783 protein-coding genes, 1 tRNA gene, 1 other RNA gene and 24 pseudogenes (2 of these 809 running past the window's edge) are annotated in these 906645 nt (G+C 67.7%); 343 read left to right on the top strand and 466 right to left on the bottom strand.

The window, feature by feature from the left end; genetic code table 11:
- The 10 genes and pseudogenes from CLV01_RS07695 to CLV01_RS07650 form a co-directional block, all read left to right on the top strand.
- A protein-coding gene (locus CLV01_RS07695; protein ID WP_099735204.1) for a response regulator crosses the window boundary here: on the top strand, positions 1–1627 show its end. Its footprint begins 2225 nt before the window's first position; 1627 of the gene's 3852 nt are visible here — the last part of the coding sequence; its start codon lies off the left edge, out of view; the stop codon is at positions 1625–1627.
- On the top strand, positions 1620–2546 hold the full coding sequence (locus CLV01_RS07690; RefSeq protein ID WP_099734621.1) for a GGDEF domain-containing response regulator: 927 nt from the start codon (positions 1620–1622) through the stop codon (positions 2544–2546). The genes CLV01_RS07695 and CLV01_RS07690 overlap by 8 nt, the downstream gene beginning before the upstream one ends.
- 83 nt (positions 2547–2629) lie before the next feature.
- Positions 2630–3445 (top strand): cytochrome C assembly family protein, encoded by an 816-nt coding sequence (locus CLV01_RS07685; protein ID WP_013804087.1) that lies wholly within the window; start codon positions 2630–2632, stop codon positions 3443–3445.
- Entirely contained in the window at positions 3442–3702 is a 261-nt protein-coding gene (locus CLV01_RS07680; protein ID WP_043825658.1) for a PP0621 family protein, read from the top strand. The genes CLV01_RS07685 and CLV01_RS07680 overlap by 4 nt, the downstream gene beginning before the upstream one ends.
- A 115-nt stretch (positions 3703–3817) precedes the next feature.
- Positions 3818–5467: a sensor histidine kinase gene (locus CLV01_RS07675; RefSeq protein ID WP_373681037.1), complete on the top strand. Its 1650-nt coding sequence runs from the start codon at positions 3818–3820 to the stop codon at positions 5465–5467.
- Positions 5467–7014, top strand: a complete 1548-nt coding sequence (locus CLV01_RS07670; RefSeq protein WP_063327209.1) for a sigma-54-dependent transcriptional regulator — start codon at positions 5467–5469, stop codon at positions 7012–7014. The genes CLV01_RS07675 and CLV01_RS07670 overlap by 1 nt, the downstream gene beginning before the upstream one ends.
- Positions 7001–7635, top strand: a pseudogene (gene ampD / locus CLV01_RS07665) (1,6-anhydro-N-acetylmuramyl-L-alanine amidase AmpD). The gene CLV01_RS07670 and the pseudogene ampD overlap by 14 nt, the downstream one beginning before the upstream one ends.
- Positions 7636–8164: 529 nt before the next feature.
- Positions 8165–11086 carry a ribonucleoside-diphosphate reductase subunit alpha gene (locus CLV01_RS07660; protein ID WP_065346125.1) on the top strand — a complete coding sequence of 974 codons (2922 nt, stop codon included), beginning with the start codon at positions 8165–8167 and terminating at the stop codon, positions 11084–11086.
- Positions 11087–11292: 206 nt separating this feature from the next.
- A complete protein-coding gene (locus CLV01_RS07655; RefSeq protein ID WP_012203430.1) occupies positions 11293–12384 on the top strand; it encodes a ribonucleotide-diphosphate reductase subunit beta in 1092 nt (363 codons plus the stop codon).
- 177 nt (positions 12385–12561) lie between these two features.
- The gene (locus CLV01_RS07650; protein ID WP_099735205.1) at positions 12562–13542 is read left to right on the top strand and encodes a hypothetical protein; all 981 of its coding nucleotides are present in this window, start codon (positions 12562–12564) and stop codon (positions 13540–13542) included.
- A gap of 97 nt (positions 13543–13639) precedes the next feature.
- Here the strand turns inward: CLV01_RS07650 and CLV01_RS07645 are convergent, their stop codons facing one another.
- The 7 genes from CLV01_RS07645 to CLV01_RS07615 all read right to left on the bottom strand — a co-directional run bounded on the left by CLV01_RS07645 (position 13640) and on the right by CLV01_RS07615 (position 20309).
- Entirely contained in the window at positions 13640–14542 is a 903-nt protein-coding gene (locus CLV01_RS07645; RefSeq protein WP_012203428.1) for a carbohydrate kinase family protein, read from the bottom strand.
- 35 nt (positions 14543–14577) lie between these two features.
- Positions 14578–15996, bottom strand: coding sequence for a zinc-ribbon and DUF3426 domain-containing protein (locus CLV01_RS07640; RefSeq protein ID WP_099734622.1), 1419 nt, complete (start codon positions 15994–15996; stop codon positions 14578–14580).
- A 75-nt stretch (positions 15997–16071) separates the two neighbouring features.
- On the bottom strand, positions 16072–16962 hold the full coding sequence (prmA, locus tag CLV01_RS07635; protein WP_012203426.1) for a 50S ribosomal protein L11 methyltransferase: 891 nt from the start codon (positions 16960–16962) through the stop codon (positions 16072–16074).
- An 84-nt stretch (positions 16963–17046) separates the two neighbouring features.
- Positions 17047–18411: an acetyl-CoA carboxylase biotin carboxylase subunit gene (gene accC / locus CLV01_RS07630; RefSeq protein WP_012203425.1), complete on the bottom strand. Its 1365-nt coding sequence runs from the start codon at positions 18409–18411 to the stop codon at positions 17047–17049.
- A gap of 132 nt (positions 18412–18543) precedes the next feature.
- Positions 18544–19008: an acetyl-CoA carboxylase biotin carboxyl carrier protein gene (accB, locus tag CLV01_RS07625; protein WP_012203424.1), complete on the bottom strand. Its 465-nt coding sequence runs from the start codon at positions 19006–19008 to the stop codon at positions 18544–18546.
- A 145-nt stretch (positions 19009–19153) separates the two neighbouring features.
- A complete protein-coding gene (locus CLV01_RS07620; RefSeq protein WP_034390512.1) occupies positions 19154–19654 on the bottom strand; it encodes a TlpA family protein disulfide reductase in 501 nt (166 codons plus the stop codon).
- A gap of 46 nt (positions 19655–19700) precedes the next feature.
- On the bottom strand, positions 19701–20309 hold the full coding sequence (locus CLV01_RS07615; protein WP_013804096.1) for a hypothetical protein: 609 nt from the start codon (positions 20307–20309) through the stop codon (positions 19701–19703).
- Between the two features lie 244 nt (positions 20310–20553).
- Here CLV01_RS07615 and mpl point away from each other — a divergent pair, with 244 nt between their 5' ends.
- Positions 20554–21993, top strand: a complete 1440-nt coding sequence (gene mpl / locus CLV01_RS07610; protein ID WP_013804097.1) for a UDP-N-acetylmuramate:L-alanyl-gamma-D-glutamyl-meso-diaminopimelate ligase — start codon at positions 20554–20556, stop codon at positions 21991–21993.
- Between the two features lie 74 nt (positions 21994–22067).
- Here mpl and CLV01_RS07605 read toward each other — a convergent pair whose 3' ends face one another.
- On the bottom strand, positions 22068–22385 hold the full coding sequence (locus CLV01_RS07605; RefSeq protein ID WP_012203420.1) for a hypothetical protein: 318 nt from the start codon (positions 22383–22385) through the stop codon (positions 22068–22070).
- 259 nt (positions 22386–22644) lie between these two features.
- Here CLV01_RS07605 and CLV01_RS07600 point away from each other — a divergent pair, with 259 nt between their 5' ends.
- Positions 22645–23013, top strand: a complete 369-nt coding sequence (locus tag CLV01_RS07600) for a YqcC family protein (protein WP_034390510.1) — start codon at positions 22645–22647, stop codon at positions 23011–23013.
- A gap of 58 nt (positions 23014–23071) precedes the next feature.
- On the opposite strand, the gene CLV01_RS07595 is transcribed toward CLV01_RS07600, so the two are convergent.
- The 4 genes from CLV01_RS07595 to rodA form a co-directional block, all read right to left on the bottom strand.
- A complete protein-coding gene (locus CLV01_RS07595; RefSeq protein ID WP_012203418.1) occupies positions 23072–24229 on the bottom strand; it encodes a 3-deoxy-7-phosphoheptulonate synthase in 1158 nt (385 codons plus the stop codon).
- A gap of 440 nt (positions 24230–24669) precedes the next feature.
- The gene (locus CLV01_RS07590; RefSeq protein WP_013804100.1) at positions 24670–25290 is read right to left on the bottom strand and encodes a hypothetical protein; all 621 of its coding nucleotides are present in this window, start codon (positions 25288–25290) and stop codon (positions 24670–24672) included.
- A gap of 93 nt (positions 25291–25383) precedes the next feature.
- The gene (gene tldD, locus CLV01_RS07585) at positions 25384–26844 is read right to left on the bottom strand and encodes a metalloprotease TldD (RefSeq protein ID WP_012203417.1); all 1461 of its coding nucleotides are present in this window, start codon (positions 26842–26844) and stop codon (positions 25384–25386) included.
- A gap of 352 nt (positions 26845–27196) precedes the next feature.
- Entirely contained in the window at positions 27197–28366 is a 1170-nt protein-coding gene (gene rodA, locus CLV01_RS07580) for a rod shape-determining protein RodA (RefSeq protein WP_013804102.1), read from the bottom strand.
- A gap of 212 nt (positions 28367–28578) precedes the next feature.
- Here rodA and CLV01_RS07575 point away from each other — a divergent pair, with 212 nt between their 5' ends.
- From CLV01_RS07575 to ruvC, 6 genes are read left to right on the top strand one after another with little or no spacing between them, the layout of a single operon-like run.
- Positions 28579–29163 carry a YqiA/YcfP family alpha/beta fold hydrolase gene (locus CLV01_RS07575; RefSeq protein ID WP_012203415.1) on the top strand — a complete coding sequence of 195 codons (585 nt, stop codon included), beginning with the start codon at positions 28579–28581 and terminating at the stop codon, positions 29161–29163.
- Between the two features lie 55 nt (positions 29164–29218).
- A complete protein-coding gene (locus CLV01_RS07570) occupies positions 29219–31297 on the top strand; it encodes a ribonuclease catalytic domain-containing protein (RefSeq protein ID WP_012203414.1) in 2079 nt (692 codons plus the stop codon).
- A 36-nt stretch (positions 31298–31333) separates the two neighbouring features.
- On the top strand, positions 31334–32197 hold the full coding sequence (locus CLV01_RS07565) for an energy transducer TonB (protein ID WP_012203413.1): 864 nt from the start codon (positions 31334–31336) through the stop codon (positions 32195–32197).
- Between the two features lie 38 nt (positions 32198–32235).
- On the top strand, positions 32236–33093 hold the full coding sequence (gene aroE, locus CLV01_RS07560) for a shikimate dehydrogenase (RefSeq protein WP_063327217.1): 858 nt from the start codon (positions 32236–32238) through the stop codon (positions 33091–33093).
- 7 nt (positions 33094–33100) lie between these two features.
- Positions 33101–33817, top strand: a complete 717-nt coding sequence (gene mtgA / locus CLV01_RS07555; protein ID WP_012203411.1) for a monofunctional biosynthetic peptidoglycan transglycosylase — start codon at positions 33101–33103, stop codon at positions 33815–33817.
- Positions 33818–33834: 17 nt separating this feature from the next.
- Positions 33835–34383: a crossover junction endodeoxyribonuclease RuvC gene (gene ruvC / locus CLV01_RS07550; protein WP_012203410.1), complete on the top strand. Its 549-nt coding sequence runs from the start codon at positions 33835–33837 to the stop codon at positions 34381–34383.
- 162 nt (positions 34384–34545) lie between these two features.
- Here ruvC and CLV01_RS29070 read toward each other — a convergent pair whose 3' ends face one another.
- The 25 genes from CLV01_RS29070 to dapF all read right to left on the bottom strand — a co-directional run bounded on the left by CLV01_RS29070 (position 34546) and on the right by dapF (position 62740).
- Positions 34546–34722 carry a hypothetical protein gene (locus CLV01_RS29070; RefSeq protein ID WP_012203407.1) on the bottom strand — a complete coding sequence of 59 codons (177 nt, stop codon included), beginning with the start codon at positions 34720–34722 and terminating at the stop codon, positions 34546–34548.
- Between the two features lie 13 nt (positions 34723–34735).
- Positions 34736–35659: a UDP-3-O-acyl-N-acetylglucosamine deacetylase gene (gene lpxC, locus CLV01_RS07545; RefSeq protein WP_012203406.1), complete on the bottom strand. Its 924-nt coding sequence runs from the start codon at positions 35657–35659 to the stop codon at positions 34736–34738.
- 93 nt (positions 35660–35752) lie between these two features.
- On the bottom strand, positions 35753–36991 hold the full coding sequence (gene ftsZ, locus CLV01_RS07540) for a cell division protein FtsZ (protein WP_012203405.1): 1239 nt from the start codon (positions 36989–36991) through the stop codon (positions 35753–35755).
- A 119-nt stretch (positions 36992–37110) separates the two neighbouring features.
- Positions 37111–38340 carry a cell division protein FtsA gene (gene ftsA, locus CLV01_RS07535; protein ID WP_012203404.1) on the bottom strand — a complete coding sequence of 410 codons (1230 nt, stop codon included), beginning with the start codon at positions 38338–38340 and terminating at the stop codon, positions 37111–37113.
- An 84-nt stretch (positions 38341–38424) separates the two neighbouring features.
- Positions 38425–39225, bottom strand: coding sequence for a cell division protein FtsQ/DivIB (locus tag CLV01_RS07530; protein WP_013804104.1), 801 nt, complete (start codon positions 39223–39225; stop codon positions 38425–38427).
- Positions 39222–40202: a D-alanine--D-alanine ligase gene (locus CLV01_RS07525; RefSeq protein ID WP_088166117.1), complete on the bottom strand. Its 981-nt coding sequence runs from the start codon at positions 40200–40202 to the stop codon at positions 39222–39224. The genes CLV01_RS07530 and CLV01_RS07525 overlap by 4 nt, the downstream gene beginning before the upstream one ends.
- Positions 40199–41632, bottom strand: coding sequence for a UDP-N-acetylmuramate--L-alanine ligase (murC, locus tag CLV01_RS07520; RefSeq protein ID WP_013804106.1), 1434 nt, complete (start codon positions 41630–41632; stop codon positions 40199–40201). Before murC ends, CLV01_RS07525 begins: the two co-directional genes overlap by 4 nt.
- A complete protein-coding gene (murG, locus tag CLV01_RS07515; RefSeq protein ID WP_099734623.1) occupies positions 41629–42723 on the bottom strand; it encodes an undecaprenyldiphospho-muramoylpentapeptide beta-N-acetylglucosaminyltransferase in 1095 nt (364 codons plus the stop codon). The genes murC and murG overlap by 4 nt, the downstream gene beginning before the upstream one ends.
- Positions 42720–43985 carry a putative lipid II flippase FtsW gene (gene ftsW, locus CLV01_RS07510; RefSeq protein WP_013804108.1) on the bottom strand — a complete coding sequence of 422 codons (1266 nt, stop codon included), beginning with the start codon at positions 43983–43985 and terminating at the stop codon, positions 42720–42722. Before ftsW ends, murG begins: the two co-directional genes overlap by 4 nt.
- Positions 43982–45934, bottom strand: a complete 1953-nt coding sequence (gene murD / locus CLV01_RS07505; RefSeq protein WP_099734624.1) for a UDP-N-acetylmuramoyl-L-alanine--D-glutamate ligase — start codon at positions 45932–45934, stop codon at positions 43982–43984. Before murD ends, ftsW begins: the two co-directional genes overlap by 4 nt.
- 4 nt (positions 45935–45938) lie before the next feature.
- Complete coding sequence (mraY, locus tag CLV01_RS07500) at positions 45939–47117, bottom strand: phospho-N-acetylmuramoyl-pentapeptide-transferase (protein WP_012203397.1); 1179 nt, start codon at positions 47115–47117, stop codon at positions 45939–45941.
- Positions 47108–48523, bottom strand: coding sequence for a UDP-N-acetylmuramoyl-tripeptide--D-alanyl-D-alanine ligase (locus tag CLV01_RS07495; RefSeq protein ID WP_099734625.1), 1416 nt, complete (start codon positions 48521–48523; stop codon positions 47108–47110). Before CLV01_RS07495 ends, mraY begins: the two co-directional genes overlap by 10 nt.
- Entirely contained in the window at positions 48520–50049 is a 1530-nt protein-coding gene (locus CLV01_RS07490; RefSeq protein ID WP_096915172.1) for a UDP-N-acetylmuramoyl-L-alanyl-D-glutamate--2,6-diaminopimelate ligase, read from the bottom strand. Before CLV01_RS07490 ends, CLV01_RS07495 begins: the two co-directional genes overlap by 4 nt.
- Positions 50046–51794 carry a peptidoglycan D,D-transpeptidase FtsI family protein gene (locus CLV01_RS07485; protein WP_013804112.1) on the bottom strand — a complete coding sequence of 583 codons (1749 nt, stop codon included), beginning with the start codon at positions 51792–51794 and terminating at the stop codon, positions 50046–50048. Before CLV01_RS07485 ends, CLV01_RS07490 begins: the two co-directional genes overlap by 4 nt.
- Entirely contained in the window at positions 51791–52075 is a 285-nt protein-coding gene (gene ftsL / locus CLV01_RS07480) for a cell division protein FtsL (protein WP_012203393.1), read from the bottom strand. Before ftsL ends, CLV01_RS07485 begins: the two co-directional genes overlap by 4 nt.
- A 37-nt stretch (positions 52076–52112) precedes the next feature.
- Positions 52113–53042: a 16S rRNA (cytosine(1402)-N(4))-methyltransferase RsmH gene (gene rsmH / locus CLV01_RS07475; RefSeq protein WP_012203392.1), complete on the bottom strand. Its 930-nt coding sequence runs from the start codon at positions 53040–53042 to the stop codon at positions 52113–52115.
- Positions 53043–53057: 15 nt separating this feature from the next.
- The gene (gene mraZ, locus CLV01_RS07470; RefSeq protein WP_012203391.1) at positions 53058–53486 is read right to left on the bottom strand and encodes a division/cell wall cluster transcriptional repressor MraZ; all 429 of its coding nucleotides are present in this window, start codon (positions 53484–53486) and stop codon (positions 53058–53060) included.
- A gap of 368 nt (positions 53487–53854) precedes the next feature.
- Positions 53855–55147: an ATP-dependent protease ATPase subunit HslU gene (gene hslU, locus CLV01_RS07465; RefSeq protein ID WP_099735286.1), complete on the bottom strand. Its 1293-nt coding sequence runs from the start codon at positions 55145–55147 to the stop codon at positions 53855–53857.
- A gap of 143 nt (positions 55148–55290) precedes the next feature.
- Positions 55291–55836 (bottom strand): ATP-dependent protease subunit HslV, encoded by a 546-nt coding sequence (gene hslV / locus CLV01_RS07460; protein ID WP_012203389.1) that lies wholly within the window; start codon positions 55834–55836, stop codon positions 55291–55293.
- A gap of 124 nt (positions 55837–55960) precedes the next feature.
- Entirely contained in the window at positions 55961–57742 is a 1782-nt protein-coding gene (locus CLV01_RS07455; RefSeq protein ID WP_180288368.1) for an STAS domain-containing protein, read from the bottom strand.
- Between the two features lie 45 nt (positions 57743–57787).
- Entirely contained in the window at positions 57788–58282 is a 495-nt protein-coding gene (dksA, locus tag CLV01_RS07450; protein ID WP_012203387.1) for an RNA polymerase-binding protein DksA, read from the bottom strand.
- A gap of 531 nt (positions 58283–58813) precedes the next feature.
- On the bottom strand, positions 58814–59929 hold the full coding sequence (locus tag CLV01_RS07445; RefSeq protein ID WP_013804115.1) for a CobW family GTP-binding protein: 1116 nt from the start codon (positions 59927–59929) through the stop codon (positions 58814–58816).
- A gap of 134 nt (positions 59930–60063) precedes the next feature.
- Positions 60064–61155, bottom strand: a complete 1092-nt coding sequence (locus tag CLV01_RS07440; protein WP_099734627.1) for a tyrosine recombinase XerC — start codon at positions 61153–61155, stop codon at positions 60064–60066.
- Positions 61156–61169: 14 nt separating this feature from the next.
- Positions 61170–61883 carry a DUF484 family protein gene (locus CLV01_RS07435; RefSeq protein ID WP_012203384.1) on the bottom strand — a complete coding sequence of 238 codons (714 nt, stop codon included), beginning with the start codon at positions 61881–61883 and terminating at the stop codon, positions 61170–61172.
- Positions 61880–62740, bottom strand: coding sequence for a diaminopimelate epimerase (gene dapF / locus CLV01_RS07430; protein WP_013804117.1), 861 nt, complete (start codon positions 62738–62740; stop codon positions 61880–61882). The genes CLV01_RS07435 and dapF overlap by 4 nt, the downstream gene beginning before the upstream one ends.
- A 115-nt stretch (positions 62741–62855) precedes the next feature.
- On the opposite strand from dapF, the gene CLV01_RS07425 reads away from it, so the two are divergent.
- The 4 genes from CLV01_RS07425 (at position 62856) to CLV01_RS07410 (ending at position 69379) form a co-directional block, all read left to right on the top strand.
- Positions 62856–64526, top strand: coding sequence for an MBL fold metallo-hydrolase (locus tag CLV01_RS07425; RefSeq protein ID WP_099734628.1), 1671 nt, complete (start codon positions 62856–62858; stop codon positions 64524–64526).
- A gap of 63 nt (positions 64527–64589) precedes the next feature.
- Positions 64590–65333 (top strand): pseudouridine synthase, encoded by a 744-nt coding sequence (locus CLV01_RS07420; RefSeq protein ID WP_012203381.1) that lies wholly within the window; start codon positions 64590–64592, stop codon positions 65331–65333.
- Between the two features lie 421 nt (positions 65334–65754).
- The gene (locus tag CLV01_RS07415; protein ID WP_257221228.1) at positions 65755–66750 is read left to right on the top strand and encodes a FecR domain-containing protein; all 996 of its coding nucleotides are present in this window, start codon (positions 65755–65757) and stop codon (positions 66748–66750) included.
- 154 nt (positions 66751–66904) lie between these two features.
- Positions 66905–69379 carry a TonB-dependent siderophore receptor gene (locus tag CLV01_RS07410; protein ID WP_099734630.1) on the top strand — a complete coding sequence of 825 codons (2475 nt, stop codon included), beginning with the start codon at positions 66905–66907 and terminating at the stop codon, positions 69377–69379.
- Between the two features lie 44 nt (positions 69380–69423).
- Here CLV01_RS07410 and rnpB read toward each other — a convergent pair.
- Together rnpB and CLV01_RS07400 are read right to left on the bottom strand one after the other, a co-directional pair.
- Positions 69424–69856: RNase P RNA component class A (gene rnpB / locus CLV01_RS07405), an RNA gene on the bottom strand.
- Between the two features lie 56 nt (positions 69857–69912).
- Positions 69913–70707 (bottom strand): AraC family transcriptional regulator, encoded by a 795-nt coding sequence (locus tag CLV01_RS07400; protein WP_043780839.1) that lies wholly within the window; start codon positions 70705–70707, stop codon positions 69913–69915.
- Positions 70708–70803: 96 nt separating this feature from the next.
- Here CLV01_RS07400 and CLV01_RS07395 point away from each other — a divergent pair, with 96 nt between their 5' ends.
- The 4 genes from CLV01_RS07395 to CLV01_RS07380 all read left to right on the top strand — a co-directional run bounded on the left by CLV01_RS07395 (position 70804) and on the right by CLV01_RS07380 (position 75482).
- Positions 70804–71703 (top strand): DMT family transporter, encoded by a 900-nt coding sequence (locus CLV01_RS07395; RefSeq protein ID WP_012203377.1) that lies wholly within the window; start codon positions 70804–70806, stop codon positions 71701–71703.
- A gap of 273 nt (positions 71704–71976) precedes the next feature.
- Positions 71977–73296, top strand: a complete 1320-nt coding sequence (locus tag CLV01_RS07390; RefSeq protein WP_099734631.1) for an MFS transporter — start codon at positions 71977–71979, stop codon at positions 73294–73296.
- An 87-nt stretch (positions 73297–73383) separates the two neighbouring features.
- The gene (locus CLV01_RS07385) at positions 73384–74061 is read left to right on the top strand and encodes a DUF2848 domain-containing protein (protein WP_063327231.1); all 678 of its coding nucleotides are present in this window, start codon (positions 73384–73386) and stop codon (positions 74059–74061) included.
- Positions 74062–74111: 50 nt separating this feature from the next.
- Positions 74112–75482, top strand: a complete 1371-nt coding sequence (locus CLV01_RS07380) for an amidase (RefSeq protein ID WP_099734632.1) — start codon at positions 74112–74114, stop codon at positions 75480–75482.
- Between the two features lie 20 nt (positions 75483–75502).
- On the opposite strand, the gene CLV01_RS07375 is transcribed toward CLV01_RS07380, so the two are convergent.
- Positions 75503–76438 carry a LysR family transcriptional regulator gene (locus CLV01_RS07375; RefSeq protein ID WP_034390463.1) on the bottom strand — a complete coding sequence of 312 codons (936 nt, stop codon included), beginning with the start codon at positions 76436–76438 and terminating at the stop codon, positions 75503–75505.
- A gap of 140 nt (positions 76439–76578) precedes the next feature.
- Between CLV01_RS07375 and cysK the strand changes: the two genes are divergently transcribed.
- Positions 76579–77496, top strand: coding sequence for a cysteine synthase A (gene cysK, locus CLV01_RS07370; protein ID WP_043822008.1), 918 nt, complete (start codon positions 76579–76581; stop codon positions 77494–77496).
- A 61-nt stretch (positions 77497–77557) separates the two neighbouring features.
- On the opposite strand, the gene CLV01_RS07365 is transcribed toward cysK, so the two are convergent.
- A complete protein-coding gene (locus CLV01_RS07365; RefSeq protein ID WP_017406936.1) occupies positions 77558–78466 on the bottom strand; it encodes a LysR family transcriptional regulator in 909 nt (302 codons plus the stop codon).
- 179 nt (positions 78467–78645) lie between these two features.
- Between CLV01_RS07365 and CLV01_RS07360 the strand changes: the two genes are divergently transcribed.
- Together CLV01_RS07360 and CLV01_RS07355 are read left to right on the top strand one after the other, a co-directional pair.
- The gene (locus CLV01_RS07360) at positions 78646–79785 is read left to right on the top strand and encodes an MFS transporter (RefSeq protein WP_218968176.1); all 1140 of its coding nucleotides are present in this window, start codon (positions 78646–78648) and stop codon (positions 79783–79785) included.
- Positions 79786–80086: 301 nt separating this feature from the next.
- The gene (locus CLV01_RS07355) at positions 80087–81943 is read left to right on the top strand and encodes an ABC transporter ATP-binding protein (RefSeq protein ID WP_013804128.1); all 1857 of its coding nucleotides are present in this window, start codon (positions 80087–80089) and stop codon (positions 81941–81943) included.
- Here the strand turns inward: CLV01_RS07355 and CLV01_RS07350 are convergent.
- Positions 81940–82686: a GntR family transcriptional regulator gene (locus CLV01_RS07350; protein WP_043822004.1), complete on the bottom strand. Its 747-nt coding sequence runs from the start codon at positions 82684–82686 to the stop codon at positions 81940–81942. The genes CLV01_RS07355 and CLV01_RS07350 overlap by 4 nt on opposite strands.
- Before the next feature lie 97 nt (positions 82687–82783).
- On the opposite strand from CLV01_RS07350, the pseudogene pcaB reads away from it, so the two are divergent.
- The 3 genes and pseudogenes from pcaB (at position 82784) to CLV01_RS07335 (ending at position 86640) form a co-directional block, all read left to right on the top strand.
- Positions 82784–84165, top strand: a pseudogene (gene pcaB / locus CLV01_RS07345) (3-carboxy-cis,cis-muconate cycloisomerase).
- Positions 84166–84209: 44 nt separating this feature from the next.
- Entirely contained in the window at positions 84210–85202 is a 993-nt protein-coding gene (locus tag CLV01_RS07340; protein WP_099734634.1) for a tripartite tricarboxylate transporter substrate-binding protein, read from the top strand.
- Between the two features lie 4 nt (positions 85203–85206).
- Positions 85207–86640 (top strand): class II fumarate hydratase, encoded by a 1434-nt coding sequence (locus CLV01_RS07335; RefSeq protein WP_099734635.1) that lies wholly within the window; start codon positions 85207–85209, stop codon positions 86638–86640.
- A gap of 5 nt (positions 86641–86645) precedes the next feature.
- On the opposite strand, the gene CLV01_RS07330 is transcribed toward CLV01_RS07335, so the two are convergent.
- From CLV01_RS07330 to CLV01_RS07300, 9 genes are all read right to left on the bottom strand, one after another.
- Positions 86646–87602, bottom strand: coding sequence for a tripartite tricarboxylate transporter substrate binding protein (locus tag CLV01_RS07330; RefSeq protein ID WP_012203366.1), 957 nt, complete (start codon positions 87600–87602; stop codon positions 86646–86648).
- Between the two features lie 925 nt (positions 87603–88527).
- Positions 88528–89715: an IS481 family transposase gene (locus CLV01_RS07325; protein ID WP_099734636.1), complete on the bottom strand. Its 1188-nt coding sequence runs from the start codon at positions 89713–89715 to the stop codon at positions 88528–88530.
- A 286-nt stretch (positions 89716–90001) separates the two neighbouring features.
- Positions 90002–91990 carry a gamma-glutamyltransferase gene (ggt, locus tag CLV01_RS07320; RefSeq protein WP_099734637.1) on the bottom strand — a complete coding sequence of 663 codons (1989 nt, stop codon included), beginning with the start codon at positions 91988–91990 and terminating at the stop codon, positions 90002–90004.
- A 234-nt stretch (positions 91991–92224) separates the two neighbouring features.
- Complete coding sequence (locus CLV01_RS07315) at positions 92225–92917, bottom strand: hypothetical protein (protein ID WP_143290088.1); 693 nt, start codon at positions 92915–92917, stop codon at positions 92225–92227.
- A gap of 157 nt (positions 92918–93074) precedes the next feature.
- Complete coding sequence (locus CLV01_RS28635; RefSeq protein ID WP_143344287.1) at positions 93075–93344, bottom strand: hypothetical protein; 270 nt, start codon at positions 93342–93344, stop codon at positions 93075–93077.
- An 899-nt stretch (positions 93345–94243) separates the two neighbouring features.
- Positions 94244–94543 (bottom strand): hypothetical protein, encoded by a 300-nt coding sequence (locus CLV01_RS28630; protein ID WP_143290090.1) that lies wholly within the window; start codon positions 94541–94543, stop codon positions 94244–94246.
- A complete protein-coding gene (locus CLV01_RS07310; RefSeq protein WP_180288367.1) occupies positions 94540–104640 on the bottom strand; it encodes a hemagglutinin repeat-containing protein in 10101 nt (3366 codons plus the stop codon). The genes CLV01_RS28630 and CLV01_RS07310 overlap by 4 nt, the downstream gene beginning before the upstream one ends.
- 195 nt (positions 104641–104835) lie before the next feature.
- Positions 104836–106533 (bottom strand): ShlB/FhaC/HecB family hemolysin secretion/activation protein, encoded by a 1698-nt coding sequence (locus CLV01_RS07305; protein ID WP_099734640.1) that lies wholly within the window; start codon positions 106531–106533, stop codon positions 104836–104838.
- A gap of 5 nt (positions 106534–106538) precedes the next feature.
- Positions 106539–108365: a filamentous hemagglutinin N-terminal domain-containing protein gene (locus CLV01_RS07300; RefSeq protein ID WP_099734641.1), complete on the bottom strand. Its 1827-nt coding sequence runs from the start codon at positions 108363–108365 to the stop codon at positions 106539–106541.
- 692 nt (positions 108366–109057) lie between these two features.
- On the opposite strand from CLV01_RS07300, the gene CLV01_RS07295 reads away from it, so the two are divergent.
- Together CLV01_RS07295 and CLV01_RS07290 are read left to right on the top strand one after the other, a co-directional pair.
- A complete protein-coding gene (locus CLV01_RS07295; RefSeq protein ID WP_099734642.1) occupies positions 109058–110842 on the top strand; it encodes an NAD(P)/FAD-dependent oxidoreductase in 1785 nt (594 codons plus the stop codon).
- Complete coding sequence (locus CLV01_RS07290; RefSeq protein ID WP_016454772.1) at positions 110839–111408, top strand: VUT family protein; 570 nt, start codon at positions 110839–110841, stop codon at positions 111406–111408. The genes CLV01_RS07295 and CLV01_RS07290 overlap by 4 nt, the downstream gene beginning before the upstream one ends.
- A 166-nt stretch (positions 111409–111574) precedes the next feature.
- Here CLV01_RS07290 and CLV01_RS07285 read toward each other — a convergent pair whose 3' ends face one another.
- Positions 111575–112951, bottom strand: coding sequence for an amidohydrolase (locus tag CLV01_RS07285; RefSeq protein ID WP_099734643.1), 1377 nt, complete (start codon positions 112949–112951; stop codon positions 111575–111577).
- 96 nt (positions 112952–113047) lie between these two features.
- Here CLV01_RS07285 and CLV01_RS07280 point away from each other — a divergent pair, with 96 nt between their 5' ends.
- Positions 113048–114094: a GlxA family transcriptional regulator gene (locus tag CLV01_RS07280; RefSeq protein WP_099734644.1), complete on the top strand. Its 1047-nt coding sequence runs from the start codon at positions 113048–113050 to the stop codon at positions 114092–114094.
- A gap of 85 nt (positions 114095–114179) precedes the next feature.
- Here CLV01_RS07280 and CLV01_RS07275 read toward each other — a convergent pair whose 3' ends face one another.
- From CLV01_RS07275 to CLV01_RS07190, 18 genes and pseudogenes are all read right to left on the bottom strand, one after another.
- Positions 114180–114500: a type II toxin-antitoxin system RelE/ParE family toxin gene (locus CLV01_RS07275; protein WP_099734645.1), complete on the bottom strand. Its 321-nt coding sequence runs from the start codon at positions 114498–114500 to the stop codon at positions 114180–114182.
- A complete protein-coding gene (locus tag CLV01_RS07270) occupies positions 114461–114745 on the bottom strand; it encodes a CopG family ribbon-helix-helix protein (RefSeq protein WP_013804138.1) in 285 nt (94 codons plus the stop codon). The genes CLV01_RS07275 and CLV01_RS07270 overlap by 40 nt, the downstream gene beginning before the upstream one ends.
- Positions 114746–114906: 161 nt before the next feature.
- A complete protein-coding gene (locus CLV01_RS07265) occupies positions 114907–115902 on the bottom strand; it encodes a tripartite tricarboxylate transporter substrate binding protein (RefSeq protein WP_043823801.1) in 996 nt (331 codons plus the stop codon).
- A 155-nt stretch (positions 115903–116057) separates the two neighbouring features.
- Positions 116058–116987, bottom strand: coding sequence for a 2-hydroxyacid dehydrogenase (locus CLV01_RS07260; RefSeq protein WP_099734646.1), 930 nt, complete (start codon positions 116985–116987; stop codon positions 116058–116060).
- Between the two features lie 8 nt (positions 116988–116995).
- Positions 116996–117766, bottom strand: coding sequence for a class II aldolase/adducin family protein (locus tag CLV01_RS07255; RefSeq protein WP_012203336.1), 771 nt, complete (start codon positions 117764–117766; stop codon positions 116996–116998).
- A 59-nt stretch (positions 117767–117825) separates the two neighbouring features.
- Positions 117826–119370 (bottom strand): class I adenylate-forming enzyme family protein, encoded by a 1545-nt coding sequence (locus tag CLV01_RS07250; protein ID WP_099734647.1) that lies wholly within the window; start codon positions 119368–119370, stop codon positions 117826–117828.
- An 86-nt stretch (positions 119371–119456) separates the two neighbouring features.
- Positions 119457–120443 carry a tripartite tricarboxylate transporter substrate binding protein gene (locus CLV01_RS07245; RefSeq protein WP_012203334.1) on the bottom strand — a complete coding sequence of 329 codons (987 nt, stop codon included), beginning with the start codon at positions 120441–120443 and terminating at the stop codon, positions 119457–119459.
- A 125-nt stretch (positions 120444–120568) separates the two neighbouring features.
- Positions 120569–121501 carry an electron transfer flavoprotein subunit alpha/FixB family protein gene (locus CLV01_RS07240; protein ID WP_034390428.1) on the bottom strand — a complete coding sequence of 311 codons (933 nt, stop codon included), beginning with the start codon at positions 121499–121501 and terminating at the stop codon, positions 120569–120571.
- Positions 121502–121514: 13 nt separating this feature from the next.
- Positions 121515–122264, bottom strand: a complete 750-nt coding sequence (locus CLV01_RS07235; RefSeq protein ID WP_012203332.1) for an electron transfer flavoprotein subunit beta/FixA family protein — start codon at positions 122262–122264, stop codon at positions 121515–121517.
- 122 nt (positions 122265–122386) lie between these two features.
- Positions 122387–123361 (bottom strand): NAD(P)H-dependent flavin oxidoreductase, encoded by a 975-nt coding sequence (locus CLV01_RS07230; protein ID WP_012203331.1) that lies wholly within the window; start codon positions 123359–123361, stop codon positions 122387–122389.
- Positions 123362–123368: 7 nt separating this feature from the next.
- Positions 123369–124382, bottom strand: a complete 1014-nt coding sequence (locus CLV01_RS07225; protein WP_097203643.1) for a Bug family tripartite tricarboxylate transporter substrate binding protein — start codon at positions 124380–124382, stop codon at positions 123369–123371.
- A gap of 65 nt (positions 124383–124447) precedes the next feature.
- Positions 124448–125467 (bottom strand): Bug family tripartite tricarboxylate transporter substrate binding protein, encoded by a 1020-nt coding sequence (locus CLV01_RS07220; protein WP_099734648.1) that lies wholly within the window; start codon positions 125465–125467, stop codon positions 124448–124450.
- 118 nt (positions 125468–125585) lie between these two features.
- Positions 125586–126836, bottom strand: a complete 1251-nt coding sequence (locus tag CLV01_RS07215) for a CaiB/BaiF CoA transferase family protein (RefSeq protein ID WP_099734649.1) — start codon at positions 126834–126836, stop codon at positions 125586–125588.
- 175 nt (positions 126837–127011) lie between these two features.
- The gene (locus CLV01_RS07210; RefSeq protein WP_013804147.1) at positions 127012–127812 is read right to left on the bottom strand and encodes an oxepin-CoA hydrolase, alternative type; all 801 of its coding nucleotides are present in this window, start codon (positions 127810–127812) and stop codon (positions 127012–127014) included.
- A gap of 16 nt (positions 127813–127828) precedes the next feature.
- Positions 127829–128965: an acyl-CoA dehydrogenase family protein gene (locus CLV01_RS07205; RefSeq protein ID WP_099734650.1), complete on the bottom strand. Its 1137-nt coding sequence runs from the start codon at positions 128963–128965 to the stop codon at positions 127829–127831.
- A 22-nt stretch (positions 128966–128987) separates the two neighbouring features.
- Positions 128988–130184 (bottom strand): acyl-CoA dehydrogenase family protein, encoded by a 1197-nt coding sequence (locus tag CLV01_RS07200; protein WP_071954387.1) that lies wholly within the window; start codon positions 130182–130184, stop codon positions 128988–128990.
- Positions 130185–130350: 166 nt separating this feature from the next.
- Entirely contained in the window at positions 130351–131532 is a 1182-nt protein-coding gene (locus tag CLV01_RS07195; RefSeq protein WP_099734651.1) for an acetyl-CoA C-acyltransferase, read from the bottom strand.
- A 108-nt stretch (positions 131533–131640) separates the two neighbouring features.
- Positions 131641–133757, bottom strand: a pseudogene (locus tag CLV01_RS07190) (3-hydroxyacyl-CoA dehydrogenase NAD-binding domain-containing protein).
- Positions 133758–134031: 274 nt separating this feature from the next.
- Between CLV01_RS07190 and CLV01_RS07180 the strand changes: the two are divergent.
- A complete protein-coding gene (locus CLV01_RS07180) occupies positions 134032–134949 on the top strand; it encodes a LysR family transcriptional regulator (protein ID WP_065347868.1) in 918 nt (305 codons plus the stop codon).
- A gap of 1 nt (position 134950) precedes the next feature.
- On the opposite strand, the gene CLV01_RS07175 is transcribed toward CLV01_RS07180, so the two are convergent.
- From CLV01_RS07175 to CLV01_RS07125, 11 genes are all read right to left on the bottom strand, one after another.
- Positions 134951–135310, bottom strand: a complete 360-nt coding sequence (locus CLV01_RS07175; protein ID WP_099735206.1) for a YXWGXW repeat-containing protein — start codon at positions 135308–135310, stop codon at positions 134951–134953.
- Positions 135311–135438: 128 nt separating this feature from the next.
- Positions 135439–135864 carry a type II toxin-antitoxin system VapC family toxin gene (locus CLV01_RS07170; protein WP_097203650.1) on the bottom strand — a complete coding sequence of 142 codons (426 nt, stop codon included), beginning with the start codon at positions 135862–135864 and terminating at the stop codon, positions 135439–135441.
- Complete coding sequence (locus CLV01_RS07165; RefSeq protein WP_099734653.1) at positions 135864–136121, bottom strand: type II toxin-antitoxin system Phd/YefM family antitoxin; 258 nt, start codon at positions 136119–136121, stop codon at positions 135864–135866. Before CLV01_RS07165 ends, CLV01_RS07170 begins: the two co-directional genes overlap by 1 nt.
- Before the next feature lie 154 nt (positions 136122–136275).
- On the bottom strand, positions 136276–137154 hold the full coding sequence (gene htpX / locus CLV01_RS07160; RefSeq protein WP_013804154.1) for a protease HtpX: 879 nt from the start codon (positions 137152–137154) through the stop codon (positions 136276–136278).
- A gap of 82 nt (positions 137155–137236) precedes the next feature.
- Positions 137237–138046 carry a DUF3025 domain-containing protein gene (locus CLV01_RS07155; protein WP_099734654.1) on the bottom strand — a complete coding sequence of 270 codons (810 nt, stop codon included), beginning with the start codon at positions 138044–138046 and terminating at the stop codon, positions 137237–137239.
- Positions 138043–138954, bottom strand: a complete 912-nt coding sequence (locus tag CLV01_RS07150) for an NYN domain-containing protein (RefSeq protein ID WP_012203316.1) — start codon at positions 138952–138954, stop codon at positions 138043–138045. The genes CLV01_RS07155 and CLV01_RS07150 overlap by 4 nt, the downstream gene beginning before the upstream one ends.
- A gap of 33 nt (positions 138955–138987) precedes the next feature.
- A complete protein-coding gene (gene pyrC / locus CLV01_RS07145) occupies positions 138988–140028 on the bottom strand; it encodes a dihydroorotase (RefSeq protein ID WP_012203315.1) in 1041 nt (346 codons plus the stop codon).
- 72 nt (positions 140029–140100) lie between these two features.
- On the bottom strand, positions 140101–141348 hold the full coding sequence (locus CLV01_RS07140) for an alpha-hydroxy acid oxidase (protein WP_099734655.1): 1248 nt from the start codon (positions 141346–141348) through the stop codon (positions 140101–140103).
- Positions 141349–141350: 2 nt separating this feature from the next.
- Positions 141351–142334, bottom strand: coding sequence for a Bug family tripartite tricarboxylate transporter substrate binding protein (locus CLV01_RS07135; RefSeq protein ID WP_013804158.1), 984 nt, complete (start codon positions 142332–142334; stop codon positions 141351–141353).
- Positions 142335–142395: 61 nt separating this feature from the next.
- Positions 142396–143091 (bottom strand): RraA family protein, encoded by a 696-nt coding sequence (locus CLV01_RS07130; RefSeq protein ID WP_043819965.1) that lies wholly within the window; start codon positions 143089–143091, stop codon positions 142396–142398.
- Positions 143092–143114: 23 nt separating this feature from the next.
- The gene (locus tag CLV01_RS07125) at positions 143115–144116 is read right to left on the bottom strand and encodes a hydroxyacid dehydrogenase (RefSeq protein ID WP_099734657.1); all 1002 of its coding nucleotides are present in this window, start codon (positions 144114–144116) and stop codon (positions 143115–143117) included.
- A 100-nt stretch (positions 144117–144216) separates the two neighbouring features.
- Between CLV01_RS07125 and CLV01_RS07120 the strand changes: the two genes are divergently transcribed.
- On the top strand, positions 144217–145146 hold the full coding sequence (locus CLV01_RS07120) for a LysR family transcriptional regulator (RefSeq protein WP_013804160.1): 930 nt from the start codon (positions 144217–144219) through the stop codon (positions 145144–145146).
- A gap of 16 nt (positions 145147–145162) precedes the next feature.
- On the opposite strand, the gene CLV01_RS07115 is transcribed toward CLV01_RS07120, so the two are convergent.
- On the bottom strand, positions 145163–145900 hold the full coding sequence (locus CLV01_RS07115) for a Crp/Fnr family transcriptional regulator (protein ID WP_013804161.1): 738 nt from the start codon (positions 145898–145900) through the stop codon (positions 145163–145165).
- Between the two features lie 153 nt (positions 145901–146053).
- Between CLV01_RS07115 and CLV01_RS07110 the strand changes: the two genes are divergently transcribed.
- The 7 genes from CLV01_RS07110 to CLV01_RS07080 are packed head-to-tail and all read left to right on the top strand — an operon-like array spanning position 146054 to position 155344.
- Positions 146054–147118 carry a porin gene (locus CLV01_RS07110; protein ID WP_071954377.1) on the top strand — a complete coding sequence of 355 codons (1065 nt, stop codon included), beginning with the start codon at positions 146054–146056 and terminating at the stop codon, positions 147116–147118.
- A 9-nt stretch (positions 147119–147127) separates the two neighbouring features.
- On the top strand, positions 147128–149254 hold the full coding sequence (locus CLV01_RS07105) for an acetate--CoA ligase family protein (RefSeq protein WP_099734658.1): 2127 nt from the start codon (positions 147128–147130) through the stop codon (positions 149252–149254).
- On the top strand, positions 149251–150273 hold the full coding sequence (locus tag CLV01_RS07100) for a Bug family tripartite tricarboxylate transporter substrate binding protein (RefSeq protein ID WP_099734659.1): 1023 nt from the start codon (positions 149251–149253) through the stop codon (positions 150271–150273). The genes CLV01_RS07105 and CLV01_RS07100 overlap by 4 nt, the downstream gene beginning before the upstream one ends.
- 24 nt (positions 150274–150297) lie before the next feature.
- Entirely contained in the window at positions 150298–151695 is a 1398-nt protein-coding gene (locus tag CLV01_RS07095; protein WP_099734660.1) for a DUF1254 domain-containing protein, read from the top strand.
- 8 nt (positions 151696–151703) lie between these two features.
- Positions 151704–153053 (top strand): DUF1254 domain-containing protein, encoded by a 1350-nt coding sequence (locus CLV01_RS07090; protein ID WP_099734661.1) that lies wholly within the window; start codon positions 151704–151706, stop codon positions 153051–153053.
- A complete protein-coding gene (locus CLV01_RS07085) occupies positions 153050–154303 on the top strand; it encodes an alkyl sulfatase dimerization domain-containing protein (protein ID WP_099734662.1) in 1254 nt (417 codons plus the stop codon). The genes CLV01_RS07090 and CLV01_RS07085 overlap by 4 nt, the downstream gene beginning before the upstream one ends.
- Positions 154304–154354: 51 nt before the next feature.
- Positions 154355–155344: a Bug family tripartite tricarboxylate transporter substrate binding protein gene (locus tag CLV01_RS07080; protein WP_099734663.1), complete on the top strand. Its 990-nt coding sequence runs from the start codon at positions 154355–154357 to the stop codon at positions 155342–155344.
- 24 nt (positions 155345–155368) lie between these two features.
- Here CLV01_RS07080 and CLV01_RS07075 read toward each other — a convergent pair whose 3' ends face one another.
- From CLV01_RS07075 to CLV01_RS07065, 3 genes are all read right to left on the bottom strand, one after another.
- Positions 155369–156397 (bottom strand): Bug family tripartite tricarboxylate transporter substrate binding protein, encoded by a 1029-nt coding sequence (locus CLV01_RS07075; RefSeq protein WP_099734664.1) that lies wholly within the window; start codon positions 156395–156397, stop codon positions 155369–155371.
- A 65-nt stretch (positions 156398–156462) separates the two neighbouring features.
- Positions 156463–157479, bottom strand: coding sequence for a Bug family tripartite tricarboxylate transporter substrate binding protein (locus tag CLV01_RS07070; protein WP_099734665.1), 1017 nt, complete (start codon positions 157477–157479; stop codon positions 156463–156465).
- A gap of 14 nt (positions 157480–157493) precedes the next feature.
- Positions 157494–158678, bottom strand: coding sequence for a M20 family metallopeptidase (locus tag CLV01_RS07065; protein ID WP_043819932.1), 1185 nt, complete (start codon positions 158676–158678; stop codon positions 157494–157496).
- Between the two features lie 77 nt (positions 158679–158755).
- On the opposite strand from CLV01_RS07065, the gene CLV01_RS07060 reads away from it, so the two are divergent.
- Positions 158756–159703, top strand: coding sequence for a MurR/RpiR family transcriptional regulator (locus CLV01_RS07060; protein WP_099734666.1), 948 nt, complete (start codon positions 158756–158758; stop codon positions 159701–159703).
- Here the strand turns inward: CLV01_RS07060 and CLV01_RS07055 are convergent.
- The 8 genes from CLV01_RS07055 to CLV01_RS07020 all read right to left on the bottom strand — a co-directional run bounded on the left by CLV01_RS07055 (position 159696) and on the right by CLV01_RS07020 (position 168898).
- Positions 159696–162116 (bottom strand): TonB-dependent siderophore receptor, encoded by a 2421-nt coding sequence (locus CLV01_RS07055; protein WP_099735207.1) that lies wholly within the window; start codon positions 162114–162116, stop codon positions 159696–159698. The genes CLV01_RS07060 and CLV01_RS07055 overlap by 8 nt on opposite strands.
- 359 nt (positions 162117–162475) lie before the next feature.
- Entirely contained in the window at positions 162476–163522 is a 1047-nt protein-coding gene (locus CLV01_RS07050) for a FecR family protein (RefSeq protein WP_099734667.1), read from the bottom strand.
- Positions 163519–164139: an RNA polymerase sigma factor gene (locus CLV01_RS07045; RefSeq protein ID WP_099734668.1), complete on the bottom strand. Its 621-nt coding sequence runs from the start codon at positions 164137–164139 to the stop codon at positions 163519–163521. The genes CLV01_RS07050 and CLV01_RS07045 overlap by 4 nt, the downstream gene beginning before the upstream one ends.
- A gap of 179 nt (positions 164140–164318) precedes the next feature.
- Positions 164319–165056: an amino acid ABC transporter ATP-binding protein gene (locus CLV01_RS07040; protein ID WP_012203297.1), complete on the bottom strand. Its 738-nt coding sequence runs from the start codon at positions 165054–165056 to the stop codon at positions 164319–164321.
- 25 nt (positions 165057–165081) lie between these two features.
- Positions 165082–165753, bottom strand: coding sequence for an amino acid ABC transporter permease (locus CLV01_RS07035; protein ID WP_012203296.1), 672 nt, complete (start codon positions 165751–165753; stop codon positions 165082–165084).
- A gap of 1 nt (position 165754) precedes the next feature.
- The gene (locus CLV01_RS07030; protein ID WP_043819928.1) at positions 165755–166507 is read right to left on the bottom strand and encodes an amino acid ABC transporter permease; all 753 of its coding nucleotides are present in this window, start codon (positions 166505–166507) and stop codon (positions 165755–165757) included.
- Positions 166508–166619: 112 nt separating this feature from the next.
- On the bottom strand, positions 166620–167519 hold the full coding sequence (locus CLV01_RS07025) for a transporter substrate-binding domain-containing protein (RefSeq protein WP_063327262.1): 900 nt from the start codon (positions 167517–167519) through the stop codon (positions 166620–166622).
- A 443-nt stretch (positions 167520–167962) separates the two neighbouring features.
- Positions 167963–168898 carry a LysR substrate-binding domain-containing protein gene (locus CLV01_RS07020; RefSeq protein WP_170962088.1) on the bottom strand — a complete coding sequence of 312 codons (936 nt, stop codon included), beginning with the start codon at positions 168896–168898 and terminating at the stop codon, positions 167963–167965.
- Positions 168899–169104: 206 nt separating this feature from the next.
- On the opposite strand from CLV01_RS07020, the gene CLV01_RS07015 reads away from it, so the two are divergent.
- From CLV01_RS07015 to CLV01_RS07005, 3 genes are read left to right on the top strand one after another with little or no spacing between them, the layout of a single operon-like run.
- Positions 169105–169650, top strand: a complete 546-nt coding sequence (locus CLV01_RS07015; RefSeq protein WP_013804178.1) for a TRAP transporter small permease — start codon at positions 169105–169107, stop codon at positions 169648–169650.
- Positions 169647–170945 (top strand): TRAP transporter large permease, encoded by a 1299-nt coding sequence (locus CLV01_RS07010; protein ID WP_043819923.1) that lies wholly within the window; start codon positions 169647–169649, stop codon positions 170943–170945. Before CLV01_RS07015 ends, CLV01_RS07010 begins: the two co-directional genes overlap by 4 nt.
- A gap of 32 nt (positions 170946–170977) precedes the next feature.
- Positions 170978–172021 (top strand): DctP family TRAP transporter solute-binding subunit, encoded by a 1044-nt coding sequence (locus tag CLV01_RS07005; RefSeq protein WP_012203290.1) that lies wholly within the window; start codon positions 170978–170980, stop codon positions 172019–172021.
- Positions 172022–172179: 158 nt separating this feature from the next.
- On the opposite strand, the gene CLV01_RS07000 is transcribed toward CLV01_RS07005, so the two are convergent.
- Entirely contained in the window at positions 172180–172785 is a 606-nt protein-coding gene (locus tag CLV01_RS07000) for a TetR/AcrR family transcriptional regulator (protein ID WP_257221222.1), read from the bottom strand.
- Between the two features lie 167 nt (positions 172786–172952).
- Here CLV01_RS07000 and CLV01_RS06995 point away from each other — a divergent pair, with 167 nt between their 5' ends.
- The gene (locus CLV01_RS06995; protein WP_257221221.1) at positions 172953–173384 is read left to right on the top strand and encodes a hypothetical protein; all 432 of its coding nucleotides are present in this window, start codon (positions 172953–172955) and stop codon (positions 173382–173384) included.
- 16 nt (positions 173385–173400) lie between these two features.
- Here the strand turns inward: CLV01_RS06995 and CLV01_RS06990 are convergent, their stop codons facing one another.
- The 7 genes and pseudogenes from CLV01_RS06990 to CLV01_RS06960 all read right to left on the bottom strand — a co-directional run bounded on the left by CLV01_RS06990 (position 173401) and on the right by CLV01_RS06960 (position 180705).
- Positions 173401–174348, bottom strand: coding sequence for a 2-hydroxyacid dehydrogenase (locus CLV01_RS06990; RefSeq protein WP_099734671.1), 948 nt, complete (start codon positions 174346–174348; stop codon positions 173401–173403).
- 106 nt (positions 174349–174454) lie between these two features.
- Positions 174455–175417 (bottom strand): PDR/VanB family oxidoreductase, encoded by a 963-nt coding sequence (locus CLV01_RS06985; RefSeq protein WP_099734672.1) that lies wholly within the window; start codon positions 175415–175417, stop codon positions 174455–174457.
- A 33-nt stretch (positions 175418–175450) separates the two neighbouring features.
- Entirely contained in the window at positions 175451–176527 is a 1077-nt protein-coding gene (locus CLV01_RS06980) for an aromatic ring-hydroxylating dioxygenase subunit alpha (RefSeq protein WP_013804184.1), read from the bottom strand.
- A 30-nt stretch (positions 176528–176557) separates the two neighbouring features.
- A complete protein-coding gene (locus CLV01_RS06975; RefSeq protein WP_099734673.1) occupies positions 176558–177910 on the bottom strand; it encodes an MFS transporter in 1353 nt (450 codons plus the stop codon).
- Positions 177911–178168: 258 nt separating this feature from the next.
- A complete protein-coding gene (locus CLV01_RS06970) occupies positions 178169–178642 on the bottom strand; it encodes a MarR family winged helix-turn-helix transcriptional regulator (protein ID WP_047326188.1) in 474 nt (157 codons plus the stop codon).
- A 98-nt stretch (positions 178643–178740) separates the two neighbouring features.
- A pseudogene (locus CLV01_RS06965) lies at positions 178741–179831 on the bottom strand (Rieske 2Fe-2S domain-containing protein).
- Between the two features lie 115 nt (positions 179832–179946).
- Positions 179947–180705 carry a GntR family transcriptional regulator gene (locus CLV01_RS06960; protein ID WP_016451803.1) on the bottom strand — a complete coding sequence of 253 codons (759 nt, stop codon included), beginning with the start codon at positions 180703–180705 and terminating at the stop codon, positions 179947–179949.
- Between the two features lie 230 nt (positions 180706–180935).
- Between CLV01_RS06960 and CLV01_RS06955 the strand changes: the two genes are divergently transcribed.
- Complete coding sequence (locus CLV01_RS06955; RefSeq protein ID WP_099734674.1) at positions 180936–182828, top strand: S9 family peptidase; 1893 nt, start codon at positions 180936–180938, stop codon at positions 182826–182828.
- Positions 182829–182872: 44 nt separating this feature from the next.
- On the opposite strand, the gene CLV01_RS06950 is transcribed toward CLV01_RS06955, so the two are convergent.
- Positions 182873–184699, bottom strand: coding sequence for an ABCB family ABC transporter ATP-binding protein/permease (locus CLV01_RS06950; RefSeq protein ID WP_099734675.1), 1827 nt, complete (start codon positions 184697–184699; stop codon positions 182873–182875).
- Positions 184700–184740: 41 nt separating this feature from the next.
- On the opposite strand from CLV01_RS06950, the gene CLV01_RS06945 reads away from it, so the two are divergent.
- A complete protein-coding gene (locus CLV01_RS06945; protein ID WP_012203278.1) occupies positions 184741–185217 on the top strand; it encodes an acyl-CoA thioesterase in 477 nt (158 codons plus the stop codon).
- 73 nt (positions 185218–185290) lie between these two features.
- Here the strand turns inward: CLV01_RS06945 and CLV01_RS06940 are convergent, their stop codons facing one another.
- Positions 185291–185956: a bactofilin family protein gene (locus CLV01_RS06940; protein WP_099734676.1), complete on the bottom strand. Its 666-nt coding sequence runs from the start codon at positions 185954–185956 to the stop codon at positions 185291–185293.
- A gap of 218 nt (positions 185957–186174) precedes the next feature.
- On the opposite strand from CLV01_RS06940, the gene CLV01_RS06935 reads away from it, so the two are divergent.
- Together CLV01_RS06935 and CLV01_RS06930 are read left to right on the top strand one after the other, a co-directional pair.
- Entirely contained in the window at positions 186175–186642 is a 468-nt protein-coding gene (locus CLV01_RS06935) for a MarR family winged helix-turn-helix transcriptional regulator (RefSeq protein ID WP_099734677.1), read from the top strand.
- Positions 186639–188018: an MATE family efflux transporter gene (locus tag CLV01_RS06930; protein WP_071954360.1), complete on the top strand. Its 1380-nt coding sequence runs from the start codon at positions 186639–186641 to the stop codon at positions 188016–188018. Before CLV01_RS06935 ends, CLV01_RS06930 begins: the two co-directional genes overlap by 4 nt.
- 40 nt (positions 188019–188058) lie before the next feature.
- Here CLV01_RS06930 and CLV01_RS06925 read toward each other — a convergent pair whose 3' ends face one another.
- The 19 genes and pseudogenes from CLV01_RS06925 to CLV01_RS06840 all read right to left on the bottom strand — a co-directional run bounded on the left by CLV01_RS06925 (position 188059) and on the right by CLV01_RS06840 (position 210092).
- Positions 188059–188550: a thioesterase family protein gene (locus tag CLV01_RS06925; RefSeq protein WP_071954359.1), complete on the bottom strand. Its 492-nt coding sequence runs from the start codon at positions 188548–188550 to the stop codon at positions 188059–188061.
- Positions 188544–189338 (bottom strand): enoyl-CoA hydratase, encoded by a 795-nt coding sequence (locus tag CLV01_RS06920; protein WP_013804194.1) that lies wholly within the window; start codon positions 189336–189338, stop codon positions 188544–188546. The genes CLV01_RS06925 and CLV01_RS06920 overlap by 7 nt, the downstream gene beginning before the upstream one ends.
- Positions 189339–189354: 16 nt before the next feature.
- Entirely contained in the window at positions 189355–190185 is an 831-nt protein-coding gene (locus CLV01_RS06915) for an acyl-CoA thioesterase (protein ID WP_099734678.1), read from the bottom strand.
- Between the two features lie 37 nt (positions 190186–190222).
- Positions 190223–191125: an alpha/beta hydrolase family protein gene (locus CLV01_RS06910; protein ID WP_016451807.1), complete on the bottom strand. Its 903-nt coding sequence runs from the start codon at positions 191123–191125 to the stop codon at positions 190223–190225.
- A 178-nt stretch (positions 191126–191303) separates the two neighbouring features.
- The gene (locus CLV01_RS06905) at positions 191304–192500 is read right to left on the bottom strand and encodes an acetyl-CoA C-acyltransferase (RefSeq protein ID WP_043789926.1); all 1197 of its coding nucleotides are present in this window, start codon (positions 192498–192500) and stop codon (positions 191304–191306) included.
- Positions 192501–192639: 139 nt separating this feature from the next.
- On the bottom strand, positions 192640–195042 hold the full coding sequence (locus CLV01_RS06900; RefSeq protein ID WP_012203269.1) for a 3-hydroxyacyl-CoA dehydrogenase/enoyl-CoA hydratase family protein: 2403 nt from the start codon (positions 195040–195042) through the stop codon (positions 192640–192642).
- A gap of 53 nt (positions 195043–195095) precedes the next feature.
- Positions 195096–195536 carry a DUF2147 domain-containing protein gene (locus tag CLV01_RS06895; protein WP_099734679.1) on the bottom strand — a complete coding sequence of 147 codons (441 nt, stop codon included), beginning with the start codon at positions 195534–195536 and terminating at the stop codon, positions 195096–195098.
- 80 nt (positions 195537–195616) lie between these two features.
- Complete coding sequence (locus tag CLV01_RS06890; protein ID WP_099734680.1) at positions 195617–197422, bottom strand: acyl-CoA dehydrogenase C-terminal domain-containing protein; 1806 nt, start codon at positions 197420–197422, stop codon at positions 195617–195619.
- A gap of 63 nt (positions 197423–197485) precedes the next feature.
- On the bottom strand, positions 197486–198193 hold the full coding sequence (locus tag CLV01_RS06885; protein WP_099734681.1) for a TetR/AcrR family transcriptional regulator: 708 nt from the start codon (positions 198191–198193) through the stop codon (positions 197486–197488).
- Between the two features lie 149 nt (positions 198194–198342).
- Positions 198343–198885 carry a hypothetical protein gene (locus tag CLV01_RS06880; protein ID WP_099734682.1) on the bottom strand — a complete coding sequence of 181 codons (543 nt, stop codon included), beginning with the start codon at positions 198883–198885 and terminating at the stop codon, positions 198343–198345.
- Positions 198882–199988 carry a hypothetical protein gene (locus tag CLV01_RS28625; RefSeq protein WP_143290091.1) on the bottom strand — a complete coding sequence of 369 codons (1107 nt, stop codon included), beginning with the start codon at positions 199986–199988 and terminating at the stop codon, positions 198882–198884. The genes CLV01_RS06880 and CLV01_RS28625 overlap by 4 nt, the downstream gene beginning before the upstream one ends.
- A complete protein-coding gene (locus CLV01_RS06875; protein ID WP_099734683.1) occupies positions 199988–200689 on the bottom strand; it encodes a hypothetical protein in 702 nt (233 codons plus the stop codon). Before CLV01_RS06875 ends, CLV01_RS28625 begins: the two co-directional genes overlap by 1 nt.
- Entirely contained in the window at positions 200667–201602 is a 936-nt protein-coding gene (locus tag CLV01_RS06870; RefSeq protein ID WP_063327279.1) for a hypothetical protein, read from the bottom strand. Before CLV01_RS06870 ends, CLV01_RS06875 begins: the two co-directional genes overlap by 23 nt.
- Positions 201599–206586 (bottom strand): annotated as a pseudogene (locus tag CLV01_RS06865) (tape measure protein). Before CLV01_RS06865 ends, CLV01_RS06870 begins: the two are co-directional and overlap by 4 nt.
- A 70-nt stretch (positions 206587–206656) precedes the next feature.
- Entirely contained in the window at positions 206657–206947 is a 291-nt protein-coding gene (locus tag CLV01_RS06860) for a DUF1799 domain-containing protein (protein WP_013804205.1), read from the bottom strand.
- Positions 206948–206976: 29 nt separating this feature from the next.
- Positions 206977–207432: a hypothetical protein gene (locus CLV01_RS06855; RefSeq protein ID WP_012203259.1), complete on the bottom strand. Its 456-nt coding sequence runs from the start codon at positions 207430–207432 to the stop codon at positions 206977–206979.
- Between the two features lie 43 nt (positions 207433–207475).
- Entirely contained in the window at positions 207476–208402 is a 927-nt protein-coding gene (locus CLV01_RS06850; protein WP_034390302.1) for a phage tail tube protein, read from the bottom strand.
- A gap of 137 nt (positions 208403–208539) precedes the next feature.
- The gene (locus tag CLV01_RS06845; protein ID WP_099734685.1) at positions 208540–209025 is read right to left on the bottom strand and encodes a hypothetical protein; all 486 of its coding nucleotides are present in this window, start codon (positions 209023–209025) and stop codon (positions 208540–208542) included.
- Between the two features lie 452 nt (positions 209026–209477).
- Positions 209478–210092 (bottom strand): S24 family peptidase, encoded by a 615-nt coding sequence (locus CLV01_RS06840; protein WP_099734686.1) that lies wholly within the window; start codon positions 210090–210092, stop codon positions 209478–209480.
- 146 nt (positions 210093–210238) lie between these two features.
- Here CLV01_RS06840 and CLV01_RS06835 point away from each other — a divergent pair, with 146 nt between their 5' ends.
- Positions 210239–210751: a Mor transcription activator family protein gene (locus tag CLV01_RS06835; protein ID WP_099734687.1), complete on the top strand. Its 513-nt coding sequence runs from the start codon at positions 210239–210241 to the stop codon at positions 210749–210751.
- A gap of 103 nt (positions 210752–210854) precedes the next feature.
- Here the strand turns inward: CLV01_RS06835 and slmA are convergent, their stop codons facing one another.
- The 6 genes from slmA to CLV01_RS06805 all read right to left on the bottom strand — a co-directional run bounded on the left by slmA (position 210855) and on the right by CLV01_RS06805 (position 216882).
- The gene (gene slmA, locus CLV01_RS06830; protein ID WP_012203254.1) at positions 210855–211550 is read right to left on the bottom strand and encodes a nucleoid occlusion factor SlmA; all 696 of its coding nucleotides are present in this window, start codon (positions 211548–211550) and stop codon (positions 210855–210857) included.
- 82 nt (positions 211551–211632) lie between these two features.
- On the bottom strand, positions 211633–213120 hold the full coding sequence (locus CLV01_RS06825; protein ID WP_099734688.1) for a sensor histidine kinase: 1488 nt from the start codon (positions 213118–213120) through the stop codon (positions 211633–211635).
- A 37-nt stretch (positions 213121–213157) separates the two neighbouring features.
- Positions 213158–213877 carry a response regulator transcription factor gene (locus CLV01_RS06820; protein ID WP_012203252.1) on the bottom strand — a complete coding sequence of 240 codons (720 nt, stop codon included), beginning with the start codon at positions 213875–213877 and terminating at the stop codon, positions 213158–213160.
- Between the two features lie 121 nt (positions 213878–213998).
- Positions 213999–214889 (bottom strand): acetylglutamate kinase, encoded by an 891-nt coding sequence (argB, locus tag CLV01_RS06815; protein WP_012203251.1) that lies wholly within the window; start codon positions 214887–214889, stop codon positions 213999–214001.
- A 110-nt stretch (positions 214890–214999) separates the two neighbouring features.
- Positions 215000–216103 carry a glycosyltransferase family 4 protein gene (locus CLV01_RS06810; protein WP_012203250.1) on the bottom strand — a complete coding sequence of 368 codons (1104 nt, stop codon included), beginning with the start codon at positions 216101–216103 and terminating at the stop codon, positions 215000–215002.
- Between the two features lie 5 nt (positions 216104–216108).
- Positions 216109–216882 carry a glycosyltransferase family 2 protein gene (locus CLV01_RS06805; protein ID WP_099734689.1) on the bottom strand — a complete coding sequence of 258 codons (774 nt, stop codon included), beginning with the start codon at positions 216880–216882 and terminating at the stop codon, positions 216109–216111.
- A 344-nt stretch (positions 216883–217226) separates the two neighbouring features.
- On the opposite strand from CLV01_RS06805, the pseudogene CLV01_RS29820 reads away from it, so the two are divergent.
- Positions 217227–220981 (top strand): annotated as a pseudogene (locus tag CLV01_RS29820) (methyltransferase domain-containing protein).
- Here the strand turns inward: CLV01_RS29820 and CLV01_RS06795 are convergent.
- The 23 genes and pseudogenes from CLV01_RS06795 to CLV01_RS06695 all read right to left on the bottom strand — a co-directional run bounded on the left by CLV01_RS06795 (position 220904) and on the right by CLV01_RS06695 (position 242441).
- Positions 220904–222046, bottom strand: a complete 1143-nt coding sequence (locus CLV01_RS06795; RefSeq protein ID WP_099734691.1) for an acyltransferase family protein — start codon at positions 222044–222046, stop codon at positions 220904–220906. The pseudogene CLV01_RS29820 and the gene CLV01_RS06795 overlap by 78 nt on opposite strands.
- A gap of 11 nt (positions 222047–222057) precedes the next feature.
- Positions 222058–222390 carry a hypothetical protein gene (locus tag CLV01_RS29415; protein WP_257221215.1) on the bottom strand — a complete coding sequence of 111 codons (333 nt, stop codon included), beginning with the start codon at positions 222388–222390 and terminating at the stop codon, positions 222058–222060.
- A gap of 3 nt (positions 222391–222393) precedes the next feature.
- Positions 222394–222597, bottom strand: coding sequence for a hypothetical protein (locus CLV01_RS29410; RefSeq protein WP_256974521.1), 204 nt, complete (start codon positions 222595–222597; stop codon positions 222394–222396).
- A gap of 30 nt (positions 222598–222627) precedes the next feature.
- Complete coding sequence (locus tag CLV01_RS29405; RefSeq protein ID WP_373681036.1) at positions 222628–222960, bottom strand: hypothetical protein; 333 nt, start codon at positions 222958–222960, stop codon at positions 222628–222630.
- 144 nt (positions 222961–223104) lie between these two features.
- Entirely contained in the window at positions 223105–223980 is an 876-nt protein-coding gene (locus CLV01_RS06785) for a class I SAM-dependent methyltransferase (RefSeq protein WP_099734692.1), read from the bottom strand.
- Positions 223981–224000: 20 nt separating this feature from the next.
- Entirely contained in the window at positions 224001–224894 is an 894-nt protein-coding gene (locus CLV01_RS06780) for a hypothetical protein (protein ID WP_143044489.1), read from the bottom strand.
- Positions 224891–226165, bottom strand: a complete 1275-nt coding sequence (locus CLV01_RS06775; protein ID WP_099734693.1) for an ABC transporter ATP-binding protein — start codon at positions 226163–226165, stop codon at positions 224891–224893. The genes CLV01_RS06780 and CLV01_RS06775 overlap by 4 nt, the downstream gene beginning before the upstream one ends.
- Positions 226162–226962 (bottom strand): ABC transporter permease, encoded by an 801-nt coding sequence (locus tag CLV01_RS06770; protein ID WP_074920501.1) that lies wholly within the window; start codon positions 226960–226962, stop codon positions 226162–226164. Before CLV01_RS06770 ends, CLV01_RS06775 begins: the two co-directional genes overlap by 4 nt.
- 144 nt (positions 226963–227106) lie before the next feature.
- A complete protein-coding gene (locus CLV01_RS06765) occupies positions 227107–227892 on the bottom strand; it encodes a peptidylprolyl isomerase (protein WP_257221213.1) in 786 nt (261 codons plus the stop codon).
- A gap of 231 nt (positions 227893–228123) precedes the next feature.
- The gene (locus tag CLV01_RS06760) at positions 228124–229770 is read right to left on the bottom strand and encodes a cell surface protein (protein WP_099734695.1); all 1647 of its coding nucleotides are present in this window, start codon (positions 229768–229770) and stop codon (positions 228124–228126) included.
- Between the two features lie 530 nt (positions 229771–230300).
- Positions 230301–230711 carry a hypothetical protein gene (locus CLV01_RS06755; protein WP_143290092.1) on the bottom strand — a complete coding sequence of 137 codons (411 nt, stop codon included), beginning with the start codon at positions 230709–230711 and terminating at the stop codon, positions 230301–230303.
- Between the two features lie 65 nt (positions 230712–230776).
- Entirely contained in the window at positions 230777–233224 is a 2448-nt protein-coding gene (gene gspD / locus CLV01_RS06750; RefSeq protein ID WP_099734697.1) for a type II secretion system secretin GspD, read from the bottom strand.
- A 20-nt stretch (positions 233225–233244) separates the two neighbouring features.
- On the bottom strand, positions 233245–233913 hold the full coding sequence (locus CLV01_RS06745) for a hypothetical protein (protein WP_099734698.1): 669 nt from the start codon (positions 233911–233913) through the stop codon (positions 233245–233247).
- Positions 233910–234485: a type II secretion system protein GspM gene (gspM, locus tag CLV01_RS06740; protein WP_074920512.1), complete on the bottom strand. Its 576-nt coding sequence runs from the start codon at positions 234483–234485 to the stop codon at positions 233910–233912. The genes CLV01_RS06745 and gspM overlap by 4 nt, the downstream gene beginning before the upstream one ends.
- Complete coding sequence (locus CLV01_RS06735; RefSeq protein WP_074920515.1) at positions 234482–235621, bottom strand: PilN domain-containing protein; 1140 nt, start codon at positions 235619–235621, stop codon at positions 234482–234484. The genes gspM and CLV01_RS06735 overlap by 4 nt, the downstream gene beginning before the upstream one ends.
- Positions 235622–235698: 77 nt before the next feature.
- Complete coding sequence (locus CLV01_RS06730; RefSeq protein ID WP_012203235.1) at positions 235699–236487, bottom strand: general secretion pathway protein GspK; 789 nt, start codon at positions 236485–236487, stop codon at positions 235699–235701.
- Positions 236459–237163, bottom strand: coding sequence for a prepilin-type N-terminal cleavage/methylation domain-containing protein (locus CLV01_RS06725; RefSeq protein WP_099735285.1), 705 nt, complete (start codon positions 237161–237163; stop codon positions 236459–236461). The genes CLV01_RS06730 and CLV01_RS06725 overlap by 29 nt, the downstream gene beginning before the upstream one ends.
- The gene (locus CLV01_RS06720; RefSeq protein WP_012203233.1) at positions 237160–237564 is read right to left on the bottom strand and encodes a type II secretion system protein; all 405 of its coding nucleotides are present in this window, start codon (positions 237562–237564) and stop codon (positions 237160–237162) included. The genes CLV01_RS06725 and CLV01_RS06720 overlap by 4 nt, the downstream gene beginning before the upstream one ends.
- Positions 237564–238010 (bottom strand): GspH/FimT family pseudopilin, encoded by a 447-nt coding sequence (locus CLV01_RS06715; protein ID WP_065345374.1) that lies wholly within the window; start codon positions 238008–238010, stop codon positions 237564–237566. The genes CLV01_RS06720 and CLV01_RS06715 overlap by 1 nt, the downstream gene beginning before the upstream one ends.
- A 58-nt stretch (positions 238011–238068) precedes the next feature.
- The gene (gene gspG, locus CLV01_RS06710; protein ID WP_013804232.1) at positions 238069–238509 is read right to left on the bottom strand and encodes a type II secretion system major pseudopilin GspG; all 441 of its coding nucleotides are present in this window, start codon (positions 238507–238509) and stop codon (positions 238069–238071) included.
- A gap of 32 nt (positions 238510–238541) precedes the next feature.
- Entirely contained in the window at positions 238542–239759 is a 1218-nt protein-coding gene (locus CLV01_RS06705; RefSeq protein ID WP_074920523.1) for a type II secretion system F family protein, read from the bottom strand.
- Positions 239752–241457, bottom strand: a pseudogene (locus tag CLV01_RS06700) (GspE/PulE family protein). Before CLV01_RS06700 ends, CLV01_RS06705 begins: the two are co-directional and overlap by 8 nt.
- 171 nt (positions 241458–241628) lie before the next feature.
- Positions 241629–242441 carry a type III pantothenate kinase gene (locus CLV01_RS06695; protein WP_034390266.1) on the bottom strand — a complete coding sequence of 271 codons (813 nt, stop codon included), beginning with the start codon at positions 242439–242441 and terminating at the stop codon, positions 241629–241631.
- A gap of 185 nt (positions 242442–242626) precedes the next feature.
- On the opposite strand from CLV01_RS06695, the gene lysM reads away from it, so the two are divergent.
- Positions 242627–243097, top strand: coding sequence for a peptidoglycan-binding protein LysM (gene lysM, locus CLV01_RS06690; protein WP_013804236.1), 471 nt, complete (start codon positions 242627–242629; stop codon positions 243095–243097).
- A 60-nt stretch (positions 243098–243157) separates the two neighbouring features.
- Here lysM and CLV01_RS06685 read toward each other — a convergent pair whose 3' ends face one another.
- Together CLV01_RS06685 and CLV01_RS06680 are read right to left on the bottom strand one after the other, a co-directional pair.
- The gene (locus tag CLV01_RS06685) at positions 243158–243916 is read right to left on the bottom strand and encodes a maleate cis-trans isomerase family protein (protein ID WP_088166023.1); all 759 of its coding nucleotides are present in this window, start codon (positions 243914–243916) and stop codon (positions 243158–243160) included.
- A 1-nt stretch (position 243917) separates the two neighbouring features.
- On the bottom strand, positions 243918–244892 hold the full coding sequence (locus CLV01_RS06680; RefSeq protein ID WP_096915008.1) for a Bug family tripartite tricarboxylate transporter substrate binding protein: 975 nt from the start codon (positions 244890–244892) through the stop codon (positions 243918–243920).
- A gap of 105 nt (positions 244893–244997) precedes the next feature.
- Between CLV01_RS06680 and CLV01_RS06675 the strand changes: the two genes are divergently transcribed.
- Positions 244998–245933 (top strand): LysR family transcriptional regulator, encoded by a 936-nt coding sequence (locus tag CLV01_RS06675; protein ID WP_063327302.1) that lies wholly within the window; start codon positions 244998–245000, stop codon positions 245931–245933.
- 22 nt (positions 245934–245955) lie between these two features.
- On the opposite strand, the gene CLV01_RS06670 is transcribed toward CLV01_RS06675, so the two are convergent.
- The 6 genes from CLV01_RS06670 to glyQ form a co-directional block, all read right to left on the bottom strand.
- On the bottom strand, positions 245956–246396 hold the full coding sequence (locus CLV01_RS06670) for a rhodanese-like domain-containing protein (protein ID WP_099734699.1): 441 nt from the start codon (positions 246394–246396) through the stop codon (positions 245956–245958).
- A 90-nt stretch (positions 246397–246486) separates the two neighbouring features.
- Positions 246487–247422 carry a M48 family metallopeptidase gene (locus CLV01_RS06665; protein ID WP_099734700.1) on the bottom strand — a complete coding sequence of 312 codons (936 nt, stop codon included), beginning with the start codon at positions 247420–247422 and terminating at the stop codon, positions 246487–246489.
- Positions 247423–247438: 16 nt separating this feature from the next.
- Positions 247439–248179 (bottom strand): lysophospholipid acyltransferase family protein, encoded by a 741-nt coding sequence (locus tag CLV01_RS06660; protein ID WP_013804242.1) that lies wholly within the window; start codon positions 248177–248179, stop codon positions 247439–247441.
- A gap of 150 nt (positions 248180–248329) precedes the next feature.
- Positions 248330–248899: a D-glycero-alpha-D-manno-heptose-1,7-bisphosphate 7-phosphatase gene (locus tag CLV01_RS06655; RefSeq protein ID WP_012203220.1), complete on the bottom strand. Its 570-nt coding sequence runs from the start codon at positions 248897–248899 to the stop codon at positions 248330–248332.
- Between the two features lie 165 nt (positions 248900–249064).
- A complete protein-coding gene (gene glyS / locus CLV01_RS06650) occupies positions 249065–251176 on the bottom strand; it encodes a glycine--tRNA ligase subunit beta (RefSeq protein WP_063327305.1) in 2112 nt (703 codons plus the stop codon).
- A 34-nt stretch (positions 251177–251210) separates the two neighbouring features.
- Complete coding sequence (gene glyQ, locus CLV01_RS06645; RefSeq protein ID WP_012203218.1) at positions 251211–252149, bottom strand: glycine--tRNA ligase subunit alpha; 939 nt, start codon at positions 252147–252149, stop codon at positions 251211–251213.
- 358 nt (positions 252150–252507) lie between these two features.
- Between glyQ and CLV01_RS06640 the strand changes: the two genes are divergently transcribed.
- Together CLV01_RS06640 and CLV01_RS06635 are read left to right on the top strand one after the other, a co-directional pair.
- On the top strand, positions 252508–253623 hold the full coding sequence (locus CLV01_RS06640; protein ID WP_096916848.1) for an SPFH and helix-turn-helix domain-containing protein: 1116 nt from the start codon (positions 252508–252510) through the stop codon (positions 253621–253623).
- A 73-nt stretch (positions 253624–253696) separates the two neighbouring features.
- The gene (locus tag CLV01_RS06635; protein ID WP_099734702.1) at positions 253697–254872 is read left to right on the top strand and encodes a zinc ribbon domain-containing protein; all 1176 of its coding nucleotides are present in this window, start codon (positions 253697–253699) and stop codon (positions 254870–254872) included.
- A gap of 16 nt (positions 254873–254888) precedes the next feature.
- Here the strand turns inward: CLV01_RS06635 and CLV01_RS06630 are convergent, their stop codons facing one another.
- From CLV01_RS06630 to CLV01_RS06605, 6 genes are all read right to left on the bottom strand, one after another.
- Entirely contained in the window at positions 254889–256004 is a 1116-nt protein-coding gene (locus CLV01_RS06630; protein ID WP_099734703.1) for a TIGR03364 family FAD-dependent oxidoreductase, read from the bottom strand.
- A 33-nt stretch (positions 256005–256037) separates the two neighbouring features.
- On the bottom strand, positions 256038–257816 hold the full coding sequence (locus CLV01_RS06625) for a putative 2-aminoethylphosphonate ABC transporter permease subunit (RefSeq protein WP_065345365.1): 1779 nt from the start codon (positions 257814–257816) through the stop codon (positions 256038–256040).
- On the bottom strand, positions 257813–258886 hold the full coding sequence (locus tag CLV01_RS06620; RefSeq protein ID WP_013804249.1) for an ABC transporter ATP-binding protein: 1074 nt from the start codon (positions 258884–258886) through the stop codon (positions 257813–257815). The genes CLV01_RS06625 and CLV01_RS06620 overlap by 4 nt, the downstream gene beginning before the upstream one ends.
- Before the next feature lie 14 nt (positions 258887–258900).
- Positions 258901–259944, bottom strand: coding sequence for a putative 2-aminoethylphosphonate ABC transporter substrate-binding protein (locus tag CLV01_RS06615; protein WP_099734704.1), 1044 nt, complete (start codon positions 259942–259944; stop codon positions 258901–258903).
- Positions 259945–260106: 162 nt separating this feature from the next.
- Positions 260107–260847, bottom strand: coding sequence for a GntR family transcriptional regulator (locus CLV01_RS06610; RefSeq protein WP_013804251.1), 741 nt, complete (start codon positions 260845–260847; stop codon positions 260107–260109).
- 10 nt (positions 260848–260857) lie between these two features.
- Entirely contained in the window at positions 260858–262309 is a 1452-nt protein-coding gene (locus tag CLV01_RS06605) for an NCS1 family nucleobase:cation symporter-1 (RefSeq protein ID WP_099734705.1), read from the bottom strand.
- Between the two features lie 213 nt (positions 262310–262522).
- Between CLV01_RS06605 and CLV01_RS06600 the strand changes: the two genes are divergently transcribed.
- Entirely contained in the window at positions 262523–263404 is an 882-nt protein-coding gene (locus CLV01_RS06600; RefSeq protein WP_012203209.1) for a LysR substrate-binding domain-containing protein, read from the top strand.
- 6 nt (positions 263405–263410) lie between these two features.
- Here the strand turns inward: CLV01_RS06600 and rfbC are convergent, their stop codons facing one another.
- From rfbC to CLV01_RS06550, 10 genes are all read right to left on the bottom strand, one after another.
- The gene (rfbC, locus tag CLV01_RS06595; protein WP_099734706.1) at positions 263411–263959 is read right to left on the bottom strand and encodes a dTDP-4-dehydrorhamnose 3,5-epimerase; all 549 of its coding nucleotides are present in this window, start codon (positions 263957–263959) and stop codon (positions 263411–263413) included.
- The gene (gene rfbA / locus CLV01_RS06590) at positions 263956–264846 is read right to left on the bottom strand and encodes a glucose-1-phosphate thymidylyltransferase RfbA (RefSeq protein ID WP_099734707.1); all 891 of its coding nucleotides are present in this window, start codon (positions 264844–264846) and stop codon (positions 263956–263958) included. The genes rfbC and rfbA overlap by 4 nt, the downstream gene beginning before the upstream one ends.
- A gap of 41 nt (positions 264847–264887) precedes the next feature.
- Positions 264888–265790 carry a dTDP-4-dehydrorhamnose reductase gene (gene rfbD, locus CLV01_RS06585; protein ID WP_099734708.1) on the bottom strand — a complete coding sequence of 301 codons (903 nt, stop codon included), beginning with the start codon at positions 265788–265790 and terminating at the stop codon, positions 264888–264890.
- Complete coding sequence (gene rfbB, locus CLV01_RS06580; protein WP_034390233.1) at positions 265787–266857, bottom strand: dTDP-glucose 4,6-dehydratase; 1071 nt, start codon at positions 266855–266857, stop codon at positions 265787–265789. The genes rfbD and rfbB overlap by 4 nt, the downstream gene beginning before the upstream one ends.
- 164 nt (positions 266858–267021) lie before the next feature.
- Complete coding sequence (gene fabB / locus CLV01_RS06575) at positions 267022–268245, bottom strand: beta-ketoacyl-ACP synthase I (protein WP_012203204.1); 1224 nt, start codon at positions 268243–268245, stop codon at positions 267022–267024.
- Complete coding sequence (gene fabA, locus CLV01_RS06570; RefSeq protein WP_012203203.1) at positions 268242–268766, bottom strand: bifunctional 3-hydroxydecanoyl-ACP dehydratase/trans-2-decenoyl-ACP isomerase; 525 nt, start codon at positions 268764–268766, stop codon at positions 268242–268244. Before fabA ends, fabB begins: the two co-directional genes overlap by 4 nt.
- A 178-nt stretch (positions 268767–268944) precedes the next feature.
- Positions 268945–270597, bottom strand: coding sequence for an apolipoprotein N-acyltransferase (lnt, locus tag CLV01_RS06565; RefSeq protein WP_099734709.1), 1653 nt, complete (start codon positions 270595–270597; stop codon positions 268945–268947).
- A gap of 73 nt (positions 270598–270670) precedes the next feature.
- On the bottom strand, positions 270671–271552 hold the full coding sequence (locus tag CLV01_RS06560; protein ID WP_099734710.1) for an HlyC/CorC family transporter: 882 nt from the start codon (positions 271550–271552) through the stop codon (positions 270671–270673).
- 106 nt (positions 271553–271658) lie between these two features.
- Positions 271659–272384, bottom strand: coding sequence for a GNAT family N-acetyltransferase (locus tag CLV01_RS06555; RefSeq protein ID WP_099734711.1), 726 nt, complete (start codon positions 272382–272384; stop codon positions 271659–271661).
- 137 nt (positions 272385–272521) lie between these two features.
- Positions 272522–273004 (bottom strand): Lrp/AsnC family transcriptional regulator, encoded by a 483-nt coding sequence (locus CLV01_RS06550; protein ID WP_012203199.1) that lies wholly within the window; start codon positions 273002–273004, stop codon positions 272522–272524.
- A gap of 375 nt (positions 273005–273379) precedes the next feature.
- Between CLV01_RS06550 and CLV01_RS06545 the strand changes: the two genes are divergently transcribed.
- A complete protein-coding gene (locus tag CLV01_RS06545) occupies positions 273380–274462 on the top strand; it encodes a Bug family tripartite tricarboxylate transporter substrate binding protein (RefSeq protein WP_081816118.1) in 1083 nt (360 codons plus the stop codon).
- 64 nt (positions 274463–274526) lie between these two features.
- The gene (gene phhA, locus CLV01_RS06540; protein ID WP_012203197.1) at positions 274527–275417 is read left to right on the top strand and encodes a phenylalanine 4-monooxygenase; all 891 of its coding nucleotides are present in this window, start codon (positions 274527–274529) and stop codon (positions 275415–275417) included.
- On the opposite strand, the gene CLV01_RS06535 is transcribed toward phhA, so the two are convergent.
- Positions 275366–276364, bottom strand: coding sequence for an esterase/lipase family protein (locus CLV01_RS06535; protein ID WP_099734712.1), 999 nt, complete (start codon positions 276362–276364; stop codon positions 275366–275368). The two genes, phhA and CLV01_RS06535, sit on opposite strands and share 52 nt — an antisense overlap.
- A gap of 170 nt (positions 276365–276534) precedes the next feature.
- Between CLV01_RS06535 and CLV01_RS06530 the strand changes: the two genes are divergently transcribed.
- The 6 genes and pseudogenes from CLV01_RS06530 (at position 276535) to CLV01_RS06515 (ending at position 283069) form a co-directional block, all read left to right on the top strand.
- Positions 276535–278235 carry an AMP-binding protein gene (locus CLV01_RS06530; protein ID WP_099734713.1) on the top strand — a complete coding sequence of 567 codons (1701 nt, stop codon included), beginning with the start codon at positions 276535–276537 and terminating at the stop codon, positions 278233–278235.
- 86 nt (positions 278236–278321) lie between these two features.
- Positions 278322–279305 carry an MBL fold metallo-hydrolase gene (locus CLV01_RS06525; protein ID WP_099734714.1) on the top strand — a complete coding sequence of 328 codons (984 nt, stop codon included), beginning with the start codon at positions 278322–278324 and terminating at the stop codon, positions 279303–279305.
- A 9-nt stretch (positions 279306–279314) separates the two neighbouring features.
- Positions 279315–279494: pseudogene (locus CLV01_RS29875) on the top strand (TonB-dependent receptor plug domain-containing protein); the annotation flags it as partial.
- 124 nt (positions 279495–279618) lie between these two features.
- Entirely contained in the window at positions 279619–279771 is a 153-nt protein-coding gene (locus tag CLV01_RS29065; RefSeq protein ID WP_180288366.1) for a TonB-dependent receptor, read from the top strand.
- Positions 279772–279977: 206 nt separating this feature from the next.
- On the top strand, positions 279978–282278 hold the full coding sequence (locus tag CLV01_RS06520; protein ID WP_099734715.1) for a catecholate siderophore receptor Fiu: 2301 nt from the start codon (positions 279978–279980) through the stop codon (positions 282276–282278).
- A 110-nt stretch (positions 282279–282388) separates the two neighbouring features.
- Entirely contained in the window at positions 282389–283069 is a 681-nt protein-coding gene (locus CLV01_RS06515) for a Fe2+-dependent dioxygenase (protein WP_099734716.1), read from the top strand.
- Between the two features lie 14 nt (positions 283070–283083).
- Here CLV01_RS06515 and CLV01_RS06510 read toward each other — a convergent pair whose 3' ends face one another.
- Positions 283084–283647, bottom strand: a complete 564-nt coding sequence (locus CLV01_RS06510; protein ID WP_099734717.1) for a DUF4124 domain-containing protein — start codon at positions 283645–283647, stop codon at positions 283084–283086.
- 107 nt (positions 283648–283754) lie between these two features.
- Positions 283755–285733: pseudogene (locus CLV01_RS06505) on the bottom strand (transglycosylase SLT domain-containing protein).
- Between the two features lie 15 nt (positions 285734–285748).
- Here CLV01_RS06505 and CLV01_RS06500 point away from each other — a divergent pair.
- Positions 285749–286321, top strand: a complete 573-nt coding sequence (locus tag CLV01_RS06500; protein WP_012203191.1) for a 5-formyltetrahydrofolate cyclo-ligase — start codon at positions 285749–285751, stop codon at positions 286319–286321.
- Between the two features lie 141 nt (positions 286322–286462).
- Here CLV01_RS06500 and queC read toward each other — a convergent pair whose 3' ends face one another.
- Positions 286463–287212, bottom strand: coding sequence for a 7-cyano-7-deazaguanine synthase QueC (gene queC / locus CLV01_RS06495; protein WP_170962089.1), 750 nt, complete (start codon positions 287210–287212; stop codon positions 286463–286465).
- A 97-nt stretch (positions 287213–287309) separates the two neighbouring features.
- Between queC and CLV01_RS06490 the strand changes: the two genes are divergently transcribed.
- Entirely contained in the window at positions 287310–287999 is a 690-nt protein-coding gene (locus CLV01_RS06490) for a glutathione S-transferase family protein (RefSeq protein WP_013804272.1), read from the top strand.
- A 32-nt stretch (positions 288000–288031) separates the two neighbouring features.
- Here CLV01_RS06490 and CLV01_RS06485 read toward each other — a convergent pair whose 3' ends face one another.
- On the bottom strand, positions 288032–289573 hold the full coding sequence (locus tag CLV01_RS06485) for a M20/M25/M40 family metallo-hydrolase (RefSeq protein ID WP_099734720.1): 1542 nt from the start codon (positions 289571–289573) through the stop codon (positions 288032–288034).
- Positions 289574–289667: 94 nt separating this feature from the next.
- Between CLV01_RS06485 and CLV01_RS06480 the strand changes: the two genes are divergently transcribed.
- Positions 289668–290921 carry a multifunctional CCA addition/repair protein gene (locus CLV01_RS06480; RefSeq protein ID WP_099734721.1) on the top strand — a complete coding sequence of 418 codons (1254 nt, stop codon included), beginning with the start codon at positions 289668–289670 and terminating at the stop codon, positions 290919–290921.
- 25 nt (positions 290922–290946) lie between these two features.
- On the opposite strand, the gene CLV01_RS06475 is transcribed toward CLV01_RS06480, so the two are convergent.
- A complete protein-coding gene (locus tag CLV01_RS06475; protein ID WP_099734722.1) occupies positions 290947–292899 on the bottom strand; it encodes a sensor histidine kinase in 1953 nt (650 codons plus the stop codon).
- A gap of 68 nt (positions 292900–292967) precedes the next feature.
- Here CLV01_RS06475 and CLV01_RS06470 point away from each other — a divergent pair, with 68 nt between their 5' ends.
- Positions 292968–293651: a response regulator transcription factor gene (locus tag CLV01_RS06470; RefSeq protein ID WP_099734723.1), complete on the top strand. Its 684-nt coding sequence runs from the start codon at positions 292968–292970 to the stop codon at positions 293649–293651.
- 43 nt (positions 293652–293694) lie between these two features.
- Here CLV01_RS06470 and trxC read toward each other — a convergent pair whose 3' ends face one another.
- Together trxC and CLV01_RS06460 are read right to left on the bottom strand one after the other, a co-directional pair.
- The gene (gene trxC / locus CLV01_RS06465) at positions 293695–294129 is read right to left on the bottom strand and encodes a thioredoxin TrxC (protein ID WP_012203184.1); all 435 of its coding nucleotides are present in this window, start codon (positions 294127–294129) and stop codon (positions 293695–293697) included.
- Positions 294130–294203: 74 nt separating this feature from the next.
- Positions 294204–294398 carry a DUF2905 domain-containing protein gene (locus CLV01_RS06460; RefSeq protein ID WP_012203183.1) on the bottom strand — a complete coding sequence of 65 codons (195 nt, stop codon included), beginning with the start codon at positions 294396–294398 and terminating at the stop codon, positions 294204–294206.
- A 144-nt stretch (positions 294399–294542) separates the two neighbouring features.
- On the opposite strand from CLV01_RS06460, the gene CLV01_RS06455 reads away from it, so the two are divergent.
- On the top strand, positions 294543–295439 hold the full coding sequence (locus tag CLV01_RS06455) for a hypothetical protein (protein ID WP_099735208.1): 897 nt from the start codon (positions 294543–294545) through the stop codon (positions 295437–295439).
- Positions 295440–295465: 26 nt separating this feature from the next.
- Here the strand turns inward: CLV01_RS06455 and CLV01_RS06450 are convergent, their stop codons facing one another.
- Positions 295466–296479, bottom strand: coding sequence for a class I SAM-dependent methyltransferase (locus tag CLV01_RS06450; protein ID WP_065345345.1), 1014 nt, complete (start codon positions 296477–296479; stop codon positions 295466–295468).
- 116 nt (positions 296480–296595) lie between these two features.
- On the opposite strand from CLV01_RS06450, the pseudogene CLV01_RS06445 reads away from it, so the two are divergent.
- The 5 genes and pseudogenes from CLV01_RS06445 to CLV01_RS06425 all read left to right on the top strand — a co-directional run bounded on the left by CLV01_RS06445 (position 296596) and on the right by CLV01_RS06425 (position 300507).
- Positions 296596–297380 (top strand): annotated as a pseudogene (locus CLV01_RS06445) (SDR family oxidoreductase).
- A gap of 42 nt (positions 297381–297422) precedes the next feature.
- Positions 297423–297794, top strand: coding sequence for a dihydroneopterin aldolase (locus CLV01_RS06440; protein ID WP_013804281.1), 372 nt, complete (start codon positions 297423–297425; stop codon positions 297792–297794).
- A 140-nt stretch (positions 297795–297934) separates the two neighbouring features.
- Positions 297935–298780, top strand: coding sequence for a sterol desaturase family protein (locus CLV01_RS06435; protein ID WP_088165997.1), 846 nt, complete (start codon positions 297935–297937; stop codon positions 298778–298780).
- A gap of 12 nt (positions 298781–298792) precedes the next feature.
- On the top strand, positions 298793–299734 hold the full coding sequence (gene ttcA, locus CLV01_RS06430; protein ID WP_088165996.1) for a tRNA 2-thiocytidine(32) synthetase TtcA: 942 nt from the start codon (positions 298793–298795) through the stop codon (positions 299732–299734).
- A gap of 77 nt (positions 299735–299811) precedes the next feature.
- Positions 299812–300507 (top strand): DUF4136 domain-containing protein, encoded by a 696-nt coding sequence (locus tag CLV01_RS06425; RefSeq protein WP_099734724.1) that lies wholly within the window; start codon positions 299812–299814, stop codon positions 300505–300507.
- Between the two features lie 74 nt (positions 300508–300581).
- Here CLV01_RS06425 and CLV01_RS06420 read toward each other — a convergent pair whose 3' ends face one another.
- The 4 genes from CLV01_RS06420 to CLV01_RS06405 are packed head-to-tail and all read right to left on the bottom strand — an operon-like array spanning position 300582 to position 305805.
- Complete coding sequence (locus CLV01_RS06420) at positions 300582–302309, bottom strand: dipeptide ABC transporter ATP-binding protein (RefSeq protein ID WP_099734725.1); 1728 nt, start codon at positions 302307–302309, stop codon at positions 300582–300584.
- Positions 302306–303244, bottom strand: a complete 939-nt coding sequence (locus CLV01_RS06415; RefSeq protein WP_012203172.1) for an ABC transporter permease — start codon at positions 303242–303244, stop codon at positions 302306–302308. Before CLV01_RS06415 ends, CLV01_RS06420 begins: the two co-directional genes overlap by 4 nt.
- Positions 303241–304206 (bottom strand): ABC transporter permease, encoded by a 966-nt coding sequence (locus CLV01_RS06410; protein WP_012203171.1) that lies wholly within the window; start codon positions 304204–304206, stop codon positions 303241–303243. The genes CLV01_RS06415 and CLV01_RS06410 overlap by 4 nt, the downstream gene beginning before the upstream one ends.
- A 6-nt stretch (positions 304207–304212) precedes the next feature.
- Positions 304213–305805 (bottom strand): ABC transporter substrate-binding protein, encoded by a 1593-nt coding sequence (locus CLV01_RS06405; RefSeq protein ID WP_099734726.1) that lies wholly within the window; start codon positions 305803–305805, stop codon positions 304213–304215.
- A 355-nt stretch (positions 305806–306160) separates the two neighbouring features.
- On the opposite strand from CLV01_RS06405, the gene CLV01_RS06400 reads away from it, so the two are divergent.
- Together CLV01_RS06400 and CLV01_RS06395 are read left to right on the top strand one after the other, a co-directional pair.
- On the top strand, positions 306161–306652 hold the full coding sequence (locus CLV01_RS06400) for a DUF2501 domain-containing protein (RefSeq protein WP_099734727.1): 492 nt from the start codon (positions 306161–306163) through the stop codon (positions 306650–306652).
- 216 nt (positions 306653–306868) lie between these two features.
- Positions 306869–307510: a histidine phosphatase family protein gene (locus tag CLV01_RS06395; protein WP_065345339.1), complete on the top strand. Its 642-nt coding sequence runs from the start codon at positions 306869–306871 to the stop codon at positions 307508–307510.
- 49 nt (positions 307511–307559) lie between these two features.
- On the opposite strand, the gene CLV01_RS06390 is transcribed toward CLV01_RS06395, so the two are convergent.
- The 5 genes from CLV01_RS06390 to CLV01_RS06370 form a co-directional block, all read right to left on the bottom strand.
- Positions 307560–309014 carry a CsgG/HfaB family protein gene (locus CLV01_RS06390; RefSeq protein WP_099734728.1) on the bottom strand — a complete coding sequence of 485 codons (1455 nt, stop codon included), beginning with the start codon at positions 309012–309014 and terminating at the stop codon, positions 307560–307562.
- A gap of 26 nt (positions 309015–309040) precedes the next feature.
- On the bottom strand, positions 309041–309703 hold the full coding sequence (locus tag CLV01_RS06385; protein WP_012203166.1) for a hypothetical protein: 663 nt from the start codon (positions 309701–309703) through the stop codon (positions 309041–309043).
- Between the two features lie 138 nt (positions 309704–309841).
- Positions 309842–310945, bottom strand: a complete 1104-nt coding sequence (locus tag CLV01_RS06380; protein WP_242698967.1) for a hypothetical protein — start codon at positions 310943–310945, stop codon at positions 309842–309844.
- Positions 310946–310971: 26 nt separating this feature from the next.
- Positions 310972–312126: a hypothetical protein gene (locus CLV01_RS06375; RefSeq protein WP_257221212.1), complete on the bottom strand. Its 1155-nt coding sequence runs from the start codon at positions 312124–312126 to the stop codon at positions 310972–310974.
- A gap of 187 nt (positions 312127–312313) precedes the next feature.
- Positions 312314–313318, bottom strand: coding sequence for a Bug family tripartite tricarboxylate transporter substrate binding protein (locus tag CLV01_RS06370; RefSeq protein WP_099734730.1), 1005 nt, complete (start codon positions 313316–313318; stop codon positions 312314–312316).
- 239 nt (positions 313319–313557) lie between these two features.
- Between CLV01_RS06370 and CLV01_RS06365 the strand changes: the two genes are divergently transcribed.
- The 5 genes from CLV01_RS06365 to CLV01_RS06345 all read left to right on the top strand — a co-directional run bounded on the left by CLV01_RS06365 (position 313558) and on the right by CLV01_RS06345 (position 320101).
- Positions 313558–315432 (top strand): lysoplasmalogenase family protein, encoded by a 1875-nt coding sequence (locus CLV01_RS06365; protein ID WP_099735209.1) that lies wholly within the window; start codon positions 313558–313560, stop codon positions 315430–315432.
- Between the two features lie 251 nt (positions 315433–315683).
- Positions 315684–315920 carry a hypothetical protein gene (locus CLV01_RS06360; protein WP_012203161.1) on the top strand — a complete coding sequence of 79 codons (237 nt, stop codon included), beginning with the start codon at positions 315684–315686 and terminating at the stop codon, positions 315918–315920.
- Positions 315921–316132: 212 nt separating this feature from the next.
- Complete coding sequence (locus CLV01_RS06355; RefSeq protein ID WP_099734731.1) at positions 316133–316543, top strand: hypothetical protein; 411 nt, start codon at positions 316133–316135, stop codon at positions 316541–316543.
- Between the two features lie 18 nt (positions 316544–316561).
- Complete coding sequence (mgtA, locus tag CLV01_RS06350) at positions 316562–319321, top strand: magnesium-translocating P-type ATPase (protein ID WP_099734732.1); 2760 nt, start codon at positions 316562–316564, stop codon at positions 319319–319321.
- A gap of 63 nt (positions 319322–319384) precedes the next feature.
- Positions 319385–320101 (top strand): MgtC/SapB family protein, encoded by a 717-nt coding sequence (locus CLV01_RS06345; protein ID WP_012203158.1) that lies wholly within the window; start codon positions 319385–319387, stop codon positions 320099–320101.
- A gap of 109 nt (positions 320102–320210) precedes the next feature.
- Here the strand turns inward: CLV01_RS06345 and ruvB are convergent, their stop codons facing one another.
- Entirely contained in the window at positions 320211–321296 is a 1086-nt protein-coding gene (gene ruvB / locus CLV01_RS06340; protein ID WP_099734733.1) for a Holliday junction branch migration DNA helicase RuvB, read from the bottom strand.
- Positions 321297–321303: 7 nt separating this feature from the next.
- Entirely contained in the window at positions 321304–321876 is a 573-nt protein-coding gene (gene ruvA / locus CLV01_RS06335) for a Holliday junction branch migration protein RuvA (RefSeq protein ID WP_012203156.1), read from the bottom strand.
- A 125-nt stretch (positions 321877–322001) separates the two neighbouring features.
- Between ruvA and CLV01_RS06330 the strand changes: the two genes are divergently transcribed.
- Together CLV01_RS06330 and ybeY are read left to right on the top strand one after the other, a co-directional pair.
- Entirely contained in the window at positions 322002–322973 is a 972-nt protein-coding gene (locus CLV01_RS06330) for a PhoH family protein (protein WP_012203155.1), read from the top strand.
- 76 nt (positions 322974–323049) lie between these two features.
- A complete protein-coding gene (gene ybeY, locus CLV01_RS06325; RefSeq protein WP_096914941.1) occupies positions 323050–323508 on the top strand; it encodes an rRNA maturation RNase YbeY in 459 nt (152 codons plus the stop codon).
- A 24-nt stretch (positions 323509–323532) separates the two neighbouring features.
- Here ybeY and acuI read toward each other — a convergent pair whose 3' ends face one another.
- The 3 genes from acuI to CLV01_RS06310 are packed head-to-tail and all read right to left on the bottom strand — an operon-like array spanning position 323533 to position 326811.
- Entirely contained in the window at positions 323533–324519 is a 987-nt protein-coding gene (gene acuI, locus CLV01_RS06320) for an acrylyl-CoA reductase (NADPH) (RefSeq protein ID WP_099734734.1), read from the bottom strand.
- A gap of 41 nt (positions 324520–324560) precedes the next feature.
- Complete coding sequence (locus CLV01_RS06315) at positions 324561–325817, bottom strand: CaiB/BaiF CoA transferase family protein (RefSeq protein WP_099734735.1); 1257 nt, start codon at positions 325815–325817, stop codon at positions 324561–324563.
- Between the two features lie 22 nt (positions 325818–325839).
- Positions 325840–326811 (bottom strand): tripartite tricarboxylate transporter substrate binding protein, encoded by a 972-nt coding sequence (locus CLV01_RS06310; RefSeq protein WP_099734736.1) that lies wholly within the window; start codon positions 326809–326811, stop codon positions 325840–325842.
- Positions 326812–326929: 118 nt separating this feature from the next.
- Here CLV01_RS06310 and CLV01_RS06305 point away from each other — a divergent pair, with 118 nt between their 5' ends.
- Together CLV01_RS06305 and CLV01_RS06300 are read left to right on the top strand one after the other, a co-directional pair.
- Entirely contained in the window at positions 326930–327874 is a 945-nt protein-coding gene (locus CLV01_RS06305; RefSeq protein ID WP_099734737.1) for a LysR family transcriptional regulator, read from the top strand.
- Between the two features lie 190 nt (positions 327875–328064).
- Complete coding sequence (locus CLV01_RS06300; RefSeq protein ID WP_012203149.1) at positions 328065–328823, top strand: sulfite exporter TauE/SafE family protein; 759 nt, start codon at positions 328065–328067, stop codon at positions 328821–328823.
- Between the two features lie 10 nt (positions 328824–328833).
- On the opposite strand, the gene CLV01_RS06295 is transcribed toward CLV01_RS06300, so the two are convergent.
- Positions 328834–329199 carry an Arc family DNA-binding protein gene (locus CLV01_RS06295; RefSeq protein ID WP_099734738.1) on the bottom strand — a complete coding sequence of 122 codons (366 nt, stop codon included), beginning with the start codon at positions 329197–329199 and terminating at the stop codon, positions 328834–328836.
- Positions 329200–329356: 157 nt separating this feature from the next.
- On the opposite strand from CLV01_RS06295, the gene CLV01_RS06290 reads away from it, so the two are divergent.
- Positions 329357–329722 carry a hypothetical protein gene (locus CLV01_RS06290; RefSeq protein ID WP_257221211.1) on the top strand — a complete coding sequence of 122 codons (366 nt, stop codon included), beginning with the start codon at positions 329357–329359 and terminating at the stop codon, positions 329720–329722.
- A gap of 126 nt (positions 329723–329848) precedes the next feature.
- On the opposite strand, the pseudogene CLV01_RS06285 reads toward CLV01_RS06290, so the two are convergent.
- The 3 genes and pseudogenes from CLV01_RS06285 to CLV01_RS06275 all read right to left on the bottom strand — a co-directional run bounded on the left by CLV01_RS06285 (position 329849) and on the right by CLV01_RS06275 (position 333205).
- Positions 329849–331623: pseudogene (locus CLV01_RS06285) on the bottom strand (dipeptidase).
- Positions 331624–331745: 122 nt separating this feature from the next.
- Complete coding sequence (gene dtd / locus CLV01_RS06280) at positions 331746–332216, bottom strand: D-aminoacyl-tRNA deacylase (protein WP_099734741.1); 471 nt, start codon at positions 332214–332216, stop codon at positions 331746–331748.
- Positions 332213–333205, bottom strand: a complete 993-nt coding sequence (locus CLV01_RS06275; RefSeq protein ID WP_099734742.1) for a cation diffusion facilitator family transporter — start codon at positions 333203–333205, stop codon at positions 332213–332215. Before CLV01_RS06275 ends, dtd begins: the two co-directional genes overlap by 4 nt.
- Positions 333206–333278: 73 nt before the next feature.
- Between CLV01_RS06275 and CLV01_RS06270 the strand changes: the two genes are divergently transcribed.
- The 6 genes from CLV01_RS06270 (at position 333279) to CLV01_RS06245 (ending at position 341228) form a co-directional block, all read left to right on the top strand.
- Positions 333279–334844, top strand: coding sequence for a sensor histidine kinase (locus tag CLV01_RS06270; RefSeq protein ID WP_099734743.1), 1566 nt, complete (start codon positions 333279–333281; stop codon positions 334842–334844).
- On the top strand, positions 334841–335482 hold the full coding sequence (locus CLV01_RS06265) for a response regulator transcription factor (protein ID WP_013804314.1): 642 nt from the start codon (positions 334841–334843) through the stop codon (positions 335480–335482). The genes CLV01_RS06270 and CLV01_RS06265 overlap by 4 nt, the downstream gene beginning before the upstream one ends.
- Before the next feature lie 160 nt (positions 335483–335642).
- Positions 335643–336146 (top strand): GlcG/HbpS family heme-binding protein, encoded by a 504-nt coding sequence (locus CLV01_RS06260; RefSeq protein WP_180288365.1) that lies wholly within the window; start codon positions 335643–335645, stop codon positions 336144–336146.
- A gap of 172 nt (positions 336147–336318) precedes the next feature.
- Positions 336319–338397, top strand: coding sequence for a putative bifunctional diguanylate cyclase/phosphodiesterase (locus tag CLV01_RS06255; protein WP_099734745.1), 2079 nt, complete (start codon positions 336319–336321; stop codon positions 338395–338397).
- Positions 338398–338400: 3 nt separating this feature from the next.
- Complete coding sequence (locus CLV01_RS06250) at positions 338401–339897, top strand: AMP nucleosidase (protein ID WP_012203132.1); 1497 nt, start codon at positions 338401–338403, stop codon at positions 339895–339897.
- Positions 339898–339959: 62 nt separating this feature from the next.
- Positions 339960–341228: a GGDEF domain-containing protein gene (locus tag CLV01_RS06245; protein WP_099734746.1), complete on the top strand. Its 1269-nt coding sequence runs from the start codon at positions 339960–339962 to the stop codon at positions 341226–341228.
- Here the strand turns inward: CLV01_RS06245 and CLV01_RS06240 are convergent.
- A complete protein-coding gene (locus CLV01_RS06240) occupies positions 341225–342817 on the bottom strand; it encodes a GMC family oxidoreductase (RefSeq protein ID WP_099734747.1) in 1593 nt (530 codons plus the stop codon). The genes CLV01_RS06245 and CLV01_RS06240 overlap by 4 nt on opposite strands.
- Before the next feature lie 156 nt (positions 342818–342973).
- Between CLV01_RS06240 and CLV01_RS06235 the strand changes: the two genes are divergently transcribed.
- Positions 342974–343822, top strand: coding sequence for a 3-hydroxybutyryl-CoA dehydrogenase (locus CLV01_RS06235; RefSeq protein WP_012203129.1), 849 nt, complete (start codon positions 342974–342976; stop codon positions 343820–343822).
- A 75-nt stretch (positions 343823–343897) separates the two neighbouring features.
- Here CLV01_RS06235 and CLV01_RS06230 read toward each other — a convergent pair whose 3' ends face one another.
- Together CLV01_RS06230 and CLV01_RS06225 are read right to left on the bottom strand one after the other, a co-directional pair.
- Positions 343898–345226, bottom strand: coding sequence for a HipA domain-containing protein (locus CLV01_RS06230; protein ID WP_099734748.1), 1329 nt, complete (start codon positions 345224–345226; stop codon positions 343898–343900).
- Complete coding sequence (locus CLV01_RS06225; RefSeq protein ID WP_043825756.1) at positions 345223–345627, bottom strand: helix-turn-helix domain-containing protein; 405 nt, start codon at positions 345625–345627, stop codon at positions 345223–345225. The genes CLV01_RS06230 and CLV01_RS06225 overlap by 4 nt, the downstream gene beginning before the upstream one ends.
- A 213-nt stretch (positions 345628–345840) precedes the next feature.
- Between CLV01_RS06225 and CLV01_RS06220 the strand changes: the two genes are divergently transcribed.
- From CLV01_RS06220 to CLV01_RS06210, 3 genes are all read left to right on the top strand, one after another.
- Positions 345841–346656, top strand: coding sequence for a crotonase/enoyl-CoA hydratase family protein (locus CLV01_RS06220; RefSeq protein ID WP_099734749.1), 816 nt, complete (start codon positions 345841–345843; stop codon positions 346654–346656).
- Between the two features lie 92 nt (positions 346657–346748).
- Positions 346749–347216, top strand: coding sequence for a MarR family winged helix-turn-helix transcriptional regulator (locus CLV01_RS06215; protein WP_012203127.1), 468 nt, complete (start codon positions 346749–346751; stop codon positions 347214–347216).
- Between the two features lie 64 nt (positions 347217–347280).
- Complete coding sequence (locus CLV01_RS06210; protein ID WP_012203126.1) at positions 347281–347697, top strand: organic hydroperoxide resistance protein; 417 nt, start codon at positions 347281–347283, stop codon at positions 347695–347697.
- On the opposite strand, the gene CLV01_RS06205 is transcribed toward CLV01_RS06210, so the two are convergent.
- Entirely contained in the window at positions 347698–348501 is an 804-nt protein-coding gene (locus tag CLV01_RS06205) for a 2'-5' RNA ligase family protein (protein ID WP_099734750.1), read from the bottom strand.
- Between CLV01_RS06205 and CLV01_RS06200 the strand changes: the two genes are divergently transcribed.
- Positions 348500–349564, top strand: coding sequence for a serine/threonine protein kinase (locus CLV01_RS06200; protein ID WP_099734751.1), 1065 nt, complete (start codon positions 348500–348502; stop codon positions 349562–349564). The genes CLV01_RS06205 and CLV01_RS06200 overlap by 2 nt on opposite strands.
- A gap of 116 nt (positions 349565–349680) precedes the next feature.
- Complete coding sequence (locus CLV01_RS06195; RefSeq protein WP_099734752.1) at positions 349681–350631, top strand: diguanylate cyclase; 951 nt, start codon at positions 349681–349683, stop codon at positions 350629–350631.
- A gap of 51 nt (positions 350632–350682) precedes the next feature.
- Here the strand turns inward: CLV01_RS06195 and CLV01_RS06190 are convergent, their stop codons facing one another.
- Complete coding sequence (locus tag CLV01_RS06190) at positions 350683–351156, bottom strand: hypothetical protein (protein ID WP_099734753.1); 474 nt, start codon at positions 351154–351156, stop codon at positions 350683–350685.
- A 278-nt stretch (positions 351157–351434) separates the two neighbouring features.
- Between CLV01_RS06190 and CLV01_RS06185 the strand changes: the two genes are divergently transcribed.
- A complete protein-coding gene (locus CLV01_RS06185) occupies positions 351435–352646 on the top strand; it encodes an MFS transporter (protein WP_439822635.1) in 1212 nt (403 codons plus the stop codon).
- A 23-nt stretch (positions 352647–352669) separates the two neighbouring features.
- On the opposite strand, the gene soxR is transcribed toward CLV01_RS06185, so the two are convergent.
- On the bottom strand, positions 352670–353140 hold the full coding sequence (gene soxR / locus CLV01_RS06180; RefSeq protein ID WP_013804325.1) for a redox-sensitive transcriptional activator SoxR: 471 nt from the start codon (positions 353138–353140) through the stop codon (positions 352670–352672).
- A 129-nt stretch (positions 353141–353269) separates the two neighbouring features.
- Here soxR and CLV01_RS06175 point away from each other — a divergent pair, with 129 nt between their 5' ends.
- The 10 genes from CLV01_RS06175 to ureG all read left to right on the top strand — a co-directional run bounded on the left by CLV01_RS06175 (position 353270) and on the right by ureG (position 361244).
- Complete coding sequence (locus CLV01_RS06175; protein ID WP_099734754.1) at positions 353270–353797, top strand: RidA family protein; 528 nt, start codon at positions 353270–353272, stop codon at positions 353795–353797.
- A gap of 46 nt (positions 353798–353843) precedes the next feature.
- On the top strand, positions 353844–355100 hold the full coding sequence (locus CLV01_RS06170; protein WP_099734755.1) for an MFS transporter: 1257 nt from the start codon (positions 353844–353846) through the stop codon (positions 355098–355100).
- A 199-nt stretch (positions 355101–355299) separates the two neighbouring features.
- Entirely contained in the window at positions 355300–356217 is a 918-nt protein-coding gene (locus tag CLV01_RS06165) for an urease accessory protein UreD (RefSeq protein ID WP_099734756.1), read from the top strand.
- 17 nt (positions 356218–356234) lie between these two features.
- Positions 356235–356537, top strand: coding sequence for an urease subunit gamma (locus CLV01_RS06160; protein WP_012203116.1), 303 nt, complete (start codon positions 356235–356237; stop codon positions 356535–356537).
- An 11-nt stretch (positions 356538–356548) separates the two neighbouring features.
- Positions 356549–357160 (top strand): HupE/UreJ family protein, encoded by a 612-nt coding sequence (locus CLV01_RS06155; RefSeq protein WP_034390122.1) that lies wholly within the window; start codon positions 356549–356551, stop codon positions 357158–357160.
- Positions 357161–357187: 27 nt separating this feature from the next.
- On the top strand, positions 357188–357493 hold the full coding sequence (locus CLV01_RS06150; protein ID WP_174538844.1) for an urease subunit beta: 306 nt from the start codon (positions 357188–357190) through the stop codon (positions 357491–357493).
- A gap of 12 nt (positions 357494–357505) precedes the next feature.
- The gene (ureC, locus tag CLV01_RS06145) at positions 357506–359209 is read left to right on the top strand and encodes an urease subunit alpha (protein WP_012203113.1); all 1704 of its coding nucleotides are present in this window, start codon (positions 357506–357508) and stop codon (positions 359207–359209) included.
- 7 nt (positions 359210–359216) lie between these two features.
- A complete protein-coding gene (gene ureE / locus CLV01_RS06140) occupies positions 359217–359873 on the top strand; it encodes an urease accessory protein UreE (protein WP_099734757.1) in 657 nt (218 codons plus the stop codon).
- Entirely contained in the window at positions 359866–360582 is a 717-nt protein-coding gene (locus CLV01_RS06135) for an urease accessory protein UreF (protein ID WP_099734758.1), read from the top strand. Before ureE ends, CLV01_RS06135 begins: the two co-directional genes overlap by 8 nt.
- Before the next feature lie 20 nt (positions 360583–360602).
- Positions 360603–361244: an urease accessory protein UreG gene (gene ureG / locus CLV01_RS06130; protein ID WP_016446573.1), complete on the top strand. Its 642-nt coding sequence runs from the start codon at positions 360603–360605 to the stop codon at positions 361242–361244.
- A 19-nt stretch (positions 361245–361263) separates the two neighbouring features.
- On the opposite strand, the gene CLV01_RS06125 is transcribed toward ureG, so the two are convergent.
- The 4 genes from CLV01_RS06125 to htpG form a co-directional block, all read right to left on the bottom strand.
- Positions 361264–362019, bottom strand: a complete 756-nt coding sequence (locus CLV01_RS06125; RefSeq protein ID WP_099735210.1) for an exosortase H-associated membrane protein — start codon at positions 362017–362019, stop codon at positions 361264–361266.
- Between the two features lie 10 nt (positions 362020–362029).
- Positions 362030–362581, bottom strand: coding sequence for an exosortase H (xrtH, locus tag CLV01_RS06120; RefSeq protein ID WP_099734759.1), 552 nt, complete (start codon positions 362579–362581; stop codon positions 362030–362032).
- Positions 362582–362730: 149 nt separating this feature from the next.
- On the bottom strand, positions 362731–366339 hold the full coding sequence (locus CLV01_RS06115; RefSeq protein WP_099734760.1) for an IPTL-CTERM sorting domain-containing protein: 3609 nt from the start codon (positions 366337–366339) through the stop codon (positions 362731–362733).
- 365 nt (positions 366340–366704) lie between these two features.
- Positions 366705–368657 (bottom strand): molecular chaperone HtpG, encoded by a 1953-nt coding sequence (gene htpG, locus CLV01_RS06110; protein WP_034390114.1) that lies wholly within the window; start codon positions 368655–368657, stop codon positions 366705–366707.
- A 243-nt stretch (positions 368658–368900) separates the two neighbouring features.
- Here htpG and aqpZ point away from each other — a divergent pair, with 243 nt between their 5' ends.
- From aqpZ to CLV01_RS06095, 3 genes are all read left to right on the top strand, one after another.
- Entirely contained in the window at positions 368901–369605 is a 705-nt protein-coding gene (aqpZ, locus tag CLV01_RS06105) for an aquaporin Z (RefSeq protein WP_012203105.1), read from the top strand.
- 215 nt (positions 369606–369820) lie between these two features.
- Positions 369821–372046 carry a TonB-dependent receptor gene (locus CLV01_RS06100; RefSeq protein ID WP_099734761.1) on the top strand — a complete coding sequence of 742 codons (2226 nt, stop codon included), beginning with the start codon at positions 369821–369823 and terminating at the stop codon, positions 372044–372046.
- A gap of 133 nt (positions 372047–372179) precedes the next feature.
- A complete protein-coding gene (locus tag CLV01_RS06095) occupies positions 372180–372860 on the top strand; it encodes a Fe2+-dependent dioxygenase (RefSeq protein ID WP_099734762.1) in 681 nt (226 codons plus the stop codon).
- 24 nt (positions 372861–372884) lie between these two features.
- On the opposite strand, the gene CLV01_RS06090 is transcribed toward CLV01_RS06095, so the two are convergent.
- The 4 genes from CLV01_RS06090 to CLV01_RS06075 form a co-directional block, all read right to left on the bottom strand.
- Positions 372885–375296: a TonB-dependent siderophore receptor gene (locus CLV01_RS06090; protein WP_099734763.1), complete on the bottom strand. Its 2412-nt coding sequence runs from the start codon at positions 375294–375296 to the stop codon at positions 372885–372887.
- 119 nt (positions 375297–375415) lie between these two features.
- Positions 375416–376483 (bottom strand): FecR domain-containing protein, encoded by a 1068-nt coding sequence (locus CLV01_RS06085; RefSeq protein WP_099734764.1) that lies wholly within the window; start codon positions 376481–376483, stop codon positions 375416–375418.
- On the bottom strand, positions 376483–376980 hold the full coding sequence (locus tag CLV01_RS06080) for a sigma-70 family RNA polymerase sigma factor (RefSeq protein WP_013804342.1): 498 nt from the start codon (positions 376978–376980) through the stop codon (positions 376483–376485). Before CLV01_RS06080 ends, CLV01_RS06085 begins: the two co-directional genes overlap by 1 nt.
- Before the next feature lie 195 nt (positions 376981–377175).
- Positions 377176–377922 carry a pseudouridine synthase gene (locus CLV01_RS06075; RefSeq protein ID WP_257221208.1) on the bottom strand — a complete coding sequence of 249 codons (747 nt, stop codon included), beginning with the start codon at positions 377920–377922 and terminating at the stop codon, positions 377176–377178.
- 1456 nt (positions 377923–379378) lie between these two features.
- Here CLV01_RS06075 and CLV01_RS06065 point away from each other — a divergent pair.
- Positions 379379–379918: a hypothetical protein gene (locus CLV01_RS06065; RefSeq protein ID WP_013804344.1), complete on the top strand. Its 540-nt coding sequence runs from the start codon at positions 379379–379381 to the stop codon at positions 379916–379918.
- 17 nt (positions 379919–379935) lie between these two features.
- Here the strand turns inward: CLV01_RS06065 and CLV01_RS06060 are convergent, their stop codons facing one another.
- Positions 379936–380802: an IclR family transcriptional regulator gene (locus CLV01_RS06060; RefSeq protein ID WP_099734765.1), complete on the bottom strand. Its 867-nt coding sequence runs from the start codon at positions 380800–380802 to the stop codon at positions 379936–379938.
- Between the two features lie 57 nt (positions 380803–380859).
- Here CLV01_RS06060 and CLV01_RS06055 point away from each other — a divergent pair, with 57 nt between their 5' ends.
- From CLV01_RS06055 to CLV01_RS06045, 3 genes are read left to right on the top strand one after another with little or no spacing between them, the layout of a single operon-like run.
- A complete protein-coding gene (locus tag CLV01_RS06055; RefSeq protein WP_099734766.1) occupies positions 380860–382029 on the top strand; it encodes an acyl-CoA dehydrogenase family protein in 1170 nt (389 codons plus the stop codon).
- Positions 382030–382043: 14 nt separating this feature from the next.
- Entirely contained in the window at positions 382044–383033 is a 990-nt protein-coding gene (locus CLV01_RS06050) for a Bug family tripartite tricarboxylate transporter substrate binding protein (protein WP_063327369.1), read from the top strand.
- A complete protein-coding gene (locus CLV01_RS06045) occupies positions 383033–384241 on the top strand; it encodes a CaiB/BaiF CoA transferase family protein (protein ID WP_099734767.1) in 1209 nt (402 codons plus the stop codon). Before CLV01_RS06050 ends, CLV01_RS06045 begins: the two co-directional genes overlap by 1 nt.
- A 28-nt stretch (positions 384242–384269) precedes the next feature.
- Here CLV01_RS06045 and CLV01_RS06040 read toward each other — a convergent pair whose 3' ends face one another.
- Entirely contained in the window at positions 384270–384998 is a 729-nt protein-coding gene (locus CLV01_RS06040) for a Crp/Fnr family transcriptional regulator (protein WP_012203091.1), read from the bottom strand.
- A 319-nt stretch (positions 384999–385317) separates the two neighbouring features.
- Between CLV01_RS06040 and CLV01_RS06035 the strand changes: the two genes are divergently transcribed.
- The 8 genes from CLV01_RS06035 to CLV01_RS06000 all read left to right on the top strand — a co-directional run bounded on the left by CLV01_RS06035 (position 385318) and on the right by CLV01_RS06000 (position 395016).
- Positions 385318–387255 (top strand): AMP-dependent synthetase/ligase, encoded by a 1938-nt coding sequence (locus CLV01_RS06035; RefSeq protein ID WP_099734768.1) that lies wholly within the window; start codon positions 385318–385320, stop codon positions 387253–387255.
- Positions 387256–387269: 14 nt separating this feature from the next.
- A complete protein-coding gene (locus CLV01_RS06030; RefSeq protein WP_013804350.1) occupies positions 387270–388055 on the top strand; it encodes an ABC transporter ATP-binding protein in 786 nt (261 codons plus the stop codon).
- A gap of 10 nt (positions 388056–388065) precedes the next feature.
- Positions 388066–388995 carry a branched-chain amino acid ABC transporter permease gene (locus tag CLV01_RS06025; protein WP_012203088.1) on the top strand — a complete coding sequence of 310 codons (930 nt, stop codon included), beginning with the start codon at positions 388066–388068 and terminating at the stop codon, positions 388993–388995.
- Positions 388996–389016: 21 nt separating this feature from the next.
- Positions 389017–390081 carry a branched-chain amino acid ABC transporter permease gene (locus CLV01_RS06020; protein WP_012203087.1) on the top strand — a complete coding sequence of 355 codons (1065 nt, stop codon included), beginning with the start codon at positions 389017–389019 and terminating at the stop codon, positions 390079–390081.
- A gap of 79 nt (positions 390082–390160) precedes the next feature.
- Positions 390161–391477, top strand: coding sequence for an ABC transporter substrate-binding protein (locus CLV01_RS06015; protein WP_013804351.1), 1317 nt, complete (start codon positions 390161–390163; stop codon positions 391475–391477).
- Positions 391478–391650: 173 nt separating this feature from the next.
- Positions 391651–392484 carry an ABC transporter ATP-binding protein gene (locus tag CLV01_RS06010; RefSeq protein ID WP_013804352.1) on the top strand — a complete coding sequence of 278 codons (834 nt, stop codon included), beginning with the start codon at positions 391651–391653 and terminating at the stop codon, positions 392482–392484.
- A 53-nt stretch (positions 392485–392537) separates the two neighbouring features.
- On the top strand, positions 392538–393785 hold the full coding sequence (locus tag CLV01_RS06005) for a phenylacetate--CoA ligase family protein (RefSeq protein WP_099734769.1): 1248 nt from the start codon (positions 392538–392540) through the stop codon (positions 393783–393785).
- Between the two features lie 241 nt (positions 393786–394026).
- Entirely contained in the window at positions 394027–395016 is a 990-nt protein-coding gene (locus CLV01_RS06000; protein ID WP_012203083.1) for a tripartite tricarboxylate transporter substrate-binding protein, read from the top strand.
- A gap of 108 nt (positions 395017–395124) precedes the next feature.
- Here CLV01_RS06000 and CLV01_RS05995 read toward each other — a convergent pair whose 3' ends face one another.
- Together CLV01_RS05995 and CLV01_RS05990 are read right to left on the bottom strand one after the other, a co-directional pair.
- On the bottom strand, positions 395125–395640 hold the full coding sequence (locus CLV01_RS05995) for a hypothetical protein (RefSeq protein ID WP_088165949.1): 516 nt from the start codon (positions 395638–395640) through the stop codon (positions 395125–395127).
- Positions 395641–395704: 64 nt separating this feature from the next.
- Complete coding sequence (locus tag CLV01_RS05990; protein WP_013804355.1) at positions 395705–396607, bottom strand: LysR family transcriptional regulator; 903 nt, start codon at positions 396605–396607, stop codon at positions 395705–395707.
- Positions 396608–396743: 136 nt separating this feature from the next.
- Here CLV01_RS05990 and CLV01_RS05985 point away from each other — a divergent pair, with 136 nt between their 5' ends.
- Positions 396744–397727, top strand: a complete 984-nt coding sequence (locus tag CLV01_RS05985; RefSeq protein WP_099734770.1) for an aldo/keto reductase — start codon at positions 396744–396746, stop codon at positions 397725–397727.
- A 22-nt stretch (positions 397728–397749) separates the two neighbouring features.
- Here the strand turns inward: CLV01_RS05985 and CLV01_RS05980 are convergent, their stop codons facing one another.
- The 3 genes from CLV01_RS05980 to CLV01_RS05970 are packed head-to-tail and all read right to left on the bottom strand — an operon-like array spanning position 397750 to position 400074.
- The gene (locus CLV01_RS05980) at positions 397750–398079 is read right to left on the bottom strand and encodes a DUF1840 domain-containing protein (RefSeq protein ID WP_013804357.1); all 330 of its coding nucleotides are present in this window, start codon (positions 398077–398079) and stop codon (positions 397750–397752) included.
- A gap of 33 nt (positions 398080–398112) precedes the next feature.
- Positions 398113–399441, bottom strand: a complete 1329-nt coding sequence (locus tag CLV01_RS05975; protein ID WP_099734771.1) for a class I SAM-dependent methyltransferase — start codon at positions 399439–399441, stop codon at positions 398113–398115.
- A 24-nt stretch (positions 399442–399465) separates the two neighbouring features.
- Positions 399466–400074, bottom strand: a complete 609-nt coding sequence (locus CLV01_RS05970; protein ID WP_043825798.1) for a hypothetical protein — start codon at positions 400072–400074, stop codon at positions 399466–399468.
- A 22-nt stretch (positions 400075–400096) separates the two neighbouring features.
- Here CLV01_RS05970 and CLV01_RS05965 point away from each other — a divergent pair, with 22 nt between their 5' ends.
- Positions 400097–401368 (top strand): aminopeptidase, encoded by a 1272-nt coding sequence (locus tag CLV01_RS05965; protein WP_099734772.1) that lies wholly within the window; start codon positions 400097–400099, stop codon positions 401366–401368.
- Here the strand turns inward: CLV01_RS05965 and CLV01_RS05960 are convergent.
- Together CLV01_RS05960 and CLV01_RS05955 are read right to left on the bottom strand one after the other, a co-directional pair.
- Complete coding sequence (locus tag CLV01_RS05960; RefSeq protein ID WP_099734773.1) at positions 401320–402747, bottom strand: ATP-binding protein; 1428 nt, start codon at positions 402745–402747, stop codon at positions 401320–401322. The two genes, CLV01_RS05965 and CLV01_RS05960, sit on opposite strands and share 49 nt — an antisense overlap.
- The gene (locus CLV01_RS05955) at positions 402740–403414 is read right to left on the bottom strand and encodes a response regulator (protein WP_013804362.1); all 675 of its coding nucleotides are present in this window, start codon (positions 403412–403414) and stop codon (positions 402740–402742) included. Before CLV01_RS05955 ends, CLV01_RS05960 begins: the two co-directional genes overlap by 8 nt.
- Before the next feature lie 101 nt (positions 403415–403515).
- Here CLV01_RS05955 and CLV01_RS05950 point away from each other — a divergent pair, with 101 nt between their 5' ends.
- On the top strand, positions 403516–405306 hold the full coding sequence (locus CLV01_RS05950) for a phosphoethanolamine transferase (protein WP_373681035.1): 1791 nt from the start codon (positions 403516–403518) through the stop codon (positions 405304–405306).
- Between the two features lie 24 nt (positions 405307–405330).
- On the opposite strand, the gene CLV01_RS05945 is transcribed toward CLV01_RS05950, so the two are convergent.
- The 6 genes from CLV01_RS05945 to CLV01_RS05920 all read right to left on the bottom strand — a co-directional run bounded on the left by CLV01_RS05945 (position 405331) and on the right by CLV01_RS05920 (position 410213).
- On the bottom strand, positions 405331–405855 hold the full coding sequence (locus tag CLV01_RS05945) for a nucleoside deaminase (RefSeq protein ID WP_081816314.1): 525 nt from the start codon (positions 405853–405855) through the stop codon (positions 405331–405333).
- Between the two features lie 14 nt (positions 405856–405869).
- Positions 405870–406637: an ABC transporter permease gene (locus tag CLV01_RS05940; RefSeq protein ID WP_012203071.1), complete on the bottom strand. Its 768-nt coding sequence runs from the start codon at positions 406635–406637 to the stop codon at positions 405870–405872.
- A 16-nt stretch (positions 406638–406653) separates the two neighbouring features.
- Positions 406654–407496 carry an ABC transporter ATP-binding protein gene (locus tag CLV01_RS05935; RefSeq protein ID WP_012203070.1) on the bottom strand — a complete coding sequence of 281 codons (843 nt, stop codon included), beginning with the start codon at positions 407494–407496 and terminating at the stop codon, positions 406654–406656.
- Positions 407497–407565: 69 nt separating this feature from the next.
- Positions 407566–408603, bottom strand: a complete 1038-nt coding sequence (locus CLV01_RS05930) for an ABC transporter substrate-binding protein (RefSeq protein WP_012203069.1) — start codon at positions 408601–408603, stop codon at positions 407566–407568.
- 55 nt (positions 408604–408658) lie between these two features.
- Positions 408659–409174, bottom strand: coding sequence for a nucleoside deaminase (locus tag CLV01_RS05925; RefSeq protein ID WP_034390074.1), 516 nt, complete (start codon positions 409172–409174; stop codon positions 408659–408661).
- A 10-nt stretch (positions 409175–409184) separates the two neighbouring features.
- Entirely contained in the window at positions 409185–410213 is a 1029-nt protein-coding gene (locus CLV01_RS05920; protein ID WP_099734774.1) for an ABC transporter substrate-binding protein, read from the bottom strand.
- A 596-nt stretch (positions 410214–410809) separates the two neighbouring features.
- Between CLV01_RS05920 and CLV01_RS05910 the strand changes: the two genes are divergently transcribed.
- Positions 410810–411832, top strand: coding sequence for an isopenicillin N synthase family dioxygenase (locus CLV01_RS05910; protein ID WP_043825809.1), 1023 nt, complete (start codon positions 410810–410812; stop codon positions 411830–411832).
- Positions 411833–411914: 82 nt separating this feature from the next.
- On the opposite strand, the gene CLV01_RS05905 is transcribed toward CLV01_RS05910, so the two are convergent.
- The 4 genes from CLV01_RS05905 to CLV01_RS05890 all read right to left on the bottom strand — a co-directional run bounded on the left by CLV01_RS05905 (position 411915) and on the right by CLV01_RS05890 (position 415518).
- Positions 411915–412169 (bottom strand): acyl-CoA-binding protein, encoded by a 255-nt coding sequence (locus CLV01_RS05905; RefSeq protein WP_012203065.1) that lies wholly within the window; start codon positions 412167–412169, stop codon positions 411915–411917.
- A gap of 115 nt (positions 412170–412284) precedes the next feature.
- Positions 412285–413064, bottom strand: coding sequence for an ABC transporter ATP-binding protein (locus CLV01_RS05900; protein ID WP_099734775.1), 780 nt, complete (start codon positions 413062–413064; stop codon positions 412285–412287).
- A gap of 61 nt (positions 413065–413125) precedes the next feature.
- Positions 413126–414334, bottom strand: coding sequence for a M20 aminoacylase family protein (locus tag CLV01_RS05895; protein ID WP_013804369.1), 1209 nt, complete (start codon positions 414332–414334; stop codon positions 413126–413128).
- A 26-nt stretch (positions 414335–414360) separates the two neighbouring features.
- A complete protein-coding gene (locus CLV01_RS05890; protein WP_099734776.1) occupies positions 414361–415518 on the bottom strand; it encodes an ABC transporter substrate-binding protein in 1158 nt (385 codons plus the stop codon).
- Positions 415519–415716: 198 nt separating this feature from the next.
- On the opposite strand from CLV01_RS05890, the gene CLV01_RS05885 reads away from it, so the two are divergent.
- Positions 415717–417795: a molybdopterin-containing oxidoreductase family protein gene (locus tag CLV01_RS05885; RefSeq protein ID WP_099735211.1), complete on the top strand. Its 2079-nt coding sequence runs from the start codon at positions 415717–415719 to the stop codon at positions 417793–417795.
- Between the two features lie 90 nt (positions 417796–417885).
- Complete coding sequence (locus CLV01_RS05880) at positions 417886–419658, top strand: ABC1 kinase family protein (RefSeq protein WP_099735212.1); 1773 nt, start codon at positions 417886–417888, stop codon at positions 419656–419658.
- 220 nt (positions 419659–419878) lie between these two features.
- On the opposite strand, the pseudogene CLV01_RS05875 reads toward CLV01_RS05880, so the two are convergent.
- From CLV01_RS05875 to CLV01_RS05865, 3 genes and pseudogenes are all read right to left on the bottom strand, one after another.
- Positions 419879–420852 (bottom strand): annotated as a pseudogene (locus tag CLV01_RS05875) (Bug family tripartite tricarboxylate transporter substrate binding protein).
- 81 nt (positions 420853–420933) lie between these two features.
- On the bottom strand, positions 420934–421947 hold the full coding sequence (locus CLV01_RS05870) for a TraB/GumN family protein (protein ID WP_099734777.1): 1014 nt from the start codon (positions 421945–421947) through the stop codon (positions 420934–420936).
- Positions 421944–422966 (bottom strand): fumarylacetoacetate hydrolase family protein, encoded by a 1023-nt coding sequence (locus tag CLV01_RS05865; protein ID WP_034390060.1) that lies wholly within the window; start codon positions 422964–422966, stop codon positions 421944–421946. Before CLV01_RS05865 ends, CLV01_RS05870 begins: the two co-directional genes overlap by 4 nt.
- A 126-nt stretch (positions 422967–423092) precedes the next feature.
- On the opposite strand from CLV01_RS05865, the gene CLV01_RS05860 reads away from it, so the two are divergent.
- The 3 genes from CLV01_RS05860 (at position 423093) to CLV01_RS05850 (ending at position 425696) form a co-directional block, all read left to right on the top strand.
- The gene (locus CLV01_RS05860) at positions 423093–423872 is read left to right on the top strand and encodes an IclR family transcriptional regulator (RefSeq protein WP_012203056.1); all 780 of its coding nucleotides are present in this window, start codon (positions 423093–423095) and stop codon (positions 423870–423872) included.
- Positions 423873–424039: 167 nt separating this feature from the next.
- Positions 424040–425197: a DUF3108 domain-containing protein gene (locus CLV01_RS05855; RefSeq protein ID WP_180288363.1), complete on the top strand. Its 1158-nt coding sequence runs from the start codon at positions 424040–424042 to the stop codon at positions 425195–425197.
- Between the two features lie 205 nt (positions 425198–425402).
- Positions 425403–425696, top strand: a complete 294-nt coding sequence (locus CLV01_RS05850; RefSeq protein ID WP_012203054.1) for a BTH_I0359 family protein — start codon at positions 425403–425405, stop codon at positions 425694–425696.
- A 109-nt stretch (positions 425697–425805) separates the two neighbouring features.
- On the opposite strand, the gene CLV01_RS05845 is transcribed toward CLV01_RS05850, so the two are convergent.
- Positions 425806–428031, bottom strand: coding sequence for an IPTL-CTERM sorting domain-containing protein (locus tag CLV01_RS05845; RefSeq protein ID WP_180288362.1), 2226 nt, complete (start codon positions 428029–428031; stop codon positions 425806–425808).
- 410 nt (positions 428032–428441) lie between these two features.
- On the opposite strand from CLV01_RS05845, the gene CLV01_RS05840 reads away from it, so the two are divergent.
- The 5 genes from CLV01_RS05840 to CLV01_RS05820 are packed head-to-tail and all read left to right on the top strand — an operon-like array spanning position 428442 to position 435236.
- Positions 428442–429890: an MFS transporter gene (locus tag CLV01_RS05840; protein WP_034390051.1), complete on the top strand. Its 1449-nt coding sequence runs from the start codon at positions 428442–428444 to the stop codon at positions 429888–429890.
- Positions 429891–429903: 13 nt separating this feature from the next.
- Positions 429904–431445: an FGGY family carbohydrate kinase gene (locus tag CLV01_RS05835; protein ID WP_099734779.1), complete on the top strand. Its 1542-nt coding sequence runs from the start codon at positions 429904–429906 to the stop codon at positions 431443–431445.
- Entirely contained in the window at positions 431442–433124 is a 1683-nt protein-coding gene (locus CLV01_RS05830) for a glycerol-3-phosphate dehydrogenase/oxidase (protein WP_071954241.1), read from the top strand. The genes CLV01_RS05835 and CLV01_RS05830 overlap by 4 nt, the downstream gene beginning before the upstream one ends.
- Positions 433118–434668 carry an FAD-binding oxidoreductase gene (locus CLV01_RS05825; protein ID WP_099734780.1) on the top strand — a complete coding sequence of 517 codons (1551 nt, stop codon included), beginning with the start codon at positions 433118–433120 and terminating at the stop codon, positions 434666–434668. The genes CLV01_RS05830 and CLV01_RS05825 overlap by 7 nt, the downstream gene beginning before the upstream one ends.
- A gap of 1 nt (position 434669) precedes the next feature.
- On the top strand, positions 434670–435236 hold the full coding sequence (locus CLV01_RS05820; RefSeq protein WP_012203049.1) for a glycerol-3-phosphate responsive antiterminator: 567 nt from the start codon (positions 434670–434672) through the stop codon (positions 435234–435236).
- A 16-nt stretch (positions 435237–435252) separates the two neighbouring features.
- Here CLV01_RS05820 and CLV01_RS05815 read toward each other — a convergent pair whose 3' ends face one another.
- From CLV01_RS05815 to CLV01_RS05755, 13 genes are all read right to left on the bottom strand, one after another.
- Positions 435253–436419, bottom strand: a complete 1167-nt coding sequence (locus tag CLV01_RS05815) for a PDDEXK nuclease domain-containing protein (protein WP_099734781.1) — start codon at positions 436417–436419, stop codon at positions 435253–435255.
- Positions 436420–436930: 511 nt separating this feature from the next.
- A complete protein-coding gene (locus tag CLV01_RS05810) occupies positions 436931–438028 on the bottom strand; it encodes an AbrB family transcriptional regulator (RefSeq protein WP_099734782.1) in 1098 nt (365 codons plus the stop codon).
- A 71-nt stretch (positions 438029–438099) separates the two neighbouring features.
- Positions 438100–438678 carry a hemerythrin domain-containing protein gene (locus CLV01_RS05805; RefSeq protein WP_099734783.1) on the bottom strand — a complete coding sequence of 193 codons (579 nt, stop codon included), beginning with the start codon at positions 438676–438678 and terminating at the stop codon, positions 438100–438102.
- Entirely contained in the window at positions 438675–442268 is a 3594-nt protein-coding gene (locus CLV01_RS05800; RefSeq protein WP_099734784.1) for an LAGLIDADG family homing endonuclease, read from the bottom strand. Before CLV01_RS05800 ends, CLV01_RS05805 begins: the two co-directional genes overlap by 4 nt.
- A gap of 55 nt (positions 442269–442323) precedes the next feature.
- Positions 442324–443001 carry a carbonic anhydrase gene (locus CLV01_RS05795; RefSeq protein WP_099734785.1) on the bottom strand — a complete coding sequence of 226 codons (678 nt, stop codon included), beginning with the start codon at positions 442999–443001 and terminating at the stop codon, positions 442324–442326.
- 14 nt (positions 443002–443015) lie between these two features.
- Complete coding sequence (locus CLV01_RS05790) at positions 443016–443837, bottom strand: peptidylprolyl isomerase (protein ID WP_099734786.1); 822 nt, start codon at positions 443835–443837, stop codon at positions 443016–443018.
- Positions 443838–443928: 91 nt separating this feature from the next.
- A complete protein-coding gene (gene narI, locus CLV01_RS05785) occupies positions 443929–444666 on the bottom strand; it encodes a respiratory nitrate reductase subunit gamma (RefSeq protein ID WP_071954236.1) in 738 nt (245 codons plus the stop codon).
- On the bottom strand, positions 444663–445376 hold the full coding sequence (gene narJ / locus CLV01_RS05780; RefSeq protein WP_047326399.1) for a nitrate reductase molybdenum cofactor assembly chaperone: 714 nt from the start codon (positions 445374–445376) through the stop codon (positions 444663–444665). The genes narI and narJ overlap by 4 nt, the downstream gene beginning before the upstream one ends.
- Before the next feature lie 11 nt (positions 445377–445387).
- Entirely contained in the window at positions 445388–446929 is a 1542-nt protein-coding gene (gene narH, locus CLV01_RS05775) for a nitrate reductase subunit beta (RefSeq protein ID WP_099734787.1), read from the bottom strand.
- Positions 446930–446947: 18 nt separating this feature from the next.
- Positions 446948–450802 (bottom strand): nitrate reductase subunit alpha, encoded by a 3855-nt coding sequence (locus CLV01_RS05770; protein WP_099734788.1) that lies wholly within the window; start codon positions 450800–450802, stop codon positions 446948–446950.
- A gap of 47 nt (positions 450803–450849) precedes the next feature.
- The gene (locus tag CLV01_RS05765) at positions 450850–452310 is read right to left on the bottom strand and encodes an MFS transporter (protein ID WP_012203039.1); all 1461 of its coding nucleotides are present in this window, start codon (positions 452308–452310) and stop codon (positions 450850–450852) included.
- Between the two features lie 16 nt (positions 452311–452326).
- The gene (locus tag CLV01_RS05760) at positions 452327–453649 is read right to left on the bottom strand and encodes an MFS transporter (protein WP_012203038.1); all 1323 of its coding nucleotides are present in this window, start codon (positions 453647–453649) and stop codon (positions 452327–452329) included.
- 156 nt (positions 453650–453805) lie between these two features.
- Complete coding sequence (locus CLV01_RS05755; RefSeq protein ID WP_099734789.1) at positions 453806–454768, bottom strand: helix-turn-helix transcriptional regulator; 963 nt, start codon at positions 454766–454768, stop codon at positions 453806–453808.
- Between the two features lie 130 nt (positions 454769–454898).
- On the opposite strand from CLV01_RS05755, the gene CLV01_RS05750 reads away from it, so the two are divergent.
- The 3 genes from CLV01_RS05750 to CLV01_RS05740 are packed head-to-tail and all read left to right on the top strand — an operon-like array spanning position 454899 to position 459246.
- Positions 454899–456902, top strand: coding sequence for a TonB-dependent receptor (locus tag CLV01_RS05750; protein ID WP_099734790.1), 2004 nt, complete (start codon positions 454899–454901; stop codon positions 456900–456902).
- Between the two features lie 26 nt (positions 456903–456928).
- Positions 456929–458008, top strand: coding sequence for a class I SAM-dependent methyltransferase (locus CLV01_RS05745; RefSeq protein ID WP_099734791.1), 1080 nt, complete (start codon positions 456929–456931; stop codon positions 458006–458008).
- Positions 458005–459246: an MFS transporter gene (locus tag CLV01_RS05740; protein WP_099734792.1), complete on the top strand. Its 1242-nt coding sequence runs from the start codon at positions 458005–458007 to the stop codon at positions 459244–459246. The genes CLV01_RS05745 and CLV01_RS05740 overlap by 4 nt, the downstream gene beginning before the upstream one ends.
- A 4-nt stretch (positions 459247–459250) precedes the next feature.
- On the opposite strand, the gene CLV01_RS05735 is transcribed toward CLV01_RS05740, so the two are convergent.
- Together CLV01_RS05735 and CLV01_RS05730 are read right to left on the bottom strand one after the other, a co-directional pair.
- Positions 459251–459922 (bottom strand): response regulator, encoded by a 672-nt coding sequence (locus CLV01_RS05735; RefSeq protein WP_012203037.1) that lies wholly within the window; start codon positions 459920–459922, stop codon positions 459251–459253.
- 28 nt (positions 459923–459950) lie between these two features.
- Positions 459951–461849 (bottom strand): type IV pili methyl-accepting chemotaxis transducer N-terminal domain-containing protein, encoded by a 1899-nt coding sequence (locus CLV01_RS05730; protein ID WP_099735214.1) that lies wholly within the window; start codon positions 461847–461849, stop codon positions 459951–459953.
- Positions 461850–462010: 161 nt separating this feature from the next.
- Here CLV01_RS05730 and CLV01_RS05725 point away from each other — a divergent pair, with 161 nt between their 5' ends.
- A complete protein-coding gene (locus tag CLV01_RS05725) occupies positions 462011–462886 on the top strand; it encodes a ChaN family lipoprotein (RefSeq protein ID WP_099734793.1) in 876 nt (291 codons plus the stop codon).
- Positions 462887–462937: 51 nt separating this feature from the next.
- On the opposite strand, the gene CLV01_RS05720 is transcribed toward CLV01_RS05725, so the two are convergent.
- Complete coding sequence (locus tag CLV01_RS05720) at positions 462938–463195, bottom strand: DUF3297 family protein (protein ID WP_013804396.1); 258 nt, start codon at positions 463193–463195, stop codon at positions 462938–462940.
- A 121-nt stretch (positions 463196–463316) separates the two neighbouring features.
- Between CLV01_RS05720 and CLV01_RS05715 the strand changes: the two genes are divergently transcribed.
- The gene (locus CLV01_RS05715) at positions 463317–464621 is read left to right on the top strand and encodes a DUF445 domain-containing protein (protein WP_081816128.1); all 1305 of its coding nucleotides are present in this window, start codon (positions 463317–463319) and stop codon (positions 464619–464621) included.
- A 166-nt stretch (positions 464622–464787) separates the two neighbouring features.
- Here the strand turns inward: CLV01_RS05715 and CLV01_RS29060 are convergent, their stop codons facing one another.
- Positions 464788–464955, bottom strand: a complete 168-nt coding sequence (locus tag CLV01_RS29060) for a hypothetical protein (protein ID WP_156517036.1) — start codon at positions 464953–464955, stop codon at positions 464788–464790.
- Between CLV01_RS29060 and CLV01_RS05710 the strand changes: the two genes are divergently transcribed.
- Positions 464954–466981, top strand: a complete 2028-nt coding sequence (locus CLV01_RS05710) for a ligand-gated channel protein (RefSeq protein ID WP_013804398.1) — start codon at positions 464954–464956, stop codon at positions 466979–466981. The two genes, CLV01_RS29060 and CLV01_RS05710, sit on opposite strands and share 2 nt — an antisense overlap.
- Positions 466982–467163: 182 nt before the next feature.
- Positions 467164–468006, top strand: coding sequence for a siderophore ABC transporter substrate-binding protein (locus tag CLV01_RS05705; protein ID WP_257221204.1), 843 nt, complete (start codon positions 467164–467166; stop codon positions 468004–468006).
- Here the strand turns inward: CLV01_RS05705 and CLV01_RS05700 are convergent.
- Together CLV01_RS05700 and CLV01_RS05695 are read right to left on the bottom strand one after the other, a co-directional pair.
- Positions 467982–468983 carry an arsenic resistance protein gene (locus tag CLV01_RS05700; RefSeq protein ID WP_099734795.1) on the bottom strand — a complete coding sequence of 334 codons (1002 nt, stop codon included), beginning with the start codon at positions 468981–468983 and terminating at the stop codon, positions 467982–467984. The genes CLV01_RS05705 and CLV01_RS05700 overlap by 25 nt on opposite strands.
- 114 nt (positions 468984–469097) lie before the next feature.
- Complete coding sequence (locus tag CLV01_RS05695) at positions 469098–470780, bottom strand: sigma-54 interaction domain-containing protein (RefSeq protein ID WP_099734796.1); 1683 nt, start codon at positions 470778–470780, stop codon at positions 469098–469100.
- 222 nt (positions 470781–471002) lie between these two features.
- Here CLV01_RS05695 and CLV01_RS05690 point away from each other — a divergent pair, with 222 nt between their 5' ends.
- Genes CLV01_RS05690 through CLV01_RS05665 form a run of 6 tightly spaced genes read left to right on the top strand, consistent with a single transcriptional unit; the run spans position 471003 to position 477745 of the window.
- Positions 471003–472550 (top strand): acyl-CoA carboxylase subunit beta, encoded by a 1548-nt coding sequence (locus CLV01_RS05690; RefSeq protein ID WP_046241328.1) that lies wholly within the window; start codon positions 471003–471005, stop codon positions 472548–472550.
- A gap of 28 nt (positions 472551–472578) precedes the next feature.
- Entirely contained in the window at positions 472579–473598 is a 1020-nt protein-coding gene (locus tag CLV01_RS05685) for a tripartite tricarboxylate transporter substrate binding protein (protein ID WP_099734797.1), read from the top strand.
- A gap of 10 nt (positions 473599–473608) precedes the next feature.
- A complete protein-coding gene (locus CLV01_RS05680) occupies positions 473609–475717 on the top strand; it encodes an acetate--CoA ligase family protein (protein ID WP_099734798.1) in 2109 nt (702 codons plus the stop codon).
- A complete protein-coding gene (locus CLV01_RS05675) occupies positions 475714–477075 on the top strand; it encodes an acetyl-CoA carboxylase biotin carboxylase subunit (RefSeq protein ID WP_099734799.1) in 1362 nt (453 codons plus the stop codon). The genes CLV01_RS05680 and CLV01_RS05675 overlap by 4 nt, the downstream gene beginning before the upstream one ends.
- Positions 477076–477086: 11 nt before the next feature.
- Entirely contained in the window at positions 477087–477311 is a 225-nt protein-coding gene (locus tag CLV01_RS05670) for an acetyl-CoA carboxylase biotin carboxyl carrier protein subunit (RefSeq protein WP_012203026.1), read from the top strand.
- Positions 477308–477745 carry a PaaI family thioesterase gene (locus CLV01_RS05665; RefSeq protein WP_013804406.1) on the top strand — a complete coding sequence of 146 codons (438 nt, stop codon included), beginning with the start codon at positions 477308–477310 and terminating at the stop codon, positions 477743–477745. Before CLV01_RS05670 ends, CLV01_RS05665 begins: the two co-directional genes overlap by 4 nt.
- A gap of 7 nt (positions 477746–477752) precedes the next feature.
- Here CLV01_RS05665 and CLV01_RS05660 read toward each other — a convergent pair whose 3' ends face one another.
- The 3 genes from CLV01_RS05660 to CLV01_RS05650 are packed head-to-tail and all read right to left on the bottom strand — an operon-like array spanning position 477753 to position 480285.
- The gene (locus tag CLV01_RS05660; protein WP_013804407.1) at positions 477753–478181 is read right to left on the bottom strand and encodes a hypothetical protein; all 429 of its coding nucleotides are present in this window, start codon (positions 478179–478181) and stop codon (positions 477753–477755) included.
- Positions 478182–478216: 35 nt separating this feature from the next.
- Entirely contained in the window at positions 478217–479599 is a 1383-nt protein-coding gene (locus CLV01_RS05655; protein ID WP_099734800.1) for a heavy metal sensor histidine kinase, read from the bottom strand.
- Positions 479596–480285, bottom strand: coding sequence for a heavy metal response regulator transcription factor (locus CLV01_RS05650; protein WP_169807217.1), 690 nt, complete (start codon positions 480283–480285; stop codon positions 479596–479598). The genes CLV01_RS05655 and CLV01_RS05650 overlap by 4 nt, the downstream gene beginning before the upstream one ends.
- Before the next feature lie 152 nt (positions 480286–480437).
- Here CLV01_RS05650 and CLV01_RS05645 point away from each other — a divergent pair, with 152 nt between their 5' ends.
- From CLV01_RS05645 to CLV01_RS05615, 7 genes and pseudogenes are all read left to right on the top strand, one after another.
- On the top strand, positions 480438–480854 hold the full coding sequence (locus CLV01_RS05645) for a hypothetical protein (RefSeq protein WP_232240467.1): 417 nt from the start codon (positions 480438–480440) through the stop codon (positions 480852–480854).
- A gap of 167 nt (positions 480855–481021) precedes the next feature.
- Positions 481022–482356: a TolC family protein gene (locus CLV01_RS05640; protein WP_034390009.1), complete on the top strand. Its 1335-nt coding sequence runs from the start codon at positions 481022–481024 to the stop codon at positions 482354–482356.
- Positions 482357–482386: 30 nt separating this feature from the next.
- Positions 482387–483762 (top strand): annotated as a pseudogene (locus CLV01_RS05635) (efflux RND transporter periplasmic adaptor subunit).
- A gap of 23 nt (positions 483763–483785) precedes the next feature.
- The gene (locus tag CLV01_RS05630) at positions 483786–486959 is read left to right on the top strand and encodes an efflux RND transporter permease subunit (protein ID WP_099734802.1); all 3174 of its coding nucleotides are present in this window, start codon (positions 483786–483788) and stop codon (positions 486957–486959) included.
- A gap of 218 nt (positions 486960–487177) precedes the next feature.
- Positions 487178–488701: a purine-cytosine permease family protein gene (locus tag CLV01_RS05625; protein ID WP_099734803.1), complete on the top strand. Its 1524-nt coding sequence runs from the start codon at positions 487178–487180 to the stop codon at positions 488699–488701.
- Positions 488698–489450: a carbon-nitrogen hydrolase family protein gene (locus CLV01_RS05620; RefSeq protein WP_099734804.1), complete on the top strand. Its 753-nt coding sequence runs from the start codon at positions 488698–488700 to the stop codon at positions 489448–489450. Before CLV01_RS05625 ends, CLV01_RS05620 begins: the two co-directional genes overlap by 4 nt.
- A 186-nt stretch (positions 489451–489636) precedes the next feature.
- Positions 489637–489987 (top strand): DUF4148 domain-containing protein, encoded by a 351-nt coding sequence (locus CLV01_RS05615; RefSeq protein ID WP_034390000.1) that lies wholly within the window; start codon positions 489637–489639, stop codon positions 489985–489987.
- Between the two features lie 62 nt (positions 489988–490049).
- On the opposite strand, the gene CLV01_RS05610 is transcribed toward CLV01_RS05615, so the two are convergent.
- Complete coding sequence (locus CLV01_RS05610; protein WP_099734805.1) at positions 490050–490472, bottom strand: DNA-binding protein; 423 nt, start codon at positions 490470–490472, stop codon at positions 490050–490052.
- A 118-nt stretch (positions 490473–490590) separates the two neighbouring features.
- Here CLV01_RS05610 and CLV01_RS05605 point away from each other — a divergent pair, with 118 nt between their 5' ends.
- Positions 490591–491613, top strand: a complete 1023-nt coding sequence (locus tag CLV01_RS05605) for a hypothetical protein (RefSeq protein WP_099734806.1) — start codon at positions 490591–490593, stop codon at positions 491611–491613.
- Positions 491614–491675: 62 nt separating this feature from the next.
- On the opposite strand, the gene CLV01_RS05600 is transcribed toward CLV01_RS05605, so the two are convergent.
- The 3 genes from CLV01_RS05600 to purU form a co-directional block, all read right to left on the bottom strand.
- Entirely contained in the window at positions 491676–493187 is a 1512-nt protein-coding gene (locus CLV01_RS05600) for an FAD-linked oxidase C-terminal domain-containing protein (RefSeq protein ID WP_013804417.1), read from the bottom strand.
- A 151-nt stretch (positions 493188–493338) separates the two neighbouring features.
- A complete protein-coding gene (locus CLV01_RS05595; protein WP_012203013.1) occupies positions 493339–494262 on the bottom strand; it encodes a LysR substrate-binding domain-containing protein in 924 nt (307 codons plus the stop codon).
- A 19-nt stretch (positions 494263–494281) separates the two neighbouring features.
- On the bottom strand, positions 494282–495130 hold the full coding sequence (purU, locus tag CLV01_RS05590; RefSeq protein WP_013804418.1) for a formyltetrahydrofolate deformylase: 849 nt from the start codon (positions 495128–495130) through the stop codon (positions 494282–494284).
- 73 nt (positions 495131–495203) lie between these two features.
- Between purU and CLV01_RS05585 the strand changes: the two genes are divergently transcribed.
- Positions 495204–497159 carry a putative bifunctional diguanylate cyclase/phosphodiesterase gene (locus CLV01_RS05585; protein WP_180288360.1) on the top strand — a complete coding sequence of 652 codons (1956 nt, stop codon included), beginning with the start codon at positions 495204–495206 and terminating at the stop codon, positions 497157–497159.
- A gap of 79 nt (positions 497160–497238) precedes the next feature.
- Here CLV01_RS05585 and hmpA read toward each other — a convergent pair whose 3' ends face one another.
- Positions 497239–498465, bottom strand: a complete 1227-nt coding sequence (gene hmpA, locus CLV01_RS05580; protein WP_099734808.1) for an NO-inducible flavohemoprotein — start codon at positions 498463–498465, stop codon at positions 497239–497241.
- A gap of 120 nt (positions 498466–498585) precedes the next feature.
- On the opposite strand from hmpA, the gene norR reads away from it, so the two are divergent.
- Positions 498586–500169 (top strand): nitric oxide reductase transcriptional regulator NorR, encoded by a 1584-nt coding sequence (gene norR / locus CLV01_RS05575; RefSeq protein ID WP_099734809.1) that lies wholly within the window; start codon positions 498586–498588, stop codon positions 500167–500169.
- Here the strand turns inward: norR and CLV01_RS05570 are convergent.
- From CLV01_RS05570 to CLV01_RS05550, 5 genes are all read right to left on the bottom strand, one after another.
- On the bottom strand, positions 500153–501073 hold the full coding sequence (locus CLV01_RS05570; RefSeq protein ID WP_013804422.1) for a DMT family transporter: 921 nt from the start codon (positions 501071–501073) through the stop codon (positions 500153–500155). The genes norR and CLV01_RS05570 overlap by 17 nt on opposite strands.
- 87 nt (positions 501074–501160) lie before the next feature.
- A complete protein-coding gene (locus CLV01_RS05565; protein ID WP_016446675.1) occupies positions 501161–501580 on the bottom strand; it encodes an FKBP-type peptidyl-prolyl cis-trans isomerase in 420 nt (139 codons plus the stop codon).
- Positions 501581–501725: 145 nt separating this feature from the next.
- Entirely contained in the window at positions 501726–502868 is a 1143-nt protein-coding gene (locus CLV01_RS05560) for a pyridoxal-phosphate-dependent aminotransferase family protein (RefSeq protein ID WP_061287232.1), read from the bottom strand.
- 100 nt (positions 502869–502968) lie between these two features.
- The gene (locus CLV01_RS05555; RefSeq protein WP_099734810.1) at positions 502969–506262 is read right to left on the bottom strand and encodes a carboxyl transferase domain-containing protein; all 3294 of its coding nucleotides are present in this window, start codon (positions 506260–506262) and stop codon (positions 502969–502971) included.
- A 146-nt stretch (positions 506263–506408) separates the two neighbouring features.
- Positions 506409–508007: an AMP-binding protein gene (locus CLV01_RS05550; RefSeq protein WP_099734811.1), complete on the bottom strand. Its 1599-nt coding sequence runs from the start codon at positions 508005–508007 to the stop codon at positions 506409–506411.
- Positions 508008–508166: 159 nt separating this feature from the next.
- Between CLV01_RS05550 and CLV01_RS05545 the strand changes: the two genes are divergently transcribed.
- Both CLV01_RS05545 and CLV01_RS05540 read left to right on the top strand, forming a co-directional pair.
- Positions 508167–508889 (top strand): TetR/AcrR family transcriptional regulator, encoded by a 723-nt coding sequence (locus CLV01_RS05545; protein ID WP_099734812.1) that lies wholly within the window; start codon positions 508167–508169, stop codon positions 508887–508889.
- A 26-nt stretch (positions 508890–508915) separates the two neighbouring features.
- On the top strand, positions 508916–510199 hold the full coding sequence (locus tag CLV01_RS05540; RefSeq protein WP_099734813.1) for a branched-chain amino acid ABC transporter substrate-binding protein: 1284 nt from the start codon (positions 508916–508918) through the stop codon (positions 510197–510199).
- Between the two features lie 29 nt (positions 510200–510228).
- Here CLV01_RS05540 and CLV01_RS05535 read toward each other — a convergent pair whose 3' ends face one another.
- On the bottom strand, positions 510229–510954 hold the full coding sequence (locus tag CLV01_RS05535) for a YggS family pyridoxal phosphate-dependent enzyme (protein ID WP_099734814.1): 726 nt from the start codon (positions 510952–510954) through the stop codon (positions 510229–510231).
- A 37-nt stretch (positions 510955–510991) separates the two neighbouring features.
- Here CLV01_RS05535 and CLV01_RS05530 point away from each other — a divergent pair, with 37 nt between their 5' ends.
- The 4 genes from CLV01_RS05530 (at position 510992) to CLV01_RS05515 (ending at position 514989) form a co-directional block, all read left to right on the top strand.
- Positions 510992–512035, top strand: a complete 1044-nt coding sequence (locus tag CLV01_RS05530) for a type IV pilus twitching motility protein PilT (RefSeq protein ID WP_012202999.1) — start codon at positions 510992–510994, stop codon at positions 512033–512035.
- A gap of 31 nt (positions 512036–512066) precedes the next feature.
- On the top strand, positions 512067–512699 hold the full coding sequence (locus tag CLV01_RS05525) for a cyclic nucleotide-binding domain-containing protein (RefSeq protein WP_012202998.1): 633 nt from the start codon (positions 512067–512069) through the stop codon (positions 512697–512699).
- A 117-nt stretch (positions 512700–512816) separates the two neighbouring features.
- Positions 512817–513953 (top strand): PilT/PilU family type 4a pilus ATPase, encoded by a 1137-nt coding sequence (locus CLV01_RS05520; protein ID WP_012202997.1) that lies wholly within the window; start codon positions 512817–512819, stop codon positions 513951–513953.
- Between the two features lie 124 nt (positions 513954–514077).
- Positions 514078–514989 carry an NAD(P)-dependent oxidoreductase gene (locus tag CLV01_RS05515; RefSeq protein ID WP_013804430.1) on the top strand — a complete coding sequence of 304 codons (912 nt, stop codon included), beginning with the start codon at positions 514078–514080 and terminating at the stop codon, positions 514987–514989.
- Positions 514990–515188: 199 nt separating this feature from the next.
- Here CLV01_RS05515 and CLV01_RS05510 read toward each other — a convergent pair whose 3' ends face one another.
- From CLV01_RS05510 to CLV01_RS05500, 3 genes are all read right to left on the bottom strand, one after another.
- Positions 515189–515920 (bottom strand): BON domain-containing protein, encoded by a 732-nt coding sequence (locus CLV01_RS05510; protein ID WP_063327425.1) that lies wholly within the window; start codon positions 515918–515920, stop codon positions 515189–515191.
- Entirely contained in the window at positions 515917–516525 is a 609-nt protein-coding gene (locus CLV01_RS05505; RefSeq protein ID WP_012202994.1) for an SIS domain-containing protein, read from the bottom strand. The genes CLV01_RS05510 and CLV01_RS05505 overlap by 4 nt, the downstream gene beginning before the upstream one ends.
- Before the next feature lie 73 nt (positions 516526–516598).
- The gene (locus tag CLV01_RS05500) at positions 516599–517015 is read right to left on the bottom strand and encodes a YraN family protein (RefSeq protein WP_043820402.1); all 417 of its coding nucleotides are present in this window, start codon (positions 517013–517015) and stop codon (positions 516599–516601) included.
- On the opposite strand from CLV01_RS05500, the gene rsmI reads away from it, so the two are divergent.
- Positions 517015–517956, top strand: a complete 942-nt coding sequence (rsmI, locus tag CLV01_RS05495) for a 16S rRNA (cytidine(1402)-2'-O)-methyltransferase (RefSeq protein ID WP_099734815.1) — start codon at positions 517015–517017, stop codon at positions 517954–517956. The two genes, CLV01_RS05500 and rsmI, sit on opposite strands and share 1 nt — an antisense overlap.
- Here rsmI and CLV01_RS05490 read toward each other — a convergent pair whose 3' ends face one another.
- From CLV01_RS05490 to CLV01_RS05480, 3 genes are all read right to left on the bottom strand, one after another.
- The gene (locus tag CLV01_RS05490; protein WP_043783186.1) at positions 517957–519213 is read right to left on the bottom strand and encodes an Hsp70 family protein; all 1257 of its coding nucleotides are present in this window, start codon (positions 519211–519213) and stop codon (positions 517957–517959) included.
- Positions 519214–519329: 116 nt separating this feature from the next.
- Entirely contained in the window at positions 519330–520169 is an 840-nt protein-coding gene (locus tag CLV01_RS05485; protein WP_099734816.1) for a VOC family protein, read from the bottom strand.
- A 25-nt stretch (positions 520170–520194) separates the two neighbouring features.
- Positions 520195–520746: an OsmC family protein gene (locus tag CLV01_RS05480; protein WP_013804436.1), complete on the bottom strand. Its 552-nt coding sequence runs from the start codon at positions 520744–520746 to the stop codon at positions 520195–520197.
- A gap of 252 nt (positions 520747–520998) precedes the next feature.
- Here CLV01_RS05480 and CLV01_RS05475 point away from each other — a divergent pair, with 252 nt between their 5' ends.
- Genes CLV01_RS05475 through CLV01_RS05445 form a run of 7 tightly spaced genes read left to right on the top strand, consistent with a single transcriptional unit; the run spans position 520999 to position 528670 of the window.
- Complete coding sequence (locus tag CLV01_RS05475; RefSeq protein ID WP_099734817.1) at positions 520999–522672, top strand: TIGR04028 family ABC transporter substrate-binding protein; 1674 nt, start codon at positions 520999–521001, stop codon at positions 522670–522672.
- Positions 522673–522700: 28 nt separating this feature from the next.
- Entirely contained in the window at positions 522701–523648 is a 948-nt protein-coding gene (locus tag CLV01_RS05470) for an ABC transporter permease (RefSeq protein ID WP_099734818.1), read from the top strand.
- Positions 523645–524595 carry an ABC transporter permease gene (locus CLV01_RS05465; protein ID WP_099734819.1) on the top strand — a complete coding sequence of 317 codons (951 nt, stop codon included), beginning with the start codon at positions 523645–523647 and terminating at the stop codon, positions 524593–524595. The genes CLV01_RS05470 and CLV01_RS05465 overlap by 4 nt, the downstream gene beginning before the upstream one ends.
- A complete protein-coding gene (locus CLV01_RS05460) occupies positions 524592–526283 on the top strand; it encodes a dipeptide ABC transporter ATP-binding protein (protein ID WP_099734820.1) in 1692 nt (563 codons plus the stop codon). The genes CLV01_RS05465 and CLV01_RS05460 overlap by 4 nt, the downstream gene beginning before the upstream one ends.
- Positions 526264–527394, top strand: coding sequence for a putative FMN-dependent luciferase-like monooxygenase (locus CLV01_RS05455; RefSeq protein WP_099734821.1), 1131 nt, complete (start codon positions 526264–526266; stop codon positions 527392–527394). The genes CLV01_RS05460 and CLV01_RS05455 overlap by 20 nt, the downstream gene beginning before the upstream one ends.
- A complete protein-coding gene (locus CLV01_RS05450; RefSeq protein WP_099734822.1) occupies positions 527391–528086 on the top strand; it encodes a CMD domain protein in 696 nt (231 codons plus the stop codon). The genes CLV01_RS05455 and CLV01_RS05450 overlap by 4 nt, the downstream gene beginning before the upstream one ends.
- Entirely contained in the window at positions 528083–528670 is a 588-nt protein-coding gene (locus tag CLV01_RS05445; RefSeq protein WP_099734823.1) for an alkylhydroperoxidase domain protein, read from the top strand. The genes CLV01_RS05450 and CLV01_RS05445 overlap by 4 nt, the downstream gene beginning before the upstream one ends.
- A 12-nt stretch (positions 528671–528682) precedes the next feature.
- Here the strand turns inward: CLV01_RS05445 and CLV01_RS05440 are convergent, their stop codons facing one another.
- The gene (locus tag CLV01_RS05440) at positions 528683–530188 is read right to left on the bottom strand and encodes a DASS family sodium-coupled anion symporter (RefSeq protein ID WP_099734824.1); all 1506 of its coding nucleotides are present in this window, start codon (positions 530186–530188) and stop codon (positions 528683–528685) included.
- Between the two features lie 294 nt (positions 530189–530482).
- Here CLV01_RS05440 and CLV01_RS05435 point away from each other — a divergent pair, with 294 nt between their 5' ends.
- Complete coding sequence (locus tag CLV01_RS05435; RefSeq protein WP_012202980.1) at positions 530483–530800, top strand: hypothetical protein; 318 nt, start codon at positions 530483–530485, stop codon at positions 530798–530800.
- Positions 530801–530882: 82 nt separating this feature from the next.
- Here the strand turns inward: CLV01_RS05435 and CLV01_RS05430 are convergent.
- The 26 genes and pseudogenes from CLV01_RS05430 to CLV01_RS05305 form a co-directional block, all read right to left on the bottom strand.
- Positions 530883–530959: transfer RNA gene (locus tag CLV01_RS05430), tRNA-Met, on the bottom strand.
- Between the two features lie 21 nt (positions 530960–530980).
- Entirely contained in the window at positions 530981–531373 is a 393-nt protein-coding gene (gene rplQ / locus CLV01_RS05425) for a 50S ribosomal protein L17 (RefSeq protein ID WP_012202979.1), read from the bottom strand.
- Positions 531374–531559: 186 nt separating this feature from the next.
- Complete coding sequence (locus CLV01_RS05420) at positions 531560–532558, bottom strand: DNA-directed RNA polymerase subunit alpha (protein ID WP_012202978.1); 999 nt, start codon at positions 532556–532558, stop codon at positions 531560–531562.
- 112 nt (positions 532559–532670) lie between these two features.
- Positions 532671–533294 carry a 30S ribosomal protein S4 gene (gene rpsD / locus CLV01_RS05415; RefSeq protein ID WP_012202977.1) on the bottom strand — a complete coding sequence of 208 codons (624 nt, stop codon included), beginning with the start codon at positions 533292–533294 and terminating at the stop codon, positions 532671–532673.
- 90 nt (positions 533295–533384) lie between these two features.
- A complete protein-coding gene (gene rpsK, locus CLV01_RS05410; RefSeq protein WP_012202976.1) occupies positions 533385–533789 on the bottom strand; it encodes a 30S ribosomal protein S11 in 405 nt (134 codons plus the stop codon).
- 18 nt (positions 533790–533807) lie between these two features.
- Complete coding sequence (gene rpsM / locus CLV01_RS05405; RefSeq protein WP_012202975.1) at positions 533808–534173, bottom strand: 30S ribosomal protein S13; 366 nt, start codon at positions 534171–534173, stop codon at positions 533808–533810.
- A gap of 22 nt (positions 534174–534195) precedes the next feature.
- Positions 534196–534308, bottom strand: a pseudogene (rpmJ, locus tag CLV01_RS05400) (50S ribosomal protein L36).
- 132 nt (positions 534309–534440) lie between these two features.
- Positions 534441–535760 (bottom strand): preprotein translocase subunit SecY, encoded by a 1320-nt coding sequence (gene secY, locus CLV01_RS05395; RefSeq protein WP_012202974.1) that lies wholly within the window; start codon positions 535758–535760, stop codon positions 534441–534443.
- 24 nt (positions 535761–535784) lie between these two features.
- Entirely contained in the window at positions 535785–536216 is a 432-nt protein-coding gene (gene rplO, locus CLV01_RS05390) for a 50S ribosomal protein L15 (protein ID WP_012202973.1), read from the bottom strand.
- A gap of 11 nt (positions 536217–536227) precedes the next feature.
- Complete coding sequence (gene rpmD, locus CLV01_RS05385; protein ID WP_012202972.1) at positions 536228–536410, bottom strand: 50S ribosomal protein L30; 183 nt, start codon at positions 536408–536410, stop codon at positions 536228–536230.
- 14 nt (positions 536411–536424) lie between these two features.
- Positions 536425–536946, bottom strand: coding sequence for a 30S ribosomal protein S5 (gene rpsE / locus CLV01_RS05380; protein WP_012202971.1), 522 nt, complete (start codon positions 536944–536946; stop codon positions 536425–536427).
- Positions 536947–536961: 15 nt separating this feature from the next.
- Entirely contained in the window at positions 536962–537327 is a 366-nt protein-coding gene (gene rplR / locus CLV01_RS05375) for a 50S ribosomal protein L18 (protein WP_012202970.1), read from the bottom strand.
- A gap of 11 nt (positions 537328–537338) precedes the next feature.
- Entirely contained in the window at positions 537339–537872 is a 534-nt protein-coding gene (gene rplF, locus CLV01_RS05370) for a 50S ribosomal protein L6 (RefSeq protein WP_013804444.1), read from the bottom strand.
- A 24-nt stretch (positions 537873–537896) separates the two neighbouring features.
- Complete coding sequence (gene rpsH, locus CLV01_RS05365) at positions 537897–538292, bottom strand: 30S ribosomal protein S8 (protein ID WP_012202968.1); 396 nt, start codon at positions 538290–538292, stop codon at positions 537897–537899.
- Positions 538293–538312: 20 nt separating this feature from the next.
- Positions 538313–538618: a 30S ribosomal protein S14 gene (gene rpsN / locus CLV01_RS05360; protein ID WP_012202967.1), complete on the bottom strand. Its 306-nt coding sequence runs from the start codon at positions 538616–538618 to the stop codon at positions 538313–538315.
- 8 nt (positions 538619–538626) lie between these two features.
- The gene (rplE, locus tag CLV01_RS05355) at positions 538627–539166 is read right to left on the bottom strand and encodes a 50S ribosomal protein L5 (protein WP_012202966.1); all 540 of its coding nucleotides are present in this window, start codon (positions 539164–539166) and stop codon (positions 538627–538629) included.
- Positions 539167–539176: 10 nt separating this feature from the next.
- Positions 539177–539497, bottom strand: a complete 321-nt coding sequence (gene rplX, locus CLV01_RS05350) for a 50S ribosomal protein L24 (RefSeq protein ID WP_012202965.1) — start codon at positions 539495–539497, stop codon at positions 539177–539179.
- A 10-nt stretch (positions 539498–539507) separates the two neighbouring features.
- Positions 539508–539876 carry a 50S ribosomal protein L14 gene (gene rplN, locus CLV01_RS05345; RefSeq protein WP_012202964.1) on the bottom strand — a complete coding sequence of 123 codons (369 nt, stop codon included), beginning with the start codon at positions 539874–539876 and terminating at the stop codon, positions 539508–539510.
- Positions 539873–540034: a hypothetical protein gene (locus CLV01_RS29285; protein WP_013804445.1), complete on the bottom strand. Its 162-nt coding sequence runs from the start codon at positions 540032–540034 to the stop codon at positions 539873–539875. The genes rplN and CLV01_RS29285 overlap by 4 nt, the downstream gene beginning before the upstream one ends.
- Positions 540035–540565: 531 nt before the next feature.
- Positions 540566–542154 (bottom strand): annotated as a pseudogene (locus CLV01_RS05340) (FAD-dependent oxidoreductase).
- A 344-nt stretch (positions 542155–542498) separates the two neighbouring features.
- Positions 542499–544232: an ABC transporter substrate-binding protein gene (locus tag CLV01_RS05335; RefSeq protein ID WP_012202962.1), complete on the bottom strand. Its 1734-nt coding sequence runs from the start codon at positions 544230–544232 to the stop codon at positions 542499–542501.
- A gap of 100 nt (positions 544233–544332) precedes the next feature.
- Positions 544333–544641: a DUF2160 domain-containing protein gene (locus CLV01_RS05330; protein WP_043820414.1), complete on the bottom strand. Its 309-nt coding sequence runs from the start codon at positions 544639–544641 to the stop codon at positions 544333–544335.
- A 160-nt stretch (positions 544642–544801) separates the two neighbouring features.
- Entirely contained in the window at positions 544802–545617 is an 816-nt protein-coding gene (locus CLV01_RS05325) for a carbohydrate ABC transporter permease (protein WP_013804448.1), read from the bottom strand.
- A 74-nt stretch (positions 545618–545691) separates the two neighbouring features.
- Positions 545692–546582, bottom strand: a complete 891-nt coding sequence (locus tag CLV01_RS05320) for a carbohydrate ABC transporter permease (RefSeq protein WP_043822477.1) — start codon at positions 546580–546582, stop codon at positions 545692–545694.
- A 155-nt stretch (positions 546583–546737) separates the two neighbouring features.
- Complete coding sequence (locus CLV01_RS05310; RefSeq protein WP_099735215.1) at positions 546738–547817, bottom strand: ABC transporter ATP-binding protein; 1080 nt, start codon at positions 547815–547817, stop codon at positions 546738–546740.
- 1 nt (position 547818) lies between these two features.
- A complete protein-coding gene (locus tag CLV01_RS05305; protein WP_099735216.1) occupies positions 547819–548898 on the bottom strand; it encodes an ABC transporter ATP-binding protein in 1080 nt (359 codons plus the stop codon).
- A 271-nt stretch (positions 548899–549169) separates the two neighbouring features.
- On the opposite strand from CLV01_RS05305, the gene CLV01_RS05300 reads away from it, so the two are divergent.
- From CLV01_RS05300 to CLV01_RS05290, 3 genes are all read left to right on the top strand, one after another.
- Complete coding sequence (locus tag CLV01_RS05300) at positions 549170–549934, top strand: DeoR/GlpR family DNA-binding transcription regulator (RefSeq protein ID WP_013804452.1); 765 nt, start codon at positions 549170–549172, stop codon at positions 549932–549934.
- 73 nt (positions 549935–550007) lie between these two features.
- On the top strand, positions 550008–551504 hold the full coding sequence (gene glpK / locus CLV01_RS05295; RefSeq protein WP_012202955.1) for a glycerol kinase GlpK: 1497 nt from the start codon (positions 550008–550010) through the stop codon (positions 551502–551504).
- Positions 551473–552666: an esterase-like activity of phytase family protein gene (locus tag CLV01_RS05290; protein ID WP_180288359.1), complete on the top strand. Its 1194-nt coding sequence runs from the start codon at positions 551473–551475 to the stop codon at positions 552664–552666. Before glpK ends, CLV01_RS05290 begins: the two co-directional genes overlap by 32 nt.
- Before the next feature lie 7 nt (positions 552667–552673).
- On the opposite strand, the gene CLV01_RS05285 is transcribed toward CLV01_RS05290, so the two are convergent.
- Complete coding sequence (locus CLV01_RS05285; RefSeq protein WP_099735218.1) at positions 552674–553369, bottom strand: GntR family transcriptional regulator; 696 nt, start codon at positions 553367–553369, stop codon at positions 552674–552676.
- Between the two features lie 96 nt (positions 553370–553465).
- Between CLV01_RS05285 and CLV01_RS05280 the strand changes: the two genes are divergently transcribed.
- The 4 genes from CLV01_RS05280 to proC all read left to right on the top strand — a co-directional run bounded on the left by CLV01_RS05280 (position 553466) and on the right by proC (position 557913).
- Positions 553466–555163 (top strand): thiamine pyrophosphate-binding protein, encoded by a 1698-nt coding sequence (locus CLV01_RS05280; RefSeq protein ID WP_099734825.1) that lies wholly within the window; start codon positions 553466–553468, stop codon positions 555161–555163.
- 65 nt (positions 555164–555228) lie between these two features.
- Positions 555229–556209: a tripartite tricarboxylate transporter substrate binding protein gene (locus CLV01_RS05275; RefSeq protein ID WP_034389944.1), complete on the top strand. Its 981-nt coding sequence runs from the start codon at positions 555229–555231 to the stop codon at positions 556207–556209.
- Positions 556210–556249: 40 nt separating this feature from the next.
- On the top strand, positions 556250–557041 hold the full coding sequence (locus tag CLV01_RS05270) for a VOC family protein (RefSeq protein ID WP_099734826.1): 792 nt from the start codon (positions 556250–556252) through the stop codon (positions 557039–557041).
- 32 nt (positions 557042–557073) lie between these two features.
- On the top strand, positions 557074–557913 hold the full coding sequence (gene proC, locus CLV01_RS05265) for a pyrroline-5-carboxylate reductase (protein WP_013804459.1): 840 nt from the start codon (positions 557074–557076) through the stop codon (positions 557911–557913).
- A gap of 406 nt (positions 557914–558319) precedes the next feature.
- On the opposite strand, the gene CLV01_RS29055 is transcribed toward proC, so the two are convergent.
- Entirely contained in the window at positions 558320–558478 is a 159-nt protein-coding gene (locus CLV01_RS29055; protein WP_180288358.1) for a hypothetical protein, read from the bottom strand.
- 80 nt (positions 558479–558558) lie between these two features.
- Here CLV01_RS29055 and CLV01_RS05260 point away from each other — a divergent pair, with 80 nt between their 5' ends.
- Together CLV01_RS05260 and CLV01_RS28615 are read left to right on the top strand one after the other, a co-directional pair.
- Positions 558559–560163 (top strand): DUF7948 domain-containing protein, encoded by a 1605-nt coding sequence (locus CLV01_RS05260; RefSeq protein ID WP_099735281.1) that lies wholly within the window; start codon positions 558559–558561, stop codon positions 560161–560163.
- A 20-nt stretch (positions 560164–560183) separates the two neighbouring features.
- Positions 560184–561287: an IPTL-CTERM sorting domain-containing protein gene (locus tag CLV01_RS28615; protein WP_143344286.1), complete on the top strand. Its 1104-nt coding sequence runs from the start codon at positions 560184–560186 to the stop codon at positions 561285–561287.
- Here CLV01_RS28615 and ubiA read toward each other — a convergent pair.
- The 6 genes from ubiA to recG form a co-directional block, all read right to left on the bottom strand.
- Entirely contained in the window at positions 561220–562089 is an 870-nt protein-coding gene (gene ubiA / locus CLV01_RS05245; protein ID WP_043822543.1) for a 4-hydroxybenzoate octaprenyltransferase, read from the bottom strand. The genes CLV01_RS28615 and ubiA overlap by 68 nt on opposite strands.
- 126 nt (positions 562090–562215) lie before the next feature.
- Positions 562216–563013: a phosphatase PAP2 family protein gene (locus CLV01_RS05240; protein WP_099734828.1), complete on the bottom strand. Its 798-nt coding sequence runs from the start codon at positions 563011–563013 to the stop codon at positions 562216–562218.
- A gap of 59 nt (positions 563014–563072) precedes the next feature.
- Positions 563073–563678, bottom strand: coding sequence for a Dps family protein (locus CLV01_RS05235; RefSeq protein ID WP_043822499.1), 606 nt, complete (start codon positions 563676–563678; stop codon positions 563073–563075).
- A gap of 120 nt (positions 563679–563798) precedes the next feature.
- A complete protein-coding gene (locus CLV01_RS05230) occupies positions 563799–564764 on the bottom strand; it encodes a LysR substrate-binding domain-containing protein (RefSeq protein ID WP_013804463.1) in 966 nt (321 codons plus the stop codon).
- A gap of 226 nt (positions 564765–564990) precedes the next feature.
- A complete protein-coding gene (locus tag CLV01_RS05225; RefSeq protein WP_013804464.1) occupies positions 564991–565764 on the bottom strand; it encodes an MHYT domain-containing protein in 774 nt (257 codons plus the stop codon).
- Between the two features lie 335 nt (positions 565765–566099).
- Positions 566100–568334 (bottom strand): ATP-dependent DNA helicase RecG, encoded by a 2235-nt coding sequence (gene recG, locus CLV01_RS05220; protein ID WP_099734829.1) that lies wholly within the window; start codon positions 568332–568334, stop codon positions 566100–566102.
- Between the two features lie 194 nt (positions 568335–568528).
- Between recG and CLV01_RS05215 the strand changes: the two genes are divergently transcribed.
- Complete coding sequence (locus CLV01_RS05215; protein WP_034389930.1) at positions 568529–569788, top strand: HD-GYP domain-containing protein; 1260 nt, start codon at positions 568529–568531, stop codon at positions 569786–569788.
- 97 nt (positions 569789–569885) lie between these two features.
- The gene (queA, locus tag CLV01_RS05210; RefSeq protein WP_034389929.1) at positions 569886–570986 is read left to right on the top strand and encodes a tRNA preQ1(34) S-adenosylmethionine ribosyltransferase-isomerase QueA; all 1101 of its coding nucleotides are present in this window, start codon (positions 569886–569888) and stop codon (positions 570984–570986) included.
- A 180-nt stretch (positions 570987–571166) separates the two neighbouring features.
- On the opposite strand, the gene CLV01_RS05205 is transcribed toward queA, so the two are convergent.
- The 9 genes from CLV01_RS05205 to hpf all read right to left on the bottom strand — a co-directional run bounded on the left by CLV01_RS05205 (position 571167) and on the right by hpf (position 581176).
- The gene (locus tag CLV01_RS05205) at positions 571167–571925 is read right to left on the bottom strand and encodes an iron ABC transporter ATP-binding protein (protein ID WP_013804468.1); all 759 of its coding nucleotides are present in this window, start codon (positions 571923–571925) and stop codon (positions 571167–571169) included.
- Positions 571922–572920, bottom strand: coding sequence for an iron chelate uptake ABC transporter family permease subunit (locus tag CLV01_RS05200; protein WP_099734830.1), 999 nt, complete (start codon positions 572918–572920; stop codon positions 571922–571924). Before CLV01_RS05200 ends, CLV01_RS05205 begins: the two co-directional genes overlap by 4 nt.
- The gene (locus CLV01_RS05195; protein WP_043780677.1) at positions 572917–573900 is read right to left on the bottom strand and encodes an ABC transporter permease; all 984 of its coding nucleotides are present in this window, start codon (positions 573898–573900) and stop codon (positions 572917–572919) included. The genes CLV01_RS05200 and CLV01_RS05195 overlap by 4 nt, the downstream gene beginning before the upstream one ends.
- 46 nt (positions 573901–573946) lie before the next feature.
- The gene (locus CLV01_RS05190) at positions 573947–574957 is read right to left on the bottom strand and encodes a siderophore ABC transporter substrate-binding protein (protein WP_099734831.1); all 1011 of its coding nucleotides are present in this window, start codon (positions 574955–574957) and stop codon (positions 573947–573949) included.
- A 14-nt stretch (positions 574958–574971) separates the two neighbouring features.
- Positions 574972–576747: an enterochelin esterase domain-containing protein gene (locus tag CLV01_RS05185; protein WP_099734832.1), complete on the bottom strand. Its 1776-nt coding sequence runs from the start codon at positions 576745–576747 to the stop codon at positions 574972–574974.
- A gap of 4 nt (positions 576748–576751) precedes the next feature.
- On the bottom strand, positions 576752–578941 hold the full coding sequence (locus CLV01_RS05180; RefSeq protein WP_099734833.1) for a TonB-dependent receptor: 2190 nt from the start codon (positions 578939–578941) through the stop codon (positions 576752–576754).
- 249 nt (positions 578942–579190) lie between these two features.
- On the bottom strand, positions 579191–580147 hold the full coding sequence (gene hprK, locus CLV01_RS05175) for an HPr(Ser) kinase/phosphatase (protein WP_012202934.1): 957 nt from the start codon (positions 580145–580147) through the stop codon (positions 579191–579193).
- Positions 580148–580187: 40 nt separating this feature from the next.
- Positions 580188–580661, bottom strand: a complete 474-nt coding sequence (locus CLV01_RS05170) for a PTS sugar transporter subunit IIA (RefSeq protein WP_013804474.1) — start codon at positions 580659–580661, stop codon at positions 580188–580190.
- Positions 580662–580816: 155 nt separating this feature from the next.
- Positions 580817–581176 (bottom strand): ribosome hibernation-promoting factor, HPF/YfiA family, encoded by a 360-nt coding sequence (hpf, locus tag CLV01_RS05165; protein WP_012202932.1) that lies wholly within the window; start codon positions 581174–581176, stop codon positions 580817–580819.
- Positions 581177–581540: 364 nt separating this feature from the next.
- Between hpf and CLV01_RS05160 the strand changes: the two genes are divergently transcribed.
- Positions 581541–582464: a phosphoribosylaminoimidazolesuccinocarboxamide synthase gene (locus CLV01_RS05160; protein WP_012202931.1), complete on the top strand. Its 924-nt coding sequence runs from the start codon at positions 581541–581543 to the stop codon at positions 582462–582464.
- A 158-nt stretch (positions 582465–582622) separates the two neighbouring features.
- Positions 582623–583207, top strand: a complete 585-nt coding sequence (locus CLV01_RS05155; RefSeq protein WP_012202930.1) for a DJ-1/PfpI family protein — start codon at positions 582623–582625, stop codon at positions 583205–583207.
- Between the two features lie 29 nt (positions 583208–583236).
- Here CLV01_RS05155 and CLV01_RS05150 read toward each other — a convergent pair whose 3' ends face one another.
- A complete protein-coding gene (locus tag CLV01_RS05150) occupies positions 583237–584112 on the bottom strand; it encodes a transporter (protein WP_099734834.1) in 876 nt (291 codons plus the stop codon).
- 94 nt (positions 584113–584206) lie between these two features.
- Here CLV01_RS05150 and CLV01_RS05145 point away from each other — a divergent pair, with 94 nt between their 5' ends.
- On the top strand, positions 584207–585103 hold the full coding sequence (locus CLV01_RS05145; RefSeq protein ID WP_099734835.1) for a LysR family transcriptional regulator: 897 nt from the start codon (positions 584207–584209) through the stop codon (positions 585101–585103).
- A 9-nt stretch (positions 585104–585112) separates the two neighbouring features.
- On the opposite strand, the gene CLV01_RS05140 is transcribed toward CLV01_RS05145, so the two are convergent.
- Complete coding sequence (locus CLV01_RS05140; protein ID WP_099734836.1) at positions 585113–586024, bottom strand: LysR substrate-binding domain-containing protein; 912 nt, start codon at positions 586022–586024, stop codon at positions 585113–585115.
- 96 nt (positions 586025–586120) lie between these two features.
- Between CLV01_RS05140 and CLV01_RS05135 the strand changes: the two genes are divergently transcribed.
- On the top strand, positions 586121–586927 hold the full coding sequence (locus tag CLV01_RS05135) for an aminotransferase class IV family protein (protein ID WP_013804480.1): 807 nt from the start codon (positions 586121–586123) through the stop codon (positions 586925–586927).
- 64 nt (positions 586928–586991) lie between these two features.
- On the opposite strand, the gene trxA is transcribed toward CLV01_RS05135, so the two are convergent.
- Positions 586992–587948: a thioredoxin gene (gene trxA / locus CLV01_RS05130; protein WP_012202925.1), complete on the bottom strand. Its 957-nt coding sequence runs from the start codon at positions 587946–587948 to the stop codon at positions 586992–586994.
- A gap of 341 nt (positions 587949–588289) precedes the next feature.
- On the opposite strand from trxA, the pseudogene CLV01_RS05125 reads away from it, so the two are divergent.
- The 6 genes and pseudogenes from CLV01_RS05125 to CLV01_RS05100 form a co-directional block, all read left to right on the top strand.
- Positions 588290–589210: pseudogene (locus tag CLV01_RS05125) on the top strand (ABC transporter ATP-binding protein); the annotation flags it as partial.
- Positions 589207–590595, top strand: a complete 1389-nt coding sequence (locus CLV01_RS05120; protein WP_099734838.1) for a hypothetical protein — start codon at positions 589207–589209, stop codon at positions 590593–590595. The pseudogene CLV01_RS05125 and the gene CLV01_RS05120, both read left to right, overlap by 4 nt.
- Positions 590596–590678: 83 nt before the next feature.
- Entirely contained in the window at positions 590679–591176 is a 498-nt protein-coding gene (gene purE, locus CLV01_RS05115) for a 5-(carboxyamino)imidazole ribonucleotide mutase (protein ID WP_012202922.1), read from the top strand.
- A complete protein-coding gene (locus tag CLV01_RS05110) occupies positions 591173–592336 on the top strand; it encodes a 5-(carboxyamino)imidazole ribonucleotide synthase (RefSeq protein WP_099734839.1) in 1164 nt (387 codons plus the stop codon). Before purE ends, CLV01_RS05110 begins: the two co-directional genes overlap by 4 nt.
- 11 nt (positions 592337–592347) lie before the next feature.
- Complete coding sequence (locus tag CLV01_RS05105) at positions 592348–593346, top strand: L-threonylcarbamoyladenylate synthase (RefSeq protein ID WP_043822523.1); 999 nt, start codon at positions 592348–592350, stop codon at positions 593344–593346.
- A 186-nt stretch (positions 593347–593532) separates the two neighbouring features.
- Entirely contained in the window at positions 593533–594249 is a 717-nt protein-coding gene (locus CLV01_RS05100; RefSeq protein WP_257221202.1) for an NYN domain-containing protein, read from the top strand.
- Between the two features lie 36 nt (positions 594250–594285).
- Here CLV01_RS05100 and CLV01_RS05095 read toward each other — a convergent pair whose 3' ends face one another.
- Entirely contained in the window at positions 594286–595185 is a 900-nt protein-coding gene (locus CLV01_RS05095) for a MurR/RpiR family transcriptional regulator (RefSeq protein WP_099734841.1), read from the bottom strand.
- A 100-nt stretch (positions 595186–595285) separates the two neighbouring features.
- Here CLV01_RS05095 and CLV01_RS05090 point away from each other — a divergent pair, with 100 nt between their 5' ends.
- The 4 genes from CLV01_RS05090 to CLV01_RS05075 all read left to right on the top strand — a co-directional run bounded on the left by CLV01_RS05090 (position 595286) and on the right by CLV01_RS05075 (position 600212).
- Positions 595286–597259, top strand: a complete 1974-nt coding sequence (locus CLV01_RS05090) for a bifunctional 5-dehydro-2-deoxygluconokinase/5-dehydro-2-deoxyphosphogluconate aldolase (RefSeq protein ID WP_099734842.1) — start codon at positions 595286–595288, stop codon at positions 597257–597259.
- A gap of 62 nt (positions 597260–597321) precedes the next feature.
- Positions 597322–598125, top strand: a complete 804-nt coding sequence (gene iolB, locus CLV01_RS05085; protein ID WP_099734843.1) for a 5-deoxy-glucuronate isomerase — start codon at positions 597322–597324, stop codon at positions 598123–598125.
- A 44-nt stretch (positions 598126–598169) separates the two neighbouring features.
- Complete coding sequence (locus CLV01_RS05080; protein ID WP_081816209.1) at positions 598170–599189, top strand: Bug family tripartite tricarboxylate transporter substrate binding protein; 1020 nt, start codon at positions 598170–598172, stop codon at positions 599187–599189.
- Positions 599190–599231: 42 nt separating this feature from the next.
- Entirely contained in the window at positions 599232–600212 is a 981-nt protein-coding gene (locus CLV01_RS05075; protein WP_099734844.1) for a Bug family tripartite tricarboxylate transporter substrate binding protein, read from the top strand.
- Between the two features lie 10 nt (positions 600213–600222).
- Here CLV01_RS05075 and CLV01_RS05070 read toward each other — a convergent pair whose 3' ends face one another.
- Positions 600223–601197 (bottom strand): LysR family transcriptional regulator, encoded by a 975-nt coding sequence (locus tag CLV01_RS05070; protein ID WP_099735219.1) that lies wholly within the window; start codon positions 601195–601197, stop codon positions 600223–600225.
- An 82-nt stretch (positions 601198–601279) separates the two neighbouring features.
- On the opposite strand from CLV01_RS05070, the gene CLV01_RS05065 reads away from it, so the two are divergent.
- Positions 601280–602818 carry a CoA-acylating methylmalonate-semialdehyde dehydrogenase gene (locus CLV01_RS05065; protein ID WP_013804491.1) on the top strand — a complete coding sequence of 513 codons (1539 nt, stop codon included), beginning with the start codon at positions 601280–601282 and terminating at the stop codon, positions 602816–602818.
- A gap of 64 nt (positions 602819–602882) precedes the next feature.
- Here the strand turns inward: CLV01_RS05065 and CLV01_RS05060 are convergent, their stop codons facing one another.
- The 3 genes from CLV01_RS05060 to dacB form a co-directional block, all read right to left on the bottom strand.
- Positions 602883–603554: an OmpW/AlkL family protein gene (locus tag CLV01_RS05060; RefSeq protein ID WP_013804492.1), complete on the bottom strand. Its 672-nt coding sequence runs from the start codon at positions 603552–603554 to the stop codon at positions 602883–602885.
- Positions 603555–603585: 31 nt separating this feature from the next.
- Positions 603586–604719 carry an SGNH/GDSL hydrolase family protein gene (locus CLV01_RS05055; protein WP_099734845.1) on the bottom strand — a complete coding sequence of 378 codons (1134 nt, stop codon included), beginning with the start codon at positions 604717–604719 and terminating at the stop codon, positions 603586–603588.
- Positions 604720–604971: 252 nt separating this feature from the next.
- Positions 604972–606531: a D-alanyl-D-alanine carboxypeptidase/D-alanyl-D-alanine endopeptidase gene (gene dacB / locus CLV01_RS05050; protein ID WP_099734846.1), complete on the bottom strand. Its 1560-nt coding sequence runs from the start codon at positions 606529–606531 to the stop codon at positions 604972–604974.
- Between the two features lie 78 nt (positions 606532–606609).
- Here dacB and tsaB point away from each other — a divergent pair, with 78 nt between their 5' ends.
- The 4 genes and pseudogenes from tsaB to corA all read left to right on the top strand — a co-directional run bounded on the left by tsaB (position 606610) and on the right by corA (position 609959).
- Complete coding sequence (tsaB, locus tag CLV01_RS05045; RefSeq protein ID WP_088166335.1) at positions 606610–607350, top strand: tRNA (adenosine(37)-N6)-threonylcarbamoyltransferase complex dimerization subunit type 1 TsaB; 741 nt, start codon at positions 606610–606612, stop codon at positions 607348–607350.
- Complete coding sequence (gene rimI / locus CLV01_RS05040) at positions 607347–607871, top strand: ribosomal protein S18-alanine N-acetyltransferase (RefSeq protein ID WP_013804496.1); 525 nt, start codon at positions 607347–607349, stop codon at positions 607869–607871. The genes tsaB and rimI overlap by 4 nt, the downstream gene beginning before the upstream one ends.
- Positions 607862–608799: pseudogene (locus CLV01_RS05035) on the top strand (uracil-DNA glycosylase family protein). The gene rimI and the pseudogene CLV01_RS05035 overlap by 10 nt, the downstream one beginning before the upstream one ends.
- Before the next feature lie 173 nt (positions 608800–608972).
- Positions 608973–609959: a magnesium/cobalt transporter CorA gene (gene corA / locus CLV01_RS05030; protein ID WP_013804498.1), complete on the top strand. Its 987-nt coding sequence runs from the start codon at positions 608973–608975 to the stop codon at positions 609957–609959.
- A 34-nt stretch (positions 609960–609993) separates the two neighbouring features.
- Here the strand turns inward: corA and CLV01_RS05025 are convergent, their stop codons facing one another.
- Genes CLV01_RS05025 through CLV01_RS05015 form a run of 3 tightly spaced genes read right to left on the bottom strand, consistent with a single transcriptional unit; the run spans position 609994 to position 612224 of the window.
- Positions 609994–610389, bottom strand: coding sequence for a RidA family protein (locus CLV01_RS05025; protein ID WP_012202904.1), 396 nt, complete (start codon positions 610387–610389; stop codon positions 609994–609996).
- Positions 610379–611521, bottom strand: a complete 1143-nt coding sequence (locus tag CLV01_RS05020) for a DSD1 family PLP-dependent enzyme (protein WP_099734848.1) — start codon at positions 611519–611521, stop codon at positions 610379–610381. Before CLV01_RS05020 ends, CLV01_RS05025 begins: the two co-directional genes overlap by 11 nt.
- A 28-nt stretch (positions 611522–611549) precedes the next feature.
- On the bottom strand, positions 611550–612224 hold the full coding sequence (locus tag CLV01_RS05015; RefSeq protein ID WP_099734849.1) for an HAD family hydrolase: 675 nt from the start codon (positions 612222–612224) through the stop codon (positions 611550–611552).
- Between the two features lie 72 nt (positions 612225–612296).
- Here CLV01_RS05015 and CLV01_RS05010 point away from each other — a divergent pair, with 72 nt between their 5' ends.
- The gene (locus CLV01_RS05010; protein WP_099734850.1) at positions 612297–613205 is read left to right on the top strand and encodes a LysR family transcriptional regulator; all 909 of its coding nucleotides are present in this window, start codon (positions 612297–612299) and stop codon (positions 613203–613205) included.
- 6 nt (positions 613206–613211) lie between these two features.
- Here the strand turns inward: CLV01_RS05010 and CLV01_RS05005 are convergent, their stop codons facing one another.
- The 12 genes from CLV01_RS05005 to CLV01_RS04950 form a co-directional block, all read right to left on the bottom strand.
- On the bottom strand, positions 613212–614507 hold the full coding sequence (locus CLV01_RS05005) for an MFS transporter (RefSeq protein ID WP_071954170.1): 1296 nt from the start codon (positions 614505–614507) through the stop codon (positions 613212–613214).
- Between the two features lie 29 nt (positions 614508–614536).
- The gene (locus CLV01_RS05000) at positions 614537–615604 is read right to left on the bottom strand and encodes a porin (protein ID WP_012202898.1); all 1068 of its coding nucleotides are present in this window, start codon (positions 615602–615604) and stop codon (positions 614537–614539) included.
- An 81-nt stretch (positions 615605–615685) separates the two neighbouring features.
- Positions 615686–616645 (bottom strand): PDR/VanB family oxidoreductase, encoded by a 960-nt coding sequence (locus CLV01_RS04995; protein WP_099734851.1) that lies wholly within the window; start codon positions 616643–616645, stop codon positions 615686–615688.
- Complete coding sequence (locus CLV01_RS04990; RefSeq protein WP_012202896.1) at positions 616642–617667, bottom strand: aromatic ring-hydroxylating oxygenase subunit alpha; 1026 nt, start codon at positions 617665–617667, stop codon at positions 616642–616644. Before CLV01_RS04990 ends, CLV01_RS04995 begins: the two co-directional genes overlap by 4 nt.
- A 24-nt stretch (positions 617668–617691) precedes the next feature.
- The gene (locus CLV01_RS04985; RefSeq protein ID WP_012202895.1) at positions 617692–617913 is read right to left on the bottom strand and encodes a recombinase-like helix-turn-helix domain-containing protein; all 222 of its coding nucleotides are present in this window, start codon (positions 617911–617913) and stop codon (positions 617692–617694) included.
- Positions 617914–617952: 39 nt separating this feature from the next.
- On the bottom strand, positions 617953–618930 hold the full coding sequence (locus tag CLV01_RS04980; RefSeq protein ID WP_013804505.1) for a Bug family tripartite tricarboxylate transporter substrate binding protein: 978 nt from the start codon (positions 618928–618930) through the stop codon (positions 617953–617955).
- A 52-nt stretch (positions 618931–618982) separates the two neighbouring features.
- Positions 618983–619945 (bottom strand): VOC family protein, encoded by a 963-nt coding sequence (locus CLV01_RS04975; RefSeq protein ID WP_099735220.1) that lies wholly within the window; start codon positions 619943–619945, stop codon positions 618983–618985.
- A gap of 11 nt (positions 619946–619956) precedes the next feature.
- On the bottom strand, positions 619957–621432 hold the full coding sequence (locus tag CLV01_RS04970; RefSeq protein ID WP_034389880.1) for an aldehyde dehydrogenase: 1476 nt from the start codon (positions 621430–621432) through the stop codon (positions 619957–619959).
- A gap of 35 nt (positions 621433–621467) precedes the next feature.
- Positions 621468–623174, bottom strand: coding sequence for a thiamine pyrophosphate-binding protein (locus CLV01_RS04965; RefSeq protein ID WP_099734852.1), 1707 nt, complete (start codon positions 623172–623174; stop codon positions 621468–621470).
- A gap of 34 nt (positions 623175–623208) precedes the next feature.
- Positions 623209–624006, bottom strand: a complete 798-nt coding sequence (locus tag CLV01_RS04960; RefSeq protein ID WP_016452046.1) for an SDR family oxidoreductase — start codon at positions 624004–624006, stop codon at positions 623209–623211.
- Positions 623999–624898, bottom strand: coding sequence for an IclR family transcriptional regulator (locus CLV01_RS04955; protein WP_099734853.1), 900 nt, complete (start codon positions 624896–624898; stop codon positions 623999–624001). Before CLV01_RS04955 ends, CLV01_RS04960 begins: the two co-directional genes overlap by 8 nt.
- An 11-nt stretch (positions 624899–624909) precedes the next feature.
- Positions 624910–625680, bottom strand: a complete 771-nt coding sequence (locus CLV01_RS04950) for an SDR family oxidoreductase (protein ID WP_012202888.1) — start codon at positions 625678–625680, stop codon at positions 624910–624912.
- Between the two features lie 697 nt (positions 625681–626377).
- On the opposite strand from CLV01_RS04950, the gene CLV01_RS04945 reads away from it, so the two are divergent.
- A complete protein-coding gene (locus CLV01_RS04945) occupies positions 626378–626653 on the top strand; it encodes a hypothetical protein (RefSeq protein WP_099735221.1) in 276 nt (91 codons plus the stop codon).
- A gap of 278 nt (positions 626654–626931) precedes the next feature.
- Here CLV01_RS04945 and CLV01_RS04940 read toward each other — a convergent pair whose 3' ends face one another.
- From CLV01_RS04940 to CLV01_RS04895, 10 genes are all read right to left on the bottom strand, one after another.
- A complete protein-coding gene (locus tag CLV01_RS04940; protein ID WP_012202886.1) occupies positions 626932–628119 on the bottom strand; it encodes an IS481 family transposase in 1188 nt (395 codons plus the stop codon).
- A gap of 224 nt (positions 628120–628343) precedes the next feature.
- Positions 628344–629099: a 5'-methylthioadenosine/adenosylhomocysteine nucleosidase gene (locus tag CLV01_RS04935; protein ID WP_088165838.1), complete on the bottom strand. Its 756-nt coding sequence runs from the start codon at positions 629097–629099 to the stop codon at positions 628344–628346.
- Between the two features lie 111 nt (positions 629100–629210).
- A complete protein-coding gene (locus CLV01_RS04930) occupies positions 629211–630008 on the bottom strand; it encodes an aspartate dehydrogenase (RefSeq protein WP_043825460.1) in 798 nt (265 codons plus the stop codon).
- A gap of 54 nt (positions 630009–630062) precedes the next feature.
- On the bottom strand, positions 630063–630869 hold the full coding sequence (locus tag CLV01_RS04925) for an IclR family transcriptional regulator (protein ID WP_012202883.1): 807 nt from the start codon (positions 630867–630869) through the stop codon (positions 630063–630065).
- Between the two features lie 22 nt (positions 630870–630891).
- A complete protein-coding gene (locus CLV01_RS04920; RefSeq protein WP_257221200.1) occupies positions 630892–631722 on the bottom strand; it encodes an alpha/beta fold hydrolase in 831 nt (276 codons plus the stop codon).
- Between the two features lie 173 nt (positions 631723–631895).
- Positions 631896–632426, bottom strand: a complete 531-nt coding sequence (locus CLV01_RS04915) for a cupin domain-containing protein (protein ID WP_012202881.1) — start codon at positions 632424–632426, stop codon at positions 631896–631898.
- A 200-nt stretch (positions 632427–632626) separates the two neighbouring features.
- Complete coding sequence (locus CLV01_RS04910; protein WP_099735222.1) at positions 632627–633823, bottom strand: MFS transporter; 1197 nt, start codon at positions 633821–633823, stop codon at positions 632627–632629.
- A 22-nt stretch (positions 633824–633845) separates the two neighbouring features.
- Entirely contained in the window at positions 633846–634730 is an 885-nt protein-coding gene (locus tag CLV01_RS04905; RefSeq protein WP_097204075.1) for an NAD(P)-dependent oxidoreductase, read from the bottom strand.
- A gap of 136 nt (positions 634731–634866) precedes the next feature.
- Positions 634867–635457, bottom strand: a complete 591-nt coding sequence (locus CLV01_RS04900) for a TetR/AcrR family transcriptional regulator (RefSeq protein ID WP_013804518.1) — start codon at positions 635455–635457, stop codon at positions 634867–634869.
- A gap of 81 nt (positions 635458–635538) precedes the next feature.
- Positions 635539–636030, bottom strand: a complete 492-nt coding sequence (locus CLV01_RS04895) for an Lrp/AsnC family transcriptional regulator (RefSeq protein WP_016449824.1) — start codon at positions 636028–636030, stop codon at positions 635539–635541.
- A gap of 143 nt (positions 636031–636173) precedes the next feature.
- Here CLV01_RS04895 and CLV01_RS04890 point away from each other — a divergent pair, with 143 nt between their 5' ends.
- Positions 636174–637619, top strand: a complete 1446-nt coding sequence (locus CLV01_RS04890) for an L-lactate permease (protein WP_099734855.1) — start codon at positions 636174–636176, stop codon at positions 637617–637619.
- Positions 637620–637687: 68 nt separating this feature from the next.
- Here CLV01_RS04890 and CLV01_RS04885 read toward each other — a convergent pair whose 3' ends face one another.
- Positions 637688–639367 carry a long-chain-fatty-acid--CoA ligase gene (locus CLV01_RS04885; protein WP_099734856.1) on the bottom strand — a complete coding sequence of 560 codons (1680 nt, stop codon included), beginning with the start codon at positions 639365–639367 and terminating at the stop codon, positions 637688–637690.
- A 158-nt stretch (positions 639368–639525) separates the two neighbouring features.
- On the bottom strand, positions 639526–640347 hold the full coding sequence (gene dkgB / locus CLV01_RS04880) for a 2,5-didehydrogluconate reductase DkgB (RefSeq protein ID WP_099734857.1): 822 nt from the start codon (positions 640345–640347) through the stop codon (positions 639526–639528).
- 141 nt (positions 640348–640488) lie between these two features.
- Here dkgB and CLV01_RS04875 point away from each other — a divergent pair, with 141 nt between their 5' ends.
- The 3 genes from CLV01_RS04875 to CLV01_RS04865 all read left to right on the top strand — a co-directional run bounded on the left by CLV01_RS04875 (position 640489) and on the right by CLV01_RS04865 (position 643740).
- On the top strand, positions 640489–641382 hold the full coding sequence (locus CLV01_RS04875) for a LysR family transcriptional regulator (protein WP_099734858.1): 894 nt from the start codon (positions 640489–640491) through the stop codon (positions 641380–641382).
- Between the two features lie 133 nt (positions 641383–641515).
- Positions 641516–642769 carry a M20 aminoacylase family protein gene (locus CLV01_RS04870; protein WP_099734859.1) on the top strand — a complete coding sequence of 418 codons (1254 nt, stop codon included), beginning with the start codon at positions 641516–641518 and terminating at the stop codon, positions 642767–642769.
- Entirely contained in the window at positions 642766–643740 is a 975-nt protein-coding gene (locus CLV01_RS04865; RefSeq protein WP_099734860.1) for a tripartite tricarboxylate transporter substrate binding protein, read from the top strand. The genes CLV01_RS04870 and CLV01_RS04865 overlap by 4 nt, the downstream gene beginning before the upstream one ends.
- A gap of 28 nt (positions 643741–643768) precedes the next feature.
- On the opposite strand, the gene CLV01_RS04860 is transcribed toward CLV01_RS04865, so the two are convergent.
- The 4 genes from CLV01_RS04860 to tkt all read right to left on the bottom strand — a co-directional run bounded on the left by CLV01_RS04860 (position 643769) and on the right by tkt (position 647716).
- Complete coding sequence (locus CLV01_RS04860; protein WP_026062619.1) at positions 643769–644128, bottom strand: tRNA-binding protein; 360 nt, start codon at positions 644126–644128, stop codon at positions 643769–643771.
- 70 nt (positions 644129–644198) lie between these two features.
- Positions 644199–644432 carry a hypothetical protein gene (locus CLV01_RS04855; RefSeq protein WP_099734861.1) on the bottom strand — a complete coding sequence of 78 codons (234 nt, stop codon included), beginning with the start codon at positions 644430–644432 and terminating at the stop codon, positions 644199–644201.
- A 127-nt stretch (positions 644433–644559) separates the two neighbouring features.
- Positions 644560–645561 carry a type I glyceraldehyde-3-phosphate dehydrogenase gene (gap, locus tag CLV01_RS04850; RefSeq protein WP_012202871.1) on the bottom strand — a complete coding sequence of 334 codons (1002 nt, stop codon included), beginning with the start codon at positions 645559–645561 and terminating at the stop codon, positions 644560–644562.
- A 109-nt stretch (positions 645562–645670) separates the two neighbouring features.
- Entirely contained in the window at positions 645671–647716 is a 2046-nt protein-coding gene (gene tkt, locus CLV01_RS04845) for a transketolase (RefSeq protein ID WP_099734862.1), read from the bottom strand.
- Between the two features lie 117 nt (positions 647717–647833).
- Between tkt and CLV01_RS04840 the strand changes: the two genes are divergently transcribed.
- The gene (locus CLV01_RS04840; protein WP_099734863.1) at positions 647834–648619 is read left to right on the top strand and encodes a nucleotidyltransferase family protein; all 786 of its coding nucleotides are present in this window, start codon (positions 647834–647836) and stop codon (positions 648617–648619) included.
- A gap of 132 nt (positions 648620–648751) precedes the next feature.
- Complete coding sequence (locus CLV01_RS04835) at positions 648752–649588, top strand: sulfite exporter TauE/SafE family protein (protein ID WP_099734864.1); 837 nt, start codon at positions 648752–648754, stop codon at positions 649586–649588.
- 58 nt (positions 649589–649646) lie between these two features.
- On the opposite strand, the gene fba is transcribed toward CLV01_RS04835, so the two are convergent.
- The 3 genes from fba to CLV01_RS04820 form a co-directional block, all read right to left on the bottom strand.
- Positions 649647–650711, bottom strand: coding sequence for a class II fructose-bisphosphate aldolase (gene fba / locus CLV01_RS04830; RefSeq protein ID WP_013804528.1), 1065 nt, complete (start codon positions 650709–650711; stop codon positions 649647–649649).
- Positions 650712–650840: 129 nt separating this feature from the next.
- Positions 650841–652226 (bottom strand): ATP-binding protein, encoded by a 1386-nt coding sequence (locus CLV01_RS04825; RefSeq protein ID WP_043825424.1) that lies wholly within the window; start codon positions 652224–652226, stop codon positions 650841–650843.
- On the bottom strand, positions 652223–652921 hold the full coding sequence (locus CLV01_RS04820) for a response regulator transcription factor (protein ID WP_013804530.1): 699 nt from the start codon (positions 652919–652921) through the stop codon (positions 652223–652225). The genes CLV01_RS04825 and CLV01_RS04820 overlap by 4 nt, the downstream gene beginning before the upstream one ends.
- Before the next feature lie 93 nt (positions 652922–653014).
- Between CLV01_RS04820 and CLV01_RS04815 the strand changes: the two genes are divergently transcribed.
- Both CLV01_RS04815 and CLV01_RS04810 read left to right on the top strand, forming a co-directional pair.
- Entirely contained in the window at positions 653015–653791 is a 777-nt protein-coding gene (locus CLV01_RS04815) for a phosphatase PAP2 family protein (protein ID WP_099734865.1), read from the top strand.
- Positions 653792–653803: 12 nt separating this feature from the next.
- A complete protein-coding gene (locus CLV01_RS04810) occupies positions 653804–654385 on the top strand; it encodes a phosphatase PAP2 family protein (RefSeq protein ID WP_099734866.1) in 582 nt (193 codons plus the stop codon).
- A 141-nt stretch (positions 654386–654526) separates the two neighbouring features.
- Here CLV01_RS04810 and pyk read toward each other — a convergent pair whose 3' ends face one another.
- Positions 654527–655963 (bottom strand): pyruvate kinase, encoded by a 1437-nt coding sequence (gene pyk / locus CLV01_RS04805; protein ID WP_012202862.1) that lies wholly within the window; start codon positions 655961–655963, stop codon positions 654527–654529.
- A 373-nt stretch (positions 655964–656336) separates the two neighbouring features.
- Here pyk and CLV01_RS04800 point away from each other — a divergent pair, with 373 nt between their 5' ends.
- From CLV01_RS04800 to CLV01_RS04790, 3 genes are all read left to right on the top strand, one after another.
- Positions 656337–657320, top strand: a complete 984-nt coding sequence (locus CLV01_RS04800) for a cyclase family protein (protein WP_099734867.1) — start codon at positions 656337–656339, stop codon at positions 657318–657320.
- The gene (locus CLV01_RS04795; RefSeq protein ID WP_099734868.1) at positions 657317–658978 is read left to right on the top strand and encodes an AMP-binding protein; all 1662 of its coding nucleotides are present in this window, start codon (positions 657317–657319) and stop codon (positions 658976–658978) included. The genes CLV01_RS04800 and CLV01_RS04795 overlap by 4 nt, the downstream gene beginning before the upstream one ends.
- Before the next feature lie 190 nt (positions 658979–659168).
- Complete coding sequence (locus CLV01_RS04790) at positions 659169–660434, top strand: TIGR03118 family protein (protein WP_099734869.1); 1266 nt, start codon at positions 659169–659171, stop codon at positions 660432–660434.
- 2 nt (positions 660435–660436) lie between these two features.
- Here the strand turns inward: CLV01_RS04790 and CLV01_RS04785 are convergent, their stop codons facing one another.
- From CLV01_RS04785 to CLV01_RS04770, 4 genes are all read right to left on the bottom strand, one after another.
- The gene (locus tag CLV01_RS04785) at positions 660437–661255 is read right to left on the bottom strand and encodes a hypothetical protein (RefSeq protein WP_012202858.1); all 819 of its coding nucleotides are present in this window, start codon (positions 661253–661255) and stop codon (positions 660437–660439) included.
- A complete protein-coding gene (locus CLV01_RS04780) occupies positions 661248–662630 on the bottom strand; it encodes an aminopeptidase P N-terminal domain-containing protein (protein WP_043825414.1) in 1383 nt (460 codons plus the stop codon). The genes CLV01_RS04785 and CLV01_RS04780 overlap by 8 nt, the downstream gene beginning before the upstream one ends.
- A 99-nt stretch (positions 662631–662729) precedes the next feature.
- On the bottom strand, positions 662730–663260 hold the full coding sequence (locus tag CLV01_RS04775) for a rhodanese family protein (RefSeq protein WP_034389843.1): 531 nt from the start codon (positions 663258–663260) through the stop codon (positions 662730–662732).
- Between the two features lie 27 nt (positions 663261–663287).
- A complete protein-coding gene (locus CLV01_RS04770; protein WP_099734870.1) occupies positions 663288–663605 on the bottom strand; it encodes an ArsR/SmtB family transcription factor in 318 nt (105 codons plus the stop codon).
- 85 nt (positions 663606–663690) lie between these two features.
- On the opposite strand from CLV01_RS04770, the gene CLV01_RS04765 reads away from it, so the two are divergent.
- Together CLV01_RS04765 and CLV01_RS04760 are read left to right on the top strand one after the other, a co-directional pair.
- Positions 663691–664587: an MBL fold metallo-hydrolase gene (locus tag CLV01_RS04765; RefSeq protein WP_099734871.1), complete on the top strand. Its 897-nt coding sequence runs from the start codon at positions 663691–663693 to the stop codon at positions 664585–664587.
- 56 nt (positions 664588–664643) lie between these two features.
- Positions 664644–665054, top strand: a complete 411-nt coding sequence (locus CLV01_RS04760; protein ID WP_013804538.1) for an OsmC family protein — start codon at positions 664644–664646, stop codon at positions 665052–665054.
- Positions 665055–665136: 82 nt separating this feature from the next.
- On the opposite strand, the gene CLV01_RS04755 is transcribed toward CLV01_RS04760, so the two are convergent.
- Positions 665137–665433, bottom strand: coding sequence for a hypothetical protein (locus CLV01_RS04755; protein ID WP_012202852.1), 297 nt, complete (start codon positions 665431–665433; stop codon positions 665137–665139).
- Between the two features lie 191 nt (positions 665434–665624).
- Here CLV01_RS04755 and CLV01_RS04750 point away from each other — a divergent pair, with 191 nt between their 5' ends.
- Entirely contained in the window at positions 665625–666578 is a 954-nt protein-coding gene (locus CLV01_RS04750; protein WP_099734872.1) for a pirin family protein, read from the top strand.
- Between the two features lie 101 nt (positions 666579–666679).
- Here CLV01_RS04750 and CLV01_RS04745 read toward each other — a convergent pair whose 3' ends face one another.
- Complete coding sequence (locus CLV01_RS04745; RefSeq protein WP_012202850.1) at positions 666680–667060, bottom strand: HPF/RaiA family ribosome-associated protein; 381 nt, start codon at positions 667058–667060, stop codon at positions 666680–666682.
- A 372-nt stretch (positions 667061–667432) separates the two neighbouring features.
- On the opposite strand from CLV01_RS04745, the gene CLV01_RS04740 reads away from it, so the two are divergent.
- Positions 667433–668314 (top strand): gamma-glutamyl-gamma-aminobutyrate hydrolase family protein, encoded by an 882-nt coding sequence (locus tag CLV01_RS04740; protein WP_012202849.1) that lies wholly within the window; start codon positions 667433–667435, stop codon positions 668312–668314.
- Here the strand turns inward: CLV01_RS04740 and CLV01_RS04735 are convergent.
- Complete coding sequence (locus CLV01_RS04735; RefSeq protein ID WP_099734873.1) at positions 668216–669235, bottom strand: LysR family transcriptional regulator; 1020 nt, start codon at positions 669233–669235, stop codon at positions 668216–668218. The two genes, CLV01_RS04740 and CLV01_RS04735, sit on opposite strands and share 99 nt — an antisense overlap.
- Before the next feature lie 76 nt (positions 669236–669311).
- On the opposite strand from CLV01_RS04735, the gene CLV01_RS04730 reads away from it, so the two are divergent.
- The gene (locus CLV01_RS04730) at positions 669312–669653 is read left to right on the top strand and encodes a protocatechuate 4,5-dioxygenase subunit alpha (RefSeq protein WP_012202847.1); all 342 of its coding nucleotides are present in this window, start codon (positions 669312–669314) and stop codon (positions 669651–669653) included.
- Positions 669654–669700: 47 nt separating this feature from the next.
- Positions 669701–670546: a class III extradiol dioxygenase family protein gene (locus CLV01_RS04725; RefSeq protein WP_099734874.1), complete on the top strand. Its 846-nt coding sequence runs from the start codon at positions 669701–669703 to the stop codon at positions 670544–670546.
- 87 nt (positions 670547–670633) lie between these two features.
- On the opposite strand, the gene CLV01_RS04720 is transcribed toward CLV01_RS04725, so the two are convergent.
- Entirely contained in the window at positions 670634–671104 is a 471-nt protein-coding gene (locus CLV01_RS04720) for an FKBP-type peptidyl-prolyl cis-trans isomerase (protein WP_034399899.1), read from the bottom strand.
- 111 nt (positions 671105–671215) lie between these two features.
- Entirely contained in the window at positions 671216–672118 is a 903-nt protein-coding gene (locus CLV01_RS04715) for a LysR family transcriptional regulator (RefSeq protein WP_099734875.1), read from the bottom strand.
- A 100-nt stretch (positions 672119–672218) separates the two neighbouring features.
- Between CLV01_RS04715 and CLV01_RS04710 the strand changes: the two genes are divergently transcribed.
- The 3 genes from CLV01_RS04710 to CLV01_RS04700 are packed head-to-tail and all read left to right on the top strand — an operon-like array spanning position 672219 to position 675091.
- Entirely contained in the window at positions 672219–673235 is a 1017-nt protein-coding gene (locus tag CLV01_RS04710; RefSeq protein WP_099734876.1) for a Bug family tripartite tricarboxylate transporter substrate binding protein, read from the top strand.
- 16 nt (positions 673236–673251) lie between these two features.
- Positions 673252–674622 (top strand): lyase family protein, encoded by a 1371-nt coding sequence (locus CLV01_RS04705; RefSeq protein ID WP_099734877.1) that lies wholly within the window; start codon positions 673252–673254, stop codon positions 674620–674622.
- A gap of 16 nt (positions 674623–674638) precedes the next feature.
- Complete coding sequence (locus CLV01_RS04700; protein ID WP_065346853.1) at positions 674639–675091, top strand: carboxymuconolactone decarboxylase family protein; 453 nt, start codon at positions 674639–674641, stop codon at positions 675089–675091.
- Between the two features lie 16 nt (positions 675092–675107).
- Here CLV01_RS04700 and CLV01_RS04695 read toward each other — a convergent pair whose 3' ends face one another.
- Both CLV01_RS04695 and CLV01_RS04690 read right to left on the bottom strand, forming a co-directional pair.
- Complete coding sequence (locus CLV01_RS04695; protein ID WP_043825395.1) at positions 675108–676154, bottom strand: pirin family protein; 1047 nt, start codon at positions 676152–676154, stop codon at positions 675108–675110.
- A 132-nt stretch (positions 676155–676286) separates the two neighbouring features.
- Positions 676287–677009, bottom strand: a complete 723-nt coding sequence (locus CLV01_RS04690) for a glutathione S-transferase C-terminal domain-containing protein (RefSeq protein ID WP_071954138.1) — start codon at positions 677007–677009, stop codon at positions 676287–676289.
- A 142-nt stretch (positions 677010–677151) separates the two neighbouring features.
- On the opposite strand from CLV01_RS04690, the gene CLV01_RS04685 reads away from it, so the two are divergent.
- Entirely contained in the window at positions 677152–678138 is a 987-nt protein-coding gene (locus CLV01_RS04685; RefSeq protein WP_099734878.1) for a Bug family tripartite tricarboxylate transporter substrate binding protein, read from the top strand.
- 39 nt (positions 678139–678177) lie between these two features.
- On the opposite strand, the gene CLV01_RS04680 is transcribed toward CLV01_RS04685, so the two are convergent.
- Positions 678178–678747, bottom strand: coding sequence for a DUF1439 domain-containing protein (locus CLV01_RS04680; protein WP_065346849.1), 570 nt, complete (start codon positions 678745–678747; stop codon positions 678178–678180).
- Positions 678748–679020: 273 nt separating this feature from the next.
- Here CLV01_RS04680 and CLV01_RS04675 point away from each other — a divergent pair, with 273 nt between their 5' ends.
- The 3 genes from CLV01_RS04675 to CLV01_RS04665 all read left to right on the top strand — a co-directional run bounded on the left by CLV01_RS04675 (position 679021) and on the right by CLV01_RS04665 (position 682610).
- A complete protein-coding gene (locus tag CLV01_RS04675) occupies positions 679021–680094 on the top strand; it encodes a porin (RefSeq protein WP_043825391.1) in 1074 nt (357 codons plus the stop codon).
- Positions 680095–680374: 280 nt separating this feature from the next.
- Positions 680375–681763, top strand: a complete 1389-nt coding sequence (gene yjjJ, locus CLV01_RS04670) for a type II toxin-antitoxin system HipA family toxin YjjJ (protein ID WP_099734879.1) — start codon at positions 680375–680377, stop codon at positions 681761–681763.
- A 199-nt stretch (positions 681764–681962) separates the two neighbouring features.
- Entirely contained in the window at positions 681963–682610 is a 648-nt protein-coding gene (locus CLV01_RS04665; protein ID WP_013804552.1) for a DUF924 family protein, read from the top strand.
- An 81-nt stretch (positions 682611–682691) separates the two neighbouring features.
- Here CLV01_RS04665 and CLV01_RS04660 read toward each other — a convergent pair whose 3' ends face one another.
- From CLV01_RS04660 to CLV01_RS04645, 4 genes are all read right to left on the bottom strand, one after another.
- Positions 682692–683840 (bottom strand): acyltransferase family protein, encoded by a 1149-nt coding sequence (locus CLV01_RS04660; protein WP_099734880.1) that lies wholly within the window; start codon positions 683838–683840, stop codon positions 682692–682694.
- A 510-nt stretch (positions 683841–684350) separates the two neighbouring features.
- Entirely contained in the window at positions 684351–685208 is an 858-nt protein-coding gene (locus CLV01_RS04655) for a tRNA-uridine aminocarboxypropyltransferase (protein ID WP_099735223.1), read from the bottom strand.
- Between the two features lie 8 nt (positions 685209–685216).
- A complete protein-coding gene (locus CLV01_RS04650; RefSeq protein ID WP_013804555.1) occupies positions 685217–685828 on the bottom strand; it encodes a class I SAM-dependent DNA methyltransferase in 612 nt (203 codons plus the stop codon).
- 90 nt (positions 685829–685918) lie between these two features.
- Complete coding sequence (locus CLV01_RS04645) at positions 685919–686305, bottom strand: VOC family protein (protein ID WP_047326371.1); 387 nt, start codon at positions 686303–686305, stop codon at positions 685919–685921.
- 139 nt (positions 686306–686444) lie between these two features.
- Between CLV01_RS04645 and sbcD the strand changes: the two genes are divergently transcribed.
- From sbcD to CLV01_RS04620, 5 genes are all read left to right on the top strand, one after another.
- Entirely contained in the window at positions 686445–687722 is a 1278-nt protein-coding gene (sbcD, locus tag CLV01_RS04640) for an exonuclease subunit SbcD (protein ID WP_099734881.1), read from the top strand.
- Positions 687719–691216 carry an AAA family ATPase gene (locus CLV01_RS29815; RefSeq protein ID WP_099734882.1) on the top strand — a complete coding sequence of 1166 codons (3498 nt, stop codon included), beginning with the start codon at positions 687719–687721 and terminating at the stop codon, positions 691214–691216. Before sbcD ends, CLV01_RS29815 begins: the two co-directional genes overlap by 4 nt.
- A gap of 255 nt (positions 691217–691471) precedes the next feature.
- Positions 691472–692080, top strand: coding sequence for a hypothetical protein (locus tag CLV01_RS04630; RefSeq protein ID WP_099734883.1), 609 nt, complete (start codon positions 691472–691474; stop codon positions 692078–692080).
- 606 nt (positions 692081–692686) lie between these two features.
- Positions 692687–693427 carry a LysM peptidoglycan-binding domain-containing protein gene (locus CLV01_RS04625; protein WP_099734884.1) on the top strand — a complete coding sequence of 247 codons (741 nt, stop codon included), beginning with the start codon at positions 692687–692689 and terminating at the stop codon, positions 693425–693427.
- Positions 693415–693858, top strand: a complete 444-nt coding sequence (locus CLV01_RS04620; protein WP_099734885.1) for a lysozyme inhibitor LprI family protein — start codon at positions 693415–693417, stop codon at positions 693856–693858. The genes CLV01_RS04625 and CLV01_RS04620 overlap by 13 nt, the downstream gene beginning before the upstream one ends.
- A gap of 37 nt (positions 693859–693895) precedes the next feature.
- Here the strand turns inward: CLV01_RS04620 and CLV01_RS04615 are convergent, their stop codons facing one another.
- The 3 genes and pseudogenes from CLV01_RS04615 to CLV01_RS04605 form a co-directional block, all read right to left on the bottom strand.
- The gene (locus CLV01_RS04615) at positions 693896–694354 is read right to left on the bottom strand and encodes an RDD family protein (protein ID WP_012202823.1); all 459 of its coding nucleotides are present in this window, start codon (positions 694352–694354) and stop codon (positions 693896–693898) included.
- A gap of 113 nt (positions 694355–694467) precedes the next feature.
- Positions 694468–695532 carry an asparaginase gene (locus CLV01_RS04610; protein WP_099734886.1) on the bottom strand — a complete coding sequence of 355 codons (1065 nt, stop codon included), beginning with the start codon at positions 695530–695532 and terminating at the stop codon, positions 694468–694470.
- Positions 695533–695651: 119 nt separating this feature from the next.
- Positions 695652–696157 (bottom strand): annotated as a pseudogene (locus CLV01_RS04605) (glutathione peroxidase).
- A gap of 297 nt (positions 696158–696454) precedes the next feature.
- Here CLV01_RS04605 and CLV01_RS04600 point away from each other — a divergent pair.
- Both CLV01_RS04600 and CLV01_RS04595 read left to right on the top strand, forming a co-directional pair.
- Positions 696455–696967: a ferritin-like domain-containing protein gene (locus CLV01_RS04600; protein ID WP_099735277.1), complete on the top strand. Its 513-nt coding sequence runs from the start codon at positions 696455–696457 to the stop codon at positions 696965–696967.
- 163 nt (positions 696968–697130) lie between these two features.
- Positions 697131–699656 (top strand): penicillin-binding protein 1A, encoded by a 2526-nt coding sequence (locus tag CLV01_RS04595; protein WP_099734887.1) that lies wholly within the window; start codon positions 697131–697133, stop codon positions 699654–699656.
- A 320-nt stretch (positions 699657–699976) separates the two neighbouring features.
- On the opposite strand, the gene CLV01_RS04590 is transcribed toward CLV01_RS04595, so the two are convergent.
- The 3 genes from CLV01_RS04590 to CLV01_RS04575 form a co-directional block, all read right to left on the bottom strand.
- Positions 699977–701164: an IS481 family transposase gene (locus tag CLV01_RS04590; protein ID WP_099732752.1), complete on the bottom strand. Its 1188-nt coding sequence runs from the start codon at positions 701162–701164 to the stop codon at positions 699977–699979.
- Positions 701165–701669: 505 nt separating this feature from the next.
- Positions 701670–702449, bottom strand: coding sequence for a tyrosine-protein phosphatase (locus CLV01_RS04580; RefSeq protein WP_099735224.1), 780 nt, complete (start codon positions 702447–702449; stop codon positions 701670–701672).
- A gap of 114 nt (positions 702450–702563) precedes the next feature.
- Entirely contained in the window at positions 702564–705476 is a 2913-nt protein-coding gene (locus CLV01_RS04575; protein ID WP_099734888.1) for a DNA topoisomerase III, read from the bottom strand.
- 127 nt (positions 705477–705603) lie between these two features.
- Here CLV01_RS04575 and CLV01_RS04570 point away from each other — a divergent pair, with 127 nt between their 5' ends.
- From CLV01_RS04570 to CLV01_RS04560, 3 genes and pseudogenes are all read left to right on the top strand, one after another.
- The gene (locus CLV01_RS04570) at positions 705604–706254 is read left to right on the top strand and encodes an SET domain-containing protein (protein WP_099734889.1); all 651 of its coding nucleotides are present in this window, start codon (positions 705604–705606) and stop codon (positions 706252–706254) included.
- Positions 706251–707081: a biotin--[acetyl-CoA-carboxylase] ligase gene (locus CLV01_RS04565; RefSeq protein WP_012202814.1), complete on the top strand. Its 831-nt coding sequence runs from the start codon at positions 706251–706253 to the stop codon at positions 707079–707081. Before CLV01_RS04570 ends, CLV01_RS04565 begins: the two co-directional genes overlap by 4 nt.
- 35 nt (positions 707082–707116) lie before the next feature.
- A pseudogene (locus CLV01_RS04560) lies at positions 707117–707871 on the top strand (SPOR domain-containing protein).
- A 75-nt stretch (positions 707872–707946) separates the two neighbouring features.
- On the opposite strand, the gene CLV01_RS04555 reads toward CLV01_RS04560, so the two are convergent.
- Both CLV01_RS04555 and CLV01_RS04550 read right to left on the bottom strand, forming a co-directional pair.
- Entirely contained in the window at positions 707947–708879 is a 933-nt protein-coding gene (locus tag CLV01_RS04555; RefSeq protein WP_099734891.1) for an N-formylglutamate amidohydrolase, read from the bottom strand.
- A 175-nt stretch (positions 708880–709054) separates the two neighbouring features.
- Positions 709055–710023 (bottom strand): Bug family tripartite tricarboxylate transporter substrate binding protein, encoded by a 969-nt coding sequence (locus CLV01_RS04550; RefSeq protein ID WP_012202811.1) that lies wholly within the window; start codon positions 710021–710023, stop codon positions 709055–709057.
- A 109-nt stretch (positions 710024–710132) separates the two neighbouring features.
- Here CLV01_RS04550 and CLV01_RS04545 point away from each other — a divergent pair, with 109 nt between their 5' ends.
- Positions 710133–711143, top strand: a complete 1011-nt coding sequence (locus CLV01_RS04545; protein ID WP_013804575.1) for a LysR substrate-binding domain-containing protein — start codon at positions 710133–710135, stop codon at positions 711141–711143.
- Here CLV01_RS04545 and CLV01_RS04540 read toward each other — a convergent pair.
- From CLV01_RS04540 to CLV01_RS04530, 3 genes are all read right to left on the bottom strand, one after another.
- Positions 711100–712602, bottom strand: a complete 1503-nt coding sequence (locus CLV01_RS04540) for a sensor histidine kinase (RefSeq protein ID WP_034389798.1) — start codon at positions 712600–712602, stop codon at positions 711100–711102. The genes CLV01_RS04545 and CLV01_RS04540 overlap by 44 nt on opposite strands.
- A 94-nt stretch (positions 712603–712696) precedes the next feature.
- Positions 712697–713371: a response regulator gene (locus tag CLV01_RS04535; protein WP_012202808.1), complete on the bottom strand. Its 675-nt coding sequence runs from the start codon at positions 713369–713371 to the stop codon at positions 712697–712699.
- A 99-nt stretch (positions 713372–713470) separates the two neighbouring features.
- Entirely contained in the window at positions 713471–713971 is a 501-nt protein-coding gene (locus CLV01_RS04530) for a MarR family winged helix-turn-helix transcriptional regulator (protein ID WP_012202807.1), read from the bottom strand.
- A gap of 147 nt (positions 713972–714118) precedes the next feature.
- Between CLV01_RS04530 and recA the strand changes: the two genes are divergently transcribed.
- Together recA and recX are read left to right on the top strand one after the other, a co-directional pair.
- Positions 714119–715222, top strand: coding sequence for a recombinase RecA (recA, locus tag CLV01_RS04525; protein WP_012202806.1), 1104 nt, complete (start codon positions 714119–714121; stop codon positions 715220–715222).
- Between the two features lie 202 nt (positions 715223–715424).
- Positions 715425–715900 (top strand): annotated as a pseudogene (gene recX, locus CLV01_RS04520) (recombination regulator RecX).
- Here the strand turns inward: recX and yddG are convergent.
- From yddG to argC, 3 genes are read right to left on the bottom strand one after another with little or no spacing between them, the layout of a single operon-like run.
- A complete protein-coding gene (gene yddG, locus CLV01_RS04515; RefSeq protein WP_099735225.1) occupies positions 715897–716817 on the bottom strand; it encodes an aromatic amino acid DMT transporter YddG in 921 nt (306 codons plus the stop codon). The pseudogene recX and the gene yddG overlap by 4 nt on opposite strands.
- A gap of 22 nt (positions 716818–716839) precedes the next feature.
- The gene (locus CLV01_RS04510) at positions 716840–718726 is read right to left on the bottom strand and encodes a hypothetical protein (RefSeq protein ID WP_099734892.1); all 1887 of its coding nucleotides are present in this window, start codon (positions 718724–718726) and stop codon (positions 716840–716842) included.
- Positions 718723–719655 (bottom strand): N-acetyl-gamma-glutamyl-phosphate reductase, encoded by a 933-nt coding sequence (gene argC, locus CLV01_RS04505; RefSeq protein WP_099734893.1) that lies wholly within the window; start codon positions 719653–719655, stop codon positions 718723–718725. The genes CLV01_RS04510 and argC overlap by 4 nt, the downstream gene beginning before the upstream one ends.
- A 436-nt stretch (positions 719656–720091) precedes the next feature.
- Here argC and sucC point away from each other — a divergent pair, with 436 nt between their 5' ends.
- The 6 genes from sucC to CLV01_RS04475 all read left to right on the top strand — a co-directional run bounded on the left by sucC (position 720092) and on the right by CLV01_RS04475 (position 725771).
- A complete protein-coding gene (gene sucC / locus CLV01_RS04500; protein ID WP_012202801.1) occupies positions 720092–721252 on the top strand; it encodes an ADP-forming succinate--CoA ligase subunit beta in 1161 nt (386 codons plus the stop codon).
- Positions 721253–721272: 20 nt separating this feature from the next.
- Complete coding sequence (sucD, locus tag CLV01_RS04495; protein WP_012202800.1) at positions 721273–722166, top strand: succinate--CoA ligase subunit alpha; 894 nt, start codon at positions 721273–721275, stop codon at positions 722164–722166.
- Positions 722167–722332: 166 nt separating this feature from the next.
- A complete protein-coding gene (locus CLV01_RS04490) occupies positions 722333–723025 on the top strand; it encodes a TerC family protein (RefSeq protein WP_099734894.1) in 693 nt (230 codons plus the stop codon).
- Positions 723026–723317: 292 nt separating this feature from the next.
- The gene (locus CLV01_RS04485; RefSeq protein WP_099734895.1) at positions 723318–724100 is read left to right on the top strand and encodes a PP2C family protein-serine/threonine phosphatase; all 783 of its coding nucleotides are present in this window, start codon (positions 723318–723320) and stop codon (positions 724098–724100) included.
- 244 nt (positions 724101–724344) lie between these two features.
- Positions 724345–725055: an FHA domain-containing protein gene (locus tag CLV01_RS04480; protein ID WP_099734896.1), complete on the top strand. Its 711-nt coding sequence runs from the start codon at positions 724345–724347 to the stop codon at positions 725053–725055.
- A gap of 224 nt (positions 725056–725279) precedes the next feature.
- The gene (locus CLV01_RS04475) at positions 725280–725771 is read left to right on the top strand and encodes a pilin (RefSeq protein ID WP_099735226.1); all 492 of its coding nucleotides are present in this window, start codon (positions 725280–725282) and stop codon (positions 725769–725771) included.
- Between the two features lie 135 nt (positions 725772–725906).
- On the opposite strand, the gene CLV01_RS04470 is transcribed toward CLV01_RS04475, so the two are convergent.
- From CLV01_RS04470 to moaC, 3 genes are all read right to left on the bottom strand, one after another.
- The gene (locus tag CLV01_RS04470; protein WP_099734897.1) at positions 725907–727850 is read right to left on the bottom strand and encodes an O-linked N-acetylglucosamine transferase, SPINDLY family protein; all 1944 of its coding nucleotides are present in this window, start codon (positions 727848–727850) and stop codon (positions 725907–725909) included.
- A 16-nt stretch (positions 727851–727866) separates the two neighbouring features.
- On the bottom strand, positions 727867–728163 hold the full coding sequence (locus tag CLV01_RS04465) for a hypothetical protein (RefSeq protein WP_257221196.1): 297 nt from the start codon (positions 728161–728163) through the stop codon (positions 727867–727869).
- A gap of 83 nt (positions 728164–728246) precedes the next feature.
- Entirely contained in the window at positions 728247–728717 is a 471-nt protein-coding gene (gene moaC / locus CLV01_RS04460; RefSeq protein ID WP_099734898.1) for a cyclic pyranopterin monophosphate synthase MoaC, read from the bottom strand.
- Positions 728718–728870: 153 nt separating this feature from the next.
- Between moaC and CLV01_RS04455 the strand changes: the two genes are divergently transcribed.
- Positions 728871–730496 (top strand): M48 family metalloprotease, encoded by a 1626-nt coding sequence (locus CLV01_RS04455; protein ID WP_099734899.1) that lies wholly within the window; start codon positions 728871–728873, stop codon positions 730494–730496.
- Here the strand turns inward: CLV01_RS04455 and CLV01_RS04450 are convergent.
- The 3 genes from CLV01_RS04450 to CLV01_RS04440 all read right to left on the bottom strand — a co-directional run bounded on the left by CLV01_RS04450 (position 730470) and on the right by CLV01_RS04440 (position 732303).
- Positions 730470–730817 (bottom strand): phage holin family protein, encoded by a 348-nt coding sequence (locus CLV01_RS04450; RefSeq protein WP_012202791.1) that lies wholly within the window; start codon positions 730815–730817, stop codon positions 730470–730472. The two genes, CLV01_RS04455 and CLV01_RS04450, sit on opposite strands and share 27 nt — an antisense overlap.
- 152 nt (positions 730818–730969) lie before the next feature.
- Positions 730970–731428, bottom strand: coding sequence for a hypothetical protein (locus CLV01_RS04445; protein WP_013804594.1), 459 nt, complete (start codon positions 731426–731428; stop codon positions 730970–730972).
- A gap of 134 nt (positions 731429–731562) precedes the next feature.
- Positions 731563–732303 (bottom strand): TerC family protein, encoded by a 741-nt coding sequence (locus CLV01_RS04440; protein WP_012202789.1) that lies wholly within the window; start codon positions 732301–732303, stop codon positions 731563–731565.
- 511 nt (positions 732304–732814) lie between these two features.
- Between CLV01_RS04440 and CLV01_RS04435 the strand changes: the two genes are divergently transcribed.
- From CLV01_RS04435 to CLV01_RS04430, 3 genes are all read left to right on the top strand, one after another.
- Positions 732815–733246: a DUF3717 domain-containing protein gene (locus CLV01_RS04435; protein WP_099734900.1), complete on the top strand. Its 432-nt coding sequence runs from the start codon at positions 732815–732817 to the stop codon at positions 733244–733246.
- Positions 733247–733326: 80 nt separating this feature from the next.
- Positions 733327–733500 carry a hypothetical protein gene (locus CLV01_RS29050; protein WP_180288357.1) on the top strand — a complete coding sequence of 58 codons (174 nt, stop codon included), beginning with the start codon at positions 733327–733329 and terminating at the stop codon, positions 733498–733500.
- Between the two features lie 140 nt (positions 733501–733640).
- A complete protein-coding gene (locus tag CLV01_RS04430) occupies positions 733641–734345 on the top strand; it encodes an N-acetyltransferase (RefSeq protein WP_099734901.1) in 705 nt (234 codons plus the stop codon).
- A 26-nt stretch (positions 734346–734371) separates the two neighbouring features.
- Here CLV01_RS04430 and CLV01_RS04425 read toward each other — a convergent pair whose 3' ends face one another.
- Both CLV01_RS04425 and purB read right to left on the bottom strand, forming a co-directional pair.
- Complete coding sequence (locus tag CLV01_RS04425; RefSeq protein WP_012202786.1) at positions 734372–734932, bottom strand: YaeQ family protein; 561 nt, start codon at positions 734930–734932, stop codon at positions 734372–734374.
- A 104-nt stretch (positions 734933–735036) separates the two neighbouring features.
- Entirely contained in the window at positions 735037–736416 is a 1380-nt protein-coding gene (gene purB / locus CLV01_RS04420) for an adenylosuccinate lyase (RefSeq protein WP_099734902.1), read from the bottom strand.
- Positions 736417–736531: 115 nt separating this feature from the next.
- Here purB and CLV01_RS04415 point away from each other — a divergent pair, with 115 nt between their 5' ends.
- Positions 736532–737152, top strand: coding sequence for a glutathione S-transferase family protein (locus CLV01_RS04415; RefSeq protein ID WP_013804599.1), 621 nt, complete (start codon positions 736532–736534; stop codon positions 737150–737152).
- A 368-nt stretch (positions 737153–737520) separates the two neighbouring features.
- Here the strand turns inward: CLV01_RS04415 and glnE are convergent, their stop codons facing one another.
- Positions 737521–740265, bottom strand: a complete 2745-nt coding sequence (gene glnE, locus CLV01_RS04410; protein WP_099734903.1) for a bifunctional [glutamate--ammonia ligase]-adenylyl-L-tyrosine phosphorylase/[glutamate--ammonia-ligase] adenylyltransferase — start codon at positions 740263–740265, stop codon at positions 737521–737523.
- 133 nt (positions 740266–740398) lie between these two features.
- Between glnE and CLV01_RS04405 the strand changes: the two genes are divergently transcribed.
- Genes CLV01_RS04405 through CLV01_RS04390 form a run of 4 tightly spaced genes read left to right on the top strand, consistent with a single transcriptional unit; the run spans position 740399 to position 748116 of the window.
- Positions 740399–744544 carry a YhdP family protein gene (locus CLV01_RS04405; protein ID WP_099734904.1) on the top strand — a complete coding sequence of 1382 codons (4146 nt, stop codon included), beginning with the start codon at positions 740399–740401 and terminating at the stop codon, positions 744542–744544.
- Entirely contained in the window at positions 744541–745356 is an 816-nt protein-coding gene (locus CLV01_RS04400; RefSeq protein WP_034389761.1) for a carbon-nitrogen hydrolase family protein, read from the top strand. Before CLV01_RS04405 ends, CLV01_RS04400 begins: the two co-directional genes overlap by 4 nt.
- A gap of 26 nt (positions 745357–745382) precedes the next feature.
- Complete coding sequence (locus CLV01_RS04395) at positions 745383–747470, top strand: two-component system sensor histidine kinase NtrB (RefSeq protein WP_013804603.1); 2088 nt, start codon at positions 745383–745385, stop codon at positions 747468–747470.
- A 16-nt stretch (positions 747471–747486) separates the two neighbouring features.
- On the top strand, positions 747487–748116 hold the full coding sequence (locus tag CLV01_RS04390; RefSeq protein ID WP_012202778.1) for a response regulator transcription factor: 630 nt from the start codon (positions 747487–747489) through the stop codon (positions 748114–748116).
- Positions 748117–748121: 5 nt separating this feature from the next.
- On the opposite strand, the gene CLV01_RS04385 is transcribed toward CLV01_RS04390, so the two are convergent.
- The 3 genes from CLV01_RS04385 to CLV01_RS29045 all read right to left on the bottom strand — a co-directional run bounded on the left by CLV01_RS04385 (position 748122) and on the right by CLV01_RS29045 (position 750544).
- Positions 748122–749396 carry an amino acid deaminase gene (locus tag CLV01_RS04385; RefSeq protein ID WP_099734905.1) on the bottom strand — a complete coding sequence of 425 codons (1275 nt, stop codon included), beginning with the start codon at positions 749394–749396 and terminating at the stop codon, positions 748122–748124.
- Between the two features lie 105 nt (positions 749397–749501).
- Positions 749502–750227, bottom strand: a complete 726-nt coding sequence (locus CLV01_RS04380; protein ID WP_034389754.1) for an OmpA family protein — start codon at positions 750225–750227, stop codon at positions 749502–749504.
- Positions 750228–750373: 146 nt separating this feature from the next.
- Positions 750374–750544, bottom strand: a complete 171-nt coding sequence (locus CLV01_RS29045; protein WP_016449371.1) for a hypothetical protein — start codon at positions 750542–750544, stop codon at positions 750374–750376.
- On the opposite strand from CLV01_RS29045, the gene mltA reads away from it, so the two are divergent.
- The gene (mltA, locus tag CLV01_RS04375) at positions 750543–751727 is read left to right on the top strand and encodes a murein transglycosylase A (protein ID WP_034389752.1); all 1185 of its coding nucleotides are present in this window, start codon (positions 750543–750545) and stop codon (positions 751725–751727) included. The genes CLV01_RS29045 and mltA overlap by 2 nt on opposite strands.
- A gap of 221 nt (positions 751728–751948) precedes the next feature.
- Here mltA and CLV01_RS04370 read toward each other — a convergent pair whose 3' ends face one another.
- Both CLV01_RS04370 and CLV01_RS04365 read right to left on the bottom strand, forming a co-directional pair.
- Entirely contained in the window at positions 751949–753709 is a 1761-nt protein-coding gene (locus tag CLV01_RS04370; RefSeq protein WP_043796510.1) for an MFS transporter, read from the bottom strand.
- A 160-nt stretch (positions 753710–753869) separates the two neighbouring features.
- Positions 753870–754373 carry an Lrp/AsnC family transcriptional regulator gene (locus CLV01_RS04365; RefSeq protein ID WP_012202773.1) on the bottom strand — a complete coding sequence of 168 codons (504 nt, stop codon included), beginning with the start codon at positions 754371–754373 and terminating at the stop codon, positions 753870–753872.
- 188 nt (positions 754374–754561) lie between these two features.
- Here CLV01_RS04365 and CLV01_RS04360 point away from each other — a divergent pair, with 188 nt between their 5' ends.
- From CLV01_RS04360 to CLV01_RS04340, 5 genes are all read left to right on the top strand, one after another.
- Positions 754562–758143, top strand: coding sequence for an indolepyruvate ferredoxin oxidoreductase family protein (locus CLV01_RS04360; RefSeq protein WP_063327529.1), 3582 nt, complete (start codon positions 754562–754564; stop codon positions 758141–758143).
- A 331-nt stretch (positions 758144–758474) separates the two neighbouring features.
- A complete protein-coding gene (gene yajC / locus CLV01_RS04355) occupies positions 758475–758810 on the top strand; it encodes a preprotein translocase subunit YajC (RefSeq protein ID WP_012202771.1) in 336 nt (111 codons plus the stop codon).
- A gap of 91 nt (positions 758811–758901) precedes the next feature.
- Positions 758902–760824 (top strand): protein translocase subunit SecD, encoded by a 1923-nt coding sequence (gene secD, locus CLV01_RS04350; RefSeq protein ID WP_043825337.1) that lies wholly within the window; start codon positions 758902–758904, stop codon positions 760822–760824.
- A 13-nt stretch (positions 760825–760837) separates the two neighbouring features.
- Positions 760838–761788 (top strand): protein translocase subunit SecF, encoded by a 951-nt coding sequence (secF, locus tag CLV01_RS04345; RefSeq protein WP_012202769.1) that lies wholly within the window; start codon positions 760838–760840, stop codon positions 761786–761788.
- A 39-nt stretch (positions 761789–761827) separates the two neighbouring features.
- Positions 761828–764221, top strand: a complete 2394-nt coding sequence (locus CLV01_RS04340) for a DUF1631 family protein (protein WP_099734906.1) — start codon at positions 761828–761830, stop codon at positions 764219–764221.
- Positions 764222–764294: 73 nt separating this feature from the next.
- Here CLV01_RS04340 and dprA read toward each other — a convergent pair whose 3' ends face one another.
- Together dprA and CLV01_RS04330 are read right to left on the bottom strand one after the other, a co-directional pair.
- Entirely contained in the window at positions 764295–765512 is a 1218-nt protein-coding gene (gene dprA / locus CLV01_RS04335) for a DNA-processing protein DprA (protein WP_099734907.1), read from the bottom strand.
- A gap of 25 nt (positions 765513–765537) precedes the next feature.
- Positions 765538–766743: a LysM peptidoglycan-binding domain-containing protein gene (locus tag CLV01_RS04330; RefSeq protein ID WP_012202766.1), complete on the bottom strand. Its 1206-nt coding sequence runs from the start codon at positions 766741–766743 to the stop codon at positions 765538–765540.
- A gap of 199 nt (positions 766744–766942) precedes the next feature.
- Here CLV01_RS04330 and def point away from each other — a divergent pair, with 199 nt between their 5' ends.
- The 8 genes and pseudogenes from def to CLV01_RS04290 all read left to right on the top strand — a co-directional run bounded on the left by def (position 766943) and on the right by CLV01_RS04290 (position 772836).
- Positions 766943–767455 (top strand): peptide deformylase, encoded by a 513-nt coding sequence (def, locus tag CLV01_RS04325; protein ID WP_012202765.1) that lies wholly within the window; start codon positions 766943–766945, stop codon positions 767453–767455.
- A complete protein-coding gene (locus CLV01_RS04320) occupies positions 767452–767991 on the top strand; it encodes a hypothetical protein (RefSeq protein ID WP_063327534.1) in 540 nt (179 codons plus the stop codon). The genes def and CLV01_RS04320 overlap by 4 nt, the downstream gene beginning before the upstream one ends.
- Positions 767992–768026: 35 nt before the next feature.
- The gene (fmt, locus tag CLV01_RS04315) at positions 768027–769010 is read left to right on the top strand and encodes a methionyl-tRNA formyltransferase (protein ID WP_065347710.1); all 984 of its coding nucleotides are present in this window, start codon (positions 768027–768029) and stop codon (positions 769008–769010) included.
- Entirely contained in the window at positions 769007–769870 is an 864-nt protein-coding gene (locus CLV01_RS04310; protein WP_088165778.1) for an AzlC family ABC transporter permease, read from the top strand. Before fmt ends, CLV01_RS04310 begins: the two co-directional genes overlap by 4 nt.
- A pseudogene (locus CLV01_RS04305) lies at positions 769870–770204 on the top strand (AzlD domain-containing protein). The gene CLV01_RS04310 and the pseudogene CLV01_RS04305 overlap by 1 nt, the downstream one beginning before the upstream one ends.
- A 183-nt stretch (positions 770205–770387) precedes the next feature.
- Positions 770388–771581 (top strand): phosphoglycerate kinase, encoded by a 1194-nt coding sequence (locus CLV01_RS04300; RefSeq protein WP_043783159.1) that lies wholly within the window; start codon positions 770388–770390, stop codon positions 771579–771581.
- A gap of 119 nt (positions 771582–771700) precedes the next feature.
- On the top strand, positions 771701–772240 hold the full coding sequence (locus tag CLV01_RS04295; RefSeq protein WP_012202759.1) for a hypothetical protein: 540 nt from the start codon (positions 771701–771703) through the stop codon (positions 772238–772240).
- On the top strand, positions 772237–772836 hold the full coding sequence (locus CLV01_RS04290) for a FlgO family outer membrane protein (protein WP_012202758.1): 600 nt from the start codon (positions 772237–772239) through the stop codon (positions 772834–772836). The genes CLV01_RS04295 and CLV01_RS04290 overlap by 4 nt, the downstream gene beginning before the upstream one ends.
- A 74-nt stretch (positions 772837–772910) precedes the next feature.
- Here CLV01_RS04290 and CLV01_RS04285 read toward each other — a convergent pair whose 3' ends face one another.
- Positions 772911–773792 carry a DMT family transporter gene (locus CLV01_RS04285; RefSeq protein ID WP_034389732.1) on the bottom strand — a complete coding sequence of 294 codons (882 nt, stop codon included), beginning with the start codon at positions 773790–773792 and terminating at the stop codon, positions 772911–772913.
- Positions 773793–773880: 88 nt separating this feature from the next.
- On the opposite strand from CLV01_RS04285, the gene pyrF reads away from it, so the two are divergent.
- From pyrF to CLV01_RS04265, 4 genes are all read left to right on the top strand, one after another.
- Positions 773881–774708, top strand: coding sequence for an orotidine-5'-phosphate decarboxylase (gene pyrF / locus CLV01_RS04280; protein WP_012202756.1), 828 nt, complete (start codon positions 773881–773883; stop codon positions 774706–774708).
- A 20-nt stretch (positions 774709–774728) separates the two neighbouring features.
- Positions 774729–775634, top strand: a complete 906-nt coding sequence (locus CLV01_RS04275; protein WP_047328043.1) for a LysR family transcriptional regulator — start codon at positions 774729–774731, stop codon at positions 775632–775634.
- A 155-nt stretch (positions 775635–775789) separates the two neighbouring features.
- Positions 775790–776773 carry a Bug family tripartite tricarboxylate transporter substrate binding protein gene (locus tag CLV01_RS04270; RefSeq protein WP_043780594.1) on the top strand — a complete coding sequence of 328 codons (984 nt, stop codon included), beginning with the start codon at positions 775790–775792 and terminating at the stop codon, positions 776771–776773.
- 7 nt (positions 776774–776780) lie between these two features.
- The gene (locus tag CLV01_RS04265) at positions 776781–777758 is read left to right on the top strand and encodes a succinylglutamate desuccinylase/aspartoacylase domain-containing protein (RefSeq protein ID WP_099734908.1); all 978 of its coding nucleotides are present in this window, start codon (positions 776781–776783) and stop codon (positions 777756–777758) included.
- Between the two features lie 3 nt (positions 777759–777761).
- Here the strand turns inward: CLV01_RS04265 and CLV01_RS04260 are convergent, their stop codons facing one another.
- Together CLV01_RS04260 and uvrA are read right to left on the bottom strand one after the other, a co-directional pair.
- A complete protein-coding gene (locus CLV01_RS04260; RefSeq protein WP_099734909.1) occupies positions 777762–778916 on the bottom strand; it encodes an NAD(P)/FAD-dependent oxidoreductase in 1155 nt (384 codons plus the stop codon).
- Positions 778917–778924: 8 nt separating this feature from the next.
- The gene (gene uvrA, locus CLV01_RS04255; protein WP_063327539.1) at positions 778925–782038 is read right to left on the bottom strand and encodes an excinuclease ABC subunit UvrA; all 3114 of its coding nucleotides are present in this window, start codon (positions 782036–782038) and stop codon (positions 778925–778927) included.
- A gap of 273 nt (positions 782039–782311) precedes the next feature.
- On the opposite strand from uvrA, the gene CLV01_RS04250 reads away from it, so the two are divergent.
- From CLV01_RS04250 to CLV01_RS04235, 4 genes are all read left to right on the top strand, one after another.
- Entirely contained in the window at positions 782312–783487 is a 1176-nt protein-coding gene (locus CLV01_RS04250) for an MFS transporter (RefSeq protein WP_099734910.1), read from the top strand.
- A 160-nt stretch (positions 783488–783647) separates the two neighbouring features.
- Positions 783648–784214, top strand: a complete 567-nt coding sequence (gene ssb, locus CLV01_RS04245; protein ID WP_088165774.1) for a single-stranded DNA-binding protein — start codon at positions 783648–783650, stop codon at positions 784212–784214.
- A gap of 86 nt (positions 784215–784300) precedes the next feature.
- Positions 784301–784798, top strand: a complete 498-nt coding sequence (locus CLV01_RS04240) for a hypothetical protein (RefSeq protein ID WP_099734911.1) — start codon at positions 784301–784303, stop codon at positions 784796–784798.
- Positions 784799–785121: 323 nt separating this feature from the next.
- Positions 785122–786576, top strand: a complete 1455-nt coding sequence (locus tag CLV01_RS04235) for a SulP family inorganic anion transporter (RefSeq protein ID WP_373681034.1) — start codon at positions 785122–785124, stop codon at positions 786574–786576.
- A 30-nt stretch (positions 786577–786606) separates the two neighbouring features.
- Here the strand turns inward: CLV01_RS04235 and paaE are convergent, their stop codons facing one another.
- Genes paaE through paaK form a run of 6 tightly spaced genes read right to left on the bottom strand, consistent with a single transcriptional unit; the run spans position 786607 to position 791755 of the window.
- A complete protein-coding gene (gene paaE, locus CLV01_RS04230; protein ID WP_013804628.1) occupies positions 786607–787704 on the bottom strand; it encodes a 1,2-phenylacetyl-CoA epoxidase subunit PaaE in 1098 nt (365 codons plus the stop codon).
- Positions 787701–788270 (bottom strand): 1,2-phenylacetyl-CoA epoxidase subunit PaaD, encoded by a 570-nt coding sequence (paaD, locus tag CLV01_RS04225; protein WP_099734913.1) that lies wholly within the window; start codon positions 788268–788270, stop codon positions 787701–787703. Before paaD ends, paaE begins: the two co-directional genes overlap by 4 nt.
- Positions 788270–789052, bottom strand: a complete 783-nt coding sequence (gene paaC / locus CLV01_RS04220; protein WP_043825951.1) for a 1,2-phenylacetyl-CoA epoxidase subunit PaaC — start codon at positions 789050–789052, stop codon at positions 788270–788272. Before paaC ends, paaD begins: the two co-directional genes overlap by 1 nt.
- A 13-nt stretch (positions 789053–789065) precedes the next feature.
- The gene (paaB, locus tag CLV01_RS04215) at positions 789066–789371 is read right to left on the bottom strand and encodes a 1,2-phenylacetyl-CoA epoxidase subunit PaaB (protein ID WP_016454266.1); all 306 of its coding nucleotides are present in this window, start codon (positions 789369–789371) and stop codon (positions 789066–789068) included.
- Positions 789368–790390 carry a 1,2-phenylacetyl-CoA epoxidase subunit PaaA gene (gene paaA / locus CLV01_RS04210; protein WP_099734914.1) on the bottom strand — a complete coding sequence of 341 codons (1023 nt, stop codon included), beginning with the start codon at positions 790388–790390 and terminating at the stop codon, positions 789368–789370. The genes paaB and paaA overlap by 4 nt, the downstream gene beginning before the upstream one ends.
- Positions 790391–790435: 45 nt before the next feature.
- On the bottom strand, positions 790436–791755 hold the full coding sequence (paaK, locus tag CLV01_RS04205) for a phenylacetate--CoA ligase PaaK (RefSeq protein ID WP_099734915.1): 1320 nt from the start codon (positions 791753–791755) through the stop codon (positions 790436–790438).
- A gap of 148 nt (positions 791756–791903) precedes the next feature.
- Here paaK and paaN point away from each other — a divergent pair.
- Positions 791904–793561, top strand: a pseudogene (paaN, locus tag CLV01_RS04200) (phenylacetic acid degradation protein PaaN).
- A gap of 15 nt (positions 793562–793576) precedes the next feature.
- Here the strand turns inward: paaN and CLV01_RS04195 are convergent.
- Positions 793577–794212, bottom strand: a complete 636-nt coding sequence (locus CLV01_RS04195) for a TetR/AcrR family transcriptional regulator (protein WP_099734917.1) — start codon at positions 794210–794212, stop codon at positions 793577–793579.
- Positions 794213–794403: 191 nt separating this feature from the next.
- Between CLV01_RS04195 and CLV01_RS04190 the strand changes: the two genes are divergently transcribed.
- On the top strand, positions 794404–795087 hold the full coding sequence (locus CLV01_RS04190; protein ID WP_013804635.1) for a LuxR C-terminal-related transcriptional regulator: 684 nt from the start codon (positions 794404–794406) through the stop codon (positions 795085–795087).
- A 5-nt stretch (positions 795088–795092) separates the two neighbouring features.
- A complete protein-coding gene (locus tag CLV01_RS04185) occupies positions 795093–797075 on the top strand; it encodes a sensor histidine kinase (RefSeq protein WP_099734918.1) in 1983 nt (660 codons plus the stop codon).
- On the opposite strand, the gene CLV01_RS04180 is transcribed toward CLV01_RS04185, so the two are convergent.
- Together CLV01_RS04180 and mnmA are read right to left on the bottom strand one after the other, a co-directional pair.
- Positions 797044–798603: a serine hydrolase gene (locus CLV01_RS04180; protein ID WP_065347089.1), complete on the bottom strand. Its 1560-nt coding sequence runs from the start codon at positions 798601–798603 to the stop codon at positions 797044–797046. The two genes, CLV01_RS04185 and CLV01_RS04180, sit on opposite strands and share 32 nt — an antisense overlap.
- A 131-nt stretch (positions 798604–798734) precedes the next feature.
- Positions 798735–799853, bottom strand: coding sequence for a tRNA 2-thiouridine(34) synthase MnmA (gene mnmA, locus CLV01_RS04175; protein ID WP_099734919.1), 1119 nt, complete (start codon positions 799851–799853; stop codon positions 798735–798737).
- Between the two features lie 103 nt (positions 799854–799956).
- On the opposite strand from mnmA, the gene CLV01_RS04170 reads away from it, so the two are divergent.
- Positions 799957–800883, top strand: a complete 927-nt coding sequence (locus tag CLV01_RS04170) for a LysR substrate-binding domain-containing protein (RefSeq protein WP_099734920.1) — start codon at positions 799957–799959, stop codon at positions 800881–800883.
- 8 nt (positions 800884–800891) lie between these two features.
- On the opposite strand, the gene CLV01_RS04165 is transcribed toward CLV01_RS04170, so the two are convergent.
- Genes CLV01_RS04165 through CLV01_RS04140 form a run of 6 tightly spaced genes read right to left on the bottom strand, consistent with a single transcriptional unit; the run spans position 800892 to position 807355 of the window.
- Complete coding sequence (locus CLV01_RS04165; protein ID WP_099734921.1) at positions 800892–801668, bottom strand: enoyl-CoA hydratase; 777 nt, start codon at positions 801666–801668, stop codon at positions 800892–800894.
- A gap of 11 nt (positions 801669–801679) precedes the next feature.
- Positions 801680–802693, bottom strand: a complete 1014-nt coding sequence (locus CLV01_RS04160) for a Bug family tripartite tricarboxylate transporter substrate binding protein (protein WP_099734922.1) — start codon at positions 802691–802693, stop codon at positions 801680–801682.
- Between the two features lie 36 nt (positions 802694–802729).
- Positions 802730–803896, bottom strand: a complete 1167-nt coding sequence (locus CLV01_RS04155; protein ID WP_180288356.1) for a CaiB/BaiF CoA transferase family protein — start codon at positions 803894–803896, stop codon at positions 802730–802732.
- Between the two features lie 48 nt (positions 803897–803944).
- Positions 803945–804730 carry a citryl-CoA lyase gene (locus CLV01_RS04150; protein ID WP_016449571.1) on the bottom strand — a complete coding sequence of 262 codons (786 nt, stop codon included), beginning with the start codon at positions 804728–804730 and terminating at the stop codon, positions 803945–803947.
- A gap of 31 nt (positions 804731–804761) precedes the next feature.
- Complete coding sequence (locus CLV01_RS04145; RefSeq protein WP_099734924.1) at positions 804762–806261, bottom strand: class I adenylate-forming enzyme family protein; 1500 nt, start codon at positions 806259–806261, stop codon at positions 804762–804764.
- A 56-nt stretch (positions 806262–806317) separates the two neighbouring features.
- Entirely contained in the window at positions 806318–807355 is a 1038-nt protein-coding gene (locus CLV01_RS04140) for a tripartite tricarboxylate transporter substrate binding protein (protein WP_099734925.1), read from the bottom strand.
- A gap of 163 nt (positions 807356–807518) precedes the next feature.
- Between CLV01_RS04140 and CLV01_RS04135 the strand changes: the two genes are divergently transcribed.
- The 5 genes from CLV01_RS04135 (at position 807519) to CLV01_RS04115 (ending at position 813261) form a co-directional block, all read left to right on the top strand.
- Positions 807519–808325, top strand: a complete 807-nt coding sequence (locus tag CLV01_RS04135; RefSeq protein ID WP_099734926.1) for an IclR family transcriptional regulator — start codon at positions 807519–807521, stop codon at positions 808323–808325.
- A gap of 100 nt (positions 808326–808425) precedes the next feature.
- Complete coding sequence (locus tag CLV01_RS04130) at positions 808426–809388, top strand: LysR substrate-binding domain-containing protein (protein WP_012202727.1); 963 nt, start codon at positions 808426–808428, stop codon at positions 809386–809388.
- Positions 809389–809475: 87 nt separating this feature from the next.
- Positions 809476–810891, top strand: coding sequence for an FAD-dependent tricarballylate dehydrogenase TcuA (gene tcuA, locus CLV01_RS04125; RefSeq protein WP_099734927.1), 1416 nt, complete (start codon positions 809476–809478; stop codon positions 810889–810891).
- A 141-nt stretch (positions 810892–811032) separates the two neighbouring features.
- On the top strand, positions 811033–812238 hold the full coding sequence (gene tcuB, locus CLV01_RS04120; RefSeq protein WP_016454009.1) for a tricarballylate utilization 4Fe-4S protein TcuB: 1206 nt from the start codon (positions 811033–811035) through the stop codon (positions 812236–812238).
- A 42-nt stretch (positions 812239–812280) separates the two neighbouring features.
- Positions 812281–813261, top strand: a complete 981-nt coding sequence (locus CLV01_RS04115) for a Bug family tripartite tricarboxylate transporter substrate binding protein (RefSeq protein ID WP_180288355.1) — start codon at positions 812281–812283, stop codon at positions 813259–813261.
- 15 nt (positions 813262–813276) lie between these two features.
- Here CLV01_RS04115 and CLV01_RS04110 read toward each other — a convergent pair whose 3' ends face one another.
- The 3 genes from CLV01_RS04110 to CLV01_RS04100 form a co-directional block, all read right to left on the bottom strand.
- Positions 813277–813780 carry a carboxymuconolactone decarboxylase family protein gene (locus CLV01_RS04110; RefSeq protein ID WP_012202723.1) on the bottom strand — a complete coding sequence of 168 codons (504 nt, stop codon included), beginning with the start codon at positions 813778–813780 and terminating at the stop codon, positions 813277–813279.
- Positions 813781–813918: 138 nt separating this feature from the next.
- The gene (locus CLV01_RS04105; RefSeq protein WP_099734928.1) at positions 813919–814905 is read right to left on the bottom strand and encodes a tripartite tricarboxylate transporter substrate binding protein BugE; all 987 of its coding nucleotides are present in this window, start codon (positions 814903–814905) and stop codon (positions 813919–813921) included.
- A 51-nt stretch (positions 814906–814956) separates the two neighbouring features.
- Positions 814957–816192, bottom strand: a complete 1236-nt coding sequence (locus CLV01_RS04100; protein ID WP_099734929.1) for an alpha-hydroxy acid oxidase — start codon at positions 816190–816192, stop codon at positions 814957–814959.
- Between the two features lie 111 nt (positions 816193–816303).
- Between CLV01_RS04100 and CLV01_RS04095 the strand changes: the two genes are divergently transcribed.
- The 3 genes and pseudogenes from CLV01_RS04095 to CLV01_RS29390 all read left to right on the top strand — a co-directional run.
- Positions 816304–817341: a LysR family transcriptional regulator gene (locus CLV01_RS04095; RefSeq protein ID WP_099734930.1), complete on the top strand. Its 1038-nt coding sequence runs from the start codon at positions 816304–816306 to the stop codon at positions 817339–817341.
- Entirely contained in the window at positions 817322–818050 is a 729-nt protein-coding gene (locus CLV01_RS04090) for a HipA family kinase (RefSeq protein ID WP_017405896.1), read from the top strand. Before CLV01_RS04095 ends, CLV01_RS04090 begins: the two co-directional genes overlap by 20 nt.
- Positions 817942–818427: pseudogene (locus CLV01_RS29390) on the top strand (DUF3037 domain-containing protein); the annotation flags it as partial. The gene CLV01_RS04090 and the pseudogene CLV01_RS29390, both read left to right, overlap by 109 nt.
- A 72-nt stretch (positions 818428–818499) precedes the next feature.
- Here the strand turns inward: CLV01_RS29390 and CLV01_RS04080 are convergent.
- Positions 818500–819948: a LacI family DNA-binding transcriptional regulator gene (locus tag CLV01_RS04080; RefSeq protein ID WP_257221189.1), complete on the bottom strand. Its 1449-nt coding sequence runs from the start codon at positions 819946–819948 to the stop codon at positions 818500–818502.
- Between the two features lie 177 nt (positions 819949–820125).
- On the opposite strand from CLV01_RS04080, the gene CLV01_RS04075 reads away from it, so the two are divergent.
- Genes CLV01_RS04075 through CLV01_RS04050 form a run of 6 tightly spaced genes read left to right on the top strand, consistent with a single transcriptional unit; the run spans position 820126 to position 826199 of the window.
- Positions 820126–821115 carry a substrate-binding domain-containing protein gene (locus CLV01_RS04075; RefSeq protein WP_099734933.1) on the top strand — a complete coding sequence of 330 codons (990 nt, stop codon included), beginning with the start codon at positions 820126–820128 and terminating at the stop codon, positions 821113–821115.
- A 13-nt stretch (positions 821116–821128) separates the two neighbouring features.
- Positions 821129–822628, top strand: coding sequence for a sugar ABC transporter ATP-binding protein (locus tag CLV01_RS04070; protein WP_099734934.1), 1500 nt, complete (start codon positions 821129–821131; stop codon positions 822626–822628).
- Positions 822621–823661 (top strand): ABC transporter permease, encoded by a 1041-nt coding sequence (locus CLV01_RS04065; RefSeq protein WP_099734935.1) that lies wholly within the window; start codon positions 822621–822623, stop codon positions 823659–823661. Before CLV01_RS04070 ends, CLV01_RS04065 begins: the two co-directional genes overlap by 8 nt.
- Positions 823658–824695 carry an ABC transporter permease gene (locus CLV01_RS04060; protein WP_099734936.1) on the top strand — a complete coding sequence of 346 codons (1038 nt, stop codon included), beginning with the start codon at positions 823658–823660 and terminating at the stop codon, positions 824693–824695. The genes CLV01_RS04065 and CLV01_RS04060 overlap by 4 nt, the downstream gene beginning before the upstream one ends.
- Positions 824692–825561 carry a sugar phosphate isomerase/epimerase family protein gene (locus CLV01_RS04055; protein ID WP_099734937.1) on the top strand — a complete coding sequence of 290 codons (870 nt, stop codon included), beginning with the start codon at positions 824692–824694 and terminating at the stop codon, positions 825559–825561. Before CLV01_RS04060 ends, CLV01_RS04055 begins: the two co-directional genes overlap by 4 nt.
- Positions 825558–826199 (top strand): nucleoside/nucleotide kinase family protein, encoded by a 642-nt coding sequence (locus tag CLV01_RS04050; protein WP_099734938.1) that lies wholly within the window; start codon positions 825558–825560, stop codon positions 826197–826199. The genes CLV01_RS04055 and CLV01_RS04050 overlap by 4 nt, the downstream gene beginning before the upstream one ends.
- Positions 826200–826235: 36 nt before the next feature.
- On the opposite strand, the gene CLV01_RS04045 is transcribed toward CLV01_RS04050, so the two are convergent.
- The 4 genes from CLV01_RS04045 to CLV01_RS04030 all read right to left on the bottom strand — a co-directional run bounded on the left by CLV01_RS04045 (position 826236) and on the right by CLV01_RS04030 (position 829982).
- Positions 826236–826817 carry a DUF6036 family nucleotidyltransferase gene (locus CLV01_RS04045; protein ID WP_233174748.1) on the bottom strand — a complete coding sequence of 194 codons (582 nt, stop codon included), beginning with the start codon at positions 826815–826817 and terminating at the stop codon, positions 826236–826238.
- Between the two features lie 10 nt (positions 826818–826827).
- Positions 826828–827118 carry a hypothetical protein gene (locus tag CLV01_RS04040; protein ID WP_034366457.1) on the bottom strand — a complete coding sequence of 97 codons (291 nt, stop codon included), beginning with the start codon at positions 827116–827118 and terminating at the stop codon, positions 826828–826830.
- A 97-nt stretch (positions 827119–827215) separates the two neighbouring features.
- On the bottom strand, positions 827216–828817 hold the full coding sequence (locus CLV01_RS04035) for a gamma-glutamyltransferase family protein (protein WP_099734939.1): 1602 nt from the start codon (positions 828815–828817) through the stop codon (positions 827216–827218).
- A 157-nt stretch (positions 828818–828974) separates the two neighbouring features.
- On the bottom strand, positions 828975–829982 hold the full coding sequence (locus CLV01_RS04030) for a Bug family tripartite tricarboxylate transporter substrate binding protein (protein ID WP_043825478.1): 1008 nt from the start codon (positions 829980–829982) through the stop codon (positions 828975–828977).
- 153 nt (positions 829983–830135) lie between these two features.
- Between CLV01_RS04030 and CLV01_RS04025 the strand changes: the two genes are divergently transcribed.
- The 5 genes from CLV01_RS04025 (at position 830136) to CLV01_RS04005 (ending at position 833534) form a co-directional block, all read left to right on the top strand.
- Positions 830136–831056, top strand: coding sequence for a LysR family transcriptional regulator (locus CLV01_RS04025; RefSeq protein ID WP_034389667.1), 921 nt, complete (start codon positions 830136–830138; stop codon positions 831054–831056).
- 436 nt (positions 831057–831492) lie between these two features.
- Complete coding sequence (locus CLV01_RS04020) at positions 831493–832161, top strand: hypothetical protein (RefSeq protein WP_099734940.1); 669 nt, start codon at positions 831493–831495, stop codon at positions 832159–832161.
- The gene (locus tag CLV01_RS04015) at positions 832158–832706 is read left to right on the top strand and encodes a GTP-binding protein (protein ID WP_034389663.1); all 549 of its coding nucleotides are present in this window, start codon (positions 832158–832160) and stop codon (positions 832704–832706) included. The genes CLV01_RS04020 and CLV01_RS04015 overlap by 4 nt, the downstream gene beginning before the upstream one ends.
- Positions 832696–833079, top strand: coding sequence for a roadblock/LC7 domain-containing protein (locus CLV01_RS04010; RefSeq protein WP_016449547.1), 384 nt, complete (start codon positions 832696–832698; stop codon positions 833077–833079). The genes CLV01_RS04015 and CLV01_RS04010 overlap by 11 nt, the downstream gene beginning before the upstream one ends.
- Positions 833080–833174: 95 nt before the next feature.
- Entirely contained in the window at positions 833175–833534 is a 360-nt protein-coding gene (locus CLV01_RS04005; RefSeq protein WP_099734941.1) for a hypothetical protein, read from the top strand.
- 27 nt (positions 833535–833561) lie between these two features.
- Here CLV01_RS04005 and CLV01_RS04000 read toward each other — a convergent pair whose 3' ends face one another.
- Positions 833562–834275 carry a Crp/Fnr family transcriptional regulator gene (locus CLV01_RS04000; protein WP_099734942.1) on the bottom strand — a complete coding sequence of 238 codons (714 nt, stop codon included), beginning with the start codon at positions 834273–834275 and terminating at the stop codon, positions 833562–833564.
- 87 nt (positions 834276–834362) lie between these two features.
- On the opposite strand from CLV01_RS04000, the gene CLV01_RS03995 reads away from it, so the two are divergent.
- Entirely contained in the window at positions 834363–836396 is a 2034-nt protein-coding gene (locus CLV01_RS03995; RefSeq protein ID WP_099734943.1) for an alkyl/aryl-sulfatase, read from the top strand.
- Here the strand turns inward: CLV01_RS03995 and CLV01_RS03990 are convergent.
- From CLV01_RS03990 to CLV01_RS03940, 11 genes are all read right to left on the bottom strand, one after another.
- Positions 836390–837121: a uracil-DNA glycosylase gene (locus tag CLV01_RS03990; protein ID WP_013804667.1), complete on the bottom strand. Its 732-nt coding sequence runs from the start codon at positions 837119–837121 to the stop codon at positions 836390–836392. The genes CLV01_RS03995 and CLV01_RS03990 overlap by 7 nt on opposite strands.
- A 157-nt stretch (positions 837122–837278) precedes the next feature.
- Complete coding sequence (locus CLV01_RS03985; protein WP_099734944.1) at positions 837279–838772, bottom strand: fibronectin type III domain-containing protein; 1494 nt, start codon at positions 838770–838772, stop codon at positions 837279–837281.
- An 18-nt stretch (positions 838773–838790) separates the two neighbouring features.
- Complete coding sequence (locus CLV01_RS03980; protein ID WP_218968175.1) at positions 838791–839537, bottom strand: hypothetical protein; 747 nt, start codon at positions 839535–839537, stop codon at positions 838791–838793.
- A gap of 184 nt (positions 839538–839721) precedes the next feature.
- Entirely contained in the window at positions 839722–840525 is an 804-nt protein-coding gene (gene trpC, locus CLV01_RS03975) for an indole-3-glycerol phosphate synthase TrpC (RefSeq protein WP_012202702.1), read from the bottom strand.
- Between the two features lie 50 nt (positions 840526–840575).
- Positions 840576–841610, bottom strand: coding sequence for an anthranilate phosphoribosyltransferase (gene trpD / locus CLV01_RS03970; protein WP_013804671.1), 1035 nt, complete (start codon positions 841608–841610; stop codon positions 840576–840578).
- 29 nt (positions 841611–841639) lie between these two features.
- Positions 841640–842227 carry an anthranilate synthase component II gene (locus CLV01_RS03965; RefSeq protein WP_012202700.1) on the bottom strand — a complete coding sequence of 196 codons (588 nt, stop codon included), beginning with the start codon at positions 842225–842227 and terminating at the stop codon, positions 841640–841642.
- A 398-nt stretch (positions 842228–842625) separates the two neighbouring features.
- Entirely contained in the window at positions 842626–843249 is a 624-nt protein-coding gene (locus tag CLV01_RS03960) for a hypothetical protein (RefSeq protein ID WP_099734945.1), read from the bottom strand.
- Positions 843250–843277: 28 nt separating this feature from the next.
- Positions 843278–844888: a vWA domain-containing protein gene (locus CLV01_RS03955; RefSeq protein WP_099734946.1), complete on the bottom strand. Its 1611-nt coding sequence runs from the start codon at positions 844886–844888 to the stop codon at positions 843278–843280.
- Between the two features lie 2 nt (positions 844889–844890).
- Positions 844891–846135, bottom strand: coding sequence for a toxic anion resistance protein (locus CLV01_RS03950; protein WP_099734947.1), 1245 nt, complete (start codon positions 846133–846135; stop codon positions 844891–844893).
- 22 nt (positions 846136–846157) lie between these two features.
- On the bottom strand, positions 846158–847270 hold the full coding sequence (locus CLV01_RS03945) for a hypothetical protein (RefSeq protein WP_099734948.1): 1113 nt from the start codon (positions 847268–847270) through the stop codon (positions 846158–846160).
- A gap of 167 nt (positions 847271–847437) precedes the next feature.
- Positions 847438–848934, bottom strand: a complete 1497-nt coding sequence (locus CLV01_RS03940; RefSeq protein WP_099734949.1) for a hypothetical protein — start codon at positions 848932–848934, stop codon at positions 847438–847440.
- A gap of 382 nt (positions 848935–849316) precedes the next feature.
- Here CLV01_RS03940 and CLV01_RS29040 point away from each other — a divergent pair, with 382 nt between their 5' ends.
- From CLV01_RS29040 to CLV01_RS03895, 10 genes are all read left to right on the top strand, one after another.
- Positions 849317–849481, top strand: coding sequence for a hypothetical protein (locus tag CLV01_RS29040; RefSeq protein WP_155294163.1), 165 nt, complete (start codon positions 849317–849319; stop codon positions 849479–849481).
- A gap of 15 nt (positions 849482–849496) precedes the next feature.
- Positions 849497–850264 (top strand): enoyl-ACP reductase FabI, encoded by a 768-nt coding sequence (gene fabI, locus CLV01_RS03935; RefSeq protein WP_099734950.1) that lies wholly within the window; start codon positions 849497–849499, stop codon positions 850262–850264.
- A 33-nt stretch (positions 850265–850297) separates the two neighbouring features.
- Complete coding sequence (locus CLV01_RS03930; RefSeq protein ID WP_099734951.1) at positions 850298–851773, top strand: efflux transporter outer membrane subunit; 1476 nt, start codon at positions 850298–850300, stop codon at positions 851771–851773.
- 17 nt (positions 851774–851790) lie between these two features.
- Complete coding sequence (locus tag CLV01_RS03925; RefSeq protein ID WP_012202692.1) at positions 851791–852882, top strand: HlyD family secretion protein; 1092 nt, start codon at positions 851791–851793, stop codon at positions 852880–852882.
- Positions 852879–855635, top strand: coding sequence for a ribosome-associated ATPase/putative transporter RbbA (gene rbbA / locus CLV01_RS03920; protein ID WP_063327573.1), 2757 nt, complete (start codon positions 852879–852881; stop codon positions 855633–855635). The genes CLV01_RS03925 and rbbA overlap by 4 nt, the downstream gene beginning before the upstream one ends.
- A gap of 1 nt (position 855636) precedes the next feature.
- Positions 855637–856767, top strand: a complete 1131-nt coding sequence (locus tag CLV01_RS03915; RefSeq protein ID WP_097204274.1) for an ABC transporter permease — start codon at positions 855637–855639, stop codon at positions 856765–856767.
- Positions 856768–856820: 53 nt separating this feature from the next.
- The gene (locus CLV01_RS03910; RefSeq protein WP_034389636.1) at positions 856821–857330 is read left to right on the top strand and encodes a hypothetical protein; all 510 of its coding nucleotides are present in this window, start codon (positions 856821–856823) and stop codon (positions 857328–857330) included.
- A 137-nt stretch (positions 857331–857467) separates the two neighbouring features.
- Positions 857468–859903 carry a DUF3141 domain-containing protein gene (locus CLV01_RS03905; RefSeq protein WP_099735230.1) on the top strand — a complete coding sequence of 812 codons (2436 nt, stop codon included), beginning with the start codon at positions 857468–857470 and terminating at the stop codon, positions 859901–859903.
- Positions 859900–861360, top strand: coding sequence for a bifunctional enoyl-CoA hydratase/phosphate acetyltransferase (locus CLV01_RS03900; RefSeq protein ID WP_099734952.1), 1461 nt, complete (start codon positions 859900–859902; stop codon positions 861358–861360). The genes CLV01_RS03905 and CLV01_RS03900 overlap by 4 nt, the downstream gene beginning before the upstream one ends.
- Entirely contained in the window at positions 861357–862604 is a 1248-nt protein-coding gene (locus tag CLV01_RS03895) for an acetate/propionate family kinase (protein WP_099734953.1), read from the top strand. Before CLV01_RS03900 ends, CLV01_RS03895 begins: the two co-directional genes overlap by 4 nt.
- A gap of 13 nt (positions 862605–862617) precedes the next feature.
- On the opposite strand, the gene CLV01_RS03890 is transcribed toward CLV01_RS03895, so the two are convergent.
- Positions 862618–862968, bottom strand: coding sequence for a chorismate mutase (locus CLV01_RS03890; RefSeq protein ID WP_016449526.1), 351 nt, complete (start codon positions 862966–862968; stop codon positions 862618–862620).
- Positions 862965–864464 carry an anthranilate synthase component I gene (trpE, locus tag CLV01_RS03885; RefSeq protein WP_013804687.1) on the bottom strand — a complete coding sequence of 500 codons (1500 nt, stop codon included), beginning with the start codon at positions 864462–864464 and terminating at the stop codon, positions 862965–862967. Before trpE ends, CLV01_RS03890 begins: the two co-directional genes overlap by 4 nt.
- A 747-nt stretch (positions 864465–865211) precedes the next feature.
- Between trpE and CLV01_RS03875 the strand changes: the two genes are divergently transcribed.
- Entirely contained in the window at positions 865212–865661 is a 450-nt protein-coding gene (locus CLV01_RS03875) for a hypothetical protein (protein WP_099734954.1), read from the top strand.
- A complete protein-coding gene (locus CLV01_RS03870) occupies positions 865661–866641 on the top strand; it encodes a CBASS cGAMP-activated phospholipase (protein ID WP_099734955.1) in 981 nt (326 codons plus the stop codon). The genes CLV01_RS03875 and CLV01_RS03870 overlap by 1 nt, the downstream gene beginning before the upstream one ends.
- A gap of 48 nt (positions 866642–866689) precedes the next feature.
- Here the strand turns inward: CLV01_RS03870 and CLV01_RS03865 are convergent, their stop codons facing one another.
- The gene (locus tag CLV01_RS03865; protein WP_099734956.1) at positions 866690–867004 is read right to left on the bottom strand and encodes a hypothetical protein; all 315 of its coding nucleotides are present in this window, start codon (positions 867002–867004) and stop codon (positions 866690–866692) included.
- A gap of 988 nt (positions 867005–867992) precedes the next feature.
- Here CLV01_RS03865 and CLV01_RS03860 point away from each other — a divergent pair.
- The gene (locus CLV01_RS03860; protein WP_013804690.1) at positions 867993–868589 is read left to right on the top strand and encodes a chalcone isomerase family protein; all 597 of its coding nucleotides are present in this window, start codon (positions 867993–867995) and stop codon (positions 868587–868589) included.
- Here CLV01_RS03860 and CLV01_RS03855 read toward each other — a convergent pair.
- The 8 genes from CLV01_RS03855 to CLV01_RS03820 all read right to left on the bottom strand — a co-directional run bounded on the left by CLV01_RS03855 (position 868564) and on the right by CLV01_RS03820 (position 876839).
- Entirely contained in the window at positions 868564–869979 is a 1416-nt protein-coding gene (locus CLV01_RS03855; protein WP_013804691.1) for a sensor histidine kinase, read from the bottom strand. The two genes, CLV01_RS03860 and CLV01_RS03855, sit on opposite strands and share 26 nt — an antisense overlap.
- The gene (locus tag CLV01_RS03850; RefSeq protein WP_013804692.1) at positions 869948–870634 is read right to left on the bottom strand and encodes a response regulator transcription factor; all 687 of its coding nucleotides are present in this window, start codon (positions 870632–870634) and stop codon (positions 869948–869950) included. Before CLV01_RS03850 ends, CLV01_RS03855 begins: the two co-directional genes overlap by 32 nt.
- Positions 870612–871112 carry a hypothetical protein gene (locus CLV01_RS03845; RefSeq protein ID WP_043820125.1) on the bottom strand — a complete coding sequence of 167 codons (501 nt, stop codon included), beginning with the start codon at positions 871110–871112 and terminating at the stop codon, positions 870612–870614. The genes CLV01_RS03850 and CLV01_RS03845 overlap by 23 nt, the downstream gene beginning before the upstream one ends.
- Before the next feature lie 170 nt (positions 871113–871282).
- Positions 871283–871975: a hypothetical protein gene (locus tag CLV01_RS03840; protein WP_016450790.1), complete on the bottom strand. Its 693-nt coding sequence runs from the start codon at positions 871973–871975 to the stop codon at positions 871283–871285.
- A gap of 244 nt (positions 871976–872219) precedes the next feature.
- Positions 872220–873515, bottom strand: coding sequence for a polyamine aminopropyltransferase (gene speE, locus CLV01_RS03835; RefSeq protein WP_099734957.1), 1296 nt, complete (start codon positions 873513–873515; stop codon positions 872220–872222).
- 146 nt (positions 873516–873661) lie between these two features.
- On the bottom strand, positions 873662–874339 hold the full coding sequence (locus tag CLV01_RS03830) for a phosphoglycolate phosphatase (RefSeq protein ID WP_099734958.1): 678 nt from the start codon (positions 874337–874339) through the stop codon (positions 873662–873664).
- Positions 874340–874527: 188 nt separating this feature from the next.
- Complete coding sequence (locus tag CLV01_RS03825; RefSeq protein WP_099734959.1) at positions 874528–876291, bottom strand: methyl-accepting chemotaxis protein; 1764 nt, start codon at positions 876289–876291, stop codon at positions 874528–874530.
- Positions 876292–876362: 71 nt separating this feature from the next.
- Complete coding sequence (locus CLV01_RS03820; protein ID WP_099734960.1) at positions 876363–876839, bottom strand: chemotaxis protein CheW; 477 nt, start codon at positions 876837–876839, stop codon at positions 876363–876365.
- A gap of 334 nt (positions 876840–877173) precedes the next feature.
- Between CLV01_RS03820 and CLV01_RS03815 the strand changes: the two are divergent.
- The 6 genes and pseudogenes from CLV01_RS03815 to CLV01_RS03790 all read left to right on the top strand — a co-directional run bounded on the left by CLV01_RS03815 (position 877174) and on the right by CLV01_RS03790 (position 884984).
- Positions 877174–878870 (top strand): annotated as a pseudogene (locus CLV01_RS03815) (methyl-accepting chemotaxis protein).
- Between the two features lie 74 nt (positions 878871–878944).
- Positions 878945–880180: an HD-GYP domain-containing protein gene (locus CLV01_RS03810; RefSeq protein ID WP_099734962.1), complete on the top strand. Its 1236-nt coding sequence runs from the start codon at positions 878945–878947 to the stop codon at positions 880178–880180.
- 268 nt (positions 880181–880448) lie between these two features.
- Positions 880449–880820, top strand: a complete 372-nt coding sequence (locus CLV01_RS03805) for a response regulator transcription factor (protein WP_043796517.1) — start codon at positions 880449–880451, stop codon at positions 880818–880820.
- Entirely contained in the window at positions 880820–881584 is a 765-nt protein-coding gene (locus tag CLV01_RS03800; RefSeq protein WP_034389605.1) for an HD-GYP domain-containing protein, read from the top strand. The genes CLV01_RS03805 and CLV01_RS03800 overlap by 1 nt, the downstream gene beginning before the upstream one ends.
- A gap of 9 nt (positions 881585–881593) precedes the next feature.
- Positions 881594–882433, top strand: a complete 840-nt coding sequence (locus tag CLV01_RS03795; protein WP_099734963.1) for an ABC transporter substrate-binding protein — start codon at positions 881594–881596, stop codon at positions 882431–882433.
- Positions 882434–882458: 25 nt separating this feature from the next.
- Positions 882459–884984, top strand: coding sequence for a sensor histidine kinase (locus CLV01_RS03790; protein ID WP_099734964.1), 2526 nt, complete (start codon positions 882459–882461; stop codon positions 884982–884984).
- 44 nt (positions 884985–885028) lie between these two features.
- On the opposite strand, the gene CLV01_RS03785 is transcribed toward CLV01_RS03790, so the two are convergent.
- Entirely contained in the window at positions 885029–887632 is a 2604-nt protein-coding gene (locus CLV01_RS03785; protein WP_043820100.1) for a putative bifunctional diguanylate cyclase/phosphodiesterase, read from the bottom strand.
- Positions 887633–887875: 243 nt separating this feature from the next.
- On the bottom strand, positions 887876–888790 hold the full coding sequence (locus CLV01_RS03780; protein ID WP_034389598.1) for a LysR substrate-binding domain-containing protein: 915 nt from the start codon (positions 888788–888790) through the stop codon (positions 887876–887878).
- Positions 888791–888952: 162 nt separating this feature from the next.
- Here CLV01_RS03780 and CLV01_RS03775 point away from each other — a divergent pair, with 162 nt between their 5' ends.
- From CLV01_RS03775 to CLV01_RS03750, 6 genes are all read left to right on the top strand, one after another.
- Complete coding sequence (locus CLV01_RS03775; protein WP_099734965.1) at positions 888953–889702, top strand: SDR family NAD(P)-dependent oxidoreductase; 750 nt, start codon at positions 888953–888955, stop codon at positions 889700–889702.
- A 74-nt stretch (positions 889703–889776) separates the two neighbouring features.
- Positions 889777–890778 (top strand): TRAP transporter substrate-binding protein, encoded by a 1002-nt coding sequence (locus CLV01_RS03770; RefSeq protein WP_065347174.1) that lies wholly within the window; start codon positions 889777–889779, stop codon positions 890776–890778.
- Between the two features lie 17 nt (positions 890779–890795).
- On the top strand, positions 890796–891350 hold the full coding sequence (locus CLV01_RS03765; protein ID WP_099734966.1) for a TRAP transporter small permease: 555 nt from the start codon (positions 890796–890798) through the stop codon (positions 891348–891350).
- 13 nt (positions 891351–891363) lie between these two features.
- A complete protein-coding gene (locus tag CLV01_RS03760) occupies positions 891364–892623 on the top strand; it encodes a TRAP transporter large permease (RefSeq protein WP_017406354.1) in 1260 nt (419 codons plus the stop codon).
- 33 nt (positions 892624–892656) lie between these two features.
- Positions 892657–893517, top strand: a complete 861-nt coding sequence (locus tag CLV01_RS03755) for a transketolase (RefSeq protein ID WP_099734967.1) — start codon at positions 892657–892659, stop codon at positions 893515–893517.
- The gene (locus CLV01_RS03750) at positions 893514–894521 is read left to right on the top strand and encodes a transketolase family protein (protein WP_099734968.1); all 1008 of its coding nucleotides are present in this window, start codon (positions 893514–893516) and stop codon (positions 894519–894521) included. Before CLV01_RS03755 ends, CLV01_RS03750 begins: the two co-directional genes overlap by 4 nt.
- Before the next feature lie 68 nt (positions 894522–894589).
- On the opposite strand, the gene CLV01_RS03745 is transcribed toward CLV01_RS03750, so the two are convergent.
- Together CLV01_RS03745 and CLV01_RS03740 are read right to left on the bottom strand one after the other, a co-directional pair.
- A complete protein-coding gene (locus CLV01_RS03745; RefSeq protein ID WP_099734969.1) occupies positions 894590–895276 on the bottom strand; it encodes a winged helix-turn-helix domain-containing protein in 687 nt (228 codons plus the stop codon).
- A gap of 33 nt (positions 895277–895309) precedes the next feature.
- On the bottom strand, positions 895310–896728 hold the full coding sequence (locus CLV01_RS03740; RefSeq protein ID WP_257221184.1) for a hypothetical protein: 1419 nt from the start codon (positions 896726–896728) through the stop codon (positions 895310–895312).
- Between the two features lie 482 nt (positions 896729–897210).
- Between CLV01_RS03740 and CLV01_RS03735 the strand changes: the two genes are divergently transcribed.
- Together CLV01_RS03735 and CLV01_RS03730 are read left to right on the top strand one after the other, a co-directional pair.
- A complete protein-coding gene (locus CLV01_RS03735; RefSeq protein WP_013804713.1) occupies positions 897211–898257 on the top strand; it encodes a porin in 1047 nt (348 codons plus the stop codon).
- A 159-nt stretch (positions 898258–898416) separates the two neighbouring features.
- Positions 898417–898743, top strand: a complete 327-nt coding sequence (locus CLV01_RS03730) for a CzcE family metal-binding protein (RefSeq protein ID WP_099734971.1) — start codon at positions 898417–898419, stop codon at positions 898741–898743.
- A 67-nt stretch (positions 898744–898810) separates the two neighbouring features.
- On the opposite strand, the gene rpe is transcribed toward CLV01_RS03730, so the two are convergent.
- On the bottom strand, positions 898811–899494 hold the full coding sequence (gene rpe, locus CLV01_RS03725; protein ID WP_012202654.1) for a ribulose-phosphate 3-epimerase: 684 nt from the start codon (positions 899492–899494) through the stop codon (positions 898811–898813).
- 116 nt (positions 899495–899610) lie between these two features.
- On the opposite strand from rpe, the gene apaG reads away from it, so the two are divergent.
- From apaG to CLV01_RS03695, 6 genes are all read left to right on the top strand, one after another.
- Positions 899611–900018: a Co2+/Mg2+ efflux protein ApaG gene (gene apaG, locus CLV01_RS03720; protein WP_034367895.1), complete on the top strand. Its 408-nt coding sequence runs from the start codon at positions 899611–899613 to the stop codon at positions 900016–900018.
- A gap of 52 nt (positions 900019–900070) precedes the next feature.
- Entirely contained in the window at positions 900071–902038 is a 1968-nt protein-coding gene (locus CLV01_RS03715; protein WP_012202652.1) for a site-specific recombinase, read from the top strand.
- 198 nt (positions 902039–902236) lie between these two features.
- Positions 902237–903499, top strand: coding sequence for a cation:proton antiporter (locus CLV01_RS03710; RefSeq protein WP_043820084.1), 1263 nt, complete (start codon positions 902237–902239; stop codon positions 903497–903499).
- Positions 903489–904613 (top strand): YbdK family carboxylate-amine ligase, encoded by a 1125-nt coding sequence (locus CLV01_RS03705; protein WP_013804717.1) that lies wholly within the window; start codon positions 903489–903491, stop codon positions 904611–904613. Before CLV01_RS03710 ends, CLV01_RS03705 begins: the two co-directional genes overlap by 11 nt.
- A complete protein-coding gene (locus CLV01_RS29810; RefSeq protein ID WP_306563444.1) occupies positions 904519–904983 on the top strand; it encodes a Com family DNA-binding transcriptional regulator in 465 nt (154 codons plus the stop codon). The genes CLV01_RS03705 and CLV01_RS29810 overlap by 95 nt, the downstream gene beginning before the upstream one ends.
- Positions 904967–905713 carry a hypothetical protein gene (locus tag CLV01_RS03695; RefSeq protein ID WP_012202649.1) on the top strand — a complete coding sequence of 249 codons (747 nt, stop codon included), beginning with the start codon at positions 904967–904969 and terminating at the stop codon, positions 905711–905713. Before CLV01_RS29810 ends, CLV01_RS03695 begins: the two co-directional genes overlap by 17 nt.
- Before the next feature lie 62 nt (positions 905714–905775).
- Here CLV01_RS03695 and CLV01_RS03690 read toward each other — a convergent pair whose 3' ends face one another.
- A protein-coding gene (locus CLV01_RS03690; protein ID WP_099734974.1) for an alpha/beta hydrolase domain-containing protein crosses the window boundary here: on the bottom strand, positions 905776–906645 show its final stretch. 1251 nt of this gene lie beyond the right edge of the window; the window shows 870 of its 2121 coding nt (coding positions 1252–2121); its start codon lies off the right edge, out of view; its stop codon occupies positions 905776–905778.

Raw genomic sequence — 906645 nt, 5'->3', positions numbered from 1 at the left:
CCGCTTCACGGCCAAGATCCGGCTTGCCACGGATGCACTGCTGGACGGCCACGACAACCTGGGCAGCACGGGCGTTCTCATCGTCGATGACAACGCCAGCGCGCGCGAGGCGCTGGCCGCCATGGTGCGCAGACTGGGCATGCGCTGCGATACGGCGGCGGACGGCATGCAGGCGCTGCGCATGCTGCAAGAGGCCGCACGCCAGGAATCCCCCTATGGCCTGGCCCTGCTGGACTGGCGCATGCCCGGCATGGACGGACTGGAGCTGGCGCGCCGCATGCGCGAGCGACAGGACCTGGCCAAGACCCCGGCTGCGCTCATGGTCACGGCCTTCGGGCGCGACGAAGTGCAGCTGCGTGCCGCGCAGTTTGGCCTGCGGGGCCTGCGGGGCCTGCTGATCAAGCCCCTGACCGCATCGGCACTGAGGTCCTCCATCCGGGAGGCGCTGCGGGACCCGGAATCGACCCAGCCTGAAGACCCGGCGGCCGGCCCGTCACCACAGCAGCGCTACCCGGGCCTGCCGGGGCGCAGGGTGCTGGTGGTGGATGACAACGTGCTCAACCGCGAGGTGGCCACCGAGCTGCTGGAGCAGGCCGGCATATCGGTACAGACTGCGCAAGACGGTCTGCAGGCGCTGCAGCTGCTCGACAGCCAGCCTTTCGATGCCGTGCTCATGGACGTGCACATGCCCGGCATGGACGGCCTCAGTGCCACGCGCGCCCTGCGCACGCGCAGCGCGCTGCGGCATCTTCCGGTGATAGCGCTGACTGCACAGGCCTATGTCGAGGAGCGCGCCCGGATCGAGGCCGCAGGCATGAATGCCCATCTGACCAAACCCGTTGACGATGTGCTGCTGTACGAGACGCTGCAGCGCTGCCTGCGCGCAGCCCCGCCGACAACGGCAGCGCCTGCGCCGGCCCCGCCCTCCCGGCCCACGCCGCCAACCCCTGCCCCGGCCTGGGATCCTGTGCAGCTGCGGCAACGCCTTGCCAGCCAATCGCCGCGCATGCTGCATGCGATCGAAGGCTTTGCCCAGGACTTTGCCGATGCGCCGCAACAGCTGCGCAGCGCCGCGCGCAGCGGCAACTGGGCAACCGTGGCGTCGTTGGCGCATACCTTCAAGGGCAGCCTGGGCTACCTGGGCGCGAACCTGCTGGAGCAATGGTCGGCCATGGCCGAGACCGGCGCGCATGCCTGCCTGTCAGGCGACGGCAATGGCGGGAATGCCCGGCCCAGCGGTGATCTGCCATCCCTGGTCCAGGCGCTGGCCGATGGGCTGCAGGGCCTGCTGGCGGAAATCGCCGTGCGGTCCAGGCAGGCGGTCTTGCCCCCCCTGGCCACGGTGTCCAGCGCTGCGTCCCCGGCACAGCGGCAGCCGATGACCGCAGAAGAAGTCTCATCCACGTTGGATCGGCTGCGGCGGCAGATTGCCGACAGCGACTATGCCGCCGTGGCCGAACTGGAACGGCTGCGGCCCCTGGTCAGCGGGCGCCATGCATCCGTGCTGCAGCGCATCCAGCGCTGCACCGAGTCCCTGGAAACCGAGGCGGCGCTGCAGGCGCTCGATCAGCTGGCGCGGAGCATGGCCGCGAACCGGATGGCCCTACAGGGAGCTGCAGATGCTTGACGCCCTGACCGGGTCGGAGCTGCCCACGGTCCTCATCGTGGACGACGAGCGGCTGAACCGCAGCATGCTGGCCGAGCTGCTGAGCCCCCACTACCGAGTGCTGCTGGCCAAGGATGGCCCTGGCGCCCTGATGGTCGCCCACCGCGAAGCCCACCGCCTGCAGCTGATCCTTCTGGACCTGGCCATGCCCGGCATGAACGGCTACGAGGTGCTGGGTGCGCTGCGCGCGCAGGAGCGCACCGCCCATATCGCCGTCATCTTCATCACCGGACAGAGCAATGCCGAGGCCGAGGAATACGGCCTGCGCCTGGGCGCGGCCGACTATGTCTCCAAGCCCATACGCCCCGCCGTGGTCGAGGTGCGCGTGCGCAACCAGATCCGGCTGGCCCTGCAGCGCCAGGCCCTGGAGCGCCTGGCCATGGTGGACGGGCTGACCGGCCTGGCCAACCGGCGCCACTTCGACGACGTGCTGGAGCGCGCCTACCGCCGCAGCCTGCGCACGGGCGAACCCGTGGGCCTGGCTCTCATTGATATAGACCACTTCAAGCAATACAACGACTGCTATGGCCATGTGCAGGGGGACGAGGCGCTCAAGGCCGTGGCTGCCACGCTGCAGCGCCATGCGCGCCGGCCCTACGACCTGGCAGCGCGCTTTGGCGGCGAGGAATTCGCGCTCATCCTCCCCGGCGAAAGCGATGCGCCGGCCATGGCCGAACATTTCCGCCAGGAAGTGCTGCGCCTGTCCATCGCCCACGCCGCCTCTCCCACGGCGCCGCAGCTCACCGTCAGCTGCGGCGTACTCACCGTGCGGCAGCCGTCTGTCGCGCCTTTGGAAACCTGGCTGCAGAAGGCGGACGGCCTGCTCTACCAGGCCAAGGCCCAGGGGCGCAATCGCATCGAGGCAGCCGTGGAGCCCTGAAAATGCGCGCCGAACCACGGCATGGCACCCGGATTCTGAGCCTGCACAACCGGCGGCGGGAAAGCCACAGCTATCATTGAAAGATGCTCTCCGTCCCCCTGATTTCCGCCAACGTATCGCCCCTGGGCTGGATGCTGGCGCTTGCCGCAGCCGTGGCCTATGCCGTGCCAGCCGCCGGCGCCCGACGCATCAGCCAGGCCGGCGCCCGCGTTGCCCTGCGCCTGGCCTGGGTGCTCCACGCCCTGGCCCTGGCCTGGGGCCTGCTCGGGGAGCAGCCTCACTTCGGCTTCGCACCGGCCCTGTCCATGACGGCCTGGCTGGTGCTCACCGTCTATGGCGTCGAGCAGCAGCTGTTCCCCAAGATGCGCGCGCAGCTGGCGCTGTCCGCGCTGGGCACGGCCGCCGTGCTCATGGCCGCGCTGTTTCCGGGAACGCCCCTGCATGTCAACGCCTCGCCCTGGCTGCCGCTGCACCTGGCACTGGGCATTGCCTCCTACGGACTGTTCGCGGCCGCCGTGGTCCACGCCTCGCTGATGACACGCGCCGAGCAGCACATGCGGCTGGGCGGCGGTGGCCATGACAGCGGCCTGCCGCTTCTCACGCTGGAGCGCCTGACCTTCCGCTTCGTGTCCGCAGGCTTTGTGCTGCTCACGGCCACGCTGGCCGCAGGCTGGCTGTTCGGCGAACAGCTCTATGGCAAGGCCTGGGTCTGGAACCACAAGTCTGTGTTCTCGCTGCTGTCCTGGCTGACCTTTGCCGTGCTGCTGATCGGCCGTGCGCGCTTTGGCTGGCGTGGCCGCAGCGCCGTGCGCATGCTCTATGCAGGCGCCCTGCTGCTGCTGCTGGCCTATGCGGGATCGCGCTTCGTCATGGAAGTGCTGCTGGAGCGCACCACATGAAGTACCTGCTGGTCCTGATCGTCATCATCGTGGCTGTCGGCATCTGGCGCAGCCAGCGCCGTGCCGAGGCCCGCGAGCGGCGCCAGGCCGCTGCGCCGCGCAACCCGGCCAACCCGGCCAATGCGCCGCTGGCGGCTCCACAGGACATGGTCGAGTGCGCGCACTGCGGCCTGCACCTGCCGCGCAGCGAGGCCATCGAGGCGGCCGGCCGCAGCTACTGCAGCGCAGAGCACCGCACCCTGGCGCAACGGCGCTGAGCATGCAGGACGCGGCCCCCCCCAGCCACCCACCATCGACGAGGCCGCGGCGCAGTCGCCGCACGACGCCAACGCCCCCTTTGTCCGGCTATGGCAGGGCTTCCTGACCGGCCGCGTGCTCATCGCCACTGCGCTTTTGCTGCTGCAGCTGGCGCTGCTCAGCGTGCAGCCCGGCGGCAATTCCCTGGTCTGGCTGGTTTGCCTGGGCTACCTGGGGCTGACGCTGCTGCTGCGGCTGACGGCACGCGCCCAGCCGCCCTCGCCCCGCGCCGGCGTGCACTGGCTGCCCGTGATCGGCGTGGACATCGCGGTCATCTGCCTGCTGCAGATGCTGCAGACCGGGCCGCTGAACTACTCGGCCCTGCTGGCCATTCCCATCCTGATCTCGGCCGTGCTGGGCAATCTGACGCTGGCCCTGGCCACCACGGCCAGCGTCACGCTGCTGACCCTGGGCTGGGTGGCATGGCAGGACGTGGCTGGCCGCATAGAAAGCACCCAGGCCTACTACCAGGCCAGCTTTGCCTGCGCAGGCTATTTCGCGGTGGCCTATCTGACGCACGAACTGGCACGCCGCGTGCGGCGCGAGCGCCACCTGGCCCAGCACAGCAGCCGCAAGGCCCAGACGCAGGAACAGGTCAATGCCCTGGTGATCCGCCACCTGGGCGAAGGCGTGCTGGTGGTCGATCCCCAGTTCCGCGTGCAGCAGGCCAACCCGGCCGCACTGCACCTGCTGGGGCTGGCCGACGCGCATGCCCTGCCCTTCGCCCTCAAGGAGCATTCCGGCTGGCAGCGGCTGCAGGACGCCGTGGCCCAGAGCTTTGCCCAGAACCTGCCCATCTCGGCCGCCATCCATCTGCAGTCCATCGGCCAGGAAGGCATGACGGGCCTGCACCTGCGCACCTGGCTGACCGAAGTCGCCACCCCATCCGACGCCGCCGACGCGGCCGAGCCCGCGCTGCTGCAGCAGCTGTGCGTGGTCTTTTTGCATGATCTGCGCGAGATGGAGGCGCGGCTGCGCACGGAAAAGCTGGCGTCCATGGGCCGCATGTCGGCCGCCGTGGCCCACGAGATCCGCAATCCGCTGGCCGCCATCACCCAGGCCAATGCCCTGCTGGCCGAGGATCTGGCGCAGGACCCGGCCCAGCAGCAGCTGTGCCGCATCGTGGGCCAGAATGCCGAGCGCCTGGCACGCATCGTCGAGGACGTACTCAACATCGCCCGGGCCCAGCAGCACATTGGCGAAGCGCATGCCGGCCTGCTGGCCCTGGACCAGCACGTGGCCCAGGTTTGCCAGGAATGGCAGGCCCAGGGCCAGCCCGCGCACAGCATCCAGCTCCTGCTGGACGCCAGGGACAAGACCGTGGTGTTCGATGGCGAGCATCTGCGCCGCATCCTGGTGAACCTGCTGGACAACGCCCGGCGCTACCGCAGCAACGCCCACGAGCCACACACGCTGCAGGTGCTGACCGGCGCGCCGGCCGGCGGCCAGATCTGGCTACAGGTCTGGAGCGACGGCGCCGCGCTGGAGCCCACGGTGCAACGCCATCTGTTCGAGCCCTTCTTCTCTTCGGAAAGCCGCTCCAGCGGCCTGGGCCTGTACATCTGCCGCGAGCTGTGCCAGCGCTACGATGCCAGCATCAGCTACCAGCGGCTGTCGCGGCCCACGCCGCACGGCCCTGTCGAGGGCAATGCCTTCAGCATCGTGTTCCGTGCCGGCCCGGCCTCGGCCCTGCCGGCCTCCCTGTTTGATCAGATTGTGGTGTGATGCCTTTGAACTCCCTGCCCGCTGCCGCATCGATCCTTGTCGTGGACGACGAGCCGGATCTGCGCACCCTCTATGAACTGACCCTTCTGCGCGAAGGCTACCGCGTGGAAACCGCCGCCAGCGTGGGCGAGGCGCGCGAGCAGCTGCAGACCCAGCGCTTCGACGTGGTCATCACCGACATGCGCCTGCCCGACGGCATGGGCATGGAGCTGCTGCAGGACCTGCGCAGCCAGCAGCGACGCGAGCGCTGCGTGGTCATGACGGCCTACGGCTCCGCCGAGAACGCCGTCGAGGCCCTGCGCTCAGGCGCCTTCGACTACCTGACCAAGCCCGTGGACCTCAAGCAGTTCCGCCTGGTCGTGGCCTCGGCCGCCCAGGGCGTGGGCGGTGTGCCGGCCCCGGGCGTGATGCCGGCGCGCAGCCCTTCGGCCGCTCCCGCCGCCAGCCCGGTGCTCAACGGCAGCGGCGCACTGGACGCCATGGTCGGCGAGTCGCCCGCCATGCAGGCCGTCAAGCAGCGCATTGCCAAGGTGGCGCGCGGCATGGCGCCGGTGCTGGTGCATGGCGAGTCGGGCACAGGCAAGGAGCTGGTGGCCCGCGCGCTGCATGCCTGCAGCCAGCGCGCCCATGGCCCCATGGTGGCCGTGAACTGCGGCGCCATTCCCGAAAACCTGCTGGAGGCGGAGTTCTTCGGCGCGCGCAAGGGCTCCTATACCGGCGCCACCCAGGACCGCGACGGCTACTTCCAGGCGGCGCGCGGCGGCACCTTGTTTCTGGACGAGATCGGCGACCTGCCCCTGGCCATGCAGGCCAAGCTGCTGCGCGCCATCCAGGAGCGCCGCGTGCGCCCCCTGGGCTCCGCACAGGAGGAAGCGGCCGATGTACGCATCGTCAGCGCCACCCACCGCGATCTGGCTGCCGATGTGCAGCAGGGGCGCTTCCGGCAGGACCTGTACTACCGCCTCAATGTCATCGAGGTGCTGCTGCCCCCGCTGCGCGAGCGCCGCGAAGACCTGCCTGCCCTGTGCCGCGCCCTGCTGGCACGGCTGTCGCAGGAATCCGGCCTGCCCATGCCCGAGATCGACGAGCGTTCAGTGCAGCAGATCGCCCGCCTGCCCCTGCCCGGCAATGTGCGTGAACTGGAGAACCTGCTGCACCGCGCCATCACGCTGGGCGAGGACGGACCGCTGCGCATAGATCCCGAGATGCAGCTGCCCTGCGGCACGCCACCAGCCCCGCCCGCCCCGCCTGCATCCGCCTCGCCCTCTCCTTCGCTCTCGCCTTCACGCCCCCTGCCGCAAGGCGGCCCGCTATCGCCAGAGCCAGCCGATGCCGACCTGCCCCGTGACCTGCAGGCCTGGCTGGACGAGCGCGAGCGCGGCATTCTGGTGCAGGCGCTTCAGGAAAACGGCTTCAACCGCACGGCCACCGCCGCGCGCCTGGGCCTGAGCCTGCGCCAGATCCGCTACCGCATCGACCGGCTGAACATCGCCCTGCCCGGCGATGCCAGCGCCGAGGCGGACGGAGGCGGCCATGGCGAGTCCTGATCCGCAGGCGCAAGCCACCCAGGCCCCGGCCTGGACCTGGCAAGGCGGCTGGCTGCAGCAGGCCCGCCACCTGCCCTCGCCCAACTTTGGCGAGCGCCCGGCCCAGGCGCTGGTCGATCTGGTCGTCGTGCACTCCATCAGCCTGCCCCCGGCGAGTACGGCACGGGTGCGGTCCAGCAACTGTTCACCAACCAGCTCGACTGGGACGCCCATCCTTACTACCAGGGGATACGCGGCCTGGAGGTGTCGGCGCATTTCTTCATCACGCGCCAGGGCGAGGTCTGGCAGTTTGTGGACTGCGATGCGCGCGCCTGGCATGCAGGCGCTTCCTGCTGGCGGGGCCGCGACCGCTGCAACGACGACTCCATCGGCATAGAGCTCGAAGGCCTGGAGGGCCTGCGGTTCGAGCCGGCCCAGTACGCGGCGCTCGATGCCCTGTGCAACGCCATCGCGGCGCGCTACCCCGTGGCCCATCTCGCAGGTCATGAGCACATCGCGCCGGGCCGCAAATGCGATCCGGGCGCAGGCTTCGACTGGCACCGGCTGCGCGGGCTGCTGGCCCACCACCCAGCCACGGCGAACTGGCAGCTGCCGCCGGGCGCGGGCCAGCCCTCCACGTAAGCGCACACCCTCATCGCAGGCACCGCCAGATCTTGCGCAAAACCCCGCTTGTCCACAGGCAGAGGACAAAGGGTCTGTCAATCCAGAAAGCAACCGATGTGGCGCGCCAGGCGCACGCAGCGGCTGCCTGATCATTTTTTACAAATTCACGCATGTGTCGCAGCCCCACTGTCCATGGGGCTTTCAGCGGTCCGACCGGCGCAGGGCCAAGGCTGCCGCGGCTTGCGGCGGACCATCGCCCGCAAGCCACGGCGCAGCGGGCCTTTGCTGCTATTGGCTTGTAGGTTGCGCACCTGTTTGGCGCAGCGCAAACAGCGGTTTTCCGGCCGTGAGTACCCCGTGTACATGAGACGGCGATACACTACAGGTAGTGCCCAGAAGCACGCTGGACACCATATCTAGTGTTCACAAGCTGTGCACACCCTGTGAAAACGGTGTGTACATCCGACCCCGATTCCATCTCCCAGCAAGCCTGCCCCAAGTGCAGGTCCGCGTCCGTTCTATCCACAAACACCCGTTGAGGAAACTCATGCAAGAAGCACTGAATTCTTTGGCTCCCGCTGCGCACGGTGATGCTGCCAATCCTTCCTCCGCCCATCACCTGTCCGTGCAGGACGGCTACCAGATCATCCGCCGCAGCGGCGATGTGGTGCCCTTCACGCCGCAAAAGATCGCCGTCGCGCTGACCAAGGCCTTCCTGGCCGTGCGCGGTGCCCAAGGTGCGGCCTCCGCCAGCGTGCGCGAGACCGTGGACGAGCTGACCCAGGCCGTGGTTCGCGCACTGCTGCGCTCGCGTCCGGGCGGCGGCACCTTCCATATTGAAGATGTGCAGGACCAGGTCGAACTGGGCCTGATGCGCGGCGGCCACCACGACGTGGCACGCGCCTACGTGCTGTACCGCGACCGCCGCAACCAGGAACGTGCCGAGCAGAAGAAGGCCGCCGAGGCCGCAGCGGTTGCCGCCGCCGCACCGGCGCCCGTGCTGCATGTGACCGACAACGGCCAGCGCGTGCCGCTGGACCAGGCCCGCCTGCTGGCGCTGATCGAGGCGTCCTGCCGCAACCTCAACGCCGATATCCAGGCCGCCCCCATCGTCGCCGAAACGCTGCGCAACCTGTACGACGGCGTGCCGATCGAAGAAGTCTTCAAGGCCTCCATCCTGGCCGCTCGCACGCTGATCGAGAAAGACCCCGACTACACCTACGTCACCGCCCGCCTGCTGCTGCACACGATCGTGCGCGAGGTCATGGGCCGTGACGTGCACCCGGCCGACATCCAGGCGGCCTACGCAGAGTACTTCCCCGGCTTCATCCGCAAGGGCGTGGACAACGAGCTGCTCAACCCCGAGCTGCTTAACTACGACCTGCCCCGCCTGGCTGCCGCCATCAAGGCCGAGCGCGACGAGCAGTTCGACTACCTGGGCCTGCAGACCCTGTACGACCGCTACTTCCTGCACGTGCGCAAGACGCGCATCGAGCTGCCCCAGTCCTTCTTCATGCGCGTGGCCATGGGCCTGGCGCTGCAGGAAGAGGACCGCAATGCACGCGCCATCGAGTTCTACGAGCTGCTGTCGTCCTTCGACTTCATGAGCAGCACGCCCACGCTGTTCAACAGCGGCACGCTGCGCTCGCAGCTGTCTTCCTGCTACCTGACCACGGTGCCCGACGATCTGGACGGCATCTATGAGTCCATCAAGGAAAACGCCCTGCTGTCCAAGTTCGCCGGCGGCCTGGGCAACGACTGGACGCGCGTGCGCGCCCTGGGTTCGCGCATCAAGGGCACGAACGGCGAGTCGCAGGGCGTGGTGCCCTTCCTCAAGGTGGTCAACGACACGGCCGTGGCCGTGAACCAGGGCGGCAAGCGCAAGGGCGCCGTCTGCACCTACCTGGAGACCTGGCACCTGGACATCGAGGAATTCCTCGAACTGCGCAAGAACACCGGCGACGACCGCCGCCGCACGCACGACATGAACACGGCGAACTGGATTCCCGACCTGTTCATGAAGCGCGTCATGGAAAAGGGCCACTGGACCCTGTTCTCGCCCTCCGATGTCGGCGACCTGCACGACCTCTTCGGCGCCGCCTTCGAGCACGCCTACACGGCCTACGAAACCAAGGCCGACAACGGCGAACTCAAGCTGTTCAAGCGCATCCCGGCCATGGACCTGTGGCGCAAGATGCTGTCCATGCTGTTCGAGACCGGCCACCCCTGGGTCACCTTCAAGGACCCCTGCAACGTGCGCTCGCCCCAGCAGCACGCCGGCGTGGTGCACTCGTCCAACCTGTGCACCGAGATCACGCTGAACACCAGCGACACCGAGACCGCCGTCTGCAACCTGGGCTCGGTCAACCTGGCGCGCCACATCGTCGATGGCGCCATCGACCACGGCAAGCTGCGCAAGACCATCACCACGGCCATGCGCATGCTGGACAACGTGATCGACATCAACTACTACGCCGTACAGAAGGCCAAGGACTCCAACCTGCGCCACCGCCCGGTGGGCCTGGGCCTGATGGGCTTCCAGGATGCGCTCTATGAAATGCGCATCGCCTACGCCAGCGACGCGGCCGTGGAGTTCGCCGACCAGTCGATGGAAGCCATCTGCTACTACGCCTACTGGGCCTCCACCGAGCTGGCCAAGGAACGCGGCCAGTACTCCAGCTACAAGGGCTCGCTGTGGGACCAGGGCATCCTGCCGCTGGACACGCTGAACCTGCTGGAGAAGGCACGCGGCGGCTATGTGGAAGTGGACCGCTCCTCGCGCCTGGACTGGGATGCCCTGCGCGCCAAGATCGGCCAGCACGGCATGCGCAACTCCAACTGCGTGGCCATCGCGCCCACGGCGACCATCTCCAACATCGTCGGCGTCGATGCCTCCATCGAGCCCTCGTTCGGCAACCTGTCGGTCAAGTCCAACCTGTCCGGCGAGTTCACCGTCATCAACCAGTACCTGGTGCGTGACCTGAAGCGCCTGGGCCTGTGGGACGACGTGATGGTCATGGACCTCAAGCACTTCGACGGCTCGCTGCGCCCCATCGACCGCGTGCCCCAGGACGTCAAGAGCCTGTACGCCACCGCCTTCGAGGTCGAGCCCACCTGGCTGGTCGAGGCCGCTGCGCGCCGCCAGAAGTGGATCGACCAGGCCCAGAGCCTGAACATCTACATGGCCGGTGCATCGGGCAAGAAGCTGGACGACACCTACAAGCTGGCCTGGCTGCGCGGTCTGAAGACCACCTACTACCTGCGCACCACCAGCGCCACCAACATCGAGAAGTCCACGGTGCAAAGCCGCGTGCTCAACGCCGTGCCCTCGGCCGCCGCCGCACAGCCTGCCGCCGTGAACACCTCCAGCGCCCTGGAAGCCGCGGCAGCCGCCGCACGCGCCCAGGCACCGGCGACGGACATCAAGTTCTGCGCCATCGACGATCCCGGCTGCGAAGCCTGCCAGTAAGCCGCGCAGCGCGGGGCCTCGCCACGGCGCAGGCCCCGCGCCCTGCCCGCCAGCCAGCGCCATGCGCAGGATCTTCGCCATGGACCTTGGGCCTGCTCAACACGCCAGGCCACCCATGGTCCTACATTGACCGGAGCAGAAAGAGAGGACTCTTTCGCACCGAATGAACTGAACATATGCCCCAGGGCATGCCGGAGAAAATTGCAATGCTGACCTTTGACGACGACGCCACCCTCTCGAACACGCCCAGCGGCGCGGAGGCTGCGCCGAGCACCACACACAAGCGCGTGAATGCCGCCGACAAGCGCATCATCAATGCCAAGACCGACGTCAATCAGCTGGTGCCGTTCAAGTACAAGTGGGCCTGGGAAAAGTACCTGGCCACCTGCGCCAACCACTGGATGCCGCAGGAAGTGAACATGAACCGCGACATCGCCCTGTGGAAGGACCCCAACGGCCTGACCGAGGACGAGCGCCGCATCATCAAGCGCAACCTGGGCTTCTTCGTGACGGCCGATTCGCTGGCCGCCAACAACATCGTGCTGGGCACCTACCGCCACATCACGGCGCCCGAATGCCGCCAGTTCCTGCTGCGCCAGGCCTTCGAGGAAGCCATCCACACCCACGCCTACCAGTACATCGTGGAGTCGCTGGGCCTGGATGAGGGCGAGATCTTCAACGCCTATCTCGAAGTCCCCTCCATCCGCGACAAGGACGAATTCCTGATCCCCTTCATCGAAGCGATCATGGACCCCGCCTTCAAGACCGGCACCTTCGAGACCGACCAGACCCTGCTCAAGTCGCTGATCGTTTTCGCCTGCCTGATGGAGGGCCTGTTCTTCTACGTGGGCTTCACGCAGATCCTTGCGCTGGGCCGCCAAAACAAGATGACCGGCGCCGCCGAGCAGTACCAATACATCCTGCGCGACGAGTCCATGCACTGCAACTTCGGCATCGACCTGATCAACCAGCTCAAGCTCGAAAATCCACAGCTGTGGACACCCGAATTCAAGGAAGAAATCACGGCGCTTTTCGTCAAGGCCGTCGAGCTGGAATACCGCTACGCAGAGGACACCATGCCGCGCGGCGTGCTCGGAATGAACGCATCGATGTTCAAGGGCTACCTGCGCTACATCGCCAACCGCCGCGCCACGCAGATCGGCCTTGAGGCCCTGTTCCCCAACGAGGAAAACCCGTTCCCCTGGATGAGCGAGATGATCGATTTGAAGAAGGAACGTAACTTCTTTGAGACACGCGTCATCGAGTATCAAACCGGCGGCGCACTTTCCTGGGATTAATCGCTTCTCTGCAGGCACAATGCGAACCATGACGCGCTTCACGCTTTTGCAATACCGATGGTGTTGCGGCGTGGGGCGTCTCCGTGTTCATTGCGATGCGTCACTCCACATCGCTTTGGATCGCTTCGGAGCCCCGTACCCCGAAGTGTTTTGTGCAAATCAACGAAGGAGAAGATGATGGCAACTGCGAAGAAGACGGCCTCCACCAAGGCCCCCACCGACAAGAAAACCACTGCCAAAAAGGCGGCTGCTCCCAAGGCTGAAACCGTGAAGAAAACCACGGCCACTGCCAAGGCAGCACCCGCCAAGAAGGCTGCTGCACCTGCTGTGAAGAAGGCTGCAGCTCCTGCTGCCAAGAAGGCCGCTGCACCTGCTGCAAAGAAGGCTGCCGCTCCTGCCAAGAAGGCTGCTGCTCCTGCTGCGAAGAAGGCTGCCGCTCCTGCCAAGAAGGCTGCTGCTCCTGCTGCGAAGAAGGCTGCCGCTCCCGCCAAGAAGGCTGCTGCTCCTGCTGCGAAGAAGGCTGCCGCTCCCGCCAAGAAGGCTGCTGCTCCTGCTGCGAAGAAGGCTGCCGCTCCTGCCAAGAAGGCTGCTGCTCCTGCTGCGAAGAAGGCTGCCGCTCCTGCCAAGAAGGCTGCTGCTCCTGCTGCAAAGAAGGCCGCCGCTCCTGCCAAGAAGGCTGCTGCTCCTGCTGCAAAGAAGGCTGCCGCTCCCGCCAAGAAGGCTGCTGCTCCTGCTGCAAAGAAGGCCGCCGCTCCCGCCAAGAAGGCTGCTGCACCTGCCGCAAAGAAGGCCGCTGCTCCTGCCAAGAAGGCTGCTGCTCCTGCTGCCAAGAAGGCCGCTGCTCCCGCTGCCACAAAGGCTGCTGCACCTGCCGCGAAGAAGGCCGCTGCTCCCGCCAAGAAGGCTGCCGCTCCTGCTGCTGCCAAGAAGCCCGCTGCAGCTGCCAAGCCTGCCGCAGCGCCCGCCAAGGCCGCAGCAGCTCCTGCCGCTCCCGCCAAGAAGGCTGCAGCCCCGAAGAAGGCCGCTGCCCCCAAGAAGGCCGCAGCAGCTCCCGCCGCTGCCGCGCCTGCAGCTCCCGCTGCCGCACCCGCGCCCATCGCGCAAACCCGCCTGGCTCCCCAAGCCGCATGGCCCTTCCCCACAGGCAACAAGCCCTGAGACTTTTCCGGTCTCAAAGCAAAAAGCCCGGCTCTTTGGAGTCGGGCTTTTTTCATTGTGAAGACGGCGGCTGCGCCGCCGCCCGGTGATCCCGGCTTCAGGGCTGGGCGAAGTCCAGCACGTAGTTCTGCGGGCCACGGCTGGCAATCTTGAGCGCGCCCAGGCGGTTGCCCAGTTCGGCGCAACGCACCAGGTCCCAGCCACGCTCCAGGCCGAACAGCATGGCGCCACGCCATGCGTCGCCACATCCCGTGGGATCGACCACGGCGGCGGGCTGCACCGGCGCCACCAGGGTCTTGGCGCCTTGCACCCAGACCTCGCAGCCCTCTGCCCCCAGCGTCACCACCAGGCCTTGCACCTGCCCGGAAATCTGCTCCAGGCTCCAGCCCGTGCGCTCGCTGAGCATGCGGGCCTCGTAGTCGTTCACGGCCACCCAGTCAGCCTGCTCGATGAAGCTGCGCAGCTCCTGTCCATCGAACATGGGCAGGCCCTGGCCTGGATCGAACACAAAGGGAATGCCCGCCGCCTTGAACTGCTGGGCATGCTCGAGCATGGCCTGGCGGCCATCGGGCGCAATGATGCCCACGCGCACCTGCTCCTTGAGCTCTGGCGTGATGCGGTTGCCGTGGGCCTGCATCATGGCGCCCGGGTGGAAGGCCGTGATCTGGTTGTTGTCACGGTCCGTCATGATCATGCACTGGGCCGTGTGCGTGTCCTGCAGCTGGCCGATGTGCGCGGTCTGCACGCCCAGTTCGTCGAGGCGCTGCACATAGTCGGCGCCGTCGCTGCCCACCATGGCCATGGGCCAGGCATCGCCGCCCAGCAAGCGCAGGGCGTAGGCGATGTTGCCCGCGCAGCCGCCGAAATCGCGGCGCAGCGTGGGCACCAGGAAGGACACATTGAGGATGTGCAACTGGTCAGGCAGGATCTGGTCGGCAAACCTTCCCTCGAAGGTCATGATGTTGTCGAACGCAAGCGATCCGCAGATGAGAGCGGCCATGGTGTGTCTCGGCTTTCTTGAAAAGTCAGGGGGATTCAGGGATAAAAAACCAGGGCGCGATAGCCGGCCACGGCCGCCTCCAGGCCTTGCACTTCGACCGGGGCCGTCACGCTCCACTCGCCATGGCCCTCGATCTGCGCGGGCGCGCCGAACTGGTCAAGCCGGATCACGCGCCGCAGCAGCAGCTTGTCCTGGGCATCGGTGAGCGTGAGTTCGACAGCGGGCATGGCCACGGGGAAGTCGGAACGGTTCTCCAGGCTCAGGCTCCACTGGTACTGGCCGCTGCGCGGCAACTGCCGAAAGCCCGAACTGCCGATCACCACATCGCCGATCTGGCGGCGTGGCTGCAGCTCGCAGCCCGCCATGGCGCACAGGGCCTGCAGCGCGGGCGCCAGCGAAGGATGCTGCACGGCCAGCGCATCGCGCTGGCCCCACATGACCTGGCCTGCCAAGGCGCCCACGCCCAGCAGGCTGCCCAGCACAAGCGCCACGCGCACGGCAGGCCGGCGCCAGAAGGCCTTGCGCCGCGCCTGGCGCACAAAGCCGGGCTCTGCCTCGGGTAGCGCGGCCGCAGCCTCACCGCTGCCTTCGCCATCGCTGTCCGGCCAGCGGGAGAACTCCGGCGAAGGCACGGAAGCCTGCGCCTGCGGCTCCGATTCCCGCAGCAGGCCGGTTGGCACGGACGGCGCAGGCGCATCGGACGACTTGTCGGATGGCTTGTCAGATGACTTGTCGGATGGCTTATGGGGCCGTGTGAACGGCGCGCCTTCCTCATCCTTTGCCGGTGCGGGCACAGGAGCCGCAGTGTCAGGCTCGGGTCCGAGCAGGCCGTCAACGGCCTGCTCGGCCTGGGCAGCGGGCGGGGACTTCGGCGCTGCCCGGGACGCAGCCAGGATCTCGTCCACCAGCGACGCTCCAGGCAGCGCGCTGCCCAACTCTTCGGCGGCGCTGGCGGAGGGGTCCTTCGCGGTCACAGGGGGCGAAGGCGGGGCCTCTGGAGCCGGCACCTCGGCCGGCGGCATGGACGGCGAAGGCTCGGCCCTGGCAGCCGCAGCCGTGGTTGCGGTGGATACCGCAGGTGCGGCAGGTGTGGCAGGTACAGAGGATGCAACAGGTGCAGCAGGTGCAGCAGGCCCCGATGCGCCCCGCCCCGGCAATCCGCTCGGCGCCGTCGGCAGCCACATGGATTCCCTGAATTCGCGGATGTCATCGTCCTCGAATTCGGCCGGGTTGTGCGATGCCTCGCCAGCCACCGGAGTGCCGGCCACCGGAGTGCCGGCCACCGAGGTGCCGGCCGCGTTCACAGGTGCCGTGGGCAGGGGCTGCAGGTCTTCGGAGGCATCGAACACTTCATGGCAGACGCCGCAGCGCACCCACCCCTGCGAAATTCGCAGCTGGTCGGCCACCACTTTGAAGCGGGTTCCACAGGCAGGACAGCGGGTGACTTGGCTCATCAGCGATCGATTGTAGGCAGCTGCTCGCGGCCCGCGCCACGAAGGCGGCGGCCGCGCGGGGACTCGGGCCGGAAATCAGGCCGCGCGGCGCGCGGTCATCAGGATCCAGCCATCTTCGCTGTCGGCCACTTCCAGCGCCAGGTACGGCGCATAGGCCTCCTTGAGCTCGTCGGCCTGGCGCTCCAGGATACCGGCCAGCACCAGGCTTCCACCCGCTGCCACGCGGCCGCACAGCAGCGGCGCCAGCACCTTGAGCGGCGTGGCCAGGATGTTGGCCAGCACGGTGCGGTATTCGCCGTTGCCGGCATCGGGCAGGCCCGCCTTCAGTTGCACGGCGTTGGCATCGGCGTTGTAGCGCGTGGACTCCACGGCTGCCGGGTCGATGTCCACCGCGTCGATGTCGGTGGCACCGAACTTGGCCGCGCCAATGGCCAGGATGCCAGAGCCGCAGCCATAGTCCAGCGTGCGGCCAAGACTGCCTTGCGGCTGGCGGGCGATCCAGCGCAGGCACATGCGTGTGGTCGGGTGCGTGCCCGTGCCAAAGGCCAGGCCCGGGTCCAGGCGGATGCTCACGCGCGCCTCGGGCGGCAGCTCGTGCCAGGTGGGAACAATCCAGAATTCGGGCGTGATGTCCACCGGGGCGAACTGCGACTGCGTCAGGCGCACCCAGTCCTGCTCCGGCACCTGCTTGACGGCGATGATGCTGCAGCCCTCGAAGAAGTCCTGGGGCAGCAGCAGATCACGCGCCTCTTCGGCCGCTTGCTGCGAGGGGAACAGCGCCACCAGGCGGCTGCGCTGCCAGCCGTCCTTGGGCGGCGGCATGCCGGGCTCGCCGAACAGGGCTTGCTCGGCCTCGGTCTGCGCGTCGGCATCCTCCACCGATACGCTCAGGGCGTCCAGCGCATCCAGCGCATCGCTGACGGTCTCAACCCGGTCTTCCGGGCACAGCAGGCTCAACTCGAACATGGGCCCATCCTTTTCTATGCAATAAATGAAAATGCTGGCCGCCGTCGCCGGGGGCCAGCATGCAGGGTCAATCGGGCGACCTGCTCAACGCTTGTTGGCGTTGCGGTGCGCCAGCCACTCTTCCAGGTAATGGATGTTGGTGCCGCCTTCCATGAACTTGGCGTCCACCATCAGATCCTGATGCAGCGGGATATTGGTCTTGATGCCTTCGACCACGGTCTCCAGCAGCGCCGTGCGCATGCGCGCCAGCGCCTGCTCGCGCGTGTCGCCATGGACGATGATCTTGCCGATCATGGAGTCGTAGTTCGGCGGCACGAAGTAGTTGTTGTAGACGTGCGAGTCCACGCGCACGCCGGGGCCACCGGGGGCATGCCACATGGTGATGCGGCCCGGCGACGGCATGAAGTTGTAGGGATCCTCGGCATTCACGCGGCACTCGATCGCATGGCCCTTGAGCTGGGCATTGATCTGGCGCTGGGTAAAGGGCAGCTTCTCGCCTGCGGCCACCATGATCTGGGTGCGCACGATGTCCACGCCCGTGATCAGTTCGGTCACCGGATGCTCCACCTGAACGCGGGTGTTCATCTCGATGAAGTAGAACTCGCCGTTTTCAAAGAGGAACTCGAAGGTGCCGGCGCCACGGTAGCCCAGCTTCTTGCAGGCAGCGGCGCAGCGCTCGCCGATCTTCTCGACCAGGCGGCGCGGAATGCCCGGAGCCGGTGCTTCCTCGATGACCTTCTGGTGGCGGCGCTGCATGGAGCAGTCGCGCTCGCCCAGGTAGACCGCGTTGCGGTGGTTGTCCGCCAGGATCTGGATTTCCACATGGCGCGGGTTCTGCAGGAACTTTTCCATGTAGACGGCCGGATTGCCGAAGGCCGCACCGGCCTCGGCCTTGGTCATCTGCACGGCATTGATCAGCGCCGCCTCGGTATGCACCACGCGCATGCCACGGCCACCGCCGCCGCCTGCGGCCTTGATGATCACCGGATAGCCCACGGCCTTGGCGATGCGGCGGATCTGCACGGGATCGTCAGGCAGCTCGCCATCCGAGCCGGGCACGCAGGGGACGCCCGCCTTGATCATGGCCTGCTTGGCCGAGACCTTGTCACCCATGGTGCGGATGTTCTCGGGCGTGGGGCCGATGAAGGTGAAACCGCTCTTTTCCACGCGCTCGGCAAAGTCGGCGTTCTCGCTGAGAAAGCCGTAGCCGGGGTGGATGGCCTCGGCGTCGGTCACCTCGGCGGCCGAGATGATGGCCGGCATGTTGAGGTAGCTCAGCGGCGAAGGCGCGGGGCCGATGCACACGGCCTCATCGGCCAGCTTGACGTACTTTGCGTCACGGTCGGCCTCGGAATACACCATCACCGCCTTGATGCCCAGTTCACGGCAGGCGCGCTGGATGCGCAGGGCAATCTCGCCCCGGTTGGCAACCAAAATTTTCTTAAACATGAAGGTCCTCGCGACTTGGTGCCTGCGCCGGTACGCAGGCCGAAGCCGTCAGTTGAGCCAATTGCTCTGTCGCGCCGCGGCATGCGTTCGCGCCAGGGCGTCGTGCCGCTTGCGGCATCGCTCGCCTGCAGGTTACTCGATCACGAACAGGGGCTGGCCGTACTCTACCGCCTGGCCGTTTTCGCCCAGGATGCGCGTGATCGTGCCGCTCTTGTCGGCTTCGATCTCGTTGAGAATCTTCATCGCCTCGATGATGCAGATGGTCTCGCCTTCCTTGACCTGGTTGCCCACTTCCACGAAGGGCTTGCCGCCAGGGCTGGAGGCGCGGTAGAAGGTGCCGACCATGGGCGACTTCACCACGTGGCCGGAGACGGCTGCCTCGGCCGGTGCCGCCACGGGCGCTGCGGGGGCAGCGGCGACGGGTGCCGCCATCGGCGCGGCCATGGGAGCCTGCATGGGCGCTGCCACATAGTGCTGCACCACGGCGCCTTCGCTCTTGACGATCCGGACCTTGCCCTCTGCTTCGGTGATCTCCAGTTCCGACACGTTCGATTCGGACACCAGATCAATGAGGGTCTTGAGTTTTCGCAAATCCATGGGAGCTCCAGCGGCTAACAACTAAATAGGGCGCGAATTTACTCCAATTTCGCCCTTCTGCGTGCTTTGAGGCATATTTTTCATCAACGTCGCCATGGAATTCAGGGCATTTCCTGAGCTTTCACAGCTTCGATGATGCGAAAAATCAGCCTTTTGCGCTCCAGGAAGCCAGATCTTCGGTAGTAAGCTCACCTATTTTACGTTGCTGCACCATGCCATCTTCGCCGAGCAGCACGGTGAAGGGCAGTCCGCCCTGCAGATTGCCCAGCGAGCGGGTCAGGCCCAGACCGCCTTCCACCGCCAGCGCCACAGGGAAACGCAGGGGTGTGCGACCCAGGAAGCGCTGCACGGCCTCCGGCTTGTCCACGGCCAGGCCAATGACCTGAATACCATGCTGGTTTTGGCGCGCCGAGAAGGCATCGAGCATGGGCAGCTCGCGCACGCAGGGCGGGCACCAGGTGGCCCAGAAATTGACCAGCACCGGCTTGCCGCGCCAGCGCGACAGCGTCATGGCCGAGCCATCGGGTGTGATGAAGCGCTGCTGCCACAGCTGCTCTTCGGCACTGGCGTCCATGGCGTGCGGCTGAAAACGCCACCACGCAAACCCTGCCCCACCCAGGCCTGCGGCGGCGGCAACGCCGCCCATCAGCCAACGGCGGCGGGAAGATGTGTTTTGCCTTGCATCCACTGAATCAGCCACGGTCGGCCTCCTCTTCATCCTGATCCAACAGCCTGCGCAGCGCCTCGGCGCTGCCGCGCGGGCTGCGCCCCTGGCCGTCGGGCTTGAGTGCGCCACGCAGATCATCATGGTCGTACACCAGCAGATGCACGCCCACGGACTCGTTCAAAGGGCGGCAGAAGGCGTGGATGCTCAAGGCCTCCACGGCCTGCCCCGTAAAGCCGGTGACGGTGCTGGGCTCGTACTCCACATGCTGGTTGATCAGCGCGATCTCGGCCGACTTGGGGTCGTCGCAGAACAGCTGCAGGTAAATATCGGACAGGCGGGTGGCTGTGCCGCGCCAGACGGCGCCGGCCAGATGGGGCCGGAACTCGGCCAGGCGGTCCATCCATTGCAGGGCCAGTTCGCGCAGGGCCTGCAGTTCCTGGGGCTGGGTGTCGGCGCAGAACAGGGCAATGTATTCGCGCACGGCCTCTTCCACCAGGTCGTTGCCCGGCAGCGCGGTGCGCGCGGGCAGCCCCAGCTGGCGAAGTGCGCGGTGCTTGGCAGCCCCCCATTCCAGCCCTTCCTCGACCACGAGGCGGGCCGCGGTCTGGGCAATTTCGGCAGTGGCTTGGTCCATGGCTTTCCGATCCGCTGTATCCCTACATATATATAAGAGGCCTTCCCTGTGGATGGCCCCGGGCCATTGTGACCCAAGCCGCGGCACCGCCGGCCGCAGACGGGCTTTGCACGTTCCCGCCAGCGCCTTGCACCGGCGATTTCGCAACCTTGTGTTTCCGGGACCCGGTGCCTGCTGGGCCGCAAGCTCCTGTTTTTGCAGGACAGCCCTCCCGGACATGACGGCAACCGTAGAATGCCCGGCCATGCACATACATATTCTGGGCATCTGCGGCACCTTCATGGGCGGACTGGCCGCACTGGCGCGCGAGGCTGGGCACCGCGTCACAGGCTGCGACGCCGGCGTCTATCCGCCGATGAGCGATCAGTTGCGTGCACTGGGCATCGACCTGATCGAGGGCTACGGCGCCGACCAGATGGCCCTGCAACCCGACATGTATGTCGTGGGCAACGTGGTCAGCCGCGCGCGGCTGCCCGACGGCAGCCCCAAGTTCCCGCTGATGGAGGCGATTCTTGAAAGCGGCGCCCCCTACACCAGCGGTCCGCAATGGCTTTGCGAACAGGTGCTGCACCATCCGTCCTGCCCGCGCCATGTACTGGCCGTGGCCGGCACCCACGGCAAGACGACCACGACGTCGATGCTGGCCTGGATTCTCGAATGCGCAGGCCTGGCTCCGGGCTTTCTGGTCGGCGGCGTGCCACTGGACTTCGGCGTCTCGGCCCGCCTGGGCGCATCCAGCCGCCCGACGCCAGGCCAGGGGCCGGCCGGCGCGGAGCCCGTCTTCGTCATCGAGGCCGATGAATACGACACGGCCTTCTTCGACAAACGCAGCAAGTTCGTGCACTACCGCCCGCGCACGGCCGTGCTCAACAACCTGGAGTTCGACCACGCCGACATCTTCGAGGACCTCGGCGCCATCGAACGCCAGTTCCACCATCTCGTGCGCACCGTTCCCGCCTCCGGGCGGCTGGTGGTCAACGGCATAGAGGAAAGCATCACCCGCGTGCTGCACCAGGGCTGCTGGAGCGAGGTCTCCAGCTTCGGTGCGGTGGTCAGCGATTTCAGTGCCCAGGGCGATCCCGGCGCCTTCGACGTGCTGCACCGTGGCCGCAAGGTCGCGCGCCTGGAATGGGCACTCACCGGGGAGCACAACCAGCTCAATGCGCTGGCCGCCATTGCAGCGGCCGAGCACGTGGGCGTGACGCCGGCGCAGGCCTGCGAAGCGCTGGCGCGCTTTCAGAACGTCAAGCGACGCATGGAGCTGCGCGGCATGGCGGGTGGCGTGTCCGTCTACGACGACTTCGCCCACCATCCCACGGCCATCCGCACCACGCTGGACGGCCTGCGCCGTAAGCTCGGCAGCCAGGCACGCATCCTGGCGGTGTTCGAGCCGCGCAGCAACACCATGAAGCTGGGCACCATGAAGTCGCAACTGCCCTGGGCCCTGGAAAGCGCCGATCTGGTGTTCTGCCACACGGCCGGCCTGGACTGGGATGCTGCCGAGGCGCTGCGCCCCCTGGGCGTGGGAGCCGGCCACAAGGCGCAGGTGGCTGCAGACATCGATACGCTGATCGGGCAGATCCGCGCAGCCGCCCGCCCCGGTGACCACGTGGTGTGCATGAGCAATGGCGGCTTCGGCGGCATTCACCCCAAGCTGCTGGCGGCGCTGCAGGCCGCAGGCTGACCCGGGCACGGCCCCCAATGAAAGAAGCCCGGGTCATGCCCAGGCTTCTTTGCTGTATCGCTATCTGTCCGTCGTCAGTAACTGATGGACATGGCCGGCACATCGACACGGATCAGCGGCTTGGACAGCACGGCCTGGGCGGCGACGGCATAGCTGTTGCGCCATTGCTCGTCGTCGAACAGCCCGGAGCGCGAACGCGCCGCACGCGCCACCACCACCAACTTGTCGGCCAGCAGAACCTTGCCGCTGGCGCGCAGGGGTTCGCAGTCCATGGAGATGAACTGCTGGTCCAGCCAATGCCGTCCTTCATCGGAACTCATGGGGGTGAGCCCGCTGGTGTCCGTGCGGTACTCTTGTCCGGCATCCAACACCACAATCACTTCGCTGCGCATGGAACTCCTCTCTTCATTACGGGATACGGCCCTGTGCCTGCTCATGCAGACAGGGCTGTCACTCATGCCCTGAGCTTAACCGCAAGCGCCTTTTCCACACCCCGGGCAAGCTGACATGCCTCAAGTGCCAGAGACTGGCACCGGCGCTGGAGTCGGCACTGCCGCCAGCAGGTGTTTCAAGGCCTGCCAGCGCCTGCCCAAAGGTGCAAACGTACAATGGCCGACAGATTTGGCCCCGTTTTTTCATGGACCTCACCGCATGACAACCGACACCACGCACCAGAAACTGCTCGACCAGTTGCAGCAACTCGAAGACGAGTTGCGCAGCCAGAGCCTCTGGTCGGCCGTGGCGCCCAGCCCTGAGGCCATGGCATCGACCATGCCGTTCATGTACGACACGCTCAAGCTGCAGGAATGGCTGCAGTGGGTTTTCCTGCCCCGGCTGCGTGCCGTGGTCGATGCCCGCGGCCAATTGCCCTGCCAAAGCCATGTGCATCCACTGGCCGAGCATGAATGGAGCCAGCCCGTGGCATTCGACAAGCGCCAGTTGCTGGTCCTGCTGCTGGGCATAGACGACACGCTGAACCAGGGCGGACTGACCCCGCCGGACGCCACGCCGCCACACTGAACAAGCAAACCGGGACATAAAAAAAACGGGGCATGCATGCCCCGTTTTCTTTTCCGGCTCAGGCGGCAACCAGGGCCGCAGCCGGCTCGGGATGCTTGACGCGGCGCTGCTGCACGGCGTCGGACAGCTCGGCCAGCGTTGCCAGGGAATCATCCCAGCCCAGGCAGGCATCGGTGATGCTCTGGCCGTAGGTCAGCGCAGCCACCTCATCCTTGCCGGGCGTGAACTTCTGGGCACCACCCACGAGATGGCCCTCGATCATCACGCCGAAGACGCTGCGCGAGCCGCCGCTGATCTGTCCGGCGATGTCGCGTGCCACATCCTTTTGGCGCTCATGCTGCTTGGAGCTGTTGGCGTGGCTGCAGTCCACCATCAGCGTGGGAGGCAGGCCGGCCTTTTCCAGGTCCTCGCAGGCAGCGGCCACGTTGGCCGCGTCGTAGTTGGGGGTCTTGCCGCCGCGCAGGATGACGTGGCAATCCTGATTGCCCGCCGTGTTCACGATGGCAACCTGGCCATTCTTGTGCACGGACAGGAAGTGGTGGCCGCGGCTGGCCGACTGGATGGCGTCGGTGGCGATGCGGATGTTGCCGTCCGTGCCGTTCTTGAAGCCGATGGGCGCCGAGATGCCCGAGGCCAGTTCACGGTGGACCTGGCTTTCCGTGGTGCGCGCACCGATGGCGCCCCAGCTGATCAGATCGGCGATGTACTGGGGCGAGATCACGTCCAGGAACTCGCTGGCGGCCGGCACGCCCAAGCGGTTGATGTCGATCAGCAGTTGCCGCGCAATGCGCAGGCCTTCGTCGATGCGGTAGCTCTGGTCCAGGTAGGGATCGTTGATCAAACCCTTCCAGCCCACGGTGGTGCGCGGCTTTTCGAAGTACACGCGCATCACGATCTCCAGCGTGTCCTTGTACTGCTCGCGTATGGGCGCCAGGCGGCGCGCGTACTCGATGGCGGCCGCCGGATCGTGGATGGAGCAGGGGCCGACGATGACCAGCAGGCGGTCATCCTCGCCAGCCATGATGTTGTGGATGGTGCGGCGGGTGTCGCCGATCAGGGTTTCGACGGCCGTACCGCGGATGGGGAAGAAGCGAATGAGGTGCTCGGGAGGGGGCAACACGGTGATGTCCTTGATACGTGCGTCGTCGGTTTGGCCAGTCTTTTGGGAACCGCCGCGATACCAGGAATCGGCGAGGGAAGCTTGATGAGCAGTCATTGCTTGCTTTCGTGAGGAAAGATGGATCGTGGAAAACGGAGCGAAGAATCGGGAGGGAAAAACAAAAAACCGCCGGGCTTTACAGCTTCGGCGGTTTTGAGGGAGGTTTGTTCGAGTGCGCGCGCTTACCTCTCTTCCGCCGGGGAGGAGAACCAAAAGTAAAAGTAGAAGGAGGCACGGGCTTGCATGGGGATCGAATGTAGCACAGTCATTTTTCGCAGTGCAACATGAACATGCGGGCGGGGAAGCTGCCCTTCACCGTGCCACAGAGAGAAAGCAAAAAATCATTGACGCAATAAAACTGCTTTTTTCTAAGTTTCACGCAAAAATTCTTCAGGCATATGCAGAAAATCACGATGCCATGCAGTTTTATTGCCATCAGCCATGAAAACGTGCAAACCCCGGAAAATGATGCATCTGCGCGTCACGCAAGGGCGCGATCAACGCCGCAGCAATGCGTCACGCAGCCTGCGCAGGGCCCGGCGCACGGCGCTCAAGGGTTGCCATCGGCGCGCCTTGTAACCAGACAGGATGGAAGTCACATCGGCTTCGCCGGCCACGGCAGCGGATTCGGCAAACATGTCCGTCAGCAGGCAGGCATCGCCCAGCAGACGCCAGCCCAGGCGCTCGCAGCGGCGGAAGTGCTCGGGCTCCTGGGCATCCCCCACCAGCACGGACTGCTGCCAGGCGTGGACGGCCTCCCTGAAGCCTTTGAGCAGACGCTGGTAGGCAGGAAATTCGTAGAGGGCATGCCAGCCCGTGGCCAGCGTGGTGAGAAAGTGCTGGTGGTCCAGCACCGCCAGGTCAAGCTGCTGTATGGCGTCTTCCACCGCGGGGCGCGGGCTGCCCGCATAGCGCACGCGCACGGACTCGTCCAGTGCGACGGCCAGCAAGGCCAGTTGCTGGTGCATGGGCTGCAGGTCACCCACGATCAGCTCATGCTGCCAGAAGCGGCTCAGCCGCGACTCGCCGGCCCAGGCACGCCATTGCTTCGGCAGGCTGCGCAGGGGATGGACGGAGGTCCGCGGGCCTGGCCGGGAGGAAAAGGAAAGCTGGGTCATGGAATCGGCGCCGGGCGGCGCCCACCGAACGCGGCGGGCCGCGTCAGGCAGGACAGGGCCCGGCCTGCCGTGCAGGGCGCGGGCATGGGACCGTCAGGCCGTGCCGCCCACCGTCAGGCCGTCGATGCGCAGCGTGGGCTGGCCCACGCCCACAGGCACGCTCTGGCCTTCCTTGCCACAGGTGCCCACACCGCTGTCCAGGCGCATGTCGTTGCCGATCATGGTGATGTGCTTGAGCGATTCCGGGCCGCTGCCCACGATGGTCGCGCCCTTGACGGGGTACTGGATCTTGCCGTTCTCGACCCAATAGGCCTCGCTGGCGGAGAACACGAACTTGCCGCTGGTGATATCGACCTGACCGCCGCCGAAGTTGGTGGCGTACAGGCCCTTCTTGATCGAGGCCACGATTTCCTGCGGCTCCCGGTCGCCACCGAGCATGTAGGTGTTGGTCATGCGCGGCATGGGAATGTGGGCATAGCTTTCGCGGCGGCCGTTGCCCGTGGGCTTGACACCCATCAGGCGGGCATTCATCGCGTCCTGGATGTAGCCCTTGAGGATGCCGTCCTCGATCAGCACATTGCTCTGGCTGGTGCAACCTTCGTCATCGACGTTGAGCGAGCCGCGGCGATCGGCCAGCGTGCCGTCATCCAGCACGGTGACGCCCTTGGCAGCCACGCGCTGGCCGATGCGGCCGCTGAAGGCGCTGGCGCCCTTGCGGTTGAAGTCGCCTTCCAGACCGTGGCCCACGGCTTCATGCAGCAGCACGCCGGGCCAGCCGGGGCCAAGCACCACGGTCATCTCGCCAGCCGGCGCGGGACGGGATTCCAGGTTGGTGAGGGCCGCGCTCACGGCCTCGTCCACGTACTGGGTGATCTGCTCGTCGCTGAAATAGGCCAGGCCGAAACGGCCACCGCCGCCGGCAGAGCCCACCTCACGCCGGCCCTTTTGCTCGGCAATCACGGTAACCGACAGGCGCACCAGCGGCCGCACGTCGGCCGCCAGCGTGCCATCGGCACGGGCCACCAGCACCACGTCGTACTCGCTGGCCAGGCCGGCCATGACCTGGACCACGCGCGGGTCCTTGGCGCGGGCCAGTTTCTCGACCTTGCCCAGCAGCTCGACCTTGGCCGTGCTGTCCAGCGTGGCGATGGGGTCCAGGCCGGGATACAGCGAGCGGCTTTGCGCAATCTTGGGAGCATTGGCGCGCACGCGCTTGCTCTGGGCCGCGCCCGAGATGGAGCGCACGGTGCGCGCGGCATCCAGCAGCGAGGCTTCGGAAATATCGTCGGAATAGGCAAATGCCGTCTTCTCGCCACTGACCGCACGCACGCCCACGCCCTGGTCGATGCTGAAGCTGCCGGTCTTGACGATGCCCTCTTCCAGGCTCCAGCCTTCGGCGCGGGTGTACTGGAAGTAGAGGTCGGCGTCGTCGACCTGGTGGCTGCGGATCTCGGCCAGTGCGCGCGCGAGATGGGTTTCATCGAGCCCGAAGGGCTCAAGCAGCAACTGGCGCGCTGTGGCCAGGCGTTCAATGGTGGGTTCGCGGGAGATCATTCACGCATTGTAGAGAGCCGGCCATGCCCTCGCCGTGCAACGGCTGCGGCCAGCGGCTTGCCAACCCACAAAAAAGAACGGAATGCCGCTCCACCAGGCTGAGCGGCATTCCGTAGGCATGCATCCGCGTGGATGGCGAACATGCTGGCCCATGTCCGCACCTGCTTTGTAGCCTGCCCTGGCGGCGCTGGCAAGTGAGCAGACTCCCGCAGAAACTATCAAAAAAGGAGCAACCAGCGCTTTTGGAGTCTCATTTTCCAAGCCAAACCGCAGGAAGGAATGCGACGCCGGATACCGCAGGCATCCAGACTCTTTGACATTTGCGGGCGCCTTTGGCGCCGCAAAGTGCGATTCAGAGCGGCCCGCCGCCCTCGCCCGGCAGTTGCCGCTGCGAGCGCGCCACCGACATCAGCACGCCCAGCGCCAGCCCCAGCGTGACCATGGCCGTGCCGCCATAGCTGATGAAGGGCAGCGGCACGCCGACCACGGGCAGGATGCCGCTGACCATGCCCATGTTCACGAAGGCATAGGTGAAGAAGATCATGGCCACGGCTGCCGCCATGAGCCGCGCGAACAGCGAGTTGGCCTGGATGGCGATGGCCAGCCCGCGCCAGACCAGCAGCAGGAAGGAGACGATGATGAACAGGTTGCCGACCAGTCCGAACTCCTCGGAATAGGCCGCGAAGATGAAGTCGGTCGTGCGCTCAGGGATGAACTCCAGGTGGGTCTGGGTGCCCGCCATGAAGCCCTTGCCCCAGACACCGCCCGAACCGATGGCGATCATCCCCTGGATGATGTGGAATCCCTTGCCCAGCGGATCGCGCGTGGGGTCCAGCAGGGTGCAGACACGGGTTTGCTGGTATTCATGCAGCACGGGCCAGCGCACGCCGTCGGCGCACAACTGGGGCTCGTACAGCACGATGAGCGTGATGCCGATGGCGCCGGCCAGCACGGGCGGCACGATGAGTTTCCAGGGCAGGCCCGCGAAAAAGATCACGGACAGGCCTGCGGCCATCACCAGCAGCGAGGTACCCAGGTCGGGCTGCTTCATGATCAGCCCCACGGGCACCAGGAGCAGGACCATGGCGATCACGAAGTCCGTGCCGCGCAGCTGGCCCTCGCGGCGCTGGAACCACCAGGCCAGCATCAGCGGCGTGGCGATCTTCAGCAGTTCGCTGGGCTGGATCACCACGCCCACGTTGACCCAGCGCTGCGCCCCCTTCTTGGTGATGCCGAACAGCGCCACCGCCACCAGCAACGCCACGCCCAGCATGTACAGCGGCACGGCCACCTTCATGAGCTGCTGCGGGGGAATCTGGGCCACGACAAAGAGGATGGCCGCCGCGATCAGCATGTTGCGCCCATGGTCGGTGAAGCGCGTGCCGTGGTCGAAGCCCGAGGAGTACATGGCGATCAGCCCCGCCGACGCCAGCATGCCCACGAACAGCAGCAACCAGAAGTCAAAGCCCCGCAGCAGCGGGGCAACACGTTGCCAGAGGGAGGGCTTGTCGAATTCGGTCACGGGGATGGTCGGTCGCGGGCACGGGCCGCCATTATCCCGTGGCGCATGCGGCCCAGCCCGTCGCAGGGTTGCCCACGGAGGCGGTTGTCATCCAGCTGTCGGCCCGGGCCTTCCCTGCTGGGCGCCGCCTGCCGCAGCGGCCACAATGGGCCATGAGCCGTCCGGGCCGCATCCCGCGCCCGGCCCCAGCAACGCAAAGGAGAGCGCCCGCCATGACCACCACCCATTTGCTGTACCTGCACGGCTTTCGCTCCTCTCCCCAATCCAACAAGGCCCGGCGCCTGGCCGAGCATGTGGCCACGCGCCATCCCCATGTGCGCTGGTGGAGCCCGCAACTGCCCCCTTCCCCGCGCGAAGCGGCTGCCCTGATCGCCGATGGCATCGGCAGCTGGCCGCGCGAGACCATGGCCGTGATCGGCTCCTCGCTGGGCGGCTACTACGCCAGCTGGGTGGCCCAGCTGGCGCGCTGCCGCAGCGTGATGATCAACCCGGCCGTCAACCCGGCGCGCGATCTTGAAAAGTACATCGGCGAGCAGACTTCCTGGCACAACCCGGAGGAACGTTTCTTCTTCCGCCGCGAATACATCGAGGAGCTGCGCGCGCTGGACACGCGCCATATGACACCGGCCGCCCCCGAAATGCTGCTGGCGGCCGAGGGCGACGAGGTGCTGGACTGGCGCGAGATGAGCGCACGCTATCCGCATGCGCTGCAGATCATCCAGGAGGGCGGCGATCACGCGCTGAGCAACTTCGAGGAGTACTTGCCTCAGCTGGACGAGTTCCTGAATCTGGCCTGATGCCGCACAAGACTGCGCGGCAGCTGCCAGCCGCAGCATGGGAGAATGTCGGGCTATGCACGCATTGTTTGAAGAATCCGGCAAGTTCCTGGCCGGCCGCATCCTCTCCGAAGCCGACACCTCCGCCCAGGTGGAGCTGGACTCGGGCAAACGGGTCAAGGTCAAGTCGGCCAACATCCTGCTCAAGTTCGACAAGCCGGCGCCTGCCGAACTGATCGCCCAGGCGCAGGCGCAGGCCGCCCAGATCGATCTGGACCTGGCCTGGGAATTCGCCCCCGAGGAGGAATTCGGCTTCGCCGACCTTGCACGCGACTATTTCTCGGACAAGGCCACGCTGGCCGAGCAGGCCGGCGCGCTGTTCCGCCTCTACGACGCACCGCACTACTTCCGCCGCTCCGGCAAGGGCCGCTTCAAGAAGGCGCCGGCCGAGATCCTGCAGCAGGCGCTGGCCGGCATAGAGAAGAAAAAGCAGATCCAGGCCCAGATCACGGCCTGGGCCGAACAGCTGGGCGCCGGCGAATGCCCCGGCCCCATCCGCGAGCAGCTCTACAAGATCCTGTTCCGCCCCGACAAGAACGCCGCCGAATACAAGGCCGTGGTCGAGGCCAGCCGCGCCACGCGCCTGGCCCCGCTGGACCTGCTGCACAGGGCCGGCGCCATTGAATCGGCCTACGAGTTCCACTGGAAGCGCTTCCTGTTCGACCACTTCCCCAAGGGCACGCAGTTCCCGGCCCTGCAGGCACCCCAGCCACCGGCCGACCTGCCGCTGGCCGAGGTCCAGGCGTTTTCCATCGACGACTCGGCCACCACCGAAATCGACGATGCGCTGTCGGTGCGCGGCCTGGGCACGGGCACGGTCACGGTGGGTATCCACATCGCCGCACCCGGTCTGGCCATCGTGCCGGGCACGCCGCTGGACCAGCTCGGCCGCTCGCGCCTGTCCACCGTCTACATGCCCGGCTACAAGATCACCATGCTGCCCGACGAGGTGGTGCAGATCTACACGCTGGACGAAGGGCGCGCCAACCCCGCCGTGTCGCTGTACGTCACCGTGGACGAGGCCACGCTGGAGACGACGGCCAGCGAGACGCGGCTGGAGCGCGTGCCCGTGCAGGTCAACTTCCGCCATGACAAGCTGGACCACATCGTCACCGAGCAGTGGCTGGCCGACCCCTCCTTCGAGGTCGAGGGCACGCCCGAAGTGCTGCAAGGCAAGCGCGCCGAACTGACGTTCCTGCAGCGCTGGGCCAAGCACCTGAAGGCCGGGCGCGAACTGGTGCGTGGCAAGCCCGAGAACTTCAACCGCCCCGACTACAACTTCCGCCTCGTGGGCAACGGCGGCGCCGAGCCCCGCGGCAACGAGCAGGTGGAGATCAGCGTGCGCAAGCGCGGCGCGCCGCTGGACCTGATCGTGGCCGAGGCCGCCATCGTGGCCAACAGCACCTGGGGCGGCTGGATGGCCGAGCTCGGCGTGCCCGGCATCTACCGCAGCCAGGCCAGCCTGGCGCCCGGCATCAAGGTGCGCATGTCCACCAAGGCGCAGCCCCATGCAGGCATCGGCGTCAAGAGCTATGCCTGGGCCACCTCTCCGCTGCGCCGCTACGTGGACCTGGTCAACCAGTGGCAGATCATTGCCTGCGCGCGCCACGGCAAGACCGCCGCCCTGGCCGCGCCGTTCAAGCCCAAGGATGCCGAGCTGTTCGGCATCATCAGCAGCTTCGACGGTGCCTACAGCGCCTACAACGGCTACCAGGCCGGCATGGAACGGTTCTGGACGCTCAAGTACCTGCAGCAGCACGCCATCACCGAGCTGACGGCCACCGTCATCAAGGAAGGCATGGGCGGCGGCCTGCTGGTGCGCGCCGATGACCTGCCCCTGGTCTTCCCCGTGCTGGGCGTCACCGGCCTGCCGCGCGGCGCCCATGTGCGCGTGCGCCTGGGCGAGATCGACGAGATCGCGCTCGATGTCTCGGGCACGCTGATCGAGCGCCTGGATGGCGATGCGGCGGCCGCTGCCGATGGCGCCGAAGACAGCGCCGAGGATGACGAGGAAGCCGTGGCCGGCCCCATCGCCATCGCCGTGGACATGAACGAGACCGATGGCACACCGGCGGCCGACCCCGCCCAGCCCTGACCTGCCTCACATCCGAGCAACTGCCCCAGATCTGACGTGAAACTGCCTACCGCCCTCCGTTCCCTGAGCACGCTGCAGTTGGCACTGGGCGTTTCCATCGCCCTGCATGCCGGGTTGTTCTCGTTCCGGTTCATCGACCCGGAGCGCTTCGACCGCGTGTTCCAGGACACGCCGCTGGAAGTCATCCTGGTCAATGCCCGCGCCAACGAGCAGCCCGACAAGGCGCAGGCCATCGCGCAGACCTCGCTGGCCGGCGGCGGCGAGGCCGACAAGGGCCGGGCCTCCAGCCCCATGCCCTACTCGGCACTCACGGCCGTGGGCGACGACTTCGAGGAACGCCAGCGCCAGATCGACTCCATGCAGGAGCAGCAGACCGTCTTGCTGACGCAGTTGCGCAAGCAGGTCGCGGCCCTGCCGCCGCTGGACCCGCGCGAGGCGGCCAAGCAGACCAAGGAGCAGCAGGCCCAGCAGGAAAAGCGCCAGCAGCTGGTCAAGCTGCTGGCCGAGATCGAAAAGCGCATCAACGAGGAAAACGCCCGCCCCAAGAAGCGCTATATCAGCCCGTCCACGCGCGAGGCCGTCTACGCCATCTACTACGACGGCCTGCGCCGCAAGGTCGAGGACAAGGGCACGGAGAACTTCCCCGAGCAGGCCGGCAAGAAGCTCTACGGCGAGCTGGTCATGATCCTCACCGTCAACCACGACGGGCGGGTGCTGTCCACCGAGATCGTGCAGGGCTCGGGCAACCGCCTGCTGGACACCCGGGCCGAGGCCATTGCGCGTGCGGCCGGCCCCTTCGGCCATTTCGGCCCCGCCATGCGCGCCAAGGCCGACCAGATCGCCGTGGTCTCGCGCTTCAAGTTCACCCGCGAGCAGACGCTGCAGACGACGGTGCAGTAGCGCCCTCCTCTTGTCTTCGCGCACCCTCCTTTTCCGACATGACTTCCGCCGCCACCTCCTCCGACCGCTACTGCGTCATGGGCAACCCCGTCGCGCACAGCCGTTCGCCCTGGATCCATGCCCGCTTTGCCGAACTGTGCGGGCAGGACCTGCACTACGAGCGCCAGCATGTGGAGCTGCAAGGCTTTGCCGAGGCCGTGCGCGGCTTTGTCGCGGCAGGCGGGCGCGGCTGCAATGTCACCGTGCCCTTCAAGCTGGAAGCCGCACAGCTGGCCACCACCTCCAGCGAGCGCGTGCAACTGGCCGGCGCCGCCAACACCCTGGTGCTGGCGGCGGACGGCATCCATGCCGACAACACCGACGGCCTGGGCCTGGTGGCCGACATCGTGCGCAATGCGGGCGTGCCGCTGGCCGGGCGCGACCTGCTGCTGCTGGGCGCAGGTGGCGCCGCAGCCGGCGCACTGGGCTCGCTGCTTGCCGAGCGCCCGCGCCGCATCGCCGTGGTCAACCGCACCTTCGAGCGCGCCCAGGCCCTGGTGCAGCGCCATGCCGCCATCGCCGCGCACCATGGCGTGGAACTGGTGGCGCTGGAGCAGCAGGCCGTGGATGAGGATTTCGACGTGGTCATCAACGCCACCGCCAGCAGCCTGGCCGGTGCCGAGGTGCCCGTGCCGGCCCGCGTGCTGCGGCCTGGCAGCCTGGCCTACGACATGATGTACGGCGCCGCAGCCCAGGGCTTCCTGCAATGGGCCGAGCAGCATGGCGCCCAGGCCCGCGACGGGCTGGGCATGCTGGTGGAGCAGGCGGCCGAATCGTTCGCGCTGTGGCGCGGCGTGCGCCCCCCGTCGGCCCAGGTGCTGAACGAGCTGCGCGCCCATATTGCTCAAGGCGGCTGAGCGCTTTATGAAATCCCTGGCACGCGCCCTGCTGCTGGTGCTGTGCGCCGGCCTGCTGCTGCAGCTGTTCTTTGTGCTGCGCATTGCGCTGATGGTGGTGGTCGATCCCGAATCCACGGCCTTTCAGCGCTCCGAGGCCTGGCAGATGCTGCGCAGCTCCGAAGGCCTGCACTGGAGCCAGCAATGGCTGCCCTACGACCGCATCGCGCCCACGCTCAAGCGCGCCGTCATCGCCTCCGAAGATGACAGCTTCACCGAACACCACGGGGTGCAATGGGAGGCCATCGAGAAGGCCTGGCAGCGCAACCAGCGCGCCGAAGCCCGTGCCCAGAAGGCAGACAACGGCAAGGCGCCCAAGATCTATGGCGGCTCCACCATCACGCAGCAGCTGGCCAAGAACCTGCTGCTGTCGGGCGAACGCAGCCTGCTGCGCAAGGGGCAGGAACTGGTGCTGACCCAGCTGCTGGAACTGATGCTGAGCAAGCAGCGCATCCTGGAGATCTACCTCAACAGCGTGGAATGGGGCCAGGGAGTGTTTGGCGCGGAGGCTGCAGCCCGCCACTACTTTCGCAAGAGCGCCTCACAGCTCAGCGCGGCCGAGGCCGCACGCCTGGCCGTGATGCTGCCCCAGCCCAAACGCTTCGAGAAGCTGCCCAACTCCGGCTATCTGCTGCAGCGCACGCGCACGGTCATGCAAAGAATGCCCAGCGCCGTCATCCCCTGAACGGCTACAGTCACGCCATGCGCATTCTTGGAATCGACCCCGGGCTGCAGACCACGGGATTCGGCGTGATCGACGTCGACGGCCACCGCCTGGCCTATGTGGCCAGCGGCACCATCCGCACCACCGGCATCGCGCTCGGCGACCTGCCGGGCCGGCTCAAGCTGCTGTTCGACGGCATCTCGGAAGTCGCCAGCCGCTACCAGCCCGACACCTCGGCCGTGGAAATCGTCTTCGTCAACGTCAACCCCCAGTCCACGCTGCTGCTGGGCCAGGCGCGCGGCGCCGCGCTCACGGCCCTGGTCAATGCGGGCCTGCCGGTCGCCGAATACACGGCACTGCAGATGAAAAAGGCCATGACCGGCCACGGCCGCGCGGCCAAGAGCCAGATCCAGGAAATGGTGCGCCGCCTGCTGCAACTGCCCGGCCTGCCCGGCACCGACGCAGCCGACGCCCTGGGCCTGGCCATCACCCACGCCCATGCGGGCGCCGCCATGTCGAAGATGGCCGAGGTCACGCAGCTGCAGCGCCGCCAGCATGCCGTCTACAAGGGCGGCAGGGTGTATTGACTCCCCCTGAGGCGCTGCGCGTCTTCCCCCTGAGGGGGACGACAGCCTAGCTGTGGGGCAGCCCTTGCTTGCTATCTCTCGCCTGAGCGCGCCCCCGCAAGCGCCATGGTCTCGATCTCGCTACCGCAACTGCGTTGGATGGGATGCGAGTCAGAGCCGCCCTCAGACGATGCGTCCAAAGAACAGAACGGCGAAGAAGGTCACGCCGGCAATCACGGTCCACTTGAGGATGATGAAGCCCCAGCGCTTGTAGTGCGGCCGGCCAGTGCCCAGGTAGAACGCGAAGGAGACGGCCGAGGCCAGCAGCAGCAGGGTGGCCAGCCAGCGGAAGATCAGCATGGCGGCGCTCGCCTCACCAGGCCCGCGCGGGCTGGGCGAAGCCCTTGGGTGCCTGGCGCTCGCTGTCGAAGCTGACCAGTTCCCAGGCGTCGGGCTGGGCCAGCAGGGCACGCAGCAACTGGTTGTTCATGCCGTGGCCCGAGCGGAAGGCGCTGTAGGCGGCCAGCAGCGGCCTGCCGATCAGGTACAGGTCGCCGATGGCGTCGAGGATCTTGTGCTTGGCGAACTCGTCGTCGTAGCGCAGGCCGTCGCTGTTGAGCACCTTGTAGTCGTCCATGACGATGGCGTTGTCCATGCCGCCGCCCAGCGCCAGGCCATGGCTGCGCAGCATTTCCACGTCCTTGGTGAAGCCGAAGGTGCGCGCGCGTGCGATGTCGCGCGTGTAGTTGTCCTCGCCCATGTCGAACTCCACGCACTGGCCCGTGGAGTCCACGGCCGGATGGGCGAAGTCGATCTCGAAGCGCAGCTTGAAGCCGTGGTAGGGGTCGAAGCGCGCCCACTTGAGGTTCTGGCCCTCGCCCTCGCGCACCTCGACGGGGCGGATGACGCGGATGAAGCGCTTGGGAGCCTTCTGCAGCTCGATGCCCGCGCTTTGCAGCAGGAACACGAAGGAAGCGGAGGAGCCGTCGAGGATGGGCACTTCCTCGGCGGTGATGTCTATATAGATGTTGTCGAGCCCGAGGCCGGCAATGGCCGACATCAGGTGCTCCACGGTATGCACCTTGGCGCCGCCGGTGCCGATGGTGGAGGCCATGCGCGTGTCGGTGACGGCTTCGGCCGAGATCGGGATGTCCACAGGCTCCGGCAGGTCCACGCGACGGAACACGATGCCGGTGTCGGGCTGCGCGGGTCGCAGCGTCAACTCGACGCGCTGGCCGCTGTGCAGGCCCACGCCAACGGCACGGGTGATCGTCTTGATGGTGCGTTGTTGGAGCATCCGGCTATTTTAGAACGCGGCAGCCGTGCGCAGGGCATGGCCCTGGCACGGCTTTCGCTATCACGGCTATGCAGCGACCGTATGGGCCGCTGCTCAGTCAGCCTGCTTGCGCAGGAAGGCCGGGATTTCCAGATCGTCCATGCCGCCGGAGGCCAGGGCATCGACGCGGGCAGCGGCCTGCGTACGGTTGGTACGCCAGACGCTGGGGACCGACATGTTGTTGGCATAGTCGGCACCGCCAGCGGCACCGCCGACCAGGCCGCCGGCTGCCGTGGCGGCACCCATGGAGGCCGAGGGCAGCTGGTAGCTCATGTTGTCGGTACCGGTGCGCAGACCGCCCTGCACCACCTGCATGTTCTGGCGGCGTGCGCTGGGGCGCGACAGGCCGGTGGCGACCACGGTGACGCGGATCTCGTCGCCCAGGGTGTCGTCGTAGGCGGCGCCGTAGATCACGTGCGCATCGGGCGAGGCATAGGCATTGATGGTGCTCATGGCCAGGCGCGACTCGGACAGCTTGAGGCTGCCCTTGGCGGCCGTGACCAGCACCAGCACGCCCTTGGCGCCCGACAGGTCGATGCCTTCCAGCAGCGGGCAGGCCACGGCCTGCTCGGCGGCGATGCGCGCGCGGTCGGGGCCGGCGGCCTTGGCCGTGCCCATCATGGCCTTGCCGGGCTCGCCCATGACGGTGCGCACGTCTTCGAAGTCGACGTTCACATGGCCGTACTCGTTGATGATTTCGGCAATGCCGCCCACGGCGTTCTTGAGAACGTCGTTGGCATGGGCAAAGGCCTCGTCCTGCGAGATGTCGTCACCCAGCACGTCCAGCAGCTTCTCGTTGAGCACGACGATCAGCGAATCGACATTGGCTTCGAGCTCGTTGAGGCCGCTGTCGGCGTTGGCCATGCGTCGGCCGCCTTCCCACTCGAAGGGCTTGGTGACCACGCCCACGGTGAGAATGCCCATTTCCTTGGCCACGCGCGCGATCACGGGCGCAGCGCCCGTGCCCGTGCCGCCGCCCATGCCGGCCGTGATGAACAGCATGTGCGCGCCTTCGATGGCGGTGCGGATGTCGTCCTCGGCCATTTCGGCAGCCTCGCGGCCCTTGTCGGGCTTGCTGCCCGCACCCAGGCCGCTGCCACCGAGCTGGATGGTGCGGTGGGCGCTGCTGCGCAGCAGCGCCTGCGCGTCGGTGTTGGCGCAGACGAATTCCACACCCTGCACGTTGCGCGCAATCATGTGCTCGACGGCGTTGCCGCCGCCGCCGCCAACGCCGATCACCTTGATCTGCGTACCCTGGTTGAATTCTTCAACTTCAATCATGTCGATGGGCATGTTGGTTCTCCTGTAGCTCTCTGTAAGTGGTCACCACCGTCTGGGGAAAATTCTGTCTTCTGTCCGGTATTCGGAAGCCGGTGGGCGGGCCGGTAATGCGCAGTCGATGAAAGCACATATCAAAAGTTCCCCACGATGAAGTCTTTGAAACGGCCAAAAGCGGTCTTCATCGACCCACTCTTTTGTGCCACCTTGAAACCGCGCAGGCGAGCCAGGCGGGCCTCTTCGAGCAATCCCATCACGGTGGCGGCGCGGGGTTGGGCCACCATGTCTGCCAGAGCGCTCGAATACTTGGGGATGCCGCGGCGCACGGGCTTGAGGAAGATGTCCTCGCCCAGTTCCACCATGCCCGGCATGACGGCGCTGCCGCCGGTCAGCACGATGCCCGAGGACAGAACTTCCTCGTAGCCGGAATCGCGCACCACCTGCTGCACCAAAGAAAAGATCTCTTCCACGCGCGGCTCGATCACGCCGGCCAGCGCCTGCTTGCTGATCATGCGCGGGCTGCGGTCGCCCAGGCCCGGCACTTCGACCTGGGCATCGGGGTCGGCCAGCAGCTGCTTGGCATAGCCGCTTTCGACCTTGATGTCCTCGGCGTCCTTGGTCGGCGTGCGCAGCGCCATGGCGATGTCGCTGGTGATCAGGTCACCCGCGATCGGGATGACGGCCGTGTGCCGGATGGCGCCGCCCGTGAAGATGGCCACGTCGGTGGCGCCCGCGCCGATATCGACCACGGCCACGCCCAGCTCGCGCTCGTCATCGGTGAGCACGGCCTGGCTCGATGCCAGCGGGTTGAGCAGCAGCTGCTCGACCTCCAGGCCGCAGCGGCGCACGCACTTGATGATGTTCTCGGCCGCGCTCTGCGCGCCCGTGACGATGTGGATCTTGGCTTCCAGGCGGATGCCGCTCATGCCGATGGGCTCGCGCACTTCCTGGCCGTCGATCACGAATTCCTGCGGCTCGACCAGCAGCAGCCGCTGGTCCGAGGAGATGTTGATGGCCTTGGCCGTCTCCATCACCCGCGCCACGTCGGTGGCCGTGACTTCCTTGTCCTTGATGGCCACCATGCCGCTGGAGTTCAGGCCGCGGATGTGGCTGCCGGTGATGCCGGTGCACACGCGCTGGATCTTGCAGTCGGCCATCAGCTCGGCCTCTTTCAAGGCCTGCTGGATGCTCTGCACGGTGGCGTCGATGTTCACCACCACGCCCCGCTTGAGTCCGTTGCTCGGGGCCACGCCGAGGCCGGCGAGCTTGAGTTCGCCGTTGTACAGGACCTCGGCGACCACGACCATGACCTTGGCCGTGCCGATGTCCAGTCCGACGATCACATCTTTGTATTCTCTTGCCATATCAGCATCCGCCCCCGGTTGGTTCTGTCCTGTCGCTGTGTCGCTGCATGGTGTGCGTGTACATAGGTCTTTCCTCCCTCGTCTTCAGCGTCGGGGACGCACTGCAGCCGGCGCCTTGGCCGTGCCGGTGGTCACACCGCGCAGCCTCAGCGCATATCCGTCTTCGTAGCGCAGGTCGGCCGACTCGATGGCGTCGGCCTTGCGCTTGTATTGGGTCGTGATCTGGGGCAGCGTGCGCACGAAGCGCTGCACGCGCTGCAGCACGGCTTCCACGCTGCCGCCACCCAGTTCGATCTGTGCATCATTGGCCAGCCTGAGCTGCCAGCTTCCGCGCGCATTGAGCGTGAGCCCGTCGATCTCCACATCCAGCGGCCCCAGCGCCGGCACCAGCAGCCGGTACATCTGCAGCATCTGCGGGGCGCTGTCCTCAGGGCCCTGCAGGCGCGGCAGGCCGTCGCGGTCGAGCTCGCCCAGGTTGGCCTCGAAGACCTCGCCAAAGCTGTTGATCAGGCCGGTGCCCGAATCGGGGCCCCAGAAGGCCTCGGCCACATGCTCGTGCAGGATGACGCGCAGGCTGTTGGGATAGTCGCGGCGCACCTGCGCCTCGCGCACCCAGGGCACCTGCTCGAATGCCGCCTTGGCCCCCTTGAGGTCCACGGTGAAGAAGTTGCCCGTGAGCACGGGCGCCACGTTGGCGCGCAGCGTCACCGTGTTGTTGTGCACCAGCTCGCCCTCGACCACGATGCGGCCGATGTTGAAGGCCGGGTGGCGCAGCGCCCACCAGCTCACCGCTGCCAGCCCCAGCGCAGCCACGCCCACGAACAGGACCGTGGCGGTCACGTTCATGAGCTTGACGTCGAAGGGGGCCGGCAGGGAGTAGCTCATGCGTGCTCCTGCTCCGGTTGCGCGGCGTCCAGCGCGGCGCTGGCCAGGATGCCCAGGCAGAGGTTCTCGTAGCTGACACCGATGGCACGGGCCGACATGGGCACCAGCGAGTGGCCCGTCATGCCTGGCGAGGTGTTGATCTCCAGCAGGAAGGGCTTGCGATCGCTGGCGCGGATCATGATGTCGGCGCGCGACCAGCCGCGGCAGCCCAGCGTGCGGAAGGCGCGCACGACGATGCGCCGGATCTCGGCCTCTTCCTCGGCGGGCAGTCCGCTGGGGCAGTGGTACTTGGTGTCGTCGGTGAAGTACTTGTTCTGGTAGTCGTAGTTGCCTTCGGGGGCGACGATGCGGATCACGGGCAGCGCATGGGCGCCCTCGCCGGTGCCGAGCACGGGGCAGGTGGTCTCGTCGCCCTCGATGAACTCTTCGCAGAGCACTTCGGGGTCGTAGCGGGAGGCCAGCACATAGGCCTGCTCGCATTCCTCGGCCGTCCATACCTTGGTCAGGCCGATGGTCGAGCCCTCGCGCGAGGGCTTGACGATCATGGGTGCGCCCAGCGCCTGCAGCGCGGCGCGCGTCTCGCCTGCGCTGGCGACCAGACGCCAGTCCGGCGTGGGCAGGCCCTCGAAGCGCCAGATGCGCTTGGTCATGATCTTGTCCATGGCGATGCTCGAGGCCATCACGCCGGGACCCGTGTACGGGATGCCCAGCAGCTCCAGCGCGCCCTGCACCGTGCCGTCTTCGCCGTAGCGGCCGTGCAGCGCGATGAAGCAGCGGTCGAACCCGTCCTTCTTCAACTCGCCCAGGTCACGCTCGGCGGGGTCGAAGGCATGGGCGTCCACGCCATGCGACAGCAGGGCCTTGAGCACGCCCGTGCCCGACATCAGCGAGACCTCGCGCTCGGCCGAGCGGCCGCCCAACAGCACGGCCACCTTGCCCAGGGCCTTGACATCGATCTGGGTGCCGAAGCTGCTCATTGCACAGCTCCTTGCTGCGCCTGCAGCTCTTGTTTCTGAAGCATTTCAACCAACTTTCCGGGCACGGCGCCAATCGAGCCTGCCCCCATGCACAACAACACGTCGCCATCGCGGGCATTGACGGCAATGGCCGCCGGCAGCTCGGCAACGTTTTCCACAAACACCGGCTCGACACGGCCGGCCACGCGCAGGGCGCGAGTCAGCGAGCGGCCGTCGGCCGCCACCACGGGCGCCTCGCCGGCCGCATAGACCTCGGTCAGCAGCACGGCGTCGGCCAGGCCGATGACCTTGACGAAATCCTCGAAGCAGTCGCGCGTGCGGCTGTAGCGGTGCGGCTGGAATGCAAGCACCAGGCGGCGGCCCGGGAAGGCGCCGCGCGCGGCGGCCAGCGTGGCCGCCATCTCGACGGGGTGGTGGCCATAGTCGTCGATGACGGTGAAGCTGCCGCCGTCGGCAGTCGCCAGTTCGCCATAGCGCTGGAAGCGCCGGCCCACGCCCTTGAAGCTTTCGAAGGCACGCAGCAGCGCGTCGTCGGAGATCTCCAGCTCCATGGCCACGGCCACGGCCGACAGCGCGTTGAGCACGTTGTGCTCGCCCGGCAGGCTCAGCACCACGTCCAGGTCGGGATAGCTCTGGCCGTTGCTGCGGCGCACCGTGAAATGCATGCTGCCAGCTTCGGCGCGCACGTTGAGGGCGCGCACCTGGGCGTCCTCGGCAAAGCCGTAGGTGGTCACGGGGCGGGCCACCTGGGGCAGGATCTCGCGCACGGCCGGGCTGTCCACGCAGACGATGGCGCGGCCGTAGAACGGCATGCGGTGCAGGAAATCGACGAAGGCGCCCTTGAGCCGGCCGAAGTCATGGCCGTAGGTTTCCATGTGGTCGGCGTCAATGTTGGTGACGACGGCCATCACGGGCAGCAGGTTCAGGAAGGAGGCATCGGACTCGTCGGCCTCGACCACGATGTAGTCGCCCTGGCCCAGCTTGGCGTTGGCGCCCGCGCTGTTGAGCTTGCCGCCGATGACGAAGGTCGGGTCCAGCCCGGCCTCGGCCAGCACGCTGGTCACCAGGCTGGTGGTCGTGGTCTTGCCATGGGCACCCGCGATGGCGATGCCCTGCTTGAAGCGCATGAGCTCGGCCAGCATGAGCGCACGCGGCACGACGGGGATCTTGCGCTCGCGCGCGGCCAGCACCTCGGGATTGTCGGACTGCACGGCGGTGGAGGTGACGACGGCGTCAGCCCCTTCGATGTGCGCGGCCGCATGGCCGACGTGGGTGGCGATGCCCAGGCCGGCGAGCCGGCGCAGCGTGGCGCTGTCGGACAGGTCCGAGCCCGAGATGGCGTAACCCAGGTTGTGCAGCACCTCGGCGATGCCGCTCATTCCGGCGCCGCCGATGCCGACGAAATGGATGTGATGAATGGCGTGCTTCATGCGGCCAGTTCCTCACAGGCGGCGACCACCTCGGCGGTGGCATCGGTCTTTTGCATTTTCTTGGCTTTTCCAGCGCGCTCCAGCAGCGTCGCACGCTGCATATTTTGTAGCATTTCGGCCAGGCTTTGGGCAGTCAGTGCGCTTTGTTGCATCAACCATCCACCACCGGCATCGACCAGGAAACGCGCGTTCGTGGTCTGGTGGTCGTCCACGGCGGACGGGAAGGGCACATAGATGGCTGCGGCGCCCACGGCCGCGATCTCGGTGACCGTGCTGGCACCGGCGCGGCAGACGATGACATCGGCCTCGGCAAAGGCGCGCGCCGTGTCGTCGATGAAGGGCGTCAGCTCGGCCGCGACGCCTGCGGCGGCATAGTTGGCGCGAAGGGCATCGATCTGCGCGGCGCCGCTTTGGTGCAGCACGACGGGCCGCACATCGGCAGGAATCAGGGCCAGCGCCTGGGGCACGATCTCGTTGAGCGCCCTGGCGCCCAGGCTTCCGCCCACCACCAGCAGGCGCAGCGGACCGCTGCGGCCTGCGAAACGCTGCTCGGGCGCGGGCTGCTCGGTGAAGGCCTGGCGCAGGGGGTTGCCGACCCAGCGGCCCTTGGGGAACACGTTGGGGAAGGCGGTGAAGATGCGGTGGGAGACACTGGCCAGCACCTTGTTCGCCATGCCGGCCACGGAGTTCTGCTCATGCAGCACCAGGGGCTTGCCGGCCAGCACGGCCATCATTCCACCGGGGAAGCTGATGTAGCCACCCAGACCGACCACCACGTCGGGCTTGACGCGGCGCACCACGGCCAGCGCCTGCCAGAAGGCACGCAGCAGGCGCATGGGCAAAAAGGCCAGGGTCATGATGCCCTTGCCGCGCACGCCCGAGAACTCGATGGTCTCCAGCGGGAAACCCTGGGCCGGCACGATGCGCGACTCCATGGAGCCGGGCGCGCCCAGCCAGCGCACGTTCCAGCCGCGCTCGCGCAGGGCCTGGGCCACGGCCAGGCCCGGGAAGATATGTCCGCCCGTGCCGCCGGCCATGATCAGGGCCGTGCGCTGGCGTTGCGTGCCTTGGGAGATGGGCTGCTGTGTCATGCATGCCCTCCCTTCATCAGCAACTTGTTCTCGTAGTCCACCCTTAACACCACCGCTATCGCTATCAGATTCATCAAAATGGCCGAACCGCCGAAACTCATCAGGGGCAGCGTCAGCCCCTTGGTAGGCAGCGCGCCCAGGTTCACGCCCATGTTGATGAAGGCCTGGAAACCCATCCAGATCGCAATGCCCTCGGCCACCAGGCCGGAGAACACCCGGTCCAGCGCAATGGCCTGCCGCCCTATGAGCATGATGCGGCGCGTGAGCCACAGGAAGGTGACGGCGATCAAGAGCACGCCGACCAGGCCGAATTCCTCGCCGATCACGGCCAGCAGGAAGTCGGTGTGCGCCTCGGGCAGCCAGTGCAGCTTCTCGACGCTGCGGCCCAGGCCCACGCCGAAGATCTCGCCGCGCCCGATGGCGATCAGCGCATGCGACAGCTGGTAGCCCTTGCCCAGGGCATGCTTTTCATCCCAGGGATTGAGGTAGGCAAAGATGCGCTCGCGCCGCCATTCGGAGGTGGCGATGATCAGCACGAAGGCCAGCACCACCAGGGCCGCGATCAGGAAGAACATGCGCGCATTCACGCCGCCCAGGAACAGGATGCCCATGGCGATCACCACGATCACCATGAAGGCGCCCATGTCAGGCTCGGCCAGCAGCAGCACGCCGACCAGCACCACGGCCAGCCCCATGGGCAGCACGGCGCGGAAGAAGCGCTCCTTGACCTCCATCTTGCGCACCATGTAGTCGGCCGCATAGATGAGCACGGCGAACTTGGCCAGTTCGGACGGCTGGAAATTCATGATGCCCAGCGACAGCCAGCGCCGCGCGCCGTTGACCACGGTGCCCACGTGCGGGATCAGCACGGCCACCAGCAGGACCAGGGACACCAGGAAGAGCTTGCGCGCCATGCGCTCCCAGGTGGCCATGGACACCTGGAAGGCCAGCAGCGCGCCGACGAAGGCCATGCCGATGGACATGGCATGGCGCATCAGGAAATGGGTGGGCGCGATCTTGCCGAAGCGCGGATTGTCCGGCATGGCGATCGATGCCGAATACACCATGATCAGGCTCCAGGCCAGCAGGCCTATGACCACCCAGATCAGGGCCTGGTCCAGGCCGAGCACGCTGGCCGGCGTCTGCGTGGGCCGGTGGTACTGGGGACCGCCCAGGCGCACGGGCAGCACGTCGATGGCCTTCTCCTGCGCGCCTCCGAACCAGGAGCGCATGCGGCCCAGGGCCTGCGATACGGCGGTCATGCAGCACCTCCGAGTTCATGCCCGGCATCCAGCGCCAGCGCGCGCACGGCATCGACGAACTGGTGGGCCCGGTCCTCGTAGTTGCGGAACATGTCCAGGCTGGCACAGGCGGGCGACAGCAGCACGGCATCGCCCTCATGGGCGCGCGAGGCGGCCAGCTCCACGGCGTCGGCCATGGTGGTGGCATCGACCAGGGGCACGCCGCAGTCCTGCAGGGCGGCGCGGATGCGGCCGGCGTCGCGGCCGATCAGCACGGCCGTGCGCACATGGCTCGACACGGGCGCGACCAGCGGAGAGAAATCCTGGCCCTTGCCGTCGCCACCCAGGATGACCACGATGCGGTGGTCAGGTCCCAGGCCGGACAGCGCGGCCACGGTGGCGCCCACGTTCGTGCCCTTGCTGTCGTCGTAGTACTCCACGCCGTTGACGCGGCCAATGGGCTGGACGCGGTGCGGCTCGCCCCGGTACTCACGCAGTCCATAGAGCAGCGGCGCCAGCGTGCAGCCACCCGCGCTGGCCAGGGCCAGGGCGGACAGGGCGTTGATGGCGTTGTGCCGGCCGCGGATGCGCAGTGCGTCGGCAGGCATGAGGCGCTGGATGTACAGGTCTTCGGCGTTCTTGCCCTTGGCGGTTTCGTCGGCCTCATGGGCGCGCACCAGCCACGTCATGCCGCTGACCACTTCCAGGCCGAAGTCGCCGGGGCGGCGCGGCATGTCGCCGCCGAAGGTGATGTGGGCGCGCTGCTGGGGCTTTTGGCGCTTGCCCGGCGGCACCACGGGCGCCGGCAGCATGCGCATGACCTCGGGGTCTTCGCGGTTGAGCACCATGGTGCCGCTGCTGCCGAAGATGCAGGCCTTGGCATCGGCATAGGCACGCAGGCTGCCGTGCCAGTCCAGATGGTCCTGGGTGATGTTGAGCACGGCGGCGGCCGTGGGCTCGAACATCTGCACGCCATCGAGCTGGAAGCTGGACAGCTCCAGCACCCAGGCCTGGGGCAGCGTTTCGGCATCGATGGCCTGGGTCAGCGTGTCCAGCAGCGTGGGGCCGATATTGCCGGCCACGGCCACGCGCAGGCCCGCATGCTCCAGCAGTTGGCCGGTCAGCGAGGTGACCGTGGTCTTGCCATTGGTCCCGGTGATGCCCAGCACCGTGGGACGGTAGCCATGGGCCGCGGCCAGGGCCTTGAGCGCCATGGCGAAGAGATCGAGTTCGCCGCCCACGGGCAGACCCTGGGCGCGCGCGGTATCGACCACGGGCGCCACGGCGGCCGGGCTCAGGCCGGGCGAGCGGTAGACCAGGCCCAGGCTCTGGCCGTCCACCAGCTGCGCCGTGAACTCGCCGGGCACGAAGCGCACCTGGGGCAATTCGGTGGACAGCTGCTGCAGCTGGGGCGGTGCCTGGCGCGTATCGGCCACGATGACTTCGGCGCCGCAGCGCACGCACCAGCGTGCCATGGCCAGGCCCGAGGCGCCCAGACCCAGCACGAGCACGCGCTGGCCCTGCAGGTGCTGGACCTGCTCGCCGGGCCAGCCGGCAGCCACGGGCGGCAGCACCTGTTCGGATTCAACCGCCTCTTCGGCGGCAAGGGGCGTGACCTCGGCATCGGAGGAGTCGGAGATGCTGGGGTCCGCAAAGATCTGAGCCACGAAGGCGGCAGCATCCTTGGCCGCCGTCAGCGTGGCGATGTCGGGCACGGGCTCGGTAAGGGCCACAGGCACCTGCGGCGCCGGCGGCACCTCGGCGGCCGGAAGCTCCGCCTCGCCGTCGCCGGCTGGCGCGGGAGCCGCTGAATCGTCCAGGACCGGGTCCGCAACCACCTGCTCCTCGGGAGCGAGGCCGGGCATTCCGGCCGGCTCCGCCAGCTCGACAAGCTCGGCAGGGGACGCCGGCACGGCGGGCTCGGTGGCCGGCAGTGCGTGGAGGTCGGTCTTGAAGTCTTCGGTGTTCATGCACTCACCTCAGCTTCAGCGTGGACAGGCCCAGCAGGCACAGCAGCATGGTGATGATCCAGAAGCGGATCACGACCTGGGTCTCCTTCCAGCCACTCTTTTCGAAGTGGTGGTGCAGCGGCGCCATCTTGAGCAGGCGGCGGCCCTGGCCATAGCGTTTCTTGGTGAACTTGAACCAGGTGACCTGCAGCATCACCGACAGCGCCTCCACCACGAAGATGCCGCCCATGATGGCCAGCACGATTTCCTGGCGCACGATGACGGCAATGGTGCCCAGCGAGGCGCCCAGCGCCAGCGCACCCACGTCGCCCATGAACACCTGGGCCGGGTGGGCGTTGAACCAGAGGAAGGCCAGGCCCGCGCCGGCCATGGCCGCGCAGTACACCAGCAGCTCGCCCGAACCCGGGATGTGCGGGAACAGCAGGTACTTGGCGTAGCCGGCATTGCCGGTGACGTAGGCGAAGATGCCCAGGGCCGAGCCCACCATGATCACGGGCATGATGGCCAGGCCGTCCAGCCCGTCGGTCAGGTTCACGGCATTGCTGGCTCCCACGATGACCAGGTAGGTCATGATCACGAAGCCCAGCACGCCCAGCGGGTAGCTGACTTCCTTGAAGAAAGGCACGAGCAGGCCCGCCTTGGGCGGCAGGTCCAGCGCAAAGCCGGACTGCACCCAGGTGACGAACAGCTCGAAGACCTGGGCATTGGAGTTCTCGGAAATGCAGAACACCAGGTACAGCGCGGCCAGCAGGCCGATGACGGACTGCCAGAAATACTTCTCGCCCGAGCGCATGCCTTCGGGGTCCTTGTTGACCACCTTGCGCCAGTCGTCCACCCAGCCGATGGTGCCAAAGCCCAGCGTGACCAGCAGCACGATCCAGACGAAGCGGTTGGACAGGTCGAACCACAGCAGCGTGGAAACGGCAATGGACAGCAGGATCAGCGCCCCGCCCATGGTGGGCGTACCGCTCTTGGCCAGATGGGTCTCCATGCCGTAGCCGCGCACGGGCTGGCCGATCTTGAGCGAGGTCAGCATGCGGATCAGGCGCGGCCCGGCCAGCAGTCCGATGACCAGGGCCGTGAGCGCGGCCATCACGGCGCGCATCGTGAGGTACTGAAAGACGCGCAGAAAGCCGAACTCGGGGGACAGGCCCTGCAGCCATTGGGACAGCATCAGCAGCATGCGGCCTCCTTCTTGCAACCGTCATCCTTGCCGGCCGCCTCGACCGCCTGAACCACCTGCTCCATCTTCATGAACCTCGAACCCTTGACCAGAATGCTGCCCACCTCGGGCAGCGCGGCACAGGCTGCCTGCTGCAGCGAGGCCATGTCTTCAAAATGCCGCGCACCTGCACCGAATGCGGTGGCGGCGGATGTGCTTTGCGCACCCAGCGTGAACAGCCGGGCAATGCCCAGGCTGCGCGCCAGCGCGCCAGCCTCGGCATGGAATTGCGGCCCCTGGTCGCCGACCTCGCCCATGTCGCCCAGCACCAGCAGCTGGGGAGCGGGCAGTTCGCGCAGCACCTCGATGGCTGCGGCCACCGAGTCGGGATTGGCGTTGTAGCTGTCGTCGATCACGGTGACCGTGCGGCCCTGCACCGAAACGCCCAGTGCGCGCGAGCGGCCCTGCACGGGCTCGAACACGCTCAGGCCGCGTGCAATGTCGGCCAGCGGCACACCGGCTGCCTGGGCGCAGGCCGCAGCGGCCAGCGCATTGCGCACGTTGTGGCGGCCGGCAATGTGCAGGCGCACCGGGGCCTCGCCCTCGGGCGTGACCAGGGTGAACTGCCAGGCATCGCCCAGCCACAGCGCATCGCGCGCATGGACCTGGGCGCCATCGGCAGACTCGCCGAACAGCAGGCACTGGCGCGCAGCGGCCAGCTCGCGCCACAGCGGCGTGTAGGTGTCGCCGGCCGGGAACACGGCCACGCCATCGGCGGGCAGGGACAGCAGCACGCTGCCGTTCTCGCGCGCCACGGCCTCGACCGTGTGCATGAATTCCTGGTGCTCGCGCTGCGCGTTGTTGACCAGGGCCACCGTGGGCTGGCCGATGGCGGCCAGCTCGGCAATCTCGCCGGGATGGTTCATGCCCATCTCCAGCACGGCCACGCGGTGCTGGGCGGTCATGCGCATCAGGCTCAGCGGCAGGCCGATGGAGTTGTTGAAGTTGCCGCGCGTGGCCAGGGCCGCCTCGCCCGCATGGGAGAGCAGGATGGAGGCCACCATCTGCGTGACCGTGGTCTTGCCGTTGCTGCCGGTGACGGCAATAAGCGGCAGCGCAAAGCGCGCGCGCCAGGCCGTGGCCAGCGCGCCCAGGGCGGCCAGCGAATCGGGCACCTCGATGCCGGACAGGCCTGCGGCCTCCAGGCCGCCATGGGCCAGGGCTGCGGCAGCGCCGGCCTCGCGGGCCTGGGCCAGGAACTGGTTGGCATCGAAACGCTCGCCCTTCAAGGCGACGAACAGATCCCCGGCCTGCAGCGTGCGGGTGTCGGTGTGCACGCGCGTGAGCACGGCCTGGCCGTTGCCGACCAGCCGTGCCTGGGGGATATGCGACTGGATCAGCTCCAGCGCTTGTTGCAAGGTCATCATGACCGCTTCTTTCCTTCGCGGGCCGCCAGCGCCTTGTGCGCCTCGGCCATGTCGGAGAACGGATGGCGCTGGCCCGCCGTCTCCTGGTAGTCCTCATGTCCCTTGCCGGCGATCAGCACCACGTCGCGTTCGCTGGCGTGCGCAATCGCCTGGGCGATGGCCGCTGCGCGATCGGCCTGGGACTGCAGGTTCTCGCCCGGCTGCATGCCGGCCAGGATCTGGTCGATGATGCGGTCGGGCACTTCGCTGCGCGGGTTGTCGCTGGTGACCAGCACACAGTCGGCATTCTTCTGGGCGGCCTGCCCCATGAGCGGCCGCTTGGTGGCATCGCGGTCGCCGCCGCAGCCGAACACGCACCACAGCCGGCCACGGCGCTGCTCGGCGGCCGGGCGCAGGGCGCGCAGGGCCTTGTCCAGCGCATCGGGCGTGTGGGCGTAGTCCACGGCCACCAGCGGCTGGCCGGGCTGGACGATCTGCTGCATGCGGCCAGGCACGGGCTCCAGGTGGGCGCAGGCCGCGACGGCCTGGTCCAGGGTCAGGCCCAGGCAGCGCAGCGCGGCCAGCACGCCCAGCAGGTTGGATACGTTGTACTGGCCCACCATGCGCGTGTGCATGCGCAGGCTGTGGCCGGCCTCGATCACGGTGAAGCTCAGGCCCTCGGCACCCAGCGCAATGTCCTTGGCCTGCAGGCGCGCCGCGCCTTCGATGGAAATGCTCCAGACGTCGAGCGCGGCAGGCTGCTTGCGCGACTGCAGCGTGGCCCACAGGCGTGCGCCATGCGCGTCGTCCACGTTGACGACGGCGGCCTGCAGGCCGGGCCAGTCGAACAGCGCGGCCTTGGCATCCCAGTAGGCCTGCATGCTGCCGTGGTAGTCGAGGTGGTCCTGCGTGAAATTGGTGAACAGCGCCACGCGGATGCGCGTGCCGTCCAGCCGGTGCTCGACGATGCCGATGGACGAGGCCTCGATGGCGCAGGCCGCCAGGCCCGCATCGGCGTACTCGCGGAACGCGCGCTGCAGCCGCACCGGGTCGGGTGTGGTCATGCCCGTGGATTCCATGGCGGGCGGAATGCCCACGCCCAGCGTGCCCACCAGGGCGCAGCCGCTGCGTTCCTGCAGCTTCACCTGGGCCAGCGCGTGCGCCAGCCACCAGGCGGTGGTGGTCTTGCCATTGGTGCCGGTCACGGCCAGCACGTCGATCTGGGCGCTGGGATGCTGGAACCACTGGTCGGCGATCAGGCCCGTGGCGGCCTTGAGGCCGGGCAGCGCCGCGATGTGCTCGCCGGAAAAACCGAAGGCTTCGACACCCTGCGCTTCGACCAGGCAGGCCATGGCACCGCGCTCCAGGGCCGAGGCCACATGGGCGCGGCCATCGGTGGCCGCGCCGGGCCAGGCGATGAAGGCGTCGCCGGGCCGGACCTTGCGGCTGTCGGTCTGCAGCGTGCCGCTGCCTTGCAGGCGGGCGGCCAGCCATTGGACAGCCTCGGTGGCCGTGGACAGCACCCGCAGGGCTTGGGAGGAGCTCATAGCGAGGGCTCCTCCACGGGGTTGGCGACGATCAAGGGCTTGACTTCCATATCGGGCTGCACGCCCATCAGGCGCAGCGTCTGCTGCACCACTTCGCTGAACACGGGTGCCGCCACGGTGCCGCCGTAGATGGTGCCGGCACTGGGCTCGTCCACCATCACGGCGACGATGATGCGCGGGTTCTCGATGGGCGCCATGCCCGTGAACCAGGCGCGGTACTTGCCGGCGGCATAGCCCTTGCCCTGCTGCTTGCGGGCCGTGCCCGACTTGCCGCCCACCGAGTAGCCGATGGTCTGGGCGCGCTGGCCCGTGCCGCCGGGGCCGGCCGCCAGGGCCAGCATCTTGCGCACCTCGTTGGCCGTGCGCGGAGAGAACACGGGCACGCCCACGGGCGGCTCGTCGGTCTTGACCATGGTGGCCGGGATCACGCGCCCGCCATTGGCGAAGACGGTGTAGCTGCGCGTCATCTGCAGCAGGCTGGCGGACAGGCCGTAGCCATAGCCCATGGTGGCCTGCTCCACCGGCCTCCAGGTCTTGTAGGGACGCAGGCGACCGCTGGCGGCGCCGGGGAAGGAGATCTGCGGCTTCTGGCCGAAGCCCACGGCCGAGAAGGTTTCCCACATTTCCTTGGCCGGCATCTGCAGCGCGATCTTGGTCGTGCCCACGTTGCTGGACTTCTGGATCACGCCGGCCACGGTGAGCAGGCCGTAGTTGTGGGTGTCGGAAATCGTCGAGCCCGTGACGTTGACGCGGCCCGGCGTGGTGTCGATGGGCGTTTCCGGCTTGAAGCGGCCCGACTCCAGCGCCAGGCCGATGGTGATGGGCTTCATGGTCGAGCCGGGCTCGAAGGTGTCGGTGATGGCGCGGTTGCGCAGCTGCTCGCCCGTCAGGTTCTTGCGCTTGTCGGGCACGTAGCTGGGGTAGTTGGCCAGGGCCAGCAATTCGCCGGTGTGCGCATCCATGACCACCACGCTGCCCGCCTTGGCCTTGTGCGCGATGACCTGCTCCTTGAGCTTCTGGTAGGCGAAGTACTGGACCTTGCTGTCCACGGACAGCTGGATGTCGCGGCCGTCCTGAGGGGGCACTTCCTCGCCCACGCCCTCGACCACGCGGCCCAGGCGGTCCTTGATCACGCGGCGCGAGCCGGGCTTGCCGCCGAGCTCCTTGTCGAAGGCCAGCTCCATGCCTTCCTGGCCATGGTCTTCCACATTGGTGAAGCCCACGATGTGGGCGGCCGATTCGCCTTCCGGGTACTGGCGCTTGTATTCCTTGCGCTGGTAGATGCCCTTGATGTTGAGGGCATGGATCTGCTGGCCCACGTCCCAGTCGAGCTGGCGCTTGATCCAGACGAAGGTCTTGTCCTCGTCGGCCAGCTTTTCCATCAGCGCGGGCAGCGGCATCTCCATGAGCGCGGCCAGCTGCTTGAGCTTGGCCTTGACCTCGGGGTCGTCCTGCTCGACATCTTCGGGAATGGCCCAGATGCTGGCGGCCGGCACGCTGGAGGCCAGGATCAGTCCATTGCGGTCCAGCAGGCGGCCACGGTTGGCCGGCAGCTCCAGCGTGCGCGCGAAGCGCACCTGGCCCTGGCGCTGGAAGAAGTCGTTGCCGAACACCTGCACGTAGGCTGCGCGCGCGCCCAGGCCGACAAAGCCCAGGCCCAGCATGGCCACGATCATCTTGCTGCGCCACAGGGGTGTCTTGGACGCCAGCAGCGGACTGGAGGTGTAGAGCACGCTGCGCGTCATGGAGCCACTCCGGTGCGCGCATCGTCATTGACGTACTGGGCGATGGCCGGCGTGGCCGGCTTCATCTGCAGGCGCTCGCGCGCCATGACCTCGATGCGCTGTGGCGTGGCCTGGGCGCGCTTTTCCACCTGCAGGCGCTGCTGCTCGGTGGCCAGGCGGCGCGATTCGGCCACGGCGCGGTCCAGTTCGGTGAACAGGCGGCGCGATTCGTACTGGTTGTGCACCAGGAAGATGGCGCTGGCCATCACCGCCAGCAGCAGCACGAGGTTCAGGCGCAGCATGCCACGCCCTCCTCTTGCGCCAGACGGTGCATGCGTTTCATGCAGGCACCCCGGTGCGGCGGGCCACGCGCATCACGGCCGAGCGCGAGCGCGCGTTGGCGGCGACCTCGGCCTCGCTGGGCTTGATGCGGCCCAGCGCTTCAAGGCGCATGGGCGTGGGCACGGCAAAGGGTGCGCGCCGGTCATAGACTTCCTTGGAGTGCTTGGCGATGAACTGCTTGACGATGCGGTCCTCCAGCGAGTGGAAGCTGATCACCACCAGGCGTCCGCCCGGCGCCAGCACGCGCAGGCTGGCCTCTAGCGCCTGTTCGAGCTCTTCAAGCTCGGCATTGATGAAAATCCGAAGAGCCTGGAATGTGCGTGTCGCTGGGTTCTGCCCAGCCTCGCGGGTCCGGACCGCGCCAGCCACGAGCTCGGCAAGCTCCGCGGTGTTGCGAAGGGGCCCCTGGCTTTCGCGCCGAGCAACAATCGCCTTTGCAATGGGGCCAGCAAACCGTTCTTCGCCGTAGTCACGTATCACCTCCGCAATCTGCTGGGCATCGGCTTCCGCCAGCCAGTCCGCCACGCTCTGGCCGCGCGTGGTGTCCATGCGCATGTCCAGCGGACCCTCGAAGCGGAAGCTGAAGCCACGCTCGGGGTTGTCGATCTGGGGAGAGCTCACGCCCAGGTCCATCAGCACGCCCTGCACGCTGCCGGCCGGCAGCTCGCTGAGGTGGCGAAACCCTTCGTGCCGAATCGAAAAACGCGCATCGGTGATGCGCGCTGCCTCTTCGATCGCGTCCGGGTCCTTGTCGAACGCCAGCAAGGCCCCATCCGGCCCCAGCCGCTGCAGGATGCGCCGGGAATGCCCGCCTCGCCCGAAGGTCGCGTCCACCCATTGCCCGGCAACGGGCTGTGCGGCGCCGTCCAGCAGCGCATCGACGGCCTCGTCGAGCAAAACGGTGATGTGTTGCAACGGCTGATTCAAGAAAACGCCTCTTTCCTAGAAAGCAAAATCCTGGAAGGCCGCAGGCATTTCTTCCTGCATGGCCTTCGCTTCATGTGCCTCATAAGTGGCCTTGTCCCACAGCTCGAAATGGTTGCCCATGCCCAGCAGCACGACCTCCTTGGTCAGACCCACGGCTTCACGCAGCTCGGGCGACACCAGCACGCGGCCGGTGGCATCCATGTCCACGTCCATGGCGTTACCCAGGAAGATGCGCTTCCACCACTGCGCCGACATGGGCAGCTGCGCGATTCGCTCGCGGAACTGCAGCCACTCCGTGCGCGGGAACAGCATCAGGCAACCGTGGGGATGTTTGGTGAGGGTGACCTGGCCCTGGGCCATGGCCACAAGGGCGTCACGATGCCGGGTCGGCACAGACAGCCGCCCCTTTCCATCGAGATTCAGCGAGGACGCCCCTTGAAACACGGTCAGTCACCCCGGTCGGTTGGAGCCATCGCGTCCCGGAAATCGGGGCACAAAGGCAACTTTCACCACTTAATTGCACTTTTTTGCACTGTAGCAGCAATTTGGTGTTTCACAACCCGGGAATGGACAATTATTTGCAATGAAATCAACAACTTAGAAGCCGAATGCAATGTGAGTGGTGACAAAAATCCCTGGCTTTACAAGTACTTAGAGGACTGACTGCAAGTGATCTCTCAAAGCCTGCACGCAATTGCAACGATTCAATTCGCTGGCGACCGGTTGCAACTCGGGCAACCCTCCTACAAAAAGTGACTGCCCGGCAATGCGGGCAGTCACTTCGGTGGCGGCTGCGCGGCAGCCGGCCCATTTCAGAGGATGAAGCGCGAGAGGTCTTCGTCCTGGCTCAGGGACTGCAGACGCTGGTCCACGTAGGCCGCATCGATGGAGATGGTCTGGCCGGACAGATTGGCCGCGTCGAAGCTGACCTCGTCCAGCAGGCGCTCGAGCACGGTGGACAGGCGGCGCGCGCCGATGTTCTCGGTGCGCTCGTTGACATCGAAGGCGATGCCGGCGAGCCGGGTGATGCCTTCGGGCGTGAATTCCAGCGTGACGCCTTCGGTGGCCAGCAGCGCCTGGTACTGCTTGACCAGGGAGGCATGGGTCTGGGTGAGGATAGCCTCGAAGTCCTGGACCGACAGCGAGTCCAGCTCCACGCGGATCGGGAAGCGCCCCTGCAGCTCGGGGATGAGGTCGCTGGGCTTGGACAGGTGAAAGGCGCCCGAGGCGATGAACAGGATGTGGTCGGTCTTGACCACGCCGTACTTGGTGGAGACGCTGGTGCCTTCGACCAGGGGCAGCAGGTCGCGCTGCACGCCCTGGCGCGAGATGTCGGAGCCGCTGGTTTCCTGGCGCGTGGCCACCTTGTCGATCTCGTCGATGAAGACGATGCCGTTCTGCTCGGCATTGGCGATGGCACGGGTGCGCACGTCTTCCTCGTTGACCAGTTTTGCCGCTTCCTCGTCGGTCAGCAGCTTCATGGCCTCGGCAATGCGCAGCTTGCGCGTCTTGCGCTTTTCCTGGCCCATGTGGCTGAACATGCCACGCAGCTGCTCGGCCATCTCTTCCATGCCCTGGGGGCCCATGATCTGCACCTGGGGCGGCGCGTCGGCGACATCGATCTCGATTTCCTTGTCGTCGAGCTGGCCCTCGCGCAGCTTCTTGCGGAAAACCTGGCGTGCCGTGTTGTCGGCGGCCACCTCGCCGCTGCGGGCCTGGGGCACGAGCACGTCGAGGATGCGGTCCTCGGCCGCGTCTTCGGCGCGCAGGCGCAGCTTCTTCATGTCGGCCTCGCGCGTCTGCTTGACGGCCACCTCGGCCAGGTCGCGGATGATGGCATCCACGTCCTTGCCCACGTAGCCCACTTCGGTGAACTTGGTGGCCTCGACCTTGATGAAGGGTGCATCGGCCAGCCGCGCCAGGCGGCGCGCGATCTCGGTCTTGCCCACGCCTGTGGGACCGATCATGAGGATGTTCTTGGGCGTGATCTCCTGGCGCAGGCCGTCGGCCACGTTCTGGCGGCGCCAGCGGTTGCGCAGCGCGATGGCCACGGCGCGCTTGGCGCCAGCCTGGCCGACGATGTGGCGGTCCAGTTCGGAGACGATCTCCTGGGGGTCATGGCAGAGGACATGGTGTGTATTCGATGCATTGCGCCGCCAGCCCCGTTGCCTGGCCGCTGGCGACTGTGAGTTTCAATGCCGTGCGTTTCGATCGCCGGCCTGCTGGGCAAGCCGGCGCCGCGCGGGTGTCAGAGCGTCTCGACCGTGTGGTGCATGTTGGTGTAGATGCACAGCTCGCCGGCAATGGCCAGCGACTTGCGCACTATCTCCTCGGCCGACAGCTCGGTATTGGTCAGCAGCGCCTTGGCCGCAGAGTGCGCGTAGGCGCCGCCCGAGCCGATGGACACGATGCCCTGCTCGGGCTCCAGCACGTCGCCGTTGCCGGTGATGATCAGCGAGGCCGATGCGTCGGCCACGGCCAGCATGGCCTCCAGACGGCGCAGCACGCGGTCGGTGCGCCAGTCCTTGGTCAGCTCGATGGCTGCGCGCGTCAGGTGGCCCTGGTGCTTTTCCAGCTTGGCCTCGAAGCGCTCGAACAGCGTGAAGGCGTCTGCCGTGGCGCCGGCAAAGCCGGCAAGCACCTTGCCGTGGTAGAGCTTGCGCACCTTGCGCGCGGTGCCCTTGACGACGATGTTGCCCAATGTGACCTGGCCATCGCCGCCGATGGCGACCTGCACGCCTTCGGGGGTCTGCCGGCGCACGCTGATGATGGTGGTGCCGTGATACTGTTCCATAGCGGTGCCAGATGAGGGCGAAGGCGGCCTTCTCAAGGGTCTGCTCAAAGAATGCCCACGCGCTCTTCGCGGCGGGTGCGCCGTCCTGCCGGAAGGGGTGTGGCGCAGCCGCCGCGCGGCAGGATCAGTCCCGCCGTGGAGTGACCTGCGCGTGCTCCTGGATGCCGATCACGTTGAAGAACACCGCCACCAGCTGGTGCAATTGGCCGAACTGCAGCACATGGCCCAGCGACTGCATGTGGGCAGCCCAGTTGAGCACGGAGCCGGCTGCCGCAAAGTCCATGCGCACCAGTTGGGTGCAGTCGATGAACACGGGCTCGCCCAGGCTGGCCCCCTCCTGCACCGGGTCCAGCCAGGTGGAGGCATCGCCTTCAATGGTGCCGGCCAGCGCAAATCGCACGGCGTCCGCCGTGGCAGCAACGCCTGCCTGCAGGGGCGCATCCGCGCCCTCGGTTTCGATGGCTTGCGTCAGGCACTGGCAGACCGGGTCCACCCACGAGGGAGGCGAGACCTCATAGGTGACGCAGTAGTCCAGCGCCACCAGCTCGAAATCATCCTGCCGGTTCATCAAACGCAGCACCGCCATGCGCAACCGCCACCACAGCGTATCCACGCTGGAATCGCCCGAGGGAGCCAGCGTGCCCAGCAGCGCCAGCAGCCGGTCCGCATTGAGCAGCACGAACACGCCCTGCGAGCCCGCCCATTGCTGCAGCAGCGCCTCCAGGGGCGTGGCCGCCGCATCGTCGATGCCGGCCACTGCAGCCCAGTCCAGGCTCCAGGGGCTGGAAGCCTTGGCCTGGGAGGCCTTCAGCGCCGTCACGGCACTCGGCGTGATCTGTGCAGGTGCGCTCCAGCGCCAGCCACGCCCGGCCGCTGCGCCCGGCATGGACACCACGGGGGCGGTGCGCTGTTGCGGCATCGCAAACCATTGGGGAGCGGAGCGGCCGAAGCGCGCCGCGAATTCGATGCCCGCCTTGTCGAACTGCAGCGGGCGGTCGGCCGCGCGGTACAGGTCCAGCAAGGCCAGCCAGACCGGCAGCTGCGCGGGAACATCGCGCCGGTCGATCAGCTCCAGCATGCCCTGCTCGGCACCATCCACATCGCCATTGGCAAAGAGGATGGCCGGCTCTTCCAGGTCGGGATCGTGCTCGAACACCACGAAGCAGGGCGGCACCATGTCCATGGGCTGCGGCGGAGAGACCTCGGTGGCCGCGAAGGCCGGCAGGAAATCGGTCGCCCCCTCCAATGGCCGCAGGGGACGGGCCATGGGCATGGGGTCAATGATGGGAGCCGTCGAGACGGAGGGCACCTGCGGCGCAGGCGCCAGGCTCATGGGTAGGGTGGTGGCAAAGGCCGCCACGTCGCCGGCCGAGGCAATGGCCGGCGGCACCACGTCGCTGAGCATGGGAATCTGCCCAGACGGCGGCGGCTGCTTGCGAAACGAGGCCGGAGCGGGGTTGCCGCCCGCAGGCAGCGCCATGGGAATGGTGGTTGCATCGGCCGCCTGCTTGCCCCGCCACCATTGCTGGGACATCTGGGCCTCGATCTCGTCGATCTTCTTGAGCGTGACGGCGCGTTCACCGGAGGATTTGGAGCTCAGCAGGCTGCTGAGAAATTGCGAGCCCTGCGCGGCGGGGCCGGGCACACCGACCGGTGCGCTGCCCGGCCTGGAGGCCTGTTGCAGCTCGGCCTGGCGCAGGCGGCGCAGCTGGTCGAACTCGCGCTTGCGCACGAAATCGTTGCGGCGCTTGCGCTCGATCATTTCCTTGAGCGCCTGCTTGCTGTACTGGCTTTCCTGCTCCCCGTCCAGGCCGTCGAGGTCGGACCAATTGACCGTAGGGTGGCGCACAAAGCGCACCACCTTGGACAACAACCCCCCCGATTTGCTGCTCTCTTCTTTTGCCATGGCGAGTCAGATTAGCACCGACGGCCTGCAGGCCGTTGCTGCAACTCAATCCCCATACATCTTCTGCTTGAGCTCACGGCGCTGCTGGGCTTCCAGCGACAGCGTGGCCGTGGGGCGGGCCAGCAGACGGCCCACGCCGATGGGCTCGCCGGTCTCGTCGCAGTAGCCGTAGTCGCCTGCGTCGATGCGTGCAATGGATTGCTCGATCTTCTTGAGCAGCTTGCGTTCGCGGTCGCGCGTGCGCAGTTCCAGTGCATGCTCTTCCTCGATGGTGGCGCGGTCGGCCGGATCGGGAACCACCACGGTGTCCTCGCGCAGGTTTTCTGCCGTCTCACCCGCGTTGGTGTGCATGTCGTGCTTGAGAGTGAGCAGCTTGAGGCGGAAGAACGCCATCTGCTTCTCATTCATGTATTCGTCATCCGACATGGCCAGCACTTCGGCATCCGTCAGTTCTTCCACCGACTTGGTCTTCCAGGCATTGGCCAGCTTGGGGTCTCGTTTCGTCGATCCCGACGAAGGCGTTTGCGTAGTGGTAGGCATAGTGTTGGTTTCGCTAACTTAGTCCGCGCCGAGGGCTTCGGACGGGGCCATGGATGGTACTGTCAATCGGGGCGCCCGGGTCGAATGCCGTGTAGGACAGCCGATCGCCGCAGTTGCGGAACCTGCCGGCTTCCCCGTGCGACGGGGTGCGGCAATCCAGGCCGTGCGGCGGCCGTGCGTGCAAAGAGCCCTTTTGCGGTCAGCAAGGGACACCAGGTCGGCAACGCCGACCGCAGTGCGGACCGCGGCCTTCTGGCTTGCAGCCGGGGCCGGTGCGGCCACTGACGGCTTCTTGCTGGATTCGGCGCTCACTTGCTGTCTCCTCACGGTATGGGCGACCCCTGCGGGGCAGTCCATTGGGCTTGGGGGCTCTCTTCAGGGGCGCGATTGTATCGATGCTCTACAGGAGCGCAAGCCGTTGCACATACCCCACAGGAATGCAAAGGGGCCGCCCACGCATGCGGGCGGCCCCTGTGTCATTCAGATGTCAGCAAAAAGCCATCCGATTGCCCACAAAGGTTCACAAAAAACTCAGACCAGGCACTGCTCCAGGCCCTGCAGGAAGATGTCCTGGGGCAGGTCGATGCCAATGAAGACCATCTTGCTCTGGCGCTTTTCGCCCTCGGCCCACTGCGGTCCCAGGTCGCTGCCCATGAGCTGGTGCACGCCCTGGAAAATGACCTTGCGCTCCGTGCCCTGCATGTTCAGCACGCCCTTGTAGCGCAGCATGCGCGGGCCGTAGATGTTGACGATGGCGCCCAGGAAGTCCTCCAGGCGGGCAGGGTCAAAGGCACGGTCGGCACGGTAGACGAAGCTCTTGACGTCGTCATCGTGGTGATGGTGGTGCGGATGCTTGCAGTGCTCGCCGTGCTCGTGGTCATGGGCGTGGTCGTGCCCGCAGTTCTCGTCGTGCTCATGGCCATGGTCGTGGCCGCAGTGCTCGTCATGCTCATGCTTGTGGCCATGGTCATGTCCGTGGTCGTGGTCGTCTTCCTTGAGGAAGTCGGGATCGATGTCCAGCTTGGCATTGAGGTTGAAGCCGCGCAGGTCGAAGACTTCGTTCAGGGGCACTTCGCCGAAATGCACGGCGCGGATGGGCGCGCGCGGGTTCATGTGCTTGAGGCGGTGGATGAGCGCGTTCTTCTCGTCCTCGCTGACCAGGTCGGTCTTGGACAGGAACAGCTGGTCGGCAAAGCCCACCTGGCGGCGCGCCTCCTGGCGATCATCCAGTTGCTGGTTGGCGTGCTTGGCATCGACCAGGGTGAGGATGGAGTCGATCAGATAGGTCTCGGCGATCTCGTCGTCCATGAAGAAGGTCTGGGCGACGGGGCCGGGATCGGCCAGGCCCGTGGTCTCGATCACGATGCGGTCGAACTCCACCAGGCCCTTGCGGCGCTTGGCGGCCAGCAGCTGCAGGGTTTCGCGCAGGTCTTCGCGGATGGTGCAGCAGATGCAGCCGTTGCTCATCTGCAGGATCTGCTCCTTGGACTCCGTCCTGAGGATGTCGGTGTCGATGTTCTCTTCGCCGAACTCGTTCTCGATCACGGCGATCTTCATGCCGTGGGACTCGCTGAGCACGCGCTTGAGCAGCGTGGTCTTGCCCGAGCCCAGGAAGCCGGTGAGGATGGTGACGGGAATCAGTGCCATGGGATTGCTTTCAGAAAATTCAGCAAAGGGAAGCGGCAAGGCCCGTCCACCACGGACGGGCCTTGTCGAAAAGACGTTCCGAATAAGTTTAGCGAGCCTGTCAAGTGCCGTTTTGCCAGAGGGCTTGGCCTTTTTTATCGGAGGCCGCCCTTTTCATCGCTATCGCCATTGCCATCGCCACTGTCGCTGCCGTCCCCACTCTGGCGCCGCGCGCGTGGGTGGGCGCTCTCGTAGGCCTGGGCCAGATGCTGGAAATCCAGGCGCGTGTAGATCTGCGTGGTCGAGATGCTGGCGTGGCCCAGCAATTCCTGCACGGCGCGCAGGTCGCCGCTGGACTGCAGCATGTGGCTGGCAAACGAATGCCGCAGCACATGGGGATGGACGCCGGCCGACAGGCCGGCCTGCTGGCCGCGCTGGCGCAGCCGCGCCCAGACCGACTGCGCGCCCAGGCGTTCGCCGCGCCGGCCAATGAACAGCGCCGGCTCCTGCCGCGCCGCCTGGGCCGCCGCGCCAGCCAGGCCCGTCGCCCGCAAGGCCAGCCAGCGCTGCAGCGCCTGCAGCGCGGCGGCGCCCACGGGCACGGTGCGCCGCTTGCCGCCCTTGCCCTGCACATGGGCATCGGCGGCCTGCAAATCTATCCAGCCACGGCCCTGGCGCTGCGTGTCCTGGCCGGGCGCCACGTCCAGGCCCACCAGCTCGCCCACGCGCAGGCCGCAGCTGTAGAGCAGCTCGATGATGGCGGCGTCACGTGCCTCGATCCAGGGGTCGGCGTCGGCGTTGCTGAAGGCGGCCAGCTGCACGGCGTCATCCACGCCCAATGCCTTGGGAAGGGGTTTGGGGGCCTTGGGACCGCGCACGCCCTCGACGGGATTGAAGGGCACCAGCGATTGCTGGGCCGCCCAGCGGAAGAAGCTGCGCCAGCCAGACAGGATGAGCGCAATGCCGCGCGGGCTGCGGCCCCGGGAATGCATCTGGGCCACGAAGCGGCGGATGTGGGCGGGCTGCAGCGCCAGCAGCTCCTGGCCGGCGTCGCGGGCCATGGTGCAAAGCCGGGCCATGTCCAGCGCATAGAGTGCGCAGGTGCGGTCGGCCAGGCGCTTTTGCACGCGCACATGCTCCAGATAGGCATGGACGGCGGCGGGGAGCATCGCCAGGTTCTCTGCCGCCAGATCCTCTGCCGGAAGATCGCCTTCCGGGAGCCCGTCCCTGTCCGATGCTCCCGGCATGGGCTTTCAGCCGGTCAGCCGCGCGCCAGGGTCAGCGGCACGGGCCGCATGCGCGACAGGGCCGCGCTGGCCAGGGCCGAGATGCGCGAGAGGAATTCCGTGCCCATGGTGGCCTCGAAGCGCAGCGGATCGGGAGACCCCAGCACCAGCATGCCGAAGGCATTGGCCGGGTTGATGCTGTCGCCGTCATGCAGCGTGAGCAGGGCCAGGGACTGGGCCGCATCGGGATCGACCAGCCAGCCGCCGGGCTCGAAGCCCATGTTGGGGCCGCAAAACGGCATGGTCAGCGACGCCGCAAAGGATTTGGCGTCCTCGCTGACGCCCATGGTGTAGATGCTGCTGGTCTGGGCGCCGGAGACGTTCCACAGGCGCAGGGCCACCTGGGGCACCTCGAAGACATGCTGCAGGCTGGCCGTGAGCGCGTGGGGCAGCTCGCGCAGGTCCTGGACCTTGGCCAGGGCGCAGCTCCAAGCATGCAGCTTGTCGCCGATGGAGGCGTTCTCGCTGCTGTGGCGCATCATGTCCATGATGCGGTGCTCCAGGCCCTTGATCTTCTCGCGCAGCATCTCGGCTTGGCGTTCCTGCAGGCTGACGGTGCGCGGGCTGTGGCTGCTGACCAGCTGCACACGCGCGAGCATCTCGGCGTGGCGCTCGAAGAATTCCGGATGGTTCAGCAGGTAGTCGGCAATCGTCTCTTCGGTGACGGCGATATCGGTAGTGCTGTTCATGGCTGGTCGGGAACCTCGATCTGTCCTTCAAAAACAAACTCTGCGGGGCCGGTCATGCGCACCGCGCCGCCGTCCCACTCGATGGTCAGCCGGCCGCCGCGGGTGTGCACATCGACGCGCGCGTCGAGCAGCCCCCAGCGAATGCCGGCCACCACGGCCGCGCAGGCGCCCGTGCCGCAGGCCAGCGTCTCGCCGGCACCGCGCTCGTAAACACGCAGCCGGATCTGGCCGCGATCGACGATCTGCATGAATCCCGCATTGACGCGCTGGGGAAAGCGCGCATGGCGCTCGATCAGCGGGCCCCAGGTGGCCACGGGGGCGTGGTCCACATCGTCCACCAGTTGCACCGCATGCGGGTTGCCCATGGAAACGGGGGCGATCCAGACCGTGGCCTCGTCGCCCAGCTGCAGGGGCCATTGCTGCGCCGCACCCAGCGGGCGGGGCACAAGGTCTGCACTATTGAAGGGCACCAGGGAGGGCTCCAGCACGGGCTGGCCCATGTCCACGGTGACGCGGCCATCGGCATGCAGCTCGGGGGCGATGAGGCCGGCCAACGTCTGCACGCGGATGACGGACTTGCCGGTCAGGCCCTTGTCGTGCACATAGCGCGCAAAGCAGCGCGCGCCATTGCCGCACTGCTCGACCTCGCCGCCGTCGGCGTTGTGGATCACATATTCGAAATCGATGCCTTCGGCGGGCGAGGGCCGCACCGTGAGGATCTGGTCGGCGCCCACGCCGAATTGGCGATGGGCGAGGAAGCGGTACTGGGCTGCGCTCAGGCCCAGCGGGCCGGCGGTTTCGTCGAGAACCACGAAATCGTTGCCAGCGCCCTGCATCTTGGTAAAGCGGATCTGCATCCGGCGATTATCCCCTGCACGGCAGCCTCATGGCGCAATCCGGGGCCATGCCCCGCAGCAGTACTTGCGTCTCTTGCGCAACAGCGGCGGGCGGGCCAATCCGCATAATGCCCCCATGACCCGCCCCAGCCAGCTCCTGCACCCCCAGCGCCAGCCCGTAGACACGCTCAAGGCCTCCACCGTCCTGCTGCTGCGCGACCGCGCCGATGGCCAGGGGCTGGAGGTGCTGATGACAAGGCGCTCGCCCAAGGCCAGCTTCGTGCCCAGCGCCTATGTCTTCCCGGGCGGCGGCATCGAGGCCCAGGACGCGGCCGAGGCCGCCCATGCCTGCGCCAGCACCCGCCCCGCCCAGGCCGGCGACGGGCTGCGCATCACCCAGGCCATCGCCGGGCTGCGCGAGACCTTCGAGGAACTGGGCATTTTGCTGGCCCACGACGTCCAGGGCCGGCCGGTATCTGCCGCCGAACTGGCCACGCTGGACCGCAAGGCGCCGCTGGTGCCCCAGTGCGAGGCACGCGGCCTGCGCCTGGCCGTGGATGCGCTGTGGTACCTGGCCCACTGGACGGCCGACCGCGACCAGCCCCGGCGCTTCGATGTGCCCTTCTTCGTGGCGCGCATGCCCGAAGACCAGGAGCCCGACGCCGACGGGTCGGAACAGTTCGAGCCCATCTGGGTGCGCCCGCAGGAAGCGCTGGAGCGCCACCGCGCGGGCAGCTTCCCCATGATCTTTCCCACCATCCGCACGCTGGACCGGCTCAGCCGCTTCACGGGCACCGAAGCCGTGTTCGCCGCCCTGCAAGGCGAGCAGCCGCTGTGGCAGTGCTGCCCGCGCACCGGCTTTCTCAATGGCAAGGAAGCCCGCCACATGGAGGACGAGGCCCCCTTCGGCGAGCTGGAAATGGTCTGCCCGGACGGCCAGATCCTGCACACGCTGGACTGGCAGAGCGAGCGCGCCGTGCCACTGCGCAAGAACCTGCTGCGCCTGACGGCACCCAACCCCGGCGTGATGACCGGCCCCGGCACCAACAGCTATCTGGTGGGCGATGCCGCCACGGGCTACGCCGCCATCGACCCCGGCCCGGCCGATGCCGCCCATGTGCAGCGCCTGTTCGATGCGGCGGGCGGCGACATACGCCACATCCTGTGCACGCATTCCCATGCCGACCACTCGCCGGGCGCCGCGCTGCTGCAGGCGCTGGCGGTGCAGGCCGGCAGGCCCAGGCCCGCCATTGGCGGCCTGCCCTCGGCGCCCACGGCCCGACCGGCCAGCCGCTTCACCCCCGACTACGCACTGACCGACGGCCAGCGCATCGTGCTGCAGGATGGGCAAGGCGGCACCACCCACACCCTGCAGGCCGTGTTCACGCCCGGCCATGCGGCCAACCATGTGTGCTTTGTGCTGGAGGAAGACGCCCTGCTGTTCAGCGGCGACCACATCCTCAATGGCAGCACCACCATCATTGATCCGCCTGACGGCAACATGCGCGACTACATCGATTCGCTGGACAGGCTCGACGCGCTGTGCGCCGCGCACGATGCGCGCTTCATCCTGCCGGCCCATGGCTATGTGCTGGGCTTTGCGCGCCAGGCGATCGCCAAGCTCAAGGCCCACCGGCTGGCGCGTGAGGCCAAGGTGCTGGCCGCCATGCAAAAACAGCCCGACGGCAGCGTGCAGGACTGGGTGCGGCTGGCCTATGACGACGCCCCGCCCCAGCTGTGGCCGATTGCCGAGCGCTCGCTGCTGGCGCATGTGGAGCGCATCCGTGCGCTGTGCGGGCGGCAATGACCAGCAATGACCGGCAATGACCGACGACGCGCGCGGGGCCTGGTATCTGGTTAAGCTGCGCGCATGTCTGAATCTGAAAGCGTTCGCCTGGCCAAGCGCCTGGCCGAACAGGAACAATGCTCGCGCCGCGAGGCCGAACTGCATATCACCGCCGGCAACGTCCAGGTGGACGGCAAGGTCGTGCAACTGCCCGAGACGCGCGTGCGCCCCGAGCAGCAGGTCACGCTGCGCAGCGGCGCCCAGCCCGAGGCCGTGCCACCCGTCACCCTGCTGATGAACAAGCCTGCGGGCTACACCCAGGGCCGGCCCTATGGCCGGGTGCGCAGCGCCCACTCCCTGCTGGGCGAAGCCAGCATGGCCCAGGTGGACACGCCCATGCCGCTGCTGGTGCTGGCCCAGCACTTCAAGAACCTGGAATCCTTCCTGCCCCTGCCGCTGCCGGCCAGCGGCCTCATCGTCTACACCCAGGACAAGCGCGTGGCGCGCAAGCTGGGCGAGGAAGGCATGTGGCTGGAGCAGGAATGCATCGTCGGCGTCGAGGGCCAGATCCACGAGGACGGCCTGGAGCTGATGAAGGCCGGCCTGCCGATCGGCAAGCGCCAGCTGCCGCCCTGCCGCGTGAGCTGGCAGAACGAGAACCACCTGCGCTTTGCGCTCAAGGGCATCGCGCCCGACGAGATCGACGCCATGTGCACCGAAGTGGGCCTGCGCGTGGTCAGCCTGCGCCGCCTGCGCATTGGCCGCCTCTCTCTGGCCAAGGTGCCCGAAGGCCAGTGGCGCTACCTGATGCCCTGGGAGCGGTTCTAGGCCGGCATTGCCGGGTGCGCGGCGGGCAGCACATTCGGCAAATGAGAATCATTTCATAGAATGCGGGATTCCCGTGCTGCCTTCGGGCCTCCCGCATGCCTGCGCCCGCCTCTTCCTCTTCTTCCCTGCTGAGCACCTTCCAGGACAGCTACCACGAGCTGGTGCGCTTCGTGGCGCGCCGCGCCGGCCCGCAGGCCGCGCGTGACCTGGTGCATGACGCCTGGATACGCCTGGCCGAACGCCAGCGCGGCGAAAGCGATGCGCCCGCCGCGCCGGACAGTCCGCCAGGCGCCAGCCGCGCCTATCTCTACGCGGTGATGGAGAACATCGCCATCGACCACCTGCGGCATGGCCAGCGCACGGCCGAGCGCTTTGACACCAGCGCGAGGGAAGGCGAGCCGCCCTCCCCCTCAGCCCCGATGTGGCCGACACCCATTCCTACCGCCAGGCCCTGGCCGGGGTCGAAGGCGCCCTGGCGCAGCTGCCGGCGCGCTGCCGCGACATCTTCCTGGCCGACCGCATCGAGGGCGCCTCGCATGCCGAGCTGGCCGAGCGCCACGGCGTCTCGGTCAAAACCGTGGAACGCGAGGTCATGCGCGCCATGGACAGCGTGGAAGCCTCGCTGCGCCGCTGGCGCGGAGACACCGCCGCACCCGCACCACGCACGGGCCGCCGCCGCGCCCTGTCCACCCTGCTGGGGATGGCGGGCCTGGGTGTCGGCAGCCCGGCATTGTGGCTGGCCTGGCGCCAGTGGATGCCGCAGTACCAGGTGCGGCTGGCCACGGCCACCGGCCGCCTGCTGAACCAGCCCCTGCCCGACGGCAGCAGCTTGACGCTGGACGCCGCCAGCCGTGCCGAGGTGGACTTCTACGCCACGCGCCGCCAGGTGCGGCTGCTGGCCGGCAGCGCCTTCTTCGCCGTGGCGCGCGACACGGAACGGCCCTTCGTGGTCCAGGCGGCGGACGTACAGGTCACCGTGCTGGGCACGCGCTTCGAGGTGGCGCTGGAGGACGATGCGGTGCTGGTCGCCGTCGATGCGGGCCGCGTGCAGGTGCGCGACGGCAGCGGCGCCCGGCATGAACTGGGCGCAGGCCAGATGCTGCGCCTGGCGCCAGGCCAGACGGCCGCCGTGCAAACCGTTGCGGCAGTGGCCGCCTGGCGCGAGGGCTGGCTGGACTTCCAGAACACGCCGCTGGCCGAGGTCGCCCGCCGCCTGGAGCGCTACAGCCTGCAGCCACTGCGCGTGGAGCCCGACGCCGCCGCCCTGCCCGTGCTGGGGCGCGTGCGCATTGCGGCGGCCCAGGGCTGGCTGCGCATGCTGCCGCGCACCCTGCCGGTCAGCGTGCAGGAAGAGGTGCAGGAAAAGGAACAGGGCCCGGGAACCGGGCGCACCCTGGTCATCCGCCGCCGCAGCTGATGCGCCGATGCGCCCATGGCCCCGGAATGCACGGCACATGCGCACCAGGCGTGAGGGAATGTCTGCGCCCGTTCGTATAGGCATGAGGACCCGGGAACGCGACGCATTCGCAGCCCGGGAATCGCCATTGCCCAGATCCGCCACGGGACCTTCCATGTCTTCATTCCCCTCCAAGCCTTCCCGCCTTGCCCGCCACCATGCCGTTGCGGCGGCCATCGCGCTGCTGGCCCTGCAGCTGTCTCCAGCCGCTCTGGCTCAGGCAGCACCGGCCCCGGCCACGGCCGCCAGCACCGACTTCCACATTCCCGCCCAGCCGCTGGACCAGGCGCTGGCCCAACTGGCCCGCCAGGCTGGCCTGCAGCTGCTGGCCGCGCCTGAACTGGTGCAGGGCCGCCGTGCGCCCGCCGTGGAAGGGCGCCTGAGCACCGCCGCCGCCGTGGCCCGGCTGCTGCGCGGCAGCGGGCTGGAGGGGCATGTGAGCCAGGGCACGCTGGTGGTGGAAAAGCCCGCCGGCACCGTGGCCCTGCCCGAAGTCACGGTGTCCGCCGTGGGCGAGACCACGACCACCGAGGGCTCGGGCTCCTACACCACGGGGCTGATGAGCACCTCGACCAAGCTGCCGCTGTCCATCCGCGAGACGCCCCAGTCCCTCACCGTGGTCACGCGCCAGAAGATGGACGACCAGGGCATGCTGTCCATCGACGACGTGGCCAACAGCGCCACCGGCATCACCATCAACCGATGGAGCGACGACCGGGCGCGCTATTTCTCGCGCGGGTTCGTGATCGGTTCCTTCCTGCAGGACGGCGTGCCCGTCTCGTATGAAACCGACACCTCCACCTACGACACCATGGCCATGTACGACCACGTGGAAGTGGTGCGCGGCCCCACGGGCCTGATGACGGGCGTGGGCGACCCTTCGGGCACGATCAACTTCGTGCGCAAGCGCGCGCCGCGCACCACCCAGCGCTCGGTCACCCTGCGCGGCGGCAGCTGGAACCAGGCCGTGGGCGAGCTCGATGTGGGCGGCGCCCTCAACGAGGACGGCTCGGCGCGCGGGCGTGTGGTGGCCTCGGCCCAGTCGCGCGACCACTTCATCGATGGCTACAGCAGCCGCCGCCAGCTGCTGTACGGCACCGCCGAGTTCGACCTGGGGCGCGACACCACGCTGAGCGTGGGCGGCTCCTATGTGAACGAAGACAACCCCGGCTCGCAATGGATGGGCGTGCCCATGGGCTTCGATGGCTCCTTCCTCGACATTGCGCGATCCAGGCGTTTCTCGCCCTCCTGGAGCAAATGGGACAAGAAGGAGGTCAGCCTGTTCGCCGACCTGGAGCACCGCTTCGACAACGGCTGGAAGGCCAGGCTGGCCGCGCGCGCCCTGCAGGCCAAGTCCGCGCTGGACGGCGCCTACCTGGTCTCGGGCGGCCTGGACGACCAGGGCCGCACGCGCTACGACGTGGCCGGCGGCCTGTACGACTACGACAAGCGCCAGCTCAGCCTCGATGCCTCGGCCCAGGGCCCCGTGCGCCTGTTCGGCCGCGAGCATGACCTGGCCTTCGGCCTCAGCCGACGCACCATCCGCTGGAGCGACCAGGGCTACAGCTACCTGTCGCCCACGGGGGAATGGCTGATCGCCAATGGCGTCGATCCCTATACCTGGAACCCCGACTCGCTGGACCGCTCCGGCCTGCTGGCCGAAGACCTGTGGACGCGCCGCCAGAAGACCACGCTCACCTCGGCCTACGCCACGGGCCGCTTCCTGCTGGCCGAGCCACTGAACCTGATCGCCGGCGCGCGCCTGGACTGGTACGACTTCACCAACGTCCAGCGCCAGGGCAGCTGGAGCCGGGAGCGCGAATTCAGCGAGAAAGCCCATGCCACGCCCTATGCCGCGCTGACCTATGACATCAGCAAGACCTACTCGGCCTATGCCAGCTACACCAGCATCTTCCGGCCGCAGGATTTTCTGGATGTCTCGGGCAGCATGCTGGCGCCGGTGGAGGGCCGCAACTTCGAGCTGGGCCTCAAGGGCAGCTACCTGGACGAGCGCGTGAACCTGGCCGTTGCCGTGTTCAACACCACGCAGGACAACCTGCCCCAGGCCATCGCGGACATCAACTCCTGCACGGTGAAGACCAATTGCTACCGCTCGGTGGGCAAGGTCAAGAGCAAGGGGCTGGACGTGGACATCAGCGGCGAGATCCTGCCGCGCCTGAACGCCGGCCTTGGCTATACCTTCACCCAGGCCGAGATCGCCAGCGACAGCACCGAAGGCGCCAAGGGCGCGCCCTATGCCAGCTACACGCCGCGCCACCAGCTCAAGCTGTCGGCCATGTACCACCTGGGCGGCGAGCTGGGCGCATGGCGCGTGGGCGGCGGCCTGCGCTACCAGAGCCGCACCACCTCCGAGTCGCTGACCAGCGCCGAGGGCTATGCAATCCGCCAGTCCGCCTATGCCGTGGCCGACCTGGTCATCGGCTATCGGGTGAACCGGCAGCTGGACCTGCAGATGAACGTCAGCAACCTGTTCGACCGCCGCTATTTCGAGACCCTGGGCACGAACAACGGCGGCAACTATTTCGGCGTGCCGCGCAGGCTGCTGCTGACGGCCAAATACCAGTTCTGAACCGCCCATGAAAATGCCCCGCCGGTGGCGGGGCATGAAAGAAAGTGTGAAGCGCGCCGATAAGCCGGATTCTGTGCACGCGGTTGCCCGCATGTGACCGCCATTAATCTGGGCCGGGCGTCGCCGCCCGGCTCGGTGCTACCTACCCGCACACTCCGGGGGCCCCGTCAACGTGTGCCTACTTGGTATTGCTGCGCGTAGAGATTGCCCGTTTCACCCGGGGACGCGTTCCGCGTCCCCGGGTGGCTATGGGGCCCAGGCTTTCGCCTGGGCGTCTGGCTTGCGCCATCCGTCGCCAGCTTGCGCTGGCACCCCATAGAACACCAAGTTGGCGGCACATGTCCCCGACTCGTCTCTGTTGCTCTGATCCTCACCTCACGGTGGACAGCCGTTAGCTGCTACGCTGCCCTGTGCAGTCCGGACGTTCCTCCAGTGCCGTGTTTCCACGATTGCACCAGCGGCGGTCTGGCGTGCTTCACGGGCGGCATTATCTCGCGGCTTGGGCCGGGCTGCAGGCAGATGGCGCAACAGCCTCACGGCGGCATGCAGAACTCGCGGCGGAATTGTTCGGGTGAGGTGCCGGCCTCGCGCTGGAACATGGCGATGAAGGCCGAGGGCGTGCTGTAGCCCAGGTCATAGGCGATTTGCTGCACGCTCAGGCCGGCCTCCAGCGCGTCGATGGCCAGCAGGTAGCGCATGCGCTGGCGCCATTCGCCCAGGCCCATGCCCAGCTCGCGCTGGCAGTGGCGTGCCAGGGTGCGCTCGGTCATGTGCACGCTGGCGGCCCATTGGGCCAGGCTGCGGTGGTCCTCGGGCGCAGCGCGCATGCGGGTCAGCACTTCGACCAGGGCCGGGTGTTCAGCGGCCGGCAGATATCCAGGCTCCACGGGAACGGCCCGCAACTGGTCGTAGAGCACACGGGCCAGGCGCAGGTCGGCGTCGGTGGCGGGAATGTGCACGTCGCGCACGGCAAAGTCGGCCAGGATGGCCTTGACGATGGCGCCGATGCGCATGGAGCACGGCTGCGCCGGCAGCTCCCTGCACAGCGCAGGCGCCAGGTAGACCGAGCGGTAGACCACGGCGTGCGCCACATGGCAGCTGTGCACCACGCCAGGCGGCACCCAGACGCCGTACTGCGGCGGCGAGACCCAGTGCTGGCCTGCCGTGTCCATGCACATGCTGCCGTGGGGCGTGTAGTTCAGGTGGCCCCAGCTGTGGCTGTGCGGCGGCACCTCGGTGTCGGCGCCGAATTCGTCGTAGCGGAAGTAGTACTCGCCCGGCACATCCTCGACGTTCTGGATGTGCATGGGCTTGCTGGGACGGGGCATGGCGGATGGTCCGGGTTGCGCTATCGATTGTCCGAAACCAGGGATGCACTCCAAGTCGGACAGAACGATCATAGGACCAGTCTTAGGAGTCTTCCAATGGGGTCTTACCTTTTCCCTTTGATCGCCGTGCTCATCTGGTCGGTCAATACCGTGGTCAGCAAGATGGCGGCCGACAGCATCGGCGCGGCCGAAATCGGTTTCTACCGCTGGCTGGTGGCGGCCGTGCTGTTCACGCCGTTCCTGCTGCCGTCCATCTGGCGCCAGCGCGCCGACATCCGGCCGCTGCTGCCGCGCCTCATCGTGCTGGGGATGCTGGGCATGGTGATCTACCAGAGCCTGGCCTATTACGCGGCCCATATGACATCGGCCACGCACATGGGCCTGATCGGCTCGCTCACGCCCATGATGGTGCTGGGCCTGTCCACCGCCATGCTGGGCCAGGCGCTGAGCCGGGGCGCCGTGCTGGGCTGCGTGCTGGCGATTGCGGGCGTGGCCCTGGTGGTGTCTTCGGGGCAGCCTGCCACCTTGCTCACCCAGGGCCTCAATGGCGGTGACGCGCTGATGTTCGTGGCCATGCTGGCCTATGCGGTCTACAACATCCTGCTCAAGCGCTGGCCCATGCCGCGCCTGGCCACGGTGCAACTGCTGTACCTGCAGATCCTGGTGGCCGTGATCGCCCAGCTGCCGCTGTTCCTGATGGCGCCGCGCACGGGGCTGAACGCGACCAACCTGCCGCTGGTGGGCTTTGCGGGCATCATGGCCTCCATCGCCGCGCCGCTGCTGTGGATGATGTCGGTGGCGCGCATCGGCCCGGGCCGCTCCAGCATGTTCTTCAACCTGGTGCCCATCTTCACGGCCGTGATCGCCTTCATGGCATTGGGTGAGCCCCTGGCGGCCTATCACGCCGTGGGCGGCGTGCTGACCATTGGCGGCCTGCTGCTGGCCGAGCTGTGGAAGCAGCCTTTGCGCGCACCGCGTGCCGCCGCCACCGCCTGAAAAATCAGGGTTTTCCCGAGCGTAAATGGTGCACGCATGCTGCATGCCGGTGCGGCGCCCGCACCAGCTCTGCCCATAAGAATTTGCATTCAGGCCTGCTCATAATTTCTTGTTGGACAGCCCTGTCCCGCCTTTCGATACTGCCGCCACAGGAACAGCTCCAGACGCCCGGCCGGTCTCACTGCAGACCCGCCAGCGCCTGAAGCCCCTGAGACACACGGGCCCCGCCCCGGTCCGTGTGCCCGCTGCACCGTCGAAGACAGGAGACACCCCATGAGCAGTCCGGCATCCGCCGCACATTCCCCCGCCCACGGCGCCGGCCAGGCATCGCCGCCCGACATGGACGCCACCTACCGCAAGATCGCCTGGCGCCTGATTCCCTTTCTGGTGCTGCTCTTCATCCTGGCGTGGATAGACCGCGTCAACGTCGGCTTCGCCAAGCTGCAGATGCTGGACGACCTGCAGTTCAGCGAGGCCATCTACGGCCTGGGTGCCGGCATCTTCTTCATCGGCTACTTTCTGTTCGAAGTGCCCAGCAACCTGCTGCTGGAGAAGATCGGCGCACGCAAGACGCTGGCGCGCATCACCATCCTGTGGGGCGCGGCCTCCATGGCCATGGCCTATGTGACCACGCCCACCATGTTCTACGTGCTGCGCTTCATCTTGGGCGTGGTGGAGGCCGGCTTCTTCCCCGGCGTGGTGCTGTACCTGACCTACTGGTTCCCGGCCCGCCACCGGGCGCGCGTCAACGGCCTGTTCATGACCTCGTTCGCCATTGCAGGCGCCGTGGGCGGTCCCATTGCGGGCGCCATCATGAATGGCATGCAGGGCGTGGGCCATCTGTCCAACTGGCAGTGGCTGTTCATCCTGGAAGGCATTCCCTCGGTGATCGCCGGCTTCTTCGTGCTGCTGTACCTGCCCGAGAAGCCCGCCAACGCCAAGTGGCTGAGCGCGTCCGAGCAGCGCGCCGTGACCGCTGCCGTGGAGGCAGAGAACCAGGGCGGCCACAAGCATGTGTCCTTCCTGGACGCCTGCCGCAACTACCGCGTCTGGCTGTGCGCTGCCGTGTATTTCTGCATCGTCAGCGGCAACGCCACCATTGCCTTCTGGTCGCCGTCCATCATCAAGGAGATCGGCATCCAGAACACGCTGCAGATCGGCCTGATCTCGGCCATTCCCTTCCTGGCCGGCACGCTGGCCATGGTCTGGAACGGCATGCATTCGGACAAGACTGGCGAGCGCCGCATGCACTGCGCCCTGTCCGCGCTGATCGCGGCGGCGGGCCTGATCCTCACGGGCCTGTTCCTGAACAACGCCGTGCTCGCCCTGTGCGCGCTGACGCTGGCCTCCATCGGCATCCTCGCGGCCTTTCCCGTGTTCTGGTCGATTCCCGCCGCCTTCCTGGCCGGCACGGCGGCGGCCGGCGGCATTGCGCTGATCAACTCCATCGGCAACCTGGCCGGCTTCGTGGCGCCCTACATGATCGGCGCGCTCAAAACCAGCACGGGGTCGCTGTCCTCGGGCCTGTACTTCGTGGCCGCGCTGGAATTCATGGCCGCCTTCCTGGTCGTGCTCTTCGTCAAGAAGCAGTGATGCCTGCGCGCCGCACCGCGCGCGCCACTGCCCCCTCCTCTTTCCCACCGGGGCCTGCGGCCCCGCCTTTTCCCTGGATCGCCTGCCATGCAACTGCAGTTCACCACCCCCGAGGGCCAGACCTTCGCCCCTGAATTCGACACCCTGATCGTCGCCGGCTGGGCCGGCCGCGACCGCGAGGCCATCGAGCACCACATCGAGGAGCTGGCCGCCATCGGCATCCCGCGCCCCAGCGCCGTGCCGCTGTACTACCGCATCTCCAGCAACCAGCTGAGCCAGCGCAGCGCGCTGCAGGTGCTGGGCGCGGACTCCTCGGGCGAGGTCGAGGTCTTCGTGTTCACGCACGAAGGCGAGATGTTCGTGAGCCTGGCCTCCGACCACACGGACCGCAAGTTGGAAGCCTACAGCGTGGCCTTTTCCAAGCAGGCCTGCGTCAAGCCCGTGGCCACCCAGGCCTGGCGCTTTGCCGACGTGGCCGGCCACTGGGATGAGCTGGTCGTGCGCTCGTGGATCGTGGAAGACGGCCGCGAGGTGCTCTACCAGGAAGGCACGCTGGCCAGCCTGCGCACGCCCCAGGACCTGATCGCAGGCTTCACGGGCGGCAAGGATCTGCTGCCCGCAGGCTGCGGCATGACCTGCGGCACGGTGGGCGCCATCGGTGGCATCCGCCCCTCGACGCAGTTCTCCATGGAGCTGTACGATCCCCGCAGCCAGCGTTCCATCCGCCACAGCTACCGCAGCGAACTGCTGGACGTCGTGGCCTGAGCCGCGACTCCGATCCGACCACGCCCGCCTTCACCCACAGGACTTCCCACATGACCCAAGCCCTCCCCCTGCCCAGCCTGGAACTGGCATCACAGCGCCTGCATGGCGGCGAAACCACCTCGGTGCAGCTGACCGAGCAGGCCCTGGCCCGCACCATGTCGGGGGAAGGCCCCAAGGTGTTCACGCGCGTGTTCCAGGGCGCGGCCCTGGCCGAGGCCCGCGCCAGCGACGTGCTGCGTGCGGCCGGCCTGGCGCGCTCGCCCATCGAGGGCCTGCCGGTCTCGGTCAAGGACCTGTTCGACATCGCCGGCTTTCCCACGCTGGGCGGCTCGCGCCTGCTGGCCGACGCACCGCCCGCGCAGCGCACGGCCGAAGTGGTGCAGCGCCTGCGCCAGGCCGGCGCCGTCATCGTGGGCACGACCAACATGACCGAGTTCGCCTACTCGGGACTGGGCATCAACCCGCACTACGGCACGCCGCGCAATCCCTGGCAGCGTGACGAGGGCGGCGGCCGCATCCCGGGCGGCTCGTCCTCGGGCGCGGCCATCTCGGTCACCGACGGCATGGCCATGGCGGCCATCGGCTCGGACACGGGCGGCTCGGTGCGCATTCCTTCGGCGCTGTGCGGGCTCACGGGCTTCAAGCCCACGGCGCGCCGCGTGAGCATGGAAGGCGTGCTGCCGCTGTCGGCCAACCTGGACTCCATCGGCCCGCTGACCCCCAGCGTGCGCTGCTGCGCCACGCTGGACGCCATCCTCAGCGGCGAGCCGCTGGGCGATCTGCATGCCGCCCCTCTGCAGGGCCTGCGCCTGCTGGCACCCACCAACGTGGTGCTGGACGGCATGGACGCCACCGTGGCCGCCGCCTGGGAGCGCGCCCTGTCCCTGCTGTCGCAGGCGGGCGCCCACATCACCCACGCCGTGGTCGCGCCCTTCGGCGAGCTGGCCGACATCAATTCCAAGGGCGGCTTCACGGCCGCCGAGGCCTGGGCCTGGCACCGCCACCACATCGCCACACGCCTGTCCGAGTACGACCCGCGCGTGGGCACGCGCATCCTGCGCGGCAAGGACATCAGCGCGGCCGACTACATCGACCTGCTGGCACGCCGCAGGCAGTGGATTGCCGCCGTCAGCGCCCAGATGGCCGACCATGACCTGATCGTCATGCCCACCGTGCCCGTGGTCGCCCCGAAGATCGCCGACCTCACGCAGAGCGACGAGGCCTACTTCGGCGCCAACGGCCTGATCCTGCGCAACCCCACGCTGATCAACTTCCTCGACGGCTGCGCCATCTCCCTGCCCTGCCACCGCGCAGGCGAGGCGCCCGTGGGCCTGAGCCTGGCCGGCCTCGGCGGGCAGGACCGGCGACTGCTGTCCGTGGCCCTGGCCGTGGAACAGCTGCTGGCTTCGGCGCAGGGCTGATCGACCAGGCGGCCTCGGGCCTAGCCGCCCAGGCCGCTACCCGGCAGCCGCGCCACGGCCTGGCCGTGGTTCAGCGCAAAGGCGGCGGCGGTCTCCTCGGCCGCGCGCGCCACCACTTCGGTCAGCGGGTTCTGGTGATCGTTGCGAAAGCAGGCCACCAGCGGCAGCGAGGGGAACTCCCGGTCCACGCGCAGCAGGCGCAGGCGCTGCTCGGCCAGCTCGCGCTGGATGATGGCCGGCGGCACGGCGGCCACGCCCAGGCCGTCGCAGACCACGCGGATCATGGTCGCCACCGAGGCGATGCAGTTCAGGTGCACCGAGGCGCTGCTTTCGGTGGAGAACAACTGCTCGATCACCGCATACGGCTCGGAGCCGCGCGCAAAGCACATGATGGGAAAGGCCGCCAGCTCGGCCAGGCTCAGGGTCTCGTCGCCAATGCCCAGCTTGGGGCTGCCCACCCAGGCCATGGGAAATTCACCCAGCGACAGATGGCCCACGCCAGCCGCCGTCACGGGCTTGGCCTGCAGCGACAGGTCCAGCTGGCCCTTCACCAATTGATCGGACATGTGCAGCGTGGTGTCGCAGGCGATCTCCACCTGCAGGCGCGGATAGCGCTGCTGCAGCAGCGCCAGGAAATCGGGAAACCAGCTGTGCACGATGGACTCGATGGCGCCGATGCGGATCACGCCCGCATAGGCCTGCTTGTCCAGCATGTCCTCGCGCATCTCGCGCATGAGGCGCAGCATGCGCTCGGCATGGACCAGGGCCTTGGCGCCGTCGGCCGTCAGCGTGACCTCGCGCACGCCACGGTCGAACAGGCGCACGCCGAACTCCTGCTCCAGCGTGGCGATGCGGCTGGAGACGGCGGCCTGCGTGGTGTACAGCCGCTCGGCCGTCATGCGGAAATTGCGCAGCTCGGCCAGCAAGACAAAGGTTTCCAGGAACCGTAGATTCATGCGGCGATGTTAGCCGTCCAGGCCATATCGATATAGCCCATGCATAGAACAGCTGCGTGCACAATGAATGCTTGGTTTTCGCGCAGCGTCTGCGCACCACCCCCGACTGTCCAACCACCACCCCAACTCGCGGAGGTCCGATGAGAGCTGACAACATCCTGCAAACGATTGGCAACACGCCCCATGTGCGCATCAACCGCCTGTTCGGCGCCGGTGCCAATGTGTGGATCAAGTCCGAGCGCGGCAACCCCGGCGGCTCCATCAAGGACCGCATCGCGCTGGCCATGGTCGAGGACGCCGAGAAGTCCGGCGCCCTGCAGCCCGGCGGCACCATCATCGAGCCCACCAGCGGCAACACCGGCGTCGGCCTGGCCCTGGTGGCAGCCGTCAAGGGCTACAAGCTGGTGCTGGTCATGCCCGAGAGCATGAGCATCGAGCGCCGCCGCCTGATGCTGGCCTACGGCGCCAGCTTCGACCTCACGCCCAAGGAAAAGGGCATGAAGGGCGCCATCGCCCGCGCCCAGGAACTGGCCAGCCAGACGCCCGGCGCCTGGATTCCCCAGCAGTTCGAGAACCCCGCCAACATCGACGTGCATGTGCGCACCACGGCCCAGGAAATCCTGGCCGACTTCCCCGAAGGCCTGGATGTGCTGATCACCGGCGTGGGCACGGGCGGCCACCTGACCGGCGTGGCCAAGGTGCTCAAGGCCAAGTTCCCCCAGCTCAAGGTCTTTGCCGTGGAGCCTGCCGCCTCGCCCGTGATCTCGGGCGGCCAGCCCTCGCCCCACCCCATCCAGGGCATTGGCGCAGGCTTCGTGCCCAAGAACCTGGACACCAGCCTGCTGGACGGCGTGATCCAGGTCGAGGCCGAACCCGCGCGTGAGTACGCACGCCGTTCGGCCCGCGAGGAAGGCATCCTGGTCGGCATCTCCTCGGGCGCCACCCTGGCCGCCATTGCGCAAAAGCTGCCCGAGCTGCCCGCAGGCGCCAAGGTGCTGGGCTTCAACTACGACACGGGCGAGCGCTACCTGTCGGTGGAAGGCTTTCTGCCGGCCTGACCGCCCTGCACCCTGAACAAGCCAAAGGCCCTTCGCGGGCCTTTTGTCATGGCAGAGCCGTTCAGATCGTCAGGCCCTGAGCCAGATGCCGCAGCAGCGCATCCACCTTGGGCAGCAACTGGCGGCTGCGCGGCCAGACCAGGTGCAGCGGCAGGCCATCGACTTCGGCGCCGGGCAGCAGCCGCAGCAGGTGGCCATCGCGCAGCGGCGCTTCAACCATCCACGTGGCCAGTTGGGCGATGCCGCAGCCCGCCATCACGGCAGCCACCACCGCTTCGCCATCGCCCAGCACCATGCGCGGCTGCACCGCAATGGCGCCGGCACTGCTCTGCCATGCACTCATGCCTGCATCGGTCCTTCCATAGGCCACGGCATCATGGCCGGCCAGTGCCTGCAGGCTGTCAGGCGCGCCGCGCCGCTCCAGATAGGCAGGCGATGCGCAGAACACCAGCCGCTCCCGCCCCAGCAGACGCTGGCCCAGTCCCGCAGGCAGCTGCACGCTGCCGCCTATGCGCACGGCCACGTCGATGCCTTCGTCCACCACGTCCACGAAGCGGTCCGTGAACGACACCTGGGGCTGCACCGCCGCATGGCGCTGTGCAAACTCCAGCAGCAGCGGCATCACCTTGAGCCGTCCGTACAGCGCCGGCAGGTCCACGCGCAGCCTGCCTGCGGGCTCCAGGTGCTCGGCGGCCAGCACCTGCTCGGCCGACTCCAGCTCGCCCAGCACGCGCACACAGGTGCGGTAGAAGGCCTCGCCGGCATCGGTCAGCCGCAGCCGCCGCGTCGTACGTTCAAACAGGCGCGTCGCCAGCCGGGCTTCCAGCCGGGCCACGGCCTTGCCCACGGCCGAGCCTGTCAGGTGCAGCCGCTCGGCAGCAGCCGTGAAACTGCCCGCGTCTGCGGTACAGACAAAGGCCTCGATGCCCTTGAGACGCTCCGAAGGAAACATGGCGATGGCGGCTTTCATTCAAGAATCCATTTCCAGTATCTGCAGAAAATTCATCCGAGATAAGAATTCACATCTTAAATAAGCTCGCGTGCCTGTTGTTTCTTTTCCCCGGAGTCTTTGCGCATGTCCCCTGCCCCATCCCTGAACCGCGATGCCCGCCCTCCATTCCTGCCACCCAAGGCAAGGCCGCCACCGCCGTGCTGGCGGTGGCGGCTTTCGTCATCGTCACAACGGAGTTCCTGATCGTCGGCCTGCTGCCGGCGCTGGCGCGCGACCTGGGCACCAGCGCTGCGGCGGCCGGCCAGCTGGTCACGCTGTTCGCCCTGGTCGTGGCGCTGGCCGGTCCGCCGCTCACGGCCTGGCTGGCACCGGTGGGCCGCAAGCGCCTGTTCGTGGCCATTGCCCTGCTGTTTGCGGGCTCCAATGCGCTGGCGGCCGTGGCGCCCAGCCTGGGCGTGCTGGCACTGGCGCGCCTGCTGCCGGCCATGGCGCTGCCGGTGTTCTGGGGCACGGCCAGCGAAACCGCTGCGCAACTGGCAGGACCGTCACGCGCAGGCCGTGCCGTGGCCAGCGTCTACCTGGGCATTTCTGCGGCGCTGCTGCTGGGCATTCCCCTGGGCACGCTGGCCGCCGATGCCGTGGGCTGGCGCGGCGCCTTCGGCCTGCTGGCCCTGCTGTCGCTGCTGGTGGCCCTGGCCCTGCAATGGAAGATGCCGGCGCTTGAAGGCGCGCCCCGCATGCCCCTGGCGCAGCAGTTGCGCGTGTTGCGCACTCCCCGGTTCCTGGCGCAGATTGCGCTGTCGGTGCTGGTCTTCACGGCCATGTTCACGGCCTATACCTATCTGGCCGAAATCCTGGAGCGCGCCGCCGGCGTGGCACCCGCACGCGTGGGCTGGTGGCTGATGGGATTTGGCGCCGTCGGCCTGGCCGGCAACTGGCTGGGCGGGCGCTGGGCCGAGCGCCACGCGCTGAGAGTCACAGCGGTCCTGTGCCTGGTACTGGCCCTGGGCATGGCGGCCACCGTGCAGCTGGCCCAGGCCTTGCCCTGGCTGGTGGTCGCGCTGGCCGTCTGGGGCGTGGCCAACACGGCCCTGTATCCGGTCTGCCAGATCCGCGTCATGCAATCCGCACCCCAGGCGCAGGCCCTGGCGGGCACGGCCAATGTCTCGGCCGCCAATGCCGGCATTGCGCTGGGTGCCCTTTTGGGCGGATGGACACTGCAGACCGCAGGCCCTCTGTCCACGGGCCGGGTTGCCGCCGGCCTGGCCATACTGGCGGCCGTGGCGGCGCTGTGCATGGCACGCTCGGGGCGAGCAAGGCACGCGCACTGCGCATGAACCACTCCATGAAGAGCCAGGGCCGGCAACCGCAGCGGCGTGCATTGTTGCTGGCCGCTGCATGCTGCGTTGTCTGCACGCGCACAAAGTGAACAGCCTCGGGCCTGGACAATCCGTACTGGCGCCGCGACCGCATCCCGGACCGCCGCCTGTGTGCAGCGGAGACGTGACGCCCAGCCCGGCGTAGGACAGTTGTGTGGAGATTTCTTACAAAACATGTTGCGCCCAAAGGTCATGCTGAACGCGCATCGGGCAAACCCGACTCTGGCCTACGATGGTCTGACCAAGGAGTAAAAAAATCTTGTTCGGTTTCTTTGAAAAACGCGTTCCGCCCTATCCCAGCGTCGAGCCCACGGTCCCGCCCAAGGGCTTTTTTGCCTTCATCTGGGCCTGCACGCAAGGCATGCGCGGCTGGATCGCGCTGCTGACCTGCACCTCGGCGCTGCTGGCCGTCTACGAGGCGGCGCTGTTCGCCCTCATGGGCCATGTGGTGGACTGGTTGTCCACGGTGTCGCCGGCCGGTTTCTGGGCAGAGCAGCGCGGCACGGTGTGGGGCATTGCCGCCGTCCTGCTGTCCAGCGTGCTGCTGCTGGCCTTTCACACGGCGGTGATGCACCAGGTGCTGGCCATCAACTTCCCGATGCGGCTGCGCTGGGTGTTCCACCGGCTGATGCTGGGCCAGAGCATGTCGTTCTATGCCGACGAGTTCGCGGGCCGCATCACCACCAAGATCATGCAGACCGCGCTGTCGGTGCGCGAAGTGGTGTTCATGGTGGTCGATGTGCTGGTGGGCGTGAGCGTCTACATGATCGGCATCCTGATCCTGGCGGCCAGCTTCGAGTGGCGGCTGATGATTCCGTTTGCGCTGTGGCTGGCCGCCTATATCGGCGCCTGCTGCTACTTCGTTCCACGCCTGGGCAAGATCGGCAAGGAGCAGGCCGATGCACGCTCCATGATGACGGGCCGCGTGACCGATGCCTACACCAACATCGCCACCGTCAAGCTGTTCGCCCACACGCGCCGCGAGGCCGAGTACGCGCGCAACGCCATGGAGGCCTTCAAGTCCACGGGCTATGCGCAGATGCGGCTGGTCAGCCAGTTCGAGATCGTCAACCACCTGATGATCACGATGCTGCTGGTGGGCTCGGCGGGCACGGCGCTGTACCTGTGGTCGGCCGGACAGGCCAGCGCAGGCGTGGTGGCGGCCATCATCGCCATGGCGCTGCGCCTGATGGGCTATTCGCACTGGGTGATGTGGCAGATGACGGGCCTGTTCGAGAACGTGGGCACCATCCAGGATGGCATCCTCACGCTGACCAAGCCGCGCACCATCGTGGACGCGCCCGACGCCAGGCCGCTGCAGGTCACGCACGGCGCCATCGCCTTCGAGGACCTGAGCTTTGCCTACAAGGACGGCGGCAAGCAGGTGATCGACCACCTGAACCTGCACATCCGCGCCGGCGAGCGCATCGGCCTGATCGGCCGCTCGGGCGCGGGCAAGTCCACGCTGGTGAACCTGCTGCTGCGCTTCCATGAAGCCCAGGGCGGGCGCATCACCATCGACGGCCAGGACATACGCACCGTCACGCAGGACAGCCTGCGCGGCGCCGTGGGCATGGTCACGCAGGACACCTCGCTGCTGCACCGCTCCATGCGCGACAACATCCTCTACGGCCGCCCCGACGCGACCGAGCAGGAAATGCTGGCCGCCGCGCAAAAGGCCGAGGCCTCGGACTTCATCGCCACGCTGACCGACCTCAAGGGCCGTGGCGGCTACGACGCCCAGGTGGGCGAGCGCGGCGTCAAGCTGTCGGGCGGCCAGCGCCAGCGCGTGGCGATTGCGCGCGTCATGCTCAAGGACGCGCCCATCCTGCTGCTGGACGAGGCCACCAGCGCGCTGGACAGCGAGGTCGAGGCGGCCATCCAGCAAAGCCTGGACAGCCTCATGCACGGCAAGACCGTGATCGCCATCGCCCACCGCCTGTCGACCATCGCGGCCATGGACCGGCTCATCGTCATGGACCAGGGCCACATCGTCGAGCAGGGCACGCACCAGCAACTGCTGGAGCTGGGCGGCATCTACGCCAAGCTGTGGTCGCACCAGAGCGGCGGCTTCCTCGCAGAGCAGGGCTCGGAAGCTGCCAACGCCAACGGCTAGACGCTCGCCAGATCCCGGTCCAGCTGCGTATGCAATGTGTAGCGGCTGGCCGGGTGCAAAGTCACACTGAGGTCCATCAACTCCCCATCGGTATCCAGATAGCGGCGCACGATCTTCAGCGCCGCTGACCCTGCCGGGGCCTGCAATTCCTCCGACAGCGCCTCCGGAATGAGCGCCCCCACCACGGCCTGCCGCACCCGCGCGATGCGCAGGCCGTATTGCTGCTCCAGCAGGCTGCTGACCAGCAACTCGGGCGCGGCGCGCACGCGCTGGGCCAGTTCCTGCGTGTCAAAGCGCTGCGCATCCACATAGACCACGGTCCAGGCAATGGGCAGGTGCGGCGCGGCGCCGTCGCGGCGCAGGCTGCAGATGGCCAGCCAGCGGCTGCCGGCCGGGCAGTCCAGTTCGGCGGCCAGGTCCTGGTCCAGCACCACCTCCTCGATGCGCCGCACCTCGCGCACATGGGTGGCGCCGAACTGCACCAGGTCCTCCAGCGAGGTCAGCGCCTGGCGGTAGTGCGCATGGGGCTGCGCCGCCTCCACGCGCGTGCCCACCTTCTTGCGCCGCGATACCAGCCCCGACTGCTGCAGCTCGGCAATCGCCGCGCGCACGGTGTGGCGGCTCACGCCATAGCGGTCGCACAGCTCCAGCTCGGTGGGCAGCAGGGCGCCCACGGCGTATTCACCCGAGGCAATGCGCTCGGACAGGTCGCGCGCCACCTGGGCATAGCGTGTCTCAGCCATGGGCGCAGGCCCTCACCCCAGGCAAACCCGGATGTTCGTAATGTACGTACATAAATAAAAATAACGATATGTCCGAACTTAATCGCAATTGCGCACCATGACCCTTCCGTCCTTCACCTCCAGCACCGCCATCGATTCGCTGCTGTTCCGCGACGCCTTCGGCACCCCCGCCATGCGCGCCATCTTCGCCGACAGCGCGCTGGTGTCGCGCTACATCGAGGTCGAGGTCGCGCTGGCGCGCGCCCAGGGCCGCTGCGGCGTGATTCCGGCCGAGGCCGCACACGAGATCGCGCAGCGCTGCAGCCTCGAAGCGCTGGACTTCGAGCTGCTGCGCAAGGAAACCGACATTGTCGGCTACCCCATCCTGCCGCTGGTGCACCAGCTGGTGAAACAGTGCGGCGACGCAGGCCGCTACATCCACTGGGGCGCCACCACCCAGGACATCATGGACACGGCCACCGTGCTGCAGGTGCGCGATGCGCTGGACCTGGTCGATGCCGACATCGCCGCGCTGCGCACCATCCTGGCCGACCTGGCAGAACGCCACCGCGACACGCCCATGGCCGGCCGCACGCACCTGCAGCACGCCCTGCCCATCACCTTCGGCTACAAGGCCGCCATCTGGCTGGCCATGTTCGACCGCCATGCCCAGCGCCTGAAGGAACTGCGCCCGCGCGTGCTGGTGGGCCAGTTCGCGGGGCGGCAGGCACGCTGGCCTCGCTGAGCGGGCGGGGCCTGGAAGTGCAGCAATTGCTCATGGAAGAACTGGGCCTGGGCGTGCCCGCCACCACCTGGCATGTGGCGCGCGACGGCCTGGCCGAAGCGGTGAATTTCCTGGCCCTGGTCACCGGCTCGCTGGGCAAGATCGCCTACGACGTGATGCTGCTGTCCTCCACCGAGTTCGGCGAGGTGTTCGAGCCCTTCGTCACCGGGCGCGGCGCCAGCAGCACCATGCCGCAAAAGCGCAACGCCATCTCCAGCGAACTGATGCTGGCCGCCTCCAAGGCCGTGCGCCAGCATGCGGGCCTGATGCTGGACGCCATGGTCCAGGACCTGGAGCGCGCCACCGGCCCCTGGCACGCCGAATGGGTGGCCCTGCCCGAGAGCTTCGTGCTCTCGGCCGGCGCCCTGCACCAGGCGCGCTTCATGCTGGGCGGCCTCATCGTCGATCCCGAACGCATGGCCCGCAACCTGGACATGACCGACGGCCTGATCGTGGCCGAGGCCGTGATGATGGGCCTGGCCCCGCACACGGGCCGCCAGCAGGCGCACGACATCGTCTATGCCGCCTGCCGCAGCGTCAACGCCGAGGGCGGCACGCTGGCCGATGCGCTGGCCCGCCTGCCCGAAGTCACGGCCCATTTCGACCGCGCGGCGCTGCAGCGCCTCACCGACCCGCGCAACTACCTGGGCGAGGCCCCGCAAATGGTGGACCGCGCCCTTGCGCTGTCGCGCGCCCATACAGCCAGCGGCCGCTGACACTCCGGCCCAGGACAGAACACAGCACTACAGGAGACAACACCATGCCTTTCCATCTTCCCCGCCTGCCACGCCTGGCCCTTGCCCTGGCCGCCACCACCTTCGCCCTGGCCGCGCACGCCCAGGGCGGCTACCCCGCCAAGCCGCTGACCTGGATCGTGCCCTTCGCGGCCGGCGGCCCCACGGACGCCATGGCGCGTGACATCGCCCAGCGCACCAGCACGCAACTTGGCCAGCAGATCATCATCGAGAACGTTCCGGGCGCGGGCGGCACCATCGGCGCGGCCAAGGCGGCGCGCTCGGCACCCGACGGCTACAGCTTCCTGGTCGGCCACATGGGCTACATGGGCGCGGCGCCGTCGCTGTACAAGAAGCTGGCCTATGACCCGGTCAAGGACTTCGAGGCGGTGTTCCGCTTCCCCGACACGCCGCTGGTGCTGCTGGTGGGCAAGAACTCCCCGTACAAGACGGCCGAGGAGCTGGTGGCCTTCGGCAAGCAGAACCCGGGCCGGCTGAACTTCGGCAACGCGGGCGTGGGATCGACCTCGCACCTGGTGGCGGCGCTGTTCGCCAGCCGCGCGCAGATGGAGATCACCCAGGTGGCCTACAAGGGCGCGGCACCGGCCATGACCGATGTGATCTCGGGCCAGGTCGATGCCATGTTCGACCAGACCAACACCGCCCTGCCCCAGCTGGCGGGCGAGCGCATCCGCGCCATCGCGCTCACCTCGGACAAGCCCATGCCGCAGTTCCCGGGCGCCGCCGCCCTGGGCCAGAAGCTGCTGCCCGGCTTCGAGACCGCCACCTGGTACGGCATCTACGCGCCCAAGGGCACGCCGCGCGACGTGGTGCAAAAGGTCTACCAGGCCTATACCAAGGCGCTGGCCGACAAGGCCTGGACCGACAGGATGGCCGCCCAGGGCATACGCCTGCTGCCCGCAGATCAATACGCGCCCGAAGCCCTGGCACGCCACACGGTCGCCGAGGTGGAGCGCTGGCGCAAGGTGGCAGCCGACGCGAAGATCTCGCTGGACTGAGCCCATGGACCAGACACGCACCCAGGCCCAGGCACAGACCCAAGCTCATACCCGCATCGAGCACGATGCCTTCGGCCCCGTCCACATCCCTGCCGACCGACTCTGGGGCGCGCAGACCCAGCGTGCGCTGGAGCTGTTCACCATTGGCGAGGAGCGTTTTCCGCAGGGCCTGTACCGCGCATTCGGGCTGCAGAAGCTGGCGGCAGCGCGTGCCAACCGGCGCCTGGGCGTGCTGGACGACGAGCGCGGCGCGGCCATCGAGGCCGCGGCCACCGAACTGCGCGACGGCCTGCTGGACGCGCATTTCCCGCTGACCATCTGGCAGACGGGCTCGGGCACGCAGACCAACATGAATGCCAACGAGGTCATCGCCAACCGCGCCAACCAGATGCTGGGCCAGCCCCCGGGCACGCGCAGCCCGGTCCACCCCAACGACCACGCCAATGCATCGCAGTCGTCCAACGACAGCTTTCCCACGGTGATGCACCTGGCCACGGCGCTGGAGCTGCGCGACCACCTGCTGCCCGCCCTGGAACAGCTGCAGCAGCGCCTGCAGGAACGCGCCCTGGCCTTTGCCGGCGTGCTCAAGGTGGCGCGCACGCACCTGATGGACGCCGTGCCCATGACGCTGGGCCAGAGCTTCGAGACATTCGCCCACCAGGTGGGCCACGGCATCCACCGGCTGCAGGCCACCCAGCCCCGGCTGTGGAGCCTGGCCCAGGGCGGCACGGCGGCCGGCACGGGGCTCAACGCGCCGGCCGGATTCGACCGGGTCTTCTGCGAGGAGATACAGGCGCTCACGGGCCTGGCGGTCACGCCCAACCCCTGCAAGTTCGAAGGCATGGCCGCGCACGATGCGCTCATCGAGGTCTCGGGCGCACTCAACGTGGTGGCCGGTTCGCTGGCCAAGATGGCCAATGACATCCGCCTGCTGGGCTCAGGCCCGCGCTGCGGCCTGGGGGAGCTGGTGTTTCCCGACGATGGGCTGAGCTCCTCCATCATGCCGGGCAAGCGCAACCCGACCGTGGCCGAGGTCGTGGTGCAGGCCGCCTACCAGGCCATGGGCCACCACCTCACCGTCACGCTGGCGGGCTCGGCCGGTCACTTCGAGCTCAACGTAGCCAAGCCCGTGCTGATCCACCACCTGCTGCGCGCCATGCGCGCGCTGGGCGACGCCAGCCGCGTGTTTGCCGAGAAGCTGGTGGCCGGCCTGCAGTCACACACGGAGCGGCTGGAGCAGCAGGTCAGCCACTCGCTGCTGCAGGCCACCGCGCTCAACCCGGTGCTGGGCTATGACGCCGTGGCACGCATCACGCGCGAGGCCATGGCACGCGGCATTGCGCCGCGCGAGGCGGCCGTGGCGCTGGGGCTGATCACGGCGGCCGAGTACGACCGGCTGGTGGACCTGCGGGCCATGGCCGGGCTGCCGCCCGCGTAGCGGCCTCAATCCTCCAGGCCTATGTTCTGCACGATCTTCTTCTCGTCCTCGAACGCCTTCCTGGCGAACGCCGTGTACTCCTGGCTGCCGCGGAACTGCGTGCGCACGCCGTAGTTGCCGACGACCTGGCGGAAGGCCGGGTCGTCCATGGCGGCCTTGATGGCGGCTTCGAGCTTGCGCACGATCTCGGGCGGCAGGCCGCGCGGCCCGGCAATGCCTAGGGGCGAGGGCACATCGAAGGCATAACCGGCTTCGCGGAACGTGGGCACGTTGGCAAAGGCCTCGGGCCGCACCTCGGAGGCCGAGGCCAGGGCGCGCAGCTTGCCCGAGCTCAGGTACGGCAGCACCGTGTTGGCGTACACGCCGGACTTGATGTGGCCGGCCATCAGCGAGTTCAGCGCCTCGGCATCGCCCTTGAAGGGCGCATGCGTGAAGCGTGCGCCCGTGGCCTGCTCCAGCAGCGCCATCACCACGTGGTTGGCCGTGAACTTGCCCGGTGTGCCGTAATCCACGGCGCCCGGATTCTTCTTGGCGAACTCGACCAGATCCTGCACCGTCTTGAACGGCGAGTCCTGGGGCACGGCCAGCACGAAGTCATAGGTCATGTAGGTGGCGATGTAGCTGAGATCGCGCACCGGGTCGTACTGCACCTTCTGGATGTGGGGCTGGCGGAAGATGCTCACGGGCGCCAGCGTCAGGCGGTAGCCATCGGGCTTGGCCGTGCGCATCTCCATCACGCCCATGGACGCGCCTGCGCCGGGCTTGTTCTCGATCACCACGGTCTGCCCCAGCTGCTTGCCCATGCCCTGGGCCAGCGCACGCGCCACCACGTCGGTCACGCCGCCCGCGCCGTAGGGCACGACCAGGCTGATGGGGCGGCTGGGATAGCTGTCCTGCGCCCATGCTGCGCCCGTCATCAGGACCGATGCGCACATCCATGCGCCAAACACTCGTCTTTGCATTTCCATCTTCCTCAGAGGCTCACGACCATCGAACTTGCTGCTGTTCAATTTAGAGGGATGCATGCCAGCCATGGATTCGGGCAAGCCCGTAGCGTTGGGGCGTCTGGGGAAAACGCGCAGCGTGGGTGCGGGACTGATGGCTCTATAGCAGGGGGTGGCGTGGTTGCTTGGTTTGCGGGGGGTGGTGGGGTGTTTTTTTGCGCATTGGGGTGGGCGGGGCATGTCTTTGAGGCGACAGTCATGGGGCGTGTGCCCTCAGAGCGGCTGCCATTGATAGCTGTTTTCTGCCCCTGCCGGGGGGTTGTTTTTCGAGGCCGGGTTTCGGCCCGGCGGCCGACCTACCTTCTTTTGCTTCGCCAAAAGAACGTAGGCCAAGAAAAGGCGACCCGGATGTCCGCGACCCCTGCGCTTCGCTCCGGGGCAACCTGCGTCGTGGCGGTTGCGGGGTTCGCTGCGGAACTCGCTTTGCGCTTCGCGCGCCGCTCAGACAACCGCAGCGAGTCAGATCACGAAGCAGTCCTGTCCTTCGGCAGGACTGCAACCCCGCAACCACCACGCCGCAGGCGCTGACATACGGGAGGTGGTGCGGGCCTTCGCTTCGCTCGGCCCCGGTTTGAAGCCGAGCGGAGCGATGGCGCCGGCTGTTGGCTATTGGCTATTGGCTATTGGCTATTGGCTGCCCCAGCCTCCCCCCTTCTGCCCACGCCTGCGTTGGGCGGGATGCGGGGTGGCAGCCCTGCCGAAGGACAGGGCTGCTTCGTCATCTGACTTGCCGCAGTTGTTTGAACGGATTGCGCCGCAGGCGCAAGGAGTGAGTTCTGCGGCACACCCCGCATCCCGCCCAACGCAGGTCGCCCCGTAGCGAAGCGAAGGGGTCGTGGGCAGTTCGGGGTGTACGTGTCAAGGACATGGGTAACAACTCAGCTCACAGACATGGGTAACACTTCAAGCTCACATAGTCCTTCTGGGGTCCTCGCACATCCTCTTCGTTGAAGCAGCCCAGTCGCACCGGCCCCAGATACACATCCCACTGGCCAGCGGCCACCTCCTGCATCCCGATCCACTGCCCCGCCAGCAGGTAGCCTATGTAGACCCGCAGCGCTCGCCAGTAAATCAAGCCGTTGTGGCTGACCCGAACTCGTTCCCAATGCTTCGGGTACTGCAGCTCGGGTAGCTTTGAGGGATATGGTCTGGCCGAGTCGCTGTAGTGCTGGGCCGGCATGCTTTGCTGCAAAGCCTCATGCGGGCGATGCTGGTTGTAGTGCTCCACAAAGGCATCGAGCTGCATCTGCAATGCCGCTTTGTCCGCCGCAGGCTCTTTGCCCAGGGCATGCTTGAGCGTGCGGTGCATCCGCTCGTGGCGACCGTTTTGCTGTGGCTTGCCCCTCTCGATGCGCTCCGGCCTGATGCCCAGCCTTATCCACCATATCGCCAGGCGTGACAGGCCCGCCACGCCAGTAGTCGCGAACGGCGGACCGTTGTCACTGCGTATGCGCTCGGGCAGTCCGTATTGCCGAAACACCTGTTCAAAGCTGCGTTTGGCATCCTCGTAGTTGGGGCTGTCGTAGACATGCACGGCCAGCAAATAGCGGCTGGCGTGGTCCATGATGGTCAATGGATAGCACCAGTGACCATCGGCTGTCTTGAACTGGCCTTTGTAGTCTGCACTCCACACCCCATTGGGCTGCTTGCTCGTTCGCAAGGGCTGGGCCGTAGGCGCCGAGCGTCTGCGTACACGCCTGCTGCAAACAAGCCCCTCTGCCTTCAGCACGTTGTAGATGGTGGTTTTGCTGGGTGTCTCCTGTGGGCCCCAACGCTGCAGGAGCAAAGCGTGCAGCTTCTTGGGCCCCATCTGTGACCTTTGCTGCGTGCGCAGCTCAATGATGGCCCGGCGCTGTGCATAGCTGATCGCCTGATTGTTCCCGTGGGGCCTGCGACTGCGCTCTTGCAATCCATCCATGCCCAATTGGCGGTAACGCTCAACCCACTTGTAGGCCGTCTTGCGGCTGATGCCGTAGCGCCTGCACAGCTCGCTCAGCGGCACGCCACTGCGCAGATGGTCGGCTATGAAGAGCAGTTTCTCGTCCATGGGTGCGCACTCCTTCCAGGGCATGGTGATCGCTCCTTGGCTGCTGTTGGCTCCAGCTGCCAAGCTTGGATCTGTTACCCATGTCCTTGTACTGATGTGTCACCTATGAGTGTGAGTCGTACCGGGGCGCGCTTCTTTGCTTCCTTTCTTATCGCGCGATAAGAAAGGGAGTCGGCCGCCGGGCCGAGACCCGGCCTCGAAAAACAACCACCCGGCAGGGTCAAAAAAAGACCCACCAGCAAACCAGCAAAAAAGGCGCCACCAGCATCCCTGCCAGCAGCGCCTTCCTCAGTCAATCATCAGACCAAAATCAGCGAACGGTATCGCCCAAAACAAGCCCTTCACGGCGCGGATCAGCCCCACCTTCCAGCTGCGCCTGCCCATTGCGCTGCACCCGCAAGATGGTGCCAATACCGCTGGACTGCGCACTGATGGACACCACATGGCCCAGGGCACGCAGGCCGCTGACCAGCGGATCGTCGTTGCCGCCATTGGCCGTGTTGATGTTGGGGTGCTCGCCGCCCACGTTGGTGGTCGGGCTGTTGGCCGCGCCGAAGTCCACCAGCGACGTGGCCTGCTGGGCATCCAGACCCCAGTCCAGCGCGCCGACCAGGGTCTTGGTCACGTACTGGATGATGGTGCTGCCGCCCGGCGAGCCGGTGGCCATCTTGAAGTCGCCGGCGGTGCCGTCGGTCTTCAGGTCGAACACCAGCGTGGGCGCCATGGAGCTGCGCGGACGCTTGCCCGGCTGCACGCGGTTGGCGACCGGGCCGTCGGTGGTGCTGGGGATGGCAGCGAAGTCGGTCAGCTGGTTGTTGAGCACGAAGCCGCGCGTGACGTGGAAGGAGCCCATGCTGGACTCCACCGTGGTCGTCATGCTCAGTGCGTTGCCCTTGGCATCGACGATGCTCATGTGCGTGGTGCCGGCCTCCTTGACATCGACCACGCCCTGCGAAGGCGTGCCGAAGTTGCCTGCCTGGGCCGTGCCCATGCTCTTGGTCGTGGAGATGAGGGCGGCGCGCTGGCGCAGGTAGCTCTTGTCCAGCATCAGCGCCGGCGAGCCGCCGGGCAGGGGCACGAAGTCGGTGTCGGCCACGTACTTGTCACGGTCGGCATAGGCCAGGCGCAGGGCTTCGCTGACCAGGTGCACGCCCATCACCGAGGGCTTGCCGCCCTCGCCATCGATGGCCGTGGGCGCATAGGCCTTGAGGTCGAAGTTTTCCAGAATGCCCATGGCCTGTGCCACGGCGATGCCGCCGGACGACGGCGGCGGCATGCTGCAGACCATGTAGCGCGCGCGGTAGGTGGTGCAGACGGCTTCGCGGCGCTTGGCCTCGTAGCTGGCCAGATCCTGCAGCGTGGTCTTGCCGGGGGTGATGGGCGCACCGTCCGAGACGGTCTGCGTCACGCCCACCTTGCTGACGATGGCCTGGGCCAGGTCGCCACGGTAGAAGGCGTCGGCGCCGCCATTGGCGATGCTGCGCAGCGTGTCGGCATAGGGCTGGTTGACGAACTTGGCGCCCAGCGCCAGCGGCTTGCCCTGGGCATCGAAGTAGAGCTTGGCGGCATCGGCGTCTCGCGCCAGTTCCACCTTGGAGCCGTCCAGCGCGGCGGCCATGCGGCCGCTGATGGGAAAGCCCTTGCTGGCCAGGTCGATGCCCGAATTGAACAGCTGGGGCCACGCGGTCTTGCCGTAGTCCTTGTGCGCGAGTTCCAGCATGCGCACCACGCCCGGCGTGCCGATGGAGCGGCCGCTGGCGCGCGCCGAGGGCTTGGGCGCGGTCTGGTCGGCGGTGTCGTCCACGTAGCGCAGGTAGTTTTCCGTGGCGGCGGCCGGCGCGGTCTCGCGGCCGTCATAGGCCACGACCTTGCCCGTGGCTGCATCGCGGTAGAGCATGAAGGCGCCACCGCCGATGCCGCTGGACTGCGGCTCCACCAGGCCCAGCACCATCTGCACGGCCACGGCCGCATCCACGGCCGAGCCGCCGGACTTGAGCACCTCGCAACCGGCCTTGGACGCCAGCGGGTTGGCCGTGACCACCATGTACTTGGAGGTGTGCAGGGCCTTCTTGCCGAGGCGGTAGCCCGACGAGGGTTCGGGTGCGGCCGGATCACCGGGCAGGCCCGAGCCCACGACCACGCTGCCATCGCCCGAGGTGATGGCACAGGCGGCCAGGTCGTCCTGGCCCGATCCGCCATTGCCACCGCCTCCGCACGATGCGAGGAACAGCGGCGTGGCGGCCGCAAGGCCGATCCACTGCCATGCAGGCAGGCGTTGCCTGGAAGGGGGTTGCTTCATGAAATGTCTCCTTGTGGTGCGTGGAATGCGTTGATCTTGTTCACCTGGGGCAGCACCCGCCCGCAGGCTTGCCGCGAGCTTACATCCGTTCCACCACCACTTCGCGCAGATGTAGCCACGCGGTGCAGGACGTCCGTCCGGCGCCCGAGCGACCGGGTATCCATGCAAACTTCATACCAAGTGTGTGCACTGTTTTCGATCCACCTGGGCGAAGGCATGACAACGCCCTTGGGGTCAACGCGCAAACTCGCGGTAGCCGATAACCTCGTTCATGCCGATGCCCATGAAGCCCTCGGTGCACAGCCACCGGCTGTAAGAGACACCGGCAGGCACGGCCGCTTCGGCGGTACTGCCGGCAACGTCCACGTTCAGCACGCGGGCATCGCAGACCCGGCCCTCCTGCTCGAACTGCACGCGGTAGCGCCTGCCTGCTTCAGGCACAAACCGCAAATACACGGGCCCGCAGGACTGCGACACGTTGTTCACCACGGCAAACGAGCGGGCCCGCAAGGCCAGCTCCCGCCCTGCCTCGAACTCCTGCACGAACACATGCGGCTCCTTGCTGTTGCGGGGGTCGAACAGCCCAGCCAGGCCCAGCGTCAGCACATTGGCCACCGTGCCCACGGCCTCCTCCCCCGCACCTGTCTGGCGCATACGCCGCACCGACGCCAGCGCCTTGCCGCCCAGAAAGCGGCACTGCTCTCCCTCTGCCATCCGCTCGAAGTAGGTGGGCGCATAGAAATCCGTGGAGAACTCCACCACGGCCTTGCGCTCCTGCGGCAGGTCCAGCGCCGTTCCTTGCTGGGTTCTTTGCTGCTCATCCGGTAGATAGGCCACTTTCTGCGATGCGCAGCTGGCCAGCGCAAGCGCGCTGGCGAGGAGGCATGCGGTGTGCATGCCGCGTGCGGGATTGGGTTTTCTGGACATCGCTTACTCTCCCTTTAATTAATTATTTTCTATATCAAACTGTCGCAAGACCCATAAGCCCACGCACAATACAACACACCCACGCAGAGATTATATCGGTGGCACGTTCATATTCTTCCGCGGTGGTCATTTGACACAGCCCCGAGTATTAAGCACCTCAAGCTCTTGCTACATCACGGATATTCCTAGCAATTGACCAATAAATTAAAGAGTACCAGAGTGTCAGCAAGACGACCTCCACACCATCCGTCATCAGTGCTTGCTCTGCACTCGATCCTTGCATCAGAGCATAAAAAGCAGAAAAGCAAATACCCAACACAACAGGAATCAGATAGACCATGTATCTGACGGTGACCACAATGCTTATGCTGAAATATCTTGCCGCGAAATCCACGCCAGTAGCACCTCCATTAGAACGGTACGCCATAAAGGTTCCAAAGCAAACGACAAAAATACCAAAGAACGAGCCAATATAGTCCCAGAAGCCTATGCGCTCAGGGGAAAGTATCGGGCAATTTCCAGGATGGCAGCGCTCATTGCCACAGTAATCAGGATATATCCAAAAATCGCCCTCTCTGACAGTTCATTTCGAATCAGAGAATTCTTCAGCTCTTTTATATTCCAGAAAAACATAGACCCTCCATTCAATATTCAACCCACTATCAGCCAACAATCTAAAATCTGAGCCGTTAATTCCGTCGATCGGTTTTCCTTCGCCATTTGTCCCGCGAGGTGGTCCATCAATCGGAGTAGTTGTCGATCCTCCATCAGGATTTGGATTTTTCGTCTGACCCCCCAGTGTGATTAGGCCCAGGCAGTGGTGTAGCTTGCCTACCAGGTATTCCTGGCAGACTGACACCAGTGGCTATCGATGCGGCTATGCATGCAGCACTCAGCCGGCAAGAACTGAGAACGGCAGCATCAACTTTCTCGCCCGCCTCAAGCATTCCTTGGATTGTCTGCAACAACCCAGGACCGATATTTTTGGAACAAGACTCCAATGCAAAGCATCCGGCCAGCACTAAAGCCCCACCCTCTTTGAGAAGGTATCTGCCAAAAGATAGATTGTTATGTGCCGTTTCGTTAACACTCGTGGCAGCACCTATAAATGCCTCCACCACTGGCTCCGGCAAGCCAGCTCCCCATAGCAGGGGCCTGCGCTTGCGGCGATGTCAACGAAGTAACGCCGCAAGCGACTACTCCGCTTGTCGCGCCGCCAATCAGAGTTTAAAAATTTTCATAATGCGAGAAGTTTTTGAAATCTTGCGTAATTCCTATATAAACTTTATTTTCAACTGTAAATCTTGCACCACTCTTTTTACCAAACTATTCTCTTGAGAACTCATCATCAATATCTCTAGTGGTTTTAAAACCAAATATCAACCCTATTTCAAGCAAATGAATGGCATTTTTACCCAAAATTCTAAAAGAATACTTTTCTAAAAGCACGACAATTAACTCATAAGCAATGCCAAATTCATCGACATCATTTATATACTCATCAAGATTTCTTATCTGATCATCATAGTTTAAAATATCTTTTGAAAATTCACCCGAAACATTGCTCTGCTCTTTTAGTTCAAGCAATATATTATTCAAACCTTCTTTTATATACTCATATCTCATTTTGGATTCTTTGGTAGTTTCGGATTTTTTGGCAAATTGGTTGGATATCCTGTGACAATTCTATTCTTTACAGTGTCATATATAACTTTAATCTTAACGCCATCTCGCTCCCCTTCTCCTGCGACGTAACCTCTATCATCTGGTGCAGACCAGAGAGTTTTGGGGTCTGTCGCTATATCAGATATTTCACCAAGTATCTTCGCATCTGGCCAAGATGAGGGGAATTCACTTTTATTGGGCTTTCCTGTTCCAGGACGGTGTCCTCCACCGGTTAAATCACCATCAAGCGTATGTGTCACACCCTTGTCGTCGACAAGATTTGGACTGTCCGAGAAAAAATTCGGATCAAATACCGGCTGTTTTCCCCCACCATATCCTGAGTTTGATATGTCCGCTGGACTTCTTCCATCAATCGGTTTTCCTTCACCATTTGTCCCGCGAGGTGGTCCATCAATCGGAGTGGTTGTCGACCCTCCATCTGGATTTGGATTCCTCGTCTGATCCCCTCCAGTGTGGTTCGGCCCAGGCGGTAACGTAGCTTGCCTACCAGGTATTCCTGGCAGACTGACACCAGTGGCTATCGATGCGGCTATGCATGCAGCACTCAGCCGGCAAGAACTGAGAACGGCAGCATCAACTTTCTCGCCCGCCTCAAGCATTCCTTGGATTGTCTGCAACAACCCAGGACCGATATTTTTGGCACAAGACTCCAATGCAAAGCATCCGGCCAGCACTAAAGCCCCACCCTCTTTGAGAAGGTATCTGCCAAAAGATAGATTGTTATGTGCCGTTTCGTTGACACCCGTGGCAGCGCCCGCACTGCCTCCAGTCACAGCGCCTACACCTGCGCCATAGCCCTGAACAAGTGCCTCCACCACGGGCTCCGGCAAGCCAGCTCCCCGCAGTAGGGCTTGCGCCTGCGGCGCTGTCAACGAAGTAACGCCTCCAGCAGCCGCACCGCCCACGCCGCCTGTCGCGCCACCAATCAGCGCATGGCCGACGGCCCGGCATGCGCCGCTGGGGCCCCAACACTCCGCTCCTTCAGCATCCTCGTTCTTCAGTGCCTCGGCATATTGCTTGGTGGCGTAGTTGCCCCACGCGGTGCTGCCTTGCTTGCCAAACTCCGAAGTGACCTTGATGCCCGCATCAATGTTGTCCCGTACCTTGTCTTTATCAAAAATCGGCTTGAGGCCCGTCTCCTTGTCCCCGGTCCGGGCCTCGCTGTCACCGGCCGCGCCGCTGATGCCTGCCTTGGTGGTGCTTGCGGCGCTGCCCTTGTCGAAACCGACGCCGGCACTGCTGTTGCCCTTGCTGCCCCCCACACCCACCGTGACCTCGTAGCCGCTAGCGTCATAGTCCGCCCGGTTCTCGATGTCGCTGGTGGTCAGCGTGCCGCCTGTCTCAAAGCGGTTCTTGCCGCCATCCAACGCTACCTGGGTGCTGGTGATGGCACCACCCTTGAGGTTGGTGTCGCCCTTGACCTTGACGTCAAAACCGCCATCGCCCGCGCGGATGCCGCTTTGCTCGACCACGCTCTGGTAGTCGCTGTCGATCTGGGTTCGGCCGCCGCTGACGCTCACGCCGGGCTTGCCCGCGCCGATGGGGATGCTGACCCCGAAGCCGCTACTGCGGCTGCTTTCGTTGTAGGTGCTCTTGTCCTGCAGGCTTTCTATGTTCAGGTTGCCGCCAATGTCGGCCTTGACCATATCGGCCACGATGGTTGCACCCCTGAGCGTGGAGTCACCGCCGCTTTGCACGCTAGCAGTGCCGCCCGCCTTGACGTGGGTGTTGGTGTGGCTGAGAGTTTCGCCGCTGCCGCTGCCCTTGGCCTTGTTGCCGCTGACATTGACGTTCCAGCCATTGGCACCAAGACTCATGCCTATACTGCCGGAGCTGCTGCTGTGGCTGTTCTGCTCGGCAAAGCGGTTTTCCGCCGCTTCCAGCACGATGTTTCCCTTGGTGGCGGCCAGGCGCACGTCCTTGGCGGCCTCCACTTCGCTGCCGCGCACGCGAAGGTCTCCATCGGTGGCCGTGATGCTGACGTTGCCGTCGGCACGCACGACCGAGCCCACGGCACTGTCGCGCTGGAAGCTGCTGGAGCTGCTGCTCTTGCTGCTGCCCAGGCTGAAGCTCACGTTGGCGCCGCCTGTCAGGTCTCCATCAAGCAATGCCTTGCCAGCATCCTTGATTTCCTTGGCATTGTTGTAGGCGTACAGGCCCCCAGCGGCAACTCCCAGTGCCTTGGTGCGTGCATCGCTGGTCTTGCCCACCGCGCCTGCCAGGTTGGCACCTGTCTGGCCTGCCGAGACGATGGGGCTGCCGATGCTGATCGTCAGCCCGCTCTGTTTGGCCCGCATCTCGAACTTGTCGCGCTCGAGCTCGCGCGCCTCGTTGATCTCAACGCTCTTGCCGACGATGTTCACATCACCCTGCGCCAGCACGGCCGAGCCCGTCTGGCGGTACTGGTTGCCGGCCACGATGGAGGCGTTGCCGCCCTGCGCCTGCACGCTGGAGCCGGCCGCACGCACGCTTTCGTTGCTGCGGTCGGTGGTGACGCGGCTGGAGCCCAGCGTGATACCGAAGCCGCCGCCGCTGAACAGGCCCGATTTCTTGGTTTCGCTGTGGCTGGTGGCGGCGGCGCTGTCCTGGCCCGCCAGCAGTTGCACGTCGCGCCCAGCCACCAGGCCCACGTCGCCCTGACCCACCACGTGCGAGCCGGTCACACTGATGTCGCGCCCGGCCTGCAGGTAGATGTTGTTGGCACTGAGCACGCTGCCTTCGCTGAGGCTGCTGGCGCCTTCCTCCACGGTGTGCGTGCTCTTCTTGCTCAGGAAGCCGCTTTTCTTGCTGTAGGTTTCCTCGAAGCGGCCGTGCTCGGTCTGCATGTCTTGCAGGTTGACGTCGCGGCTGGCGATGAGGCTGGCGTCGCCCTTGGCGGTGACGGTGGCGCCCTTGAGGGTGATGTCGCCCTTGCCTGCGTCGGCCTTGCCGTTCGCCACGATGCTCAGGTTGCGGCCTGCCTCGATTTCTCCGCCCGACAGCGATTCGCTGCGCTGGAACAGCGCATGGTCGTAGTTCTTGCGGTGTTCTTCCTCCAGGCTGCTGGACTTGTCCACCAGGGCTTCGACGCGCACGCTGGCGCCTTGCACCAAAACGTCCTCACCGGCCTTGATGTGCGAGCCCAGGGCCACCACGTCGCCCTTGGCCCGCAGCGTGACGCCGCCTTCGCCGCCATCGATGGTGGTGCCGGTGTGGGTCAGGGTGTCGGTGCGCCGCTGGGTTTCGCCGATCTTGATGCGGATCTCGGGATTGGTGAGGTTGTTGTCCGCGTCGTAGTGCTGGGCGATGAGGATCTGGTCCTCTTTGGTGTGCGTGCTTTCGGCCTTGGCGGTGGCGCCCAGGCGGATGTCGCCGTCGGCATACAGGCCCGCGCCCTTCTTGCCTTCGACCTTGCTGGCGACCAGGTCGATGTTGCCGCCCGCGTCCAGCACGATCTTGCCCGCGTCGCTGACGAAGCGGCCATCGGTGGCGGCGATATTGCCGCTGGCCTGCAGGTAGCCGCCGTCATGCGCGACGATGCTGCCGCGGCTGTTGTCGATGTCGCCCTTGAGGGAGGTCAGCAGGGTGCCGGTCTCTATCTTGCCGTCCCGGTTGTCGAGGCCGCCGCCGCTGAGGCTGGTGTAGCCGCCCGCGCGAATGCTGGCGCCGAAGTTGTCTATGCCTTCGGCGGCGCGTATGGCCAGGTTGTTGGTGACTTCGAGCTGGCCCCGGTTGATGAACTGGCCGTTGAGGTTGAGCTCCAGGTCGTTGGCGCTGATGCCGCCGGGCACGATCTGCATCTGCTTCCAGTCGGGCCAGGCCACGCTCTTGCCGCCGCCCAGCAGGGCGGCCACGCCGCCTTCTGGCGTGGCCAGTTCAGGGCGCGAGAGGTCCAGCGGCCTGGAGGTCCGGGGCGGCAGGCCTTCGTCGCCCGGGCCCTTGATGTCGCTGCCCTGGCCCTTGGTGTCGCCGGCGCCTATGGTGCCGGGGTCGCCGCCCAGGACCTTGAATTCCTTGGGTGCGTCGGCCTTGCCGGCATCGCCGGCCTTGACGTCGCCCTTGACGGCCTGGCCGTCGGGGCCCTTGGCCACGTCGCCGGGCTTGACCTCGCGGTTGCGGGCTTCCACGACCAGGGGCAGGCCCGTGGCGGGATCAATGCCGGGCCGTACGGTGATGGTGCCGCCATTGATGGTGATGGCATCGCCGACGATGGTGCCGGTATCGGGCCCGACCAGAGTGATGGTGGAGCTGCCGCTGCCGGTGTTCAGGCGCGGCACGCTGCGGGCCAGGCCTTCGACGGTGACGATGTCCCCGTCGGCGTTCTTGCCCTCCCAGGTGATGGTCTGGTTCTTCTTGCGCTGCTCGATGCTGCCGCCACCCACGCTGGCGTCCGAGGCCTCATTGACCAGGGAGCCGTCGAAGCCGCCGCCGATGTACAGCTGCGCACGCTGCGCCACGTCGGTGTAGCCGACGACGCGCACGTCCTTGAGCTCGGCCAGCGCGGCCGGGTATTCGAGCACCTCGTAGGTGCCATCGCGCACGTCGGGCTCGCCACTGCCGCTGCGGGTGCCCGTGGCTTCGTTGTGGATGCTGCCTTTGGCGCTGCCGGCGATGGCGACGCTGCCCTGGTTGTGCAGGGTGCCCGTCCAGGCCACGGAGTTGCCGCCATAGGACCAGCTTTCCGAGGCGCCCACGTTGATGCCGCCCACGTTGAGCTGAAGGTGGCCCAGGGCCAGCAGTTCGTTGCCGGTGGCTCCATAGGCGCCGGCCATGGTGAGGGTGGCGTCGCCCAGGCTGCCCACGGTGCCGCCGCTGTTGCTGTAGCCGCCGGACTGGATGTTGAGCTTGCCGCCCGCCACAAGTGTGCCGCCGCTGTTGCTGAAGCCGCCCGTGGTGTTGATGTCGATCTCGCCGGGCGCGCCGCCCTGGCCATAGACCGTGCCCTGGTTGCTGAAACCCGAGCCCTTGATGCGGATGTCCTGGCCCAGCAGGTTGGCACCGTCGCCGTTGCTGACCGCGCCGCTGGCCTGCAGTTGCAGGCCGCCGCTGGCGGCCACCGTGCCGGTGTTGGCAATGCCGCCGGAGCTGGCGGTGAGCTTCGCATCGCCGCTCTTGGCCAGCAGCGTGCCCTGGTTGTCGATGCTGGCGGCGTTTATGGTGACGCTGCTGCCCTGGATCTGGCCGGTCACCCCTTCGGCAGGGGCGCCATTGCTGAAGGCACCGGCCGATGTGATGTTGACGGCGCCGCCTGCCTGCATCTGCCCGCCCGCGTTCTGCACGGAGGGGCCCGAGATGGTGAGGTCGCCACCGGCCGAGATGATGCCGGTGCTGGCGCCACCACTGGCACCTGCGGAAGTGTAGGGGTCGTTGACGCTGCGCGTGTTGTTGAGGCTGCCCTGGATATTGACGCTGCTGCCTGCGCTGACCACGCCCTTGTTGGTCATGCTGCCGACGTTGACGGTGAGCGCACCGCCCGCATGCACGGTGCCCGGGTCCTGGCTGTAGCGCCAGTCTTCGGGGGCTGAGCCCGCGCCGCAGCCGCTGGCCGAGACGCAGCTGCGCGATTCGGTCAGCCCGTTGTCGAAGCTGCCGCCCGAGATGCTAAGGGAGCCCGAGGACTGGATCTGTCCATCGTTGCCTATGCTGCTGCCGCTGAGGGTGACGTCGCCGCCCGCCAGGGAGCCGCTGTTGGAGATGGAGCCGCCATAGACGCCGAGCGAGCCGCTGGCGCCTATGCTGCCGCTGTTGCTCAGGCTGCCATCTATGCCCACGCTGGAGCCGGAGATGCTGCCCGAGTTGCCGGTGGCGCCCAGGGATATGCCCTGCGCACCGATCTGGCCGCTGTTGTCCAAGGCGGCCATGGTGATGGTGCTGGCGGCAATGTTGCCGCTGTTGCTGGTGCTGCCCGAGACGCCCAGGCTGCCCTGGGCATAGACGCTGCCGCCCTGGTTGCCCAGCGCGCCGTTGATGGTGATGTCGTCGGCCACGACGCTGCCGCTGCTCGACAGAGTGCCGCCGTGCGTGAGGTTGCCGCCCGCCTGGATGGTGCCCTGGCTGCTGGTACCGCCTGCCGCCTGCAGCACCATGTCCTGCCCGGCACTGAATTTGCCCTGGCTGCCCAGGCGCGTGGCGCCCCCGGCCTGGACGGTGAGCTTGCCCGGTGTGACGATGCCGCCGGCCCTGCCCAGGTTGCTGTCGATGTTGCGCGCACGGATGGAGATGTCCTGCTGCGACTGGATCAGGCCTTCGTTGGAGAGATCGCCGCCGGTGTAGATGTCCACCGCCTTGGCGAAGGTCATGTCGCCGCGGTTGCGGATGGCACCGTTGTCCGCCTTGAGCCGGGCCTCGCCCAGGAAGAGGCTGTTGCCTTCAAAGCTCAGGTTCTGCGCCGCATGGGCGTCGAAGTCGCCGGCCACGTCGAGGTTGCCGCCAAAGCCGATGCTGCCAGCCTCGCTGCGGGCGGTGAGCCGGCCTTGCGCGACGGTGGCACCGCCAATGGCAATGTCACCCCGGGACTTCAGTCCCAGGTCCTGTTCGGCAGAGACCTTGCCTGCGATGGCAATGGCGCCGCCGGAGCTGGCAAGCTCACCCTTGCGCAGTTGCAGGTCGCCGCCCACGCGCACGCCGTCCGAGCCCTGCAGGCGCGCATCGCCCAGCGTGGCGATGCCGCCGCCCAGGTCGATGGCACCAGCCTTGGCCTCGATGTCCATGCCGTCGTTGACGCGCAGCTCCTTGCCCACAGCGAAGCCCTGGCCGGCGCTGGCATCGAGCCTGCCGGTGACGCGCATCTGCCCGCCCGCCTTGCCGCCCGAAGTCTCGCCGTAGCTTTGGCCCGCACCGCTTTGCAGGCGTGCATCGCCCAGCACCAGGGTGTCGCCGGCCACGGCAACGCGTCCGCCGGCATTCGCGGCCAGGCCCTGGCCGAAGGCTGCATCTGCACCCACGGTGATGTCCGCGCCAGCGGCGATGTCGGCCGGTCCCTGGACGGTGGCCGCGCCTGCCACCTCGTGGCTGCCTCCCGCACGGGCCTGGTAGGCGCCGCCGGTCTCCAGGCTTTGCAGGCGGATGTTGCCGCCCGCGTCGATCACGGCAGCCTGGCCGTCGGCCGTGCCGGCCACCACCTTGCCGGCCTCGGCATCGGTGCCGGCCTTGAGGCTCAGCGACCCTGGCGTAGCCACCGTGCCGGTGACGGAGATGGCACCCGTGCGCGCCGTGGCGTCGATGCCGGCACCCATCAGGTCGCCCTGGATGCGCAGGGCATCGTCGGCGCGCAGCGTGGCCTGGCCCTGCGCCAGCACGCTGCGGGTGTGGACGGATGCGGCCGCAACGTCAAGATCGGCGCCGGCCTGCAGGCGTTCGGCCTTGAGGGCCTGTGCCGACCGGATGTCCAAGGTGCTCATGGCCGCGATGTCGCCCGCCACCGTGATGTCACGGCCTGCGCGCAGTTGCAGGTTCTCGCCGGAAAGCACGGGCCCCTGGACCTCAATCTGGCCTGCGGACAGGGCGGTGATGCCCCGGTTGGCGACCAGTTGGCCCCGGCTGGCGATGCCGCCGTCACCCGCTTCCAGGCGCAGATCGCCGCCGGCCTGCAGGCCTTTGTCCAGGCTGATGGAGCTGCCTGACAGCGCAACGTCGCGCCCGGCATAGGCATCGCCGCGCACGGTGGTATCACCCTTGGCGGCAATGCGCGCATCGCGCCCGGCATGCAGTGTTCCATCGACGAGCACATTGCCCGCCGCAGTCACGCCGGCATCGCGCCCGGCCAGCAGGTTGCCCGTTGCAATGCTGCCCGTCGAGGATTCCAGGCGCACGTCGCGCGCGGCCTGCGCCTGCCCCAGGGAGATGTTGCCCTGGCTGCGGATGTCGAGGTCTTCGTTGGTGAGGATGGACTTGGCGGTGATGCCTTCGGCGCCGGCGCTCAGGGTGGTGCTGCCTGCCGAGCGCAAGTCGCCTCCCAGCTGGAGCTTCTGGCCTGCCTTCATGTTGACGGCGCCCTGGGACAGCACATCGCCGGCGATGCGGATGTTACGGCCCTCGACGGACAGGCCCGCAGCCTCCATGCCCTTGTCGGCAGAGAAGTCGCCGCCCGCACTCCATTGCTGGGAACCGGCCGAGCCCACCTGCCCGCCCAGGCGGATGTCCCCGCCCGCCTTGCCCGTGATGCCGCCGCCCGCAAGGATGTCGCCGTGCGCCGTGAGGTTGCCTGCGGCATTGAAGCTGGCCTTGCCGCCCGATGTGACCGGGCCGGCCATGGTCAGGTCGCCACCCGCGCTCAGGCCCAGGTCGCGCCCGGCAGTGATGGCGCCGTCGAACCGGGCGTCGCCCCCGCTGGAAAGATTCGCGCTGCCCGTGACACTGACATCGCCACGCGCATGCAGGGAGTCGCCGACGCGCAGGTTCAGGTCGCCGCCGATGGACAGGCCTTTTTCCGCGCTGCCGAGATCAACCCTGCTGGCGTCCACATTGGTCACGCCGGCCGAGATGTCACCGTTGATGCCCACGGTGCCCGCCTTCATGCTCAGCGACTGGCCCACCTGGGCACTGCCGATGAGGCCAACCGATCGAACACCGTCGAGCTGGAAGTTCTCGCCAACGACGCTGCGTCCCGTGACGTCGATGGTGTCGGCCGAAACCTTGGCGCTGCGGTTGACCTGCAACTGCCCCGACAGCAACGCACCTTGGCCGGCCCGCATGTCCAGGCTGCCCGCGACTGCGGTGACGCCGCCCAGGGATGCACCTTCGCCCGCGTCGATGGCCAGGTCGCCACCCACCAGCAGCTTGCCGATCTGGTGGACGTTTTTGCCACCCAGTGTGGTGGCGCCCGCAACCTGCACGGTGCTTGCGCCAGAACCCATCTGCAGGTCGCCACCCGCACGCGCCTGCAGGCTGCCGGCGGTCACGAGATCGCCGCTCACGGCGATGCCGCCCTGCGCGCTTTGCAGCCGGATGTCGCCCTGCGCCTGAACGGGTCCGTTGAACTGCATGCCATCGCGGCCGCTGACCTGCAGTTGCTTGCCCGCAGAGACTTCTCCAGAAACGCTGACATAGCCATCGCTGTCGATGCGGATGTCCCGTGCCGATGCCAGGGAACCCGTGCTGACGCGGCCGGCGCTCTGGATCTCCACGTCGCGCTGGTAGGCCAGAAGCGGGCCCTGCAGGTTGACGCCCATGCCGGCATCGGTGGAGATGACACGGATCTGGCCTGCGGTCATGGCACCGAGGGCCGTGGCATCGATGGCCAGGGCCCGGCCCGACTGCGCTGGAGCCGGGGTCTGCGGGGACTGCGGCGATTCGGAAGCGGCACGCGCGGAGCCCGGCATGGCGGGCGTCTTGCCTGCCGTCAGGTTGATGCTGGAGATGTCCTGGTTCAGGTAGTGGGCGCGCAGGGGAGCGTCGATGCTCAGCATCTCGCCGATCAGGTCCAGCTGTCCCACCGTGCCTTCGATGCCCGAGCCGCGCACTTCGATGCGGCCACCGGTCACGTCGAAGCCCTGTTTTTTTGCATCCTGGAACGTGCTGCCCAGCCCCCCGGCATCCAGCCAGGTGGGCCGGCCCGTGCTCAGGGTAAGCCTGGGCGTATTGACCACGCCACAACCATCGCAGGTGATGCCGTTGGGGTTGGCGATGATGACGGTGGCGGGCGTTCCGAAGACTTCCACCGTGCCCCGCATCTGGCTGGGTGTTCCGGTGACGGTGACCTCGTTGACGATGGTGTTGGCCGCGCGCCCGCCAGACAGATTGGGATTGGCAGCCGCCGTGCCGCCCAGCAACGGCGTGCCACCGATGAGGCTGTTGTTGAGAACGACACCGGACGTTGGCACATCGAAGCGCTCGTACTGGTTGAGCGAGGTTCCGGCCGCATTGGGCGCCGTGATGTTGACCAGGGCACCACCACCCGGCAGCGACTGGATGCCCGGCTGGAAGGCCATCGGCGCGCGCGGGTCGGCAATGGGTCCGCCGAATGGGCCTGCGATGGCCCCGGCCGGCGGCTGCGGCTGGGCCTGCGCGGTGCCAACCATGACCAGTTGCAGTTGAGTCAGCCAGAAAACAGCGGCCATGAACGCCGCTGTGCGCCGGGCCCACCGAGGGGCGCGGTGCGCGGTTCTCGGTTCCTCGGGCACAGGGGAGGACTGTTGGTTGTGCTGGCTCATGGTCGGTGCATGCATGCTGGGCTCCCTCTTCATTTCTCTGTCTTGTCTGTCTCTGTGTTGCTGCTGTCTTGCTGCCGGTGCGCCTGTCCGGGCGGTACAGCGCTAGAACTGGTAGGCCAGGCTGGCATTGACACGCCAGCCGGGCTTGGGCATTTCACTGGGTGTGCGCAACGGCTTGCCCGCGATCAGCTCGGCGAAGCCCCCTGCGAAGGCGATGCGCAGCCCGCCTCCCGCGCTGGCCAGGGCATGTGAGCGGCTGTCTGCAACGGTGGACAGCCGCGCCGCATCCACAAACAGGTAAGGCTCGTAGCGGATCTGCCCGCCCAGGATCTGGGGCGGCCGCTGCAACGCCCATTCATTGCGCCAGACCATGCCCTTGTCGCCGCCAACGGCCGATTCGGGAAATCCGCGCACGCTGCCCACGCCTCCGGCGAAGATCTGCTCGGACGAGTACAACGGATGCCGGCTCCATTGGCCCAACGCACGCGAGCGCCAGGTCAGGAGGCTGCCCAACGGCCGCTCCACCGATGCCGACAGCTCCAGCTTGGTGAACCGGTAGCGGGCGGCCTCCCGGGGCAGGTCGGCCGGGTCGCGGTTGGTGTCCAGCCAGGGCATGCCGCGCGAGATGCCCGCATCCACCGTCCACTGGCCCAGCCCCTCGCCGGCCTGAAAGCGCGTGAGGCGGTTGATGCCCAGGCGCAGCACGGCCTGGGTCTGCGGGCTGAGCGAGATGTTGTTGACGGAACGCTCGGACTTGCGGTGCGAGAAGCTCAGGTCCATGGCCGTCTTGCTGTTCTGGTCGCGCTGCAGCAGGCGGCTCAGCGACAGCGTGTAGGTCTTCGATGTGCCGTGGACCAGGGCGGTGTCGCCAATGAGGTTCTGGTATTCCGACACGGAAGCCATGGCCGACAGCGTGACGTAGCCCAGCGGCACGGAGAAGGTGCCATACAGGGCATTGGTTTCCGTGCTGGTGGTCAGGCCGGCGCCCAGCGACTCCATCAGGCCCAGCACATTGCCGGCATCCAGGCCCAGCTGCACGCGAAGGCGGCCGGTGGCGGCCGCGCCCTGGTTGTCCAGCGAGACGTTGTAGCGCGCGGCCTGGCCCGCCTGATTGACGAACTCGACGATGGAGCCGCCCGGCTGCGTGCCCGGGCGGATCTGCACCTGCACGTTGTTGCGCCTGAGGCGGTTGAACTGGTCCACCGACTGCTCGATGTCGCGCAGGCGCAGCACGTCGCCCTGCTTCATGGCAAGGGCCAGATGCACGCCCAGCGCCTGATCGTCGCCGGGACCGACGGGGGTGCCGTTGAACAGCAATTGCTCGATGCGGCCCGGCACGATGGTGAGGGACAGCACGCCCTCCTGCAGGCTCTGGTTGCCCACGTAGGCACGCGAGGTGGTGTAGCCCGCAGCGATCAGGGCCCGGTTGACACGCTCCAGCAGCACGTTGATGTGTTCGACCCCGATCGAGCGGCCGACAAAGGGCGCGGTGACCCTGGCAAAGACAGCCTCCGGCAGCAACGCCATGCCGTCTTGCCTGATCGTATGAATGGGAAAGGCCGGTCCCTGGGGCTGCAGGCCTTCGGGGAATCGGTCTTCCATGCCTGCGGCTGCGGCAGCGGGTTGCTCGAATTCAATGCTGGCGGGTGCGGAGCGGCGCAGCATTTCCTCGCGCAGTTTTTCCTGCTGCTCGCGGATGATCTGGTCGTTGGGGTCGCGCGCAGACACAGGCTGTGCATGGACGAGCATCGGGCTGAGGGCCAGCGCGCAGATGCCCGCGGCGGAGATCCAGTGGCTCATGCGGTTCACCACCAGAAGATGCCGAGGTGGTCCTCGATGCGCACTGCATCGCGGGAAGGCTTGCGAATCACCTCGATGGCGCCGTCCACGCCTTCGGAGGCTTGCAACACCCCGCCGTCCTGGTATGCCAGCCCCTTGAGAACCAGCCGTCCTTGCTGGACGGTGTAGCTGCCGCCCTGGTCCGTGGCATAGATCCTGGCCCAGGTGTCGCCGAACAGGGCCTTGAGACCCTTGTCGCGCAGGATGACGGTATGCACGGGGCGCCCTCGCGCAATGACCTCGGGAGCCTCCAGGGTCATGCCCTTGCCTGCGTAGACCTGGCCGGCATCGTTGAGGATCTTCCCGCCAGCACGTATATCGACCGATTCGGCGCCCATGATCTGCCCGCCCACCAGCGCCTCGTTGGAGGAGGCTGTGCGCCTGCAGACGAACAGGAAGCAGCTTTGCCGGTATTCGAATCCGCCAATGCTGTGCGCCTTGGTCACGACGCTCTCTTGCGCCTCTATCTTGATGCCGCCCTGGTTGGAGAACACATGGCCGCCCAGGTTGGAGAAGTTGCGCGCCGTGACCTGCACATTGCCTTGCGCCACCCAGTAGGCCTGGTTGGCAGGATCGGCCAGCTCGCCCATGTCCACGCTGTAGCCTTTTCTGCGCTTGAAGACACTGTGCGACTGCCAGTCGCTCTGGCCTGCCCCCGCAATGTGCACGCTTTCATTGCGCACATCCGCAGCACCTCGGATGAACAGATCGCTGTTGGAGACAATGCGCGCGTTGACGGAGTCCAGGCCCCGCCCACTGTCCAGGAACACGGAGCCTTCCTTGCCGAAAATCAGCGCGGTTTTGCTGGCCCCGACGGGCGTCCGGTGCTCTATGTCGCCGCCGGCCTTGAGTACGACGGCATGGGCATCCTCTGCTTCGCCGACGCCCTGCTGACCGGATATCTCGCCACCCAGGTTGCGAATGGATCCGTCGGCCTGGAGCCGGACGCGGCTGCCCGCCACCAGCAGGCTGCTTTCTTCCCCACGCGAGCTGAGCACGATTTCCTGGGAACGTATGTCCACCTGTCCCTGGGCCTGCACCTTGCCGCCGATCTGCTCCAGCTGTCCCGTGCTGGTCAACCGGAAATCCCCGGCCGAGGCCACCATCTGCCCCTGGTTGCGCACGCCGGCGCCCTGGTCGGTCACCAGAATCTCGATACGCCCGGAGGTGACCTTGGAGTCCGCATTCAGGTCCACCGCCAATGCGGTGCTGCGCGCCTTCCCGCCCTCGTAGTAGACCCATGGCGTCAAGTTGTCCGTTGGCGACGCCGCCGTATCGAACTGGGCCGTTGATTCCCCGGCCACCATGCGGACCAGGGCGCTTGATGACGAGAACTCGTTGGTGACGGCACCCTGCAGGGCAATGCTCTTGGCAATCATCTCCAGACGGATCAGATTGCCGGTGACCCCTTGCTCGCCAATCACGATCTCGCCTTGCTTCGTATGGACATCCACCAGCCGCTGGACATAGCCCGAAGGCTGCAATTGATCGCGCAGCGTCACGGCGCCCGTGGTCAGCGCAACGCTGCCGAAATTGACGAAGCTGCCGCCATTGACGCGTATGCCGTTCTGGTTCGCAAAAATCAGATTGGCGCGGGGGCCATTGACATCGATGGTTCCCGTGATATGCGAGGGCGCAGCGGAAAACACCTCGGCCACGATGGTTCGCGCCTTGACTCCCTCATTCAAGAAGGTAAGTCCAGCCTTGCCCACATCGAACTGGCTGAAGCCGTTGTATGAAACACCGTCCGTGACCTGGGCCGGCGTGACCTGCACGCGGCCACCATCACCCATGTTCACCCGCGTGGCGGAATCTGGCAGGGCCGTGACCCGAGATACCACTTCCGACCGGACGGTACCCACCCCTGCCAGCCCGCAGACAATGACTCCCAATGCGCCACGGAGCGCGGCGCTTCCCATTGTTTTTTTCATATGGCGTAACCAGCCTCAATACCCGCGCACCCGGAATTGAGGCCAGCCTGTCAATCTGGTTGGACTCCATTGCCCGCATATGGCTTCCCTTGCCGGCAACCCTCTCTTGAAAAAGCTCCCAAAGCTTCCGGCTATGCCCGCAGGAAACTGATGGAGGGATCAAATGATCCTGGAAATCGCCTCTCCAGCCAATACACATTTTTTGACAATGGGATTTTCCTTCTAGGAATTTTCCGATTCTCATGGAGAGAATCAGAAGTTCGCCTATTGATTGGCATGCTATTGATACCACCAGCAAAGCGCCCATTGCAGTCGTCGGGCACATGCATTCGCATGCCTTGCATTTCTCGCAAGCCTGGGCCAATGCATCTACGGTTTGCGGCCCGGTCCCAGTCCCTTGGTGTTTCAATGTTTCAGGCCTGCCGGCGGCCTGCCCCGCACGCCCGCCTGGCCTTTGCGAACCCGAGCACGCTCCATGGGTGTGGCCGCTGTCGCCTGTGCCGGGCGGCGCTTTGCCTTACCATCGCCGGCCCTCTGCTTGATAGGTACAAGCCATGATCCGCGTCTCTGAACTGAAACTGCCCCTGTCGGCGGTGCAATACCACCCCGACAGCCACACCGAATACCTGCCCCTGGAGCCGCTGCGCGCCCTGGCCGCGCGCCAGCTTGGCATTGCCGAGGAGGCCATTGCCTCCGTGCACGTGCACAAGCGCAGCTTCGATGCGCGCAAGGCCGAGCTGCTGGCCGTCTACATCGTCGACCTGACGCTGGCCGACGAGAGCCAGGAAGCCGCACTGCTGGAGCAGTTCTCCAGCCATGCCCATGTGAACCCCACGCCCGACATGCGCTGGCATGCCGTGGGCCAGGCGCCTGCCGACCTGCAGCGCCGGCCCGTGGTGGTGGGCTTCGGGCCCTGCGGCATCTTTGCGGCCCTGGTGCTGGCGCAGATGGGCTTCAGGCCCATCGTGATCGAGCGCGGCCGCTCGGTGCGCGAGCGCACCCAGGACACCTGGGGCCTGTGGCGCAAGCGCGAGCTGGCGCCCGAGTCCAATGTGCAGTTTGGCGAAGGCGGCGCAGGCACCTTCTCCGACGGCAAGCTCTACAGCCAGATCAAGGACCCGCGCCACCTGGGCCGCAAGGTGATGCAGGAGTTCGTCACCCACGGCGCACCGCCCGAGATCCTCTATGCCGCACACCCGCACATCGGCACCTTCAAGCTGGTGAAGGTGGTCGAGGGCATCCGCGAGGAAATCATCCGCCTGGGCGGCGAGATCCGCTTCGGCCAGCGCGTGTGTGACATGCGCATCGAAGGCGAGGGCGAGGACAGACATCTCACCGCCCTGGAGGTGCTGGACCAGGACAGCGGCGAGCGCCAGTGGCTGGAGACCGACCATGCCGTGATGGCCCTGGGCCACAGCTCGCGCGACACCTTCGCCATGTTCTACGAACGCGGCGTGCACATGGAGGCCAAGCCGTTCTCGGTGGGCTTTCGCATCGAGCATCCGCAGGGCCTGATCGACCGGGCGCGCTGGGGCAGGCATGCCGGCCACCCGCTGCTGGGCGCGGCCGACTACAAGCTGGTGCACCACGCCAGCAACGGGCGCGCGGTCTACAGCTTTTGCATGTGCCCGGGCGGCACCGTGGTGGCGGCCACCAGCGAGCCCGAGCGCGTGGTCACCAACGGCATGAGCCAGTACTCGCGTGCCGAGCGCAATGCCAACGCCGGCATGGTCTGCGCCATCGACCCCTCCGACTATCCGCGCGATGCCAAGAGCTTTGCCTGGGCCTTCGACGGCAAGACCCATGGCGTGGAAGACCTCAAGGACGGCGAACTGCACCCGCTGTCGGGCATCGTGCTGCAGCGCCAGCTGGAGACCAAGGCCTACCTGCTGGGCGGGCGCAACTACAACGCGCCGGGCCAGCTGGTGGGCGACTTCATCGCGGGCAAGGAATCGGCCGCGCTGGGCGAGGTCGAGCCCTCCTACCAGCCCGGCATCACGCTGACCAACCTGCACCATGTGCTGCCGGCCTACGCCATCGAGGCCATGCGCGAGGCCCTGCCCGCCTTCGGCAAGAAGATCCGCGGCTACGACATGCACGACGCCGTGCTCACCGGCGTGGAAACGCGCACCTCCTCGCCCGTGAAGATCGAGCGCGGCGCGGACTTCCACAGCCTGAACACGCGCGGCCTGTACCCGGCCGGCGAAGGCGCCAGCTACGCGGGCGGCATCCTGTCGGCCGGCGTGGATGGCGTCAAGGTGGGCGAGGCCGTGGCCTGCGCCATCCTCGGGCTGCCCCTGCCCTCGTCGGGCGCACGCGGCTCCGGTGGCGCAGCATGACACCGCGCCCGCCCCGTTTCGCCGCCCCCTCGCGCACCCAGCTGCTGGCCGCCATCGCGGCCATGGGCGTGGTGGTGCTGTCGTCCAACATCCTGGTGCAGTACGCCATCAACGACTGGCTGACCTGGGGCGCCATCACCTATCCGTTCGCCTTCCTGGTGAGCGAGCTGGTCAACCGCAGCTTCGGCCCGCAGCAGGCCCGGCGCGTGGCCTGGGTGGGCTTTGCCGTGGCCGTTGCCGCCTCGCTGGTGCTGGCGCCGCCGCGCATCGCGCTGGCCTCGGGCGCGGCCTTCATTGCCTCGCAATGGCTGGACATCGGCGTGTTCCACCGCCTGCGTGCGGGCCGCTGGTGGCGTGCCCCCCTGGTGGCCACGCTGCTGGCCGCCTGCCTGGACACCTTCCTGTTCTGGAGCATCGCCTTCGCAGGCGCCGCCGAGCCCTGGGTGACCTGGGCCCTGGGCGACCTGGGCGTGAAGCTGGTGCTGGGCGTGGCGCTGCTGCTGCCCTTCCGGCTCGCCATCGCCCGGTGGTGGAAAGGCCCATCGGCAATCGCCAGCGCCAAATAAAGCCGACGCGGTTCGCACGGACTCGATCTCAAGCCAGGGGCACCGAGCAAGGGTCTACGCCGGCCGCGCCGCCCCGCAGCGAGGGTGCCGTCCCCCTCCCGCGTAGCGAGAGAGGGGGCGCCGTGCAACGGGAAGCGGCGTCCGCCGCTCAGGGGGAGTCCAACAACTATGGGTTGCGCTGCAGATAGTCCACGGCCAGCGCGGCCAGTGAGCGCGCGCCCGTGGGCAGTTGCTTCTCGTCGATGTCGAACAGCGGCGAGTGGTTGGAGGGTGCCTTGGCAAAGTCCTGGCCGGCCGGCGGCGCGCCCAGGAAGTAGAAGAAGCCCGGAACCACCTTCTGGAATTCCGAGAAATCCTCGGAGCCGCTGACCTTGGGAATCACCATGGCCTTGCCGCCCATGGCCAGCTTGAGCGCGGGCAGCGAGGCCTCGGTCAGTGCGGCAGGGTTGGTGGTCACCGGATAGGCCACGGGGCCGAAGCGCACCTTGGCCTTGGCGCCGCTGGAGGCCGCGATCTGCTCGGCCGTGGCGGTGATGCGCTTGTGTGCCTCCTGGCGCATGTCCTCGTCGAAGGTGCGCAGCGTGCCCTGCATCTCCACGTTGTCCGGGATGATGTTGTAGCGCGTGCCGCCCTGGATGGAGCCGATCGTCAGCACGGCCGGCTCCAGGCTGATGTTGAGCTGGCGGCTGACCACGGTCTGCAGGCCCAGCACCACCTGGCTGGCCGCGACGATGGGATCGACCGCATTCCACGGCGACGAGCCATGGCCGCCCCGGCCCTCGACCTGGATGCTCAGGCTGTCCGAACCCGCCATCAGCGGCCCGCTGCGATAGCCCACCATGCCCGAGGGCAGGTTGGCCGTGATGTGCAGGCCGTAGATGGCCTGCACGTCCTTGAGCACGCCGGCCTCCACCATGGCCTTGGCACCAAAGCTGGGCACATGGCCGTGGGCATCGGCCTCCACCGGGGCGCCTTCCTCGGCGGGCTGGAAGATGAACTTCACCGTGCCGGGCAACTTGGCGCGCATGCCGGCCAGCGCCTCGGCCGCGCCCATGAGCATGGCCACGTGGGCATCGTGCCCGCAGGCATGCATGACCGAAACCTCCTTGCCCATGTACTGGGCCTTGGCCTTGGAGGCAAAGGGCAGGCCGGTCTTCTCGGCCACGGGCAGCGCATCCATGTCGGCACGCAGCGCCACGGTCTTGCCGGGCTGGCCGCCACGCAGCACGCCCACCACGCCCGTGCCGCCCACGCCGGTCTGCACCTCCATGCCCAGGCGGCGCAGGTGATCGGCCACCAGTTTGGCCGTGCGTTCTTCCTGGCCCGACAGTTCGGGGTGCTGGTGGATGTCTCGGCGCCACTCCACCATCTTGGGCGCCAGCGGCTGGATGGCGGCATCCAGCGCCGCCAGGCCCTGTGCATCGAGCCCCTGGGCGCTGGCCGCCAGTGGCAGGCCGCAGGCCAGCAGCCCGGCCAGGGCGATGGAGCGCAGGCCTGTGCGCGGGGAGGAGGAAGGCTTTGTCTCGGCGCTGGTGTGGAGCATCTTCGTGGTCCTGGAAAGTGGCACAAGCAGCCATGCTAAAAGTGAAGCACGTATGACGGACACGTCAAAATCGCCATTCGAGGAGCCAAAACCGCCATGCCCCGAGCCTTCATCATCGAGCTGCCCTGCCTGGAGCACAGCGCCATCGGCCATGCCGCGCACCTGGTGGAGATGCTGCGCAGCGCCAACCTGGTCGCCAGCCTGCGCCTGGGCCGGCGCGCACCACGCTTTGGCTGGCGCTGGGTCGATGGCCAGGGCCGGCCCCTGCCCGCCATGCCGCACGCGGACGAAGGCGCGGCAGCCGAAGGGCCCGCGCAAGCCGTCTTCGTGAGCGCGCTGCACTGCCCCGACATCCCGTCCATCCGCGACATCGTCGCCGCGCATCCGGCCCTCGTGCGCCGCATCACCACGGCCTTCGACCAGGGCCTGGCCGTCTGCACGCTGGGCAGCGCCGCCTGGTTTGCGGCAGCGGGCGGCCGCTGCCAGGGCCGGCTTGTGGCCCTGCCCTGGTATTTCATGGGTGGCTTCGGCCTGGACTTCCCGGGCATCGAACTGGCCGAGGGCCAGCCCTTCGTGGACGACAGGCCCTGGCTCAGCGCCTCCCACCCCGAGGCCCTGGCACCCATGGCCGTCGCGCTCACACGCCATGCCTTCGGCGACGACCTGGCCGCAGCGCTGGCCGCCGTGCTGCAGCCCGATGCCCAGCGCGAACGCGCCACCCGCGCCGCCCTGCAGGACCGCCGCATTCCCGCCACGCGCAACAGCGTGCTGGCCCACGCCATCGCCTGGCTGGAGGCGCGCGTGGAGCAGCCCTATGACCTGCAGGCCCTCGCGCACGCGGCATCCACCAGCCCGCGCACCCTGCTGCGCCACTTCCAGCAGGAACTGGGCCACAGCCCGCTGGACCACCTGCACCGCCTGCGCTGCGCGCGGGCCCGGGTGCTGCTGGAGATCACGCTGGAGAGCGTACCGTCCGTGGCGCTGGCCTGCGGGTATGGGGATGCCTCGGCTTTTCGGCGGGTGTTCTTGCGGTATGTGGGGATGGCGCCTGCGGCCTATCGGGAAAGGCATGCGTTGAGGGCGCCGAGGAGGCGGTGGAGGGTCGATGCCCTGGACGGGAGGGCTACGGGCATAGACGTTTGAACACCGCTTCGCGATGGGCATCGACCATCGACTCCTGCGTCGCGTCGATCCATGCGCGTACCGGATCTCCCCGCCCGGGATACGGCTATGTCCGCTGCGGCGGCCACTGGCGGGCCGCATGCAGGACGCGCAGCACACGCACGCTGTCGGCGATCACGTCATAGACCAGGATGTAGTTGGGATGCACCACCAGTTCGCGCGTGCCGGCGACGCGCCCGACTCGGCCAAGCAGGGGATGGTCGATCAAATGCCCCGCTATTTCGGAAAACCGCTCGTCAAGGGCCAGCGCAGCGGACGGATTGTCTTGAGCGATGTAGGCACGGATCTCCCGCCTGTCGGCGGCTGCTGGACGTGTCCATACCAGCTTCACGGCGCGGAAATCTTCCTGCGCATTTCGGCCCGCCATGCCCGTGCTTCTGCTTCCACTTCATCGGCAGACAGCACCTCGCCCGCGTTGGCCGCGTCGATGCCGACCTGCACTTGCGCGCGCAACCATGCGTCATGTGCCGCAGTCTGTTCCTGCTGTTGCACATATGAGCGCATGAAGTCGCGCAGCAGCTGCGCACCCGTGCGGTCGCAGGCTTTGGCGGCGGTGGCAAAGTCGTTTTTCAGGACCTCATCGACCCGGAAGGTGAAAGTTGCTTCGCTCATGGCGCGGGCTCTCATGTGTTACAGGGTACGTACAAGGTAGCACATAGGGCAATGCCACACAGATGTATCGGCATGGCATCAAGGTCACCCAGGCCTGACGGATGGAGCTGGACGAGCAGGCACGGGACAGGGACAAAAACAGACCCGAGAACAAGAAAGACTCAGTCCACCGTCACCTTCGCCTCCCGAATCACCCTCCCCCACTTCTCCGTCTCTGCAGCAATGAACCGATCGCACTCCTCAGGCGTGGACCCCTCCGCAAACGTCCCCATCACCTGCTCCAGCCGCTGCGACACCTCGGCACTGCGGATGATGCGCGACACCTCGGCGGACATGCGCTGCACGATCTCGCGCGGCACGCCGGCCGGCGCGATCATGGCCGCCCAGGTGCTGCCCAGCAGGCCGTCGTAGCCCTGCTCCACGAAGGTGGGCACGTCGGGCAGCGCGGCCAGGCGCTTGTCGCTGGCCACGCCGATGAGGCGGATGCGGCCGGCCTTGGCGGGCTGGATGAGGTTGGGCGGCGGGTCCAGGAACAGCGGGATCTGGCCGCCCATGAGGTCGGCCAGCGCGGGCGCGGCGCCCTTGTAGGGCACGTGGACCATGTCCGTCTTGGTGAGCAGCTTCATCAGCTCGGTGGTCAGGTGGGCGCTGGAGCCGCTGCCCGAGGAGCCGAAGCCCACCTTGCCGGGATTGGCCTTGGCATAGGCGATCAGCTCGGGCGTGGTCTTGAAGGGCGCGTTCATGGCCACGGCAGCGACCAGGGGCGAGACGCCCATCAGCGAGACGCCGACCAGGTCCTTCTTCGGGTTGTAGGGCAGCTTGGGATAGAGCGTGGTGTTGGCCGCATAGGCCGCGATGACCACGCCGAAGGTGTGCCCGTCCGGCGCGGCCTTGGCGATCTGGTCCACGCCGATGATGCTGTTGGCGCCAGGTTTGTTCTCCACGATGACGGGCTGGCCCAGGGCCTTTTGCAGGCCGACCTGCAGCAGGCGCGCCATCTGGTCGGTGAAGCCGCCTGCCGTGTACGGAACGATGATGCGGATGGGCTTGGAAGGCCAGGGGCTCTGGGCCCAGGCCGAGGGGGCCAGCACGGTGGTGGCTGCTGCAGCGGCGGCAGCGGTCGATTGCAAAAAGCCGCGGCGGGAAGTCGAAGGCATGGTGTCTCTGGATTCTTCTCAGTTGAAAAATGGCCCCCACGCTACCCTTGCTGCGCAAGGTCCGCTGCCCCCCAAGGGGGCCGCTTTTCATCTTGGGGCGGCCCGGCGATGAAAAAACGCCACGCAACAGCGCAGCGTCGGATGGAAAAAAGGGCTCAGTACCCCCGCGCCACATCCACAAGGTTGAGCAGCGGCTCGCCCGCGCGCAGGCGGCGCAGGTTCTCCAGGCACTGGCGGGCCACGGTGTCGGCCGAGGCCTGGGCCGCGATGTGCGGCGTGACAAAGGCCTTGGGATGGACCCAGACCTTGTTGCCGGGCTGGGGCGGTTCGTCGCGCAACACGTCCAGCGCGGCACCTGCCAGGTGGCCTTCGTCGAGCAGGGCCAGCAGGTCGCCTTCCACCACCTGTTCGCCGCGCCCCACGTTGATGAAGTAGGCGCCACGCGGCAGCAGGGACAGGGTGCGGCGGTCCAGCAGGTCGCGCGTCTCGGGCGTGAGCGGCAAGGCGCAGACCAGGATGTCGCTGGTGGACAGCAGTTGCTTCAGACCTTCGGCACCGCTGTGCGTGGCCAGGCCTGCAATGCTCTTGGCGCCGCGGCTCCAGCCTGCGACGGGGTAGCCGACGGCCTGCATGGCGCCGGCCACGAAGCGGCCGACCTCGCCCAGGCCCAGGATGCCCACGCGGCAGTCTGCGCTGGCGCGCACGGGGCGGCGCAGCCAGTCGCCGGCCTGCTGCTGGCGCGCGAACAGGTCCAGCTCGCGCGTGTGGCGCAGCGCGGTGCCCACCACGTACTGTGCGATCTCCACATGCTGCTGCGGATCGACGGTGCGCGCCACGGGCAGGCCGGCCGGCAGGTCGGGCACGGCCAGCAGCTTGTCCACGCCCGCGCTGGGCGCGCACAGCAGCTTCAGGCCCGGATAGGCCGGCAGCACGCCCGGCTTGAGGCTCCAGGCGAGCATGGCCTCGACCGCGTCGGCCGGCGCCTCCTCGCGGTGGCCCCAGACCTGCACGCCGGGCGCCAGCGCGCGCAGCGAGTCGACGATGGGCGCGCCCATACTCGGATGGATGTTGACCAGAATTCCCATGGTTTCCTTCAGTCCTTGTAAGAAGGGTCTATGCGGTCCAGGCGGCGCAGCAGGCCGGGCCAGGCCAGGCCTGCGCCCTTGCCCTTGGTGACCTGGCGCGACTGGTTGACCGCATCGGCAATGATGTCCTGCGGGATGCGCGTGAGCTCGCCGCCGCCCGACTGCGCCAGGATCTGGATGCGGCAGGCCGACTCCAGCGTGTACATGGCCAGCACGGCCTCGGCCACGTTGCGGCCGCAGGTCAGCAGGCCATGGTTGCGCAGGATGAGGAAGTTGCTGGCGCCCAGGTCATCGACCAGGCGCGGCTTCTCGTCGTCGCGCAGGGCCACGCCTTCGTAGTCGTGGTAGGCCAGGCGCGCCAGCGGGAAGATGGACTGCTGCGAGATGGGCAGCAGCCCCTCCTTCTGCGCCGAGACGGCCACGCCATAGCGCGTGTGCGTGTGCAGCACGCACTGCACCTCGGGACGTCCGTCGTGGATGGCGCTGTGGATGACGAAGCCGGCCGGGTTGACGTCGTACTCGGTCTCCATCAGCGGCCGGCCTTCGTGGTCCACCTTGACCAGGCTGGAGGCCGTGATCTCGTCGAACAGCATGCCGTAGGGGTTGATCAGGAACTGGTCGGGCTGGCCCGGCACGCGCGCCGAGATGTGGGTGAAGATCAGGTCGTCCCAGCCGAAGTGGGCGACCAGCCGGTAGGCGGCGGCCAGCTCGATGCGGGTCTGCCATTCCTCGGCCGTCACCTGGCGGCGGACCTCGGACATCGTGGTGTCGTTGCTCATGGGGTGTACCTCTTGGTGGACATCGTGGTGGACATCGTTTGGAGAAAGCCTCCGCCGGTTCAGCGCCCCGTCGCGTACTGGTCGCGCAGCTCGCGCTTGAGCACCTTGCCGATGGCGCTGCGCGGCAGCTCGGCAATGAAGCGCAGGTCCGCCAGGCGCTGGGTCTTGCCGGCCCGCTGGTTGTACCAGCCCATGATGTCCTCGGGCAGGGCCGGCTGCCCCGCGCGCGACACCACGTAGGCCACGGGCGTCTCGCCCCATTGCTCGGAGGGCACGCCGACCACGGCCACGTCGTCCACTGCCGGGTGGGCGCGCAGCTGGGTCTCCAGGTCGCTGGGGTAGATGTTGAAGCCGCCGCTGATGATCATGTCCTTGCGGCGGTCGAACAGGGTGAGGAATCCATCGGCATCGAAGCGGCCCACGTCGCCCGTGCGGATGAAGCGCTTGCCCGTGGGGTCGAACCATTCGGCCTCGCGCGTCTTGGCGGGCTGGCCGTGGTAGCCGGTCATCATGCTGGCCGAATGGCCCACGACCTCGCCGTCCGCGCCCGGGGCGACCTCGCGGCCGTCCTCGTCGATGAGGCGGATGTCATGGCCCTCGGCGGGCTTGCCCACGGTGTGCAGCTTGTCCTGGTGCAGATGGGCTTCGAGGATGCAGGTGCCGCCGCCTTCGGTCATGCCGTAGAACTCGGTCAGGCTGCCGGGCCAGCGCGCCACCACGTCGGCCTTGAGCTCGGCCCGGAATGGCGCGCTGGTGCAGAACTTGGCGCGGAAGCTGGACAGGTCATGCTCGCCGAACTGCGGCAGCGCCATGATGCGCTGGTACTGCACGGGCACCAGCATGGTGTGGGTGACGCGGTGCTGCTGGGCCAGCTGCAGGTAGCGGGCCGCGTCGAATTTGGGCATCAGTACCACGCAGCCGCCGCTGCCCAGCGTGGGGAAGAACACCACCAGCGTGGTGTTGGAGTACAGCGGCGTGGCCAGCAGCGTCGTGCCCTCGGGGCCGTAGCCGTAGACGCTGCCCCGGTTGATGTGGGCCCAGCGCATGCCGTGCGACTGCACGATGCCCTTGGGGGTGCCCGTGGTGCCCGAGGAATAGATGATGTTGAACGGCGCGGCCGGCTCCACGCTCACGGGCGCGGGCTGCGCGCCTTCGGGCGCCAGCCAGTCGTCAAAGGCCCGGCCGGGCGCGGCGCCGTCCAGCGAGATGCATTGCAGGGCGCCGTCGGCAGGCACCAAGTCCTGGGCCGCCTTGTCGAGGAACAGGTGGCGCGCCTGGGCATCGCGCAGCATGGAGGCCAGGCTGTCGGCCGTGGAGGACGGCGCCAGCGGCGCAACCACCACGCCCGCGCGCAAGGCGCCCAGGAACAGCGCGGCATAGCGCACCGAGTTCAACGCGCAGATGGCAATCGCCTGGCCAGGCTGCACGCCGTCGCGCTGCAGCGCGGCGGCCACGCGGTCCATGAGGGCGTCGAGCTGCGCGTAGCTCAGCGTCTGCTGGTCGTCGCGCAGCGCGGCATGGGCCGGCTGCTGGCGCGCGTGGTTGCGGATCAGTTCGGCCAGCGTGGTGAAGGGCGCATCGGGCGAAGGCAGGGAGACAGTCATGAGGGACTCCGTTTCACGAATTCACGAATCTCAAGCGGACTGCGCCCGCCAGCCCCCTGGCCCTGCGGGCGCATTGGAGGACAGGCCTACTTGGCGGCCAGGCCCAGGCGGTCGATCAGGACCTTGTCCTTGGCATAGGCCTCGCGCACCCACTGCGCATAGTCGGCGCCGGAGCGGTACCAGGCGTCCTGGTTCAGCTGCTTGAGCACCTCGATGTGGCGCGGGTCATCCATGGCTTTCTTGAAGGCGTCGTGCAGCTTGCGCACCACGGCCGGGTCCATGCCCTTGGGGCCGGCCAGTCCGTAGGGCGAGGTGGAGACCACGCCATAGCCCAGCTCCTTGGCCGTGGGCACGTCGGGCCAGCGCTGGGTGCGCTTTTCGCCGAAGGTCATGAGCAGGCGCATCTGGCCGCCATCCACATAGGTGTCCCAGCCCGAGGCATCGCTTTGCGCGGCCACGTGGCCGCCCAGCAGGGCCTGCTGCAGGTCGGCGTTGCCCTTGAAGGGCACGTGGTTGAGCGTGACCTTGGCGTTCTCGGCCAGCTCCTCCATCAGCAGGTGGGGCGAGGAGCCTATGCCGGTGGAGCCGTACTCGATCTTGCCGGGGCTCTTGCGCGCGGCGGCAATGTATTCGTTGAAGCTCTTGTAGGGCGAGTCCGAGCGCACCGTGAAGCCGAAGGTGTAGCCCGAGACGCCGATGATGTAGGTGAAGTCCGTGACCGGGTTCCAGGCCGTCTTCTGCATGTGCGCCATGCGCAGCATGGACATGGGGAACTGGGTGATGGTGTAACCATCGGGCTTGGCCGTGCGCGACATGTTGCCCGGGCCCAGCGTGCCGCCCGCGCCGGGCTTGTTCTCCACGATGATGGTCTGGCCCAGCTGCTTGCCCGCGATGTCGGCCAGGGTGCGCATGTGGCGGTCGGTGGAGCCGCCTGCGGGGAAGGGCACGATCAGCGTGATCGGGCGCGTGGGAAAGTCGCTGGCCTGGGCCCATGCCGGTGCGCTGGCGCCCGTGGTGGCCACAAAGACAACAGCCGCAAGCGCAAGGCTGCGGCGGCCAATGGAAATCTGCATATCTGTCTCCTGCATCTCTGAACCAGGTGGGGCCGGGGCACATGCCTTGTGTGCCGCTCTGGCCAGGGCCCGGATGCTTCACCCGGGCCCGTTGGCACCGCCTCCCGGTGCGGTGCCTTGCGTTCTTACAGCGACTGCACCAGCTCGGGCACGGCCTGGAACAGGTCGGCCTCCAGGCCGTAGTCGGCCACCGAGAAGATCGGTGCCTCGGGGTCCTTGTTGATCGCCACGATCACCTTGGAGTCCTTCATGCCGGCCAAGTGCTGGATGGCGCCGGAAATACCGGCCGCAATGTACAGCTGGGGCGCGACGATCTTGCCGGTCTGGCCGACCTGCAGGTCATTGGGCGCATAGCCTGCGTCCACCGCTGCGCGGCTGGCACCGATGGCGGCGCCCAGCTTGTCGGCCAGGGGGGTCATGACTTCGTTGAACTTCTCGCTGCTGCCCAGCGCGCGGCCGCCGGAGACGATGATCTTGGCGGCCGTCAGTTCCGGGCGGTCGTTCTTGGTGACCTCGCGGCCCACGAAGCTGCTCTTGCCGTTGTCGCCAGCGGCGGCCAGCTGCTCCACCTGGGCGCTGCCGCCCGTGGTGGCCGCTGCGTCAAAGCCCGTGCCGCGCACAGTGATGACCTTGATCTTGTCGCTGCTTTGCACCGTGGCAATGGCGTTGCCGGCGTAGATGGGGCGCTCGAAGGTATCGGCGCTGTCCACCTTGGTGATGTCGCTGATCTGGGCCACGTCCAGCTTGGCGGCCACGCGCGGCGCAGCGTTCTTGCCGCTGGCGGTGGCGGGGAACAGGATGTGGCTGTAGTTCGAAGCGATTGCCAGCACTTGCGCCGCAATGTTCTCTGCCAGGCCGTCCTTCAGGCTGGCGCCGTCGGCGTGGATGACCTTGGACACGCCAGCGATCTGGGCTGCGGCCTGCGCAGCGGCGCCGGCATTCTCGCCCGCCACCAGCACATGCACGTCGCCGCCGCAGGCCAGGGCCGCAGTGACGGTGTTGAGCGTGGCGCTCTTGATGGAAGCGTTGTCGTGTTCTGCAATAACGAGGGATGTCATGTCGCTGTCTTCCTTAGATCACTTTGGCTTCGTTCTTGAGCTTGGACACCAGCGTGGCAACGTCCGGCACCTTGACACCAGCACCGCGCTTGGCGGGCTCGGCCACCTTGAGCGTCTTCAGGCGCGGGGCCACATCCACGCCCAGCTCTTCAGGCTTGACGGTGTCCAGCTGCTTTTTCTTGGCCTTCATGATGTTGGGCAGCGTGACGTAGCGCGGCTCGTTCAGGCGCAGGTCGGTGGTGATGACGGCCGGCAGGCTCAGGGCCAGGGTTTCCAGGCCGCCGTCCACTTCGCGGGTCACGTTCACCTTGTCGCCAGCGACTTCGACCTTGGAGGCGAAGGTGGCTTGCGGCAGGTCGGCCAGGGCCGCCAGCATCTGGCCGGTCTGGTTGGCGTCGTCGTCGATGGCCTGCTTGCCCAGGATGATCAGGCCGGGCTGCTCCTTGTCCACCAGGGCCTTGAGCAGCTTGGCGACGGCCAGGGGCTGCAGCTCCTCGGTGGTCTCCACCAGGATGCCGCGGTCGGCACCGATGGCCATGGCCGTGCGCAGGGTTTCCTGGCACTGGGCCACGCCGCAGGAGACGGCGATGACTTCGGTGGCCACGCCCTTTTCCTTGAGGCGAACGGCTTCTTCGACGGCGATTTCGTCAAAGGGGTTCATGCTCATCTTGACGTTGGCGATGTCCACGCCCGTGCCGTCCGACTTCACGCGGACCTTCACGTTGTAGTCCACGACACGTTTGACGGGTACAAGGATTTTCATGAGAAAGCTCTTTCCTGGTTTTTGAAGTACGACCTACGCAAGAAGGAACAAGGCAAGCGGCTTGCCATGGGGCGCAGCACGTTGTCGCATCCTGTTTGCGTAAGCCCTGTGAAGATGGGCGGTCAGCGGGCCAGGCCGGCCAACCGCTCGTTGATCAGTGCATGGGCCTGGTCCATGATGCCGGAGATCAGCTGCTGGACCGTGGGCACGTCGTTGATCAGGCCGGCCACCATGCCACAGGACCAGACGCCTGCGTCCATGTCGCCGTCATGCATGATGCGCGGATAGACGCCGGCCACTTCGGGCGCGATGTCGGCGAAGGTGATGGCCGCGCCCAGCTCGCGCTCCTTTTGCAGCAGGCGCTCGGTGGCCGGGTTGGTCAGCACGCGCTCGGTGTTGCGCAGCGGGCGCATGACCAGGCGCGTGTCCAGCTCGCTGGCCGCGACGATGGCCTGCTTGACGTTGTCGTGCACGGGCGCTTCCTGCGTGGCGATGAAGCGCGTGCCCATGTTGATGCCCTCGGCGCCCAGCGCCAGCGCAGCCACCAGCGAGCGGCCGTCGGCCATGCCGCCCGAGGCGACAAAGGGAATCTTCAGTTCTTCGGCCGCGCGCGGCAGCAGGATGAAATTGGGGATGTCGTCCTCGCCCGGATGGCCGCCGCATTCGAAGCCGTCCACGCTGATGGCGTCGCAGCCGATGGCCTCGGCCTTGAGCGCATGGCGCACCGAGGTGCACTTGTGGATGACCTTGATGCCGGCTTCCTTGAGCGCGGGCAGCCATTTCTGCGGGTTGTTGCCCGCCGTCTCCACGACCTTGACGCCGCCTTCGATGATGGCCTTGACGTAGCCCGGGTAGTCGGGCGGGTTGACCGAGGGCAGGAAGGTCAGGTTGACGCCGAAGGGCTTGTCCGTCATCTCGCGGCAGCGCGCGATCTCGCGCGCCAGCAGCTCGGGCGTGCGCTGGGTCAGGCCCGTGATCAGCCCCAGGCCGCCCGCGTTGGAGACGGCGGCGGCCAGCTCGGCCAGGCCCACATGGTGCATGCCGCCCTGGATGATGGGGTGCTCGATGCCAAAGAGTTCGGTGATGCGTGTCTTCATGTCGATGTCACTCCACTGCAATGCCCTTGTCGCGGATCAGCTGGCCCCAGCGCGTGTAGTCCTGCTGGATGCGCTGGCCCAGCTGGGCGGGGTTCTGGTAGGCGGCGATGGCGCCTGCGTTGAGCAGCTTTTCCTGGATGTCCTTGTCGGCCAGGATCTGCTGCACTTCGCTGGCGATGCGGTCGACCACGGCCTTGGGCGTGCCCTTGGGCGCCAGCAGGCCGCCCCAGGAGACAGCGTCGTAGCCCTTGATGCCCTGCTCGGCAATGGTCTTGGTGTCGGGCAGCATGGCCACGCGCTGGGGCGAGCCCACGGCGATGGCGCGCAGCTTGCCGGCCTGGATATGGGGCAGCGCGGCCACGAGGTCGGCATACATGATGGGCACCTGGCCGCCGATGGTGTCGGTGATGGCGGGCACGCCGCCCTTGTAGGGTACGTGCTGCATGTCGAAGCCGGCCATCTGCTTGAGCAGCTCCATGCTCAGGTGGCCGAAGCTGCCGGCGCCCGAGCTGGTGTAGTTGAGCGCGACCTTCTGGGCCTTGGCGTGGGCGATCAGGCTCTTGAGGTCGGTGACATCGGGCAGCAGCGTGGGGTTGACCACGATGACGATGGGCAGGTCATAGACCGTGGCCACGGGCGTGAAGTCCTTGACGGTGTCGTAGCCGGCCTTCTTGTACAGGTGCGGCGCCAGCAGCGTGGGCGTGGCCAGCATCATCAGCGTGTAGCCGTCGGCGGGGCTCTTGGCGACCTGCACGGCCGCGATGGAGCCGGAGGCGCCAGGGCGGTTTTCCACCACCACGGTCTGCTTGAGGCGCTCGCCCAGCTTCTGGCCCACGATGCGCGATGCCGTGTCGGTGGGGCCGCCCGCCGGGAAGGGCACGACCAGCCGCAGCATCTTGCTGGGCCAGCCGGTCTCGGCCAGGGCGCCGCCGGCCATGCCGGCCAGCAGCGGGGCTGCGGCCAGGGCCAGAACGCTGCGCCGCGTGGGGCGTGCCGGGGATGCGGGATTGCGCGGGTACATGAAGTCTCCTCTCAAAGCTGTCTCAGCAGTCGTCGGTGGCGGCCCGCTGCCGCGGGCCGGAAAAATCAATCAAGCTTCGCGCCGGCTTCTTCCACCAGCGCCTTCCAGATCGGCATGTCGCGCTGGTAGTTCTCGCGGAAGGCCTGCGGGCTGTTCATCAGCGGCATGAAGCCTGCGCCCACGGTGCGCTCCAGCACCTTGGGGTCCTTGGCGATTTCGCGCAGGTGGCCGTAGAGCTGGTCCACGATCTCCTTGGGCACGCCGGCCGGTGCGCCCATGGCCACCCAGCCGTAGATGGCGTAGGCGTCGTCGGTCACGCCCTGCTCATGGATGGTGGGCAGCTTGGGCAGGATTTCCATGCGCTCCTTGCCCGTGACGCCGATGGCCTTGAGCTTGCCCGAGTCGATGAAGGGCTTGGTGTTGAGGGCGCTGGAAAAGCACATCTGCAGCTGGCCGCCGATCAGCTCCTGGATCATGGGCGCCTCGCCCTTGTAGGCGGCGTGGGTCATGTCGGCGTCCATGGTCTTGCTCATGTAGGCACCGGCCAGGTGGGCATACGAGCCCACGCCCCAGGAGCCGTACGAGAGCTTGCCCTTGTTGGCCTTCACGTAGGCCAGCAGCTCCTTCATGTTGTTGGCCGGCACCGAGGGATGGACCACCAGGGTGACGGGCGCCGCCGCGATCTGGGTGACCAGGGCGATGTCCTTTTGCGGGTTGTAGGGCAACTTGGTGTAGAGGAACTGGTTGATCAGCATGGAGGTGCTGAGCGAGACCAGCAGGGTGTGGCCGTCGGCGGGCGCCTTGACCACGGCGTCCGTGCCCAGGATGCCGGCCGCGCCCGCGCGGTTGTCGATGACCACGGGCTGGCCCACGCGCTTGGCCAGGGCCTCGCCGATGGTGCGCGCAATGATGTCGGTGGCGCCGCCCGCGTTGAAGGGCACGACCACGCGGATGGGCTTGGTGGGCCACGCTGCCGGCTTGCCGGCCTGTGCGAGGGCGCTGGTGCCGCCCGTGGCCAGCAGGCTGGTGCCGCCGATGGCGGCCAGCCCTTGAAGAATGTCGCGGCGTGTGACTTGGTTGCTCATGGTTTTGTCTCCTGGGTATTGCTGTCTATGGGTGCCGTCTTGGTGCGGCATGCAAACCTGGCGGGTCGGGAGCCGGGCATCAATGGCCCCCGTGGAATCAGTCGCGTGATCGGTCCTCTTATCCCTGTTGCGCGGGGGTCTCGGGCAGGGTCAGCACGCCCTTGGACTGCAGCTGCTGCAGCTGCTCGTCGCTCATGCTCAGCAGCCGGTGCAGCACCTCGCGCGTGCCCTCGCCCAGCGTGGGCGGTGCATGGCGGATGGGCAGGCGCTGGCCGTCCAGGCGGTAGGGCGGCGCGAACACGGGCGTGGTGCCGACCACGGGGTGGGGCATGTCCTGCAGCAGGCCGCCACGGCGCGTGCGCTCGCTGGTCAGGGCCTCGTGCAGGCCGGCCACGCGGCCGCAGGGGATGCCGGCGGCCGTCAGGCGCTCCAGCAGCAGATCGCGCGGGAAGGAGCGGATCAGTTCCTTGAGCATGGGGCCCAGCTCCAGGCGGTTCTTGGCGCGGTTGACGTTGGTGGAGAAACGCTCGTCCTCGACGATGTCGGGGCGCATCACCACCTGGCGGCAGAACTTGTCGAACTGGGCGTTGTTGCCCACGGCGATGATCAGCGGGCCGTCGGCCGCCTCGTACATGCCGTAGGGAACGATGGAGGGGTGGGCATTGCCGTAGCGCTCGGGGTCGTGGCCGAGCTGCATGGCGTCCAGGCCGTAGTAGCCGGTGATCATGATGCCGCTGTCGTACAGCGCCATCTCGATGAGGCGGCCCTTGCCCGTGCGCTCGCGGCGGAACAGCGCGGCCAGGATGGCCTGGGCCGCGTACATGCCGGTCATGAGATCGACCACGGCCACGCCGAACTTGAGCGGCGGCGTGCCGGCCTCGCCGTTGAGCGCCATGAGGCCGGCCTCGCCCTGGATGACCAGGTCGTAGCCGGGGCGCTTGGCCTCGGGGCCGCTGCTGTCATAGCCGGCCACGGCGCAGTAGATGATGCCGGGCTTGATGGCCTTGAGCTGTTCGTAGCCCAGGCCCAGCTTCTCGGCGCCGCCGGTCTTGAAGTTGTGGATGACCACGTCGAACTGGGGCAGCAGGTCGTGGACGATCTTCACGCCCTCGGGGGTCTGCAGGTCCAGCGTGATGGACCGCTTGTTGCGGTTCATGCTGTTGTAGTAGGTGGTCTCGGTCTTGCCGATGCGCAGGCCCCAGTCGCGCGTGTCGTCGCCGCGGCCCGGGTGCTCGACCTTGACCACTTCGGCGCCGAAGTCGGCCAGCACCATGCCGCACAGCGGCCCCGCGAACACGCGCGAGAGGTCGAGCACGCGCACACCCTCCAGCGGGAAGTCGATGTCGCCCGATTTTTCCTTGCTTGCCATCTTGTCTCCTTGAGATTCCTCTATTCAACAACGTCCATACGGCTCATAACCCTTGCAACTGGCGTGGCCCAAACCCGGGGCGCCTAGCAAGGGCCGCCCCGCAGCGAGGGCGCCGTCCCCCTCCCGCGTAGCGAGAGAGGGGGAAGCGGCGCAGCCGCTCAGGGGGTGCTTCATTTCAGCCGCGCAGCTTGGTGAAGTCGGCAGCGCGCTTTTCGAGGAAGGCGCCAATGCCTTCGCGCGATTCCTCGCTCTCCTGCGAGCGCACCATGTACTGCGCCTCCAGCTCCAGCTGCTCTTCCAGCGTGTTGCGCGGCGCCTGGCGGCACAGGTCCTTGATCAGGGCCATGGCCTGGTCGGGGCCGGTGGCCACCTGGGCGGCCAGCGCCACGGCGTCGGCCTGGGCCTGGCCCGGTTCGGACAGGCGGTTGACGGGGCCCAGGGCATGCAGGCGCTCGCCGCTGATGCGCTCGCCGGTCAGGCACAGCTCGGTCAGCACCTGGCGCGAGACGAACTCGGCCAGGAAGGCGGTGGCGCCGCCATCGGGCGTGAGGCCGACCTTGACGTAGGCGACCGAGAACACGGCGTTCTTCGCCGCCACCAGCATGTCGCAGGCCAGGGCCAGCGACAGGCCCGCGCCGGCCGCCGCGCCTTCGACCGCGGCGATCACGGGCTTGGGAAAGTCGCGCACGCTGCGGATCAGGTCATGCAGGCCTTCGAGCTTGGCACGTCGCTCCTGCACCGGCAGCTCGCGGCGCTTGGCCAGCTGGCGCAGGTCGCCGCCCGCGCAGAAGTGGCCGCCCTCGCCCGTGAGCACCACGGCGCCCACGGTGGGGTCGGTCGCCGCGCTCTTGAGCGCCGCCGAGACGGCCGCGTAGAACTCGGGCGACAGCGCATTGCGCGCGGCCACGTTGTTGTTGGACAGCACCAGCACGGCGCCTTCGCGGCGGGTCAGCAGGACTTGGTTCGCTTCGGTCATGGCGGCTTTCCTTGGCTCAGTGCTGGGCGCCCAGGGCGATGTAGCGGGAGAGGTGGTGGTCCTCGTCGCCGAACTGGTGGTCGATCATGACCAGGCGCTTGGCGTAGTGGGCCAGGGGCAGCTCCCAGGTCATGCCGATGCCGCCATGCATCTGGATGCTTTCCTCGGCCACCAGGGTGCCGATGCGGCCGATGCTGTACTTGGCGGCCGACAGGGCCTTCTCGCGCGCCACGCGGTCTTCGTCCGCAATGGCGGCGGCCGCGTTGATCACGGCCGAGCGCGCCTGCTCCACTTCCAGCAGCAGGTCGGCCATGCGGTGCTGCAGGGCCTGGAAGCTGCCGATGGGCACGCCGAACTGCTTGCGCGTGCGCAGGTACTCCAGCGTCTGGTCCTTGGCCACGTCCATGGCGCCCACGGCCTCGGCGGTCAGCGCCAGCACGGCGTAGCCGCTGATACGTTCCAGCAGGGACAGGCCCTGGCCTTCTTCGCCCAGCAGGGCGTCTGCGCCGACCTGCACCTTGTCCAGCACCAGCTCGGCCGCGCGGCCGCCCTCGATGCGGTTGTAGCCGCGCCTTTGGATGCCTGCGGCATTGCCGGGGACCAGGAACAGGCTGATGCCGGCCTCGTCGTACTGGCTGCCCGAGGTGCGGGCCGAGACCAGCAGCAGGTCGGCCTTCTCGCCGAAGGCGACCACGCCCTTGGCGCCGTTCAGCACCCAGCCGTCGCCGCTGCGCACGGCCGTGGTGGCGACGTTGTTGAGTTCGTAGTGGCTGCCGGGCTCGTCATGGGCCAGGGCCGCGATGGACGTGCCGCCGATGATGGCTGCCAGCTGTTCCTTTTGCGCATCGCTGCCGGCCGCGATCAGGGCCTGGCCCACGACCAGGGCGCCCAGCAGCGGCTCGGCCACCAGGCCGCGGCCCAGGCATTCGAAGACCACGCTGATGTCGAAGCCCTGGCCGCCGAAGCCGCCAGCGTCCTCGGGGAACAGCGCGCCGATGGCGCCGATGTCCGCGAACTGCCCGTACAGCAGCGGGCTGTGGCCTTCCTCGCCATAGGCGACGTGGTTGCGCGCCTCGATGGCGTACTGCTCGGAGACGAAGCGGTTGAGGCTGTCCGCCAGCATGCGGCGGTCTTCGGTGTGTTCGAAGTTCATGTTCCGTTTTCCTTGCTGCCGATCACAGGCCCAAGATCATCTTGGAGATGATGTTCTTCTGGATTTCGTTGGAGCCGCCGAAGATCGACAGCTTGCGGTAGTTGAAGTACGCGGCGGCGGCCGTGGCGGCAGCCGCGTCGCCGATGGCAGGCTGGTCGTAGCCGGCCTGCAGGGCCTCTTCGATGAAGGGCGCGGCGTAGGGTCCCATGGCGCGGCGCACCAGGGACAGGATTTCCTGGCGGATCTCGGTGCCGCGGATCTTGAGCATGGAGCTTTCGGCGCCCGGCACGCCGCCGCCGGCCACGGCGGCGATCACGCGCAGGTTGGTGGTCTTCATGTTCTCCAGGTCGATCTCGACCTTGGCAAGGCGGGCCGCGAACAGCGGGTCCTGCGTCAGCGGCTTGCCGTTGCGCAGCATGCGGCCGGCGACGGCCTTGAGCTTTTCCAGGCCGGCCACCGAGAAGCCCACGCCCGCGATGTTGGTGCGCTCGTAGGTCAGCAGGTACTTGGCGTAGGTCCAGCCCTTGTTCTCCTCGCCGACCAGGTTTTCCACGGGCACCTTGACGTCGGTGAAGAAGACTTCGTTGACCTCGTGCTCGCCGTCCAGCGTGATGATGGGGCGCACTTCCACGCCGGGCGAGTTCATGTCCACCAGCAGGAAGCTGATGCCCTGCTGCGCCTTGGCTTCGCGATTGGTGCGCACCAGGCAGAAGATCATGTTGGCGTGCTGGCCCAGCGTGGTCCAGGTCTTCTGGCCGTTGACGATGTAGTGATCGCCATCGCGCACGGCCGACGTCTTGACCGAGGCCAGGTCCGAGCCCGAACCCGGCTCCGAATAGCCCTGGCACCACCAGTCGGCGCCATTGAGGATGCGCGGCAGCCAGTGGGCCTTCTGCGCCTCGTTGCCGTACTTGATCAGGACGGGGCCCAGCATGCTCAGCCCGAAGGGCACGATGCGCGGCGTGCCCGCCAGCGCGCATTCATGCTCGAAGATGAACTTCTGCACCGCGCTCCAGCCCGGGCCGCCGTGCTGCTCGGGCCAGTGGTTGGCCAGCCAGCCGCGCTCGTTGAGGATGGCGTGCCAGCGCTCCATGTCCTGCTTGCTCAGTTGCAGGCCGTTCTTGACCTTGTGCGACAGGTCCTCGGGCAGCTTGTCCTTGAGGAAGCCGCGAACCTCGTCGCGGAAGGCCAGTTCTTCAGTCGTAAATTGCAAATCCATTGCTATTCCCCAGTAATCCGTGGCGTTGTAAGCCGTTTGCAGCCCTGAAATTGGCATGCCCTAAGCGAGGGACGCCGAGCAAGGGCCGCCCCGCAGCAAGGGCGTCGTTCCCCTCCCGCGAAGCGAGAGAGGGGGAAGCGGCGCCAGCCGCTCAGGGGGTGCTTATTCAATAAATTTCGAACAGGCCTGCGGCGCCCATGCCACCTGCGATGCACATGGTGACCACGCCCCACTTGGCCTTGCGGCGCTGGCCTTCCAGCAGGATGTGGCCCGCCAGGCGCGCACCCGTCATGCCGAAGGGGTGGCCGATGGAGATGGCGCCGCCGTTGACGTTCAGGCGCTCGTTGGGAATGCCCAGCTTGCGCTGGCAGTACAGGGCCTGGGAGGCGAAGGCCTCGTTGAGTTCCCACAGGTCGATGTCCTCGACCTTGAGGCCGTGGCGCGCCAGCAGCTTGGGGACCGCGAAGACGGGGCCGATGCCCATTTCGTCAGGCTCGCAGCCGGCCACGGCAAAGCCGCGGAAGGCGCCCAGCGGGGACAGGCCCAGGCGCTCGGCCTGCTGGGCCTCCATCAGCACGCAGGCCGACGATCCATCGGACAGCTGCGAGGCATTGCCAGCCGTGATGAACTGGTCCGGGCCCTTGACGGGTTCCAGCTTGGCCAGGCCTTCCAACGTGGTGGAGGCGCGGTTGCAGTTGTCCTTGGTGGCGACCACGTCGCGGTAGGTGATCTCGCCCGTGTCCTTGTTCTTCTCGGCCATGCGCGTGGCGCAGGCAATGATTTCGTCCTTGAACAGGTCGGCGGCCTGGGCGGCGGCCGTGCGCTGCTGGCTTTGCAGCGAGAAGGCGTCCTGGTCCTCGCGGCTGATGCCGTAGCGGCGCGCCACGATGTCGGCCGTGTCGATCATGGCCATGTACAGCGCGGGCTTGTGCTCGACCAGCCAAGGGTCCATGTCGGTGGGCAGGTTGTTGCCGGGGCGGATGCCCGAGATGGTCTCGATGCCGCCGGCCAGCATGGCGTCCACGCCCTCGGCCACGATGCGGCCCGCCGCGATGGCGATGGACTGCAGGCCCGAGGCGCAAAAGCGCGTGATGGTCGTGCCCGCGATGGACAGGGGCAGCTCGGCGCGCAGCACGGTCTGGCGGCCCAGGTTGCGGCCCTGGAAGCCGTCGGGGTTGCCGCAGCCCAGGATCAGGTCCTCGATCATGGCCGGGTCGATGCCCGAGCGCTCGACCGCGGCCTTGACCGAGAAGGCCGCCAGCTGGGCGGCGGGCGTGACGTTGAACTCGCCGCGGTGCGACTTGGTCAGGGGCGTGCGGGCAGTGGAAACGATGACGGCTTCGCGCATGGTCGGTCCTTGCTTGTCTCTGGAAAATTGTTGTGGTTGTGCACGGCCCTGCCCGCTCTGCGTTGGACGGAGCGGGTCAAGGGCATGGCGGTGAAACGCGGGGGCGGCTTACGCTGCCTTGTTCAGGCTTTCGAAATCGCGGCCTTCGGCCACGAGCTTTTCGAGCAGGGGAGCAGGCTTCCAGAACAGCGCGTCTTCCTTGGCGAATTCGCGGATGTCGGCCAGCACCTTGTCCAGACCTTGCATGTCGGCCCACTTCATGGGGCCGCCACGAAAGCGCGGGAAGCCGTAGCCGGACAGGAAGGTCACGTCCACGTCCAGCGGGCGCAGGGCAATGCCCTCCTCCACCACCTTGGCGCCTTCGTTGACCATGGCGGCCATGTAGCGGCGCATGATTTCCTCAGGGGTGAACTTGCGCGGCGTCACGCCCTTCTTGGCGCGCTCGGCATCGACGATGGCCAGCACTTCGGGGTCGGGCTGGCCGACGCGCGCGCCCTGCGGGTAGAGGTAGAAGCCACGGCCCGTCTTCTGGCCGAACCAGCCGCGCTCGCAGACGCGGTCGGCCACTTCGACGTAGCGGGCCTTGGGATCGCGCGTGGCAGCGCGCCGCTTGCGCGTGGCCCAGCCGATGTCGCCGCCGGCCAGGTCGGTGACCTGGAACGGGCCCATCGGGTAGCCGAAGCCGCGCACGGCCTCGTCGATCTCGTAGGGGCTGGCGCCGTCTTCCATGATGTAGTCGGCAGCCTGCTTGTAGACGGCCAGGATGCGGTTGCCGATGAAGCCGTCGCAGACGCCGGCACGCACGGGCACCTTCTTCATGCGCTTGGCCAGCTCGAAGGCCGTGGTCACCACGTCGGGCGCCACCTTGGCGGGCACCACGATCTCCAGCAGCTTCATGATGTTGGCGGGGCTGAAGAAGTGCAGGCCGATCACGTCCTGCGGGCGCGAGGTGGCGGCGGCAATGGCGTCGATGTCCAGGTAGGAGGTGTTGGTGGCCAGCACGGCGCCGGGCTTGCAGACGCGGTCCAGTTCCTTGAACACGGCCTTCTTGACTTCGAGGTCCTCGAACACGGCCTCGATCACCAGGTCCACATCCTTGATGTCGTCATAGGAGGTGCTGGGCGTGTAGCGCGCCATGACGGCGGCCTTGGCCTCCTCGGTCATGCGGCCCTTGGCGATCAGGCCGTTGTAGACCTTCTCCACATTGGCCTGGCCGCGCGCGATGGAGTCGGCGTCGCGCTCGATCATGGTCACCGCGAGGCCCGCGTCCAGCGCGGACACCGTGATGCCGGCGCCCATGGTGCCGCCGCCGATGACGGCGATCTTGGCAAAGTGGCGCGGCGCAGCGGCCTTGGCTTCGGGAATCTTGGCGGTTTCGCGCTCGGCGAAGAAGGCGTGGATCAGGCCGGCGCGCTGCGGGCTGTTCAGGCATTCCACGAACAGGGCGCGCTCCTTGGCGATGCCTTCGTCGAAGGGCAGCTCCACGGCGGCGCGCACGCATTCCACGATCTTCAGCGGCGAGAACAGGCCGCGGCTCTTCTTGGCGGTCTCGGCGGCCAGCGCGTCGAGTTCGGCCAGGGCGGCGGCCTTGTCGGCAATCTCGATGTCACGCGTGCGGCGCGGCGCGGTATTGGTTGCCAGCAGCTCGTTGGCGTAGGCCAGGCCTGCGGCCGTGGCGTCGGTGCCGTCCACCAGCTTGTCCACCAGGCCGGCAGCGAGCGCAGCCTTGGCCGACAGGTGCTTGCCGCTGAGCATGAGGTCGGCGGCCGCCTTCACGCCCATCAGGCGCGGTGCGCGCTGCGTGCCGCCGGCGCCGGGCAGCAGGCCCAGGTTGACTTCGGGCAGGCCGAGCTTGGCAGCCGGCAAAGCCAAGCGGTAGTGGGCCGACATGGCCACTTCCAGGCCGCCGCCCAGGGCCGGGCCATGGATGGCGGCGACCACGATCTTGTCGGAGGCTTCAAGGCGATTGAGCACCTCGGGCAGCGAGGGCGGCATGGCGGGCTTGCCGAATTCGCGGATGTCTGCTCCGGCGATGAAGGCCTTGCCCTCACCCACGATGAGCACGGCCTTCACGGCGGCATCCGATTCGGCCTGCTCCACGGCAGCCAGCAGGCCGGCGCGCACGGCCTGGCCCAGGGCATTCACGGGGGGTTGTTGATGCTGACCACCAGCACGGCACCATCAAGGCGGGTCTGGACCACGGAAGCCTGGGCTTGTTCGCTCATCTGTATGTCTCCGAACTTGGGTTTTCCACTCAAAACATCCATTCTTGCTACGACAATGGTTCTTTACAATCCCATGAATCATTGACAGACTGTAAAAAAATCTTTGACATTGAGTCGCTTGCGCGCCTTCCCCCTCTATTCGCTGCGCGAGGAGGGGGACGACACCATCGCTGCAGGGCGGCACGGCCGGCGTAGGCCCTTGCTCGGTGTCCCTGGTTTTGGAGCCCCGCCCATTTCATAGGCTGTGGGCGAAGCAAAGTATCTGGACATATCCATGGATCTGAACTCGCTGACCCTGCTGGTGGAAATCATCGATAGCGGCAATCTGAGCCAGGCGGCGCGCAAGCTGAAGATGACGCGGGCCAATGTGAGCTATCACCTGACGCAGCTGGAAAAATCGGTGGGGGTGCAGCTGGTGCGGCGCACCACGCGGCGCGTGGAGCCTACCGAGGTGGGGATGCGGATGTACGAGCATGGCCGCGCGATCCAGAACGAGATGATGTCGGCGCGCGAGACGATCACGTCCCTGGGCCAGGGGATGGCGGGGCGCGTGGGGCTGAGCGTGCCCAGCGGCTATGGGCAGATCGTGATGAGCGACTGGCTGATCGAGTTCAAGCGGCTGTATCCGGGCATCGTGCTGGATGTGCTGTTCGAGAACCGGGCCGACCATTTGCGCGACGAGGTGGACATCGCCATCCGCGTGATCCAGGAGCCGCCGCTGTCGGTGATTGCGCGCAGCCTGGGCAATGTGCACTACGTGGCCTGCGCCTCACGCGAGTATGCGCAGCAGCACGGCCTGCCCGCCACGCTGTACGAGCTGCGCAACAGCCCGCTGATCACGGCCGGCGTGATGGGCCGCCAGCTGCGCCTGTCGGCCTACCAGGGAACGGACCGCCAGGAGGTGCTGCTGGCACCGACCATGATCTCCGAGCACTTCCCATTCCTGCGCCAGGGCATTCTGGCGGGCCTGGGCGTGGGCCTGGTGCCCGACTACGTCGTGCAGGACAAGGTGGCCAGCGGCGAGGTGGTGCTGACCCTGCAGGAGTACCGCCTGAGCATCTTCGGCACCCACATGTACTTGCTGTACCTGCCCGACCGTCATCAGACGCGGGCCGTGCGCACCTGCATCGACTTCCTGCTGGCCAAGGCCGGCCAGGGCGGCAGCGGCAGCGGCGACGCTGCCGCCACCTGAATCAGCGGCGGTACCAGCCGCCCGGACGCTGGTACCAGCCACGCGGGCCATGGTCCCAGCCGTGCGGACGCCAGGCATAGCCGGGATGCGGCGGCGCGGCCCAGTAGCCGGGGCGCCAGGCATAGCGGCCGCCACCCCAGCCCCAGGAGCCGCCGATCCAGACATGGACCGGCGAGGGAGCGACCGGAATGACCTCGGTCTGCAGCGGCGGCGGCGCCATGGGCGCGTAGACCACCTCGCCCGAAGGACCTACGGGATAGGCAGGCGCCACCACGCAGCCGGTCAATGCCAGGGTGGCGGCAGCCAGGACCAGGGCCGGAACCAGGCGACGGCCCGGCGTTTGAATCGATACAGACTTCACGATGCACTCCTGGCCGCACTTTGGGCGGCCATGCAGATACAACGAAAAAGCCCCTGCCGGTTGTTGACAGGGGCTTGTGAAGCCTGGGTAAAGATCAAGTCTGGCTGTACGTGAGGTTGAGACGGGCCCTACATCCAAGGGTTCAAGACGCGCACTCCATGAACATGGAACGGCTCGAAATCCTTGATGTTGCGAGTGACCACGCACAAGCCATGCACCTTCGCCGTGGCCGCAATCAGGCTGTCGGCCAGCGGCCGCGGCGCAGGCACGTGGTAGGCCGCGTTTTCCATGGCAACCATCGCATCCACTGGCAGCACACGCCCCTGAAAGGCCGTGAACACGCGTTCCACCAGCCAGCGGCGCAGCACCTGCCCGGCAACCGGGTCTTGCCGGGCTTTCAACTGCACGCCTTTCTCCAGCTCCATCAGCGTGATCGCGCTGATGAAAAGGGAGTCGGCCGCGACCGATTGCGCCCAGGCCACAACGCCATCGTTCGCGCGGCCCGACGATGCCTTGCGCAGTTCGGAAACGATGTTGGAGTCCACCAGATACATCAGGACAGGTCCACGGCGCGCGGCAAATCCTTCGTGCGCTCAATGTCGAAATCGATATCGGCGGCCTCGGGCATGTCCAGCAATTGAAGAATGCTCCGTGTCTGCCCCGACAGTTCACGGAATTTCTCAATGCTCATCAGCACGTGGGCAGGTTGCCCCCGGTCCAGGATGTAGACCACGTCATCACCGCTGGCCGCTTTCTTGGCAGCGGAAACATGCTGGTTGAATTCACGGCTGCTGAAGGTCGAAATCTGCATGACGCACCTCCGTCAAAGAAAATGCTTGTACGTTACTACATTCGCATAAATGCAGCACCGGACAAGCATTTCTGATGGGGCTTCGGGAAGCGGAGCCCCGTCGATGACCGGGCTCCCACTGGACAGGCTCCAGCGTGTCGAACCTGATCCTGAATCAGAGGTTCTGCGCGTTCTGCAGCGCGGCAATGCGCTCTTCGATCGGCGGGTGGGTCGAGAACAGCTTGCCGATGCCGCCGGCAATGCCCATCGCGGCCACGCTCTTGGGCAGCTCGCCGGGGTGCATGCCGCCCAGGCGGGCCAGGGCATTCATCATGGGCTGCTTGCGGCCCATGAGCTGGGCGGCGCCCGCGTCGGCGCGGAATTCGCGCTGGCGCGAGAACCAGGCCACGATGATGGCGGCCAGGAAGCCCAGCACGATGTCCAGCACGATGGTGGTCACGTAGTAGCCGATGCCGGGGCCCGAGCTGCTTTCGTCGTTCTTGCGCAGGAAGCTGTCCACGGCATAGCCGATGACGCGCGACAGGAAGACCACGAAGGTGTTCATCACGCCCTGGATCAGGGTCATGGTCACCATGTCGCCATTGGCGATGTGGGCGACCTCGTGGCCGATCACGGCCTCCACCTCTTCGCGCGTCATGCCTTCCAGCAGGCCCGTGGACACGGCCACCAGGGCCGAGTTCTTGAAGGCGCCGGTGGCGAAGGCATTGGGCTCGCCCTCGTAGATGCCGACTTCGGGCATGCCGATGCCGGCACGGTCGGCGAAGCCGCGCACGGTGTTGACGATCCAGGCCTCATCGGCGTTGCGCGGCTCGTTGATCACGTGCACGCCCGAGCTCCACTTGGCCAGGGGCTTGGAGATCAGCAGCGAGATGATGGCGCCGCCAAAGCCCATGATGAAGGCGAAGCCCAGCAGGGCCCCGAGGTTCAGGCCATTGGAAGTCAGGAAGCGGTTGACGCCCAGCAGGCTGGCGACGATGCCCAGCACCACCACGACGGCGACGTTGGTCAAAAGAAAAAGTGCGATGCGTTTCATCAGTGGGTTCTCCACAAAGTGGGGAAAGGGGGAAGGATCTGGGCCCTGCAGCGTTGAAAAGTGAGGGCCCCACCGGCTGTTTTCAAGCCGGGTCCTGCGCCGTTGTCATTCCTTGTTGTGATGCTTGTGCGGAACGGGGCGCCCGGAACACGAGAGAGTCATCATAGAAGGAAAAGTTCTCGTTCTCGTGGCACCAGCCGGGCACGCCCAGCACGGGCAAGGGTGCAAAAGGCTTGCACGCCAGCGTGTCGGCCTCCAGCCAGATGCTGCCGGCCAGCCAGGCGTCGATGTCCGCCGTGGCGGGGCCTGCCGTGGCGCCTGCACCATCCGTGTGCACGCACAGCACATGGGCCGTGATGGGCTTGCGCGGCTGCACCAGCTTTTCCAGCAGCGCATGGCCTATGGGCAGCAGCCTGGCCTGGCGCCACAGCGCGCGCTGCTCCACGAAGAGCTGGTGCCAGCGCCGGTGGCGCAGCGCATCGCACAGCGCGGCCGGCGCCAGCAGCAGGGCGCCGTTCTCGTCCAGCACGGTGACGGCATCGCGCAGCGGCCCGCGCTGCGAACCCACGCCCGCCTGGGCAATGGCGCGGGCCTGCAGGGCATTGCAGCGCTGCTTGAGCGCGGGCCAGCGCAGCCAGATCAGTCCGTTGAAGAAGTCATGCAGGTTGTCGCGCGTGGGGATGCAGCGCGTCTCGAAGATGAACTGCTCGTAGGCCTTGCCATCGGGCAGATCGTGCTGGGGCACAAAGCGCCAGGGCAGCGACTGTGCGTCGGCCAGTGACTGCAGGGCCTGCCAGACCGGCCGGCCCTGCGCCACCTGCAGGCAGGCCGCCCTGCCCTGCGTTTGCAGCCCCTGCAGCCAGGGCGCATTCCAGTCGATGGGAAACGTCAATTGCCGGACGGCCTGGACTGGGCCTTGGCCAGGCGCTTGTCGCGCACGGCCACGCGCGAGGTGCCCTCGTCGCGCATCTCGAACGCCTGCGTGGCCGCCAGCAGCTTGGTGAGCGTGGCGTAGCCGTAGTTGCGCGCATCGAACGAGGCCTTGTTGCCGATCTGCGCACCCACGGCGCCCACATGGGCCCAGCCGCTTTCGTCCTGCGTGGCGTTGACGGCGCTGCGCAGCATGGCCAGCAGCCGCTTGTCCTGGCGCAGTTCCTGGCTGGGAACGCGCAGGCAGGGACGCTGGGGCTGGGCTTGGGGTTCTGCCGAGGGTTCGTTCTCGGCCTGGGCCGGCGCACGCTCCTTTCCAGCGCCGTTCGGCGGCTGGGGAGCGGTAGCCACTGCGGCTGCAGCCACGGGCGGCACCGCCGCCTGGCCCGCCTCATGCGCGGCGTCCTGGCCATTGCCGTTGGCGGGCGCCGCCTCGCCCAGCGCCTCCAGGTACAGGAAGCGCGAGCAGGCATTGACGAAGGGCTGGGGCGTCTGCGCCATGCCGAAGCCGTAGACGGCCGCACCCTTGGAGCGCAGGTGCATCACCAGCGGGGTGAAGTCGGCGTCGGAGGAGACGATGCCGAAGGCGTCGGGCCGCTCGGTGTAGAGCAGCTCCATGGCGTCCACGGTCATCGCCATGTCGGTGGCGTTCTTGTGCTTGGAGTAGTCGAACTGCTGCATGGGCCGCAGTGCGAAATCGAGCAGCTTGCGCTGCCAGCCGCTGAGCGAATGCTTGGTCCAGTTGCCGTAGGCGCGGCGGATGTCGATGACGCCGAAGGTCGACAGCTCGGTCAGGATCTCGTCGATCATCTCGGCCGGCGCGTTGTCGGCGTCGATCAGCAGGGCGATGCGCGGTTGCGGCTCAGGCATGGCAATCCTCTGGCGGGTGGCAGTCCCGCCAGCTTAAACCAGCTTCCAGGGCAGGGCTTCGCCGGAGCGCAGCGGCTTCAGTTGCGCCTCGCCGAAGGCGAAGCTGTCCGGCGGCGTCCAGCTTTCGCGCACCAGGGTGATCTTGCCGGTGTTGCGCGGCAGGCTGTAGAAGTCCGGGCCGTTGAAGCTGGCGAAGGCTTCGAGCTTGTCCAGCGCGCCGGCATTGTCGAAGGCCTCGGCATACATCTCGATGGCGGCATGGGCGCTGTAGCAGCCGGCGCAGCCGGTGGCGTGTTCCTTGAGATGGGCCGCGTGCGGCGCGCTGTCGGTGCCCAGGAAGAACTTGGGCAGGCCGCTGGTGGCTGCCTCCACCAGGGCCAGGCGGTGCGTCTCGCGCTTGAGCACGGGCAGGCAGTAGTAGTGGGGACGGATGCCGCCCGTGAAGATGGCGTTGCGGTTGAACAGCAGATGCTGGGGCGTGATGGTGGCGCCCACGAAGCGGTCGGCCTCGGTCACGTACTGGGCGGCTTCGCGCGTGGTGATGTGTTCGAAGACGATCTTGAGTTCGGGGAAGTCGCGGCGCAGCGGGATCAGGTGCTGGTCGATGAAGGCGGCCTCGCGGTCGAACAGGTCGATGTCGCTGCTGGTGACTTCGCCGTGCACCAGCAGCAGCAGGCCTTCGCGCTGCATGGCTTCCAAAGTGGGGTAGATCTTGCGCAGGTCGGTGACGCCGTGGTCGCTGTTGGTGGTGGCGCCTGCCGGGTAGAGCTTGCATGCCACGACGCCGGCCGCCTTGGCGCGCACGATTTCCTCGGGCGGCAGGTTGTCGGTGAGGTACAGCGTCATCAGCGGCTCGAAGGCCATGCCCTCGGGCACGGCCGAGAGGATGCGCTGCTTGTACTCCAGCGCCTGCTCGGCGGTGGTCACCGGCGGCTTGAGGTTGGGCATGATGATGGCGCGCGCAAACTGCGCGGCCGTATGCGGCACCACGCTGCGCATGGCTTCGCCATCGCGCACGTGCAGGTGCCAGTCATCGGGACGGGTGATCGTGAGGGTGTTGGTGGAGGCGGTCATTCCGCCATTTTCCCATCGCCGCGAAACCGTGGACCAATTGCGGGGCACGCCACCCTCGGGACTGGCGCGTGGCTAACGCGGTCGCAGGTGCTGCGGTCCCAGCTCCTGCAGGCCTTGCACGCCGATCAGGGCCATGTTGCGCCGCATCTCGGCCGCCAGGATGGCGATGGCGTGCAGCACGCCGGCCTCGCCGCCCACGGCGCCCGCATAGTTGAAGGGCCGGCCCACGAAGACGAAGTGTGCGCCCAGGGCCAGCGCCACCAGCACGTCGTTGCCCCTGCGAAAGCCGCTGTCGATCATCACCGGGTAGTCCGGCCCCAGCGCACCCACCACCAGGGGCAGCATGTGCAGGGGCGCGACCGCGCCATCGAGCTGGCGGCCGCCGTGGTTGGACAGGATGATGGCGTCGGCCCCGGCATCGCGCGCGGCCAGCGCGTCCTGCGGACTGAGGATGCCCTTGACCACGAGGCGGCCCTTCCAGCGCCGGCGTATCAGGGCCAGGTGTTCCCAGCTCAGGTGGTCGCGTGCGCCGAAGTCGCGCGTGACGGTGGACGAGAGAATGGGCGCGCCGCGCGTGGCCTGCGAGTTCTCGAAGTGCGGCATGCCGTGCCGCACCAGGGTGCGCAGCGCCGTGCCCAGCAGCCAGCGCGGATGGGTGATGCCCTCCCAGGCCAGGCGCAGGCCGGGCCGCAGCGGCGTCGAGAAGCCCGCGCGGATGTTGTTCTCGCGGTTGCCCGACACGGGCGTGTCCACGGTGACGACCAGGGTGGCGAAGCCTGCGGCCTCCGCCCGCCCCAGCAACTGCACGATGCGTTCGGTCTCGCCGGGCACATAGGCCTGGAACCAGGCCTGGGGATTGGCCTGGACCACCTCCTCCATGCGGATCAGCGAGGTGCCGCTCAGGATGGCCGGGATGCGGGCCGCCGCCGCCGCGCGCGTCTGCACCAGGTCGCCCCGGTAGGCCGACAGCGCGCTGATGCCCATGGGCGCGATGCCGAAGGGCGCAGCCCAGGTCTGGCCCAGCAGCGGCGTGGCCAGCGTGCGCCGCGAAGTGTCGGTGAGCACGCGCGTCACCCAGCGGTGGGCATCGAAGGCCTCGCGGTTGGCGCGCAGGGATTTGTCGGTCTCGCAGCCGCCGCTGACGTAGGCGAAGATCGGCGCAGGCAGGTGGTGGCGCGCCGCCCGCTCGAAATCATCGAGCGACAGGATGCGCCTGAGCCTGCGCGGCGTGGCGGAGGCCTGGCCCGCGCCCAAGAGTGCGGGTGGGGGTGCGGAGGAACTGGGGGTGTCGAGCCGGTCGACCTCGATTGGGGCTGCCATGGTCAGTTGATCTGGAACTTGCCCTCGCGGATCAGCTTGCCCCATTTGGCGTGCTCGCTGCGAATCCACTCGCCGAACTGCGCGCCATTGGCAGGCGTGGCCATGCTGCCTTCCTGGGCCAGCTTCTCTTTGACCTCCTTGGTGGCCAGCAGCTTCATGGTCGCGTCGGCAATGCGCTCGGCGATGGGGGCGGGCAGGTTGGCCGGCCCCACCAGGCCCAGCCAGGTGGAGGCCTCGAAGCCCGGATAGCCCTGCTCGGCCACCGTGGGCACGTCGGGCAGGGACGGCACGCGCTGGGCCGAGGTGACGGCCAGCGCACGGATCTTGCCCGTGGCCAGCTGCGACATCACCGAGACCGTGTTGCCGAAGTACAGGTCCACCTGCCCGCCCATCAGGTCGGTGAGGGCGGTATTGGCGCCCTTGTAGGGCACCTGCAGCACCTCGATGCCCGCGCGGCGTGCCAGCATTTCCCCGGCCAGGTGGCCTACCGTGCCATTGCCGGCCTGGGCGATGCCGTAGGTGCCGGGCCTGGCCTTGGCCGCCTTGATGAAGTCCTGCAGGTTCTTGAAGGGCGAGTCGCGCCGCACGGTCAGCACCACGGGCTGCAGGGCCACGCTGGCGATGGGCGTGAAGTCCTTGAGCGCATCGAAGGGCATCTTGGCGTAGAGGCTGGGATTGATGGCCAGGTTGGCGGCCTGCCCCATGCCGATGGTGTAGCCGTCCGGCGCGGCCTTGGCCACGGCATCCAGGCCGATGTTGCCGCCCGCGCCGGGCTTGTTGTCTATGACCATGGTCCAGCCCATGGCGAGGTTGAGCCGGTCGGCCACCAGGCGCGAGGTGGCATCCGTGCCGCCGCCGGGCGGAAACGGCACGACCAGGCGCACGGGCCGCTGCGGCCATTCGCCCTGGGCCAGCGCCAGTGCAGGGAAGGCCGTGGCCAGGGCGGCGGCAGCGCCGCCCAGAAGATGCCGTCTGCGCATTGTCATTGTTTGTCTCCTTGGAATCGTTATGGCGGGAAAAAGTCGGGCGCAGCCTGCGCAGGGGACGCTAGACCGGCAGGCCCTTGGCGCGCAGCACGGCGTCGAAGCGCTCGGGGTCGGCCGTGCCGCTGCGGTTGGTCTCGCGGATGACGGCCTCGCGGGCCAGGTGGGCCTGGCTGCGGCGCAGCACCTCGGCGGCCTCGGCCGCGGGCACGGCGATCACGCCGTCGGCATCGCCCACGATCAGATCGCCGGGCAGCACGGCCAGGCCGGCGCAGGCCACGGGCACATTGATCTCGCCCGGGCCGTCCTTGCTGGGCCCGCGGTGCGTGTGGCCGCGCGCAAAGATGGGCATGCCGTCCTGCGCCCATTCGCACAGGTCGCGGATGGCACCGTCGATGACCAGGCCGCCCAGGCCGCGCGCCAGGCAGGTGGTGCGCATCAGGCCGCCGACCAGGGCCTGCGAGACATCGCCGCCGCCGTCGATGACCAGCACATCGCCGGGCTGCACCATCATCAGCGCCTTGTGGATCATGAGGTTGTCGCCGGGCCGCACGCGCACGGTGACGGCGGGGCCGCAGAGAACGGCCTCCAGCCGCGCGTGGTACTGGCGCAGGCCGATGGCGCCGACATTGCGGCTCATGGCGTCGCCGATGGCGGCCACGGGAATGGCCTTGAAGGCCTGGACGACGCCGGCCTCGGGGCCTTCGGCGCGCGGATGGATGCGGTAGCCCGCAGGCCATTGGCTGGATGGGGTGGTCATGGCAAATCTCCGGGAAAAACAGCTCAGCGCAGAACCTCGGGGTTCACGCAGTGGGAAGGGTCGGCGGGGCTGCCCTGCAGCCAGCCCAGCACATTGACGGCGGCCATGCCGGCCATGGCCGCCAGCGCGGCGGGCGTGGAGCCGCCCACATGGGGCGTCAGCACCACGTTGTCCAGCGCGGCCAGGGCGTGGCCTACAGGCAGGGGCTCCTCGGCCATGGTGTCCAGGCCGGCGGCGGCCAGGTGGCCGCTGCGCAGGGCGTGGATCAGCGCCGCCTCGTCCACCACCTCGCCCCGCGCGGTGTTGACCAGCAGGGCGCCGCGCGGCAGCTGGGCGATGCGGCCGGCATCGAGCAGATGGCGCGTGCGAGCATTCAGGGGCACGTGCAGGCTGAGCACATCGGACAGGGGCAGCAGCTCGTCCACCGAGCCCAGCATGCGCACGCCCGCCACGGCGCCGGACCCTGGGGCGCAGGCCGGATCGAACGCTGGATCGAAGGCCACCACCTGCATGCCCAGCGCCAGCGCCACGCGCGCCACGCGCTGGCCCACCTGGCCAAAGCCCAGCAGGCCCAGGGTGCGGCCGCTCAGCTCCAGGCCGTCCTGGGCGCGGGACCAGCGGCCGGCGCGCAGCTCGGCATCCATCCAGGCGATGCGGCGGGCGGCCGCGAACATCAGGCCCAGCGTCATCTCGGCCACGGACTGGGCATTGGCGCCCGGCGTCACATAGACCGGAATGCCCCGCTGGCTGGCCGCGGCCACATCGATATTGCTCACGCCCACGCCGTGCTTGGAGATGACCTTGAGCGTGGGACAGGCCGCGATGGCAGCGGCCGACAGCGTGGCCGTGCGCGAGATCACGGCATCGACGCTCTCGCGTGCCAGCACGGCGGCGACCTCGGCCTCGCCGCCGCCGTCTTGCAGGTACAGCACGCGGCAGTGCGCCGCCTGCAGGCGCTGCAGCCCGGCGGGCGCCAGGCGTGGCGCGGTCACGAAAACGGTGGGCGGGTGGGTAGTGGCGGTCATGGAAACGGGCAATTCGCTTTGTCGATGCACCGCATTCTTGTGAGCGCCACCCATTCCGTCCATTCGATAATGTTCATTCAAACATCACTTTTATTCATCGATGGACCTGCACCTGCGCGACCTGCGCTTCTTCGAGATCGTGGCCGACCTCGGGCACCTGGGCCGGGCCGCAGAACAGCTGGGGCGCACCCAGCCCGCGCTGAGCAAATGCATACAGCGCCTGGAACTGACCGTGGGCGGCGCGCTGTTCGAGCGTGCCGGGCGCGGCATACGCCTCACGCCGCTGGGCGATGTGCTGCTGGCGCGCGCGCGCATGCTGCGCAATGCCAGCCAGGAGGCGCTGCGCGAGGTGCGCGACTTCAACGAAGGCCATGCCGGCCATGTGCGCATCGGCAGCGGGCCGGTGGCCGCCGATCACCTGCTGCCCGAGCTGTGCAGCAAGGCCCTGGCCGACGGGCGGCGCATCACCATCAGCATCGTGATCGGCCCCAGCTGGGAACTGCGCGACCGCCTGCGCGAGGGCCAGCTGGACCTGCTGATCGGCCTCACGGCCGAGGGCGATCCGGAGCTGGTCTCCCACCCGATCGCCGAGGATGTGGTGGTGGTCGCGGCGCGCCAGGACCATCCCGTCTTCGAGCGCCAGCGCATCACCATGGCCGCGCTGCTGCGCCATCCCTGGGCCCTGCCCAGCGCCAACATTCCCAGCCGGCAATGGCTGGACCAGGCCTTCACCTCGCGCGGCATGCCGGCGCCCACGGTGCAGGTGGAGGCGGGCTCCATACCGCTGCTGCCGCGCATGGTGGCCAAGACCGATCTGCTGACCTTCGTCTCGCGCCACACGCTGCGGCTGGAGCGCAGCCGCACGCTCAGGGAAGTGCGACTGCCGGCCACCACGCTGCGCCGCCACCTGGGCGTGACCTGCCGGCGCGACGGCTATCTGTCTCCCGCGGCCCGGCACATGCTGGAGCTGCTGCGCGCCGACGGCCAGGCCCTGTTCGGCGAGGATGCCTCGCCTCTGGACGAGGACTGATTCCAGCGGTCCGGGGCTAGGGCCCCGGCCGCGCGCCCGCATCGGCCAGGCGCAGCAGGCCCGCCAGGTCGACGATGGTCAGCCGGCCATAGGCGGCCTGCAGCAGGCCGCGCTGCTCCAGCAGGCGCAGCTCCTTGTTGATGGTCTGGCGCGAGACCGACAGCATGGCGGCCAGGTCGCTCTGCGAGATGCGCAGCACCACGCCCTGCCCGTCGGGCGCGGGCTGGCCATGCGTGGGGGCCAGCCGCGCCAGCAGCTCGGCCACGCGGTTGTCGATGTTGCTGAAGGCGTGGCGCTGCTGGACGACGATCAGCTCGTGCATGCGCGCCAGCACCAGCAGGCAGATATCCTTCCACAGCGGCGGATGGGCATCGAGCAGGGCCAGGAAGGACTCGCCGGGGATCTCCACCAGCACGGTGGGCTGGTGCGCGTGGTAGTCGTAGACGAATTGCGTGTGCTCCAGCAGCCGCGCCAGGCCGACGATGTCGCCCGCGCTGTGCATGGACAGCACGAAGCGCGAGCCCGTGGCGTCCACGCCGCCCACTTCCACGCAGCCCGAAGCCACCACCAGCACCTCGCGCCGCTTGGGGTCGGCGGCGCGCACCTGCTGGTGGCGCTCGTAGCGGCCCAGGCGGGACAGCGCCGTCAGCTCATCCAGCACCTCGGGCGGCCAGTTGCGCAGCATGCGGCACAGGCCCAGGGCGCGGCGGATCAGCGCCGAAGGGTCGGCCACGGGAGCAGGCTTGGAGCGCATGGTTCTCTCACGATGTCGAAGGCCCCGGGTTAGTCCGGTGCCCATGTACCGCCATTTGTCAATGGCTTGACAGAGTGCATCCCCTGTCGCTCGGGATAGTAGCAAGCAAGCCACCGGGCAAAGCATCCGGGGCGCTACCAAGGAGACAAGTTCGTGAAGCACAAGCATTGGCTGGCCGCCGGCGGCATGGCGGCCCTGGGCACGTCCGCGTGGGCCCAGAGCAGCGTGGAGATGTTCGGCATCGTCGACGTCCACATCAACAGCGCAAGGTCGGGCGCCACGCGCCTGAGCCGGCTGGAGGATGGGGGCAGCGCGGCATCGCGCATCGGCTTTCGCGGCAGCGAGGACCTGGGTGGCGGCCTGCGCGCCCAGTTCATGCTGGAGGCCGGCGTGGCGCCGGACACGGGCCTGGGCACCATTCCCGGCCCGGGCCTGGCCTTCACGCGGCAGGCCTGGGTGGGACTGAACAGCGGCTGGGGCGCCGTGGAGATGGGCCGCATGTACACGCCCATGTTCGGCGCGCTGTTCCGCGCCGATCCGCTGGGCATGAACGCGCTGTTTTCCTCGCTGAACCTGGTGTCGGCCACCGATGCCCAGGCCGGCCTGCGGCCGTTTGCGGCGCGGGCCAACAACCTGGTGCGCTACCGCACGCCGGCAGGCCAGCCCTGGCTGGCGGACCTGGCCTATTCCTTCGGCGAAGTGGCTTCGCCGAACAGCAGCAACGGCCGCCTCTATGGCGCCACGCTGGGCTGGAACCAGAAGCCCTGGTTCCTGGCCTACAGCTTCCAGAAGTCCGTGGAAGGCAGCGCCGCCGCACCCGTGGCCGCGCCCGCCACCAGCCAGTACCAGGCACTGTCGGCCAGTTGGGAAGCCCTGGACGGGCTGCGCCTGACGGGCAACTACGTCATCAACCGCGTGGACCGTGCCGGCACACCCAAGGCGAAGCTGGCCCAGCTGGGCGCCGATTGGAGCGTGGATGCGCGCTCCAAGCTGCTGGTCTCGGTGGCGCGGCGCGAGGTGGGCGGCACGGACCGCGCCCAGAACACCTGGACGCTGGGCTACGACTACGCGCTGAGCAAGCGCACCGTGCTCTACGCGCGCTGGCTGCAGCTGGGCAACGCGGCCAATGCCTCGGCCGCCATTGCCAACGTGCCGGTGGCCGCCAACAGCGGCGACGGCGTGCGGTCCCTGGCGCTGGGCGTGCGCCACAACTTCTGAGGGACACCCATGACCGACAGCCATTGCTTCGACACTTCCCGGCTCGACGCGCTGTTCGCGCCGCGCTCCATCGCCGTGGTCGGCGCCTCGGACCAGGCCAGCAAGATCGGCGGCATTCCGCTGGACTACCTGCTGCGCTTCGGCTACGGCGGCGCGCTGTATGCGGTGAACCCGCGCGCCAGCCGCGTGCAGGGCCTGCCCGCGCACGAGCGGCTGGCCGCCATCGGCGCGCCGGTGGACCTGGCCATCGTCGCCGTGCCGCAGTCGCAGGTGGCCGGCGTGCTGGAGGATGCGGCCGCTGCGCGCGTGCAGTCCATGGTGCTGTTTTCCTCGGGCTATGCCGAGACCGGCTCCGACGGCACGGCCGCCCAGCAGGCGCTGGCGCGGCGCGCGCAGGAGGCGGGCATACGCCTCATAGGCCCGAACTGCCTGGGCTTCATGCGCCCCGGCCACCAGGTCTACGCCACGTTCTCGCCCGCGCCGGGCGGCGGGCTGGTGCGGCCCGGGCGCATCGGCATGGTCAGCCAGTCGGGCGCCTTCGGTGCCTATGCCTACAGCCTGGCGCGCGAGCGCGGGCTGGGCCTGTCGCTGTGGGCCACCACGGGCAACGAGGCCGATGTGCAGCTAGCCGATGGCCTGGCCTGGCTGGCCCAGGACCCCGAGACCGACGTGATCATGGCCTACATGGAAGGCTGCCGCGACGGCCCCCGGCTGCGCGCGGCCCTGGCCCTGGCGCAGGAGCGCGGCAAGCCCGTGGTCATGTGCAAGGTGGGCACCAGCGCCCTGGGCGCGGCCGCCGCCGCATCGCACACGGCCTCGCTGGCGGGCAACGATGCCGTCTATGACGCGGTGTTCCGCCGCTACGGCGTGCTGCGCGCGCATTCCATCACCGACTTCTTCGCGCTGGCGGCCAGTGCCTCCATCGCCCGGGCCCCCAAGGGGAGGTCCATCGGGCTGTTCACGGTCTCGGGCGGCGTGGGCGCCATGATGGCCGACGACGCCAGCGCAGCCGGCCTGGACGTGGCACCGCTGTCCGATGCGGCCCAGCGCCAGTTGCGCGAATGGGTGCCGTTTGCCGCGCCGCGCAACCCCGTGGACATCACGGGCCAGGTCACCAACGACATGACGCTGCTGGAGCGCAGCGCCCGCCTGATGCTGGCCGACCGGCAGTTCGACAGCTGGCTGGGCTTCTTCGCGGCAGGCGGCCTGTCCGACGCCTTCTGGCCCGTGCTGCAAAGCCTGGTGCAGACGCTGCGCACCCACCATCCCGATACCCTGCTGGCCGTCAGCACACTGTGCCCGCCCGAGCGCCGCGATGCGCTGGAGGCGCTGGGCTGCCTGGTGTTCGCCGACCCGGGCGCGGCCATACGCTGCATTGGCGCGCTGGCCCGCCTGCATGAAACACCGCAGGCTCTGCCCGCGATGGCCGATGCAGGCAGCGCACTGCACCTGCCGGCGGGCACGCTGTCGGAGCAGCGCAGCATGGCCCTGCTGGCCGAGGCCGGCGTGCCCGTGGTGCCGCACCGGCTGGTGCGCACGGCGGCCGAGGCAGCGCAGGCCGCGCAGGCCGCGCAGGAGATGGGCGGACGCATTGCCCTCAAGGTCTGCAGCGATGCCATCGCCCACAAGTCCGACGTGGGCGGCGTGGCACTGAACCTGGCGGATGCGGCCGGCGCCCAGGCCGCCTTCGACCGCATCCTGGCCAATGCGCGCCAGGCCCGGCCCGATGCGCACATCGACGGCGCGCTGGCCGCCCCCATGGTGCAGGGCGGCGTGGAGTGCATCGCCGGCGTGCACCGCGACCCGGTGTTCGGCCCGGTGCTGATGTTCGGGCTGGGCGGCATCCATGCCGAGATCCTGCGCGATGTCTCGCTGCGCCTGCTGCCCATCACGCGCGACGACGCGCTGGCCATGGTGCGCGAGCTGCGGGCCTTTGCCGTGCTGGACGGCGCGCGCGGCCGCCCCCGCGTGGACCTGGACAGCATTGCCGACACGCTGTGCGCCCTGGCCGGCTTTGCGCAGCGCGCAGGCGCCACGCTGGAAAGCGCCGAGATCAACCCCCTGATCGCCCGCCCGCGCGCAGACGGCGGCTGCGTGGCCGTCGATGCGCTGGTCATCGGCAGGGAGGCTGCATGAAAGCCAATGCCCATTCCATCTCCCACCAGGAGGCCACCATGAACACACCCCTGCTGCGCACCACCGCGCTGACCTGCCTTGCCCTGGCCTGCAGCGCCGCGCTGGCCCAGGACGGCTATCCCGCCCGGCCCGTTCGCATCGTCGTGCAATACCAGGCCGGCGGCTCCACCGACACCGTGGCGCGCATCCTGGCCGAGGGCCTGGCCAAGCGCCTGGGCCAGCCCGTGGTGGTGGACAACCGCAGCGGCGCGGGCGGCATCATCGGCACCGAGCATGTGGCCAAGAGCGCGCCCGACGGCCACACCCTGCTGCTGACCGTGCCCGGGCCCATCACGGCCAACCTGGTGCTCTACAAGAAGCTGCCCTACGACCCGCGCACCGAGCTGCGCATGGTCTCGGACGTGGTCTCGCCCTCCATGGTGATGGCGGTCAACCCGGCCGTGCCGGCCAAGGACTTCAAGGGCCTGGTCGAGGCCGTGCGCCAGTCGCCGGGCAAGTACGCCATGGGTTCCTGGGGGGCGGGCACGCAGCCGCACCAAGTCCAGGTCTTCATGGACAAGGCCTACGGCCTGCAGTCGCTGCACGTGGCCTACAAGGGCGAGGGGCCCATGTCCATCGACCTGATCAGCGGCGTGATCCAGATGACGCTGGGCTCGGCCGCCACGCTCAAGCCCTTCATCGACGCCGGCAAGCTGCGCGCCCTGGCCGTGGCCGGACCGCGCCGCAGCAAGGCACTGCCCGATGTGCCCACCTTTGCCGAGCAGGGCTACCGCGAGCCCGTGTATGCCATCACGGGATCGATCTCGCTGATGGCGCCCGCGCGCACGCCCGATGCCATCGTCGAACGCCTGGGCCGCGAGGTGGCCGCCGTGATGCGCGAGCCCCAGGTGCGCCAGCGTGTCGAGGCGCTGGGCCTGGAGGCCCAGGGCAACAGCCCGGCCGAGGCCAGCGCCGCCTACGCCGCCTTTTTGCCCGTGGCGCTGGACCTGGCGCGCTCCACGGGCGTGACCCTCGACTGAACCCCTCATCCCCTGAAGAAAACAATGGACATGAACCCGACCCCTCCCTCCCTGCCCGAAGTCCGCCGCGCCCTGGCACGCTCCATCGGCCTGGCTGCCTTTGTCTACGGCTATCCGCTGATAGAGACCTACCGCACCTGCCGCCTGCAGACCGATGCCGGCGCCGCACGTGCTACCGGTCTGAGTGTGGGCCTGGGCCTGGACATGCGCGGCGACTTCGACACGCTGCACCACAGCCAGCGGCCCTCCACCCATGAGGACCGCGACGTGGTCACGCCCGCCAACGACCTGCTGTACTCGCTGGCCTGGATCCACCTGGCCGACGGCCCGCGCCTGCTGACCGTGCCCTCCAGCGCCGCGCATCCGGGCCGCTATTTCGTGCTGGCCCTGTACGACGCCTATACCGAGAATTTCGAGAACCTGGGACCGCGCAACTGCGCGCCCGAAGGCGAGACCGTGGTCCTGGTCGGTCCGGGCGGCCAGGTGCCGGAACACCTGGCCGGCCACCGCCTGGTGCACTGCCCCAGCAACCTGGTCTGGCTGATCGGCCGCACCGTGGTGGGCGATGCGCCCGACTGGCCTGCGGCCCGCGCACTGCAGGCCGACATCCGGCTGGAGCCCGCGCCGGGCACGCCGAAAGGAGGCCGCCCGGCCGCCGTCACGAACTGGGTCGGCCCGCCCGTGGACGCCATGGCGGCCGCCTTCGAGAACCAGGAGCCTGCGGCCGAGGTTGCACCGCGATTTTTTGCCAACCTCTGCCATGCGCTGGCCGAGGCGCCTGGCCGCAAGGAGGACCAGGGGCTGCTGTCCTGGTTCGGCCAGGCCGGCCTGGTGGCCAGCGCCCACATGGCGTGGGAGCAGCTGGAGGAGCCCGTGCGCGAAGGCCTGACCGAGGGCTTTGCCGACGGCGTGCGCACCGTGGCCGCCATGGGGCGCAACCGCCGTCCCCGGCCCTGGACCATGACGCCGTCCACCGGCCGCTACGGCAGCGAGTACCTGGGCCGCGCACGCACCGCCTACCTGGGCCTGGGCGCGCTGGCCACCAGCGAGGCCATCTACGCCGCCGCCCACCACGACGCAGGCCTGCAGCCGCTGGACGGCAGCCAGCACTATGTGCTGCGCTTCAATGCCGCCGACATGCCGCCGGCCGATGCCTTCTGGTCGGTCACCCTGTACGACGCCGACCGCTTTCTCTACGGCAACGAGATCGGCCGCCACTCCATCGGCGACCGCACGCCGGGCTTGCTGCGCGAGGCCGACGGCAGCCTGCAGATCGACCTGGGCCATGCCCGTCCGGCACAGGGCGCCGCCAACTGGCTGCCCACGCCGCACGGGCGCTTCTACCTCATCCTGCGCATGTACCACCCGCAGGCAGGCGCGCACCAATGGCCTGTTCCGCCCCTGCAGCCCGTGGCCGCATGAGACACGCCATGGACCTGAGCACCCTGGCCGAAGAGGCCGTCATCCACACCTGCCCGCTGTACGAGATGCGCCGCATGCGCGCGGCCACCTCGCCCCGGCGCAATGCGGCCGGCGAGGCCGCGCCCGCACCGCTGCGCTGGTGCAACCAGTTCGTGCATGCGCGCCAGCTGCTGCGCGCCGGCACCAGCCGCGTGGTCACGCCCAACAACGACACGCTCTACACCAACGCCTGGCTGGACCTGGGCGCCGGGCCGCTGGTGATCGATGCGCCCGACACGGCGGGCCGCTACTACGTACTGGGCCTGCTGGACTTCTTCACCAACCCCTTCGCCCACATCGGGCAACGCCTGACGGGCACGGCAGCGCGCTCCTTCCTGATCACGCCGCCCGGCTGGCAGGGGGCGCTGCCGCCACCGTTCGATGCGCCCGGCGCACACATTGCCGCGCCCACGCCCTGGCTGTGGGTGATAGGCCGCATCCTGGTCGATGGCGAGCATGACCTGCCCGCCGTGCACGCGCTGCAGGACGGCTTTGCGGTGCGCCCGCTGGCCGACTGGCAGGCGGGCACGCCCTCGCAGGCCCGCGCCTTCGACCCGGACTGCGATCCCCAGGCCGCACCCGACGCCGTGCCCAACGCTGCGTACTACGCCGCCCAGGTCAATGCCGCGCTGCGCGACAACCCGCCACCAGAGGAACACACCGCACGGGTCGCGCGCTTTGCGGCCGTGGGCCTGGGCGCCGGGCTGGGCGCACCCGATGCACAACAGCAAGCCGCACTGCAGCGCGCACTGGACAGCGTGCTGCCCCGGCTGCGCGCGGCCAGCACGGGCCGGCGCCTGGACTCGGGCTGGGAACTTCCCGCCCTGGTGGAAGGCAGTTTTGGCGACGACTTCCAGGCCCGCGCCGAAATTGCGCTCAAGTACATCGGCATGCTGGAAAGCCGCGAGGCCATCTACCCGCTGGCCTGGCATGACGCCCAGGGCCGGCCTCTGCACGGCAGCCGCCGCTACCGGCTGCGCTTTGCACCAGGCGCGCTGCCGCCCGTGCAGGCCTTCTGGTCCCTGACCCTCTACGGCGCCCACGACTGCATGCTGGTGGACAACCCCATCGACCGCTATGCCATCGGCGACCGCACGCCGGGCCTGCGCCCCGACGCTGATGGCGATGGCGATGGCGATGGCGGGTTGACTATCCACATCAGCCACGCGCCACCGGCCAGCGAAGACCACCGCGCCAACTGGCTGCCCGCGCCGCGCGAAGGCTTCTACCTGTGCCTGCGCGCCTACATGCCCCAGCCCGAACTGCTGGACGGCCGCTACGCCCTGCCCCCCATCGAACCAGACCCGGAGACCCCATGAACGCCAGAGACGACGACAAGCCCTTCTTGCTGGTGGGCACCGGCAGCGAAACCGTGGCGCCGGGCCTGCACATACTGCGCGGCCAGGGCCAGTCCTTCGTGGCCGAGACCGACGCGGGCCTGGTGGTGATCGACGCCGGCCCCGGCGGCAAGGTCAGCCAGGACATGATCGCCAGCCTGCGCCAGCTCAGCGACGCGCCCGTGCATGCGCTGTGCTACAGCCACGGCCACATCGGCTACAACGCGGGCGTGCCCGCCTGGCTGGAGCATGCGGCCGCGCGCGGAGAACCTGTGCCGCGCCTGATCGCGCACCGCAACCTGCCGCGCCGCCAGGCACGCTACCGCGAGACCCGGGCGCTGCAGCACCGCATGGCCGAGATCCAGTTCAACCGCAGCGCGGGCTTTTTCGAGCACCGGCTGGACATGCACGAGCCCACCGAAACCTTCGACACGCGGCTGGAGATAGGCAGCGGGGACAGCCGCATCGAGCTGTTCTGGGCGCCGTCCGAGACCGACGACGCCATCGCGCTGTGGAGCCCCGGCCAGCGCGTGCTGTACGGCGGCGCGGCGCTGCTGGACTCCATCCCCAACATCGGCACGCCCTTTCGCACGCTGCGCGACACCGTGCGCTGGGCCGACACGCTGCAGGCCATGGCCGCGCTGCGCCCGCTCAAGGCCGTGCGCGAGTTCGGTCCCGTGATCGAGGGCGAGCAGGCCGTGCAGCAGGTGCTGCTGCACACCGCACAGGCGCTGCGCTGGCTGCGCGCCGAAGTCGTGCGCCTGATGAACGAGGGCCTGAACGAGCAGCAGGTGCTGGCGGCCATGGACTATCCGCAGGCACTGTTCGGCGTGGAGTGGATGAAGCCCACCTATGGCGACCCCAGCTACATCGTGCGCGACATCTACCGCTCGGAAAACGGCTGGTGGGACCGCAACCCGACCACGCTACACCCGGCCCCGCCCGAGGCCGCAGGCGCCGCCATCGCCGATGCCATCACCGACAAGCCCGGCCTGGTGGCCAGCGCCCAGGCGCTGGCCGACGCGGGCCAGTGGCAGCTGGCCCTGCATGTGATCGACGTGCTGGCCACGGCGGCTGGAGACGCGCCCGAGATCGGCCAGGCCCGCAGCCTCAAGGCCGCCTGGCTGCGCGAGCGTGCGCGCGAGGTGGACAGCTATGTCTCGCGCAACCTCTACCGGGTGGGGGCCGACATGATCGAGCAAGGCACGCAGGCGCGCCTGGGGCTGCGCTGACGGGGCCGCGCACAGGCAAGGCGACTCAAGGCGACACAAGGAGACAAGTGCATGAAGACGATGAAGAAGCACGGCATGGCCCTGGCACTGCTGCTGGCCATGGCCTGCACAGGCCACGCCCAGCCGGCACAGGATGCCGGCAACTACCCCGCCCGCCCCGTCACGCTGATCGTGCCCACGGCCGCCGCCGGCGGCACGGACACCATCGCGCGGGTGTTTGCCGAAGGCCTGACCCGGCTGCTCAGGCAGCCCTTCGTGGTGGACAACCGGCCCGGCGCCAACGGCCTGGTCGGCGTGGAGCAGGCCGCGCGCAGTGCGCCGGACGGCTACCGGCTGCTGTTCACCTACACGGCGTCCATGGCCGTGAACCCCAGCCTCTACCGCAAGGTGCCCTATGACCCGGTAAAGGACTTCACGCCCATTGCGCAGATAGGGCGCGCCGGCAATCTGCTGCTGGTCTCGCGCGATCTGCCCATGCACACGCTCAAGGAGTTCGTGGCCTATGCAAGCGCACGGCCCGGCCAGCTCAGCTACTGCTCCTGGGGCCAGGGCTCGGGCGGGCACCTGACCATGGAATTCCTGCTCAAGCAGGCCGGCCTGCAGATGCAGCATGTGCCCTACAAGGGCAGCAGCCCCTGCGTGCAGGGCCTGCTGGGCGGGCAGGTGCAAGCGGCGTTTGCAGACACCTCTTCCACCGTGGAGCTCGTGCGTGCGGGCCGCGTGCGCGCCATCGCCCACAGCGGCGACAAGCGCATTCCCAGCCAGCCGGACCTGCCCAGCCTGACCGAGGCGGGCTACCCGTTTCACAACTATTCCTGGTACGGCGTCTTCGCGCCCGCCAAAACGCCGCAGCCCATCGTGGACAAGCTCAACGCCGCCATCAACCAGTTGCTGCAGGACCCGGCCACGGCCAAAAAGCTGGGCGAGCTCAACCTGACCGATCTGCCCCGGACCACGCCTGCGCAATTCGCCGACACGCTGCGTCAGGACCTGGCGGACTGGGGGCGGCTGGTGCGCGAGGTGGGCGTGCAGCTGGACTGAGGGCAGGCCCTTGGCGGGCCAGGCTCACTCGGCCACGATGCCCGTCCTGCGCACCACCTCGCCAAAGCGCTTGAGGCGGTCGGACATCATGGCCTCGAAAGCCGCGGGGCTCATTTCCTCGGGCGGGGTCACGCCCCGGTCCTGCAGGCTGGCCACCATGGCCGGCGCCGTCGCGGCCTGGCGCACGGCCTTGAAGAGGGCCTGCACCACGGGCGCGGGCGTGCCGGCCGGCGCGGCCAGGCCGGTCCAGGAGCTCATGTTCAGCTGCGGGTAGCCGACCTCGGCCAGCGTGGGCACATCGGGCAGCTGCGCCACGCGCTGCTCGGAGGCCACGGCCAGGGCGCGCACCTTGCCCGCTTGGATGTGGGGCAGCATGGAGATGAGGTTGTCGAAGAACACCTGCACCTCGCCCGCCAGCACCGAGGTGACCAGCAGCGTGCCGCCCCGGTAGGGAACATGGGTGATGTCCAGGCCCGCATCGGCCTTGAACATCTCCATGTTGAGCTGGCCCATGCTGCCCGTGCCGCCGCTGCCGTAGTTGAGCTGGCCAGGGTGCTTTTTGGCATAGGCGATGAACTCCGCGAAGCTGCGGATGGGCAGGCTCGCGGGCACGACCAGCACATTGGGCAGGCGGCCCAGGATGGCGATGTTCTCGAAATCCTTGATGGGGTCGTAGCCCACCTTGGGCTGGGTCAGCGGATTGGCCAGGTGGCTGCTCTGCGAGGACACGACCAGGGTGTAGCCGTCCGGCCTGGCGCGCGCCACGGCCAGCGCAGCCACCGAGCCGCCCGCGCCGGGCCGGTTCTCCACCACGATGGGCGCGCCCAGGATGCGCGCCATGGGCTCGGCGTACTGGCGCGCCATGGCGTCCACCGAGCCACCGGCCGGAAACGGCACGATGAAGCTGATCTGGCGCGTGGGGTAGCCGGCGGCCTTGCCTTCGGCGGCCAGCGCCGCAAGCGGGGCCAGCACACCCAGGCCCAGCCCCGCGCCGAGCACGCGGCGGCGGGAAGGGTGGCTGGCAGCCTGGCGGGCGATAGGGGTCATGCTCATGTCTCCTCCTTATGGAAATACGTCGGCTGCGCCCGGCCATCCGGGGCGCCCTGGGGGCGCCCTGCTTACTCGGCCACGATATGGGCCTTGCGCACCACCTCGCCGAAGAGCTTCAGGCGCTCGGCCATCATCTTCTCGAAGGCGGCGGGGCTCATCTCCTCGGGGGCGACCACGCCGCGCTCCTTGAGGCTGGCCACCATGGCCGGCGCCGTGGCCGCCTGGCGGATGGCCTTGTACAGCGTCTGGACGATGGCGTCGGGCGTGCCCGCAGGCGCCGCAATGCCGGTCCAGGAACTCATGTTGAGCTGGGGATAGCCGACCTCGGCCATGGTGGGCACGTCGGGCAGCATGGGCAGGCGCTGCTCCGAGGCCACGACCAGGGCGCGCACCTTGCCCGACTGCACGTGGGGCAGCATGAAGACCAGGTTGTCGAGGATGAACTGCACCTCGTTGCCGATGGCGGCCGTGACCAGCGGCGAGCCGCCACGGTAGGGGATGTGCGTGGCGAAGATGCCCGTGGCGGCCTTGAGCATTTCCACATTGAGCTGGCCCATGCTGCCGATGCCGGCGCTGCCGTAGTTGACCTGGCCGGGGCGCTTTTTCACGTACTCGATGAACTCCTGGAAGTTCTTCACGGGCAGGCTGGAATGCACCATCAGCGCATTGGGCTGGCGGCCCAGGATGGCAATGTTCTCGAAGTCCTTGATGGGGTCGTAGCCCACCTTGGGCTGGGTCAGCGGATTGGCCAGGTGGCTGCTCTGCGAGGACACGACCAGGGTGTAGCCGTCCGGCTTGGCGCGCGACACGTACTGCGTGGCCACCGAGCCGCCCGCGCCGGGCCGGTTCTCCACCACGATGGGCACACCCAGGATGCGCGACAGGGGCTCGGCGTACTGGCGGCCCATGATGTCCACCGAACCGCCGGGCGGAAACGGCACGACCAGCGTGATCGGGCGCGAGGGGTACTTGTCATCGGCGCGTGCGGCCAGCGGCGCCAGCGCGGACAGGCCCGCCAGGCCAAGGCCTGCGCCCAGCAGTTTGCGGCGGGTGGGGACGGAGGGGTTCACGGACAGGTTTTTCATGGGTATCAGCGCAATCAGGGGTGATCAAAGATGGCGAGGGCCACGGCCTGCGCACGCGGCACGAAGGTGGCCAGCTCGCAGTACTCGCGCTCGGTATGGGGATGGCCGCCCACGGGGCCGGTGGCGCACAGCGTGGGCACGCCCACCGAGGCGGTCAGGCCGCTGTCGGCCGCACCGCCCGTGAACTCGCCCTGCACATCAAAGCCCAGCGACTGCGCGCCGCGCCGGTACAGCTGCAGCAGCGCATCGGGCGTGGGCGCCATGGGCAGGGTGCGGCGCACGGCGGTGACGCGGCCCTGGGTGCGGGGCACGGATTCTTCCTCCACGATGGCGCGGATGCGCTCCATCAGCGCATCGGGATCGGTCTGGGCCGTGTAGCGCACATCAAGCTCGGCCTTGGCGTGGGGCGCCACCATGTTCGGCACGATGCCGCCCTGCAGCACGCCCACATTGGTGGTCGTGCCCGTGGCGGGATCGGTCAGCGCATGCAGGGCCAGCAGCTTGCGCGCCATGGCCTCCAGCGCGCTGGCGCCGGCCGCGTGGTTGATGCCCGCATGGGCGGCCACGCCCTGCACCTCGAACTCCACGGCCATCGATCCCTTGCGGCTGGTCACCAGGTTGCCGCTGACGCGGCCGGGCTCGGCATTGAAGACGGCGCGCGCACCGCGCACCGTGTCCATGATGGTCTGGCGCGTGGCGGGCGAGCCGATTTCCTCGTCGCACGAGAAGAACAGCTTGAGCGGCGCGCCCAGGCCGCCACAGCGCGCAAAGGCCTCGGCCACGAAGACGTTGAGCACCAGGCCCGACTTCATGTCGGCCACGCCGGGACCGTAGGCCCTGCCCTCTTCCACGCGGAAGGGGCGGCGCGCCACGGTGCCGGCCGGGAAGACCGTGTCCATATGGCCCATCAGATAGATGGGCGCGCCTTCGGCCGGGCCGTCCCCGTCGGGACCGGCGACATCGGCATGCAGCAGCACGCCGTAGCCGGGCACGTCCTCGAAACGCACGGCCACGCCGGCCGCCTCCAGCCGCTCGCGCAGCGCCTGGGCCACGGCCAGGATGCCGGCTTCATCGCGGCTGCCGCTGTCGATATCGACAATCCTGTGCAACAGGTCTTGCATGGCCTGCTGCTGGCCGCCCAGCCAGTCCAGCAGTCTCGCGCGCTGCTGCACGCGGCTTTGTTCGAGGGTATCGTGCATGGTGGAATCTCCAGAGTGCATGCAGTGTTGCACGCGACCCCCTATTTTGCAACACACGTTGCATATACAAGAAAAATATGAAATCACCATTGCAAAAAGCCGCACTGCTGCTGCCGCAGCGCCTGGCGCAGCAGGGCGCGGAGCTGACGGCCAGCGAGTTGACGCTGGCCCAGACCCTGGGCAGCAACTACCCGCATGCGCTGCTGGGGTCGGCCACGGCGCTGGCCGCGCACACGGGCACCAGCGCCTCGACCGTGGTGCGCCTTTTCGCCAAGCTCGGCTATGCCAGCTATGCCGAAGCCCAGCGCGAGGCGCGCGGCGAGGTGACGGCGCTGCTGCAGACGGCCGCCCAGCGCGCGCCCGTGCTGCTGGGCGCGCAGCGCAGCCTGAGCGAGTGCGTGGACGATGCGCTGCTGCACGACCAGCACAACATCCAGGCCACGCGCGAGGGGCTGGACATGGCGGCCTTCGAGGCCATGGCCCGCAAGCTGGCCCAGGGCGAGGGCCGCGTGTTCGTGCTGGCCCAGCTCAACAGCTCGCCGGTATCCGCCTGGCTGGCCCTGCACCTGAACATGTGCCGCCCCGGCGTGCAGGAGCTGGATGCCGGAGCCATCGCGCCGGCCGACCAGCTGCTGTGGATCGGCCCCTCGGACACGCTGCTGGCCTTCAGCGTCAGCCAGTATTCGCGCGGCACCTTCGAGATAGCGCAGCGCTTTGCCGACGCCGGCGCCCAGGTGCTGGCCATCACGGACAGCCCCGCCGCGCCGCTGGCCACCGTGGCCCACCACTGGCTGCAGGTGCGCACGGCCAATGCCTCGCCCTTTCACTCCTACACGGCGGCCTTCTACCTGTGCAACGCCTTGGTATCGGCCGTGGCCCAGCTGCGCCACAAGGATGTGTCCGAGGCGCTGGCCCGGCGCGACGCGCTGTGGAAGGAGTTCAACCACCAGTTGATCAGGACGGCTGAGCCGCGCGGGCCGGCTCGCGCCGCGCGCAAGCCACCCGCGCGCAGGTCTTCTACATAGACCAGTAGTACTTGAAGCTCAGCGTGGCCTCGCGATCCACGCCGCGGAAGATGCCTGCGAAGTACTTGCGGTTGAACAGGTTGTTGATGTTCAGCGCGATGCGGTACTGCGGCGTCTCGTAGGCCAGCGCCAGGTCGGCCAGCGTGGCGGAGTCGTTGATGTTCAGCGTGCCGTCCGCTGCCACGTTGTAGGGAGAGCGACCCTTGTAGCGCAGGCCGCCGGCCACCATCAGGCCCGGCACCGCGCGCGGTCGGTAGTCCAGCCACAGGCTGGCCTTGTGGCGTGTGGTCTGTATGGTCTGGCGGCCGATTTCGGCGGGCCGGTTGCTCTGCGTGGTGCGCGGGTCCAGGTAGGTGTAGCTGGCCAGCGCGTTCAGCTCGCGCGTGAGCGCGAAGCGGCCTTCCAGCTCCAGCCCCGTGGAGCGCACCTCGCCCGTCTGGATGCTGAAGCGCGGGTGGTCAGGGTCCAGCGTGGTGACGTTGGTCTGGCGCAGGTCGAAGACCGAGGCCGTGATCAGCGAGGTGCTTCCCGGAGGCTGGTACTTCACGCCCGCCTCGTACTGCTTGCCGCGCCGGGGCTCGAACGGATTGCCGTCGTACTGCAGGCCCGTGACCGGATCGAAGGAGGTCGCGTAGCTCGCATAGGGCGCCCAGCCGCTGTCGAACAGGTAGAGCAGGCCCGCGCTGCCGGTGGTGGCGCTGTCGCTCATGCGCGGCTGGGTGCTGCTGTTCTGCGTGGTGCGCGCCTGGTCATGGCGCAGGCTGAGATTGGCCACCCAGCGGTCCCACTTGAACTGGTTGAGCGTGTAGATGCCGGTCTGGCGCAGGTCCGTGCGGCTGTCCTCCAGCTCTGGATAGGCGATGGACTGGCCATAGGCGGGGTCGAGCATGTCCAGGTCGGGCACATCCCAGCCAAAGCCCAGGCCGCCGCGCTCCCTGTACTTCACATGGTCCATGCCGAAGGCCATCCGGTGCTGCAGCCCGCCCCAGCGCAGGTCCTTGTGCAGGCGGGTGTCCAGCGCCAGCGTGCGGCCCTTGGTGCGCTGGGCCAGGCTGGCGCGCGAGACGCTTCGGCCGTCGGCCAGCACGTCCATGGCGTAGATGTGGCGGTAGTCGATGTCGATGGTGGAGTAGCGCAGGTTCTGCGTGAGCTGCCAGCCGCTGTCGGTCTGGTGCGAGAACTCGTAGCCCAGCGATCGCGTGTCGCGGTCGAAGCGGTCGAAGGACGGGTCGCCGGCCGTCAGGTGCGCGGGCAGGTCCTTGATCTGCGGGTAGGTGAACAGGCTGGGCCACCAGGACTTGGGCGTGCCGCGCTCGCGCGAGTAGCTGCCCAGCACGGTCAGGTGGGTGCGGCCGGAGAGGTTCCAGCGCAGCGAGGGCGCAATGGAGATGCGGTCATCGCGCGAGCCCACGGTGCGTCCGTCGCTGTCACGCGCCTTGAGGTTGAGCCGGTACAGCAGGTCGCCCGAAGTATCCAGCGCGCCGCCCAGATCGGCCGTGGCCTGGGCGCGCTGGTAGCGGCCATAGGACAGGCCCACGCTGTTCACATGGTCGGCCTCGGGTTTCTTGGAGACCACGTTGATCACGCCGCCCGGCCGCCCCTGGCCAAAGAGCACGGAGGCCGGGCCCTTGATGACCTCGATGCTGTCCAGTTCGTCGATCTCGTCGTTCCACGAACCATAGGTGCCGGCCGAGAACTGCCGCAGGCCGTCCTTGTAGTAGGAGCTGCCATCGCTGAAACCCCGGATGATGGCGCCCGTCATGCGCAGGTCCGCGCCCGTGACTTCGGTGGACACGCCGGCCGTGTACGACAGGGCCTGCTCGATGCTCTTGGGCGCCTGGTTCTGCAGCTGCTCCTGGGTGACGATGGAGATGGAGCGCGGCGTCTCGATCAGCGGCGTGTCCAGCTTGGTGCTGGCGCTCCTGCCGCTGCCCACGTAGCTGCCCGACGCGGCCATGCGCTGCGATGTCACGTTGACCGTGGACAGCGTGGTGCCCGCCGACGGCTGAGGCTGAGGCTGAGGCTGCGGCGCAGGCGCCTTGCGCAGCGTGAACGTGCCCTGCTCGGTGCTGTGCGCGGTCACACCGGTGCCAGCCAACAGCCGGTCCATGGCCTCCTGCGGCGTGAAGCTGCCTTGGAGGGCCGGCGCCTGGCGGCCGCCCAGCACGGCTTCGTCGTACAGCACCTGGAATTGGGTCTGGCGGCCAAAGGCGCGCAGCGCGTTGATCAGCGGCTGCGCCGGCTGGTCAAAGGCCAGGCGCTGTCCGGATGACGGCATCGGTGAAGAGGCGGCCGGCTGCTGAAGCTGTTGCGCACGGGCGGACGGCGCGGCCCCCATGCCGGCCACAGCACCGGCCACCAGCCACGCCAGCAGGCGCGGCCTGGCCTGCGGGCCGGCGCCCTGCTCCTTTATGTTCCTGTGTCGGGCATGCGTGCCCCTGCCTGCGAATTCCCTGCCTGCTGTTTCTTGCGCTCTCATTGCCACTCCGTTGCTGTGCCGTTGCACGGGCACGCGACGGGCAGGCTGCAGGCAGCCGTCGCGGGCGATCAGGAACCGCGCCGGACAAGCCATTCCAGCCCACCCGCGCATGCGCGTCAGGTGTTGCGGCCGTTGGCTGGGGCGTGAGGGACGAGCGCCCTCGGTGATCCTTGGCTGGCAGCCGTGCGGGCCTGGAAAATCCACGCCCCTGCCCCTATAGAAGCCAAGACCGGTGCAAAGCTGGAACCTGGGGTTGGTCGTCAATTTGAAACAAAATGTTTTCAATCTTCGATTCATCCCCGCACGATCAACCAACCTCCGCCGCTGAGCGGCTGCACGCGTACCGCAATCAAGGCCGGCAGCGCGCGCACAAAGCGCTCGGGCGCGGCCGTGGCCAGCAGGCCCGAGACACGCAGGCGGCCCAGCGACTCGTCGCCCAGCTCCACGGGCGCACCCAGATAGCGCGACAGCTCCTGCGCCACCTCCGCCAGCGGCGTGCCGCTGAAGCGCACCTGGCCCGTGCGCCAGTCGCCCACGCTGTCCGCATCGGCCACCACGGTGCTGTGCCGGCCGGCGCTGTCCACAGCCACGCCCGCGCCTGCCGCCAGCAGCAGGACATCGCCCCCGGCCCGCTCCCGCTCGGGCCGCAGCTGCACCTTGCCCTCCAGCACCTTCACCACCAGCCGCGGCGGCCCGGCGCGCACATTGAACGCGGTGCCCACCACCCGGACGCGGCTGGCGCCGGAGTCCACGGTGAAGGGCCTGTCCGGGCCGGGCGTGACCTCGAAGAAGGCCTCGCCCCGATCCAGCACCACCTCGCGGCGGCGCGGGTAGTAGCGCACCTGAAGTTCGCTGTCCACGTTGAGGGCCACGCGCGAGCCATCGGGCAGCTCGATGCTCTGCGTCTGCCCGGGCGCCGTGCGGGCCTGCAGCGTGTAGCCCGGCGTGTGGTCCCAGCGGTACCAGCCACCCCAGGCCAGCAGTGAGACCACCGCCAGCACGGACAGGGCTGCTGCAGGGCGGCCGGGCCAGCGGGCAAGAACGCTCTGGCGCGGCGGCGCGGCCGCTGGTGCAGCGCAGACGGCAGGCGCGGCGGGCGGCACCGCTGCGCCAAACTCATCGGGAAACAGTTCCCTGAGCTGTGGCGCGCCATGCCAGTGGCGCGACATGCCTTCGAAGATGCTGCGGTGCAGCGGGTTGGCGCCCAGCCATGCGTCCAGCGCGCGCTCATCGGCGCCCGTCCAGTCCGGCTGCTGGCGGCGCACGAACCAGTCGGCCGCCCTGTCATGCAGCCCCACCAGCTCCTGCGGCGAAACGCCCGGGGGAAGTTCGTTGCTCATCGTGTGTTCTCTGCGGCGCCCGGCCGCTGCTCGTCTGCGCGCAGCAGGGCACGCATTTGCTCGGCGCTGGCGTAGCGTACGCGGATCTCGCAATAGGACAGTGCCCGGCTCAGGTGGCGCGAGACCATGCGCACGGTGATGTCCATGCGCTCGGCCGTCTGCTCCAGCGTCAGTTCCTGCACGCGGTGAAGCACGAAGGCCTGGCGCTGGCGCTCGGGCAGCTCGTTCAGGGCATCGCGCAGCCGGACCAGGCGCTGGCGGCGCTCATCGTCCAGCGCATGATCGGCTCCGTCGCGGGCCGGTAGGGACTCGACCTCGTCGCGGCAATCCTCCACGGACACCAGCCGCACACCGGCCTGCTGCGGCGCCGTGCGGTGCGCGAAGGCCGCCACGCTGCGCACGACCTGATGCAGATAGGGCCGCTCTTCGTCCTCAGGCAGGCGCTTGTCGGCCGACAGCATGCGCACGAAGACCTCCTGGGAGGCATCCTCGATATCGGCCGGGCTCTTGAAGTACCGCGCCAGCATGCGCTGCAGCGGCTTGCGCCAGCGGGTGTAGAGACTGCGGGAATGGCCACCGGGCTCTCCCGGGGCGTCGTCGCGCTTCATGGCAGGCATGGCACGGCGGACGTGGAAGTTGTCCGGCGGCGGGGTAATGGGGGCGGAATCTGGAGCACGGTGCAAACAGCTGAGCCGGCGATTGTATCGAGAACGATTCTCATCATCAGCTCGCCTTGGCCACAAAAAAGGGCGCCGAAGCGCCCCTTGATTGCCATGCCCGCAAGGGCCGCACCGGTTCAGTGCTGCAGGATCTTGTTGAGGAATTCCTTGGTCCGGGGCTGGCGCGCTTCCGGGTTGCCGAAGAATTCGTCCTTGGAGCAGTCCTCCAGGATCTTGCCGCCCACGTCCATGAAGATCACGCGGCTGGCCACCTTGCGTGCGAAGCCCATTTCGTGGGTCACGCACATCATGGTCATGCCTTCGTTGGCCAGGCCGATCATCACGTCCAGCACTTCGCCGACCATTTCGGGGTCCAGCGCGGAGGTGGGTTCGTCGAACAGCATCACGATGGGGTCCATGGATAGCGCGCGCGCAATGGCCACGCGCTGCTGCTGGCCACCCGACAGCTGGCCCGGGAACTTGTCCTTGTGCGCCGTCAGGCCCACGCGGTCCAGCATCTTGAGGCCACGCTTCTTGGCATCGTCCGGGCTGCGACCGAGCACCTTGATCTGGGCGATGGTCAGGTTCTCGGTCACCGACAGGTGCGGGAACAGCTCGAAGTGCTGGAACACCATGCCCACGCGGCTGCGCAGCTGGGGCAGGTTGGTCTTGGGATCGTGCACGGCCACGCCGTCCACGAAGATCTCGCCCTTCTGGAAGGGCTCCAGCGCGTTGATGGTCTTGATCAGCGTGGACTTGCCCGAGCCCGACGGGCCGCAGACCACCACGACCTCACCCTTCTGGATGTTGGTGGAGCAGTCGGTCAGCACCTGGAAGCTGCCGTACCACTTGGAAACGTTCTTGAGTTCAATCATTGCAATTCCTCAATGGGGTGCTGGCTCATCGAATGATGGCAATCTTTTTGTGCAGGCGCTTGACTGCCCACGAGAGCGAGTAGCACAGCACGAAGTAGGTCACGCCAGCGGCCAGATAGGATTCGATGGGACGGCCATAGTTCTTGCCCGCCACTTCGAAGCCCTTGAGCATGTCGTAGGCACCGATGGCATAGACCAGCGAGGTGTCCTGGAACAGGATGATGGTCTGCGTGAGCAGCACCGGCAGCATGTTGCGGAAGGCCTGGGGCAGGACCACGAGGCGCATGTTCTGGCCGTAGGTCATGCCCATGGCCTGGCCCGCGGAGACCTGGCCGCGCGGGATGGACTGGATGCCCGCGCGCATGATCTCGCTGAAGTAGGCCGCCTCGAAGGCGATGAAGGTGATGATGGCCGAGACCTCGGCGCCGATGGGCCGGCCGATGATCAGCGGCATCAGCAGGAAGAACCACAGGATCACCATCACCAGCGGCACGGAGCGCATGCCGTTGACGTAGAGCGTGGCGGGCACATCAAGCCACTTCTTGCCGGACAGGCGCATCAGCGCCAGCACGGTGCCGAAGAGCACACCGCCGATGGTGGCGATGACGGTCAGCGTCAGGCTGAAGTACAGGCCCTTCAGCACGAAGTTGCTGAACAGGTCCCAGGTGAAGAACGACCAGTCGATTTGCAGGTTCATGTCAGTGTCCTCCGCCGCTGGCAGCGATCAGGCCCGGGACGCGCGAACGCTTCTCGATGAAGGCCATGATGCGGTTGATGGCAAAGGCGGAAATCACATACAGGCCGGTGACGGCCAGATAGATCTCGATGCCGCGCGAAGTCTCTTCCTGCGCCTGCATGGCGAACATGGTCAGCTCGGCCACGGACACGGCAAAGGCCACGGACGAGTTCTTGAACACGTTCATGGTCTCGCTGGTCAGCGGCGGGATGATGATGCGGAACGCCATGGGCAGCAGCACGTAGCGGTAGTACTGGAACGTGGTGAAACCCATCGCCATGCCCGCATAGCGCTGGCCGCGCGGCAGCGCCTGGATGCCCGAACGCACCTGCTCGGCGATACGCGCCGAGGTGAAGAAGCCCAGCGCCAGCACCACGAGCACGAAGCCCGGCAGCGACTTCAGCGCAGGAACAAAGGACGGAACCACGTGGTACCACATGAAGATGTGGACCAGCAGCGGAATATTGCGAAACAGCTCCACCCAGGCATTGCCCAGCCGCACGATCCAAGGCCGGCCCTCCAAAGTGCGCAGCGTGCCGATCAGCGATCCGACGACCAGTGCGATCACCAGCGACAGCAGCGACACGGAAATGGTCCAGCCCCAGGCCGACAGCATCCAGTCCAGGTAGGTGATATCGCCGTTCTTGCCGAAGCAGCTTTGACCGACCTCTTGGGTAATGGTGTCCTGGCAGAACACCTGCCAATCCCAACTCATAGGAGCACCCCTTCATTCAAAACACGAAATGCGTGCTGGCAGAAAAACCGGCGACGCAACAAAAAACGCCCCTTCCAACCGCATGGCAGAAGGGGCGGCATTCAGCTGGTGCTTACTTGACTTCGTACGACTCCATGGGCTTGTCGTTGGGGTGGGCCCATGCGTCCTTGGTGGCGTCGGACAGTGGCAGGCCGACCTTCACGTTGGCCGGGGGAATCGGCTGCATGAACCACTTGTCATAGAGCTTGGCCAGCGAGCCATCGGCGATCTGGCGCTTGATGGAGTCGTCCACGGCCTTCTTGAAGGCGGGGTCGTCCTTGCGCAGCATGCAGGCGATGGGCTCGACCGACAGGGTTTCGCCGACGATCTTGTACTCGGCAGGTGCCTTGGACTTGGAGATGTTGGCGGCCAGGATGGAGCCGTCCATGATGAAGGCGTCGGCACGGCCGGTTTCCAGCATCAGGAAGCTGTCGGCGTGGTCCTTGCCCATGACTTCCTTGAAGGTCAGGCCGTCGGCGCGCTTGTTCTTGCGCAGGGTCTGCACCGAGGTGGTGCCCGTCGTCGTGACGATGGTCTTGCCGTTCAGGTCCTTGATGCCGGTGATGCCGGAGTTGCCCTTGACGGCGATGCGCACTTCTTCCACGTAGGTGGTCACGGCGAAGGCCACATCCTTTTGGCGGGCCTGGCTGTTGGTGGTGGAGCCGCACTCGATGTCCACGGTGCCATTGGTCACCAGGGGGATGCGGTTTTGCGAGGTGACGGGCTGGTACTTGATGTCCAGCTTGGCCAGGCCCAGTTCCTTCTGGATGTCGGCCAGCACGCGCTCGCCCATCTCGGTGTGGAAGCCCACGTACTTGCCATTGCCCAGCGTGTAGCCCAGGCCGGAGGATTCACGCACGCCCAGCGTCACGGCGCCGGAGGACTTGATCTTGGCCAGGGTGTCACCAGCCTGCGCGAAAGCGCTGCCTGCAGCCAGGGCGGTCACGGCGATGGCCAACAAATGCTTCTTCATACGGGTCTCCTGAGATGAGAACGAAAACGGTCTTGATGAGAACGGTCGAGTCGCCTTGTGGGCTTGCTCGAACTATCAACGATGTGACACATATTGTGCAATCACGCACGGTGCTGGAGCACCGACACGTGCTAGGGCTTTCCAGCACGTCAGCCGGATTCAGGTAAGCAACTGCCGTGCCATGGCACGCGTTTTTGGCCCGATCCAGCGCACCGGCGGTCCTGCACACGGCGTGGTTGCTGTGCGCGCACTCTAATGCCAGGGCCGGTGGCACAGCCAATGCCGTTTGCAAAAGCCCTTATGCATGCTATGCATAATAGGTGTTTACCCTAGGCATAACCCGTGCACCAAGTCGGGCTCTTGCCGGGCACCCGCATGCACCAACGTGCAGCAAAAAGGGGCTGCGAGAGCCCCTTTTTTCCTGATGCGTGCCGTTTGGCGTGTCAGCCGATGGTCTCGCCCTGCTCCAGCAGGAAGTTCCACAGCGCGCCGGCCACGCCCTGGGGCGCATCCTTGCTGGCGGGTTTTTCACGGTAGGCGCGCACTTCCATGTCCATGCGAAAACCGTTGTCGCCCGCAGGCGCGGCGCTGACCAGGCGCCCGGCCTCCAGCTCGTTGCGCACGGCGCTGAACGGCAAGAAGGCGACGCCATGGCCTTCCAGCGCCATGGCCTTGAGGCCTTCGGCCATGTCGGTCTCGTAGACACGTTCCAGGTGCACGGCCTCGGCCGCTTCCTTGAGGATGAGCTCCGTCACCCGGCCCAGGTAGGCGCCGGGCGCATATCCCAGATAAGGCAGCGGCTGGCCCTGGCGGCCCGGCAGCTGGTGCAGCGGCAGGCCGTCGGCGTCGGGCTTGGCGTAGGGGGCGAGCACCTCATGGCCCAGGCTGACCATCTCGTAGCGCGCCGGGTCAAGTTGGAAGGGCTGGGACGGATGGAAGTAGGCGATCAGCAGGTCGCAGCCGCCTTCGACCAGGCGCATCACGGCGTCATGCACATTGAGCGCGAACAGCCGGCTGCGGAACGGCCCGAACTTGGCCTGCACGCTGGAGACCCAGTTCGGGAAGAAAGTGAAGGCCAGCGTGTGCGGCACCGCAAACCCCACCATGCCCTTGCCCGCGCTGACGTGGGCACGCAGCATGGTGCGCGTGCTCTGCAGCGACTGCAGCATCTCCAGCGCCTGGTCATACATGGTCTTGCCGGCCGGCGTGAGCCGGGTCGGGTAGGAGCTGCGGTCCACAAGGTCGGTGCCGGCCCAGGCCTCCAGTGCCTGGATGCGGCGCGAGAACGCAGGTTGCGTCACGTGCCGCAGTTGGGCGGAGCGGCTGAAACTGCGTGTTTCAGCCAGGCTGACGAAATCTTCTAGCCATTTGGTTTCCATGGGCCTCATTATCCGCCGGGCCGTGACGGGTGCCTGACAGGGCAGGGATGGTCCCTCTGGCACACCGCATGGATGCGCACATAATGGCGCTGCGCCGCATTTACCCAATGTGACATTTTTTCCTCACGGCCCCCGGCACACGACGCCGAGGAAGCTCAGTGACTGCATCTGCCCCGCCATGTGTAATTTTCTGACTCCCCGCGTCCATGTCATCCCCTCCCACCGAAAACGGCGCCGCTGAGACGCCTTCGCAGCCGGACGAGCCGCGCTCGCTGCGCATCGAGGACTGGCTCACCGTGGTGATCATGGCCCTGCTGGCCCTGATCACCTTCGCCAATGTGCTGGTGCGCTACTTCACCTCCTCCTCCTTCGCCTGGACCGAGGAAATCTCGGTCTTCCTGATGATCCTGCTGGCCATGGTCGCGGGCTCGGCGGCCGTGGCGCGCAACGCCCATATCCGCATCGAGTACTTCGCCGAAGGCGGCAGCGCCCTGCGCAGGAAGCGCCTGGCGCGCTTCGGCACGCTGATGGTGGCCCTGCTGTTCGCCGTGATCGCCGCACTGAGCGTGCGCGTGGTCTGGGACGACTACCGGTTCGAGGAAACCTCGCCCGGCATCGGCGTGCCGCAGTGGTGGTATTCGATGTGGCTGCCGATTTGCTCGGCCCTGATCACGGTGCGCGCGCTGCAGCTGTTCCAGCGCCAGGGCCGCCCTGGCGCCTTCGATGACAGCACCGGGGAGAAGGCGCAATGATCGCAACCCTGCTCTTCATCGCCTTCCTGGGCCTGATGTTCCTGGGCGTGCCGATCGGTGCGGCCCTGGGCCTGGCGGGCGCCGCCGCCATCGCGCTGGCCAGCCCCGACACGCAGTGGTTCGGCCTGCTGGCCGTGCCGCAGAACTTCTATGCGGGCCTGGGCAAGTACCCGCTGCTGGCGATTCCGATGTTCGTGCTCGTGGGCTCGATCTTCGACCGCTCTGGCGTGGCGCTGCGCCTGGTGAACTTCGCCGTGGCCATCGTGGGCCGCGGCCCCGGCATGCTGCCCCTGGTGGCGATTGCCGTGGCCATGTTCCTGGGCGGCATCTCGGGCTCGGGCCCGGCCAATGCCGCCGCCGTGGGCGGCGTGATGATCGCGGCCATGAGCCGCGCCGGCTATCCCGGCAGCTTCTCGGCCAGCGTGGTGGGCGCGGCTGCGGCCACCGACATCCTGATCCCGCCGTCCGTGGCCTTCATCATCTACTCGGTGCTGGTGCCCGGCGCCTCGGTGCCGGCGCTGTTTGCGGCCGGCATGATCCCCGGCATCCTGGCCGGCGTGGCGCTGATCATTCCCGCCGTGTGGATGTCGCGCAAGCACAAGATGGGTGCGCTGGAGTCGTCCATGCCGCGCCCGCCGTTCTGGCGCAGCCTGCGCGAGGCCTCCTGGGGCCTGGCCGCTCCGGTGCTGATCCTGGGCGGCATGCGCGCCGGCTGGTTCACCCCTACCGAGGCCGCCGTGGTGGCCGTGTTCTACGGCCTGTTCGTGGGCATGGTGATCCACCGCACCATCACGCTGCGCGACCTCTACCCCATCCTGCGCGAGGCCGGCGAGCTGTCGGCCGTGATCCTGCTGGTGGTGTCGCTGGCCGGCATCTTCGCGTTCTCGCTGTCCACGCTGGGCGTGATCGATCCGGTGGCCAAGGCCATCGTGGACTCGGGCCTGGGCGAGTACGGCGTGATGGCGCTGCTGATCCTGCTGCTGATCACCGTGGGCATGTTCCTGGACGGCATCTCCATCTTCCTGATCTTCGTGCCGCTGCTGCTGCCGATCATGCAGCACTACAACTGGGACCCGGTGTGGTTCGGCGTCATCCTCACGCTCAAGGTGGCGCTGGGCCAGTTCACGCCGCCGCTGGCCGTGAACCTGATGGTGTCCTGCCGCATCGCGGGCGTGCGCATGGAGTCCACCGTGCGCTGGGTCGGCCCCATGCTGCTGGCCATGTTCCTGGTGATGATCGCCGTGATCGCCTTCCCGCAGCTGGCTCTCTGGCTCCCAGCACGCCTGGGCTACTGATTTCCCAAAAATTCAACAAGGAGACCTTCGCAATGAAACTTCGCACTTTCCTCGCCAGCGGCCTGGCCGCGGCTGCGGCCCTGGCCCTTTCGTCCGCTCCCGCAGTGGCGCAGACTCCGGCCAAGTACAAGAGCGAGTACCGCATGTCGCTGGTGCTGGGCACGGCCTTTCCCTGGGGCAAGGGCGGCGAGATCTGGGCCAACAAGGTGCGCGAGCGCACCAACGGCCGCATCAACATCAAGCTCTACCCGGGCGTGTCCCTGATCCAGGGCGACCAGACGCGCGAATTCAGCGCGCTGCGCCAGGGCGTGATCGACATGGCCGTGGGCTCCACGCTGAACTGGTCGCCCCAGATCAAGGAGCTGAACCTGTTCGCCCTGCCCTTCCTCATGCCCGACTACGCCGCTGCCGACGCGCTCACGCATGGCGAGCCCGGCAAGCGCCTGTTCCAGCGCCTGGAAAAGGCCGGCGTGGTGCCGCTGGCCTGGGGCGAGAACGGCTACCGCGAGATCAGCAACTCCAAGCACGCCATCAAGACCCCTGCCGACCTCAAGGGCCTGAAGATCCGCGTCGTGGGCTCGCCGCTGTTCCTGGACACCTTCACCGCGCTGGGCGCCAACCCCACGCAGATGAGCTGGGCCGATGCCCAGCCCGCCATGGCCAGCGGCGCCGTGGACGGCCAGGAAAACCCCGTGTCGGTCTACATGGCCGCCAAGCTGCAGTCCGTGGGCCAGAAGCATCTGACGCTGTGGGGCTACATCAACGATCCGCTGATCTTCGTGGTCAACAAGGACATCTGGGCCACCTGGACCAAGGAAGACCAGGACATCGTGCGCCAGGCCGCCGTGGACGCCGCCAAGGAGCAGATCGTGATCGCGCGCAAGGGCATGATCGAGGCCGACAAGCCGCTGCTCAAGGACCTGGCCGCCAACGGCGTGACCGTGACCCAGCTCACGCCGGCCGAACGTGAAGCCTTCGTCAAGGCCACGCGCCCTGTCTACGACAAGTGGAAGCAGCAGGTCGGCACCGACCTGGTGGATGTGGCGGAGAAAGCAATTGCCGCGCGAACTCGTTAGAATGCTATCGGTTGATCGCACACTCCGGTAGAAGCAAAAGGCCCCGCTCTGCGGGGCCTTTTTTTTCGCCATCCTCCTGCGCAGGAACGGCCCGGTCCTCCGGCGCGCCATCAACGAACGCCATGCCCCCATGATGGCCTCGGCGAATGGGACAGCCTCTATGAGGCAGCAGCGCCGGCGCCCTGCACGCCACCCAGCAACATGTCTGTCCCCATCTCGCACAGCAGCTCCTCCAGCGCGCCCGAGGCAATCAGCGGCGAGGCCTCCAGCGAAGCGAAGCGCACCGTGCCCAGCACGGCCCGCGTGGCCACGTAAAGGCGCGCATAGGACAGCGAGGGGCCACCCCAGCGCTGCAGGTGGGCGGCCATGCGCTCGGCGGTCTCGCGCATGGACAGGGCAATGCGCTCGTCACCATCCTGCAGCCAGGCAAAGCGCGCCAGCTTGCGCCGCGCAGGCGTGCGGCCCGCAAAGCCCTCGACGATGCAGGCGACCACGCCGCGCGCCACGGCCTCGCGCGGCAGGCCCTGCTCCGACGCCTGCTCCAGCCAGGCCTCGATGGCCGCGACGGCCGCACGGCGCTGGCCATCGACCATGGCGCGGAAGACGGCCTGCTTGTCGGGGAAGTACTGGTAGAGCGTGCCGATGGAGACGCCTGCGCGCTCGGCAATGCGGTTGGTGGTGAGCGCGGCTTCGCCCTCCTTGACCAGAATCTGAGCTGCTGCCTGAAGAATGGCCTCCAGCGTACGCTGCGCACGGGCCTGCACGGGCTGTCTTCTTCTCTGGGATTCAGTGGTAGCGGAGGTATGGGAGGGCATGCGGCAAAACCTGAGCACAAGGCGAGTTTTCTGCCCGGAGTTTAAGCACTACAGTGGCCGGCCATTGCAGCAAATCCCAAGGAATACACCATGAAGAAGCATCAGCACACCGGCGCGTGGGAAGCCCTGCCGTGAAGGGCGTGCAACTGCTGGCCCTGGCCGCCGCCCTGTTCGACACGGCGGCCGCGCTGGCCCACTTCGCCTGCATCGTCTGGGGGGGACGCGGGCTGCGGCTCATGGGTGCCGGCGAGCGCATGGCGCGCATGGCCGAGGCCGGGCACTGGTATCCGCCACTGGTGTCGGCGGCCATCGGCGTGGTGCTGTCGCTGCTGGCGGGGTATGCGCTGGCAGGCGCGGGCCTGCTGGATCCCCTGCTCTTCATGCGCCCGGTGCTGGCCGGGGCCGGCCTGGTGCTGGTGGCGCGGGGCGTGGCCTATCCGTGGCTGAAGCCGCGGTTCCCGGACAACAGCGACCGCTTCTGGCACGTGTCTTCAGCCATCTGCCTGGTCATGGGACTGCTGCACCTGGCAGCAGCCCTTGGAAGATAAAGGGCTGACTCCAGCCTCAGGTCGTGACGGGCGAGACCAGCGGGCGGCCTTCCAGGTGGCAGCGCATGTTGGCGATGAAGCGGTCCACCGAGGCCTGCACGGCTTCGGGCGACCAGCCGCCCACATGGGGCGTGAGCACCACGGCGTCCAGGTCCAGCAGTTCGGCCGGGGGCGCGGGTTCGCTTTCGTAGACATCCAGGCCCGCTCCGGCAAGGCGGCCTTCGCGCACGGCGGCGGCCAGGGCGGCGGTATCGACCACGCTGCCGCGCGCGATATTGACCAGATGGCCCTGCGGGCCCAGCGCATCCAGCACCTGCGTGTTGATGAGGTGGCGCGTGCCCGGGCCGCCCGGCGTGGCGACCAGCAGCACATCGGCCCATTGCGCCAGGGACAGCAGGTCGCCGAAGTAGCGGTGGGGCAGCTCGCTGCGCTGGCTGCGGTTGTGGTAGCCGATCTCCATCTCGAAGCCCAGCGCGCGCTGGGCGATCTTGGCGCCGATGGCGCCCATGCCCAGGATGCCCAGGCGCTTGTGCGAGACATTGGGCGGCAGCGGCATGGCGGTGCGCCAGACGCCGTCGCGCGTGGCGCGGTCCAGGCGCACCAGACCGCGCACGGAGGCGATCAGCAGGCCCATGGCGTGGTCGGCCACGCAGTCGTCATTGGTGCCCGCGCCATTGCCCACGGCAATGCCATGGGCCTGCGCATGGGCGACATCGATGTTCTCGTAGCCCGCGCCCAGCGCGCAGACCAGCCGCAGCGCAGGCATGCGCTGCATCTGCGCGGCCGACAGGCCGATGGAGCCGATGGTCAGCACGGCCTGGATGCGTGCGCCGTGCTCGGCGAGAGCCGCCTCGCATTGGCTGGCGTCGGGCGCGTAGAGCAGGTCGAAGGAGGGAAAGGCCTGGGCCATCTGGCGCAGATGGCCTTCGGCGTTGAAGTTCAGGACAAGCAGGGCAGGTTGCATGGCGAAAGAGCGGCGCCCGCTGCCGCAGGGAAATCAGCGGCTTCAACGGGCTGTGGGCAAGGGGAAACCCATTGTCCACCCGCCAGGGGCCCTGCGCGGTGCCGCCCTACAGGTCCAGCACCAGCCGGGCGGATTTCGCGCGCGAGCAGCAGGGCAGGAACTGGTCGCAGGCGGCCTGCTCGTCCTCGGTCAGGTACATGTCGCGGTGCTCGGGCTCGCCCGAGAGCACACGCGTGAGGCAGGTGCCGCACACGCCCTGCTCGCACGAAGTCTGCACCTCCACGCCGATGCCGGCCAGCGCCTGGACGACGGTCTGCTCGGGCGCCACGCGCACCACCTGGCCGGTGCTTGCGATCTCGATCTCGAACCCGGCATCGCCCTCGCGCTGCACGGCCTCGCCCGCGAAGAACTCGTAGTGCAGGCTGTCCTCGCCCCAGCCCGACGCGCGGGCATGGCCCAGGGCCGCGTCCATGAAGCCGCGCGGGCCGCAGACATACAGGTGCAGGCCCGCCTGCGGGGCGCCGAGCAGCTGCGCCATGTCGAGCGCCCCCTCGCCATCCACATGCAGGTGCACGCGGTCGGCCCAGGGCATGGACTGCAGCAGGGCCGTGAAGGCCATGCGCTCGCGCGAACGCGCGCAGTAGTGCAGTTCGAAATCGGCACCCTCGCGCGCCAGCTGGCGCGCCATGGCCAGCACGGGCGTGATGCCTATGCCACCGGCCAGCAGCAGATGACGTGCAGGCTGGCCCGCATGCAGCGCGAAGTGGTTGCGCGGCGCGCCAATAGCGATCTGCTGGCCTTCCTGCACGTGTTCGTGCACGGCGGCCGAGCCGCCGCGCGAGGCGGCCTCGCGCAGCACGCCGACCACGTAGCGGCCGGTGTCCTGCGGGTCGTTGCACAGCGAGTACTGGCGCACCAGGCCGCCGGGCAGGTGCAGGTCGATGTGCGAGCCGGCCGTGAAGGCGGGCAGGCTCTGGCCGTCCAGCGGCACGAGTTCAAGGCTGCAGATGTCCTGTGCCTCGGCGCATTTGCGCGCGACGCGCACCTGGAGGATGGGGTGGGCTTGCATGGGGAAACGTGGGAATGGAGGGGTTCGGAAAAATCAGGCCGCCGCCAGCGCCTGGGCGCTGGCCTCGCGTAGCCGGCTGATCACGCGGCGCGCGCGGTTGGGGCCGGCGTCCACATGGATGTCGATGACGGGGCGCGCGCCAAAGCGCTGCTGGTTGCGGAACTGGGCCTCGATGACGACCTTGTCCTCCTCGAAGGTGGCGGCCGTCTGGTCGATCACCAGGCGCGTGGTGTCCTGCATGTCGGGATGCGGGTTGGTGGCAATGGTCCAGAAGTAGTGGGCCGAATGCTCGGTCTCCGGCGTCACGCCGTGAAATCCCCGCATGTGAAAGCCTTCGCGCTGCGGATCGTCGAGCTGGCCGCTGCCCGCATCCATGGCGCCGGTCCAGATGCGCACATGCGAGGGGTGGAACTCCACCTCCTGCCAGCGGTCGATGCGGCCCGCGAACGGCCAGGCCGCCGCATAGGTGGGCGGCGGGTCGGAGTCGGGCATCCAGCGCAGCACGGTGACGCTGTCGCCCTCCTGGCGCACCTTGAGCTCGGCATTCATGTGGACGCCGGCATTGCCGCCGATGGTCTTGAGGTGCACATAGCCCAGGTGGCTGAGGTCCAGCAGGTTGTCGTGGATGAGCTGGTAGGGCGCGTCGTAGTGGTAGACATCGCCGCCGAAGCGGTAGCGCGCATCGCCGTGCACGGGATAGGCGGGCGGCTCCTGCGCGGGCACGGAATCGGGCGTGGCGCCCATCCAGATCCAGAGGATCTGGTCACGCTCGCGCAGGTCGAAGGACTTGACGCAGGCCTTGGGCGGTATGCGCTGCTGCCCCGGAATCTCCAGGCACTGCCCGGCGCGGTCGAACAGCAGGCCGTGGTAGCCGCAGCGCAGGCCGCGCGCCTCCACCGTGCCGCAGGACAGCGGCAGCTCGCGGTGGCAGCAGCGGTCTTCCAGCGCGGCGACGCTGCCGTCGGGCGTGCGAAACAGCACGACGGGCCGGCCCAGCAGGGTGCGGGCCAGTGGCGCGTCCTGCAGCTCCCAGGCAAAGCCGGCGACATACCACTGGTCCAGCGGGAAGGCAGGCGTGGAGGCGGGTGCAATGGTGGTGCATTCGGTCATGGGGTTCTCCTTCTTGTCTGCAGGTCGCGCTCAATGCGCCGACAGCGTGCGGCCCGTGGCTGCGGGCCTGCCGGCTTCGGGCCCTTGCAACCGGTGCAGCGATACGATGCAGGCCGCGAACACGAAGGCCGCGCCATAGCCCACGTACAGCTGGCTGGCCGACCAGGAGGCGTCGAGCAGCGAGCCCGCGACCATGGGCGAGACGATGGCGCCGATGCGCCCTATGCCTATGCCCCAGCCCACACCGGTCACGCGCACCTCGCCGCCATAGACCATGGGCGCGATGGCATAGAGCCCCGCCACGCAGCCGTTGACGAAGACGCCGATCAGGAAGGCCAGCGCATACGACAGCAGCAGCGAGCCCGGATTGCTCACGATGAAGCACAGCAGCACGGCCGTGGCCAGCATGAAGCCGGCCAGTGCGCGGTGCACGGGATAGCGCGCCGCCAGCAGGCCCAGCAAGGTGGCGCCCAGGATGCCGCCCAGGCTCAGCAGCACGCCGCCGGTCACGCCCTGCTCGGGCGTGAGGCCCGAGGCGGCGAGCAGCTTGGGCGTCCAGCTCATGACGAAGTAAAAGCCGAACATCACCGCGAAGAACGACAGCCAGACCAGCAGCGTGGGCCGGCGCAGGCCCGGCGCGAACAGCTGCAGCGGGCCACGCCGCGCCGATCCCGCCGATGCGGGCGCGGCAGGCGGCAGCGCCACCAGCGTGGGCAGGCCCAGCCGGCCGACCAGGGCGTTGAGCCGCTGCAGCGCGCCGGCCGGGCGCCGCGCCAGCAGGAAATCCATGGATTCCGGCAGGCGCCACCAGGCCAGGACCAGCACGCCCAGCGTCACGCAGCCGCCGAACAGGAAGACCGCGCGCCAGTCATGGCGCCCCAGCAGCCACACCGCGATGGAGCCGCCGATGCTGGCGCCCAGCGCATAGCCCGTGGACTGCAGGGTGACGGCTAGGCTGCGCCAGCGCTGCGAGGCGTATTCGCTGGCAATCACGTTGCTGCAGGCCAGGATGCCACCCACGCCCAGGCCCGTGAGCACGCGCAGCGCCGCAAGCTGGATGGCGCTGTGGCTGAAGGCCGAGCCCAGCATGCCCACGCCCGAGAGAGCCAGGCAGGCCAGGATGAGCGGCCGGCGGCCCAGCCGGTCGGCCCAGGGCGCGATCAGCAGCGATCCGCCCGCCATGCCGAACAGGCCCGCACTGAGCAGAAAGCCCAGTTGGGCGCCGCTGAGCTGCCAGTGCGCCGACACGGCCGAGGCCGTGAAGGCCATGACCAGGACGTCGAAGCCGTCGATCATGTTGAGCACCATGCACAGGGCTATGACCGACCACTGGAAGCGTGTCATGGGCCGCTGATCCACGCTGGCGCGCAGATCGGCGCTCATGGCCGCACCCCCTGCGAAAAGGGGATGGAAGATGCGGCGGCGCGGGGCCGCTGCAGGCGAGGGGCAAGCAGGCAGGCAGTCATTGTGGGTCTCCTTGGGGTGGAAGCTCTGGCCGAGCTTTCTTGTGTTTTCAGCCGTTTTCAGCAGTTCATTAAGTATGCTGAATGTGATTCAGTTTACTGAATGATGATGTACGTCAAATACCGGGTTTCCCCGATCAGGATCGGCTCGCCATGCGCGCTGGCGGCCAGGCCGCCCTCAGTCGGCGGACGATGTTTCCGTGGATTCGCGCACGTCGTGCAGCTGCACGAACTTGCGCAGCAGGCGCTTGAACTCGGCCTGCTCTTGGGGTTCGAGCGCGGCCAGCATGCGCTCGTGCAGTTCGTGGACATTGGGCACGAAGCCGGCCAGCATGGTCTCGCCCTCGGCCGTGAGCGTCAGGCGCCGCTGGCGCCGGGGCAGGATCTCGCGCAGCACCCAGCCCTTGGCCTCCAGGCGCGCCGCGATGTCGGCCGTGGTGGAGTTGTCCAGCGCCACCAGCCGCGCCAGGGTCACTTGGTCGATGCCCGGCTTTTCCTGCAGCATGCGCAGGATGGCGTACTGCACCGGCGTCACGTCCGGCCCAAGCACGTCGCGGAACAGCTGCGCCGCGATCTGCTGCGCGCGCCGGATCAGGTGGCCCGGCTGGTCGTAGAGGTCGATGGAAAGCGGATCGGAGGCGGAGTGGACCATCGGTGGCGGCAGGCCTTGCGGCCCTGGGGTTGAAGCCCGCCGAGGTTACCCCATCCCCGGCGCCGCCCGCGCCTGCTGGCCTGGCCATGCCGGCAGCCTCAGGCCACGGCGGCGGCAGGCTGGGCCGCTGCTGCGGCCACCGCCGCCGCCTGCTGCTCCTGCGCAATCCATTTGTCGATGACCTTGCGCGACTGCACGCCGCCCGCATCGATGTTGAGCTTGAGCAGCTTGCGGTCGGGGTGGGCACTGAGGTTGCGCTGCTGCAGCTCCAGCATCTGCAGGTCTTCGCTGAAGATCTTGTGCTGGCCCTCGCGGATGCGGTCGGTGACTTCGGCATCGCCCGGATTGAAGCGGCGCGCCATGCCCCAGAAGTACCACATGGACTCCTCGGTCTCCGGCGTGATGAAGTCCACCACCATGCTGTAGACCTTGTGTTCGTCGGGCGCGTCGTAGCCGCCGTGGCCTGCATGGGCCACGCCGACCTCGATCAGCACATGGCTAGGCGGGGTGAAGCGGCAGACCTGCCAGCGGTCCACGGGCACCTCGTCGGCCAGGCCGTTGCTGCGCAGCGCCATCTTCCAGAACGGGGGGCGGGGATGTCGTTCATGAAGCGGCTGGTGACGACCTCGACATCGGCGCCCTCGCCGCGCGTCTCGGTCTTGCAGGGCGTCTCGTCGATCTCGGCCTGGCCGATGGAGCTGGCGTGCACATAGGTCTCGTGCGTCAGGTCCATGAGGTTGTCGATCATCAGCCGGTAGTCGGCCTGGATGTGGAACATGCCGCCGCCGTAGGCCCATTCGGGGTTGTCGTGCCAGGGCAGCTTCGGAATCAGGGCGGCATCGGCCAGCGCCTTGTCGCCAGGCCAGACCCAGATGAAGCCGTGGCGTTCCTCGACGGGATAGCTGCGGATCTCGGGGAAGCCGCGCACGCGCTGGCCCGGCATGGCAATGGTCTTGCCGTCGCAGCCCATCTCCAGCCCGTGGTAGCCGCAGACCAGCTTGCCCTCGCAGACAAAGCCCAGCGACAGGGGCGCGCCGCGGTGCGGGCAAAAATCCTCCACGGCGGCAACGCCGTGCTGCGCGCGGTAGAAGGCAATGCGCTCGCCGCAGATGCGACGGCCCAGCGGCTTGTCCTGGATCTCGTCGGACGTGGCGGCCACGTACCAGGTGTTCTTGGGAAATGTGCTCATGGGGGTCTCCTTTATGGGTGGGGTCCGCAGTCCTTGGCGCTGCGGTGGCTGGGGCACGGGCGGCCGAGGCCGCCGGCACGTATCAAGCGCACATCAAGCGCGGATCAGACTCGAATCAGGCTCGGATCAACTGCACGCCAGGAACCGCATGGCTGCCGGGCTCGCTCACGGCCTCGCGCAGGTTGCGGCGCGCGATGCGCGAGTGCTCTTTCATCAGCGCCTCGGCCCGGGCGCCCTCGCGCGCGGCAATGGCGTCCAGCACCTGGCGGTGCTGGTCCTGGGCCACCATCAGGCTGTGGCGCGCACGCGGGGATTCGGCCCGCGCCAGCACAAAGCCCGAAGGCGAGGCGAAGGGCATGCGCACCACGCGCTCCAGCTCGCGCTGCATGACGCTGCTGCCGGCCATGGAGTGCAGCAGGTCGTGGAATTCGGAGTTCAGCGCCACATAGCGCGAGAAGGCCTCGTCGCCCCAATCAGGCGTCTCAAGCACACGGTCGATGGCGTCCAGGCAGCGGCCGGCCTGGGCCAGCAGCGGCTCGGCCACGCCGCGCTCGGCCGCCCAGCGCGCGGCCAGGCCTTCCAGCGTGCCGCGCAGCTCGATGGCATCGGCCACATCGGCCTCGGAGAACAGCCGCACGCGGTAGCCGCGCCCACCGGCCATGGCTTCGAGCAGGCCTTCCTGCTCCAGCCGCATGAGCGCGGCGCGCACCGGCGTGCGGGAGATGCCCAGGCGCTGCACCACGGTGAGCTCGGCAATGCGCTCGCCTGCGGGCAGTTCGCCCGCAAGAATCATCTCGCGCAGTTGCAGCTGGGCCTTGATGACCTGGGAGTGGCTTTCCGCTTCGGAGGCGGCGGGGGCAAGCTGGGGGCTCATGGGGCTTTGTCTGGATGGAATGGCGTGAATGTATACATCCAAGGCGATTCATGGTGCATTTTTCCGCAAAAACACGGGAAAACACCAATCAAATGTATACAACCAATCCCAGCAAAGACAGTGACCCGCCTGTTTGTATACATCGCCATGGCATCATGGCCGGCTCCCTTTTTCCCCTGCCGCTGCAACCCAGGAGGTCACCCTTGCCGACGTTTTCCCGACACCCCGCCATGGCCGCCCACATCCTCAACCTGGCACGGGATGCCAGCGCCGATGCGCAGGCTCCGCAGACCTATCCGATCAAGGACTTCTTCCGCAATCCGGAGCGCGGCTTCTTCCGCCTGGCCGATGACGGAAGCATGCTGGGCTTCATGCAGCCCGTCAGCGTGGATGGCCATCCGGCGCGCATGAACATCCATGTGCAGGCGCTGGAGGGCAGCACCCCTGTGGGCGAGCCGCGCCGCATCACGGCCGAGACCGAGCGCGACATCAGCAACTTCTTCTGGAAGGGCTCGGACGTGGTGCTCTACCAGAAGGACTTCGGCGGCGACGAGAACTTCCATGTGCTGGCGGTCAACGCGCGCAGCGGCGAAGCCACCGACCTGACGCCCTGGGACGGCGTGCGCGCCAGCATCGAGGACGACCTGGAAGACGACCCCGACCATGTGCTGATCAGCCACAACCAGCGCGATGCCGAGGTCTTCGACGTGTACCGCGTGAATGTGCACACGGGCGCGGCGCAACTGGTGGCGCAGAACCCCGGCAACATCGTCGGCTGGCAGACCGACCATGCGGGCCGCGTGCGGGCCGCCGTGGCCAGCGACGGCCTGAACAGCGCCCTGCTCTACCGCGACGACGAGGCCGGCGAGTTCCAGACCCTGATCACCACCGACTACCGCACCAGCGTCAGCCCGGCCTTCTTCACCTTCGACGACCAAAAGCTCTACGCCCTGTCCAACCGGGGCCGCGACAAGCTGGCCCTGGTGGTCATCGACCCGGCCCGGCCCGACGAGGAAGAGGAAATCTTCGTGCCCGAAGAAGTCGATCTGGGCGCAGCCGCCTATTCGCGCAAGCGCCGCGTGCTGACCCTGGCCGCCTACCAGACCGACAAGCCGCAGTACCGCTTCTTCGATGCCGAGACCGAAGCCCTCTACGGCCGGCTGGCTGCGCAACTGCCGGGCTACGACTTCGCCATCCAGGGCGCCAACCGCGCCGAGGACAAGTTCATCGTCGCCGCCTTCAACGACCGCACGCCGGGCGCACGCTACATCTACGACGCGGCCGCCGATGCGCTGATCAAGCTGGCCGACATCAACCCGGCCATTCCCGAGTCCGCCATGTCGCGCGTGCAGCCCGTCAGCTACACCAGCCGCGACGGCCTGACCATCCACGGCTACCTGACCCTGCCGGCCGGCCGCGAGCCCAGGAACCTGGCCTGCATCATCAACCCGCACGGCGGCCCCTGGGCCCGCGACGGCTGGGGCTACAACCCCGAGGTGCAGTTCCTCGCCAACCGGGGCTTTTGCGTGCTGCAGGTGAACTTCCGGGGCTCCACGGGCTATGGCCGCGCGTTCTGGGAAGCGGGATTCGGCCAATGGGGCCTGAAGATGCAGGACGACATCACCGACGGCGTGCACTGGCTGATCGACCAGGGCATTGCCGACCCTGCGCGCATCGGCATCTACGGCGGCAGCTATGGCGGCTATGCCACGCTGGCCGGCGTGGCCTTCACGCCCGACCTGTATGCGGCGGCCGTGGACTATGTGGGCGTGTCCAACCTGTTCACCTTCATGAAGACCATTCCGCCCTACTGGAAGCCGCTGCTGGACCAGATGCACGCCATGGTGGGCGATCCCGAGCGCGACAGGGAGCGCCTGGCCGCCACCTCGCCAGCCCTGCATGTGGACCGCATCAAGGCGCCGCTGTTCATCGCCCAGGGCGCGCGCGACCCGCGCGTGAACAAGGACGAGAGCGACCAGGTGGTGAAGGCGCTGCGCGAGCGCGGCGTCGAGGTGCAGTACATGGTCAAGGACAACGAGGGCCACGGCTTTCACAACGACGAGAACAAGTTCGAGTTCTACGAGGCCATGGAGCAGTTCCTGGTCACGCACCTCAAGCCCTGAAGCCGTCCAGGCGCCAGGCCACCCGGCCGCCCGGTCGCCCCGCGCTACAGCACGGCGGGCTCCCCGCTTTGCTGCAGCGCCCACATGTCCGCATAGCGCCCGCCCGCCGCGACCAGCTGGGCGTGGGTGCCGCGCTCGACGATGCGGCCCGCATCCATGACCAGGATCTCGTGCGCATCGACCACGGTGGACAGGCGGTGGGCAATCACCAGCGCCGTCTTGTTGCGCGCGGCGCTTTGCAGCTCGGCCTGGATGGCGCGCTCGTTGGCCGAGTCCAGCGCCGAAGTCGCCTCGTCAAAGATCAGGATGGGCGGGTCCTTGAGCAGGGTGCGCGCAATCGCCACCCGCTGCTTTTCGCCGCCCGACAGCTTGAGGCCGCGCTCGCCCACGCGCGTGGCATAGCCCTGGGGCGTGGCCTCGATGAAGTCGTGGATGCGCGCGGCGCGTGCGGCCGCCACCACCTGGTCGCGGCTGGCGCCGGGACGGCCGTAGGCGATGTTGTATTCCACCGTGTCGTTGAAGAGCACCGTGTCCTGCGGCACGATGCCCACGGCGCCGCGCACGCTGTCCTGGGTCAGCTCGCGCAGGTCGCGCCCGGCAATGCGCACATGGCCGGACTGCACGTCGTAGAAGCGGAAGATCAGCCGCGCCAGCGTGCTCTTGCCCGAGCCCGAAGGGCCGACCACGGCCACGGTCTTGCCGGCCGGAATGGTGAAGCTCACGTCCTTGAGGATGGGCCGCTCGGGGTCATAGGCAAAGTCCACATGCTCGAAGCGCAGCTCGGGCGGTGCGCCGTCGGCCGGCAGGGGCCGGGCACCGGGCGCGTCGGCCACCTCGCGTTCCTTGTCCATGAGGGTGAACATGCGCTCCAGGTCGGTCAGGCTCTGCTTGATCTCGCGGTAGATCACGCCCAGAAAGCCCAGCGGGATGTAGAGCTGGATCATGAAGGCATTGACCATGACCAGGTCGCCCAGCGACAGCCGCCCGTCCACCACGCCCTGCGTGGCGCGCCAGAGGATGGCGACCAGGGCCGTGGCGATGATCAGTTGCTGCCCGCAGTTGAGCATGCTCAGCGTGGTCTGGCTCTTGAGGCGCACGCGGCGCAGCGCCTCCAGGTTCTTGTCGTAGCGCCGCGCCTCGAAGCCCTCGTTGCCGAAGTACTTGACGGTCTCGTAGTTCAGCAGCGAGTCGATGGCCTTGGTGTGCGCGGCCGACTCCTGGGCATTGGCCTCGCGCCGAAAGCGCGTGCGCCACTCGGTCACCGTGACCGTGAACGTGATGTAGAACACCAGCGCCGCCAGCGTGATGACCGCGAACCAGATGTCGAAGCGCAGCGCCAGGATGCCCAGCACCAGCGCCATCTCGATGAAGGTGGGCAGGATGCTGTAGAGCGAATACGAGATCAGCGACTCGGTGCTGCGCACGCCGCGCTCGATGTCGCGCGTCATGCCGCCGGTCTGGCGCTCCAGGTGAAAGCGCAGGCTCAGCGCATGCAGGTGCTCGAAGGTGGACAGCGCAATCGCCCGCGAGGCGCCCTGCGTGGCCTTGGCAAAGACCAGGTCGCGCAGCTCGGTGAACAGCGAGCTGGAAAAGCGCAGCAGCCCGTAGGCCAGCAGCAGGGCCACGGGCACGACGAGCACCGCGCGGGCGTCGCCGGCCTTCAGATCCAGCGCATCGACCAGGTGCTTGAGCAGCACCGGCACGCCCACGTTGGCGAGCTTGGCCCCGATCATGAAGCCCAGCGCCGCCAGCACGCGCCACTTGTATTGCCACAGGTAGGGCAGCAGGCGCCGCAGCGCGTTCCAGTCCCGCGACGGTGCCGGGGTTGGGACTAAGGGTAAATCCGTAGGGGAAGCGCTCTCGCGTCGCATGAAAGACAATTCTCGATTGTTATATTGACCCGATTGTGCCCATGCCACCCCGCCCCGACCTCCCGCCCCATCCCTTGCCCGCAGACAAGGAGCTGGTTCTCAAGGTCATTCCCATGCCCGCCGATGTCAACGCCAATGGCGACATCTTCGGCGGCTGGGTCATGGCGCAGGTCGACCTGGCAGGTTCCGTGCTGCCCTCGCGCCTGGGCCAGAGCCGCATGGTCACCGTGGCCGTGAACGAGTTCATCTTCAAGCAGCCCGTGCGCGTGGGCGACATCCTGTCGTTCTACTCCAGCGTGCAGCGCGTGGGCCGCACCTCGGTCACGGTCGATGTCGAGGTCTATGCCGAGCGCTTTGCCGACCAGGGCCGCTTCGTCAAGGTGACCGAAGCCCTGCTGACCTACGTGGCCATCGACGGCCAGGGCAAGCCCCAGTCGCTGCCGGACAACGATCAGGTGCGCTCCTGGCGCGCAGCGGCCGAGCGCAATGCAGAACGAAAGCAGCAGCAGGCCGGCTGAACCCGCCACCTCTGCAGCCATGAAAAAAGCGACCTTCGCAGGTCGCTTTTTCATTTCCGGCAGCAGAGATGGCTCATGCCAGCGACGGCGTGACGCGCGGCTGCAGCGAAGCCGCTGCGGTGGCCGCAGCCAGGGCAGCGGAACTGCTGGCGGCGCTGTCGCTGGAGACGGTCGACGAGGAAGAGGACAGGCTGGAGGCGCTGGACGCCACGGCCGAACCCGAAGATGAACGCGGCGAGGAGCCGGCCTCGATCTGGCCCGTGAGCTCGCCGCCCTCTTCAATCACCACCTTGCCGTAGCGGATCTTGCCGCTGACCTTGCCCGTGCCGTAGATGACCAGCTTCTCGCGCACGGTCAGCGTGCCGTCGAACACGCCATGGATCTCGGCGATATCGATCTCGGCCGTGCCATGGAAGGCGCCCTGCTCGGCGATCTGGATCACGCGCGAGTCCATGGTGGCCTCCACCGTGCCTTCGACCACCAGCGTGTCGCAATCGGTGATCTCCACGCCCTTGAGCTTGATGTTGGGGCCCACGGTGAGCTTGCTGCCCGGAGAGTCCTGCGACACAGGCGAGGCCTGGCGCTGGGTGGATGCCGGGCTGCTCACGCTGGAGCTGGGCATGACGGCTCCCGAAGGGCTGCCGCCCGTGCTGGCGGCGCCTGTGCCGCTGCCCAGGGTGTTGCGGGAGGTGAAAGCATCGTTGTCGCGCTTGCCAAAGAACGGGTTCTGAACAGCCATGGGTGGGTCTCCTTCGGAAAAATCCGATGCTACGCACACGAACTGGCAACAAATGCCGGCATCTCGCAAGAACGGTAACGAGATGGTTCTCCCGTTTCATGTGCTTGCAAGCCTTTCTCGATCACACACCGCGCATGCGCAGGTCGCGCAGCGGACATACGCAAATCAATAGGTGCATCTACACTCATTTCCATTCCAGGCCACCTGCCCCACGCCCCATGACCTCCTCCACCTCAAGCGCCGCCAGTCCGGTCTGCACCTGCTTCATGGTGCGCAGCCTGTCGCGCAAGATCTCGCAGCTCTATGACGACACGCTGGCGCCCAGCGGCCTGCGCGGCACGCAGTTCAGCCTGCTGGTGCAGGCACGCAATGCGCCCGACGGCCCACCCACGGTCTCGGCCCTGGCCGAGCAGTTGCACACCGACCGCACGACGATGACGCGCAACCTGCGCACGCTGCAGCACGCCGGCTTCATCGACCTGGTTCCCGGCGCGGATGCGCGCAGCCGCTGCGTGGTGGTCACGCCCGAAGGCCGCGCCCGCATCCGCGAGGCTGCCGCCCTCTGGCGCCAGGCGCAGCAGCGCGTGCGCGAGCTGTGCGGCAGCGAGCAGATCGGCGCGCTGGAAAGCCTGGTGCTGGGCATGCTGCCCGTGCTGGAAACCGCCACGCAGGAGAGCGCGGAATGAGCGCCGCCCTGCCCTCCGCAGCCCCTGGCGCTGCGGCCAGCGGGTCCGCGCATCCGTTGGTCAGCGGCCCCATCGCCTCCACCCTGATGCGCCTGGCCGTGCCCAACATGGTGGCGCTGAGCATGTCGGTGCTGGTCGCCGTGGCCGAGACCTACTACGTGGGGCAGCTGGGAACCGTATCGCTGGCGGCCATGGCCCTGGTGTTTCCGCTGGCCATGCTCACGCAGATGATGAGCAACGGTGCCATGGGCAGCGGCGTGTCCTCGGCCATCAGCCGCGCGCTGGGTGCGGGCGACGGCGCGCGTGCCTCGGCACTGGCCCTGCACGCCATCGTGATCGGCGCCATCGCGGGGCTGCTTTACTCGCTCATCTTCGTGCTGTGCGGCGCCACCTTCTACGGCTGGCTGGGCGGGCGCGGCGAGGTGCTGGCAGCGGCCACGGGCTTTGGCGCCGTGCTGTTCAGCGGCGCCATCCTGGTGTGGCTGTGCAATACGCTGGCCTCGGTGGTGCGGGGCACGGGCAATATGCGCATGCCGTCGGCCGTGATCTTTGCGGCCTCGCTGGTGCAGATCGTGGTGGGCGGCACGCTGGGGCTGGGCCTGGGGCCCATGCCGCGCTGGGGCATGCCGGGCGTGGCCGTGGGCAACATCGTGGCCATGGTGCTGGCCGTGGCGGCCTTTCTGGCCTACCTGCAATGGGGCCAGCAGCGCCTGCAGCTGGACTGGCGCACGCCGCGCCTGGCCTGGCCCATGTTCCGCGACATCCTGCGCGTGGGCGCCCTGGCCTGCCTGTCCCCCGTGCAAACGGCGCTGGCCGCGCTGCTGCTGACAGGCATGGTCGCCCGCCTGGGCCCGCTGGCCCTGGCCGGCTACGGCATAGGCCAGCGGCTGGAGTTCCTGCTGATCCCCATGGCCTTCGGCGTGGGCATGGCCGCCGTGCCCATGGTGGGCATGGCCATGGGCGCCGGCCAGGTGGCCCGCGCGCGCCGCGTGGCCTGGTCGGGCGGCGCCATGGCCGCGGCCCTGCTGGGCGTGCTGGGGCTGGTGGTCATGGTCTGGCCGCAGCTGTGGTCAGGCATCTTCACCGGCGACCCGGCCGTGCGCGCCTATGCCGACCTCTACCTGCGCACCGTGGGCCCGGCCTTCGGGCTGTTCGGCCTGGGACTGGTGCTGTACTTCGCCTCCCTGGGCGCAGGCCGCGTCTGGGCCCCCGTGCTGGCCGGCACGGTGCGCCTGCTGATCGTGGTGGTGGGCGGCGGCTGGCTCATGTCCAGCGGCCTGGGCAGCGCCCAGTCGCTGTTCATCCTCGTGGCCGTGGCCATGGCCGCCTATGGCGCAGGCACGGCCTGGGCCGTGTGGCGCGCGCGCTGGGGGTGAAGAAACGCAAAAAGCAGGCCCGCAGTCAGCGGGCCATGCTTCAAGAAACGATGTACGCCGCCGTCCCCGTGGACAGCAAGCTGCCATCGGCCCCCAGGAATTCCATGCGCGTATTGGCCACGCGCGAGCCCAGCCGCAGCACCTCGGCGCGCAGGATGAATTCGCTGCCTATGCCGGGGCGCAGGTAGTCCACGCGCAGGTCGATGGTGCCCAGGCGCGAGAAGCGATGCAGGCGCTGCAGCGGCGCATCTTCCATGTGCTTGGCACCGATGGCCGCCATGACGGCCAGGCCGCCCATGGAGTCCAGGCCGGCGCTGATCACGCCGCCGTGGATGCGCTGGTAGGCGGCGTGGCCTATGAGCTCGGGCCGCATGGTGATGCGGCCTTCAACCCGCTCGGGCAGCACTTCGGTGATGCGCAGGCCCAGCACCTGGTTGAAGGCGATCTGGCGCTCGAACACTTCGCGCAGCCCGGCGATGAACTCGGGCTCGAATTGCACGGGCGCCTCGGAGGCCTTCGTGGATTTCAGCACTGGCTGAAGTCCGGCTTGCGCTTCTCCATGAACGCGGTGAACGCCTCCTTGGCAGCAGGCCCGCCCATCAGCTTGCCGAAGCTCGCTCCCTCCTCGGCCATGCGCTCGCGCACCAGGCCGGACTGGCCGGCCTTCATGAGGCGCTTGGTCTCGATCAGGGCCGACAGCGGCTTGGCCGCCAGCTTCCTGGCCTGGGCCTGAGCCAGTGCATTGCATTCGCTGGGCGGCACGACGCGGTTGACCAGGCCCACTTCCAGTGCGGCTTCAGCCAGGAAGGGCTCGCCCAGCAGCAGGGCCTCGGCCGCGCGGTGGTAGCCGAGCATCTGGGGCAGCAGCAGGCTGGAGGCCGCTTCGGGGCACAGGCCCAGGTTCACGAAGGGCAGCGAGAAGGCCGCGTTGTCGCCCGCATAGACCAGGTCGCAGTGCAGCAGCAAGGTAGTGCCGATACCCACGGCCGGGCCGCAGACGGCGGCGATCACGGGCTTGGGAAAGGCGGCGATGTTGTGCAGGAAGCGCCAGACGGGGCGCTGCTCGCCCTCCGGCCTGGCGGCGCCGCCGGCCGACTGCTTGAGGAAGTCGGCAATGTCGTTGCCCGCGCTGAAGATGGCCATGTCGCCCTGGAAGACCACGCAGCGCACGGCGGCGTCTTCGCCGGCCTGGGCCAGCGCATCGGCCATGCTGGCGTACATGGCCTCGGTAATGGAGTTCTTCTTGTCTGCGCGGTTGAAGGTGATGGTGCAGACACCGGCTTCGGTGTGCACGAGGATGTCCTGGGTGGTTTCGCTCATGATGGTCTTGCCTTGCTTATTCCTTGAAATACACGATCTGGTGGCTGCTCGCCAGCATCACGCCGGCCTCGCTCCACAGCTGGGCGCTCTGGTCGAAGAAGCCGTTGCGAAATTCCTGGCCGCGCGCCTGGGCCAGCAGGTGGCCCGTGCCTGCGGCGGCCAGTTCCTCACGCCCCGCATGGAAGTAGACGGTGATGGACACCGTGCCCGCCGGGGTGCGCTGTGCGCGGCGCAGCCACACGCGCGGGAAGAATACGTCAGCCAGGCCGGCCAGCGCGCAAAAATCCAGTGCGCGCGGCGGCTCGTCGCGCACCCACAGGCGCGTGAGGCTGTCGGTCTCGCGGCCATCCCAGGTCTGGGGAATGATGCCGTCGAGAAAGCGCATGTCGTAGCGGTTGAGCCATTCCACGCCGCCCAGAGGCGGCACGCGCGGCACGGTGGCGGGCGCAGGCACCTCGGGCATGGACAGGTCGGTGCCGCCCCAGGTGCTGCGCCGCACGGCCGTGACGGCCGTGGCCGTGGTGACGACCTGGGCATCGCCGTCCTGGTCAGGCTGGGTGATGGTCAGCAGCCAGTGCTGGGTGGAGCGGTTGGTGCGCACGGGGCGGGCCTCGATATCGAAGCGCCCCGCGCCCAGCGCGGCCGCGTAGTTGACGGTGATGGACAGCGGATCGCCCAGGCACAGCGGATGCTGCTGGATGGCCTGCACCAGCGCGGCGGCGGTGATGCCGCCGTACGGGCCCACCATGTTCCAGTAGTCCTGCGTGGTCTGGCCCTGGTAGTGGCCAACGGCGCCGGTGGGCGTGAGCGCCACGGCCTGGTCGAGAGGATGGATGTCTGTGCTCATGGCAAACGAGTGTGATGGCAAGCGGGGCCCGCGTCCGTCAAGCCGGCGACTCTGCGGGTGAGGGAAAGCGCGGGTGGGCCGCGGCTGCCGGCGCCTTGGTCCAGCCCGAGAACACGTCCACGGCCCGGCCCCAGAGCGCGTCGCGCATATCGGCGCGGAAGAAGCCGAAATGCCCTATGCGCCGCAACTGCAGCGCCTTGGGCTCGATGCGCTCGATGCGGCTGGGGGCATTGGCGTAGAGCGCGAACAGGTGCTCGGTGCCGCGCCAGGTCATGAGTTCGTCGTCGCTCATGGACAGCGCCATCACCGGAAAGCGCACGGCGGCGTAGCTGCGCGCGGCGGCCTCGCCCTCGGCACCCACGCTGTAGCGCGGATTCAGGCACCAGCGGCGCCACTGCAGCATGACGCCGGCCGGCAGGTCGCCCACCTTGCGCAGGCGCCGGCCCGGAAAGTAGCCGCACAGGCGCGTGGCCACGGGCACCAGCACATGCCAGAAATAGGGAACCATGCGCTTGAGGCGGGGCGCATTGTCGCGCCAGTAGCCGCTGCCGGCCGCAATGCTCAAAAGGCCGTCCACCAGCTGCGGGGAGCGCAGCAGGCCCGGCAGCTGGGCGCCCAGGCTGTGGCCGATCAGGAACAGCGGCTGGTCCGGCAACTGCGCCTTGGCATGGGCGATGACTGCCTCGTAGTCGCGCGCCCAGTCGCACAGGTCGGCACGCACCTGGCGCAAAGAGCCTTGCAGGGAATCGCCATGGCCCCGGTAGTCAAAGCTGGTCACCCGATAGCCCTGGCCCGCAAGCCAGGTGGCAAAGGCCTCGTAGAAGGCCTGGCGCACCCCCATGGCCCCGCCGATGACCACGCTGGCGCGTGGCGGGCCAGCGGGCGTGTAGACGCGCAGCGCCAGCGTGGCGCCATCGCTGCTGAGTTGGTGTTGTTCCATGGCTGTCTCCTGGTCGGTGCCGCAATGTGCTGACACCAAGTCAAAAACCGGCGCGGCCCCACGCCAGGGACACCAAGGAAGGGCCTAGGCCGGCCGCGCCGCCCCGCACCGAGGGTGTCGTCCCCCTCCCTCGCGCAGCGAGTAGAGAGGGGGAAGCGGCAAAGCCGCTCAGGGGGTGCTACATCCTCTCGAAGATGCCGGCGGCGCCCTGGCCCATTCCGACGCACATCGTCACCATGCCGTAGCGCAGTTGCTTGCGGCGCAGCGCATGCACCACGGTGGCCGAGCGGATGGCGCCCGTGGCGCCCAGCGGGTGGCCCAGGGCAATCGCGCCGCCCATGGGGTTGACCTTGGCGGGGTCCAGGCCCAGCGTGTTGACCACGGCCAGCGACTGGGCGGCAAAGGCTTCGTTGAGTTCGAACCAGTCGATGTCGTCCTGCTTGAGGCCCGCATAGCGCAGCGCGGCCGGAATGGCCTCGATGGGGCCGATGCCCATGATGGCCGGCGGCACGCCCTTGCTGGCATAGCTCACGAAGCGCGCCAGCGGCGTGAGGCCGAAGCGCTGCACGGCAGCGCCGCTGGCCAGGATCAGCGCGCCTGCGCCATCGCTGGTCTGCGAGCTGTTGCCGGCCGTCACCGAGCCGCGCGCCGCGAACACGGTGCGCAGCTTGCCCAGGCCTTCCAGGCTGGTGTCGGGGCGCGCGCCCTCGTCCAGCTCCACGGTGCGCGTGCGCACCACGGGCTCGCCCTTGGCCAGGTCCAGGCCCCGGTCGGTGACCTCGATGGGCGTGATCTCGTCCTTGAACTCGCCGGCCTGCTGCGCGGCCAGGGCACGGCGGTGCGACTCCAGCGCAAAGGCGTCCTGCGCATCGCGCGAGACTTTCCACTGCTGGGCCACCTTCTCGGCCGTCAGGCCCATGCCATAGGCAATGCCCACGTCGCCATCACGCTCGAAGATGGACGGCGACAGCGAGGGCGCGTTGCCCATCATGGGCACCATGCTCATGCTCTCGACGCCGGCCGCGATCATCACGTCGGCCTCGCCCACGCGGATGCGGTCCGCTGCCATGGCCACGGCCGACAGGCCCGAGGCGCAGAAGCGGTTCACGGTGATGCCACCCACGCTGGTGGGCAGCCCCGCCAGCACGGCGCTGATGCGCGCCACGTTCAGGCCCTGCTGGGCCTCGGGGATGGCGCAGCCGCAGATGATGTCCTCGATGGCAGCCGGGTCCAGCCCCGGCACCTGGGCCAGCGCGGCCTTCAGCGTGGTCGCCAGCAGGTCGTCGGGACGGTAGTTGCGGAAAAAGCCCTTGTGCGACTTGCCGATGGGCGTGCGCGTGGCGGCGACGATGTAGGCGTCTTGGATTTGTTTCATGGAGGTTGCTCCTCGATCTCAGTTATTCGCGGCCCGCAACGCACGCATGTCCAAAGTCAGGGACAGCAAGCAAGGGCCGCCCCGCCGCGAGGCTGTCGTCCCCCTGGGGGGAAGGCGCGAAGCGACTCAGGGGGACATATCAATTCCGGACGGGCTTGCCGGTGTTCAGCATTCCGAGAATGCGTTCATGGGTCTTGGGATGGCCGATCAGGTGGCAGAACGCCTTGCGTTCGAGCTTCATCAGATAGGCCTCGTCCACCAGGGTGCCCGCATCCACGTCGCCGCCGCAGACCACGTTGGCGATCAGGCTGGCCACATGCTGGTCGAACTCACTGATGAAGCCGCCGTCCCGCATGTTGACCAGCGAGCCCTTGATGGTGGCCACGCCGCTGCGTCCCGCCACGGGGAAGCTGCGCGGCAGCGGCGCGCGCCAGCCGCCTGCGGCCATGGACTTGGCCTCGTTGATGGCGACGAAGAGCAGCTCGTCCTTGTGCGGCACGATGAGGTCGCTGTCCAGCAGGTAGCCCAGCTTGCGCGACTCGATGGCACTGGTGCCCACCTTGGCCATGGCCGCGGCCGTGAAGCCTTCGGTCAGGAAGGGCAGCAGGTCCTTGCCTGTGCTGGTGGCGGCGTTCTCTGCCGCGCGGCGCGCGATGTAGGTCAGGCCGCCCGCGCCGGGCACCAGGCCCACGCCGACTTCCACCAGGCCGATGTAGCTCTCCATGTGCGCCACGCGGCGCGCGCTGTAGACGGCCAGCTCGCAGCCGCCGCCCAGCGCCATGCCATGGATGGCCGCAACCACGGGCACCTGGGCGTAGCGGATGCGCAGCATCAGGTTTTGCAGCTCCTGCTCCACGCTTTCGATGGCGTCGGCGCCGCCGATCACGAAGGCCGGCATGGTGGCCTCCAGGTCGGCGCCCACGCTGAACGGCGCATCGCCCGACCAGATGACCATGCCCTGGAAGTCGGTCTCGGCCACGTCCACGGCTTCCATCAGCGCTTCCATGACTTCGGGGCTGATGGCGTGCATCTTGTTCTTGATGCTGGCGATCAGGATCTGGCCGTCCAGCGTCCAAGTGCGCAGCGCCTTGGATTCGGCGATCGTGGTGCCGGCCGTCTTCCAGTCGGGCAGGCTGTCTTCGCCCAGCAGCTTCTCGGGGAAGATCTGGCGCTCGTAGACGGGCAGCACGCGGCGGGGCACGAACTGGCCCTTGGCAGGGCTCCACGAGCCCTGCGCCGTGTGCACGCCGCCGGCCTCGGCCACCGGGCCTTCGAAGACCCACTTGGGCAGGGGCGCCTTGCTCAATGCCTTGCCGGCATCGATGTCCTCCTGGACCATCTTCGCCACTTCCAGCCAGCCGGCTTCCTGCCACAGCTCGAAGGGGCCCTGCTTCATGCCGAAGCCCCAGCGCATGGCCTGGTCCACGTCGCGGGCGGACTCCGCAATGCTCTCCAGGTGGATGGCCGCGTAGTGGAAGCTGTTGCGCAGGATGGCCCACAGGAAGCGGCCTTGCGCGCCCTCGGCATTGCGCAGCAGCTTCAGGCGCTCGGCCGCGGGCTTCTTGAGCATGCGGCCATAGACCTCGTCGGCCTTGCCGCCAGCGGGCACGTAGTCCTCGCTGTCCAGCTCGAACTGCAGGATGTCGCGGCCGACCTTCTTGTAGAAGCCCTTCTTCGCCTTCTGGCCCAGGTTGCCCAGCTCGATCAGCTTGGCCAGCACGGGCGGCGTGCCGAAGCTGCCGTAGAAGGGATCGGTCTCGGCACTGAGGTTGTCCTGCAGCGTCTTGATCACATGGGCCATGGTGTCCAGGCCCACCACGTCGGCCGTGCGGAAGGTGCCGCTGGATGCGCGGCCCAGCTTCTTGCCGGTGAGGTCATCGACCACGTCGAAGGTCAGTCCGAAGTTCTCGACCTCTTTCATCGTGGCCAGCATGCCGGCGATGCCGATGCGGTTGGCGATGAAGTTGGGCGTGTCCTTGGCGCGCACCACGCCCTTGCCCAGGCCGCTGGTGACGAAGGCTTCGAGCTGGTCCAGCACCACGGGCTGCGTGGTCGGCGTGGCGATCAGCTCCACCAGCGGCATGTAGCGCGGCGGGTTGAAGAAGTGGATGCCGCAAAAGCGCGGCTTGATCGCGTCGGGCAGCGCCTCGGACAGCTTGGTGATGGACAGGCCCGAGGTGTTGGACGCCACGATGGCGTGCTTGGCCACATGGGGCGCGATCTTGGTGTACAGGTCGAGCTTCCAGTCCATGCGCTCGGCAATGGCCTCGATGATCAGGTCGCAGCCCTTGAGCAGCTTGAGGTGCTCCTCGTAGTTGGCGGGCTGGATCAGGTCCGCGTCCTCGGCCACGCCGATGGGCGAAGGCTTGAGCTTCTTGAGGTTGGCTATGGCGCGCTCGGCGATGCCGCTTTTCGGGCCTTCCTTGGCAGGCAGGTCGAACAGCACCACGGGCACCTTGACATTGACCAGATGGGCGGCGATCTGCGCTCCCATCACGCCAGCGCCGAGCACGGCGACTTTCTTCACATTGAATCGGGACATGGATGTTCCACAAGTGGGAGGAAGGCGGCCGCTGCGGCCGCCCTCCGGAATGGTTACTGCACACGCACCCAGGTCTGGGTGCGGCCGAAGGGGCCGATGGAGCCGCGCACCTCGAGCTTGGCGCCGCCTTCGATGGGCGTCAGGCGCAGCGTGTAGGTCTTGCCGTTTTCAGGGTCGAGGATCTTGCCGCCTTCCCAGACGTCCTTGCCCTCGGCCTTCTTGGCGCCGCGGATGATCTCCAGCCCCTTGAGCGGCCGGCCCTTGCGGTCGTCAGAGCATTCGGTGCAGGTGGCGGCCGGATCGGCGCCCTTGCGCAGGATCTGCTCGATGCGGCCCGTGACAACGCCGTCGTTCTCGGCCACGCGGATCTCGGACTTGGCCTCGCCGCTCTTGTCGTCCACGCTCTTCCACAGGCCCACGGGCGTCATCTGCGCCTGCGCTGCGGCAGCCGTGAGGCCCAGGACCATTGCTGCCAGTGCTTGATATGCCTTCATTTCAAACCCCCTTCGCCTAGAAAGGTGCGCAGGCCATGCTGATGCGCACAGCCCGCGCTCCCATGTTGGAGTGAAGCCGTTCAGGCCAGCGCTGCGTCCGTGTCCATCAGGGACTTGCTGCCCGCGCGGGCCGTGCGCATCAGCGTGGCGGTCTCGGGCAGCAGCTTGGCGAAGTAGAAACGCGCGGTCTGCAGCTTGCCCTGGTAGAACGGGTCGGTGTTGCCCTTGGCGATTTCGCGCAGCGCCACCTGGGCCATGCGGGCGAAGAAGTAGCCGAACACCAGGTGGCCCGCCACACGCAGGTAGTCCACGGACGCGGCGCCCACCTCGTCGGGGTTTTGCATGCCCTTGAAGCCGATCTCGGTGGTGAACTTGGTCATCTGGTCGCCCAGGTAGGCGATGGGGTTGATGAACTCGGCCATCTTCTCGTTGACGCCCTCTTCCTCCACCAGCTGCGCCACCAGCTTGCCGAACTTCTTGAGCGAGGCGCCCTGGTTGCCCAGCACCTTGCGGCCCAGCAGGTCCAGCGCCTGGATGCCGTTCGTGCCTTCATAGATCATGTTGATGCGCGCATCGCGCACGAACTGCTCCATGCCCCATTCGGTGATGAAGCCATGGCCGCCATAGACCTGCTGACTCATGGTGGTGGCCGTCCAGCCGTTGTCGGTGATGAAGGCCTTGACGATGGGCGTCAGCAGCGCCACCAGCTCGGCGCTGTCCTTGCGCACCTTCTCGTCGGGGTGGTTGAACTCCTTGTCGATCAGGAAGGCGCAGTAGGTCACCAGCGCGCGACCGCCTTCGGCATAGGCCTTGGCCGTCAGCAGCATGCGGCGCACGTCGGGGTGGACGATGATGGGATCAGCCGGCTTGTCCTTGGCCTTGGTGCCCGACAGGCTGCGCATCTGCAGGCGGTCCTTGGCATAGGCCAGGGCGTTCTGGTAGGCCACCTCGGTCAGGCCCAGCGACTGGTTGCCCACGCCCAGGCGGGCGGCATTCATCATCACGAACATGGCCTGCAGGCCCTTGTTCGGCTGGCCCACCAGGGTGCCGATGGCGCCGTCGATATTGATCTGTGCCGTGGCATTGCCGTGGATGCCCATCTTGTGCTCCAGCGCGCCGCAGAAGATGGGGTTGCGCTCGCCCAGCGAACCATCGGCCTTGACCACGAACTTGGGCACCACGAACAGGCTGATGCCCTTGGAGCCGACCGGCGCATCGGGCAGGCGGGCCAGCACCAGGTGGACGATGTTGTCGGTGAAGTCGTGCTCGCCCGCGCTGATGAAGATCTTGTTGCCGGTGATCTTGTAGGTGCCCTCGGGCGCGCCGGCCACGGGCTCGGCCTTGGTGCGCAGCAGGCCCAGGTCGGTGCCGCAATGGGGCTCGGTCAGGCACATGGTGCCGGTCCACTCGCCGCTGGTCAGCTTGGGCAGGTACAGCTTCTTTTGCTCTTCCGTGCCGTGCACATGCAGGGCTTCATAGGCGCCGTGCGACAGGCCCGGGTACATGGTCCAGGCCTGGTTGGCGCTGTTGAGCATCTCGTACACCGCCGAGTTCACCGCAAAGGGCAGGCCCTGGCCGCCGTAGGCCGTATCGCAGGACAGCGAAGGCCAGCCGCCTTCCACATACTTCTGGTAGGCCTCCTTGAAGCCCTTGGGCGTGGTGACCTCGTGGGTTTCCTTGTTCAGCACGCAGCCCTCGGCATCGCCGCTGATGTTCAGCGGAAACGTCACATTGGCCGCAAACTTGCCCGCCTCTTCGAGCACGGCATTGATGGTGTCGGCATCGACCTCGGCATGCGCCGTCATCTGCTGGTAGTCGTCCGTGACCTTGAACACCTCGTGCATGAGGAATTGCATGTCGCGCAGGGGCGGGTTGTAGCTGGGCATTTGTCTTCTCCTGTGATGGCGGGGTTTGCGGTGGATGCGGTGAAAACGGTGGAAGCGAAAAAATCAGGCCGGGCCGGCGTAGCGCGCCAGAATGCTCTCGAAGCCGTCGATGGCGCGCTGCATGGAGCCTTCGTTGCGCAGGAAGCGCGCCTCGTAATGCAGGGCCAGGATCAGGCCGTGGATCTCGAACAGCAGCTGGTTCTCGTCCAGGTCGGCACGCAGGTCGCCGCTTTCGCGGCACTGCACGATGGTGCGGCGCATGGCTGCGTGCCAGGTCTGGACCGAGGCCGTCAGCGCATCGCGCACCGGCCCCGTGCGGTCGTCGAACTCCACGGCGCCGCTGATATAGATGCAGCCCGAGTCCAGCTCGATCGACGTGCGCTTCATCCAGTTGTCGAACAGCGCCCGCAGACGCGCCACGCCGCGCGGCGCCTGAAGCGCGGGAAAGAACACTTCCTGCTCGAAACGGTCGTGGTACTCATGCACCACGGAAATCTGCAGCTCCTCGCGCGAGCCAAAATGCGCGAACACGCCCGACTTGCTCATGCCCGTCAGCTCGGCCAGAGCACCGATGGACAGGCCCTCCAGCCCGATGTGCGTGGCCAGGTTGAGTGCAGCCTCCACAATGGTGGCCTTGGTCTGCTGCCCCTTGTGCAGCGCGCGGCGCGGCGCGGGCGCAGCGGCTTCGTGCACGGAAGAGCCCGCCTTGGGATCAGCCGTGGCGTCAGCGGTCAAACGGGTGGTGCGGCGTGGGGCGGAAACGCTGGACATGCGAAATTCTTGTTAAAACGAACGTTCGTGCTATTTTGCATGGAAAGCTTGTCGCGGCGAAGACATGCGGGGGAAAACACCTAGCTTGTGGGCAGGCGCAAAAAAGCCGGCAGGTGCCGGCTTGGTTGTTTGTCACGCCTCAGAGCAAGTCATGCCTCCACGGCAAATACCTTGATGCCCTTGAAGCGCATGTGGCGTTCGGGAGGAAGGTCGGAATTGACCATGGCTTGGGTCACTTCCCAGACCCGACTGTCCTCGAAGTGGACAGAGAAGCGGATGAAGCCCTTGGCCATGGAGGCCAGCACCACGCGCTCGCGGCCATCGCGCGACCGGATGGGCAGCCGGAAGCTGTCGTCCAGCGTCAGCACCTGATCGCCGGCCCGCAGTTCGGCAGCGAAGGCCAGCGTAGCACCCACCGGCACCGTCGCATCGGTGAAGTCCGGGGTGTGCACGAAGCCCTCCCTGTCGGCCGCGATACCGGTGATGACGATCTCCGGCAGCGCGAATTCGGGCACCGGCTCGGGTGGCGCCTCATAGGGCAGCTCGACCCAGGCCAGCCCCGTGAAGTTGCTGCGCGGCCGGCCCGCTGTCTCGTGCGTCTGCATGTTGTCGGGCGGCAGTGTCGTAGTGCGCGCGCCGGGCGTGGTGGACATGCCTGCGTACCAGCCCCAGAGGTTGAATTCGTAGTTCATGCGGCACCCAGTTCGTAATAGAAGTCGCGGTCGTTGACGGTGTCGGAGATGAATGCATGGTCTGCATCGGGCCACGGGGTCACATAGATACCTTGGCCGGGGGCCAGCGCAAAGAATCCGTTTGTCGGATCAGTAAATGAGCTACTTGCAACCAGAGAGGGCAGGACACGCCAATTCCTGCCATCCATGCAGGAAAAAACCCTCACGCGACCAACACCAGCGATATCACTGGTCGTCCCACGCATATATATTGCATCTCCTGTGCTCGTTGACTGTATATTCCACCCACGAAATGCCTCTCCGTCTACACCAGTCTCAAGATACTGATCAAATTGCTCAAAATTAATACCATCTTCCGTCGCAATAGTATGGATGATTTTTCCAGCTACGCCCACTAGCACGAACTTCCTCCCAACCACCGCTGCCTCCTTGACATACATACCGGAAGGAATTTTTGAGCGCACGCTTGCAAAATTGGTGGAAAGATTGAAAGCAGAGCCGTTCTCCGAATAAGCTACTTCATAGAAGGAGTTATTAATATAACTCAATGAAAGATAGATATTCCCATTGTGCAGAACATGGCTCCATCCTGCCGATGATGACGGCATTGCCGTAGCACTCCAAACGGCATCCAGACCTGTCGCCGAACGGGCCATGCTAGAGGAAATAGCATAAAAATAGCTACCCGCCCTGACATAGTTAGGAGTGGCGGTTATGTTCTTAAAGGTGATGCCGCCATCAACACTGGCATAGCTTACATACCCCCAAGAAAACCCGGTCCAATACCTGGCCCCAATAATGACCGTATCATTATTATGCGCCATGGATACGATATTGGCATTTTCACCTTTCACCAACAGGCGTTGAGTAAGCACCTTCAAATCGGGACTTGTATAGAGCGTGGCACCTCGCACAAGAAAGTACTGCTGACTACTGTATAAACCCATACTCACAGAAATATTTACTGGAGAAACACTTCGCACGGGCTTGAATGCATTGACGATTCTCACCGAAACCCCTGGAACCTTACGCTCCTCTCCACTCCAAATACGCCGACGCATCAGCGCAGCAGGTTGTCCATAGATATTGTTGAAGGAAAGCATCAGATCCACCCCAGGGTTGCGGTTTGAGTAAATACGCGGTCGGCATAGCGCGAGTCCAGCGCCAGGTCGTCCTCGATTCCGGAAAACTTGCCCCCGTTGCGTCTGAGCACGGGCGTCAGCGCACCGGAGCGGTTGGTGACGCGCAGTTGCTCCTGCGGCGCAGGCGCAGCAGGCATCAAGCACTCGCACTGCGGGTGCAGGACGATGTAGTGCATGCCGACGATCAGGTGATGGGGCCCTGCCGTTGTCAGCTCCTGCTGCGGCATGGACTGCGGTGAACCGGACAGCCGCCAGCCCGCGGGATCCTGGGCCGGGTCGAGCGCGCTGGCCGTGGTGCCGGCTGGTACGCGCCGATAGGTCAGCAGCGACTGGGGCGACCACACGGCGTCGCCCTGGGCGTAGCTGCCCGGCGCCCATCGGGAGGCACCGGCGACAATCGCAGCGTTCTGGGCGCTGGTCGCGGCGGCGGAGGCGGCGGCCTGCGCAGCGTTCTTGTTGCCCTCGACCGTCAGCATGGCCTGGGCCATTTCCGTCAGAAACGTCGTGAGCCACGTCACCAGGCCCGCCGTCCAGTTACGAAAGCCCGTCAGCCAGTTCAGATAGACATCCGTCTTGACGTCGAAGACGTCCTGCGGGTCCGTGCGACGATTCGGGATCGCCACCGATTCCTCGGGTGCACTAGGTGGGGGTGTGAAGTTCATCGTCTTCCAGTCCTTCAATGGTTAGGTTGCAATCGGAGAAGCCATGGGCCACCAGAACCTGGTCGAAGCCCGTGATGTAGCCGTAGGTGGTGAGCACGCCGTAGCCGCGCGCACCTATCCAGACGACCGGTCTGGCGCGATACGCCAGGATTTCGTTGCGCACGCGCTCGTACTGCGTGCCGTGAACGAGGACCTGCAGCTTCAAGCGGTCGCTGTAGGCGCCGGGCTCGGCCATCCAGCCGCCCCAGTCGTCGCGCTTCTTGATGCTCCAGTCGTCGAAGCTGACCGAGGGCCGCCACTGCGTGTTGCCCAGCCAGACGGCACGGCCGATGACGACTTCGGCGCAGCGCGCCTTGGCCCCCAGGTTGGCGATGCGTATGGTGATGCTGGCTTGCGTGTAGGCCGGCAGTCCCGAGATGGACAGCTTTCGTTCACGCTCTATGGGGTTGAAGAAGTAGCCCCAGTGCGAATTGCCCGAAGGGCGCAGCACCAGGCGCTGCCCGCTGTGGAACACCTCGCCGGCCACGGGGTCGGTCATCACCACCTCGACCGTGTGCGCCTGCAGGCCCAGCAGCTCGATGTCCGTGACCACGCGGCCGGGCTTGATGGTGACCTCGATAAGGTCATCGGCCTCGGTGTACGAGCCCAGGCTGGCATCGAACATGCGCAGCCGGTTTTCCACACCGCGCCTTTGCCACTTGCCTTCCGAACTGGCGGGGTCATTGCCGGTATTGCTGCCGGCCATGCTGCGCCAGATCACGCGCGAGGCGTCGATGATCTCGTCGTTGAGCGCATAGGCCTTGCTGGCGGACCAGGGCTGCAGGCCGCTTGCGGCGACGTTCGTGCTCATGTTGTCCAACGTGATAGGCAGGGGCGGCACAAATCCCATGCCGCGTGTGAATTCATCGTTCATGCGGTCTCCCTTTGCTTGACGCCGATGGCGTCGCTCTTGCGAGCCATCTTTTCGAGGCTTTGCAGCAGCACGATCTGCTGGCGCCCCAGGTCATAGGTCAGACGCTGCAGGGACTCGAGGGCCCTGTGCAGGTCGCCGCCCTGCATACCCTCCAGCAAGCGCCGCGTCTGCTGGGCGCTGTGGATCCGTGAAGGTCCGGTGAACTCGAGTTCGGGGCCGTTTTCCCCGACCAGGCGCAGGCCGCCGAAGTGCTCGCCACCCGAGGCGAAGCGCGGAATGCCGAACTGGTCCAACGCCGCCAGCACGTCGCGCTCCGAGTAGCCATACAGATAGGCAAGATCCAGCGCCGTGCCCCCTGGGCCTTGATGTCATTGGCCAGTCCCACCAGGTCTCCGGTGCCGTCGTACTTATGGAAGGTTGGCGACAGCGCATCGAGCTTCTTGACTCGCTCGGGATCCGTTTCGTAGTCGTAGATCGCGAAGCCATCGCCGAGCACGGCAACAGGCATCTTGTACTTGCTGTGCACGGTGGAGCTGCCACCCCCACTTCCAGGACCTGGCCCAGGACCAAAGTCCGCACCCCCGCTGACGCCACCGGAACCGCTTTCACCAGAACCAGCACCACCTCCGGTATCCGCTCCTTCCTTGAGCAGTGCCGCGCGGAATTCCGCCCATGCGAGATCGGACGACAGCAGCCGCGTGTCGATGCCACGCGCTATGTCCAGCGCCTCCTTCTCGGTCTTGAGCAGCCGCTCCAACGCATCGACCTGGCTTTTTTCCTGCTCCAGAATCAATTCATCGGCAGACAGCTGCTCGCCCGCCGCGTCATGCAGCACTTCGAGCTTGTTGGCCAGGATCAACTGCGCGGCCTCATAGTCCAGGCGCGAGCGGAAGTTGCCCGAGGAAATACCGCCGCGCGCAACCGAGACAGCCTCGCCGATGTCAGCCGATTCGGGCAGATAGCCCGTGCGCCGGTACGCAGCCAGTGCCTGGTCAATGACCTCGTTGGCTCTGGCCAAGGCCATGGCCTGGGTGCTCTCGATCTGGCCGCGCAGTTCGACGACATGCCCGCGCAAGGTGTCCATGAGGGCGCGCTCGGTATCCACGCGCTCCTGCGCGACATCGATGCGTGCCTGTATGGCCGAGCGCTCCGCATCGACGGAACGCTGCAGCAGGCTCCACGCCGCATCCGTATCGGCCTCGTTCTTCTTCTTCGCCTCCTGCGCCTGCTCCTCCTGCTTGCGCTTGGCTTCCTCGGCCTGTTTGGCCGAAGCCGCCGCAGCATCCTCGGATGTCTTGGTAACGGCCTTGAACGTGTCGTTGAGCTTGAGCAGCTCGGCAGCGGTCTCGGCCGAAGACTTGCCGGTGCCGCCGATATTGCCGATCAGCTTGTCCATACCGGCAGTGAAGTCGGCCAGCGACGTGCTGGTGTTCGCCAGGTTCTCGAGATCGGCCGCGAGTTTTCCGATATCGCCCGAACCTTCTCCCAGGGTGGTGCTGGCCCAGTCCTTGAAGGCGCCAGTCTTGGCCATGTCCTTGAGGCCTTGCGTGCCCTGGACCTTCGAGATGGCGTCCTTCAATACCTTGGCATTCGCCTCCTCGGAGTTGGCTGCCTTGAGCTTGTCCTCCACCAGCTTGCGGAACCGGGCCTGGGCGTCGTCGGCATCCAGGTCGATGTCCACGCCCAAGTCCTTGAGCTTGCTGCCCATCTCGCGCTTGGCGATGGTCTTGCGCTCGTCCTCGCTGTAGAAATTCTGGTAGAAGCTGCCGGCGTTGGCATTCAGCGCCTCGATGCCGCCCGAAGCCTTGATCAGGGACTCGAAGGCCAGGTCGGTCAGGTCGGCAAAGCCCGTGATCTTCTTGCCCAGTTCCTCGAAGGAGCGGCCGATCAGGTCGATGGTCTGGAAGGCTGCCTGCAACGCCTCGACATTGGGTGCTTCGCCTAGCGAGTCCAGCGTGGTGCGCATCCAGCTGGGCAGGTCCGCCTTCTTGAGTTCGGACACCAGCAGGGAACCGGTCTGGCCCAGGAAAGCCTTGTAGGCCTCTTCCGGATTGTTGCCCAGCGAGCGGTTCTCGAAGCCGGCCAGGATCATGCCGGTCGTCTTGTCGATGATCTTGGCGTAGCCGTAGGCGTCCTCGTCGGTGTACTTTCCGTTGGCGGCAAAGCCGCCCACCAAGTCGATGTCGCGCACTCCGCCCGTGGCGTACTTGCCCAGGGATCCGTAGACCAGGGCCAGTCCGTCCAGACTGGTCTTGAGCTGCTTTTCGATGCCATCGCTGTGGCGGCGTGTCAGATCGTCGTACCAGTCGCCTGCCGCGCGGCCAAACAGCTGCTCGGCCGCCTTGTCATTGCCAATGCCGGCCGTGCTGTAGGCCGCGCCGCCATGGTTGGCGCCGCGGGAGCCGAAGGCCTTGTCGAGCGCTCCACCGAGGAAGCTGCCGATCATCGAGCCGATGCCCGGAAGAATCCAGGTTCCCACCGCCTGACCCACAGCGGCTCCGTACTGTCCTTGGGACAGGCTGTACAGGCTTCCCAGGTAACCGGCAGCAGAGCCAATCCCGCCCTGGAAACCGGGAATGTCTTTCAGCCAGGTGTCGAACCGGCCCACGGTCTTGCCCAGGTCCTGCAGTGCTTCACCAGCCATGTTCCAGCCATTGGACATGAGCTTGAGTGCGGATTCATTCAGGTACTTCTGCGCCGAGGTGCCCCAGGTGGACCAGTCCGTCAATCCACCGCCCAGGCCCGTGCCCTGCGCATCACCAGCGCCCGCTGTTCCCGGAGCACCGCCTTGACCGAGGAAGTTGCCGACGACCCCCCTGAGCTGAGCGAAGACAGGCACGAGAAACGGCCGCGCAAACGCCTTGTACATCTCATCGGCCACAGAGGCCTTGAACGTCGCACTCAGGCTCTTGGTGAAGGTACGCCAGCCTTCGGTGCCGTTGGCCAGCATGTCCGTGAAGCCCTTGCGGAACATCTCGTCCATCTGGTCGACCGATTTCTGGGTCTCCTGCATGCGGACACGTTCGGCAACATTGGCCTTGGCCTGGTTGGCTGCGGCCGTGGCGTCGTCCTTGAGTTTCTGGGCGCCAGCCGCATCATCCGGATTCTTGGCCGAGATGTCTTCGAGCTTTTTCTTGAGCTCGATCGCGACCTGGTACTGCTCCAGCGCGATCTTGCGGTCGCGTTCCGACATGGCTGCCAGAGACTGCTCAAACTGCACCGCCTCACTGGCCGCCTTCACGCTTTTGGTGTACTCGTCCACCTTGCTGGCAGACTCGTTGTAGCCCTTGACGCGGGCGAGTTCGCGCGTGGCCTCGGCCTCTTTGCCAACGGCCTCGGCAACCTCCCTGGAGCAGCGGACACTCTCTTGCCCGGCCGCGTTGTCTTCCAGCTCCGCGATGGTCTTCTCGACCTGCTCCTGGCGCAGTTGTCCCAACGCCTCACCGGTCAGGCCAATCGCGCGCGTTTCCTGCCGGGCGAGTTCCAGGTTCTTTTCGGCCAGTACGGCCTTGGTCTGGTGCTCCTTGACGAGTTGCGCCACCTCCTGCTGCCTTTTCTGCAGTTCCTGATCGCGCTTGAGCTCCTCATTGTCCTGCTGCGTTCTGGCTGGCACGGCCGGTGGCGCGTAGCTGACGGTGCGGGGTACCGCAGGGGGCTCTTTCTTCTGCGCAGGCGCGTCGGTTTTCTTGCTTTGCTCCTGCGGCTGTGGCTGTCCCACCAGCGGCGGATTGATGAACCCGCGGCCGCCGCCTGCATTGCGCTGACCCTGTGCCGCCATCAATTCGCGCTGCACCTGCTGCAATTTTTCGACCAGGCGCTGGGCATCGTCATGGGCCGTGCGCACCCACACATTGCGCGATGTCGCTGCCCCCTTGGCCTGCAGCATCTCCAATTCAGCCCTGGCGCGCGGAAGCTCCTTGGCCAGATAGGCTGCCTTTTCCGCATTCGACTGGAAGGCCGTGCTGACATATTGCAAGCCCACCGCGCGCCCGGCTATGTTGCCCAGGCCGCTGCTGATCTGGCCCAGGAAGCCCGACCCGTTGTCACGCGCCCGCGACATGGACTCCGAAAAGGCGTTCATGTCGTTGGCCGCTGCGTTCATGCCAAAGGAGATCATCTGGCTGATGCCGGAATCTCCCACGGCGGACTTGAGCTTGTCCCAGGCGTTGGCCATGCGTTGGGTGCCGGCATCCAGCCTGTCCGCCGCCTTGTCCGTCCCCTCTCCCAGGGAGCTTTGCAGCGCCTGCGAGAAACGGGGCAGAAAGTCCTGCGTCACGACCTCGCCGGTCTGCAGCATCTGGGAGAACCGCTCCTGTGTCACACCCAGGGCCTGAGCGCCGACCAGCGCCGCATCCGGGATATGTCCCAGTTTCTCGCTGAAGTCCGACGCGCCTATCGTCCCCTTGCCCATCAGGTCGAGTACGGCTGCCAACGAGGCATTGCCCTGCTCCACGGAAAGGCCCATGGCCGCGTTGGCCGAGGCAATCCCCGTGAAGATGGTCTGCACCTGCGCGCCTTCCAGCGCCGTACCACGCGCCTTGGTGGCGAAGTCGGCGTAGGCCTGGCCGGTGGCATTGAGCTGCAGGCCCAGCCGATCGGCCAGGGCCGTGACATAGGCCAGTTCCTGCGCGCCCTTGCCGCCGGTGGCAAGGTCCAGCCGCGTACGCAGATTCTCTGTCTGGGCACTGGCCGTGTAGAGCGCCTCTCCCACCTTGGCCGCCGAACCCGCCACCTCCAGCAGGGCATTGGCGCGGCCTGCAATCTTGCCCATGGAAGTAGACAGGCTCTCGACATCGACGCTGGCACGCGCCGATACAAGTCCCGTATCCGTTGAGGCACCTGCGAACTGCGACATGCCGGCATACGCCTGCTGCAGCTTGCCGTGGAGTTTGTCGAGCTCCTGGGAGAACTGGGCATTCTGCGCACGCAGCTCGCTCAGGCTGGGCGTCTCGGCGATGCCTATGCTTTTGACCGCTGTACTCATGCTGATCTCTGTTCGGTATGCTTGACCGCTTGTGTTTGTCTTGAAAGGCCGGAGCCGAGGCCCCTATGCCTCAGCCCCGGTTGAGCTGGCGCAGCGCCTGCGCCTCCAGTACCTGCAACTGCGCGAAGACCTCGCCGCGCTGCGCGGCGGGCACCGCGTAGCGGCGCATCACGATCTCGGCCCCGGCGTAGTCCAGCCCGTCCCAGTGCCACTGGCCCCAGGGCGTGGCCGTCCTGCGCCACTGGGTGGAGCAGCCGAGGTACACGCTCCAGGCCATCGCATGCTCCGGCCACAGTTCGTAGTCCTCGGGGTGCAGGCGTTGCAGATCGCCGGGCACCATCCGGTCGGGGTCGATCCCCATCTGCGCGCACTGGGCGCGCAGCTCGTCGTCTACGAGATAGCGGTCTGCGCCGTCGAGGCCGAGGTGATGCCGGACAGCGCCACGGAGTTTTTTGTGGCGGCATCCCGCTGGTGCACGTTGAGTCCGTCGAACCAGGCCACGGCCATGGCCTGCTCCAGTCCCGGGTAGGCCTCCTCGGCCGCCAGGCGCTCGTCGCGGCTGTAGGGCACGGGTGTTCCTTCGTCGCCCAGCATCCCCTCCCAGCCCACAACCACTTCGTCGAGCAGTTCAGGGATGGTCATGCGCCGTACCTCCTGCGAGCCATCGGGCTGCGTGGCGGGCTTGCCGACGACGATGAGTTCATTGATCTCATCTCGCCGCGCCTTGCCCAGGCGCTTGAACACGACGGCAAAGTGATGGGCTCCGAACCTGCCCTCATCGACGGGCAGGTACAGCGTTGCGGGAACGGAGATGGTGGGCTTGAGCCCGGAAATCTTGACGGCCATGGTGATCCTTGGATGTGTAGTTGTCAGGCAGGGAGGTGAAGCGTCAGATCTCGATGGACCACTCGTCGTTGCCCGCGTCGGAGGGAATGAACGACAGGGGGATGGTGATCATCTGCACGCCATCGCTGTCGCTGTAGGTCGGCTTGCCGATCTGGGCGCGCGCGCTCTTGAAACTGACGGTGTTGGTGGCGCCTGGGCCGTGCTTGAGCGTGACGGGCACGATGGCGCTGGCACGCGCCAGGCCGATCCAGTCCTTGGTGGCCACGCTGGTGTTCTCGAAGGTGACGCTGCCCGTGGACTTGCGGTCCGTGATTTCCACGGTGTCCACGTTCATCAGGTCGCGCTTGACCACCTGGTTGCCGCACTTGAAGCTGAAGGCGCTGCAGGCCACCGCCAGGCCGTCGAGGGTCAGTTGGGTGTTGGTCTTGTTGACGCCCAGGGGAGCGACGAAGTCGCTGTAGTCCACTGCCGGCAGGGCCTCATCCACGGCGGGGACGAAGGAGCCCGTGAACTCGAACTTCCACTTGGGAATGGCCTTGGCATCGGTGCTGAACTCCACCTCGCCGCGTGCGCCATGCATCTTGTAGAGGGTGCCGTCCACGTTGCCGTAGATGGTCACGCTCTGGATGCCGTCGGTCACGGGAGCGAAGACCGTCTTCACGCCAGTCTCGGTGCTGGCGCTGGCGGCACACGCACGCAACAGGTCGGTCACGCCGGGACGCTCGCCCGCTGCGGCCACACCCGCGAATTCCACGGAGAACGCCACCTTCTGGTATTCGGTGACCAGGGTGCTGCCGCTGGAGCCGAAGAAGGGACGGATGTTGTTGCGCTCGACCACGTCGCCCTCGATGGGGGTGAGGGTCACGTCGCTGACCAGCATGGCATTGGCCGCCAGCGGTACGACGGCCGTGCCGACAACGGTTTCAACCAGGGCCAGGAGGGCCATCTTGCGCATGATCTTTGCTGCCATTTGGAAAATCCTTTGAAGAGATGAAGAGATGAAGAGAGGTTTCGCGGCCTTTGGCGCCGTTCTCCAGCGCTGCGGACCACAGGGGTTGCGGGAAAGTTGCGGGTATCCGGTCTAGGCCCGGTTCGGTGGTGTGCAGGTCACAGGTAGCTCCAGGTTCTCAGTTGCAGGACAACGGAGTGGCAACGCACTCCCGCGAAATCCACAGGCTCGGCACGCATGACCTGCACGCCATCGGTGCTGTCGTCGCTGCCTGCCAGGGGACCGGGCTGGCACGCGCCGCCCAGGGTCGGATCGGCTCGCACCAGGGCGCGGAACTGCTCGACCAGGTCGTCCAGCAGCAACTCGCTGGCCTGGGCGTCGGCGATGGCCAGGTAGCCATGCAGCGTCCACTGGTGCACGCTTACCGTGCGGGCCGTGCTGCTGCCGTGCTCGGCCGTGCTGCTTCTGCGCAGCCACCAGCCGCGGACATGGGCCGTGCCTGCTGCAAGCGGCGTATACGTGAACAGGGCGGCCAGCTCGGCATCGCTGGCGGCATGGCGTTCGCGGTCCTGCACAACGCCGATCTGCGGCACCGAGGCCAGGATGGCCACGATGGCGTTGCGATGCTGGGCCAGTGCATTCATGGGCGCAGCACCGGAAAGGCCGCCGCCACACTCGCCGCAGCCTCGGCCACGATGGGCCGCAGATGAGCGGCAAAGAGCAGGAACAGTTGTGCGATGGCGTACATGGGTCACTCCGTGGGGGACGCAGAAAAAGATGCGTCGTTGCGATGGAGTGACTGTGCCGAGGCAGGCAAAAATGAATAAGGCCTGCATATGCAGGCCCGGTTTCAGCGTCCACAGGCGCGCGCCTTCTCAGGCGCAGCGGACCTGGATGCCAGCCACATGTGCCTTGGCCCGGCACATCCCAACGGCCAGGCAAGCGCAAACGTCCTGCCGCTGGGGCAGGCACGGACGCACTAAAGAGGTGGACGAAAGAGGAGGACGAGAAAGGCTGGGAGAAGACGGAAACGCCCAGGTCGCCTCAGGCCTGCGGCAAAGTCTCTGTAGCGGTGCCGGGCGGCACGGCCCGGGGGCTAGAGTTCTCCGCCGTGCCAGAGGACCCGGCCGCAGATGCGCAGCCGGTTGGCGGCTTCGCCTTCCAGAACCTGGGGCGGATAGGCAGGGTTGTAGCTGACGATGCGCACACCGCCCGTGCTGAAGTCGCGCTCCAGCAGCTTGACGTAGTTCTCACCCTCCAGCTCGATCACATAGACACCATCCTGGGTCAGCGTATCGACCGAGGTGTTGACCAGCAGGATGTCGCCATCATTGATGCGGTCCGCCATGGATCTTCCACGGGCACGCACGATCTTGGCGTTGTGCCTGCCCAGTCCCTTGGACTGCAGCCAGGACGAACGGAAGGCGAAGCGGCCTATCACCTCGTCGGGGCCATTGACGGCCCCATGCCCTGCGCTGACGTGCGCATCGAGCATCTCGATCTGCGTGAACTCGTCTTCGGCCGCCCCGCCATGCCGGGCCCCAGGCTTCGCTGCGCCCGTGCCGTTGAAATACTCCAGCGACCGGCCCGCTCGCTGCGAGGCCCGCAGCAGTTGCCGTGCTGGCACTTCCCCGCGCTTGCGCCAGGTCCGTACCGTTTCAGGCTGAACCTCCATGCCCGCCATCCAGTCGGGTCCCAAGGCTTCAGCCATGCGCGCCAGTACCTCATCAACGTTGGATGTAAGCGCATCAGTCACAGGTTTTGCAGGCATGGCGAATCTTGACACTGGTTCGTTATGGACCAAGAATATGGTTCAAATTGAACCGTTTCCTTTTGAACCAAGAGCGTACAGCCAAAATGCATTCCGAACACCATCCGGCACCTGTCTTCCAGGGCTTTCGGCCTGCTGCCCTGCCTCCCGCCATCGGCATGCACACGCCCGGGTCAGCCGCCTCGCACCCGCACCATGGCACTTGCAGCGATCTGCTTCCGCCCCTGCTGCAGGACTTCGAGCGCCTGATCGGGCTGCAGCCCACGATGGCCCTGGTGCAGCGCTGGGGTGGACTGCGCATCTACGTTCCCACGCCGGACAAGGTCACAGCCGAGCATCCCTATGCAGCCACCATCGGCGTGCCAGCCTTGCTCCAGCTCGCCCGTGAGTATGGCGGCCTGCCCCACTTCCAGCTGCCCAGGGCAGCGCGCGCACTGCAGGCACTGCGCAATCAGCGCATCGCTGCAGACTACGCCACGGACAAAACGGCCCGGCAACTGGCTGCCGAGCATGGGATTACGGAAGGCCAGGTGGGGCGCATCGTTGCGGCGCTGGGCGTGACAGCACCGGCCAGGCGACGGCGCAATCTCGTGGGCTGAGCACAGCCACCGCGACGAAGCAAGGCCCTGGTCGCAAAAAAAGCCACCGGCGCAAGCGGGTGGCTTTGCTGCAAAGCGGACCCTGGGGTCCGCTGGGCCATGTTCAGACCATCAAGGCCAGGCTGGCTTCCAGATGCTCGGTCGGCAGGCGGCGGAAACCCGAACGCGCGTAGCGCTGCAGTCGGCCCAGCGCAAACGATGTCAGCACGCTGGCGGCCACCTGTGCATCGACCGTCGGGGCGGAGGAGCCCAGCGCACCGGCGGCGGGGCGCAGGCACTGGCGCAGCGTGGATTCGATGCGGTCGAAGAACTGGTTCATGCGGGCCTGCAGACGCTCGTGCTCGAAGACGATGGCATCGCCCACCATGACGCGCACCATGCCGGGGTTGCGCTCGCCAAACTGCAGCACCAGGGAGATCACGCGGCTGGCCTGGCGCATTCCGTCCACTGCGGGCCGCTCTTCCTCCGGCACATCCCGCCCGACGATCTGCTGCACCAGCGTGAAGACGGATTGCTCGATGAACTCGATCAGTCCTTCGAACATCTGGGCCTTGCTGGCGAAGTGGCGGTACAGGGCTGCCTCGCTGACGCCCAGATGGGCTGCCAGCGCTGCCGTGGTGATGCGTTCTGCGCCCGGCTTCTCCAGCATGGCCGCAAGCGCCTGCAGGATCTGCTCGCGCCGCTCCCCGGGTTTGGGGCGTTTGCGCGCAGGCGTAGGGGCGGAAGCGGAGGCGGCTTCGTCGGAAACGACATCAGCGCCAGGAGCGGATAAAGGCGACAGAACTTCAGACTCGGACATAAGCAGATCAACTATTTGTAAGTAATTCTCTCACAGCCCTCGGCGGCAACTCCGCACAAAGCTGTCCCCATGAGCGCAACCGTCAGGATCGCTTGCCTGTTGCTTGCGCTGCTATTGTTTCCGAGAGCATGGCCGGCATTTGCAATGGAAGCTCCAAGCGTACCAGCAGGCCCTTGCCCTGCGCTGCGGCGCCAAAGGCCAGAGTGCCCTGGTGCAGCAGGGCGATTTCTTCGGCAATGGCCAATCCCAGCCCGGTGCCGTCGCCGGCCGCGCCCTGCGCGCGGTAAAAGCGCTGCGTGATCTGCGAGCGCTCGGCCTCGGGCACGCCGGGGCCGTCGTCCTCGATCTCTAGGAAGGCCCAGCCTTGCGGTTCATCCGCAGACTGCCCCGCGCCATGGTACATGCCGCAGCGCAGCGTGACGCTGCCGCCGGGCGGCGTGTACTTGATGGCGTTGTCCACGAGGTTGGAAACCAGTTCGCGCAGCAGCCAGCTGTGGCCCCAGACACTGGCGGCCGCCACGTCAAGGCCGAAGTCCAGCCCCTTGGCGCTGGCCTGGTCGAAGAACATTTCCAGCATGCTTTCGCACAGGTCCTTGAGATCCACCTTCTGCAACGGCTGGACTTCGGCATTGCGCGCATCGGCACGTGACAGCGCCAGCAGCTGGCGTGCCAGCTGCGAGGTCCGCCGCGTGGCATCGCGCAACTGCTCGATCTGCGTCACGCTGAGCACCACCTGGGCCTCGGTGCCCTTGCGCCGCGCCTCGGCCTGGGCAGCCTGCGCGCTCAGCGCCCAGGCCTCGACCTGGGCCTGCAAGGCCGCCAGCGGCGTGCGCAATTGATGGGCCGCATCGGCCACAAAGCGCCGCTGGCCTTCGGCCTGTGCGTTGACCAGTGCAAACAGGCGATTGAGCGAGCGCACCAGCGGACGGACTTCGGCCGGCGAGCTGTGCTCCGAGATGGGACTGAGGTCGCGCGGCGAGCGCCGTTCCACCGCCTGGGTCAGGGTCAGAAGCGGCCGGAAAGCCCGGCTGACCGACCAGTAGATGGCGATGCCAGCGCCCGCGATCAGCAGCACGCTGGGCAGCAGCACATGCAGCAGCAACTGGCGCACCCATTGCTGGCGTACGTCGCCACCGTCGGCCAGCACGAGCACCATTTCACCGGCGCCATAGGTTTCGGCGCGCATGACGGCCACGCGGTAGGTCAGGCCGTCATGCTCCTGGCTGTGGAACTCGGCCAGCGGCGTGGAAGGCACGTCGAAGCGGATCCAGGTGTCGCCGGCAACGACATGGCCCTGCAGGTCACCTATGGCATATCCGACGTCGTCGCCGCGCTGGCGCAAGACGTCCTCGATGGCGGGCGTCAGCGCCACCAGGGGCGGCGTTCCCTCGGCGATCGACGGCGCCAACACCGAATCGGCCAGCGCAGGCAGCAGGCGCAGCAAGCGCTGGTCATGCTGGGTGGAGGCTTCGTCTGCCGAGCGATAGCCGAACCAGCCGCCCATCAGTGCCAGCAGCGTCAGCGGCACCACCAGCAGCACCAGCAGGCGAAGGCGCAGATTGGCTGTCATGGGCGGTCAGCGCCTGGGACCATGCGCCATGTCCGCATCAGGCGGCGGTATGCGAGAGTTCCAGCCGATAGCCGAAGCCCCGGATGGAACGAAGCGCCACGCCATGCGGCTCCAGCTTGCTGCGCAGGCGAGAGACATAGACCTCGACCGCATTGGGCGTGATCTCGCGGTCCCAGCCCGTGAGCGCCTGCAGCAGCTTGTCCTTGCTGGCGGGCTTGGGCGCGTGGATCAGCAGGTATTCCAGCACGGTCCACTCGCGCGGGCCCAGGTCGATGGGCAGCAGTTTGCCCTCGCTCTCATCGTCTTGCGCAGGCTGGCGCGCGCCGGCGCGGCGGCCTGCCGTGTCCAGCTCGATGGGACCAAAGCTCAGGACGGCCGATGTGGCTGCCTGCGAGCGGCGCAGCAGCGCGCGCAGCCGGGCCAGCAGTTCGGGAAGCTCGAAGGGCTTGACCATGTAGTCGTCGGCGCCCTGGTCCAGGCCCTGCACGCGGTCCTGCAGCGCATCGCGCGCCGTCAGGATCAGCACGGGCATGGCCGAGCTCTCCACCGCGCTGCTGCGCAGGCGGCGTGTGAGTTCCAGCCCGTCGATGCCCGGCAGGCCGATGTCGATCACGGCCAGGTCGAAGGCTTCCTGGGCCAGCACCTCCAGGGCGCGCTCGGCACTGCCGACCCAGTCCACGGCATACCCCGCATCGGACAGCCCCAGCTTGATGCCGCTGGCCACCATCACATCGTCTTCCACAAGAAGCAAACGCATATCAAACCTAAAAAACAAAAGCCGCCCAAAGGCGGCTTGCAGCAAACCGGCCCAGGCCGTCAGACCACGCCCGGGCCATGCGCGATGGTAACGCGAACCGCAAAGTCCGCGCCATCGGGCCTCAATGGCTGCGGATCATGGTGCCATAGGCCTGGTCGGTCAGGATTTCCAGCAGCATGGCATGCGGCACGCGGCCATCGATGATGTGCACGGCGTTGACTCCCGCCTTGGCGGCATCCAGGGCGCCGCTGATCTTGGGCAGCATGCCGCCCGAGATGGTGCCGTCGGCGAACAGGGCGTCGATCTCGCGCGCCGTGAGGTCGGTCAGCAGGCTGCCCGCCTTGTCCAGTACGCCGGGGGTGTTGGTCAGCAGCACCAGCTTTTCGGCCTGCAGCACGGTGGCCAGCTTGCTGGCGACCACGTCGGCGTTGATGTTGTAGCTCTCGTTTTCCTCGCCAAAGCCGATGGGGCTGATCACGGGGATGAAGGCGTCATCCTGCAGCGCGCGCACCACGCTGGGGTCGATGGAGACGATGTCGCCCACCTGGCCCACGTCGTACTCGATGTTCGGATCCTTGTTGTCGACCATCTTGAGCTTGCGTGCGCGGATCAGGCCACCATCGCGCCCTGTCAGGCCCACGGCCTTGCCACCGGCCTGGTGGATCAGGCCCACGATGTCCTGCTGCACCTCGCCGGCCAGCACCCATTCCACGACTTCCATGGTTTCCGCGTCGGTCACGCGCATGCCCTGGATGAACTCGCCCTTCTTGCCCAGGCGGTTGAGGGCCGTCTCGATCTGCGGCCCGCCGCCATGCACCACCACCGGATTCATGCCCACCAACTTCAGCAGCACCACGTCTTCCGCGAAGTCGGCCTGCAGGGCCGGATCGGTCATGGCGTTGCCGCCATACTTGATGACCATGGTCTTGCCATGGAACTTGCGGATATAGGGCAGGGCCTGGGCGAGGATTTCGGCCTTGTCGCGGGGGGCAATCGAGAGGATATCGTTCATGGTGCTAGCCCTGGGGCGTGGAAGTAGTCAACAACAAGGCGGGCATTGTGCCGCAACTGCGCGGCAGTGTTGCATGCCCGGATGACGGAACGCCCACTGGCGCCCGGCCATCATCCATTGTTCTGCATCCAGCCCGGCAGCTTGAAGCGCACGATGGCCAGATAGGCGATCACATAGCTGACCACGAACAGCAGGCAAAAACCCACCAGAACGGGCGTGTTGCTCCAGAACAGCAATGCCGGCACCACGGTCAGCAGCGTGAACGCCCACAGGTAGGGCGAAGTCCGGTTATTGCGACGCAGCATGCGCCGTGCCAGATCGTCGTCGAACACGCCGCGCACGATGCGCCGGTAGATCAACTGGTGGAAATGCAGGGCATCCGCCATGCCCGGCGACATGCCGCGCATCAGCTTGCGGTAAATGGAAAACACCGTCTCCCAGACCGGATAGATCAGCAGCAGCATGGGAAACCATGGCGACACTGCGGAATTGCGCTGCACCAGGGCAATGCTGGCCAGGGCAATCGCCAGCCCCCAGACATAGGCCCCGCCATCGCCTGCAAACATCATGCCGCGCGGGTAGTTCCAGACCAGGAAGCCGCAGGTAGCGGCGGCCAGCGTCACCAGCATGGCGGCCAGGGTCCGGTCCCCCACCTGCAGTGCCACGTGGGCCAGCGCCAGGCAGATGATGGTGGCCACCATGCCGGCCAGCCCGTTGTAGCCGTCGATGATATTGAAGGCATGGGGCAGCCCCGTCAGGGCCAGGACGGCCAGGCCCATGCCCAGCCAGGGCATGGCCGGGCCCAGTGCCTGTTCCAGCCAGGGCCAGCCGAGCCGGGGCACGGTGAGGCCGCACAACAAAACCGCCAGCACGGCGCTCAGCAGGGTCAGCACCAGCCGGTAACGCACGCTCAGGCGCTGCGATACATCCTCGATGACGCCGCCGACCACGGCCGGCAGCATGGCGGCCAGGCACACAACCACCCACAGCTGCATGCGCAGCGAGGAAGGATCTCCGCGCATGCTCAGCCAAGTGCCCACACCCCAGGAGACAGCCAGCCCGAGGTACATCGGCACGCCCCCAAGCCGGGGTACCTCGCCGATGTGAAAGCGCTGCGGCTTGTCGTATCCGTAAGAGGACGTCGAGGACCGCCCAGCCCAGCGCACCAGCAGTGCACAGCCGGTGCAAGACACCATGAAGGCCAATACCGCCATCCAGATCACGATGGCTCCCCGTGCAGGCTGCGCAGCGAGGGCGCTGCTTGCGGCAGGTCTCGGGCCTTGCGGTAGGCCGGACGGCTCCACAGCCGCAGCAGGCTGGCCACGTGCCATGCGCCATGGCGCAGGCTGCGCCGGCTCGCCCTCTGACCCGCATGGACGACAGGCAACTCACCGCGCCGAAGCTCTCCGCCCAGCACCCGCAGGCGAAGGCACAGATCCACATCCTCACAATACATATAGAAACCTTCGTCAAACCCACGCAGCCGCATCCAGCTATCCCGGCCCAGCACCAGGCAGGCCGCATTGACCCATTCCACACGCTGCTCCACACGCCCGTGCAGCTTGCGTCGCAGCAAATTCCAGAAAGATGGCAGCTCCCGCTCGAAATCCTGCAGCGTGCCGTCTTCGCCGATCTGCGGGGGATAGGCCAGGGCCAACCCCGGCCGGGCCGCCAGCGCCAGAAGCTCTTGCAGCGGCTCTTCCTGCGCTCCCCAGTACACGTCAGGATTGACCACGCAGACAAACGCCTCCCGGGCATTCGCCAGCGCCCGGTTGTGGTTGCAGCCAAAACCCAGGGGTTGCGCATTGCGCCGTATCTCCAGGACAAAAGGCCAGCCGGTCGCTGGAGCCAGGGGCTCCGGTTCGGGAATATTGAGCGTCAGCACCACGCGGGACATCGGCGCAAGGCGCGCCGAACCCAGGCATTCAAGCAGCCTCTGTATATGAGCGCCATGTCCGTGGCTCACCACCGACACGACCAACGATGAACCCATCAATGCCGCCCTTCAGATCTTCAAATTCCAACCCGCATACCTGCGCCGAAAAAACGGCGGCTCCGAGTATTCAGCGGAAGGCGCCCGGAAGGCGTCAGCGGGTATGCCGTGATGCAAGGAAATGCAACAGCCGCACAAAATGTCATTAACCCGCCATGCCAAGCAATCACTGCGGTGGCCGGGATTATGATGCGCGACAATCTGCCGCCCGGACTTCCGGGATTTTTTGCGCCTGGCCTGGGCGTGCTCCGCCGCTCTCTGCGGACCGGCCACGGTCGACTGGCGCAGATGAATATGACGGGCGATCGATCCCTGCCCGGACCGCGCCTGGCACCTCATTTCCTATGACCACACCCATTCCCGATCCCCACGTCTACCTGCGCACCGTCGATCTGAACGAGCGCACGTCGCTGTCCGTGCTGGCCGGCCATGTCCGGGCCCAGGCGCACATACTGGATCTGGGCTGCGGCAGCGGCGCGCTGGGCGCCTTCCTCGCCGAGCACAAGCAATGCGTCTGCGACGGCGTCACCCTGAGCCAGGAAGAGGCTCGCCATGCCGCGCCCTTCTACCGCCATGTCCATGTGGCCGACCTGGAGGACTGCGACCTGGACCAGCTCTTCGGCGACGCGCGCTATGACTACATCGTCTGCGCCGACGTGCTCGAGCACCTGCGCCAGCCCGAGCGCATCCTGGCTGCCTGCCGCAAGCGGCTGACACCCGAAGGCCGTCTGCTGATCTCCGTGCCCAATGCAGGCTACAGCGGCCTGGTGGCAGAACTGCTGCATGGCGAATTCCGTTACCGCGAAGAAGGCCTGCTGGACCGCACTCACCTGCGCTTTTTCACGCGGCGCTCGCTGTCGCGCTTTCTGGCCGAGCAAGGCTGGCAGGTGGACGACATCGACACCATCGAGCGGGCGCTACCCGAATCCGAATTCCGCGTCGCCTACGACAGCCTGCCCCCTGCCGTTGCCCGCCACCTGCTGGCCACGCCCGATGCACTGGCCTACCAGTTCATCGCCAGTGCAGCGCCCGCCGCCCAGGCGCTGCCCATCGAGCCGCCGCTGAACTACCCCCAAGGGCATGCGCTGTTCACGGCCCAGCTCTATATCGCCCGCAATGGACGGTATGAGGAACACGACAAGCTATCGACCACAGGAAGCATCGGCCAAGCCCGCCAGACCCTGCGTTTCCAGCTGCCACCCGACGGGGCGGCTGTAAGTCATCTTCGGCTGGACCCTGCTGATCGTCCTGGCTTTGTGCATTTGCACCGGATTTCGCTGGTGGATACCCACAATGGCACAGCTTGGCAATGGATGCCGAAGGATACTGAATCAGCACTACTGGGGCAGCGCCCCATCAACAGATCGCATGGAATGCGCCCTGCCCTCCCGCAGCCTTCTCGTTAATGCTGCTGCTGACCGGTGATGATCCCTGGTTCGAGCTGCCCATTCCCTCTTCTATCCTTGAAACGCATCCAGGAGCCTCGCTTGAGATAGAACTGGGCTGGCCCATGTCCGCAGACTATCTGGCACTCTCGCAGGTGGTTCGGCCATTGCAGAGCCAGCTTGAGCAGGCAGCCGCCGCACAGGACCGATGGAACCATCAACGCTCCGAGTTGGAGAAAGATATCCAGCACCGCGACCAAACCATAGGTCAGCTCAAGCACCGCAACGCCCTGCTCGACGAAAGCCACCAAGTACAAAGCCAAGAGCGCGCACGCTGGCAGCAGGAAGCCAGTCGGGTACAGCGTGACTTTGCGCAGCTTGTGCAGCATCTACACAGTATCGAAAACTCCAACATATTCCGGGCAACGCGCCCGCTCGTCCACGCAAAGATGCGCCTTGATCGACTTTTGGGCCGCAAACCGGTAGCGGCGGCTGTCCGTACACCCGTACCACAGACGATTCCCGACCTCCCCGTAGATGTGATTGTTCCCGTCTACCGAGGACTGGATGACACGCGCGGCTGCATCGAATCCGTGCTGGCCAGTCAGTGCCGAACGCCATGGCAGCTGATCGTCATCAATGACGCCAGCCCGGAGCCAGGCGTCACACAATGGCTGCGTGAACGCGCGGCGCAGGACAAACGCATCACCCTGCTGGAGAACGAGGAGAACCTCGGCTTCGTCGGCACCGTCAACCGGGGCATGGCGCTGAACACCGCCCATGACGTGCTGCTGCTCAACAGCGACACCGTGGTTGCCAATGACTGGCTGGACCGCATCCGCCAGGCCGCCTACGGCGATGCACGCATCGCCTCCGTCACGCCGTTTTCCAACAACGCCACCATCTGCAGCTACCCGCGCTTTTGCGAGGGCAACGACCTGCCGCCCGGCATGGATACGGCCGCCATCGACGCACTGTGCGCGCGCACCAATCCCGGCCAGGTGGTGGACGTGCCGACCGGCGTGGGCTTTTGCATGTACATCCGCCGCGACAGCCTGAACGCCGTCGGCCTGTTCGACACCGAGCACTTCGGCAAGGGCTATGGCGAGGAAAACGACTTCTGCCAGCGTGCCGCAGCCGCTGGCTGGCGCAACCTGCATCTGCTGGACACCTTTGTGCTGCACACAGGCGGCGTGAGCTTCGGAGAAAGCAAGAGCCCGCGTGAACGTGCCGCCATGGAAACCCTGCGCCGCCTGCATCCGCGCTACGAAGCCGATGTCATGGCCTTCGTCCAGGCCGACCCTGCGCGCACCGCGCGCCTTGCGCTGGACGTGGCACGCCTGCAGGCACAAGCCGCACACCAGCCTGTGGTGCTGGCCGTGCTCCACGACCGGGCGGGCGGCACAGTGCGCCATGTGCGCGAACTGGCGCAGTTCCTGCAAGGCAAGGCCCTGTTCCTCATGCTGTCCCCGGCCGCCGGTGGCGTCGTGGTCCTGCGCCGTGCCGAGGAGAAGGAAGCATTCGAGCTCGCCTTCCGCATCAACGACCAGATGGAGGAGCTGGTGCAGGCCCTGCGCCAACTGGGCGTGGTGCACGTGCACTACCAGCATCTCCTGGGCCACAGCGAAGCCATCCTGGACCTTCCCGCCCGTCTGGGTGCGGCCCATGACTTCACGGCCCATGATTTCTATACCTACTGCAAGAACATCTCGCTGACGGGCATCGACAACCGCTACGTCGAGCCGCCCCGTGCGGGCGAGTGCGGCTGCTGCGAACCCACGGATACAGCCCCCTACGCCGGCACCGTGGCCCAGTGGCGCCACCGCAATGCGCTGCTGCTGAACAGCGCGCGCCATGTGCTGGCCCCCAGCCAGGACACGGCCAGCCGGATCGCCGGTTTCGTGCCCGGTGCCCGCGTCCAGGCCGTTGCCCACACCGACCTGCCGGCCCAGCTGCCGGCCCCGGTGGCACACCCGCTGGCCGCCACGGCCCCGCTCAAGATCGTCGTACTGGGAGCCATGAGCGCCATCAAGGGCGCCGACGTACTGGAAGCCGTGGCGATCGAAGCCGCCAAGCGGGGAGCTCCTGTGGAATTCCATCTGCTCGGCTATGGCTACCGCAGCCTGCAGACCCAGCCGCGCGCACGCCTGACCGTGCACGGCGGCTACAAGGAAGAAGAACTGCCTGCCCTGCTGCAGTGGTTGCAGCCCGACCTGGCCTGGTTCCCCGCCCAATGGCCGGAGACCTACAGCTACACCCTGAGCGCCTGCCTGGCCGCCGGGCTGCCGATCGTCGCGCCCGACATAGGAGCCTTTCCCGAAAGGCTGGCGGGCCGCGACTGGTCCTGGGTCATGCCCTGGGACGCCAACGCCGTCCAATGGCTGGACTTCTTCGCGCAAATACGCGAACGCCACTTCATTGAAGGGCAGCCACCGCAGCAACCCGCCGCAGCAGGGAGTGCGTCCGCCCAGCCGGGAGCCACTTTCTATGGCGACGGCTATCTCCAGGGGCTGCAGCCGCGCGATCAGGCCCTGCTCCAGCCACTGGATTCGGCTTTCCTGGCCACACATCGCCTGCAACGCCAGGACCATGCTGCAAGATCGGGGGCCTTGATCCTGCTGGCCAAACTGCGCTCGCTACCCATCCTGCGCGGCGTGGCCAGGCGTATTCCCGCGCACTGGCAGCGCCGGGTCAAGAATTGGCTGCAGGCCTAGGTGCCGCCCAGGCAACGCCAGCCATCGCTGCGCCATCCGGATGCAGGGCCGCTCCACGCCATACCATGACATCAAGGCCAGGCCCAATGTCAAGGCAAGCGACAGCAGCATGCAGATGCTCAATGACCAGCCCTCACGCAGGCAAATGGCCGTCATGGCCTGCTGGACGGGGAAGGCGTAGATGTAGACGCCATAAGAAAGATCGGTGCGCCAACGGTGGCTTGCGGCCACATGGCCTGCATGGGCAAGATAAAAACTTGCGCAGGCCACCAATCCCCATACTGCCACCTGGCGCATCCAGGTGCTGGCGGTGAGCAATGCGCATACAGCCAGCACCAGCGCGGCTGCAGCCATCCATGTGCGATGGCGTATGCCATAGGCAGCCATCGTGCTTCCCAGAAAGAAGGGAACACCAAATCCGCAGAAGTCCCGCCAGCGGAACATATCGACCAGCGGGGTGTGGATGGCATCCAGGCCCTGGTCCCACCCCTTGACTCTGGCCATCTGCCACAAGATCGCCAGTACGCCAGCCATGAGGGGATGGATCCAGCGCTTGCCTCTTGCAAGCCATGCCAAGGTGGCCAGCACAAGGTACATCGCCAGCTCATACCGCAACGTCCACAGGGACCCGTTGACCGTATAGGCAAAGGGATTGGATTCGAATACGCCCGGCAGTATCTGAACCGTGGCCTGCCCTGTCATGTTGTTGATCAGATGACTCCAGGTTTGCGGTGACTGCCAGTACTGCAGCGAATCAAGCGAGGTCATCGCCCAGCCGATGACGAAAACCGAGAAAACCACGGCCATGATCAGGCCCGGAAAAATCCGCATCAGCCGCCTCAGCCAGAAGGCATGCCAGACCGGCTCGCGCATCCAACTCCGGCATACCAGATACCCGCTCATGAAGAAGAATACATAGACCGCAAGCGACCCCAGACTGTGGCCGGCAAAGGGTTCGGCAAGACGCAGGCGGTAAAGAAACTCTCCGTGCGCAACAAACACTGCAAGCGCCGCCGTCAAGCGCAGCATGTCAAAGCGGTTCCCCCTCTCTTCAACGCTGCGCATGGCACTCCCTTCTAGGTGCGGTACAACAAGTGTTTGAGCCGCAGCATCGGCGACTCGACCAAGTGCCAGGAGGCATAGCCAGCAGCCAGCGCAAACATCCATGCAAGCGCCGGACTGGAGTGGAATGGCAGCTGAGGCCACAGTGCCTGAACGGCCTGCGGGATGAGACAACCCAGCACGTAGACACCATAAGAAGGATCTCCGAGTCGATGCAACCCGGAAAACACCCTAGAACGCATGGAGCCCAAATAGATGAGCTGCTGCAGCAGCAACAGGCCGGCAGAGTGCTCCAGCTTCAAGCCAAAGAAAAGCACCGCAGCCGCAGGTGCCAGGATCAACAGCAAGTTTCAACCATGGGCAGCAAAGGCAGGCTGCAATAGCGCGATCAGCGATCCATAGGCGAAATAGGCCGGATACTCGAACCAATGAAACATGGTTCCAGCCAAAGCGGCATTGCGCCGTGTCAGGAAAAAGACCAGATATCCTGCTGCGGCCAAGCTGGCAAGAAGCCTGGACTGCAGCACGCCCAATATGCCCAGTGCAGCAAGCACCACGCAGCACATCAGCTCGATGGGGATGGTCTACAAAGGGCCGTTCATCAACCCTGGCAGCGGATTGGAAGCAAACACGCCCGGCATGAAGGCGTAGTCCTTGATCAGCAGCAGATTGCGCCAGTGATCCAGGGTCTGCGGATGAAGCCAGAACTCCTTCAGCGGCAATGAAGTAAAGGCCGGACCGAACAGCAGCACGCCAACCACAACAGCCACCAGCATGCCCGGCCACACCCGCAACAGACGCTTGGTCATGAAGGCCGCCGCACGCGGATCGCGCAGCCAGCTCAGCGTGACAAGAAAGCCGCTGATCGTGAAGAAAGTCATCACTGCCACGCCGCCCACATGTCCGCATGCAGCCACGATGACGGTCTGGTGCCCGTGATATGGAAATGATGGCTGTAAATGACTGCAGATGCAGCGGCTATGCACAGTGCATCAAAGCCATTGGAATATGCAGACCGCACGGGTGAAGAGATCGTGGGGGCCGGCCCCTGCATGACTTCGTCAGGTCTTGCCCAACAGCAGCAAAATCTCGTTGTTGCGCAACCACTCCTCGGGATAGCGCCCCGCCAGCGCCTCGGGAATGGGCATGTCCACCTGGCGCCGCTCCTCGCGCAACACTTCAAAGCCGGCCTGCCTTGCGATATTGACCAGTTCGTCTGCAGTAAACCGGTTCAGCGCCTGGTACTCCTTGAAGACAAAGCGCTTGTAGCCATCGACACCGAAATCGGCAAAGCCGAAGTCCACCTCGGCGGCGTCCAGCGGGCCCTCATGCTTTTCGATGATGCGCCACAGTTCCTCCTCCGACGCCAGCAAGTGGTGCCAGGGCACATCGTCGTAGCGCCGCAGATGAGATCCCCATGGTGAATGGAAGAGCGGCTCGATCTGCAAAAAGAACACCCCGCCTGGGCGTAGACAGGCATGCAGATCGGCCAGAATGGGCAGCACCTTGTCGCGTTGCACATGCTCGAAGGTAGACCATGTAAGCATCCCGTCGTAGCCCGCATGCCGCGTGGCCAGCGGCTCGTTGGGCACGATAGTCTCAAAGCTGAGCGCCGAAGGCACTCGCGACATCCCCAGTTGCTCGCGAGCGATGCGTGGCAACTTGGTGTACTCCTGGCGGATGTCAATGCCGTGGATACGGGTGGCCCCATGGCGCAGCACCAAGGCCAAGTCTGTGATGCCGTCGCCGCAGCCGAAGTTCAACAGCCGCGCCTTGGACATGTCCAACTCCTGCCCCAGCCAGCTATGCACCACGTCGGCCGCATAGTCGAAATGTGCGCGAAACCACTCATCCGTGATCTTGCCTGCATCCCACGGAGCCAAGCCGAACAGTCGCTCCTGCCAACGGCGCCCCCACAAGCTCAATCGATCCGCCATATTCCTCCTTCAGTTCAACATCATTGCCGGGCGCAAAAGCGCGGCCATTGTCCCCAGAGATGCCACGCTGCCGGGCTCTTCCAGATCAGCGCCTCCAGCTGAGCGAGCATTTCCAATGTCATATCCTGCGCGCCAGCACCGGGTCCGAAGCACACGATTTCCAGAAATCTCTGGCCGGTGGCCACATCTAGCCCAGTTGCATAGACCGCATAAGCCTGCGGCTGGCGCGCTGCCATCTCTGGTATGGCCATCGACAGCAACACCTGTTCGCCCAGCAGCCCAAACACCTGCCCCTTGCCAGAGCCGTCCTGGGGCACATCGAGCAAGGCCAGAATCTGTTCATTGCGCGCAAGCGCGTCCTTGACCTGGCGCAATCCCCTTGGCACAAACACCAGGGGTTGTTCGAGAGCCTGCTCCACGGAACGCAATCGCGCCTTCACGTAGCGCATGAGCACCCATCTGCCATGGAAGCTTGCATTCTCAGCCGGGGCGGAGAGCGCGTGCACGCTCAGACCCGCTTGCCGCGCATGGCGCAGGCCCCACATGCCCGCACCCCAATGGAACGTGAACAGAAATGAAGGCCTTCCATGTTCCATCCAATCGCCACGGACCTGCAAGTGGCGGCGCATCCAGGCATCGGAACGCGTGCGATGCAAGTAATGGTCCGCATGGTCCACCAGTTGCACCAGCTTGCGCTCCCATAACCAATGGAGCCGATCCTGCGCAAACCCCTTGGCATGGGCCTGCCGCCAGTCTGCCTCGCAGGCTTCACGATACAGCCATTGCCATCGCGCCAAACGCCGGAAAATCCGAAAGCAAAATGTCCAAGGCAGCACGGCAGCCAGCCCGGGAATCAGCACCAGTTCCAAAAGGTCCCTGCCCTCGCACCACAGGCGCCGCACCATGGCTTTCAAGGCGCCTCCCAGCGGTGCGGCAAATGCACGATACCCGGCAGCGGCTGGTCAGAGATAAAGCGCAGGGACCGAAAACGCAGCCACTCATCCATGACCATCAGACCCGTCTCATCAAACAGATAGGCGCTGACCACGTAGTCGCCTGTATGCAGCGGCAGCTCGGGAAAGCGCAAGTCCATGCCCCAGCTGCCGTCGGCCTGCCGCACAGGCTTCACGCCCTCCGTATGCATGGCCACTGAGGTGATGCCCACACCATTGAGCTGCTCCAACATGAAGCCAAAGCTGGGCGCCGCCTCATTCGGCACATGGGCTCGGAAGCGCAACTCCAGGTCATGACCACGCAGGATCGGCAGTCCGTCGGCCGAGGCCTGTGCAGCATCAAGCCCAGGCATGTCCACCGACAACAGATGAGCGGCATCGCTGGCATGCGGTTTGTTTGAAAGCGCAGCATCCGCCTGTGCCTGCTGCTGCGGCAAGGCCTGCGGGTGTTCCCCGGAAGATTGTCCTGGCTCCTCACCCGCACGACTTGCGGCTTCATAGGCGGCCAGCACGCTCTCGGTTTCGCCCAGTGCATGCACCTGCCCCTTGACCAGCCACAGCGCACGATCACACAGGTGGCGGATGTGATAAGGGCTGTGTGAACAGAACAAAATTGTGCAACCGCTGCGCCGGAAATCCAGAATGCGCTCTATACACTTCTTCTGGAAGCTCTGATCACCTACAGCCAGCGCCTCGTCGATGATCAGTACGTCGGGCCGCACAGCCGTCACCAGCGCAAAGGCCAGCCGCACCGTCATACCCGACGAGTAAGTCTTGACGGGGCGATCCAATGCTTCGCCCAACTCGGCAAAAGCAACGATCTCCGCCTCTAGCGTGCGCATCTGTACTGCATCAATGCCAATCAGGCTGCCACCGAAATACAGGTTGTCGCGCCCGCTGAACTCTGGATGGAAGCCCGCTCCCAGCTCCAGGATCGCCGTCACGCGCCCGTCGCGCGAAATGCTGCCGGTGGACGGGTGAAGCGTGCCGGCCAGCAGCTTGAGCAACGTACTCTTGCCGGCGCCGTTGTCACCGATAACACCCAGGCATTCGCCGCGGTGCAGGGCGAAGGACACATCGCGCAGTGCCCAGTGGCTGCGGTGCAGAGCCTTGCCCGTCAGCAGCGCACGTGCGCGGCGACCCGGTGAATCGTAAAGCTTGTACTCCTTGCCAACGCCCTCGACGCGCAATGCCACGTCCTGCGATCCCTTGTATTCCATCGCTGCGTTCATAGCCAATCCACCAGTTCATCCCGGCTGCGCTTGACCAGGATCGAAAGCACCACGGCCAGCAGCAGCATCCAGGCCAGCAACGCCACCCAGACCTGCCACTGCGGCCACATCCCCTGCAGCAAGGCCGACTGGTAACCCAGCACCAGCGCCGTCACGGGATTGAGCCACAGCAGCCAGCGCCACTGCTCGGGAAACAAGGTCAGCGGAAACAGGATGGGCGACAGATAAATGCCCACGGACAGCAGGAAACCCACCAACTGCACCGTATCGCGCAGGGCTGCGGCCAGGATGGCCAGCGCATAGCCCAGCAGCAGGCTCAGGCACAACTGCGCCAGCAGCAGCGCAAGCACGCTGGCTACTGGCCACTGGAATCCGTGCAGCGGCGCATAGGCCAAGGCCACCAGCAGCAGCAGCGGTGCAAAGATGATCTGGCTGGCCAGAACGGCCCGCACGGGAAACAGCACCGTAGGCAAGGCATTCTTTTGCAGTAGCCCGCCCGCGTCGATCAGGCTGTTCATGCCGCGCGATATCGCATCGCACATGGCCATCCACGGCAAGGCCCCCACCACCAGGAAGGCGCCGACGGCGCGCGTGGGAGCGCCATCGCCCAGCCGCATGCGAAACACCACGTCGAACACCAGGTAGTAGGCAGCCACCGTGCACAGCGGCTGCAGGTACAGCCACACCACGCCCATTGCCGTGCCCTGGTAGCGTGCCGCGACCTCGCGCCGCGTCAACACCCACATCAACTGGCGCGAGCGCCACAAGGCGCTCCATTCATCGCACAAGGTCCGCATGCCACTCCATCGGTTGCAGCCACCGGCCCGACACCACGCCGGACACCACAGCAAAACGGCCTGCCTCAGACAGGCAGGCCGCGAAAAAAACAGGCGAGAGTCTAAGCCAAGCGGCCCGCCACGTCTGTCAGAAGATGCACCTTCTTATTGGGCCTTTGGCTGGGCGGCCTGGCTTTGCGAGTACGCCTGCACAGCGGCCTCGTCCACCTTGAACTCCTTGCGGATGGCATTGGCTGCAGCCACACGGCCTTCAGCCTGGGCCTGTTCGATCACTTCCTTGACCAGGGCATCACGCACTTCGGCGAAGGCTTGCTGGCCTGCAGGTTTGCGGTCCAGCAACTGCAGCACATGGAAGCCGAACTTGCTCTGCACAGGGCCACTGATCTCGTTCTTCTTGAGCGCAAAGGCGGCCTGCTCGAACTCGGGCACCATCTTGTCCTTGCCGAAGAAGCCCAGGTCGCCACCGCGCGCGGCAGAACCCTTGTCGGCAGAACGCTCCTTGGCCAGCGCCGCAAAGTCGGCGCCACCGCGCAGGTCGGCAACCAGCTTTTCGGCCTGCGTACGCGCTGCATCTTCCGTGCCGGCAATCAGGATATGGCGTACATGCACCTGCTCTTCCACCGCGAAGCGCTCGGGGTGGGCCTTGTAGATATTGCGCGCCTGGCCTTCCGCCGCAGTGGCCGAAGGCGTGTTGTCCGCATCGATCTTGGCCAACCAGGCATCGGATAGGATCTTGTCACGCGCCACATTCAGCGCGGCCTGTACGCTGGCGGACTTGTCCAGGCCCTGCGCCTGGGCCTTTTGCGCCATCACACGGCGCACCAGCAGGTTGTCGGCGATTTGGCTCACATTCTGGGGGCGAGCCAGCAGGCCCGCACGCACCTCGGGAGGAATGCGCTGCGCATCGGCCTGCAGATCATCCACCGTCACGCTCACGCCTGCACCAGAAGCCAGCACGACAGCGGACTGACTAGCCGCCGGCTGAGCAGCCAGTGCCAACACTGGAGTGCAAAGCGCTAGGCTGAGGAAGCCCTGGCGCAGGGTATGTCGGGACAAGGGAAACTGCACTGTCATATCCATCTTTCCAAAAAACCAATAAAAAAAGCGGGGTTGCCCCCGCTTTTATAGATGAGCCCGAAAGACCGGGCTCATGCAGCCAGATTACTTGGCCAGGTAGACGTGAGGCCAAGTCACGCCGTAGTTGCCGACCATGTTGGCGTTGGCAGCAGGGTTGGTGCCCTTTTGGAAGGCGGAGCCCAGCACCGGCACGGTCTTGTTGAAGGACACAGTGCCCCAACCGTCGGTGTAAGGAGTCGTTGCATTCTTCTGCGACAGGGCAGCGCCCAGCACGGAAGAACCACCGAAGCTCACCACGCTCACTTCGCCGCAAACTGCCAGCTTGGTGGTGGTGCCGGGCGAGAACACGGCGCCGTCCTTCTTGCTGGTTTCTTCGCGATCGAAGAAGGTCTGACCATCGGCCGTAGCGCAGATCTGACCAGCTTCGTTCACAGACGACAGAGCAGGGTTGCTAGTGAACAGGAAGTTGGTAGCTGCGAAAGTAGCGCCGTCCTTCACACCCACGTTGAAAACGCGGTAAGCCTTGTCCGTTTCCTTCACGTTCGTGTTGAAGGGCGCGTCAGCAGGAGCGGTAGCAACGTCAACCAGGGCGCCGGGAGCTGCGCTGTCGGCCACGCCGTAGGCCTTGCCCACGGGAGCTGCGTAGTTGGCAGCAACCATGTAGCGGCGGGTAGGCATGGAGAACACCCAGTCAGTCTTGGCCGAAATGGTCTTGTCGGTCACGTACTGATTGGTAACAACGCTACGAGCCAGCTGTGTTGTCAGCGCAACAGCTTGAGCATCGGCATTGGCGGGAGTCACTGCGCCTTCCAGCGGAGTGGAAAGATCAGGCACATCGTAATGTTGTGCTTCGATCAGACCAGCAACCAGCAGCGGATCTGCCGAAGGCAGAGCTGCAGGCTGCGCCAGCTGGGGCGAGTACAGGTTGTTGATTGCAGCAGAAGCCTTGATCGCGGTAGCAGCACCAGAGTACGTGGTGGAATCAGGCACGTTGATCACGTACCAGGAACCAGCCAAGCCGTCCGTAGGAGTGGTCAGGCCATAAGCACCAGCGCCAGTCGAGTCAAAGGCGTTGTTTTTGCTGGGATCGATGCTGTCCAGCGCTGCCAGAGCAGCAGCCGTGCAAGGAGCCTTGCCGTTCACGTGCTTGATGGCAGTGTACAGAGCGGAGTTGCTAGCTGCGCTGGTGGTATCCCATGCATCCTTGGCGGCGTTAGGCACGCGCTTGCCGGAAGCCAGATAAGTCTTACCGGAGTCGATGTCAGCCATATTGAGGATTTCAATATAGCCTTCGCGGGTCTGGGCATTCTTCTGCTCATCGGTCCACGAGGACAGCGTCAGGCGATCCTTGATGAAAGGAACTGCCGTACCGGGGGTGATGGCAGGCACCGTGCAGGTGTTGTCGGCAGTCACCAGTTGAGCCAGGCCGTTGGCGTCAGCAGACACGGCAGCAGTCCACACGTCGCCAGGCGACAGGAACACTTGGAAGTCCAGCACATCGTCGGAGTTGGAAGCGCCGCGGAAGCGAACCTTCACAGCCTTGCCATGTTCACGATCAGTGTTGGTCAGGTGGAACACCGTGGAGTTGCCGGCCTGCGCGGTGTAGTAAGGCACCACCAGGATGTGGCCCGTGCCGCTTTCGTTCACAGTCAGTGCTGCAGACGCTGCACCGGCAAAGCCCAGGCCACCGATCATGGTGGCAATGCTCAGGGCCAGAACATTTTTCTTCATACAAGTTTCTCCAGTAAGAAAAGGAAGGGGAGTTTGATAACTACCACCACGATTGATCGCCCGGGAATCCTAGCATAGTGAACCTTGCCAGGACACCATTCACCGCGCACAATTTCTTGCCCGGCGTTTCAAAAAAACGACAACGGCTGCAAGCGACCCTGTTTACCACGGTAGAAGCTGCGCCCTCGCCGCACCTCCATGGAAAGCCCGCTGATAGTAACTGAAAAGTTGCAGCGCAGACCATGGGCCGGTTGGAGAGTCTGGCTTTTTTGCACCGCGGACTGTTGCCTTACAGCCACAAGCCCACTGCCGTCAACTTACCATGCTTGGCGCTACGCAAGCATGGCAACCGTCTCTGTCGTGGCATCTGCGCACGGCATGCCTATATAAATAGGACAACGCCTAAGGTTACCGGCAGTTGCCGCAGTGCCTTAGGCCTTGCTTGCCATCGAATAAGGAAAAACCCCATGCCAGCTGGAAATGCACTGGGCTGACTGGCCAAGCGAGATCTGCATTAAGTATGCGTGCGCTTACTTCTTGTAAATCCACCACTGACCATCCTCACGAATCCACACCTCATCAGCATATACAGGCACCTTGGTGCCACGCATCATGGGAGGAGTGACTTCAAACTTTTGCTTCAACACGCACCGATCCTGGGCTTCTTCGCAGGCCACTGAGACCACCTCGCGCCTATCGACCATGGGAATGCCCGCATAGTCAACGCGAAAACTCTCCACGTCCTTGATCTGACGGTATGACGGCGGCGTGAACTTGTAGGCCTCGGCCACGTTGTTCTTCATCCGCGCATCCCAGAAGGCGTTGGAGCGCTGGGTGATCACATCTTCGTTGGAACGGCTGGGCATCTGGGCGCAGCCGACCACGGCGGCAGAGATGGCCAGGAGCAACAGGGAGGAGAGCTTGGTGGGGGAAATTTTCATGGTATCGGGCATTTCTTCGGAAAGTTCGCAGGTTTGACCCAGCGCAACAAGATTCACTGGGCACGTTATGGCACGGCCGGGACGTTGGAGCTGTTTTGCTGCGCAGGAGTTCTGAGCAGCGGCGACAGCGAGCGCATGTGCTCGCGCAAATCTTCGCTGACCTCGCGTATGTCCACATCGGTGCGCACCACGCGGGGCGTGATGATGACGAGCAGTTCGGTGCGCCGCATCGAATTGTTGGTTGCACCAAAAAGGTTCCCTACCACTGGAAGCTCATGCAGAACTGGAATGCCGCTGCGTCCATCGGAGGTGTTCTCCTGGATCAGTCCCCCCATGACGATGGACTCGCCCGAACGGACGGACACCCTGCTGGACAGCTGCCGCTGCAAGAAGGTGACCTGCTGGGTGATTTCATCCTTCGCCCCCACATCGGTCACCATCTGGTTGACGGTCATGGTGACGATGTTGCCGGCGTTGACCGAGGGCGTGACCTGCAGGTTCACGCCCGTATCCTTGTACTGGTAACTGACAGCATTGCTGCTGCCAACAGTCGTCGTGGAAATCTCCCCCGAGCGATAAGGTTGTTGTGTACCAACCGAAATCGCTGCAGTGTGGTTGTCCAGCACCATCAACGAGGGGCTGGCCACTACCTTAACGTTGGTCTTGGTGGAGAGCGCGTTGAGTGCTGCCTTGATCGTTCCCGCCGAATTCTTCAACGTGTAGTTGAAACCTTGCCCAATGGCAGCGGCGATATCAGCTGTGGTTCGCTTCGATTCAGTAGAGATCAGCCCCGAGCCCGAGTACCCCTTGTTGCCCACATCTCCACTAAACGCCCACTGAAGCCCATACTCCAGGCCATCGTTGAGCGTAACCTCAACGATGCTGGCTTCGATCAAAACTTGCGTGGGGGGCAGATCCAGCCGCTTGAGTGCAGCCTCGATGCGTTCGTATTCAGCGGGAGTACTCCAGACCAGCACCGAATTGTTGAGCTCATCGGCCATGACCCGCACGGTGCCCAGGTTGGCCACGGTGGAACCCGTGCCCTGGTTGATGCCGGTTTGTGAGCCAACGCCCGATTGCCCGAAACCCGTGCTGCCCGTGCGCAGTCCAGTGCCCGAGTTGAATCCACTATTGCCAAAGCCGCTGTTGCCGAACCCGCTGTTGCCGAACCCGCTGTTGCCGAACCCGCTGTTGCCGAAGCTACTGTTGCCGAAGCTACTGTTGCCGAAGCTACTGTTGCCAAAGCTGCTGTTGCCGAACCCCGTGTTGGTCGAGGTGCCCAGACCCGGCGCGACGCCGCTGTTGGTGCCGGTGCCGCCCGTGGAACCACCGAAGATACCGGACAGCACACCCGCCAGATGCCGGGCATTGCCGTTTTGCACGCGGTAGATGTTCAGTTGTGCCTGACTGCCACCGCTGCCAGGCTGGTCCAGCTTGGCAATCCAGCGGCGAGCCTCCTCCAGATAGGCTGCACGCGGCGTGATGACGAGGATGCTATTGAGCCGCTCTATGGGCATGATGCGCAAAGCGCCAAATAGCGGGTTGCCTTCACCCAGGCCAGCGACCGCGCTGGCGGCCCCGGCCGCTGCCGTACCGGGCACCGTACCAGAGCGCACGGCGGCGGCACCTGCCGGAGCCACGGCACCCTGGGCACCTGCGGCGGCGCCCCCACCGCCGACCAGCTGCAGGGCCGCGCTCACCTCCTGCACCGAGACATACTTGAGTGGGAACACACCCACCGACATGCCTTCAAGCAGGTTGATGTCGAAAGTGCGAACCATGTCGAGCCAGCCTTCGGCCTGGGCGCGCGAGCCCGCCATGACCAGCAAGTTGCGCACGTTGTCCACGCGCACGATGGCGTCGGAGGGAACCATGGGACGCAGGATGGCCGCCATTTCATTGGCGCCGATGTACTGGAGCGGCACGAGGATGGTGCCGTAGCCGGGAGCCATCTGAGTGCCGACGCTTGCCTGGCGCACGCTCGCGCCAATGCTCTTGAGTGCATCGATGCGGCCCACGTGGTAAGTGCCCCGCACATCGCGCACCATGGCCATGCCGTTGGCCTGCAGTGCGGTTTCGAGAAGATTGAGCGCCTGATCCGCCGAGACGGCACTCTGCGTGCTCATCGTGACCGTGCCGGAGATGGGCGGGTGCAGCACATAGTCGACCGACAGCAGGTCGCCCAGTATGGTTCGCACGACCTGGGCCAGGGGGGCTTCCTCGAAGCTGAGCTTGATGGAGTCCCCCTTGACGGCAGGCGCATCCTGGGCCTTGCCCAGCAGCTTTCCGGTGCCTTCGATCACCCGGGGCTGGGACTCGTCGGACTCGCTCTTCTTCTTGCCCGTTTTCACGGAGCCATCTGCCTCGTCTGCAGCAAAGGAAAAATCCTGCGCAGAGCTTGCTTCACTGAAGTGGCTGACGAAGTTGTTTCTATTGGGTTGCGCGCAAGCCAGCAGCAGTTGGCAGACAGCCAACGCCAGCACGGTGCGCACGGGGCGGTTGGGAAATTTCATGGTGTTCTTAACCCATCTGTTCATGGTTTGTCGGCACGCTGTGCCCTGGATCCGCCGAATACAGCCCTGGATGTGCGCTGCGGCGGTGCCGGAGCATCGGCTGCGGCAGGCTCCGGAGCCGCTTGCGCGGGCACCGGCTCGGACGGCCGCTGAGTCGGCGCACGGGCACCTGCTGGTAGATTCGGCCCCTTGTCAAGCGCGGCTCGTTTGAGGTCTATGGTGCGTCTGGTGCCCGCGCGTTCAAGCTCGATATAGCGCCCCTGGATACCAACGAGCTTCCAGCCACCCAGGCTCTGATTGAGCATAAGGCGTTGGTCCTTGCCTTCCAGGCGCACGATGGCGCCCGATGCCTGCCCCTGGAAAGTGCCCAGCACACTGGCGTCTTTCCACACGTCCGGCGGCTCGGGCGGCGGAGCCTCCACCTTCTTGACGGGTGGTGGCGGCTTGCGGCTCATGGAAAACAGGGGGCGCTCCTGCATGGTCAACAGCCAGCGCTCCTCCTCCCCTCTGCCGGAAGCTGCAGCCGGGGGCGGCATCAGCGCCTGAAGGTTGGATTTCAGTGGCTCAGGCGGTGTCCAGCCGGTCTGGCGCAGGTGCAATTGCGGAGTCAGCCATGACCATGCCAATGCGCCGCACAGCGCCAGCAGCATCACGCCCTCGGCGGCGCCCAGTAAATTGCGCTGCATCATGACACCTTGCTCCGGAAGATGCTGACGGTAAACTGGGCGCTGAGATCGGGCGCCAGTTGAGGATTGGTGTTTTGCAAACTGCCGCGAAGGTTGACCTGCAGGTCATCCACCCAGATCGTCGGCTGTATGGCGCGCACGGATGCCAGCGCCATCTGGACGGCAGGCCATGGCCCTTCGGCGGTCATGGAAACGGAGATACGCTCGTAGGGTCCCTCTTCCGACGTCGCCTTGACTTGGCTGCTCGTCACCGACAGGCCCGCGCGGTCCATCACGGAACGCAGTTGCTGCTGCACGCCGTTGCCGGTCTGGGTGCTGTCACTATCCCCGGGATATACATGCTGGGCCCTTATGCCCTGCAGTTGCTCCAGAGCCTCCTGGATCTCGGTCTGCTGCTGCTGCATGCCCAGCACGCGCGCATAGCGCGGCTCCAGCGATGCGAGCTGCCCATCGGCCCATTGGTGCTTTCCGTATACCCACAAGGCCACCAGCACCAGGGGAAGCACCAATACAGCCGCCGACAGCGTCAGCAGCAGGATTTGCCGCCCCGACAGACCGGGCGTTGGATTGATCATGGTGTGCCTTTCTTTTCTGCCGCAGCAGGGGTTTCAGGCGTTTCGCTGGTAGCGTCAGGAGCTGCCTGTGCTTCTGCTTCAGGCGAAGCCAGGACGCCAAAGACCTTGGGGTCCAGCACGGCCTCGACGGTGTAGCTTTCCTTGTTGGATCCCGATGCCCTCGTCACGGCTGAGGGCATGCGCACCTCCAAAAAGCCCGGAGCCTTGGACATGAGCTGCACCACGTTGGATGCATTGCTGCTGAGGCCTTGGATCGCCAGCTTGGATCCACTGAACGATACCCGCTGTACAGCCGTGTCATCGGGAAACAATTGTGTGAGCGCTGCCATGACCTGCAGGTGATTGATCTGCTCGCGCTGCAGCTTCTGAAGCGCGGCAATCTCCTCGACCCCGGTCACCAGGCCCTGGCGCTGGGCCGTCACCTCCCGTGTCTCGCGCACGATCTGGTCGAATTTCCTGCTGGCGTCGACGGCTTGCAGATACAGCTTGGCAGTCGGCGTGATGGCCAGGGCCAGGCCTGCCGCCACAATGGCCGCAAGGCCGGCACCAATCCATCGGCGTTGCCGGGATTCACGGGCCAGCCGCGGCCCCTCGCCAAAGCCTGCGAGCAGCACAGGCATGGCCGATGTGCTGGCCCAGATCTCCGGCTGCGCCTGTCCGGCCAACTGGCCAGCGGCATCCCGCAGGGCTTGCTGCACCAGCGCATTCGACGTGATCACCAGCTCCACACGCTGCCCTCCTGCGGGGTCCGTGGCCACCACATAGGCCCAGAGCGTCTCGAGCGCGGGAAACGGCGACATGGTCTGCACATCCAGCGCCACAGCACCGTGCAATGCCTGAGCAGACAGCGAAGGCATACGCAAGGTGCGCAGCAGCAGTTGATCACCGCCCATCAGCACGGCCGAGCCTGAAGGCTTGCGTCCGCTTGCCTCGCGTTCAACGGCCCAATGCCACTGGCCTGCACGCACCCACGCATGGGCGAGCCCTCCATCAGCCTTCACGACACGCACCAAGGCAGCGGGAAGGCTGCGGCGCAGCAGCGGCAGGCCCATCAGTTGGCCCCATGCAGCACGCAATTGCCCAGCCGCCGCACTGAGGTCCAGTCCGAACAGCTTTGTGTCAGTACTCAGTGCCATGGGCTCCCATCCATTCGCAACACGGCCTGTCCACGCAGGCCCCTTGGTTCATCATTTGCCTGATCATCGCAATCCACTCAAATCTTTCCAATCCAGGATTGGGAGGCGGACAACACACTCCATGGCAGGCGTCCCACACCGGCTCCCGAGCGAACATTCACCATTCGCCGGACAGCGACCATCCCCGCCCCCTCGAAGAGCACTCTCGCAGTGATGGCATAACGTGTGCCGGACAAGCCTTGCTGAGCGGGGACCGCACCACCGGCACTTTCCAGCCACCCTCTCAAGGGCTGGGGCGCAGCGTTGGGATTGATGCCCTGGCGGTTCCCGGAGTCGGCGACCACGAAATCGCGGATGCTCGCATAGATGCCGTAGGTCATGCCAGGCACTTGCAGCAGATCCTCTGGCGCCTCCCACCCCCCCGCCGCAGAACCTGACTGCTGGCGCATTGCATCCCGGGCTTGCCGGACGGTCTGGGCCATCGCCATGGCGGCCCCCTGCGACAGGCCGGCCGCATGCTGAAAGAGCACTGCAAGCAGCTCCGGCGTCGCACCGTTGATATCCACCAGGCCGCTCCAGGGAACGACTTCCACCTCGACGATCTGACCACCCGGTAATGTAACGGGTTCAAGAACAGGCTCCCGCAGCGCCTCGGGCCTGGTGGCCATGCGCTGTAGTGCGAGATAGATGGCTGCTTCACCAGCAGCCCGCCCAGTTGCGAGATTTCGGCTCACGCCTCCCACGGCAGCTTCCTGCCGGACCACGCCGCCGAGACTGCTGGCGAAGACAGCCAGGGCCGCAACGATCCACAAGACCAGCACCAGCGCCATGCCCCGTTCAACAGGAAATGATGAATGGCCGGTCATGAGCGGCTCCCCCGAAGACTGCCCTGGCGCCTGCATCCGGGCTGGTAGAAGCCGTTGCGCGCATGGCCACGACCGTCAGGGGCCAAGCTCCCGCCGAAGTCTGCACTTGAACATCCACGGCAGACGGCAGTTCCTTTTCGTTGTCCTTTTCGGGCCCCCATTGCGGCTGCCAATGTGCCACGCCCAGCTTGGCGTTCTGGTAACGCAAGGCAAAAGCTGTGACACCGCGATCGATCACATAGGACTGGCTTTGCCCCCAGTCGGGCATGACATCGGGACCCTGCCAGGGCGCGAAGCGTAGCACCAGCGCATCGCCTTCGACGGAAAGCTGGAAGTGGGTACGACCGCCCATGCCAAAGCGGGCGGGCATGATGCCCAGCCAGCGCATGCCCTGCGGGCCGCCTTCGAAAAACAGCTCGCTCTCGCCTTGCTTGCGCAGGCCCACCTGCCGGCGCACGGCAGAGACCTGGCCAAGAACCGAGCGCAGGAAGGCAATGGACACACGCTGGTGGTCCATGCGTTCCAGTCGCGCATCAACACGCTCCTGTGTCTGCGAGACCGTGGACATGGCCGAGGCCAGCCCGAGCATGAGCAGGGACAGCAGGGCCATGACCACTAGCAGTTCCACCAGCGTGAAGCCCTTTTGCCTGCCCGAAGATGGCGCGCGCCCGGTCATCGCGTCACCTCGCCTTGCTGCAAAGGGCGCTGCGGGCGCAGGGTCTCGAAGACCCAACTGCGGTTTTCAACGGAGATCGTGATGCGCAAGGCATGCAGGGGAACCGCGGTTTCGGGCAGGCCGCCCACGGAGAACGGCGCGGAAGCCACCTGCCAGGCGTAGACACCATCCTGCCCTGAGGCCTGGGTGCCACCAGGATCGACCATGGGAAAGGCGTCCATCAGCGAATCGGCCAGCAGGGCCACGCCCTGGTTCTGCTCCAGTTTGGAAACACCGCGCGCGGAACCACCAACGGCCCGATAAATGAGCGCCAGCGAGATAGCCATGATGGACAGCGCCACCAACAGCTCCAGCAAGGTCATGCCCCGCACCCTGGGGCGGGAAGCGGCGCGCCGACGCATTACAGGGCCTCTTTGGTGACTTGGCCGGACAGCCAGTCCACACGCAGACGCACGCCACCGCCGCTTTGCGCGCGGGCGAGCGAAATGCTGCCCCCCGTGGCGCCGCCTTCGGGCAGAAAGACGATGGTCTGGCTGCCATCAGCCAGCGCCATGCCGGCTGCCGTGGTCAGTTGCACCGTCAGGCTGTCGGGCAGCTTGGCCGTGGCTTGGCCGGCGATGCCGTACTGGCGGCTATTCGTATTGACCGCGAATGCCACAGGCATGCCCTGCAGCGTGGCCTGCTGGCGCGCCTTGCGCAGCAGGGCCGTCACGTCCTGCACCGTCTGCCGATAGTCCACGGCATCGCGCAGCTTGCCCATGGCAGGCGGCACGATGCCGATGATGGCGCCAAGAATGGCGAACACCACCAGCAGCTCGATCAGCGTGAAACCCTGGGCGCGCTTCAAGACTCATCCTTGGCAAAACGGTGCGGCAACGGTGGCTACAGCAGTGTTCAAGAGCACCTTACTTGGTGTTGCGCACGTCGGCTGCTTCACCTTCGCCGCCCGGGGCACCGTCAGCACCCAGCGAGAGGATCTCGAGGTCGCCATTGGCAGCAGGATACGTGTAGCGGTAGGCGTTGTTCCAGGGATCATTCGGCACGCCGCCCTTCAGGTAAGGGCCTGCCCAGCCGGCAACGCCGGCAGGCTGCTTGACCAGCGCGTCCAGGCCCTGCTGCGAGGTGGGATAGCGGCCCACGTCGAGCTTGTACAGCTCCAGCGCCTTTTCGATGTCGGCGATCTGCACGCCGGCCGTCTTGGTCTTTGCTCCACCCAACTGGTTCAGCACCTTGGGGCCGACCAGGCCGGCCAGCAGGGTCAGGATGGCCAGCACGACCAGCAGTTCGATCAGCGTGAAGCCGCGCTTGCGGGCGCGGGAGGACAGTTGCTTTTGCATGCGCATCATCTTCTACATACCTTTCAGTCAATTCAGATTCATCAGACGGCCAGATCGTTGACGGACAGGATTCCGAGCAGGATCGACACGATGATGGAGGCGATAAGGATACCGAGGACCAGGATCAGCGCCGGCTCCAGCATGGTCAGGAGGCGTTTGATCGCGTTTTCGACCTCGCGGTTCAATATGTTGGACAGCTCCAGCATCATGTCGCCCAGGCGGCCGGTTTCCTCGCCGACCCGCACCAGATTCAGGGCCAGGGGCTCGAATTCTCCGGTTTTCTGGGCGGCATGGGCCATGCGATGACCTTCCTTGACCATGGGACCCATTTTTTCCAGGCGCTCGCGGATGGCGACGTTGGAGACCGTGTCGCTGGCAATGCGCAGTGCGGTCAGCAGCGTGACGCCGTTGCCCAGCAGCGTGCCCAGCGAGCGGCTGAACAGGGTCAGCTGGTACTTGCGCACCACGCCACCCAGGCCCGGCAGGCCCAGCAGCCACGATTGCCAGGTCTGGCGGCCCTTGGGACTCTTGGCCCAGCGGGCGAAGACCCAGCCCAGCGCGCCCAGCACGATGAACACCGCCCAGCCGTAGCTGCGAAACGCATGGCCCAGCCCCATCACGAATTGCGTGGGAAGGGGCAGCGCGTCACCCATGTCGTTGAAAAGCTGTTCGAACTGCGGCACCACGAAGCCCAGCATGGCCACCAGGGACAGCACAGCCACGCCCAGCAGGATGGCGGGATAGATCGTGGCCGAGACCACGCTGTCGCGCAGGGCACGCTGGCGCGCCATGTGTTCCACCAGCCGGTTGAGCACGCCCGACATCTGGCCGCTGGCTTCGCCCGAGCGCACCATGTTGATATAGAAGTCGCCGAACAGGTCATGGTGCTTGCCCAGTGCCTGGCTCAGCGGCATGCCGGCCTTGACGCTGTCGAGCACGGACTGGAGCATGGCCTGCATCTGCACTTTGTGGCTCATCTCGACCAGGACCTTGAGCGCGTTGTCCAGCGACAGGCCGGCACGCATCATGATGGCCAGCTCGGTGGTCATGCCCTGGATGTCGTCGGCCTTGATGCGGCCTTTCTTGAGCGCACGCGCCGCCAGCGGCACGTTGCCCAGGCTTGCGGCTTCCTCGACCTTGATGGGCGACAGGCGGCTCTTGCGCAGGTGCACCACCACCTCGGCCACGGCCGCAGCGGAAAAAGTGCCCTTGACCATCTGACCGCGGCTGTCCACGGCCTCCCAGCTGTAATCAGGCATCGCTCTGGTCCTGGGTCACGCGCAGCACTTCGTCCAGCGTGGTGGCGCCCGAGGCCACCTTGCGCAGGCCGTCGTCGTAGAGGCTCAGCATGCCGCTCTTGGCCGCCATGGCATGCAGGGCGTTGGCGTCCTGGCCTTCGATGATGGCGCGGCGCAGCGGCTCGTCGATGACCATGAGTTCATGGATGCCGGTACGGCCCTTGTAGCCCGTGCCCCGGCAATGCTCGCAGCCGACGGCGCGGTAGATGGGCGAGCCCTCGCGCAGAAAACGCTTGAGGCCGCTGCCCTCGACGGCGGCGGCCGGCAGCGTGTCGGGCTGCTTGCAATGCGAGCACAGCGTGCGCACCAGGCGCTGGGCCAGCACGCCGTTGACCGAGGACGTGATCAGGTAGCTTTCCACTCCCATGTCGCGCATGCGGGTGACGGCGCCTGCGGCCGTGTTGGTGTGCAGCGTGGACAGCACCAAGTGACCTGTCAGTGCGGACTGCACGGCGATCTGCGCGGTTTCTCCGTCACGCATTTCGCCGATCATGATGATGTCCGGGTCCTGGCGCAGGATGGAGCGCAGGGCATTGGCAAAGGTGAGGTCGATCTGCGGATGGACCTGGATCTGGTTGATGCCGTCGAGCTGGTACTCGACCGGGTCCTCGACGGTGATGATCTTGTTGGAAACCGCGTCGATCTTGGACAGGGCCGCGTACAGCGTGGTGGTCTTGCCCGAGCCCGTGGCCCCGTGACCAGCACGATGCCGTGCGGCTTGGCCAGTAAGGTGTTGAAGCGCTCCAGCGTATCGACCTCGAAGCCCATGCTTTCCAGGCGCAGGCGCACGTTGGCGCGGTCCAGCACCCGCATGACGATGCTCTCGCCATGCACCGTGGGTGCGGTGGAGACACGCAGGTCCAATTCGCGGCCCTTGGCGCGGGTCTTGATGCGACCGTCCTGCGGCAGGCGCCGCTCGGCAATGTCCAGATGGGCCAGCAGCTTGACGCGCGAGCCCACTGCTGCGCTCAGCCGGGGCGGCACGAGTTCGGCCGCATGGATCACGCCGTCCATGCGGTAGCGCACCTGCAGGCCGGCCTCGAAGGGCTCCAGGTGGATGTCGGAGGCGTGCAGCTCGATGGCGCGGGAAATGATGCCCGTGACCAGGCGGATGACCGGCGCCTCGCTGGCCAGGTCCTTCAGATGCTCGACGAAGTCGCCGCCCGTGGCGTCCGACTCCCAGTCCTGGCCTTCTTCGCCTTCGGGTTCCTGGCCGGCTTCGGACAGGGCCTTGCGGATATCGGCTTCCAGCGCCAGCACGGGCTTGATCTGCAACCCGGTGGCCAGGCGCAGCGCCTTGGTGATGAAGGGGTCCTGCGGCACGGACATGGCCACTTCGAGCACGCCGTCCTGCAGCGAAATGGGGCAGACGCACTGCGCATCCAGAAAGCTGGCCAGCAGGCCCGGCACATCGGGCAGCAGGTCGGGAAACTCTTCCGCGCGCAGCCAGCGCATGTGCAGCTGCTCGGACAGCGCCTGGGCCACGTCGGCTTCCGCCACCACGCCCAGCTGGACCAGCACTTGGCCCAGGTAGCCGCCCAACTCCTGCTGCGCCTGCAGGGCGTTTTGCAGATCGCGCTCGTTCAGCTTGCCGGCGGAAAGCAGGCGTTCGCCCAGCCGCCCCTTGATCGGGGCTTCGACACCGGCAATCGGTTCCATGACGTGATTGGTGGAAGACATTGCCGCGGATTATCCACTGTCGCCGCATCCCACGCGAAAGGCTCCGGATGCGGGGTCCAAGGCCGCCCCTGCACCCGGCACCAGCGCTGTCATCAACTGTTACGCAACGGATATAACGGCGCGATGCTGCGCCGCACGATCGAAGTGGCTTCAGGCCGCTTTGACCGCGTCGGCAGGCAGGCCGCTGGCATCGCCCCAGCGGCGCTGCGCCATGACCAGCAGGCCTTCGAAGATGAGGTTGTCCACCAGCTCGAAGGGCCGCGTCATGCTGGGCACCATCTTCCAGCCTGCACCGCCGGCCATGACGCAGGCGGGCTCCATGCTGCAGTGCATGTACAGATGCTGGTACATGCGCTCCACGGCCCCGGCGATGGCGTAGGTGCCGCCACTGGTCAGCGCGTCGCTGGTGTTGGTGGGGAATGGCGTGACCGCACCCGTGGGCACGTGCAGGCCGGCCGTGCCGCTTTCCAGGGCGCGCAGCATGATGCCGTGCCCCGGCAGGATCAGGCCGCCCATGAAGTGGCCGTGCTGGTCCAGCGCATCCACGGTGACGGCGGTGCCGATCATGACCACGATCAGGGGCCGCTCTGGCCCGCGCTGCAGGATGTGCTGGCGCGCGCCGATCATGGCCACCCAGCGGTCCGCCCCCAGGCGCGAGGGGAAGTCGTAGCCGTTGGTGACTCCGGCCTCGGCCGCGCCGGGCACGGCCCACTGCGGCTCGAAATCCCAGCCCAGCATCATGTCGATCTGGTCGTGCACGCGCCGGCGCGCCGTGTCGCCGGCCACCACGCAGCCCAGCATGCGCGTAGGCGTGGGCAGGTCGCTCCACGGCCCTTCGGCCAGGTGCTCGATGTGCTCCAGGAACTCCGCGCCGTGCGCCAGCAAAGCGGCGCCAGGCCGATGCGCGTCGTACATCGCCCATTTCAAGCGGGTGTTGCCGATGTCTATGGCCAAAAAAGTCATGGGCGCGATTATCGGAGTTTTCCGGAGGATAGCGTCAGCCATGGACGACAACTGAGTGAGGACGTGAACGCAAGAATGGCGCAAATGTCAAAAATCCGGGAGCGCTCCTGCCCGGCAGCGCGCGCTGCCACTGTTAGGCGTTACATTGGCCTTTCCGTTTTTCCACCCACCAACAGGAGTCACCCATGGGACTTTTCAGTTTCATCAAGGAAGCCGGCGAAAAGCTGTTCGGCGGCAGCGCCGCACAGGCAGCCGAGCCTGCGCAAGACCTGAATGCCAAGGCCGCCAAGGCCATCGAGACCTATATCGGCACGCAGAACCTGGGCGTCAGCGACGTGAAGGTGCAGTTCGACGGCTCGCAGGGCAAGGTCACGGTGCTGGGCACGGCCCCCACCCAGGCGGTCAAGGAAAAGGTGACGCTGTGCTGCGGCAACGTCTCCAGCGTGCAGTCGGTGGACAACCAGATGACGGTGACCAACCCCGAGCCCGAAGCCCAGTACCACGACGTGGTGCGCGGCGACACGCTGTCGGCCATTGCCAAGAAGTTCTATGGCGATGCCAACAAGTATCCGGTGATCTTCGAGGCCAACAAGCCCATGCTGAGCCACCCGGACAAGATCTATCCCGGCCAGAAGCTGCGCATTCCGGCGCTGTGATCTCTTTGCCTCCGTGAAAAAACCGCCTTCGGGCGGTTTTTTCGTGGGCTCAGTCAGTAGTCAGTATTTACCGCTCAACAGCGCACCGAATCCCGGAACGGCTGTAGGCAAGCCCAGGCGCTTGAGCATCATGAACGTCGTGGCCACCGAGGAAGACAGTACCGGCAGGCCCACGCGGTCCTCGATGGGCTGCACCGAGGCCAGCGAGGGCATCTGCACGCAGGCAGAGGCGATGACCGCGTCGGCGTTGGCCGTGTTCAGGCGCCGCGTGATCTCGATGGGTGCGCGCGCATCCTGGGCGCCCACCTGCAGGTTGTCGGCAATCTCCAGCGAGATGCTGTCCACCACTTCGATGCCTTCGTTCTCTATGTAGTCGATGACCAGTTGCGTCAGCGGCTTCATGTAGGGCGCCAGCAGCGCCACCTTCTTCGCGCCGATGGCGTGCAGGCCATCGACCAGGGCGCCGGCGCTGGTGACCACGGGCGCGGGGCCGCCGTTGTCCACGGTGCGCTGGTGCAGGCGCGCTTGCGAGACACGGTGGTAGCCGCGCCCCATGCTCATGATGGCCACCAGGCAGGCATAGCCGAGCACATCGACACGCGCATCCGACAGCTCCAGCGCGCAGCGGTCGCTGTCGCCGTCCATGGCGGCCAGTTCCTCCTTGGTCACATGCTTCATGCGCATGCGGCTGGAGTGGAAGGTGAAACGCTCGGGCGCCAGCGCCTCGCGGGCGCGCAGGATGGCGGGGATCTCGGTCTCCATCGTGGTGTTGGAGCTGGGCACGATCTGCCCGATGCGGAAATGGGTTTTGGCTGCCATGTCAATCCATCGTGATGTGGTTGGCCTTGATGACCTTGCCCCAGTGGTCCGTCTCGCGTTGGACCAGGGCGGCCAGCGCTTGCGGGCCGAGGAATCGCGGCTCCACGCCCTGCAGGGCCGCGCGCTTTTGCACGTCGGGCGACTCCAGGGAGGTCTTGAGTGCGTCCGACAGCCTGGCGATGGCGTCGGGCGGCGTGCCCGCAGGCGCGAACAGGCCGACCCAGGCTTCCAGCTCGAAGCCCGGCAGGCCCGCTTCGGCCGTGGTGGGCACATCGGGCAGCATGGGATGGCGCGTCTTGCTGGTCACGGCCAAGGCCCTGAGCTTGCCCGTCTGCACATGGCCCAGCACCGAAGGCGGCGTGGTGATGAACATCTGCACTTGGCCACCCAGCACGTCCTGGATGGCAGGGCCGGACCCCTTGTAGGGCACATGCGTGATCTGGGTCTGGGTCACCTGGGCGAACACGGCCGTGCCCACATGGGACAGCGAGCCATTGCCCTGCGACGCGTAATTGACCTTGCCCGGGTTCTTGCGCAGATAGGCAATGAACTCCTGCAGATTGTTCGCCGGAACGGAAGGATGAACGGCGATCACATTGGTGGCGGCCACGATCAGCCCCACGGGTGCCAGCTCGGACTGCGCCCAGGGCAGCTTGGGGAACAGTGCCGGATTGCCCACGTGGTAGGCCGAATACGAGGCCAGCAGCGTGTAGCCGTCCTTGGGCGACCGGGCCACCATCTGGTAGGCGATGTTGCCGCTGGCGCCGCCCCGGTTGTCCACCACGACCGACTGCCCCAGCAGGCGCGACAGCGGGTCGGACGCCAGGCGTGCCGCCGTGTCCACCACGCCGCCGGGCGGGTTGGGGACCACGAGGGTGATGGACTTGGTTGGAAAGGCCTGGGCCTGGACGGTTCCTGCGCCCAGCAGGGCGGCCGCTGCCAGGCCGGCGGCCTGCAGCACAATGCGTCGATTCATGCTTGTCTCCATGTTCTCTTTGTACCGGCGCATTCTTGCGGGCCTGCACGCGGCCGAACAGCCGTATCTCGTTGATCCATCCTTCGTCTGCGGTGGAGGATGGGAATGATCAACCTGCACCGATTCGATCTGCTGACGCTGCGCCTGTATGTGGCCGTGGTCGATGCCGGCAGCCTGACGGCCGGCTCGCGCACGCTGGGGCTGTCATTGGCAGCCGCCAGCAAGCGCGTGGCCGAGCTGGAGCAGCACTGCGGCGTGACCCTGCTGGTGCGCAGCAAGCGCGGCGTCACGCCCACGCCCGCCGGTCAGAGCATGTACCACCATGCCGTGGACGTGGTGGCCCGGCTGGAACATCTGGCCCTGGCCATGGACGACTTTCGCAGCGGCGCCACGGGCCAGTTGCGCCTGTGGGCCAACAACTCGGCGTTCGCAGGCTTTCTGCCCCGGCTGCTGGCCGACTTCATGGCGGCCCACCCGGGTGTATCGGTGGACCTGGAAGACGCGCTGAGCGAGGAGTCCGTGCGCGCCGTGCTCAGCGGCGTGGCCGAGCTGGCCATCATCGGGGAGAACACGCCCCTGGAAGGGCTGAGCACCCAGGTCTGCGATGTGGACGAGCTGGTGCTGGTCATGCCGCGCGGCCATGCGCTGGACACGGACGACGCCTCCCCCGTTCCCCTGGCCACCGTGCTGGACCACGACTTCGTGAGCCTGGCCCGCTCCACCTCGCTGATGCGGCGCATTGCGGCCGAGGCCGAATCCATCAACCGCCCCGTGCGGATCCGCATCCAGGTGCGCAGCTTCGACGCCATGTGCCACATGGTCTCGGTGGGTCTGGGCCTGGCCATCCTGCCGCGCGCGGCCACCGCCCCGCATCTGGCCGCGCGGGCACTGCGGCTGCGCCCGCTGGGGGCGCTCAACACCCGGCGCCGGCTGCTGCTGGCCATGCGCTCGCAGGCCACGCTGTCAGGACCGGCCCAGGCCCTGGTGGACATGGTGGCCGCCCGGGCGGTGGCGCTGGGATTCGCGGAGCCGCCGCTCTGAACGACGCCAGGCTGGCGCCGGCTTACTGGCGCCAGGGCAGGCCGCGCAGGCGCCAGCCGCCGACATGGCCGCGCTGGCCGTTGGCGTCCACATCGCCCTCAAAACCTTCGAGGATGTTGTAGGCCTCGATGCCCAGTTGCGCCGCGCGCTGGGCTGCGGCCACCGAGCGCACGCCGCTGCGGCACAGCAGGACCACCTTGCCGCCTTCAGGCACGGCGGCGCGCAGCTGGCTGTCGAAATCGGGGTTCATCGCCATGGACGGCCACTGCTTCCAGGCCACGGCCACGGCACCCGGCACACGGCCCACCCAGTCGCGCTCGGCATCGGTGCGCACATCGACGAGCACGGCTTCGCCGGATTGCTGCCATTGCCAGGCGAGTTCGGCAGGAATGTCGCCTGCATAGCCCTGTGCGGGCTGGACGGTCAGGGGGATGGATGCGGGAACGGGAGCGCTTGCGGACATGGATTGGCTTTCTTGATAGGACGCGGTTGTGTGCCCGGCAAGAATAACCGTCCAGCCCGACTGGCGCCGGCTCGCCGGTGCCCGGATCGCCTATTCCCAGGGCGGCAGCAGCCTGTCACGCAGCACCTGGCGCTGCGCCTCCCAGCCCGGCATCACGCTGGCCACCGTGGCCCAGAAGCGCGGGCTGTGGTCCATGTACCGCAGGTGGGACAGCTCGTGCACGACCACGTAGTCGATGACCTCGGGCGCGTGCTGCATGAGCCGCCAGTTCAGCCGGATAGCGCCGGCCGTGTTGGCACTGCCCCAGCGCGTGCTTGCGCTGGTCAGTCTCAGGCTGGTCCACTGCACGCCCAGGAGCGGCGCGTGGCGCTGCAGGCTGGCCGTGAACCAGGAGCGCGCCTCGCGCAGCATCCAGGCCTGCACGCAGGCGCGCACCTCGGCGGCCGATGCCCCGGGCGCCAGCGGCAGGTGCAGGGACTGGCTGCCGTCGGCCGCCTGTTCACGGTGTACCTGGCGCGTGCGCAGCGGCTGGGTTTCACCGCCGGTCAGGCACAGCTGCAAGGGGCGACCCAGATAGCCGATCTCTGTGCCGTGCTCCCAGCGGATGCGTGCCGCATGCTGGGCTTGCTGGCGCTGGCCGGCCTCGTGCAGCTTGCGCAGTATCCAGCCCGATTTCGCCTCCAGCGCCTGCGCGATGGCAGCCATGTTGACCCAGGCAGGCGCGCTGACCACCAGCCCCTGCGCGCCGATGGTGAAGCCTATGGTGCGCCGGCGCGAGCGCTGCAGCCGGTAATGCAGCACCTGCCCCTGGAGGACCGCCTGCTGGTTGGCCTCCGGGTGGATGCGGGGACTGGGCTCGGGGATGGTGGATGGAGATGGGAGAGATGTAGGAGAAGGAGGAAGAGGCGCGGACGAAGGCTGGGCGGGGGCAGCGGCCCTGTCACGGCGCGACTTCAGCCCGCCGTCCTGCGTTTGCACGGCAGGTGGCAGCAGCCAATCCCAACTGCGCTGTGCCGGGTCCGCCATGCCGGTCTCCGGCGCCTCAGGCGCGGTAGGCCTCGGGGTCGAGGCGCTGCATTTCGGCCTCGATCCAGTTTTCGACTTCCACCATCAGCTCCTCGTGCTTGCGGCCCACGGAAGGAATGGGCTTGCCGATGGAGACATCGACCACGCCCGGCGTCTTGATGAAGGCCTTGCGCGGCCAGCACTTGGCCGAGGTGACGGCCACGGGCACGACCGGCACGCCGGTCATGATGGCCAGGCGCGTGGCGCCGGTCTTGTACTCGCCCCTTTGGCCACGCGGGATGCGCGTGCCTTCGGGAAACATGATCACCCAGGTGCCCTGGCCCAACAGGCGCTTGCCCTGCTCGACCACCTTGTGGAAGGCGCGCGAGCCGTGCTTGCGGTCGATGTGGATCATGTCCATGCTGCCGATGGACCAGCCGAAGAAGGGCACCATGAGCAGCTCCTTCTTGAACACATAGGCCAGCGGGCGCGGCATGATCGCCGGCATGAGGAAGGTCTCGTAGGTGGACTGGTGCTTGACCAGCAGCACCACGCCCTGCTTGGGGTCGGTGGGCAGGTTCTCCATGCCCTGCACGCGGTGGCGCACGCCCATGATGACGCGGGCGCTGTCCACCGACAGCTTGAGCCAGGCGCGCGCCACGGCATAGACGCGGCGCGGCCCGCCGCCCAGCCAGCGCGTGAGCAGCACGGCCAGGGTGTAGGGGATCACGGTGATGCCCATCCAGAGCATGTGGAGGGTGGAGCGGATCAGGGACATGGCGGCAGTGTGGTGCAGAAAGCGGCGCAGGGGCCGGGCGGCAGGCCCGGGCCTTGCGCCCTCAGGAATCGGAATTCACAAAGATAGCATTGTGCGCAGGACGGCAGGCCGGCGGCGCATGGGCAAAGCGCCGTTCGGGCGTTCAGGCGCTCAGGGCGCGGGTGCGGCATCTGCCGGAACCAGCGCATCGGCCAGCGCGGCCAGGCTGGCATGGCGCTGGGTGCCGGGCGGCAGTCCAGGCGGCAGCGCCCCGTCCAGAGACACTCCGGCGCTGGCGCCCGTGCAGACCAGGTGCAGGCGCGCGCCCATGGCGGCGCCAGCCTGCAGATGGGCCACGCAGGAACCTATGACCCACAGCTGGTGCCCCTCAACGCCGAAGCGCTCGGCAATCTGCTCGAACAGCGCCGTGCCGGGCTTGCGGCAATGGCATTCTTCGTCCGGCGCATGGGGGCAGTAGAAAACCGCATCGACGCGAGCGCCTGCCGCCGCCATTTCGCGGTGCATGCGCGCGTGCACGGCATTGAGCTCGGTCACGTCGAACAGGCCCCGGCCCAGGCCCGGCTGGTTGGTGGCGACCACCACATGCCAGCCGGCCCGGTTCAGGCGCGCCACGGCTTCCAGCGCCCCGCGCTGGGCCTTCCAGGCCTCGGCAGAGCCGATGAAGCCCTCCTCACCGATCTGGTTGAGGGTTCCGTCACGGTCCAGGATCGCAATTTTCATGGTCGGGTCCCAAGAATGTCAGAACTCAATTGCGCGCGTCCCAAGACGAGGGACACCGAGGAAGGGCCGCCCCGCACCGAGGGTGTCGTCCCCCTCCCTTGCGAAGCAAGTAGAGAGGCGCCGTGCCACGGGGGGAAGGCGCGAAGCGCCTCAGGGGGGCTCCATTTACGCCAGTCGCGAAAGGTCCGCCACGCGGTTCATGGCTTCGTGCAACGTGGCCAGCAGGCCCAGGCGGTTGGCCTTGAGCGCCGGGTCTTCGGCGTTGACCATCACATGCTCGAAGAAGGCATCGACCGGGGCGCGCAGCGCGGCCAGGGTCTGCAGGCTGGCCGTGTAGTCGCCGGCAGCAAACTGCTGCTGCGCCTTGGGCGCCACCGATTGCAGGGCTGCGTACAGGTCCTTCTCTGCCACCTCGGCCAGCACGGCCGCGTCGACCTGGGCCTGCACGGCCTGGTCGGCCTTCTTGAGGATGTTGCCCACGCGCTTGTTGGCGGCGGCCAGGGCCGGTGCCTCGGGCAGCTCGCCGAAGGCGCGCACGGCCTCCAGGCGCTTTTGCACGTCGGACAGGCGCTGCGGGCGCAGGGCCAGCACGGAGTCCACTTCCTGGGCCGAGAAACCCTGCTCGCGCAGGTTGCCGGCCAGGCGGTCGTAGATGAAGTCGGCCAGCTGGGGCGTGGCGTCCTCGATCTTGTCGCCGAAGGCAGGCAGCACGCTGACCAGCAGGGTTTCCAGATCCAGCGCCAGGTCCTTCTCGACCAGCATGCGGATCACGCCCAGCGCATGGCGGCGCAGCGCGAACGGGTCGCGGTCGCCCGTGGGCAGGTTGCCGATGCCGAACATGCCGACCAGGGTTTCCAGCTTGTCGGCCAGGGCCACGACCACGCCGGCGTTGCCGCGCGGCAGTTCGTCGCCCGCAAAGCGGGGCTTGTAGTGGTCCTCGATGGCATCGGCCACGGCCACGTCCAGGCCGTCGTTGAGCGCGTAGTAACGGCCCATGGTGCCCTGCAGCTCGGGGAACTCGCCCACCATGTCGGTCACGAGGTCGGTCTTGGCCAGTTGCGCGGCCAGGTCGGCCTGCTGGGCCAGGCCCGTGTCGCCCAGCTGGCGGGCAATGCTCTTGGCGATGGAGCGCACGCGCTCCACGCGCTCGCCCTGGGTGCCGAGCTTGTTGTGGTAGACCACCTTGCCCAGCCCTTCCACGCGCGAGGCCAGGGTCTTCTTGCGGTCCTGGTCGAAGAAGAACTTGGCGTCGGCCAGGCGCGGGCGGACCACGCGTTCGTTGCCGCCGATGACGGCGCTGGCATCCTGCGGGCTGATGTTGCTGACCACCAGGAACTGGTGGGTCAGCTTGCCGGCGGCGTCCAGCAGCGGGAAGTACTTCTGGTTGGCCTTCATGGTGAGGATCAGGCATTCCTGCGGCACGTCGAGGAATTCCTTCTCGAACTCGCAGACCAGCACATTGGGACGCTCGACCAGGGCCGTGACTTCGTCCAGCAGGGCCTCGTCCTCGATGGGACGGACACCGCCGCCCACGCGCTCGGCAGCGGCCTGCAGCTGGCGCGCGATCTCGGCACGGCGCTCGGCGAAGCTGGCAATGACGGCGCCCTCCTCGCGCAGCTGCGCGGCGTAGTCATCGGCGGAGCGGATGACCACGGGATCGACCGCCGCCTCGAAGCGGTGTCCATGCGTGGCCGTGCCGGCCGTCAGGCCCAGGGCCTTGACGCCGATCAGCACCTCGGTGCCGTGCAGCACCACCAGGCCGTGGGCCGGGCGCACGAAATGGACGCTGCTCCAGCCGTCGGCCAGCTGGTAGCGCATGACCTTGGGGATGGGCAGCTTGGCAATGGCTTCGTCCAGCGCCTTTTGCACGCCATCGGCCAGCATCACGCCGCGCACGGTGGAGGCGTGGAACAGGGCTTCGGCCTTGCCTTCGCCCTGGCGGGTCAGGCCGGCAACGGCTTCTTCGCCGGCACCCAGGGCGGCCAGCTTCTTGATCAGGGCGGGCGTGGGCTTGCCGTCGGCGTCCAGGCCCACGGAGACGGGCATGAGCTTTTGCGACACGGCCTTGTCCTCGGCCTGGGGCAGGACTTCGGTGATGTGGGCGGCCAGGCGGCGCGGCGAGGCATAGGCCGTCAGGCGCGCTTCGCTGGAGGCCAGCAGGCCCTGGGCCTTGAGCTGCTCGAACAGCACGCCGGCAAAGGCGTCGCCCAGCTTTTGCAGCGCCTTCGGGGGCAGCTCTTCGACAAACAGTTCAACAAGAAGATTCGATGCGTTCATGGTCTGGTGTTCTCTCGGTGCAGCGGTGTCCGCCTCAGGCGGCCTTCTTGCCCTGTTGTTCGGCGGCCTTGGCCAGCTCGGCCAGCACTTCGTCGGCATGGGCCTTGGGCGCCATGGGGAAGCCCAGGCGCGCACGGCTGTCCATATAGGCCTTGGCCACGGCGCGGGCCAGGTTGCGGATGCGGCCGATGTAGGCGGCACGCTCCGTCACGCTGATGGCGCCGCGCGCATCGAGCAGGTTGAAGGTGTGGGCGGCCTTGAGCACCTGCTCGTAGGCCGGCAGCGCCAGCTGTTCGCCGATCAGGTGGTTGGCCTGCTTTTCGTAGGCGCCGAAGGCGGTGAACAGGAAGTCGGCGTCCGAGTGCTCGAAGTTGTAGGTGGACTGCTCCACCTCGTTTTGGTGGTAGACGTCGCCGTAGCTCAGGCCGTCGGTCCAGGTCAGGTTGTAGACGTTGTCCACGCCCTGCAGGTACATGGCCAGGCGCTCCAGGCCGTAGGTGATCTCGCCCGTGGCGGGCTTGCAGTCGATGCCGCCGACCTGCTGGAAGTAGGTGAACTGCGTCACCTCCATGCCGTTGAGCCAGACTTCCCAGCCCAGGCCCCAGGCGCCCAGCGTGGGGTTCTCCCAGTCGTCCTCGACGAAGCGGATGTCGTTCTTCTTCAGGTCGAACCCCAGGGCTTCGAGCGAGCCCAGGTACAGCTCCAGGATGTTGTCGGGCGCGGGCTTGAGCACCACCTGGAACTGGTAGTAGTGCTGCAGGCGGTTGGGGTTGTCGCCATAGCGGCCGTCCTTGGGGCGGCGGCTGGGCTGCACGTAGGCGGCCTTCCAGGGCTCGGGGCCCAGGGCGCGCAGGAAAGTGGCGGTGTGCGAGGTGCCCGCGCCCACTTCCATGTCATAGGGCTGGAGCAGCGCGCAGCCCTGGTCGGCCCAGTAGGACTGCAGCTTGAGGATGATTTGTTGGAAAGTGAGCATGACTTGTTTCAGGCGTCGCACGCAGGCCGGGGCCGCGCCGGTGAATGAGAGGCGGCTCGCGCCGCGCAAACGACGATTTTAAGGCGCCGCCCGGCCCTGCGCCGTGGCGCGGGCCTGCGGCCCCACGGCAGACGCTCCACAGGGCGATCTGCATCAAAAAACGGAGCAGGCGACACATGCCGGCAAAGGCCGTGGCGCGCGAAGACCCGAAAGCCCGCCTTGCACGACGCATCCGGATCATTTTTTGACAATTCACCAGGGCAGCGGCCGGTGACCGTTCGCCACGCCGCCATGCACGCCCCCTAGAATGGCCCACTGACCTTTTTTGTCGTGGACCACCACCGCCCCGGAGCCTGCCATGAACCTGATGAACATCATCACCAAGCAACTGATAGAGATCATCGAGTGGACCGATGACTCGCGCGACACGCTCTCCTACCGCTGGCCCGATGACGACAAGGAAATCAAGAACGGCGCCCAGCTCATCGTGCGTGAGTCGCAGCAGGTGCAGTTCGTCTCGGCCGGCCAGTACGCCGACCTGTTCAGCCCCGGCAAGCACACGCTGACCACGCAGAACATTCCCATCCTGTCCACCATCCAGGGCTGGAAGTACGGCTTCAACTCGCCGTTCAAGTGCGATGTCTACTTCATCAACACGCGCCTGTTCACGGGCAACAAGTGGGGCACCTCCAACCCCGTGATGGTGCGCGACAAGGACTTCGGCGCCGTGCGCCTGCGCGCCTTCGGCACCTACGACTTCCGCATCGTCGAGCCGGCCAAGTTCCTCAAGGAAGTGGCCGGCACGGACCAGAACTTCCGCATCGACGAGTTCGCCGATACCATGCGCTCGCGCATCATCAGCGTGTTCACCGAGTCGCTGGCCAAGGCCCAGGTGCCTGTGCTGGACGTGGCCCAGCGCTATGGCGAGCTGGGCGATGCGCTGCTGCCGCTGATCAACCCGGCCATGACGGACAAGTACGGCCTGGAGATCACCAGCTTCGTGCTGGAGAACGTGTCCGTGCCGCCCGAGGTGGAGCAGGCCATCGACAAGCGCTCCAGCATGACGGCCATCGGCAACCTCAACGACTACGTCAAATACCAGATGGGCCAGGCCATGACCACGGGCGGCGAAGGCGCTGCCGCAGCCACCCTGCCCGCCACCATGGCCATGGGTTTCGGCATGGCGCAGGAGATGATGAAGAGCATGCAAAACGGCGGTGGCGGTGGCGCACCGGCCGGCCAGGGCCAGGCGTCCGATCCGTTCTCGCCCGCTGCCGCACAGGCGGCCCAGGCCCCCGCAGCGCCCGCCGCAGGTGGACTGCAGGTGCTGACCCCGGCCCAGGCGGCCCAGGTGCTGGGTGTGAGCGAGGCCGATGTGCTGGCCGAGATCCAGGCCGGCAACCTCAAGGCGCGCCAGATCGGCAGCCAGTGGCGCATTGCGCAAGCCGCACTCGATGACTTCCTGCGCGGCTGACATTTCCGTGGTTTGACCCTTTGCGGCGCCAGGCCCTGCCTGGCGCCGCGTCCCGTTTTCCAGGACCGATGCCGTGAGCGCGCCCTCCCCCAGTTCCTCCAGCACCTCGACTTCCCCCGCCTCCGGTTCCTGGGAGGCCGCAGCCGCCGCGCCGGCCATGGTGCGCAAGCACCCCTGCCCCGAATGCGGCGCCAACCTCGAATGGAATGCCCAGGCCCAGGCGCTCAAGTGCCCGTACTGCGGCACCACGGTGCCCTGGAGCGAGGAAACGCGCGAGGAACTGGGCCGCGATGTGGTCGAGCAGGACCTGGCCGAGGCGCTGCGCAACCCCAAGTCCGGCCGGGGCTGGGGCACGGAGGACCGCTACGAGGTCCAGTGCCAGAACTGCCGCGCGATCTCGGTCTTCGTGAACCGCACCGTGGCCCAGCGCTGCGACTTCTGCGGCTCGCCCTCCATCGTCGCCCATGAGGACCAGGGCGATGCCATCACACCGCAGAGCATCCTGCCCTTCAAGATCAGCGACGGCCAGATCCGCGACCGCATCCGCCAGTGGTACGGCAGCCGCTGGTTCGCGCCCAACCGCCTGAAGTCCGCCGCGCTGACCGACACGCTGCACGGCGTCTACCTGCCCTACTGGACCTTCGACGCCCACGCCAGCGCCGACTGGCAGGCCGAGGCGGGCTTCTACTACTACACCACCGAGTCCTACCGCGACAGCAACGGCAACGTGCAGACGCGCCAGGTGCGCCATGTGCGCTGGGAGCCGGCCTCGGGCAGCCTCGCCCATTTCTTCGACGACGAGCTGGTGCCCGGCACCGTAGGCGTGCACGCCAACCTGCTGCGCCAGGTGGAGCCCTTCCCCACCACCACCGATCTCAAGCCCTACACGCCCGAGTTCGTGCGCGGCTGGACCGTGGAGCGCTACCAGATCGACCTGGGCAAGGCCGCCCAGGTCAACGTGCAGGACATGGACGAGCAGCTGCGCGCCCTGTGCGCACGCCAGGTGCCCGGCGACACCTACCGCAACCTGCAGATGCAGCGCGAGTACCAGGGCCGCACCTTCAAGCACATCCTCGTGCCGGTCTGGCTGGTGGGCTACACCTACGGCAGCAAGACCTTCCAGATCATCGCCAACGGCTACACGGGCCAGATCGCGGGCGAGCGCCCCTACAGCGCCCTCAAGATCACGCTGGCCGTGCTGGCCACGATCATGGTGCTGGCGCTGCTGTGGGTGATGTTCGGCCAGTAAGTAGGCCGGCTGCCGCTCACCACGCGCTCCAGACCTCTTCGGCAAGCCCGAAGGCAGTGCTCGCGCCGGAACCTCCGGTGACCGCCACCACGCGCGTGGCCTCGTCGGGCGCATGCACCACGCAGGGCGCGTCCTGCGCACTCGGGTAGACGCCCACCCAGCGCTCCACCACCTGCGCATCGCGCAGGTTCAGGGCCTCGTTCATGTGGCGCAGCATCAGCCGGTCCACGGCTTCGCTGGCAAAGGGCTGGGGCGCTGCGCCGTAGTGGTGGGAATCGCCCACCACCAGGCTGCCATCAGCGCTTTGCACGGCGATCAGGTGGATGCCGTGGGCCAGGCTTTCGCCCTCCTCCCGCTCCAGCTCGGCGCGCAGCGCGGCGGCTTCGGGCAGGGCGCTGTAGCCCTCGTATCTGACCATGCTCAGGTCACCCATGACCGAGCCCTTGAGCCGAAAGCCCGGCTGCGGCCGCACGCGCAGCATCTGCAGCTGGCACAGCTGGATGCGGTGCGGCGCCCACAGGCCGGCGAACAGGCCGCCCGGGTCGGCGTTGTTGCAGACCACCACGCGCTCGCCGTGGTAGCTGGCGCGCGTGCTGCGCACCCGGGGCGCGGCCACGTCGAGCACGGCCTCGCCAAAGCGGAAATCCACGCCCATGGCCTGCTGCAGCCACTGCGCCAACCTGGGAATGGCTGTGCGCGACTCCACGCGCAGTTCATGCGGGCTGTAGAGCACGGCGGACAAATCCCCAGGACGCAGTGCAGGATGGCGCTCGGCGGCCTGGGCCGGCGTGAGCAGCTCGCAGCGCTCGCCCATCGCCGTGCTCAGGAAGGCATGGAGCACGGCCTCGGCGCTGGGGCGGCGCGCCGTCAGCCACAGGCCGCGGTGCACGACCTCGATGCCGGCCTGCGGCGCAATCTCGGCCCAGGTGTCGCGCGAGCGCATGGCACGCCGCCAGTGGGCACCGGCCTGCTGGCCCGTGACGGTCACAAAGCCGAAGTTGCGGATGGAGGCGGAGATGCAGGCCGCGTCGCGCTCGATGACGAGCACGCTGCGGCCACGGCGCGCGGCCGCATAGGCGTGGGCCAGGCCGACAATGCCGGCCCCCACCACGATCAGGTCGTAGTTCTTCATGAGAAAAAAACGGAGGGAGGAAGAGAGAAGGAATCAGCGCTGGCGCCAGCGCTGCGTGCGCCGCTGCACCCAGGCATCCAGCGCCGCGATCAGCAGCCGGCCCGTGGCGGCGGTGGCAAAGATCAGCGTGGCCATGGCGGCGGCGGGCGCGGTGTCGCCCGCGTCGTCCATGGCCAGCACCGCCACCGAGGCCAGCGTGGTCTCGGGCGAGTAGAGGAACACCACGGCCGACACCGTGGTCATGGCGTTGACGAAGAAGTAACCGGCCACCTGCATCACTACGGGCATGCACACCGGCAGGTGCACGCGCCACAGCAGCGTCCAGAAGGCCACGCCCAGGGAATCGGCCACGCGCTCGTATTCGGCATCGAGCTGCTGCAGCGCGGCCAGTTGCGTGATGTGCGCCACCGAGAAGAAATGCGCCACCGAACACAGCACCAGGATGGCCATGCTGCCGTACAGAAAATGCAGCGGATTGCCCTGGGCATTGAAGAACAGGATGTAGCCCAGGCCCAGCGCCAGCCCCGGCACGGCCATGGGCAGCGTGGCCACGGCATGCAGCCACTGGCGCGTGCGTGCCCAGCGCTGTGGCTTGGCCACCAGGTAGGCGGTCACAAAACTCAGCACCGCCCCCACCACCGCCGTGGCCAGCGCCATGGACAGCGAGTTGCCATAGCTGGCCCAGCCGCCGCCGTCCATCATGTCGAAGCGGTAGTTCTTGAACGTCAGCGTGAGGTTGTACGGCCAGTAGCTGACCAGGGAGGCCAGCACGGCCGTGCCCATGACGGCCAGCAGCGCCAGCGCCACCAGCGCGCAGTAGGCAAGCAGCGCGCGGTCCAGCGGCGCATGGGGCTGGGGCACCAGCGGCACGGAGCGCACGCCCATGGTCGCCGCCTGCCGCGCACGCAAATGGCGCTCTGCCGCAAAGGCCAGGCCGGCCGGCACCAGCAGCAGCATGGCCACCACGGCACCCATGGACAGGTTTTGCTGGCCTATGACCTGCTTGTAGATATCGGTGGCCAGCATGGCCGTGTTGCCGCCAATGACCTTGGGCACGCCGAAGTCGGTCACCACGAGCACGAAGACCACGATCCAGGAAATCATCAGCCCGTAGCGGCTGGCTGGCAGCGTGACCTGGCGGAAGCTGCGCCAGCGGCTGGCGCCCAGCGTGGCGGCCGCCTCGTACAGGCGCGCATCGCCCGAGGCCAGCGTGGTGCACAGAATCATCAGCGCATGCGGAAAGGTCCAGAGCACCGAGCCCACGATGATGCCGAAGGGCCCGTAGGCCGAGCCCCCCTGCAGCCAGCCCTTGAGCAGGCCCTGGCTGCCGAACAGGTAGATCAGGCTGATGGCCATGAGCAGCGAAGGCGCCAGCAGCGGCACCAGCGCCAGGCCCCGGAACCAGCGCGCCAGCGGCATGCAGCTGCGCACCACGCCATAGGCATAGACATAGGCCAGCAGCACGCAGACCGTGCTGCTCACGGCCGACAGCCACAGGCTGTTGAACAGCGATTGCGCCACGCCCGGCATGCGCGCATAGGTGATGAACTGGGCCAGGCCCGTGAAGCGGCCCGTGTCGTCCCAGAAACTCCTGCCCAGCAGGCTGGCGACCGGCAGGGCGATGGTGGCCAGCAGCCAGGCCAGTGCGCCCAGCACCAGTGCGCCCAGCCACCAGCGCTCCCAGCCTGCGCTGCGCCCCCGCGGACGCACGGGCCCTGCAGGCGCGCTGCGGCGGGCGGAAACGGAGCGGTCCACCGGCACGGGGACGGGCACAGGCACGGAAATGGCCGTGTCCATGGGATGCGCGCTCATGCGGCCTTCCTCGCGTCGGGCGCCGCCAACGGCTGCAGCGCGGCGGCGGGCAGCTCCATCAGCACCTCGCCCTGCAGCCAGTCGGGCAGGCCCACGTCGTGGCGCAGGGGCCACTGGGCGTCAACCTGGCATTGCAGCGTGGGGCTGAACAGGCGCACCAGGGCCATCGATCCCAGGAAGGAGGTCTCCACCACGCGGGCGCGGAACAGGTTGGCCAATGCCGTGGGCTGGGCCGGGTGCAGCACCACGCTCTCGGGCCGCACGCCCACCAGCAGGGCAGCGCCAGGCTCGAAACCGGCCAGCGCGCAGCGCAGGCTGGCCTCGCCGATGCGCACCTGGTCCGCCGATTCGGCCGTGGCCGGCAGCAGGTTCATGCGGCCCACGAAGCCGGCCGCGAACTGGCTCACGGGCCGGGCATAGAGCTGCTCGGGCGAGCCCTGCTGCTCGATGCGGCCCTGGTGCATGAGCACCACGCGGTCGGCCATGGACAAGGCCTCTTCCTGGTCGTGCGTGACCATGATGGAGGCAATGCCCAGCTGGCGCTGCAACTGGCGGATCTCGCTGCGCAGCTCGGTGCGCACCTGGGCATCGAGCGCGGACAGCGGCTCGTCGAGCAGCAGCAGGCGCGGCCGGGGCGCCAGCGCACGGGCCAGGGCCACGCGCTGCTGCTGGCCGCCCGACAGCTGGGCCGGGTAGCGCTGGGCCTGCGCGCCCAGGCCCACCAGGGACAGCATCTCGGCCACACGCTCGCGCGCCTGCGCCGCAGGCTGCCCGTTCAGCCCGAAGGCCACGTTCTGCGCGGCCGTGAGATTGGGAAACAGCGCATAGCTCTGGAACACCACGCCAAAGCCACGGCGTGCGGCCGGCCAGCGCGTGATGTCATCGCCCTCGAACAGCACCCTGCCCTCGTCAGGCATGTCGATGCCGCAGACGATGCGCAGCAGCGTGGTCTTGCCGCAGCCCGAAGGGCCGAGCAGGCTGACGAACTCGCCCGCCTCAACGTTCAGGTCAATGCCGCGCAGCACCTGCTGCTCGCGGTAGCGCTTGGCGATATGGTCTATGCGCAGCATGGCGTGGCTCCGGCTTACTTTTTCTCTGCCTTGGCTTCGTAGCGGCGGCTCCACTCGGCCAGGATGCGGTCGCGGTTATCGGCGGCCCAGTTGAAATCGTTCTTCGCCAACCGCTTTTCCAGATCGGCGGGGATGAACTCCAGCTTCTCCTGCGCCTCGGGCAAGGCCAGCACGGCGAAGTTGGCGGCGTACAGCTTGTTGGCCTCGGGCGTGACGGCCCAGTCGGCCAGGGCCTTGGCGGCTTCCTGCTTCTTGCTGGTCTTGAGGATGGCCGTGGCCTCCACGTCCCAGCCCAGGCCTTCCTGCGGGAAGACGATGTCGATGGGCGCACCGTCCTTCCTGGTCTTGCTGGCGCGGTACTCGAAGCTCAGGCCCACGGGAAACTCGCCGGCCCCCGCCTGGCGGCAGGGTTTGGAGCCGCTGTGCGTGTACACGCCCATGTTCTGGTGCAGACCGTCCATGTATGCCCAGCCCTTTTCCTCGCCCATGATCTGCAGCCAGGCCGCGACCATCAGGTAGCCCGTGCCGCTGGAGGCCGGGTGGGGCATGGTGATCGTGCCCTTGAACTCGGGCCTGACCAGGTCGGCCCAGCTGGCGGGCACGGGCAGCTTGCGCTTGCCGGCCTCCACGGTGTTGAAGCAGATGGCCGAGGACCACAGGTCCATGCCCACCCAGGTTGGCTGGGCGCGCGGATCGCGCATGTTGGCGCGCACCTTGTCCAGGCCCTTGGGCGCGTAGGGCTGGAGCATGCCCTGCTTGTCCAGCAGCATCAGCGAGGTGGCGGCCACGCCCCAGATCACGTCGGCCTGGGGATTGGCCTTTTCGGCCAGCAGGCGGGCCGTGATGATGCCCGTGCTGTCACGCACGAACTTGAGTTCGATATCGGGATGGGCCTTCTCGAAGCCGCTCTTGTAGGCCTTGATCTGGTCGGCCTCCAGCGCGCTGTAGACCAGCAGCTCGGTCTTGGCCGCGTGGGCCAGGGATGCGAAGGAGGCGACGGTCAGCGCCGCAGAGGCAATGGCGAGGCGGCGGCCCAGGGAGGCAAGGGTGTGGCGCATGGCGTGGCAGTTCCGTTATGGGTTCGTGGACAGGTGGCAGGTTCACCACCTCTGACACCCACTTTAGGAAGCGCAGGTGAAACGCCCGTGTCACACAACGGAAATTTGGCGAAGCGGGTATTGGCGGATTTGGGAGTCCCACCCATCGCCCACCCCGTCTCTTCAGCCGCGCGGCTTGCCCCTGCCTGTGCGCGTTGCCTGCGCCGCCTGGGGCTGCAGCGCATCCAGCAGCCGGTCCTGCAGGCGCGCGCGGTGGGCAAGGTTCTGATCCAGCCGCGCGGCCAGCGCGTCGATGTGCTCGCGCATCAGTTGCTCGGCGCGCGCCATGTCGCCGGCCGCCAGCGCATCGACGATGGCCTCGTGGTCGGCATTGGAGTGCTGTGCCTCGGTCTGCGACTGGTACAGCGCAGACACCAGGGTGGTGCGCGCCGAGAGGTCGGCCATCATGGCCGTGAGAAAGCGGTTGCCCATCTGCTCGGCCAGGCAGACATGGAAGTCGGCCAGCAGCACGCTGCGCTGGCCGGCGTTGTCGGCCTCGGCGATGGCGCCCCGCTCCTGGGCCACATGCTCGCGCAGCGTGCGTATGGCCGCCTGCAGCGGCCGGCCCGCGTCGCGCAGCATGCCGGACTCCAGCACGCGGCGCGCGGCATAGGTTTCCTGGGCTTCCTCGAATGAGGGCTCGACCACGTACCAGCCCTGGCGCGAGCGCACCTCGACGAAGCCGCGCGCCTGCAGCTGCATCAGCGCCTCGCGCACCATGGTGCGGCTCACGCCGAAGACCTCGGCCAGTTCCTTTTCGCCCAGGCGTTCGCCAGGGCGCAGCTTGCGCTCGACGATGGAGCGCATGACACGCTCGGCAATCAAGGCCGGCCCGGTGGCCGGCGCATCCTGCGGCTCGGACATGGCAGCCTCCTCAGGCCGCGGCCGGAATGCGGCGCGGGCGCAGCGTGGCCATCACCCAGTACACGCTGCCGCCGACCAGCACGCCGAAGAACCAGCCGTAGGTGCCCCACCAGACCGGCAGCAGGCTGGTGAAGTTGGGCAGGATGGTGGAGAACACGCTGCCGATGCCGGTGGCGATGAGCGCGTTGACGTTCCAGCCGCCCTCGTAGCGGTATTCGCCATGTTCGTCATACAGCGCGGCCACGTTGATGTTGCCCTTGGCCACCAGGTAGTAGTCCACCAGGATGATGCCCAGCAGCGGCCCCATGGTGGCGCCGATGGCGTTCACGAAGTGGGCAGCCCCGCCCTCCCATGGTGCAAAGGGGTAGAGAGCCAGGGCGATCAGTGCGGCGATGTATCCGCCGCGCTTGAAGTCGATGCGCTTGGGAAACACGTTGGAAATATCGAAGGCCGCCGAGACGAAGTTGGCCACCACGTTGATGCCCAGCGTGGCCACGGCAAAGGTGACGGCGGCCAGCAGGGCCAGCACCCAGCTGTCGAACTTGGCCGAGATCTGCTCGGGATGCAGCAGTACCTCGCCATAGACCTTGAAGGCCGCAATCGTGGTGATGCCGGCCACCAGCGAGAAAGCGATCAGATTCACGGGCAGGCCCCAGAGGTTGCCCTTGGCGACCGCCTCCTTGTTCTTCGCATAGCGCGAGAAGTCGCAGAAGTTCAGGTACAGCGCCGCAAAGTAGGTGATCCAGGTCGCGCCCACGGCCATCAGCGCCCAGAAGCTGCCCGGCGCGCCGCTCACCCCCGCATCCTTGGTCTTGTCCAGCAGCACATCCATGGGAATGCCATGGTCGAAGCTGAAGCCGCCGGCCTTCACGCACAGGCCGATGGCCAGCACCAGCATGGCGATCCACACGGCAGGCCCGGCCCAGTCCTGGAATCGCCGCACGGTCTCCATGCCCCTTTGGATGATCAGCAGCTGCAAGGCCCAGATGACCACGTAGCAGATCACCTCCAGCCCCGAATGGCCCAGCCAGTGCGTGGTCTGGTGGAAGGACAGCAGGGCGTCATTGCGCACCATCAGCGCCACCATGGCGCCCGAGGCGGCCGCCGTCTGCGCGCCATACCAGAAGCAGGCCACGACGGCGCGCACAAGCGCCGCCAGATTCGCACCCCAAACCCCGAACGAGGCACGCGCCAGCACCGGGTAGGGCACGCCGGTCTTCTCGCCCGCATAGCCCACCAGGTTCATCAGAAAAAAGATGACCAGGGAACTGATGCCGATGGCGATCAGAAAATTGACGAAGCTGCCGCACAGCAGAAACAGGCTGGCCGCCAGGTAGTAGCCCCAGAGGCTGTGCACGTCCGAAGTCCAGACGTTGAAGATGCTGAAGGCGCCCCAACGGCGGTCCCTGGTGGGCGCCAGATCTTCGTTGTAGAGACCTGGCGAGGGGTTGCGGATGTCCATTGATGCGCTCCTTGACCACGAGTAATCACTGACACAAGACCAGCCGAAACCCATGATCAGCTGGCACACAAACTGGCACGCAAACTGGTATGCAAGAAGTGTGCCTTTCGGCGCAGGAGTTTTTTCCCGGGACATACCCGGCCACCGCAGGCCTTCGGGCTGCGGCGACATGGTGAAATATGGAGCCGGACCTACCCTCCCTCCAACCCCGCCATGTTCGTCACGCAGCTCAAGTCCTTTTTCTGGGTCGCCCGCCTTGGCAGCATCACGCAAGCCGCGCGCCAGCTCGCACTGAGCCAGCCCACCGTGACCACCCAGATCCGCGCGCTGGAAGAGCACTACGGCGTGGAGCTGTTCCATCGCCAGGGCGGACGGCTGTCCATCACCGATGCCGGCTTGCGCCTGCTGCCCCAGGTCGAGCAATTGCTGCTGCAGACCATCCAGCTGGAGTCGGCGCTGCGCCATTCGGGCGATGCCAGCCAGGGCCAGCTGCGCATAGGCGCGACGGCGCCCTACTACGTGCTGGACATCGTCAAGCGCTACCAGCGGCGCTTCGAGCGGGTGGAAGTGGCCATCGTGGGCGGCAACTCGCGCCAGATGGTGCAGGCGCTGGTGGACTACCAGGTGGACCTGGCGACCTCATCGCACCTGGAAGGTGATCCGCGCCTGCTGCGCGTGGAGCTGGGCCAGGACCCGCTGGCCCTGCTGGTGCACCGCAGCCACCGGCTGGCGCAGCGCACCATGGTGCAGGCGTCCGATCTGGTGCACGACACGCTGATCCTGCGCGAGCGCGGCTCCATGACGCGCCAGCTCACCGAACAGATGCTGGCCGCCGCCGGCCTGGCACCGCGCCACATCATGGAAATCGCCAGCCGCGAAGCCATCCGCGAGGCCGTGATCCGCGACATGGGCATCAGCGTCTTCGCCCGGCATGAAGCCTCGGCCCACCCCGACATCGTCGTCCTGCCCTTCGCAGGCCCCGTGCCGCGCCTGCCCGAATACCTGTACTGCCTGCGCGAACGCCGCCAGGCCCGGCTGATCGCCGGCTTTCTGGAGGAAGCCGTGCCGGGCGGGGTGCTGCCGGACCAGATGTGAACCGGCTCAGGCCAGCTCGGCATCCGCCAGCAGCGGCTGCTTGAGATCCTTGTCCGACAGCGACATCTCCACATCGAGCTGCGGCCATTGCACGCCGATGGCCGGGTCGTCCCAGGCAATGCCGCGATCGGCCTGGGGCGCGTAGAAGGCCGTGGCCTTGTAGAGGAAGTCGGCGCTGTCGCTGAGCACCACGAAGCCGTGGGCAAAGCCTGGGGGCACCCACAGCTGGCGGTGGTTGTCTTCCGTCAGCTCGGCGCCCACCCACTGGCCGAAGGTCGGCGAGCCCTTGCGGATGTCCACGGCCACGTCGAACACGGCGCCGCGCACCACGCGCACGAGCTTGCCCTGGGCATGGGGAGGCAGCTGGTAGTGCAGGCCGCGCAGCACGCCCTTCTTGCTGCGGCTGTGGTTGTCCTGCACGAACTGGTGGTCCGTGCCCGTGGCCTGGTTGAAGGCCTGCTGGTTGAAGCTTTCGAGGAAGAAGCCGCGATCGTCGCCAAACACCTTGGGCTCGATCAGCATCACCTCGGGAATGGCCTGGGGTGTTGCCTTCATGCGTGCACCTTTTCCTTGAGGATCTGCAGCAGGTACTGGCCGTAGCCATTCTTGGCCAGGGCCTGGCCCAGCGTCTCGAGCTGGGCGCGATCTATCCAGCCCTGGCGGAAGGCGATCTCCTCGGGGCATGACACCTTCAGGCCCTGGCGCTGCTGCAGCGTGGCGATGAACTGGCCTGCCTCCAGCAGGCTGTCGTGCGTGCCCGTGTCCAGCCAGGCATAGCCACGGCCCATGAGCTCCACATTGAGCTGGCCCTTGTCCAGATACAGGCGGTTGAGGTCGGTGATTTCCAGCTCGCCGCGCGCCGAGGGCTTGATGGACTTGGCCAGCTCAACGACCTGGTTGTCGTAGAAATACAGGCCCGTGACCGCGTAGTTGCTCCTGGGCTGCTTGGGCTTTTCCTCCAGGGAAAGAACCCGGCCCTGGGCATCGAACTCGGCCACGCCATAGCGGTCCGGGTCCTGCACATGGTAGGCAAACACCGTGGCACCTTCGCTGCGCGCGTCAGCGCGTTCGAGCAGGCGGGGGAAATCGTGTCCGTAGTAGATGTTGTCACCCAGCACCAGGGCGCTGGGGGCGCCGGCCAGGAAGTCTTCGGCGATCAAAAAGGCCTGGGCCAGGCCATCCGGGCTGGGCTGGACGGCGTACTCCAGCTTCAGGCCCCACTGCGAGCCGTCGCCCAGCAACTGCTCGAAGCGCGGCGTGTCCTGCGGGGTGCTGATCACGAGGATTTCGCGGATGCCCGCGAGCATGAGGGCGCTCAGCGGGTAGTAGATCATCGGCTTGTCGTAGACCGGCAGCAGTTGCTTGCTGATGGCCAGCGTGGCCGGGTGCAGGCGGGTGCCGGAGCCGCCAGCGAGGATGATGCCTTTGCGTTGCGCGTTCATGGGGTGGGTCCTGTCGTTCGTGCTGAGTCGCGAGACCGCGCTCAGATGATTTCCTGCAGCATGCGGTCCACGCCGGCCTGCCAGTGCGGCAGGCGCAGGCCGAAGGTCTGCTGCAGCCGGTCGGTGTCCAGCCGGGAATTGTGCGGACGCTGCGCCGGGGTGGGAAAGGCGCTGGTGGGCACGGCAGCTATGCGCTGCACCTTCCAGGGGCGTTCGGGCGCGAGTTCGCGCGCCTTGGCGATCACATGGCTGGCGTAGGCATGCCAGGTGGTCTCGCCACCGGCCACCAGGTGGTACAGGCCCTGGTCGCCGGGTTGGCGCTGCAGCTGGCGAATGGCATGGGCCGTGACGTCGGCGATGAGGTCCGCGCCCGTCGGTGCGCCCCATTGGTCGTCGATCACGCTCAGCGCCTCGCGCTCCTGGGCCAGGCGCAGCATGGTCTTGGCGAAGTTGCCACCGCGCGCCGCATAGACCCAACTGGTGCGAAAGATCAGGTGGCGGCAGCCCGAAGCCTGGATCAGCTGCTCGCCTTCGAGCTTGCTGCTGCCATAGACGGACAGCGGCGCCGTGGCCTCGGTCTCCGTGCGCGCGACTCTGCCGCTGCCGTCGAAGACGTAGTCCGTGCTGTAGTGCACCAGCAGCGCACCGGTCTGCGCCGCCTCGCGGGCCAGCACCTGGGGTGCCAGCGCGTTGAGCAGCCGCGCCTGGTCAGGCTCGCTTTCGGCCTTGTCCACGGCCGTGTGGGCCGCGGCATTGACGATGACATCGGGGCGCAGAGCGCGCACGGTCTGTGCAAGCTCATCGAGGCGCGAGAGATCGCCGCACAGGCCCTGGCCACCAGCGTCGCCCTGGCGGTCCAGCGCAATCAGCTCGCCCAGTGGCGCCAGGCTGCGCTGCAGCTCCCAGCCCACCTGGCCATTGCGGCCCAGCAGCAGCAGCTTCATGCGCCGGCTCCCTCCGTGTACTGGCGGCTCACCCATTCGCGGTAGGCGCCAGACTGCACATCAGCCACCCATTCGGGGTTGTCCAGATACCACTGCACGGTCTTGCGGATGCCGGTCTCGAAGGTCTCGGCAGGCTTCCAGCCCAGTTCGCGCTCGAGCTTGCGCGCGTCGATGGCATAGCGCCGGTCATGGCCGGGCCGGTCCTTCACATAGGTGATCTGTGCGCTGTAGCTGGTGCCATCGGCCTTGGGGCGCAGCTCGTCGAGCAGCGCGCAGACCGTGTTCACGATCTCGACGTTGGGCTTCTCGTTCCAGCCGCCCACGTTGTAGGTGTCGCCCAGCCTGCCGGCCTCCAGCACGCGGCGGATGGCGCTGCAGTGGTCGCGCACATAGAGCCAGTCGCGTACCTGCATGCCGTCGCCATAGATGGGCAGCGGCTTGCCGGCCAGGGCGTTGACGATCATCAGCGGGATCAGCTTCTCGGGAAAATGCAGCGGGCCGTAGTTGTTGCTGCAGTTGGTCGTCAGCACGGGCAGGCCGTAGGTGTGGTGCCAGGCGCGCACCAGGTGGTCGCTGGCGGCCTTGCTGGCCGAGTACGGGCTGTTGGGCTCGTAGAGGTGGTCTTCTGTAAAGGCCGGTGCCGCAGGCGCCAGGCTGCCATAGACCTCGTCAGTGGAGACATGCAGGAAGCGGAAGGCCGCCTTGGCCTCGGCATCCAGCGCGCTCCAGTAGCCGCGCACGGCTTCGAGCAGGCGGAAGGTGCCGACCACGTTGGTCTGGATGAAGTCCTCGGGGCCATGGATGGAGCGGTCCACATGGCTCTCGGCCGCGAAGTTGACCACGGCGCGCGGCCTGTGCTCGGCCAGCAGACGGGCCAGGGTCTGGCCGTCGCCGATGTCGGCCTGCACGAAGACATGGCGCGCATCGCCTTGCAGGCTCTCCAGGCTTTTGAGGTTGCCGGCGTAGGTGAGCTTGTCCACGTTGAGCACCGGCTCATCGCCGGCAGCCAGCCAGTCCAGCACGAAATTGGCGCCGATGAAGCCAGCGCCGCCTGTGACAAGAATCATGGTTCAACCTTGCAAAATTTCATTGTTCTTGGGGCGGGGATCCGGCAGCAGCATGGGGTGCAGCCTCCCGCGCGACCTGGGCATTGTCGGCGCTCGCCAGTAAAAAAGCCCGCAGGAGGCGGGCTTTTTCCTTCAGGACACGCCTTTTACACACCAGGGCGTGTTCACTGGCCCTGCCAGCGGCGCAGCACCAGCGAGGCGTTCGTGCCACCGAAGCCGAAGCTGTTGGACAGCACGGTGTTCAACTGGGCATCGCGCGTGCGGGTGACCAGGGGCATGTCGCCCAGTGCCGGATCGGGCGTGTCCACGTTGACCGAGCCTGCGATGAAGCCCTTGTTCATCATGATCATGCAGTAGATGGCTTCCTGCACGCCGGTCGCGCCCAGCGAGTGGCCGGTCAGCGACTTGGTGGAGGAGAACGGCGGCACCTGGTCGCCGAACAGCGCGCGCATGGCACGCACTTCCTGCATGTCGCCCACGGGCGTGGAGGTGCCGTGGGTGTTGATGTAGTCCACGCCGCCTTCGATGCCTTCAAGGGCCTGCTGCATGCAGGCGATGGCGCCGTCGCCCGAGGGCGCGACCATGTCCTCGCCATCGCTGGTGGCGCCAAAGCCCACGACTTCGGCCAGGATGTTCGCACCCCGGGCCTGGGCGTGCTCCAGGCTTTCCAGCACCACGGCACCGCCGCCGCCTGCGATCACGAAACCGTCGCGGTTGGCGTCATAGGCGCGCGAAGCCTTTTCGGGCTGGTCGTTGTGCTTGCTGGACATGGCACCCATGCCGTCGAACAGCAGGGCCATGCCCCAGGACAGCTCTTCGCCGCCACCGGCAAACATCACGTCCTGCATGCCCCAGGCAATCTGCTGTGCCGCAGCACCGATGCAGTGCGCCGAGGTGGAGCAGGCCGAGGTGATGGAGTAGTTGATGCCCTTGACCTTGAAATTGGTCGCCAGGCAGGCGGACACCGTGGAGCTCATGCAGCGCGTGACTTGGTAGGGACCGACGCGGCGAATGCCCTTCTCGCGCAATGTGTCAGCCGCCTCGATCTGGTTGGCCGGCGAGCCGCCGCCCGAGCCCATGATCAGGCCCGTGCGCGGATGGCTGACCTGCTCGGGAGCCAGGCCGGCCTGGGCGATGGCATCTTCCAGCGCGATCTGCGCATAGGCTGCCGCATCGCCCATGAAGCGCAGCTGCTTGCGATCGATCCGTGCCTCGACGTCGATCTCCGGCACACCGGCCACCTGGCTGCGCATGCCCAGTTCGGTGAACTTCGGCATGGCCTTGATGCCCGTGCGGCCCTCGCGCAGCGAGGTCTCCACGGTATCGAGGTCGTTGCCGATGCACGAGACAATGCCCGCGCCGGTGATGACTACGCGACGTTTGGTCATGCTGCCGTTCCCTGGCCTTCACCCTCGCGCAGGAACAGACCCACGCGCAGGTCATTGGCCACGTAGATTTCCTTGCCATCGGCCAGAAGGCGTGCATCGCCGATGGCCATGTTGAGCTTGCGCTTGATCACGCGCTTGATGTTGATTTCGTAGGTCACCAGCTTGACGTCAGGACCCACTTCGCCCGTGAACTTGACCTCGCCGGCGCCCAGGGCGCGGCCACGGCCGGGAAGGCGCAGCCAGGTCAGGTAAAAGCCGATCAACTGCCACATGGCGTCCAGGCCCAGGCAGCCGGGCATGACGGGATCGCCCCGGAAATGGCAATCGAAGAACCAGAGATCAGGCTTGATGTCGAGTTCGGCGACGATCTTGCCCAGGCCGTGGGCGCCACCATCGGTGTCGATGTGCGTGATGCGGTCGAACATCAACATGGGAGGCAGGGGAAGACGTCCGCTGTCTGCGGAAAACAGCTTGCCTTCGCCCGAAGCGATCAGTTGCTCATACGAAAAAGAATCGGCCATTGTCTAACTTGCTCCACGGCGGCTCTGACGCCACCTCTATCTCTGAATGGGTGCGGCCCGCAGCGGACCATGCAGCCGCGCATTATCGGGGTTGAACGTTGCCAGACTGCAACAAAACCCCGAGGCCGCATCAAAACTCTGCCACAAAAGCCACGCCGACCCAGGTCGCGGGCCTTGGCTACAGCCCCTGGACCGGCCGCTTGCGGCGCCTGATCCACGCCACCGCCAGCACCGCCAAGGCAGCCAAGCACAGCGGCACCAGACCTGCCGCGTGCACCCAGCGCGCGAATGGCGTCAAGGCCTCACGCCCCTGCACGCTGGCCTGCAGCACGGCACGCTCGTAAGGCACCAACGCCTGCGTGACCACACCCCGGTGGTCGATGGCAACCGTGGCGCCGGTGTTGGTGGCGCGCAGCATGGGGCGCTCGAATTCCAGCGCGCGCATGCGGCTGATGGCCAGATGCTGGTCGATGGCCACGCTGTCGCCAAACCATCCGATGTTGCTGAAATTCACCAGCACCGTCGGCGCCGTCGCCGCGTTGCCAAAATGCGCCCCCAGCTCCTCGCCAAACAAATCCTCGTAGCAGATGTTGGGCGACAGACGCTCGCCGACCCAGGCCATGGAGGGCTGACCCAGCGCGCCACGGTTGAAGTCGCCCAGCGGTATGTTCATCATCTGCGTGAACCAGCGGAACAGCGGCGGGATGAACTCCCCGAAGGGCACCAGATGGTGCTTGTCGTATTGGTAGTCCTGGATCTGGCCGGGCTGCCAGCCCACGACCGAGTTCGTGTAGCCGGCCTCTTCCGACCCCAGGGGAATGCCCAGCAGCGCAGCCTGCCGGCCGTCCTTCTTCAGATACGGTTCGCGCAGCAGGTCCAGGTATTCCTCGGGCAATTGCTGGGGCAGCAGGGGTACGGCCGTCTCAGGCGCCACGACCAGTTGCGCGGTGGCAGCGCGCAGCTCGCGCCCGTACCAGCCCAGCGCCAGCGGAATGCCGCTGCCGGCCTCGAACTTCTCATCCTGCGGGATATTGCCCTGCAGCAAGGCCACGCTCAGCGCCGGCCGTTCGGCCGACGGTTCATTGATGGCGGCATCGCGAAGCCACCACAGCCCGCCCCAGGCCAGGAGCAGCGCCGCTGCAGTGGCCACCAGGCGGACGGGCCGGAGACGCTGTCTGTCCAGCAAGGCAGCCAGCCCATGCGCCAGCCCATATGCCAGCCAGGCCGCCACGGCGCCCGTGCCATAGACGCCAATCCAGCGCGGCAGCACGGACAAGGGGCCTTCCACATGGGCATAACCGCCCGCGCCCCAGGGAAAGCCGGTCCACAGCCAGCCACGCGCCAGCTCGGCCAGCAGCCAGACGGCGGAAAACAGCAGCGCGCCACCCGCCGCACCAGCAGGGCGCAGCCTTTGCCAACCCCAGGCGGCCACCGCGTAGTAGCTGCCCAGAAACGCCGCAAGCGCCAGCACGGCGGCAACGGCCAGCGGCGCAGGCAGGCCGCCATAGACATGCATGGAGATGAACAGCCACCAGAAGGTGGCCACCAGCCAGGCCGTGGCGAAGAGCATGGCACGCCCTGCCGCCTGGGCCGGACGCTGCGCCGTCTGCAGGGCGCGCGCCAGCACGGCCAGCGACAGAATCTGCAGCCACCACAGCGGGCGGCCATAGCCGCCGATGAGGCTCAGCGGCCCGTCACCTTGCCCGCGCGCCCAGGGCCAGGCCAGCGACAGGGCCTGTGCCGCACCCGCGACAAGCAGCAGTACGCCATGGGCGAACCGGCCCATGCGCCGGCCGTCTTGCGAGAAAGCGGAAGAACTGGACAGGGGCATCGGCCGGTTGTGCGCAAAAAGAGGTAGGTCTCGGGTGAGAGAGGTCCAGCCAAGGGCAGGTTCAGGCGCAGCCTCAGCTGCGCAGCAGGCTGTCGGCGGCGGGATCGCGCACCACCTTGAACCAGCGCACGGCGCCGCCCTTGGTGTGCAGCACGGTGAATTCCAGACCCGCCAGATGGATCTGCTCGCCGCGCTTGGGTACATGGCCCATTTCGTGGGCGATCAGGCCGCCGATGGTGTCGAACTCATCGTCGGGATCGCGGGCATGCAGGGCGACCTCGAAGGTCTCGTTGACATGCTCGATGGTGGTGTCGCCCGCCACGCGGTAGCTGTTGTCGGCCAGGGCGAAGATGTCGCCCTCGTCCTCGGGAATGTCGAACTCGTCCTCGATCTCGCCGACGATTTCCTCCAGCACATCCTCGATGGTCACCAGGCCCGCCACGCGGCCGAACTCGTCGATGACCACGGCGAGGTGGTTGCGGTTGCCCCGGAATTCACGCAGCAGATCGTTCAGGCCCTTGCTCTCCGGCACGAAGGCGGCGGGGCGCAGCAGGGCGCGGATGTGCAGGTCCGGCGAACGCTGCAGCTTGAGCAGGTCCTTGGCCAGCAGGATGCCGATGATGTTCTCGCGCTCGCCCTGGTAGACCGGAAAGCGCGAATGGGCTGTGGTGATGACCTGGTGCAGCAATTCATCGAACGGCGCGTCGATGTTGACCAGGTCCATGCGAGGGGCTGCGACCATGACGTCGCCGGCCGTCATGTCGGCCATGCGGATCACGCGTTCGAGCATGACGCGCGACTCGGGGCCGATGACCTGATTGTCCTCGGCGTCGGCCAGGGTCTCGATCAGCTCGTCGGGAGAGTCGGGGGCCGGGTGAATGAACTCGGCCACCTTTTGCAGGAAGCTTCGCTTGCTTTCCTTCTCGGAAGAGCGCGCAGGATGGGGGTCGGACACTGTCTTGGAGTGCAGGACGTGCGGTAGTGAAACAAGCTGCAAGGATAGCGGATTGCTCCGTCACCCCTGCATGCGCTGCGCCAAATCCCCTTGCGGCGTTTTGCGCTTATTCGCCGGCCTGGTGGCGGCCATCCTGCACGCCACGGCGGATTTCCTGCACGTCGGCCAGGAAATCCCAGAACTGCTTGGCCTGCTTCTTGAACTGGTAGTCCACCTCGCCGATGTGCTCGGTCATCAGAGTCGCCATGTGCGTGTCGATGCCGGCGGGCGGCAGTTGCAGGTAGGCCTCGGATTCGGAGCCATCGCGCTTGATGGTGGCGCCGGCCTTGCGCGCAATCCTGAGCATGGCCGTGTTCTCCGACAGCGCGTGGATGAACATCATGGACACGCCCTTGGTGCGTGCATGGATCACGGCGCGGTTGAACAGGCGCCCACCATAGCCACGGCCACGTGCCTGCTTGAGCACGGAGACGCCGAATTCGGCGCAGCTCTTGTGCTCGGGATGCGAGGCAAAGGCCAGGTGCGCCATGGCGATCAGTTCGAGACGGCGGTTGTAGATGCCGAAGATGTCATCGCGCTCGAAGTCGAGCTGCATGGCATAGCGGCGGACCTGCTCGTCGCTGGCGGCATAGCCGAAGCGCAGGTAGCGGTCGCCTTCATCGAGCTTGAGCAAATGCGCCACCACGCGCTCGCGGTGGGACGGGCCCAGCGAGCGAATGGGCACCATGGACGCGGAGCGCCCATCGGGACGGTGCGGCTGGCCTGCGCTCGCACGCAACATGTCCCGGCCGGCCTGCCAGGACGCCTTCAACCAGTCTTTGGATGCATTCATGGCTCAAATATAGGTAAAAACCCGATGTCGAGCAACGGAGATATTGCAATGCAACAAAACCGTAAGGTTTTGGCATGCAAACCAATTTTCCCTCCCTGCACCTATCGACGGCCAGGCCCCTGTCCGAGCCTTCGTGGCTACAGAGGCACCGCCGTGGTCACCTTCACCCGGTCCATCACGAAGCTGGTCTTGCAGTCCTGCACGCTGGGGTGCTTGAGCAAGGTGTCCATGACGAAGCGCGTGTAGTGCTGCATATCGGCCACGACCACGCGCATCAGGTAGTCCATTTCGCCGGTCAGTGATACGCATTCCACCACCTCGGGCCAAGTCTGCACGCTGGCGCGGAACACGTCCATGGGGTTGCGCTTGCTGGTCTCGGTGTACTTTTCCAGGCGCACGTTGAGATAGGCGGTCAGCCCCAGGCCCACCGTCTCGGGCTGGACCAGGGCCACGTAGCGATCGATCACACCGCCGTCTTCCAGGCGCTTGACCCGGCGCAGCACGGCGCTGGGAGACAGGCCGACCTGCTCCCCGATGACGTCATAGGTTTCCCGGCCGTTGGCCTGCAAGCGGCGCAAAATGGCCCGATCCAGTTTGTCGATGTTGTGCGTGGCGCTCATGGCGGTGGACTCGTAAATAAGTACGGATTTCTTCAGGGTTAACCCGAATTAACCAGTTAAATTGCGATAAACGAAAGAATTCCGCAATTTTCATGCATTTCGCATTTTCCCTCCACGGGCAAACGGCAAAAAGCTGAAGCCCCTCCCGCCTACAGTGACAGCACCGATCGAGAAGACGCAGGCGCCGGCCATGGCGCCCGTCCGACTGTCCTGCACTGAACTGGCCGGAGATCCCCATGAATGCCCCGCTGAACCAGGCTGCCGCCCAGGCCTGCGCGCAAACAGTCAAGCGCCAACGGGACATGCATCGTCCACGCCTTCCGGCCTGCCCACGCTGCCTATACTGCGGGGATCGCCTCCATTTCGCTTCACGCCATGACGCCCCGCCACGACGCCAACCGCGCCATGTCACGCCATGCCCGAGCGCCTGCGCCAGCCGGCCCGCAGCCGTCGGCCCGGTTGGCGCGGCGCAGCCTGCTGGCAGCACTGGCCGCCCTGCCCTGGCTGCCTGCGGCGGCGCAGGCCCAGCAGCCCTCCGCCGCCCAGACGCGCGATGCGAAGTCCGACTCCCTGACCCTGATCGTTCCCTATGCGGCCGGCGGCCCGCTGGACCGCACGGCACGGCCGCTGGTCGAGGCCAGCACCGCGAAGCTGGGAGCCATCCAGATCCTCTATGTGCCGGGCGACGGCGGCGCCAAGGGCTCCAACATGGTGGCCCAGGCCACCGCCCAGGACCGCTTGCTGCTGATGGGCGCGGCCGCCACCCATGCCGTGCTGCCCTGGCTGCAGCCCCAGCTGGGCTACGACCCGCTGCGCGACTTCCAGCCGCTGGTGCTGGTGGCGCGCATGCCCAATGTGCTGGTCATGCGCAGCGATCTGGCACGCCAGTGGCGCATACGCACGCCGCTGGACCTGCAGCGCTTTCTTGCAAAGCACCGCCAGCCGCTGCGCTATGCCTCGGGCGGGCCGGGCAGCAGCGGCCACCTGTCGGGCGAGATGTACCAGATGCTCACGCGGCTGCCGCTGCTGCACCTGCCCTTCGGCGGCACGCAGCCGGCACTGTCGGCCCTGCTCGACGGCTCGGCCGACCTGCTGTTCGACAGCCTGGCGTCTTCGCTGCCGCACATCCGCGCAGGGCGGCTGCAGGCCCTGGCCGTGACCACGCTGGAGCGCGCGCCCCTGCTGCCCGAGGTGCCCAGCCTCAACGACACGGTGCAGGGCTTCAACATGGCCAACTGGTTCGGCCTGTTTGCGCCGGCCAGCTGGCCCGCGGAACAGGCGCAGCGCCATGCCGCCGCGTTCTCGCAGGCCATGCGCAGCCGCCCGGTGCAGGACACCCTGTCCGCCATGGGCGTGCTGCCCGAAGAACTGCAACTGCAGGAGTTCGCGCGCTTTGTGCGTTCCGAGCACAGCAAATACGGCCTGCTGGTACAGGCCGCCCGAATCCGCCAGCTCTGAGCCGCGCAGGTGCCTTGCCTGCCCCCGGCCCGGGGCGGCAATGACTAGATCCTTGGAGAGCACCATGATGAGCACCGCAGCGACCCCCACCTCGTCCCACGCCCACGCCCCCGGTGTGGCACCCGTGGTCTACGGCCAGGCCGATCGCCCCCCGCGCGGCGACTACAGCCGCGCCAGCGACGACTACACCTGCGCGCAGGACTACGACGCCTACACCGAGGCCGACCACGACACCTACCGGCGCCTGTACGAGCGCCAGTCCGCCCTGCTGCCGGGCCTGGCAAGCCAGCACTTCATCGACGCCCTGCCCTCGCTGGGCGCCAAGGACCGCATTCCGCGCTTCGAGGAAGTCAACGAGCGCCTGCGCCGCGCCACGGGCTGGGAGATCGTCGGCGTGCCCGGGCTGATTCCCGAGGTGCCCTTCTTCTCGCTGCTGGCCAACCGCAAATTCCCGGTCACGGACTGGATCCGCAAGCCCGAGGAGTTCGAGTACATCGTCGAGCCCGATGTCTTCCACGACCTCTTCGGCCATGTGCCGCTGCTGTTCAACCCCGTCATCGCCGACTACATCCAGGCCTACGGCCAAGGCGGGCTCAAGGCGGCCGAGCTGGGCGCCTGCGAGATGCTGTCGCGCCTGTACTGGTACACCATCGAATTCGGCCTGATCCGCGAACAGGGCGGCCTGCGCGCCTATGGCGCGGGCATTCTCAGTTCATCGGGCGAACTCAACTACTCGGTGCGCAGCCCCGAGCCGCAGCGCCTGCCGCTGTCGCTGGAGCGCGCCATGCGCACGCTCTACAAGATCGACAGCTACCAGCACACCTACTTCGTGATCGACGACCTGCAGCAGCTGTTCGACCTCACGGCCGCCGATTTCGAGCCGCTGTACCGCCAGCTGCGCGATCAGCCCACCGTCGCGGCAGATGCGCTGCTGCCGGGCGAGGTCGCTCTGTAGGAATCGGCGCTGCAGGAATCTGCAGCCTGAAGCCGCTCGCGCAGCGCCAGGCAAAAGCGCCAGACGCGCTCGTCGAACACCAGCTGCACGTGGGCCACATCGTCCAGGCGGTGCGCATCCTGCCCTGGCAGCGTGGCCACGGGGAATGGAAAGACGATGTTGTCGCAGCAGCTCCACCAGCAGCTGAAGGGCACGTCCGAGGGCGGCGGTCCCAGGCGCTGCAACCAGGCGCTGTCCGTGCGCATCTGCAGCGCCGGCAGGCCATGGGCGAAGCGCGCCATCCAGGTGCCACGGTGTGGGGTGGCCAGCGTCACCACATGGGCCGCCAGTTGCGGGCGCTCCTGCGCCGACAGGTGCCCCAGCCAGGCCCGCACCACCAGGCCGCCCATGCTGTGCGCCACGATCAGCGGAGCGCGCCCCGTGGCCTGGGCCATGCGGCGCGCGCAGGCGTCAAGGTCGGCCACCATGGCATCGATGGATGCGCCATGCGCCGGCTCCAGCGTCATGGCAGCGCAGGCAATGCCGCCTTTCTTGAGCCGCCGCAGCCAGGGCGCCCAGACCGCGCGGTTGCAGAAGAACCCGTGGACCAGCACCACGCCCACCTGGCCCATCGCACCCACTTGGCCGGTGGTGCCGCCGTCAGGCCAGCCATCGGCCTGGGCACGGGCGCGAAACGGCAGCCGCCAGCCAAACACCTGCACGGCCAACCGCCACTCGGCCAGCCAGGCCGCCGCCACCGTGCGCCATGACGGCACGGGCGCGCCCGCCTTGCGCACCACGCGGCGCATCAACACCATCTGCAGGCCCAGGTGCAGGCCCGGCCAGCACAGGCCCAGCAGCGCCCCCGTCAGCGCCAGCCCGGGTGAACGCGGCCACCACCATGCCAGCCAGGCCGCGGCGCCCGCCAGCGTGCCCAGCGCCACCATTTGCAGAATGCGTGCGTTCACGACAGCCCGTCCCCAATGAAAAAAGAAGCCAACGTAGCACAGGCCCTAGGACAACCCCGTGTAGACCGCAAAGCACCCGCCTGACCAGAATCGGCCGCAGCGGTGGCCGGCCGACCGGCGCCTGCAACTTCGCTGTCCCCCTGTCTTCCCAGCAACCCAAGGTACCCTGCATGGACGCTGCGCCCTGGCTCAAGAACTATCCCGCCGATGTGCCTCACGAGGTGCATCCCGAGCAATACCGCTCGCTCACACACCTGCTGGAGGAGGCCTTCACCCAGCATGCGGACCTGCCCTTTTCGGTCTGCATGGACCGCTGGATGAGCTACCGCGAGCTGGACCAGCTGTCCACCCGCCTGGGCGCCTGGCTGCAGGGACTGGGTCTGGAGCCCGATGCGCGCGTGGCCATCATGCTGCCCAATGTGCCGCAGTTCGCCGTGAGCATGGCGGCCGTGCTGCGCGCCGGCTACACCTGCGTCAACGTCAATCCGCTGTACACCCCGCGCGAGCTGGAGCACCAGCTCAAGGACTCGGGCGCCACGGCCATCATCATCCTGGAGAACTTCGCCCACACCCTGGCCGACGTGATCGATCGCAGCGCCATACGCCATGTCTGCGTCACGGCCATGGGCGATCTGCTGGGCGGCATGTACGGCAGCTGGATCACCTTCGCCGTGCGCCACCTGGCCAAGATGGTGCCGGCCTACAGCCTGCCGCTGGACGGCGCGGGCGGCACGGTGCGCGAGGTCACGACCTTTTCCCAGGCACTGGCGCGCGGCGCCCAGAAAGAGCTGCGGCCCAGCCAGGCGGGGCTGGATTCGGTGGCCTTTCTGCAGTACACGGGCGGCACCACGGGCCTGTCCAAGGGCGCCGTGCTCACCCACCGCTGCATCGTGGCCGCCACACTGCAGGCCCATGCCTGGTTCACGCCCGCGCTGCATGGCCGCGTGAAGGCCCAGGACACGCACATCATCGCGGCGCTGCCGCTGTATCACATCTTCGCGCTCACGGTGAGCCTGTTTGCCATGCGCATGGGCGCCAGCCTGAGCCTGATCCCCAATCCGCGCGACATCCCCAAGTTCGTCAAGGTGCTGCAAAAACGGCCCTTCCACATCCTGCCGGCCGTCAACACCCTGTTCAACGCCCTGCTCAACAACGCCCAGTTCCGCGAGCTGGACTTCTCGCAACTGCGCGTGTCGCAGGCCGGGGGCATGGCCGCCAGCGAGGGCACGGCGCGCCAGTGGCAGCAGGTCACGGGCAGCGTGATGATCGAAGGCTGGGGCATGAGCGAGACCTGCGCCATCGGCACCAACAACCCCGTCATCACCACCTCCTTCAGCGGCACCATCGGCCTGCCGCTGCCGGGCATCTCCATCGCCATCAAGGACGACGAAGGCCGCGACCTGCCCATGGGAGAGGCCGGCGAGCTGTGCATCAAGGGCCCCAACGTCATGCGCGGCTACTACAACCAGCCCGACGAAACCGCCAAGGCCTTCACGGCCGACGGCTACATGCGCACCGGCGACATCGGCGTCATGGACCAGGAGGGCTTCACCCGCATCATCGACCGCAAGAAGGACATGATGGTGGTCAGCGGCTTCAACGTCTATCCGAACGAGCTGGAGAACGTGATCTCCATGTGCCCCGGCGTGCTCGAATGCGCAGCCGTGGGCGTGGCCGACGAGCGCCAGGGCGAGGCCATCAAGGTCTACGTGGTGCGCAGCGACCCCGCACTGACCGAGGACCAGGTGATGCGCTTTTGCCATGACCAGCTCACCGGCTACAAGCGCCCGCGCACGGTGGAGTTCCGCGACGAACTGCCCAAGACCAACGTAGGCAAGATCCTCAGGCGCGCCCTGCGCGATCCCGCCTGAAACCCGCACGGCCGCAGCTGTAGCCCACGCGTCAGCCGTGGCTGCCTGCGGCTGTTAGCCTCGGGCAAAAGCCGCCCCGCCTCCTCATGACAACCTCCGCCCCAACCAGCGACAGCGCCGCGCTGCCCCCCGGCATGACCGTGCTGGAGCGCGGCTGGCTGTCGGCCAACAACATCGTCTTCGCCGCCGATGCCGATTCCGATTCCGATGACCCTGTAGACGACCCGCAGGACGACGGCGCTGCCGTGGTCGATACCGGCTACGTCAGCCATGCCGGGCAGACCGTGATGCTGGTCGAGCAGACGCTGGCCGGCCAACCGCTGGCACGCATCCTCAACACCCATCTGCACAGCGATCACTGCGGCGGCAATGCTGCCTTGCAGGCGCACTGGCCGCAGGCCCGGACCTACGCCGCACCGGGCCAGGCGGCCTTCGTGCGCGACTGGAACCCCACTGCACTGAGCTACACGCCCACCGGCCAGGAATGCCCGCAATTTGCGCTGACCGGCGTGCTGCAGCCCGGCACCAGCGTGCGGCTGTCGGGGCGCGACTGGCAGATCCATGCCGCGCCCGGGCACGATCCGCACTCCATCATCCTGTTCGAGCCAGCCAGCCGCACCCTGATCTCCGCCGACGCGCTCTGGGAAAACGGCTTCGGCGTGGTCTTCCCCGAGATCGAGGGCCTGAGCGCCTTCGACGAGGTGGCCGCCACGCTCGACGTGATCGAAGGCCTGGCACCGCTCACCATCGTCCCCGGCCACGGCGGCGTTTTCACGGGCGTGGCCGCCGCGCTGGACACGGCGCGCCGCCGCCTGGACGGCTTTGTGCGCGCCCCCGAGCGCCACGCGCTCTACGCGGCCAAGGTGCTGCTCAAGTACCGACTGCTGGACTGGCAGCGCATACGCACCACCGATCTGCTGGCCTGGCTGGCCGCCACGCCCTACTTCGGCATGCTGCATGCAGGCTATTTCAGCCACGAAACCGCCGAGCACTGGAGCCGCACGCTGGTGGATGCGCTGGTGCAATCGGGCGCGGCGCAGCGCGAGGGCGAATGGGTTCACAACGCCTGAACGAAACCGATCTGCGATAGACGCAAACCACGCCAATCACATCACCGGCCGCAAGCACTGCGCGGCTGCGGCACCACGGGCAGCATCTTCATCGACGGCGTGCGCAACCTGGGCAGCCCGGTGCGCGACACCTTCAACATCGAGGACATCGAGATCGTCAAGGGCGCCTCGGGTTCCGAGTACGGGCGCAGGCGCCCTGGCGCCCGCCAATCTCTACGATCCCGGCGTCAGCGACGCGATCACGGGCCAGGACATCCGCTATACCGGCCAGATCAACGAAGGCCACACCAAGACCCTTGCGCTGTACGCCTTCATGGCCTGGGAACTCAGCAAGAACCTGAGCCTGCAGCTGAACGTCTACAACCTCGCCAACCAGCGCTACATCGCCAGCCTGAACAACAACGGCGCGCGCTACATCCCGGGCGCGGCACGCTCGGCCAGGCTGGTCGCCACGCTGAAGTTCTGATACAGGGCTGTTGCCAGGTGGCAACGGCCATCCATCCGGCTATCAGATTATTCTTATATTTTTATTAAGAATCATTACCATTCCCACTCCAGGCAAAACAGCCTGATCCAGCCAGCACCGGAACGCCGAGACAGCTCTCCAGCCGCCCGCGCAACGCCGGCCAGCAAGCCAGCATGTTCACTGCCCATTCCGATTTCCGTTCAACCATGGCGAACTCCAACTCGTATATCAAAAGCCGCAAACACGACAGCGCTGGCCGCTCGCCGTCGGCCGGCATCATCGCGGCAGCCGCCGCCCTGGCCACGCTGGGCATGCCAGCCCTGGCCCAGACGCAGCCGCCCAGTGCCAAGACCGCGCCCAGCCTCAAGGAAGTGACCGTAGAAGGCGCACGCAGCACCGGCTATGAGCCCGCGCAGGTCTCCTCTCCCAAGTTCACCCAGCCGCTGGTGGACACCACGCAGACCATCTCCGTCATCAAGGAGCAGGTGCTGCAGGAACAAGGCGCCACCACGCTGACCGAGGCGCTGCGCAACGTGCCCGGTGCAGGCACCTTCTACGCGGGCGAGAACGGCAACACCAGCACGGGTGATGCCATCTACATGCGCGGCTTCGACACCTCCAACAGCATCTATGTGGATGGCGTGCGCGACGTGGGCTCCATCTCGCGCGACGTGTTCAACACCGAGCAGGTGGAAGTCACCAAGGGCCCGGCCAGCACTGACTACGGCCGCAGTGCCCCCACCGGTGCCATCAACATGGTCACCAAGCAGCCCAGCCTGACCGACAGCTTCGGCGCCTCGCTGGGTGCGGGCTCGGGCAGCTACAAGCGCTCCACCGTGGACTGGAACAAGAGCCTGACCGGCATGGGCGGCGCGGCCTTCCGGCTCAACGCCATGGTGCAGGACGCCGGCGTCGCCGGCCGCGACCGCGTGGCCAACGACCGCTGGGGCATCGCACCGTCGTTCGCCTTCGGACTGAACACCGACACGCGCACCTACCTGAACGTGCTGCACGTCAAGCAAAGCAATGTGCCGGACGGCGGCGTGCCCACCATCGGCCTGCCCGGCTACAGCAACACCGACGCGCGCCTGAACGCGGGCCGCCCCGTGGACCCCAGCCGCTTCTACGGCACCAGCGCCGACCACGACGACGTGACGGCCGACATGGTCACGCTGCGCGTGGAGCACGACTTCACGCCCGACACCACGCTGCGCAACACCACGCGCTGGGGCCGCACCAAGCAGGACTACCTGCTCACGGCCTTCATGACGCTGTCCGCCAACAACAGCAGCAACCCCGCCAACTGGACCGTGGCGCGCAGCCTGCCGACCTTCAAGAACCAGGTCAACGACATCGTCACCAACCAGACCAACCTGACGACCAAGCTGGCGACAGGCAGCGTGCGGCACGAGCTGAGCACCGGGGTGGAGATCACGCGCGAGAAGCAGAGCAACTACGGCACGGGCACCACAGGCGCCTGGCCCGATGCCAATCTCTATGACCCGCAGGTGCCCAGCTCCGGCCTGAACTGGTCGCGCAACGGCGCCGACAGCAAAGGCTCGACCGACACCTTCGCGCTGTACGCCTTCGACACGCTCAAGTTCAATGAGCAATGGCAGGCCAACGCAGGCCTGCGCCTGGACCGCTACAAGACGCAGTACGACGCACGCGCCGTCTGCGGCGGCCGCAGCGGCCCGGCCTGCGGCAGCAATCCTGCAGGCACCGTGCTGCCCAGTGCCGTGGGCCTGGAGGCCTCCGACACCCTGCTGAGCTGGAAGATCGGCGGCCTCTACAAGCCCGCGCCCAATGGCAGCGTGTACGTGAACTACGCCCTGTCGCAGCAGCCACCGGGCGGTGCCAACTTCACGCTGTCCACGGCCGCCAACAACGCCAACAATCCCAACATGGACCCGCAAAAGGCCAAGACCGCCGAGCTGGGAACCAAGTGGGAGCTGATGGACAAGCGCCTGCTGCTGACAGGCGCGCTGTTCCGCACCGAGATCACCAACGAGATCGTCACCAACCCTGACGGCACCGTGGGACAGACCGGCAAGAAGATCGTGCAGGGTCTGGAGCTGGGCGCCACGGGCCAGATCAGCCCGGCCTGGGGCGTGACGGCGGGCTACACCATCCAGAACACCAAGGTGGACACAGGTGCCACCGTGGCGCAGGACGGCTCCAGCGGCCTGACCTACACGCCCAAGAACGCCTTCTCGCTGTGGACCAGCTACCAGTTCCCGTTCGGCCTGACGCTGGCTGGCGGGGCGCGCTACTCGGGCGGACTCAAGCGTGGCACCGACGGCGCCGTGGGCACGCCCAACTTCACCGATGCCTACTGGGTCTTCGATGCCATGGCCAGCTACCGCATCAACAAGAACGCCGACATCCAGCTGAACTTCTACAACCTGTTCGACAAGGAATACGTGGGCGCCATCAACAAGAGCGGCTACCGCTATTTCCCGGGCACGCCGCGCTCCGTGCGCGTGTCCGCGAACTTCCGCTTCTGAGTGGATGCAAGACGGGCCGCCGCGCCGGCCTTGCCGCGCGCAGAGCGCCGACAATCTCTGTACCGCCCCGGCCCCGCCGGGGCTTTTTCCATGCGAGGAGGACCCGCACCATGATGCTGCACATTCCCGACGTGCTCACGCGCCAGCAGGTCACTGCCATCCGCACAGCCATCGACGCCGCCGACTGGGTGGATGGCCGTGCCACGGCAGGCAGCCAGGGCGCCCGGGTCAAGCGCAACCGCCAGTTGCCCGAAGACTCGTCCGTGGCACTGGAGCAAGGCCGCATCATCGAGCAGGCGCTGGCGGCCAATGCGCTGTACTTCAGCGCCGCCCTGCCCGCACGCACCATGTCGCCGCTGTTCAACCGCTATGCGGACAGTGAAACCTATGGCCTGCACGTGGACGGTGCGGCGCGGCGCCTGTCAGGCGCGCAGCAGTGGATGCGCACCGATGTGTCCTGCACCCTCTTCCTCTGCGATCCCGAGGACTACGACGGCGGCGAGCTGGTCGTGGTGGACACCTATGGCACGCACGAGGTCAAGCTGCCGGCCGGCGACCTGATCCTCTATCCCTCCACCAGCCTGCACCGCGTGGAGCCCGTCACCCGGGGCGAGCGCGTATGCGCCTTCTTCTGGGCGCAGAGCATGGTGCGCGACGACACACGCCGGGCCATGCTGTTCGAGATGGACCAGACCATCCAGCGCCTGCGCGAAAAACTGGGCGAGACCGACGAAACCCTCAGCCTCGCGGGCCAATATCACAACCTGCTGCGCATGTGGGCGGAGACCTGAGGAATCGGATCGCTTCAGGGCTTGTGCTTTTCGGCACAGCCGATCAGGTGGTTGTAGCTGTTGGACATGCACTGGTACATGGCCTTGGAGCGGCCCGTGGAGGCCTGGCAGTCGGCCACGGTGGCGTGCGTGCGCGCCTCGCGGAACTTGCCGGCGGTTGCATCGAACTGCGCCTGGGTGATGTAGCCGCCCTTGACGTTCTTCTGCCCGTTCTCGACCATGGTGTCCACCTGGCTGCGGATGTTGTCCACGGCGGCGGCGCAGTTCAGCGGCACCTCCTTGGAATCGACCTTGCTCAGGCCCTTGGCCACGCCGTCCGCCATCTCGCGCACCTGCTTGGGCAGCTTCTTCGTGCCGTCGGGGTTGCGCTCCTCGCCAAACCGGCCCGAGCCTGCGCCCGAGCTGCCATTGGGCGATACCTTGATCTGGCCGGCATCGGCCTGGTCGGTGGGCAGCTGCGATCCGTAATGCGTGCGCCCTTCCGCGTCCACCCATTTGTAGACCGGCTGCGCTGCCGCCGTGCACGCCCATGCAAGACCCAGCGCGGCCCAAGCCGCGCGGCTCCATGTTGTTGTCATTGTTGAAACCCCTGCGGTATCCGGGCCGCGGCATGCGGCCCGCCTGTCGGTAACCAAGTGTAGCAACGCTAGATGACGTTGCACCCCGCAGGAATGTCAAGTGCGGCTCAGGGCAGGTCCTTGCTGGGGTCGGGCGTGGCTGCATCGCGGGGGCCGATGGTGCCCAGGCGGCTCTTGAGCGACTGGGGCTGGCCCGTGATGAGCGCCGCGTAGTTGGTGGTGTTGGACAGCACCTTCTTCACGTAGTCGCGCGTCTCGGTGAAGGGAACGTTCTCGGCCCAGATGGCGGCGTCGAGCACCGGGCCGTTGCGCCAGTTGCGCGGGCGGCCGGGACCGGCGTTGTAGCCGGCCGCAGCCAGCGCCATGGAACCGTCGAAATCGTCCAGCGCCAGCTTCAGATAGGCGGTGCCGATGGTGATGTTCACCTCGCGGTCATTGATCATGGACGGAGAAAAGTCCGTCATGCCGATCTTGCGCGCCGTCCAGCGGGCCGTGGCCGGCATGACCTGCATCAGGCCCGAGGCGCCCACGCCCGAGCGGGCATCCATGATGAAGCGGCTTTCCTGGCGGATCAGGCCATAGACGTAGGCCGGGTCCAGGCCGATGGAGCGCGAGCGCGCCAGCACCGTGTCGTGGAAGGGCATGGGAAAGCGCTGGCTCCAGTCTGCAAAGCTGCGGGTGCGCTCGCTGGTGTTGATGCAGCGGTCCCAGACCTGCTGCTGGCAGGCCAGGTCGGCGGCGGCCAGCAGTTCGCGGTCGCTCATGCCGCCGGCCTGGTGCAGGTTGGTGGCGTAGTTCCATTCGCGCACGCCTTCGCTGCGCAGGCCGTTCTGGATGGCGTAGAGACCGCGCACCAGGCTGGGGTTGGCGCGGGCGGCGGCCTTTTCGGGCGCCGTGGGCGGCGCCGGCGGGGGGGCGCCGTCACGCGCTGGCCGATGTCCTCCAGCGCCAATTGCTCGTAGAAGCTGCCGGGGCCGGCCATGTCCTCCAGCAACTGGCGCGCCTCGGAGCGTTCCTGCTCGCTCGGTCGGCCGGACAGCAGGGCGCGCGCCTTCCAGTAGGTCCATGTGTGTTCGGTGCGCTCAGGCCCCATGGCGTCGATGGCGCGGCGCACCGTGCGCCAGTCGCCGGCGCGCAGCGCGGCGCGCACCTTCCAGCCCAGCAGTTCATCGCTGAGGTCGCCGTCCTTGCGCACCTTGCCGAAATAGGTCGCCGCCTCGGGCTGCAGCTTGAGCGCGGCCTGCTTGCCGATCACGCCCCAGGCCCAGTTGTTCTCCTCGGCCGTCAGCCGGGCACCCCAGCCGCCTTCCAGCTGGGTGGCCGCCGCCGCCGGGTCGCTGGAGGCCATGCGGACCAACGCCAGCAGCGCCAGCTCCTTGGGCACGGCACCACGCACGCGCGTCTGCCCGGCCAGGTACTTGGCGGGCGAGGCAAAGACCTGTGCCACCTGGGGCAAGGCCTCGGGAGCGACGATGGCCACGGCATCGCGCGTGGCCTTTTGGCGATTGGCCTCGGCCGCCTGGCGCGCCTTGCGCCAGACTTCGGGCTCGCTGATCTGCTTGGCCGCGTACAGCTCGCCGGCGGCGTAGGTGCAGCCGTCGTCGGCGTCGCGCTGGGCCCACCACAGGTCGCGCACCTGCTGGCCCAGATTGGCAGCAGGCTGGCCCTTGATGCTGTCGATCAGCAGGGCGTAGCAGCTGACGGAGCGGTCATCGCGCATGCGAAACGCACCATGCACCTGGTCGAACATGCCCCAGTCGCGGCGCTGCCCCAGCAGCAGCAGCCAGTCATTGCGCAGCCGGTCTTCCTGGTAGGTACCGGGCCAGCGCTTGAAAAACCCCAGAATCTCATCGGCACTGGCTTCATCCAGCCGGGCCTTGAGTTCCCAGTACGCGGCCCAAGGTTCGAGCACATGGCCACGCGCAGAAGGCAGCAGCTGCGTGAGCTTGGCCTTGTCGCCTTTGCGGAAGGCCTGCTGCATTTCCAGCAAGACATCGTCGCCACGGTTTTGCGCCAGCGCAGGCGTGGCTGCGGTGGTCCAGAGGGAAGCCGCCAAAAGCGGTGTCAAAATCTTCAGCCAGTGCATGGAGGAAATTATCTGATGGACAAAGCAGCCCTGCGCCGCAGCTTGATAGACCAGCGCCTCAATCTTCCCGACCGACTGCAGCGCGCCGACGCGCTGCAACAGGTCATGCGCTTTTGGCTGATCCAACGGCCCGACACCGTGATCGGCGCCTATTGGCCGATCAAGGGAGAGTTCGATCCGCTGCCCGCGCTTCACCGCTGGAAGGAAGATGGCGAGCTACAGGGTACCCCACAAAGGCGCCGAATCGGACTGCCGGTGATTGACAAGCAGCGTAAGACACTCAGCTTTCACGCCTGGTACCCGGGCTGTCCCATGGAAGAGGATGCCTACGGTATTCCCAAGCCCAAGGACACCGAAACCCTGACCCCCACCCTGCTGTTCGTGCCCTGCGTGGGCTACGCGGCCGGCGGCTACCGCCTGGGCTATGGCGGGGGTTTCTACGACCGCACCCTGGCCGAACTGCAGCCCAAGCCCTTCACCGTGGGCCTGGGCTACGGCTGCGGCTATGTGGACGAGTTCGAGCCCGAGCCGCATGACCTGCCCCTGGACGCCATCTTGAACGACCACGGAGTCGTCTGGCCGGTGTAGAACAAGCACCCCCTGAGGCGCTGCGCGCCTTCCCCCTCTCTGCCCGCTTCGCGGGGGAGGGGGACGACACCCTCACTGCGGGGCGGCCCTTGCTCGGTGTCCCTCGCTTTTGGCCGCGCCGGTTTTTAGCGCTGTGCTTCTTTAGTTTGCTGTCTCGCGCTGCGCCTGCCATTGATGCCAGCCGCGGGCTCGCAGGTCGCAGGCGGGGCAGGTTCCGCAGCCGTAGCCCCAGTCGTGCAGCGTCTCGCGCGTGCCCTGGTAGCAGGTGTGGGTGTCGCGCTGGATGAGGTCCACCAGGGTGTCGCCGCCCAGGTCGTGGGCCATTTGCCAGGTTTGGGCCTTGTCTATCCACATCAGCGGCGTTTCGATGCGCAGGCGCCGCTCCAGGCCCAGGTTCAGGGCGAGCTGCATGGCCTTCATGGTGTCGTCTCGGCAGTCGGGGTAGCCGGAGTAGTCGGTCTCGCAGACGCCGGTGACGATCACCGACAGACCGCGCCGATAGGCCAGCGCGCCGGCCAGGGTCAGGAACAGCAGGTTGCGGCCGGGCACGAAGGTGTTGGGCAGGCCGTCGGCCTGCATGGCGAAGGCCACGTCCTCGGTCAGGGAGGAGCCGCCGATCTGTTGCAGCACGTCCAGCGAGAGGACATGGTCATCGCCCAGGCGCGGAGCCCATTGGGGAAAGTCCCTGGCCAGCCGCTCGCGCACCTGCTGGCGCACCTGCATTTCCACGCTGTGACGCTGGCCGTAGTCAAAACCCAGGGTCTCGACGCGCTCGTAGAGCGACAGCGCCTGCGCCAGGCAGGTGGTCGAATCCTGGCCGCCGGAAAACAGGACCAGCGCAGCCGTGTGGCGCGCCGCTGGCGCCTGGGGAGAAGAGCTATCGTTTTGCATGGAACGCATTAGAGCGCGCCCAGGCAGCGCCCGGCTCCTACATGGGTTTTCCTGCCATGCTTGCTAAGCTGTAGGGCCTATCGCGGAGGTTGCGGCCATGCTCACGCTCTATATCGGCAACAAGAATTATTCGTCCTGGTCCATGCGCCCCTGGGTGCTGATGCGCCAGGCCGGCATTGCTTTCGAAGAGGTCATGCTGCGCTTTGACAGCTTCGACGAGCAGTCCGCCTTCAAGCAGCGCGCCCGCGCGCTCTCGCCCTCGGGCCGCGTGCCCGTGCTCATGGATGAAGGCATGGCCATCTGGGACAGCCTGGCCATCTGCGAGTACCTGGCCGAGAAATTCCCTGAAAAGCACCTGTGGCCCACGCTGGCGCTGAACCGCGCCCGCGCGCGCAGCCTCTGCGCCGAGATGCACAGCGGCTTCGGCGCCCTGCGCTCGCTGTGCCCGATGAACATCGAGGCCCAGCTGCCCGAGGTCGGCGCGCGACTATGGGCAGAGAACGTCGCACTGCGCGACGATGTGCAGCACCTGTCCGAGCTGTGGCAACCGCTGCTGTCCACGGCCAGCGGCCCCATGCTGTACGACCAGTTCAGCATCGTCGATGCCTTCTTCGCCCCCGTGTGCATGCGCCTGGCGACCTATGAGCTTCCCGTGGCACCGGCCATCGACGCCTATGTGCGCCGCGTGCGCGCCCTGCCCGGCGTGCAGGACTGGGTGCAGGGCGCACTGGCCGAGCATGATTTCCGGCCGTTCGAGGAACCGTACCGCACGGCTGCGGCGGGCTGAGTGCCTCCTGTCTGCTGCCAGTCCGGCGCCTGTCAGAACGGCTCGGCCAGCAGATGCACCAGGCTGTGCACGCCATCGAAGTAGTTGCCCAGGCGCATGTTCTCGTCAAAGCTGTGCTGGTTGTTGTCGGCATTGACCAGGGGCACGATGACGAAGGGAATCTTCAGCGCCTGAACAGCCGCGCCCGTGGGCACGGTGCCGCCCATCATGCGGATCTGCACCGGGTCGCTGTCCCAGGCCTTGTTCATGCCCTTGCGCAGCCACTGGCCGACAGGGGCATCCAGCGGTGTGCGAACGGCAGAGCCGGAGGCTGATACACCGCCCAGCTTGAGGGTGGCCAGCTTGGGGTGGCTGGCACGCTGCTCGGCCGTGGGCGGGCCATCGACCAGATGGAAGCCCTGCGCCTCGATATGGGTGCGCAACAGCTTCTCCAGCCGCTCGGGAGGCGTCTCGGGCACGGTGCGCATGTCGATCTCGGCCACGGCCACGGAGGGCACGACGGTGCGGGCCTTGCTGCCCACCTCGGCGCTTTGCAGGCCGCGCACGTTCAGCGAGGGGTACTGCATGGACTCCTGGTAGTTGCGTCCCACGGTCTCGGCCTTCGCAATGCCCAGGCGCTTGCGCAGCGCAGCCTCGTCGTCGGGCACGGCCTGCATCACCTCGCGTGCCTGCGCATCGAACTCGATGCCGTCGTAGTAGCCCTGGATCAGCACCTTGCCGTCATCGCCCTTCATGCTGGCCAGCAGGCGCGCCAGGGTCTGGGCCGGATTGGCCGCGTAGTTGCCGTAGTGGCCGCTGTGCAGTTCCTGGCTGGCGCCATAGACAGTGAGCGTGGCCTGGGCAATGCCCCGGTTGCCGAACACCAGGGTGGGCCGGTTGCTGGCGTGCATGGGGCCGTCGAGCACCACCATGGCGTCGGACTTCAGCGCGCCCAGGTTCTCGCCGATCACGCGGCCCAGCGTGGGAGAGCCCTTTTCCTCTTCGGAATCCAGCAGTACCTTGATGTCCACGCCCGGCTGCTTGCCCTGGGCCTTGAGCGCATCCAGCGCCGCCAGCAGCATGACGATGGGCGCCTTGTCGTCCGAGGACGAGCGCGCAAACACGCGCCACTGCGGATCGGGCTGCTCGCCGTACAGCTGCTCCAGCGGCAGCGCGGCCCAGCGGCCGTCGGGCTGGCGCTGCTTGAGCGTAGCCTGCCAGGGGCTGGCCTGCTGCCACTCCTCGGGCTTGACGGCCTGGCCGTCAAGGTGGGCGTAGAACAGCACGGTCTTGCGCCCGGGCCCAGCCGACGGCAGCGTGGCCATCAGCATGGGCTTGTCGCCATTGGCCAGTTGCCGTACCTCGAAGCCCCGCCGCTCGAAGGCCTTGGCAAACCAGGCCACGTTCTTCTGGATATCGGCGGGCACATTGGCGTCGTTGGGCAGGGCCAGCACCTCGACCCATTCATGCAGGCTGGCACGGGCCGCCTGCCGGGTGGTGTCGGCCAGCGGTGCGGCGCTGGCTGCGGACAGCGGGCCGGCAGCCGCCAGGCCCAGGATCAGGGCGGGAACACGCGGTCGAAAGGACCAAGCCATGGTTTTGTCTCCAAATGGAAAATGGGCATGCGGCGCCCCTCGGCGCCCGGTGCAGCCCGCCATCATGTCACCGCCCAGGCCGTACCATTGCGGGATGAGCGAATTTCAGGTGTACATGGTGGGCGGCGCGGTGCGCGACCGCCTTCTGGGGCGGGCCGTGCATGACCGCGATTGGGTCGTGGTCGGCGCCACGCCCGAGCAGATGGCCGAGCGCGGCTTCATGCCCGTGGGGCGGGACTTCCCCGTCTTCCTGCATCCCGAAACCCACGAGGAGTACGCCCTGGCGCGCACCGAGCGCAAGAGCGGGCCGGGCTATCGCGGCTTCGTCGTTCAGGCGGCGCCCGACGTCACGCTGGAGCAGGACCTGGCCCGGCGCGACCTGACCATCAACGCCATGGCCGCCCCGCCGGACTGGGATGGCAAAGGCGCCATCGACGATCCCTACGGCGGCCAGGCCGACCTGCAGGCCCGGGTACTGCGCCATGTGACCGACGCCTTTCGCGAAGACCCGGTGCGCATCCTGCGCGTGGCGCGCTTTGCGGCTCGGTTCCACGAATTCACGGTGGCACCGGAAACCATGGCCCTGATGCAAGAGATGGTGGCCGCCGGCGAGGTGGATGCCCTGGTGCCCGAACGCGTCTGGCAGGAGATCAGGCGGGGCCTGATGGAGCGCCAGCCCTCGCGCATGTTCGAGCTGCTGCGCGAATGCGGTGCGCTGGCCGTGCTGCTGCCCGAGCTGGAGCGCCTGTGGGGCGTGCCCCAGCGCGCCGAATACCACCCCGAGGTCGATACCGGCGTGCACGCCATGATGGTGCTGGACATGGCCGCGCAGCTGGACACCCCGCTGCCCGTGCGCTACGCCTGCCTGGTGCACGACCTGGGCAAGGGCACGACACCGGCCGATGTGCTGCCGCGCCACATAGGACACGAGCACCGCAGCGCCCGCCTGGCCGAAAAGGTGGGCGAGCGGCTGCGCGTGCCCACCGACTGCCGCGAACTGGGCGACGTGGTGGCGCGCGAGCACGGCAACATCCACCGCAGCGGCGAGCTCAACGGCGCCGCCATCGTGCGCCTGCTGGAGCGCTGCGACGCCATCCGCAAGCCCGCGCGCTTCGAACAGGCCCTTGCGGCCTGTGAATGCGACGCGCGGGGGCGCCTGGGTTTCGAGGACCGGCCCTACCCCCAGCGCGCCCGCCTGCGCGATGCGCTGGCTGCCGCGCTGTCCATCTCCACCTCGGACATCGCGGCCCAGGCCGCCGCGCGCGGCAAACAGGGCAAGGCCATAGGCGAAGCCGTGCAGGCAGCCCGCGCCCAGGCCGTGGCCGATTGGCTGGCGCAGGCGGCCTGAGCGCAAAGGCCGCCACACACGGGAATCAGGCTCGCGCCACGGGCAGGACCAGTCGCAGGCACACGGGCTGCTCGCCTCCTGCCGTCAACAAGGCCACGCTGCCGCCCAGCCGCTCGGCGATGCGCCGCACCAGGTACAGCCCCAGCCCGGCGCCGGGCCGGTGCTGGGCGTTGCGGCCACGGTAATACCTTTCGAACAACTGGTCCTGGTCCGCCTGGGCAATGGGCTCGGAGGGGTTCGAGACCTGGATCTCCAGACCCTCACCCTGCCTGGTCACGTCCAGGCGGACCGATTCGCCCTCGGGCGTGTGGCGGTCTGCATTGGCCAGCAGATTGCGCAGCGCGATGCGCAGCAGGCCGGCATCGGTGATCAGTTGCTGCGTGCCACCGCCCAGGTGGCAGACGACGCGGCCGGGCGCAAAGTCCAGGCACAAGCCATCCACCAGCGCGTGCAGGTCGCAGGGCTGCAGGCGTGGCTCGGCATGGGGCTGAGGGTCGGCCATGCGGTCATCGGCCAGGCAGTCGTCCACCAGGGCCAGCAGGCGCTGGGCGGCTTCGCGGATGTTGCGGCTGCGTGCCAACGTCTTGTCGGGCGGTGCCGCCAGATTGCGCGCCAGTTGCTGCGCACTGGTCAGAATGATGGCCAGCGGTGTGCGCAGTTCGTGCGAGACCATGGCGACAAAGTCGCGCTGCTCCTGGCGGACCCTGCGCTCCAGCACCAGCGCCTCGCTGAGTTCACTCTCGCGCAACTGGCGCTGTACAAGCTCGGCCTCCAGCAGCACCTGCTCCCGCTCTCGAACGCGCCGCCTGTGCTCGTATCCGCCGATGATCCAGCCGCTGAGCAGCAGCATGTGCGCCATGGTGCCCAGCGCGGACGCATGCGTGGACACCAGCGCGGTCAGCGCATTCATGGGCAGCCAGCCCAGGTTGCGCAGAAAAGAGATCAGCACGCCGGCATAGAAGATGCCGAACGCCAGCATGAAGAACCGTGCCGGGGCATGGCCGCGCCGCCACAGCCAAAGGGCGAATGCGAGAAAGCCCAGGGTCAGCGGCAGGGTCATGGCCTGCACCGGGACCATGCCCGCCGCGTAGTGCCCCGACACCACCAGCAGCATGCAGCACAGGCTGAACAGCCACAGCAGCGGCACGATCTGGCGCACCAGCCGCGGGTACAGCGACGCCAGGTCCAGCTGCCTGCAGGCCAGTTGCATGGAGATCGCCAGGGCGGCGGCAATGCCGCATCCCAGCAGGCGGTCGCTCCAGAACCCGGGCAGGCCCGTCAGCTGCTGCACCAGCCCCAGCGATACCACCTCATTGAGCACGCAGACGCTGAGATAGGCCAGGAACAGGCCGCTCAAGGGGGCCCGCGTGCCCAGCCAGAACACCAGCTGCACACCGATCAACAGCAGGTACAGCCCGAAATACAGGCCGAACGACAGGGCCTCGCGCCGCGTGTGGTTGTCGAACGCCAGTCGCTGCCACAGATCGATACGGGTGACGAGCGCGTTGCGCGCGCGCAGGCGCACCAGCAACTCGTAAGACCCGGCGGCAGGGGGCTCGAACTGGAATGCCGGACTGCGGTAGTCCACCGGCCAGGCGTGGCGCGGCACTTCTTCGCCGCTGCGCCCCAGCAGCTGCCAGGGGCCACCGGATCTGCGCACGTGGACCTCCACCTCGTCCAGCAGGGCATTGCCCAGCAGCAGCATCCAGCTGCCGGGCTGCTCCACCTGCAGCGGCATGCGCAGCCAGACCGCCGCCTGCGTGAAACTGGCGTTCAGGTGCCCGGGCAGCGGCTGCCATCCAGGGGCGACGTCGGCCTGCCCGGCGTCGAGCAGGCCAGCGGCGTCATCGAGCCGCTGCCACTGACCGGCGGTCTCCAGCATGGGCACATCGGGGTTCAGCAGGAGCGCCTGGGCCTGGGTCAGCAGCGGACACAGCAGCCAGGCCAGCAGCAGGAGGGTTGCACGGTAATATCGCATCGGAGGTCCACCACAGGGCCGCCAGCGTACACCAGCCTCCCGGCCTCGCCGCTCAGCCCCCTTCCCCCATGCTTGATGTGATCCTGCTCGAAGACGAGTCCGTGCTGCGCCATGAACTGGGTGAATTCCTGGAGGGCCTGGGCTACGCGCCGCAATGCGTTGCCAGCCTGCAGGAGTTCGACCGCCACTTCGACGCCCGGCGCCACCGCCTGGCCATCATCGACATCGGCCTGCCCGATGGCAGCGGCCTGGCCCTGATCCAGCGCCTGCGCCAGCAGGGCCAGCAACTGGGCATCATCGTGTTCAGCGCGCACAACACCAGCGCCAACCGCATCGACGGCCTGGAAAACGGAGCCGACCACTATCTGGGCAAAGGCTGTGATCTGGACGAGCTGGAGGCCACGCTGGCCGCGCTGGTGCGCCGCCTGGGCCTGCAGCAGCGCCAGGCGCGCTGGCTGTTGCAGCTGGGTCCGAGCCGCCTGCTGCCCCCATCGGCCCCGCCGGTCGCGCTCTCCCAGCAGGACCTGCTGGTGCTGCAGTGCCTCATGGGCCAGGCAGGCACCGAGGTAAGCCGCCGAAAGATCGTGCAGGCCCTGGGCGGCGACTACCTGGTCTACGACCAGCGCCGCCTGGACACCCAGATGCGCCGGCTGCGCCGCAAGGTGGAGGAGGCCAGCGGCCAGCAACTACCCGTCAAGACGCTGCGCAACAGCGGCTATTGCTTCTACCAGCCGGGCGAAGTGCAGGCCTGAGGGCGGGCTTGAAGGCGCCCGGCCTTGGGGACCCGCAGAGAAATCAGACGACCGAACGCACCCAGCGCACGATCTCGCCGGCCGGCAAAGCGCCGGAGACACGGGCGATCTCGCGCCCTTCCTTGAACACCACCATGGTCGGGATGCTGCGGATGTTCCAGGGCGCAGCGGCCTGGGGATGGGCTTCGGTATCGAGCTTGGCCAGTTGCACGCCGGGCGCCAGCGCCTGCGCCGCCTGCTCGAAGGCCGGCGCCATCATGCGGCAGGGGCCGCACCAGGGCGCCCAGAAATCGACCACCACCGGCGCCTGGCTGCGCCCCACATGCCTGGCAAAGCTTTGCGCATCCAGCGCCACGGGCTGGCCGGTGACCAGCGGCTGGTGGCAGCTGCCGCAGTCAGGCGCGCTGCCGAGCTGGTCGGCCGCAATGCGGTTGGTGGTGTGGCAATGGGGGCAGACGAAATGCAGCTTGTCGGACATGGGCGGCCTCTTGTTCGGAAGTCATGGGGCAATGCCTGCATATACGGGCGGCGCGCCCGTGCTTCAAGCCATGCTCAGACCAGCTTGGCGATCAGGGCGGCAATCACGCTGAGCAACACGGTGCTGGCAATGGGCAGAAAAATCACGCGGCCGAACAGGCGAAAGCGGAAGTCGCCCGGCAGGCGGCCCAGGCCTATGCGCTCCAGCCAGGCGTGCAGGCCATTGAACAGCAGCAGGGCCAGGAAGATGACAAGGAGCCAGCGGATCATGGCGCCGAGTGTACGGCGGCGGCGCGTCATGGGCAGGACACATGGGCGTCCTACATTGGAAAGTCCCGTGGCGGGAGGCTTCGGGACCATTCGCGACAAGCCCCCTTCTTCCATGGCTCCATGCCGCAACAAGACAACCCCACCATGCAACACACATCCAGGCGCCTTCTTCTCGCCATCCTGCCTGCCGCCCTGCTGGCGGCCTGCGCCAGCGCTCCGGCCCCCACCACGGCAGCCGCAGCGTCGGGCGCCATCGACAACAGCGCCCTGCAGCGCAGCGATTTCCGCGCCCACCAGGCCACCTATGGCCTGGTCTACCGACTGCCGGCCGATGCCACGGCCATCATGGACAGCCAGGTCACGCCCGTGGTGCACGAGCAGTTGCTGCGCCTGAAGCTGGTGGCCGAGGCCAATACCTTCAACCTGCCCCATGTCACCGTGGTGCATATCCACAGCGCCGACCCGACCACGCCGCGCAAGATGCTGGCCGCCCTGCCGGCATTGCCGCCCGTGCTGCAGGACGTGCACCTGAAGAATTTCTACACCACCGAGGCCGCCAAGGGCGCCGGCAAGCCGTGGTGGCTGGACCTGGGCATCGTCAAGTCCGGCCCGGCCTACGAAGCCATGATGGACTTCAACACCCGCGCCACCGCCGCCATGGCACCGCTGCGCGACGGCCCGCTGCCGCGCGTGACGGGGCCCGTCTATGCCCGCATGAACGATTCGGCAAAGGCCATGGTGCAAAGCGTGGGCGTCAGCGGCATCAACCAGGTACAGGCCGGCAAGGAGGTGCGCAGCCACAATCCGCACAACACCCTGGTCTACAGCGAAGCCACCTTCACGCCCGAGATCGAGCGCGCCATGGGCGAGACCGCCGCGCGCCTGAACCGCATCCTGCCCGGCGGCTTCACGACCACGTTCGAGAACCTGTCCATCGTGGAGCTGGGTTTTTCCGGCAACGTCACGCGCGAGATCTACCGCATCAACCTCAAGGACCAGACGGCCTACGAGGTGAGCACCGGCCGCAGCGTCCAGCGCTGAGGCCGGGGCGTAGCTCTGGCCGGCGACTACAGGCGGTGCGTGCGGTCGCCGCGCACAAAGCCCATGGCGTCCCAGGGCTCCACGCCCTTGGCCAGGCCGATGACCTTGAACAGCTCGCCCATCTCGTGCTCCATCATCAGCTTGGTGGCCATGGCGCGCGGCCCCTGGGCCAGGGCGTCGAGCTTGGGTCCCAGGCCGCAGTTGATGAGGAAGTGGGCCTGCGAGGTATAGCCCAGCACCTCGAAGCCCGCCTCCTGCGCGGCCACGGCCGTGCCCGTGAAGTTCACGTGGGCCGTGATGTCCTTGAGGCCGACCTCGGCCAGCGGGTCGTCGTCCACCTTGTGCAGGCGGTGGCACACCAGGGTGCCCATGTGGCGCTGCGGATGGAAGTACTCGGACTCGCCGAAGCCGTAGTCGATGAAGAATGCAGCGCCCCGCGCCATGCGCTCGCCCAGCGTGCGTATGAAGGCCTCGCCCTGCAGATGGATCTCGGTCAGGTAGTCGTGCTCGCCCTCGATCTCCATGGGCGGGCGCAGCTGCGTGGGCCGGTCTTCCCAGCCCAGGCTGCCGTCCGGCTGCAGCACCACGCCGCGCTCGTTCCAGACACCTGCCTTGCGCACCAGCAACTGCACGGGCATGGCATCCAGCACCTCGTTGCCGATGACCACGCCTTCGAGCCGCTCGGGCAGGGCATCGGCCCAGTGCACCAGTCCTTCGTACTTCACCAGCCTGAGCTGCTGGCGCGCACGCAGCGTGCCCGACAGATCGACGATGGTGTAGCGGTCCGGTCGCACGCCCAGCGCGGCCAGCTCGTCCAGCACCTGCAGCGCCAGCGCGCCCGTGCCGGCACCAAACTCCCAGACTTCGCGGGTGTGCGTGCGCTGCAGCGCCTCGGCCACCTGGGCGGCCAGCAGTTGGCCGAAGACCGGAGACATCTCGGGCGCGGTCACGAAATCGCTGCCCGACGATGGCATCAGCCCGAACTTGGCGGTGTCATTGGCGTAGTAGCCCAGGCCCGGCTCGTACAGTGCCAGGGCCATGAAACGGTCGAAAGCCAGCCAGCCTCCAGAGGACGCAATCTCTTGCGCAACACGGGATTGCAGGGCGGCCGTTAAAATTGAGGGTTCTGTCGTCACGATCCGTACATTGTCCTCGAATGTCCACACCTGCCCGAACACGCACCGTTTTGGTGACCGGCGCGGCCCGCCGCCTGGGGCGCGACATCGCGCTCGCGCTTGCCAGCGCCGGCTGGCAAGTGGCCGTGCACTACCGCGACTCGCACGACGAGGCGCTGGAGACGGCCGCCGCCTGCGCTGAACTGGCCGGCGACAGCGCCGCCCTGGATGCCGATTTCTTCAACGAGGATTCGGTGCGCTCCCTGGTGCCGCGCGCCGTGGCGCACTTCGGCCACCTGGATGCCGTGGTCAACAATGCCTCGCTGTTCGAGCACGACGATGCAGGCAGCTTCAGCTACGTGGCCCTGGAAGCCCACCTGCGCAGCAACACCGGCGCGCCCATCCTGCTGGCCCAGGCGCTGCATGCCCATATCGAGGACCGCGTGGCGGCCGGCGAGGAGCATGCCAGCGGCGCCGTGATCAACATGCTGGACCAGAAGCTCTGGAACCAGAACCCCGATTTCCTCAGCTACACGCTGTCCAAGGCGGCTCTCGAGGCCGCCGGCACCATGCTGGCGCTGGCGCTGGCCCCCGCGTGCGCGTTGTCGGCGTGGCCCCGGGCCTGACGCTGACCAGCCACATGCTGAGCCAGGAGCGCTTCGAGTCGCTGCACCGCCTCAGCCCGCTGGGCCGCTCGTCCAGCGCGGCCGACGTGGCCGCCACCGTGTGCTTTGCGCTGGACAACCAGTCCATTACCGGCACCACCTTGCTGGTCGATGGCGGCCAGCACCTGCAGCGCTTCGAGCGCGACTTTTCCATGATGTAGGCGCCTGCGCGCGCCACCCCAAACACTCCACGGCTTTTCCCCATGCACTCCGCCACCGGACAACAGATCCTGACGCTCACGGGTTTGCGCTTCGACGCCAACCTGGGCATCCTCGCCCACGAAAAACAGATGCCCCAGCCCATCCAGGTCGATGCCGAGCTGAGCCTGGGCACCCAACCGCTGGCGCCGCGCGACGACGACATCCTGCATGTGCTGGACTACCGCAAGGTGCGCCAGATCATCATCGATGAATGCACGGCCGAGCATGTGAACCTGCTGGAGAGCCTGATCGGCAAGCTGGCCCAGCGCCTGATGCAGCTGCCCGGCGTGCTGGGCGTGCGCGTGAAAATCGCCAAGCTGGAAATCTTTGAAGACTGCGAAGTGGCCATTCGCATAGAAACCGGACAATGGTAGTTGTTTCATGCCCCCATCTGGCGTGATGGCTGTCTGCCGCTGTGTGGGATAGCGACCAAAGACAGATAAATTTTCTTGCAGGTTGATTTTTCAGAATCTTCCCAAATGGCAACCAATCAAATACCAAATAAAATGCCACCATGGATATGCTTACAGATTTCTTAAATGATTTTAATAACGTACTATCCGCCCTGAAAGCATGGTGGCCCGTACTTGCTGTTGCCACATTTCTTGAAATCCTAAAACCTGGGAAGAAATCGCATTGGCCCACCATTCTCTCCAATATTATTTACCTACCACTAGGCTTAGCCATCGGAGCTACGGCTCTCAGCTCCGTTATTCCATTTTTGGAAGCTTATATTCCAACAGATATCCTCCAAGCCAGAAAATGGGCTCACACTCCAATCAGACAAATCCTGCTATGGATTGCATATATCGCATTTTTTGACTTCCTTTACTACTGGCTACATAGAGCACAGCACCAGATTCCATTTCTGTGGCGCTACCACATGGTGCATCACTCGGATGTCAACACCTCAGCTACCACAGTAGGACGCCATCACTGGCTTGAAGAGGGTTTTCGATTTTTCATCATCACTGCTCCGCTGATATTCCTGATGGGAGGTACCAAGAATATGCCATTGTGGGTCGCCATATTAATGTCACTCAATGGAATATTCATGCACTGGAATGTATCTTTCAGATTCGGAATGCTGGAAAAAATCATTATCACACCTGCATACCACAGAATTCACCACTCCATTGAAGAGCATCACTACGATAGAAATTTTGGCGTCTTCACTCAGATGTGGGATCGTATTTTCCTCACACGCCACCTTCCGAGCCCAGAAGAGTTTCCGGTCACCGGAATTTCCGGCCTATCACACATCCGTAGCTGGGCGTTGCTGCTTCCATGGCCTATAGTTCTTAGTGAGCGCAAATCTATTCCTCGAGAAGCAGCAAAACCTCATGAAGCGATTGACTAAAGGATACCCACCATGTTCAATAATCCAGATTTTTCTGACATCGCTACTTCCGATTTAGAGGAACCCAAGAACAGCATCAAGATCGAGCGCGAGCAGGTCAAGCTGGAAAAGCGCCTGTGCCGCGAGGTGGGCCGCGCCATCACCGACTTCAACATGATCGAGGAAGGCGACAAGATCATGGTCTGCATGTCGGGCGGCAAGGACAGCTACACGATGCTGGACGTGCTGCGCAAGCTGCAAAAGCGCGCGCCCGTGAAGTTCGAGCTGGTGGCTGTGAACCTCGACCAGAAGCAGCCCGGTTTTCCCGACCATGTGCTGCCCGAGTACTTCAAGAGCATCGGCGTGGACTACCACATCGAAACGCAGGACACCTACAGCGTGGTCAAGCGCGTGGTGCCCGAGGGCAAGACCACCTGCGGCCTGTGCTCGCGCCTGCGCCGGGCCATCCTGTACAAGGTGGCGGACGAGCTGGGCTGCACCAAGGTGGCCCTGGGCCACCACCGCGACGACATCGTGCAGACGCTGATGCTCAACATGTTCTACGGCGGCCGCATGAAGGGCATGCCCCCGAAGCTGGTCTCGGACGACGGCAAGCATGTGGTGATCCGCCCGCTGTGCTACGTGCCCGAGAAGGACACCGTCCGCTGGGCCCAGTACCAGAACTTCCCCATCATCCCCTGCAACCTCTGCGGCAGCCAGGACGGCCTGCAGCGCGTGGCCGTGGGCGAGCTGCTGCGCGAGTGGGACAAGAAATTCCCGGGCCGCGTGGAAAGCATGTTCCGCGCCATGGGCCACATCGTGACCACGCACATGATGGACCCCGAGCTGCACGACTTCAAGAACGCCAAGGCCACCGGCATTGCCGACCCCAACGGCGACATGGCCTTCGACCATGAAGAGATGCCCGTCTCCGCATCACTGCCCGGCCTGCAGGTGGTACAACTGTCGTCCTGACGGCTGAACCTATAACAATCGCCCCACTCCAACCAAGGCCCGTGCAAACGGGCCTTTTTTCGACCAAGGAGTACACCATGAAGCTGCGCTGCATCCATGTCCTGGCCATCGTGGCCACGGCCTTGCTCACGGGCTGCGCCAGCGTGCGCGAAGTCCAGAGCACCGTCCAGAGCTATTCCACGCTGGGCGCCCTGCCCGCGCCGCCCACCTACCGCCTGGAAGTGCTGCCCTCGCAACGCGAGGCGCAGACGCATTTCGCGGCCATCGAGTCCCAGGCCCAGCAGGCCCTGGGCCGCGTGGGCCTGCAGCGCGACGACTCCCGGGCCAGCCTGATCGTGCAGATCGGTGCCGACGCACGCTATGCGCGCGACTACGCCGCCTGGCCCTACTACGACCGCTGGGGCGGCCCGCGCTGGGGTTGGGGCGTGGGCTACGGGCGCGGCTGGGGCATGGGCTTTGGCGGCAGCTTCATGTTCGACGGCCCGCCGCTGGAGTACTACCGCGCCGTCAGCATCGTGATGCGCAACGCCACCACGCAGCAAATCGTCTACGAGACCTCGGCCCAGCGCCAGGATGTGTGGACCGATGACCCGGCCATCTTCGGCATCCTGTTCGACGCCGCCCTGACCGGCTTCCCCAACCCGCCCAAGGGCTCGCGCGTGGTGCGCACCACCATCGGTCCGGTGCAGCAGGGTGGCGCGCCGGCGCAGCCGCCGGCCCAGGGGGCGCCTGCAGTCCAGGCGGCACCGGCCACGCCAGCACCCGCCCGGTAAGCCATCGTGTCTCAGAAGCAAAGGCCTGCATCCGCAGGCCTTTTTTGCATGGTGATGGCGCTTGAAGCAGTGCCTCAGTGCACATGCTCCATATCCGGCACGGCAGCCATCAGCGCGCGCGTGTATGCATGCTGCGGTGCATCGAGCACGGCGCCGGCCTCGCCGGTCTCGACCAGGCGGCCGCGCTGCATGACGCCGATGTCGTCGCACATGTGGCGGATCACGGCCAGGTTGTGGCTGATCAGCAGATAGGTCAGGCCGAACTCCTCCTGCAGGTCGCGCATGAGGTTGAGCACCTGGGCCTGGACCGAGACGTCCAGCGCCGAGGTGGGCTCGTCGCAGATGATGAACTCAGGCCGGCTGGCCAGGGCGCGCGCGATGGCGATGCGCTGGCGCTGCCCGCCCGAGAACTGGTGCGGGTACTTGCGCGCATCGTCGGGCTTCATGCGCACGCGGCGCAGCGCCTCCTGCACGCGCTCGGCCGTCTCGTCCTTGCCGGCCGTGAGGGCCAGCACCTGCAGGGGCTCGGCAATCAGTTCCTGCACGGTCCAGCGCGGGTTCAGGCTGGCATACGGGTCCTGGAAGATCATCTGGAAGCGTCGGCGCATGGCCACGGTCTGGGCGGCCGGGCTCCACTTGTCCACGCCGTCGAACAGCACGGTGCCGCTGGTGGGCGGCGTCAGCCCGGCCACCATGCGCGCCACCGTGGATTTCCCCGAGCCGGACTCACCGACCAGGCCGAAGGTGGAGCCCCTGCGGATCGAAAAGCCGACGCCGTCCACGGCCTTGAGGATCTTTTTGTCCTCGCGCGCCAGCAGCCGGGCCAGCCAGCCGCTGGACAGGTCGAACTCCTTGCACAGATCCCTGACCTCCAGCAGGGCAGCCGCGGGCTCCTGCGCACCGGCCCCGGGCTGCCAGGGCACGGCGGGCGCGGCCGGGCCGCCGCCCACCTCGGGCACGGGCAGGCGCTGCACGCGGTGGTGCACGCTGGGAATGGCGCCCATCAGCACCTGGGTGTAGGGCTGCTGCGGCGCGTCCAGCACCTGGCGCACGGGGCCGGTTTCCAGCACGCGGCCCTGGTACATGACCATGACGCGGTCGGCCGTCTCGGCGATCACGCCCATGTCGTGCGTGATCAGCATGGCGGCCGCGCCGCGCTCCTTGCACACGCGGCGCAGCAGGGCAATGATCTGCGCCTGCACGGACACGTCCAGCGCCGTGGTGGGCTCGTCGGCAATGATGAGCTCGGGCTCGGCGCACAGCGCCAGGGCGATGGCCACGCGCTGGCGCATGCCGCCCGAGAACTGGTGCGGATACTGGGCCATGCGCTCGCGCGCCTGCGGGATCTCCACCTCTTCGAGCAGGGCCAGCGCGCGCGCCTCGGCCTCCTTCTCGGAGACGGGCAGATGCGTGCGGATGGTCTCCACCAGGTGCCGGCCCACGGTATAGACCGGGTTCAGGCTGGTCAGCGGGTCCTGGAAGATGGAGCCTATGCGCCGGCCGCGTATGCGCCGCAGGTCCTCGCCGCGCAGCGTGTCGATGCGCTCGCCGCGCAGCTGCACCGTGCCGGCCGAGATGCGGCCCGGCGGCTCGATCAGGCCGATCACGGCGGCGCCCGTCATGGACTTGCCCGCGCCCGACTCGCCCACCACGCCCAGGATCTCGCCGGGCGCGATGTCGAAGGACACATCGTCCAGCACCTGCACGGGGCCCTTGTAGGTGTCGAAGGTGACGGACAGGCCGCGAACGCTCAGCACCGCAGGCTGTGCAAGGGGCTGCCCGGATTCTTGTGTCGTGCTCATTGCAGCTTGGGGTTCAGTGCGTCGCGCAGCCAGTCGCCGACGAGGTTGACGGACAGCGCCAGCGCCAGCAGCACCAGCGAGGGGAACAGCAATATCCACCACTCGCCCGAGAACAGGAAGCCCTGGCCGATGCGGATCAGCGTGCCCAGCGAAGGCTGGGTGGGCGGCAGGCCCACGCCCAGGTAGGACAGCGTGGACTCGGCCACGATGGCATGCGCGAAGCTGATGGTGGCGATGACCAGGATGGGCGCCAGCAGGTTGGGCAGGATGTGGCGCACCAGGATGGCCACGCGGCTGCGGCCAATGAGCTGGGCCGCCAGCACGTAGTCCTTGTGCTTTTCCACCATCACCGCGCCGCGCACGGTGCGTGCGTACTGCACCCAGTCGGACAGGCCGATGGCCACGATGATCACGAAGACCGCCATGTCGTCGCGGTAGCCCTCGGGCAGCAGGCCGCGTGCGATGCCGAAGACCAGCAGCGCCACCAGGATCACGGGAAAGGTCAGCTGCACATCGGCGATGCGCATCATCAGCGTGTCGAACCAGCCGCCCGCATAGCCGCAGACCAGGCCCAGCGGCACGCCGATCAGCAGGGACAGCCCCACGGCCGACACGCCCACCAGCACCGACATGCGCAGCCCGTAGAGGATGGCGCTCCACACATCGCGACCCTGGTCGTCCGATCCCAGCGCGTACAGCGTGCCGCTGGTGCCCGCCTGGCCCGGGGGCGTGAAGGCATCCATCAGGTCCAGATTGGCCGGATCGAAGGGGTTCTGCCAGGCCAGCCAGGGCGACAGCAGCGTGGCCGCCACGATCAGCGCCAGCACCAGCGCCGCCGCCTGCACCAGGCGCGAGCGTGCAAAGGCGCGCTTGACCGGCGAGTCGCTGGCGCGCCAGCCCGTGGGAGGGATTGCTTGTTTGGCGGAATCGGTCATCGGTTTCTCAAGCGGGGGTCCACGATCACGTACAGGAAATCGACGAGCAGGTTGATGCCCACATACAGCAGCGCGATGAACATCAGGTAGGCGGCGATCAGCGGCACGTCCACGCCCTGGATGGAGGAGATGAACAGCAGGCCCACGCCGGGCCACTGAAACACGGTCTCGGTGACGATGGCAAAGGCGATCAGCGAGCCGATCTGCAGGCCCGCGATGGTGATCACGGGAATCAGGGTATTGCGCAGCGCATGGCCGAAGTACAGGTCGCGCTCGCGCAGCCCGCGCGCACGGCCGAAGCGCATGTAGTCGGCGCGCAGCACCTCCAGCATCTCGGCGCGCACCAGGCGCATGATCAGCGTCATGTTGTAGAAGCCCAGCGTGATGGCCGGCAGGATCAGCGCCGACCAGCCCGAAGCCGTCAGCAGCCCGGTCTCCCAGCCGCCCAGCTTCACCGTCTCGCCGCGCCCGAAGGACGGCAGCCAGCGCAACTCCACGGCAAACAGGTAGATCAGGGCGATGCCGATCAGGAAGGTGGGCAGGGACACGCCCACCAGCGACACCGTCATGATCGAGCGGCTCAGCCAGCCCTCGCGCCGTATGGCCGTGTACACGCCCAGCGCCACGCCGATGACCAGGGCGAACAGCGCCGCCGTCATCGCCAGCTCCAGCGTGGCGGGCAGGCGCTCGGCAATGATCTCGGTCACGGGGCGCTTGAGCCGGTAGGAGATGCCCAGGTCGCCCTGCAGCACCTTGCCCACGTAGCCCAGGTACTGCAGGGGCACGGGCTTGTTGAAGCCCAGGCTTTCCGTCAGCGCCTCGCGCTCGGCAACCGTCGCGTCCTCGCCCAGCAGGCTGATCGTGGGATCGCCGATATGGCGGAACACCATGAACGAGACAAAGGAAACGGCCAGCAGGACCAGGGCGGACTGGCCCAGCCGGCGCAGCAGATGGACCAGCATCGGCGCTTACTTCTTCTCGAACTTGACGAACTTGAAGTGCAGCGCGTTGTCCGGGTGCACGGGCACATTGATCCGGGGCACGGACGCGAAGTGGATCACCTGGTCATGCAGCGCAATGTAGAAGCGCTCCTTTTGCACCGTCTCCCAGATGCTCTTGATGGTGGCATCGCGCTTTGCCTTGTCGCTCTCCGAGGACAGGGACAGGATCTTGGCATCCACATCGGCATTGCTGTAGTGCGTCGCGTTCTGCGCGCCACGGCTGTCCTTGCCGCGCGTGTGCACCAGGAAGTCGAAGATGTAGGCCGAGTCATAGGTGGGCACGCCCCAGCCGTACAGGTAGAAGTCGCTGTCCGCCTTGGTCAGCGAGACGCTGTGCATGGCGATCGGCCGGGCCGAGACTTCGGTCTTGATGCCGATGCGGCCCAGGAAGCCCGCCACCGCCGTGGCAATGGCCTCGTCGTTCACATAGCGGTCGTTGGGCGTGTTCAGCGTGATGGTGAAGCCGTTGGGGTAGCCCGCCTCGGCCAGCAGCTGCTTGGCCTTGGCGGCATCCGCCTTGGGATAGGCCGCAAAGGCCTTGTCATAGCCATTGACGAACGACGGCGCGATCACGCCCGTGGGAATCGACAGGCCGCGCATCACCGAGCGCTTGATCGCATCGCGGTCGATGGCCAGCTCGATGGCCTGGCGCACCTTGGGATCGGCCAGCGGATTCTTGCCCTTGACGTTGCTGCTCTTGAGCTCGGCCGCACCCACGTTCAGTCCCAGGAAGATGGAGCGGTTCTCGGGGCCTTCATTGATGCGCAGGCGCTTGTCCTGCTTCAGGCGCGCCACGTCCTGCGCGGGAATGTCCTGGGCGAAGTCCACCTCGCCCGACAGCAGGGCCGCCACGCGCGTGGCCGGGGACTTGATGGGCAGGTAGATCAGCTCGGTCACCTGCAGCGGGAACTGGCCCTTGCCCCAGTAGTCGGGGTTGAGCTTCATCACCGTCCTCGAATCGACCTCGCGGCTGGCCAGCACATAGGCGCCCGTGCCGTTGGCCGCGCGCGTGGCGCCGTTCTCGGTCTTGCTGGCCGTGTCCTGCGTGGTCTCGGCGCCGTTGGCCTTGGACCACTTCTCGCTCATGATGAAGAGGTTGGTCAGGTTGTCGGGGAAGATCAGGTTCGGGCCCTTGGTCTTCACCTGCACCGTGAGATCGTCCACGGCCTTGGCCTCCTCCATCGAGGACAGCAGGGACTTGACCTGGGCGTTCTCGCCCTTGGCGCGGTTCAGCGAGAAGACCACGTCGCGCGCCGTGAACGGCGTGCCGTCATGGAACTTGACGTTGGGACGCAGCTTGAACTCCCAGACCGACGGGTCGGAGGTCATCTTCCACGAGGTGGCCAGCGTGGGCACCAGCTTGCCGTCGGCCGAGCGGATGACCAGGGTTTCGTAGATCTGGTGCAACAGCACGAAATTGGTGCCCACGTTGAAGGCATGCGGGTCCAGCGAAGTCGGATCGGAGCCGCGCGCCCAGCGCACAGTCTCGGCCTGGGCCAGCGCGGCCGAGGTCAACAGGCCTGCGGCCAGCAAAGAACTGCCCAGAATCTTCATGATCATTTGTCTGCTCCCCTGTGGATTGATTGGAAGGGCGGCGGGTCATGCGACGCAGCAGCCGGACGCCGCAAGAAGCGGGCCATATAGGTGCGCCCCACTGTAAATAACTTTTACAGCTTGTTGAATTGATTTTTATACTTAAAAGCCATTTCCAAATAACAAGACCGCCGCCTGCGGCCCGCCATTGGCGTGCGGCCATCATGGACAGGCCAACGGCTTTGACAGCTAGTGAAAACGCGAAAGACCGACACGGCCCGCTCTGGCAAAGGTTTGCAATCGGGCACAGGTCTGCGCCGCACGGCGTGCTAATTTCAGGCCCTGTATCGAGCCTGCGGGTTGCCGCGGAAAGGAAGCATCCATGAAGACATCCATTGCCAGCGCACTGCTGTGCGCCATGCTGGGCCTGGGCGCCCTGCCCGCCCACGCGTCGGGCCTGGGCGACTCGCTGCGCCAGGCCTCGGGCCTTGGCGGTGACAAGGCCGCCGCCAGCAGCGAAGGCGCCGGCTCCGGCCTCGGCGGCATGCTGGGTGCGGGGGCAGGCGGTGCGGGTGCGCTGTCCGCCCTGGGCCTGAGCCCCTCGGCCACGGCCGGCAATGCGGCAGGCGTCATCTCCTACTGCATGAAGAACAACTACCTCAATGCCGACAAGGCGGCCCAGGTCAAGGACCAGTTGCTGGGCAAGCTGGGCATGCAAAAGCAGGAAGAGCCCAAGGACACGGGATTCCAGAACGGCCTGGGCGGCCTGGTCACCGGCTCCAACGGCAAGAGCTTCAGCATCGACAAGCTCAAGGGCGACCTCAAGGAAAAGGCCTGCGACTTCGTGCTGAACAACGCAAAAAGTCTTATTTGATCCCCCTGAGGCGCTGCGCGCCTTCCCCCTGAGGGGGACGACACCCTCGGTGCGGGGCGGCCCTTCCTCGGTGTCCCTGGGTTTAGGGCGCGCCAGTTTCGCCTTTTAGTTGACTATGCCAAGGATCCACTTGGCCTGCGCACCTGGGCCATGCAGGCTCCCGCAGCTTGCAGGACAATGCCTGCTCTTTTTGCAGCTTCCCCACGCCAGCCCCTCATGCAAGCCACGCGCATCATTGCCATCCGCCACGGAGAAACCGCCTGGAATGTGGACGCCCGCATCCAGGGCCATCTGGACATTCCTCTGAACGACATGGGACTTTGGCAGGCCGCCCAGGCCGGCAAGGCCCTGGCGGGCGAGCCGGTGGCCGCCATCTACAGCAGCGACCTTCTGCGTGCCTATGTCACGGCCGAGGCCGTGGCCGCAAGCACGGGGGCGACGCTGACGGCCGACAAGGGCCTGCGCGAGCGCTGCTTCGGCAGCTTCGAGGGCCAGACCTTCAACGATATCGAGGCATCCCACCCGGAGGATGCGCTGCGCTGGCGCAAGCGAGATCCCGAGTTCGTGCCCGCAGGCGGCGGCGAGTCGCTGCTGATGCTGCGCGACCGCATCTCGGCCACGGTGAACCGGCTGGCCAGTGGCCATCCCGGCGAGCAGATCGTGATCGTGGCGCATGGCGGCGTGATGGATGTGCTCTACCGCCTGGCCACGCACCAGGAAGTGCAGGCGCCCCGCACCTGGGCGCTGGGCAACGCGGCCATCAACCGCCTGCTGTGGACGCCCCAGGGCCTGGGCCTGGTCGGCTGGGGCGATGTGCAGCACCTGGAAGGCGGTGCGCGCGACGAGGTTTTCAGCTAACTACCCGCACGGGAAGGGCGCCGCAGCGCACCTCCCCGCCACTTGTCGCTTACCAGTTGTCGTCGTCCTTCTTGCCGACCGGGGCATCGGCCTCCTTGGCGGGCGATGCCGCGCGGCGTGCTGCGGGCGGTTGTGCGGCACGGGCCGGTGCGGCCTGGGGCTCACCCGCAGCGGCCGTATCACCTGATGCAGCCTGTGCAGCCAGCACGGGCGCGGCGGATGCCTTCAGCACTTCACGCACCTGCAGCCCGCCCGGTGGCAGGTCTTCCATGCCGCCGCGCATGTTCTCCAGGTGGCCGTAGGAGAGGTTGGGGGTCACGCGATCGACCACCAGTTCGCAGCACGGTGACTCCAGGCGCCCCAGGCTTTGCCCTGTCTGCGGGTCCTTCATCTCCTTGCCCATGGCCACCACCTGGTAGCGCGCGCCCTCCTTCACGGCCTGGCCGCCCTGGCTCAGCACCACGCTTTCGCCATCGCGGGCGACCACGGTCAGCGGAAAGGTGCGCTGCAGGATGGAGCTGACCACGCCGGCGACCAGCGCATCGCTCATGTCGGTCATGACCTTGTTGCCATCCACGCCCGCGCCCAGCGTGGTCGGTGCCGTGGAAGGGACGGAGCCGCGCAGCGAATCCGATGCCGTGACCTGGCGCGTGGCCACGTTTACCAGCTTCTGCGACAGGGCCCAGCCGCCCGAGTAGCTCACCAGTTGGCGGTCGCTGGTCTTGAGCTGGCGGGCATGGCGGTTGTAGGCAAAGCTGCTGACGCGGGCGCTCCACACCAGATCGGCGCTGGCAGCCTGGGACAGCTTGGCCAGCTCGGCGCTGGGCGCCTGGCCCGTGGCGATGATGGCCAGTTCCTGCTCGATCTCGGGGCTGAATTCGCGGTCCAGCACGGCAAAGCGGCCCGTCTGCACCAGGGCGTCGCTGATGCGCTGGCGCAAGGTGGCGGACAACTCGGCGGCCGCAACGCTGCGGTCGCCCATGGGCAGCGAGGCCTGCTCGAAGCGCACCGGCCCCACAACGACCTTGATCTTCTGCATCTCGGCCGAAGGCTTGAACTTGGAGATGCTGGCCTTGATGGTGTACTTGTAGCGCTTGGCCCAAGGCTTGGGTTCCTCCAGATCCACCACCTGGACCGACTGGATGACGCCACCGGACTTCTGCTTGACCACCTCGGCGAAGGCGCTGGCACGCAGCGAGGCGGCGTCCTGCCCCAGCGCCACGTCGAGGCCGTACTTGGCCGTGACCGAGGCAGACTGGATCACCGCGCCATTGACCTGCAGCAGCGCCATCTGCAATGCCTGCGCCATGGCCTCTCCAGGAGACTGGCCCAGGCCGATGACCTGGACCTCGACGGTCTCCAGCCTGCCCACGTCGGGCACGGGCGGGGCGACGCTTTGGGGTTGTTCAGGCGCGTCGGTCCTGGGCTGCTCGGACGGCTTGTCGCCACAGCCGGACATGGCGGCACAGGCAGCCACGACGGCCGCAATGATGCGGATACGCATAGAAAGTGCTCCTTGCCTGTACCGGATCACAGCTTGAGCGTGCCCAGCGCGGCCGTGGCGTCAGCCGCATTGGCCGGCACCTCGATGTCGTTGGCCCGCGCGAAGGCGATGGCCGTCTGCACGGTGCTGAACAGGTCGGAGGCCGAGCCGGGGAACTTGGACACCACCCAGGCCGCGGAGGTGAGCTTGGTCAGCTGCATGGGGTTGGCGCTTTGCAGGCTCTTGCCCATGACCGATACATCCTTGCCCATGCCGGCGTACTTCACGCTGCCGTTGACCAGGTGCACCAGCCCCTCGGCGAAGGTGGCCTTGGAGGCGGCATCGAGCACGGGCTTCTTCGCCATGGACTCGGCAATCGCGCCGCTGGTGTCCGAGACCACCTTGTTGCCATCGCCCAGCGCGCCGATGGTCGCGCCATCGCCCAGGCTGTCCGCCGTGCTGGCGGCGCTGGCAGCCTGCTCCTTCAGGCCCAGGGCCGTGGCCATCTTGGCATTGGCGCTGAGCACCTCCTTGCTGGCGCCCACATAGCTGCGCACCAGGGCGTCGCCCTGGCCGGCCACGTCGGCAGAGCCGCTGCCGCCCATGAGCTTGCCGACACCCGGGATGGAGGGCATGGAGAACTGGGCCTGTGTCAGGGCGGGGCTGGCCATGGCGGCGGCAACGGCGACGGTGGTGAAGAGCTTTTTCATGGAGATGGACTCGGGTTGCAGCAGTCCGTGAACGCGGACGGCGAAGATAAAAACGAGGTAAGCGTGGAAAGCGAGGAAAGCGAAAGAACGGAAAAAAGGTCCGGCTGCATGGCAGCCGGACCTTGGAAGCCGCAGCGCTCAGCGCAGGCCCAGATTGGTGACCTGGCTGGTGAGATCGCGGGCCGCGTTGTTGGCGGCCAGCTTCAGCGCGTTGTTGCGCGCCTCATCCTCGGACGGACCCATGCCCGCGTACAGCACGGGGCCGACGGCGGCAATCGTGTCGGGAATGGTCTGGGCGATGTCCAGGATCTTGGCGTTGACCGTCACGCTCACGCGCATCAGGCCGGTCTGGGGATCGGGTTCGCCCATGCCCACATCCAGCGTGCCCAGGGCGATGTAGGGAATCTGCGCCGTGCGCATGCCGGCCACCATGGCCGCCAGCGTCGAGGGCTGCAGGTCCATGCCGCTCTTGTAGTCGTTCTCCACGGCCGCGACCTTGAAGTGGCCGCCGGTGTAGGGCTCCACCATGGCAGCCTCTGACACCTTGAAGCCGGCCTTGGCGAAGTTGGAGGAAAAGACCTGGGACAGGTTGGCGCTGGGGATCACGCGCCAGGTGGATTCGGCCGAGCGGCGCGTCGTGCTGCCGCCGGTTTCGGAAGTGCGGCTGCTCTTGACCGAGGCGGTGCCCGAGGTCGCCGTGGAGGCATTCGTGCTGATGCGTCCGCCACGGATGGATTCACCCTCGCTGCCCTTTTCGGAAGCGCTGACCTGGGCCTTGACGTCCTCGGTCTCGTCCACGCGCTTGTAGACGCGGTCATCGAAGGACTTGGTCGTGGCCACCTGGCGCGAGACGAACATGAAGGCCAGCGGCGACCGGCCTGCGGGACCGCCCCTGGCCACGGCCGAGTTGGCCTTGACGGCATTGCGCAGATTGGCCACGTTCAGCGCCACGCGCACGGAGACCGTGTACTGCTTTCTGTCGGCGTTGTCCTCTTCGCTGAGCACGGTGTGCTCAAGGATGTAGCGATCGGGGTTGGCCAGGATCTTGTCGCGCACGGCGTCGAAATTCTCGGCCTCCGACTGGCCGGCTTCGGCGTAGTAGAACTCCACGGCCTTGAGCTGGGCCGCCATCAGCGCACGCTCCTTGTCCTGCGGGCTGACCTTTGAATCCTGGTAGCTGACCGAGGCCTTGCCGCGTGCCTGCTGCACCTGCGCGCCCGCACCGGCCGCGAACAGCGCCATGGAAAGGCACAGGAGGATTTTCTGGATTACTTGCATAGATTCATCAGGTCTTTTGTTTTGACAATTTGCGCTTCGATGTCGCTCTCGGCCGCAGCCGACTTGAGCCAGTCATTGCCCCGTCCAGCCGCCACCGTCTCGGCCAGCTTCACGAAAAGGCCGTTGAGCGAGTCATAGAACGCCGGAAAATCATCGACATGGGTTTGCGTGGAAGGCACCACCTTCACTTCCGCATTCTTCAGCGAGGCACCGAGAAACACCGGCCCATTGGGTTGCTGGATGCGCATATCGGCAAAGGTGCCGTAGACATAGCTGGTGCCGGCGCTGGATTCCTTGAACTTGAGCTTCTTGAATCCCTTGAAATCGACGCTGATGGCGTAGTCGGCACTGGGCAGCTGCAGCGTGTAGACCTCTCCGTCAAGCACCTGCATGCGCATCACATTGCCCACGGCATAGCCCATGGCAAAAGGAATGATGGGCACACCAATGCGGCTGGAAATGGCCTCGCCCACGATATCGGCGGCCCAGGTCTTGTGCACCTGCGGGTCCTGCAGATAGCCGGGCAGCATCTCGGCCATGGCGGCGGGAATCTGGATATCGGTGACCTGCAGGAAACGCGGCGTCTGCGAGGGCACGGTGGCCGTGGCCAGCACCTGGGCAAAACGGCCGAAGATGCCGGGCTTGCCTCCCGCGCCTTCGTATACCTTGGTCACGCGCTCCATGATTTCCTCTTGCGACGGCTCGTGGCGCAAGTTGTCGATGAAGGCAAAGCTGAGCGGATACGAACGCACCGCCGTCATGGACTTGAAATCGAAAAACAGGGCCTGTCCACGAATCAGGATGAACAGCTTGCGCACGCCGCCAAAACTTTCCACGGAGACCGTCTCGGAATTGAGCACCAGAGAAACCACCAGGGCCTGATCGCGCCCCTTGAGCTCATCGATGGGATTGGTGGATATCTGCAGATGCTGTGCAGGCGCCTGCTGCACGAATGCCAGTGCCCGCGCATAGGCACTGTGCCCCGCGGCCTTCAGGCGGCTCTCATACTGCTTTGAATAAGGGAATCGCTGCTGCTGCGAACTGGCGTCGCCCGAATAGGCGACTCCCGCAAAAGTGACATTGGGCCGGTCCTCGGCCATTGCAGCGCCCGACGCTGCAAGCGCAAAAAGCCAGAGCCATGCCATGGCCCGGCGCATGATTTTCTCCACCCCCACACCGCCCCCTTAAAAATGTAAGCGGAGGGTAACAGATTTCACACACCAATACGTGGCACTCGGCACACAAAGGCGACTGCAGTCAATGCCGCCGATTTCGCCGGCCCAGTCTTCATTCAATGGAAAAAAGCGGTCGCCCGCTGACCGTCAGCGCGGCCTATTCCACCTGGATATTGGCGGACTTGACGATCTGCGTGTAGCTCGCCTTTTCCTTTTTCAGGAATTGGGCGAACGTGGCCGGCGTGCCCGAGCCGAGCGTGGCGCCACTGTCCTGCAGGCGCTTGCGGACCTCGGGCAGCTTCAGCACCTCGGCCAGTTCGGCGGCCAGGCGGCTGACCACGGGTTCGGGTGTGCGGGCGGGGGCGAACAGGCCGGTCCAGGCCTCCAGTTCGAAGCCCTTCAGATCGGGCGCCTCCGCAAAGCTCATCACCTCGGGAATCACGTCGATGCGCTGTGCCGAGGTCACGCCCACGCCTTCCAGCTTTTTCTGCTGCACCAGCGGCGTGGCGCCGGTGGTCATCAGAATGCCCAGATCGACCTGGCCGCCCATGACCTCGCTGGTCACCTGGGCCACGCCGCGATAGGGCACATGGACCAGGCGGATGCGGGCGCGCTCCTGCAGCCGTTCCATGGCCAGGTGCAGCACCGTGCCCACGCCCGGCGTGGCATAGGTCAGCGCGCCGGGCCGGGCGCGGGCCATGCTGATCAGCTCGTTGAGGTTGTGCACGGGCAGGCCCGGGCGGGCCACGATCACCATGGGCGCCGCGGTGACCAGGCCCACGGGCGCCAGATCTCGCTCGGCGTCATAGCGCACGGAGGAGTTCACCAGTTGCGCAATGCTCACCGGCCCGTCAAAGCCCAGCAGCAGCGTATAGCCATCGGCGTGCGAGCGCGCCACCTTGCTCACGCCCAGCACGCCGCCCGAGGCCGGCACGTTGTCCACCACCACCGACTGGTGCAGCCGCGCACCCAGCTTTTCGGCGATCAGCCGCGCCGTGGCGTCCACATCGCTGCCCGCGCCAAAGGGCACGATCAGGGTGATGGGCCCGGCTGCCGGCCAGGGCTTGCCCGCGCCCGGCGCGGCATGGGCGGCGGGTGCAGCGGCAAGGGCCGCAGCCAGTGAGGCGGCAGCCGATAGCAGGGAGCGGCGGGACAAGGGCATGGGGCTTGGGCATGCAAGGCGTATGCCGGCAATGGCGGTGCGGGCTGGCGATGGCCTGCAGGGCAAGCACGTCCAGCGCGTGGAAAGCGGGCGATTCTGCCATAGGGCGCAATTTTCCTGCCATGCGCTTGCCATGAAGCCCCATTTATTGCAATCCGTTTCAACCCTTGTGATTCCGTGTCCTAGGGTTCACGCCTAAGGCGCCGCACAACGGCCCTGTCCAGAATTGGCAGGCCATGATGCCCTCACCCAGCCAAATCATCGTCTTCGCCACGCCGGCCTTTTTGCTGCTGATCGCGCTGGAATGGGGCGTGAGCCTGTGGCGCGGGCGCAATGCCTACCGGCTGGCCGATGCCGTCAGCTCCATCAGCCTGGGCATGCTCAGCCAGACCAGCGCCGTCTTCACCACGCTGCTGCGCGTGGGCCTGTACACGCTGGCCTTCGAGCACCTGGCGCTGTGGCGCAACGATGCCTTCTGGACCAGCATTCCCGGCTGGCTGCTGGCCCTGCTGCTCTACGACTTCTGCTACTACTGGCTGCATCGCATGGGCCATGAGGTGGCCGTGCTGTGGGCAGCCCACGCCGTGCACCACCAGAGCCAGGACTACAACCTGTCGACGGCGCTGCGCCAGACCAGCTCGGGCGCGCTGCTGGGCTGGCTGTTCTACCTGCCCATGGCGCTGGCCGGCGTGCCGCCGCTGGTGTTTGCCATCGTGGGCCTGATCGATCTGCTCTACCAGTTCTGGGTCCATACCGAGCAGGTGCGGCGCCTGGGCTGGTTCGACCGCTGGTTCTGCGCGCCCAGCAACCACCGCGTGCACCACGCCGTCAACGACGCCTACCTGGACAGGAACTACGGCGGCATCCTCATCGTCTGGGACCGCATGTTCGGCACCTTCAAGCCCGAGGACGACAGCGAGCCCTGCGTCTACGGCACGCGCGGCCTGCTGCAAAGCTGGGACCCGCTGTGGGCCAACGCCGTGGTGTACCGGCAACTCATCCATGACAGCTGGCATGCGCGGCGCTGGAGCGACAAGCTGCGCGTCTGGCTCAAGCCGCCCGGATGGCGCCCTGCCGATGTGGCGCAGCGCTTTCCCAGGCCGGCCTTCGACCTGGACGCGCACCGCGTGCTCTACGCACCGGGGATGGAGCGCGGCCTGCGCTGGTTTGCAGGCCTGCAGTTCGTGGCGCTGATCGCCGGGGTGTCGCTGTTTCTCTGGCATGCCGACCAGTCCTCGACGGCCCGCAATGCACTGTGGTTTGCCGTGCTGCTGGCTTGCCAATGGGCGCTGGGCGCAGCCATGCAGGGGCGCATCAGCCTGTGGCTGGCACTGGCCATCGAGGCCGGCGCACTGGCCACCGCCACCGCCGCGCTGGACATGCTGCACTGGCACTGGCTGTTCAAGCCGCTGACCATGGTCTTTGCGCTGATCGCCGTCATGCAGCTGTGGCGCGGCAGCACGGCCTTCTCGGCACTGGCGAAACCCGCGCGCGGCGCCTGCTGGCTGGCCGCGGCACTGGCGGCATCCCTGGCGGGCGACGTGTTCCTGATGCTGCCCGATCTGTTCATCCCGGGCCTGGCCAGCTTCCTGCTGGCCCACCTGGCCTATATCGTGCTGCTGCGCCAGGACGCACCCTGGTTTGCACACCGGCCCTCGCTGGCCGCCACGCTGGCCCTGGGCGCGGGCATGTATGCCGTGCTCTGGCAGGGCGGCCTGCCCGCCGCGCTGCGCCTGCCCGTGGCCGCCTATGTGCTGGTCATTGCGCTGATGGCGGCCCAGGCCCTGGGCCGCGCGCGGAATCTGGGCGGCAAGGCGGCCTGGCAGGTGGCCATGGGTGCCTGCTTCTTCATGGCCAGCGACTCGCTGCTGGCCATCAACCGATTTGTGCAGCCCTTCGACGGTGCGCAAGCCGGCGTGCTGTCCACCTACTACGCGGCGCAACTGCTGATCGTGCAGGGCTGGCTGGCCCGTGGCGCATCGACATCAGGGTTGACCCGAAGCAGCTCGCAAGGCACAATCGAGGGATCGCATTTTCAGGAGTCCTCCGTGGACAGTGCCAGTTCAACCAGTGACAAACAGCGCGCCGCAATGGCTTCGCTGCTGGCTGACTGACCGACTCCTGTGATGGGAGCGGCCATGTCGGTCAGCTTCCATCCATTGCTGCGTTTCCCCTTGGATCTTCGCGCCGCCCGGCGCTGTAGTGGCGCTTGGCCTGCATCAGGCACGCCGCTCCTGCAACGAAGATTCCAATGGCTGTTGATCACTGACCGCGTGCCCGTGTGGCTGCCATCGAGCAGCGCCCGGCCCACGCTGCTTGACGGCCCTGCCTACGGCGGTCTTCCTGGTTCGCCAAGGAGAAAGCCATGTCCACACCGTTCGTCCGCCCCGCAATGCAACGCCTGCAGCCTGCCACTGCCGCGCCCTGCCCCGGCGCCACCGGCACGCGCGTGGCTGCCTCCCAGGCAGCAATGCAGGCCAAGGCACAGGCACAGATGCAAGCCCAGGCCCCTTCGGCCATGGAGCACGCCATGCACCTGGACCTGCAGACCCACTGGCCCACGCACCGCATCCGCAGCTTTCTGAGCCTGCAGCCGCGCTGAACGCGCCGCCCGCCTTGTCCGTCCCCTCGTCAGAAAGGAGCTCCCCCATGGACCCCGATCCGAGTCGATCTTGCCCTGACCCCTCCGACACGGTCCGGCCGCACATGCCTGCGGCCCTTCCGCCCCATCCCAAGGCCCCGGCCGGGAGACCCGCGCACGTCCATTGACGGATAGGTGCCGGGCTTCTTCCGCCGCAACGAAAGAAGCCCGCCATGCAACACGTCATCACCGCGCTGCGCACCACGCCGGCAACCACGCCCGCCACAGCACCCGTCTCCACAAGCGCCAGCCACACCTCCCGCGCCAGCACCCTGCAGCTGGCCCTGCAAGCCGCCATTGCGGCACGCCACACCGGACAACTGCACGCCCTGCTGCAGCAACACGGCCCCGATCTCTTCGCCCATGCCCTCGTGGCGCTCACGCAGCGCCAGCAGGCCGACGTCCTGTCCCTGCTGGCGGCGCAGGAGCGCGCCGAGGTCTACCGCCACCTGCCTGCCCATGCGCGGCGCCAATGGCTGCAGTCGGCCACCGTGACCCGCCCGCCGCTGCGCCGCCGCCTGCTGTGCGCCTGCCAGCGCAACTGGCACTGGCTGCGCGCCACCCTTCGTTCGAGCCAGGCCTGAGCCGCCAGGGAGGTCACCATGAAAAGCCTCAAGCACCTGTTCCAGGCGTTTCTGCGCAGCCGCCACGCCCTGGGGCTGTTCCGGCGCAATGCCCTGCCCTCGGGCACGGCCGTGCACCACTCGCGCTCGGTATCGCCGACCCTCACGCGCGAGCTGCTGCGCGCCTCGCGCGATGACATTGCCGCCGTGCTGGCGCGCACCGGCTCCAGCGAGGACGGCCTGACCCGCGAGCAGGCCCGCGCCGCGCTCGCGCGTTTCGGCCCCAACGAGGTCGAGCACGAAAAGCCGCTGCCCGGCTGGCTGCACCTGTGGTACTGCTACCGCAATCCCTTCAACCTGCTGCTGACGCTGCTGGCCGTGGTCTCCTACGCCACAGAGGACATGAAGGCCACGGTCGTCATCGCCTCCATGGTGCTGCTGTCCACGCTGCTGCGCTTTGTGCAGGAAGGCCGCTCCAACCGCGCCGCCGCGCGGCTCAAGGCCATGGTCAGCAGCACGGCCACGGTGCTGCGCCGCAATGGCGGCCCACCGGCCCCTGCAGATGCCGACTCCGCAGACGCCCCGCACAGCGGCTTCGGCCAGCAGGCGCGCCGCTACGAGGTGCCGCTGCGCGAGGTCGTGCCCGGCGATTTCGTGGTGCTGTCGGCCGGGGACATGATTCCTGCCGACTGCCGCGTGCTCAGCGCCAAGGACCTGTTCGTGAGCCAGTCCGCCATGACCGGCGAATCCCTGCCCGTGGAAAAGCGCGCCGACGCCAGTGCATCCAATGGCACCGGCGTGCTGGACGCCAGCAACCTGCTGTTCATGGGCACCAACGTGGTCTCGGGCACGGCGCTGGCCGTGGTGCTGGCCACGGGCAACCGCAGCTATTTCGGCACCATTGCCACGCGGGTGACCTCCAACGACCGCGCGCCTACGGCCTTCGAGACCGGGGTCAACAGCGTCAGCTGGCTGCTGATCCGCTTTGCGGCGGTGATGGTGCCCGTGGTGCTGTTCATCAACGGCTACACCAAGGGCGACTGGGCCGAGGCCTTCCTGTTCGCGCTGTCCGTGGCCGTGGGCCTGACGCCCGAGATGCTGCCCATGATCGTGACCTCCACCCTGGCCAAGGGTGCCGTGGTGCTGTCGCGCCGCAAGGTCGTGGTCAAGCGGCTGGACGCCATCCAGAACTTCGGTGCCATGGACGTGCTGTGCACCGACAAGACCGGCACGCTGACCCAGGACCGCATCGTGCTGGAGCGCCACACCGACGCCTTCGGCCAGCCCTGCGATGAGACGCTGCGCTTCGCCTACCTCAACAGCCACTACCAGACCGGCCTGAAGAACCTGCTCGACCATGCCGTGCTCGAGCATGTGGAGCTGCACACCCAGATGCGCCTGGCCGAGGACTACCGCAAGGTCGATGAGATCCCCTTCGACTTCGAGCGCCGCCGCATGTCCGTGGTGGTGGCCGAGCGCAACCACCACCACGAGCTGATCTGCAAGGGCGCGGTTGAGGAGATCCTGGGCACCTGCACCCGGCTGCGCGAAGGCGACGGCACGCGCCCGCTGGACGAGGAGCAGCTGGCCCGCGTGCGCCGCGTGACGCGCGAACTCAACCGCGAGGGCCTGCGCGTGGTCGCCGTGGCCATGAAGGAAGTGCCGCCGCACAAGAGCGACTACGGCGTGGCCGACGAGTCGGAGCTGACCCTGATCGGCTACATCGCCTTCCTGGACCCACCGAAGGAAACCACGGCCGAGGCGCTGGCCGCCCTGGCCGCGCACGGCGTGGCCGTCAAGCTGCTGACCGGCGACAACGAACTGGTGGCCGCCAAGGTCTGCCGCGATGTGGGGCTGCCCGCAGACCACATCGTCCTGGGCACGCAGATCGAGCACATGAACGACGAGATGCTGCGCCAGACGGTGGAGCGGCACCAGCTGTTCGCCCGGCTCACGCCGCTGCACAAGGAGCGCATCGTGCATGCGCTGCGCGCCAACGGCCACATCACCGGCTTCATGGGCGACGGCATCAACGACGCCCCGGCCCTGCGCGCGGCCGACATCGGCATCAGCGTGGACAGCGCCGTGGACATCGCCAAGGAAGCGGCCGACATCATCCTGCTGGAAAAAAGCCTGATGGTGCTGGAGCAGGGCGTGATCGAGGGCCGGCGCACCTTCAGCAACATGCTGAAGTACATCCGCATGACGGCCAGCTCCAACTTCGGCAACGTGTTCTCGGTGATGGTGGCCTCGGCCTTCATCCCCTTCCTGCCCATGCTGCCGCTGCACCTGCTGGTGCAGAACCTGCTGTACGACCTCTCGCAGATCGCCATCCCCTTCGACAACGTGGACGACGAACTGGTGCGCCAGCCGCTGCGCTGGAACCCGGCCGACCTGGGCCGCTTCATGGTGTTCTTCGGGCCCATCAGCTCGCTGTTCGACATCCTGACCTTCGCGCTGATGTGGTTCGTCTTCGCCGCCAACACGCCCGAGCAGCAGACGCTGTTCCAGTCGGGCTGGTTCGTCATCGGGCTGCTCACGCAGACGCTGATCGTGCACATGATCCGCACGCCCAAGATCCCCTTCCTGCAAAGCCGCCCGTCCTGGCCGCTGCTGCTGGCCACGGCGGCCGTGATGGCGGCCGGCATCTTCCTGCCGATGGGGCCGCTGGCCGGCTACTTCAAGCTTCAGGCGCTGCCGGCGGCCTACTTCCCGTGGATGATTGCCATATTGCTAGGCTACGCTTGCCTGGCCACGCTGCTCAAGCGCGTCTACATCCGCCGCTACGGCTGGCAGTGACGCACCCTTCAGCGCCCCTTTCAACGCCCCTTCAACCCATTCACCAGGAAAGTCCGGAACCCCATGCAGGCCCTGCAGAACCTCAACCCCGGCGCCATGCTGGACACCTTCGTCAGCCTGACCACGGCCTTCGTGTTCGGCGCCCTCATCGGCCTGGAGCGCCAGGTGCGCCAGCGCACGGCGGGGCTGCGCACCAACACCCTGGTCGCCGTGGGCGCGGCCGTCTTCGTGGACCTGGCCGTGCGCCTGGGCGGGGCCGAGGGCGCCACGCGCGTGGTGGCCTACGTGGTCTCGGGCGTGGGCTTCCTGGGCGCGGGCGCCATCATGAAGGAAGGGGCCAACATCACCGGGCTGAACACGGCGGCCACGCTGTGGGGCTCGGCCGCCGTGGGCGCCTGTGCGGGCGCCAGCCTGGTGGCCGAGGCGGGCCTGGCCACGCTGTTCGTGTTGGCCAGCAACACCTTGCTGCGCCCCGTGGTCAACCGCATCAACCGCCGCCCGGTGGATGACGAATCCACGGAATCGACCTACTACGTCTACGCCATCTGCCACCGCGGCGCCCAGGGCGATGTGCGCGAGCAGATGCTGGAGCTGCTGGAGAACGCCAGCTACCCCGTGCGCGGCGTGGAAACCCACGCCTTCGGCCCGCAGGACACCGAGATCGAGGCCATGCTCTACGCCACCTCGGTGGACTCCGACGAGCTGGACCGCGTGATCGCCGCCATCGAGGCCCTGCCCGGCGTGCTGCAGGCATTCTGGAACGCCGGCACGGAGGAATGAGTAGGGGTATCACACAGTCCTAGATCTAGGACACCGAGGAAGGGCCGCCCCGCACCGAGGGTGTCGTCCCACTCCCGCGAAGCGAGAGAGGGGGAAGCGGCACAGCCGCTCAGGGGGTGTCTTTTTCTGGCACCGGCAACCCGAGATGGCGGTACGCCGCCTGGGTCGCCATGCGCCCGCGCGGCGTGCGCTGCAAAAAGCCCTGCTGGATCAGATAGGGCTCGATCACGTCCTCGATGGTGCCCGCCTCCTCGCCGATGCTGGCCGCGATGTTGTCCAGACCCACGGGGCCGCCGTCGAAGCGGTGCACCACGGCCTCCAGCAGCTTGCGGTCCATGATGTCGAAACCCTGGGGATCGACATCGAGCATGGCCAGCGCACGGTCGGCCAGTTCGCGCGTGATGCTGCCGTCGCCACGCACATCGGCATAGTCGCGCACGCGGCGCAGCAGGCGGTTGGCAATGCGCGGCGTGCCGCGCGAGCGGCGCGCGATCTCGAAGGCGCCCTCGTCGTCAATCGGCGCGTTCAACAGGCCTGCACTGCGCCGCACGATGCGCGCCAGCTCCTCGGCCGTATAGAACTCCAGCCGCGCCACGATGCCGAAGCGGTCGCGCAGCGGGTTGGTCAGCATGCCCGCGCGCGTGGTCGCGCCCACCAGCGTGAACGGCTGCAGGTCCAGCTTGATGGAGCGCGCCGCCGGCCCCTCGCCGATCATGATGTCGATCTGGTAGTCCTCCAGCGCCGGGTAGAGGATTTCCTCGACCACGGGCGACAGGCGGTGGATCTCGTCGATGAACAGCACATCGTTGGCTTCGAGGTTGGTCAGCAGCGCCGCCAGGTCCTTGGGCTTTTCCAGCACGGGGCCGCTGGTCTGGCGCAGGTTCACGCCCAGCTCGGCCGCGATGATGTGCGACAGCGTGGTCTTGCCCAGGCCCGGCGGGCCGAACAGCAGCACATGGTCCAGCGCCTCGTTGCGCTTTCGGGCCGCGCCGATGAAGATCTCCAGCTGCTCGCGCGCCTTGGCCTGGCCCACGTACTCCTGCAGCAGCTTGGGGCGCAGGGCGCGCTCCATGGCCTCTTCCCCGCGCGAGACCGGCGCTGCCGAAATCATGCGCGGCTTTTCCGGTGCCTTGTCTGGCGGGAAGCCGCCCTGCGCAAAGCCGCCCTGCCCGAAATCGTCGGTATGGATGCTCATGCGCCGCTCACTTGGCCAGCGCCTTCAGCGCCAGCTTGATGCCTTCGGTCACGCCCACGTCGGGCGGCAGCTTCTTGAGCGCGGCGGCCGCATCCTTGTCGGAATAGCCCAGCGCCATCAGCGCCTGCACGATGTCGTTCTGGTCGTTGTTCACGAACAGCGACTGCGCGCCCGTATCGGCGCCGATCTTGCCCTTGAGCTCCAGCAGCAGGCGCTCGGCCGTCTTCTTGCCGATGCCCGGCACCTTGACCAGGCGGCCCACCTCCTGCAGCGTCACGGCTTGGGCCAGGTCCTCCACGCTCATGCCGCTGAGCACCGACAGCGCCATGCGCGGGCCGATGCCGGTGATCTTGATCAGCTCGCGGAAAGCCTGGCGCTCGCTGTGCGTGCCAAAGCCGTACAGAAGCTGCGCATCCTCGCGCACCACGAAGTGCGTCAGCAGGCTGACCTTGGCCCCACTGGCGGGCAGGTTGTAGAAGGTGCTCATGGGCACCTGCACCTCGTAGCCCACGCCGCCGCAGTCCACCAGCACCTCGGGCGGGTTTTTTTCCAGCAGCGTTCCTGTCAATTTGCCTATCATTGGTGTCCTTTGCCGCCCTGGGGGCGGCTTTTCATGCCCGTCCGCAACCGAACGCCGGCCCATTCACAGGGTATGGCACCACGCCCTCGCGCTGGCCGCCGCCCGGAATCTCTGGAATTATCCGCGTGATCCTGCGCCACACCTTCACACCCCACGACAACAACCGGTTGAGCCACGTCTGCGGCCCGGCCGACGCGCACCTGCGCACCATCGAGATCGCAATGGGCGTCAAGATCGCCCACCGCCACGAGCAATTCAAGATCGACGGCCCCAAGGCCAAGGCCAACGACGCCCTGGAGCTGCTGCAGGCCCTCTACGAGATGGCCGACGACCCCATCCTGGACGACTCCCTGCAACTGATGCTGGCCGGTGATACCGAACTCATCGAGCAGCCCCAGGACGCCATCCAGCTGTCCACGCGCCGCCCCGACCTGCGCGCGCGCACGGCCAACCAGTCGGCCTACCTGGAGAACATCGCCCGCCACGACATCACCTTCGGCATCGGCCCGGCCGGCACCGGCAAGACCTACCTGGCCGTGGCCTGCGCCGTGGACGCGCTGGAGCGCAGCGCCGTGCAGCGCATCGTGCTCACGCGCCCGGCCGTGGAAGCGGGCGAGCGCCTGGGCTTCCTGCCCGGCGACCTCACGCAGAAGGTCGATCCCTACCTGCGCCCGCTGTACGACGCGCTCTACGACCTCATGGGCTACGAGAAGGTGCAAAAGGCGTTCGAGCGCAATGTGCTGGAGATCGCGCCGCTGGCCTTCATGCGCGGGCGCACGCTGAACAACGCCTTCGTCATCCTGGACGAGGCGCAGAACACCACGCCCGAGCAGATGAAGATGTTCCTCACGCGCATCGGCTTCGGCGCCCGCGCCGTGGTCACGGGCGACGTCAGCCAGATCGACCTGCCCAAGGGCGCCCTGAGCGGCCTGATCGATGCCGAACGCGTCTTGAAGCGCGTCAAGGGCATCGCCATCAACCACTTCACCAGCGCCGACGTGGTGCGCCACCCGCTGGTGGCACGCATCGTGGACGCCTACGACGCACGCGGCCAGGCCCCTGCGCGCCGTGCCGCACCGCGCCTTGCAGCGCATTGATCCCGACAGCCACAGCAGACGCCCGCCCACGGGCGCTCCAAAGCACAAGCCCAAGCTCACGCCCACGCACTCCCCCATGTCCCTGAACCAACTGCAACTGTCCCTGCAATTCGCGCGCTTTGCCGAGGCACCCGTCCACCGCGCCGTGCTGTCCCGCAGCAAGGTCACGCGCTGGATACGCCATGCCCTGGCCGTCGATGCCGAGATCACCGTGCGCATCGTCGACGCCGAGGAAGGCCAGCAGCTCAACCGCGAGTACCGGCAAAAGGACTACGCCACCAACGTCCTGACCTTCGACTACCAGCAGGAGCCCACCGCCATGGCCGACCTGGTGCTGTGCGCCCCCGTGGTCGAGCGCGAGGCGCGCGAGCAGAACAAGACGCTGGAGGAGCACTACGCCCACCTGCTGGTGCACGGCACGCTGCATGCCCAGGGCTGGGACCATGAAACCAGCGAGCAGGACGCCGAGGAAATGGAAGCCTACGAGACCGACATCATGGTCGAGCTGGGCTTTGCCGACCCCTACGCCAAGTAGGCGGCACCAGGGCCCGCGCGGGCCTCAGCGCGCCGTATCGATGACGACCCGGCCGCGCACCTGGCCGGCAAGCAGCCGGGGCGCCAGCGCAACCGCATCGGCCAGACCCGCCTCTTCGGTATTGCGCTCCAGCACCTCGCGCGGCAGTTCGGCGGCCAGCCGCGCCCAGGCCTGCTCGCGCCGCGCCTGCGGCGCATAGACGCTGTCGATGCCCAGCAGCGACACGCCGCGCAGGATGAACGGCGCCACGGAAGCCGGCAGGTCCAGCCCCTGGGCCAGTCCGCAGGCCGCCACGCAGCCGCCGTAGCGCAGGCTGGCGCACACATTGGCCAGCGTATGGCTGCCCACGCTGTCCACGGCCGCCGCCCAGACCTCCTTTTGCAGCGGCTTGCCGGGCGCATCCAGGCTGCTGCGCTCCACGATCCGCGCCGCGCCCAGCGCCTTCAGGTGCTCGGCCTGTTCGGGCCGCCCGGTGCCGGCATGCACCTCGAAACCCAGGCGCGACAGCAGGGCCACGGCAATGCTGCCCACGCCGCCATTGGCCCCCGTCACCAGCACCGGGCCGCTGGAAGGCGTGATGCCCTGCGCCTGCAGCGCCATCACGCACAGCATGGCCGTATAGCCGGCCGTGCCTATGGCCATGGCATCCCGTGCGCTGAAGGCCTCGGGCCGGCGGACCAGCCAGTCGCCGTTCACGCGCGCCTGCTGGGCGAGCCCGCCCCAGTGGGTCTCGCCCACGCCCCAGCCGTTGAGCAGCACGGCATCGCCGGGCTGGAAACGGGCGTCCTCGCTGTCCAGCACCGTGCCAGCCAGGTCGATGCCCGGCACCATGGGGAACTGGCGCACCACGGGCGAGCGCCCCGTGATGGCCAGTGCATCCTTGTAGTTGAGCGTGGAATGCGAGACGGCCACGCGCACCGCGCCGGCGGGCAGGCTGGCTTCGTCCAGCTCCACACACTCGGCACGGGTTTCACGCGGTACGGGTTGGGTCAGCAGCAAGGCTTTGAACATGGGGTCTCCAGCAAGGCAGTGGCAAAGGAATCCAAAGGCAATCAGGACTGCGGCGCGCCCAGCACGCCGCTGCGGCACAGGCGGGCAATGGCCTCATCCGCCATCCCCAGTTCCCGCAGCAGCGCGAGATTGCCATCGCCCAGGGCGGGGGCCGGCGCACCCGGCAGGGGCTCGGCATCCATCCACCGGAACCCCAGTCCCGGAGTGTCCACCGCAGCGCCGCCGGCGCCATAGCTCACAGGTGACACGGTGCCGGCAGCGCGGGCCTCGCCCAGGAATTCGCCCAGGCGCCGCACCCTGGCGGCAGGCACGCCCACGGCGTTGAGCCGGGCTTCCATGTCCCGTGCGCTGCGTGCGGCGAAGGCCTCGGCCAGACATGCCTGCAGCCGCTGCAGCGCGGACGCATCGCGCGCGGCGACAAAGCCGCCCTCGGGCGCGTTGAAGGCATCGAGGTCCAGCAGCGTGGCGTCCTCGCACAGGGCATCGAGCCCCAGCACGCCGGCGAGCCTGCGAAACTGCTGCGGCGTATTGGCGGCCGTGGACAGCCAGCCGTCGGCGCACCGGTAGGTGTCGGCCGCCGGGCTCCCCGTATAGCCGCGGTTGCCCACGCGCCGTGGCTCCACGCCATGGGTGAGATAGGTACAGGCATGCGGGTACATCAACATCAGCGAGGCCTGCAGCATGGAGGCATCGATGTGCTGGCTGCGCCGCTCGCCAGGCGCCCAGGCGTTGCGCTGGTGCAGGGCCGCCGTGACCGACAGCGCCCCCAGCATGCCCACCGCCACGTCGATCACGGGAAAGCCCACCTTCACGGGCGGCGCTTCCTCGTCGCCCCCCGCCATCATCATCATCCCCGTGAGCGCCTGCACCACATGGTCATAGGCGCCCCGCCCGGCCCACTCGCCCTGCTGGCCAAAGCCCGAGATGGAGCAGTACACCACGTCGGGACGCACCGCCCGGATGTCCTCGTAGCCCAGGCCGTGGCGCGCCACCACGCCGGGGCGGAAGTTCTCGATGAACACATCGGCCGTGCGCGCCAGGGCACGCACGATATCCGCGCCCTCGGGCTGGCGGATGTCCACCGCCAGCGAACGCTTTCCCGCATTGAGCGCCACGAAGCCCGAAGGCATGCCGCCCCCGGGCTCGCCGGGCGCCCGGCTGTTGCGCATGACCTCGCCACGCGTGGGCTCGACCTTGATGACCTCGGCCCCGAGCTGGGCCAGGTAGTGCGAGGCCAGCGGCCCCGCGATCACATGCGACATGTCGATGACGCGCACTCCTTGCAGCGGCTTGTCCATACCCGTCTTGCCTTTCCCTGGTTCAACTGTTGGCGTTGATGCCGGCCAGCTCGATGATGGCGGCCCACTTGCGGTTCTCGCTGCGCACGAAATCGGCGAAGGCCTGCGGCGAAGCGCTGGCCGTGGCCTCGTTGCCGACAGCCTCGAACGAGGCGCGCAGCGCTGGCTGGGCGGCGGCCTGGCGCACGGCGGCGTGCAGGCGCTCGACCACGGCAGGGGGTGTCCTGGCCGGAGCCCACAGCCCGAACCAGGACTCCTGCACTGCCAGCTCGCTGCCCAGCACCTCCTGCAGCGTGGGCACCTCGGGCAGCTGCGCCAGGCGCTTGCGGCTGGTCACCGCCAGGGCCCGCAGCTTGCCGCCCTGCACCTGGGGGATGCCGGTGCCCGCCACCGGAAACGCATACTGTGTATCCCCGCGGATCAGCGATGCCGCAATCTCCACCGATCCCTTGAGCGGTATGTGCGTGACCTGCAGGCCCGCCAGCGAGGCCAGCGTGGCGCCCGCCAGATGGGCCGAAGTGCCTATGCCGCCCGAGCCGTAATTGGCCTGCGCCGGCTGGGCCTTCAGCCCCGCGATCAGCTCCCGGGCCGTGCGCCAGGGCGCATCGGCACGCACCACCAGCACCGTGGGCGATGAGGCCAGGTTGCTGACGGGCGTGAAGTCGCCGATGGGGTCGAAGCGCAAGCCCGGTTGCAGCAGCTTCTGGATCAGGTGGGTGTTGGAGCCCATCAGGCAGGTGTAGCCATCGGCGGGCTGCTGCGCCACATACTGCGCGGCCAGCACGCCGGCCGCGCCCACCTTGTTCTCGATCACGATGGACTGTCCCAGGATCTCCCCCAGCACCGGGCCGGCCTGGCGCAATTGCACATCAGGCCCCCCGCCCGCCGCATACGGGGAAATCACCCGCACCGGCCGGCTCGGAAAATCGCTGGCCCGCACCAGCGGAAGCGCGGCAGCCGCCAGGCTGCCTGCCAGAAAGACGCGTCTGTCCATGGTCCTGTCTCCTTGTCGCTTGTCGTCGTGGGGTCACGATAGAACGGCAGGTCCATTTCCAATAGTGATATGTTTGGATGGATGGCAAACCTCCGGTAATCACTCCACCCCCGGGAACATGCACGACTTCGACCCGCAACGCCTGCTGTCGCGGCTGCGCTTCAAGCACCTGCAGCTCCTGCTGGCCCTGCACCAGGGAGGCAGCCTGCGTGCCGCCGCCGGCCTCATGCATTTGACCCAGCCCGCGCTGAGCAAGGCCCTGGGCGAGATCGAGGCGGCCTTCGGCGTGACGCTGTTCCTGCGCAATGCGCGCGGGCTCGAACCCACGGCCCAGGGCGAGATCGCCATCCGCGGCGCGGCCATGCTGCTGGCCGAGCTGCGCCATCTGGGCAGCGAGACCGCCCAGCAACCCGCCATCACCTTGCTGCGCATCGGCACCCCGCCCTTCGTGGCACAGGGCTACCTGCCCGGCGTACTGGCGGACCTGGCCGCACAGCAGCCCCATGTGCGTGTACAGCTCAAGGAAGAGCGCGTGCCTTTGCTTGTGCAATGCCTGCTGGACGGCGAGCTCGATGCCCTCATCACCAGCTACCCCACCGAGCTGCCCGAGGCTGCAGGCCAGCCGCTGCGCTACGAAAAACTGTTCGACACCGGCTTCACCGTCATCGCCCCGCCGGACCACCCTGCAGGCCACGCGCGCAGCAACCGCTGGGAGGAGCTGGCGCGCCAGCGATGGATCCTGCCCACGCGCAGCTCCATGCTGCGCCGCATGATGGAAGAGGTGTTCCGCCGCGAAGGCGTGATCGCGCCCACGCCCGTCATCGAATCCACCAGCCCCTTCACCAACCTGCAACTGGTCCGGGCCGGCCTGGGGCTCAGCGCCGTGCCCGACTCCACGCTGCAGGCCTCGCCCCGGTCGCTGGGGGTGCGCAGGGTGCATGTCACACCCGCCATCTCCATGGGCCCCGTGGCGCTGATCTACCGCAGCGCCGTCGCCAACCCACGCGTCGCCCTGCTGCGCGCCACGCTGGGCCTGCCCGGCCCGGTGGTGGAGCCGCCCTAGTCGCCTGGTGGCCACCACGCCGGCGCGATCCTGTCCTTTTGCGCAAAGCAGCCCTGACCCCACCGCCATGCCGGTGCGACAGCCCGGCCGATGGTCCAGCACTAAGATCGGCCTCGACCTATAACACCGGCCTGGCCGCGCAAGGCCACGGCGGCCTGCCGATGCCCGGCTCCAGGAGGAGACAACACCCATGTGGGACATCGCCCTGCTCATGAGCGCCGCCTTCGTGGCCGGCGCGCTCAATGCCGTCGCCGGAGGCGGCAGCTTCCTCACCCTGCCCGCCCTGGTCTTCACCGGCGTGCCACCCGTGGCCGCCAACGCCACCGGCACCGTCGCCCTGCTGCCCGGCTACATGGCCGGTGCCTGGGGCTTTCGCCAGGACATGGAGCCGCCGCCCGGCCTGGGCATGCGCGGCGTGATCGTGCTGTCGCTCATCGGCGGCTCGCTGGGCGCGGCCCTGCTGCTGGTCACGCCCGACCACCTGTTCCGCAAGGTCGTCCCCTGGCTGCTGCTGGCCGCCACCGCCATGTTCGCCTTCGCGCCCCAGCTCAGGCGCATGGCATCGCGCGGCAGCGCCGAGCATGCCGCCCATGCATCGCCCCTGAAGGCCGGCGCCGGCATGCTGGCCGTGGCCATCTACGGCGGCTACTTCAACGGCGGCCTGGGCATCCTGCTGCTGGCCCTGTTCGGCCTGCTGGGCCAGACCAGGCTGCACGCCATGAACGGCATGAAGAACCTGGTCTCCGCCCTGCTCACGGCCATTGCCGTCGCCATCTATGCGGCCGGCGGCGTCGTGCAGTGGGAGCAGGCCCTGGTCATGATGATCGCCGCCACCGCAGGCGGCTACGGCGGCGCCCGCCTGGCGCGCCGCATCCCGCCCGAATGGCTGCGCGCGGGCATCGTGCTGACGGGGCTGGTGATGGCGGGGGTGTTTTTCTGGAGGCAGTGAGGCCAGAAAGCTACTTCTTCGGCGCCGCACTCTGCGCTGACTTCGATACGCGCTTGCCTGTGGATTTTTCCGGCGTCGCCGCATCCGTGTCTGGCTGAGGGCCTCGCTGTGGCAGGGCCAGGGCTTGCGCAAGCGATTGCAACCGCTCTTCGATACGCTTCACGGTTTCCAGCGTTTCGTCACCGACGCGGGTATCCAGATTCATTTGCGAACTACCGCTGTCCATGCCCGAAACGCGCGGCGCCGCAAAGGTCTGCTGTAGCCGAGACACGACCTCGGCAGTCATTGAGCGCCGGTTCTCTTCAGAAGCGGCATCCAGCAGATCCTTCAACTCCTGAGGGATACGCATGTAGATGGTTGGGTCGTCGCGTGCCATCCGCGCACTTTGCCATGGAACACGCTTGCCATTTTCTATGCACAATGCATAGAATATTGAGTGCATAGATCGTGCATAGAAAGCCCGAGTCATTGAAGCGACGGACAAAGGAATCGATATGGCTGCGTCACGGCACTCAACGAACAAGCCCTGCACGATGGACACCGCTGCCTGGCCAACCATGCAGCAAATGATCGCCCTGTCCCTCGACCGCGCCGAGATGGGGCTGGTTGCCCTGATCGAAACACGCTGTGCCGACATGGACTGGCATGACGCGGATGTAGAGGTGGACCTGGCTGCAGACCTGGCGCTGAATCACATCCGGCAAATTCGGCACAAGGTATTCGAGGACGCCAGCGAATTCGACAACGAGTGGTACCTCGCCCGCGCAGCCATCGCCCTCGCCGCCCAGGCCTTCGACCGGCCACAGAGCCTCTACGCCCGGCGCCTGAAACTGCTCTTGCAACTGTTTGATGAAGCACCGTCCTTTGTGGAATACGCGGAGCATGGTCCGGAAGGTTGAATGCAGGCAGGCCTGTGCCGCATCCAGGGCGGTCGGCTTTCATGTGTCGAATGACTGGGCGGAAGTGGATGAAAAAAAGCGCCTTGCTTTCACAAGGCGCTTTCGCATTTCAATAGCCGGAGAGTGTCACTGCATCTGCTTCAGATTCCCGATGCGCACCAGCATTTCCGTGAACATCTGCATGTCGGCGCGCAGGTCGGGCAGTTCCTTGTATTCGAGCGCGTTGTGCGCCGTGTACTTCTTGCCGGGCATGGCAGGGCCGAAGTTGATGGCGTTGGGCATGAGCTTGGCCGTGGTGCTGCCGGCCGTGGGCACGGGCTTGGCGTCCAGGCCCGTGGTGTCGCCGAAGATGTTGAGCAGGGTGGACAGCCAGGCGCCCTTGGGGTCGCGCGCCATCCAGTTGCCCTGGGTGTATTGCAGGGTCAGGGGACCTTGGCGGCCGCGCTCCAGCGGGTGATGCGTTGCTCGACTTCGGTGCGCAGTTGCTCGGGCGTCTTGCCGCGCGGCATGCGCACGTTGGTGGTGACTTCCAGCTTGCCGTCTGCCGCCTTGATGAGGTTGGGCGACAGGGTCAGCGGGCCCATGAAGTCGTCGGCATAGGCAACGCCCAGCTGCTTGCCGAAGTAGTCGAGGCCGAAGGCGCCGTTGATGTAGCGCAGGGCGTTGCTGTAGGCATTGGGCTGGACCAGGGCCACGCCATCTGTGGGCATGAGCACCTGCTGCAGGAACAGCGTCAGGCGCGGCACGGGGTTGACGCCTTCCTCAGGGCGCGAGCCGTGGGCCGAGGTGCCCGTGACCTTGACGGTGGCTGCGGTGCCGCTGCGCTGGATGTCGATGGTGAACGGCCCGCCCTGCCCTGCATAGCTGGTGGTGAAGTCACCCTTGGCCGCCTGCAGGCGCGCGGCGATGGCTTCGATGGCGGCTTCGTCGCCGGCCGTGATGGTGGCGGTGGCAGTCTGCGCAATGGCGTTGGCCGAGGCGGCGCCGGCCATGGCGGTGATGGCGGGCTGGGCGGGGTCGGCCTTCACGTCGTCGAACACGGCCTTGAGCGCGCCCGAGCCTTTTTCTGCAACAACGGCGGGGTACTTGCTGTCCAACACGATGTTGTAGGCGGGCAGCGTGGTCTTGCCCTGGTAGTACTTCATGGCGTCGCCGCCGGTTTCCTCGGTGGTCTCGATCATGAGCCGAATGCCGCGCGACAGGGGCAGGCCGCTGTCCTTGACGGCCTTCATGGCGAACAGCACGGTGGCGATGGAGCCCTTGTCGTCGATGGTGCCGCGCCCGTAGAGCTTGTCGCCCACGCGCGTGACCTTGAAGGGGTCGATGGCCTGGCCATCCAGCACCCATTCGGCGGGGACGACGGGCACGACGTCGGCATGAGTGAGGATGCCGAATTCATCGGTGCCCGCGTTCGAGGCGCTCGCGGTGTTCGCAGGCAGGGTGACCTCGAAGATGCGGTTGTCCACGTTGCGGTACTGCAGGCCGAAGTCCCTGGCCATCTGCTGCACCAGTTCGCCAAAAGCCAGGATGGCCGGGCTTTCATGGGGCGGCACCTTGGCATCGCGCACGGTGGGCAGGGCGACCATGCGCTCGATGCTGGCCAGCACGGCCTGCTCCTGCGTGAGACGTGTGTACAGGCCCAGCAGGCGGGCGATGTGGTCGAGGTCCTCGCCCGCAAGCGCCTGGCCTGCCGCATGGCGCTGCACGGCCTGGGCGATGGCAGGCTGCGCGGCCGCGGCCTGCTTCAGGAAGCTGGCGAAGTCGGTGGGTGCCGGCTGGGCCTGGGCCAGGGCGTCCAGCGCGGGCTTCCTGAGGGTGTCGGCGCCGGCCGCGCCGCTCCACGCCAGGGCCATGCTCATGGCAAGGGCCAGGGTGGAGGCTTTGAACGGATGGTTCTTCATGGTCGTCGGTCTGTCGATGAATGCTGAGGCCGCAAGAATACGGGCTTTGCAGGGCTTTTCCGGCCAGGACGTGCTCGCAGATCGCGCCAGAATCCGCCCCAGAACAGCAGGTCTGCAGCGCGCTATGCCGCGGTGGCCGGAGCTATCGACAGCGGGATGGTCACGGGTCCGTCGTTGAGCAGGTGCACCTGCATGTCGGCCCCGAAGCGGCCCGTGGCGACTTCCGGGTGCAGGGCGCGCGCCCGCTGCACGATGTAGTCGTACAGGCGCTCGCCCTCGGCCGGTGGCGCGGCGCGCGTGAAGCTGGGGCGGTTGCCGCCGCCGGTGTCGGCCGCCAGCGTGAACTGGCTGACGATGAGCAGGCCCCCGCAGGCACCCTGCCCGTCCAGGTCCTGCACGCTGCGGTTCATCTTGCCCGCGTCGTCGGCAAAGATGCGCAGCTTGAGCATCTTGGCCAGCAGCTTGTCGGCTTCGGCCTCGGTGTCGCCGCGCTCTGCGCAGACCAGGGCCAGCAGGCCGGGGCCTATGCTGCCGGCGAGCTGGCCGTCGATTTCCACGCGGGCCTGTTTCACGCGCTGCAGGATGCTGATCATTGTTCGGGGTTCGGGTTCTTGTCGGTGGATGGGGAAGGAGTGTCCGCCTGGCCTGCCGCCTCGATGGCGGCTTCCATGGCGGTCTGCATGCCCAGGGGCAGCAGCTCGATGCGCGCGTACAGGCCGGGCACGGCCTGCAGCAGTTCGGCCTCGATCTCGGTGCGCAGCCGGGCGGCGCGGGCCACGCTCCAGTCGCCGGGTACATGCATGTGCAGGTCGGCAAAGCTGCGCTCGCCGGCGCGCCGGCTGGAGATGTTGTCGAAGACCACGCCATGCTCGCGGTGCGCATGGCGGTCCAGAACGGCGTCGATGCGCAGGCGCTCGGGCGCGTCCAGCGCCTGGTCCATCAGACCCTGGGACGACTGCCAGACCAGTTGTGCGCCCTGCACGCAGATGTTGAGCGCCACGCCTATGGCCACGGCCGCGTCCAGCCACAGCCAGCCTGTGAGCGATGCGCCGATCAGGCCGATGACGACGCCGGCCGAGGTCCAGACATCGGTGAGCAGGTGGCGGGCATCCCCCTCCAGCGCCATGGAGCGGTGCTGGCGCGCCGAGCGCAGCATGGCCACGGCCAGCAGGCCGTTGAGGGCCGAGCTGACCACGGACAGCGCCAGGCCCCAGCCCAGTTGCTCCAGCGGCTGCGGGTTCCACAGCCGCGCCAGCGCCGCCCAGGCGATGGCCAGGCTGGCGCCGATGACCAGGATGCCCTCGAAGCCCGCAGAGAAGTACTCGGCCTTGTGGTGGCCATAGGGATGATCGGTGTCGGCCGGCCGCTTGGCGATGGTGACCATGGTCAGCGCGAACACGGCACCGGCTAGGTTGACGAAGGATTCGAGCGCGTCCGACAGCAGGCCCACCGAACCCGTGAGCCACCAGGCCAGGGTCTTGAGGACGATGGTCAGCAGCGCCACGACCACTGAGATGCGCAGCAGGCTGTGCGGCGCCATCCAGTCGGGTGCGTTGGCGGTAGATGGAGGGGACTCGGCCATGCTGCGCTGCGATAGGTGGGGGTGCTGCGGATTAGACCACTGCCTGCGCGGGCCGCATGCCAGAATCCGCGCCATGAATGGATGGCAGCGATCAGCGGGGTGGGTGCTGGCCTGGGCCGTGGCCGCAGGCTGCGGCGCGGCCTGGCTGGCGCATGGGCGCCTGCAGTCGCTGCGCGAGGTCTTCGATACCGATGCCCGCATTGCCCACCGGCTGCTGAGCCAGCGCATGGTGCAGCACGATGCCATCCTGGGCACGCTGGCGCTGCTGCAGCCGCGCCAGCCCGCGCCCGAACAGGCCTCGTGGAAGCAGTTGCCGCGCCTGTATCCGCAGGTGCTGGATGTGGCGCGCCGCTCGGCCGCCGCAGGCGAGTCCTGGCCCGCGCCCTGGCCGCACGGCATGGCCGAGGCCGAGCGCCGCTCCCAGGCCAGCGGCCATGCCGAACTGGCCCTGGCCGATCTGGCCCGGGGCCGCCTGTACCTGGTGCAGGCCGGGCTGCCGGCCAGCTATGCATTGCTGCTGGACCTGCGCTCCACCATCCCCGCCGACGAATGGCCCATGCCACCGGCCACCAGCCCGGTGCGCGCCTGGCTGGCCCTGGGCGGGCAGGAATTCCTGATCCAGCCCGGCAGCACCGGCTCGCCAGGCTGGAACACATGGTCCTGGGAGGTGAGCAAGACCCTGGCCTCGCCCAGCCAGCCGCTGGTGCTGTACCTGCGCCAGCCGCTGGACGCCTCGGTGCTGCCCTGGACGGCCATGCTGGGCTGGGCCCTGGGCTGTGCGCTGGCCGTGGCCGCGCTGCGCGCCCTGCTGCGCCAGCGCGTGGCCCGCCGCCGCGCCGAGCAGTTGCTGCAGCTGGGCCAGGTGGCACGGCTCAATACGCTGGGCGAACTGGCCGCAGGCATGGCGCATGAGCTGAACCAGCCGCTGACGGCCGTGCTGTCCAACAGCCAGGCCGCGCGCCGCCTGCTGGCCGAGGACCCGCCCGAGATGGACGCCGCCCGCCAGGCCATGACGCAGGCGGCCGAGCAGGCCAAGCGTGCGTCCGCCGTGGTAGGCCGGCTGCGCCGCCTGGTAGAGCAACCGGGACTTGCGCCCCAGGCCGAGCCGCTGGATCTGAACCAGGCCGTTGCCGAAGCGCTTTATCTGCTGGAGCCCGAGCTGCGGCGCCGCCAGGTCCAGGTCAAGGTGCAGATGAAAGTGCAGGCCGCCGATCTGCCCGCCGCCCAGGCCGACCCCGTGGCCGTGCAGCAGATACTGCACAACCTGCTGGTCAATGCGCTGCAGGCCATGCAAGAGCAGCCGCCCGCAACACGCCATCTGCGGGTGGAGCTGGAACGACGCGATACCCGCCTGCTGGTGGCGGTGCAGGACAGCGGACCCGGCGTGGCGCCCGAGATGCGCCAGCGCCTGTTCACCCCGTTTGCCACGGGCCGCGCCCAGGGGCTGGGCCTGGGCCTGACGTTGAGCCAGAGCCTGGCCGAATCCATGGGCGGCAGCCTGGAGCTGGCCGCCTCGGGACCGGACAGCGGAGCCCGCTTCGAGCTGCTGCTGCCTGCGGCGTGCGCCAGTGCATGCGCCAATGCATCCACGGCACGCGCCGCCCCCACCGCATCCACACCACCACCACCGAACCCATGACCGCCGCGCCTGCCCAAGACCTGTCCCCGCTGATCCATCTGGTCGATGACGACGAGGCCGTGCGCGACAGCCTGGCCCTGCTGATCGGCACCGTGGGCCTGCGCGTGCAGTGCTGGGCCGATCCGCTGGCCTTTCTCGAAGGGCTGGACCGCCAGGGCATAGGCGCCATCGTGATGGACGTGCGCATGCCCGGCATCGGCGGACTGGCCCTGCTGGGCCGGCTGGTGGAGCAGGGCGTGGACCAGCCCGTGATCATGCTCACCGGCCATGGCACGGTGGACATGTGCCGGCGCGCCTTCAAGGCCGGCGCGGCCGAGTTCCTGGAAAAGCCCGTGGACGACGAAGTGCTGATCGACGCGCTGCAAGGCGCCGTGCGCCAGCATGTGCAGTCGCGCGAACGCCAGCAGGCCGACCGCGATGCTCAGCAGCGCTTCGCCCAGCTCTCGGCACGCGAGCGCGAGGTGCTGGCGCTGATCGTGCAGGGCCTGACCAACAAGGAGATAGGCCGCAGCCTGGAGCTGTCGCCGCGCACGGTGGAAACGCACCGGGCCAACCTCTTCGCCAAGCTGGAGGCGCCCAGCCTGGCCCAGCTCATACGCCGCTACGCCAGCCTGGCGGACACGGCGGCAGGCGCCTGAAGCGCCACCTCCTCGCCCAGCAGCGCGCCTGGCTTCTCCGTATTTCTACGCAGCGCCGCGCGTAGCCGTCCGAATGGTGCGCGGCGGCGGCATTTTCTACAGTGCATGCATGCCGTCCGGGCTTGTGGCCCGGGCCGTCCTGACCCCCAAGGAGAAGACCATGCCACGCCACGCCACCAAGCTCGCCACCCTCGCTGCCCTGACCCTGGGCCTGATCACCACCGCCGCCCAGGCCGAGGCCGTGCGCACGGAAAAGAACATGTCGCTGGAGCTGGCCAACCAGATCGCCGCACGCAGCGTGGCCGCCTGCGCCGCCGACGGCTATGCCGTCACCGCCACCGTGGTGGACCGTGCCGGCACCGTGCGCGCCGTGCAGCGCGCCGACAATGCCGGCCCCCACACGCTGGAGGCCAGCCGTCTGAAGGCCTATACGGCCGCATCGGCCAAGAACAGCACGCTGGCCATCATGGAAGGCGCGCAGAAGAACCCCGGCGCCGCCAACCTGGTGAACATTCCCGGCTACCTGCTGCTGGGCGGCGGGCTGCCGGTGAAGGTGGGCAACGAGGTGATCGGCGCCGTGGGCATCGGCGGCGCGCCCGGCGGCCATCTGGACGACAAGTGCGCCCAGGCTGCACTGGGCCAGGTGCAGGACCTGCTCAAGTAAAGAAGCCGCGCCGCACGTGATGCGGCGCTGCAAAAAAAAGACAGGCCGCTATGGCGGCCCCCGATGCCCGACAGCCGCACGCGCTCCCACGCGTCAGCGGCCGCTCACCCTCGCACAAGAGCGCTATCAAAATCTCTGCGATTCCGCTATAAATCCCCAGCGAGGGGGACGCATGCCAGAGAACATCGATGCGCAAGACACGGGGCCCGACGATGCGCTGTTGCGGCTGATAGCAGATACGGCTCCGGCCATGCTGGCCTACTTCGATGCGCGCACGCTGCGCTGCCGCTTCGCCAACATCAACTACGCACGCAATTTCGGATTGACGCCCGCCGAGGCGATAGGCAAGACCGTGCGCGAGATCGTGGGCGAAGCCGTGTGGCAGCTCATCGCCGAGCATGTGGAGCGCGGCCTGCGCGGCGAACATGTGCGCTACGAGCGCGAGGTGCCCCAGCCGGATGGACCGCCTCGCCATATCGAATCGCTGCTGATGCCGCACTTCGAGCACGGGCAGCTGCAGGGCGCCGTGGTGCAGATCACCGACGTGAGCCACCACCACCATGTGGCGCAGAAGGTGCGCGACAGCGAAGAGCGCATGCGCAAGTTCACCGAGGTCACGACCGAGGCCATCGTCATGCACCGCGATGGCCTGATCATCGACGGCAACGAGGCCCTGTCCCGCCTGGCCGGCTACACGCTGGACGAGCTGACCGGCCGCCCCATCCTCGACTACATCTGCCCCGAGTTCCGCCTCTACGCACTGCAGTACATGCGCAGCGGCCGCGAGGACCGCTTCGACGGCGCCATCCAGCACAAGGATGGCCACCGCATCCCCGTGGAGATCGAGGCCAAGACCATGCCGGCCGAGGGCGGGCCCTACCGCATCGTGCTGGTGCGCGACATCACGCTGCGCCAGCTGGCGCAGGAGCGCATGGACTTCCTGGCCCAGCACGATCAGCTCACCCAGCTGCCCAACCGCGTGCGCCTGATCCAGATGCTGCGCCAGGCGCTGTCGCTGGCTTCGGTCAAGCGGCGCGCCCTGGCCGTGCTCATCATCGACCTGGACCACTTCAAGACCATCAACGACTCGCTGGGCCACCAGGCCGGCGACCTGCTGCTGTGCGAGGTCGCCCAGCGCCTGCGCGGCAGCGTGCGCGCCCACGACCTGGTGGCGCGCGTGGGCGGCGACGAGTTCGTGGTCGTGCTCACCGACGACCCCGATCCGCAGGAAACCGAGACACAGGCCAGCCACCTGCAGCGCATCATCGAGGCGCCCTGCGCCATCGATGGCACGCCGCTGGTGATCTCGCCGTGCATGGGCATCGCCATGTACCCCGGCGACGGGAAAAACGCCGAAGAGCTGCTCAACCGCGCCGAAAGCGCCATGCACATGGCCAAGGACAGCGGCCGGCGCAACCTGCAGTTCTATGCACCCGCCCAGGACGGCCAGGCCACCCAGGCCCAGATGCTGATGCAGGAGCAGCAGCTGCGCGGCGCGCTGGAGCGCGGCGAGTTCGAGCTGTACTACCAGCCCCAGACCTTCACGGCCGATGGCCGGCTGGCGGGCTTCGAGGCCCTGGTGCGCTGGCGCCACCCGCAGCGCGGCCTGGTGCTGCCCGGCGAGTTCATCGGCTTTGCCGAGGCGCGCGGCCTGATCTCGGCCATAGACCACTGGGTGCTGCGCGAGGCCTGCCGCCAGGCGCGCCAGTGGCAGGACGAGGGCCTGGCGCCGGTGCCGCTGTCCGTGAACCTCTCGGCGTTGGAATTCCGCCAGCGCGACATGGCGCGCGAGGTGGCACAGGTGCTGGAGGAAACGGGGCTGGAGGCGCGCTGGCTGCACATCGAGCTGACCGAGTCCACGCTGATGCACACCAGCGGGCAGGTGCAGGACACCTTGCAGGCGCTGCAGGCCCTGGGCGTGGGCCTGGCCATCGACGACTTCGGCACCGGCTACTCCTCCCTGGCCTACCTGCGCCGCCACCCGATCAACCAGCTCAAGATAGACCGCTCCTTCATCGCCGACGTCCCCGATAGCGAGGACGACACGGCCATCGTCACCGCCATCGTGCAGATGGGCCACAGCCTGCACCTGGACATCGTGGCGGAAGGCGTGGAAACACCTGCCCAATTGGCGCTTTTGCGCGAGCTGGGCTGCGGCATGATGCAGGGATACCTTGTGGCGCCCCCCCTGCCGGCCGAGAGGGCGCGCGCCTGGCAATTGCACAACAGTCATCCAGTCCAACGACAATAGCCCATGGTTTTGCTTCACAACCCCTCGCAGGCCTCCAGGGCCGCAGCCACCTTGCACACCGACCCCCAGCGGGCCCTGGAGCACGTACAGCAGATCTACCGGGAGCAGATAGAGCACCTTCGCTCGAACATGCAGCGCTTCGTCTCCGGCGAAACCCCGGCCGCTCCCGTCCACGCCTACTACCCCTTCGTTCGCATGCACACGAGCACCGTGGCGCGCGCCGACACGCAGCTGGCCTACGGCTTCGTCGAGGGCCCGGGCACGCACGAGGCCACGCTCACGCGGCCCGACCTGTTCTCGCGCTACTACGCCGAGCAGTTCCGCCTGCTGATCAAGAGCCACGGCGTGCCGCTGGAGGTGGGGCTGAGCGACAAGCCCATTCCCATCCACTTCTCGTTCGCCGAGAACGACCACATCGAGGGAACGCTCACGCGCGAGCGGCGCCAGCTGATGCGCGATGTGTTCGACCTGCCCGACCTCGAAGCCATGGACGACGGCATTGCCAACGGCACCTGGCGCCCGCATCCCGGCGAGGCCCTGCCGCTGTCCCTGTTCACCGCCCCGCGCGTGGACTACTCGCTGCACCGCCTGCGCCACTACACGGGCACCCAGCCCGAGTGGTTCCAGAACTTCGTGCTGTTCACCAACTACCAGTTCTACATCGACGAATTCATCCGCCTGGGCCACGCCGAGATGGCCCGGGAGGACAGCGAGTACGTGGCCTTCATCGAGCCCGGCAACGTGGTCACGCGCCGCACCGGCCTGCCGGCCCAGCCCAATGACGAGCTGGGCACGCCGCCGCCGCGCCTGCCGCAGATGCCGGCCTACCACCTGGTGCGCGCCGACCACAGCGGCATCACCATGGTCAACATCGGCGTGGGCCCGGCCAATGCCAAGACCATCACCGACCACATTGCCGTGCTGCGCCCGCACGCCTGGATGATGCTGGGCCACTGCGCGGGCCTGCGCAACAGCCAGCAACTGGGCGACTACGTGCTGGCCCACGCCTATGTGCGCGAGGACCATGTGCTGGACGAGGAACTGCCGCTGTGGGTGCCCATTCCCGCGCTGGCCGAAATCCAGCTGGCCCTGCAGCAGGCCGTGGCCGATGTCACGCAGATGGACGGCCCCGACCTCAAGCGCATCATGCGCACCGGCACTGTGGCCAGCACCGACAACCGCAACTGGGAGCTGCTGCCCAACAACCTGCCCCAGCTGCGCTTCAGCCAGAGCCGCGCCGTGGCGCTGGACATGGAAAGCGCCACCATCGCGGCCAACGGCTTCCGCTTCCGCGTGCCCTACGGCACGCTGCTGTGCGTCTCCGACAAGCCGCTGCACGGCGAGATCAAGCTGCCCGGCATGGCCAACCACTTCTACCGCGAGCGCGTGGACCAGCATCTGCGCATCGGCATGCGCGCCATCGACATCCTGCGCGAAGGCGGCACCCAGCGCCTGCACAGCCGCAAGCTGCGCAGCTTCGCGGAGGTGGCGTTCCAGTAGCGCCCCGCCACCGGCCACCGCTTCTCACGGGCCACGCTTCGCACCGCCATCCAGGGACGCACATGCCATCCACGCTGCCTACCCTGGACTTTTTCTCCATGACCGCCGTCGTGGCCATCAACATGATGGCCATGTCGGCCGCCCTGCCGCTGGCCATGGGGCGTCGCGTCAGCGGTGCGGCGCGCCATGCGCAGCACTTCTTCCTGATGCAGGCCCTGGCCTGGACCCTCATCCTGATCGCCAGCCGCCTGCCCCAAGGCCTGATGGGACGTGACCTGCTGTCGCTGGGTGCTGCGGCGTTGGCCGCCACCGCCCAGTGGCAGATGGCGCGCGCCCTGCGCGAATGGCTGGGGCCGCGCCCGATGCTGCTGGAGCGCGGCCTGATCGCGCTGTGCGTGCTGGGGCCGCTGGGCTTTGCGCTGCTGCTGCCCCAGGCGGCCCTGCGCACCGGCTGGTTCAGCGCCGCCCATGGCCTGTGCCTGATGGCGCTGGCCGGCCTGTGCCTGGACCCACAGCGGCCCGTGGCGCGCAGCTGGCGCTACCTGATGTGCGGCGTGGCCGCCTTCATGGGGCTGATGCTGTTCGTGCGCAGCTACCTGGCCCTGGCCACGCCCTTCCTGCCCAGCTTCACCGCAGACAGCGGCGCCAACCAGATCTTCGCCCTGCTGACCACGCTGAGCAGCACGCTGCTCATGGTGGCCGTGCTCGTGGCCTGGCGCGACGAGACCAGCCAGCAACTGCGCGACCTGGCCTTGCAGGACATGCTCACCGGGCTGCCCAACCGCCGCGCCTTGCTGGAGCGCGCACCCGCCATGCTGGCCCATGCCCAGCGCCACCGCCAGGCCCTGGCCCTGGTGATGCTGGACCTGGACCACTTCAAGCATGTCAACGACGAGCACGGCCACGCCGTGGGCGACCAGACGCTGTGCCTGTTCGCCCGCCTGCTGCAGCAGCAGCTGCGCAGCGACGAAATCGCCGCGCGCTGGGGCGGCGAGGAGTTCTGCCTGCTGCTCTACACCACGGACGACGGCGTGGACACCCTGTGCACCCGCCTGCAGTCCGCGCTGCTGCAGGCCTCGCGCAAGGTGCTGGGCTTCGAAGTGCGCTTCAGCGCCGGCTGCGCCCACGCACCCCAGGCCTGGAACGGCCTGTGCCTGGAACTGATGCTGGCGCCCGCAGACGCCGCCCTCTACGCCGCCAAGCGCCGCGGGCGCGACTGCTGGACGCAGGTGCGGCTGAGTCCGGTGGCCGCGTCCGAGGAGCAGGGGCCGCAGCCGTCGGCCTCCATCCCGGAGCAGGCCATGGCGCACGGGCGCACACCAGGCACCTAGAGGACTCCCCCGCGGATCATGTCCACCGCCTTCTCCGCGATCATCACCGTGGGCGCATTGGTGTTGCCGCTGACGATGCGCGGCATGACTGAGGCATCGACCACGCGCAGGCCCTTGATGCCGTAGACACGCAGCTGCGCATCGACCACGTCCATGGGCCCCGGCCCCATGCGGCAGCTGCCCACGGGGTGGTAGATGGTGTCGGCATGGCTGCGAATGAAGGCCTCTATGCCCGCATCGTCCTGCGCGCCGGCCGAGGCCGGCATCTCGCGCCCGCCCAGGGCCGCCAGCGCCGGCTGGGCCAGGATCTCATGGGCGCGGCGCACGCCGTTCACCATGCGCCGCAGGTCCTGCGCATCGGAGAAGAAGGCCGGATCCACCAGCGGCAGGGCCAGCGGGTCGGCACTGGCCAGGCGCAGGCTGCCCCGGCTGGCCGGCTGCAGCACGCAGACATGCAGCGAATAGCCATGGCCCCAGACCGTCTTGCGCCCGTGGTCCACCAGCTTGGCGACGACGAAGTGCAGTTGCAGATCGGGCGCAGGCTCTCCAGGGATGCTGCGGATGAAGCCGCCCGCCTCGGCGAAGTTGGTGGTCAGCATGCCGCGCCGCTGGCTGCGCCATTGACCCACGGCGGCCAGCAATCTGCGCGCACCGCCCAGTGAAAGGCCGAAGCTGTCGGTCAGCTGCGCGCCATCGACCACCAGCACCACATCCGGGTGGTCATGCAGATGGGCGCCCACGCCGGGCAGATGGTGGACCACATCGATGCCCAGCGAACGCAGGTGATCGCCCGGCCCCACGCCAGACAGCATCAGCAGCTGCGGCGACAGCAGTGCGCCACCGCAAAGCAGCACCTCGCGCCGGCAGTGCAGTTGCTGCACCGTGCCGCCCTGCAGGTACTCCACGCCCACGGCGCGCCGGCCTTCGAACAGAATGCGCAGCACCTGGGCACCCGTTTCCACGCGCAGATTGGGCCTGGCACGGTGCGGCGCCAGATAGGCCTTGGCGACGTGGTGGCGCTCGCCGTTGCGCTGGGTGACCTGGTACAGGCCCACACCCTCCTGCGCCTGGCCGTTGAAATCCGCATTGTGCGCATGGCCGGCCTGCACGCCCGCCTGCACGAAGGCCCACGACAGCGGGTTGGGATCGCGCAGGTCGGCCACGTTCAGCGGCCCGCCCGCGCCATGCCAGGCATCGGCGCCGCGCTCGTTGTGTTCGGCGCGCAGGAAATAGGGCAACACCTCGCTCCAGCTCCAGCCCAGGTTGCCCTGGGCCGCCCAGTGGTCGTAGTCGGCCGGCTGGCCGCGCACATAGACCATGGCGTTGACCGCGCTGGAGCCGCCCAGCACCTTGCCGCGCGGCTGGTGGCCACGCCGCCCGTCCAGGCCCGGTTGCGGCACGGTGGACAGGCCCCAGCTGTGGCGACCGCCCTTGGCCATGGCGGCCATGCCCGCCGGACAGTGGATGAGCACGCTGGAGTCGGGGGGCCCGGCCTCCAGCAGCGCCACCTGCGTCTCGGCCTCCTCGCTGAGCCGCCCGGCCAGCACCGAGCCCGCCGATCCCCCTCCGATCACGATGAAATCCAGCATGTCTCCCCTCCCCTGCGGTGTAGCCATCCACTGTTGCAGTCGCCTGCGCGGCGCCGCAAGCCGGGGCAAACCCGGTGGATGCTCCGAATCCCGCTACGATCGCCGGATCGCATTCACGTTCGCATTCACTTTGTTCGTTTGAGGAGACTGACAGTCATGGCAATTCAAACCGTAGGCATCATCGGCGCAGGCACCATGGGCAACGGCATCGCGCAGGCCTGCGCGGTATCGGGCATCGACGTGGTCATGGTGGACATCTCGGAGGCCGCCGTCCAAAAGGGCGTGGCCACCGTCTCGGGCAGCCTGGACCGCCTGATCAAGAAGGAAAAGCTGACCGAGGCAGAGAAGACCGCCGCCCTGGCCCGCATCAAGACATCGACCGACTACGCGGCCCTGAAGGGCGCGCAACTGGTCATCGAGGCCGCCACCGAGAACTACGAGCTCAAGGTCAAGATCCTCAAGCAGCTGGACGCCCTGCTGGATGCCGACGTCATCGTCGCCACCAACACCTCGTCCATCTCCATCACCCAGCTGGCCGCCGTGACGGGCCGTGCCGACAAGTTCATCGGCATGCACTTCTTCAACCCCGTGCCCATGATGGCGCTGGTGGAGATCATCGTCGGCCTGCAGACCAGCGACGAGACACACGCCACGGTCAAGGAACTGTCCGAGCGCCTGGGCAAGAGCCCCATCACCGTGAAGAACGCCCCCGGCTTCGTGGTCAACCGCATCCTGGTGCCCATGATCAACGAGGCCTTCTTCGTGCTGGCCGAAGGCCTGGCATCGGCCGAGGACATCGACGCCGGCATGAAGCTGGGCTGCAACCAGCCCATCGGCCCGCTGGCCCTGGCCGACATGATCGGCCTGGACGTGTGCCTGGCCGTGATGGAGGTCTACCTCAAGGAATTCGGCGACAGCAAGTACCGCGCCTGCCCCCTGCTCAAGGAAATGGTGGCCGCCGGCCGCCTGGGCCGCAAGACGGGCCGCGGCGTGTACAGCTACTAATACACCGCCCCCAAGGCCAAGCGAAGGCGAAGGCAGCTCAGGCTGGCCTTCGCCTTTTGTTTTGGTGGCCGCGCGCTATTTGGTTTTGCGCACCAGCGCCAACATGTCCTCGATGACGATGTGACGTATCGACCTGAGCATTCTCAGGTGGGCACTTCTTGTGGAATGGTCCATTGCAGAGTCGGCAGGCTGGTGGAGCTGGCCAGCCTCGAATTCTGCGATCAACGTATCGGCCTGCGGAGCCAGCATGCCAAGCATCCTGTCGAGCACACGTCCGCTTGTGCTCTGGGTCAGGCCCAAGGCCGTACCTGCGGCCAGCAGCTTTCCGTAGGTCACGTCGGCAAAGAAGGCCGCACCCGCAAGCGGAACCGTCAGCCGCTCCTGTGGCCATACCGCATGTTCATCGGCGTAAGCCCGCGTGTGATAGACGGCGGTGCTCAGGAGATCGTAGAACGGCGCCAGCCTGACGCCGCCCCGGTCCACCAGGAACGACAGATTCTTCAGATGACTGTCGCTGTTGCCCACCAGGGTGTTGAACAGCAGCCACTGATAGATGCCCATCCGGGCTTGCGCCTTTTCGCGGCAGCGGTCCATCAACGACGCCAGTGTCTGGATGCTGGCTCCTTGATATTTGAAAGTCCGGGCCAGGTCGAGCAGTTGGCAGGCATCCACCACATGCAGTCGCAGCCACTCCTGGGACGCTTCATCAAACACGCGGTCAAAGCGGTTGATGACATAGGCCGGCTCGGGCGTGTACAGCAGGTGCACCGGCGGCACATCAAGCCCCAGGCGCCCGGCAAGCTTCATGGTGAAGGCCTCGTTGACGGTCGAGTGCGGATAGCCTTCGGCCGTGGAGTCCGGCTTGAGGATATGGCTGGAAGCCGTCCCTTGGAAGGGTTCCTGCAGGCGAGCGGTTTTCTCGTCGTACAGCACCACCATTTTGTGCTGCGCTCCCGCCAGGGACATGCGCTTGGGTGATCCGGCATGCAAGGATATGCGCGGCAAGTTCCTGAGTCTCAGTGACAGTTCGCCGAACTCCAGCCTCCTTGCGCCGCGCTCGGCTGCACCCGCCCCAGGCGGCAGCAGGACCAGGGATCCGGCCGATTCCGCGCCAAGGGCCTGCAAAAGGCCGAAGGCATCGTGCTCATTCACCTCCAGCTCTTTGCTGATCGCACTGCGCAGTGCTTCCTCGGGCAGCAGGTTGTCGAAGAACCATTGGACGCTACGGTGCGTAGATCCGTCGATGTGCCTGCGCTTTGCCAAGGAAATGCCGGGCGCCAATGGGAAGGCGCGAGGGTCGCCCATCCACTCCTCCTCATAGGCAAAGCCCCAGACATCCCTGTTTTCGACCAGCTTTCCGGCAGGCCGGCCGTTGATGAATACGTCCAGGATGCGTGCGGTCACGGCCTGTTCTTTTCGAAGGCAGTGCGGAAGAACGCATCGTCCGAGTCACGGGCACCGGGCTCCTCCCTGACTTCAGCGGCTGGCCCTCCGTCCGGTGCGCCCTGGCGCGTTCGGTACTCGTGGGAACCATGGGGCTCAGGTGGCAGCCTGGCCTGGCGGCGCTGCAGATAGGCCTGCTCGGTTCCCTCGGGAAGGTCGATGAGCACCTCGATTCCCAGTTCGGACAGCAGTTGCAGCACGCGCCCAAACTGGACCGTGGGCTTGCCGCGCTCCACGTCCCGCACAAAGACATGGCTCACGCCTGCGGCGCCTGCTGCATCGTCCTGGCGCAAGCGTCGCGCCTTGCGAACGGCCCATACCGCGTCACCGAGTGCATCCACAGAGTCGATGGAGATCTTCATGGCTTCAATGAAATCGAAATCATGGTTTCGATCTTATCGATCGGCAACGGCGCTGGCAATGAATCGAAACGACCTTATCGATTTTCATCGAGCAGCTTCCCAAACCCCAGAAAAACGAAAGCATTGCTTAGATATTCACCCCCTTTTCAACCGTCCTCTGCGCGACTGCACCTATCCCTGGCCTGCACTAAGGTCCATGCGCAGGAGACAACCATGGACATCAACACCCCCACCCCGCCGCCCGAAGGCTGCATCAGCTGCGAAGTGCGCGGCCATGTGCTGCTGATCGGGATCAACCGCCCCGCCAAGCGCAACGGCTGGACGCCGCCCATGTTCCAGCAGCTGGCCGAGGCCTATACGCGCCTGGACGACGATCCCGAGTTGCGCGTGGGCGTGCTGCATGCGTTTGGCAGCCATTTCACGGCAGGGCTGGACCTGCCGGTGATGGCGGAGTACCTGCGCTCGGGCAGGAAGGCCATCCCGCAAGGCCTGGTGGAGCCGCACGACTACGGCCTGGTCGGTTACCGGCGCCGCGCCAAGCCCATGGTGGTGGCAGTCAAGGGCATTTGCTTCACGGTGGGCATCGAGCTGATGCTGGGCGCCGACATCGTGGTCGCGGCCGATGACTGCCGTTTTTCCCAGCTGGAAGTGCAGCGCTGCATCATGCCCACGGGCGGCGCCACGCTGCGCATGGCCGAGCGTGCGGGCGTGGGCAATGCCATGCTGCACCTGCTCACGGCCGATGAGTTCGACAGCGCCGAGGCCTATCGCCTGAACTTCGTGCAGAAGGTGGTGCCGACCGGCCAGGAACTGGCCGAGGCCCTGCGCATTGCCGAGCGGATTGCCGCCCAGGCCCCGCAGGCCGTGGTGGCCACGCGGCTCAATGTGCTCAAGGCCATCGAGCTGGGCCAAGCCGCCGCCGTGGCCGACTTCATTCCCGTGCAGCAGCGCCTGGCCAGCAGCGAGGATGCCGCCGAAGGCGTGCGCTCCTTCATCGAGAAACGCCCCGCGCGCTTCACGGGCCGGTAGGCCTTTCTCGCCCTCCCGATCTTCCCCTCCGATCTGGAGGGATTTCCTCAATTAAGTTGTGCACAATTTAATTGACAGCAATAATTCCACCCATGCCACGCAACGCCCTGCCCACCGACACCCCCGAGCTTCTGCGCCTGGACAACCAGGTCTGCTTTGCGCTGTACTCGGCGTCGCTGGCCATGACCAAGCTCTACAAGCCCCTGCTCGACGGCATCGGCCTGACCTATCCGCAGTACCTGGTGATGCTGGTGCTGTGGGAGCGCGACGGCCTGACCGTGTCGGAGATCGGCGAGCAGCTGACCCTGGATTCGGGCACGCTGACGCCGCTGCTCAAGCGGCTCGAAGGCGCGAACCTGCTGGAGCGGGTGCGCGATGCGCAGGACGAGCGCCGCGTGCGCATCACGCTCACCCCGCAAGGCCGGGCACTGCGCGATGCGGCTGAAAAGATTCCCGCCTGCGTGCTGCAAAGCACGCAGTGCACGCTGCCCGAGTTGCAGGCGCTGACGCAGCAACTCGGCGCACTGCGCGAGCGGCTGGCGCCGCGCCGCAGCGACTGACAACGGATTGCCGATTTCCTCCACCCGTCCGCACAGCCGGACAACTTTGCAAAAGGAAGACACCATGGCCCAGCTCGAAAAAGTCCTGTACACCGCACGTGCCCACACCACCGGCGGCCGCGACGGCGCCTCGCGCACCGATGACGGACGCCTGGACGTGACCCTTTCCTCGCCAGGCACCAGCGGCACGGGCACCAATCCCGAGCAACTGTTCGCCGCAGGCTACTCGGCCTGCTTCATCGGCGCCATCAAGGCCGTGGCCGGCAAGCAGAAGATCAGCCTGCCGCAGGACCTGTCCATCGACGCAGAAGTGGACCTGGGCACCATCCCCAACGCCTACGGCATCGCTGCCCGCCTGAAGGTCAGCCTGCCCGGCATGGACAAGGCCGCCGCCCAGGCCCTGGTGGACGCAGCCCACCAGGTCTGCCCCTACTCCAACGCCACGCGCGGCAACATCGACGTGCAGATCACCCTGGTCTGATCAGGCCCAGCCCGGCCGCTCCCGCCATTGCAGCCTGCGACCCCGGAGGTCGTAGCGTGCATGGCAGGTCAACGGGCCGTGCAAGGCGTCGGCTGCATAGCTGACCAGCGCGATCTCGCCCACGGCGGCCTGCCAGTGCTCCAGCATCGGCAGGCCGCTTATCCATTGCAGCACCTGGGCGCGTGGCCAGGCGGCGTTCCAGGCGCCCAGCGTCACATGGGGCACGTAGGGGCGCAGCGCCTCGGTCAGCGCCAGTTCGGGTCTTGCCGGCCTGAGTGCACCATGCAGCATGCCCAGCGTGGGCCCGCCCTGGCTGCGGTCGCGCACCTGCAGATACGGCGCCATCTCGAAACTGCCCCAGCCGCCGAATTCCAGCTGCAGCGGTGCGGCCGGCAGGTCCTGCAGCGCGCGCAAGTCGCGCGATAGTTCCGCCGCGCCGTAGGCGTCCGGCAGGGCCGCATCGCCATCCAGAAAGCCGGCCGTGGCCAGGGTCACATGCAGCTGCCGCTCGTACCGCGGAACCAGCGCAGTGGCCAGGGCCTGGCGCGCCTGCGCACAGGCGCGGCGCACGGTTTCGCCCTCGGCAGGGCCCAGCGCATGGATCTCCAGCACCCACACCGCATAGCGGCGCCGGCCCAGGTGCCAGCCGCTCCAGTCGTCGGATGCGCCTGCCGCACTGGAGCTGGCGCTGGCGCTCGCTATGGCATGGGATTGCAGGAAATGGGGCAGCAGCGGCACGGCGGGCGAATCGGCGAAGGCTAGGCAGCCGCACAGCTTAAGCCAGCCCGGCGACAATCGGCCCATGTCCGCCACACCGCACGATCCTGATCTGAATGTCGTCCCCGACGACAACTCGCACGCCTATGCCCGCCTCACGCCCGACGTGGTGCTCGACGCCCTGGCCTCGGTCGGCCTGTGGGGCGACGGCCGGCTCACGGCCCTGGCCTCCTACGAAAACCGCGTCTACCAGGCCGTACTGGAAGACGGCGATCGCGTCGTGCTCAAGTTCTACCGCCCGGGCCGCTGGAGCCGCGATCAGATCCTGGAGGAGCACGCCTTCAGCGCCGAGCTGACGGCCGCCGAAGTGCCCGCCGTGCCCCCGCTGGTGCTGGAAGGCGCCACGCTGCACAGCCACGCGGGCTTTGATTTCTCGGTCAGCCCCTGGCGCGGAGGCCGTCCGCCCGAGCTGGACGACTTCGAGGTGCTGGAGTGGACCGGGCGCTTCCTGGCACGCATCCACACCGTGGGCGCGGCCCGGCCCTTTGCGCACCGGCCGGCGCTGGACCTGGCCAGCTTCGGCCACGACTCCATGCAGTGGCTGCTGGACCGGCAAATGATTCCGCTGGAAGTGGAATCCACCTGGAAGGCCGCCTGCCAGCGCGCGCTGGACCTGATGGCACCCGCCGCCGACGGCATGAGCGCGGCCGGCCACTTCGGCCTGCACAGCGCGCGCACGCTGCGCCTGCATGGCGACTGCCATCCCGGCAACGTGCTGTGGACGCCGCTGGACGACGAAGGCCGCGGCGGCCCGCATTTCGTGGACCTGGACGATGCGCGCACCGGCCCGGCCGTGCAGGACCTGTGGATGCTGCTGTCGGGCGACAGAGGCCAGCGCACGCGCCAGCTGGGCGCCCTGCTGGATGGGTACGAGCAGTTCCGGCCCTTCGACCGCCGCGAGCTGGCCCTGATCGAGCCGCTGCGCACGCTGCGCCTGATCCACTACAGCGCCTGGCTGGCGCGGCGCCAGGACGACCCGATCTTTGCCATCAACTTCCCCTGGTTCGGCACGCCCGACTACTGGCGCGGGCAGGTGGACATGCTCAACGAGCAGATCGAGGCCATGCAGGAAGAGCCTCTATACGCCTGAGGCCACCGGGCTGCCTGCCTCCCGAAGACAGATATCTTTACAAATTGTCCAAGCCCGCGGCGCCCTATCCAGGGCTGCGGGTTCCGGGGTATTCTCGGCCCGAAATCCCATCGGCCATGCCCTACTCCGCCTTCCCTCCATCGCTGCCCAACCCGCTACAGCCCTTGCCTGCCGCGCAAAAGGTGCTGGTGGTGGACGACGTTCCGGACAACGCCACCATCATCTGCCAGGTGATCAAGGATCTGTGCGGCCCGCTTGTGGCCTACACCGGCGAGGAGGCGCTGGCCCTGGCCCGCCAGTACCTGCCCGACCTCATCCTGCTGGACATCCGCATGCCGGAGATGGACGGCTTCGAGGTCTGCCGCCGCCTCAAGGCCGACCTGCAGACCGCGCATATCCCCATCATCTTCCTCACCGCGCTGACCGAGCCCCATTGCGAGGAACTGGGCCTGAACCTGGGCGCCGTGGATTTCGTGACCAAGCCCTTTCGCCCGGCCGTGCTCAAGGCACGCGTGCGCACGCATCTGGAGATTGCGCAGCAGCGCCAGATGCTGCAACTGCTGTCGCACAGCGACGGGCTGACGGGCGTGGCCAACCGGCGTTTCTTCAGTGCCCAGCTGGAGCGCGAGTTCATGCGCCTGCAGCGCCTGGGCGAGCCGCTGTCGCTGGTGATGATGGACGTGGACCACTTCAAGGCCTACAACGACTACTACGGCCATCTGGTCGGCGATGAATGCCTGAGCCAGATCTCCCAGGCCATTCAGGGCGCGCTGCACCGGCCGGGCGACCTGCTGGCGCGCTATGGGGGGGAGGAATTCGTCTGCCTGCTGCCCCATACGGCGCTGGATGGCGCGGTGCTGGTGGCGCAGGGCATCGTCGATGCGCTCAGGCTGCTGGACCTGCCTCATGCTGCCTCGCCCCTGGGCCAGGCACTGACCGTGAGCCTGGGCGTGGCCTGCATTGCGCCTTCGCCCACCAACAGTGCCCAGCAACTGCTGGCCGATGCCGATCGGCGCCTTTATCTCGCAAAAAACGCTGGTCGCGACCGCATCGTCTGGGCGGGGTGATCAGAAGCACCCCCTGAGGCGCTACGCGCCTTTCCCCTGTCTCGCACCGGCTCAGCAACGTCCATCTACGCGGCAGGTCGGCACGACCTGACCGCTGGCATCACGCCATTGCACCTGGCCGGCCGGGGCCTGAGGCGGGGCGGCAGGCGCTGGCTCCGGGGCCGGGGCCGGTTGAACGTTGGAGCGCTGCGGATCGTGCAGCACGGTGGATGAACCCACGCCCACGCCGACCCGCGCGCCACCCACGCCTGTGGAGGCGCCCACGCCTGCGCTGCCCAGCACCTGGCCGCTCTGGTTGACGCCGACGCCAACGCCGACCGGGCCCACGCCCGTGCCGACCCCGGCACTCAGTCCGCCACTGCCCAGCCCCACGCCCACCGAAACGGGGCCGACCGGAATTCCGATGCCCACGCCGCCACCCACCGAGCCGCAGCCGGCCAGCAGCAGCGCGCAGGCGCCAAGCGCGGGCCACGCTGCCTTGCGGGATGGCTGGGAGGTCATGAAAGCGGAGGATGGAACTGGCATGCCGGACTCTCTGGACAAGGGAAAACACAGGGACGGCCACAGGGTACACCCGCCCGCCCGGCGCACGATGCCAGCCGTATGCCCGGGTCCATGCCAGGGGCTCGGAGGCAGCGAAACACTCAGGACACGCGGGTTTCTTAGAATTCACCCATTGGCCTGCGGGTCATTCCAGATTCCATGCGCTCCCGGACAGTGCCGTGGCGCCCCGGTGGCGCCAGGCCTGCGCGGCGCCGCTTTCCCTTTCGCTTTCTTCGCGCTCCCTTTTCGCTCCCTTTTCTATGCAAACCCGTTGGCCACCCTATGCGTGGGTGTGTTTTTCCATGTGCGTGGGTGTCATGGGCACCGCCCTGGCCAGCCCGCTGTACCCGCTGTACCAGCAGGCCTGGGGGCTGCAGCCCAGCCACATCACGCAGATCTTCGTGGCCTATATGTTCGGCGCGCTGGCCAGCCTGCTGTTCCTGGGCCGGCTGACCGACCGATTCGGCTTTGTCACCGTGCTGCGCGCCGGGCTGATCCTGATGACGCTGGGCGTGCTGGCCTCCGCCGTGGCCTGGAACGTGCCCAGCTTTGCGCTGGGGCGCGTGGTTATCGGCGTGGCTTCGGGGTTGATCACCACCTCGGCCTCGGTGGGCATGACCCGGCTCAACAACCGGGGCGACCTGCAGCGCGCCGCGGCCACGACCAGCCTGACCATTGCCTTCGGCTTCGGGCTGGGCCCCGTGGTGGGCGGGCTGATCGCGCAGTGGCTGCCCTGGCCGCTGGTCACGGCCTACATCCCCTCGCTGGGGCTGGGCCTGCTGGCCGTCTATGCGCTGTACCAGGTGCGCATCGCCGAGCCGGCCGAGCTGGCCTCCACCCAGGCACGCGCGCTGCACTGGCGCGATTTCATGCCCACCATCACGCTGCCGGAGCGCCGCTTTGCGCGCCACTACGCACTGGGCGGCATGTGCGCGTTCTGCGCCTTCGGCATGTTCAGCCTGTTCGCATCGCTGGCGCCCAGCTTCATGCAGCGCATGGTGCCTTGGCACGGGCCGGCTGTCTCGGGCCTGTCCATCGGCGTGATCCTGTTCCTCTCGGCGGGCTTCCAGTACCTGGCGCGCCCGCGCCCGACCAAGGGCTCGGCCATTGTGGGTTTTGCCTGCCTGGTGGCCTGCAACCTCCTGCTGCTGGTCAACAGCTTCGCGGGCTCGGCCCTGCTGTTCGCGCTCAGCGTGATCACCACGGCGGCGGGCCACGGCCTGTGCAACCTGGCGGGCATGTCCATCGTCAACAAGGTCTCCACGCCGGCCACGCGCACGGGCCTGCTGTCCACGTACCTGGTGGTCGGCTACCTGGGCACCATCGTGCCCATCCTGGGCCTGGGCTGGCTCTCGGACCATATCGGCATCACCGAGGCCCTGGTCGCCTACTGCATCGTCATGGGCGCGCTGGCCGGCTGGCTGTGCTGGATGTGCACGCGCACGCCCACGCTGCCCATGCCCAAGCACTAGTTCCGCCAAGGGCGCATGCCTGTTCAGCGAAAGTGCGGCCCCGGCCCGTCTTCGGCCAGGCAGTCGCCGTCATTGCGCAGCGGGCAGACCTTGAGGGACAGGCAGCCGCAGCCAATGCAGCCGTCGATCTGGTCGCGCAGCTGGGTCAGACCCTGGATGCGCGCATCCAGCGCATGGCGCCAGCGCGCGGACAGCGCGGCCCAGTCGGCCTGCGTGGGCGTGCGGCCGCTGGGCAGGTCCTGCAGCGCCTCGGCAATCTCGGCCAGCGGCACGCCCATGCGCTGGGCCACCCTGATGACCGCCACGCGCCGCAGCACGGCACGCGCATAGCGGCGCTGGTTGCCGGGCGTGCGCAGGCTCTCGATCAGCCCCTGGCGCTCGTAGAAATGCAGTGCCGAGACGGTGATGCCGCTGCGCCGGGCGACTTCGCCCACGGAAAGGATGGCCGGCCCGTCATGGTCGGACGCGGTGACACCGGCAGAAGACAGATTCATGGCAGCAGGAAAATAGGCGCAGGAAAAATAGGTCCAAGCAGGCTTGCATTTGACCTCAACTTTGGTTGAGGTTTCACACTGGCAAGCCTCGCCGCCCGGTCCGGCCCACTCTCAGACTCCAAGCCATACATGCCACACGACGCACTTGCCACCTCCTCGGCGCAGCCCGCCGCTTCCACGGCCCCGCAACTGCACCATCTGCAGCCCGCCGGCCTCTACGACGCCACGCCCAACGGCTACACCCATGTGGTCACCGTGCACGGGCCGGCGCAATGGGCCTTCGTCTCGGGCCAGGGGGGCGAGAACCAGGCGGGCGACCTGCCCGACAGCTTCGCGGCCCAGGCGCAGCAGGCCCTGTCCAACCTCAAGCTGGCGCTGCAGGCGGCGGGCGCGGACATGGGCCAGGTGGTCAAGCTGACCCTGCTCATCGTCGACCACTCGGAGGCCCGCTTCAACGACTGGCAGGCCGCCGTGCGCCTGCATTGGAGCGACGGTGCCCCCAGCGATGGCGCCCCCAGCAATACCCTGCCGCGCTTTCCGGCCTGCACCCTGATCCCCGTGCCCCGGCTGGCCCTGCCCGGCATGCTGATCGAGGTCGATGCCGTGGCCGCACTGCCCGCCCACGCCCAGCCCGCACGGCCGCCGCTGTGGGTCTGAGCCATCCGTTTGCCACCCATAAGCAGATAACACAGGCATTCGTCCGATGAACAGATCCTCCCCGGCCCCCGCCCTGCCCTCGCCGCCCATGCAGGCCACCGCCACGCCCGTGCTGCCCCAGAGCACCCTGCTGCTCATGGCCACGGCCTGCGGCCTGTGCGCGGGCGCCAACTACTTCAACCAGCCGCTGCTGCACTCCATCGCCATCGACCTGGGCATCAGCGAGGCGCGTGCCTCGCTGACGGTGACCATGGCCCAGGTCTCCTATGCGCTGGGACTGCTGCTGCTCGTGCCGCTGGGCGACATGCTGGAACGCCGCCGCCTGGTGCTGGGCCTGATGCTGCTGGCCGCGCTGGGCATGCTGGCCAGCGGCATGGCGCACAGCTTTGCGCTGCTGGCGGCGGGCACGCTGATGACGGGGCTGTTCTCGGTCGCGGCCCAGGTGCTGGTGCCCATGGCGGCCAGCTTTGCGGCGCCCGGCGCCAGCGGGCGCGCCGTGGGCCTGGTCATGAGCGGGCTGCTGATCGGCATCCTGGCGGCACGCAGCGTGGCGGGCCTGCTGTCGGAGCTGGGCGGCTGGAATGCCGTCTACTGGGTGGGCGCCCTGGCCACGGCCGGCGTTGCCCTGCTGCTGCGGCGCGCGCTGCCCCTGGCGCAGCCGGCCCAGCCCATAGGCTATGGCGCGGTGATGCGCTCCCTGCTCACGCTGGCACGCGAGCAGCCGCGCCTGCGCAGCCGGGCGCTGATCGGCGGCATGGGCTTTGCCACGGTGAGCGTGCTGTTCTCGACCATGGCACTGCTGCTGGCCGGGCCGGGCTACGGGTTTGGCGATGCGCAGATCGGCCTCATCGGCCTGGTCGGCGTGGCCGGCGCCCTCATGGCCAACATGGCCGGCCGGCTGGCCGACCGGGGGCTGGAGCAGCGCACCACGCTGGCCGGCGGCCTGCTCATGCTGGCGGGCTGGGGGGCGCTGTGGCTGGGCGGCACCAGCCTGTGGTGGTTTCTGGCGGGACTGCTCATCGTCGATGCCGCGCTGCAGGCCCTGCACATCAGCAACCAGAACGTGATCTACGCGCTGGCACCCTTGGCGCGCTCGCGCGTCAATGCGGTCTATATGACGGGCTATTTCATCGGCGCCTCGGCAGGCTCGGCCGTGGGCTCGGCGGTCTGGCTGCACTGGGGATGGACAGGTGCCAGCGTGGCAGGCCTGATTCTGAGCCTGGCCACGCTGGCCGTCGTGGCCTGGGACAGGTCCCTCGCGCGCCAGGCAGGCCAGGCAGATCGACAACAGGGCCGCGCGTAAGAAAGAGCACCAGCCTGCGGCACGCTGCGCAAGAATGCACTGCAAACGTGCCGTCTTGCGCGCCTTGCCATGCAGGAAACGCACCAATCCGATGCGCCAGCGCACCAGCATGGCGCAACCGCCACTGCACCGGATTGGCACGCTAAATGCATGACAAAGGCCGTTACAACCACCACGCCCTGTACCGCCCGTCACGCCCATGTCCGCAGCGCTACCGATCACCGCCGTGCCCGCTTGCGCCTCGGGCTGGCAGGCCATGCTGGACCTGCGCTTCGGGCACCGCGCCGGCCAGGGCAGCGTGCTTTCCCACGCACGCCACAGCGGCCCGCTGCGCGTGCAAAAACCGCTGCACCCCGAAGGCCCCGGCATCTGCCATGCCGTGCTGCTGCACCCGCCCGGCGGCGTGGCCGGCGGCGACCAGTTGCAGATCGATGTGACCGTGGAGCCCGGCGCCCACGCCCTGCTGACCACACCGGGCGCCACGCGCTGGTACAAGTCCCAGGGCCGCCCGGCCGCGCAGCGCGTGCGGCTGCGCGTGGAAGAAGGCGCCATCCTGGAATGGCTGCCACAGGAAAACATGCTGTTCGCCGGCGCCGACGCCACCATGGCGCTGGACCTGGATCTTGCGCCGGGCGCGCGCGCCATCGGCTGGGATGCCGTGGTGCTGGGCCGCTATGGCGCGGGCGAGCACTGGAACCACACCGGCACCGCCCACTGCGCTGCCGCGCACCTGCAGCTTCACAACCGGCTCGCATGCGGCGGACGGCCGCTGTGGCTGGAGCAAGGTGAACTGCACGCCGGCCATGCCCTGCTGTCCAGCCCCGTTGCCTGGGCAGGCTTGCCCATACAGGCCAGCCTCTGGGCCGTGGCCCCGGAACCCCTGGCGGCCATGGAGCCATTGAGCGAGCAACTGGCCGCCAGCCTGCCCTGGAGCGATGAAGTGCGCGCCGGCGCCAGCCTGCTGGCCGGCCAGGGCGGCGCACCCTCGGTGCTGCTGCTGCGCGTGCTGGCACGGCGCATGGAGGCGGCACGGGCCGTGCTGCATGAAGGCTGGCGCCTGCTGCGCCCGGCCCTGCTCAATCAACAAGCCCGCCCCCCGCGCCTGTGGGCCACCTGATCAACGGAGACTCATCGATGGAACTCACGCCCCGTGAAAAAGACAAGCTGCTGCTGTTCACCGCAGCCCTGGTGGCCGAGCGCCGCAAGGCGCGCGGCCTGAAGCTCAACTACCCCGAGGCCGTGGCGCTGATCAGCGCCGCCGTGCTGGAGTGGGCGCGCGACGGCAGGACCGTGGCCGAGCTCATGCACCTGGGCACCACGGTGCTGACGCGCGCCGATGTGATGGAGGGCATTCCAGAAATGATCCCGGACATCCAGGTCGAAGCCACTTTCCCGGACGGCACCAAGCTGGTCACCGTTCATCACCCGATCGTTTGAGGAGATCCGCCATGTTCCATCCCCGCCTTCTGCTCGCCCCGGCCCTGCTGGCCGCTGCCACGGCCGCCAGCGCCCATACGGGGGCCGGCGCCCACCTGCATGCCGGTGACGGCGCCATGCAGGCCCTGATGGCCGGGCTGTCCCATCCCATCGCGGGCCTGGACCATCTGCTGGCCATGCTGGCGCTGGGCCTGTGGTGCGGGCTGATGCTCCAGCGCCAGTGGCTGCCGCCCGTGGCCTTTGCGGCATGCATGGCGCTGGGCCTGGCGCTGACGCAGACCCCGCTGGAGCTGCCGGCCGTGGAGCCCATGGTGGCCGCCTCGCTGCTGGCCTTCGGCCTGCTGCTGGTGGCCCAGCGCCGCCTGCCCGTGGCCCTGGCCATGGTGCTGGCCGGCGCCTTCGCGCTGTTCCACGGATACGCGCATGGCGAGGTCTTCCCCCACGCGCTGCCCGCAGCCGTGTTCTGGGCCTACATGGCGGGCATGGTCGCCACCACGCTGGTGCTGCATGCGCTGGGCGTGGCCTTTGGCCGGGCCATGCGCGGCGGCACGGCATCGGCCTGGGCCGCACGCCTGGCCGGAGTGGCCGCCATGGGCTACGGTGCCGTGGCGCTGGCAGGCTGAGCGCGGGAGCCGCACATGACCGAGCGCATCATCCCCGGCGAGCTGCTCGCCGAGCCCGGCGAGATCCTGCTGAACGCAGGCCGGCCCGTGCAGACCCTCACGGTCACCAACACCGGCGACCGGCCGGTGCAGGTGGGCTCGCACTTTCATTTCTTCGAGGTCAACGAGGCCCTGCACTTCGACCGCGCCGCCGCACGCGGCTGGCGGCTGAACATCGCGGCCGGCACGGCCGTGCGCTTCGAACCGGGCCAGGAGCGCACGGTGGAACTGGTGGAAATCTCCGGCGACCGCATCATCTATGGCTTCAACGCCAAGGTGATGGGACCTCTCTGAAAGGGAACATTCATGGCAAGCATCACGCGCCAGGCCTATGCCGAGATGTTCGGCCCCACCGTGGGCGACCGCCTGCGGCTGGCCGACACGGCCCTGGTCATCGAGATCGAGAAGGACCACACGATCTACGGCGAAGAGGTCAAGTTCGGCGGCGGCAAGGTCATCCGCGACGGCATGGGCCAGAGCCAGCGCATGGCCGCCGACTGCGCCGACACCGTCATCACCAATGCCGTGATCATCGACCACTGGGGCATCGTCAAGGCCGACATCGCCATCAAGAACGGGCTGATCGCAGGCATAGGCAAGGCCGGCAACCCGGACATGCAGCCGGGCGTGACCATCGTCATCGGCCCCGGCACGGAAATCATTGCGGGTGAGGGCATGATCGTCACGGCCGGCGGCATCGACACGCACATCCACTTCATCTGCCCGCAGCAGATCGACGAGGCGCTGACCAGCGGCGTGACCACCATGATCGGCGGCGGCACGGGCCCGGCCACGGGCACCTTCGCCACCACGGTCACGCCCGGCCCCTGGCACATGGAGCGCATGCTGCAGGCCGTGGACGGCTACCCCATGAACATCGGCCTGCTGGGCAAGGGCAACGCCAGCCAGGCCGCGCCGCTGCGCGAGCAGATCGCGGCAGGCGCCATCGGCCTGAAGCTGCACGAGGACTGGGGATCGACGCCCGCCGCCATCGACTGCTGCCTGGGCGTGGCCGACGAGACCGACACCCAGGTCGCCATCCACACCGACACGCTCAACGAGGGTGGCTTCGTCGAGGCCACGGTGGCCGCCTTCAAGGGCCGCACCATCCACACCTACCACACCGAAGGCGCGGGCGGCGGCCACGCGCCCGACATCATCAAGGTCTGCGGCGAGGCCAACGTGCTGCCCTCGTCCACCAACCCCACGCGGCCCTACACGGTGAACACGCTGGACGAGCACCTGGACATGCTCATGGTCTGCCACCACCTGGACGCCTCGATTGCCGAGGACATCGCCTTCGCCGAAAGCCGCATCCGCCGCGAGACCATCGCGGCCGAGGACGTGCTGCACGACCTGGGCGCCTTCTCCATGATCTCCAGCGACAGCCAGGCCATGGGCCGCGTGGGCGAAGTGGTGCTGCGCACCTGGCAGACCGCGCACAAGATGAAGGTCCAGCGCGGCAGCCTGCCAGGCGACAACGCGCGCCACGACAACTTCCGCGTCAAGCGCTACGTTGCCAAGTACACCATCAACCCCGCACGCACGCATGGCATCGCCCATGTCGTGGGCTCGGTCGAGGTCGGCAAGCTGGCCGACCTGGTGCTGTGGCGGCCGGCGTTCTTCGGCGTCAAGCCCAGCCTCATCCTCAAGGGCGGCAGCATCGCCAGCGCCGCCATGGGCGACCCCAACGCCAGCATCCCCACGCCCCAGCCCGTGCACTACCGCCCCATGTTCGCGGGCCAGGGCAGCGGCGTGGCGGCGGCCAGCCTCACCTTCGTCTCGCAGGCCGCCCAGCAGGCCGGCGTGGCCGACCGCTACGGCCTGCGCAAGCGCACCGTGGCCGTGGAAAACTGCCGCAGCGTCAGCAAGCGCGACATGGTGCACAACGACTGGCAGCCCGACATCAGCGTCGATCCCGAGACCTACCAGGTCGTGGCTGACGGCCAGCTGCTGACCTGCGAGCCCGCCACCGAGCTGCCGATGGCGCAGCGGTATTTTCTGTTCTGATCACCCCATGCTCACCGTCAACAAACACATGCCCCAGGGCGGCGGCCTTGCCGCCGTGCTGGTCAGGCGCGCCGCCACGCTGGAACTGGACTGGGACATGCGCCAGAAGAGCCGCTTCGCGGCCATCGACTCCACGGGGCGCGAGCTGGCCGTGGTGCTGGCGCGCGGCAGCGTGCTGCGCGGCGGCGATGTGCTGGTGGCCGAGGATGGCAGCCTGGTCGCCGTGCGCGCGGCGCCCCAGGCGGTGTTGCGCGTGACGGCGGCCACGCCGCTGGGCCTGCTGCGTGCGGCCTACCACCTGGGCAACCGGCATATCCCGGTGGAGGTCACGCCCACGCACCTGCACCTGGAAAACGACCCCGTGCTGCACGACATGCTGCTGCGCCTGAGTGCGCAGGTGGCCCTGGTGGATGCGCCCTTCGAGCCCGAGGCCGGTGCCTATGGCGGCGGCCACCGCCACGGCCATGACGCCAGCTTTGCCGAGGACCAGGCGCTGGCGCAGAGCGTGTATGCGCTGCATGACCATGGGCACGCACACGGCCATTCACACGACCATTCACACGATCATTCCCACGGGCATGAACATGGCCACGACCACAGCCATGACCATGACCACAAAGGCTGCTGCGGACACGGGCACGGCCACGACCATCCGCATGGCTGACCTGTCGATACAGGGGCTGTGCGCCCTGCTGCACCTGGCATCGCCCCAGCTGCCCGTGGGCGGCTTCAGCTATTCGCAGGGGCTGGAGGCCGCCATCGAGCACGGCCTGGTCACGGACGCCGGCACGGCGCGCACCTGGATTGCCGATGCGCTGGCCCACGGCTTTGCACGCTGCGAGGCGCCGCTGTGGCTGCTGCTGCGCCGGGCCTGGAGCGCAGGCGACGAAGGGGCAGTGCACGAATGGAACCAATGGTTCATTGCCAGCCGCGACAGCCGCGAGGCCCGTGCCGAGACGCTGCAGATGGGCTGGTCGCTGCACAGCCTGCTGCGCTCCGTGCCCTGGGGCGGCGAGGCCTTTGCGCCCCGCATCGCACAACTGGGCGCCCTTGTGGACAACCCTGGCCTGGCCTATCCCACGGCCTTTGCCTGTGCCTGCGCCGCCGTGGATGCAGACGAGGACCATGCCCTGCTGGCCTATGGCTTTGCCTGGCTGGAGAACCAGGTGGCCGCCGCCATCAAGGCCGTGCCGCTGGGCCAGGTGGCGGGCCAGAGCCTGCTGCTGGCCCTGCATCCGCTGCTGGAGCAGGCCGTGGGCGAGGCACGCCGCCGCGCCAGCGATACGCCGCCCCGGCTGGACACCATGCTGCCCCAATGGAGCGTGCTGCAGGCGCGGCACGAACACCAGTACTCCCGGCTCTTCCGGTCCTGATCACTTACCCCAAGTCCACCATGAACACCCGCACCAAGAAACTCCCCCCGCTGCGCGTCGGCATCGGCGGCCCTGTCGGCTCCGGCAAGACCACGCTGCTGGAGATGCTGTGCAAGGCCATGCGCGCCCACTACGACCTGGTGGTCATCACCAACGACATCTACACCAAGGAGGACCAGCGCCTGCTGACGGTGGCCGAGGCCCTGCCGCCCGAGCGCATCATGGGCGTGGAGACCGGCGGCTGCCCGCACACGGCCATCCGCGAGGACGCCTCCATCAACCTCGAGGCCGTGGACCGCATGCTGCGCCAGTTCCCCGAGGCGGACATCGTCTTCATCGAAAGCGGCGGCGACAACCTGGCCGCCACCTTCAGCCCCGAGCTGTCGGACCTGACCATCTACGTGATCGACGTGGCCGGTGGCGAGAAGATTCCGCGCAAGGGCGGCCCCGGCATCACCAAGAGCGATCTGCTGGTGGTCAACAAGACCGACCTGGCGCCCTACGTGGGCGCCAACCTGTCCATCATGGAAGCCGACACGCAGCGCATGCGCGCCCACAAGCCCTATGTGATGGGCAGCGTGAAAAGCGGCAAGGGCCTGCGCGAGGTGATCGACTTCATCACCGAGCGCGGCCTGCTGCCGCCCATGCCCGCGCAGGCCTGAAGACGGCCGCGCATAACCTTCAGCGCTGCGGCGTGCCGCTGGTGGCCTTGGCCTTGGGCAGGGTGGCCGCGCTGCTGGAAGACACCAGCGGATGGCCGGTGGAGGTGGCCGCGCCATCGGTCTGGCGCCAGGCCGATGGCTTGGGTGCCACCATGGGCTGGGGCGCGGCGGCAGGCACCCGGCTGCGGTTCCAGGCCGGCAGCAGCACGCGGCGCACAAAGCCCATGTCCAGCGCCAGCCACAGCAGCACCGGGCACAGCGTGGGCACCATCAGCCCGCCCATCTGGTAGGCGTAGACGATGGCCTCCAACTGCCATGTCTGTATGCCCAGCACGTTGAGGTCGAGCCGCGCCGCAAGGCACAACTGCATCAACACCTGCGTGACCACGCTGAAGGTCTGCAAGGGCAGCAGCGCCACATAGCCCACCAGGATGCGCCACCACCGGCCCGGACCCCAGGCCGCCAGCAGCATGGCCACCAGCACGGTCAGGCCGTAGCCGTAGCGGGCGGGATCGACCTCGACGATGGCCTCGGCGCGACGCCAGCCGGTCTGCTCGTTGGAGACCTGGACCGAGGAATTGACGACCAGGCTGCGGGGCGTCTCCAGGTCCACGCGCTGCACCCAGCCGTTGGCGGCGTTCTCCAGCACCCACTTGCTCATGCCGGACACCGGCACGGCCAGCCAGCCGGCCGCCAGCGTCCAGGCCAGGGTCAGCACCACGATGCCGCCCATGGCCAGGGCCGCGAAGCGCGAGATGGGATTGCGTCCGATCATGGCCTGCTCCTCAGGTGGCCACGGCGGCGGAAGCTGCAGCGGCGGGCGGCAGCGGCGGCTGGCCGCCGTCATCCTGCGACGGCGCCTTGCGGCCGCTCCAGCGCACCCACAGCAGCCAGAACACCAGCACGTCCAGCATGATCAGCGCCTGCCAGAGGTACTCGTGCGCGAAGTTGAAGGCCGTGGTGCTCCACTGGCCCAGGTAGAACAGGCTGATGACGCGCAGCACGTTGATGGCCTGCACGGCCACGAAGCCGGCCAGCAGGCCCACCAGCTTCTGGCGCCATGACGAGGGGAAGGCCATCACGGCGGCAAACAGCACGATGTAGGCCTCCAGGCCGTTGCAGCCGGCCTCGATGGAGACGCCGAAGCCCGTGGCCGTGTTCCACAGCACCTTGCCCGTGGCCGAGGCCGTGCTGTCGAACCAGGTCACCAGCGAGGCGCAGATGTGCGCCAGGAAGGCCGTCCAGGGCAGCACGATGTGCTGCTGCACCCAACTGAGCAGGTTCAGCCCGAACATCGTCAGCTGGATGGCCAGAAAGATCAGAAAGAAGCGCAGCATGGCAGGTCTTGGAGTGTTGGTTGCCGGGCTTGCGACCTGGCAGTTGCGAAACAGTGTCCCTCTATAGGCTCGCATTATCTTCGGACCGCTCAAAGACGACAAAGGCCGGTGCGTGAATCACGCCACCGGCCCTTGCCGTCACGGGCGCATCACCGACGCTCGCGCCTGCGCATGGTTCCCAGCGCCATCAGCGCCAGCAGGGACGACATCAGCATCAGGCCCCACTGCGACAGCGTGGGAATGCTGGCCGTGCCGCCCGGCCCCGGCTTGAGCGGCGTGGTGGTCGTGCTCTTGTCGTTGTCGGGATTGCCGTCACCGGGCACCGAGACCGTGGCCGAGTTGACCAGCGGGCGGGCGCCCTTGTAGGGCTTGTCCAGCTTTGTCTCCAGCGTGAAGACCGCCGTGCCGCCCTGGGCCAGCTGCGGCACGCTGCAGGTCACGGTGCGCGTGCCGCTGGCATAGCTGCAGCCTGCCGAGGCCGAGACGAACTCCAGCCCTGCGGGCAACACGTCGGTCACCGAGCCGCCCGCGGGCGACTGCGGATCGCGGCCGTAGTTGGTGACGGTCAGCGTGTAGCTGGCCGTGTCGCCATCGTCCAGCGGGCCGGCGGGGCCCTGCTTGCCGATCCCCAGGTCCACGGCATTGCCCTGGCGGCTGGTGGAGGTGCGGTCGGTGGTGGTGTTGTTGACGATCACATCGCCGCCATTGCTCAGCCATTCCGTCTCGAAGGGCTTGACCGAGGCCTCGTGGTAGATGGTGCCGCCCGATGCCTTGTCGGGCAGGGTCTGTGCGCGCATCTTGAACTTGATGGTCATGCTCTGGCCCGGCGCCAGCGAGGGGATGGTGCACTGCAGAGGCCCGCTGGTCGCGTTCAGCGCCGGCTGCACGCCGCACCAGGATGCGGAGGCGCCGGGAATGCCGGCCAGCGCCAGGCCGTTCTGGTAGCTGAAGGTGGCCGTGGAGCCCGATGCGGGGAACTTGTCGGTCACGACCACCTGGGTGGCGTAGGAGGGGCCGGAGTTGGTCACCGTGATGGTGTATTCGGTGTCCTCACCCAGCACCAGGCCGTCTGCAGTGTGGCGCATGCTGATGTTCACATCCAGCTCGGCACGCTTGAGCCGGGCCTTGGCCTCGGCCTGGTTGTTGGCCTTGGTCAGCTCCTCGGTGGTGGTGTCCACCGCCACGGTGTTGGAGATCTCCGTATCGGCCGCCAGATCGCCGCGCGAGCGCATCTTGTAGCTCACGGTGTACTGCTCGCCTGCAGCCAGCGGATCGGTCCAGGCGCATTCCAGCGTTCCGCCCTGCACGCCATCGGTGGCAGCCGGAGTGCAGGTGCCGCCGCCGGAGACCGTGGGCGAGCCGATGAAGATGGCGTCTGCAGGCAGCACGTCCTTGAGCGTGACATTGGCGGCCGACGAGGGGCCGTAGTTGGGCACCGTGACCGTATAGGTCAGCGGCTCGCCCGCAGCGGCCACCTTGGGCGAGACCTGCTTTTGCGCCGCGATTTCCGCGATGGCCTGCACGGTGATGCTGGCCGTAGAGGAATCGTTGCCGGGATCGGCGTCATGGATGTCCAGGGACTGGGCCGAGGCCGCGTTGGCATAGGTGCCGGTGGTGGCGCGCTTGGGGCGGATCTTGACCTCGATCACCACCTCGGCCTCCGGGGCCATGGAGGAGATGTCGCAGGTCAGATCGCGCGTCTCGCTGTTGACGCCGCCCGAAGGGGTGCCGCAGCTGGCGTTGGCGCCGGAGACGATGCGGCTGGAGACAAAGCCGCCGCCCGGGTAGGTGTACGGCACGGGATTGCCGGCCTCGTCCACCGGGTTGCCGCCCACGATACGCACGCCGTCAATTTGCTTGACCAGGGACTGCAGCGCGTCGCGCACGCGGACATTCGTCACCGTGGTGCTGGCCGAGTGGTTCTTCACCACCAGTTGGTAGGTGACCTCTTCACCGCTCTTGATGGAGGCCGGCGGCACAGGGCTGACCACGCTCTTGACGATGCCCACATCCACCTTGTCGGCGGACACGGTGACGGTCGCGGAGGTGGTGGCCGATGCATTGTCCCGGCCGATCACGCCAGCGGAGGCGTTATTGGTGAAGTCCAGATGGCCCGAGGCCAGCGTGACCTTGGCCCTGACCGTGATCCGGCGGCTGGCGCCCACGGCCAGGCCCGCGGTCGAGGTGCAGCTCTGGGCGGCGCAGGTCCAGTCCCCCGCGCCGGTGCCCGCACCGGACATGCCGATGACGGTCATTCGGTTGTCCGCAGGGGTGTCGGATACGGTGATCAGCTGATTGGGCAGCACAGGCATGGGACCGTTGTTGGTCACCGTGATCGTGTACTGGAACTCCTCACCCGCCAGCACCGGGCGGCTGGGGCCGGCCTTGACGAGGCGCAGCCGCGCATCGTTGCTGAAGCTCACCGCCGCGCTATCGGTGTTGTTGGTCTTGTTGGGCTCGTTGAGTTCGGGTGGAACCCCGATCACGCCCTGATTGACCAGTTGCGCACCCGGCGTTCCACCCGCAGCCACGCTGGCCTTGAAGCGGATGGCCTGCATGTTGGCGTAGCCGGCCACCGGGTACTCGCCCGCGTGGGTGCAGGTGATGGTGCCGCTGTTGTGGCCGCAGTTCCAGGGCGCCGTGCTGCCGTCGAAGCCCGTGAAGGTCACGCCGGCCGGCAGGGTGTCGGTGATGGTGAGATCGCGCGGCACGAGGGAGCCGCCTTCGCGGCGCGGCTGCAGAGTGTAGGTGACCTCGGTCGCCTGCAGCGCATCCAGCACCGTGGGCGCCACCTGCTTGCGCAGCGAGACATCCACGAACTCGCTACCGCTGGAGACCACGGCGGCGCTGGCGGTGTTGTTGCCGGACTGGCCGTCGGGCATCTCGGTGCTGGCGTCCTTGTAGCCCTTGACGCTGGCAGCGCCGGCAATGGTGCCGCTCATGTTGGCGATGGCCGGCACGGAGATGGAAGGCAGCACGGCGCCCGGCAGCACCGGGCCGCCGCGCGTGCAGCTGAGCTCGCCCGAGATCAGCGGATAGCCCGAGGCGGGCGTGCAGCTCCAGCCGCTGCCTGAGGGCACGCCCGTGACCACGGCGCCGTTGGGCACGGGGAAACGCACCACGGTACGGCCACCGGCGGGCACCTCGGACGGGCCCTTGTTCTGCACGTCGATGGTGTACTGGAACGCGCCGCCGTTGGCGACGCTGGCGGGAGCGGCTATCGCGATGGCCAGATCGGCGGCCTCGGTGGTGGTGAAGTTGCGATCGAGCTGCGTGTTGTTCTGGTCGTTGTCGTAGTCGGGCGATGCCATGCGCGCGCTGGCCACGGCGCGCCAGTTGGTGCCGACGGTCGGCAGGATGACCTCGAAGCCCACGGACTTGAAGCCATCGGCGGGCGCCAGGTTGCCGATGTTGCAGACCAGCGTGTTGTTGCCTGCGGTGAGCACCGTACCAGCCGCGGGTGCCGTGCAGGTGATGCCGCCCGGGCTGCTGCTGTAGCCCTGGAACACGGCGCCCACGGGCAGCACCTCGGTCAGGGTGACGCCTATGGCGTCGGGACCGATGTTGTTGTGCCTGACCTTGGCCACATAGGTGAAGTTGCCGCCGGCAGGGCCTGCCGATGCGTCCTGTCCGTCATAGAGACCGTCCTGGTTGACCAGGATGTCGGTGTCGGCCGGCGCCGCCACGGCAGCCGCTGTTGCCAGCAAGCCGCCGGACAGCAGCGCACGCGCCAGCCAGCCCTTTCTCGTGAAAGCCATACAAACCTCTCTTTTGCTTCGTTGACAGCGCCGAATGCCGCAGGCACGGACGCACGAGGTGCCCGGCTGGAACAGCTCTGTCAGAAAGCCGACTACCGGACGCACCAAAAGGAGGCATGATGGTTCTTTATTACCAAAAGTAAATATGATCTGGAATTTTTAACAAAAGTGAGTATTTAGAGGTATTTGTGAGTTTTTCGTGAGTCGACCTTTTTCGGTCAGTTTTCCTCACGGAACGCGGACGTGAAAAAGCCGGTGGCAGCTTGGCTGGCACCGGCTTGCAATGCTGATCTGCCGCGCGGCGGCGCGGCAGTGAGCAGGCACTAAGGCCTAGGGAATGCGGCGGGGCAATCCTTGTGAGGAACTCACGCTAGCAGCGCGTTCACGCGCCTGACGTAGGCAGCCGGGTCTTCGGGCATGCCGCCTTCGGCCAACACGGCCTGGTCGAACAGGATGTTGGCCAGGTCATGGAAATGCACCGATCCGTCCAGCTTCTTGACCAGCGGATGCTCGGGGTTGACCTCCAGCACGGGGCGGGCGTCCGGCGCCTGCTGGCCGGCCTGCTTGAGCAGGCGCGCCAGCTGCAGGCTCATGCCGCCGTCCTGCACCACCAGGCAGGCGGGCGAGTCCACCAGGCGCGTGGTCACGCGCACGTCCTCGGCCTTGTCCTTGAGCGCTTCCTTGAGCTTGGCCAGCAGGGGCTTGAAGGTCTCGGCAGCTTCCTCGGCGGCCTTCTTTTCCTCTTCGTCCTGCAGCTTGCCCAGGTCCACGGCGCCCTTGGCCACGGACTGCAGCGGCGTGCCGTCGAATTCGGTCAGGTAGCCCATGGCCCATTCGTCCACGCGGTCGGCCATCAGCAGCACTTCGATGCCCTTCTTGCGGAAGACTTCGAGCTGCGGGCTGTTGCGGGCTGCGGTCAGGGAGTCGGCCGTGATGTAGTAGATCGCGTCCTGGCCTTCCTTCATGCGGGCCTTGTAGTCGGCCAGCGAGACGATGGCCTCGTCCTGGCTGGTGGAGGAAAAGCGCAGCAGCTTGGCGATGCGTTCCTTGTTGGCAAAGTCCTCGCCCAGGCCTTCCTTGAGCACGGGGCCGAACTCGGCGTAGAACTGGCTGTACTTGCCTTCCTTGGCCTTGTCCTCTTCGCTGACCACGTCGGTGACGCCGTCGGCCGCCGCGTCAGCGGCAGCGTCGTGGCGATCGTGCTTGGCCAGGTCTTCCAGCATGGACAGCACGCGCTTGGTCGAGCCGTCGCGGATCAGGCGCACGTCGCGGCTTTCCTGCAGCAGCTCGCGGCTGACGTTCAGCGGCAGGTCGGCCGAGTCGATCACGCCCTTGACGAAGCGCAGGTAGCCGGGCATCAGCGCCTCGGCGTCATCCATGATGAAGACGCGCTTGACGTAGAGCTTGACGCCGGCCTTCTTGTCGCGGTTGTAGAGGTCGAACGGCGCCTTGGCCGGGATGAACAGCAGCTGCGTGTACTCGGTGTTGCCCTCGACGCGGTTGTGGCTCCAGGTCAGCGGGTTCTCGAAGTCGTGGCTGATGGCCTTGTAGAAGTCCTGGTACTGCTCGGCCGTGATGTCCTTCTTGGGACGCGTCCACAGCGCGCTGGCCTTGTTGATGGTCTCCCACTCGCCCGTCTTCTCCATGGTGCCGGGCTGGTCGTTCTCGCCGTCCTTCCACTCCTCTTTTTCCATGAGGATGGGCAGGCTGATGTGGTCGGAGTACTTGCCGATGACCTGCTTGATCTTCCAGGCGTTGAGGAACTCCTCGGCCTCGGGGCGCAGGTGCAGCGTGATGCTGGTGCCGCGCTGGGGGCGCTCGATCTGCTCGACCTCGAACTCGCCCGTGCCGCCGCTGGTCCAGCGCACGCCTTCGGAGGCCGGCAGGCCCGCGCGGCGTGTTTCCACGGTGATCTTGTCGGCCACGATGTAGCCCGAGTAAAAGCCCACGCCGAACTGGCCGATCAGCTGCGAGTCCGACTTCTGGTCGCCCGACAGCTTGTCCATGAAGGCCTTGGTGCCGCTCTTGGCGATGGTGCCCAGGTTGTCGATGGCTTCCTGCTCGCTCATGCCGATGCCGGTGTCGGCAATGGTCAGCGTCTTGGCAGCGGCGTCGAAGGACACGCGCACTTCCAGGTTGGGCTGGTCTTCATACAGCGCGGCATTGTTCAGCGCCTCGAAGCGCAGCTTGTCGCAGGCGTCCGATGCGTTGGAGACCAGCTCGCGCAGGAAGATCTCGGGGTTGGAGTACAGCGAATGCGTGACCAGGTGCAGCAGTTGTGCAACTTCGGCCTGAAAAGAATGGGTTTGCTTGCTCATGCAGACAGTGTCCTATGTCCTATGGGTTCACAACAGGGAAAAAATCAGCCCTCATCTCGGGCCGGCGAGCGCATTATCAAGACCCCGCCGCCCCTGTGGCGGCGCAGGCTCTGGACGATTGTTCACTTTTTCGCCCTCACGGCGGGGCTGGCGCAGGGCTATAACTGCGCCACTTTCCGCTGTGCGGCGGACGGTGCGCGCAGGGCCCGGGCGCAATGGCGGGCCTGCTTCAGGAGATTTTCCATGCACAGCTCTGTTCAAAAATGGTCCGCAGAATTCCTCGGAACCCTGTGGCTGACCCTGGGCGGCTGCGGTGCGGCCGTGCTGGCCGCCGCCTTCCCGCAGGTGGGCATCGGCCTGGTCGGCGTCTCGCTGGCCTTCGGCCTGACGGTGCTCACGGGCGCCTATGCCTTCGGGCCCATCTCGGGCGGGCACTTCAACCCGGCCGTCTCCGTGGGTCTGGCCATGGGCGGGCGCTTTGCCTGGAGCGAACTGCCGGGCTACATCGTCTCTCAGGTGCTGGGCGCCATCACGGGCGCGGCCATCCTCTATGTGATCGCCACGGGCAAGGCCGGTGCCGACATCGGCGGCTTTGCCACCAACGGCTACGGCGCGCATTCGCCGGGCGGCTACGGCATGACGGCAGCCCTGGTCACCGAGGTGGTGATGACGGCCTTCTTCATCCTGGTCATCCTGGGCGCCACGGCCAAGCGCGCGGCAGCCGGCTTTGGCGGGCTGGCCATCGGCCTGTGCCTGACGCTGATCCACCTGATCTCGATTCCCGTGACCAATACCTCGGTCAATCCCGCGCGCAGCACGGGCCCGGCCCTGTTCGGCCCCGAGATCGCCATCTCGCAACTGTGGCTGTTCTGGGTGGCCCCCATCGTGGGTGCGCTGATCGGCGCCGTGATCTACAAGGCCCTGCTGGCCAACCCGGCCAACGAATAAGGCCAGGGACGGGCGCTGCAGGCGCCCCGCAGAAGACTCAAGCGGCTGGCGACAGCCGCTTTTTTCATTGAATCTTTGGTGAAACACGGTTTTCGTTTGTTGCATGGCGGCAACGCCAAGGACTTTCACCCGGCACAAACCAGCCAACTTTACGAAGCAGAAACCGAACACTAGTGATTCGCAATAACAATCCGCGGGCTTTCATCGGAGTGAACATGAGCAAAATCCAACAAATCCTCCCCCCCGCGAACCTCACCCAGCTGGCCCTTGCCGCAGCCCTGTGCCTTGCTGGCACCCCGGCCTTTGCGCAGGCCAGCACCACGCTGGGCACCGTGAACGTGACGTCTTCGACCGAAGCGCCCGTCAAGACCGACAACGCCTCCTCAGCCAAGTTCACGGCCCCGCTGGTGGACACGCCCAAGACGGTGCAGGTCATCAACGAGGAAATCATCAAGCAGACCGGCGCGACAAGCCTGCAGGAAGCCCTGCGGTCCACGCCCGGCATCACCTTCGGCAACGGCGAAGGCGGCAACCCCTCGGGTGACCAGCCCTTCATCCGCGGCATGGATGCCCAGGCCAGCACCTTCGTGGACGGCATGCGCGACATTGCGGCCGGCACGCGCGAAGTGTTCAACCTGGAAGCGGTGGAAGTCATCAAGGGCGCCGATTCGGCCTATGCAGGCCGTGGCGGCGCTGGCGGCTCCATCAACCTGGTGACCAAGAAGGCCAGGAACGAGAACTTCATCAGCGGCGACGTGGGCCTGGGCACGGACAGCTACCGGCGCGCCACCATCGACGCCAACCGCGTGCTGGGCGAAGGCGTGGGCCTGCGCCTGAACGCCATGGTGCACGACGCCGACGTTCCCGGCCGCAGCGGCCCCGAGAACAAGCGTTGGGGCATTGCACCCACGGTGACCTTCGGCATGGGCACGCCCACCGAGGTCTCGCTGTCCTGGCAGCACCTGCAGACCGACAACATTCCCGATGGCGGCGTGCCCTACCTGTACAGCAGCACGGCTGCGGCCGGCCTGCGCGGCGGCAGCGTGGTGCGTCCCACCTACGGCAACAACCGCGACAACTGGTACGGCCTGACCAGCCGCGACTACGAAAAGGAAAAGAGCGACCTGTTCACGGCCACCGTGGAGCACAAGTTCACCGACACCCAGAAGTTCCGCAACAGCCTGCGCTACAGCAAGACCGAACAGGACTACCTGTGGACCCAGCCCGACGACAGCAAGGGCAATGTCGTCAATGGCTATGTGTTCCGCCGCGGCAATGCCCGCGTGGCCGACATCAAGACGCTGCAGAACCTCTCGGAATTCACGGGCAAGGCCCAGACCGGCAGCGTGGGCCACAGCTACTCGTTCGGCCTGGAACTGTCCAAGGAAAAGGCCGAGTCCCGCATCGCCGCGCTGCAGACCACCAACACCACCTGCACGGCCGCCAGCCTGTGGTGCGCCTCGCTGAACAACCCCGACAGCAGCCCGCTGTGGAACCTGCCCGTGACGCTGGGCGACCCCAGCCACAACCAGATCGACACCGTGGCGCTGTACGGCTTCGACACGCTGAAGTTCAACGACCAGTGGTTGCTCAATGCCGGCCTACGCATGGACCACTACAAGATCAGCTCCTCCGGTCCCGCCGGCCGCACCACGCCGGCCTATGACCTGAGCCGTTCGGACACATTGTTCAACTACCAGCTGGGCCTGGTCTACAAGCCGGCCACCAACGGCAGCATCTACGCCAGCATCGGCACCTCCTCGCGCCCCGGCGGCTCCATGCTGGGCAACGGCAACGAGGACCTGGGCATCTCCACCGACCAGCTGGCCAACCTCGCTCCCGAGAAGACCCGCTCGCTCGAACTGGGCACCAAGTGGGACCTGATGGAAAAGCGCCTGGCGCTGACCGCCGCGCTGTTCCGCAACGACGTGACCAATGCGCGCATCACCGAAAACGGTGTCACCTACATGGGCGGCAACAAGGTGGTCAACGGCGTGGAACTGGGCTTCACGGGCAGCGTGCTGCCGGGCCTGAGCGTCTTCGGCGGCTACACCTACATGGACAGCGAGCAGAAGAACGCAGGCGCGGGCAGCGTGGCCAATGGCCAGCCCTTCCCCAACACGCCCAAGCACAGCTTCAGCCTGTGGACCAGCTACAAGCCCATGGCAAAGCTGACCGTGGGCCTGGGCATCTACGCCCAGAGCAGCGTGAACCAGAGCTACATCCTGTCCACGGTGGATGGCGGCATCGTCACCAAGGGTGCCAGCGGCTATGCGCGCTACGACGCCATGGTGGCCTACCAGATCGACCGCAACCTGACCGTGCAGCTGAACCTGTACAACCTGGGCGACAAGGTCTACTACAGCGGCATCCGCTCGCCCCACTACGCGACCATGGCCGCAGGCCGCTCGGCCGTGGCCTCGCTCAAGTGGACGTACTGATCTGCTGATCGCCCCGGGCGAAAGCGCAGCGGCTTGACGCTGCGCAGATCACCGCAAAGCCCCGCAGGCCATCGCCGCCTGCGGGGCTTTTTTGCGGGACACTCGCTGATTCCCCCCCTGAGGACCGCCTGCCATGATGCTCCGCATACCCGCCCTGCTCAGCCCCGACGAAGTGCGCCAGTGCCGCCAGGCGCTGGAGCAGGCCCCGTGGCAGGACGGCCGCGCCACGGCCGGCCCTCTGGCGGCCCAGGTCAAGGCCAACCTGCAGCTGCCGCTGGACAGCCAGGCAGGCCAGGCGATAGGCAACCTCATCCTCGACAAGCTGGGGGCCAGCGCGCTGTTCATGTCGGCCACCCTGCCGCTGAAGGTGCTGCCGCCGCGCTTCAACCGCTACGAAGGCGGCGGCACCTACGGCAACCATATAGACAACGCCATCTTCACCATCCCCGGCACGGCCATCAAGGTGCGCAGCGATGTCTCCACCACCGTGTTCTTCAGCGAGCCCGACGAGTACGAAGGCGGCGAGCTGGTCGTGGAGGACACCTTCGGCCACCAGAGCGTGAAGCTGGCCGCAGGCGACGCCATCGTCTACCCCGGCACCAGCCTGCACCGCGTCAACCCCGTCACGCGCGGCACGCGCTACGCCAGCTTCTTCTGGACGCACAGCCTCGTGGCCTCGGACGAGAAGCGCCGCATCCTGTTCGACCTGGACCAGCAGATCCAGCAACTGACGGTGCGCCACCCGGGCGACCCCGCGCTTTCCGCGCTGTCCGGCACGTACCACAACCTGTTGCGGATGTGGTCGCAGGCCTAGTGGCACAGCCGCCAGGCAGCCGCATCAGAACCTGTAGCGGGCCGTGACCAGCACATTGCGCGGATCGCCATACACGCCCGTGCCATAGGAGCCCAGGCCCGGCATATAGGTCTTGTCGAACAGGTTGTTGACGTTCAGCGTCACCGACCACTGGCGGTCCACGTCGTAGCGCGCCATCAGGCCCACCAGCGCATAGGCGCGCTGGTCGGCGCGTGCATAGGGGGCGGAGGATTGCTGGTAGTAGGTCAGGCTCTGCCAGGCCAGCGAGCCGCCCACGGTCCACTGCGGGTTGAGACGGTAGCTGGTGCTGAGCTTGAACAGGTGGCGCGGCTGGTTGGTGTTGACGGCGCTGAGGATCACATCGGGCTGGGCCGGCGCGCGCGAGGTACGGTAGGTGTAGCCGCCGTAGATGTTCCAGGCCGGCGTGATGCTGCCCGACACCTCCATCTCCACGCCCTTGCTGGTCACGCCGTCGATGGCCGCATAGACCTCTTCCCCGGTTTCCGGATTGGCGCTGACGTACTGCGCGGCATTGCGCTGCTGGATGTGGAACAGCGCCAGCGAGGCGTTGAGCCGGCCGTCCAGGAACTCGCCCTTCACGCCCACTTCGCGGCTGCGGCCCGTAAGCGGCGGCAGCGGGCTGCCGGCTGCGTCCTTGTAGTAGGTCTGCGGATTGAAGATATCGGTCTGGCTGGCGTACAGCGACAGCTGGCGGTTCAGGTCATAGACCACGCCTGCATAGGGCACGGTCTTGTGCGCCACGCGCAGCGCGTTGTTCACGCCGTAGCTGCCGTCCAGGCCCGTGGTGTCGTCCAGCATGTCGTACCAGCTCACGCGCGCACCCAGGATCACCGACAGGTCGTCCGTGGGCCGCAGGCGCGCGGCGCCGAAGACGCCCTTTTCCACGATGCGCGTCATGCGGTGGTCACGCAGCTGGAAATCGGGCCGCGGCACCTGGCCGTCCCACTCGAAGTAGTTGCCCACGGGGCCGTAGGCGTTGGTGTAGCCGGGCGCATGCCGGCGCTGGCGCGACCAGCTGGCGCCGAACGACAGCTCGTGCTCGCGCCCGAACAGCTGCAACGGCCCGGACAGCGCCGCATTCACGGCCTGCGTGGTGGCATCGGTGGGAATCTTGTTGGACAGCATGTTGATGCCCAGGCCGCTGACCGGGTCCACCATGCCGTGGGCGGCCACGCCGACCTCCACGTCGCGCGACTGGCGCAGCCGGCTGGCCGACAGGTCCGCCTTCCAGCCATTGCCGAAGCTGTGCTTGAGTTCGGCAAACAGGTTGGTGCTGTCGTTGTCCCAGTACGACCAGCGCGCGGCCGGGTTCAGCGAGGTGGGGAAATGCGTGCGGCTGCCATCCTTGAAGAACAGCGGGATGTGGCCGAAGCTGGCCCCGTTGGCGCGCGTCTGCATGTGGTCAATGCCCAGGCTGGCCACCGTGCCCGGACCCAGGTCGGCCTCGATGATGCCGTACAGGCTGCGCACGTTGCGGCTGTAGTCGTCCACATGGGACTTGGCGTTCTGCGCCACGGCCACCACGCGGGCGCGCACGCGGCCGTCCTCGGTCAGCGGCGCGGAGATGTCGCCCACGCCGCGCAACCGGTCATGGCTGCCGATGGCCGCCTCGGCCGAGGCCTGGAAGGTCTTGGTGGGCCGCTTGCGCACCAGGTTGACCACGGCCGACGGATAGCCCGCGCCCGTGAGCAGGCCTGTGGCGCCCTTGACCACCTCCACGCGGTCATAGATGGCGCTGTCGGCCAGCGAGGTCGTGTACTGGTTGGCCGAGTCCATGGTGTTGGGCACGCCGTCGAACTGGAAATTCTCGATGGCATAGCCGCGCGAGTAGAAGGTGGTGCGCTCGCTGTCGTTGCGGCCCACGGTAATGCCGGGCGTCTTCTCCAGCACCTCCGGCAGGCTGGTCAGGCCCTGGTCGTCCATGAGCTGGCGCGTGACCACGCTGACGGACTGCGGCGTCTCGCGCTGCGACAGGCCCAGCCGTGTGGCCGTGCTGGACTGGCGCGTGGCGTAGGAGCCCGTGCCTTCGGAGACCGCGCTGCGCTCGGCAGCGGCCGTCACGTTGACCGTGGCCAGCGTGGCGCCTGCAGCGGCAGCGGGCACCACCGGCTCCACCCGCCGCAGCGCATAGGCGCCGCTGGCCTGGCGCACGGCCTGCCAGGCGGTGCCGGCCAGCAGGGCCTCGAAGGCGCCCTCCACCGTATAGCTGCCGCGCAGGCCCGCGCTGCGCTGTCCGGCCGTCTGCTCGGCCGTGAAGATCAGGGCCACGCCGGCCTGGGCGGCCGTGCTGCGCAAGGCGGCATCCAGCGGGCCGGCAGCGACGTCATAGCTGCGCTGGGCCTGGGCCAGCACGGCGGCGGGCATGAGCGCGATGGCCAGCGCCAGCGCGGGGCGGGGCATGAAAAGGGGTTGCATGGTCCTGGGTTCTCCCTGTGTTCCGATGTCGAAAATCAAAGCTCTCGGAAGCAAGGAAGCGCGGCGCGGGAAATCGGGTCACCCCCGGCGCAAAAAATGCGAAAAGGAAGAAAAAAGCCTCAGCCGCGCGCCTGCGCAGGCTCCACCACCACCCACCAGCGCGTGCGCCAGCGCAGTTGCACGGGCAGCGCACCGGGCAGCATGGCCAGCACGGCGTCCGTGCCATCGATGCCGCCTTCGTCCAGCGGGAACACGCCCGAGAACCGCAGCCCGGCCACGGCCGGATCGGCGTGCAGCCAGCCGGGGCGGTAGCGGTTGAGCTCGGCCAGGAAGTCGTCCAGGCGCTGGTTGTCCACCCACAATTGGCCCCGGCTCCAGGCGTCGTCCGCAGGGCCGGCCGGCTGCACCGTGCTCCAGCCGGTGCGCGTGAAGTCCATGGCCTCGCCCGCCTGCAGACGCCGTGCGGATGCGCCTGTGCCGGCCGTGCGCAGCTCCACGGCGCGCTCGAACACCGCCACGCGCGCACCTGCATGGCTGCTGCGCACCATGAAGCGCGTGCCCAGGGCGCGCACGCGGCCGTGGGCGGTCTCCACCACAAAGGGCAGATCGCCCAGCGCACCTGCGGGATGGCCGGTGGTGAACAGCGCCTCGCCAGCCATCAGGCGCAGGCGGCGTTCGCTGCCGTCGAACTGCAAGGCCACGGCGCTGCCGGGGCCCAGCAGCATGTCCGTGCCGTCGGGCAGGGTCCAGCGGCGGCGCTGCGTGCCCGTGGCGTAGTCGGCCGCCATCTGCTGCCACTGCGGCGTGCGGCTGGCCAGCCAGCCCGCGCCCGCCGCCGTGCCCAGGCCCACAAACAGGCCCAGCAGGCGACGCCGCGCAGCCCGGGGAGCGGCGGACAGGCTGCGATAGCCCGCGCCACCGGCGTTGAGCCCCGTCAGCGCGCCCGTGACGGCCTGCAGATGGGCCCAGGCGCGGCCATGGTCGGCGTCTTCATCAAGCCAGCGCTGCCAGCGCGCCCGGTCGGCGGCCGAGGCCTGGCCCGATTGCAGCAGCGCAAACCAGCCGGCCGCCGCCCGCGCCACGGCGGCCGGCAAGGGCCGGCCCAGCGCCTGGGGCGCCTGGATACTGCTGCCGGGTAGCGGCGCGGCGCTGGACAGGCGCCGAGGATCGGAAGGCACCGGCGCCATCAGGACAGCGCCAGCACGAAGCAGCGCTCATAGCCCTGGGCCAGATAGCGCTTGACGCTGGTCATGGACACGCCCAGGCGCGTGGCGATGTCCGCATAGCTCAGGCCTTCGAGGTGGGCCAGCAGGAAGGCCTCGCGCACCTTGGGCGCCAGCGCGTCCAGCGCCTGGTCCACGGCCTGCAGCGATTCGAGGGCGATCAGCCGCTCTTCGGGCGAAGGGGCAAGTTCAGCGGGCAACAGGGCCAGGGTGTCGAGATAGGCGCGCTCCAGCAGCCGGCGCCGGTGCTGGCGGATCACAAGATGGCGGGCCACGGTGGCCAGAAAGGGGCGTGGCTGCTCGATGCGGCCGGCCATGCCCGAGGTGATCACGTTGACGAAAGTGTCGTGCGCGATATCGGAAGCCTCGAACACATTGCCCAGCTTGCGGCGCAGCCAGCCTTGCAGCCAGCCGTGGTGTTCGACATAGAGGGTGTGTACGGGATCGGCCGGTGCGCGCATGAAAAGACGGACGCGCCCCGGACTGGCGTGCCGCAGCGCTGAAGCTCGTTTGAGAATGGTTCGCATTCTAAACACGAGCTCAAAACCGTCGCTGCCCAAATCAGGGGCACCGAGGAAGGGCCGTCCCGCACCGAGGGTGCCGTCCCCCTCCCGCGAAGCGAGAGAGGGGGAAGCGGCGCAGCCGCTCAGGGGGTGCTAAAAATTCTCGTGTGCACCCAGGTAGCGCCACTGGCCCACAGGCAGGTTGCCCAGCGTCACGCGGCCGATGCGGATGCGCTTGAGGCCCACCACGCGCAGGCCCACCAGTTCGCACATGCGGCGGATCTGGCGCTTCTTGCCTTCGGTCAGCACAAAGCGCAGCTGCTCGGGGTTCTGCCAGTCCACCTTGGCGGGCTTGAGTGCCTCGCCGTCCAGCGACAGGCCATGGCACAGGCGTGCCAGCTGCTCGGCCGGGAACACGGATTGCACGTCGATGTCGCGGTCTCCGTAGGTCACGCGCACCAGGTACTCCTTGTCCATCTCCGAGTCTTCGCCAATGATCTGGCGCGCCACACGGCCGTCCTGGGTCATGACGAGCAGGCCCACGGAGTCGATGTCCAGCCGGCCGCAGGGCGCCAGGCCCTTGAGCTGCGCGAAGTTGAAGCGCGTGCGGCTGGTGTCCTGGTTCCAGTGGTTCTGGGGCGTGACCAGGACCACGGCGGGCTCGTGGCCGTCCTCGGCCTGGCCGCTGACATAGCCCATGGGCTTGTGGATCAGGATGGTGACCTGCTGGTCCTGGCGCTCGCGCGCTTCGCGCTCGACGGTGATGCGGTCGGCCGCCACCACGTTCTGGCCCATCACGGCGAGTTCGCCATTGACGCGGACCCAACCCTTGTCCACCCACTCGTCGGCTTCGCGGCGCGAGCACAGGCCCATGTCGGCCAGGCGCTTGTTGATGCGCACGCCACCGGGAACCTGCTCCTGCAGCGGCTCGGGAGCACGCTTGACGGGGATTTCGCGGCTGGCGCCACCGTCGGCGGGACGGTAGGTGCGGATGCCGCTGAGCGGACGGTAGGCGGGCTCGGCCTGGGGCGCCTCGTCGCGGCGCGGGCCACGGGCGTCATCACGGCGGGGACCACGGGCGTCGTCGCGGCGCGGTCCGCGCGCATCGTCACGGCGGGGGCCGCGGGCATCGTCACGGCGGGGGCCGCGGGCATCGTCACGGGGACGGTCGCGGAAACCACCTTCACGCGGGCCGTCACGGGGACCGTCGCGCTGGCCGTCACGTTGGCCATCGCGTTGACCATCACGCGGACGCTCATCGCGCTGGCCATAGGGCCGGTCGCGGCGATCGTCCGGGCGGGGCGGGCGCGGGGGCGGGCATCGCGCGTATCACGGGCATCGCGCATGTCGCGCTGCTCGCGCGGGGCACGGTTTTCGCCGCCGCCCTGTTCGCGCCAGTCGCCACGCGGCTGGGAACGGTCCAGGTCCTCGGCACGGCCGAAACCGCTGCTGCGCGGGCGCTGGTCACGGGCGTCGTCGCGGGGTGCTGCACCGCGGGCATCGCCTCGGGGTGCCCCACCGCGGGCATCGCCGCGAGGGGGGCCATCACGGCGGTCGGAGCGCTCGTAACGATCATTGCGGCCGCCACGGTCGCCGCCACGTTCATTGCGGTCGTTGCGGTCACTGCGCGGGCCACCGCGTGCGCCCGCAGATTTGCCCGCGCCACCCGAAGGGCGGCGGGCATCGCCAGCCGGCTCGGCCTGTGGCTTTTCGGGGCGGCGCAGCACAGGGCGCGCGGAGGGCGCTGCCGCCTCGTCGGCGCCGGGCCGGGACGGTTTGGAAGAAGTAGGGGATGACATTAGACCGCCATTGTCGCGCGGCAAGGCCCGCAGCGGCTGCGCCCTGCGGCCAATACGGGCATTGCGCTCGGCTATCGGGCGACTATCGGGCGGCCTGCGGGCAGGCCGCCAGGGCCCCCTTGCCAGCCCCGCCGCCCGGCCCTGCGCCCCGGCGGGCTCGCCATGTTCCGCACCACACATTCATGCCCCATGCAATGCGCCTGGCGGCCGACCCATCCCAATCGCTGTATCCGGCGCGATATGCACAACCGGATGAATCCTCAATGAAAAATCGACAAGAAGCGAATCACATCGGCAAAACATCTTCAATCCGGCCGATTGGGATCTTCCAATGCACGGCATGCGACATGTAAAAAACTGTATTTTATTTGGGCGATTTCATTCATTGGCGATTGCGAATCAACCCATTGGGCTTGCCATTGCCCATACATCTCCCCATAGAATGGCGCCCGGCCAGAAACGGGGGGCTTTTTCGAGACACCAGCCCTTCGCGCAGCGCCTGCTGCGGTATCCAGACCATCCCGCCCGGACTCCCGCCTCATTCAACAAGGAAAACCATGAGCGATACACCCAACCTATCGAATTCCACTCCATTGAAAGAACAATTCAAGGCGCTGCTTATCACCAAGCCGGACTTGACTGGAATCGAGTGGTCCGATATGGAGACCGCCATCGGCCCGAATGCTGAAAAATACCGGCCACTGTGGGAGCGCATGGTCAGCGGGAAAAAGGGCTTTTTCGCATCCATGAGTCCCTGCTGGACCGCCATTCCCTTCATGGGCGTTTCCTGGGCCATTGCGCGCCGCGTCTACGCCTATGCCGTGGTGGCCTTCATCACCCTGTTGATCATCAATCTGCTGATGCCCGGCACGGGCGGTGCCGGGCGCGTGCTTGGCATCGCGGTGGCCATCTCGTTCACGGTCAAGCGCACCTACCTGCAATGGCTGGTCACGCGCATACAGCAGATCAACCAGAGGGGCCTGGTGGGCGCTGCGCGCGAAGAGGCGCTGCGCCAGATCGGCGGCCTGGACCAGAAGAACGGCTGGATCTCCTTCGGCGTGCTGCTGGCCATCGGCATCGTGCTGGCCGCCTTCTGAAGCGCCAGGCCCGCAGATCAGCGGTCCACGGGCAGCCGGTCGCACAGGGCCACCAACTGCGCCAACTGGGGGCCCACATCCCGGATCAGCGTGCGGGCCGGCATGCGCAGGCCCGGCACGGCACAGTTGAACAGCAGGCGGCGCGACCCATAGCGGATGCGCGAGGCCGCACCCACGGCGCACACGCCCAGGCCGGAGTCGCCCATGTTGACCGCGAAGCCCCGGGCAGCATAGTGCGCCAGGCTTTCGCTGGCGTTGTCCCTGCAGCGCGCATATTCCTCGGGCCGCTGGCTGCGCACGCGGTCCAGGAAGCGCTGCAGTTCCCCGGCATCGAACTGGGCCAGCCCTGCCCGGCCCATGGCCGTTTCCAGCACGCCGCGCACGGCGCCCACGCCGGGTCGCTTGAGCGTGCCGCCCTCCCAGGCGCAGGTATCCAGGTAGACCACATCCAGGTCCATGACCACGCCCACCGACACCGCCCCCTTCACACGGTCGGCCAGCGCCTGCATGGGCAGGCGCAGCGGGCCGAGCAAGGGCGTATTGATCACATAGGGGTAGCCCAGGGCGACGGCGGCCGGGCCGACGAAGTAGCGGTCCAGCCGCTCGTCATGGTCCAGGTAGCCCATGGTCTGCAGGCTGCGGCACAGCCTGGACACGGTGGGGCGCGGCAGGCCCAGGCGGCGGGCCAGCTCGCTGTTGGCATGCGGGCGCGGGTCGCTGACGAAGCACTGGAGAATCATCAGCCCCTTGGCCAGCGTGCCCGCGAAATACGGGTCCTGCTCGCGGATGCGGCAGACATCCTGCGAGTCCCTGGGTTGGTGGGCAATGGGGGTGTGGGGCACGTGGCGATTGTGCGGACCACGGCCGCAAAGCCGCAACTGCATTTCAATATTTGAAACTGCATTGCAGCCCTGGTGCCCGCGCTTCCTACAGTGCGGCCCATGAGCCAAGCCCCCACCCCCCATCCCGCCGACGCCCGCCTGCAGGCGTTGATTGCAGACATCCGCCATTTCGTGCGCCACCGCTGGCATCCGCTCGAAGAGCAGATCGAGCGCGACGACAGCATTCCGCCCGCCGTGGTCCAGGAGCTGCGCGACAAGGGCTATTTCGGCTGGAGCATTCCCCAGGCCTATGGCGGCCTGGGCCTGAGCACCGAGGAGCTGGTGCGCTGCGCCTTCGAGCTGTCCCAGGCTTCGGTGGCGCTGCGGGCCCGCGTGGGCACCAACACCGGGATTGGCTCGGAAGCCCTGGTGGCCGACGGCACCGAGGCGCAAAAGCAGCGCTGGCTGCCGCGCATGGCGCGCGGCGAGCTCACGGGTTGCCTGGCGCTGACCGAGCCGGACGCGGGCTCGGAGGCAAGCAACATCCAGACCACGGCACGCCGCGAGGGCGACCACTATGTGCTCAACGGCAGCAAGCGCTTCATCACCAATGCGCCGCTGGCCGATGTCTTCACCGTCATCGCCCGCACCGGCGAAGGCAGCACGGGCAGCGAGGGGCTGACGGCCTTCTTCGTGGAGCGCTCGCCGGGCCTGGTGACAGGCCAGCCCTATCGCAAGATGGGCCAGGCGGGCTCGCCCGTGTCCGACGTGCATTTGCAGGACTGCCGCGTGCCGGCCGACCAGATCATCGGCGGGCGCGAGGGCCAGGGCTTCAAGACCGTGATGAAGGTGCTCAACAAGCAGCGCCTGCACCTGGCAGCGCTGTGCACGGGACCGGCGATCCGCATGCTGGACCTGGCGCTGGCCCATGTGCGCCAGCGCGAGCAGTTCGGCCAGCCGGTGGCGAGCTTCCAGCTGGTGCAGGCCATGCTGGCCGACAGCCGCACCGAGATCTTCGCGGCGCAATCCATGATCCTGGAGGCCGCCCGCGCCCGCGACCGGGGCGAGGACGTGGCGCTGTCCGCCTCCATGTGCAAGTACTTCGCCTCCGAGATGTGCGGCCGCGTGGCCGACCGCGCCGTGCAGATGTTCGGCGGCGCGGGCTATGTGGCCGACTTCAGCCCCATCGAGCGCTACTTCCGCGACGTGCGCCTGTTCCGCCTCTACGAAGGCACCAGCCAGATCCACCAGCTCAACATCGCCAAGCTCATGCTGCGCGAGAGCGCCTGACACCGGAGGCCCCCATGACACATCCCCTCACCTCGAAGCACCTGGCCACCCTGGGCCTGCTGGCCGCGCTGTGTGCCTGCGCGCAGGCTGCCCAAACGGCCCAAGCGGCTTTTCCCGATCGGCCCGTGCGCGTGATCGTTCCCTTTCCCGCAGGCGGCAGCACCGACCTCGTGGCCCGCGCGCTGTCGGTGGAACTGGGCCAGGCCCTGGGCCAGCCGGTGGTGGTGGAGAACAAGCCGGGCGCGGGCAGCCTGGTCGGCTCGGAACTCGTGGCCCGCGCCGCGCCCGACGGCTACACCCTGCTCATGGCAGGCCTGAGCAATGTCTTCCTGCCCCATGTGCACGCCAACCTCAAGTGGAACCCGCTGACCGACTACGAGTACATCGGCCTGGTGGCCGACCTGCCCAACGTCATCGCCGTCAACGCCAAGACCCCCTACCGCACGCTGGCCGAACTGGTGGCGGCCGACAAGGCCAGGCCCGGCACGCTGTCCTTCGGCTCGGCCGGCACGGCCACGCCCTCGCACCTGGTCTGCGAGATGGTCAACCACCGGCTCGGCACCAAGATGCAGCACCTGCCCTACAAGGGCAACGCCCCGGCCGTCAACGACCTCATGGCCGGCCACATCCCGGTGATGTGCAACAACCTGGGCGGCACCCTGCCCTACATGCAAGGCGGGCAGATCCGCATCCTGGCGCAGACCGGCAAGAGCCGCTCGCCCGCAGCGCCCGACATTCCCACCTTTGCCGAGCTGGGCGTGGCCGGGCTGGACACCGGCCTGTGGGTGGGCCTGGCCGCGCCCAAGGGCACGCCGCAGCAGATCGTGGCCACGCTCAACCAGGCGCTGGCCAAGGCCATGGCCTTGCCCGAGACGCGCGACAAGCTGGCGCGCCTGGGTGCCACGCCGCTGCCCACGCAGACGGCGGACTTCCACAAGCGCGTGGCCGAAGACCGCCGCGCCTGGGAGCCCGTGCTGAAGAACGTGGACCTGAAAGGCAACTGATGCAGCGCCAAGGCTATCCGCTGGAGGGTGTGCGCATCCTCGACATGGCCACGGTGCTGGCCGCCCCCTTCTCGGCCACGCTGTGCGGCGACCTGGGCGCCGATGTCGTCAAGCTGGAGCTGCCCGGCGGCGGCGACACGCTGCGCAGCCTGGCCCCCGTGCACGACGGCCACGCCGTGTTCTGGAAAACCGCCAACCGGGGCAAGCAGGGCATCTCGCTGGATGTGCGCAAGGCCGAGGGCCGCACGCTGTTCCTGCGGCTGATCGAGGATTTCGACGTGCTCGTGGAGAACTTCCGCACCGGCACGCTGGACCGCTGGGGGCTGGACCTGGCCACCTTGCATGCCCGCAACCCGCGCCTCATCGTGCTGCGCCTGACGGGCTTCGGCCAGACAGGTCCCTATGCGCGCCGGCCGGGCTTTGCGCGCATCTTCGAGGCCATGAGCGGCTTCGCCCACCTCACGGGCGAGGCGGGCGGCCCGCCCCAGCACATGAACTACCCGCTGGGCGATGCCGTGGCCGGACTGTTCGGCGCCTTCTCCATCGCAGCCGCACTGGCCGAGCGCAATGCACAGCCTCCAGGCGAACGGCACGGCGTGGAGATCGACCTGTCGGCCACCGAAGCCATGCTGCGCCTGCTGGACCCTCTGGCGGCCGAATTCCAGCTGGGCGGACAGGCACGCAGCCGCACGGGATCGTGCGCGGGCTACACGGCGCCCTCCAACGTCTACCGCACGCGCGACGGCGCCTGGCTCACCGTGGTCGCCACGGGCGACGCCATCTTCGCGCGCCTGTGCCAGGCCATGGACCGCGCCGAGCTGGCCGCCGACCCGCGCTTTGCGGACAACGCCGCGCGCATACGCCACCTGCAGGCGCTGGATGCGCAGATCGTGCAATGGTGCGCAGCCCTGGACTGCGCCCAGGCCACGGCCGCGCTGGCCGCGCACGACATTCCGTTCAGCAAGGTCTGCTCGGCCGAGGACGCGCTGCAGGACCCGCATTTCGTGGAGCGCGGCAGCTTCATCACCCTGCCCGACCCCGACCTGGGCCCCCTCGCCGCCCCCGCGCCCGTGCCACGCTTTACCGGCCGCCAGGCCCCTTCGCCCCGCAGCGGCCCGGCCACAGGCCAGGACAATGCACGCATCTATGCGGCGTTGGGGCTGGATGCGCAGCAGCAGGAGAGGCTGCGGCGCGAAGGCGTGATCTGAGGCCGCAAGTGGTTGGCAGTGGGCGGCGTCAGGCCGCCCGCCGCGCCGCCGCAAACAGCCCGCTGCGCAGCGCTTCCAGGTCGAGCACGCGCAGGCCGCCGTACTCCACGACGATGGCGTTTTCGCGCTGCAGCACGGACAGCGCCTCATTGACGCGCTGGCGTGACAGGCCCACCAGGTAGGCCAGTTCCTGCTGGGTGATGCGCAGCACCTCGCCCACGCCCGGGTACAGCAGCGGGTGAAAGAGCGCGGCCAGGCTGCGGGCCACGCGCAGGTCGGGGTTGGTGAGGCGGTCGATTTCGCGGGCCGAGATGAACTGGCCCAGGCGCTCGTTGAGCTGGCTCATGACGAAGCGGTTGAAACCGATGGAGTGGTCCAGCAGCCAGTGGAAGGTCTCGATCGGCAGGCCGCCGACCACGCTGCGGCGTATGGCCTGCACGTTGTAGCGATAGGGCTCGCGCTTGACGGCCGTGCCTTCGCCGAACCAGCCGCCCGGGGGCAGGCCGGCCAGGGTCATGCTGGCGCCATCGGCGCCGTCGGTGTTCATCTTGAGCAGGCCTTCGACCACTCCGAACCAGTAGGTGGGCGCGCGGCCGGTGCGGCAGACATAGTCGCCGGGCTGGGCGTCGCCGACGACCAGCGCCTTCTGGGCCCGTTCGCGCTCGGCGGGCTGGAGTACGGCCAGCCAGGGAATGCCTTCGAGTTCCTCGGGCCGGGGCGCGCGGCGGCGCTGGTGCAGTGACAGTTCTTGGCTCATGGAGTCGCGGCGAGGGTGCGCGGATCAATCATCAAAACCACCCAAGCATTGCCCGAGCCCGGTGGCTGGCGTGAGCGGGATTTCCAGAAGGACCGCGGCGCGCGCACATTCCCGGATGCGCAAGCCCCCAAGCGGGACATGAGACCGTTTTGGCACCTTTTGTTACGGCGCGTTTTCCCGATGATGAGTTTCCCGCGGATTGTCGTCAAACAGACACCACGGCGTCAAAGCCAGTCCTAGGATGCAGTCCAAGCCGGTAGGTCACAGCCTGGGCATCTGCACCATGCGACCACCATTCACGAACATCCAAGGACATGGAATGACGACCACGTTCCCGCACCTGCTGCTCCAGCATGCCGCCCAGCGCCCCCTGGCGCCGGCGCTGCGCGAGAAGGAATACGGCATCTGGCAGACCTGGAGCTGGAGCGAGGCCGCCGAGACCGTGCGCCACATGGCCTGCGGCCTGGCGGCGCTGGGCCTGGCACGCGGCCAGAATCTGGCCTTCATCAGCGACAACCGGCCCCATGTCTACATGGGCTTCATTGCCGTGCAGGCGCTGGGCGGCGTACCGATCCCGCTGTACCAGGATGCCGTGGCCGCCGAGATGCGCTTCGTCATCGAGGATGCCGAGATCGACTTCGCCTTTGCCGAGAACCAGGAGCAGGTCGACAAGCTGCTGGAGGTGCGCGAGAGCGTCTCCGGCCTCGGCCACATCATCTATGACGACCCGCGCGGCCTGCGCCACTACGACCAGCCCGGGCTGATCAGCACCGAGGCGCTGCTGCAAAAGGGCCAGGAGTGGGATGCCGCACACCCGGGCGCCTGGGACGCGATGCTGGCCGCGCTGTCGCCCGACGATGTCTCGGTCATCCTCTACACCTCGGGCACGACCGGCAAGCCCAAGGGCGTTTGCCAGACGCACCGCAGCTTCGGCGAGTCGGCACGCGGCGGCGTGCAGGTGGACCGCCTGGGCCCCGGCGACAACGTGATCTCCTACCTGCCTCCGGCCTGGGTGGGCGACCACCTGTTTTCCTTCGCGCAGTGGCTGGTGGCGGGCTTCACCATCAACTGCCCGGAGTCGGCCTCGACCGTGTCCATCGACCTGCGCGAGATCGGCCCCAGCTACTACTTCGCGCCACCGCGCATCTTCGAGGGCATGCTGACCTCGGTGTCCATCCGCATGGAGGACGCCGCGCCCTTCAAGCAATGGATGTACGGCCGCGCCATGGCCGTGGCGCGCCGCGTGGGCTCGGACATCCTGGACGGCAAGACGGTGGGCACGCTGGACCGCCTGAAGTACGCGCTGGGCGACCTGTGCATCTACGGGCCGCTGCGCAATGCCATGGGCCTGTCGCGCATCCGCGTGGCCTACACGGCGGGTGCGGCCATCGGGCCCGAGCTGTTCCGCTTCTTCCGCTCCATCGGCATCAACCTCAAGCAGCTCTACGGCCAGACCGAGACCTGCGCCTATGTGTGCATACAGCGCGACGGGCAGGTGGAGCTGAGCAGCGTGGGCCAGGCCGCACCGGGCATCGAGCTGAAGATCGCCGACAACGGCGAGGTGCTTCTCAAGGGCGTGTCCGTGCTCAAGGAGTACTACAAGCGCCCCGACGCCACGGCCGAGGTGGTGGATGCCGACGGCTGGTTCCACACGGGCGATGCCGGCGTGATCGACGCCAGCGGGCAGCTGCGCATCATCGACCGCGCCAAGGACGTGGGCAAGACCAGCCGGGGCGCCATGTTCGCGCCCAACTACATCGAGAACAAGCTCAAGTTCTTCCCACAGATCAAGGAGGCCGTGTGCTTCGGCCACGGCCGCGACCAGGTCTGCGCCTTCATCAACATCGACTACGAGGCCGTGGGCAACTGGGCCGAGCGCCAGGGCCTGCCCTATGGCGGCTATGTGGACCTGGCATCGAAGGCCAAGGTGCTGGAGATGGTGGCCGACTGCGTGGCCCAGGTGAACGCCGACCTGGCCGCCGAAGCCGGCATGGCCGACACGCAGGTGGCGCGCTTCCTGGTGCTGCACAAGGAGCTGGACCCCGACGACGACGAGCTGACCCGCACGCGCAAGGTGCGCCGCGGCTTCATTGCCGACAAGTACGGCGTGCTGGTCGATGCGCTGTACACGGGCAAGCGCGAGCAGTTCATCGAGACCCAGGTCAAGTTCGAGGACGGCCGCACCGGCAGCGTCAGCGCCACGCTGTCCATCATCGATGCCAAAACCCATTCGGTGGCTGCCACCGCCAGGGCCTGACCGGAGCCGCTGACATGACCCACAAGAAGATCGGCGATGTCATCCTCGACATCAAGAACATCAGCCTGCGCTTCGGCGGGGTGAAGGCGCTGACGGACATCTCGTTCGATGTGCGCGAGCACGAGATCCGCTCCATCATCGGCCCCAACGGCGCGGGCAAGAGCTCCATGCTCAACTGCATCAACGGCGTGTACACGCCGTCCGAGGGATCGATCACCTTCCGGGGCAAGACCTTCAGCCACATGAACAGCCGCCAGGTGGCCGAGATGGGCGTGGCGCGCACGTTCCAGAACCTGGCGCTGTTCAAGGGCATGAGCGTGATCGACAACATCATGACCGGCCGCAACCTGCAGATCAAAAGCGGCATCCTGATGCAGGCCCTGCGCCTGGGCCCGGCCCAGCGCGAGGAGATCCGCCACCGCGAGTTCGTCGAGCACATCATCGACTTCCTGGAGATCCAGGCCTACCGCAAGACCCCCGTGGGCCAGCTGCCCTACGGCCTGCAAAAGCGCGTGGACCTGGGCCGCGCCCTAGCCATGCAGCCGCAGGTGCTGCTGCTGGACGAGCCCATGGCCGGCATGAACGTGGAGGAAAAGCAGGACATGTGCCGCTTCATCCTCGATGTCAACGACGAGTTCGGCTCCACCATCGTGCTGATCGAGCACGACATGGGCGTGGTCATGGACATCAGCGACCGCGTCGTGGTGCTGGACTACGGCAAGAAGATCGGCGACGGCGCACCCGACGAGGTGCGCCAGAACGAAGACGTGATCCGCGCTTACCTTGGCACCAGCCATTGAGGGGACTGACATGGGATTTTTTCTGGAAACCTTGTTCGGCGGCCTCATGGTGGGCACGCTGTACGCGCTGATCGCCATCGGCTTCGTGCTGATCTTCAAGGCCTCGGGCGTGTTCAACTTCGCCCAGGGCGCGATGGTGCTGTTCTCGGCCCTGGCCATGGCGCGCTTTTCCGAGTGGATCCCGAAGTGGATCGGCATGGAGCCGGGCTGGTTCACCAACCTGCTGGCCATCTGCGTGTCGCTGGCCATCATGGTGGTCGTGGCCTGGGTGATCGAGCGGCTGGCGCTGCGCCACCTGGTCAACCAGGAGCCCATCACGCTCTTGATGGCCACGCTGGGCATCGCCTACCTGCTCGACGGCCTGGGCCCGATGATCTTCGGCAGCGCCGTCTACAGCATCAACGTGGGCATGCCCAAGGACCCCATGTTCATCCTCGAGGGCCTGTTCCAGGGCGGCGTGCTGCTCAGCCAGGAAGACCTGTACGCGGCCTGCATCGCCGCGCTGCTGGTGGCCGCGCTCAGCGTGTTCTTCCAGAAGACCAAGACCGGCCGCGCGCTGCGCGCCGTGGCCGACGACCACCAGGCGGCGCAGTCCATCGGCATCCCGCTGTCGCGCATCTGGGTCATCGTCTGGTCGGTGGCCGGCGGCGTGGCCCTGGTGGTGGGCATCATCTGGGGCTCCAAGCTGGGCGTGCAGTACTCGCTGTCGCTGGTGGCCCTGAAGGCCCTGCCCGTGGTGATCCTGGGCGGCCTGACCTCGCTGCCCGGCGCCATCATCGGCGGCCTGATCATCGGCGTGGGCGAGAAGCTCTCCGAGGTCTACCTGGGCCCCATGGTCGGCGGCGGCATCGAGACCTGGTTCGCCTACGGTCTGGCCCTGTGCTTCCTGCTCGTGCGGCCCCAAGGGCTGTTCGGCGACAAAATCATTGATCGCGTTTGACCGTTACGGAGAACTTGCACCATGTTTTATCGTGAGAACGGTCAATTTAAGACGACCTACGCATCCGACCAGCAGATCTTCGGCGTCGCCCAGGACCGCTGGGCCATCGTGGCGCTGCTGGCCGTCGCCTTCCTGGTGATTCCCTTCAGCGTCAGCGACTACACCTTCCAGGCCGTGTTGATCCCCTTCCTGATCATGTCGCTGGCGGCGCTGGGGCTGAACATCCTGGTCGGCTACTGCGGCCAGATCTCTCTGGGCACCGGCGCCTTCATGGCCGTGGGCGCCTACGCGGCCTACAACCTGCAGGTCCGCTTCGAGGGCATGCCGCTGCTGGTGGCCCTGATCGGCGGCGGCGTGCTGGCCATGGTCTTCGGCGTGATCTTCGGCCTGCCCAGCCTGCGCATCCGGGGCCTGTACCTGGCCGTGGCCACGCTGGCCGCCCAGTTCTTCGTGGACTGGCTGGCCAGCCGCGCGGCCTGGGTGACGAACAACTCTTCCTCGGGCTCGGTGAGCGCAGGCCCGCTGTCCATCATGGGCTGGAAGATCGACACGCCCATGGAGAAGTACCTGCTGTGCCTGGGCATCCTGTGCGTGCTGGGCCTGGCCGCCAAGAACCTGGTGCGCGGCGCCATCGGCCGCGAGTGGATGGCCATGCGCGACATGGACGTGGCCGCCAGCGTGATCGGCATCCGCCCGACCTACGCCAAGCTCAGCGCCTTTGCCGTGAGCAGCTTCATCGTCGGCGTGGCCGGCGCGCTGTGGGGCTTCGTTCACCTGGGCGCCTGGGAGCCCGCGGCCTTCAGCCTGGACCGCTCGCTGCAGCTGCTGTTCATGATCATCATCGGCGGCCTGGGTTCGGTGGTGGGAAGCATCTTCGGCGCGGCCTTCTTCGTGCTGCTGCCGCTGCTGCTCACCCAGGTGCCGCACTGGATGGGCCTGCCGCTGTCCACGGCCACGGCGACCTACCTGGAGCACATGATCTTCGGTGCGCTGATCGTGTTCTTCCTGATCGTGGAGCCGCATGGCCTGGCAAAACTGTGGGCCACAGCCCGCCAGAAGCTTCGCGTCTGGCCCTTCCCGCATTGAGTTGATCTGTATCGAGACAGGGCGCCACAGAGTGCCGGATAACCGGGGAATCTTCCCCAGCCAACTAGGAGACAACGTCATGATGTTCAAGAAAGTCGCCATCGCCGCCGCCACGGTCGCTGCTGGAATCGGCGCTCTCGTGGCCGCCCCTGCCGCACAGGCCCAGGACCAGTTCGTGCCGCTGCTGGTCTACCGCACGGGCCAGTTCGCGCCGCTGGGCATTCCATGGGCCGATGGCAAGCAGGACTACATCAAGCTGGTCAACGCCAAGGGCGGCATCAATGGCGTGAAGATCGCCTACGAGGAATGCGAGACGGCCTACGACACGGCCAAGGGCGTGGAATGCTATGAGCGCCTGAAGGGCAAGGGCGGCGGCGCTGCCGGGTTCGACCCGCAGTCCACCGGCATCACGTTCGCCGTGACGGACAAGGCGCCCGGCGACAAGATGCCCATCATCACCACGGGCTATGGCCTGTCGCAGTCGGCCGACGGCAAGGTCTTCGAGTGGAACTTCCCGCTGCTGGGCAACTACTGGACAGCGGCCGATTCCATCATCCAGGACATCCTCAAGAAGGAAAAGGGCAGCCTCAAGGGCAAGAAGATCGCCCTGGTCTACCACGACTCGCCCTACGGCAAGGAACCCATTCCGCTGCTGCAAAAGCGCGCCGCCAAGGAAGGCTTCGACCTGACCCTGCTGCCCGTGACGGCGCCCGGCGTGGAGCAGAAGTCCACCTGGCTGCAGATCCGCCAGCAGCGCCCCGACTACGTGCTGCTGTGGTCGGCCGGCGTGATGACGCCCACGGCCGTGCGCGAGGCGCAGGCCACCGGCTACCCGCGCGAGAAGATGTACGCCATCTGGTGGGCCGGCTCGGACCATGACGTGAAGGACATCGGCGCCGGCGCCAAGGGCTACAACACCGTGACCATCCACAACACGGCCGAGCACGACAAGGTGCACGACGAGGTCAAGGCCATGGTCTACGACAAGGGCCAGGGCACGGCCACCGACGCCAAGGAACTGGGCGCCATGGCCCACACGCGCGGCATGGTGATCTCCATGCTGCAGGTGGAGGCCATCCGCACGGCACAGGAAAAGTACGGCAAGGGCAAGGTCATGACCTCCGAGCAGGTGCGCTGGGGCCTGGAAAACCTGAACCTCACGCAGGAGCGCCTCAACGAGCTGGGCTTCGGCAAGATCATCCGCCCCGTCAAGACCAGCTGCGACAACCACCTGGGCACCGACTGGTCGCGCATTGCCCAGTGGGATGGCGCCAAGTGGAAGGTGGTCTCCGACTGGTACCAGGCCGACAAGTCCATGGTCGAACCGCTGGTCAAGGAGTACGCGGACAAGTACGCCAAGGAAAAGAACGTAAAAGCTAGAACTTGCACCCCCTGAGGCGCTTGCGCGCCTTCCCCCTCTCTACCCGCTTCGCGGGGGAGGGGGACGACACCCTCGGTGCGGGGCGGCCCTTCCTCGGTGTCCCTGAGTTGGGGCATGCCCCGCGCAGAGATGCTTCGAGAGTTGCGGCCCCGCACTCCGCTTTCGTATCAACGCCCATGGACGACGCCATGACCACCGCACCCACCTCCGCCCCGGCCCCCAGCGATCCGCTGCTCGTGGTCAATGGCATCGAAGTCATCTACAACCATGTGATCCTGGTGCTCAAGGGCGTTTCGCTCCAGGTGCCGCGCGAGAGCATCGTGGCCATTCTGGGCGGCAACGGCGCGGGCAAGACCACGACGCTGCGCGCCATCTCCAACCTGCTCAAGGGCGAGCGTGGCGAGGTGACCAAGGGCACGATCGAGCTGGAGGGCGAGCGCATCGAAAGCCTCACGCCCTCCGAGCTGGTGCAGCGCGGCGTGGTCCAGGTCATGGAGGGGCGGCACTGCTTCGCCCACCTGACCATCGAGGAAAACCTCATGACCGGCAGCTACACGCGCACTGACAAGGGCGAGATAGCAGCCAACCTCGAGAAGGTCTACAACTACTTTCCGCGCCTGAAGACGCGCCGCACCTCGCAGGCCGCCTACACCTCGGGCGGCGAGCAGCAGATGTGCGCCATCGGCCGCGCGCTGATGGCCAATCCGCGCATGGTGCTCCTGGACGAACCCTCGATGGGCCTGGCCCCGCAGATCGTCGAGGAGGTGTTCAACATCGTCCGCGACCTCAACAGCAAGGAGAAGGTCACCTTCCTGCTGGCCGAGCAGAACACCAACATGGCGCTCAAATATTCGGACTACGGCTACATCATGGAAAGCGGCCGCATCGTCATGGACGGCGCGGCCTCGGACCTGGCCAGCAATGAGGACGTCAAGGAGTTCTACCTGGGCGTGGGCGGCGGCGAGCGGAAAAGCTTCAAGGACGTCAAGAGCTACAAGCGCAGAAAACGTTGGCTGGCCTGACCGGCGGACATTTCCCAGCCCCTGCCCCAGACCCTTCTTCCACAGGACTAGCCATGAGTGCCTTCTACGACGCGCTGGAGACGCGCACCCCTGACGAACGCGAAGCGGCGCTGCTGTCCGCCCTGCCCCGGCAGATCGCCCATGCGCAGCAACACTCTGCCGCCTTCGCCCAGATCCTGGCCGGCGTCGATGCCACGCAGATCACCAGCCGCGAGGCCCTGGCCCGCCTGCCGGTGACGCGCAAGTACGAGCTGCTGCAGCGCCAGGCCGAGCAGCGGCCCGCGCAGATCTTCGGCGGCTTCAACGCCATTGGCCTGGGCCAGCCCATGCCGCGCCTGTTCTGCAGCCCCGGCCCCATCTACGAGCCCGAGAGCCGCCGCCCCGACTACTGGCGCATGGCGCGCGCGCTGCATGCCTCGGGCTTTCGGCCCGGCGAACTGGTGCACAACTGCTTCAGCTACCACTTCGTGCCCGCGGGCTCGATGATGGAAAGCGGCGCCCATGCGCTGGGCTGCACGGTGTTCGCAGGCGGCACGGGCCAGACCGAGCAGCAGGTGCAGGCCATGGCCGACCTGCGGCCCGCCGGCTACGTGGGCACGCCCAGCTTCCTCAAGATCATTGTGGAAAAGTCCCTGGAGATGGGCCTGCCCATTCCCTCCGTGACCAAGGCCATGGTCTCGGGCGAGGCCTTCCCGCCCTCGCTGCGCGACTGGCTGGCCGAGCGCGGCATCGCGGGCTACCAGTGCTACGCCACGGCCGACCTGGGCCTGATCGCCTACGAGACCGAGGCCCGCGAAGGCCTGGTGCTGGACGAGCAGGTCATCGTCGAGATCGTGCGCCCCGGCACGGGCGACCCGGTGGCCCCCGGCGAGGTGGGCGAGCTGGTGATCACCACATTCAATCCCGACTACCCGCTGATCCGCTTCGGCACGGGCGACCTCTCTGCCGTGCTGCCCGGCCAGTGCCCCACGGGCCGCACCAACGCACGCATCAAGGGCTGGATGGGACGCGCCGACCAGACCACCAAGGTGCGCGGCATGTTCGTGCACCCGGGCCAGATTGCCGACGTCGTGCGCCGCTTCCCCCAGGTGGGGCGCGCGCGGCTGGTGGTCACGGGCGAGATGGCCAACGACCAGATGCAGCTGCTGGTCGAAACCCGCGAAACCTCACCGGGCCTGGCCCAGCAACTGTCCGATGCCGTGCGCGAAGTCACCAAGCTGCGCGGCGATGTGCAGATGGTGCTGCCGGGCACCCTGCCCAATGACGGGAAGGTCATTGAAGACGCGAGGTCGTACAAGTAGCCACCGAGGCTCGGGTACGGGGGCCTCGCCGCCGAGCGGCCTTCGCAGACCCTGAAAACATGACGCCTGTCAAGACTCCCAGGGTTTGCACTAGATCAATGGCAAGGGAATCTGCTGCGGCGCAATAGAAACAATTCTTAAAATCCGTCTCCTCGTGCATTCGGTTTCTCTTGCGTGTTTGCCCTCGAAGGCAAATGCGCATCGCCCCCTATCATTTGCACGCTATTTACTTGGAGACACTATGAAAGCATTGTTCAAGATCGCAGCCATTGCGCTGGCAGCCGGTGCAGCCCTTGGCGCCCACGCGCAGGACTATCCTGCCGCAGGCAAGACGATCACCCTCATCGTGCCGTTCACCGCAGGCGGCCCGACCGACAAGGTGGCCCGCGATCTGGCCGAGTCCATGCGCAAGCAGTTGAACAATGCCACCATCGTGGTGGACAACGCCGACGGCGCCGGCAGCACCATCGGCACGGCCAAGGCCGCACGTGCCCGTCCTGACGGCTACACGCTGCTGATCAACCACATCGGCATGTCCACGATCCCGTCGCTGTACCGCAAGCTGTCGTTCAACGTGCTCAACGACTTCGAGTACGCCGGCATCATCAACGACGTGCCCATGACCCTGATCGGCCGCCCCAGCCTGCCGGCCAAGAACTTCGCCGAGGTCAAGGACTGGATCGGCAAGAACCAGGGCAAGGTCAACCTGGCCAATGCCGGCATCGGTTCCGCCTCCCACCTGTGCGGCCTGATGCTGCAGGCGTCCATGAAGACGGAAATGACGCCCGTGCCCTACAAGGGCGCCGCCCCCGCGATTGCCGACCTGATCGGCAACCAGGTGGACCTGTTGTGCGACCAGACCACCAACACCACGGGCCAGATCACGGCCAAGAAGGTGCAGGCCTATGCCGTGACCACGCCCAAGCGCCTGACCATGCCCGCGCTCAAGGACCTGCCGACGCTGGCCGAAGTGGGCGTGCCCGACTTCCAGGTCACCATCTGGCACGGCCTGTACGCGCCCAAGGGCACGCCGGCCGACATCGTCAAGAAGGTCAACGAGGCCATGAAGGCCGCCCTGAAGGACCCCGAGTTCATCAAGCGCCAGGAAGCCCTGGGCGCCGTGATCGCCAGCGACGGCCGCATCGAGCCCGAAGGCCACAAGAAGTTCGTCCAGGCCGAGATCGAGAAGTGGGGCAAGGTCATCAAGGCAGCCGGCACCTACGCCGACTGATCCCGAGGACCACCACCGCGACGGATCGCCCGGTTGCAACCACGATCAAGCCCGGCTTCGGCCGGGCTTTTTCGTTGGCGGGAGCCGCGCGACAGCAGCGGTGCAGGCTCAGGGCGCCGGCCCGCGCAGCGCCATCACGGCCTGCCAGCTGCCGCCGCGCTGGCTTGCGTTGTAGAGGTTGCTCTGCGTGTTGCCCGGACCTTCGTAGTAGCTGCCGCGCATCAGGCATTGCGATCCCGAGGCCGTGCAGTGCACAAGCTCGACGCCGAACATCAGCGCCGGCCGGCCGCTGGCCCGGTCCAGCACCTGCTCGCCGCCCTTGCCCACGTCGCAGGCCGAAGCCGGCCGCACATGGCTTTGGCCGCTGAGCAAGGCCAGCGTGCCCGCATCGGGGTCCAGCAGCGCCCAGCCCCGGCCGTTGCCTATGCAGTAGGCCGCCGCCTTGGGGCCGAGGTTGGAGGCGTTGTCCAGAAACAGCAGCGAATACACGGCAGCCGCCGCTCCCGGGGGCGCCTGCGGGCCGGTGGGCGCCTTGGGCCTGTCGGCGCATGCGGCCAGTGCCAGTGTGGCGGCCAGCGCGCCCAGCCAGGGCAGGAATCGGGAGGAATGACGGAGGCGGTGCATGGAAGTCCTTTCTTTCTCGCAATCTGCGTGCGTGTTTAACACGGCGCGCGGCCGCTGCTGCGGCTCAGGCCGGGCCTTCGAGTTCGGCATGCCGCCGCTCGAACAGTTCAATGAGGTGGTCGGCCACGGCACGCACGCGCCGCGAATGGGCCAGGTCGGCATGCATGGCAAGCCAGATCGGCTGGTCGGCGCCCAGCTGCGGCTCCACGCAGACCAGCCCCGCCTGCCGCGCCAGGAAATGCGGCAGCACGGCCAGGCCCAGGCCCGCCTGGGCCGCGGCCAGCTGCGCGGACAGGGTGTTGGTCTCCAGCCGGCAGGGCCGCCCGTGCAGGGCGCGCGCCATCCAGCGTGCGGCGGGCAGGTGGGCATGGCTGTCGTCCCAGCCGATGAAGGCATCGCCCTCGAACGGGTCCGAGCCGTGGGTGCCCGCGCTTCCGTTTCCGCCTGCGCGGCCTTGCACATAGCCGGCCGATCCATACAGGCCGAAGCCCAGCGTGCCCAGGCGCCGTATCGTGAGGTGGCCGGCCTCGGGCTGGGTCATGCGCACGGCCAGGTCGGCGTCGCGCCGGTGCAGGTTCAGCGTCTGCACTCCGCTGACCAGCTGCACGCGCAGACCCGGGTGGCGGGCGAACAGAGGGACCAGCGAGGGCGCGATCAGCGGGTTGGCCAGGTTCTCGGCCGTGGCCAGCCGCACCACGCCGGCGACCTGCGCCTGGCTTTGCGCGGCATCGCCCAGGGCCTGGGCCGCCTGCTCCAGCGCCTCGGCCGGGGCCAGCAACGCCTGGCCGTCGGCCGTGAGCCGATAGCCGCTCTGGTGGCGGCTGAACAGCGGCATGGACAGCGCGGACTCCAGCCGGTCCAGCCGGCGCGAGACCGTGGCCACGCCCAGCCCCAGCGCGGCCGAGGCACCGCTCAGGCTGCCGGCGCGGGCAATGGCCAGGAAGATGCGGGCGTCGTCCCACTGCAATGGAATGCTCCTTTGTTTTCGGGAATATTTTTCGGAAATGCTTTCCGAAAATGGAAGATCAAAGCGCGATTTTGTCAGTAGGCAAGGCCGCTTCGGAAAACCATACTGGCCCCTTGTTTCAGCAAGAGGATATGCAATGCAACAACGCAAACTCGGCCACGATCTGCAGGTATCCGCCCTGGGCCTGGGCTGCATGGGCATGAGCGAGTTCTATGGTCCGCGCGACGACGCCCTGGCGCTGCAGGCGCTGGACCATGCCGTGGAGTCCGGCATCGACTTCCTGGACACGGCCGATGTCTACGGGCCGCACCACAACGAGGAGCTGATCGGCCGCTTCCTGGCCACGCGCCGCCCGCGCGTGAAGATCGCCACCAAGTTCGGCATCGTGCGCAAGGCCGGCGAGTACCGGCGCAGCATCGACAACAGCGCGCAGTACGCACGGCAAAGCTGCGAGGACTCGCTGCGGCGCCTGGGCGTGGAGCGCATCGACCTGTACTACGTGCACCGCGTCGATGCCACGCGCCCCATCGAAGAGACCATGCAAGGCCTGGCGCAGCTGGTGCAGGAGGGCAAGATCGCCCGCATCGGCCTGTGCGAAGTCAGCGCGGCCACGCTGCGACGAGCCCATGCCGTGCACCCGGTGGCGGCGGTGCAGACCGAGTATTCGCTGTGGACGCGCGAGGTGGAGGACGAGGTGCTGCCCGCCTGCCGCGAGCTGGGCGTGGGGCTGGTGGCCTATTCGCCGCTGGGGCGCGGCTTTCTCACGGGGCGCTTCCATGCAGGCACGGCCTTCGAGCAGGGCGATTTCCGCGCCAGCCTGCCGCGCTTTCAGCCTGGCAACATCGACACCAACCAGGCCCTGGTGGGCGCCGTCTCGGCCCTGGCGCAGCGCAAGGGCTGCACGCCCGCGCAGATCGCCCTGGCCTGGCTGCTGGCCCAGGGGCCTGACGTGGTGCCCATTCCGGGCACCCGGCGCATCGCCCATCTGCAGGACAACCTGGGCGCGCTGTCCGTGGCACTGACCCCCGCCGAGCTGGACGAGCTGCGGCGCGCCAGCGACGAGCTGCCCGTGGCCGGGCAGCGCTATACGGAGGAAGGCATGAAGGGCATCAACGCCTGACGGGGCCGGTGGGGCCGCCGGCTTACCAGGTGACGTCGCTGTTCTCGGCGGCGCTGCGTCGCAGCATGTCGATCATGGGCGCGGCGCGCTGGCGCAGGCTGACGGCGTCGCGCGCGCCCGCTGCGGCGCTGTCCTGCTCGCCGTCCTGCGACTCGTCTTCATGGCTGGCCTTGCGGCGGGCGTCGTCGTCGGCGACGGCGGCCTCCAGCGCCTCGATGGCCGCGGGAATCTGCTGCACCGTGATGATGCCGCTGGCGCCGGGCGTCTTGCCGACGATCTCCAGGACCTGGCGGCCGTTGGATTCGAGCATGATGACGTCGGCCGTGGCACGGGACTTGAACTTGTAGAGCATGGCTATCCTTTTTCTGTGTGGCGTGTCATGCACTCAGCGGTACATGTACTCGCGGTTGAAAGCATAGTCCGATTGAGCCCCCACCATGGGTCCCGACTGGAGCCGTCCATCGGGATGCGTGCACAGCATCTGGTGCAGGGCGATCCAGCCGCGCTCGAATCCCATGGCGCAACCCGCCAGATAGAGCCGGTAGGCGCGCAGCACCTTGGCGGCACCTTCGGCATCGGCATGCTGCTCAAGGATACGCTGTGCCTGCGGCAGCCGGGCTTCCAGTGCGTCGGACCAGTTCCACAGCGTGCGTGCGTAGTGGGGCCGCAGGTTCTCCGTGTCCACCATTTCCAGCCCGCTGTGGCCCATGTCGTGCAGCACGCGGCTCACATGCATCAGCTCGCCGCCGGGGAAGATGTAGCGGTCGATGAACTCGCCCATGCCCGCGCCCAGCTCGGTGTTGTCCACGCCGCCCGCCGTGATGCCGTGGATCAGCGCCATGCCGCCCGGGCGCAGCAGGCGGTGCACGGTCTGGAAGTACTCGGGCAGTTGGGCCTGGCCCACATGCTCGAACATGCCCACCGAGCCTATCTTGTCGAAGGGCTGGCCGGGCGCCAGCGCGCGGTAGTCCAGCAGTTGCATGTCCACCTTGCCCTGCAGGCCGCGCTCGGCAATCAGCTGCTGCACGTAGCGGTGCTGGTTGTGCGAGAGCGTGATGCCCGTGGCCGTGACGCCGTAGTGCTCGGCCGCCCACACCAGCAACGCGCCCCAGCCCGCGCCGATGTCCAGGAAGCGCTCGCCGGGCCGCAGGTCCAGCTTGCGGCAGATGTGGTCCAGCTTGGCCTCCTGGGCCTGGGCCAGCGTCATCTGCGGATCGCGGAAGTAGGCGCAGGAATAGACGCGGCGCGGGTCCAGCCACAGGCCGTAGAAGTCGTCGGAGATGTCGTAGTGGAACTGGATCTGCTGGGCGTCGCGCGCCAGCGTGTGCGCGGCCATGGAGCGCATGCGGGCCATGGCATGCCCCCACCAGTGCGATGTGCCACGCACCGGATCGGACTGCAGCAGGCTGGCGGCCACCGCCATCACGTCGCGCATGCGGCCATCGATGCGCACCAGCCCTTCCACGATGGCACTGCCCAGTGTCCCTATCTGCCCGGCCGCCAGGCTGGCCATGGCCGACATGGTCTGGAAATGCAGCACCACCTGCGCATCCGCAGGACCAGCGCGCTGGCCGGAGGGCAGGATCACGGCCACGGGGACAGGGAGAGACGCCAGCCGCGCCTCGATGGAGCTCAGCACTTGTGTCATGGCGTTCATTTTTGACAGCAAGGCGCACTGCGTCAATCGCAGCCTGGGCTGTGCATGGCGGGGCATGGCGCCCCGCCACAGCGGGAGTGATCAGGCGATCAGCTGCCTGTAGTCGCGCCGTGTCTGATCCGTCACCGAAGCAAGCACTTGCTCGAAGGGCGTCTTGTGCCGTGCGACCAGCCGCAGGGATGCCACGGCGCGCGATTTGCAAAACCAATGACAGGTGTACTGCATGAGCAACAGCTCGGCCGTCATCGTGAAGGCGCGCGCACGGCGTTCGTCCTCGTTGCGGCTGTCGGCCACGCGCACGGAGGCAATGCCGCGCGCATGCAGCTGCATGGCGTCGCGCAGATCGAAGGACGACGAGGGAAAGAGCCGGTCCAGATAGGGCAGCGCCACGGGCAGCGTGCTCACGCGCGTGAGCTGCGGATCGGCCGTGGCCATCTCCTTGGCAAAGCGCTGGAACTGCTCGGCCAGGTTGGCCTCGGTGTTGTCCAGCACGGTCCAGATCTGGGCACGGCGCTGCTCGTCGCTCTCACCCAGGACGCGCAGATAGCCTTCGATCAGGCCGCCCATCAGCTTCTCGATCTGGAATCGCCCCAGATACTGGGCCAGCAGCAGGGTATGCCGGCGCTGTTGCTGCGTCTTGAGCAGGTAGATTGCGATGAAGACAATGATCGCCAGCGTGAAGAAGTCCATGAAAGCAGCAAGGGGGCCAAGGGTGCGAGAAGGCTTGAGTGTAGTCAGGCGCGGCCTGCCCGCGATTTTGGTGGGCATAGGCCTGCTGCTGAGCGGCTGTGCCAGCCGGGGGGCCGGTGGCGACGGGTTGGGCTATTACTGGCAAAGCCTGCGCGGGCAAATGCACCTGCTGCAGGCCAGCCGCCCGATTGACGACTGGCTGCAGGACGAGAGCCTTGCGCCCGCACTGCGCGAGCGCCTGCTGTCGGCCCGGCGCATGCGCGCCTTTGCCGTGGAGCGCCTGGGCCTGCCCGACAACGCCAGCTACCGCCGCTATGCCGATCTGCAGCGGCCGTTTGCCGTATGGAACGTGGTGGCCGCGCCGCCCGACAGCCTGGAGCTGCACCGCTGGTGCTTTCCGGTGGCCGGCTGCGTGGGCTACCGGGGCTACTTTGCCGAGGCCGACGCCATGGCCCAGGCACGGCAACTGGCCGACCAGGGCCTGGAGTCCGGCAGCTACGGCGTGCCCGCCTATTCCACGCTGGGCTACCTGAACTGGCTGGGCGGCGATCCGCTGCTCAACACCTTCATCGGCTGGGGCGAGGGCGAGTTCGCCGGCCTGCTGTTCCACGAACTGGCCCACCAGGTGGTCTATGTGGCCGGCGACACGGCCTTCAACGAATCCTTTGCCACCACCGTGGAGCGCCTGGGCACGCCGCTGTGGCTGGCCACCGAGGCCGGCCCCGCCGCCCGCGCACGCTGGGATGCAGGCCAGCTGCGGCGCGCGCAGTGGCGGGCGCTGACCGGACACACGCGCCAGGCGCTGCAGCAGCTCTACCAGGACCCGCAGCAGCGCGGCCCCGCCATGGCGCAGGCCAAGGCGCAGATCTACCAGCAGTTCCGCAGCGACTACGCTGCGCTGCGCGCGCAATGGCGCAGCGCCGATGCGGCCCTGCTGACCACCGATGCACAGCGCCAGCTCTACGACCGCAACCAGGCGCGGCTGGACCAGTGGGTGGCCGATGCCAACAACGCCAGCTTTGGCGCGCTGGCCGCCTACGACGACTGGGTGCCTGCGTTCACCGCGCTGTGGAAAAAGGCGCAGACCCAGGCGCCGGCCCAGGCCGGCGGCGAGGCCGCCCAGGGCTGGCAGCGTTTCTATGCCGAGGTAGAGAAACTGGCCGCCCTGCCTGCCTTGCAGCGCAACACAAGGCTGTGCGGGCTCATGCCCGCCGATGCGCCCCTGCCGCCTGCCTGCGCCCCGGATCAGGACAGTGCGTCGGTCTCCACGGACGGATCGCGCCCCGGCAACTGAATGCGGGCCAGCAGGCCGCTGGAGCTGCCAGGCGGTGGCGACTGCAGCTCCAGGCTGCCGCCGTGCTGGGCCACGATCATGGACACGATGGACAGGCCCAGGCCGTAGCCCGGCGACGCCAGCTCCCGCACGGTGCCCTGGGGCAGGCGCAGGTCGTCCACATGGCGCACATGGCGCTCGCGCGCCGTGCTCAGCTCCGCCGCATCCATGCCCGGCCCCTCGTCGCGCACCTGGACGGTGTGGCTGTCGCAGACTTCGAGCAGCACCTCCGAGCCATCGCTGTAGCGCAGCGCGTTCTCCACCAGGTTGCGCAAGGCAATGGCCAGCGTGTCCACATCGCCCGCCACCGGACCGCAGGGCTGCTCGGGCAGCACCACGTCCAGCCGCAGCTGGGTGGATTCGTCCTGCTGCCAGAACTCGGAGGCCACCATGCTGGCCAGCGCGTCCAGCCTCACCTCGTCCTGCGCCAGCGCCGAGCCCGAGGCCGCGCGCGACAGCTGCAGCAGCTTTTCCGTGCGCTGGCGCAGCCGCTCCAGCGCCTCATAGGCCGCGCGCACATCGGTGTTGTCCACGCCCCTGTCCAGGGCCGTCTGCAGGCGCAGCGTGGCGACGGCCAGCGGCGTGCGCAGCTCGTGGGCCGCATTGGCAGCCATGGAGCGCTCTACCTGCAGCGCATGCGACAGGCGCTGCATCAGGTGGTTGATGCCCCGGCCCAGCCGCCACAGCTCGCGCGGCATGGCGTCCAGGTCCAGCGGCTCCAGGTTGGAGCCGCCGCGCTCGCTCAGTTGCAGTTGCATGTCGCGCAGCACGCGCAGGCGCCGCCGCGCGGTCACGCGCAGCGCCCAGCCCATGAGGGCGAGCATGACCAGCATCACCGCGCCCAGCGCCAGCAGCGCCCGCTGCAGCGCCTCGCTGCGCTCGACCATGGGATCGGCCAGCATCAGGAACAGCGGCTGCCGGGGATGGGCCACCACATAGATGCGCCAGCCCTCGCGTTCGTAGAAGCCCTCGCGCATGGGCACGGCAAAGGCCGCCACGGGGGCGGCCTGGGTGCGCAGCAGCACGTTGCCGCGGCCGTCCTGCAGCTGGTAGACAAGATCCTCGGCCTCGTCGCCCGGCTGCGAGGCCACATGCGGGCGCTGCACGCCCTCGCGCGAGTGGTCCTCCTGTTCCAGCTGGTGCACGGCCACCTCCAGCAGGCGGTGGCCGCTGTCGATCATTTCCTGGTCGAAGTTGTGGTGCACGATGTGGCTGACATACCAGGCCAGCGCCAGCACGCAGGCCAGCCAGACGGCGGCCAGGGCCAGTGTCAGCTCGCGGGCCAGCTGGTCGGCCAGACGGGGCGGCAGCGCCAGGCTGTAGCGCTGCGGCTCATCCATGCTCAAGGGCCAGGCGGTAGCCGGTACCGCGCACGGTCAGGATGCGGTCGCGCCCGAGCTTGCGGCGCAGCCGGCTGATGAAGACTTCCAGCGTGTTGCTGTCGGCCTCGGCATCGAAGCCGTAGAGCGCATCGAGCAGATGCTCGCGCGCGTGCACACGCTGCGGCTGGGCCGTGAGCACGCGCAGCAGCGCCCATTCCTTGGGCGTGAGCAGCAGGGTGCGGCCGGCGTCGCGCACCATTTCGCGGGCCAGGTCGATCTCCAGCGTGCCCATGCGCAGCACGGCGTCCTGCCCGGCCTGCATGCCGCCGCCGCGCCGGCTCACGGCGCGCAGGCGGGCCAGCAGTTCCTCGGGGTCGTAGGGCTTGACCAGATAGTCGTCGGCCCCCGCGTCCAGCCCGCGGATGCGGTCGCTGACCTGGTCGCGGGCCGTGAGCACGATGGTGACGGGAGGCTGCTCCAGCCGGCGCAGCGTGGGCATGAGCGCCAGGCCGTCGCCGTCGGACAGGTGCAGGTCCAGCAGCACGGCCGCGTAGCTGGCACCGGCCAGGCAGGCGCGCGCCTGCGCCAGAGAAGGCACGCTGTCGATCAGAAAGGCCTTGGAGCGCAGATAGCTGCCCACCGCCTGGGCCAGTGCCTCATCGTCTTCGACCAGCAGGATTCGCATGGGAGGCTGGGCCTTCGCACATCAGGGTGTGCACCGGGTACGGGCGCAACAGAGGGGACGGGAGGGGTTCAAGCTGAACGGAGTCTGAACGCGGGGTTCAGATGTTCTTAAGCTGCGAATTCTACGCTCGCGGCCATGTCAGAACGCCTGCTCGCCCGCCCCCCTTTGCCGGCTCCTCCGGCACCGGCCAAGCCCCGGCCCCATCCTCTGCCCAGCCTGCCCCCGCCAGCCTCCCGGCACGGCTGCGCACGGCCTGGAGCGCCCCGCGCTCGCCCCAGGCCGTGGCCCTGGTGCTGGCGCTGTGGCTGCTGGCCACGGCGAACTGGGCGCTGTGGCTGCGCCTGCCCCACCTCGAAGGCTATGACGGCAGCCTGGCCACCCTGGTGCTGCGGCTGCTGCCGCTGGGCCTGGGCGGCATCCTGCTGCTGCTGTCGCTGACGGCCTGGCCGCGCGGCATGAAGCCGCTGTGGATCGCCCTGCCCTGGATTGCCGGCTCGGCCCAGTACTTCATGACCGCCTACGGCACGGTGATGGACGGCGGCATGATCAACAACATCCTGCAGACCGACTTGCGCGAAAGCAGCGACCTGTTCAACCCCCAGTTGCTGCTGCAGCTGCTGCTGGTGGCCGGCCTGCCCACGGCCTGGCTGCTGCGGCTGCGCATCATCCGCCCGCGCCGCAGCACGCAGACGGTGCTGCGCACGCTGGGGCTGCTGGCCGCCTCGGTGGTGCTGCTGGCGGCATCGGTCTTTGTCTCGTACCGCGAGCTGGCCCCCGTGATCCGCAACAACCTGTGGATGCGCCACATGCTCAACCCCGTGAGCCCCGTGCTGGCCTCGCTGGACGCGGTGCTCAAGCCCATCCTGCGGCCCAAGCGCCCGTTTGCCAGCATTGCGGCCGGCGCCACGCTGGGCGCCACCTACGCGGCCGAGCGCAAGCCGCCGCTGTTCGTCATCGTGGTGGGCGAGACGGCGCGCGCCGCCAACTGGGGCCTGAACGGCTATGCCCGCGACACCACGCCCGAGCTGGCCAGGCGCAAGGTGCTCAACTGGAGCAACGTGACCTCCTGCGGCACCAGCACGCGCGAATCCGTGCCCTGCATGTTCTCGCACCTGGGCCGCACGGGCTTCTACAAGAGCAAGGTGGACTACGACAACCTGGTGGACGTGCTGTACAACGCCGGCCTGGCCGTGCTGTGGGTGGACAACCAGGCCGGCTGCAAGGGCGTGTGCGAACGCATTCCCAACGCCAGCACGGCCGACCGCCTGAACACGCCCGACGGCAAGGCCCTGTGCTCCAGCGACAGCGAATGCCTGGACGGCATCCTGCTCAGCGGCATCGACGAACGCATAGCCGCCCTGCCGCGCGAGCGCCGCGAGCGCGGCGTGGTGCTGGTCATGCACGAGATGGGCAGCCACGGCCCGGCCTACTACAAGCGCTCCACGCCCGAGACCAAGGTCTTCCAGCCCGAATGCCTGACCAATGCGCTGTCCAGCTGCACGCGCGAGCAGGTGGTCAACGTCTACGACAACTCCATCCGCTACAACGACCATTTCCTGTCGCAGACCATCGACTGGCTGGCAAGCCAGCAGTCGCGCTACCAGACCGGCATGGTCTACATGTCGGACCATGGCGAGTCGCTGGGCGAGATGGGCATCTACCTGCACGGCATGCCCTACGCCATGGCGCCCGACGAGCAAAAGCACATTCCCATGATTGCCTGGCTGGGCAACCTGGGCGAGCGCACCGGCGTGTCCGAGCGCTGCGTGCGCGGCCAGTTGGACGCGCCGCTGTCGCACGACAACCTCTACCACACCACCCTGGGCCTGCTGGACGTGACCAGCCCCACCTACCAGAAGCCCCTGGACGCGCTGGCCGGCTGCCGCAGTTGAGCGGGCGCGGGGCGCAGCCGCCGTTCAGCGCTGCTGCCAGAAGCCCCGGTGCGGCTCCAGCATCTCCTCGTGCAGCGCAGGCACCGGGCCGATGACCTGCACGGCGCGCTGCCCGCGCGCGAAGACCTCGCGGCAAGGCAGGGACAGCGTGGGGTTCTCGGGATGGTCGCCCGTCAGCGCCAGCAGCGCCGTTTCCTCGGCGCCGTAGAGCACACGGCCTATGCCGGCCCAGTAGATGGTTCCGGCGCACATGGCGCAGGGCTCGAAGGTGGTGACCAGGGTGCACTGCGCCAGGTAGGCGCCCGGATAGTTGGCGGCGGCCGTGCGCGCCAGCGTGGACTCGGCATGGTTCACCGTGTCGATGTTGCCCTGCTCGGCCAGCACGGTCTCGCCGTCGGGCGCCAGCAGCAGCGCGCCAAAGGGGTGGCGACCCATGGCCATGGCCCGCCCGGCCACGGCGCCTGCGCGGCGCAGCTGGCGAGCGGCCTGTTCGTCGGTCAGGGGCGTCATGGGCGTCATGGAAGGCGGCGTCGTGGGTGCGGGCATCATGGCCGGATTCTCCTTCACTCGCCCTGCGAGCCGCGCCGTGCCCAGCCGGTGGTGCGCTTTTCGATGGCGCTGAACAGCTCGTACATGACCATGGCCATGGCGCCCACCACGATCAGGCCGGCAAAGGCCAGGCCCATCTGCATGGACGAGCCGGCCGACACCAGCAGGTAGCCGATGCCCTCGTTGGCCGCCGTCATCTCGCTGACCGTGGTGCCCACGAAGGCCAGGGTGATCGCCACCTTCAGCGAGCCGTAGAAGTAGGGCATGGAGCGCGGCAGGCCGACCTTGATCAGCACGTCCCAGCGCCGGGCGCCCAGCACGCGCAGCACATCCTCCAGCTCGGGCTCCAGCGTGGCCAGGCCGGTGGCGATGTTGACCATGATGGGAAAGAAGCTGATCAGGAAGGCCGTGAGGATGGCCGGTCCCGCGCCGATGCCGAACCAGACCACCAGGATGGGCACGAAGGCCGCCTTGGGCAAGGCGTTGAAGGCCGTCATCAGCGGATAGAACGCCGCATAGGCCAGGCGCGAGGAGCCGATCAGAAAGCCCAGCAGCACGCCCACCACGATGGCGATGCCGAAGCCCGCCATGGTCACCCAGTAGGTGCGCCAGGCGTGGGCGGCGATGATGCCGCTGAACTCGGCCAGCTGCCGGCCGATGGCCCAGGGGCTGGGGAAGATGAATTCCGAGACCTCGAAGGCCGAGCAGATGACCTGCCACAGCAGGATGACCGCCAGCAGCAGCACCCAGGGCGCCCAGCGTTCCGCGTATTTCTTGTGCATGTGAATCTCCCCCGTTCTATTGTTGGATGGCCGCGCCGGTCTTGCGCATGGCGCCGATGTGGCCGCGCAGCTCGTGCACGATGTCGGTGAATTCGCGCGTGTAGGTCAGCTCCAGCTCGCGCGGGCGCGGCAGCTCGATGTCGCGGCGCACCACGAAGCGGCCCGGGCTCTTGCTCATCACGTACACGGTGTCGGCCAGGAAGACGCTCTCGCGCAGGTCGTGCGTGACCAGGATGACGTTGAAGCGCTGCTCGGCCTGCAGGTCGCGCAGCACGCACCACAGCTCCTCGCGCGTGAAGGCGTCGAGCGCGCCGAAGGGCTCGTCCAGCAGCAGCATCTGGGGCTCGTGGATCAGCGCGCGGCAGATGCTGGCGCGCTGCTGCATGCCGCCCGACAGCTGCCAGGGGTACTTGTCCTCGTAGCCGCCCAGGCCCACCTTCTGCAGCAGGGCGCGCGCCCGCGCCTCGTACTCCTTGCGCTTTTGGCGGAACAGCGAGCGGTGCGGCTCCACGATCTCCAGCGGCAGCAGCACGTTGTCCACCGTGGTGCGCCAGGGCAGCAGCGACGGCGCCTGGAAGGCCATGCCCGAGATCTTCAGCGGCCCGGTCACGCGCTCGCCGTTGACCATGACGCGGCCCATGGAGGGCATCTTCAGCCCCGTGGTCAGCTTCATGAAGGTGGACTTGCCGCAGCCCGAGGGGCCGACGATGGCGATGAACTCGCCGCGCCGCACCTGCAGGTCGATGGCCTCGACCGCGAAGTGGTTGGCGCGCAGCAGCTCCTCGTTGTAGGCAAGCCAGACGTCGCGGAACTCGACGAAGAAGGCGTCGTCATCGCCGTGGGATGTGGAGGAATTCATGGCAGGCAGCAGGCAAGGGCCGTGCGCGCCACCCGCTGGCGCACGCGCACGGTGTCAATCACTTTGTCGTCACTTCTTGGGCAGGATGTTCAGCTCGGCCGCAGACGGCAGGAAGCTGCCGTTCCAGACCTCGGCCGGGTTCACGCGCGTCTTGGTGGCGTAGACATCGGAGACCTGCGACGCCATCAGCGACAGCCGCGTGGGCACGACCTGGCCAAAGCCCTCGGCACGCGCGTCAGCGCTGTTGACCACGGTGTCGATGGCCAGTTGCAGGCGGCGCGTCTCCAGCTGGGTGTTGACGATGCCGTCGCGCTCCTTCACGTAGGCAATGGCCGCGCCCGGGTTGGCGATGACTTCCTTGGCCCCCTTGGCGAAGGCCTGCAGGAAGGCCTTGATGGCGGCCGGGTTCTCCTTGATCAGCTTCGGGCTGGCGATGATGGCGTTGCCGTACAGCTTCACGCCGAAGTCCGCATAGGGCATGACCACCACGTCGGCGGCCTTGATGCCGCGCGCCTCCAGATTCAGCAGCGAGGTGAAGGTGAAGCCCGTGATGGCATCCACATCGCCGCGCACCAGCATGGTCTCGCGCAGCGGCGGGTCCATGGCCGTCCACTGCACGGTGCCGACCTGGTTGGCCTTGGCGAACAGCGGGAAGGCGCGGCGGCCCGCATCGAACACGGGCGCGCCCAGCTTCTTGCCGGTGAGGTCGGCCGTCTTGGCGATGCCGCTTTTCTTGAGCGCCATCACCGAGGCCGGCGTGTTGTTGTAGACCATCATCACGGCCACGGGCTTGTTGGGCATGTCCGGGTTGTTGGCCTGGAACTCCATCAGCGCCGCGATGTCGGCAAAGCCCAGGTCATAGGCGCCCGAGGCCACGCGCTGCACCACGCCGCCCGAGCCGCTGCCGGCATCGACGGTGACATCCAGGCCCGCGTCCTTGAAGTAGCCCTTGGCCACCGGCTGCAGGAAGAAGGCGGCCGGCCCCTCGAAGCGCCAGTCCAGCTGGAACTTCAGCGGCGTGGCCGCGTGGGCCTGTGTCTGGGCCGTTGCCAGGCCCGCGCTGGCGGACAGGGCCAGGACGGTGTGCAGGAACAGTCGTTTTTGCATGGTGGGCTTCCTCTCTGTTGGTCAAAAGAAACGGTGGGGACGGAACGGGGCCGGATCAGCTTTTCCAGGCGCCCTGGTGCGAAGCGGCGGCCTCGCCGATCAGCGCCGGGCCTATGCATTCGATGGCGTGTGACGAGGCGGCGAACACATCGCGGCAGGACAGCTCGGCATCCTTCTGGTCCAGGCGCTCGCCGCGGAATTCGCGCAGGCGCACGGCATCTATGCCGTAGACCACGCGGCCGATGGCCGACCAGAAGATGGCGCCCGCGCACATCACGCAGGGCTCGGCCGATGAATACAAGGTGGCTGCGGACAGCGCCTCGCGGTCATGCAGCGGGCTGGCCAGGCGGATGGCCGACAGCTCGGCATGGGCCGTGCAGTCGCCGCTCTCGCCATTGGCGTTGGAGGCCTCGGCCAGCACGCGGCCATCGGCGGCCACGATGAGCGCGCCGAACGGGCGGTTGCCGCGCTTGCGCGCGCGGTCGGCCATGGCGATGGCGCGGCGCAGGTACAGGCCGTCGCGCTCGTCGAGCGAGGCCTCAAGGGGCAGTGAAACGGTGGCGTGGTCCATGTGCGATCCCTCAGGCCTTGGCCATGCGCGCGGCCAGCGGCGGCAGCAGGCTGCGGTTGAACAGCGCATCGGCCGACACGGGTGCCTTCAGGCCGAAGGCCTGGCTGACCTGCTCGGCCTGGCGGGCCAGCAGCTGCGGGTCGATGTCGCCCAGGCCGTGGCGCTGCGTATCGGGCGCGGCCAGGTATTGCGAGGTGATGGCCCAGCGCGCCAGTTCCAGCTTTTCGTCCAGGATGGGCTCGCGCTGGCGCACGGCGGCCACGGCCAGCGCGGGCTGGGCCAGGCATTCGATGAGGGCGCGGTTGCTGGCGCGCAGGAATCCCGCCACCAGCGCCGGCTGCTCGGCCACCAGCGCGCTGGAAGCCAGGATGGCGTTGCCATACAGCTGCACGCCCGCATCGGTATAGCGCAGCACCGACAGCTCCTCGGGCTTGATGCGCGCGAACAGCGACACGGCCGAGTCATGGAAATAGGTGGCCGCATCCACATCGCCGCGCACCACCACGTTGTCGCGCGCCGAGAACTCCGTCGTGGTCCAGGCGAACAGGTCGGCCGGCAGGTTCTGGCGCTGCGCGACCAGGGGCCAGACGCGGCGCGTGGATTCCACGGCGGCGGCGGCCACCTTCTTGCCCTTGAGGCTGGCGAACTCGCCCGTGATGCCCCGGTCCTTGCGGCCGATGATGGCGAACGGCGCGCGGTTGTAGTACTGGTAGACGGCCTGCACCCGCGCCGCGCCCGCGTTCTGCGCCTGGAACTCGATCAGCGAGCTGATGTCGCCCAGGCCCAGCTGGTAGGCGCCGCTGGCCACCCGCGTGATGGATGCCACCGAGCCCGAGCCCACGTCGATGCTCACGTCCAGCCCCTCGTCGCGGTAGTAGCCCTTTTGCAGCGCCACGAAAAAGGGCGCGGTCTGCGAGGTCACGCGAAAGTCCAGCGTGAACTTCAGCGGTGTCAGCGCCTTGCTCTGGGCGAAGGCACCGGGCATCACGGCACTGGCAGCGGGAAGGGCGGCGGCGGCAAGGAAATGGCGGCGTTGCATGGTGGAACTCTCAGTCGCTATCAACATGGGGACCGACCGCTGGCATGGGGCCGGGCGGCTGGCGTGACATGAGCAATTTCCGGGCAACGCGCACTGGGCGCGTGCTGAACGCTTCTACTCAGTGATGCTTGTATGCAAAGTGCGTACCACCCCCTGAGTCGCTTCGCGCCTTCCCCTCTCTCGCTGCGCGGGAGGGGGACGACACCCTCGGTGCGGGGCGGCCCTTCCTCGGTGTCACTGGGCTGGGCCGCGCCGGTTTTCGACGCGGCGGGCATGCATCAGATTGGTGCCAGACGGTTCCGATGCGGCGCGTGCACCAAGCTGCCCGGCCCTCTTGCACCACGATGGAACGCATGCGGCCATGAACCGGCCTGCGCGGGCTGGCGCGCTGTTTGCTTGGGTGGTTGGCAAGAGTAGAAGCGTTCAGCTTGCCGGCCTGTGCCGGCGCGGGTCATTGCTCTTGAAGCGGGTGCGGGAGCGGCGTGGCTGCGACCTGTGCCCTGTCAGCCACTTCAAGAGCGACGGGCGGGATCGGTGTCTTTTTGCGCCGGCCGCTGCGTGCCTTGCCACTGCCTTTGCGGCAAAGGAAACAGACCATGAACATGCTTGCCAACCCCACCCTGCCTTCGGCACCGGCCTCAGATTACGCGCTGGGCGAACTCGCCAAGGAGGCCCGCATGGGCGGCCAGGGGCAGGAGACGCGCGCACGGGAGGTGCGGGTGATCGACATCTCCGACTTTGACCGCCGCAAGGCCGAGATTGCCGATGCGATCTGGCAGGCCTCGGTGGAAATCGGCTTCTTCCAGGTGTCGGGCCACGGCATTCCCCAGCCCGATATCGATGCGGCCTTCGGGCGTGCCGAGCAGCTGTTCGCCCTGCCGCGCGAGGTGAAGGCGCAGTGGCCGCTGTCGCGCAATGCGGGCTGGGAGCACAAGGCGCAGATCCGGCCTTCCACGCGCACGCCCGACCAGAAGGAGTCCTACCAGATGACGCGCCCGCGCATGGCCGGCCTGTGGCCCACGGAGCAGGAGCTGCCGGGCTTTCAGCAGGCCACGCTGGGCTTCGAGCGCCAGTGCTGGCAGGTGGGCATGCAGCTGCTGTCGTGCTTTGCGCACAAGCTGGGCTTTGATGCGGACTTCTTCACGCGCGCCCACGACCCTTCGGTGCCCGCCTACCAGAGCACGCTGCGCATGCTGCACTACTTCGCGGTCGATCCCGCGCTCAAGGACGAGCTGGGCCTGTGGCGCGCAGGCGCCCACACCGACTTCGACTGCCTGACCCTGCTGTTCCAGCGCGCAGGCCAAGGCGGCCTGCAGGTGCTGCCGGGCAAGGAGATGGAAGGCCAGCAATGGACGCCCGTGGACCCGGTGGAAGGCGTGATCACCTGCAACATCGGCGACATGCTCACGCGCTGGAGCGACGACCAGTTGCCCAGCAACTTCCACCGCGTGCGCAACCCCCTGCCCCATGAATACCAGGGCGCGCGCTACAGCCTGGCCTTCTTCTGCCAGGCCAACGAGGACGCGGTGATCGAAGGGCCGCAAAAGAAGTACCCGCCGATCACGGGCGCGGAATATCTGCGCCAGCGCATCAGCGCGAACTTTTCCAACAAGTACTGAGCCCGGCCGGGACCGTGGCCGGAAACGACAAGGCCCCGGAGTCCGGGGCCTTGTCTGTGTCTGCGATCGGTGGTGGTGTTGATCAGCGCAGCGATTCGATCAGGTCGATGTACTGCTGCTTGGCGTCGTCGGCCGAGGTGTCCTTGAGCTTTTCCCAGGCGTCCCACTTGGCGCGGCCGACCATGTCGGTGAAGCTGGGCTTCTTGGCCTCGTTGTCGCCTTCGGTGGCCTGCTTGTACAGCGCGTAGAGCTTGAGCAGCGTGGCGTTGTCGGGGCGCTCGCTGATCGAGGTGGAGTTCTTGACGGCGGCCTCGAAGGCGGCGTTCAGATCGGACATGGCGGGTCTCCTGGTGGGCGGTTCGTGTAGCGGCACAGTGTAGCCAAAAAAGCAGGAATTTAGAACGACCGTGCTTTTTTCTCCGTCAGCCGCACCGAGACCGGCCACGCCGCTCCTACGCTGCGCTGCACAGGTGCCCGGCCACGGGCCATCGGTCGGCCTCGCAAGGCGTGGGGGCCGGCGCCTGGTCCCGGGCGCTGCCCGGTTGCAGGATGCGGCCGTGCTCCATCACGACCACGCGGTCGGCGACGGCGAAGGCCTGCTGGCGGTCCTGGGTCGCATAGACGGCCGTACAACCCAGGCTGCGCAGCAGCCAGGGGATTTCCTCGCACAGGCGCTCGCGCAGGTTGCAGTCGAGGCCGGACAGGGGTTCGTCAAGCAGCACCAGGCGCGGGCGCTCCACCACGGCGCAGGCCAGCGCCGCGCGCTGCTGCTGGCCGCCCGACAGGCTGCCGGGAAGGCGCTCGCCCATGCCCTGCAGCCCGACCAGGCCCAGGGTCTGCTGCACCCGCTCGTGGATCTGCGCGCGAGGCAGGCCGCGCATCTCCAATGGGAAGGCCACGTTGGCCTGCAGGCTCATATGGGGCCAGAGCGCATGGTCCTGGAGCACCAGGCCCAGCTCGCGCCGCTCGGGCGGCAGGGACTGCGAGGCGCTGGCCACGCACTGCCCGCCCATCCAGACTTCGCCGCGGCTGGGCTGCTCCAGCCCGGCCAGGATCTTGAGCAGGGTGGTCTTGCCGCAGCCCGAAGGACCCAGCAGGGCCAGCACCTCGCCGGGGGCGATCCGCAGGCTGATGTCCTGGAGCACGGCACGCTCGCCGTGGATGCGCTTGAGCTGCCGGGCTTGGACGGCCACGCCCTGCGCGGCGGCCGAGGAGGATTCGATGGAGGTCACAGGGACCGCATGCTAGGTGCGGTGTGTGACATGCCGGTGTCGGCCGGACCCTGCAAGGGCCTCAGCGCGTGGGCTCGCTCAGCCAGCGCTGGGCCAGCTTCACCCAGAACGTGGCGCCCTGCGGGATCAGCTGGTCGTTGAAGTCGTAGCTGGGGTTGTGCAGCGTGCAGGGACCGCCGCCGTGGCCGATGGCGCGGTGGTCGCCGTCGCCATTGGCGATGAAGCAGTAGGCGCCGGGCTTTTCCAGCAGCATGAAGGCGAAGTCCTCGGCGCCCATGGACGGCTCCTGGGGCAGCACGTTGGCCTCGCCCACGACCTCGGCCATGACGCGGCGCGCGAACTCGGCCTCGGGCGCGGAGTTGATGGTGGGCGGGTAGTTGCGCACGAACTCGAACTCGCAGCGCGTGTCATGCGCGGCGCAGATGCTCTCGGCCAGGGTCTTCATGCGCCGCTCGATCAGGTCCAGCACCTCCAGCGTGAAGGTGCGCACCGTGCCCTGCAGCTCCACGCTGTCGGGCACCACGTTCGTGGCCTCGCCCGCATGGACCATGGTGACCGAGACCACGCCCGCCTCGATGGGCTTGACGTTGCGGCTGACGATGGTCTGCAGGCCCAGGATGAGCTGGGCCGCCACGGGCAGCGGGTCGATCACCATGTGCGGCATGGCCGCGTGGCCGCCCTTGCCGCGCACGACGATGCGGAACTCGTTGCTCGACGCCATGGCCGGGCCCGGGCCCACGGCCATGGTGCCGGCCTTCATGCCCGGCCAGTTGTGCATGCCGAACACGGCCTGCATGGGGAACTGGGTGAACAGGCCGCCCTCCACCATCTCGCGCGCGCCGCCGCCGCCCTCTTCGGCCGGCTGGAAGATCAGGTGCACCGTGCCCTCGAAGCTGTCGCGGTGCGCGGCCAGGTACTGCGCGGCGGCCAGCAGCATGGCGACATGGCCGTCATGTCCGCAGGCATGCATTTTTCCGGCGTGGCGGCTGGCGTGCTCGAAGGTGTTGAACTCCTGCATGGGCAGGGCGTCCATGTCGGCGCGCAGCCCGACGGCGCGGCCGCTGGCGCCGCCGTCACGGCCGTGGATGGTGCCCACCACGCCCGTGCGGCCCAGGCCGCGGTGCACGGCAATGCCCCATCCCTCCAATTGCCGGGCCACGAGGTCGGCGGTGCGGATCTCCTCGAAACACAGTTCGGGATGGGCATGTATGTCGCGGCGCAGCGCGGTGATCTCGGGTGCGCGGTCCAGCAGTTCCTGCAGCAAGGCCATGGGGTTCTCCTTCTAGAGCTGCAAGCCTACACCCGGACCTTGCCGTCGCCGGTCAGCATGGACAACTCCACGAAGCGCGGCTTGCCGGACTGCGGCTTGAAGACCAGCGGGAAGCCGGCCACCTGCTGGCCGTGCATGGCGTCGAGCGCGGCCACCAGGCCGTCGCGCGTGGGCTTGCCCGAGGCCGATGCCTGGCGCAGCGCATCGGCGAACACGCGCGCCGCCAGATAGCCTTCCACGCTGGAATAGTTGGGCGTCAGCTTGCCGCCGCCCTTCTGGATGGCCGCCAGGAAATCGCGCGTGATCTGGCGCGAGGTCTGGAAGGGCGAGGGCACGACCTGGGTGACCACCACGCCTTCGGCATCCTTGCCCAGCGTCTCCGACAGCGCCTGGGCACCCACGAAGGACACGTTGTAGAACTGCCCGCCAAAGCCTGCCTGGCGCGCCGCGCGCACAAAGGCCGCGCTGGCCGAGTAGGTGACGATCTGCACGATCACATCGGCGCCCAGCGGCACCAGCGTCTTGACGGCCGCCGCCACGTTGTTCGAGTTGCGCTCCACCGTGGCCGCGCCCACGGGCTCCAGCCCCTTGGCGGCCAGTGCCGCCTTGACACCGGCCAGGCCCGACTCGCCATAGGCATCGTTCTGGTGCAGCACGGCCACCTTCTTCAGGCCCAGGCCCGTGAGGTGGCGCACCATCAGCGCCGTCTCGTCGGCATAGGAGGCGCGCACATTGAAGACCAGGTGGGCCAGCTGGGGCTGGCGCAGCGCGTCGGCGCCCGTCAACGGTGCGAACAGGGGCACGCGCGCCTTTTGCAGCAGCGGCAGCGCGGCCATGCTGGTGGAGGTGCCCACGTAGCCGAACAGGGCGAACACGTCGTCGGACAGGAAACGCTGGGTATTGGCCGCGCAGCGCTCGGGCTCGTAGCCGTCGTCCATCACGCGCAGTTCGATGTTGCGCCGGGCAATGCCCCCCTGCGCGTTGAGCTGTTCGAAGTACAGCTTGGCGCCTTCATGGAAGGGCTGGCCGATCTGCGCTGCAGACCCGGTCAACGGGCAGGACTGGCCCAGCACGATGGTGCCACCCGCGTCCTGGGCGCGCACTGCGCCGGTCCAGGTGGCGGCAGCAGCCGTGCTGGCTGCGATGAACTGTCTGCGGCTGAACGCCGTCTTGGGTCGGAGCATGAACTTGCCTGTTTTTGTCACTGGAATCGGCGCCGTTGCTGCGTGCAGCCGGCTGCAAGGGTCCGCATAATAAAGACAAGCGGCGATTGCGGCATGCAAGACCGGCACCGCCCCTTGCCCGTGACGGCCTTTTCCCGTTTTCCCGGCTTTTCACGGTTTTTTCGCAAAGTACCCACCCTGTCCGAGACCGCTGCCACCATGTCCTCCGCCACGCCCCCACTCCAGGCCACCTCACAGGTGCTGGGCGCCTGCCCCCATGACTGCCCCGATACCTGCTCGCTGGTGACCACGGTCGAAGACGGCATCGCCAAGAGAGTCCAGGGCAACCCCGCCCATCCGCACACGGGCGGCGTGCTCTGCGCCAAGGTCAGCAAATACACCGAGCGCAGCTACCACCCCGAGCGCGTGCTCACCCCGCTGCGGCGCGTAGGGCCCAAGGGTTCCGGGCAGTTCGAGCCCGTGGGCTGGGACGAGGCGCTGGCCGACATCGCCGCGCGCCTGCACGCGCTGGCGGCGCGCGATCCCGAAACCATCCTGCCCTACAGCTACGCAGGCACCATGGGCCTGGTGCAGGGCGAGAGCATGGACCGGCGCTTCTTCCACCAGCTCGGCGCCTCGCTGCTGGACCGCACCATCTGCTCCAGCGCCGGGGGCGAGGCCCTGAACCTGACCTATGGCGGCAAGCTGGGCATGCGCGTGGAGCATTTCACCGAAAGCCGGCTCATCCTCATCTGGGGCAGCAACAGCATCGGCAGCAGCCTGCATTTCTGGCGCTATGCGCTGGAGGCCAAGCGCAACGGCGCACGCCTGGTGTGCATCGACCCGCGCAAGACCGAGACCGCCGACAAATGCCACGAGCACCTGCAGCTGCTGCCCGGCACCGATGCCGCCCTGGCACTGGCCCTGATGCACGAGCTGATCACGCACGGCTGGCTGGACCATGACTACATTGCGCGCCACACGCTGGGCTGGGAGGAGCTCAAGGCCCGCGCCCTGCAGTGGCCGCCCGAGCGCGCGGCCCAGGTCTGCGGCCTGCCCGTGGAGCAGATCCGCCAGCTGGCGCGCGACTACGGCACCACCACGCCCGCCGCCATCCGCCTGAACTATGGCGTGCAGCGCGCGCGCGGCGGCGGCAATGCCGTGCGCGCCATCGCCTGCCTGCCGGCCCTGGTGGGCGCCTGGCGCCACCGTGCGGGCGGCCTGCTGCTGTCCGCCTCGGGCGCCCTGCCCGCGCAGCGCGCCCGACTGCAGATGCCGCACCTGCTGGGCGAGCGCCGCCCGCGCACCATCAACATGAGCACCATCGGCGACGCCTTGCTGCACGAAGGCGGCAATGGCTTCGGCCCGCGCGTGGACGCCATCGTGGTCTACAACAGCAATCCCGTGGCCGTGGCGCCCGAGTCGGCCAAGGTCGTGGCCGGCTTTGCGCGCGAGAACCTGTTCACCGTGGTGCTGGAGCAGTTCATGACCGACACGGCCGACCTGGCCGACTACGTGCTGCCGGCCACCACGCAGATCGAGCACTGGGACATCCACGGCAGCTACGGCCATACCGACGTGCTGCTCAACCGCCCCGCCATCGCGCCGCTGGGCCAGGCGCGCAGCAACGGCCAGATCTTCCGCGACCTGGCCGCGCACATGGCGCGGCATGACGACGCCTTTGCCGCTGCCCATTTCCAGACGGGAGACGAGCAACTGTGCCGCGAAGCCTTCGAGGGGCGCGGCGTGGACTTCAACGAGCTGATGGACAAGGGCTTTGCCACCCTGGCCCTGCCCGAGGCCCCCTTTGCCGAGGGCGGCTTCGCAACGCCCTCGGGCCGCTGCGAATTCACCAGCGCCGAGCTGGCGCGGCGCGGCATGGACCCGCTGCCCGACTACCTGCCCAACTACGAAACCGCCGAAACGGATGCGCGCTACCCGCTGGCCATGATCTCGCCGCCGGCACGCAACTTTCTCAACAGCAGCTTCGTCAACGTCAAGAGCCTGCGCACCATGGAAGGCCGCCCGCTGGTGGAGCTGCACCCCGACGACGCCGCCCCGCGCGGCGTGGCCGAGGGCGACCGGGTCCGCGTCTTCAACGACCGGGGCAGCTACGAATGCCACGCCACCCTCAACGGCCGCGCGCGCCGTGGCGTGGTCAACGGCCTGGGCATCTGGTGGCGCAAGCATGGCGACAACGGCACCAATGTCAACGAGCTCACCCACCAGCGCCTGACCGACCTGGGCCGCGCGCCCAGCTTCTACGACTGCGCGGTGCAGGTGCAGCGGCTGGCCTGAGCCCCGCCCCGGAGGCGGGCGATTCCTGCGCAATGGCGTCTGGCGCATCGGCACAATGGACCGCATTGCCACCACCGACAGGAGATGCCCATGCTGCAAACCGCCGTGGTCGCCGTGCGCGACCGTGCCCGGCTGCAGGAAATCGTCGGCGTGCTGCTGCGCTTCGGGCTGGCCGACCTGGTCGACACGCTGGGCCTGGCCCGCTTCGCGCCACGCGGCAGCCAGCCCCATCCCGAGCATCCGCTGGATGCCAGCCGCCCCGAGCGCCTGCGCATGGCCCTCGAACACCTGGGGCCGAGCTTCGTCAAGCTGGGCCAGATCATGGCCACGCGCTCGGACCTGCTCGCGCCCGAATGGACGGCCGCCCTGCAGCAACTGCACAGCCACGCCGCCCCGCTGCCCTGGGAGACGGCCCAGCCGTTGATCGAGCAGTCGCTGGGCCTGCCCGTGGAGCAGGTGTTCACGCATTTCGACCCCGTGCCGCTGGCCTCGGCCTCCATGGCCCAGGTGTACCGCGCGCGGCTGCCTGCGGCCGAAGACCGGGATGACCGGGATGACCGGCAAGACCAGGAGGACGGCAGCGGCAGCGACAGCGACAGCACCCCTGCGGCCAGCGCTGCCGACATCGAAGTCGTGGTCAAGGTCCAGCGCCCCGGGCTGCGCCCCCAGATCGAAGCCGACCTGCGCCTGCTCGAGCACCTGGCGCTGCTGGCCCAGGAACAATGGCCGCAGCTGGCACGCTACCGCCCGCGCGAGGTCACGCGCCAGCTGGGCCAGGCGCTGCGCGAGGAACTGGATTTCACCGTCGAAGCCCACAACGGCGACGCCGTGGCGCGGCACTTCGCGGCCCAGCCCGAGATCGTCGTGCCGGCCATCCACTGGGCATTGAGCGGGCCGCGCCTGCTGGTGCAGGACTTCGTGCCGGGTGTGCCAGCCTCGGCCGTGGGTGCGGACCCCGCGCTGGACGGCCCGCTGCTGGCGCGCCGTGGCGCCTGCGCGTTTTTGCAGATGGTGCTGCGCGACGGCCTGTTCCACGCCGACCCGCACCCCGGCAACCTGCTGGCCCTGCCCGGCAACCGCGTGGGCTTCATCGACTTCGGCATGGTCGGGCGGCTGTCGCCCCAGCGCCGCCGCCAGGTGCTGGGCCTGATGCGCGCCCTGGTCGAGGGCCAGGGCCGCAGCCTCTCGGGCGTGCTGCTGGAATGGGCTGCCGAAAGCGAAATGCCCGGCCGCGCCCCGCCCTCGGCCGCGCGCATCGAGGCCGCCGTGGACCGCTTCGTGACCCGCCATGGCCCCGGCGCCAGCAACGGCCGCCTGGTCATGTCCCGCGCACTGCAGGACTTCATGGCTCTGGCCCGCGAAACCGGCGTGGCCCTGCCCGCCGACATGGCCCTGCTGCTCAAGGCCCTGATCACGGCCGACCAGGTGCTGCTGCAGCTGGACCCGCAATTCGACGTGGTGCAGACGGCCACGCCCCTGGTCAAGGCCCAGCTGCTGCAGCGCTACTCCCTGCGCAGCCTGGCGCGCCAGCGCCGCGCCGCCATGGCGCAATGGATGGAACTGGCTGACGACGCGCCGCACACCCTGCGGCTGGTGATGCAAAGACTGCGCTCGGGCCGGCTGCAGGCCGACCTGGACATACGCCACATCGACCGGCTTTCACTGGCACTGGAACGCGCCGCCACCCGCCTGGCCCTGGCCGTGGTCTCCGGCGCCTTCATCCTGGGCCTGGCCCCCGGCCTGCTGACCATGGGCCCGCGCCTGTGGGGCATCCCCCTCTTCGCCGCCCTGGGCGTGGCCGGCGCCGCCGCCAGCCTGGCCGTTCTTTTCATCACCATGCGCAGGCAGAAGGCGCTGGATTGATGGCTGGATTGGCGATGAGCAACGCCCAAAGGCACCGCCAGCACACCAGCGCCCAAACCCGCCACGGCCCAACCCAGAGACACCGAGGAAGGGCCTACGCCGGCCGCGCCGCCCCGCACCGAGGGTGTCGCCGGCTGCCCGTACGCCCCCTCCGCGAAGCGAGAAGGGGCGCCGTGCAACGGGCGACGTGCAACGGGAAGCGGCGCAGCCGCTCAGGGGGTCAGTCCAGCTTCACGCCCGCGCTCTTGATGATGGCCCCCCAGCGCTTGGACTCCGCGCGCGACATGGCCAGGAACTGCTCGGGCGTGCCGGGCAGCGCCTCCATGCCGAAGTCCTGCATGCGCTTGACCACGGCGGGGTTGGCCAGCGCCTTGTTGAGTTCGGCGTTCAGGCGCTGCACCACGGCGGGGGCATCTTGGCCGGGCCCAGGATGCCCTGGAAGGCATAGACCTCGGTATCGGGCACGCCGACCTCGGCCAGCGTGGGCAGCTCGGGCAGGCTGGGCACGCGCTTGCCCGTGCCGATGGCCAGGGCCCGCACCTTGCCCGACTGGATCACGGGCAGGCCCGAGGCCAGGTCCAGGAACATGCAGGGCACCTGGCCGCCCATCACGTCGGCCAGCGCAGGCGCCGCGCCGCGATAGGGGATGTGCGTCAGGAAGGTACCCGTGCGGTTCTTGAACATCTCCATGGCCAGGTGGTGGGGCGAGCCGTTGCCGGGCGAGGCGTAGTTGACCTGGCCCGGATGCGCCTTTACGTAGGCCAGGAATTCCTTGAAGGTCTTGGCCTCGAAGTTCGGGTTCACCACCAGCGCCATCGGGAAGCGGCTGATGCCGCCGATGTAGGTGAAGTCCTTTTCGGGATTGAAGGACAGCTTGCTGAACAGGTGCTCGTTGTAGGCCAGCACGGCGTTGTCGGCCGACATGATGGTGTAGCCGTCGGGCTTGGCCGTGGCCACGATCTGGGCGCCGATGTTGGTGGAGGCGCCGGGGCGGTTGTCCACCACGATGGTCTGGTTCAGCGTCTGGCGCATGGCCTCGGCCACGGTGCGCGCCAGCACGTCGGTGCCGCCGCCGGGCGGATAGGGCACGACCCAGCGGATGTTGCTGGCGGGCCAGTCCTGCGCCTGTGCAAAAGGCGCGGCCATGCCGGCGGATGAGGCCGCCACGGCGGCCAGGAATTGTCTACGGTCCATTGTTGTCTCCTGTGGGATGGGTGTGGATGGGTCCTGGCCGCGCCCTGTTGCTCTTGTTCATGGAGGCGGCGGCCGTATGTTTCAGGGCGGGCTGGCTGCGGGGAACTCCACGCGCTGCACCTTGAAGCCCTGGGCCGCCAGCAGCGCCGGCAGGCCGCGCGTGCCCACCATGTGCAGGGCGCCCACGGCGGCGAACACGCTGCGGCCGGAACGGATCTGCCGCGCCACTTCGCGCGCCAGGCCGGGGTTGCGGCCATAGACCATGTGGTCGTAGTCGGCGCGCTCGGCGGCATTGGCCATGCAGTCGCACCAGTCGGGCAGGCTCTCCAGCAGGTGGATGCGGCCATCGGCCCAGACGCGTGCGATCAGTCCCAGCTTCTGGGAGGCGATGCCGCTTTCCAGCTGGCGCAGGCCGGACTCCACCGTCTCGGCCACGCGCGCGGGGTCGTCCGAGACCAGCTCGCGCAGTTGCAGCTCGGGCGTCTCCAGCGACAGCACGGGCTTGCCCAGGGCCAGCGCCACGCCGGCCAGCGAGAAATCGATGCCATAGGACGCGTCCAGCCCCTCGCTGCGGCCGGCCAGCGACAACAGGGAGATCACCTGGGCGTCGGGGCGCAGCAGGGCCAGCTCGGGACCGGCGCAGGCCAGGCGCCTTTGCTCCTCAAGCCGGTGCTGGAGATCGCCGCGCAGCGGCGGCGCATCGGGCCGCGCCTGCATGCCGGCGAACAAGACCTTCATGACCTCGGGATCGAGGATGTTCAGCTCCAGCGCCAGGCTGTCGGAGGCGCGCAGCGCGTCCGCCACCGTGGGGCCGGGCACGCTCCAGTCAAGCTTGGCCGCGTGCATGGTCCCGTAGAGCCAGCTGGTGCGGCCCCGGTGCTCGATGCGCCACAGCAGCCCACGGTCCTGCGCCTTGCGCTGCATGGCGCGGATCTCGTCCGGGCCGGGCATGCGCGCCTCGGGCGGGCAGGTGACGGGATCCGCGGCCGGGGACGCCGCGAATGCCCCCGCCAGCGGCGACAGCGCCAGCGCGGCCAGGCCGGCGCGCAGCGACCTGCCCGCCAGGCGCCACCAGGGTGCGCAGACGCGGCTCATTCGGCAGGCTCGACGATGTTCTGGTCGATGGCGCCGAAGATGCTCTGGCCGTCCTTGCCCTTCATCTCGATGCGGATGGTGTCGCCAAAGCGCATGAACTCGGTCTTGGGCGCGCCGTCCTGGATGGTCTCTATGCAGCGCTTCTCCGCAATGCAGCTGTAGCCCTTGGGCCACTCCATGCGCCGGTTCTTGCCCTTGCCGCTTTCCACGCCCTTGTTGCTCACGGTGCCGCTGCCCACGATGGAGCCGGCGCGCACATTGCGCGTCTTGCAGATATGGGCGATGAGCTGGCCGAAGTGAAAGCTCATGTCCTCGCCCGCATCGCACATGCCGACCTTGCGGCCGTTCCAGGTGGACTGCAGCGTCAGGTGCAGGCGGCCGCCCTTCCAGGCGTCGCCCAGCTCGTCCAGCGTCACGGCCACGGGGCTGAAGGAGGTGGCAGGCTTGGACTGGAAGAAGCCGAAGCCCTTGGACAGCTCATTGGGGATCAGGTTGCGCAGGCTCACGTCGTTGGCCAGCATGACCAGGCGCACGCCGCCCAGCGCACGCTCGGGCGTGGCGCCCATGGGCACGTCGGCGGTGATGACGGCGATCTCGGCCTCGAAGTCGATGCCCATGGACTCGCTGGGCACCACCACATCGTCGCAGGGGCCCAGGAAATCGTCGCTGCCGCCCTGGTACATCAGCGGGTCGGTGTAGAAATTGGCCGGCACCTCGGCGCCGCGCGCCTGGCGCACCAGCTCCACATGGTTGATGTAGGCCGAGCCGTCGGCCCATTGGTAGGCGCGCGGCAGCGGCGCCATGCACTGGCGCGGATCGAAGGCAAAGGCATGGACCGCCTTGCCGCTGTTGAGCAGGTGGTACAGGTCCTGCAGCTGGGGCGCCATGTAGCTCCAGTCGTCGAGCACCTGCTGCAGGCGGCTCGCTATGCCGGTCGCATAATGGGCCTGGCTCAGGTCGCGTGACACCACGACCAGTTGCCCGTCCCGCGATCCGTCCTTGTATGTGGCAAGTTTCATGCTGCTCCCCCGTGCCGCCGCCGCGCGCCACGGCATCCGGGCAGCGGCCTGGATACCCATGGCGACGCAGCCACGAATTACGATAAGTTAAATTGATTTAACTAAACAAAACCAAATTCTATTGCAATGGACAAGGAACGCGCAGGGATTCAATCGGTCGAGGTCGGTTTTACATTGCTGGAGGCGCTGACGCGCGCCCGGGGCCCGCAGATGCTCAAGGACCTGGCGTCCGACGCCGGCATGAGCGCCGCCAAGGCGCACCGCTACCTCGTGAGCTTCCAGCGCATCGGCCTGGTCACCCAGGACGCGCGCACCTCCCGCTACGACCTGGGCCCGGCCTCGCTCAAGCTGGGCCTGGCATCGCTGGCCCGGCTGGACCCCGTGCGGCTGGCGCGCGAACGCATGCCCGCGCTCATGGAGCGCATCCACCACACGGCGGCCATCGCCGTCTGGGGCAACCACGGGCCGACCATCGTGCACTGGGAGGAAAGCGCCCAGTCGGTCACCGCCAACCTGCGCCTGGGCGATGTCATGCCCATGCTGGCCTCGGCCACCGGGCGCTGCTTCGCGGCCTGGCTGCCGCGCGAGGTCACGGCCCCGCTGCTGGAGCCCGAAGTGGACAAGGCCCGCCGCATCCAGCGCAAGGACCTGCCGCTCACGCCCGAGGCCATAGACGCCATGCTGGCCGAGGTGCGCGAGCGCGGCACCGCCCGCGTGGTCGATACCGTGCTGCCCGGCATCGTGGCCTTTTGCACGCCGGTCTTCGACTCCTCGGGCCATATCGTGCTGGGCCTGACCACGCTGGGCTCGATTGCCACTTTCGACCCCGAATACGGCGGCGCCATCGACGCGCCGCTGCGCGAGGCCTGCGTCCAGCTGTCCCAGGACCTGGGCTGGAATGCCTGAGATGAAGCTACACCCCCTGAGTCGCTTCGCGCCTTCCCCCTGGAAGGGGGACGACAGCCTCGCTGCGGGGCGGCGCGGCCGGCGTAGGCCCTTGCTCGCTGTCCCTGGCCTTGGGCCGCGCCGGTTTCATGGGCTGTGGGTGGCGCGCAGCACTATGGATAACTGACATGAGCCTACGCCAGCGCGCCCTGCCCGCCATCACCGCCGTGGTGCTGGGCGGCCATGCGCTGGCCCTGCTGGGCCTGCCGCTGTGGAGCCAGGTATCGGCGCCGCACACCAAGGTGGCGGCCATGCAGACGCGGGCGCTGTCCCTGCCCGAGCCCCCCGCCCCCCCGCCTGCAGCGCCCGTACCCGCACCGAAGGCGCCTGCGCCCAAGCCGCAGCAGCCTCGCCCCAAGGTCCAGCGCCCGACACCCGCCGCGCCCGCGCCCACGCCCGAGCCGCTGGACACGCCCATCCGCGAAACCGTGGAGCCCTTGCCGATGGCCGCAGCGCCGGAGCCTGCCGCATCGGAAGCCTCTGAAACCGCCGATGCCGGCAGCGGGGCAACCCCGGCCACACCGCCGGCGCCGCCTGCTCCCAAGCCCGAACCCGAAACACCACCCACACCCTCGGCCGGCCCGGCCCAGGGCATGGCCATCACCTCGCCCGATGGCACGCCGCTGGCCTCCGACGCCCCCGTTCCCGTGCAACTGCCCGATCCCGCGCGGCTGTCGTTCGCCGTCACCGGCCAGGCCAAGCGCTTCAACTACTCGGCCAGTGCCGAGCTGGTCTGGCGCCATGCCAACGGCCAGTACCGGGCCAGCCAGGAAGTCAGCCTGTTCCTGCTGGGCTCGCGCTCGCAGACCAGCGAGGGCCGCATCACCGACAGGGGCCTGGAGCCCAGCCGCTTCAACGACAAGGCACGCAAGGAGCAATCGGCGCAGCTGGCGTTCGACCAGAACCTGGCGCACTTCAGCACGGGCGCGCCCGATGCCGCCATCGCGCCCGGCGCGCAGGACCGGCTCAGCGTGTTCCTGCAACTGTCGGCCCTGCTGGCGGCGGCGCCGCAGCGCTACCCGGCGGGCACGCAGATCAGCTTCATCACCGTCAGCGCGCGGCGCGCCGACCGCTGGACCTTCCGCGTGGGCGAGACCGAGACGCTGGACCTGCCCTCGGGCAGCACGCAGGCGCTGCGGCTGGACAAGATCGCTGCGGCCGGCGATGACCAGCAGGCTTCGCTGTGGCTGGCGCCATCCATGCAATACCTGCCCGTGCGCATCCGGCTGGCGCAGGACAACGGCGACTTCGCCGACCTGCAGCTCAAGGGCCGCCAGGCGCCCTGATCGCGGGTAGGCCGGCACTTGCAGGCACCGCTGCCGCCCGCCTACCACAGCGCGGCCTGCGGCGCACGCCGCCGCGCATGCCAATCCGTGGAATACTGCATGCAAGTGCCTGTGATAGATCGGGACCCCCACGGTTCTTGAAATCCGGCGCTTCGCAGCCATGTAGGCTGTGCGACGCCCGGCAACGGGCCAGAAAGGGAACACCATGCAAATGCTTTACGACTCCGAATCTTTTGTGGTGCTCCATCTGCGTCCCGACATGGATCCGGATGCAACGGCTGGCAATGAGGCAGTCGACACCGCCCGCCAACTGCCACGCCACGGCTTCGAGATCGTGGACAAGCGCTCGGGCAAGGAGGTCTACCTGGACGGCTCCTGGGCCGAGATGTTCCAAAAGCAGATCATTGCCTGGCAGCTCGACGCCCCCACCGAGGAAGAGGTGGAAGACGCGCTGGATCGCTACGCCGGCCTGGCCCAGCAGCCCGTCGTGGTCCACTGACGCCGCGCTTTTCACCTCCCTCCAACCCATAAGAAAGCCGGGAATGCGATGAGCATTTCCGGCTTTTTCATTGGGCTTTGGGCTGGGCGGACCCAGCCCCATTCCACCGTCAATCCCTGGACGCTGCCCTGATCGAAAGTGCCGCCATCCCGGCCAGCATCAGGGCCAGCATCATCAGCGCCCACTGGCTCAACGTGGGGATGGCTGCCACATTGCCAGCCGCCGCCGTCAGCTCGTTGGTGAAAGCCGCTGCGTTGCCCGTGGCCGCCACCGTCAGCGTGACGGCCGCCGGCATCCTGCCCCACGCCAGGCCTGCGGGTGCCGAGGGCAGCGTGGTGCTTTCGCTGACCGAGCAACTCACGCCTTGGGGCACGTTGGTGATGGTGCCTGTGCCCGTGGTCGCATTGGCCAGCACCACGGTCCCCGTGAAACTGCCACTCGCGCCACAGCTGGCCGTGAAGGCAAAGCTGCCGCTCACGCCGCCTGCAGGCGCGCCCGTGACGTTCTTGGTCAGGCTGATGGCAGCGGTGCTGCGCACCAGGGTATTGGTGAAAGCGGCCGCATTGCCGGAAGCCACCACCGTCACCGGCACGGCAGCGGGCATGACGCCCCAGCTGTAGTTGACCGGCGCGGTAGGCAAAGGCGTGTTCTCGGTGACCACGCAGCTCGCGCCTTGCGGAACACCGGCGATGCCGCCCGTTCCCGACGAGGCATTGCTCAGCGCCACGGCGCCGGTGTAGTTGCCGTCCACGCCGCAGCTCGCAGTGAAGTCGAAGTTGCCGGTTACGCCCGCTGCAGGGCCGCCCGCCACGGTCTTGGTGAGCGCAATCGATGCGGCGCTGCGCGCCAGCGTGTTGGTCAAGGCCACGGCAGGACTGCCAGGTGGCGCCAGCAAGGCCACGGTGCCGCTGGGCGGGCTGACCTCCACCCACTGGTGATTGGCCGGTGCCGCTGGGCGAGAGGTTTCGGTCACCGTGCAGCTGCCGCTGGAGATGACGGGCGTGACAGAGACGGCGCCCGCCGTGGGCGTGCTCAGCGTCACGCTGGTGGCAATGCTCGGCACCACAACGCCGTCCGTTCCCGTGCAGAAAACGCTGACGGGGAAGCTGCTGCCCGTCAGATCCGTGGCCTGACTGCCTGCGGCCCAGGCCACCGTCTTGCCCACGGCCAGCGTGCCGGGCTGGCAGGTCAGCGTGGCCGTGGCGTTGTTGCCCGAACTTGCGGGTGTGAAGTCCACGCCGGGCCGGATGATGTTGGTCACGGTGCGTGCCACAGGGTCCGCGCAGGCTGCGCGGCCTGCCGCGTCATTGGGCCAGACCACGGGCACGGTGATGGAGCAGCCCGTGGTGTGGGGAATACCGAAGTCATTCAGATTGACCGTGCTGGAGCCCGCAGTCGCGGTCAGCGTGCCGCCCGTGCAGGTATGGGTGACGGGGCCGCTGCCGATCAGCAGGGGGCTGGGCAGGGCATCGGTGACCTTGGCATGGGCCACGTCCTGCAGCGTGGCATTCTGAAATTCGATGGTCAGCTGCGCCGTGTTGCCGGCGCCGCCCAGCAGCACATCGGTCTTGTCAAAGCGCTTGGTCACCGTGGGCAGGCCGCAGGCACCACCCGGATCAGTCACGGCGCGCACAAAGGCCTGCGCGATCTTGCCGCCGTTGCGGGCGAGGGTCATGTCCGCATCTCGGAAGTTGGACACATCCACGGTGGCAAAGACGCAGGCGCCCTGGCCATTGTTGGACTGGGCGACGGGCACCAGCAAGGCGTAGACGCCATTGACCAGGGCGGTGGAGCCCGCAGGCGGGAAGCCGGCAACGGGTGTGCCGTTCGCCAGGTACAGAACGTTTTCTCCGGGGACGTTGTTGATGTAGTCGAAAAATCCACCGTAGACCGGGTCGAGACTGGTGAACGAGCCCGAATAGGCAGAGTTGGCATTCAGCGGATAGCTCTGAAAGACTCCCACCTTCGTGCCCAATGTGAAATTCCGCCCGGTATTGGCATTGAGCAGCTCCAGCATCTGCACGTCGTTGGTCAGCGTGTCGTCATAGCCATCGACGAAGAAAAGCACGCTGTTGGCCCAGCGATTGGCCACGGCCTGTGACAGGACTGCCCAGTTCGTGGGATGGATGGCCCGATAGTGGCTGGCGACCACCACCATGTCGTAGGGCCCGCCGGGCGGGTTGAAGGTGGCTGCGCTGATGCCATTGGCTGTGAACAGAGTGGACACCCGTGTCACGTTGGCTGCGCCCACCACGTTGGAGAATTCCGTTCTCATATTGGTGAACTCGGACTCCTCGACGGAAGAGTTCACCCCGCCCGCGTCCGTGGTCAGCATCAACATCTTCTGCGCCATTGCCTGACTGCCCAGCAAAAGCATGCTGGCACACAGCAACAGCCTTGCCCATCGTCTGATTGACATCATGGGTTCCCTCCCTCTATTTCATCTGTTTAGACAATTAATCGAAAAATCCTATTGTCTTTTTCTATCGCTCGAGAAACAGAGTGAAACACGCGCAGCGTTCGCGCCACAGGAAAAACCAATGCTTGCCGGCCCTGCCTGCCGCCTGCTATTAGCGCGCCTGATAGCCCGGCGCCTTCGCCCTGGTGCTTCTACCGATACTGCGCAACCCCTGCTATTTCCTAGAATCCCGGGCACAGGTTCAAGATTTGAAGACCATCTGTGAGATGGTCTTGTCACGCCTGTGTGGTGTGCGCCGGCCTCTTGCAGACAACCAGGAGGCAGCGATGCAAACCACAGGCCACAGCATTCGTGGCGTTCAGGATGTCATCTCGTACATCGACGCACGCCAGGGCATTTCAGGCCGCGCCGGCACCATCTGGTGGCTGGCACTCGGCGGCCTTTTCCTCGACGCCTTTTCCAACTCCGCGCTCAGCGTGGGCCTGGGGCCCATGACGCGCGACCAGCAGCTCACGCCGGCCGAGGTGGCCTGGATGACGTCGCTGGCCTCCTGGGTGTCCATCGCCTTCAACCCCATCGGCGGCTGGATGGCCGACCGCTGGGGCCGCATGCGCCCCCTGGTCATCGCCAAGGTGCTGGCCGTGGCCGGTGCGCTGCTGGTCAGCATGGCGCCCGACTACGCCACCATCCTCTTCGGCCGCTTCTTCGTGGGCGCGGCCTATGGCATCGACTTCGCCATCGCCATGGCGGTGCTGGCCGAATTCACGCCCGCACGCCTCAAGAGCCGGCTCAATGTCTGGCAGGGCATGTGGTACATGGCCGTGTGCAGCAACCTGGTGCTGGCGCTGTGGTTCCACTCCTGGGACGTGGGCGATTCGCTGTGGCGCTACTCGGTCGCGGCCACCGCCGTGTTCGGCGTGTTCATCCTGGGCATGCAGGCCGCGCTGCTGGTGGAAAGCCCGACCTGGCTGGCACGCAAGGAGCGGCTGGACGACGCGGCCCGCGCCATGACGCGCATCTATGGCCAGACCTTCAGGGCAGCGCCCCTTGCCGAGCGCCTGCCCGTGCTCAACCCGGCCCGGCGCGGCCTGGCCAATGTGCTGCTGATCTTTCGCGGCATCTACCTGCCGCGCACGCTGCTGGCGGCCACGGTGCAGATAGGCCAGTCCATCCAGTACTTCGCCGTGGGCTGGTACCTGCCGCTGATCAGCGCATCGCTGTTCGGCAAGGACTTCCGCGAGGCCACGCTGGGCGCGCTGGTGTTCAACGTGTTCGGCATCGTCGGCGGCTTCCTGTCGCCCGTCATCGGGCGCCGGCTGGGCCTGCGGCGGGCCTCGGCCTTCGGCTTTGCGCTGGTGTTCCTGATGCTGCTGGTGCTGGGCCTGTTCAACGGCCGCATGCCCATCTGGCTGGCCGTGGCCGTGCCCTCGCTGTTCATCCTCTTTCACTCGGGCGGGCCCGGCGCCAACGGCAAGAGCCTGTCCACGCTGTCGTTCCGCAGCGAGCTGCGCGCGGGCGCCAACGGCGTGATCGGCGCGCTGGGCGCCATGGGAGCGGCGCTGGGGCTGCTGGTGTTCCCGCTGTTCCGCCAGCAGTACGGGCTGGAGAACACCTTCCTCATCCTGTCCGTGGTGCCGCTGCTGGCCAGCATCGTCTGCTTTTCCATCCGCTGGGACCCCACGCGCACCACCGTGAACCCCGACGACGAGCCCGGCGCGCCCCAGTTCGCGGACGACGCCGCCCCGCCCGCCAAGGTCGCTCAAACCACCGCCTGAAAGAGACCACCCCATGCACCATGAAGCCGTGATCCTTTGCATAGACGAAGGCACCTCGGGCACGCGCGCCGCCGTCGTGGGACGCGACGGGCAGGTGTCCGCCCAGGACTATCTGCCGCTGGAAATCCACTGCCCGCGCCCCGGCGTGGTCGAGCAGGACGCCGACCTGCTGCTGGAGCGCACGCTGGACGTGTGCCGCCGCGCCATCGCCCGCGCCCAGGGCAGCGGCCAGCAGATCGTGGCCCTGGCCATTGCCAACCAGCGCTGCTCGGCCGTGCTCTGGGATACGGCCACGGGCCGGTCGCTGGCCCCCATCATGGTCTGGCAGGACTCGCGCCACCGCGACGAACTGGCCCTGCTGGCCGGCGACTGGGATGCCCGGCTGATCCGCCACGCGGGCCGGCCCGTGGGCGTGCGTTCGCCCTACCTGTGGGCCGCGCGCAAGCTGCGTGAGGATGCGGCCGTGGCCCGTGCCTGGCAGCAGCGCCGCCTGGCCTTCGGCACCATCGACTCCTGGCTGCTGTGGCATCTGTCGGATGCGCGCGCCGTGGTCACCACGCCCACCAATGTGACCTCGGGCAACGCCTATGCGCTGGGCGATCACCGCTACCTGCAGGACTGGCTGGACGCGCTGGAATTTCCCGCCGAACTGCTGCCCCGCCTGTGCGAGGACGTGCAGGACTTCGGCCGCACGCGCACCGAGCTGCTGGGCCTGGCCGTGCCCATCCTGGCCTGCGCGGGCGACCAGCATGCGGCCGCCGTGGGCCTGGGCTGCCTGGAGCGGGGCCAGGCGCTGTGCGTGCATGGCACGGGCAGCTTCGTCGATGTGCTCACGGGAACAAAGCTGCCCGCGCATGACGCGGCCCATGAAAGCTCGCTGACCATGACCGCGCGGCGCATGGGCGGTGTCTCGCGCTATGCCATCGAGACCTATGTGCCCACCACGGGCTCGGCGCTCAACTGGATCTGCGAGAAGCTGCAGTGGTTCGACAACCCGCAGCAGATCAGCACCCTGGCCCGCGAGGCCGAGACGCCGGCCGACCTGGTCTTCATCCCCGCGCTCACCGGCCTGCGCCTGCCGGCCATGGAGCCGGGCGCGCGGGCCTCGATCTCGGGCGTGTCCATGGCCACCTCGCGGCCGCAGCTGGCGCGCTCCATCCTCGAAGGCATTGCGCATTCCGTGGCCTCCTGCGTGCAGGCGGACGAGGCGGCATCGGGCACCGAGGTGGGCGAGCTGCTGGTGGGCGGCGGCCTGTCGGGCAGCGATGCCCTGCTGCAGATCCAGGCCGACCTGGGCGGCCTGCCCGTGCGCCGCCTGGCCGATACCGACAAGGCCAGCCTGCGCGGCATCGCCTTCATGGCCGGCAGCGCGGGCCTGCTGTGGGACGGGCTGGAGCAGGCCTGCGCCACGCTGCGCACCGAAGCGGTCTTCACCCCGCGCATGGCCGCCGACGAGCGCGGCGAGCGCCGCCGCATCTGGCGCGCCCGCGTGGGCGACGAACTGGCCCGCGCCCGGGCCCCCGGGCGCAACGCCGCCCTGGAGGGCTGCGCATGATGCAATGGCCCTTTGGCAAGGAACGCAGGGACAGCGCCGCACTGACCCAGACCGCGCCGCTGCAGCTGCAGCGCGCGGACCAGCTCGCGCGGCTGGGTGACGAGGCCTTCGACCTGCTGGTCATCGGCGGCGGCATCACCGGCGCCTATGCGGCGCTGGACGCCAGCCTTCGCGGCCTGCGCGTGGCGCTGGTGGAGAAGGACGACTTCGCCTCGGGCACCTCGTCCAAGTCCTCCAAGATGGTGCACGGCGGCCTGCGCTACATCGAACAGGGCAACCTGGGGCTGGTGCGGCACTCGCTGCTGGAGCGCCAGCGCCTGCGCCGCAATGCGCGGCACCTGGTGCAGCGCCTGCCCTTCCTGTTTCCCGTGATGGAGCGCGACGGCGTCTTCGACGCCCGCCTGGCCAAGGCCTTCGGCAGCCTGCTGTGGACCTATGACCTGGCCGGCGGCTGGCGCGAAGGCATCCTGCACCGCAAGCTCGGCAAGGCCGAGGTGCTGTCGCACTGCCCGAGCTTTCGCGAAGAGCAGCTCCTGGGCGGCTACATGTACTTCGACGCGCGCGTGGACGATGCGCGGCTCACGCTGGCCGTGGCGCGCACCGCGGCCTTCCACGGCGCGGCCGTGCTCAACCACTGCCAGGCCACCGCCGTCACGCGCAACGCCCACGGCCGCGTGGATGGCGCCATCGTCCAGGCCGATGGTCGCGAGATCACGGTGCGCGCGCGCAGCGTGGTCATGGCCACGGGCGTGTGGCTGCGCGACTGGGATGGCCGCAAGCCCGGCCAGGAGCCCCGGCTGCACGTGCGCCCCGCCAAGGGCGTGCACGTGGCCATTCCCTGGCTGCGCATACGCAACGACTGCACCGTCACCATTCCCGTGCCGGGCCGCAGCCGGCGCGCCACCATCACGCGCTGGGGCGATGTCTCCTACCTGGGCACCACCGACGAGGACTACGCAGGCGGCCTGGACGATGTGCACTGCACGCGCACCGAGCTGGACTTCCTGCTCGAAGGCGCCCGATCGGCGCTCAAGGTGGACCTGTCGCCCGAGGACGTGGTCGGCTCCATCGCCGGCTGCCGCCCCCTGGTCGGCCCGCCCGGCGGCAAGACCGTGGAGATGAAGCGCAACCACGAAATCCATGTGGCAGCCGACGGCCTGGTCACCATCGTCGGCGGCAAGCTCACCACCTCACGCCACATGGCCGAGCAGACCGTGGACGCCGTCGAGAAACTGCTGGGCCGGCGCACGCGCTGCACCACCACCTCGGCCTTTGTGCTGGGCGCGGCCGGCTACGACGCCCAGGCCATCACGGCCACGGGCGGCCTGTCGGCCCACCTGGGCGAGCGCTATGGCACGGAGGCGCGCTTCGTCAGCGACCTGCTGGCCGCCCGGCCCGAACTGGCCCGGCCCATCGTGCAGGGACTGCCCCATACCGAGGCCGAGGTCCTCTACGCCGTGCGCCACGAAATGGCGGCCAGCGTGGACGACGTGCTCTCGCGCCGCCTGCGCGCCCGCCTCATGGCGCGCGATGCCTCGGCCCACGCCGCGCAGCGCGTGGGCGACATCCTGGCCGATGAACTGGGACTGACACCCGCGCAGGTCGCGCAACAGGTCCACGACTACCGCCGCGCCGTGGAGCGCGAAAAACAGATTTTGATGGGAGACATCCAATGCTGAGCAAAGACGCAATCGCCCGCGGCTACAACCGCCGCAACTACGTGGTGGGCGCCCCCACGACACCGGGCTGGGCGGCGCAGGCCGCACCCGCAGCCGCCCGCCCTGCCTCCGAAGGTCCTGCCTGCGGCCTGCAGCACGAGCCCGTGGCCGTGCCCGAGGCCGCGCTCGCCGCGCTGCGCGCCGCCTGCGACCGCGTGCAGACCGAGCGCGCCGACATCGTCGCCGGCACGCGCGACTGGTGGGCCCGCACCATGGTGGCCGAGACCTCGGGCCACCCGGCCACGCCGCAGGCCGTCATCGCCCATGCATCCACCGTGGAGCAGGTGCAGGCCGTGATGCGCATTGCCGACGCGCACGCCATTCCCGTCACCGTCTCGGCCGGGCGCAGCAACGTCACGGGCGCGGCCCTGCCCCTGCGCGGCGGCATCGTGCTGGACCTGTGCGAACTCAATCGCTTCATCGCCATGGACGAGCAAAGCCAGATCGTCGAGGTCGAGGCCGGCATGTTCGGCGACGTGTTCGAGGAAACCATCCAGCGCCGCCACGGCATGACCATGGGCCACTGGCCCTCGTCCTTCGGCATCAGCACCGTGGGCGGCTGGGTGGCCTGCCGGGGCGCGGGCCAGCTGTCCACGCGCTACGGAAAGATCGAGGACATGGTCCACGGCATGGACGTGGTGCTGGCCGATGGCCGCCTCGTCACCGTGGGCGGCTACGCGCGCGCGGCCATCGGGCCGGACCTGCAGCAGCTGTTCATCGGCTCGGAAGGCACGCTGGGCGTGATCGTGCGCATCCGCTTCAAGCTGCACCGCCTGCCCGACCACGGCCGCGCCATCGCCTATGGCTTCGCCAGCTTTGCCCAGGGCCTGGAGGCCTGCCGCCAGATCCTGCAGCAAGGCGCCAACCCCGCCGCGCTGCGGCTGTACGACGCGCTGGAAAGCGGCGTGCAATTCGGCCGCAGCGACCTCAACGTGCTGCTGATCGCCGACGAAGGCGCACCCGAGATCGTCGATGCCGTCATGGCCATCTGCGAACGTGTGTGTGCACCCTTGGGTGAACGGCTGGACGGCGCCGCCACCCTGGAGCGCTGGCTGGACACGCGCTACCTGACCGGCAAGAGCGCCGAGGGCTTCAAGAAAGGCCCGGGCTTCGTCGCCGACACGCTGGAGATGTGCGGCCCCTGGAAAGACCTGCCGGCCATCTACGAGGAAGTGGTCGCCGCGCTGCAGGCCATCCCCGGCACCCTGGCCGGCTCGGCCCACCAGTCGCATGCCTATGTGGATGGCGCCTGCCTGTACTTTTCGCTGCGCGGCGAGGTGGCCGTGGACCAGCGCGCCCAGTGGTACCGCGCGGCCTGGGACGCGGCCAACGCCGTGCTGCTGCGCCACGGCGCCACGCTCAGCCACCACCACGGCGTGGGCCTGCTGCGCGCGCCCTACATGCGGCAGTCGCTGGGCCCGGCCTTTGCGCTGCTGGAGGCCACCAAGCGCATGCTGGACCCCAAGAACCTGCTCAACCCCGGCAAGCTGGGGCTGGACCTCTGACATGGGCCGCCCGGACAACTCCCTGGGCGCGCGGCTGGCGCGCCGCCCCGTCATCGCCACCCTGTACGGGGCCGAGCAGATGGACGCGCTGCTGGCCAGCCAGGCCGAAGTCGCCATCGTCGCCAACATCGAACTGCGCCGCCTGCGCTCGGTGATCTCCACCATCACCGGGGCGGGCAAGATCGCCATCGTCAACATCGACAGCTGCGACGGCATCTCGCCCGACAAGGGCGGCGTGGACTACCTTGTGGACCTGGGCGCCAGCAGCCTGCTGTCCACGCGCGTGGCCACCATCCAGCGCGCCAACAAGGCCGGGCTGCTGACCATGCAAAAGGTCTTCGTCACCGACCGCTCCACCTGGCCGCGCAGCATCAAGGCCGTGGAGCAGAGCGACCCCAACCTCGTGCAGATCATGCCCGCCCCCATGCTGGCCCACATCACCGAGGCCGAGCGCCGCATCCTGCCGCCCCTGGTGGCCTCGGGCTTCGTCTGCAGCCAGGAGCAGGTCCAGCAGGCGCTGGCCGGTGGGGCGATTGCGGTGTCTACCAGCGACAGTGGGCTGTGGTGAGGAGCGGTGGCCAGGGTCATAGTTGGCCAGCATCCGGGTGGAGCACTCGCCGAGACTCCAGCATGCGTCGAGTGCTCTCCAGCTCTTTTTGCAGCAACTCGGCATCCGGCAACACCATCCGGTAGTTGGCCGCCATCACCTTGGTTGGCAAGCCATCCAGCGCATACCGCGCCAAGGCATGGCCCTTGTCGGCGCACAGGATCAGGCCGACCGGAGGGTTCTCATCCGGGTAGGCCCAATGCTCTTTGGCATAGTTGCAATACATGTGCATCTGTCCCACGTCGGCATGGGTCAGGCTGCCCAGCTTCAGGTCGATGATGACCAGGCAGCGCAGCTTGCGGTGGAAGAACAGAAGATCCACGCGATACCAGGTCTGGTCGATACGCAGCCGGCGCTGCCGTCCAACGAAGGTGAAGCCTTCGCCAAGCTCCAGCAGGAAACCCTCCAGCCGCTGGATCAGAGCCGCCTCCAGGTCGGACTCCGAATACTCGTCCTTGAGGTCGAGGAACTCCAGCACATACGGGTCCTTGATCGCATCGTCGGGGGTCACGACATCCCCGGGCGTGGGCACGGACCCTTTGACGAGCATCGCCGCCTTGTCCCTGGACAAGGCCGTGCGCTCGTAGAACTGGCTTCCGATTTGCCGGTCAAGCTGCCGCACGCTCCAGCCACCGCGCAGCGCCTCGGTCTCGTAGAAGCGGCGGGCATGGACATCCTTGACCGACAGCAGCCGGACATAGGCGGACCATGGCAGAGGGAAGGCCTGGGCCAGTTCGGCGAGATCGCATTTCCGAGACACCGTCTCGGAACTCCCTGTGGACAGCCGTTCTCCGGATTTCCGAGACGGTGTCTCGGAAATTGCAGTCAAGGGATACGCCAGGAAGAAGCGCCGCATGTTCTCCAGATTGTCCGGACTGAACCCGCGCCCGAATCGAGTCGCCAGATCGGCGGAAAGGCGTTCCATCAACTGCTCGCCGTAACCGGCCCGTCGCCTGCCTTTTTGCTCGGCTTCGACGATCCGGCGGCCAATCTCCCAATAGCTGGCTGTCATCAACGCATTGACGCTGCGCGCTGACGCTTGCTTCGCCGCATCCAGCAATTCCACGATGCCGCCGTGAATGCTGGCATAGCCGGCCGGCGCGGCGGCAGATTTGCCCGCTGCCGCAGGTGTCTTCCTTGTCATTGCGTCACCTCCACGGCACAGGATAACCGGAGGGTTGTCTGTCGCCAGCCCGGCCCTGCGGCGGATCGGCCTGCATGCGCCGTATGTGTGCCAGCGCCAGTTCCACCGCGCATCCCACTTCGAACCGGCGCGCATTGCGTCCCCGCTTGTCGTAGCAGGCCTGGGTGAGCGCCGCCAGCGTGCTCTCCGCCCTGGACAGGGAGACATGCATGGCCTGCTGCCAAGTTGGCCAGGTGGGGGATGGGGGGCTTTCTCTGTTTCCGGGCAAGGCTGCGCATGCGCTGCCACGCGGGCAGCGTTTTTGGAGGAGGTCATGGGTCAACCCTCCCATTGGTGGAGAGGGCTGATGGAGACAGGCTCGGCGTGATGGCCGGCCAGGGAGACAGAAGATATGGTCTTGATTCCTGCGTGAACAAGACCCCGATTGACGGTGGGGGCTGCAACGCCAGTTCAGGTGTTTCTACGCACCGCGCCTTTCGGCTTGACGCCAAGTGTGGCGAGACAAGCTGCCCTACTGCGCCGTCCGACCCGCCATGCGCCCGCGCGCCTCCACCCAGCGGAACAGCGGCGCCACCAGCAGCAGCACGGCGATCAACCGGCAGACCTGGAAGGCCGTGACCACGGGCACGCCCAGCTGCAGCACCTTGGCGGTGATGGCCATCTCGGTGATGCCGCCCGGCGAGGTGCCCAGCAGCAGCGTGACCCAGGGCAGGTCCACGGCCAGATGCAGCAGCCAGGCGAAGCCCGCGCAGATCGCCATGAGCCCCACGGTGCCCACGGCCACGGAGCCCAGCCAGCGCGGCGCGGTGTGCAGGAATTCGCGCTTGAAGCGCACGCCCAGGCTGATGCCGATCACCAACTGCGCCGCATTGAGCAGGGCCTGGGGCACGGCCGACAGTTCCTGGCCGCACATGGTCAGCAGCATGGACACCAGCAGCGCGCCCAGGAACCAGGGGTTGGCCCGCTTGAGCCGGTCCATGGCCCAGGCGCCCAGGCCCGTGAGCACGGCCAGCAGCGCCAGCCCCGGCCATTCGACGATGCGGATGCTGGGCGGCGTCAGCCCCTCCAGCCCATGCAGGCCGCTCCACTGCAGCGCAAACGGAATGCTCACGGTGACGATGACCAGGCGCAGGCTGTGGCTGGCCGCCACCAGGTCGGTGCGCGCGTTCTCGCGCTCGGCCAGCAGCGTCATTTCAGAGGCCGCGCCAATGGCGCCCGCGAAGTAGGTGGTGGCGCGCATCTCGCCAGCCGGTATCTGCGGCATGCGCGGCGCATGCACGCGGTACAGCCAGGCGCCGAAGCCCCAGCCCAGCAGCAGCGCCCAGACGATGGCCACGGCAATCGCCCACCACAGCCCCGCGATCAACTGCACCACGGCCGGCGTGAAATACAGGCCCAGCGAGGCGCCGATGATCCACTGCCCGCCGTTGCGCAGCCGGCCCGCACTGGCCGTGGGCGCGCCCAGGATGGAGGCCAGCGAAGTGGCGATCAGCGGCCCCAGCATCCAGGGCAGCGGCGTGCGCAGCCACAGGCACAGCTGGGCGGCGGCAAAGGCGCCCAGCAGGGTCAGTGCGATGCGAAGCAGGAAAATGGGGCGGCGCTCGGGCATGGCAGGCGAGGCGGGACAGGTTCAAAGCCTGCGAGTATCGCCGCGCCGGCTCCCGCGCGCTGCCGGCGGCGCTATCTCCGTGACAGGTCCGCGCCCCGGCGCACGGCCATCTCACGGCCCATGGCCGCCTGCGTTGCCTCTGGCAGCAGGCCGCGCGCCTGCGGGTAGGCCAGCCGCTCTTCATTCTCGACATGGCTGGCATAGCAGGCCGCGAAGCGTTCGAACACCGCCTCGTCAGCCGCGCCAAAGCCCTGGCAACGCCCCTCGGCCATGTCCAGCAGCGGCTGGCGCGCCAGCGCCCAGTCGGCGCTCATCAGGCCGTGCTCGCGCTGCAGGCGCTGCACCAGGGCCACGGTCTGCGCATCGCCCTGCTCCAGCAGCGGGGGGAAGACATGCAGCTCCTCGTCCTCATGGTGCAGCGGCGCCGCCTGGTCGAAGTAGCGCAGGATGTCGCGCGCCGCCTGGCGTGCGCTGTCGTCGCAGCCCTTGGTCCGGAGATGCACGCGCAGCCGGTCCAGCAGCGCCAGCATGCGCAGCACGCGCTCGTGGCAGGCTTCGAGCATCTCGAAGGGCTGGTCGAAGCCCGTGCCGGGCGCGCGCCAACCGGGCACGGCATCGCCCTGCGGGCGCGGGGCCACGAACACTTTCACCCACAGCTCCCCAGATGGCCGCAGGCCGTGCAGTACTCGCAGCCGTCCTTGCGGATCACGGCATGGGCGCCGCATTCCTCGCATTTGCGGCCGGCCATGACCATGGGGTCGGTGGCCAGGGCCTCGGGCTCGGGCAGCGGCGATGGGGCGGGCGGCGCGCCGCTGCCGCGCCGGGCCAGGATGTTCTGCACCGCATAGGCGATGGCGGCCACCTCGGAGTCGTGCCACATGGGCACGCGCGTGCCGTCGTCGCGCTGGTGGGTGCCCAGGCGCACGGGGCCCCGGTCCCAGGCCACCTTGCGCATGTCGCTGAGGGCGCGCTCCAGGAAGCCGCCGCGCGCGGCCAGTGACAGCAGGCGCATGCTGGAGGTCACCCATTGCTGGGACTCGCCGCTCTGGCCCACGGGCATGAAGAATTCGATGGCGCGGTCCACCGTGCGGCCATCGGGCAGGACCACGGGCAGGAAGGAGACGACCAGGTACAGGCGCTTGGGACCTTGCTGGGTCCAGTACTCGATCTTCTCGGCCACGGCGTCCAGCGCGCCCTGGGGGCGGCTTTCTATCACGGTGCGCAGCGGGTCGGGTGCGGAAGCCGCGGCCCCTGCCGGCGCGGGTGAGGCCGGCTTTTCAGCAGATTCGGGCGCATGGGTCTCGAGCACGGCGCCCAGGATGGTGTTGGGCCGGTAGGTGGCCAGGCCCTTGAGGCCGGCCTTCCAGGCCTGGCGGTACAGGTCCTTGAAGTCCTCGTAGGGATAGTCGGCGGCCACGTTGACGGTCTTGGAGATCGCCGTGTCCACGAAGGGCTGCACGGCCTGCATCATGGCGATGTGGCCGGCCGCAGGCATCTGCAGCGCGCTGACGAAGTAGTCGGGCAGCTGCTGCACGTCGCCGCCCAGCGAGCGGTACAGGCGCCAGGCATGGTCTTCGACCGCGTACTCGGCGCTGCCGCCATCGGCCGTGCGTTTCTTGCGCTTGTAGGTCCAGGAGAACGGCGGCTCTATGCCGTTGGAGGCGTTGTCGGCAAAGGCCAGGCTGACCGTGCCCGTGGGCGCGATGGACAGCAGGTGGCTGTTGCGTATGCCATGTGTGCGTATGCGCTGGCGCAGCGCCTCGGGCAGGCGGCTGGCGAAGGTGCCTTCGGCCAGATAGCCATCGGCGTCGAACTTGGGGAAGGCCCCCTTCTCGCGCGCCAGCTCCACCGAGGCGCCGTAGGCCGCATCGCGCATGCGCTCGGCAATGCGCGCGGCCATGGCCCGGCCCTCGGGCGCGTCGTAGCGCAGGCGCAGCATGGCCAGCGCATTGCCCATGCCCGTGAAGCCCACGCCGATGCGCCGCTTGGCCTCGCTTTCCTCGCGCTGCTGCGGCAGCGGCCACCAGGTCAGTTCCAGCACGTTGTCCAGCGCACGCACCTGCACGGCCACGGCACGCTCGAAGGCCTCGAAGTCGAACGCAGGCTCGCCCGCAAAGCCGAACGGATGGCGCACGAAGCGCGTGAGGATGACGGGGCCGAGGTCGCAGCAGCCGTAGGAGGGAAGCGGCTGTTCGCCGCAGTTGTGCACATACAGGCCATTGGCGTCGAAGGCGTGGCAGTCTGCCACCGTGACGTCATAGACCATTTCCTCGCCGTCGCTCTCCAATGTCTGGACGGTGGCAGTGAAGCGCTCACGGTTCGGGGTGCGCCGGTACTGGGCCAGGGCCTGCTCCAGCCGTTCGGCCTTGTCGGTGTCCGCAAGGCCTATGCGGTCGGCGAAGATGCCAAGGTTGTCGCCGCTGATGACCAGTTCATGCTGTGCCTGGGTTGCATAGTCGCGCTGGCCGCCTTTGCCGTCGGGCATGGCGCGCAGTTGGGCTGGCCGACGGTTCTCATAAATCGTCGAAGCCATGCCCTGGCGCAGCAGCATGCGCTGCACGGTACGCAGCAACTCAGAATCGCTCTGGGACAGACGCAGGCTCACGCCCTTGTCCTGTGTGCCCTGGACCGATCCATCGGCATCAAACAGGCCGCGCAGCAGCCCTGCGGAAAATGCAGAAGAGGCCGCTTCCATGGACTTGGTGATGCACTTGCGCCCTGGCTCCATCCCCATGCCAAGCGCCAGATCGCGCAATGCGGCACTGGTCATGCGCGCCTCGCCACGTCCCGCCACTGGCCGCTGGAATCCACGGAAATCCGCGCGGTGACGCAAGCTGGCTGCTGCAGCCTCGGCGGCCTGCATGATGCCTGCCGCGCCCGTGGCGGCATAGGCCACAGCACTGCCGGCGTTGCCTGCGACCTGGCGCAGCTCGGGCGCCCATACGCTGATCACGGCCTTGTCGGCCTTGAGGGTTCCATCGCCTATCAGCAGGCCCAACAGGTAGCCTTCGGCCTCGGTGCCCTGCCCATCCCAGCCTTGAAACGCACGGTGGTTGTGCAGCAGTACCTCGTCGCCTGCCTGCAGTTGGGCGGCCGGAGTCCATTCAGCCTGCAACGCATAGCGCGTGCGGCGAGCGACACGCCGCACCAGATGGTCTGCGGTCAGGCGCAGCACCTGGCCCTCGCGTGTGGTCAGCCGCAGCACCGGCTTGCGGCCGGTGGCAAAGAAGCCCGCGCTTTCGGTGGCGTAAACCTGGCCGTCGACCACGGCGCCAAATGTCTTTCCGACGAGGTCTGCAACCTGGGCTGGTCCCGACTCGGTGAGCACCCAGGTATCTGCCGTGACGCAAGGATTCGTCGCCGCGATCTCCTCGCAGTAGCGCAGGTTGTTGTCGTCGTTGATGTGGTCCAGGAAGAGGATGCCGGGCTCCGCGAAGTCGTAGGCCGAGCGCATGATGGTGTCCCACAGCGTGCGGGCGGGCAGGGTCTGGTAGATCCACTGGCCGTCGGCGCGCTGGTGGGCACCCTGCTCCAGCAGGGCGGTGCCGGGGCGGGCGCGGTGCACCAGCTGCCAGGGCTGGTCTTCGGCCACGGCCTGCATGAAGGCGTCGCTGACGCCGACCGAGACGTTGAAGTTGTTCCAGCGGCCCGGCGTGCGCTTGGCGGTGATGAATTCGAGCACGTCGGGGTGGTCGATGCGCAGCACGCCCATCTGGGCGCCGCGCCGCGCGCCCGCGCTTTCCACGGTGGCGCAGGACTGGTCGAAGACGTTGATGTAGCTGCACGGGCCCGAGGCCAGCGAGGCGGTGGCGCGCACCTCGGCGCCACGGGGGCGGATGCGCGAGAAGTCGTAGCCCACGCCGCCGCCACGGCGCATGGTTTCGGCGGCTTCGCGCAGGGCTTCGTAGATGCCGGGGTAGCCGCCATCGTCCACGCCCTGGATGCAGTCGCCCACGGGCTGCACGAAGCAGTTGATCAGCGTGGCCTGCAGGTCGGTGCCGGCCGCGCTCATGATGCGCCCCGCGCCTATGGCGCCGGCCTGCAGGTTGGCCAGGAACAGGGCCTCGCATTCGGCGCGGCGCGCCTCGGGCTCGACCGAGGCCAGGGCGCGGGCCACGCGGGCGTAGAGCTCGCCCACGCCGGTCTCGCCGTCCTTGAGGTATTTCTCGCGCAGCACATCGAGGCTGATGGGCTGCAGATCCGCCGCGTCCTGCGCGCGGCCCAGGTTTTCGCGATGCATTGGCATGGCTCCCGTGTTGACTTGCCTGCCGCCGTCCCTGGCACTTGCTCGGGCCTCAGTCGACAAGCACTTGTCCATCATGCTCCACGTAGGGCGGGTACGGCCCGGTGCCGCTGTGCGGAGCTTGAGATGCCGCAACAAAGCGGCCGGTCTGGACATCGAAGACATGGACTTCGCCGTCTTCGATGACATAGTGCCATCCGTGCAGGCTGAGCTGCCCGGCCTCTACCCGCGATCGCACCATGGGATAGTCCATCAACCGTTCGAGCTGCAGCACGACGGCGCGCTGCTCGGTGCGGCGCAGCGCCTCGGGGCCGGCCTGCACGGGCAGCACGGCCTCGCGGCCCAGGTCCAGCCAGCGCTGCAGGTTGCGCGCCTCGGGCGAGACTTCGCCGTACAAGGCCTTGATGGCTCCGCAGTGGCTGTGGCCGCAGACCACGATGCGGCTGACCTGCAGGTTGAGCACGGCGAATTCGATGGCCGCCGCCGTGCCGTGGTGGCCGTGCGATCCGTCGTACGGCGGCACGAAGGCGCCCACGTTGCGCACCAGGAACAGCTCGCCCGGCGGCGCCCCCGTGAGCAGGTAGGGCACCAGGCGCGAGTCCGAGCAGCCGATGAACAGCGTGGTCGGGTGCTGGCCCTCTTCGACCAGGATGCGGAACTGCGCGCGGTACTGCGGGAAGGCGTGCTCGTGGAAGCGCTGCAGGCGCAGCAGCAGTTCATCGTCGGGCATGGGCACTTCCCCGGCTATTGCACCAGCGGCGAGTCGGCCGCAGCGATGCGCACGCCCACCACTTCGGACTGGCCGGCCAGCAGCTGCAGGTACTGGTGGAGCGCGCTCACCCAGGTCTGCTGGTGCAGGGCCTGGGCGACGGCCGGGCGCGCCTGCTGCCAGTCGGGCAGAACGCCCGCCTCGCGCGCGCAGACTTCGACCACGTGCAGGCCGAAGCGGCTGTGCACCAGGCGCGGCAGCACGCCGATTTCCTGGGAGGCAAAGACATCGCGCGCGAATTCGGGCGCGCAGTCGCTGCGGCCCAGCCAGCCCAGTTCGCCGCCGTGCTGGCCGCTGGGGCAGTTGGACCATTGGCGCGCGGCCTCGGCAAAGCGCAGGCCGGCGTCGTCGGCGCAGCGCAGCTCGATCAGCAGGGCCTCGGCCCGCTGGGTGAGGGCGCGCACGTCCACGCCGGGCGTGACGGCAAACAGCACGTGGCGCAGGCGCACGCGCTCGCCCTGGGCGAAGCGCGCGGGGTTGGCATCGAAGTGGCGGCGGCAGGCGTCCTCGCCGGGCTCGGGCATGTGCAGCGATTGCTCCAGCAGCTGCTCTATGGCCTGGGAGGCGCGCTCGCTGATGACGCCGTCGTCGCCGGCCGCATCATCGGCGCCCAGCAGGCCTTCGCGCTGGGCCGCCTGGCGCAGCAGCTCGGTGCACGCGCGCTGGCGCAGTTCGCGCTCGGGCGGGCGCTGTCCGGGTGCGTGCAGCTGCGTGTTGTTGATGCGGGCCACCTCGGCACCGGCCTCGCCCACGGGCTGGAAGGCCGGCACTTCGGGAATCGCCGGGAGATCCCCCATCGGTGCAGAAGAAGTAGAAGAAGGGGTTGAAGACGCGCAGCCGCAGTGGCCGCCGCCCGATCCGTTGCATCCATGTTCCATGTCGATCTCCTCAATGGCCGGGCTTGGCATCACGGCGTGCCGACGATGCGGGCAGGCCCAGGCGGCGCGAGCGCACCAGCTGGTAGGGGCGCAGCAGGTAGACCAGGGTGCCGAAGCCGCTCCAGACGTGGACCAGGCGCGTGAAGGGGAAGACCAGGAAGATGCTCATGCCCAGGAACATGTGGGCCTTGAACACCCAGCCGGCCTCGGCCAGCAGTTCGGCCGCACCGCCACGGAAGGTGACGATGCGCTGCGCCCATTCGGCCAGGGCCATCATCATGGAGCCGTCCATGTGCTTTGCCGACAGCGGAATGGTGGCCAGGCCCAGCAGCAGCTGCAGCCACAGCAGCCAGAGGATGGCGATGTCGCTGAACCTGGAGTTGGCGCGGATGCGCACGTCCGACAGCCGGCGGTGCAGCAAGATGGTGAGGCCGATGAAGCCCAGCGTGCCCGCGATGCCGCCGCTGACCATGGCCAGCAGCTGCTTGGCGCCTGCGGCCATGAAGGGCTCGTAGACGAAGTGCGGCGTGAGCATGCCCACGGTATGGCCGAAGAACAGGAACAGCACGCCGATGTGGAACAGGTTGCTGCCCCAGCGCAGGCTGCCGCTGCGCAGCAGCTGCGATGAATCGCTCTTCCAGGTGTACTGGTCGCGGTCGAAGCGCAGCCAGCTGCCGATGAAGAACACGGCCAGGCAGATGTAGGGGTAGAGGCCGAAGAGCAGGTGGTCTATCCAGGAGGGGGTCATGTCAGGCTCCTTTGGCGGGGTCCTTGGGCTTGGGGCGCCGCCGTGCGGCGCACGAAATGCACGGGCTGCTCGGCGCCGGGACGGGATTTGCCCTGGCTGCTGCAGCCGTCGAAGGCGGCGGGTTCGGCCCAGGCCTCGTCCATGGCGGGCTCGGGGCGGATTTCCACGCGCTCGGCCCTGTGGCCGGTGATCTCCAGCACGGCCGCGATCACGCTGGCGTAGGGGCTGTCGCGCCGCGCCAGCGCCGTGAACAGGGCGTTGAGGATGTGGGCCATCTCGCCCAGGAATTCACGGGCGATGGCCGGCGGCTGGGTGGAGGCGAACTCCAGCACCACGGCCAGGTGGTCGGGCAGTTCGTCGGCCTCGAAGGCCAGGCCCGCGCGCTCGTAGGTCTGCTGCAGGTCGATCAGCGCCGGGCCCCGGTCGGCCGAGTCGCCGTGCACATGCTCGAACAGATGCAGCGAGGTCTGGTGGCCCCGGTCGAAGGTGTCCACGTAGCGGGCCTCGGCCTCGAAGGGGTCCATGGCCTGCAGCTGCTCGGCCAGCTGCTGCAACTCGCGCAGCCGCGCGGGCGCCACGGATTGCTCCAGGCGCAGGGCGTCGATCAGGCCCGGCAGCAGGGCGCGCAGCTCGGCGCCCGGGTAGCCGATGAGGCAGGCCAGCGCGCGCAGCGTCAGGCGCACGGGGGTGGAGGTGTTGTGATTGAACATGGCGGCAGTCCTCACATTTGCGCGCGGATGGGGATGGTGCGCGGCTTCTTGCCGCCGAACAGGCTGGCGTCGGTGCTGCCGTCGGAGCAGCCGTTGCCGAACGAGAAGCCGCAGCCGCCGCGCAAATCGAACGCGCTTTCGGCGTATTCGCGGTGGGCCGAGGGGATGACGAAGCGGTCCTCGTAGTTGGCGATCGCCATGGTCTGGTACATGTCCTCGACCTCGTCCACCGTCAGTCCCGCGTACTGGAGCACGGCCAGGTTCTGTTCCTGGTCCACGTGCTTGCTGCGCTGGTACGCGCGCATGGCCAGCATGCGCTCGAGCGCGCGCACCACGGGCGTGGTGTCGCCGGCGGTGAGCAGGTTGGCCAGGTACTGCACGGGGATGCGCAGCTGCGAGACATCGGGCAGGTCGCCATTGATGGGGCTGCGGCCGACACTGTCGAGATGCCCGGCGTTCGCCGCCGAGGTGATGGGCGACAGCGGCGGCACATACCAGACCATGGGCAGGGTGCGGTACTCGGGGTGCAGCGGCAGGGCCACCTTCCAGTCCACGGCCATCTTGTAGACGGGGCTGGACTGGGCGGCCTCGATCCAGGCGTCGGAGATGCCGTCGATGCGGGCCTGGCGGATGACCTCGGGGTCATTGGGGTCCAGGAAGATGTCCAGCTGCGCCTGGTAGAGGTCGCGGTCGCGCTCCACGCTGGCCGCTTCCTCGATGCGATCGGCGTCGTACAGCAGCACGCCCAGGTAGCGGATGCGGCCCACGCAGGTTTCGGAGCAGACGGTGGGCTGGCCGGCCTCGATGCGCGGATAGCAGAAGATGCATTTTTCGGCCTTGCCGCTTTGCCAGTTGTAGTAGATCTTCTTGTAGGGGCAGCCCGAGACGCACATGCGCCAGCCGCGGCACTTGTCCTGGTCGATGAGGACGATGCCGTCCTCCTCGCGCTTGTAGATCGAGCCCGAGGGGCAGGACGCCACGCAGGCCGGGTTCAGGCAGTGCTCGCACAGGCGCGGCAGGTACATCATGAAGGTGTTCTCGAACTGGCCGTAGATGTCCTTCTGGATCTGCTCGAAGTTCACGTCATGGCTGCGCTTGCTGAATTCGCCGCCCAGGATTTCCTCCCAGTTCGGACCCCATTCGATCTTCTCCATGCGCTGGCCCGAGATCAGGCTGCGCGCGCGCGCCGTGGGCGCGGCCTTGCTTTCCCTGGCCGACTGCAGGTGCTCGTAGTCGTAGGTGAAGGGTTCGTAGTAGTCGTCGATCTGGGGCAGGTTGGGGTTGGCGAAGATGCGCATCAACAGGCTCCACTTGCCGCCCTGGCGGGGCGCGATGGAGCCGTCCGTGCGGCGCATCCAGCCGCCGTTCCACTTGGCCTGGTTTTCCCACTCGCGCGGGTAGCCGATGCCGGGCTTGGTCTCGACGTTGTTGAACCAGGCGTATTCGACGCCCGGGCGGCTGGTCCAGACGTTCTTGCAGGTGACGGAGCAGGTGTGGCAGCCGATGCACTTGTCCAGGTTCAGCACCATGCCGATCTGTGCGCGGATTTTCATCGTGTTTCTCCTTGTTGTTCAGGCATGGGCGGCTGCGCCGGCCTCGGCTTCGTCGTCAAGCCAATCTATGCGGCGCATCTTTCGGACCAGGACGAACTCGTCGCGGTTGGTGCCGATGGTTCCGTAGTAGTTGAAGCCGTAGCTGTACTGCGCGTAGCCGCCGATCATGTGGGTGGGCTTGAGCACGATGCGCGTGACCGAGTTGTGGATGCCACCGCGCGTGCCGGTGATCTCCGAGCCCGGCGTGTTGATGGTCTTCTCCTGCGCGTGGTACATCATCACCATGCCCGGCTTGACGCGCTGGCTGACCACGGCCCGCGCCGCGATGGCGCCGTTGGCGTTGTACAGCTCCACCCAGTCGTTGTCGGCGATGCCGGCGCTCTTGGCGTCGTCCTCGCTGAGCCAGACGATGGGGCCGCCACGCGCCAGCGTGAGCATCATCAGGTTGTCGCCATAGGTGGAGTGGATGCCCCACTTCTGGTGCGGCGTGATGAAGTTCAGCGCGATCTCGGGGTGGCCGTTGGGCTTTTGGCCCTGCACTTCCTGCAGCGCCTTCATGTGCACGGGCGGGCGGTAGCTGACGAAGCCTTCGCCGAAGTCGCGCATCCACGGATGGTCCTGGTAGAACTGCTGGCGGCCGGTGAGGGTGCGCCATGGGATCAGTTCATGCACGTTGGTGTAGCAGGCGTTGTAGCTGACCTTCTCGCTTTCCAGGCCCGACCAGGTGGGCGAGCTGATGATCTTGCGCGGCTGGGCCTGGATGTCGCGAAAGCGGATCTTCTCGTCCTCGCGGTGCAGGGCCAGGTGGGCGTGCTCGCGCCCCGTCTGCTTCGACAGCGCCTCCCAGGCCTTGACGGCCACGTGGCCGTTGGTCTCGGGCGCCAGCATCATCACCACCTCGGTGGCGTCGATGTCGGTGACGATGCGCGGGCGGCCCTGGCTCACGCCTTCCTCGCGCACCAGGCCGTTGAGCTCGCCCAGTTGCTCCACCTCGGTCTCGGTGTTCCAGCCGATGCCCTTGCCGCCGTTGCCCAGCCTGTCCATCAGCGGGCCCAGGGCCGTGAAGCGCTTGTAGAGGTTGGGATAGTCGCGCTCGACCACGGCAATCTGCGGTGCGGTCTTGCCGGGGATCAGGGCGCACTCGCCCTTCTTCCAGTCGCGCACGCCATCGGGCTGGGCCAGCTCGGCGGGGGTGTCGTGCATCAGCGGCGTGAGCACCACGTCCTTTTCCACGCCCAGGTGGCCCACGCAGACCTCGCTGAAGGACTTGGCAAAGCCCTTGTAGATCTCCCAGTCGCTCCTGGCCTGCCAGGCCGGGTCCACGGCCGCCGACAGCGGATGGATGAAGGGGTGCATGTCGCTGGTGTTGAGGTCGTTCTTCTCGTACCAGGTGGCCGTGGGCAGGACGATGTCCGAGTACAGGCAGGTGGTGCTCATGCGGAAGTCCAGCGTGACCAGCAGGTCCAGCTTGCCTTCGGGCGCCTTGTCGTGCCAGCGCACTTCCTGCGGCTTGGCCGAATGGCCGGCGCCGGGCCGCCCCAAGCCGGCCGCCCCCTGGGGGGAGGCGCGCAGCGCATCGGGGGGGTCTTGTTCTCCAAGGTCTTTTCCTTGCACGCCATGGGTGGTGCCCAGCAGGTGCTTGAGGAAGTACTCATGGCCCTTGCCCGAGCTGCCCAGGATGTTGGAGCGCCACACGAACATGTTGCGCGGCCAGTTGGCCGGGTGGTCGGGGTCCTCGCAGCTCATGGACAGCGAGCCGTCCTGCAGGGACTGCACCACGTGGTCCTTCACGTCCAGGCCCTGGGCCTGGGCGTCGCGCACCAGCTGCAGCGGGTTGGCCTGCAGCTGCGGGGCGCTGGGCAGCCAGCCCATGCGCTCGGCGCGCACGTTGTAGTCGATCATGGCGCCGCCGTACTGGCTGCGGTCGGCCAGCGGGGACAGCACCTCTTCCACGCCCAGCTTCTCGTAGCGCCACTGGTCGGTGTGGGCGTAGAAGAAGCTGGTGGAGTTCATCTGGCGCGGCGGGCGCAGCCAGTCCAGCGCAAAGGCCAGCGCGGTCCAGCCGGTCTGCGGGCGCAGCTTTTCCTGGCCCACGTAGTGCGCCCAGCCGCCGCCGCTCTGGCCTATGCAGCCGCACAGCATCAGCATGTTGATGATGCCGCGGTAGTTCATGTCGCAGTGGTACCAGTGGTTCATGGCCGCGCCGATGATGACCATGGACTTGCCGCGCGTCTTCTCGGCGTTGTCGGCGAACTGGCGCGCAATGGCGATCACCTGGTCACGCGGCACGCCGGTGATCTTTTCCTGCCAGGCCGGGGTGTAGGGCGCATCGGCGTCATAGCCGCCATCAGCGCCCTCGCCGTCCAGACCGCGGTGGATGCCGTAGTTGCCCGCCAGCAGGTCGAACACGGTGGCCACGATGGCCTCCTCGCCGTCCAGCACCATGCGCGAGACGGGCACGCGGCGCAGCAGCACATCCGTGCCCTGCTCGTTGGCGTCGAACCCCGGCGACTGCAGGCCGCCGAAGTAGGGGAAGGCCACGTCGGCCACTTCACTGTCCACGCCCTGGCCGTCCAGCACCGAGAGCTTGAGCTGCACGTCGTTGCCCGTGCGCGCCTCCTTGGACTCGAGGTTCCACAGGCCCTCGTCGGCGCGGCCGGCCTCGCCCCAGCGAAAGCCGATGGAGCCGTTGGGCAGGGCCACGCCGCCGTCCTCGCCGTAGGCCACGGTCTTCCACTCGGGGTTGCTGTCCTGGCCCAGGTGGCCGTCGAAGTCGCTGGCGCGCACATAGCGCTCGGGCACCAGGGCCGTGCGGCCGTCGGGCAGTTGCTGGCGCTTGAGGCGGATCAGCAGCGGCAGGTCGGTGTAGCGGCGCGCATAGTCCTCGAAATAGGCCGGCCGGCCGCGCTCGCCGAAGTAGAACTCCTTGAGGATGACGTGGCCCATGGCCATGGCCACGGCGGCATCCGTACCCTGCTTGGGGTGCATCCACAGGTCGGCCAGCTTGGCGACCTCGGAGTAGTCGGGCGTGACGGCCACGACCTTGGCGCCCTTGTAGCGGACCTCGGTGAAGAAGTGGGCGTCGGGGGTGCGCGTCTGGGGCACGTTGGAGCCCCAGGCGATGATGAAGTTGGAGTTGTACCAGTCCGCGCTCTCTGGCACGTCGGTCTGCTCGCCCCAGGTCTGGGGGCTGGCCGGCGGCAGGTCGCAGTACCAGTCGTAGAAGCTCATGCACACGCCGCCGATCAGGCTCAGGTAGCGGCTGCCTGCGGCATACGAGATCATGGACATGGCCGGAATCGGCGAGAAGCCGATGATGCGGTCCGGCCCGTGCTTCTTGATGGTGTAGACGTTGGCCGCCGCGATCATGCGGTTGACCTCGTCCCAGCTGCTGCGCACGAAGCCGCCCAGGCCGCGCTGCTTTTGCCACTCGCTGCGCGCATCCGCGTTCTCGACGATGGCGGCCCAGGCATCGACCGGGCTCCTGGCCACGGCCAGGGCAGCGCGCCAGTGCTTGAGCAGCCGGCCGCGCACCATGGGGTATTTGACGCGGTTGGCGCTGTACAGGTACCAGCTGTAGCTGGCGCCGCGCGCGCAGCCGCGCGGCTCGTGGTTGGGCAGGTCGGCGCGCGTGCGCGGGTAGTCGGTCTGCTGGGTCTCCCAGGTCACGATGCCGCCCTTGACGTAGATCTTCCACGAGCACGAGCCCGTGCAGTTCACGCCGTGCGTGGAGCGCACCACCTTGTCATGCGCCCAGCGGTCGCGGTAGGCGTCTTCCCAGGTGCGGTCCTCGCCCGTCACCTGGCCATGGCCGTTGGAGAATTCCTGCCGTGGCAGGGAGAAGTAGGAAAGCTTGTCCAGAAAATGGCTCATCGCGGGACTCCTTGTTGTTCGTTGCGGTGCGGTCTGCGGCCCAAGGCTCAGCAGGGCATCTCGGCGTTCCTGCGCGCGTAGTACCACCAGGTCACACCCACGCACAGCACATAGAAGGCGGCAAACACCCACAGCGCCAGCTCGGGCCCGCCCGTGGCGGCGATGGAGCTGCCGTAGCTCTTGGGGATGAAGAAGCCGCCGTAGGCTCCCAGCGCACCCGCAAAGCCCAGGGCGGCCGCGCCTTCGGTATTGCCCTCCTTGAGGGCATGGGCCTGCGCTTGCTCGCTGGGATGGGCGCCCAGTTCGCGCTGCTTGAGCGCCAGGAAAATCGCCGGGATCATGCTGAAGGTCGACCCGTTGCCGATGCCCGTGGTCAGGAACAGCACCAGGAACATCAGGAAGAAGCCCATGAAGCTGCCCTCGGCAGGGCCGAAGCCCAGCGCGTAGCCGCCGCTGCCCTTGGGCAGGAAATACAGCACGCCCACCACGGCCACGGCCATGACGAGGAAGTTCCAGAACGTCACGCGCGCGCCGCCCGCCTTGTCGGCCAGCCAGCCGCCAAAAGGCCGCGACAGCGCGCCCAGCAGCGGGCCCAGCCAGGCATAGGCCAGCGGGTTGACCGCCGGGAACTGGCTCTTGATCAGCAGCGGAAAGCCGGCGGCAAAGCCGATGAACGAGCCGAAGGTGCCCAGGTACAGCAGGCACATCACCCAGTTGTGCTTGCGCCGGAAGATGGCGGCCTGGGCCGCGAAGCTGGCCTTGGCATCGGCGATGTCGTTCATGCCGAACCAGGCGGCCAGCGAGGCGATGGCGATCCACGGCACCCAGATGAAGGCCGCGTTCTGCGCCCACACCCGGGTGGTCTCGCCGGCCTTGGTGATGGTCTGCGCATCGCCGCCGAAGACGCCGAAGATGCCGGCCGTGATCACCAGCGGGCTCAGGAACTGCACCACCGACACGCCCAGGTTGCCCAGGCCCGCGTTCACGCCCAGGGCCGAGCCCTTGCGCTCCTTGGGAAAGAAGAAGCTGATGTTGGCCATGCTGGAGCTGAAGTTGCCCCCGCCCAGGCCGCACAGCAGGGCCAAGATCAGCATGGTCGGATAGCCGGTGCTGGCGTCCTGCACGGCGTAGCCGATGCCGATGGCCGGGATCAGCAGCGAGGCCGTGGACAGCGCCGTCCAGCGGCGCCCGCCCATCAGCGGCACCATGAAGGAATAGAAGATGCGCAGCGTGGCGCCCGACAGCGCGGGCGCCGCCGCCAGCCAGAACAGCTGGTTGGTGGAGTAGGTGAAGCCCAGCGCGGGCAGGTTCACGGCCACCACGCTCCAGACCTGCCAGATGGCAAAGGCCAGGAACAGGGCGGGCACCGAGATCCAGAGATTGATCCTGGCGATGGCCTCGCCCTCGCGCTCCCAGAACTGCCTGTCCTCGGGGCGCCAGAGGGTCAGCACGCTGCCGGGGCGGCTGCGCGCGGATGCCTTTGCGGCGGTCTTGGTGTTCGCATGCATGTGCAACTCCTGCGGTTCAGCGCGCGGCCGGCTGCACATCGCTGTGGCCGCCGTGGCTGTTGAGCACGTCGGTGCGGCGCACCTCGGTGAAATACATCCAGATCAGCGACACCCAGACCACGCCGTACAGCAGCATGAAGGCGCTGGAGCGGATGCCCGTCCAGTCCAGCAGCACGCCGAACAGGATGGGCAGGATGAAGCCGCCCATGCCGCCGGCCAGGCCCACGATGCCGCTGATGGCGCCGATGTTTCCGGGGTAGTCGTCGCTGATGTACTTGAAGACGCTGGCCTTGCCGAAGGCCATGGCAATGCCCAGCACGAACATCAGCGCGGTGAAGGCATAGACGTTCAGGCCCAGGTGAAAGCGGGTGCTGCCCTCGGTGGTGAGCACCGTGAAATCGGTCTGCGGATAGGACAGCAGGAACAGGCAGATCCAGCACACCCACAGCACCCACCAGGTCACGCTGTGCGCGCCGTACTTGTCCGACAGCCAGCCGCCGATAGCGCGCAGCACGCCGCCCGGCAGTGAAAAGCAGGCCGCCAGCAGGGCCGCCACGCGGATGTCCAGGCCGTACTCGCCCACGTAGTACTGCACCATCCACAGGCTCAGCGCCACATAGCCGCCGAACACGATGCTGTAGTACTGGCAGTACTTGAGCACGCGCGGGTCCTTGAGCGCCTTCAACTGGTCGCTGAAGCGCACGTTGCTGGGCACCAGGTGGGCCGGGTCGCTGTGGCTGAACAGCCAGAACAGCACCAGCGCGCCCAGCATGATGGCCGCATAGGCATGCGGCACGGCGGCCCAGCCGAAGGCCACCAGGATCACCGGCGCCACGAACTTGTTGACCGCCGCGCCCGAGTTGCCCGCGCCATAGATGCCCATGGCCATGCCCTGGCGCTCCTTGGGAAACCAGCGCGCCACATAGGGCGTGCCCACCGAGAACGAGCCGCCCGCCAGGCCCACGAACAGGCCGATGGTCAGGAAATGCCAGTACTCGGTGGCATAGCCCATCACCCAGATCGCGGGCACGGTGACGGCCATCAGCACCGCCATCACGATGCGCCCGCCGAAGCGGTCGGTCCAGATGCCCAGCGGCACGCGCACCAGCGAGCCCGTGAGCACGGGCATGGCCGTGAGCAGGCCGAACTGCGTGGCGTTCAGATCCAGCATCTTCTTGATGGGGATGCCGATGATGCCGAACATCATCCAGACCATGAAGCAGACGGTGAAGGCCAGGGTGCTGACGGCCAGGACCGACCAGGCCTGGCGGTCGTGGCGTGTGCCTGTGCTGGTGCTCTTGCGGGGGTCGCCCTGTGCGGTGGGCGCTGTGTTTGCCATTTTGTTTTCCTCGTGGGGGCTATGGCTTCCATGGTCCCGCGCGAGGGCCGCGCCGCACATCCGCCAGCCGTACGCTCGGACAAGGCGGAAGAACTAGGAGCGCGCAGGCGGGCCTAGTTCCAAAGAACTATCGAGGACAAAAAGGCTTGACGCAGATCAGGAACGGCGGCCGAAGACCGATTTCGGGCTGCGCCCATAGAACCGCGTGAACGCGGCACTGAAGTTCGACGGATGGGCATAGCCCACCTGCCAGCCGGCCTGGGCGACCTGGCAGCCGGTCTCCAGCAGCGCCCAGGCGCGGCGCATGCGCAGCTCCAGCAGCAGGGCCTGGGGCGTGGTGCCGAAGACCGCGCGAAAGCCCTGCTTGAGCCGGTGCTCGCCCAGGCCCACGGCGGCGCTCAGGTAGGCCAGGGTCAGCGCGCGGTCCATCTGGGTGGACAGCAGTTCACGTGCCTGCTCCAGCCGGGCCAGTTCGTCGGCCGACCAGCGCGGTGCCGCCTTGGCCGGCTGCGGCGCAGGCGCCAGGTGGCGCAGCTCCAGCGCGGCCAGGCTCAGCATGGCGATGTGGCGGTCCAGCGCATCGGTGGACTGGTGCCCGGGTGGCTGGGCCAGGCGCCGCGCCAGCGCCAGGCTGGCCGGCAGGCTGGCACGGTGGTCCAAGGGCCGCACGCCAGCCGCGCCGTCCACCTGGGTCAGGCGCTGCGAGAGTTCAGGCCCCAGATAGCGGTCGAGCGCCGCGCCCGACAACAGCAGGCGCAGCTGGCGCACGGTCTGGCCGGCCGCATAGCGGCGCTCGCCCTGGCTGCCGCGAAAGGCTGCCAGCGTGGTCTGCCCCGCGCCGAAGCGCAGCGCCGCACCCGTACGCGCCACAAAGCCCGATTCGCCCGCCAGCCCCAGCGTGATGACCAGGGTGCGGCCCTGGTCCGAGGCATCGGCCTGCACGCTGTCCTCCACCAGGTCGCGCAGCGGGCAGTAGTGCGAGCGCGCCAGCACGATGCCGTCGCCCAGCGTGAAGCGCTCCGCATGGCAGTCGCCCAGCTCGGCGGGCAGGGCATGCCGCGTCCAGCCCGGCGCACAGGGCTGGGGCAAGGCAAGCGAGGAAGGGATGCGGGAGGTCATGGGAGAGGAATGGAGGCGCGCTTCGCATAGGAAATGCTCCGTCGCGCATACGTTTTCAAATGATAGCGATTCTCATCTTCCCTAGCATCGGTCTCCAACGAGATTCCCTTTTGGAGAGGACGAGAAAACCATGGCATTCCCCCTTCGCTGGCCGGCCGCGCTGGTGCTGGCCCTGCCCCCTTGCGTGGCAGCCACCGCCCAGGACCAGGCGCCCGAGGCCACCCTGCCCGAGATCACGGTCACGGTGAACAAGCAGGCCGAGAGCCTGGACGCCGTGCCCGCCAGCGTCTCCGTCTTCGACGGCGCGGCGCTGGAGGCGGCTGGCGTGCGCGGGCTGGACGCGCTGTCCGCCCAGGTGCCGGGCTTTGTGTTCCAGGCCTTCGGCCAGTCGGGCGTGCAGCCGCCCGTGATGCGCGGGCTGACGGCCAACTTCGTGTCGTTCTCCTCGTCCACGCTGCTGCTGGTCGATGGCGTGCCCACGCTGATGGCCCAGGGCTTCGAGCACAACCTGCAGGGCGTGGACCGCGTGGAGGTGCTGCGCGGCCCGCAATCGACGCTGTACGGCCGTAATGCCGAAGCGGGCGTGGTCAGCATCGTCACGCGCCAGCCCGGCGACGCGCCCTATGCATCGATCAGCGCCGAGGCCGGCAACCACGGCCAGCGCGCGGGCAGCTTCGAGCTGGGCCGCGCCCTGGTGCCGGGCCAGCTCTACATCGGCCTGTCGGGCGAGTGGCGCGCGCAGGACGGCTTCATACGCCAGCAGGCGACGGGAGCGCGCGTGGACGACCGCGAGCGCGCCAGCGGACGCCTGGCCCTGCGCTGGACGCCCACGGCCGAGACCGAGGCCACGCTGCGCTACGCCCAGCAGCGCTGGGACGACGGCGCCGCGCAATGGGGCAGCATTGCCGCGCCGCGCGCCACGGTGAACTCGGGCACGGACAGCTGGAACCGCTCGCGCGGGCAGACGCTGTCGCTCGATGTCTCGCACCGCTTTGCCTCGGGCCTGCGGCTGCGCTCCATCACCGCGCGCAATGTCTTCGACGACCGCGTGCTGCAGGACACAGACTTCCAGAGCGCCGACCTGCTGCACGTGCGGCGTGACTACCGCCTGGCCACGACCTCGCAGGAACTGCGCCTTGAGGGCGAGGCCGCAGGCCTGTGGAACGCGCGCTGGCTGGCCGGCCTGTACCTGGACCGCGACGATCATGACCTGCGCTACGAGCAAAAGCTGCCCGCCGCGCTGATGCGGCCCACGGCCGGGCTCAAGGGCAGCACGGCGGCGCTGTTCACGCATTGGACCGTCCCGCTGTCCGAGCGCTGGACGCTGGCGGCCGGCGCGCGCGTGGAGCGCAACCGCGTGGAACTGGCCCCCGTGGGCGCGGCGGCGCGCAGCGACGACTGGTCGCGCTTGAGTCCCAAGCTCTCGCTGCAATACCAGTGGTCGCCCCAGGGCCAGATCTACACCAGCCTCAGCGAGGGCTACCGCGCGGGCGGCTTCAACGTGTTCTCTCCGGCCATGGGCTATGCGGCCTACGAGCCAGAGACCGTGCGCGCCTGGGAGATCGGCGCCAAGGGCCGGCTGCTGGGGCAGCGCCTGCGCTATGCGGCCTCGGTCTACACCCAGCAGGTGCGCGACATGCAGGTGCAGCAGATGGGCCTGCCGGGCGTGGTCTACATCACCAATGCGGCGCGGGCGCGCTCCACGGGTGCGGACGTCGAGCTGGACTATGTGTTCGGCGGCGGCTGGCAGCTGCAGACGGCCCTGGGCCTGAACCGCACGCGCTTCGGCAGCTTCCGCGACGGCGCCGCCGTCTACGACGGCCACCGCAACCCCTTCGCGCCCGACATGACGGCCCATGTGGCGCTGCGCTACGACGCGCCCGGCCGCTGGTGGGCGCAGGCCGCCGTGCAGGGCACGGGCAAGGTCTACCTGGACGCCGCCAACGCCTACCGCCGCCCCGGCTACGGGCTGCTCAACCTGTCGGCCGGCTATGCCCAGGGGTCCTGGGAAATCGCCGCCTACCTGCGCAATGCCGCCAACCGCCGCTACGACGCCGTGGGCTACCTGAATGGCCAGGTCGTGGTCTACAGCCCGCCGCGCGAGTTCGGCGTGCGGCTGACCTGGCGCATGTGACTCCCTTTCGTGAAAAGGACCTTCCGATGAATACACCCCGCTGTGAATCCCCTACCCACGCCCCCTCCCACGCCCTGCAACCGCTGTGGGATCTGGCCTCCGCCCAGGTCCAGGCCGAGGCCCTGGTGCTGGCGCTCGAATCGGGCGCCCTGGACCGGCTGGCCACGCCCCAGACGCCGGCCGAGCTGGCCCAGGCCCAGGGCTGGAACGAGGCCAATACCTCCCACTGGATGGAATTGCTGTGGAGCATGGGCCTCCTGCGGCGCGGCCAGCACGAGCCCGTGAGCTACCTGTTGGCCACCGACGCGCTGCGCTACCTGCACAGCGCATCGCCCGAGTCCTGCGGCGCGGCCTGGCTGTTCCGCCTGCGCTCGCTGCGCCACTCCGCCACGCTGCTGCGCGGCCTGGTCGAGCACGGCCCTGCCGGTGACGGCTCGGCCTGCAGCGCCCCCTTGGCCACGGGCAATGCCGAAGGCTGGGCCGCCGCCGCGCGCGCCCAGATCGGCCAGGAGCAGCGCGCCGTCAGCGTGCCTGCCGCGCTGCAGGTGCTGGACCAGGTGCCCGAGGTCGCTGCCGGCGCAGGCACCCCGCGCCGCATGCTGGACCTGGGCGGCGGCCCCGGCTGGATTGCGCTGGCCCTGCTGCGCCGGCAGCCCGCGCTGCAGGCCAGCGTCTTCGACTGGCCCGAGGCCGTGGCCGTGGCGGCGGACAACGCCCGCCAGTCCCGCCTGTCCGACCGCTTCACCGCGCTGGGCGGCAACCTGGCCACGGACGGCATAGGCAGCGGCTACGACCTGGTCTGGTGCTCGTCCGTGCTGCACTTCGTGCCCGATGCGGCAGCCGTGGTCGCCAAGGTGTTCGACGCGCTGGCGCCCGGCGGCGTCTTCGTCTGCGCCCATGCCGAGGTGGATGAGACGCCCGAAGCCGCCCTGCGCACCCTGCCCTACTACCTGCCCATGCGCCTGCTGGGCCGCAGCGTGACCCGGCGCGGCGAGCTGCAGGCGCTGCTGGCGCAGGCGGGTTTCGAGCGCATCGAACGCATCGAGTCGCGCGAGTTTCCGATGGCGCCGCTGGCCGTGCTCATTGCCCGCAAGGCCGCGCCATGAAGGCCGCAGCTCCCCGCCCTGTCTGGCTGCTCCAGGCCCTGTTCGGCTGGCTGCACCTGGCGCTCACCGCCCCCAGCGTCTACCTCTGGCTGGGCCTGCCCCTGGTCATGCGCCAGCATGGCTGGTCGGGCACGGCCATCGGCCTGTTCCAGCTGGCGGGGCTGCCCGCGCTGATCAAGTTCGCGCTGGCCGCGCCCGTGGAAGCGCGCAGCGCGAACGGCCAGCCGCGCTACCGCGCCTGGGCGCTGGCCCTGTGCCTGGCTTATGCGGCCGTGCTGCTGGCCCTGGGCTGGCAGCAGTTGCTGGCCGAGCGCCTGTGGCTGTTCGGCCTGGCCTTCGCGGCCGCGCTGGCCGCCACCTGGGCCGACATTCCCGTCAGCGCCCTGGCCATCCGCCTGCTGCCCGCGTCCGAGCGCATGCGCGCCGGGGGCGTGCGCGCAGCGGCGCTGTCGCTGGGCGCCATCGTGGGCGGCGGGATGATGCTGCTCATGCAGGCGAAATGGGGCTGGCGCGCGCCCTTCCTCTGCCTGGCCGGCACGCTGGCGCTGGGCGCCCTGCTGCTGGCCTGGGTGGTGCGCCATGAGCCCGGGGAGGCGCCCTCGCCTGTGCTGCTGCCTGCGCCCAAAGCTGGACTGGCCGCCATGGTCCGCGGCTATGGCGCCCAGCCCGGCGCCTGGCGCTGGACCCTGGTGCTGGTCAGCTACTTCCCCTTCATCGGCGCGGCCTGGTTCTACCTCAAGCCGCTGATGCTGGACCACGGCTTCGCGCCGGCCCAGGCTGCCCTGCTGGCCGGCATGGGCGGCGGCGTGGTGGCTGCGCTGGCGGGCGCGGCCTCGCCCCTGTTCACGCGTCGCCTGGGCACCCGGCGCGCCCTGCCCCTGTATGCGGGCTGCAACGTGGCGGCGCTGGCGCTGCTGGCGGCCGTCATCGCAGCCGGCGCCCCGCCCCCGGGCCTGGTCGCGGCCGTGGCCTGCGTGGCAGCAGCCATGGGCGCCTCCTCGGCCTGCGTCTTCGGACTGATGATGCAATTCGCCCGCCCGCGCTGGCAGGCCTTCGACTACGGCCTGCAGGCCAGCCTGTTCGCCGCCAGCCGCATGCTGGTGCCGCTGGCGGCCGGCGTGGCGCTGGACGCCATGGGCGCGGCGGCCATGCTCACCGGGCTGACCGTGGCGGCCGCGCTGGCGTGGGTATGGGCGCTGCGGTGTGCGGGGGATGGTTGGGCTTCAGCCACAGCGTAGGCCGCTAATCCCGCTGCCGCTCCGACGCATACACCGCCGCCTGCACGCGCGAGCTCAGGCCGAGCTTGCGCAGGATGTGTTGCACATGGATCTTGACCGTGGTCTCGGCAATGTCCAGCGTGCGGGCGATTTCCTTGTTGCTGGCGCCCCGGGCGATCTGGACCAGCACCTCTTCCTCGCGCGGGGACAGCGGCGAGGCCGGGGCCTCGTCCGGCTCGGGCGCCTGGGGCTCGGGGGCGCCCTGGGACTGGAAGGCGGCCACCAGCTTGCCCATCATCTCGGGGCTGACCACAGGCTCGCCGCGCGCGGCGCGGCGCAGGGCCTCGGACAGCAGGTCGCCGTCGATGGTCTTGAGCAGATAGCCCTGGGCGCCGTTGCGCAGCGCGGCCGCCAGGTCCTGGCCGTCCTCGCTCACGGTGAGCATGACGACGCGACTGCCGGGCGATGCGGCCCGCAGGCCCGCGATGGCATCGACGCCCAGCACGCCCGGCAGGTGGTTGTCCAGCAGGATGACCTGGGGCGCCAGCGCGGGCACCAGGCGCAGGGCCTCGCCCGCGTCGCCGGCCTCGCCGACCACGCGCAGGCCTGCGTCCTGGGCGATGAGGGCGATCAGGCCGCGGCGGAACAGCGTGTGGTCGTCGATGACGAAGACGGAGATGGGGCTGGAGAAGGACATGGGGCGGTCTTTTTCTTGCGGGAGCGTGTCACGCGTTCGAGGGGAGGGCCTGCGCTGGCGCGCCGGCCGAGGCCGACGGCGGCAGCTCGATCAGCACGCGCGTGCCCTCGCCGGGGCGCGAATGGACATGGACCAGCGCCTGGGCCAGCAGGGCGCGCTCGCGCATGATGCCCAGGCCCACATGCAGCGAGTCCGGCGCAACGGCGGCGGGGACGAAGCCGCAGCCGTCGTCGCAGACTTCGAAGCGCCAGGGGTGGCGCCCCACGCGCAGCTCCACATGCCTGGCACCCGCGTGCTTGCGCACGTTGGACAGCGCCTCCTGCACCATGTGCAGCACCTGGATCTGCACGTCGGGCGCCAGCGGCAGGCCCTGGCCCGTCATGCTCAGCGAGGTGGCAATGCCCGTCTGGTGCTCGAACTTGGACAGTGTGGCGCGCAGCGCGGCCTCGATGTCCTCGGCGCTGGTGCGCGTGCGGAAATGCACCAGCAGCTCGCGCACGTCGGCATAGCATTCGCGCACGCCCACTTCCAGCTCGCCCAGGCTGCGGTCGCGCGCCTCGTCGCGGCCCTTGGCCACGGCGTCGCGCAGCAGCTGGGTCTGTATCTTGAGAAAGGCCAGCGACTGGGCAATGGAGTCATGCAGCTCGCGTGCGATCAGGCCGCGCTCCTCGGCCACGGCGGCCTCGCGCTCCAGCGCCGTGGCGCGCAGGCTTTCCATGGCGCTGGCCAGGTGGCGCGCCATGGCGGACAGCAGGTCGCGCATGTCGTCCGTGAGCACCACGGTGGAGCGAAAGAACAGGTTGACCTCGCCCAGCAGGCGCTGCTGCAGTTGCACGGGGATGCTGACCACGGTCTCGAAGCCGGCCTCGCGGCAGTGCGGCAGCTGCAGGTCGCTGGACGGCGTGATGGGGATCACGCGCAGCCGCGCCTGCTCGCGCGGCTGGCCGCACAGGCAGGCGCCCGTGTGCAGGCAGTGCTCCTGCACCGACATGGACTGGGGCAGGCCGTCGCCGGCCAGCAGCACGTAGCGCTCGTTGGCCTCGTCGGACCAGCGCACCGTGGCCGCATCGGCCTGGGCCGCCAGGCGGACCTGGCGCACAAAGCCTTCGGCCAGGGACTGCAGGCTGGCGGCCTCCGACGCCTGCACGCTGACCGCGTACAGCGCCTGCAGCTGCTGGTGCTGCACGTTGAGGCTGGCGGTCTTCTCGCGCACCTTGTCCTCCAGCTCGGCGTGAGAGCTTTGCAGCGACTGGGCCATGAGGTTGAAGCCGGCCGCCAGCTGGCCGAACTCGTCGTCCACCTCCACGCTCATGCGCGTGTCCAGGTGTCCGCGGCGCATGCGCTCCAGCGCCGAGCGCAGCTGGCCCACGGGATGCAGCACCAGCCAGTAGCTGGTGGCCATGAAGCTCACGGCCGCGATGATGGCCAGCGCCATCAGACACATCTGAAACAGGTGCAGGATGGCCGTCCAGCGCGAGAGCCGGTCCTCGATGGCCTCGACAAAGCCGTCCACCTCGCGCACGAAGGCGTCGGCGCTGCCCATGATGGCCTGCGCATCGACATGGTCCTCGGCCTGCCACTGCGTGCGCAGCGCACTCCAGTCGCCGCGTATGCGCTCGTAGCGCGCGCTGACCGCATCGCTCCAGGGCACGAACAGCGGCCGCGACATGTCGCCGCTGCGCAGCAGGTCCAGGCTGGCGTCGAACTGCCGTGCGCGCTCCTGCCACTGCGCAGGCGCCTCGTTCTGGCGCGCCATGGCCATGCGCACCATGCTCATGCGCAGCCGCCCGGCCTCGTTCACCGCCGCCGCACCGCCTTCCAGTTGCCAGGCCACCCACAGCGTGAAACCGATGGAGGCCACGGCCGCGAGCAGGCAGGCTGCGCCCATGAGCAGCAGCTTGGTCGAAAGCGAGGGCTTGCCATGCATGGCTGCACTGTAGCCACGGCACATTTGCGCGTCTTGACCTGAATCAAGCGCCGCCCGTTTGCGCCGTGCTCCCGCCCCGATTCCTAGGATCCTTTCAACTGCCCCCAACGCCCACAGGGCCTATGGCGTCCCCGGGCGAGGCCAGTGTTTAGCATGGGGCCATGCAAGTCCGCTCCATCCCCCGCCCCTTCATCCGCACCCCGCGCCTTGCCGGCCTGGCTGCGGCCGCATTGCTGGCGGCAGCCCTTGCCGGCTGCGCCAGCTCCTCCGCCCCGGCGCGGGACTGGACGCAGCAGCTGCAGCGCTGGTCCGACGCGCCCATCGTGCTGCTGGGCGAGCAGCACGATGCGGTCGCCCACCAGTCCTGGCAGCAGGCCACGGTGGAGCAGTTGGCAAAACAGGAGCGCCTGGCCGCGCTGGTGATCGAGATGGCGCCGCGCACGGGCTCCACGGCCAGCCTGGCACGCGATGCCTCCGAGGACGCGGTGCAGCAGACCCTGCGATGGCAGGACGCGGCCTGGCCCTGGCCGCGCTACCGCGGCGTGGTCATGGCCGCCGTGCGCGCGGGCGTGCCGGTGCTGGGGGGCAACCTGCCGCGCGCCGACATGAAGCAGGCCATGCGCAACGAGAACCTGGACACCCACCTGCCGCCCGAGGGCTGGCAGCGCCAGCTCGACGCCATCCGCGAAGGCCACTGCGGCCTGCTGCCCGACACCCAGCTGGCGCCCATGGCCCGCATCCAACTGGCCCGCGATGCCAGCATGGCCGAGGTGGCCAGGGCCGCAGTCAAGCCCGGCAAGACCGTGCTGCTGGTGGCCGGACGCGGCCACGTGCTGCGCGGCGTGGGCATTCCCACCTGGCTGCCCGAGGCCGCAGGCGCCAAGGTGGCCGTGGCGCAGGCGGGGGAGACATCGGTGGCGCAGGCCTCGGATGTGGATTGGCTGCAGAAGACGGATGCCCTGCCCGCCAAGGACCACTGCGCCGAGCTGCGGGAGAAGTTCAGGAATCCGCCGGCGCCGCGGGCCGATGCGGGCTGAAGCCCGCTGATTCCTGAAGAGGTTGCGGCCGGCCTTGCGACCGGCCGGAAATCAGCGGTAGAACGCCTCCACGGCGCCCTTGAGCTTGATCAGCAGGGGCTTTCCCTTGCGGTCCACCGTCTTGCCGGCCGGCACCTTGATCCATCCCTCGCTCACGCAGTATTCCTCCACATCGAAGCGCTCGTTGCCGTTGAAGCGGATGCCGATGTCGTGCTCGAACACGGCGGCCACATGGTGCGGGCTGCGCGGGTCGATGGACAGGTGGTCGGGCAGCGCGGGGCGATCGGCGGGTGCGTTGGCGTCGGTCATGGTCTTGTTCTCGCAAGAGGGTTCTGAAGAAAGCCGGTATTGTCCGCGCAATTCGCAGGCAGGCGCTGGCTGACAGGCTTTGGCGGCAGGCATCGTCATGCGGATGGCGGACGGGCGTCGTATGCTGCGCTCCATGCTGTCGCCAGAGCAACGTCAAACACTGAAGTCGGCCAAGCGCCTGCCGCTGGCGCTGCTGCTGTTCGTGGCGCTGGGCTTCGTGGCCTCGTCCGTGGCGGCGGGGCACTGGCAGCAGGTGCCGCTGTGGCTGGCCTGCATCAAGGCCGTGACCGAGGCCTCGCTGGTCGGCGCGCTGGCCGACTGGTTTGCGGTGTCGGCGCTGTTCCGGCGCATTCCGCTGCCCCTGGTCGGGCGCCATACGGCCATCATCCCGCGCAACAAGGACCGCATCGGCGAGAACCTGGCGAATTTCGTGCGCGACAAGTTCCTGGACGGCCCTTCGCTGGTGGCGCTGATCGAGCGCCATGATCCTGCGCGCGTGCTGGCCGGCTGGCTGACCACGCCGGCCAACAGCACCCTGCTGGGGCGGCAGGTGGCGCGGCTGGCGCTGGCGGCGCTGGAGATGGTGCAGGACCGGCAGGTGGAGCGCTTTCTGACACAGGCATTCAAGGCCTTGCTGGCCCAGGTGGATCTGCCCCGCGCGGCGGCGGATCTGTTGTCGGGCCTGACCAAGGACGGCCGCCACCAGGCCGTGCTGGACGATGTGCTGGCCCGCGTCAGCGGCGTGCTGCGCGAGGCCGAGACCCATGTGCTGATCGCCCAGACCATCGTGCTGTGGCTCAAGCGCGAGCATCCGCTCAAGGAAAAGATGCTGCCCACGGACTGGCTCAGCGACAAGGGCGCCAGCGCCATTGCGGGCGCGCTCGACAGCCTGTTGCAGGACATTGCCAGCAACCCCGAGCACCACATGCGCAAGGCCTTCGACGCCTCCGTGGACCGGCTGGTCACGCGGCTGCAGTCCGACCCCGCCATGTCCGAGCGCGCCGAGCGGCTGCGCCACTACCTGCTGCACGACGAAAAGCTGGCCGGCTACCTGCGGGCGCTGTGGCTGGGCCTGCGCGCCAAGCTGCAGGCGGACCTGGCCAACGAGCATTCGCAGGTGGCGCGCAAGACCGCCGCCATGGGCCGCTGGCTGGGCCAGTCGCTGGCGCACGACGAGGCGCTGCGCAGCTCCATGAACGAGCGCCTCAAGCGCTGGGCCCAGGCGCTGGCGCCCGATGTCTCGCAGTTCCTGGCCCAGCACATCGCCGATACCGTGCGGCGCTGGGATGCGCGCGAGCTGTCCGAGCTGATCGAGCTGCACATCGGCAAGGACCTGCAGTACATCCGCATCAACGGCACCGTGGTCGGCGGTGCCGTGGGGCTGGTGCTGTTCCTGGTCTCCAATGCGGGGCGGCTGTGGTCCTGATCTTCGTATCAGGATGTTGCCTGCGGGCCACATCGGGCCAACTTTACAAAGCCGCCGTGCTCGCCGGAACGCCGTGAATCGTGCCGGGCGCTGCACGCGCCCGGGCACTGGCGGCCCTGCATGTCATTGATGAACAAGGCAACATTCAGCATCCTGAATGAATTGCTCACAGATCGGCCCGCTTGTAAAGAAAAACAGCAGCTGCGCTGCCGTCGGCCAGGCCGTTGTCGACGGGAAAATAAAATAAGAACGATTCGCACTCATCAAAAACAACAGAGCGGATGCGCACCCCGGTCGTTCGACCGTCCGTGATTCTTCTTGCGAGCTTTCCCATGCACAACTGCACAGCCCCCGCGGCGGGCCGTGGCTTTGCCCTGTCCGCCCTTTGCACCTCCCTGCGTGCTTCGTTTCCCTCCACCGTCGTTCCCCTGCGCCGCACCGCGCTGGGCGCCTGCCTGGGCCTGCTGGCCTCGGGCAGCGCGCTGGCCCAGGCAGCAGGCGGGGCCACGCTGGAAACCCTGGTCGTGACGGCCAGCGGCTTCGAGCAGGAGATCAGCCAGGCGCCGGCCTCGATCTCGGTGATCACGCGCCAGGAACTGGAGCAGGGCGCCTACCGCAACCTGCACGATGCCCTGCGCGATGTGCCTGGCGTGATCCTCACGCCCTCGGACAACAACTCCAACGACATCTCGTTGCGCGGCATGGGCGCCAACTACACCCTGATCCTGGTGGACGGCAAGCGCATGAGCACGCGCGAGACCCAGACCAACGGCAGCACGGGCACGGACCAGAGCTGGATTCCGCCGCTGGAGGCCATCGAGCGCATCGAGGTGGTGCGCGGCCCCATGTCCTCGCTGTACGGCTCGGACGCCATGGGCGGCGTGATCAACGTCATCACGCGCAAGGTGGCGAAGAACTGGCATGGCTCGGTGCGTGCCGACGCCACGCTGCAGGAGCGCTCCACCTCGGGCGATGCCTACCAGACCAACTTCTACCTGTCAGGCCCGATCAAGACCGACCTGCTGGGCCTGAGCCTGTACGGTAACTACGGCAAGCGCGACCAGGACCGCATCTACCAGGGCTACAACAAGAGCGACAACCGTTCGCTGAACCTGCGCCTGGCGCTGACCCCCAGCAAGGACCACGACCTGATCGCCGAGATCGGCACTTCGCGCCAGCACTTCGTTTCGTCGCCTGGCATGACCCTGCTGCCCACCGATGCGCCCAGCGACCGCAAGTTCGAGCGCGAGAACTACTCGCTGCAGCACAAGGGCCGCTGGGGCTGGGCTTCCTCCGACACCTATCTGCAGCGCGAGGAAACGCGCAACCTGTCGCGCGACATGACCATCAGGAACACGGTGTTCAACAGCAGCTGGGTAGCGCCGCTGGGCCGCCAGCACCTGCTGACCACGGGCGTGTACTACAACCAGCAGGACCTGCGCGACACGACGACCAATACGCTGCCGGGCTCGGCGCGCACCACGGCCGATCGCACGCAGTACGCCTGGTTCGCCGAGGACGAGTGGCGCCTGCGCGAGAACTTCGCCCTGACCGGCGGCCTGCGCTACGACCACGACAGCAAGGGCGGGTCGCAATGGAGCCCGCGCCTGTATGGCGTGTGGAACCTCGACGCGCAATGGACCGTCAAGGGCGGCGTGTCCACCGGCTTTCGCGCGCCCTCGTTGCGCCAGACCCTGGGCGACTGGGGCCAGTCCAGCCGCGGCGGCAACATCTACGGCAACCCCGACCTGAAGCCCGAAACCTCGCTGAGCAAGGAACTGGGCGTGCTCTACAACAACGGCGCCGGCCTGTCGGCAGGCCTGACGGTGTTCGACAACGAGTTCAACGACAAGATCACGCGCATCGCCTGTCCCGAGTGCGGGCCGGCCAATTCCTCGGGCAACACGCCCACCACCAACGTCAATATCGACAAGGCCATCACGCGCGGCATCGAAGCCACGTTCAAGGCCCCGCTGGCGCGCACGCTGGACCTGAGCAGCAGCTACACCTTCACCAAGTCCGAGCAAAAGAGCGGCGAGTTCGCGGGGCAGCCGCTGAGCCAGCTGCCGCGCCACATGCTCAACCTGGCGCTGAACTGGAAGCCTTCGCAGCAATGGGCGGGCTGGGCCAAGCTGTCCTACCGGGGCAAGGAAAGCCAGCCCACGGGCGGCCGTTCGGCGCGCACCTGGGTGGCTGGCAGCTATGCCATGTTCGACATGGGCGGCTCCTACAACTACAGCAAGGACGTGACCTTCTACGCAGGCATCTACAACCTGTTCGACAAGGACGTGTACTACGAGGACTACGCCACGGTGCAGGACGGCCGGCGCTACTGGATCGGCATGAACGTGAAGTTCTAGGCATCCCGGCCGCAAGGGCGGCCGCTGCCCGTGGCCTCCGGAGGCCGGAACTCCATTCATTTTTTCCTGGGATTCTTTGCCATGACCTTCGATATCACGCGCCGCGCGGCGGCGCTGGCCTTGCCGGCCTTGTTCCTGGGGACTGCGGTGGCGGCCCCGCTGTCCGTGCGGCATGCCGGGGAGTGGCCAGCCTGCCCGGCGCACCCCGGCGCGCGGTGGTTTATGACCTGGGGGCGCTGGATGCACTGCATGCGCTGGGCGTGCCCGCGTCGGCGGTCGCAGGCGTGCCCCGGGCGCAGCTGCCCCGGTATCTGGACAGCTTCGCGCAGCGGCCTGCGGCGGGCGGGCTGTTCGAGCCCGACTACGAGGCGCTGAGCCGCCTGGCGCCCGACCTGATCGTCGTGGGCGGGCGCTCGGCCGGCAAGGCCGAGGTGCTGGGACGCATCGCGCCCACGCTGGACCTGAGCGTCAGCGGCAAGCACATGCTGGCCGATATCGAACGCAACATCGCCACGCTGGCGCTGCTGTTCGGCCGCCAGGCGCAGGGCCGTGCGCTGGTGCAGCGCATCCAGGCCGAGCTGCAGGGCCTGCGTGTCCAGGCCTCGCAGGCGGCGCCGGGCCTGCTGCTGATGGCCGTGAACGACAAGCTCCTGCCGCAGGCGCCGGGATCGCGCTTCGGCTTTCTGTTCGATGTGTTCGGCGCGCGCTCGGCGCTATCGGCTGCGCAACTGCCAGCCCGCGGCACCGCCTACGGCTTCGATGATGTGGCGCGGCTGGACCCCGAGTGGATCTACGTCATCGACCGCAACACGGCCACGGGCCAAGCGGCAGGCGGCGGCGAGATCATGGCTTCGCGCAAGGTGTTCGACAACGCGCAGATCCACGCCACGGCGGCCGGCCGCAAGGGGCAGGTCGTCTTCCTCGATCCCAAGGGCTGGTACCTGATGGGCAGCGCCGGACCGACGGCGCTGCTGGACAACATGGCGCAGCTGCGCCAGGCCTATGGCGCGGCGTCATCGCGTTGACCGCGGGCCAGGGCCGGCGCCCGGTCCCAGCCCCACAGCGCAATCACGCGCACATAGGCCAGCTCGGCCAGCAGCTCCACCAGCGTCTGCGTGACGATGACGGCCGGCAGCACGGGAATGGCGCCAGGCACGGCCAGGGCCAGCGGCAGCACGACCAGCGAATTGCGCGTGCCCGCGCTGAACGCGACGGCCCGGCCTGCGGGCGCAGGCAGTCGGAAGACACGCGCCACCAGCCAGCCCAGTGCGGGCGCCGCCACCGCGAAGGCCGCATAGACGGGCACCACGCTCCAGGCCGCGTGCGTGGCCGGGCCCAGCTGGGGCAGCACGGAGGCGATCACCACGAACAGCACCAGCGCAGTGGCCGGCACGGGCAGCAGGCCCAGCCATGCCGAGACGCTGGCGCAGCGCCGGCTGCGGGCCGCCCACAGCTGCGTGGCAGCGGCCAGGGCCAGCGGCACGGCGATCAGCCACACGAACGCATGCAGGAAAGGCCCCGCCTGCACCAGCCGCGCCGCATCGTCTCCCAGGAACAGGCCCAGGTAGCCGGGCAGGGCCAGCATCTGCGCGATCAGCAGGGCCGGCGTGGCCGCCAGCAGCAGGCGCGCATCGGCGCGTCCCAGGTGGGAGAAGGTGACCACGTAGTCGATGCAGGGCGACAGCAGCACCAGCAGCGCGCCCAGGCGCAGCAGGGGGTCGGCGGGCAGGAACTGCAGCAGGGCCCAGACCAGCAGCGGCACCATGATGAAGTTGGCCACCATCAGCGCGTTCAGGAAGCGCACCTGGCCAAAGGCGCGCCGCAGCTCGGCCACGGGCACCTGCAAGAAGGTCACGTACAGCATCAGCGCCAGCGCGGGGTTGATGGCACGCTCCAGCACGCCCGTGCCGGGCAGCGCCCAGGCGGCGGCCGCGGCCAGGGCCACGGCGGCGAAGTAGATGGGGATCTGGCGCTGTTCGAGCGCGTCTCGGGTGTCTTGCATTCGGGGCGCCGGGTGCGGCAGAGGCGGCAGGGACGGCAGGGGGTACGGGGTGCCTAGTATGGCAACGGTGCGGCCAGCCGCTGTCTCGAATTCCCTGCCTTCGGCACGACAGGCTCAGCCGGGCGATGCCGCGCCCAGCACCTTGTAGAGGTAGGAGCGCGAGATGCCCAGCTCCTGCGCGGCCAGCTTCTTGTTGCCGCCGCAGCGTGCGATGGCGTCGAGGATGGCATTGCGCTCCTGGTCCTTGAGCGGGGCCACGGCGCCGGTGGAGGGCATGTCTGCCTCGGCAACGGGCAAAGTTCGTGCGCCGGCCAGCGGGTCCTCGTGGCGCGCGAAGTTGTCCACACCCAGCAGGTGGCCGTCGCAGAACACCAGGGCCTCTTCCACGCGCTGGCGCAGCTGGCGCACATTGCCGGGCCAGGCCTGGCGGGCCAGGTAGGGCATGACACCGGGCGCGATGCGGGGCAGCGCAATGCCGTTGCGCTCGCAGAACGACTGGGCAAAGCGCTGCACCAGGGCCGGGATGTCCTCCAGGCGCTGGCGCAGGGCGGGCACATGCAGCACCACGCCGCTGAGGCGGTAGAACAGGTCCAGCCGGAAGCGCCCGCTGTCGATGAGGCCGCGCAGGTCGCGGTGCGTGGCGGCCACGATGCGGAAGTTCACCTGCCGGCCGCTGTGCGCGCCCAGGCGCTGCACTTGGCGGTCCTCCAGCACGCGCAGCAGCTTGACCTGGATTTCCATGGGAATGTCGGCCACTTCGTCGAGGAAGAGCGTGCCGCCCTCGGCCTGCTCCAGCTTGCCGGGCTGGCCCTGCCTGCGCCCGCCCGTGAAGGCGCCGGCCTCGTAGCCGAACAGCTCGGACTCGATCAGCGTGGCCGGCAGGGCCGCGAGGTTGAGGCTGACCAGGGGCGCGTCGGCATCGCGCCCGCGCGCATGCAGGGCCTGGGCCACCAGCTCCTTGCCGCTGCCGCTCTCGCCCAGGATGAGCACGGGCACGTCCAGCCGCGCCACGGCGTCGATCTCGCGGGCCAGCCTTTGCATGGGGGCGCTGGCGCCCACCATCTGCGCCGTGGGCGTGCCGCCGCGCAGCTGGCTCAGTTCGCGCTTGTAGTGCTGCACCTCGTCATGCAGCTGGTTCAGCCGCTGCTGCATGCGGTTGAGTGCCTCCACGCCGCTGAAGCTGACCTGGCCCACGGCACCCACCACGGCGCCGCCCTCGTAGACCGGCATGCGGTTGACGATGCGGCTCACGCCCGGCCCCAGCTGCTGCAGGTCGCCGATCTCGGCCCGGCCGCTGCGCACCACGTGGGGCAGGCGCGAGTTGGGGATCACGTCCTCGGCGCGCCGGCCTGCGGCCGTGCCGGGCGCCAGGCCGAAGAACTTCTCGTGCACGGGGCTGATGTAGCGCATCAGCCCTTCATGGTCGGCCACCGTGATCGCCTGGTACGGGTTGGTCAGGAACATGTTGAGGATGGCGAAGGCGAAGGGCACGCTGGCCACCATATCGAACAGCGCCGCCGCCTCGTCGGCCGGGCGCAGCAGGGCGACCTTGCCCTCGGCATCGGCCAGCACCACGGCCACATGGCGGGCCACCGTGCCGCGCGGGCCCGGTGTTTCCACGTGCAGCAGCTGGCCATGGCCAATGGGGTTGTGCCCGTCGCCGTGCGCGCGGGCCAGGGCCTCGGTGACGGCTGCATGCAGCAGCGGCTCCTGCGCCAGGCCCAGCCGCGCCACGGGCTCGGGCGAGTCGCGTCGCCACACGAGAACGCCGAATCGGTGGTCAGGGGAGCTGGGCATGGGCATGGCGGGCAGTGGCTGGGGTGAACGCACTCTAGCGGCGCGCAGGCCACGGGTCTGTCCCCGTGGTGTCTCCATTGAAGACAGTGCCCAACCCGTGTCTTCGAGGTTGTCCTTGATGTGGACACGCGCAGGTCGACTGTGGAAAAAATCCTTTGAATTCAACGCGCTGCGTTCTGGCACGCCTTGTGCATCTCTACAGGCACAAGGAGACACGACGACATGAGCTGGCAACCCGAAGTGGACGAGATCGCATACCGCCGCGCACTGGCGGCCAAACTGGGCGGAGAGGACAAGGTGGCGCGGCACAAGGCCGCGGGCAAGCTCACGGTGCGCGAGCGCATCGATGCCTGCACGGACGCGCAGTCCTTCGTGGAGGTGGGCTCGCTCACCGGCTCGGGCCAGTACGACAGCCTGGGCAGGCTGACGGACTTCACGCCCTCCAACCTCATCATGGGGCGCGCGCGCGTGGGCGGGCGGCCCGTGGTCGTGGTGGGCGACGATTTCACGGTGCGCGGCGGCGCCAACGACGGCGCCGTGGGCGACAAGCTGATCTTTGCCGAGAAGATGGCGCACGACCTGCGCCTGCCCATGGTGCGCCTGGTGGATGGCACGGGCGGCGGCGGCTCGGTGCGCAACATCGAGACCAAGGGCTACACCAGCGTGCCCACCATGAAGGTCTGGAGCCAGGTGGTGCAGAACCTGTCCACCGTGCCCGTGGTCTCGCTGGCCCTGGGCTCGGTGGCCGGCATGGGCGCGGCGCGCGTGGCCTCCAGCCATTACTCGGTGATGGTCAAGGAGACCGCCCAGCTGTTCAATGCCGGCCCGCCCGTGGTGGCGCGCATCGGCCAGAACGTGACCAAGAACGAGCTGGGCGGCAGCCAGGTGCACACGCGCAACGGCGTGGTCGATGACGAGGTGGCCACCGAGCAGGAGGCCTTCGAGCGCGTGCGCCGCTTCCTGTCCTACCTGCCATCGTCGGTGTACGAGCTGCCTGCGCGCACCGCGCCGCAGGACGATCCGCGGCGGCGCGACGAATGGCTGCTGTCGGCCATTCCGCGCGATGGCCGCAAGGTCTACAAGATCCGGCCCATTGTCGAATGCCTGGTCGATGAGGGCTCCTTCCTGGAGACGGGCCGCCACTGGGGCCGGGCCATCGTCACGGGGCTGGCGCGCATCGACGGCTGGCCCGTGGCCGTGGTGGCCAGCGACCCGTACTTCTACGGCGGCGGCTGGGACGGCCCCTCGGCCGAGAAGTTCACGCGCTTCGTGGACATGGCCCAGACCTTCCACCTGCCCGTGGTCAACCTGGTGGACATCGCGGGCTTCCAGATCGGCGTGGAGGCCGAGAAGGCCGGCGTCATGCGCTACGGCGTGCGCGCCCTGGCCGCCGTCTACCAGGCCACCGTGCCCTGGTGCAGCATCCTCATCCGCCGCGCCTACGGCGTGGCGGCGGCCGGCCACCAGCACATGGGCCGCTTCAACTTCCGCTATGCCTGGCCCTCGGCCAACTGGGGCTCGCTGCCCATCGAGGGCGGGCTGGAGGTGGCCTACAAGGCCGAGATCGAAGGCGCCGACGACCCCGTGCAAAAGCGCGCCGAGATCGAGCAGCGCGTGCGCAGCCTGACCTCGCCCTTCCGCACGGCCGAGGCCTTCGGCATCGACGAGGTGATCGATCCGCGCGACACGCGCGCCCTGCTCAGCGAATTCGTGGAACTGGCCGCGCCGCTGCGCGAGGCCGGAGCGCCGCAGTTCGGCCTGCGGCCCTGAACGCATAAAAACCCAAGGAGACAAAGCAATGGCAACCAGACAACCGCGCGCGCCCTCGCGCCGCACCGCCCTGGCCCTGTGCCTGGCGCCGTGCCTGACCATCTGCGCCGCGACGGCGGCCCAGGCCCAGGCCCCTCAGGAGGACAAATGGCCCACGCGCCCCGTGCGCATCGTGGTCGGCTTTCCTGCAGGCTCGTTCACCGACACCATTGCACGTGCGCTGTCCGAGCCGCTGAGCAAGTCGCTGGGCCAGCCCGTGGTGGTGGAGAACAAGCCCGGCGCCAACGGCGCCATCGGCGTGGGCGAGGTGGCGCGCGCCGCGCCCGACGGCTACACCCTGCTGGTCACCAACTCCAGCAGCATCACCATCAACCCCCAGATCTACAAGAAGATCACCTACCGCGCCAAGGACTTCGCGCCCATCACCATGGTGCTGGATGCGCCCTTCATCCTCACCGTCAACCCCGAGTGGGCGCAGAAGCACCAGATCCGCTCGGCCAAGGATTTGATCGCCTTCGCCAAGGGCCATCCCGACAAGCTCAGCTACGGCTCGGCCGGCCCCGGCAACATCGCCCACTTGGCCTATGCGGCCTGGAGCAACCGCACGGGCGTGAAGACCACGCATGTGCCCTACAAGAGCGCGTCGCAGGCCCAGATGGCCGTGCTCAGCGGCGAGCTGGACACGCAGTTCGACACCTGGAGCGCGCTGCCCCACATCGCCAGCGGCAAGCTCGTGGCGCTGGCCGTCACCGCGCCCCGGCGCATGCAGCAGCTGCCCGAGGTGCCCACCATGGCCGAGGCCGGCTATGCCGATTTCGACGTCACCTTCTGGGCCGGCCTGCTGGCGCCCGCAGGCACGCCGCCGGCCATCGTCAACCGGCTCTACGAGGCCTCCAGGGGCGTGCTGCAGGACGCACGCATCCGCGCCGTGCTCAGCAGCCAGGGCGAGCCCGTGATGATGCCGCCCGCGCCGTTCGGCCAGCGCATCGCCAAGGAGGTCTCGGATTGGGGGCAAGTGATCCAGCGCGAAGCCTTGTCTTTGGATTGATGAGGTACGCATGTCTCTGTTGCAAGCACTGAACCCCCGCTCCGTCGCCATCCTTGGCGCCTCCGACAATCCCATCAAGGCCGGTGGCCGGCCCATCGACTACCTGCGGCGCCATGGTTTCGCAGGCCGCATCCTGCCCGTCAATCCCAAGCGCGCCGAGGTCCAGGGCCTGGCTGCCTACCCCTCGCTGCGCGCGCTGCCCGAGGCGCCCGACGCCGTGGTCATCAGCCTGCCCGGCGAGGACGTGGCCGCCGCCATCGACGACTGCGTGGCCGTGGGCGCGCGCCTGGCCGTGATCTATTCCTCGGGCTTTGCGGAGCTGGGCGAGGAGGGTCGCCGGCAGCAGGCCGACCTGGTGGCGCGGGCGCGCCGGTCGCCAGGCGGCGGGCTGCGCCTGTTCGGCCCCAATTGCCAGGGCGTGGCCAACTTCGCCACGGGCGCCATCCTCAACTTCTCGACCATGATCAACGAGAACGCGCCGGCCGACGGCCCCGTGGCCATCGTCAGCCAGAGCGGCGCGGGCGCGGCCATTCTCTACGGCGGCCTGCGCCGCGCGGGCATCGGCGTGCGCTACATGCTGTCCACGGGCAACGAGGCCGATGTCTGCGCAGCCGAGGCCGTGCGCGCCGTGGTCGAGGACGAAGGCATCCGCCTGGTCGTGCTCTACATCGAGACGCTCAGGCAAAGCGCCTGGCTGGCCGAGGCCGCGCGCCTGGCCCATGCGCGCGGCGTCACCATCCTGGCCGTGAAGGCCGGCCGCACGCGCGCAGGCCAGGCCACGGCCAGCTCGCACACGGGCGCGCTGGCGGCCGAGGACGCGCTGGCCGATGCCTTCCTGCGCCAGCACGGCATACCGCGCCTGGCCGACTTCCGCGAGCTGATCGACTACGCGCCGCTGTTCCTGTCCCAGCCCGCGCCGCGCGGTCGCCGCGTGGTCAGCATCAGCAATTCGGGCGCCACCTGCGTGCTGTCGGCCGACGCGGCCGAGGAATACGGACTGGCCCTGGAGCCGTTCGATGCCGCCACGCTGGACGGCCTGTCCCAGGCCCTGCCGTCCTATGTCACGGCGCGCAACCCCATCGACATGACCACGGCCCTTCTGGGCAGGCCGCAGACCTTTGGCGACACGCTGCGGGCCTTGTCGGGCAGCGGTGCGGCGGACCTCGTTCACGTGGGCTTCCCTATCGGTGGCGAGGGCTATGACTTCGCCGACTTCGCGGGCCAGGCCAGCCGCTTTGCGCGCGATACCGGCGTGCCCATTGCGGTCAGCGTCAACCAGGACTGGGTGGCCCAGGCCTTCCAGGACCAGGGCGTGCCCACCTTCTGGAGCGAACGCGCCGCCATGCGCGGCCTGGCGCTGCTGGCCGAGCAGGCCGGTGGCAGGCAGGCACAGGTGCCGTCTGCCGAGGCATCGGTGCCGGTGGCGGCCTCCCGCTCCCTCACGCTGGACGAGCCCTCCAGCCTGTCCGAACTAGCCCGCGCCGGCCTGCCGGTGATGCGCCATCTGGTCTGCAGTAGCGAGGACGAGGTGCGCGCCGCCATCGAGTCCCTGCCACGGCCCCTGGTGGCCAAGGGCGTGTCCGCCGATCTCTCGCACAAGTCCGAGCATGGCCTGGTGCGGCTGAACATCCGCGAGGCGGAGCAGGCGCTGCAGGCCTTTGGCGACTTCGCCGCCACGCTGGCCCGCCTGGACGCGGCCGATGGCGGCCTGCTGCTGGGCGCCCAGCACAGGGCCGACTTCGAGCTGGCGCTGGGTGCCCATGTGGATGCCGAATTCGGCGTGGTGGTCATGGTCGGCCAGGGCGGCGTGCTGGTGGAGGCGCTCAGGGACGTGCAGTTCCTCGTGGCTCCCTTCAGTGCGCGGCAGGCGCAGGATGCCCTTGCGCGCCTGTCCATCGCCCCGGCCTTTGCGGCCGTGCGCGGCATGCCGGCCGTGGAGCTGGACGCCGTGGCCGCCATGATGGTGCGGCTGGGCGACTGGATGCTGGCCCAGGGCGGGCGCGTGCAGTCGGTCGATGCCAATCCCGTGCTCGTGGCGCGTGGCGCGCAGGCGCCGGTCATCGTTGATGCGGTGGTGGCCGTGGCCGCTGCGCCAGCTGCGACCTCGGAGGCGGCATGAGCGGCGCCCCGCACCCCATCCGCCGCGTGCTGGTCGCCAACCGGGGCGCCGTGGCCGCACGCGTGATCCGCACGCTGCGGCGCATGGGCCTTGAATCCGTGGCCGTGTACTCCGAGGCCGATGCCGGCCTGCCCTATGTCCAGGCGGCCGACCAGGCCGTGTGCATAGGCCCTGCGCCCGCCGCGCAAAGCTATCTGGACCAGGCGCGGCTGCTGCAGGTGGCGCGCGAGACGGGGGCCGATGCCGTGCACCCGGGCTACGGCTTTCTCTCCGAGAACGCGGAGTTCGCCGAGGCCGTGCAGCGCCTGGGCCTGTGCTTCATCGGCCCCTCGCCGCACTGGATACGCACGCTGGGCCACAAGACCCAGGCGCGGGCCTTCATGGCCGCCCAGGGCATGCCGCAGGCGGCCAGCTCGGCCGTGCTGCACAGCGTGCAGGAGGCGCAGGCGGAGGCGGCGCGCATCGGCTTTCCCGTGCTGGTCAAGCCCGCAGGCGGGGGCGGCGGCATCGGCATGCTGCCCGCGCACGATGCACCGCAGCTGGAGGCCGCCTGGTCCAAGGCCAGCGGCATTGCCGCCAAGTACTTCGGCACGGCCGAGCTGTACCTGGAAAAGCTGATCGAGGCGCCGCGCCACATCGAGTTCCAGGTGCTGGCCGACCGCCATGGCGAAGTGCGCGTGCTGTTCGAGCGCGACTGCTCGGTGCAGCGCCGCCACCAGAAGGTGGTGGAGGAGGCCCGCCCCGCAGGCATTCCCGCGCAGGCCCTGGCCGACATGCGGCAACTGCTGGCCGGCCTGCTGGCGCGCACGGGCTATGACGTGATCGGCACCGTGGAGATGCTCTACACGCCGCAGCACGGCTTTGTCTTTCTGGAGATGAACACGCGGCTGCAGGTCGAGCATGCGGTGACCGAGGAGATCACGGGCATCGACATCGTCGAGGCCCAGATCCGCCTGGCCGCCGGCGAGCGCATGGGCGACGTGCTTCCCGCCGAGCCCGTGGCCCGCGGCCATGCCATCGAGGCGCGCATCTATGCCGAAGACCCCGTGCGCTTCCTGCCCTCGCCGGGGCGCCTGGACCGCTTCGAGATGCCCCAGGGCGAAGGCCTGCGCGTGGAGACCGGCTATGCCCAGGGCTGCAGCGTCACGCCCTTCTACGACCCCATGGTCGCCAAGCTCGTGGCCCATGGCAGCGACCGCACCCAGGCCATCGCACGGCTGCGCCAGGCACTGGCGCAGACCCGCATCGAGGGCGTGAAGACCAATATCCCCTTCATCGAACGCATCCTGGGCCACGCCGATTTCCTGGACCTGCGCATCGACACCGGCATCGCCCAGCGCGTGCTGGCCCACCTTTGAAAGCCCTACCCATGACCACCACCCCGAACATGATCACAAGCCCCATCGCCGGCCTCGTGGCCGCTGTGGAAGCCGCCGAAGGCGGCACCGTCGCCCTGGGCGACACCCTCATCATCGTGGAGTCCATGAAGATGGAAATTCCCGTGGAAAGCGAGGTGGCAGGCGTCGTGCGCCGCATGCTCGTGGCCGTGGGCGAGCCGGTGGCCGAAGGCCAGGCGATTGCGGAGATCGGATGAACGCCGTTGGAATCTCCACCGCCCCGGACCTGGAGGCCGCCGCGCTGGCGCGCGGCTACTTCGGCATCGACGTGCCCTTCATGTCCCATATCGGCCTGGAGCCCGTGAGCCTGGCGCCCGGCCTGGCGCGCACGCGGCTGCCCATGCATCCGCACCTGGCCAACAGCCGGGGGCATGGCCATGGCGGCGCGCTGATGAGCGCGCTGGACTTCACGCTGAGCGCGGCCGCGCGCTCGTCCAACCCGCTGGGGCTGGGCGTGGTGACCATCGAGATGAGCACGCATTTCCTCGCCTCGGCCACCACCGACCTGCTGATCGAGGCGCGCGTGCTGCGCGCAGGCGCGCGCACCGTGTTCTGCGAGGGCAATGTGCTGGACAGCGCGGGCCAGGCCGTGTGCACGGCGCGGGCCGTGTTCAAGCTGATCGCGCTGTAGCCTGGCTTCAGGCGCCGTCGCCTTCGGGCGCCGGCGGCAGCAGGTGCTGGCCGATCTGCTGCCAGGCCTTGGCCGCGTCATGCTGGCCGCCGAACATGTGGCAGCTGGCGGCCGTCATGGCCAGGCGGCCGTTTTCGGGTTCCAGGTCGAACGCCAGCTCGCATTGCGCGGCGGCGTTGCGCCACATCACCACGGCGTCTGGCGATTCTTCCTTTTGCAGCGCATGGGCTTCTGCCATCCAGGCCTGGGCCAGGCGAAACGCGCCCTCGGCCTGGTCGGGGTCGGCCTTGTGGGCCAGGTAGAACTGCTTGCCGGCCTGCTGCCACAGCGCCCGGGCCTGGGCGAAATCCTGGGTGGCGGCCCGCTGTGCCTGGGCCACCAGGGCATTGCCTTCGGCCAGCAGCGTTGCGTAGGAGGAGGGGGCGTCTTGCGTCATGGGGCGCCATTGTGCCGCCGCTCCGGTGCCTGTGTTCAGGCCGGGGAATCGCGCGGCGGGCTCGGGCTGTCGGGCAGTTCCAGGCCGATGCGCGTGAAGCCGCCTTCGGACTCGGCAAAGCAGCGCCCGCCGTGCATGCGCGCGATGGCTGCCACGATGGCCAGGCCCAGGCCATGGTTGCGGTCGGCCTGGCTGCGCGCGGCGTCGGCCCGGTAGAAGCGGTCGAACAGGCGCGGCAGGTCGGCGGGGGCTATGGTCGGGCCCCGGTTGAGCACCGCCAGCGCCACATCACCGGCGCCACCGTGGTGGGCACAGGGCCGAGCGCCTATCTGCACGGTGATGGTGGAGCCGCGCTGTGCATAGCGTGTGGCATTGCCCAGCAGGTTGGACAGCGCCCGGCGCAGCAGCCGCGCATCGACCTCGGCGGCCGCGTCGCCCTGGACGACGACCTGCAGGTCGGCCTCCTGCAGCGCGGCCTCGTGGAAGTCGATGACCTCATGGGCCAGCGCGGCCAGGCTGGCCCAGGGCGCCAGGCGCGCGCCCTGGCCCCGGTCGGCCTGGGAGAGAAACAGCATGTCGGCCACGATGCCGGCCATGCGCCGCAGGTCCTCCAGGTTGGAGGCCAGCACCTCGCGCAGTTCGGCCTCGCTGCGCGGCTTGCGCAGGGCCAGCTCGCAGCTGCTGATCAGCGTGGTCAGCGGCGTGTTCAGCTCATGGGCCACGTCGGCGTTGAAGGCCTCCATCTGCCGGTAGGCCACGGCCAGCCGTTCCAGCAGGGCGTTGAATTGCGCGATCAGCGGGCGCAGTTCCTGCGGCTGTCCGCTGTCGTCCAGGCGCCGTTGCAGGTCCTGGGCCGACAGCTGGCGCGTCTGCTCGGTCAGTTCGCGCAGCGGCGCCAGGCCCAGGCGCACCAGCCAGATGCCGGTCAACGACACCAGCAGCGCGCCGCCCACGGCGGCCAGGGCCAGCGTCCAGGCCAGCAGGGACAGCTGCCGGTCATCGTCGGCGCGGTCCAGGGTGAGCTGGGCCTGTGCATGCTGGCCACTGTCGGCCAGCACCACCTCGAAGCTGCGCTGCAGCGTGCGGCCCGGCGTCTTGGGAATGCGCAGGCGCTCGTAGATCACGCGGCCCTGCAGGTCGGTGATGCGCAGCGACATCTCGTCCAGGCCCGTGAGAAAGTCGTCCAGCATGTGGGCCAGACCGGCCTCGTTGTGGGCGCTGCGGCTTTCCGTCATCAGGTGCAGCACGGCCTGCTGCTTGAGGTCCAGCGTCTCGTGCTGGTGCTGCTCCAGCGTCATCGAGGCCACCCCGTAGACGGCCGCGCACACCAGGCCCAGGCCCAGCATGGTCTGCAGCGCCAGCCAGCGCGACAGGCGCCGGCCCAGGTGGGGAATGTCGGCGGGGACCTTGGCATTCACGGTGCGCGCGACTCCAGCACATAGCCCATGCCGCGCACCGTGTGCAGCAGCGGCTGCTCGAAGGGCTGGTCCAGCTTCAGGCGCAGGCGGCGCACGGCCACCTCGACCACATTGGTCTCGCTGTCGAAGTTCATGTCCCAGACCTGGGAGGCCAGCTCGGTGCGCGACAGCACCTCGCCCTGGCGGCGCAGCAGCAGGCTCAGCAGGTTGAATTCCTTGGCCGTGAGGTCCAGGCGCTGGCCGGCGCGCGTGGCGCGTCGGCGGATCAGGTCCAGCTCCAGGTCGGCCATGCGCAGCATGGTGGCCTCGGCCGCCGGATGCGCCGTGCCGACACTGCGGCGCAGCAGCACATGCATGCGCGCCACCAGTTCGGAGAAGGCAAAGGGCTTGACTAGGTAGTCGTCGGCGCCGCCCTGCAGGCCGCGCACGCGGTCCTCCACCTGGCCGCGCGCCGTCAGCATCAGCACCGGCGTCTGGCGCGACTGGCGCAGCGCCGCCAGCACGGCCAGGCCGTCGATGCCGGGCAGCATGCCGTCGAGCACGATGAGATCGTAGGCCAGCTCGGTGGCCAGGTGCAGGCCGTCGATGCCGTCGTGCGCGACATCGACCACGAACCCCTCCTCGGTCAGGCCCTTGCGGAGGTAGTCGGCCAGCTTGATTTCGTCTTCGATGACCAGGACTTTCATGCCGAGCATTGTCGGGGAAGGGCATGGTTTGCCAAGATGACAAATTTGTCATGTGCCCGACAGCCACAGGTCGCCGCACGGCCCTAGACTCGCCGGCTTGGGGGAGTCGTGGTTGTGGGCAAACGCCATGCACGACAATCCCCACCTGCCCCATGCCCTCCTCCATGACCCGGCCCCGTCTCGCCGCCCTCGCCGTCCTCGTGATCGCGCTGCTGTTCCAGTGGAGCTGGATGGCGGCCGCTGCGCTGTGCCGGCACGACGGGCATGAGACCCGGCACTTCGGCCACCATGTCCACGGCGTGAGCCTGCATGGCATGGGCGCCGAGCGCCATGCCAACGCAGATCCGGGCGCTGGCGCCGAACCGGGGCAACCGGCAAAGAAGGCGGACCAGGGCCAGCCGTCGTCGCTCAGCGTCGATTGCTCCATGTGCCATGCCTGGGTGGCCGTCGCCACCCACTACGCCAAGGCCGCGCCGGTGGCGCCTCCCCCCATGCCATTCGCCGAGCCGCTGCGCCGCCATGCCTCGGCCGTGCTGCTGCGCCCCGATCGGCCTCGCTGGCAGGGCTGACGCCCCCTGCAGCCGCCGGCCGGGCATGGCCCTGTTTCTGCCCCGGACCGGCATTCCCCTGAAATCCCCTCGCGCTCAGCGGCCATGGGCCGTGCGCGCCCGCCGCAGCGGCCTGACCGGCTGATGAACGATCAGGCCTGACCTGCGCGCGGGCAAGGAGTCCGTGTATGTCTTTCCCTTCGTCCTTTCCGTCGAGGACGGCTTCCCACGCACCATGGAGCGCCTGGCCCGGGCCGCGCGCCCTGCTGGTGATGGCCGTGCTGACCGCTTGCGGCGCCGTGCAGGCGGGCGAGCCTGCCGATGCGGCTGCGCCATCTGCAGCCGCTGTTTCCGAGTCCACACCGGCCGGCCCGCCGCTGGACCTGCAGCAGGCCCTGGCCCTGGCGCTGGACGGCAACCCCGGCCTGCGTGCGGCCCGCCGTGCGCTGGAGGCCAGCGATGGCGCTGTGCTGCAAAGCCGTGCCCGGCCCAACCCCGAGCTGGCCTGGTCGCAGGAGGACACGCGCCGCAGCACCCGCACGCTGACCGTGCAGCTGAACCAGACCCTGGAAGTGGGCGGCAAGCGCGAGGCCCGCATGCGCGTGGCCGAGCGCGGGCGCGACCTGGCGCAGGCCGAGCTGGCGGGGGCCGAGGCTGCGCTGCGCGCCGACGTGGGCACGGCCTTCTTCGGCGTGCTGGCTGCGCAGCAGCGCGTGGTCCTGGCCGGGCAGACGCTGGAGATCGCCAGCAGCGCGCGCGAGGCCGCAGCCCGGCGCGTGGCGGCCGGCAAGGTGGCGCCGCTGGAGGAAACCCGGGCCCGCGTGGCCGAATCCGGCGCCCGCCTGGAGCAGGCCCAGGCCCGCTCGGGCCTGCGCGTGGCGCGCGGCCAGCTGCAGGCGCTGTGGGGCGAGCGAGTGCGCCCCTTCGGCCAGGCCGAGGGCGCGGTGGACGCCCTGCCCCAGCTGCCTGAGCTGGCAGCCCTGCAGCAGCGCATCGAACAGGCTCCCGCCGTGCTGCGTGCGCGCCAGGCGCTGGAGCAAAGCCGCGCCACGGCCGACCTGGAGCGTGCGCGGCGCCTGCCCGATCCCACCGTCAGCCTGGGCGTCAAGCGCGCCACCGAGGTCGGGCGCAACCAGCTCGTGGTCGGCGTCTCCGTGCCCCTGCCCGTGCTCGACAGCAACCGGGGCAACCAGCTGCAGGCCCTGCGCCTGGCCGACCAGGCCGAGGAGCAGTTGCTGGCCACGCGCGTTCAGCTGCAGGCCCAGCTGTTCGAGGCGCGCGAGCTGCTGCAGGCCAGCCGCGAGCAGGCCCGCCAGCTGGCCGAGGAGGTGCTGCCCACGGCGCGCACGGCCTACGAGCTGGCCTCGCGCGGGTTTGCGCTGGGCAAGTTCGGCTACCTCGACGTGCTGGACGCACAACGCACCTGGTCCGAGGCGCGCAGCCAGTACCTGGACCAGCTGCTGGCCACCCACCGCGCCGCCGCCGACATCGACCGCCTGCTGGGCACCGAATCCGGCCTCTGATTCCGATAGCAACCTGATTGCATCCAGACCATGAACACCAAGCCCTCCTCCTCCCCCTCGGACCGCGCCGCACCCTCGTGGCCATTGCCGTCATCCTGGCCCTGGGCGCGCTGGCCGCCACGCTGATCCTGCGCAGCGGCACGCCGGGCGCTGCCAAGGCCGACAACCATGGCCACGGCCACAGCGAGGCCGCAGGCCACGCCGATGGCGAGCACCACGGTGCCGCCGCAGCCGCAGCCGATGGCCACAAGCACGATGAAGGCCATGCCGACGATGAACACCATGAAGACTCCAAGGCGGAAAAAGCCGAGGCCAAGCCTGCCGCCCAACCTGCCGCCAAACCGGCTGCCGAAGCCGGTCATGGCGACGAGGAAGGCCTGATCGCCATGGACGCCCAGCGCATGCAGGCGGCCGGCGTGCGCCTGGCCGATGCCGGCCCGGCCACCGTGCGCTCCGTGCTGCAGCTGCCCGGGGAGATCCGCTTCAACGAAGACCGCACGGCCCACGTCGTGCCGCGCGTGGCCGGCATTGCCGAGAGCGTTCCCGCCAACCTGGGCCAGAACGTGAAGAAGGGCCAGCTGCTGGCCGTGCTCAGCAGCGCCGCCGTGTCCGAGCAGCGCAGCGAACTGCTGGCCGCCAGCAAGCGCCTGGAGCTGGCCCGCACCACCTACGCACGTGAAAAGCAGCTGTGGGAGGAGAAGGTCTCGGCCGAGCAGGACTACCTGCAGGCGCGCCAGGCGCTGCGCGAGGCCGAGATCGCCGTCTCCAACGCCCAGCAGAAGCTGGCCGCCACGGGCGCCGGTGCCGGCGGTGGTGCGGGCGGGCTCAACCGCTTCGAGCTGCGCGCGCCGTTTGACGGCGTGATCGTGGAAAAGCACCTGTCCGTGGGCGAGGCCGTGCAGGACACCACCCAGGTCTTCACCATCTCCGACCTGCGCAGCGTCTGGGCCGAGATGCGCGTGGCCGCGCCCGACCTGCCCGCCGTGCGCGTGGGCGAGAAGGCCACGGTGCGCGCCACGGCCTTCGACTCCTCGGCCACGGGAGAGGTGGCCTATGTGGGCGCACTGATCGGCCAGGACACGCGCACGGCACCCGCGCGCATCACCCTGCCCAACCCCGACGGCGTGTGGCGCCCGGGCCTGTTCGTGAACGTGGAGCTGACGGCATCGTCCCGGCAGGCGCCGCTGGCCGTGGCCACGCAGGCACTTCAGAAGATGGAGCAGCAGACCGTGGTCTTCGTGCCCGTGCAGGGGGGCTTTCGCGCCCAGCCGGTGCGCGTGGGCCGCGCCGACGGAAAGACCACCGAGGTGCTGGAGGGCCTGAAGCCCGGCCAATCCTACGTGGCCGAGGGCAGCTTCATGCTCAAGGCCGAGCTGGGCAAGGCCACGGCCGAGCACTCCCATTGATGCGGGCATGAACGGAGAACTCCATGTTTGAACGCATCATCCGATTCGCCATAGAGCAGCGCTGGCTGGTCCTGCTGGCCGTGCTGGCCATGGCGGGCCTGGGCATCTACAACTACCAGCGCCTGCCCATCGACGCCGTGCCCGACATCACCAATGTCCAGGTGCAGATCAACACCCAGGCCAGCGGCTACTCGCCGCTGGAGACCGAGCAGCGCGTCACCTATCCCATAGAGACGGTGATGGCCGGCCTGCCCCACCTGGAGCAGACGCGCTCGCTGTCGCGCTACGGCCTGTCCCAGGTCACCGTGGTGTTCAAGGACGGCACGGACATCTACTTCGCACGGCAACTGGTGGGCGAGCGCATACAGCAGGCGCGCGACAGCCTGCCTGCCGGCATCACGCCCACGCTGGGCCCCATCTCCACGGGCCTGGGCGAGATCTACCTGTGGACCGTGGAGGCCGAGGACGATGCGAAAAAGCCCGACGGCACGCCCTACACGCCCATGGACCTGCGCGAGATCCAGGACTGGGTCATCAAGCCGCAGCTGCGCAACGTGCCCGGCGTCACCGAGATCAACTCCATCGGCGGCTACGCCAAGGAGTACCTGGTGGCGCCCGCGCCCGAGAAGCTGGCGGCCTACGGCTTCACGCTGGCCGACATCGTCACCGCCCTGCAGCGCAACAACAGCAACGTGGGTGCGGGCTATATCGAGCGCCAGGGCGAGCAGTACCTGATCCGCGCGCCGGGCCAGGTCGGCGGCATCGCCGACATCCGCGAGGTCATCGTGGGCTCGGCCCAGGGCCAGCCCATCCGCATCCGCGACCTGGCCGAGGTCGGCCTGGGCCAGGAGCTGCGCACGGGCGCGGCCACCGACAACGGCCGCGAGGTGGTGCTGGGCACGGTGTTCATGCTGATCGGCGAGAACAGCCGCACCGTCTCGCGCGCCGTGGACCAGCGCATGGCCGAGATCAACCGGGGCCTGCCCCCGGGCGTCAAGGCCATCACCGTCTACGACCGCACGAACCTGGTGGACAAGGCCATCGCCACGGTCAAGAAGAACCTGGTGGAGGGCGCAGCCCTGGTGGTGGTCATCCTCTTCCTGTTCCTGGGCAACCTGCGCGCGGCGCTGATCACGGCGCTGATCATCCCGCTGTCCATGCTGTTCACCTTCACGGGCATGGTGCACTACAAGGTCAGCGCCAACCTCATGAGCCTGGGGGCGCTGGACTTCGGCATCATCATCGACGGGGCCGTGGTCATCGTGGAGAACTGCGTGCGCCGCCTGGCCCATGCGCAGGAGGCGCGAGGACGGTCGCTGACGCGCAGCGAACGCTTCCATGAAGTCTTCGCCGCCGCGAAGGAAGCGCGCCGCCCGCTGCTGTTCGGCCAGCTCATCATCATGGTGGTCTACCTGCCCATCTTCGCGCTCACGGGCGTGGAGGGGAAGATGTTCCATCCCATGGCGCTGACGGTGGTCATCGCGCTGGCCGGCGCCATGCTGCTGTCCATCACCTTCATCCCGGCGGCGATTGCGCTGTTCATGGGCGACAAGGTGGCCGAGAAGGAAAACCGCCTCATGGGCTGGGCACGCCGCGGCTATGCGCCCGTGCTGGCGCGCGTCATGGCCGCGCCCGCCGTGGTGCTCACGGCCGCCGCCGTGGCCGTGGCGCTGAGCCTGCTGCTGGCCACGCGCCTGGGCAGCGAGTTCGCGCCCAACCTCAACGAGGGGGACTTCGCCATCCAGGCACTGCGCATCCCCGGCACCAGTCTTACGCAGTCGCTGGAAATGCAGATGCAGATCGAGAAGGCGCTCAAGAAGGAGTTCCCCGAGATCGACCGCGTGTTCGCGCGCACCGGCACGGCCGAGATCGCCTCCGACCCCATGCCGCCCAACATCTCGGACGGCTACATCATGCTCAAGCCGCGCAGCGAGTGGCCCGACTCGGCGCGCCCGCGCGATGAGCTGCTGGCTGCCGTGCAGGCGTCGGTGGACCGCATCCCGGGCAACAACTACGAGTTCTCCCAACCCATCCAGTTGCGCTTCAACGAGCTGATCTCGGGCGTGCGCAGCGACGTGGCCGTGAAGATCTTCGGCGACGACATGGCCGTGCTGGAGAAAAGCGCCCAGACCGTGGCCGGCATGCTGCAGCAGATTGCGGGCGCCTCCGAGGTCAAGGTCGAGCAGACCACGGGCCTGCCCATGCTCACCGTGCAGATCGACCGCGAAAAGGCCTCGCGCTACGGCCTGAACATGGGCGATGTGCAGGACGCCATCAGCACCGCCATGGGCGGCACCGAGGCGGGCACGGTATTCCAAGGCGACCGGCGCTTCGACATCCAAGTGCGCCTGCCGGACGCCGTGCGCAACGACCTGCAGGCCCTGAGCCGCCTGCCCATCGCCCTGCCGCGCGGGGCGGACGGGCGCATCGGCTTCGTGCCGCTGTCGGCCGTGGCCACGTTCGAGACCGCGCCCGGCCCCAACCAGGTCAGCCGCGAAGACGGCAAGCGCCGCATCGTGGTCAGCGCCAATGTGCGCGGGCGCGACATGGGCTCCTTCGTGGGCGAGGCACAGCAAAAGCTGCAAGGCCTGTCGCTGCCGCCCGGCTACTGGACGCGCTGGGGCGGCACCTTCGAGAACCTGGAGTCGGCCACGCGCCGCCTGCAGATCGTCGTGCCCGTGGCCCTGCTCATGGTCTTCGTGCTGCTGTTCGCCATGTTCGGCAATGTGCGCGACGGGCTGGTGGTCTTCACGGGCATTCCGTTCGCGCTCACGGGCGGCATCCTGGCGCTGTGGCTGCGCGACATACCGCTGTCCATCTCGGCGGCGGTGGGCTTCATCGCGCTGTCGGGCGTGGCCGTGCTCAACGGCCTGGTCATGATCTCCTGGATCAGAACCTTGCGCGAACAGGGCGCCAGCGTGCCTGACGCCGTGACCGAGGGCGCGCTCACCCGGCTGCGCCCCGTGCTGATGACGGCGCTTGTCGCCTCGCTGGGCTTCGTTCCCATGGCCATTGCCACGGGCACGGGCGCCGAGGTGCAGCGGCCGCTGGCCACGGTGGTGATCGGCGGCATCCTGTCGTCCACGCTGCTGACCTTGCTGGTGCTGCCGCTGCTGTACCGTCTGGTGCACCGCAACGACCCGTCGGAGGCGGACGCGGCCGGCGCAGTGCCCTCGGCATCGGCACCAGCCGCGTAGCACGCCACCCACGCCCCCATGCCGCCTGGCAGGCCCTGTGCCAGCCAGGCGGCGCGGGGTTTTCTTCATGCCCGGCCGCCTCGGCACCAGGGGCTGGCCGGCTGGCCAAACATCTTTTCCAGTCGATGTGAACGTCGCGCATCAGGCATGGAGCGGCGGCAGGCTCCTGCCTAGAATTTGTCCCACAACAGCAAGGACAACGGGAGGGAGACAAGGCCATGAACAGCCCCGCCAGCGGACAGCACGGCCGTGCCCGCATCGCCGTGGAGAGCCGGTCCATCGACTGCATTCCCGACAGCGAGCGCCACGCGCGGCTCGCCGACCAGGGTCCGTTCTGGTTCCTGGGCAACTTCCACTTCTTCACGCTTTCCATCGGCTTCGTCGGCCCGTCGCTGGGGCTCTCGGCGCCCTGGAGCGCCCTGGCCGGGACGCTGGGCATCATGTTCGGCACGCTGTTCATGGCGCTGCACGGCGCGCAGGGGCCGCAGCTGGGGCTGCCGCAGATGATCCAGTCGCGCGCGCAGTTCGGCTTTCGCGGCGTCACCCTGCCGCTGTGCGCCACGCTGCTGGTGTTCACGGGGTTCAACGTCGTCAACGTCTCGCTCATCATGCAGGGCATGCAGGCCGTGTTCGGCCTGCCGCCAGCGCCCACGGCCTGCGTGGCCGTGGCGGTGGGCGCCTTGCTGGCGGTCTGCGGCCACGATGTGATGCACAGGGCCTTCCGCTGCGCGCTGATGCTGGCACTGCCGCTGTATGCGCTGGCCACGCTGGCGTTGCTGGCAGGCGTGGGCGAGCCCGCCTTGCACGTTCGGCCGGAGCCATTGCCAGGATTCGCATGGAGCGCCTTTGCCGCGCAGTTCACCATCGCGGCCAGCTACAACATCTCCTATGCGCCCTATGTGTCCGACTATTCGCGCTACCTGCCGCGCCATACCGCGCCCCGGCGCCTGATCGCGGCCATCTTCCTGGGTGCCTCGCTGTCCGGGGCCTGGATGATCGGGCTGGGCGCGTGGATGGCGCAGCGGCTGCAGGCCGGCGACGCGCTGGCGGCGCTGGGACGGATCGGCACCGGCCTGTTCCCGGGCGCGGACCGGCTGCTGCCTGCCCTGGCCGTCGTGGCCTTCGTGCCCATCATCGCCCTCAACACCTACAGCGCGGCGCTGACCGTGCTCACGGCAGCGGATTCGCTGGGCGGCCTGCGCCCCACACGCAGTGCACGCGGTGCACGCGAAGCACTCGGCACACTCGGTGCACGCATCGGCGCCATCGCCGCCATCAGCGCCACCATCCTCGCGTGCGTGCTGTCCATCCAGGGCAGCGGCGTGGCATTGCTGCACTCCTTCCTGGCGCTGCTGCTGTACTTCCTGGTGCCGTGGACGGCGGTCAACCTCGTGGACTACTTCCTGGTGCGCAAGGGCCGCTACGCCATCGCCGATTTCTTCACGCCACAAGGCATCTACGGCGCCTGGGGCTGGCGCGGCATCTGCGCCTATCTGGGCGGCTTTGCGGCCATGGTGCCCTTCTTCCACATCCACGACGCCACGGACGGCCATGCGGTCTTCGTCGGCTGGGCTGCGCAGCGGCTGGGCGGCGTGGACTTCGCCTGGCTGCCGGGCATTCTCGTAGCCGGCAGCCTTTACTGGGTGCTGGCCCGCAACCTGGATCTGCAGGCCGAGGAGGCCGCCAGTTGCCAGCCGCGGCAGGACAGCCACCCTTTGCATCTCAAGGAGCGCACACCATGACGGAGCACCGCATCCGCATCATCCAGCCCCGTCTGCGCGACGGCGACATTGCCGGCAACCTGGCGATGACGCTGAAGACGATCAGGGCCAGCGCGGGGCAGGCCGACCTGCTGGTCTTTCCCGAAACCTGCATCAGCGGATTTCCCCGGCCGGACAACGTGGCGCAGTTGGCCGAGCCGCTGGACGGCCCCTCGGCCACCGCGCTGCGCGAAGCCGCGCGGCAAGCCGGCGTGGCCGTCGCCATCGGCCTGGCCGAAGCAGACCGGGGCCGCCACTTCAATGCCGGCCTGCTGATCGATGCCGACGGGAAGGTGCTGCTGCACTACCGCAAGACCATGCTCTACGACTCGGACCACGGGGTCTTCGAGGCCGGGGATCGCCAGCCCGTCTGCACATGGCGCGGCCTGCGAGTGGGACTGCTGATCTGCTTCGACATCGAGTTTCCGGTGCCGGCCCGCGCCCTGGGCGTGCAGGGCGTGGACCTGATCGTGCTGATGGACGGGATGATGCACCCCTACGGCCACATCCATCGCCACGCCGTGCCCGTGCGCGCCATGGACAACCAGTGCTACATCGCCATGGCCAACCGCGCCGGTCCCGGCGACAGCTACGCCTTCTGCGGCGAAAGCCAGTTCGCCGATCCCTTCGGCCAGACGCTGGCGCGCATCGCGGGCGATGCCGAGGGCCTGCTGGACGTGCGCCTGGACCCTCTGGCGCCCGGCCGCGCGCGTGCGCAGTACCGGGGGTGACGAGCGCCGAGGCGCCGCAGTGTCTCGGTCATCGCGGTCATCTGTGTCGGTTGTATGACAGCAATGTCACCATCCTGTGGGGCTGGTGTGGGCACGTGATTTCTACATTGGAGTCCTCTCCTCGGCGTTCCGCATCGCGGGGCGTGGGGAGAACGAATTACCAACGTGCCTGAAAGGAATCACATCATGTCGCAACGCCGCTTCACCCCCGCCACCCTCATCGCCGGCCTGGCTGCATCGGCAGCGCTGCTGCTGCCCGGCATGGCTTCGGCGGCCGGATACATCCACCCGGCCAACAACGAGGCGGGCGCCGTCGTCCACCCCGAGCATTTCAAGAGCAGCAAGACGCGCGCCCAGGTGACGGCCGAGGCCGAGGCGGCCGTGCGCCAGGGCGGCACTTCGCGCTTCAATGCCAGCGTCTATCCGGCTCCCGCACCGCAGACCGGCGCGGGCAAGACACGCCAGGAAGTGATCAATGAACTGATCAACGAAACGCCCGCCCAGCGCGATGCACGCCAGCGTGCCATGGGTGGCTGATGCGCAGGCGGGGCCCGTGCCCCGCAGGTGCCGGTTCAATGCAAACCCGACGCGCCGCCTGGCTACGAGCCTGCGGCGCGTTCCGCTTCCTCGGCATCATGGGCGCGCGCAATGGCCAGGATCACGTCGCGCGCCAGCCGGCGCTTGGGCACGGGAAGGCGCAGGTAGATCTTGAACAGCTCGTTGTCCTCGTAGCCCAGGCCTGCGGACCAGGCGCTCTTGGGCTCGCGCACCTCGCGAACCTGCTGCGGCGAGCGCAGGAATTCCTCCAGCGGCACCTGCAGCCAGTCGGCCAGCGCAGCGAGTTTCTTGGCGTTGGGCATGGTCTTGCCGAGCAGCCAAAGGCGCACGCCGTGCTGGGACATGGGCTTGCCCCAGAAACGGGAATTGAACTCGTGCTCGAGCACGGCAGGCCTGGCTTCATAGCCCTGGGCCTGCATCGAATCACGTAATTTTTGAGCAAACCGCTGCTTTGCATCCTGCATGCGCGAACGCTATGGGATTGGTCTGATTGAGATGTGAGTATTGATAAAAATCACATCTCTTTTTGATTGATAGTTAATATCAACCATCGATCTGGAAATCACATGCACGGGGGAGCAAATGCGTTGGCAACGAGTGTGGCTGCTGCCCTCGAGCCTTGTACTGGTGCTGGGCGGTTGCGGCGGTGACGACGGTGATGTGCTGGCGGTCCAGGCCGCATCCTGGGGCGGTGCATCGGGGGTCTCGATAGGCCAGGTGCTTCAGGAGAGGAACGCATGCGCGCGCAGTGCATGGCGCAGCGTGGGCGATGGAAGCGGCGGGCGCATCGTCGAGTACACCTGCGAGAGATCAGGCACGCATGGATACCTGCAGCTGCGTCTGCGCCAGGATGCCGAGCAGCTGCAGCAAGCGGCCGATGGCGAGCAGGCGCGGTTCGAGGCCCGGCTGCGTGGCGGCTGGCGCGAATTGCTGATGCTGGAGCGCCAGCGCCAGGAGATGCTGGGTCGCCATCGGCTTGAGGCGCAGAAGGACGCGGAACGCATGCGCCTGCACCTGGAAGACCTGCGCATGCTGGAGGAAATGACAGACTGCCGCAGCTTCCGTCCGCAAGGGCTGGGCGCCGAAGCAGCTCCGCAGCGGCTGGTGCTGGCCGCCGACGCTTGCGTGCGTTCCGGGCGCCCCGCCGAGCCGGTCTACGCACGCGAACGCAAGCAGACGCTGGAGCGCGTGCGCGCAGCCCTGCCACGCTACGACGAGGCACGGCTGGGGCGCGAGGCGGCTCTGCGGGCACTGGAGCGCACGCTAGAGCAGCAGGAGGCGGCGCTGCGCAGACTGGAGGAGGACCGGCCCGAGACAGGGGAGCGCATCCGCAGATCCCTGGCCGAGCGGCTGGAGGCGATGCGCCTGCGGCTGAACCAGGTCGGCCGTGTGCGCGAACTCACGCGCTGGGGCGTGGCCGGTGCGCGCGTGGCCTACCTGGACACCGCCTTGGCGATGGAATGCGGCATGCGCACCCTGTCCAATGCCGTACCACTGGAGGCCATGATCGAAGACCTCGCGGAGGACCTGGCCGTGCCCCGGCAGGAAGCTGCGCTGGCCCGCGCGCTCGATGGGCTGTGGCTGCGCTGTCTGCAGCAGCCGTGACCAGCGGGTTGCATGGTGGTCGTTGCACGTCGCCGGTTGCATCGCGCCCGTTGCACCACGCCTCAGAATCTCGGCAGGTCCGGGTGTGAGATCTGGCCGCCGCGCACCAGCATCTTTCCGTACTCGGCGCAGCGGTTGAGCGTGGGAATCACCTTGCCGGGGTTGAGCAGGGCCTGCGGGTCGAAGGCGGCCTTGAGCGCGAACATCTGGTCGTTCTCGGCCGTGGTGAATTGGGTGCACATGGAGTTGAGCTTTTCCACGCCCACGCCATGCTCGCCAGTGACCGTGCCGCCCATGGCCACGCTGGTCTCCAGGATGTCGGCGCCGAACAGCTCGCAGCGGTGCAGCTCGTCGGGGTCGTTGGCATCGAACAGGATCAGCGGGTGCAGGTTGCCGTCGCCCGCGTGGAAGACGTTGGCGCAGCGCAGGCCGTATTTCTTTTCCATCTCCTGGATGGCCAGCAGGATGTCGGCCAGGCGCTTGCGCGGGATGGTGGAGTCCATGCACATGTAGTCGGGGCTGATGCGCCCGCTGGCAGGAAAGGCGTTCTTGCGCCCGCTCCAGAAGCGCAGGCGCTCGGCCTCGCTTTCGCTCACCGTGATGGCCGTGGCCCCGGCGCCGCGCAGCACCTCGCTCATGTGGGCGATCTCTTCCTCGACTTCCTCGGGCGTGCCGTCGCTCTCGCACAGCAGGATGGCCTCGGCCGTGAGGTCGTAGCCGGCCTTGACGAAGTCCTCGACGGCGGCCGTCATGGGCTTGTCCATCATCTCCAGCCCGGCCGGGATGATGCCGGCCGCGATCACGGCGGCCACGGCGTCGCCGGCCTTGCGCACGTCGTCGAAGCTGGCCATGATGCAGCGCGCCAGCTGGGGCTTGGGGATCAGGCGCACGGTGACTTCGGTGGTCACGGCCAGCATGCCCTCGCTGCCGACCAGGATGGCCAGCAGGTCGAAGCCCGGCGTGTCCAGTGCCGTGGAGCCGAACTCCACCGGCTCGCCCTCCACGGTGAAGCCGCGCACCTTGAGCACGTTGTGCACGGTCAGCCCGTACTTGAGGCAGTGCACGCCGCCCGAGTTCTCGGCCACGTTGCCGCCGATGGTGCAGGCGATCTGGCTGCTGGGATCGGGCGCGTAGTACAGGCCGAAGGGCGCGGCGGCCTCGCTGATGGCCAGGTTGCGCACGCCGCACTGCACCACGGCCGTGCGGCTGGCCGCATCGACCTGCAGGATCTTGTTGAACTTGGCCAGCGACAGCGTCACGCCCATGGGATGGGGCAAGGCACCGCCCGACAGCCCGGTGCCCGCGCCGCGTGCGATCACGGGCACCTGGATGGCGTGGCAGGCTCGCAGCACGGCCTGGACCTGGGCCTCGGTCTCGGGCAGGCAGACCACCAGCGGGCGCTGGCGGTAGGCCGTGAGGCCGTCGCATTCATAGGGCGTGGTGTCCTCGGCATTCCACAGCAGGGCGTGGGCGGGCACATGGCGGGCCAGCGCGGCCACGACCTCGGCCTGGCGCCGTGCGCGCTCGGAGACTGTGGGCTGCTGGTGGGCCGCATCGGCGGCGGCCGACGCCATGGCGCCGGGAGCGGGGCTGGCTGGGGAGCTGGCGGAAGTCATGGAGCCTGACTTTAGGCGATGCCGCCGTCTTTGTGCAGCGGGGCTGCGCTGATGTTTATTGCAACGGCGCGTGAAATCCGTGAAATCCGCGAAATCAGTTATGGGCGCCTCAGCAGGCCATCGCCCTCTTCAACCATTCAGCAAAGGCCGCGCATTCCCAGCGGTCCATCGTTCCGGTGCGCCAGCACAGGTAGTGGGCATGGGGGCTAGCCGTGTCCACGTCGAACAGGCGCACCAGGGTGCCGTTGTCCAGCCAGGGCGCGCCCAGCTTGTGGCGCACCAGGGCGATGCCCATGCCGGCCGAGGCCGCGTCGCACATCAGGCCGATGTCGTTGAACTGCGAGCCCTCGTGCGGCTCGGGCCAGTCCAGGCCGGTGGCGCCGAACCAGGTGCGCCAGGGCTCCAGCGGGCTGCGCAGCAGGGGCATGCCTTCCAGGTCCTGGGGCTGCTCGAAGGGGCCGTGCTCGCGGATGAAGGCCGGCGAGGCCAGCGGCGTGACCACGTCGCGCGCCAGCTCGATGTGCTCCACATCGGCATAGTGGCCGGGGCCGAAGCGCACCATCAGGTCGGCATCCTCGGCCACCACGTCCAGCAGCGGGATGGAGACCTGCAGGGCGATGTCGATCTCGGGATAGGTTTCCGTGAACTGGCGCAGGCGCGGGATCAGGATCACGCGCGCAAAGGTGGGCGTGACCGCAAGCTTGAGCCTGCGGCGGCCCGGTGCCGTCACCTCGCCCGGAAAGCGCTGCAGCGCGCCCAGGCCCTCGCGCACGTGGGACAGGTAGGCGCTGCCTTCGGTGGTGAGCGAAAAGTCCGAGCGGCCGAACAGCCGCGTGCCCAGGATCTGCTCGAGCTGGCGCACGCGGTGGCTGACGGCGCTGGGCGTGACGCACAGCTCCTCGGCCGTCTGCGTCACGCTGCGCAGCCGCGCCAGCGCCTCGAAAGTGAGCAGGCACTGTATAGGCGGAATGCGGCGGGCGCCGCTGCCGGGCGGGGCAAAGCCGCTGCCGGCGGCAAGGGTCACGTTCGCCATGGGCGGCCGGGAGCCGGCTTCAGCGGAAGACCACGGTCTTGTGGCCGTTGAGGATGACGCGGTGCTCGCTGTGCCACTTGACGGCGCGGGCCAGCACCTGGCTCTCGGTGTCGCGGCCGCGGGCCGTGAGGTCCTCCACGGTGTCGGTGTGGTCGGCGCGGGCCACGTCCTGCTCGATGATCGGGCCTTCGTCCAGGTCGGCCGTCACATAGTGGGCCGTGGCGCCGATCAGCTTCACGCCGCGGTCATGGGCCTGGTAGTAGGGCTTGGCGCCCTTGAAGCTGGGCAGGAAGCTGTGGTGGATGTTGATCGCGCGGCCTGCCAGCTTGGTGCACAGGTCGTTGGACAGCACCTGCATGTAGCGCGCCAGCACCACGAGCTCGGCGCCTTCGGCCTCGATGATCTCGAACTGCTTTGCCTCGGCCTGGGCCTTGGTGGCAGCCGTGACGGGGATGTGGTGGAAGGGGATGTTGTAGCTGGCCGCCAGCTGGTAGAACTCGCGGTGGTTGCTGATGATGGCGCGGATGTCCACCGGCAGCAGGCCGCTCTTCCAGCGAAACAGCAGGTCGTTGAGGCAGTGGCCTTCCTTGCTGACCATGAGCACGGTCTTCATGGCTTCGGCCTTGGTGTGCAGGCGCCACTTCATCTGGTACTGGCCGCCCAGGTCGGCCAGGGCCGCCCTCAGAGCCGCGGGATCGCAGCCGTTGCAGGCAAATTGCACGCGCATGAAGAACAGTCCGGTGGCCGGGTCGTTATACTGCGCGGCCTCTTCGATGTTGCCGCCTTGCTCGAGCAGAAAGCCCGAGACGGCATGTACCAGACCGAGCCGGTCGGGGCACGAAAGGGTAAGAATATAGGCTTGGGTCATAGCGGCGCAATTGTCGCAGCATGGACACGACCCTGCGCAAGTCACACGTTCTGGGAACGTTCTGAGGAACCACATGCAAGATCAGGGAGAGCAGCCCCGAATACCGCTCTGGGGCGCAATGACCCTGTACGTGTGCGCAGGTCTGCTGTGGCTCTGGGGCGTGGAATGGCTGCTGGCGCACCTGCAGATTCCGCCCGAGGCGGCGGCGCAGCGGCGCATGCTGTCCTCGGTGACCCTGGTGCTGGTCACGGCCGTGGGCGGCGGCTGGCTGCTGTGGCGCATGCGCCGTGGAGAGCGCACTGCCCATGCCGCGATGGCCGCCGGGCGGGAGGCCGACGAACGCCAGCGCCTGGCCGCCGCCGTGGTGGACAACACCATGGAGGGCGTGGTCGTCACCGACGCGCGCAGCCGCATCCTCTCGGTCAACAGCGCCTTCACGCGGCTGCTGGGCTATACCGAGCAGGAAATGCTGGGCAAGACCCCGCGCATGTTCAAGTCCGGCCGCCATGACAAGGCCTTCTACGAGGCCATGTGGGACAGCATGCAGGCCACGGGCCACTGGCAGGGCGAAATCTGGAACCGCCGCAAGAACGGCGAGGTCTTCCCCGAGCGCATGTCGCTCAGCGCCGTCAAGGACGCACAGGGCAAGGTCACGCACTACGTGTGCATGTTCACCGACATCTCGGCCGAGAAGGCGCGCGAGGCCCAGCTCGAATTCCTGGCCCACCGCGACATGCTCACCGGCCTGCCCAACAGCGTGCGCTTCACAGCGCTGCTGGAAGACGCCGTGGCCGAGGCGGCCGCCGAGCAGGGCACGCTGGCCGTGATGCTGCTGAACATCGATCGCTTCAAGGACGTCAACGACAGCTACGGCCACGCCATTGGCGACCAAGTGCTGCGCCACATCGCCGCCCGTGTGCACGACTCCCTGGGCCCCCAGGACCTCATAGGTCGCATGGCCGGTGACGAACTGGCCGTGCTGTGCAAGGGCATGAGCGAGCGCGGCGACGCCATCGCCCGCGCACGGCAACTGATCGCGGCGGCCGGCCAGCCCTGGAGCTCGCCGGACGGCCTGTCCGTCATGGCCGGCGTCAGCGTGGGCATCTGCATGTATCCCTCCCACGCCGGCAATGCCCAGGACCTGCTGCAGGGCGCGCACGCCGCCGTCTACGGCGCCAAGTCGCGCAGCGGCCGTGCCTGGTGCTTTTTCGAGGAAGACATGACCTCGGCCGCGCGCGAGCGCCTGGCCATGGAGGCACGGCTGCGGCAGGCCATAGACCTGGGCCACCTGCGCCTGTACTTCCAGCCCCAGATCGACCTAGCCACGGGCCGCCTGGTGGGCGCCGAGGCCCTGGTGCGCTGGCTGGACCCGGACGAGGGCCTCATCTCCCCGGCACGCTTCATTCCCGTGGCCGAAAGCTCGGGCGTCATCGGCGCGCTGGGCCTGTGGGTGCTGCGCGAGGCCTGCGCCCAGGGCCAGCGCTGGCGCGATCAGGGCCTGCCCGAGATGACCATCGCGGTCAATGTCTCGCTGCACCAGTTCCTGCTGACCGACATCGCCGGTGCCACCGCCGACGCGCTGGCCGCCACGGGCTTCGCCCCGCACTGCCTGGAGCTGGAAATCACCGAAAGCGCCCTGGCCGAGCGCCCCGAGGAGGCCCTGGCCGTCATGCGCCGCCTGCGCGCCCAGGGCCTGCGGCTGGCCATCGACGACTTCGGCACCGGCTATTCCTCGCTGGCCCACCTCAAGCGCTTTCCGCTGGACCTGCTCAAGATCGACCAGGGCTTCATCCGCGATATCCCGCACAGCGCGGACGACATGGCCATCAGCGGATCGGTGATCGCGCTGGGGCATGCCATGGGGCTCAAGGTTCTGGCCGAGGGCGTGGAGACGGCCGAGCAACTGGCATTCCTGCGCGGCAAGGGGTGCGACTTCTTCCAGGGCTATCTGTGCAGCAAGCCCTTGCCCGCACAGGCGTTTGGGGAGTGGGTGTCGGGCAACCAGGGCATGTGGGCCGTGCAGGGCTGATCGCCCGATGCACGGCGGGCCAAGGCCCGGCCCCTGCTCCACCACTCAGGCCAGGGGACCCGAGCGGATCGACGGCAAATCAGGCCAACGCCTCCGCCGGCCCAAAGAATTCATAGCGGACCTGCCCTTCCGGCACCCCCAACACCCGCAATGATTCCTTCACCGACCGCATGAACGGCCGGGGCCCCAGGAAATACACATCGGCATCCACTGAAGGCAGCCACTCACCCAACTGCCGGGCGGTCAGCAGTCCCTGCGCATCGACCTCATCGCCCTCCTCCACCCGGTCATAGCAGTAGTACCGGCTGAGCTGCGGATGCTCCGCGGCCAGCGCATCCACACGTTCACGGAAGGCATGCACCCCGCGCTCGCGTGCGCAGTGGATGAAAACCACGGGACGCTTGCTGGGCAAGGCCGCATCCAGCATGGGCAGGGTCGGCGTGATGCCCACGCCGCCGCTGATCAGCACCAGCGGACGCTCGCCGGGCTGCAGCGTGAAGTGTCCTGCGGGCGGGAACAGTTGCAGCGTGTCGCCGACCTGGACCCGGTCGTGCAGGAAGCTGGAGACCTTGCCGCCTGCCTCGCGCTTGACGCTGATGCGCAGGCTGCGGCCATCGGCGGGCGCGGACAGCGAGTAGTTGCGCCGCTGCTCCTGGCCGTCCACCACCAGGCGCAGGCCGATGTACTGGCCGGGCTGGTGGGCGATCACGGGGCCGCCATCGGCCGGCACCAGGTAGAACGAGGTGATCTCGGCGCTTTCCGCCACCTTGTCCTCGACCACGAACGCACGCTCGCCGCGCCAGCCGCCCTCGGCCGCCGCCGTGCGGTCATAGGCCTGGCGTTCGGCGCCGATCAGGATGTCGGCCAGCTGCTGGTAGGCGGCGCCCCAGGCATCGATGACCTCGTCGGTGGCGATCTCGGCGCCCAGCACTTCGCGGATGGCGCGCAGCAGGCAGGTGCCGACGATGGGGTAGTGCTCGGGCTGCACCTGCAGCGCAACGTGCTTGTTGATGATCTGCGCGGGCAGATCGCCCAGGGCTTCGAGCCGGTCGATGTGCTTGGCGTACATGAGCACGCTATAGGCCAGGGCACGCGGCTGGGCACCGCTTTGCTGGTGGGCCATGTTGAACAGGGCGCGCACCTCGGGGTACTCGCCCAGCATGGTCTGGTAGAAGTGGGTGATCAAAGCCTCGCCGCCGGTTTCAAGCAGCGGGACGGTGGATTGGACGATGGCACGTTGGCGGTCGGTCAGCACGGGAAACTCCTTGGGTACGGGGACGGGCATGCCCGGTGCGATGCCGGGCATGCCTTGACAAAGGCAAGTGCCGTGCCAGGACTGCAGCCCTTGCAGAACAAGGGTTTGGCGTTTCATGCGTCAATATGACCTTCGTCAAATCGAGTCTTTTTGACAGCCATCGCAGTCTTTATGACCACATCCACCGCCCTGCATGCCCTGACCCCTCTGGTGGCCGACCTGGCCCAGGACCTGCCCGAGCGCGAGCGCTTTCGCCGCCTGCTGGCAGCCCTGCGCGCCGTGCTGCCGGCCGATGCCGCCGCCCTGCTGCGGCTGGAGGGCGAGTGGCTGCGGCCCGTGGCCATCGATGGCCTGGTGCCCGATGCGCTGGGCCGGCGCTTTCGCATTGCCGAGCACCCGCGCTTTGCCCAGCTGCTGGCGGCGGGCCAGGCCATGCGCTTTGCGCCAGACAGCCCGCTGCCCGATCCCTATGACGGCCTGGTGGCCCAGGGCCACGGGCCGCTGGAGGTGCACGACTGCATGGGCTGCGTGCTGCAGACGGGCGGCCTGCCCTGGGGCCTTCTCACGCTGGACGCGCTGGACCCGGGGCGCTTTGCCGACCCGGCCGCGCTGGCGGCGCTGCAGGCCTTCAGCAACCTGGCGGCGGCCACCGTGACCACGGCCGAGCGGCTGCGCCGGTTGGCGCGCAGTGCGCGCGCCCTGCCCGCGCCCGGCGCCGCCCCGGGGGGCGAGTCATCGCGTCCGCTGATCGGCCAGAGCCCGGCCATGCGCGCGCTGCAAAAGGACATCGCCCTGGTCGCGGCCAGCGACCTCAATGTGCTGATCACGGGCGAGACCGGCACGGGCAAGGAACTGGTGGCCCAGGCCGTGCATGCGCAGTCGGCGCGTGCGGGCCGCGCGCTGGTCAGCATCAACTGCGCGGCCCTGCCCGACAACCTGGTCGAAAGCGAGCTGTTCGGCCATGTGCGCGGCGCCTTCACGGGTGCGCTGTCCGAGCGCAGCGGCAAGTTCGAGCAGGCCGACCAGGGCACGCTGTTCCTGGACGAGGTGGGCGAGCTGTCCCTGCCCGTGCAGGCCAAGCTGCTGCGCGTGCTGCAAAGCGGACAGCTGCAGCGCCTGGGCTCGGACCGCGAGCACCATGTGGACGTGCGCGTGATCGCCGCCACCAACCGCGACCTGGCCGCCGAGGTGGCGGCAGGCCGCATGCGCGCCGACTTCTTCCACCGCCTGAGCGTCTACCCGCTGCGCGTGCCCGCGCTGCGCGAGCGCGACAGCGACGTGCTGATGCTGGCCGGCTTCTTCCTCGAGGAAAACCGCTCGCGCCTGGGCCTGGGCGGCCTGCGCCTTCACCCCGCCGCGCAATCGGCCCTGCTGGCCCAGGACTGGCCCGGCAATGTGCGGGAGCTGGAGCACCTCATCAGCCGCGGCGTGCTGCGGGCGCTGAGCCGTGCGCCCTCCGCCGCTCCAGCCGGTGGCCGGGCTCGCATGGTCACGCTGGGCCAGGCCGATCTCTGGGATGACGCTCAGCCCCCGGCGACGGCCACCCCGTCCCTGCCCCTCCCACAGGTCGCATCGCCCGGCGCCAGCCCCCAAGGCCTGCGCGAAGCCGTGGAGAGCTACGAGCGCCATCTGATCGACGCCAGCCTGCAGCGCCACCAAGGCAGCTGGGCCGCCGCCGCACGCGAGCTGCAGATGGACCGCGCCAACCTGCAGCGGCTGGCGCGGCGGCTGGGACTGGTCAGGCAGGACGCCTGAGCGACATCAGCCACCCATACCCGCTCACCAGCAACACCCCGGCCAGCACCATCAGTGCCCCGGCCAGGAAGTTGGGCTCGATGGGCTCGCTGAGCAGCCAGGCACCGAAGACCACGCCGAAGATGGGCGTCATGAAAGAGAACACGCCCAGGCGCGAGGCCAGGTATTGCGTGAGCAGCCAGAACCAGACCAGGAAGCTCACGAAGCAGACCAGCACGGACTGGAAGGCCAGGCCGGCCCAGGCCAGCGGCGTGGGCTCGAAGCGGGTCTGGCCCAGCAGGAAGGCGGCGGGCAGCAGCAGCGCAAAGCCCGTGGCCAGTTGGTAGAGCAGGGTCTGCGCGGCGGGCAGCGATGCCAGCCGCGTGGTGCGGATGGCCACCGTGGTGGCGCCCCAGGCCACGCCGGCGGCCAGCGCCAGCAGGTCGCCCAGCAGCATGGCGGCGCCTGCTGCCTTCGAAGGCTTGCCGCCGCCCAGGAAGGCCAGCGCTATGCCGGCAAAGGCCAGTGCGATGCCCAGCCATTGCAGCGGCGCCAGGCGCTCCGAGGGCAGCTTCCAGTGCAGGCCCAGCGCCGCGAACACGGGAGCGGAATACAGGAAGACCACCACATGGGCGGCCGAGGTGTGGTTGATGCTCTCGCCCACCAGCAGGAATTCCAGCGCAAACAGCGTGCCCACGGCCAGGCCCGGGCGCCAGCTGCCGTCGCCCCACTGCACGCGCATGCCGCGCCAGCGCATGAACAGCCACACCAGCACGGCGCCCACGCCCGAGCGCAGCGCGATCTGCAGCGTGGGCGCAATGGCATCGGCCGTGGCCTTGAGCAGGATCTGCTGCAGGCTCCAGATCAGGCACAGCATGAGCATCAGCGCGGCGGCGCGCGCGTCCAGCGGTTTGCGTGAATCCACGGCATATCCCTTTCAACGACCGTAAAAAGCCGGCCCGCAGGCCGGCTTTGCATCAAGCGGGGGCTGGCCCGGCCAGCGGGCCGGCCATCACTTGATGCCCAGCAGTTCCACCTCGAAGTTCAGCGTGGCGTTGGGCGGGATCACGCTGCCCGCGCCACGGCTGCCGTAGGCGATGGAGGGCGGGCAGGTCAGCTTGGCCTTGCCGCCGACCTTCATCTTCTGCACGCCTTCGGTCCAGCAGGGAATCACGCCGGTCAAGGGGAACTCGATGGGCTGGCCGCGCGTGATGGAGCTGTCGAAGTCCTTGCCCGTGTCGGGGAAGTAGCCGCGGTAGTGCACGCGCACCGTGTCGCTGGCCTTGGGGCTGGCGCCCGTGCCTTCCTTGAGGCTTTCATAGACCAGGCCGCTGGCCGTGGTCACGGGCTCGGCCGCATGGGCCGCCACGCCGGTCAGTGCGGCGAGCATCAGGCCGCAGGAGGCGGCCAGGGTGGTGAGGGTCTTGTTCATGAGGGTTCTTTCAAATCAAAAAATGCATTCAACAGCAATGCCATGCCGTGCGGCCTCAAGCGCTAACACTGCCTGAAGGCGGGACGCCGAGCAAGAGCCGCCTCGCAGCGAGGGCGTCGTCCCCTGGGGGAAGCGGCGCAGCCGCTCAGGGGGTGCCATTTACACCGATGTCGTCAAGGGCCTTGGCGATGTGGCCGACGGTGCGGTCCACGTTGTGCCATTTTTCCAGGCCGAACAGGCCGATGCGGAAGGTCTTGAAGTCCGGGCCTTCGTCGCACTGCAGGGGCACGCCCGAGGCGGTCTGCAGGCCGGCTTCCATGAACTTCTTGCCGCTCTGGATGCCGGGGTCGGTGGTGTAGCTGACGACCACGCCGGGGGCCTTCCAGCCTTCGGCCGCCACGCTGGGAAAGCCGCGCGATTCCAGCAGGGCGCGCACCTTGGCGCCCAGGGCGATCTGCTCGTCGCGCACCTTGGCGAAGCCGTAGGCACGCGTCTCCAGCATCACGTCGCGCAGGCGGACCAGGGCGTCGGTGGGCATGGTGGTGTGGTAGGCGTGCTGGCCTTTTTCGTAGCCCTCGGCGATCTGCATCCACTTCTTGAGGTCGCAGGAGAAGCTGGAGCTTTGCGTGTGCTCGATGGCTTCGCGCGCGCGCTGCGAGAGCATGACCATGGCGCAGCACGGCGAGCTGCTCCAGCCCTTTTGCGGCGCGCTGATCAGCACGTCCACGCCGGTCTTTTCCATGTCCACCCACATGGCGCCCGAGGCCACGCAGTCCAGCACGAAGAGCGCGCCCACCTCGTGCGCGGCATCGGCCACGGTGCGCAGGTAGCTGTCGCTGAGGATGATGCCGCTGGCCGTCTCCACATGGGGGGCGAACACGACCTTGGGTTTTTCAGTGCGGATGGCGGCGGCCACGTCCTCGGCCGCGCAGGGCGCCCAGGGGTCCTGGCTGCCCGGTCCCTGGCGACGCGCCTTGCAGACCACGGCGCCACCGCCCAGGCCGCCTTCCTCGAAGATCTGGGTCCAGCGGTAGCTGAACCAGCCGTTGCGCACGATGAGCACCTTTTCGCGGTTGGCGAACTGGCGCGCCACGGCCTCCATGCCGAAGGTGCCGCTGCCCGGCACCAGCACGGCCGTGTGGGCGTGGTAGACCTCCTGCAGCGTGGTGAGGATGTCCTGCATCACGCCCGCGAAGCGCTTGGACATGTGGTTGAGCGCGCGGTCGGTGTAGACCACCGAGAATTCGAGCAGGCCGTCGGGATCGATATCGGGCAGAAGTCCGGGCATGGGGAGTCTCCAGAGGCAGCGGGGCCTGCACCGCAGGCCCGCCATCATGTTCGTCGGAAAGGCGGCCAGCTTAGCATGCCGTCCGTGGCGTTTTCAGGGCCTACCAGGTGTCCACGAAGCCGGCTTGGGCAGGCGCAACGCGCGCCCCTGCCAGGCCGCGCGACAGCCAGGCACGCGTGTCGGCGGGGTCGATGACGGCGTCGATCTCCAGCGTGCCGGCCATGTGCATGGCCTCGCCGTGGGCGTACTGCTGGGCCAGCAGCCGGTCGAACAGGGCGTTGCGTTCGGCGCCCTCGGGCAGGGCCTCCAGTTCCTTGCGAAAGCCCAGGCGCACGGCGCCTTCCAGACCCATGGCACCGAACTCGCCCGTGGGCCAGGCCACGTTGAACACCGGCGCATGGAAGCTGCCGGCCGTCATGCCCATGGCCCCCAGGCCGTAGCCCTTGCGCAGCACCACGCTGAAATACGGCACGCGCAGCTTGGCCGCCGTGACGAACAGGCGGCTGACATGGCGCACCTGGGCAGTCTTCTCGATCTCGGGGCCGACCATGAAGCCGGGCGTGTCCACCAGGCTCACGATGGGCAGGCCATGGGCATTGCACAGTTGCATGAAGCGCGCGGCCTTGTCGGCCGCATCGGCGTCGATGGCGCCGCCCAGGTGGGAGGGGCTGTTGGCCATCAGCCCCACGGGCCGGCCTTCGATGCGCGCCAGCGCCGTGTGGATGCCTGCGCCAAAGCCCGTGCGCAGCATCAGCAGGCTGCCTTCGTCCACCAGATGCGCCATGGCCGCACGCGTGTCGTAGGCACGCAGCCGGTTCTCGGGCACCACATGGCGCAGGGCGCGCGTGTCGGGCGCGGTCCACTCCGTGGTGCGGCCCTGGAAGAAGGACAGGTAGTGGCGCGCGGCGGCCACGGCTTCGGCCTCGTCCTCGACCAGCACGTCGATCACGCCATTGGCATGCTGCACGCTGCTGGGCCCGATCTGCTCGGGCCGGAAGACGCCCAGCCCGCCGCCCTCGATCATGGCCGGCCCGCCCATGCCGATGCAGCTGGCGCGCGTGGCGATGATCACGTCGCTGCAGCCCAGCAGGGCCGCGTTGCCCGCGAAGCAGCGGCCATGGGTGATGCCTATCACGGGCACCTGGCCCGACAGCGCCGCATAGGCCGCAAAGGTGTGCACATGCAGGCCCGCGACCACAGGCGTGTCGGTGTCACCAGGCCGCCCGCCGCCGCCTTCGGCGAACAGCACCACGGGCAGCTTCTGCGCCAGCGCAATGCCCAGCATGCGGTCGGTCTTGGCATGGTTGCGCGCGCCCTGGGTGCCCGCCAGCACGGTGGCGTCATAGGACATGACGACGGCGCGCGAGCGCTCCTGGCCGAACTGCGCGCCGTTGATGGAGCCCATGCCCGTGACCATGCCGTCGGCCGGCGTGTTGGCGATCAGGTCGTCCATGCTGCGCCGGCGCGTCTGCGCGGCAATGGCCAGCGCACCGTACTCGATGAAGCTGCCCTCATCGCAAAGATCGGCGATGTTCTCGCGCGCGCTGCGGCTGCCCTGGGCATGGCGTTTGGCCATGGCCTCGGGCCGGGCAGCATCGCGCGTGAAGGCATGGCGGTCGATGACGCGCTGCAGGTCGGCGCGGATGTGGTCCGGGTCCTGTGCGGACTGCTGCGCGCGTGCGCCGGCCTGCACGCCTTCGGCGGCGGCCAGCACCAGCAGGGGCTGGTCCTGGGCCACATAGGCACCGGCCTCGGCCAGCCGTCGGGTGATGGTGCCGGCCTGCGGCGCCAGCAGCACATGCTCCATCTTCATGGCTTCGAGCACGCCCAGCTCGGCGCCTGCAGCCACGGCATCGCCCACGGCCACGCTCCACTGCACGATGCGCGCGGGCATGGGGGCCGTGATGGCGCCTTCGGGGACGGGCGCGCCAGCAGCCTCGGCCGCCATCGGCACATCGGCGGCCACAGCCGTGCGGCGCGCGCCTTCGGCCAGCGCCTGGGCGTCCGCCACCAATTCGGGAAGGGCCTCTTCAAGCCAGCGTGTGTGCACGGCCTGCGATGCCATCTCGGGCCGCCGGGCCAGCGCCTGCAGCAGCGGCAGGTTGGTGGCCAGCCCGTCGATGCGGCATTCGTCCAGCGCGCGGCGTGCGCGGCGAAGCACGTCTTCAAAGCGCGGCGCGCTGCTGTGCACGATGAGCTTGGCCAGCAGCGTGTCGTAGTGCGGCGAGGGGCTGGCGCCCGCCACCGCATGCGTGTCGATGCGGATGCCGGGGCCGGCCGGCCACTGCAGTGCGCCTATGCGCCCGCTGCCCGGGCGCGACTGGCCTGCGGCATCCAGCGTCTCGGCATTGATGCGCCACTGCATGGCATAGCCGCGCGGCGCGGGCGGTGTCCTGGCATCCAGGCCCAGCTCGCCCAGGTGATCGCCGGCCGCAATGCGGATCTGGGCTTGCACCAGGTCGATGCCGAAGACCTCCTCGGTGATGGTGTGCTCGACCTGCAGGCGCGGGTTGGCCTCGATGAAGACATAGGGCAGGGAGTCGGAGGCGGCATCGACCAGGAATTCGAAGGTGCCCAGGCTCTCGTAGCCGATCTCGGCGGCCATGCGCAGCGCGTCGCGCGTGATGCGCTCGCGCAGCGGCTGCGCCAGGCTGGGGCTGGGCGCGATCTCCACCAGCTTCTGGAAGCGCCGCTGCAGCGTGCATTCGCGCTCGCCCAGCGCAATGGGGCCTGCGCCGCCGTCGCCCAGGATCTGCACCTCGATATGGCGTGCGCCCGTCATCAGCCGCTCCACATAGACGCCGTCCACGCCGAAGGCGGCGCGCGCCTCGCTGCGGCAGCGCTCATAGGCGGCAGGCAGGTCCTCGGCGCGCGCCACGGCACGCATGCCGCGCCCGCCGCCGCCGCCGATGGCCTTGACCATGATGCCGCTGGCACCCCCGGCCTGCTGCGCCTCGAAGAAGGCCTGGGCCTGTTCCAGCGTGACAGCCTCGCTGCTGCCGGGCATCAGCGGCACGCCGCAGCGGCGTGCCAGATCGCGTGCGCGGGCCTTGTCGCCCAGCAGCGCCAGATGAGCGGGCGTGGGGCCGATGAAGCGCAGGCCCGCATCGGCACAGGCCTGCGCAAAGCCCGCGTTCTCGCTGAGAAAGCCGTAGCCCGGATGGATGCCGTCGCAGCCGTGCTCGCGCGCAATGCGCAGCAGGTGGGCGCCGTCCAGGTAGGCCGAGGGGCCGCTGGCGCCCAGGGGCACGGCTGCATCGGCAGCGGATACATGGGGCGCCTGCGCATCGTCTGCAGCAAAGACGGCCAGGCTCGGCACACCCAGCTCGCGCAGCGCGCGCACGATGCGCAGCGCGATCTCGCCGCGGTTGGCAATCAGGATCTTCTGGAACATGGGTAAAAGGTCCGGTATCAATGGTCAACAGCGTTTGCAACTGGCGCCCTCAAATGCAAGGGGCACCGAGGAAGGGCCGCCCCGCACCGAAGGTGTCGTCCCCCTCCCCCGCGAAGCGGGTAGAGAGGGGGAAGGCGCGAAGCGACTCAGGGGGTGTCTTTCAACATCCTGCGCAGCACCTTGCCTGCGCCGGTGGCGGGCAGCGCCTCGATGAAACGCACCTCGCGCGGCGCCTTGTAGCTGGCCATGTTCTCGCGCGACCACTGCACCAGGTCCTCGGCCGCGATCTGCTGGCCCGGCCGCGTGACGATGAAGGCGCGCACGACCTCGCCCTTTTGCGGGTCGGGCACACCGATCACGGCGGCCTGGGCCACGGCCGGGTGCTTGATGAGGATGGCCTCCACCTCCTCGGGGAAGACGCTGTAGCCCGAGACCTTGATCATTTCCTTGAAGCGGCCGATGAAGGTCAGGTAGCCATCGGCGTCGATGCGGCCCATGTCGCCCGTGTGCACCCAGCCGTTCTTCAGGGTCCTGGCCGTGGCCTCGGGCTTGTTCCAGTAGCCCTTGAAGTTGCCGGGGCCGCGGATGGTGATCTCGCCCACTTCGCCGGCCGGCAGCGGCTCGCCGGTCTCGGGGTCGATGATGCGCACCTCGTTGCCCGGCAGCGGCTTGCCGTGCGTGCCCCAGCGGATGGCGTCGCCGGGCATGGATGTGTCCATGGTATGGGTCTCGCTCAGGCCATAGGCCGCCTCGCTGGAGATGCAGTTCGGGGTGAAGCGCTTCCACTGCCGCGCCAGCTCCTCGGTGTAGGCAATGCCGAAGCTGGTCACCGTGTTGCGGCGCAGCGCGGAAAAGTCCATGGCCTCCACGCCCGGCAGCTGCATCACGGCCACGTTCATGGGCGCGATGCTGTACCACCAGGTCACGCGGTAGCGCTCCAGCGCCTGGGCCACGGCCAGCGGGTCGAAGCGGTGCAGCAGCACGCAGGTGGCGCCGCTGTGCACGGGCATGTTCACGCCCATGGACATGCCGGCAATGTGATAGAGCGGCGCCACGGCCAGCAGCATGTCCCCGGCATTCACGCCCGTGGCGCTGGAGGCGCCGGCCGTCTTGCTGGCCGCGTTGCCGTAGCTGAGCATGGCGCCCTTGGGCAGGCCCGTGGTGCCCGAGGTATAGGTCATCAGCGAGACATCGTCCATGGCGACATCGACGGGCACGGGCTTGGCGCCGCTGTGCATGACATCCCAGAACGATTCCACGCCCTCGGGCAGCGGCTGCACGGGGGCCTGCAGTTCGGGCGGCAGCGCCAGCGTGGCCGATTCAGGAAGCCAGTCGCCATAGCACACGGCCAGCACATGCCTGAGCGCCGTGCTGGCGCGCACCTTGTCCACCACGGGCAGCAGCACATCGGCCGCGACGATGACGCGGGCCTTGAGGTCATCGAGCTGGTATTGCAGCTCATGCTCCTTGTTCAGCGGCCCGCAGGGGCAGACGATGGCGCCGACCTTCTGGATGCCGTAGTGCGCCACGATGTACTGCGGGCAGTTGTTCATGAACAGCGCCACGGGCTCTCCCCGGCCCACGCCCAGCGCCTGCAGCCGCGCGGCAAAGGCGTCGCTGGCCGCATCCACCTCGGCCCAGCTGATGTGGCGGCCATACCAGATGTAGGCGTCGCGGCCGGGGTGGTTGCGCGCATTGCGGCGCAGGGCCTCATGCAGGGGAATGAGGGTCTCGGAATCCGCCATGCTTGTCTCCTGGGTGTCTGGCCATCCCGGAACCAGTCCTAAGGGATAGCCTTGATTTGTTTTGGGGTCCAGCGGCTTGCCAATATATACCCGCTGGTAGAACATTGCTACCCATCGGTATAACCATCGCAGCCACCGACGCGACACGAGATTTCCCGCATGCCCAAGCCCCCTGTCACCCCGCGCGGCCGCCAGCGCCTTCCCACGGCCGGCTCCGATGAAAAGCGCGAACGCATCCTCAAGGCGGCCGAGGCCCTGTTCGACCGCAACGGCTACGCCAACACCACGATGGAGCAGATCGTCCAGGCCCTGGGCGTGACCAAGCCCTTCGTCTACTACTACTTCCGCAACAAGCAGGAGATCTTCGAGACCCTGTGCTGGGCGCCCACCGAGGCCTGCTTCACGGTGCTGGACTTCGCGGCCGACGATGCGCGCGCCGCGCACGAGAAGGCCGTGGACGGCCTGCAGCGGCTGATCGCGGCCACCATTGCCCACTATCCGGCGGCCTTCTTTCCCTACCGCGAGCCCCAGGCCTTCAGCCCTGCGTACATGAAGGCCTCGCGCACGCTGGCGCGCCAGTTCTACCGCCAGTTCTGCGCGCTGCTCGAAGAAGGCCGCGCCAGCGGCCACCTGGACTTTCGCGAGACACGCATCACCGCCCAGGCCGCCTGCAGCCTGCCGGGCTTTCTCTACAACTGGTACCGCCCCGGCGGCCGCCTGGGCACGGCCGAGATGGTGGCCGAGCTGACCGAGCTGGCCAGCCGCGTGCTGGGCCTGCGCACGGCGCCAGCCACCGCGCCCGCAGCCATTGCCGCATCCCCCGCGAAAAAGACGCCTGCACGGCGCAGCCGGCCCCGAGCCGAGCCGCCCGGCAAAGACTGACGACCATTCCTTCGAGGAGACAAGACATGCCGATCCGCCGCCATTGCATCCGACGATATTCCCAACCATCCATCGTTCTCGCCGCCGCCCTGCTGTGCGCCACGGCCGCCCACGCCCAGGGCGGCGAGACCTTCAAGATCGCCTTCATCGATCCGCTGTCCGGCCCCTTCGTCAGCACAGGCGAGCTGATGCGCGACCATGTGCAATACGCGGTCGAGGACGTGAACGCCAAGGGCGGGCTGTTCAACGGCGCGAAGCTGCAGCTGCTGCAGTTCGACAGCAAGCTCTCGGCCCAGGAAAGCCAGGCCGCGCTGCAGGCAGCCATCGACCAGGGCGCGCGCGTGGTGGTGACGGGAGGTTCGGGCTCTTCGGTGGTGGCGGCGCTGGTGCAGGCGGCATCGCGCCACAACCAGCGCAATCCGGGCAAGGAGGTGCTGGTGCTCAACCATTCCTCCATCGACCCCGAGCTGACGGGCAAGGCCTGCAGCTTCTGGCATTTCATGTTCGATGCCAACACCGCCATGCGCATGCAGGCGATTGCCAGCTACATCAAGACCCAGCCGGGCATCCGCAAGGTCTACCTGCTCAACCAGGACTACGCCCACGGCAAGCAGTGGGCGGCCTACGGGCGCCAGATGGTGAGCGCGGCCCGGCCCGACATCCAGTTCACGGGCGAGATGCTCCACCCCATAGGCCGGGTCAAGGACTTCGCGCCCTATGTGGCCAAGATCAAGGAAACGGGTGCGGACTCGGTGATCACGGGCAACTGGGGCCAGGACCTGACCCTGCTGCTCAAGTCGGCCGCCGACTCGGGCTATGACCTGCGCTACTTCAACCACAGCGCGGGCGGCATGCCGGGCACGGTGACATCCTTCGCCCAGACCCGCATCGGCCAGCTGACCTGGGTGGCCGAATGGCACCCGGGCCAGGCCGGCCGCCCGCTGGCCGACGCCCGCGCCCAGGAATACAAGGCCCGCATGGGCAAGGACTTCCTGGCACCGCGCATGGACCTGGTGCCGCGCATGCTGGCCGCCGCCATGGCCAAGGCACAGTCCACCGAACCCGTGAAGATCGCGCTGGCCATGGAGGATTTGCAGATGGACACCGTGGTCGGCCCCGTACGCATGCGCGGCAAGGACCACCAACTGCTGCTGCCCCAGGTGGTCAACACCATCGCGCCCGTGGACGGCAAGCTGGTCAAGGCCGGTTGGGAAGGCACAAACTACGGCTTTCGCACCGATGCTGTCTACACGCCCGAGCAGGTGGAATTGCCCACGGACTGCCAGATGAAGCGGCCCGGCAGCCGCTGAGGCTGAACATCCCGCCAGCTACGCCCCGCTCAGCGCGGGGCGTAGTTGCGTTGGCCAAAGATACCGCTGCCCACGCGCACCATCGTGCTGCCTGCGGCCACGGCCGCTTCCAGATCGCCGGTCATTCCCATGGATACCGTGTCGAAGCGCTCCAGCCCCGGCAGGCCGCTGGCGCGGATCTGTTCGAAGACGGCCGTGGCGCGGGCATGCACCTCGCGCTGGGCCTCGAAGCCCGGCGCATCGTCGGGAATGCTCATCACGCCGCGCAGCGCCAGGCGCGGCAGCTGCACGATGGCGGCGGCCAGCTCCAGCGCCTGCTGCGGCGCCACGCCGGCCTTGGTCTCGCCGCCATCCACGTTCAGCTGGATGCAGACCTGCAGTGGCGCCAGGCCCTCGGGGCGCTGGGCCGACAGGCGCTCGGCGATCTTCAGGCGGTCCACGGTCTGGGCCCAGTCGAAATGCTCGGCCACCAGGCGCGTCTTGTTGCTCTGGATGGGGCCTATGCAATGCCATTGCAGGGCCTCGCCACCCGGCAGGCCCATGGCGCGCACGGCGGCGATCTTTTCCACGCCCTCCTGGATGTAGTTCTCGCCGAAGCTGCGCTCGCCGGCCAGCACGGCCTCGCGCACGGCGTCGGCGCCGAAGGTCTTGGAGACGGACAGCAATTGCACCGAGCCGGACGCCCTGCCCGCCTGCGCGCAGGCCGAGGCAATCCGTTCGTGAATCTGTTGAAGCTTGTTTTCAATCGTCGTCATAATTGCCGCCAGCGTACCAAACGAGGGAGCGAACTCCGTGGACATCACCCAATTGCTGGCATTCAGCGTCAAGAACAAGGCCTCCGACCTGCACCTGTCCGCGGGGCTGCCGCCGATGATCCGTGTGCACGGCGATGTGCGCCGCATCAATGTCGATCCGCTGGACCACAAGACGGTCCACGCCATGGTCTACGACATCATGAGCGACTCCCAGCGCAAGGCCTACGAAGAGTTCCTGGAGGTGGACTTCTCGTTCGAGATCGAGGGGCTGGCGCGCTTTCGTGTCAACGCCTTCAACCAGTACCGGGGCGCGGCCGCTGTCTTCCGGACCATTCCCAGCAAGATCCTGACGCTGGAGCAGCTCAACGCGCCGCGCATCTTCGGCGACCTGGCCCTGAAGCCGCGCGGCCTGGTGCTGGTGACCGGCCCCACGGGCTCGGGCAAGTCCACCACGCTGGCCGGCATGGTCAACCACCTCAACGAGACCGAGTACGGGCACATCCTGACGGTGGAGGACCCCATCGAATTCGTGCACGACTCCAAGAAGTGCCTGATCAACCAGCGTGAAGTCGGGCCGATGACGCAGTCGTTCTCGGCCGCCCTGCGCTCGGCGCTGCGCGAGGACCCGGACGCCATCCTGGTGGGCGAAATGCGTGACCTGGAAACCATCCGCCTGGCCATGACCGCGGCCGAGACGGGCCACCTGGTCTTCGGCACCCTGCACACCTCCAGCGCCGCCAAGACCATCGACCGCATCATCGACGTCTTCCCCGCCGAGGAAAAGGAGATGGTGCGCGCCATGCTCTCCGAATCGCTGCAGGCCGTGATCTCGCAGACGCTGTGCAAGACCAAGGACGGCCAGGGCCGCATCGCGGCCCACGAAATCATGCTGGGCACCAGCGCCATCCGCAACCTGATACGCGAGGCCAAGGTGGCCCAGATGTACTCCACCATCCAGACGAGTCAGAATGTGGGCATGCAGACGCTGGACCAGAACCTGACCGATCTGGTGCGGCGCAACCTGATCAGCCCCGCGGAAGCCCGCGCCAAGGCCAAGATACCGGACAACTTCCCGGGCTGACCGCCACCCGCCCAGCCTCTCGCTACGCGCCATGAAAAGCATTTTCCGCAAGCTGCGAAGCGGCCAGGAGCCTTCGGCCCCGGCCTCCGAGTCGGCCTTCTTCACGACCACGCTGGCGGCGCATGGCTTCATGGACCCGCACACTCCTCCCGTTCCCTGGGAGGCGCGCGCCATCGAGGTCGGGGCCACGCGGCTGCCGCGCGGCGGCGGCGGCCAGCTGGAGCAGCTGTGGTCGCGCGACCGCTACCTGGGCCAGCTGGATGCGGCCAGCCTGCAGCGGCTCAGTGAATACTTCATCTACGCGGCCGTGGCACCGCAACGCGACGTGATCCGCCAGGAGGAGAACGGCAGCTTCATGGCCGTGGTGCTGTCCGGCCAGATCGCCGTGGAGCGCCAGCAGCCCTGGGGCGAGCGCATGCGCCTGGCGCAGACGCGGCCCGGCGACATCCTGGGCGAGATGTCCCTGCTGGACGGCGGGCCGCGCTTTTCCAGCTGCACCACGCTGACCGACTGCGAGATCGGCGTGCTCAGCGCCGAGGCGCTGGACGAGATGATGGCCAAGGACGCCGCGCTGGCCGCCAAGCTGATGGCGCTGCTGGCGCGCAAGCTCTCGTTCCGGCTGCGCGCCATCAGCGTGCGCCTGGGCGAAGAGCAGCACACATAGACAGTGAGTGAGTTGAATATGAGGACGCCTGGCCCCTGCGGGCCGGACCGGCCTACCTGCAAATAACAAAACAACCTGCGCGCCACAACGGCGCGCAATGCCCGGGGGAATACGGCAATGGAAAGAGATCAGGCCACCAAGTTCATCAACGACCTGCTCAAGCTCATGGTCAGCCGCAACGGCAGCGACTTGTTCATCACGGCGGAATTCCCGCCGGCGATCAAGATCGACGGGCGCATCACCAAGGTGTCGCCGCAGCCGCTGTCGCCCGTGCACACGCTGACGCTGGCGCGCTCGGTCATGAGCGACAAGCAGATCGCCGATTTCGAGCGCACCAAGGAGTGCAACTTCGCCATCTCGCCGCCGGGCATAGGGCGCTTTCGCGTCAACGCCTTCATCCAGCAGGGCCGCGTGGGCATGGTGATGCGGACGATTCCGCTGGCCCTGCCCACCATCGACAGCCTGGGCGTGCCCCAGGTGCTCAAGGAGGTGGCCATGACCAAGCGCGGCCTGTGCATCCTGGTCGGCGCCACGGGCTCGGGCAAATCCACCACGCTGGCCGCCATGGTGGACTGGCGCAACGAGAGCTCCTACGGCCATATCGTGACCATCGAGGACCCCATCGAATTCGTGCACCCGCACAAGAACTGCGTGGTCACGCAGCGCGAAGTGGGCCTGGACACGGACAGCTGGGACGCGGCGCTCAAGAACTCCCTGCGCCAGGCGCCGGACGTGATCCTGATGGGCGAAATCCGCGACCGCGAGACCATGGAGCACGCCATCGCCTTCTCGGAAACCGGCCACCTGTGCCTGGCCACGCTGCACGCCAACAGCGCCAACCAGGCGCTGGACCGCATCGTCAACTTCTTCCCCGAGGACCGCCGCCCGCAGCTGTTGATGGACCTGTCGCTGAACCTGCGCGCCATGGTCTCCCAGCGCCTGCTGCCCAAGCAGGACAGCAAGGGCCGCGTGGCCGCCATCGAGGTGATGCTCAACTCGCCGCTGATCTCCGACCTGATCTTCAAGGGCGAGGTCACCGAGATCAAGGAGATCATGAAGAAAAGCCGCAACCTGGGCATGCAGACCTTCGACCAGGCGCTGTTCGACCTGTTCGAGTCCAACCTGGTCACCTACGAGGATGCACTGCGCAATGCCGACTCGGTCAACGACCTGCGGCTGCAGATCAAGCTGGGCAGCCAGCGCGCCAAGTCGCTGGACCTGGCGGCGGGCACCGAGCATTTCGCCATCGTCTGAGGGGCGTGCCATGCACGCCCTGACCGCGCCTTCAGTGCGCTGAGCCGGCATGCCGGCTCCTTCCAGGGCCGCGCCGGACGCGGCCCTGCGCCACCCGCCTCCACCACCTCTCAGGATTGCTTCCATGTCCGACTCCTCCATCGCCGCCCGCAGCTATGCGGACACCGCCCCTCTTTCCGTGGCCTTCCTCGGGCTGGGCGTCATGGGCTACCCCATGGCCGGCCACCTGGCCACGGCGGGCCACCGCGTCACGGTCTACAACCGCACGCCGGCCAAGGCCCGCGCCTGGTGCGAGGAGTTCAACGGCGGCCATGCGGCCACGCCGCGTGAGGCCGTGGCCGGCGCCGACATCGTGTTCAGCTGCGTGGGCAATGACGATGACCTGCGCTCGGTCGTGCTGGGCCCGGACGGTGCCTTCGCGGGCATGCGCCGCGGCGCCATCTTCGCCGACCACACGACGGCATCGGCCGAAGTCGCGCGCGAGCTGCATGCGGCCGGGCTGGAGCTGGGCCTGCAGTTCATCGACGCACCCGTCTCGGGCGGCCAGGCCGGCGCCCAGAACGGCCAGCTCACCGTGATGTGCGGCGGCGACCAGGCCGCCTTCGCCACCATGCAGCCCGTGGCCATGGCCTTCTCGCGCGCCTGCACGCTGATGGGCGACAGCGGCGCCGGCCAGCTCACCAAGATGGTCAACCAGATCTGCATCGCGGGCCTGGTCCAGGGCCTGTCCGAGGCCATCGCCTTCGGCCAGCGTGCGGGACTGGACATTCCCAGCGTGCTCGATGTCATCGGCAAGGGCGCCGCCCAGAGCTGGCAGATGGACAACCGTGGCCGCACCATGGCCGAAGGCAAGTTCGACTTCGGCTTTGCCGTGGACTGGATGCGCAAGGACCTGGGCCTGGTGCTGGCCGAAGCCCAGCGCAATGGCGCCCGTTTGCCCGTCACGGCCCTGGTGGACCAGTTCTATGCCGATGTGCAGCAGATGGGCGGCAGGCGCTGGGATACCTCCAGCCTCATCAAGAGGCTCACCCCCTGAGCGGCTTACGCCGCTTCCCCCTCTCTACTTGCTTCGCAAGGGAGGGGGACGACACCATCGCTGCGGGGCGGCCCTTGCTTGGTGTCCCTGGCTTTAGGCCCTGCCAGATTCAAGTGCTATGCCCTGAGGAACGAGATCTTCCTATGTCCAAAACAAAAAGCCGGAACATGTTCCGGCTTTTGCTTTCAGGCGGCGGTGATCACTTCACCGGGGTGGCGGTGGCGCCTGCGGGGGTGGACAGGCTGCTTTCCGAGAGGCTGGTGGGAGCGCTGGCTGCGGCGGCCTTGCCGGAGTCGTCGGTGACCACGGGGGCAGACTGGGGCTGCATGCGGGCCAGTTCGTCCTCGGAGATGACTTCCACCACGCGCACGACCTTGGTCACGTCGTTGATGCCGCGTGCAATCTCGGCGCCGCGCTTGGCTTCGCGCGGGGTGACGATGCCCATCAGGAAGACGACCTTGTTCTCGGTCACGACCTTGAAGGCAGAGGCCTGGATGTCCTTGGCGTCCAGCAGGCTGGCCTTGACCTGGGTGGTGATCAGCGTGTCCTTGGAGCGCTGGCTCAGCGTGGAGGTGAAGGGAGCCACCACCACTTCGTTGAAGACATTGCGCACCGTGGGCTGCTCGCGCACGAGCTTCTCGATGGTCTGGCGGTCGGCCTCGTTGCCGGCCTCGCCGGTCAGCAGCACCTGGCGGTTGTAGCTGGTGACGTTGACATGGGCCTTGTCGCCCAGCACTTCGGCGATGCGGTTGTTGGCGCGCAGCTCGATGCCCTGGTCTTCCACCTGGGTGCCGGTGGTGCGGCGGTCCGCCACCGACATGCCGGCCATCACGGCGCTGCCGCCCACCAGGGCGACGCAGCCCGACAGGGCGGCGCCCAGGGACGCGACGGCGAGCACACCGCAGGCGGCGCGGGACCAACGGAACTTCATAGAGGCATCTCCTGTTCACCAAGTAACTGGGCATCCACGCCGTCGCACAGGCAGTGCAGCACCAGCGTATGGGTTTCGCGCACGCGCGCCGCACGGTCGTGCGGCACGCAGATCAGAACATCGGTCTCGCGCACGCGGCCGGCCAGGGAGCCTCCCGTGCGGCCGGTCAGCACCACGGCCATCATGTCGCGCTCATGGGCGGCATCCAGGGCCTCCAGCACGGCCACGTCGTTGCCCGTGGCGGACAGCACCAGCAGCAGGTCGCCGGGCTGGCCCAGGGCGCGTATCTGGCGCGCCAGGTACTGGGTGGCGTTGCCGCCCGAGCCCGTGGCGCCCACGGTGCCCAGCAGGCCGCCGTCGGAGACCAGGGCCACGGCAGCCAGCTCGGGCCGGTCGCGTTCGAAGCCGGCCACGCACAGGGCGGCGAAGAGTTGGGCATCGCTGGCAGAGGCGCCTGCGCCGCAGGCCAGAACCTTGCCGCCACTGGTCACGCAGGCCAGCATGGCCTGCACTGCCGCCGCAATGGGCTGGCTCAGCGCCTGGGCGGCCTGGTATTTCAGGTCGGCGCTGTCGATGAAATGCTGTTGGATACGTTGCTCAAGCATGGAGGCCCGATGATAACTGCCGCCCTTGAAGTCTTTCGTAGCCAGGCGTTATTTGTGCTGCAGCGGTAACGGATCAGGCGCCTTCGGCGTCAAAGGCGGCCTGCAGCCACTGCACGGAGGGCCCGGCGCCGGGCTCGACCAGCACCACGTCGAAGCGGCACGGCGGCGGCGCGGACCAGCGCATCAGGTAGTGGCGCGCCGCAAATACGATGCGCCGCTGCTTGGTGGCACCGATGCTGGCGCCGGCACCGCCGAAGGCGCGCGTGCCACGGCTGCGCACCTCGACGAAGACCACGGTGCCGTCGCGCGCCTGCACGATGAGGTCGATCTCGCCGCCGCCGCGGCCCGGCGTCCGATAATTGCGCTCGACCAGACGCAGGCCGGCCGCCTGCAGATGGGCCAACGCCGCATCCTCGGCCTGCTGGCCCCGATGCCGGGTCGTGAGGGCAGACGGCCCCGCGCCTGCCGGCTTTTTCGCAAGGAAACCCATTGACTACCTCTTTCGCCACCGCGCTGGGCGCAGCCAAGGATGCTGCGGCATCCCAGCATTATCCGCAGGGCGCCCTCTACGTGGTGGCCACTCCCATCGGCAACCTGGCCGACATCAGCCTGCGCGCCCTGCATGTGCTGCAGCTGGTGGACTGCGTGGCCTGCGAGGACACGCGCCACACGCAGGGCCTGCTGCGCTCCTATGGGCTGGACCGGCCCGGCAGCCAGCTGCTGGCCGTGCACCAGCACAACGAGGCCGAGGCGGCCCAGCAGATCGTGGCGCGGCTGCAGCAGGGCCAGCGCATCGCCTATGTCAGCGATGCGGGCACGCCCGGGGTCAGCGACCCCGGCGCACGCCTGTGCGCAGCCGTGCAGGCCGCGGGCCTGCGCTGCATTCCGCTGCCCGGCGCCAGCAGCATCACGGCCGCCATCAGCGTGGCCGGTGCGGTCACGCCTTCGCAGGGCGAGGGAGGTTTCGTCTTCGCAGGCTTTCTGCCCACCAAGTCGGCCGAGCGCCTGGCCGCCGTGCAGCAACTGGCCCTGCAGCCGCGCTGCACCGTGCTGCTGGAGGCGCCCCACCGCATTGCCGACCTGGCCGCCGCCCTGGCCACGCTGGGCGAGCGCCCGGTGACGCTGGCACGCGAGATCACCAAGCAGTTCGAGGACATTGCCACCATGCCCGCCAGCGCGCTGCCGGCCTGGCTGCAGGCCGTGCCCCAGCGCAGCAAGGGCGAATTCGCCGTGGTGCTGCACCCGGTGGCCCTGGGTGGCGATGAGGCCGACGCCGACGCCCTGCGCGTGCTGCGCCTGCTGCTGGCCGAACTGCCCACCAAGACCGCCGTGCGCCTGGCCGCCGAGATCACGGGCGCACCGCGCAACCGCCTCTATGACGCCGCGCTGGCGATCAAGCAGGCCGCCGAGGAGCACGGCGACGCGGATTGATCAGGCATACGCGAGGCCGGTGGCCACGCCACCGAACAGGTCGCCCTCGACCTGCGGCACGCCCGGGAAGGCCTCGCGCAGCGCATCGCGCAGCGTGCGCAGGGCCGATGAGCCGCCCGTGAGGTAGATGGCGTCCAGCGCCTGGGGCGCCACGCCGGCCAGGCGCAGGCAGTCCTGGGCGCAGGCCACGACCTGTTGCAGGGGGCCTTGCAGCTGCTCGTGCAGCACCTCGGGCGAGATGGCGGCGGACAGGCCCGATTCCAGCCAGCCCAGCTCGATGGCCGCTTCGGCATGGCGCGTGGAGGCCTCGATCTTGGCCTGCTCCACCACGGCGGCCAGGCGGTGGCCTTCGCGCAGTTCCAGCACTTCCATCAGGCGCTTGTGCAGGCGCTGGTCGCTGTAGTCGGTGCGCAGGTTGCGCGCCTCGGCCAGGGCCTTGGGCGAGTACAGCCACTGGATCAGGTGCCAGGTCGAGAGGTCGAAGAACACGCGGCTGGGCACTTCGCGGCCGCTGGGGCCGATGTGCCGGTAGCCCAGCAGCGGCATGAGCTGGGCCAGGTTGAGCCGGTGGTCGAAGTCCGTGCCGCCGATGTGCACGCCGCTGGTGGCCAGGATGTCGTCGCGGCGGTCGCTGCGGCCGGCCTGCTCGGGGCCCAGGCGCACGACGGTGAAGTCGGAGGTACCGCCGCCGATGTCCACCACCAGCACCACGGATTCCTGCGTGAGGCGCTGCTCGTAGTCCAGCGCTGCGGCAATGGGCTCCATCTGGAAATCCACTTCGCCCAGGCCTGCGGCGCGCGCGGCATCGGCCAGGGCCTGCTGCGCCTGGCGGTCGCGCTCGGGATGGTCGTCCACGAAATGCACGGGCCGGCCCAGCACCACGCGCTCGGGCAGGCGGCCGTCCAGCGAGGCACGCGCCCGGTCGGCCACGCGGCGCAGGAACAGGCCGATGATGTCCTGGTAGCTCACGAACTGGTCGTGCACCGCCGTCTTTTCCTGCAGCAGCGCACTGCCCAGCAGGCTTTTGAGGGAGCGCATCAGCCGGCCCGGCTCGCCGTCCAGGTACTGGGCCATGGCGTCGCGCCCGAAGTGGGTGCTGTGCTCGTCCGTATGGAAGAACAGCGCCGTGGGCATGCCGCAGGCATCGCCCTCCAGCGGCAGCAGGCGTGCGGTCTGGCCGGGGGCGCGCCAGGCCATGGCGGAGTTGGAGGTACCGAAATCTATGCCCAGCGTGGCAGGAGTGGAAGCAGTCGTCATGGCAAGCAGCGCCGCGCCGCGGCGCCCCTCAAGGGAGGCCGCAGCTGCAACGAAAACGCCCACCGGGGTGGGCATGGGTGTCAGCGGGGCGCCATTCTAGCGCCCACGCATTTCGCCTAGGCGGCGGCGGTTTCCCTGGCCGGAGAAACCTGGGCCAGCACGATGCGCGCGCCATGCGTGGCGGTCTCGTCCAGCGCCAGCGCAGACGCGGGCTGGCGTACCTGCAGCTCGATGGCATAAGGGCCTTCACCGCGCGTGGCCAGACGGTGGCCCAGGGTGCCCGTGGCAACGCCCTGGGCGGGCGCAGCCAGCACCAGCGCGGTGGCGCCCAGCGCAGTGGCGCCCAGCCTCAGCGATGCGCGGTAGGCGCTGCCGTCGTCCGACAGCCGGGCCTCGCCAATGTCGGCGCCCTCGCCCAGCAGCGCGCGCCAGCGTGCCAGGCTGGCGCGCAGGTCATGCACGGCCACGTACAGCCGGGCCACGCCGGTGGCGCCGTTGGGGTGCACGCGTGCATCGCCCTCGGGCACGCGCAGGGCGCGCGGCGTGAGGTCGCCGCAGAGAAAGGGCAGGTCCTGGCTGCGGGCGCGTGCATTGCGCCAGCGCAGCTGCGCGCCGTCGGGGCGCACGCGGCCGCCTTCGTAGGGCGCCTCGTAGTCCAGGCCGCGCGCCTGGGCGGCGGCGACCACGGCACCGGTCTCGGTGGGCAGCAGCGCGAAATCGACAATGCCCTCGCCATGGCGCTGCAGCTGCTGCCACCAGCGCTCCTCGGGCGCGGGCGCCCGCCAGGCAATGAGTTCAAAGTAGGCGCCGTCGGCAAACACCACCAGGGCGTTGTGCGTGGAGCGGCCCGGATGCTCGCCGCCGCGCAGCACGTTGAAGCCCAGCGCGGTGTAGTCGGCAATGGTGCGTTCCAGGTCCTGGACCGCGATGACGATGTGGTCGAGTGGCAGGGTCATGGCAGGGGTGCTTTCCGCACGGTGTTCAGGCTGCCAGGCGCGCGGCGGCGCTGGAGTCGGTGTGGCGCACTTCGGCGCGGATGTTCTGCGGATTGCGCAGCAGGTTGAGGATGGGGCAGGTGCGCTCCACGGCCTCGAACAGCGCATCGATCTCGGCGCGGCTGGCGGGCGAGTCGATGTGCACGGTGTAGCCGATCTCATGCGGCCAGATGGGCGTGGCCTCGTGGCCGGGCTTGCCGCCGCGCGGATCGATGATGCCCGTGACCTCGACCTCCAGGCTCTCCACGGGCACCTGGCGCTCGGCCGCCTGGATCAGAAAGATGTGGGTGACGCAGGTGCCCAGCACGCCCAGCTGCAGCTCGGGCGAGCTGGGGCCGAGGTTGTAGCCCGCGAAGTCGGGCGGGCTGTCGCTGATGACCTGGTGCTCGCGGATGCGCAGGCGGCGCACGCCGCTGCGGCCCTCGGCGCGCACATGGGCCTTGAGGTGGGCGGGCTGTGCCGTGCCGGCCGCGACGGCGGCGCTGCGGGCGAGCACGGCGGCGCGCTTTTCGGCGAGGTATTCGTTGAGATGGCTCATGGACGGGCTTTCGGTGAAGGAAGTACCAGCCCATTGTTGGGACCGCCGCATGCGCGGCAAACAAACGAATCCGTCTGCGCTTATGCACTGGGCAGATATGCGGGGGCTCCCATCCCTTAGTCGTTTTCCAAATAACGATGCAACTCGATATATGAGCGCAAATATTTGGCATCGATAGCATGAAAAACATGGAGCCGGTCCTGTGGCCGGCAGTCTTGTTTTTCAGCGCCCCAGCGGCGGCGAGGTACGAACGTGTTTTCCCAATCGAAGGCGGCTCAGGTGGCATGGAAGGCCGCGATAGCGGTATTGGCGGGCAGCAGCCTGCTGCTGGCGGCGTGCTCCAGGCAGGCCGATACGGCCCAGGCGGGCGCGGCTGCCGGCCCCGTGGAAGGCGGCACCCTGGTCTACCTGGAGCAGCAGGCCCATACCAACCTCTATCCGCCGGCCGGAGGCTTTTATCCCAACGGCGGCGTGCTCAACCAGATCACCGACAAGCTGACCTACCAGGACCCGAAGACGCTGGAGATCCAGCCCTGGATCGCCGAGTCCTGGACCGTGAATGCCAACGCCACCGAGTACCGCTTCAAGCTGCGGCCCGGCGTCACCTTCTCCGACGGCACGCCGCTGGACGCGGCGGCCGTGGCGCGCAACTTCGACACCTATGGCCTGGGCAACAAGGCGCTCAAGCAGCCGGTGTCCGAGGTGATCAACAACTACGAGCGCAGCGAGGTGGTCGACCCGCTGACGGTGAAGTTCTTCTTCAGGAAGCCTTCGCCGGGCTTTCTGCAGGGCACTTCGGTGATCGGCTCGGGCCTGGTCTCGCCGGCCACGCTGGACCGCCCCTTCGAGGAGCTGGGCGACGCCACGCGCATCATCGGCTCCGGCCCCTTCGTGGTGGCCAGCGAGACGCTGGGCAAGGAGCTGGTGCTCAAGGTGCGCAAGGACTATGCCTGGGGTCCCGCCAAGCTGGCCCACCAGGGCCGCGCGCGGCTGGACGAGGTGAAGTTCATCGTCACGCCCGAGGACAGCGTGCGCATCGGCGCGCTGCTGGCCGGGCAGGCCGGGCTGATCCGCCAGATCCAGGCCTATGACGAAAAGCGCGTCGAGGACCAGAAGTTCAGCATCTACGCCCCGCCCACGCGCGGCGTGAACAACAGCGTGGCCATCCGCCCGGACAACGCCCTGGTGGCCGATCTCAAGGTGCGCCAGGCCCTGCTGCACGGCACCAATGCCAAGGAGATCGTGGAGACGCTGTTCTCGCCGCGCTATCCGCAGGCGCGCTCGGTGATTGCCTCCACGGCGGCCGGCTTCGTGGACCTGTCGGCCAAGCTGGCCTATGACGAGGCCAAGGCGAAACAGCTGCTGGACGAGGCCGGCTGGACGCTGGGCGCCAACGGCCTGCGCCAGAAGGACGGCCGCGATTTCGTGCTCTCCACCTACGAGTCCCTGCCCCAGCCGCAGAACAAGGAGACGCTGCAGCTCGTGGCCCAGCAGTGGGCGCGCATCGGCGTCAAGCTCAACGTGCTGTCGGGCGACGCGGGCAGCCGCGCGGTGGACACGCTGGACCCCGACAAGACCGGCGTGCTGCCCGGCATGGTGGGCCGCGCCGATCCCGACGTGATCAAGAGCAACTACTACCCGACCAACCGCAACGTGCTGCTGCAAAAGGGCGGCGTGAGCCAGAAGGTCAAGTCCTTCGAGGACACCAGGCTCAACGGCCTGTTCGACGCCATCGCGGCCGAGACCGATGCCGCCAGGCGCCTGGCGCTGGCCGGCGAGGTGCAGAACTACCTGATCGACCAGGCCTATGTGATCCCCATCTTCGAGGAACCCCAGGCCTTTGCGGGCGCGGGCTGGGTGCGCGACGTGGGCTTCGAGGCCGTGGGCCGGCCCAGCTTCTACAGCACCTGGCTGGCCAGGCGCTGACCGGAACGTTCTCTGAGGAACCGCTCCCATGCCGCGCCGCTATCTGCTCAGCCGCATCGCCCAGGCCGCCCTGGTGCTGTGGGCGGCCTTCACGGTCTCGTTCATCCTGCTGCAGCTGCTGCCGGGCGATGCCGTGCTGATCAAGTTCCTGAACCCCGAGCTGGGCCTGGGCCCGCAGGAGATCGCCGACATCCGCGCCGCCTACGGCTCGGACCAACCCGTGTGGCAGCAGTACCTGCACACGCTGGGCCAGTTCCTCACGGGCCACTTCGGCTATTCGCTGCAGGCCGGCGTGCCGGTGAGCCAGGGCCTGGCCACCAGCCTGCCGCCCACGCTCAAGCTCGCGGCCCTGGGCTTTGCCGCAGCCGCGCTGCTGGCCGTTGCGCTGGCGGCGGCCGCCAGCCTGGCGCCCCTGTCCTGGCTGCGCAACGCGCTGTATGCACTGCCCTCGGTCTTTGTCTCGGTGCCCGTGTTCTGGCTGGGGATCATGCTGATCCAGGTGGTGTCGTTCCGCCTGGGCTGGATCGCCGTGATCAATCCCGGCCCCTGGGAAGGACTGGTGCTGCCCACGCTGACCCTGGCCGTGCCGATCTCGGCGCCGCTGGCCCAGGTGCTGCTGCGCAATATCGACGCCGTGCTGGCCCAGCCCTTCGTGGCCGTGGCACGGGCCAAGGGCGCCTCGCGCCGCTGGGTGCTGCTGCGCCATGTGGCACGCAATGCCCTGCTGCCCACGCTGACCATTGCCGGCGTGCTGTTCGGCGAGCTGCTGGCCGGCGCCGTGGTGACGGAGGCCGTGTTCGGCCTCAATGGCCTGGGCACGCTGACCCAGCAGGCCGTGGGCAACCAGGACACGGCCGTGCTCCAGGCCGTGGTGGTCGTCTCGGCCGCCGCCTTCGTACTCATCAACCTCGCCGTGGATCTGCTGTACCCGCTGCTTGATCCGCGCCTGCGCCATTCCGTGGAGAACCGGCCATGAACACTGCCGTCTCAAGCGCTCTTTCCCCGGCCCTGGATGCCCAGGCCGCGCCCCCCACTCCTACTCCCACGGCGCTGCCAGCGTCGTCCCTGGCCCCTGCGCCAGCCGCCCCGCGCCGCAGCTTCGCCTTGCCTGCCGGCCTGCAATCCCTGAAACGCCTGCCGCCCACGCTGGCCCTGGCCTGGCTGGTGATTGCCGTGGCCGCGCTGTGGGCGCTGGCGCCCGGCTGGTTTGCCCACCAGAACCCGATCGCGGGCCAGGCCGGCCAGCAGTTGCTGGCGCCCAGCGCCGCGCACTGGCTGGGCACGGACGCGCTGGGGCGCGACCTGTGGGCGCGCGTGGTGCATGGCGCCGTGCATTCGCTGTCGGGCGCCTTCGTGGCCGTGGGCGTGGGCCTGGCCGTGGGCACGCTGATCGGCCTGCTGGCCGGGGCCACGGGCGGGCGCACGGAAGATGCGCTGATGCGCCTGGTCGATGTGCTGCTGGCCGTGCCTTCGCTGCTGCTGTCGCTGACCATCATCATCGTGCTGGGCTTTGGCACCATCAACGCGGCCATTGCCGTGGGCGTGGTCTCGGTGGCCAGCTTCGCGCGCCTGGTGCGCTCGGAGGTGGTGCGTGTGCGCCGCTCCGACTACGTGGAGGCCGCCTTTGGCAGCGGCGGGCGCTTTGCCGCCGTGCTGTGGCGCCATGTGCTGCCCAACTCGCTGACGTCGGTCATCGCCATGGCGGCGCTGCAGTTCGGCTCGGCGATCCTTGCGATTTCCACCCTGGGTTTTCTGGGCTACGGCGCGCCGCCGCCCACGCCCGAATGGGGGCTGCTGATCGCCGAAGGCCGCAACTACATCGCCACCGCCTGGTGGCTGACCACGGCGCCGGGCCTGATCGTGGTGGCCGTGGTGCTGGCGGCCAACCGCATCGCCACGGCCTTCGCACGGAGGCCTGCATGAGCGCCGCCATCGAGGAACGCATCCACGCCGCACCAGCGGTGGCAACGACCGCCCCCGTGCTCGAAGTGCAGGACCTGGCCGTGGCCTACCGCGATGCCGCAGGCCAGGCACAGCGCGTGGTGCACGGCGTGTCGTTTTCCGTGGCGCCGGGCGAGGTGGTGGCCCTGGTCGGCGAATCGGGCTCGGGCAAGACCACCACGGCCCAGGCCGTGATCGGCCTTTTGGCCGACAACGGCCACCGCGAGCACGGCAGCATCCGCCTGCAGGGCACCGAGGTTTCGGAGTGGCCGGCCGCACGCTGGAACGCCATCCGCGGCCGCGTGGTCAGCCTGGTGCCGCAGGACCCCACCATGTCGCTGAACCCCGTGCGCACGGTGGGCGACCAGGTGGGCGAGATCCTGCGCATCCACGGCCTGCGCGACCGCACGGCCGTGGAGGCGCGCGTGCTGGAGCTGCTGGCCCGCGTGGGCCTGTCCCAGCCCGCGCTGCGCGCACGCCAGTATCCGCACGAACTGTCGGGCGGCATGCGCCAGCGCGTGCTGATCGCCATCGCCATCGCGCTGCGGCCCGCCCTCATCATTGCCGACGAGCCCACCAGCGCGCTGGACGTGACCGTGCAGCGGCGCATCCTGGACCTGATCGACGCGCTGCGCCGCGAGACCGGCACGGCCGTGCTGCTGGTCACGCATGACCTGGGCGTGGCGGCCGACCGCTCGCACCGCCTGGTCGTCATGCAGGGCGGCCGCATCCAGGAGCAGGGTCCCACGCTGGAGCTGCTGCGCAATCCGCAAAGCGCCTATACGCGGCGGCTGCTGGCCGATGCGCCTTCGCTGGCGCCCGCGCCGCGCCGCACGCCAAGGCCCGCCACGGCCGATGACTGGGCCATCGAGGTCGAGGACCTGGTGCACGAGTTCGCGGCGCCCGGCCATGCCTCGGCCCACGGGCGCGGCATCTTCCGCGCCGTGGACGGCGTGTCGCTGCGCGTGCGCCGGGGCAGCACACATGCCATCGTGGGCGAGTCGGGCTCGGGCAAGACCACCACCATCCGCGCCATCGTGGGCCTGGGCCGGCCCACGGCGGGCCGCATCCGCATCGAAGGCACCGAGGTCACGGGCCTGCGCGGCGAGGCCCTGCGCCAGCTGCGCCGCCGCGTGCAGCTGGTCTACCAGAACCCGTTCAGTTCTCTGGACCCGCGCCAGAGCGTGTTCGACATCATCGAGGAGCCCCTGCTGAACTTCGACCCGCTGCCGGCCGATGAGCGCCGCCGGCGCGTGCACGACATGCTGGAGCGCGTGGGCCTGCCGGCCGCCGTGCTGCAGCGGCGCCCGCATGCGCTGTCGGGCGGCCAGCGCCAGCGCGTGGCGATTGCGCGCGCCCTGGTGCTGCAGCCGCAGGTGCTGGTGCTGGACGAGGCCGTATCGGCCCTGGACGTGACGGTGCAGGCGCAGATCCTCGCCCTGCTCGCCCAGCTGCAGCAGGACCTGGGGCTGACCTATCTCTTCATCTCGCACGACCTTGCCGTGGTGCGCCAGATCGCCGACACGGTGTCGGTGCTGCGCGCGGGCCGGGTGGTGGACGCGGGCAGCGTGGAGGAAGTGTTCCTGCGCCCCACCAGCGACTACACGCGTGAACTCATGGACGCCATTCCCGGCAAAAGGAGCATTGATTTTGTCCCTCATACCGCCTGACACACACGCTGGCGCCACCCCCCGCAGCGGCCCGCGCCTGGGCTTCTTCAGCCGCCTGCTCGACGATGTGCCGGCCGGCGAACGCTACCGTCTGGTGGCCGAGCAGATCGCCCATGCCGAGGCCCAGGGCTTCGACTCGGCCTGGGTGGCCCAGCACCATTTCCATGAAAGCGAGGGCGGCCTGCCCTCGCCCTTCGTCTTTCTGGCCCATGTGGCGGCGCGCACGCGGCGCATCCGCATCGGCACGGGCGTGATCACGCTGCCGCTGGAAAACGCGCTGCGCGTGGCCGAGGACGCGGCCGTGCTGGACCTGCTGACCGGCGGCCGCCTGGAGGTGGGCCTGGGCACGGGCGGCACGGCCGAATCCTTCGAGGCCTTTGGCGTGCAGGGCGCCGAGCGCGGCGCCGTCTTCGCACGCAACTTCGGCGTGCTGCAGGACGCCTGGGCCGGGCGCGCGCTGGCCGGTGGCGTGCGCCTGTACCCGGCCGCGCCGCAGCTGCTGGAGCGCGTCTGGCAGGCCACGTTCTCGGCCGAGGGCGGTGCGCGGGCCGGGGCCAACGGCGACGGCCTGATGCTGTCGCGCACCCAGCCACGGCCCGAAGGCGCGCCGCAGGCCACGCTGTCCGAGATCCAGAACCCCATCATCGACGCCTACCTTGCCCGCCTGCCCGCGGGGCGGGCGCCGCGCATCCTGGGCTCGCGCACGCTGTTCGTGGCCGACCGCCGAGACGAGGCGCTGCGCTGGGCCGAGGCCGGCCTGCGCCGCGTGGCCCTGCGCCATGCGGCCCAGCCCTCGCAGTGGGCGGCCCGCGTCGATCCGCAGGCGCCGCTGGCCGATCTCATCGCCGCCTACGACGTGCATGTGGGCACGCCCGACGAGGTCATCGCCTCGCTGCGCGCCGACACGGCGCTGGCGCGCGTGAGCGACATCGTCTTCCAGGTGCATTCCATCGACCCGCCGCACAACGCCATCCTGCGCTCCATCGAACTGACGGCCGCCCATGTGGCCCCGGCCCTGGGCTGGCGCCGTGCCGATGAGTCCACATCCACGTCCACCCCAGCGCCCTCTTCCCTCCCCGCAGTCCGGGCCGGACTGCTGCAAGCCGCATGACCATGAACACCACCGCAACGCCCCGCTTTCCCGGCGACGTGATCGACCACCTCGCCGACATCACCCCCGGCAGCGCCCTGGACCGCGTGCGCCGCCACCGCTCCGAGGCACGCACGCAGGCCCAGCAAAGCTTTGCCGCCCTGTTCACGCCCGCCGAGCCCGTGCCCGGCACGGTCTCGCTGCGCGAGCGGCTGGCCCTGGCCGCCTTCACGGCCGGGCTGCATGGCGAGCCGCGCAGCGCCGTCTTCTATACACGCGCGCTGGCCACCGAGGATGCGGAACTGGCCGCCGTGGTGGCGTCCGAAGTGGTGCGTGGCCGCGCCCAGAGCCTGCAGGCCGGCAGCGGCCCGCACGGCCCCTACGGCAGCTACCCGGCAGGCCCGCTGAGCCGCGAGGACCAGCCCGGCCCCGCCTATGCCGTGGACCCGGCCCACGCCGCACTGCTGGGTCCGCGCCTGGCCGCGGCGCTGGCCCATGCCCACCTGCTGGCCTACCACCCGCGCGACGCCAGCGCCGGGGCCCTGCAGGCGCTGCAACAGGCGGGCTGGAGCGAGACGGACATCGTCATCCTGTCCCAGCTGGCGTCCTTCCTGTCCTTCCAGATCCGCGTCGTGGCGGGGTTGCGCGTGCTGGCTGCACGCCCCGCGCCCCAGGCAGCCCATCAACCCAACACCCTGCAAGCCCAGCCATGACCTCAACGAACTCCGCCGCTCCCCAGGTCTTCACCCAGGAACAACTCGACTGGCTGCCATGGATTGAGCCGCTGGACGAAAGCGAGCTGACAGAACGCCACCATGCAGGCCTGGTCGATGCCTCACGCGCGCAGTCGCCCTACTTCCGTCTGCTGGCGCGCGACCCCGACACGCTGGGCGCGCGCACGCGCACCGACAAGGACATCTTCTACAACCCTGACGCCGGCCTGCCGCGCGCCGAGCGCGAGCTGGCCGCTGCGGCCACCTCGCGCGCCAATGGCTGCATCTACTGCGCCTCGGTCCACGCACGCTTTGCCACGCACTTCTCGCGCAGGGGAGGCGACGTGCAGCGCCTGCTCGACGAAGGCCCGGGCACGGACCTGGGGCCGCGCTGGAACGCCATCGTCACGGCGGCCGTGGCGCTGACCCAGACGCCGCCTGCGCTGGAGCCCGCCCACATCGATGCGCTGCGCACCGCAGGCCTGGACGATGCCGCCATCTCCGATGTGCTGCACGGCACGGCCTTCTTCAACTGGGCCAACCGGCTCATGCTGTCGCTGGGCGAGTCACGGACCACGGCTTGAGGGCGCCCGCCCTCACCACAGGCCCAGCAGCTTCCACCAGACACTGCCGACCACGGCAAAGATCAGCAGTTCGATCATGCACATGGCCGCACCCACGCGCCACCAGTTGCCAAGCGTGACGTAGCCGCTGCCGAAGATGATGGGCGAAGTGCCGGTGGCGTAGTGGGTCAGCGTCATCATGATGGCCGAGCCGGCCGTCATCATCAGCATGAAGGGCACGACATAGTCGGCCGGAATCAGCTGCGCGCCCACGGTCAGGAAGGCCAGCATCATCGCGCTGATGTGGGCCGTGGTGCTGGCGAACAGGTAGTGCGAGAACACGAACACGCCCACCAGGATGGCCGCCACCGGCAGCCAGTCCAGGCCGCTGGCGACGATGGCGTTCTTCATGCCCACGGCAAACCAGGACACCACGCCGAGCTTGTTGAGCTGCTCGGCCAGCATGACCAGGGCGCCGAACCACACCAGGGTATCCCAGGCGCTTTTCTCGGACAGCACGTCATCCCAGTCGATGGTGCCCGTGATGATCAGCACGAACAGGCCCAGGAAGGCGACCACGGTGGGGTCCAGCACGAAGGCCGGGCCGAACAGCATCTGCGGCACGTTGGCCCACAGCAGCAGCATCAGGCCGAAGGTGCCCAGCATCACGCGCTCCTTGCCCGACAGCGGCCCCATGCGCGCCATCTCGCTGCGCGCGTACTCCACGGCATTGGGCGTGGCCTTGAGCTCGGGCGGCGACAGCAGGTAGATCACCAGCGGCATCAGCAGCAGGCACAGCAGGCCCGGCAGCAGCATGTACAGCGCCCAGGTGGTCCAGCTCAGGTGCAGGGCCTGGCCCGTGGCCTTGGCCACGAAATCCACCACCAGCGGGTTGGGCGCGGTGGCGGTCAGGAACATGGCCGAGGTGATGGGATTGGCGTGGTAGTTGACCAGGGCCAGGTAGGTGCCCACCTTGCCCTGCGTGCCCTTGGCCGGGTCCGACTCGAAGGCATTGGCGATGGACTTCATGATCGGGTGCACGATGCCGCCGCCGCGCGCCGTGTTGCTGGGCGTGAACGGTGCCAGCACCAGCTCGCAGATCGCCAGGCCGTAGCCGATGCCGATGGTGCGCTTGCCCAGCAGGGCGATGAACATCAGGCCGATGCGGCTGCCCAGCCCCGTCTTCTTGAGGCCGCGCGAGATCAGGATGGCCACCACGATCAGCCAGATCAGCGGGCTGGCAAAGCTGCTCAGCGCATCGGTGATGGCACCCTTGGACGAGCCGGAGGTGACCTGGGACAGCGAGACGATGACGATGGCCATCAAGGCCATCACGCCGATGGGCATGACCTTGAGGATGATGGCCACGATGGTGGTCAGGAAAATGGCGACCAGCTGCCAGCCCTTGGGCGTCAGCCCCTCAGGCACGGGCATCAGCAGCAGGCCGAACAGCACGGCGGTGGCAATCAGTGCCGGCACCAGCCGGAACGGCACGGCCGCCTTGAAATAGCGGAACAGCGAGGCGATCTTCTCGAGCATGTGGATCCTTTGCGTTGCCGGAGCGGCGCCGAGAGAGCATGGCCTGCCGGGAGCAAAAGCCCACCAGCCTGCACGGGCACTGGCGGCCGCGCCGCATGACTGACATCATGATGCAGTGCAGCATGAGCCCGGCTTCCAGCGGGCGCCTGCGCCACCGAAGTTTGACAGGCATCAAGGCCGGGCCAGTAAACCTGGCGACCCAGGCCACCGAGCCCCGCTCACATGACAGCATCCCCAGACCGGGTGCCTTTCGCCCCGGTGTACCCATGCAGTGAAAAAAGGAGAAAAGCCGACATGCCAGCCAACCGATTCTTGCCCGAGGAATGGGAATGCCGGCTCCAGGAAATCGACCTGGAGATCGCCCGCCACGCCGTCATATGCAAGATCCCGCTGCTGCAGGCCGGTGTGGTGGAGCGCGTGCTGGCCAATGACGCCAGCGTCTGCGGCGCCGAGCACGAGGCCGCATTCAAGACCCTGCGCGGCCTTCTGTACATGCACTACACCGAGCTGCTGCACATCAGCGAAGTGCTCAGCCCCGAGGTCGCCCAGGAAATCGCCCACCGCGTGCGCCTGCGGCTGGGCCAGCGCATCGGCAACCAGCTGGGCGGCTGATGCCGGGCTGTCCGCCTGGCCTTTGCCCTGGCGCGAGGGCATGAAAAAAGGGCTACGACAGTTGTCGTAGCCCTTTTCAATTTGGTTGCGCGAGAAGGATTTGAACCTCCGACCTTTGGGTTATGAGCCCAACGAGCTACCAGACTGCTCCATCGCGCGGTATTCCAAAATTATAGCAGATTATTCAGCTGCCTTGGCTTCGGCGGCGCCTTCTTCAGCGCGCTCGACCAGTTCCACGAAGGCCATGGGGGCGTTGTCGCCCACGCGGAAGCCCATCTTCAGGATACGGGTGTAGCCACCAGGACGCTTTGCGAAGCGGGGGCCCAGCTCGTTGAAGAGCTTGGTCACGCTGTCGCGGTCGCGCAGGCGGTCGAATGCCAGGCGGCGGTTGGCAACGGTGTCGACCTTGGCCAGGGTGATCATGGGCTCGATCACGCGGCGCAGTTCCTTGGCCTTGGGAACGGTGGTCTTGATGGCTTCGTGCTCGATGAGCGAATTCATCATGTTCTTCAGCATCGCCAGGCGGTGCGAAGAGGTGCGATTGAGTTTGCGGAGGCCGTGACCGTGACGCATGGTGCTTTATTCCTAAAATATGTAATTAGGGCTTGCACAAACAAGGATGCAAGCCTGGACCCGTTACCGGATCTGCAGCTTGCCTCAACCGAATTTGCGCAAGTTGTTGATTAATTCGTGCAGCCGTATCAGGTACTGCCCGAGGCACTGAGGCTCTCCAAAAAGGAGAGCCCGCAATTATAGTGCTTAGCGCTTTTCCAGGCCAGCAGGCGGCCAGTTCTCGAGCTTCATGCCCAGCGTCAGACCGCGGGAAGCCAGGACTTCCTTGATCTCGTTGAGCGACTTGCGACCCAGGTTGGGGGTCTTGAGCAGCTCGTTTTCGGTACGCTGGATCAGGTCGCCGATGTAGTAGATGTTCTCTGCCTTGAGGCAGTTGGCCGAACGCACGGTGAGTTCCAGCTCGTCCACGGGACGCAGCAAGATGGGATCAAAGGCGGTTGCGGCACCACGGCCACCGGCCGGAGCATCGAAGACGCTGGCGATATCGCCGCCGTCCAGCTGAGCGAACACGGCGAGCTGTTCCACCAGGATCTTGGCGGAGGCGCGCACGGCGTCCTCGGCAGTGATCGCACCATTGGTTTCGATCTCCACCACCAGCTTGTCGAGGTCGGTGCGTTGTTCAACGCGGGCCGATTCGACGGCGTAGCTCACGCGCTTGACGGGCGAGAACGAAGCGTCCAGCACAATGCGGCCAATCGACTTCGTGGACTCGTCGCCATAGCGGCGCACGTTGCCGGGCACATAGCCGCGGCCCTTCTCCACCTTGATCTGCATGTCCAGCTTGCCGCCTTGCGACAGGTTGGCGATGACATGATCAGGGTTGATGATTTCCACGTCGTGGGGCGTCTGGATGTCGCGCGCCGTCACGACGCCTTCGCCATCCTTGCGCAGCGAGAGCGTGACCTCATCGCGGTTGTGCAGCTTGAACACCACACCCTTGAGGTTCAGCAGGATGTTGACCACATCTTCCTGGACACCGTCGATGGACGAGTACTCGTGCAACACACCAGCAATCGTCACTTCCGTCGCTGCGTAACCCACCATGGACGAGAGCAGGACACGGCGCAGGGCGTTGCCCAGCGTATGGCCGTAGCCACGCTCAAACGGCTCCAGAACAACTTTGGCGCGATTGTGGCCAAGCTGCTCGACATTGATCGTCTTGGGCTTCAGCAAATTGGTTTGCATGCAGACTTCCTCTCAATACCCCCGGCTCGTTACACCGGTAAGGCTGGTGAAGCACCCCAGCGCGATGCCTCGCGGCTGGGGGACGGTTTTACAGAAATGTCGCTGCGCGGAATTAACGCGAGTACAACTCAACGATCAGGGATTCGTTGATGTCTGCACCGAACTCGTCGCGGTCAGGCGACTTCTTGAACGTGCCTTCAGCCTTGTCGGCAGACACTTCCACCCATGCGGGGAAACCGACTTGACCAGCCAGTTGCAGGGCTTCGACGATACGAGCCTGCTTCTTGGACTTTTCACGCACGGCGACCACGTCACCCACCTTCACCATGTAGGAAGGGATGTTGACGGATTGGCCGTTGACCGTGATGGCCTTGTGCGACACCAGCTGACGCGCTTCCGAGCGGGTCGAGCCGAAGCCCATGCGGTACACCACGTTGTCCAGACGCGACTCCAGCAGCGACAGCAGATTGGCACCGGTGTTGCCCTTCTTCTTGTCGGCGGCTTCGAAGTAGCGGCGGAATTGCTTTTCCAGCACGCCGTACATGCGCTTGACCTTCTGCTTTTCACGCAGCTGCAGGCCGAAGTCGGAAGTACGCTGACCGGAAGTGCGGCCGTGCTGGCCGGGCTTGGTGTCGAACTTGGACTTGTCGGCGATCGAGCGACGTGCGCTCTTCAGGAACAGGTCAGTGCCTTCACGGCGGGAGAGTTTGGCCTTGGGGCCGATATAGCGTGCCACTTGATTTCCTTTGTGTCATCTGCCGTGCACAAGCACGGGAGCCGCCCGCGATGTTACACATCTGGGCGGCGGTGGGCTTGGTGAAAAAGCTTAGATACGACGGCGCTTTTGAGGGCGGCAGCCGTTGTGGGGAACCGGCGTCACGTCCGCGATGGAAGTGATGCGGATGCCCAGGGCGCCCAGGGCGCGAACCGAGGATTCACGGCCAGGACCGGGACCCTTGATTTCGACGTCCAGGTTCTTGATGCCCTGTTCGATGGCAGCACGACCAGCCACTTCCGAAGCCACTTGGGCAGCGAAGGGAGTCGACTTGCGCGAACCCTTGAAGCCCTGGCCACCCGACGAGGCCCACGACAGAGCGTTGCCTTGGCGGTCGGTGATGGTGATGATCGTGTTGTTGAACGAAGCGTGCACGTGGGCAATGCCGTCCGAAATGTTCTTACGGACTTTCTTGCGAACGCGCTGTGCAGCGTTGTTTGCGGGAGACTTAGCCATAGTGATCTTTCAATCTCTTTATTTCTTCAAAGCCGCGGCACCCTTGCGCGGACCCTTGCGGGTACGTGCATTCGTGCGGGTACGTTGACCACGCATGGGCAGGCCACGACGATGACGGAAACCGCGATAGCAACCGATGTCCATCAAACGCTTGATGTTCATCGTTGTTTCGCGACGCAGATCACCTTCCAGAGTCAGGGAAGTCAGCTGATCACGGATCTTTTCCAGATCACCGTCAGTCAGTTCCTTGATTTTCTTGGAATATGCGATGCCAGCGGCTTCGCAGATCTTGCGTGCAGTGGTGCGACCGATCCCATAGATAGCGGTCAGGCCGATTTCAGCGTGCTGATGCGGCGGGATGTTAATGCCAGCGATACGTGCCATTATTCGTCCTCAAACTTTCCTATCAACCCTGGCGCTGCTTGTGGCGCTGGTCCGTGCAGATCACTCGCACCACACCTTTGCGGCGGATGATCTTGCAGTTACGGCAGATTTTTTGACCGAAGCCGAAACTCTCATTTCATTCTCCTAAAACTCTACATCCGTTACGGCCTATCGACCGGGAAACATGCCCGCGATGGATAGATCGAGTGGGCGTCTACTAACTCTTACTGGACCCGCCGGCACCGCCGGCCAGGCCCATCACTTAGTTCAATTGCCAAGTGTCGCTTTGAAGTTCGCCTTTTTGAGGAGCGATTCGTACTGTTGCGACATCATGTAGTTCTGCACCTGGGCCATGAAGTCCATGGTCACCACCACAATAATCAGCAGTGATGTGCCACCGAAGTAGAACGGAACGTTGTACTTCAGGATCAGGAACTCGGGCAACAAGCACACGAATGTGATGTACACCGCGCCAGCCAGGGTCAGGCGAACCAGGATCTTGTCAATGTAGCGGGCCGTCTGGTCACCGGGACGGATCCCGGGGATGAAGGCACCACTCTTCTTCAGGTTGTCGGCGGTTTCCCGGCTGTTGAACACCAGGGCCGTGTAGAAGAAGCAGAAGAAGATGATGGCAGTGGCGTAGAGCATCACATAGATCGGCTGACCGGGGGTCAGCGTGCTAGCAATGTCCTTCAGCCAGCGCATGGATTCCCCTGCACTGAACCAGTTCACAACGGTCGCCGGCAGCAAGATGATCGAGGAAGCGAAGATGGGAGGAATGACCCCCGCCATGTTCAGCTTCAGCGGCAAGTGCGAAGACTGGCCACCATACACCTTGTTACCCACCTGACGACGCGCATAGTTCACCAGGATCTTGCGTTGTCCCCGCTCGACAAACACGACGAAGTACGTCACGGCTGCCACCACGAGAACGATGAAGATCGCGGCCAGGATGCTCATGGCACCGGTGCGCACCAGCTCCAGCAGACCACCGATGGAGCTCGGCAGACCTGCGGCGATACCTCCAAAGATGAGGATCGAGATGCCGTTGCCCAGACCACGTTCCGTGATCTGTTCACCGAGCCACATCAGGAACATGGTGCCGGCCGTCAGGCTGACCACCGCCGTGAGGCGGAAGCCGAAGCCAGGGCTCAGAACCAGACCTGCGGAGCTTTCCAGAGCCACGGCAATTCCCAGGGACTGAAAAATCGCCAGGCCCAATGTGCCGTAGCGGGTGTACTGGGTGATCTTGCGACGACCCGATTCACCTTCCTTTTTCAGCTGCTCGAATGTAGGGACCACATAGGTCATGAGCTGCATGATGATCGATGCCGAGATGTACGGCATGATCCCCAGTGCGAACACCGTGAAGCGCGAGAGCGCCCCACCCGAGAACATGTTGAACAGATTGAGAATGCCGCCCTGCTGGCCATTGAACAGCTGCTGCAGCTGCGCTGGATCGATGCCCGGCACGGGGATATGAGCCCCGATCCGGTAAACGACCAGCGCGAGCAACAGAAAAACCAGACGGCGGCGAAGATCGCCGAATTTTCCGGTTTTTGCAATTTGAGCTGCGCTAGTAGCCACGGATGTCTTCTTTCAGATCATTAATCAGGCGATGCTGCCACCGGCAGCTTCGATGGCAGCCTTGGCGCCGGCGGTAGCGCCGATGCCGTTGAGCTTGACAGCCTTGCTGATTTCACCGCTCTTGATGATCTTGACCACCTTTGCGATTTCACCAACCAGACCGGCTTGCTTCAGAGCTGCCAGATCGACTTCGGCCAGGCCCAGCTGTTCCAGAGCGGACAGGGTCACTTCTGCATTGAACTTCAGCAGATGCGACTTGAAGCCACGCTTGGGCAGACGGCGCTGCAGAGGCATTTGACCGCCTTCGAAGCCCACCTTGTGGTAGCCACCCGAACGCGACTTCTGACCCTTGTGACCACGGCCGGCAGTCTTGCCCAGGCCGGAGCCGATGCCGCGACCGACACGGCGCTTGGCGTGCTTGGAGCCCTCTGCAGGCTTGATGCTATTGAGTTCCATCATCAATCCTTTCAGAGAACTTTGACCAGGTAGCTGATCTTGTTGATCATGCCGCGCACGGCAGGCGTGTCCTGCAGTTCGCTGATGCTGTTCAGCTTGCGCAGGCCCAGGCCACGGACGGTGGCGCGGTGCGATTCCTTGGTGCCAATGGGGCTGCGCACCAGTTGCACCTTCACGGTTTGTTGCGTTGTCATGTGATTGACTCCGATCAGGCGGTGAAGATGTCTTCAACCGACTTGCCGCGCTTGGCTGCCACTTCCGAAGGGGTCGTGGAGTGCTTCAGAGCGTCAAAAGTCGCGCGGACCATGTTGTAGGGATTCGACGAACCATGGCTCTTGGCCACGATGTCGGTGATGCCCAGCACTTCGAAAACGGCGCGCATCGGGCCGCCGGCGATGATGCCGGTACCCTTGGGAGCGGGGTTCAGCATCACGGATGCTGCGCCATGCTGACCCATCACGGTGTGATGGATCGTGCCGTGCTTCAAAGACACCTTGATCATGTTGCGACGGGATTCTTCCATCGCCTTTTGCACGGCTGCAGGCACTTCCTTCGACTTGCCCTTGCCCATGCCAACGCGGCCATCACCATCGCCAACCACGGTCAGTGCAGCGAAGCCGAGGATACGACCGCCCTTCACAACCTTGGTGACGCGGTTCACCGCGATCATTTTTTCGCGCAGACCGTCGTCACGACCTTCGTCTTGCACCTTGGGAGAAAACTTTGCCATTTCTATCCGCTCCGCTTAGAACTGCAGGCCGGCTTCACGAGCGGCTTCTGCCAAAGCCTTCACGCGGCCGTGGTATGCGAAACCAGCGCGATCGAAAGCCACTTTCTCCACGCCGGCAGCCTTCGCCTTCTCGGCAATGCGCTTGCCAATCAGCGTAGCGGCAGCCACGTTGCCACCCTTGCCGATGGCGCCCAGTTGGGTGCGCACTTCGGCTTCGGCGGTGGAGGCCGAAGCCAGCACCTTGGTGCCGTCTTCCGACACCACGCTTGCGTAGATGTGGAGGTTCGTACGGTTCACGCTCAGACGTGCCACGCCTTGCTGTGCAATGCGGATGCGGGTCTGGCGGGCACGACGGAGACGCTGCTCTTTCTTGGTCAACATAATGCAGCTCCTTACTTCTTCTTGGTCTCTTTGATCACGACCTTCTCATCCGAGTAACGGATGCCCTTGCCCTTGTAGGGCTCGGGAGGACGAACGGCACGGATCTCAGCAGCCATTTGGCCAACGGCCTGGCGGTCAGCACCCTTGACCAAGATTTCGGTCGGTGTGGGGGTGGTGACAGTGATGCCGGCCGGCATTTCGAAGTTCACCGGGTGCGAAAAGCCGATCGCCAGGTTCAGCTTGGAGCCCGAGGCCGAAGCCTTGAAACCCACGCCAACCAGCGACAGCTTCTTCTCGAAGCCCTTGCTCACGCCCACCACCATGTTGTTCACCAGCTGACGCATGGTGCCGCTCATGGCGTTGGCTTCGCGCGAGTCATTGACAGGCTCGAAAGACAGCTTGCCTTCGTTGTTGGAGATCTTCACCAGAACGTTCTGGGCTTGCGACAGCGTGCCGCCGGTGCCCTTCACATTGATCTGGTCGTCTTTGATGGACACATCCACGCCTGCGGGGATGGCCACGGGAGTCTTTGCTACGCGAGACATTTCAGTATTTCTCCTTAATGTCCGTTAGGCCACGTAGCACAGCACTTCGCCGCCCACGCCAGTGGCGCGTGCCTTGCGATCCGTCATCACGCCCTTGGGAGTGGTGACGATGGCAACGCCCATACCGTTCATGACCTGGGGGATTGCGTCACGGCCCTTGTACACGCGCAGGCCGGGACGGCTCACGCGCTCGATGCGCTCGATCACCGGACGGCCGGCGTAGTACTTCAGGGTAATTTCGAGTTCGGACTTGCCAGCGTCGGTCTTCACTTGGAAGCCGTCGATGTAGCCTTCATCCTTCAGCACCTGGGCGATGGCAACCTTGACCTTGGAGGAAGGAGCCGTCACGGTGGTCTTGGAGACCATTTGTGCATTGCGGATGCGGGTCAGCAAGTCAGCGATGGGATCACTCATGCTCATGTTTAATCTCTCCTGCTTGCTTACCAGCTGGCCTTGGTGACACCGGGGATGTCGCCAGCGAAGGCCAGTTCACGGATCTTGGCGCGGCCCAGACCGAATTGACGGAAGGTGCCACGGGGACGACCCGTGATCTCGCAGCGGTTGCGCTGGCGAGTGGGGTTCGCGTTACGGGGCAGCTTCTGCAGGCCCAGGCGAGCGGCGTCGCGCTCTTCGTCGCTGCGCTTTGCGTCAGCGGCGATTGCCTTCAGTTCTGCGTATTTGGCAGCGTACTTGGCTGCCAGCTTTTCGCGCTTGAGTTCGCGCTGGATCAATGCAACTTTAGCCATGCGCCACCTCAGTTCTTGAAGGGGAAACGGAAAGCGGCGAGCAGTGCCTTGCACTCATCGTCGGTCCGAGCTGTCGTCGTGATGCTGATGTTCAGACCACGCAGAGCGTCCACCTTGTCGTACTCGATTTCGGGGAAGATGATCTGTTCCTTGACGCCGACGTTGTAGTTGCCGCGACCGTCGAAAGAACGGCCGGAGATACCACGGAAGTCACGCACGCGGGGCAGAGCCACGGTGACGAAACGGTCCAGGAATTCATACATCTGAACGCCACGCAGGGTCACCATGCAGCCAATGGCCTGACCTTCACGGATCTTGAAGCCGGCGATAGCCTTCTTGGCCTTGGTCACCACGGGCTTCTGACCAGCAATCTTGGTCAGGTCAGCCACGGCGTTGTCCATCACCTTCTTGTCGGCCACGGCTTCGCTCACACCCATGTTCAGGGTGATCTTGGTCAGACGGGGCACTTCCATGGAGGAGGTGTAGCCGAACTTTTCCTTGAGTTCAGCCGCGATCTTTTCGCGATACAGTTTTTGCAGTCGTGCCATGTGTTACCCCTTAGGCCGCCTTGATTTCGGCGCCGCTGGACTTGAACACGCGAACGCGTGTGCCGTCGGCCTGCACCTTGATGCCCACGCGATCAGCCTTGCCGGTCGCTGCATTGAAGATGGCCACGTTGGATTGGTGGATAGGCATGGCCTTTTCCACGATACCGCCGGTGGTGCCCTTCATGGGGTTCGGCTTGACGTGCTTCTTCACCATGTTGATGCCATCGATCAACAGGTGGGAGTCGTCCTTGCGAGCCGAGACCACGCCTTGCTTGCCCTTGTCACGGCCGGTCAGCACGATGATTTGGTCGCCCTTGCGAATCTTGTTCATGGTGCTTCCTTTAGAGAACTTCAGGTGCCAGGGACACGATCTTCATGAACTTTTCGTTGCGCAGTTCACGAGTCACGGGGCCAAAGATGCGGGTGCCGATAGGCTCCAGCTTGGCGTTCAGCAGAACGGCGGCGTTGCCGTCGAACTTGACGAGCGAGCCATCAGCACGGCGAATACCCTTCGCCGTACGCACCACGACCGCGCTGTAGACCTCGCCTTTTTTGACGCGTCCACGCGGTGCAGCTTCCTTGATGGTCACCTTGATGATGTCACCAACACTCGCATAGCGACGATGAGAACCGCCCAGCACTTTGATGCACTGAACAGACTTCGCGCCGGTGTTGTCGGCAACCTCTAACCGAGATTCTGTTTGGATCATTTCAATATTCCCAACTTGCTCCAGCAAACACTCGACAGCCCCAGAGTCTTCTCAAGGGCCGCGAGCAGCCAGTCAGTCTTGGGCCCGTCGTCCACGCCGAAAACCATTTCTCGGCGCTTCCACTGGGCAGATAACTTCACGATTTTCACGTGAAGCATGGGATTGTCCCAGAAATTCCTTTGCGCGTCAAACCCTTAGCTGCCTTTTCCACCCCTGGCCGGCAGCGTTGCGCAACCCCCACAAGAGCGCTATCAACCCAGGAGCAAGCTGGGCCTGCCGATGGCCGCACACCATCGGAAACACCCATAAAAAAGCCGAGCCTGGCGGGCTCGGCAAAGGGTGGCAGACTCAACGCAATCGTCTGCTGCGGGCTGGCCGCGCGTGCTACGGCGGCGCAGACATCGCAGCGGCTTGGGGCCACCGCGTTGGGTTCGGGCACGGCCCTGGCCCTGCGGAAAACGGACTTTCAAGCGCTTTCTTCATCATTTCCCCCTCCCTCGTCAGCCTTGTGCTGGCTGCTGTTCGCTGGCACCGTCACGAGATGCCATGGGCAGCATTCTGATTCATAAAAACAATCAAAGATAGATATCCATCAATTTTGACAATCTTTCCTTGGCTTGCATCTGCCTCCAAAAGCAAAACGCCCTGCAGTGCAGGGCGTTTTGCTTTTGGAGGGACTTCAGCCGCGATCAGGCCGGCAGGTACTGGGCCGCCAGCGGCATGAAGTCCGCCAGGCCGGCGTCCTGCCCCAACTCCTCCTGGAGGATGGCTGCCACGCGCGGCGCCACCTCGGCGGCCTTGCGCGCATCGAGGAACAGCAGGCGGCTGCGGCGCGCCAGCACGTCTTCTACGGTGCGCGCGTATTCGAAGCGCGCGGCAAAGCGCACCATGGCTTCGTTCAGGCCGTCTGCCAGCCATTCGTCGTTGCCCGGCAACGCCTCCACTGCCGAGGCTTCCGTGCCATAGGAGTGCAGGCCCTGGACCTGGTTCATGCGGTGGTGCACGGCGGACTCGGCCGGAGCACCGGCCAGCGGCAGGCGGGCCGTGACGCCGCCGGGGCGATGCGGCAGGCGGCCGATGGCAAAGCACTCGGAGAGCACGTCTTCGGCCATGGCGCGGTAGGTGGTCCATTTGCCGCCCGTGACGGTGACCAAGCCGGTGCGGCTGGACATGACCGTGTGCTCGCGGCTGATCTTCTTGGTGTTCTCGCCGTCGTCGTCCTGGGGCTTGACCAGCGGGCGCAGGCCGACCCACATGCTGCGCACGTCGGCCAGCGTGGGCTGGCGCGTGAGGTAGCGTCCGGCCTCGGTGAGGATGAAGTCCAGCTCCTCGGGGAACGGCAGGGGCTCGCGCGCCAGGTCGTTGCGCGGGGTGTCGGTGGTGCCCAGGATGACCTTGCCCAGCCAGGGCACGGCAAAGAGCACGCGGCCATCGGCCGTCTTGGGCACGAGCAGGGCGTGATCGCTGGGCAGGAAGTCGCGGTCCACGACCACGTGCACGCCCTGGCTGGGCGCGACCATGGGCTTGACGGGACGGCCCTGGGCCTCGGCATCCTGCTGGCGGAACAGGTCCACCCAGGGCCGGTGGCGTTGACCACGCACTTGGCGCGCAGCGTGAAGCGCCGGCCCGATTCCGTGTCTTCGCAGACCAGGCCGGCGACCTTGCCGCCTTCATGCAGCAGTTCAAGCGCGGGGCAGTAGTTGACCAGCAGCGCGCCCTTGGCGGCGGCCGTGCGGGCCAGCGCCAGCGCCAGGCGGGCATCGTCGAACTGGCCGTCCCAGTATTTGACGCCGCCCTTGAGGCCTTGCTGGCGCACGGTGGGCAAACACTTAACGGTGCTGGAGCGCGAGAGGAATTCGGTGGCGCCCAGGCCTGCCTTGCCGGCCAGCGCGTCATACATCTTGAGGCCGATGCCGTAGAACGGCGTGTCCAGCAGCTTGTAGGACGGCATGACAAAGGCCAGCGGCTGCGCCAGATGGGGCGCGTTGTGCAGCAGCGTGGTGCGCTCGTGCAGCGCTTCGCGCACCAGGGCAATGTTGCCCTGGGCCAGGTAGCGCACGCCACCATGGACCAGCTTGGTTGCGCGCGAGGACGTGCCCTTGGCGAAGTCATGCGACTCCACCAGCACGACCTTGAACCCGCGCGCCGCCGCGTCCAGGGCCACGCCCAGGCCGGTGGCACCGCCGCCGATGATGGCCAGATCGTAGGTTTCAGGCTGGGCCAGGCGTTCCAGCAGGGCGGCGCGGCCGGTGGGCAGAGGGGAAGCAGCGAGGGACATGGATCTTCGACGAAGGAATGTGGGGCAAGTTAACAGGGCGCCATGTAGCCGCCATGTCAGCACCCGGGACGCCACGCCTGCGCCCAATGCGAAGGGGACGGAATCGGGTTTTCCGCTATTTTCGCTCGTTTTTGTATTTTTTTCTTCGCTATCTTTCGTTTCGTGTTTTTGGCGACCCAGGAAGCCCCAACGATGGACTGCGATGCCAACACAGCGCATGCCGTCCAAAACCGGCGCGGCCCAACTCAGGGACGCCGAGCAAGAGCCGCCTCGCGGCGAGGGCGTCGTCCCCCTCCCGCGAAGCGAGAGAGGGGGAAGGCGCGTCAGCGCCTCAGGGGGTGCTTTTACCGAACTTTTCCGTTTTTCCAGGCATTGAGCAGCGTGTCATACGCAATCGTCTCGCCCTTGGGCTTTTCATTGGCCAGCTTCTTCCACGGCGCCTGCTTGTCGCTGAGCCACTTGGCCGGGTCGCCCTTGGGGTTGAGCTTGGGCGCGCAGTGCGCCATGCCGGCACGCTGCAGGCGGGACATGACCTGGTCCATTTCCTCGGCCAGGTTGTCCATGGCGCCCTGGGGCGTCTTCTCGCCGGTGACGGCCTGGGCCACGTTCTTCCACCACAGCTGGGCCAGCTTGGGGTAGTCGGGCACGTTGTTGCCGGTGGGCGTCCAGGCCACGCGGGCGGGGCTGCGGTAGAACTCGACCAGGCCGCCGAGCTTGGGCGCCATGTCGGTCATGGCCTTGGAGCGGATGTCGCTCTCGCGGATGGGCGTCAGGCCGACGATGGTCTTCTTGAGGCTGGTGGTCTTGGCGGTGACGAACTGCGCGTAGAGCCAGGCGGCGGCCGTGCGGTTGGCGTCATGGTCCTTGAAGAAGGTCCAGCTGCCCACGTCCTGGTAGCCGTTTTGCATGCCGTCCTTCCAGTACGGGCCGTTGGGGCCGGGCGCCATGCGCCATTTGGGCGTGCCGTCGGCATTGACCACGGGCAGGCCGGGCTTGGTCATGTCGGCCGTGAAGGCGGTGTACCAGAAGATCTGCTGCGCGATATGGCCCTGGGCAGGCACGGGGCCGGACTCGCCGAAGGTCATGCCCATGGCTTCCTTGGGCGCGTATTTCTTCATCCAGTCCACGTACTTGGTGAGCGCGAACACGGCGGCCGGCGAGTTGGTGGCACCCCCGCGCGAGACCGAGGCGCCCACGGGCGTGCACTTGTCGTCGGCCACGCGGATGCCCCATTCATCGACGGGCATGCCGTTGGGAATGCCCTTGTCGGCCGCGCCGGCCATGGACAGCCAGGCATCGGTGAAGCGCCAGCCCAGCGACGGGTCCTTCTTGCCGTAGTCCATGTGGCCGTAGATGGGCTTGCCGTCGATCTGCTTGACGTCGTTGGTGAAGAACTCGGCGATGTCCTCGTAGGCGCTCCAATTCAGCGGCACGCCCAGCTCGTAGCCGTACTTGGCCTTGAACTTGTCCTTGAGGTCCTTGCGCTCGAACAGGTCGGCGCGGAACCAGTAGAGATTGGCGAACTGCTGGTCGGGCAGCTGGTAGAGCTTGCCGTCGGGCGCGGTGGTGAAGCTGGTGCCGATGAAGTCCTTGATGTCCAGGCCCGGATTGGTGAAGTCCTTGCCGGCGCCGGCCATGTAGTCGGTCAGGCTCATGATGCGGCCGTAGCGGTAGTGCGTGCCGATCAGGTCGGAGTCGGAGATCCAGCCGTCATAGATGGACTTGCCCGACTGCATCGAGGTCTGCAGCTTCTCGACCACGTCGCCTTCCTGGATCAGGTCGTGCTTGACGGTGATGCCCGTGATCTCGGTGAAGGCCTTGGCCAGCGTCTTGCTCTCGTACTCGTGCGTGGTGATGGTCTCGGAGACCACGGCGATCTCCTTGACGCCCTTGGCCTGCAGCTTCTTGGCCGCCTCGATGAACCACTTCATCTCGGCCATCTGCTGGTCCTTGGACAGCGTGCTGGGCTGGAACTCCGCGTCGATCCACTTCTTGGCTTCCGCCTCTCCGGCCCAGGACGCCTGCCCCGCCGCCAGCAGGGCCGCCGCGAGGGCGATGGTATGAAGTCGTTGTTTCATCTGCCGTCTCCTAGATTCTTGCTGTCTCCCCGACATGCACATGCACCAGCGGGCCCCGGGGGAGCTTCGGACCCGGCTGTCGATAAATGGAATGAAGTGATCAGCCTTTGCGCATCACGACGGCCAGCACGAGCATGGACAGCACCAGGCTGATCCACACCGAAGGCTCGGCCTCCAGCGAGAACCACTGCACCATCCTCTCGCCCAGGCCCACCCAGGCCAGATTGACATAGGCCGCCAGCAGCAACCCGATGAACAGCCGGTCCCCGCGCGTCGTCGCCATCGGCAGCCAGCCCTTGCGCATCACGGTCGGGCTGCGCAACTCCCACAGCGTCATGCCCACCAGCATCAGCACGATGCAACTGAAGAACACCGCCACCGGCAGCGTCCAGGCCATCCAGGAAAACATTGACGAGTCCTTTCAGAAACAAAAACCACTGCCCGTCGAAACTGGCGCGACCCCAAGCGAGGGACAGCGAGCAAGGGCCGCCCCGCCGCGAGGCTGTCGTCCCCCTCCCCCGCGAAGCGGGTAGAGAGGGGGAAGGCGCGCAAGCGACTCAGGGGGTGCCTCACACCCTCCCCATTGCGAACCCCTTGGCGATGTAATGCCGCACGAACCAGATCACGATGGCGCCCGGCACGATGGTCAGCACGCCGGCCGCCGCCAGCGTCGCCCAGTCCATGCCCGAGGCCGAGACGGTGCGCGTCATGGTCGCCACGATGGGCTTGGCGTTCACGCTGGTCAGCGTGCGCGCCAGCAGCAGCTCCACCCAGCTGAACATGAAGCAGAAGAAGGCCGCCACGCCCACGCCGGCCTTGATCAGCGGCAGGAAGATGGTGAGGAAAAAGCGCGGGAAGGAGTAGCCGTCGATATAGGCCGTCTCGTCGATCTCGCGCGGGATGCCGCTCATGAAGCCCTCCAGGATCCAGACGGCCAGCGGCACGTTGAACAGCAGGTGGGCCAGGGCCACGGCGATGTGCGTGTCCATCAGGCCCACCGTGGTGTAGAGCTGGAAGAAGGGCAGCAGGAAGACGGCCGGCGGCGTCATGCGGTTGGTCAGCAGCCAGAAGAACACATGCTTGTCGCCCAGGAACTGGTAGCGCGAGAACGCATAGGCCGCCGGCAGCGCCACCGTGAGCGAGATCACGGTATTGATGGCCACGTAGATCAGGCTGTTGATGTAGCCCGAGTACCAGGAGGCGTCGGTGAAGATGGTTTGGTAGTTGGCCCAGGTGAAATGCTGGGGCCACAGCGAGAAGCTCGACAGGATCTCCTCGTTGGTCTTGAAGCTCATGTTGACCATCCAGTAGATGGGCAGCACGGCGAACAGCAGGTAGGCGACGAGGAACAGCGTGCGCTTGTGGAAACGGCGGTCTTCAGTCATGTCCGGCCTCCCGCAGGGCCACCCCAAGGGAGGCCGAGCCCCCTCGGGGGGCAGTGAACGAAGGGAGCGTGGGGTCATTCTCTTGCCCCTTCCTTGTCTGCCGTGCCCACGCGCTGCATCCAGTTGTAGAGGATGAAGCACAGCAGCAGGATGATGAGGAAATAGATCAGCGAGAAGGCAGCCGCCGGCCCCAGGTCGAACTGGCCCACGGCCTTTTGCGTCAGGTACTGCGACAGGAAGGTGGTCGCATTGCCGGGCCCGCCGCCCGTGAGCACGAAGGGCTCGGTGTAGATCATGAAGCTGTCCATGAAGCGCAGCAGCACGGCAATCATCAGCACGCCGCGCATCTTGGGCAGCTGGATGTAGCGGAACACCGCGAACTTGCTGGCGCCGTCGATGCGCGCGGCCTGGTAGTAGGCGTCGGGAATGGAGCGCAGGCCCGCGTAGCACAGCAGGGCCACCAGCGGCGTCCAGTGCCAGACATCCATGACCAGCACGGTGAGCCAGGCATGGGTGGCATTGCCCGTGTAGTTGTAGTCCACGCCCAGCGCGTTGAGCGCCGCGCCCAGCAGTCCGATATCGGCGCGGCCGTAGATCTGCCAGATGGTGCCGACCACGTTCCACGGAATCAGCAGCGACAGCGAGACCACGACCAGCACGGCCGAGGCCTTCCAGCCCTGGGCCGGCATGGACAGGGCCAGCGCGATGCCCAGCGGAATCTCCACCAGCAGCACGGCCAGCGAAAAACCGATCTGGCGCAGCAGGGCCGAGTGCAGTTCCTCGTCGCGCATGACCTGGGCAAACCACTCCGTGCCCACGAACACGCGCCGGTCCGGACTGATGATGTCCTGCACCGAGTAGTTCACCACCGTCATCAGCGGGATGATGGCCGAGAAGGCCACGCAGATGATGACCGGCAGGATCAGCAGCCAGGCCTTCTGGTTGACGGGCTTGATTGAACTCATCTCAGGCACCCCTCAAGCTAATGCACAAACCGCGGCCTACGAGACCGGAGCTACCCAGCTCAGGGACACCGAGCAAGGGCCGCCCCGCCGCAAGGGTGTCGTCCCCCTCCCGCGTCGCGAGAGAGGGGGAAGCGGCGCAGCCGCTCAGGGGTGCCTCATACCAACTCCTCGTTGACGTAGTAGCAGGTGTGGGGGCCCTGCAGCTGTACCCATACCGTTTCACCCACGGCGGGCAGGAAGGCATCGGCGCCGCAGCGCAGCTTGAGCAGCCGCTCGCCCAGGCGCGCCACCAGCAACTGGTGCGTGCCCACGTCCTGCACGCGCTCCACCGTGCAGGCCACGGCGCCGGGCGCGTCGGCCGAGGCCAGTGCCAGGTACTCGGGGCGTATGCCCAGGCTCAGCGGCAGGCTGGGCGCCACGCCGGCCAGCGCTTCGGGCAGGGGCAGGTACTGGCCCTCGGCCAGCAGCCGGCCGCCGTCCTGCTGCAGCGGCACGAAGTTCATGCCCGGCGAGCCAATGAAGTGGCCGACGAAGGCGTGGCTGGGCCGCTCGAAAAGCTGGGCGGGCGTGCCCACCTGCACGGCGCGCCCGCGCGTCATGACCACAACGTGCTCGGCAAAGGTCAGGGCCTCCACCTGGTCGTGCGTCACATAGATCAGCGTGAGCCGCAGTTCATGGTGGATCTGCTTGAGCTTGCGGCGCAGCTGCCACTTGAGCTGGGGGTCGATCACCGTGAGCGGCTCGTCGAACAGCACGGCCGACACATCGGGCCGCACCAGGCCCCGGCCCAGCGAGATCTTCTGCTTGGCATCGGCCGACAGGCCGGCCGCGCGCTGGTCGAGCTGGCCGCTCATCTCCAGCATCTCGGCGATCTGGCCGACCCGCGCGCGGATGCGCTCCTCGGGCATGCGGCGGTTCCTCAGCGGAAAGGCCAGGTTCTCGGCCACGGTCATGGTGTCGTAGATCACCGGGAACTGGAACACCTGGGCGATGTTGCGTTCCTGGGGCGTGGCGCGCGTCATGTCGCGGCCGTCGAACAGCACCTTGCCCTGCGAGGGCACCAGCAGGCCCGACATGATGTTGAGCATGGTGGTCTTGCCGCAGCCCGAGGGGCCGAGCAGCGCATAGGCGCCGCCGTCCTCGAAGACCATGCTCAGCGGCAGCAGCGCGTAGTCGCTGTCCTGCTGCGGGTTCGGCTTGTAGGAGTGGGCCAGATCAAGTTCTATGCGGGCCATCTCATCGTCCTCCGGGCCGCGCCGGCGCCAGCACAAGCGCGCCGTCCGTGCCGAACACGTAGGCATGGGCCGGATCCAGGTGCAGCGTGACCGCGCTGCCCAGGTCCAGATGGTGCACGCCCGTGACCTGGGCCACCAGCTCGCCCCAGGGCGTGGTGGCATGCACGAAGGTGTCGGAGCCCGAAATCTCGGCCAGTTCCACCACACCCTGCAATGCCAGATCGCCGGGCCGGGACTGCAGGCGCAGGGCGCTGGCGCGCAGGCCCAGGGTCAGTGGGCCGGACACGGCCAGGTCCGCAGGCAGCGCCACGGGCAGCCGCGCGCCGCCCGGCAGTTGCAGCCCGCCCTCCACGGCACTGGCCGCGATCAGGTTCATGGGCGGATCGCTGAAGGCGCGCGCCACGCGCAGCGAATTCGGCTGATGGAAGACCTCGGCCGTGGGGCCGTACTGCAGCAGTTCGCCCTCATGCAGCACAGCCGTGTAGCCACCCAGCAGCAGGGCCTCGCCGGGCTCGGTGGTGGCATAGACCACGGTGGAGTCGCCCGTGGCGAACAGCTGGGTCAGTTCCTCGCGCAGTTCCTCGCGCAGCTTGTAGTCGAGGTTGACCAGGGGCTCGTCCAGCAGCATCAGCGGAGCGCCCTTGGCCAGGGCGCGCGCCAGCGCCACGCGCTGCTGCTGGCCGCCCGACAGCTCGGCCGGGTAGCGGTCCAGGAACATCTCGATGTGCAGCCGCTCGGCCAGGGCGCGCACGCGCTGCGCCACGTCGCGGTCGCCGCGCAGCTTGAGCGGCGAGGCGATGTTGTCCGCCACCGTGAGCGAGGGATAGTTGATGAACTGCTGGTAGACCATGGCCACGTTGCGCTCGCGCACGGGCATGCCGGTCACATCGACGCCATCGGCGCGCACACGGCCTTCGGTGGGCACGTCCAGGCCGGCCATGATGCGCATCAGGCTGGTCTTGCCGGCCTGCGTGGCACCCAGCAGCACGGTCACCGCGCCGCTTTCCAGTTCAAGGTGCATGGGGTGCAGCCAGGTCTGGCCGCCCACGCGTTTGCTGATTCTCTCCAACACCAGTTCCACGACCGCCCTCACTGACGAGGCCGCCTCGGGGGGCAGCGATTGAACAAGGAGAAACATCTCGCTCAAGGCGGCGATTGCGCGCCATCCGAAAGCAAGAACGTGATCATTTTTGTTCTTTCCAGATCGCAGCCCATCAACACATACCCTAGGTGCTGTTCTTTTTTCTTCGTTTTAAAGTTCCCCAACCCACGGCCGGCCAGGGGCAAATGCGCTATAAACCGGTCGCCCCGCCTTGTTTGCCTGAGAACGCACCAGATCTGGAATCGCCGCCGTGAACACCAATCCCCGACAACTACAGCTGCTCGACGAAGTGCGCAGCCGCCAGTCCACTTCGGTGGAGCAGCTGGCCGAGATCCTGGGCGTGACCCTGCAGACCGTGCGCCGCGACATACAGAAGCTGGCCGATGCGGGCCTGATGGTGCGCTTTCACGGCGGCGTGCGCGTGCCCAGCGCCACGGTGGAGAACCTGGGCCACACCCAGCGCCAGGTGCTGCATGCCGAAGGCAAGTCGCGCATTGCGCGCGCCGTGGCCGACGCCATTCCCAACGGCTGCTCGCTAATCCTGAACATCGGCACCACCACCGAGGCCGTGGCCCAGGCCCTGCTCAAGCACCGGGGCCTGCGCGTGATCACCAACAACCTCAACGTGGCGGCCATCCTCAGCTCCAACGCGGACTGCGAAGTCATCGTGGCCGGCGGCGTGGTGCGCACACGCGACCGGGGCATCGTGGGCGAGGCGGCCGTGGACTTCATCCGCCAGTTCAAGGTGGACATCGCCCTGATCGGCATCTCGGCCATCGAGCCCGATGGCAGCCTGCGCGACTTCGACATGCGCGAAGTCAAGGTGGCCCAGACCATCATTGCCCAGTCGCGCGAGGTCTGGCTGGCCGCAGACCACAGCAAGTTCCACCGCCAGGCCATGGTGGAGCTGGCACGCCTGGACCAGATCGACCGCCTGTTCACCGATACCGCGCCCCCCGCTCCGTTCGATGCCCTTCTGCGCGAAGCAGAAGTGCAATGCGTGGTGGCGCAATAAGTTTTCCGCAGCCGCTGCGCCACCGCCCGCACAGGACACGCGCACCGGCCCTGCTTTTCCTGGATACCGCACCATGACCTATCTGCTTGCCCTGGACCAGGGCACCTCCAGCTCGCGCAGCATCGTCTTCGATACCCAGGGCCGCATCGTGGCCTCGGCCCAGCTGGAGCTGCCGCAGATCTATCCCCGGCCCGGCTGGGTCGAGCACGATCCGCGCGAGATCTGGCGCACCCAGCTGGCCACGGCGCGCGAGGCCCTGGCCAAGGCCGGGCTGGCGGCGGCCGACATCCGCGCCCTGGGCATCACCAACCAGCGCGAGACCACCGTGGTCTGGAACCGCGCCACGGGCCAGCCCATACACCACGCCATCGTCTGGCAGGACCGCCGCGCCGAGCCGCTGTGCGCCCAGCTGCGCGAGGCCGGCCATGCAGACACCATCCAGCGCAAGACGGGCCTGTTGATCGACGCCTATTTCTCGGGCACCAAGCTGCGCTGGATCCTGGACAACGTCAACGGCGCGCGCGCCGCCGCCGAGCGCGGCGAACTGGCCTTCGGCACCGTGGACAGCTGGCTGATCTGGCAGCTCACGGGCGGACGCCGCCATGTGACCGATGTCTCCAACGCCAGCCGCACCATGCTGTTCAACGTCCACACCAACCAGTGGGACGACGATCTGCTGGCGCTGCTGGAGATTCCGCGCGCGCTGATGCCCGAAGTGCTGCCTTCCGCCGCCGATTTCGGCCGCACGGCAGCCGAGGTGCTGGGCGGCGAGATCGCCATCGGCGGCGTGGCCGGCGACCAGCAAAGCGCCCTCTTCGGCCAGGCCTGCTTTTCGGCCGGCATGGCCAAGAACACCTATGGCACGGGCTGCTTCATGCTCATGCACACGGGCGGCGTGTTCCAGACCTCCGCCAACGGCCTGCTGACCACCGCTGCGGCACAGCCCACCGCTGCGCCGGCCTATGCGCTGGAAGGCAGCGTCTTCGTGGGCGGCGCCGTGGTCCAGTGGCTGCGCGACGGGCTGCGCGCCATCGAGCACAGCGGCCAGGTGCAGCAACTGGCCGAGAGCGTGCCCGATTCGGGCGGCGTGATGATGGTGCCGGCCTTCACCGGACTGGGCGCACCGTACTGGAAGCCCGATGCGCGCGGCACCATCACGGGCCTGACGCGCGGCACCACCATCGCCCACATCGCGCGGGCCGCGCTTGAATCCATCGCCTTCCAGAGCGCCGCCCTGCTGCTGGCCATGAGCCGCGACGCGGTGGCCAGCGGCGGCGCGCCGGTCAGCGAACTGCGCGTGGACGGCGGCGCCTGCGTCAACAACCTGCTCATGCAGTTCCAGGCCGACCTGCTGGGCATTCCCGTCGTGCGCCCGGCCTGCGTGGAGACCACGGCCCTGGGCGCTGCCTACCTGGCGGGCCTGTCCTCGGGCGTGTACCAGAGCACCGAGGAACTGTCGGCGCTGTGGAAGGCCGAGCGCCGCTTCGTGCCCACGCTGGACAAGCACCGCGCCGACGAGCTGATGGCGCGCTGGGAGCATGCGGTGGCCCAGACCGCGCTGGCGGCCTGACAACGGGCTCACGGCCTTGTTCAGGGCGGCCAGCCTGGTGCTTGCGGGCCTGCTGCTGGCCGGCTGCGCCGCGCCGCCCCAGGCCCTGCCGTCCCCGCAGCCCACGGCATGCGCGCGCCTGCAATGGCTGGGCAGCACCACGATTGCGCGCGATGAACCCATCCATGGCGCCACCACCGGCGGCATCTCGGGCCTGGACTACGACGCGCGACGCGGCGACTACGTGGCCATCAGCGATGACCGCTCGGCGCGCGGCCCCGCGCGCTGGATGCGCCTGCGCATGGAGCCGCTGGACGCCGGCCCCAACCCCTGGCAGGCGCAGGTCACCGAAGTGCACCCGCTGCTGGATGCCGAGGGCCGCTGGCTGCGCCCGCGCCATGCCGCGCCCGCCACCCAGCCCGTGCCCGACCCCGAAGCCATCCGCCTGCTGCCGGACGGCGGCCTGCTGTGGACCGATGAAGGCGACCCGGGCCGGGGCTTTGGCACCTCGCTGGTGAGGACCGACGCCACGGGCCGCCAGATTGCGCGGTGGTTCTACGCATTCAAGGACGAGGACGGCAGGCCGGGCCTGCGCTCGAACTTCGGCTTCGAGGGGCTGGCCGTCACGCCGGACGGCCAACAGGCCTGGCTGGCCCTGGAAGCGCCGCTGCGCCAGGACGGCCCGCGCGCCAGCGCCGGCTCGGCGGGCGCGCCCGTGCGCATCAGCCTGGTCAGCCTGGACGATGGCCGGCTGCTGCGCCAGATCGCCTACCAGCCCGATGCCGTGCCGGCCGCCAGCTGGGCCCTTCCCCAGCGCGAGGTCAACGGCATCAGCGAAATCCTGCCGGACGGTCCCGACCATCTGCTGGTGCTGGAGCGCTCCTACAGCCCGGGCCACGGCTTTGGCGCGCGGCTGTACCGCATCAGCCTGGAGGCACCTGACACGCTGGCCCTGGCCAGCTTCGCGCAAACGCCGCCACAGGTGGCCGTCAAGCAACTGGTGGCCGATCTGTCCACCGTGCAGCCCGGCCGGCTGGACAACATGGAAGCCATGTCCTGGGGCCCGCCGCTGCCCGACGGCACCCGCGTGCTGGTGTTCGCCAGTGACGACAACTTCAACCCGGCGCAGGCCAACCAGATCCTGATCACCGCCTACCGTCCCTCGCCGCCCTGCGCACCCTGAAGGCGCTTCAGGGCGTGGCCTGCACCTGCTCCTGCGGCAGGTAGATGCGCGTCAGCCCGCGCGCAATGGCCTCCACGATCTGCTCGCGCCGCAGGCCGATGTGCTCGGCCATCAGGCGCTCGCTGGCCTGGGCGTCGCGCGCGCGCAGGGCCTGCAGGATTTCCAGGTGCTCGTGCTGGGTGGAGGCGCGCCCCACGTTCTCCATGTCGATCCAGCGGATGAAGCGGATGCGCTCGTTCAGGCTCGCCAGCATGCGCCGCAGCTCGGCGTTGCCGGCCATGTCGGCAATGCGCAGGTGGAATCCCTCGTCCAGGTCCACCAGTTGCCGGATCGGCGTATCGGAGGCCACGCGCTGGCTCTGCTCCAGGTAGGCCAGGGCCTCGTCGAGCTGGGCATCGGTGGCGCGCTCCACGGCCAGCCGCACGCATTCGCGTTCCACGGCCACGCGGGCCTCGTACAGGTCCAGCGACTCCTTCACGTCCAGCTCGCGCCGCATGTAGCCGCGGCTGGCCGGCAGCAAAAAGCCATCGGCCACCAGCCGCGTCAGTGCCTCGCGCACGGGCGTGCGGCTCACGCCCAGGCGCAGCGCCAGTTCGCTCTCGCTCAGGCGCTCGCCTGGCTTGAATTCGTAGGAGATGGCCATGTCACGCAGCGTGCTGTAGACGCTGGAGCCCCGTTCATGGCGGATGTTGGAGATTTTCATGGCGCCATTGTGCCCTTTGGCGCTGCGCATTCTTTTAAGTATACTGAAATGGATTCTTAAAAATCCCGTCACCCAACCTGCCTGGAGACTCCCGACATGACCACCGCTTTCAATGGCGCCGACGCCATGGTCCGCATGCTGCAGCTCAATGGCGTCAAGCACATCTTCGGCCTGTGCGGCGACACCAGCCTGCCCTTCTATGACGCCATGGCGCGGCTGGACCACGGCATGGACCACATCCTCACGCGGGACGAGCGCAGCGCCGGCTACATGGCCGACGCCTATGCGCGCGTCACAGGCAAGGTGGGCGTGTGCGAAGGCCCCAGCGGCGGCGGCGCCACCTACCTGCTGCCCGGCCTGGCCGAGGCCAACGAATCCTCGGTGCCCGTGCTGGGCATCACTTCGGACGTTTCCGTGGGCGCGCGCGGCAAGTTCCCGCTGACCGAACTCGACCAGCAGGCGCTGTACAGGCCGCTGACCAAGTGGAATACCACCATCGACCGCGTGGACCAGATTCCGCACGCCGTGCGCAGCGCCTTTCGCGCCATGACCACGGGCCGGCCCGGCGCCACCCATATCTGCCTGCCCTATGACGTGCAAAAGCACACGCTGGATCCGGCCGATGTCTGGGCCCAGCCAGGGCATGACCACTATCCGGCCTACCGGTCCGCGCCCGATCCGGCGGCCGTGGCCGAGGCCGCCGACCGCCTGGTGGCGGCCCGCTGCCCCGTCCTGATCTGCGGCGGCGGCGTGCTCATCGCAGGCGCCAGCGCCGCACTGGATGCGCTGGCCACCCTGCTCAATGCGCCCGTGTGCTCCAGCGTCAGCGGCCAGGGCAGCCTGGCGGGCAGCCATCCGCTCAATGCCGGCGTGGTGGGCACCAATGGCGGCGTGGAGGCCACGCGCGCCGTGGTGGCGCAGGCCGATCTGGTGATGTTCATCGGCGCCCGTGCCGGCTCCACTACCACCGAGCACTGGCAGATGCCCTCGCGCAAGGTCACCATCGTCCATCTGGACGTGGACGCCATGACCATAGGCACCAACTACCGCACCGACGTGGCCCTGGTGGGCGACGCCCTGCTGGGCCTGCAGGCGCTGCACGCGGCCGTGCAGCAGCGCATCGCCCGCCGCCCCGCCGATGCCTCGGACGGCGCCGCGCTGGCGGCCACCGCGCGCGCCGCCAAGCAGGCCTTCTTCGCGCCGCTGGCCGCCTCGCTGGAGCGCCCCATCAAGCCCGAACGCGTGGTGGACACGCTCAACCGCCTGCTGCCCGCGCGCGCCATCGTGGTGGCCGACCCCGGCACGCCCTGCCCCTACTTCACGGCCTATTTCGACGCCCCCCAGGCCGGCCGACACTTCATCACCAACCGCGCGCACGGGGCGCTGGGCTTTGCCATGTCCGCCGGCTTTGGCGCCGCCATCGGCCAGCCCGATTCCGTGGTGGTCGCGGTCATGGGCGACGGCAGCTTCGGCTTCACCTGCGGCGAGCTGGAAACCATCGTGCGCCGCAACGTGCCGCTGAAGATGATCGTGTTCTCCAACAGCGTGTTCGGCTGGATCAAGGCCAGCCAGAAGTCCGGCTACGATGAACGCTACTTTTCAGTCGACTTCAACCGCACCCACCATGCCCGCGTGGCCGAGGCCTTCGGCGTCAAGGCCTGGCAGGTGCATGACCCGGCAGATCTCGAAGCCGCGCTCAAGGCCGCGCTGATGCACGACGGCCCGGCGCTGGTGGATGTGATCTCGCAAGAGCTCCAGGACACGGCCGTGCCGGTGAGCCAGTGGATGGGTTGACGCCAGGCCCCACGCACAGATTCCCGATTTCCTGCCCGCCAATGCGCTTGAAAAGGAGCCTTCCCATGCCCCATCCACCCTCACGCCGCCAGCTGCTGCTGGCCACGGCCGCCGCATGCCTGCTGGGGCCGGCCGGCACGGCATCCGCGCAGGGCGCCGCCCCGCTCAAGCTGGTCATCACCTTCCCGCCGGGGGGCAGCACCGACATCGCCGCCCGCATACTGCAGCCGCGCCTGGGCGAGGTGGCCGGGCGCCCGGTGATCGTGGAGAACCGCCCCGGCGCCGCCAGCCAGATCGCCACCCAGTACGTGGCCAAGTCCGCCCCGGACGGCAACACCCTGCTGTTCAGCTTCGACACCCATGCCATCAATCCCATCGCCAAGTCCCGGCTGCCCTACGACACCTTCAAGGACTTCACGGGCGTGTCGCTGGCGCTGCGCTTCCCGCTGGTGATCGGCGCCTCGGCCTCGGTGCCCGCCAGGGACCTGGCCGGCTTCCTGGAGCTGGCGCGCCGCAACCCGGGCAAATACAGCTACGCATCGACCGGCCTGGGGTCCATGAACCACCTGGTGATGGAGGACATCAAGCGCCGCTCGGGCACCTACGTGCTGCACGTGCCCTACGGCGGCGGCGGCCCGGCCGTGCAGGCCGTGCTCGGCAATGTGTCCGACCTCACCCTGCTCAGCTATGCGGCGCTGCGCGGCCAGATTTCGGCGGGCAAGATCAAGCCGCTGGCCGTGACCGGCCTCAAGCGCCTGCCCGAGCTGCCCGACGTGCCCACCGTGGCCGAGTCAGGCTTCCCGGGCTTCGAGGCCTACTCGTGGATCGGCGTTTTCGCACCTTCCGCCACGCCGGCAGCCACGGTGCACAAGCTCACCGAAGACTTCCAGGCCACGCTGAACACGCCCGACATCCGCAGCAAGCTCATGCAGTCGGGCTTTGAAGTCATGGCCACGGACGGACCCGCCCTCGACCGCTGGGTGCGCCAGGAATATGAGCGCTGGGGCCGCTTCGTGCGCGACAACAAGGTCCAGCTCGAAGACTGAGAATCCGGACGGCACCCCCTTACACCACACAGGAGCTTTCATGGCACTTCCGCTGGACCACATCGTCATCGCCGTGCAGGACCTCGAGGCCGCCGTGGCGGACTACCGCGCGCTGGGCTTCCAGGTCGCCATCGGCGGCCGCCATCCGGGCCGCACCTCGCACAACGCACTGGTCGTGTTTGCCGACGGCGCCTACCTGGAGATCATTGCCTGGACCGCCCCGGCGCCCGAAGAGCGCTGGTACCGCACGCTGCGCGACCATGGCGAGGGGCTGGTGGACTTCGCTCTGCTGCCCCAAAGCACCTCCCAGGCGCTGGCCGAGGCACGCGGGCGGGGGCTGGATACCCTGGTCGGCCCCGTGGACGGAGGCCGCGTGCGCCCCGATGGCGCGCAACTGCTGTGGCAGACGGCGCGCCACGCCACGCCCGACCTGCCCTTCCTGTGCGGCGACGTCACGCCGCGCGCACTGCGCGTGCCCGAAGGCAGCGTGCGCGAGCATCCCAACGGCGCGCTGGGCGTGGCCTCGCTGACCGTCGCCGTGCACGACCTGGACGCCAGCCTGGACCGCTACCGGGCGCTGCTGGGCCCAGGCCTGCCGCTGGAGAGGCTGGACGACCAGGGCGTGCGGCTGGCATTGCCGGGGTTCGACCTGCTGCTGCAAGGCGCGCAGGCACTGGCGGCCTCCGACGCATTGCGCCAGCGCCTTGCCACGCGCGGAGAGGGCCCTTGCGCGCTCACCCTGCGCCAGCGGCCCGGCGCCCCGGCACAGCCCCTGGACCTGGCCGCCAGCCATGGCGTGGACATGCGCTGGCACGGTGGGAACACGCTCTAAACTCTTCGTTTTCCTTCTCCACCGCCACCAGCATGAACACTGTTTCCACAGCCTCCCCTGTCATCGCCTTCATCGGTGGCGGCAACATGGCCAGCGCCATCATCGGCGGACTGATCGGCCAGGGCCAATCCGCAGACCGCATCGTCGTCGTCGAACCCTTCGAGGCTGCACGCGACGCGCTGCGCACGAACTTCGGCATCACGGCCCATGCCGATGCCGCGGCCGCCGCCAGCGCGCTGGACGGTGCCAGCATCGTGGTCTGGGCCGTCAAGCCCCAGACCTTCAAGGAAGCCGCCCAGGCCGTGGCACCGCACACCGCCCAGGCCCTGCACCTGAGCGTGGCCGCCGGCATTCCCACGGACTCCATCGCCCAGTGGCTGGGCACGGGCCGCATCGTGCGCGCCATGCCCAATACGCCGGCCCTGGTGGGCAAGGGCATGACGGGCCTGTTCGCCCGCGCCCAGGTCGATGCCGCAGGCAAGAGCGCCATCGAGCAGGTGGTGGCCACCACGGGCCAGTTCGTCTGGGTCGACCAGGAAGCGCACCTGGACGCCGTGACCGCACTGTCGGGCTCGGGCCCGGCCTATGTCTTCCTGTTCCTCGAAGCCATGACACAGGCCGGCGTGGACATGGGCCTCACGGCCGAGCAGTCCTACCGCCTGGGCGTGGCCACCTTCCAGGGCGCATCGGAACTGGCCGCCCGCTCCACCGAAAGCGCCGACGTGCTGCGCCAGCGCGTGACCAGCAAGGGCGGCACCACCCACGCCGCCATCACCCACATGCAGGCGCAACAGGTGCCCGAGCATTTCGTGGCCGCCATGCGGGCAGCGGAAACACGGGCCAAGGAGCTGGCCGCCGAATTCGGCAGGTAGGACACGCCCGCGCGCGCCCCTCTTTGTGGTGGCAAGGGGACGGTGCGCCAGATTCCTGCAAAAACCAGATAGTTCTGATGGTGGAAGCAAGCGGCACTCGGTAGAAATCGGCAATTGACCGGCTGCGCGGAAAGCCCCGCGCCGGTCATGACCTGCCACCGCAGTTTCCACCAAGCATCCGCCTCGGCGGGACGTGCATCGCCTGCCCGCCCCTGTCCATGGCTTGCCTTGGATTCGCTGCATCCAAGGAGAAAGCATGCGTTTCCACCCCCCTTCCTTGCCCAGGCGCCGCGGCAGCAAGCCGGCCCTGGCGGCATGCCTGCTCTGGGCATCGGCTGGCATGGCCCACGCAGTACCCGGCCCCTCCCAAGGTCCTGCCCACCACCGCGCGCACACACCAGCGCACTCACCAGCACATGCCCCAGCACATGGCTCCGCCCAGCCCCGGCAGATACAGCACGCGCAGCAGGCCCTGCAGGGCATGTCCGTGCCGTTCGAGGCCAACAGCGGCCAGTTCGACCCTGCCGTGGCCTTCACGGGCCGCACCTTCGCGGGCGCGATCCACGTCACCCGCCAGGGCCAGATCGTCTACAGCCTGGCCGCGCCCACGCAGCAGCAGGGCGTGACCTCGGCCCCCCGCCCGAGATGCCTCCCCAAGCACCTCCCAAGAAGCCGCCCAGGACGCCCGCAGGCACCAAACCCCAGGCACCGCCCCAGACCCCTCCGGCCACCCGGCCCCTGTCCGGCTGGAGCCTCACCGAAACCCTGGCCGGCGCGCTGCCGCTGTCGCCCACGGGCGGCGAGGCCGCCGCCACCCAGATCACCCGCTTCAGCGGCCCCCACAGCTACCAGCCAGCCACCTACCGCAACCTGCACCTGGGCCAGGCCTGGCCCGGCGTGCAGGTGGAACTGGCCATGCGCGGCGCCAATGTGGAAAAGCTCTTCCACGTGGCCCCGCAGGCCGACCCCGGGCAGATCCAGGTGCGCGTGGACGGCGCGCTGTCCCTGCGCCTGGGCAAAGGCGGCGAACTGATCGCCGCCACAGGCCATGGCGACGTGGCCTATACGGCGCCCGTGGCGTTCCAGGAAGTTACCGGGCAGCGCGTGGAGGTGCCTGTGCAGTACGCCCTCAACAGCCAGGGCGACGGCTACGGGTTTGCGCTGGGGGCCTATGACCGGGCGCTGCCGCTGGTGATAGATCCTTTGTTGCAGAGCACGTATCTGGGTGGAGATGGTGATAGCACGGTCCTGGCCCTGGTCATTGCGCCCTCGGGCGAGGTGTTGGTGGGCGGCATCACCGCGGACAATTCATCGCTCGGCGCATTCCCTGGCACGGCGGGCGGCGCCCAACCATCCACTGGTGGGACCGACGGCTTCATAGCGCGCCTGTCCGCTGACCTGCGGACCCTGGAGCAGAGCACCTATCTGGGCGGCTCGGGCCAGAACTCTGTCATAGCCCTGGCCATATCCCCCTCGGGCGAAGTATTGGCGACAGGCATTACCAGCTCCACCGACTTCCCCGGCACGGCGGACGGCGCCCAGTCAGTCGCCGCTGGTGGGTTCTACGACGGCTTCATCGCACGCCTGTCCGCCGACCTGCGCACCCTGGAGCAGAGCACCTACCTGGGCGGCCCGCAATCCGAAGACCCCCGTGCCATGGCCATTGCACCCACGGGCGAGGTATTGGTGGCAGGCAATACCAGCTCCACCCAGTTCCCCGGCACGACGGGCGGCGCCCAGCCGGTCGCCGCTGGCTGGGGCAATGACGGGTTCGTCGCACGCCTGTCCGCCGACCTGCGGACCCTGGCGCAGAGCACCTATCTGGGCGGCGCAGGCTACAACGTTGTCCAAGCCCTGACCATCTCCCCCTCAGGTGAGGTATTGGTGGCAGGCGATACCAGTTCCACCGACTTCCCTGGCACGGCGGGCGGCGCACAGCCGGTCGCCGCTGGCGGGCGCGACGGCTTCATCGCGCGCCTGTCCGCCGACCTGCGCACCCTGGAGCAGAGCACCTACCTGGGCGGCTCGCAATTTGAAGACCTCTATGCCATGGCCATTGCACCCACGGGCGAGGTGTTGGTGGCAGGCAGTACCAGCTCCACCCAGTTCCCCGGCACGGCGGGCGGCGCCCAGCCGGTCGCCGCTGGCGGGGCAATGACGGGTTCGTCGCACGCCTGTCCGCCGACCTGCGGACCCTGGCGCAGAGCACCTATCTGGGTGGCGCAGGCTACAACGTTGTCCAAGCCCTGACCATCGCTCCCTCGGGGGACGTGCTGGCGGGAGGCTATACCGATGCCATCCACTTCCCCGGCACGGCGGGCGGCGCCCAGTCAGTTAACAATGGCGGGTTCTACGATGGCTTCATCGCACGCCTGTCCGCCAGCCTGCGAACCCTGGAACAGAGCACCTATCTGGGCGGCACCGACATGGAAGCCATCAGTACGCTGGCCATAGCCCCCTCGGGCGAGGTGCTCGTGGGCGGGTTGACGTACTCGCGGAATTTCCCGGGCGCGGCAGGCGGGGCGCAGCCAGGGACCAACAGCAGCGGCGTCATAGGCTTCATCACACGCCTGTCCGCCGACCTGCGCGCCGACCTGCGCGCCGTCTCCCCCCAGACCATCACCTTTGCGCCACAGGCCAGCCAGGTCCTCGGCAGCCCTGGCTCCACCTTCACCATAGACCCTCCCGCCATGGCCAGCTCCGGCCTGCCGGTGGACTACGGCAGCGCCACCCCGGCCATCTGCACCGTCTCGGGCACCACCGTCACAATGCTCGATGACGGCATCTGCACGCTGGTCGCCCGCCAGGCGGGCAATGCCCAGTGGCAGGCCGCCGACGCAAACGCCGATGTCCGCATCCGCAGAGCCCAGGCCATCCGCTTCCCGGCACAGGCCAGCCGGTCCTTCGAGGCGGGAACGGTCTTTGCCATCGACCCGCCCGCCACGGCCAGCTCCGGCCTGCCGGTGGAATACGCCAGCACGACCCCAGGCATCTGCACGGTCTCGGGCAACAGGGTCACGATGGCGGGCGAAGGCATCTGCACGGTGACCGCCAGCCAGCCCGGCGATGCGCGGTGGATGCCGGCCACCGGCGTGGCGCAGGACATTGAGCTGACTGCGGTTGTGCCGCTTCCTGTAACTCCCCCCGTAATTCCCCCTGTGACACCCCCTGTGACACCCCCTGTGACTCCACCTGTGCCGCCGCCCGCTCCGGCGCCCATTCCCGCACTCGGCGCTTGGCCGCTGGCGCTGCTGGGTGCCATGGCGGCAGGCTTCGGTGCGCACGCACTGCGGCGGCGTGGCGTCTTCAGCGCAAGGCAAATCCCAGCGCCACGCCTGCGAACAGGGCGGCACCGATCCAGTGGCTCTTGCTGAAGGCGACGAAGCAGCCCTCGCGCGTGCGGTGGCGGATCAGGGTGAAGTGCCAGATCACCTGGGCCGCGGCCACGGCCAGGCCCAGCCAGAAAGGCCAGGCCAGGCCATAGGGCGCCAGCGCCCAGATAGTGAGCAGGCCGCAGAGCACGAAAAAACCCATGACGGCCACCACGTCGAAGCGGCCCAGGGTGATGGCCGAGGTCTTCATGCCGATCCTGAGGTCGTCGTCGCGGTCCACCATGGCGTATTCGGTGTCATAGGCCAGCACCAGGAACATGTTGGCGAGCCACAGAATCCAGGCCGTGGCCGGCACCTGGCCCTGCACGGCGGCGAAGGCGATGACGATGCCGAAGTTGAAAGCAATGCCCAGGAAGGCCTGGGGCATGGCGAAGAAGCGCTTGGTGAACGGGTAGAGGATGGTGAACAGCACGGCGGGCACGGACCAGGCCACGGCCTCCCAGCGCGTGGTCAGCACCAGGCCCAGCGAGACCAGGGCCAGGGCTGCGCCCAGCAGGGCGGCCTCCTTGACCGAGACCTGCCCCGAGGTGATGGGCCGCTGCGTGGTGCGCTTGACATGGCGGTCGAAATCGCGGTCGGCAATGTCGTTGATGCAGCAGCCGGCGCTGCGCATCAGCACCGTGCCCAGCACGAAGACCACCAGCAGATGCCAGCCCGGAAACCCGCCCGCTGCCACCCACAGTGCGGCCAGCGTGGGCCAGACCAGGACCAGCCAGCCGGCCGGCCGGTTGAAGCGGACCAGGTCCAGATAGAGCGACAGTTTGCTGCGCCGGGGCGCAGGCATGGGCGTAGAGGAGGAGGTGGGCATGGCGTCTGGGCGCCGATGGCGGCCGTGGGCCGACCATCGCACGCATCACATTCGAAAATGCCCGCATTGTCGCCGCTGGGCGGGCGGACTCGGCGGCGCGCCTCAGCAGCGCCTGCCGGCAACGCGGGTTTGCGCCCACTCCACGGCACAGATCACCAGCGCCATCCAGGCCAGGCCCAGCAGCCAGCCGGCCAGCACATCGCTGGCATAGTGCACGCGCAGCACCACGCGGCTGGCGCCCACGCCCAGGGCGACAGCCAGGGCCGCCAGGCCCACGGGCCAGCGCCAGGCCGGGCGCAGGTACGGCAGCAGCAGCCAGGCCAGCATCAGATAGAGCACGAAGGTGCCCGCGCTGTGGCCGCTGGGGAAACTGAAGCCACCCTCAGGCACCCAGCCACCCACGGGGCGCGGACGGCCCACGCTGGTCTTGATGGCGCGTATCCACAGGCCCACGCCAGCCGTGGCCACCACCCAGGCGGCCGCATGCAGCCAGTCGCGCCGCCACAGCAGCAGCGCCAGCACGGCGGCCGACAGCGACACCATCCAGGCCACATTGCCCAGTTGGGTGAAGGCGACCACGGGGCACACCCAGGCATCGGTGGCATGGCCGGCCAGCCACAGGTGCAGGGCCTCGTCGAGCACCGGCCAGTCGGTGCAGGTGGCGCAGCCTGCGGGCTGGACCAGGCCCAGCATGTCGCGCACCATCACGGCCAGTGCCAGCAAGGCCAGCACGCCGGCGGCAGCCAGGCCCAGCCATGCGGCCCGCGGCATGGGCAGGCCTGCGTGGCGCAGCCGGGCCGTGGCAGGCAGGCGCAGATAGAAAAAAAGGCCGCCCAGGGCGGCCAGTACCAGGCACAGGCCGCCCGTGGCGGCGTGTGCGTCAATCCAGGTCCAGAGCATGCGGTGGCATCACTCCCGGGCCAGGGTGGGTACGCGGGAAGACTGGGGTTTGCGCAGCATCAGTCTTCGAGCAGGGCGCGCAGCATCCAGGCGGTCTGCTCGTGCACGGTCAGGCGCTGGGTCAGCAGGTCGGCCGTGGGTTCGTCGCTGGCCTTGTCGGCCAGGGGGAACAGGCTGCGCGCCGTGCGGGCCACGGCCTCGTGGCCGGCGACCAGGATGCGCACCATCTCCAGGGCCTTGGGCGGATCGTGGGGCACGTCGGCCAGGCTGGTGAGCTTGCCGAAGTCGGCATAGGAACCCGGCGCGAAATGGCCCAGCGCACGGATGCGCTCGGCGATGGGGTCGACGGCGTTCCACAGCTCCGTGTACTGCCCCATGAACATGGTGTGCAGCGTGTTGAACATCGGGCCGGTGACGTTCCAGTGGAAATTGTGCGTGGTCAGATACAGCGTGTAGGTGTCGGCCAGCAGGGCCGACAGGCCCTTGGCGATGGCCGCGCGGTCCTTGTCGCTGATGCCGATATGGATGGCGGAGGAGCGCACGGACGCCGGTGCCACGTCGGCCAGTGCGGCCTTTGCAGGCTGCACTGCCTTGTCCGCCTTGTCGGCCTGCACGGCCTCTGGCTTCTTTGCACCGGACTTGTCTTTGCTGGCATTTTTGGCCATGGGATCCCTTTCAGCTTCGTACAAACGGAAGATGCTCCCGGCAGGTCGCCCGGGAGCCAGTTGCAACGATAACGCAAGCGCAGCGGCCCCACAGGCCCGACTCGCGCGCCGGTGCGGTCATCAGGACAGGCGTTTGACGCCGGGCAAGGCGCAGGCGTAGACGGCGTTGCGCAGGGCGGCGATGGCCTCGTAGCGCGTGAAGCTGCGGCGCCAGGCCAGGACCACGCGGCGTGTCGGCGGGGCCGAGCCGTCGTCCTCGAGGATGGGCAGGTAGCGGATGTGCGGCTCGTCGGTCTTGCGGCGGCGCGCCGTGGTCTCCAGCGCATCGGCGGGCACGGACAGGCGCGGCACCAGGGTCACGCCCATGCCGGCGGCCACCATGTGCTTGATGGTCTCCAGCGACGAGCCTTCGAAGGTGCGGCGAATGCCTTCGGCATTGCTGGCATAGCGTGCGAACTCGGGGCAGACCTGGAGCACATGGTCGCGGAAGCAGTGGCCCGAGCCCAGCAGCAGCATGGTCTCGTTCTTGAGATCACTGGTGGAGACATGGTCCTTCTGGGCCAGCGCATGGGTGCTGGGAACGGCGGCCATGAAGGGCTCGTCGTACAGCGGAGCCAGCGCCAGGCCGGTGTCGGGGAAGGGCTCGGCGACGATGGCGCAGTCGATCTCGCCGGTGCGCAGCATCTCCAGCAGCTTGATGGTGTAGTTCTCCTGCAGCATCAGCGGCATCTGCGGCGTGCGCATGATGGAGTTGCGCACCAAGTCCGGCAGCAGGTAGGGGCCGATGGTGTAGATCACACCCAGGGTGAGCACGCCGGACAGCGGGTCCTTGCCGCGCTTGGCGATTTCCTTGATCTCGGCGGCCTGCTCCAGCACGCTTTGCGCCTGACGGATGATCTCCTCGCCCAGCGACGTGACCGACACTTCGCCGGCACTGCGCTCGAAGAGCTTGACATCGAGCTCCTCCTCCAGCTTCTTGATCGCCACGGACAACGTGGGCTGGGACACATAACAGGCTTCGGCGGCGCGGCCAAAATGCTTTTCACGTGCCACGGCCACGATGTATTTGAGTTCGGTAAGTGTCATTGGCGAGCTGTGTCTGGGAGGGAGCCTCGGAAAATACGATGGTCTTACACCAAGAACCTGTGCCGGAACCTTTGTGCAATCAGGCCTTGCGGCCGGCTTGCCGGGGTGCTCCCCTCAAAAGTTCCTGCACAGGTTCTAGGATTTGTCCTAATTCGATTGTGCCAGTCCTCGTCCGCGCATGACCACTGCGCGCTCCCCGACCCGCCGGCTTTTTGTATTTATCCACCTAGTGCAACGGCCGGCGCATCCGGTCGCGTTGCTGCATGAGCTGGTCCATGCCTATCAATGCAGCCAGGCCTATGGCCACGATCACGGTAAAGACCGGAAGGTCCAGGGCGCTGATCACGGCAAAGCCTTGCGGCCTAGCATAACGCTGTGTCTCTGAAATGCATACGAAGTCCGCTGCGGCCATGCCGGTGTAGTGCATGGAACAGACCGCCGCGCCCATGACGGCGGCGGCCAGCGCACGCATGCCCGGCGAGCTGGTGCGAAACGACAGCCACAGCGCGGCGCTGGCAGCCGCCACGGCGATGCCCACGGACAGCAGCACGGTGGGAACGGACCAGACGATGAAGCCCGGAAAGCGCATGCCATACATGCCCAGGTAATGCATGAAGGCCACGCCCAGGCCCAGCAGGGTGCCCGCGCCCAGCACGCGCGCCCCGCTTTCGGGCCGCCGCGCGACAAAGGCCAGCGCCACCGAGGTGGCGGCAACGGCGGCGCACAGGGACAGCAGGGTTTCGACCATGGAGTAGCCCGAACCCATGCCCAGGTTCAGCGCCAGCATGCCCGTGAAATGCATGGACCACACGCCGATGCCGCCCAGCGCCGTGCCCGCCGCCAGCAGATTCAGCCAGCTGATGCCCTCGCGTCCCCGGATGCGCTGCGCCGCAGTCAGGGCCACAAAGGAGCCCAATACGGCAATGCCATAGGACAGGACCACCAGGCCCATGCGCCAGGAGGTCTCGACGATCTCATTCGCTTGAACGGCTTCATTCATGTTGGCAGCTCCTCATTCGCAGAAAAATGGGACAACACAAGAGTGATCGCGGCCGTCCTCCCCGTGGGGGAGGCTTGGCAGGCCATCCCCTCCCGGATGGAGCTACCCTGTTTTTTGTGACTCAATGTACCAAAAGGTCACAAATATTCAATGCCGTAACGGGACGGTGCTGTCACCGCCAGGACGGCATGAAGCGCTCCATTTCGATGGCTACAACGCGCGTGGGAACCATGTCTGGCGCGGGCTGCGGGCCTGCGGAAGATGACGTTGCCAGGCAGCGCCTGGACACGTAAAAATACGTAACACAGCCACCCAGCAAAAATGGAACGAACCGATCAGGCCTTGAGGAATTCGGCCTTGCCGCCCAGCCAGCGGCCCACATGGCGCTGGGCCAGTTGCGGGTGCTGCTCCAGCATGCGCGGCGCCAGTTCGCGGGCCCAGTCGAGCAGCATCAGGTCCTGCTCCAGGTCGGCGAAGCGCAGCATGGGCGCACCCGACTGGCGCGCGCCCAGGAATTCCCCGGGGCCGCGGATCTCCAGGTCGCGCCGCGCGATCTCGAAGCCGTCATTGGTCTCGGCCATGGCGCGCAGCCGGTCCTTGGCCGTCTCGCCCAGGCGCCCACTGTCTCCCACCGAATACAGCAGCACGCAGGCGGAGGCCGCTGCCCCCCGCCCCACGCGCCCGCGCAGCTGGTGCAGCTGCGACAGGCCGAAGCGCTCCGCATGCTCGATGACCATGAGCGAGGCGTTGGGCACGTCCACGCCCACTTCGATCACCGTGGTGGAGACCAGCACGCCCATGACCCCGGCGGAGAACAGCTCCATCACGGCCTTCTTCTCGGCCGTGGGCATGCGCGAGTGCAGCAGGCCGACCATGACGTCGGGCAGCATCTCGCTCAGGTAGGCATGGGTGGCCGTGGCGTTGGACAGGTCCAGCGCCTCGCTTTCCTCGATCAGCGGGCAGACCCAGTAGACCTGGCGTCCTTCCGCGACCTGGGCGCCTATGCGCTCGATGACCTCGTCCTTGCGGCTGTCGGCAATGAGCTTGGTGACGATGGGCGTGCGGCCCGGCGGCAGCTCGTCGATGGTGGACACATCCAGGTCGGCGTAGTAGCTCATGGCCAGGGTGCGCGGGATGGGCGTGGCGCTCATCATCAGCAGATGGGGCTCCATGCCCGAGGCCGCGAGCTTCTGGCGCAGCGCCAGCCGCTGGGCCACGCCGAAGCGGTGCTGCTCGTCGATGACGGCCAGCGCCAGGTTCTTGAACTGCACCTGGTCCTGGATGACGGCGTGCGTGCCCACGACCAGGGCCGCCTCGCCGCTGTGGACCAGCTCCAGCATGGCGGTGCGTTCTTTCTTCTTCTGCGCGCCGGCCAGCCAGGCCACGCGCTTGCCCAGCGGGGCCAGCAGCGGCTCCAGCCAGCCGACCAGCTTGCCGAAATGCTGCTCGGCCAGGATTTCGGTGGGCGCCATCAGCGCGCACTGCCAGCCGGCCTCGATGCAGGCCACGGCCGACAGCGCCGCCACCACGGTCTTGCCCGATCCCACATCGCCCTGCAGCAGCCGGTGCATGGGCATGCGGCGCTCCATGTCGGCAAGGATCTCGGCCACCACGCGCTGCTGGGCGCCGGTCAGGCCAAAGGGCAATTGGTCCAGGAACTGGCGCGCCAGGCCCTGGGCGCTGTCCATGGGCTGGGCGCGCAGCACGGGCGCCCTGAGCCGCGCGCGTTCGCGCTTGGCCTCGTATTGGGACAGTTGCTGGGCCAGCAGCTCCTCGGCCTTCAGGCGCTGCCAGGCCGGGTGTGAATGGTCTTCCAGCGTGGCCAGGGCCACATCGGGCGTGGGGTGGTGCAGGAACTGCAGCGCATCGCGCAGGCTGAACAGCGGAGGCAGCCCGCCGTTGCCATGGAACTGCGCCACGGGCGGATGCTCGCCCTGGGGCAGCGTATCGGAGAGATCGGCGCGCAGCATGGCCGTGACCGCCGCGCGGCGGATGTAGGCCTGGGGCAGGCCCGCCACCGTGGGATAGACGGGCGTGAGCGCCGTGGGCAGGTCGCCGCCCGCCGCGCGAAACGCCGGGTGCAGCATCTGCCGGCCCCAGAAGCCGCCCTTGACCTCGCCGCGGATGCGCAGCCGCGCGCCCACGGACAGGGTTTTCTGGTGCGAGGGGTAGAAGCTGAAGAAGGTCAGCACGCATTCGGCCGTGCCATCGTCCACCGTGACCTTGAGCATGCGGCGCGGGCGCAGTTGCACCTCGCTGTGGGTCACCGTGGCCTCGATCTGCACCGTGTCGCCCTCGCGGGCATTGCGCAGCGCAGTGATGCGCGTCTCGTCCTCATAGCGCAGCGGCAGGTGCAGGGCCAGATCGATGTCGCGCACCAGGCCCATCTTCTGCAGCGCCTTCTGCGCGGCGCTGGCTGCGGGCTTGGCGGGCGCTGCGGGCTTGTCTCCTGCCTTGCCCGCTGCCTTGCCGCCCTTGCCTGCGGCCTTTCCCTTGCCGGCACGCGCGGCCTTGCCGCCGGGGGCGTCGCGCCCCAGATCTGGGAAGGCAGAGGAGACGTTCAAGGGCATGGGCTATCCTGTTTCAGAGCATGCGCATGGACATGGGCGGGCATGCAGCATAGTGTATGAATATACAGGTGTAGGCAACACGCCACGTTCATGCCGGATGCCCTTGCCCAAAGCACCCTTGAGGCCCCGGGTCTCTGGGGAAGCCGCTACCATGCACGCTGACGTTACGTAGTGTTACCCCGCCACCGAATGCCATGTTGAAGCGTATCAATGTCCAGCATGTCACTCTGGGCATGTTCCTGCACGAGTTCTGCGGCTCCTGGATGGAGCATCCTTTTTGGCGAACCCGTTTCCTGCTCCGCTCCGAGGCCGACCTCCAGCGCCTGCGCTCCACCTCCATCCAGGAAGTCTGGATCGACGTGCGCAAGGGCCTGGACGTAGGTGTCCAGGTGCCTTGCCTGCGCTTTGATCCGCAGGACGAGCTTCGCCACCAGATCCCGGACAGCGCCCGCCCTGTCTCCGAGCAGAGCACGGCCCCCATTTCCACCGCCACCGAGCTGCGCCGCGCCGCGCAGACCTGCGTGCAGGCCAAGCAATTGCTCAGCCGCCTGTTCAGCGACGCGCGGCTGGGCCGGCCCGTGGACGCCACGGCCGCCGGGCAGCTGGTGGACGATGTGACGGCCTCCGTGGCGCGCAATCCCCACGCCCTGATCGGCCTGGCACGGCTGAAGACGGCCGACGACTACACCTACATGCACAGCCTGGCCGTGTGCGCGCTGATGGTGGCCCTGGCCAAGCGCATGGGCCTGGACGACCACAGCCTGCGCAAGGCCGGCATGGCCGGTCTCATGCACGATCTGGGCAAGACCGCGATCCCGGTCGCCGTGCTCAACAAGCCCGGGCCGCTGGACGATGCGGAATGGGCGCTGATGCGTGCCCACCCACGCCATGGCGAGCAGCTGCTGCGCCCGCTGGGTCTGGACGACGAGGTCATCGATGCCTGCCTGCACCACCACGAAAAGGTGGACGGCAGCGGCTACCCCGACGGACTGCAGCAGGGCGACATCGGCCTGCTGGCGCGCATGACGGCGATCTGCGATGTCTACGACGCCATCACCTCGGACCGGCCCTACAAGAAGGGCTGGCCGCCCTCGGAGGCGCTGCGGCGCATGGCCGAGTGGAGCCCCCGCCATTTCGACAAGCGGCTGTTCGAGCAGTTCGTGCAGACCGTGGGCATCTATCCGCTGGGCTCGCTGGTGCGCCTGCATTCGCAGCGCCTGGCCGTCGTGGTCGATGCCTCGCCGGGCAGCCTGCTGGCGCCGCGCGTCAAGGTGTTCTATTCGCTGCGCCAGGCCTGCCGCGTCACGCCCGAGATCGAGGACCTGTCCGAGAGCCAGGGCAACGACCGCATCATCGCGCGCGAAGACCCGGCGAACTGGGACTTCCCGGATCTGGAGACGCTGTGGCTGGAGTTCGAGCGCCAGCCCCAGACGCAGGCCCAGATGGCCAAGTGACCGCCGCGAAATTCCGGGGATGACCCAGGGTTTGCGACAATGGCGGACTTCCGTTCAACGAACTTGGAACGGGCCATGTCCGGCCCTCAAGCACTGCATGTCCTCCCTGTCCCGTGTGTTTTCGCTCAGCGATTTCGACTTCGAGCTTCCTGAGAACCTGATCGCCCAGCATCCTGCCGCCCAGCGCAGCGCCTCGCGCCTGCTCGACGGCCGCGACGATGCCACCCCGCCCACCGACCGCATCTTCCACGAGCTGCCCGACCTGCTGCAGCCCGGCGACCTGCTGGTGTTCAACGACACGCGCGTGCTCAAGGCGCGCATCTTCGGCGAGAAGGCCAGCGGCGGCCGGCTGGAGCTGCTGGTCGAGCGCGTGCTCGAAGGCAACGATGTCGTGGCCCACATGCGCGTCAGCAAGAAGCCCCTGCCCGGCTCGCGCATCCACCTGTGCGGCGGCAAGAACCGCGGCGGCTTCGACGCCGTGCTGCGCGGCCGCTGGCCCGACGAGAACGGCCCGCTGTTCCACCTGAGCTTCGAAGGCCCGCGCGGCGAGACGCCGCACGAGCTGATGGAGCGCTTCGGCCACCTGCCGCTGCCGCCCTATATCGAGCGCCACCAGGACACCGGCAACGACCCCGACGCCGCCGAAGACAGCGAGCGCTACCAGACCGTCTTCGCGGCCCGCCCCGGCGCCGTGGCCGCGCCCACGGCCGCCCTGCACTTTGACGACGCCGTGCTGGCCCGCCTGGCCGAGCGTGGCATCGAGCGCGCCAGCGTCACGCTGCACGTGGGCGCCGGCACCTTCCAGCCCGTGAAGACCGAGAACCTGGCCGACCACCAGATGCACAGCGAGTGGTACGAGATCCCGCTGGCCACGCTGGCTGCGCTGGAACGCTGCCGCCAGCGCGGCGGCCGCGTCGTCGCCGTGGGCACGACCACGGTGCGCACGCTGGAGTCCTGGGCCCAGACAGGCCAGTTCTCCGGCGACACGCGCATCTTCATCACGCCCGGCTTCGAGTACCAGGTGGTCGATCTGCTGATCACCAACTTCCACCTGCCCAAGAGCACGCTGATGATGCTGGTCAGCGCCTTCGCGGGCTACGAGCAGGTGATGGCGCTGTACCGCCATGCGATTGCGCAGGAGTACCGCTTCTTCAGCTATGGCGATTCCATGCTGTTGAAGAAGAAAAGCACCCCCTGAGTCGCTTCGCGCCTTCCCCCGTTGCATGGCGCCTCTCTACCCGCTTCGCGAGGGAGGGGGCCATACGGGCAGCCGGCGACACCCTCGCGGCGGGGCGGCGCGGCCGACTTAGGCCCTTGCTTGGTGTCCCTCGCCTCAGGCCGCGCCAGGTTCAAGCGCCAAGCCCGAAACACCGCATGCTCAACCAAAGTAATGGCAGAGCCTGCGGCCCTTGACCTCGTGCACGCTGACGGGGATGCCGTAGAGGCTGCTGAGGACTTCGTCCTGCACGACCTCGGCCGGCGTGCCCGCCACGGCCAGGCGGCCGTCCTTGAGCGCGATGATGTGGTCGGCGTAGCAGGAGGCGAAGTTGATGTCGTGCAGCACCATGACCACGGTCTTGCCGCGCTCGGTGACGGCGCGGCGCAGCAGGCCCATCATGCTGACGGCGTGGGCCATGTCCAGGTTGTTCAGCGGCTCGTCCAGCAGGATGAAGGGCGTGTCCTGGCACAGCACCATGGCGATGTAGGCGCGCTGGCGCTGGCCGCCTGAGAGTTCGTCGAGAAAGCGCTCGGCCAGCGGCGTGAGCTGCAGGTACTCCAGCGCCTCGTCCACATGGCGCAGGTCTTCGGGGCCCAGCCGGCCCTTGCTGTGCGGAAAGCGGCCAAAGCCCACCAGGTCGCGCACCGTCAGGCGCAGCGTGCTCTGGTTGTCCTGGCGCAGGATGGCCATGATGCGCGCCAGCGCCTCGGTGGGCGTGGTGGCCACGTCGAGGCCGGCCACCCGCACCTTGCCCGCCGTGATGGGCATGAGGCGGCTGACCAGGGACAGCAGCGTGGACTTGCCCGCCCCGTTGGGCCCGATGATGGCCGTCAGCGCCCGCTCGGGCACATCGAAATTGAGCTCCTGCAGCACTGCCGTGCCGCCATGGCGCTTGAGCAGATCACGCACCTCGATCATTGGGTCCCCTTGCGCATGAGCAGCACGATGAAGACGATTCCACCCAAGAACTCCACCACGATGCTCAGCACGGTATTGAATTGAAAAAGCTGCTCCAGCAGCACCTGCCCGCCCATGAGCAGCACGCAGCCCCAGAGCACGGCCGCAGGCAGCACCCAGGCATGGCGGCGCGTGCCCATGGCGTGATAGGCCATGTTGCTGACCAGCAGGCCGAAGAAGATCACCGGGCCGACCAGGGCCGTGGACACGGCCACCATGCAGGCCACCACGGCGAGCAGCCGCAGCACGCGGCCCTCGTAGTCCAGGCCCAGGCTGACGGCGGCATCGCGCCCCAGCGAGATCACGTCCAGCACGCGGCGCTGGCGCCAGATCCAGGCGCTGCCCATGGCAATCAGCAGCAGCGACGGCAGCAGCAGCTGCAGGTTCACCGCGTTGAAGTTGGCGAACATGCGGTCCTGCAGCGCCGTGAACTCATTGGGATCGAGCACGCGCATGGCCAGCCCGGCCAGGCTGCGAAAGAAGATGCCGCCCACCATGCCCACCAGCAGCATCAGGTGCAGGCTGCTGGCATGGCCCACGAACAGCCAGCGCATCAGCAGCACGCTGAAGCCCATCATCAGCACGATGTTGAGCGCATAGCGCCCGACCTCGCCCATGGCGGACACGCCCGCCGCGCCCAGCATCAGCACCATGGACGCCTGCACGAACAGGTACAGCGCATCCAGCCCCATGACGGAAGGCGTGAGGATGGTGTTGTGCGACACGGTCTGGAACACCACGGTGGACAGGCCGATGGCACAGGCCACCAGCGCCATGGTCAACACCTTGGCGCCCCGGTGCTCCAGCACGAAGGCCCAGTCGGTCTTGACGCCCACGGTCATGAAGGCCAGCAGGCACAGCAGGGCCAGCGCGCCCAGCAGCGCCAGGCGCGCGCCATGGCCCCGGCTGCGCGCTGCAGGCCCATCGGAAGCCACGGATTGCGGCAGGCTGCTCATGCACGGTCCTTGCGGCGGCGCAGGATCAGCGCCAGGAACAGGGCACTGCCCAGCACGCCCAGCACGGTGCCCACGGGAATTTCATAGGGAGCGATCAGCAGCCGCCCGACCAGGTCGCACAGCACGGTCAGGCCCGCGCCGATCAGCGCCACCCACAGCACGCTGCGGCGCACGTTGTCGCCCAGAACCAGGCGCACCACGTTGGGCACGATCAAGCCCACAAAGGGCAGGCTGCCGGCCGTGACCACCACGGCCGAAGTAGCCACGGCCACCACCACCAGCCCCTGCCAGACCAGGCGCCGGTAGTTCAGGCCCAGGTTGGTGGCAAAGCTCTCGCCCAGGCCCGCCACGGTGAAACGGTCGGCCGCCAGGCAGGCCAGGGCCGTGACGCCCAGCGACAGCCACAGCAACTCGTAGCGGCCTTGGACCACCAGCGAGAAATCGCCGTTGGACCAGGACTTGAGCGCCTGCATCATGTCGAACTGCAGCGCCAGAAAGCTGGCGGCTGCCTCCAGCACGCCGGCCAGCACCAGGCCGACCAGGGGCACCATCCACGACGAACGCAGCCGGATGCGCGAGAGCACGGCCAGGAACAGCGCCGTGCCCAGCAGTGCCGCCACGGCCGAAATCCCCATCTTGGCCATCACCGGCCAATGCGGCACCCAGAGGAACGCGGCCAGCATGCCCAGGCTGGCCGACTCCACCGTGCCCACGGTGGAAGGCTCCACGAAATGGTTGCGCGCCAGCATCTGCATGAGCAGTCCGCAGACCGCCATTGATGCGCCGGCCAGCACCAGGGCCAGCGTGCGCGGCACGCGGCTGTACACCAGCACCTGGCTGGCCAGGTCGTCCTCGCTGCGCGACCACAGCACGCTCCAGTGCATGTCGCCGGCGCCCACCATCAGGCTGGCCAGCGACAGCGCCAGCAACAGGCCCAGCGCGAAAAGCCAGGCAAGGGCCTGGCGCGATGGGCGTGACATGGGCGCGGCGTGCGCGGTGGTGACAGGCGGGCTCAACGCTTTGAGGTCATGTGCGGGTGAAGGCATCCGACAGTTGCTGGATATTGGCCTTCAGCGCGCCCGGCCCGGCGTTGGACAGGGTGTACCAGTTGGCCGCATTCAGATAGACCACCTGCTTGCCGCGCCAGGCCTTGGTGGCGCGCACCAGCGGGTTGTCCAGCAGTTGCTGGGCGGTCTTGCCATCCTGGCCGATGGCCACGTCGCGGTCGATGACGAACAGCCAGTCGGGATTGGTCTTGAGCAGGAACTCGAAGGAGACCACCTGCCCATGGCGCGCCACCGTGAGGTTGTCGATGGCCGGCTTCACGCCGAACACATCGTGCAGCATGCCGAAGCGCGAGCCCGGACCGTAGGCGCTGAGCTTGCCGCCCGAGGTCAGCAGCACCAGCCCCTTGCCGGCGTCCTGCGCCTTGCCATGCAGTGCGGCGATGGCCTGCTCCACGGACCGGACCTCGGCCTCGGCCTTGTCCTGCAGGCCGTAGACGGCGCCCAGCGTGCGGATGTTGCGGTAGATGTCGGCCATCTGGTGCTGGTCGCTGACACTGAGGTCCAGCACGGGGGCGAAGCGCGACAGCTCCTTGTACTTGGCCTCGGAGCGGCCGCCCACGATGATGAGGTCGGGCGACAGCGCCTTGATGGATTCGTAGTCAGGCTCGAACAGGCTGCCGATGCGTGCGTATTTCGCATCGGCATAGCGGGCCAGCAGCGGCGGCATCTTGAACTCGGGCACTCCCCGCACCTCGCCGCCCAGCGCCTGCAGCGTGTCCAGCGCCGCCAGCTCGAACACCAGCACGCGCACGGGCTTGAAGGGCACCTGGATCTCGCCCTTGGCATGCGGCACGGTCACGGTCTTGCCAGCCGCTGCCGTCTGGGCATGGGACATCTGCGCCGCCAGCGGCAGCGTGACCAGCACGCCCAGGCCCTGGCCCATCTTCGCCAGGATTCGGCGACGGGAATGATTTGCATTCATGGTGTTCATCTTTGCAATGATTGCTGTATTGCCAGGAAGTTCAAACATTGGCCTTTGCGGCATCAGGGAAGTGCCGGCGTGCCGTCCGGCATGCGCTCGCAGGCCGGCAGGCCCTGGGCGAAGCGCCCGGGGTTGAGCAGGGCCACCAGGCCGCAGGCCAGCGAGCCCTGCCACTGCAGGTAGTCATGGCTGGTCTCGTGCTCGGCCTGGGTGACTTCGTAGCCCTTGGCGCGCAGCACATCGGCCAGGTGGCGGTTGGTTTCCAGGATGCCGTCCTGCCCGCCGCGTGCGCGCTCGTAGCGGCCCGCATCCAGATAAAAGCGCACGGGCTGGCGCGGCTCCTGGGCGTAGCGGCGCTGCACCCAGCCCGGCACCTCGCCGGCCGGCGACCACCAGAACGATCCCGACATGCTCAGCACGTTGCCGAACCAGCGCGCATTGACCAGGCCTGCATAGGCCGAGGCCAGGCCGCCAAAGCTGGAGCCGCCGATCACCGTGCGCGCCGCAGGCTGGCCCAGGCCCTGTTCACCCACCCAGGGCATCAGCTCCTCATCCAGAAAGCGTGCGAAAGCAGTGTTGGGCGGCAACTCCCTGCCGCGCGCCTGCGGGCTGGCGTTGTCCACCAGCACCACGGCCGTGGGCGGGATCAGGCCGTCGGCCATGAGGTTGTCGATAAGGGTGGGCGTGGACACCTGCTTCGCATAGGCGTTGCCGTCGAACAGCACCAGCAGCGCCTCGGGCGCCTGGCCGCCCGCCGGGCGGTAGGTCCAGACATCACGGCTGTTGCCCAGCACGCGGCTGGACAGGCGGTGCTGCACCAGCGCCCCCTGGGCCACGCCCGCGCGCGGCGCCACCCAGGGCTGGGGCGGTGCCTTGGGCAGCTCCAGCACGGAGGCGCCCTGGAAGGCGTCGATGAAGCCGCCCTGAGGCGACTTTGGCGGCTGCGGAAACACCTTGGGATTGAGCGGATCGCGCTGCGCCGTGGCCAGCAGGGCGCGGCGCTGCTCCATGGCCGAGCCTGCGATCAGCGGCACATCGGGCGCCAGGCGGTAACTGAGCCGCGCGTTGTCTGCCATGCGGAAGCTGGCCCACCAGACATCGCTGCCGTCGAGGTGCTGCAAGGGATCGTGATTGCCGGCCGGGCTGCCGAACAGGCGAACCCCCTGCATGCCGGCGCGCGGCTGGCCACGCCACAGGAAGGTGACCAGGGACTGGCCGCCGGGCAGCGGCTCCACCATCGGCGTGCCCTCCTCCTGCACGCGCCGCCAGAAGGCGTCTGCCGCCACGCCCGAACCCGCGCCGCGCTGGATGGCCTGGGCCAGGGCCTGCAGGCGTGGGCTTTCCAGTGCAGGCAGCTCCAGGGCCTGCACAGCCTTGGCGCCCAACGGCGCAAGACTGGAGGTCAACCGCAGCGCAAAGCGGCCGGTTGCGGATTTCACCTCGCCGGCCATCAGCGCGTCCGTTGCGATGTGGCGCGCCACCAGCCTTTGCCTGCCGGCCCCCTCCGTGACCCACATCAGCGACTGCGCGCCGCCATCGGGCCGCGCCAGGCGGCGCAGGTGCCGGCCCTGGGCATCCTCCAGGTCCAGGGCCACGCCCTGCCCTTCGAATTCACCCTGGACCACGTGGCCGGCGGGCAGATCGACGCGCCAGAACTCGCGCCCACCGGCAGCCAGGACCCCTGTGGCCGCCTGGCCCGGCGCCAGCGAGCCCGACCGTGCGGCCAGGGCCTGCCCCGATGCGGCTGCCGTCATGTCTTCACCGGCATGGACGGCTGCGCCCAGCAGGCACAGCAGCGAGGCGGCCAGGCACAGGCCTTGTCTTGCAGCTTGCGCCATGGCGTCAGAAGTCCACCGTGGCCGAGACACGCACCGTGCGCGGGCCGCCCGTGGTGGCGAAGTTGTCGTTGAAGCTGCCGGCCCAGTAGGACTTGTCGAACAGGTTCTCCACCGTGGCGCGGAAGGTGACGGGTTTGGCCGCGATGCGGGTGGCATAGCGCGCGCCCACGTCCACGCGGGTCCAGCTGGGCATCTTCAGCGTGTTGGCCGAATTCACCCATTGCGCACCCGTGTAGATCAGGCGGCCGGTGAGCGTGGCGCCCGGCAGCGCGGGCACGTCCCATTCGCCGCCCAGGTTGGCCGTCCAGCGCGGCACGCCGTAGACGCCGAAGCCATCGCGCGCGCCGCCCTGGGTCTTGCTCTGGATGGCCTGGGTGTAGGCCAGGCCGCCCAGCACGCGCGTGCCGCGCAGCGGCTCGCCGAACACATTCCACTCCAGGCCCCGGTTGCGCCGCTCGCCATCCATCAGCAGGCGGTTGGTCGCGGTCTCCACCACGGACGAGGGCCGCTCGATCTGGAACAGCGAGACCGTCTGCGTGAAATCACCCATGCGCCACTTGGCGCCGATCTCGAACTGCTTGGTCTTGTAGGGCGCGAACACTTCTCCGGCATTGGCATAGGTGGCGCCGACGATGGAGCCCGCGCTCAGGCCCTGCACATGGTTGGCATACAGCGAGACCGCATCGCCCCAGGGCTTGACCACCAGGCCCAGCGCGGGCGAGACGGCCTGCTCGTTGTAGCCCGCCATCTTCTGGTTCACGCGCTGCAGGCGTGCGCCCACGGTCAGTTGCACGGCATCGCCACCCCAGCTCAGCGTGTCGGCCAGGGCCAGGCTGCTGAGCACGTCGTCGCGCTCCTGCTTGATGGCGCCATAGGGGCCGGCCAGCGTGATGGGCGCGGGGTTGTAGATGTTGGTGATGTAGCTGGCGCTGGTGGCAACGGCCGCGCGCCCGCCCTTCTGGTTCATCCAGTTCAGGGAGGCCACCAGCAGGTGGTTCACGCCGCCCGTGCGCAGGCGCCCGCGCACGCCGAACTCGGCCGCCGTGCTGTCGGTATAGCCGTACTGGTTGTAGGTCTGGCCCACGGCCGAGCCGTCGCCCTGGGCGCGCAGCACCACGCGCGTGCCGTTGAGCATGCCGTCGTAGGCATGCTGCGCCGTGCCTGCGGAGCCGAACAGCGTCCAGTCCGCGCCCAGGTCCACCGAGCCGCGCAGCATCAGCGCATCGCTTTGCTGCTTGGCGTGTATGCCGGGAAACAGGTTGGTCGTGGCGTCAGGCGCCGCGATGACCTGCTTGAGGTTCTGCATGCTGACCATCATCGGGCTGCCATCGCGGATGGTGGAGCGGTAGCTGTAGGCATCCAGCCCCAGCGTGAATCCGTCGCCCTGGTAGTCCAGTGCCAGCGCGCCCAGGCCATGGCGGCGGTTCTGGCCGTCGATCTCGGTGTCGCCGCTCGAGGTGCTGCCGTTGACGCGTATGCCCAGGCGGCGCTCGGGGCCGAAGCGGCGCGAGACATCGGCCTGCAGGCCCAGCTGCGAGCCGCTGCTGAACATGGTGGTCACGCGCGTGAGATCCTGGGCCAGCGGGCGCTTGGTCACCAGGTTGATGGTGCCGCCCACGGCGCCGCCGGGCGTCATGCCGCTCATCAGCGCACCGGGGCCCTTGAGCACCTCCACGCGCTCGATCATCTCGACGGGCACATGGCCGTCGGGCGCCAGGCCATACAGGCCGTTGAAGCCCAGCTCCGAGGCATTCACCCCCAGGCCACGGATGGTGAAGTTCTCGTAGGCATGGCCGGTGTTGGTGGTGAAGCGCACCGAAGGATCGTTTTCCAGCACCGACATCAGCGTGGCCGCGTTCTGGTTGGCAATGCCTTCGGCCGTGTAGGAGGTGATGTTGAAGGGCGTGTCCATCACATCGCGCTGGCCCAGCACGCCCAGGCCCGCACCCTTGGCCACCTGGCCGCCCGGGGCCACCGCGGGAAGGGTCTGGGGATCGGTGGTGCCCCGCACCGTGACCTCGCCCAGCTCGGCGTCAGCGGCCCAGGCGCCCGCGGGCAGCGCCGCGGCAGCCACCATGGCGCAGACACGGGCGATGGTGCCCAGGCGGTGGAGCGTGCAAACTGGGGTGCAAACAGGGGTGAAGGGGCTGACGGCGCCTGCGCGCGGCAGGCCGATGCGGGTACGGGAAGACATCCGGGAGGGCTTTCGAGACGGAAGGAAATGCGCCGCATCCAGCCCGGAGCCACTCGGAACACTCGGACACACTCGGGCACAGGCCGGATACGGCATCTGTCCGAATTATAGAAAATGAGAATTATTCTTATTAAGAAAGCGGCAACAACGCACCGCGCGCAAACATGGGCGCACGGCCAGCAAACAATCGCGTTGAAAACAGTGGGGGCCAGGCAACAGGCGGCCCGGCCTCGGCGACGCCAGCGGCCGCTAGAAGGTGTCGCCGCGCTCCATGGCGCGGCGGTGGCGCTGCACGAATTCCTGGTAGGTGTCGATGCCGCGCAGCTGCAAGATGGCATTGCGCACGGCGGCCTCGACCAGCACGGCGATGTTGCGGCCCGCCACCACCTGGATCACCACCTTGCGCACGGGCACGCCGAGCACATCCTGCGTCAGCGGCTCGGCCGGCAGGCGCTCGTACTCGCGCTCCATGGTTTCCTTGCGCACCAGGTGCACGATGAGCTTGAGGCGCATCTTGCGGCGCACGGCCGTCTCGCCAAAGATGGCGCGGATGTCCAGCAGGCCGATGCCGCGCACCTCCAGCAGGTTCTGCAGCAGCTCGGGGCACTTGCCCTCGATCGTGGTCTGGTTGATGCGATACAGGTCCACGGCATCGTCGGCCACCAGGCCGTTGCCGCGCGTCACCAGTTCCAGCCCCAGCTCGCTCTTGCCCAGGCCCGACTCGCCCGTGATCAGCACCCCCATGCCCAGGATGTCCATGAACACGCCGTGCATGGTGGTGCGGTCGGCGAAATGCTTGGCCAGGTAGGCGCGCAGCACATCGATCACGAAGGCCGACTGCTCGCGCGTGGAGAACATGGGAATGTGGGCGCGCTCGCACATGGACAGCAGCGCCTCGGGCGCCGTCTGCCCGTCGGCCAGCACCAGCACGGGCGGCTCCAGCGTGACGATGCGTGCCACGCGGCGCTGGCAGTCCTGCGGCGTGGCATTGCTCAGATAGGCGATCTCGCGCTCGCCCAGCACCTGCAGCCGGTAGGGATGGATGTAGTTCAGGTAGCCGACGAGGTCCGCGCCGGAGCGCGCCGAGCGCACGGCCATCTCGTCGAAACGGCGCTCCGAGGCTCCCAGGCCCGCCACCCACTCCCAGCGCAGGCTGGAGCGGAACTCCTCGAACAGGACATCGGCGCTGATGGCACTGGGTCTCATGGCAAGGCCCGTGAAAAAGGGAAGGAAAAAGTCTGGAAGACTAGACCAGGGGCGCAGCGGAGGACTGCCAGCCGGCAATCATTCCATGCAGCCGGGCCGCATCGGCGCAGGACTTCAGGCGCTCACGCAGCTGGCTGTCGCTGAGAAGCTCGGCGATTTCGGACAGGATTTCCAGATGCTTCTGGGTGGCCGCTTCGGGCACCAGCAGAAAGATCAGCAGGCCCACAGGCTGCTCATCGGGGGCATCGAAACCAATGGGATTGTCCAGTTGGAACACGGCCGCCATGGGAGCGGTCAGGCCCTTGATGCGCCCATGGGGAATGGCCACGCCGTGGCCAAGCCCCGTCGAGCCCAGGCGTTCGCGTGCAAACAGGCTGTCGGTGATGAGTGCGCGGGACAGGCCATGCAGGCTCTCGAAGAGCAGACCTGCTTCTTCGAAAGCGCGCTTTTTGCTGGTGACGTCGACGCTCACGAGCACTTGAGCGGCGGGCAGGATGGAGGCAAGACGGTTCATGGTTCGGGAAACAATTATGCACCGCAGTGCCGGAAACCGTGGGGAAACCCTGACCCCCATCAAAAACCGCCCCGAAGGGCGGTGGTCGTGCGTGGCTCATCAGCCACATAAGCGCAGGTATTGTAAGCGCCCGCACAGGGCAGACGCCTTACCTGTCACCCGACTGACGCCAAGGTCAGCCCAGCATCATCGAGTCGCTTGGCCGAACCATAGCGGCTGCCCTGCTGGCGGGTCTTGTAGCGCACCACCACGCGGTCCAGCTTGTCAGCCAGCGCATCGACGGCGGCGTAGAGATCGAAGTGAGAGGTCTCGACAAAAAGATCCTGGCCCTTGACGCGCAGCGTGCAACCGGCACGTTGGCGCTTTTCCTTCTCCTTTTGGTTATGAACGGTCAGCAAGACCTTTACATCCACCACCTGGTCAAAGTGTCGAAGAATGCGTTCGAGCTTGGCCATGACGTAACTGCGCAGCGAGGGAGTGACCTCCAGGTGATGCCCACTAATCGTCAGATTCATATCTAAACACTCCTTGCTCTGGATGAAAACAGCCCGGTCCACCGGGAGACGATCCGCAGGGACAGGTGCTTGCAGGCCGGAATGCGCATTCGTTTGCTTGCGAATCCACTATGCGCCGGGGTCTGCCCAAAAGCAACGCCGCAAGCCGATAGCGCAGGACGGTGCAGGGCCTTGGAGGCGGGTTTTGCGCGCCATGCAATTGGGCGCACAATCGGCGGGTTTGCCAGGCTGCGCCCCTGGGGTGGGGCTTGCCACGGGCCGCCCGTCACCGTGAGGCGCCGTTGGTTAGAATCGCGCTCCTGCGCGTGCCGCTTGCAGCCATCCGGCCGCTGCAGCCTCTTTGCCAGATTGCCCCTTGCCTCACATGACCACCCAGTCCCGCCCCTCCGCCCTGCACACTTCCAACATTGCCTCGCTGCCGCTGCTCGCGCGCGGCAAGGTGCGCGACAACTATGCCGTGGGTGATGACCGCATCCTGATGGTGGCCTCGGACCGCCTGTCGGCCTTCGACGTGATCATGGGCGAGCCAATCCCCGGCAAGGGCGAGCTGCTGACGCAAATGGCGCTGTTCTGGTTCGACAAGCTCGGCCACATCTGCCCCAACCACCTGACCGGCGAAGCGCCCGAGTCCGTGGTCACGCCCGCCGAAGTGCCCCAGGTCACGGGCCGCTCCATGCTGGTCAAGCGCCTCAAGCCCGTGCTGATCGAGGCCGTGGTGCGCGGCTACCTGGCCGGCAGCGGCTGGAAGGAATACCAGGAATCGCGCTCGGTCTGCGGCGTGCCCCTGCCCGAAGGCCTGACCAACGCCGCCAAGCTGCCCGAGCCCATCTACACGCCGGCCGCCAAGGCCGAGATGGGCGACCATGACGAGAACATCACCTACGAGCGCACGGTGGAGATGGTCGGCGAGAAGCTGGCCTCCCAGATCCGCGATACGGCCATCCGCATCTACAAGGAAGCTGCGGCCATCGCCCTCGAAAAGGGCATGATCATTGCCGACACCAAGTTCGAATTCGGCCTGGACGAGAACGGCGAACTGGTGCTGATGGACGAAGTCCTCACGCCCGACAGCTCGCGCTACTGGCCCGTGGAGGGCTATGCCCAGGCCCTGGCCAATGGCGAGAACCCGCCCAGCTACGACAAGCAGTTCGTGCGCGACTGGCTGGAGCAGGCCCAGGTCAACGGCAAGCCCTGGGACAAGAAGGCTCCGGCCCCGCGCCTGCCCCAGGAAGTGACCGAGAAGACGGCCGCCAAGTACCGCGAAGCCCTGCAGCGCCTGACGGCCTGACGGCCCGCCGTAGCCCGGCCCCGCGCGCCTTTCCCCGCAAAAGAGAGCTTCGGCTCTCTTTTTCGTTGCGGGCCTGCGTTTTTGCAGCCGGTCATGCCTGCGTCACCGACGCTGCCACAATGTTCGCTTCCTCTGACTTTTTCTGAAGGAGCAAGCACATGGCTGGCAAGAAGATTCTGATGATCTGTGGCGACTACTGCGAGGACTACGAAACCATGGTCCCCTTCCAGGCCCTGCAGGCCGTGGGACACACGGTGCATGCGGTCTGCCCCGACAAGAAAGCCGGGGAACACATCAAGACGGCCATCCATGATTTCGAGGGCGCGCAGACCTACAGCGAGAAGCCCGGCCACAACTTCACGCTCAACGCCAGCTTCGCCGACATCAAGCCCGAGCAGTACGACGCCCTGGTGATCCCCGGTGGACGCGGCCCTGAGTACCTGCGCAACTACGACGCCGTGCGCGCCGCCGTGCGCCACTTCTTCGACAACAACAAGCCCGTGGCCGCCGTCTGCCATGGCGCCCAGCTGCTGGCCGGTGCCGGCGTGCTCAAGGGCCGCACCTGCTCGGCCTACCCGGCCTGCCGTGCCGAGGTCGAGCTGGCCGGCGGCACCTATGCCGACATCGGCGTGGACCAGGCGCATACCGAAGGCAACCTGGTCAGCGCCCCCGCCTGGCCCGCACACCCGGCCTGGATCGCCCAGTTCCTGACGCTCCTGGGCACGCGCATCAGCCACGGCTGAGCACGCAGCGGACGTTGGCGCCGGGCGGCTCAACCGCCCCAGCGCACCAGCACGATGCCGCCGAAGACCAGGGCCGAGGCCAGCATGCGCACGCGGCCCAGGCGCTCGCGCATCAGCCAGGCGGCAATCCAGCCCGCAAACAGCACGCTGCTTTCACGCAGCGCAGACACCAGCCCCATGGGCGCCTGCGACAGCGCCCAGGTCGCCATCCAGCTGGCACTCAGCTGCATGGCGGCGGCCAGGGCGCACAGGAGCCAGGTGCGTGCATCGGCACGCAGCACGGCGGGGCCGCGCCGCCAGGCGACGATCAGCACCGTGGCCAGGCCATCGCCCAGCGTGAGCAGGGCCGCATAGAGCAGCGCGGAGCCGGATGCGCGCGCCCCCAGCCCGTCGATGACCGTATAGCAGGCAATCATGGCGCCCGTGGCCAGCGCATAGCCGCTGCCGCCATAACCGCTGCCGCCATAACCGCTGGCCGCGCCGCTGCGCACCGACAGCGCCAGCACGCCCAGCGACAGGCACAGCACGCCAGCCAGCCCGGTCGCGCCCGGCCACTCACCGGCCAGCAGCGCCGCGCCCAGCGTCACGAACAGCGGCGCACTGCCGCGTGCCACCGGGTAAACCACGCCGAACTCGCCATGCTGGTAGGCGCGCGGCAGCACGAAGTGGTAGACGGTGTGCACGGCCACCGAGGCCGCCAGCCACCACCACACCGATGCGTCCCACAACCCCGCCGCGCGCCAGTCCAGCCAGGGCAGCACCAGCAGCGACCACAGGCTGGCCAGCCCCGTGGTCAGCGCCATGGCGACCATCTTGTCGCCGCCCAGCTTGATGGCGCTGTTCCATCCCGCATTCATCAGCGCGGCCCCCAGGGCCGCGGCCAGCACCGCATTGCTCAATTCCATTCCATGGCCTCGTACTTGATACGGGACGGGATGATGGATTCGCACCCAGATTAGATAAAGTCGAATCTTCGGAACATCATCTTCAGGAAACCTGATGCGACGCCTGAATCTTGACCAGCTCCAGACCCTGGTGGCCGTGGCCGACCTGGGCACGCTGGCTGCTGCCGCCCAGGCCCTTCACCTGTCGCCGCCCGCCGTCAGCCTGCACATCCAGGAGCTGGAAGCGCGCCTGGACACCCCCCTGCTGGTGCGCGGCAAGCGACAGGCGCAGCTGACGCCCGCAGGCGCTCTGCTGGTCGAAGGCGGACGCCGCCTGCTGGCCGACAGCGAATCCCTGCTGCGCCAGGTGCGCAAGCGCGCCGAGGGCTTTGGCGCCAACGTGCGCATAGGCGCCTCAGCCGGCGTCAGCCCCCTGCTTTTGCCCGAACTGCTGCAATGGCTGGCCGAGCACGCGCCCGGCGTGGAACTGCGCCTGGAAGTCGTGAGCTCCGCCCAGGCCATGCAGCGCCTGGCGACTGGACACCTGGACCTGGCCCTGGTCGGGCTGCCCCAGCCCGTGCCTTCCGGCCTGGAAATGCGTGCCTGGCGCAACGACCCCATGGAGCTGTTCGCCCCGCCGCAGATGCCGCTGCCCGACCAGATCACGCCCGAATGGCTCAACGCCCAGCCCTGGATAGGCTTTGCCGCCGGCACCCAGATGCACCGCCTGCTGTCCCAATGGTTCGCCCAGGCGGGCCTGCTGCCGCAGCCCCGCATGGAAATGAGCTTTCCCGAAGGCATACGCGCCCTGGTCGCCGCCGGCCACGGCCCCACCGTCCTGCCGCGCGAGGAGCCCATGGACGCCGTCAGCCGCACGCTGCAGCAGCGCGGACTCAGCCCCGCACTGACACGCCCGCTGGGACTGGCCTGCCGCAGCGCCGCGCAACAAGACCCGGCCGTGCAGGCCGTGGTGCGCGGGTTGATGCGATTTGCCGATCCCGTACGGCAGTAGGCGTAGGCGCTACAGCCCGGCCTCCTGCAGCACCCACGCACGCAGCGCCTCGATGGCCGGCTGGCCCTGGCTGCGCCGGGGGTAGAGCAGGTGGTAGGCATAGGCCGGGCCCAGGCCCACGGCGATGTCGAACAGGCGCACCAGGCGGCCACGGGCCAGGTCTTCGGCCACCAGGTCCTGCTCGACCAGGCCCACGGCGCCGCCGTCCAGCACGGCCTGCACGACGTGGCTGGAGTCGGTGAAGGCGATGCAGCGGCCTGCGTCCAGGCCCTCCACGCCGGCCGCCGCCATCCACATCGGCCAGTTCGGCCAGACCTGGCCGTCCACCCTGCAATCGACATGGCACAGCGTGTGCGCCAGCAGGTCAACGGGCCGGGCCAGCGGCGGGCCGGACTGCAGCAGGGCCGGGCTGCAGACGGGGATCACCCTGGCATCGAACAGGCGCACCGCCAGGGTGTGCGGATCACGGCCGGTGCCGAAGCGGATGGCGGCGTCGATGTCATCGGCGTCGAAGTCGCGCACCTCGTCGCAGATGTCGAAGCTCAGTTCGATCTGCGGATGCGCGGCGCGAAAGCGCGGCAGCCGGGGCAGCAGCCACTGCGTGGCAAAGCGCGCGCCCAGCGACAGACGCAGCCGCGTCTCGCCCCGGGCCAGTTGGCGCGCCCGGCCGGTGGCGCGCCGCAGCAGGCCCAGCGCCTCGGCCGTGGCCTCCAGCAGCACGCTGCCTGCGGGCGTGAGCTGCATGCTGCGGCTGTTGCGCGTGAAGAGGACGAGGCCCAGCTGTTCCTCCATCTCCTTGATCTGGTGGCTGACCGCCGCCGGGGTCAGCCCCAGTTCGTCGGCCGCGCGCGTGAAGTTCAGGTGGCGCCCTGCAGCCTCGAAGCTGCGCAGGGCGCGCGTGCCGGGTGGAAACTGGCGCATGGATCTTCAAATTTTTCTTGATGAAGTGCCGAATACTACTTGCTTCCTCTTTTGGGACTGCCATCGAACAATCAAGAAAACTTGATGGATGAACCCATGGAAACCGCCTCCTTCTTCACCAGCCTTATCGATGGGCAGCCCGCTACGGCGGCCGAACTCGCCGCCCTGGCCTTTGCAGGCCATGCCCATTTCACGGCCATGCAGGTGCGCGGCGGCAGGCTGCGCGGGCTGGACCTGCATCTGCAGCGCCTGCGCCAGGCCTCGCTGGAGCTGTACGGCCAGGCCTTGTCCGATGACCATGTCCAAGCACAGCTGCGGGCGGCGCTTGCCAACGGCCCGCAGGATGTTTCGCTGACCGCCACGGTGTACTCGCCTGCCGGGGAATTCACGGCCGCCGATGCACGGCCGCGCATGCTGGTGCGCACCTCGGCACCTGCCTCGGGCCCCGCCGGGCCCTTGAGCCTGGCGCTGTTCGAGCATGAGCGCATGCTGCCCCACCTCAAGCATGTGGGCGAGGTGGCCAAGACGCACCTGCTGCGCCGCGCCGTGGCCCAGGGCTTTGACGACGCCGCCTTTGCCGACCGCCACGGCCGCATTGGCGAGGCCACCATCTGGAACCTGGCCTTCTGGGATGGAGATGCCGTGGTCTGGCCGCGCGCCCAGGTGCTGCCGGGCACGACCGAGTCCATGCTGCGGCGCCAGTTGCAGCGCCTGGGCGTGGCGCAGCGCCAGGCCGTGCTGACCCGGGCCGACCTGCCATCCCTGGCCGGCGCCGTGGTGATGAATTCGTGGTCCCCGGGCATTCCGGTCAGGCGCCTGGCCGATGTGCATCTGCCCGATGCGCCCGGCTTCGTGCAGTTGCTGCACCGCGCGCATGCGGCCGAGGAACCGGTTGCCCCCTGAGTCCTCGCCATGAAAAAAGGGAGCCGCAAGGCTCCCCCGTCTCTTCACCCGTGCAGCGCCGGTCTCAGTTCAGCGCCATGCTGAGCTTGCGTCGGTAGCTGTTGACCAGTTGCGTGGCTTCGTCCTGCTCGGCGCCAGCCTTGCCCAGCAGCTCGATGCCGCCGCTGCTCTTGCCGGGGATGGCGTCCTGCTTCTTGGGCTTCGGGGGCGTGAGCAGCTCCAGGATGCCCACGTAGAGCTTGCGCGCAGCCTGGCCGTTCCAATCCTTGTCGCGCATGATGATTTCCAGCAGTTCGTCCATGCTGGCTGCCCATTGGCCTTCGGCGGCAAGGGCCCGGGCCTTGCCGAAGCGGGTGTCGAAGTCGCGCTTGTTCTGCGCGATGACGGCGTCGAACTGCGCAAACTCCCAGTTGCCACGCTCGTCGTTGTGCACGAACAGCATGCACTGCAGCCACTGGTTGAGCGCCTCGAAGCGCGTGGCCTGAGGAATGCGCTTGAGCGGCTCGGCCAGCAGGGCGCCGGCCTCTTCGTAGCCGCCCGTGGCGATCAGCAGGCGCACGTAGTCGAAGCGCGCATCGTCGTTGGCCGGGTCGGCGGCCAGGGCGTCAGCCAGCTTTTGCAGGGCGGCCTGGGTGTCGCCGGCTTCCAGCAACTGGTGGGCCTCGTCGGCTTCGGCCTCGGCGGCCAGCTCGCCTTCGGAGGGCAGGTGCTTGTCAAGGAACTCGCGCAGCTTGCCTTCGGGCTGGGCGCCCATGAAGCCGTCCACGGGGCGGCCGCCCATCATCAGAATGCAGGTCGGGATGGAGCGGATGCCGAACATGCCGGCCAGTTGCTGCTCCTGGTCGGAGTCGATCTTGACCAGCTTGAAGCGGCCTTCGTAGGCCACCTCGAGCTTTTCCAGGATGGGGCCCAGCGTCTTGCACGGGCCGCACCAGGGCGCCCAGAAGTCGACGAGCACCGGCACCTGCATGGAGGCGGCGACGACTTCGGCTTCGAAATTCTCAATGGTGACATCAATCATGTGATCAGACCCTGTGGCAAGGCGCGCGGCCAGGGCGCGCGGACTGTGGCGGTTCGGAGTTCGGCGGCCGAATGCCTCCGATGCGGACCGTGTGATTCTCCAGCAATTCCAAGGCCCAGGGCGTGAACGCCATGGGCGGCAGCCACCCCAGATGGGAGCAGGCTGCGCGCATTTCAAGCCGCCCGGCCGAGGGCGCGGCGCGGCAGCGCTGGGCTATATTGGCGCGCTGTGCCGCCATTGCGGCCTGCCATCAACGCAATGAGGGAGGGCTCGCCTTGATCAAGGTTTCGCAGCTGGTGTTCGAGTACCCCGGCCACCGCGCGCTCGATGGCGTCAGCGTCCATATCGCCGCAGGCACCGTCACGGCCCTGGTGGGGCCCAACGGCGCCGGCAAATCCACGCTGATGCGCTGCATCGCCGGGCTGGACCAGCCGCTGTCGGGCCAGGTCGAGGTGCATGGCATTGCCGTGCAGGAGCAGCCCCGCGAAGTGCACCGGCACCTGGGCTATCTGTCGGATTTCTTCGGCCTCTATGACCGCCTGAGCGTGCGGCGCTGCCTGCAGTACGCGGCCCTGTCCATGGGCGTGCCCTCGTCCGAGGCGCCGCAGCGCGTGGCGCACGTGGCCGGGCAGCTGGGCCTGGCCGATCTGCTGGAGCGCCTGCCCACCGAGCTGTCTCGCGGCCAGCGCCAGCGCGTGGCCATCGGCCAGGCCATCGTCCACCAGCCGCGCGTGCTGCTGCTGGACGAGCCGGCCAGCGGCCTGGACCCCGAGGCCCGCGCCAGCCTGTCCCAGCTGATGCGGGCGCTGCAGGCACAGGGCATGACCCTGATCGTCTCCAGCCACATCCTCAGCGAACTCGACGAGTACTGCACCCACATCCTGAGCCTGCGCGGCGGCCGCGTGGAAAGCCACGAGGCCCTGCACGGCGGCATTCAGGCGCCGGCCGCCGGCGGCGATGTGCCGCTGGCGCTGTACGCGCTGGAGCTGGCACCGCCCCCGGGTGCCTCGGCCGGGTCGCTGGCGCGGCAGCTGCACCAGGTCCTTCCCGACACCCCTGTGCCGCCGCCCGATGACCAGGGCCTGGTGCATCTGCAGCTGTGGCTGCCCGCCCTGCCGCGCGAACGCGCCGACCTGCTGGCACGCCTGGTTGGCGCCGGCCTGCCCGTGGCCAGCCTGGCGCCTGTGCGCGAGCGCCTGCAGGACCGCTACGCACGCGGCCTGCAGGCCGCAGCCCCCCTCACCCCTGCGGAGCAGCCATGACGCACAACCCCGAATTCCAGCGCCAGCTCTGGCTCAACTGGCGGCCCGCCCAACTGGGCTGGAGCCTGCTGCTCACCGCCTTGCTGCTGGCCACGCCAATGGTCCTGGTCCAGCCCGGAGACCGCCTGCATGCCCTGCTGGTCGCCGCCCTGATCGGCATGTGGATCGCCGCGGCCGGCCTGGGCAGCGTGCTGGCCGGGCGCGGCCTCAACGAAGAGGCGCACCAGCACACCTGGGACTGGCAGCGCCTGTCGGCCCTGACGCCCTGGCAGATGGCCTGGGGCAAGCTGCTGGGCGCCCCGCTGGCGGCCTGGCTGTACATGCTGTGGTGCGCGCTGGCCGTGCTGGTCACCTCGGCGGGCCAGCCGGGCGGGCTGGCCTGGGGCGTGCACGCCGTGCTGCAGGCCGTGCTGTGGGGCCTGGCCCTGCAGGCCTGGAGCATGCACTCCGTGCTCATGGGCTGGGGACCGAAGGAGCAGCCCGCGCGCCGCATCCGCTTCGTGCTGGTGCCGCTGCTGTTCGTGATGGTGCTGCCCGGCCCCATCCTGGGCCGGTTGACCGAGCAGCTGGGCCGCGAAGAAGGCCGCCCTGTGCTGTGGTGGTCCGTGCCGCTGCACGGGCGCGGCGCCATCTACCTGTTCGGCGCCATCGCGCTGGGGCTGGGCCTGCTGGCCCTGTGGCGGCTGCTGTGCACGCGGCTGGATGTGCGCACCCTGCCCTGGGCCTGGCCGCTGGGCCTGTGCGTGGCGGGCCTGGCCTTTGGAGGCATGCACCTCGATGCAATGCAGTTGCAGGGCCCCGGCCCGGCCTCTTTCTTCGCTTGGACCACCGGGCTGGCGCTGGCGGGCACGGCCTATGTCTGCCTGCACGGCATGGACGAGGGCCTGCGCAGCTGGCGCCAGGTGCAGTGGTGCGTGCTGCAGGGGCGCTGGCGTGGCGCGCTCGAAGCGCTGCCGCTGTGGCCCGTGAGCTGGCTGCTGGCCGTGCTGGCCTGCGCGCTGTGGCTGCTGTGGCCCGCGGGCGGCCAGCCCATGGTGCCGGGCGCGGCCCAACTGGCGGCGCTGGCCACGGCGCAGTTGCTGCGCGATGCCGCGCTGGCCACGGGCTTTTCCCTGCTGGCCGGGCGCATCAAGTCGCCGCTAGCCGCGTTTGCCGTCACCTGGCTGCTGGTCAACATCGTGCTGCCGCTGCTGGCCTTTGGCCTGGCCGGGGCCGATGCCGCCGTGCTGGCCCAGCCGCTGGCAGCCGGCCTGACAAAGCCCGTCACCAGCGGAATGTGGCTGTCGCTGGCCGTGCAGGTGGGGCTGGCCCTGGCCTGGCTGGCCCATGTGTTTCGCCAGCGCGTGCTGGGTTTTGCGCGCGAGCAGCACACGGCTGTGCGGTGATTTGGCGCATGGATTACGCGAATTAGGACTAAAAAAGTAAAATCGCGGGTTCCACTAGGCCGGGCCGCAGGCGCCCTCACGACATGAACTCCATCCAGATCGGTGTGGTCATGGGCTCCAGCAGCGACTGGGAGACCATGCAGCACGCAGTTGCCATTCTTCAGCAATTTGGCATCGCCCATGAAGCCCAGGTCGTCTCGGCCCACCGCATGCCCGACGACATGTTCGCCTATGCCGAGGCCGCCGCAGGCCGTGGCCTGAAGGCCATCATCGCGGGTGCGGGGGGCGCTGCCCACCTGCCCGGCATGATTGCCGCCAAGACCGTGGTGCCCGTGCTCGGCGTACCGGTGGCCAGCCGCCACCTGCAGGGAGTGGACTCGCTGCACTCCATCGTGCAGATGCCCAAGGGCGTGCCCGTGGCCACCTTCGCCATCGGTGCGGCCGGCGCGGCCAATGCGGCCCTGTTCGCCGTGGCCCTGCTGGCCAATGAGGACCCGGCCCTGCGCACCAGGCTCGAAGCCTTCCGCGCCGAGCAGACCGCCGCAGCGCGCGCGATGACGCTTCCCCCGGTGGCCGTATGAGCGCAGATGTGATCCTGCCGGGCGCCACGCTGGGCGTGCTGGGTGGCGGCCAACTGGGCCGCATGTTCGTGCAATCGGCCCAGGCCATGGGCTATTTCACGGCCGTGCTCGACGCCGACCCGACCAGCCCTGCCGGCCTGGTCAGCCACCACCATATCCGTACCGGCTACGAAGACCCGCAGGGCCTGGCCGAACTGGCGCGCCTGTCGGCCGCCGTCACCACCGAATTCGAGAACGTGCCCGCCGCGGCGCTGAACCTGCTGGCCGCCCAGCGGCCGGTCTCGCCGGCTGGCTCGTCCGTGGCCATTGCCCAGGACCGCGCCCAGGAAAAGGCCCACTTCGTGCGCTGCGGCGTGCCCTGCGCGCCCTATGCGGTGATCGAGACGCCCGCCCAGCTGGCGGCCGTGCACGCCAGCCTGCTGCCCGGCATCCTCAAGACCGCCCGCATGGGCTACGACGGCAAGGGCCAGGTGCGCGTGAAGAACGCCGCCGAGCTGGCCACCGCCTGGGAGCAACTGGGCCGCGTGGCCTGCGTGCTGGAAAAAATGCTGCCGCTGGCCCATGAATGCTCGGTCATCGTGGCGCGCGGCCGTGACGGCTCCATGGTCAACCTGCCCGTGCAACGCAATCTGCACCGCGAAGGCATCCTCTCCGTCACCGAGGTCTACGAAGGCAACCTGCCACAGGCCCAGGTTGAGCAGGCGCTGGCCGCCGCACGTTCCGTGGCCGATGGCCTGGACTACGTGGGCGTGCTCTGCGTCGAATTCTTCGTGCTGCAGGACGGCATGCTCGTGGTCAACGAGATCGCGCCGCGCCCGCACAACAGCGGCCACTACAGCCAGAACGCCTGCGATGTCTCGCAGTTCGAGCTGCAGGTGCGCTGCATGACCGGCCTGCCGCTGACGCAGCCGCGCCAGCACAGCCCGTCCATCATGCTGAACCTGCTGGGCGACCTGTGGTTCAAGGACGGCGAACAGGCCAAGGCGCCGGCCTGGGACCAGGTCCTGGCCCTGCCCGGCTGCCACCTGCACCTGTACGGCAAGCACGACGCCAAGCGCGGCCGCAAGATGGGCCACCTGAACGTCACCGGCCCCTCGCCCGAGGCCGTGCGCTCCACCGCCCTGCATGCCGCTGCCATCCTGGGCATAGAGCCGTTCTGAAGGCCCGCGCGATGATTCTCGATGGAACGCTGGCGGCCTCTGTCCAGGCCGCCGCACAGGCGCTGCAGCGCGGCGAACTGCTGGGCCTGCCCACGGAAACCGTCTACGGCCTGGCGGCCGATGCCGACAACGACGCGGCCGTCGCGCAGATCTTCACCGCCAAGGGCAGGCCGCCCAACCATCCGCTCATCGTCCATGTGGCCGACAGCGGCGCCATTACGCGCTACGCACGTGAAGTGCCGCTGTTCGCGCAGCAGCTGATCGACGCCTTCTGGCCCGGCCCGCTGACCCTGATCCTGCCGCGCCTGCCCCAGGCCGCCCGGGCCTCGACCGGCGGCCAGGACAGCGTGGGCCTGCGCTGCCCCTCCCACCCCGTCGCCCATGCCGTGCTGGCCGCCTGCCAGCAGCTGCAGCCGCCTGTCTGGGGCGTGTCGGCGCCCAGCGCCAACAAGTTCGGCCGCGTCAGCCCCACCACGGCGGCCCATGTGGCCAGCGAGTTCGGCGACACGCTGCTGGTGCTGGACGGCGGCGCCTGCGAAGTGGGAATTGAATCGACCATCGTGGACTGCACGCGCGGCGTGCCCGTGCTGCTGCGCCCCGGCGCCATCACGCGCGACGATATAGAACGTGCCTGCGGCCAGCGCCCCCTGTCCAAGGAAGAACTGCAGGAGAACACGCCACGCGCCTCCGGCACCCTGCTGGCCCACTACGCGCCCAATGCCCAGGTGCGCCTCATGGACGCAAAGCAGCTGCAGGCCGGGCTGGACGTGCTGGGCGCCGACGCCAGGAACCTGGCCGTCTACCACCGCACACCGCTGCGCACCGCATCGCGCGCCGTCACGCTGCGCGCCATGCCCGCCGACGCCGCCGCCACCGCGCGCGAGCTGTTCGGTGCCCTGCGCGACTTCGATGAAGTCGGCGCCCGGCTGATCTGGATCGAGACCCCGCCCGACACGCCGGACTGGGAAGGCGTGCGCGACCGGCTGCTGCGCGCGGCGGCTGCGGGATAGAAGAGGCCCCCCGGGACTGCAGTGCCGCATCGGGCATCAACCCGCGCGCCTGCCCAACGGCGTGCGGCGCAGGAACAGGCGCCGTTCCAGGCCTTTGAATGGCGGGAGTTGCTAGAATCACGCTACACAATCCCTTCGCGGTGTCATTCAGTTGGCTCAGGCTTAGGGCGAAAAGGCCACCGCAAGGTGGTCTTTTCATTGGTGGCTTGGACATTGACCAGAACAACCATCTACATCGACGGCTACAACCTCTACTACTCGCGACTCAAGGGCACGCCGTACAAGTGGCTGGACATTGCTGCGCTGTTTCGTGATCGCATCCTGCTGCCGCAAGACCCTGGCGCAGAGGTTGTCGCCATCAAGTACTTCACGGCCCCCGTCAAAGCCTCGTACGCCCGGCATGGCGAGTCATCGGTCCAGGCACAGACCCAGTACCTTCGCGCCCTTCAGGCACGAGACCCTGGCCTGATCCAGATCGTCAACGGCTTCCACGTCTTCGAACCCACATCCCTGCCAAGCTACCAAGCGGGCGCCAACCCGAGCAAGAACAACGTGTCGCGCGTCTGGATGATCGAAGAAAAGCAGACCGACGTGAACCTTGCGCTGCACGCCTACCGTGATGCAGTACGTGGCGAATGCGACCAGTTGGTGATCTGCTCCAACGACAGTGACGTGGAACCCGCACTGCGCATGCTGCGCGAGGACGTGCCCGCCGCCAGGCTGGGGCTGGTCATGCCATTGCGCGACAGGACCGCAGCAGACGGCAAAGTGCCCAACAAGCGCTTGACGGCGTTGGCGCACTGGGTTCGCCATCACATCAGGGACGACGAGCTGGCGCAATCGCAGTTGCCGCTGAACGTGCAGACGCGGAAAAAACCAGCCAGCAAGCCTGCGCATTGGTGAACCCCCACAAAGCGGCCCTGGGCGGAACGCTGCCGCCTAGGACCTCTTCACCGAAGGCTCGTATGCCAGCTCCATCCGGTAGGCCAGCGCCAGGAACAGCGACTGCGCCAGGGTCAGCGTGCTGGTCAGGGAGCGAAAGCCGAAGGTGGCTGCGTCCTGGGCCAGCAGGGTGACGGTGGCGCGGGATGCCAGGGGGCTGAGCTGGCTGTCGGTCAGCGCCAGCAGGCGCGCGCCGCGTGCCAGGGCCGCGTCCACCATTTCCAGCGTTTCGGGCGCATAGGGCTCGAAGGAGACGGCCAGCATCACGTCGCCGGGCGCCAGCGCGCGCAGCTCGCCCTTTTGCATGGCGCCCAGGCCGTGCAGCCAGTGCACGGGCTTTTCGGTGTGCTGCAGCGCATAGGCCAAATAGGCGCCCACGGGGAAGGCGCGACGCGAGGCGGCCAGCCACAGCGAGGGGGCATCCAGCATGAGATCCACCGCCGCCTCGAACTGCTCGGGCGGCAGGCCGCGCTGCAGGGCCTGCAGGCTTTCGATGCTGCCTTCGATGACCTCGTGCGCCAGGCGCGCGCTGCTGCGTGGCTCGTTGCCCGAGGCGATCAGGCCCCGGATGCGGTCCTGGTAGTCATGCTGGGCCGAGAGCTGGCGCGCCGCATCGGCGCGGAACAGCGCCTGCAGTTCCGAGTACCCCGAGAACCCGAAATGCTTGGCAAAGCGCACCACGGCCGAAGGCTGCACGCCACATTGCTCGGCCGTGGCCTGGATGCCGTCGAAGGCCAGGCGATCGCCCTGCATTTCCACATGGCGGCCGATGGCCTTGAGCTGGCGGCTCAGGGCCTCGAAGCCTTCGCGCAGCACGGTGAGGAAGGCGGCGCGGTCGGCGTAGGGGCCGGCCAGCGAGGGGGCGCCTGCATCGCCAAGGGTTTTTCTATTTTTCATATATATGGAAAACTTTTTCTATTTCGATCTATGATCGCATGCACGCAACGATTATGGACAGGCCCGCACGCGGGTGTCCGCAACGCACAGGCCTATGACGATGAGCATGCTGAACTTTCCCTCCGACCGGCCGCTGGACGTGGCCTGCCTGGGCCGACTGGCCGTGGACCTTTACGCGCAGCAGATCGGCTGCAGCCTGGAGGAGGCCGGCAGCTTTGCCAAGTACCTGGGCGGCTCCTCGGGCAACATGGCTTTCGGCACGGCGCGCCTGGGGCTGCGCTCGGCCATGATTTCGCGCGTGGGCGATGAACAAAATGGCCGCTTCCTGGTCGAGACGCTGCGCCGCGAGGGCTGCGACACCAGCCAGGTGCAGGTCGATGCCCAGCGCCTGACCGGCATGGTGCTGCTGGGCATCAAGGACCAGGAGACCTTCCCCCTGCTCTTCGCCCGCGAGAACTGCGCCGACATGGCCCTGGACGCCGCAGCCATCAGCGAGGAATTCCTGGCCCGCTGCCGCTGCCTGGCCATCACGGGCACCCACCTGAGCGCACCCGGCGTGCTGGCCGCCAGCCGCAAGGCACTGGAGATGGCTGGCCGCCACGGCCTGGTGCGCGTGCTGGACATCGACTACCGGCCCGTGCTGTGGGGCCTGGCCTCGCGCGGCGACGGCGAGACGCGCTATGTGGCCAGCGCCGAGGTCAGCCGCAGGCTGCAGGCCGAGCTGGGCCAGTTCGAACTCATCATCGGCACCGAAGAGGAATGGCTGATCGCCGGCGGCGTGGAGGGCGACCTGATCGCCAGCCTGCGCCGCGTGCGCGAATGCAGCCGCGCCGTCTTCGTGGTCAAGCGCGGGCCGCTGGGCTGCTCGCTGGTCGAGGGCGAGGTGCCCGATGCGATCGCCGATGCGCCCACGGTGCTGGGCGAGCGCGTGGAAGTGCTCAATGTGCTGGGCGCGGGCGATGCCTTTGCCTCGGGCCTGCTGTCGGGTCTGCTGCGCGGCAAGAGCCTGGAGGAATCTGCGGCGATTGCCAACGCCTGCGGCGCCATCGTGGTCTCGCGCCATGGCTGCGCGCCGGCCATGCCCACGCAGGCCGAGCTGGCGCACTGGTTCTCGGGCCACCGCCATCCGCGTCCTGACCAGGACCCCGAGCTGTCCCACCTGCACCGCGTCAGCCGCGCGCGGCCGCAGTGGCCCGCGCTGTGCGTGCTGGCCTATGACCACCGCAGCCAGTTCGACGATCTGGCGCGCGAGGCCGGCGCAGCGCCCGCGCGGCTGCGCCCGCTCAAGCGGCTGATCAACGAGGTGGTCGCCCAGGTCGAGCGCGATCCGGGCAACGCGGGCCGCATGGGCGTGCTGATCGACGGCCGCCATCACCTGGGCGAGGCCGCGCTGCACGACGCCACGGGACGCGGCTGGTGGATAGGCCGGCCCATCGAGCTGCCGGGCTCGCGCCCGCTGCGCTTTGACGGCACGGACTCGCTGGCTTCCGAGCTGCTGCACTGGCCGCAAAGCCATACCGTCAAATGCCTGGTCTTCTACCACCCCGACGACACGCCCGCACTGCGCGCCGAGCAGGATGCCTGGCTGCAGCAAGTCTGGACCGCCACGCGCGCCAGCGGCCATGAGCTGCTGCTGGAAGTGATCCCGCCAAAGGACACGCTGGCGCCCGACGACCGGGGCGAGGCCGTGCTGCGCGCCATACGCCATTTCTACGACCTGGGCCTCAAGCCCGAATGGTGGAAGGTCGGCATCATGGCGCGCGAGAACTGGGAGGCGCTGGACGCCCTGGTGAACGAACGCGACCCCTGGTGCCGGGGCGCCGTGATCCTGGGGCTGTCCCAGCCCGTGGAACAACTGGTGCAGGGCTTTGCCCAGGCGCGGGCGCCCGTGGTCAAGGGTTTCATGATCGGCCGCAGCGTCTGGGCCGGACCGGCGCTGCAGTGGCTGCGCAACGAGCTGGACGACGCCGCGCTGCGCGATGCCGTCGCCGCCAACTTCCGCGCGCTGATCGCGGGCTGGGATGCCAGCCGCGTGGACGCGCGCCAGGTCATCACCGAAGGAGCTGCGGCATGAGCCCCCGCCCGGCCGCTCCGAAGGGGGCTCGCACCGCAGCCCGTGAGGGCGAAGGTCTCCCAATGAGCCTTCTCTTCAAGGCCGCGCCCGGCCGCATCGTCACCGACATCACGCCCGCCAGTGCGGGCTGGAAGCACATCCACTTCAAGGCCCTGAGGCTGCAGGCAGGCGAGGTGGAGGCGCTGTCCACCGGCCCGCTGGAATACTGCATCACCGTGCTCACCGGCCAGGTGGATGTGCAGGTCGGCAGCCAGGCGTTCAGCGCCCTGGGCAGCCGCGCCAGCGTGTTCGAGGAGAGTGCGCCCACGGCCGTCTACGTGCCGCCCGGCCAAAGCCTGCGCATCACGGCGCGTGGACCCGCCGACATTGCCTTGAGCGCCGCACCCGCCACGGGCCGCCATGCCACGCGCGTGATCGCGCCCGAAAGCATGCGCCGCAGCGTGCGCGGCCAGGGCAGCAACACGCGCCATGTCTGCGACATCCTGCCCGAGACCGAGGCGGCCGAGTCCCTGCTGGTGGTCGAGGTCATCACGCCCGCAGGCAACTCGTCCAGCTATCCGCCGCACAAGCACGACAGCGCCGACCCCGCCGCGCCGGACGCCGAGACCGTGCTGGAGGAGACCTACTTCCACCTGCTCAACCCCAGCCAGGGCTTTGCCTTCCAGCGCGTCTACACCGATGACCGCAGCATCGACGAAGCCATGGCGGTGGAGCACCGCGACACCGTGATGGTGCCGCGCGGCTACCACCCCTGCGTGGCCCCGCACGGCTACGACCTCTACTACCTCAACACCATGGCCGGGCCCGAGCGGCGCTGGGCCTTCCGCAACGACCCCGCGCACGAATGGATGCTGCGGCCGCGCTGACGCACGGCGCAACAGACACCCATAAAAACCACCGGAGACAAAAAATGCTGTTCAACCCAATGGCCCTGCACCGCAAGGCCTGGCTTTCCTGCGCCCTGCTGACGCTGGGCATGGGCACCGCCCAGGGGCAATCCGCCCCAGCCCCGTCCTCCCAGAGTGCGCCAGCCTGGCCCACCCAGCCCGTCAAATGGGTGGTGCCCTACGCACCGGGCGGCACCACCGACGTGATCGCGCGCCAGCTGGCCGTGCAGATGGGCAAGGACCTGGGCCAGCCCGTGGTGGTGGACAACCGTCCCGGCGCGGCCAGCATCATCGGTGCCACGCTGATCGCACGCGCCCCGGCCGATGGCTACACGCTGGGCACGGCCGACTCGGGCACGCTGGCCTTCAACCCCGCCATGTATGCGCGCCTGAGCTATGACGCGGGCAAGGACTTCAGCTACATCGGCGGCCTGGGCCGCATGCCGCTGGTGCTGGCCGTGCATCCGTCCTTCCCTGCGAAGAACGTGCAGGAATTCCTGGCCATGGCGCGCAAGGAGCCGGGCGGCATCTCCTCGGCCTCGTCGGGGCCGGGCTCGCCGCTGCACGTGGCGCTGGAGCTGTTCAAGCAGCGCACGGGCACCCAGATCCTGCACGTGGCCTACAAGGGCTCGGCCCCGGCGCTGCAGGACCTCATGGCCGGCCAGATCCAGTCCATGTTCGTGGACCTGCCGCCCAGCATCTCGGCTATCCGCGCGGGCAAGCTGCGCGTGCTGGCCGTGGCCACGCCCCAGCGCCTGCCCATCCTGCCCGACGTGCCCACCATGGCCGAGGCCGGCGTGCCCGGTTTCGAAGCCTATGCCTGGCAGGGTTTCGTCGGCCCCGCCCACCTGAGCCCTGCGCTCACCGAGCGCCTGAACAAAAGCCTGGCCACCGCCCTGCGCCACCCCGAAACGCGTGCCAAGCTCGAAGAGATCGGCATACAGCCCATGGAGATGACTCCGCAGCAGTTCGCAGGCTTCGTGCGCTCGGAACAGGCGCTGTGGAGCGGCGTGATCAAGGCCGCCAACATCAAAATGGATTGAAGCGCAGACATCGCCACATAAAAAAGATCCCGGAGACAAGCCATGACCCTCGCATCCCGCCGCCAATTCATCCACTCGCTGGCCGCCCTGGCCGCAACGCCGGTCCTGCCCGCCATGGCGCAGGCACCGGCCGGCGCCTGGCCCCAGCGCCCCATTGAACTCATCGTGCCCTTTGCCGCTGGCGGCGGCACCGACGTGCTGGCACGCGCGCTGGCCGAGGTGGCGCGCAAGCACCTGCCGCAGGAGCTGATCGTGCTCAACCGCGCAGGCGCCAGCGGCGCCGTGGGCTGGACCGAGCTGGCCAATGCCCGGCCGGACGGCTACAAGATCGGCATCATCACCGTCGAGCTGACCATGATCCCGCACATGGGGCTGACCAAGATCAGCTCCGACGCCCTGCTGCCCGTGGCCCGCCTGAATGCCGACCCCGCCACCATCGCCGTGCGTGCCGACTCGCCCTATCGCAGCATCGAGGAACTGATCGCCGCCGCGCGCAAGGACGAGGCCGCGGTGCGCATCGGCAATGCCGGCCCGGGCTCGCTGGGCCACCTGGCCGCCGCCGCGCTGCAGGACAAGGCGGGCGTGAAGTTCAACCACGCGCCCTACCGCGGCGCCAACCCTGCCGTGCTCGACCTGCTGGGCGGCCACATCGAGGCCGTGGCCGTCACGCCCGTGGAGGTGGCCACCTATGTGGCGGCCGGCAAGATCCGCCCGCTGGCCATCATGGCCGAGCAGCGCATACAGGCCGGCTGGGAAGCCGTGCCCACGCTCAAGGAGCGCGGCATCGACCTGCTCATCGGCGGCTGGCGCGGCTTGGCCGTGCCCCGCAACACGCCCGACGCCGTGGTCCAGACCCTGCGCAAGGCCATGGCCCTGACCCTCAAGGACCCCGTCCTGCGCGAAACCATGGCCAAGCAGAACATGGGCGAGGGCTACCTGGACCAGCCCGAATTCAAGGCCGTGATCGACCGCGACAACGCGGTGTTCAAGCAATTGGTGAACAAGCTGGGGATCAAGGCCTGAGGGGTCACCCTCAGCGAATGAACCCCGCCGCAAACGACGCCCGCAGGAACTCCACGAACACCGCCACCGCGCGCGGCACGTGGCTGGCGTAGGGGCGTATCGCGAACAGGTGTTCGCCGAAGGCATCGACGGGCCGCCAGCCGGGCAGGACCTCGCGCAGATGGCCGGAGGCCAGGCCCGATTGGGCGCTGAAGTCGGGCACCAGGGCGATGCCCAGGCCTGCCATGGCGGCGTCGCGCAGCATTTCGCTGTTGTTGGCGGCAAAGCCGCCGGCCACGGGCACGACGGTGCGTGCTGCGTCTGCACTGGCGTCTGCACCGGCGTCCGCACCGGCATCGGCGGGCACGAAGCTCCAGGCCATGGCGCCCTGGGTGCGCGGGTAGTGCAGGCACTGGTGCGCGGCCAGGTCTTGCGGGGTGGCCGGGGTGCCGTGCGCGGCCAGGTAGTCCGTGCTGGCCACCAGCAGCGAGCGCGTGGGCGCCAGCGCCCAGGCCACATGGGTTTCAGGCGGGGTGGAGGCATGGCGCACGGCGATGTCGAAGCCCTCCATCGCCAGCGAGCGCAGGTGGTCAGACAGGTCCAGCTCCAGCCGGATCTGCGGATGGGCACGCAGGAAGGCCGGCAGCCGGGGCATGAGCTGCTGGCGCGAGAAGGCCACGGGCGCGGTCACGCGCAGCAGGCCGCGCGGCTCAGCCGCCAGGTCGCGCACGCCCGCAAAGCTGTCGGCGATGTGCTCGAAGGCGCCGCGCGTCTCGTCCACCAGGCGCTGGCCCGCTTCGGTCAGGCGCACGCTGCGCGTGGTGCGTGTGACCAGGGCCACGCCGGCCGCGCGCTCCAGCTCGGCCACGCGCTGGCTCATGGCCGCCTTGCTCACGCCCAGGCGCGCGGCGGCCGAGGTGAAGCTGCCTTGCTGCTCCAGCACGACCAGCCAGTGCAGGTGGCTCCACAAGGCCTCGGCCTTGGCATCGGGTTTTTCATTTGCCATGCAGAGATTGTTCAGCAAAATGAACAATCAATTCAAGCGCAGCGCCTAGGCAGGCCAAAGGCGCACTCCTAGACTGGCCGGCATGAACACCGCAAACACCTCCTTCGCTTCCATCGTCCATTACGTCAACGGCCAGCGCACGGCAGGTGCCAGCGGCCGCGAGCAGGACGTGACCAACCCGGCCACCGGCCAGGTCACGGGCCGCGTGGCCCTGGCCTCGCGCGCCGATGTCGATGCCGCCGTGGCGGCCGCCCAGGCGGCCTTCCCCAAGTGGGCCGACACGCCGCCGCTGCGCCGGGCGCGCGTGATGTTCCGCTTCCTCGAACTGCTCAACCAGCACAAGGACGAACTGGCCCACGCCATCACGGCCGAGCACGGCAAGGTCTTCACCGATGCGCAGGGCGAGGTCAGCCGCGGCATCGACATCGTGGAGTTCGCCTGCGGCATCCCGCAGTTGCTCAAGGGCGATTTCACCGACCAGGTCTCCACCGGCATCGACAACTGGACGCTGCGCCAGCCGCTGGGCGTGGTGGCGGGCGTGACGCCGTTCAACTTCCCCGTGATGGTGCCGATGTGGATGTTCCCGGTGGCCATTGCGGCGGGCAACACCTTCGTGCTCAAGCCCAGCCCCATCGATCCCACGCCCTCGCTGCTGATCGCCGACCTGCTCAAGCAGGCCGGCCTGCCCGACGGCGTGTTCAACGTGGTCCAGGGCGACAAGGAAGCCGTGGATGCGCTGATCGAGCATCCCCAGGTGAAGGCCGTGAGCTTTGTCGGCTCCACGCCGATTGCCAACTACATCTACGAGACGGGCGCCCGCCACGGCAAGCGCGTGCAGGCCCTGGGCGGCGCCAAGAACCACATGGTGGTCATGCCTGACGCCGATATCGAACAGGCCGTGGACGCACTGATCGGCGCCGGCTACGGCTCGGCCGGCGAGCGCTGCATGGCCATCAGCGTGGCCGTGCTCGTGGGCGATGTGGCCGACCAGCTGCTGCCGCGCCTGATCGAGCGCACCAAGGCCCTGAAGGTGCTGGACGGCGAGGACCTTGCTGCGGAAATGGGCCCCATCGTGACGCGCGCCGCACACGATCGCATCAGCGGCTACATCGACCTGGGCGTCAAGGAAGGCGCGCAGCTGCTGGTCGATGGCCGGGGCTTCGACGGCAAGGCGGCCGGCGCCGCCACGGGCACCGACACCTCGGGCGGCTTCTGGCTGGGCGGCACGCTGTTCGACCATGTCACGCCCGACATGCGCATCTACAAGGAAGAGATCTTCGGCCCCGTGCTGGCCGTGGTGCGCGCCAAGGACTTCGCCGAGGCCGTGCAGCTGGTCAACGACCATGAGTTCGGCAACGGCGTGGCCTGCTTCACACGCGACGGCAACGTGGCGCGCGAGTTCGGCCGCCGCATCGAGGTCGGCATGGTCGGCATCAACGTGCCGATTCCCGTTCCCATGGCCTGGCACGGCTTCGGCGGCTGGAAGCGCAGCCTGTTCGGCGACATGCATGCCTACGGCGAGGAAGGCGTGCGCTTCTACACCCGCCAAAAGAGCATCATGCAGCGCTGGCCCGAGAGCACGCCCAAGGGCGCGGAATTCGTGATGCCCACGGCCAAGTAGGCACAGGCCCGCTCCATGAAAAAACCAGCCCGCGGGCTGGTTTTTCTTTGGGGACTGCGACCTGTCAGAAGCGGTATCCGATGCCGATGGCGTAGACGTTCGGGTTCAGCTTGAGCGACACGCTCTGGCCCGAGGACAGGTGTGCCGTGGTCTTCAGGAAGCTCTTGTAGTAGGCCACGTCCAGGAACCAGCGCTCGTTGAAGTTGTAGACGAAGCCGATCTGGGGCGTCAGGCCCCACTTGCTGTCCACCGAGGCCGTGGTGGGGTTGGCCAGCGTGCCACCAGTCAGGCCGTTGAGGGAGGCCGTGGTGCGCTCGCCGAAGAACTTGGCATAGGTCACGCCCAGGCCCAGGTAGGGGCGGAAGGCGGAGTTGGCCTCGCCGAAGCGGTACTGCGCGAACACGGTGGCGGGCAGCACCTTGGTGCGGCCGAGCTTTCCCGTGCCGGAGATGGCGCCATCGCCCACGAAGTCGTGCTTGAACGGCAGGCCCATGGGCACGTCGATGGCCCAGTTGTTGGTGACCATGTAGGTCACGCCGCCCGTGAGCTGGCTGTTGGCCTTCACGTCCACGCGGGTGTCGGGGAAGCTGGGCGTGCTCAGCCAGCCGCTGCTGGTCTGGGGATCGATGCGCGTGGCGCCCAGGCGCACGCTCCAGGTGCCGGCGGACTGGGCGGTGGCGGCCATGCAGGCCGTGGCCATGGCCACGGCGGCGGTGATACGCAGGAATGTCTTCATGGATGTGTCTCCTCGTGCTGCGTGTCTGCTATCACAGCCAGCCGGCGCGGGCCAGGGTGCGGGAGGCCAGCTGGCTCATCTGCTGGTGGCCATAGGGCGTGGGGTGGAAGCTGTCGGCAAAGGCATAGCTCTTCCACCAGTTGGCGCTGGTCTCGCCCACGGGAATGGAGGCGGACAGCGCGGCCTCGGTGCAGGTCGGGAAGCTGTAGGTGGGCAGGCCGTCAGCGCCCACGCCGGTGGCAGGGCAGGCCGCCTTTTTCACGTTGGTGTAGGCGTACTGGGCGGGGTCGGCCATCTGCTGGCGGAACTCGCTGTAGAAGTCGATGATGGCCACGCGGCTCTCGCCCGCGAAGCCGGTGGCAACCTGCTGGTTGAAGGCCTTGACCCAGCCGTCGAACACGGTCTCCAGCTGCGCGGCGGCGGCCGAGCCCTGCTGCTGGGCCACGGACTGCAGCACCAGCTGGAAGCGCGGCGTCAGCGTGATCGCGGGCACGTTGAGGATGGCCACGCGCGTGGCGCCCTTGCCCAGCACATTGGTCTGGATGCTGGAGACAAAGCCCTTGGCCAGGTTCTGCATGTACAGGCCACCGGCCTGGGCCATGCCGGCCTGGCCCTGCTGCAGCAGCGCGCCCAGCGTGGCCGCGTCGATCTTGGTGGACAGCAGCGCCTTGAAGTTGGCGCCCTGGTCCCTGGAGGCGGCCAGGAAGGCGCCGATCACATCGGCCGCGTCATTGGCGCCGCCGTCGATCACCGCCAGGTCATCGGCCGTGAAGCCTGCCGCGCCGGCCAGCAGGATCTGCTGCGTGATGGAGATGGGCGCCGTGGGCGCGCTGGTGTAGTTGATGCGGCCGCCGCCCACGGCGTAGTTGTTGCACGAGGTGTTGGGCGTGAAGGCCGTGCCGTTGAAGCGCGGGCACAGGGAGATGTTGTACAGGCCCGCCACGCGCTCGGCCCAGACCTGGTTGGAGCCTGCGCCCGTCAGCGTGGCGTTCTGCACGGTGAACTTGTAGCCGAAGGTGCCGCTGTCGGAGAGGCTGTCGCCCATCACCTTGACGGAAGTGATCTTGGCGCGGGGAGTGGTGTCAGCGCCGCTGCCACCGCCGCAAGCGGCCAGCAGGCCGGCCGTGGCCAGAGCGGCCGCGAGGATTCGATAACGATTTGCCAAGATGGAATCTCCGTGAAGTGTTATGAATAGCACGACCGTGCTTTTTTGCTAAAGCCATCGTAACGACACTTGCGCATTGGCGACACCGGGCAACTACGGATAGAAATCGCACGCCGACAAGGCAATTCGCACGCGGGCGAACAGACGATAAGGACCGCCGCACCGCCCGTGGGTAGGACAACGTCCTTGCTGGGAAAACAATGAAAAAGGGCCTGCGAAAGCAGGCCCTGCACAAGACGCGAAGGCGCCTGATCAGCGGTCGCGCGCCGTCCAGTCCACCAGCGCATCCCAGGCCGCGCGCGCGGCCGGGGCGTTGGTGTGGTTGGCCATGGCCACCAGCACGTAGCGGCGGCCGCTGGCCCCGTCCACATAGCCGGCCAGGGCCGAGGCATCGCGCAGCGTGCCGGTCTTCAGATGCGCCATGCCCTGGGCCCGGCTGAGGCTGCGGCGCAGCGTGCCATCCACGCCGACGATGGGCATGGAGGCCACGAACTCCGGCATCACCGGCGAGGCCCAGGCCTGCTGCAGCATGCGGCCCAGGCCGGAGGCGGTGATGCGCGCCTCGCGGCTCAGGCCCGCGCCGTTGTCGGCCACGGGCTGCTCGGCCGCGCCCCAGCGCGCCTGCCACCACTGGCCCAGGGCCTGGCGCGAGGACTCGAAGCTGGCCACGCCCGTGCGCTGCATGCCCATGGTCAGGAACACCTGCTGGGCCATGACGTTGTTGCTGTACTTGTTGATGTCGCGCACCACCTCGGCCAGCGAAGGCGATTCGCTCTGGAACGCTGGCTGCAGCCCGGCCGGCACGCGGCCGTCGTGCACGGTACCGGTGAGCTTGCCGCCCAGCTCGCGCCACATGCCCTCGATGGCGCGGGCCGCGAAGGCCTCGGGCTGGGCCGGCGCCAGCGACCAGCTCTTGTCGCCGCAACTGGCCGGGAACGGGCCGGCAAAGGCGATGCGCAGCGGGTCGGTCATGTCCAGCTGCAGCCGGGCGCGCCAGTCGCCGCATTCGCTGCCGGCCGGCGCCAGCGGCACGGTTTCCTGCTGCTGGATGCCGGCCAGCGGCGGATCGTATTGCAGCCGCGCCACGCCCGCCGCCGCGTCGGGCGTGAAGCCCACGGTCACGGCCTTGTAGTTGACCAGCAGCGCGTCGGGCGCCACGTTGTAGGGGCGCCAGGGTTCGTTGTCGAAGGTGGCCGCGTCATGGCCGCTCACGGAAAACGCGCTGCGGTCCAGCACGATGTCGCCCACGATGACCTTGATGCCCATGCCCTGCAGGCGGCGCAGCATCAGCCACAGCCGCTCCATCACGAGCTTGGGATCGCCCTGCCCCTGGATGTACAGCGGCCCGCGCAGTACGCCGTCCTGCACCGGCCCGCCCAGGAAGACGGGCGTGCGCCAGACATGCGCGGGACCCAGCTGGTCCAGCGCCGCATAGGTGGTGACCAGCTTCATGACCGAGGCGGGGTTCATGGCCACGTGGCTTTGCCAGTCCAGGCGCGGGGCGGCCCGGCCATCGACCTCGACCACCAGGGCCGAGACCGCGTCGCGCGGCAGCTTGGCGCGCGCAAGCGCCGCCTCCACGGCCGGGGGCAGCCGGCTTTCGCGTGCAGTCTTGGTGGACAGCGAGGCCGGCGAGGTGGGCGCATCTGCCTGGGCGCTTGCCACGCCGGGCAGGACAGACGCCGCCAGCAGCGCGGCCGCCAAGCCCCGGCGGGAAAGCGGCAATCCGAGAGAGAAGGCGGAGGAAATCGAGGAAATAAGGGAAGAAGACGTCGAAAGATGCAACATGGCCGGCAAGTCTACGCCGGTCATTGCAGCCCTGCCGGGCGCGGGACGGGCGGGGCACCGATAATCCTGCACTTGCTGCGGCACCGCCGCCTGCCCCAAGCCATGAATCTTCTTGCCCTAGACACCAGTACCGACACCCTCTCCATCGCCGTGCAGCGCGGCGATGCCGTCTGGGAGCACAGCGGCCCCGGCGGCCCGCAGACCTCGACCGAGCTGATCCCTGCCATCCTGGCGCTGATGGCCCAGGCCGGCCTGGAATTCGCCGAGCTGCAGGCCATCGTCTTCGGCCGGGGTCCGGGCTCGTTCACGGGCCTGCGCACGGCCTGCTCCGTGGCCCAGGGGCTGGCCTTTGCCGCCCGCGTGCCCGTGCTGCCCATGGACAGCCTGCTGGCCGTGGCCGAGCAGGCCCGCATGCAATACGGCTGCACCGACCTCATCGCCGTGATCGATGCGCGCATGAACGAGGTCTACCACGCCGCCTACCACTGGGCCGACGGCCGCTGGAACGACATTGGCGAGCAAAGCGGCGACTTCGGCCTGTGCGCGCCCGAGGCCCTGCAACTGCCGCCCGGCACCGTGGTGGCCGGTAATGCCCTGGCAGCCTACGGCGAGCGCCTGGCGCCCCAGGCCAGCCACCTGGCCGCCCTGCCCACCGCCGCCGCCATGCTGCGCCTGGCCCCGGCCCTGCTGGCGGCCGACCGCGCCTTGCCGGCCGACCAGGCCCTGCCGCGCTACATCCGCGATAAAGTCGCGCAGACCACGGCCGAGCGGGAGGCTGCCAAGGCGGCCGCCGCGCTGGCCCTGGCCACGCCCACTCCAGAGGCCACCCCACCCGCACCATGAGCACGCACACGCCACAGCCCTCGCGGCCGCAGCCGCCCCTGACCGACGCTCCGGCGCCGGAGCGGGACAGCGTGCGCTTCGAGCCGCTGAACGTGCTGTCGCTCGACATGCTGCTGCCCGTGGAGCAGCAGGCCTACTCGCATCCCTGGTCCCGTGGCAACTTCATCGATGCCATGGCGGCCGGCAATGAAGCGCAGCTGCTGGTCGATGCGCGGGGCGAACTGGTGGGCTACTTCGTCGCCATGATCGTGCTCGACGAGGTCCATCTGCTCAACATCACCGTGGCCCCGTCGCGCCAGCGCCAGGGCTGGGCCCGCATCCTGCTGGACGCGCTGGCCCTGTGGGCGCGCCAGCGCAAGGCCCAATGGATCTGGCTGGAAGTGCGCGAGAGCAATGTCCGCGCACGCAGCATCTACGCCGCGCATGGCTACCAGGAGGTGGGCCTGCGCAAGAATTACTACCCCATGCACGACGGCCCGCGCGAGCATGCCGTGCTCATGAGCCTCAAGCTATGGCCCTGAATCTAGACACCCGCCAGCGGGCCATGCTGCACGCCATGGGCATCACCGTCTGGCTGCCCGAGCCCGAGACCGCACCCGCCGTGCTGTCCGAGGCCCTGGCTGCGCCCGCCGATGCGCCTGCAGCGGCGCCCCTGGCAGATCCGCCGGCGGCCCGCCCCGTGCCGCCGCCCGTGCAGGAGGCGCCCCCCCGGCGCCTGCTGCACCGGCGCCTGTCGCCGCGCCAACGCCCGCACGCGTTCAGGTGCCTGTTCAGGCGCCTGTCCAGGCGCCGCCGCCTCCCGCACCCGTCATCCCCGAACGCGAACGCCCGCCGCGCCGCTACGTGCAGCAGCCTGTGGCCGGCGCCCCGGGCCTGGGCTGGCGGCTGGGCCCCGTGCGGCCCGTTTATGCGGCAACGCCGCCTGCCGGTGATGGCGGCGAAGGCGGCTGGCTGATCCTGCTGGAGCCACCCGCCAACTCCCTGCCCCTGCCCCCCGCCCAGCGCCCCGGCCCCGACTGCGCGCGCACCGCGCTGGAAGGCGACGCGGCCCGGCTGCTGGACAACATGCTGCGCGCGCTGAACCTGCAGGACCATCCGCGCCTGTACAGCGCCGCCCTGCACCGCGTGCAGCCTGCGGCCGAAGGACAGGAGGCGCCCGAGGTCCCGGCGCTGCAGCCATCGCTGGAGGCGCTGCTGCGCGATCTGCGCCCGGCCTGCGTGCTGGTGCTGGGCCTGGCCACGGCGCGCGCCGTGCTGCAGCGCCAGGAGGCGCTGGGCCGCCTGCGTGCCGAGCCGCACCGCATTGCGGGCGTGCCGGCCGTGGTCAGCTACGACCCCAACTACCTGCTGCGCGCCCCCCAGGCCAAGGCCGGCGCCTGGGCCGACCTGTGCCATGCGCAGGCTTTTGTGACAGGCCGCCAGATGCCCCCTGGAGCCGCTTCCGAATAGCGCAGCCGGCCCGCATGTTGCAGCGCAACGCTGCATAATCCAACGCTTTGCATCTTGGAGAAAGCTCCGTGGAAACCTACCCCAGTTGGTAGCTTTCAACTCCCGGTTGGCCTGTGGGGTTGAAAGCACCTCCGATACCCCGCACGCCTGAGAAGAACACCTGGAGTGAGCCTATGCTCAACATCTTTACGCTGGCCAATGGCCGCCTGGTTCAAGAAGAGATCGAGTCGCTGGAGGAGCTGTCCCGCTTCAAGCCGATCTGGGTGGACCTGGAGTCGCCCACGGTCGAGGAAAAGCGCTGGATCAAGCAGCACTACGAGCTGTCCATCCCCGAGGATGCGATGGACGACGACATCGAGGAATCCGCCCGCTTCTACGAAGAAGACAACGGCGAGCTGCACATCCGCAGCGACTTCCTGATCGACGATGACGAGGACCCGCGTTCGGTGCGCGTGGCCTTCATCGTCAACGAGCACAACAAGAACCTGCGCAGCTGCGGCGTATTGTTCTCCATCCACGACGAGGACGTGCCCGTCTTTCGCCTGCTGCGCATGCGCGCACGCCGCGCGCCGGGCCTGATCGACGAGGCCAAGGACGTGCTGCTCAAGCTCTTCGACGCCGACGCCGAATACTCGGCCGACACGCTGGAGCGCATCTACGACGATCTCGAAAAAGCCAGCCAGATGGTGCTGTCCGGCGACGTGACCGACGACGTGGCCCGCGAGGTGCTGGGCGCCATCGCGCGCCAGGAAGACTTGAACGGCCGCATCCGCCGCAACGTCATGGACACGCGCCGCGCCGTCAGCTTCATGATGCGCTCCAAGATGCTCAATGCCGAGCAGTTCGAGGAAGCGCGCCAGATCCTGCGCGACATCGAATCGCTGGACAGCCACACGGCCTTCCTCTTCGACAAGATCAACTTCCTGATGGATGCCACGGTCGGCTTCATCAACATCAACCAGAACAAGATCATCAAGATCTTCTCGGTGGCCAGCGTGGCCCTGCTGCCGCCCACGCTGATCGCCAGCGTCTACGGCATGAACTTCAAGTTCATGCCCGAGCTGGAATGGGAGTTCGGCTACGTCTACGTCATCGGGCTCATGGTGCTCAGCGCCGTGGGGCCCATGCTCTACTTCCGCAAGCGCGGCTGGCTGAAGTAGCGGCAGCCGGCCCCTCTCGGGCCGGAACGCCTTCTCAGGCCAGCGCCACGGCCTCGATCTCCACCTTCAACCCGAAATGCAGCGCCCCCGTGGGCACCACGGCGCGCGCGGGCCGGTGCGTGCCGGCCCAGTCTGCGTAGATGCGGTCGAAGGCTGGCCAGTGCGCCATGTCGTCCAGGTACACGCGCACCTGCAGCAGCCGCGGCACGCCGCTGCCGGCCAGCTCCAGCGCCGCTGCCAGGTTGGCCAGCGCCTGCCGGGCCTGGTCCTCGAAACCGGCATCCACCAGGCGCGTGCCGTCGGGCCGTATGGGCAGCTGCCCTGACACGAAGACCAGCCCCTGGCCCGTGGCCGTGTGGCTGTAGTGGCCGCCCGGCGCAGGCAGGTTCGGCGATGCATGGCGCAGATCGATCCCGTTTTCACCAGCCATGGAGCCGCTCCCAGGTTTGCACCGAGCCATCTGCCGCCAGCGCCTGGTAGGCCGGGAACTGCGCGCCCGTGGCGCAGGCATGGTTGGGCAGGATGCGCAGCCGGGTGCCCAGGGGAAAGCGCGTGGCGATGTCGGCCTCCGCCGTGCCATCGGCCCGGGCCAGGATGCCGTGCTCCTGGTTGGCGCCCGTGAGCACGAAGCCCGGCATCACCCGCCCCTGCAGGTCGCAGACCTGGCCGTAGCCGAAATCCTGTTTCTGCCGGGCCGTTCCGCGGTCGCGGCTCATGGCCATCCAGCCCGCATCCACGATGGCCCAGCCCTTGTCGGCCTGGTGGCCGATCACGGTGGCCAGCACCGACAGCGCCACGTCCTCGGCCGTGCACACGCCGATGTTGCGCATCACCAGGTCGAAGAACACGTAGACGCCTGCGCGCACCTCGGTCACACCGTCCAGCCGGCTGGCCGCCAGCGCCGTGGGCGTGGAGCCCACGCTGACCACGGGGCACGGCAGGCCGGCCGCGCGCAGGGCCTCGGCGGCCTGCACGCAGCCGGCGCGCTCGCGCTCGGCCAGGGCCTGCAGCGCCTCGGGCGTGTCCAGCTCGTAGCTGGAGCCCGCATGCGTGAGCACCCCGCCCAGGCGCATTCCGCCGTCGTGCAGCGTGCGGCCAATGGCCAGCAGCAGCGGCGTATCGTCTGCGCCCACGCCGGAGCGGTGGCCGTCGGTGTCGATCTCTATCCATACCTCGAAGGCCTCGCCCTGTTCGCGGCCGAACGCGGCAATGGCCTGGGCCGCCGCCACGCTGTCCACGATGAGCTTGAGATCGCAGCCGCGCCGGCGCAGGTGCAGGGCCTGCGGCAGGCGGTGCGGCGCCATGCTGACTGCATAGAGGATGTCGGTGGTGCCTGCCGCAAAGAACTGCTCGGCCTCCTTCAGGGTGGAGACCGTGATGCCCGAGGCCCCGGCCGCACGCTGCGCGGCGGCCACGGGCACGCTCTTGCTCGTCTTCACATGGGGGCGCAGGCGCACGCCCTGCGCGTCCATGCGCTGCTGCATGCGGGCGATGTTGCGCTGCATGCGGTCGAGGTCGATCACGGCAGCGGGCGTGTCCAGCGTCAAAAGAGTGTCTTGCATGGGGGCTCCTGAAAAAGGCTTGGCACAGTCAGCGGCCTGCGGCAAAGCCGCGCAGCCAGGGCAAGGCGGGGGCCAGGGTGGCGGCTTCCCCCTCGGCGGCGGGCGCGCCCGCAGGCCGAGACAGGCCCACGCGGTTGTGCCAGAAGGTGCGCAGGCCCACGGCCGAGGTGCCGAACAGGTCATAGCCTGAACCGGCCACGAAGGCGGCCTGGTCCGCAGGCAGCCCCAGCCGGTCCAGCGCCAGCTGGTAAGGCCGGGGGTCGGGCTTGTAGAAGCCCGCTGCTTCCGAGGTCACCACCACGTCCCAATCCACGCCCAGCAGCGCAGCGGCACGCTGACCCAGGCGCTCGGAGCAATTGGTCACCACGGCCAGGCGGCAGTGCGGGCGCAGGGCGGCCAGCAGCTCGCGCGCGCCATCCCAGGGCTGCAACTGGTCCCATTGCGCCTCCAGCCGGTCGGCGGCCGAGGCGGGCAGGCCCCGGTTGCGGGCCGCCTCGCGCACCAGGTCTTCATAGGGCTGGTAGGCGCCGCAGCCATAGGTCAGGCGCAGGTACTCGGCGCGCCAGTCGCGCCCGGCGGCCTCGCTGCCGGCAGCGCTGTTCCATACCGTCCAGGAGTCGAGCAAGGCGGTCAGCAGGTCGAAAAGCACGGCACGGGGCCAGGCGGCGGCGGTCGTTTCCGTCAGTGGGGCTGGGGTGTTCATGGCCTGGAACTGTACGGATGGAACCTGTGCCCGTGGTTAAATCCGCCGTCATCAATCGTTAAGGCAAATTGAATGATTGCCATCGAAGACCTGCAGCTTGCCGCCGCCCTGCTGCGCGAAAGCTCGCTGAGCGCCGCAGCCCGTGCGCTCGATGTGACGCCGCCCGCCCTGTCCATGCGGCTGCGCCGGCTGGAGGCCGAACTGGGCCTGTCCCTGGCCAACCGCAGCGCGCGGCGCCTGGCGCTGACGCCCGAGGGCGAGCGCTTCGCCCGCGAGGCCGTGCGGCTGCTGGGCCAGATCGAGGAGCTGCGCGACTCGCTGCACGGCGATGCCCGCCAGCTGGGCGGCACGCTGCGCATTGCCGCGCCCTTTGGCTACGGGCGCAGCCGGCTGGCCCCGGCCCTGGTGCCCTTCACGCGCCAGCACCCGCAACTGAAACTGCAGCTGGACCTGCGCGAAACGCCCTTCCCCGACCGCCACGATGCCGACGCCGTGGTCCACATAGGCACGGTGCGCGACTCCTCCTGGATCGCGCGCGAACTGGCCGCCAATGACCGCTGGCTGTGCGCCAGCCCCGACTACCTGCGCCGCCACGGCACGCCCGCCACGCCGCGCGAGCTGCTGCAGCACGCCTGCATCTGCATCCGCGAGAACGAGGAAGACGTGACGCTGTGGCACCTGCGCCCGGCCGCCAGCCGGCGCGCCGCGGACGGCCAGACCCTGCGCGTGACGCCGTCCTACGTCACCAACGACGGCGGCGTGGCCCGCCACTGGGCCGAGCAGGGCCTGGGCCTGGTGCTGCGTTCGCAATGGGACATGGAGCAGGCCGTTGCCGAGGGCCGGCTGGTGCGCGTGCTGCCCGACTGGCATTTCGGCAGCGCGCCCGTCACCCTGCTGGTGCCCACGCGCAAGGGACGCACGGCGCGCGCGCAGGCCCTGGTGACGTTTCTGGAGCAGTGCGCCGCAGCGGGCGCGCTGTAGTGCAGGTCAGGCCGTGCGCGCGGACCTGTCCCGGGCATCGCTGGCACCGTCGGCGCCCTGGCCGCGCTCGCGCAGCCACAGCACCAGGCCGCAGACCATGACCACCAGCTGCGTGCCCACCAGCAGGCTGAAGCCTGCGACGAACCCGCCACCGGCCGAATGCGAGGTCCAGCCGATGACGGCCCCCATGAGCGCAGGCATGAAGCCCGCCACCAGGGTCGCCGTGCCGTTGACGACGCCGTAGGCGCTGGCCACATGCTCGGGCCGCGCGCAGTACTGCACGGTGCTGGGAATGGCCGGGCTCATCAGGCCCCAGCAGAAATTGGCGGCGATCAGGCAGTAGGCCGCCGCGTAGCGGTCTTCCATGTGGATGGCCAGCCAGATGGCCAGCGCCAGGCCCAGGCTGCCGCCGACGAAGATCAGCGGCACCTGGCGGCGCGGCAGGCGGTCGATGACGATGCCGCCGACCAGCACGGCCAGCACCGTGGCGTACTGCGGCAGCGAGGCCAGCCAGCCCATCTCGCGCAGCGAAAAGCCGCGCGACTCCAGATAGGCCGGCAGCCAGTTGCTGCTGCCCCAGAGGTAGGAGAAGAAGGCCGCCGACAGCACGGCCACCAGCACCAGATAGCGCGTGTGCATGGCGCCGCGCACGATCTGGCCGACCTGGCCCACCGCCTCGCCCAGCGAGCGCGGGCGCGGCATGCCGGTGTCCACGCGGGGCATGCGGATGAAGGCCAGCACCAGCGGAATGCCGATGGCCACATTGATCAGGCCCAGCACGTGGAACGAGGTCTGCCAGTCATGGCCGGCCACCAGGTAGCCGATCAGCGGGTAGCCCACCGCCAGCCCCAGGCCCGTGCCCATGTTCACGAAGGAGTTGGGCAGGCCGTTCTCGTGGCTCTGGAAATGCGCCTTGATGTAGCTGCCCGCCAGCGAGTACAGCGGCCCTTCGGAGATGCCCAGCAGGATGCGCGAGGCCAGCAGCAGGCCATAGCTGTTCATGGCCGGGGACAGAAAGGACACGGCGCCCCACAGCAGCAGGCCGACCACCAGGCTTCGGCGCACGCCGAAGAGCGCCGCGCAAAACGGCGTCAACACGAAGGAAGAAACGCCGTAGCCCACCATGAAGGCCGTGGCCAGCAGGCCCTGGCGCGTGCGGTCGTCGTGCGTCAGCCCGATGTGGTCCAGAAATCCCTGGTCGAGGATGAGGATCGAAAGGTTGATCCGGTCCACATAGGAGATGGCGACGATGATGAAGAGGCTGATCACCCCCCACCAGCGGGCCGCACGCATATCTTTCATGGCAAGTCTCTATCGCCCGATGGGCTGTATCAGAAGAAGTGGCGCACGCCCACCTCGAAGCCGGAGGAGCGGCCGCCCAGCGTGGTGCCCGGGGCCGACAGGCCCTGCACGCCGATGGACTTGGCCGCGCCGTCCTTGTTCTTGAGGAAGGCCACCGTGCCGTAGACCTGGGTGCGCTTGGACAGGTTGTGCCCGTAGCCCACGCTGATCTTGTTCCAGTCGGCATTGCTGCCGTCGGTGTTGTAGTGGCCGTAGGAAGCCTTGAACTCGCCCATGCCCACGGGCGCGGTCACGCCCAGCTGCAGGGCGGTGACCTTGAGCGCGCCGCGCTTTTCGCTGGCCCACAGCAGCATGGGCTTGGCCACGCCGAAGTCCCAGCTCAGGCCCACGTTGCTGGCCGTGAGATTGGTCGCATCGCTGTCGCCATAGAACTTGCCCGTGGCCAGCGCGCCGTTGAAGGGGCCCTGGCGGTAGCCGAAGCGCAGGCCGCGGTAGTCGCCCTGGTTCTTGTTGGGCGCGCTGCGCGCCTGCTCGCCCATGGCCACCTGCACCTGGCCGTAGAAGCCGCCCAGGTTCTGCGGCAGGAAGTAGCTGACCGCGTTGCTGATCTGGATGGGCGCGCCGCCCGTGGCCGTGCCCGTGCCGGGAATGCCCAGCATGGTGAAGCCCATGGTGCCGCCCACGCCGTTGGTGAGGAAGGGGTCGAAGATCAGCGTGCTCAGGAAGGTGGCCGAGTCATCGCGGCCCAGGCGCACTTCGCCGAAGTCGCCCGACAGGCTCACGGTGGAGCGGCGGTTGAAGCTCAGGCCGCCACCGCTGGCCTTGCCCGAGCCGCTGTCCACATCCATGCCCGCCTCCAGCCAGAAGCCCGCACGCAGGCCGCCGCCCAGCTCTTCCGTGCCGCGAAAGCCGATGCGGCTGATGTTGGCGCCGCCCGTGGACAGGCCGGTCTTGGAGGGGCCGGAGCCGTTCAGGTGCGTGACGCCGACATCGACGACGCCGAAGATCTCGACCTTGGACTGCGCCGAAGCGGCACCGGGCAAGGACGCCAGGCAGGCTAGCGCCACGCCCAGCATGGGCGTATGGATGGTTTTCATGGGGTTGTCTCCTCTGGGGGTGGTGGCTTGGGGGGTGGCTTGGGGGTGGTGGGTTGTTGCCTTGCAGGTCTGATTGCCTGCTCAGATATCCAGGACCAGTCGCTCGCTCTTGCAGCCGGAAACGCAGACCATCATCACTTTGTTGCTGGCCTTTTCCTTGGGGCTGAGCACCGAGTCGCGGTGGTCCGGAATGCCTTCGAGCACGCGCGTCTCGCAGGAGCCGCAGACGCCTTCGCAGCAGCTGTGGTCCATCTGGATGCCGGCATCCAGCAGGGTGTCGAGCAGCGACTTCTCGGGCGTGATCTCGATGAAGCGGCCGCTGCGCTTGAGCTCCACCGTGTAGTTGCTGCGCGCGTCATCGGCGGCCTTGACCTCCACGGGCGTGAAGCGCTCGACGTGGGCGTTGGCGTGGCCCAGCTCGGCGCAGAACTTCTCGAAGGCGTCCAGCATGGGCGTGGGGCCGCAGGCGTAGTGGTGCGTGCCCGTGTCGGGCTGCCGTTGGGCCAGCAGCGCGCGCAGGTCGGGCGGGCCACCGGCCTCGCTGTCGAAGTGCAGGTGCAGCGGCATGCCCAGCGCCTGCAGCTCTTCCAGGAAGGCCGCGCCCTTGCGCTCGCGGGCGAAGTACAGCATCTCGAACGAGCGGCCCTGGCCCTTGAGCCGGCGCGCCATGCACAGCAGCGGCGTGATGCCGATGCCGCCGGCCACCAGCACGGTGTGCGCGGCGCTTTCGTCCAGCGCGAAATGGTTGCGCGGCTCGGAGATGGTGATGGGCATGCCCACACGCAGCGACTCGTGCACGCAGCGCGAGCCGCCGCGGCTGGCGCGGTCGCGCAGCACGCCGACCACGTAGCGGTGGCGCTCCTCGCTGGGGTTGCTCAGCGAGTAGCTGCGCACCAGGCCGTTGGGCAGGTGCAGATCGATGTGCGAGCCCGGCGTGAAGGCGGGAAGCTCCCCGCCTGCCACGGGCCGCAGGTCCACGCTGATGGTGTCCTGGGCCTCGAAGCGCAGCGTGTGCACGAAGGCCTGGAGGTTGGTGCTCATGATGCGGCGCCTTCGTCGATCTGCTCCTGGGCCAGGCGGCGCAGGTGGCGGCGCAGGCGCACCAGGCCGATGTCGTGCTGGTAGAGGTTCTCGCGCTCGTTGGCGTCCAGCTCCATCTGCTCCATCATGATCCGGTCCTGCTCCAGCACGGCCCAGTGGCGCGCCTCCAGGCGGTTGCGGTACAGGAAGCGCCAGGTGTCGCGCATCCAGCCCTGCACCTTGCGGCAGCGCCAGAAGAACACGGCGCACAGGTCGGCGCTGATGGGCGTGACGCAGGCCACGATGGCGAAGTTGCCGCCGGGGCCGCCGGTCTTGGGGTACGGAATCTCCAGGCGCATCCAGTGCACGCCCGTGCTGCCCCACTCGGTCCAGTCGAAGTTCACGCCGCGCTGGCCCACCTTCTCGAAGACGAAGCCGTCATCGGTCTCGCGCACCTGGAACGTGGCCTTGCTGTCGCCCTCGGCCATGGAGTGCGACTGCTTGTGCAGGAAGGTGCCGTGCATGGGGTCCATGACGTTGTCCAGCGCATAGCGGTAGTCGCTGCGCCACTCGGCATAGCACAGGAAGTTGGAGTACTCGGGCGAGGTCAGCTCCTCGGGCAGCGTGAACTCGGGCGCCTCGTCAACGGCCTTGTCGCTGTTGTAGAGAAAGATGGCGCCATGGGCCTCGCGCGCATGGAAGGCCAGCGCCGCGCGCGAGCCTTCGAGCTTGCAGCCGGGGCTGCCGGGGACCTTGGTCACCGTGCCGTCGCCGCGCACTTCCACGCCGTGGTAGGGGCAGGCCAGGCGGTCGCCCAGGATCACGCCCTGCGACAGCGGCGCGCCGCGGTGCGGGCAATGGTCTTCCAGCGCGTGGACCTGGCCGGCGGCATCGCGCCACAGCGCGATCTTGCGGCCGAAGCGGCGCACCGACACGGGCTGGGTCTTCACGAAGTCCGAGGGGCAGACCGCGTACCAGAGGTTCTTCAGGCCTTTGTTGAGCAGGCCGTCCACCGGATCGATGGTGATGGTTTGTACGTTCATGGGGCTCTCCAGTCCTGCTCGGTATCAATAGCCCAGCCGCGCCATCAGCGCCTGGAAGCTGTCTTCGGTCCAGGCCTGGCCGTTTTCGCCGGCGGGGCCGCTGCGGTTGAGATAGGCCACCAGTTCGGGCAGGGTCTGCACGCCTTCGCCGAAGGCGCGTTCGATGGAATCGCCCAGCAGGTCTTCCATCAGGGTGGGGGCACGTTCGCGCGCCTGGTGCGGCTCGAGATAGCGATCAGCGGCCATGGTTCTCTCCTTCGAAAACTGTCTTGTGTGGGGGGGTGCTCAATCAGCCCTGATATCCAGGTCTTTGATGAGCTTGCCGAAGCGGTTGAAGTCCGCTGCATTGGTCTTCTCAAGCCTCGCGGGCTCGCCGCCTGCGGGCAGCGCGCCGAAGGTGGCCATCTTGGAGACCACGTCGGGCATCTTCAGGATCTCGTTGAGGTGCGTGTTCAGCAGCTTCACGGTCTCGGGCGACATGCCCTTGGGGCCGAACAGGCCCTGCCATGCGGACACTTCCACGTCCTTGACGCCCAGCTCGGCCAGGGTGGGCACATTGGGGGCCAGCGCGCTGCGCTGGCTGTCGGCCACGGCCAGGGCGGTGACCTTGCCGCCGATGTAGGGCGCAATCGGGCCCCAGGTCATGAAGGTCGTGGGCACATGGCCACCGATCAGGTCGTTGACGGCGGGCGCCACGCCCTTGTAGGGGATGTGGGCGATGCGCGTGCCGGCGGCGCGGTTGAACATCTCGCCCAGGATGTGCATGGGCGAGCCGCTGCCGGGGCTGGCGTAGGTCAGGCCGTCGCGCTTGCCCTGGGCGATCAGGGTCTTCATGTCCTTGATGCCCGAGGCCTGGTTGGTGGCCACGAACATGGGCTGCACGCTGGTCTGCACGATGGGCGTGAAGCCGTGCAGCACGTCGTAGCTGGAGCCCGAGGCCGTCTTGAGCACGAACTGCGCGATGGCGAAGGTATTGGGCGCCAGCAGCAGGGTGTAGCCGTCCGGCGCGGCCTTGGCCACATGCACGCTGCCGATGGTGCCGCTGGCACCGGGGCGGTTGTCCACCAGCACGGGCTGGCCCAGGCGCGTGGACAGCTTCTCGGCATACAGGCGCGCCATGGCATCGGTGTCGCCACCGGCCGGATAGGCCACGATGATGGTGATGGGCTTGGCCGGATAGGCCTGGGCCATCGCGGTGCCGGACAGCGTGGCTGCAGCCAGGAATGCAGCGGCAAGAGAAACCTGGCGACGTGTCTTGTTCATGGTGGGGGCCGTGGGGTGGTTGGGTTGTGGGGGTAGGCCGTCAGGCGCGGTCTCAATGCCGCTTGTCGGTGATGAATTTCCCGTCGCTGGTACCCACGCCCTTTTGGCGCCGGGTGTTGCCGTCGATGCCGCCATCGATGGCCCATTCGGCAAACACCGTGGGGCCGGGCTCGAACTCGCGCGGCTGCCAGTCGGCGGTGAGCTGGTCCTCGTCGGCGTAGTACTCGACCAGGGCGCCGGCCGGATTGCGGAAATACCAGAAATAGGCCGAGGACACGGGATGGCGGCCCGGGCCCAGCTGGGTATCCCAGCCGCAGCGCGAGATGTGCATGCCGCCGCCGAAGACCTCGTGGATGTCGCGCACCGTGAAGGCCACGTGGTTCAGGCCCGCGTCCTTGGCCGGGCGCTGCAGCAGGAAGATGTCGTGGTGGCCGCCGTCAGGCGCGCAGCGCAGGAAGGCGCCGCGCTCGGGGTAGCGGTCCGAGGCTGCGAAGCCGAAGTTGTCCACGTAGAAGCGCTCGCAGGCCTGCACGTCCTTGACGAAGAACACCACATGGCCGACCTCGATGGGCTGGGCGCGCTCGTAGGCCGGGCTGGCCTGGTTGACGCGGTCCTTGCGGTTCCAGGTGTTGTAGGCGGCGCCTTGCACATCCACATCACGCTTTTGCGTGACCTGCAGGCGCACGGACAGGCCGTTGGGGTCGGTGCAGCCTATGCGCCCCTGGCCCTGCGAGAAGCCCGGCAGCGCGGCGATGCGACCGGCGTACAGCGCCAGATCGGCCTCGCTTTCCACACCCCAGACCACTTCGCGCAGCGTGGGGCCGGCCTCGATGGCGGGCGGCAGATCGGGATGGTCCACGGCGGCCACGATCACGCGGCAGCCGTTGAGGGTCTCGAACACCAGCCGGTCGTCCGCTTCCTGCACCAGCGCCAGGCCCCAGTCCAGGAAGAAGCGGCGGCAGGTGGCCAGGTCGTCCGCGCCGTAGGTGATTTCGTCTATGCCCAGTACGCTCATGTCGTGCTCCTTCAATTTGCCCAAGCGATGGGGCTCTCGTTCAAGCCCCAGTACATGCTCTTTTGCTCCATGTACTGCTGTATGCCCAGCCGTCCCTTCTCGCGGCCCAGGCCGCTGTCGCGCCAGCCGCCGAAGGGTGTGGAGATGGAGAACTGCTTGTAGGTGTTGATCCAGACCGTGCCGGCCTGCACGGCGCGGCCAATGCGCCAGGCGCTCTTGTAGTCGCGCGTCCAGATGCCGGCGGCCAGCGCGTAGACGCTGTCGTTGGCCTGGGCGAGCAGGTCGTCCTCGTTGTCGAAGGGCATGGCCACGAGCACGGGGCCGAAGATTTCCTGCTGGCAGATCTGCCAGTCGTTCTTCACGCCGTCGATGATGGTCGGGCGGTAGTAGTAGCCGCGCTCGAACTGCGCGCCCTCGGGCCGCTGGCCGCCCGTGAGCAGCCGGCCGCCCTCGGACAGGCCCAGGGCCACATAGCTCTCTATGGATTCGCGGTGCTTGGCGGTGATCAGCGGCCCCATCTGCGTGCGCTCGTCGGCCGGGTCGCCCACCTGCAGCGCGGCGGCCTTGGCCGTCAGGCGCTGCATGAACTCGGCGTGCAGGCTGCGCGCCACGAACAGGCGCGAGCCCGCGATGCACGACTCGCCCGAGGAGCTGAAGATGCCGTAGAGCACGCCGTTGACGGCATGGTCGATGTCGGCATCGGCCAGCACCATGGTGGCCGACTTGCCGCCCAGCTCCAGCGAGACCGGCATCATCTTGTCGGCCGCGATGTGGGCGATGTGCTTGCCCGTGGACGTGCCGCCCGTGAACGACACGCGCTTGACCAGCGGATGCTTGGTGATGGCATCGCCAATCACCGAGCCCCGGCCCGGCAGCACGCTGACCAGGCCCTTGGGCACGCCGGCCTCTTCGCAGATCCTGGCCAGCTCCAGCGCCAGCAGCGGCGTGGCCTCGGCGGGCTTGACGACCACGGCGTTGCCGGCGGCCAGCGCGGGCGCCAGCTTTTGCGCCTCGCTGGCAATCGGCGAGTTCCACGGCGTGATGGCTGCCACCACGCCCATGGGCTCGTACACGCTCATGGTCATGAAGTCGCCGCGCGAGGGCGTGATGGTTTCCTCCATGGTCTCGCAGGCGGCTGCAAAGAACTGGAAGGTGGCGGCGGCGCTGGCCACCAGCATGCGTGTTTCCTTGATGGGCTTGCCGTTGTCCAGGCGCTGCAGCTGGGCCAGGGGCTCGGCGCGCTCGCGGATCAGCTGGGCCACGCGGTGCAGCACGGCCGCGCGCTCATGGGGCTTTTTCTGGGCCCAGCCGCTGGTGCGGAAGGCGTGGTCGGCCTTCTGGATGGCCTCCTCCACATCCTCCAGGCTGGGCGCGCGCAGGCGGCCCACCACTTCGCCGGTGGCGGGATAGAGCGTGGTGGATTCGCCACCGCCGCCCAGGCGCCATTCGCCGGCGATATTGATGGGGAGCAGTTCCAGGTTCGACATGGTGAGCCTCTCTCGTTCGTTCGAATCCAGCCGCCTCAGGCGGCCTTGGACGCCGTGGTGGTGGCCGGGATCTGGTCCAGCTTGTTCACGGGCGGGCCCGAGAACGTGGCCTTGAAGCTGCCGATGGCGCGCATGTCGATCTCCAGCAGGAAGGGGCCCTTCTTCGGCCAGGCCGAGGCCAGCACGGCCGGCAGCTCGTCAAGGTTCTGCACGCGGGCATGGGGCAGCTGGATGGAGGCGCACAGCTGCGCGTAGTCGGGCGTGTGCAGTTCCACATAGCAGCGGCGGCCGCCGTAGGAGGCGTCCTGGATGTTCTGGATCACGCCGTAGCGCTGGTCGTTCATCAGCACGATCAGCGTGTCGCACTCTTCCTGCACCAGCGTGGCCAGCTCGCCCAGGTTCAGGATGAAGCCGCCATCGCCCGCCAGGCCCAGCGTCTTGCGGCCCGAGCCGCTGACCGCCGCGCCCACGGCCGCGCCGATGGCCATGGGCATGCCCATGCCGATGCCGCCGCCCGTGGCGTGCACGCCCGCGTTGGGCTCGAAAAAGCGCAGCTCGCGGTTGCCCCAGGTGCTGTTGGAGACGGTCACGTCGCGCACCCAGTTGAAGTTGCGGCCCACGGCCTTTTGCAGCTCCTGCACCAGCACGCTGTATGGGCCCAGGCCGTCGCGCATGGTGGCCACGGCCTCGTCGTGCACCTGGCGCAGGTCGGCCAGCAGCTCGGGGTCGGCCCGGTAGCCGCGCGCCTCCAGCCGGTCGGCCAGGCCCGTCAGCGCCAGGGCCGAGTCGCCGCAGACAAAGCCGTCGTCGGCGTAGCAGCGGCCCTGCTGGGCGGCGTCCACATCGATGCGCAGCAGCGGGCGCGGCAGCTTCAGTTCGTACTTCAGCGTCTCGTTGCTGCGCAGGCGCGTGCCCACGGCCAGCATGGCGTCGCAGCGCTGGTAGAAGGCCTCCACGGGCTTTTGGATGTTGTAGGCGCCCAGCGAGGCCGGATCGTCCTCGGCCACGATGCCGCGGCCCTGGCCCGTGCTGACGATGCCGAAGCCCAGCGCCTTCAGGCGCTGCACGCCAGCGACTGCGTGGCGTGCGCCGCCACCCAGCCACAGCAGCGGGCGGCGTGCCTTGGCCAGCGTGTCGGCCAGCGCATCCAGCGATGCCTCGCTGGGGGCCAGCACGGCCACCGGCAGCGGCGACAGGTCGGCCGGCATGTCGATCACGGTCTGCTGGATGTCGATGGGAATCTCCACGCTCACCGGGCCGGTCGGCGCGGTCATGGCGGCCTGCACGGCGGCCTTCAGGGTGGACAGGCAGGTCTCGGCGCTGCGCACGCGGAACGCCGCCTTGGACACGGCGCCCAGCATGGTCAGCTGGTCGGGCGCCTCGTGGATGTACGACAGCTTCTGGTCCAGGTACTGCGTCTCGATCTGGCCCGTGATGTGCAGCAGCGGCGTGCCGGCCGTATAGGCCTCCACCAGGCTGCCGGCGATGTTGCCCGCGGCCGGGCCGGTGCTGGTGATGCACACGCCCAGGCTGGAGGTGGAACGCGCGCAGGCATCGGCCATGTTGCCGGCGCCGGCCTCGCCGCGCGCCATCACGAAGCGGACATGGCCGCGCGCATTCATCGCGTCCAGGATGGGCATGTTGTGGATGGAGATCACCCCGAACGCGGCCTGCACGCCGCAGTGTTCGAGGAACTGGGCCACAACGGCGCCGACGGTGATTTTGGATGCGGAAGAAGTCATGTTCTGCTTTGAATCGGGTGAAGGGGCTGAAGCACTACGCTTGCCGTGCAAGACCACCGGAGACGTCGATGTGGCTGCCGGTCGTGTAGGAGGACAGGGGCGTGGCGAGATAGAAGATGGCGCGCGCGGCCTCGTCGGGCGAGCCCAGGCGGCCCAGCGGAATGGACTTCTTGCGGGCGAGGTCGGCGCTCCAGGCGTTCCAGTCCTGGCTGCGGTCCTCGCGCGCCTCGAAGCGGCGGCGCCACTGGCCGGACTCGATCAGGCCGACCAGGATGCCGTTGACGCGCACGCCCTTGGGCGCGAACTCGGTGGCCATGGAGCGCACCAGGTTCTTGAGGCCGGCGCGCGCGGCCGAGGTGGCCACCATGTGCGGCTCGGGCTGCGAGGCCAGCAGCGAATTGACGCAGACGATGGCCGGCTGCGCCGTGCGCTCGAGCTGCGGCAAAAAGGCGCGCGTGGGATGCAATACCGAGAAGAACTTCAGGTGCAGCTCCTCGGTCCAGGCCGCATCGTCGGTGCTGGCAAACGTCGAGACCCGGCCCTGGCCCGCGTTGTTCACGAGGATGGAGGCCGGACCCAGCGCAGCCTCGCTGTCGCGCGCAAATTGCTGCACCTGGGCGGCGTCGAGCACGTCGCAGGCCTGGGCGAACAGGCGGGCCTCGGGATGGCGCCCGCGCAGTTGCTGCACGGCCTGCTCCAGGCGTTCGGCGCTGCGCCCGCACAGGGCGACACGCGCGCCCTGCGACAGCAGCAGATCGACCGTGGCCAGGCCAATGCCCGAAGAGCCGCCGGTGACGACGGCCGTGGTGTCCTTGAGTTGGGAATCAAACATGGCCGCCTCCTGCGCGCCGGGAATTGAGGGAAAGCAGCTGTGCCGTCTGCGTTTGCGTTTGCGTTTGCGTTTGCGGGCGGTAGTTCAGCAGCTCGGACAGCTCGGCCGCCGCGTCGCAGACGCCGGCGATAAGGGTCTCGGCACGGCCCTCCTCCACATGGGGCGCGGGGACCGTCGTGCCCAGCGCCGCCACCACGCGGCCGCTGTGGTCGCGCACGGGGGCGGCGATGGTGCAGATGGAGCTTTCGTAGAAGCCTTCGCTGAACACATGGCCGCGCTCGCGGTCGGCCTCGACCAGGTTGAACAGGTCCAGCACCGTGCGCGGCGTCTTGGGCGTGTGCGCTTCCAGGTGCTCCTCGGGGTAGAGCGTGCGCAGCTCGGGCAGGGACAGGTCGGCCAGCAGCACGCGGCCCAGGGCCGTGGCATGGGCGGGCAGGCGCGTGCCCACACGCACCGAACTGGTCAGCGGCGTGGGCGGCGTGACCTTGGCCACGTAGACGATGGAGCGGCCATCGCGCACCACGATGTTGCAGGGATAGCGGATCTCGCCGCACAGCCGCGCGATCACGGGCTGGCCCAGCTCGGTCAGGTCCATGGACGACAGGAACTCGAAGCCCAGGCGCAGCACGGACAGGCCCAGCCGGTAGTCATTGCTGCCATCGGCACGCTGCAGAAAGCCCATGGCCTCCAGCGTGTTGAGCATGCGGAAAATCGTGGCGCGCGGCAGTTGCAGGCGGCGGGCCAGCTCGGGCGCGCCCAGCGTGGCATTGCCGCGCCCGAACTCCTGCAGCAGGCGCAGGCCGCGCTCCAGCGCGGGCACCATGTACTTGTCGGCGCCGTTGTCCGCGCTCTCGGCGCTCTCGGCATTCCCGGAAGAGGGGGTGTCGGTCATGGCGAACCCCTTCAATTCATGACGAAGCCGCCGTTGACGGGCAGCACCTGCCCCGTCACGAAGCGCGCGCCATCGGACAGCGCATAGGCCACGGCGCCCGACACATCCTCGGGCCGCTGCTCGCGCTGCAGCGCGCGCTGGTCGATGTACAGGCGGTGGCGGTGCTCGGGCACGTACTCCGTGGCCTCCACCAGCACCAGGCCCGGCGCCACGGCGTTGATGGTGATGCCGTCGGCGCCCAGCTCGCGCGCCATGGAACGCGTCATGGCCATCACCGCGCCCTTGCTGGCCACATAGGCCATCAGGTTGGGGGCGCCCCACATCGCGGTGTCGGACGCCAGGTTGACGATGGCGCCCCGGCCGCTGTCGCGCAGCGCGGCGCGGCAGGCGCGCGTCATCAGCCACACGCCGCGCACGTTCACGTTCATCACCTGGTCCCACTTGTCCAGATCGATGTCGTCCATGCCCTTGCCGCCCGAATCGGTCACGGCCGCGTTGTTCACCAGGCCGTCCAGCCCGCCCAGCGCCTGCACGGCCTGCTGCGCGCAGCGCTCTATCGACTCCGGATTGCCGGCATCCAGCCCGAAGCCATGGGCCTCGAAGCCCTGCGCACGCAGCCGGGCCACGGACTCGGCCAGCAGCTCCTCGCGCAGATCGGCCATGGCGACACGCGCGCCCTGCTCGCAAAAGGCCTTGGCGAACGCAAAGCCCAGGCCGCGCGCCGAGCCTGTGACGAGGATGCGGCGGCCGGCAAGCTGGCCTGTGGAGGGCGTGGTGTTCATGGCATACCTCAATCGAAGGGGGTTTGTGTCTGTTTCAAATTTGAAATGACACTTTTTTCTTGAAACAAGCGTGAGTTTAGGACTGATGGTTCGGGGTGGGATTGGGGAAAACACGGAGGCGTGTGGGAAATGGATGACAGAGGTGTGTCTGGGTGTGTGTTTTTTCGGGGGCTTTTTTGATGCGTCCTTGATGCTTCCTTGGTCTGCTTTGGACGCATGCCCGGCCGGCGGGCAGAGGCCGGGTTTCGGCCCGGCGGCCGACCGACTTTCTTGCCGCGCGGCAAGAAAGTCGGCAAAGAAACGCGCCCAAATGCCCGCGACCCCTGCGCTTCGCTCCGGGGCGACCTGCGTCGTGGCGGTTGCGGGGAGTGGATGCGGGCCGTCGCTTCGCTCGGCCTGGGGTTTGAGGCGGGGTTGTGGAATGCCTCTATGATTTCGGTGGCCCCCTGTTCCGGGGCTGGTGCTTGAAAACACCATCAACACACAGCGGCAGAGCCTCCCCGAAAGTGAGGCCTCGTCACGTCTGAACACTTGGACAGTGGGCATCGCACCCGCACGTCCACACGGTTTTGGATGGGATGGGGCTATCCGCAAGGCTGCCCGCACGTCTGTGTGCGTGTTTTCAACATCCCATCCACCCTTTCTGCGCTTGAAAACGCAGGTCGGGTGTTTCCGTCTCGCACAGGAGTACGAAAACATGAACGATCAGCGCACCGCTCTTCCCACACGCGCCAGCTTCGAGCAACTGGCTCGCACCATCACCGACACCAATGGATGGGTACAGGAAGGCTGCAACGAAATATGGGCCCTGGCCCAACTTGCATTGGCCAGCCTCAATGCCCCAGAAGACTTGCGACGTCCGCAAGCCATGGCTCACGCACTGCGCGCCATCCGCGACGGCGCTGAGTCACTGGCCGACTATGTGCAAGGCGAAGCCAGAAGCGTAGGTTGCGACCCCACTCAAAGCCCATAGCCACGAGTGCGGCCACATCCGGCCGAGCGCAGCGAAGGCCCGAGCAAACTCCCCGTATGTCAGCGCCTGCGTCGGGCCGCCTGCGGGGTTGCAAGCCTGCCGAAGGACAGGCTTGCTTCGTCATCTGACTCGCCGTGATTGTCTGAACGTAGCGCGCAGCGCGAAGGGAGTTTCACGGCGAACCCCGCAGGCGGCCCGACGCAGGTTGCCCCGCAGCGCAGCGAAGGGGTCGCGGACATTCGGGGTGTACGTGTCAAGGACATGGGTAACAACTCAGCTCACAGACATGGGTAACACTTCAAGCTCACATAGTCCTTCTGGGGTCCTCGCACATCCTCTTCGTTGAAGCAGCCCAGTCGCACCGGCCCCAGATACACATCCCACTGGCCAGCGGCCACCTCCTGCATCCCGATCCACTGCCCCGCCAGCAGGTAGCCGATGTAGACCCGCAGCGCTCGCCAGTAAATCAGGCCGTTGTGGCTGACTCGAACTCGTTCCCAATGCTTCGGGTACTGCAGCTCCGGTAGCTTTGAGGGGTATGGCCTGGCCGAGTCGCTGTAATGCTGGGCCGGCATGCTTTGCTGCAAGGCCTCATGCGGGCGCTGCTGGTTGTAGTGCTCCACAAAGGCATCGAGCTGCATCTGCAATGCCGCTTTGTCCGCCGCAGGCTCTTTGCCCAGGGCATGCTTGAGCGTGCGGTGCATCCGCTCGTGGCGACCGTTTTGCTGTGGCTTGCCCCTCTCGATGCGCTCCGGCCTGATGCCCAGCCTTATCCACCATATCGCCAGGCGTGACAGGCCCGCCACGCCAGTAGTCGCGAACGGCGGACCGTTGTCACTGCGTATGCGCTCGGGCAGTCCGTATTGCCGAAACACCTGTTCGAAGCTGCGTTTGGCATCCTCGTAGTTGGGGCTGTCGTAGACATGCACGGCCAGCAAATAGCGGCTGGCGTGGTCCATGATGGTCAATGGATAGCACCAGTGACCATCGGCTGTCTTGAACTGGCCTTTGTAGTCTGCACTCCACACCCCATTGGGCTGCTTGCTCGTTCGCAAGGGCTGGGCCGTCGGCACCGAGCGTCTGCGTACACGCCTGCTGCAAACAAGCCCCTCAGCCTTCAGCACGTTGTAGATGGTGGTTTTGCTGGGTGTCTCCTGTGGGCCCCAGCGCTGCAGGAGCAAAGCGTGCAGCTTCTTGGGCCCCATCTGTGACCTTTGCTGCGTGCGCAGCTCAATGATGGCCCGGCGCTGTGCATAGCTGATCGCCTGATTGTTCCCGTGGGGCCTGCGACTGCGTTCTTGCAATCCATCCATGCCCAGTTGGCGGTAACGCTCAACCCACTTGTAGGCCGTCTTGCGGCTGATGCCGTAGCGCCTGCACAGCTCGCTCAGCGGCGCACCACCGCGCAGGTGGTCGGCTATGAAGAGCAGTTTCTCGTCCATGGGTGCGCACTCCTTCCAGGGCATGGTGACCGCTCCTTGGCTGCTGTTGGCTCCAGCTGCCAAGCTTGGATCTGTTACCCATGTCCTTGTACTGATGTGTCACCTATGAGTGTGAGTCGTACCGGGTGCTTTTCTTTGCCTACTTTCTTGTAGCAAGACAAGAAAGTAGGTCGGCCGCCGGGCCGAAACCCGGCCTCGAAAAACACCCCCCCGGCAGGATCAAAAAACGCCCCCGCCAGGGTAAAAAATCAAACAGCAAGCCGCCGCAAAAACCCATCCACCACCCGCAACGCATACCGACTAGCCACCACCCTCACAAACTCCGCAAAGTCCACATGCGCACTGTCATCCGCCCGATCGGAAACAGTCCGCATCGCAGCAAACGGCACGCCATAGTCCAGGCAGGCCTGCGCCACCGCAGCGCCTTCCATCTCCACCGCCAGCACCTCATGCCCTGCAGCACGCAGGCCCTGCGCCAGCGCGGAAGAGGCGCCCGCCGTGCCCACGAACTGGTCCCCGCTGGCAATCAGCCCCTGGTGCGCGCGCGGCGCCGTGGTGGCGTGGGCGGCGCGCAGGTCTTCGCCCGCCTCGGCCACGCAGGCCTGGGCGGCGGCCAGCAGCGCGGCGGTCATTTCGGGGTCGCAGGGCAGGCGAGTGCGTCCGTAGCCGGGCATTTCCCAGCGCGGGAAGATGGGCGAGGCGTCCAGGTCGTGCTGCAGGTATTCGTCGGCCACGACGACATCGCCCACGCGCACGCCTTCGCCCAGGCCACCGGCCACGCCGGTGAAGGCGATGCGGCGTACGCCGAAGCGCTCGATCAGCGCCGTGGCCGTGGTGGCCGCCGCCACCTTGCCTATGCCCGACAGCGCGCAGACCACGTCGTGCCCATGCAGGCGCCCGCGCCAGAACATGCGGCCGGCGTGGGCCGTGCCCTGGGCGTCGGACATGGCATGGACCAGGCCTTCCTGTTCCTGCGGCAGGGCACTGAGGATGGCGATGGTCATGGTGGCTTCTCTTTCAACGTTTCAACGGCACAGGCAAAAAGCAAAGGCGGCCCGGGGGCCGCCTGCGGGGCGAAAGCGCCCATTGTGCCGCGAGCCTGTGCGCGGTGCGGCTCAGATGGCGATGGCCGTGGCCTGGTTGAGCACGGCGCGCACCACGCTGTAGACGGTGAGGGCCGAGGTCTTAGGGTTGGCCTCCAGCGGCTTGCCGCGCATGGTCAATTCCATGGAACCGAAGGCGCCGCGCGCGGCCACATGGTGCACGTTTTCGTCCACGGCCGGGTCGGCGTACAGGCGCACCGTGGTGCGGTCCAGGCCCATGCCGGCCAGCGACAGGGTGGCGGCCACGTTGGCGTTCTTGGGGTAGAGCTGGGCGGCCTCGCGTGCGCTGCCTTCGAAGATGCAGAAGGCTTCCTTGAGGCTGGCGAGGTCGCAGCGCTGCTCTGCGGGCGTGCCGGTCCAGGCCAGGGGCGGCTTGCGGCCGGTGTAGACCACTTCGTCCAGGCCGCCGATGCGGGCTGCGGCCAGCGCATCCACGCCGCCGATGGCGCCCGACAGCAATTGCACCTGGGTGCCTCCGGCCTCGGCCGCGGCCTGCACGGCCTCGGCCATCCCGGGGGCGCTGAGTGCGCCGATGGAGGCCACGACGGCAGGAATGCCGCGCTGCAGGGCGGGCAGCACATGCTCTTCAATGGCGGTATGGCCTGCGCATTCGACGATGAGGTCGGGCCGGTCTTCAGTCGTCAGCGCAGGCAGTGCGCGCGCCTGAGGCGCATGCCGGGCCAGGGTGGCGCGCACGGCGTCCGTCACTTCGGGCACAAGCACCCAGCCCACCTGCACCGCGGCATGGCCCTTGAGCAGTTCGAGCACGCTGGCGCCAATCGCACCGCAGCCAATCACAGCAATATTCATCGTCATTTCTTTCTGAGCAAGAACGCGCTGAAGGCCGGTGGGAGCACCGTCTCCTCAGCGCAGAAAACCAGGATGCTGGGTGCGCAGGTGGCCCGTCAGTTCGACGGCGGCCTCGCGCACCTGTTCCACCCAGTGCGCCATGCGCCCGGGTGCGATTTCGGTAAAGGCCACGGCCATGCCCAGGCCCGCGATGATGCGGCCCTGCGCATCGCGCACGGGCGCGGCAATGCTGGAGACGCCGGGCTCGTAGAAGCCCTCGCCCATGGCGTAGCCGCGCTCGCGGTCCTGCAGCAGCAGCTGCTGCAGTTGCTGCACGTCGCGCGGCGTGCTTTCCGAGAATTGCGGCAGTTCGCTGCCGCCGAAGAGTTCGCGCAGCTGGTCTGCGTCCATGTCCTGCAGCAGGGCGCGGCCCAGCACGGTGGCATGGGCCGGCAGGCGCGAGCCCACGCGCACGGCGCCCTGGAAGGCGCCGGCCGGCGCGATGCGCGCCACGTAGACCACGGAGGTGCCGTCCAGCAGCGCCAGGTTGGTGGTGAAGCCCAGGCGCTCGCACAGCGCCTGCAGCACGGGCTCGGCCAGCTGGGCCAGCGGCTGGGTGGACAGGTAGTCGTAGCCCAGGCGCAGCACGGACAGGCCCAGCCGGTACTCGGTGCCCGAGCGTTGCAGATACCCCATGTTCTCCAGCGTCGTCAGCATCCGGAACACCGTGGAACGCGGCAGCGCCAGGGTGCGCGCCAGGTCGGGCGCGCTCCACACGGGCTGCGAAGGCGTGAAGCAGGCCAGCAGGCGCAGGCCGCGCTCCAGCGCGGGGACGGTGTAGCGGTCGTTGTCGTTCGAGAGGGTTTCGGAGGTGTCGCTCATCGCAATTCGGGCCGGTAGGCCATCAGGTCAGCAGGGTGGCCAGCCTCTGTGCGACATCCGCAGGTTGTTCGACGACAGAGGCATGGCCGGCTGCCGCAAGCGTAACGTACCGCGCGCCCAGCCTTGCGGCCCAGGCCGCGCAGGCAGCGGGCGGCGTGACCACGTCGTGCTCGCCCACCCAGACCTCGACCGGCATGGCCAGTTGCCCCGCCGCCTGCCCCAGGTCACTGCCGCACAGCAGCTCCACGGCCTGGGCGTAGCCGGCAGCATGCAGGCGCGCCGTGTTCCAGCGCACCCATTGGCGCACGGGCTCGGGCGCGGCGGGCGAGACCAGGCGCTGGTCGATGGCGGCAGCCAGGCCTTCGATGCCTTTTTCCTGCAGGGCCGCAAGACGGCCCTGGCGTACCTTGGCCTGCTGCTCGCCCATGCCGGGTGCGCCATAGCCGCCAGCGGGGCTGATCAGCACCAGTTGCTGCACGCGCCCGGCACCGGCCTGCACCGCCCAGGGCGTGCCCATGAGCGCGCCCAGCGAGTGGCCCACCAGCAGGCAGCGGCGCACGCCCAGCGCCTGCAGCGACTGCTCCAGCATGCGGGCGTAGTCGGCGCCCGTGGGCACGGCCGGTGCCAGCGGCGTGGAGCGGCCATAGCCGGGCGCGTCCCAGGCCAGCACACGCGTGCGCGGCGCCAGCGCCAGGGCCACGTCCAGCCAGGAGGCGGCGCCCGAGCTGATGCCGTGCAGCATCACCACGGCAAAGTCCGAGGCCGTGTCGCCGGCCTCGCGCCAGGCGACCTGGGCGCCACCGGGCAGGGCGATGAGGTGTTCGGGGAACTGCGTCTGAAGGCGCTGCTCCATGCATGCTGTTACCGAGGGGGTCATTTCAGTTATCCATGGCGATGGCATGGCCCTTCAGCCATGAGACTGGCACGATCCAAGCCAGGGACAGCAAGCAAGGGCCGCCCCGCCGCGAGGCTGTCGTCCCCCTTTCAAGGGGGAAGGCGCAAAGCGCCTCAGGGGGTGCTCCATTTCTAACGTTTGATTTTTGCCAGGGGGTGTTCTGGGGGATAGGTGGGCGTGATGGGCTTCTTGGCGCCCAGCATCACGCACATCAGCGCGTCTTCGTCGCCGATGTTGATTTCCTCGCGGTACACGCCGGGCGGCACGGAGACCACGTCGCGGTCGGTGAGGATGGTCTCGAAGCGCTGGCCGTCCTTCTCCAGCACGAGCTTGAGCTTGCCGCGGATCAGGAAGAAGACTTCCTCCACATCGGTGTGCAGGTGCGAGGGGCCTTCATTGCCGGCCGGGATGACCATGGTGGAGAAGGTGAAGTTCTCGGAAGGGATGGTGTTGCTGTCCGCAGCCACGCCCGTGCCGCCCGTGCCGATGTAGCGCATCTGGCCACGGCGGTACTTGGGGTCGAAGTCGGCCTGGAACTTCAGCGCGTCGAAGTCGTACTTGCGCGTGGAAAACCGCGCCACGCGCGATTCCATCCATTGTTCGAAGCTGGAGCCTTCCGGCTGGTCCCAGGTGCGGGGCGTGTTCTGAGCGGATTCGGACATGTGTCTCTCCATCAACGTCGGTGGAACATGGCGGGGAAGGCGCCATTTGTTTTATCCATGAATCACAGTTCATGGGGTAAAACAATTATAGGAAGATTGATCGCACGCAACAAGGGCCACATGCGCAGCGGCATGTGGCCCCTTTGCTGCCCAGTCTGTTGAGGGAACAGCGATGCGGGTGCAACAGCGATGCGGGTGCCTCAGGCAGTCATGCTGCGCCGCCCAGGCCGAAAGCCCGCATGGCTGGCTGGCCAGACCACGGACAGGCAGGCCAGCGCCAACACCGCCAGCGCCCAGGGCAAGGCGCTGGCACCCAGCCAGCCCAGCAGCAGTCCGCCGGCCACGCCGCCGCTCGCCACGGCCAGGTTGAAGACGGTCACCAGCATGGACTGGGCCACGTCGGCGCCCTCGCCTGCCGCGTCGGCCAGCGCGGTCTGCAGCAGCGTGGGCGCGCCGCCAAAGCTCAGGCCCCAGGCCGCAACGCCGATCAGAACGGCCACGGCCGACTGCCCGGCCAGGCCCAGCACCAACGCAGACACGGCGAACAAGGCCAGGCTCAGCACGGTGAGTGCGCGCAGCCAGCGGTCCACCAGCAGGCCCGTGAGCCAGATGCCGGCAATGGCCGCAAGGCCGAACAGCAGCAGCACCCCATCCACCCTTTGCCCCAGACCCGCCGAAGCCAGGAAGGGCGCGATGAAGGTGTAGAGCATGTTGTGGGCCAGCATCCAGCCGAACAGCGCCAGCAGCACGGGGCGCACGCCGGGCATGAGCAGGATGCGCGCCACGGGCAGGCGTTGGTGCGCCGCCTGCCCGGCGTAATCCGGCACACCCAGCAGCACCCAGGCCAGCAGCAGCAGGCACAACGCCGACAGCGCCCAGAACACGCCGCGCCAGTCGAACAGGCTGCCCAGCCAGGCGCCCAGCGGCACGCCGGCCGCCAGGGCCAACGGCTGGCCCACGCCCGCCACGGCCAGTGCACGCCCCTGCAGATGCGGCGGCACCATGCGCCGCGCATAGCCGGCCACCAGCCCCCAGATCACGCCCGCAGCCATGCCTGCGGCAAAGCGGGCGACCAGGGTCAGGCCGTAGTGGCCGGACAGCGCGGTGAGGCTGTTGAGCAGCAGGAGCCCGCCCACCGCCGCCATGAACAGCGGCCGGCGCCTGAGGCCGCGCGTGGCGGCCACGACGGGAATGGCGGCCAGTACCGAACCCAACGCGTACAGCGTGACCATCTGGCCGGCCATGGCTTCGGACACTGCCAGTCCCGTGCCGATCTGGGGCAGCAGGCCGGCCGGCAGGGTCTCGGTCATGATGGCCAGAAAGCCTGCCATCGCCAGGGCCAGCAGCCTGCCCAGCGGCAGGCCCGTGTCGCCGGAGGTGTCCATGGGCTGGTTCATTGCCTTTTCCTCGCTGCGCATCTCAGGCATGGGAGGCTGGATGGGATGCCAGGTGGGATGCCGCCATGTCCTTGTCGCCATGCCCGGCGGCCAGCGCGCGCTCGAAGCGGCGCAGCCCGGCCTGGGCGCCATCCAGCAGCAGGCCTGCGCCGGCGGCGGCATCGGCCACCAGTTGAGCGTCCTTGACGGCATTGGCCACGGTGAAGCTGGCGTCGTAGCGGCCTGACAGCATGGCAGCGGCCTTGGCCTGGAAGAAGCCGCTGTCCATGGGCCCGCCCGTGACGGCATCGACCACCAGTGCCGGTTCTATGTCCAGCCCCTTGGCCAGCGCCAGGCTTTCGGCCAGGCCATGCGTGAGTGCGAAGGCCCAGTGGTTGAGCGCCAGCTTGAGCCGGCTGGCGGCGCCTGCCTGCTGCGCAATCCACAGGCTGCGTTTGCCGATGGCATCGAACACCGGCTGCGCCTGGCCGCGCTGCGCCAGCGGGCCTGCGGCCAGGATGACCAGTTGGCCCTGCTCGGCCGGCTGGCGCGTGCCCTGAACGGGGCAGTCGTAGAACACCAGGCCATGCCGATCGGCGAACTGCGCCAGCGGCGCGATGGCGTCCACACCCACCGTGCTCAGTTGCAGCCACAGTGTGCCCGGCTGCAATGCGGGCGCTGCAGCCTGCATTGCCTGCAGCACGGCCGGCCCGTCCTTGAGCACGGTGACGACGATGCGGGCGCCACGCACGGCGTCGGCCGCATCGCCACAGGCCTGAACGCCGTCGGCCGCAAGGGCCTGGGCCTTGGCGGCCGTCCGGTTCCAGGCGCGGACGGTGAAGCCCTTGCGTTGCAGGTTGCGCGCGACGGGCGCACCGATCAGGCCCGTGCCGAGCACGGCAATGGTGGGTTGAAGGTTTGAATGCATGGGAACTCCAGGGTGATGAGAGAGTGAAACAGACACGGAAAACTGAAATCCGGATTACTGGAACGATCATTCCAATTCAAGGAAAATAAAAACCCGCAACGGCACGACATGCGCGCGGCGGGTGACGGGTGGCCGGCTACTGCGCCTGCAGCGCCATGTCGACCACGTCGACCACGTCCATCAGGCACTGGCGGCGCTGCGGCGCGCTGCTGCCCTTGCCCAGCACGCGCAGGCCCTGCACGGTGTTCAGGACGAAGCGCGCCAGGGCGCGCGGCTTTTTGCTGTCGGTGATGTCGCCTTCCTGCTGGCCGCGCAGGATGAGCTTTTCCAGCGCCTTTTGCAGGCGCTGGAAGTTGCCGGCCACCCTCTCGGCCACGGCCTCGTCATGGCCGGCCAGCTCCAGCGCGGCATTGGCGACCAGGCAGCCACGGCGTCCGGCATCGCTCAATTCGTCCTGCACGATGCGCAGCAGCAGCTGCCGTACCAGGTCCCGGGCGCGTCCCGGGCCGGACAGCAGTTCCACGTTGGAGGTGGTCACGGCCTCATAGCGGCGCAGCGCATGCTGGAACAGCCCCTGCTTGTTCTCGAAGGTGCCGTACAGGCTGCTGCGCGACAGGCCCGTGCCGTCCACCAGGTCCTGCACCGAGGTGGCCGCGTAGCCGCGCTGCCAGAACACCTGCATGGCGGCGTCTGCGATGTCATCGGGGTCGAAGTCCTTGGTGCGCATGGTGGCTCATTGAATTGGAACGATCATTCCACTCAATGTAGGCGGCCGTTTCACGGCTGTCAAGATTGCGCCAAAAAGCCTTCACTCGCAGGGAATTTCCAGCCCGACCTTCACGCGGTCCAGTGCCACGATGGTCTTGAACCATTTGACGTTGGGGTTCTCGGCGAACAGGCGCCGCGCCAGGGCCTCGTACTCCTGCATGGTGGCCACGGTGAGCACGAGCACGAAGTCCACCTCGCCCGTGACGTAGTAGCACTGCTGGACCTCGGGCACGGCGAAGTGCGACTTCATGGCGTTGAGCGCGTCGATGCTGGTGCGCTCGGTCATGACCTCCACGATGATGGTGATGGGCCGGCCCACGCGCGTGGGGTCCACGGTGGCGGCCTGGCCTGTGATCACGCCCTCGGCCTGCATGCGCTTGAGGCGGCGCTGCACGGCGGCCGTGGACAGGTTGACCTGCTCGGCCAGCAGGCGCAGCGGCACCGTGCTGTCGCGCTGGACGATGGCCAGGATGGCGCGGTCGAAGCCGTCCAGGTCGGCCAGGTGAGCAGGGTGGGCGGTGTGCTTGGTCATGGGAAGCGAGGACTTTTGGAGGGTGAGAAATTTTCTCGCAAACACCCCCAATTCAGAGACCAAAAAAAAGGTGCCGCGAAATAGTATTTCGTCGTTTTCCGCATCCAACGCATGCGGACCTGCCTGCCGAGAAAGCCCATCCCATGGCCACCCTGCTCCACCTGTCTCCCGTGTTTCTTGTGATGTCCATGCTCATGGTCTTGCGCCGCCCGCCTGTGCAGGCGGCCATGGCCGGGGCGGCGCTGGTCGCCCTGCTGTGGCTGGTCGATGCCTGGATGGCGACGGGCACCGCCGCTTCCGGCGCCGCCCTGGCCGCAACGCGCGACACGGGCGTGCTGTTCCTGAGCACGGCCTTCGTGATCGTGCCGGGCCTGGGCTTTGTGATCCTCATCGAACGCATGGGCGTGAACCAGGCGCTGAGCCAGTGGGTGCGCTCGCTGGGCCTGGGGCCGGCCGATCAGGTGGTGTTCATCGTGCTGGGCCTGGCGCCGCTGCTGGAGGCGATGACGGGCTTTGGCGTGTCGCTGATCGCCACCGTGCCGCTGCTGCTGAGCCTGTTCGAGCGGCGCGCCGCGCTGCGCATGGCGCTGGCGGGCATGGCCATCATGCCCTGGGGCACGCTGGGCCTGGCCACGGTGATCGGTGCCTCGCTGGCCCATGTGGACGCGGCCGCGCTGGCCGCTGTGTCCTCGCTGACCAGCGCGCCGGTGTTCCTGGTGCTGGGCGCCCTGTCCCTGCATCTGGCCGGCGAGCGCGGTGCGCGGGCCTGGCTGCTGCTGGGCGGCTTTGGCCTGCTGTTCGTGGGCGTGCTGCATGGCATCAGCCGCTGGATGGGCCCCGAGGTGGCGGGCGTGGGCGCGGGCTTTGCGGTGGCGCTGGGCATGCTGGTGCGCGCACTGCTGCTGCGCGGCACGGCCCAGGCGGCACCCGGCTGGCCGCGACAGGCCTGGCCGTATCTGGCGCTCGCCCTTGCCATCGTGCTGCTCAAGCTGCTGGCCCTGGCCACGCAGTGGGACCAGCGCTGGATCGTGCAGGGCGCCCAGGTGGCCTGGAAGCCTCTGGCCTCCCCGGGCGTGGCGCTGACCCTGGTGCTGGCCCTGCTGCTGGCGCGCGGGGCTGGCCGTGGCGTTGCCCTGGCTGGTGCTCTGGCCGCCCGCGCCAAGCGCCCGCTGCTGACCATCTTCTTCTTCCTGGCCATGTCCCAGATGATGGTCAAGGCCGGCTTTCTGTCCGGCCTGGTGCAGCTGCTGGCCGAGCTGGCGCCCGCTGCCCTGGCGCCCATCGTGGCGGCCTTCGGTGCGCTGGCCGGCTACATGACGGGCTCCAACGTGGGCGGCAACGCGATCTTCATGCCCGCCATCGCCCTGCTGCCCGAATCCTCGCGCCTGCTGCTGGCCGCCGTGCACAACAGCGCCGCCGGGCATGCGGCACTGGGCTCCCTGTCCATCGTGATGCTGGTGCTGGGCCTGGCACGGACCAATGCCCAGGAAGAGGGAGAACTCGTGCGCTTCGGCTTTGCGCTGGCCTGCGTCAATGCGGCGGCCGTGGCACTGGCGGCGCTGGTCCTGGCGGGGCTGGGCGTGTTCTGAAGACGTGTTCCTTTCCAATGAAAAGAGGCGCCGCAGCGCCTCTTTTCAAACACGGCAAGCCGCCCGCATTACTTGCTGTCGCGCAGCTCCCGGCGCAGGATCTTGCCCACCGGGGTCTTGGGCAGCTCGGTGCGGAACTCGATCACGCGAGGCCGCTTGTAGCCCGTGAGGTTGTCGTGGCAGAAGTCGCGCACGGCCTGTTCGGTGAGGCTGTCGTCCTTGCGCACGATGACCAGCTTGACGGCCTCGCCGGTCTTCTCGTCGGGCACGCCGACCACGGCGCATTCGAGCACGCCGGGGCAGTTGGAGACCACGTCCTCCACTTCGTTGGGATAGACGTTGAAGCCGCTGACCAGGACCATGTCCTTCTTGCGATCCACGATCTTGAAGTAGCCGCGCTCGTCCATGGTGCCGATGTCGCCCGTGCGGAAATATCCGTCGGCGGTGAAGACCTTGGCGGTTTCGTCGGGGCGCTGCCAGTAGGCGGCCATGACCTGCGGGCCCTTGATGGCCAGTTCGCCGCGCGCGCCCAGTTCGGTCACGTCGTTGCCGTCGTCATCGACCAGCTTGAGGTAGGTGCTGGGCAAGGGCACGCCGATGGTGCCCGAGAACTCGGTGGAGGTGACCGGGTTGCAGCTGACCGTGGGGCTGGTCTCCGACAGGCCATAGCCCTCGCAGATGGGGCAGCCGGTCTTTTGCAGCCACAGCTGGGCCACGGCGCTTTGCACGGCCATGCCGCCGCCGACCGAGACCTTCAGGTGCGACCAGTCCACGGTGTTGAAGTCCGGGTGGTTGGCCAGGCCGTTGAACAGCGTGCTCACGGCCGGGAAGCTGTGAAAGCGCTGCGTGGACAGCTGCTTGAGCGTGGCCTTGAGGTCGCGCGGGTTGGGGATCAGGATGGTTTTGCCGCCCGTGCGCATGGACAGCATCATGTTCACCGTGAAGGCGAAGATGTGGTACAGCGGCAGCGCGCAGATGCTGGTGGGCTGCTCGCCGGCCGGCACCTTGCCCATGGCGGGCTGGTTCCAGGCCTCGGACTGCAGCACGTTGGCGATGATGTTGCTGTGCAGCAGCACCGCGCCCTTGCTCACGCCCGTGGTGCCGCCCGTGTACTGCAGCAGGGCCATGTCGGAGGCCTGCAGCTGCGGCGCCTGGAAGGGCGAGCGCATGCCCTTGGCCAGCGCGTCGTTGAAGCGCACGGCCCCTGGCAGCGAGAACGGCGGCACCAGCTTCTTGACCTTGCGCACCACGTAATTGACGATGGCGCCCTTGAGCATGCCCAGCTGGTCGCCCATGGTGCACAACACCATGTGCTGCACGGGCGTGGCGGCCTTGCAGGCCTGCAGCGTGTGGGCGAAGTTCTCGATGATGACGATGGCCTTGGCGCCCGAGTCCTTGAGCTGGTGCTCCAGCTCGCGCGCCGTGTACAGCGGGTTGACGTTGACCACGACGAAGCCCGCGCGCAGCACGGCGGCCACGGCCACGGGGTACTGGGGAATGTTGGGCATCATCAGCGCCACGCGGTCGCCGCGGGCCAGGCCCAGGCTCTGCAGATAGGCGGCGAAGGCGCGGCTTTGCGCATCGACCTGCGAGTAGGTCAGCTCCTTGCCCATGAAGGAATAGGCCACGCGGTCCGCGTAGCGGCTGAAGGCCTCCTCCATCAGGGCCACCAGCGAGGGGTATTGGGAGGGATCGATGTCGGCGGGCACACCTGCCGGATAGGCACCCAGCCATGGGCGGTCACTCATGCTGCTCGTCTCCTGGTTTCTCGATTGAACGTGCATTCTCATAAAAAGCACGGTCGTTCGATACTGTGATAACCCTAGTACTACCCCTAGGGTCACCATTGCGTTGCTCCAGGTCAAAGCCCGCCGGGCCGCGCAGGCCCCCGATCACAGCCCCCCGTTCAATCCCAGGCGGGAGCCAGGCCGTCAGGGCTGACCTGGCGGTCGCCGCGTTCCAGCGCGGCGATGCGCTGCATGTCTTCGGCGCCCAGCACCAGCTGGCAGCTGTCCAGGTTGGCCTGCAGGTGGGCGCGCTGGGTGGACGAGGGAATGACGGCATAGCCCATGGCCATGGCCCAGGCCAGCGCCACCTGGGCGGGCGTGGCGCCGTGGGCGGCGGCGATGTCGGCCAGCACGGGATCGGCCAGCAGCTTGCCGTAGCCCAGCGTCATGTACGAGGTGGTGTGAATGCCCTGCTGGCGTGCGAAGTCGGTGACGGCGCGGTTTTGCAGATAGGGGCTCAGTTCGATCTGGTTGGTGGCGATGTTCGTGGCGCCCACGGCGGCAATGGATTGCTGCAGCAGCGCGATGTTGAAGTTGGACACGCCGATGTGGCGCGTCAGCCCCTGCTCCCTGGCACGCATGAGCGCGCCCAGGCTGTCCTCCAGCGGCACGCTGCGCGAGGGCCAGTGGATCAGCGTCAGCTCCACATGGTCGGTGCGCAGGGCTTCAAGGCTGCGCTCCAGGCTGGGGATCAGCGCGTCGGCGGACAGGTTCTCGGTCCAGATCTTGGTGGTGAGGAAGAGCTGATCGCGCGACACGGCGCTGGCGGCGATGGCGGCACCCACATCGGCCTCGTTGCCGTAGATCTGGGCGGTGTCGATCGCGCGGTAGCCCACCTCCAGGGCCTGGCCCACGGAGTGGCGCACCACCTCATCCTTGAGGCGGAAGGTGCCCAGGCCGAACGCGGGCACCACGGAAGCGAGAGAGGCAGTCGATGTCATGCAGGTCTTTCAAAAAAGCAAACAAGGCGCGGAACCACGCCCCGAAGACTGCAGTCTGGCGGGTTAGCGCTTGCAGATAAAGCCTGGTATCAGCAGAAAATATTTGACGCTGCAGCAACAATTGCGCCAAGCTGGCGCCCCATGAAAACCACCCTGGACGAGTTGCAGGCCTTTCGCGCCGTGATCGACTGCGGCAGCATCACGGCGGCGGCCGAGCAGTTGGGACAGACCACCTCGGGCATCAGCCGCAGCCTGTCGCGCCTGGAGAAAAAGCTGGCCACCACCCTGGTACGGCGCACCACGCGCAGCCTGGAACTGACCGAGGAAGGCGCGCGCTTCCTGACCCGCGCGCGCGAGGTGCTGCAGGCCCTGGACGCGGCCGAGGAGGAACTGGCCGCGCGGCGCCAGGCGCCGGCCGGGCTGCTGCGCGTCAACGCGGCCTCGCCCTTCATGCTGCATGCCATCGTGCCGCTGGTCGGCGAGTTCCGCGCGCTCTATCCGCTGATCACGCTGGAGCTGAACACCGATGACCTGCACATCGACCTGCTGGCCCAGCGCACCGACATCGCCATCCGCATCGGCGAGCTGCGCGACTCCACGCTGCATGCGCGGCTGCTGTGCCACAGCGTGCTGCGCGTGCTGGCCAGCCCCGCCTACCTGCAGGCCCATGGTCCCGTGGCGAGCGTGGCTGCGCTGGCGCGCCACCAGCGCATTGGCAACAGCCAGGTGCCCGGCCTGAACCACTGGCCGCTGCGCACGCCCGAGGGCGGCGACCGCTGGGATGCCGCGCCCCAGCTCACGGCCTCCAGCGGCGAGACCATGCGCCAGCTGGCCCTGGCCGGCCAGGGCGTGGTCTGCCTGGCCGACTTCATGACCGTGCGCGATCGCGCCCAGGGCGAGCTGGTGCAGGTGCTGGCGCGCGAGACCGTGCAGCAGCGCCAGCCCATCCACGCCGTCTACTACCGCAACACGGCGCTGGCCGCGCGCATCACGGCCTTCCTGGACTTTCTCGCGCAGCGCATGGCGCAGTCCTGAGGGCCGTGTGACGTCGGCCTGAACGGCTTGATCGGCCCGTTCGGCTTGTGCATGCAGGGCGCATGCATATGCGTTTTGCTTCGTTGCCGCAGGGCTGGCGGTTTTACAGAATCCGGGATTCGCCGCAGCAGGCATGGGCCGGCTGCGGCCGGAGACCGCCTTGCCCCACCTGATCGAAAGCTTTGCCGACATGGCGCCCTTCGTGGCCCTGCGGCGCGACCTGCATGCCCACCCCGAGCTGGGCTTCGAGGAACACCGCACCTCGGCCGTCGTGGCCGAACGCCTGGCCGCCTGGGGCGTGGAGGTGCACACCGGCCTGGCCGGCACGGGCGTGGTGGGCGTGGTGCACGGCAGGCATACGGACGCACGCCATGGCATGCGCACCATCGGCCTGCGCGCCGACCTGGATGCGCTGCCGCTGCAGGAAGAAAACCGGTTTGCCCACCGCTCGCAGCATGCAGGCCGCATGCATGCCTGCGGCCATGACGGCCACACCACCATGCTGCTGGCCGCGGCCTGGCATCTGGCGCGCACGCGCGACTTCGCGGGCACGGTGCACCTGATCTTTCAGCCGGCCGAAGAGATGGGCAAGGCCGGCGCACGCAGGATGATCGACGAAGGCCTGTTCGAGCGCTTCCCCTGCGATGCGGTCTTCGCCCTGCACAACTTCGCGCTGGACCGCGTGGGCAGCTTCGCGCTCAACCCGGGCGCGCTCATGGCCTCCAGCAACACCTTCCGCATCGTGCTGCATGGGCAGGGCACGCATGCCTCACTGCCGCACACGGGCATCGATCCGGTGGCCGCCACCATTGACCTGGCCCAGCAGCTGCAGACCCTGGTCGCGCGCCATGTGGATTCGCGCGAACGCGCGCTGCTGGCGGTCACGCAGATCCAGGGCTCGGACGCGCCCAACGTGATTCCCGACAGCGCCTGGGTGGGCGGCACGGTGCGCACCTTCTCCGTGGCGGCGCTGGACATCCTCGAAGCCGCCCTGCGCCGCCAGGCCGAGCACACGGCCCTGGCCCATGGCTGCAGGGCCGAGATCCATTTCCGGCGCGCCTCGCCGCCCCTGGTCAACCACGCGGCCGAGGCCGCCTTCGCCGCCGCCGTGATGCGCGAGATCGCGGGCGACGACGCCGTGGACACGCAGTTCCCCGGCGTGCTGGCGGCCGAGGACTTCGCCCACATGCTGCAGGCGCGGCCCGGCTGCTACGCCTTCATCGGCAACGGCCAGGGCGATCACCGACTGCCCGGCCATGGCGACGGCCCCTGCCTGATCCACAACCGCTCCTACGACTTCAACGACGACATCCTTGCCATCGGCGCCAGCTACTTCGTGCGGCTGGTGGAGCGGTGGCTTGCCGTCCCCCAGGAAACTTCCCCATGAAAACCTCTCATCCTTCTCCCGTCACCCGCCGCGTTCTGCTGGCAGCAGCCCTGGCCTTGGGACTGGCACCGGCCGTGCATGCCGAACGCGTGATCCGCATCGTCGTGCCCTTCGGCGCAGGCGCCACGCAGGACACGGTGGCACGCACCTTCAGCAATGAGCTGGGCCAGGCCCTGGGCGCCACCGTGGTGGTGGAAAACCGGGCGGGCGCGGGTGGCAGCGTGGGCACGGCCCAGGTGGCCAAGTCCGCGCCGGACGGCAACACCCTGGTGCTGGCTGCCGCCAGCCACAACCTGGCCGGCCATCTGTACGCGAAGCTGCCCTATGACCCGCTCAAGGACTTCGTGGGCGTGTCCTTCCTGGGCCGCACGGGCTATGTGGTGGGCGTGCCGGCCACCTCGGGCGTGCAGACCCTGGGCGAGTTGCTGCAGCGCGCCAGGGCCCAGCCGGGCCAGCTCAACTATGCGTCGGCCGGCAATGGCAGCGCCTCGCACCTGGCCTCGGCCTCGCTGGCCGCGCAGGCGGGCATCAAGCTGCAGCACATTCCCATGAAATCCACGGGCGACGCCACGACCGAACTGCTGGCCGGCCGCGTGCAGCTGGTCACGGGCGCCACCATCGGCATGCTGGCCTTCCAGAAGGATCCGCGCGTCAAACTGCTGGCCTACTCGGGCCAGCAACGGTCGCGCTTCCTGCCCGATCTGCCCACGGTGGCCGAGTCCGGCGTGCCCGGCTATGCCTTCGACTCCTGGCTGGGCCTGCTGGCACCGGCCGGCACGCCGCCCGCCGAAGTGGAGCGCATCAACACCGCCGTGCGCAAGGTGCTGGCCGAGCCCGTGGTCCAGGAGCGCCTGGCCCGCGTGGGCGTAGAAGCCGCCACCCTGCCGGCCGCCGAATTCCAGCGCCTGCTCAAGGACGACTGGGAAGCGTCCGGGCGCATCGTCAAGGCGGCCGACGTGCGCATCGAATAGTCACCCAGGCCAATAGTCACCCAGGCCGTCACAGCAGCTTGGTGCCCAGCGGCACCTCGCGGTCGGGCACGCACAGCGCCACCTCGCCGTTCTCGTTGTGGAATCCCGTGACCAGGCATTCCGAGCGCATGGGACCGATCTGCTTGCTGGGAAAGTTCAGCACGGCCACCACCTGGCGGCCGATCAGTTCCTCGGGCCGGTACAGCGCCGTGATCTGGGCGCTGGACTTGCGCAGGCCCAGCTCCGGGCCGAAATCGACCTGCAGCACATAGGCGGGGCGGCGCGCCTCCTTGAACACCTGGGCGTCCACGATGCGGCCCACGCGCAACTCCACCTTGAGGAAGTCGTCAAAGCCAATGGTCTCGTGCAATGCGGATGAAGTAGTCATGCGGCCATGATGCCGCGCCGCCGGTGCCGGCTTTGTCGAGCAACGCTTGCAGTGCGGGACAGTGGCGGGCTCACGAACGCGCGCAGGCATGCGCCAGCCGTGCTATCGCTTCCTGCTGCGGCAAATGCGCGAGGGCCTTCGCCGCCGGCAGATGCACAGAGCAGAAATAGGCCAGTCCCTGCGGATGGGACAGCATGTCGGCCTGCTCGGCGCAATGGTCGGCAAAGCACAGCCAGGCTCCGTGCAGCGGGCCGGGTTCCTGCGTCGGATCCTTGTTGCAGACGCTGCAAAGGGCGGGTTGCATGGCGGTCGAATCACAGGTGACGAACAAGCCGCCAGTGTCGCAGCTTCCGTGAAAAAGGCCGGCATCGCGTCCGATGCCGGCCTGATGCGGGGGCCTTCGACAGGCCCCGCAGCGGTTCGCGCCAGGATTACTTGGCGGCGACCACGCGCACCATTTCCAGGCACTTGTTCGAGTAGCCCCACTCGTTGTCGTACCAGGACACGACCTTCACGAAGGTCTTGTCCAGGGCGATGCCGGCTTCGGCATCGAACACCGAGGTGCAGGACTCGCCGCGGAAGTCCGTGGCCACGACCTTGTCTTCGGTGTAGCCCAGCACGCCCTTGAGCGCGCCTTGCGACTGGGCCTTCATTTCGGCGCAGATCTCTTCGTAGCTGGCTTCGCTGTTCAGCTCCACCGTCAGGTCCACCACCGACACGTCGGAGGTGGGCACGCGGAAGGACATGCCGGTCAGCTTCTTGTTGAGCTCGGGAATCACCACGCCCACGGCCTTGGCTGCGCCCGTGCTGGAGGGAATGATGTTTTCCAGGATGCCGCGGCCGCCGCGCCAGTCCTTGTTGCTGGGTCCGTCCACGGTCTTTTGCGTGGCGGTGGCAGCGTGCACGGTGGTCATCAGGCCGCGCTTGATGCCCCACTTGTCGTTGAGCACCTTGGCCACGGGAGCCAGGCAGTTGGTGGTGCAGGAGGCGTTGGAGATCACGTCCTGGCCGGCGTAGGTCTTGCAGTTCACGCCGAAGACGAACATCGGGGTGCTGTCCTTGGAAGGCGCGGACATGATGACCTTCTTGGCGCCGGCAGCCAGGTGCTTGCGTGCGGTCTCGTCGGTCAGGAACAGGCCGGTGGCCTCGATCACGATGTCGGCGCCGACTTCGTTCCACTTCAGGTTGGCAGGGTCGCGCTCCTGCGTCAGGCGGATGGTCTTGCCGTTGACGATCAGGTTGGAGCCCTCCACCGAGACCTCGCCCTTGAAACGGCCGTGCACGCTGTCGTACTTGAGCATGTAGGCCAGGTAGTCGGGCTCGAGCAGGTCGTTGATGCCCACGACTTCGATGTCGCTGAAGTTCTGCACGGCAGCGCGGAACACCATGCGGCCGATGCGGCCGAAGCCGTTGATACCGATCTTGATCGTCATATTTGCCTCTTGGATTGACGGATTGCGAAAAACGGAAAAACTGAAACGGTGAGGGCCAGGCCGGGCCTGGCGGGCGGCAAAAAGGGGCCACAGGCCCCTTCTCGCAGCTTTACTTGCCGGCGCGCTGCAGCGCAGCCTGCACGGTGTCGGCCACATTCTCGGCCGTGAAGCCGAAGTGCTTGAACAGCACGGGCGCGGGGGCCGATTCGCCGTAGGTGTCGATGCCGACGACGGCGGCGCAGCCGTACTTCCACCAGAAGTCGGTCACGCCCATTTCCACGGCGATGCGCGGCAGGTTGGCCGGCAGCACCTGGCTCTTGTACTTGACGTCCTGCTTGTCGAAGGTGGTCGTGCTGGGCATGGAGACCACGCGCACGGCGACCTTGCGCTCGGCCAGCAGCTTCTGGGCTGCCAGAGCCAGCTGCACTTCGGAGCCGGTGGCGATGATGACGGCCTGGGCCTTCTTGTTCAGGCCGACGGCCTTGGGCTCGGACAGCACGTAGGCGCCGCAGGCGATGTCGTCCAGCGCGTCTTCGGTCTTGGCTGCGTAGGCCAGGTTCTGGCGCGACAGCAGCAGGGCCGTGGGCTTGTTCTTCTGACTCAGGGCCACGGTCCAGGCGACGGCGGTTTCCGTGGTGTCTGCAGGGCGCCAGACATCCAGGCCCGGGATCAGGCGCAGCGAGGCGGCGTGCTCGATGGACTGGTGGGTGGGGCCGTCTTCGCCCAGGCCGATGGAGTCGTGCGTGAAGACGTGGACCACGCGCTGCTTCATCAGCGCGGCCATGCGGATGGCGTTGCGGCTGTAGTCGCTGAAGGTCAGGAAGGTGCCTGCGTAGGGGATGTAGCCGCCATGCAGGGCGATGCCGTTCATGATGGCCGCCATGCCGAACTCGCGCACACCGTAGTTGATGTGGCGGCCGATCTTGCCGTCTTCGGTCAGGACCACGGCACCCTTGTCGTCCACGCGCAGCGAAGGCGTGCTCTTGGTGTTGGTCAGGTTGGAGCCGGTCAGGTCGGCCGAGCCGCCCAGCAGTTCGGGCAGGGCTGCGGTCAGGCCTTCCAGGGCCAGCTGGCTGGCCTTGCGGCTGGCCACGGTGGCGCCTGCGTCATGCGCGTCGGAGGCGATCTGCGCGGCGATCTCGCCGAAGTTGGCAGGCAGGTCGCCGGCCATGCGGCGCGTGAAGTCGGCAGCCAGTTCGGGGAAGGCCTTGGCGTAGGCGGCGAACTTCTTGTTCCAGGCCGCTTCGGCCTTGGCGCCGGCGGCCTTGGCATCCCAGTCGCCGTAGACGCTGGCGGGGATGTCGAAGGGGCCGTGCTCCCAGCCCAGGGCCGCGCGGGTCAGCGCGATTTCCTCGGCGCCCAGGGGCTCGCCGTGGGCCTTGGCCGTGTCCTGGCGGTTGGGCGAGCCCTTGCCGATGCTGGTCTTGCAGCAGATCAGCGTGGGCTTGGAGCTGTTCTTCTTGGCAGCGGCGATGGCGGCATCGAGGGCCTGGACGTTGTGGCCGTCCACGTCGCGGATCACGTTCCAGCCATAGGCTTCGAAGCGGGCGGGCGTGTTGTCGATGAACCAGGGGGCGACCTTGCCGTCGATGGAGATGCCGTTGTCGTCGTACAGCGCCACCAGCTTGCCCAGCTTCCAGGCGCCGGCCAGGGCCGCGGCCTCGTGGCTGATGCCTTCCATCAGGCAGCCGTCACCCAGGAACACGTAGGTGTGGTGGTCGACGATGGCGTGGCCGGGACGGTTGAATTCGGCAGCCAGCAGCTTTTCTGCCAGCGCGAAGCCCACGGCATTGGTGATGCCCTGGCCCAGCGGGCCGGTGGTGGTTTCCACGCCGGGGGTGATGCCCACTTCGGGGTGGCCGGCCGTCTTGCTGTGCAGCTGGCGGAAGTTCTTGAGCTCGTCGATCGGCAGCGCGTAGCCCGTGAGGTGCAGCAGCGCGTAGATCAGCATGGAGCCGTGGCCGTTGGACAGGATGAAGCGGTCACGGTCAGCCCATTGCGGGTTGACGGGGTTGTGCTTGAGGTGACGGCTCCACAGTGCCACGGCCATGTCGGCCATGCCCATGGGGGCGCCGGGGTGGCCGGAGTTGGCTTGTTGAACGGCATCCATTGCGAGTGCGCGGATCGCATTCGCCATTTGTTGAGTGTTGGCCATCAGGGCGCTCCGTGAAGGAGGGGGTAATCAGAATAAGCCGGCCATTTTAAAGGACTGGGGTTTTCGGCTCCCGCGCGCGGGACAATGGCCGCTGGCAATGGTCTACAGTTGCCCTCCATGACCGCCCAGCCCATCCCGCCGTTCCCCGCCGCCAAGGCGCTTTCCCTCACCGAACAGCCGCCTGCCATGCTGCTGGCCGCAGGCCGTGGCGAGCGCATGCGGCCGCTGACCGACACCACACCCAAGCCCCTGCTGCAGGTGCAGGGCCAGCCGCTGCTGCAGCACCACATGCAGGCGCTGGCCCGGGCGGGCGTGCGCCGCGCGGTGGTCAACACGGGCTGGCTGGGCGCGCAGATTCCGGCGCGATTCGGCCCCCAATTCGTGCCGGACGCCGGTGGCGAGCCGCTGCAACTGGCCTATTCCCCCGAGCCCGAACAGGCGCTGGAGACCGCTGGCGGCATTGCACGCGCGCTGCCGCTGCTGGGCGATGTGTTCTGGCTGGCGGCCGGCGACGTCTACGCGCCCGACTTCGATTTTCCGTTCGAGGCCGCCCGGGAATTCGCGGCCAGCGGCCGCCTGGCCCATCTGTGGCTGGTGCCCAACCCCGAGCACCATCGGCGTGGCGACTTCGGCGTGGACAAACTGGGCCTGGCCTGCGACTGGCCCGAGGGCGATGCCCGCCCGCGCCAGACCTACGGCACCATTGCGCTGCTGCGCGCCGAGCTGTTTGCCGCGCCCTGGTGCGACATCCCGCCCGGCAACCCCGAGGGATGGCGCGTGCCGCTGGTACTGCTGCTGCGCCGCGCCATGGCGGCCGGCCAGGTGGGGGCCAGCCTTTATACGGGCCGCTGGACCGACGTGGGCACGCCCGAGCGGCTGGAACGCCTCAACGCGCCGGGCTGATACACCGCGCGTCGGTGAGTGCGGCCTGGCGATCGGCGGCTTGGCGCCCTGCCTCCTGCGCCTGCAGGCAGCGGCGGGCGCTTCGTGATAGCGTCGCCGGTTCGGCGCAGCGGCGCGCCAGAAAGCCTTTCGATGAGCGTGATCCAGTATGTGATGTTCCTGGCCCTGGTGGGCCTGGCGACGTTTTGCCAGAACCTGACGGGCTTTGCCTTCGGGCTGATCTTCGTGGGCGTGGCCGGTGCCACGCACCTGATGGGCATTGGCGATGCGGCCAACGTGGCCTGCCTGCTGTCCGTGGTCAACGGCGTGGCCTACCTGCGCGCCCACCGCCAGGTGCCGCAGTGGACGCTGCTCAAGCCCATGCTGATCAGCAGCGTCATCGGCGTGATCGGCGGCGTGCTGCTGCTGCAGTGGCTCAGCGGCAATGCGCTGAGCGGGCTGCGCATGCTGCTGGGCCTGGCCATCGTGGCCTGCGCGCTGTTGCTGTTGCTGCAAAAGCAGGTCAACGCGCAGGTGTCGGGGCCGGTGTCGCTGTGGGTGGCCGGTGTGGCATCGGGGGTGCTGGGCGGGCTGTTTGCCACGCCGGGTCCGCCCATGGTCTACCACCTGTACCGCCAGCCGCTGGACCGCCTGGTGGTGCGCCAGTGCCTGTTTGCCATGTTCCTCACCTGCGCACTGCTGCGCCTGGTGATGGTGGCCTGGGAGGGCGAGATCACCGCCAGCGTGCTGCTGGCGGCGGCCCTGGCCTTTCCCGTGGTGACGGTGGTGACCTGGCTGCACATGCGCCATCCGCCCGCCCTGCCCAAGCGGCTGGTCGAATGGATGGTCTGCCTGCTGCTGGTGCTGTCGGGCACCAGCCTGCTGGTGTCGGGCTGGAACGCCAGCCACCCCCAGCCCGTGGTGCCCGATGACGAGATGGCCATGGCCGTACCCCAGCGGTCCCAGGCTGCACACCCCGCGCCGCGCTGACAACAAAAAAGCCCGCCGGGCGGACCGGCGGGCTTTCTTTTGAAGGGGAAGGAACCGATCAGTTCACGACCTGCTGCAGCGAACCGGCAGCGTACTTGGCGGCCATCTGCTCCAGCGTGTAGCCCTTGATCTTGGCGCCCTGGCCTTCGCAGCCGAACTCGATGTAGCGGGCCTTGCAGATCTGCTTGGCGGCTTCGCGGGCAGGCTTGAGCCATTCGCGGGCATCGAACTTCTCGGGGTTCTCGGCCAGGAACTTGCGCACGGCGCCGGTCATCGCCAGGCGGATGTCGGTGTCGATGTTGATCTTGCGCACGCCGTGCTTGATGGCTTCCTGGATTTCCTCGACGGGCACGCCGTAGGTTTCCTTCATGGCGCCGCCGTACTGGCGGATGATTTCCAGCAGTTCCTGGGGCACGGAGGAGGAGCCGTGCATGACCAGGTGGGTGTTGGGCAGGCGCGCGTGGATTTCCTTGACGCGCTGGATGGACAGGATGTCGCCCGTGGGCTTGCGCGTGAACTTGTAGGCGCCGTGGCTGGTGCCGATGGCAATGGCCAGCGCGTCCAGCTGCGTGGCCTTGACGAACTGGGCCGCTTCCTCGGGATCGGTCAGCAGGGCCGAGTGGTCGAGCACGCCTTCGGCGCCCACGCCGTCTTCCTCGCCGGCCATGCCGGTTTCCAGCGAGCCCAGGCAGCCGAGCTCACCTTCGACGGTGGCGCCCAGCTTGTGGGCCATTTCCACGACCTTGCGGGTCACGTCCACGTTGTATTCGAAGGAGGAAGGCGTCTTGCCGTCTTCCATCAGCGAGCCGTCCATCATCACCGAGCCGAAGCCCAGGTTCAGCGCGCCCTGGCAGATGGCGGGCGAGGTGCCGTGGTCCTGGTGCATGACCAGGGGGATGTGGGGATACTGCTCGGCAGCGGCCTGGATCAGGTGCTTGATGAAGGGCTCGCCGGCGTACTTGCGGGCGCCTGCGCTGGCCTGCAGGATGACGGGCGCGCCCACTTCGTCAGCGGCCGACATCACGGCTTGCACCTGCTCCAGGTTGTTGACGTTGAAGGCGGGAAGACCGTAGCCGTTTTCGGCAGCGTGGTCCAGCAGTTCGCGCATCGAAACGAGAGGCATGTGTAGGGTCCGTATCAAGTTGTTGAGAGGGGGATGCCCCTGCCGCATGGCAGCCGCCGCTGCGTCATGGGTGCGCTGCGGGGCCACGGCCGGGGGATCGCGGCAGTAACCGCTTGGTAACTGGCGATTTTAACCAGCTGCCGCCAACCCTGTCCCGGGCATTCCCATGCGGTAGCAGGTCGTGAAGCCTTCGGGCGGCGCGGCCTCGCCAAAGCTTCCCTGGTGGGCGCGCAGCACGCGCGCCACGATCTCGTGGCCCAGGTGCAGGCTGTCCACGGGCGCTGCCGCGCGCTCGGCGCCATCGCGGCGGCCGTCGCTACGGCGGCCGTCGTCGCAGACCTGCAGCCAGACCTCGCCATCCGGCCCCTGCCCGGCCTGGACTTCGATCTGCGTGCCGTGCGGCGTGTGCTTGAGGGCGTTTTCCACCAGATTGCGCAGCGCCAGCTCCAGCAGCACGGCATTGCCCATCACGCCCAGTGCCTCAGGCGCCTGCACGGACAGGCTGCAGTCGCGCTGCCAGGCCGCCTGCGCATGGGCGGCCACCACCTGCCGGGCCAGCGCGGCCAGGTCCACGGGCACGGGCGGCTCGGCCAGCATGGCGCGGCCGGCGCGCGCCAGTGCCAGCAGCTGGCTGAGCACATGGCCGGCATGCAGCGCGTCCCGGCCTATCTGCGCCAGCGCCTGGCGCTGGGCCGGGGCGTCCATGGCACCGGCCGGCGCATCGCCCAGGGCCCGCGCCTGCAAGGCGATGGAGGCCAGCGGCGTGCGCAGTTCATGGGCCACTTCGTTGGCCAGGCTGCGCTCTCGCTCCAGCGCCTCCTGCTGGCGGTCCAGCAAGGTGTTGATGGAGTTGACCACGGGCATGAATTCCCGCAGCGCGTGGCGGTGCGAGACGCGCTCGGCCTGGGCCAGGTCCAGGCGCTCCACCTCGCGCGAGAGTTCGTTGAGCGGCCGCATGCCCCGGCGAATCGCCAGCCCCAGCGCCAGCGCCACCACGGGCAGCAGCCACAGGCCGGGCTCGACCATCTGGCCCGCGATGTCGTCGGCCAGTTCGTCGCGCTCCTGCAGCTCGATCATCACGCTGACCTTGCGTGCGTGGTCGCGGCTCCACTGGGTGAAGCTGCGCCAGGCGCGGCGCTCCGGGCCCAGGCGCAGCGTGGCAAAGCCCTGCTCGGTGTCGAAGGAGGGCTCGGGCGCATCGCCCGTGCGCGAGATGAGCCGGCCCGAGCCATCCCACAGGGCCACGCTCAGCGACTGCTGGTAGTCGTGGGCCATGAGGCCGGGGGGCTCATGCACGGGCGTGGCTGCTCCCTGGCCTACGGCGCCTGCGACTTCCAGGTTGAGCACCAGCGCAGCCACACCGGCCAGGTGGCCGTCGGTCAGCTCGTCGGCCTCGTGCACGCCGGTCTGGTAGCCCAGCGCCACGAAGCTGGCCCAGACCACGACCAGCGCGCCCAGCATCCAGGCCATCAGATGCCAGATCAGCGAGGGGCGGCGGTCCGGCGCGGTGCTCATGTGTTCTCCACGGGCAGGAAGTAGCCCACGCCACGCATGGTGACGATGCTGGCATTGCCCAGCTTCTTGCGCAGGTGGTGGATGTGGACTTCGACGGCATTGCTTTCCACGGCTGTGCCCCAGCTGTAGAGATGTTCCTCGATCTGCTGGCGCGAGAGCACGCGCCCACGCGCCTGCAGCAGCACCCAGAGCACGGAGAACTCGCGCGGCGACATCTCCACCAGCTTTCCGTCGCGGCGCACGGTGCGCGCGGCCGGGTCGACCTCCAGCTCGCCATGGCGGATCACGGGTGCCGCCTGGCCTCCTGCGCGGCGCAGCATGGCGCGCAGCCGCGCCTCCAGCTCGTCGATGTCGAAGGGCTTGACCAGGTAATCGTCGGCACCCAGGTCCAGCCCGGCGATGCGCTCGCGCACCTGGTCGCGCGCGGTCAGGATGAGCACGGGCGTGTTGGGGTCCGGCAGGGCCTGGCTGTCGCCACCCGGGCGGCGCGGGCCCCGCAGGCGGCGCAGGATTTCGCTGCCGTCGCCATCGGGCAGGCCCAGGTCCAGCAGCACGGCATCGAAGCGCTCCATCTCCAGCGCATGCCAGGCCTCGGCCACGGTGGTGCAGACATCGACCGCGTAGCGGCGCTGTTGCAGATTGGCCTGCAGGCCTGCGGCAATGCCCGCGTTGTCTTCGACGACCAGTATTCGCATGCGCGCATTGTGCAATGACCGCTGCCGGCTGCGGTGCCAGACGATGGCCGCACGCCGGGGCATGCGTTAAGACGGGTTTAAGCCGCGCTTCTCATGCTGCCGGCCATGCCGACACCTGAACCCCGAGATTTCTCCGCAGCCCCCGCGCAGGGCCCCTCCTTCAAACGCACCCTGCTGTGGACCCTGGCGGCCCTGGCCGTGGTTCTGGCCTGGGATGCCAGCGCCCTGGACCTGGCCATGGCCCGCTGGTTTGGCGACGCCGATGGCTTTGCGCTGCGTTCGGACTGGTTCTTCGTGAACATCGCCCACGAAGGCGCACGCCGCATGGCCTGGCTGGTGGTGCTGGGCCTGACGCTGTGCGTCTGGCGGCCCGTGGGCCCGCTGCGCCTGCTGCCCCATGGGCGGCGCGTGCAGCTGGTGGCCGGCATCTTGCTGTCGCTGGCCCTGATCTCGCTGCTCAAGTACACCAGCGCGACCAGTTGCCCCTGGGACCTGGCCGAGTTCGGTGGTGTGGCGCGCCATGTCTCGCACTGGTCGCTGGGCCTGGCCGATGGTGGCCCGGGCCGCTGCTTTCCCGCCGGTCATGCCTCGGCAGGCTTTGCCTTTCTGGCCGGCTATTTCGCGCTGCGCCGCCATGCACCGCGCGCAGCCTGGATCTGGCTGGCCGTCTCGCTGGCCGCAGGCCTGTCGATGGGCCTGGCCCAGCAGATGCGCGGCGCCCATTTCATGAGCCACACGCTGTGGACCGGCTGGCTGTGCTGGACGGCGGGCTGGCTCTTCGACCTGGCGGTCACGCGTGCGCTGCGCACCCGGGAGAGCGCGCCTGACTCCCTGTGGCCCGCCGCCAGCCTTCCGCCTTCCGCACCCTGATCGAGCATTGCCATGCTGCCCCTGGACCCCGCCCTGTTCACACTGCTGAACGCCAACGCGCAAACGCCCGCCATCTCGATCGAGGCGGCGCGCGCCATCTCGTCCTGGCTTCCCTCGCTGTGCGCCCTTCCTGTGATGGCCGGGCTGCTGCGCGGCTCGCCCGCCCTGCGCCGCACCCTGGTGCTGGCCCTGCTGTCCATGCTGGCCGCCTGGGCCGTGGCGCGGCTGATCCGCTGGGGCTTCCCCGCGCCGCGTCCTGCCCAGTTGGGCATGGGCGTGCAATGGGTGGAACACGCGCTGCGGTCCAGCTTTCCGAGCATGCACGCCACGGGCGCCTTTGCCCTGGCCCAGGCGCTGACCCTGGGCTGCACGCGCCACCGCCGCTGGGTCATGGTGTCAGCCTGGTCGCTGGGCCTGGGCATGGCCTGGAGCCGCGTGCACCTGGGCGTGCACTTCCCGTCCGATGTGGTCGGCGGCGCCATCGTGGGCATCTGCAGCGCCACCCTGGTCTGGCATGCCGCGCTGTGGCGCCGCCTTGCCGTCATGCCCAACCTGCTGCCCTACAACGCACGAACCCACTCAGGCAGGCCCTAATAGACCATGGCGAAGGCATAGCGCACCGCACATAAAACTGGCGCTCCCCAAAACGAGGGACACCGAGCAAGGGCCGCCCCGCCGCGAGGGTGTCGTCCCCCCGCGTAGCGAGAGGGGGAAGGCGCGAAGCGCCTCAGGGGGTTAGTTCACACGACATATCTTCAGCATGTTCGTGCCGCCGGGCTGGCCCATGGGCTCGCCGCAGGTGATGGCATAGACATCGCCGCTTTGCACGATGTTGCGCGCGCGCAGATGGCCTTCGGCCTGGTCCAGCGCGGTGTCGCGGTCGGCGCTGGTATCCATGAGCAGGGGACGCACGTTGCGGTACATGGCCATCTTGCGCTGCGTGGAGATCTTGGGCGTGAGCGCGTAGATGGGGATGTGGATGCGGTGGCGGCTCATCCACAGCGCGGTGGAGCCGCTGTCCGTCATGGCGACGATGGCCTTGGCGCCCAGGTGGTGGGCCGTGAACAGCGCGCCGATGGCGATCGACTGGTCGATGCGCGAGAACTGGCGGCCGGTGAACTCGGCATCGCTGTCCGGGTCTTCGGCGGCTTCTGCGGCAGCGCAGATCTTGGCCATTTCCTGCACGGTCTCCAGCGGGTACTTGCCGGCGGCGGTCTCGGCGCTGAGCATGACGGCGTCCGTGCCGTCCAGCACGGCGTTGGCCACGTCGCTGACCTCGGCGCGCGTGGGCACGGGGTTGGTGATCATGCTCTCCATCATCTGCGTGGCGGTGATCACGAACTTGTCCATGTCGCGCGCCATGCGGATCATCTTCTTTTGCAGCGCGGGCACGGCCGCGTTGCCCACTTCCACGGCCAGATCGCCACGGGCGACCATGATGCCGTCGGAGACATGCAGGATCTCTTCCAGGCGCGGAATGGCCTCGGCGCGCTCGATCTTGGCGATCAGGCCGGGCTTGTGGCCGTACTGGGCCGCAGCCACGTTGCACAGCTGGCGCGCCATCTCCATGTCGGTGGCGTTCTTGGGAAAGCTCACGGCCACGTAGTCGGCCTGGAAGCTCATGGCGGTCTTGATGTCCTCCATGTCCTTGGCCGTCAGCGCCGGGGCCGTCAGGCCGCCGCCCTGCTTGTTGATGCCCTTGTTGTTGGACAGCTCGCCGCCCAGCTTGACGGTGGTGTGCACCTCGTCGCCGCGCACATGGTCCACGGTGAGCACGATCAGGCCGTCGTTGAGCAGCAGCACATCGCCGGGCTTCACGTCGCGCGGCAGCTCCTTGTAGTCCAGGCCCACGCCGCCCAGGTCGCCGGGCGCTGTGCGCGATGCGTCGAGCACGAAGCGCGCGCCGGGCTCCAGCATGACCTTGCCTTCGGCGAACTTGCCGACGCGGATCTTGGGGCCCTGCAGGTCGGCCATGATGGCCACCTCGCGGCCTGCGCGCTGGGCCGCCTCGCGCACCATGGTGGCGCGGTCGATGTGGTCCTGCGCCTTGCCGTGGCTGAAATTCAGGCGCACCACGTTGACGCCTTCACGCACCATCTGTTCCAGCAGTTGCGGGTCGCTGGAAGCGGGGCCCAGGGTGGCGACGATCTTGGTGGCACGGCGGACTTGCATGGAATGTCTCTCGCTCAGGGTTTGTAATCGGGTTTCAATTCTCACACGAATGCGGTTACATGAAGGCAACATTCCGGCATGTGGCCAGGGGCTGAAAGCCAGGCCCCAGGCACCCCGCAGATCGCGCAGGCGCGGCACGCAGCGCATCGCAAAGCACCGTGGCGCCTGGCCTTTGCCGCTATGGGTTTTGATGCTGCAGCGCAGCATCGCCGGCGCAGGCACGCCGCCATGCCTGCCGCCTGTGAAAGCAGTTTTGCCCGGGACGTTCGCAATGCCTGCCGCCCGCGTGTCGAACCCGCGACAGCCTCGCGCCCCTCCTGGCGTTTGAATGCCCTGCGCGCCTTGTTCGACAAACCAACGACAGGAGACAGACATGGGACATGCCCACGACCATGGACACACGCACGACGACGCCCCGCTGATGGAGGATCTGCTCAGGAACGCCCCCAGCAACTGGGGCCGCTGGGGACCCGACGACGAGGTCGGGGCGCTGAACTTCCTCACGCCCGCGGAGGTGCTGCGCGGCGTGTCCCACATCCGCTCGGGCGAGACGTTCACGCTGCAGCGGCTGATCGGCGACCCGCGCGGCGATCCGGTCTGGCCCGGCCGCACACCGGCCGAGCGCACCATGGTGTTTGACGAGTCCAGCTGGGACGGCCCCGATGCACCCCGGTTCCCCGGCGGCCTGCACTATGCCGATGACAAGCTGGACGCCTTCCTGCAGGGATCGACCCAGTACGACGCGCTGGGCCATGTCTGGTACGGCGGGCGCATCTGGAATGGCTATGACGCACGCACCACCGTCGGCGGGCTGGACAAAGCCAGCGTGGAGGCGCTGGGCGCGCGCGGCATCGTGGGGCGCGGCGTGCTGCTGGACATGGCGCGCCACCGCGGCAAAGTGGCGCTGGAGCGTGCCGAGACCTTCACGCACGAAGACCTGATGGCCTGCGCCAAGGCCCAGGGGCACACCATAGAAAAGCACGACATCCTGATCGTGCGCACCAATTTCCTGTCGGGCTTCTACGAAGACCAGGCGAGCTTCTACAACGACTTCTGCGAGCCCGGCCTGACCTACTCGCCCGAACTCGTGGACTGGTTCCATGCGATGGAGATCCCCAACCTGGTCACCGACACCATCGCCAACGAAGTCACCATGGACCCCGTGCACGGCGTGGCCCTGCCGCTGCACTGCGCGCTGATGCGCAACCTGGGCGTGACGCTGACCGAGATCTGCGACCTGGAGGCCCTGGCCGACAGCTGCGCGCGCGACGGCCGCTACACCTTTCTGTACGTGGCCGCGCCGCTGAAGATCCACCGCGCCACGGGCTCGCCCGTCAATCCCGTGGTGATCAAATGAGCGCAGCCCCATCGCACGACAGGCCCTGGCTGGGCCTTTACGCGCCGGGCCAGCCGGCCGAGATGCGGCCGCAGTTCAGCAGCATGCTCGACCTGTTCGAAGCCTCGCTGGCTGCGGCACCCGGCTGCGCCATCGTGCGCTACTTCGACGGCGGACTGAACCTGCGCGAACTCGACCAGGCCGCCAGCGCGCTGGCCCATGCGCTGCAGGCGCGGGGCTTTGCGGCCGGCGACCGGCTGGCCCTCTATACGCAGAACAATCCGGCCTTCGTCATCGGCCTGGTGGCGGCCTGGAAGCTGGGCGGCATCGCCGTGCCGGTCAATCCCATGAACCGGCAGCGCGAGCTGCACTACATCCTGCACAACGCGGGCGCCCAGGCCCTGCTGTGCTTGGACCAGCTGTACCTGGACGTGGCCCGCGAAGTGCATGCGGCCGGCGGCCTGCCGCTGGCCACCGTGGTCACCACATCGGCGCTGGACTGGCAGACGCGCGGCGATGCGCGCGTGCTCGGCGACGGTCCGCGCCTGCCGGTGGCCGATGGCACGCTGGACCTGCTTGCGCTGGTGCAGGCCGGCGGCCAGCCAGCGCCGCTGGCGCGCCGGCCCACGGCAGGCGATACGGCCGTGATCACCTACACATCGGGCACCACGGGCCAGCCCAAGGGCGCCATGAACACGCATGGCAACCTGGCCTTCAACGCCCAGACCTACCGCGACTGGATAGGCATCACGGCGGACGACAGCGTGCTGGGCCTGGCGCCGCTGTTCCACATCACCGGCCTGGTCGGCCATGTGGCCCTGGCCCTGCTGGTGCCCTGCCCGCTGGTGCTCAGCCACCGCTTCCATCCCGAGACCATGCTCGAATCCATGCGTGAGCACCGGCCCAGCTTCACCATCGGCGCCATCACCGCCTTCGTGGCGCTGATGAACCACCCGGGCGTCTCGCGCGAGGATTTCCGCAGCTTCAAGGCCTTGTACTCCGGCGGCGCGCCCATTGCCCCGGCCGTGATCCAGGCCTTCGAGCAGCTGTCGGGCCTGGTCATCCACAACGCCTTCGGCATGACCGAGACCTGCTCGCCCACGCACTTCGTGCCGCTGGGCGCGCGGGCGCCGGTGGACCCGGCCTCGGGTGCGCTGTCCATCGGCGTGCCGGTCTATGGCACGGTGGTGCGCATCATCGACGACCAGCACCGCGAGGCCGCGCTGGGCGAGATCGGCGAGATCGTCTCGGCCGGCCCGCAGATCATGTCCGGCTACTGGAACCTGCCCGAAGCCACGGCCAACGCCATGTTCGAGGGCGGGCTGCGCACGGGCGACGTGGGCTTCATGGACGAGCGCGGCTGGTTCTACCTGGTGGACCGCAAGAAGGACATGATCAACGCCGCCGGCTACAAGGTCTGGCCGCGCGAGGTCGAGGACGTGCTCTACACCCATCCCGCCGTGCGCGAGGCCGCCGTCATCGGCGTGCCAGACGACTACCGGGGCGAGACCGTCAAGGCCGTGGTCTCGCTGAAAGCGGGCCGGCAGGCCGCGCCCGAGGAACTCATCGCCCATTGCAAGGCGCACATGGCCGCCTACAAGGTGCCGCGCATCGTCGAGCTGCGCGAGGAACTGCCCAAGACCGTGACCGGAAAGATTCTGCGCAGGCAGCTGCGCTGAGTCCTCCTGCATCGCTCTGCAGAATCAGACGGGGCCGCATTGACCCGGCAGGCGGCCCCTCTCTAGCATCGCCTGTTCATATCTGCGCCCCCCAGGGTTCGCAGGCAGCAGCCAGAACATCCGGTGCCCCTTGGTTTCGCATGCTCAGCCAACCCGTCCACCGCTTTGCCATGCCACCAGAAAATCCAACATGCTCGACCGGCGACATTTTGTTCTGAGCGCCCTCGCCTCCTCGGCCCTGACCGCCTGCAGCGGCGGCGCACCCGCCAACCGCTACCTCCAGACACCCCTGCTCGCCAGCCATGCTGGCTACGGCGCGCGCTTCACGGAGCCCGACTTCGTCAACGGCTGGGGCATTGCCATCCGCCCGGCCGGCGCAGGCGGCCATTTCTGGATTGGCGGCGGTGGCACTTCCTGGCAATTCCTGGGTGACGTCTCGCGCTCGTCCGAGCCAAGCCTGCGCACACTGCGCCAGGACGGCCTTCGCAAGGTGGCCGTGCCCCAGTCGGACTCCCGCATCGACGACGGCAGCGCAGGCAAGGTCACTGGCGTGGTCTACCACGGCGCACCCCTGGAATCCCACCTGTTCCGCGTGCGCAGCCAGCCCGCAGGCGGGCGCCTGCTCGACGGGGCGGCGCGCTTCGTCTTCGTGACCGACAGCGGCAGCGTCAGCGCCTGGACCGAGCGCGACGCCGAGACGGGCGCCATCGTGCGCGTGGACGGCCCAGCCGTCGAGGTCTTCGATGGCACGGGCCGGGGCATGGCCTTCTTCGGCGCGGCCCTGCATACGGGCCGCTGGGACCGTCTGTGGCTGGCCGATTTCGGCGACCAGCCTCAGATCCGCACACTGGACGCGCAGTGGCAGCTCACCCCCACCCAGGGCTTCGTCAACCCCTTCGCCAGCGGCCCTGCCGGCGTTGCCAGACCTGGCGATCCCGTGCCGTTCAACATCCAGGTTGTCAACGACGGCTCAAGAGACCGCGTCTTCGTGCTCTACGCCATGAGCCAGCCCGACCCCGAGGACGCCAGCGCCTTCTTCGCGGGTGAGGAAGATGCCATGGATGCAGAGCGCGAGGCCGCAACCGGCAACCGCCCCGCGCGCGGCAAGCTGGCCGAGTTCGATCTGGACGGCCGCCTGCAGCGAATCTATTCAGACGATGGCAGGCTCAACGCGCCCTGGGGCGTGGCCATCGCACCGCCCGACTTCGGGCCGCTATCGGGCCGGTTGCTGGTGGGCAACTTCGGCGGCGCGGGCCGCATCTGCGCCTTCGACCTGGACAGCGGCAGCTACGTGGACGAGCTGCGCGATGGCCAGGATCGCCCGGTCTCCATACCGGGCCTGTGGGCGCTGCAGTTCGGCAACGGCGTGGCCCTGGGCGACAGCAACGCCCTGTACTTCGCGGCCGGCCCCAAGGATGAGACCGAAGGCTTGTTCGGCTCGCTGAGGTTTGGCTAGAGTCACACCAGCCCGTGCGAGAGCAGATAGGTGATCGCATGGGCCACCATGGCCGCCTCCAGGCCATAGCGCCAGAACAGGAAGCCGCCCACGGCGCCGTGGACGATTTCGAACAGCAGCAGCTGCAGCACCAGCCCGTCCGACAGGCCGCCCCAGGTACCCCAGGCCAGCGCCAGCTGCAGCAAGCCCCAGAGCAGGGCCGACAGCATCACCGACCACCAGCCCAGCATCCAGCCCGGGCGGCGGTCGGTGCGCCCGCTCAGCCGCCACAGCAGCCACATCACCAGCGTCATGCCGCCCAGGCGCATCACCAGCTCGGCCGTGATGCCCGCGTACAGGATCTTGGCGCCCAGCGGCATGGCGTAGACGGGGTCGATCAGGGTCAGGTCGTCGGGCCAGGCCAGGGCCAGGGTCACCAGCCAGGCCGCGCCGACCACGCCGCCAGCCAGCCCCGGCAGCGTGAGGTAGCGCACGGCGCGCTGGGGCGAACGCCCGGCCACCCAGGTGGTCAGCAGCGGTGCGGACAGGCCCAGCCTTGGCCCCAGCCACACCCCGACGCCCACGGGCAGGGCCAGCAGCGCGGCCATCACGCCAATGCCGGCGAGCGGCGTGGCCAGCGGCTCCACGGGCAGGCCCAGCAGGCGCATCCAGTCGGGCAGCACGAACCAGGCCATGGCCGCCACGCCGGGCAGGCCCAGCAGCCAGAGCACCGTGAAGATGCGCCAGCTCAGCCGTGGCAGCGCGGGCGGGACATAGGCCGATGGGGCGGGCATGAGGGTGGACACGGGGCCGGTGGTGGGCAGGCTGGCGTTGTCAGTCACGCATCAAGGCTTCTATCTCGTCGGGCTCCACAGGCACGCCGCGCGTGATCAGCTCGCAGCCCGTCTCGGTGACGATGGCATCGTCCTCGATGCGGATGCCGATGTTGTGGAACTGCTCGGGCACGCCGGCCGCAGGGCGCACGTAGATGCCCGGCTCGATGGTGGTGCACATTCCCGGGCGCAGGATGCGGCTGGGGCGGTTGGTGATGGTCTCGCCCGACAGCGGGTCCTTGCGCTCGTGCGACTGGCCCAGCTCCGAGGGCTCCACATAGCTGCCGCAGTCGTGCACGTCCATGCCCAGCCAGTGGCCCGTGCGGTGCATGTAGAACTGGAAGAAGGCGCGCTGCTCGATCACGTCCTGGGCGTTGCCATAGACCTTTCTGTCCAGCAGGCCCAGGTCCAGCATGCCCTGCGCCAGCACGGCCACGGTGGCGTCGTGCGGATCGTTGAAACGCGCACCGGCGCGCGTGGCCGCCACGGCGGCCTTCTGGCTTTCCAGCACCAGCTCGTAGAGCGCGCGCTGCGGGCCGGTGAAGCGGCCATCGGCGGGGAAGGTGCGCGTGATGTCGCTGGCGTAGCCGTCGAGCTCGCAGCCCGCGTCGATCAGCACCAGCTCACCCGCATGCACGGGCGCCTTGTCGGCCTGGTAGTGCAGCACGCAGGCGTTGGCGCCGGCCGCCACGATGGAGCCGTAGGCCACGTACTGCGAGCCCTGCTGGCGGAATTCATGCAGCAGTTCGGCGTCGAGGTGGTATTCGCGCACCTCCTGGCCTGCGCGCAGCATGCGTGCCGAGCGCTGCATGGCGCGGATATGGGCCTGGGCGCTGATGGCGGCGGCGCGGCGCATGATGTCCTGCTCATGCGCGTCCTTGACCAGGCGCATCTCGTCCAGCAGCGTGCACAGGTCGCCCTGCTCGGCCGGGCACAGCGCGCCGAAGCGCACGCGCGCGCGCACCTGGCCCAGCCAGCCTTCCACGCGCACGGCCAGGCCTTCATGCGTGGCGAACGGATACCAGAGGCGGCCCCGGTTCTCCAGCAAGCGGGGCAGGCGCGTATCGATCTCGGCGCTGGAAAACGCCTGGCTCACGCCCAGCGTGGCCACGGCGGCCTCGGGACCCAGGCGGATGCCGTCCCAGATTTCGCGCTCCAGGTCCTTGGGCTGGCAGAACAGCACGCTGGTGCCGTCGGCGGCCAGCACCAGGCAGGCATTGGGCTCGGCAAAGCCGGTCAGGTAGTAGAAGTAGCTGTCGTGGCGGTACAGGTAGCCGGTGTCCCGGTTGCGCTGGCGCTCGGGAGCGGTAGGAATGATGGCGATGCCGCCAGCGCCCAACTGGGCGGCCAAGCGTGCGCGGCGTTGAGCGTAAACAGATGTCATACAGCTATCGTACTGCCGTCCGGGGTTCTCCACAGTCCCCTGAACAGGGGAACTTGGGGTCGGACAGCAGGCGTCAGGCTGGATTCAGTGCAGGCACCGTCACTGCCCCAGGGCGCGCCGGTTCCAGGGCGCCTTCATCAGAACGCGCGCCAATCCGCAAAAGCCCGTGGCACCGGCCACGATCAGGCCGCAGCCCACGAAGGCCGACAGCAGGTGCCACCACGGGGACACCGTGGCGCCGAGCACGGCGCCCAGCAGCGCCAGCCCGCCCGCACCCAGTTGCACCTGGCGCTGCAGCTCCAGCGGCTGGCGGCTGTCGCGCAGCACGGGCAGGCCTTGTGCCTTCCAGGCGTCCAGGCCGCCGTCGAGCACATGGCCGGCACAGCCGGGCGGCAAGGCTGCCGCCAGGGCCTGGGCGTTGAGACGCGTGCGGTGGCCGGAGCGGCAGTGAAACACCACGGCGGCGGGCGCGCCGGCCAGGCCCCCCGCCGCCAGGCGGTCCATGGGCATGCTGCGGGCGCCGCCTATGCGTTCGCGCGCATGTTCGTCCGGCGCGCGGATGTCGATGAGCCAGGCGCCCTGCTCCTGCATCTGGCGGGCGGCTTGGGAGGAGACGGAGGAAAGGGACATGGATCAGCTCCTTGGGAACAGAGGATTTCAGGCGCAGAAGATGCTCTTGAGCGTGGCCACCAGCTTTTGCACATCGGGATTGGCGATGCGGTAGTACAGCGTCTGCGACTCGCGGCGGTAGACGACCAGACCCTCTTCGCGCATGCGGGCCAGATGCTGGGACAGGGCTGACTGGCTCAGCGGGATCTGCTGCAGCAATTCGCCCACGGACAGCTCGCCATGCTCGATCAGCAGGCACAGCACCAGCAGGCGGTTCTCGTTGCCCACGGCGCGCAGCAGCGCGGCGGCACGTGCAGCGCCCTGCTGCAAAAAGGCCTGTTCGGGAGAGAGCATCGGTTCGGTCATGGTTGATCAAGAACAATCTAATTTAGCAAATTCTAATATAATTGCCGACAGGCTGCACACGAGCCCTCGAACCAGGAGTGCCTTCATGACATCACCGCTGCGCATTGCACCGTTCTTCGACGCCAACACCCACACCGTGACCTACCTGGCCTGGGACGCGGACACGGCCGATGCCGCCGTCATCGACCCCGTGCTCGACTACGACCACGCCAGCGGCCAGGCCCACACCGGCTCGGCCGATGCCGTGCTGGACGCCGCGCAGGCCCAGGGCCTGCGAGTGCGCTGGATTCTGGAAACCCATGCCCATGCCGATCACCTCAGCGCAGCCCCGTACCTGCGCGAGCGCACGGGCGCCCCGATTGCCGTGGGCGAGCACATCCGCGAGGTGCAGCGCATCTTCCGCCCCGTCTTCAACCTGCCCGCGTCCGGCGGCGACCAGCCCTTCGACCGGCTGCTGGCCGACGGCGACAGCCTGCCGCTGGGCGGGCTGCGCATCGAGGTGATGCACACGCCCGGCCATACGCCGGCCTGCGTGTCCTACCGCATCGCGGACGCGGTCTTCGTGGGCGATACGCTGTTCATGCCCGACTACGGCACAGCGCGCGCCGACTTCCCCGGCGGCGATGCGGGCACGCTGTTCCGCTCCATCCAGCGCCTGCTGGCCCTGCCGCCCGCAACGCGCTTGTTCATGTGCCATGACTACAAGGCGCCGGGCCGCGACCGCCATGCCTGGGAAACCACGGTGGACGCGCAACGCGCCGGCAATGTGCATGTGCACACGGGCGTGGACGAAGCCAGCTTCGTGGCCATGCGCAACCAGCGAGACGCCACGCTGTCCGCGCCCGCCCTGCTGCTGCCCGCCATCCAGGTCAACATGCACGCAGGCCATTGGCCTGCGGCCGAGGCCAATGGCGTGCACTACCTCAAAATCCCGCTGCGCATGAAGCATCGGCCTCAGGCAGCGGACGCAAAGCAGGCGTAGAGTCGTCCGTTGCCTCTCCCACCCCTCTTGCGACACCCCAGGACAAAGGACCTTCCATGATCCACAGCGCCCACGCCACCAGCACGGACACCCCCTATCGCGTCACGCTCGGCGACCCCCAAGGCCACAGCTGGCATGTGGACGAGCCCGCGGACAAGGGCGGCGGCGACACGGCGCCCAACCCGCTGCAGCTGCTGCTGTCGGCCCTGGGCGCCTGCACCACGGTCACGCTGCAGATGTACGCGGCGCGCAAGCAGTGGAAGCTGGAGCAGGTGGACGTGCAACTGCGCCTGAACCCCGAAGGCACGCCCGCCAGCGGCAACCTGATCGAACGCCAGATCACGCTGCAAGGCGAGCTGGACGACGAGCAGCGCCAGCGCCTGCTGCAGGTGGCCGAGGCCTGCCCCGTGCACAAGCTGCTGGCCGGCGAGGTGCACATCCAGACCGCGCTGCAGCTGCCGGCCTGAGCGCGGGCCGGGCCACCATGCAAAAAGCCCTGCAGCTGTCAGGCCGCAGGGCTTTTGGGAGTGGATGGGGACATGGCCGGCGTCAGGCTTGGCTGACCTCGATCTCCCCGGTATCGACATAGAGCTCGAACTCGCGCTTGGCCAGCGACACGGTGATCGGCTGCTCGTCCTGGGTCCAGGACAGCACATAGCTTCCGATGGCCGTGGCCACCTGCACACGGGTGCCGCGCGGAATGTCTTCCAGGGGGCCGTCGCCTACCCGGTGCTGCACATTGCCGGTGACCGTGGCTTCGAACTTCTCGGGGAATCGCTGGACTTCCACGGCGCTCTGGACCGCCTCTTCAGCGGCTTCGGCTTGCGTCTGTACGGATGTATTCATGGCGTTTTCTCCTGTAAGAGTGAGGCCGGCGCCCGCCAAAATGGCGGGCGCCGGTCCGTTCTTCGAATGTAAACAATGTTCCTGAGAACGCGCTGTCAGCGAACAGGCCCAATCCATGCGAGCCGCGTTTGCCTGCTGCGCCGCGCTGCACGACACTGGTGGCTTCCCCCACGAAACAGGCCGATCCGACCATGTCCGACACGTCCCAGCCCCAGACCCAACCCCAGCACCTGCCCACCCGCACCGCCGATGTGGGCGGCATTCCCATCCAGCGCGCCATTCCCCAGCGCGCCCTGCGCAAGGTCGGCGCCTGGTGCTTTCTCGATCACGCCGGTCCCGCCGACCCCGCGCCACCGGGCATGCAGGTCGGCCCGCATCCGCACATCGGCCTGCAGACCTTCACCTGGATGATCCGCGGCGAAGTGCTGCACCGCGACAGCCTGGGCCACACCCAGATCATCCGCCCCGGCCAGGTCAACCTGATGACGGCCGGCCACGGCATCGCCCATTCCGAGGAAAGCCAGACGCCCTCGCACATCCACGCCGCGCAGCTGTGGATTGCGCTGCCCGAGTCGCACCGCAACGGTCCGCCGCGCTTCCAGCACTACCCCGAGCTGCCCAGGACCACGGTGGGCGACTTCACGGCCACGGTGCTGGCCGGCGAAGCGCTGGGCCTGACGTCGCCGGCCGAGGTGCACACGCCCCTGATGAGCGTGGACCTGCATGCGGACAGCGCGGGCAATGGCAATGCCGTCGCCACGCTGCCGCTGCGTGCCGATTTCGAGCATGCCGTGCTCAGCCTGGAAGGCAGCGTGAGCGTGAACGGCCAGCCCCTGCCGGTGGAGGAACTGCTCTACCTGCCCCTGGGCACGGACTCGGTCGCCATCGAGACCACGCCCGGCAGCCGCCTGCTGGTCATTGGCGGCGAGCCCATGGATGAAGCCATCTTGCTGTGGTGGAACTTCGTGGCCCGAACCAGCGAGGAGATCGCCGAGGCCCGCGCGCAATGGGAAGCGGAGGCCGGTCAGGATGCGCAGGCCCTGCCCGCAGGTGCGGCGCGCCGCTTCGGGCCGCCGCTGGCATCGCCCCTGAAGCCGCTGCATGCGCCTTCGCTGGACGGCGTGGTGCTGCGCGCCTCGCGCTGAACGCGCTTGCTGCGGCGATCGACCTGCAGCCATGGCCCTGCCCAACCAAAAGGCGCCCCGAATGGGGCGCCTTGCCGTTTGTGTTGCGGGGATTTCGAGGGTCAGGCCGGGCTGGCCGCATCCACCTCGGTGCCGTCTTCCACGCCGCGAACGCTCTCGCGGCCGTTCTTGTCCTTGAGCTTGCCCAGGTCGGTCTCCACGGCCCGCTTCAGCTTTTCAATGGCCGCGTTGAAGGCATCCTTGACCTTTTCAGCCTCGGCGTTCACGGCGATCGGCGGGCGGCCATTGGCCCGGGTCTCCAGAACGCAGCGCTTGCCGGGAGCGCCGGAGGTCTTGAGCGCATCGACGCCGGTGAGGAAAACCTCCACGCGTACCACGTAGTCCTTGAATCTCGCCAGCTTGGCGTTGATCTCTTCCTGCGCCCATTGCGCCAAGGACTCGCCACCCTGGATCGAATCGTCGGCATGAACCTGAACTTGCATGCATATCCTCCTAGTCGCCAAAAGCCGCACCACCGGCGCGGCGGGGTTGTCGGGGCCATTGATGAACTGGCGAATCCATCGTAACGCCATGCGGGCTGCCTGCACAGCAAGTCGCACCCTGCGTCGTCAGGTTTTTCGCGCTGCAGCATCCGCAGCCCCAACCCCTGCCTACAGGCTACACCCGCGGGCGGGGCGCCTGCACGAATGGACGGAAAAAGCTTGAGATGCCTCAAGACAACTCTTGCATTCACCTACACCTATTTGCAGTGATGGCCCTGCGCCGGTCGCGGGCGTTCAACCCCTTCCTACAGGTCGCAGGCACGATTGGGCTTACAACGTGACCATCAGGACTTTCCCCTTGCCCACCACCCCATGAGCCCACTTGCCTCACGCCGCCTCAAGATCGGCCTTTCGGCCTGTTTCTCCCATGCGGACCCGCAGCGTCCGCTTTTCACGGGCAAGACGCTGCAGTACGTGGAGCAATCGATAGCGCACTGGATCATGTCGGCCGGCGCCATGGTGGTGATGGTGCCCTGCCCCACAGGCGAGACCGCGCGCGGCGACGTGACGCTGGAGCACTATGCCGAGTGGCTGGACGGCGTGGTCATGCACGGCGGCGCCGATGTCTGGCCCGGCAGCTATGGCGAGGAGCCCATGCGCCCCGAATGGCTGGGCGACCGCGTGCGCGACCTCTACGACTTGGCCGTGGTCGAGGCGTTTTCCCAGGCCGGCAAGCCCATCTTCGGTGTCTGCCGCGGTCTGCAGCTGATCAACGTGGCCTTCGGCGGAACGCTCTACCAGGACATCGAGACCCAGGTGCCCGGCTCGCAGCTGCACCGCAATCCCACCGAGTACGACCGCCACTACCACGACATCGCCATCGTGCCCGGCAGCCGGCTGGAGGCGCTGTACCCCACTCTGGACCGCGCACGCGTGAACAGCATCCACCACCAGGGCATCAAGGACGTGGCGCCCGAGTTCGATGTGGAGGCCTGGAGCCTGCCCGACCGCATTCCCGAGGCCATCTTCCGCAAGCCCGGCACGCTCAAGAGCTATATCGCGGCCACGCAGTGGCACCCCGAATTCCAGTTCCGCAACCCGGACACCAGCACGCTGGATGACAGCGTGCTGCTGCGCGACTTCCTGGCTGCCTGCTCACGCGCCCGCGTGAGCCCGGCCGTGAGCCACAGCCCCTTCCAGATCCGCAACCGCGCCGCGCGCCTGCTGCGCCGCGCCTTGCTTCGCAGGCATTGACGGCCCGGCGCCGCCAAGCGCCTGCGCCACCACCTGCTGCAACTGCCCGCGCAGCCACGCATGGGCGGGATCGGCCTGGTGGCGCGTGTGCCAGATCATGAACATGGGCAGCGGCGGGCAGTCCACGGGCACGGCAAAGCTGGCCAGCGATGACAGGGCCGTGCGGCCCAGCAGCGACGGCGCCGTCGCCAGCAGCGGTGTGCCGCGCACAAAGGCGGCCAGCGCCGCAAAGCCCGGCACGCGCACGGCAAAGCGGCGCTCCAACCCGCGCGCCTGCAGTTGCAGGTCCAGGTCCAGCGCCTGGCGGTCGGCATAGGCCACGGTGGCGTGGTCGGCGCGCAGATAGTCGGCCAGGCTGGCCGGCGGCTGTCGCACGGCGCTGTCATAGAAGACTGCGTACTCATCGCTGAACAGGCGCTTTTGCACGATGTCCGTGGCATCGGGCGGGCGCGGGCTGATGGCCAGCAGGCAGGCATCCGAGCGCAGCAGTTCGGCATCCGGCGCGCCGCTGTCGATCACGCGCAGCACCGTCCCGGGCGCGGCTGAGCGCAGGCGCCGGGCCAGCGCGGGCAGCAGCAGTTCGCGCTGCAGGTCGTTGGCGGCAATGGTGATCTCGGCACGCCAGTGCGCGGGGTCAAAGCTGGGCCCCTGGCCGAACTGCTGCATCTGCCGCAGCAGCTCGCGCGCCGGGTCCTGCAGCGCCAGCGCATGGGCCGTGGGTGCAATGCCCCGCCCCTGCCGCACGAACAATCGGTCGCCCGTGATGGCGCGCAGCTTGTCCAGCAGATGGCTGACGGCCGACTGCGTCACGCCCAGGCGCTGCGCCGCCGCCGTGACGCTGCCGGTCTCCAGCACGGCCAGCAGCAGTTGCAGCAGCCTGCCATCGAGCTGCGATCCATCGATTTGTCTCATGCATTCCATGATTGGCCGCCGCTTTATCTTTGGCAACGCGGATCGGACACTGCCGCTGATCCAACGCAAATACCGGAGACAAAACATGGCCGATCAGCCGCAGATTCCCGGCACCACCCTGTTCGATGGCAGGCAGGCCCGCAAGGGCTATGCGCTCAACAGCATGTGCTTTTCCTTCAACGAGCTGGCCAACCGCCAGGCCTTCCTGGCCGACGAGGAGGCCTATATGCGCAGCTACGGGCTGAACCAGGAGCAGGCCGATGCCGTGCGCGCGCGCAACGTGCTGCAGATGATCGCGGCCGGCGGCAACGCCTACTACCTGGCCAAGCTGGCCGGCATCTTCCACCTGGACATGCAGGACATAGGCGCCCAGCAGACCGGCATGACCAAGGCCGAATTCCAGGCCCTGCTGCGCTCGCACGCCTGAGCCCCGCCGCAGCCCACACACAAGACACAGCACAGGAGACACCCACCATGGCACATCTCATCGGCGGCCTCGGCACCTCGCACATTCCCGCCATCGGCAACGCCATCCACAGGGGCCTGCAGAACGAGCCCTACTGGAAGCCCTTCTTCGACGGCTTCCCGCCCATCCGCGAATGGCTGGCCGCGCAGCGCCCCGACGTGGTGGTGATGTTCTACAACGACCACGGCCTGAACTTCTTCCTCGACAAGATGCCCACCTTCGCCGTGGGCGCGGCCGAGCGCTACTGCAACGCCGACGAAGGCTGGGGCATTCCCACGCTGGCACCGCTGCGCGGCCACACGGAGCTGTCATGGCACCTGATCGAGTCCCTGGTGGGCGAGGATTTCGACGTGGTCAGCTGCCAGGAAATGCTGGTGGACCACGCCTGCACGCTGCCGCTCAAGCTGTTCTGGCCCGAGGGCGACTGCCCTGTGGCCGTCGTGCCGGTGTGCATCAACACCGTGCAGTTCCCGCTGCCCTCGGCGCGCCGCTGCTATGCGCTGGGCCAGGCCGTGGGCCGGGCCATCGCGCGCTGGAACAGCGACCAGCGCGTGGCCGTCATTGCCTCAGGAGGCCTGTCGCACCAGCTCGATGGCGAGCGCGCGGGCTTCATCAACAAGGCCTTCGACCTGCAGTTCCTTGAAAGCATGGCCACCAATCCCGAATGGGCCACGCAGTTCAGCGTGCATGAGCTGGTGGAAAAGACCGGCACCCAGGGCGTGGAACTGCTGATGTGGCTGGCCATGCGCGGCGCCCTGTCCGCGGCTGCGCCCGGCGTGCGCCGCGTGCACGGCAACTACCACATACCGATCTCCAACACCGCCACGGCGCTGCTGGCGCTGGAGGCTGTCTAGTCGGAAAACACAAAGGCCGCCGGGCATGCCAGGCGGCCTTTGTGCTTTGCGGGGCCGTGCGGACCGGGTGTATCCCGGCCCTGCCTCTCAATGGTGGTGGCCGTGGCCGCCGTGCACGTGGCGGTGCTCGATTTCCTCGGGCTTGGCCGCGCGCACTTCGGTGACCTTGCAGGCAAAGTGCAGCGCCATGCCGGCCAGCGGGTGGTTGCCGTCCAGCAGCACCACGGGGCCCTTGATCTTGACCACGTGGTAGATCTGGGGCTGGCCCTGGTCATCCGTGCCGCGCAGCTGGCCGCCGACCTTCACGCCGGGCGGGAACTCGCCCTTGGGAATGGTGCGGGTCAGGCTCTCGTCGCGCGCGCCGAAGGCGTCTTCCACGGCCAGGTCCACGGTCAGCGTGTCGCCCACGGCCTTGCCGTCCAGGGCGGCTTCCACCTTGGCGAAGATGTTGTCGTAGCCGCCGTGCAGATAGGCCACGTCGCCCTTGTCGAGCAGCTTGCCCAGCTTGTCGGTGATCTTGTAGTTGATGGTGACGGCGGTGTCTTTGGTGATGTTCATGGCAAAGGCCTTGGAAAACCGCAGCGCAGAAGGCGCGCCGCGCAAAGCTGCCATTGTCGGCGACCTGGGGCATTCCAGCGTCGCGGCCGTGGGTTCACCGGCCGCCCGACCTCAAGCCAGGCACTCGCGCGCGCATTCGAGCAGGCTGCGCGCCCAGCGCGCGCGGGCCGAGGTGTTGAGCCACAGCAGGCCCACCTTGCGGGCATCGGCGGGGCGGAAGCCGGCGCCGTCCGCAGCAGCGCCCTGCTCGGGCAGCGCCAGCACGCGCACGTCGCGGCCCTGGGAGAGCACGGGGCCGATGTCGGGCACCAGGCCCACGCCCAGGCCCTGGTCCACCATCATGGCCACGGCCAGCACCGAGTTCAGTTCCATGCGCTCCAGCGGCGCAATGCCCTGGGCGCGCAGGTAGCGGTCGGCCAGCCGGCCACCGGCCAGGGAGCGGTCATAGCGCACCAGGGGCCGGGTGCGCAGCAGGGCCAGCGGGTCCTGCTGCGCATCGCGGGCGCGGCACAGCACGACCAAAGGCTCCTGGCGCAGCTCGGCCCAGCACACGGTCTTGGGCAGGTCGAACGAGGGTTGCAGGCAGATCAGCACGTCCAGCTCGGACTGGACCAGGGCCGTGTACAGCTCGGGCGTGAGGCCGGCGCGCACGCTGATGCGCACCTCGGCGTGGCGCGCCACGAAGGCCCGCATCACGGCGGGCACAAAGCCGTGCAGCGCCGTGTTCACGGTGCCCAGCCGCAGCTCGCCGCCGTCTGTATCCGAGGCCACCCATTCGCGCAGGCCCTCGAAGTCCTGCAGCAGCTGGCGGCCGCGCTCGAAGAGCCGCTCGCCCGCCTCGGTGGCGCGCACGCTGCGGCCATGGCGCACCAGCAGCGGCGCACCCAGCTCGCCCTCCAGCACGCGCATCTGCTGGGCAATGGCCGAGGGGCTCAGATCCAGCTGGCGAGCGGCTTCGGACATGGAGCCGGTGTCCACCACTCTCAAGAAATTGTGTATGTATCTCACGTCCATTTCACACATTTTCTTGAATCACAACGCAGATGCAACTGCTGTTTTCCCAGGCTGCGCTGCACCACACTGCGTGACAACGACTATTTCAGGAGACAGACGCATGGATTCCCGGCCCACCTCTCAAACCGCTCAAGCCTCTCAGACCCCTTTGCCGCGCCGGATGTGGCTGTCCACCGCCGCCGCCGCGCTGGCCGCCTGTGCGCTGCCGGCCTGGGCCCAAAAGCGCGGCAGCCGACTGGTGGTGCCGTTTGCGCCAGGCGGCGGCAACGATGTGTTTGCGCGGCAGATGGCGCATGGCCTCAACGAGTCCTTCGGCTACGGGATGATCGTGGAGAACAAGGCCGGCGCGGGCGGCAACCTGGGCACGGAAGCCGTGGTGCGCTCGGCCGGCGACGGCAGCACCTGGCTGCTGGGCCACACGGGCACGGTGTCCATCAATCCCTCGCTGTATCCGGGCCTCAAGTTCAATGCAGCCACCGATCTGCAGCCGGTGGCCATGTTCGCCTCGTCGGCCCTGCTGCTGGTGGTGCCGGCTTCCTCGCCCGCGCGCAGCGTGGCCGATCTGGCCGAGCAGATGCGCAAGCGCAGCGGCGAGATGAACTACGCCTCCAGCGGCTCGGGCACGGGCGGGCACCTGACGGGCGAGATGTTCGCCCACGCGCTGGGAGCCAAGGCCATCCACGTGCCGTACAAGGGCACGGCCCCATCGCTGACCGACCTGGTGGGCGGCAATGTGGACTTCAGCTTTGGCGTGATTCCCGCGGCCATGGCCCTGGTGAAGGCCGGCAAGCTGCGCGCCCTGGCCGTGACCGGCGCCAAACGCCAGCCCCAGCTGCCCGACGTGCCCACGGTGGCCGAGTCCGGCGTGCGTGCGCTGGCCGACTTCGAGAGCTCGCTAACCTACGGCATCCTCGCGCCCAAGGGCACGCCTGCCGAGACGGTGCGCGCGCTGGGGCGCGACATCCTCAAGGTGGCGTCTGCCGAGTCCTTCCAGTCGCGCCTGGGCATCGAGGGCGCCGTGCCGCTGCTGGGCGATGGCGCGCAGTACGCGGCCCGCATCCAGGTGGAGAGCGCCAAGTGGGCCGCCGTGATCAAGGCCTCGGGCGCCACGGCCTGAGACCGGCAAGGACAGCATGTCATTGGTGAAGGACTATCTGGGCCCCGCCGACAGCGGCCACTGGTTTGCAGACGCGCGCTGGCTGGACGCGCTGCTGCGCTTCGAGAGCGCGCTGGCCCAGGCCCAGGCCGACTGCGGCCTGGTGCCGCGCCCGGCCGCCGAGGCCATTGCGCGCGCCTGCGCGCAGGCGCCGCTCACGTGCGAAGGCGTGGTGGAGCAGGCGCGCGCCAGCGGCGCGCTGGGCCTGGCCGTGGTGCGGCCGCTGCAGCAGTGGCTGCAGGTCCACGCCCCGGAAGGCCTGCCATGGCTGCACTGGGGTGCGACCACGCAGGACGCCGTGGACACGGCGCAGGCCCTGCTCACGCAGCAGGCCCTGCAGGCGCTGCTGGCCGAGCTGGGCGCGCTGCAGTCCGCACTGCAGGCCCTGGCTCGCACGCACGCGGCCACGCCCATGCTGGCGCGCAGCCTGCTGCAGCCCGCGCAGATCACCAGCTTCGGATTCAAGTGCGCGCAGTCGGCTGCCGCCGTGGGGCGCAGCATCGAACAGTTTGAAAGGCTTGCCACCGCTGCGCTGTGCGTGCAATTGGGCGGCGCCGTGGGCAATGGCGCCGTGCTGGGAAACCGCCGTGCCGAGGTGGAGCAGGCACTGGCCCGGCGCCTGGGCCTGTCGGCCTGCGGCCGCAGCTGGCATACCCAGCGCGACGACTGGATGCGCATGGCCATGGAGGCCGCCGTATGCGGAGGCAGCCTGGCCAAGCTGGCCAAGGACTGGTCGCTGATGTCGCAGTACGAGGTGGGCGAGGTCAGCGAGGCGCCGCGCGGCAGCACCTCCAGCGCCATGCCGCACAAGCGCAATCCCGTGCACCTGATGCAAGCAGTGGCACAGGCCCAGGCCATCCCCCAGCTCGCGGCCCTGCTGCTGGGCTGCATGGCCCAGGCCCATGAGCGCGCGCTGGGCGAGTGGCAGGCCGAGGTCGCGCACTGGCCCGACCTGTGGCGCCATGTGCATGGCGCCGCCGCCGCATTGCGCCAGGCCGCGCAGTCGCTGCAGGTGCATCCGCAGCGCATGCTGGGCCATGTGCGGGGCCTGCACGGACTGGTGTTTTCAGAGGCCTGCGTGCACGCCATGGCACCCTGGACGGGAAAGCCCGAGGCCCTGGCCGCCGTGGAGCTGCTGGCCCCGCAGGCGCTGGAGCAGGGGCGCGAGCTGCGCCTGCTGCTTGCCGAATGGGCCGCGCCCCGGCTGGACACGCCTGCCCTGCAGGCGCTGCAAGATGCGCTGGCCCGGGCCTGCGACCCGGTACGCGCCGTGCAGGCATCGCATGATGCGTGCCTGGCGCTGCTGGCAGCGCCGCAGACCCACGCCAATGCCCATTCCCATGCTTGACACAGGAACCCCCGCCATGACCGAACCTTCCGCCGACGCCCTGCAGCGCGGCCTTGCCAACCGCCGCCGCGTGCTGGGCGATGAATGGGTGGACCAATCCGTGGCGCGCGCCAACGAACTGAATGTGGAGTTCCAGCGCATGATCACGGCCTATGCCTGGGACGGCATCTGGAGCCGCCCCGGCCTGGAGCGCCGCACGCGCCGCATCATGGTGCTGGCCATCACGGCCTCCATGGGCCGCTGGGAAGAGTTCGAGCTGCACATCCGCACGGGCCTGCTGGCCGACCCGGCCGACGCCGAGGCCGCGCCGCTGGACCTGGACACCATCCGCGAAGTGCTGCTGCAGACCGCCGTCTATGCCGGCGTGCCCGCAGGCAACACCGGCATGGCCATCACGCTGAAGATCCTCAAGGAGCTGGGGCGCACGCCCGCGCCGGCCAGCTTTCATCCACCCGCAGACGCGACCTGACGTGGCCTGACCGGACTCAGGCGGCCGGAGGCTGCTCCTCGGCCGCAGCGCCCGGGTAGCGCGCAAAGCGCCGGTTCTCTGCGCCATGCACCGGGTCCTGCTCGGCCCAGGGCCACCCGCCGAACTGGGTACGCCGGTAGTCCTGCATGGCCTGCATGATTTCCTGCTGCGTGTTCATCACGAAGGGGCCGTACTGCGCCACGCTCTCGCCAATGGGGCGGCCCTGCAGCACCAGGCATTCCACGGCGTCGGCGCCGCTGTTGTGCAGCTCCCAGTCCTGCGTGGCATCCACATGCAGGGCCGCATGCTGTGCCAGCGCCGTGGGCCCGACCTGCAGTGCCTGGCCTGCAAAGAAATACAGCATGCGCTGCGTGTCCGCACCGGCCGCGCGCGGCAGCGTCCAGCGCGCGCCGGGCTCCAGGCGCAGCGTCCAGATGGCCACGTCGCCCTCGGGTTGCGAGGCCCAGGATTCGGGCGGCGGCGGCAGGGCGGCCGCCGTGCCGGGCAGGCTGCCTGCCACCACGGTGACCACGGTCCTGCGGCCTGCGGCGTCTGCGTGCTCCAGGCGCGGGATGCGCTCGTTCCAGAACATGGTGAAGTGCGGCTCCACCATCTTGGAGCGCGCAGGCAGGTTCAGCCAGATCTGGAACAGCTCCAGCGGATTGGGCGCGTCGCTGTCGAGCAGCGGGAACATCTCCGAATGCTGGATTCCCTTGCCGGCCGTCAGCCACTGCACGTCGCCGCCGCCAAAGCGCGCGGCCGCGCCCAGCGAATCGGAATGGTCGATCAGGCCCTTGCGCACCAGGGTCACGGTCTCGAAGCCGCGGTGCGGGTGGCCGGGAAAGCCCGGCACGCCATCGCCGTGGTACATGGAAAAGCCGTCCTTGCGGCTGAAGTCGCTGCCCATCTGGCGGCCCTCCAGGTCCACGGCCTGCACGCCCAGGCGGCCATCGCTGGGCGGATAGGCATCGTCATGGTGGGCACAGAACAGGAAGGGGTCCATGGTGGGCCACAGCGGGCCCAGCGGTTGGCTCTGGAGGACGGGGGTGGTGGCTGCGGTCATCGTGGCTCCTGTGAGGCTGCGCCCGCAAGAAAAAAGGGGGCGCTGCATTCTCGGACAGATGCGGCCCCCGCGCCGGTTTTGAAAGCCACCATGGCTGGGACAGTGCGGCCCAGGAATGCAACGCCCGCCGGGTCAGTTGCGCGGCGGCGTCACCAGGCCCTTTTGCACGGCCGGGCGCGCCACGAAGGCGGCCAGCACGCGCTGCAGCTCGGGAAAGCGCTCCCAGCCCAGCAGTTCGGCCGCGTTGTAGCCCTGCTCCACCACCATGTTGCGCACCCAGGGCCACAGGGCGATGTCGGCAATGGTGAACTGCTCGCCCATCACCCAGGCGCGGCCTGCGAGGCGGCGCTCCAGCACACCCAGCAGGCGCACAGACTCGTTCACGTAGCGGTCGCGCGGGCGCTTGTCCTCGAAGTCCTTGCCCGCGAATTTGTGGAAGAAACCCAGCTGGCCGAACATGGGGCCGACGCCTCCCATCTGGAACATCAGCCACTGCAGCGTTTCATAGCGCGCGGCCGGGTCGGCGGGCAGCAGCGGGCTGCCGGACTTCTCGGCCAGGTAGACCAGGATGGCGCCCGATTCGAACAGCGCCAGCGGCTTCCCGCCCGGACCCTGCGGGTCCAGGATGGCCGGGATCTTGTTGTTGGGGAAGGTGTCCACGAACTCGGGCGAGAGCTGGTCATTGCTCTCGAAGCCCACGCGGTGCGCCTCATACGGCAGGCCCATCTCCTCCAGAGCGATCGACACCTTGACGCCGTTTGGCGTGGGCAGGGAATACAGCTGGATGCGGTCCGGCTGCGTGGCCGGCCACTTGCGCGTGACGGAAAAGGCGGAAAGCGGATTCTGTGAAGTCATGGGGTACCTTGAGGGCTGGACGGGTTCGCCAAGAAATCGATGGCCGCTGCATCGTAACGTTCGGCGCCCAGCCATGCTTGGCACACTAAATAATGGCGGCCCCGGCCCTGCCGCCGGGTCATAACAATCAACGGAGACATGCATGACAAGACATTCCACCCGCCGCCACGCACTGGCCCTGCTCGGCACCACCGCCGCCGCCTGGGCGGCCCTGCCCCTGGTCGCCACAGCGGCCGGCTACCCCGAGCGCCCCGTGACCGTGGTCGTGCCCTACTCGCCCGGCGGCGGCGTGGACATCATCACGCGCCTGGTCACGCCGCCCATGGCCGAGCTGCTGGGCCAGTCCCTGGTGGTGGACAACAAGCCCGGCGGCGGCACCAACATCGGCATGGGCGCGGTGGCACGCGGCGCGGCCGACGGCTACCTGCTGCTGACGGCCTCCAACACGCTGACCACCAACAAGGCGCTGTACGCCAAGCTCAATTTCGATCCGCTCAAGGACCTCATCCCGGTGGGCCGCATCGGCGAGGCGCCGCTGGTCGTGGTGGTCCACGCCAAGTCGCCCCACAAAAGTTTGGCCGAGCTGATCGCCGCCGGCAATGCCAAGGCCGGCGCGCTGTCCTATGGCACGGCTGGCGTGGGCAGCTCGGGCCACATGGCCAGCGCCCTGCTGGAGCGCGCAGGCGGCTTCCAGGCCGTGCACATCCCCTACAAGGGCGGCTCGGCGGCCGTGACCGACCTGCTGGGCGGGCGGCTGGACTTCATGGCCATCAACCCGCTGGAGGTGGCAGGCCATGTGGGCAGCGGTGCGCTGCGCGCCCTGGCGGTGCTCAACCACAATGGTTCGCGCCTGTTGCCGGGCGTGCCCACGGCACGTTCGCTGGGCGTGAATGTGCAGGCCACCGTGTGGTGGGGCCTGGTGGCGCCGGCCGGCACGCCGCCGGCCGTGGTGCAGGCGCTGAACCAGGCTTTGAACAAAAGCCTGGCCCAGCCCGCCGTGCTGCAGAAGCTGGCCGACATCGGCGCATCGCCCATGGGCGGCACGCCGGCCGAGTTCGGCGCCTTCATTCAGGCCGAGAGTGCCGAGCTGGGCGAGGTGATTCGCGCCGCCAATATCCGCGCGGACTGAGGCGCGGGCGAAGGTAAGGAGAGAGGCGCGCCGCTGCGCTCAGCGCGGCGCGACGGGCTTCTGGACCAGGGCCACGCTCAGGCCGTCCGGCGTCACCGTGATGGCGCCGGGCTCCATGTTCAGCGAGTCCATCAGGGCCAGTTCCTTGTCCTGCAGCTGGTAGAGCACGAGCTGGCCCAGCGCCTGCTCGGCCAGCGCGCTGGCGTAGGTGGTGAGCATGTCGCTCATGGCGGGCGCCAGGTCGTTGATGACCAGGCTGTTGACCTTGATCTGGTGGGCGCGCAGCGTGCGGTCCGTGGGCTCGTAGCGCAGCGCGAAGTCCAGGTTCAGATGGCCGCCATAGCCCTGCTTGAGCACGGGCCCCGACAGATCGGCCTGCAGCACCGCATTGAGCGCGTTGCGCTCGGGCAGCAATCCCAGCACCGGCGAATGCAGCTTGAGCTGCAGCATGCCGGCCACGGGGAACTGCCGGGGAAAGCGCTGGGCCACCACCTCCTGCAGCCTTTGCCGCGAAACCGAGACATTCCCAGGTCCGGACTTTCCCGAACATCCGGTTGCGGCCAGGCTCCAGCCCGCTGCCACGACCATCAACAAAAAGCGGCGATTCATCACGACAGCACAAGCCTCAGAAAGCCCGACACGAAACCCTGAAGCGCCATGCATGCCATACGCATGGCGCTATGTTTTTTGAGAGCGACATTGTCCCGCCAGGGGCTATTCCCTGTCCCGGCAGTGGGTGTTGCCCGGCACCTGCGCGCAGCCACTTCGAGAACGAAACGACATAGCAGCTAGTGCCCGCCGGACATAGGCAGTACCGGCTCCCATACGGAAACTCGGCCGCTCGCAAAGTTCCCGCCTTCCAGAAGAAATCAAGGAGACACCATGAAGAAGAACATCGCCCTCGCCCTGCTGGCCACAGGCTGCGCGGCCGGCCCCGCCCTGGCGCAGTCCACCAGCAGCGTGAGCCTGTACGGCATCATCGACGTGTCGGTGCGCGCGCAAAGCGGCCTGTCGGGCGCCAATGCGCCGGCTGCGGGCAGCATGGGCTCGGTCAACAGCGGCGTGGGTCCCACCAGCCGCTGGGGCATACGCGGCAGCGAGGACCTGGGCGGCGGCCTGCGCGCCATCTTCAACCTCGAATCCACGCTGGGCGCCGACGTGGGCGGCATCGGCGGCGTGGCCGGCACCTTCGACCGGGCGGCCATCGTGGGCCTGGCCGGCCACTGGGGCGCGGTCACGGCTGGCCGGCAGAACACGCTGATCTCCGACTCCGTGGGCCTGGTCGATCCCATTGCCCTGCGCTTTGCGGGCCTGAACCCCAACATCCAGGTCACCAGCCTCACGGGCCACGGCCTGAACAACGAATGGGGCGCCACCAACACCAAGGTGGGCTCCAACCGCGTCAACAACTCCATCAAGTACTCGGGCAGCTTTGGAGGCCTCACGGCGCGCGCCATGTACAGCTTCGGCGAGACCGGCGTGTCGGCCTCGCGCCTGGACACGCGCGGCCTGGGCCTGGACTGGCGCCAGGACGACCTGGTGCTGACCAGCGCCTACACCCAGTTCCACGACGCCAGCGGCCGCACGCTGGACGCCGCCAACATCGGTGGCGCCTGGAGCCGTGGCGACCTGCGCCTGATGCTCAACTACGGCCGCAACAAGGCCGAGACCAGCGACACCGCGAAAACCACGAACAAGATCCTGGCCCTGGGCGCGCGCTACGCCATCACACCCGTCATCGGCCTGAACGGCGGCTACTACAAGGTGGACCGCGAGCGCACGGGCCAGGGCGACGACGGCTTCCAACGCCTGATCGGCTTTGTGGACTACCAGCTGTCCAAGCGCACCAGCCTGTTCCTGGAGCTGGACACGACCAAGTGGAAGAACGGTTACCAGGGCGCAGGCAACAAGACACGCGCCAGCGGCATCAGCCTGGGTATCACGCACAATTTCTGACCCCCTGAGCGGCTGGCGCCGCTTCCCCCAGGGGACGACGCCCTCGGCTAGGCGCCCCCGCCGCGAGGCGGCTCTTGCTCGGCGTCTCTGAGTTGGAGCACGCCAGTTTCACAGGCTGTGATCGTGATTCGCAGACCTGCAAGCCGCCGCGAAATCCAGCTTTGCCGCGCCCTTGGGCGCGGTTTTTTTATCTATTCATATATCCATTCATGGATTTGCATAAATCCTTGATTTTCAATAAATTAACCCCTTGTTTCATCCATTCATGAATTGATTCCCCATGGCCACTGAAGACCTCTCCCTGCAGGTGCTGACAGCACTGCGCCGCCAGGGCGGTGCGCTGGCGGCGCGCGAGTTGCAGCAGATGCTGGGCGTGAGCCAGCCCACGGTGTCGCGCGCGCTGGCACCGCTGATCCAGTCGGGCCAGGTGCGCAAGGTGGGGGCGGCGCGCACGCAGCGCTATGTGCTGCCGCGCCAGGTGGCGGGCGTGGGCGCCGAGGTGGCCATCATGCGCGTGGACACCGAAGGCCATGCATCGCCCTTCGGCCGCATGATCGCCCTGCACGGCGGCGGCTTCTGGGTGGATGAGGCCGACGGCCTCAGCGAGCAGCACGACGGCCTGCCCTGGTTCCTGGACGACATGCGGCCCCAGGGCTTCATCGGCCGCAGCTTTGCGCACAGCCACCCCGAACTGCAGCTGGGCGGCGACCCGCGCCAGTGGGGCGAGGACGATGTGCTGCGCGCCCTGGCCCGCTTTGGCGAAGACCTGCCGGGCAACCTCATCGTGGGCGAAGCCGCCTTCGAGCGCTTCCACTCCCTGCCCGCGCGCACGCTGCGCGCCGCCTCTGCGGCCGACTATCCGCGCCTGGCCATGCAGGCCATGCAGGGCACGCATCCGGGATCGTCGGCAGGCGGCGAGCAGCCCAAGTTCTGCTGCATCACGGCCGGGCGCAGCGTCATCGTCAAGTTCTCCCCGGCAGGCAACGCGCCGGCCGAGCAGCGCATCCGCGACCTGCTAGTCTGCGAGCACCTGGCACTGCAGACCCTGGCCGAAGACGGCCTGCCCGCAGCGCGCACGCGGCTGTTCCTCGATGGCGGCCGTGCCTTCCTCGAATCGGAGCGCTTCGACCGCAGCCAGCCGGCGCCGGGCGATGTGCCAAGCGATGTACCGAGCGATATGCCAGTCTCACAGGCCCACCCGGGCAGCAACCCTGGACGCATCGGCATGGTGTCCCTGCAGGTGCTCAATGCCCAGTACGTGGGCGAGGTGGACAACTGGGCGGCCACGGCCAACCGCCTGGCCGCACGCGGCCTCATCACCGAGGCCGACGCGCGCAGCCTGCGCCTGCTCGAAGCCTACGGCCAGCTCATCGCCAACACCGACCGGCACTACGGCAACATCTCCTTCGTGCTGCCGCAGCCCCATGGCGACTGGGCGCTGTCGCCCACCTACGACATGCTGCCCATGCTCTACATGCCCATCAACGGCGAGATCGTGGAGCGCGACTTCGGCGCCCAGCCCCAGCGACCCACGGCCGCCACGCTGGCCGAATGGCCGCATGCCCAGGCGCTGGCACGCCGCTTCTGGCAGACCGTGGCGCAGGATGCGCGCATCTCCGGGGAATTTCGCAGCATCGCTGCGCGAAATCTTGAATTCATGAGTGCCTGATTGAAAGGCAACAGCAATGAAATTCAGATGACAATCTGTGGATAACGCCGGTAATTTCTCTTGAAAAACCTGTGCACATGCTCTTGAGAAACATTTGTACAAGCTGTGCTTTAACTGCGCAAAACCGCCATCCACAAGGACAGTACGCCACCGCCTGCACAATCGAAGGCTTCCTCATCCGACAAGAGCCTGGCCACCGATGACAAGCATTGCCCCTTCTCACGCCGCAGACCCGCGCATCGCCGACGTGCTCAGCTACTGGCTGGGCTCCGCGCATCCCGACAACGCGGGCGCCCTGGCCTGCAAGAACCTGTGGTTCATCAAGTCCGATGCCACTGACGACCAGATCCGCGAGCGCTTCGGCGCCCTGGTCGAAGATGCGCTGGCCGGCCAACTGGACGGCTGGGCCGGCACGGCCCTGGGGCGGCTGGCGCTGATCGTGTTGCTGGACCAGTTCACGCGCAACCTGTTCCGGGGCACGGCGCGCAGCTTTGCAGGCGACCCGCAGGCGCTGCAGCTGGCGCTGGACGGCATCGCCCTGGGCCATGACCGCCATGCCGACCTGCCAGCCGTGGCGCGCATCTTCTGCTACCTGCCGCTGGAGCATGCCGAAGACCTGGCCCTGCAGGACCGCAGCGTGGCCGCCTTCCAGGCCCTGGCCGACCAGGCCGGTGACGCGGGCGGCGAGGGCGTGCGCGAGTTCCTGGCCGGCACGCTGGACTACGCCCACCGGCACCGCGACGTCATCGTGCGCTACGGCCGCTTTCCGCACCGCAATGCCATCCTGGGCCGCACCAGCACGGCCGAGGAACTGCAGTACCTGTCCCAGCCCGGCTCAGGGTTCTGAGAGCGCAGCAGGTCTCCTTCACTCACAAAAAAAGGGAACGTGCCAACGTTCCCTTTTTTGCTTTCGGCGCGCTTCCGGCATTCAGGCCGGCTGCGCCTGCGGCTGGCGCTCGCCGCCCTTGCGCTCGCCATCGCGCATGCGCAGCGCCCAGCGCTCGATCGTGTAGAACGACAGCGCCGACAGCGCCACCGAGATCGCCAGGCCCAGCGCCACCACCACGGGCCACGAGAAGTCGGCGCGCAGATAGCGCACCACCGGGTAGTGCCAGAGGTAGACGCCATAGGACAGGCGGCCCAGCTTCACCAGCGTGGGCGACGACAGCATGTCGAAGACCAGGCCCGAGCCCTGGCTTGCCGCCACCAGCAGCACCACGGCGGCGCATTCCACAACGGTGATGCCCCAGACCATGGCGTCCTGGTTGTCCCATTGCAGCGCCATCAACAGCGGCACGGCCAGCGGCACCCACATGGCGTGGTGCATGCGCGCCTTCAGTGCAGCGATGAAGTCGGGCCGCTCGATCATCACCGCCGCCAGCAGCGCACCGGCGAACAGGCCCGAGGCACGGGTGTCGAAGCGAAAGAAGATCTCATAGAAGTGCTGGCCCTGGTCCACCCAGTACACGCGCCACAGCCAGCTCAGCGCCCACAGCAGGGCAATCGGGCGCCACATACGGCCCGGCTTGGAAAAGCGCAGCAGCAGCACCAGCAGCGGCGGCCAGATCAGGTAGAAATGCTCCTCCACCGACAGCGACCACATGTGCAGCAGCGTGTCCGGGCTGTCGAAGAAGGCGATGCCGTAGTCGGCCAGATAGAGGATGGAGACCAGCGCATCGGTGTAGATGTCGTTCAGGTCCGGCCACAGCAAGGGCGCGAAGATGCAGTACGCGCCCAGGAACAGGGCCAGCGCCGGCATCAGGCGATAGAAGCGGCGGCGGTAAAAGCGCCAGAAGCCGATGCGGCCTTCGGATTCGTTCTCCATCAGCAACAGCGAGGTGATCAGATAGCCGCTGAGCACGAAGAACAGGTCCACCCCGAAGAATGCGCCATCGAACAAAGGCGCATGGGAGTGCGACAAGATCACCAACAGGATCGCCACGCCCCGCAGCCCGTCAAGGGCGGGGTTGTAGTGCAGTTTGAAATCCTTGACCACCAAAACCGGACACCTTTCCAACGCCGGGGCATACGCCCCGGGCCATGAACAAACCCCATGAAAAATGGAGCACGCGGACATGGCGCAGCCGTCCCCGGGAGGTTCGCAACGCATGGTCCAGCGCGATAAGAGAGACGGCACGCCCCAAGGTTCCCGGCGGATGCTGTGACCAGCAATCCGCGAGCCGCGGCTGCGGCGCACCTGGAGGATGCGGGCCGCCTCTACGGGCGGCCCTGCGTGCACGAACATGCCCTGCAGTGCAGGGCAATGGCTGATGAATTTCAGCGAAATCCGATTTTAGCCATCACCGCCTGCGGGCCAGGTTCGATGGGCATTCGGCCTGGAGTCCTGGGTCACCCCGCCCCGCCGCCTGTCCACCTCTCATCGCACGCCGCGAGTATGGGCAGCGCACCGCGGCCGGAACGTAACAGGAAGTTGTCGCCGACGCTGCTGTGCCCGGCCTCACGCCGCCCTGCGCCGCCCTGTTGAGCCACTGGCGAACACAGGGCAAGGGGAGTTGGGTGCGCTGTCAACAATTTGGAACAAAACGCCACCAATCCCAATGAACACCAGCATCTTCCGCTATCGTTTTTAACAAGCAGGCGGACAAACGGAAGAGATCGCGTCCTGCAGACCACGGCGCGCGTCACTGTCTGTCTGCACCGGCTGCTGGTTCTTGGCCCGCAGATAGTGCTCGGTGAACAGCGCCAGGTAGCTCTCCAGCGCGCGGCCCGCGCGCCGGTCATCCACGTCGCCCGTCAGCTCCAGGCACAGGGCCGCCACCTCGCTGGTGCAGAAATGGTCTTCGCGCTGCGAGCGGCGCAGACGGTACTGCGACACCTGGTCCGGGTGCAGGCTCAGCACCGGAAAGCGGTCCAGGTAAGGGCTCTTGCGGAACATCTTGCGCGCCTCGGGCCAGGTCGCGTCCAGCAGGATGAACAGCGGGCGCCGGCCTGGGCCCGGTTCGGTCCCGGCCTGGGCTCCGGCCCCGTGCACCGGCAGCGTATGCACCACGCGCTGCGGCGGCTCCACGAACTCGCCGGGAAACACCACATAAGGCTGCCACTGCGGATCATCGAGCAAGGCCAGCAGGCCCGCATCGGCCTCGGTGCGCGCCCAGCCGAAGGCATGCGTCTGCTCCACCACATCGGCGATCAGCCAGCCCGTGTTGCTGGGCTTGAGCGGCTCGGCATCGTGCATCAGCAGGCAAAAGCCCGCCCGCGTCGGCAGCATGGGACGCAGCGCGCAAAGGCAGTGCGAAGGCCGCAGCCGGCATCCCTCGCAGCGCTCGCCGCGCGGCCCGCCGCGCGACAGAAACGGCCGCGTGCTGCGCGCCAGCCGCTGCGTGCGCAGCCGCGAGACCGCATGCGGCGCCACGCCGGAGTCCACGCCGCGCAGATAGGACAGAGGCACGCAGGCATCCTGCGCCGCAGCAGGCACAGCTGACATTTCCAGGCTCATCCCACGCTTTCCAGCTCGAACAGCGGCAGCTCGGCGCGGCGGCTCAGCCACACGCCGCCGCCCAGTTCCTTGAAATGCTCGGCCAGCCCTCGCCGGTACAGATCGGCCCGGTGGCGAAACAGGCGCGGATCGGTCAGATCCTCATCGATCACGCCGCGTTCGTAATCCTCGCGCGCCACCGCCTCCACATACAGACCGCCTCGGCTCAACCGCCCCAGATTGGCCAGCGCGCGCTTGAGATCCGGCGGGCTCAGATAGGGCAGCACGCCCTGGCAGATCACCAGATCGAAGGGCTCTGCAGGATCATGCGCCGCATAGTCCACCACCGAGCCGCGCTCCCAACCAAAGCGCCCGCACAGGTACTCGCTGAACTCCACGCCGTGGTAGCTGGCACCGGGGAAGTGGCGCTGCACCGCCTCGCGCCACAGACCGATGCCGCAGCCCACATCCAGCACGCGGCGCACGGGCACGCGCACATAACTCAGATAGGAACAGACGAAAGCGCCCAGACGGTTCACATGCTCGGTATCGACCACGCTGGTCTTCTTGTCGAAGTAGTAGCGCTGGTAGTACGCCTCGTCGAACCACTGGTCACTTGCTGATTGCACGCATTCTCCTTGGGGGTGAGCGCCCGGCGGGCGCGTTCGGGCGGGAGTATGGCGCAGAGGGGTTTGTATATGCCGGGATGCGGTATTCGCTCAGGCCTTGGGCGGCCGATGCAACAGGCACAGCTTGTTGCCATCCAGATCCCGCACATAGGCCAGGTACAGCCGGCCGCCGGGCGAAGCCTCGCGCCAGCCGGGCGGATCCTCGCAGGTCACGCCCCCGGCTGCCACGGCGGCGGCATGGGCCGCGTCGGCCTGCTCGGGCGACTGCGTCGCAAAGCCGATGGTCGCGCCATTGCCGTGGCAGGCAGACTCGCCGTTGATCGGTGTGGAAATGGCAAACGTGCCGCCCGCGCTGCGGTAGAAATAGCGGTTCTTGTTGGCCATGCCCGGCGCAATGCCGAGCGCGCCCAGGAATGCGTCGTAGAACTGCTTGGATTTTTCGAGGTCGTTGACCCCGACCATGACGTGGCTGAACATGCCTGTGTCTCCTTGGTTGATGCGAACCGGGATGTTAGCTGCGGCACGCCGTCCTGCTGTCACCCATGCGCGCCAGCGACCATACTGTCGCCCCCGCCACAGCCGGCGGACATTGCACCGATACCGCGATACCGAAACCATGCGCCTTCTTCACACTTCCGACTGGCACCTGGGCCAGCACTTCATGGGCAAGAGCCGCCAGGCCGAGCACGCTGCGCTCATCGACTGGCTGCTGGAGCAGGTCGATGCCCAGGCGGTGGATGCCGTGCTCATCGCGGGCGATATCTTCGACACCGGCGCGCCGCCCAGCTATGCGCGCGAGCTGTACAGCCAGCTGGTGGTTCGCCTGCATGCGGCGGGCGTGGCTCTGTTGCTGCTGGGCGGCAACCATGACTCCGTGGCCACGCTGGCAGAGAACCGCGAGCTGCTGGCCTGCCTGGACACCACCGTGGTTGCCGCCGTGGGCGAGACGGCCAGCCACGTGGTCGAGCTGCCGCTGCGGCGCCGGCCGGGGCAGCCGGCCGCGCCCGGCTGCATCGTCTGTGCCCTGCCCTTCATGCGCCCGCGCGACCTGGTGCTGAGCCAGCCCGGCCAGAGCGCCGAGCAAAAGCAGCAGGCGCTGCAGGCCGCCATCGAGTCCTGCTACCGCAGCGTGCACGACGCCGCCATGGCACGCCGTGACGCGCTGGCCGCCGCATCCGGCCAGCGCCTGCCCATCATCGCCACGGGCCATCTCACCACCGTGGGCGCCAGCAGCAGCGAGTCCGTGCGCGAGATCTACGTGGGATCGCTGGACGCCTTCCCCACCTCGGCCTTTCCGCCCGCCGACTACGTGGCGCTGGGCCACATCCACCAGCCGCAGAAAGTGGGCGGCCTGGAGCACATCCGCTACAGCGGCTCGCCCATTGCGCTGAGCTTTGACGAGGCCCGCCAGTCCAAGCAGATGCTGCTGGTGGACCTGGGCCCCGAAGGGCTGCAGGCCGTCACGCCGCTGCCCGTGCCCTGCTTTCAGCCCATGGCCTCGGTGGCAGGCAGCCTGACCGCCTTGCCGGATCTGATGCGCGCCGCCGCCCAGGCCGGCAGCCCTGCACGGCCCGTGTGGTTGGAGGTGGTGGTGGAGCAGGACGACTACCTGCCCCAGCTCACCGACCGCGTGCAGGCCCTGGCCGACGAGCTGCCCGTGGAACTGCTGCGCGTGCGGCGCCAGCGCGGCCGGGCGGTGGCCGGCATGGCCGCCGCCGCCGGCGAGTCGCTGCACGAGATCAGCCCCGCCGACGTCTTCGAGCGCCGCCTGGCGCTGGAAACACTGGAGCCCGGCCTGGCCCAGGCCCTTACCCGGCGCTACCAGGAAGTGGTGGCCGGGCTCGATGCGCCCCAGCCAGGCGCCGGCGAACACGGCGAGGAGGCCCGCGCATGAAGATCCTTACGCTGCGGCTCAAGAACCTCAACTCGCTCAAGGGCGAATGGCGCATCGACTTCACGCAGGCACCGTTCGCGGGCAACGGCCTGTTCGCCATCACCGGGGCCACAGGCGCGGGCAAGTCCACCCTGCTCGATGCCATCTGCCTGGCGCTGTACCACCAGACACCCAGGCTGAACAACATCTCGGCATCAGCCAACGACCTCATGACGCGCCACACGGCCGACTGCCTGGCCGAGGTCGAATTCGAGGTCAAGGGGCAGGTCTACCGCGCCTTCTGGAGCCAGCGCCGCGCACGCGACAGGCTCGATGGCACGCTGCAGGCGCCCAAGGTGGAACTGGCCCGGGGCGATGGCAACATCCTCAGCAGCCAGACGCGCGACAAGCTGGAGCAGACCGCCGCCATCACCGGCCTGGACTTCGAGCGCTTCACCAAGTCCATGCTGCTGGCCCAGGGCGGCTTTGCGGCTTTTCTGCAAGCCAATGCCAATGAGCGCGCCGGCCTGCTGGAAGAGCTGACAGGCACCGAGATCTACGGCCTCATCTCGCAGAAAGTCTTCGAACGCGCCCGCGATGCGCGCCAGCGCCTGGACCAGCTCAAGGCCCAGGCCGATGGTGTGGAGTTGCTGTCGCCTGAGGCGCGCGATGCCCTGCAGGCCCAGGCCGACAGCCTGGTGACGGAGCAGGCCACGCTGCAGGCCGACTACCTGCGCACCCAGGCCCAGCACCAATGGCAGCAGCAACTGGCCCAGGCCACCCAGACACTGCAGGCCGCCCGCACCGGCTGCGCAAACGCCGCCCAGGCACTGGAGCAGGCCGCGCCCGAACTGGAAAGACTGGCCAACGACGAGCCTGCTCAAGCACTGCAACCGCTGCACCAGGCCTGGCAACGCAGCACCGCCGCCTGCGATGACAGCCGCCAGCAACTGCAGCAACTGCGCGAGCACGAACAGCAAACCCAGGCCCGGCTGCTGCTACAGCACCGCCATGCCCAGGCCCTGTCCGCCCGCCTGGCCCAGGCTGCGCAAGACACCCTGGCCCGCCAGCAGGCCGAGCACCAAACGCTGGAACAGTTCTGCACCCACCATGCCGCCCATGCCCTGCTGGGCGAGCGCCTGGGCAGCTGGCGCCAGCAATTCAAGCTGCGCGCCAGCCAGCAACAGCAAGCGGCCAACCAGCAGCAGGCCCTGCGCAAGCTGGATGCCGAGCAGGCCCGCATGGCGCAAAGCGCCGAAGCCGGCACGGCCCAGGTCCAGGCCGCCACCGACGCCCAGGCCCGCGCCAGCGCCGCACTCCAGCACGCGCAGGACGAACAGGCGCAGCGCCTTCAAGGCAGCGGCGGCATGGCCGAGCTGCGCGCGCGCGAGCAGGCAGAGCAGGACCGCCTGCACCTGTGGCGCCAGGCAGAAATCCAGGCCGCGCAGCGCCGCGAACTTGCGCGCCAGCAAGCTGCGCTGGAGCAGGAATTGCGCGATGGAGAGGCACAGGCGCGGGCGCAGGACACATCGCTGCAAGCCCTGCGGCAGCAGTACAAGAGCGTCAAGGAACAGGTCGCGGACAAGCAGACCCTGCTCCTGCAGGAGCAGCGCATCCAAAGCCTGTCCGAGCACCGCCACGCCCTGCAGCCCGGCCAGCCCTGCCCGCTGTGCGGCGCGCACGAGCACCCGGCCGTGGCCGCCTACGAAGCGCTGGACGCCTCAGCCACCGAAGCCGCGCTGCGCCGCAAGCAGGATGAACTCGACGCCCTGCAAACCCAGGGCGAAACGGCCCGCGCCACGCTGGCGGCCACCACGGCCGCGCAGGCGGCGCGCCAGCGCCAGGCCGACGAATTGGAACAGGACATCGCACGCTGGCACGGCACATGGAACGACACATGGCAGGGCCTCACGCAACCCCTGCAACTCGCGCCAGACAGTTGGCAACAGGCCGACACCCTCGCCGCATCGGCCCAGGCCTGCGCCCGCCAGCTGGACACGCTCAAGCACGCCGTGCAGGCCGCCGAGCAAGGCGAGCAGGCCGTGCAACAGGCCAAGGACGCCGCCCAGCACAGCCGCCAGTCACTGCAGACCGCGCAAGGCCAGCTTGCGCTGCAGCAGCAGGCCCTGGCCGACCACAGCGCACGCCGCGAAGAACTGCAGCAATCCATCGCCAGCCTGCAGGCCGAAGCCCAGGCGCTGAACGCGCAGTTGCAGGCTTCACTCGGCGAGGCCGGCCACACCCTGCCCGACGACGCCCAGCCCTGGCTTGAAGCGCGCGAAGCCGAATGGCAGCACTGGCAACAGGCCCGGCACGACCTGCAGCAACTGGCCCAATCCATGGCCTTGCAGCGCAAGGAATGCGAGGCGGCCGAGGCCGATGCGCAGCGCTGGAACAAACAGTGGGAAACACAGTGGGAGGCACAGTGGGAGGTACAGAGAACGGCGCAGCACCATCCCGCCGATACGGCTGTGGCAGAGCCGCCTTCACTGCCCTTGCCGCCCGTGGAACAGCTGCCGCAGGCCCTGGCCGAATGCGCCAGCGACATCGCCGCTCTCACGCGGCGGCAGGATGCCCTGCAAGGCCAGCAGCAACAGGCCCAGGCCACGCTGGCCCGCCAGCGCGGGGAAGCGGTCCAGGCCGAATCCGCATGGCAGGCCGCCCTGGCCGCCAGCCCCTTTGCTGACGAGCCCACCTACCTGCAGGCCCTGCTGCCCGCACCCGAACGCCAGCGCCTGGCCACGCTGCGCCAGCAACTGCAGGCGGCACAACAGCGCGCGGCCACCCTGCTGGAAGCCGCACAGCGCGAGCACGCGCAACTGCAAGCCCAGGCCCTCACCGACCTGACACCCGAAGCCATCCAGGCGCTGCTGCAAACACTGCAGGAGCGCCATACGGCACTCAGCGAACAGCTGGGCGGCGCCCGCGCCCAGCTGGCCGACGACCAGCGCCGCCGCCAGGGCCAGCAGGCCCTGTTCGAGCACATCGCCGCCCAGGCCAGCGACAGCGACCTGTGGCAGCACCTGGACGGCCTCATCGGCTCGGCCAAGGGCGACAAATACCGGCGCTTCGCCCAGGGCCTCACCCTGGACCACCTGCTGCACCTGGCCAACCTCCACCTGGCGCGCCTGCACGGCCGCTACTTGCTGCGCCGCAAGCCCGAAGGCGAGCTGGAACTGGACATCGTCGACAGCTGGCAGGGCGACACCCCGCGCGACACGCGCACGCTGTCGGGGGGCGAAGCCTTCCTCGTCAGCCTGGCCCTGGCCCTGGCGCTGTCCGACCTGGTCAGCCACAAGACCTCCATCGACTCCCTGTTCCTCGACGAAGGCTTCGGCACGCTCGATGCCGACACGCTGGAGATCGCGCTCGACGCACTCGACCGGCTCAACGACAGCGGCAAGATGATCGGCATCATCAGCCACGTGGAGGCGCTCAAGGAGCGCATCGCCGTGCAGGTGCGGGTGGAGAAAGGCGGTGGCGTGGGGCATTCTAGGCTGGTGGTTTCTTCGTGATCCGAAGCGTTTCAAAATCTCTTAGGCTGTTGTTTTTAAAAGAATTTCGGTACGTTTCTGGTTTTTTGAGAAACGTACCGAAAAAGGCTCTTTCGATTTCTGCCGGTAAGTTGTTGCGTGCTACCGCTTCGCCCGACTCTGCTTGCGGGGCTGTGAGTCACTACAGAACTGTCACCAAACTGCCTCCCAACGCCTGCACCATCCTGCGGGCACGGCCTGCGTGGCCGCCGTTCACTCCTTTTCAAGGACCGCTCCATGCAAGTGCGCTTTCCCAATCCCTTCGGCCTGGCCCTGCCCGACGCCCAGGCGGTGCGCGAGTACCAGGCTGCGCAAGGCTTCTCCGACGCCTACGCGCAGTTCCTGATCACGCAGAACGGCCTGGACTTCGACCGGCTCGAAGCGGCGCCCGATCGCGAGGACTACCTGCAGGCCGACGACGAGACCGGCGACAACCACGCCTGGCTGCGCACCCTGCACCACTTCCGCGCAGGCTCGGAGCACTGCGACGTGGAGGACCACCAGCGCGAGAACCTGTTTGCCGCACACTTCATGGTCATTGGCCATGACCCCGGCGGCAACCCCTTCGTGGAAGTGCTGCACGGCGCCTTCAAGGGCCGCATCGGCAGCCTGGACCATGAGCTGTTTGCAGGCTGCGAGGACCTGGAGCAGTTCCTCGAAGAAATGGAACTGAGCGGCTTTGCCACCGCCAGCGTGGACGAGCAGACCGACATGCTTTGCGACGAAGACCAGGGCCTGATCTGGTTCCACGCCAGCAGCATGGACAGCTTCGTGCAGCAATGCGTGTTCTGCGACGAGGACGGCTCGGGCTTCGTGGTGGACGAGCCGGGGTTGGAAGAGGATTGAGCCACGGGGAGCGGACGGGTGCTGCCCGGCGCTACCAACTCGAAATAGCGCGGCAGCCAGCATGCACACATCGATGGTCAACTGATTGAGTAGCAGTTCGCTGATCTGAGCCTCAATAGCACCCGGCGCCTTCCACCAAAGCCATCAGCATCGCTGCGACTTGGTCTTGACCCAGCTGAACTCTGCTGGGCGGCCGTACTCCTGGTCCAAGGCCTGCACGCAGACTCTCACTTCGTGCCGCGCCTGTCTTCAGGCATCACCAAAGACCCCCCATCGACCGAGCCGCAGAACAAGGCATGGACGCTGGAATGCGGGTCTCTTGGCAGGACCGCAGCAACAGCACAGTTGACGGCCACGGCCTGCGCTTCGTATACCAACCGATGCAACGGTGGAAGTCCATCTTCACTCGAAAGACCTTTGCTTGCCGCCGGACTCAAAGGATCAATAAAACCAGCAGATCAATATGTATTTAATTGAAACAACAACCAGATCATGAGCAGCTATAGCTCCACCCGCAGCATATCGCCGCGGATTGCAATGAAGGGCCTCAACTCCTGTATGCCAGAATGCCGGACACCAACCGGGAAACTCTTAGGCAGGACTTATATGGCGACTCAAGCACCTCAAAAAATGGATTTTGAGCAATGGAAAGAAGGCATTACGAAAGCTGTCGGTGACCCAAAGTGGAACGCCTGGGACTGTGACATTCAAATGGCAGTCAACGAGTACAACCGCCATCTTTCCAGTACAGCAGGATACGTGTCCCTCGACTGGCAACTCATCAAGGCTATGCTATGGGTTGAAACTGGCGCCAATAACTCACAATGGAACTCCAAGCCCATGCAAATCGGTGTCACGGGAGATCCTGGGCTGTCATCATTTCTGTCGAATGACGAAGGCAGCGACCTGATTCTGCCGCCCGCCTGGAAGGGCCGTCTGACCACGGGATCTGTTCGCTCCATACCCACGCACAATATTCATGCAGGCATTGGCTATCTGCTCATGCGCATGGCCAATTTCGAGTTCCAGACTGTGCCTGCTTCAGATCCGAAGGTGTACGAAGTCACAGTCAAACGCGGTGACAGCCTGGAAAAGATTGCAAAGACACAGGGCAGCACTCCAGAGACACTCAAGAGACTCAACCCCAAAGCGGCCACGCTACAGCCGGGGCAGGTTTTGAGGTACCAGAAGGCGTCCGTCCAGCGCGTCATTACAGGCTGGCGCTCCATTTCCGCCAACATGGTGGCGCAACGCTACAACGGCGGCGGCGATCCCAACTACGCACGTAAACTCAACCACACCCTATCGCTGGTTCGCAGCGCAAAGGCGGTCGCATGCGCACAATAAAGCTGACAACCCTGGCACTGGCAGCCTGCATTCCTCTGTGGAGCCTCGCCACGGAAATCATTTCTCAACCCGATGAACGCGCCTTGCGCGAGGAATGCAGTGCCCACTCCCAGGCCGGAATGCGAGACTGCCTGGCGCGCAGGCTCGCAGACAGCCACAAGGCCTTGAAGCAGGCCGAGGAACAGGCAGCCAGCGCGCTGGGGCAATGGGATGAGGATGCCAAATATGCCGCCCAGGCCAAGGCCAGGCTGTCCGCCTCCGGCAAGGAATTCACGCAGTACCGCGATGCCCAATGCAGCTGGCTTGCTTCTCTGGCTGGCGGCGCAGCCGGCAACGCGACGGAGATCAGGCGCCTGTCCTGTGCTGCAGCACTGAACTTCGGGCGGGCCGCGCAGCTGCGCGATGCCACATCCGAGCTGCCGTTGAAATAGCACGGAGCGCCCGCTGCGGGCGCGCCTGAGGTGCGTGTCAGCGGAACTTCACCGGCTGCACCCCCCGGTGCTTGGGCCTGACCACCACGGTGCCCGCAATCTTGTCGTGCCAGCCCTGCTTGCGCGGGTCAAAGGCCACCCAGATCAGCCCCAGGCACAGCGGGATGATGGACACGAAGTAGGCCAGGTAGCGAATGATGGCCTGCCGTGTGCTCATGTCCGCGCCGGTCTGCGCGTCCACGATCCTGGCGGCGATGAGCATCTTGCCCGGCGTGGCCTGTTTCTTGATCCAGAAGATGACGACGGCAATGGCAGGCAGCACCCAGGAGATGACGAAATCGGCCGGGCCGTGCAGCAGTTTTTCGGATTCCAGGTATTCCCAGCCATAGATGGAGATCAGGGCCGGAAGCATGAGCACGAGCAGGATCACGGTGTCGATCAGCGCGGCGCCGGTACGGGCCCAGAAGCCCACGTACTCGAGATCGTCATCCTGCATGGTGCGCCCTGGTTGGCATATGAGGCTGCCAGTGTGCCACCTCGGTGCCCCGCCAGAAATGCCGCGCAAGGCCAGGGCCTGCGCGGCAGGGTTGCGGCGGCCTGTCGGTCGAACTATCGATCGAATACTGCCTGCAGGTCCTTCTGCCCCGTCACGCCGGACTGCAGCGCCAGCATCAGCAGGATCCGCGCCTTGGGCGCGCGCAGATCGTCGGCCATGACGGCGCCGGCCTCGAACGAGGTCTTGCCGCCGCCCTCGAAGCCGTAGCTGGGCATAACGCGCCCGTTGTGCACGCGCGTGCTGACGACCACGGGCACGTTCTTGCCGATGGCGTACTTGGCGGCATCGAGCATGGCGACGTTCATGTTGCCCATGCCCAGGGCGTCGATGACGATGCCCTTGACGCCACGGTCCACCGCTTGGCGAACGGCCTGGCCGTTGGCGCCGCCGTACATGGGGAAGATTTCCACCTCGGGCATGGTCTGCGCCTGGATGGGCAGGTGCTGGCGGCGCGCGGGGGCGGAGGCGAAGTTCACGCGGTCCGGGTAGACCTCGCCTAGAAAGCCGAATTCACCCGAGCGGAAGGTCTCCACGTTGGCCGTGTGTGTCTTGGTGACGTAGCGCGCGGCGTTGATCTGGTTGTTCATGGCCAGCATGGCGCCCTTGTCGCGCGCCTTGGGGTCCACGGCGATGCGCACGGCGTTGAGCAGGTTGCGCGGCCCGTCGAAGTCGGACACCGAGGCATTGCGCTGCGCGCCGATGAGCACGATGGGCTTGGACGACTGCACGGTCAGGTCCAGCCAGAAGGCGGTTTCCTCCAGCGTGTCCGTGCCGTGCGAGACGATGGCGCCGGCCACCTCAGGGCGGGCCAGCGCGGCCTGTACGGCCTGGGTGAGCTGCACCCAGCGGGCCGGGTCCATGTAGTCGGAGGGCACGTTGGACAGGTTGTTGACCTGGATGCGCGCGTACTTGCCCACGTCGGGCACGGTGGCCAGCAGGTCGTCGCCCGAGATCGCGGGCACGGGCGCGTTCTTGACCGGGTCGATCTTCATGGCGATGGTGCCGCCCGTGGCGATGAACTGGACCACGGGCTTGTCCTGGGCGGCGGCGCTGGTAGCAATCATGGGCAAGGTGCAGGCAGTGAGCAGGGCGAGGGCGGTGCGGCGGAAGGCTTTCACGGGTGTTGTCTCCTTGTTGTGATGTCAAGGAGCATGCTAACCATGGCGTGCGGCCGGCCCGCGCTGCCGGCCCTGCGTGAAACCCTGATGGACAGGCGCGATCAGCGCGCATCAGCGCATCAAAGCGCCAGCGCGGCCTCGATGTCGGTGGACAGCTTGGCCGGCGCATCCTGCGGCGCATAGCGGCGGATGACCTGGCCGTCGCGGCCAACGAGGAATTTGGTGAAGTTCCACTTGATGGCCTTGGTGCCGAGCACGCCCGGCGCCTCGGCAGTGAGCCAGCGGTACAGCGGGTGGGCGTTGGCGCCGTTGACGTCGATCTTGCCCATGAGCGGAAAGCGCACGCCAAAGTTCAGGTCGCAGAAGCTGGCGATTTCCGATTCGCTGCCCTTTTCCTGGGAACCGAACTGGTTGCACGGAAAGCCCAGCACCACCAGGCCGCGCTCGCCGTACTGCTCATGCAGCGCCTGCAGGCCCGCGTACTGCGGCGTGAAGCCGCAGGCGCTGGCGGTGTTGACGATGAGCAGCACCTTGCCGCGGTAGTCCGACAGGGGACGGCCTGGCCCGTGATGGAGGTGGCCTCGAAGTCGTAGGCCGAGCGGGGCGCGGCGGCGGTGTCATTCATGCGGGTACTCCTGGAGTGGAGCGCCCATGGTAGCGCCGGGATACCCAGGGACACCCAGGGGCGCGCTGGCCGGGCATGGGGATGCGGACTTGTCTCACAGACAGCAGGTGAACAAAAACTTACCTTGGAAGGCAACAGGCGGGCACATCGGCCCGCCTGGTCCCGTTTCGCTGGCAGGTGTTTACAAGCCGCATAGGCGCATGCCTGCCGTAGTTTCCGTCCCACGATGAAGAGACCACGTATGAACCCCAACAGCACCCCACGAAGCAAGCCAAATCCAACGCCGGCAACGGCCACCTGGCGCTGGACCCCAAGGCCCTGGAGGCCGCCAAGCACAGCCTGGACGATGGCGCCGTGACCCCGCACTTCGGGCCCTGGCGCGAGGACATCATCAAGCTGCTCAATGACTCGCTGGCCACCGAGCTGGTGTGCGTGATGCGCTACAAGCGCCACCACTTCACGGCCGTGGGCCTGGCTTCGCCCGCCATTGCCGACGAGTTCCTGGTCCATGCCAACGAGGAAATGGCCCACGCCGACAAGCTGGCCCAGCGCATCGTGCAGCTGGGCGGCGAGCCCGACTTCAATCCCCAGACGCTGACCCAGCGCAGCCACGCCGACTACAACGGCGAGACGGACCTGAAGGCCATGATCCGCACCAACCTGATTGCCGAGCGCGTGGCCATCGAGGCCTACAGCCAGATGATCGACCTGATCGGCGACAAGGACCCCACCACGCGCCGGCTGATCGAATCCATCCTGGAGCAGGAGCAGGAACACGCGGACGAGCTGTCCGACTGGCTGGAGAAATAAGCACTTCCCGCCATTACCCGCCAGCCCGACAATACCGGGGCTTGGCCCATAGGCAAGGCACCCCGCGCGAGCGGGGTGCCGTTTTTTTGGGCATTCTCTCGGCTTCGCGGAATGGTCCCGCCCTATCGGCCCTGATGTCCTGTCATCAGGGCCGTCTTGCAATATGCGCTTTTCTTTCAATGACTTGAAGCTGCCCGACGCTGTGCTCGCAGCCTGGCAAAGGCTGCTGGCCAGCCGCATCGGCCAGCGCGTGGCGGCCCTGCCCTGGTGGCACCGCTGGCCCACGCGGCGCGAATGGCTGCTGTTCGCCGCTGCGCTGCCGCTGCTGTTTGCGCTGTATGTGCTGGCCCTGATCCCGTTCACGCCCGGCATCCGCGACATACGCAAGGCCAAGCTGGAGCAGCCCGCCCAGATCATGAGCGCGGATGGCAAGCAGCTCGCGCAGTTCAAGCGCAGCAACCGGCAGTGGGTGAAGCTCGACGAGATGTCGCCCTCGGTGATCAAGGCGCTGATCGCCACGGAGGACCACCGCTTCTACGAGCACCACGGCATGGACTGGCGCCGCACGCTGGGTTCGGTGGTGCACACGCTGCGCGGCGATCCGCAGGGCGGCTCCACCCTCACCCAGCAGCTCGCACGCAACCTGTACCCGACCGAGATCGGCCGCGCGCCCACGCTCAACCGCAAGCTCAAGGAGGCGATCACGGCCTTCAAGATCGAGGCGCTCTACACCAAGGACGAGATCCTCGAGACCTATCTGAACACCGTTCCCTTCCTCTACAACGCCTTCGGCATAGAGATGGCGGCGCGCACCTATTTCGACAAACCGGCCGCGCGGCTGACGGTGCTGGAAAGCGCCACGCTGGTGGGCATGCTCAAGGGCACGAGCTACTACAACCCCGTGCTCAACCCCGACCGCGCGCTGTACCGCCGCAACACGGTGCTGTCGCAAATGGTCAAGCGTGGCGTGCTGCAGGAGGCCGAGTTCGCCCAGCTCAAGAAGCGCCCCATGCGCATCAATTTCGAGCGCCAGGAAGAGCCCCTGGGCATGGCGCCCCACTTCGCGCAGCAGCTGCGCAAATGGCTGATCGACTGGGCCGACCGCAACGACTACAACATCTACACCGACGGCCTGGTGGTGCACACCACCATCGACTCGCGCCTGCAGAACTGGGCCAACCAGGCCGTGGCGCGCCAGACGCGCACGCTGCAGGGCGTGGCCAACGGCGCCTGGAGCCAGCGCGACGGCTGGAATGCCGCCAACCCGCTGGTGCAACAACTGGTGCGAGAGACCCCCGCCTGGCGTGCCGCGCGCAAACGCGCGGACGGCCAAGGCAAGGACAAGGTAACGGACAAGGACAGCGAGGAAGACACCCTCAAGGCCCTGCTGGCCGACAAGGCCTTCATGAAGCAGCTGCGCGAGGACAAGACGCGCGTGCAGGCAGGCTTTGTGGCGCTGAACCCGGCCACCTCCGAAGTGCTGGCCTGGGTGGGCAGCCGCGACTTCACGCAGGACGCCTACGACCATGTGCAGCAGGCACGGCGACAGCCCGGATCGACCTTCAAGCCCTTTGTCTATGGCGCCGCGCTGCAGCAGGGCGCCACCCCCGACGACAGGCGCGTGGACGGCCCCGTGGAAATCAAGCTGCCCGGCGGCGAAGTCTGGCGCCCCACCGACGCCACGCCACCCACGGGCCGCGAGATGACGCTGCGCGACGCCCTGGCCTACTCCAAGAACACCATCACCGCCGAAGTCATGCAGTCCGTAGGCCCCGCCCGCGTGGCGCGCCTGGCGCGCGCCCTGGGCGTGCGCCAGAGCCCGCTGGACGAAGTACCCGCCCTGGCCCTGGGCAGCAGCCCGGTGTCGCTGCTGGAGATGGTCAACGCCTATGCCAGCCTGGCCCACGGTGGCCGCTGGCTGCCGCCCATGATGGTCACGCGCATCGAGGACGCCGAGGGCAAAGTCATTGCCGAATTCAGCCCGCCCAAGCCCGAGCGCGCGCTGGACGAAGACCACGCCTACGCCCTGGTGGACATGCTGCGCGCCGTGGTGGACAAAGGCACTGCCGTGGCCGTGCGCCAGCGCTACGGCATCCACGCAGACGTGGCCGGCAAGACCGGCACCACCCAGGGCAATGCCGACGGCTGGTTCATCCTCATGCACCCGGAAATCGTCACCGGCGCCTGGGCAGGCTTCAACGACCCGCGCATCACCCTGCGCAGCGACCGCTGGGGCCAGGGCTCGCGCAGCGCCCTGCCCATGGTGGGAGACTTCATGTCCCGCGCCCTGCGCAGCCCCGTCATCGACGCCAAGGCCCGCTTCGAGCCGCCCGAACAAAGCCACTGGTGGTCCGACATGGTCGGCCGCCTGCGCGAACGCATGCAGGACTGGTGGCCTGACCAGCCGCCGCCCGCACAGCCCGGCCAACCCGCCACCCCGGAGCCGACTCCGGCCCCGGAACCCGCGCCCGAGCCCACGGAGCCACCCGGACCGGGCCTGTCGCCCGGCGAGGAAATCATAGAAAGCACCCCCGCCCTGCCCGCACCCAGCATCCCCCTCACCCAGGGCACGCTGGGCCCCACGGACCAGCGCGCAGTGCAGGAAGCCACCCCCGCCACGCCAGCCCTGCCCGGCGGCGAAGACGCCCCCGCAGGCACCGGCGTGGTGATCACGCCGATCCAACCCTGACCCGGCTGGCTGTTAGCTGTTGGCTGTTGGCTGTTGGCTGTTGGCTGTTGGCTGTTGGCTGTTGGCTGTTGGCTGTCCCCAGCCTCCCCCCTTCTGCCCACGCCTGCGTTGGGCGGGATGCGGGGTGGCAGCCCTGCCGAAGGACAGGGCTGCTTCGTTGTCTAGCTTGCCGCAGTTGTTTGAACGGATTGCGCCGCAGGCGCAAGGAGTGAGGTCTGCGGCACACCCCGCATCCCGCCCAACGCAGGTCGCCCGTAGCGAAGCGAAGGGTCGTGGGCAGTGCGGGGTGTACGTGTCAAGGACATGGGTAACAACTCAGCTCACAGACATGGGTAACACTTCAAGCTCACATAGTCCTTCTGGGGTCCTCGCACATCCTCTTCGTTGAAGCAGCCCAGTCGCACCGGCCCCAGATACACATCCCACTGGCCAGCGGCCACCTCCTGCATCCCGATCCACTGCCCCGCCAGCAGGTAGCCGATGTAGACCCGCAGCGCTCGCCAGTAAATCAGGCCGTTGTGGCTGACTCGAACTCGTTCCCAATGCTTCGGGTACTGCAGCTCCGGTAGCTTTGAGGGGTATGGCCTGGCCGAGTCGCTGTAATGCTGGGCCGGCATGCTTTGCTGCAAGGCCTCATGCGGGCGCTGCTGGTTGTAGTGCTCCACAAAGGCATCGAGCTGCATCTGCAATGCCGCTTTGTCCGCCGCAGGCTCTTTGCCCAGGGCATGCTTGAGCGTGCGGTGCATCCGCTCGTGGCGACCGTTTTGCTGTGGCTTGCCCCTCTCGATGCGCTCCGGCCTGATGCCCAGCCTTATCCACCATATCGCCAGGCGTGACAGGCCCGCCACGCCAGTAGTCGCGAACGGCGGACCGTTGTCACTGCGTATGCGCTCGGGCAGTCCGTATTGCCGAAACACCTGTTCGAAGCTGCGTTTGGCATCCTCGTAGTTGGGGCTGTCGTAGACATGCACGGCCAGCAAATAGCGGCTGGCGTGGTCCATGATGGTCAATGGATAGCACCAGTGACCATCGGCTGTCTTGAACTGGCCTTTGTAGTCTGCACTCCACACCCCATTGGGCTGCTTGCTCGTTCGCAAGGGCTGGGCCGTAGGCACCGAGCGTCTGCGTACACGCCTGCTGCAAACAAGCCCCTCAGCCTTCAGCACGTTGTAGATGGTGGTTTTGCTGGGTGTCTCCTGTGGGCCCCAACGCTGCAGGAGCAAAGCGTGCAGCTTCTTGGGCCCCATCTGTGACCTTTGCTGCGTGCGCAGCTCAATGATGGCCCGGCGCTGTGCATAGCTGATCGCCTGATTGTTCCCGTGGGGCCTGCGACTGCGTTCTTGCAATCCATCCATGCCCAGTTGGCGGTAACGCTCAACCCACTTGTAGGCCGTCTTGCGGCTGATGCCGTAGCGCCTGCACAGCTCGCTCAGCGGCACGCCACTGCGCAGATGGTCGGCTATGAAGAGCAGTTTCTCGTCCATGGGTGCGCACTCCTTCCAGGGCATGGTGATCGCTCCTTGGCTGCTGTTGGCTACAGCTGCCAAGCTTGGATCTGTTACCCATGTCCTTGTACTGATGTGTCACCTATGAGTGTGAGTCGTACCGGGGCGCGCTTCTTTGCTTCCTTTCTTATCGCGCGATAAGAAAGGGAGTCGGCCGCCGGGCCGAAACCCGGCTCCTGCCCGCCGCAAAGGCAAGCAGCAAAAATCAGTCCAGAAGATCAGCCCAGATCAGGCAAGAAACCAAGTCACCGCGAAGTCCGCGTATGACTCACATTGGCATCCACAGTCCCAAACACCGTCACCCCACTGCCACTGGACGCCTGGCTCCCCGAAACATCCCCAGGCACCCCGCCCGCGCAACCAGCCAGCCCCACACTCAGGGCCACCAGCACCATCGCGGCCAGCCCACGCATGCCGTACTTCATCGCAATCTCCTTCATCTCCGGCGTAACCGACCGGCACAGCCCATGTTAGCCGCGCCAACCCGCCGCCCCGTGAGCGAAGGTAATCACCCTTCCAGGTAAAGCGCAGCCAGCCGCTCGCGTGCAGCGCTGTCGATGCCCAGCGCATCCCGCAGATACCCCTCCATCCCTCCGAAGTCGGCCCGCACCATGTCGGTGGCCGCCGCCAGGTAAGACGCCTGCACGCGCCACAGCACATCCATCACCTCGGCCGGCATGGGAGCGAAGGTGGTGGCGGGGCGCTGGTAGAGCTGGTTGGTCAGCAGGTAGTCCTGCATCACGGTGTCCTCGTCCACGCCCAGCGCGGTGAGCAGCAGGGCGGCGGCCCAGCCCGTGCGGTCCTTGCCGGCCGTGCAGTGGAAGACCAGCGGGTCCTGGCTGTCCAGCAGCAGTTGGAACAGCTGTGCAAAGCGTGGTGCGTAGTCGTGCACGAAGCTGCGGTAGGTGTCCTGCATCAGCTCCTCGGCATGGGCGGCCGTGAGGTCATTGCCTGCGGCAATCAGGGCGCTGGCGCGCTGCACCACGGTGGGCTCGACGATGAGCGCATGGCGGGCAATGCCCGGCCATTCGTAGGCCAGGTGGGCGCTTTCCATCTTGCCCCGGAAGTCCGCGCTGCGCGCGAGCTTCAGGCCCTGCAGCACGTCCAGGTCCGCCGCGCTGAGGCCGGCCAGGTGGTCAGCACGGAACAGCGTGCGCCAGCGCACGCGCCGGCCATCCAGGCCCGCGTAGCCACCGAGGTCTCGGAAGTTGGAGGCGCCGTCCAGGCGGATGGAGCGCGAGGGCGCCGGGGAGGAAGCAGCGGCGGCAGCCGCTGCCGGGGTGAGCATTTCGGTATCCATGCCCGCTAGATTAGCCCAAGCATGTGTTGTCCCCGTGTCAGGCCGGCGACCCGCTCCGGCAAGGTGCAGAAGCGGGTCGCAGGATCAGGTCAGGCAGGCGCCTTACGCCAGATGCTTGCCCACGATGCCGGCCAGCTCGAACATGTTCACACTGTCCTTGCCGAAGACGGGCCGCAGCTTGTCATCGGCGCGGATGACGCGCTTGTCCTTGGGGTCCTGCAGGTTCTGGGCCTTGACGTATTCCCACAGCTTCTTGACCACCTCGGTACGCGCCACCGTGCCTTCGCCGATGACGGCGGCCAGGGCCGCGCTGGGCTGCAGCGTGCCGGCAACCGGCTTGCGCGCGGTCTTGGTGGCCGTCTTTGCCGTGGTCTTGGCCGCGGCTTTCTTGGCAGGCGCCTTCTTGGCCGGCGCGCTCTTGGCGGCCGCCGTCTTGCGCGGCGGGTACTTGCTGTCGCGCTGCTCGAACTCGAAGTTCACCTTGCCGGCCGCGCCATCCCAGACCAGGAAGGCCTTGAAGCTGCGGCGCGTGCGGTTGGAGACGAACTTGTCCAGCAGGTCGGTCTTGCCGGTCTGCAGCAGCTTTTGCATCTGCTCGCGCTCTATGGGCTGCTGCAGGATGATCTGGCCGCTCTTGAAGTCGCAGCTGGGCGTGGCCTGGGCCAGCGTGGGCACGGCCTTGGCGCAGACGTAGTTGCTGCCGTGCTCGAAGACCGGCGCGCCGCACTTGGGGCAGGGGCCCAGCGATTGCTGGCTGGCAAAGTCCACCAGCTCGCCCGTGTCTTCGGAGGCGGCGTCGTCGCCAAAGTCGAACTCGAGCTTGTAGTTGCCGCCTTCCTCATCGTGCACGATGGTGACCTCGGCCACGAAGGGCCAGCCGGCCTTGGAGCGAAAGCCGTCCAGCGGGCCCAGGCGGCGGTCGCGCAGCAGTTGCTCGGCCTCGGCCGTCTCGAAGGTGCGGCCTGCAGGCGACTTGGTGAACGAGAAGCCGCAGCCCGCGCCCTGTCCGTCGCTTCCCGTGCAGCCGTAGCGGCGGTAGTTCTCCTTGACCACGCCGCCGCAGTTGGGGCAAGGCGTGGACAGGGTGGCGTAGTCGCCGGGCACGGTGTCCCGGTCGTATTCCTTGGCCTTCTTGACCAGCTTTTCCGTCATGGACTGGATCTGCTGCATGAAGGCATCGCGCGAGAGCTGGCCCTTTTCCATCTGCGCCAGCTTGTACTCCCATTCGCCGGTGAGGTCGGCGCGCGAGAGTTCTTCCACGCCCAGGCCGCGCAGTAGGGTCATGAGCTGGAAGGCCTTGGCCGTGGGAATCAGCTCACGGCCTTCGCGCAGCATGTACTTTTCGGTCAGCAGGCCTTCGATGATGGCCGCGCGCGTGGCAGGCGTGCCCAGGCCCTTTTCCTGCATGGCCTCGCGCAGCTCGTCGTCCTCGACCTGCTTGCCGGCGCTTTCCATGGCGCCCAGCAGCGTGGCTTCGGAGTAGCGCGCGGGCGGCTTGGTCTTGAGGCCCTTGGGATCGACCTGGCCGGCGCGCGGCTGCTCGCCGGGCTGCACCGCGACCAGGGGCTGGCCCTTGTCGCCGTCCTTGCCGCCTTCGACCTCGTTGGCGGCTTCCTTGCCGTAGATGGCCAGCCAGCCGGGCTTGACCAGGATCTTGCCTTCGGTCTTGAAGCTGTGCTGCTCGACCTTGCTGATGCGCGTGGTCACCTGGTGCTCGGCGCTGGGGAAGAACACGGCCATGAAGCGGCGCACGACGAGGTCATAGAGCTTTTGCTCGGCCTCGGACAGGCCGCTGGGCGCCTGCGTGGTCGGGATGATGGCAAAGTGATCCGACACCTTGCTGTTGTCGAAGATGCGCTTGGTCGGGCGCACATAGTTCTCGTCCAGCGCCTGCTGGGCAAAGGGCGCCAGGTGGCGCATGCCGCTGCCGGCCAGCATGGCGAAGGTCTGGTGCGCCACGGGCACGTAGTCCTCGGGCAGGGCACGCGAGTCGGTACGCGGGTAGGTCAGGGCCTTGTGGCGCTCGTACAGGCTTTGCGCCAGCGACAGCGTGGTCTTGGCCGAGAAGCCGAACTTGCCGTTGGCCTCGCGCTGCAGGCTGGTCAGGTCGAACAGCAGCGGGCTGGCCTGGGACGTGGGCTTGGACTCCTCGGTGACCTGGGCCGGCTTGCCGCGCACGGCGTCGGCAATGGCCTGGGCGTCGCGCTGGTTCCAGATGCGGTCGGCGCGGGCTTCCGCATCCTCGCTCTTCTTCCATTGGGGATCGAACCACTTGCCCAGGTACTGGCCGGCCTGCGCATCGAAGGCGGCATGCACTTCCCAGTAGTCGCGGCTCACGAACTTGCGGATCTTTTCCTCGCGCTCCACCACCAGGGACAGCGTGGGCGTCTGCACGCGGCCCACGGTGGTCAGGAAGAAGCCGCCATCGCGAGAATTGAAGGCCGTCATGGCGCGCGTGCCGTTGATGCCCACCAGCCAGTCGGCCTCGGAGCGGCTGCGCGCGGCGCTGGCCAGGCCCAGCATCTGCGCATCGCTGCGCAGGTTCTGGAAGCCGTCGCGGATGGCCTGCGGCGTCATGGACTGCAGCCACAGGCGCTTGACCGGCTTGCCCAGGCCCTTGCCGTCGGGCTTGGCGCCTGCGGCGTACTGCTCGATCAGGCGGAAGATCAGCTCACCCTCGCGGCCCGCGTCGCAGGCGTTGATGAGTTCGGTGACATCCTTGCGCTTGGCCAGCTTGACCACGGCATTGAGCCGGCTCTTGGTCTTGTCCACGGGCTTGAGGTCGAAATACGGCGGAATCACCGGCAGGTTGGCAAAACTCCATTTGCCGCGCTTGACGTCGAATTCCTCGGGCGCCTGGATTTCCACCAGGTGGCCCACGGCGCTGGTCACGACGTAGTGCTCGCTCTCGAAGTATTCATCGTGCTTGTCGAATTTGCCCGCCACCGGAGTCAACGCGCGGACGATGTCCTGCGCGACCGAAGGCTTCTCAGCAATCACCAGGGTCTTTGTCATTGTGTGTACTCGTCATTCCCCGCAGGACCTGCATGTCGCAGCCTGCGCTTCTACAATCCATGGCTCACGCGTGTACGTACGTGTACGCGCACGCGCATGTGTGCCTATTCAAGTTATCAGAGAAAACATGCCCCGCACAGCTTTGGCCCCTTCCGGCGGCCGCCGTATCCAGACCCGCCGCTCGGGTGTCCATGGCAAGGGCGTCTTCGCCGCGCAGGATCTTGCCGAAGGCGAGGTCCTTGTCGAGTACGTAGGGGAAATCGTCAGCTGGCAGGAGGCCCAGGACCGGCATCCGCACGACCCCAGCCAGCCCAACCATACCTTCTACTTCCACGTGGACGAAGACCGCGTGATCGACGCCAACTATGGCGGCAACTCGTCGCGCTGGATCAACCACAGCTGCGCTCCCAATTGCTACACCGATGAGCGCGATGGCCGGATTTTCATCGTCGCGCTGCGCAACATCGCCGCCGGCGAGGAGCTGAGCTACGACTACGGCCTGATCATCGACGAACCCTACACCAGGAAGCTGAAGGCCGAGTATCCATGCTGGTGCGGCGCGGCCACCTGCCGCGGCACGCTGCTGGCGCCCAAGCGCGGCTGGCGCCCGCCCATGCCCGGCGATGCATTGCCGGCCAGCGCAAAGCCGGCATCGGAACAATCTGAAAAGACAAAGCGGGCCAAAAAGCAGCAGGTCAAAGCGGAAAAGCATTTGGAAAAGGCCCCCCAAAAGCCAAGGAAAAAATCCCGCAAATCCTCCACAAAGGCCGGCGCATGATGGCATCGTCCCCCATTCACTGGCCTGCGGAATCGCTGTGGCAGGCCATCGAGCCGCAACTGCCGGGCTTTTCCGTGGAAATCGTGCCCAGCATCGGCTCGACCAATACCGAGTTGATGGCGCGTGCCCGCGATGGCCGCAACGAACCCGTGCTGCTGGTGACCGAAGTGCAGACCGCCGGCCGGGGCCGGCTGGGCCGCCAGTGGACCAGCGGCGTGGGCGATTCGCTGACCTTCTCGCTGGGCATGCCGCTGGCGCCTGCCGACTGGTCCGGCCTGTCGCTGGCCGTGGGCCTGAGCGTGGCGCAAAGCCTGCAGCCGCAATTGCCCGCCCCGGGCTCGCAGCGCCCGCGCATCGGCCTCAAATGGCCCAACGACCTGTGGATCGACGGCGACCGCAAGCTCGGCGGCATCCTGATCGAGACGGCCAGCTTTGTCGGCAGCGCCGCGCATGAACCCGGCACGCCGCGCTACGTGGTCGTGGGCATCGGCCTGAACGTGCGCCCGCGCCCCGGCGACGGCATGCGCACGCCCCCGGCCAGCCTGCTGGAGCTGGACGAACGCCTGGACGCGCCCACCGCCCTGGCCTGCGTGCTGCCGGGCCTGGTCTCCGACATCCAGACCTTTGCCGCCCAGGGCTTTGCGCCGCTGGTGGAGCGCTTTGCCCAGCGCGACCTGCTGCGTGGCCGCGCCGTCAATCTCAGCGATGGCGAAAGCGGCACGGCCGAGGGCGTGGGCCCCGATGGCGCGCTGCTGGTGCGCACGGCGCGCGGCCTGCAGGCCATCACCAGCTCGGAGATCAGCGTGCGCCCGGCTGCTGTAGGCTAGGGCGGGTGACTCATCACTAGGGCCCAAGAAACGACATGCTGCGAATCGCCTTCCTGCTGCTGGTGCTGGCCAATGCCGGCTACTACCTCTGGAACCACGGCCAGCTCCAGGCCCTGGGCCTGGCACCGCCATCCCAGACCGAGCCCGAGCGCCTGGGCCAGCAGGTGCGCCCGGAGGCGCTGAGCCTGCTGAGTGTGGACAACGCGCCGCCCCTTCCTCGGCCACCCAGGCCACGGCTCCTGCATCCCCTGCGGCACCCGCAGCACCTGCGGCTCCTGCGGCACCGGCCAGTGGCGAGGAACCCGCCGCACCGGCTCGCCCCGAGAAAGCCGCGGGCCAGCCCACCAGCTGCCTGGTGGCCACGGGCATCGAAGACCGCCATGCCGAGGCGCTGCGCCGCGGCCTCATCGCCCAGGTCGCCAGCGACCAGTGGGACCTGAGCAGCACGCACCAGCCGGGCCGCTGGATGGTCTACATGGGCAAGTTCCCCGATGCCGAGTTCCTGGAGCGCAAGCGCGCGGAACTGCGTGCACGCAAGATCGACTTCGACCGCGCAGGCAGCGCGCTGGAGCCCGGCCTGTCGCTGGGCCGCTTCTCCTCCGAGGAAGCGGCCACGCGCGAGCTGACCAACGTTGCGCGCCAGGGCGTGCGCACGGCCCGCGTGGTGCAGGAGCGCCCCGACATCACCCTCTACACGCTGCGCCTTCCCCAGGCCACGCCCGCGCTGCGCAGCCAGGTCGAGTCCATGGGCGGCAAGGCCTTCGAGGGCAAGCCGTTCAGGCCCTGCTGAGCCCCGCCAGGGCACGATGAAAAAAGGCCCGCGATCCTGTGATCGCGGGCCTTTTGCATTTCACTCGCAGAGGCTTCAGAGCGTACGCGGATCGGTGGCCATCAGCTGCTCCACCAGCACCTTCAGGTCGGTGGTCAGGCGCAGGTAGCCGGCCTGGTCGAGGTCCAGGGTCTGCTCGTTCATGTAGAGCTTGCGGTTGATCTCGATCTGGATGCTGTGGCGGTGCTCGGCGGGCTTGCCGTAGCGGCGCACCAGCTCCACGCCCTTGTAGGGATGGTTGTAGTCCACGCTGTAGCCGCGCTCGCGCAGGAAGGCGCAGATGCGCTCGGACAGCGCCGGGCTGGCCGTGCTGCCGTCGCGGTCGCCGATGACGAAGTCGGCATGGACCAGGCCCGGGTGCAGCGTGGCATGGCTGGCTGCGACGGAAGGCATGGAGTGGCAGTTGATATGGATGCTGTAGCCATGGCGCGCATGGGCGCCGTCGATGGCGCGCTCCACGGCGGCGTGGTAGGGCTTCCAGCAGCGCTCGATGCGCTGCAGCAGTTCAGCGGCGGGCAGCTGGCGGTCATAGATGGGCACGCCCTCATCGGTGAACTTCCAGATCAGGCCCTTGCCCAGGCGCACCTTCTGCAGCACGACCTGGTCGGTGGTGACGGGCAGCGGCCACTCGCCCTCGATCATGGTGGTGTCGATCTCGGTGGTGTCGCGGTTGGCGTCCAGGTAGATGCGCGGGAAATGCGCCTCCACCCAGCTCACGCCCAGGCCCGGCGCAAAGGCGTAGATCTTCTCCACATGCGTGTCCTCGGCTTGGCGCAGCGTGGCCAGCGGCAGGCAGGAGCCGAAGTCCGTCGGGTAGACCGTGCCGCTGTGCGGCGAGTCCAGCACCACGGCACTGGCGCCGGCAACGCTGGTGACCATGGGCGGCGCGGCATCGGCCGCGCCGGAGCCTGCCACGCCGGGCAGGGATTGCAGGAAGTTCTGACTGATCAGTCGCAGGACGGGATGCATGAGGAAGTGGTCTATCTCGGTTACGCATTGCACCGCTGCGCTGCGGCCAGCCCGCCATGAAACTGGCGCGTCCCAGGCCAGGGACGCCGAGCAAGGGCCGCCCCGCAGCGAGGGCGTCGTCCCCCTCCCGCGAAGCGAGAGAGGGGGAAGGCGCGAAGCGCCTCAGGGGGAGCCTTTAATCCAGCTGGATCTGGGCCGTGGCGGCAATCTTCTTCATCTTGGCGACTTCGCTGGCGATCTGCTTGGTGAAAGCGTCGCTGCTGGTGCCGGAGATGTACAGGCCCTGGGCCGCCATGCGCTTTTGCACGGCCGGGTCCTTGAGCGCGGCCGCGATGGCCTTTTGCACGCGGGCGATCTGCTCGGGCGGGGTGCTCTTGGGGGCCACCAGGCCGAACCACGAAGGATCATTCAGGTCGGCATGGCCGGCTTCGGCGTAGGTCTGCACGTCGGGCAGCACGTCCAGGCGCTCATGCCAGGACACGGCCAGGGCCTTGACCTTGCCGCCCTTGATGTGGGGCAGCGAGGAAGCCACCTGGTCGAAGTACACGGGAACCTGGCCACCGAGCACGTCGTTGATGGCCGGGCCTGCACCGCGGTAGGGGATGTGCTGCATCTCGGTGCCCGTGCTCTTCATGAACTGGGCGCCCCACATGTGGCCGATGGTGCCGTTGCCGGGTGTTGCGAAGCTGACCTTGCCGGGGTTGGCCTTCAGGTACTTCACGAACTCGGCGAAGTTGTTGGCGGGCACCAGCTTGGGGTTGATCACGATCACGCCAGGCGCCTTGACGATCTCGGTCACGCCGACGAAATCGTTGATGGCGTCGTAGGGCAGCTTCTTGAACACGGCGGGGTTCACGCCGTGCGTGGACAGCGTGGCGATGCCGAAGGTCACGCCGTCGGTGGCACGCGCCACTTCGGCCATGCCGATGGAGCCGCCAGCGCCGGCCTTGTTCTCGATCACCACGGCCTGGCCGCCCAGCAGCTTGGGCAGCACGTCCTGCATGTTGCGCGGGACCATGTCGGTGGAGCCACCAGCAGGGAACGGAACGACGATGCGCAGGGGACGGGAGGTGTCCTGGGCGAAGGACATTCCAGGAACGACAGAAGAAGCGGCGATGGAAGCAAGGAAATGACGTCGTTGCATAGGATCTTTCTTACAAACAAGTTCAGATTAAAAGAAATCTGCTCACAAAAAAAGCAAATACTGTGCCTGTTAATATTCCAAACAGGAATACTTTCATCATATCCCTGTCATGAGTTTGCGCCGCCTCAACCCGCCCACGCATCTGCTGCGCGCTTTCTCCACCGTGGTGCGCTTCGGGGGCGTCTCGCGCGCGGCCGAAGCCTTGCACCTGACGCAAAGCGCAGTCAGCAAGCAGATCCAGGAGCTGGAGAAATGGGTGGGCGTGCCGCTGTTCGAACGCGAGCGCAAGCGCTTGAGGCTGACGCCCGCGGGCGAGCGCTATGAGCGCGCAGTGCGCGCCCTGCTGGGCCAGCTGGAGGCAGCCACCCTCGAACTCATCACCAGCGATGACAGCCGAGGCGCGCTGCACCTGTCATCGCTGCCGACTTTCGCGGCCAAGTGGCTGATCCCCAGGCTGCCCCAGTTTCAGCAGCGCTATCCACAGATCACGCTGCACTTTGTACCCTACGTACACAGCTACCAATTTGACAGTCCGGGGCTGGACTGCGCAATTTTGTTTGGCGACGGGCACTGGAATGGCGCGCATGCCCACTATCTGGTGGGCCGCCAGGTGGCCCTGATCGCACCGCCGCGTGGCGCAGGCCCCGAGGCACGCATCACCACCCCACAGGACGTGGCGCGCTGCACCCGGCTGCGCCATGTGACCATTCCCGATGCCTGGGCGCGCTGGAGCGAGGCCCATGGCGTCAACGGCATCAGCCCCCTTGCGGGCCCGCAGTTCGACCAGTTCCAGACCATCATCCGCGCCGTGATGGCCGGCATGGGCATCGCCCTGGTGCCGCGCTGCCTGGTGCAGGACGAGATCGCGGCCGGCCTGGTGAACGAGCCCCTGCCCCAGCACGGCTACCAGAGCGCCCTGGGCTACTGGCTGTGCTATCCGGCCGACCGCGCCAACCACGGCACCCTGGGCATCTTCCGCAACTGGCTGGTGGACCATGCCGCGCAGACGCCGGGACGGATCGCGGTGGCGCCTGTGGCTCCCGGGGAATCTGCGGCAGCCGGGGAAGCCCCGCCACCTATGCCGCAGGCTTGGGCGACGGCGGCGAGCGCAGCGCCTTGAAGCGCACGCTGAAACGCGCACCCGGCGGCTGCTGGCCCGGATGCGCATCTTCCAGCACCACCTGGGCGCCATGCTGGCGCGCGATCTCCAGCACGATGGGCAGGCCCAGGCCCGAGCCATCGGCCTCCGAGCCCAGCACGCGGTAGAACGGCTGGAACACCAGCTCGCGCTCGGCCTCGGGCACGCCCGGTCCCGAATCCTCCACCTGCAGCAACAGGACCTGACCGAAGGGATCGGCCAGCACGCGCACCGTGACCATGCCGGGCCGGCTGCTGCTGGAAGGCGTGTAGTTGATGGCGTTGTCCACGAGGTTGCGCACCAGCTCCGTCAGCAGCGTGGCGTTGCCCTGCAGCCAGACGCCGGTGGCTGATGACTCGGCGCCGTCGTATCCCAGGTCCACATGCTTGTCCATGGCGCGCGGCAGGCAGTCGCGCACCACGTCGGTGACGATGCGCACCAGGTTGCAGGGCTGCATGGCCAGGCCGCGGCCCACGCCGGCGCTCTCGGCGCGCGCCAGCGCCAGCAACTGGTTCACCGTGTGCGTGGCGCGGATGCTGGAGCGCGCGATCTGGGCCAGGGACTGCCGCAACTCCTCCGTGCTCACGCCCTCGCGCTGGGCCAGTTCGGCCTGCATGCGCAGCCCGGCCAGCGGTGTCTTGAGCTGGTGGGCCGCGTCGGCCAGAAAGCGCTTTTGCGTGGCCAGCGAATCACCGAGCCGCCCCAGCAGGTCGTTGACCGAGTCCACCAGCGGCACGACTTCCAGCGGCACGTCCTTGTGGTTGATGGGCGAGAGGTCCTCGGGCCGGCGCGCGCGGATGCGCTCCTCCAGCCGGTGCAGCGGCTTGATGCCGCGCGCCAGCGCCAGCCACACCAGCAAGGCGGCCAGGGGCAGGATGACGAACTGCGGCAGCATCACGCCCTTGATGATTTCCGTGGCCAGCACGCTGCGCTTTTCGCGCGTCTCGGCCACCTGGACCAGGGCCTGGGGCTCGTCGGGCAGGGGCATGCGCACCCAGACATGGGCCACGCGCAGGTCAATGCCGCGAAACTCCGCATCGCGCAGCTGCACGGCGCCGCCGGTCGGTGCACCGCCGGGCGATAGATCGCCGGATGGCGGATCGTCGGACTCGGGCGGCAGCGGCAGATCGCGCTCGCCGGCCAGGTATTCGCCCTTTACGCCCAGCACCTGGAAATACACGGTGTCCGACTCGTCGGCGCGCAGGATCTCGCTGGCCGATTGCGGCAGGTTGAACAGCACCTTGCCCTGCTGCACCATCACCAGCTGCGCCAGCGCCTGGGCGTTGTACTCCAGCGCGCGATCGAACGGCTTGTTGGCAAGGCCCTGGGCCACCAGCCAGGTCAGCGCCAGGCTCACGGGCCACAGCAGCAGCAGCGGCGTGAGCATCCAGTCAAGGATCTCGCCGAACAGTGAGCGCTGTTCACGCTGGAAGATTTTCATCGGCGGGCAGCCCTCACGACGGGTTCACGGCCCCGTGGCATCCGCCACTATGCGCAGGCAAGCCAACCCGGGCCTGACAGCCAGGGCAGCGGCCTCAGGAAGCGATCTTCTCAAGGCAGTAGCCCAGGCCGCGCACGGTGGCGATGCGGATGGGGCCGCGCTCTATCTTCTTGCGCAGGCGGTGGATATAGACCTCGATGGCGTTGTTGCTGACCTCGTCGCCCCATTCGCACAGGCGCTCGACCAACTGGTCCTTGCTGACCAGCCGGCCCGCACGCTGCAGCAGCACTTCCAGCAGGCCCAGCTCGCGCGCCGACAGCTCGACCATCTTGCCGTCAATGGTGGCCACGCGGCCGGCCTGGTCGTAGACCAGGGGGCCGTGCTTGATGGTGCTGCTGGCGCCACCCATGCCGCGCCGCGTGAGAGCGCGCACACGCGCCTCCAGCTCGGACAGCGCAAACGGCTTGGCCATGTAGTCGTCGGCGCCGTAGTCCAGCCCCTGCACGCGCTCTTCCACGCTGTCGGCCGCCGTGAGGATGAGCACCGGCAGCGCATCGCCCCGGCCGCGCAGCTTCTTGAGCACTTCAAGCCCGTGCATCTTGGGCAGGCCCAGGTCCAGGATGAGCAGGTCGAACTCGCTGCTGGTCATCAGCGCGGTATCGGCCTCGCTGCCGTTGGCCACATGGCTGACCACGGCGCCCGAGCCGCGCAGGCTGCGCAGCAGACCATCGGCCAGGACCTGGTCGTCTTCGGCAATCAGAATGCGCATGGGGTTGTCTCCTGAAATACAGACGCGCTCTGGATGTTGGAAATGCGCGTCTTTGATTCCTAGGATTCTAGGATGCGCCCCGCCCCACGGGCAGGGACCTTACCCGAGTGAGCCGCCGCCCGCATAGGCCTCCAGCCCCAGCGCCACCACGGTGGCGATGTCGTCGCCGACTTCCTCGCGGAACTCGGCCTCGGCCTGGGACACGGCGTCATGGAAGGCCTGCAGCCATGCCAGGCCCGCAGGCGTGAAGCGGATGCGGCGTGCGCGCGCATCGCGCTCGTCGCTTTCGCGCGTGACCAGGCCCCAGGCCTCGCACTGGGCCACCAGGTCGCCCATGGACTGCTTGGTCATGCCAGCGCGCTCGGCCAGGTCGGTGAGCCTGTCGCCAGCCAGCGACAGATGCCGCGTGATGTGGATGTGGGCAGCCCCCACCTTGTCGCGCGCCGCAAGATTGGACAGCGCAAGCGGCACCTCCACATCGCGCGCCATGAGCTGCAGCACACGCGCGTCGAACCGCCGCATGGCATGGCCGAGCAGGCGGCCCAGGTGGGTCTGGCGCCAGGCATCGGCGGGCGGCGTGACGGGGGAAAACTCACTCATGGATGCATTGTGGAGGCAAATCCAACAAGTCAGGAAAACTGACTAAAAACACCAACAAAACAAACCAACAAGCCCATAAACTACTGTTCAAGCATCCAGCCTGAATGCAAATACAGAGCTGAAACCCCAGCCAACCCAGGAGTCCGCATGAACACCGCCGTCACCACCGCCAACAGTGAAAAAGCCAAGGCCCTGCAGGCCGCACTCGCCCAGATCGAAAAGCAGTTCGGCAAGGGCACGATCATGCGCCTGGGTGAAGGCGAAGCCATCCAGGACATCCAGGTCGTCTCCACCGGCTCGCTGGGCCTGGACATCGCCCTGGGCGTTGGCGGCCTGCCCCGTGGCCGCGTGATCGAGATCTACGGCCCTGAATCCTCGGGCAAGACCACGCTGACGCTGCAGGTCATCGCCGAAATGCAAAAGCAGGGCGGCACCTGCGCCTTCATCGACGCCGAGCACGCACTGGACACCAGCTACGCCCAGAAGCTGGGCGTGAACCTCAACGAAGTGCTGATCAGCCAGCCCGATACCGGCGAGCAGGCCCTGGAAATCGTGGACAGCCTGGTGCGCTCGGGCGCCGTGGACATGATCGTCGTGGACTCGGTGGCCGCCCTCACACCCCGGGCCGAAATCGAAGGCGAGATGGGCGACCAGCTGCCCGGCCTGCAGGCCCGTCTGATGAGCCAGGCGCTGCGCAAGCTGACAGCCACCATCAAGAAGACCAACTGCATGGTCATCTTCATCAACCAGATCCGCATGAAGATCGGCGTGATGTTCGGCAGCCCCGAAACCACCACGGGCGGCAATGCGTTGAAGTTCTACGCCTCGGTCCGCCTGGACATCCGCCGCACCGGCACCATCAAGAAGGGCGACGAGGCCATCGGCAACGAGACCAAGGTCAAGGTCGTCAAGAACAAGGTCTCGCCTCCGTTCAAGACCGCCGAGTTCGACATCCTCTTCGGCGAAGGCATCTCGCGCGAAGGTGAAATCCTGGACATGGGCGTCAACGCCAAGATCCTCGACAAGTCAGGCGCCTGGTATGCCTACAACGGCGAGAAGATCGGCCAGGGCCGCGACAACGCCCGCGAATTCCTGCGCGAGAACAGCGGCCTGGCCGTGGAAATCGAGAACAAGGTGCGCGACAGCCTGGGCATCGCCCTGCTGCCCACGGCCGGTGGCGATGCCCCCGAAGCCAAGGCCGCCAAGGCGGGCAAGGCCAAGGCCGACAAGGACGGCGTGATCGAAGCCTGAGCGGCCTGACCCCTCACTGCAGGCGCTGCCGCGCCTGCACACACTGTGTTTGCCATCTTGGCGCAGGCTCACGTCTGCGCCTTTTTTATCGCCGGGACGCCCCAAGGCAAAAAAGCGGCCCCCTTGGGGGGCAGCGGACCTTGCGCAGCAAGGGGAGCGTGGGGGCCTTTTTTATTCGGGACGATTCAGGAGACATTGCCGCATGGGATTCGCCAAGCTGTCGCTCAAGGGCCGGGCGCTCAAGCTGCTGGGCCAGCGCGAACATTCACGGCTGGAGCTGGAACGCAAGCTCGCCCCCATGTGGAGGAAGGCGAAGACCTGGGCGCCATGCTCGACGCGCTGGAGCAGCGCGGCTTCATCAGTGCCCAGCGCGTGGCCGAGTCCGTGCTGCACCGCAAGGCCGCGCGCTTTGGCACGGCACGCGTGGTGCAGGAGTTGCGCAACAAGGGACTGGACGACGGCCTGGTGCGCGCCGCCGCAGAGCAACTGCGCGCCACCGAACTGCAGCGTGCCCTTGCCGTATGGCGCCAGCGCTTCGGCGCACCACCGGCCACACCGCAGGAACGACTTAAGCAGATGCGTTTCCTGGCCGCGCGCGGTTTTGGTGGAGAAATTGCGAGCAAGGTGCTGCGGGGGCGCAGCGAAGACTGGGACGCAGGAGCAGAGGACGAAGGCTAGCCTGCGCGCCGGGTCGCACCCCAGCACACCAGCGACCCCACGGTCACCAGCACCACGCCCTGCCAGAAGCCCCAGCCCGGCTGCACCTGCAGCCAGGCACTGGCCAGCAAGGCAGAGAACACGGGCGTGAAGTACGAGGCGGCAGCCATCACGGCCAGATGCCCGTGCTGTATGCCGTGCTCCCAGCAGCTGTAGCCCAGGGCGGTGAGCCCGCCCACGGCCAGCAATTGAAGCACCACGGTGCCTGACCATTGCATGCCGCCTTCACCGCCCAGCCACAGCCATTTGATCCACAGCGCCAGCGCGGTCCATATCAGGAAAAGGCCCACGGCATTGTGGCCACCGCCCCAGCGCCGCGCAGCCAGCGAATAGCAGGGCCACAGCAGGGCCGCGCCAAAAGCCAGTCCATACGCCAGCGGGTTGGACAGCATGTGGTCCGCCATGCCCCGCAGTTGCAGCGAGTCGCCGCCCAGCACGCGCGTCAGCCCCCACAGGCACAGCAGCACGCCGGGCCACAGCCACCAGCGCGCATGCTGCTGGCGCAGCAGCACGGCCAAAACGATGGTCAGGCTGGGCCACAGGTAATTGATCAGCCCCAGCTCCAGCGCCTGGGCGCGGTCCTGCGCCAGGCCAATCGCCAGCGACAGGCAGATCTCGTAGACCGCAAACAGCAGGCCGCAGCCCCAGAAGTAGGCCGGATGCATGGCCCGCCACTGCGAGGGCCCGGGCAGGCCGCGCACGGCGGCCACGCACAGTGCGCTGACCGTGTAGAGCATGGCTGCGCCGCCCACGGCGCCCAGCGGCTCGGCCACCGAGCGCATCAGGCCCACGGTGCAGCTCCAGCACACCACGGCCAGCAGTCCGATGGCGGTGGCCCGGCCGGCGGCCACGGGGGAGTTGTTCTGCAGGGAAGACACGTCGATGGCTGCGCGCGGCAGCTCAGTGCGGCTGCAGCAGCTGGCGCAGCGAGTGGTACAGCGCATCCGAGCCATGCGCGGTGTTGTCCGCATCGAACGAGAACTCGTTGCTGGACTGCGTGCCCGTCGCATCCTCGGGCCGGGCTTCCATGAAGAAGGACAGGAAGCGCGCGCCCTGGCGGCGGTGCATGGTCAGCACTTTCTCCAGCCGCTGCGGCGACAGGGCCACCAGCGGATGGAACTCCGTCACGCCATAGGCCGTGTGGCCATAGCGGCGCAGCATCTGGCCGACCAGCGGGCCGTAGGTATCTTCGCCGTACAGGCTGACACCCAGGGACAGCCCCGGCATGCGCTGCAGGCTGCGCTCCACGGCGTAGCGGTTGGCATCCCAGCTCGGATTCGCATGGGGGTTGAGCTGGTGGGCAAAGCGAGGAACCCGGCCCAGGCAGCCGTGGCCGATGTGCTCGGAAAAGCCCTGGATGTAGTCGGCCACCTGCTGCTCGCGGAAATCGTTCCAGTCCGTGACCAGCGGGTTGTAGAACAGCGCCAGCCGGTCCTGCGGGCTGTCCACCCAGAATTCCACGCCGTCCGGCAGCTTGCCGAAGTCGGGCAAGGCCTCGGCGGCATGGGGCCTGGGCTCGCCCTGGTTGCGGTCCATCACGGCGATCTGGCGCGTGGCCAGCAGGCCCAGGCTGCGTCCACCGGCCTGCAGCACCACGTCGATGCGGTGCAGGCCCTCGCCCAGCGCCGGATAGCGGATGTCGGCACGCCAGCCCACATCGGGCGTGAGGAACCCGGGCTTGGCCTGTGCCACGTCCTGGCGGTGCATGTGCACGGGGGCATGCGAGTAAGGGCGCCCGTCCACGAAGACGGCCACGGCCAGCTGCTTTTGCAGCTTCGCATCGGGCGAGTGGACCCAGCCGGACACGGGCACGGTGCCGGCTGCATAGCTGTCGATGTGCTGGAAGAAGTTCTGCAGCGGCTCGCTGCGGATGTTGCGCGACGGCGGCTCGACCGCGTCGAAGCTGGCAAAGCCGGACTTCAGGTGGGCATTGAGCCGCGCGATGTCGCCATAGCGCTGGCGCAGGAATGCATGGAAGCCCGCCACGGAGGCCGGGCTGTAGTCGGTGACCGCATAGCCTTCGGCCGCGAACCCCATGCCGGCCTCGAATCCCGGGAACAGCTGGTGCGTCTCGCCCAGCACGGTGAGGGCGCGCAGCTGGTGCATGGCGGCATCGCCTGCGGCGCATATGCGCTCGGCCAGGGCATCGACGACCAGCTTGCGCACGCGCGTGACTTCGTTGTCCTGCCGCGCGACCGACCACGGGAAGATGCGCGCGCCCAGATAGCTGTCCAGCGGCAGCGGCCCCTTGGGTGTCCACGCAAGATTGGCGGGATCGGCGGCCAGGCGCTCCTCGGCCTTGGAGTGCACCTCGAAATGCGTGGCGAACAGATACAGCACCACGGGCCGGTGCGCCTGCGCCACCGTGCGTACCACACGGTCCAGCGCCTCGCCCCGGACCTCCCAGGCCTGGCCATTCCACTGCACATAGCGCAGCAGCGGCACGCTGAGCGTATAGCCCAGGTCCAGTTCACCCTGGGGCCGGCCCAGGCGCTGCAGCGTGGCTTTCACCATTTCTGCGGCCGAGCCCTGCGGACCCAGGCAACTGGCGGGTATCTGCTGAAATTCCTTGGGAAAATCCTCGCGCAGCCCGTCCTGCACCAGACAGGCCTCCATATTGCCCAGCAGCGGACTCAGCAGCAGGCGCGATGAAGACGGCAATGCAGGCCGCAGCTTCCAGGCAAACACAACGACCAGCAGGCACAGCACGGCCAGGGCCAGGACATGGCCCCAGACCGGACTGCGCCGGCCCGGCAGGGACGCGGACGGTGGCGTGGCCGGGCTCACAGGCCCAGCATGATCTGCAGGTTCTGCACGGCGGCGCCGCTGGCGCCCTTGCCCAGGTTGTCCAGGCGGGCGATCAGCACGGCCTGGCGGTACTGCTCATTGGCGAACACGCGCAACTCCAGCTTGTTGGTGTCCGTCAGCGTGTCGGCGGCCAACTTCATGTCATCGGTCGGCGGCAGCACCGACACCCATTGCTCCGGCGTGTTGGTGGCCGCGTAGTGGGAGGCCAGCGCATCGTGCAGGTCCGCCGCCTTGGGCGCGCCCGGCAGCAGTTCCAGATGCAGCGGCAACTGCACCAGCATGCCCTGGCGGAAATTGCCCACGGCGGGAATGAACACCGGGCGGCGCGTCAAGCCGGTGTATTGCAGGATCTCGGGAATATGCTTGTGCGTCAGGCCCAGCGCGTAGGCCTCGTAAGGTGCGGCCGTGCCAGCCTCATAGGCTTCGATCATGCTGCGGCCGCCGCCCGAATAGCCGGACACCGAGGGCAGGCTCAGGCCGTGGTCGGCAGGGATGAGGCCCGCGGCAACCAGCGGGTGCAGCAGCGCGATGGCTCCCGTCGCATAGCAGCCGGGGTTGGACACGCGCTTGGCAGTCTTGACCGCCTCAAGCTGGCCGGCACGCAGCTCTGGGAAGCCATACACCCAGTCGGGCGCCACGCGGTGGGCCGTGGATGCATCGATGATCTTGATGGTGCGGCCGGTCTCGGCCTCGATGGAATCGACCATGGCCACGGTCTCGCGCGCGGCATCGTCATGCAGGCACAGGATGACCAAGTCCACGCCGGCGATCAGCGCACGCTTGGCGGCAGGATCCTTTCGCAGCTCGGGGGCAATGCTGACCAGCTCCACGCCGGACAGATCGACCAGACGCTCACGGATCTGCAGCCCTGTCGTGCCTGCTTCGCCATCGATAAAGACTTTTGCCATCGCTGTATTTCTCCTGCTGCGCGGCCCTCCTGGAGCCGCTGCGGCACCATTGCCGCGTTCCAGCTGCGGATTCTCACCGAAACCGGGTCCCCCTGCGCCCGTTGTCGCAAAACGGTTGGCGGTGGCGATCAAGGGCGTGCTGACATGCGCCTGTTACAAACAGCGGGCAGCGCAGTCTGCAGATCCTCTATAAGACAAAAGAGCTGTGGCGCCTGAAGGAAATGTCGGGAAACCGTCTTTTCCCTGACATATCAATGCATTGCACAGTTCCTGACATGCTGCTTGGCCCGCAGGAAATTGTGGATTCTGCGCATGGGGGCGTGTCGGATGGCGCAGTGCAGCATGGTACATTCGGCGATTGCCAGGTCACTCCGCCTTGAGGCAGCACCCCAGGGCTACCGGGTCAATCCCCCCCTATTTGTTTGAGAGAGACATCATGAAGATTCATGAATACCAAGGCAAGGACATCTTGCGTCAGTTTGGTGTGCCTGTACCTCGCGGTATCCCTGCGTTCACAGTGCAAGAGGCCGTCGAGGCCGCCCAGAAGCTCGGCGGCCCCGTGTGGGTCGTGAAGGCCCAGATCCACGCTGGTGGTCGCGGCAAGGGCGGCGGCGTGAAGGTCGCCAAGAGCATTGACGACGTCAAGGCACTGGCTGGCCAGATCCTGGGCATGCAGCTGGTCACGCACCAGACCGGCCCCGAAGGCCAGAAGGTCCGCCGCCTGTACATCGAAGACGGCGCCGACATCCAGAAGGAATACTACCTGTCGTGCGTGACCGATCGCGGCACGCAGAAGGTGGCCTTCATCGCTTCCAGCGAAGGCGGCATGGACATCGAGGAAGTGGCCCACTCCACTCCCGAGAAGATCATCACCATCTTCGTTGATCCCCTGGTCGGCCTGACCCAGGCGCAAGGCGAAGAACTGGCCAAGGGCATCGGCATGCCTGCCGACTCCACCGCCCAGTTCATCGACATCTGCCAGAAGCTCTACAAGTGCTACATGGACACGGATGCCTCGCTGGTCGAGATCAACCCGCTGAACCGTGACAGCAAGGGCAACGTGGTTGCCCTGGACGCGAAGTTCAACTTCGACGCCAACGCCCTGTTCCGCCTGCCCGAAATCGTGGCCCTGCGCGACCTGGACGAAGAAGATCCCGCTGAAGTCGAAGCCTCCAAGTTCGATCTGGCCTACATCTCGCTGGACGGCAACATCGGCTGCCTGGTCAACGGTGCAGGTCTGGCCATGGCCACCATGGACACCATCAAGCTGTTCGGCGGCGAGCCGGCCAACTTCCTGGACGTGGGCGGCGGCGCCACCCCCGAGAAGGTCACCGAAGCCTTCAAGATCATGCTCAAGAACCCCAAGGTCGAAGGCATTCTGGTCAACATCTTCGGCGGCATCATGAAGTGCGACACCATCGCCACCGGCGTGATCACTGCCTGCAAGGCCGTGAACCTGCAAGTGCCCCTGGTCGTGCGCATGAAGGGCACGAACGAAGAACTGGGCAAGAAGATGCTGGCCGAGTCCGGCCTGCCCATCATCAGCGCCGACACGATGGCCGAAGCGGCCACCAAGATCGTCGAAGCCGTCAAGTAAGCAGGCCCGGAGAAAACACCATGTCGATCTACATCAACAAAGACACCAAGGTCATCACCCAAGGCATCACGGGCAAGACGGGCCAGTTCCACACTGAAAAGTGCATTGAATACGCGAACGGCAAGAACTGCTTCGTGGCCGGTGTGAATCCCAAGAAGGCCGGCGAAAAGATCTTCGACGTGCCAATCTACGCCTCCGTCAAGGAAGCCGCGCAAGGCACGGGCGCCACGGTCTCCGTGATCTACGTTCCCCCCGCAGGCGCTGCCGCCGCGATCTGGGAAGCCGTGGAAGCCGACCTGGACCTGGCCATCTGCATCACCGAAGGCATCCCCGTCCGTGACATGCTGGAAGTGCGCAACAAGATGCGCGCCAAGGAAGCCGCAGGCGGCAAGCGCACCCTGCTGCTGGGCCCCAACTGCCCCGGCCTGATCACGCCCGACGAGATCAAGATCGGCATCATGCCCGGCCACATCCACAAGAAGGGCCGCATTGGCGTGGTCAGCCGCTCCGGCACGCTGACCTACGAAGCCGTGGCGCAGCTGACCGAACTGGGCATTGGCCAGTCGTCGGCCGTGGGCATCGGCGGTGACCCGATCAACGGTCTCAAGCACATCGACGTGATGAAGGCCTTCAACGACGATCCCGACACCGACGCCGTCATCATGATCGGCGAAATCGGCGGTCCCGACGAAGCCGAAGCTGCCCGCTGGTGCAAGGACAACATGAAGAAGCCGATCGTCGGCTTCATCGCTGGTGTCACTGCCCCTCCCGGCAAGCGCATGGGCCACGCCGGCGCGCTGATCTCCGGCGGTGCCGACACGGCCGACGCAAAGCTGGCCATCATGGAAGAGTGCGGTTTCGTCATCACCCGCAATCCTTCCGAAATGGGTCGCCTGCTCAAGGGCCTGATCTAAGCGGCACCGGTTCTGCGTGACATCCTGGGGTTCGCCCCAGGAAGAAATTACGCAGAATTACGAATCGGTAAGGCGGCAAGTCCGCCCTACACTGACGACTCCAAAAAAGAAAAAGCGCCAGAGGCCACCGCCCTGGCGCTTTTCAACTCATAACAGCGGAGAAACCATGGAATACCTGCAAAGCGCCGATTTCTGGATCGGCCTGTTGAAGATCGTCTGGATCAACATCATCCTGTCTGGCGACAACGCCGTCGTCATCGCCCTCGCAGCACGCTCGCTGCCCCCCGCACAGCAAAAGAAGGCCGTCATGTTCGGCTCCGGCGCCGCCGTGGTGCTGCGGATCATCCTGACCGTGGTCGCGGCCAAGCTGCTGGAGCTGTCTTTCCTGCAGATCGTGGGCGGCTGCCTGCTGCTGTGGATCGGCTTGCAACTGCTGACCGGCGAAGAAGAGGATGAAGGCGAATCCAAGGGTCACGGCAGCATGATGGTCGCCATCCGCACCATCCTGATCGCCGACCTGGTGATGAGCCTGGACAACGTGATTGCCGTGGCCGCCACGGCGCAGGGCAACATGGTCCTGCTGATCCTGGGCCTGGCCATCAGCATCCCGCTGGTGGTCTTCGGCTCCACGCTGATGATCAAGCTCATGGAGCGCTTCCCCGTCATCATCACGCTGGGCGCTGCCCTGATCGGCTGGGTCGGCGGAGAAACCATCGTCAACGACCGCCTGCTGCACGACTACGCCATCAGCCATCCCTGGCTGCACTACGTGGCGGCTGCCGCCGGTGCCGTGCTGGTCGTCGGCATTGGCAAGCTCCTGCAGTCGCGCTCCGGCGCCAAGCACGCGGCACAGGCCTGATACCGCCACAGGCGGCCCTTCGCCACCTCCACAACGCACTGCCTCGGCAGTGCGTTTTTGCTTTGTGAGGATCCGTTCTTGCTGTGGCGTCAAGCTGACGAGCCGCTGCGCCGGCCCATTCTTGGCACTTGGGGGCACTGTTTTCATTTACGCTGTGCACCGGCTTCACCATTGCATCTGCACACAGGGACTGATGGCAACACCGCCGCGCCCGCCCTTCGCCACCATGCCCAGCGCACCCAAGACCCCGGACCAGCCCTGCCGACAGGCAGTCCCTGCGCAACACTGCGCCATGGTTGCGCGCACCGATGTGGGCCGGCGCCGTGACAACAACGAGGATGCGGTCACCATCCACCCCAGCGCCCAGCCCTGGCCCATTGCGGTGCTGGCCGATGGCATGGGCGGCTACAACGCCGGCGAAGTCGCCAGCGCCATGGCCATCAGCCTGGTCTCAGTGGCACTGCAAAGCGTAGCCACCGAGGCGCCGGCAGCCAACACTCCACAAGCCCGCCAGGAATTGCAGCAGTCACTGGCCAATGCCTTGAACCTGGCCAACGCCGCCATTCTTACAGCCGCCCGGGAAACACCGGGCTGCCGCGGCATGGGCACCACCATCATTGCCGCAGCCCTGCTGCCAGGTCTGCTGATGCTCGCCCACCTTGGCGACTCGCGGGCCTACGGCTGGCGCGAGGGTCAACTGCTGCGCCTGACCCGGGACCACACCTGGCTACAGGAAGAAATCGACGCAGGCCGCATCCAGGACCACGAAGCCCGGCAATCCGGCCTGGGCCACCTGCTCACCCAGGCCCTGGGCGTCACGCCGGACGTCACGCCCGATTTCAATGAATGGTCGCTGCAACCCGGCGACCGCATCCTGCTGTGCTCCGACGGCCTCACCGACATGCTCGATGACCAAGCCATCGCCGCCCTGTTCACCCAATCCAGCCCGCTGCCCGTCTTGCTGACCTCGCTGCTCGCCGCCGCCAATGAAGCCGGCGGAAACGACAACATCAGCGCGGCGCTGATCGAGATACAGGCCAGCCCGTCCCCTGCAGCCAGCACTTCCCTCGATTGAGCCCCTCACAGCGATCGACGGCAGATCCCAACCGATGGACGCGCTTGCCTGCACCGCCCTCGCAGGTTCCAATTGTTAAAAATGATTGCAAATTCAACAATCAGAAAAAGACGATCCATAGTCTGTATCAAATACCATGGCAGACCTCGGCGCGCGCAGGCCGCAGACATAATATTTAGATACACCCCAGCTCCGGATCGCCCAGTGGATGGTGCAAGCCGGGCATAACAAAGGAACTTTGAGCATGCCGACCCTGGTCATCTCCATCGACGGCGCCGTCATCAAGGAAGTGCAGCTGGCCAAGGAGCGCACCACGCTGGGACGCCGCCCCTACAACGATATCGTGATCGACAACCTCGCCGTCAGCGGCGAGCACGCCGTTCTCAGCATCGTCGACGGCACCGTCATCATCGAAGACCTGCGCAGCACCAACGGCACCTATGTCAACGGCCAGCCCATACTGCGCCAGACCCTGAACCACGGCGACCTGCTGGACATCGGCAAGTACAAGATCCGTTTCGTGCAGCAGCAAGTCAGCGCCTCCTCGCGCTCGGCACTGGCGGCCATTGCCGCAGCAGTGGAGGCAACCCGCCCAGCCCCCTTGGCGGAAGACCTGCCATCGCAGTTCAGCACCCAGACGCCCTCAGGCTTCGACCACACACTGCCGCCTTCGATGGCCGGCCTGGCCACGCGCCAGGCTGCCATCCGCATGCTCAACGGCAACGCCGCTGGTCGCGAAGTCCCGCTGGTCAAAGTCGTCACTACGCTGGGCAAGCCCGGCGTGGCCGTCGCCTCCATCACCCAGAAGCACCACGGCTTCGTGCTCGCCCAGCTGGAAGGTGATGCCCTCAGCCTGAAGCTCAACGGCCAGGAAATCGGCCGCCGCGCCATGCCGCTGCAACATGGCGACACGGTGGAACTGGCAGGTACGCAGATGCAGTTCCTGGTGGCGTGAGGGACCCTCTTGATCCACTGACAAGGTTCGCTGTTGTTTCGTTGGCAAGCTCACCATCCTTGACAAAAATGTCACGCAAAATTGGATCGATTTGTCAGAGAATGTCGACCAGCCGTGTAATTTGCAACTAAACAATACACATGCGCGAACCTTGGCCTCAAGGCGCGACTGGCACGGCTCTTGCTCTACAGAGTATGCAATCAACCCCCTATGAGGAGAAGTTCATGAAGCGTTCCATCCAGCAAGGTTTTACCTTGATCGAACTGATGATCGTCGTGGCGATCATCGGCATTTTGGCAGCCGTTGCGCTGCCGGCTTATCAGGACTACACAACCCGCGCCAAGGTTACTGAAGGTCTTTCCCTTGCTGCCGCCGCCAAAGTGGCCGTCGCTGAGAATGCGGCCAATGGCAAGCCCTATAACGCCGGTTGGATGCCTCCTAACCCGACCAATAACGTTGCTGGTGTAACTATCGATCAAGCAGCAGGATACATCACGATCACTTATCAAACTGGCATCGCCGGCGCTGGCACGCTGATTCTCAACCCAATTGATGGCCCCAAGACTAGCGGCACTGCATTTTCCGGCGGAACCTCAACCTCCTCGAACATTCCGACCAGCGGTTCCATCAGCTGGAATTGCCGCGCTGCTGCATCCACTGGCGTCGGCACAGCTGGCACCATCCAAGCTAAGTACACACCTGCTGAATGCCGTTAATGGAATTTAAATTCCATAATAAACTTTAGCTCTCAAGAAAAGGGTGATGTGATTTTTCACATCACCCTTTTTTATCAGCAAGGAAAATTCACTCCCACCAAACACCAAACACCAAAAGATCATTCGTTAGTAAAGCTAGCGCGTTTCTCCAGAGGTTTTGCACCAATCTTCCCAAATATCCCGCCAAGCTTTTTCCAGCCCCTGCGTAAATTCAAGCGCTAGTCTTGCATTCTGCTTAGCCACTCTTTCTGGCAATATCTTACGCAAATTCGCCAATTCCTCACACCTCTGGCTCCAGTCTACAGCCCGTACCACATAGTCTTCAATATCAAGACAGCAAAACTCTGACAGCCCATACCCCTGCATTATTGACATCCCCACACGGGATATGGCACTTTCACTGCCAAGAACAATAGTCGGCAAGCCCATACCTATAGCATGTAAAGTGGTGGTCCCGCCATTGTAGGGAAAGGTATCGAGCATCAAATCGATACGTTGGTGCAGCGCAAGATATCCTTGCAAGGATAAGCGCTCTACAAATATCAGACGATCAGAGCTAACACCTTTGCGCCCCATACGCTGACGCACTTTTTGAGCATATAGGGATGTCGAATTTCCCATCAGCAAAACTGTAGCCGGTGCTCGCAAAAGAATTTCGGCCCAAGCATCCAGAGCTTCCATCGTAACTTTAGAAGGATTGTGCAGGCAGCCGAAAGTAAATTGCTTACCCGTGAGACATGGGAGTTCACGAAATACGGGAGAATTATCATCTATCGCAAAAACACCAGCAGCAGGTAGTCTCAGAAGACGTTCACTGTTGAATCGCTCCGTCATACCCACAGGATCCAGACTATGGTCCGTGATGCGCCAATCGATCGCGGTTAAGCCTGTGGTCGACTGGTATCCCAGCCACGTCATCTGTATAGGAGCAGGCTTTTTGGCGAATACGGGCAAGCGATTGTGTGCCGTGTGCCCAGAAAGATCCACCAAGATATCTATCTGCTGATCCTGAATATCACTGAACAGTTGTCCATCATTCCAGTTCCAGCAATCCACCCAACGATCTGCGTATGAGCGCAACCTCTTCGTGTGTTCATCATCGATACGATTGGTATAATAGCAGTGGATTTCAAAGCGGTCATGGTTGTGATTCTTCAATACCGGCTCAATAAAAAACCGCAGGGCATGATCGCAAAAATCACCTGAAACATAACCTATTCTCAAGACCTTCGATAGATCACGTCGATTCTGGTGAGAAGCCCACAAATTCTTATAGGGTTCTTCAAAAATTTTCGCATAGCGCCTGTGTTCAAGAAATTTATCCTGAACACTGGCATCTGATGCCGACTGCAAAAGAAAAAGATAGTTACTATAAAAATCCGGCACACTGGAATTCAACTGCATGGCTTGGCGCGAATAATTCAACGCTCTCTCCAAATCACCGCTTTGGCGGCAAGCAACTCCCAGATTGGCGAGAACATCTGCAGAACTTGGATTGATCTTGAGAGCCTGCAAATAGTATGGGATTGCAGCTTCTGTCTGATGAGCGTGGACCAAGAGGTTGGCATGGTACAATTGATATTCGAAACAGTCCGGCACACGCTCCGCAGCCTTCAATGCAATTTCCATAGCCTCTTGAGCACATCCCAGACGCACAAGCAGCTGTAAGATATCGGGATAGACCGGAAGAAAATCCGGATTGACTGCGAGTAGTCTCCGCCAACTCTTCGCCGCATCCTCCTCCAGACCCAGGGCAATCTGTGCTTTTCCTGCCAAGAACCAGGCATCCTGGCTATTCGGCAAAACTCGTATCGCCTGGAGCAAGGTCGCCAGTGCCTGCTTTGGCCTTACAGCCTGCAGATGGCTAAAACCCAGGCCAACCAACAGAGATGCGTCTGCTGAGTTGGCCAAAATTGCCTTTTCATATAGCTGTGCGGCCTCATCCCAGCGCCCTTGCGCGACAGCTTGGTTTGCCTGCACTTTTAAGTCTCGAGACAACTCTATGCGATCCAAGCCAACCAGATCAACAATCTGTTTATTCCTAGATTTTCCAAGGAAAAATTCCAGAATTTTTTTCATATTTAAACTAGGTAGATCATTGCACCTGCATCACCAGCCACTCCGTCAACTGATGAGCATATGCGTCCGGACAATCTTCATCACGCAGATGCCATAAAAAACTATTGGCAAGCTGGCTGCGCTGGTAGAAATTCAGCTTGTTTTCCATCTTGAATTTCTGCACCAATCTGTCCGCCCTAACCAGGGTCTTTTGCGCCTTCTCCATGAACTTGGCATCTTTTTTCGCTTGGGATGCATTAAGTTCCCTCATGATCAAACCTGCCAATTCCTTACCAAATATTTTTACATGCTCTGTTTGAAAAAACTTCAGCATTTTCACCTCCCTTTTTAACCACGCCAATTCTGCAATAAAATAGCACGAAAGCTCTTACCAATGGTATTAACGTCCATCAGTCATTATCGAGATGGATTTGTCTTGCCGCCCCGCTTTTCCAGCACCCTCACCCCCTCCATCACCATGCCCTTGTCCACCGCCTTGCACATGTCATAGACCGTGAGCAGGGCCGCCTGCACGGCTGTGAGCGCCTCCATCTCCACCCCGGTCGGACCAACGGTCTCGACGGTGGCAAGGCAGCGGACGGACGACGTTTCGGGCAACAGTTCGAAATCCACTGCCACCCGCGTCAACGCCAGCGGATGGCACAGCGGTATCAGGTCACTGGTCTTCTTGGCAGCCATGATGCCGGCGATGCGCGCAATGCCCAACACGTCGCCCTTCTTGGCCGAGCCGCTCTGGATGATGGCCAGGGTGGCGGGCTGCATGGTGATGCGGCCTTCGGCGACCGCGATGCGGTGGGTTGCCGGCTTGGCGCCGACATCGACCATGTGGGCCTGGCCCTGGGCGTCGAAATGGGTGAGGGAAGACATGTCACAACTCCAAAAATGCACGGGCCGGTCTACGGCAGTCCTGACACATTGGTCAGTCCTGCCATGAACGTTTGGCGAACCGAGGCATCATAGTGGGGTGTTTCACCGCCCCGTGCCGATGCACGGGCCCGGCCCCTTGGTTCTTACCTGCCCATGCGCCCATCACGCCTGAAGACACGTATCGCCGTCGGCCTGCAGCTGCTGGCGGCCTCTCTCACCATCGCAACGCATACACCGGCACAGGCCCAATTGCGCCTGCCCACGCTGGGCGATGGCGCGGCCACGACGACCAGTGACGAGCGGCGCCTGGGTGACCGCATCATCCGCTCGCTGTACCGCGATCCGGACTACATCGACGATGCGGTACTGCAGGAATATGTGGAAGGCATCTGGCAGCATCTGGTCGATGCGGCACGCACGCGTGGCGAGCTGTCGGATGAGCTGGAAGAGCGCTTTGCCTGGGAGATCCTGCTGGGGCGCGACCGATCGGTCAACGCCTTTGCGCTGCCCGGCGGCTATCTGGGGGTGCACCTGGGCCTGATCGGCGTGGTCAGCACGCGCGACGAGTTGGCATCGGTGCTGGCACACGAGTTGAGCCACGTCACGCAGCGCCATATCGCGCGACTCATTGCCCAGCAGGGCAAGCAGACGCCGCTGATGATCGGCTCGATGATTCTGGGCGCCCTGGCCGCCAGCCGCAGCCCCGATGCCGCCATGGCCATGATGATGGGCGGCCAGGCGCTGGCCGTGCAGAACCAGTTAAATTTCTCTCGCGACATGGAGCGCGAGGCCGACCGCATGGGCTACGGGCTGATGGCGCCGGCAGGGTTCGCGCCACAGGGCTTTGTGACCATGTTCGACAAGCTGCAGCAGGCCAACCGCCTGAATGACAACGGCAGCTGGCCCTATCTGCGCAGCCATCCGCTGACCACGGAACGCATGGCCGACATGCATTCGCGCCTGCCGCGTGGCGTTGCGCCTGCGCCAGCACCATCCCTGGAACACGTGATGATGGCCGCACGGGCCCGCGTGCTGTCGCGCCCCGGCGTGGATGTGCTGCGCCAGTGGGCCGAGCAGCCGCGCTCCACCAGCTTTGGCAGCCAAACCCAAACCCAGCAGGTGGCGCAGCTATATGCCGCCACGCTGAGCGCCGTGCAATTGCGCGATTGGGCCGAAGCGCGGGAAATGTCCGGGCGGCTTCAAGTGGCAACCGCCGCAGATGCCGGCGCCCAGCGGCAGGCCAGGCTGCTGCAGGCCGAACTGGAGCTGACGGCCGGCAAGCCCGGCGCCGCGTTGCAGGCGTTGCCACCGCTCTACCTGCCGGCAGCTGCGCCTGCCCAGGCCAATCCCACGGAACCCATCCCCGCCAAGACAACGGAGAGCGGCCCCAGCCTGGCCACCGTCAATGTGGTCGAAAACCGCGCCGTGCGCAGGCCGGAATTGCTGATGCGCACCCAGATCCTGCTGCGCGAGCAAGGCGCCTCCAGCATGGCGGGCCCGCTGCAGACCTGGGTGACGGACCACCCGCGTGATGCCAGCGCCTGGCAGTTGCTGGCCCAGGTGCAGCGCGCCCAGGGCCAGGAGTTGCGCGCGCTGCGCGCCGAGGCCGAGGCCCAGGTCGCGCACTACGACTACGCGGCGGCAGTGGACCGTTTCAAGGCGGCGCAGGACCTGGCCCGCAAGGGTGGACCCAAGGTGGATTTCATTGAAGCCTCCATCGTGGACACGCGGCTGCGTGCCGTGGAGGAGCTGCTAAGGGAACAGGCGCGCGAGAAGTGATTCGATGGCCAGGCCCAGCAGCGAGTAGATGAGCGCGCCCAGCATGGCCGCCCAGAAGCCCGCGACGTGAAAGCCGCTGAGCAGGCCCGAGGCTGCCCAGAACATCAGTCCGTTGACCACGAAGAGAAACAGCCCGACCGTCACGATGGTCACGGGCAGCGTCAGCACCACGAGGATGGGGCGCAGCACCGCATTGAGCAGGCCGATGACCAGCGCCGCGATCATGGCCGAGCTGAAGCTGTTGACCTGCACGCCACCATAAAGATAGGCCACGACCAGCAGCGCACCGGCGCTGAGCAGCCATTTGATCAGGATTTTCATGCGGGCAGCATAGCAGCAGCCGGCAGATCCAGGTTGAGGCGGCGCACTGGAAACCGTGGACCGGAGAGCCCCATGAAAAACGGCATCCCTTTTTCCGGGATGCCGTCCTGAAAGTGATCGCCTGACCAGAGCGGCCAGGCAGACGCCAGCCTTTAGATCATCGCTTCTTCGAACACCAGGCCCATCAGCGCGCCGATGGCCGCCAGCGTTCCCGGAAGATTCCAGCGCCGGCCCAGCGGGGCGGCAGGCGCCACGGCGGGAGCCGTAGCTTCCTGCTTGGGGCGGCGTGCATCGACGATCTGGGCCGTGCCGTGCTCCTGCTGGAGCTGGGCCACCAGTTCGGCCAGCGGGCCCTTGGCCAGCACCGGCGTGATCCTGCCAGCGCTGTCACCGAACACCGGCAGCAATTGGGCGAACAGCTTGTCCGCCCACTTGCCGCGCCAGCTTTCGCGCGCGCTGTGGCTCACCCATTTGCTGACCCGGTGGGTAATGCGCGGTGCGCAGGCCACCAGCAGCCAGTGCGAGGCCTGGGCCTGCGGCGAGGCGGCCAGGGCCTGTACCAGAGGCAGAGCGTAGGAAGCGTCATCCACGTAGACGATGATGGGGTTCAAAGCAAGTCCTTGTCGAACTGGGTTTGCGGGAGTGGGAGAGGCAGGCGGCGGGGCCGCCCTTGCCATGGATTGTCGCGAATCGGCGCGGGCGGCCCATCGGGCCAACCCGGCGCCCACCTCAACTTTTCAGCGGATCAGGCTCCGTGGGCACCGGCCTTGGGAGCAGGACGGCGCGAAGCGATGTACTTGCCCAGTGCCAGCACCAGCAGGGCTCCGAACACGCTGGCACCGTACTTGAGCATGTCGGTCTGGGGCAGCTTGACCATCCAGTCCCACTTCTCCGTATTGGCGAAGACGGGGTCGGTGACCAGCATGCCGCCGGCAATCCAGCCCAGCAGCATGCCGCCGGCCACGATGATGATGGGGAAGCGCTCCATCAGCTTGATCACGAGCTGCGAGCCCCAGACGATGATGGGGATGGAGATCAACAGGCCCAGCACGACCAGCAGCATCTGGTGCTCGCCCGAGCTCTGGGCAGCGCCGGCGATGGCGATCACGTTGTCCACGCTCATCACCAGGTCGGCAACGATGATGGTCTTGATGGCAGCCAGCAGCTTGTCGCTGCCCTGGATGTTGTCGTGGCCGTCTTCATCAGGGGCAATCAGCTTGATGCCGATCCACACCAGCAGCAGTGCGCCGACGAACTTCAGGAAGGGCAGCGCCAGCAATGTCATCGCGAAGGCGATCAGGATGACGCGCAGGATGATGGCACCCGCCGTGCCCCAGATGATGCCCTTCTTGCGTTGCTCAGGCGGCAGCTTGCGGCAGGCCAGCGCGATCACGACCGCGTTGTCGCCGCCCAGAAGGATGTCGATGATGATGATTTGGCCCAGGGCCACCCAGAACGGGGCGTGAGTCAGAAAGTCCAAGTCCATAAGGTCCTCGCTGTTGAGTAAGGCCGGCGAGAACTCCTCCCTCCTGGAGAAACACCCACCGGCACAGAAAGACCGATGCAACGCCGCAGCGCCTACCCGGGCAAGGACATGCCTGGCTCAGGGGAGAACACATTGATCGACCGTCATCAGGTCCATCAAAGGTCTTGCTCGGCTGCGGTATGCACCGCAACCCGGAAGGCCGGAAGCTTGCGCTTCGTATTGACGACCATTCCGATGCCGGCACCGTGGCTTTGCAAAAACCACCCCCGCCGGCAGAGAGCTACTCCCCTTCGAACCTGTGGATTGCAACACAAAGCCGCCACGGCACGCAAGTGAAAAAACCCTTCATTTCCACGGAAAGCGCAAGTCGCGCATCCCCCAGACCATTTATCTGCCTACCTCAAATGCTTCACTATCCATAGCAACCCTTGAGCCAACGGAGTGTTGCAGCCATGCCCGGTCACGCGCGGGCAGGCGTCTTATCATCGCTGTCCCTTCCCCCTGACCGTCCATGACCGCACTGCACATCACCGACATCGAAGCCGCCATCAACTACTGGCGTGAGCGCCATCCGTCCCCGGACGGCGTGCTGCTGCAGCCCGAAGTACGAGCCCTGGCCGAGGTGTACGCGCTGATGATCTTCTGGCATGAGAGCGAAGTACAGGTTGAGGGCTTTCCCTCGCACGCCATGGCGGCCTGGCTGGCCTGGTACGACACCACGCCCGATACGCCGTGCATCGCCATCTGCTCCACCAGCCAGGGCGACGAAAGATGCAAGGGCTGCGGCCGCAGCTTTGACGAAGTGCAGCTGTGGACCGCGATGGAGCCGGCACAAAAGCGGATGGTCTGGCGCAGGATCACGGCAGAGGGCGACTCCTGGCGTTTCACCCGCTATGCAGAACGTGCGGCCGAGCGCACGGACACATCGCGTGACTTTGGCTGATTGCTGGTTGATTGCCGGCTGATCTGCCGGATACCGCACCGGACCAGTGCGATGTTGCAGACGGCCTAATATCGGCCGCCATGCTGCAGACCGCCGCTTACCGCCACAGCCACCTTTGCTTGCGCCTCACGGCACGTGATGCGGGCGAGACGCGCGTGCCGGCCGGCAAGGCCTGGCCCGCCACGGCCACGCGCCTGCGCGAGCGTGACGCAGCACGGCTGAACATCGGCCCCCGACAGGCCGCACGGTCTTGATGCGCTGCCCTGCGCGGAACCGGGCAGCGTCGCTTCACTGAATCCGCCCTTCTTGCGCCGCCTTCATCCCTAGGCTGAAGGCGGTTGGATTTTCACGCGTCTGCCCGGCCTCAAGGCCAGCCGACGAAGCGAGCCCTGCCGTGACCTGTCTAGCCCTTGCCCCAGCCGGACCCTCTTTTGCCGCCCCCTCTTTTTCCACGCTCTTGCGCCATCTGAGCGATACCGTGGCGCATCGCGCCCTGCCCCGCTGCGCGCAACGCCACGTCACCGAGCTGCGCATCGACGTGATGCAGCCGCTGGTGGAGGGCGAGCTCGAAGCCATTCACGAGCGCCTGTACCAGCCCGGCAACAAGCTCCATGGCCTGGAGCGCCGCCCGTTGCACGACCCGCAGTTCCAGCTGCACTGGCGTGAAGCCGACGGCGAATGGTTTGCCTACGTGGAGGACATGGAGCGGCGCTGCCTGGCCGGCTACACGGTGTTCAATCGCCTGGTCGAGGTGAACAAGCGCACCGACCGGCGCGTGCGCTCGCCGCATTCGCGCTTTGCGCCGCATTACCAGCGGCGTGGCATTGCCAGCGCCGTGTATCGCAGCGTGCTGGACAAAGGCACCTGCCTGGTCAGCGGCGCACGCCAGTCGCCGGGCGCCCACGGCCTGTGGAACCATCTGGCGCGAAGCTATGACGGCCGATATGTGGGCATTGCGGACAGCAAGTCGCTCATCCATCTGGGCCGCAATGTGCCGGACGATGTCATGGACCGCCTGTCCACGCGCCGCATGCTGCTGGGCGCGGGCTGGACCGTGGAGTCCTTCGCCCAGGCCGTCCGGATGCAGTTGCCGGGTTGAGACGGGGACCTTGAGCGGGAGCCCGTTTACTTCCAGCGCAGCGGCTCGATGAAGACCGTGCCCAGGTTGCTGCTGAGCGTCAGCGCGCCTTCCTGGATGGTGGCCTGCAGCTGCATGCTGCGCTCGGCCAGCTCCGCCAGGGATTGGGATGTTTCGGAGGGAATGCGCCAGACCTGCAGCTTGTTCAGCCGCGCCAGCTTGCCCTCCAGGCCCTTCCACCAGACCTCGGCCGCATGGTGGAAGGCGTAGAGCACCACCGCATCGGATTTGTTGCAGGCCTTGGCGATGGGCTTTTCCTCGGGCTGGCCGACCTCGATCCACAGGCGCTTGGCGCCCGTGAAGTCGGTCAGCGAGACATCGGGGTCTTCGGGATCGGACAGGCCTGCGCCAAACGCCAGCGTGCCGTCGCCCTTGCACATGTCATTGAGCTGGTGTGCATTGAGGGCCAGGGCCACCAGGCGCACCATCATGCGTTCGTCCGTCTCGCTGGGATGGCGCGCCAGGGTCAGCGCATGGTCGGCGTAGTAGCCGTGGTCGATGTCGGCGATGGACAGGTTCGCCTTGAAGATGGTGGATTTGAGGGCCATGAGACAGAACCTATCAAAAACAAGAGCTGCCGCAGCAAGCCTGTGCTTGCATCGGCAGCCCTGAATGGTTGAAGCGCGCCCTTCATGGCGCGGCAAAGGATGGATTAGACGCGGCGGGCCAGCTCGGCCGCCTTGCCCACATAGGAGGCAGGCGTCATGGCCAGCAGGCGATCCTTGTCGGCCTGGGGGATTTCCAGGCCGTTGATCAGGCGGTGCAGGTCTTCGGCCTGCACGGTCTTGCCGCGCGTGACTTCCTTGAGCTTTTCGTAGGCGCCCTGCACGCCGTAGCGGCGCATGACGGTCTGGATGGGCTCGGCCAGGACTTCCCAGGCGTGATCCAGGTCTTCCTGCAGGCGCTCTTCGTTGAGTTCGAGCTTGTTCAGGCCCGTCATCAGCGAGCTGTAGGCCAGCGTGGCATAGCCCATGGCCACGCCGATGTTGCGCAGCACGGTGGAGTCGGTCAGGTCGCGCTGCCAGCGCGAGATGGGCAGCTTTTCGGCCAGGTGCTTGAGCAGGGCGTTGGCCAGGCCCAGGTTGCCTTCGGCATTCTCGAAGTCGATGGGGTTGACCTTGTGCGGCATGGTGGACGAGCCGATCTCGCCGGCCTTCAGGCGCTGCTTGAAGTAGCCCAGGGATACATAGCCCCAGACATCGCGCGAGAAGTCGATGAGGACGGTGTTGGCGCGCGCGATGGCGTCGAACAGCTCGGCCATGTAGTCATGCGGCTCGATCTGGATCGAGTAGGGCTGGAAGCTCAGGCCCAGGCCCTGGGGCTCGGGCGACTCGATCACCTTCTTGCTGAAGGCTTCCCAGTCGAACTCGGGCCAGGCCGACAGATGGGCGTTGTAGTTGCCGACGGCGCCATTCATCTTGGCCAGGAGCTTGACCTCGGCGATGCGGGCAGAGGCCTTTTCCAGGCGCACCAGCACGTTGGCGATTTCCTTGCCCACGGTGGTGGGGCTGGCGGTCTGGCCGTGCGTGCGGCTGAGCATGGGAACGGCCGCGTAGGCGTGGGCCATCTCGCGCAGCTTGGCGGTGATGCCCGTCAAGGCCGGCAGCAGCACGCTGTCACGACCGGCGCGCAGTTGCAGCGCGTGGCTGGTGTTGTTGATGTCTTCGCTGGTGCAAGCAAAGTGCACGAATTCGGCGGCCTTGAGCAGCTCGGGACGGCCGTCGAACTTGCCCTTGATCCAGTACTCCACGGCCTTGACGTCGTGGTTGGTGGTCTTTTCGATGTCCTTGATGGCCACGGCATCGGCCTCGGAGAAGTTCTTCACCAGGTCCTGCAGATAGACGCGCGCGCCTTCGGACAGGGGCTTGAACTCGGCAAAGCCGGCATCCGACAGGGCGATGAACCAGGTCACCTCCACCTGCACGCGGCGGTGCATGTATCCCATCTCGCTCATGATCGGGCGCAGAGGAGACAGTTTGGCGGCGTAGCGGCCGTCGAGCGGGGACAGGGCGGAGATGTGCGGCAGATTCATGGGCCGTGATTGTAGGTGCGCGCGGCAAAAACGGGGGCTGTAGGGGGAGATCGCCGGGCAGCGCATAGAATCGGCTGCCCGCCCATGGGCCGCCTCTTCGCCACGGAAAACAGCCATGAAACTGATAGGTTCCTCCACCAGCGCCTACGTACGCAAGGTACGCGTCGTACTGGCCGAGAAAAGGCTCGACTATCAGTTCGTCGAGGAAAACCCCTGGAGCCGCGAGCTGTCGCCGGGCACCGGCAACCCGCTGGGCAAGGTGCCACGCCTGGTCATGGACGGCAGCGATGCCATGTTCGACTCGCGCGTGATCGTCGAATATCTGGACACACTTTCCCCGGTAGGCAAGCTGATCCCCGGCACAGGCCGCGAGCGTGCCGAGATCAAGACCTGGGAAGCCCTGGCAGATGGCGTGCTGGACGCCGGAGCCCTGGCCCGCCTCGAAGCCACCTGGGATGGCCGCAGCGAGGAGCAGCGTTGCCAGGCCTGGATAGACCGCCAGCTGGCCAAGGTGCGCGCCGCACTGAACGTGATGTCCCAGGGCCTGGGCGACAAGCCGTATTGCTGCGGCATCCACTTCACCCTGGCCGACGTGTGCGTGGGCTGTGCCCTGGGCTGGCTGGACTTTCGCTTTCCCGAACTGGACTGGCGCGCCGACCACCCCAATCTGGCCACCTTGCAGGCCAAGCTGGCGGAACGCGCCAGCTTTGCGGCCACACGCCCGCCCCAGCCCTGAAAACGGGTCACCCCCGCAACGACAACTGCAGCGGCAACAAAAAAGGCCACCCGATGGGTGGCCTTTTTGCTGGCATAAAAAAGTTGCGAAGCATCCCGAAACGAATAAAGAGAGGGAGGGAGGAGAAGCGCTTCGGGCGGAACAGTTCAGGACTGTGGCCCCAGAGGCTTCGCAACGTGAAATTCGGTCTGGATACCCTCTCTCGTCAACCTGTCCAATAGATGAGCTACTTTTGCAGAAGTTCCAGGGGTCGGGGGCGGGAAAAATGTAACATTTTGACGAGGAGCGTCATTCTGCTGTAGGCCGTGTTCGATGGATGCTGACGGGAGGGCGTCGGCCAGGGCAGACCACCTTCCCTCCTCGCATCCTCACACCAAAGCGGCCCCCGTGAAAACCGCGTCCCACAGGGCCTTGACCGGCGCGCTGAGCGGTTCGGCCTGGCCCGGCACCAATTGGGCCGTCCGCTCGTCCAGCCGCGCTACGTGCTGCAGGCGGCGCAGTTCACGGTAGGCCCGGGCGGCCTGCTGGCCCACGCCTGCAGGCAGCAGGCCCGCCTCTTCCGCACGCTGCAGCAGCGCGATGTTGCCCAGATTGGCCATCAGCCCCGGATGCAGGGCCGATTGCGAGAGAACCAGGTACTGGACGGCGAACTCCACATCGACCATGCCGCCGGGGCTGTGCTTGACGTCGAAGAGGCCGCCGCGCACCGGATGCGCGCTGCGAACGCGTTCGCGCATGGCCACGATCTCGTCGCGCAGGGCCGCGGCGTCGCGCGGCGCGGTGATCACGGCCTCGCGCACGGCGTCGAAGCGTGCCTGCAGATCGTCGCTGCCCAGCACGAAGCGCGCCCGCGTCATGGCCTGGTGCTCCCAGGTCCATGCCGTGTTGCTGCCGCGCTGCTGCTGGTAGTTGGCATAGGAGGCAAAGCTGGTCACCAGCAGGCCGGAGTTGCCGTTGGGGCGCAGCGCGGTGTCGATCTCGAACAGATCGCCCTCGCCCGTCTTGACGGCCAGCCAGTTGATGAGCTTGCGCACAAAGGCGGCATAGATCTCGGAGGCGTGCTCGTCGTCGTCATCGAAGACGAAGACGATGTCCAGGTCGCTGCCGTAGCCCAGCTCCTTGCCGCCGAGCTTGCCGTAGCCAATGATGGCGAATTGCGGCGACTCGCGGTGGCGGTTCTTGAGCCGGCTCCAGCACCAGCTGGCCGTCACGCGCAGCACGCAGTCGGCCAGCGCACTGAGGTCGTCCGCCACCTGCTCGACCGTGATGCGGCCCTCGATATCACGCGCCAGCGTGCGAAAGACCTCGGCATGGTGGGCGCGGCGCAGCAAGTTCAGCAGGGTTTCGTCGTCGTCCTCGCCCGTGGTCTGCAGCGCGGCCAGGCGCAGGGCCAGCTCATGCTCGAAATCCATGGGAGAGAAGCGCTCGCCCAGCATGGCGTCGTTGGCCAGCTCGTCGATCACGCCCGGGTGCTGCTGCAGATAGCGCGCGGGCCAGCGCGCCGCGCCCAGCAGGTCCAGCAGCCGCTCGTGCACGGCAGGGCGCTCCAGCAGCAGGGCCAGATAGCTTTCGCGGCGCAGCAGCGGCTCCAGCCAGTTCAGAAAGCGCACTGCGGCGTCTTCGGGCACGCTGCGCTCGGCCACCCATTGCGCCGTGCGCTGCACAAGGCGGAACAGCCGGCTGCGCGCCTCGTCGCGCAGGTTGGCGATGCGGGCGTTGCCGCGCCAGTCGGCCACGTGGGCGGCCAGGGCGGGTGGCAGCTGCTCCATGAGTCCATCGATCTCGCGCGGCGTTCCTCCCTGGGCAGGACTGCGGGCGCCGTTGCATCGGCCCGCGCTGCATTGCGGCGGGGCCGAGCCGCCGAGCAGGGTGTCGAACTCCTCGGCCACCTTTTCACGGTGGGCGTCGAACTGGTGCAGGAAGGCGCAGGTATCGGCAAAGCCCATGGTGCGCGCAATCCATTCGAGGTCGTCATCGCGCGTGGGCAGCACATGGGTCTGCTGGTCGTCCAGGTACTGGATGCGGTGCTCGACACGGCGCAAAAAGGTATAGGCCGCGCCCAGGGCGTCGGCCACTTCCTGGCTCATGAGGCCGGCGCGCGCCAGGCGCCCCAGCGCCTCCAGCGTGGGGCGGCAGCGCAGCTCGGGGAACTGGCCGCCACGCACCACCTGCAGCAATTGCACGGTGAATTCGATCTCGCGGATGCCGCCGCGCGAGAGCTTGACGTCATTGGAGCGGCCGGGATGGCCCGCGCTGCGCCGCGCCGCATGCTCGCGGATCTGGCGGTGCAGCGAACGCAGCGCATCGAAGACCGCGTAATCCAGATAGCGGCGAAAGACGAAAGGCAGGACCACGGCGCGCAGCGCCTGCACCTGCGTGGAGCGCACGCTGTCCATGGGCGCCACCACCCGGCTCTTGAGCCAGGCGAAGCGCTCCCACTCGCGGCCATGGGTCTGCAGATACTCTTCCAGCGAGGCCAGCGAGACAGCCGACGGCCCCGAGTTGCCGTTGGGCCGCAGCGCCAGGTCCACGCGGAACACGAATCCGTGCTCGGTGGTGTCGCCGATCAGGCCATAGATGCCTTTGACAACGCGCGCGAAGTACTCATGGTTGGAGAGAACGCCGCGCCCGTCAGGCAGGCCGGCCGTGTCGCCGTCCTGCTCGTAGACGTAGATCAGGTCGATGTCGCTGGAGACATTGAGCTCGCGCGCGCCCAGCTTGCCCATGCCGATGATCCACAGCTGCACGGGCCGGCCCTCGGGGCCTTGCGGTGCGCCATGGCGCGCATCGAGTTCGGCGCGCACCTGGATGCAGGCGCGCTCCAGCGCCAGCTCGGCCAGCTCGGTCACGGCCCGCGTGACCACGGCCAGCGGCGCCTGCTGCTCGCAGTCGAGCACCATGGTGCGCTCCATGACCAGCTGGCGCAGCACGCGCAGCGCGGCCGACAGATCCAGCCCGCGCTCCAGCAGCGCCGCCAGGGCCTGCTCCATGGAGGCACGCTCGGGCGGACCCGGCGGCAACAGGCTCAACTCGTCGCCATAGCGACGATGCAGCCGTTGGTGGAAACGGGAATAGGCGGCCTGTGCGGGGACATTCAAGGCCGTGTCTGCCATTGCGTGCTCTGAGGATTGCATACGGAACGCGAAAGAAGCGGCCACTCACGCGCAGAGGGATCGCAGCAACCCTTGGTTACCGTCCGGCCCCTGAGGGTGCCGGTCATAATTCCCGTCATAGCTGATGCCGCCGATGATCGAACCGAAACCGCACCCCACACGCCTGACCCGTTGGATGGCCGGCCTTGCGCGGTGGTCACTGGGGCTGGTCCTGGCCTTCTGGCTGGTCCTGGGCTCCGTGTGGGGGGTGCTCCATGGCTGGATTGTGCCGCGAATCGGCGAATGGCGTCCTCAGCTGGAATCCCTGGCCTCACGCACGCTGGGCCTACCCGTGCGCATAGGCAGCATCACGGCCCGCAGCGAGGGACTGGTCCCCCGGTTCGAGCTGGGCGACGTGGTGGTCGAAGACCCAGAACACTCCGCGGACGCCCTGCGCCTGCCCAGCGTGGTGGTGGCCGTTTCGGCCCGCTCGCTGATGCGCCTGGGCGTGGAGCAGATCTATATCGACCGCCCCGAACTCGTGGTCCGCCGCGCGGCCGATGGCCGTGTCTTCGTGGCCGGCATCGAGATCAGCCCTTCATCGGGCGGGGACAATGCCGCCGCCGACTGGCTGTTTTCCCAGACCGAGCTGGCCCTGCGTGGCGGCAGCCTGCTGTGGGTGGACGAACTGCGCCAGGCACCGCCGCTGGCCTTGCGCGATGTGGATCTGGTGCTGCGCAACAAGGGCTGGAGCCACGGAATCCGCCTGGATGCCACGCCGCCCGAAGGCTGGGGCGAACGCTTCATGCTTGCCGGCCTGTTCCGCGAGCCGCTGCTGTCCACGCACGAGGGCAACTGGCAGCGCTGGAGCGGACAGGCCCATGCGATGTTCACGCAGATCGACCTGTCCCGGCTCGGGCAGTACATGGATACGTCCGACCTGCGCCTGCAGCAGGGCCGGGGCGCACTGCGCGCCTGGATCGACCTGCGCCAGGGCCAGCCCGTGGGCGCCATGGCCGATGTGGCGGTGAATGCCCTGCAACTGCAGTGGCGCGAAAACCTGGAGCCGCTGCAACTGCAGGCGCTGACGGGCCGGCTGAGCGTGCAGCACCAGGACGGCTGGCGCTTCGCCGCGCAGAACCTGGAGTTCTCCACGGGTGACGGCCTGCACTGGCCTGCCGGCAATCTGCGCGCGCGCTACAACCCTGCGGGCGCCAGCACGCAGGGGGCGCTGGGCGAGCAGGGCGAGTTCCAGGCCGATGGCATTGACCTGGCAATCCTCGCCCAGCTGGGCCAGCGCCTGCCGCTGCCAGAGCAGCTGCAGCGCCATCTGGCCGACATGGCCCCGGCCGGCCAGCTGCGCCAGTTCCAGGGAAGCTGGCGCGGCCCGCTGCAGGCTGTGCAGCAGTACAAGGCCAGCGGCGAGCTGCAGCAGCTGTCGATCGACGGAGTGGCATCGTCCGAAGGCCCCACGAAGCCGGGCATGCCCGGCATCAAGGGCCTGAACGCGCGCTTCTCGCTGGACCAGGACGGCGGACAGGCCCAGCTGGAGATGGAGGGCACGGGGCAGCAGCCGGCCGCGCTGTCCTTTCCTGGCGTCTTCGAGGAACCCGAGATCCCGCTGCACCGCCTGCAGGCCAGCCTGCGCTGGCAGTTGCGCGGACAGGCCATCAGCCTGCAGGTGCCCAGCCTGCGTTTTGCCAACGATGACACCGAGGGCGAGGCCCGTGCGCAATGGCACACCGGCGACGGCAGCGACAAGCACCCGCGCTTTCCGGGCGTGCTGGACCTGCAGGGCCAGCTGCGCAACGCCGACGGCACGCGCGTACACCGCTACCTGCCGCTGGAAATCCCCGCCGATGCGCGCCACTACGTGCGAGAGGCCATCCACGCTGGGCGCGCAAGCACGGTGAACTTCAAGGTGCGCGGCCACCTGGACCACGTGCCGGCCGAAAAGCCCAGCCAGGGCGAGTTCCATATCGCTGCCAAGCTGCATGACGTGCACTATGAATATGTGCCGCCCCATCTGCTCACGCATGGCGAGGCGCCCTGGCCGGCCCTGGTCGATCTGTCGGGTGAGCTGGTCTTCGACCGTTCATCGATGGCCGTGCGCAATGCACGCGGCGAGTTCGCGGGCTACCCGCAGCTGCAGATGCGCGACATCCAGGCCAGCATTCCCAACCTGGGCCACACCGAGGTGGCCGTCACCGCCAAGGGCCAAGGCCCGCTGGCCGACATGCTGGGCGTGGTCAAGACCTCGGCCCTGTCGGCGCTGACCGGGCACGTGCTGGACGGCAGCGAGGCCACGGGCGCCGCGCAACTGGCCCTGCAGCTGCAATTGCCCATCGACCATCTGGACCGCAGCAAGGTGTCTGGACAGGTCACGCTGGCGGGCAACTCACTGCAGCTCGATGATCAGACGCCCCATCTGAGCCAGCTGCGCGGGGCCGTCAAGTTCTCCGAAACCGGCTTCTCGCTGGCCGGCCTGCAGGCGCGCGCGCTGGGCGGTGAGCTGCGCGCCGATGGCGGCATGCAGGCGCTGGCGCGCAATGCGCCGGCCACCGAATCGTCCGTCAAAGTGCGCGTGCAGGGCACGGCCACGGCACAGGGGCTGCGCGAAGCCAGGGAACTGGGCTGGGTGGCCGACCTGGCCCGCCATGCCGAGGGCCAGTCGCCCTATTCCCTGCTGCTGAAGGTGCGGCGCGGAACACCCGAAATCCAGGTCCAGTCCAGCCTGCAAGGCATGCGCATCAACCTGCCCGCCCCGCTGGGCAAGGCGGCGGAGTCCATCCAGCCATTGAACGTGAGCCACCAGCTCGCACCCGCCAGCTTCACCTCGCCCGATGCCCCGCTGCGCGACCAGATCAGCGTGCAACTGGGCGATACGGGCTCGGTGTTCTATGAGCGCGACATCAGTGGCAAGCACAGCCGTGTGCTGCACGGCAGCATCCTCATCGGCCAGGAAGCGGGCACGGCCTCCACTTCGGGCCAGGGCGTGCAGGCCCACGTGCAGCTGCCGCTCTTCAATCTCGACGACTGGCTGGCACTGGCGCCGCAGTCCAGCGGCGCCAAGCCGGAGCCCGCCGATGCCGCGGACCCGGCGCGCGAATACCTCCCCGACCGGCTGACCCTGCGCGTCAAGCAACTGCAGGCCAAGGGGCGGCAGCTGCACGACGTGGTGGCGGGCATCTCGCGCGATGGCGGCTCGTGGCACAGCAACCTCGCCTCCCAGGAGCTTGACGGCTACGTGGGCTTTCGCGAAGGCACGGATGCCCAGCCCGAAGGGCAGCTGGTGGCCCGGCTGTCGCGCCTGACGGTGCCCGAGGCCAAATCCGACCGCGTGGACGCCCTGTTCAGCGAGGGGCCGCGCCAGCTGCCGGCCCTGCAGATCGTGGTGGACGACATGCACCTGTCAGGCCACGCCCTGGGCCGCCTGGAAGTGGAGGCCCGCAACCGCCCCGTTCCCGGCGATGCGGCGGCGCGCGAATGGCAGTTGTCGCGCTTCAACATCGCCACGCCCGAGGCCACGCTGACGGCCAGCGGCCAGTGGCGCCTGCCCCAGGGCCAGTCCGAGCACCCGGGACGCAGCCAGTTGCAGTTCCAGCTGGACCTGCGCGACGTGGGCAAGCTGCTCACGCGCTTTGACATGCCCGGCGTGGTGGGCAACGGCAAGGGCGTGCTGCAGGGATCGGCGGGCTGGACGGGCTCGCCCATCACGCCCGACTTCCGCAGCCTCTCTGGCTCCATGCACCTGGATGTGCAGACCGGCCAGTTCCTCAAGGCCGAACCGGGCCTGGCCAAGCTGCTGAGCGTGCTCAGCCTGCAGGCGCTGCCCCGCCGGCTGACGCTGGATTTCCGCGATGTATTCAGCAACGGCTTCGCCTTCGACTTCATGCGCGGCGACGTGCAGATCACCGACGGTGTGGCGCGCACCAACAACATGCAGATGAAGGGCGTCAACGCCGCCGTGCTGATGGAGGGCACGGCCGACCTGGTCCAGGAGACGCAGAATCTGCATGTGGTGGTGGTGCCCGAGATCAATGCCATGACGGCCTCCCTGGTGGCCACGGCCATCAACCCCGTGGTCGGCCTGGGCAGCTTCCTGGCGCAGGTGCTGCTGCGCGGCCCGCTGATCGCGGCGGCCACCAAGGAATTCCGCATCGACGGCAGTTGGGACGAGCCCCAGGTCACGGCCCTGCCGCGGCGCCGGGCCACGACACCCTCCGATCCTGCCGCCAACAGCCCCGCCAGCACGCCCTCCGGCGCCACCGAGCCCGCTTCTTCAGGAGAGAACCCATGAAAATCGCAGCCCTGCAAATGGTGTCGGAACCCGATGTGCGCGCCAACCTCGACCAGGCGCTGGCACTGCTGCGCCAGGCGCGCGACCAGGGGGCCGAACTCGCGGCCCTGCCCGAGTATTTCTGCGCCATGGGCCTGCGCGACACCGACAAGCTGGCCTACCGCGAGAGCTTCGGCGCAGGCCCCATCCAGGACTTCCTGCGCCGCGCCGCGCGCGAGCTGCAGCTGTGGATCGTCGGCGGCACCCTGCCCCTGGTGGCCGATGACGATGCCCATGTGCTCAACAGCTCGCTGGTGTTCTCGCCCCAGGGCGAATGCGTGGCGCGCTACGACAAGATCCACCTGTTCCACTACGACAACGGACGCGAGCGCTACACGGAAGCCGCCGTGGTCCAGGCGGGCCACACGCCCGTGACCTGCGACATCACCTCGCGCGAGGGAGAGACCTGGCGCCTGGGTCTGAGCGTGTGCTACGACCTGCGTTTTCCCGAGCTGTACCGCCGCCTTGCCGAGCAGGGCGCCGACCTGCTGCTGGTGCCCGCCGCCTTCACCCACATCACGGGGCTGGCGCACTGGGAAGTGCTGCTGCGCGCCCGCGCCATCGAAAACCAGGCCTACCTGCTGGCGCCCGCCCAGGGCGGCCACCATGAAAACGGCCGCCGTACCTGGGGCCACAGCCTGCTGGCCGATCCCTGGGGCATGGTGCTGGCCCAGCAGGCCGAGGGCGCCGGCGTGGTGCTGGGCGAGATCAAGCGCGAGCGCCTGGCGCATGTGCGCCGCCAGCTGCCGGCTCTGGAGCACCGCGTCCTGTGAATCCACCGCACCCGCCAATGCCGCCCATGCCGGCCATGTCACCGATGTCGCCCATGCCCGAAGGCCGCTGGCCCTGGCGCCGCTGGCGCACGGCCTGGCGCCGCTGGTCGCTGTGGAGCCTGCTGGTCGCCCTGGTCCTGAGCATGCTCGTCACCATGGTCTGGCTGGCCGGGCGCTACGAGGCCTCCCAGGTCCAGGACAAGCTGGAGCGCGACACGGCCAATGCCGTGGCCGACATACGCGCCGCGCTCAACCGCAACCTGCAGGACCTGCAGGCGCTGAACGCGCCCGACAACGAGCCCGCCGAATGGAAGACCCGCGCCGCCGAGCTGCTGCAGGTGCGCCGCGAACTGATGCGCATCGAGTGGCGCGACGCGGGCCTGCAGATCCGCTCCCATGCCGAGACCCCCTATCGCAATGTGCAGTGGGAAGACCAGCTGCGCACGAACAACACCCACCCCGAGGCCGTGCTGACCTGCACGCACGCGCGCCGCCTGAACGGCCCCGCCTACTCGCCCAGCTACTTCCAGCTGCTGGCCGAGGGCCTGGGCACGGAGATGATGGAGGTCTGCCTGCCGCTGACGCAAAGCGGCCACATCATCGGCTTCGTCATCGGCACCTACAGCCTGCAAAGCCTGCTGATTACCCAGGTCAGCAAGAACCTGCCGCGCACCCAGGAAGTGTCCTTCACCGAGCCCGACGGCACGCGCCTGGCCCTGCTGGGCGCCTCCTGGCGCGGCACGCGCATGTTCACGGCGCAGCAGCTGCTGGATCTGCCCGGCAGCACCCTGGTGCTGCGCATGGACAGCTGGCACCGCGCGCCCAGCGTGTTCCCCAACGTGCTCACGGCCCTGGTGACGCTGATGTCCATCGCCCTGGTCTCCGTGGTCGCCGTGCTGGTGCGCGACAACCGCCGCCGCCTGCGTGCCGAGCGCGACCTGGGCGATGCGCTGGCCTTTCGCAAGGCCATGGAGGACTCGCTGGTCACGGGCCTGCGCGCGCGCGACCTGCAGGGCCGCATCAGCTATGTGAATCCGGCCTTCTGCAACATGGTGGGCTTTACGGCCGAGGAGCTGCTGGGCCTGAGCATCGCGCCCTACTGGCCGCCCGAGCGCGCCGAAATCTACGCGCGCCGGCGCGACAACCGCCTGTCCGGCAACGCACCGCCGCCGCGCGAGGGCCACGAAAGCATCTTCATGCGCAAGGACGGCACACGCATTCCGGTGCTGATCTTCGAGGCGCCGCTGATCAACGCCCAGGGCCAGCACACGGGCTGGATGAGCGCCTTCATCGACATCAGCGAGCAAAAGCGCATGGAAGAGATCTCGCGCGCCTCGCAGGAGCGCCTGCAGGCCACGGCCCGCCTGGCCACCGTGGGCGAAATGGCTTCGCTGCTCAGCCATGAACTCACCCAGCCGCTGGTGGCCATCTCCAGCTACGCCACAGGATCGCTGAACATGCTGGGCAGCGACGACGGTGCGGCAGGCAGCGCCGGCAACGAAGCCCATCTGCGCCAGCAGTTGCAGGACTTGCGCATGGCCATGGAGCGCATCAGCTTCCAGGCCGACCGTGCAGGCCGCGTGATCAAGAGCGTGCGCGACTTCGTGCGGCGGCGCGACCAGTCACGCGAAGTCATAGGTGCCGCCGAACTCATAGACGCCGTGCTGCCGCTGGTCAGCCTGCAGGCGCGCAACCTGGGCGTGCGCGTGACCACCGATATCGAGCCCGGCCTGTCGCCCGTGCTCTGCGATCCGACCATGATCGAGCAGGTGCTGCTCAACCTGGCGCGCAACGGCATGCAGGCCATGGACTCGCCCGAGACCGTGGACCGCGAACTGCAGTTGCGCGTGCGGCGCGCGGCCGCCAGCACGCGCCGCAGCTGGGTGGAATTCGCCGTCATCGACTGCGGCAGCGGCATCCCCAAGCATGTGGCGGAGCAGTTGTTCACGCCCTTCTTCACCACGCGCAACGAGGGCATGGGCCTGGGCCTGAGCCTGTGCCGCACCGTGGTCGAACAGCATGGCGGCCACCTGCAGCACAGCCCGCACAGCCCGCGCGGAACCGTCTTCGCCTTCACGCTGCCGACCCACAACCCGGCACAGGTGGAACCATAGATGGAACAATAGGCCCATGGAACCTGTACCCGACGCCACCGTCTACATCGTCGATGACGACACCGATGTACGCGAAGCGCTGGCCTGGCTGCTGCGCTCGCGCCGCCTGCTCAGCGAATGCTATGACAGCGCAGAGGCCTTCGACGCCATGCTGCAGTCGCGCCCGCCGCCACGCAATCCCTGCTGCCTGCTGCTGGACATGCGCATGGGCGGCATGAGCGGGCTGGCGCTGTTCAACCTCATGCTGGAGCGCAACCAGATCGCGGGCATGCCCGTGATCTTCCTGACCGGCCATGCCGACGTGCCCACGGCCGTGGACACGGTCAAGCGCGGCGCCTTCGATTTCTGCGAGAAGCCCTTTTCGGACAACGCGCTCGTGGACCGCATCGAGCAGGCGCTGGAACTGTCAGCCCAGCACCAGGCCGAGACCCGCGCTCGCGAGGCCGTGCGTGCACGCTTCAACGAACTGACGGAGCGCGAGCGCGACGTGATGCGGCTGGTGGTGGAAGGCATTCCCAACAAGCTCATCGCCGACCAGCTGGACATCAGCGTGCGCACCGTCGAAGTCCACCGCGCGCGCGTCTTCGACAAGATGCAGGTCAAGTCGGCCGTGGAACTGGCCAACCTGCTGCGCACGCACGGCTGACTCCTTCAGAAATACGTGGCGATCACGTCGACCACGTCATAGCGGTCATTGACGACGGCCATCTGCCGCCATTTGTCGAAGGTCAGGCAGGGGTGGGAGATATCGAAGGCCAGCATGTCGCCGACGCGCAGGCCATCGTCCTCGGCCACTTTCAGGAAAGCATGCTGGTCCATCATGGCCGTGACCTCCCAATGGGGCGGTGCGGCCACCGGCGCGGCATCACCGGGGCGGTAGCGCAGCGCGGGCCTGGGCGGCACGGCCTCGAAGGCGGTATCGCGCTTGCCCAGCGCCACGATGGCGCGGCCAGGCTCGGGCAGTGACTGCACATAGGCCCAGACCTGCAGCGCAGGCAGAAGGCTGGCACGCATCTGCTGCGCCACGGGGTTGGTCTGGTCGATGCGCTGCTGCGCTGCCTGGTAGATGCCCGCATCATGCGTGAGATAGCAGCCGGGGCGCAGCACCAGATCCAGCGCTCCCCCAATATCGGCCTTGCCGAATTCCTGGGCCACCACGTCGTACCAGGCCGAGCCGGCTCCCGTGAGCACGGCCGGGCTGCGCTGCAATCGTCCATCGCGTGCGAGCCGCTCAAGCCAGAGAACGGCACGCCGCAGCAGGGTGCGGATGGCGTCCTCTTCCTTGAGCACGCCCTCGTAGACCTCGATGCCGGCCAGCCGCACGGCCGCGCCAGCCCTTGCCAGCGCGTCCAGCAGCGGCTGCATCTGCGCATCGGAGCGCACACCCGTGCGCCCGCCGGGCGGGCCCAGCTCGATCAGCACCTGCACGGACTGGCCCGCCGCGCCAAAGAAGGCCGCCAGTTGCTCGACCTGCTCGGCGCAGTCCACCAGGCAGAAGAACTCGAAACCGGGATCGGCCAGCAGCTCGGCCACGGCGGCCATATTGCGCCGTCCGATCAGCTGGTTGGCCATGAGCACGCGGCGCACGCCGTGGGCATGGGCCACGCGTGTCTGCTGGGCGGTCGCCAAGGTGATGCCCCAGGCGCCCGCATCGATCTGCTGGCGGAACAGGCGGGGCGCCATGGTCGTCTTGCCGTGGGGCGCGAGCTTGGCGCCGTAGGCGTCCACAAAGCGCTGCATCCAGGCCAGGTTGTGCGCCAGGCGCGACTGCGAGAGCACGGCGGCCGGCAGGCCCAGATCCTCGCGCAGCAGGTTCCAGCCCTGCGCTGCGGCGTCCTGCGGCGCACAGGGCGCCGACAGCGCACCCAGGCCCTTGTCGAGCGGGCTGACCACGTCGGCCATGCCTGCTGTGCTTGCTTCACTCATACGGCTCCCCATTGATGGATGGGTGCCAGCATAGGGCAAGGCAGGTGGCCGCACACGCAAAAACGCCCCGCGTTGCGGGGCGTTGCATCCGGGCCAGAGCCGGGATCAGCGGGGCTGCTGGTACTGGGGCTGGTATTGCGGCTGCTGGTATTGCGGCTGCTGTTGATACTGGGGCTGCTGCTGTTGCTGCGGGATCTCGCCCACGAAGATTTCCACGCGGCGGTTCATGGCGCGGCCGCTGGCCGAGTCGTTGGAAGCCACGGGCTGGTGCGAGCCACGGCCTTCGGTGGCGATGCGAGCGCCCGAGACGCCGCGCATGGTCAGGTAGTTGCGCGTGCTGTTGGCGCGGTCCAGCGACAGCGGGTTGTTGATGGCGTCCGAGCCGGTGCTGTCGGTGTGGCCGATGATGCGCACCTCGGCATTGGGGTTGTTGCGCAGGCCTTCGGCGAAGCGGTCCAGGATGGGGGCGAAGTTGCCCTTGATGTCGGAACGGTTGGTATCGAACGAGATGTCGCTGGGAATGTCGAGCTTGAGCTGGTTGTCGGCCGTCTGGCTCACGTTCACGCCCGTGCCCTGGGTGGCCTGCTCCATCTCGCGCTTTTGCTTTTCCATGTTCTGCGACCAGATGTAGGTGCCCAGTGCACCCACGCCGGCACCGATCACGGCGCCCGTGCCGGCCCTGCCGCCGGTGACCGCGCCCAGCACGGCGCCGGCTGCAGCGCCCACGCCAGCGCCCGTGGCCGTGCGGCGCTGGGTGTCGCTCATGTTCGCGCAGCCGGAGATGAACAGTGCGGCAGCCGTTGCGGCGGCCAGAACGATGTGCTTGCGCATGGGAAACTCCTTTTTGAATCTTGGGAACGCACCGTGCGGTAGCGCCAGGGTCCCCATTGTGGAAAGCAGGCTGAGCACAGCCTATCAGTGCGGGCAGGGCATACCCGTAGGACGGCGCCCGCTCCGCGAGGCTGCTTTCGGGTCCGTCACGGGCCGCTGCGATCCTGCCCGGGAGAGGGTTTGTCTGGAGACGGATGCGAATCCCGTGGCGTGTCCACGGGCAACTCGCCCTTGCGGCGCCCGGAGAACATGGTCCACCACACAATAGCGACCAGAATCACCAAGGCCAGCAGTGCTTCGAGCAAAATCAACCCCATGAATTTCCACCTCCTGCGCCATGCCGCGATGGCGCTGATTGTAGGGACGCTGGTCGCCTGCACGACCACCACCAAGCCGGTCTATGACCCTTCGCCCGTGCCCGACCTGCAGCCGGGAGGCCCGGTCACCGTGACACCCAGGCCCCCGCTGGTCACCAGCACCCCCACCAAGAGCCGCTGGATCGCAGCCGACTGGAGCGAATTGCCCGGCCTGCAGGAAGACGCGCTGCACGAAGCCTGGAATGCCTGGCTCAAGAACTGCGAACGGCCCAGCTCGGTCTTCGCGGGCCTGTGCAGGGACGTGCGCCAGCTGAGCATTGCCACGGGCGACGAGCAGCGCGCTTGGCTCATGGCCAATCTGCAGCCCTACCGCATCGAAGCGCTGGGCGGTGGCCCAGACGGCATGCTGACCGCCTACTACGAGCCACTGTTCGAGGCACGGCGCCTGCCGGGCGACGGCTTCAACGTGCCGCTGTACAAGACGCCGGCCGGCGCCGGCTTCGGCAGCCGCAAGCCCTGGTTCTCGCGCCAGCAGATCGAGACGATGCCCGAGGCCCAGGCGGCCCTGGCAGGCCGCGCCATCGCCTGGCTGCGCGACCCCGTCGATGCGATGGTGCTGCACATCCAGGGCTCGGGGCGCCTGAACATCACCGAGCCCACAGGCGCGCAACGCACGATCCGCGTCGCCTTTGCGGGCACCAATGACCAGCCCTACAAGAGCGTGGGCCGCTGGCTGCTGGACCAGGGACTGGTGCGCGACGCCACCTGGCCCGGCATCAGCGCCTGGGTGGCCGCCAACCCCGGCCGCGTCAATGAAATGCTGTGGAGCAACCCGCGCTATGTCTTCTTCCGCGAGGAGCCGCTGGAAGGCCTGGACCTGCAATTCGGCCCCAAGGGCGCCCAGGGCGTGGCCCTGACGCCAGGCCGCTCCATCGCCGTGGACAAGCAGAGCATTCCCTACGGCACGCCGGTCTGGCTGTCCACATCCGGGCCCACCGTGGCCCTGAACCGCCTGGTCTTTGCCCAGGACACGGGCAGCGCCATCGTCGGCGCCGTGCGTGCCGACTACTTCATGGGCTGGGGTCCCGAAGCCGGCGACCTGGCCGGCCGCATCAAGCAGAACCTGCGCCTGTGGGCCTTCTGGCCGCGGAGCCTTGCCAGCCAGGCACCGCACTTGAGGTAACCCCCTGAGCGGCTACGCCGCTTCCCGCTTTGGGGTGCGCCGGTTTTATCCTTTGCGCCAAGGCTCGCCCCGCATGGCACAAGACCAGCGCAGACACACCTCTATCCACTGTCCCTCGCTCTGGCGCGGCCCAACGCCAGGGGCGCCGAGCAAGAGCCGCCTCGCGGTGGGGGCGCCTAGCCGAGGGCGCCGTCCCCCTCAGGGGGAAGGCGCGCAGCGCCTCAGGGGGTATCAAAATACCTCGTGACGCGCGGCGGTTCCTTGCCCTTGTGATAGGCCAGCTTGCGGTCGCGCAGGGCCACGTCGGCGGCAGTGACGCGGTCGAAGCGGCGCAGGTGCTCGGTCCAGGACTCGTCGATGATCTGCTCCACGTAGCGCTCGGGGTGGCTCATGCTGTGCAGCAGGCTCCAGCCCAGCGCGCCCTGGCGCATGCGGCTGCGGCGGCTTTCCTGCATGAGGGCGCGGAAGGCCTCGGCCTGGGTGGGGTCGATCTGGTACTCGATGGTGACGACCACGCGGCCGGCTTCGGGGATGTTGACCTCGGGGCGCTGGAAGGCCTTGGAGGGACTCAAATCCTCCTCGATCTGGCGGTCGCGCACCAGGCGCTGGACCAGCAGCATGCAGACCACGCCGCTGGCGGCGGCCACCATGAGGCTGCCCCGCACGCCCACCATGCTGGCCACCTGTCCCCAGAGCGCGGCGCCTGTCGCCGTACCGCCCATGATGGACATCTGGTAGATGGACATGCCGCGCGCCCGCACCCAGTTGGGCAAGGCCATCTGGGCCGAGACGCCCAGCACGTTGGCGGTGGAGATCAGCGCCATGCCGGCCAGCATCATGGCCGGCACGGCCATGTAGACATTGGGCGACAGGGCCACGGCCAGCGTGGCCAGCGCATGCACGGCAGAGCCCGACCGGATCAGGCTTTCCTTGGACATGGCCTGGCGCAGGCGCGGCAGGAACATGGCGCCCACGATGGCGCCCGCACCCATGGAGGCCAGCAGCAGCGTGAAGGTCTCGGCGCCGCCCCCGCCCTCGGTGGGGCCGTGCAGGCGCTGGGCCACCAGGGGCAGCAAGGCCATCACCGCCGTGCACTGCAGGAAGAAACACACCGTGCGCGCCAGCACCGCATGCATGCGGGGCGACTCGCGCACGAACTGCAGGCCCACGCGCATGGCCGAGGGCAGGCGCTCGCGGCCCAGCGGGTTGGCCACATGGCGGCGCTTCCAGCGGATCAGCACGATGCCCGAGAGGATGGACAGCACGGCGTTCAGCACGAACACCCATGCGCTGCCCAGGCTGGCGATGATGGCGCCGGCCACCAGCGGGCCGATGATGCGCGATGCGTTCATGGCCACGGCATTGAGCGCCATGGCCGAAGGCAGGTGGTGCTTGGGCACGAGTTCGGGGATCAGCGCCGAGAACACGGGCCAGCGCATGGCCAGGCCGATGCCGTTGGCAAAGGTCAGCACCAGCAGCCAGTGCGCCGTCATCTGGCCGGACAGCACGAACAGGCACAGCACCAGGGCCACGGCCGCCACCCAGAACTGGGTGACGATGAAGTAGCGGCGCCGGTCCAGGATGTCGGCCAGCGCGCCGCTGGGCAGGCCCAGCAGGAAGACGGGCAGCGTGGAGGCCGATTGCACCAGGGCCACGAGCACGGGCGAGGTGGTCAGCGAGGTCATGAGCCAGGCCGCCGCCACATCGTTCATCCACATGCAGGTGTTGGCCGCCATCCAGATCAGCCACAGCATGCGGAAGGTGGGGCCGGACAGCGGCGCCCAGACGCCCTGCTGGGCCTGGGCCGCCTTCTGGCCTTCGGCCTCGGCAGCCGCCTTGTCGGCGGCCGTCATGCCTGACGGGTCTTCGATCAGGGTGCCCGGCGCCCCCATGCCCGAAGGCTCGGCCGGAGGCTGGGTGGAAGGCTCGGATTCAGAGGCAGGCGGCTGGGCGGGGACTGGTGTTGTTTGTTCTGCGGCCATGTGCCCCTGATTCTCGGCCCAAACGTGGGGTGGCGCCAGAAATGGTTGTTGCACTAAGAACCACGATCACCGCCTTGCACGGCAGGCGTTTTTTGCTCCTTTTGCAGGAGCACACTGTCGCTTCGGCGCGACCTTCACAGGCCAGTACGCCGGCCTGCGGCTACTGGTCCGGCAGGCCCTTGCCCGCCATGGGCCCCAGCTGGGACAGGGGCAGCGCATGGCTGGACTTGATCTCGCCCAGCGAGAAACTGGTCTGCATGTCCTTCACATTGGGCAGGTTCAGCAGCGTGTTGCGCGCGAACTGCGCAAAGCTGTCCAGGTCGCGCGCCACCACCTGCAGCTCGAAGGTGCCGGTGCCGCTGATGTAGTGGCAGGTCACGACCTCGGGCAGCTTGCGGATGGCGTCCTCCATCTCCAGCGTCAGCGTGCCGGCCGTGCGCACGGCATCGAGCCGCACGAAGGCCAGCACGCCCAGGCCGATCTTGTGGCGGTCGATGTCGGCGTGGTAGCCGCGGATGAAGCCCGCCTCCTCCAGCGCCCGCACACGGCGCCAGCAGGGCGCGGCCGACAGGCCCACGCGCTGGGCCAGCTCGGCATTGGTCAGGCGTGCGTCGGCCTGCAGGTGGCCGAGGATGGCAATATCGAATTTGTCCAAAGTTTGCACAAAACACCGTTTTCAAGAAAGATTCTTGCCAAGAATACTTGAAACAGCGCAAAGAAAGCAAAGACCTATCAGACGAGCACGAATACACTGAAAAAAGGCGATTTGGTTCAGACAACGAGTGCCGTGCATGCCTCTTTCCCGTTCCGGGCAGGACATGACAGGGCGCCGACCATCGATGGAGACAAGCCATGAATGCCCCACTGCCCGAAGACGTGCGCCGCGCCCTGGAGACGGTCACTCTCGACGACAAATACGCTCTGCAGCACGGCCGTGCGTTCATGAGCGGAGTACAGGCCCTTGTGCGCCTGCCCATGCTGCAGCGCCAGCGCGACGCTGCAGCGGGCCTGAACACCGCAGGCTTCATCAGCGGCTACCGGGGCTCCCCGCTGGGCGGCTATGACCAGGCGCTATGGGCCGCGAAAAAGCACCTCGAATCCAACAACATCGTCTTCCAGCCCGGCGTCAATGAAGAGCTGGGCGCCACGGCCGTCTGGGGCACGCAGCAGCTGGATCTCTATCCCGAGACCAAGAAGTTCGACGGCGTCTTCGGCCTGTGGTACGGCAAGGGCCCGGGCGTGGACCGCTGCTCCGACGTGTTCAAGCACGCCAACATGGCGGGCACGGCCAGGCACGGCGGCGTGATCGCGCTGGCCGGTGACGACCACATCAGCAAGAGCAGCACGGCCGCCCACCAGAGCGACCACATCTTCAAGGCCTGCGGCACGCCGGTGTTCTTTCCCAGCAATGTGCAGGACATCCTGGACATGGGGCTGCACGCCTTTGCCATGAGCCGCTTCTCCGGCCTGTGGTCGGGCATGAAGACCATCCAGGAGGTGGTGGAGTCCTCGGCCAGCGTGTCGGTGGAGCCGGACCGCGTGAACATCATCCTGCCCGAGGACTTCCAGATGCCGCCCGGCGGCCTGCACATCCGCTGGCCCGATGCGCCGCTGGAGCAGGAGCAGCGGCTGATGAACTACAAGTGGTATGCGGCCCTGGCCTATGTGCGCGCCAACCGGCTCAACCACAACGTGATCGACGGTCCCAACGACCGCTTCGGCCTGATCGCCAGCGGCAAGGCCTACAACGACATGCGCCAGGCCCTGGCCGACCTGGGCCTGGACGACGACACCTGCCGCCAGCTGGGCATACGCGTGCACAAGGTCAACGTGGTCTGGCCGCTGGAGGCCACCATCACGCGCGACTTCGCGCGCGGCCTGCAGGAGATCCTGGTGGTGGAGGAAAAGCGCCAGGTCATCGAATACCAGATCAAGGAAGAGCTGTACAACTGGCGCTCCGACGTGCGGCCCAACGTGGTCGGCAAGTTCAGCGATGAGCACGGCGGCGAATGGTCGGTGCCCAATCCCAGCCAGGACTGGCTGCTGCGCCCCAATGCGGACCTGACGCCGGCCCTCATCGCGCGCGCCATCGTCCAGCGCCTGACCAAGATCGGCGTGCCCGAACACATCGCCCAGCGCATGCACGAGCGCATTGCCGTGCTGGACGCCCGCGAGGCCGCGCTCAAGGCCGCCCAGAGCCAGCCCACGGGCGACCGCGTGCCATGGTTTTGCAGCGGCTGCCCGCACAACACCAGCACCCGCGTGCCCGAGGGCAGCCGCGCCGTGGCCGGCATCGGCTGCCACTACATGACGGTGTGGATGGACCGCTCCACCAGCACCTTCACGCAGATGGGTGGCGAGGGCGTGACCTGGGTGGGCCAGGCGCCCTTCACCAAGGACGCGCATGTCTTCGCCAACCTGGGCGACGGCACCTACTTCCACAGCGGCCTGCTGGCGATACGCCAGAGCATCGCGGCCGGCGTGAACATCACCTACAAGCTGCTGTACAACGACGCCGTGGCCATGACGGGCGGCCAGCGCGTGGGCGAGCGGCCCGAGGGCCACTCGGTGCTGCAGATCATGAACAGCCTCAAGTCCGAGGGCGTGGCCAAACTGGTCATCGTCACCGACGAACCCGCCAAGTACGACGGCGTGCCGCTGGCCGAGGGCGTGACCGTGCACCACCGCGACGAGCTGGACCGCATCCAGCGCGAGTTCCGCACCCTCAAGGGTTGCACGGCCATCATCTACGACCAGACCTGCGCCACCGAAAAGCGCCGGCGCCGCAAACGCGGCACGCTGGCCACGCCCGACAAGACCGTGGTCATCAATGAATTGGTCTGCGAGGGCTGCGGCGACTGCTCGGTGCAGTCCAACTGCCTGTCGGTCGAGCCGGTGGAGACCGAGTTCGGCCGCAAGCGCCGCATCAACCAGAACACCTGCAACAAGGACTACTCCTGCGTGAAGGGCTTTTGCCCCAGCTTCGTCACCATCGAAGGCGGCCAGCTCAAGAAGCCCAAGAAGGAGAAGAAGGGCGACCTGTCCATGCTGCCCGCCATCCCGGAGCCCGTGCTGCCGGTGGCCGAGCAGGCCTGGGGCATCGTCGTGGCCGGCGTCGGCGGCACGGGCGTGATCACCATCGGCTCGCTGCTGGGCATGGCGGCCCACCTGGAGGGCAAGGGCGTGATCACCCAGGACGCGGCCGGCCTGGCGCAAAAGGGCGGCTCCACCTGGAGCCACATCCAGATCGCCAACCGTCCCGAGGCCATCTACACCACCAAGGTGGACATGGCCAAGGCCGACCTGGTGATCGGCTGCGACCCCATCGTCACAGCCACGCCGACCACCATGTCCGTGATGCAGCCGGGCCGCACCTTCGTGGCGCTCAACAGCCACGGCTCGCCCACGGCAGCCTTCGTCACCAACCCTGACTGGCAGGCGCCGGACGACCGCTGCGCCAGCGCCCTGGCCCAGGCCGTGGGCCCCGAGCTGCTGGGCAGCTTCGACGCCGAGCAGGTGGCCGTGCAGCTGCTGGGCGACAGCATCTACACCAACCCGCTGATCCTGGGCTACGCCTGGCAAAAGGGCCGCGTGCCGCTGTCGCATGCGGCGCTGATGCGCGCCATCGAACTCAACGGCGTGCAGGCCGACAACAACAAGGCCGCCTTCGAGTGGGGCCGCCGCTGCGCCCATGACCTGGCCGCCGTGCGCGCCCTGTTCCAGACGGCCCAGGTGATCCAGTTCGTCAAGAAGCCCTCGCTGACCGAGATGGTGGCCAAGCGCGTGGACTTCCTCACGGGCTACCAGAACGCCGCCTATGCAGCCGAGTACCAGGCCTTCGTGGACAAGATCCATGCCGCCGAGCGCGGCGTGGCGGGCTCCGGCACGCGCCTGTCGGAGGCCGTGGCCCGCTATCTGTTCAAACTCATGGCCTACAAGGATGAGTACGAGGTCGCGCGCCTGCACACCGATGCGGCCTTCAGCCAGCGCATCGCCGGCATGTTCGAGGGCGACTACCGCGTGGTCCACCACCTGGCGCCGCCGTCGTCGGCCGGCAAGGACGAGCACGGCCATCTGGTCAAGAAGTCCTACGGTCCCTGGATGCGCAAGGCCATGGAAGTGCTGGCGAAGATGAAGGGCCTGCGCGGCACGGCGCTGGACCCCTTCGGCCGCACGCAGGAGCGCCGCACCGAGCGCGCCCTGATCCAGGAATACCGCCAGTGCATCGAAGGCCTGCTGGCCGAACTCACGCCCGAGCGCCTGGCGCTGGCCGTGGAGATCGCCAGCATTCCCGAGGACATCCGCGGCTACGGCCATGTGAAGGAGCGCAACCTGGCAGCGGCCCGCATCAAGTGGAAGGCGCTGATGGCACGCTGGAGCGCACCGTCACGGGGTGCGGGCAGCACGGGCAAGCCCGCCGTCGGCGTCGCCTGAAACCACACGGACCGCCCCGCTCCAGGGGCCTCCTGTAAGATCGCTGCCGCCGCCCGCACCGCAAGGTGTGGGCGGCGCGGTTCCGTCAGGGTCCGTTCCATGGACCGTCAAGCCGGGCGCAAAAATCACGAAAAACCGCGCTCCACCCCTTTAAAAACGGCAGATGGCAGCCAGTTGCAGCCATCGTCGCCGAAAAACCCGCAGCCGCCAGATCCTGGCAGCCCATGTGGGTCAGGGCTGACGCATACAATGCTCCGTTCTCCTGCGCGGGCCCGTGCATACGGCGTGCGCAGCGACCCTTTTTCGACCTTCCAATCCTGGAGTCTTGCCCGTGTTTATTTCTTCCGCTTTTGCCCAGACCGCACCCGCAGCAGCAGCCTCCGGTGGCGACTTCATGTCGCAGCTGTACGGCATGGCACCGCTGGCACTGATGTTCGTGGTGCTGTACTTCGTGATGATCCGCCCCCAGATGAAGCGCCAGAAGGAGCACCGCTCCATGATCGAGGCGCTGGCCAAGGGCGACGAAGTGGCAACGTCCGGCGGCATCATCGGCCGCGTGACACGCATGTCCGAGCAATTCCTGCACATCGAGATCGCCTCGGGTGTGGAAGTCCAGATCCAGCGCAGTGCCGTCGTACAGGTGCTGCCCAAGGACACGCTGAAGTAAGCGCTGTCCCTGTCTTGCGGGTGTGCGGACCGCGCAGGCGGCAGCACACCCTTTTGTGCGTTGCTGTCTACAAAGAGCGAAGAGCGCGATCATGAACCGATATCCGGTCTGGAAGTACGCGATCATCGTGATCGCGCTGCTGGTGGGGGTGCTCTACACCCTGCCCAATTTTTTCGGTGAGGCGCCTGCCGTGCAGGTCTCCTCGGCCAAGGCCACCATCAAGGTGGACAACGCGGTGCTGCACAGGGTCGAGGAGGCCCTGAAGGCTGCCGATGTCAAGCCCGATGTGCTGACCATCGAGGGCACCTCGGTGCGGGCGCGCTTCAACACGCCCGACGAACAGCTCAAGGCCAAGGACGTGATCCAGAAGGCCCTGATCCCCGATGCCAACGACCCGGCCTACATCGTGGCGCTGAACCTGGTGTCGCGCTCGCCGCAATGGCTCACGGCCGTCGGCGCCAAGCCCATGTACCTGGGCCTGGACCTTCGCGGTGGCGTGCACTTCATGCTGCAGGTGGACATGGCTGCGGCCCTGACCAAGAAGGCCGACTCCTTTGCCGGCGACCTGCGCACCTCGCTGCGCGACAAGAACATCCGCCACGGCGGCGTCTCGCGCAACGGCAACACCGTCGAGATCCGCGTGCGCGACGAGGCCATGCTCACGGCCGCACGCAATCTGGTCACCGACCAGTTCCCCGATCTGGCGGCCACCTCCGAGCCTGATGGCGCCGGCTTCAAGCTGCTGGCCTCCATCAAGCCCGAAGCCCTGCGCAAGGTGCAGGAGCAGGCGCTCAAGCAGAACATCGTCACCCTGCACAACCGTATCAACGAGCTGGGCGTGGCCGAGCCCGTGATCCAGCAGCAGGGTCTGGACCGCATCATCGTCCAGCTGCCCGGCGTGCAGGACACGGCCAAGGCCAAGGACATCCTGGGCCGCACGGCCACGCTGGAAGTGCGCCTGGTCGACGAATCCTCCGAGGCGCGCGGCGCCGAGCTGGGCTCGGGTCCCGTGCCCTTCGGCTCCGAGCGCTACCTGGACCGCAACGCCCAGGCCGTGATCGTGCAAAAGCAGGTCGTGCTGACCGGCGAGAACCTCACCGACGCACAGCCCGGCTTCGACAGCCAGACCCAGGAACCCACGGTCAACCTGGTGCTCGATGCCAAGGGCGCGCGCATCTTCAAGGACATCACGCGTGAGAACGTGGGCAAGCGCATGGCCATCATCCTGTTCGAAAAGGGCAAGGGCGAGGTCGTGACGGCTCCCGTGATCCGCACCGAGATCGGTGGCGGACGCGTGCAGATCTCGGGCCGCATGACCACGGCGGAAGCCAACGACACGGCCCTGCTGCTGCGTGCCGGCTCGCTGGCCGCGCCCATGGAGATCATCGAGGAATACACCATCGGCCCCAGCCTGGGCGCCGACAACATCAACCGCGGCATCCACTCCGTGGTCTGGGGCCTGGTGGCCATCGCGGCCTTCATGTGCGTGTACTACATGCTGTTCGGCGTGATCTCCACGGTGGCCCTGTCGGTCAACGTGCTGCTGCTGCTGGCCATCCTGTCCATGCTGCAGGCCACGCTGACCCTGCCCGGCATCGCCGCCATGGCGCTGGCGCTGGGCGTGGCCATCGACTCCAACGTGCTGATCAACGAGCGCATTCGCGAGGAGCTGCGCGGCGGCGTCTCGCCGCAGGCCGCCATCCATGCGGGCTACGAGAACGCATGGCACACCATCCTGGACTCGAACGTGACCACGCTGATCGCGGGCCTGGCGCTGCTGGCCTTCGGCTCCGGCCCGGTGCGCGGCTTCGCCGTGGTGCACTGCATCGGCATCCTGACCAGCATGTTCTCGGCCGTGTTCTTCTCGCGCGGTCTGGTCAACCTCTGGTACGGCCGCCGCAAGAAGCTCAAGAGCATCTCCATCGGCCAGGTCTGGAAGCCGGAAGACACCAGCCAGCTGCGCTCCGTGGCTGCCAAGGGTTCCAGCGTCGCCGATTCCGGCGCCAACAACTGAAAGGGGGAAGACCATGGAGTTCTTCCGCATCCGCAAAGACATCCCCTTCATGAAGTACGCGTTGGTCCTCAACGCGATCTCCTTCATCACCTTCGCGCTGGCCGTGTTCTTCCTGCTCACGCGCGGCCTGCACCTGTCCGTGGAATTCACGGGCGGCACCGTGATGGAGGTGGCCTATACCCAGACCGCCGACATCGCCAAGGTGCGCGATACCGTCTCCAAGCTGGGCTACAGCGACGTCACGGTGCAGAACTTCGGCACGTCGCGCGACGTGATGATCCGCCTGCCCGTGCAAAAGGACGTGTCCTCCGCGCAGCAAAGCGAGCAGGTGCTCACGGCGCTCAAGAAGGAAGACGCCGAAGTCACGCTGCGCCGCACCGAGTTCGTGGGCCCGCAGGTGGGTGACGAGCTCATGCACAACGGCCTGATGGCACTGGGCTTCGTGGTGCTGGGCATCGTGATCTACCTGGCCATGCGCTTCGAATGGAAGTTCGGCGTGGCCGCCGTGATCGCCAACCTGCACGACGTGGTCATCATCCTGGGCTTCTTCGCGTTCTTCCAGTGGGAGTTCTCGCTGTCCGTGCTGGCCGGCGTGCTGGCCGTGCTGGGCTACTCGGTCAACGAGTCGGTCGTGATCTTCGACCGTATCCGCGAAGCCTTCCGCAAGTTCCGCAAGCTCAGCACCACCGAGGTGATCGACCACGCCATCACCAGCACGATGAGCCGCACCATCATCACCCACGCCTCCACCGAGGCCATGGTGCTGTCCATGTTCTTCTTCGGCGGTCCCAGCCTGCATTACTTCGCGCTGGCTCTGACCATCGGCATCCTGTTCGGCATCTATTCCTCGGTCTTCGTGGCCGCCGCCATCGCCATGTGGCTGGGCGTCAAGCGCGAGGATCTGATCAAGGCGCCCAAGGCTTCCACGGACCCCAACGATCCCAACGCCGGCGCCACTGTGTAAGCGAATGTTCTAGCTCCAGACCGGCTTACACTCGCGGGCATGCCCTCCCTGCCCACCCCTTCCAACGCGCCTGCTGGCACCCAGTCTTCACTGGGCCAGCAGGCGCGTTTGCATTGGGTGCGTGGACTGTGCAAGGGCCTGCCCGGCGTGGCCCAGCAGCTGCTGGCCCAGATGGAACAACAGGCCCAGGCCGTGGGCACCGCACGTGAAATGCAGGAGCGTCGCGAGGCCTGGTCCAGCTACCGCCAGCACCAGGCGGCCTGGCTGAATGCCTGCATGCAGGCCCTGCAGGGCGCACTGCAGCCGGGCAGGGCCACACCGGCCTCCGTGCCACAGCGCGGGGCGCTGCAGTTCGAGCTGCTCAGCGACGATGTGGTGGAGAACAAGATCCTGGCCTCCCGCATGGCGCTGGCCATGGGGGAAACCACGGCACCCGTCTTCGATACGCTGCGCCTGCGCATGCAGGCCATCGAAAACCAGGAACTGCCATCCGACGACATTCTGCGCAGCGAGTCCGTGTGCCGCCATCTGGTCGAGCAATGGCTCGCCAGCGGCCTGCAGCGCGGCGATCTGCAGCGCGTGAACGATCTGCTGCAGACAGCCCTGGCACCGCTGCTGGTGGCCGGATACCAGGCGGCCCACCAGCTGCTGGACGGCCAGGGCGTCACCCGTTCGCAGGACGTGGCCATGCGGGTGCGGCGCACCGAGGGCGGCCACTCCACGCGCGCCATGGGCCTGGGCCCGGCCACGGCGCCTGTCTCGACCTCGCAGCCTTCCTCGGCCTATGCGCCCACGCAGATGGGCGGCGTGCCGGGCGCTGCCGCCTCCTATCCGCCCAACGGAGCACTGCCCCAGGGCCAGATGCCCGTGGGCCTGACAACACTTTCGCGTGCACGCCACCGCGCCCATGAAGTCGTGGGCCAACTGCGCCGCCTGCTCATGCAGCCGGGCGTGGGCGTGCCGGGCCTGGTGCCCGGCGTGGGCGGCGTGGGCGGTGGCCTGCAGCAGGCCCCCGCATCGGCCGCGCTGACCCAGGCCCTGCTGGAGCAGCGCGTCGTGGCCCAGACGCAGTACCAGCAGATGCTGGCCCGGGGACTGACCACGCTGCAAATCGATGCCAGCCCGGCCGCCATCGGCCAGTTGGTGGGCCAGGTGCGCGAGCGCTCGGCCGAGCTCAAGCGCAAGGCCACCACCTCGGGTGAAAAGGCCACCATCGAGATCGTGGCCCTGATGTTCCAGGCCATCCTGACCGAGGACCGCATCCCGCCCTCGGTGCGCGTCTGGTTTGCCCGGCTGCAGGTGCCCGTGCTGCGCGTGGCCCTGGCCGAGCCGGAGTTCTTCAGCAACCTGCGCCACCCGGCCCGGCTGCTGATCGACCGCCTGGGTTCGTGCGTGATGGGGTTCGACGCCTCCAGCATCAGCGGCAGCGCGCTGGAGTCGGAGATCCGGCGCATCGTCCAGGTCATCGAGCAGTACCCGGAGACCGGCCAGAAGGTCTTCGTGCTGGTGCTGCGCGAGTTCGAGGACTTCCTGGCGCGCTACCTGACCCAGTCGCAGGACAAGGCCAAGATCGTCAGCGTGGCCCAGCAGGTGGAGCAAAAGGAAACCCTGGCCATCCAGTACACGATCGAGCTGCGCCACCTGCTCACCGACATGCCGGTGCGCGAGGAGATCCGCGAGTTCCTGTTCAAGACCTGGACCGAGGTGCTGGCCCTGGCCGCCGTGCGCCACGGCGCCAAGGACGCGCGCACCATGCGCTTCAAGCAGGCTGCCAGCGAACTGGTCTGGGCCGCCAGCGCCAAGCCCACGCGCCAGGAACGCTCGCGCGTGATCCAGACGCTGCCGACGCTGCTGCAGACGCTGCGCGAAGGGCTGGCCCTGATCGGCGTCACGGGCGAGGGGCAGTCCGCACGCATCAAGCTGGTCACCGACACGCTGGCCGAAGCCTTCGTCTCCAAGACAGCGACCATCGCACCGGCCCGTATCGAGGCCATGGCCCAGCGGTTGTCCCATCTGGAGCAGTACATCAGCGAAGACGGCATGCTCGACGAGGACATGCCGCTGTCGCCCGAGAACATCGAGATGATCCTGGGCGTGGACACGGCCGGGCTCAACGTCATCCCGAGCACCAACACCCCCGTGGACCCGGTGATGCTGGAGTGGGCCACCTCGCTGGAGCCGGGCCGCTGGTTCACGCTGGACCACAACGGCGCGCGCATCCAGGTGCAATACACCTGGTGCAGCCGCCGCAAGCAGCTGCACCTGTTCGCCGCGCTCGATGGCACCTGCCACCTGCTGCAGCTGCGGCGCATGGCCTCCTACCTGCAGTCCGGCCTGCTGTCCGTGCATGACGAAGAGGCGCTCACCGTGCGCGCGACGCGCGATGCGCTGGAGAAGATTCAGGCGAACCCTGAAAGGCTCAGCTCCCCCTGAGGCGCTACGCGCCCCCACCGCGAGGCGGCTCTTGCTCGGCATCTCCCGCTTGGGGACGCGCCAGTTTTTGAGCTCAGGCGTGGGCCAGGCGCTGGAACAGGCCGCCGGGCAGGCGCTCCACGCGGCCGTCCAGTTCCAACTCCAGCAGGTGGGCCTGCAGGGCTGCGGCGTCCATGCCGGTGCGGTCCATGAGTTCGTCCAACGACAACGGGTCGTGGGCCAGGGCGCGCAGGGTGGCGTCGTTCTCATGGTCTTGTGCGGACTGAACAGCTGCCGCTGCCGCCGCTGCTGCCGGTACGGGCTTGGAAAGCGGCAGGCGCACGACCGTTCCCTGCAGCTCATCGAGCACGTCCTGCGCCGTTTCCACGAGCTTGGCGCCCTGGCGCAGCAGCGCATGGCAGCCGCGCGACTGGGGCGCGTGGATGGAGCCGGGGATGGCAAAGACCTCGCGGCCCTGTTCGCTGGCCAGTCTTGCGGTGATCAGCGAGCCCGATTGCAGGGCCGCCTCGACCACCAGCGTGCCCTGGGACAGGCCCGCAATGATGCGGTTGCGTTGCGGAAAGTGCGCGGCCATGGGGCCGGTGCCCAGCGGATACTCGCTGACGATCAGCCCATGGCTGGCCACTTCGCGGGCCAGGCCGATGTGGCGCCGTGGATAGACCTGGTCCAGGCCCGTGCCCACGACGGCAATGGTGACAGGCGCCGCCTGGGCGCCGGTGCGCAGCACCGCGCGCAGTGCGCCCTCATGGGCGGCGCCATCCACGCCCTGCGCCAGTCCGGAGACGATGCACAGGCCGGCCTCGGCCAGCGCCTGCGCCATGGCGCGCGCATTGGCCGCGCCCTGGACCGTCGGCCCGCGGCTGCCGACCATGGCCAGGGACTGTGGATAGGGGAACCAGGGACCAGAGCCTGTCATGCAGCGCTCGCTGCCCTGCACATGCAGCAGCAGCGGCGGATCTTCGGTCTGCAGCAGCGACTGCGGATACTGGGGATGGCCCAGCGCAAGCACGGCATGCAACTGCCCGGAAGCGGGCTGGTCCAGCCATTGCGCCGTGGCCGCCACAAGCTGCTCCAGGCGCTGGGGCACGGTCTGCAGCGAATGGGCCTGTGCCGCCGTCACCAAGCCGTGCCAGGCGGCTGGAGGGCCGCTCCAGATGTTCTGCGCGCCACCGCAGGCCGCCAGCAGGCGCCGCGCCGTGGTGCGGCCCACGCCGGGCGTCAGCAGCAGCCGAAGCCAGGCGGACAGCTCCTCGGGAGCGAGCCGGTCAGTGGACTGCAAGGCGGCCGCCATGGCGTTGCCGGCAGGCCGCTAGGGCTCAGGGAGCCGGCGAGGTCAGGCTGTCGCCCACCTCGACGCCGCGCCGTGCCTCCAGGATCAGCGCGTAGGAGACGCGGTCGAAGGTGCGGAACACCATGGCGTAACCATTGCGTTCGTCAGGCAGCTGCACTTCTTCCTTCTTGTCGCCCGTCTTGTCCACGATGCGCACGCCACGGCGGATCAGCTCCAGCACCGTGCCCACGTCCATGCCGTCCTGCGTGCCCTTGTTGATGGCAATGACCTGGTTGTTGGCCGCCCAGCGCACGGCCTGGTCGCCGTACAGGGACACCACATGGGCCTTCACGGCAGCCTGCGGCGCATGCGGCGCATAGTTCATGTAGGTTCGTTCCGGTGCGGGCAGCAGGCGGTCGCCAGCACGCATCTCGGTCTTGGCGCGCGACAGGTCCACCGTGGCGGGAGAGGCCTGCTCGTGCTTTTCGCCCTTGCTGTCCACGATCTCCAGCGAGGTCTCGCCCTCGATGAGATCGGCCAGGCCCAGGTACTTGGCCTCGTAGCCCAGCACCTCACCGGAGATGGGGTCCTTGAGCGCCACCGCATCGCGGAAGACACGGTACTGGCGCGGCAGGCCGTCGCCCTTGCGCAGCGGCGCCTCGGCCGTGCCGCGAGCATAGGCACGGTCACCGCTGGCCATGAGCACGCGCTCGTCCGTGGTGGCGATGAGGCGGGGTGCGCGCAGCAGCGTTTCGGCATCGACCACCAGCGGCTCGGCCAGGAAGGGCTCGATCAGATGGGGCTGCAGCGTGGGCAGGGCCGCCTGGGCCAGGGATTCGCTGCGCGTGCTCGGAGACACGCGCACCACGCCGGGCTCGCCACCGTCGCCCATGGGACGCGCCGTGCTCAGGCGGGCATAGCCATCACGCTTGTCCAGGTACAGCACCTGGCCCGGATAGATGAGGTGGGGATTGGCGATGGCCTGCATGTTCATGCCCCACAGCTCGGGCCAGCGCCAGGGACGGCGCAGGTACATGCCGGAGATGCCCCACAGCGTGTCGCCGCGCTTGACGGTATAGCTGTCGGGCGCATCGGGCGCCAGCTCGCCCACGGGAACGCCCTGCTGGGCCACCTGCTGGGCGGCCGAGCGCTGCGATGCCGTCACCGGAAGCTGCTGCGCGTGGGCCGCTGCGAACGCAGCGATCAGGGCCGTTGCGACAGTCCAGGTACGAGCTGTGGCGAATGCAGTCATGGAATTCCTCTTCTTGTGGCTGACGCAGCGTCCCTCCTAGGCACTGCGGCACGACCGATCTTGTCATGAACGGCCATACAGGTCTTACAAATCAGCAAAGATTCTGCGTGCAAGGCCATGAGAGGGCAACGCTTATTGCGTCGTCCCGCTGCGCCCAGGCAGAAAAGTGGCGAAAATAACGACATTCACCGACCACGCCATGTCCATTCTGCCCATTCTTTGCTATCCCGACCCCCGCCTGCACACCGTCGCCAAGCCGGTTGCCAAGGTCGATGACCGCATTCGCCAGCTGGTCCAGGATATGTACGCCACCATGTATGACGCCCAGGGCGTGGGCCTGGCAGCCACCCAGGTGAACGTGCATGAGCGCGTGGTCGTGGTCGATGTCTCCGAAGGCCGTGACGAGCCCTTTGCGCTGATCAACCCGGAGCTGCTCTGGGCCAGCGAGGAAACGCAGCTGGGCGAAGAAGGCTGCCTGTCGGTGCCCGGCATCTACGACGGCGTCGAGCGCTCCACCGCCATCAAGGTCAAGGCGCTGGACGAGAACGGCAACGAACGCATCATCGAGGCCGAAGGCTTCAAGGCCATCTGCATCCAGCACGAGATGGACCACCTGATGGGCAAGGTCTTCGTCGAGTACCTGTCGCCGCTCAAGCGCAACCGCATCAAGACCAAGCTGCTCAAGCAGCAGAAACAGGCAGAACGCGCATGACCCACCTGCCAGCGCTTCGCTTCATGCCGCGCTGGAAGATGGACGGCGCGGGCCTCGTTGCCTGGGCGCTGCTTGCCCTGGCCTTGTCCCTGCTGCTTGCCGGCTGCGCCGTGCCCGAGTGGCAAAAGCCCGGCACGCCGCGCTCCGAGATCGAGCGCTCCATGGGCCGCCCGACCCTGAGCCTGCCACTGGACGGCGGCGGCACGCGCCTGGTCTACAGCCGGCAGCCTGCGGGCCAGCAGGTCTACCACATGGATTTCGACGCCAGCCAGCGCCTGGTGCGCGTGGAGCAGGCGCTCACCATCGAACGCTTCCACGCCCTGCGCAATGGCGAGGACACCCGGGAAAGCGTGCGTCAGCTCTTCGGCCCGCCTGCGCTGATCGAGAGGGTCTACAGTTTCAACGGCGACATCTGGACCTACCGTATTCTGGAAAATGGCATTCGCCGCCAGGCCCATGTGCATATCGACCCCGCCGGCGTGGTGCGCCGCGTGATGTTCACCGACGAAGTGTTCAACGACGACGACCGTCGCTGAGCCGGCACACCGTCCCACTGTCCCTACTGGATTGCATGAGAGTCATTTTTGCCGGCACGCCCGAGTTCGCGCGCGTTGCCCTTGAACGCCTGCTCGCCGCGGGCTTTACCGTCCCCCTGGTGCTGACCCAGCCCGACCGTCCCGCCGGGCGCGGCATGAAGCTGCAGGCCTCGCCCGTCAAGCAGTGCGCGCTGGAGCACGGCATTGCCGTGGCCCAGCCGCGCAGCCTGCGCCTGGACGGCAAATACCCCGAAGAGGCCGCCGCCGCCCGCGCCGCCATCGAAGCGGCCCAGGCCGATGTCATGGTCGTGGCCGCCTACGGGCTGATCCTGCCGCAGTGGGTGCTCGATACGCCCCCGCGCGGCTGCCTGAACATCCACGCCAGCCTGCTGCCGCGCTGGCGCGGCGCCGCCCCCATCCACCGCGCCATCGAGGCCGGCGATGCCGAGACCGGCGTCACCATCATGCAGATGGATGCGGGCCTGGACACGGGCGACATGTGCCTCATCGAGCGCCTGCCCATCACCGCCGACGACACCACGGCCAGCCTGCACGACAAGCTGGCCGACCTGGGCGGGCGCCTCATCGTCGAGGCGCTGGAGATGAGCGCCTGCGGCGGCCTGCCGCGCACGCCCCAGCCCGCCGAGGGCGTGAACTACGCGCACAAGATCGAAAAGGCCGAAAGCCAGATCGACTGGCACCAGGATGCCGAGGCCATTGCCCGGCGCCTGCGCGCCTTCAACCCCTTCCCGGGCGGCGCCACGCAGTACGGCGATGAAGCCATCAAGGTCTGGGAGGCTCACGCCGACCCCGCCATCGCCGTGGCGACGGCAGCCCCCGGCACGGTGCTGTCCGCAGGCGCCGACGGCGTGCGCGTGGCCTGCGGCCATGGCGTGCTGTGCATGACGCTGCTGCAGCGCGCGGGCGGCAAGCGGCTGGCGGCGGGCGATTTCCTGCGCGGCTTCGATCTGCCTGAAGGAGCCGTTCTGGACGGTGCTGCCAGCGGCGGCACGCCATGAACCTGCAGCCCCTGGTGGAGCGCGCACGCGGCATTGCGCGCGATCCCGCCTTCATGACCGGCGTGCGCGACATGTCGGGCACGGCGCTGGGCATAGGCGCCTGGGGCCTGGTCACGGGCGTGGCCATGATCAAGAGCGGCATGTCCCTGCCCCTGGCGCTGTTCATGGGCCTTCTGGTCTATGCCGGCAGTGCCCAGCTGGCCGTGCTGCCGCTGATGGCCGTGGGCGCGCCCATGTGGGTGGTCTGGTTCACGGCCATCTGCGTGAACCTGCGCTTCGTCATCCTCAGCAGCATGTGGCGCAGCTACTTTGCCCACCTGCGCCTGCGCCACCGCCTGGCCATCGCCTATTTCAGCGGCGACGTGATCTTCGTGGGCTTCATGAAGCGCTACCCCGATGCCCGGCCCCAGCCCGAGCAGCTGCCCTATTTCTGGGGTGCCGCCTCGACCAACTGGCTGGCCTGGCAGATCCCGTCCACGCTGGGCATCCTGCTGGCCGACCAGGTGCCCCTGTCCTGGGGCCTGGGCTTTGCGGGCGTGCTGGCCCTGATGGGCGTGCTGCTGTCCATGCTCAACGACCGTGCCACCTGGGTGGCAGGCGTGGTTGCGGCCAGCGCGGCCGTGGCGGCCTTTGCGCTGCCGCTCAAGCTCAATATCCTCGTGGCCATCGCTGCAGCTGTGGCCGCAGGCCTGCTGGCAGAAACGCTGCAGCAGCGCCTGCGCGCCCTGCAGGCGCCTGAAAAAGGGGAGCCGGGCCCGGTGATTCTCCCGCCCGATACAGCCCATGGCGAGCGCCATGCCCGGCTGCCGCTGGACGAAGACGCCCGGCCCGTGGAAACCAAGGAAAAGGAAACGCTCTGATGGATCTGTCCTGGCTGTGGCCCTGGCTGGCCTGCGTGGGCCTGGCGGCCATCACGCTGTTCACACGCGCCTTCTTCCTGATTCCCGAGCGCGAGGTGCCCTTGCCGCAATGGCTCAAGCGCGGCCTCAAGTACGCGCCGCTGGCGGCCCTGGCGGCCGTGATTGCGCCCGAGATCGTGATGACCAACGGCCGGCTGATCTCCACCGTGGTCGATGCGCGCCTGCCGGCCCTGGCTTGCGCGGTCATGTATTTTTTTACAAGCGCAGCATCATGGGCACGATCGCGCTTGGCATGGCGGTCTATCTGCCACTGCATATCGGCCTGGGCTGGTAGGCGCAGCGTGGCCGAGAGCGCCCGGCTCCCCGGCTGAAACCGGATTACAGGCGGCTCCCGATGCCCCGGATCGCCGGTGCGCCCGCCCGCTGCCGGGGCGGGCACGCCGCCTACAATGGCCGCGCTTTACCTCTTTTTCGTTTCAATTCCATGGCGATCGCCACCGATCGCAACGCCGCCGTCATGAACATTCTCCGTTTCTCCGATCTGTGCGCCCAGGGCAAGGCCCAGGGCCAGCGCGTCTTCATCCGCGCCGACCTCAACGTGCCCCTGAACGATGCCGGCGAGATCACCGAGGACACGCGCGTGCGCGCCTCCGTGCCCGCCATCGAGATGGCGCTGAAGGCCGGCGCCGCCGTGATGGTGACCAGCCACCTGGGCCGCCCCACCGAAGGCGAGTTCAAGCCCGCCGATTCGCTGGCGCCCGTCGCCCGCCGCCTGGGCGAGCTGCTGGGCCGCGAAGTGCCGCTGGTCGCCGACTGGGTGGACGGCGTGCAGGTGGCGCCCGGCCAGGTCGTGCTGCTGGAGAACTGCCGCGTGAACGTGGGCGAGAAGAAGAACAAGGAAGAACTGGCCCGCAAGCTGGCCGCGCTGTGCGACATCTTCGTGCACGACGCCTTCGGCACCGCCCACCGTGCCGAGGGAACCACCTACGGCATCGCCCAGTTCGCGCCCATTGCCTGCGCGGGCCCCCTGCTGTCGGCCGAGATCGACGCCATCACCAAGGCCCTGGCCAACCCGCGCCGCCCGCTGGCCGCCATCGTGGCCGGCTCCAAGGTGTCGACCAAGCTGACCATCCTGCAGTCGCTGGCCAAGAACGTGGACCAGCTCATCGTGGGCGGCGGCATTGCCAACACCTTCATGCTGGCGGCGGGCCTGAACATCGGCAAGAGCCTGGCCGAGGCCGATCTGGTCGGCGAGGCCCGCGCCGTGATCGACGCCATGGCCGCACGCGGCGCCGAGGTGCCGATTCCCACCGACGTGGTGGTCTCCAAGACCTTTGCGGCCGACGCGCCCGCCACCGTCAAGAAGGCCACCGAAGTGGCTGACGACGACATGATCCTGGACATCGGCCCCGAGACCGCCGCCCGCCTGGCCGAGCAACTGCGCAAGGCCGGCACCATCGTCTGGAACGGCCCCATGGGCGTGTTCGAGTTCGACCAGTTCGCCAACGGCACCAAGGTCGTGGCCCAGGCGATTGCCGAGTCCGACGCCTTCAGCATCGCCGGTGGCGGCGACACCCTGGCCGCCATCGCCAAGTACGGCATCGAGGACAAGGTCGGCTACATCTCCACGGGCGGCGGTGCCTTCCTGGAGGTGCTGGAAGGCAAGACCCTGCCCGCCTTCGAGATCCTGCAAAAGCGCGCCAACGGCTGAGCACGGCAACATCCGGATACGGGGCACTTTCTTGTCAGTGCCTCGCGGCGAAGCCACAATCGACACTTTGCGCAGCTGCAGCAATCCGCCGCAGCGCGCTCCGCACCGAGGAGAAATCCATGCGATCGTTCAAATCCGCTGGCGGCCTGGCCCTGGCGGGCCTCTGCCTGGCCCTGGCGGGCTGCGTCAATGCACCGATGACCAGCTACTTCGAAGCCACGGCCCAGCCCAAGATCGGCGCTGCCGGCCACTGGGACTCCGTGGCCAACGATGTCGTCGCCAAGACGCTGGAGACACTGCAAAAGACCGGCATCGAGCGCACCACGCCGGTCCACGTGGCCCTGCCGGCCGAGCCCAGCCAGTTCGACAAGGGCTTTCGTGAGCTGATCATCACCAAGCTCGTGCAAAGCGGCGTGACCGTCATGCAGCAGCCGGCCCAGGCCCAGCTGCAGGTGAGCTATGGCGCCCAGGTCGTGCGCCACGGCAAGCGCCTGCCCAACCCCGAACTCGTGCTGACGACGACGGTGGTGCGCAACAACCAGTACCTGGCGCGCAAGACCGACGTCTACTACCTCGAAAAGAGCGACGCCGTGCTGTTCACGGCCGAGGACGAGCGCCCCGAATTCCCCGCCAAGAACCTGAAGGTGGTGGGCCAATGACGCTGCGCACGCCCCTCCTGCCTGCCGCGCTGGCTGCGGCGGCCCTGCTGTCCGCCTGCGCCGTGCCCGCTCCCGCAACCACGCCCGAATCGTCGGCCGCGCGCCGCGGCGAGCCCACCTACCAGTCGGCCGCAGCCAACCCCTTCATCGCCAGCAGCCGCGCTGCCGTGGACGAGCTGGTCAAGGGCCTGAACACCGAGGAACTGGGCGAGGCACCCGTGCTCGTGGCCACCGTGGTCAACGTCAACGACCTGACGCGCTCTGCCCCCCTGGGCCGCACGCTCAGCGAGCTATACGCCTCCCAGCTGTCCGCCAAGGGCTACAACGTCAAGGAGCTGAAGCTGCGCGGCGATGTGTACGTCAAGGAAGGCACGGGCGAGCTGCTGCTGTCACGCGAGATCAAGGACATCGCCCGCAACCACAATGCGGCCCTGGTCCTGGTGGGCACGTACTCGGCGGCTGCCAAGTACACCTATGTGAGCCTGAAGCTGGTTCGCACCGACGACAGCCGCATCGTACGCAGCCACGACTACGCGCTGCCCAACAACATCGACATCCAGCGCCTGCTGGGCGCCCCGGCCACGGCGCAACGCTGAGGCCCTGCAGCCTGCCTGCGCCCGTGTGCGCAGTCAGGCTGCGTCTTCTTCTCCCGACCTTCCCCTGCTTGCCCTCAGCGGCCGCGCGCCGGCCACAGCACCGAGGCGATGGCCACCACCATCAGCGCCACGGCCGTCCAGTCCTGCCAGTGCAGCACCTCGCCCAGCCACCAGGCGCCGCTGAACACGCCCAGCACGGGGATCATCATCACGCTCAGCGTGGACGCCACGGGCGGCAGGCTGCGCGCCAGGAAGAACCAGACCGTCTGGCCAAAGCCCAGCACCAGCACGCCGTTGAAGACGATGGCGCCCGTGGCCTGGGCGTCGGGCCAGTGCCACAGGTGGCGCTCGAAGACGAAGGCCAGCACCGTGAGCGTCAGCGCGGTCAGCGCCACCATCCACAGCGTCATCGTCAGCAGGGGCACGGGCACCTCGGCGCGGCGCAGCTTCTGCGTGCCGAAGGCCCAGCTCAGCGCGGCGGCCAGCATCAGGCCCACGCCGATGGGGCGGCTGCCCAGGGCACCGACCTCATGCCACAGCAGCAGGAGCACGCCCGCCAAGGCCGCCGCCACACCCGCCCAGGCACGCGGCGCCAGCCGGTCATGGAAGAACAGGCTGCCCAGCACGGCCGAGAAGATGGGCATGGTGTAGCCCAGGATGGCCGCCCGCCCGCTGGACAGCATGGGAATGGCAATGATGATCAGGCTGTTCCACAGCACCATGTTGAACAGCGTCAGCTGCGCCAGCCGGGGCCAATAGGCGCGCGGCACGGCCAGCGGCAGGCGGCGCCAGACCACGAAGGCCGCCAGGATGGGCAGACCCACCCACATCGAGGCCATGCGGAAACTCAGCGGCGGGAAATGCTGCACGCCCAGCTTCATCACCGGCCAGTTGATGCCCCAGATCAGGGTCAGCGCGATCAGCAAAAGGATTTGTCGGGCGGTGAAGGCAGGCATAGGCCGCCGATTGTGCCCGCGGGCCGCCAGGCCCGCTGGATGCCCGGCGACAGGCCCCGGGCAGGGCCGATCGCTAAAATCGCGCCCCATGACCTTTCTCGACATGCTGCGCAATGCCACCGCCCAGAACCAATCCATGCTGTGCGTGGGCCTGGACCCCGAACCCAGCCGCTTTCCTGCGGCCATGCGCGGCGATGCAAGCAAAATCTACGACTTCTGCGCCGCCATCGTCGACGCCACGGCCGACCTGGTGAACTCCTTCAAGCCCCAGATCGCCTACTTCGCGGCCCACCGCGCCGAAGACCAGCTGGAAAAGCTCATGGCCCACATGCGCGCCGTCGCCCCCCATGTGCCTATCATCCTGGACGCCAAGCGCGGCGACATCGGCTCCACGGCCGAGCAATACGCCAAGGAAGCCTTCGAGCGCTACGGTGCCGATGCCGTGACCCTGTCGCCCTTCATGGGCTTCGACTCCATCACGCCCTACCTGCAGTACGAGGGCAAGGGCGCCTTCCTGCTGTGCCGCACCTCCAACCCCGGCGGTGACGACCTGCAGGCCCAGCGCCTGGCCGACCTGCCGGGCCAGCCCCACCTGTTCGAGCATGTGGCGCGCCTGGCCCAGGGGCCCTGGAACACCAACGGCCAGCTCGGCCTGGTGGTGGGCGCCACGCGCCCGCAGGAAATCGAGCGCGTGCGTGAGTTCGCGCCCTCGCTGCCGCTGCTGATTCCCGGCGTGGGCGCCCAGGGGGGCGATGCCGTGGCCACGGTCAAGGCGGCGCGCATCGGCGGCGGCCCCATCATCATCAATTCCTCGCGTGCGGTGCTCTATGCATCGCAGGGCGACGACTTCGCTGCCGCCGCGCGCACCGCCGCCCAGGCCACGCGCCAGACGCTGCAAGACGCAGCCGCCGCCTGAGACGGCAGGGAAGCCCGGCCATGCAAGGCAAATGGCTGGAAGACTTCCTGCTGCTGGCCCAGGAGCGCAGCTTCACGCGCGCGGCCGAGCTGCGCCATGTCACCCATCCGGCCTTCGGGCGGCGCATCCGCGCGCTGGAGGCCTGGGCCGGCACGCCCCTGGTCGAGCCCGGCGGCGGCCCCGTGCGGCTGACGCCGGCCGGCGAAGCCTTCCGCGACACGGCCGAGCAACTGGTGCGCACGCTGGCCCAGTCGCACGATGAACTGCAGGCCGTGGCCGGGCGCCAGGCCCGCGTGATCACCCTGGCCACGGGGCGCACGCTGGCGCGCACCATCGTGGCCGACTGGCTGACGCGCCACGGCAGCGTGCTGCAGACGGCCGAGCTGCGCGTGGTCACACGCACGCTGGACGAGACCGTGGCCATGCTGCAGCGCGGCGAAGTCAGCTTCACGCTGGTCTACCACCACGCCGCCATTGGCGTGCGCCTGGACGGCCGCCAGTTCAGCTACCTGACGGTGATGCAGGACAGGCTGGTGCCCGTGGCCCGCGCCGATGCCCAGGGCCGCCCGCTGTACGAGCTGTCGGCCAGCCACCAGCCCGTCTCTCCCGTGCCCTACCTGGCCTTCTCCCACAGCATGGCCCTGGGCCGGCTGGTGGAAGACCACCTGGCCCGGCATCCTCTGGCGCCGCGCCTGCGCCGCTGCGTGGACTGCGACTCGGCCGACGCCCACTACGAATACGTGCTGCGCGGCCTGGGCCTGGCCTGGATGCCGTGGTCCATGGTGCGCGGCGACTGCCAGGCCGGCCGCCTGGCCGTGGCCGGCGACCCGGGCCTGGAAGTGCACTTCGACGTGCGCCTGTACCGTCCCAAGCGCCACCTGGGCCCCGCGGCCGAGCAGTTCTGGAGCGACATCACGGGCGCCTGACGGGTGCATGCATGCGCCCTCCTGGTGCAAACCCGCACCGTGCTGTGGAACAAGAGCGTTTTGGTGCTGCAATGGCTCCGCCTCGTGCCGAATCAGCACCAAATGCCTGGGTAGTCCTTCGCACAATCAATCTCATACATTTCAGGAATAACCCCATGCCCAGCAACTCCCTCCTGCGCCGCACCGCCCTGGCCTGCGGCCTGCTGATCGCCGCCACCGGCAGCGCCTTCGCCGACGACGCCGCCAGCTACCCCAACCGTGCCATCACCATGATCGTGGGCTACCCCGCCGGCGGCAGCACCGACCTGGTGGGCCGCTTCGTGGCCGATGGCCTGGCCTCGCGCCTGGGCCAGCCCGTGGTGGTGGAGAACCTGGGCGGCGCAGGCGGCGCCATCGGCGCGCAAAAGGCCGTCAAGGCCACGCCCGACGGCTACACGCTGTTCGTGGGCGCCAACAACGAGCTGGCCATCGCACGGCTGATCAACAAGAGCATCAAGTACTCCATCGGCGACTTCACGCCCATCGGCATGATCGGCTCCCAGCCCATGGTGCTGGTGGCCTCGCAGAAGGCCGGCGTCAAGACAGCCGCCGAGTTCAGCGCCCTGGTGGCCAAGAACCCGGGCAAGTTCAGCTACGGCAGCTCGGGCGTGGGCACGGCACTGCACCTGGCCGGTGAAATGATCAAGGAGCAGGGCAAGCTGCACATGACCCACATCCCCTACCGGGGCGTGGCGCCCCTGACCACGGACCTGGTGGGCAACAACATCGAGTTCGGCATGTTCGTGCTGTCCTCGGGACTGCCCCAGATCCGCGCGGGCAAGGTCATCGCCCTGGGCACGACGGAGGCCAAGCGCTCGGCCATCACGCCCGACATCCCGGCCCTGTCCGAGCTGCCCCAGTACAAGAACGTGGACATCAACGTCTGGTTCGCGCTGATGGCGCCCAAGGGCCTGCCCGCACCCGTGGCCGCCAAGGTCAAGAAGGCGCTGGACGAGACCATGGCCTCGCCCGAGTTCCGCAAGAAGATGGAAGAGGCAGGCTCGGTGGTGGCCGATCCCAAGACGGATGCCGGCAAGTACATCAACGCCGAGATCGCCAAGTACACCAAGATCGTCCAATTCGCCCACATCGAGAACTGAGCCAGCCATGGACGCTTTGCGATTTGACCTTCCCCTGCCCGACCTGAGCGCCTGGCGCGCGGGCAATACCGGTACCGAGGGCGTGTGGCAATTCGACTCGGGACGCCCGGGCCGCCACGTGATGATTTCCGCGCTGGTGCACGGCAACGAGATCTGCGGCGCCTGGGCCGTGTCCGGGCTGCTTCAGGCCCTGAGCAACGGCCTGGCGCTGGACAACGGCCGCCTGACCCTGGTGCTGGCCAACCTCGATGCCTTCGACCGCTTCGACGCGGCCAGCCACGATGCCTCGCGCTTCGTGGACGAGGACATGAACCGCCAGTGGATAGACGCACGCATCGACGAGGGCAATACCCGCGAGCGCCGCCGCGCCACCGCGCTGCGCCCCTTCGTGCAGCAGGCCGACTGGCTGCTGGACCTGCATTCCATGCACGAGCCCTCGGCCCCGCTGCTGCTGACCGGCATGCAGCCGCGCAACCGCGATCTGGCACGCCAGATGGGCGCGCCGGCGAACATCGTCGTGGATGCCGGCCACAAGGACGGCACGCGGCTGCGCGACTACGGGCGCTTCGGCCTGCCCGATGCCGAGGCCGGCGACTCGCGCTCGCTGCTGATCGAATGCGGCTTCCACGGCGATCTGGCCAGCCGCGACGTGGCGCACGACCAATGCCTGCGTTTTCTCGAAGTGGCCGCCATCTTCGACAACAGCGCGCTGCACGCCGCCCTGCCCGGCTGGAAGCAGGCCGACGCACCGGCCCAGTGGGCGCTGGAAGTCACGGCGCCCGTGGTGGCCAAGAGCAGCGGCTTTCGCTTCACGGCGCCGTTCACGGGGCTGGAGCGCTTCGAGAAGGCCGGCACGGTGATCGGCGACAACGATGGCGAGCCGGTGATCACGCCCTATGGCGACTGCGTGCTGGTCATGCCCTCGGTGCGCCAGGCGCGTGCGGGCGTGACCGTGGTGCGCTTTGCGCGGCGCTCGCCGCTCTGAGCCTCAGGGGCGCTGACAGCGCGCGGGCGACAGCCGTTCAGGCTGCACGCCCTGCGCGGCCAGGCGCGCATCCAGCGGCTCGCCGCGCAGCAGGTTGCGCGCCAGCAGGCTGTAGCCGAAGGCACTCTGTATTCCGTAGCCGCCCTGGGCGGCCACCCAGAAAAAGCCCGGCAGCGGCGCAGGCGAGGCATCCCAGCCCACGGCCATCTCGCCGTCGGCCACAAAGCTGCGCAGCCCGGCCCAGGTGTGGGAGGGCCGGCGAATCTGCAGCGTGGTCACTTCCTCGATGCGCCAGATGCCCGTGGCCACGTCCAGCTCCTCGGGCGCCACGTCCTGCGGCGCCACGGGGTCGACGTTGGCGGGCGAGCCCAGCAGCTGGCCTGCATCGGGCTTGAAGTAAAAGCCCTCGTCGGCGCTGATCACGGCGGGCCAGTGCGCGGCATCCATGCCTTCGGGCACGGCAAAGGTGAAGGCACTGCGCCGCTTGGGCACCAGGCCGATGGGCGCTGCGCCCGCCAGCGCACCCAGCGCATCGGCCCAGGCGCCGGCCGCGTTGACCACGCAGCGCGCGCGCACCTGGCTGCCGTCGGCCAGGTCCACGGTCCAGACACCGCCGTCCTGCGCCAGCGCACGGACCTCGGCGCTGCAGCGCAGCTCGCCACCGCACTGGCGCAGGCCGCGCAGAAAGCCCTGGTGCAGGCCATGCACGTCGATGTCGCGCGCGCCGTCGTCCGCAAAGCCATCGACCAGCAGCGTGGTGTTCAGGCAGGGCACCAGGGCCTTGAGTTCATCGGGGCCCAGGCGCCGCGCCTGGGGCGAGTGCAGGAGCGCCTCGGCATGGGCAGCATCGAGCAGGTCCTTCTGCGCGGCCGTGCCCACATAGAGCACGCCGCGCGGCGCCAGGATGGGAGCCTGCACAAAGCCTTGCGGCGGCTGCTCGTAGAAGGCGCGGCTGGCGCGCGTCAGCGCCTGGACCTGCAGCGGGCCATAGTGCTCCTCATACAGCGCGGCCGAGCGGCCCGTGCTGTGGTAGCCGGGCTGGGATTCGCGCTCCAGCACCAGCACCGAGGCGCCGCCATCGCGCGCCAGCTGCCAGGCGACCGAGGCACCGGCCATGCCCGCGCCCACCACCACGAAATCACGGATGCTGCTGTCCATGGCCGGCCTCACTTTGCGTTCTTGCGGCCTGGCTTGGCCTGCGCGGGAGCCGACGCTGCCTCCAGGTAGGGCCGCAGATAGCGCCCCGTATGGCTGGCCGGGTTGGCCGCCACGTCCTCGGGCGTGCCCGTGGCCACCACCTGGCCGCCGCCCGAGCCGCCTTCGGGGCCCATGTCGATGATCCAGTCGGCCGTCTTGATCACGTCCAGGTTGTGCTCGATGACCACGATGGTGTTGCCCGCATCGCGCAGCTGCTGCAGCACCTTGAGCAGCAGGGCGATGTCGGCGAAGTGCAGGCCCGTCGTGGGCTCGTCCAGGATGTAGAGCGTGCGCCCCGTGTCGCGCTTGGACAGCTCCTGGGCCAGCTTGACGCGCTGCGCCTCGCCGCCCGACAGCGTGGTCGCGCTCTGGCCCAGGCGGATATAGGACAGGCCCACGTCCAGCAGGGTCTGCAGCTTGCGGGCGATGGTGGGCACGTCCTTGAAGAAGGCATGGGCGTCCTCCACCGTCATCTCCAGGATCTGGGAGATGTTGCGGCCCTTCCACTGCACCTCCAGCGTCTCGCGGTTGTAGCGCTGGCCGTTGCAGATGTCGCAGGGCACGTAGACGTCGGGCAGGAAGTGCATCTCCACCTTGACCACGCCATCGCCCTGGCAGGCCTCGCAGCGGCCGCCGGCCACGTTGAACGAGAAGCGCCCGGGGCCGTAGCCGCGCTCTTTGGCGGTGTTGGTCTCGGCCATCAGGTCGCGGATGGGCGTGAACAGGCCCGTGTAGGTGGCCGGGTTGCTGCGCGGCGTGCGGCCTATGGGCGACTGGTCCACATTGATGACCTTGTCGAAATGGCCCATGCCGATGATGTCGTCGTGCGGCGCAGCCTCGCCGCCGGCACGGTGGATCTGGCGCGCCGCCTCGGTATAGAGCGTGTCGTTGACCAGCGTGCTCTTGCCCGAGCCCGAGACGCCGGTCACGCAGGTCAGCAGGCCCACGGGAAAGTCCGCCGTCACGCCCTTGAGATTGTGGCCGCGTGCGCCCACCACGCGCAGGGCCTGCAGTTGCGGCGCGCCGGGGGCAGTGGCGTTGTCGGGATTGGCGGGGGGCTGCTGGGCGCGGGCCGGGAAGCCCTTGGCCGCTGGCCGGGCCTCGCCCTCGGCCGTTGCCTCCAGCACGGGTTGCCAGGGCGTGCGCCGCGCAGGCACTTCGATGCGCTGGGTGCCCGCCAGGTAGCGGCCCGTGGGCGAATCGGGGTTGGCGCGCACCTCTTCGTAGCTGCCCTGGGCCATGACGCGGCCGCCATGCACGCCCGCGCCGGGCCCCAGGTCGATGATCTGGTCGGCCGCGCGCATCATGTCCTCGTCGTGCTCGACCACGATGACGCTGTTGCCGATGTCGCGCAGGTGCTGCAGCGTGCCGATGAGCTTGTCGTTGTCGCGCTGGTGCAATCCGATGCTGGGCTCGTCCAGCACATACATCACGCCCGTCAGGCCGCTGCCGATCTGGCTGGCCAGGCGGATGCGCTGGGCCTCGCCGCCGGACAGGGTGTCGGCGCCGCGCTCCAGGCTCAGGTAGCTCAGGCCCACGTCGTTGAGGAACAGCAGGCGCGAGGCGATCTCGCGCACCACCTTGCCCGCGATCTCGGCCTTGGCGCCCGACAGCTGCAGGGACGCGCACCAAGCATGGGCCTCGGCCAGCGTGGCATGGCCCACCTCGTAGATGGCGCGGGCCTGCTCGCCCTCGCCGATGCGCACGAAGCGCGCCTCGCGGCGCAGCCGCGTGCCGCCGCAGTCGGGGCAGACGGCGACGCTGCGCAGCCGCGCCAGGTCGTCGCGCACCACGCTGGACTCGGTCTCGCGCCAGCGCCGCGTGATGTTGGGGATGATGCCCTCGAAGGGATGGCTCTTGACCATGGACTCGCCCTTGCGCGCGCCGCTGTCGAAGACGTAGCTGAAGGGCATTTCCTCCTCGCCCGAGCCCCAGAGCACCACATGGCGCACCTTCTCGGGCAGCTCCTCGAAGGGCAGCTCCACATCGGTGCCGTAGTGGCGCGCCACGCTCTCCAGCATGGAGAAGTAGTAGCCGTTGCGCCGGTCCCAGCCCTTGACGGCGCCGCTGGCCAGGCTCAGCGTGGGGAAGGCGACCACGCGCTCGGGGTCGAAGGACTCCGTGCAGCCCAGGCCGTCGCAGCCCGGGCAGGCGCCCATGGGCGAGTTGAACGAGAACAGGCGCGGCTCCAGCTCGGGCAGCGAATAGCTGCACAGCGGGCAGGCGAACTTGGCGCTGAAGAGGTGTTCCTTGCCGCTGTCCATCTCCAGTGCGATCACGCGGCCGCCGGCGTCGGCGCCACCCGCGCGCAGGGCGGCCTCGAAGCTTTCGGCCAGGCGCTGCTGGGCGTCGGCGCGCACCTTGAGGCGGTCGATCACCACGTCGATGTCGTGGCGCTCGTTCTTCTCCAGCGCGGGCAGGGAATGGGACTCGTGGATCTTGCCGTCGATGCGAAAGCGCACATAGCCCTGGGCCTGCATCTGCGCGAACAGCTCGGCGAACTCGCCCTTCTTGTTGCGCGCCAGCGGCCCCAGCACCATGAGGCGCGTGTCCTCGGGCAGGGCCAGGGCCGCATCCACCATCTGGCTGATGGTCTGGGACTGCAGCGGCAGGTTGTGGTCGGGGCAGTAGGGCGTGCCGGCGCGTGCGAACAGCAGGCGCAGGTAGTCGTTGATCTCGGTCACCGTGCCCACGGTGGAGCGCGGGTTGTGGCTGGTGGCCTTCTGCTCGATGCTGATGGCGGGCGACAGGCCCTCGATCAGGTCCACATCGGGCTTGTCCAGCCGCCCCAGGAACTGGCGCGCATAGGCCGACAGGCTCTCCACATAGCGGCGCTGGCCCTCGGCATACAGCGTGTCGAAGGCCAGGCTGGACTTGCCCGAGCCCGACAGCCCGGTGATCACCACCAGGCGGTTGCGCGGAATGTCCAGGTCGATGTTCTTGAGGTTGTGCGTGCGCGCACCGCGGATGGCGATGCGTGACTGCGCCAGCGCCAGGCCAAGGTAGCGGCCGTCGGGCTGGGAGCGGGAGTCGGCGGCCCGGTCCAGGCCGCCGTCTTCGGAAATCGTGTGGGAACCAGGCATCGGGAAAACCCCTGCGAAGGCGAACCCGCCATGATAGGTCAGAACCCGTGCCACCGCATGGCGGCTCGGTCTGCGGGGCGGCAGGGACTGCTGCGGCGCCCATTCACAAAACTGTCTTGCACTGCCTTGCATAACCCAGCCACCCCGCAGCGCCGGCCTATGGGCGAGAATGGCGGATTGCTTGCCCCCACAACAGTGCACCCCGTGCTCGATTCCCCCACACCCGTCCACGGCGCCCAGGCGCCAGCCCCCTCCTCGGCCGCATCGGGCCGCATGACCCCGCAGGAACGCCGATCCAGCGCCAGCCTGGCGCTGATCTTTGCGCTGCGCATGCTGGGCCTGTTCCTGGTGCTGCCGGTGTTCGCGCTGGAGGCGCGCAAGTACCCGGGCGGTGACGATCCGGCCATGATCGGCCTGGCCATGGGCCTGTACGGGCTCACCCAGGCCGTGTTCCAGCTGCCCCTGGGCCTGGCTTCGGACCGGTTCGGGCGCAAGCGCGTCATCGTCGCCGGGCTGCTGGTCTTTGCGGCGGGCAGCCTGCTGGCGGCCACGGCCGACTCGCTGCTGGGCCTGATGTGGGGCCGGGGCCTGCAGGGCGCGGGCGCCGTCTCGGCCGCCGTGACCGCGCTGCTGGCCGACCTCACGCGCGACAGCGTGCGCACCAAGGCCATGGCCATGGTGGGCGGCAGCATCGGCCTCATGTTTGCGCTGGCCCTGGTGCTCAGCCCCCTGCTGGCGGCCTGGGGCGGGCTGCCCGGCATCTTCGGCCTGACCTGCGCCCTGGCGCTGGCGGGCATTGCCGTCGTGCTCTGGGTCGTCCCGCCCGAGCCCGCGCGCCACGCCGACCAGCCGCGCGGCCGCATGGCCGAGCTGTGGCGCCATGGCGATCTGGTGCGCCTGAACCTGGGCGTCTTCGTGCTGCACACCGTGCAGATGTCCATGTGGGTGGCCGTGCCCGCCATGCTGGTGCAGGCAGGCCTGGACAAGCAGGCGCACTGGCATGTCTACCTGCCGGCCGTGGTGCTGTCCTTCGCCGCCATGGGCGGCCTGTTCGCCATGGAGCGGCGCGGGCGCCTGCGCGCGGCCCTGCTGGGCGCCATCGCCCTGATCACCCTCGTGCAGATCGGCCTGGGCCTGCTGGCGGCCGGTGGCGCGCGGCCGCCGCTGTGGGCCATGGCCGTGCTGATGTTCGTGTTCTTCTGCGGCTTCAACGCGCTGGAGGCCACCCAGCCCAGCCTGGTCTCTCGCATGGCCCCGGCCCCGCTGCGCGGCGCGGCGCTGGGCGCCTACAACACGCTGCAATCGCTGGGCCTGTTCGCAGGCGGCGCGCTGGGCGGCGCCGTCGCCAAATGGGCCGGCATGCCGGGCCTGTTCACCCTGACGAGCGTCCTGGCCGTGCTGTGGCTGGTCGTCACCTGGCCGCTGCGCCCCGTGGGCCGCCACGGCTGAACGGCGGATTTTCAGACGGTTACAAGCCGCCGCCACAGGCGGTTGCCACGGGATATCCGCCCCCTGCCATCGGCGGACGGCTTGCGGCACAATGGCGCGTCTGGCCCGGGATCCATCCCTCTATGCCCGGGCCACTTCCCTATGTAAAGGTATTTCACTCATGGCATCCGTCAACAAAGTCATCATCGTCGGCAACCTCGGACGCGACCCCGAAATGCGCACCTTCCCGAGTGGCGATCAGGTGGCCAACGTGACCATCGCCACCACCGACCGCTGGCGCGACAAGAACACGGGCGAGAACAAGGAAGCCACCGAGTGGCACCGCGTGGTCTTCAACGGCCGCCTGGCTGAAATCGTGGGTCAGTACCTGCGCAAGGGCAGCCAGGTCTATGTCGAAGGCAGCCTGCGCACGCGCAAGTGGACCGACCAGGCCAGCGGCCAGGAACGCTACGCCACCGAAATCCGCGCCGACAGCATGCAGATGCTGGGCAGCCGCCAGGGCGGCGGCGGTGGCCAGCAAGGCGGCGGCTACGGCGATGAAGGCTACGGCGACAGCGGCTACGACGCCCCTCCCCAGCAGCAACAGCGCCGTCCGGCCCCTGCCCCCATGGCAGCGCCCGCACCGCGCCAGGCCCCTCCCCAGCGCCCCGCTCCCGCGCCCATGGCCCCCCCGCCCCAGCGCGCGGCCTCGGGCTTTGACGACATGGATGACGACATTCCGTTCTGATTCGGACCATCAAGGTTCTTGAGCATCCAGACCCGCTTTCCCCGGAAAGCGGGTTTTGTTTTTCCAGGCGCCCGACGACAAATCCCATGCCCCTGCCGCATGCCAGAACCCTGTTGTGGAGTCTTGTCCTGTGCCTGCCGCTGGCCGTGTTCGGCTGGCTGGCTGCAGCCCTGTGCCTGATCTCGCAGGAGGACTACACGCCCGAGCCCGGCAGCTTCACCTACTACATCGGCATCTCGTCCCTGGTGCGCCATGCGCCGCTGGTGGGCGCACTGGGCAAGGCGGAGTACTTCGGCACCGTGGGCGACGGCAACAAGCCGCCACACGGCCTGGTGTCCTATGACGTGGAGTTCGCAAGCATTGGCCCCGCTACGCACGCCTTCGATGCCTACCTGCTCGGCAAAGGCTATTCCCGGACTGCGGACGACGAAACGCCCGGCCCCTCCTACGGCATGGGGCGGCGCGTTCGCCATGCCAGGTACACGGCGGCTTCGGGCCAAGTCGTCTACGTGGAAGTGGTGCAGGCCTCGTCGGCCGAGCAAGGCCCTGTGCGCTACCGCGCCACCATGGCGCACTACGACTGATTGCGGCCAGGGGTCCATCCCACGGCAGGCAGCACCCCCTCGTACAATCGCGCCCGTGATTTCAGTCCACCGGCACCGTCAACCAGGGGCTCGCCAAGCGCGCAGCCGCGATGCCGCACGCCTTCACAGCTTCACGCTGGCCCGCATCGCGCGCGGCTCGCAGAGCCGGCGCTCGGGCTGCACCCGCCTGGCGCCGCCGTAGCACGGTCGAACCGTACAAGCCGCCAGGTTTCGGGCATGGCCCGACGCCCGGCATGTTCATTCCCGTCTACAAAATCCTGCCCCGCCCTGCCACACACAGCGCGACGGGGCCGGCCATTTCCATGTCGAAACACCCCCATCCCTTTCGCGCCGAGTGGGCGCCCAGCATTCCGCGCGAGCTCATGGCCGGCGCCGTGGCCACCTTTGCGCTGATCCCCGAGGTCATCGCCTTCTCCTTCGTGGCTGGCGTCGATCCCGCCGTCGGCCTGTTCGCCTCCTTCATCATCAGCATCGTCATCGCCTTCACCGGCGCGCGCCCGGCCATGGTGTCGGCGGCAGCGGGCTCGGTCGCCCTGGTGGCCGCTCCGCTGGTGCATGCGCATGGCGTGCAGTACCTTTTTGCGGCCGGCATTCTTGCGGGAGCCGTGCAGATCCTGTTCGGCCTGCTGCGCCTGGGCGTGCTGATGCGCTATGTGTCCGGCTCGGTGCGCACGGGCTTCGTCAATGCGCTGGCCATCCTGATCTTCTCGGCCCAGATGCCGCACCTGATCGGCGCCAATGCCGCCACCTGGGCCATGGTGGGCGCCGGCCTGCTGATCATCTACGGCCTGCCCCGGCTGACCACGGCCGTGCCCTCGCCCCTGGTCTGCATCGTGGTGCTGACGGTGGCGGCGAATTGGCTGGACCTGCCCCTGAAGACGGTCGCCGACCTGGGCCTGCTGCCGGACGGCCTGCCCAGCTTCGGGCTGCCGCAGGTGCCTTGGTCGCTGGAGACGCTGCGCCTGATCGCCCTGCCCGCGCTGGCGATCGCCATGGTGGGATTGCTGGAGTCCATGATGACGGCCAGCGTGGTCGATGAACTCACGGACACGCCCAGCTCCAAGAACCGCGAGTGCAGCGGCATCGGCGTGGCCAACATCGCGGCCAGCCTGTTCGGCGGCATTGCCGGCTGCGCCATGATCGGCCAGACCGTGGGCAATGTGCGCTACGGCGGCCGCGGCCGGCTTTCCACGCTGTTCGCGGGCGCCTTCCTGCTGATCCTGATGGTGCTGCTCAAGCCCTGGGTGTCCCAGGTGCCGGTGGCGGCGCTGGTGGCCATCATGGTGATGGTGTCGGCCTCCACGCTGGACTGGGGATCGGCCCGCGCCCTGCTCAGGCATCCCAAGCTGTCCAGCGCCGTGATGCTGGCCACCGTGGTGGTCACCGTGGCCACGGACAACCTGGCCGCCGGCGTGGGCGTCGGCGTGCTGCTCAGCGGGGTGTTCTTCACCTTCAAGGTCTCAAGGCTGCTGTCCGTCGAGAAGACGGAGGACGGCGCAGGCCTGACCTACCGGGTCTCGGGCCAGGTCTTCTTTGCATCGGCCGACCTGCTGGTCGATGCCTTCGACGTGCGGGACATCGAAGGCCGGCCGGTGCGCATCGAACTGACCAACGCCCATCTCTGGGACATCACGGCCGTCAATGCGCTGGACAAGGTCTGCCAGCGCCTGCGCAAGCACGGCAGCACGGTCGAGGTGACGGGCCTGAACGAACACGGCCGGGCACTGGTGTCGCGGCTGGATATCGGCATCGAGTAGGCCCGCGGCCGTCCCCGGGCGGGACGGCCCTCACCGCTCATCGAACGACAGCACCACCCGCTCGGTCAGCGGATGCGCCTGGCAGGTCAGGACAAAGCCGCAGGCGACCTCGTTCTTGTCGAGGGCGAAGTTGCGCTCCATGCGCACTTCGCCCTCGACCACCTTGGCGCGGCAGGTGCCGCAGACGCCCGAGGTGCAGGAATAGGGCACTTCCAGCCCGGCCGAGGAGGCCGCGTCCAGGATGCTGGCCTGGCCGCGCGTGAAGGGGATCTCGCGCGAGAGGCCGTCGCGCACCAGGGTGATGCGGGCGGTGGCGGCGTCGCCAGGCTGGGCCTCGTGCACCACGGCGCCCACCGTGCCCTGGCCTGCGGCCGGCAGGGCCACGCCGAAGCGCTCGATGTGGATGCGTTCCTCGGCCACGCCGGCGGCCAGCAGGGCGGCCTCGGCCTCGTCGTTCATCTGGAAGGGTCCGCAGATGTAGACATGGTCGATGTGCGCGGCCGGCACCACGCCCTGCAGGAATTCTGCGATCTTGCTGCGGTCCATCACGCCCATGTTCAGCGGCAGGTCGGTGTGCTCGTCCGAGAACACATGCTGCAGCGACAGCCGCGACATGTAGCGGTTCTTGAGGTCCTCGATCTCCTCCTTGAACATGGTGGACTGCAGCTGGCGGTTGCCGTAGATCAGCGTGAAGCGGCTGGCAGGCTCGCGCGCCAGCACGGTCTTCATGATGGACAGGATGGGCGTGATGCCGCTGCCGCCGGCGATGCCCACATGGTGGCGCGCGGCCCCGGGCTCGATGGGCACGAAGAAGCGGCCCTGGGGCGCCATGACCTGCAGCGTGTCGCCGGGGCGCAGATGCTCGTTGATCCAGTTGGAGAACTGGCCACCGCGCACCTTGCGCACGCCCACGCGCAGCTCGCCGTCATCCACGCCTGCGCAGATGGAGTAGCTGCGGCGCAGGTCCTGGCCGTCGATCTGGTGGCGCAGGGTGAGGTACTGGCCCTGGGTGAAGCCGAAGACCTCGCGCAGCGCGGGCGGCACGTCGAAGGAGACGACCACGGCCTCGGCCGTGTCGGGCGCAATGCTGCGCACGCGCAGCGGGTGGAACATCGTGGTCGTGGTCATATCGGCTTGAAGTGTTCGAAGGGTTCGCGGCAGTCCAGGCAGCGGTGCAGGGCCTTGCAGGCCGTGGCGCCGAAGGCCGACAGCCGTTCGGTGTGCGCGCTGCCGCAGTGCGGGCAGGCAACGGGCTCGGGCACGGCGATGCCCTGGCGGCGGCGCACCAGGCGGATGGGCGAGGTGCCTTCCGGCAGGCCGGAGTCGCCACAGCGCCCGGGGGGCGCGATGCCGTACTCGCGCAGCTTGCGCCGGCCGTCGTCGCTGATCCAGTCCGTGGTCCAGGCCGGGGCGCGGCGCAGCACGGCACGCGCAGGGCCCAGGCCTGCGGCCTCGATGGCATCGAGCACGCTGCGCTCGATGACCTCGGTGGCCGGGCAGCCCGAGTAGGTGGGCGTGAGCACGATCTCCATGCCCTGGCCTTCGGGCAGGGCATGGACCTCGCGCACGATGCCCAGCTCGCAGACCGAGATCACGGGCACCTCGGGATCGGGCACGTCCTGCAGCGCGGCCCAGGCCAGGCGCTCGCGCTCGGCCAAGCCGGATGTGACGGCCACAAGCCGTGCGGCAGCCATCACCACACCCCGCCCGGATAGGCGCGCTGCAGATGCTGCATCTCGGCCAGGATGAAGCCCATGTGCTCGCTGTGCACGCCGTTGCGGCCCGTGCTGCGGAAGGCGGATTCGGCCGGCATGTCCAGCGTGGCCTCCTGCAGCAGGGCGGCCATTTCGGCCTGCCAGGGCTCGCGCAGTTCGGACCAGGCCGGGCCCAGGCCGCTGGCACGTGCGGCGGCGTCCGTGGCGTCGTCGGTGAACAGCTCGGCCGCATAGCGCCACAGCTGGGCCAGGGCCGCCTCCATGCGCTGGCGCGATTCCTCGGTGCCGTCGCCCAGGCGCACCACCCAGTCGCCCGCGTGCTGCTCGTGGTAGCGCGCTTCCTTGAGCGCCTTGGCGGCGATGGCGGCCAGCTCGGCGTCGCTGGAGTGCACCAGGCGCTCCCACATCAGGCGCAGCCAGGTGGCGGCCATGGCGTTGCGCAGCACGGTGAAGGCGAAGTCGCCGCGCGGCAGCTCGGCCAGCGTGGCGTTGAAGTAGTCGCGCTCGTCGCGCAGGAAGGCCAACTGGTCCTCGTCGTGCGCGCGGCCTTCAAGCTGGCCGGCGCGCGTGAGCAGCGCACGCGCCTGGCCAACCAGGTCCAGCGCCATGTTGGTCATGGCGATGTCCTCTTCGAGGATGGGCGCGTGGCCGCACCACTGGCCCAGGCGCTGGGCCAGGATCAGGCAGGTATCGCCCAGGCGCAGCAGGTACTGCACCTCGGGACGGGCGTCGATGGCGATGGAGGAGGCGGAGGCATTCATGGCAGCTCCCCGCTCACATGTGGTCCACCGAGGGCGGCAGCTGGTAGAAGGTCGGATGGCGGTAGACCTTGTCCTGGGCCGGGTCGAAGAACATGTCCTTGTCGCCGGGGTCGCTGGCCACGATCTGGTCCGAGCGCACCACCCAGACGCTCACGCCCTCCTGGCGCCGCGTGTAGACATCGCGCGCCATCTGCAGCGCCATCTGCGGGTCGGCCGCATGCAGGCTGCCGCAGTGCTTGTGGTCCAGGCCGGCCTTGCTGCGGACGAAGACTTCCCACAGCGGCCATTCGTTGGTGATGTTCTGTTCGACGGTGGTCATGCGGCCTCCTTGCGGGTCTGGTTTCTCTGTGTCTGCTTGCGGGCATGGGCCAGGGCGGCCTCGCGCACCCAGGCGCCTTCGTCCCAGGCTTTGACGCGGGCGCCCAGGCGCTCGCGGTTGCAGGGGCCGTCTCCGGCGATCACGCGCCAGAACTCGTCCCAGTCGATGGGGCCATGGTCATGGGCCTGGCGGGCCTCGTTCCATTTCAGGTCGGGGTCGGGCAGGGTCACGCCCAGCACCTTGGCCTGGTCCACCGTGGCGTCGATGAACTTCTGGCGCAGCGCGTCGTTGGAGATGCGCTTGATGCCCCAGCGCATGGACTGTGCGCTGTTGGGGGACTGGTCGTCGGGCGGGCCGAACATCATGATGGACGGCCACCACCAGCGGTTGACGGCGTCCTGCACCATGGCCTTCTGCGCCTCGGTGCCCTGCTGCATCATGGTCAGCAGCGACTCGTAGCCCTGGCGCTGGTGAAAGCTCTCCTCGCGGCAGATGCGCACCATGGCGCGCGCGTAGGGCGCATAGGAGCAGCGGCAGATGGGCACCTGGTTCATGATGGCCGCGCCGTCCACCAGCCAGCCGATGGTGCCCATGTCGGCCCAGGTCAGCGTGGGGTAGTTGAAGATGGAGCTGTACTTGGCCTTGCCCGTGTGCAGCGCGTGCAGCATCTGGTCGCGGCTGCTGCCCAGCGTCTCGGCGGCGGCGTAGAGGTACAGGCCATGGCCGCCCTCGTCCTGCACCTTGGCCAGCAGGATGGCCTTGCGCTTGAGCGTGGGCGCGCGGCTGATCCAGTTGCCCTCGGGCAGCATGCCGACGATCTCGCTGTGCGCGTGCTGGCTGATCTGGCGCAGCAGCGTCTTGCGGTAGTTGTCGGGCATCCAGTCCTTGGCCTCGATGAATTCGCCGGCATCGATGCGCTCGTCAAAGCGCTGCTGCAGGCGCATTTCGTCGGCCGAGCGCACGGCCTTGCCGCCATCGCCCGCTTCCTTGCCCATGGTGTCCATGGCCTGGGTATACATGTGCGATCTCCTTGAATGAAATGGTTGACGACGGCCGGCGGTGCCTCAGCGCGGCCGCTTGTCGTACACGCGCCGGGCCTTGCCGGTCTGCGTGCGCTCGATGGTGTCGGGATCGAAGACGCGCACCGCCGTGGAAATGCCCACCAGGGTCTTGATGCGCTGCTGCACCCACTGCGCGATCTCGCCGCGCTCGGCATCGCCCAGGCCGCGCCGCTGCGGCTGCAGCTCGCAGTGCACCTCGACGGTGTCCAGCAGGCCTTCACGGCTGATGTGCATCTGGTACAGGCCCGTGAGGCTGGCATTGGCCAGCACGATTTCCTCGATCTGGGTCGGAAAGACGTTGACGCCGCGGATGATCATCATGTCGTCGCTGCGCCCCACGATCTTGCCCATGCGCCGGAAGCTGCGCGAGGTCGGCGCAAGCAGCCGCGTCAGGTCCCGCGTGCGGTAACGAATGATGGGCATGGCTTCCTTGGACAGCGACGTGAAGACCAGCTCCCCCTCGCTGCCGTCGGGCAGCACCTCGCCCGTGTCGGGGTCGATGATCTCGGGATAGAAATGGTCTTCCCAGATCACCGGCCCGTCCTTGCTCTCCACGCATTCGCTGGCCACGCCCGGGCCCATGACTTCGGACAGGCCGTAGATGTCCACGGCATCCAGCCCCGCCTTGCCCTCGATCTCGCGGCGCATGGCCTCGGTCCAGGGTTCGGCGCCGAAGATGCCGATCTTGAGCGAGCTCTCGCGCGGGTCCAGGCCCTGGCGCTGCATCTCCTCGACGATCACCTGCATGTAGCTGGGCGTGACCATGATGATGTCGGGCCGAAAGTCCTGGATCAGCTGCACCTGCTTTTCGGTCTGCCCGCCCGACATGGGCACCACCGTGCAGCCCGCGCGCTCGGCACCGTAGTGCGCGCCCAGGCCGCCCGTGAACAGGCCGTAGCCGTAGGCCACATGCACCATGTCGCCGGGCCGCCCGCCCGCCGCGCGGATGGAGCGCGCCACCAGGTTGGCCCAGTTGTCGATGTCATTCAACGTGTAGCCCACGACCGTGGGCTTGCCCGTGGTGCCCGAGGAGGCATGCACGCGCGCCACCTTCTGGCGCGGCACGGCGAACATGCCGAACGGGTAGTTCTCGCGCAGGTCCTTCTTGGTGGTGAAGGGAAAGCGGGCCAGGTCGGACAGCGTGCGCAGGTCGGACGGATGCACGCCCTTCTCGTCGAAGGCGCGGCGGTAGTGCGGCACGTTGTCGTAGGCATGCTGCAGCGACCAGCGCAGGCGCTGCAGCTGCAACGAGGCGATCTCGTCGCGGCTGGCGGTTTCGATGGGGTCGAGGTCGCCGGGGGCGGGGCGCAGGTCTTTGTTCATCGGGGTTCTGGCGTCGTGAGGCAAGGGGTTCAGAATAATTGACCGACCGGACGGTAGGATTATAAGATGCAGCTTTCTTGAGCAACAAGGCTTGTTGTCCGGTACTAACCCTGATAGCGACGCCACATTCCAACCCAGGAGACATCCCATGCCCGCCCACGCCCTCTACGAACGCCACCGCCCCTGCTCGACGACGCGCTGCAGGCCCTGTCCCGCCGGGGCCACTGGTCGCCCTTCCCCGAAGCGCCCTCGCCCAAGGTGTATGGCGAGACCGCCCAGGCCCAGGGCCACGCCGCCGTGCAGGCGCTGTTCGGCAAGGACTATCCGCTGCAGCAGCCCGGTGAACGCGCCCGCGTGGCCACCGAGCAATCACCTTATGGCGTGGCCCTGGACATCCGCTACCCCGAGTGCGATGCCCAGGCGCTGGTGGACGCGGCCCAGGCGGCCGAGCCCGCATGGCAGGCGCTGGGACCCCAGGGCCGCACCGGCGTGTTGCTGGAGGCGCTGACGCGCATCCACCAGCGCAGCTTCGAGATCGCGCATGCGGTGATGCTGACCACGGGCCAGGGCGCGATGATGGCCTTCCAGGCCGGCGGCCCCCATGCCCAGGACCGCGCCCTGGAAGCCATTGCCGTGGCCTGGAAGGCCATGGCCGACGTGCCTGCCGAGGCCGTCTGGGAAAAGCCTCAGGGCAAGCATGCGCCCGCCGTGCTGCACAAGCGCTTCGAGATCGTGGGGCGCGGCGTGGCCCTGGTCATCGGCTGCGCCACCTTCCCGACCTGGAACACCTACCCGGGCCTGTTCGCCGCGCTGGCCACGGGCAACCCCGTGATCGTCAAGCCCCACCCCAACGCCGTGCTGCCGGCCGCGCTCACCGTGAGCGTGCTGCGCGATGTGCTGACCGAGCAGGGCCTGGACCCCAACCTCGTGACCCTGGCCGTGAGCGACAAGCCCGAATTGACCCAGGCCCTGGCCACGCATGCGGCCGTGGCCTCCATCGACTTCACGGGCGGCAATGCCTTCGGCCAGTGGCTGCAGGCGCATGCGCCGCAGGCACGCCTGTATGCCGAGATGGCCGGCGTGAACCTGGTGGTGATCGAGTCCACCGATGCCTACGCAGGCATGCTGCGCAATCTGGCCCTGTCACTGTCGCTGTACAGCGGCCAGATGTGCACCACCACGCAGAACCTGCTGGTTCCGGCCGGCGGCATAGAGACTGACCAGGGCCACAAGAGCTTCGAGCAGGTTGGCGCCGATCTGGCCGCCGCCATCGACCAGTTGCTGGCCGATCCCAAGGTGGCCTTCACCGTGCTGGGCGCCATAGGCTCTGCGCAGACCGTGGAGCGCGTGGAACAGGCCGCCACCGTGGGCCGCGCCGTGCGCGCCTCGCAAAAGCTCACCCATCCCGAGTACCCGCAGGCCGAGGTGCGCACGCCCGCGCTGCGCGCGCTGGACGTGGCGGACGCCGCCATCTACGAGCGCGAATGCTTCGGCCCGGTCTCCTACCTGGTGGCCGTGCCCTCGGCCCAGGCCGCGCGCGAGCGGGCCGAGCGCAGCGTACGTGCGCATGGCGCGATGACGCTGGGCCTGTACTCCACGGATGCGGCCTTCGTCGATGCCGTGGCGGCCTCGGCGCTGCGCTCGCGCGTGGCCCTGTCCATCAACCTCACGCAGGGCGTGATGGTCAACCAGTCGGCAGGCTTCTCGGACTTCCATGCCACGGGCGGCAATCCCGCGGCCAATGCCAGCTACACCACGCTGGCCTTCGTGGCCGACCGCTTCGTGGTCGTGCAGCGCAGGTGGTGAGGGGCCGGGCCGAGCCTAGGCATGGCGGGCCTTGCGCGGCTTCTTGCCGTCAGGCATGCTGACCGCGCGCACGCCGCCGAAGAACAGCTGGGACACCATGGTGCCAATGGCGTCATGGTCCAGCGTGCCGCCCGGCTTGAGCCAGGTGAAGGTCCAGTTGATCATGCCGAACAGCAGCATGGCCAGGGGCTTGCCCAGGGCGCTGTCGGCAGGTTCTCCGCGCACCTGGGCAATGGTCTGCGCAAAGGCGGCGACCACGCGGCGCTCCACGTCCAGGATGCGCTGCTGGTCTTCCTCGCGCAGGAAGCGCACGTCCTCGGTCAGCACGCGGTGGGCATTCTGGGCCTGGGCGTACTCCTGGCCGAAGCCGCGGATCAGCGCATGCAGGCGCTGTTCGGGATCGGCATGGGCCTGCAGGGTGTCGTTGACCAGGGCTTCGAGGCGCAGCACATGCTCTTCGGCAATGCGCACGGCCAGGTCGTGCTTGTCGATCACATAGTGGTAGAGCGTGGCCTTGGAGACGCCGCAGGCCGCAGCCACCTCGTTCATGGAGGTGCCCGCATAGCCGCGCTGCGCGAACAGCTGGGCGGCGTGGGAGAGGATCATTTCACGCTGGCCATCGTAGCCAGCAGGGTCACGTACGCGTGCCATGCGGCGGCGTCCTTTCGGTAGGTGTCGTTGCCAGGGTCCGCCCGTGCGGCCCGGGCCGGAATTATGGACGGCGCAGCGGCGCGCGCCCCCGCGATTACCAGTTTTCAGGGATATGCAAAGATGCGGGCTTCGCCCACAGTCGGGCGGCCATCCTGCCCCTTTTTACGCCCGCCGCTGCGCACGCCTTTTCCATGCCCGCCCACCTGCTTGTCCCAGAGTCCACGCTTCCGGCCCCGGTGCTGGTGGTGGAGGACGAGCCGCTGATCCGCCAGCGGCTGCAGTCCGTGCTGGGCCAGTTGGGCTACACGCCCGATGCCCTGCTGTTCGCCGGCTCCCTGGCCCAGGCGCGCGCCTGCCTGGCCGAGCCCGTGGCGCTGGCCCTGGTGGACCTGGGCCTGCCCGACGGCAGCGGCATCGACCTGATCGCCGAGATGCGCAGCGCAGACCCGGCCGTGGGCATCCTGGTGATCTCGGCCTGGAGCACGGAGGACGCCATCCTCGCGGCGCTGCGCGCAGGCGCCACCGGCTATGTGCTCAAGGAACGCGACGACCTGGAAGTGTCGCTGTCCATCCGCAGCGTGCTGCGCGGCGGCGCGCCCATCGACCCCTTCATCGCGCGCCGCGTGATCGCCGAGCTGCAGGGCGCGGCACCGGCCACGCCGGAGAGCAGCGGCACCGAGTCCACGCTGAGCGCGCGTGAAAGCCAGATCCTGCGTCTGGTGGCCGATGGCCTGACCAACCGCGAGATCGCCGAGCAGCTGCACCTGTCGCGCTACACGGTGGAATGCCACATCAAGCACATCTACCGCAAGCTGGCCGTGTCCTCGCGCACGCGCGCCGTCAACACGGCACGCGTGCGCGGATTGCTGGGCTGACGGCCATGGGCGGGTGGCGCCGGTGGTTCGGCCCGGTGCGGCACTTCGCTCTGGGCCAGGCCCTGGGCCTGGCGGTCCTCCTGTGCAGTACCTGCGCCTTGGCCCAGGCCTGCCTGCCGCAGATCCTGTCCATCCAGTCCGCCAAGGCCGCAGGCCAGGGGCCGCCGCCCATGGCCAGCGCGGTACGCGACTGGCACAACGTGACCCTGCCCGACCACTGGCTGGACCGCTGGCCCGGCTACAGCGGCGCCGTCTGGTACCGCATCGACTGGCAGCGCGGCTGCGCTCACCCTCCTGCCGCTTCTGCCACCGCTCCCGCCGCCGCCGATCCCGTGGCGCTGGCCCTGCACTCCATGGTCATGGCCGGCGAGGTCTTCGTGAACGGCGACCTGCTGTGGCGCGACCGGCACCTGGTCGAGCCCCTGTCGCGCAGCTGGAACATGCCGCGCTTTTGGCTGCTGCCCGAATCCGCCCTGCATGCGGGCACCAACAGCGTGTGGATCCGCGTGCACGGCCTGGCCGAGCAGACGCCGGGCCTGGGCGAGGTGCGCCTGGGCGAGCCCGAGGCGCTGCGCCAGTGGCACGAGCAGACCTGGTGGAACCAGCGCACGCTGTTTGCCATGAACATCGTGGTCTCGCTGGTGCTGGGCGTGCTGTTCGCCTTTGCCTGGCTGCAGCGGCGCGCCAGCAAGGCCTTTGGCTGGTACGCGCTCAATGCCTTCTGCTGGGCGCTGTTCCTGGCCAATATCCTGGCCACCGAGGCCTGGCCCTTCCCCGACACCCTGGCCGTGGCACGCGGCAATTTGCTGGTCTTCTTGCTGTTCAGCCAGAGCTTTTGCCTGTTCACCTGGCGCTTCGGCAGGCTGCACCTGCCCCGGCTGGAAAAGCTGCTGTGGGCGCTGACGCTGGCCGGCATGGCCGCCGCCATCTTCGCGCCCTGGTGGCTGGTGGACGGTGTGCTGCACATCGGCCTGGTGTACTTCGGCATCTGCGTGGCCGTGTCGCTGCACTTTCCGCTGCACGCCTGGCGCACGCGCGAGCCGGGCCACCTGGTCTACGCGGCCTGCCTGCTGGTCTTCCTGTGCGCGGGCCTGCACGACATGCTGGCGCTCAAGAAAGTGATTGGCCCCGCCACGCCCTGGATGCCCTATACCGCGCCGCTGACCATGCTGGCTCTGTCCATGGTGCTGGGCCGGCAGTTCGTGCTCAGCATGCGCCGCATCGAACAGTTCAACCAGGAGCTGACCGACAGCGTGGCGCGTGCCTGCGACGAGCTCGGCGGCACGCTGGCGCGCGAGCATGCGCTGGCGCTCAGCCACTCGCGGCTGCAGGAACGGATGCAGCTGGCGCACGACCTGCACGACAGCCTGGGCGGCTCCCTGGTGCGCTCCATCGCCATGGTGGAACAGGCGGGTGGCCCCATGCACAACCGCCAGTTCCTGTCCGTGCTCAAGCTGCTGCGCGACGACCTGCGCCAGATGATCGACAGCGGCACCAGCGTCTCCGTCACCGTGCCGGACACGCCCCAGGCCTGGATCGCGCCGCTGCGCCACCGCTTTGCCAGCCTGTTCGACGCGCTGGACATGCAGTCCGACTGGCAGGTGCCTGCCGCCTGGCCTCAGCCGCCCGGTGCGCTGCAGTGCCTGGCGCTGACGCGCGTGCTGGAGGAAGCGCTGGCCAATGTGATCAAGCACAGCCGCGCCCAGTGCGTGCAGGTGCAGCTGCAGTGGCCCGAGCCGCATTGGCTGATGCTGCGCATCACCGACGACGGCGCAGGCTTTGACGTGGCCGCCGTGCAGCAGGCCGGCATGGGCGTGGGCCTGCGCAGCATGCAGGCGCGCCTGCAGCGCCTGGGCGGCCATCTGGACATGGATTCAGAGCCCGGCGCCACCGTGCTGGCCGCCTGGCTGCCCGTGCCCGGCGATCACCTGCACGACGGCACGGAGCAGGCCACCCTCAGCGCGAAAAGCGCCCTATCCCCGCACTGACGCCGGCCGGCGTCAGCACATCGTCGAAATACTCCAGCGTGAGCTGGTTGCCGTCGAACGTGGCCTTGGACAGGCTGCCCGGCGAATCGCCCTCGGGCACGAAGCTGAAGACCTCGCCATCCCAGTGGCTGAGCAGCATGCGCTGCGAACCCAGGCTGACCTGCAGCCCCCCGCCACCCGTCTGCAGGCTGACCTGGGCCGGCCCGTAGAAGCGGTTGGCGTAGCTGCCCACATAGGCGCCCAGCGGCCGGGGCGGGCGCGGGAAAGGGGGCCGGGTCTTGCCTACCAGCTCGCCATGCGGCTGCATGATGGGTGCCAGCCGCTTCGTCCAGATGCTCTCCCAGTCCTGGCGCTGGCGGCCCCATTCGACCTGGTCCAGGAACTGCGAGACCACGATCTCGGGCACGCCGATGGGCATGCCGTTGGTCAGCACCACGATGCCCAGCTTGAGCTCGGGCATGACGGTGAAGCTGGTCGCGCTGCCCGTGCCGAAGGCACCCGAGTGGCTGTAGGTGGTGCGCCCCGCCTCGGACACGCCCACGTTGAAGCCGAAGCCGTAGTAGCGCGCAGGCTCGCCGTTGCCGGCCGGCGACTGCAGCATCTGCGGCGACAGCGCCGTGCGCAGCGCCTGCGCATCGACCACCTGGCGGCCCTCGAAGCGGCCCTCGTCCAGCAGCATGGTCATCCAGCGCGCCATGTCGCGCACCGTGGAGCTGACGCCGCCCGCGGCCGACTGCGCATCGGGCCGGCGCACCGGCCCCGTCTGCCACACGCCGTTGACGCGCAGGTGGCCGGCCGCGCGGTTGGCGCGCGCCTCGAAATCGGCAAACAGCGAACTGGTCTGCGTCATGCCCAGCGGGCCGTAGACGGCCTGCTGCGACAGCGCGGCCCAGGACTGGCCCGCGATGGCGGCCACGGCCTCGGCGCCCGTGGTCAGGCCGAAGTTGCTGTAGGCGTACTGGGTGCCCACGGGCCGCAGCGGCAGGTAGCGCAGGCGCTCCAGGATCTGGCGCTGGCTGTAGCCCAGCTCCTCCAGCGCATCGCCGGCCTGGCCGGGCAGGCCCGAGCGGTGGGCATACATGTCGCCCACGGTGATGCGCTGGGCCGCGTCGGCATCCTCCAGCGTCCACCAGGGCAGGCCCTGCTGCACGCGCGTGTCCCAGGACACGCGGCGCTGGCCCACCTGCTGCGCCACCACGGTGGCGCCCACGGACTTGGAGACGGAGGCGAGCTGGAACACCGTGTCCGCATCCACAGCCAGCGACGAGCCCAGACGGCGCACGCCCATGCCCTGGGCATAGACCAGGCGCCCCTCATGCACCACCGCCACGGCCACGCCGGGCACGCCCGTGCGCCGCATCTGCGCGCGCACCTGGCCATCGAGTTGATCGAGCGCACGCTTGACGCGGTCCGTCACGGGCGGATCGATGGGATCGCCCCAGGACACCTCGCCGTTGCATCCGGCCGTGGCCACGGCGCCCAGGGCCGCTCCCAGAAAATGCCGGCGCGCAAGAATCGATGAAGCCATGGGGTCTCCTGTGGTGCTGTCGTGAAGAACAAAAGGAAAAAGAAAAAGGGGCGGTTGTGCCGCCCCCCGTGACGATAGCAAAACGCGCCGGGCCGAATCCTGCCCGGCATCAATGCCGCATCAGTGCTGCATCAGTGCGGATCCACCGCCGCGATGATGCCGCCGCCCAGGCACACGTCGCCGTCGTAGAGCACGGCCGACTGGCCGGGCGTGACGGCCCATTGCGGCTCGGGGAAATCCAGCCGGAAGCCTTCGGCCGTGGCGCCCGAGATCAGGGCCGGCGAGTCGGGCTGGCGGTAGCGCGTCTTGGAGCCGTAGGCCTTGCCCTCGGCGGGCGCGTGGCCGGCCACCCAGCTGACCTGGTCGGCCAGCAGCGACTGCGACAGCAGCCAGGGATGGTCATGGCCCTGCACCACGCGCAGCGTGTTGGTGTCCAGCTCCTTGCGCGCCACGAACCAGGGCTCATGGTCGCCGCCGCCGCGCGGCGCGCCCTTTTCCTTGACGCCGCCGATGCCCAGGCCCGAGCGCTGGCCCAGCGTGTAGAACGACAGGCCCACATGCTTGCCCAGCTTGCGGTTGCGGTCGTCGAGGATGTTGCCGGGCTCCTTGCTGATGTAGCGGTTCAGGAAGTCGCGGAAGGGCCGCTCGCCGATGAAGCAGATGCCCGTGGAGTCCTTCTTCTTCGCGTTGGGCAGGCCGATCTCCTCGGCAATGCGGCGCACCTCGGTCTTCTTCAGCTCGCCCACGGGGAACATCGACCTGGACAGCTGGGCCTGGTTGAGGCGGTGCAGGAAGTAGCTCTGGTCCTTGGCCGGGTCCAGCCCCTTGAGCAGCTCGAACAGCTGCGTGCCGGGGTTCTGGCGCACGCGGGCGTAATGGCCCGTGGCGATCTTCTCGGCGCCCAGGCGCATGGCGTGGTCCAGGAAGGCCTTGAACTTGATCTCGGCATTGCACAGCACGTCGGGGTTGGGCGTGCGGCCGGCCTGGTATTCGCGCAGGAACTCGGCGAAGACGCGGTCCTTGTACTCGGAGGCGAAGTTCACATGCTCGATCTCGATGCCGACCACGTCGGCCACGGCGGCGGCATCGACAAAATCGACATTGGACGAGCAGTATTCGCTGTCGTCGTCATCTTCCCAGTTCTTCATGAAGATGCCGACCACTTCATGGCCCTGTTGCTTGAGGAGATGGGCCGTGACAGCGGAGTCCACACCGCCCGACAGGCCCACCACGACGCGGTGTTTAGTCATGGGCAGCGATTATCCCCGCGCCCTTCAAAGGCTGCGCGCCACGGGCTTTGCAGCCCTGCGCCAGCAGGAATAATGGCCCTCTTGCCCCCTAGGAAACGCCCGCATGCGCTACGACCTGACCGATCTGAAGCTGTTCATGGCCATCGCCCAGGCCGGCAATCTCTCGCGTGCCAGCCAGGCGCGGCACCTGACGCCCTCGGCCGCCAGCCAGCGCCTGCGCAATCTGGAGCAGGCCCTGGGCTGCCAGCTGTTCACGCGCGAGCACAAGGGCATGCGGCTGACCGAGGAAGGCCACGCCATGCTCGAGCATGCGCGCGGCGTGTTCGCCGCCATCGACGGCATGGAGGCCGAGGCCGCCCTGCTGGGCAGCAGCCTGCAGGGCAAGGCAACGCTGGCGGCCAACAGCTCCTCGCTGCACGGCTTCATCGGCCCGCACATCGGCGAGTTCCTGACCGCCTTTCCCGAGGTGAACCTGACCCTGGTGGAGCAGACCAGCGAGACGATTGCCGCCAGCGTGGCCGAGGGCGAGGCCGACCTGGGCGTCTACGCGGGCGAGCCCATGGCGGGCGCCGTGGCCTGCGAGACCTTTGCGCTGGACCGCCTGGTGGTGATTGCCCCGCCCGGCCATCCGCTGGTGCCCCAGCCGGGCGAGAGGCAAGACGACGGCGAAGGCCCTTCCTGCCGGTTCTTCGACACCCTGTCCCATGCCTTCGTGGGCATGGCGCTGACCAGCAGCAACTACGCCTTTCTGCGCGAGCTGGCCAAGCGCCATGGCCGGCCGCTGCGCTGCCGCATCCACGTGGACGATTTCACCTCCATCGTGCGGCTGGTCTCGCAGGGCGTGGGCCTGGCCATCATTCCGCAAAGCATCTACCGCAGGCTCGGCACCGCGCATGCGGTGGCCTGCCTGCCGCTGGAGGAAACCTGGGCACGGCGCCCGCTGCAGCTGGTGCGCTCCAGCGAACGGCCGCTGACGCCCACCGCGCAGCGGCTGCGCAGCTTTCTGAAAGGGCTGGCCGACAAGGCCTAGGCCCGGATTCAGGGCTGGGGCTGGGCCTTGGCCTGCTTGCGTTCCAGGAAGGCATTCATGTGGTGCTGCGGCTCGCCCGTGTTGAAGGCCGCGCCGAACTCGGCCACGCTGTCGGTGATGGCCGAGTCCACGCCCATGCCCTCCCAGCGGCGCAGCAGGCGCTTTTGCTGGCGCAGCGCCTCGATGCCGATCCCGCCCAGCCCCTCGGCAATTTGCGCGATGCGCGCATCCAGCTGGTCGCCGGGCACGCATTCGTTGAGCAAGCCCCAGCGCTCGGCCTGCAGGGCACCGATGTTCTCGCCCGTGAGCAGCAGCCAGCTGGCGCGCGTGCCGCCGACCTGCGCGGGCATCATGGCCGCGTGGATCACCGAAGGAATGCCAACCTTGACCTCGGGCATGCCCACCACGGCATCATCGGCCGCGATGCGCAGGTCGGCCGCCATGGCCAGCTCCAGCCCGCCGCCCAGCGTATGGCCCTGCAGCCTGGCGATCACGGGCACGGGGAAATGCCGCACCGCGTTGCACAGGTCGCGCAGCCCGCTGATGAAGGCGCGTGCCGAGGCGGCGTTGAGCGACGCCATCTCGCGGATGTCGGCCCCCGCCACGAAGGCGCGCGTGCCCGATCCGCGCAGCACCAGGCAGTGCAGATCGGGGCGCTCTGCCAGTTCGGCCAATTGCGCGGTCAGCGCGCGGATCACGGGTGTGCCCAGGATGTTCAGCGGCCCGCCGCCGGTGATGGTGAGCACGGCGGTCTGCGGGGTGGGAAAGGTCACTTGTGCATGCACGGCAGATCTCCTCAAAGTTTCTCGAATCCGATGTCGCGGATCAGCTGGGACCAGGCGCGGTTGGAGCGCTCCACCGTCTGCCTGAATTGCGCAGGCTCCTGGAAGTCCACGACGGCGCCCTGCTGCTCTATGGTCTTGATCAGCTCGGGCTTTTGCAAGGTCTTGCGCATGGCTTCGCTGAGCCTGGCAAGAATGGCGGGATCGAGCCTGGCAGGCGCGCCCAGGCCGTACCAGGACATGTCGTTCATGGGCTTGAGACCGGCCTCGGCATAGGTGGGCACGCCCGGCAGGGCCGGCAGGCGCACGGGGCTGGACACGGCCAGGGCACGCAGCTGGCCGCCCGCGATCAGCGCGCCCGAGGACGGCATGTTGTCGAACACCACATCGAGCTGCCCCGCCATCAGGTCGTTGAGCGCCGGCCCCAGGCCCTTGTAGGGCACATGGGTGAGGGTGGTGCCCGTGGTGCTGCCGAACAGCGCACCGCTCAGGTGGCTGAGCCCGCCATTGCCCGAGGAGCCGTAGTTGAGCTTGCCCGGCGCGGCGCGCGCCGCGTCGCTCACATCCCTGGCGCTCTTGTAGGCCGAGCCTGCGCTGACCACCATCACGCCCGGCACGTTGGCGATGTTGGTGATGGGGGTGAAGTCCTTCACCGGGTCATACGCGGGCTTGGCGTAGACGTTGGGGTTCACCGCATGCGAGCTCTCCACCATCATCACCAGGGTGTAGCCGTCGGCCGGCTGCTTGGCCGCATAGGCCGAGCCCGTGCTGCCGCCCGCGCCGGGGCGGTTTTCCACCACCACGGGCTGGCCCAGCGTCTCGCCCAGGTAGCGGGCCGCCACGCGCGCGATCACATCGGTGGCGCCGCCCACCGCATAGGGCACGACCAGGCGTATGGGCCGCTCGGGATAGCTTCCTGCCCCTGCCGCCCCAGCCGCCCCCGCTGCCCCTGCTGCATATGCCAGCGGCATCCCCGCCAGCGCGGCGGCTGCCACGGCGGCCTTCAGTGCTTTCATGCGTTTCGTCATCCTTGTCTCCTTCTTGGCTTGTCGATGTCTATGGATTCAGAGGTCCTGCGGCGCCGCACCGAGCACGGGAGGCGGCGGCACCTGGGCGCCGCCGCCGGCCGGCACCATGGGGTTGCGCACCAGCTTCAGCGTGCCCAGCTGCGGGTGCTCCACCGTCTGCAGCATCTGGCGGTGCCGTACCTGCGGATGGGCGAAGACCTGCTCCATGGTGTTGATGCAGCCCCAGGGCACCTGGGCGGTGTCCAGCGCATCGGTCAGGGCCTGCAGCGGCCAGCGGCCCAGCGCCGCGCGCAGCAGCGGGCGCAGCTGCTCCATGCCGGTCAGGCGCGCGGCATTGGTGGCAAAGCGCGCGTCCAGGTGCCAGTCCGTGCCCAGCACGGAGCACAGGGCGGCGAACTGCCCGTCATTGCCGATGGCCAGGATGAAATGCCCGTCTTCGCAGGCAAACACCTCGTAGGGTGCGCAATTGGGATGGGCGTTGCCCGTGCGGCGCGGGTTCTCGCCGCTGACCAGGTAGTTGGCCGCCTGGTTGGCATTCATGGCCACGGCCACGTCCAGCAGCGCCAGGTCGATGTGCTGGCCGCGCCCCGTGCGCTGGCGCTGCACCACGGCCGCCAGCACGGCGCTGGTGGCATACATGCCCGTCATCAGGTCCACCACGGCCACGCCCGTGCGCAGCGGGCCCGCGCCCTCCTCGCCATCGGCCACGCCCGTGTAGCCCATGAGGCCGCCCAGCCCCTGGAACACATAGTCGTAGCCGGGCTTGTGCGCAAACGGGCCGCTCTGGCCGAAGCCCGTGATCGACAGGTAGATCAGCCCGGGGTTGATGGCGGCCAGCGCCGCATAGTCCAGGCCGTGGCGCGCCAGCGCGCCGGCCTTGTAGTTTTCCACCAGCACGTCGGCATCGCGGATCTGGCGCAGCAGCCAGGCATGCGAGGCCGGCTCGGTGAAGTCCAGCGCCACCGACTGCTTGCCGCGGTTGCAGGACAGGAAGTAGGCCGACACGGCCTCGCCACCGGGCGCCTGCACGAAGGGCGGGCCCCAGGCGCGCGTGTCGTCGCCCGTGCCGGGACGCTCGATCTTGAGTACCGATGCGCCCAGGTCGGCAAGGTTCTGGGTGCACCAGGGTCCCGCCAGGATGCGGGACAGGTCCACCACGCGCAGGCCGTCGAGGGCGCCGGACAATCCATGGGTTTGTTGCATGGACTCCATGCTCGCGGCATGGCGCACGGTGGTCCATCGGTCATTGCTTCACGCAGCGTTCGCGGAAACTGCATGCCCCGCGTAGGGGATGGCTTCCTCCACCGTTTCCCAGATGAACCGGCCCGACGGGCTTTGCTGCTCCTCCACCACATGCGCCACCAGCCCGGCCGCCCGCGAGATCACGGCAAAGCCGCGCATCACGGCCGTGGGCACGCCGATCTCGCCCAGCAGGGCGGCCACGGCCCCCGTGGCATTGATGGTGATGGGCCGGCCCGCCGCGGCGTCCACGGCGGCGGACAGGGTTTCGAGCGCGCGGATTCTGCTGCCCGCCAGTTCGGGTTCGGCGCGGCCCATGTCCAGCAGCTTGTAGGCGCGCGGGTCCACGGGCTTGTGCAGGTGGTGGCCGAAGCCGGGGACGGGGCTTTTCAACGCCTTGTGGTGCCGGGCGATGGCGCGGGCCTCGGCCTCGGGGTCGGCGGCGGCGGCGATGCGGTCGAGCAGCGCGGCGCAGTTCTCCATGGTGCCCACGAAGGAGCTGCCCACGGCCAGCAGGCCGGCCGAGACGGCGCCCTGCAGGTTCTCCGGCGCGCTCATGTAGATGAGGCGCGTGGCGATGGCGCTGGGCGTGAGGCCATGCTCCATGAGCACGATGAGCACCACATCGGCGATGCGCAGGTCCACGGGGCGCGGCGTGCGGCCCAGGATCTGCATCAGCATCACCTCGGTGAAGGTCTTCTTGCCCATCAGGTCCTCGACCAGGTCGGCATCGCGGTAATGCAGGCTGGTGAGGGTGTGGGTGCACAGGCGGGTGACGGGGGGTTGGTGCGTGGCCATGGCCAGGGTCTCCTTGTGATGGTGTGCGGGATCAACGGGGCGCCAGCGCAAGCTCGCGCACGGCCGTCTTGAGCAGCTTGCCCACGGGCGAGCGCGGCAGGCTGGCGTGAAAGTGGATGCGCTTGGGTGTCTGCACGGGGCCCAGGCGCTGGCGCACGAAGGCGATCAGTTCGGCCTCGTCCGGCCGCTGGTCGGGGCGCAGTTCGGCGCGCAATTGCACGGCGGCCTGCACGGCCTCGCCCCAGTGATCGTCGGGGATGCCGAAGACCACGCACTCATGCACGGCCGGATGCTGGCCCAGGGCGTTTTCCACATCCACGGGATAGACGTTGAAGCCGCCCGTGATGACCAAGTCCTTCAGGCGGTCCTTGAGGTGCAGGTAGCCCTGCGCATCGATCAGGCCCCGGTCCCCCGTGTGCAGCCAGCCGTTCACCAGGGTCTCGGCCGTCTTGCCGGGCAGGCGCCAGTAGCCGCTCATCAGCAGATCGCCGCGCGCCACGACCTCGCCCACCTCGCCCCGGGGCAGCAGGCGGCCGTCGGGCGCCATGACGGCCAGGTCGCTGAACCAGGTGGCCCGGCCCACGGAGGTCCACAGGCCTTCGTCCTCGAAGTCCTCGGGCCGCATGGCCGTGAGGATCTGCGGCGCCTCGGTCTGGCCATAGGTGGTGGCCAGCACGGGGCCGAAGAAGGCGCGCACCTGGCGGATTTTCTCGGGCGGCATGGCGGCGCCGCCGTAGATGAGGCGGCGCAGGCCGGGGAAGTCCGCACGGCTGGCGCCCGGCAGCGCCATCAGCATGTAGATCAGGGTGGGCGGCATGAAGCACACGGTGCCGCCGCGCAGGGCAAAGGCGCTGCGCACGGCCTCGGCACCCGCACCATCCAGCAGCACATGGCAGCCGCCCTGCGCCAGGATGGGCAGCAGGTAGGTGGACGTGCCATGCGTGATGGGCGCGGCCATGACGTAGCGGTCATGCTCATCGAACCCCCAGGCCTGGATCTGGTTGGCAATGCCGGCCATCCAGGCGCGGCAGGGCTGCATCACGCCCTTGGGCAGGCCCGTGGTGCCGCCCGTGAACTTGATGGCCTGGATGGCATCGGCGGGCAGGTCGGGTGTCCCAGGCAAAGCGCCGGTCTGCGCCTGCTCCAGCGCCGCCGTGCCCTCGCCCAGCACCAGGTGGATGCCCGGCGCCCCTTGCACCAGTGCAGCGCCGCCCGCATCGCACAGCACGATGGAAGGCTCGGTGGCATCGATGATGCGGCGCACCTCGGACTGCGTGCTCTTGGGATTGAGCGGCACCCAGACCTTGCCGCTGGCCATCACCGCCAGCAGGGCGGCGATATGGTCTGCGCTGTTGCCCGCGCAGATGCCCACGCGGCTTTGCACGGCGGGCTCCAGCGCCTGCAGGCCGGCCGTCAGCGCGGCCACCTTGCGGGCCAGCGCGTCATAGCGGATGCAGCCGCCCGGTGCGTCGATGGCGATGCGCTGCGGCCAGCGCTCGGCCGCGCGCCAGAAAAAATCAATGGGTTGCATGGGGGTCGTCTCCTTGTGGGGCGGTTGTGTTGAGCTTTTGCCGAACGTGTGCCGAACTACTGGGCGGTGGCGCCCGAGGCCTTGACCACCTCGCGCCAGCGCTTGATCTCCGACGCCGCAAAGCTGCGCATCTGCGCCGGGGTGCCGGGCTCGGGCGTGGCGGCCATCTCGCCCAGGCGCTGGCGCAGCTCGGGTGCGGCCAGGGCGGTGTTCAGGGCATGGTTCAGGCGCTCGATCACGGCGGGCGGCGTGCCCGCAGGGGCGGCCAGGCCGAACCACGACTGCACGTCGAAGCCCGCATAGCCCGACTCCGCCAGCGTGGGCACATCGGGCAGCAGCGCCGAGCGCCGGGCGCTGGTGATGGCGATCGCGCGCAGCTTGCCTGCCTGCACATGGGGCAGGGCCGAGGGCGCGTTGTCGAACATGGAATCCACCTGCCCGCCCAGCAGGTCGGTGATGGCCGGTGCGCTGCCCCGGTAGGGCACGTGCAGCATGCGCAGGCCCGACAGCTGACGGAACATCTCGCCCGACAGGTGGATCGACGAGCCGCTGCCCGACGAGGCGAAGCTGATGCCCTGCGCACTCTGCCGGGCGTAGCGCACATAGTCGGCCACGTTCTGTATGGGCAGGCGCGGGTTGACCACGAGGATGTTGGGAATCTTGGCGATCAGGCCGATGGGCTCGAAGTCCTTGACCGGGTCATAGCCGAGCCGGGGGTAGAGCGAGGCATTGATGGTGTTGGCAATGGTGTAGACATACAGCGTGTAGCCGTCCGCAGGCGCCCGCGCCACGACTTCGGCGCCCACATTGCTGTTGGCGCCCGTGCGGTTGTCCACCACCACGCTCTGGCCCAGCTGCTCGCCCATCCGGGCGGCCACCAGGCGTGCGATCACATCGGTGGCGCCGCCGGCCGCATAGCCCACCACGAGCCGCACGGGCCGGGCCGGCCAGGCCGCCGGCTGCGCCAGCACGGGCGCGGGCGCCAACGCCACGGTCGCGACGGTGGCGGCGGCCATGCCGGCCAGTGCGCAGGTGAAGGAACAGGCCAGCAGGCGCCGGCGCGCCCACGGATTGAAACGGGCAGGGGTGGTCATGTCTTGTCTCCAGGTGATCGTTCTGATGTCTGCTTATGTCTGCTTATGTCTGCTTGTGTCCGCTTATGTCTGTCTGTGTGGGCTTTCGACGGCCTGCGGCACACTGCGCGCTGCACGCAGGCCCTTTTCTGCCCTGCCTGCAATCACCGGGAAATTCTTTTCCATGCCTTCGCGCAGCACCAATCAAAACGTCCGGCCAGCGGACATTCCAGTCTCCGCCGACGATGCCGGCAGCCGCACGCTGCGCCGTGGCCTGCAGGTGCTGGACGCCGTGCTGGCCGCTGGCCGCGAAGGCCTGCGCGTCGCTGACCTGTGCCGCGCCACGGGGCTGGAGCGCGCCACGGTGTACCGCCTGCTGTCCACCCTGGTGGACAGCGGCTATGTGGCGCACAGGGGGCGCTTCGGCTATGCGGCCGGCCACCGGCTGGCGGCCACGGCCGCCAGCGCAGGCCAGCCCAACATGGCCGTGCGGCTGCAGCCCGTGCTGGAGCGCGTGAGTGCGGGCTGCGCGGACGCGGCCTTTGCCATCGTGCGCGAAGGCGCGGCATCGCACTGCATCGCCCGCCATGTGGGCACGCATCCGGTGCAGATCCTGGTGATCCAGGTGGGTACGCGCCAGCCGCTGGGCGTGGGAGCGGCGGGCCTGGCCCTGCTGGCCGCCCTGCCCGATGCCGAGGTGCAGGCCGCGATGGCGGCCAACGCGCCCGTGCTGGAGCAGTACGGCGGCATGACGCCCGAGCGCATGGCCCTGCTGGTGAAGGCCACGCGCCAGCGCGGCTGGTCCGTCATCGGCAACCATGCCACGCGCGGCGTGCTGGCCGTGGGCATGGCGGTGCGCAATGCCGAAGGCGAGCCCGTGGCCGCCGTCAGCGTGGCCTCCACGCTGGAGCGCATGCCCGGCGAGCGCCAGAAGCTGATTGCGCGCTCGATAGGCGAGGCCCTGGCGGCCCTGCTGCCGCGCGGCATCTGAGGCCAAGCCCCCGGTGCAGCGGCCCGCCCGGTCTGCACCGAGAATCTGCGCCGACGATCTGCACCGACAATCGCCGCTGCCATCCACAAGCGCCGCCCCCATGGAACTGAGACAACTCCGCTACTTCGTCCGCATCGTCGAACTGGGCTCCATGAGCCGCGCCGCCCTGGACCTGGACATGGTCCAGTCCGCGCTGAGCCAGCAGGTCAGCCGCCTGGAAAGCGAGCTGTCCACCCGGCTGCTGCAGCGCACGCCGCGCGGCGTGGTGCCCACCGAGGCAGGCGTGGCCTTCTTCCGCGAGGCCCAGCTCACGCTGCGCCATGCCGAGCAGGCCGTGCGCAGCGCGCAGCAGGCGCGGCTGTCGGGCTCGGTCAGCGTGGGCCTGGCGCCCACCACCTCGGCCATGCTGGGCCTGCCCATGATGCAGGCCATGCGCGCGCGCTACCCCGATGTGCGCCTGCACATGGTGGAGGGCATGTCCGGCCACCTGACCGACATGCTCAATGCGCGCGCGCTGGACATGGCCGTGCTGTTCGACGCCCGCCTGCACGGCGGTCAGGCCCGCGCAGGCGGGCGGCGCTGGCAGGTGCACCCGCTGATCGAGGAAGAGCTGTTCCTGATCCGCGCACGCGGCCACCACCCCGAGCCGCTGCCGCCGCAGATGGCGCTGGCCGACCTGGCCGGCGAATCGCTGATCCTGCCCACGGGCCTGCACGGCCTGCGCAGCACGCTGGACACTGCCTTCTCGCAGGCGCGCTTCACGCCGCATCTGGTGCTGGAGGTGGACTCGCTGTCCATGGTCATGGCGGCCGTGGATGCGGGCCTGGGCAGCACGGTGCAGCCCTGGGCCTCCATGGGCCGCTATGCCGATGCCGCGCAGCGCTTCGAGTGGTCGCGTATCACGGACAAAGATGCCCTGCGCACCAACTTGCTGTGCAGCCTGTCCGAGGATGAGCTGTCGCCCGCCGCCCTGGCCGCGCGCGTGGTGCTGATCGACTGCGTGCGCCAGCTGCTGCGCGGCGGCGCCTGGGCTGGCACGGCCCTCATCCATCACGAAGACTGATACCCCCATGCCGGCGGGCCCCTGCCCGCCAAGCGGCGTTCTCCCTACATTCGCAATCCCCACGATGGCGAATGCAAGGAGAACTCCATGGACCCCGATGTCCTGGTCATAGGCGGCGGCAATGCCGCCCTGTGCGCGGCCCTGATGGCGCGCGAGGCAGGCCGCAGCGTGCTGCTGCTGGAGGCGGCGCCGCGCGACTGGCGCGGCGGCAATTCCGGCCACACGCGCAATCTGCGCTGCATGCACGACGCGCCCCAGGACGTGCTGGTCGAGGCCTACCCCGAAGAGGAGTTCTGGCAGGACCTGCTCAAGGTCACGGGCGGCATCACCAACGAGCACCTGGCGCGCATGGTGATCCGCGCCTCCTCCACCTGCCGCGACTGGATGCGCCGCCACGGCGTGCACTTCCAGCCGCCGCTGTCGGGCGCCCTGCACGTGGCGCGCACCAATGCCTTCTTCATGGGCGGCGGCAAGGCCCTGGTCAATGCCTACTACCGCAGCGCCGAACGGCTGGGCGTGCAGGTGCGCTACGCGTCGCCCGTGGACCGGCTGGAGATCGAGGGCGGCGAGTTCAAGGCCGCCTGGGTGGGCGAGCAGCGCATCACCGCAAAGACCTGCGTGCTGGCGGCGGGCGGCTTCGAGTCCAACCGCGAGTGGCTGCGCGAGGCCTGGGGGCAGAACGCGCGCGGCGAATGGCCGTCCGACAACTTCCTGATCCGCGGCACGGCCTTCAACCGCGGCGTGCTGCTGCGCCACCTGCTCGAAGACCATGGCGCCGACCGCATCGGCGATCCCACCCAGGCCCACATGGTGGCCATCGACGCGCGCGCGCCGCTGTACGACGGCGGCATCTGCACGCGCATCGACTGCGTCTCGCTGGGCGTGGTGGTCAACCGGGAGGCCGAGCGCTTCTACGACGAGGGCGAGGACTTCTGGCCCAAGCGCTATGCCATCTGGGGCCGCCTGGTGGCCCAGCAGCCGGGCCAGACCGCCTGGTCCGTCATCGACGCCAAGGCCATTGGCCGCTTCATGCCGCCGGTCTTCCCGGGCGTGCGCGCCGACTCCCTGCCCGAGCTGGCACGCAAGCTGGGCCTGGACGAGGAACGCTTCATGCAGACCCTGGATGCCTACAACGGCGCCTGCCGCGTCGGCCACTTCGACCACACGGCGCTGGACGACTGCCATACCGAGGGCCTGGCGCCCGCCAAGACCCACTGGGCCCGCCCCATCGACACGGCGCCCTTCTACGGCTACCAGCTGCGCCCCGGCGTGACCTTCACCTACCTGGGCCTGGAGACCGACGACACGGCGGCCGTGCGCTTTGCCGGCCAGCCCAGCACCAGCCTGTTCGTGGCCGGCGAAATGATGGCCGGCAACGTGCTGGGCAAGGGCTATACGGCCGGCGTGGGCATGTCCATCGGCACGGCCTTCGGCCGCATCGCGGGCCGCAACGCAGCCCTGGCCGCCACGGGCCAACCCGCCGTGCGCGGCGCAGTGAGATGAAGACCCCCCTGAGTCGCTGCGCGCCATCCCCCAAGGGGGACGACAGCCTCGCTGCGGGGCGGCCCTTGCTCGCTGTCCCTGGTCAGGAGCAGGCCTACTTCAAGCGCTGCGGGCGGCAAGCCAACCCCATGGACGACACATATGCAAAACACAATTAGCGCCCTGGCCCAAGAAGCCCAGGACCTGGCCGCCGGCCGGGTCATTCCCATCCTGCCGGTTTCCACCGAAACGGCCGCCGAAGGCGAGGTGGCGCGCGCCCTGCAGATCTGCAACGCCTGCCGCTACTGCGAAGGCTTTTGCGCGGTCTTCCCGGCCATGACGCGGCGGCTGGAGTTCGGCAAGGCCGATGTGCACTACCTGGCCAACCTGTGCCACAACTGCGGCGCCTGCCTGCATGCCTGCCAGTACGCGCCGCCGCACGAGTTCGCCATCAACATCCCCAAGGCCATGGCCGAGGTGCGCGGCCAGACCTATGCCGACTACGCCTGGCCGCCCGCCCTGGGGCGCCTGTACCAGAGGAACGGACTCACGCTGTCGCTGGCCCTGGCCGCAGGCCTGTCGCTGTTCCTGGTGCTGGCCGTGGCCCTGCAGGGCGGCCTGGGCCGGCTGTGGGGCGCCGACCTGGGCGCCAACTTCTACAACCTGTTCCCGCACAACCTGCTGGTGGGCATCTTCGCGCCCGTGTTCCTGTTCGTGGTGCTGGCGTTGGCCATGGGCGTGCGCCGCTTCTGGAAGGACGTCAAGCCCGCCACCGGCGGCGTGGACGTGGGCACGCCGGCGGCGGCCGAGGCCGCGCACGACGTGCTGCGCCTCAAATACCTGGACGGCGGCCACGGCGAGGGCTGCCACAACGAGGACGATGCCTACACCCTGAGCCGCAGGCGCTTTCACCACCTGACCTTCTACGGATTCATGCTGTGCTTTGCGGCCACGGCGCTGGCCACGGTCTACCACTACGTGTTCGGCTGGGCCGCGCCCTACGAATTCCCCAGCCTGCCCAAGCTGCTGGGCGCCGTGGGCGGCACCAGCCTCATGCTGGGCACCGCAGGCCTGTGGCGCCTGAACCGCAGGCGCCACCCACTGCATGGCGACGCGCGCCAGAAACCCATGGACCTGGGCTTCATCGCCCTGCTGTTCCTGGTCGCGGCCAGCGGCATGGCGCTGTGGCTGGGCCGCGGCACGCCGGCCCTGGCCCTGCTGCTGTGCCTGCACCTGGGCGCGGTGATCGCCCTGTTCGCCACCCTGCCCTACGGCAAGTTCGCGCACGGCGTGTTCCGCACGGCATCCCTGCTGCGCCACAACACCGAAAAGCGCCAGCCCAGCCCCATCGGGCTGGGCGCCGACTAGCCGCATCCGCCCCGATTCCCAGCCAATGACGGAGACAACCCCATGATGAACAAGCGCAACTTCCTGCACGCCACCGCCCTGGCCGCCTCCCTGCTCGCACTGGCCGCCAGCGCGCAGGCCCAGGACTTTCCTCCCAAAAAGCCCGTGTCCCTGGTCGTGGGCTTCGCCGCCGGCGGCGCTGCCGATGCGGCCGCGCGCCTGATCGCCAAGAAGCTGGGCGAGAACATCGGCCAGAGCGTGGTGGTGGAGAACAAGGGCGGCGCGGGCGGCAACATCGCCCACCAGCAGGTGGCCAATGCGGCGGCCGACGGCTCGGTGCTGCTGTTCGGCTCGGTGGGGCCGCTGACCATTGCGCCGCACCTGATGAAGCTGCCCTACGACCCCTTCAAGGACCTGGCACCCATCTCGGGCGGCGTGAACTTTCCCAACGTGCTGGTGGTGCACAAGGGCGCGGGCGTGAAGACCCTGGCCGAGTTCGTGGCCAAGGCCAGGAAGAACCCGGGCACGGTGGACTACGCCTCGACGGGCGCGGGCTCGGCCTCCCACCTGGCAGGCGAGTTGTTCAACCAGCGCGCGGGCATCGACATGGTGCACGTGCCCTACAAGGGCGGCGCGCCCGCGCTGCAGGACCTGCTGGGCGAGCGCGTGACCAGCTACTTCGCCGCGCCGCCCACGGCCCTGCCCCACATCGAGGCCGGCAAGCTGATCCCGCTGGCCACCACGGGCCTCACGCGTCCGGCGTACATGCCCGACATCCCCACGGTGGCCGAAGCCGGCTATCCCGGCTTCGAGGCGCTGAACTGGTATGCCTTCGTGGCACCGGGCAAGACGCCCAAGCCGATGCTGGACCGCTGGAACACCGAGATCGTCAAGGTACTCAATGACCCTGGCGTCAAGGAGGCGCTGAACAAGCACGGCCTCACCCCCCAGCCCACCACGCGCGCCGAGTTCGCGGCCTTCATGAAGAAGGAATACGAGCAGTGGGGCAGGCTGGTGAAGGAACGAAAGCTCTCCGCGGAGTGAGCGGCTTGCAGGCGTTCAGAGCTTGATCGGCTTGCGTGCCACGGGCGCTGCAAAGCCCGCGCACAGGCGGTTCCAGACATTGATGCTGCCGATGGCATAGGTCAGCTCCACCATCTCGCGCTCGCTGAAATGCGGGCGCAGCGCCTCGAAGTCCTGCTGCTCGGGATGGGCCTGGCTCAGGCGCGTGCAGCGCTCGGCCCAGTTCAGGGCGGCGCGCTCGCGCCCGTCGTAGAAATCCACCTCGGGCCAGGTGACGATGCTGTTGATGCGCTGCAGGTCCTCGCCCCGGGACAGCAGTTCGCGCGTGTGCATGTCCACGCAGAAGGCGCAGCCGTTGATCTGCGAGACACGCAGGAACACCAGCTCCAGCAGCTGGATGCCCAGGCTGGACTGGTTGAGCAGCGCGTTGATGCCGGCCTGGGCCTTGTACAGCTCGGGGGCGACGGCCTGGAAGTTCAGGCGCGGCGTGGGGGCGGCAAGAGGACGGGCGCCGGTGGCAGCGGAAGACGAAGCGGTCATGGAAAACACTCCTTGAGGGATGTAGCAGCCGGCCGGAATGGCTGGCCCATACCTTCAAGACGCGCGGGGCGTGCGCGTTGTGACAGCGTTGGCGAAAATTTTTTCGCAGCCCCTATCCTCCCTTCCGCCGGCTGCCCCTCAATCCGCCACGATGCGCCGCTCCGTGGCTATCTTGCGGTACAGGGCGTTCTCGGCCGCGATCTCGCGCGCGAACTCCTCGGGGCGGTTGCCGATCACGCGCGAGCCCGTGTCCTCGATCTGGCGGCGCACCTCGGGGCTGGCCAGCGCGCGCTGGGCGGCCGCATGCAGGCGCGCCACGATCTCGGGCGGCAGCCCCTTGGGGCCGTAGATGCCATAGAAGGCGCTGCGGTTGACCGGCTCCAGCCCCAGCTCCTTGAAGGTGGGCACCTGGGGCAACTGGGCCAGGCGCTCGGGCGCGGCCACCGCCAGCGCGGTAAGCCGTCCCGCCTTGATGAAGGGCAGGGCCGAGGGCAGGTTGTCGAAGACGATGGGCACCTGGCCCGCCACCGCATCGTTGAGCGCAGGGCCCGAACCCCGGTAGGGCACATGCGTGAGCGACAGCCCCGAGCGGCTGGACATCAGCTCCATCAGCATGTGGCCTATGGAGCCCGTGCCCGCCGTGCCGTAGGCATGCTTGCCGGGGTTCTTCTTCACCTCCTCCACGAAGGCCGCAAAGCTCTGCGCCTTGAAGCCCGGATGCACGGCCAGCACATTGGGCGTGGCCGCAATGTTGATGATGGGCGTGAAATCGGTGAGCGGGTTGTAGGGCAGGCGCGGGTTGATGGCCGGATTGGTGGCCGTGGTGGACACGGTGGCCACGCCCAGCGTGTAGCCGTCGGGCTGGGCGCGCGCGGCCTCGTGCGCGCCGATGGCGCCTCCGCCGCCGCCCTTGTTGTCCACCACCAGCGGCTGGCCCAGGGCCTCTGCCATGCGCGGCGCAATCGCGCGCGCCACGATGTCGGTGGTGCCGCCGGCCGCAAACGGCACGATCAGGCGCACAGGGCGCGTGGGATAGGCGCCGGCATCGGCCGCCATGGCGCCCGGTGCGGCACCAGCGGCCAGCAGCAGGGCGCACAGGCTGCGGCGTGAAGTGAAGTGGTTCATGGGATGTCTCCTGGGAATGGCTGTGTTTTGAACGGACGGTGGAGGTTTGTGTCAGGCCGATGCGCGGCGCACGATGTGCGAGCGGTCCAGCGCGCCGCAGGAGGAGGCGCCCAGCATGGCCAGGTTGCGGTCCACCTCGTCGCGCAGCAGGCCGATGGCGTGCAGCACGCCGGCCTCGCCGCCCACGGCGGCGGCATAGTTGAAGGGCCGGCCCACCAGCACCATGCGCGCGCCCAGCGCCACGGCCTTGAGCACATCGGATCCGCGCCTGAAGCCCCCGTCGATCAGCACGGGATAGTCCGGCCCCAGGGCCGCCACCACGTCCTCAAGAATGCGCATGGCCGACACCGCGCCGTCGAGCTGCCGCCCGCCATGGTTGGACAGCACGATGCCGTCGGCCCCCACGCGTCGGGCCTGCAGCGCGTCCTCCACGCTGAGCACGCCCTTGATGACCAGCGGCCCCTTCCAGCGGCGGCGGATGGCCTCGATGTGGCGCCAGCTCAGGTGGTCGCGTGCCGAAAAGTCGCGCATCACGCTGGACGACATGATGGGCGCGCCGCGCGTGGCAAAGGAGTTCTCGAAATGCGGCATGCCGTGGCGCAGCAGCGTGCGCAGGAAGGTGCCGGCCACCCAGCCCGGGCGCACCATGCCGTCCCAGGCCAGGCGCAGGCTGGGCTTGAGCGGCGTGGAAAAGCCTGTGCGGATGTTGTTCTCGCGGTTGGCGGAGATCGGTATGTCCACCGTCACCACCAGGGTGCGAAAGCCTGCGCGCTCCACGCGGTCGATCAGCGCGTCAATGCGGGCCTGGTCACCGGGGATATAGGCCTGGAACCAGGTGGCCGGGCTCTCGCGCGCCACCTCCTCCATGGGAATCAGCGAAGTGCCGCTCATCACCGACACAATGCCCGCGCGCTGGGCCGCGCGGGCCAGCACCAGGTCGCCCCGGTAGGTGGACAGCGCATTGATGCCCATGGGCGCAATGCCGAAAGGGCTGGCATAGCGCTCGCCGAACAGCTCCACGGCCTGCGAGCGCTGCGACACATCGGCCAGCACGCGCGTGGTCAGGCCCCATTCGCCGAACACCTCGCGGTTGTCGCGCAGCGAGGCGTTGTCCTCTGCCGCCCCGGCGATGTAGCCGAAGATGGGCCGGGGCAGCGTGCGGCGTGCAGCCTCCTCGAAATCATGCAGCGACAGCATGCGGCGCAGCACGGCCGGAGCGCGCGGCGCCGGCAGGGCGGATGCCGAATGCGTGGAGGCAGAGGCAGAGGAGGAAGCGATGGCGGCCATGGTGCGGACCTCGGAATGTTCAGGAACCGGCGCCACTGTAGGCCGCGTATCCATTGAATGAAAGTGGATTATTTAGAATGCACTTGTTCGCTTTTTGCCAATGACAGACCCATGTCCACACCCTCGGTCAAGCAGCTCGAAGCCTTCTGGTGGGCCGCCACCTGCAGCAACTTCGCCACGGCAGCGCAGCGCGTGCACCTGTCCGTGTCCTCGCTATCCAAGCGCATCACGGAACTGGAGTCCGCGCTGGGCCAGCCGCTGTTCGACCGCAGCGGCCACCGCGCCGTGCTCACCGATGCCGGCCAGCGCCTGCTGCCCGCCGCACTGGAGGTGCTCAACGCCATGGCCGCGCTGGGCCAGGCCCTGGACACGCGCGAGGCGCTGGCCGGGCATTGCCGCTTCGGCGTGGGCGACCTGTCGGCGCTGACCTGGCTGCCGGCCTTCGTGGCCGCCGCACGCCAGGCCCATCCGCAACTGGTGCTGGAGCCCCATGTGGACGTGGGCGGCGTGCTGGAGCAGCGCCTGGACGACGGCGAGCTGGACTTTGCCGTCATCGCGGGCCGCTCCTCGCGCAGCAGCCTGCTGTCCCGCCCCGTGGGCGCCGCACGCTTTGCCTGGGCCGTGGCCCCCGGCCTGGCAGGCGCGGGCCGCCTGGGCGCCACGGCCCTGCTGCAGCGTCATGCGCTGGTCACCCTGCCCCCGCAGGCCGGCACCACGCGCCTGCTGGACGACTGGCTGCTCGCCCAGGGCGCCAGCGTGCGCGAGCGCATCCTGTGCAACAGCTGGGGCGCCGTGGCCGGCATGCTGCGCGCCGGCTTGGGCGTGGGCTTCCTGCCCACCGGCTGGATCGCCGCCCTGGGCCTGCGCGCCGTCGGGGGCGCCCATCCCAAGGCCGCCCTCGCGCCCCTGCACTACGCCTTCCAATGGCGGCGCGGCGACGCCCGCGCCCTGATCCCGGCCATGCAGCAACTGGCGCAGGCGCAGGTGGATTTCACGGTGATGCCGGGGTTGGTGGGGTCAGGGCCGCACGCCTCGCCGCATCACACTCGCAGCAAAGGCCATCCAGCCGAAATCGGGCAAGATGGCACTTGGAAGCAGACCTCCCGTAACCTGTACGACACAGACGAAGATGCCGCCTGCCATCGCTGAAGTCATTGAAATCCAGGGCCGCTCCGAGCAAGGCGCGCAAAAGCCGTTTCTGTGCCGGGCCGACGATGGCCAGACCTACTACGTCAAAGGACGGCAGACGGATCGGTCCAGCCTGTGCAACGAGTGGATCTGTGCGCATCTGGCCGTGCAGTTGGGCCTGCCGCTGCCGCCCTTCAAGCTGCTGCATGTCAGCCAGGAACTTCTGGACGAGGCGCCCAGGCCATGGCGTGAATTGGGCTGCGGCATAGCGTTCGGCTCGCAGCGTCATCCCGGATGCACCTGGTTCGACAAAGCCCAGATCCTGCATGTACCGCAGGACCTGCAGGCCAACATCCTCGCCTTCGACTGGTGGGTACAGAACGTGGACCGCATGGACGGCAACTCCAACCTGCTGTGGGATGCGCATCGCAGCGCATTGGTGGTCATCGACCACAACCTCGCCTTCGACCCGCATCTGGACGCCGCAACCTTTATCGAGAATCACATTTTCAGAGGCTGCTGGCAGAAGACAGATCTAGTGTCGCGCGACCGGCTACAGGATCAACTTTCCGAGGCGATGGATGCCGTTTTCCGCTTTGCCTGCGACAATATTCCACCGGAATGGCATTGGAACAACCCGGAATGCGACATCCCCGCCAGGGTGGACATCAATGCCATTGCCGCGACGCTTGCGAAGTGCAAATCGCCCGACTTTTGGAGGTTCACATGAAGCCTCTTGCCTGCCGCTATTCGATAGTCCAATTTGTCCCGTATGCCGAGACCGGCGAGTTCGCCAACGTCGGCATTGTGCTGACCTGCCCGCAAAGCGGGTACTTCGGTTTTCTGCTGCAAAGCCGCAAGTCCAAGCGCGTCACCGATTTCTTCGATGCGCTTGACAGGGATTTTTACAAGAGCGCAGTCAAGGCCGTGGAGGAAGAATTGTCGCGGCTCGAGACCCTCGCCCACAGCCTGGCGCCGCAGGCGAAGACAGATGCTTTGAGGGGGATGATGGCCGCGCTCGAGCAGCCACGTGAAGCCATTGTGCGCTTCAGCCCCGCCAAAGTGGTGCTCACCCAGGATCCGGCCCGGGAGTTGCAGCAGCAGTTCGACCACTATGTCGACCATGCTTTTGCCACGCCCGAGTACGTGGAACGCACGATGAACGAACGCCTGAGGGCTTTACTTGGCGGCCTCGAATTGGATGCGCCGTTCAGGCCGGCGCGCATAGGCAACGAATACGTCAGTGCCCGGTTCGACTTCGTGCAGACGGTGGGCGACAAGCCCCGCAAGATCATCAAGGCCCTGCATCTGGGTCAAAGCGATGCCAACGACATTGCTGCGCATGGCGACGTCTGGACCGGCAAGATCGCGCGACTGATCCGGCAGCGTGAATTGCCCGGAGACATCCTCGTCAACGTGAACCTGCCTCCACAGGACAAGCAGGCTCACAGGGAAGTCAGCCAGGACATCATGCGGGAGCTCGAGCACCACAAGGTGATCGTGGTGGCTGGCGAAGGCCAGTCCGCCATGCAGAGCATCAAGGAATTCGCGCAGCATTAGGCGCGGCCCTGCGGACCGCGCGTTTACTGGGCACAGCGCCGTCCAGCGGTCAGCCCTCCCCCACTCCACCAACTGCGGCCGCACCTGCACCACCTGCCCCGCGCGCAGACCGTCCCCATCGATGGCGCGGAAGGCCTCGGCCATCAGGCCTTCGACGTTCTGGCGCACCATGTGCACCGGAAAGCGCAGGCATTCGGCATAGGGGTCCCAGTCGTAGCTGCCAAAGCTGCATTGCGCCAGTTCCGCATCGGGCAGTGCGCGCAGGAAGCGGATGGCGCCTTGCAGCGTGATGCCCGATGAGAACAGCAGCGCGCGCGGCAGGCCGCCCAGGCGCTGGTAGAGCGCTGCCATGGCAAGGCGGGCCGCTTCGGGGTCGTAGCCGCAGCAGAGGATGTGCTCGTCCGCCACCGGCGTGTGGGGCGCCAGGGCTTCGCGAAAGCCGGCCAGGCGCTGCTCGGTGGCGTACTCCTTGCGGACGCCGCCCAGAAAGCAGATGGCGTCCTGCGGCGCAGCTGCCGGGGGCCTGGAGCGCGCCAGCAGCAGGCGCGTGAGTTCGGCCGCACCCCAGCGGTTGTCGCTGGTGACGGAGGGCGCCTTTTTCCCGGGCAGATCCACGTTGACATGGCGCACGCCGGCCTTGCGGCATTCGGCGCTGATGGCGTCGGGCCGGGTGGCGCCCGTGACGATGAGGTGCTCCACGCGAAAGGCGATCAGCGAGCGCACGGTCTCCACCTCCAGCGCGCCGTCACGCAGCGTACTGACCACCAACGGGCACAGGCCGCGCGCGTGGGCCATGCGCTCGAAGGCCTGGGACAGCGCGCCGAAGAAGCGGTCCTCGTGCGTGGGAATCACCATGCCGATCAGCCCCGAGCGCTGGCGGCGCAGGCCGCTGGCCTGGCGGTTCACGGCAAAGCTGTGTTCCTGCGCGAGCTGCTGCACGCGGCGCGCGGTCTCCTCGCTGATGCGCCGCGACTGCCAGCTGCCGTTGAGGATGGCGCTGACCGTCGAGGCCGAGGTGCCGGCCAGTTCGGCCAGGTCGTAGATGGTGGAGGTTCGGGGGCGGTTCACGGTGCTCTGCAGGGGTTGGGACGGGAGCGCTCGGCGGCCATCGTAGCCGCTGCGGCGGCGATTCGGGCGGACCGGCACCGGCACGCAGCAGCGGCCCGGGAAATCCCGCATCGGCAATGGAAGTCCATCTGTCTATAGTTTGCGCAATCGATTGTGCAAAACAGAGGGAGGAGCGCCATGTTCCATGGATTCAGCCGGTTCTCGAGGGCACTGTTGGCCTGCACCCTGGCGGCGCTGGCAGGCGCGGCCGGTGCCGAGGATGTGTCGGTGGTGGCCAAGGTCGGGGGCATTCCGTGGTTCAACGCCATGGAGACCGGCATCCGCAAGGCAGGCCGCGAGCTGGGTATCTCCAGCGGCATGGTCGGCCCCACCGAGGCCGATGCGGCCCAGCAGGTGCGCGCGGTCGAGGACCTGATCGCACGCCGCAGCAAGGTCATCGCCGTGGTGCCCAACGATGCCAGGGCACTGGAGCCCGTGTTCCGGCGTGCGCGCAGCGCGGGCATCAAGGTGCTCACGCACGAGTCGCCCGACCAGAAGGGCGCCGACTGGAACATCGAGCTGAGCAGCGTCGCGGGATTTGGCGAGCGCCACATGGACAGCCTGGGCAAGGCCATGGGTGGCGAGGGCAAGTACGTGGTCTTCGTGGGCTCGCTGACCGTGCCGCTGCACAACGCCTGGGCCGATGCGGCCATCGCCCACCAGAAAAAGCAGTGGCCGAAGATGCAGCTGGTGTCCGAGCGCTTCGGCGTGGCCGAGAGCCTGGACGACTCCTACCGCAGCGCCCAGGACCTGATGCGCGCCCACCCCGACCTCAAGGGCTTTCTGGCCTTCGGCAGCCAGGGCCCCATTGGCGCGGGCCGCGCGGTGGCCGATGCGCGCAAAGCCGACCGCATTGCCGTGGTGGGCTCGTTCTCGCCGGGCCAGGGGGCGAAGCTGGTGCGCGACGGCGTGATCCGCGAGGGCTTCATCTGGAACCCCGCGCTGGCCGGCGAGGTGATCGTGCATGTGGGCAAGATGCTGATCGACGGCCGCGAGCCCACGGACGGCATGGAGATACCGGGCCTGGGCACGGTCCAGGTGGACCGCGAGCGCCGCAACATCCAGGGCCAGAAGCTGGAGCCGATCAACCGGCAGACCATAGACCGGCTGGTCAGCCTGGGCCTGTGAGCCGCGCGCTGCCATGGATGCCACCACAACGGCGCTGGTCCGCATGCAGGCGATCACCGTGCGCTTTGGCGACGCCACCGCGCTGCATGCGCTGGACTGGGACGTGATGCCCGGCGAGGTGCACTGCCTGATGGGCAGCAACGGCAGCGGCAAGAGCACGGCGATCAAGGTGCTCAGCGGCGTGCACGCGCCGCAGCCGGGCGCGCGCATCGACATCGGCGGACAGACGGTGCAGCGGCTGGACCCGGCGCTGGCCAAGTCCCTGGGCATCCAGGTGATCTACCAGGACCTGTCGCTGTTTCCCAACCTGAGCGTGGCCGAGAACATCGCCTTCGACCAGGCCATGGGCCGCTGGTGGGCGCCCGTGCGCCGCAGGCGCCAGCGCGAGGCGGCCCAGGCCGTGATGCGGCGCCTGGGCATTGCGCTGCCGCTGGATGCGCGGGTGGGCGACCTGCCCATTGCGGGCCGCCAGCTTGTGGCCATCTGCCGGGGCATGGCGGCCCGGGCCAGGCTGCTGTTCATGGATGAGCCCACGGCCTCGCTCACGCGCGCCGAGGTCGATGCGCTGCTGGCCGTGGTGCGCCGGCTCCAGGCCGATGGCATGGCCATCGTCTTCGTGAGCCACAAGCTGGACGAGGTGATGGAGATCGCCGACCGCGTCACCGTGCTGCGCGACGGGCGCAAGCTCGGCACCTGGCCCGCCGAACAGTTGTCGGGTCGGCAACTGGCCGCGCTGATGACCGGGCAGGAAGTGGATGAGCGCCTGCATGCGCGCGACATGTCCGCCGCGCCCGCGCTGCTGGAAGTGCGCGGCCTGGGCCGCGACGGCGACTACGAGGACGTGAGCTTCGATGTGCGCGAAGGCGAGATCCTGGGCCTGACCGGGCTGCTGGGCGCGGGCCGCACCGAGCTGGCCCTGGGCCTGTTCGGCATGCGCCGGCCCGACCGCGGCAGCATCCGCCTGGGCGGCCGCAGGCCGGTGCTGCGCAGCAACCGCGACGCCATGGCGGCGGGCATTGCCTATGTGCCGGAGGACCGCCAGTCCATCGGCCTGAACCTGCGCCAGTCCGTGCAGGACAACCTGGTGCTGGCCATGCTGCCGCGCCTGTCCGGCCCGCTGGGCTGGCTGCCCGCCAGCCGCCGCGCCGCCACTGCGGCCCAGTGGCGCGACCGCCTGCACATGCGCCTGCCCGCGCTGGACGCGCCCGTGCACCAGCTGTCCGGCGGCAATGCCCAGCGCGTGGTGCTGGCCCGCTGGCTGGCGACCGCGCCACGCCTGCTGATCCTCGACTCGCCCACCGTGGGCGTGGACATCGGCAACCGCCAGGGCATCTTCGAGATCGTGCACGGGCTCGCCGCACGGGGCATGGCGGTGATCGTCATCTCGGACGAGGTGGCCGAGGTCCATGCCCACTGCGACCGCGTGCTGCACATGCGCGGCGGGCGCATGGCCGGCGAGTTCGTGCCGGGGGTGCATTCCGAAAGCCAGATCGAGGAGGCCGTCCATGCCTGAACACGCACACGCACACGCGCTGCTGCACCACCCCGTGGCCCGGCTCGGCCTGGCCATTGCCGCCATGGCCCTGCTGTTCGGCACCCTGGCGCCGGGCTTCTGGACGCTGGGCAACTGGATGGACCTGGCCGAGGGCGCATCGGTCACCGCCATCATGGCCGTGGGCCTGCTGGTGGTACTGGTCGCGGGCGGCATCGACATCTCGTTTGCGGCCACGGCCACGGTGGCGCAGTACCTTGCGGCCCTCGCGGCCACACGCCTGGGCTGGGCACCGGCGGCCAGCATCGCGCTGGGCCTGGCCACGGGACTGGCGCTGGGCGCATTCAACGCCCTGCTCATCCACCGCCTGCGCGCCACCTCCATCATCATCACCATCTCCACGCTGAACCTGTACTTCGCGCTGCTGATGCATGGCACGGGCGGGCGGTCCATCTACGACCTGCCGTCGTGGTGGAGCGACTCCGTGGTGCTGGCCCGCTTCGCAAGCGCCGAAGGCGCAGACCCCGTGCGCCTGACCCTGCCCATCGCCGTGGCCGCTGCGGCCGCCCTGCTGACCGCGCTGCTGCTGGGCCGCAGCGCGCTGGGGCGGCGCCTGTACGCCTTCGGCGGCAACCCCGAGGCCGCGCACCGCATGGGCATCGGGCTGGGCGCCATCCAGGGCGTGGCCTATGGCTGGCTGGGCATGATGGCGGCCATCGCAGGCCTGGTGCAGGCGCACCGCGTGGGCGAGTCGGTGCCCAACGCCCTGGTCGGCACGGAGCTGTTCGTGCTCGCGGCCGCCGTGCTGGGCGGCGCAAGCCTGTTCGGCGGCACGGGCAGCGTGGGCGGTGTGCTGATGGGCGTGCTGCTGCTGGCCGTGCTGCGCAACGGGCTGAACCTGCTGGGCGTGTCGCCGTATTTCTTTCAGGTGCTGCTGGGCGCCGTGGTGCTGGCCTGCGCCGCCGCAACGGGACTGCGGCGCACGCAGCGACGCAACCAGCAGCGCAGCGCTGACGCCACTCCTGCAGCGCCCTTGGCGGGGGCCGCGCCATGAACCGCAGCCCTGGCGCGCCGCTGGGCCTGCTCGCGCTGCTGGCGCTGCTGTGCGCCGTGTTTACGTTGCTGCTGCCCGGCAGCTTCGCCACCCTGGGCACGCTGCAATCGGTGCTGCTGCAAATCCCCGAGTTGGGCCTGCTGGCACTGGCGCAGATGCTGCCGCTGGTCAGTGGCGGCATCAACCTGGCCGTGGTCGCCAGCGCCAACATGGCGGGCCTGGCCATGGCCTGGGTGCTGGTGGGAGGCCTGTCGGCGCTGGGCCTGGACCTGTCGGGCCATGAGGGCCTGCTCATCGCCGCAGCACTGGCCGTGGGCGCCCTCGCCAGCCTGCTGGTGGGGCTGGCCAGCGGCTGGCTGGTGGCGCGCGTCAACGCCCATCCCATCCTCGTCACGCTGGGCACCATGTCGCTGATCAACGGCCTGTGCGTCTGGCTCACGCGCGGCAAGCCCATTGCAGGCTTTCCCGAGGCCTTCCAGGCCCTGGGCTCCGCCCAGTGGCTGGGCCTGCCGCTGCCGTTCTGGATCTTCGCGGCCGTGTGCATGCTGGTGGGCCTGTACCTGGGCAGCACACGCCACGGGCTGGCCATCCGCATGGTCGGCTCCAATGCCGAGGCCACGCGCCATGCGGGCATCGACACGCGCCGCGTGCTGATCGGCGTCTACACCCTGTCCACGCTGCTGTGCTGGATCGCGGCCGTGCTGATGATGGCGCGCTTCAACTCGGCCAGCGCGGGCTACGCCCAGTCCTACCTGCTGGTCACGGTGCTTGCGGCCATCCTGGGCGGCACCGATCCCATGGGCGGCTTCGGCCGGGTGTCGGGGCTGTTCGTCGCCCTGCTCATCCTGCAGGTGCTGTCCAGCGGGGTGAACCTGCTGGGCGCCAATGCCCAACTCACGCAGGCCCTGTGGGGCGCCACCATGATCGCCGCCGTGGCGGCACGCCACCTGCTGGCGCGCTGGCGGGGCCGTGCCCGGGCACCCGCCGAACCCTCCCCTTCACGCTCTCGCAGAGTCCACCCGGAGCCCCTATGAACCCCCTCGGCATCCACGCCCTTGTATGGGCCGGCGACCTGTCGCCGGCCTCAACCCGCCATGTGATCGAGCAGACGCGCCAGGCCGGTTACGACCTGGTCGAGCTGTCCCTTCACGGCCCCCGGCTCATGGACCTGGCGCTCACGCGTGATCTGCTGCAGGAGCACGGCCTGGGCGTGGGCTGCTCGCGGGGCCTGACCTTCGAGGCCGATGTCTCCAGCGAAGACCCCACCGTGGTCGCGCGCGGCCTGGCGCTGCTGCAAGAGGGCGTGGACATCACGGCGCGCCTGGGCGGGCGCTATTTCGGCGGCATCCTCTACGGCGCCATGGCGAAATACGGCCACCCCTGCACGCCACGGGGCCGGCGCAACGCGATCGAGGCCGTGCGACGCATTGCCGACTTCGCGGGCGAGCGCGGCGTCACGCTGGGCCTGGAGGTGGTCAACCGCTACGAAAGCAATCTGCTGAACACGGCCACGCAGGCGCTGGAGTTCATCGACGAAGTCGGCCAGCCCCATGTCTGCGTGCACCTGGACACCTACCACATGAACATCGAGGAAACCGACCTCGCCGCCCCCGTGCTGGCCTGCGGACAGCGGCTGGGCTATGTGCACATCGGCGAGAACCACCGCGGCTACCTGGGCGCGGGCCACATCGACTTCGCGCAGTTCTTCGGTGCGCTCGCGCAGATCGGCTACCAGGGCACCGTCACCTTCGAGAGTTTCTCGTCCGCCATCGTCAACGAGCAGCTGTCGAACGCGCTGGCCATCTGGCGCCCGATGTGGCAAGACGGCATGGACCTGGCCCTGCACGCACGCGGCTTCATGGCCGACGGGCTGGCCAGCGCGCGGCAGGCACGCGCATGACGGCCATCCTGCCGCCCGAAGCCCTGGCGCGTGCGTTTGCGCTGGCACGCTCCGCCCCCCGCCGCCTGCTGGGCCTGGCTGGCCCGCCCGGCGCAGGCAAGAGCACGGTCTGCGCCGCCCTGCTGCAGGCGCTGGGCCCGCTGGCGGCGGCCGTGCCCATGGATGGCTTCCACCTGGCGCAGTCCGCGCTGGAGCGCCTGGGCCGCGCGCAGCGCAAGGGCGCACCCGACACCTTCGACTCGGCCGGCTACGTGGCCCTGCTGCGCCGCCTGCACACGCCCGTGGCCGGTGAAACGGTCTACGCCCCCGAATTCCGGCGCGCCATCGAGGAGCCCATTGCAGGCGCCATCGCCATCGCGCCCGGCGTGCCCCTGGTCATCACCGAAGGCAACTACCTGCTGATGGCTGAACAGGATGCGCCGGGCACGCACTGGCATGCCGTGCGCGCGCTGCTGCACGAGGTCTGGTACGTGGACATGGACGACCGCCTTCGCATCGAACGCCTGACCCGCCGCCACGAACTCCACGGCCGCAGCCCCCAGGCCGCACGCGACTGGGTGGCGCAGGTGGACGAGCCCAATGCGCGCCGCATTGCGGCAACGCGGGGGCGGGCGGATTGGGTGTTGCGCTGGGGGTGAGCGGGGGAGCGAACACGGTTGCGGCAGCCAGGCCTTTCAGGGGGTGCCGGAGCGACCGCCCTCCTCCCGACGCGCCAATGCCACCGCGTCCCGCAAATTCAGCTTCAGCATGGCTTGTCCGCCGATGTAGCCGGCCAGGGCGCTTGTTGCGCGCTGCTCTATGGCATCGGCGCTGGTCAGCCCGAGCCGAACCAGGGCCGCGATGTCCTCTTTGTCGTTGTCGGCGAACCGGGCAATCTTGCTTACGGCAAGATCCACGGGAGAGAGGACATGCACGCGAATCTGGTCCACACCGAGGTCGATAGGGATGGCGTCATCCAGATAGTCCTCATGCATCAGCGCAAAGCTGGAGTTGTAGTTGGTGTCGAGGTAGACCACCTGCGGGGTGCCGTCCTCCAGCATCACCTCGACCATCAGGTCGTTCGGCAGATGGACGCGCCCGCCGAATTCCGCATCCACATCGGTAGTGACGCGGTCTGCTGTGTAGAGGTGAACGGCCATGCCGCCAGCCAGATAGACATTCAAGGGGCGGCCCAGCGCAAGCCGCTGCTCCAACTGCTTGAACAGCTCCCGCAGGCCTTCTGCCAGCGCCGTATGGGTATGAAAAATCGGGAGCATGGACATGGCCTCAGTGCCCACGCAGCCGAAGGCTGAGCATGTCGCGCAGACGGGGCAGGCTCAGAACCCAACCCCGCCTGACCACATCTTCCGATGGCAGTCTTTCTTCTGGATGCAAGGCGAAATATCGCTCGCTGGCCTGCATCAGGCTCGCAGATTCCTGGGGGAATCGTGAACGGACGATCATGGCGGCCAGGCGAAACACGTTGGCTTCGCGCTGGTCCTGGGCGGGCTGAGCACGCTCCCGGGCGACGAAGGAGCAGCGCGATAGCAGCGCCGATTCATCATCTCTGGCCGTCATTGCATCCACCTCCGTTCGCACCATGGCATCAAGATTTCGATGCCATGACTCTAAAGCGAACTCGATCTGCGCGGCAGGCCTTGGGGCTTTCGCGCCCTCAGAACGCCACCACGCCCCCGTCCTTGCGCGGGTCCGATCCGCCGATGTAGTGGTCGCCGTCGCGCAGCACCAGTTGTGCGCCGCCGAAGGCGAAGACGCCATGGCCTTCCTCCACCGTGACTTCGTGGCCGCGTGCGCGCAGGGCGGCGACGACCTCGGCGTCGAAGGCCGGCTCCACAGCCACGCCCTTGCCGCCCGTCACGCGCCAGCGCGGTGCGTCGGCGGCGGCCTGGGGGTTCTGGCCGTAGCGCAGCACGCGCAGGGCCATCTGCAGGTGGCCCTGGCTCTGCATGGGGCCGCCCATCACGCCAAAGGCCATCTGGGGCGTGCCGTCGGCGTTCATCGCAAAGGCCGGGATGATGGTGTGCGAGGGGCGCTTGCGCGGCGCGACCTCGTTGGCATGGCCGGCTTGCGTGGTGAAGCCGTAGCCGCGGTTTTGCAGGCTGATGCCGGTGCCCGGCACGACCACGCCCGAGCCGAAGCCCATGTAGTTGGACTGGATGAACGAGACCATCATGCCGCTGGCATCGGCCGCCGCCAGGTAGACCGTGCCGCCCGGGCGCGGTGCGCCGTAGGTGGGCGCGCTGGCGCGCTCGCGGTCAATGAGCGCCGCGCGTTCGCGCAGGTAGCCGGCATCCAGCAGATGGGCGGATTCGACGCGCATGTGGTCGCCGTCGGCGTTGTATTCGTGCAGGTCGGCCAGGGCCAGCTTCATGGCCTCGACCTGCAGGTGCACGGACTCCACGCCGTCCAGCGGCTCGGCGCCCACGCCCAGTGCGTCCAGCATGCCCAGCGCCATCAGCGCGGCAATGCCCTGGCCGTTGGGCGGGATCTCGTGGATCACCGAATCGCCAAAGGTCTGCGACACCGTGCCGACCCAGTCGGCCTGGTGGGCGGCCAGGTCGGCCTCGGTCATGGCGCCGCCGCAGGCCTTGGCGTGCTCGGCCATCGAGCGCGCCAGTGCGCCACGGTAGAAGGATTCGCCCTTGGTGGCGGCGATCTCCTCCAGCGTGCGCGCATGGGCTTCGCTGCGGAAGACCTCGCCCGCCTTGGGGGCCTTGCCATCGGGCAGGAAGCATTCGGCAAAACCGGGCTGGTCGCCGAGCTTGGCTCCGCCCAGCGCCCACAGCGTGGCGATGGTGGGCGAGACCGCAAAGCCGTCGCGCGCATAGCGGATGGCGGGCTGGGCCAGTTGCTCGAACGGCAGCTTGCCGAAGCGGCGCGACAGCTCCACCCAGGCCGAGACGGCACCGGGCACGGTGACGGCGTTCCACCCCTTCTCGGGGATGCCGCCCAGCGCGGCGAAGTACTCGGGCGTCCAGGCTTCGGGCGAGCGGCCCGAGGCATTGAGGCCGTGCAGCTCCTTGCCATCCCACAGGATGCAGAAGGCATCGCTGCCCAGGCCGCAGCCCGTGGGCTCGACCACGGTCAGCGCCATGGCCGTGGCAATGGCCGCATCCACGGCATTGCCGCCGGCCAGCAGCATGGACAGGCCGGCCTGCGCGGCCAGCGGCTGCGAGGTGGAGACCATGTTGCGGCCCAGCACCGAAGAGCGGTGCGAGGCGTAGGGAAGTGTCCAATCCGTAACAGTGCTTGTCATATCAATTTCCATAGCGCCAACGCGCCACCGATAGCTTGAGGAACCGCAGGCACGGCCCAGCTCAGGGACGCCAAGCAAGGGCCGCCCCGCAGCAAGGGCGTCGTCCCCCTCCCGCAGGAGAGGGGGAAGCGGCAAAGCCGCTCAGAGGGTGCTTCACTCAATCCAATGTGATTTTGTTGTCTTTGATGACCTGCGCCCAGCGCGCGCTGTCGGCCTGCACCATGGCAGCGAACTGCGCGGGCGTGCGGGGCGATGCGGCCTCGACGCCCTGCTTGGCCAGGCTGGCCACCACCTCGGGATTCTGGATGGCCTTGTTGAAGGCCTGATTGATCCGCGCCACCAGCTCGGGCTTCATGCCGGCCGGACCATAGACGCCGAACCAGGTGACCGAAGAATAGCCAGGCAGGCCGGACTCGGCCACCGTGGGCAGGTCGGGCGCCAGCGCGCTGCGCTTGTCGCCGGTCACGGCCAGGGCGCGCAGGCGGCCGCTGGCCACATGGGGCATGCCGGTGGGAATGGAGTCGAACAGCAGGTGCACCTGGCCAGCGGCCAGGTCGGTGATGGACTGGGCCGTGCCCTTGTAAGGCACATGGGTCAGCTGCAGGCCCGCGCGCGCCGCGAAGGCCGCCGCGTTCAGGTGGACGATGGTGCCGTTGCCGCTGCTGGCGTAGTTGAGGGCGCCCGGATGGGCCTTGGCATAGGCGATCAACTCCTGCACGTTGCGCACGGGCAGCGAGGGCGTGACCAGCAGGATGCTGGCCGCGCCGCCGATCTCGGCAATGGGCGTGAAATCCTTGTCGGCCTTGTAGGCCAGACGGGTCATCAGATGCGGCGAGATGGCATGCGTGCTGCTGGTGGTGAACAGCAGCGTGTAGCCGTCCGGCGAGGCCTTGGCCGCCTCGCCCGTGCCGATGGTGCCGCCCGCGCCGGGGCGGTTGTCGATGACCAGCTGCTGGCCCAGGTCCTGGGACATGCGCTGCGCCACCACGCGCGCCACGAGGTCGGTGGCGCCGCTGGCCGGAAAGGGCACGACCAGGCGCACCGGGTGCGAGGGCCAGGACGCCTGGCCCTGTGCCACGGCGGGCAGGGCGATGGCGCCAGCCAGGGCACAGGCTGCAGCCACGATGGCGCGGCGTGGAAGTAAAACGCTGGGCAATGCCTTCATGGGCACACTCCTGGACAGGGGTTGGACGGCTGCAGCCGCTGCTCCCCAGCAACGCCGCAACAGGCCATCGTAGAACCCTCGCCCCTTTGCCGCCATCAGCAAATTTGCAAACCTGCGTTGCCTCTGCGGCAAATTGATGACAATCGGGGCGACATGCCCGACGCCCGCCACCTTCTTTTGCAGGACACCGCGCTGCGCTACTTCCACGAAGTGGCGCAATGCGGATCGCTGACCGAGGCCTCGGCGCGGCTGCATGTGGCGGCCTCGGCCATCAGCCGCCAGATCGCGGCGCTGGAGGGGCTGCTGGGCACGCCGCTGTTCGAACGCCACCCGCGCGGCATGGTGCTCAATGCGGCCGGCGAGATCCTGGCCGACCATGTGCGCCGCGCCGGCCTGGATGCCGAGCGTGCGCTGGGCGAGATCGAGGCCCTGCAGGGGCTGCGCAGCGGTCGCGTGCGCATCGCAAGCTCCGATGCCTTTGCCAACGAATTCCTGCCGCGCCTGTGCGCAGCGTTCCAGCGCGCGCATGCCGGCATCGTCTTCGAGGTGATGGTGCTGCCCACGCCTGCCGTGCCAGAGGCCGTGCGCAGCGGCACGGCCGACATCGGCCTGTGCTTCAGCCGCGCGCCTGAAAAAGGCATTGCCGTGGCCTGCCGCGTGGCCGCGCCGCTGGTGGCCCTGGTCGCCCCCGGCCATGCGCTGGCGCAGGCCCGCCGCCTGTCGCTGGCCCAATTGGTGCGCCATCCGCTGGCGCTCACGCCGGCCGACACGGCCGTGCGCCAGCTGCTGGACGCCGCCTGCAGCCGCCAGGGCCTGATGCTGATGCCGGTGATGGAGAGCAACCACGGCAAGACCCTGCTGAACTTTGCAGCCCAGGGCGCCGCCGTGGCCGTGGCCAGCGAGATCGCCGCGCGCCACATGGTGGCCACAGGCGCACTGGTGGCCGTGGCGCTCAGCGACCGGGGCATGGACCTGCGCGACATCGAGGTGCAGACCCTGGCCGGCCGCACGCTGCCGCATGCGGCGCAGTCCTTCCTGGAAATGCTGCAGCTGCGGTTGCCCGGTCCCTGGTAACCGGAGGGCATCGCGGGCAGCGCCCGCCAGACACCACGGAAACAGGGCCGGCCAGAAAAGAGACCACAGTCCGAACATGGGCGGAGGGGCAAAACTCGGAAAGCTCCGGTTTTTACTGCCCTGCAGACCCGTGATTCCTCCATCGCCCTGATCGGTCCACCGAAGACGGGAGCGGATCGGGCATGAATCGGATAGGACTACTCTGATTCTGACTCAGCCGATTCGGATTCTCCTGCGCGACCGGACAGCCAGCCGCCGGCGCCGTTCCTATCATTCGCATCTCTGTCGCCGGGCTTCCTTTACGGAACCCCTTGACTCCCGCTCCTGAATGAATACACGGACAACCCGGCCATCTCCGGACCTGCAAACAAGAGGCAAGGCATGTACACGAACCAGGCCGGAGGGCGCAAGCGGCAATTGCAGCGGGAGGCACAGCATGGATGAGCGAACCGAACTGACCTTCATGCTGCATGGCCTGTCGGACCGCGACGCCAAGCTGTTCCGCTCCTATGTGCTGATGGTGAATCACCGCACACGGCACCGCTGGACGTGGCGCGAATCCCAGGCGGACATGACGGTGGCGCATGGCGAACTGGCCGAAGCGCCTGCCGCCCCGCCCGCGTTGACGCTGCGCGTGGGCGGGCAGCCCAAGGGGGCCTTTCCTGCGGGCGGCCATCTGAGCATGCCCCTGCGCTCCGATGCGCTGGAGGAATGCCTCAACACCATGGGCGCACGCATCCTGTCGGTGCACGGCAAACCGGCCAGCGCCAAGGCACACGCCAGCGGCCTGCACACGCAGCATCAGCTGATGCTGCTGCAGCTGCGGCGCTGGCCGTCGCCGCAACTGCTGACGAGATCCCACCATATCCGCCTGGCCACCTTGCTGACAGGCCAGCCCACGACGATGCAGACCCTGTGCCAGCGCTCGGGCCTGCCGCCCGAGATCTGTGCCGGTTTTCTGAACGAGCTGGACGCCGCCGGCCTGCTGCGCTGGGCCTCGGCCCGCCCGCCCGCCGCACCGCCCCCCGGCAACCCTGCGCCGGACAGGGGCGTGCTCGAACGCATACGCCTTCGCCTGGCCCGGTTTGCAGGAGCGCGCCCATGAGCGAACTCAAGATCCTGATTTCCGGCCCTCCAGGCGCAGGCAAGACCACGGCCATCCGCTGCGTCAGCGAGATCGCCCCCGTGAGCACCGACGTGCGCAACACCGATGACACCCTGGACAAGGCGCTGACGACGGCCGGCATGGACTATGGCGAGCTGACCCTGGACAACGGCGAGAAGCTGTACCTCTACGGCACGCCCGGGCAGGAGCGCTTTGACTTCATGTGGCGCATCCTCTCGCGCGGCGCGCTGGGCGTGATCTTGCTGATCGACAACAGTCGCTCCGATCCGCTGGCCGACCTGGATATCTATGTCCAGGGCCTGTCCGATGCCTTGCGCAGCACGGCATGCGTGGTGGCGGTATGCCGCATGCAGGAGTACACAGCGCCTGATCTGGACAGCTTTGCCGTGCACCTGCAATCGCGCGGCCTGCTGTGCCCCGTGGTGCCGGCCGATGTGCGCAACCCCCAGCAGGTGGTGGCCCTGATCGAGCTGTTGCTGCTGCAGATTGAAGCCCTTGCCCAGGAGAAGTCCCATGAAGAATGACGCTGCCTTGAAGGCTGCAGCCCAGGCGGCGGTGCAGTCGCTGATGAGCAGGTTGCACGGCGTGCGTGGCTGCGTGGTCAGCACCGAGGACGGCTTCGAGGTGGCCGCCCGTGCGCAAGGCCAGGGCAGCACGGCGCGGCTGTCGGCCATGGCCAGCTCGATGGCGGCGCTGGGCATGATCGCCGGCGAGGAGAACCAGCTCGGGCATTGCGCCAACGTGGTGGTCGAGGCGGCCGAGGGCTTCATCGTCATGCTGCAGGCACAGCGCCCGGGCCTGACGCTGGTCATCAGCGTGGTGGCCTCGCGCGAGGCCGTTCTGGGCCAGGTTCTCTATGTCTCGCGCGAGGCCGTGCGGACGCTGGAACAAGCGTGATGGCAAAGGCAGGCAAGGGCTGCTCATATGCATCCGGCAAGAAGGCACCGCGAAGGTGCAGAACATTTTCGCAACACAAGGGAGTTAGGAAAACAATGGCCAATATCAAGCAAACCATGGATGAACTGATGCGCTGCGACGGCGCCATGTGCGCTGCACTGGTGGACTACAACAGCGGCATGATCCTGGGGCAGGACGGATCGGGCGTGGACCTGGAGCTGGCTGCCGCCGGCAACACCGAACTGGTGCGCGCCAAACTCAAAACCATGCGCTCGCTGGGCCTGGAAGACACCATCGAGGACATCCTCATCACGCTGAGCAGGCAGTACCACATCCTGCGCCCCTCCACCCACCACGAGGGCCTGTTCCTGTACCTGGTGCTCGACAAGACCAAGGCCAATCTCGCGCTGGCGCGCCGCAAGGTGCAGGACGTGGAGAATGCGCTGGTGGTCTGAACAACAGCCCTTGACTGGCTGCGCCGCTCAGAACCGCTCGGCGCACAGCGCCTGCCACTGCAGGATCTCGATCTCGCCGCGCTGCACCCGGATGAGGCCGCGCGCCTGCAGGCCCTGCAGCAGCACGTTGGTGGTCTGGCGCGAGATCGACAGCATGCGCGCCAGTTGCTCCTGCGTGATATCCAGGCGCGGCCGGGCCGGCACATCGTCCAGCCGCTCGCCGTAGCCACGCGCCATGGCCACCAGGCGGCGCGCCAGGCGCTGGGGTGCGGGCAGCAGGGCCAGGTCCTCCAGCGCCGCGAAGGCCGCCCGCATGCGCCCCGACATCAGCACGCCCAGGTCATGCCAGTGCGCGGGGTGCTGCCGCAGCCAGTCCAGCAGCGGCTGGCGTGGCACCTGCAGCACCACGCTGGGCTCCATGGCGTGGGCATCGTGGGTGCGCGGCGAACCGTCGAACAGCGCGATCTCGCCAAACCAGGTGGCCGGTCCCATGCGCGTGAGCAGCGCCTCGCGCGCCTGCTCGCTCTGGCCACCCACACCGGAGAAACCGATGCTGCCCCGGACCACGGCGAACAGCCCACCCTCCAGCGCATCGCCGCGCAGGAACAGGGCCTCGCCCGTCTCCAGGCTGCGCGGCTGGGCCAGCGCCAGCAGCAAATCGGCAAACTGCGGCGCCAGTGCGCTGAACCAGCGACCGGCGCGCAGCGTGGGCAGGTAGGAAGAGGCGAGGGAAGCTTGCATGGAAAGGGATGTCGGGTGGCTGACAGACACAGCCGGCGGGCCTGCGTATTTTCGCCGCTGACATCGAACATGCCAGGAGACCTTTCCATGCAAGCCTCACACCCCCTGCCCCGCGCGCTGGCGCGCCCTTCCCGCCTGCTGGCCAGCCTGGCCACAGCCGCTTTGCTGGGCGCTTGCGCCCACGGCAGCCTGCCCGTCTCCGACATGGCCAGGCCCCAGCCGGCCAGCGCCGCCACGCGCGCGGCCCAGCAGGCGGCCTTGGCGCAGCAGCCGCTGGACGATGCGCAGGCCATGGAGGACGCCCGGCGCGGCCTGATCGCACCGGCCGACACCCTGGTCGTGCGCAATGCCCAGGGCCGTCCCATCTGGAGCATGCAGTCCTATGCCTTCCTGGAGCAGGACCAGGCGCCCGACACCGTGCACCCCGCGCTGTGGCGCCAGGCCCAGCGCAACCGCGTCAGCGGCCTGTTCCAGGTGACCGACAGGCTCTACCAGGTGCGCGGCCTGGACCTGTCGAACATGAGCATCATCGAGGGCGAGACCGGCCTGATCGTGGTCGATCCGCTGATGTACACCGAGACCGCCCAGGCCGCCATGGACCTGTACTTCCAGCACCGCCCGCGCAAGCCCGTGGTGGCCGTCGTCTACTCGCACAGCCATGTGGACCATTTCGGCGGCGTGCGCGGCGTGGTGCGCCAGGAAGAGGTGGATGCGGGCCGCGTGCAGGTCATCGCCCCAGCGGGCTTCATGGCCGAGGCCGTGGGCGAGAACGTGATCGCCGGCCACGCCATGGGCCGGCGCGCGCTCTACCAGTTCGGCATGCTGCTGCCGCGCGATGCCAGGGGACAGGTGGACGCAGGGCTGGGCAAGGCGGGTGCGCCCGGCACCATGGGGCTGATCGCGCCCACGCGCGTGATCGACAAGCCGCGCGAGACCCTGCGCATCGACGGCGTGGACATCGAGTTCGCGCTCACCCCCGGGGCCGAGGCGCCGGCCGAGATGATCATGTACTACCCCCAGCTCAAGGTGCTGAACATGGCCGAGATCGCCGTGCACACCCAGCACAACCTGCTGCCGCTGCGCGGCGCCCAGGTGCGTGACGCGCTGGGCTGGTCGCGCCACCTGAACGACGCCCTGCACACCTATGGCGGCAAGGCCGAGATCATGATTGCCCAGCACCACTGGCCGGTCTGGGGCCAGCCCCGGCTGCAGCACCTGCTGGCCGGCCAGCGCGACACCTACAAATACCTGCACGACCAGACCGTGCGCCTCATGAACCACGGCTACGTGGGCTCGGAGATCGCCGAGATGCTGAAGATGCCCGAATCCCTGGCCCGCGACGGCGCAACGCATGCCTTCTACGGCCACCTGCGCCACAACATCCGCGCCATCTACCAGCACTACCTGGGCTACTACGAAGGCAACCCGGCCCAGCTGGAGGCGCTGCCGCCCGTGCCCGCCGCGCGCAAGACCGTGGAATACATGGGTGGCGCCGACGCCGTGCTGCGCCGTGCGCAGGCCGACTACGAGCGCGGCGAATACCGCTGGGTTGCGCAGATCGCCTCGCAACTGGTCTTTGCCGACCCGGCCAACCAGGCCGCGCGCCGCCTGGCGGCCAATGCCTATGAACAGCTGGGCTACCAGATGGAATCGGCCACGGCCCGCAACGCCTTCCTGCAGGGCGCGGCGGAACTGCGCCAGGGCGTGCCCCAGCTGCCCAGGCCCGGCAGCACCGCGCGCGACCTGGTGCGCAGCCTGCCGCTGGAGATGTTCTTCGACTACCTGGGCGTGCGGCTGGACGCCGGCAAGGCCGCAGGCCAGCGCATCGTGCTCAACTGGACCTTCACCGACACCGGCGAGCAGCGCAGCCTGAACCTGGAGAACAGCGCCCTCACCCAGAGCCCGGGCCTTGCGCCCGCCGCCCATGCCAGCCTGCGCCTGACGCGCGCCACGCTGGACGCCATTGCAGGCCAGGAGACCACGATGGCCGAGGCCATCAAGAGCGGCCAGCTGCGCATCGAGGGCGACGCCTCCAAGGTAGCGGCGCTCATGTCCATGCTGGACCGCTTCGACAGCGTGTTCCCCATGGTGGAGCCACGCCCCGAGCGGGCCGCTCAGTAACCGTGCTGGGCGCGGAAGTCGCGCGCCTTGCCGAAGTGCCCGTTGCCGATGAAGGGCACGGGCGGGCGCAGCGCCGACAGCGGCGAGGGATGGTTGCTGGTCAGCACCAGATGGCCCCGGTCGGCCGGAATGAAGGCGCGCTTGGACTGCGCATGGCTGCCCCAGAGCATGAAGACCACGGGCCGCTCGCCCTGGGCGATGTGTCGGATCACCGCATCGGTCAGCAGCTCCCAGCCCTTGCCCGAGTGGCTGGCCGCCTGGCCTTCTTCCACCGTGAGACAGGTGTTGAGCAGCAGCACGCCGTTCCTGGCCCACTTGACCAGGCTGCCGCCCGGGTTGGGGAACGGCGGAAAGGGCACGCCCAGGTCACGCTGCATCTCCTTGAAGATGTTCTGCAGCGAGGGCGGCATGCGCACGCCCGGCGCCACCGAGAACGACAGGCCTTCGGCCTGCCCCCGGCCGTGGTAGGGGTCCTGCCCCAGGATGACCACGCGCACCTCCTCGGGCGGGGTCAGCTCCAGCGCGCGCAGCGGCTGGGGTGGAAAGATCACGGCGCCGGCTTCCAGGCGCTGGTGCAGAAAGGTCAGCAGCTGCTGGCCCGTGGCACCCGCGAAGAAGTCCTCGACCAGGGGCTGCCAGTCGGGCGCAACGGGCCAGTCGGCGGGATCGGCGGATTGGAGTTGGTCGGCTTGCGCCGGGGCGATTGCGTCGTCTTGAAGGGCCATGGCGGATGGGGCACCAGCACGCGCATGGCGCGCGATGGCGTCTTCTCAAAGGTGCGAAAGAAGCGGGAATGCACCGGCGTGCGGCCGGTGCATTGATGTCCTGAGGATACCCGCAGTCGCACAGCCGCCCGGCGTGTGCGACATGCACGTCAGCGCATCAGCGCGTCCGGCGGCGCCGGCGCATTGCCGCCATGGCCAGCAGCACCGAGGCCGATGTGGCCGCCAGACCCGCGAGGTTCCACACGGGAATGGCGGCAGGAGAGGCCGCCGCCATCACCATCAGACCGCCCGGATCGACCACCACGCCATTGGCCTGCAGGTCATCGTCGCCCAGGCCACCGTCCTGGACCTCCAGGGTGTAGGTATTGGCCGAGGTCACCTTGAAGCCATCGTTGAAGGCATACCAGTGCGGTGCCGGGTTGGCCGCCGTGGGACCGTACTTCCAGTACTGGGCACCCGAAGGCAGGGCCTGCGGCATGGTGACGCTGAGCTTCAGCGTCGCGCCTGAGTTGCAGCCCGACGAGCGCAGGTCCAGCACACCCAGCGGATAGGCCGCCGCACCCTGGGGCGGCGCCGTGGGCAGGCTTTGCGCACGCACCAGCGATGCCGATTGCAGGCTGCAGCCGCTGGCCGGATTGCTGACGGTCAGCGTCGCGCTGCCGCCTTGCAGGGTCGAGATGGTGGTGGCGCCAGCGACAGGGGCGTTGACCGTCAGGGGCTGCGAGGCGGGCCCCGCGCCGCTGCTGGACTGTGCCGCCACGCTGCAGTTGTAGGCCACGCCGGGTGTCAGGCCGTTGACCGCCACCGTCGGAGTGCTGGACGTGCCCGTCAGCACCGCGCCGCCGCCTTGCGGGACACATTGCGCCACATAGCCCGTGACCGTCTGGCCGGGGATGGAGGCCACCGGATCGAAGGTCAGCTGCACGGCCGTGCCCTGCGCGAAAAAGCCCGTATCGGCAGGTGGTTGAAGTGCGCCCGGAACGCTGCCGGACCAGACGCTCATCGCATCCACGCCGAAGAACAGGCTTTGCCGGTTGTCCACCTCGGCAATGCGCAGCCGCACGGTCTGGCCCGCGTAGGCCGACAGGTCGAACTGCAGCGACTGGTAGCCGCTGCCGCTGTCCGAAGGACCGGGCGCCGTGGCCGGCGGCCACTGGAAGACGTTGGCCAGCACACCGGCGCCCAGGCTGTCGGGCGCGGCGGCAGGGTTCATGACGTCGATGCGCACCTGCTGGTTGGGCGCAGCCACCGTGTAGTCAAGCGTGGCCGGCGCCGCAGCGACCTTGGCCGCATTCTGGACATGGACGCGGGCGCTCAGCGTGGCCGGGCTGCCCGCCGGAATGGCGACGTCCTGGTAGAGCACATGGCTGCCGGGGCCGGGCTGGTCGCTCATGAGGGCAAACGCCCCGTCGGGAGGTGCAGGCACGGCCACGGGCGTGATGGCGCCTTTGGTGCCTTGCTGGGCGGCGAAGCCGCCCTTGGAGCCGGCCTGGGACACGGATTGCCAGCCCGTGAAAACCAGGGAACCCGGACCGGAGTTCTGCTCGAAACTGCCGTTGGCCAGCAGTTCGGCGGCTTGCGCCGGGCCCAGGGCCGCAAACACCGCAAGCCCCAGACAGGACTTGCGGGCAACGCCTTTTACGCTGTGCATGATGCTGCCTTGCGCCGATCAGCGTTCGTAGACGGTGTCGGTGGGCGCGCTGTCCTGGGTGTTGCCCATGACCCGGTTGTTGTTGAACGAGGTGATCTTCCCGCCTGCCACAGCGTTGAACGCCTTGTCATTGCCGAACACCGTGGTGTTGGACAGGTAGACCTGGGCGGTCGTGCTCTGGACACTGATGGCGGCGCGGGCTGCATCGCCCTGGATCGGCTGCACATTGCCCAGCAGTTGCGAGCCTTGCACGAGCACAGAGGTGTTGGTGGCTGCAGCGTCCACCCTGACCGCCGCCTGCGCGAAGCCCTGGATCTTGACGTTCTCCACCACCACCTTGCCGGCCTGCAGGATGTTCACTCCGGACAGGCCCTGGTCAACGCCGTTGATGTCCAGGCTCCTGAGCACCACGGTATCCGAAGGGTTTGCAAAGACAGTGATGCCGTTCGTGCCCGACACCAGCACGCCGGCGATGGCACCGCCGCTGCCGTCAATGGTGATGGACTTGGTGATGGTGATCGCACCGAATCCGCCCGGGTCCAGCACATTGATCTCACCCTTGGCAGCCGTCTTAGGGATGGCGCCCGCAAACGTCTTGCACGGTGCTGTCCGGCTGCAAGGGTTGGCGTCATCGCCCACGCCCGAGACCCAGGTGCGCGTGGCCTGTGCCCAGGCGCCGGAGGATGCCAGCGTGGCCGATGCGCAAACGATGAGGGCAGCCCAGCCGCGGCTGGACAGGACAGGGGCACGGGGCATGAACGACATCGGAATCTCCGTAGGCGATGGGCTGCGGCCATGTTGCCGGATCGGCATTTCATGCGCATTGTCAATAATTATCATGCAAACGAAAAACTTTTAGAAACACTATTTGCACAAAAAAAGCCCGCACGCATGGCTGCGGCGGGCTGCTTCGGTGGCGCTCCACCGAGGGACCGATCTGGTCTTGGCTTCAGGCAAACAGCTTGGCCAGCGCCTCCCCCGGCTCCTTGGCGCGCATGAAGGCCTCGCCCACCAGGAAGCTGTGGATGCCGGCATCGCGCATGGCCTTGACGTCCTCGCGGCTGCCGATGCCCGACTCGGTGACCAGCAGGCGGTCGGCCGGCACGTTCTTTTGCAGGTCCAGCGTGGTCTGGATGCTGACCTCGAAGCTGCGCAGGTTGCGGTTGTTGATGCCCACCAGCGGCGTCTTGAGCCGCAGGGCGCGGTCCAGCTCGGCGCCGTCGTGGACCTCGACCAGCACGGCCATGTCCAGGCTGTGGGCGATTTGTTCCATCTCGGCCATCTGCGCGTCGTCCAGGCAGGCGGCGATCAGCAGCACGCAGTCGGCACCCATGGCCCGCGATTCGTAGATCTGGTAGGGATCGACCATGAAGTCCTTGCGCAGCACGGGCAGGTGGCAGCTGGCGCGCGCCTGCTTGAGATAGTCCACGCTGCCCTGGAAGAACTGCTTGTCGGTCAGCACCGAGAGGCAGGCGGCGCTGACGCCCTTGCCGTCGCCATCGGCATAGCTTTGCGCGATGTCGGCGGGGATGAAGTCCTCGCGGATCACGCCCTTGCTGGGGCTGGCCTTCTTGATCTCGGCGATCACGCCGGCCTGGCCGGCGGCGATCTTGGCACGCAGCGCGCCCACGAAGTCGCGCGTGAGCACGCGGCTTTCGGCGTCGCGGCGCATGTCCGCGAAGGGCATGCGCTTCTGGGCGGCGGCCACTTCCTGCACTTTCACGTCGCAGATTTGCTTGAGGATGTCGGACACGTTGCTTTCCTTGGTTTCTTGTATTCGGTGGTCGATGGGGGCTGCGCGGCTCAGGCCGTCAGCCGGGCCGTGTAGGCCACGAGTTCGTTGAGCTTGGCCAGGGCCGCGCCGCTGTCCAGCGCCGCCTGGGCGCGGGCCATGCCGTCCTCGATGCTGGAGGCCACGTTGGCCGCATACAGGGCGGCACCCGCGTTCAGGCAGACGATGTCGCGCGCGGCACTCTTTTCGCCATGGAGCACGCCCAGCAGCATGGCTTTGGATTCCTCGGGATTGTCCACCTTGAAGGCACGCGTGCCCACCATGCGCAGGCCGAAGTCCTCGGGATGGATCTCGTACTCGCGCACCACGCCGTCCTTGAGCTCGCCCACCAGGGTGCCCGCGCCCAGGCTGATCTCGTCCAGGCCGTCGCGGCCATAGACCACGATGGCGTGCTCGGCGCCCAGGCGCTGCAGCGCGCGCACCTGGATGCCGACCAGGTCCTCGTGGAACACGCCCATGAGGATGTTGGGCGCGCTGGCCGGATTGGTCAGCGGGCCCAGGATGTTGAAGATGGTGCGCACGCCCAGCTCCTTGCGCACGGGCGCCACGTTCTTCATGGCCGGGTGGTGGTTGGGCGCGAACATGAAGCCGATGCCCACGTCGGCGATGCTGCGCGCGATCTGCTCGGGGCTGAGCTGGATGTTGACGCCCAGCGCCTCCATGGCGTCGGCACTGCCGCTCTTGCTGCTGACGCTGCGCCCGCCGTGCTTGCTGACCTTGCCGCCCGCCGCCGCGATCACGAAGATGGAGCAGGTGGAGATGTTGAAGGTGTTGGCGCCGTCGCCGCCCGTGCCCACGATGTCCACCAGGTGGCGCTTGTCCTCCACATGGACCTTGTTGGAGAACTCGCGCATGACCTCGGCCGCGGCCGTGATCTCGCCGATGGTCTCCTTCTTCACGCGCAGGCCGGTGACGATGGCGGCCGTCATCACGGGCGACAGCTCGCCGCGCATGATCAGGCGCATCAGGTGCAGCATCTCGTCGTGGAAGATTTCGCGGTGCTCGATGGTGCGCTGCAGCGCTTCCTGGGGGGTGATCTGGGTCATTGCGGTGTCTCGGTTGGGTGCCGGCCTGCTCAGGCCTTCTGTTCCAGGAAATTCTTGAGCATGGCGTGGCCATGCTCGGTGAGGATGCTCTCGGGGTGAAATTGCACGCCCTCGATGGCCAGGCTGGTGTGGCGCACGCCCTGGATCTCGCCGTCCTCGCTGGTGGCCGTGATCTCCAGGCATTCGGGCAGGCTGGAGCGCGCAATGGCCAGCGAGTGGTAGCGGTTGACCGTGAACTGCTCGGGCAGGTCGGCGAACACGCCCTTGCGGTCGGTGGTGATGACGCTGGTCTTGCCATGCATCTGCTGGCCCGCGCGCACGATGTCGCCGCCGAAGGCCGCGCCAATGCTCTGGTGGCCCAGGCACACGCCCAGGATGGGCAGGCGGCCTGCAAAGTGCTGGATGGCCGCCACGGAAATGCCCGCCTCGGCCGGCGAGCAGGGGCCGGGCGAGATCACCAGGCGGTCGATCTTCTCGCGCTCGACCAGGGCGATCACCTCGTCCAGCGTGGCCTCGTCATTGCGCACCACGGTGACATCGGCACCCAGCTCGCCGAAGTACTGGACGATGTTGTAGGTGAAGCTGTCGTAGTTGTCGATCATCAGCAGTCTGGTCATACCGGCTCCTGGGTCTCAAAGGGAAAAACGGGTGGCGCGGGCATGCCGCAGCGAAGGCTGGCGCGGGAATGCGCGCAATGCTGCCTGGGTCTGGAAGGGGGAATCTGAGGGCATCTGGGCAATCTCCTGGGTTCTGGGAGCCGCCGTGCCGGGGAGCCATCTGCTGGGTGAGCCTTGCTGCCGTCACGGCGGCAAGGCGCGGTACGCAACCGCAACGACGTGCCGCTTCCTTATTGGAAGCGCCACCACTGTGCAACGATGATCGAAACGGGCGTACCGTTCATGGCTGTCTTGGATCGAGAGTTCAGGTGTCTGGAAGACGGGAATGCAGCAGGCTGCATGGCGGAGCATGCTAACACAGGGTCCGCGCAGCGTGGCGGGACGACCCTGCAGGCGCCTCACTTCAGGAAATCCGGCTGGTCGAACTTCTGCTTCAAAAAGCGCCCATTGGCCAGCAGCGCCTGCGCATCGCTGGCCGCCACATGGGCCACCACCTGCTGCATCTGCCCGGCCAGCAGCGCCAGCTGCTCGGTCAGCAGCTGCCTGGCCGTCTTGCCGTCCTGCACGGGCTGGGTGACACGGAACAGCGGCGGCAGCGCCGCATAGTGCGACAGCGTGGCGGGCAGGTACTGCAGCACCGTCTCGCGCACGGTGAACAGGCCGTCGTTGAAGACCGGGCCGGCCTCGGCCAGCGAGGGCAGCACCTCGTGCACCGAGCCGCGCACGCTGTCCAGGTGCTTTTGCATCTCGGGCGTGAGCATCGGGCGGGCCTTTTGCACCAGCTCGTCGATGCGTTCGCGGATGTCCTCGGCGCTCCAGTGCTGATGCAGCGCCCGCTCGAAGCTGGCGCCCGCGGGCTGCAGGGCCCAGCCCAGCAGCAGGCCCGCGACGTACAGGCCCAGGGTGATCCAGCCCCAGCCGGCGCCGATCACGCCGGCAAACAGCAGCACCGGCCCCAGCAGGGCCAGCGCCAGGCCGGCGAGGTTGCCGTTGCCGTAGAAGAAAAGCTGCAGGCGGCGCATCAGGCGGGTCCGATCGGTGGCGGCGCTGTCACTGGTAGCCCCGGATTTCCTTGAACACCAGCGGCAGTCCGCTCTTGCCGGTGTTGCGCGCATCGAAGGCGCGCCCGCCCGTCAGCGCGGCCAGGGCCTGCATTTCGCCGGACTGCGCCTCGCCAAAGATGATGGGAAAGACGCGCACCAGCGGCGCGCCGCCGTCGCGCGCCATGCGCTGCTCGCGCTCGAATGCGGCCCAGTCGCGGCCGGCCGTGTTGGCGCCATCGGTCAGCAGCACGATGCTGACGAAACGCTCGGGATCGGCCCGCAGTTCCTGGCGTGCCTGCTGCTGGGCCAGCGTGAGCGCGTCGTAGATGGCCGTGCCGCCGTCGGCCACCAGGCTGTCGGCATAGGCCAGCACCTGGGCGCTTGCGGCCTGCAGGTCGCCCGCCGCGAACTGCACGCGCGCGGGCTGGCCGACCAGGCCCGAGAACGGAATCAGCAGCACGCGCTCGCGCGCCTGGAAGGCGGCGTAGCGCTGGCTGGCGGCCGAGGCCTCGGCGCCGGACAGCAGCTTCAGCGCCTCCTTCATCTGCGCCAGCCGCGCACCCTTCATGGAGCCGCTCACGTCCAGCACGAAGATGCTGGTCGCCGGGCGGCGCAGATCGCTCTGGTAGGCCGAGAGCACGGCATCGATCACCTCCAGCCGGTTCGGAAAGCTCAGCTCCACCACGGGCGCCGTGGGCAGCGCCGGGCTGGCCTGCGCCTCGGGGCTGGCGGGGCGCAACTGGGCCTGGCGCAGCGGCGAGCCCTGGAAGGCGGGGGCCTTGAACTGGGCGACCAGCCGGTCATAGTCGGCGCGCCGCGCAGCGTTGAGCAGCATCAGCGGATAGTCGGCCGAGATCACGCCGTCGCGCGGGTAGACCAGGGTGAGCCGGTCGGCGGCGGGCAGCTTCTCGTTCAGGCGCAGGATCACGGCCTCGTAGTTGACCAGCGCATCGACGGCGCCGGGCTCGCGCTCGAAGGCCTCGGCCAGCCAGCCGGAGCTGCCGGCGGTGAGCTTGTGGCCCGACAGGAAGTCCTTGAGCACCTTGGCGTTGACCTCCCTGGCGTCCAGGTCCTCGGTCTTGCCGGCCACGGCCGAGGCCACGGCGAACAGCGCGCTCATGCCGGTGTTGGAGCTGGCCGGATTGGTCATGCCGTAGCGCAGCCGGCCCTGGACGGCAGCGCGTGCGATATCGGCCCAGGTGGGCGGTGCCTTGTCCCAGCCCAGCTTTTGCAGCACGGGGGCCTTCACGCCCAGGGCCACGCGCGAGTAGAAAAGCTTTTCACGCGCCAGAGGCTTGTTCGCCAGCGCCAGCGCGGGATAGGCGCCATTGGGCGGCAGGATGGCGTCGTACTGCTCGCCCGCATTGATGCGCTCGACCATCTCCAGCGTGCCCGCATAGCTGAGCTTGAGCGGCACGCCCGCCGCCGTGGCGGCCTGCTCCAGCGCGGGCGCCACGTCCTTGAGCTCGGAGCCGGCTAGCACGGTGAATGCGCCCTGGGGAGCGGCGGACGGATCGGACTTGGCGGCGGCCTGCGGCGCGGTTTCGGGCGACTTGCCGCAGCCGGCCAGGGCCAGCGCAAGGCCCAGCAGCCACCAGGCCGCCAGGCGCCGGAACATGCTCACAGCACCACCTCGCCGGCAGGCGCCTGCAGCGCCTCGCGCACGTCCTCGCGGCGGCTCTTTTCCAGATAGGCGCGGGACTTGTCCACCTCCTGCGACAGCGTGTCCACCGTGGTCTGCATGGAGGCCAGGGCCTTGACCTTGAAGTCGGCCATGGCGTCCATGGTCTGGTAGATGTTGCCGAAGGCCTGCTGCAGTTTGGCGATGTCGATGGTGCTGCTGGCCGCCTGCTCGTGGATCTTCCCGCTTTGCTCGCGCAGCAACTCGCTGGTGCCGGCGATCAGGTTGCCCGTGGTGGTGTTCAGCACCGTGATCTGGTCCAGCACCAGTTTCTGGTTGGCCAGCGCCTGCGCCACGATGACGGCCGTGCGCAGGGCAGAGACCGTGGTGGTGGTCGCGCGGTCCACGCCCTTGGCCAGTTCGAGGTTGTTCTTGCGCACCAGGTCCAGTGCCAGGTAGCCCTGCACGTTCACCGCCATCTGGGTGAGCAGGTCGGTGACCTTCTGGCGTGCGTAGAACAGCATGTCCTCGCGCACCACGCGCGCCTTTTCCGGGTCGCTGGCGTCCAGCTGCGCCGCCTTGGCCTCCAGCGCCGCGTCCAGCTTCTTGCCGATGTGGATGTATTTCTCCAGCCGCTCCATCAGGCCCCACAGGTTGGCCTTTTCCTGCTCGATGGCGGCGTTGTCGCGCATCAGCTCATCCTTGCCGCGCTTGAGGCTGTCGATGATGGCGTTCAGGTGGCTCTGGCTGGACTGGAACTTGTCGAAGTAGTCCACCAGCCTGTTGCCCATGGGGATCAGGCCCAGCAGCTTGCGCGGCTTGAACAGGTCGTCCTGGCGCGAGGGGTCCAGCGCCTCCACCTGGCGGCGCAGGTCGATCAGGCCCTGGCCGATCTGGCTGCCCTGGTCGAACAGGCCGTTGTTCAGCGTCTTGACGGGGCGCTCCAGCATGCGGTTGGAGACGGCGGCAGCGGCCTGCACCTCCTTGTTGCCCATGCCGTGGATGCGCTCGACCGCGCCCTTGAAGGCGGGCGACTGGCTGTCGTTGGCGGTGATGTCGTCGATGAACTGCGCCACCTGCGCGTCCAGCTGCTGCACTTCCTCGGCCTTGAGGCGGACCTTGCCGCTGGCCGACTCGATGGGCACGGGCAGGGCGGGCGCAGGCGGCTCCAGCACGAAATCCTGCTCCTGTGCAGGCACGGCCACGGCGGCGCTGGCAGCGGTGGTCTGGGGGGTGTTGCTCATCGGTTGCTCCTGGAACGTTCGGTCATTTGAAGCGCTGCTCCATGTCCACGATCATTCGCTCCAGCCACTCCTGGCTGGGCGGATCGATCACCTCCACCAGCTGCGCGGGCGCCTGCACGCCCTGCCCGGCCCAACGCTCGGGCCCGTGCGTGTCGCCGCCGGTGCGAAAGCCGTATTCCTGCGCCAATGCGCGCAGCTGCGGATCGGATTCGAGCAGCTGGCCCACGCGATCGCCCGCAGGCGTGTAGGGCACGAGCACATGCTTGGAATACAGCGTGGGCTGCGGGTAGAGCATCACCATCTCGCCGCTCCTGCGCTGCGGGTGGCGCAGCAGGAACTCCACCAGCTGCGATTCATAAGCCACCAGCAGCGGCGCCTTGCCCATGCCCAGGGCCAGGTAGTCCTCGAAGGGGCCGGCCGACGAGCTTTCCTGGAAGCCCTGGCGCAGGAACAGCGGCGCCACCTGCGGCATCACGCGCTCCAGGTCGGCCGGGCTTTGCACCACCTGCTGGCCGTTGAGCACATAGCTGGCCAGCGCCAGGTACATGGCCGCGCTGTTGGAGCTGCGCACATCGGTGCTGGCGGGCAGCACGGCCTTGCCGGTGGCAAAGGCGCCGGAGGCCTTCAGGTCACGCCAGCGCGTGCCCTTGCCGGCCGTGGCCAGCAGGGCGGGAAGATCGGTCACGTAAAAGAAGTCGCCCTGCTTTTGCGCAACGCCGTTGGCGATCAGGATCTCGGCAATGGGCCGCCAGCTGGCGAACACGATGGGCGTGTAGAACGGCGTATAGACCGTGCCGGCCCTGGCCGCCGCCTTGAGCTGGGCCGCAGCCGGCGCCCCCGAGGGAAAGCCGAAGTCGTACTGCTTGGGGTCGTAGCTGTTGGCAATGCTGCGCGAGCCGGCCTTTTGCACCGTCACCGTCACGCCGTGGCGCGCCAGCACGTCGCGCACGCGCTCGTCCTGGAAGAAGGCTTCCTTCTCGGAGCCGATCAGGCCGCGTGCCGTCACGGACTGCTGCTGCGTCAGCTGCGCCTGGCGGTCCTGCACCAGGGCCGTGCGCGAGTACCAGACGCCGCCGCCCACGGCCGCCAGCAGCAGCGCCGCCAGCCCCGCCGCCAAAGCACGGCGCGCGTTCATTGAGAGGCTCCGCCCTGGATGACGGCAAGATGAAATTCGGTCATGAACGCGCGGGCCGTTGTCATGTCTTGTTCAAAAAAACTTCTTATACGGAAGTTTTGTGACACAACGACGACACGCGGCCCGGCCCGCGCCGCGACTAACTCAACGCGACTATCTCAGCGCGACTACCTCAGCGCGAGTTGCTCAGTGAAGCTGCGCTCACCGGGCGTTTCGCGGTGCTGCTGGGTGCGGTGCTCCACCAGCTGGTCCCACGTCTGCATCTGGCGCTCTTGCGTCTTGCGCAGCGTGCCGGTGACCTGCTTGCCGGCTGTCTCGATCAGCGTGGTGATGGTGCGGCTGTCCTGCACCTTGGTCAGGTCATAGTTGCCCGACTGCAAATCCAGCATGCTGCGGTTGCGCGCCTTTTTGGACTCGGCGTTCAGGGACTCGGTCACCACCTGGGCGATCGACTCGCCCTCCCTGCCGCGGGACTGCCGGGTGGTCTTCTGGCCCACCTGGTACTCGGCGCGGCCGATTTCGGTCACGGCGCCGAATTCGTTGGTGTTCTCGAAGTCACCGCTGAAGCTGGCCTGGAAATCGGCCAGGCCGCTTTGCAGGGACTGCACGGAACGCTCCAGCCCGGAGAGTGCGGCGATGGCGCCCGGCGCGGCCGGCGCCTGCGCGTTGTGCAGCTGACTGAAGGCACTCTTGAACATGTCCACCAGCGCCGCATCCGCACGGCCACGCTGCGCGGCGGCATCAAAGCGCTTCAGATGCTGGTCCAGCGCCGCCTGGCGCTGCGAAGCGCTGGCGCCCACGGGGGCATCGGACTCCAGGTTGACGGCCAGCTCGCCCGCCGCGCCCTTCATCGCCACCGATCGGCCATCGGCGCCCACATGCAGGCTGAACGAGGACAGGGGCTGCGAAGGCTTGGGGTTCTTGATGTCCAGGTCCAGGCCGGACAGCACGCTGCGGTCGAAGTCCATCAGCTTGCCCAGTTCCAGCTGGGGCTTGCCCGGCTTTCCCAGGCCTTCCAGCGCTTCGTCCAGCCCGTCGGCCAGCTGGGCAATGGCCGCGCTCTCGGCCTTGCTCAAGGTGCCGGAACTCTTGACCTCGACCCGCAGCCCGCTGCTGCTGCCCGCTTCGCTGCCGTCGTTCGTGGCAATCCGCAGCTCCACGGTCTGGCCCGATTGCGTGCGGATCTTCAGGCTCACGGTGGCAGCGCCCACGGACACATCGCTCAGTGCGGACTTGTCCAGGGCCTGCGCATCCGCGCTGCCTGCGACGGAGTCGGCCGCCGTGGGCGCCTGGTACTCCGCCACCGTCTGCTGGTAGTCCGACGGCGTGGCCGCAAAGCGCGACAGCAGGGCGCCTCCCAGGCCGCGCCAGCGGTCGGCCAGGCTGGCCGACGGGCCCAGGCCCAGGTTGCGCGCCATCAGGGTGCTGATGTCGTCCCGGTCTTGCGAGGCCCAGGCCCGGGTCAGCCTGAACTGCCCCAGTTCCACTGGCTGCGGCTTGGCATAGATGACGCTGGACCCTGTGGACTGGCCCAGCGTGACCTGCGTGCCCGGGTCGGTGGGTGCAGCAGCTGCCGTGGTCGCTGACGACCTCACGGACACCGTGGGCCGCATGCCCGCTGCGCTGGCGGCAAAGCTGGCGCCGGTGGATGAAATGCTGGTCATGGATTGATCGTCTTCCTTCGGTCTTGTCCTGACTGAATGTGGCGGCCCAGGCCTTTGCAGGCAGGGGATTTTCTCTGTTCATGGACCATCGGCAGATTTCCGATTTTCTTTACCCCCCGTGCACCAATATGGTGTGAAAACCTTGTATTCATTGAAATCCGGCCAATACAGGGAATGTTCGGCTGTTGGCGCAAAAAAGACGCCATTGCTCTACTGGACGCAGCGGCCGGCGGCAAGCGACATCCTCTCAGTGAGGCCGCCCTCTTTGACCTGAGTCAAGCCTATGGAGTGAACTGCATCGATATAACGAAACGGCATCGCCAAAATCGGTCGCTGCAGTGCAACATAGATAGAATGAAAAAGACCAGGAGACGATATTGGCATGCAAACCTTTGATTTGCATGCATCAAAACAAGCTATCAAAAGCTTCGTAGTCACAGGAAATACAAACATTCGCCGTGGCGCATATGTCGGCAATGCCGCGCCATGCCCCGTGATTCCTGACGAAGCCGCCCCAAGGCGGCCTGTTTCCCGGCAGACCTTCTGATCTGGAGCATTCGAGATGACGCTATTGGCTGGCAAAAAAGGCCTGATCGTCGGCATCGCCAACCGCGACAGCATTGCCTGGGCCTGTGCCCGGGCCATGCATGCGGCGGGCGCCGAGATCGGCGCGACCTGGCAGAACGACAAGGCCCGTGTGCATGTGGAGCCCCTGCTCGACGAGATCGGTGCCGAGCTGCGCATGCCGCTGGACGTGGGCAACGACGAGCAGATGCGCGCACTGTTCGATGCCGCCGCCGTGCGCTGGGGCCGGCTGGACTTCGTGCTGCACGCCGTGGCCTACGCCCCGCGCAAGGACCTGCAGGGCCGTGTGGTGGACAGCTCGCGCGAGGGCTTTGCGCTGGCCATGGACATCTCCTGCCACTCCTTCATCCGCATGGCGCACCTGGCCGAGCCGCTGATGGCCGCCAGCGGCGGCAGCCTCATGACGCTGAGCTACCTGGGCGCCAGCGAGGTCATGCCGCACTACGGAATCATGGGCCCGGTCAAGGCCGCGCTGGAGTCCACCACGCGCTACCTGGCGGCCGAGCTCGGCCCCTCGCGCATCCGCGTCAATGCCGTCTCGCCCGGGCCCATCGCCACGCGCGCGGCCTCGGGCATTGCCGCGTTCGATGAACTCGTGGCCGACAGCGTGCGCCGCTCGCCCATTGCCGGCGAATTGCAGCCCGACGACGTGGGGCCGCTGTGCGCCTTCCTGGCCTCGGACGGGGCGCGCGCCATCACGGGCTGCACGCTGTATGTCGATGGCGGCCACCACATCCTCAACTAGCGGCTGCCGCACCGGCACCCCGCAGCACTGCAGATGACCCTCCCATTCCCCCGAACCGCCGCCGCCGCGCTGGCAGCCGCACTGGCCGCCGCCCTGGCGGGATGTGCCTCCCTGGCGCCGCCGCACGAGCCGCCGCCCCTGCCCACGCCCGAGGCCTGGCCTGCCCATCTGCAGGCGGGCGCCCAGGGTGTCGCCGCCGCCGGCCTGCCCTGGCGCGACTACTTCACCGACCCCGTGCTGCGCCAGCTGATCGCCACCGCGCTGGAGCACAACCGCGACCTGCGCGTGGCCGCGCTGCGCGCCGAAGAGGCGCGCGCGGCCTTCCAGATCCAGCGCTCCGAGCTGTTCCCGGCCATTGGCGTGGGCGGCCAGGCCGCACGGGCGCGCGTGCCTGGCGACCTCAACCTCTCGGGCCGCTCCGTGGTCAGCGGCGAGTACCGCGCCGAGGTCGGCTTCAGCAGCTGGGAGCTGGACCTGTGGGGCCGCGTGCGCAGCCTCAAGGACGCGGCCCTGCAGACCTGGCTGGCCAGCGATGCGGGCCGCCACGCCGTGCAGACCGCGCTGATCGCCCAGGTGGCCGACGGCTACCTGGGCCTGCGCGAGCTGGACGAGCGCGTGGCCATTGCGCGCGAGACGCTGGCCACGCGCCAGGAATCCTTTCGCATCTTCACGCGCCGCGAGGCCGTGGGCGCCAGCTCGCGCCTGCAGCTGGCCCAGGTCCAGACCCTGCTGACCCAGGCGCAGGCCCTGCTGGCCCAGCTGGAGCTGGCACGCGCGCAGCAGCTGCATGCACTGGCCCAGCTGGTCGGCGCCCACCCGGGCCCGCTACCCGCCGCCGCACCCTTTGACGACGCCCTGGTGCTGGCCGAGCTGCGGCCGGGCCTGCCCTCGGAACTGCTCACGGCGCGGCCCGACATTGCCGCGGCCGAGCACCAGCTGCGCGCGGCCCGGGCACAGATCGGCGCGGCGCGCGCCGCCTTCTTCCCGCGCATTGCGCTCACCGCCCGCTGGGGCACGGCCAGCGCCGAACTCGACGGCCTGTTCGACGGCGGCAGCCGCGCCTGGGCCTTCGTGCCCACGGTGTCCCTGCCCATCTTCGACGGTGGCCGGCGCCGCGCCAACCTGGAGCTGGGCGAGATCCGCAGCGACATCGCCGTGGCCCAGTACGAGAAAGCCATCCAGACCGCCTTCCGCGAGGTGGCCGATGGCCTGGCCGCGCGCCGCTGGCTGTCCGAACAGATCACCGTGCAGCGCACCGCCGTGCAGGCCCAGGCCGAGCGCGCGCGGCTGGCGCAGCTGCGCTACGACAACGGCTCGGCCGCCTACCTGGAGGTGCTGGACGCCCAGCGCGACCTGCTGGCCGCACGCCAGCAACTGGTGCAGGCGCGGCGCGCCCTGCTGTCCAGCCAGGTGGGCCTGTATGCCGCCCTGGGCGGCGGCAGCGGCGCCGAACCTGCCGCGCTGCCCGCCACCCTGCCGGCCACGCCTGCCGATCCCCCGAATTCCTGAAGCCTCCGGACCCGCCCATGGACAAGAACACCTCTCTGAAGAACAAGATCGTGCCGATCGCCGCCGTGGCGGTCCTGGCCCTCGTGGCCTGGTGGGCCTGGAAGACCTTCACGCCCAAGGGCCCGGGCGAGGGCTTCGTCGGCAGCAACGGCCGGGTCGAGGCCACCGAGATCGACATCTCCACCAAGCTGCCCGGCCGCGTGGAGGAAATCCTGGTGCGCGAGGGCGACTTCGTGCAGGCCGGCCAGCCCGTGGCGCGCATGCAGATCGACACCCTGCGCGCCCAGCGCCAGGAAGCCGACGCCATGCGCCAGCAGGCCGAGCACAGCGTGGCCGCGGCCGAGGCCCAGGTCACCCTGCGCCGCAGCGACCTGGCCGCCGCCCAGGCCCTGATCGTGCAGCGCGAGACCGAGGTGGACGCCGCGCAGCGCCGCTTCAAGCGCTCGGAAACGCTGGCGCGCGAGGGTGCCTCTTCGGTGCAGGAGCTCGATGACGACCGCGCCCGCGTGCGCGGCAGCGAGGCGGCGCTGGCCGCCACGCGTGCCCAGGCCGCCGCCGCCCAGGCCGCCGTGAAGGCGGCCGAGGCCCAGGTGGTGGGCGTGCGCTCCCAGGTGCAGGCCGCCACTGCCACGGTGGCGCGCGTGCAGGCCGACATTGACGACGGCGTGCTCAAGGCCCCGCGCGACGGCCGCGTACAGCTGCGCGTGGCCCAGCCCGGCGAGGTGCTGGGCGCAGGCGGGCGCGTGCTCAACCTGCTGGACCTGTCCGATGTCTACATGACCTTCTTCGTGCCCGAGACCGCCGCCGGCCGCATCGCCCTGGGCAGCGAGGTGCGCCTGGTGCTGGACGCCGCGCCCGAGTACGTGATCCCGGCCCGCGTCTCCTTCGTCGCCAGCCAGGCCCAGTTCACGCCCAAGACCGTGGAGACCGCCAGCGAGCGCCAGAAGCTGATGTTCCGCGTGCGCGCCCAGATCCCGCCGGAGCTGCTGCGCCGCCATCTGGAACAGGTCAAGACCGGCGTGCCCGGCATGGCCTGGCTGCGCACCGATGCCAGCCATGAGTGGCCCGCCAACCTGGCCATCAAGCTGCCAGCCCAGCCCGCGCAATGAGCGAGAGCACGACGCCCCATGCCAGCGGCTGGGTCGTGCGCCTGAAGGGCGTGCACCAGCGCTATGGCCAGGTCGAGGCGCTGGCGGGCATCGACCTGGACATTCCCGAAGGCCGCATGGTCGGCCTGATCGGGCCGGACGGCGTGGGCAAGTCCAGCCTCATGGCGCTGATCTCCGGGGCGCGCAAGATCCAGGAAGGCAGCGTCGAGGTGCTGGGCGGCGACATGGCCCAGCGCCGGCATCGCGAGGCCGTCTGCCCGCGCGTGGCCTACATGCCGCAGGGCCTGGGGCGCAACCTCTATCCCACGCTGTCGGTGGAGGAGAACCTGCAGTTCTTCGCGCGCCTGTTCGGCCATGACGCGGCCGAGCGGCGCCGGCGCATCGACGATCTCACCCAGGCCACGGGCCTGCGCAAATTCCTGGAGCGGCCGGCCGGCAAGCTGTCGGGCGGCATGAAGCAGAAGCTGGGCCTGTGCTGCGCGCTGATCCACGACCCCGACCTGCTGATCCTGGACGAGCCCACCACGGGCGTGGACCCGCTGGCGCGCGCCCAGTTCTGGGACCTGATCGCGCGCATCCGCCGCCAGCGCCCCGGCATGAGCGTGCTGGTGGCCACGGCCTACATGGACGAGGCCCAGCGCTTCGACTGGCTGGTGGCCATGGACGAGGGCCGCGTGCTGGCCACGGGCACGCCGGCCGAGCTGCTGCAGCGCACGGACAGCCGCTCGCTGGAAGAGGCCTTCATCGCCCTGCTGCCCGAAGAGAAAAAGCGCGGCCATGCGCCCGTGACCATTGCGCCCCTGCCCGAGGGCGGCGAGGACGACATCGCCATCGAGGCCAGGGACCTGACCATGCGCTTTGGCGACTTCGTCGCCGTGGACCATGTGTCCTTCCGCATCCGCCGTGGCGAGATCTTCGGCTTCCTGGGCTCCAACGGCTGCGGCAAGAGCACCACCATGAAGATGCTGACCGGCCTGCTGCCGGCCAGCGAGGGCCAGGCCTGGCTGTTCGGCCAGCCCGTGGACCCGCGCGACATCGACACGCGCCGCCGCGTGGGCTACATGACCCAGGCGTTCTCGCTGTACGGCGAGCTGACCGTGCACCAGAACCTGGTGCTGCATGCGCGCCTGTTCGGCGTGCCCGAGGCGGACATTCCCGCGCGCGTGGCCGAGATGCTGCAGCGCTTCGACCTGCAGGCCGCGCAGCACAGCCTGCCGGCCGCCCTGCCGCTGGGCATGCGCCAGCGCCTGTCGCTGGCCGTGGCCATGGTGCACAAGCCCGAGCTGCTCATCCTGGACGAGCCCACCTCGGGCGTGGACCCCGTGGCGCGCGACGGCTTCTGGCGCCTGCTGGTGGAGCTGTCGCGGCGCGACCGCGTGACCATCTTCATCTCCACCCACTTCATGAACGAGGCCGAGCGCTGCGACCGCATGTCCATGATGCATGCGGGCAAGGTGCTGGACAGCGACACCCCCGCGCGCCTGGTGGCCAAGCGCGGCGCGGCCACGCTGGAGGAAGCCTTCATCGGCTACCTGGTCGAGGCCGGTGGCGGCGAAGCCCCGGCCGAGGAACAGCAGGCTGCACCGGCCGCCCCCGCTGCCGTGGAAACGCACACCGCGCGCCGCCGCCATTTCAGCGCCCAGCGCATGCTCAGCTATGTCTGGCGCGAAGCGCTGGAGCTGCAGCGCGACCCGGTGCGCGCCACGCTGGCCCTGGTGGGCTCGCTGATCCTGATGTTCGTGATGGGCTACGGCATCAGCCTGGACGTGGAGGACCTGCGCTTTGCCGTGCTGGACCGCGACCAGACCACCATCAGCCGCAGCTATGCGATGAGCCTGTCGGGCTCGCGCTACTTCATCGAGCAGCCGCCGCTGACCGACTACGACGCACTGGACCGCCGCATGCGCAGCGGCGAGCTGACCCTGGCCATCGAGATCCCGCCGGGCTTTGCGCGCGATGTGCTGCGCGGCGGCTCCGTGCAGGTGGGTGCCTGGTTCGACGGCGCCATGCCCACGCGCGCCGAGACCGTGCGCGGCTACCTGCAGGGCATCCACCAGCACTGGCTGACCGAGCAGGCGCGCGAGCGCCTGGGTGTGACGCCGGCCGGCCTGATCGACATCCAGACGCGCTTTCGCTACAACCCCGACGTGCGCAGCCTGCCGGCCATGGTGCCGGCCGTCATGCCCCTGCTGCTGCTGCTTTTGCCGGCCATGCTGACGGCGCTGGCCGTGGTGCGCGAGAAGGAAAGCGGCTCCATCACCAACCTCTACGTCACGCCGGTCACGCGCACCGAATTCCTGCTGGGCAAGCAACTGCCCTATGTGGTGCTGGCCATGCTGAACTTCCTGCTGATGTGCCTGATGGCCGTCACCCTGTTCGGCGTTCCCGTGACGGGCAGCTTTGCCACGCTGGCCCTGGCGGCGCTGATCTTCAGCGGCGCCTCCACGGGCTTCGGCCTGCTGGCCTCCACGCTGACGCGCAGCCAGATCGCCTCGATGTTCCTGGTGCTGATCGGCACGCTGATCCCCACCACGCAGTTCGCGGGCCTGGTCGATCCCGTGTCCTCGCTGGAGGGGGCGGGCCGCATCATCGGCGAGGTCTATCCGGCCAGCCACATGATCGCCATCAGCCGCGGCGTGTTCAGCAAGGCGCTGGGATTTCGGGAACTGGCCGGCTCGTTCGGGCCGCTGCTGCTGTCCGTGCCGGTGATCCTGGGCCTGGCCATTGCACTGACCAGAAAGCAGGAGAGCTGACATGCGCACCCGCCTTTTCTCCAACATCTACCGGCTGGGCGTCAAGGAGCTGTGGAGCCTGTGGCGCGACCCCGTGCTGCTGGTGCTCATCGCCTATGTGTTCACGGTCTCCATCTACACGGCGGCCACGGCCATGCCCGAGAGCCTGCACAACGCGCCCATCGCCATCGTGGACGAGGACGGCTCGCCGCTGTCGCAGCGCATCGCGGGCGCCTTCTATCCGCCGCAGTTCGCGCCGCCGGCCATGATCGATCGCACGCAGATGGACCCGGGCATGGACTCGGGCACCTACACCTTCGTGCTCAACATCCCGCCCAACTTCCAGCGCGACGTGCTGGCGGGCCGCGCCCCCGAGCTGCAGCTGAACGTGGACGCCACGCGCATGAGCCAGGCCTTCACGGGCAACAGCTATGTGCAGCAGATCGTCACGGCCGAGGTCAGCGAGTTCGTGCGGCGCTTTCGGGGCGCCACCGCCCTGCCCGTGGACCTGGTGGTGCGCGCGCGCTTCAATCCCGCGCTGGACAAGGTCTGGTTCGGCGGGCTGATGCAGATCATCAACAACGTGACCATGCTGTCCATCATCCTCACGGGCGCGGCCCTGATCCGCGAGCGCGAGCACGGCACGGTGGAGCACCTGCTGGTCATGCCGGTGACACCGACCGAGATCATGCTGGCCAAGATATGGTCCATGGGACTGGTCGTGCTGGTCACCGCCTTTGCCTCGCTCAACCTCGTGGTGCGCGGCGCCCTGGGCGTTCCCATCGAAGGCTCGCTGCCGCTGTTCCTGGCGGGGGCCGCGCTGTGCCTGTTCGCCACAACGTCGCTGGGGATCTTCCTTGCCACGCTGGCGCGCAACATGCCACAGTTCGGCATGCTGCTGGTGCTCGTGCTGCTGCCGCTGCAGCTGCTGTCGGGCGCCATGACGCCGCGCGAAAGCATGCCCGGGCTGGTGCAGAACATCATGCTGGCCGCGCCGACCACCCACTTTGTCGAACTGTCGCAGGCCATCCTCTACCGCGGAGCGGGGCTGGACGTGGTCTGGAAGCCCTTCCTCGCGCTGGCCGCGATCGGCTCCGTGCTGTTCGCCCTCACGCTCACCCGTTTTCGCAAGACCATCAGCCAGATGGCCTGATTTCGTTCCCGCCGCCAAGGCATCTTTCCATCTCAACCAGCAAGGAGTTTCATATGAGCGCACAGACCATTCCCCTCCATCTGCTCAAGGCACAGCTTGAACTGCAGCTGCACCTGAGCCGGCTGCTGCAGGAAAGTGGCCAACAGTGGCTGGAGCATGCCGCACGCAACGGCCCCGAGCGCATCGCCGAGACCGGCAGCGAGATCGAGGGCGTGCAGCAGACCAGCAGCTGGCAGGAGCTGGCCACCCTGCCCGCCCAGGCCTTCTGGCGCCATGCCCATCTGCGCATGGGCCATGCCCAGGCCCTGGCCCAGACCGCCATGGCCAGCCAGATGACCCTGGCCCAGGGCGTGCAGCAGGCCGTGCACGACTGGCAGCAACAGGTGGCAGCCACGCTGGGCAACAGCACCCAGGGCGCAGCCGACACCGCCGTGCCGTGGAGCGACCTGCTCGCCCGCTGGACCTCGGCCGTGCAGTCCGTGGCCCAGCCCGCCCATGCGGCGCAGCAGCCCATTGCGGCAGCCGCCGCCGAAACGGCCCGCGACACCACAGCCCAGGGCTGACGAGCCCCAAGGAAGCCGCCACGCGGTCCCGCAGGTTCGGGGCCGCTTGGGCGCGGGGCGGCCATCCGCACCCAGCCACAAGCAATCACACGCAATCTAAGAGCAGGGCATGACATGCCGGTAAAGGAGTGGGCCAGATGAACGAGAACCTGCAGAGCCACGGCACCGTGGACGTGGGAGGGATGTGGGGCGATCCGATGAAGCTGTCGCAGGCAGCCGCGCAGTACGCCACCGATGCCTGGCAGCGCTCGCTGCTGTATGCCGACATCCGGCGCCAGCGCGGCAACCAGTACCGCGAGCATCTGGCCGAGGAAGTGCCCAATGTGCTGAGCTTCCGGGCCGAGATCGTGATGTCGGGCCTGGACCTGCCCCGCCCCGTCAACTACGGCCTGGCACGCATCGCGCCCATGGAGGGCACGGTCATCGACCCGGCCAAGCGCCCCTTCATCGTCGTCGATCCGCGCGCGGGACACGGTCCCGGCATCGGCGGCTTCAAGCCCGACAGCGAGATCGGCGCCGCGCTCAAGGCCGGCCATCCCTGCTACTTCGTGGGCTTCCTGCCCGACCCCGTGCCCGGCCAGACCGTCGAGGACGTGATGCGCGCCGAGGCCCAATTCGTGCGCAAGGTCGCCGAGCTGCACCCCGAGAGCCGGGGCAAGCCCGCCGTCATCGGCAACTGCCAGGCCGGCTGGCAGATCCTCATGACGGCCGCCGTCTGGCCCGAGCTGTTCGGCCCCATCATCGTGGCCGGTGCGCCGCTGTCGTACTGGGCCGGCGACAACCCCATGCGCTACGGCGGCGGCCTCATGGGCGGCAGCTGGATGACGGCGCTGACCAGCGACCTGGGCGCGGGCCGCTTCGACGGCGCATGGCTGGTGCAGAACTTCGAGAACCTCAACCCGGCCAACACGCTGTGGGAAAAGCAGTACCAGGTCTATGCCGACGTGGACACCGAGGGGCCGCGCTACCTGGGCTTCGAGAAGTACTGGGGCGGCTATGTCTTCCTGGAAGGCCGCGAGATGCAGTACATCGTGGACAACCTGTTCATCGGCAACCGGCTGGCCACGGCCGAGCTGACGACCTCGGACGGCGTGCGCATCGATCTGCGCAACATCCGCTCGCCCATCGTGGTGTTCTGCTCGCATGGCGACAACATCACGCCACCAGGCCAGGCCCTGGGCTGGATCACCGACCTGTACCGCGACGACGAGGACATTGCCGCCCACGACCAGACCATCGTCTTCGCCACGCATGACAGCATCGGCCACCTGGGCATCTTTGTCTCGGGCGCCGTGGGCCGCAAGGAGCACCGCGAGTTCGCGGCGCACATCGACATCATCGACCTGCTGCCCGCCGGCATCTACCGCGCCGAGATCGCCGACCGCCCGGCCGGTGTGCCGGCACAGGATCTGACCGACGACGCCTACCTGATGAAGATCCGCCGCAGCGACCTGGCCGAGGTGCGCGCCATCGTCCGGCCCGACCCCGAAAGCGAGCGCCACTTTGCCGCTGCCGCGCGCGTCTCCGAAATCAACCTGGCCCTGTACCGCAACACCGTGCAGCCCTGGGTGCAGGCACTGTCCACGCCGCTGTCTGCGCGCTGGCTGCAGGCCATGCACCCGCTGCGCGTGGGCTATGAATGCTGGTCGGACTCGCACCCGCTGGCACCCGTCGTGGCCCAGGCCGCCGAGCATGCGCGCGAGGACCGCCACCCCGTCGAGCCCGACAACCCCTTCCTGAAGGCGCAGCAGGCCATGTCGCAGGCCGTGGTGCATCTGCTCGACACCTACCGCGACCAGCGCGATGCCATGCAGGCACGGCTGTTCCACGCCATCTATGGCTCGCCCCTGGTCCAGGCCCTGGCCGGCCAGAGCCGGCAGGACGACGGCCCGCCGCGCCCGCACCCCGGCGAATCGCCCGAGCACTGCCAGTACATGCGCCAGGAACTGGCGCGGCTGCACGAAAGCGTGGCCCAGGGCGGGCTGTACGAGGCCGTCATCCGCGCCCTGTTCCACGTGCTGCGCGCACGCGGCGAGGCCGATGAGCGCCACTTCCGCCACGCCTGGCGGCTGCTGCAGGACCACCTGGGCGGCGTGCCGCCCGACATGGCGCAGTTCCGCCGCATCGTGCGCCGCCAGGCCCTGCTGATGCAGCGCGAGCCCGACGCTGCCATGGCCGCCATCCCCCGGTTGCTGGCCGCCTCGCCCGCCGCCGACATCCGCTGGGGCATGACCACGGTGGACGAGCTGGCCAACCAGGGCGGCAACCTCAGCGATGCCGAGCACCAGCGCCTGCTGCAGGCCATGGGGCATTTCGTGCAGGCGCTGGAGGCCGCCGAGTCCAGGCAAGCGAAAGAGCAGACCGAGCGGCTCCCGGCCATCGCGCCAGCCTCGGTGGCCGAGCCTGAACCCGCACCTTTGACGGCACCTTCGGCAGCGCCTCTGACCGCTCCTGCTGCAGCTCCTGAACCGGCACCCGAGCCCGCACCTGTTCCCGAATCCGCGCCTGCCGCCAAGCGCCCCGCACGCGCCCAGGCCAGCCGCGCACACCCCAGCCCCCGGAAAAAGCGATGAACCTCTCCCCCGATTCCGATGCGGCCCTGCCGCCCGAAGACCTGGCCCTGCTGCGCAACCACAGCTTTGACGAACTGGACGTGGGCGACAGCGCCAGCCTGGAACGCACGCTGAGCACCCAGGACCTGCGCCTGTTCGCCGCCCTGTCGGGCGCGGCCGTGGCCGACGGCGCTGGTGCCGGTGCCGGTGCCGGCACGGTTGCCGGCGCCGACGATGACGACACGGCCCTGATCGCCCACGGCATGTGGGGCGGCATGCTGCTGGCCTCGGTGCTGGGCACGCGCCTGCCCGGCCCCGGCACCACCCTGGTCGGCCAGACGCTGCGCTTTCTGGCGCCGCTGGCCGCAGGCGACCGGCTGACCGTGCGCGTGGAGGTGCTGGCCAAGCAGGCCGAGCAGCGCCAGGTCACGCTGGCCGTGGCCTGCACCAACCAGCATGGCGCCGCCGTGATCGAGGGCCAGGCCACCGTGCATGCGCCTGCGCGCCACATCGAGCGCCAGCGCACCAGCCTGCCCGAGATCCGCCTGGAAGCCGGTGGACGCGACGGCCTGCAGCGGCTGCTGGCCCATGTGGCCGGCCTGCCGCCCATCCGCGTGGCCGTGGTCCATCCCTGCGACGAGCCCAGCCTCTCGGCCGCGCTGGACGCGCGCCGCGAAGGCCTGATCGACCCCGTGCTGGTGGCCCCGCGCGCGCGGCTGGAGGCCGTGGCAGCCGAGCACGGGCTGGACCTGGGCGGCCTGCGCATCGAGGACGTCCCGCACAGCCACGCCGCCGCCACGCGCGGCGCCGAGCTGGCCGCCTGCGGCGAGGTCGAGGCCATCATGAAAGGCAGCCTGCACACGGACGAACTGATGGCCGAGGTGGTGGCCGCCGCCGCCGGCCTGCGCACCAAGCGCCGCGTCAGCCACTGCTTCGTGCTGCAGACGCCGCACTACCCGCGCCCCTTCATCGTCACCGATGCGGCCATCAACCTCGCGCCCGACCTGCAGCAAAAGGCCGACATCGTGCGCAATGCCATCGCCCTGGCCCATGCCATCGGCGTGCCCGAGCCCAAGGTCGCCATCCTGGCCGCCGTGGAGACCGTGAGCCCGCACATGCCGGCCACGCTGGACGCCGCCGCGCTGTGCAAGATGGCCGACCGGGGCCAGATCGAAGGCGGCGTGCTCGACGGGCCGCTGGCCTTCGACAACGCCGTGTCCATGGCCGCTGCGCGCACCAAGGGCATCGATTCGCCCGTGGCAGGCCAGGCCGACATCCTGGTCGTGCCCGACCTGGAAAGCGGCAACATGCTGGCCAAGCAGCTCATGTACATGGGCGAGGCGGCCAGCGCCGGCATCGTCATGGGCGCCAAGGTGCCCGTGATCCTGACCAGCCGCGCCGACAGCCGCGCCTCGCGCATTGCCTCCTGTGCCATCGCTCTGCTGCTGGCCCACCGCTACCGGAATTCGCCGCCATGATCCCTGCCCACACCGCATCCTCCCCCGCCCGCGAACTGGTCGTGGTGCTCAACTGCGGCTCGTCCAGCATCAAGTTCGCCGTCTTCGACGGTGCCCAGCGCCCGCTGCCGCGCAAGCCGCTGTGGAACGGCAAGGTCCAGGGCATAGGCGGGCCCGCGCCCGACTTCGGCGAGAGCGGCGTTTCGCCCTTTGCCATTGCCCTGGATGCCGCCCACCCCTACCGCGCCGCGCTGCAGCTGATCCGCGAGCGCATCACCGCGCGCCTGGCGCAGCTGGACGGCGCCCGCGTGGCCGCCGTCGCCCACCGCGTGGTGCACGGCGGCAGCCGCTACTTCGAGCCCGTGCGCGTCGATGCCGGCGTGCTGGCCGACCTCAAGGCCTTCATCCCGCTGGCGCCGCTGCACCAGCCCTTTGCGCTGGAGGCCATGGACATCCTGCTGCGCGAGCGGCCTGAACTGGTGCAGGTGGCCTGCTTCGACACCGCCTTCCACCACACGCTGCCCAAGGTCGAGCAACTGCTGCCCCTGCCGCATGCGGCCTGGGAGCGCGGGCTGCGCCGCTACGGCTTCCACGGCCTGTCCTACGAATACATGGCCACCGCCCTGCCCGAGCGCCATGGCGACCTGGCACGCGGGCGCACCCTGGTGGCCCACCTGGGCAGCGGCGCCAGCCTGTGCGCCATGCAGGGCCTGCAAAGCGTGGCCACGACCATGGGCTTCTCTGCGCTGGACGGCCTGATGATGGGCACGCGCACCGGCGCGCTGGACCCCGGCGCCGTGATCTACCTGATGGAAATCGAAAAGCTCAGCCTGCAGGAAGTGGGCCGCATCCTGTACCACGAGTCCGGCCTGCTGGGCGTCTCGGGCACCTCGTCCGAGCCGCGCGTGCTGCTGCCGCTGGAGTCAGGCATCGATGCCCAGGCCGAGCGCGCGCGCGACGCACTGGCCCTGTACGTGCGGCGCATCGTGCGCGAGATCGGCGCCCTGGTCGCCGTGCTGGGCGGCCTGGACCTGCTGGTGTTCACCGCAGGCGTGGGCGAGCACAGCGCCGAGATACGGCGGCGCGTGTGCGAGGGCCTGGGTTTTCTGGGCCTGCGGCTGGACGCCGAGGCCAATGCGCGCGATGCGATCGTGATCTCGGCCACCGGCAGCGCCGTCACCGTGGGCGTGGAGCCCACGAACGAGGAATGGGTGGCAGCGCGCCATGCGCTGCGCTGGCTGCCGGGCAACGCGATCCCCGCATGAGTGTGAACAGGCCCTAGGAACGATCGTCCTGCGCACCGCCTTCGCGCAGCCGCGCGAACTCGCGGTGCTCGTAGGCAATGCATTCCTCCATGAGGTGGCGGTACACCGCCTCCATCATGTCGGGCTGGCCGCCCTCGGCGGCCGTGCGCTCGCGCACGCGGCGCACGATGGCCTCGATGCGGCCCTCGTCGCGCACCTGGGCCGCATCGGCCTTGATGCGCGCGGCCTGCTGCATGTAGCCCATGCGCGTGACCAGCAGCGGCACCAGCACATCGTCCAGCGCATCCACATTGCGGCGCACATCCAGCATGTCGGTGCAGTGCTGCACCAGGTCGATGGCCTGCTTGGCGCGGTCCGTGCTCATTCCAGTCCTTCCTCCACCAGCTCGGCCGCGCGCATCAGTGCGCGCGCCTTGTGCTCGGTCTCTTTCCATTCCATCTCGGGCACGGAATCGGCCACCACGCCGGCGGCCGCCTGCACGTAGAGCGTGCCGTCCTTGATCACGCCCGTGCGGATGGCAATGGCCAGGTCCATATCGCCCGCAAAGCTCAGGTAGCCGCAGGCGCCGCCGTAGATGCCGCGCTTGGTGGGCTCCAGCTGGTCGATGACCTCCATGGCATGCACCTTGGGCGCGCCCGTCAGCGTGCCGGCCGGGAAGGTGGCCTTGAACACGTCCATGTTGTCCATGCCGTCGCGCAGAATGCCCTCCACGTTGCTGACGATGTGCATCACGTGGCTGTAGCGTTCCACGGCAAAGGCCTCGGTCACCTTCACGCTGCCCGTCTTGGCGATGCGGCCGATGTCGTTGCGCGCCAGGTCGATCAGCATCACGTGCTCGGCGCGTTCCTTGGGGTCGGCCACCAGCTCCTTTTCGGTGGCCTTGTCGGCCTCGGGCGTGGCGCCGCGCGGGCGCGTGCCGGCCAGCGGGCGGATGGTGACCTTCTGGCCCTCGTCCGTGTTCTCCTGGCGCACCAGAATTTCGGGGCTGGCGCCCACCACATGGAAATCGCCCAGGTGGTAGTAGTACATGTAGGGGCTGGGATTGAGCGATCGCAGCGCGCGGTACAGGCTCAAGGGGCTGGCCGTGAAGCGCTTGTGGATGCGCTGGCCCACCTGCACCTGCATGAAGTCGCCCGCGGCGATCAGCTCCTTGGCCTTCTCCACGGCCGCCAGGTAGTCTTCCTTGGCAAAGCTGCGCTGGGCCGGGTGGCTCTCGCCGGCCTTGATCTGCGGCGCGCTGACCGAGTAGCGCAGCAGATCCTTCAACTGCCGCAGCCGCTTCTTGGCGCGCGTATAGGCCTCGCTCTCGCCGGGGTTGGCATAGACGATCAGGTACAGCTTGCCCGACAGGTTGTCGATCACCGCCACTTCCTCGCACTGCAGCAGCAGGATGTCGGGGCAGTTGAGCGTATCGGGCGGGCAGGAATCTTCCAGCTTCTTCTCGATGTAGCGCACGGCGTCGTAGCCGAAGTAGCCGGCCAGCCCGCCGCAAAAACGCGGCAGCCCCGGACGCAGTGCCACCTTGAAGCGCTTTTGGTAGGCAGCGATGAAATCCAGCGGATTGCCCTTGGCCGTCTCCACCACCTGGCCATCGGTCACCACCTCGGTGCATGCCGCATCGCCGAAGCCGCTGGCGCGCAGCAGCGTGCGTGCAGGCAGGCCGATGAAGCTGTAGCGCCCGAAGCGCTCGCCGCCCACCACGGACTCCAGCAAAAAGCTGTGCTTGCCGTCACCGCCCGCATGGGCCAGCTTGAGGTAGAGGGACAGGGGGGTTTCGAGGTCCGCAAACGCCTCGACCATCAGAGGGATGCGGTTGTAGCCCTGCGCAGCAAGGCTCTTGAATTCGAGTTCGGTGATCACGGGGAAGGCTCCGGATTGCGTGGCGCTGGCAGACCTGGTGTGGGTGCGGGCTGCGTATGGATTGCGCCGATTCATTCGATTGGCCCGTAGGGCCTCGGGTGCACGCCGGGTCGCGCCCCGGGTGCTTCAGCTGTTCAGTTGGACAGGCTTGCGCCAGGGCCAGGCTCCCCGGTCTCCACAACCTGCAATGAACATGCGATGAATGAACATAGCGGGCAAGTGTAGCGCAGACGCGGCTGGGTACAAGTGCGGACCGGCGCCTTGCGGGGGCGCCGCAGGGGCCTGCCATGGCCACAATTGACACCCTGGTCAGCCTGACCAACAATGGCAGCACAACCTGACCAGAAAGGTCGACCATGCCGTCCCATTTCTCCGCCCGCACCGACGCTGCCTTGCCCGAGGGCGAACGCGACCCGCTGAACCGCGCCCTGCGGGACCTGAGCCATCAGGTCGGATCGGCCATGCCGCGCAACACCACGCCCATGCCGATCTCGGTCTTCAAGGCGCAGTACGGCGCGGTGCTCAAACAGGCCGACCACGACGGGGTGGCCCTCATCTCCCAGGGCCGCAAGCGCTACGTGATCGTCAGCGAGGAGCACATGGTGGCCCTGTCCGCCAACGAGCGCGCCCCCGCACGGTGGCCGACATCTGCAGATCGCTGCCGCTGCCGCGCCAGGCCGTGGATCTGTCCGCTGCGCAGATGTCCGGGGCGCGCGGCGATATCGACGTACCCGCCCGGCGCGCGCCATGAGCCGCTACCTGCTGGGCCCCCGCTGCCTGCTGTGGATGGCGAACCAGGAGCCCGCGACCCTGGAGTGGTTCTCCACCATCCGGCCTCTGGACTGCATCGTCAGCGACCTGTCCATGGCCATCGCCAAGGCGGCCGTGGCCGAGGCATTCCATGACCTGCGTGACCGCAACGAATGGTTCTCCCTGCTCGACGCGCTGTATGCCAACCTGCGCGCCGAAGGCGCATCCATGCTGACCAGCGTGGACAACAAGGTGCTGGAGCGCTTCATCGAATGGCGCAACTTCGCGCCGCTGGACAGCCAGGGCCCGCAGGGCACGGCGCCGCTGGCGCAGGACCTGCGGCTGCTCATCGCCACGGCCGACCTGCTCAAGGTCTGCTACACCGAGCCCGCCAACCTCTACCTGACGCAGGCCGCCGCCCGGGGCGTTGCCGTGCACGCGCTGTGATGGACTTCGACGTACCGCCCCTGTCCAGCGCGGTGCGCCAGGACCTGCGCCGGCTCCGGGTCGTCCTGAGCCTGTCGGGCGGCGGCTATCGCGGCCTCTTCAGCGCCCATGTGCTGGAGCGCATCCACCGCGAATTCGGCAACGGCGACCTGCTGGAGAAAGTGGACCTGTTCGCCGGCACCTCCATCGGCGCCATCATCGCCACCGCCCTGGCGAGCGGCTGCCAGCCCGCGCGCATCAAGCAGCTGCTGCTGGACCACGGCCCCGCCATCTTTCCCTCCAAATGGCTGCCCGGCCTGCGCCAGGCCATGGGCAAGGCGCTCTATGACAGCGCCCCGCTGCGCGCAGCGATCAAGGAGGCCATGCCGCAAGCGGAGCAGTCCGCCCTGGGGCAACTGCAGGTGCCGCTGCTGCTGCCCGCCGTGAACTGGAATTCATCGCAGCTGCACGTGCTGGCCAGCGGCGCCCTGCCCGACAGGGACCGGCTGGGCCTGACGCTGATGGACGCCATGCTGGCCTCATCGGCCGCCCCCACCTACTTTCCCGCGCACACCGCAGCAGGCCATGTCTTCGTGGACGGCGGACTCGCCGCCAACGCGCCCGACCTGCTGGCCCTGCAGGCCGCACGCCAGCTGTGGGGGCCGGCCGCCGACATCGTGATGATCAGCATAGGCACCGCCAACCCCCAGCAGGGCCAGGACCCCGTGGCCATGCCCCGGCGCGGGCTGACCCTGGTCAAGCCCCTGCTGGACCTGGTCATGGCCGCCCAGGAGGTCCAGGCCGTCAAGGCGGCCCGCCAGGAACTGGGCACCAGCAGCTACCTGCGCCTGAACTTCACGCAGCCCCCAGCCCAGCAAAAGCGCCTGGGCCTGGACATCGCCAACGCCGACAGCACCCGTCTGCTGCAGGCCCTGGGCGACGAATGCATCGCCGCCCTCACGGACCAGGAAAAGACGCTGCTGAAGAACGTCCTGGGCTGAAACGCCAGGCCAAGCGAAGCGAAGGCCCGACAGGGCTTGCAAAGAGAATCAGCGCTCAAACGCCGCCGAAGCCGCAGCCATCCGCCGCAGATACGCCGGATCCTCCTGCAGGCAATGCACGTAGCTCACCTCGTCCTCCACCAGCTCCTCCATCCGCTGCGCAGCCCCGCAAATGGCCTGCAGCGCATTGGCCACCACCTCCAGATTGCGATGGCCCTCAGGCCGCTCCAGCCAGGCCAGCGCCAGCTGGCCCAGCGAATACACCTCGCTGCTGCCTTGCAGCGTCAGCCGGCCGATCTCGGTCACGGCATGGCTCAACTGCTGCGGCGTGGGCTGGGTCAGGGTTGTGGAAGAGGTACTCATGGCGCAACCCCTCCCACGGCAGACGCGCCAGCGTGGGGCGCTTGATGGGTGGAGGGGAAGGCAGAAAAAGAAGTGCCGTACATGACGTACATGATTTACTCCTCAGCGAGACGGGAACCACCCGTCTGTATTCTTACGCACAAACAGGTGGACGGGATGTTAAGAACACGTGCTGAGCCGTGCGGACGCCCTTGCGGGTAGCCCCATCCCGCCCGTAACCGCAGGGACGTGGGCATGCACCCACGATCCGACAATTCAGACGTGACAAGGCCTCCTTAACGGCGAGGCCGCACCGCTCAACAGTCAAGTGTTCTTACGCACCAGCCCCTGAACAGGGGGCCGCCGCAATGATAGAGGCTTTCAAGACGGCAAATGCCCCGAAGCCCCAGGCCGAGCACAGCGAAGGCCCGGGCCAACTCCCCGTATGTCAGCGCCTGCGCCGTGGTGGTTGCGGGGTTGCAGTCCTGCCGAAGGACAGGACTGCTTCGTCATCTGACTCGCCGTGATTGTTTGAACGTAGCGCGCAGCGCGAAGTGAGTTTCACGGCGAACCCCGCAACCGCCACGGCGCAGGTTGCCCCGCAGCGAAGCGAAGGGGTCGCGGACATTCGGGTCGTCTTTCTTTTGCCTCCTTTTCTTTGACGAATCAAAGAAAAGGAGGTCGGCCGCCGGGCCGAAACCCGGCCTCGAAAAGAAACGCCCCGACAGGGACTTGCAAAGAGAACCAGCGGCGCAACGCACAGACAAGGTGGACGGGATGTTAAGAACACGTGCAAAGCCGTGCGGACGCCCTTGCGGGTAGCCCCATCCCGTCCGCAACCACAGCCCCATGGGCGCATACCCACGACACGAACAGCGGACCGAGCAGGATGATAGCCACCCTCCATCGGCCCGCGAAAACCCTGTTGCCACCCCCACCCGATCCCCACAACATGTCGCCCGGACGTAACAAACCGCAACCGGGCCACAGCCCCCGCGCAGGAGACACCATGACCGCCTTGCCCCGCTGGATGAAGACAGCCGCCCTGGCCATGGCGCTGGCGATGCCGCTGGCCGCCACTGCCCAGGAGCCGCCGCGCACCGTCGCGGGCGTGGCCTATCCCGCCCAGGCGGGGGTGGGCGGCCAGACGCTGCAGCTCAATGGCGCGGGCATTCGCTACAAGGCCATCTTCAAGGTCTACACGGCGGGCCTGTATCTGGAAAAGCCGGCCGCCAGCCTGCAGGAGATCGCGGCCCTGCCCGGCCCCAAGCGCGTGAGCGTGACCATGCTGCGCGAGATCGATTCGGCCGAGCTGGGCAAGCTGTTCGCGCGCGGCATCGAGGACAACATGGAGCGCGCGCGCTTCTCGCGCCTGGTGCCCGGCGTGCTGCGCATGAGCGACATCTTCACGCAGCACAAGAAGCTGCTGCCGGGCGAGAACTTCTCGGTGGACTGGGTGCCGGGCCAGGGTGCCCAGGTCTTCGTCAAGGGCCAAGCCCAGGGCGCGCCCTTCCAGGAGCCCGAGTTCTTCCAGGCGCTGCTGGGCATCTGGCTGGGCCCGCACCCGGCCGACGATCAGCTCAAGAAGGCATTGCTGGGCGGTTGAACGGCTGCGCGGGCTCCTGCACGGGCCCGGCAAAGCGCGCCTGGATCTCCAGCCCCGTGGCACCGGGCAGGGCCGTGAGCGTCCAGCCGTGGGCGCGCGCAATCTCCAGGCAGATGGGCAGGCCCAGGCCCGCGCCCAGGTCGCGCCGCTCGCTGCTGCGCCAAAAGCGCTCGAAGATGCGCGGCAGGTCCTCGGGCGGCACGCCACGGCCCTGGTCCAGCACCGAAAAGCCCAGCCCGCAGGCCTTCACGGTGACGGTGGCGCCCTGCGGGCTGTGCTGCACGGCGTTCTCGATCAGGTTCTTGAGCAGCACGAAGAGCGCGCCCCGGTCGGCACGCCAGGCAGGCGAGCCGTCCTTGACCTCGCAGTGGATGTGCACGCCGCATTTTTCGGAGGCGCGGGCCATGAAGTCGCAGACCTCGCCAATGATGTCGGCCGGCGCAATGTCTTCCATGCGGTAGCGCTGGTGTTCGCAGACCTCGGCCAGGTGCAGCAGCTGCTGGACCTGGCGGGCCATGTGGTCCACGTCCTTGAGCAGCTCGGGGCTGCGCCGGTCCTCGGGCTCCAGCTCGATCTGCACACGCATCAGGGCCAGAGGCGTCTTGAGCTCATGCGCGGCCATGGACAGGAATTCCTGCTGGTTCCTGAAGCCGGCCTGCAGCCGGTCCAGCACGTGGTTGAAGGCCTCGACCAGGGGAGCGAACTCGCGCGGCAGATCCTTGGGCTGCAGGCGCGTGCCCAGGGTCTGCGGCGTGATGCGCTGGGCATCCTGCGCGGCCACGCCCAGCGGCCTGAGCATGCGCTGCAGCGTGCGGTGCGTGGAGAACAGGAACACGACCAGGAAGACCACGCCGATGGCCACCATGCCCCGCCACAGCGCGGGCAGGCCCACCGATTCGCGCAGCCAGTCCACCATGCGGTCGCTGACGGCTATCTGCACGTGCCACGTCGTGCCGTCGTGGACCAGCGTGGCCGTGCCCGCGCGCATGACCACGCCGCCGCGCTCGTAGGCAAAGGCCTTGAGCTCGGGGTCGAAGCCCTGGCCGGTCTGCGTCAGCGGCTGCATTTCGCCGTTGGGGGCGAAGACCACACGGCCGCGGGCGTCGGTGATGCGCAGCTGCATTTCCTCGCCCAGGCTGGTCAGCATCCAGGCCTTGAGTTCACGCTCGCTGAAACCCTGGGGCACGCCCTTGGCGTCGAAGCTCACCCACTCGGCCAGCTTTTCGGCCGCATGCCCCATGCCGCGCTGCAGCGCGTAGCTGTCGAAGGGCTTGGCGACGAGGATCACCAGCGCGCCCACCAGCAGCGCGCTGAACACCATGCTCAACCCATAGACGGCCAGCAGCCGCGAGCGCAGGCTACCGGGCCAGCAAAGGTTCGCGAAGCGCATAGCCCTGACCCCGGATGTTGACGATTTCCATGCACGAGCCGGCCGCGGCCAGCTTGCGGCGCAGCCGGTGCAGGGCCACATCGAGGGCGTTGGGCGTGACCACGCTGCTCATGCCCCAGGCCGCCGCCTCCAGCGTGGAGCGGCGCACCGTGGCGCCGGCCTTGCGCACCAGGCTGAGCATGATCTGCAGCTCCGCCGGCGGCAGCGCGATGGCCGAGCCCGCGCAGTGCATGCAGGCCTGCTGCGGGCTGATGCTGATGTCGCCCAGCTGCGGCGCCAGCTCCTGCACCAGGGCCGGGCGGCGCAGCAGGGCGCGCACGCGGGCGATCAGTTCTTCCATGGGAAAGGGCTTGGTCAGGTAGTCGTCGGCCCCGGCTTCCAGGCCGCCCACGCGGTCGCTGAGCGCGTCACGGGCCGTGAGCATCAGGCAGGGCGTGGAGCGGCCTGCGGCGCGCAGGCGCTGCACCAGTTGCAGGCCGTCGCCATCGGGCAGGCCGCGGTCGATGACGATGACGCCGTAGTCGATGTCCTGCAGGGCCAGCCAGGCCGTGGAGATCTGGTGGAAGACGTCGGTCTCTATGCCGGAGTTGGCCAGCGAGCGGCTGACCAGCGTGGCCAGCCTGGCATGGTCCTCAATTAATGCGATGCGATTCATGGTTTCCGTCGTTGCCGCACAGGGACAGCAAATGCTCCCTGATCCCGGTGATGCGCTGCGGCGCCATGGGCTCCACCAGCACATGGATGACCCACAGGTCCTCGACCATGGCGCGGCATTGCAGGGCAATGTCCTCGGACACCAGATCGTCGGCGCAGGCCGCGTCCACGAAATCAAACCATATGTTCTGGAATCTTGCGCGGGTCAGCAACTGTGCGGCCGTCTTCTGGCCGCGCTGGCGGGACAGGGCATGCTCGCAGACGCAGCGCACGTAGGCGCGCAGGTGGCGTGCGGGGCCTGGCGGCTCCTCGGCCAGCGCCTGCAGCAGGTCCTCGCGGAACTTGAGGATGACCAGCTCGAAGATCGTCTCCAGCCGCACGGCACGGTGCTGGCTGCATTCTTGGAAGCGCGAACCCAGGGAATACGCCTGGCCCGCCGCCTGGATACCTATCACGTCCTGGTAGATGGAGGCTTGCATTGCGATGGCACGTTCTGTCGTTTCAGGCTCCGTCGGTCCGCCGCGAGAGCGGCAAACCTTCGGGGAAAACGGCCATGCTCCCCGATTGCGTCTTACTGGCGACTTACCGGCCCCTGAATCTGGCCCATTACACCGGGAATATGCAGGCGGCCGGTTTGATCAATATTGGCTCAAATATCTTCCTGCCAGCCAGCAACATACCTGACCAGCGCCCACTGCGCCAGCCACAGCGCCATATAGCCAAAGGTCTCCACCAGCTCCTCCAGCACGATCACCTGATAATCAAACCATTGCTGCAGGACAATGAAGCCATGACCTTCCGCATTGGTGGATATCACCATGGCCGCGACAAATGTCGCCAGGCTGAATATCGGCAGCGCCTTCTCGCGCACCAGGCGCTTGATGACCTTGTTCCAGACACCGTGGCGCACAAACCAATAGCAGCAAAGCAGCAGCATGGCACCCACCACCCATTTGACGGCGGGCCGGTACCACAGCACCTGGGAGCTGATCACCGGCCCCCACTTGCCAGCCTCCAGGCTGGGCAGGAAAGCCGCGCCCCAGGCCAGTTCACGCCCCAGAAAGGCCAGCCAAAACAGGGAGGCGATCCACCACAGTGGCGCTGCAAAGGAGCCCTTTTGCCGACGCGCCGCAACCAGGGCCGCCACCATGCCCAGCAGCAGGGTCACGGCCTGGATATTCTCCAGGAATCCATTTTCCCAGCTCAGGCTTTGCGGCAATACAAAGCTCAGGGGAAAACTCAATACCAGCCCCGCCAGCAAAGCCCAATTCCAAAGCCGCAGCAAGGAATCATCATGGTATTTGGACGCGGATATTCTTGTTTTTGAAAGGGAAGCAGTCATTTTGATACAGGGCGTCTGGCGCTTTATCTGTTGATATGGTTTTTGCAAGCACGCAATATCCCGGAAATACTTACCAGGAAGCCGGAAAAATGGCGGGCGCACGGGCCTTCCCGCCGTTTTTCATTACAGCAGACTTGCCACCAGATTGCAGCACTGTGTCAAATTTGCCCTGCCGGGCGCGCAGTTGGCACCGCAGCCCGGCCAGGGCGGGCCGGGCGCGGCCCGTTGCCAGAACGGGCTGGGCTCAGGCGACGCGGACCGCGCGCGGGGGCAGCGCCGCCAGGGGCGCGGGCTGCACCAGGTCGCGGTAGTAGTTGGGCAGCGCGAACAGTGCGGGGTGCACTTCGGCGTTGTAGTAGCGCAGGTCGGGCAGGCGGCGCTCGGCCAGGCGCTGGCGCAGCTGGGCGGGGGGCAGCGCCGCCGCATCCAGCGTGTCGGAGGCCACGGCCAGGCCCCAGTAGGCGCCGTACAGGGGGATGTAGAGGCCGTAGCAGCGCACGATGGCAAAGCGCTCGCGCAGGCTGGCCACCAGCCGCGCCACCTGCCCGCCATGGAAGACGGGGCTGCCCAGGTGCAGCACCAGGGCGCCGCCCGGCGCCAGCACGCGCTTCATGCGCGCCAGGGCCTGGTCGGAGTACAGCGCGCTGGCAGGCGTGTCGGGGTCGGTGAGGTCCATGAGGGCGAGGTCGAAGCGTTCTTCGGTGCGCTCCACCATGGCCATGCCGTCGCCTATGCGCAGCTGCAGGCGCGGGTCATCGAACACGCCCCGGTGCACCTGCTGCAGGTGCGTGCGCGCGGCCTGGACCACGGCCTCGTCCAGCTCGGCCACCACCACCTGCTCCATGGACGGGTGCTTGAGCAGCTCCTCGGCCGCGCCGCCATCGCCGCCGCCCAGGATCAGCGCCTTGCGCGGCGCCGGATGGGCCAGGGCCGCGGGGTGGACCAGGGCCTCGTGGTAGAAGAATTCCTCGCCTTCGGAGGTCATGAAGCGCCCGTCCAGTCGCAGCACCTTGCCGAACTGCGGCGTGTGCAGCAGCTCCAGCTCCTGATGGGGCGTCTGCACGGTTTCGCGCCGCGTGGCGCGCCAGCCAAAGCGCGCATGGGGCGTGAGCGCCTCCAGCGCCCAATCGCCCTCATCGGCCGCCGCCTCGTCCTTGGCGCCGGGGCCGATGTCGCCGCGCATGAGCTGCTGGCGCACCACGCGGCCAGGCGCGTAGGCGGCGATCACGCCCTCCATCAGCGCGCGGGCCTTGCCCGAGTTGTCGGCGGAGAAGTTGCAGACGTAGACATCGACGGTGACGCAGCCGGTCTCGGGCCAGGTGTGGATGGCCAGGTGCGATTCAGCCAGCAGCACGGTGCCGGTGACGCCGCCGGGCTGGCCCTGGTAGTCCGGGAACTTGACCCAGCGGTCCTCCACCAGGGTCAGGCCGGCCTGCGCGGTCTGTGCGCGGCACAGGGCGGCGATGGCATCGGCGTCGAGCATATGGCGCTCGTCGCCCTGGCATTGGTAGAGATCGGCGGTCAGGTGCAGTCCGTGCATGTGGCGTGCTTCCTCCTTGTCTGTGGCCGGATCGCGGCCAGGATGGCAAAGCAGACGACTCTAGCAAAAACATAAATCGCACCGTCAAAGTGCGTTAACCATCGCCAAATCCCATTCTTTTTCCAAAAAACCTGGACCTGTGCAAATCAGGCCAGTTCGGTCAGCGCATCGACAAAGCCGTCGGCATCGACCTGGCGCACGGGCTGGCCGTGGTTGTAGCCGTAGCTGACCAGCACCACGGGGCAGCCCGCGGCGCGCGCGGCCTGGGCGTCGTTGCTGGAGTCGCCCAGCATCAGCGTGCGCGCGGGGGAGGTGCCCAGGGCCTCGCAGGTCTTGAGCAGGGGCAGCGGGTCGGGCTTCTTGCGCTCGAAGGAGTCCCCGCCGAAGACCTGCTCGAACAGCGGTGCCAGGCCTTTTTGCTCCAGCAGCGGCCGGGCGAAGGACAGCGGCTTGTTGGTCAGGCAGGCCAGCCGCAGGCCGCGCGCGCGCAGGGCCTTCAGGCCTTCGAGCACGCCCGGGTAGACATCGGCGAACTGGCCGTTGAGCTGCAGGTAGTGGTGCTCGTAGCGCTGCCAGGCCTGGCCGTAGATGGCATCCACATCGGCCGCGCCCACATGGGCCAGCACCGAGCGGATCAGGTGCTCCGAGCCCTTGCCCACCATGTTCTCGATGGCCTGCGGGGCGATGGCCGGCAGTTGCAGGTCCGCCAGCATGCGGTTGAGGGCTTCGGCGAAGTCGCCCAGGGTGTTGACCATGGTGCCGTCGAGATCAACGATGGCGGCGTCCAGTTGCTGTGGGTTCAACGGAATGAAGTTTGAAATCATGAAATGGGGGTGTCGAAAGCCGGGGGGCTGCCTGCGCAGGAACAGCGTTGAAAATATCAGAACTTGCGCGGGCCCTGGGACTTGGGCCTTGCGTCCCCTGGCAGATCCTGCATGGCCGTGGCCCCGTATCCCGGTGTACCGCGATGCGGTCCGACGAGCGGCAGGGCCGCACGCAAGGGGGAGGTTGATCAGAACGACACCCAGTCGTCCTGCTCCTGCGCTTGCTTGTGCACGGTCTGCACGGTCTGCACGGGCTGCACGGGCTGCACGGGCTGCACGGCGCGGGCAGCCTGGCGTACGGGGAGCGCCGCTGTCGCGGGTGCCGGCTTGCGCGCCCGCACCGTCGGTTGCGGGAGCGGCGGGGTTGAGGAAAGCTGCGCCGCATGGCCTCCCAGCTGGAAGATCGACACGGCCTGCACCAGCTGCTGTGCCTGCGTTCTGAGGCTGGCCGCTGCCGCCGCACTTTCCTCCACCAGCGCCGCATTTTGCTGCGTTACCTGGTCCATCTGGCTGACGGCCTTGCCGACCTGCGCTACCCCCGCGCTTTGCTCATCACTGGCGCTGCTGATCTCACCCATGAGATCTGTCACGCGCTGGATGGAATGCAGCACTTCCGCCATGGTGGCTCCGGCTTGGTCAGCCAGCTCGGTACCCTGTTTGACGCGTGTGGCACTGGTGGCGATGAGCTGCTTGATTTCCCGGGCGGCCTGCGCGCTGCGCTGCGCCAGGTTGCGCACCTCACCGGCCACCACGGCAAAGCCTTTTCCCTGCTCGCCCGCGCGGGCCGCCTCGACCGCGGCGTTGAGCGCCAGGATGTTGGTCTGGAACGCGATGCCGTCGATCACGCCCACGATTTCGCCGATCTGGCGCGAGCTTTCGCTGATGTCCTGCATCGCATTGACGACCTCCTGCACGGAGCCGCCGCCCTTGGTGGCCACCTGGCTTGCTCCCAAGGCGAGTTGATTGACCTGCCTGGCGTTGTCCGCGTTTTGCTTGACGGTGGTCGACAGCTGCTCCATCGACGCTGCAGTCTCCTGCAAGGCACTGGCCTGCTGTTCGGTGCGCTGGCTCAAGTCGGCATTGCCATTGGCGATTTCCGTGCTGCCGCCGGCGACCCCGTCGGCATTGTTGCGAACTTCATGGACGACAGAGACCAGACTCTTGAGCATGGCATTGAGCGATGCCTGGACGCTGCCTTCAGGGGCTTGGTGGCGAAGCAATTCAGGGCTGAGATTGCCCTGGGCAATCTGTTGCGCGACGTCGCCCAGTTGTGCCGGCTCCGCACCCAGGGCGCGCGTCAGGCCGCGTGCTATCAGTTGCCCCATCAGCACAGCCAGGACAAAGGCCATGACGCTGGCGGCGATCAGTATGTTTCTGCGGTGCGCGTAGGCCTGCGCGGCCTCCTCGATCATCTGCTGTGAACGCAGGCGGGTCAGTTCACTGTACTGGCGGGTGGCCTCGATCAGCTGCGCCAACAAGGGCCGGCACTCTTCGTTCATCTTGCGGATCGCTGCCTCCTTCTGGTTTTGCAGAGCCAGGGCCACGATGTCGGTAGCGACCGGTCCATAGCGTTGCTCCACGCCCGCAATTTTGGCAACCAGATCACGTGCATCGGCCGCAACATCCTTCGAAGCCATTTTGGCCTGGAGTTCGGCCAGCGAGGTGTTGACGTCGGTGTGCGCGGAGGTCACGGCATCCTTCTCCGCCGCCAGGTCTGCAGGCGAGGTCACCAGCACCAGGTTGCGCGCCGCGATCGCCCGGCGGTCCACGGCTGTGCGAACCCTCTCTGCCAGGTGTGCACGGGCGTTGACGCCTTCGACGAAGCGCACAAGATTCTGATTTGCCTCGCTCAACGCCTGAAGGGCCAGCAGGGACACCACCATGGTGACAAGCGCCAGGCAAGTGAAGGCCGCGGAAAGTTTGGTCTTGACAGTCCAGAAGCGAGGATTCATGACACGTCTCCAGTGGGATGGACAAATTGCGGTGTACGGGCGGGGAAAAGGGGCGTGCCGGAGCACATGGCTCAGCTCGCAGCGCAGTCCGGCAGGGCTGCCGTGGCCGTCGCCAGGAGCTTGTCGGCATCGATCAGCAGCAGCGAGCGCTCATTGAGCACGCCCAGGGCGAGAAGGCAGTCATTGACGAGGCCCCCGCCCATGGCGGGCACGGCGCGCAGGTCCTGCGGCATGAGCGTCACCACGTCGGTGACCCCCTCCACCACCATGCCCGTCACTCCGCCGGGCAGGCGCAGCATGATGGTCACGGTGCAGGCGTCGTACGGCTTGGGCGCAAGGCCCAGCCTGAGCCGCAGATCTATGACGGGAATGACCTCTCCGCGCAGTTCCAGCACGCCGTTGAAGTAGGCGGGGCCGTTGGCAATGCGCATGGGCGACTCGTAGGACCGGATCTCCTGCACTTGCAGCAGGTCGATGCCGAACTCCTCATCGTCCACGCGGAAGGAGAGCCATTGCTTGGTGGTGTCGGTCTTCAGTGCGTGCGGCATCTTTATCACTCCAATCAAATTTATTTGATGAATTTGATAAAAATTTAACAGAGAGCAAAGAGCAGCACAACTGGTTGTTACATTTCTGGTGGGGCTGATGCCTCGCCGCGCGGGCCAGGCGGAACGCGTCACCAAGCGCTGCTGCACTGTGGCGACGGCTCATCCAGAGAGGTAGAGGACTGCGGGGTGGCGCGGGCGCAGCACATCCCGGAGCAATGGCCCAGTGAAACTTAATTGATAAATTCAATCACTCAAGATGAGCGCAAGCTTGGTAAATTATCAAATAAATCATATTGATCAAAAATTACCAACCGCATCCCGGGAGCCCCCCACCATGTTCCTCCGCCTTCTTTCCATCCGCACACGGCTCATCGTTGCCTTCACCCTGCTCCTGCTGCTGCTGAGCACGGTGGCGGCCATCGGCTCCCTGCAGATCGCCCGGGTCCAGTTCAATGCCAAGGACCTGGGCACCAACTGGCTGCCTTCCACCAATGTGCTGGCCTCGATCCGGGCCACGGCCAACGCGGCACGGCGCGCGGGGCTGCGCCACGTGATCGAGGAGGACGCGCAAAGGAAGCGCGCCCAGGAGGACCTGCTGCTGCAGGCCCAAAAAACCCTGGAGTCGGAGCTGGCCGTCTATGAAAAGCTGGTGTCCTCGCCCGAGGAGCGGCAGCTGTATGACAGGATTGTGGTGCTGTGGGAGGCGGCCCGCGCCGCTGACCGCAAGATGGTGGAGCTGTCCAGTGGGGGCCCGAGCAGGCAGCCCAGGCGCGTGCAATGGCCACGGGCGCGACCGCTCAGGCATTCGCCCAACTCATGGACGTCGTCGGCCAGGACATCGCGCTGAATCAGGAGGGCGGGCGCAAGGCCACCGAGCAGGCCGAGAAGGACTACCACCTGGCGCTGTACCTGCTCGGCGGGCTGGCCACGCTGGCCGTGGTCTTGGGCACCGTGCTGGCCTGGGCGATCACGCGCTCGATCACCGAGCCCCTGCGCATGGCGGTCTCGGTGGTGGACACCGTGGCGCACGGCGACCTCACGGCCAACATCGTGGTGCAGGGCAGGGACGAGCCAGCCCAGTTGCTCTCCGCCATGAGCAGCATGAACGACAAGCTGCGCGAAATCATGGGCCGTGTACGCCAGAGCAGCGACTCCATTGCCACGGGATCGAGCGAGATCGCCTCTGGCAGCCTGGACCTGAGCCAGCGCACCGAGCAGCAGGCCAGCAACCTCGAGGAAACGGCTGCCTCGATGGAGGAACTCACGGCCACGGTGCGCACGAATGCAGACACGGCCCAGCAGGCCAACAAGGTGGCCTCGGCCGCCTCGGCCTCGGCTGTCGAGGGGGGCAAGTCCGTGGCCCTGGTGGTGCATACCATGCAGGACATCTCGGAGGCCTCGCGCAAGATTGCCGAGATCACGAACGTCATCGACGCCATTGCCTTCCAGACCAATATCCTGGCGCTCAACGCGGCCGTGGAGGCCGCGCGGGCCGGCGAGCAGGGCCGGGGCTTCGCGGTGGTCGCCAGCGAGGTGCGCGCGCTGGCCCAGCGTTCGGGCACGGCGGCCAAGGAGATCAAGGAGCTGATCGGCGCCAACCTGCAAAAGGTCGAGCAGGGCACCGAGGTGGCGACCCGGGCCGGCGAGCAGATGGGCCGCATCGTGGAGCAGGTGCGCAGCGTGGACACCATGATCAGCGAGATCTCCAGCGCATCGGCCGAGCAGGCGGTGGGCATCCGTCAGGTCGGCGAGGCGGTGAGCCAGCTCGACCAGATGACGCAGCAAAACGCGGCGCTGGTCGAGCAAAGCTCGGCCGCTGCAGGCAGCCTGGAGCAGCAGGCCGCCGCCCTGGCGCAGATCGTCTCCACCTTCAAGATGCATCCCGAGCATGGCGCAAGCCAGCCTGGCGGGCTGCGCGCCGCGACCGCCCAGGCCATGGCCCCCAGGCAAGCGCAGCCCTCCAGTCCGCCACGCCTGTCGCCCGCCCGTGCGCAGCCGCAGGTCAAGGATGAGGAATGGGCGACCTTCTGACCTGGATTCGTACAGAAGCAGGCAAAAGGCGGCAAGATAGTGCATCCATGTGAACCGTTGCGGGGTCCGAGTTCATGATCAAGCGCATCAGCGTGCGCCAGTTGCGGCTGGGCATGTTTCTGGAAAGCCTCTGCGGCAGCTGGATGGAACACCCGTTCTGGCGCAGCCGCTTCAAGCTGGAAGACCCTGCCGACCTGGCGAGGATCCTGCAGTCCCCCATCCAGGAAGTGTGGATCGATACCGCCAAGGGCCTGGATGTTGCGCAAGGCGGGCCGTCTTTCACCCGCGAGCAGGTGGACACCGTGATCGACGCCCAACTGTCCGAGATCTCGCAGCTGGCCGAGCTGGAGTGCGAGCTGCGGCCCGTTGCCTTCGAGGAGGAGGTGAAGCGGGCCGCCCGCATCTGCCACCAGTCCAGGCAGGCGATCACCGCCATGTTCCGCGAGGTGCGCATGGGCAGGGAGATCAACCAGGACGAGGCCCGCTACGTGGTCGCCGAGGTGTCCGATTCGATCATCCGCAATCCCAGCGCCATGATCAGCATCGTCAGGCTCAAGAACAGCGACGACTACACCTACATGCACTCGGTGGCGGTCTGCGCCTTGATGATCGTGCTGGCACGCCAACTCGACCTGCCACCGCAGCAGGTGCGCGAGGCGGGCTATGCGGGCCTGCTGCACGATATCGGAAAGATGGCGATCCCCGCCCCCATCCTGAACAAGCCGGGGCGCCTGACCGACAGGGAGTTTGCCGAGGTCCGCGAGCATCCGGCGCGAGGCCTGGAGTTGCTCAAGGCCGGTGGCGTCGATGACCCGGTCGTGCTGGACGTCTGCCTTCACCACCACGAGAAGGTGGATGGCACGGGCTACCCCCACAGGCTGCGCGGCGAGGACATCAGCCTGTTCGCGAAGATGGGCGCGGTCTGCGATGTCTACGACGCCATCACCTCGGACCGCCCCTACAAGCGCGGCTGGGATCCTGCGGAGGCGGTACACAAGATGGCCGAATGGAGTGCCGGCCACTTCGACAAGACCGTTTTCCAGGCCTTCGTCAAAAGCATAGGCATCTATCCGGTGGGCTCCCTGGTGCGGCTGACCACGGGCAGGCTGGGGGTGGTCATCGACCCGGGCCGCCAGTCCCTGACCTGTCCGCAGGTCAAGGTGTTCTATTCCACGGCCAGCGGCATGCGGATGGCACCGGAGACCGTTGACCTGGCCCGGCCTGGGTGCACGGAGAAGATCGTCAGCCGGGAAGACCCTGCGAAATGGGGCTTCACCGACCTCGATGCACTGTGGAAGGACGAGGCCTAGGAACGGGCCCTGCGCACAGGCGCAGCGGCAGGTCTGCGACGAACCTGCCCCAGGGCTGCCACCTGCCCGGCTGGCGGCTCAGTTGCGCCTTCTGTCCCCCCAAGCGTTTTGCCTGCCTGCGACTTGTCGCGATCGTGCATGGGTCGCGCCCATCGGAGCACCTTGCCCGGCACGGATCTGATAGAAAAATTCAATAAAATTTGATGAAATTGATATTTATGATTCACATGTCGGATCAAATTCCCGTTTCGGCATGAAAGATCTCCCCATGCAAAAAATACTCATCGTCGAAGACCATGCAGACATCCGCAAGCTGCTGCGCATGACGCTGGAACTCCGTGACTTCGAAGTCGTAGAGGCTTGTGACGGCGATGAAGCCTGGACGATGGCCCAGAGGCTCAGGCCCGACATCGTCCTGCTCGACATCATGATGCCGGGCACCATCAATGGCCTGGAGGTTTGCAGCCGCATCAAGAGCTCCTACGAGCTGCTGCATACGCTGGTCATCCTGCTGACGGCCCGGGGCGGCGCCGAAGACCGCAAGGCGGGCATCCTCGCCGGAGCCGACGAATACCTGGTCAAGCCCTTCAGCACATTGAAGCTGCTGGAGACGATCGAAAGCCTGCAGAGGATCGCCTGATGGCCCAGTACCAGACCGGCACCCCGAGGGAGCCATCGCGACGTTTCGATCCTGCGGCCGTGGAGCAGATGGAGCTGCTCATCCAGGACTTCGGCCGCATGTACCGCGAGCGCAACGACCTTCTCAAGGAAGTGACACGTGCCCACCACGAGACCCTGCTGCGCCTGGCCATGGCCGCAGAGCTCAAGGATGACGATACCGGCTCGCACATCGTCCGCATCGGCTACCTGTCGGAGGCCCTGGCCCTGCGCCTGGGCTGCCGCATCGAATTCGCCAGCCTGCTGCGCAAGGCGGCCCCGATGCATGACATAGGCAAGGTCGGCATTCCGGACACCATCCTCAAGAAGGAGGGCCCGCTGGGTCCCGAGGAGCGCCTCGTCATGAACCGGCATGCCGAGATCGGCGCACGCCTGCTGGGCCAGTCACGCATCCCCGTGTTCCAGATGGCCGCCGAGATCGCCGCAAGCCACCATGAACGCTTCGACGGCAAGGGCTATCCGCAGGGATTGGCAGGCGAAGAAATCCCGCTGTCGGCCCGTATCACGTCCATCGTCGATATCTTCGACGCGCTCACCATGGACCGGGTGTACCGGCCGGCGTTCGGGCTGGAGCAGGCCCTGGAGATGATCGCGGCGGAACGGGGCAAGGCCCTGGATCCCGGAATCGTCGACGCTTTCATGGACAACATCGAAGAGCTCGATGCGCTGCGCCTGGCGCTGACCCGGCAGGCTCCGTCCTTCACCGAACTGATCGACACACCCTGAAAGCCCGCCATGCGTCCCTCATCGACCTGTTTCGGCGCACCGCCTCAGCGGCGCGTGCTGCCCCGTCTGGCAGCCGCTGCCGGATTGCTGCTGTGTCTTGTGCAATGGTCCGGTTGTGCCGGGGCAGGCGAGGTGCTGGACCGGATTGCCGCCACGGATGCCCTGCGCGTGTGCATATGGCCAGACTACTACGGCATCACCTTCCGTGACGCGCGCACAGGCAGGCTGACGGGCATCGATGCGGAGCTTTCGGTGGAGCTGGCCAAGGACCTGGGCGTGCGGGTGCAGTATGTGGACTCCTCCTTTCCCAGGCTGATACCTGACCTGCTGGAGTCGCGCTGCGATGTCGCCATGTTTGCCGTGGGCATTCTTGCCCAGCGCCAAAAGCAGCTGCGCTTCACGCAGCCGTATCTGAGCAGCGACATCTACGGTGTGACCACCAAGAGCAATCAGACCGTGCAATCCTGGGCGGACATCGACCAGCCTGGCGTGCAGGTCGCCGTGCAGCGCGGCACCTTCATGGAGCCGGTCATGCGCGAGTCGCTCAGGCATGCGCGCCTCGTGCCCATCGAGCCACCCCAGAGCCGGGAAAAAGAACTCATGGCGGGGCGCGTGGACGTGTTCATGACCGACTACCCCTATAGCCGCAGGCTGCTCGACAGCTCCGACTGGGCCCGGCTGATCGCCCCGCCCAAGCCGTTTCATGTAATTCCCTACGGCTACGCGACCAGTCCGGCCGACACCCAGTGGCTCGCTCGCCTGGACCAGTTCGTCTCCGACATCAAGCGCGACGGGCGCCTGACCCGTGCCGCGCGCAACAATGGGTTGAGCGCAATCGTCGCGCCTTGAATACGACCGATGGAGCATTTTCATCATGTCCAAACAAACGGCCGCACATCATTTTCTGGAGGCCAGGCGTAGCGCCCACCTCAAGGTATTGATTCTGACATTTGCTCTGTGCGTGCTGTCAGGTTTGGTGCTCTTTGTCTGGAGTCAGCTGCACGCCGCGGCCGACAAGAGCAAGGCCCAGGCAGCGTTGCTGGCTCGGGTGCTTGAAGATCAGACCGGCAAGACCTTCGAGACCGGCGATGTCGCCCTGGCGAGCCTGGCCCACAATCCGGTCATCCTGTCCGCCGACAGCCCGCGCGCCGCGCGCGAGGCGGCCATGGCGCAAGTGGTCGCCCAACTGCCGGTTCTGCGCAGCATGGCGCTGCTCGATGGCCAGGGCCACATCCTGGCGAGCACTCAGGCGGGCGAAGCCGGCCTGCAGATCGAGGTGCAGCAGTTGCTGCCGGACAATGCATCGGCTCCGGTCCTGGGCAAGGTGCAACTGGGACGCCTTGTCAGCGGCCGCAGCCTCTCTTCCCTGACATTGGCCCCGCATGCAATACCGCGGGGCGTCCACTACCTGCCCCAGATCCTGGCCTTCGAAAACGACAGCGGCGCACCCGCCGTGCTGGTGGGCCTGATCAATCCCGATGCCGTGGCCAACTTCTACCAGGCCACGCTGGAAACCCTCAGCTACGAGGCGGTGCTGCTGAGCTACGACGGCCAACCGCTGGCCAGCACGAACGCAGGCGGGGGCGTACAAACGGCCTCTGCACGCAAGACCCCCATCTTCCAGAAATGGCTGCCAGGCAGCGAATTCGGCTCCTACATTGGCGCCGGCCTGCTCGGCCCCCATGAGATCGTGTCCTTTCGCACGGTCCGCAACTGGCCCCTGCTGCTGGTGGTGGAGGAGCCCTACGCGGCGGTGATCGCGCGCTGGCGTGACGATGCCTTCGCCTTCTTCGTTGCCGGACTTGCACTTCTTGCCCTTGTGCTCGGCCTGAGCGCGTCGGTGCTCAAGACCCGCAGGGTGCAGAAGTCGGCCCAGCAGGCCATGGAAAAGGCCCAGGCGCGCATAGCCCGCAGCGAGCATGAGATGGCCGTGCTCATGCGCAGCGTGCAGGAGCTGATCTTCCGCACCGACAGCCACGGCCGGCTGACCTTCGTGAACGCCCGCTGGGAGCAGTGGACCGGGCAGCCCAGCGCCGAGGCGGTAGGGCAGCCGTTGGAGGGCATCGTGCATGAAGCCTGCAGGCCCCAGATCCAGGCACTGCTCGACCCCCAGGCCAAGCTGGCCCTGCGCAACTGCCAGGCGCGCTTTCGCCTTCCCGACGAAAGGGAAATACTCTGCGACATCGCCGTGGTTCCCCTGCTGCGCGAGGGCCGGCTGGTGGGCTTTGCCGGCAGCGCCGTGGACGTGACCGCCCGCTGGAAGGCCCAGCAGGAGCTGCAGACCCAGCTGGCCTTCCAGCACCTGCTGTTCGAGACCACGCCCCTGCCCATGCTGGTCACGAACGCGGGCCAGCGCGTGGCCCTGGTGAACAAGGCCTGGGAAGACTTCTTTGGCAGGTGCCGCTACGCCGTGCTTGGCCATGAGGTCGAGGGCCTGCACTCTGGCGACCATGACCTGCTGCAGATGCACGGCAATGAGGATGTGATGCGTTCAGGCCAGCCCATGGTGCTGGAGGCCCGGCTGCCCCATGTGGACGGCAGCTACCGCGACGTGCAGATCTCCAAGGCGGCAGTCAAGGATGCCCAGGGCCGGATCACCGGCGTGCTCAGCATTTTTGTGGACGTGAGCGAATTCCGCGCGGCCGAGCATGCCATCCACGAAGCCCGCGACGCGGCCGAAGAGGCCTTCCGCGTGAAATCGGAATTCGTGGCCAACATGAGCCATGAGCTGCGCACCCCGCTGCAGTCCATCATGGGCTTTGCCGAGCTGGGCGGCCTGCGCTCTCACGGCAATGCCGCGATGGCAGACATGTTCAACGACATCCATGCAGCCGGCCAGCGCATGCTGGCCCTGGTCAACGACCTGCTGGATGTCGCCAAGCTGGAAAGCGCCGTGGGAACCATCCACCTGGAACGCACCGACCTCAGGAGCCTGATACGGCCCGTGGTCCGCGAGCTGGAGCCGCAGCAGCAGCACAAGCTCATCGACCTGCGGCTGGAGCTCGACGACACGCCGCTGATCGCCAAGGCCGACCCCGTGCGCTTTCAGCAGGTGGTGCGCAATGTGCTGGCCAATGCCATCAAGTTCTCGCCCATTGGCGGGCGCATCGATGTGCAGGGCCGCATCGACGGACAGGGCGATATCTGCATTGCCGTCTCCGACCAGGGACCGGGCATTCCGCCGCAGGAACTGGACAAGATCTTCCAGCCCTTCGTGCAGTCCAGCAAGACCAAGGACGGCTCGGGCGGCACGGGCCTGGGCCTGGCCATCTGCCGCAAGATCATCGACACCATGGACGGCACCGTCGTCGCCAGCAACGGCCCCGCAGGAGGGGCCATGTTCTGCATCACCTTGCCCACCCGCAATGCCATGGAAACCCGTCCAGCCGAGTTGACATAGCCGGCACCAGCACCGGCATCGGCACTGGCGCCGGGACGCGAAGCTCAGGCCTCGGACGGCATATGCCGCCCATGCGCCAGCCAATTGTCCCCGGCCTGCCAGCGCGCGGCCCAGGCGGGCAGCTGGTCGGCGGGCATGGGCCGGGCGATGCCGTAGCCCTGGGCCACGTGGCAGCCCATGTCGCGCAGGCGGCGCGCATGCTTGGGCGTTTCCACGCCTTCGGCCACCGATTCGAGCTGGAAGGTGCTGGCCAGCTGGATGACGCCTTCGACGATGCCCAGGTCGTCCGGGTCGGCCAGCATGTCGCGCACGAAGCTCTGGTCGATCTTGAGCGACTGCACGGGCAGCTTGCGCAGGTAGGTGAGCGAGGAGTAGCCGGTGCCGAAGTCGTCCAGCGCAAAGCGTATGCCCAGCTGCCGGCACTGGCCCATCACCTGGATGGCCTGCTCCATGTCGGCAATGGCGGCGCTTTCCAGGATTTCCAGCTCGATCAGGTGCGGCGGCAGGTCCGGGTGGCGGGCCAGCACCTGGGCCATCTTGGCGTGGAAGCCGCCGTCCAGCAGCTGGTTGGCGCTGACGTTGATGCTCACGCACAGGTCCAGGCCCTGGCCGAACCAGCGCGCCGCCTGGGCCACGGCCTCGCCGATGACCCAGTCGCCCAGCGGCCGCTCCAGGTCGCTGCCCGCGATGAAGGGCAGGAACTCGCCCGGCGCGCGCAGGCCCTGGCGCGGGTCGTGCCAGCGCAGCAGGGCCTCGGCACCCACCAGCTTGCCGCCGCCCAGCTCCACCTTGGGCTGGTAGTGCAGCAGGAATTCACCCTTCTCCAGCGCCTGGCGCAGCCAGCCCAGCTGCAGGCGGCGCGCATGGGCCTTGCGGTCGTTTTCCGGATCGAACAGCTGGTAGCGGTTGCGCCCGGCCTGCTTGGCCACGCACATGGCCTGGTCGGCATGGCGCAGCAGCAGGTCGGGGTCGGCCTGGTCGTCGGGGTAGAGGCTGACACCCACGCTGGCGGTCACGGACAGCACCCGGTCCTGCACGGGCACGGGACGGCTGGCCGCCTCCAGCACCCGGTCGAGGATGGTGGAGCAGTGCTCGGCCGAGCCGATGTGCGACAGCAGCAGCACGAACTCGTCGCCGCCGAGCCGGGCCAGCGTGTCCTCGGAGCGCAGCACGCTCTTGAGGTGGGCGGCCACGCCCACCAGCAGCGCATCGCCTGCGGCCGCGCCGTGCAGGTCGTTGATTTCCTTGAAGCCGTCCAGGTCCAGGAAGCACACGGCCAGGGAGCGGCCCTCGCGCGCCGTGCGCAGCATGGCCTGGTTGAGCCGGTCGATCAGCAGGCGGCGGTTGGGCAGGCCGGTGAGCAGGTCGTAGTGGGTGACGCGCTCGAGCTCGGCCTCGTGGGCCTTGATGTGGCTGATGTCGGTGAAGACGCCGATGTAGTGCTCGATCTCGCCACCGGCGCCCTGCGCGGCGGAGATGGACAGCATCTCGGCGAAGATCTCGCCCGTCTTGCGGCGGTTCCAGATCTCGCCGTGCCAGAAGCCGTCGCGCGCGATGCAGGCCCAGATCTGCCGGTAGAACTCCGGGCCGTGCAGGCCCGAGGACAGCACGCGCGGCGTCTTGCCGATCACGTCCTCGGGCGCATAGCCGGTGATGCGGGTGAAGGCCGGGTTGACGCGCGTGATGCGCCGCCCCGGATCGACCACCATGATGCCCTGGTGGCTGCTGTCGAACACCACGGCGGCCTGGGCCAGTTCGCGCTCGAAGCGCTTGCGCTCGGTGATGTCCCGGGAGATGCCGAACAGGCCCGCGATGTGGCCTGCGGTGTTGCGCACCGGGCCCTTGGTGACCAGGAGGTCCAGCGTCCTGCCCGGCTCCACCGTCAGCTGCTCCTCATGCGTGGCCACCTCCTGGCGCAGCACAGCCTGGTCCTTCCTGCGGATGGCGCTGGCGATGCCGAAGGGAAAGAGCGCGAAGTCGTCCTTGCCCACGATGTCCTCGGCCTGGCGGCCCACCAGGCTGGCGGCGGCCCGGTTGACCAGCAGGTAGCGCCCGCGCAGGTCCTTCACGAAGACGGCGTCCGAGGTGCCCGAGATCACCGAGTCGAGCAGTTGTCGCTGCATGTTGGCCTTGCGCAGCGAGCGCTGCAGCGTCTCGGCCAGCACGCTCACGGCCAGGCCGTTGACGGCCACCACCCCCCACTGCGCCCAGTCGCGCACGGCGACGCCGTCGGTCTGGTCCAGGCTGTAGGCGGCAAAGGCCGTGGCCAGCAGGCCCGGCCCCAGGCCGCCGATCAGCGCACTGACCAGCACGGGCAGCATGAACAGCAGCAGCAGCGAGCGTTCACCGAAATGGCTGGCCAGCGTGCTGCTGGCGGCCAGCACGGCCAGGCTCATGGCCAGGGCAAACAGATAGGAGGCCCAGACCGGAAAACGGCGCGGCCCCATTTCCTGGGTGATGGCGGAGGCGCCGCCGCTGTGCGCGGCCGGCACCGAGCACAGCGCGAAGAACAGCAGGAAGTCCGTGGCCAGCACAAAGAACAGCCCTTTGACGACGGAAAGCCAGCCGATATCCGCACTCCCTGCCAATGCGAACAACAGCTTGTCGGACAGAAGGATCCAGCCGAATGCGAACAATCCGTAGCTCACCGTGATCAGTCCGATAAATCGGCGTCTTGCTGATTTGGCCATTTCAGCGTGGCACTCCCTGTGTGTATGGCTGTCCCGAATTATTGCCAATCCCTGCTGGCAATCACGTCGTCATTCACCGAAAACAGGGGCAATAAAACCATTTACCGCACACTGGCTCATTCATAGAGAAATTGCATCGCAGGTTTTTCGCAATGGGTGCAGGAATATCCGTTCTGCCATTTTCCGGGGCTGGCGGCCAACTCAGTCCGGGCTCTGGCGGCAGGGCTGCTGCTCGGTGCGGGCAGCCTCGGCATGCAGCCAGGCCAGGAAGGCCGCCACGGCGGGCCGCCGGGCGTTGCGCGCGGGGTAGACAGCAAAGTGGGCCTTGACGCGCAGGGCCCGGTCCACGCCGAAGGGGGCCACCAGCCGGCCGTCGGCAATGTGGCCGCCCGCATTCATGGCGCTTTCCAGCGCCACGCCCAGGCCCTGCGTGGCCGCGTCCAGCGACATCTGGGCGCGGTCGAAACGCACGGCAAAGCGCTCTGGCGCGCGCAGCTGCGAGAACGACTGGAACCAGTCCGACCACTGGACGATGCTGACGTTGCTCTGGATCAGCGGCACATGCAGCAACTGCTGCACGCGCTGCAGCCCATGCTCGGCCACGAAGGCGGGGCTGGCCAGCGGAAGAATGTGCTCCTCGAACAGGGGCTCCACCTCCAGCTCCGGCCACTGCGCAATGCCGTAGCGGATGTCGATATCGGCCTGGCCCAGCGCGAAGTCGCTGTGCGAATGCGCAGCCGACAGGTTCAGCGCAATGTGCGGGCAGGCCCGCGCAAAGTCCCGCAGCCGGGGCATGAGCCAGAGGCTGGCGATGCTGGGCGCGCAGTGCACGTACAGGCTGTTGCTCATGCTGTGGCGCAGGTCCTCGGTGGCCGAGACGATGGCCGCCAGCGCCCCGCCCACCCGCTCCAGGTAGGCCTGCCCCGGGCGGCTCAGACGCACGCCATGCGCGCTGCGCTCGAACAGGCGCACGCCCAGCTGCGCCTCCAGCTTGGCCACCTGGTGGCTGACGGCCGAGGCCGTCAGGTGCAGCTCGGAGGCCGCCAGCGCGAAGCTGCGCCGGCGCGCCACGGCCTCGAAGGCCTGCAGGTGGGCACTGCTGGGAATGGACGCCATGGCAAGTTCCTCGAAGACGCGGGCAGCTCACGGGCAGACCCCGGGAGACCCCGTACGTGAGCTGAAGAACCGTCATCTTAGGCTGATGAAACATCGTTTGTCTTCATGCTCGTGACAGCCCAAGATGGCTGCATCCACCACCACTACAGCGGAGACAGGCACATGCTGCTCAAGGACAGGGTCGCCATCATCACCGGCGGCGCAGGGATCAACGGACTCGGTTTTGCCACGGCGCGCCAGATGGCCGCCCAGGGGGCCCGCGTGGCCATCCTCGACCTGGAGCGGGCCGATCCGTCCGGCGCGGCCGCACGGCTGGGCGACGGGCACCTGGGGCTGGTGGCCGACGTGACGGACAAGCCATCGTGCGAGGCGGCCGCCGCCGCCGTGCTGCGCGCCTTCGGGCGCATCGATGCGCTGGTCAACAACGCGGGCATCACGCAGGCCGTGGGCACGCTGGAGATCGGCGGGGCCGACTACGACCGCGTGCTCGACGTGAGCCTGCGCGGCACGCTGTACATGTCCCAGGCCGTGCTGCCGGCCATGCGCAGGCAGCAAGCGGGCGCCATCGTCTGCATCTCCTCCGTCTCGGCCCAGCGCGGCGGCGGCATCTTCGGCGGGCCGCACTACTCGGCGGCCAAGGCCGGGGTGCTGGGCCTGGCCCGCGCCATGGCGCGCGAGTTCGGCGGCGATGGCATACGCATCAACTGCGTCACGCCGGGCCTGATCGAGACCGATATCACCCAGGGCAAGCTCGGCCCCGAACGCAAGCGCGAGATCTCCGCCACGATTCCGCTGGCACGCCTGGGCCGCGCCGACGATGTGGCCGGCGCCTGCGTGTTCCTGGCCAGCGACCTGGCTGGCTATTGCACGGGCATCACGCTCGATGTGAACGGCGGGATGCTCATCCACTGACTGCATCCTCACCCGCACCCCACCGGCCTGGCCATGGTGCGCATGGCCCCCCAAAAAGCAAAGGAGACAAGACCATGCAGAACAAGCATTTCCAACGCGCTGCCCTGGCCGCAAGGGCCTTGGCAGCCTGCGCCCTGCTGCTGCCGGCACTGGCCGGCGCCCAGGCCGTGAAGCTCACGCTGGGCCACGGCGCGGCCCCCGACAATCCGCGCCACCTGGCCTCGCTGAAGTTCGCCGAACTCGTGAAGGCGCGCAGCGCGGGCCGTATCGAGGTGCAGGTCGCGCCCTCGGCCCAGCTGGGCGACGACGCGGCCATGGTGACGGCCCTGCGCACGGGCGCGCTGGACCTGTCGGCCAATTCCCAGGGCGCGGTGGCAGCGGCCGTGCCCGAGTACGCGGCCTATGGCATGCCGTTTCTCTTCGCCACGCCGGCCCGTGCCTTCCAGGTGCTGGACGGGCCGCTGGGCCGGGAGCTGGCCGACAAATCGGCCGCCAAGGGCATGGTGGTGCTGGGCTACTGGGACAACGGCATACGCCACATGACCAACAGCAAGCGGCCCCTGCGCAGCGTGGACGATCTCAAGGGCCTGAAGATGCGCACGCCGCCCGACGCGGTGCTGGTGGACATCATCCAGGCCCTGGGGGCCGAGGCCCAGCAGATCAAGTTCGCCGAGCTGTACGTGGCCCTGCAGCAGGGCGTGGTCGATGGCCAGGAGAACCCGCTGGCCAACTTCCACGCCAGCAAGCTGTACGAGGTGCAAAAGCACCTGACGCTGACGGGCCACATGTTCCAGATGACGCCGCTGCTCATGGGCAAGCGCAGCTGGGACCGGCTGCCGGCCGCCGACCGCACGCTGCTGACCGAGGCTGCGCAGGAGGCCACGGCCTACCAGCGCCAGCTGGCGCGCGAGGCCGACGACAAGCTGCTGGACGACATCCGCGCCAAGGGCGTGGAGGTGAGCACCATCGACGCGCGGGCCTTCGCCCAGGCCACGGCCAAGGTACAGGACAAGTGGCTGGCCAGCCCTGCGGGCCCCTATATCGCCAAGGTCGTCAAGGCCGCAGGCGCGCAGTGAAGTGCAGGGAGCCGTCCATGAATCTCATCGAACGCCTGGTCACGGGCCTGTGCCGCGCCGTGCTGTGGACCAGCACCCTGGTGATCTTCGTGATCCTGGTGTGCAACACCGCCCTGCGCTATGCCAGCGGCGCCAGCCTGCAATGGGCCAACGAGGTGCCCGAGCTGCTGTTTCCCTGGCTGGTGATGTCGGGCGTGGTGCTGGCCGCCGCCCATGGTGCCCACATCACCACGAGCTTTCTGGTCGAGGCGCTGCCGGCCCGCGTGCAGCGCGCCACGGCCGTGCTGGGCTGGCTGGCCGTGGCCGCCCTGTACGCCACGCTGGCCTGGTCCACGCTGAACATGCTGGAGATCGTGCATGAAGAGCGCAGCCAGATCCTGGGCATTCCCGGCTCGCTGACCTATGGCTGCGTGATGGTGGGCATGGCGCTGCTGGCCTTGCTGGCCCTGCAGTCGGCCTGGCGCGCCTGCGTGGCGGGCGGGGGCCGGGCATCCGCAGGGGCTGCAGATGCGGCCGATGCCGCAAGTGCCGATGCCGAACCCGCGCGGCCCGTGGCCGCCGTGCACTGGTGAAGGGGGCAGGTCCATGTCCTTCATCATGCTTTTCGTCTTCATGGCGGGCGCCGTGATCGCCATGCCCATTGCCCACGCGCTGCTCATGGGCGCCATGGCAGCGGCCGCCACCTCGGACCGCGTGCCGCTGGACCTGCTGGTGCAGCAGATGGTGGCCCAGGTGCAGAGCTTTCCGCTGATCGCCATTCCGTTCTTCATGCTCACCGGCTCGCTGATGATGGGCGGGCGCCTGGGCGAAGCCCTGGTGGGCGTGCTGTCGGCGCTGATAGGGCGCTTTCACGGCGGGCCGGCCCAGGTGGGGGTGATGTCGTCCACGCTGTTCGGCGGGGTGTCGGGCTCGGCCGTGGCCGATGCCTCGGCCATCGGCTCGCTGATGATCCCGTGGCACAGGCGGCTGGGCTACCCGCCCGCGTTCTCGGCGGCCACGCTGGCGGCGGCGGCCACCATCGACATCCTGATCCCGCCCTCGATCCCCATGATCCTGTTCGCGCTCAGCGCCAATGCCTCGATTGCGGCGCTGTTCGTGGCAGGCATCGTGCCGGGGCTGCTGATGTGCGCGGGCTTCATGGGCGTGTGCTGGTGGGTGGGCCGCAGGCGCGGCTTTCCGCGCGACACCACGCCCTTTGCCTGGCCCGCCTTCCGGCGCCACCTGCTGTACGCCAGCCCGGCCCTGCTGCTGCCGGTGCTGATCATCGTGTTCCTGCGCTTCGGCATCGCCACGCCCACCGAGGTGGCCGTGCTGTCCACGCTGTATGCGGGCCTGGTGTCGGCCGCCATCTACCGCGACCTGGGCTGGCGCCGGCTCAACGATGCGGTGGTGCATGCGGGCTTGGCCACGGGCGTGGTGCTGCTGGTGATCATGGCCTCGTCGGCCATCGGCTGGCTGTTGACCTTCGACCGCATGCCCGACGGCATCGTGCAGTGGGTGCAGTCGCATGTGCATTCGGCCTGGCTGGTGATCGTGCTGATGAACCTGCTGATGCTCTTCATCGGCATGTTCATCGACCTGCCGGCCGCCGTGCTGCTGCTCACGCCGGTGTTCGTGCCGCTGGCCCAGAGCATCGGCATGGACATGACCCAGCTGGGAATCATGATGGTCGTGAACCTGGCCCTGGGGCTGTACACGCCACCCGTGGGCACGACGCTGTTCATCACGAGCTCGCTGGCCCGGGTCAAGGTGGGCCAGACCGTGCGCGAGCTGATTCCCTTCTACCTGGTGGCGCTGGCCGTGCTGGCGCTGGTGTCCTATGTGCCGGCCAGCATCCTGCGCTGAGCCGCGCGCCCTTCCATCCCGAGGAGACGATGCATGAACCAAGAACTGCAACAGCGCCTGGACCGGCTCGCGGCCTGTGCCTGGCGCATACGCCGCCGCGCCCTGCAAATGGGCGAGGTGCAGGGCCAGGGCTACATAGGCCAGGCCCTGGGCTGGGCCGATGTGCTGGCCGTGGCCTATGGCGACGCGCTGCGGCTGCGGCCCGATGAGCCCGGGTGGGAGGGCCGCGACCGCTTCCTGCTCTCGCACGGCCACTACGCCATCGCCTTCTACGCGGCCCTGGCCGAGGCGGGCATCCTGTCCGACGAGGAACTCCAGACCTATGGCAGCGATGACAGCCGCCTGCCCATGTCGGGCATGGCCAGCTATACGCCGGGCATGGAGATTTCGGGCGGCTCGCTGGGCCAGGGCCTGCCGATCGCCGTGGGCATGGCGCTGGCGCTGCGCCACAAGGGCAGCGATGCCTTTGTCTACAACTCCATGTCCGACGGCGAGCTGGACGAGGGCTCGACCTGGGAGGCCGCGCTGTCCGCCGCCCACCACGGGCTGGGCCGGCTGATCTGCCTGGTGGACGTGAACAACCAGCAGGCCGACGGCCCGTCCACGCGCATGCTGGGCTTCGAGCCGCTGGCCGACAAATGGGCCGCCTTCGGCTGGCATGTGCAGCGCGTGGACGGCAACGACCTGGCCCAGGTGGTGCAGGCCTTCGACGCGGCGCGTACGCTGGCCGAGGACCGGCCCCGCGTCATCCTCTGCGACACGCTGATGGGCAAGGGCGTGCCCTTCCTGGAGCAGCGCGAGAAGAACCATTTCATCCGCGTCGATCCGCCCGAGTGGCAGCAGGCCATCGCCATCCTGGACGCATCGCAACCCCTGGAGCCCGCCCTGCCATGAACATGCCTCTTGCCACCCCCAAGCCCCGGCCGACCACCTCGGCCATGATTGCCTCCATCGCCGCCGAGGGTCAGCGCGTGCAGGCCGCGCCCTTCGGCAAGGCCCTGGTGGAGCTGGCCGCCAGCCGGCCCGATGTGGTGGGCATGACGGCCGACCTGGCCAAGTACACCGACCTGCACCTGTTCGCCCAGGCCCACCCCGAGCGCTTCTTCCAGATGGGCATGGCCGAGCAGTTGCTCATGGCCGCCGCCGGCGGCATGGCCAAGGAGGGGCTCACGCCCTTTGCCACCACCTATGCGGTGTTCGGCACGCGCCGGGCCTATGACTTCATCCATCAGGTGATTGCCGAGGAAAACCTGGACGTCAAGATCTGCTGCGCCCTGCCCGGCCTGACCACGGGCTACGGCCCCAGCCACCAGGCCACGGACGATCTGGCCATGATGCGGGCCGTGCCGGGGCTGACCATCGTCGATCCCTGCGATGCGCTGGACATCACCCAGGCCGTGCCCCAGATCGCGGCACACCGCGGCCCCGTCTACATGCGGCTGCTGCGCGGCAACGTGCCGCTGGTGCTGGACGAGTACGACTACCGTTTCGAGCTGGGCAAGGCGAAGATGCTGCGCGAGGGCCGCGAGGTGCTCATCATCTGCAGCGGCTTCATGACCATGCGCGCGCTGGAGGCCGCCCAACTGCTGGCCGCCGACAACGTGGGCGCCGCCGTGCTGCACTGCGCCACCATCAAGCCGCTGGATGTGCAGGCCATCGTGCAGGCCGTGGCCAGCGGGCCGCGCCTGGTGGTGGTGGCGGAGAACCATTCGGTGGTGGGCGGCCTGGGCGAGGCCGTGGCCGGCGCCCTGCTGGAGCGCGATGTGCGGCCCGCGCGCTTTCGGCTGGCGGGCCTGCCGGACGCCTTCCTCGATGCGGGCGCCCTGCCCACGCTGCATGAGCGCTACGGCATCAGCGCCCAGGCGCTGGCGGGACGCATCCGGCAGTGGCTGGACTGAACGCCCGGCGTTGTGGCAGCGGGCGCACCAGAGCAAAGCAGGGCAGTGCAGTGCAGTGCAGATGAGGGCTACTTGGCGGGATCCCCGTCGCGCAACGCCAGCAGGTAGCCCATGCCGCGCACCGTGTGCAGCAGCTTGACCGCATAGGGATCATCGAGCTTGCTGCGCAGCCTGCACACCGCCACATCCACCACGTTGTTCAGCGCATCGACGGGCAGGCTCCAGACCTGCTGCACCAGTTCGGCGCGCGTGACCACATCGCCCTGGCGCTGCAGCAGCAGCCACAGCACGGCGAATTCCTGGCGAGTCAGGTCCAGTCGCCGGCCGGCACGCTCGACCCGCTTTTTCGACAGGTCCAGCACCAGATCCGCCAATGTCAGGCGCAGGCCCTCCTGGCCGGCCGCGCCTCGCATCCGCAGCCGCGCGCGGGCCAGGAACACCGGCAACCTGACGGGTTTGACCAGGTAGTCATCGGCGCCGTTCTGCAGGCAGAACACCTGGTCCTCCAGACTGTCGTTTGCGGTGACCACGATGGTGGGCGTGTCGCCCGCCTGGAGCAGGGTCTGCAGGACCGCACGCCCGCTCTGGCCAGGCAGGTCCAGATCCAGCACGAGCAGGCTGTAGGCGCGGCTCAGTGCCAGGTTGCGGCCCTGCAGACCGTCATGCACGACATCGACGTTGAATCCGTCCTGGCACAGGCCCTGGCACAGGTACTGCGCCGACGGCGGGTGGGCATCCACGATCAGGATCTTCATGTCTTTTCCTTCGCACGCGGGCACAGGCGAGACTCAGGCCAGCACCTGGCGGAGGATCTGCTGCTGCCGCCTGGCCCATTTCGTGCCAATGCGAATGGCATCGCGCTGCTGTGAGGAGGCAGAAGCGAAGAAGACCGTTTCACTGATCTGCAGGCGGTGAAACAGCCGCCGCATCTGCAGGGATCGGGCCCTCAGCGAGCCTTCCGGCGCCAGGGATTCCCCCTGCTGTGCCGAGAACATGGACGCGGCCTGCTCCAGGCAGCGCTGGGCATCGGGCGTGGTCGCGGGCACGGCACGGGGCTCGCACAGCCGGGCCTTGGCCACCAGGGGGTTGTGGCCCACCACCAGCCCCCAGGGACGCATGGCGGTCGAGGGATTGACCGACAGCGCCTCCAGCTTGGTGAGCCCGAACACGCGCGCCAGGCGCAGGCGCATGGCCAGCAGCGGGGCATCTGGCTGTACCGCCTCGATGGCCGCGAGGGCCTCCTCCTCGTTGTCACCGCCCACGGGCAGCAGCAAGGAACGCAGCAGCAGCCCGGACAGCACGTCCCCCTTGGCCGCTGCAGCATGGAGCAGGGCCACGCCCTGTTCCATGGGTTCGATGTGCGTGGCATCACGCAGCACCAGTGCACCCAGACGGCGCTCGGCCTCGGGCAGCCCGTGACGTGCCGCCTTCTCCAGGCAAAAGCGTGCCAGGGTGGGATTGGCCACCGAGCTGCGGTAGTCGGAGCAGATGCGGAACAGGTGCAGCCAGGCGGTGACTATGCCGCCATCGGCAGCGCGCAGCAGCAGGGCTGCGGCCTTGCGCAGGTTCTGCGCATTCACGAGGTTTTCGGGAGCCAGGTGTGCACAGGGCAGCCCCGAAAGCGCCCGTCCAAGCACGTGGCAGGCGCGCACGTCGCCATTGGCGGCGCATCGGTCCAGGCTGGCTTCGATCCAGCCCACGGTCAGCCGTCCCAGGTCATGGCCCGCCATCTCCGCCTGGTGGACCAGGTCGGCAATCAGCTGCTGCATGACCGGGCCATGAGCGGCATGAGGCAGGTCGCGCAGGAGCTCCAGCATCCGCACGGCGCGGTGCGACTGGCCCTTGGCCATGGCCTGCCGGGCCTCGCAGGCCATGACTTCGGCAATGTCCAGCGGCTGTATGGCGCGCAGGATCTGCAACGCCTGCAGCAGCTCGCCGGATGTGTGCGCAGACACGCTGCTTGCCAGATGGCTTGGCAGGGCGGCGCTGCACTTGCCCAGGCACTCCAGCGCCAGATCGAGCTCCCCCCGGATGAGATGCCATGCGGCAAGCTTCTGGCGCCCGACATCCTCATACTCCGCCGCGATCCTCAGGGTCTCCAGCAGCCCGTGCTCCAGCAGCTCCCTGAGCGGCAGATGCAAGGCTATGCAGACCGAGGCCTGGCGCCTGGCCTGAGGCAGTGCGGCCTGCAGATACTCCAACCCCACCGGGATGCTCCTGGAAACGCCGGGTCCCCCGGTCAGATACGCCTCCCCGAGCTGAAGCCTGGCACCCGTGTCCCCTCGCCTGGCCAGCATCCTCAGCTTGACATCCTCGCGCCGCATTTTTCTGTCCCCTCCTATCTTGCGATACCCGCTCACAGCCGTATCAACAACCCGATACGAATTGATTTTTTCTTCTTTACCGGATTCAACCCACGGGATGCTAGCAATCTCCAGAATCCATCTACCCAACAGAAAAGTGACATTCAAGACATATTGAAGAAAGATAACTGCCATGAATGGAATTGCAATCCATTGGTGTTGGCCGGACGGAACATGTTGAGCCCAAAAAACCTGTGATTGGCTTGCCACTCCCCGTCGATTCCTTTTCAAGGCTCCTGGCGCCGGCCTGTGAATTCTAGTATTTACAACAGCATCCGTTTGAAAATGGATGCGCATGGAATCCACATTCAATACAAGGACCAGGCATGAAATTCAATCGTATATTGGCGGCCGCACTGCCCGTCATTTCGCTGGCGGCCAGCGCGCAGTCATCCATCACCCTGTTCGGCATCGTTGACGTCAATGGGCGCTATGTGAAGAACAGCGATCTGCCCAGCAACATGACCATGAACAACAGCGGGCTGTCATCGGGCCGGTTTGGCTTTCGCGGCACCGAGGATCTGGGCGGCGGATTGAGAGCCGAGTTCTGGCTGGAGTCAGACCTCTATGCCGACACCGGCACGACAAACGCCAATGGCAAGTTCTTCCAGCGCCGCTCCACGGTGAGCTTGGCGGGCGGCTTCGGCGAGCTGCGCCTGGGCCGCGATTTCACGCCGGCCGCGCAAAATCCCACCAAGTTCGACCCGTTCAACGTGATCGGCCTGGCAAACTCCAACATCATCAGCCGCCTGCCCGGCACCTTCTCGAACTACTACCGCAGCGACAACGCCATCCAGTACTTCACTCCCAAATGGAGCGGTTTCCAGGCAGAAGTGATGTATGCCCTGGACGAAGACCCGGTGAGCAGCGCCGGCCGCCATTTCGGCAGCCGCCTGACCTACGACAACGGCCCTCTGAACCTGGCGCTCACCTATGGCTCGACCGATGTGAACGCTGCGGGCACCAAGCTCAAGCAATACGGCGCAGGCGCCTCCTACGATTTCGGCTTTGCCAAGCTGATGGGGTATTTCCAGCGCGAGGACCTGCCCTATGGCACCTATGGAACCCGCATTGCGGGCTCCGAGGACCGCTGGCAGGTCGGCCTTACCGTGCCCGTGGGGGCGAACTACATCCGCGCCTCCTATGTGCGCACCGATTCGCGCCGTGGGCCGGTTGCCTTCAATGGCAGCGATGCCAACAGGTATGCGATCGGCTATGTGCACAACCTGTCGCGGCGCACGGCGCTGTATGGAACCCTTGCACGCGTGACCAACAAGGGCGGGGCCAATTTCAGCCTCAATGGCGGAACCACCGGACTGGCTGCGGGCGGCAGCTCCACAGGCGCTGAACTCGGCATGCGCCATAGTTTCTGAAGATTTCCACGCATTTGCTGCAATATGGCTGAAATGTCATCCGGCTGCCCGGATATATAGAAGCCGATGACTCTACAGTCTCCGCCATGGACTGAATACAGTTCATGGCGGATTTCATGAATCCGCCCATGTATCCGCCCTATTTCGGAGGCATATTCAATGAAATCCATATTCATATTGGGCACCGCCGCAATCGTCATGGCTGCATTGCCGGCCCATGCAGAACGCTTTGCAAACGGCAAATCCTATTACGGATCGCCCGCGCCTGCGGGCGTCTACCGTACTGTCGATCTATCGCAGAAAGGGCCCATCAATATCGCCTGCGGCGAAACCGTGAATTTCACCAGCCAGGGCCGCACATTCGCGTGGAAGGTCAGCTCCATCCAGCACAACCATGTCCCGGTGGCGCGCTTTGCGCCGCCCGGTTTCGACACGCAGGGCAAGAGCATCTTCGTCATGCCCGGAGAGCATGAGCTGGGCGGCTGAAAGCGCCGTTGGCAACGAAAAGGGCCCGCAATTCGCGGGCCCTTTTTTGCTGGAGGCAGGCCGAAGCTCAGGCGGCCAGGGCGCCGCGCATGGCGTCGATCACGGCCTTGTAGTCAGGCTTGCCGAAGATGGCGCTGCCGGCCACGAAGGTGTCGGCACCGGCATCGGCCACGCGGCGGATGTTGGTTTCCTTGATGCCGCCGTCCACTTCCAGGCGGATGTCGCGGCCGCTGGCCTCGATGCGCTTGCGCGCGGCCTCGATCTTGCGCAGCGTGCTGTCGATGAAGCTCTGGCCACCGAAGCCGGGGTTCACGCTCATCAGCAAGATGAGGTCGATGTCGTCGATGACCCAGTCCAGCACGTCCAGCGGGGCGGCGGGGTTGAACACCAGGCCGGGCTTGGCGCCCTGGGCGCGGATGTTCTGGATGCTGCGGTGCACGTGGGCCGTGGCATCGGGGTGGAAGCTGATGTAGTCGGCGCCTGCCTTGGCGAAGGCCGTGGCCAGTTCGTCCACGGGCGAGACCATCAGGTGCACGTCGATGGGCACGGGCTGGCCGTCGGGCGTCTTCGCATGGGGCTTCAGGGCCTCGCAGATCATGGGACCGAACGTGAGGTTGGGCACGTAGTGGTTGTCCATCACGTCGAAGTGGATCCAGTCGGCGCCGGAGGCGATCACATTCTTGACCTCGTCACCCAGACGGGCGAAGTCGGCAGACAGGATGGAGGGGGCGATGCGGTAGGTGGGGCTCATGGCCTGCGATTGTCGCAGCTAGCCCATGCCGGCACCAGCGACGGCACAAAGCCATGGGCGGCGGCGCGTGGGGACGTTCGCAAGCCGGTACATTGCGGGCAGTTACCATTGCCGCCATGCCCATGAACGAGTTCCAGGTCCAGGTCCGCCCCGCCTTTTTGCCAGAGCAATCCGCTCCAGCGGCGGGCGTATACGCCTTCTCCTACACGATCACCGTGACCAATACCGGCCAGGTGCCGGGCCAGTTGATCGCGCGCCACTGGATCATCACCAACGAACTGGGCCATGTCGAAGAGGTCAAGGGCCTGGGGGTGATCGGCCGCCAGCCGCTGCTGCAGCCTGGCGAGACCTTCGAGTACACCAGCGGCTGCCAGCTGCGCACGCCCAACGGCAGCATGCAGGGCAGCTATCTGTGCATCAGCCACGAGGGCGAGGTCTTCGAGTGCCCCATCCCGCGCTTTCATTTGCAGTCGGGCGCTGGCGGCGACAGCTTTCCGGACCCTGACAACCGCGTGCTGCACTGAGCGCGTTCCTCGGGGGAGGCGCTAGTCTTCCGCCCTGCCGCAAGACCCCTACATGAAGCGAATCACCCAAGACCTGCCCGGCCTTCTGGCCGCACTCGACCCCGAGGCCGACCTCGCGCACCGCCATATCTGGCTGATCCACCTGCTGGAGTGGGTGCGCGCGCCCAAGCCGTCGGTGGACGGCGCCGTGCAGCGTGTGCAGTTGCTGGTGGAGGCCGTGGAGGCCGACCCGGCCGTGCGCCAGCGCCTGCATGCCTGGTGGCTGCGCTTCATCGACACCGTGGACATCACGGCGCTGCTGGCCGATTTCGGCTTTGCGCCGCGCACCAACATGTTCAGCGAGCTGTCCGAGCGCGCACGCTACAAGCTGCTGCCCAGCACGCCCGAGACGGTGGATGCCTCCGAGCTGTTCATGCTGGCCATGCCCGACGAATTCGACGCGCGCTGGCTGCACGCGCTGGAGGCGCCGCTGCTCGAACGCATCGCGCTGCTGCTGACCGACGGCAGCGAGGGCCAGGGCAGCAGCTTCTGGCAGAACAGCCTGCTGGGCTCCATCACCTATTGCACGGGGCAGATCCTGTCCACGGGCTTTTCGCCCGAACTGCGCCTGCGCATGGACGAGCAGGCGCGCGACGACCAGCCCTTCCACGCCCTGATCCACGACGCCGAGAGCCTGCGCGTGGAGGTGATGCACGCGCTGCGCACCAATGACCGGCGCGATGCGGCCGAGGCCCGGCTGCGCGAGCGCCTGGATGCCTGCCGCGCGGCCGTGACATCGGTCTACACACATTTCGAGTCCGAAGGGATTTCGGTGGGCCTGGTGTTCCGCCTGCGCCAGCTGCGCGCGCGCATCCTGCGTGTCAGGCGGCTGCTGGACTGCCTGGTGGCCGACAACCGCGCCACCGAGACGGCCGACCTGCTGGCCAACCTGGTGTCCGTGGGCATTGAGCGGCGCAGCCTGCGCGCGCTGCTGTCCACCAACACCTCGCTGCTGGCGGCCAAGGTGGCCGAGCGCAGCGCCGAGACCGGCGAGCACTACATCACGCGCACCGGCCGCGAATACCTGTCCATGGCAACCAAGGCCGCCGGCGGCGGCTTCGTGATGGCCTTCACCACGCTGCTGAAGTTCGCGCTCTACGCGCTGGGGCTGTCGGCGTTCTGGGGCGGGCTGGCGGCGGGCATCAACTACTCCATCAGCTTTGTGCTGATCCAGCTGCTGCACTTCACGGTGGCGACCAAACAGCCGGCCATGACGGCACCGGCCATGGCCGCCAAGCTCAAGGACCTGCGCGCCAGCGAGGCCATCGAGGAGTTCGTGGACGAGGTCGCCCACCTGGTGCGCTCGCAGGTGGCGGCCGTGCTGGGCAACGTGCTGGTGGTGCTGCCCATGGTGCTGCTGCTGTCGCTGGGCTATGCCCAGCTGTTCGGCCACACGCCCATCGACGGGCCGCATGCGATTGCCGTGCTCGACTCGCTGAGTCTGCTGGGCATGTCGCCGCTGTTCGCGGCCTTCACGGGCGTGCTGCTGTTCGCCAGCAGCCTGATCGCGGGCTGGGCGGAGAACTGGTTCGTGCTGCGCCGGCTGGACTCGGTGATCCGCTACAACCCCGGCATCACGCGCTGGCTGGGCGCCAAGCGCGCCGACCGCTGGGCGCATTTCTGGCGCAAGAACATTTCGGGCTTTGCCGCCAACGTCTCGCTGGGCATGATGCTGGGCCTGGTGCCCGCGTTCGCTGCCTTCTTCGGCCTGGGGCTGGAGGTGCGCCACGTCACGCTGTCGGCAGGCCAGATCGGTGCCGCCATGGCGGCCCTGGGCTGGCAGGTGCTGCACTCCGACATGTTCTGGTGGGCGGTTGCCCTACTGCCGGTCAATGGCGCGTTGAATGTCACTGTCAGCTTTTATCTGGCATTCCGCGTTGCGATGAGGGCACACAATGTCAGCGGAGTCGACCGCTCGCGCATCTATTCGGCCATCCGCCGCCGTCTGCGCACAGCGCCGCTGAGTTTCTTCCGCCCCTGAGCCTGCGGGACCTCGGGAACCACGCGGAACCCACGTGCTGGCGTGCCCGCCCGGCCTTGCAGCCCGGCAGTCACGCCAGTGGATCGCCAACGAAGTGTCCCCGTGCCAGGCGCACGGGACGCGGGCTTGCCCGCGCCGCAGGGAAGGCCCTGCGGAGCTTCGCTTGCGGGCCACTGGCTCGCGCAAAGGACCTCGCTTATGAATGACATGCTGAGCTTCTGGGAACCGTGGCTGCGGCCATCGGCCGGGTTGGCCACGGTGCAATGGTCCCTGCTGCTGGCCGTGGCCACCATGGTGGGTTACGCCTGCCAGCGCCATGCGGCCCTGCCCAAGGTGGTCGGCTATTCGCTGGTCGGCGGCATTGCCGGGCTGATCGGCTTTGGCGCCAATACCGCCTGGCCGCTGCAGGGCACGGGATTGTTCCTGCTGGAGCTGGGCGTGGCCATCGTGCTGTTCGAATGCGGCGGGCGCATCACGCTGCGCTGGTTCCGCCACAACCCCATGGTGCTGGTGCAAAGCGTGGCCGAATCCGCGTTGACCTATGTGCTGGTCTCCCTGGTGCTGGGCTGGCTGGGCGTGGCCCCCGAAGTGGCCGGGCCGCTGGCCCTGGTGGCCATGGCGGCCTCGCCCCTGGTGCTGACGCGCGTGGTGGCCGACATGCGTGCCGCAGGTGCCGTGACCGATCGCGGCCTGGTGCTGGCCACCCTGTCCACGCTGTATGCGCTGGCCCTGGGCAGCGCCAAGGCGGGCATGCTGACGCAGCCCAAGGCGGGCTTCGTGGCCTCGATCATGCCGGTGCTGGTGGTGCTGGGCGTCTCGGTGGCCGTGGCCCTGGTGCTGGCCGTGCTGATGCGCCTGGCGCTGCGCTTCATGAGCCCGGCCAGCGAGAACACCTCCATCCTCTTTCTCACGCTGATCTCGGCCAGCGTGCCCGTGGCCTCGTACCTGGGCGGCTCGGCGCCGCTGGCGGCGCTGCTGGGCGGCATCCTGCTCAAGCAGTTCAACCCGCGCCCCTGGGCCTGGCCGCGCCAGCTGGGCACGGCGGCCTCGCTGCTGACCATGCTGATGTTCGTGCTGGTCTCCACCGTGGCCGCGCAGGCCGACTGGAGCGCGCCGGTGGCCGGCGTGGTGGGCGCCGTGATCCTGGCACGCCTGGTCGCCAAGACCATGGGCGTGGCCGTGGGCAATGTGGGCACGGGCGCCAACTGGCGCCAGGCCTTCTGGGTGGGCTGCGCCATGGCGCCCATGTCGTCGGTGGCGCTTTTGATCGCCTCGCAGTTCGTGGCCGCCGCGCCCGAGCTGGGCGCGCAGATCGCAGGCGTGGCCCTGCCCACCATTTTGGTGATGGAGGTGCTGGGCGCCGCCCTGGCCACCGTGGCCATCTACCGCTCCGGCGAAAGCTCCCGTCCCTGGAAGCCGCTGAGCCGCACGAATACCGCAGGAGATGAACGTGAGTCTTGAAGCCTTCAACTCGTCCGAACCGCTGACCCTGGGCGTGGAGCTGGAACTGCAGCTGGTCAACACCCACGACTACGACCTGGCCCCCTACGCCGAGGACATGCTGCGCCTCATGCTCAAGAACCCGCTGCCCGGCAGCGTGGTGCCCGAGATGACGAACAGCATGATCGAGATCTCCACCAGCGTCTGCCATTCGGCCTCGGAGGTGCTGGGCCAGCTCAGCCAGATCCGCGATGCGCTGGTCAAAAGCGCCGACAAGCTCAACATCGCCGTGGTGGGCGGCGGCACCCACCCCTTCCAGCAGTGGCATGAGCGGCGCATCTACGACAAGCCCCGCTTCCAGGAGCTGTCGCAGCTGTACGGCTACCTGTCCAAGCAGTTCACCATCTTCGGCCAGCACGTGCACATCGGCTGCCCCGACGCCGATGCGGCCCTGCTGATGCTGCACCGCATGTCGCGCTACATCCCGCACTTCATTGCACTGTCGGCCTCCAGCCCCTATGTGCAGGGCCATGACACGGCCTTCGACTCGGCGCGGCTGAACTCGGTGTTCGCCTTTCCGCTGTCGGGCCGCGCGCCCTGCGTGCTGCACTGGAGCGAGTTCGAGCAGTACTTCGACAAGATGACGCGCACGGGCGTGGTCAAGAGCATGAAGGACTTCTACTGGGACATCCGGCCCAAGCCCGAGTTCGGCACCATCGAGATTCGCGTGTTCGACACGCCGCTGACCATCGAGCGCGCAGCCGCCCTGTCCGGCTATGTGCAGGCGCTGGCCGCCTGGTTCATGGACACCCAGCCCTTCACGCCCGTGGAAGACGACTACCTGGTCTACACCTACAACCGCTTCCAGGCCTGCCGCTTCGGCCTGGAGGCCGTGTACGTGGACCCGGCCACGGGCGAGCATATGCCGCTGGCCGACCACATCCTCAAGACCATGGATGCCGTGGCCGACTACGCGGCCCGCCATGGCGCCGCGCCCGCCCTGCATCTGCTGCGCAGCGACGTGGCCGCCGGCAGCAACGATGCCCGCTGGCTGCGCGAACGCCAGCGCAGCGAGCAGCTGCTGGCCGAGGTCTCGCGCCAGGCGGCCATGCGCTTTCGCGGCCAGGCCGTGTAGACACGACTGGCACGGCATGCATCCAAGGGCTGCTACCGCAGGTTGTGCGTCAAGCCCTCACGTTCAACAAAGCGGCGTTCCTCCACACAACACGCTGTGGCCCCAGCACAATGAAATTGCGTTGGAGAGGGTGGCCGAGCCTTGGCGGCCTGATCCGCGATGTTCTCCATCAAGTCCGGAGGGTCGCGCCATGCAAGAGGTCAGATGTGCCAGCTGCAACCGCAAACTGGCAATGGGAGTTTTCCAGCAACTAAGCATCAAATGCCCACGCTGCGGAACGCTCAATTCCTTGAGAGCCCATATGAGCCCCGAACCCGAGTGCCAGCGAGCGCCCTTGAAGAAAGGAAGCCACCATGGCTCAAGCAACTAAGGTATTAATTGCCGATGGCGACGTGTTGTCCAGCACACCGAATAACGAAGTCATCTATTTCGCATCCAATGCCAGCGGTATTCCTGTGGTGCCGGGATCGCACCATATCTTGCCGACCAACCCCTATACGCTCGTATTCGACGACGCGGGCAAGCCATCCGGGTATGACAGGAAAAACAATCGTCATACTGTCGCGATGGATGTGAAGTTTGTCGAAGACTTCCTTGAAATCGAGTCGTGCCACACGGGCATCATCTCTCGCCACAAGGGCTGGAACAGCGTTCCCTATGTAAGAGGCGACAACCGTGGCGCTGCAGCCATTGCAGGCAAATGGGGCTATGCAGGCGGTAGTGTCGCTCTGGAGGAAATCGAAATCACGAACGATTTCAATAATGGTGAATCGCATCACCCTCCGTCGGCACAGCATCCAAGAGGCGCTATCGGACAGGCAAAACTTCAGGGTGATCGCTGGTATCGCATGGTGCTTGAAAGCATCGTGTTCCATGGCGCCGTCGGGCACAAGGTTAGATTCATCGACAAACAAACCAAATCCATTGTTTACAAACTACCCATCTACTGGTCGGAATTCTCGGGAAACTATGTATCTCGAGACGACGGCAAGGTGTGTGTTTTCAGCATTCATGATCCGGCCAAGCCCGCAGCAGGTTTTTATTTCACGAACCTGATGAGCTATTGGACGCGCGCCCACAAATCGGTTGCACACCCCTGAGAGTACAGGGGCTTGCAGCCCACGCCGTCAGCCCCCGCCATGCAAGTCAGGGCCTTAGACCCTCAAGGCAGCACCGCCGCCGCACGCGCGGCGGTGATCTGCGCGTCGGCGTCGCGCTGCAGCAGCAGGCGCTGGCGCACCAGGTCCTGGGCCGCGGCCGTGACGGCGCTCACGTAGCCGGCCTGATCGACATACAGCTCCTCCAGTGAAGGCCGCGCGTCACCGGCCGCCAGCCGCGCCGCGCGCGTCTTGTGGAAGGGGATGAAGCTGCCCGTGAGGTTGGACAGGTCCACGATGCCCGGCGTGGCCACGTAGTTGAACTCCATGCTGGTGCCCAGCGGTGCCCGCGCCTCCACGCTGCGGATGCCTGCGCGCGTGAGGCCGGTGGCCGCATCGACCTGGGGCACGAGGATGGCGTAGTCCTTGCCCGTGGCGCGCGGCGGCTGCAGCGTGGCGATGCCGCTTTCGTCCTGCGGCACGTACTGCGGGCCGAAGTCGAGCAGCGCAAAGCCGTTGTGGCGCGCCAGGTAGCGGAACTCGGGGATGGCGGTCTGCACGCCGCCCACGCTCCAGCTCAGGCCCTTCATGGCGGGAAAGACCAGCTTGTCGGGCCGCACCAGGGTGCCGTCGGCCAGCTTGGGCACCTGGCTGGCCGGCGGCTCGGTGCCGCGCACCACCCAGTCCTCCAGCGCGATGAACAGCGCGCGGAACGTGTCGTTGAAGTGCACCACGGTGCCGGCCGGATAGACATTGCGCGTGGGCGCATAGCCGATGCTGGCCGTGCCGCCTGCGCCGCCATGCTGGGTGCTGGCGTAGTAGTAGATGCGCGCATTGGCGGGCTGGGCGATGTCGCGCAGGCCGTTGGCATCGGTCAGCACGGGCGAGCCCTGCAGCTGCCAGAACTCCGTGCCCGACAGGCCCAGGAAGAACTT

The organism is Delftia sp. 60, from assembly GCF_002754395.1.
In the GTDB taxonomy this organism is placed as follows: domain Bacteria; phylum Pseudomonadota; class Gammaproteobacteria; order Burkholderiales; family Burkholderiaceae_C; genus Comamonas; species Comamonas acidovorans.
Note: the sequence above shows the minus strand (reverse complement) of the source record. Positions and strands in the feature narration are given on the sequence as shown.

What these genes read in the sequence shown, in the direction of transcription:
- CLV01_RS07690 (WP_099734621.1), top strand. Translation starts at nt 1,620, where the DNA reads ATGCTTGACGCCCTGACCGGGTCGGAGCTGCCCACGGTCCTCATCGTG.
- CLV01_RS07685 (WP_013804087.1), top strand. Translation starts at nt 2,630, where the DNA reads ATGCTCTCCGTCCCCCTGATTTCCGCCAACGTATCGCCCCTGGGCTGG.
- CLV01_RS07680 (WP_043825658.1), top strand. Translation starts at nt 3,442, where the DNA reads ATGAAGTACCTGCTGGTCCTGATCGTCATCATCGTGGCTGTCGGCATC.
- CLV01_RS07670 (WP_063327209.1), top strand. Translation starts at nt 5,467, where the DNA reads ATGCCTTTGAACTCCCTGCCCGCTGCCGCATCGATCCTTGTCGTGGAC.
- CLV01_RS07660 (WP_065346125.1), top strand. Translation starts at nt 8,165, where the DNA reads ATGCAAGAAGCACTGAATTCTTTGGCTCCCGCTGCGCACGGTGATGCT.
- CLV01_RS07655 (WP_012203430.1), top strand. Translation starts at nt 11,293, where the DNA reads ATGCTGACCTTTGACGACGACGCCACCCTCTCGAACACGCCCAGCGGC.
- CLV01_RS07650 (WP_099735205.1), top strand. Translation starts at nt 12,562, where the DNA reads ATGGCAACTGCGAAGAAGACGGCCTCCACCAAGGCCCCCACCGACAAG.
- CLV01_RS07645 (WP_012203428.1), bottom strand. Translation starts at nt 14,542, where the DNA reads ATGGCCGCTCTCATCTGCGGATCGCTTGCGTTCGACAACATCATGACC.
- CLV01_RS07640 (WP_099734622.1), bottom strand. Translation starts at nt 15,996, where the DNA reads ATGAGCCAAGTCACCCGCTGTCCTGCCTGTGGAACCCGCTTCAAAGTG.
- prmA (WP_012203426.1), bottom strand. Translation starts at nt 16,962, where the DNA reads ATGTTCGAGTTGAGCCTGCTGTGCCCGGAAGACCGGGTTGAGACCGTC.
- accC (WP_012203425.1), bottom strand. Translation starts at nt 18,411, where the DNA reads ATGTTTAAGAAAATTTTGGTTGCCAACCGGGGCGAGATTGCCCTGCGC.
- accB (WP_012203424.1), bottom strand. Translation starts at nt 19,008, where the DNA reads ATGGATTTGCGAAAACTCAAGACCCTCATTGATCTGGTGTCCGAATCG.
- CLV01_RS07620 (WP_034390512.1), bottom strand. Translation starts at nt 19,654, where the DNA reads ATGGGCGGCGTTGCCGCCGCCGCAGGCCTGGGTGGGGCAGGGTTTGCG.
- CLV01_RS07615 (WP_013804096.1), bottom strand. Translation starts at nt 20,309, where the DNA reads ATGGACCAAGCCACTGCCGAAATTGCCCAGACCGCGGCCCGCCTCGTG.
- mpl (WP_013804097.1), top strand. Translation starts at nt 20,554, where the DNA reads ATGCACATACATATTCTGGGCATCTGCGGCACCTTCATGGGCGGACTG.
- CLV01_RS07605 (WP_012203420.1), bottom strand. Translation starts at nt 22,385, where the DNA reads ATGCGCAGCGAAGTGATTGTGGTGTTGGATGCCGGACAAGAGTACCGC.
- CLV01_RS07600 (WP_034390510.1), top strand. Translation starts at nt 22,645, where the DNA reads ATGACAACCGACACCACGCACCAGAAACTGCTCGACCAGTTGCAGCAA.
- CLV01_RS07595 (WP_012203418.1), bottom strand. Translation starts at nt 24,229, where the DNA reads ATGACTGCTCATCAAGCTTCCCTCGCCGATTCCTGGTATCGCGGCGGT.
- CLV01_RS07590 (WP_013804100.1), bottom strand. Translation starts at nt 25,290, where the DNA reads ATGACCCAGCTTTCCTTTTCCTCCCGGCCAGGCCCGCGGACCTCCGTC.
- tldD (WP_012203417.1), bottom strand. Translation starts at nt 26,844, where the DNA reads ATGATCTCCCGCGAACCCACCATTGAACGCCTGGCCACAGCGCGCCAG.
- CLV01_RS07575 (WP_012203415.1), top strand. Translation starts at nt 28,579, where the DNA reads ATGACCACCACCCATTTGCTGTACCTGCACGGCTTTCGCTCCTCTCCC.
- CLV01_RS07570 (WP_012203414.1), top strand. Translation starts at nt 29,219, where the DNA reads ATGCACGCATTGTTTGAAGAATCCGGCAAGTTCCTGGCCGGCCGCATC.
- aroE (WP_063327217.1), top strand. Translation starts at nt 32,236, where the DNA reads ATGACTTCCGCCGCCACCTCCTCCGACCGCTACTGCGTCATGGGCAAC.
- mtgA (WP_012203411.1), top strand. Translation starts at nt 33,101, where the DNA reads ATGAAATCCCTGGCACGCGCCCTGCTGCTGGTGCTGTGCGCCGGCCTG.
- ruvC (WP_012203410.1), top strand. Translation starts at nt 33,835, where the DNA reads ATGCGCATTCTTGGAATCGACCCCGGGCTGCAGACCACGGGATTCGGC.
- CLV01_RS29070 (WP_012203407.1), bottom strand. Translation starts at nt 34,722, where the DNA reads ATGCTGATCTTCCGCTGGCTGGCCACCCTGCTGCTGCTGGCCTCGGCC.
- lpxC (WP_012203406.1), bottom strand. Translation starts at nt 35,659, where the DNA reads ATGCTCCAACAACGCACCATCAAGACGATCACCCGTGCCGTTGGCGTG.
- ftsZ (WP_012203405.1), bottom strand. Translation starts at nt 36,991, where the DNA reads ATGCCCATCGACATGATTGAAGTTGAAGAATTCAACCAGGGTACGCAG.
- ftsA (WP_012203404.1), bottom strand. Translation starts at nt 38,340, where the DNA reads ATGGCAAGAGAATACAAAGATGTGATCGTCGGACTGGACATCGGCACG.
- CLV01_RS07530 (WP_013804104.1), bottom strand. Translation starts at nt 39,225, where the DNA reads ATGAGCTACTCCCTGCCGGCCCCCTTCGACGTCAAGCTCATGAACGTG.
- CLV01_RS07525 (WP_088166117.1), bottom strand. Translation starts at nt 40,202, where the DNA reads ATGAGCAGCTTCGGCACCCAGATCGATGTCAAGGCCCTGGGCAAGGTG.
- murC (WP_013804106.1), bottom strand. Translation starts at nt 41,632, where the DNA reads ATGAAGCACGCCATTCATCACATCCATTTCGTCGGCATCGGCGGCGCC.
- murG (WP_099734623.1), bottom strand. Translation starts at nt 42,723, where the DNA reads ATGACACAGCAGCCCATCTCCCAAGGCACGCAACGCCAGCGCACGGCC.
- ftsW (WP_013804108.1), bottom strand. Translation starts at nt 43,985, where the DNA reads ATGACCGCCGTATCGCAGGCCCTGGGCCGCATGCGCTCCTGGTTCGGA.
- murD (WP_099734624.1), bottom strand. Translation starts at nt 45,934, where the DNA reads ATGAACACCGAAGACTTCAAGACCGACCTCCACGCACTGCCGGCCACC.
- mraY (WP_012203397.1), bottom strand. Translation starts at nt 47,117, where the DNA reads ATGCTGCTGATGCTGTCCCAATGGCTGCAGGGCCTGTCCCCCGAGTTC.
- CLV01_RS07495 (WP_099734625.1), bottom strand. Translation starts at nt 48,523, where the DNA reads ATGATGACCTTGCAACAAGCGCTGGAGCTGATCCAGTCGCATATCCCC.
- CLV01_RS07490 (WP_096915172.1), bottom strand. Translation starts at nt 50,049, where the DNA reads ATGAGCTCCTCCCAAGCCCTGCGGGTGCTGTCCACGGCCACCGAGGCT.
- CLV01_RS07485 (WP_013804112.1), bottom strand. Translation starts at nt 51,794, where the DNA reads ATGACGCGCAGCGTGCTCTACACCTCCAGTCCGCTGCTGGCGTCCAAG.
- ftsL (WP_012203393.1), bottom strand. Translation starts at nt 52,075, where the DNA reads ATGCTGCGCCTGAACCTCGTGCTGCTGCTGGCGGTGATGGCCAGCGCC.
- hslV (WP_012203389.1), bottom strand. Translation starts at nt 55,836, where the DNA reads ATGGAACAGTATCACGGCACCACCATCATCAGCGTGCGCCGGCAGACC.
- CLV01_RS07455 (WP_180288368.1), bottom strand. Translation starts at nt 57,742, where the DNA reads ATGGCAAAAGAAGAGAGCAGCAAATCGGGGGGGTTGTTGTCCAAGGTG.
- dksA (WP_012203387.1), bottom strand. Translation starts at nt 58,282, where the DNA reads ATGCCTACCACTACGCAAACGCCTTCGTCGGGATCGACGAAACGAGAC.
- CLV01_RS07445 (WP_013804115.1), bottom strand. Translation starts at nt 59,929, where the DNA reads ATGGCACTGATTCCCGTCACCATCCTCACCGGCTTCCTGGGCTCGGGC.
- CLV01_RS07440 (WP_099734627.1), bottom strand. Translation starts at nt 61,155, where the DNA reads ATGCCGGGAGCATCGGACAGGGACGGGCTCCCGGAAGGCGATCTTCCG.
- CLV01_RS07435 (WP_012203384.1), bottom strand. Translation starts at nt 61,883, where the DNA reads ATGAACAGCACTACCGATATCGCCGTCACCGAAGAGACGATTGCCGAC.
- dapF (WP_013804117.1), bottom strand. Translation starts at nt 62,740, where the DNA reads ATGCAGATCCGCTTTACCAAGATGCAGGGCGCTGGCAACGATTTCGTG.
- CLV01_RS07425 (WP_099734628.1), top strand. Translation starts at nt 62,856, where the DNA reads ATGACCCGCCCCAGCCAGCTCCTGCACCCCCAGCGCCAGCCCGTAGAC.
- CLV01_RS07420 (WP_012203381.1), top strand. Translation starts at nt 64,590, where the DNA reads ATGTCTGAATCTGAAAGCGTTCGCCTGGCCAAGCGCCTGGCCGAACAG.
- CLV01_RS07410 (WP_099734630.1), top strand. Translation starts at nt 66,905, where the DNA reads ATGTCTTCATTCCCCTCCAAGCCTTCCCGCCTTGCCCGCCACCATGCC.
- CLV01_RS07400 (WP_043780839.1), bottom strand. Translation starts at nt 70,707, where the DNA reads ATGCCCCGTCCCAGCAAGCCCATGCACATCCAGAACGTCGAGGATGTG.
- CLV01_RS07395 (WP_012203377.1), top strand. Translation starts at nt 70,804, where the DNA reads ATGGGGTCTTACCTTTTCCCTTTGATCGCCGTGCTCATCTGGTCGGTC.
- CLV01_RS07390 (WP_099734631.1), top strand. Translation starts at nt 71,977, where the DNA reads ATGAGCAGTCCGGCATCCGCCGCACATTCCCCCGCCCACGGCGCCGGC.
- CLV01_RS07385 (WP_063327231.1), top strand. Translation starts at nt 73,384, where the DNA reads ATGCAACTGCAGTTCACCACCCCCGAGGGCCAGACCTTCGCCCCTGAA.
- CLV01_RS07380 (WP_099734632.1), top strand. Translation starts at nt 74,112, where the DNA reads ATGACCCAAGCCCTCCCCCTGCCCAGCCTGGAACTGGCATCACAGCGC.
- CLV01_RS07375 (WP_034390463.1), bottom strand. Translation starts at nt 76,438, where the DNA reads ATGAATCTACGGTTCCTGGAAACCTTTGTCTTGCTGGCCGAGCTGCGC.
- cysK (WP_043822008.1), top strand. Translation starts at nt 76,579, where the DNA reads ATGAGAGCTGACAACATCCTGCAAACGATTGGCAACACGCCCCATGTG.
- CLV01_RS07365 (WP_017406936.1), bottom strand. Translation starts at nt 78,466, where the DNA reads ATGAAAGCCGCCATCGCCATGTTTCCTTCGGAGCGTCTCAAGGGCATC.
- CLV01_RS07350 (WP_043822004.1), bottom strand. Translation starts at nt 82,686, where the DNA reads ATGGCTGAGACACGCTATGCCCAGGTGGCGCGCGACCTGTCCGAGCGC.
- CLV01_RS07340 (WP_099734634.1), top strand. Translation starts at nt 84,210, where the DNA reads ATGCCTTTCCATCTTCCCCGCCTGCCACGCCTGGCCCTTGCCCTGGCC.
- CLV01_RS07335 (WP_099734635.1), top strand. Translation starts at nt 85,207, where the DNA reads ATGGACCAGACACGCACCCAGGCCCAGGCACAGACCCAAGCTCATACC.
- CLV01_RS07330 (WP_012203366.1), bottom strand. Translation starts at nt 87,602, where the DNA reads ATGCAAAGACGAGTGTTTGGCGCATGGATGTGCGCATCGGTCCTGATG.
- CLV01_RS07325 (WP_099734636.1), bottom strand. Translation starts at nt 89,715, where the DNA reads ATGCCCTGGAAGGAGTGCGCACCCATGGACGAGAAACTGCTCTTCATA.
- ggt (WP_099734637.1), bottom strand. Translation starts at nt 91,990, where the DNA reads ATGAAGCAACCCCCTTCCAGGCAACGCCTGCCTGCATGGCAGTGGATC.
- CLV01_RS07315 (WP_143290088.1), bottom strand. Translation starts at nt 92,917, where the DNA reads ATGTCCAGAAAACCCAATCCCGCACGCGGCATGCACACCGCATGCCTC.
- CLV01_RS28635 (WP_143344287.1), bottom strand. Translation starts at nt 93,344, where the DNA reads ATGGCGTACCGTTCTAATGGAGGTGCTACTGGCGTGGATTTCGCGGCA.
- CLV01_RS28630 (WP_143290090.1), bottom strand. Translation starts at nt 94,543, where the DNA reads ATGAGATATGAGTATATAAAAGAAGGTTTGAATAATATATTGCTTGAA.
- CLV01_RS07310 (WP_180288367.1), bottom strand. Translation starts at nt 104,640, where the DNA reads ATGGCCGCTGTTTTCTGGCTGACTCAACTGCAACTGGTCATGGTTGGC.
- CLV01_RS07305 (WP_099734640.1), bottom strand. Translation starts at nt 106,533, where the DNA reads ATGAGCCACTGGATCTCCGCCGCGGGCATCTGCGCGCTGGCCCTCAGC.
- CLV01_RS07300 (WP_099734641.1), bottom strand. Translation starts at nt 108,365, where the DNA reads ATGGGTGATGGTGGCCGCGTGCAGGTCACGCCGGCCCAGGTCACGGAC.
- CLV01_RS07295 (WP_099734642.1), top strand. Translation starts at nt 109,058, where the DNA reads ATGATCCGCGTCTCTGAACTGAAACTGCCCCTGTCGGCGGTGCAATAC.
- CLV01_RS07290 (WP_016454772.1), top strand. Translation starts at nt 110,839, where the DNA reads ATGACACCGCGCCCGCCCCGTTTCGCCGCCCCCTCGCGCACCCAGCTG.
- CLV01_RS07285 (WP_099734643.1), bottom strand. Translation starts at nt 112,951, where the DNA reads ATGCTCCACACCAGCGCCGAGACAAAGCCTTCCTCCTCCCCGCGCACA.
- CLV01_RS07280 (WP_099734644.1), top strand. Translation starts at nt 113,048, where the DNA reads ATGCCCCGAGCCTTCATCATCGAGCTGCCCTGCCTGGAGCACAGCGCC.
- CLV01_RS07275 (WP_099734645.1), bottom strand. Translation starts at nt 114,500, where the DNA reads ATGGCGGGCCGAAATGCGCAGGAAGATTTCCGCGCCGTGAAGCTGGTA.
- CLV01_RS07270 (WP_013804138.1), bottom strand. Translation starts at nt 114,745, where the DNA reads ATGAGCGAAGCAACTTTCACCTTCCGGGTCGATGAGGTCCTGAAAAAC.
- CLV01_RS07265 (WP_043823801.1), bottom strand. Translation starts at nt 115,902, where the DNA reads ATGCCTTCGACTTCCCGCCGCGGCTTTTTGCAATCGACCGCTGCCGCC.
- CLV01_RS07260 (WP_099734646.1), bottom strand. Translation starts at nt 116,987, where the DNA reads ATGGGAATTCTGGTCAACATCCATCCGAGTATGGGCGCGCCCATCGTC.
- CLV01_RS07255 (WP_012203336.1), bottom strand. Translation starts at nt 117,766, where the DNA reads ATGAGCAACGACACCACGATGTCCGAGGTCCGCCGCCAGGTGACGGCC.
- CLV01_RS07250 (WP_099734647.1), bottom strand. Translation starts at nt 119,370, where the DNA reads ATGACTGTCTCCCTGCCTTCGCCCGATGCGCCCTTCACCACGCTGGCC.
- CLV01_RS07245 (WP_012203334.1), bottom strand. Translation starts at nt 120,443, where the DNA reads ATGCAGATTTCCATTGGCCGCCGCAGCCTTGCGCTTGCGGCTGTTGTC.
- CLV01_RS07240 (WP_034390428.1), bottom strand. Translation starts at nt 121,501, where the DNA reads ATGACATCCCTCGTTATTGCAGAACACGACAACGCTTCCATCAAGAGC.
- CLV01_RS07235 (WP_012203332.1), bottom strand. Translation starts at nt 122,264, where the DNA reads ATGAAAATCCTTGTACCCGTCAAACGTGTCGTGGACTACAACGTGAAG.
- CLV01_RS07230 (WP_012203331.1), bottom strand. Translation starts at nt 123,361, where the DNA reads ATGAAGACACGCATCACCGAACTCTTTGGCATCGAGCACCCCATCATC.
- CLV01_RS07225 (WP_097203643.1), bottom strand. Translation starts at nt 124,382, where the DNA reads ATGTACCCGCGCAATCCCGCATCCCCGGCACGCCCCACGCGGCGCAGC.
- CLV01_RS07220 (WP_099734648.1), bottom strand. Translation starts at nt 125,467, where the DNA reads ATGAGCAACCAAGTCACACGCCGCGACATTCTTCAAGGGCTGGCCGCC.
- CLV01_RS07215 (WP_099734649.1), bottom strand. Translation starts at nt 126,836, where the DNA reads ATGGCAAGCAAGGAAAAATCGGGCGACATCGACTTCCCGCTGGAGGGT.
- CLV01_RS07210 (WP_013804147.1), bottom strand. Translation starts at nt 127,812, where the DNA reads ATGACCGAAGCGAACCAAGTCCTGCTGACCCGCCGCGAAGGCGCCGTG.
- CLV01_RS07205 (WP_099734650.1), bottom strand. Translation starts at nt 128,965, where the DNA reads ATGAACTTCGAACACACCGAAGACCGCCGCATGCTGGCGGACAGCCTC.
- CLV01_RS07200 (WP_071954387.1), bottom strand. Translation starts at nt 130,184, where the DNA reads ATGGATTTGCAATTTACGACTGAAGAACTGGCCTTCCGCGACGAGGTT.
- CLV01_RS07195 (WP_099734651.1), bottom strand. Translation starts at nt 131,532, where the DNA reads ATGCGCGAAGCCGTCATCGTTTCCACTGCCCGCACGCCCCTGACCAAG.
- CLV01_RS07180 (WP_065347868.1), top strand. Translation starts at nt 134,032, where the DNA reads ATGGATCTGAACTCGCTGACCCTGCTGGTGGAAATCATCGATAGCGGC.
- CLV01_RS07170 (WP_097203650.1), bottom strand. Translation starts at nt 135,864, where the DNA reads ATGTATCTGGTGGACTCCAACATCGTTTCCGAACTGCGCAAGGCATCG.
- CLV01_RS07165 (WP_099734653.1), bottom strand. Translation starts at nt 136,121, where the DNA reads ATGCAGATTTCGACCTTCAGCAGCCGTGAATTCAACCAGCATGTTTCC.
- htpX (WP_013804154.1), bottom strand. Translation starts at nt 137,154, where the DNA reads ATGAAACGCATCGCACTTTTTCTTTTGACCAACGTCGCCGTCGTGGTG.
- CLV01_RS07150 (WP_012203316.1), bottom strand. Translation starts at nt 138,954, where the DNA reads ATGCCTGAGCCGCAACCGCGCATCGCCCTGCTGATCGACGCCGACAAC.
- pyrC (WP_012203315.1), bottom strand. Translation starts at nt 140,028, where the DNA reads ATGACCGCCTCCACCAACACCCTCACGATCACCCGTCCCGATGACTGG.
- CLV01_RS07140 (WP_099734655.1), bottom strand. Translation starts at nt 141,348, where the DNA reads ATGGCAGCCCCAATCGAGGTCGACCGGCTCGACACCCCCAGTTCCTCC.
- CLV01_RS07135 (WP_013804158.1), bottom strand. Translation starts at nt 142,334, where the DNA reads ATGACAATGCGCAGACGGCATCTTCTGGGCGGCGCTGCCGCCGCCCTG.
- CLV01_RS07130 (WP_043819965.1), bottom strand. Translation starts at nt 143,091, where the DNA reads ATGACCACCCCATCCAGCCAATGGCCTGCGGGCTACCGCATCCATCCG.
- CLV01_RS07125 (WP_099734657.1), bottom strand. Translation starts at nt 144,116, where the DNA reads ATGACCGCCACTACCCACCCGCCCACCGTTTTCGTGACCGCGCCACGC.
- CLV01_RS07120 (WP_013804160.1), top strand. Translation starts at nt 144,217, where the DNA reads ATGGACCTGCACCTGCGCGACCTGCGCTTCTTCGAGATCGTGGCCGAC.
- CLV01_RS07115 (WP_013804161.1), bottom strand. Translation starts at nt 145,900, where the DNA reads ATGCGCTCCAAGCCTGCTCCCGTGGCCGACCCTTCGGCGCTGATCCGC.
- CLV01_RS07105 (WP_099734658.1), top strand. Translation starts at nt 147,128, where the DNA reads ATGACCGACAGCCATTGCTTCGACACTTCCCGGCTCGACGCGCTGTTC.
- CLV01_RS07100 (WP_099734659.1), top strand. Translation starts at nt 149,251, where the DNA reads ATGAAAGCCAATGCCCATTCCATCTCCCACCAGGAGGCCACCATGAAC.
- CLV01_RS07095 (WP_099734660.1), top strand. Translation starts at nt 150,298, where the DNA reads ATGGACATGAACCCGACCCCTCCCTCCCTGCCCGAAGTCCGCCGCGCC.
- CLV01_RS07090 (WP_099734661.1), top strand. Translation starts at nt 151,704, where the DNA reads ATGGACCTGAGCACCCTGGCCGAAGAGGCCGTCATCCACACCTGCCCG.
- CLV01_RS07085 (WP_099734662.1), top strand. Translation starts at nt 153,050, where the DNA reads ATGAACGCCAGAGACGACGACAAGCCCTTCTTGCTGGTGGGCACCGGC.
- CLV01_RS07080 (WP_099734663.1), top strand. Translation starts at nt 154,355, where the DNA reads ATGAAGACGATGAAGAAGCACGGCATGGCCCTGGCACTGCTGCTGGCC.
- CLV01_RS07075 (WP_099734664.1), bottom strand. Translation starts at nt 156,397, where the DNA reads ATGAGCATGACCCCTATCGCCCGCCAGGCTGCCAGCCACCCTTCCCGC.
- CLV01_RS07070 (WP_099734665.1), bottom strand. Translation starts at nt 157,479, where the DNA reads ATGAAAAACCTGTCCGTGAACCCCTCCGTCCCCACCCGCCGCAAACTG.
- CLV01_RS07065 (WP_043819932.1), bottom strand. Translation starts at nt 158,678, where the DNA reads ATGCACGATACCCTCGAACAAAGCCGCGTGCAGCAGCGCGCGAGACTG.
- CLV01_RS07060 (WP_099734666.1), top strand. Translation starts at nt 158,756, where the DNA reads ATGAAATCACCATTGCAAAAAGCCGCACTGCTGCTGCCGCAGCGCCTG.
- CLV01_RS07050 (WP_099734667.1), bottom strand. Translation starts at nt 163,522, where the DNA reads ATGAGCAACGAACTTCCCCCGGGCGTTTCGCCGCAGGAGCTGGTGGGG.
- CLV01_RS07045 (WP_099734668.1), bottom strand. Translation starts at nt 164,139, where the DNA reads ATGCCTGCCATGAAGCGCGACGACGCCCCGGGAGAGCCCGGTGGCCAT.
- CLV01_RS07040 (WP_012203297.1), bottom strand. Translation starts at nt 165,056, where the DNA reads ATGATTGAACTCAAGAACGTTTCCAAGTGGTACGGCAGCTTCCAGGTG.
- CLV01_RS07035 (WP_012203296.1), bottom strand. Translation starts at nt 165,753, where the DNA reads ATGAACCTGCAAATCGACTGGTCGTTCTTCACCTGGGACCTGTTCAGC.
- CLV01_RS07030 (WP_043819928.1), bottom strand. Translation starts at nt 166,507, where the DNA reads ATGAGTTGGGATTGGCAGGTGTTCTGCCAGGACACCATTACCCAAGAG.
- CLV01_RS07025 (WP_063327262.1), bottom strand. Translation starts at nt 167,519, where the DNA reads ATGAAGAAGCATTTGTTGGCCATCGCCGTGACCGCCCTGGCTGCAGGC.
- CLV01_RS07020 (WP_170962088.1), bottom strand. Translation starts at nt 168,898, where the DNA reads ATGGAAACCAAATGGCTAGAAGATTTCGTCAGCCTGGCTGAAACACGC.
- CLV01_RS07015 (WP_013804178.1), top strand. Translation starts at nt 169,105, where the DNA reads ATGTCATCCCCTCCCACCGAAAACGGCGCCGCTGAGACGCCTTCGCAG.
- CLV01_RS07010 (WP_043819923.1), top strand. Translation starts at nt 169,647, where the DNA reads ATGATCGCAACCCTGCTCTTCATCGCCTTCCTGGGCCTGATGTTCCTG.
- CLV01_RS07005 (WP_012203290.1), top strand. Translation starts at nt 170,978, where the DNA reads ATGAAACTTCGCACTTTCCTCGCCAGCGGCCTGGCCGCGGCTGCGGCC.
- CLV01_RS06990 (WP_099734671.1), bottom strand. Translation starts at nt 174,348, where the DNA reads ATGCAACCTGCCCTGCTTGTCCTGAACTTCAACGCCGAAGGCCATCTG.
- CLV01_RS06985 (WP_099734672.1), bottom strand. Translation starts at nt 175,417, where the DNA reads ATGCAAGCCCACCCCATCCTCCAGGTGCGCGTCGCGCGCAAATGCGCC.
- CLV01_RS06980 (WP_013804184.1), bottom strand. Translation starts at nt 176,527, where the DNA reads ATGACCGAATGCACCACCATTGCACCCGCCTCCACGCCTGCCTTCCCG.
- CLV01_RS06975 (WP_099734673.1), bottom strand. Translation starts at nt 177,910, where the DNA reads ATGAGCGCCGATCTGCGCGCCAGCGTGGATCAGCGGCCCATGACACGC.
- CLV01_RS06970 (WP_047326188.1), bottom strand. Translation starts at nt 178,642, where the DNA reads ATGGTCCACTCCGCCTCCGATCCGCTTTCCATCGACCTCTACGACCAG.
- CLV01_RS06960 (WP_016451803.1), bottom strand. Translation starts at nt 180,705, where the DNA reads ATGAGCCCCCAGCTTGCCCCCGCCGCCTCCGAAGCGGAAAGCCACTCC.
- CLV01_RS06955 (WP_099734674.1), top strand. Translation starts at nt 180,936, where the DNA reads ATGGCCGCCCACATCCTCAACCTGGCACGGGATGCCAGCGCCGATGCG.
- CLV01_RS06950 (WP_099734675.1), bottom strand. Translation starts at nt 184,699, where the DNA reads ATGCGACGCGAGAGCGCTTCCCCTACGGATTTACCCTTAGTCCCAACC.
- CLV01_RS06945 (WP_012203278.1), top strand. Translation starts at nt 184,741, where the DNA reads ATGCCACCCCGCCCCGACCTCCCGCCCCATCCCTTGCCCGCAGACAAG.
- CLV01_RS06940 (WP_099734676.1), bottom strand. Translation starts at nt 185,956, where the DNA reads ATGGCTGTTCAGAACCCGTTCTTTGGCAAGCGCGACAACGATGCTTTC.
- CLV01_RS06935 (WP_099734677.1), top strand. Translation starts at nt 186,175, where the DNA reads ATGACCTCCTCCACCTCAAGCGCCGCCAGTCCGGTCTGCACCTGCTTC.
- CLV01_RS06930 (WP_071954360.1), top strand. Translation starts at nt 186,639, where the DNA reads ATGAGCGCCGCCCTGCCCTCCGCAGCCCCTGGCGCTGCGGCCAGCGGG.
- CLV01_RS06920 (WP_013804194.1), bottom strand. Translation starts at nt 189,338, where the DNA reads ATGAGCGAAACCACCCAGGACATCCTCGTGCACACCGAAGCCGGTGTC.
- CLV01_RS06915 (WP_099734678.1), bottom strand. Translation starts at nt 190,185, where the DNA reads ATGAGCACAGACATCCATCCTCTCGACCAGGCCGTGGCGCTCACGCCC.
- CLV01_RS06910 (WP_016451807.1), bottom strand. Translation starts at nt 191,125, where the DNA reads ATGGAACAACACCAACTCAGCAGCGATGGCGCCACGCTGGCGCTGCGC.
- CLV01_RS06905 (WP_043789926.1), bottom strand. Translation starts at nt 192,500, where the DNA reads ATGAAACAAATCCAAGACGCCTACATCGTCGCCGCCACGCGCACGCCC.
- CLV01_RS06900 (WP_012203269.1), bottom strand. Translation starts at nt 195,042, where the DNA reads ATGTCCCGATTCAATGTGAAGAAAGTCGCCGTGCTCGGCGCTGGCGTG.
- CLV01_RS06895 (WP_099734679.1), bottom strand. Translation starts at nt 195,536, where the DNA reads ATGAAGGCATATCAAGCACTGGCAGCAATGGTCCTGGGCCTCACGGCT.
- CLV01_RS06890 (WP_099734680.1), bottom strand. Translation starts at nt 197,422, where the DNA reads ATGCCCAGCTACAACCCGCCCCTGCGCGACATGCAATTCCTCATGCAC.
- CLV01_RS06885 (WP_099734681.1), bottom strand. Translation starts at nt 198,193, where the DNA reads ATGTCCAGCGTTTCCGCCCCACGCCGCACCACCCGTTTGACCGCTGAC.
- CLV01_RS06880 (WP_099734682.1), bottom strand. Translation starts at nt 198,885, where the DNA reads ATGAACTACGAATTCAACCTCTGGGGCTGGTACGCAGGCATGTCCACC.
- CLV01_RS28625 (WP_143290091.1), bottom strand. Translation starts at nt 199,988, where the DNA reads ATGCTTTCCTTCAACAATATCTATGGACAACCTGCTGCGCTGATGCGT.
- CLV01_RS06875 (WP_099734683.1), bottom strand. Translation starts at nt 200,689, where the DNA reads ATGAACTTCACACCCCCACCTAGTGCACCCGAGGAATCGGTGGCGATC.
- CLV01_RS06870 (WP_063327279.1), bottom strand. Translation starts at nt 201,602, where the DNA reads ATGAACGATGAATTCACACGCGGCATGGGATTTGTGCCGCCCCTGCCT.
- CLV01_RS06860 (WP_013804205.1), bottom strand. Translation starts at nt 206,947, where the DNA reads ATGGGGATCGACCCCGACCGGATGGTGCCCGGCGATCTGCAACGCCTG.
- CLV01_RS06855 (WP_012203259.1), bottom strand. Translation starts at nt 207,432, where the DNA reads ATGGCCGTCAAGATTTCCGGGCTCAAGCCCACCATCTCCGTTCCCGCA.
- CLV01_RS06850 (WP_034390302.1), bottom strand. Translation starts at nt 208,402, where the DNA reads ATGGCAGCAAAGATCATGCGCAAGATGGCCCTCCTGGCCCTGGTTGAA.
- CLV01_RS06845 (WP_099734685.1), bottom strand. Translation starts at nt 209,025, where the DNA reads ATGAATGCACTGGCCCAGCATCGCAACGCCATCGTGGCCATCCTGGCC.
- CLV01_RS06840 (WP_099734686.1), bottom strand. Translation starts at nt 210,092, where the DNA reads ATGGCTGAAGCCTTGGGACCCGACTGGATGGCGGGCATGGAGGTTCAG.
- CLV01_RS06835 (WP_099734687.1), top strand. Translation starts at nt 210,239, where the DNA reads ATGCATTCCGAACACCATCCGGCACCTGTCTTCCAGGGCTTTCGGCCT.
- slmA (WP_012203254.1), bottom strand. Translation starts at nt 211,550, where the DNA reads ATGTCCGAGTCTGAAGTTCTGTCGCCTTTATCCGCTCCTGGCGCTGAT.
- CLV01_RS06825 (WP_099734688.1), bottom strand. Translation starts at nt 213,120, where the DNA reads ATGACAGCCAATCTGCGCCTTCGCCTGCTGGTGCTGCTGGTGGTGCCG.
- CLV01_RS06820 (WP_012203252.1), bottom strand. Translation starts at nt 213,877, where the DNA reads ATGCGTTTGCTTCTTGTGGAAGACGATGTGATGGTGGCCAGCGGCATC.
- argB (WP_012203251.1), bottom strand. Translation starts at nt 214,889, where the DNA reads ATGAACGATATCCTCTCGATTGCCCCCCGCGACAAGGCCGAAATCCTC.
- CLV01_RS06810 (WP_012203250.1), bottom strand. Translation starts at nt 216,103, where the DNA reads ATGGCGGTATTGGCCTTCATGGTGTCTTGCACCGGCTGTGCACTGCTG.
- CLV01_RS06805 (WP_099734689.1), bottom strand. Translation starts at nt 216,882, where the DNA reads ATGGGTTCATCGTTGGTCGTGTCGGTGGTGAGCCACGGACATGGCGCT.
- CLV01_RS06795 (WP_099734691.1), bottom strand. Translation starts at nt 222,046, where the DNA reads ATGCGCAGCGTTGAAGAGAGGGGGAACCGCTTTGACATGCTGCGCTTG.
- CLV01_RS06785 (WP_099734692.1), bottom strand. Translation starts at nt 223,980, where the DNA reads ATGGCGGATCGATTGAGCTTGTGGGGGCGCCGTTGGCAGGAGCGACTG.
- CLV01_RS06775 (WP_099734693.1), bottom strand. Translation starts at nt 226,165, where the DNA reads ATGAACGCAGCGATGGAATACAAGGGATCGCAGGACGTGGCATTGCGC.
- CLV01_RS06770 (WP_074920501.1), bottom strand. Translation starts at nt 226,962, where the DNA reads ATGCGGACCTTGTGCGATGAATGGAGCGCCTTGTGGCGCTCGCGCCAG.
- CLV01_RS06760 (WP_099734695.1), bottom strand. Translation starts at nt 229,770, where the DNA reads ATGAAGAAAAATGTTCTGGCCCTGAGCATTGCCACCATGATCGGTGGC.
- CLV01_RS06755 (WP_143290092.1), bottom strand. Translation starts at nt 230,711, where the DNA reads ATGAAAATTTCCCCCACCAAGCTCTCCTCCCTGTTGCTCCTGGCCATC.
- gspD (WP_099734697.1), bottom strand. Translation starts at nt 233,224, where the DNA reads ATGAAATTTCCCAACCGCCCCGTGCGCACCGTGCTGGCGTTGGCTGTC.
- CLV01_RS06745 (WP_099734698.1), bottom strand. Translation starts at nt 233,913, where the DNA reads ATGATGCAGCGCAATTTACTGGGCGCCGCCGAGGGCGTGATGCTGCTG.
- gspM (WP_074920512.1), bottom strand. Translation starts at nt 234,485, where the DNA reads ATGATCAATCCAACGCCCGGTCTGTCGGGGCGGCAAATCCTGCTGCTG.
- CLV01_RS06735 (WP_074920515.1), bottom strand. Translation starts at nt 235,621, where the DNA reads ATGGCACTGAGTACTGACACAAAGCTGTTCGGACTGGACCTCAGTGCG.
- CLV01_RS06730 (WP_012203235.1), bottom strand. Translation starts at nt 236,487, where the DNA reads ATGACCGGCCATTCATCATTTCCTGTTGAACGGGGCATGGCGCTGGTG.
- CLV01_RS06725 (WP_099735285.1), bottom strand. Translation starts at nt 237,163, where the DNA reads ATGACCGGGCGCGCGCCATCTTCGGGCAGGCAAAAGGGCTTCACGCTG.
- CLV01_RS06720 (WP_012203233.1), bottom strand. Translation starts at nt 237,564, where the DNA reads ATGCGTCGGCGCGCCGCTTCCCGCCCCAGGGTGCGGGGCATGACCTTG.
- gspG (WP_013804232.1), bottom strand. Translation starts at nt 238,509, where the DNA reads ATGATGCGCATGCAAAAGCAACTGTCCTCCCGCGCCCGCAAGCGCGGC.
- CLV01_RS06705 (WP_074920523.1), bottom strand. Translation starts at nt 239,759, where the DNA reads ATGCCTGATTACAGCTGGGAGGCCGTGGACAGCCGCGGTCAGATGGTC.
- CLV01_RS06695 (WP_034390266.1), bottom strand. Translation starts at nt 242,441, where the DNA reads ATGACTTTTTTGGCCATAGACATCGGCAACACCCGCTTGAAATGGGCG.
- lysM (WP_013804236.1), top strand. Translation starts at nt 242,627, where the DNA reads ATGGGACTTTTCAGTTTCATCAAGGAAGCCGGCGAAAAGCTGTTCGGC.
- CLV01_RS06685 (WP_088166023.1), bottom strand. Translation starts at nt 243,916, where the DNA reads ATGGCAGCCAAAACCCATTTCCGCATCGGGCAGATCGTGCCCAGCTCC.
- CLV01_RS06680 (WP_096915008.1), bottom strand. Translation starts at nt 244,892, where the DNA reads ATGAATCGACGCATTGTGCTGCAGGCCGCCGGCCTGGCAGCGGCCGCC.
- CLV01_RS06675 (WP_063327302.1), top strand. Translation starts at nt 244,998, where the DNA reads ATGATCAACCTGCACCGATTCGATCTGCTGACGCTGCGCCTGTATGTG.
- CLV01_RS06670 (WP_099734699.1), bottom strand. Translation starts at nt 246,396, where the DNA reads ATGTCCGCAAGCGCTCCCGTTCCCGCATCCATCCCCCTGACCGTCCAG.
- CLV01_RS06665 (WP_099734700.1), bottom strand. Translation starts at nt 247,422, where the DNA reads ATGGCGGACCCGGCACAGCGCAGTTGGGATTGGCTGCTGCCACCTGCC.
- CLV01_RS06660 (WP_013804242.1), bottom strand. Translation starts at nt 248,179, where the DNA reads ATGTCCCTGATCCGCTCCACCCTCCACATGCTCTGGATGGGCATCACC.
- CLV01_RS06655 (WP_012203220.1), bottom strand. Translation starts at nt 248,899, where the DNA reads ATGAAAATTGCGATCCTGGACCGTGACGGAACCCTCAACCAGATCGGT.
- glyS (WP_063327305.1), bottom strand. Translation starts at nt 251,176, where the DNA reads ATGAACGCATCGAATCTTCTTGTTGAACTGTTTGTCGAAGAGCTGCCC.
- glyQ (WP_012203218.1), bottom strand. Translation starts at nt 252,149, where the DNA reads ATGCTCACTTTCCAACAAATCATCCTCAAGCTGCAGTCCTACTGGGCC.
- CLV01_RS06640 (WP_096916848.1), top strand. Translation starts at nt 252,508, where the DNA reads ATGAACCTGATGAACATCATCACCAAGCAACTGATAGAGATCATCGAG.
- CLV01_RS06630 (WP_099734703.1), bottom strand. Translation starts at nt 256,004, where the DNA reads ATGAAGAACTACGACCTGATCGTGGTGGGGGCCGGCATTGTCGGCCTG.
- CLV01_RS06625 (WP_065345365.1), bottom strand. Translation starts at nt 257,816, where the DNA reads ATGAGCGCGCATCCCATGGACACGGCCATTTCCGTGCCTGTGCCCGTC.
- CLV01_RS06620 (WP_013804249.1), bottom strand. Translation starts at nt 258,886, where the DNA reads ATGCTGCGCATAGACCATATCGCCAAGCGCTACCGCGAGCAGCAGGTG.
- CLV01_RS06615 (WP_099734704.1), bottom strand. Translation starts at nt 259,944, where the DNA reads ATGCGCCACACCCTTGCCTCCCTGGGCCGCCGCCTCGCCATTGCCTCT.
- CLV01_RS06610 (WP_013804251.1), bottom strand. Translation starts at nt 260,847, where the DNA reads ATGTCCGAGCCGCAGGATGCGCCGGCCACCGGGCCGGCCTTGATTGCC.
- CLV01_RS06605 (WP_099734705.1), bottom strand. Translation starts at nt 262,309, where the DNA reads ATGGACATCCGCAACCCCTCGCCAGGTCTCTACAACGAAGATCTGGCG.
- CLV01_RS06600 (WP_012203209.1), top strand. Translation starts at nt 262,523, where the DNA reads ATGTTCGTCACGCAGCTCAAGTCCTTTTTCTGGGTCGCCCGCCTTGGC.
- rfbC (WP_099734706.1), bottom strand. Translation starts at nt 263,959, where the DNA reads ATGAAGGCAACACCCCAGGCCATTCCCGAGGTGATGCTGATCGAGCCC.
- rfbA (WP_099734707.1), bottom strand. Translation starts at nt 264,846, where the DNA reads ATGAACGCGCAACGCAAAGGCATCATCCTCGCTGGCGGCTCCGGCACC.
- rfbD (WP_099734708.1), bottom strand. Translation starts at nt 265,790, where the DNA reads ATGAAGCTGCTGCTGCTGGGCCGCAATGGCCAGGTGGGCTGGGAGCTG.
- rfbB (WP_034390233.1), bottom strand. Translation starts at nt 266,857, where the DNA reads ATGATTCTTGTCACAGGCGGCGCTGGCTTCATCGGCGCCAATTTCGTG.
- fabB (WP_012203204.1), bottom strand. Translation starts at nt 268,245, where the DNA reads ATGACCAAACGTCGCGTAGTCATCACCGGCGCGGGCATTGTCTCGTGC.
- fabA (WP_012203203.1), bottom strand. Translation starts at nt 268,766, where the DNA reads ATGGCCGATTCTTTTTCGTATGAGCAACTGATCGCTTCGGGCGAAGGC.
- lnt (WP_099734709.1), bottom strand. Translation starts at nt 270,597, where the DNA reads ATGCCCCTGTCCAGTTCTTCCGCTTTCTCGCAAGACGGCCGGCGCATG.
- CLV01_RS06555 (WP_099734711.1), bottom strand. Translation starts at nt 272,384, where the DNA reads ATGAATGCATCCAAAGACTGGTTGAAGGCGTCCTGGCAGGCCGGCCGG.
- CLV01_RS06550 (WP_012203199.1), bottom strand. Translation starts at nt 273,004, where the DNA reads ATGAGCGCCACGCACAACATCGACAAACTGGATCGGGCCATTTTGCGC.
- CLV01_RS06545 (WP_081816118.1), top strand. Translation starts at nt 273,380, where the DNA reads ATGACGCCCCGCCACGACGCCAACCGCGCCATGTCACGCCATGCCCGA.
- phhA (WP_012203197.1), top strand. Translation starts at nt 274,527, where the DNA reads ATGATGAGCACCGCAGCGACCCCCACCTCGTCCCACGCCCACGCCCCC.
- CLV01_RS06530 (WP_099734713.1), top strand. Translation starts at nt 276,535, where the DNA reads ATGGACGCTGCGCCCTGGCTCAAGAACTATCCCGCCGATGTGCCTCAC.
- CLV01_RS06525 (WP_099734714.1), top strand. Translation starts at nt 278,322, where the DNA reads ATGACAACCTCCGCCCCAACCAGCGACAGCGCCGCGCTGCCCCCCGGC.
- CLV01_RS29065 (WP_180288366.1), top strand. Translation starts at nt 279,619, where the DNA reads ATGGCCTGGGAACTCAGCAAGAACCTGAGCCTGCAGCTGAACGTCTAC.
- CLV01_RS06520 (WP_099734715.1), top strand. Translation starts at nt 279,978, where the DNA reads ATGGCGAACTCCAACTCGTATATCAAAAGCCGCAAACACGACAGCGCT.
- CLV01_RS06515 (WP_099734716.1), top strand. Translation starts at nt 282,389, where the DNA reads ATGATGCTGCACATTCCCGACGTGCTCACGCGCCAGCAGGTCACTGCC.
- CLV01_RS06510 (WP_099734717.1), bottom strand. Translation starts at nt 283,647, where the DNA reads ATGACAACAACATGGAGCCGCGCGGCTTGGGCCGCGCTGGGTCTTGCA.
- CLV01_RS06500 (WP_012203191.1), top strand. Translation starts at nt 285,749, where the DNA reads ATGGACAAAGCAGCCCTGCGCCGCAGCTTGATAGACCAGCGCCTCAAT.
- queC (WP_170962089.1), bottom strand. Translation starts at nt 287,212, where the DNA reads ATGCAAAACGATAGCTCTTCTCCCCAGGCGCCAGCGGCGCGCCACACG.
- CLV01_RS06490 (WP_013804272.1), top strand. Translation starts at nt 287,310, where the DNA reads ATGCTCACGCTCTATATCGGCAACAAGAATTATTCGTCCTGGTCCATG.
- CLV01_RS06485 (WP_099734720.1), bottom strand. Translation starts at nt 289,573, where the DNA reads ATGGCTTGGTCCTTTCGACCGCGTGTTCCCGCCCTGATCCTGGGCCTG.
- CLV01_RS06480 (WP_099734721.1), top strand. Translation starts at nt 289,668, where the DNA reads ATGAGCGAATTTCAGGTGTACATGGTGGGCGGCGCGGTGCGCGACCGC.
- CLV01_RS06475 (WP_099734722.1), bottom strand. Translation starts at nt 292,899, where the DNA reads ATGCGATATTACCGTGCAACCCTCCTGCTGCTGGCCTGGCTGCTGTGT.
- CLV01_RS06470 (WP_099734723.1), top strand. Translation starts at nt 292,968, where the DNA reads ATGCTTGATGTGATCCTGCTCGAAGACGAGTCCGTGCTGCGCCATGAA.
- trxC (WP_012203184.1), bottom strand. Translation starts at nt 294,129, where the DNA reads ATGTCCGACAAGCTGCATTTCGTCTGCCCCCATTGCCACACCACCAAC.
- CLV01_RS06460 (WP_012203183.1), bottom strand. Translation starts at nt 294,398, where the DNA reads ATGATCCGCTGGCTCCTTGTCATCTTCCTGGCCCTGCTGCTGTTCAAT.
- CLV01_RS06455 (WP_099735208.1), top strand. Translation starts at nt 294,543, where the DNA reads ATGCAACACACATCCAGGCGCCTTCTTCTCGCCATCCTGCCTGCCGCC.
- CLV01_RS06450 (WP_065345345.1), bottom strand. Translation starts at nt 296,479, where the DNA reads ATGGCCCTGGCACTGTACGAGCCGGGCCTGGGCTACTACGCCAATGAC.
- CLV01_RS06440 (WP_013804281.1), top strand. Translation starts at nt 297,423, where the DNA reads ATGCACTCCGCCACCGGACAACAGATCCTGACGCTCACGGGTTTGCGC.
- CLV01_RS06435 (WP_088165997.1), top strand. Translation starts at nt 297,935, where the DNA reads ATGGATATGCTTACAGATTTCTTAAATGATTTTAATAACGTACTATCC.
- ttcA (WP_088165996.1), top strand. Translation starts at nt 298,793, where the DNA reads ATGTTCAATAATCCAGATTTTTCTGACATCGCTACTTCCGATTTAGAG.
- CLV01_RS06425 (WP_099734724.1), top strand. Translation starts at nt 299,812, where the DNA reads ATGAAGCTGCGCTGCATCCATGTCCTGGCCATCGTGGCCACGGCCTTG.
- CLV01_RS06420 (WP_099734725.1), bottom strand. Translation starts at nt 302,309, where the DNA reads ATGAGCACGACACAAGAATCCGGGCAGCCCCTTGCACAGCCTGCGGTG.
- CLV01_RS06415 (WP_012203172.1), bottom strand. Translation starts at nt 303,244, where the DNA reads ATGACCGATTCCGCCAAACAAGCAATCCCTCCCACGGGCTGGCGCGCC.
- CLV01_RS06410 (WP_012203171.1), bottom strand. Translation starts at nt 304,206, where the DNA reads ATGCTGGTCCATCTGCTGCGCCGGCTGGGCCAGTCCGCCCTGGTCCTG.
- CLV01_RS06405 (WP_099734726.1), bottom strand. Translation starts at nt 305,805, where the DNA reads ATGATCATGAAGATTCTGGGCAGTTCTTTGCTGGCCGCAGGCCTGTTG.
- CLV01_RS06400 (WP_099734727.1), top strand. Translation starts at nt 306,161, where the DNA reads ATGAAGACATCCATTGCCAGCGCACTGCTGTGCGCCATGCTGGGCCTG.
- CLV01_RS06395 (WP_065345339.1), top strand. Translation starts at nt 306,869, where the DNA reads ATGCAAGCCACGCGCATCATTGCCATCCGCCACGGAGAAACCGCCTGG.
- CLV01_RS06390 (WP_099734728.1), bottom strand. Translation starts at nt 309,014, where the DNA reads ATGCGTATCCGCATCATTGCGGCCGTCGTGGCTGCCTGTGCCGCCATG.
- CLV01_RS06385 (WP_012203166.1), bottom strand. Translation starts at nt 309,703, where the DNA reads ATGAAAAAGCTCTTCACCACCGTCGCCGTTGCCGCCGCCATGGCCAGC.
- CLV01_RS06380 (WP_242698967.1), bottom strand. Translation starts at nt 310,945, where the DNA reads ATGGCGCTGTTCGCGGCCGGTGCGGGCGCGCAGGTGCAGCAGGCACGC.
- CLV01_RS06375 (WP_257221212.1), bottom strand. Translation starts at nt 312,126, where the DNA reads ATGGCATGGCTCTGGCTTTTTGCGCTTGCAGCGTCGGGCGCTGCAATG.
- CLV01_RS06370 (WP_099734730.1), bottom strand. Translation starts at nt 313,318, where the DNA reads ATGCCCTTGTCCCGCCGCTCCCTGCTATCGGCTGCCGCCTCACTGGCT.
- CLV01_RS06365 (WP_099735209.1), top strand. Translation starts at nt 313,558, where the DNA reads ATGCCCTCACCCAGCCAAATCATCGTCTTCGCCACGCCGGCCTTTTTG.
- CLV01_RS06360 (WP_012203161.1), top strand. Translation starts at nt 315,684, where the DNA reads ATGTCCACACCGTTCGTCCGCCCCGCAATGCAACGCCTGCAGCCTGCC.
- CLV01_RS06355 (WP_099734731.1), top strand. Translation starts at nt 316,133, where the DNA reads ATGCAACACGTCATCACCGCGCTGCGCACCACGCCGGCAACCACGCCC.
- mgtA (WP_099734732.1), top strand. Translation starts at nt 316,562, where the DNA reads ATGAAAAGCCTCAAGCACCTGTTCCAGGCGTTTCTGCGCAGCCGCCAC.
- CLV01_RS06345 (WP_012203158.1), top strand. Translation starts at nt 319,385, where the DNA reads ATGCAGGCCCTGCAGAACCTCAACCCCGGCGCCATGCTGGACACCTTC.
- ruvB (WP_099734733.1), bottom strand. Translation starts at nt 321,296, where the DNA reads ATGAGCATCCATACCGACGATTTCGGGCAGGGCGGCTTTGCGCAGGGC.
- ruvA (WP_012203156.1), bottom strand. Translation starts at nt 321,876, where the DNA reads ATGATAGGCAAATTGACAGGAACGCTGCTGGAAAAAAACCCGCCCGAG.
- ybeY (WP_096914941.1), top strand. Translation starts at nt 323,050, where the DNA reads ATGTCCCTGAACCAACTGCAACTGTCCCTGCAATTCGCGCGCTTTGCC.
- acuI (WP_099734734.1), bottom strand. Translation starts at nt 324,519, where the DNA reads ATGTTCAAAGCCTTGCTGCTGACCCAACCCGTACCGCGTGAAACCCGT.
- CLV01_RS06315 (WP_099734735.1), bottom strand. Translation starts at nt 325,817, where the DNA reads ATGGACAAGCCGCTGCAAGGAGTGCGCGTCATCGACATGTCGCATGTG.
- CLV01_RS06310 (WP_099734736.1), bottom strand. Translation starts at nt 326,811, where the DNA reads ATGGACAGACGCGTCTTTCTGGCAGGCAGCCTGGCGGCTGCCGCGCTT.
- CLV01_RS06305 (WP_099734737.1), top strand. Translation starts at nt 326,930, where the DNA reads ATGCACGACTTCGACCCGCAACGCCTGCTGTCGCGGCTGCGCTTCAAG.
- CLV01_RS06300 (WP_012203149.1), top strand. Translation starts at nt 328,065, where the DNA reads ATGTGGGACATCGCCCTGCTCATGAGCGCCGCCTTCGTGGCCGGCGCG.
- CLV01_RS06295 (WP_099734738.1), bottom strand. Translation starts at nt 329,199, where the DNA reads ATGGCACGCGACGACCCAACCATCTACATGCGTATCCCTCAGGAGTTG.
- CLV01_RS06290 (WP_257221211.1), top strand. Translation starts at nt 329,357, where the DNA reads ATGGACACCGCTGCCTGGCCAACCATGCAGCAAATGATCGCCCTGTCC.
- dtd (WP_099734741.1), bottom strand. Translation starts at nt 332,216, where the DNA reads ATGATCAGCATCCTGCAGCGCGTGAAACAGGCCCGCGTGGAAATCGAC.
- CLV01_RS06275 (WP_099734742.1), bottom strand. Translation starts at nt 333,205, where the DNA reads ATGGCCGAGTCCCCTCCATCTACCGCCAACGCACCCGACTGGATGGCG.
- CLV01_RS06270 (WP_099734743.1), top strand. Translation starts at nt 333,279, where the DNA reads ATGAATGGATGGCAGCGATCAGCGGGGTGGGTGCTGGCCTGGGCCGTG.
- CLV01_RS06265 (WP_013804314.1), top strand. Translation starts at nt 334,841, where the DNA reads ATGACCGCCGCGCCTGCCCAAGACCTGTCCCCGCTGATCCATCTGGTC.
- CLV01_RS06260 (WP_180288365.1), top strand. Translation starts at nt 335,643, where the DNA reads ATGCCACGCCACGCCACCAAGCTCGCCACCCTCGCTGCCCTGACCCTG.
- CLV01_RS06255 (WP_099734745.1), top strand. Translation starts at nt 336,319, where the DNA reads ATGCCAGAGAACATCGATGCGCAAGACACGGGGCCCGACGATGCGCTG.
- CLV01_RS06250 (WP_012203132.1), top strand. Translation starts at nt 338,401, where the DNA reads ATGGTTTTGCTTCACAACCCCTCGCAGGCCTCCAGGGCCGCAGCCACC.
- CLV01_RS06245 (WP_099734746.1), top strand. Translation starts at nt 339,960, where the DNA reads ATGCCATCCACGCTGCCTACCCTGGACTTTTTCTCCATGACCGCCGTC.
- CLV01_RS06240 (WP_099734747.1), bottom strand. Translation starts at nt 342,817, where the DNA reads ATGCTGGATTTCATCGTGATCGGAGGGGGATCGGCGGGCTCGGTGCTG.
- CLV01_RS06235 (WP_012203129.1), top strand. Translation starts at nt 342,974, where the DNA reads ATGGCAATTCAAACCGTAGGCATCATCGGCGCAGGCACCATGGGCAAC.
- CLV01_RS06225 (WP_043825756.1), bottom strand. Translation starts at nt 345,627, where the DNA reads ATGAAGATCTCCATCGACTCTGTGGATGCACTCGGTGACGCGGTATGG.
- CLV01_RS06220 (WP_099734749.1), top strand. Translation starts at nt 345,841, where the DNA reads ATGGACATCAACACCCCCACCCCGCCGCCCGAAGGCTGCATCAGCTGC.
- CLV01_RS06215 (WP_012203127.1), top strand. Translation starts at nt 346,749, where the DNA reads ATGCCACGCAACGCCCTGCCCACCGACACCCCCGAGCTTCTGCGCCTG.
- CLV01_RS06210 (WP_012203126.1), top strand. Translation starts at nt 347,281, where the DNA reads ATGGCCCAGCTCGAAAAAGTCCTGTACACCGCACGTGCCCACACCACC.
- CLV01_RS06200 (WP_099734751.1), top strand. Translation starts at nt 348,500, where the DNA reads ATGTCCGCCACACCGCACGATCCTGATCTGAATGTCGTCCCCGACGAC.
- CLV01_RS06205 (WP_099734750.1), bottom strand. Translation starts at nt 348,501, where the DNA reads ATGGGCCGATTGTCGCCGGGCTGGCTTAAGCTGTGCGGCTGCCTAGCC.
- CLV01_RS06195 (WP_099734752.1), top strand. Translation starts at nt 349,681, where the DNA reads ATGCCCTACTCCGCCTTCCCTCCATCGCTGCCCAACCCGCTACAGCCC.
- CLV01_RS06190 (WP_099734753.1), bottom strand. Translation starts at nt 351,156, where the DNA reads ATGCCAGTTCCATCCTCCGCTTTCATGACCTCCCAGCCATCCCGCAAG.
- CLV01_RS06185 (WP_439822635.1), top strand. Translation starts at nt 351,435, where the DNA reads ATGCAAACCCGTTGGCCACCCTATGCGTGGGTGTGTTTTTCCATGTGC.
- soxR (WP_013804325.1), bottom strand. Translation starts at nt 353,140, where the DNA reads ATGAATCTGTCTTCTGCCGGTGTCACCGCGTCCGACCATGACGGGCCG.
- CLV01_RS06175 (WP_099734754.1), top strand. Translation starts at nt 353,270, where the DNA reads ATGCCACACGACGCACTTGCCACCTCCTCGGCGCAGCCCGCCGCTTCC.
- CLV01_RS06170 (WP_099734755.1), top strand. Translation starts at nt 353,844, where the DNA reads ATGAACAGATCCTCCCCGGCCCCCGCCCTGCCCTCGCCGCCCATGCAG.
- CLV01_RS06165 (WP_099734756.1), top strand. Translation starts at nt 355,300, where the DNA reads ATGTCCGCAGCGCTACCGATCACCGCCGTGCCCGCTTGCGCCTCGGGC.
- CLV01_RS06160 (WP_012203116.1), top strand. Translation starts at nt 356,235, where the DNA reads ATGGAACTCACGCCCCGTGAAAAAGACAAGCTGCTGCTGTTCACCGCA.
- CLV01_RS06155 (WP_034390122.1), top strand. Translation starts at nt 356,549, where the DNA reads ATGTTCCATCCCCGCCTTCTGCTCGCCCCGGCCCTGCTGGCCGCTGCC.
- ureC (WP_012203113.1), top strand. Translation starts at nt 357,506, where the DNA reads ATGGCAAGCATCACGCGCCAGGCCTATGCCGAGATGTTCGGCCCCACC.
- ureE (WP_099734757.1), top strand. Translation starts at nt 359,217, where the DNA reads ATGCTCACCGTCAACAAACACATGCCCCAGGGCGGCGGCCTTGCCGCC.
- CLV01_RS06135 (WP_099734758.1), top strand. Translation starts at nt 359,866, where the DNA reads ATGGCTGACCTGTCGATACAGGGGCTGTGCGCCCTGCTGCACCTGGCA.
- ureG (WP_016446573.1), top strand. Translation starts at nt 360,603, where the DNA reads ATGAACACCCGCACCAAGAAACTCCCCCCGCTGCGCGTCGGCATCGGC.
- CLV01_RS06125 (WP_099735210.1), bottom strand. Translation starts at nt 362,019, where the DNA reads ATGATCGGACGCAATCCCATCTCGCGCTTCGCGGCCCTGGCCATGGGC.
- xrtH (WP_099734759.1), bottom strand. Translation starts at nt 362,581, where the DNA reads ATGCTGCGCTTCTTTCTGATCTTTCTGGCCATCCAGCTGACGATGTTC.
- CLV01_RS06115 (WP_099734760.1), bottom strand. Translation starts at nt 366,339, where the DNA reads ATGGCTTTCACGAGAAAGGGCTGGCTGGCGCGTGCGCTGCTGTCCGGC.
- htpG (WP_034390114.1), bottom strand. Translation starts at nt 368,657, where the DNA reads ATGAGCAAGCAAACCCATTCTTTTCAGGCCGAAGTTGCACAACTGCTG.
- aqpZ (WP_012203105.1), top strand. Translation starts at nt 368,901, where the DNA reads ATGCACAGCTCTGTTCAAAAATGGTCCGCAGAATTCCTCGGAACCCTG.
- CLV01_RS06100 (WP_099734761.1), top strand. Translation starts at nt 369,821, where the DNA reads ATGAGCAAAATCCAACAAATCCTCCCCCCCGCGAACCTCACCCAGCTG.
- CLV01_RS06095 (WP_099734762.1), top strand. Translation starts at nt 372,180, where the DNA reads ATGATGCTCCGCATACCCGCCCTGCTCAGCCCCGACGAAGTGCGCCAG.
- CLV01_RS06090 (WP_099734763.1), bottom strand. Translation starts at nt 375,296, where the DNA reads ATGCAACCCCTTTTCATGCCCCGCCCCGCGCTGGCGCTGGCCATCGCG.
- CLV01_RS06085 (WP_099734764.1), bottom strand. Translation starts at nt 376,483, where the DNA reads ATGGCGCCGGTGCCTTCCGATCCTCGGCGCCTGTCCAGCGCCGCGCCG.
- CLV01_RS06080 (WP_013804342.1), bottom strand. Translation starts at nt 376,980, where the DNA reads ATGCGCGCACCGGCCGATCCCGTACACACCCTCTATGTCGAACACCAC.
- CLV01_RS06065 (WP_013804344.1), top strand. Translation starts at nt 379,379, where the DNA reads ATGAGCGATACACCCAACCTATCGAATTCCACTCCATTGAAAGAACAA.
- CLV01_RS06060 (WP_099734765.1), bottom strand. Translation starts at nt 380,802, where the DNA reads ATGCAGTTGCGGCTTTGCGGCCGTGGTCCGCACAATCGCCACGTGCCC.
- CLV01_RS06055 (WP_099734766.1), top strand. Translation starts at nt 380,860, where the DNA reads ATGAGCCAAGCCCCCACCCCCCATCCCGCCGACGCCCGCCTGCAGGCG.
- CLV01_RS06050 (WP_063327369.1), top strand. Translation starts at nt 382,044, where the DNA reads ATGACACATCCCCTCACCTCGAAGCACCTGGCCACCCTGGGCCTGCTG.
- CLV01_RS06045 (WP_099734767.1), top strand. Translation starts at nt 383,033, where the DNA reads ATGCAGCGCCAAGGCTATCCGCTGGAGGGTGTGCGCATCCTCGACATG.
- CLV01_RS06040 (WP_012203091.1), bottom strand. Translation starts at nt 384,998, where the DNA reads ATGAGCCAAGAACTGTCACTGCACCAGCGCCGCCGCGCGCCCCGGCCC.
- CLV01_RS06035 (WP_099734768.1), top strand. Translation starts at nt 385,318, where the DNA reads ATGACGACCACGTTCCCGCACCTGCTGCTCCAGCATGCCGCCCAGCGC.
- CLV01_RS06030 (WP_013804350.1), top strand. Translation starts at nt 387,270, where the DNA reads ATGACCCACAAGAAGATCGGCGATGTCATCCTCGACATCAAGAACATC.
- CLV01_RS06025 (WP_012203088.1), top strand. Translation starts at nt 388,066, where the DNA reads ATGGGATTTTTTCTGGAAACCTTGTTCGGCGGCCTCATGGTGGGCACG.
- CLV01_RS06020 (WP_012203087.1), top strand. Translation starts at nt 389,017, where the DNA reads ATGTTTTATCGTGAGAACGGTCAATTTAAGACGACCTACGCATCCGAC.
- CLV01_RS06015 (WP_013804351.1), top strand. Translation starts at nt 390,161, where the DNA reads ATGATGTTCAAGAAAGTCGCCATCGCCGCCGCCACGGTCGCTGCTGGA.
- CLV01_RS06010 (WP_013804352.1), top strand. Translation starts at nt 391,651, where the DNA reads ATGACCACCGCACCCACCTCCGCCCCGGCCCCCAGCGATCCGCTGCTC.
- CLV01_RS06005 (WP_099734769.1), top strand. Translation starts at nt 392,538, where the DNA reads ATGAGTGCCTTCTACGACGCGCTGGAGACGCGCACCCCTGACGAACGC.
- CLV01_RS06000 (WP_012203083.1), top strand. Translation starts at nt 394,027, where the DNA reads ATGAAAGCATTGTTCAAGATCGCAGCCATTGCGCTGGCAGCCGGTGCA.
- CLV01_RS05995 (WP_088165949.1), bottom strand. Translation starts at nt 395,640, where the DNA reads ATGCACCGCCTCCGTCATTCCTCCCGATTCCTGCCCTGGCTGGGCGCG.
- CLV01_RS05985 (WP_099734770.1), top strand. Translation starts at nt 396,744, where the DNA reads ATGCAACAACGCAAACTCGGCCACGATCTGCAGGTATCCGCCCTGGGC.
- CLV01_RS05980 (WP_013804357.1), bottom strand. Translation starts at nt 398,079, where the DNA reads ATGCTCTACAAGTTCAAGTCCCGTGCCACGGCCGACGTCATCATGCTC.
- CLV01_RS05975 (WP_099734771.1), bottom strand. Translation starts at nt 399,441, where the DNA reads ATGCCCCGCCATGCACAGCCCAGGCTGCGATTGACGCAGTGCGCCTTG.
- CLV01_RS05970 (WP_043825798.1), bottom strand. Translation starts at nt 400,074, where the DNA reads ATGGACTTCTTCACGCTGGCGATCATTGTCTTCATCGCAATCTACCTG.
- CLV01_RS05960 (WP_099734773.1), bottom strand. Translation starts at nt 402,747, where the DNA reads ATGGATGAGCCGCAGCGCTACAGCCTGGCGCTGCCGCCCCGTCTGGCC.
- CLV01_RS05955 (WP_013804362.1), bottom strand. Translation starts at nt 403,414, where the DNA reads ATGCGAATCCTGCTGGTCGAAGACGATGAGGCACTGGCCCAGGCGGTG.
- CLV01_RS05950 (WP_373681035.1), top strand. Translation starts at nt 403,516, where the DNA reads ATGTTCTTAAGCTGCGAATTCTACGCTCGCGGCCATGTCAGAACGCCT.
- CLV01_RS05945 (WP_081816314.1), bottom strand. Translation starts at nt 405,855, where the DNA reads ATGATGCCCGCACCCACGACGCCGCCTTCCATGACGCCCATGACGCCC.
- CLV01_RS05940 (WP_012203071.1), bottom strand. Translation starts at nt 406,637, where the DNA reads ATGCACAAGAAATACGCGGAACGCTGGGCGCCCTGGGTGCTGCTGCTG.
- CLV01_RS05935 (WP_012203070.1), bottom strand. Translation starts at nt 407,496, where the DNA reads ATGAATTCCTCCACATCCCACGGCGATGACGACGCCTTCTTCGTCGAG.
- CLV01_RS05930 (WP_012203069.1), bottom strand. Translation starts at nt 408,603, where the DNA reads ATGCAAAAACGACTGTTCCTGCACACCGTCCTGGCCCTGTCCGCCAGC.
- CLV01_RS05925 (WP_034390074.1), bottom strand. Translation starts at nt 409,174, where the DNA reads ATGGACCACGCCACCGTTTCACTGCCCCTTGAGGCCTCGCTCGACGAG.
- CLV01_RS05920 (WP_099734774.1), bottom strand. Translation starts at nt 410,213, where the DNA reads ATGCAACGCCGCCATTTCCTTGCCGCCGCCGCCCTTCCCGCTGCCAGT.
- CLV01_RS05910 (WP_043825809.1), top strand. Translation starts at nt 410,810, where the DNA reads ATGAACATGCTTGCCAACCCCACCCTGCCTTCGGCACCGGCCTCAGAT.
- CLV01_RS05905 (WP_012203065.1), bottom strand. Translation starts at nt 412,169, where the DNA reads ATGTCCGATCTGAACGCCGCCTTCGAGGCCGCCGTCAAGAACTCCACC.
- CLV01_RS05895 (WP_013804369.1), bottom strand. Translation starts at nt 414,334, where the DNA reads ATGGCCTTGCTGCAGGAACTGCTGGACCGCGCACCCGAGATCACCGCG.
- CLV01_RS05890 (WP_099734776.1), bottom strand. Translation starts at nt 415,518, where the DNA reads ATGCTCCGACCCAAGACGGCGTTCAGCCGCAGACAGTTCATCGCAGCC.
- CLV01_RS05885 (WP_099735211.1), top strand. Translation starts at nt 415,717, where the DNA reads ATGTCCTCCGCCACGCCCCCACTCCAGGCCACCTCACAGGTGCTGGGC.
- CLV01_RS05880 (WP_099735212.1), top strand. Translation starts at nt 417,886, where the DNA reads ATGCTGCAAACCGCCGTGGTCGCCGTGCGCGACCGTGCCCGGCTGCAG.
- CLV01_RS05870 (WP_099734777.1), bottom strand. Translation starts at nt 421,947, where the DNA reads ATGAGCCGCGTCTGCGCACCCTGGTGGCGCCTGGCGGGCAGGTCGCTG.
- CLV01_RS05865 (WP_034390060.1), bottom strand. Translation starts at nt 422,966, where the DNA reads ATGAAACTTGCCACATACAAGGACGGATCGCGGGACGGGCAACTGGTC.
- CLV01_RS05860 (WP_012203056.1), top strand. Translation starts at nt 423,093, where the DNA reads ATGGACAAGGAACGCGCAGGGATTCAATCGGTCGAGGTCGGTTTTACA.
- CLV01_RS05855 (WP_180288363.1), top strand. Translation starts at nt 424,040, where the DNA reads ATGAGCCTACGCCAGCGCGCCCTGCCCGCCATCACCGCCGTGGTGCTG.
- CLV01_RS05850 (WP_012203054.1), top strand. Translation starts at nt 425,403, where the DNA reads ATGCAAATGCTTTACGACTCCGAATCTTTTGTGGTGCTCCATCTGCGT.
- CLV01_RS05845 (WP_180288362.1), bottom strand. Translation starts at nt 428,031, where the DNA reads ATGCTGACCACGGACGCGGGCGGGGTGAACTCTTCCGTCGAGGAGTCC.
- CLV01_RS05840 (WP_034390051.1), top strand. Translation starts at nt 428,442, where the DNA reads ATGCAAACCACAGGCCACAGCATTCGTGGCGTTCAGGATGTCATCTCG.
- CLV01_RS05835 (WP_099734779.1), top strand. Translation starts at nt 429,904, where the DNA reads ATGCACCATGAAGCCGTGATCCTTTGCATAGACGAAGGCACCTCGGGC.
- CLV01_RS05830 (WP_071954241.1), top strand. Translation starts at nt 431,442, where the DNA reads ATGATGCAATGGCCCTTTGGCAAGGAACGCAGGGACAGCGCCGCACTG.
- CLV01_RS05825 (WP_099734780.1), top strand. Translation starts at nt 433,118, where the DNA reads ATGCTGAGCAAAGACGCAATCGCCCGCGGCTACAACCGCCGCAACTAC.
- CLV01_RS05820 (WP_012203049.1), top strand. Translation starts at nt 434,670, where the DNA reads ATGGGCCGCCCGGACAACTCCCTGGGCGCGCGGCTGGCGCGCCGCCCC.
- CLV01_RS05815 (WP_099734781.1), bottom strand. Translation starts at nt 436,419, where the DNA reads ATGACAAGGAAGACACCTGCGGCAGCGGGCAAATCTGCCGCCGCGCCG.
- CLV01_RS05810 (WP_099734782.1), bottom strand. Translation starts at nt 438,028, where the DNA reads ATGCCCGAGCGCCGCCCCATTTTCCTGCTTCGCATCGCACTGACCCTG.
- CLV01_RS05800 (WP_099734784.1), bottom strand. Translation starts at nt 442,268, where the DNA reads ATGCATCGCGAAAACCTGGGCCGCGCGCAGGACGCGGCGGATCTGCAG.
- CLV01_RS05795 (WP_099734785.1), bottom strand. Translation starts at nt 443,001, where the DNA reads ATGCCCGACGATGAACTGCTGCTGCGCCTGCAGCGCTTCCACGAGCAC.
- CLV01_RS05790 (WP_099734786.1), bottom strand. Translation starts at nt 443,837, where the DNA reads ATGGGGGATCTCCCGGCGATTCCCGAAGTGCCGGCCTTCCAGCCCGTG.
- narI (WP_071954236.1), bottom strand. Translation starts at nt 444,666, where the DNA reads ATGACCCCCTCCTGGATAGACCACCTGCTCTTCGGCCTCTACCCCTAC.
- narJ (WP_047326399.1), bottom strand. Translation starts at nt 445,376, where the DNA reads ATGTTCAATCACAACACCTCCACCCCCGTGCGCCTGACGCTGCGCGCG.
- narH (WP_099734787.1), bottom strand. Translation starts at nt 446,929, where the DNA reads ATGAAAATCCGCGCACAGATCGGCATGGTGCTGAACCTGGACAAGTGC.
- CLV01_RS05770 (WP_099734788.1), bottom strand. Translation starts at nt 450,802, where the DNA reads ATGAGCCATTTTCTGGACAAGCTTTCCTACTTCTCCCTGCCACGGCAG.
- CLV01_RS05765 (WP_012203039.1), bottom strand. Translation starts at nt 452,310, where the DNA reads ATGCATGCGAACACCAAGACCGCCGCAAAGGCATCCGCGCGCAGCCGC.
- CLV01_RS05760 (WP_012203038.1), bottom strand. Translation starts at nt 453,649, where the DNA reads ATGGCAAACACAGCGCCCACCGCACAGGGCGACCCCCGCAAGAGCACC.
- CLV01_RS05755 (WP_099734789.1), bottom strand. Translation starts at nt 454,768, where the DNA reads ATGACCTCCCGCATCCCTTCCTCGCTTGCCTTGCCCCAGCCCTGTGCG.
- CLV01_RS05750 (WP_099734790.1), top strand. Translation starts at nt 454,899, where the DNA reads ATGGCATTCCCCCTTCGCTGGCCGGCCGCGCTGGTGCTGGCCCTGCCC.
- CLV01_RS05745 (WP_099734791.1), top strand. Translation starts at nt 456,929, where the DNA reads ATGAATACACCCCGCTGTGAATCCCCTACCCACGCCCCCTCCCACGCC.
- CLV01_RS05740 (WP_099734792.1), top strand. Translation starts at nt 458,005, where the DNA reads ATGAAGGCCGCAGCTCCCCGCCCTGTCTGGCTGCTCCAGGCCCTGTTC.
- CLV01_RS05735 (WP_012203037.1), bottom strand. Translation starts at nt 459,922, where the DNA reads ATGTCCTTCTCCAGCCCCATCTCCGTCTTCGTCATCGACGACCACACG.
- CLV01_RS05730 (WP_099735214.1), bottom strand. Translation starts at nt 461,849, where the DNA reads ATGCATGGCAAGCCCTCGCTTTCGACCAAGCTGCTGCTCATGGGCGCA.
- CLV01_RS05725 (WP_099734793.1), top strand. Translation starts at nt 462,011, where the DNA reads ATGCAAGTCCGCTCCATCCCCCGCCCCTTCATCCGCACCCCGCGCCTT.
- CLV01_RS05720 (WP_013804396.1), bottom strand. Translation starts at nt 463,195, where the DNA reads ATGACCGACGCCAACGCACCCGCCGATCGCCCCGCGCTGCCCGACCAC.
- CLV01_RS05715 (WP_081816128.1), top strand. Translation starts at nt 463,317, where the DNA reads ATGCTGCGCTCCATGCTGTCGCCAGAGCAACGTCAAACACTGAAGTCG.
- CLV01_RS05710 (WP_013804398.1), top strand. Translation starts at nt 464,954, where the DNA reads ATGCACAACTGCACAGCCCCCGCGGCGGGCCGTGGCTTTGCCCTGTCC.
- CLV01_RS29060 (WP_156517036.1), bottom strand. Translation starts at nt 464,955, where the DNA reads ATGGGAAAGCTCGCAAGAAGAATCACGGACGGTCGAACGACCGGGGTG.
- CLV01_RS05700 (WP_099734795.1), bottom strand. Translation starts at nt 468,983, where the DNA reads ATGCAAGACACCCGAGACGCGCTCGAACAGCGCCAGATCCCCATCTAC.
- CLV01_RS05695 (WP_099734796.1), bottom strand. Translation starts at nt 470,780, where the DNA reads ATGCCCAGCTCCCCTGACCACCGATTCGGCGTTCTCGTGTGGCGACGC.
- CLV01_RS05690 (WP_046241328.1), top strand. Translation starts at nt 471,003, where the DNA reads ATGAGCTGGCAACCCGAAGTGGACGAGATCGCATACCGCCGCGCACTG.
- CLV01_RS05685 (WP_099734797.1), top strand. Translation starts at nt 472,579, where the DNA reads ATGGCAACCAGACAACCGCGCGCGCCCTCGCGCCGCACCGCCCTGGCC.
- CLV01_RS05680 (WP_099734798.1), top strand. Translation starts at nt 473,609, where the DNA reads ATGTCTCTGTTGCAAGCACTGAACCCCCGCTCCGTCGCCATCCTTGGC.
- CLV01_RS05675 (WP_099734799.1), top strand. Translation starts at nt 475,714, where the DNA reads ATGAGCGGCGCCCCGCACCCCATCCGCCGCGTGCTGGTCGCCAACCGG.
- CLV01_RS05670 (WP_012203026.1), top strand. Translation starts at nt 477,087, where the DNA reads ATGACCACCACCCCGAACATGATCACAAGCCCCATCGCCGGCCTCGTG.
- CLV01_RS05665 (WP_013804406.1), top strand. Translation starts at nt 477,308, where the DNA reads ATGAACGCCGTTGGAATCTCCACCGCCCCGGACCTGGAGGCCGCCGCG.
- CLV01_RS05660 (WP_013804407.1), bottom strand. Translation starts at nt 478,181, where the DNA reads ATGACGCAAGACGCCCCCTCCTCCTACGCAACGCTGCTGGCCGAAGGC.
- CLV01_RS05650 (WP_169807217.1), bottom strand. Translation starts at nt 480,285, where the DNA reads ATGAAAGTCCTGGTCATCGAAGACGAAATCAAGCTGGCCGACTACCTC.
- CLV01_RS05645 (WP_232240467.1), top strand. Translation starts at nt 480,438, where the DNA reads ATGCCCTCCTCCATGACCCGGCCCCGTCTCGCCGCCCTCGCCGTCCTC.
- CLV01_RS05640 (WP_034390009.1), top strand. Translation starts at nt 481,022, where the DNA reads ATGTCTTTCCCTTCGTCCTTTCCGTCGAGGACGGCTTCCCACGCACCA.
- CLV01_RS05630 (WP_099734802.1), top strand. Translation starts at nt 483,786, where the DNA reads ATGTTTGAACGCATCATCCGATTCGCCATAGAGCAGCGCTGGCTGGTC.
- CLV01_RS05625 (WP_099734803.1), top strand. Translation starts at nt 487,178, where the DNA reads ATGAACAGCCCCGCCAGCGGACAGCACGGCCGTGCCCGCATCGCCGTG.
- CLV01_RS05620 (WP_099734804.1), top strand. Translation starts at nt 488,698, where the DNA reads ATGACGGAGCACCGCATCCGCATCATCCAGCCCCGTCTGCGCGACGGC.
- CLV01_RS05615 (WP_034390000.1), top strand. Translation starts at nt 489,637, where the DNA reads ATGTCGCAACGCCGCTTCACCCCCGCCACCCTCATCGCCGGCCTGGCT.
- CLV01_RS05610 (WP_099734805.1), bottom strand. Translation starts at nt 490,472, where the DNA reads ATGCAGGATGCAAAGCAGCGGTTTGCTCAAAAATTACGTGATTCGATG.
- CLV01_RS05605 (WP_099734806.1), top strand. Translation starts at nt 490,591, where the DNA reads ATGCGTTGGCAACGAGTGTGGCTGCTGCCCTCGAGCCTTGTACTGGTG.
- CLV01_RS05600 (WP_013804417.1), bottom strand. Translation starts at nt 493,187, where the DNA reads ATGGCGTCGGCCGCCGCCGATGCGGCCCACCAGCAGCCCACAGTCTCC.
- CLV01_RS05595 (WP_012203013.1), bottom strand. Translation starts at nt 494,262, where the DNA reads ATGGCGAACGTGACCCTTGCCGCCGGCAGCGGCTTTGCCCCGCCCGGC.
- purU (WP_013804418.1), bottom strand. Translation starts at nt 495,130, where the DNA reads ATGACCCAAGCCTATATTCTTACCCTTTCGTGCCCCGACCGGCTCGGT.
- CLV01_RS05585 (WP_180288360.1), top strand. Translation starts at nt 495,204, where the DNA reads ATGCAAGATCAGGGAGAGCAGCCCCGAATACCGCTCTGGGGCGCAATG.
- hmpA (WP_099734808.1), bottom strand. Translation starts at nt 498,465, where the DNA reads ATGCCCGGCATCGCACCGGGCATGCCCGTCCCCGTACCCAAGGAGTTT.
- norR (WP_099734809.1), top strand. Translation starts at nt 498,586, where the DNA reads ATGACCACATCCACCGCCCTGCATGCCCTGACCCCTCTGGTGGCCGAC.
- CLV01_RS05565 (WP_016446675.1), bottom strand. Translation starts at nt 501,580, where the DNA reads ATGAACAAGACCCTCACCACCCTGGCCGCCTCCTGCGGCCTGATGCTC.
- CLV01_RS05560 (WP_061287232.1), bottom strand. Translation starts at nt 502,868, where the DNA reads ATGCCCGGACTTCTGCCCGATATCGATCCCGACGGCCTGCTCGAATTC.
- CLV01_RS05555 (WP_099734810.1), bottom strand. Translation starts at nt 506,262, where the DNA reads ATGTTCCAGAAGATCCTGATTGCCAACCGCGGCGAGATCGCGCTGCGC.
- CLV01_RS05550 (WP_099734811.1), bottom strand. Translation starts at nt 508,007, where the DNA reads ATGGCGGATTCCGAGACCCTCATTCCCCTGCATGAGGCCCTGCGCCGC.
- CLV01_RS05545 (WP_099734812.1), top strand. Translation starts at nt 508,167, where the DNA reads ATGCCCAAGCCCCCTGTCACCCCGCGCGGCCGCCAGCGCCTTCCCACG.
- CLV01_RS05540 (WP_099734813.1), top strand. Translation starts at nt 508,916, where the DNA reads ATGCCGATCCGCCGCCATTGCATCCGACGATATTCCCAACCATCCATC.
- CLV01_RS05535 (WP_099734814.1), bottom strand. Translation starts at nt 510,954, where the DNA reads ATGACGACGATTGAAAACAAGCTTCAACAGATTCACGAACGGATTGCC.
- CLV01_RS05525 (WP_012202998.1), top strand. Translation starts at nt 512,067, where the DNA reads ATGAAAAGCATTTTCCGCAAGCTGCGAAGCGGCCAGGAGCCTTCGGCC.
- CLV01_RS05520 (WP_012202997.1), top strand. Translation starts at nt 512,817, where the DNA reads ATGGAAAGAGATCAGGCCACCAAGTTCATCAACGACCTGCTCAAGCTC.
- CLV01_RS05515 (WP_013804430.1), top strand. Translation starts at nt 514,078, where the DNA reads ATGTCCGACTCCTCCATCGCCGCCCGCAGCTATGCGGACACCGCCCCT.
- CLV01_RS05510 (WP_063327425.1), bottom strand. Translation starts at nt 515,920, where the DNA reads ATGAAGTTCCGTTGGTCCCGCGCCGCCTGCGGTGTGCTCGCCGTCGCG.
- CLV01_RS05505 (WP_012202994.1), bottom strand. Translation starts at nt 516,525, where the DNA reads ATGCTTGAGCAACGTATCCAACAGCATTTCATCGACAGCGCCGACCTG.
- CLV01_RS05500 (WP_043820402.1), bottom strand. Translation starts at nt 517,015, where the DNA reads ATGGGTTTCCTTGCGAAAAAGCCGGCAGGCGCGGGGCCGTCTGCCCTC.
- CLV01_RS05490 (WP_043783186.1), bottom strand. Translation starts at nt 519,213, where the DNA reads ATGACGACTGCTTCCACTCCTGCCACGCTGGGCATAGATTTCGGTACC.
- CLV01_RS05485 (WP_099734816.1), bottom strand. Translation starts at nt 520,169, where the DNA reads ATGACCCTGCCACTCGACCACATCGTCATCGCGGTCCAGGACCTGGAA.
- CLV01_RS05480 (WP_013804436.1), bottom strand. Translation starts at nt 520,746, where the DNA reads ATGAGCCATCTCAACGAATACCTCGCCGAAAAGCGCGCCGCCGTGCTC.
- CLV01_RS05470 (WP_099734818.1), top strand. Translation starts at nt 522,701, where the DNA reads ATGCCGCGCCGCTATCTGCTCAGCCGCATCGCCCAGGCCGCCCTGGTG.
- CLV01_RS05465 (WP_099734819.1), top strand. Translation starts at nt 523,645, where the DNA reads ATGAACACTGCCGTCTCAAGCGCTCTTTCCCCGGCCCTGGATGCCCAG.
- CLV01_RS05460 (WP_099734820.1), top strand. Translation starts at nt 524,592, where the DNA reads ATGAGCGCCGCCATCGAGGAACGCATCCACGCCGCACCAGCGGTGGCA.
- CLV01_RS05450 (WP_099734822.1), top strand. Translation starts at nt 527,391, where the DNA reads ATGACCATGAACACCACCGCAACGCCCCGCTTTCCCGGCGACGTGATC.
- CLV01_RS05445 (WP_099734823.1), top strand. Translation starts at nt 528,083, where the DNA reads ATGACCTCAACGAACTCCGCCGCTCCCCAGGTCTTCACCCAGGAACAA.
- CLV01_RS05440 (WP_099734824.1), bottom strand. Translation starts at nt 530,188, where the DNA reads ATGCTCGAGAAGATCGCCTCGCTGTTCCGCTATTTCAAGGCGGCCGTG.
- CLV01_RS05435 (WP_012202980.1), top strand. Translation starts at nt 530,483, where the DNA reads ATGCCAGCCAACCGATTCTTGCCCGAGGAATGGGAATGCCGGCTCCAG.
- rplQ (WP_012202979.1), bottom strand. Translation starts at nt 531,373, where the DNA reads ATGCGTCACGGTCACGGCCTCCGCAAACTCAATCGCACCTCTTCGCAC.
- CLV01_RS05420 (WP_012202978.1), bottom strand. Translation starts at nt 532,558, where the DNA reads ATGCAAACCAATTTGCTGAAGCCCAAGACGATCAATGTCGAGCAGCTT.
- rpsK (WP_012202976.1), bottom strand. Translation starts at nt 533,789, where the DNA reads ATGGCTAAGTCTCCCGCAAACAACGCTGCACAGCGCGTTCGCAAGAAA.
- rpsM (WP_012202975.1), bottom strand. Translation starts at nt 534,173, where the DNA reads ATGGCACGTATCGCTGGCATTAACATCCCGCCGCATCAGCACGCTGAA.
- rplO (WP_012202973.1), bottom strand. Translation starts at nt 536,216, where the DNA reads ATGGAACTCAATAGCATCAAGCCTGCAGAGGGCTCCAAGCACGCCAAG.
- rpmD (WP_012202972.1), bottom strand. Translation starts at nt 536,410, where the DNA reads ATGACAACGCAACAAACCGTGAAGGTGCAACTGGTGCGCAGCCCCATT.
- rpsE (WP_012202971.1), bottom strand. Translation starts at nt 536,946, where the DNA reads ATGGCAAAGTTTTCTCCCAAGGTGCAAGACGAAGGTCGTGACGACGGT.
- rplR (WP_012202970.1), bottom strand. Translation starts at nt 537,327, where the DNA reads ATGTTGACCAAGAAAGAGCAGCGTCTCCGTCGTGCCCGCCAGACCCGC.
- rplF (WP_013804444.1), bottom strand. Translation starts at nt 537,872, where the DNA reads ATGTCTCGCGTAGCAAAGACTCCCGTGGCCATCCCCGCAGGCGTGGAT.
- rpsH (WP_012202968.1), bottom strand. Translation starts at nt 538,292, where the DNA reads ATGAGCATGAGTGATCCCATCGCTGACTTGCTGACCCGCATCCGCAAT.
- rpsN (WP_012202967.1), bottom strand. Translation starts at nt 538,618, where the DNA reads ATGGCTAAAGTTGCATTGATCCAGCGCGAACTCAAGCGCGAAAAGCTG.
- rplE (WP_012202966.1), bottom strand. Translation starts at nt 539,166, where the DNA reads ATGGCACGACTGCAAAAACTGTATCGCGAAAAGATCGCGGCTGAACTC.
- rplX (WP_012202965.1), bottom strand. Translation starts at nt 539,497, where the DNA reads ATGAACAAGATTCGCAAGGGCGACCAAATCATCGTGCTGACCGGCCGT.
- rplN (WP_012202964.1), bottom strand. Translation starts at nt 539,876, where the DNA reads ATGATCCAAACAGAATCTCGGTTAGAGGTTGCCGACAACACCGGCGCG.
- CLV01_RS29285 (WP_013804445.1), bottom strand. Translation starts at nt 540,034, where the DNA reads ATGCTTCACGTGAAAATCGTGAAGTTATCTGCCCAGTGGAAGCGCCGA.
- CLV01_RS05335 (WP_012202962.1), bottom strand. Translation starts at nt 544,232, where the DNA reads ATGAAACAACGACTTCATACCATCGCCCTCGCGGCGGCCCTGCTGGCG.
- CLV01_RS05330 (WP_043820414.1), bottom strand. Translation starts at nt 544,641, where the DNA reads ATGTTTTCCTGGATGGCCTGGACGCTGCCGGTGGCGGTGTTCTTCAGT.
- CLV01_RS05325 (WP_013804448.1), bottom strand. Translation starts at nt 545,617, where the DNA reads ATGACTGAAGACCGCCGTTTCCACAAGCGCACGCTGTTCCTCGTCGCC.
- CLV01_RS05320 (WP_043822477.1), bottom strand. Translation starts at nt 546,582, where the DNA reads ATGAGTTCAATCAAGCCCGTCAACCAGAAGGCCTGGCTGCTGATCCTG.
- CLV01_RS05310 (WP_099735215.1), bottom strand. Translation starts at nt 547,817, where the DNA reads ATGGCCCGCATAGAACTTGATCTGGCCCACTCCTACAAGCCGAACCCG.
- glpK (WP_012202955.1), top strand. Translation starts at nt 550,008, where the DNA reads ATGACCTATCTGCTTGCCCTGGACCAGGGCACCTCCAGCTCGCGCAGC.
- CLV01_RS05290 (WP_180288359.1), top strand. Translation starts at nt 551,473, where the DNA reads ATGCGGTGGCCCAGACCGCGCTGGCGGCCTGACAACGGGCTCACGGCC.
- CLV01_RS05285 (WP_099735218.1), bottom strand. Translation starts at nt 553,369, where the DNA reads ATGAAAATCTCCAACATCCGCCATGAACGGGGCTCCAGCGTCTACAGC.
- CLV01_RS05280 (WP_099734825.1), top strand. Translation starts at nt 553,466, where the DNA reads ATGACCACCGCTTTCAATGGCGCCGACGCCATGGTCCGCATGCTGCAG.
- CLV01_RS05275 (WP_034389944.1), top strand. Translation starts at nt 555,229, where the DNA reads ATGCCCCATCCACCCTCACGCCGCCAGCTGCTGCTGGCCACGGCCGCC.
- CLV01_RS05270 (WP_099734826.1), top strand. Translation starts at nt 556,250, where the DNA reads ATGGCACTTCCGCTGGACCACATCGTCATCGCCGTGCAGGACCTCGAG.
- proC (WP_013804459.1), top strand. Translation starts at nt 557,074, where the DNA reads ATGAACACTGTTTCCACAGCCTCCCCTGTCATCGCCTTCATCGGTGGC.
- CLV01_RS05260 (WP_099735281.1), top strand. Translation starts at nt 558,559, where the DNA reads ATGCCTCCCCAAGCACCTCCCAAGAAGCCGCCCAGGACGCCCGCAGGC.
- ubiA (WP_043822543.1), bottom strand. Translation starts at nt 562,089, where the DNA reads ATGCCTGCGCCCCGGCGCAGCAAACTGTCGCTCTATCTGGACCTGGTC.
- CLV01_RS05240 (WP_099734828.1), bottom strand. Translation starts at nt 563,013, where the DNA reads ATGCTCTGGACCTGGATTGACGCACACGCCGCCACGGGCGGCCTGTGC.
- CLV01_RS05235 (WP_043822499.1), bottom strand. Translation starts at nt 563,678, where the DNA reads ATGGCCAAAAATGCCAGCAAAGACAAGTCCGGTGCAAAGAAGCCAGAG.
- CLV01_RS05230 (WP_013804463.1), bottom strand. Translation starts at nt 564,764, where the DNA reads ATGACACTTACCGAACTCAAATACATCGTGGCCGTGGCACGTGAAAAG.
- CLV01_RS05225 (WP_013804464.1), bottom strand. Translation starts at nt 565,764, where the DNA reads ATGAATGAAGCCGTTCAAGCGAATGAGATCGTCGAGACCTCCTGGCGC.
- recG (WP_099734829.1), bottom strand. Translation starts at nt 568,334, where the DNA reads ATGCCCTTGAACGTCTCCTCTGCCTTCCCAGATCTGGGGCGCGACGCC.
- CLV01_RS05215 (WP_034389930.1), top strand. Translation starts at nt 568,529, where the DNA reads ATGTTGAAGCGTATCAATGTCCAGCATGTCACTCTGGGCATGTTCCTG.
- queA (WP_034389929.1), top strand. Translation starts at nt 569,886, where the DNA reads ATGTCCTCCCTGTCCCGTGTGTTTTCGCTCAGCGATTTCGACTTCGAG.
- CLV01_RS05205 (WP_013804468.1), bottom strand. Translation starts at nt 571,925, where the DNA reads ATGATCGAGGTGCGTGATCTGCTCAAGCGCCATGGCGGCACGGCAGTG.
- CLV01_RS05200 (WP_099734830.1), bottom strand. Translation starts at nt 572,920, where the DNA reads ATGAGCAGCCTGCCGCAATCCGTGGCTTCCGATGGGCCTGCAGCGCGC.
- CLV01_RS05195 (WP_043780677.1), bottom strand. Translation starts at nt 573,900, where the DNA reads ATGTCACGCCCATCGCGCCAGGCCCTTGCCTGGCTTTTCGCGCTGGGC.
- CLV01_RS05190 (WP_099734831.1), bottom strand. Translation starts at nt 574,957, where the DNA reads ATGTTTGAACTTCCTGGCAATACAGCAATCATTGCAAAGATGAACACC.
- CLV01_RS05185 (WP_099734832.1), bottom strand. Translation starts at nt 576,747, where the DNA reads ATGGCGCAAGCTGCAAGACAAGGCCTGTGCCTGGCCGCCTCGCTGCTG.
- CLV01_RS05180 (WP_099734833.1), bottom strand. Translation starts at nt 578,941, where the DNA reads ATGTCTTCCCGTACCCGCATCGGCCTGCCGCGCGCAGGCGCCGTCAGC.
- hprK (WP_012202934.1), bottom strand. Translation starts at nt 580,147, where the DNA reads ATGAGACCCAGTGCCATCAGCGCCGATGTCCTGTTCGAGGAGTTCCGC.
- CLV01_RS05170 (WP_013804474.1), bottom strand. Translation starts at nt 580,661, where the DNA reads ATGAACCGTCTTGCCTCCATCCTGCCCGCCGCTCAAGTGCTCGTGAGC.
- hpf (WP_012202932.1), bottom strand. Translation starts at nt 581,176, where the DNA reads ATGAATCTGACGATTAGTGGGCATCACCTGGAGGTCACTCCCTCGCTG.
- CLV01_RS05160 (WP_012202931.1), top strand. Translation starts at nt 581,541, where the DNA reads ATGACCACCCAGTCCCGCCCCTCCGCCCTGCACACTTCCAACATTGCC.
- CLV01_RS05155 (WP_012202930.1), top strand. Translation starts at nt 582,623, where the DNA reads ATGGCTGGCAAGAAGATTCTGATGATCTGTGGCGACTACTGCGAGGAC.
- CLV01_RS05150 (WP_099734834.1), bottom strand. Translation starts at nt 584,112, where the DNA reads ATGGAATTGAGCAATGCGGTGCTGGCCGCGGCCCTGGGGGCCGCGCTG.
- CLV01_RS05145 (WP_099734835.1), top strand. Translation starts at nt 584,207, where the DNA reads ATGCGACGCCTGAATCTTGACCAGCTCCAGACCCTGGTGGCCGTGGCC.
- CLV01_RS05140 (WP_099734836.1), bottom strand. Translation starts at nt 586,024, where the DNA reads ATGCGCCAGTTTCCACCCGGCACGCGCGCCCTGCGCAGCTTCGAGGCT.
- CLV01_RS05135 (WP_013804480.1), top strand. Translation starts at nt 586,121, where the DNA reads ATGGAAACCGCCTCCTTCTTCACCAGCCTTATCGATGGGCAGCCCGCT.
- trxA (WP_012202925.1), bottom strand. Translation starts at nt 587,948, where the DNA reads ATGATTGATGTCACCATTGAGAATTTCGAAGCCGAAGTCGTCGCCGCC.
- CLV01_RS05120 (WP_099734838.1), top strand. Translation starts at nt 589,207, where the DNA reads ATGACGCACAACCCCGAATTCCAGCGCCAGCTCTGGCTCAACTGGCGG.
- purE (WP_012202922.1), top strand. Translation starts at nt 590,679, where the DNA reads ATGAACTCCATCCAGATCGGTGTGGTCATGGGCTCCAGCAGCGACTGG.
- CLV01_RS05110 (WP_099734839.1), top strand. Translation starts at nt 591,173, where the DNA reads ATGAGCGCAGATGTGATCCTGCCGGGCGCCACGCTGGGCGTGCTGGGT.
- CLV01_RS05105 (WP_043822523.1), top strand. Translation starts at nt 592,348, where the DNA reads ATGATTCTCGATGGAACGCTGGCGGCCTCTGTCCAGGCCGCCGCACAG.
- CLV01_RS05095 (WP_099734841.1), bottom strand. Translation starts at nt 595,185, where the DNA reads ATGAAAAATAGAAAAACCCTTGGCGATGCAGGCGCCCCCTCGCTGGCC.
- CLV01_RS05090 (WP_099734842.1), top strand. Translation starts at nt 595,286, where the DNA reads ATGAGCATGCTGAACTTTCCCTCCGACCGGCCGCTGGACGTGGCCTGC.
- iolB (WP_099734843.1), top strand. Translation starts at nt 597,322, where the DNA reads ATGAGCCTTCTCTTCAAGGCCGCGCCCGGCCGCATCGTCACCGACATC.
- CLV01_RS05080 (WP_081816209.1), top strand. Translation starts at nt 598,170, where the DNA reads ATGCTGTTCAACCCAATGGCCCTGCACCGCAAGGCCTGGCTTTCCTGC.
- CLV01_RS05075 (WP_099734844.1), top strand. Translation starts at nt 599,232, where the DNA reads ATGACCCTCGCATCCCGCCGCCAATTCATCCACTCGCTGGCCGCCCTG.
- CLV01_RS05070 (WP_099735219.1), bottom strand. Translation starts at nt 601,197, where the DNA reads ATGGCAAATGAAAAACCCGATGCCAAGGCCGAGGCCTTGTGGAGCCAC.
- CLV01_RS05065 (WP_013804491.1), top strand. Translation starts at nt 601,280, where the DNA reads ATGAACACCGCAAACACCTCCTTCGCTTCCATCGTCCATTACGTCAAC.
- CLV01_RS05060 (WP_013804492.1), bottom strand. Translation starts at nt 603,554, where the DNA reads ATGAAGACATTCCTGCGTATCACCGCCGCCGTGGCCATGGCCACGGCC.
- dacB (WP_099734846.1), bottom strand. Translation starts at nt 606,531, where the DNA reads ATGACCGGCGTAGACTTGCCGGCCATGTTGCATCTTTCGACGTCTTCT.
- tsaB (WP_088166335.1), top strand. Translation starts at nt 606,610, where the DNA reads ATGAATCTTCTTGCCCTAGACACCAGTACCGACACCCTCTCCATCGCC.
- rimI (WP_013804496.1), top strand. Translation starts at nt 607,347, where the DNA reads ATGAGCACGCACACGCCACAGCCCTCGCGGCCGCAGCCGCCCCTGACC.
- corA (WP_013804498.1), top strand. Translation starts at nt 608,973, where the DNA reads ATGCTCAACATCTTTACGCTGGCCAATGGCCGCCTGGTTCAAGAAGAG.
- CLV01_RS05025 (WP_012202904.1), bottom strand. Translation starts at nt 610,389, where the DNA reads ATGGCTGGTGAAAACGGGATCGATCTGCGCCATGCATCGCCGAACCTG.
- CLV01_RS05020 (WP_099734848.1), bottom strand. Translation starts at nt 611,521, where the DNA reads ATGCAAGACACTCTTTTGACGCTGGACACGCCCGCTGCCGTGATCGAC.
- CLV01_RS05015 (WP_099734849.1), bottom strand. Translation starts at nt 612,224, where the DNA reads ATGAACACCCCAGCCCCACTGACGGAAACGACCGCCGCCGCCTGGCCC.
- CLV01_RS05010 (WP_099734850.1), top strand. Translation starts at nt 612,297, where the DNA reads ATGATTGCCATCGAAGACCTGCAGCTTGCCGCCGCCCTGCTGCGCGAA.
- CLV01_RS05005 (WP_071954170.1), bottom strand. Translation starts at nt 614,507, where the DNA reads ATGAAAGATATGCGTGCGGCCCGCTGGTGGGGGGTGATCAGCCTCTTC.
- CLV01_RS05000 (WP_012202898.1), bottom strand. Translation starts at nt 615,604, where the DNA reads ATGAAAACCATCCATACGCCCATGCTGGGCGTGGCGCTAGCCTGCCTG.
- CLV01_RS04995 (WP_099734851.1), bottom strand. Translation starts at nt 616,645, where the DNA reads ATGAGCACCAACCTCCAGGCCTTCGTGCACACGCTGCGCTTCGAGGCC.
- CLV01_RS04990 (WP_012202896.1), bottom strand. Translation starts at nt 617,667, where the DNA reads ATGAACGTACAAACCATCACCATCGATCCGGTGGACGGCCTGCTCAAC.
- CLV01_RS04985 (WP_012202895.1), bottom strand. Translation starts at nt 617,913, where the DNA reads ATGGCCGCTGATCGCTATCTCGAGCCGCACCAGGCGCGCGAACGTGCC.
- CLV01_RS04980 (WP_013804505.1), bottom strand. Translation starts at nt 618,930, where the DNA reads ATGAACAAGACACGTCGCCAGGTTTCTCTTGCCGCTGCATTCCTGGCT.
- CLV01_RS04975 (WP_099735220.1), bottom strand. Translation starts at nt 619,945, where the DNA reads ATGAGCGTACTGGGCATAGACGAAATCACCTACGGCGCGGACGACCTG.
- CLV01_RS04970 (WP_034389880.1), bottom strand. Translation starts at nt 621,432, where the DNA reads ATGTCGAACCTGGAACTGCTCCCCATCAATATCGCCGGCGAATGGCGC.
- CLV01_RS04965 (WP_099734852.1), bottom strand. Translation starts at nt 623,174, where the DNA reads ATGACTTCTTCCGCATCCAAAATCACCGTCGGCGCCGTTGTGGCCCAG.
- CLV01_RS04960 (WP_016452046.1), bottom strand. Translation starts at nt 624,006, where the DNA reads ATGTTTGATTCCCAACTCAAGGACACCACGGCCGTCGTCACCGGCGGC.
- CLV01_RS04955 (WP_099734853.1), bottom strand. Translation starts at nt 624,898, where the DNA reads ATGACCGACACCCCCTCTTCCGGGAATGCCGAGAGCGCCGAGAGCGCG.
- CLV01_RS04950 (WP_012202888.1), bottom strand. Translation starts at nt 625,680, where the DNA reads ATGAACACCACGCCCTCCACAGGCCAGCTTGCCGGCCGCCGCATCCTC.
- CLV01_RS04945 (WP_099735221.1), top strand. Translation starts at nt 626,378, where the DNA reads ATGAACGATCAGCGCACCGCTCTTCCCACACGCGCCAGCTTCGAGCAA.
- CLV01_RS04940 (WP_012202886.1), bottom strand. Translation starts at nt 628,119, where the DNA reads ATGCCCTGGAAGGAGTGCGCACCCATGGACGAGAAACTGCTCTTCATA.
- CLV01_RS04935 (WP_088165838.1), bottom strand. Translation starts at nt 629,099, where the DNA reads ATGACCATCGCCATCCTCAGTGCCCTGCCGCAGGAACAGGAAGGCCTG.
- CLV01_RS04930 (WP_043825460.1), bottom strand. Translation starts at nt 630,008, where the DNA reads ATGAATATTGCTGTGATTGGCTGCGGTGCGATTGGCGCCAGCGTGCTC.
- CLV01_RS04925 (WP_012202883.1), bottom strand. Translation starts at nt 630,869, where the DNA reads ATGAGCGACACCTCCGAAACCCTCTCGAACGACAACGACCGCTACACC.
- CLV01_RS04920 (WP_257221200.1), bottom strand. Translation starts at nt 631,722, where the DNA reads ATGGAGCAGCGCCTTCAGACGCAGTTCCCCGAACACCTCATCGCCCTG.
- CLV01_RS04915 (WP_012202881.1), bottom strand. Translation starts at nt 632,426, where the DNA reads ATGTCCGAATCCGCTCAGAACACGCCCCGCACCTGGGACCAGCCGGAA.
- CLV01_RS04910 (WP_099735222.1), bottom strand. Translation starts at nt 633,823, where the DNA reads ATGAACCAGCCCATGGACACCTCCGGCGACACGGGCCTGCCGCTGGGC.
- CLV01_RS04905 (WP_097204075.1), bottom strand. Translation starts at nt 634,730, where the DNA reads ATGCATTCAAACCTTCAACCCACCATTGCCGTGCTCGGCACGGGCCTG.
- CLV01_RS04900 (WP_013804518.1), bottom strand. Translation starts at nt 635,457, where the DNA reads ATGCGCACCAAGGACTTCGACCCCGATGACATCGCAGACGCCGCCATG.
- CLV01_RS04895 (WP_016449824.1), bottom strand. Translation starts at nt 636,030, where the DNA reads ATGACCAAGCACACCGCCCACCCTGCTCACCTGGCCGACCTGGACGGC.
- CLV01_RS04890 (WP_099734855.1), top strand. Translation starts at nt 636,174, where the DNA reads ATGGCCACCCTGCTCCACCTGTCTCCCGTGTTTCTTGTGATGTCCATG.
- CLV01_RS04885 (WP_099734856.1), bottom strand. Translation starts at nt 639,367, where the DNA reads ATGAGTGACCGCCCATGGCTGGGTGCCTATCCGGCAGGTGTGCCCGCC.
- dkgB (WP_099734857.1), bottom strand. Translation starts at nt 640,347, where the DNA reads ATGACATCGACTGCCTCTCTCGCTTCCGTGGTGCCCGCGTTCGGCCTG.
- CLV01_RS04875 (WP_099734858.1), top strand. Translation starts at nt 640,489, where the DNA reads ATGAAAACCACCCTGGACGAGTTGCAGGCCTTTCGCGCCGTGATCGAC.
- CLV01_RS04870 (WP_099734859.1), top strand. Translation starts at nt 641,516, where the DNA reads ATGGGCCGGCTGCGGCCGGAGACCGCCTTGCCCCACCTGATCGAAAGC.
- CLV01_RS04865 (WP_099734860.1), top strand. Translation starts at nt 642,766, where the DNA reads ATGAAAACCTCTCATCCTTCTCCCGTCACCCGCCGCGTTCTGCTGGCA.
- CLV01_RS04860 (WP_026062619.1), bottom strand. Translation starts at nt 644,128, where the DNA reads ATGACTACTTCATCCGCATTGCACGAGACCATTGGCTTTGACGACTTC.
- CLV01_RS04855 (WP_099734861.1), bottom strand. Translation starts at nt 644,432, where the DNA reads ATGCAACCCGCCCTTTGCAGCGTCTGCAACAAGGATCCGACGCAGGAA.
- gap (WP_012202871.1), bottom strand. Translation starts at nt 645,561, where the DNA reads ATGACGATCAAGATCGGTATCAACGGCTTCGGCCGCATCGGCCGCATG.
- tkt (WP_099734862.1), bottom strand. Translation starts at nt 647,716, where the DNA reads ATGGCCAACACTCAACAAATGGCGAATGCGATCCGCGCACTCGCAATG.
- CLV01_RS04840 (WP_099734863.1), top strand. Translation starts at nt 647,834, where the DNA reads ATGACCGCCCAGCCCATCCCGCCGTTCCCCGCCGCCAAGGCGCTTTCC.
- CLV01_RS04835 (WP_099734864.1), top strand. Translation starts at nt 648,752, where the DNA reads ATGAGCGTGATCCAGTATGTGATGTTCCTGGCCCTGGTGGGCCTGGCG.
- fba (WP_013804528.1), bottom strand. Translation starts at nt 650,711, where the DNA reads ATGCCTCTCGTTTCGATGCGCGAACTGCTGGACCACGCTGCCGAAAAC.
- CLV01_RS04825 (WP_043825424.1), bottom strand. Translation starts at nt 652,226, where the DNA reads ATGAGCACCGCGCCGGACCGCCGCCCCTCGCTGATCTGGCATCTGATG.
- CLV01_RS04820 (WP_013804530.1), bottom strand. Translation starts at nt 652,921, where the DNA reads ATGCGAATACTGGTCGTCGAAGACAACGCGGGCATTGCCGCAGGCCTG.
- CLV01_RS04815 (WP_099734865.1), top strand. Translation starts at nt 653,015, where the DNA reads ATGCTGCCGGCCATGCCGACACCTGAACCCCGAGATTTCTCCGCAGCC.
- CLV01_RS04810 (WP_099734866.1), top strand. Translation starts at nt 653,804, where the DNA reads ATGCTGCCCCTGGACCCCGCCCTGTTCACACTGCTGAACGCCAACGCG.
- pyk (WP_012202862.1), bottom strand. Translation starts at nt 655,963, where the DNA reads ATGCAAGTCCGCCGTGCCACCAAGATCGTCGCCACCCTGGGCCCCGCT.
- CLV01_RS04800 (WP_099734867.1), top strand. Translation starts at nt 656,337, where the DNA reads ATGGGACATGCCCACGACCATGGACACACGCACGACGACGCCCCGCTG.
- CLV01_RS04795 (WP_099734868.1), top strand. Translation starts at nt 657,317, where the DNA reads ATGAGCGCAGCCCCATCGCACGACAGGCCCTGGCTGGGCCTTTACGCG.
- CLV01_RS04790 (WP_099734869.1), top strand. Translation starts at nt 659,169, where the DNA reads ATGCTCGACCGGCGACATTTTGTTCTGAGCGCCCTCGCCTCCTCGGCC.
- CLV01_RS04780 (WP_043825414.1), bottom strand. Translation starts at nt 662,630, where the DNA reads ATGACATCTGTTTACGCTCAACGCCGCGCACGCTTGGCCGCCCAGTTG.
- CLV01_RS04775 (WP_034389843.1), bottom strand. Translation starts at nt 663,260, where the DNA reads ATGTCCCTTTCCTCCGTCTCCTCCCAAGCCGCCCGCCAGATGCAGGAG.
- CLV01_RS04770 (WP_099734870.1), bottom strand. Translation starts at nt 663,605, where the DNA reads ATGACCGAACCGATGCTCTCTCCCGAACAGGCCTTTTTGCAGCAGGGC.
- CLV01_RS04765 (WP_099734871.1), top strand. Translation starts at nt 663,691, where the DNA reads ATGACATCACCGCTGCGCATTGCACCGTTCTTCGACGCCAACACCCAC.
- CLV01_RS04760 (WP_013804538.1), top strand. Translation starts at nt 664,644, where the DNA reads ATGATCCACAGCGCCCACGCCACCAGCACGGACACCCCCTATCGCGTC.
- CLV01_RS04755 (WP_012202852.1), bottom strand. Translation starts at nt 665,433, where the DNA reads ATGAATACATCCGTACAGACGCAAGCCGAAGCCGCTGAAGAGGCGGTC.
- CLV01_RS04750 (WP_099734872.1), top strand. Translation starts at nt 665,625, where the DNA reads ATGTCCGACACGTCCCAGCCCCAGACCCAACCCCAGCACCTGCCCACC.
- CLV01_RS04745 (WP_012202850.1), bottom strand. Translation starts at nt 667,060, where the DNA reads ATGCAAGTTCAGGTTCATGCCGACGATTCGATCCAGGGTGGCGAGTCC.
- CLV01_RS04740 (WP_012202849.1), top strand. Translation starts at nt 667,433, where the DNA reads ATGAGCCCACTTGCCTCACGCCGCCTCAAGATCGGCCTTTCGGCCTGT.
- CLV01_RS04735 (WP_099734873.1), bottom strand. Translation starts at nt 669,235, where the DNA reads ATGGAATGCATGAGACAAATCGATGGATCGCAGCTCGATGGCAGGCTG.
- CLV01_RS04730 (WP_012202847.1), top strand. Translation starts at nt 669,312, where the DNA reads ATGGCCGATCAGCCGCAGATTCCCGGCACCACCCTGTTCGATGGCAGG.
- CLV01_RS04725 (WP_099734874.1), top strand. Translation starts at nt 669,701, where the DNA reads ATGGCACATCTCATCGGCGGCCTCGGCACCTCGCACATTCCCGCCATC.
- CLV01_RS04720 (WP_034399899.1), bottom strand. Translation starts at nt 671,104, where the DNA reads ATGAACATCACCAAAGACACCGCCGTCACCATCAACTACAAGATCACC.
- CLV01_RS04715 (WP_099734875.1), bottom strand. Translation starts at nt 672,118, where the DNA reads ATGGACGTGAGATACATACACAATTTCTTGAGAGTGGTGGACACCGGC.
- CLV01_RS04710 (WP_099734876.1), top strand. Translation starts at nt 672,219, where the DNA reads ATGGATTCCCGGCCCACCTCTCAAACCGCTCAAGCCTCTCAGACCCCT.
- CLV01_RS04705 (WP_099734877.1), top strand. Translation starts at nt 673,252, where the DNA reads ATGTCATTGGTGAAGGACTATCTGGGCCCCGCCGACAGCGGCCACTGG.
- CLV01_RS04700 (WP_065346853.1), top strand. Translation starts at nt 674,639, where the DNA reads ATGACCGAACCTTCCGCCGACGCCCTGCAGCGCGGCCTTGCCAACCGC.
- CLV01_RS04695 (WP_043825395.1), bottom strand. Translation starts at nt 676,154, where the DNA reads ATGACCGCAGCCACCACCCCCGTCCTCCAGAGCCAACCGCTGGGCCCG.
- CLV01_RS04690 (WP_071954138.1), bottom strand. Translation starts at nt 677,009, where the DNA reads ATGACTTCACAGAATCCGCTTTCCGCCTTTTCCGTCACGCGCAAGTGG.
- CLV01_RS04685 (WP_099734878.1), top strand. Translation starts at nt 677,152, where the DNA reads ATGACAAGACATTCCACCCGCCGCCACGCACTGGCCCTGCTCGGCACC.
- CLV01_RS04680 (WP_065346849.1), bottom strand. Translation starts at nt 678,747, where the DNA reads ATGAATCGCCGCTTTTTGTTGATGGTCGTGGCAGCGGGCTGGAGCCTG.
- CLV01_RS04675 (WP_043825391.1), top strand. Translation starts at nt 679,021, where the DNA reads ATGAAGAAGAACATCGCCCTCGCCCTGCTGGCCACAGGCTGCGCGGCC.
- yjjJ (WP_099734879.1), top strand. Translation starts at nt 680,375, where the DNA reads ATGGCCACTGAAGACCTCTCCCTGCAGGTGCTGACAGCACTGCGCCGC.
- CLV01_RS04665 (WP_013804552.1), top strand. Translation starts at nt 681,963, where the DNA reads ATGACAAGCATTGCCCCTTCTCACGCCGCAGACCCGCGCATCGCCGAC.
- CLV01_RS04660 (WP_099734880.1), bottom strand. Translation starts at nt 683,840, where the DNA reads ATGTCCGCGTGCTCCATTTTTCATGGGGTTTGTTCATGGCCCGGGGCG.
- CLV01_RS04655 (WP_099735223.1), bottom strand. Translation starts at nt 685,208, where the DNA reads ATGTCAGCTGTGCCTGCTGCGGCGCAGGATGCCTGCGTGCCTCTGTCC.
- CLV01_RS04645 (WP_047326371.1), bottom strand. Translation starts at nt 686,305, where the DNA reads ATGTTCAGCCACGTCATGGTCGGGGTCAACGACCTCGAAAAATCCAAG.
- sbcD (WP_099734881.1), top strand. Translation starts at nt 686,445, where the DNA reads ATGCGCCTTCTTCACACTTCCGACTGGCACCTGGGCCAGCACTTCATG.
- CLV01_RS29815 (WP_099734882.1), top strand. Translation starts at nt 687,719, where the DNA reads ATGAAGATCCTTACGCTGCGGCTCAAGAACCTCAACTCGCTCAAGGGC.
- CLV01_RS04630 (WP_099734883.1), top strand. Translation starts at nt 691,472, where the DNA reads ATGCAAGTGCGCTTTCCCAATCCCTTCGGCCTGGCCCTGCCCGACGCC.
- CLV01_RS04625 (WP_099734884.1), top strand. Translation starts at nt 692,687, where the DNA reads ATGGCGACTCAAGCACCTCAAAAAATGGATTTTGAGCAATGGAAAGAA.
- CLV01_RS04620 (WP_099734885.1), top strand. Translation starts at nt 693,415, where the DNA reads ATGCGCACAATAAAGCTGACAACCCTGGCACTGGCAGCCTGCATTCCT.
- CLV01_RS04615 (WP_012202823.1), bottom strand. Translation starts at nt 694,354, where the DNA reads ATGCAGGATGACGATCTCGAGTACGTGGGCTTCTGGGCCCGTACCGGC.
- CLV01_RS04595 (WP_099734887.1), top strand. Translation starts at nt 697,131, where the DNA reads ATGCGCTTTTCTTTCAATGACTTGAAGCTGCCCGACGCTGTGCTCGCA.
- CLV01_RS04590 (WP_099732752.1), bottom strand. Translation starts at nt 701,164, where the DNA reads ATGCCCTGGAAGGAGTGCGCACCCATGGACGAGAAACTGCTCTTCATA.
- CLV01_RS04580 (WP_099735224.1), bottom strand. Translation starts at nt 702,449, where the DNA reads ATGCTCACCCCGGCAGCGGCTGCCGCCGCTGCTTCCTCCCCGGCGCCC.
- CLV01_RS04575 (WP_099734888.1), bottom strand. Translation starts at nt 705,476, where the DNA reads ATGACAAAGACCCTGGTGATTGCTGAGAAGCCTTCGGTCGCGCAGGAC.
- CLV01_RS04570 (WP_099734889.1), top strand. Translation starts at nt 705,604, where the DNA reads ATGCCCCGCACAGCTTTGGCCCCTTCCGGCGGCCGCCGTATCCAGACC.
- CLV01_RS04565 (WP_012202814.1), top strand. Translation starts at nt 706,251, where the DNA reads ATGATGGCATCGTCCCCCATTCACTGGCCTGCGGAATCGCTGTGGCAG.
- CLV01_RS04555 (WP_099734891.1), bottom strand. Translation starts at nt 708,879, where the DNA reads ATGCATCCCGTCCTGCGACTGATCAGTCAGAACTTCCTGCAATCCCTG.
- CLV01_RS04550 (WP_012202811.1), bottom strand. Translation starts at nt 710,023, where the DNA reads ATGCAACGACGTCATTTCCTTGCTTCCATCGCCGCTTCTTCTGTCGTT.
- CLV01_RS04545 (WP_013804575.1), top strand. Translation starts at nt 710,133, where the DNA reads ATGAGTTTGCGCCGCCTCAACCCGCCCACGCATCTGCTGCGCGCTTTC.
- CLV01_RS04540 (WP_034389798.1), bottom strand. Translation starts at nt 712,602, where the DNA reads ATGAAAATCTTCCAGCGTGAACAGCGCTCACTGTTCGGCGAGATCCTT.
- CLV01_RS04535 (WP_012202808.1), bottom strand. Translation starts at nt 713,371, where the DNA reads ATGCGCATTCTGATTGCCGAAGACGACCAGGTCCTGGCCGATGGTCTG.
- CLV01_RS04530 (WP_012202807.1), bottom strand. Translation starts at nt 713,971, where the DNA reads ATGAGTGAGTTTTCCCCCGTCACGCCGCCCGCCGATGCCTGGCGCCAG.
- recA (WP_012202806.1), top strand. Translation starts at nt 714,119, where the DNA reads ATGAACACCGCCGTCACCACCGCCAACAGTGAAAAAGCCAAGGCCCTG.
- argC (WP_099734893.1), bottom strand. Translation starts at nt 719,655, where the DNA reads ATGGCAAAAGTCTTTATCGATGGCGAAGCAGGCACGACAGGGCTGCAG.
- sucC (WP_012202801.1), top strand. Translation starts at nt 720,092, where the DNA reads ATGAAGATTCATGAATACCAAGGCAAGGACATCTTGCGTCAGTTTGGT.
- sucD (WP_012202800.1), top strand. Translation starts at nt 721,273, where the DNA reads ATGTCGATCTACATCAACAAAGACACCAAGGTCATCACCCAAGGCATC.
- CLV01_RS04490 (WP_099734894.1), top strand. Translation starts at nt 722,333, where the DNA reads ATGGAATACCTGCAAAGCGCCGATTTCTGGATCGGCCTGTTGAAGATC.
- CLV01_RS04485 (WP_099734895.1), top strand. Translation starts at nt 723,318, where the DNA reads ATGGTTGCGCGCACCGATGTGGGCCGGCGCCGTGACAACAACGAGGAT.
- CLV01_RS04480 (WP_099734896.1), top strand. Translation starts at nt 724,345, where the DNA reads ATGCCGACCCTGGTCATCTCCATCGACGGCGCCGTCATCAAGGAAGTG.
- CLV01_RS04475 (WP_099735226.1), top strand. Translation starts at nt 725,280, where the DNA reads ATGAAGCGTTCCATCCAGCAAGGTTTTACCTTGATCGAACTGATGATC.
- CLV01_RS04470 (WP_099734897.1), bottom strand. Translation starts at nt 727,850, where the DNA reads ATGAAAAAAATTCTGGAATTTTTCCTTGGAAAATCTAGGAATAAACAG.
- CLV01_RS04465 (WP_257221196.1), bottom strand. Translation starts at nt 728,163, where the DNA reads ATGCTGAAGTTTTTTCAAACAGAGCATGTAAAAATATTTGGTAAGGAA.
- moaC (WP_099734898.1), bottom strand. Translation starts at nt 728,717, where the DNA reads ATGTCTTCCCTCACCCATTTCGACGCCCAGGGCCAGGCCCACATGGTC.
- CLV01_RS04455 (WP_099734899.1), top strand. Translation starts at nt 728,871, where the DNA reads ATGCGCCCATCACGCCTGAAGACACGTATCGCCGTCGGCCTGCAGCTG.
- CLV01_RS04450 (WP_012202791.1), bottom strand. Translation starts at nt 730,817, where the DNA reads ATGAAAATCCTGATCAAATGGCTGCTCAGCGCCGGTGCGCTGCTGGTC.
- CLV01_RS04440 (WP_012202789.1), bottom strand. Translation starts at nt 732,303, where the DNA reads ATGGACTTGGACTTTCTGACTCACGCCCCGTTCTGGGTGGCCCTGGGC.
- CLV01_RS04435 (WP_099734900.1), top strand. Translation starts at nt 732,815, where the DNA reads ATGACCGCACTGCACATCACCGACATCGAAGCCGCCATCAACTACTGG.
- CLV01_RS29050 (WP_180288357.1), top strand. Translation starts at nt 733,327, where the DNA reads ATGCTGCAGACCGCCGCTTACCGCCACAGCCACCTTTGCTTGCGCCTC.
- CLV01_RS04425 (WP_012202786.1), bottom strand. Translation starts at nt 734,932, where the DNA reads ATGGCCCTCAAATCCACCATCTTCAAGGCGAACCTGTCCATCGCCGAC.
- purB (WP_099734902.1), bottom strand. Translation starts at nt 736,416, where the DNA reads ATGAATCTGCCGCACATCTCCGCCCTGTCCCCGCTCGACGGCCGCTAC.
- CLV01_RS04415 (WP_013804599.1), top strand. Translation starts at nt 736,532, where the DNA reads ATGAAACTGATAGGTTCCTCCACCAGCGCCTACGTACGCAAGGTACGC.
- glnE (WP_099734903.1), bottom strand. Translation starts at nt 740,265, where the DNA reads ATGGCAGACACGGCCTTGAATGTCCCCGCACAGGCCGCCTATTCCCGT.
- CLV01_RS04405 (WP_099734904.1), top strand. Translation starts at nt 740,399, where the DNA reads ATGATCGAACCGAAACCGCACCCCACACGCCTGACCCGTTGGATGGCC.
- CLV01_RS04400 (WP_034389761.1), top strand. Translation starts at nt 744,541, where the DNA reads ATGAAAATCGCAGCCCTGCAAATGGTGTCGGAACCCGATGTGCGCGCC.
- CLV01_RS04395 (WP_013804603.1), top strand. Translation starts at nt 745,383, where the DNA reads ATGCCGGCCATGTCACCGATGTCGCCCATGCCCGAAGGCCGCTGGCCC.
- CLV01_RS04390 (WP_012202778.1), top strand. Translation starts at nt 747,487, where the DNA reads ATGGAACCTGTACCCGACGCCACCGTCTACATCGTCGATGACGACACC.
- CLV01_RS04385 (WP_099734905.1), bottom strand. Translation starts at nt 749,396, where the DNA reads ATGAGTGAAGCAAGCACAGCAGGCATGGCCGACGTGGTCAGCCCGCTC.
- CLV01_RS04380 (WP_034389754.1), bottom strand. Translation starts at nt 750,227, where the DNA reads ATGCGCAAGCACATCGTTCTGGCCGCCGCAACGGCTGCCGCACTGTTC.
- mltA (WP_034389752.1), top strand. Translation starts at nt 750,543, where the DNA reads ATGAATTTCCACCTCCTGCGCCATGCCGCGATGGCGCTGATTGTAGGG.
- CLV01_RS29045 (WP_016449371.1), bottom strand. Translation starts at nt 750,544, where the DNA reads ATGGGGTTGATTTTGCTCGAAGCACTGCTGGCCTTGGTGATTCTGGTC.
- CLV01_RS04370 (WP_043796510.1), bottom strand. Translation starts at nt 753,709, where the DNA reads ATGGCCGCAGAACAAACAACACCAGTCCCCGCCCAGCCGCCTGCCTCT.
- CLV01_RS04360 (WP_063327529.1), top strand. Translation starts at nt 754,562, where the DNA reads ATGAATGCCCCACTGCCCGAAGACGTGCGCCGCGCCCTGGAGACGGTC.
- secD (WP_043825337.1), top strand. Translation starts at nt 758,902, where the DNA reads ATGAACCGATATCCGGTCTGGAAGTACGCGATCATCGTGATCGCGCTG.
- secF (WP_012202769.1), top strand. Translation starts at nt 760,838, where the DNA reads ATGGAGTTCTTCCGCATCCGCAAAGACATCCCCTTCATGAAGTACGCG.
- CLV01_RS04340 (WP_099734906.1), top strand. Translation starts at nt 761,828, where the DNA reads ATGCCCTCCCTGCCCACCCCTTCCAACGCGCCTGCTGGCACCCAGTCT.
- dprA (WP_099734907.1), bottom strand. Translation starts at nt 765,512, where the DNA reads ATGGCGGCCGCCTTGCAGTCCACTGACCGGCTCGCTCCCGAGGAGCTG.
- CLV01_RS04330 (WP_012202766.1), bottom strand. Translation starts at nt 766,743, where the DNA reads ATGACTGCATTCGCCACAGCTCGTACCTGGACTGTCGCAACGGCCCTG.
- def (WP_012202765.1), top strand. Translation starts at nt 766,943, where the DNA reads ATGTCCATTCTGCCCATTCTTTGCTATCCCGACCCCCGCCTGCACACC.
- CLV01_RS04320 (WP_063327534.1), top strand. Translation starts at nt 767,452, where the DNA reads ATGACCCACCTGCCAGCGCTTCGCTTCATGCCGCGCTGGAAGATGGAC.
- fmt (WP_065347710.1), top strand. Translation starts at nt 768,027, where the DNA reads ATGAGAGTCATTTTTGCCGGCACGCCCGAGTTCGCGCGCGTTGCCCTT.
- CLV01_RS04310 (WP_088165778.1), top strand. Translation starts at nt 769,007, where the DNA reads ATGAACCTGCAGCCCCTGGTGGAGCGCGCACGCGGCATTGCGCGCGAT.
- CLV01_RS04300 (WP_043783159.1), top strand. Translation starts at nt 770,388, where the DNA reads ATGAACATTCTCCGTTTCTCCGATCTGTGCGCCCAGGGCAAGGCCCAG.
- CLV01_RS04295 (WP_012202759.1), top strand. Translation starts at nt 771,701, where the DNA reads ATGCGATCGTTCAAATCCGCTGGCGGCCTGGCCCTGGCGGGCCTCTGC.
- CLV01_RS04290 (WP_012202758.1), top strand. Translation starts at nt 772,237, where the DNA reads ATGACGCTGCGCACGCCCCTCCTGCCTGCCGCGCTGGCTGCGGCGGCC.
- CLV01_RS04285 (WP_034389732.1), bottom strand. Translation starts at nt 773,792, where the DNA reads ATGCCTGCCTTCACCGCCCGACAAATCCTTTTGCTGATCGCGCTGACC.
- pyrF (WP_012202756.1), top strand. Translation starts at nt 773,881, where the DNA reads ATGACCTTTCTCGACATGCTGCGCAATGCCACCGCCCAGAACCAATCC.
- CLV01_RS04275 (WP_047328043.1), top strand. Translation starts at nt 774,729, where the DNA reads ATGCAAGGCAAATGGCTGGAAGACTTCCTGCTGCTGGCCCAGGAGCGC.
- CLV01_RS04270 (WP_043780594.1), top strand. Translation starts at nt 775,790, where the DNA reads ATGCCCAGCAACTCCCTCCTGCGCCGCACCGCCCTGGCCTGCGGCCTG.
- CLV01_RS04265 (WP_099734908.1), top strand. Translation starts at nt 776,781, where the DNA reads ATGGACGCTTTGCGATTTGACCTTCCCCTGCCCGACCTGAGCGCCTGG.
- CLV01_RS04260 (WP_099734909.1), bottom strand. Translation starts at nt 778,916, where the DNA reads ATGGACAGCAGCATCCGTGATTTCGTGGTGGTGGGCGCGGGCATGGCC.
- uvrA (WP_063327539.1), bottom strand. Translation starts at nt 782,038, where the DNA reads ATGCCTGGTTCCCACACGATTTCCGAAGACGGCGGCCTGGACCGGGCC.
- CLV01_RS04250 (WP_099734910.1), top strand. Translation starts at nt 782,312, where the DNA reads ATGACCCCGCAGGAACGCCGATCCAGCGCCAGCCTGGCGCTGATCTTT.
- ssb (WP_088165774.1), top strand. Translation starts at nt 783,648, where the DNA reads ATGGCATCCGTCAACAAAGTCATCATCGTCGGCAACCTCGGACGCGAC.
- CLV01_RS04240 (WP_099734911.1), top strand. Translation starts at nt 784,301, where the DNA reads ATGCCCCTGCCGCATGCCAGAACCCTGTTGTGGAGTCTTGTCCTGTGC.
- CLV01_RS04235 (WP_373681034.1), top strand. Translation starts at nt 785,122, where the DNA reads ATGTCGAAACACCCCCATCCCTTTCGCGCCGAGTGGGCGCCCAGCATT.
- paaE (WP_013804628.1), bottom strand. Translation starts at nt 787,704, where the DNA reads ATGACCACGACCACGATGTTCCACCCGCTGCGCGTGCGCAGCATTGCG.
- paaD (WP_099734913.1), bottom strand. Translation starts at nt 788,270, where the DNA reads ATGGCTGCCGCACGGCTTGTGGCCGTCACATCCGGCTTGGCCGAGCGC.
- paaC (WP_043825951.1), bottom strand. Translation starts at nt 789,052, where the DNA reads ATGAATGCCTCCGCCTCCTCCATCGCCATCGACGCCCGTCCCGAGGTG.
- paaB (WP_016454266.1), bottom strand. Translation starts at nt 789,371, where the DNA reads ATGACCACCGTCGAACAGAACATCACCAACGAATGGCCGCTGTGGGAA.
- paaA (WP_099734914.1), bottom strand. Translation starts at nt 790,390, where the DNA reads ATGTATACCCAGGCCATGGACACCATGGGCAAGGAAGCGGGCGATGGC.
- paaK (WP_099734915.1), bottom strand. Translation starts at nt 791,755, where the DNA reads ATGAACAAAGACCTGCGCCCCGCCCCCGGCGACCTCGACCCCATCGAA.
- CLV01_RS04195 (WP_099734917.1), bottom strand. Translation starts at nt 794,212, where the DNA reads ATGGCACGCGTACGTGACCCTGCTGGCTACGATGGCCAGCGTGAAATG.
- CLV01_RS04190 (WP_013804635.1), top strand. Translation starts at nt 794,404, where the DNA reads ATGCCCGCCCACCTGCTTGTCCCAGAGTCCACGCTTCCGGCCCCGGTG.
- CLV01_RS04185 (WP_099734918.1), top strand. Translation starts at nt 795,093, where the DNA reads ATGGGCGGGTGGCGCCGGTGGTTCGGCCCGGTGCGGCACTTCGCTCTG.
- CLV01_RS04180 (WP_065347089.1), bottom strand. Translation starts at nt 798,603, where the DNA reads ATGGCTTCATCGATTCTTGCGCGCCGGCATTTTCTGGGAGCGGCCCTG.
- mnmA (WP_099734919.1), bottom strand. Translation starts at nt 799,853, where the DNA reads ATGACTAAACACCGCGTCGTGGTGGGCCTGTCGGGCGGTGTGGACTCC.
- CLV01_RS04170 (WP_099734920.1), top strand. Translation starts at nt 799,957, where the DNA reads ATGCGCTACGACCTGACCGATCTGAAGCTGTTCATGGCCATCGCCCAG.
- CLV01_RS04160 (WP_099734922.1), bottom strand. Translation starts at nt 802,693, where the DNA reads ATGACGAAACGCATGAAAGCACTGAAGGCCGCCGTGGCAGCCGCCGCG.
- CLV01_RS04155 (WP_180288356.1), bottom strand. Translation starts at nt 803,896, where the DNA reads ATGCAACAAACCCATGGATTGTCCGGCGCCCTCGACGGCCTGCGCGTG.
- CLV01_RS04150 (WP_016449571.1), bottom strand. Translation starts at nt 804,730, where the DNA reads ATGGCCACGCACCAACCCCCCGTCACCCGCCTGTGCACCCACACCCTC.
- CLV01_RS04145 (WP_099734924.1), bottom strand. Translation starts at nt 806,261, where the DNA reads ATGCAACCCATTGATTTTTTCTGGCGCGCGGCCGAGCGCTGGCCGCAG.
- CLV01_RS04140 (WP_099734925.1), bottom strand. Translation starts at nt 807,355, where the DNA reads ATGACCACCCCTGCCCGTTTCAATCCGTGGGCGCGCCGGCGCCTGCTG.
- CLV01_RS04135 (WP_099734926.1), top strand. Translation starts at nt 807,519, where the DNA reads ATGCCTTCGCGCAGCACCAATCAAAACGTCCGGCCAGCGGACATTCCA.
- CLV01_RS04130 (WP_012202727.1), top strand. Translation starts at nt 808,426, where the DNA reads ATGGAACTGAGACAACTCCGCTACTTCGTCCGCATCGTCGAACTGGGC.
- tcuA (WP_099734927.1), top strand. Translation starts at nt 809,476, where the DNA reads ATGGACCCCGATGTCCTGGTCATAGGCGGCGGCAATGCCGCCCTGTGC.
- tcuB (WP_016454009.1), top strand. Translation starts at nt 811,033, where the DNA reads ATGCAAAACACAATTAGCGCCCTGGCCCAAGAAGCCCAGGACCTGGCC.
- CLV01_RS04115 (WP_180288355.1), top strand. Translation starts at nt 812,281, where the DNA reads ATGATGAACAAGCGCAACTTCCTGCACGCCACCGCCCTGGCCGCCTCC.
- CLV01_RS04110 (WP_012202723.1), bottom strand. Translation starts at nt 813,780, where the DNA reads ATGACCGCTTCGTCTTCCGCTGCCACCGGCGCCCGTCCTCTTGCCGCC.
- CLV01_RS04105 (WP_099734928.1), bottom strand. Translation starts at nt 814,905, where the DNA reads ATGAACCACTTCACTTCACGCCGCAGCCTGTGCGCCCTGCTGCTGGCC.
- CLV01_RS04100 (WP_099734929.1), bottom strand. Translation starts at nt 816,192, where the DNA reads ATGGCCGCCATCGCTTCCTCCTCTGCCTCTGCCTCCACGCATTCGGCA.
- CLV01_RS04095 (WP_099734930.1), top strand. Translation starts at nt 816,304, where the DNA reads ATGTCCACACCCTCGGTCAAGCAGCTCGAAGCCTTCTGGTGGGCCGCC.
- CLV01_RS04090 (WP_017405896.1), top strand. Translation starts at nt 817,322, where the DNA reads ATGCCGCCTGCCATCGCTGAAGTCATTGAAATCCAGGGCCGCTCCGAG.
- CLV01_RS04075 (WP_099734933.1), top strand. Translation starts at nt 820,126, where the DNA reads ATGTTCCATGGATTCAGCCGGTTCTCGAGGGCACTGTTGGCCTGCACC.
- CLV01_RS04070 (WP_099734934.1), top strand. Translation starts at nt 821,129, where the DNA reads ATGGATGCCACCACAACGGCGCTGGTCCGCATGCAGGCGATCACCGTG.
- CLV01_RS04065 (WP_099734935.1), top strand. Translation starts at nt 822,621, where the DNA reads ATGCCTGAACACGCACACGCACACGCGCTGCTGCACCACCCCGTGGCC.
- CLV01_RS04060 (WP_099734936.1), top strand. Translation starts at nt 823,658, where the DNA reads ATGAACCGCAGCCCTGGCGCGCCGCTGGGCCTGCTCGCGCTGCTGGCG.
- CLV01_RS04055 (WP_099734937.1), top strand. Translation starts at nt 824,692, where the DNA reads ATGAACCCCCTCGGCATCCACGCCCTTGTATGGGCCGGCGACCTGTCG.
- CLV01_RS04050 (WP_099734938.1), top strand. Translation starts at nt 825,558, where the DNA reads ATGACGGCCATCCTGCCGCCCGAAGCCCTGGCGCGTGCGTTTGCGCTG.
- CLV01_RS04045 (WP_233174748.1), bottom strand. Translation starts at nt 826,817, where the DNA reads ATGCTCCCGATTTTTCATACCCATACGGCGCTGGCAGAAGGCCTGCGG.
- CLV01_RS04040 (WP_034366457.1), bottom strand. Translation starts at nt 827,118, where the DNA reads ATGACGGCCAGAGATGATGAATCGGCGCTGCTATCGCGCTGCTCCTTC.
- CLV01_RS04035 (WP_099734939.1), bottom strand. Translation starts at nt 828,817, where the DNA reads ATGACAAGCACTGTTACGGATTGGACACTTCCCTACGCCTCGCACCGC.
- CLV01_RS04030 (WP_043825478.1), bottom strand. Translation starts at nt 829,982, where the DNA reads ATGAAGGCATTGCCCAGCGTTTTACTTCCACGCCGCGCCATCGTGGCT.
- CLV01_RS04025 (WP_034389667.1), top strand. Translation starts at nt 830,136, where the DNA reads ATGCCCGACGCCCGCCACCTTCTTTTGCAGGACACCGCGCTGCGCTAC.
- CLV01_RS04020 (WP_099734940.1), top strand. Translation starts at nt 831,493, where the DNA reads ATGGATGAGCGAACCGAACTGACCTTCATGCTGCATGGCCTGTCGGAC.
- CLV01_RS04015 (WP_034389663.1), top strand. Translation starts at nt 832,158, where the DNA reads ATGAGCGAACTCAAGATCCTGATTTCCGGCCCTCCAGGCGCAGGCAAG.
- CLV01_RS04010 (WP_016449547.1), top strand. Translation starts at nt 832,696, where the DNA reads ATGAAGAATGACGCTGCCTTGAAGGCTGCAGCCCAGGCGGCGGTGCAG.
- CLV01_RS04005 (WP_099734941.1), top strand. Translation starts at nt 833,175, where the DNA reads ATGGCCAATATCAAGCAAACCATGGATGAACTGATGCGCTGCGACGGC.
- CLV01_RS04000 (WP_099734942.1), bottom strand. Translation starts at nt 834,275, where the DNA reads ATGCAAGCTTCCCTCGCCTCTTCCTACCTGCCCACGCTGCGCGCCGGT.
- CLV01_RS03995 (WP_099734943.1), top strand. Translation starts at nt 834,363, where the DNA reads ATGCAAGCCTCACACCCCCTGCCCCGCGCGCTGGCGCGCCCTTCCCGC.
- CLV01_RS03990 (WP_013804667.1), bottom strand. Translation starts at nt 837,121, where the DNA reads ATGGCCCTTCAAGACGACGCAATCGCCCCGGCGCAAGCCGACCAACTC.
- CLV01_RS03985 (WP_099734944.1), bottom strand. Translation starts at nt 838,772, where the DNA reads ATGCACAGCGTAAAAGGCGTTGCCCGCAAGTCCTGTCTGGGGCTTGCG.
- CLV01_RS03980 (WP_218968175.1), bottom strand. Translation starts at nt 839,537, where the DNA reads ATGTCGTTCATGCCCCGTGCCCCTGTCCTGTCCAGCCGCGGCTGGGCT.
- trpD (WP_013804671.1), bottom strand. Translation starts at nt 841,610, where the DNA reads ATGACCCAGATCACCCCCCAGGAAGCGCTGCAGCGCACCATCGAGCAC.
- CLV01_RS03965 (WP_012202700.1), bottom strand. Translation starts at nt 842,227, where the DNA reads ATGACCAGACTGCTGATGATCGACAACTACGACAGCTTCACCTACAAC.
- CLV01_RS03960 (WP_099734945.1), bottom strand. Translation starts at nt 843,249, where the DNA reads ATGCGCCGCCTGCAGCTTTTCTTCTACGGCAACGGCAACCTCGCCGGC.
- CLV01_RS03955 (WP_099734946.1), bottom strand. Translation starts at nt 844,888, where the DNA reads ATGTTCCGGCGCCTGGCGGCCTGGTGGCTGCTGGGCCTTGCGCTGGCC.
- CLV01_RS03950 (WP_099734947.1), bottom strand. Translation starts at nt 846,135, where the DNA reads ATGAGCAACACCCCCCAGACCACCGCTGCCAGCGCCGCCGTGGCCGTG.
- CLV01_RS03945 (WP_099734948.1), bottom strand. Translation starts at nt 847,270, where the DNA reads ATGAACGCGCGCCGTGCTTTGGCGGCGGGGCTGGCGGCGCTGCTGCTG.
- CLV01_RS03940 (WP_099734949.1), bottom strand. Translation starts at nt 848,934, where the DNA reads ATGACCAGCATTTCATCCACCGGCGCCAGCTTTGCCGCCAGCGCAGCG.
- CLV01_RS29040 (WP_155294163.1), top strand. Translation starts at nt 849,317, where the DNA reads ATGCAAACCTTTGATTTGCATGCATCAAAACAAGCTATCAAAAGCTTC.
- fabI (WP_099734950.1), top strand. Translation starts at nt 849,497, where the DNA reads ATGACGCTATTGGCTGGCAAAAAAGGCCTGATCGTCGGCATCGCCAAC.
- CLV01_RS03930 (WP_099734951.1), top strand. Translation starts at nt 850,298, where the DNA reads ATGACCCTCCCATTCCCCCGAACCGCCGCCGCCGCGCTGGCAGCCGCA.
- CLV01_RS03925 (WP_012202692.1), top strand. Translation starts at nt 851,791, where the DNA reads ATGGACAAGAACACCTCTCTGAAGAACAAGATCGTGCCGATCGCCGCC.
- rbbA (WP_063327573.1), top strand. Translation starts at nt 852,879, where the DNA reads ATGAGCGAGAGCACGACGCCCCATGCCAGCGGCTGGGTCGTGCGCCTG.
- CLV01_RS03915 (WP_097204274.1), top strand. Translation starts at nt 855,637, where the DNA reads ATGCGCACCCGCCTTTTCTCCAACATCTACCGGCTGGGCGTCAAGGAG.
- CLV01_RS03910 (WP_034389636.1), top strand. Translation starts at nt 856,821, where the DNA reads ATGAGCGCACAGACCATTCCCCTCCATCTGCTCAAGGCACAGCTTGAA.
- CLV01_RS03905 (WP_099735230.1), top strand. Translation starts at nt 857,468, where the DNA reads ATGAACGAGAACCTGCAGAGCCACGGCACCGTGGACGTGGGAGGGATG.
- CLV01_RS03900 (WP_099734952.1), top strand. Translation starts at nt 859,900, where the DNA reads ATGAACCTCTCCCCCGATTCCGATGCGGCCCTGCCGCCCGAAGACCTG.
- CLV01_RS03895 (WP_099734953.1), top strand. Translation starts at nt 861,357, where the DNA reads ATGATCCCTGCCCACACCGCATCCTCCCCCGCCCGCGAACTGGTCGTG.
- CLV01_RS03890 (WP_016449526.1), bottom strand. Translation starts at nt 862,968, where the DNA reads ATGAGCACGGACCGCGCCAAGCAGGCCATCGACCTGGTGCAGCACTGC.
- CLV01_RS03875 (WP_099734954.1), top strand. Translation starts at nt 865,212, where the DNA reads ATGAGCCGCTACCTGCTGGGCCCCCGCTGCCTGCTGTGGATGGCGAAC.
- CLV01_RS03870 (WP_099734955.1), top strand. Translation starts at nt 865,661, where the DNA reads ATGGACTTCGACGTACCGCCCCTGTCCAGCGCGGTGCGCCAGGACCTG.
- CLV01_RS03865 (WP_099734956.1), bottom strand. Translation starts at nt 867,004, where the DNA reads ATGAGTACCTCTTCCACAACCCTGACCCAGCCCACGCCGCAGCAGTTG.
- CLV01_RS03860 (WP_013804690.1), top strand. Translation starts at nt 867,993, where the DNA reads ATGACCGCCTTGCCCCGCTGGATGAAGACAGCCGCCCTGGCCATGGCG.
- CLV01_RS03855 (WP_013804691.1), bottom strand. Translation starts at nt 869,979, where the DNA reads ATGCGCTTCGCGAACCTTTGCTGGCCCGGTAGCCTGCGCTCGCGGCTG.
- CLV01_RS03850 (WP_013804692.1), bottom strand. Translation starts at nt 870,634, where the DNA reads ATGAATCGCATCGCATTAATTGAGGACCATGCCAGGCTGGCCACGCTG.
- CLV01_RS03845 (WP_043820125.1), bottom strand. Translation starts at nt 871,112, where the DNA reads ATGCAAGCCTCCATCTACCAGGACGTGATAGGTATCCAGGCGGCGGGC.
- CLV01_RS03840 (WP_016450790.1), bottom strand. Translation starts at nt 871,975, where the DNA reads ATGACTGCTTCCCTTTCAAAAACAAGAATATCCGCGTCCAAATACCAT.
- speE (WP_099734957.1), bottom strand. Translation starts at nt 873,515, where the DNA reads ATGCACGGACTGCACCTGACCGCCGATCTCTACCAATGCCAGGGCGAC.
- CLV01_RS03830 (WP_099734958.1), bottom strand. Translation starts at nt 874,339, where the DNA reads ATGATTTCAAACTTCATTCCGTTGAACCCACAGCAACTGGACGCCGCC.
- CLV01_RS03825 (WP_099734959.1), bottom strand. Translation starts at nt 876,291, where the DNA reads ATGAATCCTCGCTTCTGGACTGTCAAGACCAAACTTTCCGCGGCCTTC.
- CLV01_RS03820 (WP_099734960.1), bottom strand. Translation starts at nt 876,839, where the DNA reads ATGCCGCACGCACTGAAGACCGACACCACCAAGCAATGGCTCTCCTTC.
- CLV01_RS03810 (WP_099734962.1), top strand. Translation starts at nt 878,945, where the DNA reads ATGATCAAGCGCATCAGCGTGCGCCAGTTGCGGCTGGGCATGTTTCTG.
- CLV01_RS03805 (WP_043796517.1), top strand. Translation starts at nt 880,449, where the DNA reads ATGCAAAAAATACTCATCGTCGAAGACCATGCAGACATCCGCAAGCTG.
- CLV01_RS03800 (WP_034389605.1), top strand. Translation starts at nt 880,820, where the DNA reads ATGGCCCAGTACCAGACCGGCACCCCGAGGGAGCCATCGCGACGTTTC.
- CLV01_RS03795 (WP_099734963.1), top strand. Translation starts at nt 881,594, where the DNA reads ATGCGTCCCTCATCGACCTGTTTCGGCGCACCGCCTCAGCGGCGCGTG.
- CLV01_RS03790 (WP_099734964.1), top strand. Translation starts at nt 882,459, where the DNA reads ATGTCCAAACAAACGGCCGCACATCATTTTCTGGAGGCCAGGCGTAGC.
- CLV01_RS03780 (WP_034389598.1), bottom strand. Translation starts at nt 888,790, where the DNA reads ATGGCGTCCATTCCCAGCAGTGCCCACCTGCAGGCCTTCGAGGCCGTG.
- CLV01_RS03775 (WP_099734965.1), top strand. Translation starts at nt 888,953, where the DNA reads ATGCTGCTCAAGGACAGGGTCGCCATCATCACCGGCGGCGCAGGGATC.
- CLV01_RS03770 (WP_065347174.1), top strand. Translation starts at nt 889,777, where the DNA reads ATGCAGAACAAGCATTTCCAACGCGCTGCCCTGGCCGCAAGGGCCTTG.
- CLV01_RS03765 (WP_099734966.1), top strand. Translation starts at nt 890,796, where the DNA reads ATGAATCTCATCGAACGCCTGGTCACGGGCCTGTGCCGCGCCGTGCTG.
- CLV01_RS03760 (WP_017406354.1), top strand. Translation starts at nt 891,364, where the DNA reads ATGTCCTTCATCATGCTTTTCGTCTTCATGGCGGGCGCCGTGATCGCC.
- CLV01_RS03755 (WP_099734967.1), top strand. Translation starts at nt 892,657, where the DNA reads ATGAACCAAGAACTGCAACAGCGCCTGGACCGGCTCGCGGCCTGTGCC.
- CLV01_RS03750 (WP_099734968.1), top strand. Translation starts at nt 893,514, where the DNA reads ATGAACATGCCTCTTGCCACCCCCAAGCCCCGGCCGACCACCTCGGCC.
- CLV01_RS03745 (WP_099734969.1), bottom strand. Translation starts at nt 895,276, where the DNA reads ATGAAGATCCTGATCGTGGATGCCCACCCGCCGTCGGCGCAGTACCTG.
- CLV01_RS03735 (WP_013804713.1), top strand. Translation starts at nt 897,211, where the DNA reads ATGAAATTCAATCGTATATTGGCGGCCGCACTGCCCGTCATTTCGCTG.
- CLV01_RS03730 (WP_099734971.1), top strand. Translation starts at nt 898,417, where the DNA reads ATGAAATCCATATTCATATTGGGCACCGCCGCAATCGTCATGGCTGCA.
- rpe (WP_012202654.1), bottom strand. Translation starts at nt 899,494, where the DNA reads ATGAGCCCCACCTACCGCATCGCCCCCTCCATCCTGTCTGCCGACTTC.
- apaG (WP_034367895.1), top strand. Translation starts at nt 899,611, where the DNA reads ATGCCCATGAACGAGTTCCAGGTCCAGGTCCGCCCCGCCTTTTTGCCA.
- CLV01_RS03715 (WP_012202652.1), top strand. Translation starts at nt 900,071, where the DNA reads ATGAAGCGAATCACCCAAGACCTGCCCGGCCTTCTGGCCGCACTCGAC.
- CLV01_RS03710 (WP_043820084.1), top strand. Translation starts at nt 902,237, where the DNA reads ATGAATGACATGCTGAGCTTCTGGGAACCGTGGCTGCGGCCATCGGCC.
- CLV01_RS29810 (WP_306563444.1), top strand. Translation starts at nt 904,519, where the DNA reads ATGCCCGCTGGCTGCGCGAACGCCAGCGCAGCGAGCAGCTGCTGGCCG.
- CLV01_RS03695 (WP_012202649.1), top strand. Translation starts at nt 904,967, where the DNA reads ATGGCTCAAGCAACTAAGGTATTAATTGCCGATGGCGACGTGTTGTCC.